Source organism: Homoserinimonas sedimenticola, assembly GCF_026094475.1.
In the GTDB taxonomy this organism is placed as follows: Bacteria; Actinomycetota; Actinomycetes; order Actinomycetales; family Microbacteriaceae; genus Homoserinimonas; species Homoserinimonas sedimenticola.
Genome location: NZ_JAPELL010000001.1, coordinates 1073109 through 1977738 on the forward strand (window position 1 = coordinate 1073109; position 904630 = coordinate 1977738).

Genomic DNA, 904630 nt, shown 5'->3' on the forward strand with positions numbered 1-904630 from the left:
GACGACCGACAGCGAGGGTTCGGTGCGCTACGACGTCGCCGAGAAGCCGGGCATCTCCAACCTCCTGACGATCCACTCCTCACTCTCGGGCACACCCATCGCCGCCCTCGAGGAGCAGTATGCGGGCCGCGGCTACGGCGACTTCAAGAAGGACCTCGCCGTGGTCGTGACCGAGACATTCGCCCCCATCCGCGCGCGCGTGCTCGAACTGCTCGACGACCCGGCCGAGCTCGACCGGATCCTCGCAGGCAACGCCGAGCGCGCCGCCGAGATTGCGGATGCCACGCTCGCGCGCGTCTACGACCGGATGGGCCTGCTCCCCCGCCGCTGAGTTCCCCCCCAGCACTCCATGGACTCCTTCACGCTCGCGACGCCCAGGCTCAAGCTCAGCGCGCCGACGCCGGACGATGCGGGCGCGATCCGCGAGCACTGCCAGGATCCCCTCCTCTCCCGCTACATCCCCGCCATCACACAGCCCTACACGCTCGAGAAGGCGCGAGAGTTCATCGGCTTCGCCGAGGAGGGCTGGCACTCCGGCACCGAACTGACCTGGGGGATTCGTGCCGCCGGCGACCTCGTAGGGGTCATCTCGCTGCGGCGAGTGACCGCCGATGACATCGGCTTCTGGCTGGGCGCGCGGCACCGGGGCCACGGCTACATGCCGGAGGCGGTCGGCGCCGTGCTCGACTGGGCCTTCGACCCGTCGAACCCGTTGCGCGTCGAGTCGGTCGGCTGGGAGTGCCTGATCGGCAATACGGCCTCGGCGGCGGTCGCGCGCAAGTGCGGCTTCACCTTTGAGGGCGAGGGACCCGGGCGGCGCGCGGACTCGAGCGGGGAGCATCCGCTCTCGTGGCGCGGGCGGATCTGGGCCGCGGACAGCCGCGAGGAAAAGCCGGGGTGGCCCGTCGTATGACGCCGCGGGACGCGGGAATAACTCCCGCACAGGGGCGTTGCTAGACTTCACGACAGAACGTGCTCCGGGGTCGGTGAGAATCCGAACCGGCGGTGACAGTCCGCGACCCGCGGACCTGCCAAAGGCAGGGATGCGGTTGAGCCGGTGGGATTCCGGCACCGACGGTGATGGGGTGGGATTTCGGTTCCGCCCTCAGTCCGGATGAGAGGAAGCACGAGGTTCGCACCCTGCGAGCCGTGGCCGCGCAGTGCGCGGACGACCCCGGACCGTGTGAGAGGACACGAGGACCGGATGACCACGACAGGGCCCACGCCCGCCGACGAGGCGACCGTCAGCGCCATGCGGCACGCCCTCTCCCTCGCCTCCCGCGGCCCAGTCTGGGGCCCCAACCCGCAGGTCGGCTGCGTGCTGCTCGACAGCGAGGGGCGGCGCGTCGCGGAGGGCTGGCACCGCGGGGCGGGCAGCGCGCACGCGGAAGTCGACGCCCTCGCGAAGCTTGAGGAGGGGGCATCCGCGGGGCTCACCGCTGTCGTCACACTCGAGCCGTGCAACCACACGGGGCTCACAGGCCCCTGCACGGAGGCGCTCATCGCGGCGGGCATCACACGCGTCGTCTACGCCGTCGCGGACCCGGGCGCTGCGTCCGGCGGCGGTGCCGAACGGCTGCGCGAGGCCGGCATCGAGGTGCTGGGCGGCGTGCTCGCTGACGAGGTGGAAGAGGCGCTGCATCCGTGGCTCACCGCGGTAACGCGCGAACGACCCTGGGTGACCCTCAAGTGGGCCTCGACGCTGGACGGGCGAGCCGCCGCCGCCGATGGCACGAGCCAGTGGATCACGGGAGCCGCAGCCCGGCAGCGTGTGCACGAGCAGCGCGCGGCAAGTGACGCCATCGCCGTCGGCACGGGAACCGTGCTGAGTGACGACCCCTCCCTCACGGCCCGGGGCGACGCGGGCGAACTCATGGAGCACCAACCCGTGCCCGTCATCATCGGCGAGCGGCTCGTGCCCCGCTCCTCCCGCGTCATGCACCACCCCAAGCCCGCCATCGTGACCGCGAGCCGCGACCTGGATGCTGTGCTCGCCGAACTCTACGGCCGCGGCATCCGTCGGCTCTACGTCGAGGGCGGCCCAACGCTCGCGAGCGCCTTCATTGCGTCGGGACTCGTCGATGAGTATGCGATCTACCTCGGCGCACAGTTGCTCGGGTCGGGGCGCTCGGCGGTTGCCGACCTGGGCGTGGCGACGATCGGCGAGGCGCGGCGACTCGAGATCACGAGCGTCGAACAGCTCGGCGGTGACCTGCTCGTCTCGGCACGACCCGCGTCAACGGGCCGAATCTCGAGGAACGAGCCCGCGGTCGTGAGCGGCGAACTCGACCAGCAGTACGAGAGGGGAGACGGCTGATGTTCACGGGAATCATCGAAGAGCTCGGCGAGGTCGTCGCCTGGGAGCCGAGCGCGGATGCCGCGCGTCTCACGGTGCGCGCACCCCTGAGCGTCTCGGACGCTCGCCACGGCGACTCGATTGCGGTCAGCGGGGTGTGCCTGACGGTCGTAGACCAGGGCGAGGACTGGTTCACGGCGGATGTCATGGCCCAGACGATTGCGATGAGCACGCTGAAGCATCCGTCGCCGGGCGAGCGCGTCAACCTTGAGCGCGCCGCCCCCGTGCACGGCCGCCTCGGCGGGCACATCGTGCAGGGCCACATCGACGGCACGAGCGAGCTGCTCGAGGTGCGGCCCGGCGATGCGTGGCGCGTGCTGCGCTTCTCGCTCTCCCCCGAGCTCGCCCCCCTCGTGGTCGACAAGGGTTCGATCGCGGTCGACGGGGTATCGCTGACGGTCAGCGCCGTCAGCGAAGGGGCGGCGGGGGACGACTGGTTCGAGGTGTCCCTCATCCCTGAGACGCTCAGTGCGACGACCCTCGGCAGCCGCGTCGTCGGCGACCGGGTCAACATCGAGACCGACATCCTTGCCCGCCACGTGCAGCGGATGCTGCGACTCCAGAGCCCCGCAGCGGCGGGCGGCACCACCGAGAGGAGCGAGCCATGAGCCTCGCCGACATCCCCACCGCCCTCGCGGAGCTCCGCGCCGGCAAACCGATCATCGTGGTCGACGATGAGGGGCGCGAGAACGAGGGCGACGTCGTCATCTCGGCGCAGCTCGCGAGCCGCGAGTGGATCGGCTGGATGGTGCGCCACACCTCCGGCTACATCTGCGCGCCCATGACTCGCGAGATCGCCGACCGCCTCGACCTGCCCGCGATGGTCGTCAACAACGAGGACCCGCGCGGAACCGCCTACACGATCTCGGTCGACGCGGCCGAGGGCATCTCGACGGGCATCAGTGCCTCCGACCGCTCCACGACCCTGCGCGTGCTCGCCGACCCCGCGTCGACGCCGGCGAGCGTCATCCGCCCCGGTCACGTGCTGCCCCTGCGCGCCGTCGACGGTGGCGTGCGGGAGCGGGCCGGCCACACGGAGGCGACCGTCGACCTGCTCCGCCTTGCGGGCCTCGAACCGGTCGGCGCGATCGCTGAGATCGTGGAGGATTCGGGCGAGATGATGCGCCTGCCCGGGCTGATCGAGCTCGGCCGCGAGCACGATGTCGCCGTCATCACGATCGAGGCGCTCATCGAGCACCTTGAGGCCCTGAGCGAGAACCCCGAGGTGCCCCAGGGGGTGCACATCCCGCAGACCTCCCGGGTCGTCTTCGAGGTGGAGACGACCGTGCCGACCGTGCGCGGCCCCCTGACGATGCGTGCCTACCGCGACCGGATGACGGGGGCCGACCACGTCGCGATCATCGCGGGAGAGCTGCGCGACGGATGCCTCATCCGCGTGCACTCGGAATGCCTCACGGGCGAGGTCTTCGGTTCGCTCAAGTGCGAGTGCGGCCCCCAGCTCGATGCCGCCCTCGACCAGGTGCAGGCGGAGGGCGGCGCCGTCATCTACATGCGCGGCCATGAGGGACGCGGAATCGGCCTCATCAACAAGCTCAAGGCATACCGCCTGCAGGAGCAGGGCCTCGACACCCTCGACGCCAACCTCGCGCTGGGCCTGCCCGCCGACGGTCGCGACTACGGCAGCGCCGTCGCGATCCTCGAGGACCTCGGGCTCCGGTCGGTGCGCGTCATCACGAACAACCCCGACAAGATCAAGCAGCTCACCGACCGCGGAGTCGTCGTGACGGAGCAGGTGCCCATCCTCGTCGGCGTGGATGCGCTCAACGAGGGATACCTGGAGACCAAGCGAGACCGCATGGGGCACCTCCTGCCGGAGCGCCTCGGGGTCGAGCTGGGCGTCGACGCGGAGGAGATGGCTCGCCAGAGCCGGCAGGAGCAGGCCCTGTGAATGAAACAGCACTGATTGGAGCAGCACTGTGAGTGGAGAGGGTTCGCCCGAGATCGCCGTCGACGGCCGCGGCCTGAAGGTCACGATCGTCGCAGGCCAGTGGCACGAGGTCATCACGGACGGCCTGCTCGCGGGCGCGCGCCGCGTGCTCGCCGAGTCGGGTGCGAGCGTGACCGAGGTGCGCGTGCCCGGCAGCTTCGAGCTGCCCGTCGTCGCGAAGGCCGCCCTCGAGAGCGGGGCGGATGCGGTCGTCGCCCTCGGCGTCATCATCCGCGGCGGCACCCCCCACTTCGAGTATGTCTCGGCAGCGGCGACCGACGGGCTCACCCGGGTCGCGCTCGACACGGGCAAACCCGTCGGTTTCGGGCTGCTCACGCTCGATGACGAGCAGCAGGGCCTCGACCGCGCGGGCCTGCCGGGCTCGAAGGAGGACAAGGGGGCGGAGGCGGCATCCGCGGCTCTCGCTACTGCGGTCGTGCTGCGCGACCTTCGCGGGTAGCCAGCGCAGCGGCACTCTCCCGGGCGCATAGACTTGATCGTTCGCCCAATGAGAAAGCCCCGCATGTCTGTCACCGCCACCCCCGTCGTTCCCACCCCCGCCAACCCGCGCTCGCGGGTCATCATCGCGAGCCTCATCGGCACGACGATCGAGTTCTACGACTTCTACGTCTACGCGACCGCCGCCGTGCTCGTGTTTCCCCACCTCTTCTTCCCCTCGGGTGACGAGACGACCGCGCTCCTCTCCTCCTTCGCCGTCTTCGGCGCCGCCATGGTCGCCCGACCGCTCGGTGCCGTCTTCTTCGGCCACCTGGGCGACAGGGTGGGCCGCAAGACGACCCTCGTCGCGGCCCTTCTCACGATGGGCATCGCGACGTTCCTCATCGGTGTGCTGCCCACCTACCTTGTGATCGGGTGGTTCGCGCCCCTCATGCTCGTCATCCTCCGCCTCGCGCAGGGCTTCGCCCTCGGCGGCGAATGGAGCGGTGCAGCGCTTGTGGCGACCGAGAATGCGCCGAAGGGCAAGCGCGCCCGGTACGGCACCTTCCCCCAACTGGGCGCCCCCATCGGCTTCATCATCGCCAACGGGCTGTTCCTCATCATCGCCGCGATCCTGCCCTCCGACGACCCGAGCCGCCCGTCCCAGGCCTTCCTGGACTGGGGATGGCGCATCCCGTTCCTCTTCTCGGCCGTCATGGTCATCATCGGTCTGTGGGTGCGCCTGCGCCTCGTCGAGAGCACGGCGTTCTCCAACACGGTCACGAGCGGGCGCGTCGTCAAGCTGCCGCTCGGGCAGGTCATCCGCTCGAACTGGCGGGAACTTCTTCTCGGCACCTTCTTCATGCTCGCGACCTACGTGCTCTTCTACCTCATGACCACGTTCTCGCTCAGCTACGGACGCGCCCCCGTCGACCCGGCCGACTCCGGGGTGCAGCCGGGACTCGGCTACGACTACACGAGCTTCGTGCTCATGATGATCATCGGCGTCGTCTTCTTCGGCATCTTCACCCTTGTCTCCGGACCGCTCGCCGACCGCTTCGGCCGTCGCCGCCTGCTCCTCTGGGTCACGCTCGGCATCATCGCCTTCGGCCTGCTCTGGGTGCCACTCCTCGGCGCGGGCTTTGTCGGCGTCATGGCGTGGCTCGTCATCGGGTTCACTCTCATGGGCCTCACCTTCGGGCCCATGGGCGCCCTACTGCCGGAGCTCTTCCCCACCAACGTGCGCTACACGGGCTCCGGGGTCTCCTACAACGTCAGCTCCATCCTCGGCGCAGCCGTTGCACCCTTCATCGCCGTGTGGCTGTGGGCGCTCGCCGACGGCAGCCCCGTGCTGGTGGGCGTCTACCTCGCCGCCATGGCCGTCATCACGTTCATCGCGCTCCTCCTCGGCAAGGAGACCAAAGACATCGACATCGAACGCTGAGTCCGCTCAGTAAACTGGATCCCATGACTACACGCAACGGCGCACGCGGCGCTGTCACCTTCTGGTCCTGGGCCGTCGTTACCGTATCGCTGGTGCTCTTCGTTGGCTGGGCATACACCGTGTTCGTGGGGTCGCTCTTCATCGAGGGGTAGTCGGGTCGGAAACGCCCCACCACCCATCCCGGTCAACGGCGACTGAACGCGCGAAATCACCGGCATCGATATGCTGGCGGTGGATCAGCACGCTCCCTGATGAACGGTGGATGGGTCAATGGCGAACTACAACCTGCTGAGGCTCGACCTCAACCTGCTCGTCTCCCTCGACGCCCTCCTGAGCGAGAGGAGTGTCACGAAGGCGGCGCAGCGGCTGGGACTCAGCCAACCGGCCCTCAGCGCGTCGCTCTCCCGCCTGCGCATCCACTTCGGTGACCCGCTACTCGCCCGCCGAGGCAACACCTACGAGCTCACACCGCTCGCCGCGCGACTCGCCGAGCACGTGCCGAGCGCACTCGACGCCGTTCGACGCGTCTTTGCGAGCGAAGCCGCCTTCGACCCCTCACAGGCCTCCCGCGAGTTCACCGTCTTCGGCTCCGACTACGCCTTCGCGACCATCGGACGGATCGTCACGCAGCTCGCGGCAGAGCGGGCGCCTGGAGTGCGCTTCCGCTTCCGCCAGCACACCCCCACGATCGTCGACGACGCCGTCAATACGCTGCGCACGGCCGACGGGATGCTCATCCCCCACGGCTTCCTCAACAACTTTCCCCACGCAGACGTCATCGACGACACCTGGAAGATCCTCGTGTCGGCCGACAACGATGCGGTCGGCGACGAGCTCACGATGCAGAACCTGCGCGAGCTGCCCTGGGTGACGACCTACCAGAGCCGCACGGCCTACACGCCCCCCGCCCGCCAACTCGAGATGCTGGGGGTCGAGCCGCATGTCGAGGCCATCGTCGAGGGCTTCCTCGCCCTGCCCTTCTTCGTCATGGGCACGCGGCGGATCGCCCTCATCCAGTCGGCCCTCGCCCCGCACTTCCCCGCGTCGATCGGCGTACGCTTCCTCGAGCCGCCCTTCGACGCCGTGCGGCTCGTCGGGGCCCTCTGGTGGCACCCCATGCACAGCCGCGACCCCGCGCACGAGTGGATGCGTGACCTCTTCGCCGAAGCGGGGCGCATGCTCGCCGACGCCCCCGCGCCGGCGAACTGAGACATGCGTGCCGGCGAACTGAGGCATGTGCGCCGGCCAGCCGAGGCATGCGCGACGGCGAACTGAGGCATGCGCACCGGCCAGCCGAGGCATGCGCGCCGGCCAGCCCAGGCATGCGCGCCGGGCCCGGGCTTTAGGCGGCCGCGTCTGCTGCCTTGACGCGAGCGATGTGGCGGACGAAGGCGGCGAGGTAGCCGCGCAGGAACTCGGCCGTCGACGCATCCGTCACCTCGCCCTCAGGGGTGAAGAGGCCCGGCTTCGACTGGATGAAGCCCTCCGGCTGGCCCAACTGGGGCGACGCGAAGTGAGTGAGGATCGTCTTGAGGTGCTGCTGGGCGACAGCGGCGCCGATCGGACCGCCGGAGGTGCCCAGGACCGCGGTCGGCTTGCCCGTGAAGGAGTTCTGGCCGTAGGGGCGCGACGCCCAGTCCAGCGCGTTCTTCAACACGCCCGGGATCGAGCGGCTGTACTCGGGGGTCACCAGCACGACACCGTCGACGGCGGCGATTGCATCCTTGAACTCACGCGCCACCGCAGGATAGTCGGCGTCGGCGTCGGGCGAATAGAAGGGGAGCCCGGCAATCGGAATCTCCACGAACTCGACCCCCTCGGGAGCCTGTCGCACGAGCGCGTTAGCGAGGCTGCGGTTGATCGAGGTGCTCGAAATGCTGCCAACGATGTAGCCGATGGTGGTGGTCATGAGCCTGCTTTCTGTTGTTGCTGGGACTCCGGACGCGCCGGGTCACCGCGGTGTGCATGGAACGAGTGCGGCACCGGATGCCTAGGCATCGGTGCCGTTTCATGCGCAACCATGGAAGCGGACCCTGTATTCCGTGCCGCCGACAATCACGTCCGCAGGTGGAACTGCGGCTGTGTGACGTAGATGCGGCCAGAGGGTGACGTCCAGCGGAGGGTTGCGCCGTCGTTGCTAACCCTCCACTCCGTCTTGTGCTTGAGCGTGTGATGGCCGCGGCAGAGGTGAGCGAGGTTGTCGAAGTCGGTTGTGCCACCGAGCGCCCAATCGCGGGTGTGGTCGAGGTCGCAGCGGTCGGCCGGCTGCGAGCATCCTGGAAAGCGGCAGGTGCCGTCGCGAAGGCGAACCCAGCGCCTCAGATCCGCGGGAACCACGTAGCTGTCACGGCCCACCGAGAGCACCACGCCCGACTCGGGGTGCGTGAGAAGGCGGGAGAAGCTGGGGGCGGCGGCAGCGAGCATCCGTGCCGTCTCGTCGTCGATCGGGCCGTAGCCGTCGAGGGTCGCGGGCGGCGTCATGACGCCCAAGTCCTTCGCGAGCTCGCGACCCAGAAGCGCCATCACCGGCACCGTCACGTGCACAGTCGGGCGGACTCCGCGGGGCCCCTCGGAAGGCTCGCCTGAATGGAGCAGATCCACGAGAACATCGGCGCGGCGCTGAGCGAGCGTGCGCTGCGCGCTGTTGCCCGCACTGTTGCGGGCACTGCCGCCCACTCCCCCGCCCACTCCCCCGCCAGCGCCGTCGCCCAGCGACTCCGCCAACCCGGTGATGCGATTGAAGGCGGCGAGAGCATCGGCAGCGGGAAGGTAGGCCGACAGCCAGGCCATGCCGTCGCGCGCGGGCTCGAACAGCACCTCGCGCTGCTTCACCGCCTCGTGGTGGCGATCGACCGCCGACCCCGGCTCGATGGCCTCGCGCAGCATCCGCAGCTTCTTGCGGAACTTCGCGACCGTCAGCTGCTCTGCATGTGGCAGAGCAGCCGCCTCCAGCTCGGCGACCGCCGAGGACTCGAGAGTCGTCGTCTCATCGACGAGCGCCTCCGCGTGCCGATACGAGATGCGGCCCTCATCTAGAGAAGCCAGGGTGCCGGGGAGGTTGCGAGCGAGCACCTCGCTCGCGTACAGCATGCGCTCCGCCGTACGCTCGGGGATGCGCAGAGCACAGGCCAGCTCGGCGCGGAGCGAGCGAAGCCGCAGGTCGCGGGTACGCACGGCCGAAGCATCCGACACGCTGTCGACGCTGGCCCGGATCGCCATATCGATGATCCGCGCCCGTACCGCCTCGATGCTCGCGATCATGCGCGTCATGCCCGCAGCAGCGTCGAGGAGATCGGACACGCTATCGCTCGCCACCGCCGCCAACGAGAGATTCCCCTGCGGGAGCACGGCAAGGCCCGAAGCGTCGGCGGGGGTCTCGGGCTGCATGGGAAGGATTCAACCGGCAGCCGCCGACATTTGTGACGCTCGCCGGCTGACCCCCCCTACCCCGGCGGCAGCGGCTGATCACCCAGCCGCCGTTCACGACGTGTGAGCACGATTCCCTCCACGACCAGGAGCAGCACGGCCGCGCTGATGCCCGCATAGGTCACATACTCGGAGGGCGCAATCGCCTCGCCCAGCAGCACGAGCGAGACGAGCACGAGCACGATCGGCTCCACATAGCTGAGCAGGCCGAAGAGGCTGAACGTGAGGAGCCGCGCCGCGACGATGTAGAGGGTGAGGGCGACCGCGCTGACGGCGCCGAAGAGCAGCAGAGTGCCCCACGGGAGTGAGCCTCCATCCGCAACCAGCGACGCGGGGCCGAGCGCGAACCACACGCAGACGGGCGCGAGGATCACGAGTTCCAGCCACATCGCCCCCGATGAGTCGAGGCCGAGCGCCCGGCGAATCGTGAAGTAGATCGGGTAGCCGACCGCGACGGCCGCGGTGGCCCACGAGATGCCGTCCGCTGCAAAGAACGCCGCAACGACACCGATGAGCGCCGCCGCCACCGCTGCGATCCGCAGCGCCCCGAGCCGCTCGCGGTGCAGCGCAACCCCCAGCACCACCATGACAAGCGGCATCAGAAGATACCCGAGCGCGACGTCGAGGGCGTGTCCCGTCTTGGGGCCCCACGCGAAAAGGAACAGCTGCGCCCCGAGCAACCCGGCCGTCACGACGAGGGCCGGAATCAGGGCGGGCCGGGCGCGAAGGCGAGCCGCGGCATCCGTCACCTCACGCCAGGAGCGGATGGCGACCAGCAGCACCGCCATGAAGGGGAGCGTGAACAGGATGCGCCACGCGACCGCCTCGAACTCGCTCAACTCCCCGAGCGCCGACGGGATGAAATAGACGACGCCGAAGAGCACGGATGCCACGACCGACGCCGTGACGCCGCGGAGCTGTGAATCGTGGCGCATCGGACCATTCTCTCGCGGCTTGAGGGAGTGCTCGCGCGACGCATAATCGCTTCGCTGCGGAATGGTCGTGCCGCGGCGCGGTCATCGCGCCGAGATCGCGTCATCCGCGAGCAGCGTCAACAAAGGTTGACCAACGCGACTCCGTCAACTAGCGTTGACGCATGTCTCTCCACACCCTCGCCGGCGACGCCGACTCGGAGGACCCGTACACGGCGCTCCGAGCGATCCGTAGACTACGTCAGGAGCTTGATCGCGCCGAGGCGACCGCCGTCCGCCGGGCGCGCAACGCCGGCGCATCCTGGCAGATCATCGCCCTCGCCCTCGACGTGAGCAAGCAGGCCGTCCACAAGAAGTACGGCCGCAAGTAGAAGCCGAAAGCAGATCCCATGAGCGCCACAACGCCCGCACGCCGCGGCCGCACAGCCAAGAACGACGGTCCCCGGGCCAGCCTGAAGCAGCTGCTCCCCTACCTCACCGAGCACAAGGGCGTGCTCTCCGTCGTGATCGTGCTGAGCATCGTCGGCGCCGTCGCCTCCCTCGTGCAGCCGCTCCTCGTCGGCCAGGTCATCGTCTCGGTGCAAGCCGGTGACACCCTCGGCTCGCTCGTCTGGGTGCTCGTCACCCTCGTCATCGTCGCCGCCATCATCAGCGGCGTGCAGCACTACCTGCTGCAGCGCACCGGCACGGGCATCGTGCTCTCCGCCCGCCGCAGGCTGGTCTCGCGGATGCTGCGGCTCCCCATCCGCGAATACGACACCCGCCGCACGGGCGACCTCGTCTCCCGCGTCGGCTCCGACACCACCCTGCTCTACGCCGTCATGACACAGGGACTCGTCGATGCGGTCGGCGGCGTGCTCATCTTCATCGGCGCGATCATCGCCATGCTGATCCTCGACCCCGTGCTTCTCGGCCTCACGGTGCTCGTGATCGGCGCCTCGATCGCGGTCGTTGGCGCCCTCTCGGGCCGCATCCGCCGGGCAAGCCAGGAGCAGCAGGAGAAGGTGGGCGACCTCGCGGCATCCGTCGAGCGCGCGCTCAGCGCCATCCGCACCATCCGAGCGGCGGGGGCGACCGAGCGCGAGAACGCGACCATCGACGGCAACGCCCGCAACGCCTGGGTCAAGGGCATCAAGGTCGCCAACGTGTCGGCCTTCGTCGTGCCGATCGCGAATGTCGCCCTGCAGGTGTCGCTGCTGACGGTGCTGGGTGTCGGCGGGTTCCGGGTGGCGGCGGGCGAGACATCCATCGCGGAACTCGTGATGTTCGTCTTCTTCCTCTTCATGCTGATCAGCCCGCTCGGCCTCGCCTTCGGCGCCATCACCTCGGTGAGCCAGGCACTCGGCGCGCTGGGCCGCATCCAGGAGATCATCGACCTGCCGAGCGAGAGCGAAGAGGATGCCGCGGCCGTCGCCCTCGCCCCGATCGACTCCGACGACGCGATCGCCTTCGACCACGTGCACTTCTCCTACCCAGAGTCGGCACACAAGACGGAGGCCGACAAGGTGCTCGCGGAGGAGCTCGGGGAGGGCGCCGTCACGCACGACCGCACGGTGCTGCACGACGTGTCGTTCTCCGTGCCGCGAGGTCAGCGCATCGCCCTCGTGGGCCCGTCGGGCGCCGGCAAGTCGACCATCCTCTCCCTCATCGAACGCTTCTACGACCCCACCGGCGGCGCCGTGCGCATGGGGGGCCGTGACATCCGCTCGCTCGACCGCGCCGAACTGCGCTCCCGCATCGGCTACGTCGAGCAGGACGCGCCCGTGCTCGCCGGCAGCATCCGCGACAATCTCACCCTCGGGGCACCCGACGCGACGGATGCTGCGTGCACCGAGGTGCTTGCCTCCGTCAACCTGACCTCCGTGCTCAAGCGCGACCCCGCAGGCCTCGATGCGCAGGTCGGCGAAGACGGCGTCATGCTCTCAGGTGGCGAGCGCCAGAGGCTCGCGATCGCCCGGGCCCTGCTCGCGGCGCCGCCCATCCTGCTGCTCGACGAGTCGACCTCCTCGCTCGACGGGCTCAACGAGCAGCTGCTGCGCGAGGCCATCGACGCCGTCGCGCGGGACCGCACCCTCATCGTCATCGCGCACCGCCTCTCGACCGTCGTCGACAGCGACCGCATCGTCGTGCTCGAGCGCGGGCGGGTCGTCGGCGAAGGGACGCACTCAGAGCTCGTGGCATCCACGCCCCTCTACCGCGACCTCGCGAAGCACCAGCTGCTCGTGTGAACCGCCGGGCGCGCTTTCATCATTCAGGAAGAGGTCTGGCCGAGCCGCCGCATCCGGTTTCATCATTCAGGAAGATCGGTGTGCGGGCCGCCAGGTCCGGTTTCATCATTCAGGAAGAGTCGGTGACGGGAGTGACCGGCGGGACCAGTGTGCCGAGAGTTGCCAGATCGCGGCGGCTGCCGGTACCTGATTCCTGAATGATGAAGTTGCGGGTTCCTGAATGGTGAAGTCGCGGGTTCCTGAATGATGAAATCCGGCGAGCGAGCCGACGCTTTATACATTCCTGAATGATGAAGATCAGAGGGTGCGCATTGTGAAGGCGTCGGCGAGCCGCGGCGCGAAGGGCGGTCGCGCGAGCGCCCGGATCGTGAGCGAGCGGGCGGCGTGCGCGGGACCCGGCAGCGGCCGCCCCATTCCCATATTGAATGCGGCCTGGGCGGATGCTCGGCTCGCCGCTCGCATCCTCTCGGCGTTGTAGCGGCCGAGGTCGCGGTCGCCCGTCAGCACCTCGGCGAGCGCCCGCGCATCCAACCACCCCAGGTTGAGCCCCTGTCCGCCGATCGGGCTGATCTCGTGGGCGGCGTCGCCGAGGAGCACGATGTCGGCGTTCGCGCCCTCCCCCACGACGCGGCGAGAGAGGTGCTGTCGCGCCGTGAAGGAACTCGCGGTCGTGGCATCCGTGGGCATGTGCAGGCCGGTGCGGGCGGCCACGATCGCGGCAAGCTCGGCGACGGATGCCGCAGGCCGGGGTCGCGGCACGAGAGCAACCCAGCGGCGCCCGGCCCCCGGCAGCGGAAACGACTCCACGACGCCCGCCCGTTCGAAGGAGAGCAGGGCGCTGTCGCCGAGGCCGTCGCCCGCGACATCCGCCATGATGTAGTGGGCGGTGCCACGCCGTGCCACCGAGCCGATTCCGGCTAACTCGCGGATGCTGCTGCCGATGCCGTCCGCGCCGACGATCAGCCGCGCGGTCGGGCCGCGGCGTCCGCTCTCCAGGAGCAGCTCGCGGCCACCGGGCACCCGGCGCAGGCCATGCACGCGCTCCCCCAGCACGAGACCGCCCGGTCGGAGCGTGGCGAGTTGGGCGCGCAGCATCCGTTCGACCTGCTGCTGGGCGAGCGTGTAGACGCCGTCGAGCCGCAACCTGCCGAGTTCGCGCCCATCGGCGAAGGCGGCGCCGTCGTGGAGGGCCCGCCCGTGGGCGGCGACGTCGACGCCCGCTTCGGCGAGCGCCTCGACGGCCGGCGGGTGGATGCCGACGGCGCGGGGTCGCTCGGCGATGCAGTCACGCTCCTCGATCACAACCGCGTCGACACCGCGCTGCGCAAGGAGCACCGCGAGCAGCACGCCGACGGGTCCGCCGCCGACGACGGCGACGTCATGCACGGGCGCGACTCACCCGCATGAGGAGGTAGTGCGCGGGGATGCGGGGGATCACCCGCCAGTCGGTGTCGGCGAGGCGCTCCCGCAGCTCGGCCGCGCGGTGGGCGCGGCGGATCGAGGTGAGCCCGTCGGGGCGGATGAAGGAGCCGCGCAATGCGGGCCACGCGAGCGTCGTGCCGGTGGCGAAGGCGCGGTAGGCGAAGCGGGAGCGTTCGATGTCGGCGTGCACCGTCAGCACGCGCGCCCGGGCGCTCGTTGACGCGAGGAAGCCCTCCAGGTCGTCGACGTGGTGCAGCACGTGGTTGGAGATGACGAAGTCGAACTGCTCGTCGAGCTCCTCCGCGCGGGCCGTCACGAAGCGCACCCCCGGCGAGGCGACGGATGCCGCGAACTCCTGCGCTCGCGGGTCGGGGTCGACCCCCGTCACCTCGAGTCGCAGCCCGTCGCGGGCCGCCCAGCGCGCAAGGGAGCGCGAGAGGTCTCCCCCGCCCGAGCCCACGTCGAGCAGCGTGCGAGTTTCTGTCGCGCTCAGCAGCGGGCGGATGACGTCGCGGTAGGTCGCGCGCCACCCCGAGACGACCGCGTTGACGTAGAGGAAGCGGCGGTAGGTGCGATCGAGGGCGGCGCGGTCGCAGTCGGCGTCGTCCATGAGCTCGGCGAGATGCGTCGAGCGTGTGCTGAGGTCGTGCATCACGTCGCCGAGAACAGGCCCGACTCGACCGTCAGCCCCGGCCCGAACGCCATCGCGCAGACCCGCTCCCCCGGCTGCGCCTCCGCGAGGATGTGCTTGAGCACGAAGAGCACGGTCGCGCTGCTCATGTTGCCGTAGTCGCGGAGCGTGTCGCGCGAGGGCACGAGCTGCTGCTCGCTCAGGTGGAGGGTCTCCTGCACCCGGTCGAGGATGCTGCGGCCGCCCGGATGAATTGCCCAGTGCTGGATGTCTGAGGCGGATGCTCGGGCGAAGAGTGGTTGCAGAGCCCCCTCGATGTACTCGCCGATGATCTTCGGCACGTAGCTGGAGAGCACCATCTCGAAGCCCTCGTCGCCGATCGTCCACGCCATGTCGGCCTCGCCGACCGGGGTGACGACGCTCTCGAAGGCGTCCAGCGAGCATCCGCCGCTCACCGGTTCGGAGGCAACGACGGCCGCTGCCGCGCCGTCGGAGAAGAGGGATGCCGCGACGATCTGGTCGGGGTCGTCGGAGGTGCGCACGTGCAGGGTACACAGCTCGACGCTCACGACCAGCACCACCGCGCCGGGGTCGGCGTCGACCAGCTGCTTGGCCAGCTTGAGCGCCGGCATCGAGGCGTAGCAGCCCATGAAGCCGAGATGGAAGCGCTGCACGCCGGGGCGGAGCTTCAGCTCCCGGGCGATCAGATACTCGGGACCAGGCGCGAAGAAGCCCGTGCAGGAGACGGTGATGACATGCGTGATGCGGTCGCGGTCGATGCCCTCCGTCGCCTTGCGCGCAACCTCGATGTAAAGGCGGCCGGCCTGTTCTGCGTAGATATCGTTGCGCTGCTTGGTGCTGGGCACGAGGAGCCGCCCGCTCTCGGAGTCGAAGAACAGCGGATCCTCGCTCTTCGCCTCCCACGACATCTCGGCGATCGCGCTGTGACGCGTCTCGATCGCCGCGTTGTCGAAGGTCGCGGGAACCAGCCGCTGCGCGAGGCGGCCGAGGCCCGGCTGGGCGGCGAAGACGTCGCGCACGACGTCCTGCTGCAGCACGGTATCGGGCACAAGGGTGTCGAGGGCGATGATTGCAGCCATACCCTGTGTGTACCACCGGGGCGCGGCCGCCGCTCCCAGACCCCGCGTGGGAAATTCAGGAATCCGGGCCGAGATCTCCGATTCCCTGCGTCGGAAATTCAGGAAACGCCGCGCGTTCCACCGCGCTATGTGCGCGCATGAGGAGCTTCGGTGCCGCCATTTCCTGAACTTCCGTGACAGGGGTGCCGCGGATGCGTATGTTGTGTATTCATATACACCGCATGCACAAGGGGGACGGATGTCGGTGCGGATGAGCATCCTCGCGATGCTGGCGCAACAGCCCAGCTACGGCTACCTGCTGCGCGCCGAGTTCGACCGTCGCACGGGCGCGAGCAGACCGCTCAACGTCGGGCAGGTCTACAAGGTGCTCGAGACGCTCGAACGCGACGGCCTTGTCACCCGCAGCGAGCAGACGGATGCTGACGGGCACGTCTTCTACGAGGCATCCGCCGCCGGCCGCGCCGAGGTCGAGCGCTGGCTGTCGAGCGCCGAGCGCCACGACGCTCCGGCCCGCAGCGACCTCGCCATCAAGGTCGCGCTCGCCTCAACCCTCCCCGGCGTCGACATCGAGCGGATGCTCGTGCTGCAGCGCCAGGCGGCGATCGAACGCCTGCAGCAGCTCACGCGCTCCCCCGCGGCCGAGGACGCCGGCCTCGGCCCCCAGCTCGCCGCCGACGCCGTCATCTTCACGGCGGAGATGGAGGTGCGCTGGCTCGACCACGTGACACAGCGCATCCGCTCTGCTCGCGCTGCGGGCGTCACGCTCGACGTGCCCTTCGACACGGAGCCGCCGAAGCGCGGGCGCCCGCGCAGGACGAGCGCGACGCGGGGAGAAACGCCCCCAAACCTCTAATGGGGCATCAGTCCAAGCAGACCGGTCCACCACGCGATCAGGCCGACGAGCAGCACCCCCTGCACGCCGATGAGCACAATCCACCCGCCGCCGCCAGCACCATACGGGCGCAGCGCCGACCAGCGGCCGATGAGGTATCCAAGAGGCGTGAACAGCATCCATAGTGGCGAAGCCGCGTCACGAGCACCACGCTGCCTCAGTGTCTCGCGATCGCGAGCAGCGAGAAGGAAAAGCGCAATCATCCCGCCGATGGGAAGTCCCGTGAGGATGGAGCCCGCGAGCGGTGACGCGAACGAGAACGCCGTCATGACGAAGAGGGAGAGTGAGATCCAGAGGGGAGACAGCGCGATCGCCAGCACAGATCCGTTCGACTCGCGCAGATGGATCGGCCGCGCCAGGTCAGGCCGCTCCCCGCGAAGCAGAAGGCGCTCGGCTGGCGGCGGCGTCGCACGCGTGAACTCGGTCCAGTCAACGCCGTCCCACCAGCGATCGGCCCCCACCGTCGCGACATCCGGATACCAGCCCGGCTCCCTCGCCTCCCCCACACTGCGATCGTAGCCTGCCCACTCGCCGCCCCCCTTCCCGTGTCGGCGCGCCCGAAATAACGGGCGCGGGGAACCGCTAAGGGGTGCGGCGAGCGACCAAGCGCGCAGGGCCGGACGCCCTACTCCACGAGCGCGTACATCGCCACGGCCGACGCCGCCGCCACGTTGAGGCTGTCGATGCCGTGCCGCATGGGGATCTGCACGATCGTGTCGGCCGCCGCGATCGCCTCCGGGGTGAGGCCCTCCCCCTCCGTGCCGAGCACGAGGGCGACCCTCTCCGGTGCGGCCGCTGCGAAGGAGCGCAGCGGCACAGCACTCTCCGCCAGGGCGAGCGCCGCCACGTGAAAGCCGGATGCCGCGAGCACCGCCCTCGTCGACACCCAGTCCCCGACCCGCGTCCACGGCACCTGCAGCACCGTGCCCATGCTCACCCGGATCGCCCGCCGATAGAGGGGGTCGGAGCAGCGCTCCGTCACGAGCACGGCGTCGGCGCCGATGCCGGCGACCGAACGGAAGATCGCGCCCACATTGGTGGGATCAACGACGTTCTCGATGATGACGATGCGCCGAGCATCCGCCAGCAAATCCTCGACGGCGGGAAGGGGCGGCCGCTCAAGCGAGGCGATGAGGCCGCGATGCAGTACGTAGCCGGTCAGCTCGGCGAGGAGGGCGCCGGGGCCGGAGAAGACGTCGACGTTCGGGCCGACGAGCGCGACCGCCTCATCGACCGCACCGCCGAGAGCGAGCACGGCGCGAGGACGGTGACCGGCCTCGAGCGCCCGCTGCAACACGAGCCCGGACTCTGCAATGTAGAGGCCGTGCTCGGCCGCGTCGCCGTTATGTCCCGCCTTCTTGAGCGCGACATCCGTGCGATGGGCGAAGTCGGCGAGACGCGGGTCGTCGAGCGAATCGATCGGGATGACGGGCATCCGGCAATTCTCCCAGGGTGCGCCCGCGGCTACTCTGCCTGAACGATTCCGAAGGTGGCACCGAGCGGGTCTGCGACGACCGCAAAGGGGCGCCCGTCCTCGATGCGGGTCGGTGCTTCGAGGACCGTGCCGCCGTAAGCGACGGTGGCATCAACGGCGGCGTTGAGGTTGGCGACACAGAAATAGGTACGCCAGCCGGGGAGGCTGCCCTCAGGCAGCCGTCGGATGGCGGCGACACGGGAGCCGTCACCCAGGCGGGCCAGCCGGTAGTCGTCGACCGGGCTCGGTTCGCCGACGATCCACCCGAGCGTGTCCGCATAGAAAGCGAAGTTCGCGGTGTCTTCGGCGTAGAGCACGGTCCAGGTGATGTAGCCGGGCTCGGCCCGCGCAACGGGGGCAGCGCCCTCGGGTGCCTGCCACAGGCAGAACCCGGCCCCGCTGGGATCCATCACGAAGGCGAAGGTGCCGATCGATTCCTCTGCGCCGGGAACGGTGAAGGGCTCGGCAAGGATGACCGCCCTGTTCGCCTTGGCGCGGGCGACAGTCTCGGCAAGATCATCGACCGCGAAGTAGGGGTTCCACACTGCGTCGAAGTTGAGACCGTCGACGCCCTGTTGGATGGACGCGACGGGCGACGAGCCCGCCTTGGCGATACTGAGCGCCGCAATCTCTGCCTCGACGGGCGATTCGAAGGTCCAGTCCAACACTGAGGCGTAGAAGTCGAGGGAGGCGGCCGCGTCGGGTGTCACGAGCCCGGCCCATGTGACCGCGCCGTTCTTGTTTGGTGTCCTGTCTACCACTGCTCGTTCCCCTGCCGCGCTTATCCCGGTGCGAGCCTAAACCACCGAGGATCGCTTGTGGCCCGATGTGCCCACCACTGGGGCCGGGCCGCAAGGGCGAGCACAGCGCCTTTCGCGAGGCGAGCGATCAGGCGAAGGGGTCCGGCGTCATCGTGTATTTCGGCGAGAGGTACTCGTGGATGCCCTCGAAGCCGCCCTCGCGGCCGAGGCCGGACTGCTTGACGCCACCGAAGGGAGCGGCTGCGTTGGAGAGCACGCCCACGTTGAGGCCCATCATGCCCGTGTCGAGCGAGTCGATGAGTCGCTGTCCGCGTGCGAGGTCCTTCGTGAAGACGTAGCCGACGAGCCCGTACTCGGTGTCATTGGCTATCCGCACCGCCTCCTCCTCATCGCGGAAGGTCACGATTGAGAGCACCGGCCCGAATATCTCCTCTTTGAGGATGTCACTGCCCGGCTTGACGTCCGTGACGACGGTCGGCTCGAAGAAGGTGCCCTCACCCTCGATGCGGCTGCCGCCGGTGACGAGGGTCGCCCCACGCTCGACAGCATCCGAGACAAGGGCGGATGCCTTGGCCACCGCGTCCTCGTCGATGAGCGGGCCGATCGTGACCCCCTCCTCGGTGCCGCGACCGACCCGGAAGGCCTTGACCTTCTCCGTCACCCGGGCGGCGAACTCCTCGGCGACGGACTCGTGGACGATGAATCGGTTCGCGGCAGTGCACGCCTGCCCGATGTTGCGGAACTTGGCGAGCATGGCGCCCTCAACCGCCTTGTCGAGGTCGGCATCCTCGAACACGAGGAAGGGAGCGTTGCCGCCGAGCTCCATGGAGGTGCGCAGCACCGTGTCGGCCGCCTGCTTCATGAGGGAGACACCGACGGGGGTCGAACCGGTAAAGGAGAGCTTGCGCAGGCGGGGGTCCGCGAGGATCGGCTTCGAGACGGCGCTCGAACTCGAGGAGGTGATGACGTTGACGACGCCCTTCGGAAGCCCCGCCTCCTCCAGCAGTCGCACAACATAGAGGGTCGTCAGCGGCGTCAGCTGGGCAGGCTTGACGACGACCGTGCAGCCAGCGGCAAGGGCTGGCCCGATCTTGCGGGTTGCCATCGCGAGCGGGAAGTTCCACGGCGTGATGAGGTAGCAGGGCCCGACGGGACGCTGCGACACGATCATCCGTCCGGTGCCCTCCGGATTCGTCGCGTAACGACCCGAGATCCGCACCGCCTCCTCGCTGAACCACCGCAGAAATTCGCCGCCGTACGTGACCTCGCCCTGGGCCTCCGCGAGCGGCTTGCCCATCTCAAGCGTCATGAGCAGGGCCACCTCGTCGCGCCGCTCCATCAGCAGGTCGAACGTGCGGCGGAGGATCTCGCCGCGCACCCGGGGAGCCGTCGCTGCCCACTCCGCCTGGGCGTCGGCCGCAGCATCCATCGCCGCCTGCGCGTCCTCCGCGGTGCCATCAGCAATCGACTTGATGACCTCACCGGTTGAGGGATCGCGCACATCGAGGGTCGCCCCACCCGAGGCGGGACGCCATTCACCGCCGATGAAAAGACCATCGGGTACTGACGCGAGAAGGGCCGATTCGGATGCCACGGTCATCATTAGTACTCCACTCGATCGACGTTGCTCAGGGGGCAGAGGAAGTCTCTCACGCGCGCGTGTAGACGGGAGATACCGCATCAGCCGCATGGATGAAACGCATAAGGAGATTCATCTTGTCTTATAACCAGTGAAACTCCGATAGTGGTCTGAGACAACGACGTTCCCGCTGCGGCGGGCCACGAAAGGAAGGTCGCGGCAATGGGACATCTGCTCGCGCACATCGGACATCTTGAAATCACCACGCCCGACGTGGAGGCCTCGGTCGCATTCTACGAGGAGCACCTCGGACTGAAGACGATCGAGCGCAAGGACGGGAAGGCCTACCTCCGCTGCTGGGGTGACTACTACACGTACAGCCTCGTGATCAGCGAAGGCCCCGAGCCCTCCCTCGCCGTCATGGCGTGGCGCACGACGAGCGACGCAGCCCTCGACGAGGCCGTTGCCAACATTGAGGCGCAGGGCATCCAGGGTGAGTGGCGCAACAACGAGCTGCACCACGGCCGCAGCTACCGCTTCACGGGGCCCTACGGCCACACGATGGAGATCTACTGGGAGCAGGAGCGTTATGTCGCCCCCGAGGGCGAGAAGTCGGTCTTCATCGACCGCCCGTCGCGCCGCAGCAACGTCGGCGCCTCGCCGCGATTCCTCGACCACGTCACGATCGCCAGCTCCGACGTCCGCGGCTTCTGTGAGTGGTACAGCAAGACCTTCGGCTTCCGCATCATGGCCTACACGGTGCTCGACGACTTCCCCGTCACGGTGTTCGGCGTGCTCACGACGAACGAGAAGTCGCACGACCTCGGCGTTGTGCTCGACTCCGCGAAGGCCTCGGGCCGCGTGAACCACTACGCGTTCTGGGTCGACACCCGCGAGGACCTCCTCAGCGTGGCCGACATCATGATGGAGCGCGGCACCGGCATCGAGTACGGCCCGAGCATCCACGGTGTCGGCGAGCAGAGCTTCCTCTACTTCCGCGACCCCAGCGGCATGCGCATCGAGGTCAACACGGGCGGGTACCGCAACTACGTGCCCGACTGGGAGCCCAACGACTGGAAGCCCAGCACCGGCTCCAACAACCTCTACCGCAACGGCGCGATGCCGATGTCGATGACCGAGTCGTTCCCGCCCATCGAGGGTGCCGTCTCCGCGACGGAGGAGGGCGTCATCGAGGGCACCGAGGAGGAGCTCATCAAGAACCCCTACGCACAGCAGGGGCGCGGCTAGACGCCGCCGCTGCAAGACCAGGGCCCGCCTCCCGGCACGGAGGCGGGCCCTTTTGCGCGCGAGGGGACGGATGCCGCGGGGCACCTGCCCGGCGAAAGACCGGCCCGGCGGAGAACCGCCCCGCCGCACATCACTGCGGTGTTTTCTGCTCAGCGCGGTGTTTTTAGATCGCGCGGTGAGCAGAAAACACCGCGCTGTTGTATCTACCCGTCGTCGCCCGGTCGAGGGCGTCGGCGTGGGTCAGCGGGAGCGGGCGCGCGAGCGTTGGCGCGCCGCCGGGATGTGCGGCACCTCAACCGGCTCGCCCACGACGTTGCGGATCTCCCCGATACGCTCGACGCGCATGATGACCTCGTCGCCGGGCTGGAGCGGGGGCAACTCGCTGCCACGGCCCCACAGTTCGGCGAGGCATCCGCGGCCCACCGTGCCGGAGCCGAGCACGTCACCGGGCACGACGCGCGAATTGCGCGACGCGTAGGCGACCAGTTCAGCGAAAGGCCATCCCATGTTGGAGAACAGGTCGCGACCCACCTCGACCCCGTTGACCTCGACGCTCATGACGATGGGGAGGAAGCCCTCGTCGTCGTGCAGCTCCTCGAACTCATCGGCCGTGACGATCCAGGGCCCGAGCGTGGTTGCGAAGTCCTTGCCCTTGCACGGCCCCAGGCGCACCTTCATCTCGCGCGCCTGCACATCGCGGGCTGACCAGTCGTTGAAGATCGTGTAGCCGAAGATGTGCGGATGCGCGCCCTCCGGCGAGAGGTTGCGGCCGTCGCTGCCCTCGACCCCGCCTATGACGGCGCCGAGCTCCAGCTCGAAGTCGAGCCGCTGCGAGAGCGGGGGCGTGACGGTCTCCCCCGTCGCCGTGATCATGTGGGGGTTGGTGAAGTAGAACGTCGGGTACTCGTACCACTCGGGCACGACGCCCTCCGAGTTGTCAACCGACTTCACGACGCCCTCGACGTGCTCCTCGAAGGCGACGAAGTCGCGCACGGTTACCGGGTCGAGGGGCGCGCGCAGCGTCACCTCGGCGAGAGGGAGCGCGCCGAGTCGCGCCTCGGCCGTTCGCGCCCCAAGTTCGAGCGCTGCGGCGAGACCGCCGGCCAGCACTTCCGACACCCGTGTGCCGTCGAGGAAGGGAATGACGCTCCCATCGACGACGATCCCCTCGTGATCGCCGGTGTCACCTGTCCAGCGTGCGATGCGCATTCGTCACTCGGCCTTAGGGAGCCGGGATCACGGTCTCAGCGACCGAACGCATGAGGCCCGGCACGTCGGCGTCGCGGTTGTGCTCCAGCTGCCACTTGCCGAGCTGCACGGAAGCCTCGACGATCTTCGTTGCGCGCGGAATACGCCGCTCGTGGAACTCGTCCCACATCGCCTGGCTCACGGTGTCGTGCTTCGTAAGCACGTCGGCGAGCACGAGGCCATCCTCCGCGCCCTGCGCCGCGCCCTGCGCGACGGTGGGCGGGCAGCTGTGAGCGGCGTCGCCGATGATGACGACGCGGCCGCGGTTCCACGGCTCCTCGACGAGGTGCGCCGTGAAGGCCGTGTAGTTGACGTGGCTCGCGTTCTCAGGGGTGAGCTCCTGCACGATCTCCTTCCAGGGGCCGCCGTACTGCGCGGCGATGCCGCGCATGACCTCGACGCCCTCCTGCGGGGAGAGCCCGAAGCGGTCCGTGTAGTCCTCGACGACGTAGGCGTACATCATGTCCTCGCTCGTCGGGCAGTACCCGGCGATGTAGACGGGACCACCGTAGATGAGGTCGGTGTTCGTGACATCCGCAGGCTTCTTGACAAAGGCGCGCCAGATGCCCATACCCGTGCGCTCGGGTTTCGTCTCGATGCCCATGAGAGCACGGATGCCGCTATTGAGGCCGTCTGCGCCGACAAGCAGGTCGTAGCGGGCGGTGGAGCCATCGCCGAGCGTCACATCGACGCCCTCGTCGTCGCTCGTGAAGGATGCGACAGTGGTGCCGAAGTGGACATTCGCGCCGACCTCCTGTGCACGCTCGATGAGGAACTTCGCAAGATCCGGCCGGTACATGCCCACGGTCGCCGGGTAGTCGGGGCCGCCCATGGGAGCGTCGGGAATCTGGGCGACGATCGGCGCCTCGGGACCGGGAGCCCTAATGCCGAGCACATTGAAGGCGTAGCCGGACTCCTTGACCTTCTCCCAGATGCCGAGGCGGTCGAAAACGCGGAGAGCGTTGCCCTGAAGGGTGATGCCGGAACCGAGCGCGGAGATGTCGTCCTTGCTCTCGAAGAGGTCGACATGCACGCCCTGCTCGGCGAGGAGGATGGCGGCCGTCGCGCCGGCGACGCCACCTCCCGCGATGGCGACTCGAGTAACTGCGGTCATGGCTGTGGCCTTTCTATTTGAATGCGAGCGGGTTCACCGGTGAACCCACGGCGCCGGTGATGGGCAGCGGCGGAGCCGCAAGGAAGAACTCGTAGCGCCCGTCGGCGGCGCAGTCGTCGGCGAGGGCCTCAAGATCCCACATCTCGCCGATCGTGAGACCCAGGTGGGGGATCACGACCTGGTGGAGGGGCTGGAAGGCGGGCACGTCGAACTCGTTGGGTCGCACCTCGAAGCCCCAGGTGTCTGTTGCGATCGCAGCGATCTCGGTGCCGTGAAGCCATTCGGCCGTCGTGAGGGAGAGGCCCGCGGAGGGGCCGCCCGCGTACTCGCCCCAGCCCTCGCGCTTGGCACGCGCAAGCCGGCCGGTGCGCACGAGCACGAAGTCACCGCGGCCGACGCTCGCGCCCTGGGCCTCCGCCGTCGCCGTCAGGTGCTCGGCGGTGATGGCAAAGCCGTCCTCGAGCTCGCCGCCGGGCCCAGCGAGGTGCCGCGCGACGTCGAGAAGCACGCCGCGCCCGGCGAGGCGATCAGCCATGTGCTGGATGCCCGTGACGAGGTCACCGTCGCTTGTGACGACCTCCTCGGCCTTACGCCCGTTCCACGCCATCCCGTGGTCGAAGATGTGGCCGAGGCCGTCCCACTGGGTTGAACACTGCAGGGGCATTGCGATGACGTCGTCGGCGCCCCCGATGCCGTGGGGAAAGCCCTGATTGCCGAGGGCCGCATCCGTGCCCGTGTCGAGCATCGTGTGCACGGGGTTCGTGCGGCGACGCCAGCCCTTCTGCGGGCCGTCCATGTCGAAGCTCTGAGAGAGGGAGAAGGTGACGCCGCGCCGGATGAGGCCCGCGGCATCCGCCCGCATCGCGTCATCGACGAAGTTGACCGTGCCCAGCACGTCGTCCTCGCCCCAGCGCCCCACGTTGGAGTGGGCTGCGACAATGCGCGCGATCGTGCCCTCGGGGTCGTTGCGGTCGACGTTGATCATGCTGTGGCACCCCATCTCATCTGCCTTACGACGCTGTGCAGACGATCCCATCCTGACGGATGCGGGGCTATCAGCAAAGATGGGGTTCGTGATGAACCCCATCACCGCTGTTTATGAAGCGAGCATGACGCGCGGCTCCTGGGGAACCGAGAGCGGAGCATCCGTCGCGGCGACGACGTCCTCGACACTCACGCCGGGAGCGAGCTCGCGCAGCACGAGGCCCTCCTCCGTCACGTCGATGACGGCGAGGTCCGTGATGATGCGGTTGACCGAACCCTTACCCGTGAGCGGCAGGGTGCAGTCGCGCACGACCTTGGCGCTGCCGTCCTTCGCCACATGCTCCATGAGCACGATGACGCGGTCGGCGCCGTTGACAAGGTCCATCGCGCCGCCCATGCCCTTGACCATCTTGCCGGGCACTGCCCAGTTGGCGATGTCGCCCTTCTCGGAGACCTGCATGGCACCGAGCACAGCGGAGGCGATGGCGCCGCCACGGATCATTGCGAAGCTCTGGGCGGAATCGAAGAAGGATGCGCCGGGAAGAGTCGTCACCGTCTCCTTGCCCGCGTTGATGAGCTTCGGGTCCTCCTCGCCGCGCCACGGGTACGGGCCGACGCCGAGGATGCCGTTCTCCGAGTGGAGCACGATCGTCTTGTCGGCGGGAATGTGGTTCGGGATCATCGTCGGGAGCCCGATGCCGAGGTTGACGTACGAGCCATCGGCGAGCTCCTGCGCGGCGCGTGCCGCCATCTGGTCACGAGTCAGGGCCATTTCAGTTCTCCTCCTGGCGGTCGCGCACGGTGACCTTCTCGATGGGCAGGTCGTTCGCCTGCTCGGGGGTGAGCGGCACCACAAGGTCCACGAAGATGCCGGAGAGGTGCACGTCATCGGGGTCGATGTCACCCGGCTCGACGAGCTCATCGACCTCGGCGATCGTGAAGCGGCCCGACATCGCGGCGAGCGGGTTGAAGTTGCGGGTCGACTTCTCGAAGACGAGATTGCCGTGCCGGTCGCCCTTGGCGGCGCGCACGAGAGCGAAGTCGGTGCGGATGCCCTGCTCGAGCACATACTCCCGCTCGGTGCCGAGCGAATCGAGCATCCGGGTCTCCTTGGGGGGTGACTTCTTGATGACGTTGCCCTCGCTGTCATAGAGCCAGGGCAGGCCTCCCTCGGAGACGGCCGTGCCGACTCCCGTCGCCGTGAAGAAGGCGGGAATGCCCGCGCCGCCCGCACGCAGCCGCTCGGCGAGCGTGCCCTGCGGCGTCAACTCGACCTCGATCTCGCCGCTCAGATACTGGCGGCCGAACTCCTTGTTCTCGCCAATGTAGGAGGCGATTACGCGGCGGATGCGCTTGTTGCTGAGCAGCTCGCCAAGGCCCCAGCCATCAACGCCGCAGTTGTTGGAGACGACCTCGAGGCCGCCGGTGCCCTGGTCGCGCAGTGCCGTGATGAGAGCCATGGGTACTCCGCTGAGTCCAAAGCCACCCACGGCGAGCGAGGAGCCCTCCGTGATGCGGGAAACGGCCTCCGCTGCGGAGGCGCAGGTCTTGTCCATCGGTCGTGGATCCTTTCCGACGCCATCGTCGACGTCTGTGAAGCGTGGGTGGAACTCGGCCACCGAAACTCGGTGGTGCGGCCGGGTCAGGAAGCGCGCACCTCGACTCCCAGCTGCTCGAGGGCGGCCAGTGCTGCCGCGCTCGACTCGGGGGCGACGCCGGCGACAAGATCCGTGAGCACGCGCACACGCAACCCTGCCCCGACCGCGTCCTTCGCCGAAGCGAGCACGCAGTAGTCGGTTGCGATGCCCACGACGTCGACCTCGGTCACGTCACGGGCGGCGAGCGCCTCGGGCACCGTCTCGCCCGCATCCGTCGTCCCCTCGAAGATCGAGTAGGCCGGCACTCCCTGCCCCTTGCGCACGTGCACGGTGACCGGTGTCGTGTCGAGCTGCGGGTGGTACTCAGCACCCCGCGTATCGGCCACGCAGTGAACCGGCCAGGTCGTCACGAAGTCGGGCGAAGCATCCGTCGCAAAGTGGCCGCCGTTGTCGCCGGCGGCGTCATGCCAATCGCGCGAGGCGAATACCTCGTCGTAGCGCCCGGGATTCTCGGCGAGGTGATGCGAGATGCCGGCAGCGACGGCGGCACCGCCCTCGACGCCGAGCGCCCCACCCTCGGTGAAGTCGTTCTGCACGTCGATAATGAACAGTGCGCGAGCCATGACACCATCCTATTGGGAGCGGACTCAGCCTCCCGACGGCGCCTTGCCTGCCGCGAGGTTGTCGCCGCAGGCGTGGGCGGCAACGACGAAAGACTCCAGGGCGAGACCCGTCGCGCTCGTGACATCCCCTATCGACTGCAGCGAGAGCGCGAGGATGGTGCCGTCGGCGGCCGTCAGCAGGCCACCGAGCGACGTCGCCGACTCCCCCGCAGCACCGATCCCGCCGAAAACGGAGTGCACCGTCGCGAAATCGCCGCTGAAGCGGTGCAGGAGCGGACCCGAGACGCCCGCGACCGGGAGCCCCAGGTGGATGTAGCGCAGCGTGGCATCCCCGCTGACCGCGACCGAGAGAAGCCGAGCGACGTACTCGGGGGCGACCGCCGAGGCGGGGTTGAGGCCCGAGCCGTCGGCCGCGACGATGCCCGATGCGGGAATGCCGTACTGACTGAGCACCGACTCATACAGCTGCTGGAGGGATGCCGCGGAGCCGTCGTTGCCGACGCGCGCCGACGAGAGCCGCGCCAGCATGTCGGCGAGCGTGTGGTCATTCAGATGAAGCATCTGCTGCACGAGCACCGAGACGGGCTGCGAGTAGACCTCGGCCAGGAGGGGCCGATCGGTGATGGCTGACCCCTGAGTGACGCGCGGCGCTGAGGGCAGGTCTAGGGCCGTGACGAATGCCGCCGTCGCGGCGCCCGCAGGATCCTCGCTGCGCGGACTCGTCACGAGGGTCGCGTCCTGGCGATCCCCATCGACCATGAGCGGAACGATCCGCGCCTGCGTCCCCGTTGTTCGCTCCTCGGCGGGCCATGCCGGGTCCCAGGCGTCGCTGGCGCCCCACAGGCGCGTGTCCACGACGACCTCCGTGATCTCCCAGTCGGGCCCCGAGTCGCCGCGAGCGAAGGGGTTCCAGAACCACGCATCATCCGTGTCGTCGCCGTCGTCGCTGCGCCGGGCGCCATCATCGTCGTCGTCGCCGGACTCGCCCGGGTAGAGCCGGTCGAGGGATGCCTTCGTCTGGGCGGCGAGGTCGCTCAGCTTGGGAGCGCCGGGATACACGCTCTCGGCCCCGGCAGGCACGGCGCTCAGCGTCGCATCGCCGCCGGCCTGGAGGACGATCGTTCCGGCGACGCTGCCCTCGTATACGCGGGTCGGGATGCGCGTCTCGGGCCCCAGCACGTGCAGGGCCACGGCGGCGGTCATGAGCTTGTGCAGGCTCAGCGCCGACACCGGCTTGTCTGCACCGCCACGGGCGTAGAGCTGCTCCCCCGTCGCGACATTGACGACCGATGCCGAGAGCTCCGCGAAGGCCGGATCGCTCGCGTCGACGACGCAGCTGCGCGCACGGGCAGGCGCGGCCGCCACCTCGGGCACGATACGGGGCTCCAGCTCCTCGGCGGTAGCGGCCGTGACGGATGCCACCGGCCCCCGACTGGCCGAAGCCCCCGCCGCCACGGCCCCCGCCCCCAGTGCGGCGACGACGAGCACGGCGCCAGCGACGAGTACGGCACGGGGACGCGAAACGAGCCATTCGGAGACGCGCGAGCGGGCAGAACCCGTCGCATCGGCCCCGCCGGGCTGCGAGGGGGTCTCCTGCGAATTCACCCGCTCATAGTAGTGGGCCACCTCCGCTGAGCGTGAACGGATCTAGTCGCGGGCATCCATCGGATAGACGAGCCCGATACGCTCGCGGATCGCATCCAGCGTCTGCATGATGTTGACGGACTCCTCGGGCGAAATGATCTCGGACTCGCTCCGACCCTCGCTGACGAGACGCTCCATCTCCCACGCCTGCCACTGCATTCCGCGGCTGCCCTCGGCCGAGGTGTCACCCTGCCCCGCCTCATGCCGCTCGACGATCGCGCCCGTCGAGTCGTAGCGCGTGAAGGCGCTCGGTGTGTACCAGACCGACTCGATCTCGATGCGCCCGAGGGTGCCGATGACGCTCGCCCGGTTGGGGCCGAGCGTGTCGAGCGCCGTCTGCAGCACCGCACGGCGGTCGCCCCCGAACTCGAGAATGATGGCCGTCTGCCGGTCCACGCCCGTCGCCGTGAAGGTCGCGCTCGCGTGGATTCCGCTCGGCGCGCCGAAGAGATCGTGGGCGAAGGACACGGGATAGATACCCAGATCGAGGAGGGCGCCGCCGCCGAGTGCCGGGTCCTGCAGTCGGTGGCTCGGGTCGGAGGGCAGCAGCTGGGTGTGATCCGCGAGCAGCGTGACGACCTCACCGAGCTCACCCGAGGCGATGATCTCGCGGATGCGCACCATGTGGGGCAGGAACCGCGTCCACATGGCCTCCAGCACGACGAGGCCCCGTTCCCTAGCGCGATCGACGACGGCACGAGCATCCGCCGCCGTCACAGTGAAGGGCTTCTCGAGGAGCACGTGCTTGCCCGCGTCGAGTGCGAGCAGTGCCCCCGAGACGTGGAACGGATGCGGCGTGGCGACGTAGATGACGTCGACGTCGGGATCCGCGACGAGAGCCTCATAGGAGCCGTGCGCTGTCGGGATTCCGAACTCCTCGGCGAACGCCCGGGCAGACTCCTGCCGACGGGAACCGACCGCCGTCACGGTGAAGCCGTTGGCGAGGAGGTCGCGCGTCTGCGCCCTCGCGATGCCGCCCGGTCCGAGGATTCCCCAGCGCAGTGCCATGGCCACTCCCATTCCGCCCCCCGGTGGGAGCACACGGGCAAGGCTAGTACTGGGGAGCGGCGAGGTTCAGCAGCTGGCCCAGCGCGCGGCCGCGCGGACGAAGTTCGGCGCCTCGTTGAAGGTCGTGCCGACACCGCCGTGCGTCGCGGCGAAGTAGACGCACACGCCCGCGACGGCACCCGGGTAATCCGGCTTGTAGAGGGACTCCCGGTGCGCTGAGGACTCCCACCATTTGTCGGCGACGGATGAGCCCGTGTCACCGCTACCGCCCGCAAGGTTGCCGTCGCAGCCGACGCTCGGAACGCCGTCGCTGCGCACGGAGCCCAGGTGGCCCCACGCGCTCAGCGGGTCGTCGCTCGGGTCCTCGGCCATCCAGATGAGGCGGTCCTCCATGCAGGAGTCGTAGCGGAAGTTGGCGGCTGGCACGGGCTGGAGGCAGTTGGCGACGCGGATTGCGTTGTAGCGCTCGGCGAAGGTGGCAAGGTCGCTTGTCGTGGTCCCCGTGATGACGCCGCCGGCTGCGCTTCTGCCGGGGGCCGTCGCGTGCGTCCCTTCGGCAGCCGTCGGGCAGGCGAGCCCGACCTCCTCGATGGCGTTGCGCCGCTGCTCCGCCGCGGCCTCGATCTCAGGCAGGGGGCGCTGGGCGAGGTGCTCGGAATCAGCCGTGAGCTCGGCGGCGGGGCGGGCGGATGTCACGGCTCCCCCAGCGCCGACACCCTCGCCCGACTCTGCAAGGGCCTGGGCGGTGGCCGGGTCGGTCGCGAAGGTCGGGACCTGCACGACGCCCGCCTCTGCACGGGTGGCGGAGAAGATCGAGGGGCCGCTGCCTCCCACGAAGGGAAGCGCGACGGTCAGGATGACGCTGAAGGCGGCGACGAGAGTCGCGGATCGCTTCATGTTCCCGTCCCCTCACGGTCCCGTGTACCCCACTAGCGCCCTGCGGCGCTGGCTCGACTCTAGGTCGACCCGGGGTACGACTCAAGAGAATCGGGGTACAAGAAGCGGGAATGTGCCCTATATTGGGGCAGATTCGGGGTACAGAATGACTAACGAGGCTAGGCGGCGTGCCGAAAGAGCCCCCCAGTTTGTCCCCCAAATTGCCGACAGGGGGCGTCGGAGAACGTCGGGCGACTACGCCACGGACGGCCGTGAGCGACGGCGGGCCCGCGCCACCCAGAAGGCCAGGGTGCCCAGCAGAAGCAGCCCGACAGCCACCGCGGCGAGAGGCGAAGCATCCGCCCCCGTTACGACGAGCGCGCCGCCAGCCGCCGCAGCCGCAACAGTGAGCGTGACAGTGCTCGAATCGCTGCCGAGGGCGTTGGACGCACTCAGCGGAAGCGCGAACGTGCCCGACGTCGTCGGCGTGCCCGAGATCGTGCCCGTGCCGTCACCGTTATCGACGAACGACAGTCCAGCCGGCAGGCCTGCGAGTGCGAGCGTCGGGACGGGGTAGCCGATCGCATCGACCGTGAGCGACACCCGCTCCCCCTCCGTCGCCGAGAGACGCATTGCGGATGCCACGCCGGGGGCCTCGAGCACCGTGAACGTCAGCGTCTGCTGAGCCGGAGCCTTCGCGATCGCCGCCAGCGCCGTCCCGGCGAAGGATGCCGGGGCCGGCTGCACAGCGCCCAGGACGACCGTGTAGACGCCGCCCGCGCCCCGAGCCGGGGTGCCCGAGATCGTGGCCGTACCGTCACCGTTGTCGATCAGCAGGAGCCCCTCCGGCAGCGACCCGACGATGACCGCGAGCGAAGGAGCCGGGTAGCCGAGGGTCGAGATCGTGATCGACACGGGCGCGCCCGCCGTCACCTCCGACTCGGCGGGAGAGGTGAAGCTCGCGTCCTCGTTGACCATCAACTCGACCGACAGCGTCTGCGTGCCGAAGGCGTTCGTCGCCTCGACCGTCATCGTGTAGACACCGCCCGAGCCGGGCAGGGGTGCACCCTCCAGATGCCCCTCGGAGCTCAGGCTCATGCCAGCAGGCAGCCCTCCGCCGACGAGCGAGAACACGGGGGCCGGGAAGCCCGCCCCCGCGAGGGAGAGCGACCCCGAACCGTCAACCTGGAGCCGCACAGGACCCGTGCCGCCCGTCGTGATGACAGGCGCCTCCGTGACCGTCAGGGTGAACTCCTGCCGCGATTCGCCCAGCGCGTTGCTCGCGACGATCGAGAACTCGTGCGTACCGCCCGTGCCGGCCGCCGCAGTCCCCTGCAGGGTCGCGGTCCCGTCTCCGTTGTCGACGAAGGTGACCCCGTCGGGGAGTGTCCCCTCGACCGAGAGGCCGGGTGCCGGGAAGCCTGCCGTCGAGATGCTCGCCGAACCCGGCTCGCCCGCCGCGAATGTTGCACTCGGCGCGCTTGTCACGGCAGGGGCATCCGTCACCGTCACGGTGAAGCCGGCCGTGTCGGCGCCCCACTCGTTGGTGGCCCCGACGGTCACGGGCGTGACGCCGGTCTGAGTCGGGGTCCCCGTGATGCGGCCGGCGGCATCCACCGAGACACCCTGCACGATCGTCCCGGCCGCGAAGACCGGGGCCGGATGGCCGGATGCCTCGAGCTGGAGGTCTACGGGCACGCCGAGACGGAAGGTCTGGGCGGAAGGCTCGGAGACGACGGGGGCCGCCCCGACGATGACGGACAGGTCCGCCGTGGCGGGGGCGAGTTCTGCCACGGGGCTCGTCGCGACGATGGTGACCTCGTGGACGCCGTGGCTTCCCGTCGCAGGGGCTCCCGTGATGGTCGCCGTGCCGTCGCCGTTGTCGACGAGTGCGAGACCACTCGGCAGCGTGCTGCCGTTCTGCAGCGCGAAGCTCGGGGCCGGGTACCCGGTCGAGGTGATCGTGAATGCACCCCCGACCAGAGCGTCGCCCTCGTAGGCGTCGAGCGTCGCGGGTGCCGTGACGGTGGGGGCTTCCTCGACCGTGAGACTGATCAGCTGCTGCGACGTTCCCGCACTATTCGTCGCGTCGATACGGATGCTGTACTCACCCCCCGTGCCCGGCGCGGGGCTCCCCGAGATGCTGCCGTCCGCAGCGAGCGTGAGCCCCGAGGGGAGCGGGGTCGCAAGAGAGAAGGTGGGCGCTGGGTAGCCGATGGCGGTGGCCCTCAGGTCGGCATTCGTGCCCACCCGAGTCGTCCACTCGTCTGTGCTCGTGAAGATCGGCGAGAGCAGCACCTCGAAGGAGAGGGTTGCGCTGGCGCTGCCGTGAGCATTCGTCGCCGTCACCGTGAGCTCGTGGGCGCCCGCTCCCGCGGTCGGCGTGCCCGACAGCACGCCCGCGGACGACAGCGTGAGCCCCGCCGGCAGTGTGCCCTCCGTGACCGTGACGCTCGGCGCGGGGAAGCCGCCCAGCACGAGCGAGGCGCTCCCGGCGCTGCCCACCGTGAAGGTCGTCGCCGTGGGCGCCGTAAGCGAAGGCGCCTCACCGATCACGAGCGTGAACGTCTGCTCAGTGGAGCCGGCCGAGTTCTGGGCGCGCAGGCGCACGGTGTGCTCGCCACCCGTCCCCGCGGCAGGGGTGCCCGAAAGGGTGCCGTCGGAGCCGATGCTGATGCCAGTCGGCAGCGGATCGAGCGCGGTGAAGGATGCGACGGGGTATCCCGCGGCGGTCGCGGTGAAGTCCACCGGCTCGCCGACGACCAGCTCAACCTCGTTCTCACTCGTGAAGCTGGGCGCGACGGTCACAACGAACGACAGGGCCATGCTTGTGGTGCCGTGGGCGTTGCTCGCGGCGACCGTGACGGTGTGCGCCCCAGCCCCGGAGGTCGGCGTGCCGGAGAGCACGCCTGCCGAGGAGAGTGTCAGTCCCGACGGGAGCTCGCCATCCGTCAGCGTCACGGTCGGCGCAGGGTAGCCCCCCACCGCGAGCGCGGCGCTGCCCTCGCTACCGATCGTGAAGGAGGGCGTGCCCGTGACGCCCAGCGTCGGCGCCTCCGTGACGGTCAAGGTGAAGGAGCTTGCCACCTGCCCGGCCACGTTGCTGGCCCGCAGGGTGACGCCGTAGAGGCCGCCCGTGCCCGCCGCCGGCGTTCCCGAGATGACACCGGCGCTCGACATTGTGAGCCCAGAGGGCAGGTTGTGTGCCGTGAAGGTGGGAGTCGGCACGCCCGTTGCGGTCGCTGAGCTCGACGCTGCCGTGCCCACGTGGTACGAGGCATCCGGAAGCTCAGTTATGACGGGCGGAACCGCGCGGGTGTAGGTCACGGTGCGCGCATAACCGGCCCTGCTCTCCTGCCCCCAGCCGTCGATGAAGACACCGGCGCCAACCCCCAGCTGCACGATGCCCGAATCGGTGAGAGGGCCGACCGTCACCGTGTAGGTGTTGCCGGACTGTTGGAAGTTCGAGATGACCGCGCCCTCGGCCGTGCTCCCGGCCAGGGTGAGATCGCTCGGGTCGAAGCCGCTCGCCGCGACGACGCGGCCCTCCGAGGCGAAGTGGATCGTGTAGTCGATGGAACGCTCGCCCTCCGACATGATGCTCGTGCTCGGGGTCGTGATGACGGGAGACGGCGCCGCAGGAGCCGCCCCGCCCGTCGGCGTCGCACGAATGACCTTGAGCACGGTCGAGAGGGAACCCACCGGATCGTGACTCTGCGGGTACATGATCATGACGCTGAGCGCCGTGACGCGCGTGAAGTCCGGCTGCGGCTCGAAGCACGGCGGTCCGTCGACGCAGCGGAAGTTCAAGACGACGTTGAAGGCGCTCGTGTTGGCGATGCCCGTGTTGTAGGTGCCCGTGACGCCGTTCGCATCCGTGATGCTGGCGGTGACCGACATCGCCGTCTCGCCGTCCATCTGCACAGGCGTGCGCGAGATGTTGTCGAACTCGAAGAAGAGCTGGGTGTTGTTGCCGCCCGCCGTGAGGTCACTCTGCGGGAAGGAGTAGCTGAGCCGCACTCCCCCGACGCCATTACCATTGCCGTTCGCCGTGATGAAGGCAGCGCCGTTCGACTCACTGAAGGTGCCCGACGACGTCGTCGAATTGGCCCCAGGGAGACCTGTGACGACGCGGGTGCCGTGCACCGTGCCGTCGAAGCCATCGATGATGACCGGCTGCCCATTGACGACCACGGCCGAGGCGCGGATAGGCGCCAGGGCGACGCCGGATGCCGCGAGCACAAGCGCCGCTATGGCGGCAGTCACTCTCCTCCCCCGGGCAAAAAGGTTCGAAGACGACAGGGATGACGTGCGCGCGCGTGAATACAAGGGAAAGCCTCGGGTGTGGGTGATGCCGGTCGGGTACGGGCACCAGTAACGCTAGCGATATACCGAGGCTCTGCGCTGGCCCTCGAAGAGGGGGCTACGCGAGCGAGAAGAGCTGCCCCACCAGCAGCGGCACGCCATAGGCGGCGACGGTCATGACGGCGGCGAAAGCGCCGACCATGAAGGCCGCGAGAGAGAGCCCCGCACCGCGCAGCGCGGGCTCGGCCCGAAGCCGACGTCGCGAGACGAGGGCCGCGGCGAGCGCGAGCGCGCCAAGGAATCCGCTGAGGAGTGGAAGGAAGCTGAGAACGAAGAGTGACCCTGCAGCGAGGAGAGCAGCGATGATCGCGGTTCCGTCTGTCGCGTGCGTCCGGGTCTGCAACGGCGACGTGTGCATGATCTCCACGCTAGCGACTACTGCGCGGGAGAGTCCAATTTCTCCCGCGCGTGCCCGAGGTTCTCATCACACCGTCGCCGCGCTTGGCGGTTGAGGTTCAGCCCTCATCCTCTTCGGGCTCAAAAGTCGACTCTTCGCCCGTGTAGCCTGCGGCGACACCTTCGGGGTTGTTCGGTATCGTGCCGTCCTTGCCCTCGCCGCCCGGCTTCGTGGTGCCGTCCTCGTCGTTCTCGGGGACGTCGGGGTTTCTCGAATCAGACATCTCGCGTGGCTCCTTCGTCGTGTGGCGGCCAGCGTATAACCACCGCATTGCACGACGGCAGGGATTCGAAGCCTTCTGCCAGCCGTGGAGAACAATGCCGACGCCGGTATTGGACGAAGGTCAGGAGGGGAAAGTGGAGCCGCCTGTCAGAATCGAACTGACGACCTTCTCATTACGAGTGAGATGCTCTACCGACTGAGCTAAGGCGGCGGGCGACGAGCTGGCTCGTGCGCACAGCATGCAAGCTTACCCGATTCCGAAGGGTGCTGCGTACACGAGCGGCGCCCGGCTAGGAGCGCGCAAAAAGCGAGCGGGCCTCCGCGAAGGAGTCGCGAATGCAGCCTCCGATCGGCACAGCGCCCTCCCGGTCGACCCACGACATCCAGGCGCTACGCAGCACGGCGAAGGCTGTGAAGGCGATCAGCCGTGCGCGCATGGGAGCGGTCGCGGCATCCGCCCCCACCACCCTCGAATCGTTGACGAGGCGCTCCTCGACGATCTCGAGCAGCTGCGACTCCATGGAACGGGTCGTCAACAGTCGACGGGCCGCCAACTCCGGATGCGCGGCGATCATGCGGCGGCGCAGCAGGTAGACCTCGGTCTCGCCGACGTCTTCGTCAGGCAGGGCCGCCAGCATCTCAGTGAGCCCGTCGACGATGTCGGCGTCGGGGCCGGCAGAGACGAAACGCTCGCGCTCCTCGCCGAGAGGCAGCGGCGGCATCGACCCGAGGAGTGCATCCTCCTTTGTGGGGAAGTAGTTGAAGAACGTGCGGGGCGAGACCTCGGCGCGGCGACTGATCTCCTCGACCGTCACACCCAGCCCCTCCTCGAGCACCAGTTCAACAGCGGCGCGCTGGATGGCGAGGCGCGTCGCGCGACGCTTTCGCTCACGCAGCCCCGGCTCGGCGTGGATCGTCATGCCGCCCATTCTTGCATTGATGCAAAAGTGCAGCAAACCAGCATCACGCGCAGCTTAGGGAGATCAGCAGAGCGGATCGGTCTCCGGCACCACATCCTCGATGAAGAAGTCGTCGACCGCGTCGTTCACACACTGGTTCGACTTGTTGTAGGCCGTGTGCCCCTCACCCTCGTAGGTCACGAGCTGCCCGTTCGCCAGCTGCTCGGCCAGAGCGACAGCCCAGTGGTAGGGGGTCGCCGGGTCGTTGGTCGTGCCGATGACGAGGATGGGCGCCGACCCCTCCGCCACGATGGGCTGCCGGTCCCGCGTCGGCGCGAAGGGCCAGTCGTCGCACGACGTGCCGCCGTAAGACATGAGCGGGCCGAAGACGGGGGCCAAGCGAGCGAGCTCCGCCGCCTCCTCCTCGAGGGTCTCCCGCGTGCTCGTCGAGGCATAGTCCAGGCAGTTGATGGCGATGAACGCCTCCGTCGAGTTGTCGGCGAACGTCCCATCCTCATTCCGGCTGTAGTAGGCGTCAGCGAGCGCGAAGGCGATCTCGGCACCCCCACTCTTCACGTCCGCGATCAGCTGCGACAGGTAGCCCCACGTGTCGGCCGAGTAGAGCGGGAAGATGACGGCCGTGAACATGGCGCTGCTGCCCAGCATCCGCCCGTCCTCCGCGCGGAGAGGGCTCTGCTCGAGCCGGTCGAATAGCGCCGCGAGCTCTGCCATGCCCCCCTCGACCGTGTCTGCCGAGAAGGGGCACTCGGGCCCCGTGAGGCAGTCGGCGAGGTACGCGCGCATGGCGCTCTCGAACCCCTGCGCCTGCGAGGCCGTCACCTCGAAGTCGGTCGTCGCCGGGTCGATCGCGCCGTCGAGCACCAGGTGCCCTGTCTTCTCGGGATACAGCCCGGCATAGGTGGCGCCGAGCAGGGTGCCGTAGGAGTAGCCGAGGAAGTTGAGCCGCTCGTCGCCCAGGGCGGCGCGAAGCACGTCCATGTCCCGCGCCGCACTCACCGTGTCGACGTGGCCGAGGAGCTCACCCGTGTGCTCGAGGCACGCCGCCCCGAACTCCGCATTGCTCTCCTCGATCGCGTCGATCCACTCCTCCGACCCTGCCTCGTAGGGCACGATCTCGTAGATGAACTGCGTGAGCTCATCGGGATCGTCGTAGCAGTCGACCGCCGACGACGCCCCAACACCGCGCGGGTCGAAGCCGACGATGTCGTAGTGCTGACGCAGGCGATCGGATGTCGCATAGTCGACGCCCTGGCGCACCTGGTCCACGCCCGACGCGCCGGGGCCGCCCGGATTGACGAGCAGCGACCCCATCGACTCCCCCGCAGCGGGCAGGCGGATGAGGGCGATCTCGATGGACTCGGCCCCCGGGTTCTCCCAGTCGAGGGGGACCTCGGCGGTCGCGCACTGGAAGCCGCCGTCGCATCCGGACCATTCGAGCACCTGGTCGTAGTACTCCTGGAGCTCCGGCGCGACCTTCTCCCCCGTCGGCGTCGACTCCGTCTCGGGAACCCCTGAGGCGAGGAAGCACCCGGAGAGCGCGAGTGACGACGCCGCGACGATTGAGACGGCAGCGAGGCGGATACGGTTCACGCGGGTTCTCCCTTGGTCACGGCGACGAGCATGGCCTCCAGGGCGAGCGCCGGCGCCACGTTGCCCTCGATGCGGCGCCGCGCGGTCGCGATGGCGTCGAGCACAGCGAGGGTGTGTTCAGGCCTGCTCGAGGCGGCGGCACGGCGCAGCTCCTCGTCGAGGCTCAGGTTGACGAGGTCGACCGATGCGCCCAGCTGCACGAGCAGCACGTCGCGGTAGAGCGACTGCAGGTCGACCATGATGCGGTCGATGCCATCGCGCAGCGACCGCGTGGCACGGCGCTTCTGGTCCTCCTCGAGCGCCTTGAGCTGCGAGCGCAGCGCCGGCGGGATCGTGCCACCCGCATCGACGCCGAGCGAGCGCAGCGCCTGCTCCCGCTCCTCAGCGTCGCGCTGCTCGGTGATCGCCTTCGCATCCTCGCCCGCGAGCTCGAGCAACGTCGCGGCGGCCAGCACGGCGTCCGTCACGGTGCGGATGCCGAGGGCCGTCCGCAGAGTCTGCTCACGACGGCGGCGCGCATCATCGTTGGTCGCGAGCCGGTGCGCCATGCCGATGTGGCTCTGCGACTCCCGCGCCGCGCGCAGGGCCAACTCGGGGCCGACGCCGTCCCGCCGCTCGATGAGCCGCGCGACCTCCGCGACGGCCGGCACGCGCAGCCGCACCGAACGCACTCGCGAGCGGATCGTGGGGATCAGGTCGGCCTCACTCGGCGCGCAGAGGATCCACACTGTGCGCGGCGGGGGCTCCTCGAGCGCCTTGAGCAGCAGGTTGGAGGTGCGCTCCGTCATGCGGTCGGCATCCTCGATCACCATGACGCGGTAGCGGGCGACGGAGGGCGAGAACTGCGAGCTCGAGACGAGCGATCTCACCTCATCGATCGTGATGATGACGCGCTCTGTCGTGAGCACCGCGAGGTCGGGGTGCGAGCGGGCCTCGACCTGCCGCCGGGTCGCGTCGTCGCCATCGGGGTCGGTGCTCAGGAGAGCCGTCGCGAACGCGAAGGCCAGGTTGGAGCGACCGCTGCCGGGCGGACCCGTGATGAGCCACGAGTGTGTCATCGCGTTGTCGGCGGGGTCGAGCGCGGCGGCGGATGCTGCGGCCGCACGGAACACCTCGATGGCCTCCGTCTGCCCGGTCAGCTCGTCCCACACGCTCACGGGCTCAAGCCTACGGTGCACCACCGACGCTCGGATGCGTCAGAGCAACGCCTCGACACGCGCGCGGATGTCGGCCGCGAGCTCGTCGACGGGCCGCGGCGCGTCGAGCACGAGGAACCGCTCGGGTTCGGCTCGCGCGAGCTCAAGGTAGGCGGACCGCACTCTCGCATGGAAGTCCGCCTTCTCCGCCTCAAGCCGGTCGAAGCGGGTGCGCACCCCGTCAAGCCGCTCCCGCCCTGTCGTCTCGTCGAGGTCGAGGAGGATCGTGAGGTGGGGCAGGAACCCCTCGGTCGCCCACAGCGAGATGTCGCGCACCTCTCCCCCATCAAGCACGCGTCCGGCGCCCTGATAGGCGACCGAGCTGTCGAGGTAGCGATCCTGGATGACGATGTCCCCGGAGTCGACGGCGGGACGAACCTTCGTCGCGATGTTGTGCGCACGGTCGGCCGCGTAGATGAGCGCCTCCGCGCGGGGTGCGATGTGCCCGCGCCGGTGAAGCACGATCTCCCGCAGCTCGAGCCCGAGGTCGGTGCCGCCGGGCTCGCGCCCCCGCACAACCGTGCGCCCCTGCTCTTCGAGCCAGGTCGCGAGAAGCTCCGCCTGCGTCGTCTTGCCGGAGCCGTCGCCGCCCTCGAAGGTGATGAAGAGGCCGGCCACGGTCACTCGGCAGACTTCTTGGGCGCCGCCTTCTTGGTCGCCGGCTTCTTGGCGGTCGCCGTCTTTTTGGCCGGAGCCTTCTTGGCTGGCGCCTTCTTCGCGGCGGGCTTCTTGGCGGGGCCCTTCGCGCGCTTGTCGGCGAGCAGCTGCACGGCGCGGTCGAAGTCGATCTCCTCGACGCTCTCGCCGCGCGGGATGGTCGCGTTGGTGACGCCGTCGGTCACGTAGGGGCCGAAGCGGCCGTCCTTGACCTTGATGGGCTTGCCGCTCTCGGGATCCGCCTCGAACTCCTTGAGCGCGCTTGATGCCCGGCGGGCACCGTACTTGGGCTGCGCGAAAAGTTCGAGCGCCCCCGCGAGGTCGATCTCGAAGATCTGGTCCTCGCTCGGCAGGGTGCGCGTGTCGGTGCCCTTCTTCAGGTAGGGACCGTAGCGGCCATTCTGTGCCGTGATCTCGTCCCCAGACTCGGGGTCGGCCCCGACGACGCGCGGTAGGTCGAGCAGGCGAAGCGCCGTGTCGAGGTCGATTGTCGCGAGATCCATCGACTTGAAGAGCGAGGCCGTGCGCGGCTTGGGCGCCGCCTTCTTGGCGGGCTTCTTGGCTGGCTTCGCGGCATCCGTCACCTCGCCCGTCGCGGAGTCGACGACGAGCTCCTCCTCGGGCTCGGGGTCGAGCTCCGTGACATACGGGCCGAAGCGGCCGTCCTTGGCCACGATGTTCTTGCCGTTTTCGGGATTGACCCCGATCACCCGGTCGCCGACGACGGGCGCGTCGATGAGCTCCTGCGCCTTGGCGGGCGTGAGCTCGTCGGGCGCGAGATCCTGCGGCAGGTTCACGCGACGCGGCGTCTCGGGGGTGTCACCGGGCACCTCAAGATAGGGGCCGTACTTGCCGATGCGCAGAGTGACGCCCTCGGCGATCTGGATCGAGTTGATCTCGCGTGCGTCGATCTCGCCCAGGTTGTCGATGACGGTGCGCAGGCCGCGGTGGCCCTCGTGCCCGAAGTAGAAGCCCTCGAGCCATTCGACGCGGTTCTGCTCGCCGCCCGCGATGCGGTCGAGGTCGCTCTCCATCTCGGCGGTGAAGTCGTATTCGACGAGGTCGCCGAAGTACTGCTCGAGCAGGCGCACGACCGAGAACGCGACCCAGCTGGGGACGAGCGCCTGGCCGCGCTGCGTCACGTAGCCGCGGTCCACGATGGTCGAGATGATGGCGGCGTAGGTGGAGGGGCGACCGATGCCGAGCTCTTCGAGGGTCTTGACGAGGCTCGCCTCGGTGTAGCGCGGCGGCGGGCTCGTCTCGTGCCCCTTAGCCTCCGTCTCGACGACCGTAAGCTTCTGCCCCTCGCTCAGCGGCGGAAGCTTGGCCTCCTTCGCGTCCGTCGACTCACCCCGCTCCTCGTCACGGCCCTCCTCGTAAGCCTGCAGGAAGCCGCGGAACGTGATGACGGTGCCCGAAGCGCTGAACTCGGCGACCGTGCCATCCTCGACCGTCGCGGTGATCGAGACGGATGCCGTGACCCCCTTCGCATCGGCCATCTGTGACGCGACCGTGCGCTTCCAGATCAGGTCGTAGAGCTTGAGCTCGTTGCCCCGCAGGGTGCCCTCGAGCTCGCCGGGCGTGCGGAAGGTGTCACCGGAGGGGCGAATCGCCTCGTGCGCCTCCTGCGCGTTCTTGCTCTTGCTCGCGTAGGTGCGCGGCTTCTCGGGCACCGTGTCGGCGCCGTAGAGCGACTTCGCCTGCGCGCGTGCCGCCGCAACGGCCTGCTGCGACAGGTTGAGCGAGTCCGTACGCATGTACGTGATGTAGCCGTTCTCGTACAGGCTCTGCGCGACGCTCATCGTCTGCCTGGCCGAGAAGCGCAGCTTGCGCGCCGCCTCCTGCTGCAGCGTCGAGGTGCTGAAGGGCGCCGCCGGGCGGCGCGTGTAGGGCTTGGACTCGACCGAGCTGACGACGACGGATGCCGCGGGACTCCGCAGCGCGTCGGCGAGTGTCTGCGCCGACGCCTCGTCGAGGGTGCGGACTCCCGTCTTGGCGGTGCCCCGATCGTCGAAGTCGCGACCGGTTGCGATTCGCTCCCCGTCGAGGCGTACAAGGCGCGATTCGAAGTTCTGGCCGTCTCCCTCGGGGGCGAGCAGCGCCGTGAGGTCCCAATAGCTGGCCGCGATGAAGGCGAGACGCTCGCGCTCGCGGTCGACGACGAGCCGGGTCGCCGCCGACTGTACGCGACCCGCGGAAAGGCCCGGCCCGACCTTGCGCCAGAGCACGGGCGAGATCTCGTAGCCGTAGAGGCGGTCGAGGATGCGCCGGGTCTCCTGGGCGTCAACTAGCGCCGTGTCGAGGTCGCGGGGGTTCTCCTGCGCCCGCTGGATCGCATCCTTCGTGATCTCGTGGAAGACCATGCGCCGCACGGGAACCTTCGGCTTGAGCACCTCGAGCAGGTGCCACGCGATGGCCTCTCCCTCGCGGTCTTCATCAGTTGCGAGGTAGAGCTCGTCGGCTTCCTTGAGGGCACGCTTGAGGTCGGCGACCGTCTTCTTCTTCTGGTCGGAGACGACGTAGTAGGGCTGGAAGCCGTTCTCGACGTCAATCGAGAACTTGCCAAGGGGGCCCTTCTTGAGGTCGGCCGGCAGGTTGCGGGGCTCGACAAGGTCACGGATGTGTCCGACTGAGGCCTGCACCTCATATCCATCGCCGAGGTACTGGGCGATGGTCTTCGCCTTCGCCGGTGACTCGACGATGACAAGTTTCTTGGTTCCGGGCACCGGACTCCTCGTGAGATCTCGCAACAACCGGGCAGCAGGGGCTGCGCATCGGTCTCCGCCCCGCGCTCATGGGGCCGACAACCGACACCATACACAGACTTTCCTTGGGGGTCGTCATCATGGGGTCGTCCCGGGCGGCCCCGCCGTCGCCGTCGCGGTCGCACGGAGGGGGCCGGATGCTCGGCTCACCGCGACCGTCACCACGAGTCCCTCGACCCGGCACGCGTCCAGGCTCGCCCCGTTTGCCTCGGCCGTGCGGGCCGCATTTGCGCAGGGGCTGCCCGGCACGATGCCCACGGCCGTGTCTGCTGCGGCGAGCGCCGCGGCATCCGCTGCCGTCGCAGCCCGGGAACTGTCGAGACGCGCCGCGACGAGGGGTGCGCACAGCAGCGCGACACCCATCACGACCGCCAGGATGCCGACGACCAGGACCGAGCCGGAGCCGCGCTCGTTCACAGCGCACCCTCTAGGGCGCACGCCGTCGCGCTCGGCGCGACCGGCAGCACGGGCAGCGCGGCGGGCGCGGTGGCGCTGACGCACACGAGACCGTCGCGGCGGCGGACCGACACGGAGGACCCGGGCGCGATAGCGGAGGCCCGCGCGGCCGCCGCCGCGACGTTCTCCCCGCGGGCGAGGGAGCGTGCAGCGGCGGCCGCAGCATCTTGCGCTGCCATTGCCTGCATACCGACGCGCACGCCGCCCAGGCAGGCGGCGAGCACGAGGATGACGGCGGGCAGCGCCACCACGAGTTCTGCCGCGACGCTGCCATGCTCATCACGCAGGCGTCGGCGGATGCGCTGCCGCGTCATCCGCCGGAGGTCAGCGCGCTCTGCACGAGGTCGGTGAGGATGGCGCGCACCTCCTCGCTGCGCATGATCACCACGAGCAGCCCGGCAAAGCCTACGGCGGCCATGATGACGATCGCGTACTCGGCCGTGGCGGCGCCGCGCTCGCGGGCTCGCCACCAGCGCCGACGGGGGTGCAGCGTAACGGGCGGGGCCTCGCTTTCGGGCACGCTCGGGTTGATGGATCGGACCTCGTTCATGTCGTTCCTCTCTCCTACTGATGGGGTGGGTGGGGTGAGCGCCCCCACAGATCCACGCTCGGGCATGACGTGCTCCCGCGGGCCGCACCGTCCGCGATCGGTGCACTCCCCGCTGCGAGGACGCCCTGGGGACGAGTGATTGGGAAGGTCATGCCGCGAGGGTTCCGTCGATGACGGCGACCATGAGGGGCACCACGCCGAGCACCATGAACGCCGGAAGCACGCACAGGCCGAGCGGCAACATGAGCCGCACCGCGAGCGTCGCAGCACGCCGTGCTCCCTCGCTGCGCGCCGCCCGCCGCTCCTGCTGAGCCTCTGCCCGCAGCAGTGCCGCCGCAGGCACCCCGGCCCGCTGGGAGAGATCGAGCACCTCACGCCCGTCCTCCCGCCCCGCACCCCCGATCCCGCTGCGCTCGAGAGCATTCTCGACGGCGACGAGGCAGCGGTCGAAGGCGGAACCGCCGCCGACGGCGACCGCGAGGAGGTCGAGGCGCAGACCCGGGGTGTCATCGGTGGCTCGGGCCGAGGCAAGGAGACGGCGGTTCCAGCGCCGCGCTGCGACGAGGAGCCCGACCCCGACGGTGAGGCATGCCCAGCCGATGGGGCCCCCGAGGAGCACGCCGATCGTGTCGAAGCCGAGGGCTGCCCCGAAGACGAGCCCGACGGCCGGAAGCACCATGACGAGGCGCGAGGTCGCGGTGGGGCCGGCGAGCGCCGCTGCGGTCTCGCGGTGGACCTGGTCGAGGTCGCGGAGCGCTTCGGCGAGAGCCGTGAGCGCCCCTGCGACGGGCGCACCCACCTGCGTCGCCACGAGCCAGGCCGCGGCAACTCCGCTCCATGCCCGCGCCTCCGCGGCAGGGAGGCTCTCGGCCGCCTGCAGGAGGGCATCGGGGACCCCCTGCCCTCCCGCGACCGAAGCGGCCACCTTCTGCACGGTCTCGAGGGCCCCCGGCGACTCCGCAAGATAGGTCCACGCGGATGTCGGGGCCGTGCCGGCCTCGACCATGACGGCGAGCCGGTGGACGACCGAAGCGACCGCGGCGACGTCAGCCTCGCCCGCCGCGCTCATGCTTCGACGATGGCGAGCCGCCCCGCAGGGTCGAGCTCGAAGCGGCCCATGCGCGCGAGCATCCGTCGCCCGTCGCGCCGCACAAGGTGCAGCACCGCGCCGATCGCGCTGACCGACTGGCGGGCGACCGCGTCGGGGCTCATGCCCGCAAGCGCGCCGAGCGCCTCAAGTCGGGCGGGGACGTCCGCGAGCGAGTTGGCGTGAATCGTGCCCGCGCCGCCATCGTGCCCCGTATTGAGGGCACTGAGGAGTTCGCGGATCTCGGCGCCGCGGCATTCGCCGAGCACCAAACGATCGGGGCGCATCCGCAGCGCTTCGCGCACGAGCCTCGTAAGCCCGACCTCCCCCGCCCCCTCGATGTTCGCCTGCCGCGCCTCGAGGGAGACGAAGTGCGGATGCTCGACCCTCAACTCCCCGACGTCCTCGATCGCGATGATGCGGTCTCTGGGCGGCGCCGCGCCGAGCATCGCCCCGAGGAGGGTGGTCTTGCCGCTGCCGCCCGCGCCGCTGATGAGGATGTTCTCGCGCTCTTCCACGAGCGTGCGCACGCTCGCGAGGGGGATCTCGGAAAACACCCCTGCCGCAGCCAGGTCGTCAAGGCCGAGTCGCTCCCGCCGCGGAATGCGGATCGACAGGAGCGCCCCCGAGGGAGAGATCGGCGAGAGGACGGCATGGACGCGAATCCCGTCGTCGAGCCGCACATCGACGCAGGGGTTCGCCTCGTCGACATGCCGACCGCCCCGCGCCACAAGCGCGGTCGCGAGGGCGCGCAAGCCTTCGGTATCGAGCCGGAGAGGGTCGCCCCGCACGAGCCCTGCGCCGCGGTCGATCCACACGTCGCCGGGCCCATTGACGAAGACGTCGGTCACGGTGTCGTCGCATATATAGGGAGCGAGCGGGCCGAAGGCGGCCGCGTTGCGCGGGGGCACCTCCTGCCCCCTCGAATGGGGGACAGATCTTGTACCCCATTCGACAGCGGGGTCACCGTCGCGATTCGGCACGTAGCGGAACGCGCTCGGCGCGTCTCGTGAGGGATGGTACTGCTGTGTCTGCTGTGACAAAAGAGACGGATGCTGCGGCATGCCGCCGACGCTACGCAGGAGCCCGCACAGTCGAGGCGCTTGCCCAGAGAACCGTGCACTTCGCCGAAACCTCGGGCCTGTGAGGGAGTTTCCCCGGAGAGTCACGCCATCGCGCCGTCCTTCGCTGCAACGGCGGTTAAAAGAGAGGGGCGGCGCCTGTTGGGGGGAACTGGCGCCGCCACAGCGGTGCGTGATTGGGGGGAATCACGAAGAATGCACCGCTAAGCCGAATTGACATCCGGTGAATTCAGTGTACCCCAAAGGCGGGGGAACGCAACAGGAAATTTTCCGGGGATATAGTCTCCAATTGGCGCGTCTGACAACATACCCCCCGGCCTGCCCAGCCTCAGCGCAAAGGAGCGACGAGAACGACCATGAGCGAGCACATCGACAGCCTCCAGCACGAGACGCGGCGCTTCGCCCCCAGCGCCGAATTCGCCGCGGCATCCCTCGCCAGCCCGGCCCTTTACGACGCAGGTCGCGACGATCCCGAGGCCTTCTGGGCCGAGCAGTCGCGCAACCTCCTCACCTGGGAGAAGAACTTCTCGAACGTGCTCGACTGGAGCGACGCCCCCTTCGCGAAGTGGTTCGACGACGGCCGCCTCAATGTCGCCTACAACTGCCTCGACCGGCACATCGAGGCGGGCCACGGCGACCGCGTCGCATTCCACTGGGAGGGCGAGCCCGGCGACACCCGCACCCTCACCTACTCGGAGCTCACGCAGGAGGTGAAGCGGGCCGCCAACATGCTCACCGAGCTCGGCATCCGCTCGGGCGACCGCGTCGCCATCTACCTGCCGATGATCCCCGAGGCGGTCGTGTCGATGCTCGCCGTCGCGCGCATCGGGGCCGTGCACTCCGTCATCTTCGGGGGCTTCAGCGCCGACAGCATCCGCGCCCGGGTCGACGATGCGAATGCCAAGCTCGTCATCACGGCGGACGGCGGCTACCGCAAGGGCCGCGTCTCCGCCCTCAAGCCGACCGTCGACGACGCCCTCGCGAAGGAGGGTGAGCACTCCGTCGAACACGTGCTCGTCGTGCGCCGCGGCGAGAACGAGATCGATTGGAAGGACGGCCGCGACCTCTGGTGGCACGAGAAGATGGCGGAGGCGTCGAGCGAGCACGAAGCCGAGAGCTTTGAGGCCGAGCATCCGCTCTTCATCCTCTACACGTCGGGCACGACGGGAAAGCCCAAGGGCATCCTGCACACGAGCGGTGGCTACCTGACACAGGCCGCCTTCACCCACAAGTACGTCTTCGACCTCAAGCCCGAGACCGACGTCTACTGGTGCACCGCCGACGTCGGGTGGATCACCGGACACAGCTACGTCGTCTACGGCCCACTCGCCAACGGCGCAACCCAGGTGCTCTACGAGGGCACGCCAGACACGCCGCATCCGGGCCGCTGGTGGGAGCTCGTGGAGAAGTACGGCGTCAGCATCTTCTACACCGCGCCGACCGCCATCCGCTCCTTCATGAAGGTCGGACGGCAGGTGCCCGACAAGTACGACCTGTCGAGCATCCGCCTGCTCGGCTCCGTGGGTGAACCCATCAACCCTGAGGCGTGGGTCTGGTACCGCGAGGTCATCGGCGGCGGCACCGCCCCCATCGTCGACACCTGGTGGCAGACGGAGACCGGGGCGATCATGGTCTCCGCCCTGCCCGGCATCACCGAGACCAAGCCCGGCTCGGCGCAAGTCCCCATCCCCGGCATCAGCGTCGACGTGCTGAGCGATTCGGGCGAGCACGTGGGCAAGGGCAACGGCGGCCTCCTCGTCGTGACCAAGCCCTGGCCGTCAATGCTGCGGGGCATCTGGGGCGACCCCGAGCGTTTCGTCGACACCTACTGGGACAAATTCCACCGCCCGGATGCCGACAACCCGCGCCTCTACTTTGCGGGCGACGGTGCGCGCCTCGACGAGGACGGCGACATCTGGCTCCTCGGCCGCGTCGACGACGTCATGAATGTCTCCGGGCACCGCCTCTCGACGGCGGAGATCGAGTCGGCGCTCGTGTCGCATCCGATCGTCGCCGAATCCGCCGTCGTGGGGGCCTCCGACGAGACGACGGGGCAGGCAGTGGTCGCCTTCGTCATCCTGCGCTCCGACCAAGAGGATGCCCAGACACCCGAGGAGGCAGCATCCATTCTGCGCGCCCACGTCGGCGAGCAGATCGGCGCCATCGCGAAGCCCCGGCAGGTCTTCGTCGTCAGCGAGCTGCCGAAGACCCGCTCGGGCAAGATCATGCGGCGCCTGCTGCGGGACGTCGCGGAGGGACGCGAGGTCGGCGACACGACGACTCTCGCCGACACCTCCGTCATGCAGATCATCTCGGACCGGTTGACGGGCAAGAGGTAGCGGTGGTGGACGCGGTTTCGATACGGCGTTGCGCGCCTGCTCAACTCGCCGGCTAGTACGGCGCTGCGCGCCTACCCAGCCCGCGGGCTAGGCGAACTCGAGGATGAGCTCGACCTCAACAGGAGAGTCGAGCGGCAGCACCGCGACACCGACAGCGCTGCGGGCATGCTGGCCGATCTCACCGAAGACCTCGCCGAGCAGCTCGGAGGCTCCGTTGATGACGCCCGGCTGGCCCGTGAAGGCCGGGTCGGAGGAGACGAAGCCGACGACCTTGACGACGCGCGTCACCCGATCGAGGGAACCGATGACGGATGCCGCAGCCGCAAGTGCGTTGAGGGCGCACTGTCGCGCGTACCCCTTGGCGTCCTCCGCCGTGACGGACGCCCCCACCTTGCCCGTCGCGGGAAGCGCGCCATCGACAAAGGGGAGCTGGCCCGAGGTGAAGACGTGATTGCCGGAAACGACAGCCGGGACGTAGGCGGCGACGGGGGCCGCGACGGTGGGGAGTTCGAGGCCGAGCTCGGCCATCCGCTCTTCGATGCTCACGCAGGTGCTCCTATTCAGTTCTCGACGGGACGTTTGAAGTAGGCGACGAGACCGCCCTCGGGGCCCGTGACGACCTGCACGAGCTCCCACCCCTCGGAGCCCCAGTTGTTGAGGATTGCCGCCGTGTTGTGGATCATGAGGGGGGTGGTGAGGTATTCCCACGCTTGCATGTCGCCATCCATTCAGCTTCGCCAGAGTTTCGATCCTCTACTCTAGGGCGTATGTCTGCCCAAAATTCGAAGCCCACGGGCGTGCTCGGCGCCTTCGCTGGGCTCGTCGGCTTGAGCGCCCTCGCTGGCGTGCTCGTCACGGCCCTCGTCACCCCCGCTCTCGCGGTCACCGGGATGACGGCCAAGGCGTCCATCGATATCTTCAACAGTCTCCCTGAATACCTCGAGATCAACCAGCTCGCGACCAAGAACACGATCTACGGACTCGACGTAGACGGAGTCACCCCGGTCCCGATCGCGCAGATCTACAAGCAGAACCGCGAAGAGGTCGAATGGGACCAGGTCTCGCAGTTCATCAAGGATGCCGTCGTCGCCGGTGAGGACCGGCGCTTCTATGAGCATGGCGGCGTCGACGTGGCATCCGTCGTGCGTGCCGCCGTCGGCAACCTGGCGAGTAGCGACATCGAGAGTGGCGCGTCGACCCTGACGATGCAGCTCGTCAAGAACATCCGCATCCAGTCGGCCCTCGAGGAGGAGAGCGAGTCGCTCCGCAAGGCGAAGCTGGCGGAGGCGCAGGAGCAGACGATCGAGCGGAAGCTCCAGGAGGCGAAGCTCGCGATCGGCCTCGAGAAGAAATACACCAAGGACGAGATCATGCTCGCCTACCTGAACATCGCGGGGTTCGGCGGCACAACCTATGGAGTCCAGTCCGCGGCGAAGCAGTTCTTCTCGGTGCCTGCCTCGGATGTCACGCTCGCGCAGGCGGCCAGCCTCATCGCGATCGTGCAGACCCCCACCTCACACAGCCTGCGCAGTGAAGACAACTTCGAGGCAAACAAGACCCGTCGCGACTTCATCCTCGGCAACATGCTTGAGCTCGGCTCCATCACGCAGGAGCAGTACGACGAGGCGATCGCGACCCCCATCGAGGTCACCTACAGTGAACCGCAGAACGGCTGCATGTACGCGACGACAGCGTGGTTCTTCTGCGATTACGTGACGAAGCTCGTGCCAGAGCTGGAGATGCTCGGCACGACCGCGGAGGAGCGCCAGCGCAACTGGGAGCGCGGCGGCTACTCCGTCTACACGAGCCTGCAGATTAACCAGCAGGACCACGCGCAGGCAACCATCTGGGCCCAGGCCCCCGCGGAGGAGCAGCAGCTCGAACTCGGCGCCGTGGTCAACGTCGTGGAGCCGGGCACGGGACGCATCCGTGTCATGGCACAGAACAAGTACTTCAACAACACGGAGGACGGCGGCGGCTGGCCCGCTACCGCCGTCAACTTCAGCACGGATAGGCCGTACGGCGGCTCGAGCGGCTTCCAGACGGGGTCGACCTACAAGATCTTCACGCTCGCGACCTGGCTCAATGCCGGACACGGGCTCAACGAGGTCGTCAACGGCGCCCGGCGCACCTTCGAGCAGGCCTCGTTCCCCAACTCCTGTGAAGAGAAGTACGTAGGCCCGTGGAACCCGCCGAACTACGGCGGCGGCAGCGGCTCCACCAACACGACGGTGCTGCAGTCGACCATCAGCTCCTACAACATTTCCTACATCGCGATGGCGCAGAAGCTCGACCTCTGCACGATCCGCGACACGGCGGCGGCCTTCGGCGTGCACCGCGCGGACGACCTGGAGCTGCAGTACTCCCCCGCGACCGTGCTCGGCACCAACGAGATCGCGCCCCTCACGATGGCTGCGGCGATCGCCGCGGTGGGGGCGAACGGCCTCTACTGCAAGCCGACCGCGATCGACAACATCGTGGATGCCGACGGCAACGAGCTCGGCGGGCAGACCCGTGAGTGCTCGCAGGCCGTGAGCCCCGAGGTCTCCGCCGCCATGGCGTATGCCCTCAAGCGCGTCGTCCAGGGCGGCACCGGTTCCGGCTCGAACCCGGGCGACGGCATCGAGCTCGCCGGCAAGACGGGTACGACGGACGGCTCCGAGGACACCTGGATGGTCGGCTCGACCTCGACCAACGGCATGGCCGTGTGGGTGGGCAACATCAACGGCGACGTCAACCTCACCCGGGTGACCCTCCCCGGCGGCAACGGCGGTACGGCCAGGCACCGCATCTTCCGCCCGATCATTGCGGCCCTCAACGCCCAGTACGGCGGTGCGCCGTATGCTGCGCCGCCCTCCGAGCTTCTCAGCGGACAGGGCGCGATCGTGCCCAACGTCATCGGCCAGTCGCAGGAGCAGGCGAAGGTCCTGATCGAGAGCCTCGGGTTCAACTACGTCTACGGCGGCGAGGTCAGTTCCGAGATCGAGCGCGGCCGGATCGCCGCAGTCGAGCCCGGCCCCGGTGCCACCGTGCCAAAGGGCACGACCATCACGGTCTACGGCAGCCTGCAGAACTCGGTGCCGATGCCTGACGTGATCGGCATGACCTTCTCGGCGGCCAAGCGCGCCATCGGCAGCTCCTTCACGGTCGTCGAGTCCTGCCAGGCGCTGCCTGAGGACACCGATCCTGACAGCGACGCGATCGGCAAGGTGACAGCATCGGATCCTGCTGAGAACACGCAGATCCTGCCTGGCGCCACCATCACGCTCGCCGTCTCACGACTCGACTGCTCGTGACGCGCAGCAGCGTTCCCGGTCGCGCCGCCGGCGTCGCACTCGCGACGGCGGCGGCCGCCGGGGCGGCGGCATTCGCGTGGGGCTCCCTTGTTGAGCGCCGCGCCTACCGTCTGCGGCACGAGACCCTCGCCGTGCTCGACGCGGGCGCAGCCCCCATCCGGATCCTTCACCTCAGCGACCTCCACATGGCGCCGTGGCAGCACGGCAAGCAGGAGTGGGTGCGCGGCTTGGCTGCCCTGGAACCTGACCTCGTCATCAACACGGGCGACAATTTGGGGCACCGCGACGGGCTCACGGGCATCCGTCACGCTCTCGAGCCTTTCGCGGGGGTGCCCGGCGTGTTCGTGCACGGCTCCAACGACTACTTCGGGCCGACGACCAAGAACCCGCTCGGCTACCTGCTCGGCCCCTCAGAGCGGCCCTCCGAGGCGGAGCGCCTCGACACGGCGGGCCTCGAGGAGTTCTTCGCGTCACTCGGTTGGGTGGACCTCAACAACGCCGCCCACTGGATGACCCTCCGCAACTCCCCCCTCGAATTCATCGGCACGGCCGACGCCCATCGTGGCTGGGATCGCTTGGACTCCCTGCCCGGGGCGATCGACGAGCTTCGCGAGCAGGTGGAGCCCGACGATGGACCGGCCGACCGCGAGTCCGTCATGATCGGCGTGACGCACGCGCCATACCGCCGCGTGCTCGACTCCTTCGTGACGCACGGCACAGAGGTCATCTTCGCGGGGCACACCCACGGCGGGCAGGTGTGTGTGCCGGGCGTCGGCGCGCTCGTCACGAACTGCGACCTCCCGCGCGAGCAGGCCAGCGGAGTGAGCCTGTGGAACCACGCGCTCGGCACCGCCTACCTCGAGGTCTCGGCCGGTCTCGGCACATCGATCTACGCCCCAGTACGCTTCGCCTGCCCGCCCGAGGCGGTGCTCGTGACTTTGGTTGGTGCGGATATCGGCTATCCTTGACAGGTCGGTCTTCAGCGGATGCTGGAGCTGACGGATCGGGGTATGGCGCAGCTTGGTAGCGCGCTTCGTTCGGGACGAAGAGGTCGCAGGTTCAAATCCTGTTACCCCGACAGTGTGACAACGAAAGGCCGCCCAGCGCTTGTGAGCGCGGGGCGGCCTTTCGTCGCGAAGGGGCTCTACATGAAGTCGGGGTCAGGGGCGCGGTCATAGACGAAGTCAATGACCGGCTCACGCCCACTGCTCAACGTTCCACCGCTCTCCTCCAGGTAGCAGGCGCCGCAGAGGGACTCGTAGCTGACGCTGAAGGACCCCGAGGCACCCAGTCCGCTGCCCGGGCGAGAGGCCGCAGCATCCGCCGACTCGTCGATTGCCACCTGGTCGCCCGCAAAGGTGAAAGTGTCGCCCACCCTGCGAGCGTTGAAGACCGCCTTGCGGCCGCAGCGGCAGATCGTCTTGAGCTCCTCAAGCGAGTGCGCGACCTCGAGCAGCCGCCTGCTGCCGGGAAACGCCACCGTCTGGAAGTCGGTGCGAATGCCGTAGGCGAGCACGGGAACATTCTCGAGGATCGCGATGCGCAGCAGGTCGTCGACCTGGCGCTCCGTGAGGAACTGGGCCTCGTCGACGAGTAGGCAGCTCACGGGGAGCCCCGTCCGCTCCTGAACGGATGCCCGCTCCCCCTCGAAGAGCGAATAGATGTCGTCGCGCGGCTCGATGACAAAGTCCACCGCGCGAGTGACACCCAGGCGGGAGACGATCTGGTCGTCACCCTTCGTGTCGATGCGCGGCTTCGCAAGGAGCACCTCCTGGCCGCGCTCCTCATAGTTGTAGGCGGCCTGAAGCAGAGCGGTGCTCTTGCCGCTGTTCATGGCACCGTAGCGGAAGTAGAGCTTTGCCATTACTGCAGGAACCCGTCCTCCGCCGCGCGGCGGATGAGCTCCGCCTTCTTGCTTGCGGGACGGTTGACCTTGGCGTACTTCTCCCGCACGCGCCGCAGGTAGGTCTTGGCGGTCTCGTACTGCACATTCATCTGCCGGGCCACCTCCGTCGTGCTGTGACCGGAGACATAGAGCTTGAGAGCGTCGATCTCGCCCTGGCTCAGCTTGGGACGCGCCTGGTTGATCGCCCCCGTGGGCAGCGGGCGCCAGCTCTGTTGCGGCACGGCACCGCGATCAAGGCCCATGACCCGACGTGCGACATCCATGACCTCGTTCATGGGCAGGGACTTCGAGAGGAACGCGGCCGCCCCCGCGCTCAGGGCGCGATCGCGTGCATCACGCGTATCGAGACTCGTGAGCACGATCACCTTCGCGCCCGCGGCGCGGCAGGTGCGTACACGGGCCTCGATCGAGACGGGCTCCTTGAGTTGGAAGTCGAGGAACACGAGGTCGGTGGGAAAGTTCTCACTGTGGACGAGCTCGAGCCACGTGTGCGCGCTCAGCACAAGCTCGAAGTCGGTCGCGTTGGACGAGATCCAGGTCGACAGGCTGTCGAGTAGCACCTCATGGTCATCGAGCAGAGCAAGGCGGATGCGTCGCGTCGCCGTCTCGGGTCGAGGGGCATCTGCGCCCTCCGCGCCCGGCCCCCGTTGGCTATCGCTGGTCATAGGAGAATCTTACTGTCAGCACCGACTGCAGGTGCTCGGCGCGCAGCCGCCGGAAGACGACGCGCATGACGGCGAGGTAGGGACCGAAGCGCGACTTGACGAGCGAGTCGACCATGTCGATCTCCACGGCAACGAAACCCTGGCATCTCTCCCCCGCTCGCACGATGACGATCTCGAGCCCCTGCGGCCGGTTGTCCGCCTGGTCGAAGATCGCGACAAGCAGCGCGCGCAGCGCCGTCCGCTGGTCATAGGTCATGAGGTTCGCGACATGATCGTCGTCGAAGACGACCCGTGAGCTGTCAGGAATCTCGCCGTAGCGCCGCACGCGGGCCCGCAGATGGTCCACCAGGTTCTCGAGCCAGGTGCGGTCGACCTCCGCGACCATGACGGAGCGGATGGCGTCGGCGATCGACCGCGCCCGCGCCCGCACCTCGGGTGTGAGCTCCTGACCGGCGAGCGCATCCGTGAAGAACGGCACAACCTCCCTGTTGAGGATCGTCACGCGATCCTGCTGCACGGAGCGGGCGATGCCCGACTCCTGCTCCTCAGACATTCGGTCGACCGCCTCGTTGGCGCGGCTGCGCCAACGCTCGACCGCCTCGATCATGCTGCCCGTGAACGCCGCCGCGCTGAAATTGAGCGCGAGAAGAGGCAGCAGGTGGATGCCGACGACCGCGGGAACCGGGACACCAGCCACGGGATTCGACTGCGCCTGGAGCATCGAGATAAAGCCCATGAAGACCGCGGCGAGAGAACCGTAAGCGATGATCTCCCGGACAGGGCGGTAGGCCGACATCCCGACGGAGAAGAGGCCGAGGCAGACGGGGCCGACCCACCCGATCACGAACGACACGGGGGTGTCCCACGTTGCGGCAGCCAGAAGTGCCGTCGCCACGATCGACAGCGCGATGACCCACCCGTGCAGACCACGGTGGAAGGGCCCGCGGTACGGGTCGGTCGCCGAGGTCACGAGCACGCTCGCCATGCCGAGGCCGAGGAGCGCAAGAAGGGCGAGCCCTGAGTTCGCGATGATGTCGATGCTCGCGACGACCATGGTCGCGGCGAAGATGAAGGCGACGAGCGCGGCGCCGATCGTGATGCTGCGGGTCGAGAAGGCGCCGACCGGGTCGAGCTCCTGCCGGGTGCGCTCGGGCGGCCTCACGAAGCCGTCCCCTCATCACTCGGCCGCTCAGACTCCTCGATCGTCGGCAGCGGACCCGAGACGAGCGGCTGCTGCGCTGTGGTGGCGGCAGCCGTGCTCGACGCCCCCACGGGAAGTTGGATGAGGATGGACGTGCCGCTGCCGGGCGTCGACCACACCTGCACCATCCCGCCGACGGACTGGATGCGGCTCTGAACGGATGCCCGCAACCCCAGCCGGTCGGAGCCGACGGAGGAATCCGAAAAACCTCGGCCCGCGTCGATGATCATCACGGAGACCTCGTCCTCGCTCGCGTAGACCGCGACCTCCGCCTTCATGACCCCCGAATGCTTGATGACATTGACGAGGCACTGCTTCGCCGCGAGACCCAGAGCGACCGCCTGCTCCGCGCTCAAGCGCATGACGGAGCCGAAGTCACCGGTGCCCGTGACCTCCAGTCCCTGCGCGCGAACCTCGGTGATGGCATCGCGCAGCGGGGAGGCTCGGTCGTCTGCGCCGACATCGGCCGTGACATCCGCCCCCGAGTGCAGCCACTCCTGACCGATGAGCACCTGCAGGTCGCGTTCGATCAGTTCGGCCTGCTGGGGAGACAGACGCTGCTCCGACGAACTCGCGATCGCGGCGAGATGACTGAGGATCGTGTCATGCATGAGCGCGGCGGCGCGCAACTCCATGCGTGCACGGAGATCGTCGAGCAGCTCCTCACGCGCGGCGCGCTGCAGACGCGGGTGGGTGCGCACGGCGTTGCGGGTGGAGAGGAAGGCGAGCAAGCACACCCCGATCGCCTCCACGACGAGGGCGAAGGTGAGCAGGTCGAATGCGGCGGGGAGCCCCACCTGTGACAGGGCGAGAAAGACGGATGTCTCTGCGACGACGTATCCTCCGAGAGTCCACGTGACCGCGCGGACGAGACCCGCCCCCGCGCCCGCGACAAGCACCAGCACAATCTTGGGCGGGGCGAGCCACAGAGTCGACGTGGCGACCAGTTCTGGGAGCGCCGCCGCGAAGGTCAGCGTGTAGATAAAGGCCGCCAAGGCACCCACTGCGAGGTAGACGAGACCCGCGACGATGCGGCGCGAATGCTGCACCCACACGACCATCGGCACCATCGCGAGCAGTGCGAAAAGGGCCGGCCAGATCGTGCGATCGGGGTATGCGGCCGCGAAACCGAGTGAGATGACAGTACCGCTGATGATCGCGGCGTAGGCCATGCCGTGAGCTGCGCGCGAGAGGGCAGTGCTCAACGCCCGAGAGGTGAGGTGTGCGGGCAGGCCGACGGACACGGAACCACCCTCCCCTATATGACGTGGTTCGAGTATGTCAGGTATGGACCGTGCCGTTGTACCCCAATAACCGGGGTAGAACCAGCGTATTCGCTGAAACCCAGCAGCCCATGTGCCCCGGTTAGCTGCCAGACCGCTGAATGCCGCGACATCCGCTTAGCTGCGCTCAGCTGCGCCGCCTAGATTCGCTGCTCGTGCGCTCAGACGAGCGACAACTCCTCGGCGGTCGACGACATCACGCTGTCTGCCAACTCCGCGTCTTCTGCCAGACGACGGCCCAGGCTCGGCACCATGGTCGTGAGCGCAGGCTTCCACCCCTCGAAGCGCTCCGGGAAGCAGCGCTCGAGCAGCGTGATCATGATGGGTACGGCAGTGGAGGCGCCCGGCGAGGCGCCCAGGAGCCCCGCGATCGATCCGTCCTCGGCCGCGACCACCTCCGTGCCGAACTGGAGAACGCCGCCCTTCTTGGGGTCTTTCTTGATGACCTGGACCCGCTGCCCCGCCGTGATGAGCTCCCAATCCTCATCCTTTGCCTCCGGCATGAACTGCCGGAGGGACTCGAGCTTCTTGGCACGGCTCGCCAAGAGCTCCGAGACGAGGTACTTCACGAGGTCGAAGTTGTCCTTCGCCACCGCGAGCATGGGGATGATGTTGCTCGGCCGGAGCGAGAACGGCAGATCGAACCACGAACCGGTCTTGAGGAACTTGGGCGAGAAACCGGCGTAGGGGCCGAACATGAGGCTGCCCTGGCCGTCGACAACGCGCGTGTCCAGGTGGGGAACCGACATGGGCGGGGCACCGACAGAGGCCTTGCCGTAAACCTTGGCGGAGTGCCGCGCCACGAGCGCCGGATTGTTGGTGCGCAGGAACTGGCCACTGATCGGGAAGCCGCCGTAGCCCTTCGCCTCCTTGATCCCGGACTTCTGCAGCAGGTTCAGGGCGCCGCCGCCCGCTCCCACAAAGACGAAACGGGCATGAGTCACCGAGGGGGTACCGCCGACCGTGTGGCGTGAGCTGATGCGCCACAGTCCGTCGCGCTGCCGGCGAAGACCCGTGACCTTGCGCTCGAGAGTGAGCTTGGCGCCGTTGTCGGTCAGGTAGGAGAGGAGATGACGGGTGAGGGCACCGAAGTCGACGTCGGTGCCGCCCACAACTCGAGTGGCAGCGATCGGCTGCGACTTCGCACGCCCCGGCAGCAGCAGGGGCGCCCAGGATCGGATGACCGCGGGGTCGTCGCTGAACTCCATGTCCTTGAAGAGCGGGTTGCCCTTGAGCGCCTCGAAACGGCGACGCAGGTAATCAACATTCGCCTCACCCCAGACGAAGCTGATGTGGGGAACGGGGTTGATGAACGACGCGGGGTCGGGAAGCAGCCCCTCTCGCACCATGAACGACCAGAACTGCCGCGAGACCTGGAACTGCTCGTTGACCGTGACGGCCGTCTGGATCTCAAAGGTGCCGTCCGCCTGCTCCTTGCCATAGTTGAGCTCGCACAGCGCCGCGTGCCCCGTGCCCGCGTTGTTCCACGGGTTGGAGCTCTCGAGCGCCGTCTCAGAGAGGGTCTCGAAGATCTGAATGCTCCAGTCGGGCTGCAGCTGCTTGATGAGGGCACCGAGCGTCGCACTCATGATGCCCCCGCCGATCAGCGCGACGTCGAGGGGCTGGGCGGAGGGATTGGGGGAGGCACTCACACGCTTCAGTTTACTGTCGGTTGATGGGGCACTTGACCGCGGGAGCATCGCCCGCGCTCGACCTAGACAGAGGCCAGGCGGCGCTCAGCGACGAGCTCGGCGATCTGCACCGCGTTAAGGGCGGCGCCCTTGCGGAGATTGTCGTTGCTGATGAAGAGAGCGAGTCCCCGGCCGCCGGGAACGCCCTCGTCCTGACGGATGCGTCCGACGAAGCTCGGGTCCTGCCCCGCCGCCTCGAGAGGAGTCGGAACGTCCGCGAGGCTCACGCCCGCGGCATCCGCCAGCAGCTCCCGCGCCCGCTCCGGCGTGATGGCGCGAGAGAACTCGGCATTGATCGAGAGCGAATGCCCCGTGAAGACCGGCACGCGCACGCAGGTGCCGCTCACCAGGAGCTCGGGCAGGTCGAGGATCTTGCGGCTCTCGTTGCGGAGCTTCTTCTCCTCATCGGTCTCGCCGAGTCCGTCATCGACGATGCTGCCCGCGAGCGGGATCACATCGAATGCGATCGGCTTGACGAATGCGCTCGGCTCGGGGATCGACACCGCGGATCCGTCGTGCACGAGACCCATGGCGTCCTGCTCGACGATCGCCTTCGCCTGGTCCAGCAGCTCGGCTCCGCCCTTCAGCCCTGCGCCCGAGACGGCTTGGTAGGTGCTCACGATGAGGCGCTCGAGCCCGGCCTCCTCGTGCAGGACCTTGAGGACGGGCATGGCCGCCATCGTCGTGCAATTGGGGTTGGCGATGATGCCCTTGGCCGCCTGGTCGAGCGCGTGCGGGTTCACCTCGCTCACGACGAGGGGCACCTCGGGGTCGAGCCGCCACGCCGAGGAGTTGTCGACGACCGTGACGCCGGCGGCCGCATAGCGGGGCGCCTGCTCCTTCGAGAGGGTGCCGCCCGCCGAGAAGATGGCGATGTCGAGCCCCGTGGGGTCGGCGGTCGCGGCATCCTCGACGACGATCTCCTCGCCCTTGAAACTCAAGGTCGTGCCCGCCGACCGCGCTGAGGCGAAGAAGCGGATGCTCGCGACGGGAAAGTCGCGCTCCTCCAGGAGGCGCCGGACGACGGCCCCGACCTGGCCCGTGGCGCCGACGACGCCGATGTTTACTCCGGACGTGGTGCTCATCGGCCGGTCCCTCCGTAGACGATGGCTTCGCCCTCGGCATCGAGGTCGAAAGCGGTGTGAATGATGCGGACGGCGTCGGGCACGATCTCGGCGCGCGTCACGACGCTGATGCGGATCTCGCTCGTGGAGATCATCTCGATGTTGATGCCGGCCTCGGAGAGCGCCGTGAAGAGCTTCGCCGAGACACCCGTGTTGGTGCGCATGCCCGTGCCGACGAGGGCGATCTTGCCGATGCCGGAATCGTGTTCGAGGTTCGAGAAACCGACCTCGCCCTTGCCCGCCTCAAGCGCCGCGAGGGTGTCCGCAACCTGCGACTTGGGCAGGGTGAAGGAGATATCGGCCACGCCCGTGTCGAGCGTCGAGGAGTTCTGCACGATCATGTCGATGTTCGCACCAGCATTGGCGGCGATTGTGAAGATGCGGGCGGCCGTGCCTGGCAGGTCGGGGACGCCCACGACCGTGATCTTGTCTTCGCTGAGATCGGCTGCGATTCCCGTGATGATCGGTTCTTCCACGGTCTCTCCCTCTCTGGAATGCACCACCAGGGTGCCCTCGTTGTGACTGAACGAGGAACGGACGTGCAGCGTGACGCCATGGCGGCGCGCATATTCCACGGCACGGATATAAAGGACCTTCGCCCCGGCGGCCGCCAACTCCAGCATCTCCTCGATCGTGATGCTGTCGATCTTGTGTGCGGCGGGAACCATGCGGGGGTCGGTCGTGAAGACGCCGTCGACGTCGGTGTAGATCTCACACACCTGGGCGTCGAGAGCCGCAGCGAGGGCGACGGCCGTCGTGTCGGAACCACCGCGACCCAGCGTCGTGATGTCTCCCGAATCGCGGTTGAAACCCTGGAAGCCGGCGACGATCGCGATGTAGCCGTGATCGAGCGCATCGCGGACACGACGCGGAGAGACCTCGACGATGCGGGCGGCACCGTGCTTCTCGTCCGTCATCATGCCGGCCTGGCTGCCCGTGTAGGAACGGGCCTCCTCGCCGAGGTCACGGATCGCCATTGCGAGCAGCGCCATCGAGATGCGCTCCCCCGCCGTCAGCAGCATGTCGAGCTCTCGACCGCCGGGAGCCGCCGAGACGGCGTCGGCGAGGTCGAGGAGCTCGTCCGTCGTGTCGCCCATCGCGGAGACCACGACGACGACGTCGTTGCCTGCGCGGCGGGTCTCGACGATGCGGGCGGCGACGCGCTTGATACCGGCGGCATCCGCAACGGAGGAACCGCCGTACTTCTGCACAATCAGGGCCACGCGAAAATCTCCCGGGGTTCTGTGGGGGCCGGCGCGATCGGGTCACGCACCAAGCACCCCAGTGTAGTGGCTAGTTCTCGACCAGCCGTCGGCCCTCGAACGCGCGACCGAGTGTCACCTCGTCGGCATACTCGAGATCGCCGCCCACCGGCAGCCCGGATGCGAGGCGCGAAACGGTGAGTCCGGGCTGGTGTAGGAGGCGGGAGAGGTAGGTCGCGGTCGCCTCCCCCTCCAGGTTGGGATCGGTCGCGATGATGACCTCGGTCACGGTGCCATCGGCGAGCCTCTGCATCAGTTGGCGGATACGCAGGTCGTCAGGTCCCACCCCGTCGATGGGGCTGATGGCGCCGCCCAGCACGTGGTACAGCCCGCGGAACTCCCGGGTGCGCTCGATCGCGACGACATCCTTCGCCTCCTCGACGACGCAGATGGTCGCCTGCGAGCGCCGCGGATCGCGGCAGATGCTGCAGGTCTCGTGCTCCGTGACGTTGCCGCAGATCTCGCAGAACCGCACCTTCTCGCGCACGATCGTGAGCAGCTCCGCGAGGCGCGTCGTGTCGTGCGACTCCGTCTGGAGGATGTGGAAGGCGATGCGCTGGGCCGACTTGGGCCCGATCCCGGGCAGCCTGCCGAACTCGTCGATGAGCTCCTGGACGATTCCCTCATACATGTCAGTTCGCCCCCGGGGTCACGCGCGGAGTATGCGGCTGCTCCTCGATGAAGGTCGCGCCGAGCACCTGCCGCACGACCGCCTCGCCGTACTTCTGGGACGCGAGAGGCCCACCCGTGGCAGGACCGCCGCCTGAAGGACCACCCGCTGCAGGGCCGTGGCCCGCCGGGCGCGAGGGTGCAGGCGCGGGAACCCGGCTCGGGGCGGGCGGGACTGTGTCGTACTCGGGATCGTAGGGCGGCTCGTCATCGAAGGGGGGTTCGTCGTCAACAGGGGGTGCTGCCGACGGGGTCTTCGGCGACGGGCTCTTCGGCGACGGGGTCGGCTCCCGGGTTAGCTCCTGCCTCGGCTCCGCGCTCGGCGCCCCAGTCGCCGGGGGGTTCCCTGCCGATCCTGCCCCCGGGATTGCGACGGTCGCCCAGCCATCCTCGGTCACGGGTGCTGCTGCCGCCGTTTGCTCGGGTGACGCGACACCCGCGGAGGTGCCCCCGCGGGGCTCGGGCCGACCGCTGTGCTGAGCCGAGTCGGCGCGAGGCGCGGATTCTTCGGCTGTCGAGCTGGCGAGCCGCTCGATCGGCGAGGATGAGGGACGAGAGTCGGGCGAGGTTGAGGGACGGGAGTCGGGCGAGGGGGCAGTGGGAGCGGCCGGCGTGCCACCCGGGCCCGCGACGCGCGCGATGAGCTTGGGCGTGAAGCCCAGCACGGCGGACACCGCCCGCTTGAGGTGGTCGCCGACGCCCTCGCCGGGAGCGGATGCGGCCTTGAGCGACTCGACATCCTTCTGGCTTGGGAACTCGAGCACGAGGATCTCGCCATCGCGGAGCTCTCGTACCTCCGCCGTGAAGAGCACCATCCACGCCGTGCGCTTGGCTCGCTGCACCGTGTCGAGGACCTGGGGCCACGCATCCCGCACCTGCTGGAGCGTGACGGGACCGACCGGTGCCGCGGATGCGACACGCTCGGGCTGGAGGGCAGGCTCAGGCTCAGGCGCAGACTCTGCAGCAGGCGCAGGCTCTGCAGCAGGCGCAGTCTCGGCGGCAGGCGCGGACTCAGCAGGCGCGGACTCAGCAGGCGCGGACTCAGCAGGCGCAGACTCAGCAGGCGCAGGGTGGGAGGCGGGCGCGGTCCGGGACTCGGTCGCTGCCGAACGGGCGGGTTCAGGCTGGGCCACCGGGGCGATCTCCGCCTCCGGCTCTGGCTCGTGCTGGCCAGGCAACGATTCGGGCACGATCGACCCGGCTGCGGGTGCGGCGGGGGTCGCCTCCGCCGTCACTGCCGCCGCGGCAGGCTCGGAGCCCGTCACGCCGACGCGGCGCTCAAGGCGTTCCACGCGGGCGAGCGCTCCCCGCTCCGACTCATCGGAGGCGGGGACGAGCACGCGCGCGACCATGAGTTCGAGGTGCAGGCGTGGCGATGTCGCACCCGTCATCTCCGTGAGAGCCGAGGCGACGATGTCGGCGGTGCGGCTCAGCTCCGCCTGCCCGAAGCGCGCGGCCTGCTGGGCCATGTGATCGAGTTCGTCGTCCTGCACCCCCCGCAGGACCGCCGCCGCGCCATGGTGACTGCCGAGGGGGAAGGCGCTGACGACGATGAGATCCCGCAGCTTCTCAAGGAGATCCTCGACGAAGCGGCGCGGATCCTGGCCCGTCTGGATGACGCGGTCAACGCTCTCGAAGGCGGCCCCAGCATCCTTCGCCCCTAGAGCATCGATGACCTCGCTGAGGAGCGCTCCGTGCGTGTAGCCGAGCAGCGCGACCGCGCGCTCGTACACGACCGTGTCGCCCTCGGAACCCGCGATGAGCTGGTCGAGCAGCGAGAGAGTATCGCGCACCGAGCCGCCGCCGGCGCGGACAACGAGCGGGAGGACCCCCGCCTCCACCTTCACACCCTCGCTCTCACAGAGCTGCCCGACATAGTCGAGCATCTGCGCTGGCGGAACCAAGCGGAAGGGGTAGTGGTGGGTGCGGGAACGGATCGTGCCGATGACCTTGTCGGGCTCGGTCGTCGCGAAGATGAACTTGATGTGCTCCGGCGGCTCCTCCACGATCTTGAGCAACGCGTTGAAGCCCTGCGGCGTGACCATGTGCGCCTCGTCGAGGATGAAGATCTTGTAGCGGTCGCGAGCCGGCGCGAAGACGGCGCGCTCACGCAGGTCGCGAGCGTCGTCGACGCCGTTGTGGCTCGCGGCATCGATCTCGACGACATCGAGAGAACCGCCCCCGTCGCGACTCAGCTCGACGCAGCTGGGGCAGACGCCGCACGGATTGTCGGTGGGCCCCTCTGCGCAGTTGAGACAGCGGGCGAGGATGCGCGCCGAGGTCGTCTTGCCGCAACCCCTCGGACCGCTGAACAGATACGCGTGATTGACGCGGTCGGTGCGCAGAGCGGTCGTGAGCGGATCCGTCACCTGCGACTGGCCGATGAGCTCGGCGAAGGTCTCGGGCCGGTAGCGGCGATAGAGGGCGGTAACCACGGCTCAATGGTAGTCGGCACGTCTGACAGAGCCCGCCGAGGAGGGGCGCCGCACGGGCGTGCGGGCGGCGGGAGCCGCGGCATCCGGTCGGCCCCTGCCCCTGGTCGCCGTGCCGGAGCATGCGCCAGTTCTGGAGGAGATCTTCGCCGACGCGCCGATGACGGATGCCGCGAACCGGCGCGTCAACGCAAATCTCCTGCGGAACGTGGCCGGAGAGGCGCCCGCCGAGGGCCCTGCACAGGGGGCCGAATGCGCACCTCTCCACACGCAGACCGTCGCGGCGACACCCCCGGTGCGGGAAACGTGCACCACTGGAGGCATGTCTCCCCCGCTCATGCACACCATGCGTCTCGTCGGCCACGTCGCACGACTCCGAACTCTGCGCGATTCGGGCGTGACGTCCGCCGAGATTGCCGACGGCATCCGCGACGGCACGCTCTGGCGACCGAAGAAGGGGTGGGTCGCCACCCGCCTAGCCGACCGCGACCAGGTGCGCGCCGTCACCGCGGGAGCCCGGATCGGATGCGTGAGCGCCCTACGCCGTTGGGGCGTGTGGTCAGGCGACGGAGATGCGCTGCACCTTCACGTCGCCACGACGACCGGCGGACTCGACCGGCACGTGCCTCCATCGATGACAGTCGAGGCGGTGCCCCTCCCACACCCGTCGATCGTGAACACCTACGGAAACGATCTCGACCCGATCCGGCGATGCGACGAAAACGGCCCGGTGATCCACTGGAGCGAGCAGCGCTTCGAAGGCGCGCTTGACTGGATCGTCTCCATCGAGGATGCCCTCGCGCAAGCCGTGCGCTGCCAGTCCAGCGAACATGCTGTCGCGTGTATCGACTCCGCACTGCACGTCGGCGCGATCAGCCTCACCCAGTGGGAACGGATCCGGGAGACACTTCCGCGGCGACTCGAACGGCTCGATGAACGAAAAGACGCACGGGCCGGTTCAGGCAATGAGACCAAGGCTCGCCTGCGGCTCCTAGATGAAGGCTTTCGCGTGCAACCCCAGTTCTTCCTCCTCGGCGCCGGCACCGTCGACATGTTGGTCGAGGACTGCGTCATCGTGGAAGTCGACAGCGAGGCCCACCACGGGAGCCCCGCCCAGAGACGCAAGGACCGGGTGCGCATCCTCGTGGCCCAGCTCTACGGCATTCCCACAGTGAGCATCGGTCCCGAGAGCTTCACAGACGAGAACTGGCAACTGGTCATGGGAGCCATACACCGCCAGGTCGCGGATGCGCGCCAGCTGAAGCAGGCACGGCGCGTGATCGTGCGCGGGTGAAGCCTGCATTCCGAGGGAGCCGCAGGGGTTGAGGAGGAGATTTTGGGCGGCGCGCCGGGTTGGGGCCGCCGTGGGCGGCGTGTCGGCGAAAATCTCCTCCGGAACAATCGGGGGCTGGGCGGGGCGGGGCGGGAGGGAGAGGGAGATGGCCGCGTCAGGCGACGAGAGCCGCCGCCTGACGCGCGATCTCCAACTCCTCGTTGGTGGGGATGACGAGCACCGCGACGGGGGTGCCCTCGGGAGAGATGAAACGCTCGGCACGGGACGGCAGTTCGTTGCGCTCGTCGTCCACCTCGACGCCGAGGAACCAGAGCCCCGAGAGCGCGAGGCGGCGCAGCGACGCGTTGTTCTCGCCGATACCCGCCGTGAAGACGAGGGCGTCGAGGCCCCCGAGGCCGGCAGTGTATGCCCCGATGTAGTGGCGGATGCGGTGGCGCCAGACCTCGAGCGCAGCGACCGCTGCCGCATCGCCGCGCGCCGCGGCATCCGTCACGTCCCGCATGTCGCCCGTGCCCGTGAGCCCGAGGAGCCCGCTGCGGCGGTTGAGCAGCACGTCGAGCTCGTCGATCGAAAGCCCAGCCTCGCGGGCGAGATGGAAGACGACACCCGCATCGATGTCACCTGAGCGGGTGCCCATCACGAGACCCTCGAGCGGGGTGAGGCCCATCGAGGTGTCGACCGAGCGGCCACCATCGACCGCCGTGACGGATGCGCCGTTGCCGAGATGCAGAACGATCGTCTTGAGCGACTCCAGCGGCCTGCCCAGGAAGCGGGCCGCGCGCCGCGACACGTACTGGTGCGAGGTTCCGTGGAAGCCGTAGCGGCGCACCTGATGGCGCTGCGCGAGTTCCGCGTCGATCGCGTAGGTGTAGGCGGCGGGCGGCAGGGTCGAGTGAAAGGCAGTGTCGAAGACCGCGACGTGCGGCACCCCGGGGAGAGACTCGCGAGCCGCGCGGATGCCGAGGACGTTCGCAGGGTTGTGGAGCGGGGCGAGGGCCGAGAGCTCCTCGATCTGCGCCTCCACCTCGTCGGTCACGAGGGTTGCCGAGGAGAAGCGCGGCCCGCCGTGGACCACCCGGTGACCCACCGCCGCGATCTCGCGGCCGGGACCCAGCGCATCGAGGACCTGCCGCATCCCCGCGAGATGATCGGGCACCTCACCCGGCTCGCCGATGCGTTCGATCAGGCCCGAGACGACTGCCTGCTCCGTCTCGAGGTCGACCAACTGGTACTTGATCGAGGACGAACCCGAGTTGACGACGAAGACCTGGGTCATGGGCGGTCCTTGCTTTCCACTGGCTCAGCCGGCGGGGGCCCCGGCTCAATCGGCGGGGGCCCCGGCTCAACCGGCGGGGTTTCGACAGGCTCAACCGGCGACGCCGCCTGGATCGCCGTGATCGCGACCGTGTTGACGATGTCCTGCACGAGGGCGCCGCGCGACAGGTCGTTGATGGGCTTGTTGAGGCCCTGCAGCACCGGCCCGATCGCGACGGCCCCTGCACTGCGCTGCACCGCCTTGTAGGTGTTGTTGCCCGTGTTGAGGTCGGGGAAGACGAAGACGGTGGCCCGCCCTGCGACATCCGAATCGGGCATCTTGGACCGGCCGACTGCGGCATCCACCGCGGCGTCGTACTGGATCGGCCCCGCGACGGGCAGCTCGGAGCGACGCTCCCGCACAAGCGCGGTTGCCTCACGCACCTTCTCGACGTCGGCGCCGCTACCCGACTCCCCAGTCGAGTACGAAAGCATCGCGACACGGGGGTCGATGCCGAACTGGCTCGCGGTCTCGGCGGAGGAGATCGCGATATCGGCGAGCTGGCCAGCATCGGGGTCGGGGATGACAGCGCAGTCGCCGTAAGCGAGCACGCGGTCCTCAAGGCACATGAGGAAGATGCTTGAGACGACCGAGGTGTCTGGCTTCGTCTTGATGATCTCGAAGCTTGGGCGGATCGTGTGCGCCGTCGTGTGCGCCGCCCCCGACACCATGCCGTCGGCAAGGCCGAGGTGCACCATCATGGTGCCGAAGTACGAGACATCCGTCACCGTCTCGCGCGCCACCTCGAGCGTCATGCCCTTGTGCGCCCGGAGCCGCGTGTACTCCTCGGCGAAACGCTCGCGGAGCTCGGGGTCGAAAGGGCTCAGGATGCGTGCTGCCGCGATGTCGAGACCGAGCCCCGCCGCCCGCGCGCGCACCTCCCCCTCGTCGCCGAGGATCGTGAGGCGCGCGACATTCCGACGGAGCAGGATGCTCGCCGCATGCAGGATGCGGTCGTCGCCGCCCTCAGGCAGCACAATGTGGCGGTCGGCCTGGCGCGCGCGAGCCAGCAGGTCGTACTCGAACATGAGCGGCGTCACAGTGTCGGAGCGCGAGACCTGGAGTCGGGCGAGAAGCTCGGATGCGTCGACGTGCTCCTCGAAGAGTGCGATCGCGGTGTCGAACTTGCGGCGTGAGTCCGCGGCCATGCGCCCGCGCGTCCTGGTGACCCGCTGGGCCGTGTCGTAGGTGCCGAACTCGGTGCGGATGATCGGGATGGAGGCCTCGAGGCCGTCGATGAGCCGCTCGATCTGCGGCAGGAGGTCGAACCCTCCATTGAGGATGATGCCCGCGAGCGAGGGGAAGGTCTCCGAGCGGTTCGCCATGAGCATCGCGAGCAGCACGTCGGAACGGTCCCCCGCGACCACCACGACCGCCCCCTCGATCAGGCGCGTGAGGCAGTTCTCCATGGACATGCCCGCCATCACGACCCCGAGCGCCTCGCGCTGGAGGAGGGCCGGGTCGCCCTTGATCTGCGTGCCGTCAACGGCCTCGAGCAGCTGCTGCATGGTGGGGGCGATGAGGAAGGGGTCCTCGGGCAGCACCCACACGGGCGCGTCGCCGGTTGCACGTGAGAGCTCGGTGCGGATCTCGTCCATGAGCTCTGGATGCGCTCGGTTGGCGACGACACCGAGCAGGTGCGCGTGCGCGGCCTCCAGCTCCTGCGAGGCGAGGCCGAAGACCTGGCTCAGCTCCTCCCCGCTGCGCGCCCCCGTCTCCGAAGACTGCCCGCCGAGCACGAGCAGCACGGGCGCGCCCAGGTTGGCCGCGATGCGCGCGTTGTAGGAGAGTTCGGTCGGGCTGCCCACATCCGTGTAATCCGACCCCAGGATGACGACGGCGTCACACAGGGCCTCGACGGACTTGAAGCGCTCGACGATGCTGGAGAGCGCAGCATCCGGGTCCGCGTGCACGTCGTCGTAGGTGACCCCGACGCACTGCTCATAGTCGAGGTCGACCCCATCGTGGCCGAGCAGCATCTCGAGCACATAGTCGCGCTCGTCAGAGGAACGGGCGACCGGCCGGAACACGCCGACCCGGCTCGTCTCATGCGCGAGCGTGTCGAGCAGGCCGAGCGCGATCGTCGACTTGCCGGCGTGCCCCTCGACGGAGGTGATGTAGATATTCCGTGCCACGGCGCCCACCCTACGCTCGCGCTTCGAGAGAAAACCTAGACGGTCATGGGATGCCGCGAGCCCCGCGTCCCGCGTCCCGCGTCCCGCCTCCCGAGAACATGAAAGACCCCCCGCGCACCCGCCAGAGCCCGGTTACCCTTGCTGCATTTCTGCCCTGGGGGAGTTGGCCTGGATGGCGCCACGCGGGGAGCCGGAGATCATTCTATCGGAAATACGGTTGATGCTCTGCCCCTATGTCGCATGATCTGTCACCCCTGTCCAGGGCCGACCGGCTGTCGGCGTCGCAGTAACCGCCCGATCGCCGATCCACGGCGAGCGGTCCTCTCCCACTGCGACAGCGCCACTGCCAGTAGCAGAGCGATGCCGTAGAAGAGGTTGTTGACCCAGCTGGGCGATCCCGCCAGCTGCAGTCCCTTGATTCCTACCGCGAGCACATACATCGCGACGACGGTGCCCCATACGTTGAAGCGTCCGCCCTTGAACTGTGTGGAGCCGAGGAACACGGCCGTCAGCGCGGGCAGCAGAAAGCTCGGTCCGACGGTGGGGTCGCCCGCGTTGATACGGCTGGTGAGCAGCGCGCCGGCCAACGCGGCGATCGCGCCGCCCGCCGTGAGAGTGGCGATGCGCAGTCGTTCCACCCCCACACCGGCCAGATGGGCAGCCTCCGGGTTGTAGCCGACCGCGTACAGCCGCCTGCCGATCGGAGTCCGCTCGAGCACGTACCAGGTGATGACGGCCACGATGAGCAGGACGTACACGGGCACCGTGATTCCACCGAATTGCGTCGTCGCGATCATCCGATAGTCCGGGCCGAGGCCGAGTATCTGCTGGCTGTTGGAGACGGCCGCCATGCCCGCGAGGAGGATGGAACTCATGCCCAGTGTCGCGATGATCGGCTCGACCTTGAGGCGCGTGATGACGAGAGCCGTCACGAAACCGATGAGCGCACCCATCAGCACCACGACCGGCAACTGTATGGCGATCGGCAGCCCAGCCTTGGAGAGGAACCAGGCCGACAGGATCGCAGAGAAGCCCACCTGGGCACCGACCGCCAGGTTGAGTGAGCCGGCAACCAGGGGAATCAGCGCCGCGATTGCGGCGAGACCGGTGAGCGCCTCGGCGTCCAACAGCGAGCGCCAGACTCCGATCTGGAGGAACTTCTCTGGGATCCAGAGTGAGAACACCACGAAGATGATGATGAAGATGTACACCGCACTGATGTTGCGGAATGAGAGGGCGCGCAGGATGCCGCCGCTGCTGTTGTTCACGAATCCTCCTGGGAAGCGATGGTCAAACGGGTCACGCGAAGCCATATCCCTCGGAGACGAGGCGGCGCTCCGTGAGGTTGGCGCCGCTCAGCTCGGCGGCCATGCGGCCGTCGCGCATCACGATCACGCGGTCGCACAGCCTCATCAACTCCTTGTCGTCAGAGGAGCTGACCAGCACCGCGGTTCCGCGTGCCGCAGCGGCGTCGATGGTCTCGTAGATGGTGGCCTTGGCTCCGATGTCGACTCCCTGGGTCGGTTCGTCGAGGAGTAGCAACGAGGGGTCGTCGCGGAGTGCTCGGGCGATGACGACCTTCTGCTGGTTGCCTCCGCTGAAGAGGGTAAACTTCTGTTCGGCAAGCGGGGGGCGCACTTGGTACGCCGCCATCGCACCGTCGGTCTCATCGCGCTCCTCCTTCATCAGGATGTTTCCGAAGGGGCCTGTCAGGGTGCGCAGTTGCGGCAACGTGAGGTTCTCCCGCGCGCTCATCTCGAGGATTGCACCCAGCCGACCACGGTCTCCCGGCACGAACGCGATACCCCGGGCAAGGCTGGCTTTCGGCGACCGTCGGGCGTAGCTCTGGCCCGCGACGGTGTATTCCCGGGCCTCGCTTGGAGCGGCCCCGTACAGCAGTGAGGGAACGGCTTCGCGCCCCGAGCCGAGAACCCCCGCAAGCCCTACCACCTCACCGGGATAGAGCTCGAGGTCGAGGCCATCGACGGTGGCGCCGCGCAGGCCACGCACCCGCAGCACGGGGCCGGCATCCTCGTTTCGCCTTCCCGCGGACTGGGCGTCGCCGACCACAGCTCCGGCGTCGCCCGTGATGAGTTCGACAAGCCGGGCCTGGTCGATCTCGGTCACCGGCTCATCGGCGACCTTGCTGCCGTCTCGAAGCACGACAACGCGATCCGCGAGGTCTAGTACCTCATCGAGCCGGTGTGACACGAAGATGACGCCAGCACCCTCAGCAGCGAGTTGCCGGACGGCCGCGAAGAGAACCTCCACCTCGTTGCGGTGGAGCGATTCGGTGGGCTCGTCCAGCACGATGACATTGGCCGGATGCGTCCAGCCTTCGAGCGCGCGGCTAATCGCGATCACGGCCCGCTGCGCCGGGGTGAGCTCCCGCACGGGGCGGTCGATGTCGAAGCCCGCTCCGAATCGCTCGATGAGCTCCCGAGTGCGGGCGCGTTCCTCCGTCGACCGAAAGGGCGCGGCCGCGGCGGCTCCCCTGCCGTTGGCGAGCCCCAGGTTCTCCACGGCTGACAGCTCGCCGATGAGTGCGAGGTTCTGGTGGATGAAGTGGAGGTCGGTTGATTCGGCAAGGGCGACGGATCCGTCGTCCGCCGTGTAGGCGCCCGCAAGGATCTTCACGAGGGTGGACTTGCCCGAGCCGTTGTGACCGACCACGGCGACGACCTCGCCGCCATGGACGTCGAGGTCGAGGTGGTCGAGCGCGACCAGGCTCGGGAAGCGTTTGACGAGTCCGGTGACGCGCAAGAGCGGAGTCGACACGGCCATAAGCTGTGGTTCCTATCGGATAGTGGGGCGCCGGGGAGGTCCGCAGCGATGCGGTCCTCCCCGGACTCAGTTACTCGGCCAACCAGTTCGCGGCGAAGCGCTCCTGGTAGTCCGGGATGGCGACGTAGCCGACCACCGGGTCCTCCGGCGCGTTGCTCTCATCGGTGACACGCGTCAGCGTGGAAGCGCGCGTCGCCACGTCAGGCCACTCGTAGACCTGGCCGTTCATCTCCCGGAGGAGCTGGTCGAGGACAGTCCACATCATCAGGTTCAGGTCGACCGACAGCGTCGCATCCTGCTCGCCGTTCGCGATCTGCTCATAGTTCGGCGGTGCCGTCCACATACCGATGCCGGGCACGTCCAACCCAGCCAGCTCCAGCTTCTGGGGCAGCCCGATCTGGACCTCGTCAACGGCCGCGATGTAGTAGTCCGTTCCCGGGTTCGCCTGGAGGTCACTGATCACGCGGTCAGCCGCGGTCGAACCCAGCTCAGCGATCGGAATGTCGACGACGCGCAGGGTGCAGTCGGGGCAGAGCTCCTCCATCTTCGACTGCGCTCCCTCGAGCTCCAGCGCGGAGAACGGGAACTCGGGCACGTTGTAGAACACGTACTCCGCCGTGCCCTCCGAGCGCACGATGGCCGCAGCCGCCAGGGCTTCGCCGTTCGCCTGCATCCACTCGCTGCCGTTGAATGCCTCGGGAAGGTCATAGTCGAGCGTGTTCATCACCGAACCGCTCGCGATGGGGATCCCCATCTCCTCGAGCTGCTCGATCTGCGACTCGAAGAAGATCGGGTCGAGTGTGATGTTGATCACGCCATCCGGTGCCATCTCGACGACCGTGTTCATCGCAGAGTTGATGCTCTGCGCATCCCGGCCGACCTCCACCCGTTCGAGCTCGAGGCCGAGGAGCTCGGCGGGTGCCTGGAGGTTGCCCCACATCACGGCACTGACCGGCGTGCCCACGTCGAGATACACGACGTGCGTGCCCTCGGCGACGGGTGATTCGAGCGGCTCGTCGATGAGCAGCCCCTTCTCGCCCTCGCCCATCCAGGGCGCCAGGAACTCCTTGGCGGCCTCCACGTCGGCCGAGACGTCGCCGGAGGTCTCCGGCTCGCTTCCATCACTCGCGCACGCCGTGAGCACCATCGCTCCGCAGGTGAGCGCGGCGGCGGCGTGCAGGGCACGCAGTCGTCGTCGATTCGTCATCATGCTTCCTTTCATCTCGGTACAAGGGATCCGGCAAGGGGGGCCGGGGGTGGTTCAGAAGGGGTAGCGCTGTATCTGGGACTGCACCGTCACCCACTGGGTCTCGGTGAACGCCTCGATGCTCGCCTCGTGCCCGCCGAAGCGTGCTCCCGTGCCGGAGAAGCCGATACCTCCGAAGGGTGCCTGCGCTTCGTCATCCACCGTCTGGTCGTTGATATGGAGGATGCCGCAGGTGAGGCGCTCGCTGAGCTCGAACGCCCGGAAGGCGTCCCGCGCGAGGATGGAGATGGAGAGCCCGTATTCGCTGCGGTTGGTGATCTCAACCGCCTCATCGATGTCGTCGAAGCGGATCACGGGGGCGACAGGGCCGAACACCTCTTCTTTGAACGCGGGGTGCTCCGCGGTGACCCCCGCCAACACGGTGGGCTGATAGAAGAGGTCGGTGTAGGTGCCGCCAGCGACGAGCCGAGCGCCGGCGTCGACCGTCGATGTGACAAGACCGTGGACGCGGTCGCGCTGGCCGGCGTCGATGATCGGCCCGAGTGGCACTCCCGTGGCCGGATCGCCGGCCGGCAGGTTCCGCGCCTTCTCTCCCAGCAGTTCGACGTACTCGTCGTAGACGTCGGCGTGCACGATATGCCGCCCTGTGGTCATGCAGATCTGGCCCTGATGCAGGAAGGAACCCCACGCGCCTGCGGCAGCGGCAGCGGGAAGGTCGACATCGGGCATGACGATCATCGCGTTGTTGCCGCCCAACTCCAGATGAGCACGCTTGAGCAGGCGGCCAGCCCGTTCGCCGATCGCGCGACCGGCGGCGGTGGATCCGGTGAAGGAGACGACCGGCACCTGCGGATGATCCACCAGGGCACCGCCCGCCTCCGCACCACCCGGCACGACGGCGAATACTCCGGCGGGGAGTCCTGCCTCCTCCAAGATCGCTGCGAGGAACAGGCCGCCCGAGATGGACGTGCGGGGGTCCGGCTTGAGCACGACGGCGTTGCCGAGAGTCAAAGCGGGGAATACCGAGCGCGACGCGAGTATCGCCGGGAAGTTGAACGGCGAGATCACCCCGACGACACCCACCGGGCGACGCCGGGCCATGCTCAGGCGGGGAAGGGACGACTGCAGCAGTTGGCCGTAGGGCATCATCGCGGTCGCCGCGGCCTGGTGCAGCTCGCTCGTGACGAGCCCGACCTCGAACGCGGCCTTGGCCTGCGCCGACCCAGCCTCATTGACCAACCAGCCCGCGAGCACGTCACCGTGCTCTTCCGCGAGGGCGGCGGCCCTGCGCATCACCTCGGCGCGCTCATGCGCCGGACGAGCCGCCCAGTCGCGCTGGGCGACGACGGCCCGCTGCACAGCGGCATCGAGGTCCTCGGCGCTGCTCACGGCGACGGAGGCCAGCTCTGTGCCGGTCGCAGGGGACACCACGGGCGCTGTCCCGCTGAGGGCGGTCCAGCCGCCCACGTACGCCCGGCCGTCCCACTCCTGCTGGTCAAAAAACGTCATTGTCTCTCCTGCTGCGCTCGTCGTTGATGCCCGGGTCGAGACCGTGGGTGCATCGATGGACCGTCCCAGCCGCGCATCCGCACACCGCTGGGTATCCGGACAGCATTGCGACTCGACGAGGCGAGCGGATGCAGACGGCAGGAACCGGCAAAAGACTCGTCAGCCTGAGTCAACGACGGGACGTCACAGCCCGGTGCCGTCAGGAGCCAGCGCGGTCAGGAGCCAGCGCGGTCAGGAGCCAGCGCGGTCAGTCGCCAGCGCGAACATCACTCGGCGTGCACCCGTAGCGCTGCCTGAAGGCGCGGGCGAAGTGGGCCGCCGAGACGAACCCGACGGACGCCGCGAGCTCCGCGATCGGAGCGTCGCGGTTCGCAGTGAGCAGGTCGCGCGCCCGGGCCAGGCGAGCGTCGAGAACGTACCGCGAGAGCGTCGTGGCATCGTCGGCGAACACGCGCGCGAGATGTCGCTCGCTGAGACCAACTGCCCGCGCCACGCGGGACACCGACAGATCTGATTCCCGCAGGTGCGTGCGGATGAAGTCCTTGGCGGAGAGCAGGTAGCCGGTCGACGGCGAACCTGCCGACTGCCCCGCGATGAGCCCGAACAGGTCGAGAACCGACTCCTCGAGGCTGTCCGAGTCCTGCGGCGGGGACTGAAGTGTGTTGAGCACCGCGCGCGTCGCTGTGCGAGCGTGGTTCGTCGCCGAGGCCGAATCAGTGAGGCGCAACACCCGCGGACGGAACGCACCATCCGAGAGCATCCGTCCCTCGAACAGCGTGCGCGGCAGCTCGAGGATGACCTGGCGCATCGCTGAAGAGAAGCCGTACATGAACGGACGCTCGGTGTCGTAAATGACAGCATCGCCGGCGGTGAGCGTTTCGCACCCGTCCGAGTGATAGAAGAATGCGTCGCCCTCCAACAGGAGGCACAGCATGATCGCGTCCACCGGCTTCTGAGCGATATTGCGTGGCGTGCGCTCGATCACATGGTCATTGCCGACAATCTCGGTGAAACGGAGCCTCCTGAGGTCGAGGTTCGTCTGCTTCGCCAGGAGCCCGTGCCCCGAGAGCGTGGAAACGCGCAGGCCGAAGAGTTCCCTCTCGTTGTACTCCTCCCAGCGGGCCAATCGGTCCTCGGGCCGCACGCGTGCCGTCGAGAACGTCACGGGAGCTGCCAGGCCCTTGAGCGGAACTGCCAGGCTCGCTGAGGAGCGTCGGGTGGCGTCGACGGCGACGGGCTCCATTGCTCGGCTCCAGAATCGGGAAGGTGCGGAACGGCTGGACTGATTGTATGCGTCCGTGCGCGAAGAAGGACAGAGCGAGCAGAGTTCGGATCGGCGAGCAACAACCCGGCATGCCTAGCAGACATGTCCGAAACCGTGATGGCGCGGGCGATCCACCGAGGCGAACCCGAGTCCGTCCAAAATCGCGTAGGATTCTGGGAGGTCAAAAACGGGGAACCGAAAACGACCGTCAGGAGAATTCGCCTAGTGGCCTATGGCGCACGCTTGGAAAGCGTGTTGGGTTAACGCCCTCGGGGGTTCGAATCCCCCATTCTCCGCCAAATGATGCCTCCCGGCCTTGCAGTGTTTTCCGCGCGATGCGGGCGCCGGAATGCCCGCACTGCGCGAAAAACAGCGCATCGTCGACGCAGGCTGCGCTACTCGCCCTTGCCGCCGTCGTAGACGCCCGGATCCGTGTCCGGCTCCTCGGGTGCACCACCCGAGGTCGTGTCCTCCTCCGCCTCAGGAGCGTCGACGTCGCGCACGGCGCCCTCCTGCGGTTCCTGGTCCTGGTTGCTCTTCTGATCCGACATGCCGCACACGGTACGCCGGGAGGCTGTGAGGGGGAAGGGGATTTCGATACGGCCCTGACGGGCCTACTCAATCCGCGATGAAGGAACGGGCCTATCAATCCGCGACGAAGAAGCGGGCCTATCAATCCGCGACGAAGAAGCGGGCCTATCAATCCGCGACGAAGAAGCGGCACTCACTTCGGGAGGAACTGCTCAACCGCATCCGCCGCAGCACCCACACCGCCGGCCGCGCGCGTCGAGGCGCTCAACTCGGCCAGGCGGGCCCGCACCTCCTCCGAGCCCGCGACCGAATCGACCGCGAGCCGCACGGACTCCGCCGACACCTCCGCAACAGGGAGGTGCACCCCGACCCCCAACTCGACGAGACGTTGCGCGTTGGCGAACTGGTCGACGGCCTGCGGGATGGCGACCGTCGGCACGCCGAACCACAGGGCCTCCGAGCATCCGCCCATTCCCGCGTGCGTGATGAAAGCCGAGGCGGAGGCGAGCACCGCCAGCTGGGGCACCGACTCGTGCACCTCGACGTTGACAGGAAGCGGCCCGAGCTCCTCGGGGTCGACACGCTGCCCGATCGCCATGACGACGTGCCACGCATCGCCCAGGTCGGGGTCTGGTTCGCCCCTCTCGCCGCTCACCCCGAAGGCCTCGATGGCGCTGCGGTAGACGCGCAGCTGCTCCGTGTAGGCGGTGCCGAAGGAGACGAGGAGCACGCGGCGCCCATTCGTGGGCGGCGACCATGAGGCATCCGCCAGCCGCTCCGGGTCTAGGCACGGGCCGACGAAGCGCACGCGCGAGGGCACGCGCTCCGCGAAGGGCTGCAGGGCCCGCGGCAGCAGGGCGAGGATGTGGTCGGGCTGCTTGGTCTCCGCGTCCCAATCGAGACCGTTCTCGCGATACCACGCCGTGAACGTGTCGAAATAGGCGCGGCCCGAAACGGAAGCCTTGAGAGTCGCGTAGAAGTCGGCGTTGTCCTCCTCGAAGGTGTCCCACGCGACGAAAGCCGGAGACAGCTGAACCGCGGGAACCCCATAGCGTGCCGCCAAGATCGGCCCTGGATGCCCGCCGATGTCATAGAGCACCAGGTCGGGCCGGTCGTCGTCGAAGCGCTCCGCGAGCAGCGGCAGCACCGCGATCCCCTCATCGAGGAACACCCGCATCGCCTCCCCCGGATCGGCAGGCCACTCCTCGTCACCCCGCGGCAGGATCGACGGATGCTCGAACACCTCCACCCCCGTCGGCCGCACGAGCGACGCCAACTCCTCGCCGACCGCGTAACTCACCCGATGCCCTCTCGCCACCAACTCGCGCATGAGCGCGAGCGAAGGGTAGATGTGACTCGGGGCGGTCGAGGCCACCATGAGGATGTGTCTGTGTTCGGGCAACGGGTCTCCCTCCACGTGGCGCTGCGTCGCTGCAGCACGGACTCCTAGTTCACCATGACGCCGCACGCTGGGATAGAGGGCGGCTTCGTGGTTCACACCTCGGCGTCGCTGCGAATCCCGAGGAGCGGGTTCTCCCGCGAGCTCCCCGGCAGCTCCGAGAAGCCAAGGCGACGGTAGAAGGCGAGCGCACCCGTGTTCGCCGGGTCGACCCCGAGGTGAACACCCCGGATGCCACGGGCCGAGAGCTCGGCGAGAAGCGCGCGCACCAGCATCCGCCCGACCCCGCGGCCCTGAAGGGAGGGCAGCAGGTCGATGTGCAGGTGCGCCGGATGCTCACGCGCCCCCTCCCGCAGCATGCGCTCGGGGCGGAAGGCGAGCCGGGTGATCGCCTCCTCGAGCGACCCCGCCGTCTCGTCCACGAGATGCTCGGGCGGACGTCGGTGCCGGCGCTCAAGCCACGGAATCCACTCGGCGCGGTACCAGGCGACAAAAGCATCGGTGTCGGAGGTCGCGACGATATAGCCCGCGGGCGCATCTCCGTCGAGGGCGACAAAGGCCAACTCGGGCTCGAAGGCGAGGTAGGGCTCCAGGAACACGTCAGCCCAGAGCCGGTCGTCGGAGAAAAGCCCCGTCGCGTCCTCGCCCGCGCGGGCCGTACGCAGGCACACCTGCCGCAGGGTCTCACGGTCGGCGGGCTCGAACCGCCGAAGCGTTGACACGTCAGCGCGCCACGGGCTGCGCGGAGACCGTGTCGACGAGCAGCGCCCACGAGGCATCCGCGCTCTCCAGACGGCCGACGATCTCGAGACTCAGGATGCCGTGCGCCCACGCCCACGCGCTCGCGACCACCTCACCCGCCGCCCGCGAGGTGTCGCCCTCCGCGACAGTGCGCCAAAAAATCCTGGCCGCGCTGTGCTCGGCGGCCGGGCCCAGCTGCTCCGTCGGGTAGGGACGGCTGTTCATCAGCAGGTAGAGCTGCGGATGCTCCAGGCCGAAGGAGCGGAAGCACTGCATGAAGCCGGCCAGCCGGTCCCGGTACGTGGCATCCGCGGGGGTCTCATCGAGGCACAGCTCGAACTCCCCCGCGAGAAGGTCGAGGCCGTGAGCGATCAGGGCGACCTCGATGTCGGCCTTGCCCGCGAACTGCTTGTAGAGGGATGGTGGCTTGATGCCGGCGAGCCGCGCCACCTCGCCGACGCTGAGGTGTGCGAAGCCGTCACGCTCCAGCACGGTGAGCGCCACCTGGACGAGCTCGTCGCGCCGCGTGACCTTGGGAGCGGGGGTCTCCGTCGTCATGTGCTCACGTTAGCCTGTGTCACCCCTACGGGGGGAGACATCCTGACGGCGATGTCGCTCCCGCTCGAGCCGCGCCGCGAACGGCGCCCACACGATCACGGCAACCCCCGCACCGATGAGCGCACCCCCGATCGTGTCCGTGATCCAGTGCGCGGCCAGGTAGGTGCGACTGAGAAGCATGAGCAGCACGTAGATGACACCCGCGAACCAGACCCACGCACGCGAGACGATGATGCCGAGAGTGACAGCGATCGTTGCAGCATTCGCCACATGCCCCGAGGGGAATGACCCCTCATCGGAGATCACGAGGATGTCCTCGGGTCGTGGGCGCCCGAAGACGGTCTTGAGCACCTGGACGAGGAGCACGCTCAGCACGATCGCCACGAGATAGTAGAGGGCCGCCCAGAATCGGCGCACGAGACAGAGCACGCCGATCGTCACAAGCGGGACGACCCACACGGCCATCACGCCCCCACCGAGCCAGTCGAGCAGGAGCGCGGGCGTGTCGAACCAGATGCCCCTGTCCTCACGGATGTTCTCGAGCCACTCCGTGTCCGACTCAAGGGCAGCATTGCCCGCCCTCAGCGCGATGAGGCCACCGAGAACGGCAGCGAGTACCACGGCTGAGATGCCGCTGATGAGGGGCCAACGGTGGGTGACCTTGCGTGCTTCGCGGGAGGTAGGCATCCGTTCACGGTAGGTCGAGGCGGATGCCGCGGCATCCAGCCTCTCCTGAGCTTCGGGTCAGCGCGCGCTGCGGGGGCCCGGCGGAATGCTCCGCGAGCGGATCAGCTCGGCATACCAGTGACCCGAGTCCTTGACGGTGCGCTGCAGGGTCTCGTAGTCGACGTGGACGATGCCGAAGCGCTTCGTGTAGCCGTAGGCCCATTCGAAATTGTCGAGCAACGACCACACCTGATAGCCGCGCAGGTCGACGCCCCGCTGCATCGCCCGGTGCGCCGCCGTGAAATGCCGCTGCAGGTAGTCGATGCGGCGCTCGTCGTGAACGGCGCCGTCGACGACCTGGTCGTCGAAGGCCGCGCCGTTCTCCGTGACCATGAGGGGCAGCTCGGGGAACTGCTCATGGAGTGAGACGAGGAGCTCTTCGAGCCCGTCGGGCGCAATGTTCCAGCCCATCGCCGTGTAGGGCCCCTCCTGCTCGATGAACTCGACCATCTCGCTGCCGGGCCACGGCGTGCCGCCCGCATCCTTGTGGCCATCTGCCGTCTGCCGCGGGCTGCGCCCGTTCCACGTGCGCACGGTCGCGGTCGAGTAGTAGTTGACGCCGAGGAAGTCGATGGGCTGGTGGATCTGCTCGAGGTCACCCGGGCGCACGAACTGCCAGTCCGTGACATCCGCCGTGTCCTCCAGCAGGTCGGTGGAGTACTCGCCGCGCAGCATGGGGCCCGTGAAGGCCCGGTTCGCGAGCGCGTCGATGCGGCGCATGGCGTCGTCGGCATTGTCGTCGCCGGGGCGCAGCACGTGGAAGTTGAGGGTCGCCGAGTACTGCGCGTCGGGCTTCGACACGACCGAGCGCAGGGCCTGCAAGCCCAAGCCATGCGCGAGATTGAGGTGGTGGACGGCGGCGAGCGCATCGCGCCCGCTCGTGCGACCCGGCGCGTGGGCCCCCGAGCCGTAGCCGAGGTAGGCGGAGCACCACGGCTCGTTGAGAGTCGTCCACGCGTGCACGCGGTCGCCGAGGGCCGCCCCGATCGCCTCCGCATAGTCCGCAAAGCGGAAGGCGGTGTCGCGCGCGGGCCAGCCCCCCGCGTCCTCAAGCGGCTGCGGCAGGTCCCAGTGGTAGAGGGTCGCGATGGGGCGGATGTCACGCGCGAGCAGTCCGTCCACGAGGCGCGAGTAGAACTCGACCCCGCGCGGGTTCACGGCTCCGCTGCCGCTCGGCATGATGCGCGGCCAGGCGATCGAGAAGCGGTAGGACTCGAGCCCGAGGCGCTTCATGAGGTCGAGGTCGGCGTCGAGCCGGTGGTAGTGGTCGTCGGCGACATCGCCCGTGTCTCCATTGACGGTGCGGCCGGGTGTGTGACTGAAGGTGTCCCAGATGGAGGGCCCTCGGCCGTCCTCGTCGTAGGCTCCCTCGATCTGGTAGGAGGCGGTGGCGGAGCCGAAGAGGAACCCCTCGGGGAAGTCGAGGCCGTGGTCGCGGTAGTCAGGCGTTCCGGAGATCATGCGTGGGACTCTACCCCACGCTCACGACGTCGTGGGAGCGCTCCCAGAATGACCTGCTGGATCGCGAAGCAGCGGCGCAAAGGCCAGCTCGGCAGCCCCGATAAGCAGCGTGTCCTGGGCGAGGGCGGCGCGACGGATGCGCACACCCTCCCAGGCGGCCGGCACCGTCGACCGTTGCACGAGAAGTTCGAGGCCCTCCGGGTCGCGCGCGTGCACGCTCGCCAGGAACCCGCCGAGCACGACGAGCTCAGGGTTCAGCACATTGATCGCGTTGCTCAGCGCCACCGCGAGGATGCGCTGCTGGCGTTCCAGCTCGACGAGCACCTTCGGCTCGCGCGACGCAAGGAGCGCCTCCTCGAACTCGAGCTCATCGGCCGCATGAAGGCCGAGCACCTCAAGCAGACGAGCGCGGCTGACCTCATCCTCGAGGGTGCCGTGCTCGGTCGCGCGGTCTGCAGCATCCGCAAGCCCGGGCCGGTTCTGGCCGAACTCACCCGCGTAGCCCGCGACCCCGCCGAGCGGGATGCCCCGCACGATGACTCCCCCGCCGATGCCGCTCGCACCGCCGTTGAGGTAGACGAGGTCAGCAACACCCCTGCCCACGCCGAAGATGCGCTCTGCGCCCGCCGCGAGACTCGCATCGTTGTCGGCGGACGCCGGCAGGCCCACGGCGTCCTCGACAAGCCGGGTGATGGGAGTCTCGCGCCAGCCGAGGTGCGGCGCCCACCGCACGACGCCGTCCGCCGCGCGCACGAGGCCGGGAACCGCGAGGCCCACCCCCAGGATGCGGCGCTCGTCGCCGATCTCGGTGCGGAGAGCATCCGTCAGTTCCGCGATGACCGCGACGGCCTCCTCGGGCGACACCGCGTGGTCGACCTCCCGGCGCACGCGGTGCTCGACGCGGGCGTTCAGGCCGACGACGCCCACCGTGATGGCGTCAAGCTCGGGGTTTACGGCGATGACGGCAGGGCCGGGGTCAGGAACGACACGGGGCGAGGGCCTGCCGACCCGCTTGCTTGCTGTCGGAGCGGTCTCATTGACGAGCCCGAGAGCCGCGAGCTCGGCGACGAGCGCCGCGATGGTGGAGCGGTTGAGCCCTGTGCTGGCCGTGAGTTCGGCGCGGGACTGCGCTCGCCCCTGGTGGACGAGCTCGAGCACCGTCGAAAGGTTCCGACGCCGCACGCTCTCGAGTTTGTCTCCGCGCATCGCCACGTGCCCCACCTTATCCGGCGCCCCGCAGGGAAACAGATATTTGTTGTGCTTGACCCCAAATGCGGCAGACCGTAGTATTCGGGCATCCCAATCACTTTCGACAGCGGTGTCGAAACTTTCGAGAGGTGTTCGATGATGAACAGATCCCGCTACACACGGGCCGCCGCGCTCGGCGCAACCGCAACCCTTGCGCTCGGACTCGCCGCATGCAGCTCGGGCGGCGACGATGGCGACGGCGTCACCATCACCTGGTGGCACAACGCGACCTCCGACCCCCTCCAGGGCCTCTGGGCCGATGTCGCGGCCGAATTCGAAGCAGACCACCCCGGGGTCACGGTCGAGGTCACCGGCTACCAGAACGAGGATCTGCAGCGGACCCTCATTCCCAACGCTCTCCAGTCCGGCGACGCGCCCGACCTCTTCATGGTCTGGCCCGGCGGCGAGGTGCGCTCGCAGGCCGAAGCCGGCCACCTGATGGACCTGACGGATGTCGCAGCCGACACGATCGACGAGATCGGCAACGCCGTCATGCCCTGGCAGGTCGACGGTGCGCAATACGCCATCCCCTACGCCTTCGGCGCGACCGGCATCTGGTACAACAAGCAACTCTTCGAACAGGCGGGAATCGAGGAGACGCCAGAGACCCTCTCCGAGCTGGAGGATGCCGTCGCGGACCTCAAGGAGATCGGCGTCGCCCCCATCGCCGTCGGGGCGGGGGACCTCTGGCCCGCCGGCCATTGGTGGTACCAGTTCGCCATCAGCTCCTGCTCCACCGAGACCCTCCAGACCGCCATCCCCGAACTCGACTTCAGCGACCCCTGCTGGGTGGAGGCGGGAGAGCGCCTCGAGGACTTCCTCGCGATCGAGCCCTTCAACGAGGGATTCCTTGCGACCCCCGCACAGACCGGCGCCGACAGCTCCAACGGCCTCATCGCGAACGGCAATGCAGCCATGGAGTTCATGGGCCCCTGGAACGCCGGCACGATCGGCTCCCTGACGACCGACGGCGAGGTGCCCGAGTGGCTCGGCTGGTTCCCGTTCCCCAGTATTGAAGGCGCCGAGGGCGACCCCGGCATCATCATGGGCGGCGGCGACGGCTTCGGCATCTCCGCTGACGCGCCCGAGGAGACCGTCGAGTTGCTGCAGTACATCATGAGTGAAGACGTGCAGCGACGATTCGCCGAGACGGGAGCCGGCATCCCCACCCACCCCGGAGCCGCGGATGCTGTGGCCGACGAGAACCTCGCCGCGAGCGCGCAGGCACTCGCCGAAGCGAGCTACGTGCAGCTCTGGCTCGACAGTGCCCTCGGCCCGGCCTTCGGCGGTCCGCTCAACCAGTCCATCGTGAACATCTTCGCGGGCTCGGGCACGCCCGAAGACGTCGTCGCGACGCTGGAACAGACCGCCGACGCCCAGTAAGCGCAGGTCTTACTAGACACAGGCGCCCGACCACGGGCATCCGATCGCTTCACACCCATCGGCGGGGCCTGCCCCCGCAGGCCCCGCCGACCCCTCGGAGTTGAGAGATGACAGTCACCCAGGCCGCCCCGCCGCTCGCCACGGCCCCCGAAACGCTCGAGGCCCCAGCGCGGCGGAAGCGGAGCACGAACAGTCGCAAGTGGCTCGAGATCGCGCTCTTCGCGGGCCCCGCGCTGATCGTCTTCGTGGCATTCGTGATCCTGCCGGTCGCGCTCGCCGCCGTCTACAGCCTCTACAACTGGAACGGCCTCGGCCCCCTCGACCGTTTCATCGGCATCGCCAACTATCAGCGGGCCCTGAGTGACCCGCTGTTCCTCCAGGCGATCGGCAACAACATCACGATCGTCGTCGCATCCATCCTCGTGCAGGGCCCCCTCGCGATCGCGGTCGCCCTGCTACTCAACCGGCGCCTGCGCGGCAGGGGCATCATCCGCGCCCTCATCTTCGTGCCCTACGTGCTCGCCGAGGTCATCGCCGGCCTCTCCTGGAAGCTCCTCCTCTCGCCCCGCGGCGGCGTCAACGCCCTCCTCGAGGCCGTCGGGCTCGAACACCTCACGCGACCGTGGCTCGCGGACCCCGACATCGCCCTCTGGGTCATGTTCGGCATCCTCACCTGGAAGTACCTGGGCTTCGCCATCCTGCTCATGCTCGCCGGGCTGCAGGGCGTGCCGCAGGAACTGCACGAGGCCGCCGCGATCGACGGGGCGAACTGGTGGCAGACCCAGTGGCGCATCACGCTCCCCCTGCTCGGCCCCACCATCCGCATCTGGATCTTCCTCTCCATGATCGGTTCGCTCCAGCTCTTCGACATGGTCTGGGTCACAACCAAGGGCGGACCGGTCGGGGCCACCAACACCATGGCCGTGTACATGATCCAGTACGGCCAGGGCCAGTACGGCTACGGCAGCGCCATCGCGGTGATCCTCTTCGTGATCTCCCTCGCCGTCGCCCTCGTCTACCAACGATTCGCCATGCGCCGCGATCTTGCGGGCGCCGTCACGAGCGGGGTGCGCTGACATGACGACCACGACCACAGCGATCAAGACTCGCAAGCCCTTCGACTGGGCGAGGCTCTGGATCTACATCGTCGCCCTGACGGCCATCGCCGTCTCGGTCGGCCCCGTCGCCTACATCTGGATCGGCGGCTTCCGCACGACAGCCGACATCAACGCCGACCCGGCCGGCTGGCCGGACCCGTGGAGCCTCGACAGCTATGCGCGAGTGCTGACCTCGGAACGCTTCTGGGGCTCGGTCTTCTCCTCGTCCCTCGTCGCCGCGGGAACGACGGCCGGGGTCGTGCTCCTCGGCGTAATGGCCGCCTTCGTGATCGCGCGCTACACCTTCCGCGGTCGCGGCGGGCTCTACGCGCTCTTCGCCGCTGGCCTCATGTTTCCCGTCACGGTCGCCGCGCTGCCCCTCAGCATCCTCCTGCGCGACCTCGGCCTGCACGGCACCTTCCTGGGGCTCATCATCCCGCAGGTCGCCTTCGCGCTGCCGACGACCATCATCATCCTTGTCCCCTTCCTGCGGGCGATCCCCTCCGAGCTGGAGGAGGCCGCCTCGATCGACGGGGCAAGCCGGATCGGCTTCTTCTGGCGGATCATGCTGCCGCTGTCGGGGCCCGGCCTCATCACGGTCGGCGTGCTCGCCTTCATCGCCAGCTGGAACGCCTACCTGCTGCCCCTGCTCCTCATGGCGGCGGGCGGCATGCCCCAGGAGCTCTGGACGCTCCCGCTCGGCGTGCAACAGTTCTCGACCCAGTACTCGGCGGACACGGGCGCCGTGCTCGCCTACACCTCGCTCTCGATGATCCCCGCGCTCGCCTTCTTCCTCGTCGCCGAGAAGCGGATCGTCGGCGGGCTCACGGGCGCCGTCAAGGGATAAGGAAACACCGATGACCGATCACGTCACCACCATGCCCGCCTGGCGGGACCCCTCCGCCGACCCCGCCGAGCGGGTCGAGGCGCTCCTCCGCGAGATGACGCTCGAGGAGAAGCTTGCACAGCTCTATGGGGTCTGGGTGGGCGCCTCCGACGAGGGCGGCGAGGTCGCCCCGCACCAGCACGAGATGTCCGACGAGGTCGACCTCGACGAGCTGCTTCCCCGCGGCCTCGGGCAGCTCACCCGCCCCTTCGGCACGGCCCCCGTGGACCCCGCGCTCGGCGCCCTCTCCCTGCAGCGCACTCAGGAGCGCATCGTCTCGGCGAGCCGCCTCGGCATCCCCGCGATCGCGCATGAGGAGTGCCTCGCGGGCTTCGCCGCGTGGGGCGCGACCGCCTACCCTGTTCCCCTCTCGTGGGGCGCCACCTTCGACCCCGACCTGGTGCACCGGATGGCCCGGCGCATCGGCGAGGACATGCGCTCCGTGGGCGTCCACCAGGGCCTCGCCCCCGTGCTCGATGTCGTTCGCGACGCGCGCTGGGGCCGTGTCGAGGAGACGATCGGCGAGGACCCCCACCTTGTCGGCACGATCGCGACCTCCTATGTGCAGGGACTCGAATCGGCCGGCATCGTCGCGACGCTCAAGCATTTCGTCGGCTACTCGGCCTCCCGCGCCGGCCGTAACCTCGCCCCCGTCTCGATCGGCCCGCGCGAGCTGGCCGACGTGCTTCTTCCCCCCTTCGAGATGGCCATCCGCGAGAGCGGTGTGCGCAGCGTCATGAACGCCTACACCGATCTCGACGGCATCCCCTCCGCCGCCGACTCGCGCCTGCTCACCGAGCTGCTGCGCGACACGTGGGGCTTCGAGGGCACCGTCGTCGCGGACTACTTCGCCATCGGCTTCCTCGCGACCCTGCACGGCCACGCCGAGGACTGGGCGGATGCCGCGGCCGCGGCCCTCCACGCGGGCATCGATGTCGAGCTCCCGACCGTCAAGACCTTCGGCGCTCCCCTCGTGGAGGCGATCCGCGCCAGCCGCGTGCCCGAGGAACTCGTCGACCGAGCGCTACGCCGAGTGCTCCTGCAGAAGCTGGAACTGGGGATGCTCGATGACGACTGGTCCCCCGAACCGCCCGCACTGCGCGATGTCGACACGAGCGAGCCGAGCGGGGTGCGCGGGCGCATCGACCTCGACCGGGAGGAGAACCGCGCCCTCGCCCGAGACCTCGCCGAGCGCGCCGTCGTGCTGCTGCGCAATGACGGCGTCCTTCCCCTGCAGCGCCCGCGCCGCATCGCCGTCCTCGGCCCCAACGCCGACGACCCCTACGCCGTGCTGGGCTGCTACTCCTTTCCCAGCCACGTGGGCGTGCGGCATCCGGAGGTCCCCCTCGGCCTCGAGCTGCCCACCCTGCTCGACTCACTGCGCGCCGAGTTCCCCGAGAGCGAGATCGAGCACCACCTCGGCACGAGCGTCGACGGCGGCGAGCGGGAGGGCATCCTCGACGCCGTCGAAGCGGCACGGCAAGCGGATGCCGTCGTGCTCGCCCTCGGCGATCGCGCGGGGCTCTTCGGCCGCGGCACGAGCGGTGAGGGCTGCGACGCCCCAACGCTCGAGTTGCCGGGCGCCCAGCAGGCCCTGCTCGACGCCGTCATCGCAAGCGGAACCCCGACCGTCGTGACGCTCCTCGCGGGCCGCCCCTACGCGCTCGGTGCGGCGGCGACCACGGCGAGCGCCATCGTGCAGACCTTCTTCGCAGGCGAAGAGGGCACCCCCGCGATCGCGGGCGTGTTGAGCGGGCGCGTCAACCCCAGTGGGCGGCTCCCCGTCAGCGTGCCCGCCCATCCCGGCGCGCAACCGAGCACCTACCTCGCGTCCCCCCTCGCGCGCAGCAGCGGAGTCTCCAACATCGACCCCACGCCCGCCTACTGCTTCGGACACGGGCTGAGCTACACGAGCTTCGAATGGGGAGAGCTCGAAGCATCCGCCGCTGTGATGTCGACCGAGGGCGAGGTGGCGGTGTCGATCACGGTCACCAACACGGGTGAGCGTGCGGGAGCCGAAGTCGTGCAGCTGTACCTGCACGATCCCGTCGCGAGCGTCGTCCGCCCCGTGCAGCGCCTCATCGGCTATGCCCGCCTCGAATTGGAAGCAGGCGGGCGCGCCCGGGTCACGTTCACGGTGCACGCCGACCTCACCTCCTTCACAGGACCGAACGGCATGCGCATCGTGGAGCCGGGCGCGATCGAGCTCGGCTTCGGGCGATCGAGCGGCGACCTCCCCCTCATTCAGCGGATGACCGTGACCGGGCCCGTACGCCAGGTGGACCACACCCGCGTGCTGCGCCCCGGCGTGGAGGTGCTGCCCGGCTGAGCGCTCGGTGCGGAGCCGAGCTCAACCGGCGAGCGGGGCCGTGCTGTCGCGCACCACGAGGCGGGTCGCGAGGTCCATGCGGGGCGTCTCCCCCGAGGTGGCGCCCTCGCTGAGCCTGATCGCGAGCCGCGTCGCCTCCCGCCCCATCTCCTTGAGCGGCTGATGCACCGTCGTGAGACGCGGGCTCACCCAGTTGGCGAGCGGGATGTCGTCATAGCCCACGAGCGACAGGTCGTCGGGGATGCGCAGCCCGAGCGAGCGCGCCGTCTCGAGCACCCCCAGCGCCTGAAGGTCGCTCCCCGCGAAGATCGCCGTCGGCGGCTCCGGGAGAGCGAGGAGCTCGGCAGCATGGCGGGCACCGCCTCCCGGGTGGAAGTCCCCGAAGCGAATCCACTCGTCGCGGATCGGCAGCCCCGCCGCCCCCATCGCCGAGCGATAACCGTCGATTCGCGCGAGCGAGCACATCATGTCCTCCGGCCCCGTGATGGCGGCGATCCGGCGATGGCCCAACTCGATGAGGTGGCGCACGGCGGCGAGCCCGCCCGCCCAGTTCGCGCTACCCACCGCGGGAACATCCGGCGAGGGATCCCCCGCGGGGTCGACGACGACGAAGGGAATCGAACGGGCATCGAGGGCCGCACGGAAGGGAGCCGGCAGGTCGGAGAAGACGAGCACGACCGCGATGGGTCGACGACTCAGAACCCCTTCCAGCCACTCGGGCCCTGGGGCGTGACGGGTGCCGCTCTCGGTCAGCACGACGCTCATGCCGTGCTCCCGCGCGACATCCTCGACCCCGCTGATGACCTCCATCGACCACGCCGCCTCAAGCTCATGGAACACGAGTTCGACCAGCCGCGCGCGGCTCTGGCCGCCCTGGCGGCGGCGGTAGCCGTGCTGATCGAGCAGCTGCTCGACGCGTTCGCGGGTTGCGGCCGCGACATCCGGACGCCCGTTGAGCACTTTGGAGGCGGTGGCGAGGGAGACACCCGCCTCGGCCGCGAGCGCGGCGAGCGTCACGCGGGCTGCGGATGCTGTCGGCATGCCGCAACGCTACTAGAGGTTTCGAGACATGGCTTCGAAACTCTCGGGGAGAGTAGCCAATGTGGCCCGGGTGCGATAAGTTTGCTTACACAACATTTATCCCCGCAACACGCGAGCAGGAGCACCATGGCAGAGAAGCCCACCCCCGCCGACAAGTTCTCCTTCGGTCTCTGGACCGTCGGATACAACGGCGCCGACCCCTTCGGCGGACCCACCCGCGCGCCCCTCGACGTCGTGCACGTCATCGAGAAGCTCACCGAGCTGGGCGCGTGGGGACTCACCTTCCACGACGACGATCTCTTCGCCTTCGGGTCGACGGATGCCGAGCGCCAGACCCAGATCGACCGCCTGAAGCAGGCGCTCACCGACACCGGCCTCACCGTCCCCATGGTGACGACGAACCTCTTCTCCGCGCCCGTCTTCAAAGACGGCGGCTTCACCTCCAACGACCGGGCCGTGCGCCGCTTCGCCCTGCGCAAGGTGCTGCGCAACATCGACCTCGCCGCCGAACTCGGCGCCAAGACCTTCGTCATGTGGGGCGGACGTGAGGGTGCCGAATACGACTCGGCAAAAGACATCCGTCTCGCCCTCGAGCGCTACCGCGAGGCCGTCAACCTCCTGGGCGACTACGTGACCGACAAGGGCTACGACCTGCGCTTCGCGATCGAGCCCAAGCCCAACGAGCCGCGCGGCGACATCCTGCTCCCCACCGTCGGGCACGCGATCGCGTTCATCAACACGCTCGAGCGGCCTGAACTCGTGGGGCTCAACCCCGAGGTCGGGCACGAGCAGATGGCCGGGCTCAACTTCGCCGCCGGCATCGCGCAGGCGCTCGACTGCGGCAAGCTCTTCCACATCGACCTCAACGGGCAGCGCGGCATCAAGTACGACCAGGACCTCGTCTTCGGCCACGGCGACCTGCACAACGCCTTCGCCCTCGTCGACCTGCTCGAGAACGGCGGACCGAACGGCGGCCCCGCCTACGACGGCCCACGCCACTTCGACTACAAGCCCTCCCGCACAGAAGACGAGACGGGCGTGTGGGATTCGGCCGCGGCCAACATGCGCACCTACCTCCTGCTCAAGGAGCGCGCGGCAGCCTTCCGCGCCGACCCCGAAGTGCAGGAGGCGCTCGCGGCCGCCCGCCTGCCCGAGCTCGCACAGCCCACCCTCAGCGAGGGCGAGACCTACGACGAGCTGCTCGCCGACCGCAGCGCATTCGAGGACTTCGACACCGATGCCTACTTCAATGGCAAGGGATTCGGTTTCGTGCGGCTGCAGCAGCTCGCGACCGAGCACCTCATGAACGCGCGCTAGAACCGAACACGAGATCATGAGGCCCGGCGGGTGACCGCCGGGCCTTCTCGCACCCCAGACAGGAAGGGCACCATGCCACTCGTCGCAGGAATCGACTCGTCTACCCAGAGCTGCAAGGTCGTGATCCGGGATGCCGCGACCGGCGCCCTCAAACGCTACGGCCGCGCACCCCACCCCGACGGCACCGAGGTCGACCCGGAAGCGTGGTGGCTCGCCCTCCGACAGGCGATCACCGCCGCGGGCGGGCTTGAGGACGTCGCGGCCGTGTCGATCGGCGGGCAGCAGCACGGACTCGTCGCCCTCGACGAGGGGGGCCGCGTCATCCGCCCCGCCCTGCTCTGGAACGACACCCGCAGCGCCGACGCCGCACTCGCCCTGCGTGCGGAACTCGGCGATGCCGAGATTGCGGCGCGCACGGGCAGCGTGCCCGTCGCGTCGTTCACCTCGACCAAGCTGCGCTGGCTGCGGGATGCCGAACCCGAGAATGCGGCCCGCGTCGCCGCCGTCGCGCTCCCCCACGACTGGCTCACCTGGCGCCTGCGCGGCTTCGGCCCCGACAACCCTCGCCTCGACGAGCTCGTGACCGACCGTTCCGACGCGAGCGGCACCGGCTACTACGACCCTGCCCGCGGCGAATACGACCGCGAACTGCTCACCCTCGCTTCTGGAAATTCAGGAATCGCGGTGCCCACGGTGCTCGCACCGCACGATTCGCGGCCCGTTTCGGGCCCGGTTCCTGAATTTCCGGCAGTGCCCGGGGCGCTCATCGTTGGCGCGGGGGCCGGCGACAACGCCGCCGCCGCGCTGGGCCTCGACGCGCGTGCGGGTGACGTCATCGTGTCGATCGGCACGAGCGGCACCGTCTTCGCCGTCACCGATACTGCGGTGACCGACGAGAGCGGCACCGTCGCCGGCTTCGCGGATGCCACGGGGCGCTTCCTTCCCCTCGTGGCGACCCTCAACGCGGCACGAGTGCTCGACGCGACCGCCGCACTGTTGGGCGTCGACCATGCCGAACTGGGGCGTTTCGCGGTGAAAGCGGATGCGGCATCCGGACCCGTGCTCGTGCCGTGGTTCGAGGGCGAACGCACCCCCAACCTGCCGAACGCGACCGCGACCCTGAGCGGGCTCACGCTCGCGACGACCACCCGAGCGGGCGTCGCCCGTGCTGCGATCGAGGGGATGCTGTGCGGGCTCGCCGACGGGCTCGATGCCGTGCTCGCCCAGGGCGTGACGGCCGAGCGCATCCTGCTGATCGGAGGCGCGGCGGGCAACCCCGCCGTGCAGGCGATCGCGGCGCAGGTCTTCGGAGTGCCCGTCTCCGTGCCGACGGCCGGCGAGTACGTCGCTGACGGCATGACGCGCCAGGCCGCCTGGGCTCTCACGGGCGAGCGTCCGACGTGGCCGGTGCAGATCGCGGCGAAACTCCCCGTGGACCACCGCCCCGAGATCCGCGAACGCTACGCCCGGGCGCGGGATGCGGCGAGCGGCACTGGTTGAGTAGCGAGGCCTGCGGAATCGGCGTCAGTTGCGCGGCGCGCCGGTTGACGCCCGCACTTGCAGCGTCGGCGGCTCGGCGACCTGCTCGTCCCCCACGCGCGCGGGGTCGATCTGACGCAGGAGCCGCTCCACGAGCCCACGCCCATGAGCCGCGTAGTCGGCCCGCACGGTCGTGAGCGGCGGCGTGTAGAACGGCGACTCGGGGGTGTCGTCGAAGCCCGTCACGCTCACCCGGCCCGGCACGTCGATGCCGCGCTCGCTCAGGGCGAGCAGCGCCCCCAGGGCCATCTGGTCGTTGGCGACGACGAGGGCGGTGGGCGCGTCCGCCGATTCCAGGTCGAGGGCGGATGCCGCGGCGTGCCCCGATCGCGCACTCCAGTCCCCCACGACCGTCGTGACCGAATCGAGCCCGTGCCGCGCGAGCGCCTCGCGGTAGGCGCATTCGCGATCGCCGGAGGCGGCCCAGTCGGAGGGCCCGGCAAGGTGAGCGAAGCGCCGGTGCCCGAGCGCGACAAGATGGTCGATGAGGAGCCCGAGCCCCACGGGGTTGAGCACGTCGTCGACGGCCTCGACGATGAGCGGCGAGCCGAGACTGAGCCCCTCGAGCCGGTGCGAGAGCCGGTCGACGGGCGCGAGCACGAGCAGGCCGGCGAGGTTCTGCCGTCGCAACTCGTCGAGGGCGGCGTCGACGGCGGCCGCGTCATCCGGGTCCACCGAGACGACATCGAGCAGGTAGCCGGCCTCGCGGGCCCGGTCCGCCGCACCCTGCACTGTGCGCAGCGGCCCCACCTCGAGCAACGCCCCGACGAGTGCGCCGATGCGCATCGATCGGTTGGTCGCGAGCGACCATGCCGCGTGATTCGGCCGGTAGTCGAGCAGCTTGAGGGCAGCCATCACGCGGTCGCGTGTCTCGGGCTTGAAGCCCTCTCTCCCCTTGAGGATGAGCGACACCGTCTGGTGCGAAACGCCCGCCTCGCGCGCGACGTCATAGATGGTGGCGCGCTTCATGAACCGAGGGTATCGCCCACGATCGTGACGCGAGCATCCGCCCCTACCAGCCGAACCTCGCCACCTTCCCGGTGCACAGTGAAGGTCTCACGCCGACCCTCGGGCGTCACGACCGTGACCGTGCGCGACCCCGAGCCGGGGAACACCCGCAACTCGAGCCCGTCGAGGTAGTCGTAGTCGGGCCGGTCGTCGCGCGCGCCGAAGGGGATGACCGCACCCTCGCGCACGTAGAGCGGGAGCGTGTCGAAGCCGTGCCTCTCGCGGCGCCAGCGTCCCCCCTCGACGGCTTCGCCCGTGAACCAGTTCGTCCAGGTGCCCTCTGGCAGGTAGAACTCGACCTCTCCTGTGGCGCTGAAGACGGGCGCGATGAGCAGGTCACCGCCGAGCATGTACTGACGGTCGAGGTGCACGACCGCGGGGTCGTCGGGGAACTCGAGCAGCATGGGGCGCAGCACGGGAGTGCCCGCAGCGGATGCTTCAGCTCCCGCCGCAAGAAGGTATGGCATGAGGCGCAGCTTGAGACGCGTGAACTCGCGCGTGACCTCGACGGCGCTCTGGCCGGGCTCCTCCGTGCCGTCGTCGAAGGCCCACGGAACGCGGTAGGACTCGCTGCCGTGGAAGCGGGAGTGGCTGCTGAGCAGGCCGAAGGCGGTCCAGCGTTTGAAGACGCCGGCGTCGGGCGTTCCCTCGAAGCCACCGATGTCGTGGCTCCAGAAGGCGAAACCGCTGTACGCGAGCGAGAGCCCGCCCCGCAGAGTCTCGGCCATCGACTCGTAGCTCGAGGTGGAATCGCCGCCCCAGTGCACGGGTAGCGCTTGGCCCCCGACGGTCGCCGAGCGGGCGAACACCACAGCGTCGCCCGCACCGCGCTCCTCCTCGAGCACCTCGAAGACGGCACGGTTGTAGAGCTGCGTGTAAAGGTTGTGCATGCGCTCGGCGCTCGTGCCGTCGAAGTACTCGACCTCGAGCGGGATGCGCTCACCGAAGTCGGTCTTGAAGGCGTCTACCCCCTGAGCGAGGAGACCGCGCAGCTTGGACTGGAACCAGGCCGTCGCATCCGGGTTCGTGAAGTCGACGAGCGCCATGCCCGCCTGCCACATGTCCCACTGCCACACGTCGCCGTTCGGCTTCGTCACGAGGTAGCCGGCCGCGCGGCCCTCCTCGAAGAGGGCGGAGCGCTGGGCGATGTAGGGATTGATCCACACGCAGACGCGCAGGTCGCGCTCGTGCAGGCGGGCGAGCATGCCCTCGGGGTCGGGGAAGGTGCGAGGGTCCCATTCGAAATCGCTCCACTGGAACTCGTGCATCCAGAAGCAGTCGAAGTGGAAGACACTGAGGGGCAGCTCGCGCTCCGCCATCCCGTCGATGAACGAGGTGACGGTCGCCTCGTCGTAGTCGGTCGTGAAGCTGGTCGAGAGCCACAGGCCGTAGGACCAGGCGGGAACGGATGCGGGGCGCCCCGCGAGTGCCGTGTAGCGGTCGAGCACGGCCTTGGGGGTCGGCCCGTCGATCACGAGGTACTCGAGGCTCTCGCCCTCGACCGAGAACTGCACGCGCTCGACCGCCTCGCTGCCGACCTCGTAGGAGACGAGACCGGGGTGATTGACGAGCACGCCGTAGCCGCGGCTGCTGAGGTGGAAGGGCACGTTCTTGTAGGCCTGCTCGCTCGACGTGCCGCCGTCGGCGTTCCACACGTCGATGCTCTGGCCGTTCTTGACGACCGGCCCGAAGCGCTCGCCCAGGCCGTAGATGAGCTCGCCGACGCCGAGCGCGAGCTGCTCACGCACGTAGGGCACGCCATCGACCGTGAAGTAGCCGAGCGATTTGGGTCCGCTGCTCGTGACGATCTCGCCACCACGCTCGAAGTCGAGCCGCCAGGGGGCGCCCGCCGAGACGCGTGCCGTGAGCCCACCACTCGTCAAGGTCGCGCCGTCCTCCGTACGCTCCACCGTGCCGACGCCCGCCTCGCTCGCGAGCTCGAAGCCGCGCTGTGCGCGAACGCCCTCGTGGTGCGTCGCGCGCACCCGGATGACACCCTCGAGGGGCGAGTCGAGGGAGACCGTCAGCACGGGGCGGTTGAGCGTATCCCCGCGTCCCGAGATGACCTTGGTCGGTGCGACGACCGTGAGCGAATGCTCCCCCGCCTCGATCTCGTAGGCCTCCTGCGCGTACAGCGCCTCGACGCCGTCGCGCAGCATCCAGAATCCGTCGGTGAACTTCATTACTTGACTGCTCCTGCCGTGATGCCGCGCGTGAGGGTGCGCTGGAAGATGAAGAAGAAGATGAGGGTGGGGATGACGCCCAGCAGCGCGCTCGCGCTCGTGGTCGTGACATCCATCAGCCGGTCGCCCTGAAGCACGCTGATCGCGACGGGCACCGTCTGGTTGTCGTTGGAGACGAGGAAGGTAAGCGGGATGAGAAACTCGTTCCACGTCCAGATGAAGAAGAAGATCAGCAGCACGCTGAGGGTCGGGCGACTGATCGGCACGACGACCCGCCAGAGGATCTGCCAGCGATTGGCGCCGTCCAGCGCGGCCGCCTCAAGGACCTCCTTCGGGAAGGTCCCATAGACGCTCGCGAGCAGGTAGGTGCCGAAGGCGCTCTGGATGACCGTGAAGATGATGATGATCGCCCAGGTGGTGTTGTAGAGGCCCACCTCTTTGAACATGTAGTAGAGCGGATAGAGCAGCGCCTCCTGGGGAAGCATGTTGGCGAGCAGGAACAGCACGATGATCCACGTGCGGCCGCGTACCCGCCCGATGCCGATCGCAAAGGCATTGAGCACCGAGATGACGACCGCGAAGAGCGCGACCAGCCCGCTCGTGTAGATCGAGTTCCAGAGCTTCTCAGGAAAGTTCACCCGCTCCCAGAAGTTCACGAGGCCGTCGAAATAGAGCTCTGTCGGCAGGGCGAGCGGCCCTCCCGTCGCATAGTCGGCGGGCGACTTGAAGGAGTTGATGACGATCAGCAGGAACGGGAATGCGATGAGCACTCCGAATACGATCGCGAGCGCGAGGATGACCCAGTCGGCGGGGCGACGCCGCCGCCGATTGCGTCGCTTGGGGGCGGGCTCGCCTGTCGGCACGGCTCCCGCCGGGGCATTCGTGAGGGCGCTCACAGTCCGCTCCTCTCGCGCTTCTCGACCGCGTTCTGGGCGCGGATGAACAGGACGACGAGCACGCAGATCACGATCGTGAGCGCCGTCGCGATGGTCGCGCCGTAGCCGACCTGCTGCGACTGGAAGAACTCGCTGTAGGCGTAGTAGCTCGGCACCATGGTGCTGTCGCCGGGCCCGCCGCGGGTGAGCACGAAAATGGGGCCAAAGACCTTCATGGCCGCGATCGTGCAGGTGAGGGTGACCACAAAGATCTCGGGGCGGATCACGCTGACCGTGATGGCGCGGAAGCGTTGGAACCAGTTCGCCCCGTCGAGCTCGGCCGCCTCATAGAGCTCGGGGTCGACCCGCTGCAGCGCCGCCATGAAGATCACGACGGGGTAGCCGATCTGCACCCAGACGAGCACGACCATGATGCTCAGGAGCGCCGTGTCGGGGCTGCCGAGCCAGTTGTGGGCGAGGGCGCCGAGCCCCAGATCGGTCAGGATCGTGTTGAGCGCACCGTTCTCGGGGCGCAGGATCCAGCCGATCACGATGCCCGCGACGACGACCGGGAGCACCTGGGGAAGGTAGTAGGTCGCCCGCATGAAGCTCGCAAGGCGGCCGCCGAACTTCTTGCCCACGAGGTCGAAGAGCATTGCCGCGAGCACGAGCCCGAGCAGTGTCGGCACGATGACCATTGCGATGATCATGGCGACGCTGTTGCGGAAGGAGGCCCAGAATGTCGTGTCGCCCGCCAGCTCGATCCAGTTCTCGAGGCCGATGAACTCGGGCGGGCGGATGCCGCGCCACTCCGTGAAGGTCAGCAGCACGTTCCAGACGAGGGGCACAAGCACGATGAGCGTGAGCAGCACGAGACCGGGCACGAGGTAGAGCCAGTAGACGGCGCGGCCACCCTTCCCGCGATGCGGGATGAGACCCTCGTCGGCGAGGCGGGTCATGATTCCTCCTGAGCGTGGGAGAGGACTCCGGGGAGCGCGTATCGGGGCGCTCCCCGGAGTTCCGGGCGGATGCTGCTAGCGGAAGTCGGCCGCGTAGGACTCGTACTCCTCCTCGAGTGAGGTGAGCACCTCATCCGGCGACTTCGTCTTGTTGATGAGCTGCTGCAGCTCGGCGACGAGGGTGTCGTAGAACGTCGGCGTGGGCCAGTCGGGGTAGAAGGCGAGACCGTCCCGCTCGTTGATGGCATTGAAGCCCTCGATGAGCTCCTGGCTCTTCTCGTCGGTGATGTCGGCGATGTCCGCCGCGACGGGCAGACCGCCGCTGTTGCCGAGCAGCGCCTGGATCTCGGGCCGGAGCGTGATGTCGATGAACTCGTAGGCCAGCTCCGGGTTGCCCGCGTTGACGGGAACCACCCACATGTTGCCCGCCGAGCCGAGGTTCAGCTCGCTGCCCGGGAACTCGAAGATGCCCCACTCGAAGCTCGTAGCCTCGTCGAGGAAGCGGCCGTACCACCAGCTGCCGGAGACGAAGATCGGCGCGCTGCCGTTGATGAATGAGACACCGGCATCCTCTGCCTTGAGCCCGGAGGCGTTCTGCGAGAGGTAGCCCTTGTCGACGTACTCGACCAGCGTCTCGGCCGCCGTCGTGAAGGCCTCGTCGTGGAAGTCGACCTCGCCCTCGTAGAGCTGGTAGTCATTCACCCACTGCCGGTCGGCCTCCATCAGGGCGAGCTGGTAGAAGAGCTGGCCGAGGGGGTACTCCTGGCCTGCCTGCGCGAGCGGCGTGATGCCTGCATCGACGAAGCTGTCGAGCACGGCCTCGAACTCCTCGTACGTCGTGGGGACCTCGAGACCCTGAGCGGCGAAGGCGTCCTTGTTGTAGTACACCGTCACGTACTCGCCGTAGTTCGGCACGCCGTACCAGGCGCCCGAGCCCATGACGCCGTCCTCGTTGTAGCGGGCCGTGGTCTGGAGCGCGGGGGCGAGCTTGTCGTCCCAGCCATGCTCCTCGACCGCCTCGGTGATGTCCGTCAACAACCCCTGGCTCGCAAGCAGCCCGGCCGTGCCGTTGCCCTTCGCGTACTCGAGGATGTCGGGGGCTTCATCAGAGTTGAGCACCTGGCTCGCGGTCGAGCGGATCTGCTCGAAGCCCTTGGCCTCGAACTCGACCGTGGCACCGGTCTCCTCCTCGAAGATCTCGATCGCCCTGTCCCACGCGATTCCCATCGCGCTGTTCTCACCCTCGAAGTGCCAGAGGGTGAGGGTGTTGTCGTCACCTTCGTCGCCACCCGCGCCGGAGCATCCGGTCGCGACCAGGGCAACGGCGGCAACCGCGGCTGCAAGCGTTGCGCGCCTCTTGTGCATCTCTACCTCCTCGTATGGGAGAGGACGCGCGATGTGCAGGGCCGCATCCACTCCGATGCTTTTGTTGTGAGTGACAACCTACAGAAGGTTTACCGGTAAAGCTAGAGGCAATTTCGCGCGACCCTGCGGCCCTCGCCTCGGAGTTTCGGAGGAGAAACGGGGCGCCACGCCGGCCGACGGATGCCGGGAGACAGCGTGTCGGCAAAAATCTCCTCCCGAACATGCCGGAGGAGGCGGGGGGCGGCGGCGCGAGGAGGCGGGGGCGGCGCGAGGAGGCGGAGGCGGCGCGAGGAGGCGGGGGGCGGCGCGAGGAGTCAGCGGGGTAGGTGCGCGTCGAGGAAGGCGTTGTCGAACTTGCGAGCCGGGTCGAGCCGGCGGCGCAGTTCGGCGAAGTCGGCGGCCCGCGGGTACCGCGCGCTCACGTCGCCCACCATGAAGAGCTTGCCCCAGTGCGGGCGGAACGCGAACGGCTCAAGCTCCCGCTCGATCGTGGAGAGCAGCCCCTCGACCTCGGTCTGGCGCTGCTCCCATGTGAAGTGCAGGCCGACCACGTCGCATCCGTAGGCCGGGCTGAGCCAGAGGTCATCGGCGGCGACCGTGCGCACCTCGCACACCTGCAGCAGCGGGGCGATGCGGTGCGCGAGGCCCTGTAGGGCGCGAATCGCGTCAACCGCGTGCTCGCGCGGCACGAGGTATTCGCTCTGCAGCTCCTGCCCGTTCGACGGCGTGAAGTCGAGCCTGAAGTGCGGCAGCCGGTCGAGCCAGCGGCCCGGCACGCCGAGCTGCTGCGTGCAGTTCTCGGGCGAGATGCCGGGCAGCGGATGCCTCTCCCCCTCGGCGGGCGAACCGCCGAAGTGGTCACGGGGCAGGGAGTCGTCGCGGTCGGGGCGGCGCTTGAACCAGCCCTGGTCGATCGTCTCCGCATCCCGCCAAGTCGTGAAGAGGCTCACGCTGTGGGCCGCGAAGGTGACGCCCGTGAGATCGTTGAGCACATGCGCCCAGGGGATGCCCTCGATGACGTGCTGCTCGACCTCATAGCTCGGCTCGATGTCGAGAGTGACCGAGGTGGTCACGCCGAGAGCGCCGAGCGACACGACAGCACCCACGAAGTCCGGGTCGCCGCGGCGGAGCGCCAAGAGCGAGCCGTCGGCGGTCACGAGCTCGAGGCCCGCGACACTCGAGGCGAGGCTGCCCGTGCGATCGCCCGAGCCGTGCGTGCCGGTCGCGATGGCGCCGGCCACCGAGATGTGCGGCAAGGAGGCGAGCGCGGCGAGCGCCCAGCCCTGCTCCTCAAGCGCGATCGCGAGGTCGCCGTAGCGCGCGCCGGCCGGCACCGTGGCGGTACGGGCATCCGCATCGATGACGGGTTCGCCGCCCAGGCGGCGCACCGAGACCTGGGCGTGCTCCGTGTCGGCGATGCGATTGAAGGAGTGCCGCGTGCCAAGGGCCCGGAGGCTCCCCTCCTGCGCCACGACCTGCCGCAGCTCGTCGATGCTTTCCGGTTCATAAACCTCGGATGCCGCGTACCGCAGGTTCCCCGCCCAGTTGGAGCGGTTCCGCTCCTCAGTCATCCGATTCGACGGCTTCCGCGAGCGCAATGAGCGCCTGCCGCTTCGTCGCCTCGAGGATCTCACCCGGGTCGCCGTGGAAGCGGTGCTGCTGCACGTAACCGCGCTTGGGAGTCGTGACGCCGAGGTAGACGGTGCCGACGGGCTGCCCGTCCTGCTCGTCGGGCCCGCCGACGCCCGTGACGGAGACGGCGATGTCGGCCCCCATCAACTCGGCGACACCCGCCGCCATCTGCGCGGCGGCCGTCTCGCAGACGACCGGCCCCCGCTCGACGCCGAGGGCGCGATACTTTGCCTCGCGGTGGTAGGCGACCACGCCGCCCGCGAACCAGTCGGAGGAGGACTCCCCCGCGCCCAGCGCGCTCGCGATCTGGCCCGATGTGAGCGATTCCGCGCACGCGACTCTCACCTCGGAGCCTCCCGCGGCGCTGCCGATGCGTTCGACCAGAGCTGTGATCTCGTCCTCCATGTCTCCCGATTGTGGTGCGCTGCCGCTCCGGGCGCTTTCAGTCAATGCTCGGCCAGCCGTCGACCCACTCGATCGGGCGGATACCGAGTGTGAACTGTCCGCCCCGGTCGCCGTCGTAGTAGTGGTAGGCCAGGTAGTCCACCCCGCCGACCCGCGCGACGGACTGCCCGCCGGGACCGATCTGCGGATGCTCGGACTCGAGCAGCGACATCCCGCCGTCCTGCAGCAGCGGCACGCCCTCCCGGTCGAGATAGGGACCCGTCACCGTCTCGGAGCGCCCCACCGCCATGTTGTAGGTGCTGCCGAGGCCGCGGCAGCATGAGTCGCGCGAGAAGAAGAGGTAGTACCAGCCGTCGCGCTCCACGATGTAGGGCGCCTCGATCGCGTTGGGCGGAGTTTGCCGGTCGGCGAGGCGGAGTGGTTCTGCATGGTCGACCCTGAGGCCCGAGGGCCACTCGAGCTCGATCATTCGCAGTCCGCTCCAGAACGAACCGAAGGCCATCCACGGCGTGCCCTCGGCGTCGGTGATGATGCCGGGGTCGATCGCGTTGAAGTCGTCGTCGCCGTCCGAGGCGATGACCGGTCCGCGGTCGACCCACTCGTAGTTCGCAGCATCCGGGTCGAGCGTTTCGTTGGTCGCGAGGGCGATGACGGAGGTGTTGCTGCCGAACGTCGACGCCGAGTAGTAGAGGTGCCAGGTGCCGTCGTGCCGCACGAGCTCGGGCGCCCAGAGGTTGTCGACCCCGTCGACGGCCTCGACCACCCATGCGGGCTTCTCCTGCCACACCTCGCCCACGTACTCCCACTGCTCTCCGTCGTCGGAGTGGCGGACCTGGATGTTGCCGTCGGCCACGGCGCCGTTGCCCGTCGAGTAGACGTACCAGTCGTCGCCTTCGATCGCGAGGGCGGGGTCGTGCGTGGTCAGGTCGCCGCTCAGCTCGAGCGACTCATGCTGAGGCCCCGTCGAGCACGCCGTGAGCGCCACCGAGAGGAGGGCTGCCCCTGCGACGGCGGGCAGCATCGCCCGCCGACGAATCACTGTTGTAGCGCGGCCGCGGCGCCAACCACGACCGCCGCGGCCGCGGGTCTTCATCGTCTCTCGAGCCCGATCGCGGTCCAGGAGACGGGCGGGAGGGTGACCGTGACGGTCGAGCCGTCGAGGGTCACAGTGCCGTTCTCCACGAGTCCCACCCTCTCCGGCTCCTCGAGCGTGTTCTTGGCATGGATGTCGTCGTCGCTCAGGGTGTGGGCGGAGGTCACGGCGACGGCCCCGAGGGCGGCGACGTCGAGCGTGACGGTGGTCGCGGCATCCTGCGATCGGTTGACGAGGAAGACGGCGGACTCCCCCGCCTCCTCGTCGTGTGTCGCGACCGCGTCGACGAGCGGCACGACGCCGTACTCCTTCGTCTCATAGGTGTCGGAGTCGAGGCGCGGCGTGAGCACCGTGCCGCGGGCGAGCTGCGAGGTGAGGGCGAAGGGGAAGAAGGTGGTCTGGCGCCAGGCCGGACCCCCGGGCTCCGTCATGATGGGCGCGATCACGTTGACCAGCTGGGCGAGCGAGGCGGATGTCACGCGGTCGGCGTGCTTGAGCAGCGAGATCATGAGGCTGCCGAAGACGACGGCGTCGGCGACCGAGTAGACGTCTTCGAGGAGGCGCGGGGCGACGGGCCAGTCGTCGCGCGAGAACTCCTTGGCTCGCTCCTGCCAGCGATCGATGTACCAGACGTTCCACTCGTCGAAGGAGATGTTGATCGTCTTGGCGCTGCGCTTCACGGCCTTCACGTGGTCGGCGGTCGCGACGACCGTGTCGATGAAGTGGTCCATGTTGACGGAGCTCGCGAGGAAGCTCGCCATGTCGCCGCCGCGCTCCTCGTAGTAGGCGTGGCACGAGATGTAGTCGACGTCCTCGTAGGTGTGGTGCAGCACGACCCGCTCCCATTCCCCGAAGGTCGGCATCTGCGCGCTCGAGGAACCGCACACGACAAGCTCGAGGTCGCGGTCGATCTGCCGCATGGCCTTCGCGGTCTGGGAGGCGATCTTGCCGTAGTCGTCGGCGCTGCGGTGACCCAGCTGCCACGGGCCGTCCATCTCGTTGCCGAGGCACCACATCCGCACGTTGAAGGGCTCCTCGGCGCCGTTGGCGATGCGCTGCTGCGACAGGGCGGTGCCGCCGCGGTGGTTGCTGTACTCGAGCAGGTCAAGGGCCTCGGCCGTGCCGCGCGTGCCGAGGTTGACGGCAAGCATCAGCTCGCTGTCGACCTTGCGCAGCCAGGAGGCGAACTCGTGCAGGCCCACCTCATTGGTCTCGGTAGAGTGCCAGGCGAGGTCGAGCCGGCGGGGGCGCTGCTCCTTGGGCCCCACGCTGTCCTCCCACTTGAAGCCGGAGACGAAGTTGCCGCCGGGATAGCGGATCGTCGAGACTCCGAGCTCCCTCACGAGCTCGATGACGTCGCTGCGGAAGCCCTCCTCGTCGGCCTCCGGATGTCCCGGCTCGTAGATCCCGTCGTAGACGTGCCGACCGAGGTGCTCCACGAAACCACCGAAGAGGCGACGGTTGATGGGACCGACCGTGAAGTGCGGGTCGAGGGTGAGGTGCGCTTTGGGCATGGAGGTGCTTTCGTTGGTCGAGGTCATGGACTTGAGGGGCTACTTGAGGCTGCCGACGGCGAGGCCGCCCTGCCAGTAGCGCTGCAGGGTGAGGAATGACAGCACGAGCGGCAGGATCGAGACGAAGGCGCCGGTCGTGATGAGGTTCCAGACCTGCTCGCCACCGGCCCCCGCATTCGAGAGCGCCTGCCAGTTGTTGAGGCCGACCGTCACGGGCAGCAGGAGCGGGTCGCGCAGCACCGCGAGCGGCAGGAAGAAGTTGTTCCACGTCGCGACGATCGAGATGAGCAGCACCGTCACGATCGCGGGTTTCAGCAGCGGCAGGGCCACCTGCAGGAAGGTGCGCAGCTCACCTGCGCCGTCGACGCGGGCCGCATCGATCAACTCGTCGGCGACAGCATCCTGCGTGTAGATCCTCATGAGGTAGACGCCGAAGGGGCTGAGGAGCGAGGGCAGGATGACCGCCCAGATCGTGTTGATGAGGCCGATGCCGCTGAGCAGCACGAAGGTCGGGATGACGAGGGCCGTGAGCGGCACCATGACGGCGCCGAGGAGTAGAGCGAAGAAGGCGCTGCGCCCGCGGAAGCGGTACTTGGCGAAGCCGTAGCCCGCGAGCACGCTGAGCACGGTCGCCCCGACGCCGCCCGTGAGGGCATAGAGGAAGGAGTTGCCGAGCCAGCGCCAATAGATGCCGTTCTGGTAGCTGCCCAGCTGGGACAGGTTCTCGAAGAAGGTGAACTGGTCGTCGAACCAGAGCGGCCCGCCGGAACCCGTGAAGAGCCCCGAGTTCGATTTCGTGCTCGCGACGACGAGCCACCACAGGGGAATCACGAAGTAGAGGGCGAGCACGATCAGCAGCGCGTGGGAGCCGATGCGCGGCCCACCTGAGACGCCGCTGGAGGAACGGCGACGACGCGGTGCCGCGTCGCGGTCGGTGGAAACGGGGAGGGCGACCATCACTTGAGTCCGCTCTGCTTGCGCGTGAGGAAGAGGAAGAGGTAGGAGCCGATGAACACGACGACGCCGAGTGCGAATGCGATCGTCGACGCGTAGTTGAACTGGCTGTAGGAGAACGCGAGGGTGAAGGCATACATATTGGGCGTGTACGAGACCGGGATGGCCCCTTGGGCGACGCCGCGCAGCACGAGCGGCTCCGTGAAGAACTGCAGCGTGCCGATGAGCGCGAAGACGACGACCATGACCATCGACGAGGAGATCATCGGCAGCTTGATGCGGGTGGCGATCTGCCATCCGTTTGCGCCGTCGATGCGCGCCGCCTCATAGACCTGGGAGTCGATGCTGCGGAGAGCCGCGTAGATGATGACCATGTAGTAACCCGACCACTGCCACGTGACGATGTTGACGAGGCTGAAGAAGACGGTGTCTTGGCCGAGGAAGTTCGGGGCATCCAGCCCGAAGAGGTCGAAGAGGGTCGCGGCGGGCCCGAACCTCGGCGAGTAGAGGAAGCCCCACATGATTGCGCCGATCACGATCGGGATCGCGTAGGGCACGAAGATGAGCAGCCGCGAGAGCTTCGCGAGCCGCGTCGCGAGGGAGTCCAGCACGAGCGCCGCGACCGCTGCGACGATGAGCTGCGCCGGAATCATGACGACTGCGAACATCAGTACGCGGCCGACCCCCTCGAGGAACAGCGGATCCGTGAACGCCTTCACGTAGTTGTCGAGCCCCGTGAACGTCGTGCCCGCCGCGAGCGTCGACGTCTGCAGGCTCATGATGAAGGCGAGCACGAGCGGCACGATGAGGAACGTGACGAAAACGATCGCGAAGGGAGCGACGAAGGCCCACCCCCACCACTGGCGGCGGCGATCTGCCGACGACGAGGCAGAGCGGATGCGACGGGGCTGAGGTGGCGCGGCGGCGTCGGCGCGCGTGATGGTGGTCATGTTGTGCCTCCAGGAGGGGCCGCCGACGCGGGGCGCCGACGGCCCTGCCGTCATTCGGTGACTGTGAAGCCCTGCTCGGTCGCGTACTGCACGAGGGTCTCCTGCAGGTCGTCAAGCGCTGTGCCGGCGTCCTTCTCTCCCTCGACCATGGCGAACAGCTGCTCGGTGAGCTGGTCGTAGGCGTAGTTCTGGAAGGGGCTGAAGGTGAAACCCTCATAACCGGCGGCCGCAGCCAGGAACACGTCGCGGTTGATCTGCTGGCCGTCGAAGAACGGGTACTCAAGGTCACGGAAGTAGTCAGACTCGAGCATGGGCCGCCACAGCGGGAACAGCGCCGCCTCCTCGACCCCGATGCGCCAAGCCTCCTCGGTGCCGAAGATCTCCATCGCGACCTGCGCGGCGAGCTCCGGATCGTCGGCCTGGGAGGTCACGGCGAAGGTCGAACCGCCCCAGTTGATCTGCACGGGGTTCGCCGGGTCCCACTGCGGCACGGGAGCCGCCCGCCACACCGCGTCTTCGTCAGCATCCGAGAGCCCGCCCAGGTAGCCGGGGCCCCATGCCGCCGCAATGTAGACCGCATAGGTGCCGTCGACGAGCTTGGTGTTGTAGTCGGCCGTGAACGCGTCATCCGTCGCGACGAGGCCGCGCTGCACAAGGTCGTTCCAGTACTCGAGCACCCGCTTCGAACCCTCGTCGTTGACGTTGATGCCCACCTCGGTGGGATTCGCGTTGTCGTAGGTGAAGGGCGCCGATCCGGCCTGCGCGAAGAGCGCCTGGTTGTAGGCGCGGCCGTTGGTCGGGAAGTCGGCGATGACTCCGGGGGCGCCGGCATCCTTCAGCTGCTGCGCTGCGATCTCGAACTGGTCCCAGGTGGTCGGCACTTCGATGCCGTATTCGTCGAAGATGTCCTGACGGTAGAGCATCCCCATGGGGCCGCCGTCGACCGGGATGGCGTAGACGGCGTCTCCGCTCGAGACGTCCTCCCACGCGCCCTCCGTGTAGTCGTCTCGGACCTCGTTCGCCCCGTACTCGCTCAGGTCGACGAGCGCGTCGCGGATCGCGAAGCTCGAGAGCACCTCGGCCTCGAGCATGATGACGTCGGGCGCGCCGGAGCCCGCCTCGATCGCGGTCGAGAACCGCGTGTACTCGTCGTTGCCCTGACCGGCGTTGGTCCAGCAGACCTGAACGTCATCGTGCGTCTCGTTGAAGTGGTCGACGACCTGCTCGAAGGCGGGATACCAGGCCCAGACGCTGACCTGGGTCGCCTCCTCATTCATGATCGTGTTGGTGCAGCTCTCTTCGCTGGCACCACCGGCGGAGCACGCCGTGAGGGCGAGCGCTGCGATGGCGACCGAGCCGACGGCTGCGGCGTGGGTGCGATTCATGGACGAATCCTCCTTGATTCGGATGCTGGTGCGCGGGCCCGCCGCGAGTGCGGGTAAACGTTGTAGTAAACGTTGTAGAACAATAGTGAGTGGCGGCGTGCCCCCTGTCAAGGGGACATTTGGCTCAGACCGTCGACTCGCGCCCCACGATGCGGAAGGCCGTCTCGATCTCGCGCGGCGCCGCGAGGGATGCCCCGTTCCGACTGCGCTCGCGAATCCGCTCCTGCAGCACCTCCACGGCCCGCTCCGCGATCTCCTCCCGACCCGGGTCCACCGTCGAGAGCGTGGGGATCGAATACGCCGTCTCATCGAGGTTGTCGAAACCCATCACCGCGACATCGCGCGGCACCACCAGCCCCGCCTCCTGGATGACCCGCATGGCACCCAGCGCGAGCGTGTCGTTGAACGCGAAGACCGCGTCGAACTCGACGCCGGAGTCGAGCAGGGCGCGCATCGCCTCGGCACCGTTGGAGCGATGCCACAGAGTGGTATAGCCGACAAGCCGCGGGTCGAACGGCACGCTTGCCGCGTCGAGTGCCTCACGGTAGCCCGCAAAACGCAACCCCGCAGAGCCGATGATCTCCCCCTCGTGCGCACCGATTACGGCGATCCGGCGCCGACCCAGCCCAAGGAGGTGCTCCGTCGCTGCCCTCGCCGCCTCCACATTGCGCATCGTGACGTGGTCCGCGGGGCCGTGGAAGACCCGCTCCCCGAGGATCACGAGCGGGTAGTCGACACGCAGGAACTCAGCATCCTCGTTCCCCATGCCGAGCACACTGAAGATGAGACCGTCCGTGAAGCGTCGGCTGGGGCTCCGCAGCATCTCAAGCTCACGCTCGCGGTCGCCGTTGGTCTGCTCTATGAGCACCGTGAGCCCCCGCTTCTCTGCAGCCTTCATGACGGAATCAGCGAGTTCGGCGAAGTAGCTCAGGCGCAGCTCCGGCACCGCGAGCCCGATCACCCCCGTCGTGCCCGAGCGCAGGCTGCGTGCCGTGAGGTTGGGCCGGTAGTCGAGCTGGCTGATCGCGGCGAGCACACGGGCACGCGTCTGCTCCCGCACCGGCGCGGAATCGTTGACAACATTCGAGACCGTCTTGATGGAGACGCCTGCGAGCCGCGCGACATCGTGCAGCGTGGCGGCCATCGACTCCCCTTCCGGTCACCCGCCACACTACAACGTTGCAACCCGCGCGGCATCGCGCAGCACGATAGGTCGCAGAGCACACGCGATGAGGGCGATCAACGCCAGCTGGCCGAACAGCACATAGGCGACCCAGAAGCCGGAGAGAACCACAAGTGCGCTGAGGATCAAGACGGCGCCGAGCCGCCGCCAGGAGAGGACTGCGGGGGCCGGGCCGCTCACGGGTGACACGCGGTCATCCTGCCACTCAGCCGGACCCATATCACGCGGTGACGTGCGCCCGCCGCGAGATCGCCTGTCGGAAATTCAGGAAAATCGCCACTGCTCCCGCTGTCGGAAATTCAGGAAAACGACCGTTGCCCCCGCTTTCGACAATTCAGAAGAGCCGGCGCCCCGCTGTCGGAAACTCAGGAAATTCGACTCCGCGCGAGGAGCGACCGACGCAGTGGGCGACTCGTCAACCCCCCGAAGAATCGGGCGAAAGACCAGAGAACGGGCCGAGTTTCCTGAGTTTCCGAGAGGCGGTTGGATCGCGGCTTCCTGAATTTCTGAGGATGCTGCGAGAGCGCGTTTTCCTGACTTTCCGCGAGGGGCTACGGCGGGACCGGACTCGGGCGCGGGCGCGTTTTCCTGAATTTCCGTGACGGGCGGGAGGTGCCGCCCAGTGGGCTCAGTCCTCGAGGGGCGGCACCGAGCGGGGCCGCACGACGGCCCACACCACGAAGACGCCGATCGCGGCCGCACAACCCATGACGAGCGCCATGGGGGTCGCGCTGGCGACGCCCAGCAGGCCGACGACGGGCGAGATGAGCCCCGCGAGGCCGAAGTTGAGGGCGCCGAGGAGCGATGCCGCCGTGCCCGCCTCCTTGCCGTGGTGGGCAAGCGCGAGCACCTGCACGGCAGGGAACCCGAAGCCGCACGCCGTGATGTAGAACCAGAGCGGGATGAGGGTGCCCCAGAGCCCCGCCCCCGCCTGGTCAAGCGAGATGATCGTGACCGCCATCGCCAACTGCACGGATGTCACGCCCACGAGCACCCACTGCGGCCCCACGCTCAGGCGCGCCATGAGCCGCGAGCTGGTCTGCACCCCGAGGACGACGCCGACCGAGTTGATGCCGAAGAGCAGCCCGTATTGCTGGGGAGTGAAGCCGTAGACCTCTTGGAAGAGGAACGACGAGCTGGAGAGGTAGGAGAAGAGCCCCGTGAAGCTCATGGCGCCAACGAGCGCCGCGCCCACGTAGACGCGGTCGGTGAGGAGCGCCCGGTAGCGGGCCCGCATCGTGCCGTGCCCGGGGAGTCGGCGCTGGCTGGGCGGCAGGGTCTCAATGATGAGCGAGAGCACCGCGACGACGACGATCGCGGCGTAGCCGGCGAGCACCCAGAAGATGCCGCGCCAGTCCATCACGAGCAGCAGTTGCGAGCCGATGACGGGGGCGAGGATGGGCGCGAGACCGTTGACGAGCGCGAGGCGCGACAGCATCGTGACGAGGCGCTTGCCACCGAAGAGATCGCGCACCATCGCCATGGCGACGACACCGCCCGCCGCAGCGCCGAAACCCTGCAGCACCCGGAACACCGCGAGCCACGTGATGTCGGGGGCGAGCGCCGCCCCAATGCTGGCGAGGATGTGCACGGATGTCGCGAGGATGAGTGGCAGGCGCCGCCCGACGCGGTCACTCCAGGGGCCGACGAGCAACTGCCCGAGGCCGAAGCCGATCGTCGTGCCCGTGAGAGTGAGCTGGATGGCCGCGGCCCCGACACCGAGATCGTCCTCCAGCGAGGGGAAGGCGGGCAGGTAGAGGTCGATCGTGAAGGGGCCGAGTGCTGTGAGCGTGCCGAGCACGAGCACGTAGACGAGGCGTTGCCGCGCTGTGAGTGCGTCGCCGGGGTGGCGTCGGTGGTCCTTGAGGTCGCCCGGCAGGATGACGGGGATGGAGTTGGTCTGGCTCACACGGTTCCTTGCTGGACGAGGCGCGGGAGCGCCGCGCCGAGGAGCTGCCTGTGGTGGGGCGACGATGCACGAAGAGGCAGACCGACAAGTCTAGCGGATGCACGGATGCCGGCCACCCATAGGGGCGACCGGCATCCGCGGGGTGACGGGTGCTGGGCTAACTGCCGGCGGGCCCCGTCTTGGCGTTCGCCTTCTGCATGTCGGGTTTGCCTGCCTCCGCCGTTTCCGCCGTCTCCGTCGAAATCGTCGCGGTGGAGGCCGTCATGGGAGCCTTCGGCTGGCTGCGGCGTCCGCCCGTGCGGCGCTTGTTGTAGACGTCGAATGCGACCGCGAGCAGCAGCACGAGACCCTTGATGAACTGCTGGAAGTCGGTGCTGACACCCATGAGCGACATGCCGTTGTTGAGCACACCCATGATGAGACCACCCGTGATGGCACCCGTGACGGTTCCGATACCGCCCGTCACGGCGGCACCACCGATGAAGGCGGCCGCGATGGCGTCGAGCTCGAAGAGGTTACCTGCACCGGGGCCCGCCGAGTTGAGGCGACCCGTGAACACGAGGCCCGCGAGGGCCGCGAGCACGCCCATGTTGACGAAGAGGTAGAAGTCGACCTTCTGCGTCTTGATGCCCGAGAGCTGGGCAGCGTGCAGGTTGCCGCCGCGCGCGTAGATGTGGCGGCCGAAGACGCTGCGGCTCATGACGGCCGTGTAGGCGACCACGAGGAGGCCGAGCACGATCAGCACGATGGGGGTGCCGCGCGAGCCGGGCGCGATGCCGAGCAGGTAGGTGAGGCCGAGCACGAGGATGGCCGTGAAGGCGAGCTTCGCGATGAACCAGCTGATCGGCTCGGACTCGAGGCCGTGCTTGACCCGCGACATCCGCCCCTTGACCTGCGAGCCGATCAGCATGATCAGCGCAAGGATTCCGAGCCCGACCGTGATCCACTCGGCGGGCGAGGTGCTCGCCGGGAACAGCTGCGGGAAGACATAGCCGCCGCCCAGCTGGCGGTACTCGTTGGGGAAGGGCGTGATGCGCTGGTTGCCCAGCACGATCTGCGTGAGACCGCGGAAGATGAGCATGCCCGCGAGGGTCACGATGAAGGCGGGGATGCCGACGAACGCGATCCAGAAGCCCTGCCAAGCGCCGACGAGCGCGCCGATGAGGAGCGAGGCGATGATCGCGATCCACCATGGGGCACCCCACTGTTGAATCATGATGCCCGACATCGCCCCGACGAAGGCGGCGACGGAGCCGACCGAGAGGTCGATGTGCCCCGCGATGATGACCATCACCATGCCGATCGCGAGGATCAGAATGTAGCTGTTCTGAACGATGATGTTCGACACGTTGCCGGCCGTGAGCAGTCGGCCGTCCGTGAGGATCTGGAACAGCACCACGATCACGATCAGCGCGATGAAGATGCCAATCTGGCGCATCCGGCTCGCGAGGAAGCCCAGCGATTCCTTGAGGGCGCTCATCTACTTTTCCTTTTCTTTTGTCATGTACTGCATGAGTGCCTCCGGTGTGGCGTCCTCGATGCTCATCTCACCCGTGATGTGGCCCTCCGAGAGCGCGTAGATGCGGTCGGAGATGCCGAGAAGCTCCGGCAGCTCGGAGGAGATCACGATGACCGCCTTCCCCTCCGCCGCGAGCCTGTTGATGATCGTGTAGATCTCGTACTTGGCCCCGACGTCGATACCTCGGGTCGGCTCATCGAGGATGAGCACGTCGGGGTCGGAGAACATCCACTTCGAGAGCACGACCTTCTGCTGGTTGCCGCCCGAGAGCTGCCCAGTGACGGAAGACACGGAGGGCGCCTTGATGTTCATGCTCTTGCGGTAGTCGCTCGCGACCAGGTACTCCTTGTTGTCGTCGACCCAACCACGCTTGGCGAGCTTGCCGAGGGCCGCCGCCGAGATGTTCCGCTTGATGTCCTCGATGAGATTGAGGCCGTAGCGCTTGCGGTCCTCCGTGGCATACGCGATCCCGTTGGCGATCGCATCCGAAACCGTCTTGACCTTCACCTCTTTGCCGTGCATGTAGACGCGGCCGGTGATGCCGGAACCGTAGGAGCGGCCGAAGATGCTCATGGCGAGCTCAGTGCGTCCTGCACCCATGAGGCCCGCGATGCCGACGACCTCGCCCGCGCGCACGTTGAGGTTGGCGCCATGGATGACAACGCGGTCGTGCTCGGTCGGGTGGTGCACGGTCCAGTCCTCGACGCGGAAGATCTCCTCGCCGATCTTGGGGGTGCGGTCGGGGTAGCGGTGCTCGAGGTCGCGGCCCACCATCCCCTTGATGATGCGGTTCTCCGAGATGTCGTCGCTCTTCATGTCGAGCGTCTCGATCGCGCGCCCGTCACGGATGATCGTGACCTTGTCGGCGATCGCCTTGATCTCGTTGAGCTTGTGGCTGATGATGATCGACGTGATGCCCTGCCCCTGCAGGTGCTTGATCAGGTCGAGCAGGTGGGCCGAGTCCTCGTCGTTGAGCGCCGCGGTGGGCTCGTCGAGAATGAGCAGCTTGACCTGCTTCGAAAGGGCCTTGGCGATCTCCACGAGCTGTTGCTTACCAACGCCGATGTCGGTGATCTTGGTCGTGGGGTTGTCGCTCAGCCCGACCCGGGCGAGTAGCTTCGCCGCCTCGAGGTTGGTCTTGTTCCAGTCGATGAATCCACCGCTCTGGATCTCATTGCCGAGGAAGATGTTCTCGGCGATCGAGAGGTAGGGGCTCAGCGCGAGCTCCTGGTGGATGATGACGATTCCGCTTTTCTCGCTGTCGCGGATGTCTCGGAAGCTCACGGGCTTGCCCTCGAAGAGGATCTCGCCCTCGTAGCTGCCGTGCGGGTAGACGCCCGACAAGACCTTCATGAGGGTGGACTTGCCCGCCCCGTTCTCTCCGCAGATCGCGTGGACCTCGCCGCGCGCTACGGAGAGGTTGACGTCCTGCAGCGCCTTGACGCCGGGGAACGTCTTGGTGATGCTCCGCATCTCGAGAATGCCTGCGCCCATTCCCTGCCTCTTCTTCTTGTGGTGTGGTTGGGGGTGCTCGGTGGGGCGCAGATGCCTGCGCCCCACCGAGCGGGAGTGAGTTCTACTCGAAGGTTCCCTCTTCGTAGTAGCCGCTCTCGATGAGAACTTCCTCGTAGTTCTCGGCGGTCACGATCTGCGACTCGAGCAGGTACGACGGCACGATCTTCTCGCCGTTGTCGTACGTCTCGGTGTCGTTGACCTCGGGCTCCTCGCCGTTGAGAACGGCGTCGACCATCTCGACGGCCTGCTCACCGAGCAGACGCGTGTCCTTGAAGATCGTGGAGTACTGCTCGCCCGCGATGATGGACTTGACCGAGCCCTCCTCGGCGTCCTGACCGGTCACGATGGGCAGCTCGCTTGAGGAGTAGCCGCCAGCCGTGAGGGCCGAGATGATGCCGATCGAGAGGCCGTCGTAGGGCGAGAGCACGCCGTGGATGGGGGTGTCACCGATGATGGTGAGCAGGTCATCCATGCGGTCCTGCGCGGTGGCCGGGTCCCAACGGAGGATGGCCGCCTGGTCGAACGCCGTCTGGCCCGAGGGCACCGTGATGACGCCGCTGTCCATGTAGGGCTGGAGCACCGACATCGCACCGTCCCAGAAGAAGGTCGCGTTGTTGTCGTCGGGGCTGCCCGCGAAGAGCTCGACGTTGAAGGGGCCGGTGGCTCCCGTGTCCTCGCCGTTCTCGTCGAGGATGCCCATGCCCGTCAGGAGCGAGGTGCCCTGCTGCACCCCAACCTCGAAGTTGTCGAAGGTCGTGTAGTAGTCCACGTTCTCCGAGCCGAGGATGAGGCGGTCGTAGGAGATCACGGGGATGTCCTGCGAGGCCGCCTGCTCGAGCACCTCGGTCAGGGCGGTGCCGTCGATCGCCGCGATGATGAGGGCCTCAGCACCACCGGAGATCATGTTCTCGATCTGCGACAGCTGCGTGGGGATGTCGTCGTTGGCGAACTGGAGGTCGACCGTGTAGCCGCGCTCCTCGAGCTCGGCCTCGACGTTCGCGCCATCCGCGATCCACCGCTCCGAGGTCTGGGTGGGCATCGAGACGCCGACGATGGCGCCCTCGGTGTCACCGTCGCCGCCGCCAGTGCGGTCACCGGAGCATCCAGCCAGCGCGAGAACGAGCGCGCTTCCGGCGGCAATGCCGGTGAGCAACTTGTGTGTCTTCACTGTGTTTCCTTTCGTTGTGGTTGAGGTCATGGTGCAAGTGCTGGGCGCGGGCCTCAGAGGCCTTGCGCGAGGCGATAGTAGGCGGCATTCCAGCGCACCTCACGCTGGAAGTCCCTGAGGGTCGTCTGCTCGTCGATCACAAGCAGCTCGGTGCCCGCCATCTCGGCGAAGTCCCGGAACACGTCGACACCCACGGCGGTCGTCATGACCGTGTGGTGGGCGGCCCCGGCCGTGAGCCACGCAGCTGCGGAAGTCGCGAAGTCGGGCGCGGGCTTCCACAGTGCGCGGCCCACGGGAAGGTTGGGCATAGGTTCGTCGAGGGCCACGTTCTCGACGACATTTGCCACGATTCTGAAGCGGTCGCGCATGTCGCTCATGGCGACAACGACGGCGGGGCCGGGGTCCGCCGTGAAGACGAGCCGCACGGGGTCCTCCTTGCCGCCGATGCCGAGCGGGTGGATCTCGAGGCTCGGCTTCTCGCTCGTAAGCGAGGGGCTCACCTCGAGCATGTGGGCGCCGAGAATCTTCTCGTCGCCGGGCGTGAGGTGGTAGGTGTAGTCCTCCATCAGGGAGGCGCCGCCCGGGAGGCCCGCTCCCATGACGTTGGCAGTGCGCACGAGGATCGCGGTCTTCCAGTCGCCCTCCGCGCCGAAGCCGTAGCCCTCTGCCATGAGGCGCTGCACCGCGAGGCCCGGCAGTTGCTTGAGCGCGCCCAGGTCTTCGAAGCTTGTCGTGAAGGCGCCGAAGCCGCCCTCCTCAAGGAAGGAGCGCAGGCCCAACTCGATTGCCGCACCGTCGCGCAGCGACTCGTGCCGCTCGCCGCCCTTGCGCAGTTCGGACACGACGTTGTACAGCTCCTCGTACTCGGCGACGAGCGCGTCGATGTCAGAAGCGGATGCCGCATCCACCGCCTCCGCGAGCTCGTTGACGCCCCACGTGTTGACCTGCACCCCGAAGCGCAGCTCCGCCTCGGTCTTGTCGCCCTCCGTGACGGCGACGTAGCGCATGTTGTCGCCGAAGCGGGCGAGCTTGAGGGTGTGGGTGGCGGCCCAGCCCGCCGCGGCCCGCTGCCAGGTGGCGACCTGCGCCGTGACATCCGGGTTGCTGACGTGGCCGACGACCGTCTTGCGGGCGACACCGAGTCGGGTCTGGATGTAGCCGAACTCCCGGTCGCCGTGGGCGGCCTGGTTGAGGTTCATGAAGTCGAAGTCGATCTCGCCCCACGGCAGCTCGACGTTGGCCTGCGTGTGCAGGTGCAGGAGCGGCTTGCGCAGGGCGTCGAGGCCCGCGATCCACATCTTGGCGGGGCTGAAGGTGTGCATCCAGGCCATGACGCCGATGACGTTGTCGGCCGCGTTGACATCAAGCGCGAGGCGGCGGATCGAGTCGCTCTCCTTGAGCACGGGCTTCCACACGACCTTGACGGGCACCTCGGATGCCGCGTCCAGCGCCTCCGCGATGGCGCGCGACTGCTCGGCCACCTGCTGCAGGGTCTCCTCGCCGTAGAGGTTCTGGCTGCCGGTGACGAACCAGACCTCGTAGTGGTCGAGCGAGGTGGTGAGCTTGGGCATTACTTCAGTGCTCCTTCGGGCTTCTGGCCGTAGACGTTCTGGTAGCGGTCGAAGAGCGAGTCGATCGCCTCCTGCGGGATCGGGATGAGCTCGCCGGCCTGGCGGGCGATGTGCACGGTGCGCGCGACATCCTCGACCATGACGGCGGCCTTGACGGCGTCGCGGGCGTTCTTGCCGATCGTGAAGGGGCCGTGGTTCTGCATGAGCACGGCGCGCGAACGGTGACCCTGCAGGGTCGCGACGATGCCGCGGCCGATCGAGTCATCGCCGATGATCGCGAAGGGGCCCACGGGGATCTCGCCGCCGAACTCGTCGGCCATCGCCGTGATGACGCAGGGGATGGACTCGCCGCGCGCGGCCCACGCCGTCGCGTAGGTCGAGTGGGTGTGCACAACTCCCCCGACCTCGGGCATGTTGCGGTAGACGTAGGCGTGCGCGGCCGTGTCGCTCGAGGGGCTCCGCTCGCATCCGGCGGTGTCAGGGATGACGTTGCCGTCGAGGTCGCAGAGGATCATGTTCTCGGGCGCGAGGTCGTCGTAGTCGACACCGCTCGGCTTGATGACGAATAGCTCGGCGCCGGGCACGCGGCCGCTCACGTTGCCGCCCGTCCACACCACGAGGTTGTAGCGGGTGAGCTCCGAGTGGAGGCTCGCGACATCCGCGCGCACCGCCTCGATGGCCGATTCGATCTCGGGGCTGAAGGTCGTCATGCGTGCACCTCCCGCTCCGAGGCATCCACCGTGTCGGTGGGGGCCGAGAGCGCAGTGCGGCGCCGCGACTTGAGCCGCTTCATGACGTCGTTGGCACCGCGACCGAAGTAATCGTGCAACTCGGAGTAGTCGGCGTAGAGGGCGTCGTAGGCGTCTGCCGCCGCCTCGTTGGGCGTGTAGACGTTGCGGTGAACGCGTCCCATCGCCTCGCCCGCCGAGCGCACATCGGGGTAGGCGCCCGCCGCGACGGCCGCATGGATGGCGGAACCCAGAGCAGGCCCCTGCTCGCTCGCGATCGTCGAGAGGGGCATCCGCAGCACGTCGCTGTAGGTCTGCATGAGGAAGGCGTTCTTGAGCAGCCCGCCCGCGACGAAGAACTCCGTGACCGGCACGCCGCTCGCATTGAAGGTCTCGACGATCTTGCGCGTTCCGAAGGCCGTCGCCTCGAGGAGGGCGCGGTAGACGTCCTCGGGGCGCGTCGTCAGGGTCGCGCCGAGCACGAGGCCGCTCAGCTCGTGGTCGACGAGCACCGAGCGGTTTCCCGAGTGCCAGTCCAGCGCGACGAGGCCGTGCCCGCCGACCGGCTGGTCCTGTGAAAGCTCCGTCAGATACTGGTGGATGCTCAGCCCGCGCTCGCGCGCCGCCTCGTGATACTCCCCCGGCACCTGGTTCTTCACGTACCACGCGAAGATGTCGCCGACACCCGACTGCCCAGCCTCATAGCCGTAGAGGCCTTTGAGGATGCCGCCGTCGACGACTCCGCACATGCCGGGGACCTCGGTGAGGGCATCCGAGTTCATGACGTGGCAGGTGCTCGTGCCCATGATGGCGAGCATCTGGCCGGGATCGACCGCCTTGGCGGCGGGGGCGCAGACGTGGGCGTCGACGTTGCCGACTGCCACCGCAATGCCCTCAGGCAGGCCCGTCCACTCGGCCGCCTGCGCACTCAGAGTGCCCGCGGCATCCCCCAGCTGGCCGATCTCGTGCGCAACCTTCTCGTCAACGAAGCCCGCGAAATCGGGGTTGAGGGCCGCGAGGAAGTCGCGGCTGGGGTACTCGCCATCCTGCAGGATGCCCTTGTAGCCGGCCGTGCACGCATTGCGCACGTAGCGACCCGTGAGCTGCCAGACGATCCAGTCGGCCGCCTCGACCCAGTGCTCCATGCGCTCGTAGAGTTCGGGATCCTCCTCGAGCAGCTGGAGGCCCTTCGCGAACTCCCACTCGCTCGAGATGAGTCCGCCGTAGCGGCCGAGCCACGTCTCACCGCGCTCGGCAGCGAGCTCGTTGATGCGGTCGGCCTGCCCCTGGGCGGCGTGGTGCTTCCAGAGCTTGACGTAGGCGTGGGGGCGAGACTCGAAGCCCTCGACCTCGTTGAGGGGCGTGCCGTCGGCGATCGTCGGCACCATGGTGCAGGCGGTGAAATCGGTGCCGATTCCGATGACGGACGCCGGGTCGATGCCCGCCTTCGCGACGGCCTCGGGCACGGCACTCTTGATGACGTCGACGTAGTCGGAGGGCACCTGCAGCGCCCACTCCGGAGGAAGCTTCTCGCCTGTCGCCGCGAGCGTCGTGTCCATGACCGCGTGCGGATACTCGAGGGTCGCGCTCGCCAGCTCCTCGCCGTCCGAGACACGCACAACCACCGCGCGGCCGCTCAGGGTTCCGAAGTCGACCCCGATGACATAGCGCTCTCCGTTACGCGTTTCGGCTGCGCGACTCTCGGGTGCACTCACGGGCGGCGACTCCTTCGTCTGGGGCTGATCGGCCTCGCCTTTCATCGCTCAAGCGATGGGGGCGGATATCGCGGCGTCGGGTTGCGCGTCGCCGCGGAAATGTGACCGTTCGTGTGACCGTTCACATCAGCCGCAATCGTACCCCCAATCCCACAATCGATGTCAACGCCGAGAGGAAATCGTGATCGAGCAGCATCCGCGGCCACCCTGCCTCTGTCGCGAGAGGTCAAAAGGTGCACGATATGCCCTCGGGATGCACCGAAAGTGACCTTCCACATCCCGCGTCAGGCCGGAGCCGTAGAACCACGCACCACCAACTCAGGCGCGATCTGTTCGTGGCTCGCGCCCGTCGACCCCCTGAGCTCGTCGAGGATGATCGCAAGCGAGCGCCGCCCGATCTCCGCGAAGTCCTGGCGCACAGTCGTGAGCGGTGGCCAAAAGTATGCGGCGTCGGGAATGTCGTCGAAGCCGACGACGCTCACATCCTGGGGCACCCGCATCCCCCCTTCGTGGAGGGCGTGGATGAGGCCGAGCGCCATCTGGTCGTTCGCGCAGAAGACCGCCGAGAAATCCGGATGCCGCAGCATCTCTCTCCCCGCGTGGTAACCGAAGTCTGCGGTCCAGTCGCCGAGTATGGGCGGTCTCGTGTTGAGCTCGGCCTCGTTGATCTCGTGCAGGAAACCCCGCATGCGAGCATCCGCCTCGATCCAGTCCCTAGGCCCCGCGATGTGCTCGATCTCGCGATGTCCGAGATCAATCAGGTGCCGGGTCGCGAGCCGCCCTCCCGCGAACTGGTCGACCGACATGCTGTGACTTGTATCGCGCCGCGTCGAATCGAGGGTCACGAAGGGAATCGTGAGCCCGATGTCGGCGATCGCGTCGAAGACCCGCACCTGCGGCGCGATGATGACGATCGCCTCGACCGCCTGCACGCGCAGGAAGTCGAGCCCGCTACGAATCGAGTCGTAGTCGCTCGCGGTGTTGGTGATCATCACCCGGTAACCGGACTGCCGCGCGGCGACCTCGATCGCGTGAACACTCGTGGTGGGCCCGTAGTGCGCCGTGTCTCCCGAGAGCACGCCGATCGTGCGGCTGCGATTCGTGACGAGCGCACGCGCCGCCTGATTCGGCTGATAGCCGAGCTCGTCAATGACCTGCCGCACGCGCTCCCGAGTGCTGGGGCGGATATTGGGCGAGTCGTTGAGCACCCGCGACACGGTCTGATAGGAGACCCCGGCCAGCCTCGCGACGTCCCGGATATTCGGGGCGCGAACCTTCTCTGGTTCCATGGAGCATCAGGCCTGTCGTGATGTGTACGGTCACATTCTGCGGGACGCATCCATTATGCACGTCCCCGTGCCCGGTGCTCCGACCCCAGAGCGGGGCGAGCCACTACACGTGGTCGAGCGCTGCTGTGATGTCCGCCAGCAGGTCGTCGATGCCCTCGATCCCCACCGAGAGACGGATGACGTTCTCCGGCACCGCGAGCTCAGTGCCCTTGACGGAGGCGTGCGTCATCTCGGAGGGGTAGCCGATGAGCGACTCGACCCCGCCGAGGGATTCCGCGAGCTGGAACACCTCAGTGCCCTCGGCGACCTTCTTCGCGGCATCCGGTCCGCCCTTCAGCGCGAGCGAGAGCATCCCGCCGAAGTCGCTCATCTGGCGGGCGGCGACCTCGTGGCCCGGATGCGACTCAAGGCCCGGGTAGAACACGCGCTCGATCGCGGCGTGGTGCTCGAGGGTCGCCGCGATCGTGTGCGCATTGGAGGAGTGGCGGTCCATCCGCACCGCGAGCGTCTTGATGCCGCGCACCGTAAGCCATGCTTCCATGGGCGACGACACAGCGCCGACGCCGAACTGCACGAAGCCGACCTTCTCCGCGAGCTCCTCATCGCTCAGGATGACGGCCCCGCCGAGCACATCCGAATGCCCGCCGAGATACTTCGTCGTGGAGTGCACCACGACATCGGCGCCGAGGGCGAGCGGCTGCTGCAGGTAGGGGGTCGCGAAGGTGTTGTCGACGACGACGATCGCGCCGGCCTCGTGACCCATCTGTGCGAGTTGCGCGATGTCCGTGATCTTCATGAGCGGGTTGCTCGGCGTCTCGAGCCACAGGATGCGCGTGTTCGGCCGGATCGCGGCGCGCACGGCATCCGCGTCGCTCATCTCGACGGTCGAGAGCTCCACGCCCCACGGGGCGTGCACGCGGTTGACCAGACGGTGCGTTCCGCCGTAGACGTCATTGCCCATCAGGATGTGGTCGCCGGGCTTCAGGGCGGCGCGCAGCAGCGCATCCTCGGCCGCGAGGCCGGAGGCGAAGCTGAAGGCGTGGCTGCCGCCCTCGAGGGAGGCGAGAAGCTCCTGAAGCGAGTCGCGCGTGGGGTTGGCCGCTCGCGCATACTCATAGCCGCCCCGGAGCCCGCCGATGCCGTCCTGCACGAAGGTCGAGGTCATGTAGATCGGCGGCACGACGGCGCCCGTGGCGGGGTCGAAGTCCTGGCCGGAATGGATGGCGCGGGTGCTGAAGTCGCTCATGGTGCTGCCCTTCGGACGGGAGATCTGTGGTCAGACGGAGAAGTGCGCGAGCAGGCTGCGCCGCCCGAGCAGCCCGACGGGCTTGCCCTTGTCGAGCACGAGGAGGGTGCCCTGCGACACGAGCCGGGACTCCACCTCGTCGAGCGTCTCGCACACGCCGACCAGGGCGAGCGGCGGACCCATGATCTTGGAGATCGGGTCCTCCAGGCTCGCCGAAGAGGTGAGGAGGGCGTCGACGAGGATGTTCTCCGAGACACTGCCGACGACCTCTCCCAGCACGACGGGCGGCTCTGCCGAGAGCACGGGGAGGGCGGTGTAGGTGTGACCGGTCAGGAGGTTGACGGCTTCCCGCACAGTGTTCTCGAGACGCAAGTGAGGCAGGTCCTCCGCAGAGCCCGTGAACACGTCATGCACGCGTCGGTCGCTGCCGTCACCCGGCGCACCGAACCCGTGACTGTTGATCCAATGGTCGTTGAACAGCTTGCCGAGATAGCCACGGCCGCCGTCGGGCAGAAGAACGACGACGACGTCATCCGGCCCCATCGACTTCGCTGCCTCGAGCGCCGAGACCACCGCCATGCCGCTCGACCCGCCCACCAGCAGGCCCTCCTCGAGGGCGAGGCGCCGGGTCATGTCGAAGGCGTCGGCATCCGTCACCATGATGATGTCGTCGACAACGCTCGGGTCGTAGGCGCCCGGCCAGAAATCCTCACCCACACCCTCGACGAGATAGGGGCGCCCCGTGCCCCCCGAGTAGACGGAGCCCTCGGGGTCGGAGCCGATGACGCGCACGGCGCCGTCGGAGACCTCCTTGAGGTACTTGCCCGTGCCGCTGATGGTTCCGCCCGTGCCGACCCCCGCCACAAAGGCCGTCACGCGGCCCTCCGTGTCGCGCCAGATCTCGGGGCCGGTCGTCTCGTAGTGGCTGAGGGGCCCGTTGAGGTTCTGGTACTGGTTGGGCTTGAAGGCCCCGGGGATCTCCCGCGCGAGCCGGTCCGACACCGAGTAGTAGGACTCGGGGCTGTCGGGAGCTACTGCAGTGGGGGTCACGACGACCTCGGCGCCGTATGCCCTCAGCACATTGCGCTTGTCCTCTCCCACCTTGTCGGGGCAGACGAAGACGCAGCGATAGCCGCGCTGCTGCGCGACCAGCGCGAGCCCCACCCCCGTGTTGCCCGAAGTCGGTTCGACGATCGTGCCGCCGGGCTTCAGGTCGCCGGACTCCTCCGCCGCGTCGATGATCTTGGCGGCGATGCGGTCCTTCGACGAGCCTCCGGGGTTGAGGTACTCGACCTTGACGAGCACCGTCGCGGAAATCCCCTCCGTGACCCTGTTGAGCTTGACGAGGGGAGTGTTCCCGACCAGATCGAGGACGGTGTCTGCATACTTCATGGTTGAGCCAATCTACCAGCGGCATCCGGATGTTGCCCCGGGCTTGCACCCCGGACGGGGGCCGAGCGGCACGGAATTACGGTGCCACACACACGTTCTCCCTAGGGATGCCTCGTTAAGCTCGTCCTTGGGCCACCGCACCATGGCCCTCCACTGCCGATCGACCGACAGGACCACAGCCGTGTCACCACGCGACCCGAAGAACCCTGGCGGGGAGGCCCCCGTTCCTCCCGCAGCCAAAAAGCTGACCGTCAAGCAGGAGCGCGAACAGCGCCGGCTCGCCAAGGTCGAGGCCTTCAAGAAGCAGCAGGCCCGCGCCAAGCGCAACCGCATCATCGCCATTTCCCTCAGCTCGGTGGCGGCCGTCGCCGTGGTCGCCCTCATCGTGACGATCGTCGTGACGAGCAGCACGCCCGCCCGGGACCCAGAGTCGATCGACATTGCCGGGCTCGAGACGTGGAGCGACATCGACTATACGCACACGAATGAGGATGTCGACTATGAGGCGCTCTACGGGATGACCCCTCCCGCAGGCGGCAGCCACAACCAGTACTGGCTCAACTGCGGCATCTATGAGGAGCCGCAGACGGAGGAGAACGCGGTCCACGCGCTCGAGCACGGCGCCGTCTGGGTCACCTACAACCCCGAGGATGTTGCGGGCGACGATCTCGAGACGCTGCGCGACTCGCTCCCCGGCAGCTACATCATCCTCTCCCCCATCGAAGGCCTCGAGGCACCCGTCGTGGCCTCCGCCTGGGGTGCCCAGGTCATGCTCGACGGCGTCGATGACGAGCGACTGGGTGACTTCATCGAGAAGTACTGGCAGTCCGGCGACGTGCCCGAGCCCGGCGCGCGCTGCGACGGGGCGATCGATGGACCCGGCAAGCTCGCCTGACGCTGCCCCGCCACGGATGTCGACGAGGCTCATCGTCGCGATCATCCTGGGCGGAGCGCTGCTCGCCGCGCTCGCCTTCGGGGTGGGGTACTTCGCCGCACCCAGCGAGAGCACACCCTCGACGACGAGCGCCGAGGCTGGCTTCGCGAGGGACATGCAGGTGCACCACAATCAGGCCGTGCGGATGTCGTTCATCGTGCGCGAGAACACCGAGGACCGCGAGATCGCGACACTCGCCTACGACATCGCGACCGCCCAGCAGCAGCAGGCCGGCCAGATGTTCGGGTGGCTTGAGGTGTGGGGGCTTCCCCAGGCGGCATCCGAGCCCTCCATGACGTGGATGTCTCGGCCCACGCTCGACGGAGCCGGGCACGATCACGGCGAGGGCGACACCGCCCACGCGCCGGGCGAGCTCATGCCGGGACTCGCGACCGCCGAGCAGATGGCCGAGCTCGAATCCCTCACGGGCGTCGAGGCGGAGGCCTACTACCTTGAGCTCATGATCGCGCACCACGAGGGTGGCGTCGAGATGGCGCAGGCGGTGCTCGACCGCAGCGACAACCGTGTCGTGCGGCAACTCGCGAGCGGCCTCGTCGCGGTGCAGGAGAAGGAGATCGCCCTCATGGAGGAGCTTCTGGCCGAGCGCCGCTGACGATCAGGTTCACGAGACTGCACACGCGGGCCATTCCTCTCGGGGAGTGGCCCGTTTGTGCAGTCTCGGCGCATAGCTAAGCGCCCGCGCTGCTCAGCGGCGCGAGAACAGCGAAAGCATGCGCTTCGCGACGCCCGGCTCGGGCTGCGGCTGCTCGGCCTCGGCGACGAACGCGATGTGGTGGCATCCGTTGCACAGGGCGAGCGTCCGGTGCTGCGCGAGGCCCGTACCGAAGTAGGGGTTCGGCGTGAGCGCCATCGACGAGCCACACGAGGGGCACTCAAGCGTGGGCGCGGGCGCGGCGGGGACGGCTGAATAGGTCGGCTGCAGGGTGGCGACAGACATGACTGTGCTCGTTTCGGGTAAGCGTTGCCTTCGCGCCTTTTCGGGTGGCGCTCGGGCTCGGGGTTCGGGTTCGGGTACTGCTGTTGTCTGGACCACCGGGAGGCGTTCGGGCGCTTCCCTGCCCTCATGATGGCGCCTCGCCGGCGCCTGCGGGGAGCCCCCAGACGGGGGGCGGATGCTACGCGGTCGCCGCCTGCCGGCGGTACAGCCGCGCATACAGCCCGTCCAGGGCCAGCAGGTCCTCGTGGCGGCCCCGCTCGACGACCCGGCCGCGCTCGACGACGAGGATGACGTCGGCCGCCGCGACGGTGGAGAGCCGGTGGGCGATCGCGATGGTCGTGCGTCCGCTCGCGGCCTCGTCGAGCGCCGCCTGCACGAGCCGCTCCGAGACGCTGTCGAGGGCACTCGTCGCCTCGTCGAGGATCAGCACGGCGGGGTCCTTGAGCAGCACCCGTGCGATCGCGACGCGCTGCTTCTCGCCGCCGCTCAGCCGGTAGCCGCGCTCCCCCACGACCGTCTCGTAACCGTCGGGGAACGACATGATGGTCTCGTGGATGTGCGCCTTGCGGGCCGCCTCCTCGAGTTCCTGTGACGTGGCATCCGGTTTGGCGTAGCGCAGGTTCTCGGCGATCGTCGCGTGGAAGAGATAGGTCTCCTGGCTCACGATGCCGATGTGCCGCATGAGATCTTCGCCCTGCAGGTCGCGCACGTCGACGCCCGCGAAGCGCACGGTTCCTTCGCTCGCCTCATAAAGGCGCGGCACCAGGTAGGACACGGTCGTCTTGCCCGCCCCCGAGGGTCCGACGAACGCCGCATACTGCCCCGGCTCGATTGTGAAGCTGACGTCGTTGAGGGTCGCGGGTGCCGCATCCGTCGCCCCCGGATAGCGGAAACTCACCCCCTCGAAGTCGATGCGCCCCAGCTGCTCGGCGGGCACCGGGCGCGCGTCTGGACTGTCGGAGATGGAGGGCGTGAGGTCGAGGTACTCGAAGATGCGGGCGAAGAGCGCGGAGGAGGTCTGCAGGTCGAGGGCGACACGCAGCAGACCCATGAGCGGCCACATGAGGCGCGCCTGCACGGTTGTGAAGGCGACGACCGTGCCCGCAGTCACGGGCACGTCGCGCAAGATGAGCCACGCCGCGACGAGGTAGATGATGGCGGGGATGATGGAGAGGAACACCTGCACGGTCGCGAAGAACCACTGCCCGCTCATGGTCTGCCGCACCTGCAGGTCGATCTGGCGATGGTTCTCGTCGGTGTAGCGCTCGACCTCAGCACCCTGCCGCGTGAAGCTCTTGGAGAGCAGGATGCCGCTCACGCTGAGTGCCTCCTGCGTAATGGCGGTCAGGTTGCTCAGCGACTCCTGGGTCGCGGCGGCGATGCGGGCGCGGATGATGCCGATGCGCCGCTGCGCGAGCACGAGCGCGGGCATGATCAGGAGGGTCACGACCGTCATCTGCCAGCTGAGCAACAGCATCGCGATGACGGCGGCGACGACCGTGACGGTGTTGCCGATGACGCTTGAGACCGTGTTGCTGAGTACGCCAGCGACGCCGCCGACGTCGTTCTGCAGTCGTGACTGGATGGCCCCGGTCCTCGTGCGGGTGAAGAAGCCGAGCTCCATGCGCTGCAGGTGCTCGAAGAGGCGGATGCGCAGCTCGCCCATGACCCGGTTGCCGACGGATGCGGTAAGCCACGTCTGCCACACGCCGAGAGCTGCGGATGCCACCCACAGGGCGATCATGATGCCGACGAGTTCGAGGAGCACCGGCACGTTGGGGCCGCCCTCCTCGGGGAAGAGCCCACGGTCGAACGCCTCCTGCGTCAGCAGGGGCGGGACGACACTGATGCCGGCTCCCAGCAGCACGAGCGCGATCGTCAGCGTAAGGGTGCGCCGGTGCGGGGCGAAGAGTTCACCGATGCGCCGAAGCAGGTGCGGGATGTGCGGCGCCTCGGCGTTTTCGCGGCGTTGCGCCTCGGGGTCGGCGCTCGAGATCCGGGTGCGCTGCTTCCCGAACCGTCCCACCTGGGGTGGGTGCCCGCCTGCGCTCATCAGCACACACTAACCGGTGCCGGGGCCGCGGTATTCCACCCGCCGGCGGCGGGTCTGCGTCAGCCCTTCGTCGAGCCCGCCAGGAGCCCTCGCACGAAGTATCGCTGCAGGCTGAAGAACACGATGAGGGGCACGATGATCGAGATGAATGCGGCGGCGGGGAGCCGGTGCACATTGCGACCGTAGTTGCCGGAAAGCTCAGCGAGCCGCTGCGTCAGAGGCGCGACATCCACACCGCCACCGGAGAAGACGAGGGCGACCAGCAGGTCGTTCCAGACCCACAGGAACTGGAAAATCGCGAAGCTCGCGAGCGCGGGCATCGCGAGCGGCAACACGATGCGGAAGAAGGTCTGGAAGTGGTTGGCCCCGTCGACCCGGGCCGCCTCGATCACGTCGCGCGGGATCTCGGCGATGAAGTTGTGCAGCAGGAAGATCGCGAGCGGCAGGCCGAAGATCGTGTGCGCGATCCACACCGCCGGGAAGGTGCCGCTGATGCCGAGCACGCCCGAGAAGATCTGCAGGAGCGGGATGAGGGCCATCTGCAGTGGCACGATCTGCAGCGCGAAGACCCCGATGAAGATCGCGGCGCTGAAGCGGAACTTGATCCACGCGAAGGCGTAGGCCGCGAGTGACGCCAGCACGAGCGGGAAGAGCGTGGCGGGGATCGCGACGACGATCGAGTTGATGAAATACGACCCCAGGTTCGCTGATGACGCGCCCGTCGTCGTGAGGACCTCGATGTAGTTGTCGAAGGTGAAGCCCCAGTTGCTGAAGATCGTCCACCAACCGGAGCCCTCGATCTCCTCCTCCGGACGGAAGGAGGTGATGAAGAGGCCCGCCGTGGGGATGGTCCACAGCACCGCGATGATGATCGCGCCCGCCGTCGCCCACTTCGAGGTGAGGGTCTTCTTGGCCCGGTCGGCCGCCCCGTCGGGACGCCGCCGCCGCTGCCGGCGCTTGGAGTTGAGCGGCGAGTCGAGGACCGCTTCGGAGGGGGCGCTCGTGGTGCTCATCGGATCTCCCTCTGCTTTCGCATGACTCGCACGTTGTAGATGATGATCGGCAGCACCATGATGAACAGCACGACCGCGAGCGCGGCGCCCTGGCCCCATTCGGCGCGGTTGAAGGCCTGCGTGTACATCTCGTTGGCGACCACGCTCGTGCCGTAGTTGCCACCTGTCATGGTGCGGACGATGTCGAAGACCTTGAGGGTTGCGATCGTGATGGTCGTCACGACGACCACGAGGGTGCTGCGGATGCCCGGAACCGTGACGTTCCAGAACTGCTGCCACGCGTTCGCGCCGTCGAGACGGGAGGCCTCGATGATCTCGGCGGGCACCGCCTTGATGGCGGCCGAGAGCAGCACCATCGCGAAACCGGTCTGGATCCAGATCATGACGAGGATGAGAAAGAAGGTGTTCCAGGGCGACTCGATGAGGAACTGGTGGGGCTCCCCGCCGAACCAGACGATGATCTGGTTGAGCAGGCCGATCTGCTCGTAGCCCTCCGCCCGGTACTCGTACATGAAGCGCCAGATGATGCCTGCCCCGACAAAGGAGATCGCCATGGGGAGGAAGACGAGCGACTTGAGTACCTTCTCGCCCGCTGACTTGTCGATGAAGACGGCGTAGGCGAGTCCGATCGCGGTCGAGAGGGCGGGCACGAGGAGCACCCAGACGAGCGTGTTGCCGAGCACGCGCAGGATCTCCTGCTGCGTGAACATCCACACGAAGTTGTCGATGCCGACCCACTCGCCCTGGCGGTCGGTGAAGGCGAGGTAAATGGTCTGTACGGCGGGATAGACGAGACCGATCAGCAAGAGGAGCAGCGCCGGCGCCACGAAGACCGTGAGCTGCACGACGTCGCGGATTCTCTTCGGCGTGCGATCGGCGAAGAAGAGAACAAGGCCGATGACGGCCGCGAATGCCGCGACGCCGATGATCAGCACGCCGAACTTCTCGAAGGTTGGACCCCAGAAATCGCCGCGTCGTGCCGCCGGGAGAACGGCGTGTACGAACTCGGCGAGCTGCGCTCCCACGGGACCTGCGCCCATGACTTGCTCCTCGTCTCGGTGGGCGCCGCGCTCTATCGGGTCGCGGCGCCGCAGAACAGGGTGTGCGGGGGCCGCCGGCCCGCGGGGATCGATTCCGCGGGCCGACGACCTCGTGTCACCGCACTATCAGGGGAAGCTCGCGTCGATGCGCGAGGTGACCGCCTCGGTGCTGTCGCCACCGATCCAGTTGACCATCCCCTCCCAGAAGGAGCTCGTGCCCACGGCGGCGGGCATGAGGTCGGAGCCGTCGAAGCGGAAGACGGTGTCCTCGCCCTGCAGGATCTCCATCGACTGGGCGCCGATCTCGCTGCCGGCGACGGAGGGGTCGACGCCGTTGTTGGCACTGATGACACCGCCGAGACCGACGCGGATGTTCGCCCACGTGTCGCTCGAGAGGAACTGCTGCACGGCATCCGTCGCGGGGTCGTCGTTGAACGCCGCGACGAACTCGCCGCCGCCCGTCACCGAGTCACCGGCATCCGGGTCGACCTTGGGGGTCAGGAAGGCCCACACGTCGCCGTCCTCGGCCACCTCGACATCCTCGCCCCACTGGGCCTCGTAGAAGGAGGCCTGGTGGTGCAGGGAGCAGTTGCCGTCGAGGATCGCAAGGCCCGCGTCCTGGAATGTCGTCGAGTTGATCGACTCGACGCCACCGAAGCCACCGTTGACGTAGTCAGGGTTGCGCAGGATCTCTCCCGCCGCGTCGAAGGCCTCCTGGATCTCGGGCGAGGAGAACTCCAGCTCGCCCGCAACCCACTGGTCGTATGCCTCGGGGCCGTGCATACGCAGCACGAGGTCCTCGATCCAGTCTGTGCCCGGCCATCCGGTTGCGTCGCCCGAGCCGAAGCCCACGCACCAGGGGCGGTAGGTGGCCGTCGTGTTCTCAGCCATCTCCTCCGTGAGGTCCATGAGCTCGTCCCAGGTCTCCGGCACCTCGTAGCCGTTCTCCTCGAAGTCGGCCGGGGAGTACCAGATGTAACCCTTGACGCTCGCCATGAGGGGTGCCGCGTAGAACTCGCCGTCGACCGAGCCGTAGCCCTTCCACGACTCCGACCAGAACTCGTCGACGTTGGCCTCGACCTCGGCGGAGGCGGGCACGACGGCCCCATCGCCGATGAGTCGCTGCAGGAGTCCGGGCTGCGGGACGATCATGATGTCGGGGGCGTCGCCCGCCGCGACGCGCACGTTGATCTGGGTCTCGGCCTCCTGCGTGCCGACGTAGTCGATCGTGATGCCGGTGCAGTCCTCGAAGTCCATCCACGACTCGACCAGCTGGTCGGCCTCGACGTCGATGATGGTGGCGTAGACCTCGACGCTCGCGTCTTCGAAGGTGCCGTACTGCTCGTAGTCGGAGCAGTCGACGTCGCCGCCGCCTCCCCCGTCGCCTCCAGAGCATCCGGCGAGGACAAGGCCGGCCGCGCCGGCCACGGCCACCGCGGCGAGTCCGCGATGACGAAGTGCTGTGAACATTCGATTCCTCCTCGTTGAGGTCGCAGGTGCTGGGATGTGTGCACGCGCGAACCGCGGCGCACCCCCATCCAGGGGTACTCATTGTGACGCTACGTCAGCGATCGCGGCTATGCAAGCGTTTGCGGTCGACAACGCGCAGATGAGCGGATGTCGGCACCACGGGCATTCGCGTCGCCGCAGTTCTCCACATGCGCTTTACATACCCCCCGTTTGGGTGGTTTCATGTGAACTGCGTCCCGCCTCTCCCGACAGTCGGCATCCCCCGTGCCGCAGGGTGGTTCGCTATTACCCCGAATAGGAACGACCATGAAACCCGAATTCATGCGACTTCGGCGTGCCTTCGCGCTTGCCCTCGCAACCCTTCTCGCCGCCGCCGGTCTCGCCGTGCTCTCCCCCGCCGGCGCAGCCCTCGCCCACCACAACACCGTCCGGGTCTCCGCCGCGTGCATCGACTACACGTGGACCATCACGTGGACGATCACCAACTCCGAGCAGTACAAGAGCGAGACGATCATCGAGTCGAACCAGGACATCGTGCCTGTCGGCACCAAGATCGGTGCCGGGGAGACACTCACGGTCACCGAGACGGTCGACAGGCCCATCGGCAAGACGCTCACGGTCGTGGGCCACTGGGCCAAGGGCAATGTCACCGACCGCCCCCGCTCCGCCTACATCAGCCCCTACGACTTCAAGGGCGACTGTGAACGACCCGCACCCCAGCCGCCCGTGACGCCCGAGATCAATCTCGTCGCTGCCGCGTGCGAGTATGCGGACAGTTCGACCACCGATATGACCGCGACCGTCACGGGGCTGCCGAACGGCGCGGCGTACACGATCCGCCTCTTCTCAGGCTCCACCGTCGTCGCGACGGCGCAGGGTACAGCCCCCTCGGGCAGCGCCTCCGCAGCCTTCCCCGACCTCGCCCCCGGCGACTATAGGGCCGAAGTCGAAGCAACAGGCAGCACCACGGCCCTCTCCTCGACCGTGACCGCGCTCGACTGCGCCCCCGCGGCCCCGCCCGTCGAGCCCGAGCCCCCCGTCGAACCCGAGGAGCCGCTGCCCCCCGTCTCCACGCCGCGACTCGTCATCACGCCCGTCGACTGCTCGAGCGATGTCTCGACCCCCACCGTGTCGGTCTCCGTCTCGGGACTCGACGCAGGCGAGGAGTATGAGGTGGTGCTGCTCGACGCCGACGGCCAGCCCGTCGCCACCCGGTCGATCACGGGCGTGACGGAGGACGAGGTCATCTTCGAGAACCTCGAGGCCCCCGCGAGCTACGCCGCAGTCCTCCGGCTCGAACCCGGCGGCAGCGTCGAGGCCGAAACGGTTGACCTCGCGGATGTCGTCCCCTGCGTCGCCGGCGGAGGCGTGCTGCCCACCCTCCCGCTCGACGATGAGGAGACCGCTCCCGCCCAGCAGCTACCGACGCTTCCCGTCACGGGGCCGGGCGAGCTCGCGGCCCTCGCCGCCTTCGCGGCTCTCCTGCTCGCAAGCGGCGGCATCGTCGTCACGACCCGCCTGCGTCGGCGCTTCGCCGCGGAGAGCTGACGCGGCCAGCAACCACCCCCGAGACGAAAGAACGCCCCCGGTCGATGACCGAGGGCGTTCCTCATGTGTGCGCGGGGATCCCGCGCGCGAGACTACTTGAGCTCGACGGTGGCGCCGGCCTCTTCAAGCTGCGCCTTCGCCTTCTCGGCGGTCTCCTTGTTGACGCCCTCGAGGACGTTGGCGGGAGCACCGTCGACGACGGCCTTCGCCTCACCAAGGCCGAGGCTCGTGAGCGCACGCACCTCCTTGATGACCTGGATCTTCTTGTCACCGGCGGCCGTGAGGACGACGTCGTACGAGTCCTTCTCCTCCTCAGCCTCGGCCGGCGCACCCGCGCCACCCGCGGCACCGCCCGCAGCCGCAACCGCGACGGGGGCAGCAGCCGTGACCTCGAAGACCTCCTCGAACTTCTTCACGAAGTCGCTGAGCTCGATGAGCGTGAGCTCCTTGAAGGCCTCGATCAGCTCGTCGCTGGAAAGCTTTGCCATTGTTTTTCTCCTTGTGTGTACTTCTGATAGCCGTGTCGCCAGCACCCCAGAGGGTGACTAGCTCGCGGACTCCTGCTTGTCGCGCAGCGCGTCGACGGTGCGAACCGCCTGCGCGAGAGGCGCGTTGAACATGTAGGCGGCACCGAACAGCGAAGCCTTGAAGGCGCCGGCGAGCTTGCCCAGCAGCACCTCCCGCGACTCGAGTTCGGCCAGCTTGGTGACCTCGGCGGCACTCAGCGGGTTACCGTCGAAGTAACCCCCCTTGATGACCAGCTGAGGGTTCGCCTTGGCGAAGTCGCGCAGACCCTTCGCGACGGCGACCGGGTCACCGTGTACGAAAGCGATCGCCGAGGGGCCGGTCAGCTCGTCATCGAAGGACGAGATGCCTGCCTGGTTCGCGGCGATCTTGGTCAGCGTGTTCTTCACCACGGCGTAAGACGCGTCCTCACGGATGCTTCTGCGCAGCTGCTTGAGCTGCGCGACCGTGAGCCCGCGGTACTCGGTGAGCAGTACGGCGGTCGAGTCACGGAAGAGATCCGTGAGCTCGGCGACCGAAGCTTCCTTGTTCGCCATGTGGCTCCTCAAATTTCGATGGTGCATTGTCGTGCGGTGATGCACACAGCGCCCAGAGGCACTGGACCAGACCACGGGCCCACGAAAAAAGCTCCGGCGCAAGCGCACGGAGCTGGAGAGCGGAAACCTCAGGCTTCCGATATCAGACTTCACACACCTGCGCGGGCCCCTTTTCCAGAGCGAATGGCTCGAGAGCGGGTTTTAGATCCGTGCGCGCACGCGCGGATGACCAGCGGTCTTTGGCTCCGACAAGGATAGGCGAATGCGCGACGGGAGGCAAATGCTCAGTCGTGGGATGCACACCCGCCTGCCAGCAAGTCGTGGGTACGGTGACCGCGACCACGGGCATCCGTGCCCTGCGAAGAGGAGGACGTGATGAAGGCACTGACCTATCAGGGCAAGAGGAACGTGAGCGTCGAGGAGGTGCCCGACCCGCGCATCGTCGAACCCACCGACGCGATCATCCGTGTGACCTCTGCCGCCATCTGTGGCTCCGACCTGCACCTCTACGAGCTCTTCGGTGCCTTCATCGACAAGGGCGACATCCTCGGCCACGAGACGATGGGCGAGGTCATCGAGGTCGGTTCCGAGGTCACCCGCATCTCGGTGGGCGACCGTGTCATCATCCCCTTCCCCATCGCGTGCGGCGTGTGCCACATGTGCGCCCTCGGCCTGACGACGCAGTGCGAGACGACGCAGGTTCGTGAGCATGAGACGGGGGCGCGACTCTACGGATACACCAAGCTCTACGGGCAGGTGCCGGGCGGTCAGGCCGAAAAGCTCAGGGTCGAGCTCGCCGACTCCAACGCGATCGTCGTGGGACGCGACCTGCCCGATGAGCGCTACCTCTATCTCACGGACATCCTGCCGACCGCGTGGCAGGGGGTCGAGTACGCGCAGGTGCCTGAGGGCGGCACGGTCGTCGTGCTGGGGCTCGGCCCCGTCGGTCAGTTCGCCGCCCGCGTCGCGAAGTACCGCGGCTACGAGGTGCTCGCGGTGGACCCCGTGCCCGAGCGGCGCGCCCTCGCGGAGCGCCACGGCGTGCAGACCTTCGACCTCACCGACACGATCACGGCGGAGCTGCGCGAGCGCACGCTCGGCCGCGGGCCCGACAGCGTCATCGACGCCGTCGGCATGGAGGCGCACGGCAGCACCGCGATCGGCGTCGTGCAGCAGGCTGTCACGCTCCTGCCCGACGCGATCGGCCGCCCCATGATGGACAAGATGGGCATGGACCGCACCGCGGCCCTCTACCTCGCCTTCGACGTTGTGCGCCGCGGCGGCACCGTCTCCCTCAGCGGCGTATACGCCGGCGACGCCGACATCCTGCCCATGAAGACCCTCTTCGACAAGCAGGTCACCATTCGGATGGGGCAGTGCAATGTGCATCGTTGGGTGCCCACCCTCCTCCCACTCGTGGAGGACCCGGAGGACCCGCTCGGCGTCATGGACCTCGCGACCCACACCGTGCCGCTCGAGGAGGCGCCGGCCCTCTACGAGACGTTCCAGAAGAAGGAGGACGGCTGTATCAAGGTCGTGCTGAAGCCGTAGCATTCGCCTGCCGACGCGGACGGAGCACGACGCCCCCGATCACGAGGAGCGCCAGCACGAGCACGGCCGCCGGGATGAGAGTCGCGGCGGCCGGCCCGCCCGTCGCCCCTGCGGCAGGAACCAGCGCGGGCGGCACGGAAGCGAGGGGCACCGGCTCCGTGAGCCCGGTCGTGCCCGGCAGCACGGGATGCGCCACTCCCCCTGAGACGAGGAACCACGACTCCGTCTCGGCATGACGCACGAGCTGCGCGTCGGCGGGCAGGGCGTCGAGGGCGGCGGCGAGCCCCGCACCGGGGAAGAACTCGGCCAGCTCGGGACGACCATCGCCCGGATTGATCCACACGAGTGCCGTGCCCACACTCGCGCCGCCGACCAGCACGGGCGCCACCCACTGGTTGCTGAGTTCGACTGGCGGTTCCGCCGTGGCATCCGTCACGAAATCGCTCGTCCACGAGTGAAGTCGCACGATCGGCCCGACCTCGGCCGAGTCATCGAAGCGGATGCCCGACTCACCGTCGCCGCCGGGGGCGTAGAGCTCGGTGAGCTGCGGCACGAGGTCGCGCTCGAAGTACGTCACGACCTGCTCGGGAACCCCAGCGGGGGCGAGCTCCAGCCCCGCAGGCATGACGAAGGAGAGCATGAGGATGACGCGGGCGATACGGGGGAGCCCACGCCAAGGGGCCTTGAGCACGTCGGGTCCTTCGCTCGGTTCGGGTGCCCCAATTCTCGCACGTCGTCGGGCTCACTCCCGGGGCAGGCGCACCGTGAAGACGGTCGAACCCGGCACGCTCTCGACCACGACCGTGCCCCCGTGCCCCTCCACGACCGCCCGCACGATCGCGAGGCCGAGCCCCGTGCTGCCGGCCGTGCGCGACCTGGAGGAATCACCGCGGGCAAACCTCTCGAAGAGTCGCGGCGCGAGGTCCTCTGCGATGCCCGGCCCGTCGTCCGCGACCGTGATGACGGCGGCGTCAGACTCCACCGCGAGCCCGACCGTGACCTCGGTGCCGGCGGGCGTGTGGGTGCGCGCATTGGCGAGCAGGTTCGCGACGACCTGCCGAAGCCGCCCGTCGTCACCCGTCACCGCCACGGGTTCCTCGGGGAGGTCCAGCGACCACACGTGATCAGGCCCCGCGACCGTCGCGTCGCTCACGGCGTCGATCAGCAGACGGGAGAGGTCGACCTCGCGCCGCTCCAGATCGCGTCCCTCGTCGAGCCGGGCGAGCAGCAGCAGATCCTCCACCAGGGAGGTCATCCGCACCGCCTCCGACTCCACGCGGCCGAGCGAATGCACGACGTCGTCCGGCAGATCGTGTCCCGCGCGCCGGGTGAGCTCCGCGTACCCCCGGATCGACGCGAGCGGCGTCCGCAGCTCGTGGCTCGCATCCGCGACGAAACGACGCACCTTGTTCTCGCTCTCCTGACGGGCTGCCAACGCGGATGCGACGTGGTCGAGCATCCGGTTGAAGGCGGCGCCCACCCGACCGACCTCCGTCGCGGGGTCGGCGTCTGCGGCACCGACCCGGTGGGCAAGGTCGACCTCGCCGCGTGCGAGCGGCAGGTCGGCGACAGCGGAGGCGGTGGCAGCGACCCGTTCGAGGGGACGCAGGGCGAGCCGTACGACCGCGCGACCCGCGAGGGCGGCGGCCGCCAGCACGGCCAGGGCGACCGCGATGACGACCCAGACGAGCTGGCTCACCGTGTCGTCGACATCCGAGAGCGGCAGCGCCGTGACCACGACGACCCCACCGGGCAGCTCGTCGCCCGCTGCGCGATACTCGCCCAGCTCACCGCCCAGGTCGACCGTGACCGGCTCACCTGTGCTGGGCACCGCCAGCAGGGCGTTCGAACGTTCCTCATCGAGGAACTGGATGTCGCCGCTCTCCGTCACGACACCGGCGCGCGCTGCCTCGCCCACGACGACACCCGTCACGGTGTAGGGCCCCTGCACGCCGAACCGCAGTGTCGCGAAACCGCCCCCCGGAACGTCCGGAGCCGGGGCATCACCCATCTGCCCGTTCGTCGCGAGCTGCGTGCGACCGGTCGCCGAGGCGAGTTGCGCATCCAGTCGATCCATGAGGAAACCCCGCAGGGCGAGCACACTCACGAGTCCGACGATGACGCTGGCCGCGGCGAGAAGGCCGAGGATGCCGAGGACCAGGCGTCGACGCAGTGTCCAGGTCGACGGGCGCACGATCACTCCGGCGCCTTGATCATGTAGCCAACGCCCCGCACCGTGTGGATCATCGGCTCCTCCCCCGCGTCGATCTTCTTGCGCAGGTAGGAGATGTAGATCTCGACGATGCTCGCGCGGCCGCCGAAATCGTAGTTCCACACCCGGTCGAGGATCTGCGCCTTGCTCATGACGGTGCGGGGATTGCGCATGAGAAAGCGGAGGAGCTCGAACTCGGTCGCCGTCAGCTCGATCGCGCGGTCGCCTCGACGCACCTCATAGCTGAGCTCGTTGAGCATGAGGTCGCCGACGCGCAGGATCGGGTCGGCCGCGCTCGGGATGAGTCGCGCCGAGCGCCGGATGAGCCCCCGGAGTCGCGCGATGACCTCCTCGAGACTGAACGGCTTGGTGACGTAGTCGTCGCCGCCCGCCGTGAGACCAGCGATCCGCTCGTCGAGGGCGTCCTTCGCCGTGAGGAAGAGGATGGGAACGTCGTTGCCGTTCGCCCTCGTGCGCCGAAGCACCTCGATACCGTCCAGATCGGGCAACATGATGTCGAGCACGACGACGTCGGGATCGAACTCGCGGATGAGCTTGATCGCCGAGGCTCCATCTGCCGCCGAACGCACATCCCACCCTTCGTAGCGCAGGGCCATCGTCACGAGATCGGCAAGGGTCGACTCATCGTCGACGACGACGGCGCGCACGGGAGAACCATCGGCGTGCTGGAGCGGCTGTGGGGATTCAGGCATGGTTCCATCATCTCCACTGAGCTATGAGGTTCCTATGAGCGGACTGTGGGCTCTCTATCGGGAGCGCTCGGCTCTACGGCTAGCCCGGGCTCGATGACGGAAGCAGGCAGACCGCAACAGCGCGGTGTTTTCTGCTCAACGCGCCGTTCTCAGGCGGCGCATTGAGCAGAAAACACCGCGCTGTAGGGAGCGAAGGTCGCAGGCATCCGTGACAATGGAGGGGTGACGACCGCCCAGCCCATGCTCCCCCTCTGGGACGAGCCGGCCCCCGCCGCAGTCACGGCACCCCCGCACACCACCCGCATCCTCGCCCGCTCGAGCGACCGCGTCGCCTGGCTTCGAGCCCGTAGCCGCGGAATCACCGCAACGGATGTCGCGAAGCTCGCGACCGAGCGCTCGGTGCGCGCAGTCGTCGACGACAAGTGGCACGGGTCACGTTTCTCGGGCAACCCCTTCACGGACCACGGCCGCCGCCGAGAGCCAGAGATCGCCGCGTGGGTGCAGGCGAACTTCGGCATCGCCCCGAGCGATGCACTGTTCCACGCCGAGGCGAGCCGAGTGCACCTCGCCACCCCAGACGGGATCGCCGTGACATCCGCCCGTCTCGAACTGGCGGAGATCAAGACGACAAGCTCGCCGTGGCGCTCGATCCCCCGCGGCTACCTGCGGCAGGTGTGGTGGCAGCAGTACGTGCTCGGCGCCGAGCGCACCCTCCTGGTGTGGGAGCAGCACCGCGATTTCGTGCCGGTCGACGCCGAGCCCTGCCACCGCTGGATCGACCGGGACGACAACGAGATCCACATGCTCGTGCAGCTCGCCGACCGTGTTCTTTCAGCCCTCGCCGAGCGCGCGGATGCGTCCCGCGCCGCCCGCTACGGGTACGGAGGCTGACATGACGGTGCTGCTGCTCCACGGCCTCGGCAACAGCGCCGCCCACATCCGCGAGCAGCTCGCGCCCGCCATTCCCGAGGGCCGACGCGTGATCGCCCCCGACGTGCGCGCCCACGGTGACTCCCCCGTGATCGGGTCGGCGCGCGACTTCTCCTTCGAGGGGCTCACCGAGGAGATCACAGCGCAGATCGACGGAGATGTCGGCGACTCACCCCTCACCGTCGTGGGTGTCTCGATGGGAGCGGCCCTCGCCGTGAGACTCGCCCTCGGCGGACATCCGACTGTCGAGCGCCTCGTGCTCATCCGCCCGTCCTTCACCGATCACGCCCTGCCGGGGCACCTGCGGGCGTTCCCCGTCATGGGCGAACTCCTCATGCGGCACGGGGCGGCGGCTGCCGAACGGCTGTTCAAGGGCTCGAGCCTCTATCACTCGCTCACCCTCGTGACGCAGGCGGGGGCGGCGGCCGCGCTGCAGCAGTTCCGCGCTCCGGATGCTTCGGCTCGCGCCATCCGTCTCGTCGAGATTCCCCGCAACCGTGCCTTCGGCAGCTACGACGAGCTCGCCGCGATCACCGTGCCCACGACCGTCGTCGCCGCCCCGCGCGACCCCGTGCACCCCGTCGCGGTCGCGGAGGCGTGGCACGGCGGCATCCGCGGATCCTCACTCGTGCACCTGCCCGCCCGCGATGACGGCATGGCGGCGCACCTCGCGGCCCTGCGTTCCGCGGTCAGCGCCGCATTCGCCTGACGCCCCCGCGCACGCGCTGTGCGACGAGAAGACCCAAGAGCATGAGCGCTCCGCCCAGCAGTTCCGCCGCGTTCGGAACCTCACCGAGCAGAAGCCATGCCGCCAGGATGCCGACGACAGGCACGAGGAGAATCCACGGCACGACGGCCGCCGCCGGATTTCGCGAGAGCAGCGTGTTGAAGAGGCCGTAGGCGACCAAGGTCGCGAGCACGGTCGTGTAGAGCGTCGAGAGGATCGCCTCGATGCCGAAGCCCGACAGCGCCGCACCCACCGCCTCCGGCCCGTCGACCAGCAGCGACAGCCCGAAAAGGGGCACGGGCACGATGAGGGCAGACCACACGGTCAGCGCGAGACCGCCCTTGGCTCCCGAAGCTCGCGAGATGACGTTGCCGATGCCCCAGGAGAGCGCCGCCCCCAAGCACAGGACGAGCGCAAGGAGGGAGACGTGCCCCTCGCGTCCGACCGCGACGATGGCAAGGCCGACTGACCCCAGGATGCCGCCGAGCAGCTGCGCGGGAGCGGGCACCTCGCGCAGTGCCCCGGCCGCAATGACCATCGTGAAGATCACCTGGGCCTGCAGCACGAGCGCGGCAAGCCCCGGCGGCATACCGAGATGCATCGAGGTGTAGAGGAGCGCGAACTGCCCGAGCGACATGAACACGCCGACCCCAAGGATGAAGCGCCACGGGACATCCGGTCGACGCAGGAAAAAGATCGCCGGTAGCACGACGAGGGTGAAGCGGATCGCGACGAAGAGCAGCGGCGGCACGCCATCCATGCCCCAGTCGATCACGACGAAGTTGAGGCCCCAGAGGAGAGCGACGAGCGAGGCGAGGAGGCGATCACGGGGCGGCACGTGACCATCCTGTCGTATGCGTGGGCGTGTGACCGGCGCCGTGCACCATCCGCTCTCAACAGCGCGGTGTTTTCTGCTCAGCGCTGCCGCCGCTATAGGCGCTCTGAGCAGAAAACACCGCGCAGTTGCTGCCGTCGCGGCATGCAAAGAGGGGGCCCGCCGAAGCGGACCCCCTCCTCACAAACGAGAGCTAGATCGCGTTGACGTCCACGGGGATGCCGGGGCCGAACGTCGTCGTGACGGTCGCCTTCGTGATGTAGCGACCCTTCGCCGAGCTCGGCTTGAGGCGCACAACCTCGTCGAGCGCGGAACGCAGGTTCTCCGAGAGCTTGTCGGCGTCGAAGGAGGCCTTGCCGACGATGAAGTGCACGTTCGCGTGCTTGTCGACGCGGAACTCGATCTTGCCGCCCTTGATGTCGGAGACAGCCTTGCCCGTGTCGGGCGTGACGGTGCCGGTCTTGGGGTTCGGCATGAGGCCGCGGGGGCCGAGCACCTTACCGAGGCGACCGACCTTGCCCATGAACTCGGGCGTCGAGACGGCCGAGTCGAAGTCGGTCCAGCCGCCCGCAACACGCTCGATGAGCTCGTCGCCGCCGACCTCGTCGGCGCCGGCCGCGATGGCGGCCTCGGCCGCAGGGCCCGTCGCAAACACGATCACGCGCGCCGTCTTACCGGTGCCGTGGGGAAGGTTGACGGTGCCGCGCACCATCTGGTCCGCCTTGCGGGGGTCGACATTGAGCTTCAGCGCGACCTCGACGGTCGAGTCGAACTTCTTCGAGCCGGTCTCGCGAGCGAGAGCCACGGCGTCGGCCGGCGCGTAGAACTTGCCCTCTTCGATCTTCTCGGCTGCGGCCCGGTAGGCCTTGGACTTGGTTGCCATGTTGTTCTCCTAAAGATGAGTTCGTGGGTAGCGAGCCAGGCGGGCTCTTCCACTGCGGCGACCTAGGTCGCCAATAAGACTGGGGCTCAGGCCTCGATCGTGATGCCCATCGAGCGCGCGGTGCCCTCGATGATCTTGGATGCCGCGTCGACATCGTTCGCGTTGAGGTCGGCCATCTTCTGCTCGGCGATCGCGCGGACCTGGTCCTTCGAGAGCGAGCCGACCTTGGTCGTGTGGGGCACACCCGAACCCTTGGCCACACCGGCGGCCTTCTTGATGAGCTCGGCGGCGGGCGGCGTCTTGAGCACGAAGGTGAACGAGCGGTCCTCGTACACCGTGATCTCGACGGGAATGACGTTGCCGCGCTGCGACTCCGTCGCGGCGTTGTACGCCTTGCAGAACTCCATGATGTTCACGCCGTGCTGACCGAGCGCCGGGCCGATGGGCGGGGCGGGGTTGGCGGCGCCGGCCTGGATCTGAAGCTTGATCAGACCAGTAACCTTCTTCTTCGGTGCCATTGCTTCCTTCTTTCGTGTTCGAGCATCCGCTGCACGGATGTTCTTCCGCCTGCTCGGCCTATCCGAGCCGCGGTGGTGTGTAAGTGTGAGAGGCGCTGCTAGAGCTTCGTCACCTGGTCGAAGCTCAGCTCGACCGGGGTCTCGCGCTCGAAGAGCGACACGAGCACCGTGAGCTTGCCGCTCTCGGGCTTGATCTCGCTGATCGACCCGGGCAGGCCCGCGAACGAGCCCTCCTTGATCGTGATGGTCTCGCCGATCTCGAAGTCGACCTCCTGCGGGATGCTGCGCTGCACGGCCTTGCCGCCCTTCGCGCCGCCCTTCGCGGGGGCCTCGACGACCTGCACGAGGCTCTTCAACATGTTGAAGGCCTCCTCGAAGCGCAGCGGCGTCGGGTTGTGGGCGTTGCCCACGAAGCCCGTGACGCCCGGCGTGTGGCGCACGACCGACCAGCTGTCCTCGTTGAGGTCCATGCGCACGAGCACATAGCTGGGGATGCGCACGCGAGTGACGAGCTTGCGCTGGCCGTTCTTGATCTCGACGACATCCTCCATCGGCACCTCGACCTGGAAGATGTAGTCCTCCATCGTCATGGAGACGCGGCGGTTCTCGATGTTCTGCTTGACGCGCTTCTCGAAACCCGCGTAGGAGTGCACGACGTACCACTTGCCGGGCAGCGAGCGAAGCTCGGCGCGGAACTCGTCGTACGGGTCGACCTCGGTCTCCTCGTCGGAGAGCTCCTCGAGGGCCTCCTCCGCGACCTCGTCGGCGGCAGGGTCAGCAGGAGCCTGGGCGTCCAGGGCGGCGGAGAGCGCCGTCTCGGCGTCGGGCTCGTCGACGATATGCACTGCGGACTGCTCAGCCGGCGTGACGGAGTCGACCTCCTCGGCCAGCACAGGGCCACCCAGCGCCTCGTCCTCCTCGGAGGACTGCTCTGCGGCCGTCGACAGGTCGATGTCCTCCTCGGAGGAGCGCTCGAGGTTGTCGCGTTCTGTGTCAGACACTGATTCTCATTCCGTTGATCACTGGCAATCCGGCGGCATGCGCCGGACGGAAGGGCTGTTCGACGTCAGCCGACGGGACCGTCGCCGAAGACGTACGCGACGACGGTGCCGAAGAGCAGGTCGAGCCCGGAGACAAGGGCCATCATGATGATCACGAAGACCAGCACGACCGCCGTATAGCTGATGAGCTCCTTGCGTGTCGGGGTGACGACCTTCTTGAGCTCGCCGATCACCTGACGCAGGAACAGCGCGACGCGACCGAAGGGGCTGCGACGCGTCGCACGCTCCGCCTTCGCGTTGGCGACGACATCCTCACTGGGCTCGTCGGTCACGTTCTTCGCCACAACTACTACCTTCCGGACACGGTGCAACGATCATGGGATCGTCGGCTTCTGCCTGCCAGCGCGCGGCGCGCTGGTCATGCTGCAGGGCGGACAGGACTCGAACCTGCAACCTGCGGTTTTGGAGACCGCTGCTCTACCAATTGAGCCACCGCCCTTCGGGATCGAACACGCCAGCTTCTCAACAGATCCGGGGATTCGCGCCTCAAATGGGCATAGAAAAGCTTGGCGGTTTTCAACCACCGTGCACCAGTGTAGGTCACGGTATGGGGGCTGTAAAGTTGGCGCCCCTCGCGGGGAGGATCACCGACCGGCAGGCCGCTCCCACTATGCGGGATGCACCTTCCACTACCCTGAGAGCGTGACTGAACTCCCCAGTACCTCACTGCCCGGTATCTCCCGTCGAATCTCCGCGATCGCAGAATCCGCGACCCTCAAGGTCGACGCCAAGGCGAAGGCGCTCCAGGCCGACGGTCGCCCCGTCATCAGCTATGCCGCAGGCGAGCCCGACTTCGTCACCCCGAAGCATGTCGTGGATGCAGCATCCGCCGCCGTGCTCGACCCCAAGAACTACCGCTACACGCCCGCGGCCGGCCTCATGCCGCTGCGCGAGGCCATCGCCGAGAAGACCAAGCGCGACAGCGGACTCGAGGTCGCGCCGACGCAGGTCATCGTGACCAACGGCGGCAAGCAGGGCGTCTACCAGGCCTTCGCGACCGTCATCAGCGAGGGCGACGAGGTACTCCTGCCCGCCCCCTACTGGACCACCTACCCCGAGGTCACGAAGCTCGCAGGCGGTGTGCCCGTCGAGGTGTTCGCGGGCTCCGACCAGGAGTACAAGGTCACGGTCGAGCAGCTCGAGGCCGCCCGCACCGAGCGCACCAAGGTGCTGCTCTTCGTCTCCCCCTCCAACCCGACGGGCGCCGTCTACACGGTGGAGGAGACGCGCGCGATCGGCGAGTGGGCCCTCAAGCACGGGCTGTGGGTCATCACGGACGAGATCTACCAGAACCTCGTCTATGACGGATCCGCCCACGCCCCCTCGATCGTCGAGGTCGTGCCGGAGCTCGCCGAGCAGACCATCCTCGTCAACGGCGTCGCCAAGAGCTACGCAATGACGGGATGGCGTCTCGGCTGGATGGTCGGTCCCGCCCGTGCCATCAAGGCCGCCGGCAACCTGCAGTCGCACCTCTCATCGAACGTCTCGAACATCTCGCAGCACGCCGCGATCGCCGCGATCACCGGCCCGCAGGACGACGTGCTCGCCATGCGTGACGCCTTTGACCGCCGCCGCAAGCTCATCGTCGCCGAACTCAACAAGATCCCCGGCGTCGTCACCCCCACCCCGCAGGGCGCGTTCTACGTGTACCCGGATGTCACGGGGCTGCTGAACCGCGAATGGCACGGCGTCACCCCCACGACGTCGCTCGAGCTCGCCGACCTCATCCTCGAGCAGGCGGAGGTCGCGGTCGTGCCGGGCGAGGCCTTCGGTCCGAGCGGGTACGTGCGCCTCTCCTACGCGCTCGGTGACGAGCCGCTGCTCGAGGGCGTGCAGCGCCTGCAGCGTCTCTTCGCGTAGCGGCGCGCGCGTAGCGCCCTCCCGTCAGTGCCCGCGGGGCAGGGGCGGCACGAGGGGCGCGAGGCTGCGGGCGGCGCGTGCGACGGCATCCGAGATGGCCGTGAGGAGCGGTGAACTGAGGTTCCACTGCTGCCAGTAGAGCGGCACGTCGAGCGGGCGCTCTGGCATGAGGTCGATGAGGCCAGTGCCGCGCGCCTGTTCGTCGGGGAGCATGCCCCAGCCGAGGCCGAGGCGGATGGCGGTGGCGTACTCCGTGGAGGCGGGCACGTAGTGGATCGGCGGCGTCGTGCGCACCCGGATGGAGCGCAGGAATGCGGCCTGCATGTCGTCACGCCGGTCGAAGTCGATGCGCGGGCAGCGGCCGAGCGCCGGGGCCGTCACGCCCTCGGGCATCCACCGCTCGACGAATGCCTGGCTCGCGACCGCCCGGTAGCGCACCGTCACGAGCGGGGTGACGACGCAGCCGGGCACGCTCGTCGACTGCGAGGTGACCGCCGCCATGACCTGCCCCGACTCGAGCAGTCGGGTGGTGAACTCCTCATCCTCGCGGTGCAGTTCGAAGACCACCGGATGCTCGTGCGCGACCTCCGCGAGCGCCGGCAGCAGCCACGTGGCAAGGGAGTCGGCGTTGACGGCGATGCCGACGGGGGTGAGCCGCTCCCCCTCGTCGTCGAGGCCGACCTCGGCAAGGGCGTCGTGTTCGAGGAGGGCCATCTGGCGGGCGAGACGCACGATGGCCGCACCGGCGTCCGTCGCGCGTACGGGCTTGGAGCGCACGAGGAGCACGCGGCCGAGTCGCTGCTCGAGCGCTTTGATGCGCTGGCTGACGGCGGAGGGCGTGATGTGGAGCGCCCGTGCAGCGCCCTCGAGTGTTCCCTCGTCAACGACGGCAGTGACGGTCCTGGCGAGGTCGAGGGGAATCTGCATGATGAAGCCATGCTAATGCTGGCTTAGGAGGATTAGCTGGCCTGTTCTTCGCATCCACCCGTATCGTCGTGGGGTGATGTTCGACCCGACCCTCCAGACCTCCCTCGCCACGGCGCTCTCCGGCTTCGTGCTCGGCTTCGGCCTGATCGCCGCGATCGGCGCCCAGAACGCCTTCATCCTGCGTCAGGGCGTGCGACGCCAGCACCTGCTGGCCGTCGTGCTGGTGTGCGCCCTCTCCGACATCGTGCTGATCTTCGGCGGCATCCTCGGCGTGGGCGCCGTGCTCGAGCATGCCCCCTGGATCGTCACCCTGGTGCGCTGGTTCGGCGTCGCCTTCCTGACGGCTTACGGCCTGCTCGCAGCGAAGCGTGCCTGGCGCCCCTCGGGACGAGGCCTCACGGTCGACGACGGGGCGGCGGATGCCACGGCGCCCGCCCCGGCCGGCGACGAGCATCCGACGCCGACGGAGGGGGGCACCGCCGCACGGACGGCCACCCTCACGCGCCCGACCGTGGAGGCACCGCGGGCCGCCCCGCGCGGCTCTCTCGTGACGGCCATCCTCACGGCGCTCGCCTTCACCTGGCTCAACCCGCACGCCTATCTGGACGCGGTTGTCGTGCTCGGTTCGGTCGCGAACACGCACGGGGACCCTGGTCGCTGGATCTTCGGGGTGGGGTCGATCACGGCAAGCTTCGCGTGGTTCACGCTCATCGGTTTCGGCGCGCGCCTGCTCGCGACCCGCCTGGCCTCGCCGCGGGCGTGGCGCATCCTCGATGCGGCGATCGCGGTCATCATGCTCTCGCTCGCGGTCTCGCTCGCCGTCTCCGCGTAGCCGCGAGGCGATGCGCGCAGGCGAGAGACGCTCCGCGTAGCCGCGGGACGCGCATAGCAGCGCGGCCCGTCCCGCTCCTAAGCGAGCGACACGGGCGCGGCCTGCTGTACCCAGGTGTCGGGCACATCGTGGCGTCCGACGCGTTCGAAGGCGAGCACTGCGGCGCCGATGCGTCCCGCGTCGCCGCCGAGGCTCGACAGCATGACGCGGGGCGCGGCACGCCAGGCGAGGGCTTCGTCGAGCCGCTGCACGACGGGGTCGAGCAGTACGCTGCCTGCCTGCGAGAAGCCGCCGCCGAGCACGATCACTTCGGGGTCGAGCAGCAGCGTCACGGTCGCGAGGCCCTGCGCGAGCGCCCGCGTGGCCTCGTCCCATACGGCGTCGGCGTGGGGGTCACTGCCGAGGCGGGCGACGATCTCGCGGGATGAGAGGCTGCCCCCGGCCCGCGCAGCGTAGCGACGGGCGACGCCCGCGCCCGAGACGTACACCTCGAGGCATCCGCGCTGGCCGCAGGTGCACTGCTCGCCGTCCTGCACGATGGGGATGTGTCCGATCTCGCCGGCCGCCCCGAGGGCACCGCGGATGGGCCCCTCGGCCGAGACGAGCGCCGCCGCCATGCCCGTGCCGATGGGAATGAGGGTGAAGTCGTCGACACCGCGCGCCACCCCGAGGCGCCTCTCGGCGAGGCCCGCGGCCCGCACATCGTGTCCGACGGCGACGGGGAACGGGAGGCGTTCCTGCAGGCGGGCGAGCAGCGGCATGTCGCGCCAGCCCAGGTTGGAGGCGTAGGCGACCTCGCCCGTGCGCTCGTCGACCATGCCGGGGGTGACGACGGCGGCGGCGATCACGCGCCTGTCGCGTGCGGATGCCTCGCGCCTGAGGTCTTCGATGAGCTGGAGCAGCGCATCCACGATGCCCTGCTGGGGGGTCGGATGCGTCGCACTCGCGACCGTCTCGCCCGTCTCGGAGACGAGGGAGCCCTTGAGTGCGGTGCCGCCGAGGTCGACGGCGACCACGACGTCCGCAGGTTCGATGCTCATTGGGGTGTCACCGCGTCTCGGATGCTCCGCACGAGCTCGGGCGAGGTGACGGTGCGGGTGCCGCTGTCGTAGAGGACGGATGCCGCGCCCTGATGCCCTGGGCTCACCACCTGCTGCGGCGCCCGGAAGTGCAGCTCCGCCACCCCCGTCTCCTCGAGGATGCGACGCGCGTTGTGCTCGCGCACGCCGCCACCCGCGAGGATCGCGATGCGTCCCGCGGACTGGGTGACGAGGCCCGCGAGCGCTGCGCTGCCCTCGAGCACGCTGGCGGCCCCGCCGGAGGTGAGCACGCGCGGGATGCCCAGGCGCACGAGGGTCTCGAGCGAGGCCGAGAGGTCCACCGTCGTGTCGAAGGCCTTGTGGAAGGTCACGGAGTGATCGCCGCAGGCGCTCAGGAGACGCCGGGTCGCCCGCTCGTCGACGACCCCCTCCGGCGTGAGCGCCCCGATGACGAAGCCGAGGCGCACGCCGTCCGGCCGGGGCAGTTCGCGCATCGCGTGGACGTCGGTGACCATGGCGTCGACCTCGGCCTCGGAGTAGACGAAGTCACCCTCCCGTTGCCGGACGAGCACCATGACCGTGAGCGTTTCAACTGAGACGAGCACGCTGGCCACGGTGCCGAGGCTCGGTGTGATGCCCCCGCGATCGAGGGCGGCGCACAGCTCGATGCGCTCCGCTCCGGCGCGCTCGGCCGCGGCGGCCCCGTCGATGTCGTCGAGGCAGACTTCGAGGATGGTCATGCCTGCGCAGAGGCGCCCGCGAGGGCCTGGCGCAGGTCCTCGCCGAGCTCGATCTGACCGACGGGTCGCCCGCCGCCGAGCACGGCAACCGTCCGGAGCTTCTCGGCGGCGCTCGTGTCGTAGCCGAGGGCCTCGAGCACGGCGACGGCGATGAGGGTTGTCGCGCGCGGGTTGCCGTCGATGATCTTCATGGAGACGGATGCGCCGTCTCGCGTCGCGACGCCGATGACGCCCTCCGCCCCACCCTTCGCGAGCACCCCGGGCATGAGCGCCATGAGGTCGCTGTTGGCGTGCCCCGTGCCGCCCACGTAGAAGGGGTTGCCGCGCATGGCTGCGGCGACCCGCCCCGCGGTCGAGCCGGCCTCCGCGAGCACGAGCGAGCGGAAGGCGCTCGCCACGCCGCGCACGGTCGTACCGAAGAGGGGCGCGCCGCATCCGTCGACGGCGATGTGCGTGATGGGGGCGCCCGTCATCTGCGCCATTGTCGCCTGAACCTGCTGCTGCAGCGGATGGTCGGGGTCGAGGTAGTCGTCGGTGGACCACCCGTTGGCGGCACAGGCGAGCAGCATGGCGGCGTGCTTGCCCGAGCAGTTCATACGCACGCGGCTGCGGCTCTCCCCCTGCCTGAGGAGGCGCTCGAAGGTCGGCTCATCCTCGGGACGGTCGACGGGGCAGCCGAGGGCGTCCTGCTCGAGCCCCGCGCGCTCGAGCATTCCCGCGACGAGCTCGGTGTGAGCATCCTCGCCCGTGTGGCTCCCGCTCGCGATGGCCAGCTCGGGGCCCGAGAGTTCCGCCCCGGCTGCGAGGCATGCCATCGCCTGGAGGGGCTTGACGGTCGAGCGCGGCAGGATGGGGGCGTCGGGGGCTCCGAGGGAGAGCGCAACAGTGCCGTCGGCCGCGAAGGCCAGGAGCGAGCCGAGATGCCGGCTCTCGATCATGCCGGAGCGCCGGATCACGGCGAGTTCGGCGAGGCGTGCGGGAGTGGTGTCAGACATTGGAGGCCTTCTTCGTCGAGGAGCCGCCCGGCGTGGGCAGCGGCAGGGTCATGGCGGCGCGGCGGCGGCCGGGCCGCGTCTGCAGGCGCGAGGCGAGACCGGAGAGGCTGCCGTTCACGACAAGGTAGATGATCGTCACTACAAGGTAGGTCTGAATGAGCAGGTGGTTGAAGCTCGAGAGCACCTGCCCGCGGTAGAGCAGTTCAGTGAAGGCGACGATATAGCCGAGCGATGTGTCCTTCATGAGACTCACGAGCTGTGTCACGAGCGAGGGTGTGACGTTGCGCACCGCCTGGGGCAACACGACGAGGCGCATGACCTGACCCCCGCGCATCCCGAGGCTGAATGCCGCCTCGGACTGCCCGCGGGGAAGGCTCAGGATGCCGGCGCGGAAGATCTCGGCGAAGACGGCCGAGTTCGCGACCGTGAGGGGGATCACGAGCTTCCAGAGCACCGGGAAGTTGATGCCCAGCTGCGGCAACCCGAAGAGCATGAGGTAGATGAGCAGCAGCACGGGGATCGTGCGGGCGATCTCGATATAGGCACCGCAGACCCAGCTCAGCCAGCGCAGCGGGCTCACGCGACCAAGAGCGAGCAGTACGCCAAGGGCGGCGCCCAGAACCGCGACGATCGCTGCCGCCTGGAGCGTGCCGAGCAGGCCGACGCCCAGATATTGCCAGATGGCGACGTCGAGGAAGGGCAGCCAGCGATCGGCGTCGAGCTGCCCGTTGACGCCGAACTGCCAGAGTGCGGCGCCCACGAGGCCTGCGAGTGCGAGCGCGCTGACGATCGAACCGATGAGGATGCGGCGGCGGCCCCGAGGGCCCGGCACCTCATAGAGGTAGGAGACGGCGCCCGGTTTCTTGCTGCTCATCGGAGGATCGCCACCTTACGTTCGATGCGCCCCGCTGCCAGTCCGATCGCCAGTGCGATGAGCATGTAAACGATGCCGGCGCCCGTGAAGATCTCGATGGGCTGCGCGTAGACGAGATTGATCTTGTTGACGCGGGAGGTCAGTTCGACGACGCCGACGACAGCGGCGAGGGCCGTGTTCATCGCGAGAGCGATCATGACGTTGCCGATCGGTTGCACGACGGCACGTAGCGACTGCGGGATGACGACCAGGCGCAGCGTCTGCCAGAGGGTCAGACCGAGGGCGCGACTCGCCTCGATCTGGCCTACCGCGACGGTGTTGACGCCACTGCGGACCGCCTCCGCGACATATGCCGACTCATAGACGGTCAGCACGATGATGGCGGTCGGGAGGAGAGGCAGGATGAGTCCGGCGTCGGGGAGGGCGAAGACGGCGAGAAGGAGCAACGCCAGGAGAGGAACATTGATGAAGAACTGCACATAGAGGAATGCGGCCCTGCGAAGGATCGGGATGGGGCTCACGCGAGCCACCGTCACGAGCACCCCGAGGATGAGCGAGCCGACGCCCGCGACGACCACCATGAGGAGGGTCGTCCCGATCGCGTCGAGCAGCAGCCCCGCGTTCTCCGTGATCATTTCCATGTGTTCTCTCCTGGCGTTGCCCCGCGTCGGCTAGGAGCCGGGGACCGAGCCGATGCTCGGCGGCGTCGGGATCTCCGACTCGACGACGGTGCCGAGGCTCAGCTCCCAGGCCTGACCCCACTCGCCGCTCTCCTGAATCTCGAGCAGCCAGTCGTTGATGAACTTCTTGAACTCCTCGTCGCCGTGCTGGAGGCCGATGCCGTAGGGCTCCTCCGTGAAGGGCTGACCGACGACCTTGAGCTCGTCGTTGTTGGCCGCGTTGCTTGCGAGCAGCACGTAGTCCTGCACGTAGGCATCTCCGCGGCCCTGCAGGAGCGCCTGCACTGCCTGCGGGTCGGTCGCGAAGTCGATGAGCTCGGCCGTGGGCTGCGCCTCGGGCACGGCAGTGACGGCGGGGGTGTTCGCCCCGACGATGACGGTCTTGCCGCCGAGGTCGTCGATGCCGTTGATCTCGTCGTTGTCGGCAGGGACGGCGACGGCGAGACCCGAGTTGAAGTAGGGGCCAGCGAAGCTGACCTGCTCGGCCCGCTCCTCCGTGATCGTGTAGGTGTTGAAGACGACGTCAACGGTGCCGTTCTGCAGGAGCGCCTCGCGGGTCTCGGATGCCGGCGGAACGATCTCGACGCTGGGCTCGCCGAAGATGTAGACGGAGAGCAGCTGGGCGAGGTAGGCGTCGAAGCCGGAGACGTTCTCGGGGTTCGTCGGGTCCTGCTGCGAGAGCAGCGGGGCGTCGAGCGCCTCGGCGACGATGAGGGTTCCGCGCTCGCGGATCTTCTCCATCGTGGAGCCGGGGGTGAAGAGCGATTCGTCGGCGACGGGAGCGTTCGCGAGCATCTCCTCGACACTGCTGGCGTCGGAGGTGTCGTCTCCGCCGGGGACGTTGTCGGATGAACCGGTGGAGCACGCGGTGAGCGCGAGTGCCGTCACGGCGACGCCGGCACCGAGGGCTGCTGCCCTGCGGCGGAAGAGTCGTGATGAGAACATGTGGTTCCTTCTTCTCTCGTTGTGGGTGGTGCGGGGTCTTTGTCGCCGAGTGATCGGTAGGTCAGTGGGCGAGGATCGAGGCGAGGAACGCCTTGGCACGCTCGGAGCGCGGATTGTCGAAGAAGTCGCTCGGGGTGCTCTCTTCCACGATCTGGCCGGCATCCATGAAGACGACTCGGTCGGCGGCGCGGCGGGCGAAGCCCATCTCGTGGGTGACGACGACCATTGTCATGCCCTCTGCCGCGAGGGATGTCATGACCTCGAGCACCTCTCCGACCATCTCGGGGTCGAGCGCGGAGGTCGGCTCGTCGAAGAGCATGACCTTGGGGTGCATCGCAAGGGCCCGGGCGATTGCGGCGCGCTGCTGCTGCCCGCCGGAGAGCTGAGCGGGGAAGCGATCCGCCTTGTCCGCGATGCCCACCCGCGCGAGCAGTTCGAGCCCCTCGCGGCGGGCATCCGCCTTTGACATCTTCAGCACGTTGATGGGGGCGAGGGTGACGTTCTCGAGGATGCTGAGGTGGGCGAAGAGGTTGAAGGACTGGAACACCATTCCCACTTCGGAGCGAAGGCGGGCAAGTGCCGCCCCCTCGACGGGCAGGGGTTCCCCGTCGAGGAGGATCTCGCCCGAGTCGATCGTCTCGAGGCGGTTGATGGTGCGGCAGAGGGTCGACTTGCCGGAGCCGGAGGGCCCGACCACGACGACGACCTCACGCTCGGCGATATCGAGGGAGATGTCCCTGAGCACGTGGAGTTCACCGTAGTGCTTGTCGACCGCGCGCAGGCGCACCATGGCGCGCGCTACCGCGTCGTTCTGGGGCTTCTCGCTCATGGGTCGCTCCTCGCGTCGTCGCCGGGATGAGGGGCGGATGCTCCACCCGGGGCGCGTTGAGCGTACTAAGCGAACAGGTTGTGTGCAAAATCACGCTGACTTACTCCAAGTTTGCAGTAAGGTGTTCGCTACACTCGTCTCATCCGATCCGATTGGTTCTCAATGCCGCACGCCAACCCCGCGCCCTCCCCTGCGCTCGGATCGCCCGGCGGCATTCTGTCCTTCGTCCGTAGCGGGCGGGCGACATCACGGGCCGAAATCGCGCGCGCCACTCGCCTCTCGCCAACAACGGTCGCCGCCAAGGTTCAACTCCTCATCGACGCCGGATACCTGCGGGAAGCGGGCGATGGCGCCTCTCAGGGCGGCCGGCGCCCACGGCAGCTGGAGGTTGACCCGCGAGGTGGCCTCGTCACCGGTGTCGACCTCGGCGCTCGCCACGCCTCCTTCGGCCTGTTCGACCTTCGCGCCGAACTCATCGCGGAGAAGCATCTCGACATCGACATCGCGAAGGGGCCCGACGAGATCCTTCCCTGGGTCGTCGAGGTGGCACAGGGACTCGCGAGGGAACACTCACGCGACGGCCAGCGCCTCATCGGCGTCGGGCTCGGGTTGCCCGGCCCCGTCAGCAAGCCCCAGGGGCGGCTCGTCTCCCCCTCACGCATGCCCGGCTGGGACGGCCTCGACGCGGCAGCCGAGCTCGAGCGACTCACGGGAGAGCCCGCCGTCGTCGACAACGACGCCAACCTGATGGCCCTCGGCGAACACATCAGTCGCGGCGAGGACGTCGACGACTTCGTGTTCATCAAGGCGGGGTCGAGCATCGGCGGCGGCGTCATCGTGGGCGGACGACTTCACCACGGACACCACGGCATGGCGGGCGATATCAGCCACGTCACGGTGCACGACGCCCCCGCGACCCCGTGCTCCTGCGGCCGCAACGGCTGCCTCGACGCGGTCGCGGGCGGCGACGCGATCGTCGCGAGCCTCCGGGCGGAGAACGTCGACGTGAGCGACACGCCCGCGGTGATCGCGCTGGCCCGCAATGGCCACCCGCTCGCAACGCAGATGCTGCGCGAGGCGGGCATCCGCACGGGAACCGTCCTCGCGACCGTCGTCAACTTCTCCAATCCGCAGCGCATCGTGCTGGGGGGCGCGCTAAGTGAGGCGGCCGCCTTCGTCGGCGGCGTCAGATCCGCGATCTACACGGAGTGCCTGCCGCTCGCGACCGAAGGCCTCGAGATCGAGGCAAGCCAGACCAAGAACCGCGGCGGAGTCATCGGTGCCGCCCGCGTCGTGCTCGACCACATCCTCGACCCCGAGACCGTCACCCAGCGGGTCGCACCGTGACGGGCGTGCTCGACCGCTTCCGCCTTGATGGTCGCGTCGCCCTCGTCACGGGTTCCAGCCGCGGCATCGGTCGCGCCCTCGCGCAGGCGCTTGGCGAAGCGGGGGCCGCTGTCGCGGTCACGGCGCGCTCGCAGGAGCACGCGGATGCTGCCGCCGACGAACTGCGCGAGCTGGGCATCCGCAGCCTCGCGATCCCCCTCGAGGTCACGGATGTCGCCTCCGTCGAGTCGGCCGTCGAACACGTCGTCGCGGGTCTCGGTGGACTCGACATCCTCGTGAACAATGCGGGCGTCAGCATCGGGCGTGCGGCACTCGACACTCCCGACGAGCTCTGGCGCGAGGTCATGGCGACCAACCTCGACGGCGTATGGCACTGCAGCCGGGCAGCCGGTCGGCACATGGCCGCGCACGGCGGCGGCACGATCGTCACGGTGGGATCCATGTCAGCCGAGATCGTGAACCGGCCACGGTGGCAGGCACCCTATCTGGCTGCCAAGGCCGGCGTGCATCAGCTGACGAAGGCACTCGCGGCGGAGTGGGCCCCGCACGGCATCCGTGTGAACGCGATCGCCCCCGGTTACATCCTCACCGAGTCGTCCCCCGTCGACCAGCCCGAGTACCACGCCCACTGCGTCGAGCCCGCCGCGCTCGGCCGCTACGGTCTGCCCCACGAACTCGGCCCCGTGACGGTGCTGCTCGCGAGTGAGGCATCCAGTTTCATGACCGGCTCGATCGTGACGGTCGACGGCGGCTACACCCTCTTCTGAACCACGACCCAAGGAGATCCCATGGCCGAAGTCGTCATCGTCGGAGACCGCGAGGAGGCGGGGGAACTCGCGGCAGGCGCCATCCGCTCGCTCATCACACGGCGACGTGACGCCGTGCTGGGCCTTGCGACAGGCTCGACGCCTCTGCCCGTCTACGCCGCGCTCGCCCGGACCCTGCGGGAGGACCCGCTCGACGTCTCGGCGGTGCGCGGCTTCGCCCTCGACGAATATGTCGGCCTGCCCGCAGGGCACCCCGAGAGCTATCGAGCTGTCATCACCCGCGAGGTCGTCGAACCACTCGGCCTCGACCCCTCCCTCGTGCACGTGCCAGGTGACGGGAGCGACTCGATCGAGACGGCGGGCGAGGACTACGAGCGCGCCATTGTGGCGGCAGGCGGCATCGACCTGCAGATCCTCGGCATCGGCTCGACAGGACACATCGGCTTCAACGAGCCGGGCTCGTCCTTCGCCTCCCTCACGCGCATCAAGACCCTGACGGAGCGCACGCGGCAGGACAACGCGCGCTTTTTCGACAGCCTCGACGAGGTGCCCCGCCACTGCCTCACGCAGGGGCTCGGCACGATCCTGCGCGCCCGCCATCTCGTGCTCCTCGCATTCGGCGAGGGCAAGGCCGAGGCGATCGCCGCCGCCGTCGAGGGCCCCCTCACGGCAAGCCAGCCGGGCAGCGCCATCCAACTGCACCCCCACGTGACCGTACTCATCGACGAGGCGGCGGCATCCCGCCTTCAGAACGCTGACTACTACCGCTACACCTGGGAGAACCGACCCTCCTGGCAGACACTCTGACACGAAGGCTCCTCCATCATTCAGGAAGGTGCTGTGACAGAAGCGATCAGAGCGACGGATGCTACGAGAGTGGTGGCATCCGGCGCCCTCATCGCCCTCGTTCCTGAATGATGGAAAAGGCGGGGCTCAGAGGAGTTTGCGCTCGAGCGCCCACGCGGTGAGCTCGTGCCGTGAGGAGAGCTGCAGTTTGCGCAGCACGGCGGAGACGTGGGTCTCGACCGTCTTGATGGAGATGTAGAGCTCGGCGGCGACCTCCTTGTACGCGTACCCGCGAGCGATGAGCCGCATGACCTCCCGCTCGCGGGCCGAGAGGCGGTCGAGCTCGTCCTCCGCGACCGCCTGCTCCCCCGCGGCAGCGCCGAAGGCGTCGAGCACGAAGCCTGCCAGGCGCGGCGAGAAAACGGCGTCGCCGCTCGCAACCGAGCGGATTGCGTTGTTGACGTCCTCCGCCGAGCTGCCCTTCGTGATGTAGCCGCGAGCTCCAGCACGGATGACGCCCACGACGTCCTCGGCCGAGTCGGAGACGCTCAACGCGAGGAAGCGGGTCGCATCGAGCAGGCCGTTGCAGCGCCGGATGACCTCGGCCCCTCCCCCGCCCGCGCCGCCGGGCAGATGCACGTCGAGCAGCACAACCTCGGGGCGCTCGTTCGTGACGGCGGTGACTGCCGCGTCGACATCCGCCGCCTCGGCAAGCACCTCGACCGTGTCGTCGAGCGAGGCCTTGAGCCCCGACCGGAAGATCGAATGGTCATCCACGATCACCACGCTGGTCATCTCTCGTCCCCTCACAGGTCCAGGTGCAGGTGTACCTCGGTGCCGACTCCTCCCGCTCCGCGGTGCACGTTCGCGCTGCCGCCGGCACGGTGCATCCGCCCGATGATCGACTCTCTCACGCCGAACCGGTCGTCGGGCAGGTCGTCGAGGTCGATGCCGGGCCCCCGGTCGCGGATGAAGACGTCAATGACGGATGCCGCGGCCTCGACATACACGGAGACTTCGCCGCCCCCGTGCCGCGCCGCGTTGAGCATCGCCTCACGCGCCGCCGCCACGAGGGGCGGCGGCGCAGGCACGGACTCGCCCACCGTCACGACGTCGATACGTGCGGGGTATTCGACCTCGATCGTCGCCGCGACCTCCCGCAGCTCGCGTGCGAGGTCTGCGCCGGGCGCACCCTCGCCGGCGAACAACCACTCGCGTAGTTCCCTCTCCTGGGCCCTGGCGATGCGGGCGACATCGCTCGACGTGCCCGCTCGGTTCTGGATGAGGGCGAGGGTCTGCAGCACCGAGTCGTGAAGGTGGGCGGCGATCTCGGCGCGCTGCTCCTCACGGATGCGACCGGAGCGTTCCCGCATGAGTTCGTTCCAGAGGCGCACAACGAAGGGGGCAACCGCCACACCCATGCCGAGCACGATCATCCCGATCGCGAAGACAGCGGTCATCGCCTCCGGCCGCCAGTTGCCTGATGCGAGTAGAAGGAGCCCCGTTGCGAGGAGCATGGCGGCACCGACGACGCGCACGACGAGGCTGTAGCGAGCGCTGCGGAGCGGGTCGCTGTCGTCGAAGGCGAGGCTCCACGCCACCGCGCCGCCCGTGAGCACGAGCGCGAGAGTGATGGCGGTGGGGGCGGTTCCCGTGATGTTGGCCTGCACGACGGCGGCGACCGCGGCAACAGCACCCAGTGCGAGGAGCACGGCGGCGACGGGGGCACGCCGCCGGGCGGGTTCGTCCGCCTCGTCGAGGGGCACGAGCGCCCACAGCCAACCGTAGAAGAGCAGGCCGGCTCCCCCGAGGATCGTGGCGATGACCATGATGAGGCGCACGCGCGCGACGGGCCACCCCAGGTGTTCCGACAGCCCGGCACACACGCCGCCGAGAACCGCGCGGCGGGGCCGCACGAGCGGGGGTCGCGCGGAAGCGGCGGGCGTTTCGATCACTCTTGAATCCAAGCAGATCCGGGAGCCCCTGACCTGCCCCGAGCGCCCGAATCAGGGTGCGTTCAGGGTGCTCCCCCATGGCGCGGGGGCGGCGCCCACGGCCAGCATTGTCGCATGGACAACGACTCCCCCTCCCAGACTCCCCCGCCGTCGGGTGGCAGCGCCGCCGACTCGGGCTTCTTCCCCTGGCTCCGCGGCCTCGGCGTGACACGCGAGGCCGGATGGCTCGGCGGTGTCTGCGCCGGCCTCGCAGCGCGGCTCGGCATCGACCCCCTCATCGTGCGCGGCATCGTCGTCGTGATCGCAATCTTCGGCGGCCCCGCTCTCATCCTCTACGCCGCGGCCTGGCTGCTCCTTCCGGACGCGGCAGGACGCATCCACCTGCAGGAGCTCTTCCGGGGTGTCTTCGACCGCGCCCTCGCTGGCATCGGCATCCTCGTACTGCTGGCGCTTCTGCCCTTCGGTGGCGGCTGGTGGTGGTTCGGCGGCTGGTGGTTCGACGGCTGGGGCGACCTCTCGGTCGGCGCCATCATCTGGACCCTCCTCCTCACCGCCTCCGCCGTGTGGCTCGTCGTGTGGCTCGCGAACCGCCCCCAGGCGACGGGGCCGACGGCGAGCGTGGCGGGTAGCACGCCTGACGACGCTCGGGCGGATGCTACGGCATCCGCAGACCCGACTGCTGACGCCCCCGTGGCAGAGCCGGTCGCTCCCCCCGCTCCCCCCAAGGATGCTGCAGAAGCCGATCTCGCCGCGTGGCGCGAGGGGCAGGCCGAGTGGAAGCGCGAGCACGACGCGTGGCGCGCGCAGCAGGCGGCGAGCGCGCATGAGGCACAGCGGGCGCGCCTTGCTGCGGAGCGGGAGCGTCGCCGCGCGGAGGCGGCGGAACGAGCCCGCGTCGCTCGCGAGCGGGAGCGGCGCACGCGCCCCGGTGCCGGCTATTCCCTAGTGGCGATCGGCCTCGCCCTCGTCGCCGGGGCGGCGACCGCCCTCGGCCTGGCCGACACGGATCTCACCTTCGCAATGCGCACGTCGACGGCCCTCGCCGCGACCCTCGCGGTGCTTGCTCTTGCGATCATCGTCAACGGGTTGCGCGGTCGGCGAAGCGGCGGCAGCGGCGGGGTTGCGGTGCTGGTTGTCATCGCGCTCCTCCTCAGCGGGGTGTTCGGCGGGCTCCGCGCCCCCGTGATCTCCGAACGGCAGATCTCGTGGAGCCCCACGGCGAGTGATGATCGCGGGCTGCGCACGGTCGTGAGTGGGGATGTGACGCTCGACCTCGAGGACTACTTCGATGACGACAGCCGTCTCGGCACGCTCGACCTTCTCGTTGTGAGCGGCGATGTCGACGTGCTCATGCCGGCCGACGCCGACGGGCGCGTGGAGGTCGACATCGTGAGCGGCACCATCCGGGTCGACGGCGATGTGGCGGATGCGGGCAGCTTCTCGAGCGCGGTCGCCCGCTACGACGCCCACGCGGGTGAGGACCGGCGGATGCTCGTGGACATCTACGTCATCTCGGGCGACGTGACCGTGGCGCAGGCCGACTGACGGGCATCCGCCCGCCTTTTCGAAAAGAATCTGGAGACATCATGGACAGCACCGAACCTCAGAACAGCACCGAACCTCAGAACAGCTCCGAACCTCAGAACAGCACCGAACCGCAGAACAGCAGCGAACCGCAGAACTCCGGGCCTACGCCTCGCCCCACGGATGCGACGGCCCCCGTCGCCCCGCACGATGACGACCGCCGCGTGCTCACCGGCACGATCGTCTGGGGTGTGATCCTGCTCGTCGTGGCGGCCCTCTTCGGCCTGCGCGTCGCCTCGGATCTCGACATCATCGCGGTCGACGTGTCGCCCGCCTGGGTCGTGCTCGGCGTGGGCGCCCTCCTCGTGGTGGGCGGCCTAGCGGCAGCTCTCACCCGCCGCCGCTAGCCCCGCAGCCCCGCAGCCCCGAGAAGACTCAGTGGCGGTAGTTCGGCGCCTCCACCACCATTTGGATGTCGTGCGGGTGCGATTCCTTCAGCCCGGCGGGGGTGATCCGCACGAACTTGCCTTTCGCGCGCAGCTCGTCGATGTTGCGGGCGCCGACGTAGAACATGGACTGCCGAAGGCCGCCGAGGAGCTGGTAGGTGACGGATGCGACGGGGCCGCGGTAGGCCACCTTGCCTTCGATTCCCTCAGCGATGAGCTGCTCGTCGCTCGGCACGTCGGCCTGGAAGTAGCGGTCGCGGGAGTAGGAGGTCTTCTTTCCGCGCGACTGCATGGCGCCGAGGGAGCCCATTCCGCGGTAGCTCTTGAACTGCTTGCCGTTGACGAAGATCATGTCGCCGGGGCTCTCGTCGGTTCCGGCGAGGAGTGAGCCGAGCATGACGGTTTCGGCGCCGGCGACGAGCGCTTTGGCGATGTCGCCCGAGTACTGCAGTCCGCCGTCGGCGATGACGGGCACCCCTGCCTCGCGGGCGGCGAGGGAGGCTTCGTAGACGGCCGTCACCTGGGGCACGCCGACTCCGGCGACGACCCTGGTGGTGCAGATGGAGCCGGGGCCGACTCCGACCTTGATGGCATCGGCGCCTGCGTCGACGAGGGCCTGTGCCCCTGAGCGGGTCGCGACGTTGCCGCCGATGATGTCGATGGCGGCGAAGGCCGGGTCTGCCTTGAGGCGCCGGATGATCTCGATCTCGCCCTTGGAGTCGCCGTTGGCGGTGTCGACGACGATCACGTCGACTCCGGCGTCGGCGAGCGCGCCGGCGCGCTCCCAGGCGTCGCCGAAGAAGCCGATGGCGGCACCGACGCGGAGGCGACCTTCGTCGTCTTTGGTCGCGTTGGGGTACTGCTCGGTCTTGTCGAAGTCCTTGACGGTGATGAGTCCGGTCAGTCGGCCGTTCGCGTCGATGAGGGGCAGCTTCTCGATCTTGTGCTGCGCGAGGATAGCGATGGCCCCGTCGGGATCGATGCCTTCGGGAGCGGTGATGAGCGGCATCCGGGTCATGACGTCTCGGACGAGCGTCGTGCCCTTCTCGAACTGCGAGACGAAGCGCATGTCGCGATTCGTGATGATGCCGACGAGCGTGCCGTCGGCCTCGACGACGGGGAGGCCGGAGACGCGGAACTGGCCGCACAGCGCGTCGACTTCGCCGACCGTCGCATCGGGTGTCGTCGTGACGGGGTTGGTGATCATGCCCGACTCGGAGCGCTTGACCTTGTCGACGTGCGCCGCCTGATCGGCGATCGAGAGGTTGCGGTGCAGCACGCCGAGGCCACCTTGGCGTGCCATGGAGATGGCCATGCGCGCCTCGGTGACGGTGTCCATGGCGGCGGAGATGAGGGGCGTGTTGACGCGGATGTTTCGGGTGAGGCGCGAGGAGGTGTCGACCTCGCTCGGGATGACGTCAGTGTGCCCGGGCAGCAGCATCACGTCGTCGTAGGTGAGTCCGATGAAACCGAAGGGATCCGGCTGAGTCATTGTTCCCCTTTTGTGAGATGACGGGCGGTGACCCGGTGATTCCGGGCGAGGGGTGCCGGTGAAGCAGCGTCGATTCCCGGTGTTCTATGCTAACCGGTTCGCGCTTCTGGCCATTCCGCAGTCATAATTGCGCAACGACAATGTGGCCACCCGAGTAACACCGGCGACACAATCGGCCAGTAACGTCAGCGAAGACGGTACGTGCAGGGGGGATTAACCCGATCCCTGGGGCACTGCCTTGGAGGATTCATGAGCAGCACCAACAGGGTCCGTGCGCGTCGCGCCAGATGGCGGACCGCAACCCTTGTCGCTTTCGTCGGCGCCTTCATGATGCTGGGGACCCCGGCAATGGCGGATGAGGTCGGCGAGGACGAACCGTTCAAGATCAGCGGCAACGTCAAGCTTGACGGGGAACCGCTCGAGAACATCCGCCTCACGGTGACCGGTAACGGCGTCGACGAGGAGGTGGAGACGGATGCCGAGGGCCAGTGGCGCGTGGGCGTGCCCGAGCGTGCCACCTACACCGTAACGCTCGACGAGGAGACCCTTCCCGAGGGCATCGCGGTCGTCGACGAGACGGGCGAGGACACGACCCCGAACGAGAAGGAGGTCGAGATCGGCCCGGGCGGTCGCGTCACGATGAACTTCTTCATCGGCGAGGGCGAGCGGAATGTCACGAGTTTCGCCGATCAGCTGATCTCCCGCACAATCACGGGGATCAACTTCGGGCTCATGCTGGGTCTCGCGGCGGTCGGCATCTCTCTCGTCTTCGGCACGACGGGCCTCTCCAACTTCGCGCACGCCGAGATGGTCACTTTCGGTGCCGTCATCGCATTGCTGCTGGGCGTGACGATGTCGATACCGATGTGGGCGGCGATTCCCCTCACGATCATCGTCAGCGCCGGTTTCGGCTGGTTGTTGGATGCGGGGCTATGGAAACCCTTACGCACGAGGGGGCTCGGGGTCGTGCAGCTCATGATCGTGAGCATCGGCCTCTCGCTCGCGCTGCGCTACGTCTTCCAGTACTTCATTGGTGGTGGCACGCTGCAGCTGCCGGGCGCTGCGACCGCCAAGTTCACGCTCTTCGGCGCCGTGCAGCTCTCCTGGATCGACATCGCGAGCATGGGGGTGAGCATCGCGGTCATCATCGGCTTTGCGGTGTGGCTCCTCTTCAGCAAGATCGGCAAGGCGACCCGCGCGGTTTCCGACAACGCCTCCCTGGCGGCGGCATCCGGCATCGACGTCGACAGGGTCGTGCGGATCGTGTGGATCGTTGCAGCCGCGATGGCGGGTCTCTCGGGCATCCTCTACGCGTATTACCGGCCGGGCATCAAGTGGGACATGGGCGCCCAGATCCTGCTCCTCGTCTTCGCCGCCGTGACCCTCGGCGGTCTGGGCACCGCCTTCGGCGCCCTCATCGGCGCGATCATCGTCGGCGTCATGGTTGAGATCTCGGGCCTGTGGATCCCCTCGGACCTCAAGTACGTCGGTGCACTCGGCATCCTCATCCTGGTGCTCCTGTTCCGACCCCAGGGCATCCTCGGACGCAAAGAGAGAATAGGTTAAGGCGCCCCCATGGACTGGCTGACTATCTTCGGCAACACCGCGTCGTCCCTCATCGGGCCCGCGACCCTCGGTTACGCCCTCGCGGCCATCGGCCTCGCTGTGCACTTCGGCTTCGCCGGGCTGCTCAACATGGGTATCGCCGCCTACATGGCGATCGGGGCCTACGGCTATGCGATCTCGATCCTCACCTTCGGCCTGCCGTGGTGGGTCGGGGTCATCATTGCGATGATCGCATCCGTCGTCTTCTCGCTCATTCTCGGAATCCCGACGCTGAGACTGCGAGGCGACTACCTCGCCATCGTGACGATCGCCGCGGCGGAGATCGTGCGACTGCTGTTCCTGTCGACGACCTTCGACGAGTACACCGGCTCGGCCGACGGCCTGAGCGGCTACCACAACAGCTTCCGCGAATCGAACCCGCTGCCCGAGGGCACCTACGGTTTCGGCCCGTGGGAGTACACGCACAACGCCTGGTGGGTGCGCATCATCGGCATCCTGCTCGTCGCACTTGCGGTGCTCATCGTGTGGGCGATCATGCGCAGCCCGTGGGGACGCGTGCTTCGCGGCATCCGTGAAGACGAGGATGCCGTACGCGCGCTCGGCAAGAACGTCTTCTCCTACAAGATGCAGGCCCTCATCCTGGGCGGGATCTTCGGCTCCCTCGGCGGTATCGTCTACGCCCTTCCCTCGTCGGTGAACCCGGGCGTCTATGTGACCTCGCTCACGTTCTTCGTGTGGACGGCACTCCTCCTCGGCGGTGCCGCGACGATCTTCGGGCCCGTGCTGGGTGCCATCATCTACTGGGTCGTGCAGACGCTGCTGAGCAACATCCTCCCCGCCCTCGTGACGGCGGGGGTGCTGCCCTTCATGTCGACGAGCCAGGCGCAGACGCTGCGCTTCATCCTCGTCGGCGTCGCACTCATGCTGCTCGTGATCTTCAGACCGCAGGGCATCCTCGGAAACAAGAAGGAGCTGACCTTTGTCAAGTGACGCAGCCGCCCCCGCGACCGGTTCTGTGCCGCGCGCGAAGTCGACCGGCCTGCACAAGGGCGACATCCGCCCCGGCGTGCCCAAGGTCGACCCCATCGTCGTCGCCGACGGTGTCAAGCGCACCTTCGGCGGCCTCACGGCCGTCGACGTCGAGCACCTGGAGATTCCGCGCGGTGCCATCACGGCCCTCATCGGGCCGAACGGTGCGGGCAAGACGACTCTCTTCAACCTGCTGACGGGCTTCGACAAGCCCGACAGCGGCACCTGGACGTTCGAGGGCCGCTCCCTCGCGGGCGTGCCCGCCTTCAAGGTGTCTCAGCGCGGGCAGGTGCGCACCTTCCAGCTCACCAAGTCGCTCGGGCTCCTCACGGTGCTGGAGAACATGAAGCTGGGCGCGAAGGGCCAGATCGGCGAGTCCTTCTGGGCGGGACTGTTCCCGTTCCTCTGGCGCAAGCAGGAGGAGGAAGCGGAGGCGAAGGCCCTCGAGCTGCTGACCCGCTTCAAGCTCGACGCCAAGAAGGATGACTTCGCGGCGAGCCTCTCCGGCGGCCAGCGCAAGCTCCTCGAGATGGCGCGCGCCCTCATGAGCGACCCGACCCTCGTCATGCTCGACGAGCCCATGGCGGGTGTCAACCCGGCGCTCACGCAGTCGCTGCTCGAGCACATCCTCGACCTCAAGGAGCAGGGCATGACGGTGCTCTTCGTCGAGCACGACATGCACATGGTCCGGCACATCGCCGACTGGGTCGTCGTGATGGCGGAGGGCAAGGTTGTCGCGGAGGGCCCGCCCGACACCGTCATGAAGGACCCCGCTGTGATCGACGCCTACCTGGGCGCGCACCAAGACGTCGACCTGGGTGTCGTCACGGGACGCTACGAGGGCGAGCTTCCGAGCGGGGCGGGCGAGGAACTCGCCGCCGAGATCGAACACGAGCATGAGGCGGATGCCCCGGCTCAGCAGAAGCGGAAGGGCCGAGCATGAGCCTCCCCACGACCGACCAGACCACGCCACCGGCCGCCACCGGCACCCCCGTCGTCGAGGTCAAGGACCTGACGGCTGGCTACCTCCCGGGCGTCAACATCCTCAATGAGGCCAACCTCGTCGCCCGCCAGGGGGAACTCATCGGCATCATCGGCCCCAACGGCGCCGGCAAGTCGACGCTCCTCAAGGCGATCTTCGGCCAGGTGAAGATCCGGGGCGGATCGATCTCGCTCAACGGCGAGGACATCACGGGGCTCAAGGCCAACAAGCTCGTCGCCAAGGGCGTCGGCTTCGTGCCGCAGAACAACAACGTGTTCCCGAGCCTCACGATCGAGGACAACCTCAAGATGGGGCTCTACCAGAACCCCAAGATCTACAAGGAACGGCTCGACTTCGTCGTGGGCATCTTCGGCGAGCTCGGCAAGCGCCTCAAGCAGCGTGCCGGATCGCTCTCGGGCGGTGAACGCCAGATGGTGGCGATGTCACGCGCCCTCATGATGGACCCGCACGTGATGCTGCTCGACGAGCCCTCTGCTGGCCTCTCCCCTGTGCGCCAGGACGAGGCGTTCATCCGCGTCTCGGAGATCAACAAGGCGGGCGTCACGACCATCATGGTCGAGCAGAACGCACGACGCTGCCTGCAGATCTGCGACCGCGGCTACGTGCTCGACCAGGGCCACGACGCCTACACCGGCACGGGTCGCGAGCTGCTCAACGACCCCAAGGTCATCGGCCTCTACCTGGGCACGCTCGGCCAGGACTAGACGGCGCGAACGAAGGGCCCGGCATCCGTAGTGGGTGCCGGGCCCTTCATTGTGGCCGTGGGTGCGCAGAAGGGCCCGGGTGCGTGTGCACCCGGGCCCTTCCGTTCAGACCTTCGGCTTAGTAGGCCGTGTAGGTGTTGTCGGGTCCGAAGATGTACGTACCGATCGTCGCCTCGGTCGGGTCGCCGACCTCGTCGAAGGTGATCGGGCCAGAGACACCGTCGTAGTCGGCGACGTCCCCGTTGTTGATGATCTCGGCACAGTCGGCAAAGGTGGTGCACTTCTCACCGTCACCCGAGCCGCCCGAGACCTCCTGCAGCGCCGCGGAGATGTCCGCAGCATCCGTCGAGCCGGCCTTGAGGGCCGCAAGAGCGAGCAGCATGACCGCGTCGTAGGACTCGGCGCCGTAGGTGTACTCGTTGAGCTCCTCCTCGCCGCTCTCGACCCAGAAGTCGTTGAGCGCGGTCGTGAACTCGGCCAGATCGTCCACATTGGTGCCGGGGAAGGTGCCCTTGGCGCCCTCGAGCGTGCCCTGCGGGAACTGGTCGCCGAAGTTCGACAGGTTGCCGTCGACGAAGTACAGGTTCTCGGCGGGGAAGGCGCTCACGATGCTCGGAAGCATCGTCTTGACCTCCTCGAACGTGATCAGGGCGATCGCGTCGGGGTCGGCTGCGAGCACCTCGCTGATCTGCGCGTCGAAGCTCGTGTCACCCGTGTTGTAGGACGACGTCGCGACGACCTCGCCGCCGGCAGCCTCGAAGGCCTCCGTGACGTACTTCTGCAGGCCCGTGCCGTAGGAGTCGTTCAGCACGATCATGCCGAGCGTCTCGTGGCCGTCCTCGGCGATCAGGTTGCCGAGGACCTCGCCCTGCAGCACGTCCGAAGGAGCGGTGCGGAAGTACAGGTCGTTGTCGTCGTACGTCGTGAAGGCGTCGGACGTGTTGGCCGGCGAGAAGAGGATCGTGTCGGCCGCGACCACCTGGTCGATGAACTGCAGCGAGACACCCGAGGATGCGGCGCCGATGATGGCCGAGACGTCCTCGCCCAGGAGGCGCGGGATCTCGGTCTCGTATGCCTTGTTGTCGGTGTCGCCCGAGTCACCCTCGACGATCTCGACCTGGATGCCCAGGTCAGCCGAGTTGATCTGGTCGGCCGCGTAACGCACACCAGCGACCTCGGGCGGGCCGAGGAAGGCGAGGTTACCCGTCACGGGCAGTGCCGTACCGATCTTGAGGGTGAGATCCTCACCCGTGTTCCCCCCGTTGCCACCGTCGTCCTCGGTGGACGCGCAGCCGCTCAGCACGAGTGCGACCGCACCGAGCCCTGCGACACCTGCGTAGAGAGCCTTACGGCCGCGCGAGCCGGCGTTAGCCTTCGCGAATACGCTCATGTTGCTCCTTGCGTTGTGAATGTGATGAAAACCACGGCAGGACACTGCCGTCTTGCAACGCTATTGCCCGGGGCGACGCCACACAATACTTACGTGTTACGGCGGGGTAACATGCCCGTCGCCTGTCGTCTACTCGACAAGTACGTCTGCCGAGGGGGCGGGGCGATTGTCCGCGCCATACAGCAGCACCCGGAAGTGGGCCATCTGCGGGTCACCGCTCGAGTCCAGCGCGAGCGGCCCGGAGGCGCCGTCATAGTCGATGTCGTCGCGCGTCGTGAGCACGTCGAGGCACTCTCCGAAGCTCACGCACTTGATTCCCTCACCCGACACCCCGGGAATTCGGTAGGCGACGGATGCTCCCCCATCATCGCCCGCCACTGTCGCCGCGAGGGCAGCGAGCACGACCGCGTCATAGGCCTCTGCGGCGTACCGCAGATCGCTCACCCGGGGGTCCATCGCGCGCACCCGGGCGGCGAAGCCCTCGTCGGGGGAACGGCCGTCCAACACGCCGCGCACACCCTCGAGCGTGCCGGGCGGCAGCTCGCGCGAGTAGTCCGCGAGGTTGCCGCTCGTGAGCCACAGGGAGTCGCCGCCGAATCCCGCCTGCGCAAGCGACGTGAGCAGCGCGACATTCGTGGCCGCGGCAGCGAACGGGCTCGAGACGACGACCGCGTCGGGCGCAGCGTCGGCGACGAGGGAGACGAGGGCTGCGACATCCGCCTCGGCTGTGAAGGTCTCGTCGACCGTCACGGCGTCATCGCCCAGGGCAGTGGACAGTGCGGATGTCACGGCCGCCGACATCGCGTCATCGAAGGTGAGCGCGGCCACCGTCTGGGCGCCCTCCTCCTCGAGCAGGGTCGCGAGCGCCTCCCCCTGCAGCGCCGCCGAGGGAACCGTGCGCAGGAGCAGGCCGTCGTCGTCAAGGCTCGACAGGGAGGGGGCCGTCGCGGAGGGAGAAATGAGCGCGACCCCGTCGGCGATTGCCAGCGGCAGGATGCGCTCCGCGAGCACGGATGACGCGGGGCCCACGATCACGTCGACGCCCTGGGCGACAAGCTCCGCGTAGGAGGCCTCCACGACAGAGGAGGAGGCATCAGCCGAATCCCGGTGGAAGACCTCGACCGGCTCGCCAAGCACACCGCCCGCCTCGTTGATCTCGCGCACCGCGAGCTCCACGCCCGCCGCCTGCGCGGCCGAGAGAAAGGAGGTCGCCCCCGTCGTCGGCAGCAACGTGCCGAGGCGAAGCACCCCGTCGCCAGATGCGGCCGGCGGGCTCGGCTCCGGCGAGGCGGACGGGGCGACCATGGGGGCCGTCGTGCACGCGGTCAGGAGGAGCACCACCGCGATACTTGTGGCGGCGAGGGGACGAGACGGCATGGGCTCCCTTCCTGGTGCTGCGTGCTCGCGACGCATCACGAACCCTATCGAGGGATCAGGTCAGCTCCGGCAAGGCGCGGCGCGACATCCGACCCTCAACCAGCATGTCGACCGTGAGGAGGACGAGGGCGACCCACACGAGGGCGAATCCCGCCCAACGCTCCGGCGGCATCTCCTCGTGCAGGATGGCGGCGCCGAGGATGAACTGGAGCACGGGCGCCAGGTACTGCACGAGGCCCATCGTGACGAGCGGGAGCCGCCGCGCCCCGGAGGCGAAGAGCAGCAGTGGCACGGCCGTCACGGCACCCGCGAGGAGGAAGAGGAGGGTGTGCACGAGGCCGTTGTCGCCCACCTCGATGCCGGGGCCCGCCGCGATGAGGGCGAGCACGACCCCGGCGGGGATTGTCAGCCACATCGTCTCGACCGTCAGGCCGGGAAGGGCGCCCACGCGGGGCCCCGCCTGCTTCTTGATGAGCCCATAGAGGCCGAATGAGCCCGCGAGCGCGAGGGAGATCCAGGGCACCTCGCCGTAGCCGATCGCGAGCACGACGATCGCGACCGCGCCGAAGCCCACCGCGACCCATTGCAGCGCGCGGAGGGACTCGCGAAGGAAGATGACGCCCAGCAGCACCGTGAAGAGCGGGTTGATGAAGTACCCGAGCGAGGATGCGAGCACATTGCCGCTCAGCGCCGCCACGATGAAGACGGTCCAGTTGACGGAGATGAGGGCGCCCGCCGCGCCCATGATGAGCAGGAGCCGCGGCGAGCGGATCACGGCGCCCACAGCCGACCAGGTCCGCGTGAGCGTCAGCAGGAGGGCGCAGAATGCCAGGGAGAGCAGGATGCGCCCCGCGACGATCTCGAAGGGGCTCGAGGGCGCCAGCAGCAGGAAGAAGCCGGGCATGAAGCCCCAGAGGCCGTAGGCGGCCGTCGCATAGAGGAGACCGGCACGACGCTGCATCCGCATGTCGTCGCTCGGGGGTGCTGCTGTCGTCACCTCCGAATGCTACCGGCAGACGAAGGGCCCGCCCGGCGTGTGCCGGACGGGCCCTTCATTGAGATTCGCGTCTTAGCGGACGACGACCGCGAGCACGTCGCGGGCCGAGAGCACGAGCAGGTCCTCGCCGTCGTACTTGACCTCGGTTCCGCCGTACTTGGAGTAGATCACCTTGTCGCCGACGGCAACGTCGAGCGGGATGCGGTTGCCGTTGTCGTCGATGCGGCCGGGGCCCACCGCCACGACCTCGCCCTCCTGGGGCTTCTCCTTGGCAGTGTCAGGGATGACAAGACCGGAGGCAGTCGTCTGCTCGGCCTCGACCTGCTTGATGACAATGCGATCTTCGAGCGGCTTGATGGACACCGACACGGTTGACCTCTTTCTGAAGTACGTGGAGAAACTTGGGGTTAGCACCCTCGCTCGGAGAGTGCCAGAACAACTGTAGCGGTGGTGCTGGCACTCTCGCAATCCGAGTGCCAACCTCGTGGAACGGTCCTGAATAATGGGGCGGATGGATGCTGCCGAGCTCGCCCTCCTGCTCACCCCCGAGGGGCTCCGGCTTCTCGACTCGCTGCCGCCCTACGACAGCAAGGGCGATGTGGTGCGCATCGTGAGCGAGTTGCGGGCGACAGGCCACTCCCCCGAGCTCGTCGCCGCCGTGCTGACGCAGGCGAGGCTGCGTCACCGCGCAGAGGCGAAGTTCGGTCCCTTCGCCGCCCGCATGCTCTTCACCGAGGCGGGGCTCGAGCAGGCGACACGCCTGAGCGTCGCCGCCCGTCACGCCGAGCGCTACCGCAGCGCGAGCATCCGCCGGGTGGCCGATCTGGGCTGCGGCATCGGCGCCGACGCCCTCGCGATGGCCGCCCTCGATCTCGAGGTGTTCGCGGTCGAGCGCGACGAGTCGACCGCCGCGATCGCCGCCTACAACCTCGCCCCGTGGGAGGGCGTCACAGTGCAGCACGGCAGCGCGGAGGACGCGGACCTCGGTGGCGCGGATGCCGCGTGGCTCGATCCCGCCCGACGCAGCGAGCGCGGGCGACTCCGCGATCCCGCCGACTGGTCCCCCTCGCTCCACTTCGCCTTCGGCCTGGCCGAGCGGATGCCCGTGGGCGTCAAACTCGGACCGGGAATCGATCGGGAGCTCATCCCCGAGGAGGCGGAGGCGCAGTGGGTTTCGGTCGACCGGGAGGTTGTCGAACTGGGGCTGTGGTTCGGGCCACTCGCGCGTCCGGGCATCCGTCGCGCCGCTCTCGTGATCACGGCGGCGGGTGCCACCGAGCTGACGGGTGAGCACGACAGCGAGGATGCAGAGCTCGGCACGCTCGGCGAATACCTCTACGAACCCGACGGCGCCGTCATCCGCGCCCGCCTGATCGGCGACCTCGCCCGCACCATCGGCGGTCGCATGCTGAGTGAGGGCATTGCCTATGTGACAGCAGACACGTCCGTCGACACGCCCTTCGCGACGCGCTTCCGCATCATCGAGCAGCTGCCGCTCGACGAGCGGACCCTCAAGAAGGCGCTACGCGAGCGAGGCATCGGCCGCCTCGAGATCAAGAAGCGGGGGGTCGACATCGACCCTGCGGAGTTCCGCAAGCGGCTCGCGCCCCGCGGAGACGGCTCCGCCACCCTCGTGCTGACAAGGGTGGCGGAGCGTCGGGTCGCGCTGCTCGTCGAGCGCGCTCCCGGGATCGCTAGCTGAAGTCGCTCGTGGAGCTGAAGAGCAGCAGGGGCAGCAGGAACGCCGCCGCGAAGATCAGCCCGATGATGATATTGAGCGCGAGACCCGCGTAGCCCGTGATGATTCCCGTCAGCCAGAAGCCCTTTGCATGGGGCTCCTTGCGCTGGGCGATGTGGCCGAAGACGACGCCGGCCACGGCGGGGAGGAACCCCCACCCCGCGAATCCGAGCACGACGCCCACGATGCCCGTCACCATCGAGGTGATACTGAGACCCTTCGGCAGCTCGGGCCCCGCCTGGTAGCCCTGGTACGGAGTGCTGCCGTAGGGGTTCTGCGGCGCCCCCGATGCGGCGCCTGCCGGCGCTCCGTACGGGTTGCCGGCGGTTCCGGCCGCGCCGTAGGGGGATGCCGCGGGAGGCGCAGTCGGCGCGGCCTCGGGCGCAGGCGGCACAGTGGGCGCCGCCTCGGGCGCAGGCGGCACAGTGGGCGCCGCCTCGGGCGCAGGGTGCGCGGCGGGTGACGCCTCATCGGCGGTGGCCGCGGCATCCTTTGGCGGGGTGGGGACTGGCGGGACGCCGTCGGAATCGTGTGTGCTCATGCTGACATTCTGGCGGACCCGGCACGCCCGTGTCAGCGCTCAGACGACGAAGGCCCGGACCACGCGGTCCGGGCCTTCAGAGTCGAGTTGTTGCTCAGGGCTCCATCTCGAACTGGTACGAGTCCAACTGCGACCAGTCGGCGCTGCCCAGGGCGGCGATCCAGAGAATGAGCGAGACGATGGCGATCGCGAGACCGACGAAACCGAGGATGATGCCCGTGAGCCAGAGACCCTTGGCCGCCTGCGGCTCCTTGCTCTTGCCGAGGAAGCCCGTGATGACGGCGCCTGCGGGCAGGAAGAGGTGGAGGATCGAGCCGATGACGGGGATCAGGACAATCCAGCCGCCGAGGAAGCTGATGATGCCGAGCACGAGGGAGACGATGCTCAGAACGGGCGACTTGCTGGGCGTGCCACCCGCGGGGGCGGAGTACGGGGTGGGCTCCGGAGCAGCAGGGGTGGGTTCAGACACGGGAGTCTCCTTGTGATGGGAACTGGGACGATTGCGCTGCCCATCGTGGCAGCGCCCTCTCGGAGTGTCAACGAGCGACACCCGAACACTACGCCTGGATGCTCGTGACGGGAAGAGTCGAGTCGGCCCCGAAACCGAGGCCCGAGGGCGGACGCCCGGCGGCAACGAGCTGCGCACCGAGGGCCGCGATCATGGCGCCGTTGTCGGTGCAGAGTGAGAACGGCGGGATGCGCAGGGCGATGCCTGCGGCCGCGCAGCGCTCCTCCGCGAGGGCGCGCACTCGCGCATTCGCGACGACGCCACCGCCCAGCAGTAGGCGCGGCACGCCGAGATCACGGCAGGCTGCGACCGCCTTGGTGATGAGCACGTCGGCGACGGCCTCGCGGAAGCTCGCCGCGACATCCGCCACCGGCACCTCCTCGCCCGCGTCGCGCCGCTGCTCGACCCAACGGGCGACCGCCGTCTTGAGACCCGAGAACGAGAAGTCGTAGCGGTGCTTCTCCATGTCCTTCGGCAGGCTCAGCCCGCGGGGAAAACGGATCGCCGTCGGGTCACCGGATGCTGCCGCGCGATCGATCTCGGGGCCGCCCGGGTAGGGCAACCCCAGCAGCCGGGCGACCTTGTCGAAGGCTTCCCCCGCCGCGTCGTCGATCGTCTCGCCCAGCATCTCGACATCGTTCACGAGGTCGCGGACGAGCAGCAGGGACGTGTGCCCGCCGGAGACGAGGAGCGCGACCGTCGGGTGCTCCACATCCTCGCCCGTCAGCACGTCCGCTCCGACGTGCCCCACGAGGTGGTTGACGGCATAGAGGGGCTTGTCGAGCGAGACGGCGAGCGCCTTCGCCGCACCGACACCGACCATGAGGGCGCCCGAGAGACCAGGGCCGCTCGTGACGGCGACCGCGTCGAGATCGGCGAGCGTGACATCCGCCTGCTCGAGGGCCGTCGTGAGGGTCGGGGTGAGTGCCTCGAGGTGGGCCCGGGCCGCGATCTCGGGCACGACGCCGCCGTAACGGGCGTGCTCATCCATCGACGAGGCGATGACATTGGCGAGGAGGGTCGTGCCGCGCACGATGCCGACGCCCGTCTCGTCACAGCTCGTCTCGATGCCGAGCACCAGTGGTTCATGCGCACGGTGTTCGCGTGTCACGACTCTCCCTTCGCGAGGCCCGGCTGCGGCGCGTCGAGCGGCGCGCGCATGACGACCGCGTCGACCCCGTCGGGCTGGTAGTAGTGCGGCCGCACCCCGATCACCTCGAAGCCGAGGCTCTCATAGAGGGCCTGCGCGTGCGGGTTGTCGGCGCGCACCTCGAGGAAGACCTCGCGGGCGCCGCGCTGCCGCGCCTCCGACATGAGCTGGTGCATGAGGGCGCGACCGAGGCCGCCCCGCCGGGCCCTCTCGGCGACCGCGATCGTCTGGATGTCAGCCTGTCGCGCGCCTCCGGGGGCGAGCAGGCCCGCATAGCCCTCGACCTCCTGCGTCTCATTGCGCAGGGCGACGAGGTAATAGGTGTGCGCACTCGTCAGCTCGGCGCGCATTGCCGTCTCCGACCAGGCGTCTGTCGCAAAGGTCGAGGTTTCGATGCGCATGATCGCTTCGAGGTCGTCGGCGTCGGCCCGGCGCAGGAACCAGGTCATCCGCTGACCCGCTTCGGCCCCGCCGCGAGAGTGACATCGGGCGAGCGCAGGTAGAGCGGCTCCTCCCCCGCGAAGCTGCGACCGTGCAGGTGCATCGCCTCGGCGAGCGTTCCCAGGGCGCCGGCTGAGACCTCCTGCGCGTCGAGTCGGCGGATGTCACGGCTCGCGATCGGGTCCGGGCTCGAGAGCCCCGGCCCCTCGACGCGCACGGGGAGCCCCTGCTCGTCTGCCCCCGCATACTCCGACCAGTACAGCTCTCGCCGACGCGCATCCGTCGTGACGAGGAGCGGCCCGCTGCCACCAGAGGCATAGTGCCCGTAGGCGATCGCGTCGTGACTGACGACGCGTACTACGGGACGTGCCGCCCCGAGGGCGAAGGACTGGGCGGCCGCGATGCCGACGCGCAGGCCCGTGAAGGGCCCCGGGCCCATGCCTACCGCGACACCGGACAGGCCGGTTACCGCCACCCCCGCGTCGGTGAGGCAGCGTGCGATGAGCTCACCGATGACCTCGGCGTGCCGACGCGTGTCTGCCTCGCTGTGTTCGGCGATGATGCCGCGGTCGCGGTCGACGACCGCGACACTCGTGCCCGCCGAGGTGTCGATCGAGAGGAGCATCAGACCAGCCTAATCTCGTGCCAGCGCTCACCGTGGGGCTCGACCGTCACGAGGCGTGGCTCGACGCCCTCCTCCGATTCGACGCCGCCGACGGGCCTGCGGATCGTGATGTCGAGCCATTCGTCGACGACGGCGTCGAGCATCCCCGCGGCCCACTCGACCACGACGACGGATGCCGCGAAGTCGATGTCGAGGTCGTCGAGCTCGGCCGGGTGGCTCAGCCGGTAGGCGTCGACATGCACGAGCGGCGGGCCGTCGCCCAGGCTGGGGTGTGTGCGGGCCAGCACGAAGGTGGGGCTCGTGACGGGTCCGCGCACGCCGAGCGCCTCGCCCAGACCACGCGTGAAGGTCGTCTTGCCTGCGCCGAGTTCACCATTGAGGGCGATGACGTCGCCCGCCCGCAGTTGGCCCGCGATGAGCGCGCCGAGCTCCCCCATCTCCTCCGGCGTTGGGATCGTCAGCTCTGTCATGCGCGGTACGTCCTTGTCGTGCGGCCGGCAATGCGCGTCACGATCTCGTAGTTGATGGTGCCGGCCGCTCTCGCCCAGTCGTCCGCCGCAGGCTCCCCCGCGGCGGGATCCCCGAAGAGGACCGCGCGATCGCCCACCGCGACCGGGGCGTTGCCCACGTCCACGACGAACTGGTCCATCGCGATGCGTCCCGCGACCGTGAAGCGCTCACCGTTGATCAGCACGGGGCCCGAACTGGAAGCCTGGCGCGGCACCCCGTCGGCATAGCCGAGCGGCACGAGCGCGAGCGTCGTGTCGGCACTCGTGCGATACGTCAACCCGTAGGAGACCCCGGATCCGAGCGGCACCCGCTTGACGGCTGCCACCGCCGCCTCGACACGCATGGCAGGGCGCAGGCCGAGGGATGCCGCATCCCGCTCGTCGAAGGGCGACAGGCCGTAGATGCCCACCCCGAGCCGGACCAGGTCGAAGCGTGCCTCGGGCACGTCGATCGCGCCGGCCGTCGCGGCGAGGTGCCGCAGCTCGGGGCTCAGACCCGCGGCATCCGCCATCGTGAGCGCCGTCTCGAAGGCGGCGACCTGCGCGAGGTCCTCGTCACGGCCCGCATTTGCGAGGTGGGAGAAGACCCCGGTGACGCGGAGTCGTCCCGCGCCCTCCAAGGCCGCCGCACGCTCGAAGAGCTCCGCCCAGCGCGTGCGCTCGACCCCGTTGCGACCGAGACCCGTGTCCACCTTGAGGTGCACGGTGGGCGAAGCATCCGTGGCCGCCACCGCGTCGAGCTGCTCGACTCGGCCGATCCCCAGCTCGATTCCTGCCTCAGCGGCCGCAACGAAATCCTCCTCGGGGTCGTGCAGCCAGGCGAGGATGGGCGCGGTGATGCCCGCCTCCCGCAGGGCGAGGGCCTCGCGGATGTCGGCGACGCCGAGCCGCTCCGCCCCGCCCTCGAGCGCGGCGCGCGCCGCCTCGACCGCCCCGTGCCCGTAACCGTCGGCCTTGACGACCGCCATGGCGGCGGTGCCGTCGGCAAGCCGCCGCAACTGCTCGACGTTGGCACTGATGGCGGAGAGCGAGACGGATGCCTCGCGCATGGGTGCGCTCACGCCGCCTCGCCCTCCGCGATGACGTAGGCGATCGCGAGCCCGCCGTCGTGGCTCATAGAGAGGTGGAAGGTGCGGATGCCGCGGCTTCTCGCGATCTCGGCGATGCCGCCGTGCAGCTCGAACGATGGATTCCGCAGCTCGTTCGACACGACGCGCATGTCGTGCCAGCGCATTCCCGTCGAGTCACCGACCGCCTTGATGAGCGCCTCCTTGGCGGCGAAGCGTGCAGCGAGCGAGGGCAGCGAGCGAGCGCGCCCCTCCGCACGCTGTTCGCTCTCGGTGAACAGCCGACCAAGAAGTTTGGGCGTGCGCGTCGTCGCCCGCTCGAAGCGGGCCAGATCGACCAGGTCGACCCCCACCCCGAGGATCACGACCTACTCCACCGTGACGGACTTGGCGAGGTTGCGCGGCTGGTCGACATCCAGGCCCTTCGCCGACGCGAGCTCGAGCGCGAAGATCTGGAGCGGGATGACTGCGAGCAGCGGCTCGAACAGCGGGCCCGCGAGCGGCACGGGCAGCACGACATCCGCGTAGGGCAGCACGGCGGCGTCGCCCTGCTCCGCTATCGCAAGGATGCGGGCGCCGCGCGCCCGGATCTCCTGGATGTTGGAGACGACCTTCTTATGCAGCGAGTCGGGGTCGCGCGGGCTCGGCACGACGACGAAGACGGGGATGCCGGGCTCGATCAGCGCGATCGGACCGTGCTTGAGCTCGCCCGCCGCAAAGCCCTCGGCATGGATGTAGGCGATCTCCTTGAGCTTGAGCGCGCCCTCGAGCGCGACGGGGAAGCCCACGTGGCGGCCCAGGAAGAGCACCGAGCGCGTGTCGGCCATCCATCCGGCGAGCTGCTTGATCGTGTCGTGCTCCTCGAGCACGGTCGACATCTTGTCGGGCAGCGCCTGCAGCTCATCGACGGCCGCCGCGATCTCCTCTGCGGCAATCGTGCCGCGGGCCGTCGCGATGTGCAGGCCAAGCAGGTACAGCGCGATCACCTGGGCCACGAAGGCCTTGGTCGACGCAACCGCGACCTCGGGGCCCGCGTGCGTGTAGATGACGGCGTCGGACTCGCGCGGAATCGTCGCGCCCTGAGTGTTGCAGACCGAGACCGTGCGGGCGCCGTTCTCGCTCGCGTACTTGACCGCCATGAGCGTGTCCATCGTCTCGCCCGACTGGCTGATCGAGACGACGAGGGTGTTCTCCGTGAGGATGGGGTCGCGATAGCGGAACTCATGCGCGAGCTCGACATCAACGGGCACGCGAGCCCACTTCTCGATCGCGTACTTCGCAAGCATCCCCGAGTAGTTGGCGGTGCCAGCACCCACGATCACGATGCGGTCGAGCGAGCGGATGGCGTCGTCGCTGAGGCCCTCCAGTTCGTCGAGCCGCACGGCGCCGTCGACGGCACGACCGAGCAGCGTCTTCGCGACCGCCTCAGGCTCCTCGCTGATCTCCTTCGCCATGAAGCTCGACCAGCCGCCCTTCTCGGCCGCCGAAGCATCCCACGCCACCTCAAAGGCCTTCGCCTCGACCGCGTTCCCCTCGAAGTCCGTCACCGTCACGCTCTCAGGCGTGATGATCGCCAGCTGGTCCTGCCCAATCTCCATGGCCCGCTGCGTGTGCTCGACGAAGGCCGCGACATCCGAGCCCAGGAAGTTCTCGCCGTCGCCGAGCCCGATCACGAGGGGCGAGTTGCGGCGGGCGCCCACGACGACGCCGGGCTCGTCCACGTGCATGACGAGGAGCGTGAAGGCACCGTGGAGTCGGGCTACGACTGAACGAAGCGCTTCCGCCAGGTCACCCGTGCGACGGTAGGCGCGGCCCACGAGGAGCGCGGCGACCTCGCTGTCCGTCTCGCTCGTGAACTCCGTGCCGGGGTCCTCATCGAGCAGCTCCTGCTTCAGCTCCGCGAAGTTCTCGATGATGCCGTTGTGGATGAGCGCGAGACGACCCTCATCGCCGAGGTGCGGGTGCGCGTTCGCATCCGTAGGACCACCGTGCGTCGCCCAGCGGGTGTGCCCGATACCCGTCGCACCGTTGGCGAGCGGATGCTGCGACAGCTCGTCAGCCAGCATCTGCAACTTGCCCGCCTTCTTGCGGGTGTCAAGACCGCCGTCGGCGCCGAGAACCGCGATGCCGGCTGAGTCATAACCGCGGTACTCGAGGCGGCGCAGACCGCCCATCAGCACCTCGATGCTCTTGTCCGTACCGACGTAGCCCACGATTCCACACATGCGCCCGATTCTATGCCAGCGCGCATGGGCAAGAACGCGCCGCCCAAGTGCCGCTAGGCTTTGGGGCGATGTCCGAGCCCAGCAACGGCGCGGCCAGCAGCACCCCCTTCGTGGAGATCGAGCGTGCCGCCTGGGCCGAACTCGCCCCCGCCACACAGCTGCCGCTGACCCCGGAGGAGGTCGCGGGCTTGCGGGGACTCGGCGACACCCTCGACGTCGACGAGGTCTCCGATGTCTACCTGCCGCTCAGTCGGCTCATCAACCTCTACGCGGTCGGAGCGCGCGAGCTGCACTCCGCGACAAGCGCCTTCCTCGGTGAGCGCTCCCCCAGCACACCCTTCGTCATCGGAGTCGCCGGCTCGGTCGCGGTCGGCAAATCGACGATCGCGAGGCTCCTGCGCGTGCTTCTCGCCCGCTGGGAATCGACGCCGCGGGTCGCCCTCTTCACGACCGACGGCTTCCTGCACCCCAACGCGGAGCTGAAGCGGCGCGGCCTCATGGAACGCAAGGGCTTCCCCGAGTCCTACGACCGCCGCGGGCTACTGCGCTTCGTCACCCAGATCAAGAGTGGGGCCGCGGAGGTGCGCGCGCCCGTCTACTCCCACCTCAGCTACGACATCATCCCGGGCGCCGAGGTCGTGGTTCGCAGGCCCGACATCCTCATCGTCGAGGGTCTCAACGTGCTGCAGCCGCCGCAGCCGGGTCACACGCTCGCCGTGAGTGACCTCTTCGATTTCAGCATCTATGTGGATGCTCGCACTGGGGACATCACGCGCTGGTACGAGGAGCGCTTCCTCAAGCTGCAACGGGGAGCCTTCGCCGACCCCGAGTCCTACTTCCACCGCTACGCCTCACTCGACGAGCAGCAGGCGCGCGAGACCGCCTCGGGCATCTGGAACCGCATCAACCTGCCCAACCTGACCGAGAACATCCTGCCGACGCGGTCGCGCGCAACCCTCGTGCTGCGCAAGGACGAGACCCACTCGGTGCAGAAGATACTGCTGCGCAAGATCTGAGGCTGCGCAGCTCAGTCGGCGAGCTGTTCGCGGACGACGGCGGCGAGTTCATCCGCCGCGCGCTGGGCAGTCTCCTCGTCGGCCGCCTCCACCATGACCCGCACCATAGGCTCGGTGCCGGAAGGGCGCAGGAGCACGCGCCCCGTATCGCCGAGCCGGTCCTCCCACTCGGCGACAGCGCGAGAGATCACCTCGTTGCCGGTCAGCCGGCTGCGATCGACGCCCTTCACATTGACCATGACCTGCGGGTACACGGTCATGACGGAGGCGAGCTCCGCAAGCGACTTGCCCGTGCGCGAGATCTCCGCCGCGAGTTGCAGTCCCGTGAGGATGCCATCACCCGTCGTCGCGTGGTCGCTCATGATCACGTGCCCCGACTGCTCGCCGCCCAGGTTGAAGCCGCGGGCATCCATCTCCTCGAGCACGTAGCGGTCACCGACCGCCGTCAGCACCATCGAGATGCCGTGCTCCTCCATCGCGAGACGAAGCCCCAGATTGCTCATCACGGTCGCCACGAGTGTGTCCTGCTTGAGCAGGCCCCGCTCCTTGAGGGAGAGCGCGAGGATCGCCATGATCTGGTCGCCGTCGACAACGGCCCCCGTGTGGTCGACCGCAAGGCAACGGTCGGCGTCGCCGTCGTGTGCGATTCCGAGGTCTGCCCTGTGCGCGACAACCGCCTCCGCGAGACGATCGATGTGCGTCGAGCCGACGCCGTCGTTGATGTTGAAGCCGTCGGGGTCCGCACCGATGACGGTGACGCGGGCGCCGGCATCCGTGAACACCTGGGGGGAGACGCCGGAGGCGGCGCCGTGGGCGCAGTCGAGCACGATGTGCAGGCCGTCCAGACGCGCCGGGAGGGTCGACAGCAGGTGCAGCACGTAGCGGTCCTCGGCATCGGAGAACCGGCGGATGCGCCCCACCTCGACTCCCGTCGGCGCGAGCTTCTCACCATTCGTGTAGGCCTCGGCGATACGGTCCTCAACGATGTCGGGCAGCTTGACGCCGCCCACAGCGAAGATCTTGATGCCGTTGTCGTCCGCAGGATTGTGCGAGGCCGAGATCATGACCCCGAAGTCGGCGCGAATGTCGGCGATGAGGAAGGCCGCGGCGGGAGTCGGGATGACCCCCGCATCCAACACGTCGACCCCCGAACTCGCGAATCCCGCGGCGACAGCCGCAGCGATGAATTCGCCCGAGATTCGGGGGTCACGTGCAATCACGGCGACGGGACGGCGGCCCGAGGCGCGCCGCCCGTCGGCGACACGACCCTTGCCCAGCACAACAGCAGCCGACTGGGCCAGCCCGAGGGCAAGTTCGACCGTCAGATCCCGGTTCGCAAGGCCCCGAACACCGTCGGTGCCGAACAGCCGCGCCATCCGCTCTTCCGTGACTGAAAGAGGATCAGCGCTTGGAGAACTGCGACGCCTTGCGGGCCTTCTTGAGACCGGCCTTCTTGCGCTCGATGACGCGAGCGTCGCGCGTGAGGAACCCGGCCTTCTTGAGGGTCGGACGGTTGTTCTCGCGGTCGACCTCGTTGAGCGAACGGGCGATCGCGAGACGCAGGGCGCCCGCCTGGCCCGAGGGGCCGCCACCCGTGATCTTGGCGGTCACGTCGTAGCTGCCGAGAAGGTCGAGCACCTTGAAGGGGTCGTTGATGAGCTGCTGGTGCAGCTTGTTGGGGAAGTAGTCCGCGAGTTCACGGCCATTGACCGTGAAGTTGCCGTTGCCCGGGACGATGCGCACGCGGGCGATGGCCTGCTTGCGACGGCCCACGGCCGCACCGGGAACATTGAGGACGGCGCGTGGGGCCTTGGGGGCCTCCGACGCGGGGGTCTCGGTCGTGAAGCTCTCGGGAGCCTGCTCGATGGAGTCTGCGATCTTCGCCATGTCTTCGAAATCCTTGCTTTCTACGGCCGGCGCTACTGCGCGACCTGGCCGAGGGTGTAGGTCTTGGGCTGCTGGGCAGCGTGGGGGTGCTCGGGGCCCGAGTAGACCTTGAGCTTCGCGAGCTGGGCGCGACCGATCGAGTTCTTCGGGAGCATGCCGCGGATGGCCTTCTCAACCGCGCGCTCGGGGCGCTTCTCGAGCAGCTCCGAGTAGTTCGTGGCCTTGAGGCCGCCCGGGTAGCCCGAGTGACGGTAGGCCTTCTTCTGCTCGAGCTTCGTGCCCGTCAGCGCGACCTTGTCGGCGTTGATGATGATGACGAAGTCGCCCATGTCCATGTGGGGAGCGAACGTCGCCTTGTGCTTGCCGCGCAGGAGCGTCGCCGCGTGGCTGGCGAGGCGGCCCAGAACGACGTCAGTCGCGTCGATGACGAGCCATTCGCGCTGGACGTCATTAGGCGTGGGAGAGAAGGTGCGAGTCACAGTAGTGCTGCTTTCTGATCGAGTGAGGTGTTCGTGAATCCCACTCCGGTGGCGGTTGTCGCGGTGACACCACGAGAACAGGCCGGTGGAGGGCTCATGATCGGATGTCGCGCACGAGACGCAGACACCAAGGGTCAACTCTAGCCGAAGGCATCCGCCCGGTCAATTTCACTCAGTCGAGCGGCTCCCGACGGGCGCGGGTCTGCTCGGCTCGGGCCGCGAGTTCCTCGTCGGCGGGGTAGCCCACCTCGAGGAGCGTGAGCCCCTTCGCCGGCATGACCTTGAACTCGCTGACCCGCGCGCGCTCGGCGAGAATCCCCCCGACGCGCTCGACCGACAGCGCGCCCTGCCCCGCCGAGACGCACGCGCCCACAAGCGAGCGCACCATACTGTGGCAGAACGCATCCGCCTGCACCGTCGCGATCAGAACACCATCGGGGTCCCGCCGCCACGAAAACTCCTGCAGAGTGCGAACGGTCGTCGCCCCCGCCTGCGGCGGCCGGCAGTACGCCGCGAAATCGTGCAAGCCGAGCAGCTCGGCCGCCGCATCATTCATGCGCGCCTCGTCGAGCGCCGCCGGGTACCACACCGTGTTGTGCCGCACGAGCGGATTTCGGGCGACGGAAGCATCGCCCACGCGGTACTCGTACCGCCTCCAGACCGGCGAGAACCGCGCGTCGAAACCCTCTGCGGCCAGGGAGCTACGCCGGATCACAATGTCGCTGTCGAGGCCGAGGATGCCGTTGATGCGACGCGCGAGCGCCTCCGCTCCCTGCACGGGCTTCTTGGAGCCCTGCCGGTGCCGCGAGAGAGCCGCCGCCTGCTCCTCCGTCAGATCCAGATGGGCGACCTGCCCTGTCGCGTGGACCCCCGCATCCGTTCGCCCGGCGACGATGAGACGCGGCGCGGGCGGATGCCTCCGCAGCAGCACGGCGAGCGCCCCCTCGATCTCCCCCTGCACGGTTCGCAGGCCGCGCTGCCTCGCCCAGCCGCTGAAGGCGGTGCCGTCGTACGCGATGTCGAGGCGGATGCGGGTTCCGGATGCTGCGGGCGGGGGTGCTGCCGTCTGCGAATCCACAGCCCGAGTCTACGAGCCGCGGCTACCATCGGATGGCCATGACCGCGACACCCAGCACCACCGAGCTCTCCCCTGCGAGCGCTCCCCGCGGAACCCGATTCGGCGGACTGGACGGCCTCCGTGCGATCGCCGTCATCCTCGTCATCGTGTACCACCTCGGGTCTGAGGCGCTTCCGGGCGGCTTCCTCGGCGTCGACCTCTTCTTCGTCATCAGCGGCTTCCTCATCACCTCGCTGCTGCTGCGTGAGAAGGAGCGCAACGGTCGCATCCGTTTGGGCGATTTCTGGCGGCGGCGCGCACGGCGCCTCCTCCCTGCCATCGCCCTCGTCGTGCTCGTCTGCTCGAGTGCCGCGCTCATCATCGGGGGCGACGTGCTCATCGGCTTGGGGGTGCAGGTGCTCGGTGCCGCAACCTTCAGCAGCAACTGGCTCGCCCTCGCCGCGAACCAGGGCTACTTCGACGAGGCGACCCCCGAGATCTTCAAGAACCTGTGGTCCCTCGCGGTCGAGGAACAGTTCTACCTGCTCTGGCCCCTCCTGCTGCTGCTCGTTCTCCTGGTGCCCCGGCGCCGGATGAGGGTCGGCCTGCTCCTCGCCGCCGCACTCGCCTCCGCGGTCGCGATGACGCTCCTCGCCGACCCGCTCGGCGACCCCACCCGCGCCTACTTCGGAACCGACACCCACAGCTTCGGTCTCGCTCTCGGCGCCGCTCTCGCCCTCGGCGCCCACGCCCTCCCGCAAGGCAGGGAACGCGGAAGGCGGACCCTTCAACTCGCCGGCACCGCATCCCTCGCCGTCATCATCGCCGCCTCCGCCGTACTGCACGACGACTCGCCCCTCACCTACCGTGGCGGGCTCGCGGCCGTCTCGGCCCTCGCCGTCGTCACGATCCTCGCCACGATCCAGCCGGGATCCCCTCTCGCCCGCGCGCTCGACGTGCGCCCGCTCGCGTGGGTCGGCGAACGATCCTACGGCCTCTACCTCTGGCACTGGCCCGTCCACGTGCTCGTCGTCGTGGCAACCGCGGAGTGGAACCACGACCCCCTCGGCCAATGGGCTGTTCCCGCGATCTCCCTCGCACTCACGGTCGGCGCCGCTCAGTTCTCCTATGTGCTCATCGAACGGCCCGTGCGCATGCTCGGCTTTCGCGGCGCCGCACGCAGCGCCTGGCGAGCAGTCGCCGACTCGGGCGGTGCGGCGAAGGCACGGCGTACGGCGCTGGTCGTGGCATCCGCCCTCGCCGTTGTCGTCCTCGTCGCGGCCACCGCCACTGCGATCAGGGCCGACCCCGGCAGCGGAAGCGTTCAGCGGCAGATCGAGGCAGGCCAGAACGCCATCGAGGATGCTACGCCCGGTGCCCCCTCGCAGAGCCCAGCCCCCGACGGCACCGCGCCCGACAACTACGAAGCGGCGCCCGAGATCCCCGGCGGCGACCAGATCAGCGCCATCGGCGACTCCGTGATGCTCGCCTCCGCGACCTCCCTGCAGCAGGTGTTCCCCGGCATCGACATCGACGCCGCCGTCTCCCGCCAGTTCTCGAGCGCACCCGAACTCATCCGCGCCCGGCTCGCCGCCGGGACGCTGCGCCCCATCGTGCTGCTGGGCCTCGGCACCAACGGCCCAGTCGATGCAGGGACCCTCACCGAGGTGCGCGAGCTGCTCGGCACGGAACACCAGCTGGTGCTCGTCAACGTCTACGCCCCGCGCTCCTGGACGGAAGGCGTCAACGGGACGCTCACCTCGTTCGCGCAGCAGTTCCGCGATGTGGAGCTCGCCAACTGGCGCGACTCGATCGCCCCGCAGCTCCAACTCCTCGCGAGGGACAAAATCCACCCCGGGGATGCGGGCGGGCTCGTCTATGCCGCCGCTGTCGAGGACGCGCTCCAGCGACTCGCGGAACTGCCCCCCGTCGTCGGACCCCGCGACTACGGGCTCGCACCCCAGCCGGTCTAGCGATCGCCGTCCGAGCTGCTGCAGCCCGTGTCCTGGTCCGCTCCTGCGGTCCGCGATGCCGAGAGTTGCCCAAGCCGGGGCTTCCGCGGGCGCGACCAAGTCCCGAAGTGGGTGACGCGGCCCCGGGAACGACGAAGGCCCCGCTCAATGAGCGGGGCCGTCGTTGTGGTGGTGCTACTTCTTGCGCTGGTTGCCGGAGCCCTCGGGGCCGGCGCCCTGCGGGGTGCCTGCGGTCGCGTCAATCGCGGCCTCATTGCTCGCCTCGATGGATGCCTCGTTCGCGGGAGCAGCCGTCGCCTCGACCGGAACCTCGGTCGCGGGCGTCTCCTCGGTGACGTCGCCCGTCTCCTCGGCACCCGTCTCGTCGGCGGGCTCCTCCGCTGCGGGCGCCTCGGCCTTGGCAGGCTTGTCCGCCTTGGGCTTCGGCTTGGCGTTGACGGGCTCGAGCACGAGCTCGATCTGCACCATCGACGCGTTGTCACCCTTGCGGAAGCCGAGCTTCGTGATGCGGGTGTAGCCGCCGTCGCGCTCAGCGACGAGGGGCGCGATCTCCGTGAAGAGCTCGTGCACGACGCTCTTGTCGCGGATGACGCTCAGCACGCGGCGGCGCGAGGCGAGGTCGCCGCGCTTCGCGAACGTGATCAGGCGCTCGGCGACGGGACGCAGGCGCTTGGCCTTCGTCTCGGTCGTCTTGATGCTCTTGTGCGTGAACAGGGCAGCCGCAAGGTTGGCGAGCAGCATGCGCTCGTGAGCGGGGCCGCCTCCCAGGCGGGGACCCTTGGTGGGCTTAGGCATTTTCTAGATCTCCAGTATTCAAAAAGGGGGTGTCAGGCAAGCAGGCGACGAACCCGACGCAGCTAGTTGCTGCCCTCGACGTCGTCGTAGCCGCTGTAGAAGTGAGCGCCGTCGAAGCCGGGCACGGCATCCTTCAGCGAGAGTCCCATCTCCACGAGCTTGTCCTTGACCTCATCCACCGACTTCTGACCGAAGTTGCGGATGTTCATGAGCTGGGTCTCCGAGAGGGCGACCAGTTCACTCACGTTGTTGATGCCCTCACGCTTGAGGCAGTTGTAGCTGCGCACCGAGAGGTCGAGATCCTCGATGGGCATGCTCAGCTCGGTCGAGAGCACGGCGTCGACCGGCGCGGGACCGATCTCGATGCCCTCGGCGGCCGAGTTGAGCTCGCGGGCGAGGCCGAAGAGTTCGGTGAGGGTGCGACCGGCGGACGCGATGGCGTCGCGCGGGCTGATCGCGGGCTTCGTCTCGACATCGACGACGAGACGGTCGAAGTCGGTGCGCTCACCGGCACGCGTCGCCTCGACGCGGTAGGTGACCTTGAGCACGGGCGAGTAGATCGAGTCGATCGGGATCTGGCCCGCCTCGCTGAACTCGTTGCGGTTCTGCGTGGCCGAGACATAGCCGCGGCCGCGCTCGATCGTGAGCTCGAGCTCGAACTTCGCCTTGTCGTTGAGCGTCGCGATGAGCAGCTCGGGGTTGTGGATCTCCACGCCGGCGGGAGCCGAGATGTCGGCGGCGGTGACCTGGCCGGCACCCTGCTTGCGCAGGTAGGCGGTGATGGGCTCGTCGTGCTCGCTCGAGACGACCAGCTGCTTGATGTTGAGGATGATCTCGGTGACATCCTCCTTCACACCGGCGACCGTGCTGAACTCGTGCAGCACACCGTCGATGCGGATGCTCGTGACGGCGGCACCCGGGATCGACGAGAGGAGGGTGCGGCGGAGAGAGTTTCCGAGGGTGTAGCCGAAGCCGGGCTCAAGCGGCTCGATCACGAAGCGTGAACGGAACTCGGAGATGTTCTCTTCGGAAAGAGTGGGGCGCTGTGCAATGAGCACGTGTTTTCCTTTCGGCAAAGTGTCCGCTATTTGACACTGTGGCGTTGATGGCGCTGCGGCGATCGACGGTGGCTGACCCGCCGGTGGAGCGTTATGAAGTTGTGGGTGCTTCCGCGGGTTGAGTAGGCCGGTTACGGACGTATCGAAACCCTGCGCTCAGGCCTGGGGTTTCGATACGACGCTGCCCGCCTACTCAACCAGCGGAGAGGTCAGACGCGGCGACGCTTGGGCGGGCGGCAACCGTTGTGCGCCTGCGGCGTCACATCGTTGATGCTGCCGACCTCGAGGCCAGCGGCCTGAAGCGAACGGATCGCGGTCTCACGACCCGAACCCGGACCCTTCACGAACACGTCAACCTTCTTGACGCCGTGCTCCTGCGCCTGACGCGCGGCCGACTCGGCCGACATCTGCGCGGCGTAGGGCGTGGACTTGCGCGAGCCCTTGAAACCGACGACGCCCGACGAGGACCAGCTGAGAACAGCACCCGTGGGGTCGGTGATCGTCACGATCGTGTTGTTGAACGTCGACTTGATGTGGGCCTGACCCACGGCGACGTTCTTCTTCTCCTTGCGGCGCGGCTTGCGCGCTGCGGACTTCGGTGTAGCCAATGTCTTCTCCTAGAACCTGTATGGCGATGCCAGCCGGGCGGCTGCTATCGAGCCTTCTTCTTGCCGGCGACCGTGCGCTTCGGGCCCTTGCGGGTGCGAGCATTGGTCTTCGTGCGCTGACCGTGGACGGGCAGGCCGCGGCGGTGGCGGATGCCCTGGTAGCTACCGATCTCGACCTTGCGGCGAATGTCGGCCGCGACCTCACGACGGAGGTCACCCTCGACCTTGTAGTTGCCCTCGATGTAGTCACGAAGGGCGACCAGCTGGTCGTCGGTGAGGTCCTTGACGCGGATGTTGACGTCGATGCCGGTGGCTGCGAGAGCCTGGAGTGACTTGGTGCGTCCGACACCGTAGATGTAGGTGAGTGCGACTTCAACGCGCTTGTCGCGCGGAATGTCGACGCCTGCTAGACGAGCCATGGTGGCTTCTCCTGTGTGCTGAGTGGAGGTCTGGATCAGCACCGGTGCACCGGCCTCCTACCGATGGTGTCCCCGCCTGGGCGGTTCTGGTGCTGCTCTTATGTCGTATTCAGTTGTGGGATTTGCTGGTCTCGACAGGCTCGACCGGCGGATTGCTGTCAGCCCTGACGCTGCTTGTGGCGCGGGTTGGACTTGCAGATGACCATCACGTTGCCGTGGCGGCGGATGACCTTGCAGTGGTCACAGATGGGCTTGACGCTGGGGTTGACCTTCATGATGTTTCCTTGATCTCGCTGTCTTCGTACCCGCGGGATGCCGTGGGCCGTTACTTTCCAGCAGGACGCCGCTCAGGGCATCCGTTGTCACTACTTGTAGCGGTAGACGATCCGGCCGCGGGTCAGGTCGTAGGGGCTCAGCTCCACGATCACGCGGTCCTCCGGGAGGATGCGGATGTAGTGCTGGCGCATCTTGCCCGAGATGTGGGCGAGCACCTTGTGACCGTTGGTGAGCTCAACGCGAAACATCGCGTTGGGCAGAGCCTCGATCACAGAGCCCTCGATTTCGATGACACCGTCTTTTTTGGCCATAGCCTCTTCGTCGCTAAAAGTATTGATTGCTGGTCGTGCGGATTGCGGTGTCACGCTGCGGAGGACGCAACGACAGGCACGCAAAAGCGGCCCACAGACACCAAGGGTCTATCCTAGGTCATTCCCGGGCGTTTCGCCAAGTCCGCGCTATACTTGCGCGCCGGATCGGGCGGTCGAGCCGGGATGCCGCGGCTTCAGGAGTAGAAGGCTACGGGATGGGCACGGGGGTGACGCCGAGCGGCTTCAGTGCCGCCGCTCCCCCGTCGTGCGCCGTCGTCACCCAGATGCCTTCGGCATGCACGACCACCGAGTGCTCCCAGTGTGCCGCATCCGTGCCGTCCTCCGTGGAGATCGTCCACTCATCGTCATGCACGAAGGTGTCGATGCCGCCGAGAGTCACCATGGGCTCGATCGCGACGCACAGGCCCGGCTTCACCGCGGGCCCCTTGTCACGAACCGCATAGTTGAAGACGGTCGGCGCCTCGTGCATCGACCGACCGATGCCATGGCCCACGTAATCCTCGAGGATGCCGAAGGTGCCCTGCGAGTCGATGTAATCCTCGATCGCGGCCCCCACCTCATTGAGGTGCTTCGCCCTGGCTAGGGCGGCGATACCGTGCCAAAGCGAGCGCTCCGTGACATCCGAGAGCCTTTGCCGCTCGGCGACAAGCTCGGGCCTGGCCGGGTCAGGGATGACAACTGTGATTGCCGAATCACCATTCCAGCCGTCGAGGAGCGCCCCGCAGTCGATCGAGACGATATCGCCGGCCTCCAGCACGCGTCCCGTGGGGATCCCGTGAACGACCTCGTCGTTGACGGACGAGCAGATGGTGTGGCGGTAGCCGGGCACGAGGGCGAAGTTGGGTTCGCCGCCGCCCTGCCGAATGACCGACTCTGCGATCTGGTCAAGCTCAAGGGTCGTGATCCCCGGCGCGATGCTCTCACGGACGGCATCCAGCGCCCGCGCCGTGAGAATCCCGGGGGCAAGCATGCCCTTCAGATCCTTGGGCGACTTATAGATGTTCTTGCGCACGACGCTATTGGACGGCGACGGGACGGATGCCGCGTGCGGCGAGCCCATCAAAGATGCGCTCCGTCACGGCATCCATCTCACCGAGGCCGTCGACCTCGACGAGTAGCTGACGCTCGCTGTAGACGTCGATCAAGGGACGCGTCTCACGCGCGTAGACCTCCTGGCGGTGGCGGATCGACTCCTCCGAGTCGTCGGCGCGGCCCTGCTCGAGTGCACGCTTGCGCAGGCGGGCGACGACTTCATCCTGGTCGGCGACGAGCTGGATCACCGCATCGAGCGCCTGGCCCTTGCCCTCGAGGAGCTGGTCGAGGTAGGCGACCTGGTCGAGCGTACGCGGGTAACCGTCGAGCAGGAAGCCATCACGGGCGTCCTCCTCATCGATGCGACTCGCGACGAGCGCGTTCGTGAGCGAGTCGGGCACGTAGTCTCCCGAGTCGACGATAGCCTTGACCTCCACACCGAGGGGGGTCTGCCGGGCAATGTTGTCACGGAAGATGTCACCCGTGGAGATGGCGGGGATGCCGAAGCGGGCGGTGATGCGGGCGGCTTGCGTGCCCTTGCCGGCCCCGGGTGGGCCGACAATCAGAAGACGAGTCATCGAAGCAGTCCTTCATAGTGGCGCTGCTGCAGCTGGGAGTCGATCTGCTTGACCGTCTCGAGGCCGACCCCGACGATGATCAGGATGCTGGCGCCACCGAACGGGAAGTTCTGGTTGGCCCCTACAGTTGCGAGCGCGATGAGCGGGATGAGGGCGACAAGGCCCAGATAGAGGGAACCGGGGAGGGTGACCCGGGTGAGCACATAGTCGAGGTACTCGGCAGTGGGACGGCCCGCCCGGATCCCGGGAATGAAGCCGCCGTACTTCTTCATGTTGTCGGCAACCTCTTCCGGGTTGAAGGTGATCGCGACGTAGAAGTAGGTGAAACCGATGATCAGGAAGAAGTAGATCGCCATGTACAGCGGGTTATCGCCCGACGTCAGGTTGTCGTTGATCCACTGAACCCATGGTGCGGGCAGTTCGCCCGTCGCCGGCTGATTGAACTGCGCGATCAGGGCCGGCAGGTAGAGAAGCGACGAGGCGAAGATGACGGGGATGACGCCCGCCATGTTGACCTTGATCGGGATGTAGGTGTTGTTTCCGCCGTAGGTGCGGCGGCCGACCATCCGCTTGGCGTACTGCACGGGGACACGACGCTGGGACTGCTCGACGAAGACGACGGCGCCCATGATCAGGATGCCGACGGCGATCACCATGAGGAAGGTCTCGAAATTGCGCGCGACGGCGATGCCCCAGAGCGCCGCCGGGAAGGTCGCGGCGATGGAAACGAAGATGAGCAGCGACATACCGTTGCCGATGCCGCGCTCGGTGATGAGCTCACCCATCCACATGATGAGGCCGGTACCGGCCGTCATGGTGATGACCATGAGCAGGATCGCGTACCATGCCTCATTCGTGATGAGGGCCTGGCACTCGGCTGCGCCGGTCGCGCCGAAGAGCGTGCCGCTACGCGCGACCGTGATGAGCGTCGTCGACTGGAGCACGCCGAGCGCGATCGTGAGATAGCGCGTGTACTGCGTCAGGGTCGACTGACCCGACTGGCCCTCCTTGTGGAGCGCCTCGAAGTGCGGGATGACGACGCGGAGCAGCTGCACGATGATCGACGCCGTGATGTACGGCATGATGCCGAGCGCGAAGACCGAGAGTTGGAGGAGTGCGCCACCGCTGAAGAGGTTGACGAGCTCGTAGAGACCGGCGGGGCCGGTGTTGGCTGCAAGGCAGCTCTGCACGTTCGCGTAGTCGACGAACGGCGATGGGATGAAGGATCCCAGCCGGAAGAGCGCAACGATGCCGAGCGTGAAGGCGATCTTCCGCCGCAGGTCAGGCGTGCGGAAAATGCGCGCGATAGCTCTGAACACGAAGCCTCCAGGGTTGTGCTTAGGGGGAGCCGGATCGGGTGGCCCCGCGCAGGGGCCACCCGAATCGACTACTTGACGGAGCCGCCCGCTGCGACGATCTTCGCCTCGGCCGAGCCGGAGACCTTGTCCACTGCAACGTTCAGCTTAACCGCAATGTCACCCTGCCCGAGAACCTTGACCTTCTCGTTCTTGCGAACGGCACCCTTGGCGACGAGGTCGCTGACGGTGACGTCTCCACCCTGCGGGTAGAGCTCCGCGAGCTTCTCCAGGTTCACAACCTGGTACTCGACGCGGAAGGGGTTCTTGAAACCGCGCAGCTTGGGAGCGCGCATGATGCTGTTCAGGTTTCCACCCTCGAGACCGACGCGGACCTGGTAGCGGGCCTTGGTGCCCTTGGTGCCGCGACCGGCGGTCTTACCCTTGGAGCCCTCACCGCGCCCGACGCGCGTCTTGGCGGTCTTCGAGCCCGGGGCGGGACGAAGGTGGTGCACCTTGAGCACCTGGGGACGCGACTCCTCAGCAGCAGCCTTCTCAGCAGCCTTGGCGGGAGCCTTCTTGGCGGGCGCCTTGTCTGCAGCCGCCTTGGCCGGAGCCTTGTCGCCTGCGGCCTTGGCCGGAGCCTTCTTGGCCGGAGCCTTCTCCGCGGGCGCCTTGTCGGCCGCGGCCTTGGCGGGAGCCTTCGCGGCGGCCTTCTTGGGGGCGGCCTTCTCGGCGGCCGGAGCCTTGGTCGAATCCGCCTTGGCGGTCGACTTCTTCTCTTCAGCCATTAGTCAATCTCCTCGACCTTCACCAGGTGAGCGACCTTGCGGACGTATCCGCGGTTCTGCGCATTGTCCTCGCGGACGACGGTGTCGTTAATCCGCTTGAGGCCAAGGCTGCGAAGCGTGTCGCGCTGGTCCTGCTTCTCGCTAATTTTGGACTTGATCTGGGTTACCTTGAGGCGAGCCATCAGGCACCTGCCTTTGCTGCCGTAGCCGCGGCCTTCGCCGTGGCTGCCTGGATGCGGAGGATCTGGTCAGGCACGACGTCCTCGACCGCGAGGCCGCGGCGGGCTGCCACAGCGGCGGGCTCCTCGAGCTCCTTCAGCGCCGTGACGGTCGCGTGCACGATGTTGATCGTGTTCGACGAACCGAGCGACTTGCTGAGGACATCGTGGATGCCCGCGCACTCGAGCACCGCGCGGACGGGGCCGCCGGCGATAACACCGGTACCCGCGGCGGCGGGACGAAGGAGGACGACACCGGCGGCCGACTCACCCTGCACGGGGTGCGGGATCGAGTTGCCGACACGCGGGACGCGGAAGAAGTTCTTCTTCGCCTCCTCGACGCCCTTCGAGATCGCAGTGGGGACCTCGCGGGCCTTGCCGTAGCCGACGCCGACCAGTCCGTTACCGTCGCCGACGACGACGAGAGCGGTGAAGCTGAAGCGGCGACCACCCTTGACGACCTTCGAGACGCGGTTGATCGTCACGACGCGCTCCAGGAACTGGCTCTTGTCGGAGTCACGGCTCCCGCGCTGCTGGTTGGGGTTGCGCTCGCGACCGCCACGGCGGGCCTCGCGAGGCTCGTTCCTGGTGGACTCCGTGCCTGCGGCAGTCTCCACCGGCGCCTCGGCTACTTCAGCCACAGCCTGCTCCTTGTTCGTTGTTGCGCTGTTGTCAGTGCTCACAGGTTCAAACCACCCTCTCGAGCTCCCTCGGCGATCGCCGCCACGCGTCCCGCGTAACGGTTTCCGCCACGGTCAAATACGACGTCGGCGATGCCGGCCTGCTTGGCCCGCTCGGCGACGAGCTCGCCGACCTTGCGCGCCTTCGCCGTCTTGTCGCCGTCGAAGGTGCGCAGGTCCGACTCCATGGTCGACGCGGAAGCGACCGTGTGGCCCTTGCTGTCATCGACGACCTGGACGAAGACGTGGCGCGCGGAGCGCGTCACGACGAGACGGGGGCGCACCTCCGTGCCGACGATCTTCTTGCGAAGACGTGCGTGCCGGCGGCCCTTGGCGGCCGACTTGCTCTTGCCTCGTGTTCCGAGAGCCATGCTTACTTACCAGCCTTTCCGGCCTTGCGGCGGACGACCTCGCCCGCGTAGCGCACACCCTTGCCCTTGTAGGGCTCAGGCTTGCGAATCTTGCGAATGTTGGCGGCGACCTCACCGACCTGCTGCTTGTCGATGCCGGCCACTGTGACCTTGTTGTTGCCCTCGACCGCGAAGGTGATGCCAGCGGGCGGGTCAACCGTGACGGGGTGCGAGAAGCCGAGCGCGAACTCGAGCGAAGCGCCCTTCTGCGCAACGCGGTAACCCGTGCCGACGATCTCGAGGCCCTTGGAGTAGCCCTGCGTGACACCAATGATGTTGTTCGCGATGAGGGTGCGGGTCAGGCCGTGAAGCGAACGCGACTCGCGCTCGTCGTCGGGACGGGTCACGACGACCTGGTTGTCCTCGACCTTGACCTCGATGGGGCTCGCCACGGTGAGCGCGAGCTCACCCTTGGGGCCCTTGACGGTGACGGCCGAGTTCTCGACCGTGATGGTGACACCCGAGGGGATGTCGATGGGGAGACGTCCGATTCGTGACATGACGGATCACCACACGTAGGCGAGGACTTCCCCACCCACGCCCTTACTTGTTGCCTGGCGGTCCGTGAGGAGGCCAGAGGAGGTCGACAGGATGGCCACACCGAGTCCGCCGTGGACGCGCGGGATCTCAGTGGACTTCGCGTATACGCGGAGGCCGGGCTTCGAGACGCGCTTCACGCCCGCGATGGAGCGCTCGCGGTTCGGGCCGTACTTGAGGTCGAGCGTGAGCGTCTGTCCGACGCGCGCGTCCTCGACCTTCCACCCGCTGATGTAGCCCTCCTTCTGGAGGATCTCGGCGATGTGGGTCTTGAGCTTGCTGCTCGGCATCGACACGGAGTCGTGGTGAGCCGAGTTGGCGTTGCGCAGTCTGGTCAGCATGTCTGCGACCGGATCTGTCATTGTCATGAGTTCTTATTCCTTGTCTCGGCCGGTTTCGACATCCGTTACACGAATGCCGACCCTGCCGATCGATGCCCTCCGGCCCTGTGCCGGATGGCGGGGGTATTACCGGGCGTTCGCCTCGTCGGACTTGAACGGGAACCCGAGGGCCTTGAGGAGGGCGCGGCCCTCATCGTCGTTCTTCGCCGTCGTGACGATCGTGATGTCGAAGCCGCGGACGCGGTCGATCTTGTCCTGGTCGATCTCGTGGAACATCGACTGCTCGTTGAGACCAAAGGTGTAGTTGCCGTGACCGTCGAACTGCTTGGGGCTCAGGCCACGGAAGTCACGAATACGCGGGAGCGCGAGCGTGACGAGACGGTCCATGAACTCCCACGCGCGGTCGCCACGAAGCGTGACATGTGCACCGATCGGCTGGCCCTCTCGCAGCTTGAACTGCGCGATGGACTTGCGAGCGGCAGTCACCTGCGGCTTCTGGCCGGTGATCGCGACGAGGTCGCGCACGGCGCCCTCGATGACCTTGCTGTCACGCGCGGCCTCACCAACACCCGTGTTCACGACGATCTTGACGAGACCCGGCACCTGGTGCGGGTTCGTGAATCCGAACTGCTCCTTGAGCTGCGCGGCGATCTCGTTGCGGTACTTCAGCTTGAGGCGCGGCTGGATTTTGCCAGTCGTCGCTGCTGCGGTGTCAGTCATTACAGGTCCTTACCTGACTTCTTGGCGTAGCGAACGCGAACGGTCTTGCCGTCGGCGTTCGTCTCCACACGGTGGCCGACGCGAGTCGGCTTCTTGGTTTCGGGGTCGACCAGGGCGACGTTCGAGATGTGAAGCGGAGCCTCGTGCGTCTCGATGCCGCCGGTCTTGGTGCCGCGCTGGGTCTGGCCGACGCGAACGTGCTTCGTGACGAGGTTCACGCCCTCGACGACGACACGGTTCTTCTCGACGATGACCTCGAGCACGCGCCCCTGCTTGCCGCGGTCGCCGCCACGAGCCTGGGTGCGGCCGCTGATCACCTGGACGAGGTCGCCCTTCTTGATCTTCGCCATGACTAAATAACCTCCGGGGCGAGCGAGACGATCTTCATGAACTTCTTGTCGCGAAGCTCACGGCCGACCGGCCCGAAGATGCGGGTACCACGCGGGTCCCCGTCAGCCTTCAGGATGACGGCGGCGTTCTCGTCGAACTTGATGTACGAGCCGTCGGGACGGCGCGTCTCCTTCTTGGTGCGAACGATGACTGCCTTGACGACGTCACCCTTCTTCACGTTGCCGCCCGGGATCGCGTCCTTGACGGTCGCGACGATGACATCGCCGAGACCGGCGTAGCGGCGGCCCGAGCCGCCAAGCACGCGAATCGTGAGCAGCGTCTTGGCGCCGGTGTTGTCGGCAACCTTGACTCTAGATTCCTGCTGAAGCATGTTGTGTCCTCTTTCGAAGCAAGTTGGCTGTTATCTCGAAACCGAGATAGAGGACCTACTTGGCCTTTTCCAAAATTTCAACGAGGCGCCAACGCTTCGAAGCGCTCAGCGGGCGCGTCTCGGCGATGACGACGAGGTCGCCGATGCCGGCCGTGTTGTTCTCGTCGTGAACCTTGCGCTTCTCCGTGCGGCGGATGACCTTGCCGTACAGGGGGTGCTTCACGCGGTCCTCGACCTCGACGACGATGGTCTTCTCCATCTTGTCGGAGACGACGTAGCCACGCTGAACCTTGCGGTAGCCGCGGACGACGGGCTCGACCGTGGCCTTCTCTTCTGCCTTAGCCATTACTTGGCCTCCTCGGTCTTGTCGGCCTCGGGAGCCGCGTCAGCAGCATCCTTCTTCGCCTTGGTCTTCTTCTCTGCCTTGGCGGGCGCCTCAACCGGGGCGGGGGTGGCACGGATGCCCAGCTCGCGCTCACGGATGACCGTGTAGATGCGGGCGATGTCGCGCTTGACGGCGCGGAGGCGTCCGTGGCTCTCGAGCTGGCCGGTGGCCGCCTGGAACCGCAGGTTGAAGAGCTCTTCCTTGGCCTTCTTGAGTTCGTCGACGAGACGCTCGTCTTCGAAAGTGTCGAGCTCGACGGTAGCGAGCTCCTTGGAACCGATCGCCATTATGCGTCGCCCTCCTCACGCGCGATGATGCGTGCCTTCAGTGGAAGCTTGTGGATTGCACGGGTGAGTGCCTCGCGGGCGAGTGTCTCGTTGACACCCGCGACCTCGAAGAGCACGCGGCCCGGCTTGACGTTGGCGACCCACCACTCCGGCGAACCCTTACCGGAACCCATTCGGGTCTCGGCCGGCTTCTTGGTCAGCGGACGGTCGGGGTAGATGTTGATCCACACCTTTCCACCACGCTTGATGTGACGGGTCATGGCGATACGAGCGGCCTCGATCTGCCGGTTGGTGACATACGCGGGCGTGAGCGCCTGGATGCCGAACTCGCCGAAGTTCACCTTCGTGCCGCCGGTGGCCTGTCCGCCACGGCCGGGGTGGTGCTGCTTGCGGAACTTGACCTTACGTGGGATCAACATTGTTATGCCTCAACTCCTGCTGCGACGGGCGCCTCAGCCTTGGGGGCCGCACCGCGACGCGGACGATCACCGCGCTCGGGGCGCGAAGACTTCTGGTTCGCCTGCTCGCGGGCGAGTTCCTTGTTGGTGATGTCACCCTTGTAGATCCAGACCTTGACGCCGATGCGGCCGAAGGTCGTGCGGGCCTCGTAGAAGCCGTAGTCGATGTTCGCGCGAAGGGTGTGCAGCGGCACACGACCCTCACGGTAGAACTCCGAACGGCTCATCTCGGCACCGCCGAGACGACCGGAGACCTGGATGCGCACACCCTTGGCGCCAGCACGCTGCGCGCCCTGGAGACCCTTGCGCATTGCGCGACGGAAGGCGACACGGGCGCTGAGCTGCTCCGCGATGCCCTGGGCGACGAGCTGCGCCTCAGCCTCGGGGTTCTTGACCTCGAGGATGTTGAGCTGGATCTGCTTGCCCGTGAGCTTCTCGAGGTCGCCACGGATGCGCTCGGCCTCGGCGCCGCGGCGACCGATCACGATGCCCGGGCGAGCTGTGTGGATGTCCACGCGGACGCGGTCACGGGTGCGCTCGATCTCGATGCGCGCCACGCCAGCACGGTCGAGGGACGTCTTGAGCAGGTTGCGGATGCGCACGTCCTCGGCGACGTAGTCGCTGTAACGCTGGCCCGGCTTGGTGCTGTCGGCGAACCACCGCGACACATGGTCGGTCGTGATTCCCAGACGGAAACCGTAGGGGTTGACTTTCTGGCCCATTACTTCTTCCCTGCCTTCGCAGTCGTCTTCTTCGCGTCGGCCTCGTCAGGCGTGGCCAGCACGACGGTGATGTGGCTCGTACGCTTGAGGATCTTGAACGCGCGGCCCTGAGCACGCGGCTGGAACCGCTTGAGCGTCGTGCCCTCGTCGACGTAGGCCTGGCTGATGTACAGGTCCTGCTCGTCGAGGAAGCTGTTGCTGGCATCCGCCTTGACCCGTGCGTTGGCGATCGCCGAGGCGACCAGCTTGTACACGGGCTCGCTCGCACCCTGCGGTGCGAACTTGAGGATGGCCAGGGCCTCGTGGGCCTGCTTGCCGCGGATCATGTTGACGACACGACGAGCCTTCATAGGGGTCACGCGGATGTGTCGCACGCGGGCGATCGACTCCACCATTTCTCTACCTCCTTCACCACCGCGATTAGCGGCGGCGACCCTTCTTGTCGTCCTTCACGTGTCCACGGAAGGTGCGGGTGGGGGCAAACTCTCCGAGCTTGTGGCCCACCATGGTCTCGGTGACGAACACCGGGATGTGCTTGCGACCGTCGTGCACCGCGATCGTGTGGCCAAGCATGGCCGGGACGATCATGGAGCGGCGCGACCAGGTCTTGATCACGTTCTTGCTGTTGGCCTCGTTCTGCGCGGCAACCTTGCGGAAAAGGTGCTCGTCGACGAAGGGGCCCTTCTTGAGACTGCGTGGCATTTTCTACCCTTTGTTCCTTTTCCTGGGCTACTTGCGCTTCTTGCCCGCGTTGCGGCGGCGAACGATGAGCTTGTCGCTCTCGCGGTTCGGCTTGCGGGTACGACCCTCGGCCTGGCCCCAGGGGCTGACCGGGTGGCGACCACCGGAGGTCTTGCCCTCACCACCACCGTGCGGGTGGTCGACGGGGTTCATCGCGACACCGCGGACAGTCGGGCGCACGCCCTTCCAGCGCATACGGCCGGCCTTGCCCCAGTTGATGTTCGACTGCTCGGCGTTGCCGACCTCGCCGATCGTGGCGCGGCAGCGAGCATCCACGTTGCGGATCTCGCCGGAGGGCATACGCAGCTGGGCGTAGGGGCCGTCCTTCGCGACGAGGCGCACCGAGGCACCGGCCGAACGAGCGATCTTTGCGCCGCCACCGGGCTTGAGCTCGATGGCGTGGACGACCGTACCGACCGGGATGTTCTTGAGCGGCAGGTTGTTACCAGGCTTGATGTCGGCACCGGCACCCGACTCGACGATGTCACCCTGCTTGAGCTTCTCGGGCGCGATGATGTAGCGCTTCGTGCCGTCGAAGTAGTGGAGCAGGGCGATGCGCGCCGTGCGGTTGGGGTCGTACTCGATGTGAGCGACCTTGGCGTTGATGCCGTCCTTGTCATTGCGACGGAAGTCGATGACGCGGTACTGACGCTTGTGGCCACCACCGATGTGGCGGGTCGTGATACGACCCGAGTTGTTGCGACCACCGGTCTTGGGCAGCGGGCGAAGCAGCGACTTCTCGGGAGTCGAGCGGGTGATCTCAGCGAAGTCTGCGACCGAAGAACCGCGACGACCGGGAGTCGTGGGCTTGTACTTGCGAATTGCCATTGGTTATTCCTCTGCTCCCTAGCCGACAGCCGTGAAGATGTCGATGGAACCGGACTTGAGCGTCACGATGGCGCGCTTGGTGTCCTTGCGCTTGCCGATGCCGAAGCGGGTGCGACGCGTCTTGCCCTGGCGGTTGAGCGTGTTAATGGACTCGACCTTGACACCGAAGATCTTCTCGATCGCGAGCTTGATCTCGGTCTTGTTCGAGCGGGGGTCCACCTCGAAGGTGTACTTGCCCTGGTCGATCAGGTTGTAGCTCTTCTCAGAGACGACGGGCGCGATGATGACGTCGCGCGGGTCCTTGTATGTGGCGCTCATGCGCTCACCTTCTCTTCCTGCTTGGCCTTGGACGCGACGAATGCCTCGAGGGCGCCCTTGGTGAAGACGATGTCGTCGCTCACGAGCACGTCGTACGCGTTGAGCTGGTCGTAGGGAAGGACGTGAACGGTCGGAATGTTCCGCACGCTCTTGAAGCTGACCTCGTCGCTGCGCTCCAGCACGATAAGCACGTGCTTGCTCGTCGCGATGCTCTCGAGCAGCGCCGCAACAGCCTTCGTCGAGGGCGCCTCGCCGAGGGCGAGCGACTCGATCACGTGGATGCGTCCGCCGCGGGCGCGGTCGGAGAGAGCACCACGAAGGGCTGCAGCGATCATCTTCTTGGGGGTGCGCTGCGCGTAGTCGCGCGGCGTCGGCCCGTGAACGATGCCACCACCGGTCATCTGGGGAGCGCGGATCGAGCCCTGGCGAGCACGACCGGTTCCCTTCTGCTTGAACGGCTTGCGGCCTGCACCCGAGACCTCGCCGCGACCCTTGGTCTTGTGCGTGCCCTGGCGAGCGGCGGCGCGCTGGGCGACGACCACCTGGTGGATCAGCGGGATGTTGGTCTGCACATCGAACGTGTCGGCGGGAAGGTCGACCGAACCGACCTTCTTGCCCTTCACGTCGATGACGTCGATAGCGGTAGCCATGAGGATCAGGCTCCCTTCACTGCGTTACGAACGAAAACGATGCGGCCGCGAGCGCCGGGAACTGCACCCTTGACGAGAAGGAGGCCCTTCTCTGCGTCGACGGCGTGGACCGTGAGGCCCTGCACCGTGACGCGGTCGCCGCCCATGCGGCCCGCCATGCGCATGCCCTTGAAGACACGGCTGGGGGTCGAGGAGGCGCCGATCGAGCCCGGCTTGCGGTGGTTGCGGTGCGCACCGTGCGAGGCGGAGACGCCCTGGAAGTTGTGGCGCTTCATGACACCGGCGAAGCCCTTGCCCTTGCTCGTGCCGACGACGTCGACCTTCTGGCCGGCCTCGAAGGTGTCGACCGCGAGCTCCTGACCGAGCGAGTACTCGGAGGCGTCGGAGGTGCGGAACTCGGTCAGGTGACGACGCGGCGTGACGCCCGCCTTCTCGAAGTGACCGGTCGCCGGCTTGTTGGCCTTGCGCGGGTCGATCTGGCCGTAGGCGATCTGCACGGCCTCGTAGCCGTCGACCTCGGGCGTGCGAACCTGCGTCACGACGTTGGGCGTGATCTCGATGACGGTCACGGGGATGAGCTTGTTGTTCTCGTCCCAGACCTGGGTCATGCCGAGCTTGGTGCCCAGCAGGCCCTTTCGGGTCATAGTTGTAGCCATGGTGATCCTTACAGCTTGATCTCGATGTTGACGTCGGCCGGCAGGTCGAGACGCATGAGCGAGTCGACGGCCTTCGGAGTCGGGTCAATGATGTCGATCAGGCGCTTGTGAGTGCGCTTCTCGAAGTGCTCGCGAGCATCCTTGTACTTGTGAGGAGAGCGGATCACGACGACCACGTTCTTCTCAGTCGGAAGGGGCACCGGACCAACCACCGTCGCGCCTGCACGGGTCACCGTGTCGACGATCTTGCGCGCCGAGCTGTCGATGACCTCGTGGTCATACGACTTAAGTCGGATGCGGATCTTCTGTCCCGCCATGTCTGACTCTCTCTCTTTAGTACCAAGTGCGCAGTTTCACGCACACGCTGCGGAGCACTTCTGCTGTCGCACCACTGTTTTCATGTCAAACGCCAGGCCCTGTGGCCCGACACCGTCTCGACTCACGCGCTCCGGCATCCGCCGTCACAGGCACACGGCTATCCGGGTGTCTTTCGAGTGTCGATTAAGCTTTGTCCTGCTACCCGCGGCCTAGATGCTCACCCTGGCCGCTCGCATCAGCGAACCCGGCCCCGGCGTCAAATCTATGCACTGCCTGGCAGTGATCCCAGCCCCGGTCGATCGTGCACCGGGCGGAAATGTTGAACTAGAAGAGTTTGCCACATCGGGCACGGTGCTGCAACCCGGGCGTGTCGCGCTTCGGCAGTCCACTGCGGATGCTCAGGAAAGCAGGTCCAGGAGCTCCGATTCAGCCGCGTTCAGGCGCCCCGGATCGATCGTCGACCCGCGCTCGAAGCGGTCGATGACGCGAGGGTCGATGTAGCTCGTGCGCGCGATCGCCGGAGTATTCCCCAGGACCTCGGCCGCAGCATCCGCGGCCTGTTTGACAGCCCGCGCGCGCGCCCGCGCGGATGACTGCGGGCCGGACTTGGCGAGGCTCACGGCCGCGGCAACCGTGCCGTGCAGCGTGCGGAAATCCTTGGCGGTGAAGTCGCCGCCCGTGCGCCGACGCAGGTCCTCATTGATCTCCTCAGCCGACAGGGTGTGCCACGCGTCGCCGTCGCGCCAGGCAAGCAGGCGCTCGTCTCCCCCGCGCCGCTTCAGAGAGCGCAGCAGACGGGCAAGATCCGGATCCTGAAAACTCGACGACCATTCGATACCGCCCTTCGCGGGAAACTCGAGCGTCACCTCATCGTCGCGGATCCGCGCATGCCTGCAGAGCAGGGTCGAAAGGCCGTGACTGCCGTTCGTCTCGGCATACTGCTCGGAGCCGACGCGCAGGCTCCCCCGGTCGAGCATCCGGAAGGCCCCCGCGAGCACGCGCTGCTTCGACAGCCCGTCGCCCCGCAGGTCAATCGTCACCTGCCGCCGCGCCGACGAGAGGGTCGCCGCCAGCTCGAGCGCGCGGTCGAACTTGACCCGATCCTTCTGCTCCCGCCACGCCGGGTGGTAGAGGTATTGGCGTCGACCCGCAGCATCCACCCCCGTCGCCTGGATATGCCCATTGTCGAAAGTGCAGATCCAGACATCCGTCCACGCGGGCGGGATCGCGAGGGATGCGATTCGCTCCCGCGTCGCCGCATCGACCGGCGAACCGTCAGGGGCACGATAGGAGAAGCCCCGGCCCGCCCGGCGGCGAGTAATGCCGGGGGCAGCAGTCTTGGAACGCCGGAGTCGGGGCATGGCTCGAACCTATGCCCGGCATCACGTCATGCACAGAGGAAGGCGCTACGCGGAGGGAGAACGGAATAGCCAGAACTGCACCAGCGTGGCCGCGAGGATGGCGGAAATGGCGAAGATGCCGGATGTCACGATCGAGATCGCCACCAGGAGGAGGGCCCAGCCGCCCTCGACCATCGCCACGACGAACCACGCCGCCGTCGCGAGCAGGGCACACCCGACTGCCACACCGGCCTGGAGCGCGAGCATCCGCAACCCGCGGAAGCGCCGCCAGCGGATCGACACGACCACGACGAGGATCGCCCACGGCGGCACCATAAACCACAGCGTGCTGACGAGGAGCCGCGGCCCGCGCTCGAGGAAGGCCTGCGTGAGATCGCCCCCGTCGAGGAGCTGGAGGCCCCCTGCCCCAAGGGTCGCGAGGACGAGCGTCGCCGCGATCATCACGACCGCGCCCGCGGCAGCGCGCCGCGGCGATGGCTGCGCAGAGGGGACGCTCGCGTGCGTCATCGTTGCGCTCATCGGGGCCTCCTCGCCGACACGCATCGCCAGCGCTAGCGTGCGGCGTTCAGGCTAGCCCAGAGCGGAGGCCAGCAGGCAGCCCGCAAGCGGGGGTAGACGGGGCGCAAAAAGCGAAGGGGCCCGCGACCGAAGTCGCGGGCCCCTCCAGGAGCAACCGAAGTTACTTGATGATCTTCGTCACCTTGCCGGCGCCGACGGTGCGACCACCCTCACGGATGGCGAAGCCGAGGCCCTCCTCCATGGCGATCGGTTGGATGAGCTCGACCGTCATTTCGGTGGTGTCGCCGGGCATGACCATCTCGGTGCCCTCGGGCAGCGTGATGACGCCGGTGACGTCCGTGGTGCGGAAGTAGAACTGCGGACGGTAGTTCGCGTAGAACGGGTTGTGACGGCCACCCTCATCCTTGGAAAGGATGTAGGCGGTGCCCTCGAAGTTCGTGTGCGGCGTGACCGAACCCGGCTTCACGACGACCTGACCGCGCTCGACGTCCTCGCGCTTCGTGCCGCGGAGGAGCAGACCACAGTTCTCGCCGGCCCAGGCCTCGTCGAGCTGCTTGTGGAACATCTCGATACCCGTGACCGTGGTCTTCTGCGTCGGGCGGATGCCGACGATCTCGACCTCGGAGTTGATCGCGAGCGTGCCACGCTCGGCACGGCCCGTGACGACGGTTCCACGACCGGTGATCGTGAAGACGTCCTCGATGGGCATGAGGAAGGGCTTGTCCTTGTCGCGCACCGGGTCGGGCACGTTCTCGTCGACGGCGTCCATGAGGTCGAGGATGGACTGCGTCCACTTCTCGTCACCCTCAAGGGCCTTGAGGCCCGAAACGCGCACGACGGGAGCGTTGTCGCCGTCGAAGTCCTGGCTCGAGAGCAGCTCGCGAACCTCGAGCTCGACGAGCTCCAGGATCTCCTCGTCCTCGACCATGTCGGACTTGTTGAGCGCGACGAGCAGGTAGGGGACACCGACCTGACGGGCGAGCAGCACGTGCTCACGCGTCTGGGCCATGGGGCCGTCGGTCGCCGCGACCACGAGGATCGCGCCGTCCATCTGCGCAGCACCCGTGATCATGTTCTTGATGTAGTCGGCGTGACCGGGGGCGTCAACGTGCGCGTAGTGGCGCTTGGGCGTCTCGTACTCGACGTGCGAGATGTTGATCGTGATGCCGCGCTGACGCTCTTCAGGAGCCGAGTCAATCGATCCGAAGTCGCGCTGCACGTTCGTCGCCGACGGGTACTTGTCTGCAAGCACCTTGGAGATCGCCGCCGTGAGCGTCGTCTTTCCGTGGTCGACGTGACCGATCGTTCCGATGTTGACGTGCGGCTTGGTCCGCTCGAACTTGGCCTTAGCCACTATGGTCCTCCTCAGGACAATGGTGCAGACATCCGAAATGATCGGATGTGCTGCTGGGTGGAGTGTTTATCTATGTTAGTCGGGGCGGGAGGCCCCTGCGAACTGGGGCTATTCGCCCTTGTTCTTCTGGACGATCTCGTCGGCAACAGCCTTCGGGACCTCCGCGTAGCTGTCGAAGGACATCGAGTACACCGCACGGCCGGAGGTCTTGGACCTCAGGTCGCCAACATACCCGAACATCTCTGACAGCGGAACCTTGGCCGAGACGACCTTGACACCCGTCGCGTCCTCCATGGACTGGATCTGCCCACGACGAGAGTTGAGGTCACCGATGACATCGCCCATGTACTCCTCGGGCGTACGCACCTCGACCGCCATGAGCGGCTCGAGCAGCACCGGGTTCGCCTTGCGCGCGGCCTCCTTGTAGGCCATCGAGCCCGCGATCTTGAACGCCATCTCCGAGGAGTCGACGTCGTGGTAGGCCCCATCGAGGAGCGTCGCCTTGACGCCCACCGTCGGGAAGCCCGCGAGGATACCCGTCTGCATCGCATCCTGGATACCCGCGTCGACCGACGGGATGTACTCGCGCGGAACGCGACCGCCGGTGACCTTGTCCTCGAACTCGTAGGACGTCTCCGGGGTGACCTCGAGCGGCTCGAGCGCGATCTGCACCTTCGCGAACTGACCGGAACCACCGGTCTGCTTCTTGTGGGTGTAGTCGTGCTTCTCGACCGTGCGACGGATCGTCTCGCGGTAGGCCACCTGGGGCTTGCCCACGTTGGCCTCGACCTTGAACTCGCGCTTCATGCGGTCGACGAGGATGTCGAGGTGAAGCTCGCCCATGCCCTTGATGACGGTCTGGCCGGTCTCGTGGTTGAGCTCGACGCGGAACGTCGGGTCCTCTTCCGCGAGCTTCTGGATGGCCGTGCCCAGCTTCTCCTGGTCCGCCTTGGTCTTGGGCTCGATTGCCACCTCGATGACCGGCTCGGGGAACGTCATCGATTCGAGGACGACCTGCTGGTTCGGGTCACAGAGCGTGTCACCCGTCGTCGTGTCCTTGAGGCCGATGACGGCGTAGATGTGGCCTGCCTGCACGCGCTCGACGGGCATCTCCTTGTTGGCGTGCATCTGGAAGATCTTTCCGATGCGCTCCTTCTTGCCCTTGGTGGAGTTGGCCACGGCGGAGCCACCCTCGATGGTGCCCGAGTACACGCGGATGTACGTGAGGCGACCGAAGAAGGGGTGCACCGCGATCTTGAACGCGAGAGCCGCGAAGGGCTCGTCAGACGACGGCTTGCGGATGATGATGTTCTCCTCATCGCGCGGGTCGTGCGCCTCCATGGGAGGAACGTCGACCGGCGACGGGAGGTAGTCGATGACGGCGTCAAGCATGGGCTGCACGCCGCGGTTCTTGAATGCCGAGCCACAGAAGACCGGGTAGATCTCGCTGTTGACCGTGAGCTTGCGGATGGCGGCCTTGATCTCGTCGACCGTCAGCTCCTCGCCACCGAAGTACTTCTCCATGAGCTCGTCGGAGGTCTCGGCGACGGCCTCGAGCAGCGCGGTGCGGTACTCGTCGGCCTTCTCCTTGAGCTCCTCGGGGATCTCACGGGTCTCGTACTTGGCGCCCATGGTCACGTCGCCCTTGGCGTCGCCGGGCCACACGAGAGCCTTCATCTCGACGAGGTCCACGACACCGATGAAGTCGCTCTCGGAGCCGATGGGGAGCTGCATGACGAGGGGCTTGGCACCGAGACGCTTGACGATCGTGTCGACCGTGAAGTAGAAGTCGGCGCCCATCTTGTCCATCTTGTTGACGAAGCAGATGCGCGGCACGTCGTACTTGTCGGCCTGGCGCCACACCGTCTCGGACTGGGGCTCGACGCCCTCCTTGCCGTCGAAGACGGCGACGGCGCCGTCGAGCACGCGAAGCGAACGCTCGACCTCGACCGTGAAGTCCACGTGGCCGGGGGTGTCGATGATGTTGATCTGGTTCTTGTTCCAGAAGCACGTCACAGCAGCGGACGTGATCGTGATGCCACGCTCCTGCTCCTGCTCCATCCAGTCGGTCGTCGAGGCACCGTCGTGGGTCTCACCGATCTTGTGGTTGACGCCCGTGTAGAACAGGATGCGCTCAGTGGTCGTGGTCTTGCCGGCATCGATGTGAGCCATGATGCCGATGTTGCGGACCTTCTTCAGGTCGGTGAGCACTTCCTGTGCCACAGTGGTCCTCCGAAAATTGGGGATGAAAGGGTGAGTACGGGTTGAGTAGGCCGCCCGCGGCCGTATTGAAACCCTGTGAGCGATTTCGACACGGCGCTGGCGCGCCTACTCAATCCGCAGAGTTTCTTACCAGCGGTAGTGCGAGAACGCCTTGTTGGCCTCGGCCATCTTGTGAGTGTCCTCACGGCGCTTGACCGCGGCACCGAGACCGTTCGACGCGTCGAGGATCTCGTTGGTGAGGCGCTCGGTCATCGTCTTCTCACGGCGGCCCTTGGCGTAGGTCGTGAGCCAGCGGAGCGCGAGCGTGTTCGCGCGGTGCGGCTTGACCTCGACGGGCACCTGGTAGGTGGAACCACCGACGCGGCGGCTCTTGACCTCAAGGGTGGGGCGCACATTGTCGAGGGCCTTCTTGAGAGTCGTGACCGCATCCTGACCGCTCTTGGCCTCGACCGCCGCGAGCGCGTCGTAGACGATGCGCTCGGCGAGAGACTTCTTGCCGTCGAGGAGGATCTTGTTGACGAGCTGGCTGACGATCGGAGCGCCGTAGACGGGGTCGATCGCGACGGGACGCTTAGGAGCGGGACCCTTGCGAGGCATTACTTCTTCTCCATCTTCGCGCCGTAGCGGCTGCGAGCCTGCTTGCGGTTCTTGACGGCCTGCGTGTCGAGGGCGCCGCGAACGATCTTGTAGCGAACACCGGGGAGGTCCTTCACACGACCACCACGCACGAGCACCATCGAGTGCTCCTGCAGGTTGTGGCCCTCACCGGGGATGTACGCGGTGACCTCGGTGCCGTTGGAGAGCTTGACTCGGGCGACCTTGCGAAGCGCCGAGTTCGGCTTCTTCGGGGTCGTGGTGTACACACGCGTGCACACGCCGCGCTGCTGGGGGTTGGCCTTAAGGGCGGGAGCCTTGGTCTTGACGACCTTCGGCGAGCGACCCTTGCGGACCAACTGCTGAATAGTTGGCACTGCTTACTCCTTGGATATCCTGCACGGTGACAGTTGTTGCTTGACGCATCCCCCGCTCTCCCGAAGTCCGGGAAAAGCCGTGATGCTTGCGTGACCCACCCGAGAAGACAGGACGAACCCTGCATTCATAAAGTGGTGGGTATGCCGTGGGAGCCCGGCGCGACCGTGAGGCCGCATCCGAAACTCGATTCCGGTTGGTGGCAGTACCTGCGAACCCCCGTCGCCGAGACGACATGCGGGCGCGCACAGCAAAGCGCACACCTATAAAAGGATAGTCGCCGGTAGTTATGCGGTCAAATGGCGGTAGCGCTGTAGCGGGCGCGGTTCTCGGCGAGCTCCCGCTCATATGCCGCCTGCGCCTCCGCGTTGCGCGCCTTCACCTTCTTGCCCCGCGCGGCGATCGCCAGCCCGAACCAGACGGCGACCTCGCGCGCGACGATCGCCGCGATGACCATGGGCGCGCTGAGCACGACACGGATCCACGTCTCCTGCGCCTGCGCAGGGGTCATCGCGACCACGTTCTCGAGCAGGAGGATGATGCCGCTTGAGGCGAAGTAGGTCGCGGCTGCGACCGCAAGACTGCCCAGCACCCAGGCCCACCAGCCGGCGCGGTTGATGATGAGGACGGCGATCACGAAGACGACGGCGAAGACGATCGTGGGCACAAGGAACCCGCTGGAACCAAAGAAGCGCGCGAGGTCGAAGGACTGGCCGGCGCCGACGTAGACCAGCGCGGTGATGAGGCTGTAGAGCAGGCCGAATGCGATCGCCCCGAGCACGGCGAACACGATGCCGAGACCGCGGTTGCCGCGCTTCTTGGGCGGAGTGGGCGCTGTCACGTATACGGTCTGCGGTGAGGGCGCCGGGGACGAGCCGGCGACAACGGGGTCTGCGACCGGGTGGGCGGATGCCGCCGGTGCGGATGCCGCGGGCGCGGCACTCTCGTCCGCGGCCGTCCCCGCGATGCCGTGTGGCAGCGGCGCCGCCTCGGCCGCCGCCGTGGGCTCGTGCCGGGGGGCCTCGGCATCGTCACTGGCAGGCGCGGACGCCGGCGGTTCGACGAGGGGTTCCGGTTCGACGAGGGGCTCTGGCTCGGCGCGCGGTGCAGGTTCCGCCGGCTCCTCCGTGAGGCCCGAGTCCGCGTCAGCGGGAGTGGGAGCATCCGTCGCGGAGGTCTCCACGCCCGTCTCAGGGGCACCCGCAAGCTGATCTGCGACATCCGATGTGGGTCGCTTGTCGTCGGGGACGTTGCTCATGGGACTCCTCACCGTCGGCTCGCCGTGGCGAACGCCCGGCGCGTGGCCCATGCTAGCAACGCCCCCGAATGCGGGACAGGCGGCGTGCCGATCAGTTGGCGCTGACCGTCTCCCCCGGAACCTGCTCCGACTCGGGCGACGGCACCACCGCGGATGCGTCGCGGAGGATGAACAGCTGACCCGTGAGAGTAGCTGTCGAGGGGGCATCCGCAGCAAGGAGGCCGTCCGGGAGAGCCACATCGTGGATCAGGACGTAACGCTGCGTCGCCTGCAGCCTCGAGATCGCGTCAAGCACGCCCGCGTGGGCGCCCTCGATCTCAAGCGTCACTGAGAGCGTCAGGAAGTTGTCCGGTGAGACGCTGCCGAGTGCGGCTTGAAGCTCCGCGTTGTCGGTCTGCGCCTCGGAGGGGACGTACAGCTCCGGTCCCTCGAAGCCGACGACTCGAGCCGTCACACCCGCTGCTGCAGCCACCGCCTCGACCTCGCGGAAGTAGTCCGGGAAGCCGCTGTCTGCGGGGAACGCCGCGCGCAGCTCGTCAAGCTCCTCGAGCAGGGCCGGAAGCTCCGCGTCAAGCTCCTCCAGCCGCTTCAGCGTCGCCTCATGACCTGCGTTGAGCGTCTCGACAGACTCGCGCTCCGCGTCCGCGGCCGCAGCCTCCGAAAGGCGGGGGCCAATCCCCACAAACCAGGTGCCGGCTAGAAGGGCGACGATAACGACGACAGCGACGAGCATGCCGAGTCGAGCACTTGTGTTGTTCACTGCTGGACCTCCTCGCCGGACTCACCGTCGGCTGATTCACCCTCGCCTGACTCGCCTTCGCCTGCCGAGCTCTCGAAGTACAGGAGCTCGCTCGCACCCTCGTCGAGGTGCAGCGAAAGCTCAATCGTGTAGCGTGCCGCCTCATCGAGCTGGGCCTGACTGATGGTGTAACCCGCGAACCCGCGGAGCGACTCAACGTTCTCGAGCCAGGCCGCGATGTCGGAGAGGGAGGCGAAGTTGCCGGTAAGGACGATGGTTCCCGTGCGCGGTGCCTCGACACCCTCCTTCGGGACGGGAGGAGCCTCAATGGCCGTGACCGAATCGATCGACACATTGGTGATGACGCCGTCGCCGGGCAGAGTCTGGACGACGGCCGCGAGGTACGGCACCCAGAGCACCTCTGGGGCCGAGGCCACGAGCCGAGCATCCTTAGCCGCCTCGACTGTCGCCGAAACCGAACGCGCCTCGGAGTACTCGGACTGCTGGCGGAGAAGTTCCGTCGTACGGTCACGCTCGATGTCGAGGTTCACCTGGCTCGCGATCGCGAGAGTGGTGGTAGCCGCGTAACCAGCCACACACACCGCGATCACCACGATGACGAGCATGACGAGCCCACGGATCGTGCGTCGGGTCTGCTTCTTCTGCCGGATCTCGGGCGGCAGGAAGTCGATGCGCGGCTCTCCGCCGACGGTCACGACGTTGTCCTTTGCGCTCATGCCTTGCTCCCCAGGGCGAGACCGAGAGCCACGGAGTAGCTGTCGGAGTTACCAATGCCCGATTCAGCCGTCTTCGCGACCTTTACGCTGCTGAAGGAGTCGTGGGCGACGACCGAGACGCGCGTCAGCTCGAAGAGCGCCGATGCGAAGCCCGGAAGGCGGGAGGCTCCTCCCGTGAGCACGATGCGCACGATCGGGTCATTGGGGTGGGAGTTCACGAAGTAGTTGAGCGTGTTGCGCAGGCCGTTGAGCAGCTGACCCGTGGACTCATAGATGACCTCGATTGCGGGGCGATGCTCAGGGGCGGCACCCGCCGTGATGATGCCTAGCCCTCGCTTGACCTGCTCTGCGAGGTCGCGCGTCATATCGAGCCGCTCGACGAGGGCGTTCGTGATGTCGTCGCCGCCGGCGGGGATGATGCGCACGAACTGCGGGATGCCGTTGGTCACGATGACGACGTTGGTCGTCGTCGCCCCGATGTCGACGAGGGCGGTCGTGCCCTGGGCGTTCTCGCCGCGCACGTGGACGCGCGTCAGGGCGAACGGAATGAGGTCCACCTCGACCGGGGCGAGGCCCGCGAGTTCGACGGCGTTGACGTTGGCCATGACCGCCTCCTTGATGGCGGCGACCAGAAGGCCGTGAATGACGGGGCCGTTCTCGCTATCTGCCTCAGAGACGGGGTAGAAGTCGAGCAAGGCATCCGCGACAGGCACGGGAAGCATCTCCTGCACCTGGAACGGCAGGGACTCACGGATGCGCGCAAGCGGCATCCGAGGAACCGTGAGGTCTCGGGCGAGCACACGCTGGTTTCCCATGCCGAGGGCGACCGACTTGCTCTTGAAGCCGCCCTCGCTCCACAGTCGCTTGAGGCTGGCGGAGACCGTGTGCACCTCGAGGACATCGCCGCTCTTGGCGGCACCCTCGGGGAGCGCGACCTCGTGGAAGCGCTCGATTGTGGGGCGCGCTCCCGCAGGATCGAGCACCTCGACGGCGCGGATCGCATCGTTGCCGATGTCCACTCCGACAATTCGTTTGGCCATAGTTCAGCCTTCCCCCAATACCTGCCCCGCGCTCACGCGAGGCCGAAAAGCGACAGATACGACTGCCACAGGATCTCCCCCATGAAGATCCCCACCCAGGCGCCCCCCAGCATCCAGGGCCCGAATGGAATTCCACTCTTGCGGTTCACCCTGCGAAGCGCAAGTAGAACTATCGAAAAGAGACCCCCCAGAACGAAGGCCGCGAAGGCTCCCACGAGCAGGGCGCCCCACCCGATCCAGGCGAGGTAGAGGCCCAGCACACCCGCGAGCTTGACGTCTCCGAGGCCCATGCCGCCGGGGTAGGCGAGCGCCATCACGAGGTAGGCGGCGAACATGGCCGCCATCCCGATCGCGGCACGCAGGAGTGCGGCCCAGTCACCCGCGAACACAGAGGCGATGAAGAGGAGCACCGCGCCGACGACGTAGGCAGGCAGCACCAGTCGATTGGGGAGGGTGTGCGTGTCGAGGTCGATGAGGGTGAGGGCGACCGAAATCGCCGCGAGGTAGAGGAACGCCGCGAGCGTCGCGAGCTGTGCAGGTAGTGCATGCGGCGGCACGGGACCGATGGGGCTCAGCACCCACGCCGTCACTCCAGCGAAGAAGAGGCCCGTCAGCGCCTCGACCAGCGGATACCGAGGCGAAATGGGCTCGCCACAGTCCCGGCACCGTCCGCGGAGGGCCAGCCAGGAGATCACGGGCAGATTGTCGTACCAGCGGATTGGGTGGCCGCACTTCGGGCAGGCGCTGCCGGGGTGGCTGAGCGACTCCTTGCGCGGAAGGCGCCACACAACGACGTTGAGGAAGGAGCCAATCAGGAGCCCGAGCACGCCCGCGAGCACGATGATGGTGGCCGCTACCACGGGGTCAGCGGCCAGCGCGAGTGCTGTCATCGATAGGTGCCATCGGCACTGAAGACGGGACTGATCTCGATCCAGATATTGACGCCATACGTCGAGGTTACGGGCGAGAGGAACTTGGGCGGTGCCTTGTACTTGAAGCGGTCATCGTAGACGTAGTTCTTGAGGTAGCCCGTCTCCCAGCCGTTGGAGTAGGACGCGCCGACGGCGCCGCGGAACTTCTGCGCGATTGCGCCGTTGACGGTCAGCGTGCCCCTGATGCCAGGGTCCTTCTCATAGTTCTGCACCATGAACGTGTGTTCGAGCGAGAGGATAGCGGCGTCGATGCGGTCGACCACGCTCGCCCCCGTCAGGAGAGCGTTGTAGTTGCCTATGTTGCTACAGTCGCTGCTACAGCTCATCGGATTCCACACCCAGACGGCGTTGCGCCCGATGAGTCCAAGCATGTCATTGTCTGCGTCGTCGTATCTGATATCACCCACTACGTAGATGTAGTTCTCCGCTCCCACCGTCAGCGTGGTGCCGCTCAGTTCGCCCGAGATGAAGACGTCGCCGTTGCGGCATCCATAGGAGGCATCCGCGCCCGTTCCCGAATCGGGCACTCGCTCGTTGCTGTGCTTGGGGTACCCGACAGCGTTGGTCGAGATGCGAGCGCCGTTGCCGGAGCTCGCGTACTGCCTACACTGCGAGCTGTTGTAGGTCGTCGCCGACGTGCTCGAGCCGTTCGCACCCGAGGTGGGGATGTTCTGCACGTAGATCACGTTGTTCTCGGGCACGGCGACGGTCGCCCCTCCACTCGAGCGGAGGGCGGAGATGGTGCCGCACGCGTTGTTGGTGACCCCGACGGAGAGGTCTTCACCCTGAGCATTCGTGTACTTGGTCCACGGCGACTTCACCGTCATGGTGCCGTCCGAGTTGAGGGTTATCTCGGTCGGGCCAGTGTAGAGGCAGCCCGGCGTCACGACCCCCTCGGAGGCCAGGTCGGTGCGCGTTTGCCGTGCAAGATCCTTATTGGTGTCGGGCATCTCGATGCTCGCATCCGTCACCGGCGGGCCCTGCTCCCACACGGGCGCGCTCGCACAGTCACCGTAGCCGAGGAAGTCGTAGTTGGCGGTGGGATCCGCGGTGGTCACCTTGCCCTTGAAGGTCGCGCCACAGGTGCGGATCGTGTCGTTCGTGTGCAGCGGACCGTCGATGACGTCCCCGTCGGCGAAGCGGATGAGGGAGCAGTCATCGCGGTCGTTCCACGACGTCTCCTCCCAGCCGTGGATTACGTTGCAGGAGGGCCGGTTGGTGACCTCGGGGTCGCCGATCTCATAGTCGGTGAAGTAGAGGAAATCGATGAAGCCCGTCTGCTTGAGGTCGGCGACGAGGGACCGGGTCGAATCGCCCACCTTGCCCGTCACGCGGACCTTGATGATTCCCGTCGTGCCGTAGACCTCGTTGCTGACTTCGTAACGGAACTGCGCCTCACCATCGCTGCCGGCTACGGTCGCCCAGGTTCCCGTTGCGCCAAGCCCGAATGCGGGGTTCTCCTGGCCTGCGGGTGGCAGTTCGACCCCGGCTGCACCGCCGTCCGGATTGCTGAATTCCGACGCGGGGTTCCCATAGCGCAGGTAGTCGGGATCGTCGGCAAGGCGGCTCTGGTATTCCTCGATGCCCGCGTATGCGGCAGCGAGGGCAGCGTTCCAGTCGCGATCGTTGCCGGACTTCTGCAAGCCGCCGACGGCGAAGGACACGGCAGCCACCATGAGCAGCGCGAGTACGGCGCTGATGCCGATGACCATGACCATCGCGATTCCGTCGTCGCCGCCCGCGCGCAGGCGAGCCCTCAGTAGTGTCAGCATCTACAGCTCCAGCCGGGAGATTCCGAGGTTGGGAAGACCCACGCGGTTTGTGATCGTGACCGGATCGGCCCGCTCTGTAATGTCCGCCTGCACCTTCATGCGCACCTCGACGACCGCGATCTCGCCGAAGAGGGAACTACTCACTCCTCCCGAACCGATCGAAATCTCCTGCGGTTCGCCCGCAACGATCCGGTAGTAGGTGAACAGGCTCGCCTCACCGCCAGCGGGGACAACGATCTTGCGGGCGATGACGCGGGACGAATCGGGCGTGCTGTTGAACACCCAGGCGCCGGGCACGGTGGGATGCGGGGTCGAGAGCCAGCGGGTCTCGACGAGATCCCGCGTCGCGGGGTCGATCGCGAAACGGACACGAAGGGGGCGCGGCGTGGAGGAGCTCGTATCGATGTAGGCGTGAAGCGTCACCGACTCCTTCTTCGCCTCAGCGAAGACCGGCAGGTCATTGCCGGAGGCCTGGGGCACGAGGGTGCCGGCGCGGATGATGCGCGTCACCTCGTTCATGCCTACCGCCGCAACATTCGTGCTATCGGTTGCGGCTCGCTCGCGCATGAAGGCCTGCGACACTGTGACCACGAGAGTGACGGCGAGCGTCGAGACGATGCTGAAGAGGAACATCGCGACGATGAGTTCAGGCAGACTGAAGCCTGCCTCGCCGGAGCCGCCACGCATGAGGCGCGTCCTGATCCTCGCTAGCATCACGGCGCCCTCGGGTCGAGCACGATCGTGGTGCCGCTCAGGCTGTCGCCACCCGTCACCGTGATGCGGCTCGATGTGACGAGCGTCGAGGTCGACCCCGCGCTCGTACCCGTGTAGAGCTGCCACACCCCATAGGGCAGGGCGATGGTCGCCGAGTTGGCCGAGTTTGAGAGCGAGTTGAAGCGATAGCTGAGGTACGGCGTGCCGGAGCCGTTGACGGCGCACTCGGCGTCGGGGTTGACCGGTACCGCGGTGATGTAGCGATTACGGTCGCCGCTGGACCAGGAACCTCCCCACCAGCTGCCCGAGTATGTCGCGAACCCACTCAGACTCACCCGGCGCACGGGGATGTCGATTGATTGAGTGCCACCGGGGGCAACCGTCACGACGGGCTGCCGCTCACCGGCAGAGTGGGCGGCATCCTCCGGCCACCACTGTGGGTCGATCGCTTCGCACTGGGTGGTGTCGCCAGCGACGACGGCGTAGCCGTCGGGAAACGGGTAGACGGGCATTGTCGAGGCGCCGTTGTTCTCAACCGCCACGACACCATAGGTGCTGATCGTCGTCGCGTGCATGTTGGCGGGCAACTCACTCGACGGCACGTCCACGCCGTCCGCCACGAAGTCGACATCGAGGTTACCGGCGACGGCAATCGTGAAGCTCGAGGCGACGGAGGCTCCTGCAATGACCGACGCGCTCTTGCTCGGCGTCGTGTCCTGATTGACATCGATGTAGCCCCCGCCCGTGGAGATTTCGACGTCGTAGGTTCCCGGCGGGATGCGCAGAAGGTAGGCGCAGCCCTGGGAGTCGGTGGTGCCCGTGTAGAGCGTGCCGGAGGGCGAACCGCTCGCTCGCGCGCTCACCGCGATGCTGCCGATCCCCGCACCGTTGAGGTCGGCGACCGAGACCATGATGGTGCCAAGTGTCGGATCGTTGAGTCGCTCATTGGGGTTGAGCAGCGTCGTCGACTCGACGCTTCGGCGATTGTCGCCGCTGCCCCACTCGACCGTGACAGTCACCGACTTGTATTTGAGGGTGCCTCCGCCGGCACCGCAGGTCTCCAGCTCCCCCTCGGGGTTGGTCACCCAGTCGGCCGTGCGGGTGATCGTGTAGACCTCGCTGTTGAGGCTCACCTCGCGAGCCGGGTCGCCCACGCCGGGAGCGTCCGTGACGGCGAAGACGTCCTCGACGTCCCGCACGAAGTCGATCTCCTGGGCGGCGAGGTTCGCGGCGACCTGACGGGCGCGCGAGTCGCGGGTCACCACGAGGACCTGCATCATCGAGTAGATGACGCCGGTCGCAATGAGGCCGAAGATGAACATCGCGACGATGACTTCAATGAGCGAGAAGCCCTCATCGGCTCGCGCGTCAAGTCTTTGGCGAATCGCCCTAATCATCCTTCACCCCCCGGTTGCGGATCTCGTGTTGCCCGAAGACACGAATGCGGGCCGCCGCCGAAGCGACGGCCCGCATCAAGCGCTACCCGAGCTTACGGGCTGACGATCACGCCGTCGGTGCTGTTGTAGGTCCAGGTGTCGCCCGTGCGCTGAGCGTGAACGCCCTGGAGCGCGTAGCCGGAGGCGTCCGGCGTGCCGGTGATCGTAATGGTCACGTCGTCCGTGGGGTTGAAGCCGTAGTCCGTCAGGTCATCGTCGGTTCCTGCGCCGCCCGACACCTGCATGCTGGCGTAGGAGCCGTTGTGGTCAACTGCGTACTGCTCCGCGGCGATGGCCGCGTTCTTGAGGTCCGATTCGACCTGCGAAGCCCATGCGCCCTGGCGCTGGTTGAGGAACGCCGGAATGGCGATCGCGGCGAGGACGCCGATGATGAGGATGACGACGAGGAGCTCGATCAGGGTGAAGCCCTTCTCGCCGTCCTCGCGCTTCTTGGCGATTGCGTTGTTGATCGTGGTGATCATGATGATCTCTTCCTGTCTGTGGATACTGCGGACAGGTGGCCCCCCAAAAAGTTCAGACCCCCTGTAGAGAATTCTTGCGGATGCCGCACCCCTCCGGAATACCCCCGAACGGGCAAATCCTCAGCAACATGCCCCCAGTTGTAGGGGTGCAAGTTTGGGCACAGGCCCGCGCGGCAATTTGCCGCTCGCAGCACCTACTGAATCTGCTCGAAGATGCTGAAGATCGGCAGGTACAACGCCACGATCATGCCGCCGACGACCAGGCCGATGATTCCGATCATGAGCGGCTCGATGAGCGCGGTCAGCTGCTCCGCCGTCGCCTCGACCTCCTGGTCGTAGAAGTCGGCGATCTTGTTGAGCATCGTCTCGAGCGCACCGGAGTCCTCGCCGACAGCGATCATCTGGGTCACCATCGACGGGAACACCGGCTCGAGGGCGAGCGGCCCGGCGACCGACTTGCCGGAGCGCACCGAATCCGCGACCTTCTTGAGCGCGCCCTCGATCACAGCGTTGCCCGAGGCCTCCCCCACGATGTTGAGGGACTGCAGGATCGGCACGCCCGCGCCCATCATCGTTGCGAAGTTGCGGCTGAAGCGCGCGATCGCGACCTTGGCGAAGAGCGGCCCGAAGACGGGGATCTTGAGTTTCAGCGGGTCGACGACGTTGCGCACCCTCTCGGTGTTCTTGTTGGCGCGCCACCAGAACACGAAGATCACGAGCAGCACAAGCCCCAGGGGGCCCGCCCACACCATGTTCTTCGAGAGCAGCACGAGGAACTGGGTGGGCAACGGGAGGTCGCCCCCGAGATCGGCGAACATCGTCTCGAAGACCGGCACGATGAAGATCAGCATGCCGATGACCGCAACGAAGGCGATGCACAGCACCGCGATGGGGTAGGTCAGCGCCGACTTGATCGTCGCCCGCAGCTTGACCTCGTTCTCGTAGTTCTCGGCGATCGATACGAGCGTGTCCTCAAGGAAGCCGCCCGCCTCCCCCGCGCGCACCAAATTGATCAGCAGCGGGGGGAAATGTTTCGGATGCTTCGCCATTGCCGCCGAGAGCGCGAAACCGGCCTCGACATCCGATTGAACGATCGCCAGCGTGCGCCCGAGTGTCTTGTTCTCCGTCTGCTCCGACAGGATCGTGAGCGTGCGGATGAGCGAGAGGCCCGAGGAGGTCATGGTCGCCATCTGGCGCGCCATGATTGCCAGATCCTTGAGACCTACGCCCTTCTCCATCCCCGGGATGGAGAGCTCCTTCTGCAGGCCCGTGCCGCCCGTGGCCTCCTCAATCGAGAGCGGGGTGACGTTCATCGCTCGCAACTTCGAGGTTACGGCGCCTTCTGACGCACCCTCGAGCCGTCCCTTGACGACCTTGCCCGCAGCATCCCGGCCACGGTACGCGAACTCGCGCGTCGCGGTGGCCATCAGCGCTGACCCGAGTAGGCGTCGCTGAAGTTGAGGCCGTCACTCATGGTCGCCCCGAGGGCACCCGTCGAGTCCACGCGGGTGACGAGGCGCTTGAGCGTCTCGTAGTCGTGTGCCTTCTCGACCGCCGACTCGAAGGAGATCTGTCCGCTGTTGACGAGGTCGGCGAGGTGCTGGTCCATCGTGTGCATGCCGACCTCGCGGCCCGCCTGCATGGCCGAGTGCACCTGGTAGGTCTTGCCCTCGCGGATGAGGTTCGCGACCGCGTGGGTCGCCATGAGCACCTCGGTCGCGACGACACGGCCCTTGCCGCTCGCCCGCTTGACGAGGGTCTGACAGACGACACCCTGCAGGGTCGCGGCCAGCTGAGCGCGCACCTGGTTCTGCTGGTGCGGCGGGTAGACGTCAATGATGCGGTCGATCGTCTGCGGCGCATCCTGGGTGTGAAGGGTCGCGAAGACGAGGTGGCCGGTCTCGGCTGCCGTCAGGGCCACCGAGATCGTCTCGAGGTCACGGAGCTCGCCGACCAGAATGACATCCGGGTCCTGACGCAGCACATGCTTGAGCGCGGCCGCGAAGCTATGGGTGTCGTGACCGACCTCGCGCTGGTTGACGAGCGACTTCTGGTTGGCGTGGAGGAACTCGATGGGGTCCTCGACCGTCATGATGTGGTCGCTGCGCGTCTTATTGACGAGGTCGATGAGCGCGGCGAGCGTCGTCGACTTTCCAGAACCGGTCGGACCCGTCACGAGCACAAGTCCGCGCGCAAGCTTCGCGAAGGAGCCGATCGACTCCGGCACGCCGAGGGCCGAAAGCGGCTTGATCTCGGTCGGGATGAGACGGAACGCCGCACCCATGTTGTGCCGCTGCTGGTAGAGGTTCACACGGAATCGCGCGTTCTCCGACAGCGTGTAAGCGAAGTCGAACTCCAGGTGCTCCTCGAAAGCCTCGCGCTGCTTGGGTGTGAGGATGCTCGTCAGCGCCGACGTCACCTTGTCCCGGCTCCAGACCGGGGCATCCTTGATCGGCTTGAGCGCGCCATCGACACGGATCATGGGCGGGGCGCCCGCTGAGATGTGAAGGTCGGAGCCGCTCGTCAGCAGCACCTGCTGCAGCGCCGCGTCCAAATCGGGATCGGCGTCGAGCGAGGTGTCGCGCTTCGAACCGAAACCGGCCGGTACGGATGCCGCGGCCTCCGTCTGCTGCGGTGCGGGTACGGCGGGCGCGGCCTTCGCCTCGGGCAGCTTTGCGTCCGGCTGCTTCGCCTCGGGCTGCTTCGGGGCCTCGGGCTGCGCCACTGGGGCCTTGGGCGCCGCCGGCACGACGGGGACAGGACCCGGCAGCGTGTGCACGGTCGCCTCCGAGGGGGCGGATGCCGCGGGCGGAGGAGTCGGGGCCGAAGCGGGCGGGTGCGTGGCGGGTGCCGCGGGCGGAGGCATGGTGGCCGACACCGACGAAGCTGCGGCCGGAGTAGTCGGGACGGCCGACGGTGCGGAGGCTGCGGGCGACGCGCTTGGCTGCGGGGCGGGTGCGCTCTGCGGGGCGGGTGCACCCTGCGGTGCGGATGCGCTCACCTGAGGCGGGGTCGCCGGGGCGGGCTGCTGCGCCGCACGCGCCGCCGCGCGCGATCCAGGCGCGGGAGCCGCAGACGGAGCGGGCGCCGCCGCTGAGCTCGCCGGGGCTGAGGGTGCCGATGCGGAGGGCGCCGCTGCGGCAGACGACACAGAGGCCGTCGCGGCCGGCACTGCGGGCGGCGGAGCGCTAGCGACAGCGCCGGGCACGCTCGCCGCACCCGAGGGTGCCGCGGTCGCGGGCGACGGCGCGGGCATGCTCGAGAGTGTCGCCGCCGAGGGCGCCGCCATGGCGGATGCTCCCGCCATCGCCGGCTCGGGAGCCGACTGTGTCACGGGCGCCTGTGTGGGCGCAGGCAGGTTCTGCAGGAAGTCCGCCATCGACTCCGAACCTGCTCCCGCGGGCGCGGAAGCCTGCGCGGGCGGCACGGACGAGTCGAACTGCGGCACGAGGTTCACCTGCTCCTCAACAGGCTGGTAGCTCGAGGGCAGGTACCCCGGCGGCTCGTACATCGGCTCCTGCTCCGGGGCCTGCCCGTTCGGTGCCGCATCGATCGACGCCGAAAGGTCGTAGACCGGATCATTCATGTGCTTCCCCCTTGCTCACTGCCACCGGCGCGTCCGCCGGCCCTTGTCCCGCCACAGGCTGTCCCCCGCCCATGACGTCACACCACCACGCGCAGAATCTCTTCCACCGCGGTGTGGCCCATGAGGGCCTTCGTCCAGCCATCCTGCCGCAGCGTCGCCATTCCCTGCGACACCGCGAGCTTCGAGATCTCGATGCTGGATGCTCGTGCCACCGCCAAACGCTCGATCTCCTCCGTCACGATCATGACCTCGTGGAGCGCGATGCGACCCCGGTATCCCGTGTTGGAGCAGTGCTGACATCCGACCGGCCTGTAGAGCATCGGCGCGGGCTTGCTCGGGTCGAGGAAGAAGCCCAGGTTGGCGAGGCCCTCGATCGTGCTCTGGTACTGCTCCTTGCAGCGGTCGCAGAGGCGGCGTGCGAGGCGCTGTGCGACAACCGCCTCGAGGGCCGAGCCGACGAGGAAGGGCTCGATGTCCATCTCGATGAGACGGGTGATCGCGGCGGGCGCGCTGTTGGTGTGCAGGGTCGAGAGCACGAGGTGACCCGTGAGCGACGCCTCGATCGCGATCTGCGCCGTCTCCTTGTCACGGATCTCACCGAGCAGCACGACATCCGGGTCGGAACGCAGGATGGAGCGCAGCGCCGCGGCGAAGGTCAGGCCCGCCTTGACGTTGACCTGCACCTGGCTGATGCCCTCCATGCGGTACTCGACCGGGTCCTCGACCGTGATGACGTTGACCTCGGGCTTCGCGACCGCGTGCAGTGTCGTGTAGAGCGTCGTCGACTTACCGGAACCGGTCGGCCCCGTCACAAGGATCATGCCGTTGGGCTTGACGAAGGAGCGGCGGTACTTGTCAAGGTTCGCGTCGAGCATGTTGAGGTCGCTCAGGCTCAGCGTCGTCCCCGAGTTGTCGAGGATTCGCATGACGACCTTCTCGCCCCACACCGTCGGCAGGGTCGCGACGCGGAGGTCGATCTGGCGGCCGCCGTGGTTGACCGAGATGCGGCCATCCTGCGGCTTGCGACGCTCCGCGATGTCGATGTCGGCCATGATCTTGAGGCGCGAGATGACGCCGTTCTGGATCGCCTTCGGCGCCCTCTGCACCTCGTGCAGCACACCGTCGATGCGGTAGCGCACGCCCATGTCGTGCTGGCCCGGCTCGATGTGAATATCGGATGCCTTGTCCTGGATTCCCTGGCCGATCAGCAGGTTCACGAAGCGCACGATCGGCGCATCATCCTGCCCCGGCTCGTTCTCGGCGAGTGCGAGCTCCTGCCCGCTGCTCTCCTCCTCCAGCACCGTCGTGAGCGAGTTGATCTCGCTGTCGGCGCGGTGGTAGCGGTCGATCGCGGCAATGAGGTCGGCGCGCTCCGCGACGACCAAGTTGACCTGCATGCGCACGGCCGCGCGCACATCGTCGATCGCGAAGACGTTGCCCGGGTCGACGACCGCGAGAGTCAGTGTGTTGCCGATGTTGGCGATCGGCAACACCTCGTGCCGGCGGCAGATCGCGGCGGGCACCTGCGAGACGGCCATCTTGTCGACGGGGTACTCGGTCAGCTCGACGAAGGGAAGGCCATGCTGAGCGGCCCGCGCCGAGGCGTAATCCTTCGCTGAAATGGTGCCGTCGGCGACGAGCTGGCGCACCATCTCGTCATCGCCCTTCCAACCGTCGACGACATTGTCGAGCGCCTCGATCGGCATGACACCACGGATGATGAGAATCTCGGTAAGAGATGACATAGAGCTGGACCCCCCTGCTTGCTACCGCCCCCGGTAAAGCTCCGCCCGTGCCGGAAGGCACGATCGGTCTTGTCAAATTACCCTACGGATGCCCGGATCGCCATACCCGCATTCGGGCCCCAATGGGGGACAACACGCCGCTGATTACGCAGCCACCACATCTAGTGGTCGGATGCCGCATCCGCCCCCAGACACGACGAAGGGCCCGCCACCGTGAGGTGACGGGCCCTTCGGCTGAGCAACCTAGTTGTAGGTGCCCGGCGTGAAGTCGTCCGAGCTGAAGCTGTCGAAGTCGACGAAGCTCAGATCCGCCTCGCTGAAGGACGAGTCGTCGGAGAAGATGCGGTTGGGGTACCGCTCCGCCTTCGCCTCCTCGGTCGCCTCGACCGACACGTTGCGGTACTTCGCAAGACCCGTACCGGCCGGGATCAGCTTTCCGATGATCACGTTCTCCTTGAGGCCGAGCAGCGGGTCGGACTTGCCGTCCATCGCCGCCTGCGTGAGCACACGCGTGGTCTCCTGGAACGAGGCGGCCGACAGCCACGACTCCGTCGCGAGCGACGCCTTCGTGATGCCCATAACTTCCTGACGGGCGGATGCCGTCTTGCGGCCCTCCGTCAGCGCGGCACGGTTGAGCTCGTTGTACCGCGAGCGGTCCACGAGCTCACCAGGGAGCAGCTCGGTGTCGCCGTGGTCGACGACCGTGACCTTGCGCAGCATCTGGCGCACGATGACCTCGATGTGCTTGTCGTGGATCGGCACACCCTGCGAGCGGTAGACGCCCTGCACGCCGTCCACGAGGTGCTGCTGCACCGCACGGACGCCGCGCACCCGGAGGACCTCCTTGGGGTCGACCGCGCCGACGTGCAGCTGCTGGCCGAGCTCGACGTGCTGGCCGTCCTCGACGAGGAGCGTCGCACGCTTGAGCACGGGGTACGCGATGGGCTCGTCACCGTTGTCGGGGGTCAGGATGAGCTTGCGGCTGCGATCCGTGTCCTCGATCGTGATCTTTCCGGCCGCCTCGGCGATCGGGGACGCGCCCTTGGGGGTACGCGCCTCGAACAGCTCGGTGACGCGGGGCAGACCCTGCGTGATGTCATCAGCGGATGCGACACCACCCGTGTGGAACGTACGCATCGTCAGCTGCGTGCCCGGCTCACCGATCGACTGCGCCGCGATGATGCCGACGGCCTCGCCGATGTCGACGAGCTTGCCCGTCGCAAGCGAGCGACCGTAGCAGACGGCACACACACCGGCCGCCGACTCACACGTGAGCACCGAGCGGACCTTGGCGTGCGTGATGCCCGCCTCGATGAGGTTGTTGATGAGCACGTCACCGACATCCTCACCCGCCTTCGCGATGACCGTGCCGTTCGCGTCGACCGCGTCCTCGGCGAGGCTGCGGGCGTAGAGCGAGTTCTCGACGTTCGCGTCGCGCACCAGCACGCCGTTGGCGTCAGGGGCTGCGATCACGAGCTCGAGACCACGCGACGTGCCACAGTCGTCCTCGCGGATGATCACATCCTGCGAGACGTCGACGAGACGACGCGTCAGGTAGCCCGAGTCGGCCGTGCGGAGAGCCGTGTCGGCGAGACCCTTACGCGCACCGTGCGTCGCGATGAAGTACTCGGCGACCGAGAGCCCCTCGCGGTAGCTCGAGATGATGGGGCGCGGGATGATCTCACCCTTCGGGTTCGACACGAGACCGCGCATACCGGCGATCTGTCGCACCTGCATCCAGTTACCACGGGCACCCGAGGTGACCATGCGGTTGATGTTGTTGTCAGCAGGCATGTTCTCCTGCATCGCGTTCGCAACATCCGCCGTGGCCTTGTTCCAGATCTCGATGAGCTCCTGGCGACGCTCGGCGTCGGTCGTGAGGCCCTTCTCGAACTGGCTCTGGACCTTGGCCGCCTGCTTCTCGTAGCCGCCGATGATCTCGCGCTTCGTGGGAGGCGTGAGGATGTCGGAGAGCGCCACCGTGACGCCCGAGCGGGTCGCCCAGTAGAAGCCGGCGTCCTTGATGCGGTCGAGCGTCGCCGCGACCTCCACCTTGGGGTAGCGCTCGGCGAGATCGTTGACGATCGCTGAGAGCTGGCCCTTGTCGGCGAGAGCCTCGACCCAGGGGTAGTCCGCCGGCAGCGCCTCGTTGAAGAGCGCGCGACCGAGGGTCGTCTCCTTGAGCTCCGAACCGCCCTCGAACTTGTCGCCCTCCAGGCGGATGCGCACCTTCGAGTTCAGGTGCAGCGAGTGCTGGTCGAACGCCAGGATCGCCTCCGCGATCGACGAGAACGCACGGCCCTCACCCTCGCCACCCTCGCGGATGGTCGTGAGGTGGTGCAGGCCGATGATCATGTCCTGCGTGGGCAGGGTGACCGGGCGGCCGTCAGAGGGCTTGAGGATGTTGTTCGACGCGAGCATGAGCACGCGAGCCTCCGCCTGCGCCTCAACCGAGAGCGGCAGGTGCACGGCCATCTGGTCACCGTCGAAGTCCGCGTTGAAGGCGGCACACACGAGCGGGTGAAGCTGGATGGCCTTGCCCTCGACGAGCTGCGGCTCGAAGGCCTGGATGCCGAGGCGGTGCAGCGTGGGTGCGCGGTTGAGCAGCACGGGGCGCTCGCGGATGATCTCCTCGAGCACATCCCACACCTGCGGCCGCGAACGCTCCACCATGCGCTTCGCGCTCTTGATGTTCTGCGCGTGACTCAGGTCGATGAGGCGCTTGATGACGAACGGCTTGAAGAGCTCGAGCGCCATCTGCTTGGGCAGACCACACTGGTGCAGCTTGAGCTGCGGACCCACGATGATGACCGAACGGCCCGAGTAGTCGACGCGCTTGCCGAGCAGGTTCTGGCGGAAGCGACCCTGCTTGCCCTTCAGCATGTCACTGAGGGACTTGAGGGCGCGGTTGCCGGTGCCCGTCACGGGGCGGCCACGACGACCGTTGTCGAACAGCGCGTCGACGGCCTCCTGCAGCATCCGCTTCTCGTTGTTGACGATGATCTCGGGCGCACCGAGGTCAAGCAGACGACGAAGACGGTTGTTGCGGTTGATCACACGACGGTAGAGGTCGTTGAGGTCGGAGGTCGCGAAGCGGCCACCGTCGAGCTGCACCATGGGGCGAAGCTCCGGCGGGATGACCGGGACGACGTCGAGCACCATCGCGGCGGGCGAGTTGCCCGTCTGCAGGAACGAGTTGACGACCTTGAGTCGCTTGATGGCGCGGATCTTCTTCTGGCCCTTGCCGCCGGCGATCTGCTCGTGCAGGTCGTCGGACTCGGCCTGGAGGTCGAAGGTCTCGAGGCGCTTCTTGATCGCCTCGGCGCCCATGAACGCCTCGAAGTAGATGCCGAAGCGGTCCTGGAGCTCGTGGAAGACGCTGTCCTCGGGCTTGAGGTCGCCAACCTTGAGCGTGCGGAAGTCCTCCCACACGCGCTCGAGCTGGGCGATCTGCTCGTCGAAGGACTTGCGCGTCTGCGACATCTCCTTCTCGGCGCCATCCTTGGTGCGACGCTTCTGGTCGGCCTTCGCGCCCTCTTCCTCCAGGGCGGCGAGGTCGGCCTCGAGCTTCGCGAGGCGGTCGGCGATGCGCGAGTCGCGCTGCTTCTCGAGCTCGGCGATCTCGAGGCGGATCTCGTTCTCGAGGCCGGGCATGTCGTCGTGACGACCCTGCTCGTCGACCGAGATCACCATGTAGGCGGCGAAGTAGATGACCTTCTCGAGGTCCTTCGGAGCCATGTCGAGCAGGTAGCCGAGGCGGCTCGGCACACCCTTGAAGTACCAGATGTGCGTGACAGGCGCGGCGAGCTCAATGTGGCCCATGCGCTCGCGGCGCACGGAGGACTTGGTGACCTCCACGCCACAGCGCTCACACACGATGCCCTTGAAGCGCACGCGCTTGTACTTGCCGCACGAGCACTCCCAGTCACGGGACGGGCCGAAGATCTGCTCTCCGAAGAGGCCGTCCTTCTCCGGCTTGAGCGTGCGGTAGTTGATCGTCTCCGGCTTCTTGACCTCACCGTGCGACCAGCGACGGATGTCGTCGGCAGTCGCAAGGCCAATACGAAGCTCATCGAACGTGGTTACGTCGAGCAATTTCTCTCCTTGGAAATGAAAACTGTGTGTCGTCTGGCCTGGGACTAGATCTCGTCGATCGACGAGTTCTCGAACCGGGAGGAAATGTTGATGCCGAGCTCCTCCGCCGCGCGGAAGACCTCGTCGTCCGTGTCCCGAAGGCTCACGGCGGTACCGTCGGCCGAGAGCACCTCGACGTTCAGGCAGAGCGACTGCATTTCCTTGATGAGCACCTTGAAGCTCTCGGGGATGCCGGGCTCCTGGATGTTCTCGCCCTTGACGATCGCCTCGTACACCTTGACGCGGCCGAGGATGTCGTCGGACTTGATCGTGAGGAGCTCCTGGAGGGCGTAGGCGGCACCGTATGCCTCGAGCGCCCACACCTCCATCTCACCGAAGCGCTGGCCACCGAACTGCGCCTTACCACCGAGCGGCTGCTGCGTGATCATCGAGTACGGACCCGTCGAGCGCGCGTGAATCTTGTCGTCCACGAGGTGGTGCAGCTTGAGGATGTACATGTAGCCGACCGAGATCGGGTCCGGGAAGGGCTCACCCGAGCGGCCGTCGAAGAGACGCGCCTTACCGGTCGAGCCGATCAGGCGGTCGCCGTCGCGGGTCGGGTTCGTCGAGTCGAGCAGACCCTCGATCTCCTCCTCCGTCGCACCGTCGAACACGGGCGTCGCGACCTTGGTGCCGGGCTCGGCCGAGAACGCCTCCTTGGGGAGCTTGGCAGCCCACTCCGGGATGCCCTCGACGTTCCAGCCCTGCTTGGCGATCCAGCCGAGGTGGATCTCGAGCACCTGGCCGAAGTTCATTCGACCGGGCACGCCGAGCGGGTTCAGGATGATGTCGACCGGGGTGCCGTCCTCAAGGAACGGCATGTCCTCGACCGGCAGGATCTTGGAGATGACGCCCTTGTTGCCGTGGCGACCGGCGAGCTTGTCGCCCTCCGTGATCTTGCGCTTCTGGGCGATGTAGACGACCACACGCTGGTTGACGCCCGAGCCGAGCTCGTCGTCGCCGTCCTGCGCGTCGAAGACCTTGACACCGATGACCGTGCCCTCTTCACCGTGAGGAACCTTGAGCGAGGTGTCGCGCACCTCGCGGCTCTTCTCGTTGAAGATCGCGCGGAGCAGGCGCTCCTCGGCGCTCAGCTCGGTCTCACCCTTCGGCGTGACCTTGCCGACGAGGATGTCACCGGGGCGCACCTCGGCACCGATGCGGATGATGCCGCGCTCGTCGAGGTCGGCCATCAGGTCGGGGCTGACGTTGGGGAGGTCACGCGTGATCTCCTCCTTGCCGAGCTTCGTGTCGCGAGCATCCACCTCGTACTCCTCGATGTGGATCGACGAGAGCACGTCGTCCTTCACGAGGTTCTGGCTGAGGATGATCGCGTCTTCGAAGTTGTGACCCTCCCACGGCATGAACGCCACGAGCAGGTTCTTGCCGAGCGCGAGCTCGCCGTTCTCCGTCGCGGGACCATCAGCGATGACCTCGCCGGCCTCGACGCGGTCACCCGCGCTCACGACGACACGGTGGTTGTAGCTCGTGCCCTGGTTGGAGCGGTCGAACTTGCGGAGGTAGTACTCCTGCGTGCCGCCCTCGTCGAGCTGCACCGTGACGACGTCGGCCGAGACCTCGGCGACGACACCGGCCTTGTCGGCCGTGATGACGTCACCCGCGTCGATCGCCGCGTAGTTCTCCATACCCGTGCCGACGAGCGGGGACTCGCTGCGCAGCAGCGGCACCGCCTGACGCTGCATGTTGGCACCCATGAGGGCGCGGTTCGCGTCGTCGTGCTCGAGGAAGGGGATGAGCGACGTCGCAACCGACACCATCTGGCGCGGCGAGACATCCATGTAGGCGACCTCGTCGACGGGGATGAGGTCGACCTCGCCGTCCTTCTTGCGAGCGAGCACGCGGTCCTCGACGAAGCTGCCGTCGGCCTTGAGGGGCGCGTTGGCCTGGGCGACGTGGAAGTCGTCCTCCTCGCTCGCCGTCAGGTAGTCGATCGTCTCCGTGACCTTGCCATTCACGACGCGGCGGTACGGCGTCTCGATGAAGCCGAAGGAGTTGATGCGCGCGAAGGAGGCGAGCGAACCGATGAGACCGATGTTGGGGCCTTCCGGCGTCTCGATCGGGCACATGCGGCCGTAGTGCGAGGGGTGCACGTCGCGAACCTCGACGCCCGCGCGCTCACGGCTCAGACCACCCGGGCCGAGCGCCGAGAGACGACGCTTGTGGGTGAGACCCGCGAGCGGGTTGTTCTGGTCCATGAACTGCGACAGCTGCGAGGTTCCGAAGAACTCCTTGATCGCGGCGACGACGGGACGCACATTGATGAGCGTCTGCGGCGTGATCGCCTCGATGTCCTGCGTCGTCATGCGCTCACGAACGACACGCTCCATGCGGGAGAGACCCGTGCGCACCTGGTTCTGGATGAGCTCGCCGACCGCGCGGATGCGGCGGTTGCCGAAGTGGTCGATGTCGTCGACGTCGAGGCGGATGTCCACCTGCTTGCCGTCACGGACGCCCGGCACCGTCGTGCGCTCGTCGTGGAGGGCCACGAGGTAGCGGATGGTCGCGACGATGTCCTCGCGCGTCAGCACGGAGGAGGTCAGGGGCGCATCGATGCCGAGCTTGCGGTTGATCTTGTAACGACCGACCTTGGCGAGGTCATAGCGCTTCGGGTTGAAGTAGAAGTTGTCGAGGAGCGCACGCGCAGCCTCCGCGGCGACCTGCTCGCCCGGACGCAGCTTGCGGTAGATGTCCTTGAGCGCCTCCTCCTTCGTGAGGATGTTGTCCTTCTCGAGGGTCGCCTCGATCGACGCGTAGCCCTTGAACTCCTCGAGGATCTCCTCGCTCGACATTCCGAGCGCCTTCAGGAAGACCGTCACCGACTGCTTGCGCTTGCGGTCGATGCGCACGCCGACCTGGTCGCGCTTGTCGATCTCGAACTCGAGCCACGCACCGCGGCTCGGGATGATGCGGGCCGAGTAGAGGTCCTTGTCGGAGGTCTTCTCGGGCGCGCGGTCGAAGTAGACGCCGGGGCTGCGTACGAGCTGCGAGACGACGACACGCTCGGTGCCGTTGATGATGAACGTGCCCTTGTCGGTCATGAGCGGGAAGTCGCCCATGAAGACCGTCTGAGTCTTGATCTCACCCGTGAGGTGGTTCATAAACTCGGCCTCGACGTAGAGGGGCGCCGCGTAGGTCTTGCCCTTCTCCTTGCACTCGTCGATCGAGTACTTCTTCTCCTCGAGGAACGGGTTGGTGAAGGAGAGCTGCATCGTCTCGCCGAGGTCCTCGATGGGCGAGATCTCCTCGAAGATCTCCTCGAGTCCCGTCATGGAGGGCAGGTCATCGCGGCCGGAAGCGTTCGCCGCCTCGGCACGCTCCTTCCACGCGTCGTTGCCGACGAGCCAGTCGAAGCTCTCCGTCTGGAGGGCGAGCAGATCGGGGACGGTCAGGTTGTCCGAGATCTTGGCGAAGGAGAGCCGAGAATGGTTGCGACCGTTCTTCGGCTGTCCCTTCTGTGATGAGTTCGTGGTGGATGCGTTGCGCGCAGCAGCCAAGGGAATAACCTCCGTGACCCACAGGGGGTCAATACAGTCGGGCGTTGCCAGCCGGTTGGTGTCTGTTGGGTGTGCTTGTTGTGGAGTTGCTTACGAGAGAAGCGCACGCCAGAACCTACATTTGGGTTACCGGACCGAAGAGGACCGATACGCACAGGCCGACCGCAATATGAAGGCAGAGCAATTCTGGGAGCGCAAAGGTCAATCATAGGCGGCAGACACGCGCGTTGTCCAGTCGATTCTTGACCTGAATCCGGAATTGGACTATAAGAGCGGCGCCGAGGGGTTTCGATACAGCCCGGGCAGGCCTACTCAACTCACGCAGAGGTGGGATGATTCGGGGATGGCCCAGCACGAGCATCCGTCGACCGTGCTCTCCCTGAGCGGCTACCGCGCCGTCATCGAGCCCGAACGGTGGATGGAGGGCAGCTACACACTCGTCGTCGACGGCACCCCGCAGTCCAATGTGCACCTCGACGACCCCACGCGCCTTTTCTTCGAGTACGTGCAGCGCATCGCCCACGTCATCGACCAACTGCCCGCGGGGCCGCTCACGGCGGTGCACCTGGGGGCGGGGGCGCTGACGCTCCCGCGCTACGTCGAGGCGACGCATCCGGGATCCCGGCAGCAGGTCATCGAACTCGAGAGCGACCTCGTCGACTTCGTGCGCGAGCACCTGCCCTGGCCGAAGAGCGCGTCGATCCGGGTGCGGCACGGCGACGCGCGGGCGGTGCTCGAGAAGCTGCCGCAGGGGCTGCACGGCTCGGTCGACCTCGTCGTCGTCGACGTCTTCGGGGGTTCGCGCATCCCCGCGCACGTGACAAGCGTCGAGTTCTATCGGGCCGCCGCCGCGCTGCTCGCCCCCGGCGGCATCATCGCCGTCAACGTCGCCGACGGGCCGGGCCTCGCCTTCGCGCGCGGGCAGGCCGCGACCCTCATGGCGGCGACGGGGGATGTCGCGGCCCTGGCTGAAACCCAGATCCTCAAGGGGCGCCGCTTCGGCAATGTCGTGCTCGTCGGCTCGGCTGCTCCCCTCCCCCTCGAGTGGATGCCGCGGCTCCTCGCGGGCGGACCCCACCCCGCCAAGGTCGTCTCGGGGCGCGAGCTGCGCGACTGGATCGCCGGCGCGCCCATCGTGACCGACCAGACGGCGATCCCCTCGCCGCCGCCGGCCAAGAACACCTTCGGGGCGAGCTGAGCCCTCGCCCCAGCCCTCCCTCCGACTCGCGCCGAATTGTCGCGCGCGGTGCGCGCAGGCGGCGATCGGGCGCGGTTCGGTGGATGCGCTGAGCACGGGTGTTGGCGCGCAGCGGGCGGTGGTGAGATGGCAGGCAGGTCACATGGCAGGCAGGTCAGGGAGAGGAACCAGCATGCGAGCATCCGTTGCCGCAATCGCCGCGAGCGCCCTGCTGCTCGCGGGGTGCGCGAGCGAACCCGACCCGGCGCCCACGCCGGATGCGACGACCACGCCCTCACTGTCGGCGAGCGCGGAGGCATCCGAGTTCCCCGGACCCGTAGTGCCGACGGGAGAGGTGAGCGTCATCGCGGAGGGGCTCGACGCACCGTGGTCAATCGTGCGGCTCGCGGAGGACGTGCTGCCGGGCGGCTCGACCCTCGTGAGCGAACGCGACACGGCGGTCGTGCGCGAGATCACGGCGGAGGGCGAGGTGCGCGCGGCGGGCACCGTGCCGGGGGTCGTGCCGGGAGGCGAGGGCGGCCTGCTGGGGCTCGCCACACTGCGGGACGGCGACACGGTCTGGCTTTACGCCTACCACACCGCGGCATCCGACAACCGGATCGTGCGGATGCCGCTGCAGGGCGCCGCGGGAAGCCTCGCGCTCGGCGCACCCGAGCCGGTGCTGACGGGCATCCCCAAGGCGGGGAATCACAACGGCGGGCGGATCGCCTTCGGCCCCGACGGAATGCTCTACGCGACCGCCGGAGATGCCGGCCGCTCCTCGCTCGCGCAGGACAGCACATCGCTCGCGGGCAAGATCCTGCGGATGACTCCCGAGGGCGCTGAGCCGCCCGACAGCCCTTACGGCACCGTCGTGCACAGCATCGGCCACCGCAACCCGCAGGGCATCACCTGGGGCGACGACGGCACCATGTATGCAAGCGAGTTCGGGCAGAACACCTGGGACGAGCTCAACATCATCGTCGCCGGGCAGAACTACGGCTGGCCCGAGGTCGAGGGCATCGCCAACGTTGCGGGGTACGTCAACCCCATCCAGCAGTGGTCGCCCGCCGAGGCGAGCCCGTCTGGCCTGACGCACACCCGCGACACCCTCTTCATGGCGGCACTGCGCGGCGAGCGACTCTGGTCCATCGTCGTGGGGCCGGAGTCGGTGGATGCGACCGCCCACTTCACGGGCGAGTTCGGCCGCCTCCGGGACGTCACAGCCGGACCCGATGGCACCCTGTGGGCGGTGACCAACAACACGGATGGCCGCGGTTCGCCCCGGCCGGGCGATGACAGGCTGCTCCAGATCCAGCTACAGGAACGGACGCCGGGATAACCTGAAGGAAACCGATCGGGGCAGCACGTGAGCATCATCCTGGGCTACGACCCAACCACCCTTCGCGAGAAGGTCGACCTGAACGGAGTCGCGGCGCGACTCGAGGAACTCGGCGAGCTGCGCAGCTCAAGCGCACTCAATGAGAAGGTCGAGCTGCTGCGTCTCGTGGGCCGCCTCGACGAGGCGTGGGACCTCGCCAACCAGACGCTGCGGACGGCACGATTCTCGACCACCCGCGACGAGATCTGCCTCGCGCGCATCCGCCGGGCCATGGTGCAGCGCGACCTCGGCAAGCCCGAGCAGGCACTCGCCGAACTCACCTCCTGCGTCGACGAGGCACGGGCGCACGAGTGGGCCGCGATCGAGGCGCGGGCCCTGCTCGAGCGCGGGCGCGCGCAGTTCGACCTGGGCGAGTACAAGGCGGCGCTTCTCGACTTCCGCGCGGCCGTGACCATCCGGGTGCGCATCAACGCGAGCGCCGTCGACGTCGACCACGCCATGATGGCGACCGCCATCGCCGAGTCCTTCGTGGAGCCTTAGGGCACTGTCGCACCCGCCGCGTAGGCTCTTCTTCGTGGCGGATCTGGCTCGAGTGCGCGTGTGGGCGGATGCCCTCATCCGACTCCACCTCGACCCCTCCTGGACCTTCGGCTTCGACCACGCGCGGCGACGTGCCGGCCTCTGCAACTACACCGAGAAGCGCATCACGGTGTCTCGGCACCTCGCCGGGATGTTCGAGGACGACGACATCCACCAGGTGCTCCTGCACGAGGTCGCCCACGCGATCGCCGGGCCCGGCACAGGGCACGGCCCCAAGTGGAAGAAGGTCGCTGCCGAACTCGGCTACGTCGGGGGCACGACCCACGACGGACCGACCGCCGACCACCTCGCGCCCTGGGTCGGGCACTGCCCCGGCGGGCACGTCTACTACCGCCACCGTCGGCCTAAGCGGCCGCAGTCCTGCGGCAAGTGCGCGCGGGGCTACAGCGCGCGGCACGCCATCACCTGGGCGCGGCGCGAGGAGGCGCTGAGCGCCTAGCCCGCGAAGTCGCTAGTCGCTGAAGCCGCGGAGCACCGTGACATCCGTCGACGGAGTGAAATCCGGATGCACTCCCCCGAGCTCGCGCGCCGAGACCGACGCCCCCACGAGGTGCTTGACCGCCCGGCGCAGGCCCTCATAGGCGGCGGATGCTGCGGCCGCCTCGGGCGAGTTGTGGTCGATGCCGACGGCCGTGAGCGCGTCGATGACGGCGCCGGCCCCCAGAAGGTCCTCGACGGCGAACCGCAGGCTGCCGTCCCCCCGAGGTTCACCCGCCGCCACGACGGCGATGCGGAAGCGGTCACCACGCTCCGCCTGCTTCGCGATGACCCAGTCGGCGACGGCGGCCGAATTGGCGATGCCGCCCGCGACAACGGCGGCCGTGACATCCGGAAGCTCCTGCTGCTCCCCCAGCTCATCGACCCACACAATGGCATCCGCGCCCTCGGCGATCGCCGCGGCGCCGGTGAGGCCCCAATCGAAACGGACCTGGTACATCTGCTGCGAATCGGGCCGAAGGGAAGAGCTGCTCACCCTCGCATCGTATCGTCAGCACGCCACCTGATAGGGTGGAGGTACTTGCGAACGCGATTCTCGTGTTCCCTGCGTCGTAGAACGCATCACTCGCCGCACTCGCGGTTGACATCTTCTTACGGCGAACGGATGTGGCCATCGCCACCTTCGCCCAACTCCCGGGTTTCGATACGGCCGTGGACGGTCTGCTCAACCCGCTTCGTGTGAAAGAAACATTTTGACTGACATCACCTTCGGCGCGCTCGGCGTGCCCGCAGCCCTCGTCACCGCCCTTGAGAAGGTCGGCAAGACGACGGCGTTTCCCATCCAGGTCGACACGCTCCCCGACACCCTCGCGGGTCGCGACGTGCTCGGTCGCGGCAAGACCGGCTCGGGCAAGACCCTCGCCTTCTCCATCCCCATGGTCGCCCGCCTCGGCGGCGCGCTCGCGGGAGGCAAGCGCCGCCCGGGTCGCCCGCTCGGCCTTGTGCTCGCCCCGACCCGCGAGCTCGCGACGCAGATCAGCGCTGTCATCGACCCGCTGGCCGAGGCCTACGGCCTCAAGACGACCACGATTTTCGGCGGCGTCTCGCAGAAGCGCCAGGAGCAGGCCCTGAACGCGGGCGTCGACATCGTCGTCGCCTGCCCCGGCCGCCTCGAGGACCTCATGAAGCAGGGCTTCGTGACCCTTGACGCCGTCGAGATCACGGTGCTCGACGAGGCCGACCACATGGCCGACCTGGGCTTCCTGCCCGTCGTGACGCGCATCCTCGACAAGACACCCAACAACGGTCAGCGCCTGCTCTTCAGCGCGACCCTCGACAACGGTGTTGACAAGCTCGTCAAGCGCTTCCTCCACAACGAGGTGCTGCACTCGGTCGACGAGGCCACCTCGCACGTCGCCGACATGACCCACCACCTCTTCGAGGTCGAGACCCCCGAGCAGAAGACCGCCCTCGTGCGCGCCCTCGCCTCGGGCACGGGTCGCCGCATCCTCTTCATGCGCACCAAGCACCACGCCAAGAAGCTCGCCAAGCAGCTCACCGAGTCGGGCATCCCCGCTGTCGACCTGCACGGCAACCTCTCGCAGCCCGCCCGCGACCGCAACCTCGCGGCCTTCGGCGAGGGCTCCGTCAAGGTGCTGGTGGCGACGGATGTCGCGGCGCGCGGCGTGCACGTCGACAACGTCGAACTCGTGATCCACGTCGACCCGCCCGCCGAGCACAAGGCCTACCTGCACCGCAGCGGCCGCACCGCCCGCGCCGGCTCCTCCGGTGACGTCGTGACGCTCATGATGGCGTCGCAGAAGAAGGACACGCTCGCGCTGCTGCGCAAGGCCGCTATCGACGTGCAGCCGCAGCGCGTGACATCCGAGTCGCCCGCCGTCGTCGAGCTCATCGGCGAGGTTGCGGCCTACGTGAAGCCCGCCCCCAAGCAGGAGCAGCAGCAGGGCGGCGGACGCTCGCAGGGCGCCAATGCGCAGCGCAAGCGTGCCGCTCGGGCGGAGGGCGCTCGTTCGGGTGCGCCGCGCAAGGACCGTTCGGGTCGGCCGGCGCGCTCTGGCGCTGCCGCCTCGACCGACGCCGTGCGCTCGGGCGGCTCGGGTCGGTCCGGCCGACCCGCCCGCGCGGGCTCGGGTTCCGGCTCGCACGCCCCCCGCACCCGCGGCGGCAGCACCACGAGCTACAGCACCTCGACGCCGGGCACGGCCACGAGCGGTGGCGGGCAGCGCCGCACCGGTCGCCGCGCGCAGGGCTGAGCCGCAGCATCCGCTGAATAGCGCGCCGTCCCGGAATCTCGGGGCGGCGCGCCTTCGCGTTTTCATCATTCAGGAATCTGCGGCGACACTGCCCTTCAGAATTCAGGAACGGGCGCATCGACACCCGTCTAGTGGCACCACACCAGCCTCACAGCCCCCACCAGCCCCGGCTGCAACCGAACGTTCCTGAATGATGAAGAGGGCGACGGATGCTCGCAGGCCGAATGTTCCTGAATGATGAGCACGATGGGCGGATGCCGCGGCACAGGATTTCTCTTCGACGGCGGGCAGTTCTAGGCTCAACATCATGAGCACCAACGATGTTGCCGAAGTACTGATCCGCCCCATTCGCGACTCTGATGTCGAGGACCTCGGTCGCGTCCACGCCACCTGCTGGCACGAAACCTACGACCACCTCATCAGCAAGGCCGCCCTCGAGAACCTGTCGCCGCGCCGCATGGCCGAGCTCTGGTCGCGGATGGCGACCCGGGGCGAGGAATACAACCAGTTTGCCGCACTCGTCGACGGCGAGATCGTCGGCTTCGTCGGCTCCGGCCCGGCGCGCGACGAGGAGCCGCCGCGCGAGCGTGAGCTCTACTTCATCTACCTGCTCGCCAAATATCAGGGCACCGGCATCGGCCAGAAGCTCTTCGATGCGGCCTGCGCGACCCGCCCCGGCTACCTCTGGGTGGCCAAGGACAATCCGCGCGCCCACGCCTTCTACCGCCGCAACGGTATGGAGCTCGACGGCGCCGAGGTGACCCGCCCCTTCCTGGGCGAGGATCTCACCGAGGTGCGCTTCGTGCGGTAGTCGCTCGCAGCATCCGCCTCACAACAGCGCGGTGTTCTCTGCTTGCCGCGGCCATTTCGGATGCAGCGCTGAGCAGAAAACACCGCGCTGTTGCTAAAGCGAGGGCGCGGGATGGTGCTGCGTGGTGGGACGCGGGCGCCGGATGCTACGGCAGCACGCCCACGTGGGCGAGGGCCGCACGCAGCAGGGTCGCGCGTCCGCCCTCCATCTCGTCGGCGACGATGTAGCTCGTGGCCTCTTCTGGCGTCATCCAGGTGATCTCGAGGGCGTCCTGCCGGGGCTCGCAGGTGCCCGTGACGGGGACGACGTAGGCGAGCGAGACGGCGTGTTGGCGATCATCCGTATACGGACTTATGCCGGGCATGGGGAAGTACTCTGCGACCGTGAAGGGCACGGGGCTCGCCGGAAGCTGCGGGAACGCCATCGGCCCGAGGTCCTTCTCCAGGTGGCGGAAGAGCGCCTCGCGCACCGTCTCGCCATACATGACACGGCCCGATACGAGCGTGCGCGTCATCTCCCCTGTGACGGATGCCCGCAGCAGCACCCCCACCTCGGTCACGACGCCGAGCGGGTCCACTCGCACGGGCACGGCCTCGACGTAGAGGATGGGCATGCGTCGACGCAGCTCGAGAAGCTCCACATCGGAGAGCCATGCGCTGCCAGGATCGGGGGTTCCGGTTGAGCTCATGCTTCATTGTGTCCCACCGCAAGGGGGAACTCTGTCAGTGGCATCGGCGAGGATGAACCACATGGCAGGTGCCCTCGACGTCTTCAGCGCGGCGACGCGCGAGTGGTTCGAGGGTGCGTTCAGCGGGCCGACGGCCGTGCAGGAGGGTGCCTGGCGTGCGATCTCGAGAGGCGGGCACGCCCTCGTCGTCGCGCCGACGGGTTCGGGAAAGACGTTGGCCGCGTTCCTGTGGGCACTCGATCGCCTCGCGGCGCAGAGCTCCGCGGAGCGGGCTCCCGGCACGCGCGTCCTCTACATCTCACCCCTCAAGGCGCTGGGCGTCGACGTCGAGCGGAACCTCCGCTCGCCGCTCGTGGGGATCGCCCGCACGGCGACAGCCCTCGGGATGCCCGCACCCGAGGTCACGGTCGGGGTGCGCTCAGGCGACACCCCCGCCGGCGAGCGCCGCGCGATGCAGCGCACCCCGCCCGAAATCCTCATTACGACCCCCGAGTCGCTCTACCTCATGCTGACGTCGTCGGCGCGGGACACCCTGCGCACGGTCGACACCGTCATCGTTGATGAGATTCACGCCGTGGCCGCGACGAAGCGGGGTGCCCACCTCGCCGTCTCGCTTGAGCGTCTGGACTCCCTCCTCGAGAAGCCCGCCCAACGCATCGGACTCTCCGCGACCGTGCGACCGCGAGAGGAGGTCGCGCGATTCCTCGCGGGCACGGCCCCCGTCACGATCGTCGCCCCCGAGTCCTCAAAGCGTTTCGACCTGGCCGTGAGCGTCCCCGTCGACGACATGAGCGAACTCGGATCGGCGCCCCAACGAGAGGGAGCGACATCCACCGCTCCGGCGCAATCGTCGATCTGGCCGCACGTCGAGGAACAGATCGTCGACCGCATCCTGGAGTGCCGCTCCACCATCGTGTTCGCGAACTCGCGCCGGCTCGCCGAGCGGCTGACCGCACGCTTCAACGAGATCTACGACGAGCGGTTGGGGGTGGATGTCACGGGTGCAGGTTTCGATACGGGCGCTGCGCGCCCTACCCAACCGGCAGGCGGCGGTGGCGACTCCCGCCCCGCGATTCCAGCTCAGCTGATGGGGGCGTCAGGGTCGACGGGAGCGTCCGCCGGGTTGCTGGCAATGGCCCACCACGGCTCCGTGTCGAAGGAGCGCCGAGCCCTCATCGAGGACGAGCTCAAGTCAGGCCGCCTGCGCTGCGTCGTCGCGACCTCCTCGCTCGAACTCGGCATCGACATGGGGGCGGTCGATCTTGTGATCCAGGTCGAGTCACCGCCGTCCGTGGCATCCGGCCTGCAGCGCATCGGGCGCGCGGGGCACGGCGTCGGGGAGGTCTCGCGCGGCATCCTGTTCCCCAAGCACCGCACCGACCTGCTGCACGCGACCGTGGCGACCGAACGGATGACGCAGGGGCTCATCGAAGAGATCAGGGTGCCGCAGAATCCGCTCGACATCCTCGCCCAGCAGACCGTCGCGGCGGTCGCGCTCGAGCAGCTCGACGTGGAGGACTGGTTCGACACAGTGCGGCGTAGCGCGCCCTTCGCCTCTCTGCCGCGCAGCGCCTTCGACGCGACCCTCGACCTGCTGAGCGGGCGCTACCCCTCCGACGAATTCGCGGAGCTGCGGCCACGCATCGTGTGGGATCGGGTCGCCGGCACCCTCACGGGACGCCCCGGAGCCCAGCGCCTCGCGGTCATGTCGGGCGGCACGATCCCGGACCGCGGCCTGTTCGGGGTCTTCATGGTGGGCGACGAGGGCGGCGGCAGGCGTGTCGGCGAACTCGATGAGGAGATGGTCTACGAATCGCGCGTCGGGGATGTCTTTGCACTCGGCGCAACGAGCTGGCGCATCGAGGACATCACGCACGACCGCGTCGTGGTCTCCCCAGCCTTCGGGCAGCCGGGGCGCGTGCCGTTCTGGAAGGGAGACGGCCTCGGCAGGCCCGCCGAGCTCGGCCGGGCGATCGGAGAGTTCACGCGCGAGGTTGCCGCTGGCCGCGAGGATGCGCTCCGGGAGCGGCTCGACCGAGTGGGGCTCGACGAGCGCGCCGCCCAGAACCTCATCGCCCTCGTACGGGAACAGCGGGAGGCGACGGGCCACGTGCCGAGCGACCGCACGCTCGTCGTCGAACGCTTCCGCGACGAGCTCGGCGACTGGCGACTCGTGCTCCACTCCCCCTACGGCATGCCCGTGCACGCCCCGTGGGCGCTCGCCGTGAGCGCGCGCATCCGCGACAGCCTCGGCGTTGACGGCGGGGCGATGGCGGCCGACGACGGAATCGTCGTGCGCATCCCCGATACGGATGCTCCGCCCCCCGGCCCCGAACTCTTCGCCTTCGAGGCGGCCGAGTTGGGCGACATCGTCACTCGTGAGGTCGGCGGCTCCGCGCTCTTCGCCTTGCGGTTTCGCGAGTGCGCCGCCCGCGCCCTCCTCCTGCCGCGCTACAACCCCGCGCGCCGCTCGCCCCTCTGGCAGCAGCGACAGCGCGCCGCCCAGCTACTCTCGGTCGCCTCGAAGTATCCGACGTTCCCGATCGTGCTCGAGACGGTGCGCGAGGTGCTGCAAGACGTGTACGACCTGCCCGCGCTGACGGAGATCGTGCGCGAGATCGAGAGCCGCAGCATCCGCATCGTCGAGGTCGAGACGGCATCGGCGTCGCCCTTCGCACGGTCGTTACTCTTCGGCTACGTCGCGGCCTTCATGTATGAGGGGGATGCGCCGCTTGCGGAGCGACGGGCCGCCGCGCTCTCGCTCGACTCCTCTCTGCTGGGCGAGCTGCTCGGCCGCGCGGAGCTGCGGGAACTGCTCGACGCGGACGTCATCGAACAGAGCGAGCGCGAGCTGCAGCGTCTCACGCCGGAGCGGCGCGCCCGCGACCTCGAGGGGGCGGTCGACCTGCTGCGCAGCCTCGGCCCCATGACGCTCGAAGAGTTGCAGGAGAGGACGGATGCTCCCCTCACGAGCGAGGCGCTGCACGAGCTCGAGCGGGCGACCCGCCTACTGCGAGCGACGATCGCGGGTGAGCAGCGATGGGCCGTCATCGAGGACGCATCGCGGCTTCGCGACGCACTGGGGGTGCCGCTGCCCGTCGGAATCCCCGAGGCGTTCCTGGAACCCGTGGAGGATCCGGTCGGCGATCTCGTGAGCCGCTACGCGCGCACACACGCGCCCTTCACCTCGGCGGAATGCGCGGCGCGACTGGGCCTCGGCGTCGCCGTCGTCGTCGACGCCCTGCGTCGCCTCGAACTGCAGCGGCGCGTCGTGGAGGGCGAGTTCCGCCCCGGCAGCAGCGGCGCCGAGTGGTGTGATGCCGAGGTGCTGCGTCGCCTCCGCAGCCGCTCACTCGCGGCGCTCCGACAGGAGGTCGAGCCGGTCGACGGCCCCACCTTCGCGCGCTTCATGACCTCCTGGCAGCATCTGGATGAGCCGCTGCGCGGCGTCGACGGCGTCGCGCAGGTCGTCGAGCAGCTCGCGGGTGTGCCGGTGCCAGCCTCGGCGCTCGAGACCCTCGTTCTGCCCGCCCGCGTGCGCGACTACTCCCCCGCCATGCTCGACGAGTTGACGGCGACGGGCGAGGTGGTGTGGTCGGGCGTCGGCGCGCTCGGCTCCAACGACGGATGGCTCGCCCTCCACCATGCCGACACGATCGCGTTCACGCTGGCTGAGCCGGGCGAGCACGACGACAGCGAACTGCACCGCGGCATCCTGGGAGCTCTCGAGGGCGGCGGCGCCTTCTTCTTCCGCCAGCTCTCGAACACCGTCGGCAGCACCGACGACCAGGCGCTCTCCGCTGCGCTCTGGGACCTCGTGTGGGCGGGCCTCGTCACCAACGACACACTCGCGGCAGTGCGATCCTTCGCGGGCGGCACGGCTCGCCGGAGTGCTCCTCGCGCCAGATCCTTCCGCGGCCGCACGCGACTGACGATGCCGAGCCAGTCGGGCGGCCCCACGGTCGCGGGCCGCTGGTCGCTCCTGCCCCGCGAGGCGACGGTGGATGCGACGACGCGGGGCGTCGCCGTCGCCGAGGGGCTGCTCGAACGCCACGGGGTCGTCACGCGCGGTGCTGTCGCGAGCGAGGGCGTCACGGGCGGCTTCTCGCTCGCCTACCGCGTGCTCAGCCGCTTCGAGGAGAGCGGCCGGGCCAGGCGCGGCTACTTCGTGGAAGGGCTCGGTGCGGCGCAGTTCGCGACTGGGGCCACAGTCGACCGCCTTCGCAGCTTCGCGGTCGATCCGGATGCCCCGCCCCGCCTGCGTGCCGTCACTCTCGCGGCGACCGACCCCGCCAACCCTTACGGCGCAGCCCTGCCCTGGCCGAGCACCGACTCGACACACCGACCGGGGCGCAAGGCGGGCGCCACCGTCGTGCTCGTCGATGGCTCGCTCGCGCTCTACGTGGAGAAAGGGGGCAGGAGCATCTTGCTCTTCGATGACGAACCGGCCGTCGTCGAGGCCGTCGCGCAGAGCCTCGTCGCCTCACTCCGTGTGAGCGGGCGCCGTCTCAAAGTCGAACGCGTCAATGGTGAGTTCATCGTCGGAACCCCGCTCGGCGAAGCCCTCGCCGCCGCCGGCTTCGGCGTGACACCCCAGGGGTTGAGCCTCCGTGCCTGAAGGCGACACCGTCTACCGCACCGCGAGGACTCTCGACGAGGCCCTTGCCGGGCGGATGCTCGAGAGCTGCGACATCCGCGTGCCCGCCTTCGCGACCGTCGACCTGAGCGGGCAGCTCATCGACTCGGTCGTCGCGCGCGGAAAACACCTGCTGACCCGGGTGGGCGAGCACAGCATCCACACCCACCTCAAGATGGAGGGCGCCTGGCACCTCTACCGGCCCGGCAGCCGATGGCAGCGCCCCGAGTGGAAGGCGCGCATCATCCTGGGCACGGCCGAACATGTCGCGGTCGGCTTCGAGCTGGGGCTCGTGGAGGTCATCCGGCGCGACGACGAACAGTCGGTGCTCGGCCACCTGGGGCCGGACCTGCTCGGACCCGACTGGGACGCCGACGAAGCGCTGCGCCGCCTGCTCGAACGGCCCGAGCGTCCCGTCTTCCTCGCCCTGCTCGACCAGAGAAACCTTGCCGGTCTCGGCAACGTCTACGCCAACGAGCTCTGCTACCTGCGAGGCGTGCTGCCCACGAGAGCGGCCGGCGAGGTGTCCCATCCTGAGAAACTCGTAGACCTGGCACACCGGCTCATCGACGCCAACAGGGATCGCTCCGTGCGCACCACCACGGGGCGCCTGCGCGGGGGCACCTCCCACGTGTACGGACGAGGCGGACGCCCCTGCCTTCGCTGCGGCACGACGATACAGACCGCCCCGCTCGGCGCCACCGGGGAGCTCGCCCGAGACAGCTACTGGTGCCCGCACTGCCAGAGCTGACACGCTCATAGGGCCCTCATAGCTTTGGCCAATGCTGCGCTAGGCAGACCAGCGGATGCTGCTGCCATGAGCACACACGACGACACCAGCACCCCTGACAACGCGAGCACCCCCGAGACCACCGGCACCCCCGAGACCACCGGCGCCCCCGACACCACGAGCACGCCCGCCGCACCAGCTGCATCCGCTGCGCCCGCCGCATCCGCTGCGCCCGCTGCATCCGCTGCGTCCGCTGCAGTCACGGGTTCGTCACAGTGGCGCACAATCGGCGTGCCCCTCATAGCCGCGGGCGGTGCCCTCCTGATCGGGTTCATCGGCGGGGTCGCTGTCACTCACCTTCCCTTCTGGCCGGGACAGGATCGCCCCGGGATTGTTGTGCAGGGCGACTTCCAGGGCGGACCGGGCGGCGGCCGCTTCGACCGGAACGCGCCCCAAGAGTCCGAGAGCGGTTCCGAAAGCGGGTCAGGCTCCGGTTCCTGAACAAGTCCGCTCTCACATCCGTTCCGGAGGCGAAGCGCACTGTTAGGGTTGCCTAAGTGGGGCCGGTGTACGGTTGCCGGCCCTCCGGATCCGAAAGGGCACTCTCTCGAATGAGCTACGTGAAGTCAGCAGCACTGGACGAGAAGGGTTTCGTGATCCTCGACCGCTACGAGCAGTCGAAGGACCCCAAGGAGTGGCTTGACCTCGAATACGTGGACTGGAGGTCGTCGGGCGAGACCCGCTTCGCGCCCCTCGCGAGCGCCAATGGGGAGATCGAGGTCAACGGCTTCTGGAACCATGAGCCACCCCGCACGGACAAGGACGGCGTGTGGATCCCGTCGCAGGTCGAGAAGGCCCCCACTCTGACCCGTCGCGCGCAGGAGCCCGGGGCGAACGTCGGGCGATGCCGCGTCATCGAGTTGAAACCGAACGACTATCCTGAGGCGCTCTACAACCTCCACCAGGATGACAACAACCGCCTCAACCCGGACGGTTCGGGCTGGATCGTGCGCGGCTTCTTCAACCTGAGCGACGACGCCGACTCCTTCATGGTGCTTCGCGAGGAACGCTTCGACCCCGATACTGAGATTCGCATACCTCTTCCTGCAGGCACGCAGCTGATCGTCGACACGCAGCGTTTCTGGCATGCCGTCTGGCATCCAGGCCCGGAGAACCGCTACTGCCTCATCACCTCGTGGGAGTCGGGGCCCCAGCTTGACGCCTACATCGAGAGATGGAACGGCACAAGCGAACACGAGAGCACGCCCCTCGAGGAGTCGTTCATGGACAACGCCCAGAACGAGGTTCAGCGCCGACTGGCCGAGCGGGCAGCCGCCCTCGCCTCGCGCGGCCGCGACGACGACGGCCCGGCGATGTCAGAGGTGTAGCCCCCGCTCCACAGATGCGAAACGCCCCCGGGCCAGACGGCTCGGGGGCGCTGTGGTTTAACGATCGGATGTCACTCCGCGAGCGCATTCTCGGTAGGCGCATCGCCCGCAGCTGTCACGTCGGCGGGCGTGTGCTCGGCGATGAGCCGCTCGGCCATGAGCTTCGCACGCGCCCCTGCGCCCACGTCGCCCATCGAGGCCGTGATGATGCATCCCTTCATGAGGATCTGCAGGGAGTGGGCGACGTCGTCGAGATCGGTGAGCCCGGCCCGCTCGGCGATATCCCGAATCATCGCCCGCACGTTGTTGAGGTGGTTGATGCTCGCCTTGCCGAGGGGATGCTCCGGCCCCATCTCGAGCAGCACCTTGACGAAGGAGTCTCCCTCGAAGTGCTCGCTTTCGAACCACTCATCGAAGATGTCGAAGATTGCGAGGAGTTGGTCTTTGGGGGCCGCACCGCGTTTGACCGCCTCGGCGACGAGGAGCTCTGAGGTCCACACCTCTTCACGCCGGTTGAGGAACGCTTCGGCGAGCTGATCCTTCGAGCTGAAGTGCCGGTAGAACGTGGCAATTGCGACTTTCGAGCGGCTGATGATCTCGTCAACACTCACATCTCGGATGCCGCGTCGTGAAAAGAGGTCATAGGCCGCCTCAAGGATGCGCTCTCGCGCGCCCTGCTTCGGTGACTCACTCATGACGGGGACCATCATAGCCAGATAAGAACGCTCTCTCTACTCATATACAGGGATTTACGCCCCCCGGATGGGTCACAGAACCTCCGTTCTCATGAAAGGGAGCGTTCTACCTCAACTCGCACTTGACAGAACGCTCCCTCTCCCCCCTAAATAGTCGTAGAGCGAACGTTCTCATGAGAAGGAGCGTTCTCTTTACATGCATCGACAGAGAGGGACATCGTGAACAACACTGCGACTGTGGCAGCACCATCGATCCCGCGCGCCGAAGCAGCATCCCGGCCCGCGTCAGACCCCGCCCGGGTCTCCGACGACGCCGTACGTGACTATCTGCAGGGGATCTCCGCCATCCCGCTGCTGCTCCCGGAAGAGGAGCCCGAACTCGCCCGCACCATCGAGGCGGGCGTCCTGGCCCGCGAGCAGCTCGACTCCGGTGTCGACGACGCGAAGCTCGCCCGCGAGTACAAGCAGCTCGTGCAGGACGGCGAGGCGGCCTACCGCCGCTTCGTGCGGGCGAACCTTCGCCTTGTCGTCAGCGTCGCCAAGAACTACCTGGGCCACGGCGTTCCCTTCATGGACCTCATCCAGGAGGGCAACATCGGACTCGACCGTGCCGTCAAGAAGTTCGATTACGCGAAGGGCTACAAGTTCTCCACCTACGCGACCTGGTGGATCCGCCAGTCCATAAGCCGCTGCATCGCGGACTCCTCGCGCCTCATCCGCATCCCCGTGCACGCCGCAGAGAAGGTTGTCACGGTGCGCAAGCTCTATCGTGAACTCGAGGCCGAGACTGGCCGGCGCCCCAGCGTCGAGGAGCTCGCGGCCCAGACTGGCTTCGCCCCGGAGAAGGTCCAGATCTATCTGGAGGTCGACCGCGACCCCGTGAGCATCCACACGCCCGTCGGCGACGAGCAGGACACCGTGCTCGGCGACCTCATCGAGGATGAGCAGCACGCCCCCGTCGTGGACATCGTGAGCGCGGGCATCCGTCACGACCTTCTGCACAAGTGCATCGCCACTCTCCCCGACCGCGACGCCAAGGTGCTCAAGATGCGCTTCGGCATCGACGGCGACGGCCCCATGACCTTCGACCAGGTCGGCGAGGTCTTCGGCATCTCTCGCGAGCGCGTGCGCCAGATCGAGCAGCGCGCACTCCGCGCACTGCGTGCGCGCGAGTTCCGAGGTGCACTCGCGGACGCATAGACCCCCCGCGCAGCGCCGGCATTCACACCGGGCTGCACCGGCCGGGCGTTGTTCGGGTCAGCGCCCCGCCGGACGAAGCCCCGGAACCCCAAGGGTTCCGGGGCTTCTCTCTGTGTGAAGCACGCTCAGACGCCCTCGCCACCCATTGCCCGCGACCGTCACCCCTGGCCCTGGACAGGAGGACGGCGCAGGGCGGGGTGCCGCGGATCGGACGGGCCACAGGCCGTCAGGAGCTGAGTCGCTGCCAGGCCAGGTCGGCGAGTGTCGCCGCCTGCAGCGCGAGCACCGAGTCGTCGAAGACGGCACGGTCGGAGTGCATCGCGGGGGCATCCGCGTCAGCGACATCCGCCGGCCGTGCACCGAGGAACAGGAGGGTTCCTGGCACCTCATCGAGCACGTACGCGAAATCCTCCGAAGCCATCGACGGGGCCTCGAGGCGGATGACGCGGCTCTCGCCGTGCAGCGCCTCAAGCCGCGCGAGCACTGCCGCGGTCTCCTGCGGGTCGTTGTAGGTAACGGGGTAGGAGGGGATGAATTCGCTCTCGACGCGGCAGCGATGGGCCTCGCCGAGCGCGATGGCGAGGGCCGGGATCTGCTCCCGCACGAGCGCGAGGGTCTCGCGCGAGAGAGTGCGGATGTTGAGGTCGATCTCGACCGAAGTCGCAAGCACATTCGGCGCATTGGAGTCAGTCGCGAGCCTCGTGACGGAGACGACGGCGGGGTCGGTCGCGGGCACACGGCGCGTGACGAACGACTGCAGCGCGAGCACGATCTCCGCCGCGACGGGCACGGGGTCGATCGAGTGCTGCGGGAACGCGGCATGGCCGCCCGTCCCCGAGACGCGCAGGCGCAGGCCGTTCGCGCTCGCCATCATCGAGCCCGATCGGGTGACGAAGGTTCCCGCGGGGGTCACGGAGTCCACGTGGATCGCGTATGCCGCGACAGGGCGTTCGCCCGTGGCATCCAACACCCCCTCCTCGATCATGAGGCGACCGCCCGCGTGCCCCTCCTCGCCTGGCTGGAACATGAGGATGACGCTGCCCGCAAGTTCGTCGCGGCGAGCGGCCAGGAGCCGTGTCGCACCGACGAGTCCGGCGACGTGCATGTCGTGACCGCAGGCGTGCATCGTGCCGGTCTGCGCGGCATAGGGCAGCCCTGTTGCCTCGGTGACGGGCAGTCCATCCATGTCGGCGCGGAGCAGCACTGTCGGGCCCGGTCGTGCACCGCGAAGCACCGCCGTGACGGAGGAGAGGGAGCCGCCCGTCGTGATCTCGAGGTCGAGACCCGCAAGGGCATCGACGATGGTGGCCTGCGTGCGGGGAAGATCGAGGCCCAGCTCGGGGTGTGCGTGGAGCGCGCGGCGGAGTGCGACGAGGTCGTCGAGGATCGCGGCGGCATCGGCGTGGAACGGCATGGTGATGATGGTCTCCTTGAGCGCTGTTTCGACACGGCCCTGGCGGGCCTACCCGGCGGACACGGCCCTGGCGGGCCTACGACCGGCCCTCACTCCTCGAATGTCATGCGGCGGCCGAGCACAGGAACGGCCTCGAGTAGTTCGCGCGTGTAGGGGTCTGCGGGGGCGGCAAGCAGCCCTTCCGTCTCACCCATCTCGACGACGCGGCCGTGCCGCATGACACACACTTCGTCGCTGATGTAGCGCACGACCGCGAGGTTGTGCGAGATGAAGAGGATCGAGAGGCCGAGCTGCGCCTGGAGTTCGCGCAGCAGGTTGAGCACGGCGCCCTGCACGGAAACATCGAGCGCGGAAGTGACCTCATCCGCGATCAGCACGGTCGGCTCCCCCGCGAGGGCTCGGGCGATCGTGATCCGCTGGCGCTGGCCGCCCGAGAACGCTCCGGGGAGCTCTCCCGCCCGCTCCGGATCGATGTGCACCTGGGCGAGGAGGGCCCGCACGCGTTCGACCTTCTCCTGGCGGCTCCAGCGGCGGCCGGTCGCCCGGGTCGCCTCCGCGATCGAGGCGCCAATCGTCATGCGTGGGTCGAGCGCGGAGAAGGGGTCTTGGAAGACGAGCTGCACCTTGCGCTGTGCCCGCACGGCCGCGCGCCCGCGGGCGAGCACAGTCTCTCCCCCGACCCGGATGTCTCCCCCGGCCGGTCGCACGAGCCCCACGACGGCATTCGCTACCGAGGTCTTGCCCGAACCGGATTCACCGACCAGGCCGAGGGTGCGACCCTGCGGCACGGCGAGACTCACATCCGAGACGACCGTGTCCCTTCCGTAGCGGACGACGAGCCCGTCGACCTCGAGTGCGTTCACTGGACGACCTCCTCGGGGAGCGTGATGTTCGTCGTGCCGATCGTCGGCAGGGGCACCGAGCGGTCGGACGTCATGTCGGGCAGACACGCGATCAGCGCTCGGGTGTACGGATGCGTCGCCTCCTCCCTTATGCGCTCGGCGCTGACGACCTCGACCACCTCGCCGCCGTTCATGACGACGACACGGTCGCAGATCGCGGAGACGAGGGCGATATCGTGCGAGATGAAGACGATCGCCGCGCCCGTCGCGCGCTGCGCCTCCTTGAGCACCGAGATCACCTGCCGCTGCACCGTGACGTCGAGCGCCGTCGTCGGCTCGTCTGCGATGAGGAGGCGCGGCCTCGCGGTGAGCCCCATGGCGATCATGGCCCGCTGCCGCATGCCCCCGGAGAACTCGTGCGGGTACTGGCGTAGGCGCCGACCCGGTTCGGGAATGTGCACGGAGGCGAGGGCGGCGGATGCCCGCTCGCGCGAGTCCCGCGAGTTCATGCCGAGGTGCACCTCGGGCACCTCGGTGAGCTGGCGGCCCACCGTGAGGGCGGGGTTCAGGGAGGTCAGCGGGTCCTGGAAGACCATGGCGAGTTCGACGCCGAGACGAGATTGCTCCTCACGGCTGAGCGTGCTGCTCATGTCGATGCCGTCGAAGTGGTGGCGGGTCACCTGCACCTCCGCGGGCGATTCGAGGAGGCCCGCGAGGGCCATCGCCGTCAGCGACTTGCCGGAGCCCGACTCCCCCACGATCCCGACCACCTCACCGGGGGCGATCGTGAGGTCCACCCCGTGAACGCGCTCCACCGTGCCGCCCTCGCCGTCGGGGAAGGCGACGCGGAGACCCCGCACCTCTGCAATGGTGTCGCTCGAGGCATCCGTCTGCTGCAGGGGCACGGCGGGCCCCCTGTCGACCGCGCGGCGCCGACCCGTGACGGATGCGGCGGCAAGAGCCCTCGTCGCCCGCACACCCTCACCGCTGCCGATCGCCAGCGCCTCGCTCGCGAGCGTGAAGATGAGGCCCGCAATGACGATCGCGAGGCCGGGCCCGATCGCCGACATCGGGTTGACGTAGATGCGCAGGATGCCCTCCTGCAGCAGACGACCCCAGTCGTATTCGGGTGCCTGCACGCCGAGCCCGAGGAAGGAGAGCCCTGCGAAGGAGAGCAGCGTGACGCTCGCGGTCGCCGCCGTATTGACGAGAAGCGGGCCAGCGATGTTGGGCATCACATGGCGGGCGAGGATGCCGAAGGGGCCCACCCCGACGACCCGCGCCGCCCGCACGAAGTCGCGCCCCGAGACGGAGGAGGCGAGGTTGTAGACGAGGCGGGCGAGGCTCGGGACGCCCGCGAAGCCGATCGCCAGCATCGCGCCCATCGCGCTCGCTCCCCAGATGACGGAGAAGAAGAGCACGAGCAGCAGCCAGGGAAACGCGAGGAGGATGTCGATGAGGCCCGTGACAAGACGACGCGGATGCCGCGGCAGCACGGTCGCGATGAGCCCCAGTATGAGCCCGCCCACGACGGAGATCGCCGTCGCGCCGAGTGTGAGCATCATGGAGAGCTGGGTGGCGACCATGACGCGGGCGAAGACGTCGCGCCCGAGCTGGTCGGTGCCGAAGGGTGCGTCCCAGCTCGAGGGGGCGAGGCGGTCGGTGACGGAGGTCTGCCCCGCGGCATCCCCCCAGATGAAGGAGGCGAAGACGGAGATGAGCAGCAGGGCGATGGCGCCGAGAGTCGCCGCGATGCCCGCGGGACTCCGCAGCCGTGAGTGCTTTGTGGTGGCCATGTCGCTACCCCTCCGTGATCGATGAGCGGGGGTCGATGGTGATGAGGATGAGGTCGACGACAAGATTGACCCCGAGCACGATGAGCGCGTAGACGAGCACGACGCCCTGGACCATGGGGTAGTCCTTCGTGCTCACGGCGGCGACCATGGTCGTGCCGAGGCCGGGAATCGCGAACACCGTCTCGACGAGCACGGTCGCGGCCGTCAGCCCGCTCAGGATGAGCCCGCCGACCGTGAGGGTCGCGGTGACGATGTTGGGGAGGGCGTGCCTGAAGTAGACAAGCCGTGACGGAAGCCGCTTGGCGCGCGCGGTCGTCATGTAGGTCGTGCCGAGCACCGTGATCATCTCGACCTGCACGATGCGGGCGAGGTAGGCCATCGGGCCGAGAGCAAGGGCGAGCACGGGGAGGATTCCCGAGCGGATGGTGCCCCACCCGGCAGCCGGAAGGAGCCCCAGTTGCACGCTGAAGAGGGCGATGAAACCCACCGCGAGCAGGAATCCCGGAATCGCGATGAGCACGCCGAGCAGGGAGGAGAGCGCCGCATCGAGGCCGCGCCGGCGCCCGCCGCGCGAGGAGATCGCCATGCCCAGCCCGATGGGCAGCGCCCCCGCGATCGCGACCGCGAAGGCGGCCACCGCGAGCAGGAGCGTCGCGGGAAAGCGCTCCGCGATCGTCTGCGCCACCGGCCGGTGGGACTGGATCGAGGTGCCGAGATCACCCGTCAGCAGACCCCCCAGGTAGTCGACGAACTGCTGGAGGATCGGCTTGTCGAGCCCGAGGCTCGCCTGCGTCGCCGCCACGAGCTCGGGCGAGGCGCTCGGCCCGAGTGCGGCGCGGACGGGGTCGCCCGGCACCAGGTGGATGAGAAAGAAGGATGCCAGGACAACGACGCACACGGAGGCGGCCAGCCGTCCCAGACGCCGCAGGAGGAACGAGGTTCTAGGAGAGAGCCTCTCCCCCAGGGAGAAACGCCCCTCCGCTCGCGCGGACCGGGTGCGCCCTGTGTCGTGCGACACGCTGTCTGCTACGAGCGGAGGGGTAGACACGATTACCCGAGCATCCTGATCGAGGTGGGCGTGATGTAACCGGGCTGCTCGAAGACGGCCCCGTTCATGTACGTCGGGAGGATGTTGTCGGCGAGCGGCGCCACGTCGACGCGCTCGATGAGCTCCTTCTCCGCCTGCTGCCAGTAGTCGCAGGTCTCCTCAGGAGAGGCCGTCATGGCCTGCTGAGCAAGCGCCTCGTACTCCGGGTTCTCGACGAACATGAAATTGTAGCCGCCGTTGTCGGGGGTCTCCCCGCCGTAGAACATGTGCTGGATGAGCGGGCCGCCACTCGAGATCTGAATCCAGCCCGTGTCCCAGTCGAAGGTCGAGTAGAGCTGCTCCGACCACGCTGCGGCGTCGTTCGCCCGAAGCTCGGTCGTGATTCCGAGCTCGTTCCACATCTCCTGCACGAGTTCGGCGGCGGGAGCGTGCGTGGCCGTGCCCGCATCGTAGATGAAGACGATCTCGAGGGGCTCACCGTTCTTCTCGCGCAGCCCGTTCGAGCCGAGTTCCCAGCCGGCCTCGTCGAGGAGCTCACCTGCGCGCTCAACGTCGTACTCGGGCAGCTCGAGGGGCTCGTCTGTCACACACAGCAGTGGCGTCTTCGTGACGAGCGAGATCGGCTCCATGGGGGAACCATCCGCGATCACCTCAGCGGCGGCATTCTTGTCGATAGCCCGGACCAGAGCCTCACGCACCAGCGGGTCGGATGTCGGCCGGTCTTCCCGCTCGTTGAAGAGCATCTCGCCGACGGGGTTGCGGATGCCGACGTACTCCAGCCCAGCGCCGTCGAGACGGGCGCGATCGGCACCCAGCACGACGCCAGCATTGATGTCGCCAGACAGCAGCAGGTTGGCCGTCGTGCTCTCCTGCGGGATGATGCGGATCTCGATCGTGTCGGGCAGACCGACCGTCTCGCTCGTGACATCCTGCGGACCCCACGTGTAGTCGTCACGCTTCTGGAAGGTGTAGGTCGACTGCGCCTCGATCGACTCGAGCGCGAAGAGACCCGTGCCGTTGGTCGTGTCCTGCAAGCTCTCCGGGTCGTCGAGGCCAGCCTGGCACACCATCTCGATGAGGCCCATGTTCTCGAGGAGGAACGGGTCGTTCGCGGGAACCATCACCGTGACGTCGTTGCCCTCCGCGACCGCCGTGGTGCCCTCGGGAACGACCGAGCCGAAGTAGAAGCTCGCGTTCTCCGCATTGCCGTGGAAGTTGAAGTTCGCGGCGGCCACCTCGGCCGTGAAGTCACTGCCGTCGGAACAGGTGATGCCGTCGCGAAGAGTGAAGGTCACCTCCGTGCCCGTCGCGTCCCAGCTCTCGGCAAGCCACGGCACGATCTCGCCGTCGGGCGTCGCGTACACCATCGCCTCATACGCGTAGTTGATCATCTCCCGCTCGTCGGGGGCGACCGCCGACATGGGGATGAGCGAGCCGATCTCGCTTGCGGTGGCCTTGATGAAGGTGCCGCCGGAGACGTACTCGCCCGTCTCGCCGGCGTCACTCGAGCTCGCGCACGACGCCATCGTCATGGCGAGGACGACGGCACCGGCGACCGCCGGTACTGCTGTGCTGCGTTTCATGTCCTTACTCCTTATGTCGGGTGGTGCATGGGTTCACTGCGTGGTGCTGTGTGCCGTCACCGGCTGGTCGGCACTGAGCCTCGTGAGGGGCCCAGCAGCCTTGACCGAGACCTTCACCGTCGGGCGGGCGGTGTAGGAAACGGATGTCTCGAGCACGTCGACGACCGCAACGTGGAGGGGGTCGGCGCCCGCCTGGATGGCCTTCTCGATGGCCGCCTTGGACGCCGCTTCGATCGCGGCCTCGCGCTCCTCGAAGTCGCCGAGCTGGTCGGCCCGGCCGCTCGCGAGCGACATCGCCGCGCCGACCGCATTTGCGACATCACCATCGGAGGGGCGGATGACAGCGGATGCTCCCACCAGGCTGTCGGGCACGAGGAAGCCGCCGCCACCCACCACGACGAGCGGCAGGTCCGCGCGGCCCAGGGAGAGCCGCTCGACGGCATCCTCGAGGTCGCGGTGGGACTTCTCGAGTGCAGCCTGGAGGGCGGTCCGGGTTGCGGCGGGGACGGCCGGCATGCTGCGACCGCCGATCGCCGTGCCGGCGAGAGCCGCGGCATCCGTCAGCGTGGGGGTCGAGCCGCCAAAGAGGAGCGCCTCGTCCGCGATGCGGTAGCCGACCGAAAGGGGGCCCACCGAGCCGGTCGCCGGATCGACGATCGTGCCGCCACCGATGCCGAGGCTCAGGATGTCAGGCATGCGGAAGTTGGTGCGCACGCCACCGATCTCGCGGGGCAGCGTCGACTCGCGAGGGAAGCCGCCGACCAGCACGCCGAGATCACTCGTGGTGCCGCCGACATCGATCACGATCGCGTTGTCGACACCAGAGAGGTACGCGGCCCCTCGGATGGAGTTGGCAGGGCCCGAGCCGATCGTGAGCACGGGGTAGCGCGCCGCGAAGTCAAGCGTCATGAGGGTGCCATCGTTCTGAGCGAAGAACGTGACCGCGTCGAGGCCCTGCTCGGCGACGACCGTCTCGAGCGCGAGGGTGACATCCCGGGCGACGCCATACAGGGCGGCGTTGATGATCGTCGCGTTCTCACGCTCGACGAGGCCTATCGCGCCGATGTCCTGACTGAGTGAGATCGGGGTGCCGAGCCCGATGTGGTCCTGCACGAGGGAGGCGACCTCGAGCTCCTGCTCGGGGAACGAGGGGCTGAAGATACCGCACACCGCGACCGCGTCGAAGGCACCGTCGAGGCTGTCGATGAAGCGCAGCACGCCGTCGCGATCGAGCGGGGAGATGGGTGTGCCGTCGACCATGTGGCCGCCGCCCAGCATTGTCGAGCCAGCGAGCACACTGCTGCGGAGATCCCCCGGCCAATCCGTGACGGGAGGCAGCTCCGTGGCGGCGGGCGCCCCAAGGCGCACCATCGCGACGCGGCCGAGGCCCCGCCGGCTCACGATCGCGTTGGTCGCGTGGGTCGTGCCGAGCATGACGCGAGACACCCGGTCGCGGTCGGCACCGATCGCGTCGAGAACGGCAGCCACACCCGCACGGATTCCCCCCGTGACATCCGTCGTCGTCGGCTGCTTCGTGCGAGCGATCACAGTGCCCGCACCATCGATGACAACCGCATCCGTGTTGGTGCCGCCGACATCGACACCGATCGAGAGATCCCGTGCCTCGCTCATCGCGCCACCGCCTCTCCGCCGAAGGGCACATAGGGGAGGTCGTAGCCGAAGGCCTTCGGCCCCGCCAGTTCGAGACCGCGCTCCGTGCGCCACAGCGGATCGCAGGCCCAGGCGAGCACCGCGACACGCTGGCCGAAACGGAGCATCTCGGTGGAGATCGCGTGGCCCGTCTCCCCGTCGACGATCGTCACGAGGTCGGGCACGCTGACGATGACCTCGCCGTCCTCGATCACCACGAGGTTCTCGTTCTGCAGCTCGATGCGCTGCAGGCGGTCGCGGTCGCTGCCCGTGCCGGCGATCGTCACGGAGCCCCGCACGAAACCGCCATCCGTGTGACGGGCGACATCGATGACCTTGCCGTTGATGAGGACGGATGCCCCGAGCTCGTTCGCGACTCCGGCGACAGGCTCGGACGAGGAGAGAAGTGCGTGGCCCACCCGAATCGCCGTGCTGACGGTGCCCTCGATGACGGCACCCTTGGCCGTCTCGGCCGTAAGCAGGTAGTGCGCGCCGAGGCAGAGTCCACCGCTCGCGACCGTGATGGCGCGGGCGTGGCGCTCGAGCCACGAGAGGTCGATCGTCTTCAGCACGGCAAGGTTGCCGACGACATCGCTCATGATGGCGAACTCGCAGGGCACCCCCGCGACATTCATCGCGATCATGGTCGCCTCGGGGAAGGCGCGGCCCATGCCGTCGGCGTCGAGGATCGCGACACCGAGGCGGGCGGCCCAGCCGACGGGCCCCACACCGTTGCTGCCGCCGATCTCGGCGGCCATGAGCGCCGTGATCCTGCGCCCGGCGACACGCTCGGCCTCGTCGAGCAGCGCCTGCACCTGGTGCGTCGAGGGCAGCATCTCGATACCGACGGTCGGGGCGCCGATGCCCGACATGACGATGACGGCGTCGTCCGGGCCGAGGTCGTCCACGGCGAGGAGCGGCACGGGGCCGTGCTGCGTGATCGCCGTGGCGACGCCGCGCTCAGCCGTGTAGACGGCCCCTCCACCGCCCGTGCCGAAGATCGCCGCGCCGGCCGCAAGAGCGGGGACGTCGTCAACCGTGACGGAGGTGACGCGCGTCGGGGCTGGGGACGAGATCGGAGGTGCCTGTTGTGCCATGTTCCGACACTAGGGATCCCGGAATGCCCGAACAATGTGCCCCTACGCCAGTGTTTGGGTCAGTATTGTGCTGTGAGCACAATATCTTCGGCCGAGATCTTCACCCAGTCGACCCGCTTGGGCCTCAACCACATTGCGGGTCCGCTCGCGGGCACGCCCATCACCCGAGTCGACGTCGTCGAGCTCGACGCCCTCGATGCCCTCGCGGAAGGCACCCTCGCGGTCATCGCCGCCACGACGGATCCCGCCCCCTATCGCATCGACATCGCCATTCGACAGGCGAGCGCGCGAGGCCTCGGCGGGCTGCTCTTCACGACGGGCATCCGGCTCACCGAGACCGCCGTCGTGCTCGCCACGCGCGGCGGAATGCCCGTCTTCACCGCCCCCGGCGTCAAACCCTCCGAGCTTGCCGTGACGATCGACCGCATCCTCGTCGGCGGGGCCTCGGAGAGCATGACTCGCTCCGCCTACGCGATCGAACGGGCTACGGAAGCCGCCGCCGAGGCGGAGGAGGCGCCCATCGAGGCCATCCTCGCCGCCGCGGGCGACGCCCTCGGCCACCGGCTGACCGTTGACGAGAGCGCACCCGTCGCCTGGAGCGACAGCGACGCCGTGTGCGTGGGAGAGGTGCCCATCGGCCGCCTCGTCGCCGACGGAGACGACCCCGCCGTGGCGATCGCGCTGCCCGTCATCGCCTCGATCGTCTCCCGCTCCATCTACCGGCAGATGCGTGACCGCCAGGCACCCCGGCAGTCCCGCGCCGACCTCATCGTCGAACTCGTGCTCGCCGAATCCTCCCGCGTTGAGGGCTTCACCGGCCAGGCGGCCGCGCTCGGCCTGCCGCTCCAGCTCTCCCACGTCGTGGGCTGGATCAAGCCCACCCACCGTGCCGACTCCACCCGCCGCCCGCCGCACAGCGTCGAACCCGCACTCGAACTCTTCGCGCTGGAGCTCGTCGATCATCGCGACGAGATGTGGCACGTGGCCTTCATCCGCGACGACATCCTCATCGTCTCGACCGAGGAGCATGGGGCGGGGCACCACCAGCGACGGCTGCGCGAGGTCGCGACCGAGATCCGCGATCACGCCCGCACCCTCGCCGGTGAGTCCTGGGAGTACACGCTGGGCCTCGGCACTCCCCAGTCGGGCGCCTCCGGGCTGCGGCAGTCCGCCGCCGAAGCGCGCGTCGCCGCGGAGTCAGCGATTGCGGCAGGGCGCGCCGGTGCTGTCGAGGTGACGGATGTCACGGGCCTCCGCCGCGTGCTGCTCGACTTCTACGCCTCCCCCATCAGCCGCAACCTGCTCGACGACGTGCTGCATCCGCTCGACGCCCTCGGCCGGGAACGCTCCACAACGGCCGTGCGCACCCTGCTCGCCTACCTCAGCCACCGCAACTCCCTCGCCCAGGCCGGGCGGGAGCTCACACTGCATCCGAATGCGGTCGCGTATCGGCTCAAGCGCATCCGCGAGGCGCTGCAGGTCGACCTCGACGACCCCGACACCCGCTTCGCGGTGGAGCTGGCCTGCCGCGTGCGACTACTCGGGGCAAGCCGGTCCTCCGCGCCGGACTAGGCGACGCCACTGGGGCAACACCACACTCCCGGCCCGCACCCGTGTGGCCCCTCGCCTGCCGCCGGGGCGGCGAGAGCGTCAGACTGGACGGACAGCTGATCTGAGGAGACCCATGCCGCACGCGCGCCGCGACAACGTCGAGATCTACTACGAGACGATGGGTGAGGCATCCGGCGTGCCACTCGTGCTCCTGGAGGGCACCGGCGCGCAACTGATCGGCTGGCGGGAGGAGTTCTGCCGGATGCTCGTGGCGCAGGGCTTCCACGTCATCCGCATGGACAACCGTGACGTTGGCCTGTCGCAGAAATTCGGCGGCCCGGAGGACATCGACGGCGGCTACGAGCTGAGCGACATGGCCGAAGACGTGACCCGGGTGCTCGACGACCTCGGGCTGGCGAGCGCCCACATCGCCGGCCGCTCGATGGGCGGGATGATGGCGCAGATGCTCGCGATCGAACACCCGGAGCGCGTGCGGAGCCTGGCGCTGCTGTACTCGACCCCCGGCAAGGACCGGCGGTGGGTGCTGCACGGCGAGCTCCCCGCACTGCAGGCCGTGCAACCGCGCATCAGCCGTGAGGAGGCGATCGAATTCGCCGCGCTCATCGAGCGGCCCACCGCCCCGGGGCCCTACGCGTGGGACGAGGCGTGGACGCGCGAGGCCGCCGCGACCGCGTACGACCGCTGTTACGCGCCCGACGGAGTGCCCCGCCAATGGGCTGCGCTCATGCGCGCGCCAGAACGCCTCGAGCGGCTGCGCGCCGTCACGGCGCCGACCGTGCTGCTCCACGGGCGGGAAGACCCCGTGCTGAGCTGGCGCGCCTCCGCCGACATGGCTGAGGTCATCGTCGGCGCCGAGCTGCACGTCTACCCGGGCATGGGGCACGGCCTGCCGCGCGAGCTATGGCCTGAGATGGTGCAGGCGATCACGCGCACGGCGCTACGGGGCGAGAAGCCGCTCGTTTAGAGGGTGCTCCACGTGAAGCGGCCGGCGAGGAGGGTCGCCGCCACGGGCATCCGCCGCAGCTCGTCGCGTGACGCCGAGAGCGGGTCGCGCTCGACGACCACAAGGTCCGCCGCCTCGCCCGCCGCGATGCCCGTGCGCCCACGGCTGCTCGAGGAGAGCGCAACGTCGAGGGGAAGGCACTGCTCCGGATGCCACGGCTCCCGCTCGTCGCGGCTGCGGGCGGTCGCCGACGCGATGGCGTGCCACGGGTCGAGCGGGGCGACGGGTGCATCCGAACCGAGCCGGAGTTCCGCTCCCGCGGCGTGCAGTGAGCCGAAGGCGAAGGCTCTCCCCGTGCGGCCGGCCCAGTGATGGTCGGCCACGTCGCGGTCGTCCATCGCATGCTCGGGCTGCACGCTCGCGATCATGCCGAGTCGGGCGAAGCGCGCGAAGTCCTCCTCGTCGACGAGCTGGGCGTGTTCGATGACGCCGCGCATCCCGAGCTCCTCGAAGGTGTCGAGCACCTCGGAGTTCGCGCGATCCCCGATCGCATGGATCGCCGCGGCGAGGTTGTTGTCACGGGCGCGCTGCAGCAGCCGCCGCAGCTCCGACATCGGCACGCTCGCGACTCCGCAGGCGTGCGGCGAGGTGGGGTCGAGCCCCGGGTACGGGTCCCAGCACAGCGCGGTCCGCGTGTTGAGCGAGCCGTCGACGACGACCTTGAGGGGGCCCATCGTGACGAGCCCGGAGGGGTCGATCGCCTGCCCCGAGCGCAGCCCGGCGGCGATCGCCGCCTCGAGGCGATCCGGCCAGACGGAGGTCTCTACCCGGATGCTTCGGATGCCCGCCTCGGTGCGTTCCGTCCACTCGGCGGCGTTGTCGGTGTTCTCAAATTCGACGACGCCCACGACCCCGCGCCGCGCGGCAGCCTCAGCCGCTGCGCGGTAGTCGCCGAGGGCCGGAGCGCTCTGCTCCTGAAAGCCCGCAAGGGCGCCGATCCATTCGGTTTCGCTCAGGATGCCCGACTCGGGCAGCTCAAGACCCGCGAGCTGTGCCGTGCGCGAGTTGAGCCAACCGCAGTGCAGGTCGCCGCTGATGAGCACGACGGGCACGTCGGGCGCGATCTCGTCGAGGGCGGCGAGAGTGGGAGCATCCGGCCACAGGCCATCACGGAAGCCGTAGCCCGTGAGCAGGCCGCCACGGGCGGGGTCGTAGTCGGCGAGCGCCGCCCGCACGCGGTCGAGCACGTCGGCGGCGCTGCGTGTGGTGGAGAGGTCGAAGCGCTGGCGCTGGATGACCCACTGGGTGAAGTGCACGTGGTGATCCCAGAGGCCGGGGCCGAGGTAGCGGCCGTCGAGGTCGATGCGTTCCGCCCCGGTGGCGTCGACCGTGCCTGCGGGGCCGACGGCGGCGATGGTGCCGCCCTGCAGAAGCACGTCGATCGCGTCTCCGCCCCCGTAGCGGCGGGCGCCGGCGAGCAGCAGGGCGCTCATCGGGCGGCCTCCGCGAGTCGGGCGTGGACGTCGGCCATGCGCCTCGCGAGCTGCGGGTTGCGATAGGGGCCTTCCGAGCTGAGCCGGTCGATGACGTTCTCGACGACGTCGCGGGGCTTGTCCTGGCTCATCTTCTCCTTGGCCTCGATGCGGGTGACCTCAAGCCGGAAGCCGACCGTGCCCCCGACGATGCGCTGCGCGTAGTCGGCGTTCTCCAGGGTGCGGTTCATGAGGAACGGCTCCGGCAGCACACGCTCGAAGTGGTCGACGAGCTTCTCCAGCACCCCGAGGTTCTCCTCGTCGCTGAGCAACTGGGGGCGCCCGTGTAGGTGCGCCGTGACGAAGTTCCAGGTGGGCACGGCGGGCGAGGTCTCATACCACCCGGGTGAGATGTAGCCGTGAGGGCCCTGCACGATCGCGAGCAGCTCGTGCTGGCCGAGCTCGTGCTCGCGCTCATCCGGCCGCCCGACGTGGCTGAGCAGCACAAGGCCCTCCGCCTCCTCGTCGAGGATGACGGGGTAGTGGGATGCCACGAGCCCGCGCCCCGGCACGGAGCTGACGAAGGTCACCCACGGGTGGTCGCGAATCAAGGTCTTGATCCGCTCGATGTCGTCGAGTTGGTAGTCCGGGTTGGGTCTCATGCGGTGCTCCAGCTGATCTCGGCGGTGGCGAGCACGACATCATCGTCGTCGAGGGCGGTGATGCTCGTGACATCCGCCGCCGCCGTTCCCGCGATGCGCACGCGGCGGTCGACGAGGGTCGGGGCGACGGCCCGCACCGAGAGCGATGTGGGGCGGGCGTCGGGGCGGTGGCGGCGGGCGGAATCCATGAGCAGGATGCGCGTGAGCGGGCCGTGCACAAGCAGGTCGGGCAGGCCCTCCTGCTGCTGGGCCCACGCGCGGTCGTAGTGCACGAGGTGCGTGTTGAAGGTCAGCGCCGAGAAGCGGAAGAGCTGACGGATGTCGAGCCTCACCTCATCGATCCAGTCGGCGTTGCTCGCGGCATCCGTGTCACGCTTCGGTTCTCGCGCGGGCACGGACGGGTCTGCCTGCTCGAGAAAGACGTCGTGCCAGGTGCTGCGGATGGCGCACCCGCCGTCGACCGAGTATTCGCGCACGATGTCGACGAACATCAGCCGGCCACCGCGGCCGTTCTTCTCCGTGACCTCGCCGAGGCGGGTCTCCTGAGTCACGGTGTCGCCGAGGCGCAGCTCGCTCAGGAACTCGGTGTCCTCCCCCGCATACATGCGGCGCGGCAGGTCGATCTCGGGGATCACGCCGTCGCGCGCGGGCGTCCCGTCGGCGCGTAGATCGGCGAGGGGCACGGCGAAGGGAAAGTACACGCCCTCCCAGGCCGGCGGCAGCAGGTCGCCGAGAGCTAGCTGCTCGTCGGGAGCGAAGGTGCCCGCGTAGGCGGCTGCCGTCTCGACCCCGATGACCGACTCGCGCTTCACGGGATGACCCCGGCCTCGCGCAGCTCCGTGATGCGCTCGGTGTCGTATCCCGCGAGGGCCGTGAGCACCTGGTCGGCGTGCTCGGCAAAGCGGTTCGCTGGCCTGGCCGGGGTCGCAGGGGTCTTGCTGAGCTTGATGGGCTGGCCGAACATTCGGAGCGTGCCGAGGGTGCCGTAGTCGGCCTCGACGATCATGTCGCGCTCGGCCGTGCCGGGGTCGTCGACCACCTCGCCGATGTCCCGCACCGCCGTCAACGGGATGACGTCTCCCGCGAGCTCCTCAAGCTCGGACTTGGTGCGGCTCGCGAGCCAGCCGATCACGATGGGCTTGACCTTGCGCTCGTAGACCTCGGGCTCAAAGCGCTTGCGCATCGTGTCGATCTCGGGGTCGTCGGCGACCTCGGGGGTGCCGAAGAGCTCGCAGCTCGCGCGCCACAGCTTGTCGGTGTAGGCGCCGAAGAAGACCTGACCGTCAGCGCAGGGGAATAGCTCGTAGGGGCGCACCCACGCGTGCGCGTTGCCCGCGGGGCTCGCGACCTTCTGTTCGACCGTGTAGTCGACGACCGCCGTCTCGGTGAGGGCGAGGATGCTGTCGACCTGGGCCACATCAACCAGCTGGCCGACGCCCGTCTTCTCCGCGTGCCGCAGGGCGGCGAGCGTGCCGATGACCCCGAAGAGCGTGGCCGAGAGATCACCGATCGTCACGCCGACGCGCACGGGCTCCTGGCCGGGATAGCCGTTCATCGACCAGAGGCCACCCGCCGCCTGAGCTGTGTTGTCGAAGGCGGGACGGCGGCTGCGCGACCCCGTCTGGCCGTAGCCGGAGATGGCCGTGTAGACGAGACGCGGGTTGATCTCCGCGAGCACCTCATAGCCCACGCCGAGCTTCTCCATCGTGCCGGGGCGGAAGTTCTCCACGAGGATGTCGGCCGTGCGCACGAGATCCTTGAGCACCTCGGTGCCGCCGGGGGCCGCGAGGTCGAGGGCCATGCCGAGCTTTCCGCGGTTGTACTGCGCGTAGTAGGCGCTGAACTCCTCGTCACCGTCACGCAGGTAGGGCGGGAAGCCGCGCGAGACATCCGGGTCTTTCGGGTTCTCGACCTTGATGACGGTCGCCCCCAGGTCGGCGAGCATCTGGGCGGCATACGGCCCGGCCAGCACGCGGGAGAGATCAAGCACAACGACGCCCTCGAGCGAGCCGGCGCCGGCGAGAAGGGAATTGACAGTGCTCATGTGGGCGGTGCCTCCAGGGGGGATTGATCGGATGCTGCGTCGGCGGCCGCGAGCGCTCTGCTGACGCGCGACGGTGCCTCGATTCCGCGCTGCTGCGAGAACCAGCGCGTCGTGCGGGCGAGGGCGCCCAGGTCGAGACCCGTCTCGATGCCGAGACCGTCAAGCATCCACACGAGGTCCTCGGTGGCGAGGTTACCGGTCGCACCACGGGCGTAGGGGCAGCGGCCGAGGCCGCCGATCGATGCGTCGAACTCGCGCACGCCCACGCGCAGGGCCGCCAGCACGTTGGCGAGGGCCTGCCCATAGGTGTCGTGCAGGTGCAGCGCGAGGGCCGCCCGCGGCACCCCGGCGACCGCGACCCGATCGAGCACGGCCTCGACCTGGCCGGGGGTCGCGACGCCGATCGTGTCGCCCAGGGCGACGGTCGAGCATCCGGCACCGTGCAGGGCGGCAGCGCTCTCCGCGACGACGCCGCCATCAACGGCGCCCTCCCACGGGTCGCCGAACGACATCGAGACGTAGCCGCGCACGCGGAGACCGGATGCCACGGCCTCCGCCGTGAGGGAGGCGCCCCGGTCGAGTGCGGCCTGCCGCGAGGCGTTGAGATTGGCGTGGGCGAAGGCCTCGGTCGCGCTGACCACAACGGAGACCTCGCTGAGGCCCGCCTCGCGCGCCCGGTCGAGCCCTCGGCTGTTGGTGACAAGCGCCACCGCCCTCGCGCCCGGCGGCGGTTCGATCGCAGCGACCACGTCAGCGGCGTCCTCGAGCTGGGGAATCCAGGAGGGCGGCACAAAGCTGGTCACCTCGAGATCGCGTACCCCCGCAGAGTAGAGTCGGCGGCACAGCTCCGCCTTGAGCGGCGTCGGGATGAGGTCGGGCTCCGCCTGAAGACCGTCGCGCGGCCCCACCTCGTAGACGACCACGCTCGTCGGAAGACCCTCACTGGGCACCGTCAACGGGCGTGGTCGCCACTCGGCCGCGGTGTCGGTACCCCCTGCACCCGCCGCGGTCATTCGCTCACCGCCCCTTCACGGAGCTCGGCGAGCACCTCCTTGGCACGCTCCACCCGGATGTTGCGCTCGGCGACGATGCGCTCGGCGACCTGAGCGACCTCCTCGACGGAGGCACCGGCGCTCGCGGCGACAGTGCGGGCGTGCAGACTCATGTGGCCGCGCTGGATACCCTCGGCGGCGAGGGCGCGGCAGGCGGCAAGATTCTGGGCAAGGCCGACGGAGGCGATGACGGCGGCGAGCTCCCGCGCTGTCTCAACCCCTAGCAGGCGCACGGAGGCCTGGGCCCCCGGATGCGCACGAGTCGCCCCGCCCACGAGTCCGACGGCGAGGGGAACCTCGATCGTGCCCACCAGGTTGCCCGCGGCATCCTTCTCGAATCTCGTGAGGGCCGTGTAGCCGCCCTCTCTCGCGGCGTGGGAGTGGCAGCCGGACTCGACCGCGCGAGTGTCATTGCCGGTCGCGAGCACGACCGCCGTGATGCCGTTCATGATGCCCTTGTTGTGGGTCGCGGCCCGGTAGGGGTCCGCCTCGGCGAAGGCACTCGCGGCGACGATGTCGTCGACGACCTGCGCGCCGCCCAGCAGCTCCTGGTCGAACACGGCGCGGGCGCGGGTGAGGCGCAGGTCGGCCTTGTTGCTGAGGATGCGCAGGAGAGTCCGCCCCCCGGCGATCTCGGCGACACGGGGCGCGATCGCCTCCGCCATCGTGTTGACGGCATTGGCGCCCATCGCGTCACGCACGTCCACGTGCAGGTGCAGCACGACGTGCGTGCCGACGCGAGTGTCGATCGAGCGCACCGAGATCTCCCGGGCTCCGCCGCCGAACGTCACGAGCACGGGGTCCTGAGCGTTGGCGAGTTCGAGCAGCTCGTCGCGGGCCTCGAGCAGACGCAGCCGCGCGGAGGCCGGGTCGATGCAGTCGAGCACCTGCACCTGGGCGATCATGATGTCGCCCGAGTGGGAGGTGTGGAAGCCGCCGTGCTCGCGGGCCATACGGGCGGCGTTTGACGCGGCGGCGACGACGCTCGGCTCCTCCGTCGCCATGGGCACGAGCCGGTCGACGCCGTCGATCGTGAAATTGGTGGCGACTCCGACCGGAACGCCGATCATGCCGACAACGTTCTCGATCATGTGGTCAGCCTGGGCGAGGGTGAGACCCCCGTCGGGCTGCAGTACGGAGAGGGCGGATGTCTCGATGCCGGCGGCCTCCGCGACGAGACCGAGCCGGGCCTCCGGCGAGTGGTCGCGCAACCCGGAGATGCGGCTGTGCGGGGCGGTGCGCTCGTCAATCGACACTGATCCTCCTTCGTGCGCGCCGCCGGTGCCTGGGCGCTGCGCCCGCCAGCCTAGGATCACGGGCCGCCGGAAGATATGGTTCAGACCACACCGAACGGCCCGGGCAGTGTGCTTTTCACACAGGGTCGGTGAATCGCTCCCGCAGCTCGTCGAGGCGCACCGCGAGAGAGAGCCGAAAGTAGCGTTCGTCATCGCGCCAGCCCTCGCCCAGCACGCGGTCGAGCCGCTCGAGCCGCTGCAGGATCGTGTTCGGGTGAAAGGTGAGCGCCCGCGCCGTCTTGGTGGGGCTCGCACCACTGCGCACGAACGCGCGCAGGGTCGCGAGGAGCTCCGTGCCCCGCTCGGCGTCGTGCCTGCGCACCGCGCCGATCGTCGTATCGAGAAACACACCCAGCGCCCGCTGGTCCCCATCAAAAACGGCGGCATAGGGCAGGAACGCGTCGCTCGAGACCACAGCCTCCTCCACCCCGAGTGCCGACAGCAGGCGGGCCGTGCGCCGCGCCGTGTCGAAACGGGTCGCCAGCGACACGCCCTCGCCCGCGACGGCGACGACGGGTCCCCGCACGACGGCGGATGCCTCGCGAGCGAGAGCCGCGGCATCCGCCCCGCTCCTCGTGGGGTCCGTAAGCACGGCAACGTAGCCATCGACCGTGCCAACGAGCGCACCCGCGAGCACGCGCGCCAAGGACCGGGCGACATCGAGGCGGCGCTCGCCCGGCACCGCGAGCAGCACAAGCGAGTCGACCACGGCAAGGTCGACACCGAAGCGCCGGGCCCGCGCCGCGACATCGCGCCCCCGCTCGGGCCCTGCCGTGAGGATGTCCGCCACAAGATCGCCCTGCTGCTGGTGGGCTGCCTCCGTCGCAGCCTCATGCGAGAGGGCCAGCAGCGCACCGACCTGGGCGGCGCGCTCGAGCGTGCGCACGTCGAGGCTGCCGAGCTCGAAGGCTCCCGCGCCCGCCACGATTGCGCCGAAGAGACGGTCCCCTGCCGCGAGCGCCGCAACGTGCACGCGTTCGTCGCCGTGGTCGAGAGGGACGACATGGCCGCTGCGGCGGCTCTCCTGCACGGCAGAGGCCACTTCACCCGCCATCCAGGCGTTGAGCAGAGGTGCGGTATCGCGAGCCGAGGCTCTCACCTCACCCTCCTCGTCGACGATCAGCACGGGGCGGTCGAGCGTGGCCGCGAGGGTCTCCGCGACGGGCGGGAACCCGCCCCCGCCGAGCACCGCGCCGACAAGTTCCTGGTGCACCGTATTGGCCCGGTCCCGCTCCGCCAGATGAGCCGTGAGCTGCTCCAGCGCCTCGCGGGCCTCCTCCTCCGAGCGCCGAAGGTCTCGCATCGTGTCAGCCGTCTGCAGCACGACCGAGGCATGGTCGGCGAGCGCCGAGAGCAGCGCGATCTGCTCGGGAGTGAAAGTGCGCTCCTGCCGCATCGCCACAAAGAGCACGCCCAGCACGGTGGTCTCCGTGCGCAGGGGCACGCCCAGCATCGACACGATCCCCTCCGCGGCGACGGCCGCGTCGATGGGGGCGGCGTGGTGGCCGGCCTCGATGTCGTCGTAGCGACTCACGGCATGCGGCATCCGCGTCTCGACGATCGTGCTCACGAGGCCGCGCCCCGGCGGCACGACAAGGCTGCGGAACTCGGCCGAGACGGCCCCGAGCGTCGTCCGCACGCGTAGCTCGCGCGTCGCGGGGTCGAACTCGGAGAGGTAGGTGACGTCGGCGCCGAGCATCTCGTGGGCGCGCTCGACGAGGCGGGTCATGACGCCGTCGGTGTCGCGAAGCCCCACGAGCTCACGCGCACTCGAGAAGAGCGCGGAGAGCTCGTGCTCGCGACGACGCAGACCATCGAGCTCACGCCGCGCCGACTCCACGGCGGGCAGGATGCGCGCACGCTCACCCTCGGGCACGAGGGCGCCGAGCGCAGCGGCCGCCTCATCGGGCGAGCCCCCCGACGTCACGGCGTCGAGCAGGGTGAGGATGGCGTCGGAGAGCGCGGGCATGTGCCCATCATTCATCAAGCAGCGCGCTCGGGGTGGTGTGAGCACGTGCCTGGCCTGTATCGCGCCCCGGGTGCGAGGCCCGCCGACATACGAGGCCCGTCGACATACGAGGCCCGTCGACGTGCACCGCTGTCGTTTCGGAGGAGATTTTGCGCGACACGCCGCTCGGCGAGAGCGCCCGGCGGCGCGTTGCGCAAAATCTCCTCCGAAACGGATCCGTCGGCGCCGCGGCGCGCTCGGCCCGCCGAGCGCGCCCGGGGCAGGCGCTCGGGGCAAGGCGCCCGGGGCAGGGCGCCCGGGGCAGGGCGCCCGGGGCAGAGGCGCTCGGCGAGCACGCAGCCAAAGGCAGTGAGCGGATGCTCACCCCGCGAGCATCCCCCGCCACGCCACGTCGAAGGCCGCCTCGCAACGGACTTGCACGGCCTGGTCACTGAGCGAGTCGCCGCGGACAACGAGCTGGTAATAGACGACGCCGGCGAGCAGGTCGAAGCACACGGCAGGGTCGAGGTCGGGCCGCAGGATGCCGCGGTCGATGCCCTCCTGCAGGGCGCGCTCGAGACTGACCCGACGCCGGGCGACATGGGAATGCCAGTACGCCCGCTGCAGCTGCCGGTCGGCCATCGCAAGCCGGATGCGCTGGCGGAAGCGCTCCTCGGGGAAGTCGGGGGCGACGCTGTCGTTGCCGCCCACGAGCGACTGGCGGATGACCTCGCGCAGGTCGGCGCTCACCGCGATGGCGGGCGGAACCTCCCGGCCCACGTCGAGCGCCGCCGCGACCAGGCCCGTGAGGGAGGGCCAACGCCGGTAGAGCGCCGCACGGCTGACCCCGCTGCGTTCGACCACGCGCCCGACGGTGACGGCCTCGCCCGCGTCGATCAGCTGGAGTGTCGCCTGGAGGATCTGCCGGTCGAGGTCTTCGTCACGAGGCCGGCCGGGCCCCCGACGAGCCGCAACCCGCTCCTCGACCGCGACCGTCATGCGGCGAGCGCCCGGGCGCGAAGGCGGGCAATCGTCTCGTCACCAAGTCCGGCCGCACGCAGCGGGGAGAGGGGGTCGCCATGGCGTTCTCGTAGCCCGTCGAGGAGGATGCGCATCGACACCGCCATGGGCTCCTTCGACTCGGCGAAGGCCGTCATCTCGTCGATGTCGAAGCCGAACTGGGCGAGCATGGCGCCCATCATCGGCCGGATGCGCTTCTGAATGGCAGCCATGTTCTGCTCGGTGCGGGAGTAGTCGGCGACGATCTCGTCGTCGGTCGCACCCAGCGAGACGAGCAGCAGCGCGGCGAGCACGCCAGTGCGGTCGCGGCCGGCAGCACAGTGGAAGGCGGTCGCCCCCGGCGAGAGGCTCATGATGGTCAGCGCCGTGGCGAGCTGGGATGCCGCGCCGTCAACCATGCGCACGTAGGAGTGCCCCATCGCCTCGTGCGTGAAGGCGGCTGGTCCCCTGCCCGCCATCCCCTCGCCGATGTCCGCCAGGAGGGGCAGGTGGTGGTAGGCGACGGGTTGGCTCGCGAGGGGCCCGCGCCCCGTCATCGAGACCTCGAAGGTGGAGCGGAGGTCGATGACGGCCGTGAGCCCGCGCTCGACGAGAGCCGCAGCATCCGTCTCGGTGATGACGGAGAGGTCGTCGGCACGCACCGCCAGACCCTCGCGCATGATGCCGCCCTCGATCGCAGTGCCGCCGAGGTCGCGCAGATTGACGGGGGAACTGAGCTGGATGTCGATGGTGGCGGTCACGTGATTCTCCTTCGGATGAACGCGCTGCCCTGGTCGATGACCGTGACCAGCACGATGATGCAGATGATGATGGCGCTGAGGTGGCCGTAGTCGTACATGCGCATGGCGGTCGTCAGCTCGAGGCCGATGCCGCCCGCGCCGACGAGCCCGAGGATGGTCGCCCCGCGCACGTTCCCCTCGAAGAGCAGCAGCGTGTAGGAGACGAGCAGGGGTGCCGCCTGGGGCAGGATGCCGTACTGGATGACCTGCCGCCGTGATGCGCCGACGGCCTCCATCGCGACGATCGGCCCGCGGTCGACGGACTCCATGGCCTCGGCGAAGATCTTGCCGATAGACCCGAGCGAGCCGAGCGTCATCGCGAGGATGCCGGCGAACGGCCCCAGCCCGACGGCTGACACGAACATGAGGGCGAAGACCAGGTCGGGCACCGAGCGGATGATGTTCATGAGCCAGCGGGACGGAAAGTAGAGCCACTTGGGCGCGATGTTGGATGCGGCACCGAACGCCACGAGAAGTGACAGGCCCGCCCCCTCGCCGAGCTTGGCGAAGTTGAACTCCGCACCCTGGAACGACCAGAGCAGCACGACGATCGCGACCGGGATCCCCAGGAGGAAGCGTGCGCGCGGCACCGAGAATGCGCGCTCGAGGCGCTGACGCTCTCGCGGGTCGAGGCTCGGCGCGGTCTCGCGCGCGGGCCGGCGGGTGTCAGGAGCGGTCGTCGTCATGCGACTCCTCCTCGTCGTAGAGCACGGACAGGGCGGATGCCTCGAGGTGGTCGGTCGGCGCCGAGACGAGCACCTCGCCGTGGCGCAACCCCACGATGCGGTCGCTGTGCGCCAGCGCGAGCGGCAGCACGTGCAGGCTCACGAGCACGGGGATGCCGCCTTCCGTCGCGATCGAGCGCAGGAGCGCCAGTACGGAGTCGGCGAGGCGCGGGTCGAGGGAGGCGACGGGTTCGTCGGCGAGGATCAGCCGCGGCTGCTGCATGAGCGCCCTCGCGATGGCGACGCGCTGCTGCTGGCCGCCGCTCAGCGACCGGGCGGGCTCCTTCGCCTTGTGGGGGATGCCTACCCGGTCGAGCAGTTCCATGGCCCGGCGTCGCTGGGTGGAGCTGAAGCCGCCCACGAGATTGATGGGGCCTGCGTCGTGGAGGGCTCCCGTCAGCACGTTGGTGAGCACGCTCAGCCGGGGGATCAGGTTGAACTGCTGGAACACCTGCCCGACCTCTGAGCGGAGGCGGCGCATCCCGCCCCGCCCGAGAGTCGCGACATCGTGACCGACGACCTTGGCGTTGCCGCCCGTGATGGGGGCGAAGCCGGTGAGACTCTTCATGAGGCTCGACTTGCCGGAGCCGGAGGCGCCTAAGAGGGCGACCATCTCGCCCGCGTACAGGTCGAGGGTGACGCCCGCTAGCACGGGGGCGCCGCCGTAGCCGACCGCGAGGTCGCGGACGGCCACGAGGGGCGCGGGCACCTGCACCGCGCCGCTCGTGACTGCCGCGCTCGCCTCGGCGGGGAGAGCGAGGGTCTGCATCAGCGCAGGTCTTCCAGCTTCACGCCCGCGACGGCCGCGATGTCAACGAAGCCCTGGAAGAGGTCCTGCTCGGGCGCAATGATCGTCTCCTGCCCGATGAAGCCCGCGCCGAGCGCGCCGAGCGCCTCGGCGTTGGCCTCGGAGAAGACCCGCGGCAGCGCCTCCTCGAGCAGCGTGCGGGTCTCGTCATCGAGCGACTGGCGCGCGAGGATCGTGCCCGACACGGGCATGGAGGCGCTCTCGCCGACCGCACGCCACTCGCCGTCGGCGAAGGGGAACATGGGAGCGCCGAGCTGGGTCAGCATGATGGCCGTGCACGCGGCATCCACCTGTCCCTGCTGGAGGGCCACGAAGCTGCCCTCGTGGCCGCCCGCGAAGATGCCCTCGTAGTCGACGCCCTGCTCGAGGCCGGCCTCGTGCAGCATGTGCACGGGCATGAAGTAGCCGGAGCTGGAGGCCTGGTCGGCGAAGGCGACCGTCTTGCCCTCGAGGTCCTCGACGGTCTGGATGGGCGAGTCGGCGAGCACGACGCAGGTCGAGACCGGGTCATCGTTGCCCGCCCAGGCGAGCGAGCAGGGCATCCACCTCGCCCGTGTTGACGGCGAGCGCGGAGGGGAAGCCGCTCATGAGGCCGATGGCGACATGGTCGGCGCGGATCGCCTCCACGACGCTCAGGTAGTCGGGCACGTCGGTGACCTCGACGGGGCGGCCCGTCTCCTCCTCAAGGAGTTCCGCGAAGGCCTCGATGGGGTTCTCGGCGGTGGGGTCGTCGCTAAGCGGGATGGTCGCGATCGTGATGGGAGCGTTCGGGTCGACCGATTCAGCCTGGGCCGAGGCTTGGCAGCCGGTGAGGGCGAGTGCAGTGAGGCCGACGAGGCCGATGACGGGAATGCTGAGGCGGCGCATGAGGGTCCTTTCGCTGTTTTTGAAGAACACCGGTATGCAATCCACGGCAGGTGTCGGGTAATTACGAGACCGCGGGACTGCGAACCCAACGCCGGGTGAACATTCAGAAACGCAAAGCAAGTGACGGGTGCCAAAAAGCCGCAAACGCGCCTACCGTGACGCCATGAAACAGAGAAGATGGGCCGGGGCCAGCCTCGCCGCCGCCACGTTCGGAGCGCTCAGCCTCACCGGCACGGCCGCCACGGCCGCCCCCGGAGATCGCTCCGGCGCCTACTCCACGTGGACAACGGATGCCTCGGGGCGCCCCGCCTCCGTGGGGGTTGCGCCCGGCTTCCCGAACGCCGCCATCACGAGTGACGACCCTGCGCTCACGCTCACCACCGAGCAGTTGCTCGACCCGTCCACCCCTCCCGGCGCCACCTACGGGCCTGCCACCGGGCAACACTTGGCCTTCTCGCCGCTGGCCGGCGCGCCCACCACGACCACCCTCACCTTCGACTCCCCGACCCCCGACCACGGGTGGTCGTTCATCCTCGGCGACATCGACTCCGAGACGCTGGCGATCGCGGCCACCGGCCCCGCTGGCCCCCTCGACCCGGCGCAACTGGGCTTCTCCGGCGCTTTCGGCGGCTCAGCCACGTGGGATGCCGCGACGGGAACACTTGCTGCCCCCACCCCCGACGAGACGAATGGCTCCAACGCCTGGTTCCGACCCACGGCCGCCATCACGTCGCTCAGCATCACCACGACGCCGCTGCAGGGGACGCCGGTCGCCTACCTGTGGCTCGCCGCCCAGACCGCGAGCCTCGCGGGCACAGTCACCGACGCGAACGGCGCACCTCTCGCCGATTCGACCGTCACGGTGACCGCCGCCGATGGCTCTCCCCTGCCCGGCGCATCGCTTGCCCCGATCACGAGCGATGCGGCGGGGGCCTGGGAGACCTCCCTCTTTCCCGTGCCGGTGCTCGTGAGCGCGACCGCCCCGGATGGCACCGTGTCAACCCCCGTGCCTGTCACTCCCGAGGAGGACCCCACCAGCTCCGGCAACGGCTTCTACGTCTATCCCTCCGTCAGCGTCCCCACTGACTGGGCACCGCCCGTCGAACCCACACCGCCTGTCGAACCCACGCCGAGCGCCAGCCCCTCAGTGGTGACCCCCGGAGCGGAGCCGAGCCGCACCCTGCCCGTCATGGGGGTCGAAACGACCGTGGCCGTAGCATCCGCCATCTTGCTGCTGCTCGCCGGCACTGCGTCGATGCTCGTAGCCCGGCGGCGGTCCACTGCAGGCTGAGCGGATGCCTCGCCCGCCTCGGTCGTGCCCCTAGTGTTGACTTCGTCGAGACGGGAGCACGGATGTCGCGCATACTGGCGTACGCAGCGCCTAGGCCACTCAGCGCCGAAGCCGCGCTCGGACGGGAGACGCTCGCGTCGTTCCTCGCCCTCGCCAGTCTTCACCGGGACGGGTGGGGACACGCCTGCGCCGAGGCATCCGCTGATCCGCCCGCGGTGACGACCGGCCTGTCGCCCGCGCGCGAGGCGCTTCCGCCGGTCGCAGCGACGCCGACGCGCGTCTCACTCATGTACCTGCGCTTCGCCAGCAGCGGGTCGGCCGTCTCGCCTGAGAACCTTCAGCCCTTCGCTCGGTCGGGGGCCGCGTTCGCCCACAATGGCGCCCTCGTGCCGAAGACGCGTGCGGAGGAACGGCTGAGTGTCGAGGAGCGACAGGCGCTTCGCGGAACTACCGACAGCGAGGTGTATTTTGCGCTCCTGCTCCGTGAACTGCGGGAGACGGGGCATCCGATTGAGCGTGCCCTCGCTCGCGCGGCCTCCCGCATGCGCGGTCTCTACCCGGAGGCCTGCCTCAATGCCCTGCTCGTGACCGAGGGCTCCCTCTATGCGATCCATTCGGCGGGCACGGTCGCCCCACCGCTCGCCGCCTTCGCCGCTCGCGGTGTGGAGGGCGCCCAGCTGCCTCCCGGCCACGATGCCGGCTACAACGTGCTGCACACGGCGGTGCTCGAGTCGGGCGCGCGTGCCGTGGCGACGACGGGTATCGACACGACCGGGTGGCAGCCCCTCGATCCCGACACCGTCTTCGCCTTCACGCCCGAGGGGCGCGTCCGCACCGCCGCGATCAGCTAGCAGGCGATGCGGTGACGTTGGCGCGGCGAAGGCGACTGCCCCTGCCAGCGCCCGCGGTGCAGACGCCTGCTCAGCGGCCGAGCACCCGGGAGATGCCCTCCTCGCTCGCCCCCGCGACGCGCAAGCATGTGAGCGCGATACTCTCTGCGAGCCCGTTCGGCACCGCGTCATCCCTGCGCAGGGGGATGACGACCTCGACGAGCTGCATACAGCAGGCCCCCGCCAGTTCGGGATCCGCGCCGGGCGTGATGCGTGCGGCGAGGGCTGCGTAGACACCCATCAGTTCGGCGCGGGCCGCACGAAAGGGGGCGAACACCTCCGAACGGAGCTCCGGGGAGAGATACATGGTGCCGATGTTGTGGGGCTCCGCCAGCAACATGTCGACGTCGGAGCGCGCGAGCTCATAGAGGGCCACGACCGGATCGTCGGCGTCGAGATACTCGGCGGCGCGGTCGAGGGTGGGCGTGACGGATGCGTCGAGCAGGGCGAGCAGGATCTCCTCCTTGCCCGCGAAGTGGTAATACATGCTCGCCTGCCGCATGCCGGCACGCTCCGCGATCTGCCGCGTGCTCGTACCGGCGAAGCCGCGCTCGGAGAAGAGGGCGGCCGCAGCATCCAGGATCTCGGTGCGGGCGTCGACCTCCGGGCGCCCCGGCGTGATGCGGGGGCGCCCGACCGTCGGAGACGTCATGCGATTATTCTGCCCGCGAGGCCAGGTAGGCGCGCCAACCCCCGTGCGATGAGATGTCGTCGGTGCCCTCGAGTGCCACCGGTTCGGCGAGGAATCCCGCCACCGAGGTGCCGTCGTCGAGCAGCACCTGCCCGATCGCCATCGGCTGGGGCAGCGCCGCGACGAAGTTGCCGAAGCCGGATGCCGGCAGCGTCCACACCTCGCCCTCGATGGACGTCCCGCCCTCGTCCACGCGACGCAGGCCCGGCTTGGGCGGCACCGTCGGGAGGGCGTGGAGGCGGTAGCTGGGCGCCGTGCGCACGCGGGCGCGGAAGCGACCGCCTGCCGCGACGAGCTGGTGGTTGAGCGGCTGGCCCTCCAGGTGGGCCCCAACCACGAGCACGTCGAGCGGGGCATCGGCCACGAGCCTCCCCAGCTCGGCGAGGCGCCGATCGGTGAAGGCAGGGCCCGTGAACATGACCCCAAAGGGCACACCGTCGACCGCCCCGGCCGGCACGGCGAGCGAGGCGTAGTCGAGTAGGTTGGCGAAGTTCGTGAAGCGCCCCATGCGCGAGTTCGCCCCGATGGGGTCGGCCGCGACCTCGGCGAGGGTCGGATGCCACGTGGTCGTCGGTGTCAGCAGGGCGACGGTCCCCTCCAGCCTCCGCGCGCCCTCGAGCCCGAGTCGCTCGAGCTTCTCGCGGTCGCGGAACACCTCGACCGCGCTCGCGCTGTCGCCCCCGAGCACGATCTGCGCGACGGTCGGGTCGAGGTCGTTCCCCACCAGCTCGGGATGCTCGCGGATGAAGTCTCCGACGGCGGCCGTCCGCTCCGCCACGAAGGCGCCGCCGTAGAGCAGCTGGGCGGCGTCGAGCAGCGGGCTGATGTCGACCTCCACGATCTCGACGCCCGCCTGGGCGAGGCGCTCGACCGCGCGAGCGAAGGCATCCGCCCAGCCCTCGGCGAGCCCCTCCAGGTGCTCGGGCGTGGGGATTGCGACGCGGGGAGCCGCGTCCAGGCCGGGCTGCGCCACGGCGGTGCGGGCGAGGGGGTCGACGCCATCCGGACCCTCCATGATCTCGGCAGCGAGGCGCCCCAGCCGGAGGTCGCGGGCGAACACCGTCACGACGTCGATCGAGCGACAGGCGGGCACGACGCCCGTCGTGGGGATGAGGCCCACGGTCGGCTTGACGCCGTAGAGCCCGTTGAGCGCGGCGGGCACCCGGCCGGAGCCCGCCGTGTCGGTGCCGAGCGCGATGTCAACGAAGCTCAGGGCGACCGCTACGGCCGAACCGGAGGATGACCCGCCCGAAATCCGGTCGGGCCGCCAGGCATTGCGCACCGCACCGAAGGGACTGCGGGTGCCCACGAGCCCCGTCGCGAACTGGTCGAGGTTCGTCTTGCCGAGGATGACAGCACCTGCCGCCCGCAGGCGGGCGACGGATGTCGCATCCTCTGCCGGCTCGTAAGAGTAGGCGGCGCTCCCGGCCGTTGTCGGCAGCCCCGCCACGTCGATGTTGTCCTTGACGGCGACGAGCACGCCCGCGAGCGGGAGCCGCTCCCCCGCCGCGGCCCGCGCGTCGACGGCCTCCGCGTCGGCGAGCACCTCCTCCTCGGAGCGCAGGGCGATCCACACCTCGGGCCGGTCGGCCTCCGCGATGCGGCGATAGGCCTCGCGCACCTTGGTACCGATATTCACTGCAACGTTCATGACGCGACCTCCACGGCAGCCAGGATCTGACCGGCGGCGACCTGCTCGCCGGGTTTCACATACACCTCGATGACGCGGCCGGTGGCCGGCGCGAGCACGGGGTTCTCCATCTTCATCGCCTCCAGCACAACGAGCCGGTCATCCGCCTCGGTCCAGGACCCGACCTCGGTATCGACCTTCCACACGCTCGCCGCGAAGGGAGCCGTCACGGGCACGCAGCCCTCGGGGATCACGACCTCGGCGGCAACCTCGGCGGGCTGGTCGTAGACGCGGTCGAACTCGCCGGCGGCGCGCCAGCGCTCCTTCTCCTCCTCGAAGGCGGCCCGCTGCGTCTGTTGGAAGGCCTCGATCGACTCGGCCTCACGCCCGAGGAACTCCTCGTACTCGGCGAGGGAGAAGCTGCCCTCCTCCGTGCGGAACTCGCCGCGACCGGCATCCACTTCGGCCCGCAGCTCAAGCAGCTCCTCGGCCGACACCGGGTACCACTTGATGCGGTCGAAGGGGCGCAGCGCCCACGGATTCTCGTCGATCAGGCCGCCGCGGCGGAAGGTGTTCCAGATCTGCACCGTGCGGCCCACGAACTGGTACCCGCCCGGTCCCTCCATGCCGTAGATGCACATGTAGGCGCCGCCGATTCCGACCGAGTTCTCGGCCGTCCAGGTGCGGGCGGGGTTGTACTTGGTCGTCACGAGCCGGTGACGCGGATCGACCGGGGTCGCTACGGGCGCGCCGAGGTACACATCGCCGAGCCCGAGCACGAGGTAGTCGGCGTCGAACACGATGTCCTTGACCTGATCGACCGTCTCGAGGCCGTTGACGCGGCGGATGAACTCGATGTTCCACGGCGTCCAGGGGGCGTCGTCGCGCACGCTCGACATGTACCGCTCGATCGCCAGTCGCGTCGCGGGGTCATCCCACGAGAGCGGCAGGTGCACGATGCGCGATGGTACGACGAGCTCCCGTGTCGCGGGCAGCTCGCCCTCGATCTGCTGCAGCTCGTCGAGCAGGGTCGAGGCACGCAGCACGCTCGGGTCGGTCTGGATCTGCAGCGAACGGATGCCCGCTGTGATGTCCCGCACTCCCGTGATGCCGCGCGCGATGACCGCCTGCTCGAGCGCGTGCACGCGCATCCGGAGTCCCAGGTCGAGGATGTTCTCGCCGTACTCGACGAGGATGTTGGCGTCGCCGTCGCGGCGATAGGTGACGGCGGGGGCGAGCACGGCGTCACCCTGGGTGATCGGCTCGCGCCGCGAGAGGATGCCGTCGTCACCGTCGCCCGCGCCCTGCCCGTGCACGAGGGCCGCCTGGAAGTCCCGCGCCGCCTCGTCGCGGATCGGCACGAAGCGAACCGTGTCGCCCGGGCGCAGCTGGCCGACCTTCCAGAACTCGGCGCTCGCGACGACCGCGGGGCAGACGAAGCCGCCGAGGCTCGGCCCGTCGAGGCCGAGGATGATGGGGGTGTCACCCGTGAAGTCGAGCGCCCCCACGGCGTAGGCGGTGTCGTGGATGTTGGAGGGGTGCAGGCCCGCCTCGCCGCCGTCCTCCCGCGCCCAGTTCGGCTTGGGCCCGCGCAGGCGCACGCCCGTGCGGGCCGACTGCACGTCGACCTCGTAGACGGCGCGGTAGAGCTCGTCGATGTCCTCGCGGGTGAAGAACTCGGGCGCGGCGTGCGGGCCCTCGGTCACGCCGATGACCCACTCGCGCGTGAGTCGGGGGCGGCGTTCCTCGGGCGTCGGGGCCGTGACGGCATCGGGCGCTGCGACACCGGGCCTCAGCACATCGCCCGCGACGAGGGCGCGGCCGCCGTGGCCGCCGAAGCCGCCCAGCGTGAAGGTCGAGGCGCTGCCGAGGTACTCGGGCACGTCGAAGCCGCCCTGCACCGCGAGGTAGGCGCGCATGCCGAGCGTGCTCGACCCCACGGCGACGACCGCCCCCGCGGGCACCGGCACGGGCTCCCACTGGGCGACGGGAGCGCCGTCGACCGTCACGGGAACCTCGGCGCCCGTGACGCAGATGACGCTCTCGGCGGAGAAGCGCAGGCGCGGCCCCGACATCGTGATCTCGAGCGCGGGCCCCTCGGCGGCGTTGCCGACCGCGAGGTTCGCCTCACGGAAGGATGCGGCATCCATGGGTCCCGACGGCGGCACGCCGACCTTCCACAGGCCGACCCGGCCCGGCAGGTCCTGCACGGTCGTCATGAGTCCCGGCACAAGCACGTCGATGCGCGCGTCGGGGTCGTCGGGTTCACCGAGGGTGCTCGTGTCGTGCTGCACGGCGCGCACCGCCGCGTTGCCACACAGGGCACGCAGCATCCCGAGGCCCGTGACGATGCCGTCGATGCGGGTCTCGGCAAGCGCCTCGCCAAGACGATCGAGCGCCGCGTCGCGGTCCGCCGCGTGCACGATGACCTTCGCAAGCATGGGGTCGTAGTCGGGGGTGACCCGCAGGCCAGTCTCGATCCAGCCGTCGACGCGGATGCCCTCCCCCGCCGGGAACTCGGCACGCGTCACGAGCCCGGGCGAGGGTGCGAAACCGCGGGACGGGTCCTCCGCGTAGACGCGGGCCTCGAGCGCGTGGCCCTTCGGGGTGTGCGTCTCGAACAGCGCGGCATCCATCGCGGCCGCACCACCGCGCCCCAACTCCAGCATGAGCGCGACGAGGTCGACGCCGAAGACCGCCTCAGTCACGGGATGCTCGACCTGCAGTCGCGTGTTCATCTCAAGGAAGTACGCCTCGCCGCGCTCGGGGTCGTAGATGAACTCGACCGTGCCGGCCGAGCGGTAGTTGACGGATGCTGCGAGCCGCCGCGCCGCGTCGTGCATGTCGCGGCGCACCGCCTCATCCAGTCCGGGAGCCGGCGCCTCCTCGATGACCTTCTGGTTGCGTCGCTGCAGTGAGCAGTCCCGGTCGCCGAAGATCGCGATGCGGCCCTCGCCGTCGCCGAACACCTGCACCTCTACGTGCCGGGCGCGCGTCACGAGCCGCTCCAGGAACACGCCGCCCGAGCCGAAGCTGCGCGCCGCCATCGCCGCGACGGCCGCATAACCCTCGCGCACATCCTCGACCGTGTGGCACACCTTCATGCCGATTCCGCCGCCGCCGCTCGTCGCCTTGAGCATGACGGGCAGCCCGATGCGCTCCGCCGCCGCGACCGCGTCCTCGGCATCCTCCAACAGGCCGGTGCCGGGGAGCATGGGAACGGATGCCGCCTCCGCCCGGCTGCGCGCCGTGTGCTTGAGCCCGAAGGTCTCGATCTGGGTGGGCGTCGGGCCGATCCAGGCGAGCCCCGCCGCCTCGACGGCGCGCGCGGCATCCACGTTCTCCGAGAGGAAGCCGTAGCCGGGGTGGATGGCGCCCGCGCCATGGGCGAGCGCCGCCTCGATGACGGCGTCGATGCGCAGGTACGACTCGGCGGCGGGTGCGGGGCCGAGCCGCACCGCGACATCCGCCTCACGAACGTGCGGTGCGGCACGGTCGGCATCGGAGTACACCGCGACGGTGCGCAGTCCAAGTTCCTTCGCCGAGCGGATGATGCGGCGGGCGATCTCGCCGCGGTTGGCAACGAGGACGGTGTCGAAGGTCACTGGCCCTCTCCTTCCGGGCGGGTGACGATCGCCCGGAGGGGGGTCACGTTGAAGTCGTTGCAGGGGTTGTTCATCTGCGGGCAGTTGGAGATGACGACGATCACGTCGCGCTCCGCCCGGCAGGCGACGCGGCGACCAGGCGCGCTCATGCCGTCCACGATGCCGAGCGCGCCATCCGCCTCGACGGGCACGTTCATGAACCAGTTCAGGTTGGAGACGAGGTCGCGCGCACCGAGCCCCCACTTGGCGCCCTCGTAGAGGAAGTTCTCGCGGCAGGCGTGCTGATAGGCGGTGTGGTGCCCGTAGCGCAGCGTGTTGGACTCCTTGCTGCAGGCGCCGCCGATCGTGTCCTGCCGGTCGATCTCGTTGCCGACGACGGTCATGAGGGGCCGGCCCAGATTGGAGCGCAGCACGGTGCCCGTCGTGACGTAGGCGTTGCCCTGCCACGCGAGCGTGTCGGGCACGCTGTAGCGCTCGGATGTGTCATCCGCCGCGAAGATGAGGCAGTCGCCAGACTGGTTGCCGCCCACGTCGACGAGCGTGAAGACGCAGCCGGCGGGCACGATCGCCGACCAGGATGCGCGCGGCGCGATCGCGTCGTCTGTCACGATCTCGCCGGCGACGAAGGGCTCCGACCATTCGAGCGGAGAGCCCTCGGCGTAGACCGGGCGCGGGGGAACGGTGGTGGTGACCATGGGGTGTCCTCTCAGAGTCCGGCGAGCTCGGCGTAGGCGATCGAGTTGAGATAGGCGCGCTCCCGCTCGGGGCTCGCGTCGTAGTGCGGGTCGCCGGCGCGGGTCGGCCGCTCGCGCCAGGCGTGCACCCGCAGGGGCGTCGCGATGTAGTCGGGGCGGGGGTCGCGCGGGTGGGGCGCGTTCGCAATCAGCACGATGAGGGGGAGCTCGGCGAGCAGGTCCACGCGCGTGCCGGCCCCTGCCGATCCGGTCCACTCCAGCGAGCCGTCGTCCGCGACGCGCACGCCCTTGAAGAAGGATGCCGCGGGCGGCAGGTCGCGGCGGGTGAGCCCGTGCTTGCTCGCGGCCATGCGCAGCAGCGCGTGCCCGGAGGGCGTCGGGCCCTCGGGGGTGGCATCGCCGTACTTCTGCTCGTTCCACGCGTCACCGGATGCGCCGCACAGCGCATCGTGGCTGCCGGAGGTGTCGTCGACGATCGTCGCGAGCACGCGCCCGTCGCCCGAGAGCAGCGGATGCCCCGCCCCCAGGTAGGCCTGCCACGGGATCTTCTGCGTATCGGCGATGTTGAGGCGCTCGCCCGTGTTGAGTGCGTTGACGACGACGACACTGGCAGACGCGTCGCCCTCGACATCCTCGAGGCGGATGCGCGTGCCGCGCGCCACCCGCAGGTGCGTGTAGCCCCCGGGGGCGACCGTCTCCGCCCACAGCAGGGCGGCGGGGTCGACTCCCTCGGGCGGGGTCGGAGTCGTGGATGCCGGCAGCTCGGGCATCCACGGCGAGCGCGTAGTGCGGGCGCGGGCGTCGGAGCGGGCGGCGCCCACGCTGCCGAGAGTGGCCATTCGTGCGGTGTTGTCGGTCGCCATGCCGTCCCCATTTCTGTCGGTCGACAGAAATAAGACCAGCGGGGCGTTTCGCGGATGTTTCTCCAGCGCTACAGCTCGCGAAACCCTCCCCCGAGGGCCGGTCTCGCGCCGATTCCGCCGCCCCGAGCATCCGTTCGTGAATTCACACGTTCGATACATGACGGAAAACGCGGAGTGCACCTTGGGGGGCCAGCATCGGCTTTCTATCACCCGATAGAAATCACAATCCGCATGGGAGCATCATGGTCATCCTCGGAGTGGGCATCACCGTTCTCGCCGTCCTCATCGTCGGCGTCCTCGTCGCGAAGAAGGTCGACGGCGACAGCGACAACTTCCTCGTCGCCGGCCGACGACTGGGCGTCCCGCTCGTGGCCGTCTCCCTCGCCGCAGCTGCGGTCGACGCCAATGCGACGGTCGGCAACACCGACCTCACCGCCGACTTCGGCTTCTGGGCGGGCGCCTCGCTCGCCCTCGGCCTCGCGATCTGCCTCCTGCTCGCGGGCCTGTTTCTGGCGAAGCCCCTCAACGCCATGAGGCTCTACACGTTGGGCGACTTCTTCCGGGTGCGCTACGGCCGCGGCACCGAGGTGGTCGCGAGCGTCATCATGGCCTTTGCCTTCACGATCCTCCTCGCCGGCAACCTCGTCGCCTGCGGCTTCCTCATGGAACGGTTCGCGAACATCCCCTACGCCTGGGGCATCGTGCTCACGGTCACCCTCGTGCTCGCCTACACGATCGCGGGCGGACTGTTCTCGGACGCCTACACGGCCGCCATCCAGACGACCATCACGGTCATCGCGTCGATCGCCTTGCTTGTCTGGACCGCGATGTCGTTCGGCATCGTCATCCCCGAGGGCATGGGGCCCTTCGACCTCGGTCAGCTGACGGATTCCGCGCAGGGCGCCCCCATCAACTGGGCAACTCTCGTCGCGCTCGGCATCGGCGATCTCGTGGCGATCGACTTCATGCAGCGCATCTTCGGCGCCCGCACCCCGCAGATCGCCCGCCGCTCCTGCTTCACGGCCGCGGCCCTCACGGCCGTCGTCGGCACGATCTTCGCCCTCGTCGCCCTCACGGCCTCCGCCGTGCTCGGCCTCACGGCGGCTGACGGCCCCGTGCTCTACCAGCTGCTCGATGGCTGGGCGCCGCCGCTCCTGTCGATCGTCGTGCTCTCGGGCATCGTCGCGGCATCCTTCTCGACGGCATCCGGTGCGATCCTCGCGACCTCCGCCGTGATCGTGCGCAACATCTTCCGCCGTCGCCGCTCGACCGACCCCTCGGTGCGCGACCGCCTGCTCACCTGGACCCGCGCCGCGATGGTGCCGATCGTGGTGATCGGCGCGTTCCTCGCGATCCAGGTCAGCCAGACAGGCATCCTGCTCACGCTCGCCTTCGACCTCATGCTCGCCTGCCTCGCGGGCCCCTTCATCGCGGGTGTCTTCTGGCGGCGCCCCGGCCTCGTCGCGGCCCTCGTGTCGGCGATCTTCGGCTTCGTGCTCCGCATCGTGTTCCTCGCGCTGCAGCCGACCCTCTACGGGGTGCCGAACGACATCCTCTACGTGCCCAACACGATCGCCACGGTCGACTTCGACGGCTGGGCGACGCTCCTCGCGGCCGCCGCAAGCTTCACGCTCTTCGTCATCATGTCGTGGCTCACGCCGCGCACGCAGGCGGAGCTGGATGACGAGCTGGCCACCCTCGACGACCTGCGGGCCGAGCAGTCGCGCGTGATCGACGACGAGGAGCGGATGCCCGCCGCGGTGTGAGGCGGGCGCTGGACGGCCCTGTCGAGTCGTCGCGTAACGGGCCTATCGTGAAGCCATGGCCCCCTCTTCTTCGCCCGCAACATCCGCTCGCTCCACCGCGTCACGACTGCAAGACAACAGTGCGTTCCAGTTCGCCGCCCGCACCGGATTCGCGGTCAGCGGCCTGCTCCACGTGCTCATCGGGGGAATCGCGATCGGCGTTGCATTCGGTTCCGGCGGAGACGCGGACCAGGGTGGTGCGCTGCGCGGGCTCGCGTCGACCCCCGGCGGTGGCATCCTGCTCTGGGTCGTCGCCATCGGGCTGTTTGCGCTCGGCCTGTTCCAAGTGCTCGAGACATTCCTCGTTCGGGGCACCGACAAGGATGCCTGGATCGACCGTGCCAAGGAGGGCGGCAAAGCGCTCGCCTACCTCGCCATCGGGTTCTCCGCCGCCAGTGTGGCCATGGGCGGCGGAGGCGGCAGCTCGGGCGAGACGCAGAGCATGACGGCACGGTTGCTCTCCGCCCCCGGGGGTGTCTTTCTCGTCGTCCTTCTTGGCCTCGGTGTGCTTGCCGTCGGCGTCTACTTCATCGTGAAGGGTGCGAAGAAGAAGTTTCTGCACGACATCTCCACCCCCGCCGGCAAGACCGGAGACACGATCACGACACTCGGTCGTGTCGGCTACATCGCCAAGGGCGTCGCGATCTCCGTTGTCGGCATCCTCTTCGGCGTCGCGGCTATCACCTCCGACCCCAGCGAAGCCACCGGACTCGACGGAGCGCTCAAGACCCTCGTCAACCTCCCATTCGGCCCGGCGATCCTCACCGTCGTCGCTCTCGGACTCATTGCGTACGGCGTGTACTGCTTCGCCCGCGCCAAGTACGCGCGGCTCTAGCCCGCGGGCGAGGCACACCCCGAAGGCGTCGTGGCAACGGGGACGGCCCTGTCGAGGCGTCGCGTAAGCACCATCCTCCCGGCGCAAATTCGTGGTTATCGCTTTCAAGCACGAATTTGGTGGAGTAGGCTCGGGGTTATGGACGACGGTACGCGAGCAGAGTGGCCGGCGCACGGTGTCGAGACACTACCGTGGCAGCAGCAGGTGCGCGGTGGTACTCGCGAAGACCGCATGCTTCGCTCCGTCGATGCGACCATCCCGCCGCTCATCAAGACCCTTGACTACACGCCACCGCTTGCCGTGCTACTCACCACCGAGAAAGCGCTGCTCGCCGTCGCGCAGGCAGACACTGACGCTCAAGGCCATTCCGCGGCTCTCAGCCGCTTCATGGTCAGGTCGGAGTCGGCAGCCTCGTCAAAGATCGAGCGCATTGAGGCGTCCGCCCGAGACTACGCCAAGGCGATGGCGGGCAGTAAGAGCAACACTTCAGCCACCAGCATGGTCGCCGCCTCCGCTGCTCTACACGAGCTGATCAGCAGGGTCGCGGAGAACGGGCGGTTCGAGCTCGAGCACCTCACGAGCGCGCACCATGCCCTCATGGCTGACGACCCTGAGGAGGCGGACTACGCGGGCCGCCTCCGCGACATGCAGAACTGGATTGGCGGGAGCGATCACTCTCCCCGAGGCGCGCTGCACGTGCCTCCAGCGCCTGAACGCGTTGCCGGCCTGATGGAAGACCTTGTCGCCTACCTCAACCGCGATGACGTCCCGGTGATGGTGCAAGCCGCGATCGGTCACGCCCAGTTCGAGTCCATCCACGCCTTCACGGACGGCAACGGTCGCATCGGCCGGGCGCTCGTCTCGGCTGTGCTTCGGCGCCGCGGCGTCACCCGGAATGCGGTGGTGCCTCTCGCGAGCGGCCTGCTCGCACGACGCGACGACTACTTCGCGTCGCTCGGCTCGTACCGCTTGGGAGACCCTGCGCCGCTCATCGACCTCTTCGCGCGGTCGGCGCACGCAGCCGCCGAATGCTCACGCGAGACGATCGCGCGCCTGAAGGCGATGCCCAACGAATGGGCCGCAGAGCTTAAGCCACGTGCTGGATCCGCAGCAGCCGCTCTCATCGGTGCCTTCTACGACCATCCGGTCATGGGCGCTGAAGCGATCGAGGCTTCCGCGGACTCCGCCACCTCACAGGTGTACCGCGCGATCGACCAGCTGGTTGACGCCGGTTTCATCGAGGAGATCACTGGTCGGAAGAAGAACCGCGTCTGGGCAGCTTCCGAAGTGATGGCCGAGCTCGATGAGCTTGATCGCCGGATTCAGGCCGCCATGCATGAACGGAAGCAGGACGGATGACCGAGTAGATCTGGGAGAAGATCCCCAGAGTAAGAAAAACCCCCGATTTCTCGGGGGTTTTCTCTGGCGGTGACGGTGGGATTTGAACCCACGGTAGGGGGTTACCCTACACAACTTTTCGAGAGTTGCACCTTCGGCCGCTCGGACACGTCACCGCCGTCAAGTGTAATACAGCTCAGCGGCCCTCTCGAACCGGGTCAGCGGGGCAGGAGCGAATGCTCCCGGATGCCCGAGCTCAGGTTCACCCCGTTGATGTCGAGATAGAGCTGCCCCTCGGTCACAGACACGGTCAACTCATTCCGCCGGCCAAGGGCCAGCACCGCAGCATCCACGAAGCCCTCGTCGAAGCTGCGCAGCGCGATGTCCTCCGCCCTGTGGATGGTCTTGCCCTCCCACTGCGCGAGCACCTTCGCGGGGTCGCGGTGCGTGTAGATGGCGACCCTGCCCGCCAGCTTGCTGCCGTGGTGCAGCCGCGCAGCATCCGGGGCTCCCACCTCGATCCACGCGGTGAGCCGGCCGGTCAGGTCGCGCACGACCACGGCGGGCTCGTCGGTCGACGAGATGCCCTCGCTGAAGGCGATGCCCTCCTCGCACTCGAGGCAGTAGGCCAGCACCCGCGTCATCATGTAGGCCTCGGTCTCGGAGGGATGCCGCGCCACCCGCAGCGTCAGGTCCTCGTAAACGCCGCGGTCGAGGTCCGCCAGCTGCGCCGCGAACGTATACATCTGAGCGCCGGCAGCCATGGTTCCCGAGCCTAGCGGTGGCGGCATCCGCCCGATTCCCAGCCGAGCGCTCATACGATCCCCGCATGAAGCCCTCCCGTCTCGCCCTCGGTGCGAGCGCCTCCGCGCTGCTCGCCGCTACCGGTGCCCTCGCCACGACCCTCGTGCAGCAGCGCCGGATGCGCGGCATGGAGTCCCTCGCGCAGACCCTGCCCGTGCACTCCAAGTGGTGGCGCGACCACGCCAAGCGCGAGGGCGAACTGCTCTACGTCGTGCTCGGCGACTCGGCTGCGCAGGGCATCGGGGCGAGCAAACCCCACCGCGGCTACGTCGGCGCGATCATGCGTGAACTGGCGGATGTCACGGGGCGAAGCATCCGCACCGTCAACCTCAGCGTGTCGGGGGCGCGGCTGCGCGAGGCCCTCGAGATCCAGCTTCCGGCGATGCGCAGGCTGGGCCCCGCCAACTTCGTGACGGTCGGCATCGGCGCCAACGACATCGCCACCTACGATCGCGCACGCTTCGAGCGGGAGATTGAGGAGCTGTATTCGGCCATGCCGCCGCACACGATCGTCGGTGACATCCCCAGCTTCTATGTGGGCGCCGCCCAGCGGAACGTGCGCGAGGCAAACGAGATCCTGCACGCCGCGGCCGCCCGCCACGGCCTCATCGTCGCGCCCGTCTACGCCGAGACGCACCGGCTGGGCGTGCTGCGGTACGCGCTCAACCAGGTTGCAGCCGACTTCTTCCACCCCAACGACCGCGGATACCGGGCGTGGACGCGCGCGTTCCTGCCCCTCGTGACGGATGCCGCGGCCGGCCTCGAGGCATCGGGGGCTGGGGTAGGCTCCACCGGCGATGTCGGCGGCTCCCCCTAGGCTCTTCTGCATGGCCCGCGCTACCACCAACTTCCGCTGCACCGAGTGCGGGTGGACCACGCTCAAGTGGGCCGGCCGCTGCGGCGAGTGTCAGGCCTGGGGCACCGTCGCGGAAGCGAGCGAGCAGACGGGCGTGATGCGCTCGCTCAAGCCCGTCGTCGTGGGCGACGAGCGCGCCGCCCGCCCCATCACCGAGACGACCGCGGCCGCCGTCGAGCACCGACCCAGTGGCATCCGTGAGTTCGACCGGGTGCTGGGCGGCGGCATCGTGCCGGGCGCCACCATCCTGCTGAGCGGCGAACCCGGTGTCGGCAAGTCGACCCTCCTGCTCGAGGTCGCCTCGCGGGCGGCGGCAGGCGGGCAGCGCGTTCTGTACGTTTCCGCCGAGGAGTCCGTCAACCAGGTGCGGCTGCGCGCCCAGCGCACGGGCGCGATGCACGAGGAGCTCTATCTCGCCGCCGAGACCGACCTCGCGACCATCATCGGTCAGATCGACCAGGTGCACCCGCAGTTGCTCGTCGTCGACTCCGTGCAGACCGTCTCCTCCTCGCTCAACGATGGCCTCGCGGGGCAACCCGGGCAGGTGCGTGAGGTCGCCGCGACCCTCATCCGCGTCGCGAAAGACCGCGACCTGCCGCTCCTTCTCGTCGGGCACGTCACGAAGGACGGCTCGATCGCGGGGCCGCGCGTGCTCGAGCACCTCGTCGACGTCGTGTGCCAGTTCGAGGGCGACCGGCAGACGGCGCTCCGCTTCATCCGCACGCACAAGAACCGCTTCGGCCCCACCGATGAGGTCGGATGCTTCGAGATGGCCGGTGACGGAATCATCGAGGTCCCCGACCCGAGCGGCCTCTTCATGAGTCGCGGCTCCGCACCCGTGAGTGGCACGTGCGTGACCATCGCGGTTGAGGGACGGCGTGCCCTCCCCGTCGAGGTGCAGGCCCTCATCGTCAAGAGCTCCGCCCCCCAGCCGCGCCGCGTCACCAACGGTGTCGACTCGTCCCGCGTCGCGATGCTCCTCGCGGTGCTTGAGCGGCGCGCGGGGCTGCAACTCAGCACTCACGACGTCTACGTCTCCACTGTGGGCGGGATGCGCCTCACCGAGCCCGGCGCCGACCTCGCGATCGCCCTCGCCATTGCGAGCGCGTACAGCGACAGGTCCTTCCCCGGCACACTCGCCGCCGTCGGCGAGATCAGCCTGGCGGGCGAGATCCGGCCCGTCACGCAAGCGAAGCAGCGAGCATCCGAAGCCCAGCGTCTCGGCTTCACCACCCTCGTCGACAGTTCGAGCGCCCACCTGCGCGACGCCATGCGCACCGCCTTCGCGACGGCGGAGGTCGTGCAGGCCGACGTGCCGCAGTTCTGACCCCTCTATCGCGGAGCGCGTCTCAGCAATAACATCGTGCGCACGAGCGAGGAGGATGCCGATGCGCAAGGTCACCTACGCCATGAGCATGTCGCTCGACGGCTTCATCACCGACCCGGCGGGCAGCATCGACTGGAGCGTCCCCAACGCGGAAGTGTTCCAGCATTCGATCGACGAGATCCAGCGCATCGACGTGCACCTCATGGGGAGGCGCCTCTACGAGACGATGCTCTACTGGGAGGAGCCCGAGCAGCAGGCGGGCTTCGATGAGAAGGAGTGGGAGTGGGCGTCGCTCTGGAACCCGCTCCCCAAGGTCGTGTTCTCGACCACGCTGAGCGAGGTGCGCGGGGCGGCTCGTCTCGCCTCCGGCGGGCTGGCCGAGGAGATCGAGCGACTCCGGTCCGAGCCGGGCAGCGGCGACATCGCGATCGGGGGCGCGACACTCGCGGCCGAAGCCGCCAACCTCGACCTTATTGACGAGTACCAGGTGACGATTCACCCCGTCCTCATCGGCGGAGGCACCCCCTACTTCTCCCGCAACGAGCGGCACGTCACCCTCGATCTCACTGAGACCCGAATGTTCCCCGACGGCATCGCGTTCTCCCGCTACCGCGTGCGTCGCTGAGGCCGTGGCCGCCCACGTTCAGCAGGAGTTTCTGCGCGACACGCAGGGCCGAAGCATCCGCTGCCCGCGCGTCGCGCAGAATCTCCTCCGCAAGTCGGAAGTGCCTGGGCGGGACGCGTAACTAGCGCCAGCCGAACTCGAGCCCCGCCGCTCAGCGCCAGCCGAACTCGAGCCCCGCCGCTCAGCGCCAGCCGAACTCGAGCCCCGCCGCTCAGCGCCAGCCAAGCCCCGGCGCCACGTGCTTCACGATCGACTCGAGCAGGCGCGCGTTGAAGTCGACGCCGAGCTGGTTCGGCACCGTGATGAGGAGGGTGTCCGCGTCGGCGACGGCCGCGTCATCCGCCAGCTGCTCGATGAGCTCGTCGGGCTCGCCGATGTAGCTGCGGCCGAACGTCGCCTTCGCGTTGTCGATGATGCCGACCTGGTCGCGCGACTCCGCCTGTGCCCGCAGTCCGAAGTAGTGGTGGTCCTCCTCCGTGACGAGGGGGATGATGCTGCGGCTCACCGAGACGCGCGGTGAACGCTCGTGCCCGGCCGCGTTCCACGCCTCGCGGTAGGCGGCGATCTGCTCCGCCTGCAGGTCGCCGAGCGAGGTGCTCTCGCCAAAAACGAGCGTCGAACTCATGAGGTTGAAGCCCTTCTCGGCCGCCCACACCGCCGTGTCGCGACTGCCGGCACCCCACCAGATTCGCTCGTCGAGCCCCGGCGACTGCGGGTCGATCGCGAGCGGACGGGACTGCCCCGTCATGGCCGGGTCGGACATGACGACCGGTGCACCGCCGACCGCCGCGAGGAAGAGTTCGGCCTTGTCGCGCGGCATCCCGTCATCCGGGTAGCCGAACGCGCGCCAACCGTGGTCAGCGGGCTCGGGTGACCCACGGCTGATGCCGAGCTGCAGCCGCCCCTCGCTGATGAGGTCCGCGACCGCAGCCTCCTCCGCGAGGTAGAGCGGGTTCTCGTAGCGCATGTCGATCACACCCGTGCCGAGTTCGATGCGCGAGGTGCGGGCCGCCATCGCCGAAAGCAGCGGGATGGGCGACGAATGCTGCGGGGCGAAGTGGTGCACGCGCACGAAGGCGCCATCCGCTCCCACCTCTTCGGCGGCAACCGCGAGCTCGACAGCCTGCCGGTATGCCTCCCCCGCGTCGCGGACGAGCGACCCTGGCACGTCTTGGTAGTGGCCGAAGGAGAGAAATCCGATGCGCTTCACAACGGATGCAACGGCTCCCGCCGCCCCATATTCCTGTCCCACGTGCTGCGCCGTTGCTCGCCGCACCTGAAACGACCTCGCTGCGCCCGACGTTTCAGGCGCAGGGAGGCGGTTTCGGGCGCGGGGAGGGCGGAGCGCCGAGCGCGCAGGCGGAAGCGCCCAGCGCGTCCGCAGAGGGCTACAGCAGCCGGAAGGTCTTGCGCGCCGACTCGAGGTCCTCCCCGAGCCGCACCTGCAGGTGGTAGGTCGCATCGCCCGCGGGAACCGGCTGCGTGCTGTTGTCACATGGGGCGGAGCGCGTGCGATCCCACGGGATCAGGGTCGTCGACTGCGGCTCGTTGGGCTCCAGCGTGACCATCGCCTCCGCCGCCTCCTGCTGGCAGTCGCTCGACAGCCAATACGTCTCATCGCCGCTGCCGATCTCGTAGACCTGCCGCGACGGCGTGACGTCGAGGATGCACGGGGTCGTGCCCACGTTGGTCAGCCGCATCCCGATCTGCGGGTTCACGCCGGCGGCGTAGGCATCGCTGTCGGTGATCGCCTCGATCGTGAGGTTCTCGGTGCGGCACATGCCGTCATCCGTCGACTCTTCGTCATCTTCTGCGGATGCGTCGGCGGACGCGCTGGGTGAAGCCGCGACATCCGCCGCCGGGGTGCCCTCGTTGCCGGAACCCGGCCGCACAATGATGAGCACGATGACGACGATGATGGCGACCAGGCCGAGCCCGACCATGATCCGGCGCCGCCAGTACACCTGTGGCGGCTGCGGACCGACCGGGTTGCGGATCGTCGACATGCGACCAGCGTAACTAGAGCGTCTTCAGCATCCGGGTATTGCCGAGCGTGTTGGGCTTGACCCGCGACAGGTCGAGGAACTCGGCGACGCCCTCATCGGTGGAGCGCAACAGTTCCGTGTAGATGTGGGGGTCGATCGGCTGCTCGCCCATCGGCTCGAAGCCGTGGCGCCCGAAGAACTCGACCTCGAAGGTGAGGCAGAAGAGGCGGCTGAGCCCCAACTCGCGCGCCTGCGCCTCCAGCGATTCGAGGATCGCATGCCCGACCCCCCGGCTGAGCCAGGCGGATGCCACGGCCAGAGTGCGCACCTCGCCCAGGTCCTCCCACAGCACGTGCAGGGCACCGCAGCCGATGATCGCGCCGGACTCGTCGACCGCGACGCGGAACTCCTGGATGCTCTCGAAGAGCACGACGAGGTCCTTGCCGAGGAGGATCCGCTGCTGCACGAGCGGCTCCACGAGCGCCTGGATCTGCCGCACATCGCTTGTGCGCGCGGGGCGCACCGTGAAGGAGGGGGCTTCGGATGTCACGTGTCGATGCTACTGCCGACATGTAGAGAGCCCGCCCCGCCGAAGCGGGACGGGCTCTCTCGAGACGAGGCGACTAGCCCTCGATGGCGCCTGCTGCTGCGGCCTCGACGGGCTCGCGGCCCGGCTGGCGCGTCGTCGTGAAGACGAACTCGCCATCCACGTAGTCGACGTGCACGTGGTCGCCCGCGCCCAGCTCGCCCTGCAGGATGCGCTCGCTGAGCCGGTCCTCGACCTCGGACTGCATGGCGCGGCGGAGGGGCCGGGCGCCAAGCGTCGGGTCGAAGCCGACCTTGATGAGCTGCTCCTTGGCGGACTGCGTGAGCTCGACGGTCATGTCGCGGTCGAGCATCCGCTCGCTCAGTCGCTTGATGAACAGGTCGACGATCTGCAGCAGCTCGTCCTGGTTCAGCTGCGGGAAGACGATCGTCTCGTCGACACGGTTGAGGAACTCGGGCTTGAAGTTCTTCTTGAGCTCCTCGACGACCTTCGCCTTCATGCCGGCGTAGTCCTGCTCGGCGTTGCCCTCGATCGTGAAGCCCACGGGGCCACCCGTGATGTCCTTCGTGCCGAGGTTGGTCGTCATGATGATGACCGTGTTCTTGAAGTCGACGACGCGGCCCTGGCCATCCGTCAGACGCCCCTCTTCGAGGATCTGCAGGAGCGAGTTGAAGATGTCCGGGTGGGCCTTCTCGATCTCATCGAAGAGCACGACCGAGAACGGCTTGCGACGCACCTTCTCGGTGAGCTGGCCGCCCTCCTCGAAGCCGACGAAGCCGGGAGGGGCACCGAAGAGCCGGGAGACGGTGTGCTTCTCGCCGTACTCCGACATGTCGAGCGAGATGAGGGCGTCCTCGTCGTCGAACAGGAACTCGGCGAGCGCCTTGGCAAGCTCGGTCTTTCCGACACCCGTGGGGCCGGCGAAGATGAACGAGCCCGAGGGGCGCTTGGGGTCCTTGAGTCCGGCACGCGTGCGGCGGATCGTCTTGGAGAGGGCGGCGATGGCCTGCTCCTGCCCGATGACCCGCTGGTGCAGTGCCTTCTCCATGAAGACGAGACGCGCGGTCTCCTCCTCCGTCAGCTTGAAGACGGGGATGCCCGTGGCGTTCGCCAGCACCTCGGCGATGATGCCCTCGTCTACGATGCCCGTCGAGCCGGCCTCGCCGCTCTTCCACTGCTTCTCGAGGCGCAGCCGCTCGCCGAGGAGCTTCTTCTCCTCGTCGCGCAGCGAGGCGGCCTTCTCGAAGTCCTGATCCTCGATCGCGGCCTCCTTGGCGGCGCGCACGGAGGCGATCTTGTCGTCGAACTCGCGCAGCTCGGGCGGCGACGAGAGGATCGAGAGGCGCAGGCGGGCGCCGGCCTCATCGATCAGGTCGATCGCCTTGTCGGGCAGGAAGCGGTCCTGCACGTAGCGGTCGGCGAGGTTCGCGGCGGAGACGAGCGCACCATCAGTGATCGACACCTTGTGGAACGACTCGTACTTGTCGCGAAGTCCCTTGAGGATGTTGATCGTGTGCGGCAGCGTGGGCTCGTGCACCTGCACCGGCTGGAAGCGACGCTCGAGCGCAGCATCCTTCTCGAAGTGCTTGCGGTACTCGTCGAGCGTGGTCGCGCCGATCGTCTGCAGCTCGCCGCGGGCGAGGAGGGGCTTGAGGATGCTCGCGGCATCGATCGCCCCCTCGGCGGCACCCGCGCCGACGAGCGTGTGGATCTCGTCGATGAAGGTGATGATGTCGCCGCGGGTGCGGATCTCCTTGGTGACCTTCTTGAGGCGCTCCTCGAAGTCACCGCGGTAGCGGCTGCCGGCGATGAGCGAGCCGAGGTCGAGCGTGTAGAGCTGCTTGTCCTTGAGCGTCTCGGGCACGTCGCCGCGCACGATCGCCTGGGCGAGGCCCTCGACGACGGCGGTCTTGCCGACGCCGGGCTCACCGATCAGCACGGGGTTGTTCTTGGAGCGGCGGGAGAGGATCTGCATGACCCGCTCCATCTCCTTCTCGCGCCCGATGACGGGGTCAAGCTTCTGGTCGCGCGCCGCCTGCGTGAGGTTGCGACCGAACTGGTCAAGGATCTGCGAGCCGCCCTGCGCGGTCTGCTGCTCCTGGCCGCCGACCTGCACCTGCTCCTTGCCCTGGTAGCCGGAGAGGAGTTGGATGACCTGCTGGCGCACCTTGTTGAGGTCGGCGCCGAGCTTCACGAGCACCTGCGCCGCGACACCCTCGCCCTCGCGGATGAGGCCGAGGAGGATGTGCTCGGTGCCGATGTAGTTGTGGCCGAGCTGGAGCGCTTCGCGCAGGCTCAGCTCGAGCACCTTCTTGGCGCGCGGCGTGAAGGGGATGTGGCCGGTCGGCTGCTGCTGACCCTGGCCGATGATGTCCTGCACCTGCTCGCGCACGGAGTCGAGCGAGATCCCGAGCGACTCGAGAGCCTTCGCGGCGACGCCTTCACCCTCGTGGATGAGGCCGAGCAGGATGTGCTCGGTGCCGATGTAGTTGTGGTTGAGCATCTTGGCTTCTTCTTGCGCCAGGACGACAACGCGACGAGCACGGTCGGTGAATCTCTCGAACATTCTCTTAACTCCTCTGGCATCTGGGCAGGTATGGATGCCGGTACATCGAGGGTAACCAGCGAACCCTCCGGTTGATGCCCGTGTTCGCCGTGGGCGTTACGGGAGGGCGGATGCTGCGGCTCCCCTCCTGCCGCACGTTCCTGCCGTGCGCACGCTTGTGCAGCGCGCGCACGAACAGATACGCGCACAACGCACACCTGAGTGCCCAGCATCCACCGCCCTTGCGCTCCATATCGTTCATCGTTATGGTCATAACGACATTCGATATGGAGGCAGTCATGTTCCGACACTCGACTTCTGCAGAGCGGCGCCGCTGATGTTCATCGGCCGCATCGCCGTCATCGCCCTCGCCCTTCTCGCGATCGCCGCACTCCTCGTCGCGGTCGTGCTTCTCGCCCGGCGACGGGGGCCCGACAGCGAGAGCCGCCCCCTCGTGCTCGTCGTCGGCCGTTTCGTCGCCGCCGCCTACGCCTGCATCACCCTCATCGTGACGCTCGTCACCGTCATCACGACGCTCGCCGCCGAGCAGGTCGCCGTCACGATTCCCGTCCGCGAGTTCTGGCCAGAGCCCTATCCCTGGATCGTCCTCCTCGACGGGCCGACGGCGGATGTCACGGGCGGCGGTTTCCGCTCGGCCGACGTCGTGCTCGCCGGCCTCGGGATCGACGCCCGCGCGTTCCTCGCGGCGGGTCACGCCGTGCAGGGTGCCACGTTCATCGTCATCGCGATCACGATCGCGCTGCTGTGCCAGCGACTCCTCGCCGACGGCGGGGGTTTTGCGACGCCTCTCACCCGCGCCGTGACGCTCACGGGTGCGACGGTTGCCGCGGGCGGCATCGTGTGGCAGGTTCTCTTCGCGATCGGCGGCAGCATCGCCTCCGAGCAGGCGCTGCGGGTGAGCGGGTGGACCTCCGAGAATGCGCCCGGCCCCGACCAGCAGGGTCTCGACCCGCAGTGGGAGGGAACGCCCTACGACCCGCTCGCCACAGGCCTGCCCGAGCCCACGATCTTCGCGCAGCTCGACTTCTGGCCGATCCTCCTCGGCCTCGCACTCGCGGCCGTCGCGTTCGCGTTCCGCCGCGGCGAGCGCCTGCAACGCGACACGGAGGGGCTCGTGTGATGGCACCCGCGGACGATGAGGAGTCGGGCATCCACTGTCGGCTCGACGAGCTGCTTACGGCCCGCGGGATGACCCTCGCCCGCCTGAGCGAGCTCGTCGGGGTGAGCGTCGTCAACCTCTCGGTGCTCAAGAACGACAGGGCACGCGCCATCCGTTTCTCCACGCTGACCGCCATCTGCCGCGCGCTCGACTGCGAGGTCGGCGACCTGCTGGTGGTGGCCGAAAGCCACCCCTGAACGCCGACGGATGCCCGGGGTAACGTCTGAGGCACGACGGGCATGACGATGGGAGTCACGACGTGGCCAACGACCCGAGAGACACCCCCGATGGCGCAGCAGGAGACGACGCGACGAAGCCTCTCCCCAAGGCCGAGCAGGGCGGCGAACCTGGCGCCGGCCCGGGCGGCGAACCCGGCACCGAGGTCTACGGCGAAGCGGATGCTGGCGGCGCACGCGAGGTGAGCGATCCCGAGGCGACGTCGGCCGACCACGCGGCGGAGACGGTGCGCCTCGAGTCGGTGGGCGGCGCGCACAACGCGCCCGCCGACGGGGATGCGACGGCTCCCGTCGCCCCGCACGTGCCGATCGCGACGACCTCCGCCGCGACAGGTGGGGGCGGAGGCCTCCCGCCCACGCCGCTGGGCGGCGGCGAACGCCGGTCCCCGTGGCCTTGGATCATCGGCATCATCGTGCTGGTCGCGATCGCCGCCATCGCCGCCGCATTCGCCTTCGCCAACCCGGGCGGCGACGACCTCGAGCCCAGCACACAGCCGAGCGTCTCCACCTCGCCGAGCCCGTCACCCGAGCCCAGCGAAGACCCGACGCCGGAACCGGTCAACCCGACGGAGTCGCCCGTGCTCTCCCCCGCCCCCGAGGTCGACCCGACGCCGACCGAGTCACTCGCGCCGACGCCCACCCCGGAACCGACGGAGACACCCACCCCGACACCGACGGAGACACCCGAGCCGACGGAGACGACCGAGCCCGCCCCGGAGGAGTAGGCGGTTCCGCCGCTCGCCGGCGTCCCCGCGGGGTCCCGACGACCATAGGCTGTGCGCGTGACCAACCTCGACGAGAGACCGAGCGAGAGCCTTGGCGTGAGCGACCCGTCAGGCGACGGCGGCGTCGCGATCCTCGAGCCCCGCGACGTGCCCCTCGGCGGTCCGCGCGCCATGAATGTCCGCCGCACGCTGCCGCAGCGGGGGCGCTCCCTCATCGGCGCGTGGTGCTTCCTCGACCACTACGGCCCCGACGATGTCAACCGCACGGGCGGGATGGTCGTGCCGCCGCATCCTCACACGGGCCTCCAGACCGTCACGTGGCTCTTCGCGGGCGAGGTCGAGCACCGCGACTCGAGCGGCGGGCACGCGGTCGTGCGCCCCGGCGAGCTCAACCTCATGACGGCGGGTCGCGGCATCCAGCATTCGGAGGTCTCGGTCGGCGCCGGCACAGGCGAGCCCGGCGCGACGGACGCCTCGCCCGAGCACGGCAATATCGGCGGGCAGACGGTCGGCACGGGCGCCTCCGGCAGCAACGTGCTCCACGGGGTTCAACTGTGGACCGCGCTCCCCGACGCCACCCGCCACAGCGAGCCCTTCTTCGAGCACACCGTTCCGCCCGTCATCACGCACCAGGGCGCGCAGGTCAGCGTCTTCCTCGGCAGCCTGCTGGGGCAGACCTCGGATGCCACGACCTTCAGCCCCCTCGTCGGCGCCCAGTTCGACATTCCGCCCGCCACCGAGATCGTGGTGCCCGTCGAGGCGGGGTTCGAGCACGGGGTGCTGCTCGACACGGGTGAGGTCACGGTGGACGACGTGCCCGTGCCGCGTGACCACCTCGCCTACCGGGCGCCCGGCGCCGACGCCCTCGTGCTCGCGGCCGGGGCATCCGGGGCACGGGTCGTGCTGATCGGGGGCGAGCCGCTGGGCGAGCAGATCGTCATGTGGTGGAACTTCATCGGCCGCACCCACGAGGAGGTCGTCGCCTACCGCAAGGAGTGGCAGCGCGACGTCATCGAGGGCGCGGATGCTGCGGGGCGCTTCGGTCACACCGTCTACGACGGGCCGGCGCTGCCCGCCCCCGCGCTGCCGACCGTGCGGCTCCGCTCGCGCGGCTGAGGAGAGGTCTCGCCGCGCGTTGAGTAGGGCACCGCGGGTTGAGTAGCGCAGCGTATCGAGACCGCGCACGAGCCGCGGCGAGCTAAAGGCAGCTCAGCCCGCTGACGACTCCGTCGCAGGCGCCTCCGTGCCGACCGGCGTCACGACGTAGTTCGCAACCGTGCGCTGCCCCTCGACGCCGACCGTCACGATCACTGTGTACTCTCCGCCGAAAGAGGCGACGCTCTGCTCCGCCGTCTCCGACGCGAAACCCTGTTCGAAACCTGCGTCGCTGAGCAGCGTGCGGGCCTGCGCGAAAACATCGGCGACAGCAGCATCCGTGGCGATGCTGACCGTCCAGGTGGTCTCGTCGCTCACCGTGAGGCTGCTGCCCGCCGTCACCTCCCCCTCCACGAGCGGAACACTCGGGGGAAAGTTCGCCGGGATCTCGCTGCCGCCCTCGACGTCGACACCCGTGAGGCCCTCAAGGCCACCCTCGACGGCGTCACCGACGCTCTGCTCCACGACGTCGCCGATCATGGTGCAGGCGGCGAGAGCGGGGGCGAGCAGCAGAACGGCCGCGAGGGCAAGGATGCGTCGGGGCATGGGCTACTCCGCCGCGGGGAGGCCGAGCTTGGCGCGCTCCTCCGCCTCGATCGCGGCGTACACCTTGCGCTCCGTGCGGTCGGCGCGCAGGATCGCGCGCATCACGAGCCAGAAGATGAGGCCGATGAGGATGGTGGGGGTCACCGAGAAGACGGCGTTCGCCCAGAAGTTCTCAAGCACGACACGATTCTACGTGCCGAATCTGATGACCCGCCCGGCGGCGTCACAACGCCGCGGTGTTTTCTGTTGAGCGCGGTGTTTTCTGTCCCCGCGCGGAGCAGAAAACACCGCGGTGATGGGAGGGGGGCGCGGCACGGCGCAGGGCCCCGGGCGCGGCGCCGGGCGCAGGGCGCAGCGCCGGGCGCAGGGCGCGGCGTCGGGCGCAGGGCGCGGCGTCGGGCGCAGGCGCGTCTCGCGTCAGCCGCTGACGATTCCGATGATGCCGGAGACGAGGAAGTACAGGCCCACACCACCGATGATGAACCACAGCCCGACGCGGGCGGGCGGGATCTTCGACTTGTTGGGGTCGCCCATCGCTCCACCCCCTACTTCACGAGCGGGAAGAGGATGGTCTCACGGATGCCGAGCCCCGTGATCGCCATCAGGAGACGGTCGATGCCCATACCCATTCCGCCGGAGGGGGGCATTCCGTGCTCGAGCGCGCGCAGGAACTCCTCATCGATGCGCATCGCCTCGAGGTCGCCGCGACCCGCGAGCTTGGCCTGCTCGACGAAGCGTTCGCGCTGGATGACGGGGTCGACAAGCTCCGAATAGCCGGTCGCGAGCTCGAAGCCGCGAATGTAGAGGTCCCACTTCTCGACGACGCCCGCGATCGAGCGGTGGTCCCGCACGAGAGGCGAGGTGTCGACGGGGAAGTCCATCACGAAGGTCGGCCGCACGAGGTCGCCCTTCACGTAGTGCTCCCACAGCTCCTCCACGAGCTTGCCGTGCGTGGGGTGGTCGACCTCGATCTCGAGGGTCGCGGCGTGCGCGACGAGTTCCTCGACGGGAGTCTGGGGGGTGACGGAGAGACCGGATGCCTCGTTGAGCGAGTCGTACATCGAAAGGCGGTCCCACTCCCCGCCGAGGTCGTACTCGGTGCCATCGGCCCAGGTGACGGTGTGCCCGCCCGCGACGGCGGTCGCGGCATCCTGAATCAGCTGCTGCGTGAGGTCGGCCATCTGGCGGTAGTCGCCGTAGGCCTGGTAGGCCTCGAGCATCGCGAACTCGGGGCTGTGCGTCGAGTCGGCGCCCTCGTTGCGGAAGTTGCGGTTGATCTCAAAAACGCGCTCGAGCCCGCCGACGACGGCGCGCTTGAGGAAGAGCTCGGGAGCGATGCGCAGGTAGAGCTCGGTGTCGAAGGCGTTGGAGTGCGTGACGAAGGGCCGGGCGGATGCGCCGCCGTGCTGCACCTGCAGCATGGGAGTCTCGACCTCAAGGTAGCCGTGGCTCGCGAAAGTGCGGCGCAGCGAGGCGTTGACGGCGGCGCGGGCGACGACGGTAGTGCGGGCCTGCTCGCGGACGATCAGGTCGAGGTAGCGCTGCCGCACGCGCGTCTCCTCGCTCAGCTCCGCGTGGAGGTTCGGTAGAGGGCGCACTGCCTTGGCAGCGAGCTGCCACTCGTCGACCATGACGCTGAGCTCGCCACGGCGGCTCGAGATGACCTCGCCCGAGACGAAGAGGTGGTCGCCGAGGTCGACGAGTTCCTTCCAGCGGGCGAGCGACTCCTCGCCGACGGATGCGAGCGAGACCATGGCCTGGATGCGGGCTCCGTTGCCCGCCTGCAGTGATGCGAAGCAGAGCTTGCCCGTGTTGCGCAGGTGCACGATGCGGCCTGCGAGGCCGACCTTCTCGCCCGTCTGCGCGTCAGGCTCGAGGTCGGGGAACTGCGCCCGCACGGCCGGGATCGTGGTCGTGATGGGCAGCGAGACGGGGTATGCCTCGGCCCCCGACTCGACGAGGCGCTCGCGCTTGGCGAGACGCACCTGCATCTGCTCCGAGAGCTCTTCAGCCGTCGGCTCGGCGACGGTCGCGGGCGTGGGGTTCTCGGTCATGCGGTGCAGCTCTCCTCGGTCGGCACTCCATCCTACGCGGGGTGCGCCGGACGCTCAGCAGGCCGCGGGTGCCGCGAAGAGGACCGTGCGGTTGTCGATCAGCCGCGTCGTGCCGATGCGCGCCGCTACGATCGCGAGCGCCTCCCCCGTGAACTCGTCAGGCACGGGGCGAAAAGTCGCCGGGTCCACGATGTCGAGATAGTCGACGGATGCCCGGGGCTCCGCCTCGAGCACCTCCCGACCGGCGGTGATCGCCTCGCTGGGGGCACGCCCCCGCCAGCCCGCCGCCGTGTCGGCGACGGCCTCAAGGGCGCGGGAAAGCACGAGGGCGGCGCTGGTCTGCTCCGCGTCGAGGTACTGGTTGCGGCTCGAGAGCGCGAGCCCGCCCTCCTCGCGCACGGTCGGCGCGACCTCGATGCGCAGCGGCAGGTTGAGGTCGGCCACCATCTGCCGCACGAGGAATGCCTGCTGGGCATCCTTCTGCCCGAAGACCGCCACATCGGGCTGCACGATGGCAAAGAGCTTCGCGACGACCGTGAGCGTGCCGTCGAAGTGGCCGGGCCTCACGGCGCCCTCGAAGCGGGAGCCGACGGGTCCTGCCGCCACCCTGGTCGCGCTCGGGCCAGCGGGGTACATCTCGTCGACGGAGGGTGCGAAGACCAGGGCATCGGCGGTCGCCTCGAGCTTCGAGACATCCGCCTCAAGGGTGCGCGGGTAACGCTCGAGGTCCTCGCCCGCCGCGAACTGGAGCGGGTTGACGAAGATCGACACGACCACGAGGTCACCGAGGGATGCTGCGCGCTCGACGAGCGACAGGTGACCCGAGTGCAGCGCGCCCATGGTCGGCACGAAGGCGACGGAACGACCCGAGGCGCGGGCGGCGGCGACCCGCTCGCGGACCTCCCGGATGCTGTGGACGACGTCGACGGTCATTCGATCTCCTCGGGGCTCTGCGGAGGGGCGTCGCCGCTCGCGAGGGCGTTCTCGACGGCGGAGCGCACGAGCGGGGTGAGCACGGCGCCTGGCACCTCGACGCCGATGTCGGCGAGCGCCGACATCGCCTGCGAGACGATCGCGGTCGAGAAGGTCGTCGCGGTCGCGAGCGCCTCAGCGTAGGCGGGCCGGTGGGCCTCCGCCACGATGACCGGCTCGGCACCCATCTCCACGACGAGGGCTTGGGCGATCGGCAGCACGGGGGCGGGGGCGGTCACGGCGCAGAAGGCCTCGCGCAGCCGGACGAGGTCGATGCTCGTGCCCGTGAAGGCGAGCGCCGGGTGCACCGCCAGCGGGATCGCACCGGCCTCCAGGGCGGGAGTGAGCACCGAGGTGCCCACGGCGGGCGACGTGTGCAGCACGAGCTGGCCGGCCTGCCAGGCGCCGGTGGCGGCGAGCCCCGCGACGAGCCCTTCAAGCTCCGAGTCGGGCACCGCCAGCACGACGAGCTCGCTGCGCTCGATGAGCGTCGGCACCTCGAGGATGGGCGCGCCGGGCAGCATCGCCTCGGCGCGGTCGCGGCTCTCGGGCGACACGGCCGAGACACCCGTGATGGCGTGCCCGGCCGCCGCGAGCGCGGCACCGATGACGGGCCCGACGCGGCCCGCCCCCACTATGCCGACCCCGAGTCGACCCGCGCGCTCGGAAACACTCACAGCCCGGGTCCCTCCTCGCGACGGGGCTCGACGTGGGCCTCAGCGGGGGTGGCGGCAGAATCTGCCGAGCTCATGGGCGTCACGGGCGAGTCCGTGTCAGACTCGGCAGAAGAGTCCGAGGCCCCCCAGCGGTGGGAGCGGTCGCGGGCGGCCGCGTCCACGAGAAGTCCCGCCGTTTCAGCGAAGAACGCGGATGCCGCGTCGACATCGACTGCGCCGAGCCGAGCCGTGATCGGCCCCGCGACCGTGTGCAGGTGCACGGTCGCGAGCCGCGTCATCCGCCCCAGGGGGCCCTGCTCGATCGAGGTGCTCTGCACGCGGGGAGCCGGCACGATCACGAGCTCGCGCCACACGGCGCCGCGACGCAGGAAGAATGCGTCCATCGTGACCGCGAAGCCGTTGCGGCGCCACGAGAACCAGCGCAGCCAGGCGGCGCGACGCGGCGAGTTCACGAAACCATCGCCCGAACGGCCGTGCGGCGCCATCCCCGCCTCGATCAGGCGCACCGAGTCGAGGTCCGTGAGGTCGGGCAGCAGCAGACGGAGCACGTTCATGACGTCCTGGTGGTCGCCCACGGGAAGGATGGTCGTGTTGGCAACAGCGGCCGAAGCGTTCTGCGCGGTCGCCTGGCTGGCCCGGTTGACCTTGATCTCCCACCAGCCAGCAGCCCGCCACAGGAGCGGTTGGTCGACGACGACCGAATGGATGCGGCCAGGCGGCAGGGTCTCATTGGTGGTCGAGAGCAGGCCGTAACCGACGCGCACGCCGTCACGCGTGCCCGCGATGGAGTAGCGGAGGGTGCGGGTGAAACGCTGGATCCAGTAGCTACCGAAACCGATCACGGCCGGCACGAGTCCGAAGAGGAAACCCCACTCGTCGGTCGTGATGACGACAACGATGATCGCGACGGCACCACCGATGAGCACGAGCGTCGACGTGCTCAGCAGCACTGAGCCGATGAGACGTCCGATGCCGATGCGCACGATCGACTCCGGGGGTGCCTCATCGGGATCCAGCTCCGGCGCGAGGAACTCGCCGACTCGGGTCTCGAGCAGGCTCCCGCCCGAGGCATCCGCGATTCTCGCCTCCCGCTGCTCGCGCGTGCCGGAGGCGAGTCGCAGGATCTCGCGTCTCAGCTCATCCGCCGCCGTCGAACCGAGGTAGGCGAGCTGCACGTTCGCGTCCTGCCCTGCCTGGCTGATCTCAAGTCGGGCGGCACCGAAGAGGCGGGGGATGAAGGGGCGGGCGATGTTGATGCCCTGGATGCGGTCGAGCCTCGCACGGCGGTGCGTGCGGAAGACGATGCCCGAACGCACCTCCACGACCTCCTCCGTGATGCGGAACGTGTGCATGCGCCATGACGCCCAGAAGCCGATCAGTAACGCCACCAGCACGATCGCGACGGCCAGAAGCGCCCAGCCCACCAGGCCGCCCTCGAAGACGAAGTCGACGGGATCGCCGCCCTCCGTGTACTGCGGAACGAAGGCCTGGATGAGCCGCTCGCGCATGTTCGTGATGACGACACCGAGGATCGCGATGAGGGCGATACCGCCCTTCAGCAGCGGCGACGCGCGGTGCAGGCGGTGCCACTCCCCGTCGGCGAGGCTCGCCGCGGTGGCCGAACGCCGCCCCTCAGAGAGCTGCTGCGGCAACTCCTCGCTCACAGGCCCGCCCGGCGACTCTCGGCGAGTTCCACGAGACGGTCGCGCAGCGCCTCCGCTTCAAACTCGGGCAGACCGGGGATCACGACAGCGGATGCCGCGGCCGCCGTCACGAACTTCAGCTCGCTGAGCCCCAACCAGCGCATGAGGGGCCCCCGGTTGATGTCGACCAGCTGCATGCGGCCATAGGGCACAGATACGACGCGGAGGAACATGATGCCCCGGCGCACCACGAGGTCGTCATCGCGCAACTGATAGCCGTAGGCGCGCACCTGCCGGGCGGTGAAGATGGCCCCCAGCACGAGAAATGCGAGCGCGCCCCATACGACCCAGATCGCCCACTCCACGTCGACCAGCAAGTACAAGACGAGGGCGACAGCGATGACGACGCCCCAGAAGAGCACTCCGCTGAGCAGCTCAGCGGCGATGTACTTGGATGAGACGCGCCGCCACTGGATGCCGGGAGGGTCGAGGTGAGTGGTCAAGGTCGATCCGTTCCATGTCGGCGGTAGGTGTCTCGGAACTCGGTCAGGACGTCGCCCCGGCCGCCTCCTCCTCGTCCTCGTCGCTGGGCGGGGGGATGCGACACATCTCCTCCGCGATCAGACCACCGGCGAGGAGGATGAGAGCGCCGACGGCCACCCCGATCGAGTACCCGACCGAGCCTAGCGCCGGCACCGTCCGCGTGAGGAGAAACACGACCGAACCGGCGGCCGCGCCGCCCAGCAGGGCGCCCGCGAGCGCACTCGCCTTCGCGAGCACAAGCACCCTCAGTGCATAGAAGGGGTCGACGCGAGCGCGGTTTCCGCGCACGGCGCGACGCACCGGCACCGCAAGGCCTACCACGATGAGACCGATTGCGACGAGCACGATCGTGAGGGAGACGGGCGGGGTGACGGTGGGGCGCCCCGCCGACGCGAGCGCCTGCTGTGCCAGCAAACCCCCCGCGGCACCGACCGCGACGAGCAGCAGCACGAGAGAGACGGTGGTGCGCTTCATCGTGGCCCCACCCCCGGGGCGAGGAGCGGTTCCGCCTCGACGTGCGACACGTCACCGTCGTTGAGGGCGGCGAGCAGCTCGCGCACGGCGCCGTGACCTGGCAGGGTCGCATCCGGATCCGCCTGCAGCCACGGCACGAGCACGAAGGCGCGCTCGTGCGCGCGTGGGTGCGGGAGGGTGAGCCGCTCGGTCATGAGCTCGAGGTCGTCGAGCGCGATGAGGTCCAGGTCGAGCGTGCGGTCGCCCCAGCGCTGCTCCCGCACGCGCCCGTGCGCATCCTCGATGCGCGCGAGGGCGTCGAGCAGCGTGAGTGGCGCAAGGGTCGTCTGCGCGATCACGACGGCGTTCAGGTAGGCGGGGGCGGTACGGTCGACGCCCTCCAAAGTCACGGCGGGCGTCTCCACGAGACCGGATGCCGCGAGCAGACGTATCCCCTCGGTCGCCGCCAGCTCGGCCACCGCAGAACGGAGGGTTGCCTCTCGGTCGCCCAAGTTGCTGCCGAGGGCGATGACCGCGCGCTCGCGGTGCAGCACGGGACCCGTCATGAGCGACCCCGCGTGATCGTGACGGACACATCGGCGAAGGGAACCTCGATAGGCGCCTCCGGCTTGTGCAGGGTCACCCGCACGAGCTCCGCGGCATCGTGGGCGAGCACCGTGTCGGCGATCCGCTGCGCGACCGTCTCGATGAGGTCGACGGGGTCGCGCTCGACCGCCGCGACGATCTCGGCGGCCAACTCCCCGTAGTGGATCGTGCTCGCGAGGTCGTCCGACTGAGCGGAGGCCGACAGGTCGAGCCAGACGGTGACATCGACCACGAAGACCTGACCCTCGCGGCGCTCATGCTCGAAGACGCCGTGGTGCGCCGTCGCCCGCAGCCCCGTCAGGGTGAGGTGGTCCCGCTCGGCGAGTGCCGTCATCTCGGTTCCCGGTAAGAGCTGCGGGCCCGATGGGGAAGGGGCGCCCGATCGTCGCCGCTCGACGCCCACGCGTCGAGCATGACACGGGTCGACGTGACATCGTGGACCCGCACCGCCCATGCCCCCGCCTCCGCCGCAAGCGCGCTCGTCACGGCCGTCGCACGGTCGCGCTGCTTAGGGCCGGCGCCCTCCTCCAGCAGCGGAGAGAGGAACCGCTTGCGCGAGGTGCCCACGAGAAGTCGGCTGCCGAGCGGGGCCAACTCGCGCAGGTGCACGAGCACATCCCAGGTGTGCTCCGCCCGTTTGGCGAAGCCGAGCCCCGGGTCGACGATGATGCGCTCGGGGGCGATCCCCGTCACGATGAGCTCCGCCAGCCGCTGCGTCAGCTCCCCTCGCACCTCGCCCACGACATCGTCGTAGCGCGCCTGGCCGTCCATCCCCGAGCTGGGGCCGCGCCAGTGCATCGCCACGAAGTCGACATCGAGATCCGCGACCGTGCGAGCCATGAGCGGGTCGGCCTGACCGCCCGAGACGTCGTTGACGATCTCGATCCCCAGCTCGGCCGCCGCGGCCGCCGTCGACGCGTTCATGGTGTCGACCGAGACGCGGATGCCGCGGCCCACCAACTCGCGAATGACCGGCATGATGCGCCGCTGCTCCTCCTCGACGGGCACGCGCCCGGCGCCAGGCTTGGTGGTCTCGCCGCCCACATCGATGATGTCGGCACCCTCCGCCACCATGCGGGCCGCGTGCGCCACCGCCGACTCTGTACGCGCAAAATCGCCGCCGTCGCTAAAGGAGTCGGGCGTCACATTCAGCACGCCCATGATGAGGGGGATCTCAGGCATCGGTGCCTCCCTGTCGCTCGTTGCGGCCCATGAGTGTCAACACAGCCGCCTGCTGTCCGGCCCCCGCAAGCTCCCCCCGGCTCGCAAGCGTCACCGTCGTGCTGCCCTCCTGCCGCGGGCCGCGCATCGAGACGCAGTCCTGGCGGGCGTCGAGCACGACGAGCACGCCCCGTGCGTCGAGGCCCTCGGCAAGGGCATCCGCAATCTGCTCGCTGAGCCGTTCCTGCAGCTGCGGGCGCGACGCAAGCGTGTTGACGACGCGGGGCAGGGCACCCAGGCCGATCACGCGGCGACCAGGAAGGTAGGCGATGTGCGCGACGCCTGAGAAGGGCAGCAGGTGATGCTCGCACATGGAACGGAAGCGGATGTCCCGCATCACCACGAGCTCCCCCTCGTGCCCCTCCTCCAGGTCGATCGGCTCGGCAAGGTGGATCGCGGGGTCGACGCCCACGCCGGAGAAGAACTCGGCGTACGACTCCGCGACGCGGCGCGGCGTGTCGACGAGACCCTCCCTCGTGGCATCCGCCCCGATCGCGGCGAGAAGCTCGCGCACGGCCGCCTCGACACGAACGACATCGACGGATGCCCGGCTCGCGCCCGCCGCATCCGCTGTCTCGTGACGGCTCTCGTCCACGCTCGGCTCCTAGGCCGTGGCGATGCCCGGCGAGGTGCGCGGTCCGCGCTTCGGCTTCTGCTGCGGCTCCGAGTCGACGCCGCCGTCAACCACGCCAGCGTCGATGGGTGCCTTCTCGGGCAGCTCGACGGGGGGACGGTCCGAGACGGGGCGCCGCTCGCTCGAGAGCCACTGGGGCCGCGGCGGGAGCTTCTTGATGTCCTTGAAGATCTCGGCGATCTGGTGCTGGTCGAGGGTCTCCTTCTCGAGCAGTTCCGTCGCGAGGCGGTCGAGGATGTCGCGGTTGTCGGTGAGCAGCTGCCAGGCCTCGTCGTGCGCCGCCTCGATGAGCTCACGCACCTCCTTGTCGACCTGCTCCGAGAGCTGCTCCGAGTAGTCGCGAGTCGAGCCCATGTCGCGGCCGTAGAACTCGCCGCCGCTCGAGCTGAGCTTGACGGAGCCGATCGTGGAACTCATGCCGTAGTCGGTCACCATCTTGCGGGCGGTCGCGGTCGCCTTCTCGATGTCGTTGGAGGCGCCCGTCGTGGGGTCGTGGAAGACGATCTCCTCCGCGACCCGACCGCCCATCGCGTAGGCGAGCTGGTCGAGCAGCTCGTTACGGCTCACGGAGTAGCGGTCCTCAAGCGGCATGACCATCGTGTAGCCGAGGGCCCGGCCGCGCGGCAGGATCGTGATCTTGGTGACGGGGTCGGTGTTGTTGAGACCCGCCGCCACGAGCGCGTGACCGCCCTCGTGATAGGCCGTGATGAGCTTCTCCTGATCGCGCATGACGCGCGTGCGGCGCTGGGGGCCCGCCATCACACGGTCGACAGCCTCGTCGAGGGCGCGATTGTCGATCAGCTGGGCGCCCGAGCGTGCCGTGAGCAGGGCGGCCTCGTTGAGCACGTTTGCCAGGTCGGCACCTGTGAAGCCCGGCGTCTTGCGGGCGAGCACCTCGAGGTCGACGCCCTCCGCGAGCGGCTTGCCCTTGGAGTGCACCTGAAGGATGCGCTGGCGCCCGTTCATATCGGGAGCATCGACGCCGATCTGCCGGTCGAAGCGGCCGGGGCGCAGCAGGGCCGGGTCCAGGATGTCGGGGCGGTTGGTCGCCGCGATGAGGATGACATTCGTCTTGACGTCGAAGCCGTCCATCTCGACGAGGAGCTGGTTGAGGGTCTGCTCGCGCTCGTCGTGGCCGCCGCCCATGCCGGAGCCGCGGTGGCGACCGACCGCGTCGATCTCGTCGACGAAGATGATGGCGGGCGCGTTCTCCTTCGCCTCCTTGAAGAGGTCGCGCACGCGGCTCGCACCGACGCCCACGAACATCTCGACGAAGTCCGAACCCGAGATCGAGTAGAACGGCACATTCGCCTCCCCCGCGACCGCGCGAGCGAGGAGGGTCTTGCCCGTGCCGGGAGGGCCATAGAGCAACACGCCCTTGGGGATGCGTGCACCCACCGCCTGGAAGCGGGCGGGGTCGGTCAGGAAGTCCTTGATCTCGTGGAGCTCCTCGATCGCCTCATCCGAGCCGGCGACGTCGTCGAAGGTCACCTTCGGCGTCTCCTTGGAGACGAGCTTGGCGCGGGACTTGCCGAACTGCATGACCCGGCCGCCGCCACCCTGCATGCGCGAGAGCAGGAACCAGAAGATGAGACCGATGATGAGGAACGGGATGATGAACCCGAGCATCGAGGTCCAGAAGTTGCCGAGGTCGACCTCATCGTCGAACGACTCCACGTCGGAGGCGTTGACGGCCGTCACGACCTCCTCGCCGCGCGGGAGTGCGTAGTAGAACTGCACATCCGTGCCGCCGAGTTCCTCGTCGGCCTCCTTCAGCACGAGGTCGACGCGCTGCTGGCCGTCCACGATCGTCGCCGTTTCGACCCTGTCGTCGGCAAGGAGCTCGAGTCCCTGCTGCGTGCTGATCTCGCGGAATCCTGAGCCACCGAGCAGGCTGAACCCGATGCTGAGGATGATGAGCGCTGCCGCGATGTAGATGAAGGGCCCGCGCAGGAACTTCTTGAGATTCATAGTCCTGCAAGGCTATCGTGCGGCCCCTTTGTGCCCGCCCGGTGTTTGCTGGGGGCTTAACTGCGCTGTGCTGGGCGCGTGCTGGCGCGCACCACCAGCTCCGTGGGCAGCAGAATCGTCTCCCCGGGAGCCCCCGCTATGACGTCGAGGAGGAGTGCGACCATCTCCTCGCTGATGCGGTCCCAGGGCTGGCGCATCGTGGTGAGCGATGGTTCATTCGTCGCCGCGAGACCCGAGTCGTCGAAACCGGCGACCGAGACGTCATCGGGCACGCGCAGCCCGGCGCGACGGAGCGCCTGTATCGCGCCGGCCGCCATGAGGTCGGATGCCGCGAAGACCGCGTCGATGTCGCCGCCACCGTCGAGCAGGCGTTCCATGGCCTCTGCGCCTGACGCCATGCTGTAGTCGCCCTCGGCGACGAGTTCCGGCATGTAGTCGTCACCCATCTCTTCTTTGAAACCGACGAGGCGAAAACGACCGCCGGGGGTGTCGTGCGGGCCGGCGATCATGGCGATCCGCCGGTGTCCGAGCTCTCTCAGGTAGCGCGTCATAGTGCGAGCCGACGCCACCTCGTCGACCGAGACCACGGGGGTCTGCACATCGTGGCCGAGCGGGATGCCGCAGGAGACGGTAGGGATGCCCGCCCCGATGAGGGTCTCGAGCAGCGGGTCGGACTCGTGGGAGGAGATGAGCATGACACCGTCGACGTGGCCTGCGCTCACGTAGTGCTCGATCGTCGCCCGTTCGGCAGGAGTGCCCGCGACCAGCAGCACGAGCGTCATCGACCTCTGGGCGAGGGCAGCGGCAGCACCGCGCAGTAGCAGGGCGAAGGTGGGGTCCTCGAAGAGCAGGTGCTGCGGCTCCGTGAGGAGGAACGCGAGGGAGTTGGAGCGGCCCGTGGCGAGGCTCCGCGCGTGGTGATTGGTCGTGTAGCCAGTGCGCCGAATCGCCTCCTCGACAGCTGCGCGGGCTTCGGGCGACACCCAGTGCCCGCCATTGATGACGCGCGAGACCGTGCCCCGGGAGACGCCTGCCGCGCTCGCGATGTCGCGGATCGTCGGTTTGCGCTGTGCGGCGGTTCTTGCATCCACATGTGGACTCTACCGCGCGACTGGTGCAGACTGGGACCGGTCACAGTCCGATAACGGAATCTCTGCCGCTCTGGCGCTGAGTTCACCCTCACTCGCAGACTGGGACCGGTCACAGCCATGATCCGATGGAGCGTCATGAACCCGAATACCCCTTGGCCCGATCTCAGCGGCATCGCCTACGGCGGCGACTACAACCCTGAGCAGTGGCCGCGCGCGGTGTGGCGCGAAGATGTCGCGCTCATGCGCGAGGCAGGCGTAAACCTCGTCAGCGTGGGTATCTTCTCGTGGGCGCTCATCGAGACGAGCGAGGGAATCTTCGACTTCTCGTGGCTCGACGACGTGCTCGACCTCCTGCACGAGAGCGGCATTGCGGTCGACCTCGGCACCCCCACTGCCTCGCCACCGGCCTGGTTCTTCGCCGCGCATCCGGAAGCCCGTGTCATCACCCGAGACGGCACTGTCATGGGTTTCGGCTCGCGGGGCATGGCATCGCACTCCTCGACGGCTTACCGCGACGCGATCGTGCGCGTCGCCTCCGCCCTCGCGGAACGGTACGCGTCGCATCCTGCCGTTGTGCTCTGGCACGTGCACAACGAGTACGGGGTGCCCGTCGGAGAGGACTATTCACCGCAGTCTGTCGCGGCATTCCGCGTGTGGCTCGAAAAGCGCTACGGCGACCTCGAGGGTCTCAACCGGGCCTGGGGCACCGCGTTCTGGGGCCAGCACTACACCGACTGGGCTCACGTCGGCGCACCCGCCGCCGCGCCATCAGTGGTCAATCCGGCCCAGCGCCTGGATTTCGCTCGCTTCACGGATCATCAGCTGCGCGAGTGCTTCATCGCGGAACGTGACGCCATTCGCCTGCACGCGACGCAACCCGTCACCACCAACTTCATGGCCAACCAGAGTTGGGGCACCGATCTCTGGGCATGGGCGCCAGAGCTCGACATCGTCTCGGATGACCACTACCTCTGGGCAGCCGACGAGAACGGGGAGGTGGGCCTCGCAATGGCCGCCGATCTCACTCGTTCTGTCGGGAAGGGCGCCCCGTGGATCCTCATGGAGCATTCGACCTCCGCCGTGAACTGGCAGCCGCGCAACATAGCCAAGCGCCCCGGAGAGATGGCGAGAAACTCCTTCAGCCATCTGGCTCGCGGGGCTGACGCGATCCTCTTCTTCCAGTGGCGCGCCTCGCGAGCAGGAGCGGAGAAGTTCCATTCCGCCATGCTTCCCCACGGCGGCACCCGCTCCCGGGTCTGGAAGGAGGTCGTCGACCTCGGAGCGAAGCTGGGGATGCTTGAGGAACTGCGCGGTTCACGCGTTACTGCCGATGTCGCGATCCTCTGGGACTTCGAGTCCTTCTGGGCGCAAGACCTCGAATGGCGGCCCTCCGTCGACGTGCAGCATCAGGAACGCATCCGCACCTACTACGAGCGGTTGTGGCGCGATGGAATCACAATCGACTTCGCCCTGCCCGGCCATGATCTCAGCGATTACAAGCTCGTCGTGGCGCCAGCGCAGTACCTCCTCAGCGAGGCGGATGCTGCGAACCTCACGCGCTACGTCGCCGGTGGCGGCACCCTGCTCGTGTCGTTCTTCTCGGGAATCGTCGACGAGAACGACAGAGTGCACGACGGGGGATACGCCGCCCCACTGCAGGAGGCACTGGGACTTCGGGTCTCGGAGTTCCTTCCCCTGAGGGAGGGCGTGCGTAGCGAGCTCGACTGGCACGGCGACGGCGGGACCGCGGGTCGTCTCTCCGCAGACGTCTGGCAGGAAGACATCGAGGTCACGCGGGCCGACACCGTGGCCAGCTACCTCGACGGCCCCGCTCGCGGCGGAGCCGCCATTACGCGCAACGCGCACGGCGCGGGCTTCGCCTGGTACGTGAGCACGAGGCTCGATGTGGCCGAGCTGCGAACCGTGATGTCTCGGGTCTACACCGACGCGGGCATCCCCACATCCGCGCTGCCTGAAGAGATGGAGGTCGTGACACGGCACGGCTCTGAGCACGACTATGTCGTAGCCATCAACCACGGAGTGGCTCCAGCGTGGCTCAGCATCACGGGCACCGAGCTGCTGAGCGACGCCGAGGTCGACGGCACTCTCGAGCTCGCGGGCGGCAGCGTCGCCGTCATTCGCACTGCGCCTAGCCGTGAAGGAGGTGGCGCCCCCCGATCGTGACGTGCGAGCAGCACACGACATCAGCGCCCGGCCATCCTCCGGCGCACACCCCGGTCGCAACGACGCGACTCATCCGAGTCGGGCCGCGTCGACCTCATTGGAAGGAAGAACATGCGAAAGCACTTGAGAATCGGCGCCCTTGCCGCGGCCTCTGCCGTCATCCTCGCGGGCTGCTCCACGGACGACAGTAGCGAGAACACGAACGGCAACGGCGCCGAGATCGTCATCTGGACCGACGCGGAACGCGAACCTGCTCTCGCCGCCGCTGCGGCCGACTTCGAAGAAGAGACCGGCGCAACGGTCACACTCGTGCAGAAGAACTTCGAAGACCTCCGCAACGACTTCATCGCTCAGGTACCCACCGGGGAAGGGCCCGACATCACTGTCGGAGCGCACGACTGGCTTGGCGCCCTCGTCACCGCGGGAGTCGTCAACACCATCGATCTCGGCGACGCCGCCCAAGAGTTCGAGCAGGTCGCACTCGATGCCATGACCTACGACGGTCAGCTCTATGCCCTGCCGTACTCGCTCGAGACGATCGCGCTCATTCAGAACGTCGACCTTGTCGGGGACGAGGCCCCGAGCAGCTGGGACGACATGATCCAGCGCGGTCTCGCCGCCGGCACCGAGCGCCCGTTCGTCATCAACACGGGCGGGGAGACGGGCGACGGCTACACGATGTACGGCTTCCAGACCTCGTTCGGCGCCCCCGTCTTCGTGCAGGACGACAGCGGCTCATACACGACTGAGGTCGGGATGGGCGGTCCGGAGGGTGAGGCCTTTGCACAGTGGCTCCACGCCAACGGCGCGGCCGGCACCGGCTACCTCTCCACGACGGTCGACTACGACATCAACAACGAGCTCTTCAACTCTGGAAAAGCCCCCTACACCGTGCAGGGACCGTGGGCAATCAGTGCATTTCCCGATGTCAACGTCGCGGTGAACCCCATTCCCTCTGCCGGCGGTGAGGTCGCAAAACCGTTCGTGGGTGTCCAGGGCTTCTACCTCAGCTCTCAGAGCGACAACTCCCTTCTCGCGACCGACTTCCTCGTCAACCACCTCGCGACCGAGGATGCGCAGCGTGCGCTGTATGAGGCAGACCCCCGCATCCCGGCGTTCAGCACCCTGGCCGAGGAGGTGGCATCCGACCCGATCATCGCCGGATTCCTCGCCTCCTCACAGGACGGCGTGCCGATGCCGAGCATCCCCGAAATGGGTCTCGTCTGGGATCTCTGGAACGCGGCGGAGGCGCAGATCATCAATGGCGCCGAGCCGGTGTCGACCTGGAACCAGATGATCACCGACCTCCAGGCGTCGATCGCCGGTTGATACCCGGACCCGGGGTGGGGCTCGCCGCCCCACCCCGGCACCGGCGTGAAGAGAGGAATCACATGGCGACCGACGACGACCGCCTGCCCGACAGCGGGCGTCACGAATCGCACGCGCGCGGCTGGCGAGGCTTCGGCTGGGGCTTCATGGTCAAGCTCGTGATCATGGCCGTCGTGAATGCCCTGGGGCTCACGGTGATCCTCACGGCGTACCGCACGGAGTCCTGGGTGATCCTCGGAGCATCCATCGCTCTCCTCCTCGTCGCAGACATCGTCTACTTCACGAAGCGGGCGCTACCCCTCAAATATCTGTTGCCAGGGCTCACGTTCCTCTTCGTGTTCCAGATCTTCACTCTCGGCTACACGGGCTACGTGGCCTTCACCAACTACGGCACCGGCCATGCCGGCTCGATGGAGCAGGCGGTCGAAGCGGCGCTCATTCAGGACGAGCGTCGACTACCCGACTCGCCCTCGTACCCGCTGGCCGTCGTGGAGCAGGCCGGCGAGATCGGCTTCGCCATCAACGCCGACGACACGGTGCTCGTCGGCACGGAGCTCAGCCCCTTCGAACCGGTTCGGGGGGCCGAGGTCGACGGCTCCGGCACCCCCGTCGAGGTTCCCGGCTGGGAGGTCGTGCCCCGAGCATCCGTGCTCTCCGACCAGGAGTTGCAGGCCACGGTCGTGGGCCTCCGCGTGCCTTTCGACCTCGACGAGGGCGGCGGTTCGGTGCGCACGAGGGAAGGGACGACCGGCGTCGTCTACACCTCCAGCCTCGAATGGTCACCCGAGGAGCGCACCATCACCGACACCGAGACCGGCGTCGTCTACGAGGCGAGCGACCGCGGCAATTTCGTCGCGAGCGACGGCAGCCGACTGGCGACAGGATGGTACGTCGGGGTCGGCTTCGAAAACTTCGTGCGGGCCTTCACCGACGCCACGCTGGCCGCGCCACTGCTCGAGGTCGCCCTCTGGACCTTCGCGTTCGCCGTACTCACGGTGGCCTCGAGTTTTGGGCTCGGGCTCCTGTTCGCCATGATCTACAACGATCCGCGAGTGCGCGGACGACGGCTTCTGCGCACCCTCTTCATCCTGCCCTATGCGTTCCCCGCCTTCATGTCTGCCCTGCTGTGGCGCGGGATGCTGAACTCAGAGTTCGGCGTCGTCAACGACCTTTTCTTCTTCGGCGCCGACATCAACTGGCTCGGCGACCCCTGGCTCGCCCGGCTCGCTGTGCTCTGGGTCAACCTCTGGTTGAGCTACCCCTACTGGTTCCTCGTCTGCACGGGCGCACTCCAGGCACTCTCGGGCGAGACGCTCGAAGCCGCGACAGTCGACGGTGCGGGACGCTGGCGCCGATTCCGGTCGATCGTGCTCCCCCTGCTCCTTGTCTCCACTGCGCCGCTGGCGATCGCATCATTCGCCTTCAACTTCAACAACTTCACCATCATCTACATGCTCACCGGGGGAGGGCCCGCCTTCCTCGGTAGCTCGTCGGGACTCGGCTCGACCGACATCCTCATCTCGGCCATCTACAACATCTCTGGGGTAGCCGGCGGCGTCGCCGACTACGGACTGGCAAGCGCACTGTCGATCATTGTCTTCGTCGTGATCGGAATCATCTCTGCACTGGCCTTCCGGCAGACCCGCAAGCTGGAGGAGGTCCAGTGATGAACCCGCCATCCGCCATGACGCCGACGAAGAATCGCTCCGCCGCACGGCGTTCGCGGTGGATTGCCGAGGTGGGATGGAAGTACCCCGTGGCGGTGATCATCATCGTCTACGCGGTGTTCCCTCTGCTCTACGTGCTCTCGGCGGCGGTTGACCCGCGCGGCAGCCTTGCCGGCAGCAGCGACCTCTTCTCGGCCTTCGCCGTCGAGAATTTCGCCGCCCTCAGCGACACCCGGTTCTGGACCTGGGTGGCCAACACCCTCGTCATCGGCGGGGCGACCGCGCTCGGTGCCGTCATGATGGGTGCCGCCGCCGCATATGCGTTTTCTCGATACCGCTTCCGCGGCCGACGAGTGGGCCTCACGGCGCTGCTCATCATTCAGATGTTCCCGCAGACGGTTGCATTCGTCGCCATCTTCCTCATGTTGCTCGCGATCGGCGAGGTGGTGCCGGCTCTCGGCATCAACTCGAAGATCGCGCTCATCTGTGTGTATCTCGGCGGCGCGCTCGGTGCCAACACCTTCCTCATGTACGGCTTCTTCAACTCGATTCCGGTCGAGATCGACGAGTCGGCGAAGATCGACGGCGCGAGTCACGCTCAGATCTTCTGGCGGCTCATCCTGCCGCTTGTCACACCCGTGCTCGCCGTTGTGGCACTGCTCGCCTTCGTCTCTGCCTTCGGCGACTTCATCCTGGCGAGGATCGTGCTCACGAGCGAGGAGAACTGGACGCTCGCTGTGGGCATGTACCAGTGGGTGTCGAACCAGCTGACCTCGCGGTGGGGCCTGTTCGCAGCCGGGACGGTGGTCGCGTCGATACCGGTGCTCGTGCTCTTCCTCATGCTTCAGCGCTACATCGTGGGCGGCCTCACCCAGGGGTCGGTCAAGGGATAAACCAACGGGCCGAGTCCGCGGCTCACGCAAGATCAACGACGATCGGAGGACCTCGTGCACAAGCGGCACATTCCAGTAGCACTACTCATCGGCACACTCTTGGCGGCACTGGTGCCGCTCCCGGCCGCAGGGGCCGACCAGGGGCCCGTCGAAGCGGGAATCGTGGTCGATAAAGTCGAGGGACTCCCTGCCGACTTCATCAACGGTGTCGACGTGTCGAGCGTGCTCTCGCTCGAGGAATCGGGCGTCGTCTTCCGCGATTCCCACGGCAACCCGGCAGATCTCTTCGACGTGCTTGCGGACGCCGGAATCACAGATGTGCGCGTACGGGTCTGGAATGACCCCTTCGATGGAGAGGGCAGAGGGTATGGCGGAGGCAACGTCGACGTCACGCGAGCGATCGAGATCGGCGAACGGGCCACCGCCGCGGGGCTGCGCGTGCTCGTCGACTTCCACTACTCGGACTTCTGGGCCGACCCCGCGAAGCAGAAGGCACCCAAGGCATGGGAGGGGATGACTGCCGCGGAGACGGCGACCGCGGTGGGGGCGTTCACTCGCGATGCCCTGCAGCGCTTCGTCGCCGCGGGCGTTGACATCCGCATGGTGCAGGTCGGCAACGAGACCAACAATGCTGTCGCGGGGGTCAGTGGCTGGGACGGGATGGCGCAGGTGTTCTCGGCCGGCTCCGCCGCAGTGCGCAGCGTGCTGCCCGACGCGCTCGTCGCCCTGCACTTCACCAACCCGGAGACAGCCGGTCGCTACGCCGGATACGCGGCCAATCTTCACGAGCGAGGCGTCGACTACGACGTCTTCGCGTCGTCGTACTACCCCTTCTGGCACGGCTCGCTCACCAACCTCACGTCAGTGCTGCGGGATGTCGCCGACACCTACAACAAGCAGGTCATGATCGCAGAGACATCCTGGGCACACACGCTCGAGGACGGGGACGGGCATGGCAATGTCATCGACCTGCCGAGCGAGGCGACCGCGTACCCCGTGAGCGTGCAGGGGCAGGCTACAGCCGTGCGCGACGTCATTGCCGCAGTCGCCGCAGTCCGCGACGCGGGAATCGGGGTCTACTACTGGGAACCGGCGTGGCTCCCCGTCGGCTCCCCCTCGGAGGTCGAAGCAAACCGCGTTCTTTGGGAGCGGGATGGCTCAGGCTGGGCCACCAGTTTTGCGGGCGAGTACGACCCGGAAGACGCCGGGCAGTGGTTCGGCGGCTCAGCGTGGGAGAATCAGGCGCTATTCGGCTACGACGGCACCCCACTCGAATCGCTCAACGTCTTCTCCTACGCCCGCACGGGAGCGACGGCGCCCCGCGAGGTCTCAGCAGTGGGCACCGTCTCCCTCACTGTGGAGGAGGGCGAGCAGATCAGCCTTCCGCCGACCGTCGACATCACCTACAACGATGGCACGGTGGAGGCGCAGTCGGTCGACTGGGATGCGACGGTCGACACCATCACGACGGCGGGCACCTACAGCATCGCCGGCGTGACGAGCGGCGGCCATCCGACCGTCGCAACGATTGTCGTGACCGCCCGTAACCTGCTGCAGAACCCGGGCTTTGAGAGCACCCCGACAACGATGTGGACAACGACGGGCACCGGCGTGACTGTCGGCTCCACCAGCGACCCCCGCACGGGAACCCGGTCGACCCACTTCTACTCCGATGCCGCCTACAGCTTCACGGTGTCGCAGACGGTCACGGGGCTCGCGCCCGGCGAGTACGTGGCATCCGCGTCCTTGCAGGGAGATGGCGAGGGGCATGACGACGCCGTCACCATCACCCTCGACAGCGGGGATCGCTCGGCATCCGCGCCCTTCGCGATGGACGGGTGGCAGGCGTGGTCCACGCCCACGACGGGGCCCGTCATTGTGACGGAGGAAGGAACGGCGACCGTCACGATCAGCGCCGAGCTCAGCGCCGGCGCGTGGGGAACGATCGACGACGTCGTACTGCGGCTAGTGCCGGGAAGCGGTGGAGAACCGGGGCCGAAGCCCGAGCCAGAACCAGCCGTGGAGAAACCGAGCGTCACACTCTCGACCGGCACAGTCGCTCGCGGCGGTTCGGTATCGATCACGGCCGCTGGATTCGCCCCCCACGAGCGCGTCGAGGTCTGGCTGAACTCGACACCCGTGCTCCTCGCGACCGGGAGAGCGAGCGCGGGCGGCGCCTACGCCACGACTGTCATGATTCCGGCGGCGGTGACGCCGGGGATGCACCGGCTCGAACTCCGCGGCGCCAGCAGCGGTTCGGTCTTCAGCGACCTCACGGTGCTCGCACGGCTCGCCGCGACGGGCACCGAGCCGGGGGGCGCGATCGGATGGGGCCTGGCGTTGATCCTCCTCGGCACAGCGACCGTCGCGGTGCGGCGATGGACGATGCGGCGACGCGCGGATCTCGTGTGAGCACTGGTGGGCGCCCCGCTTACGCGCGGGCGCCCACCAGCATCAGCTGTAGACGTGCGGCGCAAGCACGCCGATGTCGCGCAGGTTGCGGTACTTCTCGGCGTAGTCGAGGCCGTAGCCGACGACGAACTCATTGGGGATCTCGAAACCCACGTAGCGAACATCCACCTCGACCTTCGCGGCATCGGGCTTGCGAAGCAGGGTGCAGATCTCGACGGATGCCGCACCCCGGCTCTCGAGGTTGGCCCGCAGCCACGAGAGGGTCAGCCCCGAGTCGATGATGTCCTCGACGATGAGCACCTTGCGACCCGTCAGGTCGGAGTCGAGGTCCTTGAGGATGCGCACGACGCCCGAGGACTTGGTGCCCGAGCCATAGGACGACACCGCCATCCAATCCATCTCGAGGGGTAGCTTGAGTTCGCGAGCGAGGTCGGCCATCACCATGACGGCACCCTTGAGCACTCCCACGAGCAGCAGCTTCTCGTCGGCGTAGTCCGCCTCGATCCGGCGCGAGAGTTCGGCGATCTTCTCGTGGATCTGCTCCTGCGTGATGAGCACCGTGCTGAGGTCGTCCGCGATCTCGCTCGATTCCATGCCTACTCCTCGTCGCCCTCGTGCCCGGCCGCGCTGAAGTGAATGCGACCTCCCGTGCGTTCCACCCTAACGCCGGGAAGGTGGAGAGCATCCTGTCCGTGCCAGTCGTCGACGAGCCGGGCGATCTCGAGCGTGTGCGCGCGGGAGAGCGAGCGGCCGAACTCGGCCGCGACGGCGAGACGGATGAGCCGGTGCCGCAGGGCGGGCGGGTTGGCCGCGAGCGCCGCGACGGGCAGCGAGAGCCCCGCCTCGGCAGGCTCGGCGAGTTCCTCGATCTGCTCGAGTGCGAAGGTGTCGAGCGCGTCGGCGTCCTCACGCAGCTGCTCGGCCGTGCGCGCGAGGGCTTCTGCGACGCCGGGGCCGAGCTCCCGCTCGAGCACGGGGAGCACGTCGTGCCGCACGCGCACGCGGGAATACGCGGCATCCGTGTTGTGGGGGTCGTCCCAGGGTTCGAGCCCGGCGTCGGCACAAGCCTGCACTGTTGTTGTTCGCCGCAGCCCCAGCAGGGGCCTCACTAGGGCAATCGCGTCATGAGGGACGCCGAATTCACCTTCGTGCCCCCCGGGAGCGTGAATTTGCCGCCCCTCAGCTGTGGCGGGCGGCAGCTCGGCGCGCGGCGCCATGCCCGCGAGACTGCGGGGGCCGCTACCCCGGGCGAGGCCGAGCAGCACGGTCTCCGCCTGGTCGTCGAGGGTGTGGCCGAGAAGCACTGCGGATGCCGCGAGCTCAGCCGCGACCGCCGCGAGGCCCGCATACCGTGCCGCACGGGCTGCCGCCTCGGGCCCGCCGCCGGAGGCCACCTCCACCCGACGCACCACCACGGGGTCGAGTCCGAGCTCGCTGGCCTGCCGCGCGGCCTGCGCCGCGACATCCGCGGAGCCCTCCTGCAGCCCGTGGTCGATCACGATGGCACCGGCGCGTAGGCCGGCCCGCGGCGCCTCGAACGCGGTCGCCGCCGCGAGGGCGAGCGAGTCGGGGCCGCCGCTCAGGGCGACGAGCACGAGCCGCCCCTCGCCGACGACTGCGAGGGATGCGCGCACGCCCCGCCGCACGTCCGCGATGGCAGGAGTCAGTCGGGGGCGGCGAGGGTGCATCCAGTAACGTTATTCCAGCATTCGCCGAACCGAGGAGCAGGAGCCCCATGCCCGACTACGACGTCATCATCGAGGTGCCCAAGGGCAGCCGCAACAAGTACGAGATCGACCACGAGACCGGTCGCATCGTGCTCGACCGCGTGCTCTACACCCCCATGGCCTACCCCACCGACTACGGCTTCTTCGAGAACACCCTCGCCGACGACGGTGACCCCGTCGACGTGCTCGTGCTCGGCGAGTACCCGCTCTTCCCCGGCATCCAGATGCGCGTGCGCCCCGTCGGCGTCTTCAAGATGACGGATGACGGCGGCAGCGACGCCAAGGTCATCGCTGTCGCCGCGAAGGACCCGCGCTGGGAGCACATCCAGGATGTGAACGACATCCCCGAGTACAAGCGCAAGGAGATCGAGCACTTCTTCGAGCACTACAAGGACCTCGAGCCCGGCAAGTGGGTCAAGACCGAGGGCTGGGGCGATGTCGCCGAGGCCGAGGAGATCGTGCAGGGCGGATACGCGAACTACGTTCCGCCCGCCGGGCACTAGTCGCAACGTGAAGGGGCGGGTCGCAACTGCGGCCCGCCCCTTTACGTCTCGTCGTCTAGATGCCGACGCCGCGCGCCCGCAGGAACGGCACGGGGTCGGTCGTCACGCCGTTCACCCGCACTTCGAAGTGCAGGTGGCAGCCGGTCGAGGTCCCGGTCGTGCCGACGTAGGCGATGACCTGGCCCGCGTTGACCCACTGCCCGTAGGCGACAGCGATGCCGCCGGGACGGATGTGCGCGTAGGCCGTCTGGGCGCCGCCGCCGTGGTTGATCTTGACGTAGTTGCCGTAGCCGCCACTCATGCCCGCGAAGACAACGGTGCCGGAGGTGGCCGCGTAGATGGGGGCACCGCAGCCGGGGGCGAGGTCGACGCCGCCGTGAAGCGAGCTGGCTCCGCTCGTGGGCGGGATGCGCCATCCGTAGCTGCTGGAGATGTAGCCGCCCGAGGGACGCACCCAACCGGATGCCGTGGGGGTGCCGCCCTGGTTGTTCTTGGCTGCCTCCTCGGCGGCCTTGCGGCGGGCCTCCTCCTCGGCGGCCCTGCGGCGCGCCTCCTCCGCAAGGCGGATCTGCTCGCCGATCGCGTAGTCCGCCTCGGTCGCGGCGCGGTTCTCGCGCAGCACGCTCAGCTGGGCCTCGAGCCGTTCGCGGTTGCCTGCCTGCTCCTCGAGGGCGGCGTTCGCGGCATCCGCTGCTTGCTGCGCCTCGATCATCGCGACCTCGGCCTCGGCGGCAAGCACGGCGAGGGCCTCCTCGGCGACCTTAGCCTGGTCGCTGAGTGCCTGCGCCGCGTTCTCGTCACGCTTCGCCTTCGCGAAGAGCCCGTTGGACTGTTCGCCGATCTTGTCGGCGCGCCCGAGCTGACCCAGAAGGTCGTCGGAGTCGGTGAAGAGCAGGGTGGCCGTGAGGTCGTTGGAGCCGACGCGCTGCAGCCGGGCAGCGAGCTGGCCTGCGCGCGTCATCGACTCCTCGGCGGTGGCACGCGCCTCGGCGACCTGCTCCTCGAGCGTCGCGTACTTGTAGGCGGCTTCGTCGTAGGCCTGCTGGGCGGCGATGAACTCGTCGCCCTTCGCCATCGCCTCCGCCTCGGTGGCGGCGACGTTGGCCTCGAGCTGCGCGAGCAGGCGCTCGAGCCGGGCGATCTCGGCCTTCTTGGCGGCCTCGCTGGCGCGCGAGTTGAGCACGTCCTGCCAGCTGGGGTAGTCGGCGGCGTGGGCGGCGGGCACGACGGGGGCGAGCACGCCTCCCGTGAGCAGCACGCCGAGGACGGCGAGCGTCGCGATGACGATGCGAGAACGACGCGTCCCCGTGCTGTGGTGCTTCATTCTTCCCCGTATCCCGCGTCAGCGATCACAGTGGTATCCCCCGTAACACTGTTAACACAAGTAACAATAGCAACTCGGGGCGCGATGGCAAGGGTTTCTCGCCGCGGGGAGGACGCGGCATCCGCTCAGAGGACTATCGGATGCCGCCTGCCGGGGGTTAGTACGGAGCGCTCAGATGCTCACGCCCTGGCCGCGCAGGAACGTCGCGGGGTCGGTCGTGGCGCCCCCCACACGCACCTCGAAGTGCAGGTGGCACCCCGTGGAGGTGCCCGTCGTGCCGACGTGGGCGATGAGCTGGCCGGGGCCGACGCGCTGGCCCGCACTCACGCGGATGCCGCCCGCGACGATGTGCCCGTAGGCGCTCGAAGTGCCGTCGCCGTGGTTGATGCGAATGTAGTAGCCGTAGCCACCATTCCACCCCGCGTACTCGACCGTGCCCGAGTGGGCGGCGAAGATGGGGGCATTGCAACCGGGCGCCAGATCGATGCCGCCGTGCAGTGAACTCGCGCCACTTTTCGGGGGCACGCGCCAGCCATAGCCGCTCGAGATGTACCCGGCGGAGGGGCGAGCCCAACCCGTCGCCGAGACGACACCGGCAGCACCCTCGCCCCACAGCGCCTTGATGCCTGCCGTGTACTCCGCCTCGGTCGCGAGGCGGTTCTCCTTGAGGGTTGCCAGCTGTGCCTGCAGCCGCGCCTTGTGATCCTGCTGTTCCTCGAGGGCGGCGAATGCGGCATCCGCGGCGGCCTGCGCCTCCTCCATCTTGCGCTGCGCGACAGCCGCGAGCTCCTCGAGGGCGGCCTTCGCGAGGTTCGCCTGGTCGGTGAGCGACTGGGCCGTGTTCTGATCCTGCTTCGCCTTCGCGAAGACACCGCTTGACTGCTCACTCACCTTCGATGCCATGCCCAGTTGGCCGAGAAGGTTGTCAGCGCTTCCCTGCCCGAAGAGGAGGGTCGCGGTGATGTCGGCACCTCCCGCGCGCTGCGTGCGCGCCGCGAGCTGCCCCGCCTGCAGCATCGACTCCTCCGCCTGCAGCTGTGCAGTGTCGGCCTGCTCCTGAAGCTGCTGCGCCTTGAACGCGGCCTCGTCGTAGGCCTGCTGGGCCTCGAAGTATTCGTCGCCCTTCTGCTTGGCGACCTTCTCCTTGGCCTTGACGTCGGCCTCCAGCTGCGTGAGCAGCCCCTCGAGCCGGGTCACCTCGGCAGCCTTCGCCGCCTCGCTCGCACGCGCGCCGAGCACGTCGTCCCAGCTCGGGTAGTTCGCCGCCCAGGCAGGGCCTGGGGTGCCCACGACCGCGCCCGTCACGAGCAGGGTCGCGGCGGCGAGGGTCGCGAGCAGGGGTCGGACACGCGACATCCGTGGTCCCCTCGTCATGCAAGAAATGTAGCGCGGAGCCGCCCTCCTGTCCGGGAGCAACTCGCCCCAGTCGCGTGCGGCAAGGATGACGGATGTTCGGTTTGGTAAATTGGCGCGGCATCCGTATGCTTATCGTTCGGTAGGCAAGAAGCTCGCTTCACGGCCCCATCGTTTAGTGGCCTAGGACACCGCCCTTTCACGGCGGCAGCACGGGTTCGAATCCCGTTGGGGTCACAAAACACAATTGAATAAGCAAGGCCCTGTGGCGCAGTTGGTTAGCGCGCCGCCCTGTCACGGCGGAGGTCGCCGGTTCAAGTCCGGTCAGGGTCGCAAGGCACGGTTCACTCTCGCCAGTGTGCCGTGCCTTATTCATCTGGGGTGACAGCCAGATGAGAGCACGGCTCTGTAGCTCAGTTGGTAGAGCGTTCGACTGAAAATCGAAAGGTCACCGGATCGACGCCGGTCGGAGCCACTGGCCCTAGTTCCTAGCTTCTACATGGGACTGGGGCCTTTTTCATGCCCTTTTCGCCGATACACCCTGTCGCGCCCGGTGACTCCCGCCGTACCGTTCACACCATCGGGCGCAAAGCCGAGCACGTGACATCCGCGACGAGGAGGGCACCATGAGCAACCAGCACGAGCACGAGCACGAGCACGAGCAGAAGCAGCACGAGAAGCACGGCGGCGGCATGCACGGCGGCGGCAAGATGTACTTGCGCTTCGGCGCCATGATCCTCACTGGCATGGTCGTCATGTACTGGGTCATGTTCGTGGGCTCGTGGGAGTGGGGGCACATCCGCTTCAGCGAGAGCCGCATCTTCATGGCCATCACGATGGGCGGCACCATGGGACTCGTCATGCTCGCCTGGATGCTCAACATGTACAAGAACACGAAGGCGAATATCGCGGTCGTCGCGGTCAGCGTGCTGCTGATCGGCGGCGGGGTCTTCCTCGACCGCAGCCAGGTCACGGTCGACGGCACCGCGTTCATGCGGGCCATGATTCCCCATCACTCGCTCGCGATCACCCGCTCGGAGCGAGCGCAGATCGAAGACGTGCGAGTGTGCCAGCTGGCCGTCGAGATCAGTGAGGCGCAGAAGCGCGAGATTGCCGAAATGGACTGGTTGATCGAGGACATCGCCAAGAACGGCATCGCCGCGACGGCTGAGGAAGCCGAATCCCGCCCCGTGCCCGACTTCACCGGAGAGGCGCTTCGCCGCTGCGCAGGCTGAGCCTAGGCTCGCAGCATGCAGGAACCAGCGGATGCCACGGGCCCGGGCCTCGCGTGGGGCGTCAAGGCGAGCTTCGTGCGCTACGTCACGATGGGCGGCGGCGAGGTGCGGGTGTCGCCGGCTGCGGCATCCGTCGACGGCCTGGTGTTCTTTCCCCTCCTCGACCAGGGAGACTTCGAGTTGGCGACCGCCCGCGGCACCCTCCGTTTCGGCGGGAGCGTGCGGTTCACGGGCCACTTCGGTGCGCTCGATCTGATGCTTGCCGAGCCGTGGCTCGAATCCGATGAGCGGGGTGCGGTCGTGAGTGTCGACACGGGGGCGACGGGGCGCGTTCCGCTCGTCGCGCTCGGCCCCGCCGAGACAGGCGTGGAGGGCGAGCTGATCGTGTGGCGCGACATCGAGACGCGGATGCTGCCCGAGGCGGGTCCGCTCTTCAACGGGGTGTATGGCGCGGGAGAGCCCTTCGACCCCGCGACCCTGCGCATCCGCGACCTCTAGCTCCGGGCCTTCGGGAGGAGATTTTGCGCGGCACGCCGCATAGGCGCACCCCTCGGCGGCGTGTCACGCAGAATCTCCTGCAGAACGTGCCGCGGCGGCCGGGTTAGGCCGGCCGCCGCATGGGCACGTGCGGGATCCCGTCCTCCTCGAACCCGGGGCCGCAGGTGCGGAAGCCGAACGCGCCGTACCAGCCCTCAAGGTGCGCCTGGGCGTCGAGACGGATGCTTCGGCCCTCGCAGCGCGCGATGGCATCCGTCATCAACCTCCCCGACAGGCCCCGGCCTCGCGCGGAGGCCGCTGTCGCGACCCGCCCGATGCGCATCCCCTCAGGATCGACCAGCACGCGCAGGGTCGAGAGCACTTCGCCCTCCTCTTCCGCCCAGAACTGGACGGTGCCCGGCTCGAGGTCCCGGCCGTCGATGTCGTCGTAGGCGGCCTCCTGTTCGACCACGAAGACGGCGCTGCGGAGCCAGAGGATGCGGTAGAGCGCCTCGGCCGCGAGGTCGCTGGTGGGGGCGGAGTGGAAGCGGATGGGCATCCCTCGATCATTCCACTGCGGAGGGCGCCAGCCAGTCCCGTTCGAGCTCTGCGGCGGGGAGGGGCCGAGCGAAGTAGTAGCCCTGAGCGCGATCGCAGCCGAGCTCCCGCAGGGCATCGAGCTGGGCATCCGTCTCTACGCCCTCGGCCACGACCCGCAGCTCGAGGCCGCGCGCGAAACCGATGATGCCCGCGACCATCTGGCGACCGCCATCCATGACCTGCCCCGTGAAGGAACGGTCGATCTTGATCTCCCCGACCGGCATGTTGCTGAGCTGCGTGAGCGAGGAGTACCCGGTGCCGAAGTCGTCGACCGACACGGTGATCCCCAGGTCGACGAGTCGCCGCAGCTGAGCCTGCGCGAGGCTGCCGTCGGGCACGACCCTCGACTCCGTCACCTCGAGCGTCAGCTGCTCGGGGGCGAGGCCCGCCTCCGCAAGGATGCGCGTGACGCTGTCGGCGAAGTCGGGATCCTCCAGCTGGTGCGCGGCCACATTCACGGACACCTCGAGCGGATGCCCCGCCGCCGTCCAGCGGGCCACGTCGGCACAGCTTGTCTCCAGTACGCATCGCCCGATCTCGCGGATCATGCCGTTGTACTCGGCGAGGGGGATGAAGCGTACGGGGCTGATGAGCCCGAGCGTTGGATGGTTCCATCGCACGAGCGCCTCGACCCCGACGAGTGCGCGACCAGGCAGGCTCAGCTGGGGCTGGTAGTACACCTCGATCTGACCTTCTGCGACGGCGCTGCGCAGATCTGTGTCGAGGCGCGACTCCTCCGCGGGGTCGATGTTCGCAAGCTGGCGACTACCGCGGCGCAGCGCCAGGTCGGACTCCGCGAGCGAGAGCAGGCGCTGCGCCATCGTCACGCCGCCGTCCCCGGCGAGGAGGGCCACGTCGCTGCTGAGGCAGGCACCCGCCGAAAGGCTCAGGTACACCGTGTCGCCCGATACGTCGAAGGGGAGGGAGAAGGCGTCCCGCAGCGCCGCAAGGGCAGCCTCCGCGTCATCCGCGTGGCCCCGCAGCATCGCGGCAAAGTGGTCGCCGCCGACGCGCGCCACGTATGCGTCGTCGCCGAGGGCGGTGACGATCCGGGCAGCGACTTCGCGCAACATCCCATCGACGACGCCGCTGGGGTAGGCATCCCCCACCCGCTTGAAGCGGTCGATGTCGCTAGCCACGACGATGACGTCGTCGCCGCCCGACTGCGCGAGACCCTCGAGGGCTGCGGCGATCTGCTCGTCGAGCATCTGTCGGTTCGGCAGACGCGTGACGGGGTCATGGCGCGAACTCCACTCGATGGCCTGCTGCAGGCGGGTCTGGTCGAGGGCGACGCCCGCCAGGCCCGCCAGTCCGGTCATCCGGTCGAGCAGCGTGTTGCCGAGCTCGACGGGCGGGGGCGTCTGCGACCAGACGCCGCCCACGATCCCAAGGAAGCGACCGCCCACCTCGACGGGGGTGACAGCGAGAGCGTTCATGCTCAGGCTCTGCATGAGCGCGCGCATCCAGTCGGTGGATGCCTCGACGTGCAGTGCAGGGAGCCCGGAATCCATGATCGCCGCGAGGTCGGGGGCCTCCTCCCTCGACCCGAGCCACCCGCTCACGGCCGCACTCGTCGCACCGTCCCAGCCGTTCATGGCGGCGACAACGAAACCCTGCCTGCCCTCGTCCCAGAAGAGCACGGCGGATCGGTCCGCACCCCACACGACGGGCACGGCGTCGGCGATGATCTGCGCCACATCGCGTCCCTCGTGCAGCCGGCTCAGGTCCCGGGCGACGCTCAGCATCATCTCGGTCGTGGCGTGCTCGTTCTCGATCGCGGCACGCTGTGCCACGAACTTGCTGATGTCTCGCTGCATGCTCACGTAGTGCGTCACCCGGCCGTCGCGCACAACGGGGGCGATGGAGAGGCCGTTCCAATAGAGCGTGCCGTCCTTGCGGTAGTTGAGCACTTCGCCGACGAAGCGCTCATTCGCGGCGACGGCGTCTCGCATCGCGGCGACCAGTTCCGGCTGGGTCTTCGGGCCCTGCATCATGCGGCAGGTGGAACCGAGCAGTTCCTGCCGCGAATAGCCAGTCATCCGGCAGATGGCGTCATTGACCGCGACAATGCGCTGCTCGGCGTCGGTGACGAGGATGCCGTCCTCGAGTGAATGCGTCGACCGCACGATGAGGTCGAGGTCGATCTGGCCGTCGGCAACCCACATCTGGTCGTCAGTCACCGCCACCTCCCCTCTGTGCGGGGATCGCCGGGAAGACGTGTTCGCGGGTCAGCGGCGCGATCACCGCGTCACCCGTGTCGCGAGGGTCGAACCAGCGCGCCTCCTCGATCTCGGCGGCAACCGCCACCGGGGCATCCGTCACAAGCGTGAAGACCTCGCAGTCCACCGTCCACCCCGGCTCGTTGGCCGCATCCGCCGTGAAGTGCCCCAGATGCCCGAGGTCGCTCTCGTCGACGCGCAGCGTGAGCTCCTCCGCGAGCTCACGCACGATCGCCTGCCTGGCCGTCTCCCCCGGCTCGATCTTGCCGCCCGGCTGCATGAAGGCGTGGGTGCCGCGTTTGCGCACGAGCAGCGCGCGGCCTTCGAGGTCGAGCACGAGGGCAGCCGCGAGAGTGAAGACTCCGCCGGATGCTGCGGCACGGGCATCCGCCGGGTGCTCGGCGGCGCGACCGAGGGGCACGCTCACAGTCCTCCCAACGCGTTGATGAGCACGGGCCCCAGGATCATGATGAAGAGGACCGGCATGAGGCACAGCATAAGCGGGAAGGTCACCTTGACCGGGATCGTCTGCGCCTGTTCCTCGAGGCGCTGGCGCCGACGCATCCGCACCTCGGCGGACTGCTGGCGCAGCACGCCCGCGATGGGCACTCCGTAGGCGTCCGCCTGGATGATGGCGCGCACGAAACGGTCGAGATCGGGCAGGTCGACCCTGTCGGCGAGAGCACGGTACGCCTCGCGACGGGTGACCCCCAGCTGCAGCGACTGCAGGGTGCGGGCGAGCTCGTCGTTGAGCGGACCGCGGCCGTTGCGGACGATGCGCACGAGGGCGGCCTCGAAGCCCAGGCCGGCCTCGACGGCGATCGTGAGCTGGTCGAGGGTGTCGGCGAGCGCCGCGTCGATCACCTTACGGCGGTCACCCGCACGGCCCTGCAGGTAGATCTCGGGCGCGAACCAGGCGAGCACCGCGATGGCGAGGCCGATGATCCAGCCGAGCGGGGAGCGCGTTGCGAAACCGATGAGGAGCGCGAGGAGGAGTCCGAACGCCGCGAGCACGAACTTGAGCGTCACGGCCGTCGTCACGACGGAGGGCGGGCGCCCCGCCGCCTCGGCATAGCGGGCGAGACGGGCGACGGTCGCGGCGGGCAGCCGGCTCTCCGTCGCACCGGGTCGCGCTCCCCGCGCGACCTCCTCCCGCGGACCGGTCGGCACGATGCCGCGCTCGAGATTGCCGCGCGCGGCCGACCCCTGACCCGCCCCGAGCAGCACCCAGAGAAGCCCGAAGAGCCCGAGCGCGAGAGCGGCGACGCCGAGAAGAAGCACGGATGTCTCGCCCATCACACCTCCAGGGTCACGAGTTTGCGGATCCAGAGCCCGCCCGCGATGAAGAGGAGCAGGGAGATGACGATGAGCACCCAGCCGATCGGCGTGCTGAACATGGGGGCGAGGAACTGCGGGTTGACGAGAGCGAGGATGCCCGTGACGGCGGGGGGCAGCGCGACGAGGACGAGTGCGGAGAGCCGCCCGTCGGCGCTCAGCGAGCGGATCTGGCGACGCATCTGGTTGCGATCGCGCAGGGTGTCTCCCACCTGGTCGAGCACTTCGGCGAGATTGCCGCCGACCTCCCGATGGATCGCGACCGCCTGGCTCACCCAGGCGAAATCGGCGCTGCGCATCCGCTCGGCGACCGCATCGAGGGCGAGCCCCACATCGGCCCCGACCCGAATCTCGTTGACGGCTCGCACGAACTGTCGCGCGCTCGGCTGAGCCGCCTCCTCAGCGACGGTGTCGAGCGCCTTGAGCAGGCTGTTGCCGGCGCGCAGCGAGCTCGCCATGAGTTGCAGGGTGTCGACCAATTGGTCCTCGAAGCGGCGGCGTAGCGCGTCGGCGCGGGAGCGCAGAAGCACGCGGGCCACCAGCGGCGCGACGACAAGCGCGAGGAAGCCGAGAAACGGGGTCACGAGCACGCCGATCACCAGCGCAAGCACCACACCGCCCACGACAGTGAGGAGCACGACGCGGCCGGGAGTGAGGGTCCCCGCGCCGAGGTCGAGGTCGCGCGCGATCGCCGCCCGCAGGCCCACGGGGGTCATCCCTTCAGCGGCGCGCTCGAGGCGGGCGAGCGGGGATGCGGCACGGGCATCCGCGGGGTCATCGCTGGCAAGCGGGCGGCGGATGCGCGGCGGGAGCACGACACCCAGCAGCAGGATCACGAGCGACGCCGCAATCAGGGCGGCGCCCAGCACGAGCTGCATCAGCCCCCTCCCGCCACGAACAGCTCGGGCGGCACATCGATGCCGAGTTCGCGGAAGCGCTCCTCGAATCGCGGGCGCAGGCCCGTGGGGCGGATGCGGCCGAGGACCCGACCTTCCGCGTCCACGCCGGCGCTTCTGTCGAAGGCGAAGGCGTCCTGAAGCGTGATGCGGTCACCCTCGATGCCCATGACCTCGGTCAGGTTGGTGACGCGGCGACTGCCGTCGCGCAGACGCGAGATCTGCACGATGACGTCGACCGAGGAGGCGATCTGGTCGCGGATGGCCCGCAGCGGCAGGTCGAGGCCTGCCATGAGCACCATGGTCTCGAGGCGGGAGAGCGCATCGCGGGGGGAGTTCGCGTGGAGGGTCGAGATGGAGCCGTCGTGACCCGTGTTCATCGCCTGGAGCATGTCGAGGCTCTCCCCGCCGCGCACCTCGCCCACGATGATGCGGTCGGGGCGCATCCGCAGCGAGTTGCGCACGAGGTCGCGAATCGTGATCTCACCGCGGCCCTCGATGTTGGCGGGGCGGCTCTCGAGCCGCACGACGTGGGGCTGCTGCAGTTGCAGCTCGACGGCGTCCTCGATCGTCACGATGCGCTCATCCGCCGGGATGAAGGAGGAGAGCACGTTGAGCAGGGTCGTCTTGCCGGTGCCGGTTCCCCCCGAGACCAGGATGTTGAGCCGAGCACGCACGGCCGCATCGAGCACGGTGGCAAGCTGGGGAGTGAGGGTGCCGAAGCCGATCAGATCCTGCACCTGGAAGGGGTCGCGGGAGAACTTGCGAATCGTGAGGGTCGAGCCGTCCACCGCGAGGGGCGGGATGATCGCGTTGACGCGGGACCCGTCGGGCAGGCGGGCGTCGACGAGCGGCGACGACTCGTCGATGCGGCGGCCCACGCGCAGCACGATGCGCTCGATGATGTTGCGCAGGTGCTGCTCGGAGGCGAAGCGCACGGGGCTGCGGTCAAGCCGGCCGAGCCGTTCGACATAGATCTGGTTGGGGCCGTTGACCATGATCTCGGTGACGGCATCGTCGTCGAGGAAGCGCTGGAGCGGTCCGAAGCCCAGCACATCGTCGATGACCTCCTGATTGAGCCGGGCGCGCTCTTCAGAAGTGAGGGGCAGCTCCTCGGCCGCGACGATGTCGGCGAGCTCCCGGCGTACAAGGTCGTGCAACTGCTCCTGGCTGAGCGTCGTGTCGGTCATGCGCGAGCCGAGGTTCACGAAAAGCGCCTGCGTCGCCCGCCCCTTGAGCTTGCCGAGCGCCTCGCGCGGGGGCGGCAGGGCACCGGATGCTGCGGCTCGGGCAGCGGGCCGGGCAACGGGCTGCTCTGCCTGGGGTGCCGGGGTCTCCTTTGCGCGGGCGGCGGCGAGCCGATCGGCGAGACTCACGATGCGCCTCCCGCCCCCGCCCGGACGCGTTCGACGAGCCCGAGGAGCGCCTTCGCGATGCGGCCGCGCCGCGTCGAACGCAGGAGCGGCACGCCCTCGTTTGTGGCAAGCCGGAGCGAGCGGTGCGCGGGGATGACGACGTCGACGTCGCGACCGAGGGCCTTCTCGGCGTCGGCCACGCTCAGCCCGCCGCGGGGGTCGACGTTGTTGAGCACAAGGTGTTCCCGCCGAGGCCGAAGCCCCAACTCGCCGAGGATGTCGAGCTCCTTGCGCAGCCCTCGGATGCTCGGCACGTCGAGCCCGCAGACGAGCACGCCGTCGCTTGCGAGCTCGAGGGCCGCGAGGGTGTGCTCGGCGAGGCCCGGCGGCGTGTCGATCACGACGTGGCGGTATTCCTGCGCGAGCTGCTGCACAAGGTGCGCGACGTGCTCACCGGTGATGCCCCCCGCATCCTCGGGGCGTTCTGGGGCGCAGATCGCAAAGAGCCCGCTCTCGTGCTCCGTCACAAAGGACTTGAGCACCATGGTGTCGTTGCGGGCGGGCCCGAAGACGACATCCTGCAGCCATCGGTCGGGCGTGAGCCGGAGTGCATTGGCGACATCTCCGAACTCCAGGTCGATGTCGACGATCACCGTCGGCGCCTGTGCCGCAAGCCCGACCGCGAGGTTTGTGGCGACCGTGGTCTTGCCGCTCCCGCCCTTCGAGGAGAGCACGACGACCACCTGCGAGCTCGGCCCCGCGGATGCCTCGGGCGCCTGCTCCTCGCTGGCACTCTGGTGTGCGCGTGCCGCCTCATGCGCCGTCGCGATCGTCGCCGCCCAGTCCTCGGCAGACTCGGCGGGGTCGAGGAGATCGCGGATGCCCGCGCGCATCGCCGCACGGAGGGTCGCGGCATCCGCCCCGCTCACGAGCAGAAGGGCAACCCCGGGCCAGCTGGCGTCGATCTGCGCCGCGAGGGCGAAGGTGCCCTGCTCGAGAGTGTCGGGGCCAAGGATCACGGTCTCGGGTCGACGGCCCCGGATGGGCGTCGTGATGAGCGCGCCGCCGTCGGCCGCGACCTCCGCGAGGCTCCACCGCTCCAACTGGCCGGCCTCGGAGCCGAGGGCGGTGGCGAGCCGCTCTGCCGTCTCGTCGCTGTCACTGATCAGGAGATAGCTCTTCACTGCGCACCCTCCAGTTCCTCGCGCGTGAGCTCGCCCTCGAGGGGGTCGTCGAGATCGCGCGGCTGCTTGGTGAGCCACACGCTGCCGAACTCTCGTGCAAAGACGATGCTGCGCGCCTGCTCCGCCGTCACCGCCAGGGTGACGACGACGGTTGAGGCGGCGGCGACCTCGGCACCCTCCGCATCCGTCGTGATGCCGCCCTGCACGGCCGAGACCGGCACGCCATCGATGAGCAGTTGCGAGGAGGGCCCCGCGTCTCCCGCGCCATCGGTGAAGGTCACGAAGAGACCCACCCGGTCGCCCGCCGCAAGATTGCCGCCGACGGCATAGGCGGGGTCGAGCGGAATGCTCAGGAGCTGCAGGCCCTCCGCCTGCTCATCGCCTGTTGCCGAGACGAAGCGCCCCTCGAGCACTGTCTCGCCGGGGAGGAGGTCGACGGCGGCGACCGTGTCGCCGAGCTCTCCCACGTTGCGGACGGCCCCCTCGGGGATCGCGAGCGAGGGCAGCTCCTCGATCGCGACGAGTCCCGCCAGCTCTCCCGCCGGCGTCCCCTCCGGCACGAGCTGCTGCACCACGAGCACGGGTTCCGTCGCAACGGTTTCGAGCGCCCGGCGCTCCGCGCTCGACGCGTAGCCGAACACGAGTGCCGCCCCGGCGACGGCGAGCAGCACCGCGAGGAGGGCGGCGACGAGTCGGTTCCTGAACATGGGGCCTCGCTAATCGATGAGTCTTGCGGTGCCGGGCACGGTCGCCCCCGGCTCCCTGGTCACGTCGGGGTGGCTCGAATCGAGCGGATAGAAGGTGCCGCTCACTCCAGTGGAAGTGACCGAGTTCGGGTCCGGGTCAAACAGCGCAAAGCCGCTGATGCGGTAGCGGTCTGCGCCGAACAGGGAGTACTCGTAGTCATCCCACAGGGCCACGACGATGCGCCCAGAGGGCAGGGAGCAGCCGCTCCCGAATCCTCGCGTGCCGTCGTCGCTCAGCCACTGCCCCGGCCTCACCGCCACCTTGTTGCAGTTGGTCGAGACCCGCACCAGCTGGCGTGCGGGGCTGAAGATCCAGCGGCACGAGGAGCTGTACGACGCGAGGCGCGCAGTCACCCGCACCTCGCGAAAGTCGCTCGGCACGATGCACTCCTCCACGAGAAAGGGGTAGACGGATGCCCCTGTCACCGCGCCACCCGTCGTCGTCGCCGCCGTCCACTCCGCCGTCGCCTCTCGCGTGAGCGTGGCATCCGTCAGCCCGAAGCTCGCCATGAGGGAGAAATCGACGTCCCGCGTTGCCGTCACAGTCACCTGGCGCGCGCTCGTCGACAGGGTGGCCGTGGCGGAGTCCGCGTCGTTGGCGGCGGCGAGACCGAGACCCGAGCCGGTCGCGCGGCAGCCCGTCGCGCTGCCGCGGGCGCAGTCGTTCGCGATCGCGAGAGCCGCGGCATCCGCTGCGATCTGCAGCTGCCCGTTGCGGGACTGCACGACGCCATAGTCGATGACAAGGGCCAGCATCGCGATCAGCACGACACTCACGAGGCCGACCATGACGGCAGCAGCGCCCGATTCGTCCCCGCGCAGCCGCTGCAACGCCCGCCTCACGCGCCGCACCTCATGACGACCGTGGCCCCCACCTCGACTCCGTCGGAGAAGAGCCCGGTGATGGACCCCGCCCGGTAGTCGACGACGCTCACCGTGACATCCGCTCCCGTCGAGCATGTCGCCGGCGTCACCCGCACATTCGCCGCGGTCAGGTCGGGAGTGAGGCCGGATGCCGCGGCCACGACCGTCGAACGGACCTCCGCCGCCGAGGCACCCAGTGCCGCCTCCCGCGCGCCCTCACGCACCGCGGCCGTCACCTGCAGCTGACTGTTGTAGATGATGCCGAACTCGACGATGGCGAAGACCATCATGAGGAGCACGGGCACGACGAGGGCGAATTCGACGGCGACAGCACCCCGCTCTGCACGGAACCTTCGCATCTCACCCTCCACGGTGGATAGACGAACGACCCGGCCCGCGCGGCCGAGTCCGAACGTCGCTCGCGCCTACGGGGTGGGGTCGTCGAGGTTATCGGGCAGCAGGTTGCTGAAGAACGCCGCGAGCTCGTCGCCGAAGATCCACACGGCGGCGATCACGACGACCGCGATGACGCCCACGAGAATCGCGTACTCGACGGCACTTGCACCGCGCTCGTCACGGCCCAGCCGGTCGTCGATGAACTGCCGAAGGGTGATGAGGAATTTGGTCATGTGCGTCTCCCTGTCCTTTAACCAGTCCCGCCAGCGTAGATCGACAATGTGAGGCTGTGAACAGGAAACGGGGTACGGAGCAGTCGAAAGGCACCCCGAATTCGGGGGACAGTCCGCCAATTTACCCACAATTCGGGGGACAAATCCCCGACGCTTTGCAGTGGATGCACACAACAGGACGGCCCACCCGCGAGCGCGGATGGGCCGTCGAGGATCTCGCTCAGAGTGCCTTCACAGCCCCCAGCACCTTCGTGAGCGACTCCTTGGCGTCCCCGAAGAGCAGCGTCGTCGTGGGCTCGAAGAGCAGCTCGTTCTCGATGCCGGCGAAACCGGGACGCATCGAGCGCTTGAGGAAGATGACCTGCTTCGCGCTCGACACCTCAAGGATCGGCATGCCATAGATGGGCGACCCCGGGCTCGACTTGGCCGCCGGATTGACGACGTCGTTGGCACCGACAACGAGCACAACATCCGTCGTCTTGAACTTGGGGTTCACCTCATCCATCTCCTGCAGCACGTCGTAGGAGACGTTCGCCTCGGCGAGCAGCACATTCATGTGACCCGGCATGCGGCCCGCAACCGGGTGAATGCCGAAGACGACCTCGATGCCCTTGCCCTCAAGCGTTTCCGCCAGCTCCGCCATGGTGTGCTGTGCCTGCGCGACGGCGAGGCCGTAGCCGGGCACGACGATCACTCGCTGTGCGTAACCGAGCAGGATCGCGACGTCGTCGGGCGAACCCGACTTGACCGGTCGGTCGCTCACAGCGGTCGAGCCCGCCGTCGAGCCGCCCTTGAAGGCCCCGAAGAGGATGCCCGTGACACTGCGGCCCATCGCCTTCGCCATCTCGTGCGTGAGGATCGAACCGCTCGCACCCACGAGGGTTCCTGCCACGAGGAGGAGAGTGTTGCCGAGCACGAGACCTGAGGCGGCGACCGCGAGGCCTGTGCCCGCGTTGAGCAGCGAGATGACGATCGGCACATCCGCTCCGCCGACCGGCAGCACCAGCAGCACGCCGAGCACAAGGCCGGACGCGAGGCCGACGATGGCCGCGGCATCCTTCATGCCCTCGAGCCCCCATGTCGCCAGCACGGCGTCGTCAAGGATGATGACCGCCGCCGCTGCGAGGCCCACGAGCAGCACGAGGATGATGAGGGCGGCGTGTGCGGGAAGCACGATGGGCCGGGTCGGCATGAGCTCCTGCAGCTTGAGGAAGGTGACGACGGAGCCCGAGAACGCCACGCCACCGACAAGCACCGTGAAGGCGACCGCGATGAAGGCGGCGATGTTGTCGCTGTGAGCGAGCTCAAGCAGGGCGACGAGACCCGCCGCGCCGCCGCCCACACCGTTGAAGAGCGCGACGAGCTGCGGCATCTGCGTCATCTTGACTGCGCGCGACGCCGGCACGGCAATGATCGTTCCCACCGCGATGACGATGAGGATCCACAGCAGGTTGTCGAGCTTCATAGAGAGGAACACGACGACCATTGCAAGCAGCGCTCCGAAGGCACCGATGAGGTTGCCGCGGCGGGCCGACTTCGGCGAGCCGAGGCCCTTGAGGGCGAGGATGAAGCAGACGGCCGCGATCAGGTAGAGGATGGCGGTCCATTCCGGGCTCAGGAGGTTCACTTCTCGCCCTCCCCGCCCTGCACGGCCTTGCGGCGGCCACTGAACATCTCAAGCATGCGGTCGGTGACCACGAAGCCTCCCACGAGGTTGATCGTCGCCATGAGCACGGCGACCAGAGCGACGATGAGTACGACAGGGTCCTCGGCCTGGCCCGCGACGATGACCGCGCCGACGAGCACGATGCCGTGGATCGCGTTGGCGCCCGACATGAGGGGCGTGTGAAGGGTGCTCGAGACCTTCGACACCACCTCGAAGCCCACGAAGACCGACAGGACGAAGACGGTCAGGAGTGTCACGGCATCCATCAGCTGGCTCCCTTGGTAGCGGCAGGTTCGGCGACGTCAAGCGCCTCGCGGGTCGGAGCGTGGCGTACCTCGCCCGCATGCGTGAGACATGCGCCGGCGACGATCTCGTCGTCGAAATCGGGCTGCACGGCGCCCTCCTGTGTCATGAGGGTGACGAGGTTTGCGACGTTCTTGGCGTAGAGGCGGGATGCGTCGTAGGGCATGGTCGATGCGACATCCTTCATGCCCACGATCGTGATCTCGCCGCCGCCCGGCAGCGTCACGCGCGTGTCGACACCCGCGATGCTGCCCTCGACGTTGCCGCCCGTCTCCGCCGCCAGGTCGATCACGACCGACCCCGGCCGCATGCCCTGCAGCATCTCGGCGGTCACGAGCCTCGGCGCGGCGCGACCGGGGATCGCCGCCGTCGTGATGACGATGTCGGAGTCAGAGACGTGTGGCGTGAGCAGCTCACGTTGACGGGCGGCCCTGTCCTCTGCGAGTTCCTTGGCGTAGCCGCCCGCGGCATCCGCCGTGCCGAGGTCAAGGCTGATGAATGTGCCGCCCATCGAGCGGACCTCATCGGCGGATGCCTCGCGCACGTCGTTTGCGGAGACCCGGGCCCCGAGGCGCTTCGCGGTGGCGATCGCCTGCAGGCCTGCGACCCCGGCGCCGAGCACGAGCACCTTGGCGGGCGGGATCGTGCCGGCCGCCGTCATGAAGAGGGGGAAGAAGCGGGGCAGGCGCATGGCCGCCTCGAGCACGCAGCGGTAGCCGGCGACAAGCGCCTGGGAGGTGAGGGCATCCATCGACTGCGCACGAGAGATGCGTGGCACGAGCTCGAGGGCGAACGAGGTCACGCCGGCAGAGCGCAGCGCCTCGACGGTGGGCAGGGAGGACGCCGGCGAGCCGAGACCCACTGTGATACTGCCCGCCTTGAGTGATGCCGCGAGCTCGGGGCGCAGCGGTCGCACGTGCGCGAGCACCTCGATCGCCTCAAGCGGGATCGATTCGGCGATACTCGCCCCGGCCTCCGAATACTCCGCGTCGGGGTAGCCTGCCGCCGCCCCCGCGCCGGCTTCGACCGTGACGCTGAGACCGGCGCCCGCGAGCTGCCGTACCGATTCGGGGGTTGCCGCGACTCGGCGCTCCCCTGGTTCGAGCTCTCTGAGAACTCCTATGTTCATGACGCTCCTTCTGGCTGCTGCCTTCGTGAAACTCACGAGAAATTAGCAGCCGAGTCGCACGCTTGCCGGGCGCTTCCGGCCATCCCCGCCCGAAAGAACGCGAGTTCTTACGTTTTGTCGATTCTTCTGCCGTGAGCGGATGTCGCCTCGTCGTGCGAGCCCCTCCCAGCGAGCGATGCAACGCTGAATTCATGGCAGAACCGGTATTCACAATCGGCCATTCGACACGACCCCTCGACGAGTTCGCTCGCCTTGCCCTGGCCCGTGGGGTGGACCGCATCGTCGACATCCGCACCGTGCCCAAGTCTCGACGCAACCCTCAGTATTGGGAGGACTCCCTGCGCGAGGAACTCCCCCGCCTCGCCCTCCGCTACAGCCGCATCGCAGGCCTGGGCGGCCTGCGCAAGACCCGTGCTGACTCCCCCAACACGGCGTGGCGAAACCTCTCCTTCCGCGGCTACGCCGACTACATGCAGACCCCCGAGTTCGAGGCCGCACTGCAGGAGTTGATCGACCTCGCCGCGGACGAAACCGTCTGCATCATGTGCGCGGAGGCCGTGCCCTGGCGGTGCCACCGCTCCCTCGTGGGCGACGCACTACTCGTGCGCGGCATCCGCGTCATCGACATCATGTCGGCAACCTCCGATCGCCCGGAGTCGCTTACCTCCTTTGCCGTCGCGGAGGGGACGAGGATCACCTACCCAGCGGAGTCCGCTCCAAGCAGCCAAAACCCAGCGTGAGGGTTGACAGTGGAGGGATGACCAGGGCAACGGCAGCAGACACCACCAGGAACGTCATCGTTTCGGCGAGCGCCGTGCTCGCCGTGCTCGGCGGCTACTTCGGTTCAGGCGCGGCTGGCGGCACTCCCGTCGACCAGGCCGCGGGCGGGGCGCTGCAGGCGGATGCCACCCCCATCGCCCCCGGCGGACCGGCCTTCTCGATCTGGAGCGTCATCTACCTCGGGCTCGTCGCCTACGCCGTGTGGCAGTTCCTTCCCACACAGCGCTCCGCGCGGCGCCACCGTCGAATCGGGTACCTGCTCGCGGCCTCCATGCTCCTCAATGCGGCGTGGATCCTCAGCGTCCAGGCCGGAAGCCTCGTGCTCAGCATCATCGTGATCCTCGCCCTGCTCGCGGTGCTCGCGATCGCCTTCCTCATCGCCGTCGACACGAAGCCCACGACCATGCTCGACGCCGTCATCACCGACGGCACGACGGGGCTCTATCTCGGGTGGGTCAGCGTCGCGACGATCGCCAACATCGCTGCAGCGCTCACTGCGGCCGGCTTCGACGGCGGAGCCATCCCGGCCGACACGTGGGGCTCGGCCCTCGCGATCACCGCGGGAATCGTCGGCTGCGGGCTCGCCCTGCGCGGCCGAGGCAGGATTGCGCCCACGCTCTCACTCTGCTGGGGTCTTGCCTGGGTCGCTGTCGCGCGCCTCACGGGCGACCTGCTGAGCATGCCGACGGCCGTGGCCGCGATCGTCGCAGTGATCGCAGTGCTCGCCGTCACTCTCGCCGCCAGGCTCACGACCGACGCACGCATCGCCACAACGTAACAACCACTCATTCAGCAGTACCACCGAAGAGACGAGGACACCATGCCCACCATCGATCTGACCGCCGCCGACTTCGAGAAGACCGTCACGAGCCCGGGCATCACCCTCGTCGATTTCTGGGCGGAGTGGTGTGGGCCCTGCAAGCAGTTCGCGCCCGTTTTCGAGAGCGCGAGCGAGACGCACACGGATGTCACCTTCGCCAAGGTCGACACGGAAGCGGAGCAGGCGCTCGCAGGCGCCGCGAACATCACCTCCATCCCCACGCTTATGGCGTTCCGTGACGGCGTGCTCGTCTTCTCGCAGCCCGGGGCGCTGCCGGCTCCCGCGCTTGAGCAGGTGATCACGGCCGTGAAGGGCCTCGACATGGAGCACGTCTGGGCGCAGGTGCGCGCGCAGCAGGAGGCACAGGGCGAGGCCTGAGCCGCAGGGCCTGACCGCAGTGCCCGAGCGCTCGGCAGAGCGCGGCGTCCGGCCACTCAAACCGACCGGATGAGGCCCGCCGGCTCACTCTTGACCTCGATTCCCCCTCATTTCACCCCCGAACGGGGGGGTAACAGGGGTTGAACAACGCGAATACTGTGAAGAAATCCAAACGCCGCCCCCTTCCGGGGGGCACGCGAACAGGGGTCACGGTTCCCGCCGTGGTCCCCTGATGAGCGTTGTCCGCGTCCTTCCCGGACGCGGCGGCACATCGCAGGACCCCCACCTGCACGCCACGAGTCCGACGTCGGACCGGCCATCCGGTCAGCACCATGACGTCGGACTTCAGTCGTTGTTCCCGCAGCGACGGCCCCCCGGCCGCCCCTGACCCGAATTCGGTTCGCGTCCCACAGCGATCCCGATGCCCGCCCTTCTCTGGCAGCGTCTGGCCCCGTGTTGCACCCCAAGCATACGGTTCAGTCGTTCTGCATCCTTGACCCGCTTCGCCCTGTTGCCGAGTCGGCAAAGCCCGCACTCCACGGATGCCGCCACCTGTGAAAGACGACCGCAGGAGGACCCGATGACCCATTCCGGATTGACACTCGATTCGCCCGCACGTCCGCTCCCAGCCCGCCGCCCGGCGCGCGCACTTCACCTGGTGGAACCAAGCGCTTCCCCCGCCGCCGACACCGCCCGCCCCCTCGCCCGCAGCTTTCGCCACCGCCTACTCGCGACCGACATCCTGATCGTCGCCGTTGCCGTCACCGCCCCCTTCGCCGCCGTCACCGCCGCTGCGGCACCGCGACCGACCGATGCGCTGGCGCTCGGGATGATCGCGGCCGGCATCGCAACACTGTGGCTGACCCTGCTCGCGGCATTCGGCACACGCGACAGCAGGGTCCTCGGCGTCGGCGTCGTCGAATACAAGCGCGTCATCAGCGCCAGCACGATGCTCATGGGTCTCCTGGCGATCGCCTTCGTCGTTGCCCAGTCCGGACCGATCCACCCCGCTTTCGTCGTCGCCTTTCCCGCCGGCCTCAGCGCTCTCGTCCTTAGCCGTTGGGGGTGGCGCCGTTGGCTCGTCGCACAGGGCCGCGAGGGCCATTCCCTGTCGCGCGTCGTCGTGGTGGGCGCCCGCAGCGATGTTGCCTACGTGACCCGGCAGATCGAACGTGCGTCACGGGCCGCCTATACGGTCGTCGGGGCCGTCATCGACGGTCCTCCCGCGGCGCAGGCGGATGCCGCGGCCGCAAGCCTGAAGGAGCTTCCCCAGCGCCACAACCTCGACGCTGTCGCCGCGACCGCGGCAGAACTCGGGGCCGACTCGGTCGTCGTCGCCGGCTCCCCCTCGGACCGCCCCGACTTCATCCGCGAACTCTCCTGGCAGCTCGAGGGAACGGCGACCGAGCTGGTGCTGGCGACGAGTCTCGCGGATGTCGCGGGGCCGCGCATCCACCTTCGCCCCATCGAGGGCCTTCCCCTCATCCACGTCGAGATTCCACAGTTCGAGGGCGGACGCCACATCGTCAAACGCGCGTTCGACGTGGTCGTCTCGGCGACCGCCCTCGTGCTGCTTGCACCGCTGCTGGCCCTCATCGCCCTCGCCGTGCGTCTCGACAGCCCTGGGCCCGCCCTCTTCGCACAGGAGCGGGTGGGGCGCGACGGGCGGCGCTTCACGATGTGGAAGTTCCGAACCATGACCCCCAACGCGAGCGAGGACCTCGCGGGGCTCCTCGATCACAACGAGACCGACGGCGTGCTCTTCAAGATGCGGAACGACCCGAGGGTCACCCGCATCGGTCGACTCCTGCGCCGTCACTCGCTCGACGAGCTGCCCCAGCTCTGGAACATCCTGATCGGCGACATGAGTGTCGTCGGCCCGCGACCGCCCCTGCCCCGCGAGGTGGAGAGCTACGAGAAACACGTCCATCGACGGCTCTACATCAGGCCCGGGCTGACAGGAATGTGGCAGATCAACGGGCGCAGCGACCTCAGCTGGGAAGAGAGCGTGCGGCTCGACCTCTACTACGTCGAGAACTGGTCGCTCGTGGGCGACATCGTGATCATGTGGCGCACACTCCGTCAAGTCAGCAACCCGGTGGGAGCCTACTGATGAACGCGCCCTATATCCCACCCGCTCGCCTCAACATCGCGATGCTCGGTACGCGCGGGGTTCCCGCCGCCTATGGCGGCTTCGAGACCGCCGTCGAGGAGATCGGCGCCCGGCTCGTGGCGGCGGGCCATGAGGTCACCGTCTACTGCCGCAACGCCGACAGCACCATCAAGCAGCACAGGGGCATGTCCCTCGTGCACCTTCCCGCCGTCCGCATGAAGGTCGGGGAGACGCTCAGCCACACGGCCCTCTCCGTCGCCCATCTCGCCCGCGGCACTCACCCCGACATCGCCTTCGTCTTCAACGCCGCGAACGCCCCCTTCGTGCCGTGGCTACGGTCGCTCGGCATCCCCACGGCCGTGCACGTCGACGGTCTCGAGTGGAAGCGTGCCAAGTGGCAGGGCATGGGCAGGCGCTACTACCGCCTCGTCGAGAAACTCGCCGTGCAGTGGGCAGACGCCCTCATCGCGGATGCTCAGGGCATTGCCGACTACTACGACCGCACATTCGGCGCCCCCACGGAGCTCCTGACTTACGGCACCCGAGTGCTCGAAGACCTGCCGAGTGACCGCATCGAAGGTCTCGGCCTCAGCTCGAAGCACTACCACCTCGTGGTGGCGCGCTTCGAGCCCGAGAACCACGTCGACGTCATCGTCGACGCGTATCACCGAAGTAATGCCCGGCGCCCCCTCGTGGTCGTCGGGAGCGCCCCCTACTCCGCCGCGTACACGCAGCGGATCAGGGCCGTCGCCGACTCGGATTCCCGCATCCGACTGCTTGGTGGCGTCTACGACCAGGTACAGCTGGACCAGCTGTACGCACACGCCCTCACCTATGTCCACGGACATTCGGTCGGGGGTACCAACCCGTCGCTGCTGCGCGCCATGGGAGGTGGGACTTCCGTGCTTGCGTACGACATCGAATTCAATCGGGAGGTGCTGGGAGACGAGGCCGGATTCTTCAACTCGGCCCTCGCCCTGTCGCACCAATTCGATGCCGTCGAAAGCGAACCCGAGCGCCATCTGGCTCTCGGGCGGCGCCTGCAGCGGCGGGCCCAAAACCTTTACGACTGGGACGCGGTGAGCCGTGGCTATGAGGACCTGGGCCTGCGCCTTGCCTCCGGCTACACCATCCGTGCCGCCAGCCCGCTCCGCACCCCTCGTCCCGCCCACTCGATTCCGAGGTTGCCATGATCGCTCTGCCCCGCTCATCCGCCGCTCGCTCCGGCCTCGCCGCTGCGCTCGCGCTCATCCTCACGGCGGGCCTGCTCGCCTTCGCCGAACCAGCCGCGGCGGACTCTGCGCCGGCGGACCCGGCAACTCCCTCGACCGTCACGGCGGATGCCCTTCCCACCGCGCAGATCAACGGCGTCGCGTGGTCGCAGGTCATCGTGGGCAACACCGTCTATGTAGGCGGCAACTTCACGAGCGCGAGGCCTGCCGGGTCACCTCCCGGCACGAATGAGGTCACCCGCACCCACCTCCTCGCCTACAACCTGACGACCGGCGCGCTCATCGGCAGCTTCAACCCCGTGCTCAACGGGCAGGTGCTGGCTCTCGCCGCGTCACCCGACGGCTCCCGCATCTACGCCGTCGGCGACTTCACGCAGGTCGACGGCGTCGGGCTTTCCCGCGCCGCGGCCTTCGACACCGCGAGCGGCTCGCTCATCATGTCGTGGCGCCCGATTCTGCAGAGCCAGGGCCGGGCCGTGTTCGCGACGGCGAACACCGTGTACCTGGGCGGCAACTTCACGGCGATCGATGGTGTGCCGCGCAACCGCGTGGGGGCCGTCAGTGCAGCAGACGCCACTGTGCTGCCCTTTGACCCGAACGCGGACAGCGCCGTCAACGCGCTCGCGCTCACAAGTGACGGCTCGAAGGTCGTCGTGGGCGGCAAGTTCAATGCGCTGGGTGGCTCTGCCATCCGCGGCCTCGGCGCCGTCGATGCGACCACTGGCGCCGTCGTTCCCTGGGCCATCAACAACACGATCTACGCTTCAGGCGACGACGCCGCCGTCGTGAGCCTCTACGCGGACGACGACGCCGTGTATGGCACCGCGTGGGCCTGGGGCCGCGACGACGGCAACCTTGAGGGAAGCTTCTCCGCGGACCCGTCGACGGGCGAGATCATCTGGCTCAACGACTGTCACGGCGACACCTACTCGATCTACCCGACGGGCGATGTGGTCTACTCGGTCGGCCACGCCCACTACTGCGGCAACATCGGTGGTTTCCCCGAGACCAACCCGCGTTCGTACTACCGTGCCCTCGCGACGACCAAGGCCGCGACCGGCACCATCACGCGTGACCCGCACGGCTACTACAACTTCGAGGGGCAGCCGCGCCCCACGCTGCTGCACTGGTTCCCGACCCTCAACGCCGGCAGCTTCACGGGCCAGAACCAGGGGCCCTGGCACATCACGGGTAACGGCCAGTACATCGTGCAGGCCGGCGAGTTCACGACTGTCAACGGCACCGCCCAGCAGGGTCTCGTGCGCTTCGCACCTGCGGATGTCGCTCCCAACGAGGTCGGCCCGCAGTCGAACGTGGGCCTCACGCCCACCGTCGTCTCGTTCCAGTCCGGCGAGGTGCGGGTCTCGTGGCTCGCAACCCACGACCGTGACAACGAGAACATCACCTACCAGGTGACGCGTGACGGAGAAGTCGTCCACGAGGTGGTGCAGGCGTCGAACGAATGGACGCGGCCCACTCTCTCCTTCACCGACACCGGCCTCACCCCTGGCTCGCGTCACCTATACCGTGTCCACTCCTACGACCCCTTCGGCAACTGGGCGAGCCGGCAGGCGATCTGGGTGGATGTCTCGGATGGCAGCGGCGGGAATGACTACTACGACGCCGTGCTTGAGGATGCGCCCAGCTCGTACTGGCCCCTCGACGAGGAGAGCGGCTCGGCCGCCTACGACCACGCCGGCGTGAGCGACCTCACGCTGGGCACGGGGGTCGAGCGGGGTGCCGATGGCATCATCGAGGAGAGCACCGCGGCCGACCTGAGCGGAACATCCACGGGATTCGCCTCCACGCAGTCGACCGTCCCTGGCCCTTCGACCTTCACGGTCGAGGCGTGGGTCAGGACGACGACGAGCCGCGGCGGCAAGATCGTCGGCTTCGGCAACTCCTCGACCGGCAATTCCTCCAGCTACGACCGCCACGTATATATGGACGACTCGGGCCGGATCTGGTTCGGCGTCTACCCCGGAGCGGTGCGCACGCTCAACAGCGCCGACTCCTACAACGACGGTGAGTGGCACCACATCACGGCGTCGCTCGGCGCGGACGGCATGCGACTGCACATCGACGGGATGCTCGTCGCCTCGCGTGACGACGTCTCGTCGGGGCAGGCGTACAACGGCGTGTGGCGTCTCGGCGGAGACAACCTCTCGGGATGGCCGTCACGACCCTCGAGTGACTACCTTGACGGCGCGATCGACGAGGTCGCGGTCTACCCCGCGGTGCTGAGTCGCCAGGAGGTCGTGGACCACTTCGTCGCGGCGGGCAACACGTCGCCCTTGCCGCCGGCACCCGCCGACGACTACGGCCGAGCGGTCTACGACGACGACCCCATCCTCTATTGGCGTCTCGCCGATGACACCGCGACGGTCGCGGCCGACTCCGGCATGCAGGGCACGCCCGGAACCTATTCGGGAACCGCGACGACCGGGGTGCCTGGTGTGCTCACGGAGGGCGATGACGAGGCAGTCGGCTTCACGGGCGACACAGTCATTGGCAGCGACAAGGCCTTCGCCAACCCGCGCATCTACTCGCTGGAGGCGTGGTTCTCGACCACGACGACGGCCGGTGGAAAGATCATCGGCTTCGGCGATCAGCGCAACGCCCTCTCGGGCAACTACGACCGGCACCTCTACATGCAGGATGACGGCAGGCTCGTCTTCGGCACCTGGACGGGCTCGGCGAACACGATCACCACGACGGATGCCTACAACGACGGCGACTGGCACTACGCGGTCGCGACGCAGTCGAGCGAGGGCATGCGCCTCTACATCGATGGGGACCTCGTGGGGACGGATCCGCAGACGAGCGCCCAGGACTACACGGGCCACTGGCGTATCGGCGGTGACACGACGTGGGGCTCGACGAGCGCGTACTTCACGGGCGTCATCGACGAGGCCGCGGTCTACGGCACTGCTCTCAGTGCCGAGACGGTCGCGGAGCGCTTCGCTCTCGGCACGACCGGCGCACCGCCGAACACGCCTCCCGTCGCCGCCTTCACGGCAAGCGCGAGCAATCTCGACGTGAGCGTGGATGCTTCGGGCTCGAGTGACCCCGACGGCACGGTCGCCTCCTACTCCTGGGACTTCGGCGACGGTGGCACGGCAACGGGTGTGACCGCCTCCCACAGTTACGGCACGGCGGGCACCTACACGGTGACGCTGACGGTGACGGACGACGGCGGCGCTACGCACAGCACGAGCCAGTCGGTTGAGGCGACGCAAGCGCCAGAGCCGCCGGACGGCACAGCATCCGACTCCTTCACCCGCACCTCCGATTCCGGATGGGGCACCGCTGACCGCGGCGGCGAGTGGAGCACAGTGGGTGCCGCATCTCGTTACACCGTGACGGGCAGCGCCGGTCAGATGACGGTCGCTGCGGGACAGACGCTGCGCGCGTCGCTCGAGGATGCGATCACCGATGACACGGATCTGCGGGTTCGCTTCTCGACCGACAAGGCGATGACGGGCGGTGGCGAGTACCTCTCGATCATCGGTCGCCAGGTCGATTCGCTCGACTACCGGGCGAGGATCCGACTGCTCGCGGACGGCGGCATGCAGCTGCAGCTGCAGGAGGACGGCACGACGCTGCAGGCGGTCACCCTGCCTGACCTCAGCCACAGCGCAAACGCCTCGTTCAACGTGCGACTCCAGGTGACGGGAACATCGCCGACGACGATCCAGGCGAAGGTGTGGGCCGAGGGCGCGGCGGAGCCGGCGACGTGGCAGGCGAGCGTCACGAGCTCCACGGCCGCCCTGCAGACGTCGGGCTCGATCGCGCTCCAGAGCTTCATCTCGAGCTCGGCGACGAATGCTCCCATCACGACCCGCTTCGACGACCTGCTGGTGGCGCCGACCACGGCGGCACCGCCGCCCGGGAACATCGCGCCCATGGCCGCGTTCAACGCCGCCGCGGACGAGCTGACGCTGAGCGTCGACGGCTCCGCGTCGAGTGACGCCGACGGCTCGATCGCCTCCTGGGCGTGGGACTTCGGTGATGGCCAGACCGCGAGCGGAGCGACCGCGTCGCACACCTATGCGGCAGGCGGCGTCTACACCGTGACCCTCACGGTGACCGACGAGGACGGTGCCACGGCGAGCGACGCCCAGTCGGTCACCGTGACGGCTCCCGCCGACCCCGACTCCGAGATCGCAGCCGACGCCTTCGAGCGCGATGTCGCTGGCGGCTGGGGCGACGCGGAGCTCGGTGGCACCTGGACGGTGCTCGGTTCCGCTGGCGAGTACTCGGTGAGCGACGGCACGGGAGTCATGTCGACACCCGCGGGAAGCACGCGCCGTGCATCCCTCGTCGGATCCACCGCGCTCGATGTCGACGCTCACGTCGCCCTCGTGCTCGACACTCCGCCGACGGGCGGTGGCGCCTACTTCTCGCTGCTCACCCGGCAGTCCGACGCGGGTGACTATCGCGCCCGCGTCCGCGTGCTCGAGACGGGTCAGGTGCTCCTCCAGCTCGCGGAGGGCGGCACAGTGCTCCAGTCGATGACGCTGCCCGACATGACGTATGCCGTGGGCGAGCGCATCCACCTGCGCCTGCAGGTGCAGGGCACCTCCCCGACGACGCTGCGCGCCTCCGCCTGGAAGGAGGGCAGCCCCGAGCCGACGGAGTGGCAGTTGACCGCAACGAGCGAGACGGCTGCACTTCAGACGGCAGGTGCCCTCGCTCTCGAGACCTACATGTCGGGCTCCACCACGAATGGTCCCTCGGTCACGCGCTTCGACGACCTCACGGCGGGGCCCATCCCGTGACGGCCGTGACGAAGTCGAGCAGGTCGAGGCGTCGCATGGGCGGCGTGCTCGTCGCCCATCCGAGCGCTGAGCTCTATGGCTCCGACCGGATGCTCCTTGAGAGCGTCCGCGGGCTTGTCGAGGCCGGCGAAGAGGTCATCGTGGCGCTGCCCACCTCCGGGCCCCTCGTCGAGCTGCTGCGGGGGGCCGGTGCCGACGTGACGATCTGCCCTGCTCCCGTCCTTCGCAAGAGCGCCCTCACGCCAAAGGGCTTCCTAAAGCTCGTCGCGGAGTCCCTCACGGGCCTGCGCGATAGCTGGCGTGTGATCAGCCGGGTGCGGCCGAGCCGCGTGTACGTGAGCACTCTCACGATTCCGCTCTGGATCCTCGTCGCGCGGCTGCGTCGGGTGCCCGTGCTGTGCCACGTGCACGAGGGTGAGTCATCCGCCTCTCCCGTCCTGCGCGGCGCCCTCGCGCTGCCTCTCCTGCTGGCCCAGCGCGTGGTGAGCAACAGTGCCTTCAGCGCCTCTGTGCTCGGGGCGTCGTTTCGCTCGCTCGAGCGGCGCGCGGTCATCGTCTACAACGGGGTCGCCGGGCCTCCCGAGGCGCGTCCAGCCAGGGAGAGCCTCGACGGCCCGCTCCGCGTCGTATACGTCGGTCGGCTCTCACCTCGCAAGGGAGTGGATGTCGCGCTCGACGCGGTTTCGATCCTCCTCTCCCGCGGGGTGCCTGCCCGCCTCGACATCGTCGGCACCGTCTTCGACGGCTACGAGTGGTATGAGCGGTCCCTGCGGGAGCGGGTCGCCGGCCTCGACCTTGAGGGCGCCGTGACGTTCCACGGCTTCGTGCCCTCCGTGTGGGAGCACATTGCAGAAGGCGACGTCGTCGTCGTCCCGTCGCGCGCCGATGAGCCCTTCGGCAACACTGCGGTCGAAGCGCTCCTCTGCGGTCGTCCCGTCATCGCGAGCGCCACGAGCGGTCTCCTGGAGGCCACGGCCGGCTACCGCGCCGCCCTCACGGTCCCCGCCGAGTCCCCCTCCTCTCTCGCCGACGCGCTCAGCGATGTGGGCGAGCGCTGGACCTACATGCGCACGGCGGCGTGGCGGGACATCGAGCTCGCCGAGGCCCGCCACTCGACGGGCACCTACCGCCGCGAGATCAGCGCGGCGGTCGCCACCCTGCCCGCCCGACGCTGGGAGCAGGCGACGGCGCAGACCCGCCGGGTCGCCGTCCCCACGACACCGGAAAGGAGCAGGGCATGACCGTGACGGACACCCATCGGATCGTGATCGCCGTCCTCACCTACCAGAGGCCGGACGACCTCGCGGAGCTGCTGCCCGAACTCCTGACCCAGGCCGAGGAATCCGACGAGAATGTGCGCATCCTCGTCGTCGACAACGATCCGGCGGGCAGCGCAGCATCCGTCTGCGCCCCCTTCGCAGAGCAGGGCGTCTCCTACGTACTGGAAACGACGCCAGGCATCTCGGCGGCGCGCAACCGCGCGCTCGAGGAGGCAGGCGACGACAACCTGCTGGTCTACATCGACGACGACGAGCGACCCGCGCCACAGTGGCTGCACCACCTCGTGGCGCTCTACCGCGCTGAGACGCCGGCCGGCGTCGTCGGGCCCGTCGTCTCCCGCTTCGCCCACGAACCCGACGAGTTCATCACGGCGGGTCGCTTCTTCGAACGCCGCCGTCTTCCCACCGGCACGCCCGTCGACGTCGCGGCCACCAACAACCTTCTCCTCGACCTGCGCCAGACGCAGGGACTGCGGTTCGACGCCGACTTCGGCATCTCGGGTGGATCCGACACCCTCTTCACCCGGCAGCTCTCGCAGTCCGGTCGCCGCCTGCTCTGGTGCGATGAGGCCCTTGTCTACGACATTGTGCCGCCGTCGCGCCTCACCCGCGGATGGGTGCTGAACCGCGCCTACCGCAGCGGCAACTCGTGGAGCCGCACGAGCATCCGTCTCGCCCGCACTCCCGTCGACCGTGTGACCACCCGCCTTCACCTCACGGTGCAGGGCGTCGCGCGCCTGGCCTCAGGCGCCGTGCTCCGGGTAGCGGGCGCACCGACACGGCTCCGTCACCTCGAGGCTCGCGGCCTCCGTCGCCTCAGCCGCGGCGGTGGCATGCTCGCGGGCGCGTGGGGGCACGTCTACTCGGAATACCGGCGCTCATGACGGACCAGCGCAACCGCGCGCCGAAAGGCCACCACGTGGGCGGCGGCCCCCTGGGGCCAATCGCGGCGCGCCAGATCAGGAGTTCCCTGGGGGATGCCCGCGGCGAGAGCATCCTGCAGACGCTCGCTCGTGAGATCCCCGCTGTAGCGGCGCACCCAGGCATGCCCGACCTCGTCGGCGAGCGCCGTGGTGACCTCGTTCTCGGGGGCGAGAACGGGCCTGCCCAAGGAGAGCGCGAGCAGCATGGCGCCGGAGTTGTGCATCTCGCTGTAGGGGAGCGCAACGAGCTCGGCCTCCCCCATCTCGCGCACGAGACTCTCGTCGCTCGCGTAACCGAAGGCGAATTCGACACGCTCGTCTCCCACGGCAACGGCCGCGAGCTCGTCAGCGAGCTCGGCCGGGCGAGGCTTGCCGACGATGTGCAGGCTCGCCGTGGCATCCGGCATGCCGGCGAAGGCGCGCACGAGTCCCGTCACGTTCTTGTAGCGGCGAATGAGTCCGAAGAAGAGCACGCGCCCGGGCACTGCCTCGGGGCGGGTGAAGCCCGCATACCAGTCCGAGTAGTGCCCGTGCGGAATGACGACGCGGGGCGCACTGCCGGGCACGGGAGTCGCGTCGTTGAGCGTGACCCAGAGGGTCGTGACGCGGTCAAGCACGCGCAGCACCGCGGTGACGAGCAACCCCCGATCATCGTGGGGGGCGATGTTGTGAGCCGTGCGCACGAGGGCGCGGCGCGTCAGGCGAAGGCGGACGACCAGCAGCAGGCAGAGGAGTGTGCGGGCGAAGGTGCGCAGGCGACTGTCGCGCACCACGAGCAGTTCGGGCCAGTGCACATGCAGCACGTCCCAGCGCCCGGCGAGGGCAGTGCGCCAGGAGAAGAGCTTGACCTCAGCCTCCGACTCGAGCGAGCGGATGAGCTGCACGATGTAGGGGTTCGTCGTCTCTCGCAGCTGCCCGATCGACTCCAGCACGACGAGCCTGCGCTCGTGTTCGCCCGTTCCTGCCACGGCACGCCTCCCTGTCATTTCGGCCATCGCATCCGCCGTCGTCGCCGTGCGTGTGAGGTCGCCCCACCCTACCCCGCCGCGTCCGCCTCACGGCGGCGCGGGGCTACCCGAGAGGGGAACGGATGCTGAGCCTCCTCGATCCCGTACTGACACTCGCCCTGCTGGCCACGGTGGGGGTGACTGCTTTCCTCGCGGCGCGACGCCACCCGTTCCTCGGTTTCGTGACCTGGATCGCCGTCGTCTGTCTCGTGCCCTACTGGTTCAACCTGACGCTGGGCTTCGACTGGTCGATCTCGGCGCTTCTCGCCGTGCTACTGGTGGCGGCGCTCCTGCCCGTGCGGCAGGCCCGCCTCGGACTCGCGGACGCCGTCATGGCCGTCATCATCGCCTGCTACCTCACGGCGTCCCTGCTGGGTGACGCGTCGCTCGGGAGCGGCGTCGTGCTGCTTGGGCACTGGGGGCTCGGGTATCTGCTGGGAAGGATCCTTCCCGAGCGGGTCGACATGGATCGCGTCACTCTCGTCATCGCTTTCGCGTTCTCCGGGGTGGCCGCGCTCGGCATCATCGAGTTCCTGACGGGAGTCAATCCCTTCGTCGGACTCGCAGCGCCGGGAGCCCTCTACGAGACGTGGGGCCCCCTGCAGGAGCGCGGCGGGGTCACGCGAGTGGAGGGGGCCTTCGGTCATTCGATCGCCTTCGGCTGCAGTCTCGCGCTCGCCGTGCCCTTTGTGCTCGCCGCCCGCCTGCGGAGCTGGCTGCGCACCCTCATGCTCGTGCTTATCCTCACGGCGACGGTGCTGACGCTGAGCCGCACGGCGATGGTCTGCGTCGCGCTCGCCCTCGTGCTCACGCTCGCCTTCTCGCGCGGCATCGTCAGCGGCCGATTCGCCGCCCTCTTTGCGGCCCTCGGCGCACTCGTCGCGGCAGTGCTCTTTCCCTTCCTCGTGTCGGTCTTCGAGTCGGCCGCAGAGGAGGCCGAAGGCAGCGCAGGCTATCGCGGGGATCTTCTGGGCCTCGTCGACGAGCTCGAACTGCTCGGCCAGTCCTCGGCCTTCCAACGCGCCCCCGACGGCACGACGCGCTTCGGCGAGTTCGACTCGATCGACAGCGCCCTCATCCTCCTGGGGCTCAACCACGGCCTCCTGCCACTCGCTCTCGTCTGCGCCCTGCTTGTCGCGGCGACCGTGCTCGTCGCCATCCGACGGGCGACCCCGGCGACGATCGCGCTCGTCGCCCAGATACCGGCCTTCGCAACGGTCGCCCTCATCACCCAGTACGCGATCCTCGTCTGGTTCATCGCCGGACTCGCGGTCGCGTCACAACTCGCCACCCGGCCGAAGGGGCGCGACCCAGCGCTACTGCCCGGGCAGGCACACGTCGGCGCTGCACCGCCGACAGTGCCACCCGTCTCCGTCCCTCGCGAGCCGGTCCCACCCCGTTCGCACCGGCTTCCCGCCGGAATCTCGCAGAAAGGCACCTCCCGATGACATCAACACAACTCACTGGCGCACACATCAGACGACACTGGTGGGTCGTTCTCGGCGCAATCGCCCTCGGAATCGCGGCGGCCCTCGCCGTCACCGCTGCGGCCACTCCGCTCTACACGGCCCAGGCGCGTCTCATCTTCAGCCTCAACTACAGTGGCTCGGCGACCGACGCCAACCAGGGGGCGAACTTCACGGTCACCCAGATCCCCACCTTCGCGGAACTCGCGACCTCTGAGCGGATCCTGGAGCCGGTCATCCGCGAGCTCTCCCTCGAGGAGACGCCCGCGCAGCTCGCGGAGCGCCTCGACATCACGACTCCGGCCGACACCTCGGTGCTCGAGGTCGAGGCGTCGAGCGAGACGGCGGCGGATGCTGCGGCTCTCGCCAACGCCGTGGCAGCGGAGGTGCGCGAGTACGTGAGCCGCTCGGCTCCCGTGGACGAGGAGCTGGGGCCCCTCTACACCGTGACGATGATCAGCGAGGCCACCGCGCCCGCGGCCGCGTCTTTCCCGAACCGTGCCGTCAACCTCGCAGTGGGCGGACTCATCGGGCTTCTCCTGGGCGTCATGCTCGCGGCGTGGCGTGAGTCCGCCGATACGCGTGTGCGTTCCATCACAGACCTTCGGGCGCTCACGGGCATCCCCGTCATCGGTTCGGTCCTTCGCGGTCACGGACAGCCGTCGGAGGATGCGATGGTGAAGCTGGCCGTGCGGCTGCGGCACGCGCTGCGCTCGGATGTGGCCGAGACGGATGCTGCGGAGCGCGGCGCCGCGCTGCTGCTGACGTCGGCGACCACCGGGGGCGGCACGACCACGATCGCGAACGGCACTGCTCAGGCACTCCTCGACCTGGGGACTCCCGCCACGGTGGTGACGGCCACGACAGCATCCTCGTTGAGCTCCCCCGCGGCCTCCACAGCCGCGACCACTGAGGGGACGCAGGAGACGGACGCCACGACTGCGGCCGCCGCGGCATCGCGCGAGGATTCGCCCGCGAGCAGCAGCGCACTTTCTCGCGAGATGTTGGCGGCGCGGGAAGGCCACGAGATCGTGCTCGTCGACGCGCCGGCACTCAACGATGGCGCGACCGCGATGCGACTCTCGGCGCTCGACGGCCCGCGCGCGATCGTCGATGCGACGGTCCTCGTCGTCGACGCCCGCACTGCCCACCGCCGCGACGTGCTCAGCGCTCTCGACGATCTCACCTCGAGCGGCGCCCGAGTGCTCGGCATCGTGCTCAATCGCGCCCACGCCGACGAGGCTACGGCGCTGCAGCGCGAGCGCGTGCGCCGGAGCGACTCGATCGACGGTGCCGCGCGTGAGCAGGGGCCCCGGCGCGAGGGCGTTCGGCGCTACTTCGTGAAGACGAACGGCGGGGAGGTGGGCGTGTGATACACCCACACCGTGAGACTGTCCCGCTGCTCGGCGGGCACCGCGAAGACATAGCTGCCGCTGCGTGACTCGCCTGGCGCGAGCATGCCGCTGAACTCGACGACGGAAGGATCGTAGAAGATGGGCGAACCCGGAGTGGACTCCGGTCCATACGCGAGGTTGATCGTGACCGAGCCGAGGGACTGCTCCGTCTCGGCGGTGTTGCTCAGTGTCACGTCGACGCGCACGGCGTCGCCGCCGATCTCGCCGACGCCGCCGCCCTGGGCGGTGAAGGGCGTGACAGCAGTCACGACCGCTGTGACGCCGTCAGGAGAGGTCGCCTCTTCGCCGATCGGCACGGGAGTCTGCGTCTCGGGCCCCTCCTCGTCGGGAGCTGCCGAGGCCGATGGTGATGCCGAGGGTTCTGCAGACTCGCTGGGCGTCGGAGAGATGCTCGAGGCATCCGGTCCGTCCTCGCCCGAGTCCGAGGGCTGCGCGTTCGCGAGCACGATCGCCGTCACGACGGCGGCGGCTACCACAAGCACGCCGCCCACCATGATGACCCAGCTCCACACGTTTCGACTCATGAGCACCTCACTCCTTCACGGCCGCGGCGCGGGGTGCGCCGAGCGTCGTCATCTCACGGAACCACTTGACGGATGCCGCGAGCAGGAACAGCGTCGTCGCGGCAACGATCACGGTGTAGACCGTGGCGAAGAGCGGGACGAAGCCGAGCAGCAGGAACGACAGGCACAGCACGCCGTAGTCCATGGGCAGCACGAGCACGGCGCGAATCCACGACGGGCGTCCCGGTTCGTCGCTCGCGAGGGAGGCCGACCCGCGCTGGCGTCGCAGCTGTTCGGTCAGGATCATGCCGAAGAAGAGCACGGCGGAGACAGCCGTCGAGACGAGGGGCACGAGCAGCCAGACCCGATCGACCACGTCGAAGCGGTAGAAGCCGATCGCGAGCGCCAGGGGCATGGCGGAGACCTTGAGGGAGTCGACCATGTGGTCGAGCCACTCACCGGCGGGGCTGCTCGTGCCGCGAAGCCGGGCGAGCTGACCGTCGGCCGAGTCGAAGGCGTAGCCCACGAGCAGAAGCACCGCCACAGCGATGCCGGAGAGGATGCTGGGCGGCACGAGGGCGAGCAGCGCGACGGCCGCGAAGGTGAAGACGGCGCTGATGCCCGTCACACCGTTGGGCGTGAGCCCCGCCTGGTAGGCGCCGGCGGCGATGTATCGGCCGAGTCGGCGGTTCACGTAGCGGGAGTAGGCGGGCGCGCTCCGCGCCGCCGGCTTCTGGGCGGAACGCAGGCGGGCGAGCGTCTGCGAGTAGGTCTCTCGGGTGGTCATGGCGGCGTAGCTCCCTCCGGGGGATGCGGTTCGCCGTCGCCGTGGCGCTCCGCTCGGGACGTTGTCACAGTGTGCTGCATCGCCAAGAGCCGCACAAGATTCAGAGCGGCAGCGGCAGTCGCCGCAGGGAGGCGATGACGGATGCGTGCACTCATCCTATGGGCGGATGACCGCTCCCCCAACCTTGGGGTCCGGGCCCTCGGTGCGGGCACTGCTGCCCTCGTGCGCCGAATCTGGCCCGATGCGGAGATCACCTTCCAGAACTTCGGCCACCGCATTCCGGAACTGCCGATCGGCACCCTCCGCTCCCTCGCACGTGAACACGTGACGGGTGAGAAGGGAATGCGGCGCTGGCTTGCGGGCTTCGACCTCGTGATCGACACGCGCTCGGGCGACAGCTTCTCCGACAGCTACGGGCTGCGGCGCATGGCCATCATGTCGGCGGTTGCGGAGAGCGCTGGCCTCGCGGGCACCCCCCTCGCCCTCGGACCACAGACGATCGGCCCCTTCACCTCACAGCGGGGGCGCTGGCTGGGCCGACGCTCCCTCGGGCGCGCCGACGCCGTCATCGCCCGCGACTCGGCGAGCGCCGAGTATGCCTCCCGGCACGGTCGCCCCGTCGACGCCCGCAGCAGCGACGTCGTCTTCGCCCTGCCCACCAAGCCCCGCACGGGGGAGCGTGACGTCGTCCTCAACGTCTCGGGACTGCTGTGGAACCCCAACCCGCACGTCGACTCGGAGCGCTACCGCGAGACGATCCGCGGGCTCCACAGCCGACTCGTCGGGGCGGGGCGCGAGGTGAGTCTGCTCGCGCACGTGCTCGACTCGCCGGCACCCGACAACGATGTTCCCGTCATTCGTGAGCTCGCGGCAGAGCTGGGGGCGGAGGCGCTCGTGCCACAGTCGCTCGACGACGCGCGTGAGCTCGTGGCATCCGCCGATCTTGTGATCGCCTCGCGCATGCACGCGTGCCTCAATGCGCTCTCGCAGGGCACTCCCGCGATCCCACTCGCCTACTCGCGCAAGTTCTCACCGCTGCTGCGCGACCTCGACTGGTACGCCACGGTCGACCTGCGCACCGACCCGGAACCCGTCGAGACGGTCATGGGGATGATCGCGCGCCACGACCTCGCGCACGACGCGACCGAGGTCTCCGAGCGCGCCAGGGCTGGCTTCGCCGACGCGGAACGCGTGCTCGAGGGAGTGGTCTGATGGGCCGGTCCAGAACCCTGGATGCCGCGATCGACGAGGTCGTGCGCACCGGCAACTGCTCGGGCTGCGGGGCATGTGCCCTCCTCGACGGCGGTGTGAGCATGGAACTCTCGGCAGATGGCTACGCCCGTCCACGGCGCACCTCGGGCACGCCGACGAGCGACGCCGTGCCGCTCTTCGACACCGCATGCCCAGGCCGGCGCGTCACCGCGGCCCGGCCCGCCGGCGCCACTCGCCACCCCACCATGGGACCCGTCTCGGCGGCGTGGGCGGCGAGCGCGGCCGACCCCGAGATCCGTCACCGCGGCAGCAGCGGGGGCGCCATCACGGCGCTCACGACCTGGCTGCTCGAGCGGGGCGAAGCCGCGGTCGTCGTGGGGGCGCGTGCGGATGCTCAGGAGCCGCGCCGCACGGTGAGCCTCACCCTGCAGACCCGAGAGGAGGCTCTCGCCTCGGCGGGCTCCCGCTACGCCCCCACCTCGAGTGCCTCCCTTGCCGCGGGCCGCGACCCGAAGGCAGCGGTGGTGGGCAAGCCGTGCGAGGTCTCTGCCCTCCGTGCGCTCGCCCGCGATGAGGCGGATGCCCCCCTGCTCATCTCCTTCTTCTGCGCGGGCACGCCCAGCCAGACGGCGACCGACAGCCTCGTCGAGCAGCTGGGGATGCCGCGGCAGGCACCCCTGCGCGACCTCTGGTACCGCGGCCGCGGGTGGCCCGGGCGTTTCACGGCGGTCGGCACGGGGGGCGAGGAGGTCAGCGCCAGCTACGACGAGTCGTGGGGCGCGCACCTCGGGCCGACGACGCAGTGGCGGTGCAAGGTGTGCCCCGACGGGGTCGGCGAGCACTCCGACATCACGGCGGCCGACTTCTGGCGCAGTGACGAGCGGGGTTATCCGGTCTTCGCGGAGGAGGACGGCGTCTCGGCCCTCATCGCGCGCACCCGGCGCGGGGCCGACGTGATCGCCCGCGCGATCGCGTCCGGCGTGCTGCGTGCCGAGCCGCTCGACGTCGACGAGCTCGCCCGCGTGCAGCCGCTGCAGGTGAAGCGCCGCACGACCCTTCTCGCGCGGCTCCTCGGGGCGCGCGCGGCGGGCCGACCCGTGCCGCGCTACCGCGGCTTCGGCCTCTTTCGCTTTGCGCTCGCACACCCTCGCGAGACCCTGCGCACGGCGCGCGGCACCCTCCGTCGGGTGCGCCGCGAGCGAGGCCGAGAGCAGCCGATGCCAAGTGAGGCCGTATCGCGATGACCGACCCGACCTCCTCCAGCGGCGTGTCCGCCCCGCCTCGCAGGTCAAGCCTGGGCACGCGGGCGGCGCGCGGCGCGGGCGTCACGCTCGGCGGGCAGCTCCTCCGCATCCTCATCCAGATCGCCTCGGTCGCGGTGCTCGCGCGGCTGCTCGCCCCCTCCGACTACGGGCTCGTCGCGATGGTCGCGGCGATCATCGGGGTCGGCACGATCCTGCGCGACTTCGGGCTCTCCTCCGCCGCGATCCAGTCTCGCGACCTCACGGCGCGGCAACGCGACATCCTGTGGTGGATCAACACGGGGATCGGGCTCGCCCTCGCCGTCGCCGTCTACCTGGCAGCCCCGCTCGTCGCGCTTCTCTACGGCGAGAGCGAGCTCGAACCGATCGCCCGCGCTCTCGCCGTGACCTTCCTCCTCAACGGCATGGCCACCCAGTACCGCGCCGACCTGGTGCGACGGATGCGCTTCCTTCCGCTCGCGGTCGTCGAGGTCGTCGTGCCCGCCACGGCCCTCCTCGCGGCGGTCGTCGCTGCCGCACTCGGTTGGGGGTACTGGGCGCTCGTGACCCAGCAGCTCGTGCAGGCGACCGTCTTTCTCGTGCTCCTCGCGGTGGTCGCGCGCTGGCTGCCGCGCCTTCCCCGCCGAGGCACCCCCATGCGCGGGCTCCTCCGCTTCGGCTGGAACCTCGTGGCGACGCAGCTCGTCAACTATGCGGGCAACAACCTCGACAGCGTCATCATCGGTGTGCGATTCGGCGCCGTCGACCTCGGCATCTACAACCGCGGCTACCAGCTGCTCATGGTGCCGCTCATACAGCTTCGCACCCCCTCGACAACGGTCGCGCTCCCCGTGCTCAGCCGTCTCCAGGACGATGAGGCCCGCTTCGGCGCCTTCCTCCTCCGCGGGCAGCTCGCCCTCTCCTGGACCCTCATCGCCGGGCTCAGCATCGTCGTGGGTGCCGCCGAGCCCCTCACGCTCCTCTTCCTCGGCGAGCCGTGGCTCGCGGCCGCCCCCATCCTCGCGCTGCTCGCGATCGCGGGCATCCTGCAGACCCTCGCCTACGTCGGCTACTGGGTGTACCTCTCGCGGGGACTGACGGGCGAGCTCTTCCGCTACACGATGGTGAGCACGGGCATCCGCATCGCCTGCATCGTCGTGGGGTCGCAGTGGGGCATCGTGGGCGTCGCAGCAGGCTTCGCCCTCGCCCCCGCGCTCGCCTGGCCCCTCTCCCTGTGGTGGCTGTCGCGCTGCACGAACATCCCGACGCGGGCGCTCTTCGGTGGCGCCAGCCGCGGGCTCGCGCTCGCGACCGTCTCCGCAGCGGCCGCCTGGGGAGCCGTGCTCGCCGCCGCGCCTCTCGGCCTCGCGCTGCAACTCCTTGCAGCCCTGCTCGCGGGCGCCGCCGTGCACGGGCTCGCGGCGCTCGTGTTCCCGCGCATCCGGCGCGACCTGCTCGACGTCGTCGCCGTCGTGCGGATGCTCCCCCGCCGGAAGGAGATCTCATGAGCGCGGAACCCATCGCCGTCATCGTCGTCAACTACGGCTCCCACAATCTGCTCGAGCGCAATCTGCCTACCGATGACCTCGCCCGGGAGGGGATCGGCGTCGTCGTCGTCGACAACCACTCCTCGCACCTCGAACGCGATGCGCTCGGCTGGATGTGCGCCGAACGCGGCTGGCATCTCGTGACCCAGGACAACCTGGGCTTCGGCGGCGGCGTCAATCGCGGCATCGCGGAGGCGAGGATGCTCGGCTACCGCCGATACGTCATGCTCAACCCAGATGCGGTGGCGGATGCCGCGGCGATCGCCGCCCTCGCGGACCACGTCTCCACAGCCACCGACTCCCTCGTCGCCCCCACGATCCTCGACTCCTCGGGCGAGGTCTGGTTCGCGGGCGGCACGGTCCTGGTCGAGCGCGGGGTCACCGTCACACGGGGAGCCGACAGCGCCGCCCCGAACGGATGGCTGACGGGCGCGTGTCTCGCGGTCCACGACTCGCTCTGGCAGCGTTTGAGAGGCTTCGACGACCGCTACTTCCTCTATTGGGAGGACATCGACCTTTCGTGGCGCTGCGTCGAGGCGGGTGGGCGGCTCGTCGTCCGCGACGACATCCGCGTCCACCACGATGCCGGGGGAACGCAGGGTGGCGGCCGCGCCAAATCCGCCACCTACTACCGCTACAACTGCCGCAACCGGCTCCTCTTCGCGGCCCGTCATCTGGAGCGGCGCGACGCCATCCGCTGGGTACTCCTCTCCCCCGCCTATGCCTGGCGCGTTCTGCTGCGCGGCGGTCGGCGTCAGTTCCTGCGGCAGCCGTGGCGCCCCCTGTGGGCTGCTCTCGCCGGCACCGCCGGCGGCGTGTGGATGCTCGCGAGTGAGCGGATGCCCGGCCTGCGCCGTCGTGCCGCCGCCGCGCGGGAGAGAGTGAGGCATCCGTGATCCTCATGATCGACACGCAACGGCCGCTGCTGCGCTGGCTGACCCTCGCCGGGCTCACGGCGCTGCTCGCCGCCGTGCTCGTGGCCCTCGCGCCGCGCCCGGACGTGGGCGGCGATCGCCAGGATGCCTCGGCTCCCGTCGAGGCGCCGACAAGGCATCTGATGGTGCACGAGGGCGACCTCATCATCAAGCAGGCGGGAACGATCGTCGACTCTCTCGACATCCGCGGGTTCGTGCGCGTCGAGGCGCCCAACGTCACGATCAGCAACAGCATCATCCGCGGCCGCGCGACGATGGAGGACGCGATCCTCCTCTGGGCCGGCAGCGGCAAATCTGCGGGACTCGAAGTCATCGACACCGAGATCGCCCCGACGCACCACTCGCCGCGCACCCACGGCGTCTACGGCTACGACTTCACGCTCACGGGCGTCGACATCCACCATGTCATCGACGCCGTGCACATCTTCGGCGACAACGTCACGATCACGGACTCCAGGCTGCACGACCACCTGCACTACATCAACGACCCCACCCGCGGCGGCCGACCCAGCCACGACGATGGCATCCAGATCCAGCAGGGACGCAACATCCGCATCACCGACAACGAGCTCAGCGACGCCTACAACGCGGCCATCCAGATCACCCAGGATCGCGGGGCCGTCTCCTCCGTCACCATCTCGGGAAACCGCCTCTCGGGCGGCGGGTGCACCGTCAATGTCGCAGAGAAGGACCACGGCCCCGTGCGTGGCCTCACCATCAGCGACAACGCCTTCGGCACCTCCCGATTCGATTGCGACATCCTCCTTCCCCCGACCACCAACGCCGAGACCGCGGGCAACCGCTCGCTCGGCTCCGACACAGTGAGGGTTGAACGACGTGCCCAGTGAATTCCAGTACGACGACAACAGCGAGTCCACCGCGGAGGCTTTCGCCCCGGATGCTCGGCGGCGGCGCATCGGCTATGCGGCGGGGGCGTTCGATCTCTTCCACATCGGTCACCTCAACGTGCTCAAGCGGGCACGCGAGCGCTGCGACTACCTGATCGCGGGCGTCGTCTCCGACGAGGTGCTCGAACTCACGAAGGGTGCCAGGCCCGTCATCCCGCTCGCGGAACGACTCGAGATCGTCCGCAGCATCCGCTACGTCGACGAGGCGGTCGCGGAGGTCGTCCCCGACAAGCTCGAGACATGGAAGGCCGTGCGCTACACGCACTTCTTCAAGGGGGATGACTGGAAGGGAACCGAGCGCGGCCTCGCCCTCGAACGGTCCTTCGATGCCGTGGGCGTGGAGGTCGTCTACTTCCCCTACACCGAGGGCACATCGAGCACACGCCTGCGCCGTGCCCTCGATCTGCTTGAGTCGACTGCCACAGCGAGCAACTGAGGCGGGCCGCGGGGAAGGCGGCTGGTGACGGCGCTGCGGGGGTAGCGCCGATTCTTCTGCGTGATTCGGGCTGCCGGACTCACGGTTAGTTTGTATGCCAACGTATAAAGTTCGTATACGCACTACTTGCAGCACTTCTTCAGTTTTCGTTCGTATGCTGATTGTTGGGCCCCGAACGGGTGGAGAATTCGGCTTCCACCCCCTCGTCTGGCGCCACCTCTACATCACTCACCCCTCTTTACTCAGGAGATCGCTTCACCTTGTCTACACTCAGCATTTCCGCGCGCCGTCGTGGAATCGTCGCCGCGGTTCTCGCCGCAACCGTTGCGGTGACGGGCATCGTCGTCGCCGGACCCGCGCAGAGCGCGTCCGCCGCCAGCGGCACCAGTAGCACCATCAGCGCCACCACGACCGGCGTTCCCCAGGGCACCAAGCTCAAGGTTCACAACGGCGATCTCGTCATCAAGACGGCCGGCACGGTCATCGACGGCCTCGACATTCGCGGCTTCGTGCGCGTCGAGGCCCAGAACGTCACGATCAAGAACTCGATCGTGCGCGGACGCCAGACCAGCGGCAACGCGACCATGATCTACGCGGGCACAGGCAAATCGGCCGGCCTCGTCGTGCGTAACACCGAGATCGCCCCGACCTACAAGACGCCGCTCACCAACGGCGTGTACGGATGGGACTTCACCCTCGACCGCGTGAACATCCACGACGTCATCGACTCGGTCCACATCTTCGGCAACAACGTGACCGTGGCGAACTCCTGGCTTCACAACAACCTGCACTTCACGAACGACCCGTACCACGAGGACGGTAGCCACGACGACAACATCCAGATCCAGAAGGGATCGAACATCGTCATCGCCAACAACAAGATCGATGGCTCGTACAACGCGGCCCTCATGATCACGCAGGACCAGGGCGCCGTCTCCAACGTGCGACTCAGCAACAACTGGATCGCCGGCGGCGGCTGCACCGTCAACATCGCCGAGAAGGGAAAGGGCGCCATCATGGGCGTCAAGATCACCGACAACGTCTTCGGCGGATCCCGCTTCGGCTGCTCGGTGATCCACCCGCCGACGACCGACGTCTACCAGAAGGGCAACACGAAGGCCGACGGCTCGATCGTGCGCATCGACCGCCGCGCCCAGTAGTCCTCGGGCTGCAACACAGCTGAGCAAAACGGAAACACAAGAAGGCCGTCCCGGTATCTCCGGGGCGGCCTTCTCTATTTTTCACAACAATTTGCCCCCCTTTCGGGTTACACACAGGTTCTAGGCGTACTCTCTCTGACTGCCGCGCGCAGCTCCCGATTCGTGCCGGCAAGAACCGGTGTCACCCGACCCATACGGCACCTGTTGCATCCGTCCGTACCCGAGCAGAGAGCTGTGCTATGCCCCCATTTCGCCGCGCCCGCTGGCGCCACCTTTTCACCCTTGCCGTCACGGGCATCCTTCTCTCCAGCGGCGCGGCCGTCGGGGCGACGGCGTTGACACCCGCGAACGCCTCCTCGCAGCAGAAGGATGCTGCAACCGCATCGCAGCGTCACTCCGCAGCCGACTCCTTCTCGCGTTCTGTCTCTTCGGGGTGGGGCGTGAGCGACCTCGGAGGCGCGTGGCGCACCGTGGGCCAGGAGAACCGGTATTGGGTCGCGGGCGGCGCGGGTCGCATGTCGGTCAGACCCGGGCAGGCACTGCGGGCGACGCTCGCAGACGTGGCATCCGACGACATTGACCTGCGTGTGCGGTTCTCGACCAACAAGGCACTCACCGGGAGAGGCGAGTACCTCTCCTTCATCGGTCGCCAGGCTGGCTCGCTCGACTACCGCGCACGGGTGAGGCTGCTCGCCGACGGCGGGGTGCTGCTCCAACTCGGCCAGGGAGGCACGGCACTCCGGTCGGTGGCCATCCCAGACGTAACACACGCCGCAGGCACGTCCCTGAACCTCCGGATGCAAGTGACGGGCACGTCACCGACGACCATCCGGGCGAAGCTGTGGCCGGCCTCCGATCGAGAACCCGGCACCTGGCAGGCAAGCGTGACGAGCTCGACGGCGGGCCTGCAGACCGCGGGAAACCTCGCCATCGAGAGCTACATCTCCAGCTCAGCGACCGGCCCTGTCACGACGCGCTTCGACGACCTCAAGGTGGTGCCAACCTCCGCCCCTTCCGGCGCCGCCGCTTCCGCCGGCACCGGCACCGGCACCGGCAGCCCAGCCCCGACCGACGCCCCAAAGCCAGCGACCCCGGATGCGGTGGCACCTAAACCCGCACCGGCAAAGCTCGCACCCGCACCGGCACCGGCACCGGCACCGGCACCGGCAAAGCCTGCTACCGCCAAGCCTGCTACCGCCAAGCCTGCTACCGCCGAAAAGCCCGCTTCTGCGAGCGAGTCGACCACGGGCGTACCCAAGGGTACGAAACTCACCGTGCACCACGGCGACCTCACGGTCAAGACCCCCGGCGCCGTGATCGACGGCCTCGACATCCGCGGCTTCGTGCGCGTCGAGGCACCCAATGTCACGATCAAGAACAGCATCATTCGCGGTCGGGCCACGACAGGCAACGCCGTCCTTCTCTACGCGGGAACGGGAGCCTCAGCAGGCCTGCGAGTCATCGACTCGGAGATCGCGCCGACGCACCGCAGCCACCTGACGAACGGTGTGTACGGCTACGACTTCACCCTCACCCGGGTGAACATCCACCACGTCATCGACGCCGTCCACATCTTCGGAGACAACGTGACGGTCGCGGACTCCTGGCTGCACGACAACCTGCACTACAGCAAGGACCCGACCCACGGCGGGGGCCCCTCTCACGACGACAGCGTCCAGATCCAGCAGGGACGCAACATCCGCCTCACCGGCAACACCATCAGCGGCGCCTACAACGCCGCCGTGCAGGTGACACAGGACCGCGGCACCGTCGCGAACCTCACCATCAGCAATAACAAGCTCTCGGGCGGTGGATGCACCATCAACGTCGCCGAGAAGGGCAAGGGCGCCATCAAGGGCCTCACCATCAGCGGCAACACCTTCGGCGACTCACGTTTCAACTGCAACATGCTGGTTCCCCCGACCACCAAGCTCGCGCAGTCGGCGAACGCTGTGGCCAAGGGCGTGCTGACCCTCAACCGTCGCGCGCAGTAGAGCTCCCCTGCAGGCCGAGGGCCGGGCGGTTCCATACCGCCCGGCCCTGTGCTTTTCTGCGCGCCGCTGGCTCAGACGCGCTCGCGCCGAAACACTCGAGCCGCACGCTCACGCACGGTCGTGGGCGGCGGTTCGTTGTACTCGCCGGCCAGCTGCTGGCCGGACATTTCGTGAATGGCCGCCATGACAGCATCCGTCGCCTCGCGCCTGGCGCGACCGGATGTCGCCGGGCCGTACACGGAGAGATCGAGCGGCTCGCCGAACTGCACCGTCACGCGGGCCGGGCGCAGCGGGCCAGTACCTCCCGGCTGAAGACGGTCGGTGCCGGCGAGCGCGACTGGCACGACGGGCACCCCCGCTGTGAGGGCGAGCCAGGCCACGCCTGTTCGACCGCGGTACAGCCGGCCGTCGCGCGAACGCGTGCCCTCCGGGTAGATCGAGAACGCCTCGCCCGCTCGAAGAACGTCCAGCCCCGCATCGAGCGCATCCTGTGCGGCCCGGGATGAGCTCCTATCGACGGGGACCGCCCCCACTCCGCGGAAGAATGCGCGCGAAAGGCGGCCGCGGAAACCGTGGCCCGTGAAGTATTCCGCCTTTGCCATGAATGAGACCGAGCGTGGGGCGACAAGTGTGATGACAACGCTGTCGATGAACGCGAAGTGGTTACTCGCGAGCAGAACCCCGCCGCGCTTCGGAACGTTTCGCCGCCCGACGACCCGGGGTCGGAAGATGAGCCGGGCGAGAGGTGCGAGCAGCAGCCGACTGAGGAACTTCACGACTCCAGATTCTCAGGCCGTCCATGCTTCCCTCGGCATGTTCGTCCACGCTCGTGCCTTTCTCAGCGCAGCATCGGCCCGGCGGCAGGCGCCACCGTCTCTACCCGCAGGCTCTGCACGCGCGGGGGTAGCTCTGGCGTCAGCTGGATGTGTGCGCGGAGGCCACCCAAGCGGCCGGGCACGGTCCAGCTCAGCTGCGAGGGTGCAGACGACTTTTCGTCTCGGGGCGCGCCTTCCGTGAGGCCGCCGATCGCCCTCAGCGCTGCCGCGAGCGCTTCCCGCCGCTGCGGAAACGGCATGTCGAGTTCGACGTTGGGCGTGAACAGCGTGCGCGCCGTCTCGTCTGACCAGTTTCGCAACAGGGCCGTGACCTCCGCCTGCGCGAGGCGCGTCTCCGGCCACGCTCGCGCCAGGAGATCGCCCTGACGGGAGGACCGCAGTGACGTCAGCAGTCCGTCGAACGCCTCGACGGCGGCCAGGGGCACGCGCGAGAACGTCGCATTCTCGAAGGCGACGACCCCGACGCCCAGTTCCGTCGACCAGCGCATGTGGGCCGAGCACCCGGGGTACCCGCCCGAATGGGACACGACGGGCCCCTGGTTTTCATAGTGCTCGACGAAGAGACCGAGACCGTAACCCATCGGATGCTCGGAGCGCTCCAGCACGATCCGTTGCGCCTGCTGCATCTCACGTCGACTTGCGCGACTCAGCACTTCGGCGTGCTTGGTGCCGGCGTGCTCGGCTACGACGTGCTCGGCCGCGGCGTGCTCGACCCCTGCAGGTTCCGGGCTCTCGGCACGGGCATCCGCGTCGAAGGCGGAGGCAAGCCACGCTGCCCACCGGGAGAGGTCGGTCACGGTACTGAAGAGCCCGCCGATGGGCGAGAACGCTCCCGGCCCGGAGAAGGGCAGGTAGTCCCATTCGCCGTCAAGGTTGCGAGCTCCCTGCGCCGCACCCTCACCGTGATAGTGCCCGGCCTCGAACGCCGTGCCGTAGAGCCCCAGCGGCTCGAGGAGCCGCTCTCGTACAAACTCCCGGTATCCCATGCCCGAAGCCGACTCGATAACGCGGCCGAGAAGTGCGTAGCCCAGGTTGGAGTAGGCGAAGCTGGTGCCGGGGACGCTGTCGAATGAGAGGCCAGCCGAGAGGAGCGTGTCGAACTCAGCGGGCGTCATCGACTCCTGCCGGTCGGCCCAGGGGTCGTCGGTGGGGAAGCCCGCCGACATTGTGAGCAGCATCCGAAGTGTGACCTCGGGCGAGTCCGCAGTCGGGAGAGCGACGGCGGAGAAGCCAGGCACATGAGATGAGACGGGGTCGTCGAGCTTGAGCTTGCCCTCATCGCGCAGAATGAGGATTGCGGCCGCCGTGAAGCTCTTGGTGCAGGAGGCGATCCGGTATGCCGTCGCGGGCCCGGGCGTCGCACCGCTTTTCAGAGCACCGGCGGCGCCCCAGTGGACGACCCCGCTCCCGTCGAAGACGCCCCACGCGGCGCTCGGAGCCGCGCCCGTCGCCTGCTGCCGGGCGAAGACCCGGTCGACCTCGTGGAGTGCCTCGGCGCTGATCTCCGGTCTGCTCATCGTCTCTCCCAATCGTTCGCGCGCAGCGGTGCCTTCACCGCGGCCATTGCCCACGTGCCTAGTCATGCCATCTCGAGTGGCGCGACGCGATACAGCACACGCCGCCGCAGCGGGTACCCGACGGGACCGGCCGGATGCTCGAAGGTGCCGTCTCGCGTCATCCCGAGTCCTGGCACCGCCAGCCGCGAAGCGTCGACCGTTCCGTGCCGATCTCGACCGCGCGAGTCACCGCCAGTCCTCCGGCGGAGGCTCCTCGTCGAAGAAGAAGGGTGGCTCCTCCTGGTCGGCAAGCTCCTGCGCGGAAGGCTCGAACGACGAGACAGCCGGGCCGCGTGCCGGCGTGCCTCCACCGACGATCGCGAGCACCTGCTCACCGTACGTGTCGAGCTTCTTCTGCCCCACCCCGCTGATGCCGGCAAGCTCCCCCAGCGTCGAAGGTCGCGCCGTCGCGATCGCCCGGAGTGTCGCATCCCCAAACACCACGTAGGCGGGCACGCCCTGCTCCCGCGCCTGGGCAGCTCGCCAGGATCGGAGGGCCTCGAAGAGCTCCCGCTGGGCCGGCTCGAGGTCGACGGCGGCTGCCTTCGTCTTGGAGGCCTGCCGGGTTACCCGCTCCGGCTCCGTGCGGAGCGAGACGGAACGGTCGCCCGAGAGCACCTGCGCCGAAGCATCCGTCAGGGTCAGGATGCCGTAGTCACCCTGCGTCGCAAGCAGCCCCTGCGCGAGGAGCTGTCGCACGACCCCCCGCCACTGCTGGTCGCTGAGGTCCGCGCCGATGCCCCACGTGGCGAGAGCCTCGTGCCCGTTCTGCTGGGCACGCGGCGTCTGTTTGCCCCGCAGGATGTCGATGATGTGGCCGGCTCCGAAGGTCTGGTTGCGTTCACGCTTGAGCCGCACGATCGTCGAGAGCAGCTTCTGCGCGGGCACCGTGCCATCCCACGTCTCGGGCGGCGACAGGCAGGTGTCGCAGTTGCCGCAGGGCGAACTCGGCTGCCCGAAGTAGGCGAGCAGCTGCACCCGCCGACACCCCGCGGTCTCGCACAGCGCCAGCATGGCGTCGAGGTGTGAACTCAGCCGACGCCGGTGTGCAAGGTCACCCTCCGACTGGTCGATCATCCTTCGCTGCTGCACGACATCCTGCAGCCCGTAGGCGAGCCATGCGGTCGACGGCAGGCCATCGCGGCCTGCACGCCCCGTCTCCTGGTAGTACCCCTCGACCGACTTCGGCAGGTCGAGGTGCGCGACGAAGCGCACATCCGGCTTGTCGATGCCCATACCGAACGCGATCGTGGCGACCATGACGAGCCCGTCCTCGCGCAGGAATCGCGCCTGGTTCGCGGCCCGCACCTCCGCCGGGAGACCCGCATGGTACGGGAGGGCGGGCACGCCGTTCGAGACGAGCAGCTCAGCCGTCTTCTCCACGGATGCCCGGGAAAGGCAGTAAACGATGCCCGCCGCGCCCGGATGCTCGGTGCGGATCAGCTCGAGCAGTTGCTTGTGCGGCTGCTCCTTCGGCACGATGCGGTACTGGATGTTGGGGCGGTCGAAGCTGGCAACGAAATGCCGAGCATCCTCCAGTTGGAGGCGATGAGCGATCTCCGCGTGCGTCTGCGGAGTCGCGGTCGCCGTGAGCGCGATGCGGGGAACACTCGGCCAGCGCTCGTGCAGCATCGACAGCCGCAGGTAGTCGGGGCGGAAGTCGTGGCCCCACTGCGCGACGCAGTGCGCCTCGTCGATCGCGAAGAGCGCGATGGGCGCGCGATCAAGGAGCGCAACCGTCGACTCGACGGCGAGCCGCTCGGGCGCGAGATAGAGGAGGTCCACCTCCCCTGCGAGCAGCGCCGCCTCCACTCGCCGACGCTCGTCGAGGCTCTGCGTGGAATTGAGGAACTCCGCCCGCACGCCGTTGGCCGCAAGCGCATCCACCTGGTCCTGCATGAGCGCGATGAGCGGCGAGACCACGACCCCCGTGCCGGCGCGCACCAGCGCGGGCACCTGGTAGCAGAGCGACTTGCCGCCGCCCGTCGGCATCAGCACGAGAGCGTCGCCGCCCCCGATGACGTGACGGATGATCTCGGCCTGGTCGCCGCGGAAGGCCTCGTAACCGAAGACACGGCCGAGCACGTCGAGGGCGGCGTCGGGAGAGCTCACCTGGGTCATGCGTCAAGGCTAGTCGGGGCATCCGACAGGCGACGAGCCTGCAACGAGAACTCGAACGCGTGCCGGTTGTGGAGGAGGGTCAGCGGCCGCGCACCGAGTAAACGAGTCGCGCGAACTGCCCGAACTTCTCCGCGCTCTCGAGACGGAGCCGGTCGGACTCGACCCGCCTCGGGAAGAGTGGAGCCCCACCCGTGAGCGCAACCGGCGCAACCGAGATCGCGATCTCGTCCAACGCTCCCGCGTCAAGGAACTGCCCCGCGAGGTCGCCGCCGCCGACCACCCAGATGTCACCGCCGCCCGCCGCCTCACGCAGCTCCGGAAGGACATCGGTGACCGCGCCCGAACGGAAGCGCACGTCCGCCCCCTCGGGCACCGGCAGCTGGCGCGTCGTCATCACGAAGACGGGCTTGTCGCCGTAGAACTCCGCCCACTTCTCCGGATGCTCGATCAGCTGCGACTCCGCGAGCAACCACTCATACGTGGTCGAGCCCTCCACCATGACCGTCGCGGACGAGGGGAAGAGCCCCTCGTCGGGATGGTCCCCGCCCTCGACGGCGAAGAGCCAGGCGAGCGAGTTGTTCTCGTCCGCGATGAAGCCGTTGATCGTCGTCGCCGTGTCGAAGAGGACTTTGCCCCGGATGCCTTCCATGCGGCCGAGAATAGACCCGGCCACCGACATCCGCTCTTCCATGAATGCAGGAGGCGGAATAGGAGGCTCAGCGCTTCTTGCGCAGGTCCTTCTCGTGCACCGGGGCGTCGCCCGAGGCGCGGAGCCCGGCGTAGTAGTTGCGAGCCTCATCCTGACGCTCCTGCTCGGCGCCCGATGCGATCCTCGCCCGCAGGTGCACGTCCTTGAAGCCGAAGGCGTCGACCAGGTCCTGCGCGTGCGGGCGCAGGCGGGCGACGAGCCGATCGATGTAGGCCGTCACCGCCTGGGCGCGCTGCGGGGAGAGGCGACCATTCATGAGATACCAGGCCAGGTGCTTCTCGATCAGGCCGAGCCCGAATACGTCGTGCAGCCACGAGAGCACCTGACGGGTTCCCGCATCCTCGATCTTCTCCAGGCCGCGCGTGAACGCCTCCCACTGCAGCAGCTCCGCGTGCGCACGCGCCGCCTCGATCAGGGCGTTCTGGTGCTGGTTGAAGAGCGCCTGTGCCGCGGCGGCGGGCAGCTTGGATGCGGGGCGCAGCTTCTGCGCGACATCCGCCACCATGCTCTCGACCCGGTCGGTCAGCAGCTCGCGCTGCGCCTCCGTGTCACGCAGCTCGCTGACGGAGCGCGCCGTCGAGCCGAAGTCGCGCACCGTCTGCGCGAGGCGCCGCAGACCCGTGTCGTGCCACACCCGATCCGCCGCCTGGCCGACCGCGTACTTGGCGAGCTTCCCCGCATCCGCCCCCTTGAACTGCTTGGCATAGTCGGCCAGCAGGCGCTTGGCGACAAGCTGCAGGAGCACCGTGTTGTCGCCCTCGAAGGTCGCATAGATGTCGAGGTCGCTGCGCAGCCCCGTGATGCGGTTCTCGGCGAGGAAGCCGGCGCCGCCCGTCGCCTCGCGAGCCTCCTGCAGGGTGTCAAGGGCGTGCCAGGTCGACAGCGGCTTGAGCGCCGCCGCGAGGGTCTCGAGATCCTCACGGGCCTCAGGGGTGTCACCCCGCCCACTGAAGACGGCGTCGAACTGCTGCAGCAACTCGTCGTGCGCGAAGTACTGCGCGTAGGTCGTCGCGAGCCGGGGAATCAGGCGGCGCTGGTGGCGACCGTAGTCGAGCAGCACCTGTTCCTCCCCGTCGCCGCCCGCGAACTGGCGACGCTGGTTGCCGTAGGTGATCGCGATCGCAAGACCCATCGCGGCGCCGTGAGTCGACGCCCCATCGAGCGAGACGCGACCCTGCACGAGAGTGCCGAGCATTGTGAAGAAGCGGCGCCCGGGGCTGTCGATGGGTGACGTGTAGGTGCCGTCGGGCGCGACATCCCCGTAGCGGTTCAGAAGGTTGGTGCGTGGGATCCGCACGTTCGTGAAGTGCAGGCGACCGTTGTCGATGCCGTTGAGGCCACCCTTGAAGCCATCATCCTCGCCGCCGATGCCCGGAAGGTACTCACCGTTCTCATCCCGCACCGGCACGTAGAACGCGTGCACGCCGTGGTTCACACCCTTCGTGATGAGCTGCGCGAAGACGACGGCCGCGATGCCATGCTTCGCCGCATTGCCCAGGTAGTCCTTCCATGCACCTCGGAACGGCGTGTGGACGACGAACTCCTCCGTCTGCTCGTCGTAGGTCGCCGTCGTGCCGACCGCGTCGACATCCGAACCATGACCCGTCTCCGTCATGGCGTAGATGCCGGGAACCTCGAAGCTGATGATGCCCGGCAGGAACGTCCTGTGGTGGTGCTCCGTGCCGAGGTGCAGCACGGCCGAACCGAAGAGGCCCCACTGCACGCCCGACTTGATCTGCATCGACGGGTCGCCGAGGATCAGCTCCTCGAAGGAGACGATGCTGCCGCCGTGATCCCCGAGGCCGCCGAACTCCTCCGGGAAGGCCCGGTGCACCCGACCGCTGTCGGCGAGGGCCTTCAGCTGCACGAGAGTGCGCTCGCGATGGTCCTCCTTCGTGAGGTTGTCGATGCGGTGAAATTGCGGGTCCTCCATTGCCTCTCGCGACGCGAGACGCACCTCCGCCCACGAACCCAACAGCACGCGGCCCAGGGCGTCGACCTCGACGGATGCCGCGGCCGAGGTCGCCTCGAGGGTCTCATCGACCTGGCGCTCGAGAGCGCCCGCTCGCTCATCGTCGGTGGGGGGAACGGCAGAAGTGCTGTTGGCGATGTCGACCATGACGGTGTCCTCCGGGGGTCAGTCGGGCAAGACGGTGGGTGGGATTCCACGCTAGGCACGCCCCCGCGCACCCGCGAAGTTCGCGGTGACCGGCCTATAAACGCGAGCACGCGCATCCGCGGCACGTCTGTGCAACTCCTACAAGCCCACCGGGACTTTACGGTTGCGCATCCACAAGCTCCGGTGCGGGGTCGCGCTCGATCTCACGAGTGCGCGCGATGCCGTGACGGCGCTGCAAGGCCACGACCCACCAGCCGAAAAGCGTCACCATGACCACCGTCATGGCAACACCGACGGGGCTCCCCTCGGTCGTCGAGGCGTCAACGACGCCGACAGCACTGAGCAGGTAGAGGAGCGTGTTGTTGAGAACGTGGGCCACGATCGCCGCCTCGAGGCCGCCCGTGCGCCAGGTAATCCAGCCGGCGAAGATGCCGAAGACCGCGACATCCAGCAGGCCCCACACATCGTAGATGTGCCCCACCACGAAGAGCGGCACCGGCAGGAGAATCGCCCAGGCCGGATGCTTCAACCACGTGCCGATGGTCTGCATGAGGTACCCGCGGAACACGTACTCCTCCGCCGTCGCCTGCACCGGAACAAGCAGCAGCGCCACGACGATGAGTGCGAGAGAATCCGCGCCCCACTCCGGCACGACGGCGGCGCCCCCGGAGAGCAGCGGAACAAGGAGGAAGCCGATCGAGAACACGGCGAGATACACCGCGAGTACGGGACCGAGGAGCCGCAGCATCCACCGCCAGCGCAGATGCCCCGCGACCGAGGAGAGAAGACCCAGCGGGCGCGGCCCCATGATGAGCGTCGCCAGGATGATCGACGGCAGCATGAGCGCGATCGAGACGAGCGCGAAGGCGAGCATGAGTGGGTCTGAGGTATCGATAACCGCCTCTTCGACAAGGCGCTCGAATGCGGGATGAGGGTTCTCGCTGAACACGACGGCCGCGAGGACAGGCACGGCGAGGGCCAGCGTGAACACGGCGTAGAAGACGAAGGCGATGAGACCGGTGATGAGGGGCTTCCACCACGCGGACTTCGGCCACGAACGATTCAGGCGGTGATACTCGAAGGTCACGGGGTCGATCCTACGAGGCTAGATCGAGTAGCTGCCCGGGTCGTCGAAGAACTGGGCGTCGAACTCCCGCTCCGGCTTGGGTGGGCGCGGGACCGCCGGGCTGCCGACGAGCAGCGAGCGGGGCGGGGCATCCGTCAAGACGACCGAATGCGCGCCCACGACGCAGCAGTCCCCCAGCGTGATCGGCCCGAGGACTGCGGCGCCCGCCCCGATCGTCACCTGGTTGCCGAGCGTGGGATGCCGCTTGGTGCGCTTCGACGACCGGCCGCCCAGGGTGACGCCGTGGTACAGCATCACGTCGTCGCCGATGATCGCCGTCTCGCCGATCACGACCCCCATGCCATGGTCGATGAAGAAGCGCCGCCCGATCGTCGCGCCCGGATGGATCTCCACCCCCGTGAGGAAGCGGGCCCACTGCGACACCGCGCGGGCGAGGAAGAACCGGCGCCACCCCCACAGGCGGTGGGCGATGCGGTACCACCAGATGGCGTGCAGACCCGAGTACAGCCAGAACACTTCCGCGTTGCTGCGCGCCGCGGGGTCCCGCAGCCGTGCGGTCGCCAGATCCTCGCGGATGCGGCCGATGACGCTCATACGCCGACCCCGGATGCTGCGGGCTCAGCCCACACGCAAGGCCGGACCCGGATCATCCCGGGCCCGGCCTTGGGCATGGCAACGAGAAGCGGCACTCAGTCCTGCAGGTGCTCGAACAGGATCGTCGAGAGGTAGCGCTCGCCGAAGTCGCAGACGACGGCGACGACCGTCTTGCCCGCGTTCTCGGGGCGGGACGCCACCTGGAGGGCCGCGCTCACGATGGCCCCCGAGGAGATGCCCGTGAGGATGCCCTCCTCCGTCGCGAGGCGGCGTGCGAGATCAAGCGACTCGTCGAGCGTGACGTCGATGATCTCGTCGTAGATCTCTCGGTCGAGCACGTCGGGCACGAAGTTGGCACCGAGGCCCTGGATCTTGTGCGGGCCGGGCGTGCCCTGCGTGAGGATCGGCGAGTCGATCGGCTCGACGCCGATGACCTGGATGCCCGGCTTGCGCTCCTTGAGGAGACCGCCCGCGCCCGTGATGGTGCCACCCGTGCCGATGCCTGCAACGAGGATGTCGACCTCGCCGTCGGTGTCGGCCCAGATCTCCTCACCCGTCGTCGCGCGGTGCACAGCGGGGTTGGCGGGGTTGCCGAACTGGTCGGCCCAGATCGCGTTCTCCGTGCCCGCGACGATCTCCTGCGCCTTCGCAACGGCGCCCTTCATGCCTTCGGAGCCGGGCGTGAGCACGATCTCGGCGCCAAACGCGCGGATGACGCCGCGGCGCTCCTTGCTCATCGTCTCCGGCATCGTGATGATCACCTTGTAGCCGCGTGCCGCGCCGACCATGGCGAGCGCGATCCCCGTGTTACCGCTCGTGCCCTCGACGATGGTGCCGCCCGGCTTGAGGGCTCCGGAGCTTTCCGCCGCGTCGATGATCGCCGCGCCGATGCGGTCCTTGACGCTGTTGGCCGGGTTGTAGAACTCGAGCTTCGCAAGCACGGTCGCGCCCACGCCCTCCGTCACTCTGTTGAGGCGGACGAGCGGGGTGTTGCCGATGAGGTCGGTGACGTTGTCGTAGATGCGGGCCATGAGACGCTGCTTCCGTTAGGAGGGAGGAGTGGGTACCGGGTAGTACTCACCATAACTTTGCGGTGGGTGCGGCACAAAGACGTTACGGGCTGGCGCAAGGCCTCGTGCTCACCCACACCCACCATGTGCGCGAGCGAGCACTTTACGAGAAGTGCGCGGTCGGGCACAATGGGGAAGGTGCGCGACGGCGCACTTTAAGGAGGAACCATGAAGGTGCGGACTGGACGAGAACTGGGCGCCCTCGTGCGCGATCGCCGCGAGTACATGGGCCTGACACAGCAGGAGTTGGCAAAACGCGCATCCGTGACACGCGAATGGCTCCTGCGCTTCGAGCACGGCAAATCGACCGTTCCACTGTCGAAGGTATTGGATGTGCTCACCGCACTTCACCTCGTGATCGACGTGGAGGACGACGATGCCCGCTAAAGAGCTGCTGGCGTATATGGATGGCATCCTCGCCGGCAGGGTGGCGCAGAGCCCGCAGGGCAACACGACCTTCACCTACGACGAGGACTACAGACAGTCAGCCGACGCCACACCCTTGTCGCTCTCCATGCCGCTCACTCGAGCGAAGCATCCGTCTCGCGCGATAATGCCGTTCCTGGCAGGGCTACTCCCGGACAATGAGGCGCGTCTCGCGAGACTCGCCTCCGAATACCAGACATCCACCAACCCCTTCGCCCTCCTCACCCACATCGGCCGCGACTCCGCAGGGGCCATCCAGCTTCTGCCACCCGGGGAGGATTCGAGCGACGCCGCAACGCGCCAGGGAGACATTGCGAGGCTCAGCACCGACGACTTCGCTGACCTCATCGCCGACATCGTCGACAATGCCGCGACCTGGGGTTCGCGCACGGGGATGGAAGCTCGTTGGAGCCTGCCCGGAGCGCAGCCGAAGATCGCTCTCTTCCGATTCGACGACGGTTCCTGGGGGGTGCCACGCGACTCGACACCCACCACTCACGTACTCAAACCCGCGATGGCTCCCTATGCTGACCACGACGTCAACGAGCACGTGACGATGGCGGCCGCTGAACGGCTAGGGCTCACGGTAGCTGACCATGGAATCTTGACGACCCCGGTGGGGCACCGGGTTTTCGTGAGCCGCCGCTACGACCGCAGCGTTGTCGACGGGCGATGGATACGGCGGCACCAGGAGGACCTCTGTCAGGCCCTCTCCGTCCCCCCGGCGATGAAGTATCAAGGCGACGGCGGACCCGGGGTCGCCGCGATTGCTGATCTCTTCAGAGATTCTGTTCCCGATCTGCACGAACGCAGACGCGCTCGCGAGCAGTTCTTCGGCGCGCTCGTCTTCGCGGTCTCGGCTGCCTGCACGGACGCTCACGCCAAGAATTACTCTCTCCTCCTGGAACGGCGCAGCGTGAAGCTGGCGCCCCTGTACGATCTCGGCACTCACGCGCCCTACCGCGCCTCCGCCCCCCTCAGAAGTGCGATGAAGGTGGGTGACGAGTACCGCTTCGCCGCCATCTCCAAGCGGATGCTCGTCGCTACGGCACGCAGGCTGTCCCTCGATGAAGAGTGGGCAGAGAACCGGGTGGACGAGATTCGAAGCGGCGCGGCGCAGGCGTTCAGCGATGCCGCCGCACACATTGATGCGCCGTATGCAGGATTCGTCGCTGACGCGGTTGCAGCGTTTGCGGAAGGGCGCAGCTGAGTCTCGCTCCGGCCGCGACACTTTGCGATCTGCAAAGCGGCGGCGGCCGGCCCCCACCAGGGGAGCCGGCCGTCGTCGAGGTTTCGGTACGCTTCGCTACTCAATCAGCGGAGCAGGCTTCGCCACTCAAGCAGCGAAACTGCTCCTAACCGAAGAGCCACTCCAGCAGGTTCGCGAGCTCGTCGAGCGCGTCTTCGATCGCGGCAGCGATCGCGCCGAAGAAGCCGCGCGGTGCTGGCTTCACGGTGCGCTCGCCCGAGGTGGCCGAGCCGTCACTGTAACCCTCCGCGCTCGCGGTGACGGTGACGGTGAGATCGCTGCCGGCGTCCGCCCCGACGATGCGGTAACGCTCGCCGGTCGCGCCCTCGATGGGTTCGCCGTCGCGGTTCCACTGGTAGGAGTAGTCGACGTCGGTGACGCTCCAGTGGCCCTCGTTGACGCTCACCGTCTTGCCGACCCGCACGGCACCCGTGATGCGGGGCTCCTTGTTCGACTCGATGGCCTCCTCATCCGGGTCAGCCACGACCTCGATCGGCACGGTCACGCTTGTGCCCGTCTCGGGCACAGTCACGAGGAGCGACTGCGGCCCGGAGAGCCCGGCCGGCACCGTGAAGGTGACGGATGCGCGACCCTGCTCGTCGGTCGTGTCGACGATTGTCGGATCGATGGGGGCGGTGCCGAGCACCTCACCGCCGAGCGACACCTCGACCGTGGCATCCGTTGTGACGCCGCGGCTGAAGAGGAGCGAGCTCAGCTCGAGCGTGACCTGCTGCCCCGTCGCGTAGGGACCGGGCTCGGAGAAGACGACCCCGACCGAACGCTGCGCTGGGTCGACGCCGACGACCTCGTTCTGCTCGAAGTAGTCGACCATCGCCTGCAGGTCGATGCGACCGGAGTCGGCACGATCGGCGCCCTCGGCGAGGGTGGCGAAGTTGTCGCCGCCCGCCGCCAGGAACGAGTTCGCAACGACCCGGTAGCTGGCCTCGGGGTCGAGGGGTTCGCCGTTCAGCGTGATCGAGGAGATGCGGCTGCCCTGCGGCGCCGTGGGGTCGTAGGTGTAGACGAGCCCCTCCGACACGCCGAGCTTGAGGAAGGGCCGGCTTGCCCCCTCGGGCTGCCACTGCTCCTCCAGCACCATCCGGATCTGCTCTCCCGTGAGGTCCATCGTCACGAGCGTGTTGGCGAAAGGCTGAACCGCGGCCGCCTCTGCGTAGGTGACGTTGCCGTCGGGGTCACCCTCGCCGCTCGACTCGTAGACGAGGTCGGCGCGGAGACCGCCGGGGTTCATGAAGGCGATCTGGGCGCCCGCCTGCTCCGCTGCCCACAGCTGCACGTCGGCGACGAAATTGCCGAGCGTCGATTCGCCTCCTCGGTTCTCGGAACCATCCGACTGGACTGCCCGGTAGAGCGACTCCTCGATCTCCCCGACGCTCACGGAACCGAGCTCGTCGGCGAGCGCCTCCGCCTCGGCCACGATCGCCGCGACCTCCGGGTCGGGCTCGAAGCCCTCGAGCGGGAGGACCTCGCCGCTGAGGGTGACGATGTCGCCCGTCTCGGGGTCGACCGTCAGGTCGACGTGGCCGTAGGTCTCGCCGTACTCACCGGCACCGATGACGAGTCGCGGCTGCTCCATTCCGGGCACCTCGACCTCGTGCGCGTACTCGAGGTGCGTGTGACCGGAGAGAATGGCGGCGATCTCGGGGCTGACACCCGTGACGATCTCGCCGAAGGCGGAGTCATCCGTCAACGAGGAGATGTCCGCGGTGGCCGCACCCTCGTGAACGAGGAGGACGAGCACATCCGCCTCACCGTTCGCCTCGTCGCCGTCGCTCAGCTCCTCCGCCACGCGGTTGACCTCGTCGACGACGGGGCGGACCTCGATCGTCTCGATGCCGGCGGGGCTGACGAGCTCGGGCAGGGCTTCCGTCACGGCGCCGATGTAACCGACGCGCACGCCGCCGAGCTCCTGCACGAAGTACTCCTCGTACGCGGGCTCGCCCGTCTCGGTGTCGTAGAGGTTGGCCGCGAGATAGGGCCAGTCGGCCTCCTCGAGGATGCGCTCATCGACGTCGGCGCGGCCCTTGTCGAACTCGTGGTTGCCGAGGGCGCTTGCGTCGAGACCGATCTCGTTGAGCACGTCGATCGTCGGCTGGTCGTTCTGAATGAACGAGTCGAAGGTCGAGGCTCCGATGTTGTCGCCAGCGCTCACGAAGGAGGTGTTGGGGTTCTCGGCGCGGTAGGCGTCGACCATGCCGCCCAGCTGGGCGGCGGCACCGAGACGACCGTGGAAGTCGTTGATCGTGAGGATATCGATCTCAACGGGGGCAAGCTCACTACTGACACCGACCACGATCGGGTCATGATCGCTCGATCGGTAGACGGTGCCCGCCTCGGCCGCCGCGCCGAAGTAGCCGCGCTCCGCCCACTCCGGCGAGTTGATCGACCACACGCCTGCACCCGTGACGTACTCCGCGAGGGAGGGCGTGGCGACGATGTGGTCGAGGGAGCCGAGTTCGCCGTCGAACGTGTAGGTGTACTGGCCGTCGGTGCGGTCGGCGACGAGGTCCACGTAGCCCGCACCTGTGAAGACCTGGATCGGGTCCTCTTCGGAGTAGGCGTTGAAGTCTCCGACGAGGAACACATCCTCCGACTTCTGTGGATCGGCGACGATGTCGTCGACGATCGTGGTGAGTCGCTGCGCCATCGCGACGCGCTCGGCGTTGAACTGGCCCTGGCCGTCCGCGGGCTCCTCACCGTCGCCCCCCTTCGACTTGAAGTGGTTGGCGATGACAGTGAACACCTTGCCCGTGTCGACGGATTCGAAGGTCTGCCCGATGGGCTTGCGAGCAATGTCCCAGACCGGGTCGAGGTCTGTGAAGCTGTCTCCTACCTCTGTTACCGCGGCCGGCTTGAAGATGATCGCGTTGGAGATGAAGTCAGTGACGGAGGGGTCGGCGAGTTCGGAGGGCGTTGCGACGTAGTCCCACGTGCCCTCGCCGGCTGCCGCGTTGAGCCCGGAAACCAGGTCTGCGAGCGCCTCGTCGGCGGGTTCGCCGAGCTTTACCGAGTTCTCGATCTCCTGAAGCACGACGACCTCGGCACCCAGACCGTTGATCGCTGCAACGATCTTGGACTTCTGGATCTCGAACTCGGCGGCCGTCGTGGCACCGCGGGCATCGGAATTCGCCGAACGCAGCGTCGTGAAGTAGTTGTAGACGTTGAAGCTGCCCACCTGGAAGTCGCCGCCGACCGCGGGTGCCTCAGCAGGGCGGGGGTTGGCACTCGTGAAGACAGGCTTGCTCTCATCCGGGCTGGCGTCCGTGAGCGGTGTCGTCGGCTGCAGCCGCCAGTCGTCAAAGCCGTAAGCCAGCACGAACGGGGTGGGGAAGCTGACAGCGTCACCGTTACGTACGACCTGCTCCGCCATGTAGTACGGCTGCTCGCCGGGGTGAGAGTTGTTGCCTACCTGGATGCTGTAGCCGTCGTCGAGCAGGATGCGACTGGCCCGGTTGGCCGCCGCGATCGCGTCTGCCTCAGGGCCGGCATCCGCCGTCTCGGTGCTCTTGACCGCCGGTGCCCCCGGGCTGAGCCAGAGCGTTCCATAGTTGCTGAGCTGGTGGCTCGAAGAGACGTAGTAGTCGCCGGTGGGGACCACCAGCTGGTTCTCGAAGGCCTCCCGTGCGTCACCGACGACGGAGGGGGGAAGGGGCGCGGCCGCGGGGATCTCGACGCCGGCCTCGACCAGCTCTGTCGCTCCCACTGACGTCGCGCTGACCTGCGTTTGGCCGAAGTACTCGCCTGCCTCGCCCGTGACGCGTACGAGATCGCCGATCTCGACCGACGGGTTGGCGCTGCCGAGGTAGACGAACAGGCCGTCGGAGACCGCAGAGGTGGCATCCGTCTCGCCACCCGAACCCTGCGTCTGAACGACGATGCCACGGTAGCCGGATGCTCCGCGGTAGTCGGCCGTGACGACCCCCTCTACCGTGACCGTCTGGCCCGCGAGAGGCGTCGATGCTCCAGGGCCCTGCACCTCGGCGATGGAATGGGTGACCTCGGCAGCGACGGCGCTGGTCGCGCTGAGGCCTGAGAGGAGAAGGGTGAGGGCGCTGAGGGAGGCGACGCCGGCGAGCCGACCCCCTCTGCTTCTGCGCGGTGCTGGGGCCGAGTCGGCAGGCTTCTGCATTTGTGCGTCTCCATGTCATGCGCGTCTCGCCGTCGAGACACGCAGGCTGAGACCCCCTTTTTGGGGGACAAGGTGAAAGTAATCGAGACCTACGACATTCGCCAAGTGCTCATTTGTTGTCGTCATCGAGCGTTCACGTCGCAGAAACCAAGGCCGCCGCAACGGCAGCTCCCGCCGAGCCAGTAACGTGGTCGGGTGCTCACCGTCATCGTCGGGCTCGCCGGCGCCCTCAGCTACGGTGCAGCCGACTTCTTCGGCGGGCTCGCCTCGAGACGCATCAGCAGCATCCGGGCGACCGCGATCGCCGCTGTCGTCGGTCTCATCGTGCTGCTTCTGGCCCTCCCCCTCGTCGGCGGCGAGTGGTCGGCGCAGGCCGTGCTCTTCGGCGCCCTCTCCGGGGTGACCGGCGCGGGCGCCCTCGTGCTGCTCTACGCCTGTCTCGCTCTCGGGCCCATGAGCATCCTCTCGCCGCTCACCGCCCTCGTCGCGGCGATCGTGCCGATGTCGGTCGGTCTCGCGAGCGGCGATCGTCTCGCTCCGCTCGGCTATGCCGCGCTCGGCCTCGCGCTCGTCGCGGTCGTGCTCGTCGGCTTCGTGCCCGAGAAGGATGCTGCACGGCCCACCGTGCGCGCGCTCGCCATGGCGGTCGCCTCGGGCGCGCTCATCGGCGCCTTCCTCGTACTGATCGACCTGACCCCGGATGACTCGGGGCTCGTGCCCCTCGTCGCCAACCGTGCCACCAACTCCGCCGTCATGTTCTGCGTGGTGGCGGTGCTCGCAATCGTCGCCGCCCGTCGGCGGAGGAGCGCCGCAGCATCCGCCCCCATCACGCAACCGTCGGATGTCGTCGCGGAGACGCACGGCCCGCACCCGTGGGTGGCGGGCGCGAAGTTTGCGGTGTTGTGCGGCCTGCTCGACGCGGGCGCGAACGCGCTCCTGCTGCTGGGGCTGCGACTCGGTGAGCTGAGCGTCATGGCAGTGCTGACGGCGATGTACCCGGCGGGCACGATCATCCTCGCGGCGATCGTGCTGCGGGAGCGGCTGACCGCGCTGCAGTGGGTGGGGCTGGCACTCGCGGTGACGGCTGCGGGGATGCTCGCGCTCGCGTAGCTGCTAACGTCAGCGCATGGCCGTGGACCCCACCTGGATCGAACACCGTCGCGGCGACCGCGAGCGGCTCGGATGGATGCGCCCCGAGGGCGAGGGCTTTGTAGTAATCGACTTGCTCGGCCGCGAACTGACCGGGGTGGTCGACTGGTTCACCGCGGAAGAGACATTGGATGCCACGGGCATCGGCTACCTCGCGGAACCCTACGAACTACTCCTCGACGACGGCAGATGGCTTTGTGTGCGCATCACGGAGGTCTCGACGGACGAGATCCGCGTCAAGCGCGAGGACTGGGGCGCCATTGACGTGCCGCTGCTGGAGCACACGGTGGAGTTTCCGATACCCGAGCGACTGCGACCGCTGGAGTCGTAGCCGCGCCTTCATGCAGAACGGCTCCCGCTCCTCGATTTATCGAGGCACGGGAGCCGTTGATGCGTGCGGGGTTTCGGTACGGCCCTGCCCTCCCTCGCAAGCACGGTCGCGGCTCGCGCAAGCGCTGGCGCGATTGCTGCCGAGCGACCCGCGCTACTCACCCCGCGAAGGGGCGCTAGACGGCGGCGAGTTCGTCGAGCAGCTCGTCGCCGGGCGCGACGTGGTGCACGCTCGCCTCGATCTCGGCGCGGCCGAGGAGCTCGTCGATGCGACGACGTCGATTGCGCGTCGCGAGCGTCACGACCGTGCCCTGCTTGCCGGCACGACCCGTGCGGCCAGCGCGGTGCAGGTAGGTCTTGTACTCGTCGGGCGCGTCGGCCTGGATCACGAGCGAGATGTCATCGACGTGGATGCCGCGAGCCGCGACATCCGTCGCCACCAGCACGTTGACCCGGCCGCTCGTGAGCAGCTGCAGGTTGCGCGTGCGGCGGCCCTGGTTGAGGTCGCCGTGAAGGCTCGTCGCGGGGATGCCGGCGTCGTCGAGCATGTCGGCGAGTTCCTCCGCGAAGGCGCGGGTGCGCGCGAAGACGAGCTTCTTGCCCTCGCCCGCCGCGAGCTGCTCGATGACGGCGCGCTTGTCACGCTGCTCGATCAGGAGCACGCGGTGGTCGATCGTCGAGGACGCCTGATCCTCACCCGCGACCTCATGCACCGACGGGTTCACGAGGAACTCGTCGACGAGCGTCGCGACACCCTTGTCGAGGGTGGCCGAGAAGAGCAGCTTCTGGCCGCCCTCGCTCGTCTCGCGCAGGATGCGCTGCACGGGCTCGAGGAACCCCAGGTCGCACATGTGGTCGGCCTCGTCGAGCACGCTCACGCGCACCTCGCTGAGGTCGAGACGGCCCTGCTCGATGAGGTCCTCGACGCGACCCGGCGTTGCGATCACGATGTCGACGCCGCGCTGGAGCGACATGACCTGCTTGTGCTGCGGCACGCCGCCCACGATCGTCGTCGTGAAGAGGCCGACGCTGCGCGCGATCGGCTGCACGGTGCGGTCGATCTGCATCGCGAGCTCACGGGTGGGGGCCAGGATGAGCGCGCGGGGCTTACGACCCGGCTTGCGGCCCTTGCCACCGTTGTTCTCCATGAGCCGCTCGACGACGGACGCGCCGAAGGCGATCGTCTTGCCGGAACCGGTGCGGCCGCGACCCAGCACGTCGCGACCCTCGAGCACGACCGGGATGGTCGCTGCCTGGATCGGGAAGGGCGACTCGGCCCCCATCGACGCGAGCTGACGGGTGATGTTGTCGCCGAGACCGAGATCGCGGAACGTCGTGCCCTCGACCTCGCCGGCCGTCACAACCTGCGCCTCGAGGCGCTCGAGCACGACATCATCCTGCTGCTGGAAAGCGGGCTTGGCGTCGCGCTTGGGGTAGAAGTCCGAGGAGTCGCGGCGCGGTGCACGGTCGTCGAAGGAGCGACGCGGACGGTCGTCGAAGTTGCGACGCGGCGCGCGATCTTCGAAGTTGCGGCGCGGGCGATCGTTGAAATCGCGACGCGGCGCACGGTCATCGAAGTCACGACGAGGCGCGCGGTCGTTAGAGTCGCGACGCGGACGGTCGTTGGAGTCACGACGCGGCGCGCGATCGTCGAAGTCACGACGAGGCGCGCGGTCGTAAGAGTCGCGGCGCGGCCGCTCGTCGAAGTCGCGACGGGGCGCACGGTCAGCGAAATCACGACGCGGCGCACGCTCCGTGCGGTCACCGTAGGAGGGGCGCTTCTTGGCGGGGCGCTCGGCAGGCGGGGTCCAGTCGGGACGGCGGTCGTCGGAGGCGCGGCGGTCGCCCGAGCGCACGGCACGGTCATCCGCCGTCCAGCGCTTCTTGGGAGCGCGGGTCGGGGCTGCTTCGGCACGGTAGCCGCGGTGTCCCGGGCTGCGGCTGCCCGGCTTGGGGCCGCCCTTCGCTCGCGGGGCGTCGAAGTTCTTGGGGTTGCTCTTGGGCATGATTCTTTCCGGGCTGTAACAAGTGCATGGCAGGGCACAGCGCAGATCGCGCTGAACTACTGAGGAAACCCGGGCAGTCTCTGACCAGGACCGTTCACATACGTGATTTTTCCCACAGGCATCAAGGAGTAGGTGATGCGAGGGAACCGGCCCGAAAGACTTACAAACCCATACGCGAGAACTCGCGCTGTCTAGAGCCGACCTACCTACGTTACACGAGGCAAGCCGACTATGCGAGACATTCTTCGCAGTGCAAAATTTGCGGTAGCGTTGCAGACATGCGCGTGCGACTGCAGGACATCGCGGATGAGACGGGTGTTGCCGTCTCCACCGTCTCCCGCGCACTGACCGACCCCTCACGCGTGAGCGCCGAGACGGCGGAGCTCGTCGCAAGCGCCGCGAGCCGGCTCGGATATCGGCTCGCGCGTCGCCATCCCTCGATCGAGGTCATGGTGCAGGATCTCGACAACCCCTTCCTCGCCAGCTTCGTGAGCTCGACCGAGCGCCAGGCCCGACTCGCGGGCTACACGATGACGCTCAGCCTCAGCGATGACTCCGGCGACCTCGAGCGCGCGAATGCCAAGCGCTGGGCCCGCAGCGAGGGCGGGCACATTCTTGCCCTGCGTCACCTCTCCGACGAGGAGGTGCTCGAACTCGCACAGACGACAACTCTCGTGCTCTTCAACCGCGAGGTCGAGGGCGTCAGCAGCGTCGCGATCGACACGGATGCCGGGAGTGTGCAGGCAATCGAGCATCTTGCGGCGCTCGGCCACCGTGAGGTGACGTATGTCGCCGGTCCGGATGCCTCGTGGTCGCAGCCGCGCCGCCGAGACAGCCTCGCGCGGGCGGCCGAGAGCCGCGGCATCCGCCTCACCAGCATCGGTCCCTACACTCCGACGGCGGCACAGGGGCGGCTCGCGGCCGACGTGATCGCGGCGAGCGGTGCCAGCGCCGTCGTCGCGTTCAATGACGCCCTCGCAGTCGGCATCGTGAACCGCCTGCGGGAACACGGCGTCGAGGTGCCGGGGGGCGTGAGCGTGATCGGCTACGACGACAGCGTGGGCGCCGAGCTGTGCAGTCCCCCTCTCAGCAGCGTCAGCGGACCGGCTGACCGTGCCGCCCAGCTCGCGATCGACACTCTCCTCACCCTCCTCGACGGGAGTGATCGCGTCACGGCGCATCGGGTGACGGGCGAACTCGTGCTTCGCAGTACGACCGCTCCGCCGCCGGGCTGACACCCTCGCGCCCTCCCCTGATCGCCGGCGCCGCGGCCGGGCCCCTACCCCACAGATTGCACCACCCATGCTCCTGATCGACCTCGCCCTCGCGGCCCTGCCCATCGTGCTCGTCGCGGTGCTGCTCGCGTGCCGACTGGAGCCCATACCGGTCGTCATCGGGGTGATCGCGGCGACGCTCGTGCTCTCGTTCCGCTTTCCCCTCACCTGGGACGCGATCGAGAGCACGGGCGGACGACTGCTGCCCATCACGCTCGCCGTATCCCTCATCATCCTCGGCGGCGTGCTGCTCGCCGAGACCCTCGCGGCCTCGGGCGCCCAGACGCGCATTGGCGCCTGGCTGGAGGCCGCCGCGCAGGGCCGCGAGCGGGCACTCCTGCTCATCGGCCTGACGATCGGGCCCCTCGCGGAGAGCCTCATCGGCTGGGGCATCGGCATCATCGTGGCGGCGCCCCTCCTCATTCAGATCGGTCTGAGCGCGACGCGCGCTGCGACGATCGCGCTCCTCGGCATGGTCGTTGCACCGTGGGGCTCACTCGCGCCCGGCCTGCTGGTCTCGTCGCAGTTGGGCGGCGAGGACTTCAGGGAGGTCGGCATCTGGACGGCGCTCTTCAACCTCCCCGTGCTGCTTGTGATGGCCGCCACCATCGCGATCGTCGGCATGGGCTGGCGCGTGGCGGTGCGCCGCAGCCCCGAGGTGCTCTCGACAGCGCTCGTGATGTGGCTCGTGCTCCTCGCTTCCAACCTTTGGATCAGCGTGCCGCTCAGCGGCGCCCTGAGCTCGCTCGCGGGGGCGGCGTGGCTGCTCGTGCTCGCGAGGATCCGCGGGGGCGGAATGCCCGCGATGGACAGGGCGACGACGCGTTCGCTTCTCCCCTACGCCCTGCTCGTGACATCCCTGCTCTCGATGACGGCATTCACGAGCCTCGTGCCGCTCGGTGCAGCGAGCGCCGTCCTGACGAGCCCCGCCCTGTGGCTTCTCGTGACCGCCGTCGTGACCCCCGCCCTGCTGGGGCTCGACCGAGAGGGTGCCACGACGGGGCTCGTGCGCGGCCTGCGGCTCTTCGTGCCGGTGTGGCTTGTGACGGTGCTCTTCATCGTGCTCGGGGCGCTCCTCGCAGCAAACGGCATGGCCGAGACCCTCTCCGACGGGGCCGCCATGCTTGGCACGGGGTTCCTCCTTGTTGTGCCGCTCATGGGCTTTCTCGGCGGCTACACGACCGCCTCGAACACGGCGATCGCGTCGATGTTCTCCGCCGGGATCAGCCATGTGTCGCTGGCGATCGACGCCTCCCCCGCGATGGTCCTCGGCTCGCAGAACGCGAGCGGCGGCGCGGCGGTCATCTCCTCGCCGGCCCGCGTCGCGCTCGCCTCCGCCATTGCGAACGACAACCGGGTCAGCGGCACCGAGCGTGCGGACGTGCGCTTCGCGATGGTGGCGGTGCTTGCGGCCAACGCAGTGATCCTCGTCATCCTGTCGCCGATAACCTTCCTCCTCGGGGGCGTCGCCTGACAAAAAGTCGCACGAATCCTGAAAACGGATGCGCCGCAGCTGTCACATAGAGTATCCGCACGATGCACCGCACCCGAGGGTCCGTCCGTCACGGCACAGCGCTCAGCGCAGCCTTCATGCTGCCCGCCCTGCTCCTCGCGGGCTGCACGAGCCCGGCCGATGCATCGCTCGTGAGCCCCGCATCCGCCCTCGACACGGTGCCGATCTACCCGGGTGTTGCCGTCACCGACGACGTGCCCTACCCCGCGGGAGGGGGCGGCACGCAACTGCTCGACATATGCGAGCTGACGGATGTCGCAGCCAGCACGATCAACAATGGCCCGCGCCGCGCACTCCTCCTCGTGCACGGCGGGAGCTGGCGCGAGGGCGACAAGGCCTCGACGTGGTGGCGCAGCACGTGCGAGTGGCTTGCCTCCGAGGGTTTCGTCGTGTTCAACGTGAACTATCGTCTGGCCCCTGCCGCGCCCTACCCCGCCGCGATCGAGGATGTCCGCGCTGCAGTCGCGTGGGCACGGCATCCGGATCAGGTGGCCCGCTACGGCTACGACCCCGCGCTCATCGGTGCCGTCGGCGGCTCGGCCGGCGGCAACCTCGTCTCGCTGCTCGGAACCGAGGGCGAGGGCAACCTCGGCACGGGTTCCCGCGTCGCGGCCGTCGTCGAGCTGAGCGCACCCACCGACCTGAGGCGTTCGGGCCTCGACCTCGGCACTCTGCCGGCAGGCTTCGACCGCACCCAGCTCGACTACCTCGGCTGCGCCAACTACTCCTCGTGCGCGACAGCCGAGGCCGCGACACCGCAGACGCACGTCGACCCGAGCGACCCGCCCTTCTTCATCGGGCACTCTCTGGAGGAGTTCATCCCCGTCGAGCACGGCCGCTCACTCGCGGCATCCCTCGCCGACGCTGGCGTGCCCGCGACACTCGTCGAAGTACCCGGCATCGCTCACTCGATCGGCCTGCTCGGCACCTCTGAACCGACCGCCATGCGGGAACAGATCGTCGAGTTCCTACGCGGCGCGCTGTAGCTCAGCCCCACTCGTCCTCCACGTAACGGCGCCGACGAAGGGCGACGGCAGAGACCGAGCCGATGAGGGCCAGCAGCAGCATGATGGCGAGCGGAACATCCCACCGCCCCGAAGCATCATGGAGCGCGCCGAAGGCGATGGGCCCTGCAGCGCCCAGGGCGTAGCCGAAGCTCTGCATGAACGAACTCAGGGCCACCGCACCCTCCGGCGTTCGCGACCGCAGGCCCACGAGCATGAGGCAGACGTGCATGATCGTCGGCCCGATCCCCGCGAGCACGACCCACGCCCATGGCGCGCCGGTCGGCACAAGGATGAGCCCGCCGTAGCCGACGAGGAAGGCCGCGACCGCGACGTGGATGAACGGAGTCGGATCGCTCATGCGTCGAGAGATCGCCCCCAGGCTCAGGCTCACGATAAGGCCCATGAACGCGTAGATCCCCAGCATGATGCCGGCCGTCTGCGGCGTCACTGCCGCAATGTCGACGAGCACGACAGGAAGCCAGGCGAACATCGCGTAGATGTTCCACTGCGCGACCGTGAATGCGGCAAGCAGCGCCCACGCGAGCGGGGAGCGTGCGACGCGACGCATCCCCGTCGGCGCGGTAGGCGCGGCGCCCCCGAGGCTGTCTCGCGAATCACGCCCGCGCAACAACAGGAGAAGCCACGGGACAGCGGCGACGATCGCAAAGGGGCCCCACACCCCGAGTGCGACATTCCAACCCCACGTCTCACTGAGGGGATTAACCACGACGGCGGGCACGCCCGTGCCGATCGCCATCGCCGCCATCGCCGCCGCGGTGACCGGCACGATCCGACCAGGAAAGTAGCGCTTGACGAGGGAAGGCAGCAGCACATTGGCGACGCCGATGCCTCCGAGGGCGAGGGCGCTCGAGCCAATCAGAACGCTGAGATCGCCCGCCACCCCGCGGCCGATGTTGCCGAGCGCGATCGCCGCGAGCGCGACGAGCGCCAGTCTCGTGCCGCCGAGCCACGAGGCGAGTGCGGGCACGAGCAGCCCGACGGCCGCGAAGATGATGGGCGGCAGCGCGCCCAGCAGGGCGAGCGATCCTGTCGTCAGCGGAATGTCCTCGTTGATCGCGGCTGCGATGGGCGAGACGGTGGAAAGCACGGCCCGCATGTTGAGGGCGAGGCCAACGATCGCGATGAGTGCGAGCATCCGCCCGCCCTGTGCCGCCGTCACGACCAGGCTCCCGCCGAGTCCGTCGCGAGGCTCAGATCTCGAAGTCGACGACCGCCAGCGACGCCTTCACGGGCCCCGAGACATCGAGCACCTTCTGGTGCGCAGGATGCGTGCTGTAGGTCTCGAGGTCGGCAAGACTGTCGAAGTCCGCCACGATCGCGAGTTCGTGCGACGCCGGGCCGTGGAGCACGTCCTTGCCAATGCTGAGGGCGCGGATCTCTGGGATGTGGTTTTCGAGGTCGCGCACGAGCGCGATCCACTCGTCCCGCTGCTCCTCCGTGAACTCGGGGATGAATCTGAAGACTGCGACATGCCTGATCATGCTGACTCCTCGGGGTCTGGATCACAGTGTGCCGATGACGCCGGGGGCGAAGTTCGCCCGCACGCCGCCGTCGACGGAGATGTCCTCGCCTGTGATGTAGCGCGCATCCGGGCCAAGCAGAAACGAGACGACGGCCGCGATGTCGTCGGGATCACCCATGCGACCGAGAGGGATGCGCCCCTCCCGCGCGCGGCGAAGCTCGGGGTCGTGCGCGGCCGGCGACATGGGGGTCATGATCATGCCGGGGGAGATCGCGTTGACCCGGATGCCGTCCGGCCCCCACTCGCGGGCGAGCATGCGCACGAGCATGAGCAGGGCGGCCTTGGTGGCGCTGTAGGCACCGAAGGGAATCGGTGCGCTGCCGCCCATCGAGCCCGTCACGACGAGCGCGCCCTGCGAGCGGGCGAGATGCGGATGCGCGGCCTTCGCGAGCAGGAACGTCGCGCGAGTATTGACCGCGAAAGCTAGGTCGAAGTCTTCGACGCTCAACTCGGTCAGGCGTGCGCCGCCCATGATGCCCGCATTGCTGAAGACGGCATCGAGCCGACCGAAGTGAGCGACCGTCGCGTCGACGACCCGGACGGGGTCGTCGACGGTGCTGAGGTCCGCAGCGATCGTGATGATGTCAGCGGCTTCCGAACGCAGCTCGGCGGCGAGCTTGGCGAGGCTCTCCTCGCTCCGGCCGACGAGCGCGAGCCGGGCTGGCCCCTCTGCGTCCCGAGCGAGGCGTCGTGCCGCGGCTCGGCCGATGCCACCCGCCGCGCCCGTGATGATCGTGACGGCACTCACGAGGCCACCGTTACCGTCGCGGGAAGCGCGAGAGCCTCGACGAGATCCTGCGCGGCGGCACGGCCGAAGATGAGCGCCTTGGCGAGCGCGGTGCCCGTCAGATAGGCCGTGCCGTGGAATCCGCCAACCAGCTCGCCGGCAGCCCACAGACCCTCGATCTCGCTTCCGTCGACCCGCAGCACGCGCGCAGAGGGGGTGACCGTGAGGCCCGCGTAGGTTGAGGTCATCAGGGTCTTGGCCGGGTAGGCGTAGAAGGGTGGATGCTGCACCGGCACAAGCTCGCCCACGTCGCCCACGAGACCCCGGCGCCCGAACTCGTCGGGATCACCAGAGGCGATCGCCTCGTTGTAGGCCGCGACCTGCTGCACGAGACCGTCACTATCGATGCCCGCGAGGTCGGCGAGCTCCTCGAGGGTGTCGGCCGTGAACAGGCGGCCCTTCTGCTCGAGGTGGTCTATGTCGTTGAGGGGCACGCCGGGCAGCGACTTGGCTCGCACGATGCTGTCGAAGATCTCGAAGCCCAGGCCCTCGGGCTGCTCGAGCGCACGGGCCCCCAGTGTCTTGTAGGAGGCGGACTCATCAGTGAAGCGACGGCCGTGGAGGTTGACGATGATGGCACCCATGTAGAACGCCGTCAGCAGCTCGTGCTCCTCATCGCCCGTGAGCGGATGCGACCCGAAGGTGCCCGCAACGTAACCCAGATCGCGGAAACCGGCCCCCTGTCGCCAGGCCATCACTAGGCCGTCGCCCTCACAGCCCCGACCACCGTAGGGGATGCCCGCGAGCTGCTCTGGCGCGAAACGCTCCAGCAGATCGCTCGAACGGCTGAAGCCGCCCGTCGCGAGGATGACGCCGCCGCGCGCCTGAAACTCCCGCGTCCCTTCGGGGGTGTCGACCTCGACACCCGCGACGCGGCCATCCTCGACCAGGAGGCTGCGCGCACGACTGTGAGACAGCATCCGGCCTCCCTCGTTGCCCTCGATTCGTTCGCGCAGAAGGTGAGTGAGCCCGTGGATGTCGACATGGTGACTGCGGGCCCGCGACTGCCCCGAGCTGATCTTGACGATGCCGAAGTGGGCGCCCAAAGACTTGAGCCAGCGATAAGCATCGTCCTGCCGCTCGACATAGGCACGCAGCAGGCGCTCGTCGGTGCGCCCACCGCCCGTCGAGCGCATGTCCTCGACGAAGGTGTCCGCATCATCGCTCACCCCGTCGCGCTCCTGCTCCTCGGTTCCGGAGAAGGCGAACCATCCGCCGCTCATGGCGGTGCTCCCGCCATCCCCGTCGAACCGCTCGACTACGAGCACGGAACGACCCTCCTCAACGAGCGTCCCGGCGGCAGCGAGGCCAGCCATCCCCGCCCCCACGACAATTGCGTCGTAGGCGGTCGTCTCGTCCATCATCTCTTGGGCTCCTTCACTGCGGGCGGCGGTGGGGGCGGCGGCGCGAGATGCGCCAGCTCCTCGGCCGCATCGATGAGGTGGGGCACCATCGTGAGCGCCCGCTCGAGCGTGAGACGCACGCTCGGGCCGGCGATGCTCAGCACACCGCTGCCCCGCTGTCCCGGTTCGGCGATCGGAACGGCAATCGTCGCGGTACCGAGTTCGAAGGTCGAGTCGGTGTAGCAGTAGCCGTCCTCTCGCACTCGGGCGACCACTTCGAGCGCTTGCTCGAGGGTGGTCACCCCGTCGGGCCCGTAGTTCTCGAGATCGTCGAAGCCCTGCCGCTCGATGTAGTGCACGGCCTCCTGCTCGGGAAGCGTCGACAGCCAGGCGAGGCCGCTCGAGGTGCGGGCGAGCTTGATCTCGCGCCCCGCATCCGGGTCGTAACGCAGGCCCGAGCGCGCTCCCTGGGTCTTGGCGATCCACAGCAGCGAACCGTTCTCGGGGATGCTCAGGCGGGCAAGCTCCCCCGACAGTTCAGCGAGGCGATCCAGCGTGGGCTTGGCGAGATCCACGAGGGGGATCTTTGCGAGGTGACGCAGCGCCTGCGACACGATCCGCAAGCCCAATGAGTAGCGCCCGTCTACGGGGTGCTGCACGAGGTATCCCAGGTCGACGAGCTCGCTCAGGATGCGGTGGGTTGCGCTTCGAGGCATGTCAAGGGCGTCGGCGACATCGCCCAGAAACTCCCCGTCGGGCTTGGCGACGAGATGCTCGAGCACGGCGAGAGCCCGCGGCAGGACGGCGCTCATGCTGCACCTCCCCCATGCGTGTGGCCGCGGCGCACGCGGTGCTGTGCGCTCAGTCGCACGGCCGCGTTGGGGGCCCCATAGCCGTCGTAGCTGCCGCGTCGTTGGACGATCTCGAAGAACACCTTGCCGACGGCGGCCGTGTAGAAGTGCAGGAACTCCCCAGACTCGTCCCTGTCGAAGAGCAGATGATGCTCGCGCAACTCGCGCACGAACTCCGCGTCGAGATCGAAGCGGAGGCCGAGGTCGTCGTAATAGTTCTCCGGGATCGGCAGAAACTCGAGCCCTCTCGCCTCACACTCCGCCGCGAAGGCCACGATGTCGCTGCAGGAGAAGGCGACGTGTTGCGGATAGACCAGGTTCTCGGCCTCGCCCTCATGACCCGCCGGAATCACGTTGAGCGCGAGGCGCACGGCGGCGGGATCGTTCTCGAGAGGCTGGCTACGGATGAGGCCCAGGGGCGCGGCGACCTCGAGGCCCTGCCGCGGAGTGAGACCGAGCACGCTCTCGTAGAAGAGTACGGCCTCGTGGAAGTGTTGCCAGGGCTGGGCAAGGTTCACGTGATCGATGGCAGTCAGGAGCGCCCCCGCGTCGGCCTCCTCGTCGCCGAACTCGACCGACCAGGGCGGTGCGCCGCTTTCATCGACCCGACTGAAGAACACCTCCGTGAAATCGGGCGCGCGGACGGCTCGCAGCACCTCCTCATCCAGCGCCTGCCGACGCGGCACCTCCTCCGCGCGCAAGCGCAGAGCTCTGGATGCGGCGCGGAGCGGATGTTCGACATCAAAACCGAGCCCGGCGACGGCAGGCTCCCTGTCGCTCGTAGGCTGCTCGTTCACGATGATGCGCGCGTGACCCTGCCGCCAGAGTTCGACGTGCTCCTTGGTGCGGTGGCGGCCGCGGTTCTCGAAGCCGAGCTTTGCCAGCACATCGCGTGCCTGGTGGGAGTCGTCGGCACGCACCTCCACGAAGTTGAACCCCGTCACCGGCTCGATGGGCGGCAGCGCCTGCAGCTTCATGCGCGGAGAACCACCCGGATGCTCCTCGAGCCAGCGGGACGCGGCATCCTGCAACCAGACGAGGCTGCGCATGCCGTCGACCGCCGTGCGGAAGGGCTCCGCCTGGCGGAAGGTGTCGTTGAAGATCTCGAGCGAGACAGGTCCGTCGTAGCCAGCGGCGAGGAGGTGACCGAAGAAGGAGACGAGGTCGAAACCGCCCTCGCCGGGGAAGACTCGGTAGTGACGGCTCCACGACAGCACGTCGAGTTCCATGATGGGCGCGTCCGCAAGCTGCACGAAGAAGATCTTCTCGGCGGGCAGCGAGGCCAGCGGTTCGACCGCCCAGTCACGGGAGAGGATGTGGAAGCTGTCGAGGCATTGCCCGACGTTGGGGAGATCGACCTCGTCGACGATCCGCTGGGCGTGCTCGAAATCGTTGACGTAGCGACCCCACGCGAGGGCCTCGTAGGCGATACGCACGTCGTAGCGCTCGGCAAGGAGGCCCAGCTCGCGCAACTGCCCGGCGATGACCGTGTCGTCGTCGATGGTTGCGGTCGCGACATTGCTGCAGACGAGCACCGTTGTGATGCCGAGGCGGCGCATGAGGCCAAACTTGCCCTCCGCGTATCGCAGGTTCCGCGCGAACAGGTCCGGCTCGACTCCCTCGAGGTCGCGCAGGGGCTGATAGAGCGAGAGCGAGATGCCCAGGCGCGCCGCGAGGTCGCGGATCCGCTCGGGCGAGTGCGGCGAGACGATGAGATCCTGCTCGAAGATCTCGACAGCGTCGAAGCCGGCAAGAGCACAGGCGTGCAGCTTGTCCTCGAGCGAACCGCTCAGACATACGGTGGCGATGCTCGTCTTCACACGATCACTCCCCTAACAATCGACTGCTTCATCACAGGCCGTGCGCGATGAGGTCGTCGAAATGCGCACGCATGCGCTGGGCGTCTGGCGCGAGCCCCGTAATGAGCTCAAAGGTATCGATCGCCTGCCCGACGGCCATGTGCCCCCCGTCGAGCACGCGGCATCCGCGATCCTCGGCAAGGTTCACGAGCTGGGTCCGCAGCGGCCGGTAGACGACGTCGGCGACCCAGAGACCCTGATGCAGCACGCTCTCGTGGACCGGAAGACCCGGGTGGTGGTGCATGCCGACGGGGGTCGTGTTGACGAGCCCCGTCGCCTGCTCGATCGCCGAGGCGGTCTCGGCCATGTCGAGCGCCGCGACGATGCGGTCAGGGAATGCGGATGCCATCGCCTGAGCGAGACGTTCGGCCCGCGAGGCATCGAGGTCGGCGATGCGGAGCTCGCGCGCGCCGCGGCTCAGGAGGGCATAGGCGACCGCTGATCCCGCTCCCCCCGAGCCAAGCTGCACAACGCGTGACATGTCGGCCTCGGGAAGCCCGCGGGTTAGCCCCCAGGCGAAACCCGAGTGGTCAGTGTTGTGGCCCACGAGGGCGCCGTTCTGCACCAGCACGGTATTGACGGAGCCGAGCATCTCGGCGGATTCGGATAGCTCATCCAGATGCTCGATGACGGTTTGCTTGCAGGGGAAGGTCACGTTGAACGCCGAGTAGCCGAGATCCCGCGCCCAGGCGAGAATCGATCCAACCTGGTCGCCGCCCCGGTCGATCACGTCAAGATCGATCGGCCGATACAAGTAACGCAGCCCCAGCCGGTCGGCCTCCTGCTCATGCATGGGAGGAGTGAGGGAGTGCGTGATGCCACTCCCGATGAGCCCCACAAGGTAGCTCTCACCCGCGACGCTCACGGCGACCCCTGCCCCTCAGGACCGGGCGACGAGCGCGGACATGTGCCGCAGCGCCAACTCGTAGCCCTGCGGGCCTGCGCCCGCGATGATCGCCGTGGCCGCCTTCGAGACGTAGGAGAGGTGACGCCACTCCTCGCGCCGGTGAATGTTCGTGATGTGGACCTCAATGATGGGAAGGTCCGACGCGAGCAGTGCGTCGAGAATCGCGATCGAGGTCGAGGTGAATCCCGCAGGGTTGAGGATGATGCCGGAGCAGCGCTCTCGCGCCTCCTGGATGAGGTCGATGATGACGCCCTCGTGGTTGCTCTGGTGGAACTCGAAGTCGACGCCCAGGTCGCTGGCAATCTCGGTGCATAGCGCCTCGATATCGGAAAGGGTGGCCGAGCCGTAAACGTGCGGTTCACGCAGCCCGAGGAGATTGAGGTTCGGTCCGTTGATGATCTTGATCGGCTTCATCGAGTGCTCCGGGAGAGAGAGGGGGGCGTCAGCGTGCGACGCCGATGAGGGAGGGGGTGCTGAGGGGGACGCTGTCCGCGTCCCCCTCAGCAGTGGGGGGTGCGTCAGTTCGCGGTCTCGCGGATCGAGGTGTAGAACTCGAGGTCCTCGCCCGTGTAGTACTCGTTGAAGTACTCCTCGGCGCTCTCGATGAAGGCCTCGCGGTCCACCTCGTCACGCTCGATAACCTCGAGCGGGCCATTGGCGCGCCACTCGTCGAGGATGGTCTCGGTCTCCTCCTCCACGCAGGTGCGGTTCTCGGCGCGGATCTCGCGCACCGTCTCGAAGACGGCCTCCTGCTGCTCCTCGCTCATGCGCTCGAGGGTCGCGTCGGAGATCGTGACCCAGTGAATGCTCACCTGGTGCTCGTTGAGCGAGATGTAGTTCTGCACCTCGTCGTAGCTCGCCGACTTCGTCCCGACGACGGGGTTCTCCTGGCCATCCGCAATGCCCTGCTGGAGGGCGACGTAGATCTCCTCGTAGGCGACAGCGACCGCGTTGGCGCCGAGCGCCTCTGCGTTGGCGAGGTACTGCGGGGTGTCGGGGAAGCGGATCGTCATGCCCTCGAGGTCATCGGGTCCGTAGATCGGCTCGTTGGAGCTGAAGGTGCGCGAACCGTAGTACCAGCCGTCGATGATCGTGACGTCGCTGGCCTCGTTGAACGCCTCACGGAAGTCTTCCGAGTGGTTGTCGATCCAGTCGAAGGCGTGGTCGACGTCGTCGAAGACGTAGGCCGCGCCGAGCACACCGATCTGCGGGTAGACCGTCGCGAGGCCTGCCTCCTGCAGGTCCATGTCGAGGTCGCCGGACTGCAGGGAGGCGACGCGCTCCGTGTCGGGGCCGAGCTGGCTCGCGGGGAACAGGTCGACCGTGATGCCGAGGTCCTGCTCCTCGATGCGCTCCTTGAAGAGCTCCATACCGCAGAAGTAGTTGGGCACCGACTCCGCCTGGCTGCTGGCGAAGGAGAGGGTGATGTCTCCGCCGGCCTCACCGTTGCCGCCATCGGCCGCGCATCCGGTCAGCATCGCGACGGCAGAGCCCATCGCAAGCGCGGCAACGGTGCCGCGACGCGAGTTCTTGCTCATGGTCATGGTCTTTCTCCTTAGTGATTGTGCCGGTCACCCGGCGCTGTGTGCAGGGTCAGAAGCCGAGAAGTCTCGGCAGGAACAGGGATACGTCGGGGAAGAAGGTCAGGATCAACAGCACCGCGACCATGGGAACGAGGAACGGCAGGATGCCGCGGAAGATCTCGTCGACCGGCCTTCCCGTCACGGAGCTCAGCACGTAGAGCACGCCACCGACGGGTGGCGTCAGGAGCCCGATCATGAGGTTGAGGATCATGACAACTCCGAAGTGGATCGGGTCGATTCCGAAGCTCAAGGCAACAGGGAGGAGCACCGGCACTGTCACGAGGATGACGGCGGTCGCCTCCACGATCATCCCCAGCACGATGAGGATGACGTTGAGTAGGAGGAGGAACACGACGGGGTTGTCGGTGAGTCCCGTCATCCAGTCGGCGACCGCTATCGCCACGCGCTCCCGCGCAAGCACCTGGCCGAGCATTCCGGCCGCGCCGATGATGATCATGATGCCCGCACAGAGGAACACCGTCTCCTTCGCGGCATCCCACAGCAGCTTAAAAGTCACCGAGCGCATGAAGAGGCCGATCACGATCATGTAGAGACCCGCGATGCCCGCCGCCTCGGTCGGGGTGAAGACGCCGCCGATGATGCCGCCGAGGATGATGATCGGTGCGCCGAGGGGGCCGAGCACGCGCAGGGTCGCCCGTCCCAGGCGCGCCGCGCTGAAGGGCTCCGATGCCAGCTGCGGCTGCTTGCGCACCCAAATCGCGATGTAGACGACGAGACCCAGAGCCATGAGGACGGCGGGGATGACGGATGCCGCGAACAGCGCGCCCGTCGAGACCGTCGCGACCGCCGCGAAGATGACGGCGGGGATGCTCGGCGGCATGACGGGGCTGATGAGGGCCGAGGACCCCGTGAGGCCTGCCGCGAATCGGAAGGGGTACCCGGCGCGCACCATGGCCGGCACCTGCACCTTGCCCAGCCCCGCAGCATCCGCGAGGGCGGAGCCACTCATCCAGGAGAAACCGACACTCGTCGCGACGTTGACGTAGGCGAGGTTGCCGCGCACGCGGGAGAGGGCGGCGAGGCAGAACTCGAAGAGCCGGTCAGCGATGCCCAGCTTGTTGGCGACGACGCCGACGAAGATGAAGAGCGGCACCGCGAGCAGCGGGAAGCTGTTGACGGCATCGAAGACCGTCTTGAGCGCAAGCCCCGGGGAGTAGCCTTCGGCCATGAAGTAGACGGCGCAGGGCCCGAGGATCGCGAAGGCGACGGGAACCCGGAGGAACAGCAGGACGAGGATCGCAATCGCGATGAGGGCGATGGTCATGCTTCTGCCTCGGCTTCTTCGAAGGTGATCTGGTCGGGCTCGGGGTACTTGGCCGTGAAGATCCTGACGATGGCGCTGATGACGCCTGAGACGAAACCGATGAGGGGAAGGATGTAGAGGTAGCCGAGCGGGATCTGCAGCACGGTCGTGGTGCGGCCGAAGCCCGTGCTCACGAGCACCCAGGCCTGGTAGGCGAGAAGCGCGCAGATCGCGGTGAGGAGCACCGCCGAGATCAGCCTGACCGCGATGGCGGCGCGGCCACGCGCGATCGTGTCGATGACGGAGACCGTGATCTGGCCGTTGCGGGCGATCAGGTAGCCGACCATGACGAAGGTGAGCCCGACGAGTGAATAGCGGGCGATCTCGCCGGCGCCGGCCCAGGCGAGGTCGGCGGCGTAACGCCCGAGCACCTGCCACAGGACGCCAAGGAAGATGAGGGCGAGGAAGAGCACGGCGAGCGCGATCTCGACCGCCGCGAGCCCGCGCAAGACGCGCGGCTCGGGGGGCCGTGAGGCCGCCTGCGGCCCCGGCTCTGCGGGAATGCCGGACATTCGTTCGCTCCTTTGTCGTCGGGTCGTCACGGGGTCATGCCCCGCTGCGCTGGGGGGCACGGGTGTGGGTCGCGAGATACTCCATCGCGGCGCGGTGGAGCACGGCGAGATAGTCGGATGCCGATGAATCGCCCCGCAGCGGCACATTGGGGATCTCGACACTCACCGCAACCTCGGGCGAGAGCGCGTCGAGCAGCGCCGTGAGGGGAACCACCCCTTCGCCCGGGAGGAGCCGGCGCGCGCGCGATTCGGCAATCGCGAGCGCCGTGTCGGAGCCATCCGAGGCGAGCGGGCGGAGCGCATCGGCCTGCTCCGCGATGCTTGCGGGCGCATCGCAGAGCTGCAGGATGGGGATGATGTCGGCGTTGTCCGCAATCGTCGAGAGCTCCGCCCCCGTGCGCAGGTAGTGGAGGGCGTCAAGCTCGACCGCACAACCGACCTCGCGAGCGATCTCCACCGCCCGAGGGAAGGAGTTGAGCGGGCGGTAGGCGACGGGCTCCAGGACGGGCTCGAGCCCTCGCTCATGGGCGTCTACCGTGATCGCGCTGAGCGTCTCGACGAAGCGGGATAGCGAGGGGTCGTCACACACGATGTTGACGAGACGGGCACCGAGGGCGGCTCCCGCGTCGAGCATGGGCAGCCACTCCTCGCGCGTGCGCTCGGGAGTCACCGAGAGCACCTCGATGTCTACGACCGTGAGACCTGTCTCGTCGAGTGCCCGCTTGATACCAGCGAAGTCGGCGGAGCTCAGGTCGAGGGGGAACGGGGCGTCCGTCTCCGAGACCTGCATGGGGCGAAGGCCCACCGAGCTGAAGCCCGCGGCATGCGCAGCACGGATGAACTCGGCGGGCGGCGTCGTGATCGCGCTGAGGGGCGCAACGCCGAGCTGCACGGGCTTGTCATCGTTGACCATGGGGTGTGACCTTCGGATCTGGAATTGCGTTCCACTATAGTTTGGAACGTGTGGAACGGTATTCCATAAACGGCTGGTGCGTCAACAGCAAGCGCGTCACTAATCGGCAACGGAGCGGAAGAGATGGACAAGCAGACCAGGGTCGGACTCATCGGAGCAGGCCTCATCGGCAAGGAACACGCCAAGTACCTCGGCATCGCATCCGGGGTCGAACTCGCGGCGATCGCCGACCCGACACCCGCCGCGCAGTCACTCGCGGAAGAACTCGGAGTGCCGCACTTCTCCGACTATGAGGCCCTCCTTGACTCGGGCCTCGTCGACGCCGTCATCGTCGCCCTGCCCAATGTCATGCACGCGGATGCCACGACCTCTGCCGTCGCGCGCGGCATTGTCGTGCTCGTGGAAAAGCCCATTGCCGACTCACTCGAGGACGGGCGACGCATCCTGGAAGCTGCGGAAGCAGCATCCGTTCCTGTGCTCGTGGGGCACCAGCGTCGCTACGCCCCCGACATCGCTGCGGCGAAGGCCTTCATCGAGGAGGGCGGACTCGGCACGATCGTCTCCGTCGCGATGCTCAGCACATGGCGCAAGCCCGACGAGTACTTCGAGGTCGAATGGCGTCGGCGCGTCGGCGGGGGGCCCGTGCTCATCAACCTCATTCACGACATCGACGTCATGCGTTACCTCGTGGGCGACATCGACTCGGTCACAGCCATGGGATCCTCCGCGATCCGCGGCTTCGAGGTCGCCGACACGGGCGGAGCCCTCTTCCGCTTCAGCAATGGGGCGATAGGCACCGCCTCCTTCAGCGACGCAGCCGCCTCTCCCTGGAACTGGGACCTCACCTCTGGTTCGGGCGCCTACTTTCCCCCACCCCCACCCGGAGACGCCTACTTCATCTCGGGCACCAAGGCATCCATCGCGCTCCCCTCGCTGACCGTCTACGAACACGAGGAGGGCAACCACTGGCAGGTGCCCATCCGCACCCGCACGCTCGAGCGGCGGGACACCAACCCCTACATCGCACAACTCGAGCACCTTGCCGCCGTAGTCAGAGGCGAGGCCGAGCCCGTCATCTCAGCCCGCGATGGCTTCCGGAGCCTCGCTGTCGCCGTCGCAGTGGACCAATCGCTGGCTACCTCGCCGGCCGTGAAAGTGGAGAAGTAATGGACCTCAGCAACTCGATCAACCCGCGCCTGGGCGCAGCACCCTGGCCCGGGAGGTTCCATGGTCGCGTCATCCTCGTCACGGGCGGGGCGGGCGGACTCGGCGGAAGCGCCACAGAGCGGCTTCGCGCCGAGGGGGCCATCGTCGTCAAGACCGACATCGCCATCGCGGAGGACAGGCTCGAGGATGACCACGCCGAGCTCGCGCTCGACGTGACCGACCCCGAGCGCTGGGCGCAGGTCGTCGCGACGGTCGTCGAACGCTACGGCCGGATCGACGGGCTGCTCATGGGCCACGGCTCGCAGGGCCCCGAGGCTCTCGTCGAGGATGTCCCCCGCGAAGGCTGGACTCGAACCCTCAATATCAACCTCGACTCCTGCTTCTACGGCCTCCAGGCCGTCATGCCCACCATGAAGGCGCAGCGCTACGGCAGGATCGCGGTGCTCTCCTCCATCGCGGGGCGTGAGGGGAACGCGTCCATGACGGCCTATTCGGTCTCGAAGGCCGGCGTCATCGCACTCGTGAAGTCGGTCGCGAAGGAGGTCGCTCCCGAAGGGATCGTCGTCAACGCCGTCGCCCCGTCGATGTTCGACACCCCGCTCCTCGCGCACCTCAGCCCCGAGCGCAATGCCATGCTGCTCTCCCGCGTGCCCATGGGACGAGTCGGCTATCCGCCCGAGTTCGCCGCACTCGCCGCGTGGCTGCTGTCGCCGGAGTGCAGCTACACGACGGGGCAGACGCTCGACCTCACGGGCGGTCGCTACTCGGGGGCGTAGCAGCCCCCTCCGCCTCTCAGGCCGATCGACCCGGGGTGGTCCGCGTCAGCTGCCGTAGGCGTCATCCAGTCGCTGGTGGTGCTCGATGCCCACGTGCCGAGTGAAGTCCGCGTAGCTGAGCTTCTGGGAGGCCCCCGAGAAGCCCTCCTGACGCAGTGCTTCCAGGGTGTCGATGGCCGCTCGCGTCGCAGCGAAGAGCGCGTCGAGAGGGTAGAAGACGATCGAGAACCCCAGGTCCTTGAGGTCGGAGGGGCTGAGCGACTCGGTTTCGTTACCCGTGACGATCGCGACGACCTTCGGCCCCTCGAGGCGCGCGCCGATGGCCTCCAGGTCTCGGATCGTCTTCACCCCGTCGATGAACGCGAGGTCGGCGCCCGCCTCGCGGTAGAGCTCGGCGCGGCGAATCGCCTCGTCCACTCCGGCCACGCCGAGCGCGTCGGTGCGCCCGATGAGCAGCAGATCTCGGTCGCCGCGTGCCTCGACAGCCGCTCGGATGTGGCGCGCACCCGTGCTCGATTCCATCAGTTTGATGCCCGACATCTGACCGCAGCGCTTCGGGCTCTCCTGGTCCTCGAGATGGAGGGCCGCGACATCCGCCCGGATGTACTCGTCGACGGTCCGCTCGATGTTGGACGGGCCGCCGTACCCATTGTCGGCGTCGGCGACGACGGGGATCGAGACCGCGCGGGTCATGTTCCTCGCATGGTCGGCCATCTCCGTCTGGGTGAGGAGACCGATGTCGGGACTCCCCAGCCGGGCAGCGGTGGCGCCGAACCCCGTCATGTAGACGGCGGGGAACCCCGCAGCCTCGACAAGTCGTGCTGTCAGCGGGTCCGCGGCGCCGGGCGCTTGGATGAGATCGCCCTGGTCGAGCAGACGGCGGAGTTTCGCGGCATTCGTCATTGAAGGTCCTTCGTTCCTTTGATTGGGTGGTTCGATCAGCCGACCGTGAGCCCGCCGTCGATGTTGATCGACTGCCCCGTCATGTAGTCGGATGCAGGCGACACCAGGAATTCGGCGAGGCCCGCGACATCCTCACTCGTCTGCGGTCGACCGAGCGGGACCGCGGAGGTGCGCGTCTTCCACGCCGTGCCGGTCTCCCAGCCGGCAACCGCCGACCACTCCTTGTCGATGAGCTTCCACATGTCGGTCTCGACAAGCCCGGGGCAGATCGCGTTGACGGTGATGTGGGGAGCGAGCGTCGCCGATGCACTGTGGGTCAGGCTGATCACGGCGGCCTTGCTTGCCCTGTAGTGCGGGATGATGGGCGCCATCGGACCCGCAGCGTAGCGTCCGGCGATCGACGCCATCGTGATGATCTTGCCCTTGGGTCGCCCCTCCGCGATCGGCTCCTGCGTCAGCATCTGCCGGGCGGCTGCCTGCATGGTGAGGAGCGTCCCCGTCACGTTGACGTTCATTGTGCGGTTCCAGTCGTCGGCTGTGACATCCAGGAACGGCTTCACCTGCACGATGCCCGCGTTGCAGATCATCGTCTCCAGGCTCCCGAACTCCTCGACGGCGGCGGCGACCAGGGCAGAGCAGTCCTCGGCAGAGGTGACGTCGGCGCGGACATGAATCGACTTCGCCCCGGATGCGCGGAGCTGCTCGGCAGCACTCGCGGCCTTCTGCTCGTCGATGTCGCTGATCACGAGGTTGGCGCCCCGGGCCGCGAGTCGCTGAGCCATGGCGAGGCCGATCCCTTGGCCGGATCCGGTGATGGCAATGGTCGTGTGTGTGAGTGATTGCACTTGCTATTTCCGCCTTTGGATGACTTGCGTGCCCGACCGGCACCCTTCTTGTATACAAGATTTGCGTCTGTAGGTGTACATCAAGCGCTCGATTCGTGTATACAAGTCTCAGCAAGCCGATCAAGGTCGATCTCTCGGAGGGAATCTCGGATGCCTCAGGAAGCCGTCGCCGGTTCCCTCGCGAACCGCGTGGCCACCCAGTTGCAGGACGCCATCGTCTCCGGCGCCCTGGACCTCGGCCAGGCCCTGTCGGAGGACTCCATCGCGGATGCACTCGACGTGAGCCGCACGCCCGTGCGGCAGGCCCTACAGCTCCTGCAGGCACGAGGACTCGTGCAGATCCGCCCCAAGGCCGGCACCTACGTCTTCGAGCCCACAGTCGAGCAGATCGCAGAGCTCACGGAATTCAGGGTCACGCTTGAGCGCCAGGCTGCGCTGTGGGCCTTCGAGCGGTCCCGAGCGGCGTCGGCCAAGACCCTCGCGCAGGTGGTGGAGACGATGGAACAGGCAATCGCCGACCGCGACATGCGCGCTTACGGTCGAGCGGACACGGCCTTCCACGAGGTCTTCTTCAAGGGCTGCGACAACTCCTACCTGTGGAACAGCTACACCTTCAACTTCGCTCAGGTCGCCGCCCTCCGCACACACCTCGCCGCCTACACGGAGGCAGAGCCGCTGCGCTCCTTCGAAGACCACAAGGCGATCCGCGACATCTTCGACTCGGGGCAGGCGAGCGAGCTCGAACCTATCCTCGCGCCCCACATTCTGCGGACCCGCGAGAACTACACGGCGACGCTCCGGCAACGGCAGGAGCGTCTCTCCGAAAGCCGGATAGAGCAGCTCCGGCGAGCGCTCGATCCCACCAGCTTCAGCCCAAAGAGGGGTCTGGAGTCAGCTCCACAGCGAGAGGAAACACAGTGAATACAGCACGCACGAGGCGCGCAAGCCGCCTTGCCACCGTCGGTGCGGTGGCGGCAGCCGCAATGGTGATCACCGGATGCTCGGGCTCCGGCGGGAACGCAGACGGCGAGACCTTCGACCTCACCTGGACGTCGTACACGACGCCCGAGGGTTACTACAGCATGGCCATGGACCGCTGGATCGAGATCGTCGAGGAGGAGACCGACGGTCGCGTCACGATCGAGCCCTTCTACTCGGGATCGCTCTGCGCCACGATGGACGGTCTCGCCTGCACGAAGGACGGCCGCGCCGACATCGCGTACACCTCGCCCGCCTTCCACCCGGCGGAGTTCCCCCTCGCAAACGTCGTCACGGTTCCGTTCGTCGCGAAGGACCCCGTCGCGCAGACCAAGACCGCAATGTCGCTCTTCGAGAACAATGAGGCCTACGCCTCCGAGTTCGAGGCCGAGGGTGTGCGCCCGCTGTACTTCGCTCCCGTGACCACCTCGATCCTCGGCACGACGAGCGAGGCCGACAGTTACGAGGACCTCGACGGGCTCTCCGTGCGCGGCACCGCCCGCATGCTCAAGGCCCTCGAGATAGCGGGAGCCAACCCGTCGGCCATCGCGGTGAGCGAGATCTACGAGTCGATCGAGAACGGCGTCATCGACGCCTGGTCGTCGACGGGCCTCGAGTCGGCGATCACCGAGTGGAACCTCGGTGAGGTCACCCCCTACATGACCGACACCCAGTCGGGCTCCTTCATCAACGTCGTCGCGATCATGAACGACGAGGTGTGGCAGTCACTCCCGTCCGACATCCAGGACATCATGACGGAGGCGAGCCAGGAGGTCTGGGGCGGCCTTGAGGGTGAATACCTCGAGGAGATCTTCGACACCACCTGCGACAAGGCGGCCGAGCAGGGCGTCGAGCTCAGCACGTGGTCTGACGCCGAGGCCGAGAAGTGGGCGGATGCCGTGGGAGACACCCTCGTCAACGACTGGAAGTCCGAGGCCGAGGCCGCAGGGGCTGAAGACGTCGACGCCTTCTACGAGGACTACCTGGCCGAGCTCGAGACCGCGACCGCCGAGAGCGACTACGTCGCTCCCGTCGAGTACTGCCTCTCCCGATAGAAAACGCTGATCATGGTCACACTGTGGAACCGGGTGTTCCGGCCGGCGACGAAATGGTTCGCCATCGTCTCGGCGGTGCTCTGCGGGGCTCTCGCGCTACTCCTCACGGCGGAAGTCGTGATGCGGGCGAGCACGGGGGGCTCCATCAGGGGGCTCTTCGAGATCGCCGAGCTCGGCCTTGTGATGACCGTGTTCCTCGGCCTCGCGCAGGCGGAGGTGAACGGCACGCACGTCCGCGTCACTCTCCTGACTGACCGGCTGCGGCCCGCCGTCGCCAACCGCCTGCGCGGGGTCGCGCTCCTACTCGCCTGCCTGTTCCTGGGCTGGATGAGCATTGAGCTCATCGAGAGAGCGATCGACTCCTTCATCGGTGGGGAGTACCGCACCGGCCTCCTCAACTTCCCCGTCTGGCCGTCGCGCGCCTTCGTCGCCTTCGGCACGAGCCTCCTGACCGTCGTCATGCTGGCCAAGTCGCTCGTCTACTTCACAGGCCACACGCCATCCGGCGCTGAGGCCGCGACCGAAGGGAGCACTGTCTGATGTCGGCAGAACTCATCGTCGTCATCACACTGGCGCTCTTCTTCCTCATGCTCGCGATTGAGGTGCCGGTGGCATTCGCCCTCGGTCTCTCGGGAGTCGTCGGCTCCGTCATGCTGCACTCGTTCCGGGTCGCCGACAGCGTGCTCGCGAACGTGCCCTTCGAGTCCACCGCGAAGTTCTCGCTCATCGTCATCCCGCTCTACATCATGCTCGGCGCCATGGCGACCCAGGCTCGAATACCAGAGCGCGTCTACTCGATGATCAATCGCGCGACCGGGCGATTCAAGGGTGGTCTCGCGGTCGCAACGATTGGAGCAAGCGGCGGATTCGCCGCGGTCTCCGGCTCGAGCGTCGCCACCGCCGCGACCCTCGGCAAGATCTCCGTGCACCAGATGATCCGCCACGGCTACTCGGCCCAACTCGCCACCGGAATCGTCGCCATCGGTGCAACGCTCGGCATCCTCATCCCGCCGAGCATCATCATGATCTTCTACTCGATCATGAGTGGCGAGTCGATCAGCGCACTCTTCGCTGCCGGCATCATTCCCGGCATCCTGTCGGCCATCGCCTATGTCGTGACCGCCCTCATCCTTCTGCGGCGCGACGGCCGTCGAGTGAGCGAGAACGAAGAGGTGCTCGCCGCCGTGGGCGCCCAGAACGGCAGCGAGACCGTCGCCGTCCCGGGGCGCCCCGCCACGAGCTCTCGGGCACGCACCGACGAACCCGAGGGCCGGCGTGACTCCCTGTTCTCGGAGTTCCGCAGCCTCGCCTGGCTCGCGATCATCGTCGCCGTCGTCGTGCTGAGCATCTTCACCGGTCTCACCACCCTCTCCGAGTCGGCCGCTGTTGCCGCAGTCGTGGCGACCATCGCCGTGGTCGCCGAGCACTTCCGCTCTGGAGTGCGCTCCGTGCTGGCCCGCATCCGAGATGGGCTCGCGGAGGCGGCATCCGTCACCAGCATGGCCTTCGCGGTCGTGGTCGGCGCCGCCATCTTCGCCTACTTCCTCGTCTCGGCCCGCGTGCCCAACGACCTCTCGCGAATGCTGACCGAGCTTGATGTGGCGCCCATCGTCGTCGTCATCCTGATCCTGCTCCTCATGATTCCGCTCGGGATGTTCCTCGACTCGCTCGCGGTCGTCGTGATCGTCGTGCCGATCGTCTACCCCACCGTCATCGAACTCGGGTTCGACGGGGTGTGGTTCGCGATCCTCCTCGTGAAGATGATTGAGATCGGGCTGCTCACACCACCCGTCGGCATGAACTGCTTCGTGATCTCGGGCGTGACGGGCATCAAACTCGAGACTGTCTTCAGGGGCGTGGCCCCCTTCCTCCTCTGCGAGGCCGTCGTCGTGGGGCTGCTGCTGCTGTTCCCGGACATCGTCATGTGGCTGCCCGAACTCATCGCGTCCTACCGATGAGCGGCATGCGCACGTCGATCGCGACGGTGTGCCTCAGCGGCACGCTCGAGCAGAAGCTCGCAGCATCCGCCGACGCCGGCTTCGACGGTGTGGAGATATTCGAACCTGACCTCATCGTCTCACCGCACACGCCAGAACAGATCCGCGATCTCGCGCACGAACTCGGCCTCACGCTCGACCTCTACCAGCCGCTGCGCGATATGGAGGGCGTGACAGAGGACGAGTTCGAGAGCAACCTGCGCCGAGCCGAGGCGAAGTTCCGCCTCATGAACCGCCTCGGGATCGACACAGTGCTCATGTGCAGCAACGTGGCGACCGCAACGATCGATGACGACCTGCTGGTCGTCGACCAGCTACGCCGCATCGGCGACCGCGCCGCCGCGCACGGCGTCCGGGTCGCCTATGAGGCACTCGCCTGGGGTCGGTACGTGAACGACTATGAGCACGTCAATTGGCTGGTCGAGGCCGCTGACCACCCACAGGTGGGGCAGTGTCTCGACAGCTTCCACATCCTTTCGCGCAACTGGGCACTCGAGCCGCTCGGACGGATGCGAGGAGAGAAGATCTTCTTCGTACAACTCGCCGACGCTCCCCTCCTCACCCTCGACGTGCTCTCCTGGAGCCGGCACCACCGCGTCTTCCCCGGCGAGGGGCAGTTCGACCTCGCCGCGTTCATGGGACAGCTCGTCCGCACGGGCTACGACGGCCCCGTCTCGCTCGAGATCTTCAACGACACGTTCCGCCAGTCCGACCCCTTCCGCACGGCAATCGACGGGATGCGCAGCCTCACCTGGCTGCAGGACCGGGCAACCCGCTGGCTGGCCTCTCGACCCGCGCCCCTCGTCTCCCACCTCGAGCTCGCAACCCTGCCCACCCCCGCCGAGCCGACGGGGTTCAACTTCGTCGAAGTGCGGTCCGACGTCTCACACCGACTTCGCGACGTGCTCACGCAACTCGGGTTCGAGGAGCGGGGACAGCATCGGAGCAAGCCCGTCGAGCTCTGGCAACAGGGCGACGCCCGAATCATCGTGAATGAGGTCGAGTCGGCCGTTGGGGAGCCCAGCGTCGCCGCACTCGGCTTCGACGTCGCCGAACCCCCTGCCTCCGTCGCCCGCGCGCTCTCGCTGCACGCCAGCCCCGTGCCACGCCAACAGGAGGAAGGGGAGGAGGAGCTGCACGGCGTGAGAGCTCCAGATTCCTCCGAGGTCTTCTTCAGCGGCGTCGATACCCACGGCTCCCCCGCCTGGGCGGGAGAGTTTGCCCGCGGCGCACGCTCGGCGCGCGCGGACGACCTCATCACCGGCATCGATCACGTCAATCTGGCCCAGCCGTGGCAGCACTTCGACGAGGCCGTCCTCTTCTACGAGAGCGTCTTGGGCCTGCACCCCCAGCCGACGCTGGAGGTCGCAGCCCCCATGGGCCTCGTTCGCAGCCAAGCAATGCGCACGCAGGATGGCGAGGTGCGGCTCGCTCTCAATTTGGCGCCGATTGCCGGGGCGATGCTCGAGCCCGCGATCCACCCGCAGCACGTCGCCTTTGCGTGCAAGGACATCATGGCGCTGGCCGAACAGGCGAGCGCGCGCGGGCTCGAGTTCCTCCCGATCCCGCAGAACTACTACGACGACCTCGCCGCGCGCTTCCCCCTTGAAGAAGCTGTGCTGCAGGACCTTCAACGACTGAACCTGCTGTATGACCGCGACGAGCACGGCGAGTTCCTGCACTTCTACACGGAGGCGGTAGGCCAGGTCTTTCTTGAGGTGGTCGAGCGGCGAGGAGGGTACGAAGGCTACGGAGCGGCCAACACGCCCGTGCGGCTGGCCGCGCAGCACCGGCGGCGCGACCGCGCCGCCTGAGCCCTCAGCCCTCAGCCCTCAGCCCTCAGCCCTCAGCCCTCGGCGGGCTACTCGAGCGGCGGCCTACTCGGCGGCGTGCGCCCCGTGCGACTCGGATGCTGCAGCCGCCCGCTTCGCTTCGCGCCGCTCCTTCGCACCCTCGACCAGGTAGTAGAGCGAGGGCAGCACGACAAGCGTCAGCAGGGTCGACGACACGAGCCCACCGATCACGACGATCGCGAGCGGCTGCGAGATGAAGCCGCCGTGGCCCGTCAAACCGATGCCGAGGGGCAGAAGCGCGAAGATCGTCGCGAGCGCCGTCATGAGGATCGGGCGGAGCCTCCGACTCGAGCCGTGCACGACTGCGTCGTACGCGCTCATCCCCTTCACACGGTACTGGTTGACGAGGTCGACGAGCACGATTGCGTTCGTCACGACGATGCCGATAAGCATGAGCACGCCGATGAGTGAGGGCACGCCGAGCGGGATGCCCGTGGCAACCTGCAGGGCGATCGCACCCGTCGCCGCGAACGGCACCGATACCAGCAGCAGGAGCGGCTGGCGCAGGCTCTTGAAGGTCGCCACCATCACCACGTAGACGATGAGGATCGCCACGAGCAGCGCGATTCCCAGCTGCTCGAACGCATCACCCTGCTGTGCCGTCACGCCGCCCAGCTCCGCCTCGGTGCCGGCCGGCAGGTCCAGCTCGTCGATCGCGGCTTGGATCGTCGCCGACGCCGTGCCGACATCATCCCCGTTCGGCGTCACGCTCACCGTCGCCGAGCGGACCCCGCGGATGGTCGTGATGCTCGCAGGCCCATCGACCTCCTCGACGCTCGCGATCGCCGTCAGTGGCACGAGCCCCGCCGCCGTGGGAACGCGGAAGTCGCGCAGCTCCTCGATCGTCTCCGGCGCCGTCGGGTTCTCGATGTAGATTGAGAGCGAGGTGTCGTCGATGACCACCGTGCCGACTGCCCGCGGCAGCATCGCCTGAGAGACGATTCCCCCCACCGCGATCTCGCTGAGACCACGCTCCGCGGCCTCCTCGCGGTCGACGATGACGGCGATGTAGGGCTGCGAGACAGAGAGATTGCTGGATGCCTCGGCCGTGACATCCAGGCCCCTCACCTCCTCGAGCACCGCCTCGGTCGCCTCACGCAGCGCCTCCTGACCCGGCGCTTGAATGTCGACATCGATGTCATTGGATGCGAAACCCGAACCCGACGTCGAGATCGAGAGCTCGCCCACATCGTCGAGCTCGGTGATGGCGGCACGAACATCTGCCTGCACCTGCTCCTGGTCGGCATCCGGGTCAGTCGTGATCGAGAACGTCGCGCCACCGCCCCCGCCGAACGCGGCCTGCAGGGAGCTCCCCGAGGAGCCGAGCGACAGTTGCACCGTCTCGACGCCCTCGACGCCGAAGAGAGCCTCCTCGACTTGCATGGCAGCCTCGTCCTGCGCCTCCAGGCTCGAGCCGAGCTCCAACTCCTGAGTCACCGTGAGCGTGTTCTGGCCGCTGTCGCCGATGAAGTTCGTCTTCATGAAGGGCAGCATCGCCACCGTGAGCAACAGCACCAGCACGGCCGCGCCGATCGTCAGCGCCGGACGCTTCAGAGTGAAACGGATGACCGGCAGGTAGCCCCGCTGCAGCCGTGACGGCTTCTCCAGCTCGTCGGCCTGCGCCGCGGCCGCGGCCGCCGCCTCACGGCGGGCGCGGCGCGACGGCACCGGCACGCCGGGGGTGAGCGCCTGGAGTGCCGCCGTGCTCGTGTCGACGTATTCGACGGGAGGCGCAGCATCCGCCTGTTCGCCCTTCTTGCGGGCCTTACGTTCGCGACGGGATGCCTCGCTCTCGTTGCCGAGGAACCAGTACGCCAGCACCGGCACGATCGTGAGCGAGACCAAGAGCGACGCGGCGAGCGCGATCGTCACCGTGAGGGCGAAGGGGCGGAACAGCTCACCCGTGATGTCCCCCACGAGCGCGAGCGGGAGGAACACCGCGACCGTCGTGACGGTCGCCGAGGTCACCGCGACGGCGACCTCCTTCACAGCGGACTGGATCGCCTCGAGCTTGTTCTCCCCCAGGCCGATGTGCCGCTTGATGTTCTCGATCACGACGATCGAGTCGTCCACGACACGGCCGACCGAGATCGTGAGCGCACCCAGCGTGATGATGTTGAGCGTGTAGCCGGAGGCCTGCATGCCGATGAAGGTGATGAGCACGGATGCCGGGATCGAGATCGCCGTGACCAGCGTCGACCGGATCGACAGCAGGAACACGAGGATCACAATCACCGCGAAGACGAGGCCCAGCACACCCTCCGTCGCAAGCGACTCGATCGACTGCTCGATGAAGGGCGCCTGATCGAACACGACGGTGAACTCGGTGCCCTCGCCGATCGCCGCCTCCAGTTCGGGGATCGCGTCCTGCACGGCGTTCGACACCGCCACCGTGTTGCCGGCCGGGGTCTTGGTGACGGCGATCGTCAGCGAGGGCTCCCCATTGACGCGCGAGATGCCCTCGACGGGGTTGTCGGTGATCGCGACATCCGCCACATCGGCGATCGTGACGGCCTCGCCCGCATCCGTCAGCACCCCCGAGAGCGGCAAGGCCGCGATCTCCTCGACCGAACTCAGACGTGAGCCCGCCTGCACGGAGAGGGTCTGATCACCCTCGGTGAGGTCGCCCGCCGGCAGCAGTACGCCGTTGGCATCGAGGGCATCCGTGATGTCGGCGTTGCTCGCGCCGACCGCTGCGAGCGCCGCACGGTCGGGCGTGATCGTCACCCGCTCGCCGATCGTGCCGAGCAGGCTCGCCTCGCGCACCCCCTCGAGAGACTGGATGTCGCTGAGGGTCGACGCCTCCAGGGAGGCGCTCAGCTCACGGATCTCCAGGTCGCTCGTCACCGCGATCTGAATCACGGGCAGGTCATCGACGGAACCCGTGATCACCTGCGGATCGACATCCTCAGGCAGGGTCGAGGAGATGCGGTTGATCGCCTGCGTGACCTTCTGTTCGGCGGTCGCCAGGTCGGTGCCGTACTCGAACGATGCCGAGACGGTCGAGATGTTGGTGCGGGATGTCGCGGTCGTCCCCTCGAGGCCGGCGACACCCTGAATCGCCGTCTCGATGGGGGTGCTGACATCCTCGTTCACGACCTCGGGTGCCGCCCCCGGGTAGGGGGTGACGACGACCAGCTGCGGGAACGAGACGGAAGGGATGAGCTCCTGCTTGAGGCTCGTCAACGAGATCGTGCCGAACACGGCCACGACGATCGTGACGAGCGCAATGAGCGCCCGGTTGCGCAGGCTGAAGACAGATAGCAGATGCACGGCACTCCCGGGGTCGCTGTGGTGCTTCCAGTATTTCAGGTCTCGGCGCCCGCGAGGCTGACAGCCCGCTACCCGCGGGTTGAGTAGCGAGCGCCAGCGAGCCCACCCCCGCGGGTTGAGTAGCGAGCGCCAGCGAGCGTATCGAAACCCGGCCGCCCGAACTCGCGGTTTCGATACGGCCCTGGCGGGCCTACTCAACCCGCGTCGGCGCGACGCGCAGGGGTTCGCCGCGGCGCACCTCGAGTCGCACCGTGATGCCCAGTCGCTCGAGGAAGCGCTCATCGTGACTGACCACGACGAGCGCGCCCTCAAAGCCGGCGAGTGCGTCGACGAGCCCGTCGACGCTCTCGAGGTCGAGGCTGTTGGTGGGCTCGTCGAGCAGGAGGAGCTGCGGCGCAGGGTCGGCGAGGAGGATGCGCGCGAGGCAGACCCGGAATCGCTCACCGCCCGAGAGCCCCGCCGCGGGCCGTTCGACCGCGTCACCGCGCAGGAGGAAGCGGGCCAACTGGGCCCGCAGTTCCCGGGGTTCTGCGTTCGGCGCGGCCGCCCGCACATTGTCGAGCACGCTCGCGTCGTCGTCGAGGATGTCGAGTCGCTGCGGCAGCACCCCGACGGCACCGATACGATGCCGCACGACGCAGCCAGCCTCACCCGGCCCGCGCGCGATCGCGGAGAGCAGCGTCGTCTTGCCCGCCCCGTTGTCGCCGAGTAGGGCGACGCGTTCAGGCCCGCGCAGCACGAAGGGCCGCGGCTCCGCGTCGAGCTCGAGCACCGTGCGGCCCGCCGGCACGCGCGTCTCCGGCAGCGAGATGCGGATGCTCGTGTCCGAGCGCACGCGCGCCTCCGCCTCCTCCACCGAGGCTTCCGCCCCCTCGACCCGCTGCGCCTGCACGCCCCGATGCCGACCCGCGGATGCCTCGGCGTTCGCCTTGCGCCGGCCCACGAGGATCTTCGGCAGTCCCCCGCGCTCCTGCGTCGCCCTCGCGAACTTCGCCCGACGCGCAAGCTTCTCCTCCGCCTCGATGCGCTGTCGACGCTCGGCCCTGAGCCGCTGCTCGGCGGAACGCAGCATCCGCTCGGCCGCGTCCTGCTCGCCGCGCAGGTACTCCTCGTACTCGCTGTACGTGCCGCCGAAGAGAGCGATCTCCCCCTGCCGCAGTTCGGCCGTGGCATCCATGAGGTCGAGCAGTTCGCGGTCGTGGCTTACGACGAGAAGCGTGCCGCGCCAGGCGCGGACGGCGTCGAAGAGCGCCTCGCGCGCCCGGCGGTCGAGGTTGTTGGTGGGTTCGTCGAGGAGCGAGAGGGTTGCGCCCTCAAGCCTCATTCGGGCGAGCCCGGCGATCATCACCTCGCCGCCGGAGAAGGATGCCACGGGGCGATCGAGCACGCCGGGGGTCTCGAGGTCGCCCGTGAAGCCGAGTTCGGCGAGCTCGGCGATCGCGCGCTCCTCCACATCCCAGCTCTCGCCGATCGTGTCGAACGCCTCCGGGTCGGCATCGCCCGCCTCAAGACGACGGAGCGCTTCGAGGACGGGCGCCACGCCGAGTACCTCGGCGAGGGAACGATTCGCGTCCAGCGCGACATCCTGCCGCAGGTAACCGACCACGCCATGGGTCACCACCGTGCCGGACGTCGGCGCGAGCTCACGCGCGATGAGGCGGAGCAGCGTCGACTTGCCGACGCCGTTGCGGCCGACGATGCCGGTGCGGCCGCGACCGAAGGAGGCGGTGAGGGAGGCGATGACGGGCGAGCCGTCGGGCCATGAGAAGGAGAGGTCGTGCAGGTCGATCGATGAAACGGCAGAGTTGTGATGAGCCACGGGGGCCTCCTGTTGTCAGCGTGTGCGCCGACCGGAGTGCCCCTCGCTACGCGGGTGGGGGTCCGTCAGCGCTAGGGCCGGGGAGAACCACCGCGGAGCTTCACCGATTCGTTCCGATCGTCGACAACAGGGAGGTCGATTGTTGCATGTCGGCCGCCGACAGGCAAGAAGCAGGACGGTGCGAGCCGAGCCCGCACCGCCCTTCATCCCGGCGTCCTTGAGAGATCGGACTGCCCGCACTAGACAGCGCCACTATCGATAGCCATACTATCTAGGTGCGTATCTCCGAACTCAGTGCCGCCAGCGGCGTCCCCGTCGCGACAATCAAGTACTACCTGCGCGAAGGGATGCTGGCCGCTGGCGAGAAGAGCTCGGCGACACAGGCCGACTACTCGGAGGCGCACGTCGCGCGCCTACGCCTGATCCGCGCCTTCATCGACATCGCGGGCCTCTCCATCGCCTCGGCTCGCGAGGTGCTCGCGGCCGTCGATGACGAGGGCCTCCACTTCGGCTACGCGGCAGCCATCGCCTCGCGGGCGCTGCCCACTCCCTCCGCGAGCACCGACCCGGGAGCCGAGGAGCTCATCGACGAGGTCGTCGCGGCACGGAGATGGTGCGTCTCCGCCGAGAACCCGGGCCGCGCGCTCGCGGCGCGGGTCGTGTCCGACTACCGGGCACTGGGGCGGGATGACCTGCTCGCGACGATCGACGTGTACGCGGAAGCGGCGGAACGCGTTGCCGCAGCAGACCTGCAGGCGGTCGCCGCCGCATCCGGACGCCCCGCCATGGCGGAGACCGTCGTGATCGGCACGGTGCTCGGGGACTCGCTGTTCTCGGGACTCCGCCGCATGGCCCATGAGGATGCTTCGGCCTCACGCTTCCCCATCACGGCCCCCACCGACATCCAACCGAAGGACGCATGATGACCGCGACAGTTCAGGCACCTCGCACGACCAGCGACCCGGAGGAGCGGGCACGCTGGCATCGGCCACTCCTCGTCATCGCCGCCCTCATGGGCATGCTCGCGGTCGTGAGCCTCGTCGGCCTCGTCGTCGATCCGCGCGAGGTGACGGGCCTGCCCCTCTGGGCGAAGCCGCTCAAGTTCGCCCTGTCGACGGCGATCTACGCGCTGACCCTCGCATGGCTCATCTCCCAGTTCACGCGTTTCACCCGCGCGGCACACCTTCTCGGCACCATAACGACGATCGCGCTCGCGATTGAGATGGTCATCATCACCGGTTTCGCCGCCACCGGCGAGACGAGCCACTTCAACGTATCGACGGGGTTGCACACGGCCGCCTGGGCCGTCATGGCGATCTCGATCGTCGCCGTGTGGGTCATCTCGCTCTTCGTCGCAGCGACCCTGCTGCGCACGCCCCTCGGCGACCCAGCCCGGGCGCTCGCCATCCGCTCCGGCGCGATCATCGGCGTCATCGGGCTCGCCCTCGCGTTCCTCATGACGGGACCGCAGGCCACGCAGCTCGAGAACTTCCAGGGAATCGTGGGCGCCCACACGGTGGGGCTCGCCGACGGGGGGCCCGGACTCCCCCTCCTGGGCTGGAGCACGGTCGGCGGCGACCTGCGCATTCCCCACTTCGTCGGGATGCACGCCCTGCAGGCCCTCCCCCTCCTCGCCTTCGGCCTCGAACTGCTGGGCAAGCGGACGCCGCGGCTCGCCTCCGCTGTCGTGCGGTGGCGTCTCGTGGCCATCGCCGCCGTCGCCTACGCGGGGCTGACCGCCCTCGTCACCTGGCAGGCCCTCATCGGGCAGCCCATCACGCGACCGGAGGGCGGCGCGCTCATCATCGGGGTCACCCTCGCTATCGGCACCGTCGCGGCTGCGCTGCTCGCCCTGCGGCGCCCCGCCGCCTAACGTCAGTCGAGTTGCCCACTTCTGCTGCTTGTGGCGGCACAGAAAGGTGCAGAGTGGGCAACTCGATTCTGACGCGAGAGCCTCACACGACTACCGACAGCTCCTCCGGCTGCGCGATCGGGGTGCGGGCGAGCGAGCCCCATGCTCGCGAGAGCGCGGCGACCGCGCGATCCATCTCGTCGGGCGAATAACTGAAGGGCACGCGGAGGTATCGCTCGAACGCCCCATCGAGGCCGAAACGCGGGCCGGCCGTGATGAGGAGTCCCTCCGCGCGGGCGGCGAGCGTCAGCTGGGAGCTGACGGGAGCGCCGAGGTTGACCCACGCGGTGAGCCCGCCCGCGACATCCGGAACCTTCCACTCCGGGAACTGCGAGCGCAGCAGGCCCAGCATGTGGTCGCGGCCGGCACGCAGCTGGCGGCGGCGCGTCTCGACGATGCGGTCATAGTCGGCGAGGAGGTGGGTGACGACGAGCTGCTCGATGATGGGCGTGCCGAGGTCGCCCGCGTGGCGGTTGCGGAAGAGACGCTGAATGAGCGCGGGCTCCGCCCGGATCCAGCCGACACGGATGCCTCCCCACACCGTCTTGCCGACCGACCCGACGGTCACGGCGTTGCCGAACGCCGCGAAGGGCGGCTCGGGCTCCACCTCGTCGATCGCCATGCTCGCCATCGTCTCGTCGACGATGAGCCGTGTGCCGTGCCGCTCGGCGAGCTGCGCCGTGCGCTCACGCAATGACGCCGGCATGGTGCGGCCCGTGGGGTTGTGGAAGTCGGGCATGAGGTAACCCATGGCGGGGCTGCTGCGGCGGATCGCCTGCTCGAGCCCCGCCTCATCCCAGCCGTCCTCCACCGTCACACTCACGGGAAGGATGCGCGCCCCCGCGCCGCGCATCGCCTCGACCGCGTGCGGATAGGTGGGAACCTCGAGCAGGGCACTGTCGCCCCGCCCGATGAGGGTGCGGGAGAGCAGGGCGATCGCGTGCTGCGCACCGATCGTCACCATGATCTGGTCCGGCGAGGTCGGCAGCCCGCGGCGCCGGTAGAGCTCCGCGATGGCCTCGCGAAGGGGCGGGATCCCGATGAGGTCGAAACCGGAGTCGCCGAGGTAGGCGGGGAGGTCCTCGACGGCGCGGGATGCGGCATCCGTCAGCCATGGGAGGGCCGGCATCGCTGCCTTGCTGAAGTCCAGGAACTCCTCCCCCTCGGGCTCGATCGTGACCGGCGCCCGCCCGGGGAGGCGCGCCACACTGCCGGAGCCGCGCACGCTCTCGAGGTAGCCCGCGTCGCGCAGCTCCGCGTAGGCCGCCGTGACGGTCGTGCGGCTCACCCCGAGGTGGGTCGCGAGGTCGCGCTCGGCGGGCACCCGTGTGCCCGTCACGATGCGCCCGTCGAGCATCAGGAGGCGGATGCGGTCGGCGAGCGCCGAGTAGGCAGGCAGGGGCGAAGAGCGCCAATCACCGAGGAGCACGTCCAATTGGCGGGCAGAGAGCGAAGGCACGAGGCCACTGTAGCCCGATTGGACTCTTGAGTTAAGGCCAATCAGCCAATTGGATATCTGTTATGACTCGTCGCATCGCCCAGCTCCTCGTCGGCCTCTTCCTCTACGGAATCGCCATCGCGATGATGCTGCGCGCCGGGCTCGGAGCAACACCGTGGGACGTGCTCTCCCAGGGCATCACGCGGCAGACCTCACTCGGCTTCGGACTCGTCACGGTGCTCGTCTCCGGGGTTGTGCTGCTCCTGTGGATCCCCATCCGTCAGCGGCCCGGCATCGGCACCCTGCTCAACGCCCTCCTCGTCGGCCCCTCCGCCGACGCCGGGCTGCTCTTCATCCCCGCGCCCGGTGCGCTGTGGGCGCAGATCCTCCTCTTCGCCGGCGGCCTTTCCCTGCTCGCTGTCGCCACCGGCCTCTACATCGGCGCCCGCTTCGGCCCGGGCCCTCGCGACGGCCTCATGACGGGCATCCACAGCCGCACCGGCTGGCCCATCTGGGCGGTCCGCACGGGCATCGAGGGCACCGTGCTGACGATCGGCTGGCTGCTCGGCGGCGTCGTCGGCTTCGGCACCCTCGCCTTCGCCCTCTTCATCGGCCCCATGGTCGGCAAGACGATCCCCCTGCTCCGCGTGCCAGAGAAGGCGGCGGATGCCACGGCTCGGCCTGTGCCCACCGTGACGGGCCCCACTCCGACGGGAGCTTCCGCATGATCACGTCACTCCTCGCCCTCGCGGCCATCGCCCTCTGGGCGTCGATCGCGGCACTCGAGACTGTCGCCCGCGACGGCTACGGCAGGCTCCCCGACCTCGCGGTCGTGTACTACCCGCTGCCGTAGTCGCTACGCGAAGTCTTCTCGACGCCGCGCACCCGGATGGCTGCAGCGGAGGTCATTTGTGTTCCTCGCGCTCGGCATCCTCGATGGCCTTGACCAGACGCTCGCGCTCCTTGTCGATCCAGCGTTTGCCGCTGTATGCCTGGGCGAAGGTCTCCGCGAACTCGACGGGGTCGTCGCCGACGATGTCCCGCACGGGAGTACCGTCGACTGCGGCCCGCTCCCACAGGTCGGCGAGGTCGCCGAACATCGTCGCGAGCGTGTCCCCGTCGGTGACGCCGCCGTAGTACATGAAGTACCGGTGCAGCGCCTTGGCCGCTGTGGCATAGCCTTCGGGAAGGGCATCGATGCGCGCCATCGCCTGCTTGTACTGCTTCTTCTGTTCGAGCGAGCCGGTGAGGGCTTCGATCCATTTCGCGGTCATTGTGTGGCCTCTCCTTCGTCGTTGGGGTTGTGGAGCTGTTCCAGTCGTTCTGCGAGGAAGCTCCATGTCCTCCAGAACTCGTCGAGTTGTTGCCGGCCCTGCGGGCCCAGCGTGTAGACCTTGCGCGGCGGACCCTTTTCGGAGGGCACCTTCTCCACGTCGACGAGGCCGCGCTGCTCGATCCTCACCAGCAGCGCGTAGATGGTGCCCTCCGCGATGTCGGTGAACCCCTGGTCCCGGAGCCAGGCGGTGATCTCGTAGCCATAAGCGGGGCGCCTCGACAGGATCGCGAGCACAATGCCCTCGAGCACTCCCTTGAGCATCTCCGTGGCCTGCTTGCCCATCGCTACCTCTTCCACTACTCAGCGTTACTTGGTACCAGTACATAGTAACGCTGAATACTCGGATCGCAAGCACGAAAAAGCGGGGGCGCGCACAAGCGCACCCCCGCAGGGCGATGCCGGATGCCGCGGGCTCAGGCAGCCCGCACGGCGAGGCCGTTACATCCGGTCGGCGTAGGCAGCCATGGCGTCGCGCACGTACGCAGCACCCTCTCCGCCGCCGTAGTTGGCACCGAAGCGCGGGTCATCCACATACATCTGCCCGAGTCCCCGCACCGCCTCGGCGGGAACCTCGCGTCCCTGCCAGCCAGTGCGGATCCACTCGACCTGGCGTCGCGTGATCTCCTGCGCGACGTCGCCGTCGGCAGGCTCGCCCGCTTCGAACGCGGCAGCGTAGTCTGCCTGGATCTGCTTCTGCTGCTGCAGGAACTCCGCCTTGTCAGCATCCGTCAGCGTGCGCCACCAGCGGTCGCCCGATGCGTAGGCATCCTTGCCCCAGCGCGCCTCGACCTCCTCCTTGTACTGCGTGTGGTCGAAGCCGTCGAACATCTCCTCTGCCATGAGTTGTTCACCTCCCTTTCTCTTCGTGATGGTCGCCTCGATCGCAGCGATCTGCCGGTCGAGGCGGTTCCTCTCCTCCCGCAACAGCTGCAGGTGGGTGGCGAGGGCATCCGTCTCATCGGCCTGGCGCTCGAGCACCTCGCCGATCGCGGCCAGGCCGAGCCCGAGCTCACGGAGCAGCAGGATGCGCTGCAGCCGGATGAGCGCGCGCTCGTCATAGTGGCGGTAGCCGTTGGCGGCGATGCGGGTCGGCGGCAGCAGGCCGATGTCGTCGTAGTGGCGGAGCGTGCGGCTCGTCGTTCCGGCAACCTTGGCGATCTCGTTGATCGACCATTCCATGGGCATCTCCCCTCGTCGCAGGCCACGTTAGGGGTTGACGTTACGTCAAGGTCAAGCGGATGTCGCGAGCTCCCGCTACTCGACGAATCCGACCGGGATCAGCACATCCTGCACGCGGTCGCTGGCCGCCGTGTGGTCGTTGCGGGTAGTGATCGCGCAGGCGTCGACCCGGCAGTCGATCTCTTCGCCGACGGGGGAGGGCACCTCGAGGTAGGCGGTAAAGGTGCCGGTGTCGACGTCGTCGTAGCCGCGGGCGCCAAAGAGTTTCCACGCCCAGTCGTCGTTGATCCAGTTGCTGGGGGCGAACTGCACGGAACCCTCGACCTGCTCCTCCGCTTCCGTCGAGGGCACGCCACCGAGGCATGGGCCCGGCTTTTCACCGGCATCCGGGATCTTGCAGATGGCCACGTAGATGCCACGGGCGGTGTCGAAGCCGCTCCCGCTGACCACAATCCGGTCGCCCTCGCGCAGGGCGCTCGTGTCGATGACGCCGCCCGGCTCGACCGGGTGCACGTCGATCGTGCGGGTGCGCCCGTCGTCGCCGACGGCGGTCGCCTCGAGCGGCCACTCCTCGTCGCTCTCGACGAGCTGCGACTGGCCCTGGTCGCGGTGGGTGAGGATGGGCACGACGAGCGCGGCCACGAAGCCGAGCACGACGACGCCGAGCGCGGCGACGGCCCACAGCCACATCCGCTTCTTCCCCACGCCCGCAGTCTATTCCGCGCCTGGGATAGTCTCGGCCCGTGGCTTCTGGGGCAGGGTGGCGAGAGTTCGCGGCAGTCGCTGTCGGCGGGATGCTCGGCACAGGCCTCCGGCTCGGCATCGACCTGGTGCTGCCGCTCGCCGACTTTCCCGTCTCGACGCTCCTCGTGAACTCGGTCGGCTCCTTCGCGCTCGCCTTCCTCGTCGCGCAGCATTGGGGCTCGCTCAAGCCGTGGGCGCGTGCGGGCCTCGGGCCGGGCCTGCTGGGCTCCTTCACGACCTTCTCGGCGGTCGCCGTCTCGCTCGTGGACATGGGCACGACAGGCGAGTGGATGCTCGCCGCCGCCTACCTCGCGGCGACCCTGCTGCTCGGCCTGGGTGCCGCCGCTGTGGGCCTGCGGATGGGGGCGCCCCGATGACGCTCACCCTCGCCCTCGCCGTCATGCTCGCGGGCGGGCTCGGCGCGCTGCTGCGCTACGGAGTCTCCCTCGCGCAAGGGCCCCAGCCGCGGTTCCCGTGGGCGGTGCTCGTCGTGAACGTTGTGGGTTCAGCGCTCGGGGGCGTCGTGCTCGGGCTCGGCGAGGGGCTTGAGCCGGGCATCCGCCTGGTCTTGCTGACAGGGTTTGCGGGCGGGCTCACCACCTACAGCACCTTCGCGGTCGAGACGGTGCAGCTCGTGCTCGACGGCAAGGCGGCCCGGGCCGCAGCGAGCGTCGCGGGCAACCTCGTGCTCGGAGTGGGTACCGCCGCGGTCGCGTTCGTGCTCACTCGCTGAACTTCTAAGGTCCTCCGGGCGCACACCTGCGTCAACGACCACGCGTCACAGTCCGTCACGCGGAGTCACGGGACGTCAGATTCCTGCGAAGCGGCCGCGAGCGGATTAGCGTCAGCGCCCATGTCCCTCATCTGCCTCATCCTCTCCGGCGCCGCCCTGCTCATCAACGGCCTCGCCCTCCTCGGGCGCATCCCCGGTCGCGACAGCGGCTTCTTCAACGTGCTCATCGGTTCCACGCAGCTTGTGCTCGCGACCCTCGTCGCGGTCGCGGCGGGCGGCAACCCGGCCGCCCTCCTGGCGGTCAGCGGCGTGTTCCTCTTCGGGCTCACCTACCTCTACGTCGGCCTCAACGCTCTGCTCGATCTCGGCTCGATAGGCCTCGGCTGGTTCTGCGGGCTCGTCGCCGCCCTGGGGCTCGTCTACTCCGGCGCGAACCTCGCGACCGACCCCGTGCTGAGCGTGCTCTGGCTCGCGTGGGCCACGCTCTGGACCCTCTTCTTCCTCCTCCTCGGCCTCGGGTGGTCGCGACTGACGACCTTCACGGCATGGTCGCTCATCCTGACGAGCCAGCTCACCACGACCGTGCCGGCTCTCTTCGGCCTCACCGACAACTGGCCGACGGGCGGCACGAATGCGGTCATCGCCCTTCTCGTCATCGTCGCCCTCTTCGCCGGTGCGGCCGGCATCACAGCGGCGACGTCACGCCGTCGCGCCGCCCTCCCCGACGCGCTCCCCACCCCCGCATAACCGCAACTCCCCACGAAAGGCATCATCATGACCATCACCAGCACACCTACGGATGTCACGGCCGAGCCCGACTACGAGACGCTCGCGTCACGCTTCCGCCCGATCTTCGCCCGCATCGCGGAGGGCGCCTCCGCCCGGGAGCAGGACCACCGCCTCCCCTACGACGAGATCCGCGAACTCGCGCAGGCGGGCTTCGGCGCCCTGCGCGTGCCGGTTGCCGACGGCGGCTTCGGGGCGTCCCTGCCGCAGCTCTTCCGGCTGCTCACGGAGCTCGCCGCGGCAGACTCGAACATCCCTCAGGCGCTGCGCGGGCACTTCGCCTTCGTGGAGGACCGGCTCGTGGCATCCGGGGCCCAGCGCGATGTGTGGCTCGCTCGTTTCGTGGCGGGCGAGATCGCGGGCAACTCGTGGACGGAGGTCGGCACCGTGAAGATCGGCGACGTCATCACCAAGGTGACGCCGATCGAGGGCGGCGACGGGAGCGAGTTGCACGTCAATGGCACCAAGTACTACTCGACGGGGAGCATCTTCGCCGACTGGATCGACACCTTCGCGCAGCTACCCGACGGCACCAAGGTCATCGCGGTCGTCAACGCCCACCAGCCCGGAGTGACGCACGGCGACGACTGGGACGGTTTCGGCCAACAGACCACGGGATCCGGCACGAGCACCTTCGTGAATGCTGTCGTGAAGGCCGAAGACGTCATCCCCTTCGACACGCGCTTCAAGTACCAGACCGCCTTCTACCAGGCCGTGCTGCTCGCCGTGCTTGCGGGCAGCATCTCCGCCGCGGAGCGCGAGATCGCTCACGAGGTGCGCAGCCGCACCCGGATCTTCTCCCACGGCAACGCCGACTCCTTCGCGGCCGACCCGCAGATCCTGCAGGTCGTGGGCGAGGTGAGCGCGAAGGCCTACGCCGCGGAGGCGACCGTCGAACGCGCCGCCCGCGCACTGCAGCTCGCCTACGAGGGCGCCTTCCTGGGTGACGATGTCGAGGATGAGCGGCGCAACGACCTCGCCGAGCTTGAGACCGCGCAGGCCCAGGTCGTGCTGACGGAGCTTGCGACCCGCGCGACATCCGACATCTTCGACGCTCTCGCCGCCTCCGGGGTGAGCACCAAGCGCAACCTCGACCGCCACTGGCGCAACGCGCGCACCGCCGCAAGCCACAACCCGTGGGTGTTCAAGGCGCGCATCGTCGGCGATTACCTCGTGAACGGGGCGACCCCGCCGCGGGTGTGGTCGATCGGCGCGGGGCCGTCGCGCTCGTAGGGGGCCCTGCCCACGCGTTCAGGGCTCAGGCGTCGGATGCTTCTGCCTCGATGATCTCGAGCGCGCGGGCCGTGCCGTGCTCATGTCGCATGGTCTCCGCGGCAGCCGTCGTCGCGGGTTGCAGGTCGCGGGCGGCGGCGATCGCGTGCGCGAGTCGCTCCGCCGTGACCCGCCGCGCAGGGATGGGGGCCGCCGCGAGCCCGCGCTCGTGGAGCTGGCGCGCCCAGAACGGTTGGTCGGCGATGAAGGGCACCACGACGGAGGGGACCCCCGCGCGCACGACCGCGTGGGCGGTGCCCGCGCCGCCGTGGTGGATCGCAACGGCGGCGGAGGGCAGCACCCGGGCGTGCGGCGCCGATTCGACGGCGAACACATCGTCTCCCCGAGCGCCGGGCGGCACCTCCAGCCCGCCCCACCCGGTCGCGATGAGCGCCCGAAGCCCGGCCGCGCGGGCGGCCGCGATCACCGCGCTCGCCCGGGCCACGGGATCCCCCGCCGCCATCGAGCCGAAGCCCGCGTAGAGGAGCGGGCCCCCTTCGAGGAACGCGGAGAGCTCGTCGTCAACTCCGGACTCCTCCGACGGCGCGACCCACGCCCCCGTGATCGTTGTCGTCGCGGGCCAGTCGGCGGGCCGCTCCAGCAGCACGGGACTCACGGGGATGAGCGACGCCGACGGCTCCGGTGACGCCGGTCGCCCGAGCGGGGCCAGCGCCTCAGCGATCTCACGTCGGAAGAGCCCCGCGGCCGCGCCGCCCGCCCGATAGGTGACTCGGTTGAGCGGCCCGAGGCTCCGCGAGACCGTGCCCGGCATGGGGAACGCCCGGCTCGGCGTCAGCGTCGGCACCGTCTCGACCACGATCGGCACGGCCCCAACGGCGGATGCCGCGGCCGCCGCCGTCAGCAGCTTCGGGTGGTACACGACGGCGTCGGGGCGCACGTCGAGCACGGCCCGAACCGCCGCCCCGAGCATCCGCCCCATCGCCGGACGGATGACGGAACCGAAGGCCCGCGCCGCCGCGACTGCCGAGACGCCCTGGTCGGCGACGAGCTGCGAGAAGTCGACATCGAGCGGCACCCGGGAGACCGGCGGTAGCTCGACCCCCGAGTTGTCAGGCACCCCAAGGAACACCTCATGACCCGCGGATGCCGCGTGCCGGGCCAGTGCCGCGAAGGGCTCGACGTCGCCACGGCTCCCGGCCGTGAGCAGCATGAGTCTCATGCCCGAACGCTACTCCTCGACCGCGCGAGGGGCGTCGTATTCACCTTCAGGCGCCCCGGGAACCCGAATATCGCGCCCCTCAGCAACGGGACGTGCCGCGTTCAACTCTCCGCGAGCTGCCGCATCACCTGGCGCGCGATCGTGCGGCCGGCCCGGTTCGCGCCGATCGTCGACGCCTGCGGGCCGTAACCCGCGAAGAAGATGCGCGGGTCCTTCCACGACGACCCGTTGCCGACCGTCACGCCGCCCTCCTTCTCACGCAGCCGCAGCGACGCGAGGTGGCGCAGTTCGGGCCGGAATCCCGTCGCCCAGAGCAGCACGTCCGCCTCCACGAAGGTTCCGTCGTCCCAGCGCACGCCGTTCGGCTCGATCGACGAGAACATGGGCTTCGGCACGAGCAGGCCGCGGTCCACGGCCGACTGGATGCGACGGGTGCGGGGCACCCCCGTGCCGCTCACGATGCTCGGCAGGGCGCGCCCCTCGCGAGCCGCGGCATCCTGGATCGCGACGGCGTGCCGCCGGTCTTCGAGGTTCAGCTCGCCCTCCTCGCGGAACTCGATGCCGCGCCGGCTCGCCCACGTGAGCTCGGATGCCACGTGCTCGAGTTCAAGCATGAAGCCGATCGCCGAGGTGCCGCCCCCGACCACGACGACGCGTTTGCCCGCGAAGTCCTTCGCCGCGCGGTAGGTGGTCGTGTCGACCTGTTCCCCCTCGAAGAGGTCGCGCCCGGGATACCAGGGGCGGAACGGGGAACCCCACGTGCCCGTCGCGTTGACGACGACCTGGGTGGTGATCTCGCGGGAGTCCCCCGTGGCATCCGCCCATTCCACGACGAGGTCGATGCCGCGGTTGAAGACGCTGCGCACGATGGCCGGCCGCACGACGCCGAGCCCATAGTGCTGCTCGTATGCCGCGTAGTACTCGGCGACGACGTCGCGAGCCGGGCGCTGCCGGTCGGCCGTGTCGAAACTCAGCCCCAGCTCGTCGAGGCCAGGAAGGTCGTTGATGCGGTGGGCGACGCCGATCCGCAGGCCCTCCCAGCGGTGCTGCCATGCGCCGCCCCTGCCGGGTCCGCGGTCGAGCACGACGAAGCCGTCCCCCGCCTCGAGTCCGAGCCGCTGTAGGTAGTACGCGACCGAGAGCCCCGCCTGCCCTGCCCCGATCACGACGACGGATGCTCGGGTCGGAACACTGCTCACGGCATCAGGCTATCGGCTTCCCCTGAGGGCACCATACGTTGCGGTCGGAATTGCCGACAGCGCGCCATGCTAAACTCGGCAGTTAGTTTTCAAAGGTCCTTAGTTGGTCAATCCCGGTCGCCCAGTCGGCGAGCTTCGGGCAGGAATCGTGAGGGGGTCAAGCCAATGGGGCGCGGCCGTCAGAAGGCAAAGCACACCAAGGTCGCCCGCGAGCTGAAGTACTTCAGCCCGGAGACCAACTACGACGCGCTCGCGCGCGAGCTCACTTCGGCTGATCGCGAGGACAACGAGCGACTCGAAGAGGACCTCCAGAAGTGGCCTGAGTTCGCAAGCGAAGACCCGGAGTCCCGCTCCGCGTAGCAGGCCTCCGCAGCACGTGAGGCCGCGAAGCTCCCACCGGAGCCACCGTCAGCCGGCGAAGGCTCCCACGAGCCGCACGGCACCGCCGTCAACACCCTTTGCGCCCTGCTCGAAGCCCTCGAGTTCCCGCGCCGCCGTCGACACCTCACCGGCGACCCACGAGGGCACACCCTCGGCGTTCATGAACTCGATGACGGATGCCGCGGCATCCGCCTTCACGACGGCGAACATGCCCACACCCAGGTTCCACGTGCCCTCGGTGTCGCCCAGCGAGAGCCCACCGAGCTCGGCGAGCGTGCGGAACACCGGCTGCGGCGACCAGCTCGAACGATCGACCTCGACCCACGCCCCCTGCGGCAGCACGCGCGCGAGGTTCGCGGCGATGCCACCGCCCGTCACATGGCTGAGAGCGTGCACGGCCCCAGGCTGCGCATCCAGCAGGCGCGCGAGCGGGCCCGTGTACAGGCGGGTCGGCTCGAGCAGCACCTCGCCGACGATGCCGCCGAGGTCTGCCGAATGGTCGGTGAAGCCGAGGTCGGCGCTCGCAAGAATGTGACGCACGAGCGAGTACCCGTTGCTGTGCAGGCCCGACGACTCCATGCCGATCACGACGTCGCCGTGCTGCACCCTTTCGGGGCCGAGTAGGGCATCCGCCTCGACCGCGCCGACCGCGGCACCCGCGATGTCGTAGTCGTCGATGCCGAGGAGCCCCGGATGCTCGGCCGTCTCGCCGCCCACGAGGGCCGTGCCCGTCTCGGCGCACGCCCGCGCAACGCCCTCGACGATGGCCGCGATCCGCTCGGGCACGACCTTGCCGCAGGCGATGTAGTCGGTCATGAACATGGGCTTGGCGCCCACGACGATGATGTCGTCGACGACCATTCCGACGAGGTCCTGGCCGATCGTGTCGTGCTTGTCGATCGCCTGCGCGATCGCGACTTTCGTGCCGACGCCGTCGGTCGACGTCGCGAGGAGGGGCCGCTTGTACGAGGTGAGGAAGGAGACGTCGAAGAGCCCCGCGAAGCCGCCGACGCCGCCGAGCACGTTGGGCCCGTGCGTGCGCGCAACGGCCGCCTTCATGAGTTCGACCGCGAGGTCTCCGGCAGCGGTGTCGACGCCTGCAGCGGCGTAGCTGTCTGACATTGGTTCCTTCTCAGCGGTCGTCAAAGCTCCCAAGGACGGCATGGGAGAATGGAATACACCATCAACTCTACGGTCTGGAGTCTGCACCGAATGTGCGGCATTGTCGGCATCGTTTCGAACGAGCCTGCGAACCAACTCATCTACGACAGCCTTCTCCTCCTGCAGCACCGCGGGCAGGACTCGACGGGGATCGCCACCGCCGAAGGCTCGGCCTTCCACATCCATAAGGCCAAGGGCCAGGTGCGGGAGGCATTCCGCACCCGCGACATGCGGGCGCTCCTCGGCACCATGGGCCTCGGGCACGTGCGCTACGCGACGAAGGGTGAGGCAGCCAACGAGCAGGAGTCGCAGCCCTTCTACGTCAATGCGCCCTACGGCATCATGCTCGTGCACAACGGCAACCTCACCAACACGCGGGAGCTGACGGACGAGCTCTTCCGCATCGACCGCCGGCACCTCAACACGACCTCCGACACGGAGCTGCTCGTCAACGTGCTCGCGAACGAGCTGCAGCAGCAGGTCAGCGGCGTCGACCTCGACCCCGACCAACTCTTCAACGCGGTCGCCCGCGTGCATGAGCGCGTCGAGGGCTCCTACGCCGCGATCGCCCTCGTCGCCGGGCACGGGATGCTCGCCTTCCGGGATCCCTTCGGCATCCGCCCGCTCGTGCTGGGGCGCCGCGCGGCGGGCCTCGTCGGCACGGAGTGGGTCGTGGCATCCGAGTCTCTCGTGCTCGAGAGCGGCGGCTACGAGATCGTGCGCGACATCGCGCCGGGCGAGGCGGTCTTCATCGGCCTCGACGGTTCGATGACCTCGCGCCAGTGCGCCGCCAACCCGCTCCTCGTGCCGTGCTCCTTCGAGTACGTCTACCTCGCGCGGCCCGACTCGGTCATGAACGGAATCTCGGTTTACGAGGCCCGCCTGCGCCTCGGCGACCGTCTCGCCGACACGATCGCGAAGCACACCCCGATGGGCGACATCGATGTCGTCATGCCCATCCCCGACTCGTCTCGGCCCGCCGCGATGCAGGTCGCCCAGAAGCTCGGCGTGGAATACCGCGAGGGCTTCTACAAGAACCGCTACGTGGGCCGCACCTTCATCATGCCGGGGCAGGCGCAGCGCAAGAAGAGCGTCAAGCAGAAGCTCAACGCGATGGGCACCGAGTTCCGCGGCAAGAACATCCTCATCGTCGACGACTCGATCGTGAGAGGCACGACCTCCAAGGAGATCGTCGAGATGGCCCGCCAGGCCGGTGCCAACAAGGTCACCTTCACCTCAGCGGCCCCGCCTGTGCGCTACCCGCACGTCTACGGCATCAACATGCCGTCACGGCACGAGCTCGTCGCGCACGGCCGCAAGATCCCCGAGATCGGCATGGAGCTCGGCGCCGACAACCTCATCTACCAGGAGGTCGACGACATGCAGGCGGCCATCCTTGAGGGTTCGGATGTCACAGGGCTCGAGATGAGCTGCTTCACCGGTGACTACGTGACGGGCACGGTCAGCGACGAGTACCTGCGCTGGGTGGAGCAGAACCAGCTCAGCTGAGCTCGTCCTCCCCCTGCACGGTGTCGCGCTCCATCGTCACGTCGCGCGCCCGGCGCTTCGAGGCGGCGTCGAGGATGAGCGCCACGAGCGCGCCCAGCACGAGGCCGGCGGGGATGAAGTAGATGCAGAGGTAGCCGAAGGTCGCCCCGAAACCCACAAGCGGGTCGACGGGGAACGCCGCCGTGAGCACGAGCGCCGTGAGGAGCCCCACGAGGGCTCCAAGCAGCAGGAAGACCGGCACCTTGGGGGCGCGGCGGATGCTCACCTGCCGAGCGCTGCTACCAGGGGCTGTCTCGTTCTGCTCGCTCATGCCCCCATTCTCCCGCACTCAACCTGCGGACGGGACGCGAACCGAGTTGCCCACTTCTGCTGCTTCTGGGGGCCAGAAAGGGTGCAAAGTGGGCAACTCGATTAGCGCGCAGCGCCCGAAGTACGCGCGATTTGCGCGCAGCGCACGAAACACGACTGCCCGGCGCGAAAGGCTCAAACCTGCAAGTCAGGCAGGCAGCTCCGGGGTCGGCGGGGTGTCGGCGAGCGCCTCGCGGTGCCAGGCGAGCGGCACGAGGTCTGCGAGATCCGCTCGGGAGCCCGACGCGGAGACCCGGGCGCCCTCGACCGCGTCAGCCCACGAGAGCTCGCCCGTCGCGAGAGCGATCCAGGTCGCAGCATCCATCTCGACCACATTGGGCGGGGTGCCGCGAGTGTGGTTCGGCCCCTCGACGCACTGCACGGCGCCATGGGGAGGAACCCGCACCTCGAGGGTGTTGCCGGGCGCAGCATCCGCCAGCAGTTGCAGCAGGTAGCGCGCCGCCATCGCCTCAATCTCGCGGTCATCGACACCCGCGAGTGCGCGGCGCACGGCCGCTTCGCCGACCTGGGGCACAATGCGTGACTTCGCCATGCCCCCCACGCTAACAAGCGCACCCCGTCGCTGGGGGAGTGAGCCGACCGATACGCTTGCAGGGTGAAAATATTGGTCCTCGGTTCCGGCGCGCGGGAGCACGCCATCATCACCGCACTGCTCGCGGAGAACGCGGGGCATGAGATCATCGCGGCGCCCGGCAATGCAGGCATCGCTGCGGATGTCGCGATCATCCACCTCGACCCCACCAATCCCACCGTCGTGACCGACTTCGCGGTCGACAACGACATCGAGCTCGTCGTGATCGGGCCGGAGGCGCCCCTCGTCGAGGGCGTCGCGGACCGCATCCGCCGATCGGGCATCCCCGTGTTCGGGCCCGGCAAGGCGGCGGCGCAGCTGGAGGGCAGCAAGGCTTTCGCGAAGCGGATCATGGAGGCGGCGGGCGTGCCCACGGGCCGCGCCACCCGCGCCGGCACGATCGACGAGGCGATCGCCGCGCTCGACGAGTACGGTGCACCCCATGTCGTCAAGGCGGACGGCCTGGCGGCGGGCAAGGGCGTGCTCGTGACGGCCGACCGCGAGGCCGCGGTCGCGCACGCCGAGTTCTACCTGCAGCAGGGCAGTGTGCTCATCGAGGAGTTCCTCGACGGGCAGGAGGTCTCGCTCTTCCTCCTCTCCGACGGCCACAACGTGCTGCCCCTCTCGCCCGCGCAGGACTACAAGCGGCTGCTGGATGAGGATGCCGGCCCCAACACGGGCGGAATGGGCGCGTACTCGCCGCTGCCGTGGCTGCCCGACACCTTCGTCGACGAGGTCATCGACACGATCGCGCTGCCCACCGTGCGGCAGCTCGCCGAGGAGCAGACCCCCTTCATCGGGTTGCTCTACTGCGGGCTCATCGTGACGGAACGCGGCATCCGCGTCATCGAATTCAACGCACGCTTCGGTGACCCGGAGACCCAGGTCGTGCTGCCCCGGCTGGTCACCCCGCTGAGCCAGCTGATGCTTGCGGCCGCGACGGGCGGTCTCGGTTCGCTCCCCCGACCCGAGTTCTCCCCGGAGGCGTGCGTCACGGTGGTGCTCGCGAGCGAGGGCTACCCCGAGACTCCCATCACGGGGCGCTCCATCACGGGCATCGACGACGCCCTCGCGATCGAGGGGGTGACGGTGGCGCATGCGGCGACCGCAGCATCCGATGATGGCTTCGTCTCGTCGGGCGGGCGCGTGCTGAGCGTGGTCGCTCGCGGAGCCGACTTCGCCCAGGCTCGCGAGCGCGCCTACCGCGCGATCGACGCGATTCACCTCGAGGGCGGTCAATACCGCAGCGACATCGCCCTCCGGGTGGTGGGCGCGTGACGGGCGCGGAAGAGCTCGAGCCTTTCGGCTGGCAGCACTTCTACTCTGGCAAGGTGCGCGACTTGTACCGCAACGAGGCACTTCCCGGGCGGATGCTCGTGGTCGCCTCCGACCGCGTGAGCGCCTTCGATCACGTGCTCGAGCCGGGCATCCCCGGCAAGGGCAGGCTCCTCACGGAGCTGAGCCTCTGGTGGTTCGAGACCCTCGCCGACGTGCCGAACCACCTTGGCACCGGCGACATCCCCGCGCCCGTGGCAGGACGCGCGACGATCGCGCGGGAGCTCGAGATGTACCCGGTCGAGTGTGTCGTCCGCGGCTACCTGACGGGCAGCGGGTGGAAGGAGTACCAGGCGACGCAGAGCGTGTGCGGCGTCGCCCTCCCCGCCGGGCTGAGCGACGGAGACCGCCTGCCCGAGCCGATCTACACCCCCGCCTTCAAGGCACCCATGGGCGAGCACGACGTCAACATCACCTTCGAACAGAGCGTCGAACTCATCGGCGCTCCGGCCGCGACCGCGCTGCGTGACCTTTCCGTGTCGATCTTCACGCGCGCATCCGCGATCGCGGAGTCGCACGGCGTCATCCTCGCCGACACCAAGTTCGAGTTCGGCATCGACTCGGACGGGATCATCACCCTGGCGGACGAGGTGCTCACCTCCGACAGCAGCCGGTATTGGGATGCCGCGGCCTACGAGTCCGGGGACCGCGCCTCGAGCTTCGACAAGCAGATCGTGCGTGACTGGCTCGCCGCGAACTGGCAGGGTGAAGGGGAGCCTCCGCAGCTTCCGCAGGAGATCGTCGACCGCACCGCCGCTCGCTACCGCGAGCTGATCGAAAGGCTGACAGCATGACCGCCATCGACTTCGAGGGCATCGAGGTTCGCGAGCTTCCCTTCGAGCACGCCGACTCGAGCATGCTCCACTCCGCTCAGCGCGCCGAGATCGCGGCCGCCTACGGCACCGAGGACTCCGACCCGAGCGAGCCGACCACGGCCGACAATGTGGCAGCGTTCGTCGTCGCCTATACCGACGGCGTGCCTGCGGGCTGCGGCGGCCTGCGCGCCATCGAGAACGACGAGTTCGAGGTCAAGCGCATGTATGTCACGCCCGCCCACCGCGGCACAGGGGTCTCGACCGCCGTGCTCTCGGCACTCGAGGCGATCGCACGGGACCGCGGCGTGACCCGCCTCGTGCTCGAGACGGGCGACCGGCTCCCCGCAGCCCAGCGCTTCTACGAGCGGGAGGGCTACACCCGCATCGAGAACTTCGGCCCCTACGCGGGCGTCGCCACGAGCATCTGCTACGCCAAGACGCTCTGACGGGCTCCGGGGGCTCCGACGGCTCCGGCGGGAACAGTGATGGATGCCGCGGCGTTGCTGACTGCATGAGCATCGACCTCCTCGCCCCCGAGACCGCCATGGGCGCCGTGACCCTCAAGGTCGCCGACCTCGACCGCATGATCGCCTTCTACCGGGACGGCGTGGGCCTCAATCTAATCACGAACGAGGGTGCCAGTGCCCTCCTCGGTCGGGGTGCGCGGGTCGCGCTCGTGCTCGACTTCGCTCCCGAGCTGCGACACGCCTCGCCCAGCGCGGCGGGCCTCTACCACACGGCCTTCCTCTTCGCGGAGAAGAGCGACCTCGCGGCCTCTGTCTACTCCGTCGCGCGCCGGTATCCGCAGAGCTTCACGGGCAGCAGCGATCACCTCGTGAGCAACGCCTTCTACTTCGACGACCCCGAGGGCAACGGGGTGGAGCTGTACTGGGATACAAATCGCTCCATGTGGGAGTGGCGCGGCGATTCCGTCACGATGGGCACGGTCTACCTCGACCCCAATGCATTCCTCCACGAGAACCTCACGGAGGCCGGCGTGAGCGGACCGACGAACGGCGCGACATCCATCGGGCACGTGCACCTCAAGGTTGGCGACATCCGCACCGCGAAGGAGTTCTACGTCGACACGGTGGGCTTCGACGTCACCGCCGAGTTCGGAACGCAGGCTCTCTTCGTGAGCGCGGGTGGCTATCACCACCATGTCGGGATGAACACGTGGCATAGTGCCGGCGCGGGCACGCGCACCCCCGCGCTTGGCCTCGGCCGGGTCACGATTGAGGTGCCGACCTCCGACGATCTCGGCGCCCTCTCCGAGCGCCTCGCCGCGCGCGGTGTGCAGCGCACCGACGACGGACGCTCGCTATCCTTCGACGACCCGTGGGCCAACCGAGTGACGGTGAACGTCGCAGGCTAGGCCCTGCGGCGCCGGGCGGATGCTGCGGGCTCGCGTCTCGTCGAGTCGGGGTCGTTCCACGCCTTGATCGCCGCCCAGCCGACCGCGGCGAGCGGCACGGCGAGGAAGGTGCCGATGATGCCGCCGAGGATCGTGCCTGTCGTCAGGGCGAGCAGCACAACGAGTGCGTGCAGCTTGAGGGCATTGCCGAGCACAACCGGGGCGAGGAGGTTGCCCTCCAACTGGTTGACGAGGATGACGACCGCCGCGACGATGAGCGCCGTTGTGAAGTCGTTGGTGACAAGGGCGACGAGTGAGGCGAGGGTGCCCGCCACTGTCGCACCGACGATGGGAATGAATGCACCGATGAAGACCAGCAGCGCGAGCGGCAACCAGAGCGGCACCTGGAGGATGAACAGCGCCAGGCCGATGAAGACGGTGTCGACGAGGGCGACGATGGCGGTGCCGGTCACGTAGCCTCCGAGCACACCGGTGGCGCGACGCCCGACGCGCTTCGCCCGCTCGCGCCGTTCGGGCCGGAGGGGGCGGATCAGGAAGGTCCAGATCTGGCGCCCGTCCTGAAGGAAGAAGAAGAGCAGCACGATGGTCAGCACGATGCCTGTGATGAGCTCGACGACCGTGCTCGCGCCGGCGAGAGCCGTGGAGCCGGCCTGCGCGCTCGTCAGCCAGTCGACGACGGTCTCCCGCAACTCCGTGATCTGGTCGGTGTCGAACGGGAGCGCCCCCGACTCCAGGAAGTCCTGGATTGACGAGATCGCCTCGCTCACGGCGGTCGAGAGATTGTCCCACTGGCCCCGAACCTGCGTCACGACGAGAGTGATGATGCCGCCGAGGATGCCCACCCCGAGCAGGAGCGTGCCGATCGTCGCGATGGGCCGAGGCACGTGGTGCTCGGTGAGCCAGCGCACGAGCGGGTAGAGCGCCGAGGCGAGGATGAGCGCGATGAAGAGGGGAATCACCACGATCTTCAGTTGCACGGCCGCGTAGACGATGAGGCTCGCCACCGTGAGGATCAGCAGGGCCTGGCCGCAGCGGTTCGCGAGTCTCCCCATCGAGTCCGCCCACAGGGGCTTCGGCGAGTCGCTCAGCCGCGCTCGTTCTGAGGTGGGCACGCTGAGGTCGACGGGCGGGGGCGTTCGCGAGAAGAGTCCCATTTCGCAACGGTAACCCCGTGCATGGGTCTCCTGACACCCCGCCTCGCCCGGATATGCGACAACGGCCGGCCCCGAGTGGGACCGGCCGTTGCCGAGTGGGCTACAGGTGCGAGACGCTTACGCGCTCACGCCCACCGGGTCAGCGGATGCGACGTGGCCGACGGCCTCGACGATCTTGGCGCCGAGGTCGGCGTCGACGGAGTTCCAGTACCAGACGAAGCGGTCCTTGATGGCGGGGACGGTGAGGCCCTCGTACTGGCCGACAAGCGTCTTGAGGAAGCGAGCCTTGGACTCCTCGGTGAACACCTCGCGGTAGAGGATGCCCGCCTGCACGAAGTCGCCGTCCTCCGAGTGGAGCGTCTGGGCGGCACGGATGAGCTCGCCATCCGTCTCCCAGCCGCCCTCACCGGCCGCCTCAGGCGTGGCATCCGGGTAGCCGAAGGAGTTCGGCGTGTAGACGGGCACGTCGGCGGTGTTGAACTGGTACCGCATGGGGCCCTCGTGCTGGTAGTTCTTGACCTCGGCCGCGTGCGGCTGGTTTACCGGCAGCTGGTTGTAGTTGGCGCCGATGCGGTGACGCTGCGCGTCCGGGTAGGCGAACACGCGGGCCATGAGCATCTTGTCGGGGCTGATGTCGATGCCGGGCACGAGGTTCGACGGTGAGAACGCCGCCTGCTCGATCTCCGCGAAGAAGTTCTGCGGATTGCGGTTGAGCGTAAAGTGACCGACCTTGATGCGCGGGTAGTCCTTCTTGGAGATCGTCTTCGTCATGTCGAAGATGTTGTAGCGGTAGGTCTTGGCCTCCTCGTAGGGCACGACCTGCACGTAGACATCCCACGTGGGGTACTCGCCGCGGTCAATCGCCTCGTAGAGGTCGCGGCGGTAGTAGTCGGCGTCCTGACCGGCGATGCGCTCGGCCTCCTCGGCCTCCATGAGCTCAACACCCTGTCGCGACTCGAAGTGGTACTTGACCCAGAAGCGCTCGCCCTCGGCGTTGATCCACTGGTAGGTGTGCGAGCCGTAGCCGTTGAGGTGGCGCCACGACTTGGAGAGACCGCGGTCGCCCATGACGTAGGTGACCTGGTGGGCCGACTCGGGCGAGAGGGTCCAGAAGTCCCACTGTGCGTCGGCGTTGCGCAGGCCGGTCGCGCCCATGCGCTTCTGCGAGTGGATGAAGTCGGGGAACTTCATGCCGTCGCGCAGGAAGAAGACGGGGGTGTTGTTGCCCACGACGTCGTAGTTGCCCTCGGTCGTGTAGAAGCGGAGGGCGAACCCGCGCACGTCGCGCCAGGTGTCGGGCGAGCCCTGCTCACCCGCGACGGACGAGAAGCGCAAGAGGACCTCGCTCGTGGCGCCGGGCTGGAAGACGGCGGCCTTCGTGTACTTCGAGACGTCCTCCGTGACGATGAACTCGCCGAAGGCGCCGCCGCCCTTTGCGTGCGGGTTGCGCTCCGGCACGCGCTCGCGGTTGAACGACGCAAGCTTCTCGACGAGGAAGCGGTCGTGCAGGGCCGTGATGCCGTCGGGGCCCGTCGTGAGCGAGTGCGAGTGGCTCGGGATGGGCGCGCCGCCCTGCGTTGTGGTGACGTTGGTCACAGATTCTCCTTCGTGATGGTGGATTCGGGTGTGGTGTCAACGGTGGTCTGGCATGAGGGGCAAAGCCCCCAGAAGGTGACCTCAGCCTGTTCGACCGCGAAGCCGTGGTCGCCCGAGGGCGTCAGGCAGGGGGCGTGGCCTACGGCACAGTCGATGTCGGCGACGGCGCCGCACTCGCGGCACACGACGTGGTGGTGGTTGTCGTCGTGCTGAAGCTCATAGCGGGCGTTGGACCCCGCCGGCTCGATCTTGCGCACGAGGCCCGCGCTCGTCAGCGCGGCGAGCACGCCGTAGATGGCCTGCAGCGATGTCGTTGGCAGGTGCTCGCTGACTGCGCCGAACACCTGCTCGGCGTCGGAGTGGGGGGCCTGCTCGAGAGCATGCATGGCAGCGATCCGCGGCTCGGTGACCTTGAGGCCGGCACCGCGGATCTGCGCGGCGAGGTCGTGCTCGTCGGGCTTCACACGGTGCAGGGGCATGACACCATCCTATCCTTATCTTGAATCATTCAAGACAAGGACCGCGCTCACGTCCTCCGCGACCGGCGCACCACGCCCACGAGCACGAGCCCCGCGAGAAGCAGAGCGGCACCCGCGGCCGAGCCGAGCCCGGCCGAGTCCGTGCCCGTCACCTGCAGGCCGCTGCCGCCCGGCACCGCCGAGACCGCCGCAATCGAGAGCTCTTCGACGAGGGCGTGCTGCGTGCCCCCACCCGAGACGCCGAGCGCAACGATGTGATGGCTTCCCGTCACCCCGGCCGGCAGGCTGATGCGGGCGGAGAAGGCCCCCGCGGCATCCGCCGTCACGACGCCCAGTGGCACGGGCGTCGAGTACATACCGAGCGTGATGGGCGAGAAGGACGCAAAGCCCGTGCCCGAGATCACCAGTTCCGCACCGGAGGTCACGGAAGAGGGCACCCCCTGGAGGCCGCCCGTCGCAAAGGGAAGCAGGGCCGGGAGCTCAAGCGGGTCCACCGCGACAGTCGTGATCGTGAGCTCCTGCTCGCTCACCGCGGTCGGGTTCTCGGCGCGCAGGGTCACCGTGAACGACTCGCCCGGCTCGTCGAGGAGGGCGCCCGAGATCATCGCCGTGCCGTCGCCGAGGTCGGAGAACGAGAGGCCGCTCGGCAGTCCACTCGCCGTCAGGGTGGCGGGGCCGGGGAACGCGCCCGTCGTCGTGACGGCGAACTCCGTCGTGATGCCCCGCTCGAACTCGACGGCCTCCGAGCTCGTGAAGGTCGCGACATCCGTGACTGTCAGCTCGAACGACAGACGACCCTCATGGCCGGCCGCGTTGCTCGCGACGATCGTGAGGTCGTAGACGCCGCCCGTGCCGGAGAGCGCTGTGCCGGAGAGGGAGGCCGTGCCGTCGCCCTCATCCGTGAAGCGCAGCCCGCTCGGCAACTCGCCCTCTATCGCGAGGGTCGTCGCTGTGGGGACACCGGCCGTCGAGCCGAAGGCGATGCTGGCGGGCGCACCGGCACGCACCGTAGCGCCGCCGGGGCCGACGGGCGTAGGCGCGCTCGTCACCTCGATCGTCAGCGTCTGCACCGAGTCATCACCGAAGCCGTTGGCGGCCGTGATCGTCACGGTGTAGCTGCCGGCAGCATCCGCGGGCGGAGTCGCAACGAGCGATCCGGAGCCGTCCGCGTTGTCGCTGAAGTCGAGCCATGCGGGAGCACCAGCGAGCGTGAGCGTCGCGGCGGGGGTTCCCGTCGCCGACACTGTCCAGGTCGCCGAGGATCCCGCCGCAACTCGCAGGAAATCACCGCTCGTCACGACGGGAGGCGTGCCCACCGTGAGACGGGCGGCCGAGGTCGTGGCCACGCCGACACCGGAGAAGACGGCACGCACAAGGTCGCCATCGTCGCCCTGCCCGGCCGTGAAGGAGAGCACGGACGCGGTCGCGCCCGCGATGTCGCCCCACGTTGCGCCATCATCGACCGAACGCTGCCACTGCACCGTCGGCGCCGGGTAGCCGACCGCTGTCGCAGAGAAGCTCGCCGTCGCCCCCGCGACGACGCGCGCCGCGACAGGGTCACCCGTCACCTCGACGGTGCGGTTGACCGTGAGCGAGAGCAGAAGCTCGGCGGGGTCGCCCACGCCGTTCTCGGCCAGGACAGTGATGCTCGCGGCACCGGCGGCTGCCGCGCTGGGTGTTCCCGACACGGAGCCCGTGCCATCCCCGTGGTCCGTGAAGCTCAGGCCGTCGGGCAGCGCACCGACGACCCTGAGGGCGGGAACGGGGAAGCCCGCCGTCGTGGCGACCGTGACAGAGTCGGCGGCGCCCACGAGGAAGCTGTGCGAGGCGGTCGCGGGAGCGGCGGGCGCCTCAGCAACCGTCAGCACAAAGCGCTGCAGGGCATCGGAACCGAAACCGTTGCTCGCCGTGAAGTCGATCGTGTAGGTGCCGCCCGAACCGGCAGGAGACGCCGCCGTGATGGTCGCGCCGCCCGCCCCATCGGGTGTGACGCTGAGCCAGGCGGGCAGTTCGCCCGAGACCGTGATGCTTGCCGTCGGTTCCGCCGAAGTCGTCACCGCGAAGGTGCTCTCCTCGCCGACGAGCACAGTCGCTGTCGGTGCGCTCGTGAACTGCGGGCCCGTGCCGATCGTCACTCGCGCGGCAGCACTCACGACGGAACCCGCCACATTGCTGAACCGGGCCCGGTAGAGGTTGCCGTCGTCGGACTGCGCCGCCGTCATGGCGAGGGTCGCGGATGTCTCACCCGGCAGATCCGCGAAGGTCTCGCCGTCATCGGCCGACGACTGCCACTGCACCTGCGGGGTGGGGTAGCCGCTCGCGGCCGCGACGAAGCTGAGCTCCGTGCCGGCGTCACCCCGGGCATCCACCGGCTCGACAGTGACGGCGGGCGCCTCGGTCACCGTGAGCGAGAACACCTGGCTGGAGTCGTTGTCGCCCGAGCTGGCCGTGATGACGAGCGGGTAGAGACCACCGGAGGAGACCTCGGGGGTTCCCGCGATGCGGGCAGCGCCCGAGCCGTCGACCGTTTCGAAGGAGAGTCCCGCGGGAAGGGTGCCGGAGAGGCTCAGGGTCGGGGTGGGGAAGCCACCCTCGGTCGTGATGGTGAAGTCGGCGGGAACGCCGACGGAGGCCGTGGCATCCGCTGCGCTCGTGAACGTCGCGGCCTCACCGACCGCAAGCGTCACGGTCTGCTGCGCCTCTGCGCCGAAGCCATTGGAGAGGGTGACGACGGCGGTGCGCTCTCCCCCGCTGCCTGCCGTCGGCGTTCCGACGAGCTCGGCGGTGCCGTCGCCGTTGTCGACGAGCTGGAGCCAAGACGGGGCGCTCACGAGCGTGAAGGTGCCCGCGGGCGTGCCCGAGCTCGTCAGGTTGTGGCTGCCCTCCGTGCCCACCGTGAAACTCGCGGTGGTTCCACTCGTGAACGCGGCTGGCGTGCCGACCGTGAGCAGCGCATGCTCCGTCACGGCGGCGCCGGCGACGTTCGTGAACACGGCGCGGTACACGAGCGCGTTGTCATCCTGCCTCGTGGTGACGGTCAGCTCGGTCTCCGTGGCACCCGGGATGTCGGCGAAGACCGTGCCGCCGTCGGAGGACGACTGCCACTGCACGGAGGGGGCAGGATAACCGCTGGCGGCCGCCGTGAACGTCGCCGTCGTGCCCGCGATCACCCGCGCCGACTCGGGCTGGTCCGTCACCACTGGCACCGCCCGGGCCTCGATCGTCAACACCTGCGTGCTGGCGCCGACCGAGTTCGTCGCCGTGATGGAGACCTCGTACTCGCCGCCGCTCAGGGTGCCGCGGAGCTCGGCCGTGCCATCCCCCAGGTCCACGAGCGTGAGGCCGGCGGGCAGTGCGCCCGCCGCCGTGAGGGTCGGCACGCCCGGGTAGCCGGCGAAGTCGGGCGCGACAGCCAGCGCAAGCGTCTGGCCCGAGACCACCTGGATGCTGTCAGTCGCTTCGAAGAGGGGCGCCTCGGCCACGGTAAGGGTGAAGACCTGGGAGGCGTCCGGCTCAAAGGTGTTGCCCGCGAGGATCGAGAAGCTGTATTCGCCGCCGCTGCGCACGGGCGCGGTGCCGCTCAGGAGGGCCGTACCGTCGCCGCGATCCTCGAGGCCGAGCCAGGCGGGCGCCCCGACGAGGGACAGCGCCGAGACGGGGATGCTCTCCGTCGTCACAACAAAGCTGCCTGCCTCACCCGCCTCGAACTCGGTCGCGGCGGGCGAGGTGAAGGCCGGCGCGGTTCCGACCACAAGCTCCGCCGTCGCGCTGACGGGAGAACCGGTGCCGTTGCTGAGCGTCACGCGGAAGAGGGTGTCGACGCCGGCCTGCTCGGGCGTCGTCACCTCCGAGTAGCTGAGGGAGGTGGCATCCGGAATCAGCGTGTAGGTCTCGCCGCCGTCGCTCGAGCGGTGCCACTGCGCGTCGGGTACGGGATAGCCGAGGGCCTCGACAACGAAGCTTGCGGTCGCCCCGGCCCTGACCTTCTGGTCGAGCGGCGCGGTGACGATGGAGGGAGCCTCGCGCACAGTCAGCGCGATGCTCTGCTCGAGTTCGGCACCCACCCCGTTCTCGGCAGTGACGACGACGGCGTAGAGACCGCCGTTGCCGGCACCCGACACCTGGCCGCTCAGCGTGCCCGTGCCGTCACCGTTGTCCGTGAACTCGATGCCGGCGGGCAGGCCCGTTGCGCTGAGGGTGGCGTCGGGGTAGCCATTAGTCGTCACGGTGTAGCTGATCGCCGACCCGAGCGTCGTGTCGATCGCCGCGCCGCTCGTGAACTCGGGCGCCTCGAGCACCGTGAGCTCGAGGGTCTGCTGCGCCGCCGTGCCGACTGAATTGTCGGCTGTCAGCTCGACCTGGTGCCTGCCGCCCTCGCCATCCGCGGGGGTGCCGGAGATCACCGCTGTGCCATCGGCCTCCGCCGTCAGGCCTAGGCCGACCGGCAGGCCGGAGTCGACCGTCACGGTCGCGGCTCGGTAGGCGTCGGTGGTCACCGTGAAGCTGCCCTCCGTGCCGACCGTGAACTCGGCCGTCTCCTCGCTCGTGAAGCTCGGCGGGTAGAGCATGCCGACCGGAATCGTGATCGAGCCGTGGTCGAGCTGTAGCGTCACGGAACCGGCACCCCGCGCACCATTGGCGACGAATGTGGCGGATGTCTCGCCCGCCGCCAGCGCGACGGTCGCATCGCTCAGCGTGGCGGGCGCAGGCTGTGCCGTGCCCCACGTCACGGGCAGTCCGGCGAAGGCGGTGAGCCTCTCGGGGGCGACCGCCTCGCCGTCAGAGTTGACGAGGAGCCCCGCCGCGATGGCGGCGCTTGTGCCGCCGAAGGGGATGTCCTCGGGGTCGACCGCTGCCGTGAGGGTGAGCCACGGGCTCGCGACCCCGGCGGGGGCGTCGACCACGGCGCATCCGGCCGTGTTTGATCCTGTGGGGCAGCCCCACCAGTTGTCGGAGGCGTCGGAGCCGGCGCTCGCCGCGACAGTGGAGGCGCCCGTGTTGCCGACGAGCCGGCTGTCGTGGAGGGTCAGTGCGACGTCGGCTCCGGCGTGGATGGCGGATGCCGCGCCCGCGCCCGTGTTGTCGAGGAAGGTCGAGCGCAGCACCTCGATGGTGCCACCCCGGACCCAGACGGCGCCGGGGCCCGCCGAGCGGTTGCCCTCGAAGAGGCTGTCGTGGATGCTCAGTGCGGCGCCACCCTGCGAAATGTCGTCGATGAGAAGCGCGGAACCGCCGTTCTGCACGGAGGAGGCACCCGTCTCGTTGTTGCGGAAGATGCTGCTCGTGACGCTGAGTGCCTCGCCCGCCGTGGCGCCTGTCGCCTGGTAGGCAACCGCGCCACCGCTCGCGGAGCCAGAACTGTTGCCCTCGAAGAGTGAGTCTTCGATCGTGAGGCTGCCGCCGATGAACTGGATGGCTCCGCCCACCGTGTAGGTGGCCGCGCCTGTGACGTTGGAGCTGTTGCCGGTGAAGGTCACATTGCGCACGAGCAGGCTGTCCGCGGTAGGGCCGTAGCCGGATCCGCCGATGACAGCTCCGCCGCCGTACACGCTGTCGCTGCCCCCGCGCACCGTGAGGCTGTCGAGCGTCACTGCGACGCCGCCGATGAGGGTGGGGTCAAGCACGAGCGCCTGCGCGCCGTTGCCGTCGATGACAGTGGACGGGCCCGCGCCCGTGATGGTGATGTCGGCGCCGGTTTGGGTGCCGACCTCGAGCGCTCCGAGGGTGAGCTCGATGACGCCCGCGGGCACCGTGATGGTCGCGGCCCCGCCGACGTTGTTGGCGACGCAGAGGGCGTTGCGCAGCGTGACGGGCGTCGCGGTCTCGACGACGGCCGGCGACGCGCAGGCACCGTTGGCGTCGCTGTCGGCCGTGGAGGTCACCTGCAGGAGGGTCGCGGCATGAGCCGCGGGAGGCATCGAGATAACGCCGAGTACCACGAGCGCGAAGGCGACTCCGGCCGCTGTCATCCGCCGCACGAACGCACGCATGTCACTCCCCCAAGAGCATGCCGACGTGTCACCGTAATCGAGTTCGGGCCACGTATCGGTGTGAAGGGCGAGCGGGTCTCGCCACATGAGAAGTATGTCAGTATATTGAGTCTTCTACAGCACACACTTCTGGGGGTGGATCGTGGTGCAGCTCACTCGACGCGCCGTCGTGGCCAGCGCCATCGGCGTCACGGGCATGGCCGCACTCGGTGTCGCCACCGCGACCTCTCCGTGGGCCAGGACGCCGGTAGCCCCCGCCGCGGCTCCCGCCATCGTGAAGCTCGCCCGATCGCGCTTCGCCCCGCACCTCGGCTTGGCCTTCACGGCACGCGCGGGCGACTCCCGCCATGCGCTTGTGCTGGACCGGATCGACGATCTGCCCGGGGCCGGCAGCGGTGGCGAGGAGCAGCGCTTCAACCTGATCTTCGCCGAGACGGACGAGGCGCTCACCGACGGCATCTACGAGGTCTCGCGCGACGGCGCCGAGCCCGCAACCCTCTTCCTCTCCGTCATCGGAGCCGAAGGGGAACGACGCCTCCAGGGCCTCGTGGACCAGTCGGTGTGACGGCCGTGCCCTCCTCGCCTGTCACCCTCACGCCGGCCACGCCGGACGACGACGCCTTCATCAACCGCGTGATCGCAGCATCCCGGGCCGACGATTTCGCGGCGCTCGAAGCCGAACTGCGTGAGCGGATGCTCGCACTCCAGGTCGCGGCCCAGCGCCGCCACTACCGCGCCGCTCACCCCACCGCGAGCGACCACATCATCGACTGCGCAGGCCGACCCGTCGGCCGCGCCCTCCTCGCCGCCGCATCTGACTCGATCACAGTCGTCGACATCGCTGTCGTGCCGGAGCGCCGCGGAGAGGGCATCGGCACTGCGGCGATGCGGGCGATCAGCGAGCGCGGCGACCGCCTCGGGGTTCCGCTGCAGGTGCGGGTGTGGGCGAGCGACGAGCGCCTCCTGCGCTGGTACTCCCGCCTCGGCTTCGTCGCTGGCGCTGCATCCTCGACTCACGTCGAACTCGTGCGCGCAGCCCGAGCGGTGGTCGCGGCATGATCGGGCACGGCAGCTTCGCGGGGCGTGAGGGCACCCGCTACACGGCCGTGGCAGCAGGGAGCACAGGGGCAGCGGGGAGCACGGAGTCAGCAGAGCTCGAACTCACGGAGTGCAGCGAGCCGCTCGTCTCGGGGGGCTACGTCTCCTTCACGCTCAGCTTCATCTCCGCCCGGATCACCACCCAGGGCACCTACCTGCTCACGGGCGGCGGCCTCGACGGGGAACCCGTCTTCCTCGTTCCGGTGGCTTCCGGCGATGGTCACATTCAACTTCAGGCGGTCTTCACCCAGCCCGCCACACCGAGCGAGGAGCACTGAGTGGCGCAACCCTATGTCGGCGAGATCCGCATCTTTGCGGGGAACTTCGCCCCTCTCGGCTGGGAGTTCTGCCACGGTCAGACGCTCTCGATCATGGAGAACGAAACCCTGTTCCAGCTGATCGGCACCACCTACGGCGGTGACGGGGAGACCACCTTCGCCCTTCCCGATCTGCGCGGCCGCAGCCCCCTTCACCCCGGCATCGGCCCGCGTAACAGCTACATCCTGGCGGAGAGCGGAGGCACCGAGGTCGAGTACTTGACGGTGCAGCAGATTCCCTCCCACTCGCACGCGCCGTTCGCATCAACGGATGCCGCGACATCCGCCAATCCGGCCAGCGGAGTGTGGGCGCCCTACGGCGACCTCCCGTACGGCAGCGACGCGCCGGGCACAGTGCTGCACCCGGAGACGGTCGTGCCGACGGGCAACGCCCAGCCGCACGAGAACATGCCCCCGTTCCTGGCACTGAACTTCATCATCAGCCTCTTCGGCATCTTCCCGAGCCAAACCTGAAATCGAGGCACCCATGGCCGAACCATTCCTCGCCGAGATCCGCTTGGCATCGTTCAACTTCCCGCCCAGGGGGTGGGCCTTCTGCAATGGGCAGTTGCTGCCCATCAACCAGAACCAGGCGCTCTTCGCGCTGCTCGGCACCACCTACGGCGGCGACGGACGGACCAACTTCGCACTCCCCAACCTGCAGGGGCGGCATCCGCTCGGTGTCGGTGATGGACACACGCTGGGCGAGCGGGCAGGGGATTCCATCCACACGCTCTCGATCGCCGAGATGGCGCAGCACAGCCACGACGTCTCCCTTGCCGCACGCGCGACACTCGCAACCCCGGGCAACAACCGGCTCGCAACGCCCGGCAAGCCCGCCTATGCGCCGTCGCGCACCACCACCATGCACCCTGCCTCCGTCGAGAACACGGGCGGGTCGCAGGCACACAACAACCACTCGCCCTTCCTCGCGCTCAACTTCATCATCGCGCTCCAGGGCATCTTCCCCTCCCCCAACTAGGCCGCGACCCACCCGTCTCGCCTCATTCAGCCGAAAGGAGCCCCGTGGCCGACCCCTTCGTCGCGGAGATCCGCATCTTCCCCTTCAACTTCGCGCCCAAGGGCTGGGCGTTCTGCAACGGGCAGCTGATCCCGATCTCCCAGAACACGGCGCTCTTCTCCCTGCTCGGCACCACGTACGGCGGCGACGGCAAGTCGACCTTCGCCCTGCCCGACCTGCAGGGCCGCATACCGCTGCAGGCGGGGCAGGGGGCGGGGCTCTCCGACCGCTGGTTGGGCGACACGGGCGGGGAGAGTGCGGTCGCGTTGCACCAGACTGAACTGCCCCCGCACAGGCACACGGCTCGGGCCCTCAATGACCTCGGCGACACCAACGGGCCCGCCTCCGCAGCGTGGGCGTCTCCCCGGGCGGGTCGAGTCACGGAGCCGTCGTATGGGCCGGCATCCGCGAGCGTTACCAGCATCCCGGCAGGGCTCGCACCCACGGGCGGCGGCCTGCCACACAACAACCTTCCGCCCTACCTCACGCTGCACTACTGCATCGCGCTCCAGGGAGTCTTCCCGCCGCGACCGTGAGGCAGCGCGTCCCGTAGACTTGAGGCATCCATCCGCTCGATCCCCTGGAGTCCCGGTGCCCACAATCGTCGTCGAGGTCATGCCCAAGGCCGAACTGCTCGACCCGCAGGGCAAGGCCGTCGCCGGTGCCCTGCACCGCCTCGGCAAGAGCCACTTCACGGATGTTCGCATCGGCAAGCGCTTCGAGCTCACGGTCGATGACGTGAACGACGAGGTCATCGCCGAGGTGCGGGAGCTCGCCGAGAGCGTGCTCTCCAACTCGGTCATCGAAGACGTCGTCAACATCATCGTTCCTGAGGATGTCGCAGCGGGAGAGACCCACTGATGGCTCCCCGCGTCGGCGTCGTCACCTTCCCCGGCTCGCTCGACGACCGCGACGCCCAGCGCGCCGTGCGTCTTGCGGGCGGCGAGCCTGTCGCCCTCTGGCACGGCTCCCACAGCCTTGAGGGCGTCGACGCCCTCGTGCTGCCCGGCGGCTTCAGCTACGGCGACTACCTGCGTTGCGGCGCGATCGCGAGCCTCTCGCCCATCATGGCCGAGGTCATCGAGGCCGCCAACAAGGGGATGCCCGTGCTCGGCATCTGCAACGGCTTCCAGATGCTCGCAGAAGCGCACCTGCTCGAGGGCGGTCTCATCCGCAACAGCCACGGCCAGTTCATCTGCCGCGACCAGGTGCTCCGTGTCGAGAACGCCTCGACCGACTGGACGAGCGACTTCGAGCAGGGCCAGCAGATCACGATCCCGCTGAAGAACGGCGAGGGCGGATTCATGGCGGATGCCGCGACCATCGAGCGCCTCGAGGGTGAGGGTCGCGTCGTCTTCCGCTACGTCGAGGTCGACCCCAACGGTTCTCTCAATGCGATCGCGGGCATCTCGAACGAGCGCGGCAACGTCGTCGGCCTCATGCCCCACCCCGAGCACGCCGTCGAGGAGGGCTTCGGCCCCGACACCTCCGCCGCCATGCGCAACGGCACCGACGGACTCGGCCTCTTCACGAGCGCGATCTCGCGGGTGCTGCAGGCGGCGTGAGCGCGAGCGAGACGCGGCCGCGCCTCACGCCAGAGCGCTTCTTCCGTCTCATCGCAGTCGCGGAGGCGGCGACCTGGACCCTGCTCATCGCGGGGATGCTGCTCAAGTACGTTGTTGCGCCCGGTGAGACCGGCGACCTCGCGGTACGCGTGAGCGGAAGCATCCACGGTTTCGTCTTCATCACGTACGCCGCAACCGTCGTTGTCGTCGGGCTCAACCAGCGCTGGCCCGTCGGCCGTATCGCCTTCGGCATTCTCACCGCGGTCGTGCCCTACGCGACGATCCCCTTCGAGCGATGGCTCGTCCGCCGCGGGCATCTCACGGGAGGCTGGCGCACGGAGGAGACGGATGACCCGCGCGACCGCGCCTGGATCGACCGGCTCCTGAGGTGGTTCCTCGCGCGGCCGCTCGTGCTGGCGGTCGTCTTCGTGCTGACGATCGTCGCGCTCTTCGCTGTCGCGCTCACGCTCGGCCCGCCCGGAGGCGGCCAGCACTAGTCGGCCGCCTCGCGTTCGGAGGACGGTTTACTCGTCGCGGGGCGACGCCTCCGGCAGGAGCACGCGCGTGGCCGGCAGCGCATCCGGGTGTGTCTCCTGCAACCAGGTGACCATCTCCTCGCGCACCTGGCAGCGGAGGGTCCACAGCTTGTCGGAGTCGAGGGCCGAGACCAGGAAGCGGATGTTGACGTAGCCGCCCACCGCATCCGTCACGACCATGCCACCCGCGCGCTTGTCCCACAGCTCGGAGCCCTCGATGAACTCCATGAACTTGGCCCGCACGTCCTTGACCGGCACCCGCCAGTCGACATCCATGTAGACGGTGCCCATGATCTTGGCGCTGTTGCGGGTCCAGCTCTCGTAGGGCTGGTTGACGAAGTAGGTGCAGGGCAGCACGAGTCGCCGCTCATCCCAGATGTAGATGACGACGTAGGAGAGGGTGATCTCCCCCACCGTGCCCCACTCTCCCTCCACGACGACGACATCGCCGACACGGATCGCGTTGCTGAAGGCGAGTTGGATGCCCGCAATGAGGTTGCCGAGCGTGCTCTGTGCCGCGAGCCCCGCGATGAGGCTCACGATGCCGGCGGAGGCGAGCACGCTCGTGCCGACCGCTCGCACCTCGGGGAAGGAGAAGAGCACGACACCGAGAGCGATGATCGCGATCAGCACATTCGCGAGTCGACGGATGACGATGAGCTGCGTGCGCATCCGCCGCACCTCGGGCACGCCCTCGCCTGCAACCGAGTAGCGGCCCATGAGCCGCTCGATGCCGAAGGTTGCGAGCCCCGACAGCAGCCAGGCGCCGGCCAGCACGACCGCGATCCCGAAGATGTGGGAGAGAGCCGGCCACCACTCGTACTCGGCGGGAGCGGTCAGGCCCGCTGCCACCCAGAAGGCGATGATCGCCACGAGCAGTTGGATGCGGGGGTGCAGCTTCACGACGAGGGCGCGCACCCAGCGCGACTCCTCCTTCGCGCCGGAGACGACCGTCCGCACCACGATCGCGACGATCACATTGGCGACGAGCGCGATGGCGATCGCCACGAGCGTGCCGATCCAGCTGTTCCACTCGAACATTCGGGTATCCCTTCGCTTGTCGACTCTCCAGCCTAGGGAATGCCCGGTCGGTCTTCCTCGTCATCGTCGGCGCGGATGATCGGAATCGCCTGAGTCAGCTCGCTTCCGCGCGTCTCCGCCTCGATGCTGCCCGTGAAGAGCCCGGGCCTCTCGACGTGCGGCTCCTCCTCCGGCTCAGCGGCCGGCTCCGGGGTGCCCGTGACGGGATCGGCCACGGGCTGCTGTTCACTGTCCATGACCGTGAAACGCTGCTGCGGCAGGCCTGCGGGCTGACGCTTGAGCCAGCGCACCATCTCCTCGCGCACGTGACAGCGAAGGTCGAAGAGGCGGGCCGCATCGCTCGCCGTGACGAGGATGCGCACTCGCATAATGCCGCCCGTCGCCTCCGTCACCTGCAGCACTGACGCCCGGCCATCCCAGAGGGTCGCGTTCTCGAGCACCCTGTCGAGGTGTGCGCGCATGTCGTCGACGTCGAGATTCCAGTCGAGGTCGAGCTCGACGGCGCCGAGCAGTTCGGTCGAGTATCTCGTCCAGTTCTCAAAGGGCGTCGTCGTGAAGTAGGTGGAGGGCAGCACCAGCCGGCGGTCATCCCAGATCTTGAGCACGACGTAGGTGAGGGTCATCTCCTCGATCCGACCCCAGTGCCCGTCCGCGACGACGACGTCATCCACGCGCAGGGCCTGACTGAAGGCCAGCTGGATGCCCGCGAAGACGTTGCCCAGCGTCGACTGCGCCGCGAGACCCGCGATGACGCTGATGATGCCTGCGGAGGCGAGCAGGCTCGTGCCGACCGCGCGCACCGCGTCGAAGGTCAGCAGCACCCCGGAGATGGCGATGATGACGATGATGGCGATCACCAGGCGGCGCACGATCTCGAGCTGCGTGCGGGCCGTGCGGGCGGCACGGCTGTCGGGGTCGCTGCGGAAGCGGCCGATCGCATGGTCGATCGACAGGATGACGAGGGCCCCCAGGAACCAGGCGGCGACGACGATGACGGCGATGAGGAAGCCGTGCGAGACGTAGGGCCACACTTCGCGGTCGGGGAGGGTCGCCCCTACCGCCGCCCACGCCGCAAGCACCGCGAGGAGCACCCGGAAGGGCGCTCGACCCCAGCGCGTCAGGTTCCGCACGAACTGGAAGCGCCGACCCAAGAGCTGCGCGATCAGGCTGACCAGCAGCATCACGACGACGGCGGCGACAAGCGCAAGTCCGATCGCCGCGAGCATCCCTGGCCAGCTTCTCCACTCGAACATGCGCTTCACGCTACCCCCGACACTCTGGATCGGCGCCGGGCCGACGGGGGCCGACGCCGCACCGACAGCGGCCGACGCCGCACCGACAGCGCGGTGTCTTCTGCTCAGCGCGCCAGCCCACGCCACCGCGCAGAGCAGAAAACACCGCGCTGTTCCCGAGGGACGGAGGCGGGAGCGTGACAGAGGCGGGGCAGGGGGGCGAGGGGTAGGGGGGCGAGGGGTAGGGGTGGGCGGGGGTGGGCGCGGGGCGGCCGGTAGACTTGAGATGCTCGGCAAACCGTCTCGCCGTGACATCCGCCGCTTTAGGGAGCAGCCCCCTCGTGACCGACGTCTCCACCCCTGCCCGCCGCCACGTCGCCGACACCGTCGAGAACGCCAAGGCGACCCCGGAGAAGGAGCAGCCGTATGCGGCGCTCGGGCTGAAGCCCGACGAGTATCAGGCGATCCGCGACATCCTGGGCCGCCGCCCCACCTCGGGGGAGCTCGCTATGTACTCCGTCATGTGGAGCGAGCACTGCTCCTACAAGTCGTCCAAGAAGTACCTGCGCCAGTTCGGCCAGAAGGTCTCCGACGAGATGAAGAAGGACCTCATGGTCGGCATGGGCGAGAACGCCGGTGTCGTGGATGTCGGTGAGGGCTGGGCGGTCACCTTCAAGATCGAGTCGCACAACCACCCCAGCTACATCGAGCCGTTCCAGGGTGCCGCGACGGGTGTCGGCGGCATCGTGCGTGACATCATCTCGATGGGCGCCCGTCCCGTCGCCGTCATGGACGCCCTGCGCTTCGGCAAGATCGACGACCCCGACACGGCGCGCGTCGTGCACGGCGTCGTGAGCGGCATCAGCTTCTACGGCAACTGCCTCGGCCTCCCCAACATCGGCGGCGAGACCTGGTTCGACCCGGTGTACCAGGCGAACCCGCTCGTCAACGCGCTCGCGGTCGGCGTACTCCGCCACGAAGACCTGCACCTCGCCAACGCCCGCGGCGTCGGCAACAAGGTCGTGCTGTTCGGTGCCCGCACGGGTGGCGACGGCATCGGCGGCGCCTCCATCCTCGCCTCCGACTCCTTCGACGAGGGCGGCCCCACCAAGCGCCCCGCCGTGCAGGTCGGCGACCCGTTCGCCGAGAAGGTTCTCATCGAGTGCTGCCTCGAGCTCTTCAAGGGCGAACTCGTGGAGGGCATCCAGGATCTCGGCGCTGCCGGCATCTCGTGCGCCACGTCTGAGCTCGCCTCCAATGGCGACGGCGGCATGCGCATCGAGCTCGAGAGGGTGCTGCTGCGCGACCCCACGCTCACGGCGGAGGAGATCCTCATGTCGGAGAGCCAGGAGCGCATGATGGCGATCGTGCGCCCCGAGAAGCTCGAGGCCTTCATGGCGGTCGTCGACAAGTGGGACGTCGAGACCAGCGTGCTGGGCGAGGTCACCGACGGCGACCGGCTCATCATCACGCACCACGGCGAGGAGATCGTCAACGTCGACCCCCGCACGGTCGCGGTCGACGGTCCCGTCTACGACCGGCCCGTCGCCTACCCCTCATGGCTGGACGCGCTGCAGGCGGATGCCGCGGCTCGCCTGCCCCGGGCATCCGCCGGTTCCGAGCTCCGCACGCAGGCGCTCGCGCTCCTCGGCAGCCCCAACCTCGCCGCCAAGGACTGGGTCACCAACCAGTACGACCGCTATGTGGGCGGCAACACGGCGCTCTCGTTCCCCGACGACGGCGGCATGGTGCGCATCGACGAGGAGAGCGGCCTCGGTTTCACGGTCGCAACCGACGCGAACGGGCGCTGGTGCCAGCTCGACCCGAAGCAGGGCGCCAAGCTCGCCCTCGCGGAGGCCTATCGCAACGTCGCAGTGACGGGGGCGCGGCCGGTCGCTGTCTCGGACTGCCTCAACTTCGGCTCCCCCGAGAACCCCGAGGTCATGTGGCAGTTTGCGCAGGCCGTCGAGGGACTCTCGGATGCCTGCCTCGAGCTCGGCATCCCCGTGACGGGCGGCAACGTCTCCTTCTACAACCAGACGGGCGACGTGCCCATCCATCCGACCCCCGTCGTCGCCGTGCTCGGCGTGATCGACGACGTCGCCCGCCGCGTGCCGAGCGGCTGGCAGGACGAGGGCAACAACATCTACCTGCTCGGCACCACCCGCGACGAGCTCGACGGCTCTGCCTGGGCCGGCGTCATCCACGACCACCTGGGCGGGCGTCCGCCCGTCGTCGACCTCGCCGGCGAGAAGCAGCTCGCGGAGCTCCTCCACTCGGCCGCGCTCGGCAGCCTGCTCTCCTCCGCCCACGACGTCTCCGACGGCGGCCTTTGGCAGGCGCTCGCCGAGTCGGTGCTGCGCTTCGGCGTGGGCGCCCGCGTGTGGACGACCGGCATCGAGCAGCGGGACGGGGTGGATGCGACATCCGCCCTCTTCTCGGAGTCGACGGGTCGCGTGCTCGTGAGCGTGCCCCGTGAGGACGACGTGCGCTTCGTCGGTCTGTGCGAGGGTCGCGGCTACCCCGTGCTGCGGGTCGGCGTGACGGTCGACTCGGGCGAGCTCGAGGTGCAGGACCGGTTCACGGTGTCCATCGACGAGCTGCGCGGCGTGCACCGCGGCACCCTGCCCGAGCACTTCGGCGAGGTCGTCGGCGGCTGAGCCTCAGCCCGCCGCGGACGACAGCGTGTCGGAAACCTTGGGGCGGCGACGCAGCTTGCCCTGCACCAGAAGGATGCCCGCCAGCACGAGCACGGCGCCGAGTGGCTCGTTCCAGGTGAGGGTCTCCCCCAGCAGGCTCACCCCCAGGCCGATGCCGACGACGGGCATGAGATAGGTGACGGTCGAGGAGGCCGTGGCGCCCCACGCCCGCAGCACCCCGATGTTCCAGATGTAGGCGACCCCCGTGCCGAGGCCGCCGAGCAGCAGCAGCGAGCCGACGACCGGCAGGGAGAGCTCGACGGGCCCCACCGCGACGATCGGGGTGAGCACGAGCATGACGAGGGCCGCCATCCCGATGTTCATGAAGGCCACGCTCGTGCCCGAGAGCGAACGGTGGCTGATGAAGGTGCGCGTGTAGCCGATGGCGACACCATAGGAGCAGGCGGCCCCGAGGCAGGCGAGCTGGCCCCACAGGTCACCCGAGAGCGCGCCGACGCTCCACGGCGCGATCACGACGACAGCGCCGAGGATGCCCACCACGACGCCCGCGACCTGCTGGCCGCCGAGTCGCTCCACCCGGTAGACGAGCGCCACCATGATGGCCGTCGCGATCGGCGTGAAGGAGTTGTAGATGGAGGCGAGGCTCGAGGAGACGTGCTGCTCCGCCCACGCGAAGAGGAGGTGCGGGATGGTGCAGTTCGTCACCCCGACGACGAGGAAGTGCAGCCACACGATCGGCTCGCGCGGGAGCGCGTGGCGCCCGATCGCCACGAAGACGGCGAGAACCAGGGCTCCGAGGATCGCCCGCGACCACGCGATCTGCCCGAAGGAGGCGCCCTCGAGGGCGACCTTCATGAAGAGGAAGCTCGAACCCCAGATGAGGGCAGAGCCGGCAAACATGAGGGCGATCACCCACTGACGTGTGGGGGCTGCCCGGCCCTCAGCCACGGGCGTGCGGCCGTGGCATCCGCCCGGTCACTCGGAGAGCCCGGTCTCGCGAATCCGCTCGTGGTGGTTGATCACCTCGGCGACGACGAAGTTCAAGAACTTCTCGGCGAACTCCGGGTCGAGGTTGGAGTCGATCGCGAGGGCGCGCAGACGCTCGATCTGCACCTGCTCGCGCGCCGGGTCGGAGGGCGGCAGACCGTGCTCGGCCTTGAGCCTGCCCACCTGCTTCGTGAACTTGAAGCGCTCGGCGAGCATGTGGATGAGGGCCGCATCGACGTTGTCGATGCTCTCACGCAGAGAGAGGAGCTCGGGGTGCACGTCGTTCACGACACAACTCTATCCGGCGCAGCACACGCAAACGGATGCTCGAGCCCTCGCCCGAGCATCCGTTTGGGTCGCTTGTTGCCTCAGTCGACGAGGGTGAGCTTCACGTCGACGTTGCCGCGGGTCGCGTTCGAGTAGGGGCAGATCTTGTGGGCCTTCTCGGCGAGCTCCTGACGCCGGCTCTCCTCCGTGTGCGGGGCGTGGATGTCGAGCTCGACCGCAATCGCGAAACCCTCACCCTTGTCGTTCTTGCCGATGCCGACACTCGCCGAGACGGAGGCATCCTTCGTATCGAGGCCGAGCTCCTTGCCCGCCGCGTGCAAGGCGCCGAGGTAGCAGGCGGAGTACGCCGCGGCGAAGAGCTGCTCAGGATTCACTCCCTCGCCCGAGCCACCCAGCTCCTTGGGCGGGCGGGTCTCGAAGTCGATGCGGTCGTCATCCGAACGCACGTGACCGTCACGGCCACCACCGGATGCGTGGGCTATTGCGGTGTATGAAATGTCCATGCCCACAGCAAAGCGTGACGGGCTGGCAATGAGCCGAACGGCACGCCGATCAGGCCGCACTGCGGAACAGCACGGGCCGGCCTTCGCGCTGTGCGAGACGCCCCTCAAGCCGTTCCCGCACGGTCGGCCACTCCTCCACGAGAATCGAATAGATGGCGGTGTCGCGCCAGGAGCCGTCCGCCCGACGTCGCTCGTGCCGCAACACACCCTCGGGAACGGCGCCGAGACGCTCGATCGCAGCCCTGGAACGCGAGTTCGCGGCATCCGCCTGCAACTTCACCCGGCTGAAGCCATGCTCGAATGCGAGACCCAACAGCAGGAGCTTCGCCTCGGCGTTGACGGCGGTGCCCCACACGCGCGGGTCGTAGGCCGTCCAACCGATGTGGGCTCCTTCGTTGGCGAGGTCGAGGTCGGCGAGTGAGGAGGTGCCGACCAGTTCGCCGTCGTGGGGGCCGCCGCGGAGCCGCACGGCGAAAGAGAGGCCCGTTGACCACGGCAGGTAACCGCGCAGCCAGGCGGCGAAGTCGTCGCGGCCGGCGCGGAGTCCCGCTGCCCCGCCGCCGTACCCGCCGGCGAACACCGCGGGATGCCCGATGGCGTCGAACAGGGCGGCGAAGTCCGCCTCGCCCACGGGAGTCAGGGTGATGTAGCGGCCCGCGAGAGGCGCGGCGGGCGGTCGAGTGGCGGGCACGAAATGCAGTCTGCCACGCGAAGTGCAACTATGGACGCGTGAGCAACACGACACTCTTCCTTGACGCGGCCGAATCCTTCGTGCGCCTCCTCGCGCGGGTGCGCGACGAGCAGTGGGAACAGCCCGGCCTCGGAGTGTGGACCGTGCGGAGCCTCGCCGGCCACACGGCGCGCGCGATCCTCACCGTCGAAAGCTACCTGGGGCAGGACGAACCGGGCAGCATCACGATCCCCTCCGCAGAGGCGTACTACAACGACGTGCTCGAACAGTTCACCGACCACGCCTCGATCGAGGCACGCGGGGTCGAGGCGGGCGTCTGGTTGGGCGACAACCCCGTTGCTCAGGTGTCCGATGCGCTCGAACGCACCAAAGCACTCATCGCAGCGCAGCCCGCCGACCGCGTCGTCTCGATCGGCGGCATGGGCATCCTGCTCGACCAGTACCTGCGCACGCGGGTCGTCGAACTCATCGTGCACTCGATCGACCTTGCACGCGCCATCGGCGCCGACTACACGCCGCCCGTAGAGGGCGTAGCGACCGCCGTGAGCCTCCTCGCCGGCACCGCCGCCCACAAGGGGCAGGGCGTCTCCCTGCTGATGGCGCTCACGGGCCGGGCGCAGCTGCCGCCCGGATTCACGACGGTCTGAGCGACCCGGAGGTCAGTCGATGAGGTCGTGGCGCACGACGATCGCGTCGCGGCCCGGGCCGACGCCGATCGCCGAGATGCGGGAGCCGCTCATCCGCTCGAGGGCGATCACGTAGTCCTGCGCGTTCTTCGGCAGGTCCTCGAAGCTGCGCGCACCCGTGATGTCCTCCGACCAGCCGGGGAACTCCTCGTAGATGGGCTTCGCGTGGTGGAAGTCGGACTGCGAGACGGGCATCTCATCGACGCGCTCGCCGTCGACCTCGTAGGCGACGCAGACGGGGATGGTCTCGAGCCCCGTGAGCACGTCGAGCTTGGTGAGCACGAAGTCGGTCACGCCGTTGATGCGTGCCGAGTAGCGGGCGATGGGGGCGTCGTACCAGCCGCAGCGGCGCGGGCGGCCTGTTGTGGTGCCGAACTCGCCACCGTGCTCGCGCAGGAAGTCGCCCGACTCATCGAAGAGCTCGGTCGGGAAGGGGCCCGCGCCGACGCGTGTCGTGTAGGCCTTGACGACGCCGATGACCCGCTCGAAACGGTTGGGGGCGACGCCGGAGCCCGTCGCGGCCCCGCCCGAGGTGGCACTCGAGGAGGTGACGAAGGGGTAGGTGCCGTGGTCGACATCCAGCATCGTGGCCTGGCCAGCCTCGAAGAGCACTGTCTTGCCCTCGTCAAGGGCGCGGTGCAGCACGAGCGCCGTGTCGTCGACCATGGGGCGCAGGCGCTCGACGTACTGCAGCAGGTCGTCCATGATCTCGTCGACCGTGATGGCGCGACGGTTGTAGATCTTGACCAGCAGGTGGTTCTTCTGGTGGAGGGCGCCCTCGATCTTCTGACGGAGGATGTTCTCGTCGAAGAGGTCTTGGATGCGGATGCCGACCCGGTTGATCTTGTCGGCGTAGGTCGGGCCGATGCCGCGCCCCGTCGTGCCGATCTGGCGCTTGCCGAGGAAGCGCTCCGTGACCTTGTCGAGGGTGCGGTGGTAGTGCGTGATGACGTGGGCGTTGGCGCTCACACGGAGGCGCGAGACATCCACCCCACGCGCCGCGAGCGCGTCGAGTTCCTCGAAGAGCACCGCGATGTCGACAACAACACCGTTGGCGATGATGGGCACGACGCCGGGCGAGAGGATGCCCGAGGGCAGTAGGTGCAGCGCATACTTCTCGTCGCCGACCACAACCGTGTGGCCGGCGTTGTTGCCGCCGTTGAACTTGACGACATAGTCGACGCGGTCCCCGAGGAGGTCAGTGGCCTTGCCTTTTCCCTCGTCGCCCCATTGGGCGCCGACGAGAACGATTGCGGGCATGCTGAAACCTCCGGTTGTGGGGTGAACCTCGATTCTACCGGTTCGTCACCTCGCGCCGCCCATTCCGTGCCGAGAGCAGCAGCGGGGAGAAGGGCCGCCGAACCGCCGGTCCCGGCGCTTCCACTCATCCTTCGACCGATATACCCCGCGTTGTGGGTGTGTCCGAGTGTGCTCCCGATTGTCTAGCGTTGCAGCCGAAGGTCTCTTTGAATGGTCTTCCAGTCGGTGACGGGGGTCGTCACCCACTTCTTACCCGAACGGTTCCACATGCTTCGTCGCTCCTTGGTTGCCCGCGCCATTGCCACACTCGTCATCCTCTTCGCAGGGGTAGCTTTCGGAGGCGTCGCCGCATCCGATCCCGCTCAGGCGGCGATCACCTCGCCTTTCGTGAAGGTCTTCTCAACGAACAAGAACGGCGACATCGTCATCGCCGCCAACACGCTGATGACGTGCGCGGCGTCGACCGCCTGCACGACCGTTCAGAACAGCACGACCAGCATCAACTCCCCCGTGGGTGCGGACCAGAACAACAATCAGACGGCAACCTTCGTCAACGCCTACCCCGGCACGGGAATCTTCAACTCCTCCGGTGCCGAGCTGGACGTGCCCATTGACGGATCTGTGCTCTACGCCGCCCTCGTGTGGGGTGGACGCACTCCTGCGACAGGCGGGACGGGTAACGCCCAGGCAGCCCTCCGCGGGAACGTCAAGTTCACGACGCCGGATGGCGTGACGAGAGATCTTGTCGGCGAGGTCGACGCGAACCCCGGCTCAGGAACCGACTCGGTCGGCTACCAGGGTTTCATCGATGTGACCGACATCGTGAGCGAGACCGGCTCCGGCGAGTACGTTGTCTCCAACGTGCAGTCCATCAGCGGCGCCAGTGACAACTATGCAGGTTGGGCCCTAGTCGTGGCGGTGGCAGACCCCAACGCCCCCATGCGTAACCTGACGGTGTTCCAGGGCTTCGGCGTCATTCAGAACAACTCGGCGGATCGCAGCGCGACGTTCACCATCGACGGCTTCCTCACGCCTCCCACCGGCCCCGTGAAGACCACCGTCGGCGCCGTCGTCTATGAGGGCGACCGCGGCCTCACCGGTGACTCACTGTCTGTGGGCTCAGTAGCCCTCACGGACACCCTGAACCCGTCTACCGACGTGTTCAACTCGACAATCAGCAATCGTGGTGCCATGTCGACAGGGCGTACCCCGTCGTACAACAATCAGCTCGGTTTCGATGCAGACCTCATCCAGGCTCCCGACAACACGGTGCCCAACGGCGCGACGAGCGCCAACATCACGGTGACGACGGCCTCGGAGACCTACTACCCGGGCATCATCACCTTCGCGACCGACCTCTACGACCCGAAGCTCACGGGCGCGAAGACGGCGACGCAGGTGACCGACGTGGGTGGCGACGGCAACCTCTCAATCGGCGACACGCTCCGCTTCGCCGTGGAGGTCAAGAACGAGGGGCTGGACACGGCCACCCAGTCCACCTTCTTCGACGCCATCCCGACGGGTACCGACTACGTGCCCGGCTCCATCACGGTCAACGGCGCACCCCTCACCGACGCCGCGGGTGACGACACTGCGACGTACTCCGTCGGCCCCAACGGCGGCAGCATCGCCGTGAATCTCGGAACGGGCGCGACGGCATCGTCCGGTGGCGACATTCCTCTCTACGACATGGACGTGCCGACGGCCAACGTCGCCACGGTCACCTTCGACGTCGTCGTCAACTCGACCGCCGTGCCGTACCAGGAGATCGTGAACGCGGCCAGCCTCCGCTACCGCGGCAAGACCACGCAGGCCGCAAGCGCCTCTGTGAGCAACATGACCGCCGACGTCATCCCCGGCTCTCAGACGGGACTTTCGCCCGAGGCGCCGAGCCGCGTGGTGGCGATGACCCCGAGCGACGCCGAGCCCAGCATCACGGTCGACCTGTTGGCGACCGCGAGCGACCCCGACAGCGAGCCAATGTCGATCGTCGACATCACTGATCCCGCAGGCGGCACTGCCGTGCTCAACTCCGACGGCACTGTGACATACACGCCCGAGGGCGACTTTGCAGGTCGCGACGTCATCAGCTACACGGTGGAGGACTCGTCCGGCAACCGCACGAGCAATCTCCTGCGATTCGACGTCAACAACCTCCCTCCGGTCGCTGCCGCCGACGCACAGGATGTGAGTCACTCAGCGATCTCAACCGTCACTCTGCTGTCGAATGACACCGATGAGAACGACGATGACCTCCACGTGCGCAGCATCACTGCGAGCGGTGTGACCGTCACGGATTCGGGCTCTGTCACTACCGCCCGGGGCGGCACAGCCACCCTCGCGGGCGGCACGGTGACCTACACGCCTCCGTCGGGGGGCCTCACCCTCGGAGCGACGGATACGTTCACCTACGTGGCGCAAGACACCCGCGGCGGAGTCAGCAACTCCGCGACTGCAACACTCACGAGTGTCAATGCAGCGCCGGTGGCCAGCGCCGACACGCACCCCGTGGTCGCGGCAACACCGACGGTCATGGACCCCCGTGACAATGACAGCGATGCCGACGGCGACCCCCTCACGATCTCGGCCTTCACGCAGCCTGCGAACGGCGTCGTCACGCAACTCGGTGACGGCACGCTGCGATACACGCCCAACGACGAGTTCGTCGGGACTGACACCTACAACTACACGGTGAGCGACGGCATCACGACGCACCAGTCGACCGTCACGCTTGAGGTGGCGAAGATCGGCACCAGCGTGGGCATCACCGTTGATCCGGCGAGCACCGAGTACGGAACTCCGGCGACCCTGACGGCGAGCGGCATCCCGACGGGCGCCGGCGGAACGATCGAGTTCCGCGACGCCGACGGAGCCGTGCTCTGCACAGCGACCCCCTCCGCGCCCGCGTGCGACACCTCCGGCACCCTCGCTGTCGGTTCCTACAACATCACGGCGGTCTACTCCGGTGACGCGAGCCACGATTCGAGCACGAGCCCGAGCGAGACGCTGAGCGTCACCAAACAGATCACCACGGTCACGACATCCGTCAGCGACGCTGGCTCGGTGCCGTTCGGTGCTCCAGCGACCCTTACGGCATCCGGCCTCCCCACCACGGCCACGGGGACCGTGGAGTTCCGTGATCAGGATGGCGCTCTGCTCTGCGCGACGACGCTTCCGGCGCTCAGCTGCCAGACGTCAGCCACACTTCCTGCCGGTGACTACGAGATCGTGGGCACCTACTCGGGTGATGACAACCATGAGGGCAGCAGCTCTGCCGCCGCCGACCTGACCGTGACTCCCGCGGTCGGCACCATGAGCGTGACCACCGGGGGCTCCAGCGTCTACGGCTCTCCAGCCTCACTGACGGTCCACGGCCTGCCGTCGACCGCGACGGGCGACGTGGAGTTCCGTTCGGCCGACGGAACGGTTCTCTGCACCACGACCCTCCCCTCCGTCAGCTGCATGGCATCTGCCTGGCTGGCGGCCGGAGACTACGAGATCACCGCCGTCTACGAGGGCGACGCCAACCACGCTGCCGTCAGCTCGATCGCCGCACCCCTGACGGTCGTGCCGCAGCCGACGGGCGTCATCGCTACGGCGCCGGACGGGACGACCGGCACCTACGGCACGTCGATCCGCCTGGCACCCACCGGGCTGCCGGCCGGTGCGACCGGCACGGTGGAATTCCGCCTCTCCGACGGCACTGTTCTGTGCACCGTCACGCTGCCCGGCGAAGACTGTGCGCTTCCCACCGACCTCCCGGTTGGCACCTCGAGCATCGTCGCGGTGTACTCGGGTGACAGCAACTACCAGTCTTCGACCTCGGCGCCGATGACCGTCGAGGTGGCAGCGCGCCCCGTCACGGTTGTCGCCCAGAAGCCGGTGAAGGCGACGGCAGGCAAGGTCATCACCCTCACCGCGACCGGCATCCCGAGCGGCGCGACCGGAACGATCGCCTTCGTGACCGAGTCGGGCACGGTGCTCTGCACCGCGGTGCTGCCGTCCCTGTCGTGCGATGTCGAAGCGCTGGCGGCCGGAAACTATGTGATCACCCCGCGATACTCGGGCGACGCCAACAATCTGGCGTCTGAGGGTGACCCCATCGAGCTGGTGGTGAGCGCCCCGAACTCAGGCCTCCCCTTCATGGGAACTGAGGCGGCTGGCGCGGCAGCGCTCGCGGTCCTGCTGCTGGGCATCGGAAGCGCTCTCCTCGTCGTGAGGCGACGCCGCCTCAGTTGAGCCGCGCGGAGGTGTCACAGAGCGCTGACCCCAGCGTTACGCCCTGTGACACCTCCGTTTGAGCACGGGATGCCCGCTGCCTACCGTTGTAGTCATGTGCCGCCTCCTAGGACTCGTGTCTCGCGACGAGACGACGATTCCGGGTGCCCTCGGCGGCGACTTCGACTCCTTCACGGCACTCTCGGCGGGCCTGCACGGCGACGGCTGGGGGGTGGCCGGGGAGTTGCGGGGGCTCCGCACCCTCACGCGAGCCGCGGATGCCGCGCACGCAAGTGTTGACTATCGGAAGGCAGCATCCGCCCCCGTCACCAGCGGCATCGTGCACCTGCGCGCCGCGACGCTCGACCTTGCCGTGGCGGAACGGAACACGCACCCCTTCGTGCACGGCGAGCTCTCCTTTGCGCACAACGGCTCCATCCGCGAGATCGCTACGATCGAGCCGCTCATCGACGCAGACCTGCGCGGAAGCATCCGCGGCGACACCGACAGCGAGCGGTACATGCTCGCCCTCGTCTCAGAGCTGCGCCGTTCCTCCCCCGTCGAGGCCGCGCGCACGGTCGCCGCCCGCCTCGGGGAGGTCGCCGTCGAGGCGAGCATCAACGCCCTGCTGCTCACCCCCGACGAACTGATCGTCGTCGCCGACGAGCACGCAAAGGCGCCTAACTTCCTCGGATCCGACTACTACGCCCTCTCCTACCTCGAGCGCGACGGGCTCTTCGCGGTCGCGTCGAGCGGCTGGGAGCGCGAAGGGTGGACTCCCGTGCCGGAGCGCAGCGTGCTCACGGTCGACCGGCGCACCCTCGAGCTGCGCATCCACGACCTCGACACGGCACGACTCGCCATCGCCGCGTAACCCCTCCGTCTAGCGGAGCGGGTCGAACGCGTCGAGCAGCGGATGCCGCGGCCTGCCCGTCATCGCATCCGCCAGCACCCGTCCCGTGAGCGGCCCCAGCGTCACACCCCACATGCCGTGCCCACCCGCAACGTGCACGCGCGGCGAACGCGTCACGCCGACGAGCGGCAGACCGTCGGGCGTGCACGGCCGCGAGCCGACCCACTCGTCCTCACGCGCATCCCAGTCCACGCCCGTGAAGAGGGGGCGTGCCGCCTCCACGAGCGTCGTGATCCGCCGCGGGTCGGGCGGGGCATCCGCCGCGCGGAACTCCATCATTCCACCCACCCGCAACCGGTCGCCGAGCGGCGTGCACGCCACCCGCTGCGCCGCGAAATAGATCGGATGCTCCGGCACGACCTCCGGGCGCACACTGAAGCTGTACCCGCGCCCCGCCTGCACGAGGGTCTTCACGCCGAAGCGCCGCGCGAGCCCGCCGAGCCAGGTCCCCGTCGCGAGGACGACCGCGTCGGCCGCCAGCTCCTCCGCCTCGGGCAGGGCACCTTCGGTGGCGGGTCGGGCGACCGTGACGGTGACGCCGGAACCGAGATCCGCGACATCCGCCACCGTCGTGTGGGTGAGGATCGTGCCACCCCGCGCCTCGACCGCCTCGGCGAGCGCCCGCACGAAGAGGGGCGGATTGATGTAGCGCTGGCCGGAGACGCGGATGCCGTGGGTCACCAGGCCGCTCACGGCCGGCTCGATCGCGCGCACCTCGTCGCCTGAGATGAGGCGAAAGTCGACCTCACCGCCGCGCTTCTCGATCTCGGCGAACTCGTGGCGCAGCACGTCGCGGTCGCGCTCGCTGGTGAAGGCGGTGAGGAACGGTTCCGCCGTGATGGTGCGGTCGGCGACGCCTCCGTCGGCGAGGCGGTCGAAGGAGTCGAGGCTCCACCGGTTGATCTCGGCGAAGGTCTTCATGTTGCGGCGCCACTTCGGGGGCGTCGAATGCCACGCGAAGTCGGTGAGGAAGCGCAGGAGCTTCGGGTCGGCCGCGAGCGGCACGTAAACGGGTGAACGTGGGTCGACCACGGCCCTCACGCCGTAGCGGAAGATTGCAGGTTCCGGCAGCGGAAGGGTCAGCGCGGGCGCGATCCAGCCCGCGTTGCCCCACGAGGCGCCGAGGCCGACCTCGCCGCGGTCGACGACCCTCACCTCGACGCCACGCTCCTGCAGGAACCACGCCGTGCTCAGTCCGACGATCCCTGCCCCCACGATGATCACGCTGCGCATGTCGCCACCCTAACGCCGCGGGCAGTCACCGGGAGAGGCGAGAATCCGCGCTTCCGAGCATCCCTGGGCACCGAAAGCGCTGTGGGCTCGACTCAGCCGGGGAACTCCACGTGCTGCGTCACCCACGCGTGCATCGCGACCGCCGCGGCCGCCGACGCGTTGATCGAGCGGGTGGAGCCGAACTGCGAGATCTCCACCACCGCAGCCGCCACCTCGAGCGCCTCCTCTGAGAGGCCCGGCCCCTCCTGCCCGAAGAGCAGCACGCAGCGCTCCGGCAGGTCGAAGGTCTCGATAATCACGCTGCCCTCGACGTTGTCGATCGCGATGATGGGGAGGTCGGCGCCACGCGCCCAGTCGGCGAAGGCCGCGACATCCTCGTGATGCAGGATGTGCTGGTAGCGGTCAGTGACCATGGCGCCGCGCTTGTTCCAGCGGCGGCGGCCGATGATGTGCACGGTGTCGGCCGCGAAGGCGTTGGCGCTGCGCACGATCGAACCGATGTTCATGTCGTGCTGCCAGTTCTCGATTGCGACATGGAACGGATGCCGGTGCTCGTCGAGGTCGGCGACGATCGCCTCCATGCGCCAGTAGCGGTAGCGGTCGATCACGTTGCGGGTGTCGCCGCGCTCCAGGAGCGCCGGATCGTACTGCTCCCCCTCGGGCCACTCCCCCCGCCACGGGCCGACGCCGTGGGTCGAGAGCTCATGCGTGGGGTTGTCGGCGGTCACCCGTCAAGGCTAGCGGCGGGCGGATGCTGCGGCTCGCGCCCCTGCGTTCGCGTCAGCCGCGGCATCCGTGGGCCTCTACGATTGGATGCATGTCGAAAGTTCTCACCAGCCTGCCCGTCGGCGAGCGCGTCGGTATCGCCTTCTCGGGCGGACTCGACACCTCGGTAGCTGTCGCCTGGATGCGCGACAAGGGCGCCGTGCCCTGCACCTACACGGCCGACATCGGGCAGCCCGACGAGCCCGACATCGAGAGCATCCCGGGCCGTGCGACCGAGTACGGCGCCGAGATCGCTCGGCTGGTCGACTGCCGCAGCGCGCTGGTGGAGGAGGGGCTCGTCGCGCTGCAGTGTGGCGCGTTCCACATCCGCAGCGCCGGCAAGACCTACTTCAACACGACCCCCCTGGGCCGCGCCGTCACCGGCACCATGCTCGTGCGCGCCATGAAGGAAGACGGGGTCGACATCTGGGGTGACGGCTCCACCTACAAGGGCAACGACATCGAGCGCTTCTACCGCTACGGGCTGCTCGCCAACCCGCGCCTGCGCATCTACAAGCCGTGGCTCGACCAGAAGTTCGTCGAAGAGCTCGGCGGGCGCACCGAGATGAGCGAGTGGCTGCAGGCGCACAACCTGCCCTACCGCGCCTCCAGCGAGAAGGCCTACAGCACCGACGCCAACATCTGGGGTGCCACCCACGAGGCGAAGAGCCTTGAGCACCTCGACACCGGTTTCGAGATCGTCGAGCCCATCATGGGCGTTGCATCCTGGCGTGAGGATGTCGCGATCGAGACCGAGGACGTCACCATCACCTTCGACGGCGGACGCCCCGTTGCCATCAACGGCACCGAGTACGCGGATGCCGTCGCCCTCGTCCTCGAGGCGAACGCAATCGGTGGACGCCACGGCCTGGGCGCATCCGACCAGATCGAGAACCGCATCATCGAGGCCAAGAGCCGCGGCCTGTATGAGGCCCCCGGCATGGCGCTGCTGCACATCGCCTACGAGCGGCTGCTCAATGCGATCCACAACGAGGACACGGTCGCGAACTACCACAACGAGGGTCGCCGCCTCGGCCGGCTCATGTATGAGGGACGCTGGCTCGACCCGCAGTCGCTCATGCTGCGCGAATCCATCGTGCGCTGGGTCGGCTCGGCCGTCACCGGCACGGTCACGCTGCGTCTGCGCCGCGGTGACGACTACACCATCCTCAACACCGAGGGTCCGGCACTCAGCTACCACCCCGACAAGCTCTCGATGGAGCGGGTGTCGGATGCCGCCTTCGGCCCCGAGGACCGCATCGGCCAGTTGACCATGCGCAACCTCGACATCGCCGACTCGCGCGCGCGTCTCGAGCAGTACACGGCGCAGGGCATCGTTTCGGGCGAGACTGCGAAGCTCATGGGCGCGCTCGAAGAGGGCGGTGCCGAGGAGATCGCGGGCGGCGAGGACTTCGACGCCGAGGCGGAGGCATCCCTCGACCGCGCGGCGTTCGACGCCGGCACGGACTGAGAGTTCTCTCGACACGACTCGGGGGCGAAGCCGTCCACCCAAATGACGCGTTTTCGGCGAGATGACGCGGCCGCGGCGCGCTCATCCCGCCGAAAACGGGTCATCTGCTGAGTGGTGGCGTACCGCTCACGATCGTCGTCGAGTGGCGGGAGCGCGGGGTGCCGGAGACGGCGGTGCAACTCGACGCGATCGCGTTCCGTGAGCTCGCGGCATCCGCGCGACCGCTCTGGGAGGAATAGGGCGCGGCTGCCTGGCCCGCTCTACCGCTGCACGGGCTCCGATCCGGCTGCCTCAGCCGCGACCGGCTCTGACTCGGCGTGGTCTGCCTCTGCGGTGGCGGGCTCTGCGGTAGCGGGTTCCGCGGTAGCGGGTTCCGCGGCGCGTGTTTTCGCGGCTGCGGGCTCGTCGACGAGATCAGCGTCCTCGTCGAGGTCGGCATCTTCGTCGAACCCGTCGTCCGCTGCATCCTCGTCGAAGCCATGCGCGAGCGCGTCCTCGGCCTCGACGGCGGATGCCCCTGCTCCCGCCAGTACGGCCTGCCTGGTGCTGCGCGCCAGCGCGTGCACGACGAGCGCGAGCAGCAGTCCGAGCATGCCGACCGCGACCATGAGCCCGCCGATGGTCGAGGCGGACTGCGCTTCGAAGAGCATCCCGTAGTCACCGGAGCCGGTCGTGTACAGCTCAGCCTGACGAGCGTTGCCACTCTGCACCAGGAGCACCCCGCCGAGCATCGCGATGACTGAGGCGACCCAGAGGGCGACGAGCGGCGGGTTGAGGCGGGCGAGGGTCGAGGTGTTCTTCATGGTCTTCCTGACGTCGGTTCAAGCGAAGCCCCGACGCTATTGACCGGCGCTTGGCGTTTGCTATGCGCCAGCCGTGCGTCTTCCCTCAGTGTTGGCCCGCTCGCGCAGCGCGTCTCTCGAGCGGCGGATGGCGAGGGCGACGAGGGATGCAGCGGCGATGAGCACGACGGCGTAGAACGCTAGACCCGCCGCCGCGTGCGGGTCCGTCCGCACCGCCGCCGCGCCGACCACGACCGCCCAGGGCCCGACGAGAGTAAGCGAGAAGAGGGCATCCGACGGTCGACGGGCGATGCCGAGGACCACTGCGAGCGCCAGCATGCCGAGCACAATCCACTCGATGGGTGAGGTGTGAAGCATCCAGAAGGCGCGCTCCCAGACAACGTACCCCTGGATGCTGCCGCTCGCCGCCAGCATGACCGATGCTACGGCTGTCGCGAATCCGATGGCGACGAGCATCCGTGCACCCCGGGAAGGGGTGCCGAGAAGGGTGGCGGCGGCCAGCAGCATGAACATGCCGAGCGTGGTCGCCATGGGACCGAACCACACGTCGCCCTGCAGCCAGTTGCTCAAGCGCAGGAGGGGCGGTACGAGCACGGCGAGACCGAGCACCCATCGCATGGCCGCGTACCGACGCAGGAGAAACAGGGAGAGCGCGATCGGCCACAGTGCGTAGACGAGCGGACCCGGGTTGATGAACGGTCCGAACGATCCGCGAGCGATCATCTCCCAGTCGGTGACGGTGGCCCACGGCGCCCACGAGAAGACGGTGAAGAACGCGACAGCGAGCACGGTGCCGGTGGCGAGAGCGGCAGTCGAGATGAGGTCGCGAACGCCGGTGGGCAGCACAGCCGACCCGCGGGTCGCGACGCCCGTCACAGCGAGGTTGAGCAGTTCACCCCGGGCCGGCGTCGCGCGGCCCTCTGCGTCGGCGCCGTCAAGAAGTGTCGAGAGCACGACCTCCCCATGGCGCTCGCGCCAGCGCGTCGGGTACCAGCGGAGGGCGCGGCGGTAGCGCTGCTCGAGCGCGGCGCTCATGCTCCCGCTCCCGCGATCGCCACCCCACGGCCGTGGAGTCGTCGTCGCGCCTGCTGCGCGTTCCGCTCAAGGCGCGCGACCTCGTCTGCGAGTTCGTGAGCGCCGGCATCCGTCAACTTGTAGTAGCGGCGCAGACGCCCGTCAATGACCTCCTCGCCCGCTGCTGCGACAAGCTCCTGTTCCTGCAGCCGCTCGAGCGCGGCATAGAGGGTGCCGACCTTGAGTGTCACGCGCCCGCCGGAGAGAGCGGATGCCTCGGCGATGAGTGCATAGCCGTGCTTTCGCCCCTCGGCGAGCGCTGTGAGGATCAGGAAGGTGGGTTCGCGCATCTCTGCCATGGCGCAACAATACTCTGCTCGCCGATATATATCGACACCTTTGCCGCGGTGCGCTCTCGGCGCGCTACAGACCTGCTCGCCGCGCCCGAAGTTTCGGCAGCGGCGAGACGACTCCGGGTGCGGCGAGACGAACTGAGGCGCGGCGAGCGGAGCGAGTGCCGCGGCGGCGCTACCGCACGGCCAGCAGGGACTCCGCGATCGGCTCGCCCGAGGCGCGGCTGAGGAAGCACGCGTAGCTGCGGTCGCCGTTGGCCCACTCCGTCGCGTCGCCCGCGTAGGTGATCTGCCACTGCAGGTCGGTGTAGGCGGATGCTGCGTCGAAGTCGAGCAGTTCGCCCGCGTCGCAGAGGGTCGTCGTGAGCCCCTGCCAGCCCTCGGCGTCGAGGTAGACGGTCACCTCGGGGCCCACCTCGCCGCGATGCATCAGCTGGGCCGCGTGCGGTTCTGCGCAGTCGACGACCGTGAATTCGTCGGCCCACACCGTGTCGAGCGGGTCGAGGCATTCGCCGCCCTGCAGCGCCGACCACGGGTGAACGCCCGGTTCCAGGGCGACGGATGCTGCGGCGTCCGTGCCCCCTGCGGCCGCGGTCGCGGCATCCGCGGGCCCGCGCAGCGTCGTGCCGAACGTGTACAGGCCGACGAGCATGACGGCGAGGAGCGCGCCGCCGGCGACGCCGACGAGCACGCGCTGCGACGTTCCCAGGCGGGACCAGACCCCGGAGGACGGTGGCGCCGCGGATGCTGCGGCCGTCGCTGTAGGCACCTGCGGGGCGTGCAGGGCGACGGTCGGCATGGCGCCGGCGGCGGAACCCGGCAGCGTGCCCGGCGGAAGCACAGACGTGGGCGGGGTTGCGTCTGCTCCAGCCATCGGCATCGCAACTGTCGCGACATCGGCGGGGGACGATGCGAGCGTGTGGGGCTGCGGAGGAACCGGCATCGCGACGGTGGGGGAGAAGCGGTCGTGCACGGGACCGCGCGGCTCCTCGGGCGGGAGGGGAGGGTGCGAGGCGGCGGTGGTTTCGCGCCAGGATGCGGGGGCTTCAACGGGCTCAACCCGCTCAGTCGGTTCACCCCGCGCCGGGGGCTCGACGAGCGGTACGGGGGCCGTGGGTGGGGCGATGAAGGGGTTGATGTTGTCGTCGTATTCGCGGAACTTGTCGTCGCCGAAGAGGTCGTCGAGGCCTCCCTCGTCGGCGTGGGTTCCGTCGCGCCAGCCCATGGCGTTAGGCGAGCCCCAGGTCGGTCAGTGAGATGGCGGCGTGGTAGGGATACCCGGCTTTCTCGATGATCTCGCGGGCACCCGTGTCGCGGTCGACGACGACAGCCACGCCGGCGATCACGGCGCCGACCTTCTCGAGCGCCTCGATGGCCTTGAGCGGGGATCCGCCGGTCGTGGAGGTGTCTTCGAGCACGATGACACGCTTGCCCGCGACATCCGGCCCTTCGACCTGGCGACCGCGGCCGTGATCCTTCGGCTCCTTGCGCACGACGAAGGCGTCATAGTTGGCACTGCGTGCCGCGCCCTGGTGCAGCACGGCGGAGGCGATGGGGTCGGCGCCCATCGTCAGGCCGCCGACGGCAGCGACATCCGGGATGTCGGCGATGAGGTCGAGCATCACCTGGCCGATGAGGGGGGCGACGCGGTGGTCGAGGCTCACCTTGCGCAAGTCGACGTAGTAGCTCGCCTTCTTGCCGCTCGTGAGGGTGAAATCCCCGTGGAAGACCGCGTCGGCCTTGATGTATTCGATGAGCTGCTGCCTGGCGTCCGTCACCCGGCGATTGTAGCGGGGCGCGCGGGGCGACGGCGACGGACACCTGTCGCGAAGCCGAGCATGGTAGGCCCGAAGCATGAGCAGTGCCAGCACCGAGGAGCATCTCAGCCGAGCTGAGGTGCTCGCGGCGCGCCTTGACCGGCCCATGGGGGCGCTCGGGGTGATCTTTCTCTTCGTCGTGCTGGGCCAGCTGCTCGCAAGCGACCCGACGCTCAGCACGGTGCTCACCGTCGTCGGTTGGGTCTTCTGGGCGATCTTCGTCGCGGAGTTCCTGCTGCGCGCCTACATCGCGCGATTCCAGGCGGCGTTCTGGCGCAAGAACTGGTGGCAGGTGGTGTTCCTGCTGGTGCCGTTCCTACGGTTCTTCCGGGCACTCCAGTCGCTGCGCCTGCTGCGGCTCGCGCGCGTGGCCCGTTTCGGCGGAGTCATCTCGGCGGGGGTGCGCGGCACACGTTCGGCGGGACGTCTGCTCACGAGCCGACTCGCATGGTTGGCCGCAGTGACGGTGGTCGTCATCCTCGTCTCCAGCCAGCTCCTCTACCTCTTCGGCGTCCACGACAGCTACGCCGACGCCCTCTACGAAGCGGCGATGGCGACCATCACGGGCACGGGCATCACCGCGGATGACACGACCGCTCGCCTCATCAAGGTGCCGCTCGCGGTCTACTCGGTCGTGGTGTTTGCGACGTTGGCCGGTTCCCTCGGCGCGTTCTTCCTCGACGAGGACCGGCGGAAGCACAAGCGCTCGGAGGTTGCCGTGTTGCCCGACGCATGATGGGCGTAGGCTCGCTCGTGACCACCGGTCGGCTGTGACCGGATGAGCCGCCCCGGCCTGGGGCGGCGGGTCGATCGGCGTCCTGCCTCTCCCCGCCGGGGGTGTCCCGGCGTGCCCGCAGACCTAGGAGCCGAAGCGTGCCCCACAGCCGTCACATCAGCGTTCCCCTGGCCGCGGCATCCGTCATCGCCCTCGCCCTCACCGGCTGCACCTCGCAGCCCGTCGAGAGCGACGAGACGGATGCCACAGCCCCCGCCACCTCGGAATACCCGCTCACGATCGACAACTGCGGCACCGAGATCACAATCGACGGGGCGCCCCAGCGCATCGTCACCATCAAGTCGTCGACGGCGGAACTGCTGCTCGCGCTCGGCCTCGAGGAGCGCCTCGTGGGGGTCGCCGCGCTCGACGGCCCGCTGCCCGACGAGACCGAGGTCGACATCGTGAGCGACTCGGTGCCCGGGCAGGAGGCGGTGCTCGCCCTCGAACCCGACTTCGTCTTCGCCGGCTGGGAGTCGAACTTCAGCGCCGAGGGCGCGGGGGAGCGCGAACGCCTCGAGGAGTTCGGCGTCGAGACCTATGTCGCCCCCGCCGCCTGCAAGCGCGACGGCTACATGCCCGACCCGCTCACCTTCGAGTTCGTCTTCGATAGCATCGCCGAAGCCGGGGTCATCTTCGACGCCCGCGAGGCGGCCGACGAGCTGCTCACCGAACAGCGGGCCGCCCTCGAGTCGGTCGAACCCGTCGACGACGCCCCCAGTGCCCTCTGGTACTCGAGCGGTCGCGCGACCCCCTATGTGGGCGCGGGCATCGGCTCGCCCCAGATGATCATGGATGCCGCGGGGCTCGACAACATCTTCGCCGACATCGACGACTCCTGGTCGTCGGTCAGCTGGGAGACCGTCGTCGCCGCGAACCCCGAGGTCATCGTGCTCGTCGACTCCGACTGGAACACGGCCGAGTCGAAGATCGCGGTGCTCGAGGAGAACCCGGCCACGGCCGCGCTCGACGCCGTGCGCGAGGGGCGCTACGTCGTGCTCCCCTTCGCCGCGACGGAGGCCGGCGTGCGCAACGTCGAGGCCGTGACATCCGCCGTCGAGCAGTTGCGGGAGTTGGGCTGGTAGCCATCGACACGGGGTCGATCGCGGCCCAGCGGATGCGCGGCCCGCGGGGTCGCGCACGGTACGCGCTCGGCCTCGCTGCGACGGCGGCCGCGCTCGTCGTCGTCGCCGCCGTCGCGGTGACGATCGGGCCCGCCGACATCAGGGTGAGTGATGTCGTCGCAAGTGTGGCTGGGCACCTCGGCCTCCCCGCAGCAGAGCTCTCGCCCCTCACCGACTCGATCGTGTGGCAGCTGCGCCTGCCGCGCGTGCTCACGGCGGCGGCGGTCGGGGCGGGCCTCGCGCTGAGCGGCGCCGTCATGCAGAGCGTCACCCGCAACCCTCTCGCCGACCCCTACCTGCTCGGCCTCTCCTCGGGCGCCTCCCTCGGGGCGGTCGCCGTGCTGCTGCTCGGGCTGGGCGTCGTGCTGCCGCTCGCCGCCTTCCTCGGGGCCCTTGCGGCGCTCGTCGCGTCACTCGCCATCGCGAGGGCGGGCGGCGCCATCACGCCCGGTCGCGCCGTGCTCGCAGGGCTCGCGATCGCCCAGCTGGCGGGGGCCGCGACATCCTTCGTGATCTTCTGGTCGGCCAAGGGCGACTCCTACCGCGAGATCCTCAACTGGCTACTCGGCTCCCTCGCGGGCAGCGACTGGTCGACCGCCGCGATCTCGGCGAGTGCCCTCGCGGTCGTCGGCACCGCCATCCTGCTCGCCGCACCCCGCCTCGACGCCTTCACCTTCGGCGATACGGCCGCCGCCTCGCTCGGCATCGACGTCTCCGCGACCCGCTGGACCCTGCTCACGGGCGTCGCGCTCCTGACGGGGGCGATGGTCGCCGTGAGCGGGGCGATCGGCTTCGTCGGCCTCGTGCTGCCCCACGTCGTGCGCAGCATCAGCGGGCCGACCCATCGACGGATGCTTCCCCTCGCCGCCCTCGCGGGTGCCCTCTTCCTCGTGGTCGCCGATACCCTCGCCCGCACAGTTTTCGACCCGCGCGAGCTGCCCGTCGGCATCATCACCGCCGTCATCGGGGTGCCCGTCTTCGTCGCGCTCTTCACCCGGCGTAGGGGGGCGTCGTGGGGGTAGAGATCGCAGGTGTCTCGCTGTCGATCGGCGGCGCCCCGATCCTGCGGGAGGTGACGGCCGCTGCACCTACCGGGCAGGTTACAGGCCTGTTGGGCCCCAATGGGGCCGGCAAGTCGAGCCTGCTCCGGCTCGTCGGCGGCATCGCGGAACCCGATTCGGGGCGCATCCTGCTCGACGGTGTCGACCTCGCGGGGCTCCCGCGTCGCGAGCGCGCTCGACGCATCGCCCTGCTGGAGCAGAACGCCGCACCCTCCGTCGACCTCACAGTGCGGGAGGTCGTGCTGCTGGGCCGCATCCCCCACCGTCGGGGGCTGCTCGGGTCCTTCAGCGGCGAGGGCGACCATGAGGCTGCGGATGCCGCCCTGCATGCGGCGGGCGCCCTCGAGCTTGCGGACCGTCGCTGGCACAGCCTCAGTGGCGGCCAGCAGCAGCGCGTGCAGGTCGCCCGGGCGCTCGCCCAGCGACCCGAGGTGCTCCTGCTCGACGAGCCCACCAACCACCTGGACGTGCACGCCCAGCTCTCGCTGCTGCGCCGGGTGCGGGGCCTCGGGGTCACCTCGATCATGGCGCTCCACGATCTCTCCCTCGCGGCAGCCCACTGCGATCACATCCTCCTGCTGGCCGACGGATGCCTCGTCGCCTCCGGCCCGCCCGCCGAGGTACTCCGTCCCGACACGATCGGCGCCGTGTACCGCGTGGACTGTGACGTGCTCGCACACCCGCGCACGGGGCATCCGGTCATCGTCTTCTCCTAGGTCCGCGTGCTCTCCTAGGTCCGCGTTCTCGCAGTTCGCAGGCACCCGTGGTACCCCGGAGGCATGTGGTACGACGGACTGGCCGACATCACCCGAACCCTGCTCGTGGGCGCCGCCGCCTTCGCCGGGCTCATCCTTGTGCTGCGCCTCACGGGCAAACGCACCCTGAGTCAGCTGAACGCGTTCGACTTCATCGTCACGGTCGCTCTCGGTTCGACCCTCGCGACGATCCTGCTCAGCAAGGATGTCTCGTGGGTCGAGGGAATGACGGCCTTCCTGCTGCTCGCTGGCGTGCAGTTCGCGATCGCGCTGGTCTCCGCCCTCTGGCCGCCCGTGCGGGGCTTCTTCACGGCGACCCCCGTGCTGCTGCTGCGCGACGGCGAGTACCGTGACGATGCGCTGCGACGCAATCGACTCACGCGCTCCGAGGTGATGCAGGCTATCCGCGGGTCAGGGTCGGGCGACATCCATTCCGTCGCTGCCGTCGTCTTGGAGACCAACGGCAAGCTGAGCGTCATTCCCGCGTCGAAGCTTGGCGACGGCTCCGCCCTCCAGGGCGTGAAGGGTTGAGCGAACTCTCGGGTGGCGGGGGCAGCATCCGAAGCATGAAGCATGACGGACCCGATGACGCTCACACCCGCCCGGATGGACTCGACGATGCGACGGTCGCCGCGCTCGGCAAGCTTTCGGAGGCCCTCGAGGCGGTCGAGCATGCCCGCGGGCTGCTCTATGGCTTCCACCGCCTGACCGGCACTGCCGATCTGCATCTCGGCGACGCCGTCGACGCTCTGCGCGAGGCGGGCCACGGTGAGCTGGCCGAGCGCATCGAGCGCGACATCCTGGGCCGCAACGTCATCCAGGGGCGCTGGACGTTCCAGATCGTCGAGGACTACGACGACAACTACTATTCCGCGTTCAAGGAGGCGGAGAGGGATGCTCGTGAGCAGCTCGCGGGCGGGCGTCGCCACCTCTTCGAAGCCGAGATGAAGGAGGATCGCCGCACGCACGGGTGGCCGCACCACGAGGCGAGGCCGGAGTAGCGAGATACAGCGTGTGCGGCGCGGCGCAGCATCCACACCCCGCGGCATCCACACCCCGCGGCATCCACACCCCATCAGCGCGGTGTTTTCTGCTCAGCGCGGGCGCAGAAACCGGCGCGCTGAGCAGAAAACACCGCACTGTTGACGCGGAGTCGACCGACTAGACGCGACGGGCCACGAACACCGGGATCTGTCGCTCGGTCTTCTCCTGGTATTCGGCGTAGGGCGGGTAGGCGGCGACTGCGCGCTCCCACCACGCCTCGCGCTCCTCACCCTCGACGATGCGCACCTCGTAGTCGGCGCGGTCGGGGCCGTCCTGCAGCTCGATGTGCGGCTCCTTCACAAGGTTGAAGTACCAGACCGGATGCTTCGGCGCGCCGCCCATCGATGCGACGAGCGCATACTCCCCGTCGTGCTCCACCCGCATGAGGGCGGTCTTGCGCAGCTTGCCGGACTTCGCGCCGACGGACGTGACAATGACGACCGGCATGTCGGTGTCGCCGAGGGTGGTGCCGCGCGTGCCGCCCGAGCTCTCATAGAGCTCCACCTGCTCGCGCGTGCGCTGAGATGTGCTGGGTTCGTAGTCTCCGCTCAGTGGCATGCAGTCGATAACAGCACGCGCGCCAGAGAATTCCCGGCAACACCTGTCCTGCCACCCGTCAGTTCCCAACAACGCGGCGTTTTCTGCTCAGCGCTACACCACAGAACACCGCGATGAGCAGAAAACACCGCACTGTTGGTGCCTGCGGCGGCTCACTCGTGGAGCGAGCCCGCTTGCGACGCAGCGCGTCCCGCCGCGAACCCCTCTTCATACCCCGCGGCCCGTGCTTCGGCTGTCCCGAGGCTGAACATGTCCGCCTCCCCCAGCCGCTGCAGCGCTCGCGCGCCCGGCGCGTCGAGCCCCGCGACATACCGCCCCAGCCCCCGCACGACCGCCACGGGCATCCCGCTCGTCTTGCCCTTCACTAGATCGGATGCCGCGGCGACCTCGTCCGCGATCGCGGCGGCGGTCACGGTCAGCGAGCGCCCCGCCGCATCCGTCGTCCCGCGCAGGTCCTCGAGCACGGTGACTCCCGCCGCGCCGATCGCGATGTCGGTCTGCCCCTGGCGCCACGGGCGGCCCGCCGTGTCGGTGATGACGACCCCGAGGCGCACCCCGGTCGCACGGCGGAGAGCCTCGCAGAGGGCGAGGGCCGAAGCATCCGGATCCTCAGGCAGCAGCAGCACGGTCCCCTCGTCGGTGTTGCTCGCGTCGACCCCGGCCGCCGCCATCACAAGCCCCTGCCGATTCTCGACGATGCGAGTCACGCCGCCCGGATGCTCACGCGAGGCGACCACGCGCACGGTCTCGTCCGTGATCGCCTGCTCGCGGTCGGCTGCGGCACGAATCCGACCCTCGGCTTTCGAGACGATCTTGCTCGTGACCGAGAGGATGTCACCCTCCTCAAGCTCGACGCCCGCCTCGAGAATGAGCGCCGCAAGGTTCTCGCCCGGTCGCACCTCACCGATCCCCGACACCCCGAACACCGTCAATCCCGGCACGAGCCCCATCAGGCCACCAGCCCCGGCAGCACATCTCGGCCAAAGGTTTCCAGAAACTCACGCTGGTTGCGCCCAACATTGTGCAGGTGGATGCGCGTGAAACCGAGATCGAGGTGGCGCTGGATGTGCGCGCGATGCGCATCGAGATCCGAGCTGACGAGCATCCGCCCCTCGAAGTGTTCGGGGCGCACCAGGCGGGTCAGCTGCTCGAACTCGTACGGCGAACGGATGTCCGCATGCGAGAACCGCAGCCCCGCCTGCGGCCACTCCCGCAGCGCGTTGGCCATCGCCTGCTCATCGGTCTCGGCCCAGCTCACGTGCAGGCGCAGCACACGGGGGGCGGATGCCGCGTCCCGCCCGACCGCGCGAGCGCCCTCCTCGAAGCGGCGCAACAGCACCTCGAGTTTCTCGAGCGGCGCGTTCGTCGTGATGAGCCCGTCGGCAACGCGCCCCGCCCGCTTGGCCGTGACGGGACCCGAGGTCGCGACGAGCACCTGCGGGGGCACCTCCGGCATGGTCCAGAGCCGTGACGACTCCAGCCGGAAGTGGGTGCCCGAATGCTTCGTGTCACGACCCGAGGCCGATGCCGTGAACAGCTTCTGGATCACCTCGATCGCCTCGAACATGCGGTCGATGCGCTCGGGCGCCTCCGGCCAGTAACGCCCGACGACATGCTCGTTGAGGGCATCACCCGAACCGACGCCGAGCCAATGCCGGCCCGGATACATGGCGGCGAGGGTCGCAGATGCCTGGGCGACCACCGCAGGATGCATGCGAAACGTCGGCGCCGTCACCGGACCGAAGTCACCCGTCGTGCGCTCCCCGATCGCCGTCAGAACGCTCCACACGAAGGAGGACTCCCCCTGCGCGGGCACCCACGGCTGGAAGTGGTCCGCCGCGACCACCCCCGAGAAACCGTGAGACTCGGCGAGCGCCGCCAACTCGACGGCCTCGCCGGGGGCGAACTGCTCAAGCATGGCGGCATAGCCGATCAGGGCACGGGTCATACGAGCATCCTGCCACCGCAGCGGCCGCTCGCCCCACGCGGGCGGGGCTTAGAACCAGGCGGGCTGCATGTCGAGCGTCGTGCGGTCCAGACTGTCGAGTAGGTCGAACTGCGCGTTCGTCTTGGGCAGTTCCCACCCGAAGAAGAAGGATGCCGCGCGCCGCTTGCCCTCGTAGAAGTCGCCCTCCTTCTCGCCCGCCGCGAGCCGCTGCTCAAGCCAGAGCCACGCGACGACAACGTGCCCCACGGCCTCCAGGTACACGGACGAGTTCGCGAGGGCGAGGGCCGGGTCGCCCTGCCCCCACAGGCGCTGGGTCGTCTCACGGATGCGCTCGACGGAGGCCCGCAGCATCCGCCCCTGCTCTGCCGCATCACCGCCGACGGATGCTGCGCGCTCGACGGTCGCGAGCATCCGCCCCAGCAGCAGCTCGAGTGCGGCGCCGCCGTGCATCGTGACCTTGCGGCCCAGCAGGTCGAGGCCCTGCACACCATGGGACCCCTCGTGGATGGGGTTGAGGCGGTTGTCGCGGTAGAACTGCTCCACGTCGAAGTCGCGCGTGTAGCCGTAACCGCCGTGTACCTGGATGGCGAGGTCGTTGGCGCGCAGCCCCCATTGCGACGGCCAGCTCTTGGTGATGGGGGTGAGGATGTCGAGGAGGAGCGTCGCGTCGCGGCGCTCGGCGTCGTCGGTGGCCGTCCTCTCCTCGTCGACGAGCTTCGAGCTGTAGAGCACGAGCGCGAGCGCGCCCTCCACGTAGGCCTTCTGCTCGAGAAGCATGCGGCGCACGTCCGCGTGGCCGATGATCGCGATGGGTGGGGTCGCAGGGTCCTTCTCACCGAGGGCGCGCCCCTGGCGGCGCACCTTCGCGTAGTCGACCGCCTGGCGGTAGCCCGCATAGCCGAGGGCCGTCGCGAGTGCGCCGACGCCGATCCGCGCCTCATTCATCATGTGGAACATGTAGGTGAGACCCTGGTGCCGCTCCCCGAGGAGGTAGCCGACGGCGCCGGCCTTGCCGCCGGGGGTGAAGCGCCCCTCGCCGAAGTTCAGCAGCGTGTTGGTCGTGCCGCGGTTCCCCATCTTGTGGTTCAGACCGGCGAGGGTTACATCGTTGCGCTCGGCGGGGGCGCCGTCGGCATCGTGCAGCCACTTGGGCACGATGAAGAGGGAGAGTCCCTTGACCCCGGCGGGAGCATCCGGCGTGCGGGCGAGCACAAGGTGCACGATGTTCTCGCCCAGCTCGTGGTCGCCGCCCGAAATCCACATCTTGGTGCCCGTGAGGCGGTAGGTACCGTCCTCCTGCGGATGCCCCGTCGTCGTGAGGTCGCCGAGGGAGGAGCCGGCGTCGGGCTCCGAGAGCGCCATGGTGCCGAAGTAGCGCCCCTCGATCACCGGCACCGCCCACTCCGCCACCTGTTCGGGAGTGCCGTGAGCAGCGAGCAGGTTGGCGTTGGCGAAGGCGAGGAGCGGGTAGGAGGAGGTTGCCGCGTTGGCCGCCTGCAGCCATGTCATGCACGCCCGCGCAACCGTGATCGGCAGCTGCATCCCGCCCAGCTCCTCGTCGAAGGATGCCGCGACCAGCCCCGCCTCGGCGAGCACCTGCAGTGCCGCGCCGATCTCGGGGATCAGCACGACCCTGCCTTCCTCGTCCATATAGGGCTCGGTCTGGTCGCCCGCCTTGTTGTGCGTCGCGAAGTGCTTCGTCGCGATCTCGGCACTCAACTCCAGCACCGCATCGAAGGTCTCACGCGAGTGCTCGGCGAAGCGCTCCCGCTGCGTGAGGGACTCGATGTCGAGCCACTCGTAGAGCAGGAACTCGAGGTCGCGGCGCGACAGGGCGGGGGTGGTCACGGATGCTGCTCCCTTGCAGTCTCGTTCGGGGCGGGTCGCTACTTCGAGACGGTGCCCATGAGCGACGCGATGGGGCGCAGGAAGATCGGCCGCGCGAGGATCCACAGCACCGCCATGACGACGATCGACCCGATGAAGAACCAGAAGCCGACCCAGCTGTCGTCGTCGCGCGCCCCATACATGTGGTTGAGGTTGCGCAGCGCCCCCGTCGTGAGCACGAGCGTGATGTGCACGATGATGAACGCGACGAAGTAGAGCATGACGGGGAAGTGGATGGCGCGCGCGACCTCGACCGGGTAGATCTTGTTGATCGCGGCATCCTTGGGCCAGGCGCCGGACATGCGGATGCCCGTGGCGATCGCCAGCGGCGTCGCGATGAAGATCGTGACGAAGTAGGCGATGAGCTGGAGGCTGTTGTAGTTGACCCAGCCGTTCTCGTGCGGCCAGTTCAGGGAGGCGTACTGCAGCCCCGCCGAGAGGGCGTTGGGGATGTGCTCCCACGTCGTCGGCACGACGCGCAGCCACTGGCCCGTGACGAAGAGCAGCACGAAGAACACGAGACCGTTGAGGATCCAGAGCGCGTCGAGCGTGAGGTGCAGCCACAGGTCGAGACTGATCTTGGTGGGCTTTCCCTTCGTGCGAATGAGGCCCTTGTTGTTGCGGGTCCAGTGCGCGGCAGGCCGCTGTGTCGTGCGCACCTGCCACCCCGTGCGGATGATCAGCAGGATCAGCAGCGAATTGAGGAAGTGCGACCAGTTGAGCCACGCGGGGAAGCCGACGGGCGTGCCCTCGGGCGGGGGCACCTCACCGGGGTAGTCGTTCAAGAACGACTGCACCTCGGGGAGGGTGCGCAGCCACTGTGCGCCGAGGACGACGAGCGCGAGCACGACGATCGCGGCCGGCACGATCCACACGAGCGGGAACCACCGGCTGCGGCCCGCCGACTTCTTCTTGGAGGAGGTGCTGGTGCTCACTTCTGGCGAGCCTCGAGCTCTTCGATCACCTTGGGGACGATCTCGAAGAGGTCACCCACGATGCCGAAGTCGGCGATCTCGAAGATGGGCGAGTCTTCGTCCTTGTTGATCGCGACGATCGTCTTGGCCGTCTGCATGCCGGCGCGGTGCTGGATCGCGCCCGAGATGCCGAGGGCCACGTAGAGCTGCGGCGCGACCGTGATGCCGGTCTGCCCCACCTGGTAGGAGTGCGGCACATAGCCGGCGTCGACGGCGGCGCGGGATGCGCCGACGGCAGCACCGAGCGCATCGGCGAGCTGCTCGACGAGCACGAAGTTCTCCTTGGAGCCCAGGCCGCGGCCACCCGAGACGACCTTCTGCGCGCCGCGCAGCTCGGGCCGCGTCGAGGTCACCTGCTCGTCGTTGACCGCGTCGATCACGGCCGAGACCGCGGTGTCGACATCGACGCTCGCCTTCTGCGGGGTCGCGGATGCCGCGGGCGCTTCGCCGTCAACGGAGCCGAGTCGCAGCGTGACGATGGGCAGCCCGCCCTCGACCGTTGCCTCAACCGTGTAGGCACCGCCGAAGACGGAGTGGGTCGCAACCACCCGGTCGCCGTCGGCGCGCACGCCGACCGCATCCACGAGCAGCGCGCCCTTGGTGCGGACAGCGAGGCGCCCCGCGACCTCGCGCCCGTCGGGCGAGTGGGCGGCGAGCACGGCGGCAGGCTGCAGCTCCGCGACGGCGGACGCGAGCGCCGCGACCTGGGCCGACGCGACCGTCGTAGTGGCGGCATCCGCCTCGACGATGTAGACCTGCTCGGCGCCGAGCTGACCGAGCTGCTCGACGAGCCCGTCGCCCGTGCCGGGCGCGACCGCGACGACCGCCACGGGGGTGCCGAGGTCGCTGGCTGCCTTGAGCAGCATGGGGGCGGAACCGCGGATCTCGCCCGTGGTGGAGACCTCGATGAACGCGAGGATGTTCGACATCTTCATACTCCTTTGGCTGATCCGGCTGAGATGAGGCGCTGGCTGGCGAGGAACTCGACGAGCTCGGCGGCGGCGTTGCCCTCGTCGACGACCTTGCGGCCGCCCTCACGCGGGGGACGTTCGGCGGTGCTGACGATGACGGAACGAGCGAGCTCGGGGAAGCTCGGGTCGACCCCGAGGTCTGCGAGGGACACGACCGTGAGCGGCTTGCGCTTGGCCGTCATGATGCCCTTGAAGTTGGGGAACCGGGCCTCGTCGGCGCTCTCCGTGATGGAGACGATCGCGGGGAGCGGGGCGTGGACCGTGCGGCTGCCCGACTCGGTGGCCTGCGAGCCGCTCACGGCGGCTCCGATCTCGAGTCCGTCGACGGCGGCGAGGTGGGAGAGGCCCAGGTGCTCCGCGATCATGGCGGGCACGACGCCGCCGCGCCCGTCGGTCGTCGCGTCGCCCGCGATCACGAGGTCGACATCGCCGATGTGGCGGATGGCGGCGGCGAGAGTCGTCGCGGTCCAGCCGATGTCGGACGCGACGAGGGCGTCGTCGAGCACGTGGAATGCAGCATCCGCACCCATCGAGAGCGCCTTGCGCAGGGCATCCTTCGCCTCGGCGGGCCCCATCGAGAGCACAACGACCTCGGTGGCCTTGTCGGAGTCCTTGCGCTGCAGCGCGACCTCGAGGGCGCGCTCGCTGATCTCGTCGATGATGGCATCGCTGGCGTCACGGTCGACCAGACCCTCCGACGTCAGCTTGCGCTCCCCGTAGGTGTCAGGCACCTGCTTGATGAGCACGACAATCTTCACTGGCCACTCCTTTGTATCGTCGTCGTCGACCGGGCCGCTACTCGCGCACGGAGGGACGGCGCTCGGTGTGGCCACCCTACTCGGGGCCTGTGACGGCGGGCACAAGTTTTGACGTCACCGTGAAGTGGCGCCTCCGGCTCGCGTCGATCTTTGGGCAATGGCACATCGGGGCGCCACCGCCCGGTGTCGATACGCTCGCTTCGCGAGCTACTCGCCGCTCAGCCGAGCTCGCGCAGTCGCGGCGCCAGGTCGCTCTCAAACAGCTCCATGAAGCGGCGCTGGTCGTGGCCCGGACCGTGGAAAACGAGGTGGTTGAGGCCCGCCTCGACGTAGGGCCGCACCTGCTCCACGACCTCCTCGGGGTCGCTGGAGACGATCCAGCGTTTGGCGACCTGCTCGATGGGCAGGGCATCCGCCGCCTTCTCCATCTCGATGGGGTCATCGATCGAATGCTTCTGCTCGGGGGTGAGCGAGAGCGGCGCCCAGAAGCGCGTGTTCTCGAGCGCCGTGTCGTAGTCGGTGTCGTAGGAGAGCTTGACCTCGATCATCCGATCGATGTCGGCGGATGCCCGCCCCGCCTTCGCCGCCCCCTCCTCGACGGCGGGCAGCAGCGAGTCGGTGTAGAGCTCCATGCCCTTGCCCGAGGTGCAGATGAAGCCGTCACCGGCGCGCCCCGCGTAGCGGGCCACGAGCGGACCGCCCGCTGCAATGTAGATGGGGATGCCGGCATCCGGAACGTCATAGATGGAGGCGCCCGCCGTGCGGTAGTACTCGCCCTCGAAGTCGACCCGGTCGCCGAGCCACAGCTGCCGCATGAGGTCGACCGCCTCGCGCAGCCGGGCGAAACGCTCCTTGAACTCGGGCCACTCGCCCGCGAAGCCGGTCGCGATCTCGTTGAGCGCCTCACCCGTGCCGACGCCGAGGAACACGCGCCCCGGATAGAGGCAGCCCATGGTCGCGAAGGCCTGCGCCACGACGGCGGGGTTGTAGCGGAACGTCGGCGTCATCACGGAGGTGCCGATCGTGATGCGCTCCGTGCGCTCGCCGACCGCCGTCATCCACGCGAGGGAGAAGGGCGCGTGGCCGCCCTCGTGCCGCCACGGCTGGAAGTGGTCGCTCACGGTGACGCTGTCGAAGCCGTGCTGCTCCGCGAGCACCCCGACCTCGACGAGCTCCCGCGGCGCGAACTGTTCAGCGGATGCTTTGAGCCCCAGTTTCAGCATGGGGCGACGATACTCCCCCAATGTTGCTGAGATGTGTACGAGGCATCCGCCGCACGACGTCCGCCCCACGGCCGATGTGCGTCCTCACAGCGCTGAATAGTGTGGGAGCACCGCACACGAAAGGCCCGCATGTACGACGCGCTCCAGAGCTTCACCGAGTCCCTCCCCGCCTTTTGGCAGTGGGCGGCGATCATCCTCATCAGCGCGATCCCCTTCGTCGAGTCGTACGGCGGGGCCCTCATCGGGGTGCTCGCGGGGGTGCCGGTGGTCGTCGCGATCGCGGCGGCCGTCGTCGGCAACTGGATCTCGATGGTGCTCGTCGTGCTGCTCTTCACGAAGATCCGCGAGCGCCGCGGCTCCGACGAGAAGCCCCTCAGCCCTCGCAGGCAGAAGTTCAAGGAGCGCTTCGACAAGTTCGGGGTGGCGGGCGTGAGCCTACTCGGCCAGACCGTGCTGCCGAGCCAGATCACTTCGGGCGCGATGGTCGGCTGGGGAGCCTCCCGCAGCGCCGTCATCTTCTGGCAGTCGATCTCGATCCTGCTCTGGGGTATCGCCTTCGGTGTGCTCGGGATGCTCGGCGTCAACCTGCTCGAGGGTCGCTAGCAGCCGGTAGCGTGGTGACATGCGTGTCGCCACCTGGAACGTCAACTCCATCCGCACCCGATACGGCCGCGTGGTCGACTGGCTCGTGCGTGAAGACGTCGACGTGCTGGGCATGCAGGAGATCAAGTGCAAGCCCGAGCAGTTCCCCGTCGAGGCCTTCGAGGAGGCGGGCTACGAGGTGGTCGCGCACGGCCTCAACCAGTGGAACGGCGTCGCCTTCGCGAGCCGCCTGCCGCTGACGGATGTCGAGACCTCCTTCGCGGGCCAGCCCGGCTTCCTCAAGGGCCAGGAGGGGCCGGACCTGCCGCTCGAGGCCCGCGCACTCGGCGTGACGGTCGAGGGGGTGCGACTGTGGAGCCTCTACGTGCCCAACGGGCGCTCGCTGGATGACCCGCACTACGTCTACAAGCTGGACTGGCTGGCGAAGCTGCGCGAGGCATCCGCCGACTGGATGGCGAAGCATCCCGGCGTGCCCCTCGCGCTCATGGGCGACTGGAACGTCGCCCCCTTCGATGAGGATGCGGGCGACCCCGCGCTCGTGCCCGGCGTCTCCACGCACATCTCGCCGGCAGAGCGCGAGGCGTTCTTCGCCTTCGAGTCGGCCGGCATCAGCGACGTCGTGCGCCCCCTCGTGCCCGAGGGCTACACCTACTGGGATTACAAGCGGCTCAAGTTCCCCCGCAACGAGGGGCTGCGGATCGACTTCATCCTCGGCTCGAGCGACTTCGCCGATCTGGTGACGGATGCCTCGATCCACCGAAACGAGCGCAAGGGCGACGCCCCGAGTGACCACGTGCCGGTCGTCGTCGACCTCGAACTCGAGGGGGAGGACGACGACCGGCCCATGATCTTCTAGGGCTCGCGCTAGACGCTCGCAAACACCTCGGACTCGAGCCGGGCGTAGCTCGCTTCCATGCCGTCGGCCATCCCCGTGTCGAGGACCATGTCGCGCGTCTCCTTGTCGGGGTAGGTGATGACGAGGGAGAGCAGAGTGCCGCCTTCGACGGCGGTGAGCGTGAGCTCGTTGCGCGCGCCCGGGCCGGGCGTTCCCTCCATCAGCTCGGTTGTGACCTCGCGGTGCGGGGGCGCCGACTCGAGCAGCTCGCCCGTGAAGGCGAACGCACCCTCGCTGCCGTCGACGGGCTCCCAGGCGTTGCGGAACGAGTCGCCCACGGACTCGGCGACGATGCACTCGCTCATGCGCCAGCCGTCGGGCCCGAGCATCCACTGCCTCAACAGCTCCGGCTCGTGGTGGGCTCGCCAGACCTGCTCGACGGTTCCGCGGATGACGCGGGTGATGCGCACCTGCGTGTCACTGAGCGTCTGCACCTCCACCCCGCGGCCTGCGGCGAAGGAGGCGAGGTCGGCGACGACGGCGTCGATCTGCGACATCGCAGAACGCATGCCCTCCTCCATGCCCATGCCGATGAGTTGCTCGAGCTGCTCGAGCGAGCCGAACTGGGTGGTCGTCGTCAGGCGCGAACCCTGCGGGGTCTCCGTGAAGGAGAACCGCATTCGCATGTTCGGCATCTCGGTGTTCGGCTCGCCGTCGTCGTTCGCGAAACCATCGAGCACCTCGAAGGAGCGCCCCTCGTCGACGGCCGTGAACTCCCAGTAGCCGCTCGATGTCTCGCCGTCGGGCCCCGTCATCGTGTAGTTCGAGCGACCCCCGACGGCCATGTCGTGACGGGTGAAGGTGGCGGGCCACTCGACCGGTCCCCAGAACTTCTCGATCTGGCGCGGATCGGCGTAGGCATCCCAGAGCCGGCGCACCGGCACGGGGAAATCGGCGACGACCGTGAGGGTGAGCGCCTCGAGGTCCTTGTCGACGGAGGTGATGGGCATGATGTCTCCTAGCGGTCGGTGGATCAGTGGTTGTGGGTCAGCGGCGGTGGTTCAGTGGGACTCGCGGGGCTCGTCCTCCGCAAGCAGGGCATCCAGGCGGTCGATCCGGCCTCGCCAGATCTGCTCATAACGCCCCAGCAGGGCCTGGGCCCGCCGGAGCATCTCGGGGTTTCCGCGGACGATGCGCTCGCGCCCACTGGGGTGTTTGGTCACAAGACCTGCTCCCTCCAGGACGGCGATGTGCTTCTGCACCGCGGCGAATGACATGTCGTAGGGCTCGGCGAGCTGCGACACGGTCGCGTCCTCGCTGAGGATGCGACGGATGATGTCCCGACGCGTCGCGTCGGCGAGCGCCCGGAAGATGCGGTCCACCTCGTCATCGCTGAGGTCGAACCGGGGGTCGTGGGAAGCTCGTGCACTATATGAAACCATTTGGTTGTACGTTAGAGCGCGGCGAGGCATCCGTCAACGGTTTTTCTGGGAGATCAGTTCAAAAGGGCGGCGACCAGCAGCAGCACGGGAAGCGAGCCGACCGTCGTGATGAGGATCGTGTCGCGGGCGACGATCATGCCGCGCTGATGCAGCTGGGCATAGTTGAAAACGTTCTGCGCGGTCGGCAGGGCCGCGAGCCCGACCGCGACGAAAAGCTCCTGCCCCTCGAGACCGAAGACGAAGCGAGCGAACACCCACGCCGCAACCGGCATGACGAGGAGCTTGATAGTCGACGCGAGCAGCACGTCTCGGCGGCCCGACTTCGGCTGCAGGATGCGCTGGCCGTGCAGCGAGATCCCGTAGTTGAGGAGCATGAGGGGCACGGATGCCGCCCCCACAATGAGGAACGGCTCCATGACGGGCGCCGGCACCTCCACCCCCGTGACCGACACGAGCACACCGAGACCCGAGCCGATCAGGATGGGGTTCCGCAGCGGCTGCACGATCGTCGACAGGATCGAGCCGCGGCCCTTCGTCGTCACGTCGAGCAGCGTGAGCCCGATGGGCGCGATCACGAGCAGCTGCAACAGGATGATGGGGGCGGATGCCGCGGCATCCCCCAGCACGTAGACCGCGACCGGGATGCCGATGTTGTTGGCGTTGACGTAACCCGAGGCGAGGGAGCCGATGATCGCCTCGGGGGCCTTGCGTCGCCACACGAGGCGCGCGACGAGGGCGAAGAGTGCGATCGAGGAGAAGGCTGCGAGCGCGGCGATCGCCAGCTCGGAGGAGAACAGCTGCTCGACGGGCGTCGTCGCGAGGATCGTGAAGAGCAGGCTCGGGGCGAGCACGAAGTAGACGAGACGCGCCAGCACGAGAGGGGCGTGGGGGCCGAGCAGGCGGATGCGCCCGATCACGTAGCCGGCGGCGATGATGACGGCGATGATCGCGAAACCGATCAGGACGCCAGACACCCCACAAGTCTCTCACCGCTCAGCGCGCTTGACTCACGACATTCAACGATATATCTTTGAAGAACTTAGAAGAGAGATTTGGAAGGAACGCAGATGCGACACCACAACAGCAACCCCTTTGGCGGCGAACAGCACCGCCGCCGCCACGACTTCAGCCAGCGACGCGGCTTCGGCCCCGGCGACCACCCCGGCCGCGGTGCCGGCTTCGGCCCCGGCTTCGGACCGCGCGGCTCACGACGGGCAGGGCGCGGCGACATCCGCCTCGCCATCCTCTCGCTGCTCAGCGAGACCCCCAGCAGCGGCTACGGCCTCATCACGGCGATTGCCGACAAGACCTCCGGAGCCTGGCGCCCCAGCCCCGGCTCCGTCTACCCGACGCTGCAGCAGCTCGTCGACGAAGAGCTCATCGTCCCCAAGGGCGTGGGGCGCCGCACCGAGTACGAACTGACGGATGCCGGCCGCAACCACGTGCAGGAGAACGCCGAGCAGCTCGCACAGGCGTGGGCCGGAGCGCCCGGGCGATCCGAGGCCGAGACCCGCTTCTTCGAGAGCGCCGCGAAGCTCAAAGGCGTCATCCAGCAGTTCAAGACCGCGGCGAGCGATGAACAGCGGGATGCGGCATCCGAGAAGCTCGACGAGGCGCGCCGCGCGCTGTACCTGATCCTCGCGGACTGACGGCGCGGCATCCGATCACCAACTGAGGGGACGCATTCTGGTGCCCGGCGACCGCCGGCAATACGGAGTGCGTCCCCTCGATGGTGCTCTAGACCAGTGAGGTCTGCCCGACCCGGAACCCCGCACCCTTGTGCTCGGCGGGCAGGCGGTCGCCCTCGTGGAAGAGCTTGTGGCGCAGAGTGCCCTCGACGTACTCGGTCGGGTACGCACCCCGGGCCTGGAGCACGGGGATCACGTGCTCGACGATGTCCTCGAAGGTGCCCGGCGTGATCGCGTAGGCGAGGTTGAAGCCGTCGACATCCGTCTCCTCGACCCACTCCTGCAGCTGGTCGGCGATCTCCTCCCCCGAGCCCACGATCGTGGGACCAAGCCCGCCGATCGCACTGTGCCGGGCGATATCGCCGACCGTCCACTCGCCGCCCTCCGCATTCGCCTGCTGAAAGTTCGACACGGTCGACTGGATCGCGTTGCTCTTCACATTGCCGACCGGCTCGTCGAGGTCGTACTGCGAGAGGTCGATGCCCATCCAGCCCGACATGAAGACGAGCGCGCCCTCCTCGCTCGCATAAGAGAGGTACTCGGCGTGCTTGGCGCGGGCCTTCTCGGGGGTCTCGTCGGTGATGACCGTCAGCAGCGTGTAGATGCGGGCGGCGTAGCGGTCGCGCCCCGCCGACTCGAGGGCATCACGGATGCGCCGCACGGTGTCGGCGAGCACCGCCTTCGTGGGCGAGGCAACGAAGATCGCCTCCGCGTTGCCCGCCGCGAACTCGATGCCGCGCGGCGAGGCACCGGCCTGATAGATCACGGGGGTGCGCTGGGGGGACGGCTCCGAAATGTGGATGCCGGGCACCGTGAAGTACTTGCCCTCGTGCCCGATGTCGTGCACCTTCGAGGGGTCGGTGAAGACGCCCGCCTCGCGGTCGACGACGACGGCGTCATCCTCCCACGACCCCTCCCACAGCTTGTAGAGCACCTCGAGGTACTCATCGGCATGGGCATAACGCTCGTCGTGCTCCATCTGGTCGTCGTGACCCATGTTGCGGGCGGCGCTCGGCAGGTAGCCCGTCACGACGTTCCACCCGACGCGGCCATTCGTCAGGTGGTCGAGAGTCGACATCCGCCGGGCGAAGGGATACGGATGCTCGTAGGCAGTGCCCGCCGTCACACCGAAGCCGAGGTGCTCGGTCACGGTCGCCATCGCCGAGACGAGCAGCACGGGGTCGTTCACAGGCACCTGCGCACCATGCTTGATGGGGGCCTCATTGCTGCCGCCGTAGACGTCATAGGTGCCGAGCACGTCGGCGATGAAGATGCCGTCGAAGCGGCCGCGCTCGAGGAGCTGCGCGAGCTCCGTCCAGTAGCGAAGCGTGTTGTACTCGCGTGACCGGTCCTTCGGATGCCGCCACAGGCCTGACGACTGGTGTGCGACGCAGTTCATGTCGAACGCGTTGAAACGGATCTGCCTGGCCATGTGGTGCCCTTTCGCTCGGAGTCACCATGCTGCATCCGCCCGGTCCCTCCCCGCCAACGGCAGTGACACATTTCGTCACGCCGTGGGCACTCAGCAGGGGAAAGACAGCGGCTCGGCCAACTTGCGGAGAGTGGGGGCCGGGCGAGGCCGTGGGTTTCCGAGAAATCACGCCATGCCCAGCATCCGGGCGCCACTATGGGCGCATGACTGAGACCACCATGCTCGCAGGCCGCCTCACCATCTCCACACGCGAATTCTCCGTCGAACGCGTGCCCGTTCCCGAACCCGCTCGGGGCGAGGTGCGTGTGAAGGTTGGCGCGGCGGGCGTGTGCCTCTCCGACGTTCACCTCATCGAAGGGCTGCTGACCCCGTCACTGCTTGACGGCGACGTCGTCACGCTCGGCCACGAGGTCTCCGGCACAGTCGACACCCTGGGGGCGGATGTCACGGGCTGGGCGCCCGGCGACCGCGTCGTCGTCAAGGCCGGCCACGAGAAGAACGGGCAGGTCTACACGATGGGGGTGGACTACGACGGCGGCTGGGCCGAATACCTCGTCGCCCCCGCCGACAACCTCGTCGCGATGCCCGACGACCTCCCCTTCGAGCAGGGCGCCATCATCCCCGACGCCGTGTCGACGCCCTGGTCAGCGATCGAGACAACCGCCCAGCTGCGGCCGGGAGACGCCGTCGGCGTGTGGGGCGTGGGCGGGCTGGGAGTACACGCCGTTCAGCTGCTGCGCTTCGCGGGCGCCGCGCCCATCATCGCGATCGACCCCCTCGAGGAGGCCCGCACCCGAGCCGCCGACTTCGGTGCCGACGTCGTGCTCGACCCGGGCGACCCGGAGTTCCGGGAGAAGATGCGGGACGCGACATCCGGGCGGGGTCTCGACGTCGCCTTCGACTTCGCGGGCGTCGACGCCGTGCGCGCCCAGGCGATCTCCTCACTCGGTGTCGACGGAAGACTCGTGCTCGTCGGGCTCAGCGGCACCCCCATCACGATCGCCAACAGCAACAAGTTCACGCACATGCGCAAGAGCATCCTGGGTCACTACGGTTCGGAGCCGCAGCACGTCGACAAGCTCGTGGAGCTCACGCGGCTGGGCCGCATCGAGTTCTCGCGGTCCATCAGCGGGCGCATCCCCCTCGCCGAGGCCGCAGAAGCCGTGCGGATGCTCGAGCACAAGGAGGGCAACCCGATCCGGCTGGTGCTCGTGCCGTGAGTCGCTGCTGACCCTCGACCGCGCTTCGGGTGCACCGCTCGCTTTCGCGTCGAGTTGCCCAGAAACGCGGGCGAAGCGCCGCTCGGGACGCACGCTTATGGGCAACTCGGCGAAAATGTCGCTAACCGACGCGCTTGCGCACGGCGGCGGCGACCGCCTCCGGTGCCTCCTCTGGGATCCAGTGCGAGATGCCGTCGAGCACCTCGAACTCGTAGTCCCCCTCGACGTGGTGCCCGCAGCGGCGGGCCGCCGTCTCGCCGAGCGCGACATCCTTGGTGCTCCACAGGTAGGTGGTCGGCACGCGCACGGCGGGCAGCTCGCCGAAGCCGCGACTCATTGCGCGGTACCAGTTGAGCGCGGCGGTCAGTGCGCCCGGCTCGCGCAGCACGGCGAGGTAGGCACGCTTCGACTCGCGGTCGACGTGCCGCCCGTAGAGCAGCTTGAGCGCCGCGCCACCGAACGCGAGCAGCACACGCTCCGGCACGCGCCGCTTGCGGAAGAACGCGATATACGCCGACTTCCGCTTCTGCGCCGGGTCGTTCTTCAACGCCCACACCATGGCGGCGGGGTGCGGCACTGACACGGCCACGAGTGAGCGAACACGATCCGGATGCTTCGCCGCGAGTTCCCACGCGACGATCGCACCCCAGTCGTGCCCTACGACGTGCGCCGAGTCGATCTCGAAGGCGTCGAGGATCCCTAGCACGTCCCCGGCGAGCAGGTCGACGCGGTACTCGCGCACCTCCGCCGGGCGGGCCCCCGGCGAATAGCCGCGCTGGTCAGGCGCGATCAGCCGGAAGCCGTCGGCCGCGAGCGCCGCGGCAACCCCCTCCCAGGAGTGCCCCGTCTCGGGGAAGCCGTGGAGCAGCACGACGGGCCTGCCATCGCGCGGGCCCCACACGCGCAGGTCGAACTCGAGGTCACCGACACGCACCTGCTGGCGTTCCATCATGGCGACACTGTACGCGTGCGTAAGCCGAAACGCTTCCAAAGCGAGGGTGCCGTGAACACCACGAAGAGGCCGAAGGCACACTGGAGAAGCACGGGGTAGGGAGGCTCAAACGGGAGTTCGTAGGCGATGGCGACACTCACGTTCACCGCGACATCCGCAACCATGATCGCTACCCCGAGCGGTATCGCCGCGCGACGGCCGAGGGCGAGCAGAAGCACCATCAGCGGGTCGAGCAGCGTCAGCGAGATCCAGAAGACCTGGACGGCAGCCGGGAAGCCCGCGTAGACCCCCAGGCCTCCGACCGCGAGGTCGATGACATGTGTTGTGGTGCCGATGAGGAAACCGGCCATCCACAGCAGGCGGACGGCGGGACGCGTCGTCATGTCCCGCGGCTAGCGACGCGATGTGCACGCCGTCGACATGCTTCTGGTTGTGCCGTCATGCCTTGAAGTAGACGAGTTGGTGGGTCGTCGCGAGGAGCACGCCGTCGCGGCCCCACAGATGCGCGGTCTGGTCGAAGAAGCCCTCTGAGAAGCGGTGGGCCCGCGCCGAGCCGAGGAGGTGCGCTTCGCCCTGGGCCGACACCTCCGCCGCGTCGGCGTGGAAGTAGATCGTCAGGCTCACGGTGCCCGCCGGGCTCATCTCGCCGCGCCGCAGGTAGACGCGGGGGTAGTAGACGTCGCAGAGTGCCGCGAACGACGCGAAGGTGAGCGGCCGCGGGGGCGAGTCGCGCATCCACAGCGTTGAGACCGAGTCCGGATGCTCCGCCCCGGGCGTGATCAGACCGTCGACGAAGCGCATCTCGTAGTTCTGCGCCCACACGATCGCGGGCGGCAGCTGCTGGCGGTCGAGCGTCTCGGCGGTGGGCGCCGTGGGAGCGGGGGTCTCCGTGGCCGACCAGGTGGGGCGGCGGAGGCCGAAGACGGCCGTGGCGGTGGTCGCGACCACGCCCTCCTGAGTGAGCGCGATCGACCAATGCTGCGTCGTGCGGTTCGTGCGCACAGGCTCCGCGACGACCTCAAACGGCCCGTCCGCGACCGGGCCGGCGAAGTTCACGGTGAGCGAGAGCGGCGACCCCAGCACCTCGCGGTGCAGCTCGACGGCACGGAGCAGCACGGCCGCCGTGATCCCGCCGAAGGGGCCCACCATGTTGGCGTAGGCGGGGTGGGTGCGGCCGGCGTAGCGTCCGTCACCGAGCGGCTCGAGCGCGACGGCGTCGTCGAACGGGTGAGAGGTCATTGCTGCAGCGTATGGGATGCCGCGGGGCGGCGCTCGGGCCGCACCCGTCGGGGCGCGGCGCTCGGGCCGCACCCGTCGGGGCGCAGCAGTCGGGCCGCACCCGTCGGGGCGCAGCAGTCGGGCCGCACCCCTTCGGGAGGAGAAACTGCGCGACGCGCCGGGCGGAGGCCGGGACACACCGCGCGCGGCTCAAAATCTCCTCCGCATCGGTGGAGGTTGCGTCGTGTGACGCGCATGATGAAGGGGTCGGCGGGCGTGCGGGTAGCGTTGTCCGGTGAGCATGAGCAGTGACATCCGTGAGCTTCTTGTCGAGACGCGCCGGTTCCCGCCGCCCGCCGGCTTCGCCGCGACGGCCAACGTCGATGAGAGCGTGTGGGCGGATGCCGCGGTCGACCCGATCGCGTTCTGGGAGCGCGCCGCGCACAGGCTCGACTGGCATGAGCCCTGGCACACGGCACACACGTGGGAGCCGGCACTGCAGCCGGACGGCTCCCTGCAGCCCCCCAACGCCGAGTGGTTCGCGGGCGGCCGCCTCAACGTCGCCGTCAACTGCGTCGACCGGCACGTGGCATCCGGTGCCGGCGACAAGGTCGCGTACCACTTCGAGGGCGAGCCGGGCGATACCCGCACGATCACCTACGCAGACCTGCAGCGGGAGGTGGCGAAGGCCGCCCACGCCCTGACGGAACTCGGCATCGGTCCGGGCGACCGGGTCGTCGTCTACCTGCCCGTGATCCCCGAGACGGCGATCATCACGCTCGCGATCGCCCGGGTCGGCGCCGTGCACTCGCTCGTCTTCGGGGGCTTCAGCGCGGAGGCGCTGCGCTTCCGCATCGAGGACACGGGGGCGAAACTGCTCGTGACGAGCGACGGACAGTTCCGCCGCGGCAAGGCCGTGCCCGTCAAGGCGCAGTCCGATGAGGCGGCGGCCGGGCAGGAGAGCCTCGAGCATGTGCTCGTCGTCCGGCGAACGGGCGAGACGGATGTCCCGTGGACCGAGGGTCGCGACGTCTGGTGGCACGACGTGGTCGAGCGGCAGCCCGAGGTGCACGAGGCCGAATACTTCGACTCCGAGCATCCGCTCTTCATCATCTACACCTCGGGAACAACGGGGAAGCCGAAGGGGCTCGTGCACACGAGCGGCGGCTACCTCACCCAGGCGTCGTGGAGCCACTGGGCGATCTTCGACGCCAAACCCGACGACATCTACTGGTGCACGGCCGACCTCGCCTGGGTGACGGCGCACACCTACGCCCTCTACGGCCCGCTCTCCAACGGCACGACGCAGGTCATGTACGAGGGCACGCCAGACACCCCGCGGCGCGGCCGCCACTTCGAGATCATCGAGAAGCTCGGTGTGACGACGTACTACACGGCGCCGACGCTCATTCGCACCTACATGACGTGGTTCCCTGACGGGCCTTCGGGATACGACCTGTCGAGCATCCGCCTGCTCGGCTCTGTCGGCGAGGCGATCAATCCTGAGGCCTGGATGTGGTTCCGCGAGCACATCGGCGCGGGCACCGCGCCCATCGTCGACACGTGGTGGCAGTCGGAGACGGGCGCGGCCATCATGGCGCCGCTGCCCGGCGTCACGACCCTCAAACCCGGCTCCGCGAGCCGGGCCCTGCCCGCCCTCACGACTCGCATCGTCGACGAGAACGGTGCGGATGTCGCACCCGGCGCCGGCGGATACCTCGTGATCGACGGCACCTGGCCCGCCATGGCCCGCACGGTCTGGGGCAACCCGCAGCGCTACCTCGACTCCTACTGGGCGCGCTTCGCCGACCGCGGCTACTACCTCGCAGGCGACGGCGCGAAGGCCGACGCGGAGGGTGACGTGTGGCTCCTCGGCCGCACCGACGACGTCATCAACGTCTCGGGTCACCGCCTCTCAACAATCGAGATCGAGTCGGCGCTGGTCGCGCATCCGCTCGTCGGCGAAGCGGGCGTCACGAGGGCGACGGATGCCACGACGGGCGAGGCCATCGTCGCCTTCGTCGTGCCCTCCCGCGACGTCGAGCCGGAGGATCTCGCGGCGACTCTGCGCTCTCACATCGCACGCGAGATCGGTCCCGTCGCCAAACCCCGGGACATCATCGTTGTGGCCGACCTGCCGAAGACCCGTTCAGGCAAGATCATGCGGCGCCTGCTCGGCGACATCATCGACGGGAGGGAGCTGGGCGACACGACCTCGCTTCAGGATCCGAGCGTGCCGGCTGCAATCGCCCGCACAGTTGCGGGGCAGCGCGGCCGGAAGCAATCCCAGCAGTAATATTGCGCCGTGAACGACGAAGCGGAAGTGACCACGAGCGCAGTAGTCGCGACCGTCTACGACCACCTCCTCGGTGCCATCAGCGAGGGCTCCCTCCAGCCGGGCGACCGCATCAGCGACGGTGAACTGGCGACCCAGTTCGGGGTGTCGCGCACACCCGTGAGGGAGGCGATCCAGCGGCTGCGCGATATCGGGGTGATCGAGGCATCCGCCAACCGCTTCACGCGCGTCGCCGTCGTCTCGCCCCAGCAGACGGCCGACGCGATGACCGTCTGGGTGACCCTGTACCGCGCCCTCGTCGCGGAGGTCACACCGCGCGTCGATGACGCCGCCATCGGCGACATGGAGACGGCCCATCAGGAGTGCGTCGAGGCGATGGAGAAGCGCGACTTCGCCGTCGTCGCCCGCACGAACTTCGACTTCTTCGCTCGACTGCGGCCCTTCTCGGGCAACGAGGTGCTCACTCGCTCGATCACCGGCGTCGTGCACATGGTGCGGCTCGGCAGCCTCCACCTTCCCGAGGCCATCGACGTGGCCCAGCTTGCGGGGTGCCAGCGGGCGCTGCTTGACGCGCTGCGGGCGAGGGATGCCGCGGCCGCCGTCGACGCGATCGACGCGCTGCGCGACATCCGCATCCCGCAGGAGTGATCACTCTGGCTTTCTCAGGTGCCCACCCCTAGCCTCGGGTCATGGCACGATTCGACGTTGACGGGGCCTCGATCTACTACGAGACCGAAGGGGACCCCGCGGCACCGGCGGTGCTCCTGATCCACGCGGGCATCGCGACGCTCCGGATGTGGGATGACATCGTGCCGACGCTCGCGAAGAACCATCACGTCATCCGATTCGACTGCCGCGGCTTCGGCGAGACGAAGACGGAGGACGTCGAGTTCTCCAACCGAGCCGATGCGATCGCGCTGCTCGACCACGTCAACGTCGAGAAAGCGACCGTCGTGGGCTGCTCGCGGGGCGGGCTCATCGCACTCGACCTCGCAGTCGAATACCCCTCGCGGGTCGCCGGGGTCGTCACGATCGGCGGCGGTGTGAGCGGCTTCCCCGACACCGAGTTGACCGCGGAGGAGGATGCCCTGATCGACCGCATGGACGTCGCATTCGAGCAGGCCGAATGGGAGACCCTCAACCGGCTCGAGGTCGAGTTGTGGGCGTTGGGTGTGCGGCGCGACCACGGCGGTCTCGACCCCGACTTCGTGACGCGCGCGTACCAGCTCAACCAGCCGAACCTCGCGCACATCCACGAGAACCCCACCCCCATCCCACTCGAGCCGCCCGCATACGATCGCCTCGTCGACGTGACCGTTCCCGCGCTCGTCATGGTGGGCGACCACGACCTCAGCGAGGTGCTCGTCGCCTACGAGTACCAGCTCTCGGCCCTTCCGAAGGCCGACAGCGCCCGCTTTCCCGATGCCGCGCACCTGCCAAGCGTCGAGCAGCCCGAGGAGTTCGAGCGGGTGCTGTGCCGTTGGCTGGCGGAGCACGACCTGTAGCCCTCCCGCCACCCGGGCGCGTTCACCATTCAGGAACTCGCGCGCTCTCGCCACTTCAACATTCAGGAACCCGCGCTCACTCGCCTCTTCAAGATTCAGGAAGTGGGAACTGCCTACGGGCCGTGAGCGATCTCTTCCGCCTCATCTGACGCTCAGTCCTCTTCTTTCACTGCACCTTCCTGAATGATGCAGAGCGGTTTCCACCCCCACTTCCTGAATGATGAACACGGCTTCGGCCAGCACTTCCTGAATGTTGAAGCCCTGCTGGGTCAGTCGGCGGGGCTAGGCCGAGGGGCGGATGCCGCGGCATCCGCTCGCTCGTTAGCCTTGGGGGATGACTGACGAATGGGTGCGCCCGCTGCCTGATCGGCGTGGCGTGCAGCGCGACCTCGTGGGGGCGCTCGTGCTCGCGGTCGGCGCCGCGCTCAGCACCATGCTCTACACGCGCGTCGGAATGTTCGACGAGCCTGCGCCGCCCTGGCTCAGCCTGCTCGCCCTCGCGGCGGTGACGCTCCCGCTCGCGCTGCGCCGACGCCATCCCGAGATCGTCGCGGTCGTCGTCTCGACCGGCTTCTTCGTGGCTGGGCAGTTCGCCGTGCCCGAGGCGCTGATCACCCAGATCACGATGTTCGTCGCGATCTACAGCGTCGGCGCCTGGTCGCGCAGCAGGCGTCGCGCCGACATCGTGCGGCTTGTGATCATCGTCTTCATGTTCGGCTGGGTCGCGGTCAACCTCATCGTCACCGTGAGCGACCCCGAGATGCTGCCGGATGTCTCGCGCAGTGGCGTCTTCTCGGCATTCGCGTCGTTCGCCGTCATCAACTTCGCCACCAACATCCTCTACTTCGGCGGCGCCTGGTACTTCGGCAATCACATGTGGCTCGCCGCACGCGAGCGGGCTGAGCTGGAGCGTCGCACCGCCGAGCTGCAGGAGGAGCGCGAGCACAGCATGCGCCAGGCGGTCGCGCTCGACCGGGTGCGCATCGCGCGGGAGCTCCACGATGTCGTCGCGCACCACGTCTCCGTCATGGGGGTGCAGGCGGGCGCCGCGCGCCGCGTGCTCGACCGCGACCCCGGGCAGGCAACCGAGTCGCTCGAGGTCATCGAGACCAATGCGCGCGCCGCCGTCGATGAACTTCACCGGTTGCTGACGACCCTTCGCGACCCGGACGCGGCAGGGCCGGGAGAGACGGATGCGGCGACGGAATCCGCCTCGACGCGCGGCCTTGAGCAGTTGGGCGACCTCGTGGAGGCGACCCGAGCCGCCGGAACCCCGACCACCCTCGTGGTAGTCGGGGAGAAGCATCCTGTAACCACAATGGTCGGTTTCACCCTCTACCGGGTTGCGCAGGAGGCGCTCACGAACGTGCGGAAGCACGCCGGCGAGCGCGCCGAAGCCGAGGTGCGGCTGCGCTACATCGACGGGAGGGTTGAGCTCGAGGTGACCGACACGGGCCGCGGGCGGGGCCTCGCGACATCCGTCTCGGGCGGTCTCGGACACATCGGTATGCGTGAGCGTCTCGCCGCCGTCGGTGGCACGCTCGAGACGGGGCCGCGCACCCGGGGCGGCTACCTCGTGCGGGCGGTCGTGCCGCTCGGCGGGACCTCCGCACCGCAGCCCGTCGCCGCGGCAGGAGGCACAGCGTGACCCGCGTGCTGCTGGTCGATGACCAGGACCTCGTGCGGGCAGGCTTCCGCACGATCCTGCAGAGCGAGCCCGGCATCGAGGTTGTCGGCGAGGCCGCAAGCGGCGCGGACGCGATCGACCGGGCGCGCGAACTGCAACCCGATGTCATCTGCATGGACGTGCAGATGCCGGGGATGGACGGACTCGAGGCGACGCGGATGCTCGTGGCCGATGCATCCGTCGCCGCCGGGGTGCTCATCCTCACGACCTTCGACCGCGACGACTACCTGTTCGAGGCGCTGCAGGCCGGGGCATCCGGGTTCCTGCTGAAGAACGCTCGTGCGGAGGAGCTGATCGACGCCGTGCAGATCGTCGCGCGCGGTGACGCTCTGCTTTCGCCGAGCGTCACGCGGCGCGTCATCGCGCGCTTTGCCGGGGACGAGCCGGCGGCGCCCGCGGCCATCACGAACTCGGCCGCCGTGCGCGACCTGACCGAACGCGAGCTCGAGGTGCTCGGGCTCATCGCGGCAGGGCTCTCGAACTCGGAGATCGCCGCCAAACTCTATGTGGGCGAGGCCACCGTCAAGACGCACGTCTCGAAGGTGCTCATGAAGCTGGGGCTGCGCGACCGCATCCAGGCCGTCATCTTCGCGTACGAGCACGGGCTCGCGGGCTGACGCCACCGCCCGCCCCGGCCGCGCCGGCCATCACCGCGGTGTTTTCTGCTCAACACTGGGGTCTTCGCGGCAGCGCTGAGCAGAAAACACCGCGCTGTGCAGGTACGCGAGGGCGCGAGGCTCCGCCTGCGGGGGGAGCGCCAAGACCAGCCGGGTGGCGGATGCTGCAACCCCGCGGCATCCGTAGCGTGGAAGCATGCTCGAACTCGACTCAGTCTCCCGCTCCTTCGGCGAGCGCCGGGTGCTGCACGACGTCTCGTTCACGGTGGCCCGCGGCCGCATGACGGGCTTCGTCGGCGGCAATGGCGCCGGCAAGACCACGACCATGCGCGTCATGATGGGCGTGCTCGCGCCAGACTCGGGGCGCGTCACGCTCGACGGCTCCCCCATCAGCACCCAGGCGCGGACCCGCTTCGGCTACATGCCTGAGGAGCGCGGCCTCTACCCCAAGATGAAGGTGGCCGAGCAGATCACCTACCTCGGCCGGCTGCACGGGCTCAGCACCGAACGTGCGAAGGCCAACACGGATGCCCTGCTCGAGCGTCTCGGACTCGGCGAGCGCTCCGGCGATACGGTCGAGAGCCTCTCGCTCGGCAACCAGCAGCGGGCGCAGATCGCGGCGGCTCTCGTGCACGAGCCGGAGGTGCTCATCCTCGACGAGCCCTTCTCGGGCCTCGACCCCCTCGCGGTCGAGGTCGTGCTCGGGGTGCTCAAGGACCACGCGGCGAAGGGCGCCCCCGTGCTCTTCTCCTCCCACCAGCTCGACATCGTCGAGCGTCTCTGCGACGACCTCGTCGTGATCGCCGACGGCACGATCCGGGCGAGCGGGTCGCGGGAGGGCCTGCGCGAGCAGCATTCGGGCAACCGGCATGAGCTGCAGGTCGCGGGCGACCTGGGCTGGTTGCGCGACGAGCCCGGGGTCGAGGTGCTCGAATTCGACGGGGGCTATGCCGTCTTCGACTGCGATTCCCAGGAGACCACGCAGCGCGTGCTCCGCAGCGCGATCGCCGCCGGCCCCGTGCTGGCGTTCACCCCGAAGCATCCGTCTCTCTCCCAGATCTTCAAGGAGGTCATCCAGTGACCGCGTCGACCGGCCCCGACACCCCCATCACCCCCCTCGGCATCACCTCGGCCACCTGGTTGGTCGCCGACCGGGAGATCCGAATGCGGCTGCGCAGCAAGGCGTTCCTCATCAGCACCGCCATCCTCGTGCTCGCCGTGCTCGCCTCCGTCGTCATCGGCGGCATCATGAGCCGCAACACCGAGCTGCCGCAGGTCGCCGCCGTGGGCGCGGCCATCGAGGTCGCCGAGCAGACGGGGGCGCTGGATGTCACGGTCGCCGAGTCGGGCGAAGAGGCGGAGCAGCTCGTGCGCGACGGCGAGGTCGAAGCCGCCATCGTGCCCGCCGACTCGCCCACGGGCATCCAGATCCTCGCGCTCGATGAGGCACCGCTCACGGTCGTCCAGTTTCTCAGCGTGAGCCCCGAGGTCGTGCTGCTCGAGGAGACGGAAGGCCCCGACGGGTTCCTCATCTACCTCGTCTCGCTCGGCTTCGGCATCGTGTTCCTCATGTCGGCGCTCACCTTCGGCATGGCGATCGCGCAGAGCGTGGTCGAGGAGAAGCAGACCCGCATCGTCGAGATCCTCCTCGCGACCGTCTCGGTGCGGGCCCTGCTCGCCGGCAAGGTCATCGGCAACAGCATTCTCGCCCTCGGTCAGATCGTCATCATCATCGGAGCGGCCGGCATCGGGATGCTCGCCTCCGGTCAGGACATCCTGCTGGCGGATGTGGGCCCCTCGCTCGTGTGGTTCGTGGTCTTCTTCATGTTCGGCTTCGTGCTGCTCGCATCCCTCTTCGCGGCGGCGGCGGCGCTCGTCTCGCGGCAGGAGGACATGGGTGTGACGACAACCCCGATCATGTACCTCGTGATGATCCCGTACTTCCTCGTGATCTTCTTCAACGACAACCCGCTCGTGCTCGGCATCATGTCGTACGTGCCGTTCTCCGCCCCGGTCGGGATGCCCATGCGCATCTTCCTCGGCTGGGCCGAGTGGTGGGAGCCGCTGCTGTCGCTCGGCATCCTCATCGCCTCGACGCTGCTCATCATCGGGGTCGGCTCCCGCATCTATGAGAACGGGCTGCTGCGGATGGGCGCCCGCGTCAAGCTCAAGGAGGCGCTGAAGGGGTAGCTCGCCTCCCTTGCCAGACAGGGCGGTGTTTTCGCATCAGGGCGGTCGAATATTCGGCAGCGCAGAGAAGAAAACACCGCACTGTTGCGGTTGGGCCCGCCGGACACTCGCCTGCGAGACTGGACGGATGCGACTCCACGACCCCCAGGAACGGCACTTCGCGAGCGACAACTACGCGGGGGTGCACCCCGAGCTGCTCGCGGCGATCGCGGAGGCGAACGGCGGACACCAGTCATCGTACGGAGCCGACGCCTACACGGCCCGGCTGCAGGAGGTCGTCCGCGAACACTTCGGGGAGACCGCCGAAGCCCTGCCGGTCTTCAATGGCACGGGCGCGAACGTCGTGGCCCTCACGAGCATGCTGCCGCGCTGGGGTGCCGTGATCACGGCCGGCACGGCGCACATCAACACGGATGAGAACGCCGCCCCCGAGCGCGTCTCCGGCATCAAGCTACTCACGGTCGACACGCCCGACGGCAAGCTCACCCCCGAGCTCATCGACCGCCACACGGGCGGCCGGGGCGACGAGCACCGCGCCCAGCCACTAGTCGTGAGCGTGACGCAGGCGACCGAGCTCGGCACCGTCTACACCCCCGAGGAGCTGCGCGCCGTGAGCGACCACGCCCACTCCCTCGGGATGCGTGTGCACCTCGATGGGGCCCGCCTGGCGAACGCCGCGGCATCCCTCGACGTTCCCCTCCGTGCCCTGACGATGGATGCGGGCATCGACGTCGTGAGCTTCGGCGGCACCAAGAACGGGCTGCTGTTCGGCGAGGCCGTCGTGGTGCTCGACCCCGCGGCATCCGTTGGTCTGCCGTTCATTCGCAAGTACACGATGCAGCTGCCCTCGAAGATGCGGTTCGTGTCGGCGCAGCTGGTGGCGTTGCTGGAGGGCGACCTGTGGCTGCGTTCCGCCCGGCACGCCAACGAGATGGCGGCGCGACTGCGCGGCAGGCTGGAGGGCTCCGTCACCTTCACGCAGCCAAGCGACGCCAACGCCCTCTTCGCGATCCTGCCGGTGGATGCCGCGGCTCGCCTCCGCGAGCGACACCACTTCTACGACTGGGACGCGGCCCGCGGCGAGGTGCGCTGGATGACCGCATTCGACACGACGGAGGCCGACGTCGACACCTTCGCGGATGACGTGCTTGCGGCGATCGGCGCGCGCTGAGCATCCGCTAGCCGGCGTCAGCCGCGGTCGAGGGCCCGTTCGATCGCGTCGCCCAGCAGCTCGCGCATGCTGAGCGTCCAGGTCACCGTCAGGTGGTCTTGGTCACGGTAGACGTTGGCGCCGCTCACGACCACGTGGCATGACTCCTCGTCGCAGTAGAGCTCCGTGAGGTCGAGCAGCTCGGATGCCTCGGCTCCCGCGATCGCGATGGGGTCGTCCTCCACGAGCACCGAGTCCCGCGGCTCGGCGCACGCCTCGATGCTGTTCTGGCGCAGGCACTTGTTGGGGTCGTCGCTGAGGTCGGGGTTGTCGACGATCGTGACGATGGGGGCGTCGCCCGCCCAAGCCCACGCCTCGGTGAAGCCGGCGGCCGCGGCATCCGCATCGGAACCGGGGTAGGGGGTCGTGGCGAGCGCGGCCGTGAAGATCGCGTCGAAGGGCTCGCCGCTCTCGAGCTCGGCGCGCAGATTCTGCTTCCATGCATCGCAGGAGGCGGTGAAGGCGGCGCTGGGGCCGCCCACCTCGGCGGCGTTCCACGGGCAGGCGCCCTTGAGGTACGTGGTGAGGGCCCAGCCGCGCTCTTCGGCGAGCGTGATCATCGCCTCGATGTACTGGTACGCGTGGCTGTCACCGATGAGGGCGACGCGGGGAGCATCCGCGGCCTCGCTGCCGAACTCACAGGCAACCAGCTCCGAGTTGTTGAGCTGCACGAAGCATTCCTCGTGCTCGGGGGAGTCGGCGTTGCCGAAGCCGGGGCTCGGCACGATGAGCCCCTCGAGTTCGGGGTTGTCGCAGCCGCCTAGCGACAGCGCACCGAAGCATTCGGGGAAGTCCTCACGGATGGCCTGGAGCTCCGCCGCGGCCGCCTCGTAGCGCGGCTGGTTGACGAGGTAGGCGACACCGGCGAAGGCCGCCGAGACGGCCATGAGCACGACCGCGAAGGCCGCCGTGACGCGGGGGCGCCGTCGGGTGAGGTAGCGCCACTGGCGGCCCGGATCCTCGACGAACTTCTTGGTGAGCCATGCGAGCACGAAGCAGAGCACAAAGAGCGTGAGTCGGTGCGCCGTCGTGAGTCCCCACCCGGGCACATAGGGGGCGATGACGACGAGCGGCCAGTGCCACAGGTAGAGAGAGTAGGAGATGTCGCCGATGAAGCGGGCGGGTCGGAGGCTCAGGATGCTGCCCGCCTCCCACCAGCGCTCTGAGCGGCGGGCGGCGATCACGGCGACGGCCGCGAACACGGGCAGGATCGCCATGTAGCCGGGGAAGGGCGTCGACGGGCCGTAGAGGTAGGCGGTGACGAGGATCACGAGGAGCCCGCCGTAGCCCAGCACGGCGTTGGCCCACACGCTGCGGGGTCTCAGCGCCGGGAGAAGGGCGAGGAGGGCGCCCGCCCCGAACTCCCACATGCGGGTGAAGGTCACGAAGAATGCGGGGGCGGGCTCGAGTGCCGTGTAGACGACGGAGAAGACCAGGGAGAGCGCCGAGACGACGATGACGGTCGTGACGAGCGCGGCCGTGCGCTTCTGCGTGAGGAACTTGGCGCCGAGGCTGACTCCCGCGAGCAGCAGCAGCGGCCAGAGCACGTAGAACTGCTCCTCGAGCGACAGCGTCCAGTAGTGCTGCGCCATGGTGGGGTCGTTCTCGGCGGCCAGGTAGTCGACGGAGTTTGCCGCGAGCACCCAGTTCTCGATGTAGAAGGTGCTCGCAAGAATCTCGCGCACCGTGTCGCCGAGCCCGCTCAGGGGCAGCACGAGCAGCGTCGCGACCGAGCAGAAGAGCAGCACCGCGATCGATGCGGGCAGCAGGCGGCGGATGCGTCGGCTCCAGAACTGCGGCAGGTTGATGCGCTGCGTATCCGTCAGCTCCCGCACGAGGTGCGCCGTGATGAGGAAGCCCGAGATGACGAAGAAGATGTCGACGCCGATGAACCCGCCCGAGAGGCGGCCGGGCCAGAAGTGGAAGACCACGACGAGGAGCACGGCGACCGCGCGGAGGCCCTGAATGTGGGGCTCGAAGTGCCTCGCCGCGACCGGGAGTCGACGCCGGCGCTCGGCGAGTGTGTGCGTCATCGGGAGAAAGGGTATCAGCGTGGTGCGACGCCGCAGTGGCGACGGGGCCGTGACGGAGAAGCTGTGCGCGCGGTGGGAGTCTTCTCGTCGATCACGCCGTGCTCGGCGCGCGCCCCTACCGCGCCTTTCAGCGCGAGCACGTCCTGATCAGCCCTTTTGCCGAACCATGACCGGCTGGACGCGCGATATCACCCCCAAACGGGGTACTTCTACGCCACTTCTCCTGCAAGTTCAAGCACTTGTTCTGCCCGAGAAGCACTACTTCTCTTCGAGAAGTGGGCGCTGGCTGGCGTCCCCCGCTCGACCCGAAGGAGATGCTCATGAATGCAGCTCTGCTCAAGGAACGCTCCGCTCGCCGCGAGCGCACCCTCGCCCGCTATGCCGACGCCGGCCTCGGCAACACCGCGACGGAAAGCCGCGCGCGCCTGTGCCACGCCGTCGTCGTCGATCACCTCGACCTGGCCGAGACGATCGCCCGCCGCTACTCCCGCGGCACGCAGGACTGGTCGGACATTCGCCAGGTCGCCTACCTCGGCCTTGTGAAGGCGGCGCAGCGCTTCGACGCCGACAAGGGTGACGACTTCGTCTCCTTCGCCGTGCCCACCATCTCGGGTGAGATCAAGCGTCACCTCCGCGACAACGGGTGGTTCGTGCGGCCGCCGCGTCACGTGCAGGAGCTACACGCAAGCATCACGCGCGCGCTACCGGCACTCGCCCAGAAGCTGGGGCGCATCCCTTCGTCGCGCGAGATCGCTGACGAGCTCTCGCAGCCGCACGACCGGGTGCGGGAGGCGCTCGCCTCGCAGGAGAGCCTGCGGCCGGCGTCCCTCGACCACCCCGCGGCCGACGGCAACTCCACGGTCGGGGATCTGGTGGCATTCGATGACCTCCAGTTCGAGTCGGCGGATGTCTCGGTCGAGGTGCTTGCCGCGTGCCGGGCCCTCTCCCTTCGCGACCGCCGCATCCTGTGGCTCCGATTCTTCGAGAACCACACTCAGCAGGAGATCGCGACCGAGCTGGGCGTGACCCAGATGCAGGTCTCGCGGCTCATCCGGCGCATTCTGGGTGAGCTACGCGAGCGGCTGTCGCCCCCGCTGGCGGCGACCGCCTGACGGCCGCCGCCAGCGCGCGGCTCAGCTGCCCAGCTGCTCGCTCACGGCAGTAGGTGCGTCGTACTGCTTGTCGTCGATGTTGCGGAGGGCGCCGAGGACGTCCTCGTCGGCTCCCGCCGCTTCGGCCGCGCTCACGATGTCGTCCTTGCTCGCGGGGTAGTCGATGCCGCCCAGGTACTTCTGCACCTGAATGGGGTTGGGGCTGTCAGCCATTGCTGCCTCCTCCTCTGGGATTCGTACCCGTGCTGTTCCCCATCTCCGCGTGTCTCAAACGCTCGGGGAACACCCCGCCGACATCGTGCGAGACGAGTTCCCATGATCCCGAGCTGCCCACGCGGAGCTCCGTGACGCCGCCGTTGCCCAGGAGGATCTCCCGCGTCGCGCCCGATGGTCGATCGGCGAGCGCCGTCACGATGAGGGTGCGAAGCAGGTAACCGTGCGAGACGACGAGGGTGGTCCCGGTGTGCGCATGCGCGAGCACCCGGGCGGCCCGAGCCGAGACATCCGCCCATGCCTCACCGCCGGGGGCCGTGGGGAAGTCGTCGTGCACGCGCATCCAGTGCTCGTAGGCCTCCGCGAGATGACTGGCCGCGAGTTCGGCTCGGCTGCGGCCCTCGAATTCGCCGAAGTCCATCTCGCGCAGGTCGTCGAGCAGTTCGAGGGGCGCGGCGATGTCGCCGCGCGCCCGGAGGAACTCGGCCGTCTCGACACAGCGGCGAAGGGGGCTGCTCAGCACGCGGTCGATGCGCTCGCCGCGAAGAAGGGCGGCCGTCGCGTCAAGGGCTTCGTGGGCGTCGGCGTGCAGGGCGACGTCGCTCCTGCTCGTGTAGCGGCCTTCGAGGTTCCAGGCGGTGATGCCGTGGCGCACGAGGAGCAGGCGGGCGGTGCCGCTCATCCCGTCGCGACCCGGGATTCGAGGCGGGCGACCGCGCCGAGAACATCGTCGACTGTGACGGCGAGGATGGCCGGGTCGGGCTCGGCCGCGAAGGCGTCACCCCGACGCACACGTGCATCGGTCAGGGTCACGTGTGGGCCGTCGGCGGGCGGGCCCCACTCCTCGACGGGGGCGGGGCCGAAGAGCACGACCGAGGGGGTGCGGTAGGCCGAGGCGAGGTGTGCGGCACCCGTGTCCGCCGAGACGACGAGGCGGGCCTCACGGATGAGCGCCGCGAACTCGTCGAGGGCGAGAGTGCCCGCGAGCACGGTGGAGTCGGGGAGCCCCGCGAGGGATGCCGCGTGCTCTGCGCGTGCCCGTTCCGCCCCGCTGCCCGTGAAGACGACGCGATGCCCGAGCGCGTCGAGGGCTGAGGCGACGGCCGCGAAGCGCTCGACCGGCCACTCGCGCGAGCCGTAGAAGGCGCCCACGTGCACGACCGTCGCGTGGGCGATGACGGCGGGCGCGGCCGGGGGGAGCAGCAGCACGTCCTCGGGATCCGCGGGCATCCCGTGCGCGGTCACGAGCCGCGCCCAGCGGTAGCGCTCGAGCACGCCGTCCTCCCATTCGGGTCCGTCGCGCAACTCGTTGCGGTGCCCCACCACCCGGCGGGCCCCCAGCGCCTCGATGATGCCGCGACTCTCGGGGCCGTTGCCGTGTAGGTTGACGGCGATATCGATACGCCCCGGCGCGATGGGCAGTGGATCGTCGAGGCCGGGCGTCGGAAGCAGCACGTCGACGCCCCCGATGAGTTCGACGATCGGCTCCAGCCAGCCGGGCACCGCCAGCACGAGCCGATGCTCGGGAAGGGCGCGATGGATGCCGCGGATGGCAGGCACTGCCACGAGCAGGTCCCCGAGCTTGAGGGCACGCAGCGCGAGCACCTCGCTCCTGGGGGCACGGGAGCCGAAGTCTTCCACCTGACCAGCAGTAGTGCCGACGGCGACGGGACGGCAGTGCTCGCGCCGCGGCATCCGGCGTCTTCACAGGCTCGAGCAGTGCCGACGTTTACTTCTCCTTTCGCTGGGGAACAGCACTGCTATGGACTACTCCACGCCAGCGAGCACGGGGCCGCGCGCGGTGCTGTTCGACCGCGACGGAACCCTCGTCGTCGATGTGCCCTACAACGGCGACCCGGCGCGCGTTCGGCTGATGCCGGGTGCGGCCGAGGCGGTGCGGATGCTGCGGGAGCGCGGCATCCTCGTCGGCGTCGTCAGCAACCAGTCGGGCATCGCCCGCGGGCTGCTGACGCGGGAGCAGGTCGACGCCGTCAACGACGTGGTCGATCGCCTCGCGGGTCCCTTCGACGTGTGGGCGGTGTGCCCGCACTCGCCAGAAGACGGATGCTCGTGCCGCAAGCCCGCCCCAGGCATGGTGCTTTCGAGCGCTCGCGCCCTCGGCGTCGCACCGCACGAGGTCGCGGTCATCGGCGACATCGGTGCCGACGTGGGTGCCGCGCAGGCGGCGGGTGCCCGATCCCTGCTCGTGCCGACCCCCGTGACGCGCGAGGAGGAGGTCGCCCATGCGCCCCTCGTCGCGCCCGACATCCTGACGGCGGTCGAGCTGCTGCTCGAGGACGTGCCGCAACCGGCGACGAGCGGAGCCGCCCTATGACCCGGGCCCTCGTGGTGCGCCTCGACAGCGCGGGTGACGTGCTCCTCGCGGGACCCGCGGTGCGCGCGGTCGCCGCCGGGGCCGACGAGGTCGTCATGCTGTGCGGACCGCAGGGGGCACCCGCCGCCCACCTGCTGCCTGGCGCCGATTCGGTGCTGACCTGGGCGTGCCCGTGGATCGTCGACCCCGCCCCGGATACCACGCGCGAGCATCTCGACGAGCTCGAGCTCCTGCTGGCCCGCGTCTCCCCGATCGATGTCGCGGTCATCCTCACCTCCTTTCACCAGTCGCCGCTCCCGCTTGCGCTCCTGCTGCGACTCGCGGGGGTCCCTCGGATCGTGGGCGCATCGACGGATTTCGCAGGGAGTCTCCTCGATGTGCGCCTCAAGCCGGGCGAGGACCTCGACGAGGACCAGCCCGAGCCGGAACGGGCGCTCGCCATCGCGGCGGCGGGCGGCTTCACCCTGCCCGCGGGCGACGACGGCAGGCTCGCTGTCGACCCCATCTCTGATGCCTCCCCGCTCGTCGGCGAGGAGCCCTACATCGTCGTCCACCCGGGGGCTTCGGTTCCCGCCCGCGAGTGGCCTGCGACCCACCACCGCGACCTCGTGGCCCTGCTCGCCGAACAGGGGCATCGTGTCGTCGTCACGGGCGCGCCCGCCGAGCGGGAACTCACACGCTTCGTCGCGGGCGAGCACGGCCTCGACCTGGGCGGGCGCACGAAACTGCCGGTGCTCGCCGATGTGCTGCGACGCGCTCGCGTCGTCGTGACCGGCAACACGGGCCCCGCGCACCTCGCCGCCGCCGTCGGCGCCCCCATCGTGAGCCTCTTCTCCCCCGTCGTGCCCGCCGTCCGTTGGGCTCCCTACCGCACGCGCGTCGAGCTGCTGGGCGACCAGGGCGCGGCATGCGCGGGCTCGCGGGCTCGCGTATGCCCCGTGCCCGGGCATCCGTGCCTCTCCTCCGTCACGGCGGAGGACGCCCTCGCGGCGTGCGAACGACTCATGGCAGCGGATGCTGCGAAACCCCGTCATCCGATGGTCGAGGAGGTGGCCCGATGAGAGTCATGGTGTGGCATGTGCACGGCGGCTGGATGGACGCGTTCGTGCGCGGCGGACACGACTACCTGCTGCCGACCAGGCCCGGCTCGGGAACGGGCCGCGGAGGCACGGGCGAGCCGTGGCCCTCCGGCGTGCGCGAGGTGAGCGACGCGGAGCCCTGGGCCGAGGACGTCGATGTCGTCGTGCTGCAGCGGCCGGAGGAGATCGCCGAGGTTGAGCGCCTGCTGGGGCGGAGCCCGGGCCGCGACATCCCCGCGATCTTCGTGGAACACAACACTCCAAAGGGGGCGGTGCCCAACGAGCGCCACCCGCTCGGCGACCGCGGCGACATCCCCATCGCGCATGTGACGCACTTCAACCGCCTCATGTGGGACTCGGGAGATGCGCGCACGCTCGTGATCGAGCACGGCATCCGAGACCCCGGGCTGCTCTATCGCGGCGAGCGCCCCCACCTCGCGACGGTCGTCAACGAGCCGGTGCGCCGGTGGCGAGTCACGGGCACCGACCTGCTCGCCCAGTTCGCGGAGGCCGCCCCCATCGAGGCATACGGCATCGCGACCGAACTGCTGCCCGAAGCGACCGGTCTGGGCGAGGACCGGCTGATCCTCGGGGGCAACCTGCCGACTCGGCGCCTGCACGGCGAACTCGCGCTCAGCCGCGTCTACCTGCACCCCCTGCGCTGGACCTCACTCGGGCTGAGCCTGCTCGAGGCGATGCACCTGGGGATGCCCGTGGTCGTACTCGACACAACAGAGGCGGCCCGCGCGGTGCCACCCGAGGCGGGCGCGATTTCGAGCGACGTCGACGCGCTCGTGCGCGAGGCGCGCCGCCTCATCGAGGACCCCGACGAGGCGCGGGCACGAGGACGGGTCGCGCGGGAGGTCGCGCTCGAACGCTACGGGCTCGCGCGCTTCTTGCAGGACTGGGATGACGCGCTGGATGACGTAGTCGGAGGCAGAACGCCTGCCGGCTCAGCGATGCCGCAGTCGCGGCTGAAGGAAAGGGTGACGCCATGAGGATCGCGATGATTTCGGAGCACGCGAGCCCGCTGGCCACGCTGGGCGGCGTGGACGCGGGCGGGCAGAACGTGCACGTCGCAGCACTGTCGAGCGCTCTCGCTCGACGCGGACACAGCGTCACCGTGTACACGCGAAGAGACGACCCCGCGCTCGCCGACCGGGTCACCTTTGCACCCGGTGTCGAGGTCGTGCACATCACGGCCGGCCCGGAGCGACACATCCTCAAGGACGAGCTTCTGCCCTACATGGAGGCGCTCGGCGACGGCGTCGCGGCCGACTGGGCCCAGAACCCGCCCGACATCGTGCACGGGCACTTCTGGATGTCGGGGCTCGCCGCGCTGCGAGCGGCCGGCAGTATCGCGGCGGAACGCAGCATCCCCGTGACCCAGACCTTCCACGCGCTGGGCGCCGTCAAGCGCCGCCACCAGGGCCTGCAGGACACGAGCCCGCCCGAGCGCGAATGGCTCGAACCGTGGGTAGGCCGCAGCGCGGACAGCGTCATCGCGACCTGCTCGGACGAGGCGTTCGAGCTCAAGGCACTTGGTGTGCCCTCGACGGGGATCTACGTCGTGCCCTGCGGCGTGGACCTCTCCCTCTTCTCCCCCGAGGGCCCGGCAGAGTCGAAGGGGCGAACCTTCCGCATCGTCACGGTCGGTCGCCTCGTGCAGCGCAAGGGCGTCGACCTCGTGATCGAGGCGATGGCGCGACTCGTCGCCGACACGGCGCAGGACGTCGAACTCGTCATCGTCGGCGGTTCCGGCAGCGCCGACAGCCTGCGCGACGACCCCGAGGTGCAGCGCCTGAGCGCCAAGGCGCGCGAACTCGGCGTCGAGGATCGCGTGCACATCCGGGGCCAGCTGGGGCTGGATGCCCTCCCCGCCGTCTACCGTTCCGCCGACGTCGTCGCGTGCACCCCCTGGTACGAGCCCTTCGGAATCGTGCCGCTCGAGGCCATGGCGAGCGGCGTGCCCGTCGTCGCGAGCTCCGTCGGGGGACTCATCGACACGGTCGTGGATGGCGGCACGGGCATCCACGTTCCCCCGCGCGACAGCGCCGGGATCGCGGATGCTCTTGCCGCACTGCTCTCCGACGAGGACCTGCGGCGCACGCTCGGGCGGGCCGGGCGCGAGCGCATCGAGGCCCGCTACGCGTGGGACCAGATCGCGGCAGACACGGAACGCTCCTACCGCCGCACGATCGCCCGGGCCCGCGGGGCCAGCTCCCGCAGCGCCCGCGGCACGGTCGAGGGGGTGTCCCGATGACGACGGAATGGCTTGCCCCCTCCGTAAGCGCCCCGGCCCGCGCCCGGGAGAGCGACTACGAGGTCATCGAGACCCACATCGACGCGCTTCGACCCGTGCTCGACGCCCTGCACCTGCACGCGCCCCAGCTCGCCCGCTGGGGCACCGAGCTGGCGCACAGGCTGCACGGGGGCGCCCGGGCCTTCGCCGCCGGCAACGGCGGTTCGGCCGCAGAAGCCCAGCACCTGACGGCCGAAATCGTCGGGCGCTTCGACGGCGAGCGCCGCGCCTTCTCCGCCATCGCCCTGCACGCCGACACCTCGAGCGTCACCGCGATCGGCAACGACTACGGCTATGACGAGGTCTTCGCCCGCCAGATCGAGGCGCACGCGCGGCCGGGCGACGTGCTCGTGCTGCTGTCGACGAGCGGCAAGAGCCCCAACCTGCTGAAGGCCGCCCGTGCAGCCCGCGCCGCCCGCGTCACCACCTGGGCGCTCACGGGCGCCGGCCCCAACCCGCTGACCCTCGAGTGCGACGACCACATCGCCCTGCAGGGGCCCTCCGCCAACGTGCAGGAGGCGCAGCTCGTGGCCGTGCACTCCCTCTGCCGGGCCTTCGACCGGCAGATCGCCGTGCTCGACGGGAGGGCCTGATGCGCATCACGGTGGTGGGGGACGTGCTCCTCGACGTCGACCTCGTCGGCTCAGCCGAGCGCTTCAGCCCCGACGGGCCCGTGCCCGTCGTCGACGTGGGTTCGAGCATCCGTCGCCCCGGCGGGGCCGGACTCGTGGCCGCCATGCTCGCCCGCGACGGACACGACGTCACCCTCGTGACCGTGCTGGGCGAGGATGCGCCGGGGCAGGAGATCCGCGCCGCACTCGCTGACGTGACCGTTGTGGCGGCGACGAGCGGAGCGCCGACCCCCGTCAAGACGCGGCTGCGTGCGGATGGGCATCCGATTGCCCGCATCGATGAGGGTTGCGCGCCCGTCGACGTGCCGCGGGTGAACCCCGCCATGCTCGACGCCGTCGGGCAGGGCTCCGCCATCATCGTCGCCGACTACGGTCGCCGCCTGAGCGAGAACGCCGAGCTGCGGCGGGCACTCGACGCGGCCGGTCGGCGCGTGCCCCTCGTGTGGGACCCGCACCCGCGCGGGGCGACACCCGTTCCGTCGACGCGCGTCGTGACGCCCAACAGCAGCGAGGCGGCCCGCGCCACGGGAGTCGCGACCGACGACGTCCCAGGAGCGGCCGCGGCGGCCGAGGAACTCGTGCGTCGCTGGGGCTGCCACAGCGTCGCTGTGACCCTCGGGGCACGCGGCGCCCTCCTCAGCGAGGGCACGGGGGCTGTGCCGCTCGTCGTCTCCGCCCCCAGGGTGCGGGCCGAAGACCCGTGCGGCGCGGGCGACCGGCTCGCGGCATCCCTCGCGGTGGCCCTCGGCCGGGGCAGCGGCCTGCCCGAGGCGCTGCGCGGGGCCGTCGCCGACGCGAGCGCCTACCTTGCAGCGGGCGGCGTTGCGGCACTCGCCGCCCCACCGACGCCGACGCCCCTCCCGCGTGACGCCGTGACGGCGCTGACGGTCGCCCGCGAAGCCCGGCAGACGGGGGGCACCGTCGTCGCGACCGGCGGATGCTTCGACCTCCTGCATGCGGGACACGCCCACGCCCTCTCGGCCGCCCGCGCCCTCGGCGACTGCCTCATCGTCTGCCTCAACTCCGACGACTCTGTGCGGCGGCTGAAGGGCCCGACGCGACCCATCATGAGCGAGGCCGACCGCGTCGACCTGCTGCTCGCCCTCGAATGCGTCGATGCCGTCATCGTCTTCGACGAAGACACCCCAGAGGCGGTGCTGCGGCAGATCGAACCCGAGCTGTGGGTCAAGGGCGGGGACTACGTCGCCGCCGACCTACCAGAGGCCGCCGTGCTCGCCGAATGGGGTGGCCGCGCCGTCACGGTGCCGTTCCACCCCGGGCGTTCGTCGTCGGCCCTCGCCGACGCGATCGCCAAAGTCAGCTGACCACCATCAACGACCCGCGCGACAGCGCAGGAAGGACATTCATGTCTGCTCCCACCACACGACCCATCGGCCGCGTCCTCATCACGGGCGGCGCCTCCGGACTCGGGGCGGCCGTCGTCGACGCCGTGCGCGACGCGGGCGGCACGCCCATCGTGCTCGACCGCTCGATCGAGCACGTCTCGGGCGTCGAGGCGCACGAGGTCGACGTCTCCGACACGAGAACCGTCGAACGGCTCGTGGGTGAGATCGCCGCCGACGGCGGGCTGGATGCTGTCGTCACCGCCGCGGGAATCGACCGGTGCGGCCGCCTCAGCGATGTGCCAGCAGAGGAGTGGGAGAAGGTCGTGCAGGTCAACCTGCTCGGCACCGTCGCGGTCGTGCGGGCGGCCCTGCCCGCGCTGCACAGCTCCCACGGGAGGGTCGTGACCGTGGCATCCTCGCTCGCCCTCAAGGCGGTGGCGGATGCGACCGCCTACTGCGCGTCGAAGTTCGGCGTGCTCGGCTTCAGCCGCGCACTCGCGGCCGAGACGAAGGGCGAGATCGGCGTCACGACGCTCGTGCCCTCTGGCATGAAGACCAAGTTCTTCGACGACCGCGACGAGAAGTACAAGCCGCAGGACGACTCACGCCTCAATGACCCCGCGCTCGTCGCCAACGCCGTCATGTTCGCGCTCTCGCAGCCCGAGACGAGCGAGGTGCGCGAACTCGTCATCTGCCACGCCGAAGAAGACTCCTGGCCATGAGGTCGGCCGCGTCGGCGGCGACCGGCTCCGGCGCGACATCCGCGACGAAGGAGTCGTCGTGCTCGCAGCGCTCCGCCGTCCACCCCACCTGCGTGACATCGCGCCCGCAGGTGGGGCAGGCCATCGTCCAGGCGACGTGTGGGCGGTGGTCCGCCCGCCCCAGCGGGCCGGCATTGATCAGGTTGGGGAACCAGTAGATCCCCACCGTGCTCGTGCCGACGGCCTGCGCGAGGTGTCGCGGCCCGCTGTCATTACCAACCAGAACGTCGGCGAGTGACATGAGCCCCGCGGCCTCGCCCAGCGGGAGCTCGCCCGCGAGAGACGAGACCCTGCTGGATGCTGCGAGCTCGACGATCTCGCGGGCGGACGCAGCATCCGTCTCGTCGCCGATGACGACCACCTGGGCACCCTCACCCGCAAGCCGGCCCGCCACTTCAGCGAAGTTCGCGTTCGGCCAGCGACGGCGGGGGTCGGTCGCCCCCGGATGCAGCAGCACGAGCGGCGCTTCGGCATCGATGTGGCGCGCGGCCGCAGTCCGTTCCTCATGCGTGACGTGGATGCGAGGTTCCAGGCGCACGGGCGCGGCCCCCGCGAGGCCGACCACCTCGAGCGCGCGCAGCATCTCGTGCTGGTAATAGACGTAGGGCAGATCGCGCTCGAGGCCGGCCGCATCCGGGGTGCGGGTGCCGACCGTGTGACGAGCGCCGAGCCGCAGTAGGAAGGGGTTGGAGTAGCGGCCCCCGCCGTGCAGCTGCACCGCGAGGTCGAAGCGGCGCCGGCGCATCCGGTCCAGGAACCGGGTGGTCTCCAGCTCGTCCTCAGCGCTTCCCGGCACATCGCGCACCCCGCGGCTCACGGGGAGAACCTCGACCTCATCGATCACGCCCGGCCTGCCCTGCAGTAGCGCCGCATGAAGGGGCGTGCCCAGCAGGGTGATGCGTGCGGCCGGGTATGCGGCCGCGAGAGACTCGATCGCCGCGAGCGAGAACAGGAAGTCGCCCAGTCCGCCCCCTCTCAGCACCGCGATGCTGCGGACCTCCTCGAAGGGTTCGCCCAGCTCCCCCAGGCTCAGTCGTTCGATGGGGGGACGCAGATGCGGGCGCCCCACGTCCGCCACCGCGGTCGAGTCGTGCTGCGACATCTCTTGACCTCCTCGCCTTGCCTGCTCATGACAGTTCCCAATACGAGCCCCGCCAAAACACGTGTAGGGGGGCGGGCAGGTGGGTACAGGCCGGATACGCAAACCGAAGGAGGACGGATGACGACGACGCAGGTCATGACGCAGGGCACAGCCGTGGCGGCGACGAGTGGGACCATCGCAATCACCGACCCCCGCGACGGCACAGCGGTCGGCGCGATCGAGACGACCGCCCCCGCGCTGCTGCCTGACCTCGTGAGTCGTTCCCGCACCGCCTTCCGCTCGTGGGCGCGCGTCTCCCCCGCTGAGCGCGGCAGCCTGCTGAAGGATGCCGCACACCGAGTCGCTGCGCGGGAGGAGGAGCTCGCCCGCCTCAACGAGCGGGAGACGGGCAAACTCTACGCCGACGCGCTCGGCGGGGTGCGCGCGGGCGTCGACACGCTCCTGCAATACGCCGAACTGGGCCCACTGCATCGCGGGCGAAGCCTGCGGGGCGGACACACGGCGCTCGACTATGCCACTCCGGAGCCCCGCGGGGTCGTCGCCGCCATCACACCCTGGAACGACCCCGTCGCCGTCGCGGCGGGCATCCTGGGTGCCGCGATCGTGAGTGGCAACACCGTCATCTCCAAGGCGAGCGAGAAGTGCCCCCACGTGGGTCTCCTCTTCGCCGAGATCGTCGCGGAGGCGCTGCCAGACGACGTGCTCATTCCCGTGTCGGGTGACGGAGAGCTGGGTGCAGCCCTCGCGGCGAGCACGGGCGTCGACGTCATCGCACACGTCGGTTCGACGCGCGCGGGGGAGTCGATCGCTCGGGCAGCCGCAGCCACGGGTGCGCACGTCATCCGGGAGAACGGCGGAAACGACGCCCTCATCATCGACGCCGACGTCGACCCCGAGTGGGCCGCCCAGCAGGCCGCGCTCGGCTCCTTCGCCAACGCGGGCCAGATCTGCACGTCGGTGGAGCGCATCTTCGTGCATGCCGACATCGCGGAGGCTTTCACGAGTGCCCTCGTCGCCGAGGCCGAGCGCTACACCCGTGAGGGGCTTCTCGGCCCCCTCGTCGACGAGGGGCAACGCACCGCCGTGCACACCGCCGTCTGCTCCTCAGTGGAGGATGGCGCCGTCGTCGCCTGCGGCGGCATCATCCCCGAGGGCCCCGGATGCCACTACCCCGCGACCGTGCTCACCGAGTGCCGCCCCCAGATGGCGGTCATGCGCGAGGAGACCTTCGGCCCCATCGCGCCCGTGCAGGTGGTCGCAAGCTTCGAGGAGGGCATCGCGCGAGCATCCGATGACCGCTACGGGCTCGCCGCGAGCGTGCTCACGCGCTCGCTCGAGCACGCCCAGCATGCCGCCGCCGAACTGCCCGTCGGCACCGTCAAGGTCAACAACGTCTTCGGCGGCGCGCCAGGCGGTTCGGCGCAGCCGCGAGGCGCGAGCGGCGCAGGGTTCGGCTACGGTCCGGAGCTGCTCGACGAGATGACCACCGTGAAGGTCGTGCACATGGGAACGGCGCGATGACGGCCACCGAGCCTCACGTCGAGCAGCGCCTGGACGCGACAGCCCTCGACCTCATCCGCCACACGGCGCCCCGGGTCACCGTCATCGGGGACCTCATCCTCGACGGCTGGTGGGCCGGCCACAGCGAACGCATCAGCCGCGAGGCCCCCGCGCCCGTCGTCGATGTCGCCGAACGCCGCTATTCCCCCGGAGGCGCCGCCAATACGGCCATGAACTTGGCCGCCCTCGGAGCGCACGTGCGGCTCGTCGGCCTCGTGGGCGACGACGACGATGCCGACCGCCTCCTCGGCATGCTCGCGGAGGCGGGGGTGGATGTCTCGGCCGTCGTGCGGGCGGAAGGTGCGCGCACGACCACCAAGACCCGCATCGTGAGCGACGACCACGTGCTCGTGCGTGTCGACGACGGCCACCACGGGCCCTTCCCCGCGGAGCAGCTTGAGCGACTCGCCGAGCAGGTGCGCGCGGAACAGGCGGATGCCGAAATCGTGTGCGACTACGGCTTCGGCACCCTCCACGGGCCCGTCATGGATGCCCTCGCCGACCCGGCCCGTCAGCGCCCCGCCCTGCTCGTGGTCGACGCCCACGACGGCGCACCCTGGGCTACGCTCCGCCCCGACATCGTCACCCCCAACGCGGCGGAAACCGCTCGTCTCCTCGGCGTGCCCGAACTCGGGAGCGACCGTGTCGCCGCCGTGCTCGACCGCCGGGAGCGCCTGTGGGAGGCGACGGGCGCCGCGACCGTCGCAGTCACCCTCGACTCCGAAGGGTCCCTCGTGCTCGACCGCGCCGGCGCCGTGCACCGCACCCACGCGCATCCGGCCCTCGACTCGCGCACCTCGGGAGCGGGCGACACCTATGCCGCCGGGCTGACGGTGGCACGGGCATCCGGCCTGCCCCTCTCGGTCGCGGCGGAACTCGCGCAGGTCGCCGCCGATGTCGTCGTGCAGCGCTACGGCACAAGCATCTGCACCCTTGACGATGTCGCAGCCGAGATCGGGCCGCAGAACGACTTCGCCGTCGACCACGACGCCCTCGAGGCCCTGCTCGCCGCCGAACGCGAGGAAGGGCGCCGCATCGTCTTCACCAACGGATGCTTCGACGTGCTGCACCGCGGACACACCACCTACCTCGCCCAGGCCCGCAAACTCGGCGACGTGCTCGTCGTCGCCATCAACGACGACGATTCGGTGCGCCGCCTCAAGGGGCCCGACCGGCCCGTCAATACCGCCGCCGACCGCGCTGGCGTGCTCGCCGCCCTCGGCTGCGTCGACTACGTGACCCAGTTCGACGACGACACCCCTCGGGCACTCCTCGAACGCCTACGCCCCGACATCTACGTCAAGGGCGGCGACTACACGCCCGAGATGCTCAGCGAGACGGAGGTTGTGCGCGGCTACGGGGGCGAGGTGCGCACGCTCGACTACGTGCCGTCGCATTCCACGACCGAGGTGATCGGGCGCATCCGCAGCACCGCGCCGTCGGAGACCTCATGAGCGGCTCCATGCCTCGGCGGGCGGATGCCCCGGGCTCGAGCCGCCGCGGATCCGCCGAGTGGGCGCGGCCCCGCGAGGCCGTGGTGCCGCTCATCGACGTGCTCGTGCCCAGCTACGAACGGCCCGCCGAGCTCGCCGTCACGCTCGCGGGACTCGCGGGGCAGGATGACCCGCCCTTCCGTGTGATCGTGAGTGACCAGTCCGCCCACCTCGACTCGATCGGGCAGCCGGCCGTGCAGGCGATGGTGCGAGTGCTCGAAGCGCAAGGACGCCCCGTGGAACTTCTGCGGCACCTGCCGCGCCGCGGGATCGCCGAGCATCGGCAGTTCCTGCTGGAACGCGCGACCGCACCGCTCGTGCTCTTCCTCGACGACGACGTGTGGCTGGAGCCCGGCACGCTGGACCGGATGACGGAAGCGCTCGACCGACTCGGGTGCGGCTTCGTCGGCTCGGCCGTGCAGGGGCTCTCCTACCTCGACGACGACCGCCCCCAGGAGCGCGCGCCGCTCGAGCTGTGGGACGGCCCCGTCACACCCGAGACCATCACCCGCGAGTCCGAGGGCTTCGGCCGGTGGACGTTGCACAACGCCGCGAACCTCGCGCACGCGGCATCCGCCCTCGATCTGGGCCGCGACGAATGGGTGGCCTACCGCGTCGCCTGGGTGGGCGGGTGCGTGCTCTACCGGCGCGACGCCCTGCTCGAGTGTGGAGGCTTCAACTTCTGGAGCGAACTCCCGGCCGACCACGCGGGGGAGGACGTCGCGGCACAGTGGCGGGTCATGGCGCGCTACGGCGGCGCGGGCATCCTGCCGAGTGGCGCCGTGCACCTCGAGGCGCCGACAACCTTGCCACACCGGGGGGTCGAGGCGACCGACGTCGTCTCCGTGCCCTAGGAGCACTTCCCAGACAAGACTCGAGATTCTCACAGCACAATGAGGACGATGAGCGATCTCTCCACCCGGCCATGGTTGTCCTCCTACGCGAAGGGCGTGCCGCACGACGTCGGCGCCCCGAGCCAAACTCTTGTCGAGATGCTCGCCGCGACGATCCGGCGGCACGGGCGCCGGCCCGCACTCGACTTCTTCGGTGCGAGCCTCACCTACCGGGAGCTCGGCGAGCAGCTCGAGCGGGTCGCGGGCGGACTGCGCAAGCTCGGGGTGAAGAAGGGCGACCGTGTCGCCCTCGTGCTGCCCAACTGCCCGCAGCACATCGTGGCGTTCTACGCGATCCTGCGGCTCGGAGCGATCGCCGTCGAGCACAACCCGCTCTACACCGCGCGCGAACTCCGCCACCAGTTCGAGGACCACGGGGCCACCGTCGCCATCGTGTGGGACAAGGTTGCGGCATCCGTCGTCGACTTTCCCGATGACGTGGGCGTCGAGCACGTCGTCTCGGTCGACGTGACGCGGGCCATGCCCCGCAAGACCCGCTTCGCGCTGCGGCTGCCCCTGCCCGCCGCCCGCCGGTCGCGCTCCGCCCTGACCGTCGGCAAGCGTGTCGCCGGAACCGAGCCCTGGGAGAAGCTGACGGATGCCCGCCCGCTGCGCCGCTCGCATCCGGCACCGTCGCTCGGCGACACCGCCGTGCTGCAGTACACGAGCGGAACCACCGGCACCCCCAAGGGCGCCGTGCTCACCCACGCGAACCTGCGCGTCAACGCCATGCAGGGCGAGGCCTGGGTGCAGGGGCTGCGGCCGGAGCGCGAGGTCGTCTACGGGGTGCTGCCCATGTTCCACGCGTACGGGCTCACGCTCTGCCTGACCTTCGCCATGAGCATCGGGGCGCGGCTCGTGCTGTTCCCCAAGTTCGACGAGAAGCTTGTGCTCGACGCCATGAAGAAGACGCCCGCGACCTTCCTGCCCGCCGTGCCGCCCATCTACGCGCGGCTCGCGGCCGCCGCGAAGAAGAAGCGGGTGAGCTTGCGCGGCATCCGCTTCGCCATCTCGGGTGCCATGAACCTGCCGGTTGAGACTGTCGAGGCGTGGGAGAAGGCGACGGGCGGTCTGCTCATCGAGGGCTACGGCATGACCGAGACCTCCCCCGTCGCCGCGGGCAACCCCATGGGTTCAACCCGGCGGCCTGGCACGGTCGGCGTGCCGTTCCCCAGCACCGAGATTCGCGTCGTTGATCCCGACGACCCCGCGACGGATGCTGCGGAGGGCGAGCTGCTCGTGCGCGGCCCGCAGGTCTTCCAGGGCTACTGGCGCCGCCCCGACGAGACCCGCGCGGCCCTGCTGCCGGGCGGCTGGCTGCGCACGGGCGACATCGTCACGGTCTCCGGCGACGGCTTCATCACGATCGTCGACCGGATGAAGGAGCTCATCATCACGGGCGGCTTCAACGTCGCCCCCTCCGAGGTCGAAGAGGCCCTGCAGTCGCACCCCTCCGTCGCCGAGGCCGCCGCGGTCGGGCTGCCCTCGCAGGGCGGCGGTGAGGATGTCGCGGCCGCCGTTGTGCTCGCGCCCGGGGCATCCCTCGACGTCGCCGGCCTGCGCGAGCACTGCCGCCGGCACCTCACCGCCTACAAGGTGCCGCGCACGATCGTCGCGGTGGACGAGCTGCCCCGTTCGATGATCGGCAAGGTGCTGCGGCGCGAGGTGCGGGAGCAGCTGCTCGCGCGCTGACGGCGCCCTTCTCGGCTGCCGTGCGGTTTCTGCTGCAGTTCTGGCCTGACACGCCGAGGCCAGCCGACGTCGACCGGGGCGCCGCGCACAAACTGCAGCAAAAACCGCCGCCCCGCCCCGGCGGAGTGTTCCCCGGCGCGAGTCGCGGCGCGCAGTTCGCCAGTATCCGTTGCCGCCGCGCGATTCGCGCTAGTCGACCTCGGCGCGCGAGACCTCCAGGCCCTCACCCTCGCGCTGGAGGGAGACGAGCACGGTGTCGCCGTCTCGGATCGTGCCGGCGAGGATCGCCATTGCGAGGCGGTCGTCGATCTCCTTCTGCATGAGCCGTCGCAGCGGGCGGGCGCCGTAGATGGGGTCGTAGCCGCGCTCGGCGAGCCAGGCACGAGCATCCGGGGTCACACCGAGCTCGAGGCGACGGTCGGCGAGGCGCTTCACGAGCCGGTCGATGTAGAGCTCGACGATCGCCGCGAGGTCCTCGCGCGAGAGCAGCGAGAAGATCACGATGTCATCGAGCCGATTCACGAACTCGGGCTTGAAGGTCTGGCGCACCGCGAGCGTCACCGCCTCCTCGCGCATTTCGGGCGTCATCGTCGCATCCGTCAGGAAGTGGCTGCCGAGGTTGGAGGTGAGGATCAGGATCGTGTTGCGGAAGTCGACCGTGCGGCCCTGGCCGTCGGTGAGGCGACCGTCGTCGAGCACCTGCAGCAGCACGTCGAAGACCTCCGGATGCGCCTTCTCAACCTCGTCGAGGAGGATCACGGAGTACGGCCGACGCCGCACCGCCTCGGTCAGCTGCCCGCCCTGCTCGTAGCCGATGTAGCCGGGAGGGGCGCCGACGAGCCGCGAGACGGAGAACTTCTCCCCGTACTCGCTCATGTCGATGCGCACCATCGCCTTCTCGTCATCGAAGAGGAACTCGGCGAGCGCTCGCGCCAGCTCCGTCTTGCCGACACCGGTCGGGCCGAGGAACATGAACGAGCCAGTCGGGCGGCTTTCGTCGGCGATGCCGGCGCGCGAACGGCGCACGGCATCCGAGACGGCCGCGACGGCCTTCTTCTGGCCGACGAGCCGCTTGCCCAGCTCCGCTTCGAGGTGCAGGAGCTTCTCGGTCTCGCCCTGCAGCAGGCGCCCGACGGGGATGCCCGTCCAGGCGGCGACCACGGCGGCGATGTCACCGTCGGTCACCTGGTCGTTGACCATCCGCTCGCCCTCGTGCTCGGCGTGCTCGGCAGCCGCGATCTGCTCCTCGATGCGGGGGATGACCTCGTAGTTGAGCTTCGACGCCGTCTGGTAGTCGCCCTCGCGCATGGCGAGGTCGAGCTTGATGCGGGCGTCGCTCAGCTGGTTCTTGAGCTCGCCGACGCCCTGCAGCGCCGACTTCTCGTTGCGCCAGCGGGCCTCGAGCGCGAGAAGCGTTTCCTGCTTCTCCGCCATGTCCTCGCGCAGCTTCTCGAGACGAGCCTTGGATGCCGCGTCCTTCTCCTTCTTGAGGGCGAGCTCCTCAATGCGCATCCGGTCGACGGCGCGCTTGAGCTCATCGATCTCGACGGGGGAGGAGTCGATCTCCATCTTGAGCCTGCTGGCGGCCTCGTCGATGAGGTCGATCGCCTTGTCGGGCAGCTGCCGGCCGGTGATGTAGCGGTTGCTGAGGGATGCTGCGGCGACGAGCGCGTTGTCAGCGATCGCGACGCGGTGGTGCGCCTCGTAGCGGTCCTTGAGACCACGGAGGATTGCGACGGTGTCTTCGACGGAGGGTTCGCCGACGTAGACCTGCTGGAATCGACGCTCGAGCGCGGCATCCTTCTCGATGTACTGACGATACTCGTCCAGGGTGGTGGCGCCGATGAGGCGCAGCTCGCCGCGGGCGAGCATGGGCTTGAGCATGTTGGCGGCCGCGACGGAGCCATCACCGCCGCCCGCGCCCATGAGGGTGTGGAGCTCGTCGATGAAGGTGATGACCTGGCCGTCGGAGTCGTTGATCTCCTTGAGCACAGCCTTGAGCCGCTCCTCGAACTCGCCGCGGTACTTCGCGCCGGCGACGAGGGCGGCGAGGTCGATCGAGACGAGTCGCTTGTCCTTGAGCGAGTCCGCGACGTCGCCCGCGACGATGCGCTGCGCGAGCCCTTCCACGACCGCGGTCTTGCCGACGCCGGGCTCGCCGATGAGCACCGGGTTGTTCTTGGTGCGGCGGGTGAGCACCTGGCTGACCCGCCGAATCTCGGCGTCACGGCCGATGACGGGGTCGAGCTTGCCCGTGCGCGCGATCTCGGTGAGGTCGACGCCGTACTGCTCGAGTGCCGTCTTCTGCTCCTCGTCGGTGCCGGGAGCGCCCTGCATGTTGGCCATTCCTACCCCTGTTCGAAACTTGAGCCTGCGTGACTCAAGTCTATTCGGTTTTGCGTCCCGTATACCAGCGCTATGCGCTCGCCTTCCGCGAACATGTCGCTAGTTAGCGAAGGCACCGAGCAGATTCGCGAAGTACAGCACCGCGAAGACCGAGTAGAACAGCCCCGCAACCGCGAGCAGACCGGTGAACGTGAGCCCCGGCCGTACGCCCTCCGGTAGCCGTCGGTTGACGGCGAGGGTGGCGAAGACGATGAGCGGCGTGTGCAGAGTGGCGATGATGCCCGAGACCGACATGATCGCGACGGGGTCGCGCACGATCACGACGACGATCGCCGGCACGAGGCAGGTCACAGTGACCGCGAACACGATGCGGAGAGCGCGGTCGACCGACATGTGCGAGGGCCGGAGCGCGAGCATCCGGTTCGCCCACGCGGGAAACGACTTCTCATCAGCCTGTGCGCGGCGCCCACCCCGCCACAGGATAAGCACGATGTCGGCGAAGGACCTCGACCAGCCGTCCTGGTTGGCGAGCACGCTGCCGCCGAGGGCGATGACGATCGCGGCGACCATGAGCCAGTGACCGACGGGACCCCAGACGTCGGAGAGCAGGCGGGTGAGGTCATTCGCGACATCCGTCCCCTGGGGCACGATGCCCTCGGGGCCCAGCAGTTCGGCGCCGAGCACGAGGAAGGCGGTGATCGTGAGCGTGCCCGTCATGACCCCGATCGCGGCCGTGTTCGACATGGTGCGCAGCCAGTTCTTCAGCCGCGGCACCCGCTCGTCGAGTGGCTCGGGAGCGGTGCCGCTGCCGTGCATGGGGCCGCCGTAGCCGCGCCGTGCGGCCCAGTAGGAGTACCAGATGATGCCCATCGAGCCAGCAAGGATCGTGCCGATCCAGGGCAGAATGAACGCGATGTCGAGGTCCCCGGGGATGCTCGGCACGAGCCCCGCGACCGCGTCGCCGTCGGCCTCGAACACCCCGAAGGCCGCCGCGATCATGACCCCCACGAGCCCCAGGGCGAGCACAAGGGCGACCCGGGAGACCCACGGGTAGCCGCCGCTCACGACCACGAGCGTCGTCATGGCGAGCACCACAAGCGACCAGAGCACGAGGTCGCCAGGCAGCTCCTGCGCAATCGTGCTGCCGACGAGGGCCGAGAGTCCGCCAACCCCGGCGACGGCCGCGACCAGCTGGGGTAGGAACACCACCCACAGGGCCCAGTTGCGCGGCCCCGGCAGGGTGGAGAAACCGTCGAGCAGGGTGCGCCCGGTGACGACCGCGTAGCGCCCCGCCTCTCGGATCATGACCCACATGAGTGCCGCGACCCCGAGCAGCAGCCACAACAGCGAGTAGCCGTAGACGGAGCCGATGCGCGGGGTGAAGAGCACCGAACCGGAGCCCACGGCCGACATGGCCCACAGCAGGCCCGGACCCCACCACTTCAGTCGTTGCCGGCCACTCGGGGGCTGCGGCACGCTCGGCCTGAGGACGTCGTCACGGGTGTCAGAAGTCATCCGTTTCGACGCTAGTACGGCAGCTCCGGCATCGTCAGGTTCGGCGCGACACCGCCACGGTGAACTTCGCGTTGCGGCCCGCCTCACGCGTCTCGCCCACGAGCCGCGAGAGCGCGGACCGGTACGCGAGGTGCGAGTTGAAGACGGTCCAGAGTTCGCCGCCCGGTCGCAGCACGCGCGCGGCATCCGCGAAGAGGGCGGGCGCGAGCCCCTCGTCCACGGTCGTGCCGCTGTGGAACGGCGGGTTCAGCAGCACGAGGTCGGCGCTCGCGTCCGGCTGGGAGGCGAGGCCGACGTCCCGCACGACCGTCACGTCGAGTCCGTTCGCCGCCATGGTCGCCCGAGCGGATGCCACAGCCGCCGTCGACTGGTCCGTGGCGAGCACCTCGAGCTCCGGCCGGCTCCGCTTGAGCGAGGCGGCGAGGATGCCCGTACCGCAGCCGAGGTCGACGGCGGTCGCGGCATCCGGAGCCATGTCGGGCAGGAACTGCAGCAGGAAGCGCGTGCCGATGTCGAGCCGGGTGCCCGCGAAGGCGCCGCCGTGGGCGCACACCCACAGGCCCAGCTCCTCGTGGAACTCGCGCTTGGGCCACTCGCCCGGCTGCGCCTGCGGGCCGCGGGCCACGAGCACGCGCGACTTCTGGCGCGCGAGCGTCGCGGTCACGGAACCGAAGTGACGCCCCAGCACCTCACTCATGGCGGGCGTGAGGTGCTTGACACGGCCACCCGCGTAGACGACGACGGAAGGGTCGGCGTGCGCGGCCGTGATCGCCGCCCACTCGTCGAGCTGCTCGAGGCTCTTGGGTAGCTGCAGCAGCACGACCCGGGCGCCGCTCACGAGCGTCTCGTCGAGCCCGTGCTGCGCGTAGTCGTCGATGCCGAACTGCGCCGCGTTGCGCGCGAGAGCGAGCTCCCCCACAAGCGCGTCCTGGTGCACGCGAACGGCGGATGCCCCGTGCTCGGAGATCGCGCCGAGAGTCAACGCCCCGTACCGGTCGCCGATGACCACAACACTCTCGGGGTGCTCCCGGATTGCAGCATCCGCCTCGTCCAGGATCAGCCGGTCGGTCGCGTCGACCGCGACAAGATTGGGCGCCTCGACGTCGGGGGCGCGCCGAAGCCGCTCCAGGGAGAAGTGGGGCATGCTCACCCGCGATCGAGCGGACGCCACACCACGACCTGGTTGGAGCGCCGCACGCGTTCGCCGGCCCGCAGCGATACGACCCCGCCAGTCTCGTCTGCGGCGAAGACGCGGCGACCCGGCGACTTCAGCAGCTCGTCGGCGAGCGCCGCCTCCAGCTCGCGCACCCGCTCCGTGAGCTCCGTCACCCGATTCTCGAGCGTCATGATGCGGCGGATGCCTTCCAGGCTCACACCCTCCGCACCGAGTGCCGCGATCTCGCGCAACTGCACGACATCGCGCATCGAGTAGCGCCGGGACTTGCCGCTCGTGCGTTTAGGGCTCACGAGGCCGAGTCGGTCGTACTGGCGCAGCGTCTGCGGGTGCATGCCCGCGAGTTCCGCCGCGACGGCGATCGCGAAGACGGGGGCGGCGGGGTCCATGCTCAGGCCTTCCGCGCCTTCGCGAGCAGCTCGTCGCGCGGGTTCTCGTCGGGCAGGGCCTTCGCGAGCGCCTTGACGGCCTTCGCGGCATCCGGGGTCAGGCGGCCGGGCACGACCACCTGCACCGTCGCGAGCAGGTCACCGGATGCGCCCCCCGCCGTGACCCCACGACCCTTCACGCGGAGCACACGCCCGCTCGGGGTGCCGGGGGCGACCCTGAGCTTGACGGGCTCCCCGCCGAGGGTGGGCACCTCGATCGTCGCCCCCTCGACCGCCTCGATGAAGGTCACGGGCACGTCGACGCGCAGATTGTTGCCCTCGCGCGTGAACACCGGATGCTTCTTGACCGTCACCGTGAGCGTCAGGTCACCTGCCGGGCCACCATCGGGGCTCGGCTCGCCCTTGCCCTTGAGCCGAATCTTCTGTCCGTCGCTCACGCCGGCCGGGATGCGCACCGTCATGGGCTTGCCGCCGACACCCTGCAGGCGCACCGTGTCGCCGTTGATGGCGGACTCGAAGTCGAGGGTCGTCGTGGCTGTGACATCCCGACCCTTGCTGGGGCCGCCGCGGAAGCCGCCGCCACCGAAGCCGCCGGCTGGGGCACCGCCACCGAAGAGACCACCGAAGAGGTCACCGAAGTCGGCGGACTGGTAGCCGCCGCGGGCACCGCCGGGCGCGCCTGCGCCCGTGAACATGCCACCGAAGATGTCCTCGAAGCCGCCCGCCTGGCCCTGGCCGCCCGCCGTGAAACGCGGCGCACCCATGCCCATCGCCCGAACCTGGTCGTACTCGCGGCGTGTCTCCGGGTCGGAGAGCACGGCGTTCGCTTCGCTGATCTCCTTGAAGCGCGCCTCCGCCTTCGCATCCCCCGGGTTGGAGTCGGGGTGGTACTGGCGCGCGAGCTTGCGGTAGGTCTTCTTGAGTTCGGCGTCGGAGACATCCTTCGAGACTCCGAGCACCTTGTAGAAGTCCTTCTCCAACCAGTCCTGACTGGCCATCAGACTCCTTTCGATTCGTCCGCGGGTTGAGTAAGCCGCTCGCGGCTGTATCGAAACCCGGATGCTCGGGGCTTGGTTTCGATACAGCCCTAGCGGGCTTACTCAACCAGCGAGAACGCTAACTACTCCTGCGGCACCGCCACGGCAACCTGAGCCGCGCGCAGCAGCCGCTCGCCGAGCCGGTAGCCGACCTTGTGGACGTCGAGCACCGTCATGGTGTCCACCTCGGGGTTCGGGATCTGCGCGATCGCCTCGTGGAGGTTGGGGTCGAACTCGTCGCCCTTCTCGCCCAGCCGCTGGAGACCCGTCTTGTCGAGCGTCGCCCGAAGCTTCTGGGCGATCAGCACCAACGGTCCATCCTCGAGGTCGCCGTGGGCCTCTGCCCGGTCGAGGTCGTCGAGCACGGGGAGCAGGGAGACGATGATCTCCTGCACCGCCAGAAGCCGGTTGGCCTCCCGGTCACGCTCGACGCGCTTGCGGTAGTTGGCATACTCCGCCTGCAGCCGCTGCAGGTCGGCGAGCCGCTCGGCCGCGAGGTCTCCCGCGCTCTGCTCGAGGAAGGAGAGGTCGGCCTCATCGACGGATGTCTCGACATCCGGCCCCTCGGCCTCGAGCAGACCGTCCGCGGCCTCCTCGATGTCCTCGCTGGTCACGTCGGGCTCGGGCGCCTCGGCGCCCTGTTCCTTGTCGTGTTCCTTGTCTGCCATGGGCTACTTCTTCTCGTCGTCGTCCACGACCTCGGCGTCGACGATGTCCTCGTCGGAGCCGGACGTGTCGGCAGAAGGCTGCTCGGAGGCACCCTCGGCCTGAGCGGCCGAGTAGATCTCCTCGCCGATCTTCTGCTGGCTCACATTGAGCTTGTCGAGGGCCGTCTTGATGGCCTCGTCGTCGTCGCCCGCGAGCGCCGTCTTGAGTGCGTCGATGTCGCCCTGGACCTCGGTCTTGACACCCTCGGAGAGCTTCTCGTCGTTCTCCTTGATGAGCTTCTCGGTCGAGTAGACGAACTGCTCGGCGGCGTTGCGGACCTCGGCGGCCTCGCGGCGCTTCTTGTCCTCGGCCGCGTGCTCCTCGCCCTCGCGGACCATCCGCTCGATGTCCTCCTTGGAGAGGGCCGAGCCGCCCGTGATGGTGATCGACTGCTCCTTGCCGGTGCCCTTGTCCTTCGCGTGCACCTGCACGATGCCGTTCGCGTCGATGTCGAAGGTGACCTCGATCTGCGGCACGCCGCGCGGGGCGGGCGCGATGCCCGTGAGCTCGAAGGTGCCCAGGTTCTTGTTGTCACGCGTGAACTCGCGCTCACCCTGGAAGACCTGGATTGCGACGGAGGGCTGGTTGTCGTCCGCCGTCGTGAAGGTCTCGCTGCGCTTGGTCGGGATGGCCGTGTTGCGCTCGATGAGCTTCGTCATGATGCCGCCCTTGGTCTCGATGCCGAGGCTGAGGGGGGTCACGTCGATGAGCAGAACGTCCTTGCGCTCGCCCTTGAGGACACCGGCCTGCAGGGCGGCGCCGACGGCGACGACCTCATCCGGGTTCACGCCCTTGTTGGGCTCCTTGCCGCCCGTCAGCTGCTTGACCAGCTCGGTGACGGCGGGCATACGGGTCGATCCACCCACGAGCACGACGTGGGAGATGTCGTTGACGCTGACGCCGGCCTCACGGATGACGTCGTGGAAGGGGCGCTTGGTGCGCTCGAGCAGGTCCTGCGTCAGCTCCTCGAACTTGGCGCGGGAGAGCGTCTCGTCAAGGTTGGCGGGGCCGTTCTCCGTGAGGGAGAGGTAGGGCAGCTGGATGCTCGCGCTCGTCGACGACGAAAGCTCCTTCTTCGCCTGCTCCGCAGCCTCCTTGAGGCGCTGCTTGGCGATCTTGTCGTTCGAGACGTCGACGCCCGTGGTCTCCTTGAAGCGCTTGACGAGGTAGTCGACGACGCGGCCGTCCCAGTCGTCACCACCGAGTCGGTTGTCACCGGCCGTCGCACGCACCTGGATGGTGGAGAAGTCGTCGTCCTTACCCACCTCGAGGAGGGAGACGTCGAAGGTGCCACCACCGAGGTCGAAGACGAGGATGAGCTCGTCCTCCTTGCCGCGGTCGAGGCCGTAGGCGAGAGCGGCGGCGGTGGGCTCGTTGATGATGCGCAGCACGTTGAGGCCCGCGATCTCACCGGCATCCTTCGTGGCCTGGCGCTCGGAGTCGTTGAAGTACGCGGGAACCGTGATGACGGCATCCGTCACCGGCTCGCCCAGGTACTGCTCGGCGTCACGCTTGAGCTTGGCGAGGATGCGGGCCGAGATCTCCTGCGGCGTGTATTTCTTGCCGTCGATGTCCTTGGTCCAGTCGGTGCCCATGTGGCGCTTGACCGACGCGATCGTGCGGTCGACGTTGGTGACCGCCTGGCGCTTGGCCGTCTCGCCGACGAGCGTCTCGCCGTCCTTCGTGAAGGCGACCACCGACGGGGTGGTGCGGAAGCCCTCGGCGTTGGCGATGACGGTCGGCTCGCCACCCTCCAGCACGGAGACCACCGAGTTGGTGGTTCCGAGGTCGATACCTACTGCACGAGCCATGCGTGTTCTCCTTATGTGTTGCAATGGGGTGAAGCGGAAGTCTTCGGGCTCGATAGTTGAGTCGAGCAAACTCAATTTTAGACCTGAGCCGTAGCGTGTCAAGTCCGTCACGGCAAAGTTGAGCCGAGCTGGCTCAGCTCCCTGAAGCAACAGTCGCGGGGAACGAGAAAGGGCCGGGAAGGACTCTCATCCCGCCCGGCCCCCAGCGAAGGGTTTACTCCCTGTCGCGAGCTACCGCGATGATCCCGCTCGGGTACCGCTCTCGTGCGGAGACATAGACGACGCCGCGGGCCGAATCCACCGACACCCCGTACACCTTGTTGCCGTAGGCGTAGGCGGAGAGCCGCTGGATGAGCGACAGGTCTGCCGCCGCATAGACACTGATGCCACTGTCGTCGTAGATGTCGCTCTGGTGACCGACATAGACGCGCTGCGCGACAGGGTCGACGGCGATCGACCGGAAATCGGCCGCCTCCACCGCGAGCGAACTGAGGAGGGAGTAGTCAGCGCCACTGAAGACCCGGATGCCCTCGGTCGAGCCCGCGGTATCAGAGTTGCTCACATAGATGAGGTCGTTGACCGGGTCGTAGGCGACGCCGTGACTGCGCCAGGCGACAGCATCCGTCGTGACCGTCTGCACGAGCGCGCCGGTATCGGCATCCGCCACGTCGAATCCGGTGCCGCGAAGCGCTCCGAAGACGCGCCTCCCCTCGAAGTCGACGTCCATGCCGCGCACACCACCCGAGAAGGCGTATGGTCCGCGAACGAGCGCACCGCTCGTGGCATCCATGACGACCCAGTTCGACCCGAAGGCGACGTAGAGCTCGTTCCGAGACTCATCCAAAGCGATGTCACGCAGGCCATCCTCGACGGGGTCGGTTGTCGGCGCCGACAGCACCGCCACCGCCGTGTCACTCGCCGGGTCGATTACATGCACCCGGGCGGGCCGCATCTCATCGGCGACATAGAGGTAGCCGGTGCGGCTGTCGACCACGCTCCCCACCGGGCGGATGTCAGGGGAGAGCTCGGTCGGTGCCGCCGGGATCGCAGTGAGCGCTGTTGGCGTGTAGCCGAGCCCTGTCGGCGGATCTTCCGGGTCTCCCCCGGGATCCTCGCCCTCACCGGGACCTTCGCCAGGACCTTCGCCCGTGCCCGGGTCGACGCGCTTGCTCACCGTGACGGCGACCTGGTCGAGCTCCTCACCGGGCGGATTCAGCCGGAAGTCGCGGTTGGCCACGAAGACGCGCTCGTCCTGCTCGTCGATCGTGATGCCGTAGCCGTCCTTGCCGTACTGCGAGCCGGGGAAGTCCCCGATGAGCATGCCCGTGTCGACCTCGTGCACCGAGAAGCCACCCGTCGTCGCCGACGTGCCCGTGTAGCCGACATAGAGCATGCCGTTGCTGGAGTCGATGTCGACCTGGCGGGGGTTGGAGCGGGTGGCCTTCGCCCACACACGGGCAAAGCCGTCTGTCGCATCGAAGGCGTGGATGTTGACCACCCCGGCGACATCGTGGAAGTTGGTGCTCACGACGAGGCCTGTCACGGGGTCCGCCGCGACGTAGTAGGCGTCTGCCGTGTCTCGGATCACGCCGAGCGACTCGCCCGTCGAGGCGCGGAACACCTCCACTCCCCGTGACGGAACCGCCACATAGGCGAAGTCGTGCACCGGGTCGACGTCGATCGACCGGTTCGACTCGATGATCGGGTAGGGGCCGCGCACGACCTCGCCGAAGTTCTCGTCGGCGATCGAGACGACCGACCAGTTGCGGTTCTGCTGGCCCACGTAGAGCAGCTCGCCTTCCTCATCGAGGCCGATGTCGCGGATGTTCTCGGGCATCGTGATCGTGCGGAGGATCGTGTCACCCTCGGTGTCCAGCTCGAAGATCGTGCGGCCGTTCTGGTCGCCCAGGTAGAGCACGTCGCGAGTCTGGTGGTAGGCGACGCCGGCGGGGAGGGCGGCATTCGAACGGTTGACAGCGGTGAGGCGTGCCTCGTGCGCGTAGGCGAGCTCGCCCGTGCCACTACCTGCGTCGAGGTCGATCTCCTCGCCGGGGCCACCGGGCTCCTCACATCCGAGGCAGGGGCCGGGACCGTTCGGCTCGATGACCTGGGGGTCGACACCGTCGGTCACGAGCTTGCCTGCCTCGGACTTCGTGATCGTGAAGCCATCGAAGAACTCGCCGTCTGCCGTGCGCGATTCGTAGCGAAGCGTGCCGGAGGTCACGTCGATGAGCTGATAGAACTGCTTGCCCGTCTCGAGCCGGCGCAGATGTGCACCGTTCTCCTCCCACAGCCGCGGTCCAACCTCATACATCTTCGAGCTCGCCGTCGAACCGATGTAGACCGGGCCCGTGTGGCTGAGCTCGGCATCCGCTCCTTCGGGCAGGTTCTCTTCGGCGGCATAGGTGTTGCCGCGACCGTAGGCGTGGTCGTGACCCGCGAGCACGAGGTCAACGTCGTACTCCTCGAGGAGCGGACCCCACGAGGTGCGAATGCCCAGGTTGTTGCGCCCCTCGTCGAGCGAGAACACGGGGTGGTGGAAGAAGACGACCGTCCACTGGTGGGGGTTCTCCGCGAGCACGCCCTCGAGCCACTCGGTCTGGACCGCGAGGCCCTCCGTGTCGACCACATTGCTGTTGAGCGAGATGAAACGCACGCCCTGGTGGTCCGTGTAGTAGACCGTGCCCTCGAGCTCGTCGTAGACCTCGCCCTCGCCCGTCGGCCCATTCGCCGGATAGGTGAACTGAGCGCGGTACTGCTCCGAGAGGCCGCCATCGTACTCGTGGTTGCCCGGCGTCGTGAGCAGACGCTGCGTGCCCAGGGTGTAGGAGAAGGCCTCATACAGCTCGCCCCACTGCTGGTCGGAGTGGGCATCGTTGACGAGGTCACCGATCTGGAGAACGATGTCGGCGTTGGGGCGGTCACGGAACGCGTTGCGCACGACCCGCGACCCCTGGTCGAGGATGTCGGTCTGGATGTCGCCGAGGAAGATGAACGAGAAGTTCTCCGCCTCCACCGCGCTCGTCTCGAAGTCCTGCCACTCGCTGAAGTTGGTGCCGTCGCCCACGCGGTACATGTATGCGGTGTTCGGAGCGAGGCCACTGAGCTCCGCCGTGTGCACCGCCTGGGAGTAGCCGAGGTCAGTCGCCTGCTCGACGGTCGATTGCGCGAGCTGCTGGCGCACGCCCGAAGGGTACGGCGCGGGCGTCAGGGTGCGGTATTCCACGACGGGCTGCGCCACCTCAGTGGAGGTGCGCCAGGCGATGACCTGGCCCGTCGTCGGATCCGCCGAGGGAGTGAGCGTGATGCGATCGGGGACCACCGTTGGCGCGTAGCGCTCGGCGGGGCTGAGGGTCGCGGCCGTCGCCGCGGTCGGGGGCGCTGTGAGCACGCCACCGGTCAGCAACACCGATGCGGCGACGGCTGCCGCAAGGGTGCGGCCCCATCGTGCGGACTTGCTGGTCATGGGCTGATGGCCTTTCTCGTTCGCGAGGAGAGGGATGGGAGTCAACGGGCACCACCGGCGGCGGGTCGGCGGAGCCCGACGCGGAGGGCTACTGCGCCGACCCCGAGAAAGAGAATCCCCAAGCCGACAAGCCACCCGACGTTCGCGCCTGCGACCTGGAGGCTGCCCGCTGCAGAGGGCTGCACCACGAGCACGGCGACTTCAGCACGGATGCCCGAGGTCTGGCCGATCAGCACGATCGTGTGTTCCGCGGCCGGTGCAGTGCGCGGCACGGTGACGCGCTGCGAGACGCCACCGTCCGCATCCGCAGTGACGGTGGCGAGCAGAACCGGGTCCGAGTGCAGCTCGATTCGCACCTCCTCGCGGGGCTGGAACCCTGCCGCCGTCACAGTGAACGCCTCGCCCGGAGTGAGCTGCCCATCGCTGACCTTCACGCTCGCGGTCTCGCCGTCCGGGTTCTCGCCACCCGGGTTCTCGCCGCCGGGGTTCTCGCCGCCAGGGTTCTCGCCACCCGGGTTCTCGCCACCGGGTGCTGACGGGGCTTCCACGCCGTCGCGGGTAGAGCCGCCACCGCCCGCCCACACAGCGTCGTCATAGACGAGCTTCTCGCCTTCGGCATCCTTGGAGATGGTGAACGAGTCGAAGACGGCGCCGTCGACAGTGCGGGCCTCGACGTGCATGCGGTCAGCCGTGACATCCACCGTCTGGAAGAGCTGCACGTCACGACCCGTCACGCGAAGGTTCGCGTCGTTCGCCACCCAGTTGTTGCTATCGGCCGGGTCGGGCACGTACATCTTCGGACCGGCGACGCTCACGAGGTAGACGGGGCCCGTGTGACTCGTCGAAGCGTCGGCGCCCGCGGGCAGGTCCTGCTCATTGGCGAACAGGTTGCCACGGCCGTAAGCATGGTCGTGGCCCTGCACGACCAGGTCGACGTCGTACTCCTCGAAGAGGGGAAGCCACATCTCGCGAAGCGAGGCGTTGTCGCGGCCGGACGTGACGGAGAAGACCGGGTGGTGGAAGGTGACGACGGTCCACTGGTTCGGGTTCTCGGCGAGCACCGCCTCGAGCCACTCCGTCTGGGCAGCACCCTGCGCGGCGCTGAAGCCCTGCGTGCTGTTCAACGCGATGAACCGCACTCCCTGGTAGTCGACGTAGTAGACCGTCTCACTCAGGGCCGCCTGAATCTCGGGTGTCGCGTCCGGTCCGTTCTTCGGATACTCGAACTGGGCACCCCAGTGCTCGCTGAGCTCGGGGCCCGGGTAGTACTCGTGGTTGCCTGTCGCCGCGACAACGTTCATGTACTGGTTCGCGAATGCTGCGGCCTCGTGCCACTCACCCCACTCGGCGTCCGATGTCTCGGTGTCGATCAGGTCGCCGGCGTGAACGACCAGTTCGGCGTAGGGGCGAGCCTCGAAGGCTGCCCGGAAAGCCCGCGACGTGTAGGCCTTGTTGTCGTTCTGGGCATCGCCCTGCACGAGGAAGCTGAATTCGGATGCCCCCACCGTCGCCGTCGTGAACTCAAGCCACTCGCTCCAGGTCTCGCCGTCACCCACGCGGTAGAGGTACGTCTGGTCGGGTTCGAGACCCGTCATGGTGGCCGAGTGGTGGCGGATCCCGTAGCCCAGGTCCGCCGAGAACTCGGTCGTGGAGCTCGCCTCCACGGTCGTGGCGGAAGCAGCGTCGACGGGAGAGGGGCCGCTCAGGGCGAACTGCACCCGCGGCGTCGTCACCTCCGTCGAGGTGCGCCAGTTCACGTGCTGACTTGTCTCGGGAGTCTCCGTGGGGGTGAGGATCACGCGGTCGGGCACAGCGGTCGGGGCCGCGACCGTCGCGGGATCGACCGCGGGCGGGGCGAGACCGCCGCCATCAGCGGCGACGGCGATGCCGCCACCCAAGGAGACGAGACCGATCGCGGCAGCGAGGCATCCGGCCGTGATCAGGCCGCCGCGAGACCTCGCGGCGGAGAAGAACGAGTGGGTGTCGCGGGTCATCGCGGCAGCACCTTTCTGGGCAGGGCGCACGCCGCGGCAGGGAGCAGCCGCGGTTGGCGCAAGGAAGGTCGGGTCTGGCGACGGCCGACGGGTATATCCGCCGGGGCAGCCACGCTGACGCTATCGACGCGGCACCCCCCACAGGGCGAGTTCGAGAATGCTTCATTCCCCGTTCACCCAAGCGGAGAGACGCCCCTCGGCACCCCCGCATGGGGCGCACCGAAAGTTAACCGACCGCGATTAGCCTGAGCGCATGAGCGACAAGCCGGGGCCCGGTGCCGTGCCCACACCCCCGCCCACCATCAGCACGCAGGCGATCGGCCCCTTCGGGCGAGGCGCCAGCGGAGACGTGGCTTCCAAGAAGGTCGTCTGGTCATGGGCGATGTGGGACTGGGCAATGCAGCCCTTCAACACGGTCATCCTCACCTTCGTCTGGATCTCGCTCTACCTGACGTCGCGACAGTTCCTTGACGCGGATGTCGCGGCATCCGGTCAGCTCGCCGACGGCAGCTGGATGAGCTGCGCGAGCAGCGAATACCTCGGCACCGAGTACTGCCGCGGCCTCACCGACCTCGCGGAATGGTGGGGCTGGGCCAACTTCGCCGCCGGAATCCTCATCCTCGTGCTCGCGCCCGTGCTCGGCCAGCAAGCCGACGCGCGCGGGAACAAGAAGAAGTGGCTCGTCGGCTCGACCATCGCGATCGCACTCATCCAGTTCTCGCTCTTCTTCGTCGAGGCCGACCCCAAGTACTTCTGGTTCGGCGCGCTCGCCGTAGCAATCGGCGCCGTCGTGAGCGAGATCGGCAACGTCAGCTACTACGCAATGCTCGTCGAGGTCTCGAGCCCGTCGACCGTGGGCCGCATCTCGGGCCTCGGCTGGGGCCTCGGCTACATCGGCGGTGTCGTCGCGCTCGTGCTGTGCATCCCGCTCATCTTTGGCATGGGCTCAGACCAGGCTCTCGCCTTCAAGCTCGTCGCCGTTGTCTGCGGGGTGTGGACGATCGTCTTCGCCATCCCCATGTTCCGGAACGTGCCGGAATCCCCCGCCTATCCCGGGGCTCCCAAGGTCAACTTCTTCGCCTCCTACGTCGTGCTCGCCAAGCACCTCGCCAAGCTCTTCCGCGAGCAGCGCCCGACCTTCTGGTTCCTCGTCTCCGCCGCCGTCTATCGCGACGGCCTCGCGGGCGTCTTCGCGTTCGGCGCCATCCTGGCCGCCCAAGGCTTCGGCTTCAGCACGATGGAGGTCATGATCTTCGGCCTCGCCGCGAACCTCGTCGCAGGGGTCTCCACCATCATCGCCGGCCGCATCGACGATCTCATCGGCCCGAAGCGGCTCATCGTCGCGACCCTCGCCGGGCTCGTCGTGATGGCGGTCGCCGTGTTCCTGCTGCGGGACCTCGGCACGATCGTCTTCTGGGTGTGCGGCCTCATCCTGTGCGCCTTCGTCGGCCCGGCCCAGGCCGCCAGCCGCGGCGTGCTCACCCGCGTCACCCCCGTCGGGATGCAGGGCGAGATCTTCGGCCTCTACGCCACGACGGGGCGTGTCGCAAGCTTCCTCTCCCCGCTGGCGTGGTCGCTCTTCCTCGCCTGGTTCGGCGGCATCGTCTACGGCGTGCTCGGCATCGGCCTCGTGCTCCTGATCGGGCTCGTCATGCTGCTCTTCGTGCGGCTGCCTGCGCACGAGCGCGCGGCCTGAGTCGCAGCATCCGCCCTCTTTTGATAGCCGCTCGTCGGGCTCTCACCATTCAGGACATGGCGGTGGTGGGTGTGACAGCTGCGCACTGCTGATGCCCATGGGGCGAGCATCCGCGGCTCCCCAGGTTCTGTTCCTGAATGATGAAAGCCCGCGGGTGGCGGATGCTTCGGCTCCGGTGCACTCTTAGGGCATGACCAACCCCACCTTCGTCAAGGCCGAGCTGCTGCGTTCTCTCCATGTGCCCGGTAGCCCGCTCATCGTTCCCAACGTGTGGGACGCCGTCACGGCGCGCATCGTCGCCCAGGTCGAAGGGGTCAAGGCGCTCGCGACCGCCAGCCACTCGATCTCCTACGCTCACGGCGTGCGCGACGGGGAAGGACTCACGGTCGACCAGGCGGTGGAGGCCGCCTCGCGGATCATCGCCGCGACCGAACTCCCCGTCTCCGTCGACTTCGAGAAGGGCTACTCCGAGACTCCGAAGGGGGTCGAGGAGAATGTCGCGCGGCTCATCGAGGCTGGCGCCGCAGGCATCAACATTGAAGACAGCATCGGCGAGGCGAAGGCACCCCAGTTCGAAATCGGCGACGCCGCCAAGCGGGTCGCCGCCGCGCGCGCCGCCGCGAACGTCTCAGGCATCCCCATCGTCATCAACGCCCGCGTCGACACGCTCGCAACCAAGGGCGGCAACTGGGAGGAGGCCATCCAGCGAGCCAACACCTACCTGGACTCCGGTGCCGACGTCATCTTCATGCTCGGCCTGAACGACGAGGACTCCATCAAGCGCGCACTCGACGAGATCAACGGTCCCATCTCGGTCATCGGCAAGCCCGGCGGAGTGCCCCTCAAGACGCTCGCGCAGTTGGGCGTGAGCCGCGTCAGCTTCGGCCCGGGAACGCTGGGGCTCACCCTCGCGCACCTTGCCTCCGCGGCATCCGCCCTCGTTGACCTGGCCGCCTACCCCGACGAGCTCGCGTTCGAATACTGAGCAGGATGCCGCGGGGCCGGAGCGGCCGCCCGCGTGCGGTTTTTGATGCACTTTGTGCACGGCGCGCCGTCTGGGGCCGGCATCAGCCGGTGTGTGGAACGAAAAGTGCGCCGATAACCGCAGGGGTGCGCGCATCCGTTGTCTCGTGCTGCCGCCCTGCGTAGGGTGTCGGGCATGGCTGACAGACCCATCGGATATTGGCTGAGGCTCGTCGACCGCCTCATCGAGGAGCGCTTCGCCACCATCATCGAGGAACACGGCGTCACCCGAACGCAGTGGCAGCTGCTGAGCGTGATCTCGCAGGCGCCCGCCGACGTGGAACGGCTCAGCGAGGCGATCGGGCCGTTCCTCGCGACGGGCGGGGCTGAGACCGCCGCCGAGCACCTCGCCGAACTCATCGAGAGCGGCTGGGTCGTCATCGTCGACGGGCAGTACACGATCACGGAGCGTGGCACGACCGCCTTCGGCAAGCTGAGCGAGGTCGTCGAGGAGTTGCGCGGCTCCGTCGCCGAGGGGCTGACCGAGAGCGAGTACCGCACGACCCTCACGTCGCTCGAGCGGATGGCGCAGAACCTCGGGTATGACGGCTGACCCTGGGCGGCCGCGGTGCCTCAGGCTGAGAGGTTCCACCAGAGGATGAGCAGCATCGTCACGAGGAACCCCGCCACGAAGTTGAGCGCGAGGAACTTGCGCCAGCCGCGATTCGCGGTCTCGGCAGTGGCATCCGTCACGTTCCAGAAGGGCGCGCACGCCCAGACGTAAGGGAGCGCGAGCACGGCGGCGAGCGCGGCCGGCCAGCCCGAGAAGAGCAGCAGGATGCCCGCAGCGAGGTAGAGGCCGATGGCGAGTCTCGTCGTGAAGCGGGCGCCGGCCACGGTCGCGATCGACGAGATCCCTCCCTCCACATCGGCCGCAACATCCTGAACTGCACCGAAGGCGTGACTCGCCATCCCCCAGAGGAAGAAGGCGGCCAAGATCATCCAGAGGGCCGGCGTGAACTCGGCCCCCGCGAGCACAAGCCCGTAGAGCGCGGGCGAGACGAAGTGGGTGCTGGAGGTGAGGGAGTCGAGCACGGGGCGCTCCTTGAAGCGGAGCCCCTTGGCCGAGTACGCGATGACGGCGAAAACACTGACGGCGAGCACAAGCCACGAGAGGGGGCCGCCGACCGCGACCAGGAACACGAGGAAGGGGATGTTGCTGAGGGCCGCCGCCCACAGGGTGGGTGCGTGCAGCCGCGGGTCGAGCAGGGCGCCCTCCACGCCACCCTTGCGGGGGTTGGCGAGGTCGGACTCGTAGTCGAAGACGTCGTTGATGCCATACATGGCGAGGTTGTAGGGCACGAGGAAGTACAGGGTGCCGACGATGAGCACGGCGTCGATCTCGCGCGTCGTCAACAGGTAGGCGGCCGCGAAGGGGAAGGCCGTGTTGATCCAGCTCAGCGGTCGCGACGAGAGCACGATCGTGCGGAAAGCGCTCATCGCGACTCCCTCCGGGAGGTCGGCGGCAACAGGTGCCAGAGGCTCGGCAGCAGCACGACGGCCGCGATCGCATAGGCGAAGTCCTCAAGCGGTGCCACGCCGAGGAAGGCGCCCGAGATGCGCTCGGGGTTGTAGGTGAAGAGGTCGGCAGCGATCATGACGTTGTCGAATACGGCCGTGAGCAGGAGGACCGCGACACCGGCGAGAGCAACGGCGCCCCACCGCGGCGAGCGACGGGAAACGAGAGCGGCGGATGCCACGAGCACGACGATCGCGAGGAACACCGCGTTGAGCGCCCAATATGTCATGCGTCGCCGTCCCTGGATTTTGATACGGCGGTGCTGTTGCGGGTTGAGTAGCGACGGAGGAGCGTATCGAAACCCCCGTAGGCGACCATCGTCACGTAACAGAGCAGAGCGAGGAAGAAGACCTCCTCGAGCGGCAGTTCCGGCGCAAGCTCGATTCCCGTCATCCACGGGCTGCCGCCGCGGTGGAAGATGTCGAGCCCGATGCCGCCCGCATCCCACGCGAGGAAGAACACGAGGCCGAGCGTCATGACGAGGGCGGCGCGGCGGGCATCCCTCCAGAAGAAGAGCGTGAAGCGTCGGTCGAGGAGCGTCATGCAGAAGAGCGAGATGAGAAGTGCTGCGAGGTAGGCGAGGTGCATCACGGCCCCCCGGGAGACTCGGAGGACCCGGCTCCCTGCCCAGTGTCGGTGGGATCCACGAACGAGGTCGCGGGCTCCGGCAGGGGTTCGGGCAGCGCCTCCGTCGAGGTGTCGCCGCGCAGCCGCTTGAGCACAAGCTCGGCGCTGATGAGACACATGGGCAGGCCGATGCCGGGGATGCTCGAACTGCCGGCGTAGAGGAGCCCCGACACGTGCTTGCTCACATTCGCCCCGCGGAAGAAGGCACTCTGCTTCAGAGTGTGGGCGGGCCCCAGCGCGGACCCCTTCCACACGTTGAGGTCGGCCGCGAAGTCGGCGGGGCCGACCATGCGGCGCACGACGGTCCGCCCCGCAAGGTCGGGAATGCCCGTCCACTCGGCGATCTGCTCGATCACGCGATCGGCGAGCTCGTCGAGCTGCGTGAGGGACGGGTCGGCGGGGATCGGCACGAGCACGAACACGTTCGAGTGGCCGGCGGGCGCGACATCCGGGTCCACGCCCGAGGGCTTGCAGATGTAGAGGCTCGGCACGGACGGGATGCTCGGCGACTTCCCGAAGATCGCGTCGAAGTTCGCCCGCCAGTCGCGCGCGAAGAGCAGCGTATGGTGGTCGAGCTGGGGCAGCTCGCCCTCGACGCCGAGGTAGAGGAGCATGGCGCCCGGCCCCGCGACGCGCTTCTGCCAGTACTCGGCGGGGTAGGTCTGGTGCTCCCGCTCCAGCAGCTGCGTCTCCGAGTGGTGCAGGTCGGCGGTCGAGACCACGAGATCAGCCTCGATGATCGTGCCGTCCGCGAGCTCGACGCCCGTCGCGACGCCGTCGCTCACGAGGATGCGCGCGACGGGCGACGACGTGCGGATGTCGACCCCCGCCTCGGAGGCGAGCGCCGCGATGCGGTCGATGACCCGCGTGAAGCCACCCTTCGGGTAGTAGACCCCGTCGGTCATGTCGAGATGGCTCATGAGGTGGTACATGCTGGGCGTCTCGAAGGGCGAGGAGCCGAGGAACACGGCCGGGTACCCGAGGATCTGCTGCAGGCGCGGGTCGCGGGTGACGGATGCCGCGTGCCGGTCGAGTGAGCGAAGCAGCAGCCGCGCGAGCCGAGGCAGCCGCCCGAGCACGTCGCGCGCCAGCAGGGGCCGGAACGACTCGAAGGTCGAGTAGAGGAAGCGCCGCTTCGCCATCTCGTAGGTGTCGGCGGCGGAGTCGAGGTAGCGCGAGAGACGCCGGCCCGCGCCCGGCTCGATCGACTCGAAGAGTTCGATGTTGGCCTCGCGCTCGGAGGTGATCGCGATCGGCTCGGGCGAGCCCTCGAAGAAGACCCGGTAGCCGGGGTCGAGCTTGACGAGTTCAAGCTGTTCCGCGGCCGAGGTGCCCATGAGGCGGAAGAAGTGGTCGAACACCTCGGGCATGAGGTACCACGACGGGCCCGTGTCAAAGCGGAAACCCTCGACCTCGAGCAGGCCGGCCCGCCCGCCGACCTTCGGCTGCTTCTCGAGCAGCGTCACCACGTGGCCCTCGCGGGCGAGGAGCCCTGCCGTCGCCAGGCCCGTGATGCCGCCGCCGACCACGACGACGGTCTGGGGGTTCGGGGCACTCATGCGCGAGGCATCCGTCCCGCTGCCGCCTCGAGGGCCAGACGCGCCTTGACGGGCGTCGGCACGCTCAACCGAGCGGCGAGGATGTCACGGGCGGGCGTCCCCCGCAGACGCCGGGCCAGCTCGGCAAAGAGCGAGTGGGCGAGGCACACGGCCCTGCGGCTCCCGGGCGGGAGGAGGGGCAGGGCCGCCCGCGAGACCCGCAGGTCGGAGTCGATGTCGTCGAGGATGCGCGCCTTGTCCGCCTCACTGAAGCTCGCGACATGCACCTGGGGGAAGTAGCTGCGACCGAGCGCCTCGTAGTCGTCGGCGAGGTCGCGGAGGAAGTTGACCTTCTGGAAGGCGGCGCCGAGCGCTCGTGCCCCCGCCCGCAGTTCGAGCAGCTGCGGCTCGGAACGCGAGTGACCGAGCAGGAAGGCCTGCAGGCACATGAGCCCGATGACCTCGGCCGAACCGTAGACGTAACGGGTGAAGCTCTCGGGGTCGTGCTCCGCCTGCTCGAGGTCGGCGCGCATCGACGCGAAGAAGGGCTCGGTGAGCTCGCGGCCGAAGCCCACCTCGCGGGCGCTGCGCGCGAAGGCGTGCACGATCGGGTTGGTGCAGTACCCGCGCTCGAGGGCCAGGTCGGTCTGCGCCTCGAGCTCGTCGAGGGCGCGCGCAGCCTCCGCCCGCGACATCCCGGCCTCGTCGGAGGCCCCGTCGACGACCTCGTCCGCGACCCGCACGAGGGCGTAGATGTTTGCCACATGCCGACGCACCCGAGGCTCGAGCAGGCGCGATGCGGCGCCGAAGGAGGTGGAGTACTCACGGATCACGAGCGCGGAGGCCCGCTCACACACCCGCGTGTAGAGGTCGAGGCGATGGAGAGTGGTGGCGCTCAACGGCCCCTCCTGAGCACGAGGTCGACGATGGGGATGAGGCGCTCCCGGAGCGACTCGGGGATGTGCGGGCGGGCGAGCACCTCGCGGGCCCGCTCGACGTGTTGGGCGAGCAGCTGCTCCGCGTAGTCGCGGGCGCCGCTCTGCTCGAGCCCCGCGCGCAGGGTCTGCGCATCCGCCTCCGAGAGGTCTGGGGAGCCGAAGAGCGGCGCGAGCTGGGCCCACAGACCCGTCCCCGCCGCATGCGCCACGAGCACCGTGCGCTTGCCCTCGCGCAGGTCGCTCGTGGTCGACTTGCCCGTCTCCTCGCTGTCGCCGAAGACGCCGAGCAGGTCGTCGACGACCTGGTAGGCGGTGCCCACCTCGCGGCCGAAGTCGCCCATCGACTCGACCACGGCATCCGACGCCCCCGCCAGCACGGCGCCCGCCTTGAGCGGCACCTCGAAGGAGTAGACGGCCGTCTTGAGGCGCGCCATCGAAAGGATGTTGTCGACGGTCGGGATGCGGATGGCGCCCGAGTAGTCGAGGTCGAGGAGCTCGCCCGCCGCGCTCGCGAAGAGGGCTTCATCCATGAGTTCGAGCAGCCGTCGCCGATTCTCCTCGCCGACACCGCTGCGGTCGATGAGCCGGTAGGAGTAGAAGAGGGCGAGGTCGCCCGCGACGACCGCGGCGCTCAGGCCGCGGTGCTCGGCGTCGCGCTGGGATGCACCCTCGCCGCGTGCCCGGTCGCGGTAGGTGCCCGAGATGTTGGGTTTGCCACGCCGCACGAAGTCGCGGTCGATCACGTCGTCGTGCACGATCAGGGCCGTGTGCAGCAACTCGAAGGCCGCGCCGACCCACGGCAGGGCGGGTTCGTCGTGGGTGCCGTCGAGACCGTCGAAGGCCGCCACGACCATGCGCGGGCGGAAGAGCTTGCCGCCCGTCGTGTTGCGCCGCAGCTCCCGCCACAGCTCCACATACTCGGGGCCATAGGCGGATGCTCGCGCTCCCGAATCATCGAAGAACTCCTCCAGCGCCGCCACGACCGCACGGTAGCGTTCGCTGCCTCCGAGCGCCTGCTCATCGGGGTGGGGCAGACTACGCAGCATGGAATCCACCCCCGAGCTCGTTGTGCTCCTCTCGGAGGACGGCACTCCCGTCGGCACCGCCGACAAGGCGACCGTGCACACGAGCGACACGCCCCTGCACCTGGCCTTCTCCTGCCACCTTTACAACGACGCAGGAGAGGTGCTCGTGACCCGCCGGGCGCTCGGCAAGGCGACCTGGCCGGGCGTGTGGACGAACAGCTTCTGCGGGCATCCGGCGCCTGGCGAGCACCCCGAGGAGGCGCTCGTGCGGCGCGCGCGTCGTGAGCTCGGGGCGACCGTGGCGGATGTCGAGGTGGTGTTGCCGGAGTTCCGCTACCGGGCGGTCGATGCATCCGGAATCGTGGAGAACGAGGTCTGCCCCGTCTACCGCGCCCGGGTCGTGGGCGCGTTCGAACCGGCACCCGACGAGATTGCCGAGTACGCCTGGGTGAGCCCCGACGCCCTCGCGGACGCCGTGCGCGCCACGCCCTTCGCCTTCAGCCCCTGGCTCGTGCTGCAGCTGGAACAGCTCGCCCGCGCCTGAACAGGACATCATCTGGTGCCCCGAGCCACACGCACATCTTCAGGGATGCTCTCGCGATAGACGTCGACGACCCGACGAAGGTACTCGGTGATGGTGTCACGCTCCTCTTCACTGAAGCTCTGGATCACCCGGTCGATGCTGCGCACCATGGGCGTGAGCGCGGCCATCGCGCTCGCGATCGACTGCGGCGCGGGAACCACCACGACAGCGCGCCGGTCGGTCGGATGCGCCTCACGCGTGACGTGGCCGACCTTCACGAGGCGGTCGACAACGACGGTCGTCGCCGCCGTGCTGATGTCGAGGGCACGGGCGAGGGCGGTGGGGCTCATGGGACCGCGCTGAATGAGGTACTGCATGGCCTGCAGGTCGGTGGAGTTGACGGTGAGTTCGCGGCCGAGGTGCGCCTGGAAGTCGTCGCTGAGCTGAGTGAACTCGCGCAGGAGTCTCGTGCTCTCGTGCACCTCGATTCGAGTTCCCTCTCCCGCTTGCATGTCACCCATTCTAGGGCTACGTTTGCTACGCCGTCTAGTAATTAGATAATCTAGCAATCTTCTCGAGGGGAACCCGGATGCGCCGCCTCAGGCACTTCATCACTGCCGCACGCAGCTCGTGGATCGTGCTCGCCGTTGCCGCCTCGGCGAGCGCCGCGCTCCTTGCCCTCGCCCCCGAGAGCTCGGAAGGCGCGCCCGGCACCGGCCTGCCCGAGTCGGCCGAATCCGCCAAGGTCGCCGCCCTCCAGGAACGCTTCCCCGACGCCGACACCAGCACCGCGCTCATCGTCTTCACGCGCGACGGCGAGCTGAGCGACGCGGATGTCACGGCCATCGCCGAGCGCGGCGAGCAGATCGCGGCATCCGTCGACGCCGAGTTCCTCCCGCCCGCGACCGTCTCGGACGACGGCACCGCCGCCCTCCTGCCCGTGCCGCTCGACGCGATCGACGACGTCGACGAGCGGGCGGAGCGCACGGCCGAGCTGCGCGAACTCATCAACGAGGACCTGCCCTCCGGACTGTCGGCCCTCCTGACCGGGCCTGAGGGCTTCGCGGTCGACCTCGCGGGCGTCTTCGACGGCGCCAACTTCACCCTGCTGCTCACGACCGTCATCGTCGTCGCGCTGCTCCTGATCGTGACCTACCGCAGCCCCTGGCTGTGGCTCGTGCCGCTCGCGGTGGTCGGCACCGCCGACGCCGTCGCGGGAGTCGTGGCCCGGCACGTCGCCACGCTCGTCGGGGTCGAACTGGATGCCTCCATCACGGGCATCCTCTCGGTGCTCGTCTTCGGCGCCGGCACCAACTACGCGCTCCTGCTGATCGCCCGCTACCGCGACGAGCTGCGGCTGCACGAGGACCGGCGCGAGGCCATGAGCGTCGCCCTCCGGGGCGCCGGCCCCGCGATTCTCGCCTCGGGCGGCACCGTCGCGCTCAGCCTGCTGACGCTCCTCTTCGCGTCGCTCGGCGGCAACCGCGCGCTCGGCCTCGCGTGCGCGGCCGGCATCGTCGTCGCCATGATCTTCGCGCTGCTCGTGCTGCCCGCCGCGCTCGTGCTCTTCGGCCGCGGACTGTTCTGGCCCTACGTGCCGCGCTTCGACTCCGAGGATCGGCTTGCGCGGGGCTTCTGGCATGGGCTCGGCACGCGGGTGTCGCGGCATCCGGCTATCGTCGCCGTCATTGGCGTCGTGGTGCTCGCCGGGCTCGCCCTCGCGGTGCCGTCGGTGCAGGTCGGCCTCGCCCAGACGGAACGCTTCACCTCCACCCCCGAGGCGGTCGTCGGGCAGGAGGTGATCGCCTCAGCGTTCAGCGCGGGCAGCGGCTCCCCCGCCATCGTGATCGCCGAGACGGATGCTGCGGAGCGGGTCGCGGCCAAAGCATCCGAGGTCAACGGGGTCGAGAGCGTGCGCGAGACGGGCGAGGCGGACGGGCTCACCCGACTGAGCGTCTCGCTCACCTCGGCGGCAGAGACGGAGGAGTCGTTCGCAACCATCACCGAGCTGCGCGCCACACTCGATGAGTCGGCGCTCGTGGGTGGGCTCGACGCCGAGAGCCTCGACGCGGCACAGCTGCAGGAACGCGACCAGGCGCTCGTCATCCCGCTCATCCTCGGTGTCGTGCTGCTCGTTCTGGTGCTGCTGCTGCGCTCGCTGCTCGCCCCCGTCATCCTGCTGCTGACCGTCGTCGCGTCGTTCTTCGCGAGCCTCGGGGCGTCGTGGTTGCTGTTCCAAACGGTGTTCGACTTCCCCGCGCTCGACAACTCGGTCGTGCTCTTCAGCTTCCTCTTCCTCGTCGCGCTCGGGGTCGACTACAACATCTTCCTCGTCACCCGGGCTCGCGAGGAGGCCTCATCGCTGGGGACGCGGCGAGGAATGGTACGCGCCCTGGCGGCGACCGGCGGGGTCATCACGAGTGCGGGCATCCTGCTCGCCGCTGTCTTCGCGGTGCTCGGCGTGCTGCCCCTCATCACGCTCACGCAGATCGGCATCATCGTGTGCGTCGGCGTGCTGATCGACACGCTGCTCGTGCGGACCGTGATCGTGCCCGCGTTCGCGTTCATGCTGGGCGACTGGTTCTGGTGGCCGCGACAGGGGCGGGTCGCGGCGCACGTGCCGGCGGAGGCGCGACACGTCGCGTAGGTGCGGCTTCGCGCAGCCGCTGCTCGGTGGCAGCACCGGCCTGCGCCTGCCTCGACTGCGCGCCGCCGCCCGCTGCACTCTCGTCAATGCTTCGTTGAGTGGACACATATTCGTCTTCGAGCGGGGCCCAGATGACGGTGGAGCGCGAATTTTCGTCCACTCGATGCGACACGATTACGGCGCCGGCGCGCCTGTCAGCGCAGGCCCGGTTAGCGCAGGCCCGGTTAGCGCAGACCCGGTCAGCGCAGACCGGCGGATGCCAGCACTCGCGGATCTGCGCCGCACGCCGTCAGCCGTGCCGCGGCGGCACGCGCCGCCCGGTCGTAGGGCACGGACGACCCCGAGATGAGTGAGCGCGAGTTGGCCGTCTCGACGAGGGACGTGAGCTCGAACGCGAGCTGTTCGGCGTCGTCGCACCCCGGAAGCTCACCGGCGTCGATCGCCTGGTTGATCGTGCGAACGAAGTAGGAGTCGCGATCTGCGATGGCGCGGGCGATCGCGTCGCGCACAGGGCCGGGACGGGAATCGAGCTCGGCCGAGGCGGCGAGGAAGAAGCATCCGCCCTCGAACACCCGGCCCGCCGAGTAGTCGAGCCACGCCCGCACGAGGGCGACCACACGCCGAAGGCCCCGCGGATGCTCACGCACGGGTTCGATCACGGTCGCCACGAATAACGTGCGCGCCGCCTCGACGGTGGCGAGCTGCAGCTGCTCCTTGGAGCCGAACAGGGCGGCCACACCACTCTTGCTCGCGTCGACCTCGCCCGCGAGTCGCCCGATCGAGAGCCCTTCGAGCCCATCGGTGGAGGCGAGCTGCATGGCGCGGTCGAGCACGGCGCGGCGCGACTGATCGCCGCGCGCCCGTCGACCGTCGACCTTCTCCACGCGGCCAGTTTACGTGTACGCTCGTGCGTATTGTTATATGTGTACGGTCGTTCGTATTCTTTTCTTAGGGAGCCCCGAGGAGACCACATGCTGATCCACACCGCCTTCGCCGCCGCCCAGGCCGTCTCGCCGGAGCTTGCGGCGCGCGCCGCGCTGCCACTCTTCCGCCGAGTCGGCCCGCCGCTGCCCGTGCGGGACCAGGAACGCGCCACCCACGATGCGGCCCGTCGCGGCAGCATCCGAGTCCGTGGCAAGCGCGTGATCACCTACGCCTGGGGCGATGGGTCGCGACCCGTGCTGCTCGTGCACGGCTGGCGCGGACGCGCGGCACAGTTCGCCGCTCTCATCCGCCAGCTACGCGCCGCCGGCCACAGCGTCGTCGCCTTCGACGCACCCGCCAACGGCGACTCCCCTGGCCGCTACGCGGACGTGCTCGACTACACCCTCGCGATCCGGGAACTCGAGAGGCGGCACGGCGGCTTCGAGGCGATCATCGCGCACTCCTTCGGGCTGCTCTCGGCCGTGGCATCCGTCGTCGAGGGCGCCGACGCGCGGCGGGTCGTCGGCATCGCGGGCGTCGCGGAGCCCCTGCACCTGCTCCACCAGTTCGGGCGGATGCTGCGGCTCACACCCGAGACCCAGGCGGCGTTGCGCGTGCGCTTCGAGCGGCGCGTGTTCCCCGAGCATCCGGGCATCGTCGACCGCTACTCGGGCCTGCTCAACCCGCTGCCCGAGCAGGTGCCGCTGCTGCTCGTGCACGACCGCGGCGACACGGTGATCGAGGTGGAACAGTCCGAGCAGCTACACGCCGCCCACGGCGAGCGCTCGACACTCCTGCTGACGGAGGGGCTCGGGCACCGCCGCATCCTCTCGGCCGACGTCACGCTCGACGCGGTGCTGAGCTTCGTGGAGGGGGCGGATGCCGCGGCTCCCGCCACCCGCGACGACCAGTTCTGGGCGCTCTGAGACCTCGCTACTCAACCTACGGGCGGGCGCGCGGCGCGAGTCGCTGCAGCTGCGTCACGTGGGCCGGCGTGAGCTCATCCAGCGTTGACACCTCGAGCAGCTTCATGGTGCGCACGACCTGCTCCGACAGGATCTGGATCGCGCGGTCGACGCCCGCGCGGCCACCCGCCATGAGTCCGTAGAGGTACGCACGCCCGATGAGCGTGAACTTGGCCCCAAGGGCGACGGATGCCACGATGTCGGCGCCCGACATGATGCCGGTGTCCACGTGCACCTCGAGGTCGGTGCCGACCTCGCGCACGACGTCGGGAAGCAGGTGGAACGGGATGGGCGCGCGGTCGAGCTGGCGTCCGCCGTGGTTGGAGAGCACGATGCCGTCGACGCCCTGATCGGCCATGAGCCGAGCATCCGCCACCGTCTGCACACCCTTGACGACGAGCTTGCCCGGCCACATGCTGCGGATGATGTCGAGGTCCTCGAGCGAGATGGTGGGGTCCATGGCGCTGTCGAGCAGCTCGCCCACCGTGCCGCCCGTCGAGGTGAGGGAAGCGAACTCGAGCGGGGCCGTGGTGAGGAAGTTGATCCACCACTCCGGCCGCGGGATCGCGTTCACGATCGTGCCGAGGGTGAGCGCCGGCGGAATCGAGAAGCCGTTGCGCTTGTCGCGCAGGCGAGCGCCTGCGACGGGGGTGTCGACCGTGAAGAAGAGCGTGTCGAAGCCCTCCGCTGCGGCGCGGCGCACGAGTTCGTAGGAGATCTCGCGCTCCCGCATGACGTAGAGCTGGAACCAGTTGCGGCCATGCGGGTTCGCCGCCTTGACGCCCTCGATCGAGGTGGTGCCGAGGGTTGACAGCGTGAAGGGGATGCCCGCGGCGCCCGCAGCGCCCGCGCCTGCCGTCTCTCCCTCGCTGTGCATGAGACGTGTGAATCCGGTGGGCGCGATGCCGAAGGGCAAGGCGCTGGGCCCGCCGAGCACCTCGCAGCTCGTGTCGACCTCCGGCACGTTGCGCAGGATGCCGGGATGGAACTCGATGTCCTGGAACGCCTGGCGCGCCCGCTGTATCGAGATCTCCTCCTCAGCTGCGCCCTCCGTGTAGTCAAAGGGGGCCTTGGGCGTGCGGCGCTTCGCAATAAGGCGCAGGTCATGGATCGTGTGGGCCGCGGCCAACCGGCGCCGCTTGGCGTTGAGGTCCGGCTGCTTGAACTTCATGAGTTGCATGAGGTCGCGGGGATTGGGGAATTGGCGCTGCACCATGGTGTACCTAACGAGCGGGAGTGTAGAGAACGGGGGAGAAGGCGGAGGAGACAATAGCGCGCAGCGACTCGAGGCTGCCTGAGGCGAGCCCCTGGGCACGCGCCTGCACGAGGATGTTGCCGATCGCGGTCGCCTCGACGGGTCCGGCGAGCACGGGCAGTCCGCTGCGGTCGGCGGTGAGTTGGCAGAGCAGCTCGTTGAGCGCACCCCCGCCGACAATGTGGATGACCGAGACGGTCTTACCCGAGAGCGCGGCGGCCGTGCGCACGGCGTGAGCGAAAGCATCCGCAAGGCTCTCGACGATGCTGCGCACGAACTCGGCCCTGCTGGAGGGCACGGGCAGGCCGTGCTCGACGCAGAACTCCGCGATGCGCGCGGGCATGTCTCCGGGGGTGAGGAACCGGGGGTCGTTGGCGTCGAAGACCGCAACAGGCGTCGTGACGGATGCCGCGGCCGCGAGCAGCGCCGGCAGCTCGATGGTCTCGCCCGAGCGTTCCCACGTGCGCACCGACTCGCTCAGCAGCCAGAGACCCATAACGTTGTGCAGGTAGCGGACCCGCCCGTCGACGCCGCCCTCGTTGGTGAAGTTGGCGGCGCGGCCGGCCTCGCTGATGACCGGATGCTCGAGCTCGACCCCGACGAGGCCCCAGGTTCCGCACGAGATGTAGGCGAAGTCCTCGCCCCGCGCGGGCACCGCGACGACCGCCGAGGCGGTGTCGTGTGAGCCGATCGCAGTGACAGGGACTGCCCCGAGACCGGTCTCTGCGGCAACGGCGGGCAGCAGCGGCCCCACCGTGTCGCCCGGCGAGACGAGCTCGGGCAGGATGCCGCGGGGCAGGCCCAGGCGGGCAATGAGCTCGTCGTCCCACTCGCGGGTGCTCGGGTTGAGCAGCCCCGTCGTGGACGCATTGGTGCGCTCCGCGACCGCGCGGCCGGTGAGCCAGTAACCCACGAGGTCGGGGATCAGCAGCATCCGCTCGGCCAGCTCCAGGTCGCCGGATGCCGCGTCCGCCGCCAGCTGGAACAGCGTGTTGAACGGCAGATGCTGCAGGCCGTTCGCTGAGTACAGCTCCTCCGCGCCGACGAGGGCGTGCACGGCCTCGACCCCGGCCGCCGTGCGCTCGTCACGGTAGTGATACGGGGTACCGAGCATCCGCCCGCCGCGGATCAGGGCGTAGTCGACGGCCCAGGAGTCGACACCAATGCTGCGCAGGCCGGGCTCGTCGCGCGCCGCCGAGCCGAGGCCGGCGAGGATGCTGCGGTAGAGCTCGAGAATGTTCCAGTGCAACCCGTCGATCGTGCGCACTGGGGTGTTGGGGAACCGGGCGACGGGCCGCAGGCGGATCTCGTTGTGCCCCACATAGCCGAGCATGACCCGGCCGCTCGTAGCGCCGAGATCGACCGCGGCGACCGCGTCGGTGCTCATCGCAGGAATGCCGCGGCGACGCCCGCGTCGACCGGGATGTGCAGGCCGGTCGTGTGGCTCAGGTCGCTGCTGCACAGCACGAAGACCGCGTTGGCGACGTTCTCGGGGAGCACCTCGCGCTTGAGGAGAGTGCGCTGCGCGTAGTACTTGCCCAGCTCCTCCTCGGGCACGCCGTAGACGGCCGCGCGCTTGGCACCCCAGCCGCCCGCAAAGATGCCCGAGCCGCGCACAACACCGTCAGGGTTGATGCCGTTGACCTTGACTCCGTGCTCCCCGAGCTCGGCCGCGAGCAGCCGCACCTGGTGGGCCTGGTCGGCCTTCGTCGCGGAGTACGCGATGTTGTTCGGGCCCGCGAAGATCGAGTTCTTGGAGGAGATGTAGACGACGTCGCCGCCGAGCTCCTGCTCGATCAGCACCTTGGCCGCAGCGCGCGAGACGAGGAACGAGCCCTTCGCCATGACGTTGTGCTGCAAATCCCAGTCTGCGACGGTCGTGTCGAGCAGCGACTTGCTGAGCGAGAGCCCCGCGTTGTTGATGACGATGTCGAGGCCACCGAAGGCGAGCACGGTCGCGTCGATCGCCTGCTGCACCGCCTGCTCGTCGGTGACGTCGGCCTTGATGCCGATCGCGACATCCGTCGTGCCCAGCTCGGCCGCGGCCGCCTGCGCCTTCTCAAGGTCGAGGTCGGCGATGACAACGCAGGCACCCTCCTCTGCGAGACGGGTCGCAATGGCCTTGCCGATGCCGGAGGCGGCGCCCGTCACGAGGGCGATGCGGGTCGCGAGCGGCTTGGGCTTGGGCATCCGCTGCAGCTTGGCCTCTTCGAGCGCCCAGTATTCGATGCGGAACTTCTCGGCGTCGCTGATGGGCGTGTAGGTCGAGATGGCCTCGGCCCCCCGCATGACGTTGATGGCGTTGATGTAGAACTCGCCGGCAACGCGTGCTGTCTGCTTGTTGGCGCCGTAGCTGAACATGCCCACGCCGGGGATGAGGATGATGGCGGGGTCGGCGCCGCGCATTGCCGGGCTCGCGTCATCTGCGTGCGCCTCGTAGTACGCCGCATAGTCGGCGCGGTACTGCTCGTGCAGCTCGGTGAGCCGCGCGATCGAGTCCTCGATGGATGCGTCGGCCGGCAGATCGAGCACGAGCGGCTTGACCTTGGTGCGCAAGAAGTGGTCGGGGCAGCTCGTGCCGAGGGCGGCGAGACGCGGGTGCTCGCTCGACGCGAGGAAGTCGGTGACGACGGATGCGTCGGTGAAGTGGCCGACCTGCGGCCGGTCAGTCGACGCAATCTTGCGCAGGGTCGCAGCCAGCGCTGCGGCCTTGGCCCGGCGCTCGGCCTCGGAAAGCGCCTCGTAGCCGGGCAGCACATCTCCGAAGGGCTTCTCGCGCCCGTTCTCGGCGATGAACTTCTCGGCGGTGTCGATGATCCACATCGAGTTGGCCTCGGCTTCATCGCTCGTGTCGCCCCACGCCGTGATGCCGTGGCCGCCGAGGATGCAGCCGACCGCCTGCGGATTCTGAGCCTTGATCGCGGCGATGTCCTCGCCGAGCTGCCAGCCCGGGCGACGCCACGGCACCCACACGACCTTGTCGCCGAAGGCCTTCGCCGTCAGCGCCTCACCGTCAGCGGATGTTGCGAACGCGATGCCCGAGTCGGGGTGCAGGTGGTCGACGTGCGCAGCGTCGACCAACCCGTGCATGGCGGTGTCGATGCTGGGAGCGGCGCCGCCCTTGCCGTGGAGCGTGTAGTCGAATGCGGCGACCATCTCGTCCTCACGGTCGACGCCGGGGTACACGTTCGAGAGCGCGCGCAGGCGGTCGAGGCGGAGCACCGCGAGGCCGGCCTCCTTGAGCGTGCCGAGGTCGCCGCCCGAGCCCTTGACCCAGAGGAGTTCGACGGGCTCACCCGTGACCGGGTCGGTCTCGGTGCCCTTGGCAGAGGTGTTGCCACCCGCGTAGTTGGTGACGCGGGGGTCGCTGCCGAGGCGATTGCTGCGCTCGATGAGTTCACGTGCGGTGGGGTTCGTCATCTCTTCGTCTCTCGTGAAGTCTTTCGTGTGGTCTCGTATCTTGGGTCGAATTGCCCACTTCTGCTGCTTCCGGAGGCCCGGAAGGGTGCAAAGCAGGCAACTCGGCGGGGAGGTGCGGTTTACGCGCCCCAGCTCGCCTGCTGGCCGCCGACGCGCTCCTCGGCGATCTTCTGCTGGTAGCCGCTCTCGAGGAACGCTGCGATCGGGTCGGCGGGGAGCCCGCGACCCTCGCGCCACTGAGCAAGGGCGGGGCGGACATCCGTGTAGAAGGCGTCCATCAGCACCTGGTGGGCCTCAAGCACGTCATTTGCCGCCTGCGCCGCCGCCAAGGCGTCGCGGTCAACGAGCAGCGCCCGCGCCGTCATCTCCTGCACATTGAGCACGGAACGCATCTGACCGCGGATCTTGTCTTCGATGTTGTGGCACTGGTCGAGCATGAAGACGACGGGCGAGTCCTCGTCGAGCCCGCCGCCGCGCGCAACCTCCGTCATGATGCGGAACAGCTGGAACGGGTCGGCCGAGCCCACGATGAGGTCGTCGTCGGCGTAGAAGCGCGAGTTGAAGTCGAAGGAGCCGAGCTTGCCGAGACGCAGCAGCTGCATGACGATGAACTCGATGTTGGTGCCGGGGGCGTGGTGGCCCGTGTCGAGACAGACCATCGCCTTGTCGCCGAGCGCCGCGACCTGGGCGTAGGAGGTGCCCCAGTCCGGGACATCCGTGTGGTAGAACGCCGGCTCGAAGAACTTGTACTCGAGCACCATTCGGTGGTCGTCGCCGAGGCGGGCATAGATCGTCTCGAGGCTCTCGGCGAGACGATCCTGGCGGCCGCGAAGGTCATCCTGGCCGGGGTAGTTGGTGCCGTCGGCGAGCCAGATCTTGAGGTCGCGCGAACCCGTCTCGTTCATGACGTCGATGCAGTCGAAGTGGTGATCGATCGCGCGCTGGCGCACGGATGCATCAGCCGAGGTCAGCGAACCGAACTTGTACTCGTCATCCTGGAACGTGTTGGAGTTGATCGTGCCGATCTCCACGCCCTGCTCGGCGGCGTGCTCACGGAGGGCCGCAAAGTCGTCGACCTTGTCCCACGGGATGTGCAGCGCCACCTTGGGGGCGAGGCCCGTGTAACGGTGCACCTGGGCGGCATCCGAAATCTTCTCCTCGGGGGTGCGGGGGGTTCCGGGGGTCGAGAAGACCTTGAAGCGGGTGCCCGAGTTGCCGAACGCCCACGACGGCAGTTCGATGGCCTGGCGCTCGAGGTCGGTAGCGATGGAGTCGAAGGCGGTCATGGGTCTCCTCGGGGTCTCTGCGTTGAAACGTTTCATGCGCGTGACTTCGACTGTAGAGCTCGGCCGCGGTCGCCGTCAACCTTCGCCCGGTGTGCCATCCTGATTCGACACAGGCCAGGGGGTGAGATGAACGCGAGCGTGAAGGATGTCGCCGCGCGCGCGGGCGTGTCCGTCGGCACCGTCTCCAACGTGCTCAATCGCCCCGACAAGGTCTCGCCCGCCACCGCGCAGCGGGTGCACGCCGCCATCGCCGAGCTCGGTTTTGTGCGCAACGACGCCGCGAGGCAACTCCGCGCGGGCAGAAGCCGCGCAATCGGAATGGTGCTGCTCGACGTCGCCAACCCCTTCTTCAGCGAGCTCGCGCGGGGCGCCGAGGAGCGCGCCGTCGAGTCCGGGCACGCGCTCATCCTCGGCAACAGCGACGAGAAGGCCGACCGCGAGGCCCGCTACCTCGACCTCTTCGAGGAGCAGCGGATGCACGGGGTGCTCGTCTCCCCGGCCGGCGACGTCGACGCGCGCCTCGAGCTCCTCCGCGAGCGCGGCATCCCCTCCGTGCTCGTCGACCGCGGCAGTGACGCCTTCAGTTCCGTCTCCGTGGACGACGTCGCGGGGGGCGAGCTCGCAGTCCGCCACCTTGTCTCACTCGGCCGCAAGCGCATCGCCTACGTGTGCGGACCCCTCACGATCCGGCAGGTGGCCGATCGACTAGAGGGGGCGCGGCGCGTGGTGGCGCAGCATCCGGATGTCACGATCGAGGTCGTCTCGCAGGCGGCGTTGACCGTGCCGGCGGGCGCCGCGGCCGGCACCGCCCTCGCGGCGCGCGCAGCCGCGGACCGCCCCGACGCCGTCTTCGCGGCCAACGACCTGCTCGCCCTCGGGGTGCTTCAGTCGCTCGTCATGCTCGGCGACGTATCGGTGCCCGGCGACGTCGCGCTCATCGGGTACGACGACATCGCGTTCGCCCGGTCCGCCGTCGTGCCGCTCACGTCGATCCGCCAGCCGAGCCGCGCGATCGGTGCGACCGCCGTCGAGATCCTGCTTGAGGAAGCCGCGGAACCGACTCTCGAGAAGCGCGCGGTCGTGTTCCAGCCGGAACTCGTGGTGCGGGCGAGCACGGCGGCAACACCATGGCGCTGAGGTACCTTCATGCAACGCGTCATATAGATCCGCGTCAGCCTCGACCGCACTGGTGAGGCTCTTGCCGTCGCCCGCCAGGAGCAGGGGTGCCTAAGCTTTGCGATTCGGGAGGGCATCGCCTGCGCCACGTCGGTCGCGATGATACTCGAGACCACGATCGATCCTGTGCGCCCTACTCGCCGTCCACGACAACCGTGTCCGCGATCTTCGCCGCGACCTCATCGAGCGAGGCGTAGTCCGACGTCGTCAGGCCGGAGCGGGCAGCAAGCAGCGGGCTGACCTTGCGAAGCTCCTCGAAGGTCGTGCCGTGCACGATGGGGATGACGCGGTCGGTAGCTAGCAGCGCGGACAGCTCTTGAGACGCGATACCATCGCTATTCAGGCTGGCGAACAGGGCCGGGGTCACGAGAACGATCCCAGCGCGCGACGCCGCCAACCCCTTATCGATCTTTCGAATAAGCGAGGTTCCCAGTGGTACGTCCATCTCGCTGAACCAGACCGAGACTTCGAGTTCGGTCAGGAGGTCGTGGAGCTCCAGCGCCGCACCCTTACGGTCGTCCCAGGCGTGGCATAGGAACAGGTCACGCTGCCCGGTTGCGTCCTCGGAGATCCGCACGACCTGTTCGCGCACAGTGTTGAGCGTCTGGTACTCGCGAACGGAGTAGGAGACGGCCGACCGACGAGTTCGGCTCGCCGTGCTGGTCCGACGACCACCTCCGCCGCTTGCGCTACTACCACCGGACGACCGGCTGAAGCTCGGATACCGCTTAGGCGTGGGCGGGACCACCGGCACAACCGGAGTAGGAGGGGGCGTGTATGCGGGGCGGTCGTAGTACGGGTCTCGATACCCGCCGTAGCCGCCATAGCGGCCCCCGTGGACAGGGCAGTCTGCTCCGCCGCCCCGGATGTGTCCATAGACCGGAGCCGTGCACTGTGCCATGAGCGAATCTTATCCACGACCTTCGACATTGCTCATGATCCGGGCCGAGTGAAATTGGGAGGCACGGGAGCGGGAGCCTCGCCGCCTAGGGTGTCGATCGATCGCGCCGCTGACACTGCGACCTATTCTCAGACTTATGGGAGAAACAGGCGATACCGCTCCAGAACCGGCTCCTCTAGCCGGTGTGGTACCAGCACGTCCGTCAACCAATATGTTCGACTTCGAAAATCTGACACCTACGGACTTCGAGGACTTCGTCTTTGACTTACTGAAGACGATCGGCTTCGTCAACGTCGACTGGCGCAAAGGCACCCCGAAGGACGCCAGTCCGTCTGACCGCGGCAGAGATATCGAGGCGAAGTACCTGGTCACCGACGTCGACGGGCACCAGAGGTTCGAGCGATGGTTCGTCGACGCGAAGCACTACGACAAAGGAGTGCCACCCGAAGCGTTGCAGGGTCTCTTTACCTGGGCCCAATCTGAGCGACCGGACGTGGCGCTAGTGGCCGCATCGGGCTACCTATCGAATCCTGCCAAGGACTGGATCGAGCAGTACCGCAAGACCTCTGCACCGCCTTTGCGAATCCGTCATTGGGAACGACCACAGATCAGCGAATTCTTGGCGCAGCACCCTGAACTGACCTACAGGCACGAAATCTACGAGCAGGACGCCATGCGATCACTTGCAGAGATTCAGGCAGCCGAAACCGAGGTGTACAACCGTCGCTGGTACGACCGATCCGTGTCCCGAGATCACTTCGTTGAGATCGGCCAAGTTGAACCGCTGCCCGGCGAGTTGCGTGAACAGGTGCTCTCGGCGCGAAGTCACATCGAGGACGAACTCGGAGTTGAAACCCTCAGCGTTGGCTCCGACTGGGAAGCCGGGCTGTGGGCAGGCAAGCACTCGGCGCTGCGCTGGGTGCTGGGCGACGATTGGGACAACTTAGACACCTGACCCGCTGATGCTCACCGCGGGAATCGGGGCTGAAGGAGCCGGTCGGCCGTCGACCGCGGAAGCGTGGCTACTCGCTAAATCGCGATTGTGCCGGGGCTGAGGCGGGGGTGCCACTACCCGCCGACGCGCCCCGAGTCGTTGGCCGAGACATCCGTGCGGTGGAAGTTCAGGTGCGAGCGGCTCGCCGTCGGCCCCCGCTGCCCCAGGTAGCGCGAGAAGGTCGCGCCCGCGCCGTAGGGGCGCTCGGCGGGCGAGGTGAGCTTGAAGAAGCAGAGCTGCCCGATCTTCATGCCCGGCCACAGCTTGATCGGCAGGGTCGCGACGTTGCTGAGCTCAAGCGTCACGTGGCCCGAGAAACCTGGGTCGACGAAGCCCGCCGTGGAGTGCGTGAGGAGGCCGAGGCGCCCCAGCGAGCTCTTGCCCTCGAGCCGCGCCGCGATGTCGTCGGGAAGCGTCACCTGCTCGTAGGTGGAGCCGAGCACGAACTCGCCCGGGTGCAGGATGAACGGCTTGTCGGCGTCGACCTCGAGCAGGCGGGTCAGTTCGGGCTGGTGCTCCGCGGGGTCGATGTAGGGGTACTTGTGGTTGTCGAAGAGACGGAAGTACCGGTCGAGGCGCACATCCACGCTCGACGGCTGCACCATCTCGGGCTCGCTCGGGTCGAGACGGATGCGGCCCGCGGCGAGTTCGGCGTTGATGTCGCGGTCGGAGAGCAGCATGGTCACGAGACTAACGGAAACGGATGCCGCGGCATCCGTCAGAGCGGTTTGGCGAGCACGAGCATCCGCAGGTCGTCGCGCAGGGGGATGCCGAAGCGCTCGTCGCCGTAGGGAAAGTCGCGCACCTCGCCCGTGCGCTCGTAGCCGCGCCGCTCGTAGAAGGCGATGAGGTCGGGGCGCTGCTCGATGACCGTCATCTCCATCGTCGTCGCGCCCCACAGGTTGGCTGCCCGACGTTCCGCCTCGGCGAGGATGGCCTTGCCCAGCCCGCCTCCCTGCCCGCTCGGGCGCACCGCGAACATGCCGAAGTAGGCAGTCTCGGCGTCCGTGCGGGCGATGTGGGCGCACCCGCGGAGCTGCCCGCCGCTCTCGGCGAGCAGCACGACACTGTCGGGCCGACGCAGGTCCTCGCCGAGCACCTCGGGGTCGATGCGCTGCCCCTCGAGCAGGTCGGCCTCGGTGGTCCAGCCGGCGCGGCTCGCATCGCCGCGATACGCGGATGTCACGAGCTCCACGATCGCGGGAATGTCGTCGCTCGTCGCGTTCCGGAAGCTGAGGTGGTTCACGTACCGAGGCTACTGGGTAGTATGGGGACGTCCGGTTCGCCGGATGCGCGGATGTAGTTCAATGGTAGAACTTCAGCTTCCCAAGCTGATAGCGCGGGTTCGATTCCCGTCATCCGCTCCAATTGTTCGTTCGGACATCAATTGCCGTGCACCTGGGTCGCCTGGTGCCGCCCTTCAATGGTTGGCCCGAATCTCGTCGTAGATGGCGGGGTCGTACCACTGGGTTAGTTCGATCTTTTCGAGAACCTCCTGAGGACACTGGACGCCCTGTACCGCTGGGTCAGCCCCCATGCTTCCCGAGATGCGGACGCACGCATAAAGCCTCATGGCATTCGAGAAAGTAGGGTTCCCGGCACCCACCGCGGTGGTGAAGACGTCGACCGTCAGCACCTCGCCATCGACCACAATCGCGTATTGCCCCGAACCAGAAGGGCTTTCGAAGATCGATGGGCCGAATGACTTCAGGGCACTCGCCTGCAAACCGAGGGCGTCATTGTCAGCAACTGCGTCACTGAATCGCTGTCTGTGTCGCTCAACGTCGGCGATCAATGCAGCATGTGCTTGTTCTTCGATGCGGGCTTCTTGGCGGTCGAACACCTGCGTGAAGAAGAGCGACGGAAGGAGGGGCACCGCTAATACCGCGATGCCTGCAGCAATCGATAACACGATCAGAAGCCTCCGCCGTCTTCCCTTTGTCAGAGGTGGATCTCTCAAGGATGGTTCGTCGGCCCTCGCGGCTTCGCTCGTACCTGGTTCATTGCCGGCAGCTCCCATAGCGTGACACTCTCAGCTTTTCGTGTCACCGGCAATGCCGTGGTCGCGACGCCCCTACTCCGACGCGAGAGCGACGGCGCGCAGCACCTGCTGCACGCTCGGCACGCCAGCCGCCCGGAACACCTCTCCGCCACCCGGCGCCCGCACGATCACGGTCGGCGTAGCGGTGATGCCGTTGCGTTCGGCGAGGTCAGGGGCATCGGCGACGTCGTGCTCGACGAGTCCGATTTCGGGGAGCATGCCTTCGACGCGGCCGAGCACCGCGCGCGTACGCCGGCATGCCGCGCAGAAGCTCGACGAGTACAACTCAAGCCGAACGCCTTCCGCCGCCATGATCACCTCTCCCATGCCCTGAAACTAAACCCGCATGTCGCCGCACTTATTTCGCGTGGCGCTGACTTGCGCGAAAGGGCCCCTCGTCGGGCACAGCAAGGGCAGAAGGCGCAACTCAGCAAGGAGCGCAGAGAGCACAAACGACGGGGCGGCGTGCACAGCGCACGTCGCCCCGTCGTCGTGAAGGCTCAGCCTCCGAAGCTCACGCTCCGCACGCCGGTTCCGGCTGCCTCCTGCTCGGCCAGCTCCCGCTCGCCGCGGAGGTCGAGGTTGCGGGCGAGCACCAGGTAAGCCACCGCGGAGACGATCAGGCCCACGAAGAGGGCGATGTCGATGTCGCCCATCGCCGCGGCGGCCGGGCCGACGAACCAGGTGGTGACCACGAAGGGGATCATCGCCACGATCCCGATGACGTAGGCGGCGATGCCGCGGCCACCCCAGGCCCCGTAAACGCCGTTGGGGCGGAACATCTCAGCGACCGCATAGCGGCCACGGCGCACGAAGTAGTAATCCACGAGGTTCACCGAGGTCCACGGCACGAGTACATACAGCAGCACCGTGAGGAAGCTGCTGAAGGAGTCGAGGAACGCGCCGGTCGAGAAGGCGGCCCCAATGAAGGCGAGGCCGGCGATGACGGAACAGGCGATCACCCGCGCGCGGAGAGTCGGCTTGACGGGGCGGAACGAGTCGACGACCGTGATGAGCTCGATGCTCGCCGCGTAGATGTTGATCGTGATGACCGTGACGAGCGCGGGGAGCGCCGCCCAGAGGAGCGGGAGGCCCAGGCCGGGCAGAATCTGATCGGCCGCCGCCGCGATCGCTCCGACCGGGTCGGCATCCACGAAGAGGCTCGCGACGAATGCGCCGAGCAGCATGAGCCAGCCGGCACCGACAATGACGCCGGACGATGTGTAGAAGAGGGCCTTGCTCGGGCTCGTCTGCGGCGGGAGGTAGCGCGAGTAGTCCGAGACGTAGGGAGCCCAGCCGAGAGCGTATGCTGCGGCCGCGGCGAACTGGACGAGGAACGCCGCCCAGTTGAAGCCGTCGAGCGAGAATGCGCCTGCAGGCAGGGGAAGGGCGAAGAACGCGACGACCGTGAAGACCCCGAAGGTCGCGAGGAAGAGCCAGGTGAGCCAGCTCTGCACCCGGTGGATCCAGTCATAGCCGACGACCGCGATGGTCAGGGCGACCACCGTGATCAGCACGTACCACCAGGCTCCCGCATCCACGCCCGTCGTCGCCGTGAGGACTTCGGCGCCGAGCATCTGGTTGAAGATGTTGAAGCCGACGATGCTCGCCACGACGACGAGGCACACGATGGCCACGCCACGGTAGCCGAACTGCGCCCGCGACTGGATCATCTGCGGCAGGCCGAGCTGCGGGCCCTGCGCCGAGTGGAAGGCCGTGAAGATCGTGCCGACGATGACACCCATCACGATCGCGAGCACCGACATCAGGAAGTTGCCGCCCATTGCGACACCGACCATGCCGGTCGCGAGCGTCGTCAGGTTCGCGTTCGACATGAACCAGAGCGAGAACAGGCTGCCCGGCTTGCCATGCCGCTCGTTGAGCGGAACCCAGTCGATCGACTTGACCTCGATGCCTGCGGTCGTGGGTATCGCGACGTCGGTCGCCGCGGGGGGTGGTACATGGTGCTGTGTCATGTGGTGCCCTTCGATTGGGAGGTGGGTCAGTAGAGCGTCGGTCGACGATCACCGAACAGGTCGTTGTAGTCCCCTATGCGCTTGTCGCCGGGCGTCACTCGGAAGGTCGCGGTCACGACGCCGCTCACGCCCTGCGCGACGATCCAGCCGTCCCCGTCGATGACGACGGTGCCCTCGGTCCACGGGATGCCGCGTTCCTCACCGTGGCGGTCGGCGACGACCGTGGGCAGCCTCGACGACCGCGCCGCCGCCATCGCCTGGATGATCTCGGGCGCGTGCTCGGATTCGGGCCGGGGAACGAGAGGCCAGTTGACCGGCAGCGCGAGGATGTCCGCCCCGCTCAGGGCCAAGCGACGCGGCACCTCGGGGAACTCGTTGTCGTAACAGATGGCGACCCCTAGCCTGCCGACGGGCGTGTCGACGAGGATGCCGGCATCCCCGCCCGGCGTGAAGATGCGCCGCTCCTGCCCCCACAGGTGGCTCTTGCGGTAGACCGCCAGCAGCTCGCCGCCCGCGAACACCGCGGCGCTGTTGAAGAGGTCGTCGCCGGCCCGCTCGCAGAAACCCAGCACCACGACGGTGGACCCGTCGAGACCCCGGACCACGGCGAGGAGCGCTTCGCTCGAGGCATCCAGTGCGCTCTCTTCCGCTTCGGCGCGGTCGGCGAAGACGTAGCCGCTCGTCGCGAGCTCCGGCAGCACAATGAGCCGCGCCCCGGCGGCGGTGGCCGCGGCGATGCCCTCTCGGATCTCGCCGAGGTTGCGCTCCACCTCACCGATGTGCACACGAGTGCTTACGGCGGCGACGGTGACAGCCTGATCCTCACCCTGAGGCGCGTCGGCTGCCGGTGTGGCGTCGTTCATGTAAGCGCTCCTGCGTTGATCGGGAGGCAGCACCCGGCCGGACGCCGCCTCTGAGACGGACTATGCGTTCCCGAGCCGGTCGAGACGCATGGTCGCGGTCGCGCTGTGCGCCGCCATGCCCTCGGAGTCGGAGATCGTCTGCACCGCGTGGGCGAGCTGCGGGGTGGTCTCCTTCGCGACCCGCTGATACGTGAGCGGCTTGAGGAAGCGGGAGACGGAGAGCCCGGCGCTGTGCTTGGCACCCCCGGCCGTCGGAAGCACGTGGTTGGTGCCCGCCATTCCCTTGTCAGAGTACGCGACCGTGCTCCACGGGCCGAGGAAGATCGAGCCGTAGTTGCTGAGGTGGTCGTGGTACCAGTCGTCGTCGCGGGTGATGACCTCGAGGTGCTCCGGCGCGAGGTCGTCCATGAGGGTGACGGCCGTCTCACGGTCGGCAGCGACGGTGACGGTGCCGTAATCGCGCCAGGCCGCACCGGCGATCTCCGCTGTCGCGAGCGTCTCGAGCTGGCGCTCGACGGCCTCGATGACGGCGGTGCCGTGCTCTGCGGATGTCGTGACGAGCGCCGCGGGGGAGTTGGGGCCGTGCTCGGCCTGGCCGAGGAGGTCGGCGGCGACGATCTCGGGATCGGCCGACTCGTCCGAGATGACGGCCACCTCGCTGGGACCCGCGAGCAGGTCGATCGCGACGGTGCCGAAGAGCTGCCGCTTCGCCTCGGCGACGAAGGCGTTGCCCGCGCCGACGAGCATGTCGACGGGCAGGTCGCCGAGCAGCCCGAAGGCCATCGCGGCGAGCGCCTGCACGCCTCCGAGCACGAAGACGCGGTCGCCGCCCGAGAGGTGGGTCGCGTAGACGACCGCGTCGTTGGCTCCGCCGCCCGGCTGGGGAGGAGTGCAGGAGATGACAGTGGGTACCCCGGCGACCTTCGCAACCCCGACCGTCATGAAGGCGGATGCCGTGAGCGGGAAACGGCCCGCGGGCAAGTACGCGCCCACCCGGCCGACGGGCACGTAGCGTGCGCCCGTCACGAGTCCGGGGACGAGCTCGGTCTCGAAGCCCGTGAGCCCCGCGCGCTGGGCGGTGGCGAAGGCCTTGGTGCGCTCGGAGCCGAGCTCGATCGCCTCGCGGAGGTCGGCGGGGAGACGGTCGCCGCTCGAGGCGATCTGCGCGGAGCTGAGCTCGATGTCGCGACCGTCGTAGTTGTCGAGGCGGCGCGCGTAGTCGAGCACGGCATCCATCCCCCGGCGCTCGATCTCGCTCAGCATCTCGCTGACGGTGCTGATGACGGCGGGGTCGCGCTGCGCCGCGGGAGCGTCGATGAGCGGCGTCTTGAGGTGGCGGAAGGACCCCTGCAGGGAGGCGAGAACTGGTTCGGAGTAGCGCATGCGGCAACAGTACGCAGGCGCATCCTCCCCCACAAGCACGTTGAGTCCTGGGCGTTCCACAGGGTTTCCCTATACTGGCGGGGGACCCGTGAAGGACGGCACCAATGACACTCACCCAGCTCCGCGCGTTTCTCGCGGCGCTCGAACTCGGATCCTTCACCTCGGCGGCGGTCGAGTTGGAGACGACCCAGGCCTCGGTCTCCGAGCTCGTCGCGCGTCTGGAGCGGGAACTGGATGTAAAGCTCTTCATTCGCGGGGGCAGGCGACTGGTGCCGACCGCCGCCGCGGCCGAGTTGCGCGAGCACGCCGTTCAGGCGGTCACCGCCCTCGGCAATGGGATGGAGGCGGTGCGGGCCCTCAATTCGCTCGAGAGCGGAACCTGCACCTTCGGCGTGCTTCGCAACGCCGCCTACTACGACCTCTCCGACCTTGCGCGACGCTTCCACGAGCGCTACCCCAACGTGAAGATCCGCCTGGTCGGCTTGAACTCGGCCCTCGTCGCCGAGTCCGTCGCCAGCGGCGAGATCGAGGCGGGCCTCGTAGTGCTGCCCGTCGCCGCCGCGGGCCTCACCGTCACCCCGCTGCGGCGAGACGAGGTGCTGTTCGCCTCGACGACCCGTGACGCCGAGGGCGGTGCCGTGACCATCGAGGAATTGGCCGAGGCCAAGCTTGTGCTCTACGACGCCTACGCGGGGTGGTCAGACCCGACCCGACTGCAACTGCGCGAGCGCGCTCGGCTGCGCGGTCTCGAGATCGAGCCGGCGATCGAGGTGGAGCACGTCGAGACGGCGCTCGGCCTCGTCTCTGGCGGCTCGGTCGACACGATCGTGTGCCGCACGGTGGCGGAGTCGAGCGGCTTCCCCAGCGACATCCGCGTCTTTCCGATGGCGGAGCCGTTCTACGACACGATCGCACTCATCCACCGGGAGGGCGCACTGCTGTCGCCGGCCACCCGACGCATCGCCGACCTCGCAGTGTCGATGCTCGCTGGTGAGTAGACCCGAGTCCGTCGCCGTGGGGCGGGTGCCCGACCCACGGCAACGGCCCTAACGCGGGTCGACGGGTGAGGGCACCGAGGCGCGCGCCTCGATCGAGCGCCCGGCGTCGAAGAGCACATCCTCGCGGAAGCGGCGACCCACGAGCTGCACGTTGATCGGCAGCCCGTTCACGACCGTCACCGGCACGGAGAGTGCCGGAACGGAGAGCGCAGCGATTGACATCATGGGCCACTGGGCCTTGACGAGTTCCTCCATGCGGTCGACGTCGCGGACGTCTGCATCCACCTCGAAGGTCTGCTCGGCAGAGATCGGCAGCACGAGCACGGGATACTGCTGCAGCGTGATCTGAAGTTCGCGCACGAGGGCGGCACGGCGCGTGTACCCCTCCACGTAGTCATTCAGCTCGAAGCCCGAGACGACGCGGCGCATGGCGGCGAACTGGTTGTCGGCCGACTTCTTGATCGCGTCGTCGCCGTACTGGTCGATGAGCTTCCCCAGCCCCGCGAACTCGACGCCCTGCACGACCTGCCACCACAGGCGCCAAGCGTCTGCGAAGAGGTCCAGGTCGATCTCCTCGACGATGTAGCCGGCGTCGGTGAGCGACTCGACCGCCTGAGTGATCGCGGCGTCCACGGCGGGGGCGAGGTCGACGACCCCGACGGAACGGACGACACCCACGCGGATCGGTCCCTCGAGCGGCTCACCCTCGAGCGGCACTGGCACGCTGAAGGGGTCCTTCGGGTGCCACTGCGCCATGGCGGAGAAGGCGAGCGCCACGTCGTCGACCGTGCGCGCGAGGGGGCCTTGCACCTGCATCTGCTGCGTGCCAAGCAGCGGGGCGCCGAGGCGCGGTGTCGGCCAGTCCGGCACGCGGCCGGGGGTGGGGCGCAGGCCGACGACGCCGCAGCTGGCCGCGGGGTAGCGGATGCTGCCGCCGATGTCGTTGCCGTGGGCGATGAAACCCATGCCGGATGCGACAGCCGCCGCCGCGCCACCGCTGGACCCGCCCGGGGTGCGCGTGGCATCCCAGGGGTTGAGGGTGCGGCCGTGCAGCTCGTTGTCCGTGAACCACCGGATGGAGAACGACGGCGTGTTGGAGCGACCGACGAAGACGGCGCCCGAGGAGCGGAGGTTCTCGATCGCGGGGTGGTCTTCATCGACGACATCGCCCGCGAACTCGGGAACCGAGTTGGTGGTGGCATGTCCCGCGATGTCCGTGTTGATCTTGGTCGTCACGGGAAGCCCGTGGAGCACGCCGAGCGGCTCGCCGGAGCGGAGCCTCGCATCCGCCGCGTCGGCAGCGGCAAGCGCCTCATCCCCCGTCACCTCGACCACTGCGTTGACCCGCGGGTTCACCTCGTCGATGCGAGCGAGCACCGACTCGGTCACCTCGCGCGAGGAGACCTCGCGCGCGCGGATTGCCTCCGCCGTGCGGGTCGCCGTCCAACTCCAAATTGCGTCAGTCACTTCTTGCCTTTCACTGGTGGCGCCGAGCGCCGATTTTGTTGCCTCAGCTCACGACCAGGAGGTCGGTCACGGCGGTGGGGTCGGTGCGCAGCTCGTCGCCGGGGCGGTCAAGCACGATTCGGCCCTTGACCATGCCGACGATGCGGTCGGCGTAGGCCAGCGGATACCTCGGCCCCTGCTCCACGAAGAGCACGCCGACTCCCGTGGCCGCGACGGCACGCAGCGCCTCGAGCGCCGCTTGAGCGAGCGAGGGCTGCAGGCCCTGCGAGAGTTCGTCGATCGCGATGAAGCGCTCGCCAGCGAGGATGGCGCGGGCGATGCCCACCTGCTGCTTCTGGCCGCCGGAGAGCTGACCGGCGGGCTGCTCCGCGCGCTCGACGAGGAGCGGGAAGAGCTCCTTCACATCGACGGGTGGGCGGTAGCCCCTGCGCTCGGCCAGCCGCAGGTTCTCCTCGATCGTGAGAGTGGGGAACACGCCGCGGTCGTCGGGCAGGAGGGTCATGCCGCGCCGGGCGGGTACCTCGGCACGGCCCGGAGGAAGGGGCTTGCCGTCCATCGACAGCCCGCCGCCGTGACGGTGACACAGGCCGAAGATCGCCCGCAGCAGCGTCGTCTTGCCCACGCCGTTGCGCCCCAGGAGAGCCGTCACGGTGCCCGCCTCGAGGGTCAGGGTCACGTCGTCGACGACGGTCGTCTTGCCGTAACCCGCGGTCAGCTTCTCGATCGCCAGCATCACACCGCTCCCAAATAAGCCGTGCGCACGTCGTCATGCGACACGACCTCGTCCATCGTTCCGACTGTTAGCACCCGGCCGTTCGCCAGCACGACGACCCGGTCGGCCAGTTCGCGCACGATGTCCATGTCGTGCTCGACGACGAGGAGCGTGCATCCCAACTGCCCGTTGAGGCTCCGCATGAGGGAGGCGAGCCGCAGAGAGTCCTCGTGTGAGAGACCGGCCGCGGGCTCGTCGAGCAGCACGACCTCGGGTCCCCAGGCGATCGCCATGGCGAGCTCCAGCGAGCGCTGGTCCGCGAGCGACAGGTCGCTCGCGAGCAGGTCGTCCATGGCGGAGAAGCGGTCCAGCTCCGCCGGCAACTCGACCGCCCGGAAGGCCTCTGCTCGCGCGAACGCCATGTTCTGCGCCGGGGTCAGGTCCGGGTAGAGGCTCGGTACCTGAAAGAGGCGGCCGAGGCCCAGGTGGGCCCGACGGTGCGGCGCCCAGTTCGTGACATCCTCTCCAAGCACCTCGATACGGCCCGACGTTGGAGCAAGGTCTCCCGCGATGAGATTGAGGAGCGTCGTCTTTCCTGCCCCGTTGGGGCCGATGAGGCAGACGACTTCACCGCGCTGGATGGTGAGGTCGACGCCGTTGATGATTGGCACGGGGCCGAACGACTTCTGCACCTGGCTGACGCGGACGGCGGCCGCGCCCTCAGCGGGAATGTGCTTGGGTGCATCCGGAGCGCCGTTCGACGCGATGACGGCACCCTGCGATGCCGCCCTCGACACGCTGCGGCGCAGCAGGCCGGAGGCGATGCCGACGAGGCCCGAGGGGGCGAACTTGACGACGAGGATGAAGACGACGCCGAGCACGAGCAGATACCAGGCCCCGATCGCGTCGCCCAGGTACTGCTGGCCGATCGTGACGACACCGGCACCCAGAAAGACGCCGAAGATGGTGCCCTTGCCACCCACGGCCACCCAGACGAGCACCTGGGTCGACATGACGATGCCAAGCGTTGCGGGCGAGACGAGCCCCATGACGGGGGCGGCGATCGCGCCGGCCGCCGTCGCGACGAGTGCGCTCAGCACGAAGGCCGTGACTTTGGTGCGCATGGGGCTCACACCGAGGTGCTCGGTGCGGTGCTCGTTGAAGCGCACGGCCACCGCGCGGCGGCCGAAGCGGCCCCTCAGCAGCACGACCCAGATCACGGCGACGATAAGAAAGACGAGGATGCCCGTGACGTAGAAGTTGGTCACGACGCCGGGCGACGGCACGTAGATGCCGTTGCTCCCGTTGGTGAGGCTCAGCCAGGAGCGGGCGCCCTGCTCTGCGAGGAGTGTGAGGGCGAGCGTGATGACGGCCATGGTTGACGCGAGGGCCCTCGGTCCGAGGCCGATGCGCCCGACGATCAGCGCCACGACAGCCGAGAGAACGAGTGCCGCGACGGCGCCGAGCAACTGGGGCACACCGTTCTGCCCGGCGATCGCCACGCCGTAGGCACCCAGGCCGAAGAACGCCGCGTGGCCGATGCTGACCACGCCCGCTCGGCCCCACGAGAGGTCGAGGCCGAAGGCGAAGAGCCCATAGGCGAGCGCGAGCGTCAGAAGGGCCAGCGGATAGCTCGGCAACACGAACGGCGCGGCCGCGATCGCGACGGCCGCGGCCGAGAGCGCCACCCAGTGACGGGTGGCGACCCTCGGCTCAGGCCGCGACGGGGAGGTCACGCGCATCGGGGCGTGATCCCCTCAATGTCGGCGGGGAAGGTCTCGACGGGCACGTAGGCGCCGCCCTCACGGATCTCGAAGCGGGCCGTCTCCGTCATGAAGAAGCGGTCCTCGTTGAAGGAGCCTCCACCGAAGACCCCGTTCTCGACCTCGCCCTCGCCGAGCGCCTTCGCGATGTCGGCACCCTCCGTGGACCCCGCCTGCTCGACGGCGTCGGCGATCATGAGCATGCCCTCATAGGCGTTCGCGGCGACCGAAGGTATCGGGTCGGAGAAGTCGTACGCCTCGCGGAACGCGTCAACGAACTCCTTGTTGGCCTCGTTGTCGAGCTGGTCGGAGTAGCGCCCGACAAGGGTGAGGCCGTGCATGCGGTCGGTGAGACCTGGGTAGAAGTCGGCGATGAGGCTGACACCCGTGAAGCCCATCGAGTCGAGGATGCCGGCCTGGTCCGCCTGCGTGACGAGAGCCGTGGCGTCCGCACCGACGACCGCCGTCAGCACCCAGTCGGGCGCGGCCGCTTTGATCTTGGAGATGACGGGCTGCCAGTCGGCCGTGCCCATGGGCGAGTACTCCTCGAGCACGACGGTCGCGCCCAGCTCCTCGAGCACAGTGCGCGCGTCCGCGAAGTAGCCGCGCGGGAACGCGTAGTCGTTGCCGACGAGCGCGACCTTGGTGCCGTGGTCGGCGATCATCTGAGGCAGCAGGCCGTTGAGCAGCGAAGCGTTCGGCTCGCCGAAAGGGAAGAAGTATTGACCGCACACGCCTGCGTTGCCGAGGATGGCGGAGGAGAAGGGCACCTTCGCCGACTCCGCGACCTGCGCGACGGCAGCCGTCGTGTCGCCGGGGATGGTGCCGAAGATGTAGTCGACCTGGTCCTGGCTGATGAGGCGCTGGGCCAGCTGCGTCGACTTGGCCGCATCCGCCTGGTCGTCGACTGTGACGACCTCGACCGGCTGGCCGAGCACGCCGCCCTCAGCGTTAATCTTCTCGATCGCGAGCTCGAAGCCGCGCTGCATGGCGGTGGCCTCCTGCACGACGGGGCCTGTAACGGGCGAGATGAGCCCGACCTTGAACACGTCGTCGCCTCCCTCGGTGCCGCCCCCGATGGCCCCGCCAGCACACGCGGCCAGCGAAGTCGTGAGAGTGACGGCGGCGATGATGCCGCTCGTGCGCCGAAGCGCGGTCATGCCGCGACCTGCGCGGGCTGCGTGCGTGGTTTCCATTGGACCTTCCTCCAATCAATGCCGTTCGGGCGAACGGCGACCAGGACGATGAGCAAAGCGAAGAGCACGACCTGAGCCAGGGTCTCGTTGAGGTAGGTGCGCAGCACCGTGCTCAGGAGGGCGACGACGAATGCGCCGAAGATCGCGCCGGGCAGCGAACCGGCCCGACCGAGCAGCACGGCGAAGAACGCCGGCGCAAGGAATGCGGCCCCCACCATCGGCGTGACGCCGAGGAGCGGACTCTGCAGGGCACCGGCCAGCACGGCGAGCATCGCGCCGACTGCGAAGGTACCTGTGACGACGAGGCGCGGCGGGATGCCGAGCACGGACGCCATGTCGCGGTTGTCGACGGTGGCTCGCACGACGAGGCCCAGTTTGGTGCGGTAGGTCACGAGCAACACCGCCGCGACGATCGCGAGTGCGACGACGGCGATGATCAGGCGGTAGAGCGGGTAGCTCACGCCCAGGATCTCGATGTTCTCCTGAATGGGAGCGCGCACCGAGGCTGGAGTCGAACCGAAGATCGCGTTCGCGCCCTCCCGAAGCACGATGCTCACACCCCACATCGCGAGAAGCGTCGCGAGGAAGCCGCGTTCGTAGAGGTTTGAGAGCACAAGGCGCTCGATGACGACCCCGAGCACGAGCCCGATCAGCACGGCCAGGAGGAGACGGGGCAGGAACGGGACATCCGCCAGAGCGAACATGACGAAGGCGCCCACCATGACAAGTTCGCCGTGTGCCACGTTGACGACGCCGAGCTGGCCGAAGATCAGGCCCATGCCGACGGCGAGGAGGGCGTAGAAGCCGAACAGGGTGAACACCGAGAGGGCGAGGGTGACGACGGCGTCCATCGTCACGCCACCTCGCGTGGATCTACGGACGGAACCACTCCGAGACGTTCATTGCGACAGTGCATGAGGCTATGCTCAGCAGTGGCACCCTCCGCTCAAAGCAAGTGAGAACAAGAGGGGCCGCAGTTCTCAATTTCGCCGCAGATACAGCTCCCGCACGATCTGCTCCGGGTCCACCTGAGGGGTGGCGATTCCGGCGACGAGGAGCGTGAGCATCTGGAGCCTACGGTTGGATTCGCGGATTGCCCCCGCCATCTCGATGGCGTCATTCGGATGCGCCGTGCGACGGATCTCGCCGTGCTCCTGGCCCAGCGCCCAGAGCTCAGCGAAGCTGGGGTCGAACGCGTCGCGGAGAGGACCGATGCCGGAAGGGTCGTGGCCTACCCGCAGACCGAGGGCGTGGATGAACTCGGCGTCCGCGGTCGTCATCCGCGTATACATGTCGATGATGCCCACGACGCGGCGGAGGCCCTGAGCCGTGGGCTCCGCCCCCTGCTGTGGCGACGTCTGGGCGGCCTGCCGCATCTGAGTCCAGCGGTAGACTGATACGCCGTCGAGCAGATCCTTCTTGCCCTCGAAGTGGCGGTAGAGGGTCGCGGTGCCGACACCCGCCGCCTGTGCGATCTCACGGATGCTGACGCCGTCGCCCTTGACGGCTACGAGATCGCGCACGGCCTTGATGATGGCGACGCGATTCTGCTGCGCGTCGATGCGCACGACATCGACGTCGCGTGTGTGGAGAGCCATCGCCCCTCCCTACGGTCGTGGTTGAGCACATGCTAGCCACTCGTGAGCGAGGTCGCGAACGCGCCGCCAGCGGTGAGGGGTAGCACTGGTAGGGTGCCGACGATCCGCCACCCGTTGAAGGAGCGCCACGCCCATGCCCTCAGCAGCCGAACTCTTCTCCCTTGAGGGCACCGTCGCTCTCGTGACAGGCGGCGCGACGGGGCTCGGTCTTGCGACCGTCGAAGTGCTCGCATCGGCCGGCGCCCACACGGTGCTGTGCAGCCTGCCTGCCGACGAGCCGGAAGCGGTGGCGCGCGAACTCGCCGACCGCGGTCTGCCCGTCACGGGCCGCGCCTGCGATGTCGCGGATGAGCGCGAGCTCGACCTCCTGGTGGAGTGGGTGCTCGCGACCCACGGCCGCATCGACACCGTCTTCTGCAATGCCGGGGTGGCCCTCGACACGGGACCGCACACGAGCAGCACCGATGCGCAGCTCGACCGCATGTTCGACATCCATGTGCGCAGCCCTCTCCGCCTCGCGAACCGCACGATTCCCCAGATGGCCGAGCGCGGCGACGGCGCGTTCATCATCATGTCGAGCCTGTCGGGGCTGCGAGGCAACTCCATGCTGGGTCTCTACGGCATCACGAAGGCGGCCAACGCGCAGCTCGCTCGCAACCTCGCCGTGCAATGGGGTCACAGCGGCGTGCGGGTCAACGCCATTTCGCCCGGGGTCATCGCAACCGAGTTCGCCAAGCCCATCACGGAGGGCGCGGGCCGGGATGCTCGGCTCGCCAAGACCCCCATGCGACGCTTCGGCGACCCCAGCCATGTCGCCGGCACGGTGCTGTGGCTCGCCTCGAGGGCGGGCGGTTTCACGAGCGGGCAGAACATCGTGGTCGACGGCGGCACCCTCGTAAGTGACTGATACCGTTTGAGCCTCGGCAGCGTCAGTGGGTGTCGAAGATCTCCTGGTAGGCGCGGATCGCCGCAATCGTGGCGGCCCGCTCCTCGGGTGTCGGCGCAGCAGGGTCCGCCGCGAACGGCAGCGGCTGGAGTAGCAGCGACGCGCGCGATGTCGACAGGCACGGTCAAAGTAGCGCCCCCTCGATCTGCGGCCTGCCGGGTCCAGCTAGTCGGTGATCATCTCCACGCGGCTCCCCTGCGCGAGCGGGGAGCGGGATGCCGCCGATTCGAGGACCGATCGCAGCCGATCCGGATCCACACCGTAGAAGTAGAGCGACGTGTTCTGTGGCCCCGCCCACCACGACTGGAGCGTGGCGTGGCCTTCGAGCTCAGCGACCAGATCATTGACCAGGTCGTTGACGTCGTTCTCTGCATAGACCTCGTCGGGGAGTGACGTCCCGTCCAGGGTCAGGGCAAAACCGTGGGTGATGCCAAACGGCACCTTTGGCCCGTCCTTGATGGTCAACCATGAGCCGACGGGAGCGCCGAACGATTCCAGCGCCTCGATCACTTGGGGGACGGCATCCTCTGTGTCACCAACGACTGCCAGGTCGGAATCGCAGGACAGCGGACCCTTCTCAGGATGGAACTCTGTACCGCCGCCGACCACCTGACTGCCGGGTGCGATGCGCGCGAATGCCTCGTCCAGAGGGTCTTCGTAGACGCTCCCTCGATCCAATGGCCGCACACGCGCGTTCAGGTGCACGAAGACGTTCGCCTCCGGCTCAACGGGAGGCTTCTTCCGTCTGAATATGCCCATTTCGTGAGCATAGAGGGGGCACTCACCTCGGCGCGCTCCCCCACAGCGGGGGCTCCCGCGGATCAGCTCTCCTGAGCAGAAGCGCGCTCACTCGGAGGTCGGAAGGTTCCTGCTCGCCGCGAGCGCGACCGCACGGAGCACCTGCTCCACGGTGGGCACTCCTGCCGCCCGGAAGGTTTCCTTCCCCTCCGCGTTGCGCACGATGACCGTCGGCGTCGCCACGATCGTGTTGCTCTCGGCCAGCTCCGGCACGGCTGCGACGTCGTGCTCGACGAGAGCAAGGGTGGGCAGCATCCCGGTGACCCGCCCGAGCACCGCGCGAGTCTGACGGCAGGCCGCGCAGAAGCTCGAGGAGTACAGCTCAAGCTGCACGCCGTGCGCTACCGAGTCGCTCATGCTTCGACGCTAACCCAGCCAACCCCATGCGCGACCTACGCGCTCGTCTCCTCGGTCTCCTTCAGCTCCGGCTCGCGGTGCTTCAGCCACGCGCTGAGCGGTGCCGAGGTGAGGCCGTGGACCACGACGGATGCTGCGATCGCGACGGTCACATAGACGAAGATGTCATGGTTGCCGGTGTGCCGCTCCGCCAGGGTGGCGTAGAACAGCGCCGAAACGCCCACGGGGGCGAACCAGCTGAGGAACGCCGTCTCGGGGCGATCATGGATGCTCGCGATCAGAGGGCGCAACGCCCACACGGTGACCAGTCGCCGCAGGAGCACCGCAGCAAGGATGACGACGGGCGCGATCCAGCCGAGGCGCGCCCACTCGGCGAGCGGCAGTGCGATGCCGAGGAGGATGAAGACCGGCAGCAGGAACAGCCGGGCCATGGCGTCGTGCACCTTGTCTTCCTCCGCCTCCTCGCGCTGGGGGATCACCTGGCCGAAGACGGCCACGCCGACGAAGACGAGGAGCAGAGCATCCGTGCCGATGAGTTTGCCCGCCCCTAGAAGAAGCAGCGCGAGGGGCACGATGAAGGCCAGGTAGGAGCTCTCCTCCATGAGGCCCTTCTCGCGGACCAGGATGAAGAGTTTCGCCAGCAGATACCCGGCAATGGCCCCGATGACAGCGGCACCAAGCACCTCCCACAGCAGCACCGTGGTCAGCAGCTCCTGCCACGCGTGGCCCGGTTTGGTGATGAGGAGCACGGGCAGCATCACGAAGAGGTAGGCGAGGCCGTCGTTGACTCCGCTCTCGGCCGAGAGGTTGTGGCGCACACGCTCGGTGACCTTCTGCTGCGCGAGCGATCCGGTGACGATGGGGGTAGTGACGACGGGGTCGGTCGGCGTGACGATCGCGCCGACCGCCAGCGCCACAAGGAACGGCGCGGCGAGGCCCCACCACAGCACGCCTGTTGCGACGATGAACATGAGGACCATGCCGAGCCCGATGATGGCCGCGATCCAGCGCACGTTCTCCTTCCAGTACCCGTGCGGGAGCCGCAGCGCGACGCCGGCGAGGCCCACCCCGAGGGTGATGCGGGCAACCTCTTCGAGCAGCGTGCCCGTGGGCACCCCGAAGTCCTCCATCCGCAGCAGCCCCAGCGCGTGCGGCCCGATCAGCACACCGAACGCCAGGCACAGCAGAGGGCCGGGTACGCTGGCGCGCTGCAGCACGGTGGAGAAGGCAGCGAACACCAGCAGGGCTCCCGCGAAGAGAGTCAGCACGAGATTGACGTCCACCAGGTCCTCACAGTTCTGCCGGCTGGTCAGGTCTTCTTGACCGTACGTTCGAACAGAGCTGTGCAGCACCTGCTCTCACAAAGGATTGCGACAGGCAGTGAGGTCGCAGGAACCGGATCGCGTCTTGGGGCAATCGCTGCAGCGTCTAAAACCGTCGCAGCGCAGCCCGGGTCAGAGCAACTCGCCCAGCAACTGCTCGATGCGGCGACGGATGTCGTCCCGGATCGGGCGCACCGCATCCGCCCCCTGCCCGGCCGGGTCGTCGAGCTTCCAGTCCTCGTAGCGCTTGCCGGGGAAGTAGGGGCACGCGTCGCCGCAGCCCATGGTGATGACGACGTCGGAGGCCTGCACCGCGTCATCCGTCAGCACCTTGGGCTGTTCGGCGGCGATGTCGATACCGAGTTCCGCCATCACCTCGACCGCGACGGGGTTGATCTGGTCGGCCGGCATCGAGCCTGCGGAGCGAACCTCGACGCGGTCGCCGGCCAGGTGCCGCAGGAAGCCCGCGGCCATCTGGGAGCGGCCCGCGTTGTGCACGCAGACGAAGAGAACGGAGGGCTTGGTCATTCGGATGCTCCAGTGTCGGTGAGAAGAGTGGTCAAGAGGTCGTTCACGCGCTCGGCAATATCGTCCCGGATGGCGGCGACACCCTCGGGCGAGGCGAGGGCCGGGTCGCCCACCGCCCAGTCCTCGTAGCGCACGCCCGGGATGATCGGGCAGACGTCGCCGCACCCCATCGTCACAACCACATCGGCCGCGCGCACGGCATCGTCGGTGATGGGTTTGGGAAAGTGAAGGTCGTTATCGCCGATCTCCGCCAGCAGCGGCTCCACATTCGGGTGGATCTCGGCCGCCGGTGCCGAGCCGGCCGAGCGGGCGATCACTCTCCCGCCGGAGAGTTGGTTCACGAGTGCGGCCGCGAGCTGCGAGCGGCCCGCATTGGCGACACACACGAACAGCACCTGGGGCACCCCGTTGTCGCGGTCCCGCGTGATGTCCATGAGGCGCTGCGTTGCGAAACGCTTGGTGAGCGACACCAGGTGGGTCGAGATGCGCGCCGAGCGGGCGAGGGATGCATACGACTCTCGCACCACTGCGGTGACGAGTTCCACGCTGAGGCTTGCGAAGCGCGCCTGGAGCATCGCCGCCAGGTGCGTCAGCGCCTCGTCCACGTCGTCGAGCCCGGCATATCCCCGGCGCTCCGGGTGCACGGCCGCCGGCGCAAAGGAGTCGAGCAGCGTCGTGACGGCGGGGCGGAGCTCAGGGGTGATGCGGTACCAGACCCAGGTTCCCCGGCGCTCGGAGGCCAGCACACCAACATCCTTCAGCACCCGCAGGTGGTGCGAGACGGTCGGCTGCGAGACATCCGCAAGCTCGGCCAGATCGCACACGCACGACTCGCCACGGGAGTCGGCGGCGATTGCCGAGAGCATGCGCAGGCGCAGCGGGTCGGCGAGCGCTTTCAGGGTGGCGGAGAGAGCGGATGCCGCGGGCTCCCCCATCGCATGGGTGGCGGCGGGCGCACACTCCGTGACGGTCATCGTGGTGCTCCTTCGACGGCGTAGGGGTCGGTGTGGAACCAGGAGCGCGCCGCCCAGAGCGACACGTACACGAGGCCGACGAGCACGGGAACCTCGATGAGCGGGCCGACGACCCCGGCGAGTGCCTGACCGGAGGTGGCGCCGAAGGTGCCGATCGCAACGGCGATGGCGAGCTCGAAGTTGTTGCCGGCGGCGGTGAAGGCCAAGGTCGTGGAGCGGGCGTACCCGAGTGCGAGCATCCGCCCGGTGAGGAGGCCCGCGAACCACATGACGGCGAAGTACACGAGCAGTGGCAGGGCGATGCGCGCAACGTCAAGAGGCTGGGATGTCACCTGCTCACCCTGCAGCGCGAAGAGCAGCACGATCGTGAAGAGAAGGCCGTAGAGCGCCCACGGACCGATGCGCGGAATGAACTTCTCCTCGTACCAGGCGCGGCCCTTGCGGCGCTCTCCGATGAAACGCGAGGCGAACCCCGCGGCGAGGGGCACTCCGAGGAAGATCAGCACGTTGACCGCGATCTCGCCGACCGAGATCTCAAGACCCTGGGTGTCGAGGCCGAGCCACGCGGGGAGGACCGTGAGGTAGAACCAACCGAGAAGCGAGAACGCCACCACCTGGAACACCGAGTTGATCGCGACCAACACGGCCGCGGCCTCCCGGTCGCCGCACGCGAGGTCGTTCCAGATGACGACCATCGCGATGCAGCGAGCGAGCCCCACGATGATGAGGCCCGTGCGGTACTCGGGCAGGTCGGGCAGGAAGATCCAGGCGAGCGCGAACATGAGCGCCGGCCCCGCGAGCCAGTTGAGCACGAGGGAGGAGATGAGCAGTCTCGTGTCGCCCGTGACCGCTGCGACCCGGTCGTAGCGCACCTTCGCCAGCACCGGGTACATCATCACCAGTAGTCCCAGTGCGATGGGCACCGAGATCCCGCCGACCTCGAGTCGGGCCAATACCTCCGAAACGCCGGGGACGAGGCGGCCCAGCGCGAGGCCGGCCACCATGGCCAAACCGATCCATAGCGGTAGCCAGCGGTCGAGCGTCGAGAGCCTGCGGGTGGTGGATGCCACGGGTGTGCGTTCGGCCGTCAGGTCCCCTTGCTTCGACATGGGTCTATATTGACGGATGTCGAAGCACGGGTCAATGGCTTGACCGAGAGCGGCCTGCGTCCGATCTGCAGTGGCGCGGGGGAGCAGCAACTGCCACCGCCAAAGTCGCCCGCTCCGCCACACACGCCCGTCTCGGGCAGCACCAACTCGTTCCGGGCAGCCGCCTCCCGATCTCCCGCGAGTTCGGCGACGACGCTGCGCACCTGCTCGTAGCCGGTCAGCGCAAGGAAGGTCGGGGCGCGGCCGTAGCTTTTGGCCCCCACGATGAAGAAGCCCTCCTCCGGCTGCCGAAGCTGCCGCGCGCCCGTCGCCGCGACCGTGCCACACGAGTGGATGTTGGGGTCGATCTCGTCGGCGATGCCCGCGACAGCCTCAAGGGCAGGGTCGAGCTGGATACGAAGGCCCGAGAGCATCCCCGTGTCGGGTCGGAAACCCGTGAGGGCGAAGAGGTGTGCCACGCCCTCGACAGCGCGGCCATCCCCGGCGATGACTGTGAGCGCGTCGGCCGCCCCGCGCAGCTCGGAAACCCTGAAACCCGTCTGGAGCGTTACGAGTCCCTCGTCGACGACCTTTTTGGCGCGAGCGCCGAGCGCGGCGCGCTCCGGGAGGCCATCGGCGTCCCCGCCGCCGAAGAGGTTCGCAGGCGTGCCTCGCCGCAGCATCCACGTCACGGTCGTGCCCGGCGCTCGGCGGGCGAGCTCCGCCAGGCGAAGCACCGTGTGGCTCGCAGAGTGCCCGGCGCCGACCACGGCAAGGTGGCGACCGGCGAACGCCGACAGGTCTTCCGGAATTCGATATGAGACCAGATCGCTCGCCGCCCTCTCCCCGAGAGCCGGGTAGCCGTCAGCGCCCGCTGGGTTGGGCTGGTGCCAGGTGCCGCTCGCATCGATGACCGCGCGGGCAAGCATCCGCAGCTCTTTGCCGTCGCCGTCGAGCGCGTGGAGCACGAAGGGCTGCCCGTCGCGCCCATCGTCGACGACCCTGTCGCGCCCGAGGCGAGAGATGCCCGTGACGGTCGTGCCGTAGCGGATGCTGTCACCGAGCGCCTCGGCGAGGGGCGCGAGGTAGTCGCGCACCCAGTCGGCGCCGGTCGGGTAACCGCTCTGGGGAGCCGCCCACCCGCGCGCCTCGAGCAGGCGCCTGGCCGCGGCATCCGTCAGCTCGGGCCAGGCAGAGAAGAGGCGCACGTGCCCCCACTCGGCCACGGCGGCCGCCGGGCCCTGCCCGCGCTCCAGTACAATTGCGTCAAGGCCGCGCTCGCGTAGGTGGGCAGCTGCGGCGAGACCCTGAGGGCCAGCGCCGACGACGACAACGGGAAGCTCCGACATCATGTCTCCTCCAATTGACGGATTTCGATGTGACGAGACTCCCGCATCTATCGAAAAATGTCAATGCGTGGCAGAATCGTGGTGTGAGCCTGCCGACCACCATCACCGCGGATGCCTCGTGCTGCAGCCCCAGCGTCACCTCCGCCATCACGGCCGACGAGGCCGAGCAGCTGGCGCGCGTGTTCAAGGCGCTGGGAGACCCCACCCGCGTGCGCCTGCTCTCCCTCATCGCGGGCGGTCAGGGCGGCGAGGCGTGCATCTGCGACCTCACCGAACCCGTGGGCCTCTCGCAGGGCACCGTCTCGCACCACATGAAGCTGCTCACCGAAGCCGGACTCGTGACCCGCGAGCAGCGTGGCAAGTGGGCCTACTTCGCGGTCGCGGAGGGTGCACTTGAGGCGGCGGCTACGGCGCTCCGCTCTGTGTAGGGGATAGAGCCGCGGCCTTCTTCCGAAGCACCGCGGCCTCCCGCTCGTTAGCGGTCAAGCCCGCCGCGGTGAGCAGCTCCGAACGGGCCTCCTCGGTGCGGCCCAACTGCGCGAGCAGTTCGCCCCGCACGCTCGGCAGCAGGTGCGAGCCGCGGAAGGCCGGCTCGTCGGCCAGGGCGTCCACGATTCTCAGTGCCGTGGCGGGACCTGTCGCCACCGAGACCGCGACCGCGCGATTCAGCTCGACGACGGGACTCGGGGCCGCCCTCCCCAGCGCCTCGTAGAGGATCACGATCTGCTCCCAGTCCGTCTCCTCGACGCTCGGCGCGACGGCGTGGCACTGGGCGATGGCCGCCTGGAGCGCGTAGCTGCCGCGACCGCGAGCCGCAGCATCCGCCCGCTTCAGGGCCTCGACACCGCGAGCGATCTGGGCGCGATCCCAGCGGGCGCGATCCTGATCAGCGAGAAGCACGGGGGAACCATCGGATGCGACGCGCGCGGCGAAGCGCGACGCTTGGAACTCCATAAGCGCAACGAGTGCGTGCGCCTCGGGCTCGCGCGGGACCAAGCCCGCCAGCACGCGGCCGAGCCGCAACGCCTCGCGGGCTAGATCCTCGCGAATCCAGCGGTCACCGCTCGTCGCCGCGTAACCCTCCGTGAAAAGGAGGTAGACGACGCCGAGCACCCCGGCGAGGCGGGCGGGCCACTCCGCAGGTTCGGGCGTCTCGAAAGGCACGTGCGCCGCCGCGAGGGTCTTCTTCGCCCGCGTGATGCGAGCCTGCACCGTCGCGACCGGCACCAGCAGCATCCGCGCGATCTCCTCCGTCGTGAGACCGCTCACCACCCTCAGCGTGAGGGCGACCTGCGACTCGCGCGAGAGCACCGGATGGCACGCCGTGAAGACGAGCCGCAGCACGTCGTCGTCGATCGGCTCCCACGCGGCATCCGTCGTCTCGTCGAGGTCGTGCGCGATCGCCCGGTAGCGCTCGTCAAGGGCGTCCCGGCGCCGCCAGGCATCGATCGCGCGACGCTTTGCGACCGCCGTCAACCACGCGCCCGGATTCCGCGGGACCCCCGCCCGCGGCCACTGCTCGAGCGCCTCGACGAGCGCCTCCTGTGCGAGATCCTCCGCAAGGCCGACGTCGCCCGTCACCTTCGCGAGCGTCGCGACGATGCGCGCGCTCTCGATGCGCCAGACGGCGTCGACCAAGCGGTGGATGTCGCGGCTCATGTCACGCCTGGCTCTTCTTGGCCAGCTCCTCGCGCCAGCCCTCCTCCTTCTGGATGTACTCGTTGTCGGAGTAGTCGGCGAAGTCGGACTCGTCGGTCATGCGGCGCACCTCGATCTTGTTGCCAGGGCCGAGCGGCGCCCGGCTGGCCCACTCGATCGCCTCCTCACGGGTGGCGACCTCGAGCGTCCAGAAGCCGTTGAAGAGCTCGTGCACCTCGCCGTAGGGGCCGTCGGAGACGATGGGTGCCTCGGCGGTGAACTCGACGACGGCGCCCTGCGCGGCATCCGTCAGCCCCTCGCCACCGAGCAGCACGCCCGCCTTCATCATCGACTCGTTGTAGGCGCCCATCGCGTTGATGACGGCCTCGAAGTCCATGTCTTCGAAGTTCGTCTCAGAGCCGCTGTTGCGCATGATCAGCATGTACTTCGCCATTGTTCGTACTCCCTATGTCGGTGGGGCCGATTGCCCCTCTCACTATTGCGTCGAACGGGGCGAAGCGAAATCGACACGGGGGTGGAAATTTTGTGCTGCGGTTTTTGATGCAGTTTTCGGGCGACGCGCCGGTGAGTGACGGGCCTGCATGGCGTGGCGCGACGAAAGTGCATCAGAAATCGCAGGCCGCGCGGCTGGGCACCGGGCAGGCGGCGGGCGAGGACAACGCGCGAGTGGACGAAAATGCGTCTTCCTGGGCCCTCGCGGCGAGCTGGTAGACGCATTTGCGTCCACTCGACGAGGAGCACGGCAAGGCTGCCGGCGGATGCTCGGGCGCAAGCACGCCTCGCGCGTCAGGCCCCGCGCGCCCTGTGCAGGGCCGCGAGCAGCTCCGGCCCGCGACGCTCGAGCAGCGCGCCGCCCAGACGGATGCCGACCACCATGAGGGCGCAGCCGAGCAGGATGCCGAGCACGAGCGTGATGACCCCGAGCAGCGTGTTCCCCGTCGTGATAGCGACAACACCGAGCACAACCTCGGGGAGCGCCAACGCGAACACGATGGCCCAGGTGGCGAGCATCCGCAGTTGGGCGCCGACGGTCGAACCCGCCGGGGTCTTGAAGGGGCTCTCGCCCGCCGCCGGCACGGGCATGAGGAAGCGGGCGGAGGCGATGCTCGACACCCCGAAGCCCGTGAACAGCAGACCGAAGCCGATGCCGAGGGTTGCGGGGATCGCGTCAGCGCTGTCCAGGTACAGGAGCGGCAGGATCGTCGCGAGCGCGACCGCCGGCACCGAGATGATCGCGAGGGTAATGACGCGACCCGCACGGTCGGCGGCTCCGCTCACGCCCGTCGCGAGGTGGGCGGCGAAGGCGGTGCCGTCGTAGGAGACCTCGGCGCACAGGGTGATTGCGAGAGTTGCGGCGACGAAGGGGCCCAGCACTGCGAGCATCCACGTCGATTCGGTCACGGCAAGGAAGACCGCGATGACGGCGATGAGCGGCAGCACGACAAGCGAGCCGCCGTAGCGGGGGTCGCGCAGCCAGTAGACGGCGGCACGCGCCGCGACCGCACCGGTCGGCGTGCCGGGGAAGATCGCGAACATGCCGAGCCCCTTCGAGCGCGCGTGACTCGCGGATGCTGTCGGCGGCGACACGAGGAGGCGTGCGAGACTGCGCCACCACAGCAGCGCCAGCACGCCGATCGTCGCGAGCGCGATGGCGAACTTGGCGAGAGCCTCGAGGGGGCGCCCCAGCGCCAGATCGCCCGGGATGGACCAGACGGCACCGAGGGGCGTCCACGAGATCACTCGGGCGATCGTCGGCAACTCCTCGGCGAGAGCGGCGAGGGAACTGCCGGCGAAGATGATGATGGGCCCCGCGAGGATGACGGGGATGAAGACGATGACGCCCATGACCTCGCGGTAGCGGCGCCCTGCCGCGAGCGCCGCACCGACTGACTCGAAGGCGCGCGAGGCGGCGACGCACGTGACGACTCCGAGCACGGCGGCAATGGGAGCCGCGAGGAGCGCGATGGGAGAGCCGAACCAGCTGAGCGTCGTGGAGAGCGCGCCGACGAGGGTGACGATACCGGGGATGCCGAGCATCCCCACCACCAGCAGGGCGACGAGCAGGCGCTGCGGCGGGATGGGGAAGCCGCGGAGCTTGCTGACGCTGAGCGACTGGTCCATGCCGCGCAACACGATCGGCAGCACCACCCAGCCGAGCACGGTGACGGCGCCCGCAAGCACCGCGACCGTCCACGCGACGCGCGGTTCCGCGAAGGAGAGAGCCGCCATCCCTGCGACGACTCCCACGAGCGCCATGAACCCGAAGCCGGCGCCGAGCACGACCGAGACGAGGGTCCACGGATTGCGCATCAGCCCGTTCGCGAGGAGGCGGAACCTCAGCCTCAGGAGGTGTGCAACCACGCCGGCCCCTCGCTGTGGCGGCGGCCGCCGACGAGTTCCACGAAGCGGTCCTCGAGCGAGGACCCGGCCCGCACCTCCTCCGTCGTGCCCGCCGCGAGCACGCGGCCGGCGCCGATGACGGCGACGTGATCGCACATCCGCTGCACGAGGTCCATCGAGTGGCTCGAGACGATGACGGTGCCGCCGCCGCGCACGAACTGCTCAAGGATGTCACGGATGTTCGCCGCCGATACGGGATCGACCGACTCGAAAGGCTCGTCGAGCACAAGGAGGCGGGGGGCGTGCACGAGGGCGCACGCGAGGGCGATCTTCTTGGTCATGCCGGCCGAGTAGTCGACGACGAGGGTGCCGCCCGTGCCCTGCAGGTCGAGGAGCTCGAGCAGGTCGGCGGTGCGCTGCACGACGGTGGCGCGGTCCATCCCGTGGAGGAGCCCGTGATAGGTCACGAGCTGTTCTCCCGTGAGCCGGTCGAAGAGTTCGACCCCGTCGCTCAGCACGCCCACGAGGGACTTGACCTTGACGGGCTCGCGCCACACGTCGGTTCCGAGCACCGTGATGGTGCCGGCATCCGGGCGCAGGAGCCCCGTCGCCATCGACAGTGTTGTCGTCTTGCCCGCGCCGTTCGGCCCGACGAGGCCGTAGAAGGAGCCCGTCGGCACCGTGAGGCCCAGGCCGTCGACCGCGCGCTTGGCGCCGAAGGACTTGCGCAGGCCCTCGATGTGGAGGGCGGGCGGGCCACTCGGCGCGGCTGGGGGAGGCGTGGGGACCCCGGGCTCTGCGGTGGATTCGGGCGCCAGGTCCGTCATGCCACCACAGTAGTCCGGCTCGCGGTGTCAGCCGGTGAACCATTCCTTCTCCCCGCGGTGAGCGCCGTGACCGAGCATCCTCTGAATGTTGCGCGCCGGGGGCGGGCCTAGCATGTGGACGGCCCGGGTAGAACGAGAGGAGAGCACGTGCCAACCCGCTCCGCGCAGCAAAGCCGCGCCCTCGCGCAGACGTTCGGCGGCCTCCTCGGCGTTCCCCTGCGATGCTGGCTGCTGCTCTGGGCGCTCTATGTGCTGCTCGCCCGAGCGGTGGGACCGGCCGCGGGTGCCCTGCTTGACGCGGCACTCGCCCAAGCGAGGATCCCTGCCCTCACACCGGAGGCCCTGCCAGCGCTCCTCGCGGTGCCGGAGTCATGGCCTGCTGCCGCCGCGGCGCTTCTCCTGGCCTGCGGTGGCGCCCTCCTCTGGACCGCCACGATCCTCACGGTCGCCGCGGAGCCATCCCGCGACCCCCGCCGCATCGCCCGAGGCGCGCTTGCAACGATCCGCACCTGGAGGTGGCGGCGGTCCCTGCTCTTCATCCTCCCGATCACCTTCCTCTCCCCGATCCTTCGGGTGCCCGTCTTCGCCCCCGTGACACGAGACATCGCCCTGCCGCCCTTCATCGGCCGCGAGTTCCTGAAGACGCCGCACACGGGCGCGCTCTGGGTGCTCGGCCTCACGGCCGTCGCCCTCGCCGTGTTCGCCTCCCTCGTCATCTTGGCTCGGGGGCGCGACCCTCTCGGCGGGCCCCGGCGCTGGTTGCGAGACCACTGGCGCATGACCTTGGTCGTCGCCGCGATCGCACTCTTCGCGCGGGTGGTTCCGCCGGATGCCGGCATCCTCACCGACGCCCTCATGGTGATCGCCGCCGTCGCGGCGGGCCTCGCCCTCGTCGGCACCCTGCGCGCCGCTCCCCCGTCCCCGCAGCGGCATCGCACCTCGCCCGCCGTCGCCGCCGCGTCCTTCACGGCGGTCGTCGCGCTCAGCACGGGAGCATCCGTCGTCACCCCCTACGTCGCTGCCGACGGCCACGAGCCTGAGCAGGAGGACGCCCTCGTCATCGCCCACCGAGGCTTCGTCAGCGGCGGGCCCGAGAACACGATCCTCGGCCTCGAGGCAGCAGCGCCGCACGAGCCGGACTTCGTCGAGGTCGACGTCATGCAGACCGGCGACGGCGGGATCGTGGCGAGCCACGACAGCAATCTCGCCGTGCTCGCCGGCGTGCCGCGGAACGTCTACGAGATGACGACCGACGAGGTGACGAGCACGATCATCGAGATGCACGGCCAGCGCGATGCGATTCCGACCATGACCGACTACGTGCTTCGGGCGAAGCAACTGGGTCTGCCGCTGCTGATCGAGTTGAAGCTCACCGGGCACGAGGTCGGTGACTTCCCCACCCAGGTCATCGAGGAGCTCGAGGAGATCGACGGTCTCGAGGGCAACATGTTCCACTCCCTCGACCCCGCCACCGTGCGGGAGCTGGAACGCGAGCACCCCGAGCTCGACACCGGGCTCACGATTGCCATGCTCCAGGGCGAGTTGCCCGACATCGACTGCGACTTCCTGGTCATCGAACAGTCGTCGATCACCCCTGAGATGGTGCAGGCCGCCCACGCGCGGGACATGCCGCTCTACGCGTGGACGGTGAACGACGAGAATGCCATGCGTTCGCTCCTCGACCTCGGAGTCGACGGCATCGTGACCGACAACCTCGAGGCATCCGCCCTCAGCCCTGCTGGCTAGCCCGCCCGCACCTCGAAGGGAGCGGCAAGGAGCATAAACTACTCCTCCGGCAGCACCGCCACGAGGTCGCACTGCATGAGTGAGCCGCCGTCGAGCTGCGCCGCCATCGCCTGACGGGCGGGGCGACTCGCGGCGTCCGGGAACATCGCCAGCCACTCGCGGTTGAGCGCGTCGCGGTCGCGGTAGTCGGCCAACCAGAACGTCATCTTCACGATGTCGTCGGTGCTGCCGCCCGCTGCCTCCATCAGTTCGGCGACGTGGGCGAAGACGTTGGCGCACTGCTCATCGAGCGTCGACGGCATCTCGCCCCCAGCAGTGCGACCCGTCAGCACGCCCGAGTAGAGGAACGGGCCAATCCTGCTCGCCGCCGGGATGGGGTTGCTGTGACTGAAGCCGGGAAGGTAGATGCTCTGCCTGCGGGGCGGCATGTCAGGCCTCCGCGACGACGCGATTCTCGATCGCGCCGAGACCGTCGATCTCGGCCCGGACGACATCGCCCACCTTGAGCCAGTTGCCCGTGGGGGCGGCGATACCGGCGGGCGTTCCCGTCGCCAGGATGTCGCCGGGCATGAGCGTCATGACCTGGGTGAGGTACGCGATCTGCTCGTAGATGTCGTAGATCATGTCGTCGGTCTTGTGGCTCTGGCGAACCTCGCCGTTGACCGTGAGCTGCATGCTCAGGTTGAGCGGGTCGGCGATCTCGTCGTCCGTCGTCAGCCACGGCCCGATGGGGCCGTGCGTGTCAAAGGACTTGCCGAGCGTGAACGTGGGGGAGCGCTTCTGCAGCCAGTCTCGCACCGAGACATCATTCGTCACGAGGTAACCGGCGATGACCGAGCGGGCGTTCTCCACAGAGACGTGGCGGCACTTCTGGCCGATCACGACCCCCAGCTCGATCTCGTAGTCCAGCTCCTCCGAGACACTCGGCTTCACGATGTCGTCGAAGGGCCCGCCGATGCAGGAGACCTGCTTGTTGAACCAGAGCTGGTTGCTCGGGATGGGGATGCCCGCCTGGGCCGCCTCCTCCGCGTGCTTCGCGTAGTTCATGCCGATGCCGAGGTACTTCTGCGGGCTGTCAATGGGCGCCTCGAGCACGACGTCAGCGAGCGCGTGGCTCGCGCCATCGGCGGAGACGACTGCCTCCTTTAGGGAGGGCAGCACCGGCAGGATCGCGCGAAGCGATGTGCCGACGCCGGGGACGTCGGAGATGTCGGTGACGCGGTCGCCGTCGACACGGCCGAGACGGGAGACGCCGTCTCCGGCGTGGAAGCGAGCGATCTTCATGGGGATTCCTTAGTGGCTCTGAAAGGGGGTGAGTTGGAAGTTGACGAAGCGCCAACCGTCGGCAGAGCGGTGCAGCACCTGGGTCGCCATCCCGTCGAGCGTCCGCTCGTCACCGGGTGCACCCTCAGGCTGACGCATCCGGTTCGTCAGGCGCCCCGTGAGGATTGCCACATCGCCGATCACGCGCACCTGGAGGTCTTCCCTCGTGATGTCGATGAACGAGCGGCGACGCTCGATGTGCTCGAGCAGCTCGGCCTTGTTTTGCGTGAGGCCTGGCGCATGGATGTGCACGAGGCTGTCGTCGAAGATCGCGTCGAGCTCGGCCATGTCCACGTCGATGAGCGCGCGGCGCCGGCGCTCCTCAAGCGCGAGCACCTGCTCCCTGATCTCGGCGTCGGCGTGCTGCACCGCGCTCATACGATCCCTCGGTAGGAACCGCCATCGAGCTGCAGGTTCTGCCCGGACACGTAGCCGGACTGCGCGCTGCAGAGGAAGGCGCAGGCATCGCCGAACTCCTCCGGGCGGCCGAGCCTGCCTGCCGCGATCGTCGACGCGATGCGGCGGCGGGCCTCGTCGCGGTCGATCCCCTGAGCCGCCATCATCCGCTCGGCCATGAAGTCCTGCCGGGGAGTGTCGAAACGCTCGGGCAGCAGGTTGTTGACCGTCACATTGTCGGCGACGACGTCGTTGCTGATCGACTTGCTGATCGCCGTGAGGGCGGCGCGGGCGGAGGTCGAGAGACCCATGTCGTAGGCCGGACTCTTGACCATCGCCGACGTGATGTTGACGATGCGCCCGAAGCGCCGCTCGCGCATCCCCGGGATGTAGGCCCGCATGAGCTCGACGGCGGGAATCATGTTGGCGCGTAGAGCGCCGATGAGCGCATCCGGGTCCCAGTCGTCGAGGCATCCCGGCGCAGGACCCGCATTGTTGGTCACGAGGATGTCGACGGCGGGGACAGCCGCGACGATCGCGGCGATGCCCTCGCTGGTCGTGAGGTCTGCGGCGACCCAATCGACGCGCGACTCGGGAACCTCGCCGCGGAGCTGCTCCACCGCCGCCGCGAGCTTCACCTCGTCACGCCCGTTGAGGGTGACCGCGACGCCCTCGCGGGCAAGCGAGCGGGCGCACGCATAACCGAGGCCCTGCGAGGATGCAGCGACAAAGGCCCTGCGCCCCATGAGTCCGAGATCCATTACTTCGTCTCCCCCCAAGTGCGGTAGCCCGTCGCCTCGCCGGCCTCGAAGCCGGGCCGCGGCTGGCCGACGAGCGCGTGGTACTTGCTGAAGATCTCGTCGGCCTCGGCGAGCGGCAGCACCTTCTCGATGTCGTCGAAGGGCTTGCCCTCCGTGCGCTCGGCGACCATCCGGCGGATGACCTCGTAGCCCTCGCCACGCATGTTGTCGACGATGCGGTTGACCGGCACCCGCCGCTCGTCGTCGTACGCCTTGAACGCCTCGTGCGGGTCGTCGACCTCCGCGAGCTTCTCCGCGATGACACGCGCGTCCACGATGGCCTGGCACACGCCGTTGCCGCCGCGCGGGTACATGGCGTGGGCAGCATCGCCCAGCAGCACGACCCGGCCGTCGACCCAGTTGTCGAGCGGGTAGTGGCGGATGAGCGGGAAGAGGTACACCTCGCGGGCGTCTCGCATGAGCTGCTGCACATCGAAGTAGTCGATGTCGACCGTGTCGTAGAGCGGGATGACGTCGTCGATCGAGCCGAGCTGGTTCCAGTCCTCGATCGTCTCTTCGGCCTCGACCTCGACGACCCAGTTGATCAGCTGCTTGCCGCTGCCCTCGAAGTTGTCGGCGATGGGGTAGATGATCATGGTCGAGATGCGCGGGTCGCCGATGTGCAGGATGGTGTGCCCGTTGCGGATCGGCTCGCGCAGGGTCGTGCCGCGGTACATCGTGATGCCCGAGTACTCGGGTTCGGCGAGCTCCGGATGCATCTGCTTGCGGATGGGCGACTTGATGCCGTCGACCGCGATGACGGCCTCGTGCGTCACCCGCTCGCTGCGCCCGTCGGCGTGGACGATGTCGAGCGTGACGCTGTCAGCATCCTGCGTGTAGCCCGTCACCCGGTGACCGAGCTTGACGGCGTCCTCGCCGAGACGCTCGATCACGGCGCGGTAGAACATCATCTGCAGTTCGCCGCGGTGCACGAAGCGCTGCTCGTGCAGGTAGCCCATGTGCACGCCACACTTCTCGGCGTAGATCTCCTGGCCATAGTGGTTGTAGAAGATCGAGTCGACCGCGTCGACCGACATGGCACGGAATTCGTCGAGCAGGCCGAGCTCCTCGATCTCCTTCGTGCCGTAGACCTTGATGTCGACGCCGACACCGAGCGGCTTGAGCTCCTGAACGGTTTCGTAGATGGTCGGGCGGAAGCCCTTCTGGTGCAGGCGCAACGCCGTGCCCAGACCGCCGGGGCCGGCTCCGATGATGGCGATGTCAAGCATGTGGTGCTCCTTCTGTACTGGGGAAAAGCTCTGCAAGAAAACGTTCTGTCGCCTGCCACGAGCGCTTCGCACTACGGGGGTTGTAGGCGATGACGGCGGGGTTCGGCGAGTGGGCCGACTTCGGGTTGGTGAAGGCGTGCACGGTGTCGCTGTAGAGATCGAGCTCCCAGTCGATGCCGGCACCGCTCAGGCCCGCCTGGAGCTCGGCACGCATCGCATCCGTCGCCATGGGATCCTCGGCACCCGTGCAGATGAGCACGCTGGCGGATGCTGTGGCCGCCTCCCAGCCGGGGGCGAGCAGGTCAAGGCCGGCGTGCACGGCGACGACACCGCGCAGTCTGCCGCCCGTGCGCAGGTGCTCGAGCGCGCTGGAGCCGCCGAAGCAGTAGCCGATGGCCACGATCGAGTCGGCATCGACCTCCGGCTGAGCTTCGAACGCCTCATGCGCCGCGCGGATGCGGGCGAGCCAGCGCGGGCGGTCACCCACCATCGCCCCGATGAGCGGGCCGATCTCCGGCTCGCTCGTCGGAGTCGTGCGCTCGCCCCACACGTCAGCGGCGAACACGGCGAAGCCGAGGCCGGCGTAGCGCTCAGCCAGCTGCTTCATGTCGTCGCTGAGGCCGAAGGCGTCGTGAATGAGCAGGATGCCGGGTCGGCCCTGCGCCCCCTCCGGTGCGGAGAGGTACCCGATCATCCGGGTGCCGTCGTGACTGTATTCGATGTCGCGAGTGGTCATGCGCGTCCTCCCCTCAGCGGCGAGGACGCGACAGCCGTCAGCCGGTCTCGCCCCGCCGGAACCAATCCGTCATGAAGTCGAGAAACACCTTGACTCGCTCGGGCGTCTGACCGCCCGGGCCGTGCACCGCATACAGTGAGCGCGGTGGGGGCGGCAGCTGCGGCAGCACCTCGACGATCGCCCCGGACGCGAGAGCGGGCAGGGCCGGTCGGCGCGGGATGAGCGCGATGCCGCTGCCCGACTCGACCAGTTGCTCCATCACGAGATAGGCATTGGTGGCCACGATCGGATCGTGCACCTTCACCGTCACCTGCTCCTCGCCCATGCCCAAGCGCCAGACGGGGTCGCTCACATGACTGATAAGGGTGTGCTGCTGAAGGTCGGCAGGCGTCAAAGGCGTGCCCCGCTCCGCCAGATACTCCGGGGATGCCGCAAGCATGAACGGCAGCTCGGAGACCCGTCGCACTCTCACGCGGGAGTCCCGCGGGTCGCGCGCATGAAATGCCACGTCGAAGCCCCGATCGAGGAAGTCGTAGAGACGGTCTGAGATACCGCCCAGCTCCATGCGAACGCGAATGCGCGGATGCTCCTTCACGAAGGCCGCTATCGCCGCTCCCAGGTCGAGCGAGCCGATCCATTTGGGACAGATGACCGAGAGTTGCCCCTCCGCCGTGTGTTGCCTCCCGGCGAGCTGAGCGTCGGTGTCCTCGATCTCCTGGAGTATCCGCTCGACGAACGCCGCGTACTCGAAGCCCGCTGGCGTGAGTGTCACGGAGCGCGGCGTGCGATTGACGAGACGCACACCCACCTGGCTCTCCAGATCCGCCACATGGCGAGAGACAAGGGAGGGCGAGATTCCGAGTTCGGAGGCTGCTCCGCTGAATGTCGAGGATCGGGCGACCGCGGCGAGCGTCTTCATCACGACAAGACGGTCCACACCCACCCTCTCTCGAGCGTTCGTTGGCAGGACCCCCGGTCGACGTGACTGCCCTGTCCGCATGGAGCCTACTCTCTTGCGCGACCGACCTCATGTCCTGAGCCGCACTCATGCGGCGGGCGCCGTTCTGCTCGCCAGTCGATGCGCGCGGCGTTCTTCACGACCCGCGGGGTGCGCGGCGGGCGTCGCGTCGAGCAGGCGCTGCGTGTAGGCATTCTTCGGCGAGGCGAAAAGTTCCTCCGTCTCGGCCAGCTCCACGAGGCTGCCGTGATTCATGACCCCGACCCGGTGCGCGATGTGCCTGACGACACCGAGGTCGTGGGCGATGAAGAGGTAGCTGACCCCCGTGAGCTGCTGGAGGTCGGAGAGCAGGTTGATGATCTGGCTCTGCGTGGAGAGGTCGAGCGCGCTGACCGCCTCGTCGCAGACCACAAGCCGCGGTTCCAGCACGAGTGCGCGAGCGATCGCCACGCGCTGCTGCTGGCCACCCGAGAGCTCATTGGGGAAGCGGCCAAGGTGGTCGCCTGAGAGCCCCACCATCTCAAAGGCCGCAAGGGAGCGCTCGTGCAGTTCGCTCCGCTTCGTCACGCCATGGCGCCGCAAAGTCATCTCGATCGCATGCGACACCAGCTGGCGCGGGTTCAGCGAGGCGCTCGGGTCCTGGAACACCGCCTGCACCTGCTTGCGGTACGACAGCGGCGTCTGCTTGCCCCAGTCAGACAGATCCTGGCCGTCGAAGCGGATGCTGCCCTCAAGCACCGGGAGGAGCCGAAGGATCGCGCGTCCCGTCGTGCTCTTGCCAGAGCCGGACTCTCCGACGAGCCCCAGGGTCTCCCCCGGACGGATGTCAAAGCTCACGCCCTCGACTGCCTTGACGGTGCGCGTGCCGAACGGCCAGGTGCCGCGCGCTTCGTACCCCACAGCGAGGTTCCTCACCTCGAGAAGGGGGCGGTCGTTCATCGACACCGTCATCGCACTGCCTCCTTCTTTGCCTGGGCGTCAATCGACGCGTCGATCACAGCGCGCAACTCGGGGTCGATCGTCGCGAGCCGGTCCTGACCGACCGCATTGACCGGGTTGGCGGCGAGAAGCGCCGCCGTGTAGGGATGCTCCGGGTTGTCGAAGAGCTTTTCGACGCCGGCCGTCTCCACGACTCGCCCGCGATACATGACGGCCGCGCGATCGCAGGTCTCCGCCACGACGCCCAGGCTGTGGGTGATCATGAGCACGCCCATGCCGAACTCGTCCCTGAGATCCAGGATGAGGTCGAGCACCTGGCTCTGCGTCGTCACGTCCAGCGCACTCGTCGCCTCGTCGGCGATGAGCAACTCGGGCTCCGCCGCCAGCGCCATCGCGATCGCGACGCGCTGGGCCATTCCCCCCGAGAACTGATGGGGGTAGTCGTCGAGCCGACCCGCGGCGTTCTTGACACCCACGCGTTCGAGTAGCTCGACAGCCCGCGCACGGGCCGCCGGGCGCGACATCCCCTTGTGGATACGCAGGGGCTCGATGAGCTGAGCGCCAATGGTGTGCACGGGCGAGAGTGCGGACATCGGATCCTGGAAGACCGCGCCCAGACGGTCGCCTCGGATGTGCCGCAGCTCCTTGGCCGAGCGGTGGGAGATCTCCTCCCCCGCCAGTGTGATGGTGCCGTCGGCCAACCAGGTGCCGGCCGGAAGCATCCCGAGCACGGCGCGCGCGAAGGTCGACTTGCCCGAGCCGGACTCACCCAGGAGGCCCACGACCTCACCCTTGCCCACCGAGACGCTCACGCCCGAAACCAGGTTCACCTGCTCCCCGGAGGGACGGTTCAGAGCGACCGTGACATCGCGCGCCTCGAGCACAAGGGCCTGCGAGGTCGCGCCGGTCGCAGCATCCGCCGTCTGGGTCGCCCGCGATGCCGCAGTCGAGAGGGCCGCCCGTGGGGCACCCCCGCGGATGCGAGGCGCATTGCGCCGCTTCTCGCCCGTCAGGGCGTCGTTGAGACCGTCGCCGAAGACGTTGAACGCGAGCACCGTGAGGATGATCGCGATGCCAGGAGGCCACGTCAGGTAGGGAGCGACGTTCTGCTTCTCCACGGCGAGGCTGAGCATGGCGCCCCAGGAGGGCGTGTCGCTGTCAAGGCCGATGCCGAGGAAGCTCATCGCCGACTCGATCATGATGGCCGAGCCGAGGAACACGGCGGCCTGCGTGATCATGGGGCCGATGAGGTTGGGGAACACCTGGCCGAAGATGATCTGCGGCTTGCGCAGACCGGCGACCTCGGCCGCCTCGACGTAGAGCTTGCCACGCTCGCCGAGCACTGTCGCCCTCGTGACGCGGGCGAAGGCTGAAGCGAAGATCAAGCCGATCGCGATCATCAGAATGAAGATGTTGCGTCCGAAGATCGTGATGACGGTGAGGCCGATCAGCATGCCGGGCAGCGCCTGCGCCATATCGATGAAGCGCATACCGATGCGGTCCCACCAGCCGCCGTAGAAGCCGAAGACGAGACCGAGCGGCACGCCCAGCACGGCGGCGACCACGACGGCGCCGAGGGCGACGAGCAGCACGATCTGGGTGCCGAAGAGGAGGCGGCTGAACTGGTCGCGCCCCAGATCGTCGGTGCCGAGCAGATGCTCAGCCGACGGCGGCTGTAGGACGCTGTCGAAGTCGGAGGCCGTCGGGTCGAGCGGCGCGAGCCAGGGCGCGGTGACCGCGACGACGGCGAGCAGCACGATGAACCCGAAGGAGATCAGGGTGGCCGGCTGCCGACGCACGCGGGCGAGAATGCGGCCCAGATTCGTGCTGCGCTGGGGAGGTGCCGCCTCGACGGAGTGGAAGTTGCTGGTGAATGTCTCGCTCATTGGGGCCGCGATTTCGGGTTGATGAGTCCGTAGGAGATGTCGAGGATCAGGTTGACGAGGATGATCATGGTCGCGATGAGCAGCACGCCGCCCTGCACGACGGCGAAGTCCTTGCCCGTCACGCTGCGAAGCATGAGGCTCCCGATTCCGGGGAAGGCGAACACCTTCTCGATTGCGAAACTCGCGCCGAGCATGATGCTCACGACGATGCCGGTCGCCGACAGCACGGGCACGAGCGCGTTCTTGAAGGCATAGGTGAAGATGACCTTGCGGCGCGAGACGCCAGCCGCCATCAGCGAATCGACGTAGCGGGCGGCCATCGCCTCCGCCATGGCGGTGCGGGTCTGCCGTGCGATGAGAGCGGCGCCCGCGATGCCGAGGGCTATGGAGGGCAGGATGATCCCCTGTAGCCAGCGGGCCGGATCGACCTGGATGGGCACGTATGAGACGACGGGCACCAACCGCAGCTGCACCGCGAAGACGAGCACGAGCACGATGCCGATCCAGAACTCCGGCACGGCCATAGTGAACGAGGACATCCCCGTGGCGATGCGGTCGCGGAGAGAGCCCGCCTTGGTGCCGCCGATCAGGCCGAGACCGAGACCGATGATGACCGTGACCACCATGCCACCGGCCATGAGGGAAATCGTGGCGGGAAGACGCTCCGCGAAGAGCTCCGTGACAGGGCGGGCGGAGACGTAGGAGGTTCCGAAGTCGCCCTGGAACGCTCCCACGTAATAGTCCACCAGTCGGTCGAAGAAGGGGCGATCGAGCCCCAGCTGCGCCTCGACTCGGGCGATGCTCTCCGGTGTCGCCGCAGCGCCCAGCACCGCCGCGGCAGGACTGCCCGGCACCAGGTAGGTGAGAAGGAACACGAAGAACGAGAGGAGGAGCAGCTGGGGGACCGCCAGGGCGAGGCGGGAGAGAATGAGCTTCAGCATCGGCTATCGGCCGCCTCTCCCGACCCGCCCTGGGGTGTAGTGGTGATTGTCATTGCTGGGTTTCGTTACCGGTGGTGCGTGTATTGCGGATTACTGAGCGGGCGTGAGCTCGCGGAAGTTGACGAGCTTGGGCTCCCAGAGCTCATCGGGGGCGTCGACTCCGGACACGGTTTCGGTGTTCCAGGCGAGCGTCTCCAGGCCGCGAGCGTGAGCGCAGGTCAGCGCCTCGTCCGCGATGATCTTCGTCACCTCGGCCCAGAGTGCGTCCGCCTCTTCGCTGGAGCCGGCCGCGATCGCGGCGTCAGCAGCGGCACGGAGCTCGTCGCTCTCGACGCCGGCGGGGTTGCCAGGGGCATCCGCTGCAAACCAGGCGCTGTACCACTCGAAGGGAGTCGACTCGTCGTTGCTCGACAGGCCGAGCGCGTAGCGGCCGGAGTTCCACTCGCTGTTGTACTGGGGCGGGGGGAGGGTCTGCACGCTCACGTTGAAGTCACCCAGTTCGCTCGCCTGAGTCATGAAGATCTCGATCTGCTGAGCGTTGTAGGGCGCCGCCACCATGTCGAGCTGCACGCTCGGGCTGCCCGCCTCGGCGTAGAGGTCCTGTGCCTCGTCGAGGTCGTGCGGGTAACCGGTGATGTCGGGGTTGTAGCCGACCTCACCCTCGGCGAAGTGCTGCTTCGCCGCCAGGATGTCCGACTCGATCTCGGCGAGCTGCTGCACGTTGATCGCGGTGCAGACGGCCTGACGCAGCTCCACGTCTTCGAAGACGCCACCGGGGCCGCGGTCGAAGAAGAAGAGGTTGTTGCGGATGGCGGGGTACTGAAGCGTCTCGATGCTGGTGCCCTCGAAGCGCGGCAACACATCGGGCTCGACATCGCTGACGTCGATCTCCCCGCTCGTGAGGGCCGCCGCCACCGACTCCGCCTCCTCGATCGCGACGAGCTCGATGTTCGCAAAGCCGGGCGTCTCGCCCCAGTAGTCCTCGAACTCGGAGAAGATCATGCGGGTGCCGAGCACCGACTGCTCCTCGTCGTAGGCCCAAGGCGAGGTGCCGACGGGCGTCTGCGCGATGGAGCCGTCCTCGATCGCGGCGGGGCTGCCGATCGGCAGAACGCGCGTCGTGAGCGTGTTCGCGATCGACGGCGTCGGCGCCACGAGGTTCAGACGCACCGTGAATTCGTCAACCACGTCGACGGACTCGATGGCCTGGAGCGGGCCCGCGTAGGCGGTGGCGCTGTTCTTAACGAACTCCACGTTGGTCGCGACCGCCTCCGCATTGAAGGGCTCGCCGTCGTGGAAGGTCACGTCGTCGCGCAGGGTAAGGGTGATGGCCTCGTCAGTCAGCTCGTACTCCGTTGCGAGGAAGGGCTGCGGCTCGCCGTCGACGGCGGGTGCCAGCAGGGTCTCGTACGGAATGCGGAGCGGGCCGCCCTCCATCTCCTGGCCCGGAGACCAGTTCTCGGGGAACTGACCGAAGTTGACGCGGAGAGTCGCGTCGGAGTCAGCCGGCTCGGGGGACTGCTCGCCCGCGGAGCAGCCCGCGAGGAGAAGGCCCGCGAGGGCCAGCGGGACGGTGGATCTGACTAGTGCTGCTTTTTTCTGCATGTACGCCTCCTTGCGTCATGGCGGGACTCGCCGAACGTCATCGTCGGGTCTTGGTACGCCCTCACGCTAGCCAGACGGATGCCTCGGGCGCATGTCGATCGCTGCAACATAACTGTGCACGGGAGTGTGCATGCCTCCGTAGGCCCTCACCCTAGGGTTGTTCGCGGACGTCGCCGTCCTCAGCGAGAGAACAGGAATCCGACAATGACCGTCGTTGATATCAACATCCATCACCTGCCCGAGGACCTCTTCACGAACGAGAAGATCCTGAACGGCTTCCTCAACAGCGCACCGCGCGGCTTCGGCGAGATCGCCAGCGTCATCACCATGGAGAGCGGCAAGAAGCAGCTCATCCTCGAAAAGCCCAAGGGCTACCAGAACCTCAACTACATCGAGGGCGACTACTCCGCGGAGTCCAAGCTCGCCGCCATGGACGAGGCGGGTGTCGACTACGGCATCATGCGTGTGCCCGTCTGGCAGGAGTGGCTCGGCCTCGAGACGTGCAAGGCCGTCAATGACAACGCCGCCGAGATCGTGAAGAAGTCGAACGGCCGCCTCTTCGCCACCGCGTGCGTTCCCCCGTGGGGCGGCAAGGAGAACATCTACGAGCTCGAGCGCGCGGTCAAGGAGCTCGGCGCCGTGGGCGTGCAGCTCGCCTGCCACTACGGCCAGCTCTACCTCGACGACGAGGTCTTCGAGCCCTACCTCAAGGTGATCGAGAAGCTCGACGTCCCCGTCATCGTGCACCACACGCCGCTGCCCGTCGAATACAAGTCGGTCATCGACTACACGAACCTGCGTCGCGAGTACGGCCGCATCATGGACCAGGGCGTCGCCGTCGGTCGCGAGCTCTTCAGTGGCATGTTCGACCGGATGCCCGGCCTGCGCTTCATCCACACCATGATGGGCGGCAACTGGTTCGCCAACACCGCGCTCCTCACCCCGCACGCGACCACCAAGACAGAGGCGATGCAGCGGCTCGACCCGACCGGTGGCGAGAAGATCAAGCAGTACCTCGAGGAGAACATCTACTACGACATGACCCACCCGCACTCGTGGGGCAAGGTGCAGGTCGAGGCGGCGCTCAAGATCAACGGCGCGGACCACTACATGTTCGGCTCCTCGTTCCCCGTCTTCTACAGCTGGATGAGCCAGGGCGTGGAGTTCATCAAGAACGAGCTCGAGATCAGCGACGCCGACCGCGAGGCAGTGCTCTACGGCAACGCCAAGCGCATGTTCAACCTCCCCATCTAGCACCGCCGCACATGAGCAACGACGCCGACATCGATGGCTACTTCTCTTCCGCCCGGGTGACCGGGCGGGAGGGGGCCATCGAGCTTCCGACCCACAATTACCGCGCCCACCTCATCGACCTGGACGACCCCAAGCTCGCGGAAAGCCGTGGCATGGACTTCGAGGAGTTCGCGGAGGACCGCCAGAAGGCCCCCTTCTTGCGCGAGCTGCTCGACTACTGGGACGGCCTGTACCGGGAGCCCTTCGTCGGGGTCACGAGTGACGGCTCGGTGCGTGAGGGCGTTCACCCGTTGCATCCGACCGCCCCTGACCCCGACCTGGTCGCGGCCGCCGAGCGGATGCTGTCGCTCCTGAGCGACGAACAGCGGGAGCAGGTCTCGTACCCGCTCGACGCCCCCGAGTGGCGCGCGTGGAGCAACCCCGAATTCGTCGTCTACAGGGTGGGACTGCGCCTTGAGACGCTGCCGGATGAGATCGTCGACGCCGCGCTCGCGATCGTGCGCGCCTCGCTCAGCCCCGAGGGCTACGAGCGTGTGCACGAGGCGATGGCGCTCAACGGCTTCCTCGGCGAACTCGTCGACCTGCCGCGCATCATGAACGACCGCAGCTACTGGTTCTCGATCTTCGGCACGCCGTCAACGGACGACCCGTGGGGCTGGCAGCTCTTCGGGCACCACGTCGCGCTCAACTTCGTGACGGTCGCCGGCCGCCACGTCATCGCGCCCGTCTTCCTCGGCGCCGAGCCCGCGCTCTCCGACGGCGAGCGCCCGCCGCTCTTCGAGAAGCGCGAGAACATCGCGCTCGAGCTGGCCCAGTCGTTCAGTGACGAGCAGCGCGAGGTCGCCGTCGTGTACGACTCCGTGCTCGACCCCGCGATGCCGGAAGGCCGACTGCACCCCGCGGACGAGCGGCACGTGGCGGGAGCCTTCCGCGACAACCGTGTCATCCCCTACGAGGGGATCCGGGCGGATGCCCTCACGGAGCGTCAGCGCGAGCTGCTGCGCGCGATCGTGGAAGACACGCTGCTCCTGCTCGTCGAGCCGCAGCGCGAGGCAACCCTCCGCGACGTGGACGCGCACCTCGAGGAGACCTACTTCTCCTGGTACGGCGGCACGGATGGCACGCAGCCCTTCTACTTCCGCGTGCACAGCCCCGTCATCATCACGGAGCTCGACCACCACGCGGGCGTGTGGCTCAACAACCGCCTCCCGGCGCGCTTCCACGTGCACACGACCCTGCGCCTGCCCAACGGCAACGACTACGGCAAGGCGTACCTGGCGCAGCTCTAGCCCGCGGGTTGAGTAGCGCGCGCCGCCCGCCGCACCTCCGACGCCCGCGTTCTGGAGGAGATTCTGCGCGACGCGCCGGCGGCGGATGCTGCGGCTCGGCGTGTCGCGCGAAATCTCCTCCGCAAGGGAACACGCGGGGCGGGCGAGCTGCCGCCCGATCAGGGCGTGCGGGGCGGGCGAGCTGCCGCCCGATCAGGGCGTGCGGGGCGGGCGAGCCGCCGCCCGATCAGGGACGCGGGTAGCGCAAGCGCTCCAGGAGGCGCGCGATCGTCGGGTTGCGCGAGGAGTCGGGCCGCGCGAGCACGAGCGCACGCAGCGGCTCGGGTTCCGGCTCGAGCCGGCGCACCGTCAAGTCGAAGCGGGAGAGGCTGGCACTGTCAGGGTCCGGGAGAATCGCCCGCGCGACGCCCGCCTCGATGAGCGGGATGCACGTCTGGATAGTCTCGACCGTGCGGATGGATGCGGGAGTCACCCCATGTTTCTCGAACGTAGCCTCGACGGCCTCCGGGAGGCTCGGCACCGCCGCCGTGCGGCGCGGGAGCAGCACGACCTCGCCCTCGAAGGCGGTGAGGGGAAGCGGATCTGCCGCATCTTTCACGTCGGGGGGAAGGGCCGCCACGAGGGGGATCGGCCCCCAGTCGATGATGTCGAGCGAGCCGCGGTGGCGATCGGCGAAGCGCGTGGCATCCGCGACCATGATCGCCGCGAGGTCGACGGAGCGGTGCTGCAGCATGTCGATCGCCGTCCACGGCGGGGGGTCCACGAAGCGGATCTCCACGTCGGGCGCATCGCGAGCCGAGGCGCGGATGAGCGTCGGCAGGCGATGCCACGCGAGGGTCGGGACGACCGCCATCGTGAGGGAGCCGCTCGTGCCGGCGCCGAAGCGGCCAAGGGCTGAGACGATGTCGTCGATCTCACCCAGGACGCGACTCGAAGCATCCAGCAGGTAGCGTCCTGCACTCGTCGGCTCGACCCCCCGCGACGTTCGGGTGAGGAGGGTGACGCCCAGCTCGGACTCCAGGTTGGCGATCGCGACGCTGAGGGGCGGTTGGGAGATGTGCAGGCGTGCGGCGGCGGCCGTGAAGGAGCCTGCCTCGACGACGGTGGTGAAGTAGCGGAGATGGCGAAGCTCCATGCTTCAGAAGCATAGCCCGCGGGCTGCCATAGCTTGGGCCTATGGCTGCTACAGCAAACCGGTAGTACCCGGAAGGAACGAGCGAATGACAGGCTGGGGCCGACCACCGAACGACCTGGAGCACCGATGCTGCCGAAGACCAACTTCACCCCGCCCTTCACCCTCACCCGCGCCAGCCACGTCAGCCTCGGCGTGACCGACCTGGAGGCAAGCCGCGACTTCTACCGCGACACGATCGGCCTCGTCGTCACGGAGGAGACCGACAACGCCATCTACCTGCGCGGGCTCGAGGAGTCGGCGCACCACAGTCTTGTGCTGGAGCGTTCCGACGAGGCGAAGGCCCACCGCGTGGGACTCCGCGTGCGCACCGACGACGACATCGTCGCCGCCGAGAGGCACTTCAAGGCCGCCGGCATCGAGCACGAGCGGGTCGAGAAGCACGAGCAGGGTCCTACGCTCCAGTTCACCGACGCGGTCGGCACGCACATGGAGCTCACGTCGTCAATGAGCCTCGTCGAGCGCAAGATGCAGAACTTCGACGAGTTCGTCGCGGGCGCGCCCCAGCGGCTCGACCACTACCAGTGCGTCACCTACGACGTGCAGGCCGCGACGGACTTCTGGACCGCGCTCGGCATGCGCATCTCCGAGTACACCGCGAAGGACGGCACCGACGAGCTCTGGGGCACCTGGATGGAGGTCAAGGGCAACACTCACGACCTCGTCTTCACCAACGGCCGCGGGCCGCGCCTGCACCACTTCGCCTACACGGTTCCGGATGCCACGGCTCTCCTTCACGCCGCCGACGTGGCGGGCGCCACGGGCTTCGGCCAGGAGATCGATCGTGGCCCGGGCCGTCACGGCATCAGCAACGCCCTCTTCCTCTACCTGCGCGACCCCGACCAGCACCGCATCGAGCTCTTCACCACGCACTACCAGTTCATCGACCTGGAGGAGGTGCCGATCCGCTGGGATGTGAGCAACCCCAAACGTGCGCAGCTGTGGGGGATGCCGGCATCCAACCGCTGGTTCTTCGAGGCGAGCGAGTTCCCGGGCGAGACTGTGAACGAACCGCTCCTCAAGGCCAACCCCGAAACGCTCGAGCAGTTCCTCGGCGTGCATTAGGAAGTGAGAATGAACAGCAACGGATCCATCCTGACGCCGGAACTCCGGGCGAAGCTTGAGCAGGCACCCACCGCGGCGCTCTCCGCCCAGCTTCGCAAGCACGGGCTCAACGAGGTCTCGATTGACGGCGTGTGCCCCATGCACCCGGGCGAGAAGCTCATCGGCACCGCCAAGACCTTGCGGTTCATCCCCTACCGGGAGGACCTCTTCGAGAAGCACGGCGGCGGATACAACGCCCAGAAGCGGGCCTTCGACAGCGTCGGCGAGGGCGAGGTCATCGTGATCGAGGCGCGCGGCGAGACCGGCTCGGCGACCCTCGGCGACATCCTCGCAATCCGCGCGCACGCGCGGGGAGCCGCCGGCATCGTCACCGACGGCGGGGTGCGCGACTACGACGCCGTCGCGGCGGTCGGCATTCCCGTCTACTCGAAAGGCGCCCACCCGGCCGTGCTGGGCCGACGCCACATCCCGTGGGAGGCGGATGTCACGGTCGCCTGCGGTGGCGCGAGCATCCAGCCCGGCGACATTCTGGTCGGCGACGTCGACGGTGTCATCGTGATCCCGCCCGGGATCGCCGAGGAGGTTGTCGACGGCGCTCTCGCTCAGGAGGAGCAGGACGCCTGGATCGCGGCGCGCATCGCGGAGGGCGAACCCATCGAAGGTCTCTTTCCCATGAACGCGCAGTGGCGCGAGCGCTTCGAGGCGGAGCGGCAGAAGTGAGGGCCCTCGACGACCAGACGATCACGGAGATCGCCGACGAGCTTGCGGCGGCCGAGCGGGATCGCACGACCGTGCCCCTGCTGACCGCCCGCCACCCCGGTATGACGGTCGAGGACTCCTACGCGGTGCAGAACGAGTGGCGGCGCCGCGGTGTGGAACAGGGCCGCCGCCTCGTCGGCCGCAAGATCGGCCTCACCTCCAAGGTCATGCAGGTCGCGACGGGCATCACGGAGCCCGACTACGGCGCGATCTTCGCCGACGCCGTCTTCGAGAACGGTGCGGTGATCGAGCACGACCGCTTCTCTAACGTGCGCATCGAGGTGGAGCTCGCCTTCACGCTCGCGAAGCCCCTCGAGGGGCCGGATGTCACGGTCTTCGACGTGCTCGATGCGACGGCGTATGTCGTGCCGGCCCTCGAGATCCTCTCGTCGCGCATCGAGCTTCCCGGCCGTACCATCGTCGACACCATCAGCGACAACGCGGCCTTCGGCGGTCTTGTCTACGGCGGAAACCCCGTCGCGGTCGACGCGATCGACCTGCGCTGGGTCTCCGCCCTGCTCTACCGCAACGAGACGATCGAGGAGTCGGGCGTCGCCGCGGCGGTGCTCAATCACCCCGCGACGGGCGTCGCGTGGCTCGCCAACAAGCTCGCCCAGCACGGGGACCGCCTGGAGACGGGGGAGATCATCCTCGCCGGATCCTTCACCCGACCCATGTGGGTCGAGCCAGGCGACACCGTGCTCGCCGACTACCGGGAACTGGGGACCATCACGTGTCGCTTCATCTGAATCCGACCCTGCGGGAGGCGCTCACCACGAGCACGCGTCCGCTCGCCGGCATCTGGATCTGCACGGGGAGCCCCCTCGTCGCCGAGATCATCGCGGGCTCCGGCACTGACTGGGTGCTGATCGACATGGAGCACGGCCCCAACGATCTGGGCGCGACGGTGGCGCAGTTGCAGGCCGTGGCGGCATATCCGGTCACGCCCGTCGTGCGCGTGCCCTCCGCCGATCCCGTCGGGATCAAGCAGGTGCTCGATCTCGGCGCCCAGAACATCCTCGTGCCCATGGTCTCGTCCTCCGAGCAGGCGGCCGAGGTCGTGCGGGCCGTGCACTATCCGCCCCGCGGCATCCGCGGTGTGGGGTCGGCACTCGCCCGCTCCGCGCGCTGGAACCGTGTCGATGACTACCTCACCGCGGCTGATCAGCACGTCTCGCTCTTTGTGCAGGTCGAGACGATCGAGGGCGTGGAGGCGGCCGCCGAGATCGCCGCGACTGACGGCATCGACGGCGTCTTCGTGGGGCCGAGCGACCTCGCGGCATCCATGGGCCTGCTCGGCCAGCAGACGCATCCGGATGTCACGGCCGCCGTGCTTCGGGCGTTCGAGGCCGTGCATGCCGCGGGCAAGCCCGTCGGCGTCAACGCCTTCGACCCCGTGGTCGCACAGTCATACCTCGAGGCGGGGGCCGATTTCATCCTCGTCGGCGCCGACGTCGCCCTGCTCGCGCGGGGCTCGGAGGCTCTCGCGGCCCGCTTCAGTGCGAGCAGGGACGAGTCTGACCGTGCCTCCTACTGAGATCGAACCGGGCGGCAGGGCCGCAACCGAGGCCGAGCTGCTCGCAGGGGTGCCCGACGGGCTCTTCATCGGCGGCCAGTGGAGGCCCTCGTCGTCGGGCGCCACACTCGACGTCTCCGACCCCGCAACGGGGACGGTGCTGCGGAGCATCGCCGACGCGACCCCCGAGGACGGCATGCAGGCGCTCGACGCCGCTGTTTCGGCGGCCGAGGAGTGGGCCGAGACTGCGCCGCGAGTGCGCGGCCAGGTGCTGCGCGACGTCTTCGACCTGCTGCAGGAGCGACGGCACGAGGTCGCCCTGCTGATGACGCTCGAGATGGGCAAGCCGCTTGCGGATGCCGCGGCCGAGGTCGCGTACGGGGGCGAGTTCCTGCGCTGGTTCAGCGAGGAGGCGGTCCGCATCTCGGGTCGCTACGGGTCCAATCCGCAGGGTTCGGGGCACATGGTCGTCTCGCACCGGCCCGTCGGCCCCTGCTACCTCATCACGCCGTGGAACTTCCCCCTCGCCATGACGACGCGCAAGATCGCGCCCGCTCTGGCGGCGGGATGCACGGCGGTGCTCAAGCCGGCCGAGCTCACGCCACTGACATCCCTCTATGTGGCGGCGCTTTTCGAGGAAGCGGGCCTGCCGGCGGGCGTGCTCAATGTCATCACGACGTCGCAGTCGCGCGCCGTGAGCGAGCCGATCATCGCCGACCCGCGCCTGCGCAAGCTCAGCTTCACGGGGTCCACTCCCGTGGGGCGCACACTCATGACGCAGGCGGCGCAGAACGTGCTGCGCACCTCCATGGAGTTGGGCGGCAACGCCCCCTTCATCGTCTTCGACGACGCCGACCTCGACAAGGCGGTCGCGGGGGCGCTCGCGGCGAAGTTCCGCAACGGGGGCCAGGCCTGCACGGCAGCCAACCGCTTCATCGTGCACTCCTCGGTCGCCGGAGAGTTCGCAGCGCGTCTGGCGGCCCGCGTCGAGGCGCTGCGCATCGGCCGCGGCACCGACGACGGGGTGGACATCGGCCCGCTCATCAACGAGCAGGCGGTCGACAAGGTCCATGAGCTGGTGCGCGACGCCGTCGCTCGCGGCGCCGACCTCGTGACAGGCGGAGAGCGCATCGACGGCGCGGGCAGCTTCTACCGCCCCACCGTCGTCTCGCGCGTGCCCGCGGAAAGCGAGATCCTGCGGGAGGAGATCTTCGGCCCCGTCGTGTCGATCGTCGAGTTCGAGACCGAGGAGGAGGCGGTGCGACTCGCCAACGACACCGAGTACGGACTCGCGAGCTATGTGTTCACCGAGAGCCTCTCCCGCGGCCAGCGGATGATCGCGAAGCTGGAGACCGGGATGATGGGCCTCAATGCGGGCTCCATCTCGGATGCGGCGGCGCCCTTCGGCGGCGTCAAGCAGTCGGGTCTCGGCCGCGAGGGCGGCAGCGAGGGCATCCACGAGTACCTTTCGACCAAGTACACGCTCATCCCCCGCTGAAAGACGACATGCCGACCACACGCTTCACCGTCACCGGAACCACAATGCTCACCCCGACCATGGTGCGCGTGCACCTGAGCACCGACGACCTCTCCGGCTTCGCCGACAGCCGTTTCGCGGACCGCTACGTCAAGCTCGTCTTCCCCAAGCCGGGCGTCGAACTGCCCGAGCAGCTCGACGTGCGCAGTCTCCGCGGCACCATGCCCCCCGAAGACCTGCCCGTCGTGCGCACCTACACGGCGCTCAATCCGGATGTCGAGGCCGGCACGATGGATATCGACTTCGTCGTGCACGGCGACGAGGGCGTTGCGGGGCCGTGGGCCGCGCGTGCCCAGGCGGGCGACACGCTCATCGCCAACGGGCCGGGTGGCGCGTACACTCCCGACCCCACCGCCGACTGGCACTTGCTCGTGGGCGATGAATCGGCGGTGCCTGCCATCTCCGCCGCACTGCAGGCGATGCATCCGGATGCCACGGCGCAGGTCGTCATCCTCGTCGACTCTGCGGACCACGAGCCCAAGCTCACGCTGCCCGCCGGCGGCTCCGTCACCTTCGTGCACCGCGCGAAGGGCGGCTCTCTCGAGTCGGTTGTGCGCGGGCTCGAGTGGCTCGACGGACGCGTGCACGCCTTCGTGCACGGCGAGGCTGAGGAGACCATGAAGGGGTTGCGGCCGTACCTGCGCACGGAGCGTGGGCTCGGACGCGAGCAGCTCAGCATCTCGGGCTACTGGCGCCGCGGCACGAGCGAGGACGGCTTCCGCGAATGGAAGGCCAAGCTCGCCAGCGAGGAGGGCGAGGAGACGCCGTCCCGCAGGGGGCGACCCGGCAGCTAACCCGGCTGCGGCACCGCCGCGAGGGAGCGCTCATAGCGAACCTCGTTGGCGAGGTCGAAGCGCATCCACGTCTCCGGCTCGAGGAAGAAGTCGTGGTCGAACCAGCCCTCGCGGCGCCGCCAGTGCAGGGTGATCTCCCGGTGCGGCAGCTCGTCCTGGTCGAAGCGCTGCCCGCTGCCGTTGCGCAGCGCATCCGCCAGCACGACGAGGTCGAGACGGGTGCGCATGACAAGAGTGCGGCCGATCCGGCGACGGATGCGCGCCCACTCCTCCTCAGGGCGCGGCAGGGCGGGGGTGTGCATGAGCACGAGCACGCGGATGCGTTGCCCCCGCGCCGCCGTCGACAGCGCCACACTGCCCCCGTGGCTGTGGGCGAAGACGGTGTCGAGCAGGCCCACGTCGTGGGTTTCGAGCCACTGCACGAGATCATCCGTGCCCTCGGCGCGTGAGCGCGCGTCGTAGCCGCTCGCCCAACGGAAGTAGTTGTCGCCCTGATAGAGCTCGGGCGCAGCCTCGGCCGTCAGGTGCGCGTAGAGCGGGGATCCGGGCTCATGCCAGCGTTCCTCCGTGAGGCGCGCCCACGTGCCGTGCACCGCGATGCTCGTGTCGCCGCCGGCCACGCTCACAGCGGCGGGGGCGCTCACCCGCACCTCGTCGTCAGCGCGGCCCGCGGCGGCACGGGCGACCCGGGCGGTGAGGGAGTCGGACGCGCGACATCCGTCGTCGAGGATGCGCGCCGCGGCCTCGCCCGCCTCTCCCGGGAGTCCCGCCAATGCGGCGGCCGCCGCCACCCGCTGCAGCTCACTCTCACTCGACAGTGACACCGTGAGCAGGGCGAGCAGGGCATCCGGATCATGACTTTCGCGAAACCGCTGCCACAGCGCGGCCTCCACCTCACGTGAAGCTCGGGTGTCCCGGGTCGGCCACCCGAGACCGAGCTGCTGGGTGAACGCGATAGCGCGCTCGTCGGGCGACTCCGTCTCGAGCGGAGCCGCCGGGGCGGGAATGCCCATGAGCTTGGCGTCCTCGGTGACCTCCGCCGCCCGTGGCCGTTCCGGCGCGAGCACGGACGCGGCCAGCAGGGCCGCAGAGCGCTCGACCGCGGCATCCGAATCGTCCCGCTCGAAGGCGGCATCCGCATTGGGAGCCTGCCCGCCGCCGTCGGACTGCCACTCCTCGGGCGGTTGCTGCTCGCTCATCGCTGCCTCTCGCTCGGGGTCGTGCCTTCGACGATGCGTCCGGCCGGCGCCCGACGCAAGGGGGGCGCCGCAGCGTATGCGCTCCCCCGCCCCGTCCCCGTCACCGCCCCCCGTCACCGCACCGCCCCCGTTACCGCCCCCCGTCACCGCCCCCCGTCACAACAGCGCGGTGTTTTCTGCTCAGTGCGGCGCCTCAGAATCGCGCGGTGAGCAGAAAACACCGCGCTGTTGGGAAGCGGCGGCCGGGCACGCAGCGGCCGGGCACGCGGCGGCCGGGCGCGCGGCGGCCGGGCGCGCAGCGGCCGGGCGAGCAGCGGATGCTACGGGGCGAACGCCGCGTAGAAGAGCGACCAGGCACGGCGCGCGACCTCGGCACGGGCATCCGGCAGCGTGCGCGACAGCTCGCCCGCGAGCATCGAGATCGCGAGCAGCACATCATCGACTGCGATGTGCCCACCGATTCGCCCCGCCGTCTGCTCCCGTTCCACGACCCTCGCGACGAGTCCACGTACGCGGTCGCCGAGGCGCTGCGTGCGCTCGTCGTCCTGGTGCGCGGCGATGAGCTCGATGAGGGCGGTGGAGGTGAGCGCCTGCGCGATCATGCGGTCGAGGAGGTCGTCGAGCGTGGCATCCGGATGCGGCATCGCCCGCTCGAGCTCGCTCACGTTGTCGTCGAATACGGCGACGGCGAGCGCCAGCCGATCGGGAAAGTGTCGGTAGAGGCTGCCCTGGCCCACCCCGGCGCGGCGGGCGATGGCGCTGAGCGGGGCGCGCAGGCCGTCCTGCGCGAAGACCTCGCGGGCTGCGGCGATGAGGGCGCGGCGGTTCTCCGGGCCCGCGCTGGGGCCGCGATTCCCTTTCGGCGCCGTCGTCACGGTGCTAGCGTAGCGCTACCGGACAATGATGTCCGGATACCCGCGAGCGAAAGGCCTCCCATGGCACAGACCCACCTCACCGGCGACTCCTCGGTCGGCACCTGGCTCGACGACCCGATTGGCGGCGCCATCTTCCGCGAGCTCCTCAGCCAGGCAGGGCAGGACGCGAGCGTGCTCAAACCCGTCCGCCGCCTTGCGCTCAAGCGGCTCGTGAAGCTCAGCAAGGGGCGCTTCAGCGAGGAGCTGCTCGCCGAGCTCGTGCGCCGCGCTGCCGAGGGTGACGTGGCGACGGATGCCGCGGCATCCGCCCCCTCGACCGAGCAGGGTGTCACGGCCGATGACGCCGAGTCGACGACACCCCCCGAGGCGCCCGAGTGGGTCGAGCGGGTGAGCGAGGGACGCTTCAGCGGCAAGACCGTCGTCGTGACGGGCGCGGGCTCCGGCATCGGACGCGCCACAGCATCCCGAGTGGCCCGCGAGCGCGGTCGTGTCATCGCCGTCGACATCTCGGAGGAGCGGCTCGCGGAGTTTGCCGCAGAGCTGCCCAATGCCGACATCGCGACTGTGACAGCCGACATCACGGACGACGCCGGCATCACGCGAATCATCGAGGCGGCGGGCGGGCAGATCGACGCCCTCGCCAACGTCGCCGGGATCATGGACAACATGACGCCCGTGCACGAGGTCGATGACGCGACCTGGAAGCGCGTCTTCGCGATCAACGTCGACGGCACCATGAAGCTCATGCGCGCCGTCGTGCCCGGCATGCTGGCGCGCGCCCAGGGCTCGATCGTGAACGTCGCGTCCGAGGCCGCCCTCCGCGGTTCGGCTGCCGGAGCTGCCTACACCGCCTCGAAGCACGCCGTCGTGGGGCTCACCAAGTCGAGCGCGTTCATGTATGGCCCGGGCGGCCTTCGCATCAACGCCGTCGCCCCCGGTCCCGTCATCACCAACATCGAGGCGCGCTTCGACTCGACTCTCGGCGCGGAACGGGTGCGTGCCGGGATGGCGATCATGCCCGACGCCGTCGAGGGGGATGCGCTCGCGGCATCCATAACGTTCCTCCTGAGCGACGATGGCGTCAACATCAACGGCCAGGTGCTCGCGAGCGACGGTGGCTGGTCGGCGGCGTAATCTCGCGCGGGCAGCGCCTTGCCCTCCTCCGCCATCGAGTTGCCCACTTATGCGCTTCAGCCGCGCCTGAACGCCGCATAAGTGGGCAACTCGGCGTTCACAGGCCGCGCTCGGGCCCTCTGCCTGAAGGTGTCTAGATCGAGGGCTTCGACAACACGGTGGAGGCGGATGACGTCAGTTCGGTCGACGACTCCGGGGAACGCAACGCTGTCGAGGGCGGCTGAGCTCAGCCGACCCCGTCGGGCTCAGTGTCCGCTCGCGCGTGGAGTTCCTGCTCCGGGCCGTGCTTCTGCCACGGCCAGCGGCCGCTGATCTCGAGCTCGAGCGACCAGCTCAGGAACGTTCGGATGACGACGATGACGGCGAGGGATCCGACGCTCTCGATCGTGAACGAGACGGTGACAGTGCGCACGATGTCCGCCGCGACGAGAAGCTCGAGCCCGAGCAGGATCGAGCGCCCCAGGAAGCGCCGAAAGCGTTCATAGACGCGCTCCTCCCTGCGCAGCAGATGCCTCAGCGCGAGCACGGACGCGAGCACGGCGCCCACCACGATGACGGCGACCCCCGCGCTCTCGACGATGCGCACCGCGACTTCGATGACCGTGTGAAAGTCCACGCGGCCTCCTTCCTCAGTACCGGCCCCACGCTATGCCGCAGGGCGAGGCCGCGACAGGGGAGCATCCTTCATAGGGAACGCATAGGAGCGGGCGAGGGGGCTCATAAACGGTCTCCATAGCGTGCCGAGGTACCCATTCACCGACCTCGGGAGACCCATGTTCTTCACGTATCTGCGGCGCGAGCTCGCCGGCCGACGGCGGCAGACCGCCATCGTCGCCGCCGGCATGGCGCTCGCCATCGCCCTCGTCATCATCGTCAACGCGATCGCCGCGGGAGTGAAGGATGCGCAGGGCTCTGTGCTCGAATCCGTCTACGGTGTCGGCACTGACATCACGGTCGCGGCGACGCCCGCCACTCCGGAAGAGGGCGGCGCGGCGGGCGGCCCCCGCTTCGAGTTCGGCGCGGAGGACGGCGCCACCGCCGACGGATCCACCTCGCTCAGCCAGTCGCGCCTGACGGCGGGCTTCGGCACCTCCACCTTCGACGCGGCAGCGCTCGAGACGATCGCGGGCGTCGACAACGTCGCCGCCGCGGCGGGCACCCTCTCGCTGACCAACACGACGTTCTCGGGCGAGATCCCCGACATGTCCCAGGCGCAGGGCGGCGGCCCCGCAGGCGGCGGCACGCCCCCGCAGGGTGGGGCGGATGGCGCGGGCGGCAGCGCCTTCGGTGTGGACTCGTTCACCGTGCTCGGGCTCGACCCCGCCAGTTCGGCCGTCGGCCCCCTCTCCGCGGTGACGCTGGAAGACGGGCGGGGACTCGACGCGGAAGACGCGGGCCAGTATGTCGCGGTGCTCGACAGCACCTATGCGGCGAGCGCCGCGCTCGCCGTCGGTGACACGATCGCGATCGGTGGGAGCGACTTCGAGGTCGTCGGGGTCGTGGCATCCACCTCGGCCGACGCCACGACGGCGTCGAACGTCTACATCCCGCTCGACGTGGCCCAGACGCTCTCGGGCGAGGAAGGGATGATCTCGAGCGTGGCCGTGCAGGCGGCCTCATCCTCCGACATCGAGCAGGTGCAGGCCGACATCGAGGCAGCCCTGCCCGACACGACCGTCAGCACGCAGGAGGACCTCGCCGCGAGCGTCTCCGGCTCGCTGTCGACCGCCTCGAGTCTCGTCGCCAACCTCGGCACCTGGCTCTCGGTCGCCGTGCTCGCCGCTGCCTTCCTCATCGCGACGCTCTTCACCGTGTCGGGCGTCACGCGCCGCACCCGCGAGTTCGGCACGCTCAAGGCGATCGGCTGGAGCAACCGTCGCATCGTCGCCCAGGTTTCGGGCGAGTCGCTCGTGCAGGGACTCATCGGCGGCGCGGCGGGCATCGCGCTCGGCCTTGTGGGTGTTCTGATCGTGAATCTGGTCGGCCCCACGCTGACGGGTGAAGCGGCGACCACGACCGCGGCTGGCCCGGGCGGAACGGGCGGAGGGCCCGGCTTCGGAATGCAGGAGGCGGCAGCATCCGCCACCGAGATCGTGCTGAACGCCCCCATCACCCCCCTCGTCATCGGAATCGCGGTCGCGCTGGCCGTGCTCGGCGGACTGCTCGCCGGAGCGATCGGTGGATGGCGCGCCGCCCGCCTGCGCCCCGCAGAAGCCCTGCGCAGCATCGCCTGACCCGCACTCAAGGAGAAGAGAACGTGTACGAACTCACCAACATCAGCAAGTCCTACCGGCAGGGCAAGCGCACGGTCGACGCCCTGCGAGGCGTGACCCTCAGCATCCCAAAGGGGCAACTGGTCGCCATCCAGGGCCCCACGGGCGGCGGCAAGTCGACCCTGCTGCAGATGCTCGGCGCCCTCGACCGGCCAAGCGGTGGCACCGTCACCCTCGGCGACAAGCAGCTCGCCTCCCTCGGCGACCGAGCGCTCGCCCGCGTGCGGGCCACCGAGATCGGTTTCGTCTTCCAGGGCTTCAACCTCATCCCGACGCTCACGGCGCAGGAGAACGTGGAGACGGCGCTCGCCCCGCTCGGTGTCGCCGCGGCCGAGAGGAAGCGGCGGGCATCCGAAGTCCTCGCGTCGGTAGGGCTCGGCGACCGAGGAGACCACCTGCCCGCTGAGCTCTCGGGCGGGCAGCAGCAGCGCGTCGCGATCGCACGCGCCCTCGTCAAGGATCCGGAGGTGCTGCTCGCCGACGAACCGACCGGCGCGCTCGACGAGGGCACCCGCGACGACATCCTCGACCTGCTCGAAGGGCTGTGGAAAGAAAAGGGACTGACGGTGGTGCTGGTGACCCACGACTCGGCTGTCGCAAAGCGCGCCGAGCGTCGCCTCTACATCAAGGGAGGCACCGTCAGGGAGGGGTGACTCCCCTCCCCACTCGGGGCGCCCGCCGTTCCCCCGCGGCGGGCGCCCCCTTCTGTGCGGGGCGAGAATGGGAGGCATGGCAGACATCGTCGGCGAGGTGCGAGCAGCGGTGACGGATGCCACGGCTCGCCTCGCAGCATCCACAGTGCCCGACGAGGCCCTCGCCGAGTTCACGCCCGAGCGTCGCCGCTTCGGCATCGCGCTCGGCCCGCGGATGACGCCTCTCGGGCGGGCCTGGCGGCTCGGCGTCTTCCTGATCGACCGGGAGGGCACGCTCTATGCCGCCGGCCACTCGACCCGTGCGATCGAGCCGGGTCGCTCCAACTACCAGTCCGTGTCGGGCGAGGAACGCCGGGCGCAGCGGCTGGCGGCACACCGCGGGCGGTTCCGCGAGGGCGAGACCGTCAACTTCGACGCGAGGGTGATCGAGCTCTCCGAGGAGGCGCTGGCTGAGGCATCCGGCCCCCTGTTCCTGGCTGATGGTCGGGCCCTCGTGCGCTGGACCCCGACGGCGGATGCCGCGACCGCAATCGAGTTCGTGCCCTACCTGCGCGAACGGCTCGAGTTGTTGCTCGACCCGCCCGCGGGCGCCTGACGCGGGCCTAAAGTAGTTAGCAATGCAAAATAATCGCATCTGGTCGCGTGACTTCACGCTCGCCCTCGTCATCAACTTCGCCCTCGCGAGCGTCTTCTACCTGCTCATGACGACCATGGCGCTCTACGCCGTCGAACGCTTCGGGGCCGGCGACAGCCTTGCGGGGCTCGCGGCGGGAGCCTACGTGCTGGGGGCCGTCGTGGCGCGCCTGCTCGCCTCCAAGTACCTCGACTTTGTGGGCCGCAAGCGCATGATCGTGATCTGCCTCTCCGCCTTCGTCGTGCTCTCCCTGCTCTACCTCGTCACGACGAGCCTCGCGGGCCTCATCGTGCTGCGCCTCGTGCACGGCATGGCGTTCGGGGCGGCGAGCACGGCGGTCGCGTCATCCGCCATCAGCCTCGTGCCCACCGCCAAACGGGGCGAGGGCACCGGATACTTCTCGATCTCGGCGACCCTCGCGGTGGGCGTCGGGCCGCTCATCGGCACCCTGCTCATCGAAGGGGTCGGCTTCGAGGGTCTCTTCTGGGCGAGCACGATCGCGTCGATCCTCGGGCTCGCGGCCGCCCTCGCCCTGCGGCCGCCGGAGCGGGAGCTCAGCGAGGAGGAGGTCGCCACCAAGTGGCGCATCCGCCCCTCCGACCTGCTGGAGGCGCGCGCGATGCCGATCGCGACGATCGTCTTTCTCGCCTGCTTCGCCTACTCCGGCGCCCTGGCCTTCTACCTCAACTATGCGGATGCCACGGGCAGCACGAGCGAGGCCGCCGCCTTCTTCACCACCTACTCGATCGCGGTCTTCGTGGTGCGCCTTGTGGCGGGACGCGTGCAGGATCGCTTCGGCGACAACGCCGTGTTCTACCCGACCCTCGGGATCTTCGCGGTCGGGCTCGTCGTGCTCTCCCTGCCGCCCTCGCTGCCGCTCGCGATCGCGGGCGGCGCGCTCGTCGCGGTCGGCTTCGGCACGATCATGCCCGGCGGCCAGGCGGCAGCCGTCTCGTCGACCTCGCCCGCGCGGGTCGCGGTCGCGACATCCACCTTCTTCATCTCGGCCGACTCGGCGATCGGCGTCGGCCCCATCGTGCTGGGCGCGCTGCTGCACTTCACGGGCTACGACGGTATGTACCTCGTGCTCGCGGGGCTCGTGGTCGTGACGATCGGGGTGTACGCGCTCACGCACGGGCGGGCGCGGGCGGGTGCGGCGACGCGGATGTCGTAGACCACGCGGCGAATGGCGAGACGCCCGCGGGGCTCACGCAACGGGGAGTCGCGGCATCCACCACGCCGACGAAGCGAAGCCAGTCGGTCACGTGGCCGCTAGCCCTCGCCCCCGCCGAGGTTGCCCGCGAGTCGCGTGTGCATCGCCGTGCTCGCCTCGTTGAGCCCCTCGATGACAACGCGCTTGCCCTTGTGCTCGTACTTGTTGGTGATGGAGTCGAGGGCGGCGACGGTCGAGGCATCCCAGATGTGAGAGCGGGACATGTCGATCACGATGCGCTCGGGGTCGTCGGAATACTCGAACTGCGTCGTGAGGTCGTTGCTGGAGGCGAAGAAGAGCTCGCCCACGACCGTGTAGTACGCGGTTGGCACGGGGGCGTCGGTGTCGACGCGGCGCTCGACCGTCGCGAAGTGGGCCACGCGGCGGGTGAAGAGCACCAGCGCGACGAGTACACCGACGATGACGCCGATCGCGAGGTTGTGGGTGGCGACGACGACCACGACGGTCGCGAGCATGACGAAGGTCTCGCTCTTGGGCATCCGCTTGAGGGTCGCAGGGCGGATGCTGTGCCAGTCGAACGTTGCGACGGACACCAGGATCATGACGGCGACGAGGGCCGCCATGGGGATGATGCCGACGACATCGCCGAGTGCGACGACGAGGATGAGGAGGAAGAGCCCCGCGAGGAAGGTCGAGATGCGCGTGCGGGCGCGGGACGCCTTCACGTTGATCATGGTCTGGCCGATCATGGCGCAGCCGCCCATGCCGCCGAAGAAGCCGGAGGCGAGGTTCGCGACGCCCTGGCCCCACGACTCGCGAGTCTTGTCGGAGTGGGTGTCGGTGATCTCGTCAACGAGCTTCGCGGTCATGAGCGACTCCAGGATGCCGACAACCGCCATCGCGAGCGCGAAGGGACCGATGATGGTGAGCGTCTCCCACGTGAGAGGCACATTCGGGATGAATAACTCGGGGAGGCTGTCAGGCAGCTCGCCCTGGTCGCGCACGGTGGGCACGTTGATCGCGAAGAAGACCGTGATGACCGTCAGCACGATGATCGCGATGAGGGGCGCCGGCACCACCTTCGTGAGCTTCGGCATGAGCCACAGGATCGCGAGGCCGCCGATCACGAGCGGGTAGACGATCCACGGCACGTCGACGAGGTGCTCGATCTGCGCCATGAAGATGAGGATCGCGAGCGAGTTGACGAAGCCGATCATGACGCTTCGGGGGATGAAGCGCATGAGCTTGGCGACGCCGAAGACCGCGAAGAGGATCTGCAGCACACCGCCGAGCAGCACCGTGGCGATCAGATAGTCGAAGCCGTACTCGCGCATGACGGGGGCGATCACGAGCGCGATCGCCCCCGTCGCCGCCGTGATCATGGCGGGGCGGCCGCCGACGAAGGCGATCGTGACCGCCATGACGAAGGAGGAGAAGAGCCCCACGCGCGGGTCGACGCCCGCGATGATCGAGAAGGAGATGGCCTCGGGGATGAGGGCGAGGGCGACGACAAGCCCCGCGAGCACCTCTCGGGTGAGGATGCGCGGCGAGCGGAGGGCGGTCAGCACGCTCGGGTCGTCGCGGTAGCGGGAGCGGTCGATGGTCGTGGCGCCGATGGGCATGAGAGTCTCCTGGATGCGGCGCCCTCAGCCGGGGCGCGTAAGTTTGTGCGCGACGCGCAAGTCTGAACGTGCGCGGCGTGCACAAGCGTGCGCGCGGCGCCGAAGCCACCATCAAGCCTAAGGGCCGCAGAGAGAAGGAGGCACCGTGATCGACGCCCTCCTCCGGCGCCCGCACGGTGCGGCCGAGGCCGCCGCCGATGTGGTGCGTGCGGCTGCCCCCGTCAGCGTCCTCGTCGCCGCCTTCACCTTCGGCTGGGTCGAGGTCGCCATCATGATGCTCCTCTTTCTCGGCGCCCTCATCGCCCGTGCAGCGACCCTCCCGCCGCTTGTCGACGCCCTCAGCAACGCCGTTCTGCTTGCGGCGGCCTGGTTCGCCGTCGTCGACCTTTATTCGAGCATCGAGTGGATCGACCTCGCGACGCACTTCGCGGTGGGCGGGGTGCTCGCCGCTCTCGCCCGCGTGCTGCTGGAGCGGTGGGATGCTGCGGGGCTCGCGCCTGCGCTCGGACGCCCCTCCGTGGCATCCGTCGTCGCCGGCGCCCTCGTGGGGGCGTGTCTCGCGTTGGGACTCTCGGTCGTGTGGGAGTTCCTCGAGTGGTGGGGCCACACCTACATCGACGACGGCGTCAACGTCGGCTACGTCGACACGCTCGGCGATCTCGCCGCGGGTGGCCTGGGCGGCCTGCTCGCGGGCGCACTGCAGGCTCTCGGGCGCTCTCGCTGATCGCACTGCGGCGTCGGTGGTCTGCGCGATACTGTCCGCATGAGCGACGACAGGCCCGCGCAGCCTCGGCTCCGTCGCGCCGTCTGGCTCGCCGTGAGCATCGCCGCTGTGCTTCTGGTAGCGGGCGCCGCGACGCCCTTCGCGCTCGCACAGCAGGCCGCGCAGTCGAGCTATGACGCCGCGGTCGCCGAGTATGAGAGGGCCGCGGATGCCTCGCTGAGTGCCACCGAAAGCCTCGAGGGTGCCCTGACTTCGGCCACCGAGACGCGGGCCCTCGCCGAGCAGGTGCTCGCGGCCGCGACACCCGACTACGTGGACTCGAGCACGCTCGGGGTCCTCACGGAGGCGCAACTCGCCCTCACGGAGGCCCTCGAGGTCGCCGCGAGCGCGCCCGTTTCCGGCCCGACGGCTGAACCTGGTGAGGGGGCGCAGGAGCTGCAGAGCCGCGCCGAAGCCGTGCTCGCGGATGCCGCCGAGGTCGCGCGGGCGGCCGACGGGGTCGCGCGGGCGGCGGCCGCCGTCACTTCGGCCGGGGAGGCATTTGTCGCGGGCCTGTCGGAGCACGCGGCATCCATCGACAGCACCTTCGCTTCGGCCGCCAACCTCGACCGCATCGCCTACCGGGAGGCGACCGCCGCCCTGGCACCGGCGCGCTGGGACGCGGATGCCCCGGCTCTCGTCGCGCGGTACGTCGCCGCCGCGCAGGCGCTCGCCGCCTCGCACGCCGCCGAGGAGGCCGAGAAGGCGGGGCCGCTCTACGGGCAGCGCAAGGAGGTGGAGGCCTTTGCACGGTCGATCGCGGGCGGCGTCATGCTCGACTTCGACTGGGCCCCTGTCGTGAACGGCTACGGGCAGGGCGGCAGCTTCGGTGGCACCGCCACCTGGAACACCGCCCATGGGGGTTACTCGACCATCACCCTCTCCGACAGCGTCGCCGCCCTGTGGCAGAGCCACCCCGCCGTCGCGTCGCTCGTGGCGCACGAGGTGGGCCACTCGATCACGGGCAAGTGCATGCGGCTCTTCATCGACGGCTTCGACTCGCAGGCGGAGGTCTTCGCGACTGCCTGGGCGATCGGTCTCGGCTACGACGACGAGGGCAGCGGCGAGTCCCTCTACGGCCGGCCCTCGGACGCCCTCATCGCGCTCTCGAGGCAGTGTCGCTAGACGAGCATTCTCACTTCTGATACTGTTCTCAATCATGGGAACGAAGAATCGCGCTGACGCCGTGCTGCACCCGCAGCGCATGCGCATCATCCGCACACTCGCAACCACGCCGCAGACCTCCAAGGAGCTCGCCGAGGCGCTCCCCGATATCCCCCAGGCGAGCCTCTACCGACACCTGACGACACTGCTCGACACGGGCATCCTGCGGGTGAGTGCGGAGCGGCAGGTGCGCGGCGCCGTCGAACGCACCTACGCCCTCGGCGAGGCGATCGTCACGGGAGAGGATGTCGCGGCCGCAAGCCCCGACGATCACTTCCGCTATTTCAGTACCTTCGTCGCCGGCCTGCTCGGCGAGTTCGCCCAGTACGTCGAGGGCGGGGACATCGCCCCCGAGCGTGACGGGGTCGGCTACCGCGAGCACGTGCTGCAGCTCAGCCACGAGGAGCTCCTCGAACTCCTCGGCGAAATCCGCGCGGCCATCGCACGTCGGGCCGACAACACCCCGAGCCCAGAGCGCAGCCCGCGACTCCTCGCCACCGTAACCCTGCCGACTGCCGCCGCGGGCGGTTCCACCCTCCCGGCCGCCGCCGGCAATCTCCCTCAGACCGGAGCATCCGAATGACCGAGCACCCTCCCACAGCGACCGACGTGGCCGCCGAGACCACCACGATCGACCCGGCGGCCGCACGACAAGCCCGCATCAACGGCGCGGCCCTCCTGCTCGCGCCCCTGCCCGTCGTCGCCATCATGCTCGCGCTCGTCGGCCCACCCGAGTGGCGGCCGATCCTGCTCGGCGCCGCCGGCTGGTTCATCGCGCTCGTGCTGCGGCAGCCCGTCGCGCTCGTCTCACTGAAGCTCTTCGGCCAGGAGAAGACCGGGACGATCGTCGGCTGGTTCTCCGGACCGGCCGAGGAACTCGTGCGGCTCGCCCTCGTGCTCCTCGTGCTCGACAGCGTGGGCGACGCGCTCTGGGCCGGCTTCGGCTGGGCGACCATCGAGGTCGTCCTCGTCGCGATCAACGTCTTCGCGATCGCCGCCCTTCTCACGAAGGATGACCCCAAGTCGGCGGAGGCGCGCGAACTGCTCGCCAGCCAGGGAATGACGACCCCGCATCATCCGGCGACCGGCCTGATCGAGAGGCTCAGCGCGACCGCCCTTCACCTCGGCTTCACCCTGCTGCTCTTCGCGAACCCGTGGTTCGTGCTCCTCACCCTTCCCCTGCACTCCCTCACCAACATGGTCGCCGTGCGCTTCGTGCGGAACCACGTCGTCGCCGTCGAGGTGGGCCTCGCCATCACGGGCGCCGCCGCGCTGGCTGGCGGCCTACTCGCGACGATCGCCTAGCAGCGACATCCCCTCACCCCAAGGAGAATCATGACCCAGGTCGACAAGCGCGGCGTCGCGCTCTTCATCACGATCGCCTTCATAGGGGCGTGGCTCGTTGCCTCACCCCTGTGGTTCAGCGCGGAAGGACTCGCCGCACCGTACTCACCGCTCGTGCTCATCGCCATGATGTTCGTGCCGACGGTCGCGGCGGCCATCGCGGCGAAGGTGTTCCCCGCCGAGGAGGGCTTCCTGCGTGAGACGACGCTGCGGCCTCGCCGACGCTTCCGCCGCTGGTGGGGCTACCTGCTCATCGCGTGGTTCGGCCCTCTCCTGCTCGTCGTCGCGGCCGTCGCCGTCGCCGCCGCCCTCGGCTGGATCCGGCTCGACCTCGTGAACTTCAGCGGCTTCGAGCTCGCCCTCGAGGCCACGCTGGGCCAGGCCGCGCAAGGCCTGCCGATTCAGGCGATCGTGATCGCGCAGCTCGTGTCGCTCGTCTTCATCCCCTTCGTCAACGCCATCCCGGCCCTCGGCGAGGAGATCGGATGGCGCGGATTCCTGCAGGCTCGCCTACTCCCGCTCGGGCAGTGGCCGGCCGTGCTCATCACAGGAGTCGTGTGGGGGCTTTGGCATGCGCCCGTCATCCTGCTCGGCTACAACTACCCCGAGCAGAACCCCTTCCTCGCGCTGCTGCTCATGGTCGTCTTCACCACGCTCGTCTCGGTGCTGCTCGGCTGGCTCACGATCGCCTCCGGCACGGTGTGGACAGCAGAGGTCGCGCACGGCTTCATCAACGGTGCTGCAGGGCTGCCCGCCCTCCTCCTCGCGGCCGGCTCGCCCTTCGACAACCTCACGGGCTCGCTCCTCGGCTACCCCGGATGGATCGTCTTCGCGCTCGCGATCGGTGTGCTCGTGGGCCTGCGGCGGTTCCCGGTGCGGCCCCGCGCCACTCTCAGCGAGTGATGCGCTCCCAGTGCTCGACCGACCCCGGAACGACACGGAACAGCGGATGCGGCAGGGGCGAAGCATCCGCGAACCTCAGCGCCAACTCGGGGTTACGCACCTCCAGCTTGCTCATGAGGTGCCGCCACTCGTAGTCAAGCTGCCCCTCCGTGAGGTCGAGGAGCACCGGGGATGCCGTCGGGGGCACGAGAATCTTCTCGCGCGCGAAACGGTAGCCCCGTGCATCCGCCTCCTCGACGAGCGCCATGAGGAACGCCCCCATCGCCGACAGGGGCTCCTCCGCCGCGCGGAAGCGCAACAGCTGGGGGTGATTCACGTAGCCGCCCGAGGTCTTGCCGATGACGGACTGCGCGAGCAGGCCCTCGCGCCAGCCCGCGATAAGCGCCTGCCGGTCAAGGAACTGCGGATGCACTGACCAGAGTCTCACCGTCTCGACGCTACCGCGGTTGCCGGGTTGAATAGGGCAGCGTACCGAAACGCTGGCCCTCGGATGCCTGGTTTCGATACTGCCCGGGCGGGCCTGCTCAAGCGGCCGAAGGGGCTAGATGACCTCGTCGGAGTAGCTGCTCGGCGTGCCGAAGCGGTGCGCCGTGATGCTTACCGCCTGCTCCTGCACGAACGGCAGCAGCTCGATGCGGCCCGCCTCCGTGACCGGCTCCGCATAGACGGCGACGTCGGGGCGGCCGTCGGTCGCGTCAGCGACGGTCGACGCGGGTGCGCCGATCAGGCGGATGCGACCACCCTCCACGCCCGCGAGCGACGCGAGCCACGCGGCATCCGTCTCGACCGTCACACTGACCCCGCGGCCCCGCAACACCGAGGCGATGGGCTCCGGGAGCTCGGTGGCGGTCGACACCGTGAAGGGTGAACCCGAGGTGAGACCCGCGCCGATCACGCGGACGAGATCGGCGAGCTCACCGCCCTCCGCGAGCCGCAGGGCGACCTGGGCGGGACGGTAACGGAAGATGTTGCGTTCGGCGGAGAGCCCCGAGACATCCTTCGCGGCGCCGAACTCGTCACGCCACCAGGCGGCGTCGCTCGCGAGGGCGCGCCGCAGGGACACGCGGGATGCGGCATCCAGCGATGTGGACGCGTCGAGCAGGCCTTTCGCGGCCGAGGGGAGCGGGGCATCCGCCGTCGCCGCCGCGGGCGACCAGCTGCCGAGACCGATCAGGTAGTTCGGGCCGCCCGCCTTGGTGCCCGCACCGACGGCGGACTTCTTCCAGCCGCCGAAGGGCTGGCGCCGCACGATCGCGCCCGTGATGCCGCGGTTGACGTAGAGGTTGCCCGCCTGCACCCGGTCGAGCCACACGCGCAGCTCCTCGGAGTCGAGCGAGTGGAGGCCCGCCGTGAGGCCGTAGTCGACCTCGTTCTGGATCTCGATCGCCTCCTCGAGGGTGTCGGCCGTCATGACGCCGAGCACCGGACCGAAGAACTCGGTGAGGTGGAAGTAGGAGCCGCGCTTCACGCCCGTGCGCACGCCGGGGCTCCAGAGCCTGCCGGAGTCGTCGAGCTTCTTGGGGGTCACGACCCACTTCTCGCCCGGCTGGAGGGTCGTGAGTGCCTCGAGCAGCTTGCCCTTCGCGGGCTCGATGATGGGGCCCATGCGGGTCGTCGCATCCTCGGGGTAGCCGACCTGGAGCGAGCGCACGGCGTCGAGCAGCTGGTCATGGAAGCGGCGCGACTTGGCGACCGAGCCGACCAGGATGACGAGGGATGCCGCGGAGCACTTCTGCCCCGCGTGGCCGAACGCCGAGTACGCGACATCCTTCGCTGCGAGATCGAGGTCGGCACTCGGGGTGACGATGATCGCGTTCTTGCCGCTCGTCTCCGCGAGCAGCGGCAGATCCTTGCGGAAGGAGCGGAACAGCTGCGCCGTCTCGTAACCCCCCGTGAGGATGACGCGGTCGACGCGCTCGTCGGCGATGAGACTCTGACCGAGCTTCGACTCCGAGAGCTGCACATACTGCAGCGCCTCGCGGGGCACGCCCGCCTCCCACAGCGCCTCCACCATGACGGCACCCGAACGGCGCGCCTGCTTTGCGGGCTTGATGATGACGGCTGAGCCCGCGGCGAGCGCCGCGAGGGTCGACCCGGCCGGGATCGCGACGGGGAAGTTCCACGGCGGCGTCACGACCGTCAGCCGAGCGGGGGTGAAGGATGCCCCGTCCACCCTGTCGAGCTCGCGGGCGAGTTCCCCGTAGTAGTTCGCGAAGTCGATCGCCTCCGAGACCTCGGGGTCCGACTGGTCGAGAGTCTTGCCCGTCTCGGACGCCATGACCTCCATGAGGTCCGCGCGGCGGGCGGCAAGGGCATCCGCGGCCCGGTGCAGGATCTCGGCGCGCTCGGCACCGCTGAGGCGGCCCCAGGCAGCACCCTGCTCGACGGCCGTCGAGATGGCGTCGGTGACAGCATCCGTCGTCGTCAGCGTGTGGGCGGCGACCGTCTCGTTGCCGAGCGTGCTCGTGGGCACGCGCGACAGGATGGCCTTGCCCCACTCGCGGTTGCCCGGGAGGGAGGGGTCGGTGTCTGGCGTGTTCTCGAAGCCCTCGGAGGCGAAGGGCGGCTCGGGATTGCGGCGATCCTGCCGCCGGTTCGGCTGCGGCACGCTCTCGTCGAGTTCCGCGAGGGATGCCTCGAAGCGGGCCTTCTCGCGGGCGAAGAGCTGCTCGTTGCTGCTCAACTCGAAGACGGCCGACATGAAGTTCTCCTGGCTCGCGCCCTCCTCCAGCCGGCGGATCAGGTAGGCGATCGCGACGTCGAACTCCTTCGGATGCACGACCGGCGTGTAGAGCAGCAGCCCGCCGACATCGCGGCGCACCGCCTCTGCCTGACCCTGCGCCATGCCGAGCAGCATCTCGAACTCGACGCCTCGCTCCAGCCCGCGGCGCTTCGCGAGCAGCCAGCTGAAGGCGAGGTCGAAGAGGTTGTGCCCGGCGACCCCGATGCGAACGTTGTCGATGCGGTCGGGGTGGAGCGCGTAGTTGATGACCCGCTTGTAGTTGGTGTCGCTCTCCTGCTTGCTACCCCAGGTCGCGAGGGGCCAGCCGTGGAGGGATGCCTCGACCCGCTCCATCGGCAGGTTCGCGCCCTTCACGACGCGCACCTTGATGCCCGCACCGCCCCGCGCTCGCCGGGCGGCCGACCACTCCTGCAGCCGGGCCATGGCATCCATCGCATCCGGCAGGTAGGTCTGCAGCACAATGCCGGCCTCGAGGTGCAGGAGCGCAGGGTCGTCGAGGATGCGCTGGAAGACCGCGACGGTCATGTCGAGGTCTTTGTACTCCTCCATGTCGAGGTTGATGAACTTGGGGGTCTTCGCCTTCGCCGCGAGCTCGTAGAGGGGCGTGAGCTTCTCGACGACGTGGTCGACGGCGGCGTCGAAGGCCCAGGGGTTGTGCGGTGCGACGGTCGAGGAGACCTTGATGGAGACATAGTCGACGTCGTCGCGTGCGAGAAGCCTGCGGGTGCCGTCAAGGCGGCGCTGAGCCTCGCGGTCGCCCAGCACGGCCTCGCCGAGCAGGTTCATGTTGAGACGGATGCCCGGACGCTTGATCTTCGCGATAGCCCCGCCGAGGCGCGACTCGGTCGCGTCGATGATGAGGTGGCCGACCATACGGCGCAGCACCGTGCGGGCGATGGGGATGACGATGCCGGGGGCGATCGGCGCAACGGCGCCGCCGAGCCGCACGGCCGCCTTCATGTACCAGGGCAGGAAGCCGGGAACCTTCGGCGCGATCGTGCGGAGGGTGCGGGCCGCGACGCCCAGGTCGTCGGGGCGGACGACACCGTCGACGAAGCCGACCGTGAAGGCGAGTCCGTTGGGGTCGCGCAGCACGCCCGCGAGCTGCTCGGCGGAGGCGTCGACCGGGAACTCGGATGCTTCGGCGAGCCACTTGCGCACGAGCGCGACGACCTCGTCGGTGAGAGCGGCGTCGACGTCAGGAATCTGGGCGGGAACAGTCATGCTCACGGCATCAGTATGAGATTCCGTTTCGGTAAGGTAAAGCGATCTTTTCTAATCGGTATCAGTCAGTTCTCCTGATGATTGGAGTCACGGATGCTCGACGTGCGCCGCCTGCGCCTGCTGCGCGAACTGAAGATCCGCGGCACGCTCGCGGCCGTGGCATCCGCCCTCAACCAGAGCCCCTCGTCGGTGTCGCAGCAGCTCGCGCAGCTCGAGCGCGAGGTCGGAGTCGAGCTGCTGCGCAAGGCGGGGCGGCGCGTGCACCTCACGGCGCAGGCCGAGCTGCTCGTCGAACACACGGCGGCCGTGCTGGAGCGGCTCGAGTTGGCCGAGTCCGAGCTCTCGGAGTCGTTCGAGACGGCGACGGGCGTCGTGCGGCTCGCCGTGTTCCAATCGGCGGCGCTCGCGCTCATGCCGCACGCGCTCTCCCTGCTCGCACAGGAACATCCGCGACTCCGGGTCGAGATGACCCAGCGCGAACCCGAGACCGCCCTCTACGACACGTGGGCACGCGACTTCGACCTCGTGATCGCCGAGCAGTACCCCGGGCACGCCGCCCCGCGGCACCCGGAACTCGACCGCGTGCGCCTCACGGGCGACGCCCTCTCGCTCGCCGTCGCACCCGGCTCGCCAATCCGGTCGATCGCGGATGCCGCGGCCTCAGCCTGGGTCATGGAACCGCACGGCGCGGCCTCCCGCCACTGGGCCGAGCAGGCGTGCCGCCAGGCCGGCTTCGAACCGGATGTGCGCTTCGAGACGGCGGACCTGCAGGCGCACATCCGCCTCATCGAGTCGGGCAACGCGGTCGCGCTGCTACCCGACCTCGTATGGACGGGCCGCACGCCCAGCGTGACCCTGCTGCCGCTCGACGGCGACCCCCACCGCACGATCTTCACTTCGGCGCGGCGGGCGACCGTGCGCAGCCCGGGCATCCTCGCGGTGCGGGATGCGCTCTCGCGCACGGCAGAGTCGCTCGCAGGGTGAGTAGCGCGGCACGAGCGCACCGCGGGCTGTGCTCCGTCAGCGAGACCAGTTGTAGCCGGAGGCCCTCGACAGGGCCTGAGCCGAGACGGCGTCGGCACTGTGTGCCAGTTTCACCATGAGACGGCTCAACTCCGCGCGGTCATGCTCGTTCCAGTCGCGGAACAACTCGGCGAAGTAGACGTCGATGTTGTCCACGATTCTGGAGCCCACTGCGCGCCCCTCGTCGGTCAGCGCGACGACGACGGCACGCCTGTCACCCGGGTCGGGCGCTTTGACCGCGAGACCCGCGCTTTCGAGACGGGCCACGATCTTGCTCATGTGAGACGTGCTGACCTCAAGGGCCTCGGCGAGGTCGGTGGGTCGGGCAGCACCGCGGTAGATGAGCTGGTTGAGCGCGAGGAATGCCGCCAGGTCGTCGATGGGAAACTTGCTGGAGCGCAGCAGGTTGCGGCGGTTGGTAGTGGAATTGGCCCACACCGCGAACGAGGCGAGCGCGGCTGGCAGACTCTCGACAGGGACGAGGGGAGCGAAGGCCGAGGCGGGCAGGGGCGCCCGCGCACCCACACCCTGTTGCCTCGCCATCCGCTCTCCTCCCGCGCGCTCTCAGGCTACGCCACTCGGCTTTCGGCGTGCACGTCGACACCGTCAGTCTCAGCGGGGATCGGGCGCTTGTGGAACGCGAGCCACGTCACGAAGTACCCGATCGCGACGATGATCGCGAGGAGGCCGTAGGCGAGCTGAGCTGCATTCAGCAGCATGGGCGTCACGAGGGCCACGCCCGCGGCGACCAGTCGCGCGAAGGCGATGATGCCTCCCTGTGCGGAGGCGCGCAGGAGGGGCGGGAAGCTCTCCTGCGTCCAGACCTTCATGATGGCCTCGAAGGCGAAGGAACCACCGACCGCAGCGCCGACGTAGATGAGCACCAGCGTGACGAGGGAGAAGCCGAAGATCGCGGGGGCTGCAAGCCCCAGCGTGGAGGCGATCGCGCCGAACACGTAATAGGCCATGCGGTGGCGGCTGTCGACGACACGCATGAACCAGAAGCCCAGCAGGATGCCCACGGGCAGCGTCACGAGGCTGATGATGGAGTTCGCCTGCACGCTGATGCCGACGATGTTGACGGCGACGTAGGTGCCGAACTGGCCCGTCGTGTTGGCTGCGAGGTTGACGAGCGTGTAGAACACGAGCAGGGCCAGGAATGGGACGACGTAGCGTCGATCCGTGAGGAGCGCGCGGAGCACGGAGATCTTCGGCCTTCCCTCCTCGACTGCCGCGAGCTGGGCGGTGTGTGCATCACGCCACACCTCCGACTCGGGGATGCCTACCCGGAGCACGAGCACGATGAGGGCGATGACGCCGACGTGACCGAAGAGGATCTGCCCTCCGAGGTGGCCCATGCCGCCTACGGCGGTCGAAATCCCGACGGTCGCGAGGATGCCGCCGTACCAGAGCACCTGCGAGAAGCCGATGAGCTTGCCGCGGTTCTTGTCGGTCGCCGCCTCCGCGATGGTTGCGAGGGACACCGGCAGGTCAGCACCCGTGCCGAGACCCAGCAGCAGGATCGCTACGAAAAGCAGGGGGAAGGAGGCGGAGAAGACGAGGGTCGCCGAACCCACGACGATCATGAGCATCGTGACGATGAAGACGGAGCGACGCCCGAAGCGGTCGCCGAGGCGGCCACCGACGAGGGCGCCGACCGCGACGCCGAGCGTGAGCGCGGCCGAGAGGGCGCCGAACTGGAACTCCGTGAATCCGAATGTCATCTGGTAGAGCACCAGGGCGATTCCGGTACTGACGATTGCGGCGGCGTCGATGTACGAGGCCATTCCTGCGACGATGCCGATCCACCAGGCACTGCGCGGGGACTGTTCCCTGCTCATTTCGTTCTCCTTTGAACTGGCGTCGACATACCGTCCGCCGTCGAGTATCGTCCTGATGACGATGAGTATCGTCACTGTAACGATAAATACATCGTTTAACCAAGCCCCCGTTCGAAGGAGAACCTCTTGTCGATCGACAAGCTCGCCGCGCTCATCCGGAATCCCAGCATCGAATACCGTCCCGAGATCCGGTGGTGGCTCGCCGAGGGGCTGCACACCGACCAGACGCTCCGCCACGAGATCGACAGGGCGCACCGCCTGGGCTACGGCGGCATGGAGTTCCTCGCCATGGACGAGCCGGCGATCGATCATCGCCTCTACGGCTGGGGCTCCGAGGAGTGGGTGCACGACTCCCAGATCGTCGTCGACGAGACCTCCGATCGCGGCATGGCCGTCAGTTTCACCTCCGGCACGAACTGGTCCAACGCCAACATCCCCACGATCACCCCGGACGATCCTGCGGCCGCCCAGGAACTCGACGTCGTAACCGAGCGGCTCTCGGGCGGAGAATCGCGCACGGGACCGCTCTCTCAGATCGACCTCGCGGCGATCCGCGTGCCCGAGGGCATGCCGATGCACCGCGACGCAGCGACCGTGCAGAGCTTCGTCGCCGCCGTTGCCGTGCGCATCGCGGAGACCCGGCTATCGGGCCCGCCCGTGCTCGACGCGAACTCCGCGATCGACCTCACGCAGGCCGTCGTCGACGGCGAGTTGGAGTGGACGGCGCCCGAGGGTGACTGGATGCTCTGTGCCTACTGGATGCACGGCACGGGCCAGACCGCCTCCCCCTCCGTTGATGTGAACTACACCGTCAACTACCTTGACCGCGCCGGCATCGAGGCCGTAATCGACTACTGGGACACGGTCGTGCTCACGCCGGAGCTTCGCGCCGGAATCGCCCGCAACGCGCGCGTGCAGATGTACATGGATTCGCTCGAGCTCTGGACCTTCGGTGCTGGCGGACTCTTCTGGGGCGCCACGGTCGCCGACGAGTTCCTGAGCCGCCGCGGCTACGACATCCGCCCGTGGTTGCCATTCCTCACCCGGGACGTCGAGATCATGGCGTCCTCGACCGTCTACCACCACGAACCCCTCCCAGGCCAGGCCCTCACGGTCGCGAAGGTGCGCCACGACTACGTGAGCACCCTCACCGACCTCTATATCGAGAACATGCTCCGGCCCTTCGCCGAATTCCTGCACGCCAACGGCATGGGACTGCGCGCCGAGATCAGCTACGGGATGCCGTTCGAGCTGACGCGGCCGGGGCCAGAGGTCGACGGCATCGAGAACGAATCCCTCGAGTTCGCGGCACAGATCGACGCCTACCGCCTGCTCGCAGGGCCCGCCCACCTCTTCGGCAAGCAGTACTCCTCCGAGACGGGCGCCACGACCCGCAACCACATGCTCGATCACCGCTTCTACGACCAGATCATCAACACGCAACTCGCGGCCGGCATCACCAAGACCGTCATGCACGGCTGGGCCAGCACCGCCGGCGCGGAGGGCATGACCGAGTGGCCGGGGCACGAGGGAATGCTGTCCGCATTCTCGGAGCGTTTCGACGAGCGGCAGCCCGCCGCCGAGTTCTACCCGCTCTGGACGGAGGCGCTCGCCCGCGTCCAGGCCGTGCTGCGGCAGGGCAAGCCGCGCATCGACGTCGGCATCCTGCGCACCGACCACTTCACCGACAACGGCACCGGCATGGCCTTGCTCGCCGACGACGGCACGCGCATCCCAGATGAAGACGCCTACGGGCAGATGTGGATGCGCGACCGCCAGAATCACTGGTGGCAGGACCTCGGAATGCAGGACGCCGGCTGGACCTACGAGTTCTTCGATGGCTCCCTCCTGCTGCGCGACGACGTGGAGCTGCGCGACGGCCTCGTGCAGCCCGATGGCCCCGGCTACCAGGCGCTCATCGTCTACCAGGAGGGCCTCGACGCCGATGTGGCCCGCCTGCTGCTGGACTGGGCGAGCAAGGGCCTGCCCGTGCTGCTGGTGCACGGGGCATCCGAAGTGAAGCTCCTGACCGCGAAGAGCTACATCCATCACGCCAGGGCGGCCGACCACACCCCTGGCCTCGATGGCCGCGACGAGGAGCTCGCGGCGATCATCGCCGAGCTGCTGACGCTGCCGTCGGTGCTTGAGGTGGCCACCCCGTCCGGCACGCTCGGCGCCCTCCGCTCGCTCGGCGTGGCGGGCCGGGCCGAGTTCGTCGGCGACAACCAGAGCATCCTGAGTCACCTGCGCGACGACGGCGAGCTCACCCATCTCTACGCGTACCACTACCTCTATGAAACCGGTTCATCGACGGAGGTCGAGTTCGTGCTTGAGGGCACCGGGGCCGTGCACCGCATCGACGCGTGGACAGGAGACCTGACGCCTCACGGCGACGTGCGCACCGTCGATGGCCGTACCGTCGTCCGCGCAGAGCTCTCCCCCGGTGAGATCGGCCTGTGGACGCTCGACCGCTCCGCGAGCCACGGGGCCGGAGCCGAGCGAAGCGCGATCGTCGCCGAACTGGGCGAGTGGTCCATCCGCGTCGAAAGCTGGGACGCCGGGGAGAACGAACTCATCACTGAAGATCGCGGCCTCGGCTATGAGACGCGGGAGATCAGGCCCAGCACCGCCATCACCACGCGCAGCAGCTCAGAGTCGTCGCTTCGTCCCTGGCGTGAGCTGGCCGGGATCGGGGCGGACGTATCCGGCGTCGGCCACTACGAGACGCAGTTCACCCTCGACAGTGACCCCACAGGCACCGCTCGCATCGTGCTCGACCTGGGCTCGACCGCGGGCGGGTTGGGTTCCGTCGCGGTCAACGGGGGCACCCCCCGCGGCTTCGACACCTCCCGTCCCCGCGTCGACATCACCTCCGATGTCCGCGCGGGCAGCAACGTTGTCGTGGTCCGGGTCGCCAGCTCGCTCAACAACCGACTTATCGCGCGCGGCTACTACGACGAGATGGTGGACATCGTGGGCACGCTGATGACGGGCGTGCCGTCCATGCAGCCCACAACCGTGCGCGACCACGGGCTCCTCGGCCCCGTCCGGGTCGAGGTGGTGACGCTCGACTGACCTGGTCACCGATTCCCTGAGAGGAGCCGGATGCGCGCGACTGGTCAATCTCCGCGCTTCCGGCCGCCGGGGAATCACATCTTTTGACCTCTCACGCGCCGGCGCTCTCGGCTCGTCCGAGCCGCTCCGCGAGCGCCATCGCGTCGTAGGGCGCCCGCACCTTGGCGTCGTTGTCGAAGTACACGTAGCAGTCGCGGCCCTCGGCAAGCCAGCCGCGCACACGCTCGGCCCAGCGGTCGAGCGCCGCGTCGTCGTAGCCCGAGGTGTAGAGCTCGCTCTCCCCGTGCAGGCGCACGTAGGCGAAGTCGGCGGTCTGCTCCCACAGCTGCGGCCACTTGCCCGCCGTGTCGGCGACGACGGATGCCACGCCGTGACGCCGGAGGATGTCAAAGAACTCGGGGCTGTCGTAGGAGTGACTCCGCACCTCGAGGGCGTGGCGGAGGGGCGCCTCCACCACGGGGTCGTCGGGCCCCGGCCACGCGCGGCCGTCGACCCGTTCGTCATGGCGGGCGGCGAGGGCCGCGGCATCCGTCGTCGTCCGCGGGAGCTGGGTGAGGAACGCGTCGAGCACCTCCGGGTCGAAGGTGACCCGCTCGGGCAGTTGCCAGAGGAAGGGTCCGAGCTTGGGGCCCAACGCGAGCATGCCCGACGCGAAGAAGTTGGCGAGGGCGGCCTCGACGCCCTTGAGGCGAAGCAGGTGCGTGATGAAGCGCCCGCCCTTGACGGCGAAGACGAAACCCTCGGGCGTCTCGTCGCGCCAGGCTTCGTAATACTCAGGCTTCTGCAGCGAATAGAAGGAGCCGTTGAGCTCGATCGTGTCGAGGTGGCGCGAGGCATACTCGAGCTCGCGCCGCTGCGGAAGCCCCTTGGGGTAGAAGTCGCCGCGCCACGGCGCGTAGCGCCAGCCGGAGATTCCGACGCGGGCGGTGGCGGTCATGCGCCCCACGGTATGCACGGATGCTCGCGGGCGGCAGACCTGACTGGCCGACCTAGCGCCGATCCCGCCGAGAAACTCCCAGCATTCCTTCGCGTTGCAGGCGTAAATCCTGACGCACGACGATCGAGGGAGAACCATGTCGAACGGGGAGTTCGCGACGCCGAAGACCGAAACGGTGGAGGGTCGCAAGACGATCAGACGGGCGATCGGGGCATCCGCCATCGGTAACGCGACCGAATGGTTCGACTACGGCGTCTATGCGGTCGCGGTCACCTACATCACCGCGAACTTCTTTCCCGGCGGCACGGTCTGGGCCCTTGCGACCTTCGCCATCTCCTTCCTCGTGCGCCCACTCGGCGGGCTCGTCTGGGGTCCGCTCGGTGACCGGCTCGGCCGCAAGGCGATCCTCGCCCTCACGATCATCCTCATGTCGGGCGCGACCTTCGCGATCGGCCTTCTCCCCACATTCGATGCGATCGGTTGGTGGGCGCCCGCACTCCTGATCTTCCTGCGGATGCTGCAGGGCTTCTCGACAGGCGGTGAGTACGGTGGCGCGGCGACCTTCATGGCCGAATACTCGCCTGACAAGAAGCGCGGCTTCTTCGGCAGCTTCCTCGAATTCGGCACCCTCTTCGGCTTCGTGCTGGGCACCGCCGTCGTGTTGTTCCTGCAGCTGATCCTGAGCGACGAGGCGATGTTCGACTGGGGTTGGCGCATCCCCTTCCTCCTGGCCGGCCCCATGGGTCTCATCGGCCTCTACCTGCGCAGCAAGGTCGAGGACACCCCCGTCTTCCGCGAACTCGAGGAGGAGGGCAAGGAGGAGGAGAGCCCCACGACGGAGCTGCGCGACCTGGTGCGCAAGTACTGGCGGCCACTCCTCTCGATGGCGGGCCTCGTGATCGCCCTCAACGTCACCAATTACACGCTCCTCGCCTACATGCCCACCTACCTGGAGACGCAGATCGGCCTGAGCCAGGACGGCTCCCTCGCCCTCATCCTCATCGGCGAGCTCGCCATGATGGCGGTCATCCCCTTCGCCGGTCGCCTCTCCGACCGGATCGGTCGCAAGCCGCTGTGGCTCACCTCGATGGCGGGTCTCTTCATCGCGGCGATCCCGCTCTATCTGCTGATGGGGACGGGTTTCGCGGGCGCACTCGTCGGATTCGCGGTGCTCGGCCTGCTTTACGTGCTGCAGCTCTCGACGATCTCGGCGACCTTCCCCGCCATGTTCCCCACGCACGTGCGGTATGCGGGCTTTGCCATCACCTACAACCTCGCGACATCCGTCTTCGGCGGCACCGCCCCGCTCATCAACGAGGCCCTCATCGATACGACGGGCGACCTGCTGATTCCGGCCTACTACATGATGGGCGCTTGCCTGGTCGGCATCGTGGCGCTCTACTTCGTACCGGAGACCGCGCGAGCCTCCATCCGTGGCACGGAGATCCCGCGGCAAAAGCCGGGCGACTAAGACGTCTCTGAGCGAGTTGCCCACTTTGGACCTTTCCGAGGCCCGGGAACCCGCATAAGTGGGCAACTCGACCGCAGGAGCGGAGCGTGGGCGAGCGTAGCGGCCCCCTGCACTGGGGCTGCCGGGGCGATGCCCAGCGGCGATAGCGTGCGACGGTCCGCCTTCGACCGTGAGGAATCATGTTCCGTCCGCTCCGCACCGCTACGACGCTCGCCCTGTTCGGCGCGCTCCTGGCGACGAGCGGGTGCAGCAGCCTCGCCGAGGACCGAGCGGATGCCGCGGTCCCGGGCATCTCTGCCACGCCGAGCTCCCCCTCCGAGGGCGAGGGCGCGGCAGACGGTTTCACGGCGGAGGCCCCGAGTGACCCCGACACGGTCGAGGAGGCGCCGGGCAAAGCATCCGTCGCGATCGACAGCGCGCCGCTGCCCGACACGGCGCTGGCGGTGCTCGCGACCCTGCCCGTCAAGGGTCGGGCGCCCAAAACGGGCTACGACCGCGAGGTGCAGTTCGGCGACGGTTGGCTCGACGTCGACCGAAACGGCTGCGACACCCGCAACGACGTGCTCGCCCGCGACCTCACGGGCATCAGCCGCTCGGGCCCGTGCAAGGTTCTGACGGGCTCGCTCGTGAGCCCCTACACGGGCGCCGCGATCGACTTTGTGCGCGGGCCGGGCACGTCGAGCGAAGTGCAGATCGACCACGTCGTCGCCCTCGCCGACGCCTGGCAGAAGGGCGCGCAGCAGCTGACGCAGGCGCAGCGCGTGTCATTTGCGAACGACCCACTCAACCTGCTCGCCGTCGACGGAAGGTCGAATGCGCAAAAGGGTGCCGGCGATGCCGCCACCTGGCTGCCGGCGCAGAAGAGCTTCCGCTGCGAGTACGTCGCCCGCCAGGTGTCGGTCAAGGCGAACTACGGGCTGTGGGTGACGCAGGCCGAGCACGACGCGATCGCCGCGATCTTGAGCGGATGCTCGGGGCAGCCCGCCATCCGATCCAGCTTCGCCCCCGTGGTGGTTGTGCCCGTGGCACCGCCGACGCCCACGCCGGAGGTAGCGCCGGCTCCAGCTCCGGCCCCCTATTACAAGAACTGCACGGCGGCGCGTGAAGCGGGCGCGGCCCCCGTCACTGCCGGCCAGCCCGGGTACGGGCGCCACCTCGACCGTGACGGCGACGGGGTGGGCTGCGAGTAGTGCGCTCAGGGCTTCACTAGCTCGGGGCTTCACTAGCCCGCGGCATCCCGGGCACCTCATTCATCGAGTTGCCCACTTCGGAGCTTTCGAGAGGCTGCGGAACCGCAAAAGTGGGCAACTCGACGTTTAGGCGGGGGTGACCCCTCTCAGCGGGCGGCGAGGGCCGCGAGCGCGCGCCGGTCCGGCTTGCCCGAGGTGAGGAGCGGCAGCTCCGGCAGCACCACGATGCGGTCGGGCTGGGCCGCAGGCCCGATGCGCTCCAGCAGCAGGCGGCGGATGCTCGGCAGGAGGTCGTCCGCGATGCGGGAGCCCGCGGCATCCGTCGCCCGCGCGACCACCACGACGGGAACCTCGCCCCAGCGCTCGGACGACGCCGCCACCACGACGGCCTGCTCGAGGCCGGGCATCTCGCGCACGACGGCCTCGACCCGGTCGAGCGAGACGTTGATGCCACCCGAAACGATCACGTTGTCGGCGCGGCCCAGCACCTCCACGCGCCCGTCGTCGTGAATGCGCGCCCGGTCGCCCGTGCGGTACCAGCGCACACCGCCCTCCTCGACGAATGCGCGCGCCGTGAGCTCGGGGTCACCCAGGTAGCCGTCGGCGAGGGTCGGTCCGGCGAGCTCGAGCACGCCATCGACGAGCCGCGTGCGGGTGCCGCCGACGGGGTAGCCGTCGTAGAGGCATCCGGTCGCCGTCTCGGTCGAGCCGTAGGTGCGCACGACCCGCAGCCCCACATCCCGCGCGCGGGCGGCGAGCGCGGCGGGCAGGGCCTGACCACCCACGAGGATCGCGTCGAAGCGGGCCGCCGCCTCGGGCGCCTCCACGAGCCGCGCGAGCTGCGCCGGCACGAGGGCCGTGTAGCGACGGGGAGCGTCGAGCCGAGCGGATGCCGCAGCGAAGGCCTCCACGTCGAAGCCGGGGTCCACCTGCACGACGGGCAGCCCCGCCACGTGCGAGCGGACGAGCACCTGCAGCCCCGCCACGTACGACGCGGGGAGCGCCAGCAGCCACTGCCCGTCGCCGCCGAGGGCGTGAGCCGTGGCATCCGCGCTCGCCCGTAGGGCCGCCTCGCTGAGCACGACGCGCTTGGGGTAGCCGGTCGATCCGGAGGTCTCGATCACCGCCGCCGTCGTGTCGGTAACCTCCCTGGGCGGTGTCGACGAGCCGAGGAAGAGCGCGGGCCCGTCGACATCGAAGCGCTCGCGCACGGCCTGCGCCACGGCGCGCCAGTCGCCGCCGTCGAGGGGCGTGAGCCGACGCATCCGCTCTACTTCGCGGCCTTCGCTGCGGCCTTGGCCGCCTTCTTCGCCTCGCGCACCTTCGCGAGCGTCTCGGGGCTCGTGATGTCGGCGACCGACATGAGCGCGCCCTCCTCGCCGTAGGGGGCGGATGCCTCGCGCCATCCCTCGGCCGTCAGCCCGCGCCGCTTGCCGAGCAGTGCCAGGAAGATCTTCGCCTTCTGCTCCCCGAAGCCCGGCAGAGCCTTCAGCCGCTTGAGCACCTCCTTGCCGTCGGGCTCGCCGCGGGTCCAGATGGCGGATGCCTCGCCTCCCCAGTCTTCGCGGATCGCCGCACACACGGCCTGAACGCGGCCCGCCATCGATCCGGGAAAGCGGTGGACGGCGGGACTCTGCCGGAAGACCTCGGTGAAGTCGTCGGGGTTCGCATCGGCGATCGTCGACGCGTCGAGCGCACCCATGCGGTCGCGGATCTTCGCCGGGCCCGCGAACGCCGACTCCATCGTCACCTGCTGATCGAGGAGCATCCCCAGCAGGAGGGCGAGGTCGTCGTGCTCGAGCAGCTCGTCCGCGGCGGCGTCACCGGTCAGGTACATCGTCATGCGTCGATTGTCCCACCGGGGGCTGGCGCGGACGAACGGGCCGTCGGCATGGGCTCACCCTATCCACAAGGTTCGTGGCTTCAGGCAAGCTGCGGGGACGCTCCCTACGCTTTCCGGCATGACTGCAGCGTTATATAGTCCTCTATATAGGAGGTCCCGCATGCCCATCACCTCGATCGACATCGACGCCGAGCAGCTCAGCCGCGCCCGAGCGCTCACGGGTGCCGCGAGCAACCGGGAAGCCGTGGACCTCGCCCTCCGCACCCTCGTCGCCGTGCGCAGCCAACCCGCCTCCGTCGAACGCATCATCGGCCGCACCTTTACCGACGAGCAGATTGACCCGGCCGCCGCGCCCGCACCCGACGCGTGACCGTCTACCTCGTCGACAACAGCATCTGGCAGAAGGCTGGACGCAGTCCACGAATCGCTGCGCGCCTGCGCGAGCTCTCCCCGCAGCACCTCATCCTCACGTGCCCACCGCAGGTTCTTGAGTACTGCCATTCGGCCAGGACACCCGAGGAATACAACGAGCTGCGGGAAGACATGGAGTCCTTCCTTAAGGCGCCGCAGCGTCCGTCGGCCACATCGGCGATAGACGTGCAGCACGCGCTCTGGCGCACCGGTCTCGTGCGCGCCGCGGGAGCGCTCGACTGCCTCATCGCCGCCTACGCGATCGCGAACGACGCGGTGCTACTCAACTCAGACCGCGACTTCGGCCACATCGAACGTGCCACCGGCGGGCGCCTGCGCCAGGAGTATGTGGCGGAGTAGCGGCACGTACAATCGCCTCATGCGCCCCGCCGTCATCCTCGTGCACGGGCTCCGCACCTCGCACAGCATGTGGCGGCACCAGGTGGAGGCGCTGGGGGAGCAGGGGATTCCCACCCTCGCGATCGACCTGCCGGGCCATGGTCGGCGCATCGGGGAACGCTTCACCCTCGACGGCGCCCTGAGCAGCATCGGCGACGCGGTGGCGGCGGCCGAAGCATCCGATGGCACGCCGTATCTTGTGGGGTTCTCGCTCGGCGGGTATGTGAGCATCGAGTGGGTTGCACGCAATCCGGGCCGCGTGTCGGGGCTGCTGGCGGCGGCGTGCTCGGCGGTGCCGCATCCGCTCGTCATGCACCCGTGGCGCGCGATCGCCGCCCTCATCGGGCGTTTTCCCGACCGCGGCCTCGCACTCAACAACCTCGCCGTGCGCATGTTCATCCCCGAGCCGGGCGCGACGGACGTGATCTCGGGCGGCGTCGCGCTCGACGTCATGGACGACAGCATCCGCGCGCTTCTGCGGCTCCGGCCGATCGAGAGCCTCCGCCGCATCGGGGAACCCGTGCTCTTCGTCAACGGCCGCTGGGACCACGTCGGCATCCATGCGCGCCGCTACCTCGCCGCGACCCGCAACGGACGCCTCGTGACGATCCCGGGCGCGAGTCACGTCGCGCCGGCGATCCGGCCGCGCGAGTTCACGCGCGAGCTCCTCACGGGCTATCACGAGGCAACGCAGCGCTGAGCTGCGCGTTGGCGATCAGTCGCGCGAGGTGCGCTCCACGCGCGTGCGGGCCCGGGCGACCGCACGCTCCGCGGCAGTGAGGGCGCGCTTGGCATCGTCACGCGAGCGGCGGATGCCCCGGGCCTCCCCCTCCACGTCGGCCAGCTCGCCCTCGGCCTCCCGCAGCTGCCGCGTCAACTCCTGCACCTCGTCCCGCAGGGCCGCACGCCGCTCGGCCAGGGTTTCTGCGTCGGCCCGGAGCCGTTCCGCCTCCTCCCGCGCTGCCGCGAGTGCCTCCTCCGCCTCGGCGAACTCGCGCTCCGTCGCCTCCCGCGCCGCCTCCTGAGAGGCGCGCGCGGCATCCTGCCGCTTTCCCTGCTTCTTGGGGGCCTGCTTCGGGGGCTTCGACTCCGCACGCCGTCCGGCCCGCTGCGCCGCCGTGGGGAAGGCGATCACGTCGCCACCCTCGTCGAGACCCCACCCCGCCGCGGTGATCGGGCGGACGAGGGTTCCCGAAGCGACGAGGGCCGCGGCATCCGGGTCGGTCATCGCGGTCTGCAGCGACTGGGCGACCTCCTCACTGAGGGTGGCGGATGCTGCGGTGCCGAGTTCTTCCGCGAGTGCGATGGCCTCGCGAGTCACCTCGCGGATGAGTGCGGAGCGTTGCCGGCCGAGCTCGCGCAGGCGTGGTGCGTCGAGGGCGTCCTGTGCGTCGCGGAGCTGCGCGCCGAGTTCGACGATCTCGGCGACCCGTTCGGCGCGATGACGGGCAAGCATGTTGACGACCCACGCCGCCGTCGTGGGTCTGCGCAGGCCTGCAATCGCGCGGGCGAGTTCCTTGTCACCCGCGGACTTCGCCTCGGCAGCGAGCGCAGTGCGGCGCGCCGTGAAGTCGCCGAGGGGCGCGCCATAGACCTCGGCCGCGGCATCCTCGATGTCCATACGTCCATGGTTACCTCAGCGCGCCCGGAATAGCCCGGCATCGCGGCCCGTTGGAAGCCCTGCCGCGAAACACTCATGCGCCCCCCAGTCATCTGCGCATACCGTGGCGACACACACGGAGGAGAACCATGCTGAAGAAGACTCTCGCGACGCTGGCCTTGGCGGCGGCATCCATCACCCTGGTCGGTTGCGGCGGTGACGACGGCGATGCGGCAAGCGAACTCGAGGCGATCGAGGAGGCCGGCACGATCGTGATCGGCACGGAGGGCACCTATCGCCCCTTCAGCTATCACGAGGAGGGCACGGGCGACCTCATCGGTTACGACGTCGAGCTCGCGCAGGCGGTCGCCGAGAAGCTCGGCGTCGAGGCACAGTTCGAGGAGACGCAGTGGGATGCGATCTTCGCGGGCCTCGAGGCGGGCCGCTTCTCCATGATCGCCAACCAGGTCTCGATCAACCCCGAGCGGCAGGAGGCCTACGAGTTCTCCGAGCCCTACACCGTGAGCCCCGGCGTGATCGTCGTGCGCGAGGGGGACACGAGCATCCGCTCCTTCGACGACCTCGAGGGCAAGACGACGGCCCAGTCGCTCACGAGCAACTGGTACCAGTTGGCGCAGGAGGCCGGCGCGCAGGTCGAGGCGGTCGAGGGGTGGGCCCAGTCGGTTGCGCTGCTCGAGCAGGGACGCGTCGACGCCACCATCAACGACCGGCTCACCTACCTCGACTACCTGCAGCAGGAACCGGATGCCCCACTCGAGATCGCTGCGGAGACCGACGACCCCGCGCTCTCCGCGTTCGCCTTCGCGAAGGGTGACACGGAGCTTCGCGATGCCGTGAACGAAGCCCTCGCCGAGCTGCGGGCCGAAGGCACGATCGCCGAGATCTCGGAGAAGTACTTCGGCGAGGACGTCTCCGAGTAGCGCACTGTGGGTGAGTCGCTGTGGGACCTCGTCCTGAGGTCGTTCCTGCCGCTCGTCGGCGGGGCCATCACGGGAACCATCCCCCTCGCGCTGATCTCCTTCGCGCTTGGGCTCGTGATCGCGCTCGGCGTCGCGCTCATGCGCCTGTCGAAGGTGCGGGTGGTCTCGGGCATCGCGCGCGGCTACGTGTCGATCATCCGCGGCACTCCCCTGCTCGTGCAGCTCTTTGTGGTCTTCTACGGGCTCCCGTCGATCGGAGTGCTCGTCGACCCGTGGCCGAGCGCGATCGTCGCCTTCTCGCTCAATGTGGGCGGCTACGCGGCTGAGGTCATCAGAGCCGCGATCCTCTCGGTGCCGCGCGGGCAGTGGGAGGCTGCGTACACGATCAGGATGTCGCCCGCGCAGACGCTCGGCCGCGTCATCCTGCCGCAGGCCGCCCGCGTCTCGGTGCCGCCGCTCTCCAACACTTTCATCAGCCTCGTCAAGGACACCTCGCTCGCCTCGCTCATCCTCGTGACGGAGCTCTTCCGCCAGACGCAGGAGATCGCGGCCTTCAGCCAGGAGTTCATGGTCATCTATATCGAGGCCGCATTCATCTACTGGGTGATCTGCGTCGTGCTCTCCGCGGGGCAGTCGGCGCTTGAGAGGAGGCTTGACCGTCATGTCGCCACGTGAGCAGCCTCTCCTGGGCGTGCGGGGCCTGCACAAGCGCTTCGGCCAGGTCGAGGTGTTGAAGGGCATTGATCTCGACATCGACCGCGGCCAGGTGGTCGCCCTCATCGGGCCGAGCGGCTCGGGCAAAACGACCGTTCTGCGCTGCCTCAATGGCCTCGAGGTTCCGGATGCGGGAGTCCTGACCTTCGAGGGCGCCGACGCCGTCGACTTCGCAAAGAGGCCCCCGCGCGCCGCAGTCGCCGGGCTGCGCGAGCACAGCGCGATGGTGTTCCAGCACTACAACCTGTTCCCCCACCGCACCGTGCTCGAGAACGTCATCGAGGGCCCCGTCCGCGTGCAGAAGCGCGCGAGGGCGGATGCCACGGCCGACGCCCTTGCCCTCCTCGAGCGCGTCGGGCTCGCCGACAAGCGCGATGCCTTCCCCGCCGAGCTTTCGGGCGGCCAGCAGCAGCGCGTGGGGATCGTGCGCGCCCTCGCCCTCAAGCCCCGCCTGCTGCTCTTCGACGAGCCGACCTCGGCACTCGACCCTGAGCTGGTGGGCGACGTGCTTGCGGCCATCCGGGAGCTCGCCGCCGAAGGCTGGACGATGCTGCTCGTCACCCATGAGCTGCGCTTTGCCCGGGATGTCGCGGACCACGTGGTCTTCATGGACGGGGGTGTAGTCGTGGAGGCCGGGCCGCCCTCCGAGGTGCTCGTCGCGCCTCGGCAGGAGCGCACGCGCCAGTTCCTGCACCGCCTGCTCGACCACTAGCCGGGTTGCTTCCGATACGGCCCTGGCGGGCCTACTCAACCTGCGGAGTCACCGCCCTACTGTCTCCGCAGAGACGTGCTACCGACCCTGCCCTGGATGTCACGGATGACCGAACCCAGCACTCCGGATGCGAGCAGCCCCGACCCGAGTGGGCCGGCGGGGTCCTCCCCCAGCGGCGGCAGGGCCGCCAGGGCCGCTCTTACCTCAGGGCTCATGTGTTCGACCTGCCATGCGACCTCATCACTCGTGTCGCTGTCTCCGCGCGCGCCGGCAAGCCCTACGGCCTTCGCTGCGTAGGCGGCGGCCCCGAGGGCGTGTGCGCCCATATGGGCCACGCCGGAGGCTTGAGCGGCCGAGCGGGCGGCAGCCACTGCCGCGGAAGAGGTGACTGACTGGGCAGCTCGACCTGCGACGAATCGGCGGCGTATCTCCCCCGCAGAATCCAACTCACCCCGGGCGTAGGCCCGAGCGCGAGCGATCGCCTCACGAGGCCTCCCATCCTCAGGCGCCTCGGCCTCGAACAGGAAAAGCACTCGCTCCGCGCAGTCCGCTGCCCAGGCTGCAACAGTGCGGCGGTCCGTCTCGCTGAGGGCCTGCGGGGATGCCATCCCCGCAGTCTTGCACAGCCCCTCTCGCTTCGAGTTGCCCACTTCTGCTGTTTAGAAGCCGTCGGAAACGTTCGAAGTGGGCAACTCGATGTGGGGCGTCAGCCGCGCTCGACCGGGAGGCCCGCCTGCTGCCACGCGATCGTGCCGCCCTCGACGTTGACGGCGTCGATGCCGCGGGACTCGAGGTACTGGGCGACGCGGGCGCTCCGCCCGCCCACGGCACAGATCACGTAGACGGTCTCATCGACGGGGATCTCGTCGACCCGCTCCATGATCTCGCCCATGGGGATGTGCAAGACCCCGGGTGCCCGCACCGCGCGATACTCGTCCAGCTCGCGCACGTCGAGGATCACGGGGGAGTCGAGGGCCGCGACATCCGTGACGGAGAGTTCTCTCACTTGTTGGAGTCTTCCGCTGGCGGCGGCGCCACGAGTCCGAGCGCGGCCTTGAGTCGCTCCTCGGCGTCGGCGCTGACATTGGTCGCCTCGACGTTGGCCTCGGAGACGGCCTGCACGATCTCGGCCCGCTGGATCTGGATGCCGCGGGGTGCGTCGATGCCGATGCGGATGCCGTCGCCGCGGTTCTCGATGATGGTGATGACGATGTCGTCGCCGATGAGCACTCGCTCCCCGGGTTTGCGCGTCAACACCAGCATTCGACCAGCCTAACCGTCATACGCCCACGTGACAGGCATACCAAGGTCGCGCACAGTGTCGGGCGTGCTGGTGGTGTCGCGGGCGACGGCGGCGACCGCGTGCGCGGGCAGCACGGCGGTCACGGCTTTGACCCAGCGGGCGGTGTCGTCGTGCTTGCGCCCCGCGTCGACCGCGAACCACACCTGGTCGGGCTTGAGGTCCGCGACGGACTCCGCCTGGGCGGCGAGTCCCTCGGTGCCGCTGAGGCCGAAGGCGGCGATCACGACGCGGTCGCGGTGCACGCCCTTCGCCCGCACCGTGATGGCGTCGCGGCGGCCGTCGATACGCTCGAGACCTTCGCCGACGGCGGCGCCGCTCACGACGAGTTCCGCCTGCACCGTGAACGACATGGCGCGGGCGACCGCGAGGGCGTCCCCGCCGAGGCCGATGACGACGACGAGGTCGCCCGCCCCGTCATCGAGCGGGGGGCAGGGTGGGAAGACGCCCGCGTGGCTTCGCGAGCTGATCATCCCCGCGATGGGCGGATGCTCGCGCTCATGCTCCGTGACCGCCTGCAGTTCGTCGAGCACTTCCGCGAAGCTGCGGCGTGAGGTCGACACCAACTCGGACTCGTCGATTACAGGAGCGTTGCCGGCGGGCGCCCCGATCGCGGCGGCGCTGCGCGCCGCGAAGGCAGGGTCGGGGGTGGTGATCTTGGGCAGGACGGTGCCGATGGGGGGAATGAGGGGCGACTCCGCAGCATCCGCTTCCGCCGCGTCGGCCCGCTCGAGGAGTGCCGCGATGCCGGAGAGTCGGGCGCCACCGAGATCGTGTGCGTCGGCGGCCGCGGTGGGGGTGTCGGGCACCTCGACGGTGACCTCGTAGCGGCGGCTCGCGAAGAATCCACCCACCCCGCCCGTCGTGATCTGCTCGACCGAGATGATGCGGGCATTCGGGCCATGCTCCTCCGCGACGCGGCGCTTCACGTCGCCGAGGGAGCTACCGTCAAGCCGGAATCTGCGCGGCGACACGGATCACCCCCACCGTCTCGATGTCGGCGTTCGCGCTCGTGACCTCCTGGTAGGAGAGCACGGGGAGCCCGTTGGACTGGGCGGAGACGAGCCGGCGCACGGCAGGCCGCAGCGCGGGAGCGCACACGAGCACGGCCGAGTTGCCCGCCGCCTCAAGCCGCGCGACGGTCTCCTTGAGCGAGGAGAGGATGCTCTCGATCGCGTTCTGGTCGAGCAGCAGCTGGGTGCCGAGCTCGGAGGGCCGCATGCTCTCGAGCATGGACTGCTCCAGCACGGGGTCGATCATGATGACGCGCAGGAGGGCACCGTCGAGGTGACGGCTGAGGAGGGCGGGCCCGAGTGCCGCGCGGGCCGCCTCGATGAGCCCCTCGGGGTCGGTCGACACCTTGGCGCGCAGCGAGAGCGCCTCATAGATGCGGGGGAGGTCATTGATGGCGACCTGCTCGGCAAGGAGCCCCTGCAGCACCCGCTGCACCTCGGCGAGGCTCAGCAGCGACGGCACGAGCTCGTCAACGGCGGAGGGGTTGACCTGCTTGACGCCCTCCGTCAGCACGCGGACATCCTCACGGCTGAGGAGTCGCGCCGCGTTGCCGGTGACAAGCGAGGAGAGGTGGGTCACGAGCACCGAGACGCGGTCGATCACGGTGGCGCCGGCGAGCTCGGCACTGTGTCGCATCTCGGCGGGCACCCACTTGCCGGCGAGGCCGAAGACGGGCTCGACCGTGCTCGTGCCGGGGAGCGAGTCGAGACTGTCGCCGAGGGCGAGAACGCGACCGCGGGGGGCGATGCCGCGGCCCGCTTCGACACCCGCGATGCGGATGACGTAGGTGCCGCTCGGCAGTTCGACGCTGTCGCGGGTGCGCACGGGTGGCACGACGACCCCGAGGTCGAGGGCGATCTTGCGACGCAGGGCGCGCACGCGCGCGAGGAGGTCATCGGATGCGCCCGTCACGAGGTCGACGAGGTCGGGGGCGAGCTGGATCTCGAGCGCGTGGACCCGCATCTGCTCGATGAGTTCCTCGGGGGTGTCGGGCTTGGGTGCCGCCGGTTCGAGGGCGGCCTGCTCCTCGGCGAGCTGCTTCGCGCGCTCCGCCGCCTTGATGCGCTGGGCCGCGATGATGAGGGTCACGCCGACGAGGAGGAAGGGGATGATGGGCATGCCGGGAATGATGCCCATGACGATCGCGGCGCCGCCGGCGATCCGCAGCGCCGATGTCGACTGCGTGAGCTGCTGCGAGGCGGTCGAACCCATCTCGGAGTCGGTGTTGGCGCGCGTGACGATCATGCCGGTCGAGACGGCCATGAGCAGGGCGGGGATCTGGGTGACGAGGCCGTCGCCGATCGTGAGGAGCGTGTAGGTCTCGACGGCTTCGCCGATCTCCATGCCCCGCTGCACCATACCGATGGCGATACCGCCGATGACGTTGATGATGATGATGACGATGCCCGCGATCGCGTCACCCTTGACGAACTTTGAGGCGCCGTCCATGGCGCCGTAGAAGTCGGCCTCGGCGGAGACGGCGGCGCGACGCTCGCGCGCCTCGACATCCGTGATGAGCCCCGCATTGAGGTCGGCGTCGATCGCCATCTGCTTGCCGGGCATGGCGTCGAGGGTGAAGCGCGCACCGACCTCGGCGACACGCTCAGCACCCTTCGTGACGACGACGAACTGGATGACGATGAGGATGAGGAAGACGACGGCGCCGATGATGAGCGAGCCGCCGACGGCGACATTGCCGAAGGCTTCGATGACCTGGCCCGCGTAGCCGTCGCCCAGCACGAGACGGGTCGACGCAACGTTGAGGCCGAGCCTGAAGAGGGTCGCGACGAGCAGCAGCGAGGGGAACACCGAGAAGTCGAGCGGCTTCTTCACGAACATGCTCGTGAGGAGGATCACGAGCGCGAAGAGGATGTTGACGATGATGAGCGTGTCGAGCAGCACGGAGGGCACCGGCACGACGAGCAGCAGCAGGATGCCGACGACGCCGATCGGCACGGCGAGCATCTTCAGGTTCTGTTTCATGCGTGACCTTTCGCTGCGGTGAGGGCGCCCCCTCCAGGGGGCGATGAGGTGACGGATGCCGCGGGCTGGGCCATCACGTGGGTTCCGGCGGCGGCACCCCGCTTCTTGAGGGCCATGACGAAGGCGAGCACGCGGGCGACGGCGTCGTAGCGCTCGACGGGGATCTCGTGCCCGATCTCGCACTCGGCGTGGAGAGCGCGGGCGAGGGGCACATCGCGCACCATGGGCACGCCCTTCGCGTCCGCCTCCTCGCGGATGCGCGTGGCGATGAGGCCGGAACCCTTCGCGACGACGCGGGGAGCGGACTTGCCCGGCTCGTATTTGAGCGCGACCGCGACGTGCGTCGGGTTGACGAGCACGACATCCGCATCGCCGACCGCCGCGATCATACGGTTGCGGCTCATGGCGAGCTGCCGGGAGCGCCGCTGGCCCTTGATGAGCGGGTCGCCGTCAGTGTTCTTGTGCTCGTCCTTGACCTCTTTCTTGGTCATGCGCGTCTTCTTCATGTTGCGGCGCATCACGACGAAGACGTCGGCGGCGGCGAGCGCGAGACCGGCGACGATCGCGAACTGCAGCAGGGCGGCCGTGCCGCCCGCGGCCGCGTCGAGCACGGCGTGCACCGAACTGCCGCCCGAGGCCATGAGCACGGGCATGAGGTTCTGGATGACGACAAACAGCACGAGGCCGACGACGACCGTCTTGAGCAGCGCCTTCGCCCCCTGCCAAAGCGCCTGCGTGCCGAAGGTGCGCTTCATGCCCGTGACGAGGTTGAACTGCTCCACCTTGGGGGTGAACTTCTTGAGGTGCACGCCGCCCTGCGCGACCGCGCCGACGACCACGACGACGAGCACCGCGACGAGCATGGGACCGAGCGTCGCGAGCACGGAACCCATCCCCGACCAGAGTGCCTCAACGGCGGCGAGCGGGTCGGCCGCACCCGCGACCCGGGCGACAGCGAACATCTGCTCGGTTGCAGCGGTCGAGCCGAGCGCGATCGTCGCGGGGATCATGATGGCGGCGGCGCCGATGCCGAGCCAGGCGGTGAGGTCCTGCGACTTGGAGAGCTGCCCCTTCTCGCGCACCTCTTTCATGCGCTTCTCGGTGGCCTTCTCGGTCCGCTCGCCCGTGGGTTCCTCAGCCATCACCTCACCCCCAGCAGGGTGTCGACGGCACCGTCGGTGAGACCCGCGACGACGCCGGGGAGTGCCGTGAAGACAACGACCGAGAGGGTGAGGGTCAGGAAGATCTTGAGCGGGAAGCCGAGCGCGAAGGCGTTGAGGGCCGGCGCGACCCGGGTGAGGAGGCCGAGGCCGGCATCCGCGAGGAAGAGCACGACCAGGAGCGGCCCGGCGATCTGCACGGCCGCGAGGAACATCTCCGAGACCGCCAGGACGATGGATTCGGCGGATGCCGCAAGGTCGATCGCACTGCCCAGCGGCAGGGCGGTGAAGGAGCGCGTGAGGCCCGAGATGATGAGCAGGTAGGCACCGGAACTGAACATGAGCGCGAGGGCCGACATGTGGAGGAGGCGAGAGAACTGCGCGCCGTTGATCATCGAGCCGGGGTCGTAGGCCTGCGCCATCTGGAAGCCACCGAACATGTCGATGAGCCCACCGGCCGACTGCACGGCCGAGAAGATGACGTAGACGAGGAAGCCGAGGAGCGCACCCGTCAGCAGCTCCTGCACGAGCGCACCGAAGAAGGCGGCGTCGTCGAGGGAGACATAGTCGGCCGTGACCCGCGGGGAGACGGCGAGCGCGAGGCCGACCGCGAGCATCGCCTTCACCCGAGCAGGGAAACCGCGGTAGGAGAACGGCGGCGCGATCACGACAAACGCCGTCATGCGCACCGCGGCCAGCATGACCGCCTCCAACCACGCGAGCTCGAGCGTGACCACGTCATCCTCCGCCCAGGAGCGCGGGGATCATCTCGAAGATGCGGTGCGTGAAGCCGACGATCTCGCTGATCATCCAGTGACCCGTCACGAGCAGCGCGACCCCGACGGCGGCCGCCTTCGGCACGAAGGAGAGCGTCACCTCCTGGATCTGGGTGATCGACTGGAGGAGCGAGATCGCGAAGCCCACCACGAGGGCGGTCACGAGCACGGGGGCGGAGAGTTTTGCCGCGACGAGAAGCCCCTGCATCCCGATGTCGAGGACGGCACTGGCATCCATCAGGCGTAACTCTCGATGAGGGAGGTGATGATGAGGCCCCAACCATCGACCAGCACGAAGAGCAGGATCTTGAAGGGCAGCGAGATCATGACGGGCGGGAGCATCATCATGCCCATCGACATCAGGGCCGCGGCGACGACCAGGTCGATCACGAGGAACGGCACGAAGATGACAAAGCCGATGATGAACGCAGCCCGCAGCTCCGAGATCATGAACGCGGGGATGAGGGTCGTGAGCTCGACCGTCGACGGGTCCTCCGGGTTCTCGAGGCCGGCCGCCCGGGTCATGAGCGCCAGGTCCTCCTCGCGGGTGAACGAGAGCATGAAGGAACGCAGGGGGGCGGATGCCGCCTCCAACGCCTGCGAGAACGTCATGCTCCCCTGCAGGTAGGGCTGCACCCCGAGCTCGTTCATCTCCCCCACGACGGGCGCCATGATGAACAGGCTGAGGAAGAGCGCGAGCCCCGCGAGCACCTGGTTGGGCGGGATGCTCGGCAGCGACAGCGCGTTGCGGGTCATCGCGAGCACCACGAAGATCTTGGTGAACGAGGTCATCATGAGCAGCAGCGCGGGGGCGACCGAGAGCAGCGTGATGCCGATGAGGGTGACGATCGACGACGACGGCGTGCCGTTGGGTCCGTTGATCTCGACCGAGACGCCGCCGACGCCCTCATCGAAGGGGTTGATCTCGCCCTCCGCGTAGGCGGGGGCGGCACCGAGGTTCAGCGTCACGGCGAGCGCCGCGACGGCGACGGCGACGAGGGCCGCGTTGCGCAGCACCGCGGGCGGGAGAGCCTTCACCGCGCGCGCCTCAGCGTTGTGGCGGCCTGCCGCCACGTGTCGAGCGAGAGGATCGAACCGGCGATGGGGCTCTTCTGCCCGAACTGGGCAGGGTTGAAGGCGGCGATCGGCACGGGAGCCCTGACGGGAGTGGGGCTCGCGAGCGCAGCATCCATCGACGCAGCGAACTCCTCCGCCGGCGCGGGTGCCTCCGTCGTCTGCAGCACGCTCACCGACTGCTCCGTGACGCCGAGCACGAGCCGCGAGCCCTCCACATCGATCACGACGACGGATGCCTTCGCAGCGATGCCCTGCTTCGACACGACCGTCACGGGGTTGACCTTGGTCGCGCGCGGGCCCGAGGAGAGCCGACGGTGCAACCACCAGAGTAGGGCGAGCACCGCGCCGAGGCTCACGAGCACCCGCAGCCCGATCATGAGGGTCTCCATGTCAGGCGAGCCCGTCCGCGACATCGAGGATGGTCGTGATGCGTACCGCGTAGTCCTGGTCGATGACGACGATCTCCCCGTGGGCGATCAGTCGACCGTTGAGCAGGATGTCGGCGGGGGAGCCCGCGGAACGGTCCAGCTCGATCACGGCACCCGGCTCGAGCCCCAACACGTCGCGCACGGACATGCGGGTGCGACCGATCTCCACCGTGAGCGCCATCTCCACGTTGTTGATGCGACCCAGCTTGCCCACGACCTCGTCGCTTGACTTGCGGCTCGCGCCCACGATGGCGCCGCCCTCGCGGATGCGGATCGCGAACCATCCGACGGGCTCGGCGCCCGCCGTGAGCTCGAAGACCGTCGAGGTGCGGTCCATGAAGAGTGAAGTGGCATCCGCCTGCGTGACCTCGCCGAGCACACCCGTGCCCAGCACCTCCGTCGCCGCCTCGAGGGCCGGTCGCACGACGTCGCCGGGCGAGACGACCGTGTCGCTGCCGGCCGCGTCGTGCAGGGTCTGGGCGTCGAGCAGCACGAGCGCGACATCCGCCGCCTGGGTTCCGACGAACGACGCGGTCAGCGCCGTGGTGGCGTGGGCGGATGCTGTGCGCCCCGACGCGATCGGCGCGGGCGTCAGGACGCCCGTCGTGGGCAGATGCTGCACGAGGGCCTCGACGGCGGCCGTCGTGCTCGAGCTGGTGATGGTGTTGCTGGTGGCCATGGTGTTCTCCGGGAGCGGGGTGGGAAGAAGTCAGTCGGTCTCGATGACGACGCAGGCGAGACGCGAACCGTTCGCGCCGACGGCGGCGCGGGCGAGCGGGGTGCCCTCGACGGCGACCTCGAGAGGTCGGTGCTGCGGGTGGGGCAGGGGAAGGATGTCGCCGACCGCGAGATCGAGCACGGCAGAGGGGCGCATCATGGCAGGCTCGAGGCGCAGCGACACCGAGACGGGGGTCGAGACGATCTGCTCACGCAGGAGACGCGGGGCGTCCTCGACAGAAACGGTGGGGTTTGCCTCGCCCAGTTGGGGCAGCAGCACCTCGGAGGGCATCGCGACCGTCGCAACCGACTGCGACTCCCCCACCTTGATGGTGAAGCTCGCCACGATCATGAGATCCGTCATGGCGGCGGCCTGCGCGAACTGCGAGTTGTACTGGAAGTTGTCGATCGAGATGCGGCGCACCAGCAGTGCTCCGAGGGAATAGCGCAGATCCTCGAGGGCGTCCTCCATGAGCCGGCGCACAAGGGCCTGCTCGATCTGCGTGAACTGACGCTCCTCCTCGACCACGATGCCGCGGCCGCCCAGCATGCAGCTCACCCAGGTGAGGGCCGCCGAGGTCGGGAACTGGATGACGGCGCGCGGCGTGACACCCTCGACATTCAGGAGCACCATGGCCGTCGTCGGGGGCAGCGCCGCCGCGTACTCGTCGTAGGTGAACATGAGCACCTGCGTGCAGGTGACGTTGGAGACGACGCGCACCTTCGCCGTCAACTGCGTGCCCCACTGGCGGGCGAATGTCTCGAAGGCGAGCTCGAGCACACGCGAATGTTCGCGCACGAGAGTCGTCGGGCGGCGGAAGTCATAGACCTCGACCGTGCCGGAGGCGCGCGAAGGGACGCTCGCGCCTGCGTGTTTCTGGACCGTCACACCACGCACTATCGGCAGGGCAGGGGCGAGCGTTAGTAGCGCGTCATCCAGCCCCCTCCGCCACGAGGCCCGGGATGAGCGACCGGACCGCCTCCGGCAGCGCCGACAGCACGACGATGTCGACGCGACGGTTGGTCGCCTGCGCCTCGGGCGACACCTCCTCCACGAGTGGCCGGGCCGAACCGAAACCGACCGCCCCGATGCGGGTCGCCGGCACCCCCGTCGCCTCCACGAGGTAGCGCAGCACGGCCGTCGCCCGCCCCGACGCGAGCTCCCAGTTGGTCGGGTACGGTGCCATCGCGGGCCGCCCATCCGCGTGGCCCTCGATCGACACACTGTAGGGGCTCGTGGCGATGGGGGGTCCACTCGCGTTCAGCACACCGATCGCGGTGGGGGCGAGGGCGATGCTGTTGGTGTCGAAGAACGTCTCGGAGCCGACGAGACGCACCGTGAGCCCGCGCTCGTCGATCGTGAACGACACGGTGTGCTCGAGTCCGCTCGCCGCCAGGCTCGACCGGATCTGCTCCCTCAGCTCCTCCAGCTCCTCGACCTCCTCGAGCGCGAGCTCGATGTCGGTGAACCCCTCACCCTCCTCCTCGACAAGCTCGGCAGGCACGACGACGCCGGCCGAGACATCCGTCTCCTCCGACTCCACCTGGCCGAAGCCCGTTGCGAGCGAGTTGCGCAGCTGGACGTACTTGTCCTGGTCGACCGCCGACATCGCGAAGAGCACGATGAAGAGACACATGAGCACCGTGACCATGTCCATGTAGGAGGCCATCCACCGCTCATCGGGGCCCTCGTGTTCGGGCTCCTCGTGCTTCTTGCGGCGGCGCGAGAGACTCATGCCGCCTCCTGGGCGGGCACCTGTCCACCCTTCGACTTGCCCTTGCCCTTGCCCTTGCCCTTGCCGTCCTTCGACTTGCCGAGCGACTCCGCGGGCACCATCGCCTTGAGCCGCTCACCCAGCAGTCGCGGCTGGCTGCCCGCCTGCACCGCCAGGACGCCCTCCATGAGCAGCGTCATCCGCTCCTGCTCGATATCGTTGAGGCGACGGATGCGGGTGCCGATCGGCAGCCAGATGAAGTTCGCCGACAGGAGTCCCCACAGGGTGGCGACGAAGGCGGCGGCGATCATGTGGCCCAGCTCGTCGGGCTCCGACAGGTTCTCGAGCACGTGCGTCAGCGAGACGACCGTGCCGATGATGCCGACGGTGGGTGCGTAGCCGCCGAGCGAGCCGAAGAACTTCGACGCCGTGCGGCCCACACTCGCGCGTGACTCGATCTCGTCCTCGAGCATGACGCGCAACTCCTCGCCATCCGTGCCGTCGGCGATGTTCTGCAGCGCGCCCTTCAGGAAGGGGTCGTCGACCTTGTCGGCCTCCTGCTCGAGCGAGAGCAAACCCTCGCTGCGGGCCTTCTCGGCCAGCCCGACGACCTGGTCGATGACCGCCTGAGGCTTGAAGGTGCGACCCCGAAAGGCCGAGGGGACCATCTTGAACGAAGAAATGGCGTCCTTGATCGTGCCTCCCGCGATCCCGATCGCGATCGTGGCGAAGAAGACAAGGATCATGGGGGCGGGCAGCAGGAGCGAGCTGACGTGCGCGCCCTCGAGCGTGATCATGGCGTAGAGCGAGCCGAACGCCAGGGCGATGCCGATGATGGTTGCGAGGTCCATCAGATCTTCCTCGGGGCGAAGGGCGCGACATCCGCGGGGGTTTCGGGCTCGTCGTCCTCGTCACCATCGTGCGCTTCCGAGACCAAGCCCAGGTGCGGCGGAGCAGGGTCGCTCGCGCCGCTCGTGTGTGCGAGGGCGATGACGCGGGCACGGTAGGCGGCGATCCGCTCGATCACCTCGGTCATCGACTCGGTCACGATGTACTTGGCACCATCGACCATGATGAGGGTCGTGTCGGGGCTCGCATGGATGCGCTCGATGAGGTCAGGGTTGATCGCGAACTGGCGATCGTTCAAACGCGTGACAACAATCATCGTGCCCATCCATAGGTCTTGTACTGATGCCGCCCATCCTGGGCCTGCAGAGATCACTATCGGCCGGGGCGGGGCATCCGTTAGGCGGGGCGGGGCTTCGGGAGGAGATCTTTCGCGACACCCCGGATGCGACATCCGAGAGTCGGCGTGTCGGCAAAGATCTCCTGCACAACGAGGGGCGCGGCACACGAAAAAAGGGGGCGCGCCCGTCGCGAACGACGTGCACGCCCCCCGGGAGGTGGGATCGATCAGCGCTTGAGGTTGGTGAGCTCCTGCAGCACCTCGTCGGAGGTGGTGATGATGCGGGCGTTGGCCTGGAAGCCGCGCTGCGCCACGATGAGGTTGGTGAACTCCTGCGAGAGGTCCACGTTGGACATCTCGAGCGCACCGGCCGTGAGCTCGCCGAGTCCGCCGTTGCCCGCCGTGCCGAGCTCGGCGTTGCCCGAGTTGAAGGTCGCGCGGTAGGAGGAGTTGCCGGCCTTCTCGAGGCCGCCCGGGTTGGCGAAGTTGGCGAGAGCAATGCGGCCAACCGCCTGGGAGGCGCCGTTGCTGAAAGAGCCGACGAGGGTGCCGTCAGCCGCGAGGGTGAAGGACTGCAGGGTGCCCGCCTTGCGGCCGTCCTGGCCGGTCACGGAGGCCGTTGTGAGGCCCGCGAAGCCGGTGAGGGACGACATGTCCACTGTGATTCCGCCGACCGTGACGGAGCCGCCCGCCGTCAGCTCGCCATCCGTGAACTCGAGGGAGTCGGTGCCCGTCGTGACGCCGTCGGTGGCGGAGACATCCCAGCCTGCGGCGGAGCGGGTGAAAGTGAAGGTGAGGGTGCTGGCGTTACCGTCGGCGTCGAAGACCTGCACGTCACGCACCAGTTCGGTGCCGACCTCGGCCTCCGCGGGCAGGTTGCCGCCGAAGGTTGCGCTGGTCGTCGCGACCGCGGGGGAGATGCCATCGAGCGGCAGGCTGATGTTGCCGATCGCGCCGCCGTCGAGCACGACGCCGTCCTGCGCCGCCCAGCCCTGCACGATCGCGCCGTCGGCGGTGACGAGCCGGCCCTGGGCGTCGAGGTCGAAGTTGCCGGCGCGGGTGTAGAGGATGTCCGCTCCCGAGCGCGTCACGAAGAAGCCGTCGCCCGAGATCATCATGTCGGTCGAGCGCCCGGTCGCCTGGGCCGAACCCTGCGCGAAGTTCGTGGAGATGCCCGCGACGCGCACGCCGAGGCCGATCTGGGCGGGGTTGGTGCCGCCCTGCTCCGCCTGGGGGCCCGCGGCACCCTGCGTGAGCTGCGAGAGCGTGTCCTGGAACTGCGTCGCCGATGACTTGAACGCGGTCGTGTTGACGTTGGCGATGTTGTTGCCGGTCACGTCGAGCATGGTCTGGTGCGAGCGAAGGCCGGAGATTCCGGAGTAGAGCGAGCGAAGCATGGTGGTTGCCCTTTCAGTGGTGGGTTCGTGAGGTTCAGGTGGCCGGGGTCGTCGTGACGCCGGAGATGCGGTCGAGGTCGACGTCGACCCCGTTGATGGAGACAGTGGGCACGGAGTTCGCGAAGGAGACCGAGTCGGCGATGCCCGTCACGGTCGTGCCGTCTTTCTCGTAGGAGACCTCCTTGCCGACGAGGGATGCCGCGGCGATCCTCATCTGCAGCGAGAAGTTCTCCTCATTCAGGGTCGTCAGCGTGGTCAGCTGCTCCATCGAGGCGAGCTGGGTGGTCTGGCTGATCATCTGGTTGGTGTCCATGGGCGAGCTCGGGTCTTGATTGGCGAGCTGCGTGACGAGCAGCGACAGGAACACCTCGCTGTCCATCACCTGCTTGGGTTCACGCGTCCCCGTGGTGCCCGTGTACATGCCTGTGGCCTGGGTGGCCGAGATGGCGTCGATCGTCATGGGTTTCCTGTCTGTGTGCTGGGTGCTACGCGAGCACGTCGATGCGGTCGCGGATGTCACGGCTCACGCCGTCCGTCAAGGTGGGCGTGCCGTGCTGAGGGCCGGGGGTCGGGTCACCCGCGGATGAACCGCGGCCCGCAGCATCCGGGTCGCGCGGCTCGCGCCCGCCGCCCGTCTCGCCACCGGCGAGGTCGAGCGTCGCCGACGGCTGGCCCTGGCTCTGCGCGTGCCCCTGCTGCCCGCCGCCAGCTGTGAGCGACGGCGTGTGCACGCCGAGACTCGCGAGGTCGCGGCGCAGGTCGCCGAGGATCGCTTTGAGGGCGTCGCGACCGGCGTCGCTTGCGGAGTGCAGTTCGATGCGCATGCCGTCGGCGCCGATGTGCGCGCGAACCGTCACGGGGCCGAGGTTCTCGGGCGTGACGTTGACGGTGATGATGTGCTCGCCCGAGCCCGCGGTGCGCAGCTGCGCGATGGGGCGCGTGAGTTGCGCCGCGAAGCCCTGCGGCACGGGGGCCGGTGCGGGGGCGGGCGTCGGTGCGGCTGAGGCGGTGGCGCTCGGCTGAAGGGGTGTTGCGGGCGTGCTCGCGGGGAGGGTTGTGGGGGCGCTCGCGTCGGCTGCATTCACTGAGCGCCCCGCCGCGGCCGGGTCGGCGGACTGCGCCGGCACGCGAGCAGCCGGTGCGGCCTCGGTCGTCGCGGCCTCGGTCGCCGCGGCCACGGTCGTCCCGGCCACGGTCGTCCCGGCCACGGTCGCCGCCGACGCGTTGGGTGCGCTGGCGCTTGGCACCGTGCTGGTGGACGCAGCCGCAGCGGGCGCGGCTGTTGTCGTGGCGGCGCTGTCGGCTCCCGTGGCCGTCGCCGCGGCGGTCACCGTGGCGGACATGGGGGTCCCGGCAACGCCTGCGGGTCCTGCCTGGGAGGCGCGCTCGGTCTCGGTGCCGACGGGGGTCGCGGCATCCGTTGGCGCGGGTGCGGCACTGGGGGCGACCGGAGCGGGGTCGGCGTCTCCCCTCGCGTTCGACGCGGTGGTCGCGTTCCCCTTCGCCATGTTCCGCAGTGCACTCGCGGCAAGCTCGTGCGGCACGACCAGCCGTGGCGTCTCGGACGCCGCCGTCGCGGCGGCATCCGGCTGCCCCCCGAGACTGCGCAAACGGGCCGTTTCGGGCTCGGAAACGCCCGTTTCTGCAGTCTCGTGTGACTGCCCGGCGGGCGAAGCGGCCAGCGAGACTGCAGCGGGCAGGGCCGACGCCGGTACGGCCGCAACAGGCAGAGCTGGTGCCGATGCGCCGCCCGTGCCCGTGCCCGTGCCCTCCGGCGCGACATCCACAGCCTCCTGCGGGGCCACATTCTGCTCATCCCCGCCCTCGGGAGGCGCAGAGTTCGACCTCTCACCTTCGCCGAGGGGGCCGGAGACGGTCGCCTCGACGGCCTCGCGCATCACCTTCTCGAAGGCGTCGCCCTCTCCGGGTGCAGCGGATGCCGCGGCGCGCGGTGTCGCGCCCGCCCCTGCCATGACGGTCAGCATGTTCACGGTGTCGTCCCTTCGCCGTCGCGGTGCCAGCGGGTGATGGTGAGTTCGTCGAGCGCGTCCTGCTCTGCCTTGATCTCCTCGGCGGCGAGCTCCTCGGCGTGCTTCTTCTCGAGCTTCTCGAGCCCGATCGCGCTCGTGCGGGCCCGCCCGAACTCCTCCGCCGCGGCCTGCACCTCGGCCAAGAGGGTCGTCTCGAGCGCCTCAAGGTCGGCGAGGGTGCTGCGCAGGGATGCGCGGCCGGCGGCGACCGCGTAGAGGGTCGCGGTGCTCGTGATATCGGTGCTGCTCGCGCCGAGGGCGATACGCGCCCGCTCGATGCTTGCCGCGTTGGCATCGAGCCTGCCGCGCGCCGTCGAGACCTTGCCTGCCGCGAGCTCCTGTTGCACCTGGCGTAGCCGCAGCAGGCCGGCGAGGGAGAAGTTCTTGCCGTCGCTCACGCTGCGACCCCCAGAGTCCTGACGAGATCGTCGAGTCGCCGCCACGATTCGCCGGCGCCGCAACGCTCGTCCATGCCCTGCTGCAGGAAGGCGGCGATCGCGGCCTCGTTGTCGACCGCGGCATCCACGAGGGGGTTGCTGCCCCGCTGGTAGGCGCCGACGTCGAGCAGGTCGCGGGCTGAGCGGCGGGCGGAGAGCACGCGGCGCAGGGCGGTCGCGGCGCGCGCCTGCTCGGGGGAGGTCACACGACCGGCCACGCGTGAGACGGAGCCGAGCGCATCGATGGCGGGAAAGTGCCCCTGCACGGCGAGGGCGCGGTCGAGCACGACGTGTCCGTCGAGGATCGAGCGCGCGGCATCCGCGACCGGTTCGTTGTGGTCGTCGCCATCGACGAGCACCGTGTAGATGCCCGTGACGGATCCGGATGCCGCGGTGCCGGCCCGCTCGAGCAGCTGGGCGAGCAGGGAGAAGGTGGAGGGCGGGTAACCGCGGGTGGCGGGCGGTTCGCCCACGGAGAGTCCGATCTCGCGCTGCGCCATGGCGACGCGGGTGAGGGAGTCCATCATGAGCATGACGTCGGCGCCCGCGTCGCGGAATGATTCCGCGATGCGGGTTGCCACGAAGGCCGCGCGCAGCCGCATGAGGGCGGGCTCGTCGGAGGTGGAGACGACGACGATCGAGCGGGCGAGACCCTCCGCGCCGAGATCGTCCTCCAGGAACTCCCGCACCTCGCGGCCACGCTCCCCCACGAGCGCGATGACGCTCACTTCGGCCTCCGTGCCGCGGGCGATCATGGAGAGCAGCGACGACTTGCCGACCCCGGAACCCGCGAAGAGGCCGAGGCGCTGCCCGCGTCCTGCCGCCGTGAGCGTGTCGAGCACGCGCACGCCGAGCGCGAGAGGTGTGTTGATGCGGGCGCGCTGCATGGCGGGCGGCGTGTCCTTGTCGAGGGCCACCCAGCCCGGGGCATCCAGCGGCCCCTTGCCGTCGATGGGGCGGCCGAGCCCGTCGAGCACGCGGCCCAGCAGGCCCCGCCCGGTGGGAACCAGCATGGGGCGACCGGCGGGGCGCACGGGCGCGCCGGGGATCACACCCGTGAGGCGGGAGAGGGGCATGCAGCGCACGCCGGTGCGGGTTGTCGCAATCACCTCGGCGTCGACGCCAGCCTCCTCACCGATGGTCACGAGCTCACCGATGGCGCAGTCGATGCCCGCGACCTCGAGGCCGAGCCCGACGATCGACGAGACCCGCCCGACGCGCTGCGGACGGCCAGCGCGGGCGGCGGCGGCCAGGCCTGCTATGAGGGTGGGGCGGATGCTCGTGCCGGCGGTCATGCGTGCCCCTCCGCGAGTGCGGCGCGGGCCCGGGCGACGGCGGCGCCGATGCGTGCGTCGAGGTAGCCGTCGGGAAAGTCGACGATGGCGTCGCCGGGGGCGAGCCCGGGGTCGGCGCTGTAGTTGAGGCCGTCCACGAGGGCCGCCTCGTCGAGGGCGGCGAGGGTCTCGGGGTGCACGCGCACGCTGAGCACGACGGCGGGGTCGACATCGCGCAGGGCCCGTTCGACGACGGCGCGCGCACTCGTGGGTCCGTCGGCGAGTTCGACGCCGATGATGGTCTCGGCGAGGTCGACGGATGCCGCGGCGAGCTGCTTCTGCGCCTCCTCGAGCACGGGCGCCACGCGGGCTCCGACGGCGTCGACGGCGGCCGTGAGCAGCGCGGCGAGCGAGTCGATGCGGGCCCGACCCTCGTCCATGAGCCTGGCGTGTTCCGCGGCGGCGGCCGCCCGCTCGGTGCGGAGGGTCTGCTCGGCCGCGCGCATGCCGGCGGCGTAGCCGGAGGCGTAACCGCGGGTGCGGGCCTGCTCCTCGACGAGCCCGGGGGTGCTGCCGAGCGCGGGGAAGTGGAGCGGCGAGAACGCGGCCTCAGTAGACAAGATCCTCCTCCTCGGCGCGCTGGACGGTGATGACGCCCTCCGACTCGAGGTCGCGGATGGCGCGCACGATCTGGGCGCGCGCCTCCTCCACCTGGGAGAGCCGAACAGGTCCGAGAGCGGTCGCCTCGTCGTCGAGGATCTCGCGGTTGCGCTCCGACAGGTTGGAGCGGATGACCTCGATGACGTTCTCCGTCGTGCCCTTCATGGCGATGGCAAGCACGGAGGCGTCGATGCCGCGCAGCACCTGCTGCACGTCGCGCTTCTCGAGCTTGACGATGTCGGCGAAGGTGAGCATCCGTGACCGCACCTCTTCTGCGAGGTCGGGGTCGCGCTCGTCGAGCGCTTCGAGGAGGGCCTTCTCGGTCGCGACGCTCGAGCGGTTGATGATGTCCACGAGTGGTTGCACGCCGCCGACGATCTCGACGGCGTCGCGTGTGGAGACGACGGCGCCGGCGCGGCCCTTGAGCGTGTCGGCGACAACGCGGATCGCCTCGGGCGCCGCGCTGCTCATGGTGGCGATGCAGTGGGCAACCTCGGTGCGGCGCGATTCCTCGAGCCCCGAGAGGATGGAGGAGGCCTGTTCGGGGCGAAGGTGTGCGAGCACGAGGGCGACCGTCTGCGGCAGCTCGCCGTCAAGGAGTGAGACGATCTGCCCCGGCTCGGCCGCTTCGATGAACTCGAACGCCTTGCCCGCCATCGAGGAGGCGACCCGGTTCATGACACCGGCGGCGCGCTCGGCGCCGAAGGATGCCTCGAGCAGTCCGACCGCGATGTCGCGTCCGCCTCGGGCGTTGGTGGCGCCGCGGATCGTGAGGTCGTGGAACTCCGTGAGGGTGCGGTCGGCGACGATTGCGTCGACACGCTTCATCCGCACGATTTCGGCGACGATCTCCTCCGCCTCCGCCTCCGTGAATTGCCCCAGCACTTCGGCCGCCCGCTCGTGTGCCATGTTCATGAGCACGACGGCGACCTTCTGAGTGCCGGTGAGGCCCAGCTGCACGTCGGTCATGGCGCCCTCACGTCATCCATGAGGCCGCGCAGGTAGTCGGCGGTGCGCTTGGGATCGGATGCGGCGAGCGCCTCGATCTCGGCGCGACGCCGGTCTGCCTCTTGCGACGCCGCTGCCGCTGCCAACGCCGCTGCATCGTTTGCGGCCCCGCCACCCTGCGGCAGCACGGGAGCGGCCGGGGCGGCGGCGACCGCTGCCGGTGCGGAGGGCACGGGGAGCTGCATCGGCATGGTCGTGCCCTCGAGGATGTCGGAGAGCTGACGCAGTTCTCCCGCGTCGCGGGCGCGGCGACGGTTCCGATTCAGCATGACGAGCCCGATGATGATGGGGAGGGCGATGCCCGCGACGATGACCGCGACGGTCGCGAGCGACATCCACCGTTCACTTGCAGCGGCGGCTTCCGCGGCCGCGAGCGCCTCGGCCGCGGCGGCCGCTCCTGTCGCGTTGAAGGGCACGACCTCGACGGCGACGGCATCGCCCCGCTCGTCGTTGATGCCGGCGGCTGCGGCGACAAGTTCGCGGATAGCGGGCACCGTGAGCCCGCCGATGGCATCCTCGTTGACGGCGACGGAGACGGTCTGGCGGGTGATGGAGCCCGCGGGGATCGTGCGGGACTCTGTGACCTTGTTGACGGCGTTGTTGCGACTCGTGGACTCGCTCTCGTAGGTGCCGGCTCCGCCTTCAGCGTCGGGCACCGCGATGTTGTCGGGGCCGAGCACTCCACCTTCCACGGCACCCTCGCCGCCGCCCTGGTACGTCTCGCGGTCGATCTGTTCGTTGAGCGCGGGGTTGTCCTCGGGCACCGTGTACGACTCCTCGAGCCGTTCCGCCGACTCGTAGCTCACGTCAGCGGCGACGACGACGCTCGCGTTGCCGGGACCGACGACGCGGTCGAGCATCGCCTGCACGGCCGTCTGCACGCGCGCCTCGTGGTCGGAGGCCTGCTGCGTCGTGGAACCCGACGCCCCCACACCCACGGCCGAGAGCACGGTGCCGGCCGCATCGATGACCGCGACATCCGTGGCCTTCATCCCCTCGATGGAGGCGGAGGTGAGGTGCACGATCGCCTCGACCTGGTCGGTCGTGAGGGTCACGCCGCGGTCGGTCTCGACGAAGACGGATGCGGTCGGGGCCGCCGTCTGTGCCACGAACACGGTCTCCTCGGGGATCGCGAGGCGAACGGATGCCGTGCGCACTCCGTCGAGGGCGGCAACCGTCGACGCCAGCTCGCCCTCGAGGGCACGCTTGTAGGTCACAGACTGCTGGAACTCAGAGGAGGTAACGCCCATGTCGTCGAGCAGCGAGTAGCCGCCCGTGCTGGAGGAGGGCAGCCCCGCCGAGGCGGCCTTGAGTCGCTGCTCGTAGACGTGCTCCTCGGGCACGAGAATCGTCGCGCCGCCCGAGGTGAGCTCGTAGGGCACGTTGTCGGCACGCAGCTGCTCGACGATCGTGCTGGCGTCGGCGGCGGCGAGCCCCGTGAAGAGCGGCGTGTATGAGGGCCGGCTGAGCCACAGGCCGAGCCCGGCGGCGCCGAGCACGAGCACCCCGACGCCGATGAGCGCGAGCGTGCGCTGGGCGATCGTGAACTCGCGGATGGCGCCGACGAGCCGGCGCAATGCTGACGTGACCTGGGTGGGCATCAGGCCTGCATCCTCATGATCTCGTTGAACGCCTCGACGCCCTTGTTGCGCACGGCGGCGATGAGTTCGAGCGTGACGGCGGCCCGTGTGGAGGCGATCGTCGCGTCGTGGATGTCGTCAAGGTCACCCGTGACGGCCTTGATGGCGAGTTCGTTGGAGGTCGACTGCAGTTGCTGCAGCCCGTCGATGGCACCGCTCAGCGATTCTCCGAAGGCGGCGCCATCCGTCGACGCGGCTCCGGATGCTGCCGCGAGCGCACCACGGATCGACAGGTCGTGTTCTCCGATGCTGAAGGGCCCTGCAGCCTGCACGGCTCCGATCGCGGGGATGGTCATCATGCACGTCCGATCTGGATCGCGGCCTGGTAGGCCTCCTTGGCACGGTCGACGACGGCCGCGCTCGCCTGGTAGCCGCGCTGCGCCATGATGAGCTGACCCATCTGGCTCGCCATGTCGATCTCGGGGTAGCGCACGTAGCCGGCCTCGTCGGCGAGGGGGTGCTCGGGCTCGTAGACGAGCCGCCCCTCAGCGTCGCCGTAGGCGGCACCCTGCACGTAGACGCCTGTCGTGCCCTCGCCCGCCTGAGCGACGACGTAGCGGGCACGGAATGCCTCCTCGTCGCTCGCGCGCACCGTGTTGACATTGGCGAGGTTGTCGGAGACGGCGTCGAGCCACTTGCGGTGCACCGTGAGCCCGGTGCCGGCGATGCCGATTGCGTCGAAGGTCATCAGCTGGTCCTGATGGCCGTGCGGACGCTTGTGAACTGCCCCTCGACGGCGCGCGCCGCGAACTGGTAGCGCAGCAGCGTGTCGATGTTGGAGAGGGTCTCGGTGTCGAGGTTGACGTTGTTGCCGTCGAGGCGCGTGGGCTCGAGCGAGTCGGCGACGGTGGCGACGACGGAGCCGTTGCCGTTCTCAACCGACTTCGCGAGCGCATCCTCGAACAGCACCCGCTGCGCCTTGTAGTTCGGCGTGTTGACGTTGGCGATGTTGTTGGCGATCACACGCTGGCGCTGCGAGAGTCCGTCGAGGGCGCTGCTGAGCGCGAGCGACGTCACAGATTCGAACACGGTCGTCCCGTTTCATGGTCGGTGTGGTTCCGGCCGATCCATGGCCTTCGGGGCGAGCGATCCCTGCTCTTCTTCAGCTATCGGCAGCAGTGCCTCAGCCGTTAGGTGCTATTCAGTTTTTGTGTCTTCGCGGTGCTACTCAGCCCGCGACATCCAGGTACACGGATGCTTCGGCTGACAGCGTCGATGGAACGCTCCGCAGCGCGGCGAGGTGTCGCCCCGCCTCGCGTCGCTCATCCTCGAGCTGTCGCATGAGGTCGCGCTGCGCGGTGAGGATGCGTGTCGCCCGCTCGACGAGTTCGGCAGGCAACACGCCGAGGCCGACGGGCGGCATCCACGAGTCGCTGCGCGCCCGCGCGAGGTCTTCGGCCCAGTCGAGCTCTCGCTCGAGGGCGTCGAGGGCGTCGACCCACGCGGTGTAGGTCGAGGCGGTGATGGTGGTCTCCATGGCGTCAGGCGACTCCGAGCGTTCCGCCGATGGTGCGCTCGACGGGGGCGGACTCGGGCACCTGTGCGGCGGCTTCGTGCCAGGTCTGGCGCAGCGGTTCGAGAAGGGTCAGGCACAGGCGCGTGCTGTCGGAGTCGCGGTTGATGTTGGCGAAGACGAGCGCCTTGGAGGCGAAGGCGTAGACGCCCATGAGCGCCTCGGCGCCGTCCCACTCATCGACCTTGAGCGAGGAGGTGAGCTCGGCGATGATGTCCTGCGCGTGGAGGAGGTGCTGCGAGGCAGAACCCCAGTCCTCGATGTCCTGCGCGATCTCGGCCCGCTGCAGGTCGAGGATGAGCCGGTCGTAGAGCATCGTGAGCAGGCGGGCGGGTGACGCATTCAGGATGGCGTCGCGTGCGTACTCGGCTCTCCGGGAGTCGATTCCGGTCATGGTCATTTCTCGTTGCCTCCGTATGTCGGGAGTGAAGCAATCTGTGAGGTCAGCCAGCTCGACTGCGAGTTGAGAGCGCTCATGCGCACCTCGAGTGCGGCATAGGTGCGCTCGAGGGTCGCCTGACGCGTGGCGAGCCGGGTGTCCCACTCGGCGATCTGGTCGTTGTAGCCCTTGACGAGCGACTGCTCGCCGGTGATCTTGGTGGTGAGGGTGCCCGTGTCCTTGTGGGAGACGACGGTCGCAGCATCCTGAACGCGCTGGGCGATGCTCGAGATGGCCGCCTGGGTTGCCTCGGGGTCGGCGGCCAGCGCCTTCGCGAACTTCTCCGCATCGAACTCGATGCTGCCCTTCTTGGTCAGCGTGATACCGAACTCGCCGGGCGATCGGCCGTCCACGGGCATTGAGACTGCGGAAAGGATCGACTGCCGCGCCGAGCGCACGGTGCTGTCGCCCGTGAGTGATCCGCCTGAGACGACGGGGTTGCCGTTGGCATCCGTGCTGTTGGTGACCGCGGTGCGCACGTCGATGAAAGCGAGCACCTCGCTCACGGCCGAGACGAGGCCCTTGGCAACGGTGGAAGCAGCCGTGGCGTCGCGTGCGACCGTCACTGTCACGGGCTCCGTCGACACCTTGCCGACTGTCACAGTGACGCCGGGGATGATGTTCTCGAACGCGTTGGTTTTCGAGCTGACGGTCTGCTCGGCGTCCGTGCCGGCCCAGAGGGTGACCTCGGCGTCGCGCGCCGTGCCGGTCGTGGTGGTGCCGAGCCCGGTGACGGTGAATGCGGCATCCGCTCCCGTCTCTGTCGAGGTGAGCTGCAAGCGGTAGAGGCTCTCGCCCGACGCGTCCTTGCCAGCCGACACCTTCATAGCGGTGACGCCCGCGGTGGAGTCGTTGATCGCTGCGACGAGCGCATCGAGTGAGTCCGCCGTGACGCTGACGGGCCCGTCCTTGCCGTCGATCGTGAGTTCGCCGCTCCAGCCCGTGACGGCGTCGGAGACGGAGGTCTGCTTTGCCGCGAGCTGCGCCACGACGAGATCGAGGGAGCCTGAGCTCGCGCCCGTGCCCGTCATGACGGTCACGGCATCCGAGCTGCTCTTCGCGGAGTAGAGGTCGATCGAGCTCGGCTTCGCGACAGAGGTCGCCGAGGTGGCGAGCGAGGCGATCTTGGTGTTGAGCGACTGGAGCACGGTGACGGTGCTCGACGCGACGGTCGCCTTGTTCTTCAGAAGTGTCTGCGGGATCGCCTCGAGCTGCATGAGCTGCGAGATGAGCGTGGCGCTGTCGAGGCCGCTCGCGAGTCCCGGTAGTGAGATCCCCATGTCAGCCTCCCCCCTCGCTCTGAATCTGGATCCGGTGTTGTCTGTGTGGGATGCACCTGGCGGCGCCGTTGCGGAAGGGTCCAGTCCTCCGCTCGAGCGCCGCCAGGTGGTCAGTCACTCGAACTAGCCGAGGAGCTGCAGCACGCCCTGGTTGGACTGGTTCGCCTGCGCGAGCATGGCGGTACCGGCCTGCGACAGGATGTTCGCGCGCGTGTAGTTGACCATCTCGGCCGCCATGTCGGTGTCGCGGATACGCGACTCGGCAGCAGCCAGGTTCTCCTTGGACACGTTGAGCGAGTTGATCGTCGACTCGAAGCGGTTCTGCTGCGCACCGAGGTTTGCGCGAGCCGTCGAGACGGAGGTGATCTTCGAGTCAATCAGCGTGATCGCCGCTGCCGCACCGGCCGCCGTGCTGAAGTTCAGCCCGGCGGGTCCACCGACCGCTGCGGAGGTGCCGATGCCGGTACCCGCGCTGCCGTCCGTGCCGGCCGTGCCACCACCCACGACGTCGCCGCCGCTGTTGGCCGAGACGACGAGCTGGTTGTCCTCGTTCACGGTGGCGGTGAGCGCAGCGCTGAAGGCCGAGTCGGCGTTGAGCGTGTCGGCGAGGTCCTGAACCGTCAGGATGCTGCCGGCAGCGCCGACCGACGCGGTCGTGATGGTGCTCGTGCTGCCGTCGGCCTCCGTGATGGAGAACGTCATCGCCCCGGTCACGTCGGTGGGCGTGAGCACGTCCATCTCAGCACCACCGGATGCGGAGGCGAGCGAGGTGGCGATGTCGGCGACGTTCGCCGCGCTCAGGTCGACCGAGATCTGGCTGGCAGCCGAACCATCCGCACCGACCTGGAAGCTCAGCGACGCCTCGGAGCCGTCGAGGAGCTTGATGCCGTTGAAGTTCGTCGCCGACGAAAGACGCGTGAGCTCGTCGGTGAGGGCCTTCGCCTCGGTCGTGATCGCCTTGCGCGACTCGGCGTTGTTCGAGTCGTTACCCGCCTGGACCGCGAGGTCGCGCAGACGCTGCAGGATCGAGTGGGTCTCCGTCAGGGCGCCTTCTGCGGTCTGGATGACCGAGATGCCGTCCTGGGCGTTGCGGGCAGCGACCGTGAGGCCGTTGACCTGGGCACGGAGGCCCTCGGAGATGGCGAGGCCGGCGGCGTCGTCAGCAGCACGGTTGATGCGCAGACCGCTCGAGAGCTTCTCGAGCGACTTCGACAGGTCGTTCTGCGTGTTGGACAGGTTGCGGTACGCGTTGAGCGCCGCAACGTTGGTGTTGATCTGCATACCCATGGTTTTTCCTCCGTGATGTGGGTGTTGTTCGCCGGCCCATCCATGGGCCGGTACTCCTAGCTATCGACCGCCCTGGGGCATCCGTTAGTCGTTCGCATGTCTTTTTTCCTCAGGCGCTTTCCGCATTCAGGAGTCCCGCTCCGGAGTTCTGAAAGGGGGCAGGTGCTGCAGCCATACGGCTCATGCCGCTGAATGCCTGGTCGGCGAGGCGGGCAAGGTAGGCGCTTCGGCTGGCGGCGGAGATGCGGGACTCGGGCTCGCGGGGGCTCTCATCGTCGGCGAAGTGGGTGTTCATGCCGTCGCGGAGCAGACGGATGGCCTCCGAACGCTGCTGCGACACGGCCGAGTGGGTGATCCCGAGCTCCTCCGCAACCTCCTTGACGGTGCGGTCCTCGAAGTAGATGGCCGTGATGATGTGCCGCATCTTCTCGGGCAGCACGTCCACGGCGGAACGCACGAAGCCCGTGCGCTCGTCCTCGAGCAGCTGCTCCTCGGGAAGCACCGTCTCGGCGACGAGCTGGCCGGCGGTGATGTCGTCGAGGGTCGTGACGTGGCGGGCGGCATCCGCCATGGCCTCCTGGGCGGCCGTGCGGTCCACTCCGAGCGCCTGCGCAACCTCATCGATGGCGGGAGTGCGGCCGAGCGCGGCAGTGAGCTTCTCCTCCACCGCGAGGGTCTCCTTGATGCGACGGCGGGTGCCCCTGCTCGCCCAGTCCTCGGAACGCATCTCGTCGGAGAAGGCACCGAGGATGCGCTTGCGGGCATAGGCGCCGAAGGGGATGCCGAGCTCGGGCTTGAACGATTCGGCAGCCGTGATGAGTCCGACGGCCCCCGCCGAGGCGAGGTCGTCGCGCGAGAGGTGGCTGGCGCGGGCGCACAGCTCGGAGACGAGATAGCCGACAAGCGGCAGGTTCTCCACCACCAACGCGTTGCGCGTGCTCCGGTCCACAGCATTACCCCCGTCATGCCTTACAAAAATCTGATGTTGCGTGCCTGGGTAAGCGGCCGAGCCGGCAACCGTCAACGCTTCGGGTGGTGCGAGGTTTCGGGTCATCGCACCGTCGTGTTCACGGCTACCGCCCCTCGGGATTCTCATCCCGTGGTGACTAGAGCGACTCTAGGGACGAGCATCCGCGGGGGGAATAGTTTCTGGCTTATTCCGTTAGCGATGTGGCCCCCCTTGTGGGGAGCACATCCCCATAACTGGGGGACGGCTTCGAGCTGGCCGGGGTACAGACGATGCAGCTCGAGAATTCACCTAACCGCCGCGATACCCTTGCCGATAGTTCTTCCCGACGCCCGAGCAGGGCGAGGGCGCACACCCGAAGCGAACGAGAACGGAGAGAACGTGGGAGCGAACGAGGTCTCAGCCACCCTGTGGCGCGAGCGCGAACTCCTCGAACTCCTCCTGTTCAAGCTCGAGGAGGAGCAACTGCTGCTCACGACCGGCAAGACGCGATGGCTCCCCCACGCCACCCGCGAGGTCGAGCAGGTGCTCGAACGTCTGCGCGGCCTGGGTCTCACCCGCGCGGTCGAGGTTGCCGAGTTGGGCGAAGAGTGGGGTACAGGACCGGATGCTTCGCTGCGGGATCTCGTGGCCCACGCACCCGAGGGCCCCTGGGGCGAGATCTTCGCGAACCACCTCACGGGCATGAGCGAGCTGACCGCTCAGATCGCGCAGGTGCGAGACATCAACGAGCAGTTCCTCCGCTCCGCCCTGCGCTCCACACAGGAGACGATCGCGGGCCTCGGCAACGACTCTGGCACCTACGACTCCGCGGGCCAGCCTCTCGACGGCGGCACCGCCCGACTCATCGACGAGAAGTTCTGATGAGCACCTTCAGCGGGCTCAACACCGCCTACACCGCCCTCTCCGCCGCGCGGCAGGGTCTCGACGTCGTCGGGCAGAACATCGCCAACGTCAATACGGAGGGCTACACGCGACAGAGGGTCAGCACCTCCTCCATCGGCAGCGTCGCCCAGACCGGCCCCCTCTCCCAGGGTGCTCGGCCTGGCCAGGGCGTCGCAGTCACCGGTATCGCCCGACTCGGTGACCTGTTCGTCGACGCGAAGGTGCGGTCGTCCGCAGCATCCGCCGGCTTCTGGAATGTGCGAGCAAGCGCTCTCTCAAACGTGGAGGGCATCCTGCAGGAGCCCGGCGAGAACGGCATCTCGGCCCAGCTCTCCGAGTTCTGGGCCGCCTGGCAGGATGTCTCCAACCGGGCTGGCGAGACCGCCTCCGCGGGGGTGCTGCTGGAGCAGGCCGGTGTGCTCACCTCTCGCATCGGCAGCGCCTATACCGCGATCGAGGGCGAGTGGGGCAGCCTTCGCTCGCAGATGGATGGCATGGTCGCCGAGCTCAATTCGGCCGCTCAGCAGGTCGCCGACCTCAATGCGCGCATCCGCACCGCCACGGCGGCGGGCTCCTCCGTCAACGAGCTGCTCGACAAGCGCAGCAGCCTCACCGCCACGATCGCGACCCTCGCGGGCGGCACCGCGCGCGAGACGGCCGACGGCTCGGTCGAGGTGCTCATCGGCGGCAACGCGATCGTCTCGGGCGACTCCTTCCGCCCCGTGACTGTCGTCGGCGGATATCGCATGGAGGATGCCACAGCCGACGCCGTGCACCTCGAGTGGGCCCACCGCCCGGGCGCCGCCATCGCGGTCGACGGCGGGGAGCTCGCGGCCGCCGTGCGCGTGCTCGCTCCCGCGGACGGTGCGGGCACGGGCGGCACCTTCGCGGAGGCCGCCGAGGCTCTCAACGAGTTCGCCACGACTCTCGCGACATCCGTCAACGCGGTGCACAGCACGGGCGAGAGCAGCACGGGAGCGACCGGACTCGACTTCTTCGGCTTCGACCCCGGCGTCCCGGCCGCCCGGGGTATCTCCGTCATCCCCACCGACATCAGCGGCATCGCCTCCGGCACTCCCGGCAGTGGCGCCTACAACGGCTCCGTCGCCGACGCGATCGCTCAGATCGGCCTCGACCCCGCAGGCCCCGACGCGGTGTGGTCGTCCATCGTGACCGGCATCGGCGTTGCCTCCCGCACGGCGAGCCAGCAGTCCTCGCTCGCCGACATCAGCGCGGACTCCGCGGTCGGCGCACAGCTGTCACATTCGGCCGTCGATCTCGACGAGGAGAACATCAACATGCTCACCTTCCAGGTCGCCTACCAGGGCGCCGCGCGGGTCATGACGGCGGTCGACGAGATGCTCGACACCCTCATCAACCGCACGGGCGTCGTGGGGAGGTAGACCATGATCACGCGAACCACAAGCACAGCGCTCATGCGTTCCGCCCAGCAGAACCTTCAGGGCGTCCTCGGCGATCTGGGCGAGATGCGCGAGCGGGCGACGACCCTCAAGCGCATCGGTGCTCCCTCCGACGATCCGATCGGCACCGCGAACTCGCTCCTGGTGCGCGCAGAGCAGCGCGCCAACGAGCAGTACAAGCGCAACATCTCCGACGGGCTGGGCTGGCTCACGACGGTCGACTCGACCCTGACCAACGTCAACGACCTGATCGGCCGCGTCCGCGACCTCACCGTGCAGGGCGCCAATGACGGCGCCATGTCGCCCACCGCCAAGGAGGCGATCGCGGTCGAGCTCGAGAGCCTGCGCGCCGACCTCTTCTCGCAGGCCAACACGAGCTACCTGGGCCGCAGCATCTTCGCCGGCAACTCGGATGCCGGGGTCGCCTTCCAGGAGGACCCCGACGGCGATAGCGTGGCCGACTACGCGTTCACGGGCGTCGCGGGCAGCACGGTCGAGCGTCGCATCGACGCGGAGACGACAGTGCGGGTCGACGCCGACGGTGACGCGATCTTCGGCAGCGGCGCGGCATCCGTCTTCGCCCTCATCGACAACATCGTGAGCGACCTGCGCTCGGGCACCAACATCGGGCCGCGACTCACCGAACTCGATGCCAGACTCGAGACGATCAAGGGGCACCAGGCGACCGTCGGAACCCGCCACTCCCAGGTGATGCGCGCAGAGGAGACCAACCTGAGCCAGTCGATCGCGCTCGAGACGCAGCGCTCCGGCATCGAGGATCTCGACCTCGCCAAGGCCGTGCTCGACCTCCAGATGCAGGAGGTCTCCTACCAGTCCGCCCTCGCGGTCACCGCCCGCGTGCTCCAACCGACCCTGATGGACTTCCTGCGATGACCGCCGCCCTGACCTTCGTCGTCCCTCCCCCCGGCTTCGCCCCGCACGTCGACTTCGTGCTCGACCCCGTCGCGGGGGCAATCGGGCTCTTCACACTTCGCGCCATCGCGGAAGGTTCCCCCCGGCTCTACGTGCTCGACGCGGGGGTCTACCTCCCTGCCTACACCCCCGAGCTCAGCGACCAGCAGGTCGCGAGCCTTGGCCTGACCTCCCCCGACGACGCCCTCGTGCTCGTCGTTGCGAACCCGGGCACCGACGGCACGACCACGACGAACCTCATGGCGCCCATTGTCGTGAACTCGACGACGGGGGCATGCGCCCAGTTCATCCTCGACAACCAGGACTGGCCGCTGCGGGCGGAGCTCGCACGCGCCTAGCGGCGTCTGCGGGTTGAGTAGCGAGCGCCAGCGAACGTAACGAAACCGCGCGCCTAGCGGCTCACGTCCACCACGTGGTGCACGACATCGTGCAGCAGGTACTTCGAGAAGGACTCGACCGTGAAGACGGCCCCATCCGTCCTTCGTCCCGTCCGCGACCACTGTTCGGGCGCAAGCGACTCGAACTCGTCGGCGATCCGCTCCCCTGCCGCCACAAGCTCGCCCGCAACCGTGGCCGGGTCCTGCTCGTTGTAACGCTCGGCGAGCGCCGTCGCATCCTGATCCCAGTTCTCAAAGATCGGGTCGACCTCGTCGAGCATGAGACGCAACCGCGCGTGGAACAGCCGGTAGACGTCGCGCACGTGCGCCGCGTACTCGAGGGGCGACCAGGTCGCATCATCCGGTCGCTCGGCGACGTCGGATCGGTCGAGCAGGCGCGGCCACTCGTGGGCGTTCTCGCGGATCATGCGCGCGACATCGCCCGCTCCGAATGTCGCGGCGTCGAAGCGGCATTCGGGGCAGGGGCGCTCGAGCACCCACGTCCAGTCCTTGGTGTCAGGTGTGATGGGCATGACTCATGATCCCAGCTGGCGACGACCCGCTACCGTACATTTCATGCCAGTCTTCTCCCCCGAGGTCGTCGCCGCCGTACTGCACCACATGAACGACGACCACCGCGACGACAATCTGCTCATCGCCCGCGCCTTCGGCGACAGGAACGCGGATGCTGCGACCATGGTCGACCTCGACGAGCACGGGGGCCGGTGGACCTACACGGCAGCGGGCGAGAAGCGTGAACTCAGTGTGCCCTGGTCGACGACGATCGACGAGCGTCCCGAGATCCGCCGCGAGATCGTTGTGCTCTACGACCGTGCCTGCGCTGAACTCGGGGTCGAGCCGCGCCCGCACTGAGCCGGGAATGGGTGCTGACACGCGCCGCCCGCTCGGCTATGGTTAGGGCACCCTTACCTAAGCTTGGAGCAGCACGTGTCGACCCTCACGCCTTTTTCGCAGGCCCTCCGCGAGCGCACCTGGTCCCGCCACGGCGAGAGCGAGGGGGCAAGGTTCATGACCGACCTCATGAAGGGCTCCGGCACGCTCGACGATTACACGCAACTCGTCGTGCAGCACTGGTTCATCTACGACGTGCTCGAGCAGGTCGCCGCCCGCATGGCGGACGATGAACTCGTCGGAGGACTCATCGCGCCCGAACTCGTGCGCCTGCCCGCGATCGAGGCCGACCTCCGCCACCTCATGGGCGAGGGCTGGCGCGAAGGCATCCGACCCGTCCCCGCCACGATCGCCTACTGCGAGCGGATGCGCGAGGTCGCCGACTGGAACGGTGGCGTCATCGCCCACCACTACACCCGCTACCTCGGCGACCTCTCGGGCGGCCAGCACATCGGCAGGCTCATGCAGCGCCACTTCGGGCTCGACGACGAGGGTGTCGCGTTCTACCGCTTCGACGGCATCGCCTCCCCCACAGAGTTCAAGGACGCCTACCGTGCTGGACTCGACGCCATCGCATGGGATGCCGCGGAACGCGATCGCGTCATCGACGAGGTCATCGTGGCCTACGACTTCAACACGCGCCTCTTCCACGACCTCGACGCGCAGAAGGCGGCCGCCGCCGCCTAGCCTCACCGGATCGGGCCGTCAGGATGCCGCGATGCCCGGCGTCATCGTCGCGCGCGACATGAAACGCCGCACGTTGTCGTCGACGATGATGTCGGAGGGCCGCAGCGGCCGGGTGAGATAGAGACCGTCGAGGTCGGTGATGCGGCTGAGGGCTACGTAGGTCTGCCCAGGCGCGAAGGAACGCTGCCCCAGGTCGACGATCGCCCGGTCGTAGGTCTTGCCCTGCGACTTGTGGATCGTGACGGCCCACGCGAGCCGCAGCGGGAACTGCGTGAACTCGGCGACGATGTCGCGCCGCAGCTGCTTGGTCGCGGGCGAGTACGTGTACTTGATCTTCTCCCACACGGCGGGCACGACCTCGTGCTCCTCGCCGTCGACCTCGACCCGCACATTCTGGTCGATGCGGGTCACAGTGCCGACCGTGCCGTTGACCCAGCGCTGGTCGGGGTCGTTGCGCAGGAACATGACCCGCGCCCCCACCTTCACCTCGAGGCTCTCGTCCGCGGGGTAGGCGCGGCCACCGAAATCGCCGTTGACCTCGGCCCGGGCGGTGAGGGCGCGGCCGGGCAGGCGGGCGAGGGATGTCGCGTTGATGCGGTTGACCGTGTCGTTGCGGGTCGCGAGCGTGATGGCGTCGCCCTCGGGAGGCGTGCGGGCCCCCGTCTCATTGAGCCGCTGGGCGATCTCCGCCGTGACCATCCCGTGGCGCACGGCGTTGAGCATGAACTTGAACTCCTCCTCGTGCTGCCGGTGGATCACCTGCAGTTCGAAGATTCTCAGCTCCGCCTCATCCCACACCTTCGCGTCGAAGAACCACATGGAGCGGTAGGTGTCGGCGAAGTAGGCGCGCTCGTCCGCATCACCGGGCACGGGGGCGAGCTGGTATGGGTCACCGAACATGACGACCTGCACGCCGCCGAAGCTCTCGTGCGGTCGCTGCCGCGCCTGCCGCAGACTGCGGTCCATCGCGTCGACCAGGTCGGCATTGACCATCGAGACCTCGTCGATCACGAGCGTGTCGATCGTGCCGAGGAGTTTGCGCAGCTCCGGTCCCTGCTCGATCTCGTGATCGGCGATGACGCCGATCGGCAGGCGGAACAGGGAGTGGATGGTCTGGCCGCCCACGTTGAGCGCGGCCACCCCCGTCGGCGCGCAGATGACGACCTGCTTCGAGGTGTTCCAAGAGAGGTGGTTGAGGAGGGTGGATTTGCCGGTCCCCGCCCTGCCCGTCACAAAGATGTGGTCGCGGCCGTTCTCGATGGCGTCGAAGACGGCAGCCTGCTCCGGCGAGAGCGTCAGCTCGCTCATCCGCTCCTCCTCTCACCCGGCGTGCCGCTCGATCGGCGCGTCCAATCTACCCGCCGCCGCGCATCCGTCCGGCCTCGCGCCGGAGTCTAGGATTGTGCGCATGACGTCGGGCGCCGTGGAGGAGGGGACGGGCCCCACCTGGCAGCCGACGCCGCCCCCGCCACCGCTCACGGAGGCCGAGACGAAGGCGGCGCGCACGCGGCTCGCAATCATCTGGGGCGTCGCCTTCGGATTTCTGCTCCTCGCCTTTGCGGCGATCGTCATCACCCTCAATTCGACCGTCTTCTCGGCGTCGGGCTTCGTCTCCGCCTACCTCCAGTCGCTGTCACGCCACGACATCGCCTCCGCCCTCGCGATGCCGGGGGTCACGACGGATGCCGACGCCAGCGACTCCCTGCTGCGCCGGGATGCCCTCGGTCGCCTCTCGCGGATCGAGCTCGTCGACGACGAGGACCGCGGCGGCGGAGAGCATCACGTCACCTACTCCTATCTCGTCGACGGAACACCCGGGCGCACGACGTTTGTGGTGCAGCACACGGGCCCGCGGCTGGGCGTCTTCTCCGGCTGGGCCTTCGTCGAGTCGCCGCTCACAACGCTCGAGGTGGTTCCCCGCAACACGGTCGAGTTCGAAGTCAACGGCGTGCCGGTCGTCGCCGCTGCGGGTGCTGGGCAGGTGAGTGCCTTCCAGGTGCTCGTGCCGGGCGCCTACACCTTCACACACGAGTCGCTCTACCTTGAGGCGGAGGCGACGACCCTGCCCGTGACATCCACCAGCGCCCTCGAACCCTTCGTGCTCACCGCCTCAGCCAGCCGCGCATTCGTCGACGCCGTCGAGGTGGAACTCGCCGCCTACCTCGACCGCTGTGCCGAGGAGCAGGTGCTGCAGCCCACCGGATGCCCGTTCGGCAAGCAGATCGCGAACCGCATCGTCGGGGCACCCCAGTGGGCCATCTCCGACTACCCGCGTGTCGAGATCCTCCCGGGCGAGCAGATCGGCACCTGGGTCGTGCCGCCCGCCCACGGCGCCGCCAACCTCACGGTCGACGTCATGTCGCTCTTCGACGGCAGCGTCTCCTCCATCAGCGAGGACGTCCCCTTCACGGTGAGCTACATCATCACCTTCACGGCGGACGGCGGCATCACCCTCACGCCGCGCTAGCGCGCTCCCGCGGAACAGCTGCCCCGTGGCATCCGCCCCCTAGCTGTGAGCTCCCCGCCAGTCGGCCGGGGCCGACACCGACCCGTCGTACCGTGCTGGCATGAACGCCAGCACGAGTACCTCGGCGCGGCGGCCCGCGGCGGCGGGCGGACGGCGCCCCCTCTTCGCCCGGAACGTGGCTCGCGGCATCCACCGCTTGGGTCACGCCCACACCAACTGCTACCTCGTCGAGGAGGGCACCGAGCTGACGCTGGTCGACGCGCTCTTTCCCGCGAGCTGGCGTCACCTCGAGCGCGCCCTCGAGTCGATCGGTCGCCGCCCCAGTGACGTGTCTGCGATCGTGCTGACGCACGCCCACTTCGATCATGTGGGTTTCGCCGCGCGCGCCCACCGCGACCTCGGCATGCCCGTCTGGGTGCACGACGCCGACCGACGTCTGGCCGCGCACCCCTACCGCTACGGACGCGAGCGCACGCCCTTCGCCTACCCCTTCCGCTACCCCGGCGCCGTCCCGCTCTTCGCCTCGATGGTGAAGGCCGGGGCGCTCATGGTGCAGGGTGTGACGGATGTCGCGACCCTCCCCGTTTCGGGAGTCCTCGACGTCCCCGGCCGCCCCAGCATCGTCGCAACGCCCGGGCACACCAACGGGCACGTCTCACTCCACTTCGGCGACCGCGGAGCAGTCGTCTCGGGCGACGCCCTCGTCACCCTCGACCCCTACAAGGCGTCGCGCGGGCCGCAGGTCATTGCGGGCGCAGCGACCGCCAACTCGCAGCAGGCTCTCGCCTCGCTCACCGCTCTCGAGGCGACGGGGGCGCAGGTGGTACTGCCGGGGCACGGGGAGCCCTGGCGCGAGGGAGTTGCCGGGGCGGTCGCGCTCGCCAGGGAGGCGGGCGCCAGCTAGCGGCAGCCGGGCGACAAGGCAGGCGGCGGCGCCGCCACTCGAGCCCGCCCACCAGCCCTGGCGCCGACAGTTTCGGAGGAGAAACTGGGCGACACGCGGGCATGGGTGCCGCCACGGCGGCGCGTCGCGCAGATTCTCCTCCGCAACGAGCGGGCGGGAGCACGCACGTGCGGGAGCGAGCGCGGGCGCGGGCGCGAGCCCGAGCGGGGCCCGCGGCGAGAAGCTAGCGCCGTGACATCCGCTCGTCTCGCTGGGCCGTCTTGGCGAGCATCTCGTTGTAGGCCTCGAGTTCGGCGTCGCCGTCGCGATCGGCTCTGCGGTCGAGCCGCTTGGTGAGCTTGGCGTCGCTGCGCGACCACGAGATCGCAACCGTGATCGCGAGGATGATCGTGGGAATCTCACCCACGCTCCAGGCGATGCCGCCGCCGCGCTGCTGGTCTTCCAGCGCATCCGTGCCCCAGCCCATCGCGCCGTACCAGTCGGCCAGGAGGAGCCCCTCGCCCATCATGATGCCGAGACCGAAGAAGGCGTGGAATGCCATCGTGCCGAGCAGCAGCACCAAGCGCAGCGGGTACGGCGCACGGTAGGGCACGGGGTCGGTGCCGATGAGAGCGAGCACGAAGAGGTATCCGCTGATGAGGAAGTGCACGATCATCCACTGGTGGCCCAGATGCTCGGAGGTGGCCCAGCGGAACAGCGGCGAGTAGTAGAAGACCCAGAGCGAGCCGGCGAAGATGACGGCCGCGACGATGGGGTTGGTGAGCACGGCGGAGAAGCGGGTGTGCACCGCCCAGAGGATCCATTCACGCGCGCCGCGGGTGCCGTCGGTGCGCTTGCGGATGGCGCGTGCCGCGAGCGTCACCGGCGAGCCGGGCACAAGCAGCACCGGGATCATCATCGTCAGCAGCATGTGGGAGAGCATGTGGATGCTGAACAGGTAGCGCTCATAGACGTAGAGCGCGCCGTTGGTGACGTAGAAGAGGAGGACGAGGCCGGCGATCCAGCTGATGGTGCGCAGCACGGGCCACGTGTCACCGCGGCGGCGCAGCCGCCAGACGCCCGCGAGGTAGAAGAACGCGAGGAAGACGCAGATGAGCGTCCACAGCACGTCGAAGCGCCACTCCGTGATGAAGCTCATGGCGGTGAGGGGCGGCGGCAGCGGTTCACCCGTGAGGATGAGGGCGGGGGTCGCGTCGAGCAGTTCCTCCGTGACGGGAGTCGCGGTGCGGGCGAGAGCGGATGCCACACCCGACGCCAGCCCCATGAACCCGAGTTCCGCGACCACGAGCCCCCAGAACCAGGTGCGGGCGCGCTGGGCCGCGGCCCCGCGCATCCGCCCGATCACGAAGCGCCGGTAGATCGCACCGAACACGCCGAGGGCGAGCAGCGCGAACACCTTGGCGAGGACGAGGATGCCGTAGGGCGTGAGGATCGCATCGAACTCGCCCACGCGGAGGGCGGCGCTGACATAACCGGAGAGCGCGACGACGATGAAGCTCACGAGCGCGAGGGTCGAGTAGCGCTCGAGCACGACCACGAGGCGGTCGCCCGTGAGGGCGCGCTGCAGCAGCACGAGCGTGAGGAGTCCCCCGAGCCAGACCGCCGCGAAGACGAGGTGCAGGCCGAGCGCGTTGACGGCGGCGTCGTGCCCGGCCGTGCCCGCCGCGTGGCCCTGGGTCGCCATGGGCACGAGGCCCGCGACGGCGAGCACGCCCGTGAAGGCGACGGCGGTCGGATGCCGCACCGCGAAGGCCAGCGCGGTGACGGCGGCCGCAATCAGCACCGTCAGGAGCCACGCGATGCCGAGCTCCGTGTCGGTGACGAACTGGCCGAGGATGCGACCGAACTCGGGGTCGGCGCTGACGGGCTGTTGGTAGACGCTGAGAAAGGTGAGGAAGGTGACGGCGGCGGCAGCGACCGTCCACACGGCCGCGCCGGCGGCACCGAAGTCGATCGCGGCACCCCACGCCGGTTCGTCCTTCGACAGGGCGAAGCTCGCGAGCAGGAGCGCGCCGATCGCGAGGGCCGCGCCGAGATTCACGAGCAGCTTGGCGACGGGCAGACCGTAGCGCACGACCTCTCCGGGATCCGTGATCGCCGGCGCATCCGCGCCCCCACCGAAGGCGAGAGCGGCGAAGGTCGCGAGGAGTGCGACGACGAGCAGCACGGCGGGGCCGGCGACACGTACGAGCCTGATCACCACACAAGCCTAGGCGAGCGCGCCCGGGAGGATGCTCACGCGGGGTCTCGGGTCACTCGTCCTCGCGGCGTCGGTGCCGAAACGCCGTACCTATCGACAGCAAGGCGGCGCCGACGGCCACGGCCGGTGCCGTCACCGCGTAGCTCCACATCGTTGTGGCCGGGTCGAAGTCTCCCGAGATGACGCCACCTAGACCCCAGTAGAGGACAACGAATAGAAGCGCCACTACGGCTGAGTATGCGGCGCCCGCCGCCATCCGTCCTTCGCGACCCGCGAGCAGCTTCAGCGCCGGCGCGGCCAGTACGCCCGCCAGGCCACCGATCGCCGAGAGCCCCATCCCGAACAGGAAGGCCGTGAAGGCCCAAAAGGCGCTCAGGCCTCCGGACTGGGCAATCGCCACCCACGTCGCGAGCACGACTCCCGAGAGTGCGCCGCCGACCGCTCCCGCCAGTGCACTCCAGCCGAGTGCCGACCACCACGACAGCCTTCTCGGAATCGCCTCCCCCATATGCCGAGGCTAGCGCGCGGTGCAGGCGGATGCTCGCGCTGGCCGCGGCCGAGCATCCGGAGTAGGAATGACGCATGAGCGACTTCGTGATCTGCGCCACCTGCGCCGTCGAACACAGCGAACAAACAGAGGTGTGCGCGATCTGCGCCGACGAACGCCAGTGGGTTCCCCGCGACGGCCAGGAGTGGACGACCCTCGCCGAGCTTCAGGGCAAGGGCACCGAGGCGAACCTCACCGAGCTCGAGCCCGGCCTCTTCGGCCTCTCCACGAGCCCCGGCGTCGGCATCGGCCAGACGTCGAAGCTCGTCCGCACGCCGGAGGGCATCCTCCTCTGGGACCCCATCGGCTACCTCGACGACGACCTCGTCGCCCGCGTGCGCGAGCTCGGCGAGGTCACCGCGATCGTCGCCAGCCACCCGCACATGTTCGGCGTGCAGGTCGAGTGGAGCCGCGCCCTCGGCGGCGTTCCCGTCTACGTCGCGGAGGCCGACCGAGAGTGGGTGCAGCGCTCGGATGCCGCGATCCAGCTCTGGTCGGGTGACGTCGAGATCCTGCCGGGGGTGACCCTCACGCAGCCCGGCGGGCACTTTCCGGGGGCCGCCGTCGCGCACTGGGCGGCCGGGGCGGGGAGCGGTGGTGTGCTCCTCGCGGGGGACACCCTCTTCCCGAACCCCGACCGCACCTCGGTGAGCTTCATGCGCAGTTATCCCAACCGCATCCCGCTCTCCGCCGCGGTCGTCGACCGCATCGCGCAGCACCTCGACCGCTTCGACTACGAGCGCGTCTACGGCAACTTCACCAATGTCATCGCATCGGATGCTCGTGCCATAGTCCGGCACTCGGCCGACCGTCACATGGCGTGGGTGCGCGGCGACTTCGACCACCTCACCTGAACCTGCGTCGGCGCGTCGGCGCCTCTCCTCGAGACTGCACAAACGGGCCGTTTCTGGTGAGAAAAGGCCCGTTTGTGCAGTCTCATCGCCGGGAGGGACCGACGGCGAAAGCGTGTCCTACGTCAGCGCATCCTTCACCGCGCCCGCGGCCTTCGCGATGGGGCCCTTCGAGAGCGGCATGGTGCCGTGCAGGTTGACGTCCGGCTGGGTCGCCGGCGGCATGGGGGCCGAGGTGGTCGGGCCGTCGTGGTAGCTGAACTCGCCCTTGCCGTCGGGGGTGGGGCCAGACGCCCACGAGCCCTCGGCGGCGGCCGCGCCATCCGAGAAGTTCCAGTACTGGTACGACACCTCGCGCTCCTCCTTGCTGAGGGGGAAGGTGCTGGGAACGGGCAGCTCCTCGTAGCCCTCCTCCTGCAACTCGCGGGCAGCGGCGATCCACTGGTTCTGGTGCATTGTGTCGCGCGCGAGCAGGAACGCGAGCATGCTGCGCACGCCCTTGTCTTCCGTCATGTGGTAGAGCCGCGCGACCTGGGTGCGGCCCTGCATCTCAGCGTTGGCGTTCGATGTGAAGTCGGCCAGCAGGTTGCCGCTGCAGGTGATGTAGGAGCCCTGCCAGGGGTTGCCGTTGCTGTCGACGGGCCGAGCGCCGGCGCCCGCGACGATCGCGTGCTGCACGTCGCCGCCGCTGATGACGGCGTTGAGCGTCGGGTCCTGGATCGCGTCTTCGGCGTCATCCTTGGGCCCGCCCTCGAGCAGCTGGGCGATCATGACCGCGAGCATTTCGACGTGCCCCATCTCCTCCGCGCCGATGCCGAAGAGGAGGTCGCGGTACTTGCCGGGCAGGTGAGAGTTCCACGCCTGGAAGCCGTACTGCATCGCGACCGTGATCTCCCCGTACTGACCGCCGAGCACCTCTTGGAGCTTGCGGGCGAAGATCGGGTCGGGCTTGTCGGGTGTTGCCTTGAACTGCAGTTCTTGCTTGTGAAAGAACACTGTTCTTGCCTTCCTGGACAGGCTCGCCGTCGGGTGGACGGGCCGAATTGCCCGCCCCGGCGAACTCACTCTCCGCGACGCTAGGCGCACCCCCTGACCCCTACAAGGGAGGTTCTCACACGGTTGGCTGCGTATCCTCTGGGCATGAGCTCCCGCCCCGAACGCCACACCGTGACGGTCGATGGCGAGGCGGTCGATGTCGACGTGCTCAGCGCTGTGGCGCCTGACGATGCTCCCGTCTTCGTGCTCGTGCACGGTATCGGGATGTCACACCGCTACTTTTCTCGTCTGCACGATCGCCTCGCAGCGCAAGGCACCGTCCACTCGATCGACCTGCCCGGGTTCGGCGCGACACCTCATCCGCGGCGAGCGCTGGCCGTCGAGTCGCATGCGAGGGTGCTCGCGGCGACGCTCGACGCGCTGGGCGTGACATCCGCCACTGTCGTGGGGCATTCGATGGGCACGCAGTTCGCGGTTGAGTTGGCACGGCAGCGCCCCGACCTCACGGAGCGCATCGTGCTCATCGGGCCCGTCGTCGACCCGCGCCACCGCACGGTCCTGCGGCAGGCAGTCTCGCTCGGCATCGACTGCCTGCGCGAGCCGCCCTCGGCGAACTGGCTCGTCTTCACGGACTACCTGCGTGCGGGGCCCGTCTGGTACCTGCGCACCCTGCCGTCGATGATGGCCTACCCGACGGTGGAACGGGTGAAGGACGTCGGATGCCCCGTGCTCGTGCTCCGTGGCGAGCGTGACCCCATCGCGCACGAGCCCTTCTGCCGTCAGCTTGCGGGCGCGGCACCCGAGGGGCGGATGCTGCAGCTCAGGGGCCACGCGCATGTCATCCAGCATTCGGCTCCCCGCGCCGTGGCCGCCGTGCTCTCCCGCTTTGCGGCGGGAGCCGAGCCCGCGCCGGAGGAGACGCGTGCACCTGGGGGGCAGCTGCCCGCGCCGAGGGAGCTCCTGCGGCGGTGGTGGTGGTGGACTCTCGATTACGCCTATGCAGGTTGGTGGCAGGCGCGCAGTCTCCTCCCCGGCGCGTCGCCGGAGGCTTTCCGTGAGGGGGAACGGCGGCCCATTGTGGTCATCCCCGGCGTCTACGAGACCTGGCGCTTCTTGCTCCCGCTTGTTGCTCGCCTGCACGCTGCGGGGCATCCGGTGCACGTCATGCCGCGCCTGCGGCACAACCGCCGACCTGTGGCGGAGAGCGCGGGTTTCGTTGCGGATCTGTTGGAGGAGCGCGACCTGCACGACGTGGTGATCGTGGCTCACAGCAAGGGCGGGCTCATCGGCAAGTCAGTCATGGCTGACACGCGCGTCGCGGGCAGGGTCAGCGCGATGGTCGCCGTCAGCACGCCCTTCTCGGGCTCCCGCTACGCGCTCCTCATGCTTGTGCCGAGCCTGCGGGCGTTCTCACCGTACGCCCCCACGACGGTGCGTCTCGCCCGCGAGATGGCCGTCAACACGCGCATCCGTTCGGTTTTCGGCGCCTTTGACCCGCACATTCCGGAGGGCAGCCACCTGCCCGGCGCGGAGAACGAGCGCGTCGACATCGGCGGGCATTTCCGCATCCTGGGGCATCCGCGCACGATCGAGCTGGTGCTGGATGCCGCGGCGAACGGCGTCGACGCCCGGGAGCTCAGTCCTCAGACCTGAACCCGGTCATCTTGTGGGTGCCGTCACAGAAGGGCTTGATGGCGGAGGCGCCGCAACGGCAGAGGGCCACGGTGTTGCGCCCGTGCCGGTCGATCGGCTCGCCCTCGGGCGTCTCCAGCTCGGCATCGCCGCGCACGAGCAGGGGGCCGTCGGGGCAGGCGACGATCGTCGGCGGTCGGCCGGTCATCGGATGCCTCCAGTCATGTCGAGTGGGACACGCAGTGCCGAGCGCCCCGCCTCCCAGTGCTCGAGCGCCTCGTCGGAGCCCCAGCCGTCCACCGTGAGGGAGGTGTTGGCGCCCCACATGACGTCGGCGAGGAGGGAGGGCTCCGCCTCCACGAGCCCGCCGGCCAGGTCGCGGCCCGCGATCTGCTCGTGCACAGCATCCGCCTCGACATGCTCATCGAAGTACCACGCGACATCGTCGCCGAAGCCGAGCCGCCGCACACCCTGCGCGATGAAGCGATTCGGGATCGAGGAGGTCATCTCATAGGCGGAGAAGTGCCCCGCCATCGCCCCGCGCAGGCTCCTGTTGAGGCCGAACATCGTCATCATCGTGAAGGATGCGATCGTCACGGCGGGCACGCTGTCGAGGTAGGCGGCGTAGCCGTCATCGAGCCCGAGGCCGCGCATCGCCCGCGCGAAGATCGCCGAGTGCATCCGCTCGGGGTCGCCGTCGCCGTACTCGTCGGTCTGGATCTCCATGAGCGCCGCCTTCGCCCGCCGCGGCAGTCTGGGGATGCCCCACGTCTGCGCGTCCGCCTCCTTGAGCGTGTAGACGGAACGCAGCACGACGTACTCCTTGAGCTGCTCCTCCGTCGCCTTTCGGGCGAGGTAGCGGGAGGCGCTGGGGCCGGGCGTCGGCTTCGTCAGCTCGAAGAGGGCGGCCGCGACATCCGCCGCTGAGGGGTTCGGCAGGTCCGGCACGGGCACCTGCCGCCGCAGTTCCGCCTCGAAGGCCCGCTCGATGGCGACGCGCGAGGCGACGAGCGACGGATGCCACTCCCACGCGTCATCCGCATCCACGACGCCCCCGTAGTGCAGGCCGTGCAGCACGAGCAGCGCGACCTGCAGGTCGTCGTCGCGGATGATGTCGTCGCTGCGGGTGATCGCGTCGTGCGTCATCCGCTCCAGGTCGCCCAGGCTCTCGCCCGCCTCGCGGATGCCGCGGCCGAGGGCCGTGAGGATCGCCTCCCCCACGGGCCCCCTCGCCTCGAACGGAGGTGGCGCGAAGGCGCTGTCGGCGGGATGCGGTGTCGAGATCGTCTGCGATGTCACCCGCTCATGCTGCGCGCGACCCCCGGCGCTGGCAACCCCGCGAATTCCCAGCCAGCGGTGCCACCCCACGCAGCGGTGGAGTAGCGCCACTCGCGGAATCGCTCACGCGAGTATCCGCAGGAACGGCGCTACTCCACCGGTGTGTTTGCTCAGGACTGCGTGCCCTGGTCCTTCACATGCTGCGCGGCGGAGTTGCCATGATCCTTGACGTCGGATGCGGCATCCGTCGCCTCACCCTTGACGTGATCGACGGCGTCCTGGGCGGTCGACTTGACGCTCTCCGCGGCCTCCTTCGCCGGCTCCTTGAGGTCGTCGGCGACGGACTTCGCGGCGTCCTTCGCCTCGTCAACAAGCGGCTCCGCCTTCTCCTTGATCGTCTCACCGAGCCGCGACTCCTTGTCGCTCGCGGGGATGAGCGAGGAGGCGAGCCAGCCGACGCCGAAAGCGATGAGCCCCACCGCGAGAGGATTGCCCTCCGCGGTCTGCTTCGCCTTGTGCGGAAGGTCGCTCGCGCCATCCTTCACGTCGTGCGCCGAGCCGCTCACGCTGTCGCGGGCGTCCTTCGCGACGCCGAAGACGCGCTCCTTGACCCCGCCGACGGCCGTCTTGACCTTGTCCGCCTGGCGGTGGGCGATCTTGGAGGGTGTCACCTTGTCGGCGAGCGCATCGACGTCGGTGCCGAGTTCGCGCCGCGTCTGCTCGATGTCGTTCCGGATCGCGTCCGGGTCGTTGCTGCTCATGAGTGGTCCCCATTCGGTTTCAGTGTTTCCGGAATCTTCTTGACGCTGCTGGCAGTGCGCGGCATGCCCTTGATCGACTTGAACTCCTTCTTGCCAATCACGGCGAGGATGGCGGCGATGATGCCCCAGAGCACCGCGACGACGAGAGCCGACCATCCGTTGCCGATCAGCTCGCCGAGCCCCCACCACAGTGCGATGGAGAGGAAGAGCAGCGTGAGGTAACCGGCGACGGCGGCTCCGCCGAACATGCCGGCGCCCTTGCCGCCGCGCGTCGCGCTCTCACGCAGCTCCGCCTTGGCGAGCTCGACCTCTTGGCGCACGAGCGTCGAGAAGTCGCGCGTGACGTCCCCGATCATGTCGCCGAGAGACTGCTTCTGCTCCTGCTTGTGCGGGTCTGCGTCGGTCATGGCGTCGCTCCCGGGGTCGTGAACGGGTTTGTGGTGGATGCGCCCGTCCCCGTCGCGCCGGTGCCGGTGCTGCCGCTTGCGGTCGTTGCAGCACCAGGTGCGCCGAACCCTGTCGTGCCCGTGCCGGTCGAGCCCGCGCCTGCCGTGCCCGCACCGGCCGTGCCAGTGGCTGCCGTACTGGCTGTCGAGGAGCGGTGGGCTGCCCCGCCTTCATCATGCGAGTCCGCCGACATGACGGCCTTCGTGATGCGCCCCGCCGCGATGCCCGCGATCGCGGCGACGCCGATGAAGACGCCCGGCTTGCGGCGGGCGAAGTCCTTGACCTCCTCCAGCAGATCTCCCGGCTCGCGGCTGTCGAGCCAGTCCGCGACGCTGCCCGCTCGGCTGCCGGCCTGGCGGACGATCTCCGAGGCGAGGCCCGAACGTTCGCTGCCCTCACCCATCTCGTTCAGCTCTTCGCTGATGGAGCGCAGGCCCGAGGCGACGCGGCTCTGCTGCTCAGACGCCTGGCTCACGGCTTCGTCCCGTGCCTGGCCGAGTAGCTGCTTCGCCTGCGAACCGGCCTCGCCGACCACATTGGATGCCTCATCCTTCGCTGTGCCTGCGACCTTCTTGCCCGCCTCCCCGGCGTGGGAGGCGACATCCGCGGCCTCATCCTTTGCCGTGCCCGCTGCCGCCGATGCGCCACCCGAGCCGCCTACTCCTGCTCCCGTACCCGTGGCTGCCGGTCCGGGCTGCCGGTGCTGAGCGGGAGGGGTCGATGCAGAGGCAGCACTGGATGCCGCGGGGGGCGGCGGATAGGCGGGGCCGCCCGCGCTCGGCTCCCCGCTCCGCGGGATGTCGGACTGAGGCGAGCCCGGCGTGGGCGCCGGGCCGTCGTCGATGGGGTCCTGCGAGGTCGGATTCTGCGAGTTCCGCCCCGGGAGGCCGGGGTCGCCGGCTCCGAAATTCGTGCTCACGATATGTCGTCCTTCGCTGTTTGTGCGTGCGACCGACTCTCGGTCTCGGGCTATGTTGCGCCCCCCGTTTGGGGTACACAATCCCTTGAACACTCAGCTTCGCGGGCGCACGATGCCAGGGGAAACCGCACGCACGCCTAGCAAGAGGAGACACGCTGTGGCCGCCACCAAGCACACGCCGCCGGACCGAGGAAAGAGGCAGGGGGCGGTGCCTGCGCCCGACGACGACCGCAAGCCCGAAGGCCCGACCGATATACGACCGCATGGCTGGGGCTACGCGGCCAAACGCGTGATCCGCGAGTTCATTGACGACGACTGCATCACGCTTGCCGCCGGGCTCACCTACTACGCCGTGCTCTCGATCTTCCCCGCCCTGCTCGCCCTCGTGTCGACGCTCGGGCTCTTCGGTCAGGGCCAACAGACGGTCGACGCGCTCCTTGAGATCGTGCGCAACTTCGCAAGCGACTCGGTCGCCAACACGATCGAGGATCCCGTGAGACAGCTCGCCGATTCTCCCGGCGCGGGACTCGCCTTCTTCCTCGGTCTCGCGGGCGCCATCTGGTCGGCCTCCGTCTACGTCAACGCCTTCGGCAAGGCCATGAACCGCATTTACGAGGTCGAGGAGGGGCGCCCCATCTGGAAGCTGCGCCCCATCATGCTCCTCATCACCGTCATCATGCTGCTCATCGCGATGGTCATGGCCGTGCTGCTGGTCGCCTCGGGCCCGGTGGCGGATGCGATCGGTTCCTTCATCGGATTGAGCGACGCCGTCGTCACCGCCTGGAGCATCCTCAAGTGGCCCGTGCTCGTGCTCTTCGCGGTGCTGCTGCTCGCAGTGCTCTACTACGCCACCCCCAACGTGAGGCAACCGCACTGGCGGTGGATCACCCCCGGCAGCATCATCGCGCTCGTCGTGCTGGCCCTCGCCTCGCTCGGCTTCTTCTTCTACGTCTCCAACTTCGGCAACTACAACGCGACCTACGGCAGCCTCGGCGGCATCATCGTGCTGCTCCTATGGCTGTGGATCGCCAACCTCGCCTTCCTCCTCGGTGGCGAGTTCGACGCCGAACTCGAACGGAGCCGCCAACTGCAGGGGGGCATCGAGGCGGAGGACCAGCTGCGTCTTCCCGTGCGCGACGACCGGCAGATCAAGAAGAACGCCGAGAAGGATCGCGCACTTGCGGAGGAGGGGCGACGGATGCGGCGCCGCCGCGGACGACGCGAGTGACAGCATCCGCCCTGCCGCAGTCCGGCAGCGCCGGGCAAACGACGAAGGCGCCCGCCCCCGAGGGGGTGGGCGCCTTCGTGTGAGGCGGGCGAAACTACTTCGCGGCGGCCTTGAGCTTGCTTCCCGCGCTGACCTTCACGCCGTAGCCGGCAGCGATCTGGATCGCCTCACCGGTGGAGGGGTTGCGGCCCGCACGCGCGGCACGGTGGGTGCGCTCGAAGGAAAGCCATCCGGGGATGGTGATCTTCGTGCCCTTGCCGACCTCTTCGGCGACCGTGTTGAAGAGGGCGTCGAGCGTCGAGTTGACGGCGGCCTGGCTCTGGCCGGAGGCAGCTGCGACAGCAGCGACGAGCTCGGTGCGGTTGAGTGACTTGTCAGCCATTTGGGAGTCCTCCTAGGACATTGTGCTCTGCGGTACGACCGTCGCTGCTCGCAAGAACAGTCGGTGTGTTCGGTCGGTTGGAGTGAATCTCGCGACCGCTGTCACACGGCCGGGGGTGTTTCCGGACTGAACTTACCAGCTTGACTTGGTGATTCCGGGCAATTCGCCGCGGTGAGCCATGTCGCGGAAACGCACACGGGAGATACCGAACTCGCGGAGGAAACCGCGGGGGCGCCCGTCGATCGCGTCGCGGCCACGGAGGCGCACGGGCGAAGCGTCGCGCGGCAGCTTCTGAAGGCCCAGGCGGGCCTCCTCGCGCTGCTCGTCGGTCGAGTTGGGGTCAACGAGCTGCTTCTTGAGCGCGGCGCGCTTCTCGGCGTAGCGCGCGACGACGGCCTTGCGCTGCTCGTTCTTGGCAATCATGCTCTTCTTCGCCATGGTTAGCGCTCCTCACGGAATTCGACGTGCTGGCGGATGACGGGGTCATACTTCTTCAGCACAAGGCGGTCGGGGTTGTTGCGGCGGTTCTTGCGGGTCACGTAGGTGTACCCGGTGCCGGCCGTGGAGCGGAGCTTGATGATCGGGCGGATGTCCTGCTGCTTGGCCATCAGATCTTCTCCCCACGTGCGAGCAGGTCCTTGACGACCGACTCGATACCCCGAGCGTCGATCACCTTGATGCCCTTGGCGCTGAGCGTCAGGGTCACGTTGCGGCGAAGCGACGGCACGTAATACGTCTTCTTCTGCACGTTCGGGTCGAAGCGGCGCTTCGTGCGGCGGTGCGAGTGTGAAATGTTGTGCCCGAAGCCGGGTGTGGCTCCGGTCACCTGGCAGGTTGCTGCCATGGGTGTCCTCTTCTCAATACCGTAAGGCGGTCTGCCTTACCCAAGATCTCTTGTCGGCATGACTCATCACCCGGGAATGATGCGTTTGGGTGGGAGTCACACTGTGAGCCGAATGCTCAACCTGAACATCCTACGCGGTGCGGCGTGTTTTCCCAAACCTGCGCCGCAGCATCCGGGGTGCTCACCCCACACCCCCCACCCCGCACCCCACACCGCACCCCGCACCCCGCACCCGCACCCCGCACCCGCACCCCGCACCCCGCACTCCGCACCCCGCACCCCGCACCCCGCACTCCGCACCCCGCACCCCGCATCCCGCACCCCGCCGCGATGATCGAGTTGCCCACATTGCACCCTTAAGCGGCGGGTTGGGCAGCATAAGTGGGCAACTCGATTCGCGCCGCCACCGGATGTGGATCGATTTCTCGCGCGGGACGTGCCTCACGGCATCCTGATCCGATGCGTCGACCTACACCGCTGCCCCATGAGCTGACGGGGCGATCCTTCCGGGTGAGCGAGGCGCGCGCATGTGGCGTGGGCGTAGCACGACTGCGCGGTCGCGACCTTGAAGCGGTCTGGGGCGTGCGTTCCAGTGCTGTCGCACCACAGTCGCGGGGCGAATCCCTCGTGCAGCGCTGCCGCATGTTCGCGCTTCGGATGCCTCGCAACGCAGTCTTCTCGCATTCGACGGCCGCGCTGCTCCTCGGCGCTCCACTGCCCCTGGGACTCGAACTCGCGCCCGACCTCCACATCGCTATGCCCGCGCCCCAGCGTGCACCCCATGCCCGAGGCATCCGGGGCCATCGACTCACCCTGAAGCCGCACGATGTCCACACAACGCAGGAACTGCGACACACGTCGCCCGCTCGCACTTGGTGCGACCTCGCCACTCAACTCACGCTGCTCGACCTCGTCGCCGTCGGCGACTACCTGCTCCACGGTTCGCGTCCGCTCGTGACGCTCGACGAGTTGGGCGCCATGGTTGTGCGCTTCGCGGGGCGGCGAGGCTACGCCCTCCTGGTGAGGGCGCTGCCACTGCTCGATGGACGTGCGGACTCGCGGCCCGAGTCGCACCTGCGCGTCATCTTTGTGGAGGCGGGCCTGCCGCCGAGCCGTATCAATCATGAAATCGTCATGACCGACGGCGGCCCCGATGTGCGCACCGATCTGCACTTCGACGCCGCCAACGTGCACGTCGAGTACCAGGGCGACTATCACCGCACGCGCGAGCAATGGCGCAAGGACATGACGCGGCGTAGTCGGCTCGAGGCGCGCGGTGGGCACGTACTCGAGATCAACGCGGATGACCTCAAGGATCCAGTCGAGCTGGTTGCGCGGGTGCGGATGCTCCTGCGGCGCCGCCTCGGCACGGGTGGCTAGAAGCACCGGCATCCGCCATTCGAGTTGCCCACTTTGCACCCTTGTGGGGCCTTCTGAGCAGCACAAGTGGGCAACTCGACGTAAGCGGCCGCGTGCAAGGGGCTCCGGTGGGGGTGGACATGCGAAGCACAAAGCAGGAAGTGCGAAGCGGGAAGCGGGAAGCGGGAAGCGGGAAGCGGGAAGCGGGAAGCGCGTGAGCCTCAGCCGCGAGGCGCGGTCGAGGGGGAGGAAGTTGACGCTCCGCGGGCCGAGCATTCCGCGCAGAGGCCGAAGACATCGACGATGTGTTCGGGCTCACTGAAGCCGTGTTCCGCGGCGACGCTGTGGGCCCACGCCTCGACGGGTTCCGCCTCGATCTCGACGGTGCGCCCGCAGTTGCGGCAGATGAGGTGGTGGTGGTGGCGGTCCGTCACGCAGGCGCGGTAGAGGCTCTCGCCGTCGAGCTGCAGGCTGTCGGCCTCGCCTCCCGTCGCGAACTGGGTCAGGGTGCGATAGACCGTCGCGAGGCCGATGGTGCTGCCGGCGTCACGCAGCTGGGCGTGAAGGGCTTGAGCGCTCACGAAGCCGGAGTTCTCGGCGAGGGCGTCGCGCACCGCCTCGCGCTGCCATGTGTTGCGCTTCATGTCATCACCACCCGTGGAGTCTTGACGCGGCGGCCGCTCGCGCCGCTGCGATCCCTCCTCCAGCCTACGATGCGGCACACGAGGTAGATCGCGAACGAGATGCTGGTGACGAAGGGGCTGATGGGCAGGCCACCGCCGAGTGAGAGCATGATGCCGCCGACGACCGAGACGACCGCGAACACGACGCTGAGCAGCGGGGTCAGGAACGGTGAGGCCGTCACCCTCATGGCGGCTGCCGCAGGCGTCACGAGGAGTGCGAGCACCAGCAGTGCCCCCACGATCTGGATGCTGATGGCCGTCGCGAGTGCCAGCAAGACCATGAAGGCGATCGAGATGGTCGTGACGGGCACTGCCCGGGCGCGCGCGACATCCGGGTCCACACTCGCGAAGGTGAGGGGACGCCACATGACGGCGAGGCCCGCGATGACGATGGCGCCGATGCCGACGAGAAGCCCGAGCTGCGGGGTGTCCACCGACACGATCTGACCCGTGAGTAGCCCGAACTTGTTGGCGGTGCGGCCCTCATAGAGGGCGAGGAACAGGATGCCGAGCCCCAGCCCGAAGGGCATCATGACGCCGACGATGGAGTTTCGCTCGCGCGCCCTGCTCCCGAGCATCCCGATGATGATCGCCGCGATCAGCGAGCCCCCGAGGGACCCCGCGACGACGTTGACGCCGAGCAGCAGGGCGGCGGATGCCCCCGCGAAGGAGAGCTCGCTGATGCCGTGCACCGCGAAGGCGAGGTCGCGGCTCATGACGAAGGGTCCGATGAGTCCCCCGACGATGCCGAGCACGGCGCCCGCGATGATCGAGTTGCGCACGAGGGCGAGGAGCTCGCCGTAGTCGCTGAAGTCGAAGAGGGCGCTGAGCAGGTCGATGAGTTCGTTCATCGGTGCCACCTGTCGTCGATGTGGTGCTCGAGGTGGTCGTGCACCCCGTAGCCCTCGGGAGCTCCGAGCACGGCGACGCGGCCGCGCGTGCGGATGACCTCGATGGGCGTTCCGTACATGTAGGAGAGCACCTCGGAGCGCAGCACCTCCTCGGGGGTTCCGACGCGGAAGCGTCCGCCCGCCAAATAGAGCACGCGGTCAACCTTGTCGAGGATGGGATTGATGTCGTGGGTGACGAAGAGCACGGCCGAGCCCAGTTCGCGGCGACGCTCGTCGATGAGGTCGCTCACGACCTGTTGATGGTTGAGGTCGAGTGAGCTGAGGGGTTCGTCGCACAGCAGTAGGGCGGGGTCGCTCGCGATGGCCTGGCCGACGCGGATGCGCTGCTGCTCGCCGCCGGAGAGTGTCGCGACGGGCACGTTGGCGTATTCGCTCGCCCCGACGCTTGCGATGACCTCGTCGACGTGGCGCCGCGTCGCTCGGGAGGTGATGGGCAGCCCCCAGCGGTGTCCGTTGACGCCCAGCGTCACAAGGTCACGTGCGCGCAGCGGGGTCCCCTGCTCGATGAGCTTCTGCTGCGGGATGTAACCGATGCGTCGGCTGCCCCGCCGCACGGGTTCGCCCAGCAGTTCGATACTTCCCGAGGAGAGCTGCTGCTGGCCGAGGATCGCCTTGAGCAGGCTCGTCTTACCCGTGCCGTTGGGCCCCAGCACGGCCACGAACTCGCCCGCGGCCACCTCGAGGTTGACCTTGCTCCACAGCGGACGGTCGCCGAAGGCGAGCGTGGCCGCGCGCAGGCGCAGCACGGGCTGTGCTGTGTGGGTCATGAGTCCTTCTGTAATGGGGGCGGATGCGGCGCCCCTCCCTCTAGCTGAGTGCTGAGGAGATCGCGTCGAGGTTGTCCGACATCCAGTCGAGATATCCGATGCCCTCGGGGAGCGTTTCGGCGATCGTGACGACCGGCAGTCCCTGCTCCTCGGCGAGCGCCACCACCTGGTCGGTTTCGGGGCCGGAGGTCTGCTCATTGTAGGCGAGAAGGGCGAGGGAGCCGCTCTCGATGAGCTGCTGCATCTCGAGGAGAACGGAGGGTGCAACATCCGTGCCCGCCTCGATCGCGGAGCTGAACTCTGCGGGGGTCTGGTTCACGAGGCCGATCTCCTCGAAGAGGTAGAGGGGGGCGGGCTCGGTGACGGCGACGCCGGCGCCCTCATACTGCTCGTGGAGCTCGTATGCACGCTCCTCGAGACCCTCGAGTCCGGACTCGAAGCTCGCGAGGTTCGCCTCGTACTCCTCGGCGCCCTCTGCGTCGAGTTCGGCGAGGTGGTGCGCGACCTCCTCGGCGAGCGCGTGGATCGCTTCGAAGCTGTACCAGACGTGCTCGTTGCCTTCCGAATGGTCGTGACCCTCGTGGGAGTCCTCCTCGGCGTGCTCCTCTTCCGCGTGCTCGTCTTCCGCATGCTCGTGCGCGGACCCCTCACCGAGGAGTCCCGAGATGTCGGTGACCGTCAGCACGACGGGGGCAGGCTCCTCAAGGGCGGCAAGCAAGGTGTCGATGAAGGGGTCGTAGCCGCCGCCGTTTTCGATGACGATGTCGGCGCGCGAGAGCGCGAGCTGGTCGCGCGCTGTCGCCTCGTAGCTGTGCGGGTCCTGGGCCGAGCCGGAGATGATGCTCGTGACGCTGGCACGGTCGCCCACGATCGCCGAGGCGATGTCGCCGTAGACATCGGTCGACGCGACGATCGTGAGCTCATCCTCAGCCTCTCCTGCAGACGGCGAGGCGCAGCCTGCGAGGGCGACGGCTGCGGATGCGGCGAGGACCACGGAAGTGGCGCGGATGTATCCCGTCATGGGGGTTACCTGTCTGGCTCGGGGAGTCGGCACGAATGGGCCGCAAGTCACTCTAATTGCGAGTGAGAACCATTGTCAAAACAGCCTCAGTGCGGGCGCTCAGTCGAGCAGGAGAGCGGGCTCCTCGATGATGCTCGCGACATCCGCGAGGAAGCGGCTCGCGACATCCCCGTCCACGACGCGGTGGTCGAAGCTCGCGCCAAGCGTCGTGACGTAGCGCGGCCGCACCTCCCCGTCGACGACCCACGGCTTCTGCTTGATGGTGCCGAGCGCGACGATGCCGACCTCGCCCGGGTTGAGAATGGGCGTGCCTGTGTCCATGCCGAAGACGCCGATGTTGGTGACCGTGATGGTGCCACCCGACATGTCGGAGGGCTGCAGCTTGCCGTCGCGCGCGATATTCGTCATCGACTCGATCGCCTGGGCGAGGTCGCGCAGCGAGAGCTCCTGAGCATCCTTGATGTTGGGCACGACAAGGCCGCGGGGCGTCGCCGCTGCGAAACCGAAGTTCACGTAGTGGTGCACGATGATCTGCTCATCCGTCCACGTCGAGTTCACCGTGGGGTTACGCCGCACGGCCCAGATCATCGCCTTCGCCATGACGAGCATGGGGGAAACCTTGATGCCTGCGAAGTCGGGCGAGTTCTTGAGTCGCTTGACGAACTCCATTGTGCGGGTCGCGTCCACGTCGACGAATACCCCGACGTGGGGTGCCGTGAAGGCGCTCTGCACCATGCCCGTCGCGATCGCCTTGCGCACGCCCTTGACGGGGATGTACTCCTCGCGCTCCTCACCCCAGGCGGGCGTCTGGATGTTGCGGAACACGCTCGCCTGCGACGCCTGCCGCACGACGTCATCACGCGTGATCTCCCCCGCAAGGCCCGTCGGGTTGACCGTCGAGAGGTCGACCCCGAGGTCCTTGGCGAGCTTGCGGATCGGCGGCTTGGCGATGACGGATGCTGCGGCCGCAGCCGGCACGGTCGAGGGCCGCACGGGTGCCGCACCATCGCCGGCCTGCGGCCGTCGCCTGCGCGAGGACACGCCACCCTTGAGCCCGTAGCCGACCAGCACAGCCCCCGGCTCGTCGTCGGCTTTCTCGCGGGAGATCGTGCTTGCCGTGTCGGCGATCACCTGCGCCGAGGCATCCGCCGCCGGGGCCTGGGAGCTGGATGCCGCAGGCTCCGAGTGTGCCGCGCCCGCCGCATCCGTCACCGTGATGATGGGGGCGCCGACCTCGACCGTGTCACCCTCGGCGACCAGCACGGATGCGACCGTGCCGCTGAAGGGGGAGGGGAGTTCGACGATGGATTTGGCGGTCTCGATCTCGACGATGACCTGGTTGACGGCGACCTCGTCGCCGGGCGCTACCTTCCAGGAGACGATCTCGGCCTCGGTGAGACCCTCGCCGACATCGGGGAGGCGGAATTCGGAGATGCTCACGGGAGTCCTTCTCTCGGTGGCTGGGGCGTCGGGGTCGTCGGGACTTGTCAGTAGGCGAGCGCCCGGTCGACAGCCTCGAGCACACGGTCGGCGTCGGGCAGGTAGGCGCGCTCCAGCTTCGCGGGCGGGAAGGGCGTGTCGAAGCCCGAGACCCGCAGCACGGGCGCCTCGAGCGAGTAGAAGGCGTGCTCCGTTATGGTCGCCGCGATCTCGGAGGGGATGCTCACGAAGCCGGGCGCCTCGGAGGCGACGACCACACGACCCGTCTTGCGGACCGACTCGAGAATGGGCACGTAGTCGATGGGGGAGAGAGAACGCAGGTCGACGACCTCAACGCTCGTGCCCTCGCCCGCCGCGATCTCGGCCGCCTGCATGAGCACGTTGACCATGGCGCCGTGGCCCACGAGCGTCACGTCGCTGCCCGTGCGCACGATTTTGCTCGAGTGCAGCTCGGCGGGGTTACTGGCGAGATCGACGGGCCCCTTGTGCCAGTAGCGGCTCTTGGGCTCGAAGAAGAGCACGGGGTCGTCGCTCTGGATCGCCTCCTGGATCATCCAGTAGGCGTCATGCGGCGTGCTGGGGCTCACGAGCCGCAGACCGGCCGTGTGGGCGAAGTACGCCTCGGGGCTCTCCTGGTGGTGCTCGACGGCGCCGATGTGGCCGCCATAGGGCACACGGATGACGACGGGCATCGAAATGGCACCGTGGTGGCGCGCGGTCATCTTGGCGAGCTGCGTCGTGATCTGGTCGAAGGCGGGGAAGATGAAGCCGTCGAACTGGATCTCGCAGACGGGGCGGTAGCCGCGCATCGCAAGGCCGATCGCCGCCCCGACGATGCCCGATTCGGCGAGGGGCGTGTCCATGACCCTCTTGGGCCCGAAGTCGCGCTGCAGGTGCTCCGTCACGCGGAACACGCCGCCGAGCGGCCCGATGTCCTCGCCCATGAGCAGCACGCGATCATCATCCTCGAGTGCCTTGCGGAGACCCGCGTTCAGCGCCTTCGCGAGGGGGAGCTCGCGGATCTCGCTCTCCTGGGGGGCGGATGCCGCGGCATCCGTCAGCTCATCGGTGACCGTGTCGTGGCGGCTCATGCTTCACCTCCGAGTGATGCCTCGTACTGTCGCAACCACTCCTGCTGCGCAGCCGTCACGGGGTGCGGCTCAGTGTAGACGTGCTCGAAGGCGCGGGCGAGGGGCGGCGCCTCGAGGGCGAGCGTGCGACGTCGCACGTCGGCGGCCAGGTCGGCGGCCTCCTCAGCAGTCTGTGCGAAGAACTCCTCGGATTCTCCACGACGACGGAGATAGGCCTCGAACCGCGTGATGGGGTCGCGCAGGAGCCACGACTCGGCCTCGTCGTTGCTGCGGTACTTGGTGGGGTCGTCCGAGGTCGTGTGCGCCCCCATGCGGTAGGTCAGGGCCTCGATGAGGCTGGGACCGCGCCCCGACCGGGCATCGTCGAGGAGCTTGGCCGAGACGGCGTAGCTCGCCAGCACGTCATTGCCGTCGACCTGCACGCTGGGGATGCCGAAGCCACGCGAGCGCAGGTAGAGCGGGATGCGGGATTGCACGCTCACGGGCACCGAGATCGCCCAGTGGTTGTTCTGCAGGAAGAAGACCTGGGGCGTCTGGTAGCTCGCCGCGAAGACGAATGCCTCGCTCACGTCGCCCTGCGAGGTGGCCCCGTCGCCAAAGTAGACCATGACGGCCTCATCCCGCTCGGGGTCACCCGTGCCCGCCTTACCGTCGAGACCGATGCCCATCGCATAGCCCGTGGCGTGCAGGGCGTGCGAGCCGATCACGAGTGTGTAGAGGTGGAAGTTGTTCGTGGCGGCCGGATCCCAGCCGCCGTGGCTGTTGCCGCGCATCATCTCGATGAGCATGAGCGGGTCCAGGCCGCGGATGCGTGCCACGGCGTGCTCCCGGTAGGCGGGGAAGATGTGATCCTGGCGCTTCGCGGCACGCGCGGAGCCGACCTGCGCTGCCTCCTGACCACGGTTCGGCGGCCACAGCGCCATCTGGCCCTGGCGCTGCAGGTTCTCCGCCTCGACGTCGAGCGCGCGATTGATGACCATGTCCCGGTGGAAGGTCCTGAGATCGTCGTCGCTCAGGGCGTCGATGTAGGGGCGATACTCCTCCGTGATGCCCTGTTCGGCGAGTTCCCCCTCCGGCGTGAGGAACTGCACCATGTCTTCTGTCTCTGCCATGGCACTGACCTCGCTGTCCTTGTCGTGCGTCGCGGTCGGGGGAACAAACGCCCTGGGGGCGCAACAAGCATCTAATCTAACGCGGTGCCCCGAGTGCTTGTCCGTAGGGTGTTCACAACCTCTTCGGCGGCACTTAGGAGTTTCTCAACAGATTCCGCCTCGCCGATGCTCACCCGCACACCGTCGTCGCCGAGCGCCCGGGCGACGATCCCGTGCTTCAGGAAGATCTCCGCGACGGGGGCGGTGGCGCCCGGGGCGGGGAACCAGACGAAGTTGCCGTGCGGCCGCGGCACGCCCGCATTCATCGCCTCGAGCGCACGCCAGACCTCGTCGCGCCGCCCAGCCAACATGGCAACCCGCTCGAGCAGCTCGGGCTCGTGGTCGAGCGCCGCGAGCGCCCCACGCTGGGCGGCCTCGATGACGGAGAGCGGGATCGCGGTCGTGCGTGCCGCTCCCAGCACGAGCGGGTGCCCGAGCGCGTAGCCGATGCGCAGGCCCGCGAGACCGTAGGCCTTGGAGAAGGTGCGCAATACGACGAGATTCGGATGCTCGGCGAGAACTTCGGTGCCGCGCACCGCTTGGGGCTCTCCCACAAATTCGATGTAGGCCTCGTCGAGCATCACGAGCACGTCGGAGGGCACGGCCGCCATGAGTCTGGCGAACTCCTCCCGCGTGACGATCGCGCCCGTGGGATTGTTGGGGGAGCAGACGATGACAGCGCGGGTGCGGGGGCTGATAGCGGCGATCATGGCGTCGATGTCGTGGCCGTGATCCTCCCTGAGGGGGACCGTGACGCTCGTCGCGCCCGCGACTGTCACGAGCCCCGGGTATGCCTCGAAGGAACGCCACGCGTAGAGCACCTCGTCGCCGGGTGCCGCGACGGCGGAGATCAGCTGGGCGAGTAGCGAGACGGAGCCGGCCCCGACGTGCACCTGCTCGAGCTCGAGCCCGTGACGCTCCGCGAGGCGGCCACGCAGCTGTGTCGCGAGGGCGTCGGGATAGCGATTGGGGCTCGTGTCAGCGATCGCCGCCATGACTGCCGGGTGTGTCGGGTAGGGGTTCTCGTTGGAGGAGAGTTTGAAGGCATCCGCTGGTGCCGGCTTGCCCTGCTGGTACGCGACGGCCCGTAAGATCTCCGGACGGATGCGCACGGGGGTGCTCTCGATGCTGCTCACGGGCTCAACTCTATTGTTCGCATCGCTGTGTTCAGTCTCCCGTGGGTCGTTGTCCATTGTCGGGGGAGGGACTGGGATAGTGGGGGCATGAGGTTCTTCGTGCGCCTGCTCATCAACGCCTTCGCCCTGTGGCTCACGACGCTCATCGTCGGTGGGGTCGAGGTCGTGCCCTTCGAACCGGGCGACACGCTCGCGATCGTGCTCACGTACCTTCTCGTCGCGCTGATCTTCGGCGTTGTCAACGGAGTGATCGGCAATCTGATCCGCATCGTGGCGTTCCCCCTCTACATCCTCACCCTGGGTCTCATCTCCCTCATCGTGAACGGGCTCCTCCTGCTGCTTGTCGCGTGGATCTCGGATCTTCTCGGGTTCGGTCTCGTAGTCGACGGCTTCTGGTGGGGCGTGCTCGGCGCATTCGTGCTTGCGCTGCTGAGCTGGCTGATCTCGGTGATCGTGCGACCCGTCGTGGGCAAGAACTCGCGCTGAGGCATCCGTCGCTCATTGCGACTGTCCCTCGCGACGGGCCAGGTAGGTGCTGGACTCGACCTTGCTCGCGCCCCCGACGAACTCCCTGAGATGCGCTCCCGCCTCCGCGATTCTGGGCTCGTGCGCGGCGTCGAGTAGTGCAGAGGATTCGCGGTAGCGCGCGAGCGAGTGGGCGGGGAGAAGCGAGTCCTTCGGCGGCTCCTCTCCTTCGAACACGGCCCGCCGCACCACGACCGTGTCGTTGTCCCGGTGAAGTCCGCCTAGGCTCGTGATGATGTCTTCCTCGTGCTCGAGGGCCAGGTAGGGCGCACCATCCGGCACATCGAGTTCACCCGTGGGGCCGCCCACCGTGAAGATGCCCTCGACCGTGTAGTCGCCGGACTCGGCCAAGCTGACACCGGTGATCGCGCCCTGCGAGTAGCCCACGAAGTACACGGGCGTCTCCGCCGTGACCCCCGCCTGCTCCATGGCGAGACGGACCGCCTGCATCGAGCCCGTATCGCCGATGCTCAGGGGTGCGCCCTGCGCCATACCGCCGAGATTGCTCGTTCCGTCGAACGGCTCGGTGCCGCTGGAGAGGGAGCCCTCGCGAGTGCCGCCGATGTAGACGATGAAGCGATCTGGGCCCGCATCCGAGGGGACCCGGTCGACCCTGATCTGCTCGCTGTGGGCGGGGATGTTCTTCGCCAGATCCTCGAAGCCGCCCGGCGCGGCGCGGTGCACGTTGAGGTTGGTGCGCGCCACGCTGACCTCGGTCTCCCGCGCAAGACCGAGGGACCGGACGGTCCCCAGGAGCACGGAGGCGCTGGCGCCGAATCCCAGCACCCCGAGCGCTTCGTCGCCAAGCAGGCCCAGCAGCTCGGGCGGCACGCGGAGGGCGCCCGCGCCGAATTCGTCGACGCTCGACACCGAGAGTCGGAGGAGTTCGACCACCCGGGGGTCGCTCAGCATGCCTGAATGCGCCCCCAGCCAGTCGATGACGCGCCTCTGGCGCTCCTCCGGGGTCAGGAACCATGCACCCGCAGCACCGAGCAGGTGCGGGGTGAGCCACGTGAGGATGAGGGGGTAGACCCGGCCGAGCGCATAGGCGAGGGTCGCGGCGATGTGTCTCGCCACGATCTCGTTGGCACGCTCGGCGAGTCCGTAGCTCGTCGCCGCGATGTCGAGCATCGCGACGAGCGCCTGCGCCTGCAGTCTCGTGTGGGTGAGCGTCGTGACGCAGTCGTCGATCGTGGCATCCGCACGCGCCGCCGAGAGAGGCGCGTCGAATGTCACGAGCGTGTGCTCGCTGATTGCGCGCTCCACCGCTCCCAGGCGGAGGCAGCTCGCCCCGGCCGCCTCCGCATAGCGCCTGAGGTGGGCGGCATTCTCGGCCATCTCCTCTGTTGAGACACGGATGCTCCCGCCCCCCGAGATCGTGAGCCCGTCGCTCATCGTGCCGCCATCGTCGCAAGTGCGCGACTGGTGTCGGCGAGCGCGGCCCGTAGCTGCTCGATCGCCCGCGTGACGTCGGCGTGCAGCACGAGGAGGGTGACGGCGTAGGCGGCGCGGGCATCGCCGAGCCACTCGCGCGATTCGACGGTCAGCAGTTGCGCGCGCGCTTCCTCGAGCGCTGCCAGCTCGGAACGCAGGATGCTGCGCTGCAGGAGAAGGATGCTCTCCACGGTGGTCCCTTCGCCGGGTGATGGGGTGTCGTTCGAGAGTGGCAGGGCGCTGGGAGGGTCGGGCGTACTCCGCTCGGCGGCTGGGGAGAGCCGCGGCATCCCGCGCCCTGTGGAGAGGGAGTGACGAGGGGGTACTGCGCGGCACGGCATCTGCGAGACAATGGGCCGCATGAGCTTCGACCGCCCCCTCGACGAGTCGGCGCTCTTTCGCATCTGCTTCGTGTGCACGGGCAACATCTGCCGCTCGCCCATGGCGGAGGTCGTGTTCCGCGATCTCGTCACGCGGGCCGGCTGCGACCACCTGATCTCTGTCACCTCGGCTGGCACGGGCGACTGGCACGTGGGGGAGCGCTCCGATCGGCGAACCCTCGACGCCCTCGCAGCGCACGGCTTCGACGGTTCGGCGCATCGCGCACGGCAGTTCGACCCCGATTGGTTCGAGCACCTCGACCTCGTGGTCGCCTTCGATCGCAGCCAGGCGCGCATCCTCGGCAATTGGGCGCCGACGCCCGCTGACCGAAGCAAGGTGCATCTGCTGCTGAGCTTCGACCCCGAGGAGCAGCTCCTCGACGTCCCCGACCCCTACTATTCCGATGCGGCCCTCTTCGACCGGGTGCTGCGGATGATCCACCAGGCAAGCGCGGCGCTGTTCCGCCAGATAGAGCCGGCCCTCCGGCGAGGAGTTTCATGACCCCCCTTCCCCTCCAGCCCCTCAGCCCGCTCGACGGACGCTACCGCGCCGCCGTAAGCGATCTCGGCGAGCACCTCTCCGAGGCGGGGCTCAACCGGGCGCGCGTGCACGTCGAGATCGAGTGGCTCATCTTCCTCACCGACCGCTCGCTCTTCGGTTCCTCGCCCCTCAGCGAAGAGCAGAAGTCGGCCCTGCGGGCGGTCGTGAGCGACTTCGATCAGGAGGCGATCGACGCCCTCGCGCGTGAGGAGGCCGTCACGCGGCACGACGTCAAGGCGGTCGAGTACTACGTGCGGGCCCAGCTCAGCCGCCTCGACCTCGACGCGATTGCCGAGCTCACCCACTTCGCCTGCACGAGCGAGGACATCAACAACCTCTCCTACGCCCTCACGGTGCGTGCGGCGGTCGCCGAGGTATGGATGCCGCGGCTCACGACCCTCGTCGACACCCTGGCCGAGCGCGCCGAGGCCCACCGCGAGGTGCCGATGCTCTCGCTCACGCACGGCCAGCCGGCAACGCCCACGACCATGGGCAAGGAGCTCGCCGTCTTCGTGCACCGCCTGCGCCGCGTCATCCGCCGCATCGACCGGGTCGAGTACCTCGGCAAGTTCAGCGGCGCGACGGGCACCTTTGCCGCGCACCTGGTCGCCCACCCGGGTCAGGACTGGCCGAGCCTCTCACAGGAGTTCGTGGAGGGGCTCGGGCTCACCTTCAACCCGCTGACGACCCAGATCGAGTCGCACGACTGGCAGGCCGAGCTCTACCAGACGGTCGACCACGCGGGTCGCATCCTCCACAACCTGTGCACGGATGTCTGGACCTACATCTCGATGGGCTACTTCACGCAGATCCCCGTGAAGGGGGCGACGGGCTCCTCGACCATGCCGCATAAGATCAACCCGATCCGCTTCGAGAACGCGGAGGCGAACCTCGAGATCGCGGGCGCCCTTCTTGAGTCTCTCGCCCATACCCTCGTCACCTCGCGCCTGCAGCGCGACCTCACCGACTCGACGACGCAGCGCAACATCGGCGTCGCGTTCGGGCACTCGCTGCTCGCGATCGACAACATCCAGCGGGGCCTCGGCGAGATCAACCTCAACGAGCAGCGCCTCGCCGCCGACCTCGACGGCAACTGGGAGGTGCTCGCGGAGGCGATCCAGACGGTCGTGCGGGCCGAGGTCACGGCGGGACGCAGCAGCATCAGCGACCCCTACGCCCTCCTCAAGGAGCTCACGCGCGGCAACCGTGTCGACCAGTCGCAACTCGTCGAGTTCGTCGATGGGCTCGACATCGGTGACGAGGCGAAGGCCCGACTGCGTGCGCTGACCCCGCACGACTACACGGGGCTCGCCTCGCAGCTCGTGAACCGGCTGCAGGGGTAGCAGCATCCGCCCTGCGTGAAGGGCGCGTCTCCGTGAGTGCGCACTTCAGGCGGGGCGTCCTCTAGTGGGGGGCGCCCGGCTCCTCGCGGCGCTGCTGCTCCTCGAGGTCGGTGAGTTCCTTGTCGTCGGGCTTCATCGCGAGGGCGAGCAGCGCGAGGGTGACGAGGGCGAGGATGAAGATGACGCCCGCCCCGACGACGGCGATGACAATGTCGCGCGTGGTCGCCAGGAAGATGAGACCGCAGAAGAGTGCGATCGCCGCCGCGATGGCGAGGTACTCGTAGGGTCGCATGACGTCTCGGCGACTCGGCTGCTGCATCATCGTGTTGCTCCTGTGTTCGATGCGGGATCCGCCCCGGATGCTCGTGCCGCCGCCTGCCCGTCGCCGGCAGCCCACTTCAGCGAGAGCGCGGCGATCACGAGGTACACGCCGAGGATGACGGCGTAGGCACCGATGATTCCGACGACCGTGACGGTGTCGCTGGGCGCCAGGAGGAGGACGAGGGCGAGCGCGAGCGTGCCGGCGCCGGCCGTCACCCAGTCGCGACCGCCCCCGGTCCGAAGGCGGTACCCGGCGTAGAGCTCAAGCGCCCCCGTGAGCACGGCCCAGACGGTGGCGAGCAGGAGAAGGGTTCCAAGGCCGGCGCCCGTGAGGGCGAGAGGCAGCGCGATCACGCCGATGAGGGCCGAGATCAGCCCCTGCGCGACGAATATGCGTGTGGCCGTGCGGTCGGCGATGCGCCCCCGGCTGAGGAGGGCCACGACGGCGCCTCCGCCGAGCGCGAGGCCCGCGAGCGCGAGTAGGCCGACGCGGGGGGAGTGCTCGGCGAGGAAGGTCACCGCGATCCCGACGGCGAGCGCCACGACGGCGCGCGAGAGCGGCACCGGCCAGTATGCGGCGGTGACGGCGCCCACGGTGTCGAGGGCCTGGTTCTGGCGTGGTGGCACGGTGCTACTTCCTGCGGAGGGACCATGCAAGTCTATCGACGCGCCATCCCGCTCCGGTCGGTGCTTCCGTCAGGCCTGCTCGTCCTCGGGGGTCACGGGTTCGGGTCCGCCGTAGCCGGCACCCATCTCCTCGGCGTTCTCGACCGTGTTGTCCTTGGGATCCGTGAACTCCCCGTTGGAGGCATCCTTCTTCTCACTCATGTTTGCTCCTTGGGTTATCTCAGCCTGAGGGGCTCTCGACAGGCTTGCCCTCGGCATCCGTCGCCGTCTCGGGGTCGACGTCGGGCGCGGCCTCCTTGACCTTGTCCTTGTCGAACTTCTCGTCGTTGTCCTTGGTCATGCCCCCACGGTCGTCCCGCGGATGCTACGGCGCAACCCCTCTCAGCAGACTCCCTGCGAGGTGCCGGTTCAGCGCCGCGGCGTCCACCCGGGCGGCAGCGGCCCGTCGATCACGGCACGCTCGGCGTCGACCTGCGCCGACCAGCCCTGCGCGGCATCCACCGCATCGAATCCACCGCGCGCGAGACGCAGGCCCACGTCGTCGTGGTGCATCCTCGGTGCCCCACCGCGCCGCGTCGAGGCCCGCACGCTCCAGGAGGCGTCTGCAAAACCGCCGCCGCGGAACACCCGGTAGTCGGCGTAGCGGGCCGGGTCGAGCAGGTCCCAGCACCACTCCCACACGTTGCCGAGCGTGTCGAAAAGGCCGTTGAGATTCGGATGCTTGCCGCCGACGTCCTGGGGAGAGCTCACCCCGTCCAAGCTCGTCCACGCCACCTCGGGGAGCGGGCCGTAGTGTGCCCCTGTCGAACCGGCGCGGCAGGCGTACTCCCACTCGGCCTCGGTGGGCAGGCGATAGCCGTCGGAGTCGACGTGCCACGTGACATCCTCGCCGTCGACCGCATAGGCGGGATCGAGCCCCTCCCATTCGGAGGCGGCATTGCAGAGGCGGATGGCGCGCAACCAGCTCACGTCGACGGCGGGACGCCGCGGATGCTGCGCCGTCTCGCCCAGCAGTTCGGCGACCTGCTCCTCCGTGACGGGGTACACCCCGATCTCGAATGGCTCGAGCTCGACACTCCAGCGCACCTTGCGCCGCGCGTCATGCAGGGTAACCGTCCCGCCGGTGATGCTCGCCATCTCGATGTCGTCCACGGCGGCAGTCTCGCACGCTCGCGCCTCAGCCTGCCCTGAGTGTCGAGAGGTTGCCGTTCCCGAGGCGCGCTCGGGGCTCCTTCTCGACATCCACCTCGCACGGTCGCATCATTGGCGTATGAACGGGCTCTCGCCTCGCCTGGGCGCGGTTGTCGATGCGCTTCCGCTCAGGCCTGGCCTCCGCGTGCTGGAGGTCGGGGGTGCCCCAGGGGCGGCCGCCCGCGAGGTCGCCAAACGGGTCGGCCCCGACGGCCACGTGCTCGTGCTGGATCGATCGGCGAAAGGGATCGCGCTCACGCGAGAGGGGTGTCGCGCCGAGTTGGAGGCGGGCATCCTCTCGACGCTCTGCGCTCCCGTGGAGGATTTCGAACTCCCCCCGGCAACAGCTCCCTTCGACATTGCGTTCGCCTGTCGCGTGGGCGCTCTCGATGGGCGACACCCGCAGTTGTACGAGCACGCGCTCGCGTGCATCGGGGCCGCTCTCGTGCCAGGCGGAACCCTCTACCTTGACACTGGCGACCCGCTCACCTCGATAGCGATGGCTGAACGGCAGGGCTGATCGACTACATCGGCGCCATGTCGGTGAAGCGCGAGAAGTGCCCCTGAAACGCGACCGTGACGGTGCGGGTGGGGCCGTTGCGGTGCTTGGCGACGATGAGGTCGGCCTCGCCCGCGCGCGGGTTCTCCTTCTCGTAGGCGCTCTCGCGGTGGAGCAGGATGACCATGTCGGCGTCCTGCTCGATCGAGCCCGACTCGCGCAGATCGCTGATGGCGGGCATCTTGTCCTGGCGCTGCTCGGGGCCACGGTTCAGCTGGGAGAGCGCGATGACCGGCACCTGCAGCTCCTTCGCGAGCAGCTTGAGCGCGCGCGAGAATTCGCTGACCTCCTGCTGTCGCGATTCGACCTTCTTGCCCGAGGTCATGAGCTGCAGGTAGTCGATCACGACGAGCTTGAGCCCGTACTTCTGCTTGAGGCGGCGGCACTTGGCGCGGATCTCGACGAGCGTCATGTTGGGGCTGTCGTCGATGTAGAGGGGCGCGTCGTTGATGCGTCCGCGGGTGGAGGCGATCGTCGTCCAGTCGCGGGAATCGACCGTGCCCTTGCGCATGCTCTGCAGCGGCACGGCCGCTTCGGCCGAGAGCAGGCGCATGGCGATCTCGGAGCGCCCCATCTCGAGCGAGAAGACGATTGAGGGGAGGTTGTGCTTGATGGATGCCGCACGCGCGAAGTCGAGCGCGAGCGTCGACTTACCGAGTGCCGGTCGGGCCGCGACGATGATCATCTGGCCCGGGTGGAAGCCGTTCGTGAGGTCGTCGAGCTCCGAGAACCCCGTCGGCACACCCGTCATGGAGCCGTCGCTGCCCTTGGCCGCCTCGATCTCATCGATCGCTGTCTCGACCGCGACCGTGAGGGGTACGAAGTCCTCCGCCTCGACACCGCCCGTGACGTTGTAGATCTCCGCCTGAGCGTTGTTGACGAGGTCGACGACCTCGCCCTCGCTCGCGTAGCCCATCTGCACGATGCGCGTGCCGGCCTCCACGAGGCGCCGCAGCACAGCTTTCTCCGCAACGATCGCCGCATAGTAGCCGGCGTTCGCCGCCGTGGGCACAAGGCCCGTCAGGGTGTGGAGATACTCAGCCCCGCCCGCGCGGCCCAGCGAACCCGTCTTGGTCAGCTCATCTGTGACCGCGATCACGTCGGTCGGCTCGCCATGCGAGTAGAGGCTGAGGATCGCGTCGAAGATGATTTCGTGCTTGGGGATGTAGAAGTCGACGGCGCGCACCGATTCGATGACGTCGGCCGTCGCATCCTTGCTCAGCATCATGCCGCCGATCGCACTCTGCTCCGCGAGCAGGTCGTGCGGAGGGGTGCGCTCGGAGGAGCGCGGGTCGTCGGGCCGGTCGGTGCCGGCAAGCCCCAGGTGGGCTATGGACATCGTTCACCCCTTGTCATCGTCGTGCTGTCTAGTGGTACCGCAGGCGTCCGACATCCCCGGCATGGTGGCGCCGCGCGGGCGGGAGATCGGGTCGCTGCGAGAGCGTGTGTGGCGGCTTCGAAGAGGCCGACGCCCAAGGCTAGGAACTCGATGCACCCGCACACAAACGCGCTTGTGGATAACTTTGTGGAGAATGCGAGGGAAACGCCGGAGCGAGTGTGCACAAGCTGTGGAGTGGGCTGTGGGAAACCAACCGAATTCTCTAGCAAATGCAGCCCTGACCTGGGGTTTCTCTTTGCACACCTTGTGTGTAGAAAACTTGTTTGGACTGGGGGTTGAGGGTTTTCACTCGTGTGCACTGTCTGTGTAAAAAGTCTTGACACGGAGGATCGAAAAGCGGTATTCCACAGCCCTGCAGGACGCCCTGTGACCGTTTAAAACGACGACGGCGGCGAGCCTTAGCCCACCGCCGTCGCGATCCCTTGAGAGGACTACTTCGCCGCGACCACCTGAATGGTGATCGTCGCCACGAGGTCGTCACGAAGGCGAACGATCGCCTCGTGCTCACCCGTCGACTTGATGGGCGAGGTGATCTCGATCTTGCGCTTGTCGACCGTGCCGAGACCGGCGGCGGCAACAGCATCTGCGATGTCGGCGGTCTTGACCGAGCCGAAGAGTCGACCCTCCTTGCCCGCCTTGATCGTGAGCTTGACCTTGTTGGCCTCGAGCTTGAGCTTGAGGTCCTTGGCCTCCTCGATCGTCGCGTGCTCGCGCGCGGCACGAGCGGCCTTGATCTGCTCGACCTGCTTCTCGCCACCGCGGGTCCAGTTCACGGCGAGCCCCTGCGGCACGAGGTAGTTGCGGGCGTACCCGTTCTTGACCTCGATGACGTCGCCGGGGGCGCCGAGGCCCGTGACCTCATGCGTCAGAATCAGCTTTGACATTTCGATGCTCCTTAACGGCCCGAGCCGGCGTAGGGGAGCAGAGCCATCTCGCGCGCGTTCTTGACGGCGCGGGCGATGAGGCGCTGCTCCTGCACGGAGACACCGGTGATGCGGCGAGCGCGGATCTTTCCACGCTCGGAGATGAACTTGCGGAGGGTGGCGACATCCTTGTAGTCGATGACGCCGACGCGAACGGACTTCGCGGGGGCGGCGTTCTTGCCACCCTTGTTGCGGAGGGGCTTGCGGCGGTCGCCGCTGCTCTTTCCTGCCATGGTTATTCCTTCAGATTGTTGTCGTGACCGTCACGCGGGCGCGCGGTCTAGAACGGAGTCTCGTCGTTGTAGCTGCCGGGGGTGTTCCAGACATCCCCCCCGGAGGTCGACGAAGACGGCGCCGCGGCTGCCCACGGCTCCTCTGCGACGGCCCCACGCCCACCACTGAAACCGCCGCCGCCTTCGCGGGACGATGACGTGCGAGTGACCTGGGCGGTGGCGTAGCGAAGGCTCGGACCGATCTCATCGATCTCGATCTCGAAGCTCGTGCGCTTCTCGCCCTCCTTCGTCTCGTAGGAGCGCTGCTTGAGGCGGCCCTGGGCGATGACGCGCATACCCTTCGTGAGCGAACCGGCGACGTGCTCGGCGAACTCGCGCCAGACACTGGCGCGCAGGAAGAGCGCCTCGCCGTCCTTCCACTCGTTGCTCGCGCGGTCGAACGTGCGCGGCGTGGAGGCGATCGTGAAGTTCGCGACTGCCAGCCCGTTCTGCGTGTAGCGCAGCTCGGGGTCGGCCGTGAGGTTGCCCACGACGGTGATCACGGTTTCGCCGGCCACGGCCTACTCGCTCTTCGCTGCGGCCGGAGCTGCGGACTTGGCGGCCTTGCGGGCGGCCTTCTCCTCGGAGAGCTTCGCGGCGGCGGCGACCTGAGCGATCGCCTCCTCGGCCCGGAGCACCTTGGTGCGCATGACGGCCTCGCTGAGCTTGAGCTGACGGTCGAGCTCGACCGTTGCCGATGCATTCGCCGTCATCTCGACGACGGCGTAGATGCCCTCGGACTTCTTGTTGATCTCGTAGGCCAACCGGCGCTTGCCCCAGATGTCGACCTTGTCGATCGAGCCACCGTCATTGCGAATGACGTTGAGGAACTTGTCCAGGCTGGGTGCCACGGTGCGCTCGTCGATCTCGGGATCGAGGATCACCATGAGTTCGTACTGGTGCATGACTAACCCACCTCCTTCGGACTGAAAACGGCCACAGACGGTCTGTGGCAGGAGGGTTCTTGCATGTCGCTGTCTCGCGGAGGCCCCGGAACGGGGCGCACAGACAACCTGTCTAGTGTAGTCATATCCACTCTTGACCAGCAAGGAGCAATATCCCTATGTCGATTCGGGTCGCCATCGCCGGCGTCGGTAACTGTGCCAACTCCCTCGTGCAGGGCGTGACCTACTACCGGGACGCATCCGACACCGAGACGATTCCCGGCCTCATGCACACGACCTTCGGTCCCTACGCCGTGCGTGACATCGAGTTCGTCACCGCCTTCGATGTCGATGCCTCGAAGGTCGGCCGCGACCTGGCCGAGGCGATCTGGGCCAGTGAGAACAACACCCTGAAGTTCGCGGATGTCGCGGACACGGGCGTGACCGTGCAGCGCGGTCCGACGCTCGACGGCCTGGGGGAGTACTACCGCGACATGGTGGAGGAGTCGGATGCCGCGCCCGTCGATGTCGCGCAGACCCTGCGGGACTCGGGCGCCGACGTGCTCGTCTGCTACCTCCCCGTCGGCTCGGAGCAGGCGGCGCGGCACTACGCGCAGGCCGCGATCGACGCGGGTGTGGCCTTCGTCAACGCTCTCCCCGTCTTCATTGCAAGTGACCCCGAGTGGGCCGCGAAGTTCACGGATGCCGGCGTGCCGATCGTCGGTGACGACATCAAGAGCCAACTCGGCGCCACCATCACGCACCGCGTGCTCGCCCGCCTCTTCGAGGAGCGCGGGCTCGTGCTCGACCGCACCTACCAGCTGAACGTGGGCGGCAACATGGACTTCAAGAACATGCTCGAGCGCTCCCGCCTCAAGTCGAAGAAGATCTCCAAGACGCAGGCCGTGACGAGCAATGTCGACCAGGAGATTCGTGCCGAGCACGTGCACATCGGCCCGAGCGACCACGTGCCGTGGCTCGACGATCGCAAACTCGCCTTCGTGCGCCTCGAGGGGCACGGTTTCGGCGGCGCCCCGACGAGTCTCGAGTACAAGCTCGAGGTGTGGGATTCGCCCAACTCGGCGGGCGTCATCATTGATGCGGTCCGGGCGGCGAAGCTTGCCCTGGATGCGGGTCAGGGCGGACCCGTGGAGGCGGCATCCGCCTACTTCATGAAGTCGCCGGCGAAGCAGTACCCCGACCCGGTCGCCCGCGAGATGCTCGAGCAGTTCATCGAAGACACCGCGAAGTAGTCAGCGGGACTCCCACCACGCCCGCAGCCGGCGGGTGGCCTCCTCCTCGCCGAGGGGGCCCTCGTCGAGTCGCAGCTCCAGCAGGAAGCGGTAGGCCTCGCCGACCTCGCGGCCGGGCCGAATGCCCAGCAGCGCCATGATCTGCTCGCCGTCGAGGTCGGGGCGCACGGCCGCGATCTCCTCCTGCTCGGCGAGCTCCTTGATGCGCTGCTCGAGGTCGTCGTAGGCCCGTGCCAGGCGGCGCGCCTTGCGCTGGTTGCGGGTCGTGACATCCGCCCGGGTCAGAATATGTAACCGCTCGAGCTGGTTACCGGCGTCGCGAACGTAGCGCCGCACGGCCGAATCTGTCCATGCCCCCTCGGAGTAGCCGAAGAAACGCAGGTGCAGCTCGATCAGTCGACTCACCGCCTGGATCGTGTCCTTGTCGAAGCGCAGCGCCTTCAACCGTTTAACCGCAAGCTTCGCCCCCACGACATCGTGGTGGTGGAAGGTCACAACCCCGCCCGGCTCCGTGCGCTTCGTTGCAGGCTTGCCGATGTCGTGCAGGAGGGCCGCGAGGCGGAGCACGAGATCGGGGCTCGGCTCGTGGGCGCGGGAGGCCTCGAGGTCGATCGCCTGGTCGAGCACCGTCAGGCTGTGCTCGTAGACGTCCTTGTGGTGGGCATGCTCATCGACCTGCAGTCGCAGGGCGGGGATCTCGGGCAGCACCTGCTCCGCGAGCCCCGTCTCGACCATAAGCTCGACGCCCGCCCTCGGCGCTGGCGTGCGCAGCAGTTTGCCGAGCTCGTCGCAGACGCGCTCGGCCGAGATGATCGAGAGCCGCTCGGCGAGCGCCGACATTGCCCGCCGCACGTCGTCGGCGGCCGTGAAGCCGAGCTGCGACGTGAAGCGTGCGGCACGCAGCATCCGCAGTGGGTCGTCGCCGAAGGAGACCTCGGGGGAGGCGGGCGTCATGAGCCGCTGCGCGAGGAGGTCGTCCATGCCGCCGGAGGGGTCGACGAGCTTCTGCTCGGGCAGGCGGAGCGCCATCGCGTTGACGGTGAAGTCGCGACGGAGCAGGTCCTCCTCGAGGCTCGATCCGAACTCGACCTCGGGCTTGCGCGTCTCACCGTCGTAGGCGTCGGTGCGGTAGGTCGTGATCTCGACCGTGTGCCCGTCGACGACGGCTCCGATCGTGCCGAACGCCCGGCCGATGTCCCACTGGGCGGTGGAGATGGGTTTCACGATCTCGAGGATGCGGTCGGGACGGGCATCCGTCGTGAAGTCCAGGTCGTGCAGTTCCCGGCCGAGGAAGGCGTCGCGCACGGGGCCGCCGACGAGGGCGAGTTCGTGTCCGGCCGCCGCGAACACCTCCGCGAGCCGGGAGACGTGGGGGGAGCCCGCGAGCTCCGAGAGCCTCGTGACGGCGGATGCGACGCTGGTCATCACTCCAGACTAACCGCGCACGCCGTGCCTCAGCGGGGGCCATGGCTCGCCCCAATAGAATCGTGGGCATGCTGGCCCAGAGCACGATCGGAGCCGGCCGATGCCCCTGACTCACCTCGTCTCGCGGTGGAGTGCCGCCCTTCTCGGCGCCGCGCTCGTCTTGAGCGGCTCGGTCGCGTCGTCGGCGACTCCGGATGCCGCAGGCGAGAGCACCCCGGATGCCGCAGTCGCGGCAAGCAACGGCGCCCCGACGACCCTCGTCCTGGCGGCGCCGATCGTCGCGCCCGAGGGCGAGACGGCGCTGATCCCCGCCGACGATCTCGAGACCTTCACCTCCTCGAGCGGCGTGCTCACGCGCCAGCTGAACGCCGTGATCGATCGTCCGATCGCGCTCGGCGTTGACCCGCGAATCCTCGCTTCGATACGCATCCTGGGCACGAGCGCCCCCGAGTCCGCCCTCGACTGGCTGGAGCGCCTCGAGAACGCGAGCAACGAGACCTTCTCGCTGGCCTACGCGGACGCGGATGTCGCGGCCCTCAGCCAGGCGGGCATGGAAAGCATTCCTCTTCCGACGGACTTCCAGGTCGATCCGAACCTGTTCCCCGCGCCGCAGGCGCCGGAGGAGACCGTCGAGCCGACGGAGGACGCGGACGAGCAGGCTGAGCCCTCCGCGAGCCCCAGCGCGAGCCCGGAGACGTCTCCCACGCCCAGCCCCAGCCCGGGCGCGCCGAGCGTGCCGACGGGGGACCAGCTGGTGGATCTGCCCTTCACGCTCGGCCCCATCGTCTGGCCCCGTGAGGACACGGTCGTGGCGGGCGACCTTGCGACTTTCGCCGCCGACGAGCAGACGGTCACGATCCTCGATTCCAGCAACGTCAACTACGGGCGCGACGCGATCCCCGCCTCCGCGACGGCAGGGGGTGCTCGCGTGCTGGTCTCGAACAACGACATCTCTGCCCTGCTGCGCGAGGCCGTCTCCGCGACGACCGACGCGAGCTGGACGGCGGCGATGACTCAGCTGACGGCGGCGCTTGCGGGCTGGGGCGGCGGCTCGTCGCCCCTGCTTGCGACCCTCGGCCGTGACATCCCGCTGCCGGCCAACCGCGTCTCGCAGACGCTGACCGCTCTCGCCACGACGCCGGGCGTCGTGCTGGGCAGCATCGAGAGCACGCTCGACGAGCCGCCCGTCGAGGTGAGCGTCGTCGATTCGCCCGTCGAGCCGGAGCGGCTCGCGACGCTCCAGTCGGCGCTGCAGACCGAGCCCGCGACGACGGCGTTCGCGAGCGTCCTCGACAACCCCAGCCTCATCACGGGCGACCAGAGACGGCGGATGCTCGCGCTCGCCTCCAACGCATGGATCGACTCCCCCCAGGAGTGGCAGGAGGCTGTTGCCGCCTTTGTCGTGCGCTCGGGCGAGCTGCTCAATGCCGTGCATGTGCTCGAGAGCAGCACGATCAACCTGCTGAGTGACACGGGGAACGTGCCCGTCACGATCAGCAATTCCCTCCCCTACCCGGTGACGGTCGTCGTGCACATGTGGGCCAACCGCGCCGTGCTCGACGTGCTCGAGGACAGCGTCACGGTCACGATCGAGGCACAGTCGCAGGCCCGCGCTGCCGTCCCCGTGCAGTCGATCGCGAACGGCACGGCCGTGCTCGTCGTCTCCCTGACGAGCCCCACGCAGGTGCCGATCGGCGCGCCCATGTATGTGACGACGAACGTGCAGGCGGGCTGGGAGACGGCGTTCACCACGACGGTCGCGGGCGTCGTGCTGCTCGTGTTTGTGATCGGCATCGCCCGCACGGTCGCCCGGCGGCGCCGGGAGCGGCGCGAGCGTAATGAGGTCGTGGCCTCGTGACGGCGACGGATGCCGAGGAGTCAGGCAACCTCCGCCGGTCGAGCGCCCTCCTCGCGTCGGGAACGATCGTCAGCCGCGTTCTCGGCTTCATCAAAGCCATCGTGCTCGCGCAGACGATCGGGCAGACCGGCGCCGCGGCGGCCGATGCGTTCGGAATCGCAAACCAGCTGCCCAACAACATCTATGCCCTCATCGCGGGGGGCGTGCTGGGCGCCGTCCTCGTGCCCCAGATTGTGCGCGCGAGCTCGAACGCGGATGAGGGCGCAGCATTCATCAACAAGCTGGTCACCTTGGGGATCGCCGGCTTTGTCGGCATCACCCTGATCGCGACTCTCGCGGCACCGCTGCTCATTCACCTCTACGCACAGCAGGCGGCGTCTGATGGCGGCGAGGGCTTCTCCGCCAGGGGTATCGCCCTCGCGACGGCCTTCGCCTACTGGTGTCTGCCCCAGATCTTCTTCTACGCGCTCTACAGCCTGCTGGGTGAGGTGCTCAACGCGCGCGGCGCCTTCGGTCCCTTCGCCTGGGCCCCCGCACTCAACAATGTCGTGGCGATCGCAGGCCTCGTGCTCTTCCAGCTGTTCTTCGGTGGCGCCGAGACCAACAGCGCCGTCGAAGTCTGGACGACCGAGCGCATCGTGCTGCTCGCGGGGACGGCCACCCTCGGCATCGCCACCCAGGCACTGGTGTTGCTGTTCTTCTGGCGCAGGGCCGGCATCCGCTATCGGCCGGACTTCCAGTGGCGGGGTGTCGGGCTTGCCAGGACGGGACGTACAGCCGGCTGGATCTTCGCCATGATTCTCGTGACCCAGTTGGCGGGCATCGTGCAGGTCAATGTCGCCTCCCTCGCGGCGGGGGCGGGCGCGGGCGTCGCGACCCTGCAGAACTCCTGGCTCATCTTCATGCTGCCGCACTCGGTCATCGCGGTCTCGATCGCGACCGTCTTCTTCACGCGCATGAGCGGCAACGCGCACGAGGGCGACCTTGACGCGGTCAAGACGGATGTCTCGGCCTCCCTCCGCTCGATCGGCCTCATCGTCTCTCTCGCCGCCGTCACCCTCATCGTCGTTGCCGCCCCCTTCGCCCGGATGTTCGAGCGCGAGCACGAGGACGTGCTCGCGATGGCCGCCGTGATCGCCATGTACATGGTGGGACTCGTGCCCTTCAGCGCGGTCTTCGTGTTGCAGCGCACCTTCTACGCGCTGGAGGACACGCGCACCGTCTTCTTCATCGAGGTCGTCAAGTCAGCGCTGTTTGTCGCGGGCTTCGTCGCCTGCTCGACCCTTCCGGTCGAGTGGATCGGCGTGGGCATCGCCGCCGTGTCGTCGCTCACGTTCCTGCTCCAGTTCCTCATGACCTTCGCCGTGCTTCGGCGCCGGCTCGGAGGTTTCGGGGGACGGACCCTCCTCGTGCGCCACGCGGAGTACCTGCTGGCGGCTGGCGTCGCCTCGGCTGTGGGAGCGGGCGTGCTCCTCCTGCTCGGCGGCCTCTCCGCGGATGGATTCGCGCTCGCGAACGCCGTCACCGCGATCGTCACGATGGCCGCCGTCGGCGTACCCATGGCAATCGTCTACGCGGGCGTGCTCGCCCTCCTGCGCAACCCCGACCTGCTGCTCGTGCGGGATCTCGTGCTGCGTCGCATCCGCCGCTCGTAACGCACGGCGGGCACGGAATAGCCCGCGAATAGGATGTGTTGTACCGCTCACGACACGATCCGAAGGAGGGCGCCCGTGCGCCACTTGATCATCATCGGCTCCGGCCCGGCCGGCTACACGGCGGCGATCTACGCCGCCCGCGGCGGTCTCGAACCCCTGCTCATCGCGAGCTCGGTCGAGGCGGGCGGCGAGCTCATGAAGACGACAGAGGTGGAGAACTTCCCCGGCTTCCCGGAGGGCATCATGGGCCCTGACCTTATGGAGCGCTTCCGCCAGCAGGCCGAGCGTTTCGGCACCGAGGTCGTCATGGACGACGTCGTCGAGCTCGAGGTCGAGGGCGACGTCAAGCGCGTGACCCTCGGCAACGGCGATGTGCACGAGGCCCACGCCGTAATCTTCGCGACGGGCTCCGCCTACCGCAAGCTGGGCATCCCCGACGAGGAGCGTCTGAGCGGCTACGGCGTCTCGTGGTGTGCCACGTGTGACGGGTTCTTCTTCCGCCAGAAGACGATCGCGGTCGTCGGCGGCGGCGACTCGGCGATGGAGGAGGCGACGTTCCTCACCAAGTTCGCCGACAAGGTGTACCTGATCCACCGCAGCGAGGAGCTGCGTGCCTCCAAGGCCATGCAGGATCGTGCCCACGCCGACCCCAAGATCGAGTTCCTGCTCAACAAGAAGGTCGAGCACATCTACGGCGCCGACTCCGTCACGGGCGTCGGCCTCGTCGACACGGTCGACGGCAGCGAGACGACGCTCGACGTGCAGGGCCTGTTCATCGCGATCGGCGCCGACCCCCGCACGCACCTGGTGCACGGCAAGCTGGAATTGACGGATGCTGGCACCATCGCCGTCGAGGGCCGCAGTTCGCGCACCTCCGTGCCCGGTGTCTTTGCGGCAGGCGACGTCGTCGACCCCACCTACCGGCAGGCCATCACGGCGGCCGGCTCCGGCACGGTCGCAGCGCTCGACGCCGAGCACTACCTCTCCGCCCGCATCGACTCGGGTGTCGCCGACCCGATCCCCCAGGCGCCACTCGAGCCCGCGGCATCCTGACCCCCGACCCCTCACGAAAGAGAGAACCGTATGTCTAGCGCACGCGACGTCACCGACGCGACCTTCGAGGCCGAGGTGCTGAACTCCGAGAAGCCGATCATGGTTGACTTCTGGGCCGAGTGGTGTGGTCCCTGCCGCGCCGTGTCGCCCATCCTCGACCAGATCGCCTCCGAGCACTCCGACAAGCTCGAGATCGTCAAGCTCAACGTCGACGACAACCCGCAGACCGCCATGAAGTACCAGATCACCTCGATCCCCGCGATGAAGGTGTTCAAGGGCGGCGAGGTCGTCAAGACCGTCATCGGTGCCAAGCCGAAGCCGGCCCTCGAGGCCGACCTCGCGGAGTTCATCAAGTAGTACCCGCCTCTACGACGGCCCGCCTGCGAAAGCACGGCGGGCCGTCGTCATTTAGGCTTGTGTGATTCACGACCCTGACGACAAGGGACCATCATGGCGCCGCACGAATCCACATCGGGCGGGTCGAGCACGAGATTCGACCCGTGGTACGACCACTATGCTCACCGCACCGCCGGTCTGAGCGCATCCGAGGTTCGAGCACTCTTCGCCGTCGCATCCCGCCCCGAGGTCGTCTCGCTCGCTGGCGGAATGCCCTACGTGTCAGCGTTGCCGCCTGAGCTGGTCACCTCCTCCCTCGAGCGTGTCATGCGTGATTCCGGGCCGACCGCGCTGCAGTACGGCTCTGGCCAGGGCACCCCGGAACTGCGCGAGCGGATCCTCGAGATCATGGCGCTCGAGGGTATCCGCGGCAGCGTCGACGACGTGGTCGTGACGACCGGATCGCAGCAGGCCCTCGACCTCGTCACGAAGCTCTTCATCGACCCGGGCGACGTCATTCTTGCCGAAGCGCCCAGCTATGTGGGAGCGATCGGAGTCTTCCGCTCCTACCAGGCCGAGGTCGCGCACGTGCTGATGGACGAGGACGGCCTCATTCCGCAGGCCCTCCGCGAGGCGATCGAGCGTCTCAAGGCCGCGGGCAAGCGGATCAAGTTCCTTTACACGATCCCCACGTTCCACAACCCGGCCGGTGTCACCCTGACGTGGGAGCGTCGGCTCGAGATCCTCGAGATCTGCCGTGCCAACGACATCCTCGTGCTGGAGGACAACCCCTACGGCCTCCTCTACTTCGACACGCCCCCACCCCACGCGATGCGCTCGATCGAGGAGGACGGGGTCATCTACCTCGGGAGCTTCTCCAAGACCTTCGCCCCCGGCTTCCGCGTGGGCTGGGCGCTCGCGCCGCACGCGATCCGCGAGAAGCTGATCCTCGCCAACGAATCGGCCACGCTGTGCCCCAGCTCCTTCAGCCAGTTCGCCATCACGGAGTACCTCGCGACCTCCGACTGGAAGGGTCAGATCGATGCCTTCCGCGGCGTGTACCGCAGCCGACGCGATGCCATGCTCTCTTCGTTGCAGGAGCACCTGCCCGAGATGGAGTGGACCGTCCCGAACGGCGGCTTCTACGTCTGGCTGCAGCTGCCTCCCACTCTCGATTCCAAGGAGATGCTGCCGCGCGCCGTCAAGGAGCTGGTCGCCTACACGCCGGGCACGGCCTTCTACGCCGACGGCGGCGGACGCAACATGATGCGGCTGTCGTTCTGCTACCCCAACGAGGAGACGATTCGCACGGGCATCCGTCGCCTCACCTCCGTGATCAACGGTGAGCTCGAGCTGCTCAACACCTTCGCCTCCAGCGGGCCGGTCGTCACGGGCCAGATCCCGGTCATCAGTCCCGCTCACGTCACGAGCCCGCCGCCCAACACGAACTGACGCGCAAGGAACCACACCATGGACGAGTTCACCCCGCGCACGGTCCTTATCCTCGCCGGCGGCATCTCGCATGAGCGGGATGTCTCCCTGCGTTCGGGCCGTCGCATCGCTGACAGCCTCCGGGCGCAGGGCATCTCGGTTGAGCTGAGAGACCCGGATGCCACGCTCTTCGCCTATCTCGAGGCAAGCCAGCCCGATGTGGTGTGGCCCGCCCTGCACGGGGCCGGGGGAGAGGATGGCTCACTCCGCGGCCTTCTCGACTTCGTGAATGTACCCTTCGTGGGGTCGCGCGCCGCGGCATCCCGGCTCGCCTGGGACAAGCCGACCGCGAAGGCGCTCGTCGACCGGGCGGGGGTGACGACTCCGCGGGCCATTGCGCTCTCGCGCGACACCTTCCGCGATCTCGGTGCCGTCAATGTGCTCGACCGCATCTCCGCAGAACTGAGCGGACCGGTCGTCGTCAAGCCTGCGCAGGGTGGCTCGGCTCAGGGGGTCACGATCGTCGACGACCCCGAGGATCTGGCGAGTGCCATGGTGCACGCCTACCGCTACTGGGATGTCGCTCTCGTCGAGCAGAAGATCGTGGGCACCGAGATCTCGGTGTGTGTGATCGACACGGGGGACGGACCCGTCGCCCTCGCCCCCGTGGAGATCGAGCCGATCTCGGGGTTCTACAGTTTTGAGGCGCGCTACAACGCGGGGGAGACCCGTTTCTACACGCCCGCTCGGGTCTCCGACGAGGTCGCCGCGCGGGCCTCCGAGATGGCCATCGCGGCGCACTCGACTCTGGGGCTCCGCCACATCTCCCGCGTCGACATCATGGTCGACGGGGCAGGAACACCCTTCTTCTTGGAGGCGAGCGTCATGCCCGGGCTTACCGAAACGTCACTCTTCCCCCGCGCGCTCGAGGTCGCCGGGCACGATGTCGGCTGGGCATATCTGGCACTCTGCCAAGCTGCCGTGCGGGAGTCTCGCGCATAAACCCCTGATCAGGGGTGGTTTCTGCGCTAGCTGAAGCCGGGGTCGTCGAGTTCCGCGAGAATCCGGTTGAGGTCGCCCACGGTTGCGAAGTCGATCACGATCGAGCCCTTGGTCGCCCCCAAAGTGATCTTGACGCGGGTGTCGAGCCGGTCACCCAGCCGCTCTGCGATCTCATCGAGCTGGCCCTGGCGCCCACCGCGCGCGGGCTTCGGTGCGCGCTTCGGCTTGTTTGAGACGGTCCCCGCCGCGGCCTCGGCCGAACGCACCGAAAGGTCCTCGTTGACGATTTTGTCGGCCAGCCGCACCATCGCCTCAGGATCACCCGTAGAGAGGATGGCACGGGCGTGACCTGCACTCAGGACGCCCGACGCGACCCGCTGCTGCACGGCCTCGGGCAACCTCAGAAGTCGGAGCGTGTTCGTGATCTGTGGTCGTGATCGACCGATACGCTCCGCCAGCTGGTCCTGAGTGATGCCGAAGTCGGCGAGGAGCTGCTGATAGGCGGATGCCTCTTCCAATGGATTGAGGTTGGCCCTGTGCAGGTTCTCGAGGAGGGCGTCCCGCAGCATGGCATCGTCTGCCGTGTTCTTGATGACGGCCGGAATTGTGGGAAGTCCGAGGTGCTTCGTCGCGCGGAGACGCCGCTCGCCCATGACGAGCTCGTACTTCGGACCCTCCTCGGAAGCATCCGCGATCGGGCGCACGACAATGGGCTGAAGCACGCCAAACTCGCGGATCGAATGGATGAGCTCTTCGAGCTCCTCCTGGAGAAAGACATGCCGCGGCTGGTTCGCGTTGGGAACGATCTGCTCGGGATCGATGTTCGCCAGCTGGGCACCGGGTACGGTCGCGAGTTCCTCGCCGCTGTCCGTCGGGGCTTTGCTGCTCGTGGGGAAGAAAACATCGACGGGGCGCGAGGGCGTTCCCTCGTCCGTGGGGATGAGGGCTCCGATTCCGCGTCCCAGTCCCGTGCGCTTTGCTGCCATCGTCGTCCTTCTGTTCGTTCCTGTGTTGAGAGATTAGTGGGGGCTGGGCCAATCAGCACTGGTCCAATCAGCACTGGTCCAATCAGCACTGGTCCAATCAGCACTCGGCCAGCCTGCGCTGGTCCAGTCTGCGCTGGGCGTGAGCAGCAAGGGGCTGGACCGGCGCTGGACTTAGTTCGTGCTGCTCCCGGGGGCGCCGCGCCGCGCGATCTCGGCCGCCGCCTCGAGGTAGGAGATCGAGCCGGGGGAGTTGGTGTCGTAGCTGATGACGCTGAGCCCGAAGCTCGGCGCCTCCGAGATCCGCACTGATCTCGGGATGGGCGTGGCCAGGGTCTGCTCGGGAAAGTGCTGGCGCACCTCGTCGGCCACTTGATTCGAGAGATTGGTGCGTGAATCGTACATGGTGAGCAGGATCGTCGTGACCGAGAGCGTCGGATTGAGGTGTCGTTCGATCAGCTTGATGTTATTGAGCAGCTGGCTCAGCCCCTCGAGCGCGTAGTACTCGCACTGGATGGGGATGAGCACCTCCTGCGCTGCGACGAAGGCGTTGATCGTCAGGAGACCAAGCGAGGGCGGGCAGTCGATGAAAACGTAGTGGAACTGCTCCTCGGATTCCTCGAGGAACTTCTCGAGTGCGGAGCGCAACCGCTGCTCGCGTGCCACCAGAGAAACCAGTTCGATCTCAGCGCCCGCAAGATGGATCGTCGCGGGAAGGCAGTAGAGCTCTCCACCCTCGGGGCTCTTCTTCACCGCCTCCGCGATCTCGACGTCGTTGACGATGACGTCGTAGACGCTGATCGTCTCCGAGCGGTGCTCGACACCAAGGGCCGTCGACGCGTTGCCTTGAGGGTCGAGGTCGATCACGAGCACGCGGGCGCCATTCTTCGCGAGTGCGGCCGCAAGGTTGACGGTCGTAGTTGTCTTACCCACCCCGCCCTTCTGATTCGCAACCGTGAAGACTCGGGTCCGCGCTGGTAGCGGAAGTTCTTCCGATTCGAGGGCGCGGCGACGCCGGGTGATCTCCGAGAGCTCCCGGGCGAGAGGGGTGTCCGCGAATCGGCCGAGGGGAGACTCTGATTTCTTTTCCTGCGTGTCACCGGGCGCGTCCGCCCGAGCTGCCGCATCGTCCGACGCTTGCTCCTGCTGCTCTGCCTCAGGTATCACCGGCGCCGCTTCTGTCACGCCAAAGGCGCTCTCGAGTTCCCTGCGTGCATCCGCATCGAGCTCAGCTCGCGCGTGGTCCTCGTCGGGATGTTTCACGTGAAACCTCTGTCGTATGGATGGTGAATCGGATGTCACGGCTCTGCGCCAAGACGCCTGGCGAGCCAAGGCCCTGCCGGTGGAAATCCGGGGCAGCAAACCCCGAATCGGGTCAGTCCACTGTAGCCCGAAAGACCCGGGTGGTCTCGGTGCTGAGGTCCTCGCCGAGGGTGAGTATCTCGACATCGTGGAGCCGATGCTTCCGGATGACCTTGGCGGCGGCATCCACCTCGGCTTCGACGCTCGCGCCCTTGAAGAAGAGGAGTTCGCCACCCGACTTCATGAGGGGAGCGACTCGAGGTATCAGCTTCGAGAGCGCGCTGACGGCACGTGCCGTGGCCTGATCAAGCCAGGGACTCAGCGTGACGTCTTCCGCTCGGCCTCTGACAACCTCCACGTTGTCCAGCTCCAGGAGACCCACTTGCTCCACAAGCCATGCCGTACGGCGCTCCATCGGCTCGATGAGGACGAACTCGACATCAGGCCGCGCGATCGCGAGGACCAGCCCCGGGAGTCCAGCGCCGCTCCCGATGTCTCCTACACGCCCCGGGCGAAGCAGGGGAGTGAGCAGGGCAGAGTTCACGATGTGCCGTGTCCATAGCCGCGGAAGTTCGAGGGGGCCAACGAGACCGAGTTCCTCACCTCGTCGCGCAAGGTCGGCGACGAATGCGCGAGCCACCTCGATTCGGTCGCCGAACAGCTCGACGGCCGCGGCGGGTTCGGGCTCGAGCGCGTCAGGGAGAGGGTGATGTTTCACGTGAAACTATGCGCGCGTGATGACGGTGTGGCGGTCTCGGCCCTCGCCCTCGGACTCCGAGGTGAAACCGCGGTCGGCAACCATGTCGTGCACAAGCTTGCGCTCGTATGACGACATAGGGGGAAGAGCTGCAGAGCTGGCGCCGCCCTCAATACGCTCGATGGCACGGTCGACGAGAACCGAAAGTTCGTTCTGCCGCGTTTCCCGCGAGCCACCGATGTCCAGGATGAGGCGGGAGAAGTCACCCGTCTTGGCCTGAACAGCGATGCGCGTGAGCTCCTGGAGGGCGCTGACCGTCTCCGGCTTCGAAAGCAGACGAAGGTTGCTGTCCTCGTTGGAGGTGACGGAGATGTAGGAACGACCCCCGCGAACGGAGATCTCGATGTCCCCGTCGAGATCCGTGATGTCGAGGAGCTCCTCGATGTAGTCGGCGGCGATGTCGCCCTCGTCTTCGAGCTCTTCCGCCGAGAGGTCGGCCTCGAGAGTGACGTCATTCTCCTCGGGGGAGTCCTGCTGCTGAAGGGTGTTGTCGGTCACGGGATTCGCCTACTTCTTCTTCTTGCGGTTTTTAGGGTTTACGGGCTGTTGGCGCTGGGTCGGCTTGGGCTTCTCCACGACGGGGGTCTCCTCCTCGACGATCGTGATGCCGCGACGCTGAGCGCGCTTGGCGAGACGTGCCTCACGAGCGAGGGCGGCCTCGCTACCCGGCGTCGGCATGTTCCGGATGACGATGAACTGCTGCACCATCGTCCAGATATTGGAGACGAGCCAGTAGAACATGACGCCCAGGGGGAAGGTGAAGCCGGAGAAGAGGAACACGAGGGGAAGCAGGTACAGCAGAATGCGCTGCTGCTTGTACATCGGGCTTTCCTTCATCTCAGGCGACTGGTTCTTCGACATGATCTGAAGCTGCGTGATGAATTGCGAAGCCGTCATGAGGACGACCATGAGCGACGCGATGACGATGACCGCGATGTTGCCGTCCGCCGTGCTGATGGCGAGCCGTAGGGGCGCACCGAGGAAGACAGCCTCACCGAAGGACGTCGAAAGCTCTTGGTTGAGCAGGCCCACGCCCACCAGTTCGTGCTGGGCGTTCTGGAGCACCGAAAAGAGGCCGAAGAAGATCGGCATCTGAATGAGCAGGGGCAGACAGGAACTGAGGGGATTCGTGCCGGTCTTGCGGTAGAGCTCCATCGTCTCGCGCGACATCGCCTCGCGCGAGAACTGGTCCTTCTTGCCCCGGTACTTGTCCTGGATCTTCTTGAGCTGAGGAGCGACCTCGAGCATTCGCCGCTGACTCTTGATCTGGCGCACGAAGAGGGGAATGAGCAGGGCACGCACGACGAGCACGAGGCCCACGATCGACAGGACCCAGGTAACACCGCCGTCAGGGTCCATTCCGATCGCCGTCAGCAGCGTGTGGAACGCAACGAGGATCGCCTCGATCGCCCACTTGATGGGCCACAGTATCGTTCCGATGAAATCCATAGCGTCGGGTCAGACCTTTCGTTGGTGCAGGGAGTGAAGCGCGGGGGAGCGGTCGGTCATGGGCGACCCCGAGCATCCGTCGTGCTCATTGAACGGATGCCCGTGCTCAAGTGGCTGGCGGGGAACTCGCGCCGAGACGAAGCCGAGCCGGCCAAGCCGGACCCGGTATCGACTGTTATCGGGGACGTCGTCGACGCCACCTGCAGCCCAAGGATGACAGCGCGCGATTCGGAGAGTGCCGAGAGCAACACCCTTCGCGACGCCGTGCGTCCGGATTGCGTCAAGCGCATACGCGGAACACGAGGGGTAGTAGCGGCAGACATCACCATAGAGAGGAGAGATGACGGCGCGATAGACATGCAGGATGCCCACACAGGCGTTCCGGGGGAGGAGGACTAGGAACTCGATGGCTCTCATGACCTCGGCTCCTGGCTGCGAACCCGCGTGCTGGCCCTGGCGATGAGAGACACCGCCTGGTCCTGAAGCACCGAGAAGTCTGCGGCCGCGGCGGGCGCGTGGGCCCGGAACACGATGTCGAGGGCAGAATCCCGGTCATCCATGGGGGAAAGTTCACCGTGGAGGACGCGGTAGCTGATCGCCTTGAGGCGACGGCGCACGCGGTTGCGCGTGACGGCATTGCCGACGGCTTTCGAGACGATGAAGCCGAAGCGCCACGGATGCTGGGCATCCGTGGCGCTATCAACCGCATACACGGTCATGAGGTCACCGGAGGCACGCCGACCACGCCGGACAACCCTCCGATAGTCGGCGGCGCTGACGAGCCGCTCGGCTCGAGCCAGCACCGAACCAGACCGGTCGTGACTAAGCGGAGAGCTCGGAGCGACCCTTACGGCGACGCGCGCTCAGGATGGCGCGGCCCGCGCGGGTGCGCATGCGAAGGCGGAAGCCGTGCACCTTGGCGCGACGGCGGTTGTTCGGCTGGAACGTTCTCTTGCTCATGATGGGATCTCCGCGGTGTGTGAAAGTCGATGTCGTGCATCCGCCCACCCCACCGTCACGTCGGTCCGACGGGCGGGCATGGAATGACGAATGTGCCGAAAGGCAGAAGTCAACTGCTTAAAAATACGTTCTTAATCGGTGGCGGTCAAACCGTGCCGCGCAACCTGTCATTATCCACACGAGGAATTCATGGTTGTGGACGACCCGCCGGGACAAACTAAGGTGGTGTGACTGCACAGACGGTGGATAACCCTGTGCATAACAAGACCTACAGGGAAGGGGGAGGAAGGGTCGAATGATGGATTCGGTCGATCCCACGCACGGGGCGTGGCAGCACATCCTCGACACCCTTCGTGCGGACGACCGCATCACCCCTCAACTTCAGGGCTTCCTCAGCCTCGCGGAGCCCCGGGGCATCATGGCCGGCACCCTCTACCTTGAGGTGCCCAACGATCTCACCCGCGGCATGCTCGAGCAGCGCATCCGAATCCCCCTTCTCAATGCCATCGCCGATCTCGACGGGGACGTCGAGTTGTCGAACTTCGCGATCGTCGTCAATCCCGAGATCTCTCATGTGACCCTCGCACCCGTAGAGACGAGCGAGGAGCAGCCGGTCATGGAACCGGCTCCTGCCGCGCCCGTTGCCGACACGGGGCGCCGCGCCGACTCCAGGCTCAACCCCAAATACAACTTCGACAACTTCGTCATCGGTGGCTCCAATCGCTTCGCCCACGCGGCCGCCGTCGCGGTTGCTGAGGCACCCGCCAAGGCCTACAACCCGCTCTTCATCTACGGTGACTCGGGTCTCGGCAAGACTCACCTGCTGCACGCGATCGGCCACTACGCCGAGAGCCTGTATCCCGGGATCCGGGTGCGCTATGTGAGCTCCGAGGAATTCACGAACGACTTCATCAACTCGATTGCCAACAACCGCGCCTCGGTCTTCCAATCCCGCTACCGGGACATCGACATTCTGCTGATCGACGACATCCAGTTCCTGCAGGGCAAGGATTCGACGCAGGAGGCCTTCTTCCACACCTTCAACACGCTCCACGACCACAACAAGCAGGTGGTCATCACGAGCGATGTTCCGCCGAAACACCTCACCGGTTTTGAGGATCGGATGCGCTCCCGCTTCGAGTGGGGTCTCATCACGGATGTCCAGGCCCCCGATCTCGAGACCCGCATCGCGATCCTTCGCAAGAAGGCACAGAGCGAGCGTCTGCAGGTGCCCGACGACATCCTTGAATACATGGCGTCGAAGGTCTCGTCGAATATCCGCGAGCTCGAGGGCACTCTCATCCGCGTGACGGCCTTCTCGAGCCTCAACAAGACGCCCGTCGATCTGGCTCTCGTGCAGACGGTGCTCAAGGACCTCATCACCCTCGATGACGACAACGTCATCGCACCCGTCGAGATCATCAACCACACAGCGGCCTACTTCAAGCTCTCGGTCGACGACCTCTACGGATCGTCACGCTCACAGGCTGTCGCGACGGCGCGACAGATCGCGATGTATCTCTGCCGGGAGATGACGAACCTCTCCCTCCCCAAGATCGGCCAGCTCTTCGGCGGTCGCGATCACACGACGGTCATGTATGCCAACAAGAAGATCACGGAGCTCATGAAGGAGCGCCGTTCGATCTACAACCAGGTGACCGAACTCACGAGTCGCATCAAGCAGAACAACCGCTTCTCCGGTTAGTCAGCGGCTTTCCCTCTTCGTCACGGCGCGAGCGCGCGCGTGATAGCAGAATCCGCGCGCTCTTCCCACATGTGGAAAGTATGTGGATAACTGTGAACAACACGCCGCCCGAATGTGGATGACAAGAAATCTTCTGTGGATTTCGAATCTTCTCGACGACTCATCGCTTCGATTTCTCGACAGGGCGTCAACAGAACGCCCACAACTCACATTCGTGTAGTTCCCCGCCTGCAACGAGCATCCACCGGGTTATCCACAGTTTCCACACCTGTTAATACCTTTGGATCTTTTAATTCAAATTTTTGGCAGGCCGATAACCCTTGCGGCGTGCCGTCCTCGTCGGCGCGCGCTGTGCCAGTATTAAGCGCTCGGGGTCAACTCTTCGCGTTCGAAAGGCAGTCGCATGAAGTTTCAGGTGAATCGTGACGTGTTCAGCGAGGCTGTCTCGTTTGCCGTGAAACTTCTTCCGCAGCGCACCACCCTTCCGATCCTGAGTGGCGTGCTCATCGAGACGACGGAGACCGGTCTTCGGCTTTCGTCCTTCGACTACGAGGTCTCCGCGCAGACCGAGATCGACGCGAGCGTCGACACTCCCGGCACGATTCTCGTCTCGGGTCGACTTCTCGCCGACATCGCCAGCCGGCTGCCCAACGCTCCCGTCGAGTTCTCGACCGAGGAGTCGCGCATCTCGGTGCGCTGTGGTTCCGCTAACTTCACGCTGCTGAGCATGCCGGTCGAGGAGTACCCGACACTTCCTCAGGTCTCGGAGCAGTCTGGGCTCCTACCCGCGGATGCCTTCTCCGATGCCGTCTCGCAGGTGGCCGTCGCCGCATCCCGCGACGACGTCACCCCCGTCATCACGGGCGTGCAGCTCGAGGTCAGTAACACGACCCTCAGCCTGGTCGCGACCGACCGCTACCGCGTAGCGGTTCGTGAGATCGACTGGGATTCTGGCGACCGCGACTTCTCCGAGGGCGTCACGGCGCTGGTGCCCGCCCGCACCCTCCAGGAGATCGGCAAGACCTTCGGCCACAGCGGCACGATCTCGGTCGCGATCACCAACACGGATGACCGCGAGATCATCGCGTTCAGCGCCGATCGTAAGACCGTGACCTCGCTGCTCATCAAGGGCAACTTCCCGCCCGTCAAGCGTCTCTTCCCCGACGAGGTTGACAACTACGCCGTCATGAACACGGCCGAGCTCGTGGAGTCGGTGCGCCGCGTCGCTCTCGTGCTGGAGCGTGAGGCCGCGCTGCGCTTCACGTTCTCGATCGACGGCCTCACTCTCGAGGCGATCGGCAGCGAGCAAGCGCAGGCATCCGAGACGATCGACGCGCACCTCCATGGGGGCGACATGGTGGTCTCGCTCAAGCCCCAGTTCCTGCTGGACGGCCTTGGAGCGGTGCACTCCGAATTCGTGCGGATCTCCTTCACCCGCACGGAGAACCCCAACAAGCCGGGACCCGTGCTCATCACGAGCCAGTCCTCGAAGGACCAGCCCGGCGCCGACAGCTACAAGTACCTGCTGCAGCCCAACCTGCTGCTTCGCTGAGCGTTGATCGTCAGTCACCTCTCCCTCACTGACTTCAGGAACTACGAGCGCGCGGATGTCGCGCTCGAGCCAGGCCCCAACCTCTTCGTCGGCAGCAACGGCCAGGGCAAGACCAACCTGGTTGAGGCGCTCGGCTACCTGAGCACGCTCGGCTCGCACAGGGTGTCGAGCGATCAGGCACTCATTCGTCAGCACCAGGCTTCGGCGATCATCCGGGCACGACTCGAGCACGGCGAACGCGGCGTCCTGGTCGAGGTGCAGCTGAACCGGTCGGGCGCGAACCGGGCGCAGGTCAATCGCTCGGCGATCAAACCCAGGGAGCTGCCGCGCTACTTCTCGAGCGTGCTCTTCGCTCCCGAGGACCTCGCTCTCGTGCGCGGGGAACCGGGTGGGCGCCGCCGCTTCCTCGACGAGCTGCTCGTTCTGCTCTCCCCGCGACTTGCCGGGATACTCGCCGACTACGACCGTGTCGTGCGACAGCGCAACACCCTGCTGAAGTCCGCGCGTTCCGCGGGGGTCAAGGGCAGCCAACTGAGCACTCTCGAGGTGTGGGATGAGCGGCTCATCGAGCTCGGCTCCCAGATCGTGGAGGCGCGAACCGCGCTTGTCTCGCGGCTCGAGCCCGAGGTCGCGCGTGCCTACGAGTCGATCGCGGGGGGCGAGCATTCGGCCGCACTCGAGAATCGGCTCAGCGTCCTTTCGCACAGCGACGCGGAGGAGGATGCGGGGGACGAGCCGGGACTCACGGGTGTCGTGACGGCGGCGGATGCGGCATCCGCATTCCGGCAGTCGCTCGAGCGCCTTCGGCGCACCGAGCTCGACCGCGCCGTGACCCTTGTGGGCCCGCACCGCGACGATGTCGTGCTGCGGCTCAACGGCATGCCGGCGCGCGGCTTCGCGAGTCATGGCGAGTCATGGTCGTTCGCGCTGGCGCTCAAGCTCGCGTCAGTGGCGGAACTTCGGCGCGACACCACGACGGGGGATCCCGTGCTCATCCTCGATGATGTCTTCGCCGAGCTCGACGCCGCCCGCAGGGAGCGTCTCGCCGAGGCGGTCGCCTCCGTCGAGCAGGTGCTGATCACGGCCGCCGTGCACGATGACGTGCCCGAGGCGCTTCGCGCCAACACCGTGCGCATCTCGCGCGGCCGGATCTTTGAGGATCGCGACGAACGTGCCTGATCAACGAGGTGAGGGAGAGCAGGAACACGTCGCGGTGTATCAGCGGTTCCGGCGCGTCTTCGGTGACGGCTCGGTACGAACACGGGATGCCCGCAGACGGGCCCGCCGCCAGGAGGGGTCGAGCGTGCCCTTCGCCGCCGGGCGTGATCCCCGCGGCATCGGCGAGGTCATGGATGCTCTCACGGCGTCGCTCGGGTGGACCTCGCCGCTCGCACGCTCGGAACTCATCTCATCGTGGGATTCGATCGTCGGCTCAGACCTGGCGGAGCATGCGGATCCCATTGCGATCGAGGAGGGGACGCTGACGGTGCGCTGCGACTCGACGGCGTGGGCGACGCAACTGCGGCTCATCCGTGTGGACATCCTCTCGCGCATCGCCCAGTCCTTCCCAGACGCGGGCATCCAGGAGGTGCGGTTTCTCGGGCCGGACACCCCATCGTGGAAACGCGGCCCCAGATCTATTCAGGGCCGCGGCCCTCGCGATACCTACGGTTGAGAAGGCAAATCTGGTCGAGACGGTGATTTTCGGCCCGCAGACGGGCGAATCTCGCCCGTTGCCGATCCGTTACTTGGTAGAATCGAGAGGTTGCCGCGGCAGCTTCGTGAGGAGCCGGGCCGGGGACGACAGAACCTCTATGGACAGGAGTCCCACTTCAGATGTCATCATCATCACCCGAGACCCCATCTGAAAACCTCCCTAGCGACGTGACGGCCCAGCGGGGCCGAACCGCGGACGAGCAGGCCAGCGACAACGCGAGCTATGGGGCCGAGCACATTCAGGTGCTTGAGGGTCTCGAGGCGGTGCGCAAGCGTCCGGGCATGTACATCGGCTCAACGGGGCCCCGAGGTCTGCACCACCTGGTCTACGAGATCGTGGATAACTCGGTCGACGAGGCCCTCGCGGGATACTGCGACGCGATTCAGGTGACGATCCTGCGCGATGGCGGCATCCGCGTGGTCGACAACGGCCGCGGCATCCCGGTCGACATTCACCCTGTCGAGAAGAAATCGACCGTCGAGGTTGTGCTCACAGTCCTGCACGCCGGTGGCAAGTTCGGTGGTGGCGGCTACGCCGTCTCGGGTGGCCTGCACGGTGTCGGCAGCTCGGTCGTCAACGCTCTCTCGCACCGACTCAAGGTCGAGGTGTACCGGCAAGGGAATGTCTGGCGCCAGAGCTTCCGCAATGGTGTTCCGGATGCGCCACTCGAGAAGGGCGAGGAATCCGACATCACCGGCACCACCATCACCTTCTGGCCCAACGACGACATCTTCGAGACGGTCGATTTCGACTACGAGACGCTGCGTACGCGGTTCCAGCAGATGGCCTTCCTCAACAAGGGGTTGCGCATCTCGCTCTCCGACGAGCGTGAGATCGACAGCGAGGTCGAGGGTGAGGTCGATCACGAGACCCGCACGGAGTCGTTCCACTACGAGCGCGGACTCGTCGACTACGTCGAGTACCTCAATGCGGCGAAGAAGGCGGATGTCGTGCATCCGGAGATCATCTCGATCGAGTCCGAGGACACCGAGCGTCGCATCGCCCTCGAGATCGCGATGCAGTGGACGACAGCATACAGCGAGAGCGTGCACACCTACGCCAACACCATCAACACGCATGAGGGGGGAACCCACGAGGAGGGCTTCCGCGCGGCGCTCACGACGCTCGTGAACCGTTACGCCCGCGACAAGGGAATCCTCAAGGAGAAGGACGACAACCTCACGGGCGACGACGTGCGCGAGGGACTGACCGCGGTCATCTCCGTCAAGCTCGGTGAGCCGCAGTTCGAGGGGCAGACCAAGACCAAGCTCGGGAACACGGAGGCGAAGTCCTTCGTGCAGAAGGTCACGGGTGAGGCGCTCGCCGACTGGTTCGATCGCAACCCCGTGCAGGCGAAGGAGGTCATTCGCAAGGCGCTCCAGGCATCCGCAGCCCGGATGGCGGCACGCAAGGCACGCGAACAGACACGCCGCAAGGGACTGCTCGAATCGGGTGGGATGCCCGGAAAGCTGCGCGACTGCTCGAGCAAGGATCCGAGCCGCTCCGAGATCTTCATCGTCGAGGGTGACTCGGCCGGCGGCTCCGCCGTGGCCGGCCGCAACCCGGAGACGCAGGCGATCTTGCCTCTGCGTGGCAAGATCCTCAACGTCGAGAAGGCGCGTCTTGATCGTGCGCTCGGCAACGCTGAAGTGCAGGCGATGATCACGGCCTTCGGCGCGGGCATCGGAGAGGACTTCGACGCCGAGAAGGCCAGGTACCACAAGATCATTTTGATGGCCGACGCCGATGTCGACGGGCAGCACATCACGACGCTCCTGCTGACCCTCGTGTTCCGCTACATGCGTCCGCTCATCGACATGGGCTACGTCTATCTGGCGCAGCCGCCGCTCTACCGACTCAAGTGGACGAACTCGCCTCACGAGTACGTGTATTCCGACCGGGAACGCGACGCTCTCCTTGAGGCCGGTATCGCCGGGGGCAAGCGGATCCCCAAGGAGAACGGCATCCAGCGCTACAAGGGTCTCGGCGAGATGGACTACAAGGAGCTGTGGGAGACGACGATGGATCCCGACACCCGCACCCTTCTCCAGGTCACGCTCGATGACGCGGCCGCGGCGGACGAGATCTTCTCGACGCTCATGGGCGAGGACGTCGAGTCACGCCGCAACTTCATCCAGAGGAACGCCAAGGACGTGCGCTTCCTCGACATTTGATGCTGGCCTCGCGGACCTGAGCCTGTCGAAATCCAGCTCGCGAGGTGCTGACCCAAACGATTTCGACAGGCTCAATCCGCAGAACTGAGGAACAGAGAATTTATGGCTGACGAGAACGACAACGAGAACACCCAGACCCCGCCCGAGCAGATCGTCGCGGGGGTCGAGGTGGGCGTGGGCTCCGACAAGATCACGCCTGTCGACCTGCAGCTCGAGATGCAGCGCTCCTACCTCGACTACGCGATGAGCGTGATCGTGGGCCGGGCCCTTCCCGAGGTGCGCGACGGCCTCAAGCCCGTACACCGTCGCGTGCTCTACGCGATGTACGACGGTGGCTACCGCCCCGACAAGTCCTTCTCCAAGAGCTCCCGCGTTGTCGGCGACGTCATGGGCCAGTTCCATCCCCACGGCGACTCCGCGATCTATGACGCGCTCGTGCGCCTCGTGCAGCCTTGGAGCCTGCGTTACCCGCTCGCACTCGGCCAGGGCAACTTCGGTTCCGCCGGCAACGACGGCGCCGCTGCCCCCCGATACACCGAGACCAAGATGGCTCCCCTCGCGCTCGAGATGGTGCGCGATATCGAAGAGGAGACCGTCGACTTCCAGGACAACTACGACGGCCGCACTCAGGAGCCGTCGGTTCTGCCCTCGCGCTTCCCGAACCTGCTCGTCAACGGTTCTGTCGGCATCGCGGTCGGCATGGCCACCAACATCCCGCCGCACAACCTCCGCGAGGTGGCGGATGCCGCCCTGTGGCACCTTGCCCACCCCGAGGCGAGCCACGAGGAACTCCTCGAGGCCCTCATGCAGCGCATCAAGGGTCCCGACTTCCCGACGGGCGCGCAGATCCTCGGCACGAAGGGCATCCAGGATGCGTACCTGACGGGCCGCGGCTCCATCACCATGCGGGCTGTCGTCTCGGTTGAGGAGCTGCAGGGGCGCACCTGCCTCGTCGTCACCGAGCTGCCCTACCAGGTCAACCCCGACAACCTTGCGCTCAAGATCGCCGAGCTTGTGAAGGACGGCAAGCTCAGCGGCATCGCGGACATCCGGGACGAGACATCCGGTCGCACGGGTCAGCGCCTCGTCATCGTGCTCAAGCGTGACGCGGTCGCCAAGGTCGTGCTCAACAATCTCTACAAGCACACACAGCTGCAGGAGAACTTCGGCGCGAACATGCTCGCGATCGTCGATGGCGTGCCCCGCACCCTCTCGATCGACGGTTTTATCACGGCCTGGGTCGCGCACCAGATCGAGGTCATCGTCCGCCGCACGCGCTATCGGTTGCGCAAGGCGGAGGAGCGCGCCCACATTCTGCGCGGGTACCTCAAGGCGCTCGATGCTCTCGACGAGGTCATTGCCCTCATTCGCCGCTCCCCGACGGTCGAGGATGCCCGCGACGGGCTCATCGACCTGCTCGACATCGACGAGCTGCAGGCCCGCGCGATCCTCGACATGCAGCTGCGGCGCCTTGCGGCCCTTGAACGGCAGAAGATCGTCGACGAGCACGATGAGATCGAGCGACAGATCATCGACTTCAACGACATCCTGGGCAGCCCGCAGCGCCAGCGCGACATCGTGAGCGACGAGTTGCGTGAGATCGTCGAGCGCTTCGGCGACGACCGGCGCACCGAGATCATGTACGGCTTCGGCGGTGACATGAGCATGGAGGACCTCATCCCCGAGGAGGAGATGGTCGTCACGGTCACGCGCGGCGGCTACATCAAGCGCACGCGCAGCGACAACTACCGGTCGCAGCACCGCGGCGGCAAGGGTGTGCGCGGGGCGCAGCTGCGGGCGGATGATGTCGTGGAACACTTCTTCGTCACGACGACGCACCACTGGCTTCTGTTCTTCACGACGACGGGACGCGTCTACCGCGCGAAGGCCTACGAGGTCGCGGAGGGCGGCCGCGATGCGAAGGGCCAGCACGTGGCGAACCTCCTCGCGCTGCAGCCGGGGGAGGAGATCGCACAGATCCTCGATATCCCCGACTACGAGGCGGCCAAATACCTCGTGCTCGCCACCCGCGGCGGCCTCATCAAGAAGACCGCGCTGAGCGACTACGACACCAACCGCACTGGCGGCATCATCGCGATCAACATCCGCGAGGGCGACGAGCTCGTCTCGGCGATGCTCGTCGAGGAGGAATCCGACCTGCTGCTGGTCTCGCGCAAGGGACTTTCGATCCGCTTCACCGCGAGCGACGACGCCCTGCGCCCCATGGGTCGCGCGACGAGCGGCGTGATCGGCATGCACTTCAAGGCCGAGGATCAGCTGCTCGCAGCATCCGTCGTCTCGGAAGACGGCTTTGTGTTCGTCGTGACGGAGGGTGGTTACGCCAAGCGCACCGCTGTCGACCAGTACCGTGTGCAGAACCGCGGCGGTTTTGGCATCAAGGTCGCCAAGCTGCAGGAATCCCGTGGCGATCTCGCCGGCGCTCTCATCGTCGGCGAACAGGATGAGGTGCTGGTGGTTCTTGCCAGCGGCAAGGTGGTACGCTCATCAGTCGCTGAGGTCACGGCCACCGGTCGCGACACCATGGGCGTCGTCTTCGCCCGCTTCGCGGAGGAAGACAAGATCATCGCCGTGGCGAGGAACAGCGAGCGCAATCTGGGTCAGGAACTCTCCAGCGGTGAGCAGGAGAATGACCAGGGCTCCGACGCCGCCGTGGCGGAGGAGGCCTGACCCGTGATCAAGAAGAAGGATGTGGCACTGGATGAGTAGCATCGCCGAGAAGCTGCAGCGAAAGTCGCAGAAGTCCGTCGGAAGCAAGCAGGTGAGGCTGCGCCTCGTCTACATCGACTTCTGGTCGGCGGTGAAGCTCTCGTTCCTGATCGCGGTCGTGCTCGGTGTCATCCTCATCGTCGTGACCTTCCTGGTGTGGACGATCCTCGCGTCGACCGGAATCTTTGCGCAGCTCGACAGCATCCTCGGTGACATCACGGGTGACGAGACTTTCAACATCATCGGCAGTTTCTCGCTCATCCAGGTCGTCGGCTTCTCCGTCGTTGTCGCGCTTCTCAACACGATTGTCGGCACGGCCCTCGGCGCGATCGCGGCGCTCATCTACAACTTCACGGTGCGCATCACGGGCGGCCTGCTCGTGGGCTTCACCAACAACTAACGCGAATGCGGGTTGAGTAGGCCGCCCGCGGCCGTATCGAAACCTCAATTTCTGCAATTCGGGCGGGTGCGGTACTCTCGTATCTGCTCCAAACGGGGATATAGCTCAGGCGGTTAGAGCGCTTCGCTGATAACGAAGAGGTCCCAGGTTCAAGTCCTGGTATCCCCACGCGTGTTCCGGTCAATGATCGGATGCTTCACCCGCGGTGTCACGGCAGTGACTGCCTCTCGGGGACGTAGCTCAATTGGCAGAGCACCTGCTTTGCAAGCAGGGGGTTAGGGGTTCGATTCCCCTCGTCTCCACCATCTCCGCTCCTTCCTGCTCGGTCGATAGTCTGGGTGCATCCGCCTGCGCCCCCGACCGGAAGGAACATCATGCAGAACTCGACGATGCCGCGGACCACGATCATCCTCGGTGCCGTATTGGTATTGGTGGGGGTCATCGGTTACTTCGCCTCCGGTATGGCGAGCTGGACGGCCCTGATCCCGGCGATCCTGGGTGTCGCGCTTCTCGTGTGCGGGCTGATTGCCCTGCGCAGCCCGAAGGTGGGCGTCCACATCGCGCTCGTGCTTGCACTCCTCGGCATCGCGGGCACCTTCATGAACGTCCTCAGGCTCGGCGAGCTGTTCGCGGGCACGGCGGAACGGCCGCTCGCGGTCGTCGCGAGCGTCGTGACCTTCGTGCTGCTCGTGGTCTATCTCGTGCTCGGCATTCGGTCCTTCATCGCCGCGCGCCGCTGGCGCCGAGAGCACGGAACGGGCCAGTGACCGGGGGAGCGTAGCCGCAGGCCGAAGCGCGAAACGACGAACCCGCGCCACTCAGTGAGCGGCGCGGGTTCGTCGTGACAGTTCTGCGCTAGAGAGCCTCAGGCTTCGACAGGTCCTCCGGCTCATCCGAGATCCAGAGGTCGTCGTCGGCGCGAAGCGTCTGCCAGATGGCGTAGCCGATTCCCGCGACAGCGACGGCGGCGACGCCCATGACGATGTAGCGGCCCGGGCCGGGGGTCGACTTGGGGGGCACGAAGCTGACCTTCTTGCCCAGCTCCTTGCGAAGCTTCTTGGCCTTCTTCTTCGCCTTCTTGCTCGAGACATCGAGCACGTGTTCCTTCTTCTCGCCCGCCTTCTGCACGGCCTTCATGGCGTCGCGCACGCGGGCATCCTTCGTGACCTCGATGACGGCAAGAGCCGAGGCGAGAGCGGATGCCACGGAGGGGAAGATCTCGTTCTGAACCTTGTGTCGCGTGGCAGCGGCTCCGTGCGAGACCGTGCTGCGCACGCGGGGTGCCACCTCGTCGCGACTGATGTGTCCGACCTGACGCCCGGCCTCGCGGACGACCTTGCTCGCCTGCTCGAGTACCTCGCGCTGGTCATCCCACAGGTCGGACGCCGAGTGCTTCAGACGCTTCAGTTCGCGGGAACGTTTACGGGACAAAGCCATGAGAGACCTCCAGTCGGCGGTTGGTTGAGGCGTTTTCCATACTTCCACGGGTTCCTCTGTGAGTGCACTGGGTATTGAGTGGATGCCTCACCCAGGAGCGAACAGCTACCCCGAGGCATCCGCCCGGGTGAAATACTGAATCAATGCACACACACGTAGCGACCCTTCATACCTCCATGGGTGACATCAAGGTAAACCTCTTCGGCAACCATGCCCCCAAGACGGTCGAGAACTTCGTCGGCCTCGCGACCGGTCAGAAGGAATGGACCGACCCGGCGACGGGCCAGAAGACGAACCGCCCCCTCTACGATGGCGTCATCTTCCATCGCATCATCGACGACTTCATGATCCAGGGCGGCGACCCCCTCGGTAAGGGCATCGGTGGTCCGGGCTACCAGTTCGACGACGAGATCCACCCCGAGCTCGATTTCACGCAGCCCTACGTGCTCGCAATGGCGAACGCCGGCATCCAGATGGGCCGCGGCACCAACGGCTCGCAGTTCTTCATCACGACGGTGCCTACAACCTGGCTGCAGGGCAAGCACACGATCTTCGGCAAGGTCGAGGATGCGGACTCGCAGGCGGTCGTGAAGCAGATCGAGTCCGTCAAGAAGGGGCCTGGAGACAAGCCGCTCGAGGACGTCGTCATCAACAGCATCACGATCGACGAGGTCTGATCCGGTGATTCACCCGCGGACGGGGGGCCGGTCGTGAGCGATCTGCCCCCCAGCTCCGACAACTACTGCTACTGCCACCCCGATCGGCAGAGCTTTGTGCTCTGCCAGCGTTGCGGCCGCACCGTCTGCCCCGAATGCCAGACGCAGGCCGCCGTGGGCGTGCACTGCCCCGAGTGCGTGCGGGAGCATCAGCAGTCGGCGCCGAGGCGCAAGCCCGCCGTCGTCACCATGATGAACCGCGCACGTCGTGGCGATGGTCCCGTCGTGACGTACAGCATCATGGGTCTCACGGCGCTCGTCTACCTGGCGCAGATCTTCACTGGGGGAGCGGTCACGGAAGCCCTGCTCTATTGGGGCCCTTACACGCAGATTGAGCCGTGGCGGATCCTCACCACCATGCTTGTGCACTCCGAGCGTTCGTTCTTCCACATCCTCTTCAACATGTACGCCCTGTTCATCTTCGGGCGGATGCTCGAGCACGCGATCGGGCGATGGCGCTTCCTCGCGCTGTACCTCCTGAGCGGCATGGCCGGCTCGGTGGCGGTGCTGCTGATCTCGCCCATGACACCCGTTGTGGGAGCATCCGGAGCGATCTTCGGACTGTTCGGTGCATTCTTCGTCATCAACCGCGGCCTCGGTGGCAACAGCATGCAACTGGTGATCGTGCTGGGGCTCAACCTCGTGATCGGCTTCATCGTGCCCGGCATTGCGTGGCAGGCCCACGTCGGCGGTGTGCTGGTAGGCGCCCTCGTGGGTTTCATCCTCATGCGGACGCGGCGCCGCACGCTTCAGAAGCGGCAATGGATGCTGCTGGCGGCCGTCTTCGCGGGGCTCGTGGTCCTGACCGTCGTGGGTGTGCTGCTCATGTACGCCCGCTAGCCGCGTGAGTCGCGTCCCCAAGTTATCCACAGGCGATTCCACAGTGGGGATAATTACACCCGTGTAGTTGACCCCCGAAGGGGTGAAGGGTGATAGCCGGCTCAGCGCCAGCGCGTCGTCATGAGGAAGCCGACGAACATGATGCCGAAGCCCACGAGGATGTTGCCGTCGCCCAGCTCCGGGATCGGCAGCGCTGTCTGGCTGATGTAGTAGACGATGATCCAGAGCAGCCCCAAGAGCATGAGGCCGAACATGATCGGCTTGAACCAGACCGGGTTGGGGGCGTCGTCGCCGGAGCGAACCTCACGCGGCGACTCGGGCTTGGGATTCGTGGACCTGGCCATGCCCGGAATTCTAGCGGCATACGGTCGAATAGAATCGCTGCATGGACAGCCCGGCCACTGAGCGCAGGCGTGACCGGCGCCGGAGGGGCCGCGGACTCGCCGTCGTCGGGGTGCTCGGCGAGCTATTCCTGACAGCCGGAGTGCTCGTGCTGCTATTCCTCGGCTGGCAGCTCTGGTTGAACGACATCATCGTGGGCAACGAGCAGCGGGATGCCGCGATCGAGTTCGCTGAAGAGCTCGCCTCCGCGCCCCCCGCTACCCCGGAACCCAGCGCGGAACCCGAACCCGACGCCGAGCCCTCGGAGGAACCTGGCCTCGCCGAGCCGGTCAGCACGATCAGCCCGGTCATGAACGAGGGCTTCGCGACTCTCTACGTGCCCCGCTTCGGCGCGGACTACGTGCGTGTCATCGGGGAGGGTGTCAGCCTTTCGTCTGTGCTCAACCGCAGTTCCCTCGGCGTCGGCCACTACCCGCAGACCCAGCTGCCGGGTGAGCTGGGCAACTTCGCACTCGCGGCACACCGGACGACGTGGGGTGCTCCCTTCGGCTCGATCGGGGAACTTCAGCTCGGCGACAAGATCTACGTGCAGACGGCGGACGGATGGTACACCTACGCCTTCCGCAATCTCGAGTATGTGCTGCCCTCGGGCGTGGGCGTGCTCGAACCCGTCCCACAGGCGCCGGGCGTGCCGGCGGGAGAGCGCTACATCACCCTGACGAGCTGCAACCCCCGCTTCTCGGCATCCGAACGCATCATCGCCTACGGGGTGCTCGAGTCGTGGCATCCTGCCGCCGAGGGGATACCCGACGAACTCGCGGCCCTGCAGGGAGGGGAGGCCTGATGTACGCTGCACTGTGGCGGCTGCTGCCCGGCCCGCTCTGGTTGCGCATCGTGCTCGCGATCGTGCTGGTGCTCGTCGTGCTCGCCGCCCTCGTGCTCTGGGTCTTCCCCTGGGTCAACTCCTTCATCAGCGTCCCGGAGGTGACGGTCGAATGACCAGGGTCCTCGTGATCGACAACTACGACAGCTTCGTCTACACCCTCAACGGCTACCTGCTTCAGCTCGGTGCCGAGACGGAGGTGGTGCGGAACGACGCCTTCCCTGCTGAGGAGGCGCGCGAGCGCATCGCGGAGTATGACGCCGTGCTGCTCTCACCGGGGCCGGGAACACCCGCCAATGCGGGGGTGTCGATTCCCCTCGTGCACGCGGCCCTCGAGACTCAGACTCCGCTCCTCGGGGTGTGTCTCGGGCACCAGGCCATCGCCGAGGCGTTCGGCGCGACCGTCACGCATGCCGAGGAACTCATGCACGGCAAGACCTCGGTCGTCACCCACGACGAGAGCGACTTCTACGACCACGTGCCAGCACCCTTCACGGCAACCCGCTACCACTCCCTCGCGATCGTCAACTCAACCGTGCCCGGCGAGCTCGTCGTCACCTCGCGCACCGACGGCGGCGTCATCATGGGGGTGCGCCACGAGACCGCCCCGATCTTCGGCGTGCAATTCCACCCCGAATCGGTGCTCACGCAGGGCGGCCACGCGATGCTCGCCAACTGGTTGGCGGTCGCTGGGATGCCCGAGGCGGTCGAGCGTGCGAAGGGGCTCGCCCCGCTCGTGAACCTGGGTTAGCGGTTCGACTGGCTAGGCCACCGCGGGGGAGCTAGCCGGGCAGCGGGGTCAGCCTGCGCAGTAGGTGACGGTGATCTCGGAGCGCTGCGGGTGATCACCCGGCGGCAGGCTCTGCCCTGTGACGGCAAGGCCCGAGCAGTTGTAGTCGGGGCGGGCGACCACGACGAGCTGCAGGGCGGACAGCACCGAGTTCGCCTCGCTGATGGGCTGACCCGTCACCGGGGGAACCGTCACGAGGCCGCTCGACACGACGAGGTCGATCGTCTCGCCCTCCTGCACCACCGTGCCCGCCTCGGGGGAACTGCGCAGCACCGTGCCGGCGGGCAGCGTCGATGAGTTCTCCGTCGTCGTCGACCCGACGACGAGCCCGCGATCCAGGAGCGCCTGCCGTGCCGCATCCTCACCGAGATTGGAGAGGGTCGGAACCGAAACGGATGCCGGCCCCTGCGACACATAGATCTTCACGACCTGAGCCGTCGCCACGCGTGTGCCGGGCTCCGGGTCCGTGCGGATGATCTCGCCGCGCGGCACTTCGTCATTCGCGACGTCGAAGCGGGAGGGGGTCAGTCCCTGATCCTGCAGGGTTTGGGCACCGTTCTCGTACTGCTGCCCGATGACATCCGCGACCTGCACCGAAATGCGTTCGCCGATCGTGCTGGCGGGCAGGTTCGAAACCCAGATGGCCAGCGCCACGAGCATCGCCGCGAGGAGGGCGATGCCCGCCCAGATCCACGCGACCGGGGGACGGTTCTGCGTCCGCACCGCTCGCTCGGTGTTCTCGGCTGACAGCTGGCGGATGGCGGATTCCGATCCGGCGGCCGCCGTGGGGTCCACGCCGAAGAGGGTCGCGTTGAAGTCACTGGCCGCCGGCACCTTGCGAGTCGGGACCTCACCGGATGCTGCGAGCTCGACCTCCTCGCGGAACTCCGCCGCCGTCTGGAACCGCTCGAACTTGTCCTTCTCGAGGGCGTGCAGCACGACCACGTCGAGCGCGGGGGAGACCTTCGGGTTGAGCGAGCTCGGGGGCAGCGGAGCCTCGCTGATGTGCTGATAGGCGACCGCCGCGGCACGATCCCCACGGAAGGGAGGTTGGCCCGTGAGCATCTCGAAGAGCACGATGCCCGTCGAGTAGAGGTCGGTGCGAGCATCCACCGTCTCGCCCTTCGCCTGCTCGGGCGAGAAGTACTGGGCCGTGCCGAGCACCTTGCTGGTGTCGGCCACCGTCGCGGAGTTGTCGCTCACAGCGCGGGCGATGCCGAAGTCCATGACCTTGACCTGGCCGCTGTGGGTGATCATGACGTTGCCGGGCTTGATGTCGCGGTGCACGACGAGTGCCCGGTGGCTGTACTCGAGCGCCGTCAGGATGCCGTCGACGATGCGGACCGCCTCGCGCGGCTCAAGCGGGCCGTCGGCGATGATGTCCTTGAGTAGGCGACCGTCGACGTACTCCATGACGATGAAGGGCACCTGCGTCTCGATGCCATTGGCATCCGTCACCGTCTCCTCACCCGCGTCGTACACGCGCACGATCGTGGGGTGGGCCATGCGGGCCGCCTTCTGCGCCTCCTCACGGAAGAGCAGACGGAAGTTGGGATCGGTTGCAAGGGAGGGCTTGAGGAGCTTGATCGCCACTCGACGCCCCAGACGGGCATCCGTGCCCATGTGAACGTCGGCCATGCCGCCCCGGCCGATGAGCTTGCCGATCTGATACCTGCCGGCGAGCAGCCGAGTATCTTCAGTCAATTTCATTCTCCAGGTGCTTGGTCGACGCCTAGCAGTCTATTGGCTGCCCCCGACTACTCGGCTCACTCGCCCGAGTCCTCGCCCTCGGGCGGCGTCGTCTCCTCCGGGCTCACCGTATAGGTGAGCTGGGGCGACTCGGGCGAGGCGATGCCCGAGCACTCGGCGTGATACGAGAACGTGACCGTGCCGGGGCTGTCAGAGGTGAGGGTGATGTTGGTCGTGGAGGCGGGCAGCGGGTTCGAGACCGAATAGGTGGCCCCGCTCACCGTGACCCGGTAGACGGTGTGCGTCGTCCCGGGCGGGCAGCCCTGATAGCTCGGCCACGTCACGTTGACGCTCTGTCCGGGCACGATCGTGACGTCGGTACCGGGACCCGTCGCCGGCTGCGGCTGCGTCGGCTCGGGGATCTGTGCGTAGATTTTGACCGAGATGACGGTGCCCTCCTCGACCGGCCCCGTCGGGTTGACGCTGTAGACGAGCCCCTCCTGCCGCGGCTCGGGCGCGACGTTGCCCTCCGTGATGTCGGGGGTCAGGCCCAGTTCCTCGAGATAGGCGCGAGCATCCGCCTCGGTCATGCCCTCCAGATCGGCGAGCGTGATGCGCACGCGAGTGTCGCTGGGTGAGGGGCTCGTGCTGGCGGTCACGGAGGGACGCGCCGACGTCTGCGAGGGCGGGGTGTCGTCGCCGCTCGGGGAGAGCGCCATCGCGACGATGACACCGACGAGCGCAAGGAAGAGCACCGCGATCAGGATGATGAGCGGCCACGTCCACCGGCTGCGCTTCTTCTCGTCCTCCTTCGTCGCGGATGACTGCGCCCCAGAGACAGCGGCGGCGGCGCCCGCGGCGGGGAGCACCCGCGTGGCGGCGGAGGTATCCGCGTCGACGGGTGTGATGAGACTCGTGAAACCGCTCGTGCCGCCGACGCCGGGAACCGCGGCGGTCGCACCGGCAACGTCGCCGCGGCGGAGCGCCTGCGCGGCGCGCGCCAGGTGCGCGGCGGAGGCCGGCCGCTCTGCGGGGCTCTTCGCGATGCACGCGTACACGAGGTTGCGCACGGGCTCCGAGATGCTGACGGGAAGATCCGGCGGCTGCTCGTTGATCTGGGCCATCGCGATCGCGACCTGCGACTCGCCCGTGAAGGGGCGTCGGCCCGCAAGCGCCTCATAGGCGACGATGCCGAGGGAGTAGACATCCGTCGTCGGCGATGCCGGATGACCGCTCGCCTGCTCGGGCGACAGGTACTGCACGGTGCCCATGACCTGGCCCGTCGCCGTGAGGGGAACCTGGTCGGCGATGCGTGCGATGCCGAAGTCGGTGATCTTGACGCGGCCATCGGGGGTGATCAGCAGGTTGCCCGGCTTGATGTCGCGGTGCACGAGCCCGGCCGCGTGGGCGGCGTGGAGCGCGGATGCGGTCTGGGCGACGATGTCGAGCACGCGGTCGGTCGAGAGCACCCGCTCGCGCTCGAGGATGGTCGAGAGTGCCTCGCCCGGCACGAGCTCCATGACGAGGTAGGCGCTACCCTCCTCCTCGCCGTAGTCGAAGACGTTGGCGATGCCCTCGTGGTTGACGAGGGCTGCATGCCGCGCCTCAGCGCGGAAGCGCTCGAGGAAGCCCGGGTCACCCAGGTATTCGTCCTTGAGGATCTTGATCGCGACGGTGCGCCCGATGACCAGGTCGGTCGCCTGCCAGACCTCGCCCATGCCGCCAATGGCAACACGGCTCGTCAGCTGGTAGCGCCCCCCGAAGGTGAGGCCACTCGTGGGTCTCATTTGTTCAGCACCGCCTCAAATACCTTCTTTGCGATGGGCGCGGCGACCTGGTTGCCGAAACCCGCCCCATTCTCGACGACAACCGCAATCGCGATCTGTGGGTCAGACGCGGGAGCAAACCCCGTGAACCAGAGGGTGTTCGGCGTTCCCTCCGCGTTCTGTGCCGTGCCGGTTTTACCGCCCACGTCGACTCCGTTCATTCTTGCATTACTCGCCGCTCCAGAGTCGACGTTGGCGACCATCATGGGCACCATCGTCTCCGCCGTCTCGGCGCTGATCGGTTGGCTGTACACGGTTGGGTCGAAGGACACGAGCTCCGTGAGGTCGGGTGCGAGGATGCGCTCGACGAGCGTCGGCTGCATGAGCTCGCCACCGTTGGCAACCGCTGCCGAGAGCATGACGATCTGGAGCGGCGTCACCCGCACGTCGTACTGGCCGAAGGAGGAGAGCATCAGCTGCGCCTCGTCCATGCCGTCGGGGTAGATGCTCGCTGTCGCCGACATGGGCACCTGGATGCGGCTTCCGAATCCGAAGGCCTCCGCGTACTCAGCGATGGTGTCCTCGCCGAGGGATGCGCCGACCTGGGCAAAGGGGATGTTGCAGGAGAGTCGCAGGGCGTTGGCGAGGGTCACGGTCGCGCCGCCGCCGCAGGTGCTGCCCTGGGCATTCGAGATGACCGTGTTGCTGAGGGGCAGCTGCAGGGTCGGGGGGTTGGGGATCTCGGTCGTCGGCTCGAACTCGCCGCTGTCGATCGCCGCCGCCGTCATGAGCACCTTGAAAACCGAGCCCGGGTGATAGAGGGTGCCGCCGATTGTCCGGTTGTCGAGCGGCGATGTCGGGTCGGCCTCAAGCTGCTCGTAGGCGGTGATGACCGAGCTGGTGTCGTGCGTGGCGAGGAGGTTGGGGTCGTAGGACGGCTTGGAAACCATGGCGAGGATGGCGCCGGTCTGCGGGTCCATGGCGATCACGGCGCCCCGGTAGTCGCCGAGAGCATCCCAGGCTGCCTGTTGAGCGACGGGGTCGATTGTCAGCTCGACGGCCGCCCCCTTGGGGGACTGGCCAGTGAAGATCGCGTTCAGCTGGTCGAAGAACTGGTCGTTGGCCGTGCCCGTCAGGTAGTCGTTGAGGGCGCCCTCGACGCCGGCATTGCCCTGATTGAGGGTGAAGTACCCGGTGACGGGAGCGTAGAGCAGAGGGTCGTTGTAGACGCGCTGGAACTCGAAGTCATCATCGACGGGCGTTGACTCCGCGATCGGCACGCCGTCGACGAGGAGGGGACCCCGCTCGGCCGAGAAGCTCGCGTAGAGCGTGCGGGCGTTGCGGGGGTCGGCGCGGAGGTTCTCCTCCTGGAACACCGTGATGATCGTGCCCGAGGCGAAGAGGGCAACGAACATGAGCAGCACAGCCGTGCTTACGCGCTTCAATTCCTTGTTCACGTCACACCACCAATCTCGGCTGGTTGCGGATCGTGTCAGAGAGCCGGAGCAGGATCGCCGCGATCATCCAGTTGGCGACCAGCGACGAGCCGCCGGCCGCGAGGAACGGCGCCGTCAGGCCCGTGAGCGGGATGATCCGGGTGACGCCGCCGACGACGATGAAGACCTGCAGTGCCACGACGAAGGAGAGACCGACGCCAAGGAGCCGGCCGAAGTCGTCCTGGCCGGAGAAGCCGATGCGGAAGCCGCGGGAGATGAAGAGCAGGTACAGGGCGAGGATCGCGAAGAGTCCGGCGAGGCCGAGCTCCTCCGTGAGGCTCGCGATGATGAAGTCGCTCTGCGCGAGCGGCACCAGGTCGGGTCGGCCCTGACCCAGCCCCGTGCCGAGAAGACCGCCGTTGGCCATGCCGAAGAGACCCTGCACGAGCTGCCAGCTGCCGCCGACCGCATCGTAGACCTCGGGGTTGAAGGGGTCGAGCCAGCCGCGGAAACGCCCCGCAACGTAGCCGAGCACCTGCCCGGCGATCACGGCACCGCCGATGAAGAGCCCGAGGCCCATGAGCACCCAGCTGACCCGCCCCGTCGCCACGTAAATCATGATGAGGAACAGGCCGAAGTAGAGCAGCGAGGTGCCGAGGTCGCGCTGGAAGATGAGCACCGCCATGGCCGCGGCCCAGATCACGAGGATCGGCCCCAGGTCTCTTGCACGGGGGAAGCGGATGCCGAGGAACTTGGTGCCCACCATGGAGAGGCTGTCACGACTCTCCACGAGGTAGGCGGCGAAGAAGATCGCGAGGGCGATCTTCGCGAGCTCGCCCGGCTGGAAGGTGAAGGTGCCGACCCGAATCCAGATCTGCGCCCCGTAGACCTCGTGGCCGATGATCGGCAGCATCGGCAGGATCAGCAGCACGATGCCCGCGAACATCGAAACAAAGCGGTAGCGCTGCAGCACCCGGTGGTTGCGGATGACGACGATCACGACGATGGCGGCGAGGATCGCGATGCTCGACCAGGCGATTTGACGCACGCCCGCGGCATCCCACCCGCTGTCGCCGTCGGCCAGGTCAATGCGGTAGATCGCGGCGATTCCGAGCCCGTTGAGCAGGGTGACGACGGGAAGGATGAAGGGGTCGGCCTGGGGTGCCGTGAGGCGGAGGGAGACGTGCATCGCGAGCACCAGCACGGCGAGCACACCCGCGAGCATGAGCACGCCGGGGTCGGTCTGGCCGAGGGCGCCCAGCTGGGTGAGCACGAGTGCGCCTCCGCCGACCGCGCAGGCGATGACGACGAGCACCAGTTCGAGGTTGCGCAACCGTGCGGGCTGCCGCAGACGCACCCGGATGCTCGCGGTCTCCGGCGCCGACGTGAGCTCACTCGTCATGGTCGAGTCTCTCGATGATGTCGCGGGCGTCTTCGAGGTCGCCCGCGGTGATGGTGTCTTCGACCTGGCGGCGCTCGAAGTCGGACAGCGAATCGATGCGAATGCTCGTCTCGGCGTAGACCTCGGAGAGCGAGAGCGGCCCGATGCCCTGCTGCACGCCCTTGAAGATGGCGACCGTGTTGCCGTTGGCTCCGACGTAGTACCGGGTCTGAGTCCAGCGGTAGCCGACGACGATGCCCGTGACGATGAGTGCCGCGATGAGTCCCACCGAGACGAGCCAGGTGACGCGGCGGCGGATGGCGCGGCGCCGGTCTTCCGCGATGAGCTCCTGCAGGTACTCGTCGGACTCGGGCTCGAAGTGGCTGTCCTCCGGCGGCGCCTTGAGGGGGTGCAGCAGCAGGGTGGGCAGGCGGAGCGGTTTGCGTCCCGCCGCCGACTCGAAGGTGAGGGGCAGCGCGGCGGAGCCGACCGTCACGGGCGGGTTGGAGGCGGAGTCGTGCGTGTGGTCCACGTCGACGAGCACGACGGTCACGTTGTCTGGCGCGCCCTGGTCGAGGCTTTCGCGCACGAGTCGCTCCGCGGCATCCCTGGGGGAGGGCAGCGTGTGCAGCACGTGGGCGATCTTCTCTTCGCTCACATAGCTGCTGAGCCCGTCGGAGCAGAGCAGCCAGCGGTCGCCCGGCTCGGTCTCGACGACGGCGGTGTCGATCTCGGGGGAGGTTTCGACGTCGCCCAGCACGCGCATCAGCACGGAGCGACGCGGATGCACGGCCGCCTCCTCCTGCGTGATGCGGCCACTGTCGACGAGGCGCTGCACGAAGGTGTGGTCGATCGTGACCTGCTCGAGCACACCCGAGCGGTAGAGGTAGAGACGCGAGTCACCGATGTGGGCGATGGCGAGATGGTGGTCGACGCGGTGTACGGCGGTGACCGTCGTGCCCATCCCCGTGAGCTCGGGATGATCGAAGACGGTCTCGGCGATCAGCGAGTTGGCGGCGAGAAGAGCCGACCGCAACGCGAACTCGGCGTCCTGCGCCGTGGGGAACGGGCGGTCGGCTTCGGCGATGCGGTTGACCGCGATGGCGGACGCAATGTCGCCGCCCGCGTGGCCGCCCATGCCGTCGGCGACGAGGAAAAGCTGCCGACCGGCGTATCCCGAGTCCTGGTTGTTGGCTCGGATCTTGCCGACATGCGAGACGGCGGCGCTCTTGACGGTGGTCGACACGCCTACCGCCGCAGCTCGAAGCTCGTCGTGCCGATCTTGACAGTCGCACCGAGCGGCACCGGGGTGGGTGCTGTGACGCGCTTGCCGTCGAGAAACGTGCCGTTGGTGGAGTCGAGGTCCTGGATCACCCACTCGTCGCCCCACAGCATGAGCCGGGCGTGGTGCGTCGAGGTGTAGTCGTCGCGGATCACGAGGCCGCTGTCGGATGAGCGACCGATAGTGAGGGGCTGGTCGTCGAGGTCGAGCTCGACGCCCGCCTTGGCACCGGAGGTGATGACGACGCGCCTTGCGGTTCCCGCCGCCGCCCCCGGCGAGGATGCTGCCGCCACGGGTCGCGGCGCAGGATCAGCAGCCGGTGCCGCCGTGTAGGGGGCCTGCTCGCCAGACGCGCTCTGGGGTGCGGGCATCCGGCGGACGCGCTCGCCGAAGAGGTCGGAACGCAGGGCGTAGACGATGGCGAAGACGAATGCCCACAGCAGGAGCAGGAAGCCGAGCTTCAGCAGAAGCAGTGTCAGTTCACTCATCTACCGATCGCCTTATCGTCCATTCCCCGGGTGGTCGCTCCGCGCATCCGCCGTCTCGGGTGAGGCGGACTGGGCGAGCACTCGGAAAACGATACGGGTTCTTCCGATGGAAATCACTGAATCGGTGGGCAGCGGGGCCTTTGACACCTTCTTGCCGTTGAGTTCTGAGCCGTTGGTGGAGCCGAGGTCGTTGACCTGAGCGTTCTTGCCATCCCACAGGATCTCGACGTGTTTGCGGGAGATGCTGCTGTCGTCGACCGTGATGTCGGCGTCGCTGCCGCGGCCGACAACCGTGCGGGATCTGGTGATTCGGTGCCGCTTGCCGTTGATGTCGAGCACGGGCACCCAGGCGATCTCGCCCTTTACGTTCTGCGAGTCGACGCGGATGATGCCCTCGCTGAGGTTCTCGTCCTGCTGCAATCGAATCGAGACACCGCCCGCGAACTGGTAGCCCTGCGTGCCGGCGTGCCGCTGCACGAGACTCGTGAGCTCATCGATGAGGGTTGGGCCGAGTGACGACATCCGTTCGTGATCGGCGGGGGAGAGGCGCACGACGAAACGGTTGGGGGCGAGGATGCGGTCGCGCGCGACAATGACGGCGTTGGTGTCGAGTTCCCGGCGGAGGGCGCTTGTGAGTTCGACGGGCTGCACGCCGCTCTTGAAGGTCTTGGCGAAGGCGCCGTTGACCGCCCGCTCAAGCCCCCGCTCGAAGCTGTCCAGAAGTCCCAATGGTTTCCCTCACGTGCTGTCGGCCGTGTGGCCGCCATGGCACACACGATGTTAGCCCCACTGTATTGGGGAGAGCGGGTGAGGCACCGGATGTCACCCCACCGCATGACGGCGTCCATCCCCCGGATGATGCGTGCCGGATGCTGCTCTCGCAGAGTTTCGGCAGTTCCCGCTGTGGTAATCTCGCTGAGTCTGCGCGAGTGGCGGAATGGTAGACGCGCTGGCTTCAGGTGCCAGTGCCTGCAAGGGCGTGGGGGTTCGAGTCCCCCCTCGCGCACAGATGAAAAATAGCCCCTCACCTGGGAATGTATGGCCCTGGTGAGGGGCAATTTTCTTTGTCCGCACGCCGGGCTTGGTGCCCACGCCGGGTGGGCACGCCCGCGTGCGAACGCCTCAGCGCACCGCGCGAGTACGGCGGAGGGCCAGTCGTGCTGCGCGGTCGAGACCGAAGGCGCTGCGCGTGATGAAGCCGCCGATCGCGGTGCCCGCTGCGAGACCCACACCGGTGGACAGCGCGAGGACCAGTTCGGGCAGGGATGCCTCCACCCCATACTCGGACTCCATGAATGCGTACAACGCCCGGTACAGGGCGAGCCCGGGGATGAGGCCGATGATCCCGGCCATCGTGATCGCCGATTCCGGAACCTTGACCCAGCGGTAGACGAGGTATCCGATCACACCCGCGACGACGCCGGCGAGGGCGGGAGCGAGGCCGGGCTGGGGAAAGCTCGGCACCACGACCGCATACACGGCGAAGACAATGCCTGCCGCGGCTGCCATGAGGGGCACATACAGCAGCCGGACGTAGGAGGTGAGGGCGAAGCCGACCCCGATGAGGGAGGCCCCAATGATGCCCGGGATCGGCTCGATCACGGGCCCGAGGGTCGTCGCCACGGAGATGGGCACGCCCATTCGCAGCGCCATGCCAAGCGTGAGCGAGATTCCCACGGCGAGCCCCAGAGTCAACATGATCACCTCGAGCCCGCGGGCCGACGCGGTCACGTAGTAGCCGTCGATTGCGTCCCTCGCCGCGGAGGTGAGCCCGATTCCCGACAGCAGCATGATGATGCCGGAGATGACGATGACCGTCGGATGATTCGCGCCCGGCAGTTCGATGCCGATCGAGCGCAGCCAGAAGAAGAGCACCGCGATGGCCGTCGTGAATCCGGCCGCCACCAGCTGGGAGAAGAACGCCGGCACCGCCCACTTGGAGAGCCGATTCGCGAGTCCGGTCGCGATCATGGCGGAGACCGCGGCAACCAGGATGAGCACGAAGCTCACGTTGAACATCACCACGACACCGCCGGCGAGGATTGCCTGCCCCGCGGTCATGATCCAGCGGCGATAGGGGTGCGGGGAGTGGAGAATCGCCACGAGCCGAGAGCGCGCGACTTCTACATCGAGCGGCTTATCCGTCTCGGTAATCTCCTCGATCAGGCGGTACACGTTCTGCAGCCGGGTGTAATCGGTGGTGCGCACCCGCACGACGCGCATGACCGAGGTCGGCTCCTCGTTGATGCCCCTGTGCACCGACACCGTGATCGACGTGAACGAGATGTCGACGTGCATTCCCGAGATGCCGTAGGTCTCACTGATGCGCAGGAGCATCGCCACCACATCGGCGGCAGAGGCGCCGATCGCGAGCATCGCTTCGCCGGCTCGGAGGCAGAAATCGATGACGGCGCGGTCGTGGCGCTCCGTCAGCTGCGACTCATGGTTGACGATCGAGATGATCTGGGTGGGGGTTCCGGTGCTGCGGACGAGCTCGGAGACGCGATCGAGCAGGGATCGCGCCGGATGGGGCCTCTGGCCATCGGGGTCGTCACGAGTGGTCACTAATCAAGGGTAGGGCCGCGCGCCTGCACACGGGCTGCCCGCGATTCCTCGAAATTCTTCGCCCGTTTCGCTGCTCCGTGTGTGGCATCCTCTCCTCAACACGTTCGCGGTCGAAGGGGGACGGCGTGAAGACGTTTGGGATCGTGCTCGCAGTGTGGGCGGGGTTGATCGTGCTTGCGTTGGCGGCGTTTCTTGTAGCCAAGATTCCGGGCAGCACCGAGGAGATCGAAGCAGTGGCCGACAGCTACCCCGTGGACGAATCGTGGCTGCTGGCATCGGAGCAGATTGTGCCGCCAAGAATTCTCTGCTTCGACTCCGTTCCGTGCCCCAGCGTTCAACGGCACTATGTGCTTCCTGCTGCTGTGTCCATGGAGGACTTCACTGAACGGGCGAGGAGTATGGGACTCGACACCATTGAAGGCGATTGCGTGGAAAACGAGGGCCGAAGTGTGCAAACTGCTTGTCACGCTCACGGGACCGTCGGGGGTTTTGAAGTGACTGTTGACTCAGTCATCGACCATGGCGAACCGCGCCTCAAAGTAGAGGTCGGGCAGTAGCAAGACTCCAATGCCTAAGACGCACGTGAGTCCTGGGCGTCAGGTGAAGGCGAGCCGGAACGCTCAATTTGTGAGAATATCTGTTCATTAGCGAGCGCAACTCCGGGGGGAGAGCGATGTTCGAGCTGGCCACACTGAGGGGTGTCGCGGCGTGCATTGTCGCGGCGACAGGACTTTGCGCAGGGACGGCGGCCACTACTCTGGCATCGGCCTCTCCCTCGTGCGAGGATGTGCGAATCGTATTTGCTCGTGGCTCAGGCCAGGCGCTCGGCGATGACGAGTACGAGAGGTTCGTCGAAGGAATCGAGGGACGCCTTTCTGCTGACATCAAGGCGACATCCTATGAGCTAGGACGCGGTGCTCATGGCGGATCAAAGTATCCTGCGGTCAGCGTTGAACCAGCCGACACCGCTCTCGGGGCGATTTTGTCGGGCGGCTCCGCGTACGCGTACGGAGACAGCGTTAAAGCGGGAGTGAAAGAACTCAACGCGTATCTCGAGGCTGAACTCGAGAGCTGTCCTGAGACTTTGTTCGTCCTAGGTGGCTACTCGCAAGGTGCTCAGGTGGTGGGTGACATGTACGCGGCCGCCTCCGACGACGTGCGGCGCGCAATAGTTTTCAACGGGCTTTTTGGCGACCCGAAGCTGAACCTGCCGGAAGGCCGCCACGGATGTCGCGGCTACTTTTCTGAATGGCGGAGAGTTATTGGCGGGTGCGACACCCTACGTGGGTCGCTCGGCGCGCGCGTTCCCTACGTTCCGACGGCCTCGGCCGAAGAAACCGGCCTGTGGTGCAACGACGATGATTTCATTTGCGGCACAGGAGCGCTCGGCGACATCTCTGGACATCTGACATATGCCGACGACGGGGCAGCAATCGATATGGCGGCATTGGAGGCAGCATCTCGACTCCAATACTTTCTGCGCGCATCCTTCAGACCGCACGATGTCAATCTCAGCCCTTTGAACATTGGGACTGCAGGAATTGATGTGGCCTTCGTCGTCGACTCTCGGCGAGAAATGGAAGGGGAACTTTACGATTCCAGTTTCGTGCTCGAATCCGTCGCCGCCGATGTAAGAGCTCACAACGGACGCGCCGCAGTGATCGAGTATCGGGGGGCGATGACCCGGTGTTTGCGGTCCGCAGCAGCTTCACACGAGACGTTGAAGCCGCAGCTCGCGCGCTTGCCGAGATCGAACCTGGCAACAGATGGTCAGAAGTCGACAGCACCGAAGAAACGCTGGGTGCACTGTCGGCCGCAATCAACGGGTTCGACTGGCGGCCGCGCGCTGCGAAGGCGATCGTTCTAGTCAGCGAGGGAGCTATCCGCGATGAGAGTGACCGGCTTTCGTATGACGAGCTTTTCGAGGCGGCGGCGAGCACTGGCGACGTCGCGATCTTCCCTGTGATCTCGACGTTCTTCGCGGAGTACTACTATCCCTTGGCAACCGGCACCGACGGGATCGTGGTTCCATATCAGGAACTCGTGCCTCAACCCTCAATGCTCTCGAGTGAGCCAGCGAAGCCTGCTCTCGATTCGGCACGAGAGGCCCTCACGGCGGCCATGGAACACATCATCAACAGGCCGGTTGCTCTGCTTGCGAACCCCGAGTACATTGCAAACCCTGGCGAGAGCATTCGCTTCGATGCATCGGCGTCCTACGTCGTAGATTCGGAGATCAGCGAGGTGGCTTGGGACTTCGATGGCGACGGAGCGTACGACCGTCTGGGCGCCGAGTTGGTGGTGGAGCACACGTACCCGGATGCATTCGACGGCGAGGTCCGTGTCCGTGTCCGCGCCGCGAACGGAACGTTCACAGTGGCGAACGCGCCAGTTCACATCGGGACGTACATTGCACCGGTAAAGCCTGGCTCTCCCACTCCATTGGAACTCGGGGCAGCGGAGTCAGGAGATAGCATCCGCCTGTCGTGGGAGCCGCAAGACCAGCTCGCCGCGCAGTGGCTCATAGCTGTGAACGGCGTGAATCTGGGCGTGACTGACGGCGACCTGCAGTCAGTCAGAATCAGTGACATCGATCGCGCCGCGGCGACGGAGCTGTCAGTAGCGGGTGTGACGGCCGCAGGGCTCGTTGGTGAAGCGGCCACCATCACGCTTGGGCCGGCGAACGATGCTGGAGCCGGACCGGCCGCCGAGGAGATCGCGGTGACAGGTTCTGATGCGACACTTTCGTTCATCCCAGGGCTCGTGTTCCTGCTGCTCGGCACGTTGCTCGTGATCAGCGCGCAAGTCGTCATACGCCGCCACCGCGCCTGACAGAATGGCCGCATGGTGCACACCGAACTGCCGCTCATCCTTGTCGTCAACGGGCCCAACCTGAACCTGCTGGGCACGCGCGAGCCGGAGAAGTATGGCCACGAGACGCTGGCGGATGTCGCGGCGCGCGTCACCCGCGCGGCCGAGGCCGAGGGCGTGCAGGTCGAGTTCGTGCAGAGCAACCACGAGGGCGAGATCGTCGAGGCGATCCATTCAGCTCGAGGACGGGCATCCGGAATCGTGCTCAACGCCGGCGCCTACACGCACACCTCCGTCGCGATCCGCGACGCGGTCGTCGCAGCTCAGGTGCTCATGGTGGAGGTGCACATCACCAACGTGCACGCCCGCGAGGCGTTCCGCCACCACTCCTACCTGTCGGATGTCGCGGCCGCCGTCATCGCAGGCGCCGGCACCCTCGGCTACGAGTTCGCCCTGCAGTACTTGGCGCGCCGGGCCTAGGGTTCAGTCGACCTTCTTGTCGTCGCCGTACTGGTAGACATCCGGGACGCCGTCGTCGTCAGCATCGACCGTTTCGAGTGCCGAGATGGCCTTGTAGTGCCGGTTGCGGGCCCGCAGCACGATCGCTCCGATGAGGGCGGCCAGCAGGGAGGCGAGGAGGATGCCGACCTTGGCATGGTCGTTCTCGAGGCTCGTGCCGAAACTGAGCTCGGCGACGAGGAGCGACACCGTGAAGCCGATGCCCGCCAGCAGTGAAACGCCGAGGAGGTCGACCCAGCGCAGGGTCGGGTCGAGCTTGATGCGGGTCAGCTTGGAGAGCAGCCACGTCGTGCCCAGGATGCCGAGTGGCTTGCCGAGCACAAGCCCCGCGATGATGCCGAGAGTGATGGTGTCGCCGAGGGAATCGAGGAAGCCGTCGACGCCGCCGATCGCGACACCCGCGGAGAAGAAGGCGAAGATCGGCACGGCAACCCCGGCGGAGAGGGGGCGCACGCGGTGCTCGAGGATCTCCGCGAGACCCGGGCCCGTGGCATCCGGAGTGCGGTGCAGCACGGGGATCATGAAGCCCAGCACCACGCCGGCGATCGTGGCGTGGATGCCCGAGGCGTGCACGAGAGCCCAGACGACAACGCCGATGGGCAGCAGGATGACCCAGGCGGAGGAGCGGTGGCGGTGGAACAGCTGGCGGTAGCGCTGCGCCAGGAAGGCGTAGAGGGCCAGCGGGATGAGCGCGAAGAGCAGGGGCGGGAACGAGATCTCGTCCGTATAGAAGACCGCGATGATCGTGATGGCAATGAGGTCGTCGACGACCGCGAGAGTGAGGAGGAAGATGCGCAGCGCCGTCGGGAGGTTCGACCCGATGATCGCCAGGACGGCCACGGCGAAGGCGATGTCGGTGGCGGTGGGAATCGCCCAGCCGTGGAGGGAACCCGAGTCGCCCATGTTGACGGCGACGTAGATGAGGGCGGGGATGGCGACGCCGCCGACGGCCGCGGCGACCGGGACGAGGGCAGTGGCAGGCCGGCGGAGGTCCCCCGAGACGAACTCGCGCTTGAGCTCTAGCCCGACGAGGAAGAAGAAGATCGCGAGCAGGCCGTCGGAGGCCCAGTGCCCGAGCGAGAGGTCGAGATGCCAGGGCTCGTAGCCGATGTGGAAGTCACGGAGGGCGAAGTAGGACTCCGCCCAGGGGGAGTTCGCCCACACGATGGCGATGGCCGCGGCGACAACGAGGATGGCACCGCCGACGGTCTCCTTGCGCAGGATCTCGCCGATCCTGACCGCTTCGCTGTAGCGGCCGAATCCGAAGAGGGTGCGATTCTGGCGGTTGTCAGACACGGATCTCCTGTCGAGGGGTCGGCGATTGCTGTGTCGACCAGACTTCCCGACGCTCCACTTCGAGTCTATGTGTCTCCGGTCGGCAAACTCACACGCAAGTGGGCGAAACAGGCGTGCTACGTTCTGCCCATGTTCCGCTCCCGAACCGCCCTGCGGCCCCCGGGCGGCTCGCCGGGGGTGCGGCGATGAGCGACGTCCTGATCGTGGGCGGCGGACCGGTGGGTCTTGCGGCCGCCATCGAGGCGAGACTCGCGGGCATGTCGGTGACGGTCGCGGAACCGCGCATCGGCACGATCGACAAGGCGTGCGGGGAGGTTCTGCTCCCCGGAGCGGTGCCCATGCTGCAGCGACTCGGTATCGAGCCTCCCGGAATGCCCCTGCGGGGGGTCGCCTTCTTCGGCGGCGGCGAAGACCCGTGGCGGGTCGAGCATCGTTTCAGCAGCGGCGTGGGCCTCGGCCTCAGACGCGTCGTGCTTCACGCTCTTCTCACGGAGCGCGCCGAGGAACTCGGCATTGTGCGCGGCTATGGCCGTCTGCAGGGGCTCAATCAGGATGCTCACGCCGTCACGGCGCTCACCGACCTGGGCGAGACGATCCGCTGCAAGTGGCTCATCGGATGCGACGGCCTTCGCTCCGCGACGGCAAGACTCGCGGGACTCAGCGACCCCCATCCGCCGAGGCACGAGCGTTTCGCGGTGCGTCGACACTTCGCGGTCGAGCCCTGGAGCGACGTCATCGAGGTCCACTACGGGTCGGATGCGGAAGCAAGCGTCACCCCTGTCGGCCACGACCTGGTTGACGTGAGTGTGCTCGGGCCGCGCGGGGTCGCCTACCGCGCGACGATCAACTCGATCCCCGAACTCGAGCGGCGGCTGCGTGGCGCCCCCGCCGTCACGGAGGCGAGGGGGGCCGGCCCGTTCCCCCGGCGCACGACCGCGCGGACCTCGGGTCGGGTGCTGCTGGCGGGCGACGCATCCGGCTATGTCGATGCGATCACGAGTGAAGGACTGCGAACCGGTTTTGCGCAGGCGAAGGCGGCGATCGACGCGATCCGCCGCGGACGACCCGCTGAATATGAGCGCGAGTGGCAGCGGGTGACGCGGCCCTACAACCTGATCACATCGGGCCTCGTGGGAGCGGGAGGCACCGCGCTTCGCTCGGGCCTCGTCGCAACTGCAGCGAAGGCGCCGCGCGTGTTCGGTGCCGTCATGGAGAGACTCACGCGCTGACGAGCCGGAGCAATTTGTACCCCGGAACGATCGATTCACCCTCCCAATGGGGGTGTTTGCGCGTTGTTCTGTACCTCAATTGCCCGCAGGATATATCGCGCTACCTTTTCCCCTCGCGAAAGTCACCCCGTGCAACCACCTCGCCGTCTCGCGGCCGCCTTTGGCGCCGCCCTCGCGCTCCTCCTAGGGGTCGCCGTCACTCCCGCCACCGCCGCCCAATACAGCGAGATCGGGCAGATCGTCATCAACCCCGGAGGCGGCAACGCGACCGATGGCTCCGACGGCCTGCGCATCGTCATCAACTCCAACGGCACGGGATACGACCAGGTGTACTACGAGGGCACCTACCAGTACTGCTGCTCCGCCGGCGCGCCCTCGCTCAACATCGGAGGCACCCTCTTCGGGCAGGCCTATGCGGCCGCAGCTCCCGAGAACCTCTGGGACAGCATGACGGCGACCCCCGTCACGGTGGAAGGCAACACCTCAGAGGTCACGATCACCGCGAACGCGATCGTCGACGGTCTCACCTACTCGGTCGCACGACACATCGAGTACACGGCACCCGACGAGAGCTTCCGCGAGACCTTCAGTGTCACCGTGCCGGAGGGCAACACCCACCCCGTGAAGCTCTACCACGGCGGAGACACCGCCCCCGGCAGCTCCGACTCGGGCTTCGGCGTCATGCTCACAAGCCCCGTGCGCACAATCATCTCCCTCAACCCGAGCTCGGGCATCCAGTTCGGGTTCCGCGAGGTGCCCGTCGGAGATGTCGGCCACAAGGCCTTCGACGGCGCCTGGTCGCGGGGCTACTGGACGGCATCCACGAACGTCTCGAGTGGAACGGATCTCGACCCCGCCTTCTACGTCGAGGAGGCGCAGCACGATGCCGGCCTCATGGTGCAGTGGACCATCGGTGCCACCCACGGTTCGGGCGACGCGGCTGCGGCCGGCACGCACGTCGCCGCAATGGAGGAGTTCGTCAGCCGCTACGTCAACCTCGTCGGCGCCTTCTCGGCTGCTTCCGCAGAACCGAACGAGACCGTGGATGCAACCTTCACGATTCGCAGCGGCAAGCGGGAGGCGCAGAGCGGCCTCGGCTTCGACCTGACCCTGCCCGCCGGCATGACGATTGCGGGGGATGCCTCCAACAGCTGCGGCGCGACCGTGACCGCCGAGCTCGGCTCGGGCTCAGCGACCGTTGCGGGCGCAAGCGTCGCGGGCCGCAGCGAGGGCGTCGACGGCAGCTGCTCCGTCACCATCCCGGTCGCCGCGGCGACGGATGGCACGTACCGCCTCAGCAACGCCAACATCACCGCCCCGACGGGTGAACTCATCCCCACGCTCACCGAGCGCGCCCTCACGGTGCTGACCGCCCCCGGCACGCCCGGCACCCCCGTCGTCGAGACGGGCGACGGCACCGCGACGATCACCGTGACGGCCCCCAGCACCGGGGGAGCCCCCGACAGCTACACCGTGACGGCGCTCGGCACCTCGCCGCTCGCGACTTGCGTTGCGGCGCCCGCGAGCCCCTCCTGCACCATCACGGGCCTCAGCAACGGGGTCGCCTACGACTTCGTCGTGACCGCCACCAACCCGGCGGGCGAATCGAGCGCCTCGGCCGCCACCACGGCGACCCCCGCGGGCCTTCCCGCCGCGATCGAGACCGTCACGGTGCTCTCGGGTGACCAGCGCATCCGTGCCACCTGGGAGGCGCCCGCCGACAACGGCGCCGCCATCACCGGCTACACGGTCAGCTGGTCGAGCGACGGGGGAACCACCTGGAGCACGGATGTCACGACCACGCGCACCTCGCTGTGGCTCCCGCGTCTGACGAACGACGTCGCCCACCTCGTGCGTGTCTCCGCGGTCAACGCGAAGGGTGCCGGCGTGCCCACCGTCTCCTCTCCCGTCACTCCGCGCATGATCCCCGACACCGTGGAACTCGCGCCGGTTCCGCCGGTGACCGCGCCCCCCGTGGGGGAGTCCGCGCTCACGGTCGACGGCGAGACGCGGCCCGTCACGATCACGCGCGACCGGGCCACCCAGTCGGTGACCCTTGAGGGCGACGGCTTCACGATGCGCCTCGACTCCCAGACGAGCACCGGTGAGACCTTTGACCTCGACGAGGCGGGCAACCTCATGCTCATCGAGGAGGGCTACCTGCTCGTGGAGGGCGACGGCTTCAAGCCGAACACCGACGTCAACCTCTACCTGTTCTCAGAGCCCACCAGCCTCGGCGCCGTCCGCACCGACAGCACGGGAGCCTTCAGCGGCCGGGTCCGGCTTCCGGAAGGAATCCCGGTCGGTCTTCACACCGTGCAGGCGGTCGGCATGAGCTCCGACGGCGAGATCCGCGTGCTCTCCCTCGGCGTCCGCGTCATGCCGCAGCAGTTGCAGGTGACGGGAGCGGATGTCATGCAGTGGCTCTACGCGGGGCTCGCGGCCGCAGCATCCGGCATCGTGCTCGTGGGCATTGCCGGCCTGCGGCGCCGCCGCACCGCCTGAGCTGCGAGCGTCACGGGAGCAGGAGGTCGTGTAGATCCTGGGGTGACTTCGCCACTCCGATCGCACCCTCCTGCTCCTCCTCCGCGCCGTAGCCCCACTCGACGAAGATCGCCGGGATGCCGTGGGCGGCCGCCCCCTCGACGTCGTGCAGGCGGTCGCCGACCATGACGGCACGGCTCGTGTCGACGCCGATCATCGTGAAGCGGCGCATCGCATCCTCGACGACATCCTTCTTGGCGCTGCGGATCTCGTCGATCGAGGAGCCCGCGAGGACGCGGAAATACTGCGTCAGGTTGGCGTTGTCGAGGATGACCGAGGCTGGAAACTCCGGCTTCGAGGTCGCTAGCCCGAGCGGGATGCCCGCGCGGTGAATCGCCTTGAGGATGCCCGGGATCCCGTCGAAGATCGGGCTGCCGTGCACGTTGTGCTCGAGGTAGTGCTGGCGGTAGATCGCGAGGGCCTGCGCCGACTCGACCTCATCCATTCCCGCCCGCACCCGGAACGACTCGAGGATCGGCGGGCCCACATAGGCGAGCAACTCCTCCGGGTCGGGCACCTCTCGCCCGAGCTTCTCGAACATGTAACCCAGCGAGGCGGTTATGCCCGGGGCCGAATCGGAGATGGTGCCGTCGAGGTCGAAAAGGATGCAGGTCCAGGGCTGGCTCATGCCTTCAACCTACGCGCGTGTGATCAGCGCAGGGACCCCAGCACGACCGAGTACTCGAGAATGCGGCGACTGCCCACGAGTCCCTCGAGCTGGAACGGGTCTGCGTCGAGGAGCTCAGCGGCGCGCTCGGCGGAAGGCACGTCCATGATCAACAGGGCGCCCGCGCGCTCGCCCTCGAAGGTGGGGCCGCTCGCGATCAGCTCGCGCGAGTCGACGAGCGTCGCGAGGTACTCGCGGTGGGCGGCGCGGTGCTGGTCGCGGCCCTCCGTGTCGTCGGTGTAGTCGTAGAGCACGGCGAAGGTGGGCACGGGAGACTCCGATCAGAAGAGGTAGTGGTCAGAAGAGACGAAGGTGGCTGTCGTCCATGCCGCGCATCGCGTCATAGTCGAGCACGACACAGCGGATGCCTCGGTCCTCCGCCAGCGTGCGGGCCTGGGGTTTGATCTCCTGAGCCGCAAAGATCCCGGCCACTGGCGCAAGGAGCGGGTCGCGGTTCATCAGCTCGAGGTAGCGGGTGAGTTGTTCCACGCCGTCGATGTCGCCGCGGCGCTTGATCTCGACCGCCACACTGGCGCCTGCGGCATCCGTCGCCAGGATGTCGACAGGGCCGATCGCCGTCATGTACTCGCGCCGCACGAGCCGGTAACCCTCACCGAGGGTTTCGATCTGCTCGGCGAGCAGCTTCTGCAGATGCGCCTCGACGCCATCCTTCTGCAGGCCGGGGTCGACGCCCAGATCGTGCTGGCTGTCGTGCAGCACCTCGTGGATCGAGATCACCAGCATGTCGGCCGTCTTCGCCTGGGTGACGCGCCAGATCTCGGTGACGCCCGCATCCGCCTGCTCGGGCTCTGGCTCCATCGTGGTGAGTGCGCACGGCGGGCTCATCCAGTTGAGCGGCTTGTAGCTGAGCGAGTCCGAGTGCACGAGCACGCTGCCGTCGGCCTTGAGCAGCAGCAGCCGGGTCGCGAGGGGCAGGTGGGCGCTCAGTCGACCGGCATAGTCGACGGAGCACTTGGCAATGACAAGACGCACCTGATCGAGGGTAGTCGGTCGTCAGCGGATGCTGCGGGGCTCGCGCGCGGCGGGCGATGCGAGCCCCGCAGCGATCACGAGCACCAGCACGAAGAGGAGGGCCCGGAGGAGGCCGAACTGCTCGCCCAGGAAGCCGATCGTGAGCGGCCCAGCGAGGAAGGCGAGGTAGCCGATCGTTGCGACAGCGCTCACGCGCGCCGCCGCCGTGCGCGGGTCATCCGCCGCCGCCGACATGCCCGTGGGAAAACCGAGGGCCGAGCCGAGGCCCCAAAGTGCCACGCCGACGACGGCCACCCAGACCACGGGCACGAAGATCACCAGCACGAGGCCGAGCGCGGCGAGGGCGGCGCTCGCCCGGAGCACGGGAACCCTCCCGAAGCGGTCGAGCACCGCTACCCCCGCAAGCCGGCCCACCGTCATGGCCGTGACGAAGAGGCCGAAGACGAGAGCGCCGGAGGCGCGCTCCATGCCGTGGCCCTCCACCATCGTGAGCGCCAGCCAGTCGTTGGCCGAGCCCTCCGCGAGAGCCATACCGAGCACGAGAACTCCGATGAGGAGCGTACGACCGTCACGCCAGATCGAGAGGCGGTCACGCCAGGAGCTCGGCGGCGCATCGTCGTCGGGAACGTCGGCGACATCCTCACGCTGCGTGGCGCGCACGCTCAGCGCTCCCGCCGCAATGATGATGACGGAGACGACCGTCGCCTGGGCCGGGATGGGCACGCTGAGAAGCTCGCACAGCGCACCCACGCCCGCTCCCAGCATCGTTCCCAGGCTGAAGAACGCGTGATACACGGGCATGACGGTGCGGCCGAGCATCCGCTCATTGACGGCCCCGCTGAGGTTCATGGCCACATCTGCCGTGGAGAGGGCGGCGCCGAAGAAGCCGAGCCCGCCGGCGACGACCCAGAAGCCGCTGGTCTCGAGCGTGACGCCGAACCCCGCGACGATGAGGCCCAGGGGACCGAGCCCGAGGCACCAGGCCATGAGGCGGCGCGTGCCGATGAGCGCGATGAGGTGACTGGAGGCGAGCAGGCCGAGGATCGAGCCGATCGCGATGAAGAGAACGAGGATGCCCATCTCGGCGGTGGAGACGCCGAGTGCATCCTTGATGGCGGGGGTGCGCGCCATCCAACTCGCGATGCCCAGACCGCAGAGGGCGAAGATGACGAAGAGCGCGTTGCGCCAGGCGGTGATCTCGGCGCGCGTGAGCGCTGCGGCGGGGGCGGTCATCGTTCTCCGGAAGTTGCAGGGTCGAATCGATTCGATCGAATCGGTTCGAGTAGGCTAACAAGCCATGGACGCCCACGCAACGAGAGCACGAGCGACGCTCGCGGCCGTCGCGGAGCGCGCGGGAGTCTCTCGTTCGACCGCCTCGCTCGCGTTCAGCGGTGCCGGTCCCGTCGCCCCCGAGACCCGCGACCGCGTGCTCGAGGCCGCGCGCACCCTCGGGTACGGCGGTCCAGACCCCGTCGCGCGGTCGCTACGCCGCGGCCGCACCGGCATCGTCGGCGTTGTCATCGAAGATCGTCTGCGCGAAGCATTCCGCGACCCCATGAACATCCCCATGCTCGACGGACTCGCCGACGAACTCGGCACAGCGGGCCTCAGCATCCTTCTCCTCACCGACCCCACGACGGCCGGCTCGGACCCCGGTGTTCCCGCCGTCATCGAAACGGCACCCATGGATGCGGTCGTGCTGGTGGGATGCAGCACGCGGCTCGACGCATCCGTCGCCCTCCTGCGCCGCCGCCGCATCCCCATCGCGGCGATCGAGGCGGAGCCCATGGAGGGCGTGCTCGACATCGCCCTCGACAACCGCCGCGCGAGCGCACTCGGGGCAGCCCGGATGCACGAACTCGGCCACCGCGATATCGCCGTCGTCACCCTCCCGCTCGGGCCCGAGCACTCCGCCGGCGCCCTCGCGGAGGACTGGGAGGCGCGCGCGACATCGTTCCCCGCAGCGGAGCGGCTGCGGGGCGTGCTCGACGTCTACGACACCCTGCGCGGATGGATGGCCCCGGCGAGCTCGATCGCCTCCGGATACACAGCCGGCCTCAGCATCCTTGCCGATCCGCAGCACCGACCTACCGCCGTCATCGCGCAGAGCGACCTCCTCGCCCTCGGCGTCATCCGCGCCGCCGACGAGCTGGGGTTGATGGTGCCGGCGGATCTCAGCGTGCTCGGCTTCGACGGCATCCGCACGGAAGGCTACGGCGGCGTCGAACTCACAACCCTCGTGCAGCCCGCCATCGAGAAGGGACGAGCCGCGGGGCGGGGCGTGCTGCGACTACTCGCGGGCGAACCCGCCCCGCCCGTGCTCCTGCGCTGCACCCTCCGGCCGGGCCAAACGGTGGGCCCGCCCGCGGCGTGAGCCGCGGCATCCGCCCCCCCACCGAAACAGCGCGGTGTTTTCAGCTCAACGCGCGGGCAGAAAACGCCGCGCGGAACAGAAAGCACCGCGCTGTTGTGGCGGAGGAGGCCCCGTCAGGGTGCTGCGCCCGTCACCATCCAGCGCGTGGTGCGGGCCCGTAGCCCGAGGGTGAGTGCGCGCGCTCCGATGTACCCGAAGCCGAAGGCGAGCCACAGCCACGGCATGGTGGGCTCGGGGTGGCCGAGCGCGACCCAGGCGAGGAGGGGCGCATACATCGCGACATTCACGAGCCCGGTGAGGGCGAGGTAGCGTGCGTCGCCGGCCCCGATCAGCACGCCGTCGAGCACGAAGACGTAACCGGCGAGCGGTATGCCCGCCGCCATCACGAGGAGCGTCGGCGCGATCGACGCACGCACCTCTGTGTCACCAGTGAAGGCGAAACCCAGCCACGGTGACAGCGCGGCGATCACGGCCCCCAGCACAAGCCCCGAGACGAGGCCGTGCAGGATGAGCCTGCGGGTCACGGCGGTCACGCGCGGCACATCCGATGCTCCGAGCCCATGCCCGATCATCGCCTGGCCCGCGATCGCCAGCGCGTCGAGCGCGAAGGCGAGCGTCGAGAAGACCGTCATCGCGATCTGGAGGGTCGCGAGCTCCGTCACGCCCAGGCCGGATGCCACGGCCACTGTCGCGAGCATGGCGACCCGCAGCGCGGCGGTCCGCAGCAGCAGCCAGGCGCCGGACCCGGCAACCCCGCCGACGCCGCGCAGCCCCGGACGCAGGGCGGCACCCGTGCTGCGGGCGGCCCGTACGGCCATGACGATATACACGGCTGCCATGCCCCACTGCGCGATGACCGTGCCGATCGCCGAACCCGCGATGCCCCAGCCGAGCCCGTAGATGAGCACCGCGTTGAGCGCGATGTTGGCGCCGAAGCCCGCCGTCGCGACCACGAGGGGCGTGCGGGTGTCCTGAAGGCCGCGCAGGAGCCCGGATGCCGCGATCACGAGCAGCATGGCCGGGATGCCCCACAGCGAGAGTGACAGGTAGACGTGAGCCTCCTCGCCGACCTGGGCGGTGCTGCCGAATGCGCCGACGAGGGCCTCGACCGTAGGGAGGCCGATCACGACGAGCGCGACGCCGAGCAGGAGAGCCAGCCACATCCCGTCGATGCCGGCCCGGATGGCACCTGCCCGGTCGCCCGAGCCGAGGCGCCGCGCGACCGCCGGCGTCGTCGCGTAGGCGAGGAACACGAGCAGCCCCACGACCGTCTGCAACACCGCACTTGCGATGCCAAGGCCGGCGAGAGCATCCGCCCCCAGGTGGCCGATCATGGCGGTGTCGGCGAGCAGGAACAGCGGCTCAGCGACGAGCGCGCCGAGCGCGGGCACGGCGAGCCGCAGGATGTCGCGGTCGATCGCTTTCACCGTGCCTCCCCGTTCATCATTCAGGAACTATGCCCGCTGCATCCGCTCATCATTCAGGAACTACGGGCGTCGGGCCGATTCATCAGGAAGGTGCAGTGACAAAAGTGATCGCTGATATCCAGCGGGACCAGAGGGGTCAGGGACATCCGCCCAAGAGCACGACTTCCTGAATTATGAAGGGCCGCGCGACTGTCGGTTCCTGAATAATGAAGAGTCGCCGGACCGCTGGTTCCTGAATGATGAAAGCGGATGCCTCAGAGAGCCGTGCCGCGGACCCGACCGATGATCGCCATCAGGTGGTAGACGACGAGCGCCGCAACCGTGCCGAGGATGATGCCGCCGAAGGTGATGCCGTCGCCGCCGAGGGTGAAGTCCGCGATCGCGATGATGAGCGCGACACCGGCCGTGAACTGGTTGCGTGGCTTGGAGAAGTCGACGTTGTTCTCGACCCAGATGCGCACGCCGATGATTCCGATGAGCCCGTAGAGGGCGGTCGTGACGCCGCCGAGCACTCCCGGGGGGATCGTGAAGATCACGGCGCCGATCTTGGGCGAAAGTCCGAGGAGGATGGCGGCGATGCCGGCGACCCAATAGGCGGCCGTCGAGAACACGCGGGTGGCCGACATGACGCCGATGTTCTCGCCGTAGGTGGTCGTGGGGGAGCCGCCGCCGATGCCGGCGATGACGGTTGCGAGGCCGTCGGCGAAAAGGGCGCGGCCCATGAGCGGGTCGAGGTTGCGGTCGGTGAGCTGCGCGACCCCCTTCACGTGGCCCACGTTCTCCGCAATGAGGGCGAGCACGACCGGCAGGAACATGAGGTAGATGAAGAGGTGGTCGGTGCTGAAGGTCGGCAGGATGAATTCGGGCAGGCCGATCCACGGGGCATCCGCGACACCGCTGAGGTCGACCTCGCCCATCAGCAGCGCGAAGACGTAGCCGACCGCGACGCCGACGACGATCGAGAGTCGGCCGATCATCCCCTTGAAGAGCACGGCCACGAGGATGACGGCGAGCAGCGTGACGACCGCCGTGAGCGGCGCCACCTCGAAGTTGGCCTTGGCGGCGGGCGCGAGGTTGAAGCCGATGAGGGCGACGATCGTGCCGGCGACGACGGGCGGCATGAGCGCGTTGATCCAGCCGGTGCCCGCGAGGTGCACGATCGCGCCGACGATCGCCAGCAGGGCGCCGACGACGATGATTCCGCCGAGCGCGACCGACTTGCCATCGGATGCCACGGCCGCCGTGATGGGCGCGATGAAGGCGAACGACGAGCCGAGGTAGCTGGGCAGGCGGTTCTTCGTGATGAGCAGGAAGAGCAGGGTGCCGAGCCCGGAGAAGAGCAGGGTCGTGCTGGGCGAGAAGCCCGTGATGAGCGGCACGAGGAAGGTCGCGCCGAACATCGCCACGATGTGCTGCCCGCCGAAGCCGAGGGTGCGGGGCCAGCTGAGCCGCTCCTCGGGGAGGACGATCTCGGATGCCGCAACATCCTTGCCGTCGCCGTGCAGTTTCCAGATCGCCATGGTGCTCCTCGGTGGTTCTCGGGCCACCCCCGCGGGCGGGCCATCCGAGAGACTAGCGCCTCAGGTGCCGTGTCGGTGTGACTCGTTAGGGTGGGTCCATGACCCTCGCCTCCGGTATCGACCTCGACGAACTCGACCCGGGCACCCGGCCCCAGGACGACCTTTTCCGCCACGTCAATGGCAAGTGGATCGCGCGCACGGAGATCCCCTCTGACAAGGCCAGATACGGGTCGTTCTATGTGCTCGCGGAGGAGGCGGAGCAGGCGGTGCGCGCCATCATCGAGGAGGCGCAGAAGGCCGAGCCGGGCACGGAACAGCGCAAGGTGGGGGACCTCTACACGAGCTTCATGGACGTCGATCGCGTGGAGGCGCTCGGTGCGGCACCGCTGGGTCCGGGGCTCGCGGCAGTAGAGGCCGTGGCATCCGTCGACGATTTCATGGCGACCCTCGGTCGTCTCGAGCGTCAGGGGGTGAGTGGGCTCTTCCAGCTCTTCGTCGACAATGACCCGGGCAACCCCGAGCGCTACCTCGTCTTCGTTGAGCAGGGCGGCATCGGCCTGCCCGACGAGTCATATTTCAGGGAGGAACGTTTCGCCGCCGTGCGCGAGAAGTATCGCTCCTTCATAGAGCACATGTTCACGCTTGCGGGCGTCGAGGGGGCAGCGGATGCCGCGGCTCGCGTCTTCGAGCTCGAGACGGCAATCGCGGCGCAGCACTGGGACAACGTGCGTACGCGCGACGCGGAGGCCACCTACAACCCGATGTCGTGGTCTTCGCTGGCTGCTGACTCGGAGGTCCTGCCCGTCTGGCTTGGGGCCATGGACCCGCCCCAGGGCAGCTTCGACGAGGTGGTCGTGCGTGAGCCGAGCTTCATCGAGGGTGTGCGGCAGCTGATCGTGGCCGAGCGGCTCGACGCGTGGCGCGACTGGCTGCGCTGGCAGGTCATCCGCTCCTCCGCTCCGTACCTCTCCGGCGACTTCGTCGAGGCGAACTTCGACTTCTACGGCCGCACCCTCACGGGCACCCCCGAGCTGCGGGCGCGGTGGAAGCGCGGCGTCTCCTTCGTTGAGGGCGCCATGGGTGAGGCGGTCGGCAAGATCTACGTCGATCGGCACTTCCCGCCCGCCGCGAAGACGGCGATGGACGTGCTCGTCGACAACCTCGTCGAGGCCTACCGCCAGTCGATCTCCTCGCTCGCGTGGATGACGGATGCCACGCGCTCCCGCGCCCTCGAGAAGCTCGAGAAGTTCACGCCCAAGATCGGCTTCCCCGAGAAATGGCGGGACTACTCCTCGCTCGAGGTCGATGCAGCTGACCTGCTCGGCAACGTGCGGGCGACGAGCGAGTTCGAGTTCCAGCGCGAGCTCGGCAAGGTGGGCCGCCCGCTCGACCGCGACGAGTGGTTCATGACCCCGCAGACGATCAACGCCTACTACAACCCAGGGTTCAACGAGATCGTCTTTCCCGCCGCGATCCTGCAATACCCCTTCTTCGACGAGAACCGGGATGCCGCGGCGAACTACGGTGCGATCGGCGCCGTCATCGGCCACGAGATCGGCCATGGCTTCGATGACCAGGGCTCGCGTTTCGACGGGGACGGGCGACTCACCGACTGGTGGACGGCGGAGGACCGGGAGGCCTTCGAGCGCCTCACCTCGTCGCTCATCGCCCAGTACGACGCGCTCGCCCCGCAGCAGACGCCCGAGCATCAGGTCAACGGCTCCCTCACGATCGGGGAGAACATCGGCGACCTCGGCGGACTCGGCATCGCGTGGAAGGCATATCTGATCTCGCTTGGGGGCGAGGAGCCGCCCGTCATCGACGGGCTCACGGGCGCGGAGCGCTTCTTCCTCTCCTGGGCGCAGGCGTGGCAGCTCAAGGCACGCGATGAGGAGGTCGTGCGTCTGCTCGCGATCGATCCGCACTCGCCCAACGAGTTCCGCTGCAACCAGATCGTTCGCAACATCGACGCGTTCTATGAGACCTTTGATGTCTCTCAGGATGATGCGCTGTGGCTCGACCCGAGCGAGCGCGTCACCATCTGGTAAAGGCCCACCTTCTTCGATGCCTGGAGGAGAAGCATCTGTGTCGTCGACTGAGCAGCAGCGTCGCCGGCGTGTGCGCGCGCAGGGAGCCGCCCGCCATCGAGGGGCCGAGGAAGCAGGCTCCTTCTCTGAGAGTTTCACCGCCCTCGGGGAGCTCGCCTACGGTGGCGCGCGCGTCTCCGCGACCGTGCTCGACCTCACGACGGGCCTGCCGCTCCTCGCGATCGACGACCGCGTGGCGCTGCCGACCGCGAGCGTCGGCAAGGTGCTCCTGCTCATCGAGCTCGCCGCCCGCATCACGACTCGCGACCAGCACACGCCCGGCATCCTCGACAAGACCCCGGATGACGCGATCGCGGACTCGGGCCTGTGGCACCGCATGCAGGTGCCCACGCTGCCCCTCGGTGATCTGGGGCTCCTCGTGGGTGCCGCGAGCGACAACGTCGCGACCAACGTGCTGTTGCGGCACATCGGGCTCGACGCCGTGCGCGAGCGTGCGGAATCCCTTGGCCTGAGCCGCACGGCGCTGCTCGACAAGGTGCGGCTCAAGCGGGGCCCCGACGACGCCCCCCAGTTCTCGGTCGGTGCGACCGCCGAGCTCGCATGGCTCTTCTATGCCCTCTCCCGGGGGCAGGTCGTCGACTCCGTGACGAGCCAGCGCGTGCTCGACTGGCTCTCGCTCAACGCGGACCTCTCGATGGTGGCGAGCGCGTTCGGTCTCGACCCACTCGCGCACCGGGCATCCGCCCACGGCCTGCAACTCGTCAATAAGACGGGAACGGATGCCGGGGTGCGCAGCGACGTCGGCCTCCTTCACGGCCGCCAGGGGGGAGTTGCTTACGCCGTCACGGTCGAGTTCGTCGACTCGAGCCTCCACGAGCGGCTGCGCGTGCTCGACACGATGCGTACGGTCGGCCGCGACATCCTCGAGTACGTCTACTGACACGCCTCAATGAGTGAGGACGCGAGCGAGACTCTGGGAGTTTGCCAAAAAACGGCTGGGGACGGCAGGTCTACGCTGAGACGACACAAGACCACCCCCAACGGAACGGAGACACCGTGCGAGGAAAGATTCTGATCCTGACCGGTCTGGCTGTCGGCTACGTGCTGGGAGCACGTGCTGGTCGTGAGCGCTACGAGGAGATCAAAGAGTCGGCGACCAAGCTCTGGAACGACCCTCGCGTCAAGTCCAAGGTCGACGCCGTCGAGGATTTCGCTAAGGACAAGGGCCCGGATGTCGCGGAGTTCGTGAGCGACAAGGCCAAGAAGGTCGTGAACCAGGTGAACGGCAACAAGAAGAAGGCGACGAACACCTCGCCCTCGACGACGAAGACCACGACGCCGTCGAGCACGCCTGGTACGACCTCGAGCTAGGACAAGTCAATGACGGACCGCATGATTCCGCCCCGCCCCCGCAGACGCTCGCTCGTCGAGCTGCTGGTCGATGTGCCGCGGCTCGTCAGCGAGCTCGTGACGGCCGAGATCGAGCAACTCAAGGCCGAGCTCACGGCGAAGGTCAAGGGTCTCGGGATCGCGGCGGGGCTTCTTGCCGCAGCCGCGGTCGTGCTGCTCTTCATGGTCGGGGTGCTGCTGACGGCCGCCGTGCTCGCCCTTTCGCTCGTCATGCCGGGCTGGGCTGCGGCCCTTGTGGTGGCGGCGGTGCTTCTGATCATCGCCGCGATCCTCGGCTGGATCGGCTACGTCAAGCTCAAGGCGGACATGCCGCCGCTGCCGAGCGACACGATCGAGAGCGTCAAGAAGGACATCGACGTCGTACGCGGCGTCCACCGCCCCTGACCCGGACGGCCCCGTCCCCCGAAGAGACGAAGGAGAATCATGAGCGACACCACCCCCACGAAGTCGGATGCGGCCAAGGCCGCCGAGGAGGCGCGCGAATCGCTCGGCGACACGCTCGACGAGATCGAGGACCGGTTCGACATCAAGAAGCGCACAAGCGAGTTCACCGAGAAGGCGAAGCGTTCATACGACGAGAACCCGGTGCCCTGGATCGTCGGTGCGACGGCCGCTCTCATCGCGGTCGGCGGCCTCGTCACGTGGGCCATTTTCAGCGACGACTGATTGCGTGAGGGCGTCGCGCGGTCGCATCCGGGCGCCGCAGGGGTGCAGGATGGGAACATGACCGTCTCCCGTCGCGAGAAACCCCTCACGGGATGGCGCGTGCTCGTGCCGCGCGGGGGCGCCTACGGGGAGAACGTCGCGGCGGTGCTGCGCTCCTTCGGTGCAACCGCGGTGGTCGCCCCCATGATCAACTTCTCCATGCCGGAGGATCCGGCTCCCCTCGACGAAGCGCTCGAGCGGCTCGAGTCAGGGCACTACGACTGGCTTGTGGTGAGCAGCGCCACGACCGTCGATGTGCTCAACATTCGCGGCATCCAACTGCCCGCCTCGACCCGCATCGCCTGCGTCGGCGAGACGACGCTCGCGGCGCTGACCCTCGCCGGATACGAGGCCGACCTGGTGCCCGCGCCGGACAACTCGCCCCGCGGGCTGCTCGGCTCGTGGCCGGCCGACTCGCGGTCGGGCCGCATCCTGGTGCCACAGTCGGATGCCTCAGACCCTGCCCTGCTCTCGGGACTCGCCGAGCTGGGCCTCGACGTCGACGTCGTCACCTCTCACCGGGTGGTGGGCATTCCCGTCACGGAGCGGGTGGCGGCGGATGTCGCATCCGGGCGCATCAGCGCGATCCTGATCAGTTCCGGCATTGTGGCGCGGCATGTGATGGAGCAGCTCGGTCCGCTGCCCGAGTCGACCGTGGTGGCGTGCATCGGGCCGCGGACCGCTTTTGACGCTCGCGCGGCGGGCCTCACGGTCGACGTCATCTCGGAGGACCGCACGGCGGAGGGACTCGTCGAGGCGCTCGCCGAGTTCGCCCGCAGCCACGGGGGCACGGCCTAGCGCCTTCGCGGACGCCTACACCGGCGCGGACGGCGACGCCCACACGGACGCGACGACGTCGCGGACCGACGTCAGTTGCGCACGTCGACGACCGTGCGCCCGCGCACGCCGCCCTGCAGGATCCGCTCGGCGACGGCGGGAGCATCCGCAAGTCCGACGGTCTCGGTGAGGCTGTCGAGCAGCTCGAGATCGAGGTCGGACGCGAGGCGATCCCAGGCCTGCTCCCTGAGCACGGTCGGCGCGAAGACGGAGTTGATGCCCGCGAGGTTCACGGCGCGGAGGATGAACGGCATGACCGTCGTGGGGAGTTCCGCCGACTGGGCGAGGCCGCAGGATGCGACGGTGCCGCCGTAGCTCGTCTGCGCGAGCACATTCGCGAGGGTCGCACCGCCGACCGAGTCGACCGCGGCGGCCCAGCGCTGCCCCTGCAGGGGCTTGCCGGGCTCGCTCAGTTCGGCACGGTCGATGATGGCGTCGGCGCCGAGGGACTGCAGGTAGTCGCTCTCTTCCGGCCGCCCGGTCGACGCCGTGACGTGGTGACCGAGCCGGGAGAGCAGGGTGATCGCGACGGAACCAACGCCGCCAGCCGCACCCGTCACGAGCACGCTGCCGTCGGAGTGGTCGAGGGCTCCGGCCCGCTCGAGGGCGAGTACCGCGAGCATCGCGGTGAAACCGGCCGTGCCGATCGCGGCGGCCTGCCGCGAGGAGAGGGCGTCGGGCACGCGCACGAGCCAGTCCGACTTCACGCGGGCGCGTTCCGCCAGGCCGCCGTGGTGGGTCTCGCCGAGACCCTGGCCGTTGAGGAGCACGCGGTCTCCGGCAGACCAGCGGCTCGAGGCATCCGCGGAGGCGACCGTGCCGACGAGGTCGATCCCGGGGATCAGCGGATAGTCGCGGATGACCCCCGGCCGACCCATGATGGCGAGGCCGTCCTTGAAGTTGATGCTCGAGTACTCGACGTCGATCGTGACGTCGCCCGCCATCAGGTCGTCGTCGCCGAGGTCGGTGATGAGCCTCGTGCTGATGCCGTCGTCGTTCTTCTCCACCCTCAGTGCACGCATTCACCCACCCTACTGAGCGGCGCCGAGAGCGTCAGGAATGGGCGCTGAACTGTGGATGAACCCAACTCACACGGCGAGGGGAGGACGGATGCCCGACGTGCCGGTCGCATCCGCGGCATCCGTGCCCAGATGCACGATGCGGTTATCAGCGTCGACGTGCACGATGGAGGGCTCGAACTCGCGCGCCTCGGCGGGCTCCATCTGGGCGTAGGCGATCAGGATGACGATGTCGCCCGGGTGCACGAGGTGCGCCGCGGCGCCGTTGATCGACAGCACGCCGCTGCCGCGCTCGCCCGCGATCGTGTAGGTCTCGAGCCGGGCGCCATTTGTGACGTCGACGATGGCGACCTTCTCGCCCGGCAGGATTCCGGATGCGTCGAGCAGATCGCTGTCGACGGTGACGGAGCCGACATAGTGAAGGTCGGCCTGCGTGACGGTCGCGCGATGGATCTTCGCTTTGAGCATCGTGAGAAGCATGGCGCTTAAGGGTAACGCATGCGCTACTCAGGAATTCCGGGCTTCGCGACAGCCGGTGAGGTTGCTCGAGGTCAGCCGAAGAGGACGGCCGCTTCGTCGTAGCGCTCCTGGGGAACCGTCTTGAGCTTGCCGAGCGCATCCGCGAACGGCACCTGCACGATCTCGGTGCCGCGCAGGGCCACCATGCAGCCCCACTGCTTCTGCATCGCGAGGTCGAGCACGGCCATCCCGAGGCGGGTCGCGAGCACGCGGTCGTAGGAGGTGGGGGTGCCTCCGCGCTGGATGTGACCGAGGGTGGTCGCGCGGGTCTCGATGCCCGTCGCCGCCTCGATGGCCGGGGCGAGAGTCTCGCCGATGCCGCCGAGCCGTGGGCGCCCGAAGGCGTCGAGGCCTCGCTCCGAGTGGGGGTCGTTGGTGCCGTCGAGGATGAAGCCCTCCGCGACGACGACGAGGGGGGAGCGACCGCGGTCGTGGGCGCTTGTGACCCACTCCGTGATCTGCTCCATCGTGGTGCGTTGCTCGGGAATGAGAATCGCGTGCGCGCCCGCGGCCATGCCGGAGTGCATCGCGATCCAGCCGACGTGGCGGCCCATGACCTCCGCGATCATGCAGCGGCCGTGGGCGTCACCCGTCGTGCGCAGCCGGTCCATGGCATCCGTCGCGATCTGCACGGCGGTGTCGAAGCCGAAGGTGTAGTCCGTCGCGGAGATATCGTTGTCGATCGTCTTGGGCACGCCGACGATGGGCAGCCCCTCGTCGGTCAGACGGCGGGCCGCAGCGAGTGTGCCCTCGCCCCCGATCGCGATGAGCGAGTCGATCTCGTTCTCGGCGAGGATCTCGCGGATGCGGTCGGGGCCGCCATTTCCCTCGAAGGGGTTGGTGCGGGAGGTGCCGAGGATGGTGCCGCCCTGCTTGGCGATGCCCTTGACCTCGTGCCGACCGAGAGGCACGATGTCGGACTCGACGAGGCCCTTCCATCCGTTGCGGAAGCCCACGAACTGCTGCCCGTGGAGCTTGTCACCCTTGAGCACTGCCCCGCGGATGACAGCGTTGAGTCCGGGGGCATCGCCGCCGCTGGTGAGGATTCCGATGCGCATACCCCCATCTTGGCCGCAACCGCCGGATGTTGCGAACCCGCATGCCCCCCGAAAATGAGGGTGGCGCAACTCGACGGGGACGCGATAGATTCTCGCCACCGTGAGACCCACGGCCGATCGGCATCCTGGGGGAGCAATGGTCAAGAAGAACGTCACCGTCGACGAGGGCGACGCCGTCACCGCCGAGGCACCGGAGGCGGCCGCCGAAGAGAAGACGCCAGTCGAGAGCGCGGCGCCCGAGGAGAAGTCGCCCACCGAGGGCGAGACGCCCGCGGCCGAGGCGCCAGAGACCGAGGCAGAGCCGACCGCGCCTGCGGCAGCCGAGGCCGACACCGAGCTGCCCGACAAGGACCCCGGCAAGGTGCTCGGCGTTGTCGGCATCGTCGTGAGCCTGGCAGTGGGAATCGTCGGCTTCGTGCTGGGGCTGCTCTCCTACCGCAAATCGCGCGCGGCCGGCTTCGGTGGCGGCATCGGTATGACCGCCATGATCCTCGGAACCATCACGACAGTGGTCCTTGCGCTGCAGCTCGTGCTCCTCGCGAACGGCATGGGCATCGGGGGAGCCTGCGATGGGCGGGAGCCGGGCGTCTACACCCTCGACAACGGCACGACGATCAGCTGCCGCTGACCCTCCGCCCCAAGCCTGCCGCGACACGATACGCGGCGTCCCGCGGCGAAGCCGCACACATCCCACCGCGGCATCGCCGCACTCACAACAGCGGCTGCGCCGCGCAAGCCTGAACTGGAGCATCCATGACCACTGCAACACCCGCGCCTACGGCCGAGAACCCGGGCAAGACCCTCGGCATCGTCGGCTTCATCCTGGCGTTCTTCGTCAACATCGCGGGCCTCATCGTGAGCATCATCGCGCTCGTGAAGTCCAAGAAGGCGGGGCACGGCAACGGCTTCGCGATTGCGGGCATCATCGTCAGCATCCTGTCGATCATCGCCGGCATTCTGATCATCGCCGCGATCATCGCGGGCGCCACCGCCATCACGGATGCCGCGTGCGCCGAGCTTGGCCCGGGCGTCTGGGAGCTCGACGGCGGCGGCACGCTCGAGTGCAACTGAACTGAGTGAAACGACGCAGCGCCCCGGCCTCGACGCCGGGGCGCTGCTTTCGTTCACTCACCGTACGGAATCGGGCAGCGGATGCTCGGCGCACGCCGTCTCGTCGGCGTGCGCGTCGCACACCACGAGCTGGGTGCGGCACGAGAGATCCCGGCAGTTCTCCATGCGGCTCGTGGGGGTGTCGCAGCGGTGGCAGCGGCCGACGGTGGCCGCAGCATCCGTGAACTGCACTGCCTTTCGCTGGTCGAAGACGTAGAGGGAGCCCTCCCAGAGCCCGGCGTCCCCATACTTCTCGCCGTAGCGCACGATGCCGCCATCGAGCTGGTACACCTCGCGGAAGCCGCGCTGCACCATGAGGCTCGAGAGCACTTCGCAGCGGATGCCGCCCGTGCAGTAGGTGACGACGGGTTCGTCCTTGAGATGGTCGTAGCGGCCGCTGTCGAGCTCGGCGACGAAGTCACGGGTGGTCGCGACATCCGGCACGACCGCATCCTTGAATCGGCCGATCTGCGCCTCGAAGGCGTTGCGGCCGTCGAAGAAGGTGACCTCCTTCTCGGCGACGAGGTCGTGCAGCTGCTCGGGGCTCAGGTGCGTGCCGCCGCCCACGACGCCGTGCTCGTCGACCATGAGCTCGCCGGGGGCACCGAAGCTCACGAGCTCGTCGCGCACCCGCACGCTCAGGCGGGGGAAGTCATCGCCCGTGCCCTCGCTCCACTTGATATCCATGCCCTTGAAGGGCGCGTACTCGCGGGTCTTGCGCACGTAGCGTTTGACGTCGGCGAGCTCGCCCCCGACGGTGCCGTTGATGCCGTGGGGGGAGATGAGGATGCGCCCCTTCAGCCCCAGCGACTCGCACAGGTCGCGCTGCCAGAGGCGGATGGCGTCGGGATCCGCGAGCGGGGTGAAGCAGTAGTAGAGCACGATCTTGGGCACGGACACCGCACCACTGTAGGCGAGGCTTGTCGAGAATCGACAGCCGAATGGGCGAAACGTGGTGGCCTGATTACTCTGTCGCGGTGAATCTCATCTGGCGCACCCTGACCCACCTCCTCGTCGCCTCACGGGCGAAGCGCGTCGATGTGTTCGATGTCGTCCGCTCCCGCTTCCGCGTGCTGCCGACCGACCTCGACGTCAACCGCCACATGAACAATGGACGTTACCTGTCGATCGCCGATGTCGCCCGCTTCGAGATGCTCATGCGCACCGGCGTCTGGAAAGTTCTGATGTCGAATGGCTGGTACCCCGTCGTGCAATCGTCGACCATCACGCACCGGCTCTCCCTCACGCCGTGGCAGAGATTCACGATCGAGAGCCGCATCATGGCCTTCGACGAGAAGTCGGTCTACCTCGAGCACCGCTTCGTCGTGAAGGGGCAGCTGGCGGCCCGTCTCGTGCTGCGCGGGCGCTTCCTCAAGCGATCGGGCGGCACCGTGCCGCTCGCCGAGATCTCCAAGGCGGTCGGCGTGGATGTCTCGGACCGCTCGGTCCCCGAGTGGGTGCAGCGCTGGGCTGCGGATGTCACGCTCCCGTCGACGCGGCAGCCGACGCCGAGCGTGTGGGAGGACTGACCCCGCGCTACTCGGCGGCCTCGTCGGACTCGAGGTCGGGGTCGGGAAGCTCGCCCGGCTGCTCGGGGTTGCCGTCATTGGGGATCAGCTCGTCGTCATGCACCTCGCTGCGCTCGGCCGCGAAGAGCTCGTCGGCCGTCTTGCGCGACCTCTCCGCTGCCTCGGGATCCCACGCCGCGGCGCCGCCCTGGTTCGCATAGGGGTCGAAGCTGCTCATGCCCATGAGTTAACCAGCAGGTGGACCCGGCGTAAACCCGCGGCATCCGTTCGCTCAGTCGCCGCTCAGGCTCGAAGCCGACCGTCGCGGGGATGAGGCGCGTTTCTCAGGTTCTCGGCAGTATCCTCTGGCCCATGCCGCCCGAGTCGCCGCCCCCCGCTCGCGCCGCCGCCCTGGTCGACGCTGCCATCACGACAGTGCGGGGGTGGCTCAACCATCCCGAGCCCGAGCCGAAGCCGGGCACGCGGCGTCTGCCCCGCCCGCACCTCGTCAGCGCAGAGCGTCGCGCCGCGATTCTCGCCGACCCGGCCGGTCGCGAGTTCGCGATGCAGTTCATCGACCTCGTGATCGGCACCGAGGGGGAGCGTGCCGCCGCACGCCAGCTCGAGAGGCTCTCCCGCGACCTGCCGCCCGTGCTGCCGCTCGGCCTGCGCATCCTCATCCAACTCGCGGGCGGCTTCGCCGTGCTCCTGCCGCGCGCGGTCATGCCGCTCGTGCGGGCAGGTTTCCGCCGCGCCGTGGCGGATCGGCTGCTGGGCACCGAGCCGCGGACTCTCGACAGGTGCCTTGCGGGGCTGCGAGAGCGAGGCATCCGTGTGTCCCTCGCCCCACTCGGCGGGGCCGTGCACGGGATGGGGGAGGCCGACCGCCGACGTGGCCGCGCCCTGGATCTGCTGGGCCGGGACGATGTCGACAGTGTGATCCTGCGGCTCGGCGCCCTCGCGGGGCCCACCGCGCCCTGGGCCTACGAGGAGGCGGTCGAGCGCACGATCGAGCGCATCCTGCCCCTCTACGAGTTCGCAGCGAGTTCGCCGACGCCGAAACAGATCGTGCTCGAGACCGACCGATACGAGCACTTCGATCTCATGATGGACGTCGTCATGGGCGCTCTCGGCCGCGCAGCCCTTCTCGGCTACGAGGGCGGCATCACGCTTCCCGCCGCGCTTCCCGACGCTCTGCCGGCACTGCAGCGGCTCAGCGAATGGGCGAGGGCGCGGCGGGCGCACGGCGGGGCGGGCATCACGGTGCGGCTCGTCGAAGAAGGCCTCCTCTCGCACGAACCGGCGGATGCCGCGCGCCTCGGTGTGCCCGCGGCGACCCTGCCGACCCGGCTCGCGACCGAGGCGAACCTCGTGCGCCTGCTCGAGGGGGTGCTCAGCCCCGAGCATGCCGGCGCCGTGCGGGTCACGGTCGCGACGTCGAACCTCTTCCACCTCGCCCTTGCCTGGCACCTCGCGCGCGAGCGGGGAGTCTCGTCCGCCCTCACGGTCGAGCTGCGACGCGGGGAGACCCTGCACCTCGATGCTCTCGCCAGCGCCATCGACGACCTGCGGCTTCACGCTCCCATCGCGGACGACCTTGCCTCCTCCTCCGACCACCTGATCGAGCGGCTCGCTTCCGAAACCGAGCCCGACGGCTTCCTCGCGGCAGCCCGGCGGCTGGGGCAGGATGACGCTCTCTTCGCGCGTGAAGCCGGACGACTCGGTGAGGCCGTGACCGCCGCGGGGGAACCCGCCGCCCAGAATGCGAGGCTGCGTCCGCGCACGATCGGTGAGGACGTGCCGTCGCTGAATGATCCCGCCGTGCCAAAGGGTCGGGAGTGGGCGCGCGGTGCACTCACCCGGGCACGCGCCTCGAGCGCGGGTCGGGCGACCGTGCACGAGTCCGGCGTGGGGGAGATCGCCGAGCTGAATGCTGTCGTGGCGGCCGCAGTCGCCGCCGGCGAAGACTGGGCAGCGCGGGCGCTCACCGAACGCACGACAGGCATGCGAGACCTCGCCGCCGTGCTCGACGCGCTCCGCGCCACCATCGTCGAGACGCTCGTGAGCGAGACGGGGGCGCTCTTCGCGGAGGCCGACGGCGAGGCGGTGCGAGCCGTGAGCGCTGCCCACGCGGTGGCGCACGCGGCAGCCGCCCTCGGCTCGCTCGAGAACGCCGAATTCGAGCCCGTTCCCGTCGTGCTCGCCGCCCCCGGGTGGACCTCGCCCGTCGCCGACACCGTCGAGGCGGTCGCGTCGGCGCTCGCCGCGGGCAGCGCCGTCATCGTGCAGCCTCCGCACCAGGCTCGTCGCTCCTGCGCCCTCGTGATCGAGGCCGCGCGGGAGGCGGGACTGCCCGAGGGGCTCGTGACGCTCGTCGTGCCCGAGGGAGCGGATGTCGCGCGCGCCGCCCTCGAACACCCCGACATCGAACGCGTCGTCTTCACGGGCGACCGCGACACGGCTGGGCTACTGCGCTCGTGGCGCCCGTCGCGGCCACCCCTGGGGGACGCGGCAGGCGTGGCATCCGTCATCGTCACGGAGAGCGCCGACACGGATGCCGCGGTCGACGCGATCGTGCGGGGCGCCTTCGCCCGCGGAGCGCAGGACCCGCGTGGCGCCCGGCTCGTGATCCTCGTGGGCGAGGCCGGCGACTCGGCCGCCTTCCGGACCCGCCTCGCCGACGCCGTGCGGGCTACCCTGCCCGCCACTTCGATCGAGGCATCGTCTCGAATGGCGCCGCTCGCCACGACGCCGCCCGAGCGGCTGCGTCGCCTGCTCGCGACCCTCGACGAAGGCGAGAGCTGGCTCGTTGAGCCGGAGGCGCTCGACGACCGCCTGACCCTGTGGCGGCCGGGCGTGCGCGACGGCGTTGCCCCCGAGCACGCCGTGAACCGCACGGCTCCCGTGCCCGCCGTCGTGCTCACGCGCGTCGCCGACCTCGAGGCGGCCGTGGAGCTGCAGAACTCCGCGCAGGGAGCTGTTGCCGGCATCCACACCCTCGACGTGGAGGAGCTTGCGCTGTGGCTCGACACGGTCGACGCCGGCACGCTTGTCGTCAACGAGCCGGCGGGGACCCACGGTCGGCACGCGCTGCCGAGCGGCGGATGGCGCGGGGCGGGTGGGCTGCGCGGCTCCACCGAGCGCATCCTCACGCTCGGGGAGGCGATCCCCGTCTTCGCCGAGGCGCAGCAGAACGTGCGGCTCGACGGCATCGGTGAGCGCGTTCGTGCGCTGATCGAGGCGGCGCAGCCGGCCATGACGTTCCTCGAGTTCGACCTCGTGCGCGCGGGTGCAGTGAGCGACGAACGCGCCTGGGTCGAGCACTACCGCGATGCGCGGGAGCTTCCCGATCGCCCCGGCGAACGGGTCGTCGTGCGGCATCTTCCCGTCGACACGACCATCCGACGTGCCGCTGGCGTCTCGAGCGCGCAGTTCGTGCGGGTGCTCGCCGCGGCGACGCGAGCGGGTGCCCGCGTGCATGTGAGCACGGCGACGGAACTGCCAGAGCGCCTTGTGCAGCTCTTCGCCCACCCCCTGTCACCCCTGCGCGTCGCGAGCGTACTTGTCGAGGGCGACGCGCGCTGGCATGCGCGAATCCAGTCGGGCGAGGTGGAGACCCCACACATCCGTCTTATCGGCGGCGACGCCGGAGTGCTCGCGACCGTGCTCGCGAAGCGGCCGGATGTCGCGCTCCACGCCGCGCCCGTGACGACCGCGGGGCGCCTCGAGCTGCTGCCCTTCCTGCGCGCACAGGCTGTGCACATGACGGCAGAGCGCTACGGCCGCCCCGACCCCATGGTCGAGGCGATCGAGTTCTAGAGTTCAGGCCGATGCGGGGGCGGGGGCCTTCACGAGCTCCGGGTGGTGAATCGCCGCGACGTCCGGGTGGGCCCGGAGCCTGCTCTTGAGCGCGTTCTCACCGTAGGTCGCGTAGAGGGGCTCGCCATGAGCATCCGGGGTCACGCCCTTGGCCTTGGCAGCGAGCTCGGGGGGCAGCGTGATGGTCGGGATCGTCGCGTCGAGTGCGGGGGCGTAGAAGTAGGGGATCGAGATGCGGTCCTGGCCCGCTGAGGGCGAGATGACGCGGTGCACGGTGGCCCGCAGGTAGCCGCCGGTTGCGACCTCCAGGAGCTCGCCGATGTTGACGACGAAGGTGTAGGGGATGGGCGGTGCGTCGATCCACTCGCCGTCCTTCTCCACCTGGAGTCCGCCCTTGCCCTCCTCGACGTAAAGCAGGGTGAGCACACCGAAGTCCTTGTGGGCGCCGACTCCCTGCTGGGGGGTCGGGTCGTCCTTGCCGGGGTAGCGCACGATCTTGATGAGAGTCGAGGGATCGTGGGCGAATGCCGCGTCGAAGGTCTCGGGGTCCGCACCGAGCGACTCGGCCCACGCCCGCATGAGGGTGATGGCGACGGCGTTCATGTTCGCCTCCCACTCGGCGACGACGTCGCGCAGCTCGGGAAGGGCGCTCGGCCACTGGTTGGGGCCCTCGAGCGTCCAGTAGGGGGCGACTCCCTCGCCCTTCTCGACCGCCTCGCGCTCGGGTCCGATGTCGATCTGCTCGCGCCAGTCGACCTTGCCCTGCGTGAACTCGCCGCCGATGCGGGTGTAGCCGCGGAAGTGGCGACTCTTGATGTTCTCGATCTCGAGCTTGTCATCGACCGGGAGGTCGAAGAAGCGCCGCGCCGTGCCGATGACACTGTCGAAGAGCGCCTCAGGAATGCCATGCCCCGTGAGGTAGAAGAACCCGTATTCGTGGGTCGCCTCGCGAAGGTCGTGGCGGAAGGCAGCGGCCTCGTCATCGCCCTTCTGGAGGCGGGAGAGGTCGAGGATGGGGAGTGTCGCCGTGGTCATTGTTAAGTTGTAGCAATTCGGCCCTTCCCGGCGCGCCTCGTTACGCGACAGCATTTCGGCGCTATCTCGGTGAAAACCTCGTTATTCTTAAACTTCCTGTTCTAAAACCTGGGGGTTATGAATGGCTGAGATCGACCTCGACGCGGTGTTCACGGCGCTCGGCGATCCTACGCGCCGCGGCATCCTCACGCTCCTGCGAGACGACGACGCGACCGTCGGACAGCTTGCCCACCACTTTCCGATCAGCCAGCCCGCCATCTCCCGGCATCTGCGTGTGCTCGAGGAGGCGGGGCTCATTCACCGCCGCCATGTCGGCACCGCGACCATCAGCTCCCTCCGCGCCGATCCCCTCGAGGATGCTGCGCGCTGGCTGATCGAGTACGGCGAGTTCTGGGAGCGCCGCTACGAGCCCGTCGAGCCGCTCCTCGACGCTTACCCGAGCGCCGACGGGTGGATCATCTGAACTCAGTCGCGGCCACGTTCGATCAGCTTCGACAGCACGATCGAGCTGCGGGTGTGGTCGACATTGGGCGCATCGCGCACCCTCTCGATGGCGACCTCGAGACTGTGGATGTCGCGGCTCCTCATGTGCAGGATCGCATCCGCACTGCCGCTCACGGTGCCGGCGCCGACGACCTCGGGAATGTCGGCGAGCATCCGCCGCAGCTCTCCCGGCGCGACGGTGCCGCGGCAGAAGATCTCCACATAGGCCTCCGTGCCGAGACCCTCGATCGCGGGATCGACCTGGATCGTGAATCCACGGATCACCCCCTCCGCGACGAGGCGGTCGACACGGCGCTTGACGGCGGAGGCGGAGAGGCCGATCGCGTCGCCGATGTCGCCGTAGCCGGCGCGCGCGTTCTTGCGCAGCTGGGCGAGGATTCCGTGATCGAGATTGTCCATGGCGGCCACCCTACGCGCGGATGTTGCGTCATATCCAGGGTTTGCGCTAAATCTCTGCGTGGCTTCGCGAAAGCTTGCCCGTCATCGCTGTGACACTGGAAGCATGACGCTCACCGACACCCAGGCCTCCCCGATCGCCAGGACCGGCAGCCGCCGGACGGTCCTCATGTGCCGGCCCGACCACTTCACGGTCAGCTACCGCATCAACCCCTGGATGCACCCGGAAGACCCCACAGACACCTCCCTCGCCGTGCGGCAGTGGGAGACCCTGCATCAGGCCTACCTCGAGCTCGGCTTCGACGTGCAGCTGATCGAGCCGATCGCCGGGCTGCCCGACATGGTCTACGCGGCGAACGGGGGATTCGTGCTCGATGGCGTCGCCTACGGGGCGAAGTTCACGCATCCGGAGCGCGCGGCAGAAGGGCCCGCCTACATGGAGTGGTTCGCGCAGGCGGGCTACGAGGTGCGGGTGCCCGAGCACGTCAACGAGGGCGAGGGTGACTTCCTGCTCGCTGGTGACGTCGTGCTCGCCGGTTCCGGCTTCCGCAGCACGACGGACAGCCAGGACGAACTCGCCGCCGTCTTCGGACGCGAGGTCATCGGTCTCGAGCTCGTCAACCCCAGCTACTACCACCTCGACACAGCGCTCGCCGTGCTCGACCCCGAGCCGGAGGCCGACGCCGAGCCGACCATCGCCTACCTGCCGTCAGCGTTCAGCGACGCGAGCCTCGAGGTGCTTCGGATGCGCTTCCCGAACGCCATCATCGTGAGCGAGGCCGACGCAGCGGTCCTCGGCCTCAACTGCTTCAGCGACGGCAGCACGGTCGTCATCGCGAGCCGCGCCCTCGGTTTCGCCGAGCAACTGCGCGAGCGCGGGTACACGCCCGTCGGCGTCGACCTCTCGGAGCTGCTGCTCGGGGGAGGGGGTGTCAAGTGCTGCACTCTGGAGCTGCGGCGGTGACCCCGGGCATCCGATCGACGACGGACGCTGCGATCGCGGCGGAGGCGGAACACTCGCCGCACAACTACCACCCGCTCCCCGTCGTCGTGAGCACGGGGGAGGGCGCTTGGGTGACGGATGTCGAGGGGCGCCGCTATCTCGACTGCCTCGCCGCCTACTCGGCCGTCAACTTCGGACACTCGCACCCGCGGCTCGTGGCGGCGGCGAAGGCGCAGCTCGACCGGGTGACCCTCACGAGTCGTGCCTTCCACAATGACCAGCTCGGCGTCTTCGTGACCGAGCTTGCGGCGCTCGCGGGCAAAGACATGGTGCTGCCCATGAACACGGGGGCCGAGGCCGTCGAGTCCGGTATCAAGGTCGCCCGTGCCTGGGGCTACCGCGTCAAGGGCGTCGCATCCGGGGAGGCGAACATCGTCGTCATGGCGGGCAACTTCCACGGCCGCACGACGACGATCGTTGGCTTCAGCGACGACCCGGATGCCTACAACGACTTCGGTCCATTCGGCCCCGGCTTCCGCACGGTGCCCTACGGCGACGTGGGGGCGATTGCGGCCGCGATCGACGAGAACACGGTCGCGGTGCTCGTTGAGCCCATTCAGGGCGAGGCGGGCGTGATCGTGCCGCCGGCCGACTTCCTGCCCGGGGTGCGCGAGCTGTGCACTCGCGAGCGCGTGCTCATGATCGCCGACGAGATTCAGTCCGGCCTCGGTCGCACGGGCGCGACCTTCGCCTGCGACCTCGTGGGAGTCGTGCCCGACCTCTACCTGCTCGGCAAGGCCCTGGGCGGCGGCATCGTGCCCGTGTCGGCCGTCGTCGGCGACGCCGACATCCTCGGGGTGCTCCGCCCGGGTCAGCATGGCTCGACCTTCGGCGGCAACCCCCTCGCGGCGGCCGTCGGCACGGAGGTCGTGCGGATGCTCGCGGGCGGCGAGCCCCAGGAGCGGGCGCGGATGCTCGGCGCCCGTCTACACGAGCGGCTCGGCGCTCTCGTGGGCGACGGCATCGTGGCGGTGCGCGGTGCCGGACTCTGGGTGGGAATCGACATCGACCCGGCGCTCGGCACGGGACGCGAGTTCTGCGAGCGGCTCATGGCCCGCGGCATCCTCGCGAAGGACACCCACGGCCAGACTGTGCGGCTTGCCCCGCCCATCGTGGTGGACGAGGCCGACCTCGACTGGGCGGTCGACGAACTCGCCGCCGTGCTCTCAGAAGTCAGCGATCGCTGACGCGGGCGATCGCGCCAGCCCGGCATTCCCGAATGATGGGGCCGACGGCTGAAGCGACGGTGAGAGCGTCTCGCGCCCACCTGTGCCTACTATTCGCGTAGGTGTAGGAGAGGAGACCGCGATGGTGACATTCGGCGTTGAGGAGGAGTACTGCTTCGTCGACCCCGAGACGCTCGACCCGCGCGACGTCAGCCCCGCCGTCTACCGGGCCCTCCGGGTCGAACGGGTCGAGAGCAAGAACGTGCAGCGCGAGTTCCTGCTCAGCCAGATCGAGCGCCCCAGCCCCGTCTTCGAGACGACGGGGCAGGCGGTGGCGGACCTCGACGCCTTCCGTCGCCGGCTGCGCGAGGCTGCGACATCCGTCGGCGTGCTCGCGTGCGCGAGCGGCGCGTTCCCCAAGCGGACGGGCGGTAGCGTCACGACCGACAAGCCGCGCTATCACCGGGTGCGCGAGGAGTACCGCCAGGTGGGCCGCGACTACTACTTCAACGGCCTGCACGTGCACGTGCACGTCGAGGACCGTGAGGAGGGCGTGCGGGCCCTCAACGGCATCCGGGTCTGGATGCCGCTGCTCACCGCACTCGGTGCCAACTCGCCCTTCTGGGACGGCGAGGACACAGGCTTCTCAAGCTGGCGCACGATCCAGCTGCAGCGCTGGACGACGCGGGGCACCCCGCCCCACTTCGCGGATGCCGCGGACTACGACACCCGTCTGCACCGTCTCGTCGGGGTCGGCGCCACCTTCGATGACGCCCTCGTGATGTGGAACATCCGGCTCTCCACTCACCTGCCGACAATCGAGATCCGGGCGCCCGACGTGCAGCTGGAGGCGTGGCACACGGTGCTGTTGGCGGCGCTCACGCGCGGCCTCGTCACGACGGCGCTCTCGGGGCGCGAGTTGCCGCCCGCCCTCGACGCCGAGCTGATCGATGCCGCCCTATGGCACGCGGCGCGCGATGGCATCTCGGACGAACTCGTGCATCCGGCGACGGGCGTCATCGTTCCCGCGAGGGAGGCGGTGGATGCGCTCGTCGAGCACGTGGCGGAGGCGCTCGAGTCGGAGGGCGACCTTGAGCGGGTGCGAGAGTGGGTCGATCGGATCTTCCGCGAGGGGACGGGTGCCGCTCGCCAGCGCGCGGCCTACGAGCGGGGCGGCCGGCCGGCGCTCGCGGCGCTATTCCATGCGTCGCTCGCCCCGGATCCGGGGACGGTTGACGCGAGGACTCCCGAGAGCAGCCCCGTATAGACCCCGCCGTGTGAGCAAACGGTAACGCGAAGGACCCGTCTCCCGAAATATCCGCGCAACACCGCGAGCCTATGTTCAGGCCATGGACGGCTTGTTCGACGGTTACGGAATCGCCTCCGCACGCCGCGGCGAGCATCCGGCCTGGGACGAAGTGTTCAGTGCGAGCGGTGACGTGCGACCCGTCTACCGCGAGCGGATCGAAAGACACCCGGGTGGTGGGCCAACGCCACGAACCCGAGTGGCCGGTGGGGGCCGACCGGCAGGGGAGTGCTCCGAGCAACAGGGGGCGCGAGCATCCGCAAGACCAGGCTCCCCGTGACGACGCGCCGGAGCAACGCCAGCGAAAACAACAGCAACAAACGCGGGAGGCGCGGCGATGTTGAGCCGAATTGCCGAATCACTCTTCTGGATCGGCCGATACATCGAGAGGGCCGACGGCACGGCGAGCGTCATCGACGCACACCTGCAGCTCCTCATCGAGGACCCGTGGATCGACGAGAACCTTGCCTGTCGCTCCCTGCTGGAGGTCATGGGGGCCTCCGCGCCGGGCGGCGCCGACCTCACGCGGCAGGACGTGCTGTCGGTGCTCGCGGTCGATCGCTCGCAGCCCTCCTCGATCGCCTCCTCCCTCGGGGCCGCCCGCGAGAACGCACGCCGCGCTCGCGAGGTCGTCTCGACGGAGCTGTGGGAGTGCCTCAACACGACGCGCGCTCGCACCCCGCGCAAGGTCGCTGACGACAAGGTGCACGCCTTCATCAGCTGGGTGCGGGAGCGTTCGGCGCTCGCCGTCGGCATCATCGAATCCGCCACCCGCCGCGACGAGTCCTGGTACTTCTTCACCCTCGGCCGGAGCCTCGAGCGGGCCGACATGACGGCCCGCCTGCTCTCCACCCGCTCACTCACGGAGGAGACGGGTCCCTCATGGACGACCATCCTCCGCAGCTGCGGCGCCTACGAGTCCTACCTGCGCACCCACAGCGGCGCGCCGAGCGCGCTCAAGGCGGGAGAGTTCCTGATCCTCGACCGGCAGTTCCCCCGCAGCATCCTGTTCTCCATCTCGCGGGCCGAGCAGGCGCTCGCCGAGATCGAGCCGCGCAGCGACTTCGGGGCGCAGCACGAGAGCCGTCGCGTCCTCGGCCAGATCCGCAGTGAGCTGGAGTACCGCCCGATCGCCGAGATCCTCGCGGACTTGAAGAGCCACGTCGAGAGCGTGCAGGTGGCGACGAGCGCCGTCTCTGAGCATGCCATGCGGCGCTACTTCCCCAACGAGGCCGCTCCGAACTGGGTCGGCGGCACGACATGAATCGGCTGCGGGTCAGTGACGGGGTTCCGCTACGAGGCGGATGTCGCGGCCTCCTGCAACGAGGCACGGATGCTTCCGGTCACGACCGATGGGCTTCGTGACGGTGGAGATCACGCGGGAGGCGTGAGCAACCGCATCAGCGACGCTGGCCCGTGACCTCGCCGACCGCGATCTCCGTCGTCGCCGCCTCCACGGCATCCTCGCCCACCTGTTCGTCGGCGCGGCCGTCCGCTTCGAAGGCGAAGCCCACCCGTCGACGGCCCGACGTGCGGTAGGTGATGCGCAGCCCGCGCGAGCGCACGAGCCAGACGAGGGCGACACCGGCGGCAGCGAAGCCGGCGACGGCCGCGACCCCGAGGCCCCAGCGCGGGCCGAGGTGATTCGTCACCCAGCCGACGATGGGGGAGCCGATCGGCGTGCCCCCCATGAAGACGGCCATGTAGAGCGCCATGACCCGACCGCGCATGACCGACTCCGTCGTCGTCTGCACGTAGGCATTCGCGCAGGTCATGAAGGTGAGGGTGCACGCCCCGAGCACGGCGAGGGAGGCCGCGAAGGTCCAGTAGTTCGGCATGAATGCCGCGATCAGACAGACCAGGCCGAACGCGGCCGCCGCGCTCACCATGACCCGCAGGCGAGGGCGCTCCCGGCGGGCAGCCATGAGGGCCCCCGCGACCGAGCCGATCGCCATGACGGAGGAGAGGAGCCCGTATTCGCTCGACCCGAGACCGAACTCGATGGTCGTCATCGTGGAGATGTAGATCGCGAAGTTCATGCCGAAGGTGCCCACGAGCGACACCATCGCGAGCACGACGACGATGTCGGGTCGCGACCGCACGTAGCGGAAGCCCGCGCGCAGCTGACCGCGCTCGCCGCGGCGGGTCCGGGTCGTCGGCACGAGCTCCGAGCGGCGCATCAGCATGAGCGCCACCAGCACGGCCGCGAAGGTCGCCGCATTGATGATGAAGACCCAACCGGTGCCGACGAGAGCGATGAGGATGCCCGCCACGGCGGGACCCACGAGCCGGGCCCCGTGGAACGAGAGGGAATTGAGGGCGACCGCATTGGGCAGGTAGCGCTCGGTCACGAGCTCCGAGACGAAGGCCTGCCGCGCGGGCGCGTCGATGGCGGAGGCGATGCCGAGAGCGAGGGCGAAGGCATACAGGTGCCACAGTTGAGCGACGCCGGCGAGCACGATGACGCCGAGCGCGAGCCCGAGCATCCCCATGGCCGTCTGCGTCACCATGAGCACGCGTCGCCGGTCGAATCGGTCGGCGATGAGGCCCGACCACGGGAGCAGCACGAGCTGCGGCCCGAGCTGCAAGGCCAGCGTGATCCCGAGCGCGGCGGCGTCGTTGTCCGTGAGCTCGGTCAGCACGATCCAGTCCTGGGCTGTGCGCTGCATCCAGGTGCCGATGTTCGAGACGAGAGCGCCCACGAACCAGAGGCGGTAGTTGAGGATGCCGAAGGAACGGAACATCCGCCTCATTCCTCGGCCAGCTTCCGCAGCACGGGGAGGGCGGCGTCGAGCACGGCGCGCTCGTGGTCACTGAGCGAGGAGAGGCGCTCCGCGAACCAGGCGTCTCGGCGGCGCTTGGTCTCGTCCACGAGCGCGTGGCCCGCATCCGTCAGGTCGATGATGACCTTGCGGCCGTCGAAGGGCGAGGCGGCGCGGGCGAGCAGACCGGATGCTTCGAGCAGGTTGACGGTGCGGTTCATCGACGGGGCTGTCACGCGTTCGTGGGTGCTGAGCTCCCCGAGGGTCTGGGGACCGCGCACCGCGAGGGCGATCAGCACGCCGAGTTGGCTCGGGCCGAGGTCGGCCTCCGCTCGCTCCTGCCGCATGCGGCGGGCGAGGCGGGCGATTGTGAGGCGCAGCTCGGAATCCATAGGTGCTTAGGCTAACGAATTAGCTTGGCTAAAGACTGGGACGGCGGGAGTCGCCGCCAATACACTGAGGCCACCCGAGGGAGGAGGGGCAGTGGTCAAGTTCACGGCAATGCGCGCGGAGGGCAGCTACGTCGACGCCCACGGAGTCACCATCCGCTACTACGAGTGGAAGGTCGGCGCCCCCCGCGGCATCGTGCAGATCTCACACGGGCTCGGCGAACACGCCGGCCGCTACGAGCATGTCGCGCAGGCCTTCGTCGCGGCGGGCTACACCGTCTACGCCGACGACCACCGCGGGCACGGGCAGACCGGGCTCGGCCAATGGGGCGGCGACCTCGAGCGGCTCGGCAGACTCGGGCCGGGCGGACTCCGGGGCACGGTGGATGCGGTGCGCCAGTTCACGCGGATCATCCGGGACGAGCATCCAGGCACCCCCCTCGCCATCCTCGGACACAGCTGGGGCTCCCTGCTCACCCAGATCGTCGTCAACGACCACCCCGACGAATACGACGCCGTCATGCTCAGCGGCACCGCCTACCGCACCTTCACCCACATGAACGGCGGCGACCTCAACAAGCGGCACCGCCACCTCGGCACGACCGGCAACGAATGGCTCAGCCGCGACCCCGCTGTCGCACAGGCGTTCGCGGAGGATCCGCTCTGCTTCCGGGCATCCGCCATCACGCAGTTCGGGCTGTGGGACGCCCTGCGGCTCATGGGGCGACCCCGCCGCAACCTCACCCACGACGTGCCGCTGCTCATCCAGATCGGCGGCGACGACCCCTTCGGTGGCGAACGCAGCGCCGAGTTGCTCGCCGAGAAGTACATCTCGCGCTCAGGGCTCAGCGACGTCGAACTCATCGTCTACACGGATGCGCGGCACGAGATCTTCAATGAACTCAACCGTGACGAGGTGCTCGCCGACACGGTGGCGTGGCTCGAGGAGCGGCTGCCGCGCCCCGCCGAGCACTGAGCCGCACTGCGCCGAGCACTGAGCCGCACTGCGCTGAGCACTGAGCCGCACCGCCGGTGCCCGTCGCGTCAGCCGCGCCCGCTTGCCGGCCCGCCCGCGTCCCAACAGCGCGGTGTTTTCTGCTCAGCGCGGCCGTTGCAGGCCCCGCGCTGAGCAGAAAACACCGCGGTGTTGGGGTTCGCGCGTCTCGCTGAACCACTCCCGCCGACCTCAGAGAGGCATGCCCGCCAGCGCGAGACGGTGGCGCAGCGCGCGCGGATTGCGAGCGACATCCCAGGTCCAGCGGCAGAAGCGGTAGCCGGCGAGCCGCAGGTCGTCTTCGCGAGCTTTCTCGTCGAGGAGTGCCTGTTCGGGCGTGCGCCCCGCAAGGAACACGGGGTCTGAGTATTTGGCGGCCCCGTCGAACTCACCGATGAGGACGAACTGCGGCCACCAGAAGTCGACGTAATACGTGGCGCCACTCGCGCCAACGAGTTCCTGCTGCAACACAGGCGCGGGCACGCCCGCGCGCAGCATGCTCACACGGCTCACCGACTCGCCGGGGAGCTGAGCCGCGCCATCCGCGAAGTTGATCGCGAGGGAAGCGCGAGCGGCGCCACGGCGTAGGGGAATTCGGCAAGCCTCTCGGCGGAGAGATTCAGGCGAGACGTCGGTGAGCGGCACACCCGCCAGAGGGGACTTCGTGCGGCGAAGCGCAGCATCCGCGACGACCACGGCGGCATCAAATGGAAGTGCGGCTGCGAGATCGACCGCCGTTCGCGCGAGAGGGGTCGTGAGAAGCCCGTCGACCTCGACGGGATCGAACGCGCGCGACGAGGCGTGGCGCACGAGCGACTGATTCGAGCGGCCGCCGGCCTGGGGCGGTACCGAGACGTGCGCTCGCGATGGGGGAGGCCCCAGCAGCGGCATCCGCCACAGCACTGCCGCGGACTGATGAGCGAAGACGAGTTCATCACGAGCGGTCAGCGCGGCGGCCCGCACCGTCGCAAGGTGTGCCCGTTCATGAGCGAGCGCGTTGTGGACTGCTCGCGGCAGGTACGCACCGGGCAGCACGCGCATCAAATCGCCAGAAGCGCGTCGGCGGCGGAGCTCGCTCAGTTCGGCAGGAGACGTGAGGTCGCTCGCGAGTACGAAATCGTCGGCCCATTCGGGTAGCTGGAAGCGTCGCATCCGCCAACCCTGTCGAGTTCGGTGTCGTCTGCGTGTTGTCTCCTTCGACTATGTACAGAAGTTCTGCGAGTTGGGCTTGTGGGGGAGTGTCCTGGTGACTGCGCGGAGTTTTCTGCTCAGTGCGCGTGCTGTAGCGGCCGCGCTGAGCAGAAAACACCGCGTTGATGGGAGAGGGGGTGCGCCGGGCGGCGGGAGTGGGGTCGGGCGGCGGGAGTGGGGTCGGGCAGAGGGGGTGCGCCGGGCGGCGGGAGTGGGGTCGGGGCGGCGGGAGTGGGGGTGCGCCGGGCGGCGCGGCGCCGCGTGCAGACCTGAGGATTCCCTCGGCGGGCCTTGAGGCATCCGGGCACCCGTCCTTGACTGGGGGCATGACTGACTCCGGCATCCCGCGGCTTCCCGTGCTCGACAGCACCCTCGGCTTCCTCGGTGACGGCTACCTTTTCGGCACACGACGGTTCGATCGCGTGGGCGGTGACGCCTTTCGCACCCGCATGATGGGCCGACCCGTCACGATCACGAGGGGCGCGGATGCCGCGGAGATGTTCTATAGCGGAGGCCGCTTCGGTCGCGACCGGGCGATGCCGACATCCGTGTTTCACCTGCTGCAGGACGAGGGGAGCGTGCAGTCGCTGAGCGGCCACGCGCACGCGCACCGCAAGGGCATGTTCCAGCGCGCACTCGGCGAGGAAGACGCGGTGCAAGCCGTGGGCGACTTCTTCGAGCGCGAACTGCTTGAGGCGGCGGCCGGGTGGCACGGCCGGGTCGTGCTGTACGACGAGCTCGTGCCCGTGCTGACTCGCACGGCCCTGCGCTGGGTCGGCGTCATGCCCGCGACCGTGGACATCGAGCAGCGCGGTGCCGAACTCATCAGCATGATCGACAACGCGGGCACCTTCGGCCCCGCCAACTGGGCGGCGCGCGCCCGCCGCAAGGGCACCGAGGCCTGGGCGGCGGAGCTGATCGAGACGTGGCGGGCCCGGGGCGAGGGCGCCGAGCAGGGCAGCATCATCGCCGCTATCGCCCACCATGCCGACCCAGAGGGGAACCCCCTGCCGACGGATGTCGCGGCGGTCGAGCTCATCAACGTGCTTCGCCCCGTCGTGGCCGTCGCCCGCTTCATCGTGTTCGTCGCCCATGCCCTCCGCAGGCATCCCACCGAGGCGGAGCGCCTGCGAGAGGACGACGACGCCGTGCTGCCCTTCGTGCAGGAGGTGCGCCGCTTCTACCCCTTCTTCCCCGTCATCGGCGGCACCGCGCGCATCCCGTTCTCGTGGCACGGCGAGTCCTTCGCGCAGGGCGACTGGGTCATGCTCGACCTCTACGGCACCAATCACCATCCGGCGCTGTGGGCGGAGCCCGAAAGATTCCGGCCCGAGCGTTTCGCCAGCTGGGCCGGCGACCCCTACACCCTTGTGCCGCAGGGCGCGGGCGATGCCGATACGGGGCACCGCTGCCCCGGCGAGCGGGCGACGATCGAGCTGATGGTGCGGGCGGCGCGGTGCCTGAGCCGCGACATCCGCTATTCGATCCCGGAGCAGGATCTGCGCATCAGCCTGCAGCGCTTTCCCGCCATTCCCGAGAGCGGCTTCGTGATCGAGGACGTCACTCTGCCATGAACCAGCACAAACCGTAACCGGGGATGCGCCCGGCCGAGAGATCGTCGCCGAGCAGCCGGCGCTGCGACTCGACCGCCTCGACGCGCTGGTGCCGCCGCGAGAGGTTGTGCACCGCCGTGAGCGGCCCATAGGCGAGCCACAGGAGCGGGCCCTCGGCGCGCAGCTGCCAGGGGCTGCCGCCGATGCTGGGATGGTCGCGGCGCAGTGAGATGAGTTCGCGCGTGAGCGTCAGCAGGCTCTGCGGGTCGCCGCGCTGCGCCTCGACGTTGCGTCGGCGGTAACCGTAGCGCCCGCGTGGCTGGGCCGCATCCGTGATCCCGCTGCGCCCCTCACGGGTGAAGCCGCCGTGGCGTTCCGCGCTCCACTGCATGGGGATTCGCACGGCTTTGCGCCCCTCCGCCGCGAGGTTCTCGCCGATGCCGATCTCGTGGCCGTAGGCGAGCAGGGGCGCACCGGGCGGGGCGAAGAGCAGGCTCATGGTCATCCGCAGCTGCGCCTCGCCACGCATCATGGGCGCCCAGCCGCGACGGATGCCCCTCCCGTAGATGCGCATGTCGTCGTCGGGGGCGAAATGGTCGCGCACCTCCGCGCGGTCCTCGGGGCGCAGCTGCTCGAGGTCGAGCTCGTCGAGGTTGCGCACGAAGTTGAGCCACGTGCCATCCGGAACCTCATCGTGCAGGCCGGCGAGGCATTCACCGAGCGGTTCCGCCGATTCGCGGGCGAGGGAGAGGAAGAGGGTGTTGTTGGCGAGGAAGTTGTAGAGGGAGTCGAAGCGCCCGCGCTCGAAGTAGGGCGGGATCGCGGACGTGGCCACGTCGGCCTCCCCCACGAGTGCGACGCCGGGCGCGCGTTCTGCGAGGTAGGAGCGCAGCGCATCCATCCGCTCGTCAAGCCGTGCGGTGCCGCCCTCGACGCCCTTGTCCTCGAAGAGGTGGGTGGCCGCATCGATGCGGAAGGCGTCGACCCCCATCGCGATCCAGAAGTCGACGACACCGAGGATCGACGCCCACACGGCGTCGTTGGCGATGCGCAGGTCGGGTTGGAAGGAGTAGAAGCGATGCCGGTACCAGGCGTCGGCGTGCCGCGAATAGCTCCAGATGCCGCGCTCCTCCTCGGGAAAGACGCTCTCCTCGGGGCTCGTCGTCGGCTCCTCGTAGGACCACACGTAGTAGTCGTGGAAGCGGGAACCGCGGTCGGCGCGCGCCGCCTCGAACCACGGATGCTTCTCCGAGGTGTGGTGCGCGACCAGGTCGACCATGACACGGATGCCGCGGGCGTGAGCCTCCGTCGTGAGCCGCTGGAAGTCCTCCAGGGTGCCCATGCGCGGGTCGACCCCATAGTAGTCGGTGACGTCGTAACCGTTGTCGCGCCGGGCGCTCGGGTAGAAGGGCAGGAACCAGAGGCATCCGACCCCCAACTCCTCCAGGTAGTCGAACTTCTCGATGAGCCCCGGTAGGTCGCCGAAGCCGTCGCCGTCACTGTCGCGGAAGCGGGCGACATCGATCGCGTAGAACACGGTGTCGCGCACCCAGTCGGGGGAGGTCTCGGCGCGGGCGGCCCGGCGTTCGCTGTCCGTGATCGGCGGCTCCATGCCCCGGACGCTAGGGGCCGAAGCTGGCAACTCGCGAAAAGTGCCGGGCATTAGGCTTACCTAAGTCGAGAAAGGGGTGCGGATGCACGGGGAGTACAAGGTTCCGGGCGGCAAGCTCGTCGTGGTCGACCTCGATGTCGAGCAGGGTCGCATTGCGAACTTCCGCCTTGCGGGTGACTTCTTCCTCGAACCCGACGACGCGCTGCTCGACATCAACCGGGCCGTCGAAGGGCTGCCGCAGGACAGCGATGCCGCAACCATTGCATCCGCGGTTCGCTCCGCCCTTCCTGAGGGCGCCCAACTGCTCGGCTTCAGCCCCGAGGCGGTGGGAATCGCGGTGCGCCGCTCCCTCGCCCGCGCGAGCTCCTGGACCGACTACGACTGGCAGCTCCTGCACCCGGGCCCCATGCCGCCGCGCCTGCACCTCGCCCTCGACCAGGTGCTCACGGAGGAGGTGGGCGCGGGTCGCCGCGGGCCGACGCTGCGCGTCTGGGAGTGGAACGAGCCCGCCGTTGTCATCGGCAGTTTCCAGTCGCTGAAGAACGAGGTAGACCTCGACAACGCCAAGAAGTACGGCGTCGACGTGGTGCGGCGCATTTCGGGCGGCGGCGCCATGTTCATGGAGGCGGGCGGCATCATCACCTGGTCGCTCTATGTGCCGGGTGACCTCGTGCAGGGGCTGACCTTCGCCGACTCCTACGCCTTCCTCGATGAGTGGGCGATCACGGCGCTCAAGTCGCTCGGCATCGATGCCAGCTACCAGCCGCTCAACGACATCACGAGCCCCCAGGGCAAGATCGGCGGGGCCGCACAGAAGCGCCTCGGCAACGGGGCCGTGCTGCACCACGTGACCATGAGCTACGACATGGACCGCGACCGCATGGTAGAGGTGCTGCGCATCGGCCGCGAGAAGATGAGCGACAAGGGCACGACGAGCGCCAACAAGCGAGTCGACCCGCTCAAGGCGCAGACGGGGCTCAGTCGGGAGGAGATCATCGAGCGGATGCTCGGAACCTTCCGCACTCTCTACGGGCTCACGCCGGGCGAAATCACGCCCGAGGAGCTCGCGCGGGCCGAGGCGCTGGTGGAGGAGAAGTTCGCAACGGACGCGTGGCTGCAACGGGTCCCGTGACGGGGGCGGCGCATCCCCGCAAGCGGTCCCTCACCCTGGCGGCCGTCCTCGGCGCGGCCCTCGTCGGGGGTGTCGTGCTGTCGGCCATGGTGGGCCAGCTGCCCGTCACACCGCAGGAGGTCGTCGGCGGCATCCTGCGTGGCCTTGGTATCGAGACGACCTGGGCCTCGGATGACCCCGTCATTGACGCGACCCTCTGGGCGGTGCGCTTCCCCCGCCTCGTGATGGGCCTTGTCGTGGGCGCGGCCCTCGCGGTCGCGGGCGCCGTCATGCAGGCCATCTTCGGCAATCCTCTCGCCGAGCCCGGCGTCGTCGGGGTCTCGTCCGGCGCGGCCCTCGGCGCGGCGGCCGCGATCGTCTTCGGGCTCACGGCCCTCGGCGGCTGGGCGGTCGCCCTCCTCGCCTTCCTGGGGGGCCTGCTCGCGGTGCTCCTCGTCTACTTCGTGTCGCGGGCGTCCGGGCGCACGGAGGTCGTGACGCTGCTGCTGACCGGCATCGCGATCAACGCCTTCGCGGGCGCCGGGCTCGCGCTGCTCATGTTTCTGGGAGACACCTCGAGCCGCGAGCAGATCGTCTTCTGGCAGCTCGGCTCCATGAACGGCGCGCGCTGGCCCGAGGTGGGCATCGTCGCGGTCGTCGCGCTCGCCGGATGCGCGGTCGCGCTGTTCCTCGCCCGGCGCTACGACCTTCTCGCGCTCGGTGAGCGGGCCGCCCGCCACCTCGGGGTCGACGTCGAGCTCCTGCGCGTCGTGTCGATCGTGCTCGTCGCCCTGCTCACGGGGGTGGCGGTGGCATTCTGCGGCATCATCGCCTTCGTCGGGCTCGTCGTGCCGCACATCATCCGCATGGCGATCGGGCCGGCCCATCGCCCCCTGATCCTCGCGAGTGCGATCGGCGGCGGCGTGCTGCTCGTCTTCGCCGACGTGCTCGCCCGCACGCTCATCGCGGGGGCCGACCTGCCGATCGGCATGCTCACGTCGCTCGTCGGCGGGCCATTCTTTTTCTACCTGCTCTACCGCGCCCGCAAGCAGAGCGGAGGCTGGGCATGACGCCGACGAAGGTGCGCGTCGAGGCGCGAGACGTCACGGTGCACGTGGGGGAGTTGCGCATCCTCGACGACGTGAGCGTCTCGATCGCTGCGGGGGAGGTGCTCGCGCTCGTCGGACCCAACGGTGCCGGCAAGTCGACCCTGCTCGGAGTGCTCGCGGGCGACCGGCGGCCCGACCGCGGCGAGGTGCTCTACGACGGGCGGCCCGCGCGCGAGTGCTCGCACCTCGAGCTGGCGCGCCGCAGGGCCGTGCTCACGCAGGAGAACACCGTCAGCTTTCCCTTCCGCGCCCTCGAGGTCGTCGAGATGGGTCGTAGCCCGTGGGGTCGCTCGGGTGACCCCGAAGCGGATCGCACCGCGGTTGCCGCGGCCGTTGCGGCGACGGATGTCACGCACCTCCTCGACCGTCGGTACACGGCGCTCTCGGGCGGCGAGAAGGCCCGCGTCTCCCTCGCCCGAGTCCTCGCGCAGCAGACCGACATCGTGTACCTCGACGAGCCGACCGCGGCGCTCGACCTGCGGCACCAGGAGGATGTCATGCGCACGGCGCGAGTGCTGGCATCCGAGGGGAAGGCCGTCGTGGTCGTGCTGCACGACCTCTCCCTCGCGGGGGCCTACGCCGACCGCATCGCCCTGCTCGCGCGGGGCCGCATGGTGACGATCGGCGCGCCCGAGGAGGTACTCACGGCCGACATCGTCGGGGATGCGTACGGGCTCGAGGTGCAGGTGATCCCGCAGCCGGGCACGGGGCGGCCGCTCGTGCTGCCGGTGCGGCATCCGGGAGGATTGTCACGTGACTGAGTCGTGGACGCCCGAATCGCCCAACCTCGTCATCCACGGCGACAACCTCGACGTGATTGCGGCGCTGCCCGACGCATCCTTCACCCTCGTCTACCTCGACCCGCCCTTCAACACGGGCCGGAGCCAGCGACGACAGTCGACGACGAGCGTGCGCAGTGCATCCGGAGGCAACGCGGGGTTCAAAGGGGTGCAGTATGAGCGCATCCGTGGTGACCTCATGAGCTACGACGACACCTTCGAGGACTACTGGTCGTTCCTGGAGCCGCGGCTGACGGAGGCGTGGCGGCTGCTCACCGACGACGGCACGCTCTACCTGCACCTCGACTACCGGGAGGCGCACTACGCCAAGGTGCTGCTGGATGCACTCTTCGGCCGCGAATGCTTCCTCAACGAGATCATCTGGGCCTACGACTATGGCGCCAAGTCGAAGCGGCGCTGGCCGACCAAGCACGACACGATCCTCGTCTACGTCAAAGACCCGCAGCGCTACCACTTCGACTCGGAGGCTGTCGACCGCGAGCCTTATATGGCGCCCGGTCTGGTGACGCCCGAGAAGGCGGAGCGCGGCAAACTGCCGACGGATGTCTGGTGGCACACGATCGTGTCGCCGACCGGCAGCGAGAAAACCGGCTACCCGACGCAGAAGCCTGCGGGCATCCTGCGGCGCATCGTGCAGGCCTCGTCGCGCGAAGGGGACTGGGTGCTCGACTTCTTCGCGGGCTCCGGCACGACGGGGGCTGTTGCGGGGGCGCTCGGCCGACGTTTCGTGCTGGTCGACCGCAGCGCGGAGTCGATCGACGTGATCACGGCGCGGCTCGAGGCAGCCGGCATCCGCTTCGAAAGCCGCTGACCGGCGGATGCTACGGGATCGGGGATGCTGCGACATCCGTGCGATCAGACGGAGGCGCGCTCCACGAGCGAGGTCGGGATGATGGTCGTGCGGGGCACGTCCTGCCCGTCGATGAGGCGCAGCAGCACGTCCGCCATGGTGGAGCCCTGCCGTACGGAGGGCTGATCGACCGTCGTGAGCGGTGGCAGTGCGTTCTGCGCGAAGTAGTCGTTGTCGATGCTGACGATGCCGACATCCTCGGGCACGCGCAGGCCCGCCTCCCGCAGGGCGATGAGAGCGCCGGATGCCATCTGGGCGCTCGCCGCGAAGACTCCGTCGAAGGGTTCGTCCCGGGCGAGGAGCCGCCGCATCGCCGCCTCCCCGCTCGGCGGGGTGAAGTCGCCCTCCTCGTGCAGGTCGGCGGGCAGGCCTGCAGCAGCGAGCGCCTGCCGCCACCCCTCGAGCCGGTCGAGCCCTGACGCCATATCGTGGGGTCCGCTGATGGTCGCGATGCGCGTCTTGCCTCGCCGCACCAGATACTCGGTCGCCGACCGCGCCGCGGCAACGTTGTCGACGTCGACGTAGTAGGCGTCGTCGCTCATGGGTCGCCCGCCGAAGACAACAGGCATGCGGCGGGAGAGTTGCACGTAGGCCTGGTCGTCGCTGTGGTGCGAGAGAATGAGCGCCCCGTCGACGTTGCCGCCCTGCAGGTAGCGGCGCGTCTTCTCCGACTCGGTCTCCGACGCGATGAGCAGGCTGAGGGTGTAGTCGGTGGAGGCGAGGTGCATCGCAACGCCCTGGATGACGGATGCGAAATACGGGTCGGCGAAGAACTTGGCCGTGTTCTCAGGGATGACGAGGGCTATCGCGTGCGTGCGCCGACTGGCGAGCGATCGCGCTGCGCGGTTGGGCACATAACCGAGCTTGTCGATCGCGGTCGTGACGGCCGTGATGACATCGGCCGTGACATTCGGGCTGCCGTTGACGACCCTGGAGACGGTCGAGCGGGAGACGCCTGCTGCCCGCGCGACCTCCTCGAGGGTGGGGGCTCCCGCGCGTTCGACGTCGAGGGTCACGCTCGCCCTCCTCCTGCCGGTTGTCGTGTGCGCTCCAGTCTAGGCATGCACGCGGGCGTGCTCGGCGATGACGGCGGCGTAGAGGTGGCCGCTGTCTTTGACGGTGCGCTCCTGCGTCTCGTAGTCGACGTGCACGATGCCGAAGCGCTTCTCGTAGCCCCACGCCCACTCGAAGTTGTCGAGCAGAGACCAGACGAAGTAGCCCCGCACATCTGCACCTTCGGCGACGGCGGCGCGCACGGCGTCGAGGTGGGCGCGCAGGAAGTCGGTGCGCTCGACGTCGGCGACGCGGCCCTCCACGACCTCGTCGCCGTCGTAGGCGGAGCCGTTCTCAGTGACATACAGGGGCGGCAGGGCCGGGTATTCGCGACCGAGCCGCACGAGCAGGGTGCGCAGGCCGTCGGGGTTGACCTCCCAGCCCATCGCGGTGCGGGGTAGGCCGCGGCTCGGGAAGGTGAGGTGCTCCGAGCCGGGGAAGGGGGAGGACTTGGGGCGCGGAGTCGGCTGCAGGCCGGGCGGGGTGCCGGGGGGCAGCGGATGCCCGCTGACGTTGTCGTCGTGGTAGTGGTTGACGCCGAGGAAGTCGAGGGGCGCCGAGATCACGTCGAGGTCGCCGGGCTGGATGCGCTCGGCGAGGCCAAGGTCGCGGACGTCGTCGAGCAGGTCGGCCGGGTAGGCGCCGAGCAGCATCGGCTCAAGGAACATCCGGTTCCATAGGGCGTCGAGCCGGCGTGCGGCATCCAGGTCGACGGGGTCGCTGGGGTCGTTCGGCACGGCGTTGGTGAGGTTGAGTGTGATGCCGACGCGGATGTCACGGCTCTCCTGCGCGGCAAGCTCCCGCAGGGCGCGCGTCGCCAGCCCGTGCCCGAGGTGCTGGTGGTGCACGGCGGCGAGGGCCGCCCCCGGATCCTGCAGGCCGGGGGCGTGCTCCCCGCCCGCGTAGCCGATGAGAGACGAGCAGAGCGGCTCGTTGAAGGTCGTCCAGTGGGTGACCCGGTCGCCCAGCACGTCGTAGACGGCGGTCGCGTAGTCGCGGAAGCGGTACGCGGTGTCGCGGTCGGCCCAGCCGCCCTTCTCCTGCACGGCCTGCGGCAGGTCCCAGTGGTACAGGGTCAGCCAGGGCAGGATGCCTGCCTCGAGCAGTTCGTCAACAAGACGGCTGTAGAAGGCGAGCCCTTGCTTGTTGATCTCGCGGTCCCCGGGCTTGATGCGCGCCCAGCTGGTGGAGAAACGGTAGGACTGTAGGCCCAGGCGCTTCATGAGGGCGACGTCCTGCGGCATCCGGTGGTAGTGGTCGACCGCGATCTCGGGGGTGTCGCCGCCCGCGACGGCGCCCGGCACGCGCGCGAAGGCGTCCCAGATGGAGTCCTCCTTGCCGTCCTCGTGGGCGGCGCCCTCGATCTGGGCGGCGGCGGTCGCCGAGCCCCAGAGGAAGTCCCGGGGGAGGCTGTCGAGTTCGAGTTGCTGAGGCACTAGCCCTTCACTGCTCCTTGCATGATTCCTGAGATGAGCTGCTTGCCCGCGATGAGGAAGAGCACGAGCAGCGGGAGGGTCGAGAGGATCGCACCTGTGAGCACGATCGAGAAGTCCACGTAATAACCAGACTGCAGTTGCCCGAGAGCCACCTGAAGGGTGGGGTTGTTGGGCAGCACGAGCATGGGCCAGAGGTAGTCGGTCCAGGCGGTCATGAACGTGAAGAGGCCGAGGATCGCCATGGCGGGGCGGGCGGCAGGCAGGCCGACGTTGAGGAAGGTCGTGATCATGTTGGCGCCGTCGACGCGGGCCGCCTCGATGAGCTCGTCGGGAATGACATCCACCAGGTACTGGCGCATGAAGAACACGCCGAAGGCCGTCACGAGGGTCGGCACGATCACGGCGCCCAGCTCGCCCGTCCAGCCCCACTGCCGCATGAGGATGAAGAGCGGGATGATGCCGAGCTGGGTGGGGATGGCCATGGTTGCGATGACGGCGACCATGAGGCCGTTGCGGCCACGGAAGCGCAGCTTGGCGAAGGCGTAGCCGGCGAGGGTCGCGAAGGTCACGACCGAGATCGTGATGACGGAGGAGACGATGAGGCTGTTGGCGAGCGCCTGCCAGAAGGGGATCGCATCGAAGACCTGGGCGGCGTTGCTCCAGAAGTTGCCGCCGGGGATGAGGGGCGGCCACGCCGACCCGAGGGCCTGGTTGTCACGCGAGCCGATGACGAACGACCACCAGAAGGGGTAGGCGGAGCCGAAGAGCACGACGCCGAGGATCGCGTAGACGAACCAGCCGGGCCTGCGGTCGATGCCGAGCCCGCCGCGGCGACGGCGGCGCGGCGTGGTCGTCTCGGGGGCGTACGGCTCGTGGGGTGCGTTCACGGGGGCCGCGACATCCTCGTGTTGCTCGGGGGCGGTGCGGATGCTCTGTGCTGATCGGATGCTCTGTGCTGATCGGATGCTCTGTGCTGATCGGATGCTCATAGCTTCACGTCCTCTGCGATGGTGCCGGGCGTCGTGAGGGTCTTGTCAGCCTGTTTCTCCCGCGGGCGGCGGCGTCGACGCAGGAACATGCGGCGCGGACCTGCGGACTCTCCCGTGGCGATGCGGCGGGTGAGCATGAAGTTGATGAACCCGATCACGACGATGATGAGGAAGAGCAGCCAGGCGATCGCGGCCGCCTCGCCGAAGTTCTGACGGAAGAACGCCATCTCCCAGAGGTAGAGCACGGTCGTCTGGAACTGCCGGTGCGAGCCGCCCACGCCGCCCGCGGTGGCGGGGTCGAAGAGGCGCGGCTCCGCGAAGATCTGCAGGCCGCCGATCGTCGCGGTGATGATGACGAAGATCATGGTGGGGCGGATGCTCGGGATCGTGATCGACATGAAGCGGCGGACGGCACCCGCACCGTCGATCGCGGCCGACTCGTGCAGCTCACGGGGCACCGCCTGCATGGCGGCCAGCAGGATGAGCGCGTTGTAGCCGGTCCAGCGCCAGTTGACCATGGTCGCGATCGCGAAGTGGCTCGCGAAGGTGTCGCGGTGCCAGGCGACGGGGTCGAGGCCGAAGTTCTGCAGGAGGTTGTTGATGAGGCCGTAGTCGTCGCCGAAGAGGTTGCTGAAGATGATCGACACCGCGACGGGGGTCACGACGTAGGGCAGGAGCACGGCCATTCGCCAGAAGGTCTTGGCGCGGATGTTGGCGTCGAGCACCGCGGCGATCACGAGCGCCGCGATGAGCTGCGGGATTGCCGAGAGCAGGAAGATGCTGAAGGTGTTGAAGATTGAGTTCCAGAAGAAGCGGTCCTCGAGGATCGCGGTGAAGTTCGCGAGGCCCACGAAGTCGCCCTGGCCTTTGAGCAGGTGCCAGTCGAAGAGCGAGACGACGAAGGTGTAAAGCAGGGGAAAGAGCCCGACCAGCGCGAAAAGGATGAAGAACGGCGCGATGTAGAGGTACGGCGAGATCTTCACATCGAGGCGGCTCATCCGCTGCCTCTGCGTCAGTGAACTCATGGCGTGACCTCTCGTGGGTGGTGGTGCTGAGGAGATTCAGGGGGGAGTGAGCGCGGGCCTCGCGGGGGAGGCCCGCGCTCGGGGTGCTACTGCTCGACGAGCTCGTTCAGCAGGGAGATGGCCTCGTCCCAGGCCTCCTCGCCGTTCTTGGTTCCCTCGTCGATCGAGCGGAGGGCCGGGCCGAAGACGTTCTCCTGGATGAGCGAGTCATCCGGTCCCTTGAACTGGGCGACGACACCCTCGGCGCGCGACGCGAGGATCGAGCCGACAGGGGCGTCGTTGAAGAACTCGTTGGGCTCGGGGTTCGCCGCGAGTTCCTCCTGCGCCTCGAGCGTCGACGGGAAGGTGCCGGCCGCCTCGAACTGGGCGACCTGCTGCTCGGGGGCGGTCAGCCAGGCGGCGAGCTTGGCAGCCTCCTCCTGGTGGTCCGAGGTCGTGGGCACCGTCAGGAAGGCGCCGCCCCAGTTGCCAGCGCCGCCGGGGAAGACATCCGCGAAGTCCCAGCCGGTGGAGGCGTCGCCGCCGCCCGCTTCAACCTGTCCCTGCACGACGCCGAGCATCCAGCCGGGGCAGACGAAGGTCGCGAAGGTGCCGTCGACGAACGCCTTGCCGCCGCCCCAGTCCCACGCCGCCTGGTCGGCGGAGAGGCCGTACTGCGCCGCCTCGGAGAGCTCGAGGAAGGCCTCCTTGAGTTCGGCGTTGCCCTCGACGTTGAGCTCGCCGTCGGCCGTGTAGTAGCCCTCGTCGAGCTGGTTGACGATCGAGTTCCAGACGAAGCCGGAGTGGTCGAACCAGGCCTTGCCAGTCGCGTCGTAGTACTGCTTGCCAAGCTCGAAGTAGCGCTCCCACGTTGCGTCGTCGCCGCCGAAGAGCTCCGCCACGGCCTCGCGATCGCTCGGCATGCCGGCGGCTTCGAAGAGCTGGCCGTTGTAGCAGAGGCCCGTCGGGCCGATGTCGGTGCCGTAGCCGATGATGCGACCGTCGGCGTCGGTGGCCTGGGCGAGCTTCCAGTCGACCCAGCGGTCCTTGATGTCGTCGGCGCCGAAGTCGCGCAGGTCGACGAACTGGTCGGAGACCTCCTGGATGGCGCCAAGCCAGCCCTCCTCAACCGCGACGATGTCGGAGAGCCCCGAACCGGCGGCGAGCTTCGTGAAGGCGTCGGTGCGAGCGTTGCCACCCGTGTCGATGTTGGTGGCGTTGATGGTGATGCCCGGGTTCTCCTCCTCGTACTGCGCGTAGAGGTCGTCGTAGCCGAACGTGCCGAAGGTGGTGATGGTGAGCTCGATGTCTTCGCCGTCGGCACCTGCCTCCGACGAACAGCCCGTTGCGATCAGTGCGAATGCTGCGGCGCCGGCGACGACGGCAGCCGTGGTGCCTCGTGAAATCTTCACGGTCACTCCTTTGTGTGCGTGGTGGGTGTGTTGTTCGTGGGAGCGCTCCCATGGATCGGGCATGAGAGCGCTCCCAACGAATCGAGGCCACACTAAGCAGGCTGCGCGAGGGTGTCAACAGACGATTCGACAACGCTCAAGAAAGCCCTGATGAGAACGGGGTAAAAATATGAGAGCGCTCCCAAATTCGTCTCCCGTACACTGTCCCCGTGACATCAGCGCAGCACGACAGGCGGCCCTCCACGGCGTTCCGTCGTCGGCGAGTCCTCGCCATCGCGTTCGCGATCATCGTCGTCGCAGGACTCATCGTTGCCGCCGTGTGGTGGGCGAGCGGAGGATTCGAAGCCCGCGAGCCCGCGCCGTCCGAATCGCCCGCGGCCAGCGCACAGCCAAGCGCCTCCCCGAGCACGTCGTCGACGCCGCCCGCCGAGCCCGCCGACAAGCCCAAGTCATTCTTCGACCGCGACGCGCGCTCGATCGACGACCCCACGAGTATCTGGGTCGTCAGCAACAAGCTGCGCCCCCTCAACCCCATCGACTACGCCCCGCAGGACCTCGTCAACGCGGCCGTGCCCGGCAGCTCCACCCTGCGCGCCGAGGCTGCTGGTGCGATGGAGCAGATGTTCGCCGCGGCAACCGCAGAGGCGGGGTTGAGCCTCGCGATACAGAACGCCTACCGCTCCTACGGCACTCAGGTGTCGCTCCACAATCGCCTCGTGGAGCAACTCGGCGTCGAGCGCGCGAGGGCGCAGAGCGCACGGCCCGGCTACAGCGAGCACCAGACGGGGCTCACGGCCGACATCATGGCTGCCAACGGTGTCTGCAGCATCCAGGAGTGTTTCGCGACGACGCCCGAGGGAATGTGGTTGGCCGAGAACGCATGGCGCTTCGGCTACCACCTGCGCTATCCGCAGGGCAAGACGGATGTCACGGGCTACATCTTCGAGCCGTGGCACTACCGTTACGTGGGAACCGCGCTGGCCGCCGAGTTGCACGAAACCCAGACGCTCACCCTCGAGGAGTTCTTCGGCCTGCCGCCCGCACCGGACTATCCACCAGGGGTGTAGCTCAGGCCCCCAGCACCTCGTCGACGATCGCCTTGGCCTCCTCCTGCACGCGGGCCAGATGCTCGGGCCCCTCGAAGGACTCGGCGTAGATCTTGTAGACGTCTTCCGTGCCGCTCGGGCGAGCCGCGAACCAGGCCTTCTCGGTGACGACCTTGACCCCGCCGAGCGCTGCCCCGTTGCCGGGGGCCTCGCTGAGCTTGGCGGTGATGGGGTCGCCCGCGAGTTCCGTCGCCGTGATGGCGTCGCCGTTGAGCTTGGAGAGCTTGGCCTTCTGTTCGGGGGATGCCGCGGCATCCGTGCGCTCATAAGCCGGGTCGCCGAACTCCTCGACCAGCTCGGCGTAGAGCTCCGACGGCGACTTGCCTGTCACGGCGCGGATCTCGGCCGCGAGCAGGCACAGCAGGATGCCGTCCTTGTCGGTCGTCCACGTGCTGCCGTCGCGGCGCACGAAGGAGGCTCCCGCGCTCTCCTCGCCGCCGAAGGCGACGCTGCCGTCGCGCAGGCCCGGCACGAACCACTTGAAGCCGACGGGCACCTCGACGAGCGTGCGCCCGAGGGATTCGGCGACGCGGTCGATCATGCTGCTGGAGACGAGCGTCTTGCCGATCGCGGCATCCGCGGGCCAGTCCGGCCGGTGCTCGTAGAGGTATTTGATGGCGACGGCGAGGAAGTGGTTGGGGTTCATGAGCCCGCCGTCGGGGGTGACGATGCCGTGGCGGTCGGCGTCCGCGTCGTTGCCCGTGAGGATGTCGTAGTCGTCCTTGTGGGCGAGCACGGACGCCATGGCCGACGGCGACGACGGATCCATGCGGATCTTGCCGTCCCAGTCGAGGGTCATGAAGCGCCACGTCGGATCGACGATGGGGTTCACAACCGTGAGGTCGAGGCCGTAGTGCTCTTTGATGGCGCTCCAGTAGTTGACGCTCGCGCCGCCGAGCGGGTCAGCGCCAATGCGGATGCCGGACTCGCGGATTGCGTCAAGGTCGATGATGCTCGCAAGGTCGGCGACGTAGTTGCCGCGATAGTCGTAGGTGGCGACGGCGGTCGGCTCGGCCATCTTCACGTCGGCGTTGTTGTCGGCGATGAGCTCGTTGGCGCGTTCGGCGATCCACGAGGTCGCGTCGCTGTCGGCGGGCCCGCCGTGCGGGGGGTTGTACTTGAAGCCACCGTCGCGCGGGGGGTTGTGGCTGGGGGTGATGACGATGCCGTCGGCGAGGCCGTCGCTGCGCCCCTGGTTGTAGCGGATGATCGCGTGCGAGAGGGCGGGCGTGGGCACATAGTCCGCGTAAGCATCCACTCGGACGTCGACCCGGTTGGCGACGAGCACCTCGAGCGCCGTCGTCTCGGCGGGCCGCGAGAGCGCGTGCGTGTCCCGGCCGATGAAGAGGGGCCCGTCGATGCCCTCCTTGCTGCGGTAGTCGACGATCGCCTGCGTGATGGCGGCAATGTGCTGCTGGTTGAAGGCGGTGTCGAGGGAGGAGCCACGGTGGCCTGAGGTGCCGAAGGCTACGCGCTGCGCCGGGATCGAGACATCCGGTGTCTGCGAATAGTAGGCGTGCACGAGCTCGGCGACGTCGATCAGGTCGTCGGGGCCGGCGGGGGTTCCGGAGCGGTCGTTCATGCCTTTACTGTGGCCCACAAATAGACTCTGTGCCATGCCTGAATCCAAGCCACACGAGACCTTCAGCTATCTCGGTCCCGCTGGCACCTTCACGGAGGCCGCCCTGGCGCAGGTCCCGGAGGCGGCAGGCAAGACATGGCGACCCGTGGCAAATGTGGGCCAGGCACTCGCCGACGTGCTCGAGGGGCGTAGCACTGCGGCGATGATCGCGATCGAGAACTCGGTCGACGGCGGCGTGAGTGCGACCCAGGACGCGCTCGCGACCCTTCCCGGGCTGCGCATCATCGGCGAATACCTTGTGCCGGTGAACTTCGTGCTCGTGGCCCGGCCGGGCACGAGCCTTGCCGACGTCAAGACCATCAACGCGCATCCGGTCGCCTACGCGCAGTGCAGCCAGTGGCTCGGCCGTCACCTGCCCGAGCACGCGCACATCCCGGCCTCCTCGAATGTCACGGCGGCAGCATCCCTCTTCGATAACGACCTGGCGGATGCCGCGATCGCCCCGCCCGGCATCACGGAACACCACGACGTGGTGGTGTTGGCCGAGGATCTCGGCGACAACCCCAACGCGGTGACCCGCTTCGTGCTGGTGAGCCGCACGGTGCCCGTGCCCGACCGCACGGGGGCCGACAAGACGAGCATCATTGCCGAGCTGCCCGACGACAAGGCCGGCCGCCTGCTCGAGATGCTGGAGCAGTTCGCGACGCGCGGCGTCAACATGAATCTCATCGAGTCGCGGCCTATCGGGGATGCGCTCGGTCGCTACCGCTTCGTGATCGACCTGGAGGGGCACATCCTCGACGAGCGGGTCGCCGACGCGCTGCTCGGTCTCAAGCGCTTCAGCCCCAACGTCATCTTCCTCGGCTCCTACCCGGCCGCGAATGGCCGCCGGCCGCAGGTCGTGACCCGCTACGAAGACGACGCCTTCATCGAGGCGCGCGACTGGCTGCGCGGCCTCATCGCTGGTGAGCCGGAGGGGAGCCTCGCATGAGCGAGAAGCCGACACTGGACCCGCGCTACCCAGCGGCGTTCCAGCGGGGGCACGGCGACTCCGGTGACGCCGTGTATCACGTGACGTCGCGGGCGGAACCCGCACGAGGGACGGATGCCGCGGCCGCCCCGCCCGCGCGACCTACGGAGCCTGTCGGGCCTGAGGCCTCTGCGCCCGCCGCCACCTCGGCTGCGACGATCGCGCCCCCCGAGCCCGAGGGGCGCAACCCGTTCATCGCGCTGCTGTGGGTGCTCTCGCTCGGACTCCTCATCGGCGGGTTCTGGGTAATCTCCTGGGCCCATCGCGGCATCTTCGGCGGCTACACGGGCCCCGAGCCTCCCGTCGATTTCGTGCTCGCGCAGGTCGCGTGGACGTTGTCGGCCCCCGCCATCCAGGTCGGTGCCCTCGGCATACTCGGCCTGCTCTTCTGGCACGCGGCGGCGTGGCGCCGACGGGCGATGGGGGAGCCGCGGCATCCGCGCGACTGACGCGATGATCGACTGCCACTACTACGACGCGAACCGCTGCCGCTCCTGCTCGCTGCTGGAGCAGCCCTACCCCGCGCAGCTCGCGGGCAAGCAGCAGAGCGTACGCTCCCTCCTCGCCGAGCACCGCGAGCTGGAGTGGTTGCCGCCCGTGCGCAGCGCCGAGGTGGGTTTCCGCAACAAGGCCAAGCTCGTCGTTGGCGGTTCCGTGGCCGAGCCGACCCTCGGCATCCTCGACCGGCAGGGGCTCGGTGTCGACCTGCAGGACTGCCCGCTCTACCCGGACGAGCTGTCGGAGTGCTTCCCGGCGCTCGCCGAGTTCGTGACGCGCACGGGGCTCGCGCCCTACGACGTGCCGCGGCGCCGCGGCATCCTCAAGTACTTCATCGTCACCGTCTCGCCCGACGCCGAGCTCATGCTGCGTATCGTCGTTGCGCGTGAGAGCGCCGTCGCGGTCGTGCGTGACCACCTTGAGTGGTTACAGCAGCGGATGCCGCGGCTCGCGGTCGTCTCCGTCAACCTCCACCCCGAGCACAAGGCCGTGCTGGAGGGCGACGAGGAGATCGTGCTGACTCAGCGCGCGTTCCTTCCCATGCGACTGCGGCGCGCGCCGCTTCCGGCCGCGCTGCCGCTCGCCGCCGCGCCCTCCGAGCCATCAGCGCGGCGAAATCTGCTCAGCGCTGCCGCCGCCGACCCCGCCCTGAGCAGAAAACACCGCGCTGATGGAGATGGTGATCGTGATGCTGATGGCGAGACCGTCGAGCTGCAGCTGCGCACCCGCAGCTTCTTCCAGACCAACACCGAGGTTGCGCGCGCCCTCTACGCGCAGGCCGCCGAGTGGGTCGATGCCGCCGCACCCGCGAGCGTGTGGGACCTGTACTGCGGTGTGGGCGGCTTCGCCCTGCACTGTGCGGCGCCCGGCAGGAGCGTCGTGGGGGTCGAGGTGAGCGAGGAGGCCGTCGCGGCCGCGCGGGCGAGCGCCGCGGCATCCGGCATCGACGCGGAGTTCCGGGCGATGGATGCCACGACCTTCGCCCTGGGAGGCGCCGACGCCCCCGAGCTCGTGATCGTCAACCCACCCCGGCGCGGCGTCGGGCCGGAACTCGCGCGCATGCTCGACGATTCGCCCGTGCGGACCGTCATCTACTCGAGTTGCAACGCCGCCTCGCTCGCTCGCGACCTCGCGGAGATGCCGTCGCTCGTGGCGCGGCAGGGCCGGCTGCTCGACATGTTCCCGCACACGGGCCACTACGAGGTCATCGTGATGCTCGAGCGCCGCGTCGGGTAGAGTTCTAGCTCTGGAACGCTCATTCGGCCCCCGACTCCGGGCCTGGGCGCGGAACTCCGGCACGACCCACAGGTCTGTTCGCGAGGCTTCCGAATCACCGGCATCCGCGTGCATCACTGCGCTACGCCAATTCATGCACCGCCGATTCGTGCCCTGCCACCGCCTTCAGCGAGGAGACCTCCATGACCACCAACGCCCCTGCAATCGCGACGGAACCCATCACCGACGCCGAGATCTTCGCGGCCCACGAGGGCGGCAAGCTCTCGGTCGTCTCGAAGATGCCGCTCACGAGCAAGCGCGAACTCTCGATCGCCTACACGCCCGGCGTCGCCCAGGTCTCGCGCGCAATCGCGGCCGATCCGGGAATGCACGCGACGCACACGTGGGCGTCGCGGCTCGTCGTCGTGGTCTCGGATGGCACCGCCGTGCTCGGTCTCGGTGACATCGGCGCCGCGGCATCCCTCCCCGTCATGGAGGGCAAGAGTGCGCTGTTCCGCGAGTTCGGTGGCCTCGACTCGATCCCGCTCGTGCTCGACACGACCGATGTCGACGAGATCGTGGAGACCCTCGTGCGGCTGCGCCCCAGCTTCGGCGCCGTCAACCTGGAGGACGTCTCCGCCCCGCGCTGCTTCGAGCTCGAGGAGCGCCTCATCGAAGCCCTCGACTGCCCCGTCATGCACGACGACCAGCACGGCACCGCCGTCGTCGTGCTTGCGGCCCTCACGAATGCGGCGCGGGTCGTCGACAAGTCCTTCGACGCCATGCGGGTCGTCATCAGCGGCGCGGGCGCGGCCGGCATCGCGATCGCGGAGGCGCTGCTCTCGGCCGGGGTCGGCGACATCGTGCTGCTCGACTCGAAGGGCATCCTCTCGAAGTCGCGCACCGACCTCTCCGGGGTCAAGGCGCAGTACGCGACCATCACCAACCACGGCAACCTGGAGGGCGGCACGCGGGAGGCGCTCGCGGGCGCCGACGCCTTCATCGGCGTTTCGTCCTCCAAGGTCGACGAGTCGCACCTGGAGGGCATGAATGAGGGCGCGATCATCTTCGCCCTCTCCAACCCGGACCCCGAGGTGCTGCCGGATGTCGCGTCCCGCTATGCGGCGGTCGTGGCGACGGGTCGCAGCGACTTCCCCAACCAGATCAACAATGTGCTGGCCTTCCCGGGGATCTTCCGCGGTGCGCTGGATGCCCGTGCCCGCCGCATCACGCCGGCCATGAAGCTCGCGGCGGCGCAGGCCATCGCCGACCTCGCCGCCGAGAACCTCGCCCCCGACCACATCGTGCCGTCGCCCCTCGACCCGCGAGTGGCGGATGCCGTGGCATCCGCTGTGCACAAGGCGGTCGTTCCCGACGCCGGTTGAGTAGCGACGAAGGAGCGTATCGAAACCGGTGTGCCAGCACGCCTGGTTTCGATACGGCCCTGGCGGGCCTACTCAACCGTCCGGGCGCTCAGGAGTCGGCGGGCACCCGCACCGTGATGCCGCCCGGCTGCACGGTCGCCTTGAGGGCGATCGCCGTGCCGAAGTCGTCTCCGTCGAGCTCGAACTCCTCGGGCCGGCTCAGGCGGGCGACGAAGCTCGAGCCTTTGAGGTAGCGCAGGGTGCGCACCTCCTTGGTGTAGCTGAGCAGCTTGCGGCCGACCTGCGTGCGCCGCAGCACCCCGTTCTCCCACACGATCTTGACCCAGATCTGCAGCCAGCCGACGAATCCCTTGGGGCGCAGGGCGACGACGTCGAAGATGCCGTCGTCGACGGCGGCCTCCGGCAGCAGCAGGATGTTGCCGGGCAGCGAGCCGCAGTTGCCGACGAGCACGGTGTGGGCCGACATGTTGCGAGGGGGTTGCCCGTCGACGCTGAAGCGCATGCGCAGCCGGTTGTTGGAGCGCAGGGAGCGAACGATCGCGTCGACGTAGGCGAGCCAGCCGACCCTCTTCTTGAGATCGGGCCGCGTGTTGGCGATCATCTGCGCGTCGAGGCCCACCCCCGCCATGACGAGGAACACGAATTTCTCGCGGCTGCCGTCGGGCCGTTCCGCCTCGAGGATTCCGAGGTCGATGGGGCGGTCCTTGCCGAGGAAGGCGGTGTCGACCGAGTGCTCCAGGTTGTCGAGCGTCAGATCGAGGTTGCGGGCGAGCAGGTTGCCCGTGCCCGAGGGGAGTAGGGCGAGCCGAGCATCCGTGCCGTGCACTCCTTCGGCGACGCTGCGCACGGTGCCGTCGCCGCCGGCCGCCATGATGACGCTCGCCCCCTGCGCGATGGCCTCGCGGGTCTGGCCGACACCGGGATCTTCGATGGATGTCTCGAACCAGAGCGTCTCTTGCCAGTGCATGTCGCGCTCTGTGCGGGTGACCACGCGGCGGAGCGCCTCCACATCCACCTTGATGGGGTTGTAGACGACGGCTGCGCGCTGAGGTGAGGTTGTCACGAGTCCCAAGGTACGTCATGGCCCGCCCCAATAGACTGGGAGGGTGATCGACCCGCAGCTGCTCCGTGAGAACCCTGACGTCGTCCGGGCGTCCCAGCAGGCGCGCGGGGCATCCGCCGCTCTCGTCGACGAGGCGCTCGACGCTGACCGCCGCCGCCGCGCCGCGATTGCCGAGTCGGAGTCGTTGCGCGCCGAACAGAAGGCCTTCGGCAAGCAGGTGGCGCAGGCGAAGGGCGACGAGAAGCAGGCGTTGCTGTCGCAGGCGCAGCAGATGGCCGCCCGCGTCAAGGAGCTCGCGGCCGTAACGGCGGATGCCGAGGCCGAGTTCGCGAGGATCGCCGGCGCCATCCAGAACCCCATCATCGAGGGTGTGCCCTCGGGCGGCGAGGAGGACTTCGTCACCTTGCGCGAGGTGGGGGAGCGGGCATCCTTCGACTTCGAGCCCCGCGACCACGCCGAGCTCGGCGAGCTGCTGGGGGCGATCGACATTCCCCGCGGCGTGAAGGTCTCGGGCAGCCGCTTCTACTTCCTCCGAGGCATTGGTGCCCGGCTGGAGCTGGCCCTCATGAGCATGGCGCTCGACAAGGCGGTCGCGGAGGGTTTCGTGCCGCTCATCACCCCCACGCTCGTGCGGCCGGAGGTCATGGCGGGCACGGGCTTCCTCGGCGAACACTCCGACGAGGTCTACTACCTGCCCGCCGACGAGCTCTATCTCACGGGCACGAGCGAGGTGGCGCTCGCCGGCTACCACGCCGACGAGATCATCGACCTCTCGGGCGGACCCTTGCGCTATGCGGGCTGGTCGACGTGCTACCGCCGAGAGGCGGGCTCGGCGGGCAAGGACAATCGCGGCATCCTGCGCGTGCACCAGTTCAACAAGCTGGAGATGTTCAGCTACGCGCTGCCCGAGGATGCCGAGGCGGAGCACGAGCGGCTTGTTGGCTTCCAGGAGTCGATGCTGCAGGCGTGCGAACTCTCCTACCGCGTGATTGATGTCGCGGCGGGCGACCTGGGGTCGAGCGCGGCCCGCAAGTTCGACATCGAGGCGTGGGTGCCGACGCAGGGCACCTACCGCGAGCTGACGAGCACCTCCAACTGCACGACGTACCAGGCGCGTCGCCTCGACATCCGCTCGCGCACCGAGACCGGCAAGACGGCTCCTGTCGCGACGCTCAACGGCACGCTCGCGACGACGCGCTGGCTCGTCGCCATTCTCGAGACCCACCAGCAGGCCGACGGCTCGGTCAGGATTCCTGAAGCGCTGCGCCCGTACCTGGGTGGACTTGAGATTGCGGAGCCCGTGTGAGCGAGTCGGTCAAGAATCAGCCAGTTCCCGACTCGATCCCCGAGCCGGATGCGCCCGACGAGGAGGTCGGGCCCGACGCATCCGTTGCCGAGACGGATGCCCCGTGGCTGGTCGCCCTCGACGTGGACGGCACCATCATGCTTGCCGACGGCACCATCACTCCGCCGGTGGCGGGCGAGGTCGCACGCCTACGCGACGCGGGGCACGAGGTCATGATCGCGACGGGTCGCGCCGTGTCGATGACGTTGCCCGTGATCGCGGAGCTCGAGATCGAGCCCGAGTACCTCGTGTGCTCGAACGGCGCCGTGACGATGCGTCGTGACCCGGATGCCCCGCTCGGCTACACACGTGCGCACGTCGAGACCTTCGACCCGACGGGTGTGCTGACGGCGATTCACGACCGGCTGGAGGGGGCCAGTTTCGCGGTCGAGGACGAGCACGGCCACTACCGCTATGTGGGGGAGTTCCCGAACGCGTCCCTCGGCCTGTCGAGCACGGAGGTCGAGTTTGAAGACCTCCTTGGGCTCGAAGCGACGCGCGTCGTCGTGCTGTCGTTCGAGCACGGGCAGGAAGAGTTCCTGAGCATCGTCGAGGAGATCGGCCTGCACAAGGTCAGCTACAACATCGGCTGGACCGCGTGGCTCGACATCGCTCCCGACGGCGTCAACAAGGCGACCGGCATGGAGCGCGTCCGCGAGTGGCTCGACTGGCCGCGCTCGCGAGTGCTCGCGGTCGGCGACGGCCGCAACGACCTGGAGCTGCTCGAGTGGGCGGCAACCCTCGGCCGGGGCGTCGCGATGGGGCAGGCGCCCGAGGAGGTCAAGGCCGCGGCCAACGAGGTCACGGGCAGCGACGACGAGGACGGCCTCGCGGCGGCACTGGCGCAGGTTCAGTAGCGCGGCTCGCATGTCGGCAATTGCGCCAGCGATCGGGTGAGCCGCGCCGGCCAATCCCACTCAACCCATAGTTCGCAGCATCCGTTAGACTCGGCCCTCGGGGAACACTCCGGGAGGGCTGTCCGAGCGGCCGATGGAGCTGGTCTTGAAAACCAGTGGGCAGAAATGTCTCGTGGGTTCGAATCCCACGCCCTCCGCCACAACGGGAACGATGGGAGGCTGCTGAGCGTGGCTCGAACGACGCAACGACCGGGCGGCACCGCTCCCCGCAGCATCGCGCGTCACGGTCGGCTTCGCCCCTCGAGTCCCCTCATGGGTCTGCTGCAGTTGCTCGGCGCCGCGCTCGTCGTCGTGCTGGTGAGCGGCCTCGCGGTCGCTGGCATCACGGTGCAGCAGCTTGAGGCCAACATCGACACGGTCGCGCTCGACGGCGACGAGGGTGGCGTGCCCGCCATCGGCGACTTCGAGGGTGGCTTCAACGTGCTCATCGTCGGCATCGATGAGAACTACGACCGCGAGTCCGTTCTGAATGACGTGAACATCCTGGTGCACGTCTCGGCAGACCACACGAATGCCACGGCCGTGAGCTTCCCGCGCGACCTCGTGGTGCCCATTCCCTCCTGCCCACGCGAGGATGGCGAGGGGCGCTACGCCTCCATGTCGGCCCGGCCCCTCAACGAGGCCTATTACTACGGCGGTCTCCCGTGCGTCGCCCTCACGATCGAGGAGCTCACGGGGCTCGACATCCCCTTCGCGGCCATGACGACCTTCAACGGCGTCGTCAACATGTCGACCGCCGTCGGCGGGGTCACCGTCTGCACGACGGGACCCCTGATCGACCGCTACTCCGGCATCAACCTGCCGAGCGCGGGGGACTGGACTTTGCTCGGACAGGACGCCCTCGCCTTCCTCCGCAGCCGCCACGGCGTCGGCGACGGGAGCGACCTGGGGCGCATCAGTTCGCAGCAGGTGTTTCTCTCCGCGCTCGTGCGTAAGGTGACGGCGGAGGGCGTGCTCGACGACCCGGCCGCCATCTACCGTCTCGCGACGGCCGCGACCCAGTCGATGACGCTGTCGACGAGCATGACGAATATCACGACCCTCGTCGCCATGGCCCAGGTCTTCAGGAACATGAGCCTCGACCGCATCACCTTCGTGCAGTACCCCTCCACGACGGGCGTCGGCGGCGTCTACGAGGGCAAGGTCGCCCCCGTCCGCTCCGTCGCAGAGGAGCTCATGGAGCGGCTGCAGAACGACCAGCCGGTCGTGGCGGAGGAGACGGGGCGCGGCTCCGTCTCAAACCCGGAGGCGACAACCCCGCCAACGAACCCTGAGACGCCGACGGAACCCGAGGCATCCGCCACACCGTCCGCACCGGGGGAGACCGCCGCGCCCGAAGAGCCCGAGGTGATCGAGGGCCTGCTGGGGCAGTCGGCAGCGCAGAACACCTGCTCGAAGGTCAACAACTAGCGAGCATCCGCCTCGAATCGGCGTCTCGGCCGTGTGCCGCTATGATGGGTCGAGTGACTGGAGACGTCGCATAGTCAGGCCTAGTGCACCACCCTGCTAAGGTGGAGTCCCCTTAATGGGGACCGAGGGTTCAAATCCCTCCGTCTCCGCGTTGTGATCTCTCAAGAGATCGGCGACAGGTCGAACCCATTGTGTGGGTTCGGCCTTTTGTCGTTTCTGGGGTTTGTCGGGTTTCGGGGCTGGTAGTCGCGGCTGGGGTCGAGGGTCAGTTGGCGCAGGACTTCTCCGGTGATGGGGTTGACGATGCGGATGTCGAGGTCCTGGATGAGCAGGATGACGTGGGTTCCTGCGTGGGGTCGTCCGACGCCGATGCGGTGGAGTTTGCTGTTGTGGCGGAGGGTGACGGTGCCGCTGGTGTCGACCCGGTCGTGACGGATGCGGTCGTGGGTGTCGTTGTCGCGTCGTTGTTGCGGGAGGGCTTTGGGGCGGGCCGCGTAGGTCGCTGCTGGTGTCGCGTGGTGGGGCAGCGAGCGGTGCGGGCGATGCTGGTTGTAGTAGGTGCGGAACTGGTCGAGTAGGTGGTGCAGCTCAGCTGGAGTGCTGGGCTGAGAGTGTTGAGCGCGAAGCCAGTTCTTCAGGGTCTGCTGGAAGCGCTCAACCTTTCCGCAAGTAGTCGGATGCCCTGGCCGGGAGTTTTTCTGAGTGACGTGGAGTCGGCGCAGTTCGTTCTCGAGCGCGTTGCGGCCGCCTTGGCGTCCTCGACCGGCGAAGCGGGTGGTGAAGACCATGCCGTTGTCGGTGAGGGTGGAGGCGGGGATGCCGTAGGTGGTCGCCGTGCTTCGGAAGACGGTCGCAACAATTCCGGCGGTGACGGGACGGTGGGCGGTGATGGAGAGGGCGTAGCGGGAGTGGTCATCGAGCCAGGTGAGGATCTCGACGTCGGTTCCGGTGCTGAGGCGGTAGTGGGTGAAGTCTGATTGCCAGGTCTCGTTGGGCAGGTCCGCTTCGAAGCGGATGTAGGAGGAGCGTGGTCGCTTTTTCGGTTGCGGGGTGACTAGGCCGGCGCGGCTGAGGTGGCGGCTGATGGTTGCAGGGGAGACGGTAATCCGGTGGTGGTGGCGTAGGTGCCAGGCGATGGTGTCGGGTCCAGCGTCGTGCCCGGTGCCGCCGAGCTCGCGGCGCAGTCGGATGATCAACTCGACTGTTTTGGTGCTGGTGCCGGTGGGAGAGGTCTTGGGCCTGCGAGAGCGGGGCTGGAAGGCAGCCTCTCCCTCGGCTTCGTAGCGGGCCTTCAACCGGTAGACCCACGAGCGGTGCACTCCGTAACGGGCGGCAACCTCGGCCGGGGACTGCTGGTCGATGAACAGGGCGGTGAGCACGAGGCGGGCCTTCGACATGCTCGAGCATCAGCAACACGCCACCCTGTCGCTGATCACTTGAGAGACGTGTCGCGGATGTCGTGAGAGATATGTCGCGGATGTCCTGAGGCACGACACCTCCGTCTCCGCGTTAGTCCGAAACGGATGCGAAAACCCCCGAAGCCTCAAGGGTTCGGGGGTTTTCGCGTTCCTGGGCGCACTCGCTCCCTTGGCGATGCTGGGTTTCTGTGCGATGCGCACTTCTCGACGACCGCATGGCACTAAGAACACAGCAACGCGGGCCCGGTTCCGGCGGCCCGCCGCGTCAGAAGCGTTCCGCGCCCTCGCGCAGCGCCGCGGCGGCGAGGTCGAGGTGGGCGGCGGTGGCCTGCGAGGGTGTGAGGGTGTCGATCCAGTCGTGTCCACCCCATTCGCTGCAGACTCCGCCCGTGTAGCCGCCGCGCGCGAGCTCGACGCCGAGGTCGCGGATCGGTGCGCTGACCCTGTTATCTCCGTCGTCGAGATCCCAGAACTTCAGATGGATGCCGCCGAGCATCGGGATCAGGTCACGGAGCTCGGATGCCTCGGCTCGCCCGAAACGCACCATCATGTTCATGAAGAGCGCCGTGGCCTGCGGTGGCACGCCTCCCGACTGCAGGAGATCGCGCGCGGGGCCGAGAGAGCTGGGGGACTTCCAGTCCGTCGCGAGCGGCTCGAGCACATGCTCAGGAATGCCGTATGCCGCGAGGGCGTCGAGGTAGGACGGGGGCAGGGAGGGCATGAGCATGCTCGTGTCGACGAGCAGACGCACGCGCGTGTCATCCAGTTCATCGATATCGGCGAGTGCGCTCGCGCAGGGCTCCTGCTGTGGCAGCTGTGAACCCTGGATCTCCTCCAGCAGCACGAGATCCCACTCGTGCAGGAGCGGCTGGAGGCGCCGCAGAAGCGCGGGTCCGGCCTGGCCGAGGGGCAGGCGGATGCCCTCCGCGCCGAGCCGAGCCGCGGCCCGCAGCTGGGGCACGAGGAAGGCGTAGCGTTCGTCGTCGTCTCGCCGCGCGGTGGGGCTCAGCCACTCGTCGAGGCTGGCACCGACGATGCTGACGGTGCCGCCGGCCTCGTTGAGGCGAGTGCGGAGCTCGTCGATCTCCTGGTCATCGGGGTCGGGGAAGGAGCGCCAGATCTGCCCCGCCTCGATCTCGAGTGTCGATACGGTCGCAACCGCCCCGACCATGATGTCGACGGCGGATGCTTCGGCTCGCACCACCTCGGGGGTCCAGTTGAACCCTGTCGCAGAGAGCCGCCAGGGGAACGTGGTGTTGGGCATGGGCTTCCGATCTGCCGCGTCAGGCGACATCGCGCGAGACGGTGGGTGTGGGGGAGGGCGCGTCGAGGGTGAGGCTTCGCCCGAGCACGTAGGGGATCATGAGGGCGGCGCCGCCCGGTCCTTCGAGGTAGGGCACGAGCAGCCGAAACGCCACGGAGACGCTGTGCTCTCCCGCAGTGAGAAGCCCGGGCCCCGTGAGCAGGAGCCGGTCCTGCAGAAACCACCAGCCCGTCTCCTCGGCGAGGGCCGCGGCCTCCACCTCGCGCCCGCCGAAGTTGACGCGCAGCTGTGTCACGGCCGTGCCGTCGAGCGTGAGCGAGAGTTCGTGCACGCTCGCCAGTGGCATGGAACGAATCCAGGGCAGGGCGAGTCGGAGGGTGAAGCCCTCGGGGGTCGAGGAGAGTGCGTCGTCGCGCAGCGCGATCAGTGCCATACGTGCCTTCCCGTGCGAGGGCATCGTCGCGCTCGCACCGCTTATGTCAACACTGTACATACTTGTGCCTGAAACAGGGATAAGCGTTATGCTGGGGCGATCCCACCACCAAGTAGGAGTGAGCAACGATGCTTCTTGAGCGTGACCTCATCCAGTCCGTCGGCTTCCGCAACGTGCGCGAGGGCGACCGCATCACCGGCTTCCAGTTGAGGCTGCGGATGCCCTCCTACCGCGGCATGGCGGCGTCGCTCATCGACGGGGTCGCCGTGCGGGTGGGCGAGATCGTGGATGTGCCCCATGACGTTCCCACGTGGAGCTTCGGGGGGCGGGAATACACGCTCGCCGAGCTGTGGGAGAGCCGTGACATCCGCTGGCAGCTCGACGACGCGGCGGTCGTGACGGTGCCCCTCGAGGGCGGCCTGCCCGACGGCACGCACGAGGTGTCGATCGACCTGCGGCTGCGGATGTCGTACATCCCCATGGAGCACCAGCCCTCGGTGTTCCGCGCGACGCGACACATCACGCTGAGCCCCGAGGCTGCGGGAGGCCCCTTCAAGTACGGCGTCTCGCTCTACAGCTACATGGGCGACTACGGCACCGTGCTCGACCTCGAGACCACCCTCGCCTCGGTCGCCGACGTTGGCGCGACGGGCGTCGAGATCCTGGGGGAGGGCCACGTCACGGGATACCCCGAGCCCAGCACGGCCTGGATCGACGAGTGGTTCCGGCTGCTTGAGAAGTACCGCCTCGAGCCCACCAACTACGGTTCGTGGATCGACACGCGACTGCACCCGGGCCGCGCCATGACCGCGGAGGAGGGTGCCGCGACGCTGCAGCGCGACCTGCGGCTCGCGAAGCAGTTGGGCTTCTCGTTCGTGCGACCCAAGATCGGCGTCGTCTCGAGCGACCTCATTCCCGACCCCATCTGGACGGAGTCGGTCGAGCGTTCCCTCGACCTTGCGGCCGAGCTCGACGTCGTGATCTGCCCCGAGATTCACTCGCCGACCCCTATCAAGCACCCCGTCGTCGACGACTACATCGCCCTGATCGAGCGCACCGGCACCAAGCACTTCGGCCTGCTGCTCGACACCGGCATCTTCCAGGACCGGCCGATCCCCCTGCGGGCGGGGGAGACCCGCGAGACGCGCCCCGCCTTCCTCGACGGCATCGGCGTCGACCCAGCCGACATCGCCGACATCGCCAAGTACGTCGTCTTCATCCAGGCGAAGTTCCACGACATCGACGAGAACCAGCACGACCAGCAGATCCCCTGGGAGCCCGTGCTGCGCGCCCTCAAGGATGCGGGCTACGCGGGCTACCTGTCGAGCGAGTACGAGGGCGAGCGGGAGCCGTGGCGTGCGCTCGAGCAGGTGCGCCGCCAGCACTCGCTCATGCGCCGCATCGCGGGCGAGCTCGCCTGAACATCACGAGAAGAGGAACAACAATGCCCAACGGCCTCATTCAGGACGACAGCCTTCGCCAGCACCCCGAGGGTTTCGCGCTCTCGCTGACCCTGCCCTGGTACCGCAGCCTCTGGCTCTCATCGGTCACGAGCCTCGCCGTGACGATCGATGGCGAGGATGTCGCAACAGGCGACCTCGCATTCGAGCTCGCCGGGCGCCGCTACGCGCTCGAGGAGCTGCCCGAGCAGAGCGAGACGCTCTGGTACCTGCAGGAGCACCCGCTGCTGATCGCCCGCCGTGAGCAGCCCCTCGCGCTCGGCGAGACGCACGAGGTCGCGATCGCGGGCGAGCTCCGCCTGCCCTACATGCAGATCGCGCCCGGCCAGGACGGCGGCCCCGGCATGTACGTGCCGAACTTCGTGCGCCAGACCCTGTCGCTCACGGTCACCGACCGGGATGCCCCGGCCCCCGCCATGGTGAGTGACGTGACCCCGCCACCGCCCGCGACCGAGGCAGACCCCTTCAAGCTGGGCCTCACCCTCTATTCGGCGAGTGCGGAGTTCCGCGCGGGATGGTTCGACTTCGACGGCCTGCTCGACCGGGTGGCCGAGCTCGGCATCGGCCCCGGCATCGAGATCGTGGCATCGCAGATGATCCCCTCCTACCCGAGGGTCAGCGACGACTTCGAGCGCACCTGGCGGGCGGCTTTCGACCGGCACGGCTTCGACGCGAGTTCCTATGGAGCGAATCTCGACATGGGGCGCCGCCGTGATCGCGACATGACTCCCAACGAGGAGTTCGAGTTCAGCGAGCAGATGTTCCGCAGCGCCCACCGGCTCGGGTTCCCGCTCGTGCGCATCCAGAGCGCCAAGCCCGCCCTGCTGACCCGCCTGCTGCCGATCGCGGAGGAGCTCGAGCTGCAGCTCGCCTACGAGATCCACGCCCCCCTCGGCCCCAACTCGCCCGAGATCATGAAGGTGCGCGAGCTCTACGACGAGCTCGACTCGCCCCTTCTCGGTTTCGTCGCCGACTTCTCGTCGACCATGCACTCGATGTCGCCCACCCTACTGAGGGCCGTGCGGCGGGCCGGGCTCGACGACGAGGCGATCGTGCGGCTCCAGCAGATCTGGGCGACGGATGCGCCCATGCGTGAGCGCCAGGAGGAGTTCATCGGCTACCTGAAGGGTCGAGACTTCGACCCGGGTCGTCTCGGCTCCTTCGCCCACCTCGCCTTCAACATGCACGGCCACGTCGATCCGCGCGAGTGGGGCGACATCATGCCGCAGATCAAGCACGTGCACGCCAAGTTCTACGACATCGACGAGTCGGGCCAGGAGCCGGCCATCGACTACCCCGAGCTCGTGCGCGTCTTCGTCGAGGGCGGCTACCGCGGCTACTGGTCAAGCGAGTGGGAGGGTCACGCCTTCGCAGAACTCGGCGAGGTCGACCCGCTACTGCTCGTGCGCAAGCAGCACGACCTGATTCGCACTTCCATGCGCGCCGTCACGGCATAGCACTCCGGCTTATGTCGGATATAGCAAAAACTAATGTGTGAAAACGACACATCTCTGCAAAGATGGAACACACCAGCTGCTCGCGACAGCGCGAACAGCATGACAACGTAGTCAGAAAGGCTGGCCATGACACAGCACCGTCACACCGCACTCCGCAGGGGGGCGTTCATCGCGATCCCCGTGGCCGGGGCGCTCGTCCTCGCTGGATGCTCCGGCTCGGGTGACGAGGGCGACTCCGGGTCCACCGGCTTCTCCTTCACCTATGCAACCTCGAACAACCTTGAGAGCCCCTACGAGGCGCTCGCCAACGCCTACATGGAAGCGAACCCGGGCGTCGACATCGAGCTGAACCCCCAGCCGAACGACAACTACGACACGACGGTGCGCACGCAGCTTCAGGCCGGCAATGCGACCGACATCATCCAGACGGTTCCGGGCGCGGGCCAGCCCCGTTCGGTCGTCGAGCTCGCCGAGGCGGGCTTCCTCGCCCCGCTCGGCGACGCATCCGCCGCCATCATCTCGGAGGGCACCGAGAACCTCTTCCAGGTCGACGGTGAGACCTACGGCCAGCCGGTCGACTTCACCGTGACGGGCATCGTCGCGAACCTCACGACGGCGCAGGACGCCGGCGTCGACGAGTTCCCCGACGACTTCAACGCCTTCCTCGACGCATGCGCGGATGTCGCCGCCTCCGGCAAGTCGATGGTCGCCCTCGCGGGTGCCGCCGCCCCCAACACGGGCCTCATGGCGATGTCGATCTCCGCGACGCGCGTCTACGCCGAGACTCCCGACTGGAACGAGCAGCGTGCCGCCGGCGACACGACCTTCGCCGAGTCGGAGGGCTGGCAGGACACCCTGCAGACCGTGATCGACATGCACGAGGCGGGCTGCTTCCAGCCGGGCGCCGAGGGTGGCGGCTTCGACGCCATCACAAACGGCCTCGCGGGCGGCACCTCGATCGCCGCGTTCGCTCCCGGCGGCTCGGCCGTCGAGATCGCGCAGGCGGCTCCCGAGGGCGTGCAGTTCATGATCGAGCCCTTCCCGGCCGACAACAGTGACGCCTTCATCCTCGCGAGCTCCAACTACTCGCTCTCGATCACGGAAGGCTCCGAGAACCAGGAGGCCGCTCAGGACTTCCTCGACTGGGTTGCGGGTGCCGAGGGCGCCCAGATCTTCGCGGATGCCTCGGGGCAGCTGCCCGTGAAGGGCTACGAAGAGCTTGAGCTCGAGGGCACGGTCTACGAGTCCTCCGCCGAGCTGCTCACGAGCGGCGCCTACGCCCCCCTGCCCAACACCATCTGGCCGAACGCGAGCGTCTACGACGCTCTCGCCTCCGGCGTGCAGGGACTCCTGACGGGGCAGAACACGATCGATGACGTGCTCTCCGCCATGGATGCGGCCTGGGGCTGATCGCCATGAGGACTGCCCGGGGCGAACACAGCCCCGGGCAGTCCGCCTGACTTATAGATGACGAAGAGGACATCATGACGCAGACGCCCACCTCCGCGACCCGAGCGGTCGTGCTCCCGGAGCCGACCGGTCGCCGCGCCCGCCGCCCGCGCAAGCGCCCCCAGGGCATGCTCGCCTTCGGCCACTGGTGGTGGGCCCTTCCGGGCATCCTGCTGGTCCTCGGCATCCACTACGCCTCGACCGCCGTCGGCGGCTTCTTCGCCTTCACTGACTGGACGGGCCTCGGCGCCTTTCAACTCATCGGCCTCGACAACTTCGTCGAGATCTTCAGCGACCCGACCAAGATCGGCGCCGTCGGCAACACGCTCTTCCTCGCGATCGCCTCCGTCATCATCACGAATGTCGCGGGCCTCGGCATCGCTGTCGGGCTCAACCGCGGGCTCAAGTCCCGCTACGTGCTTCGCACCCTCTTCTTCATGCCCGTCGTGCTGAGCCCCCTCGCGGTCTCCTACATCTGGAAGTTCATCTTCGACTACAACGGGCCCTTCAACGGCTTCCTCGGGATGATCGGCCTCGAGGAGGCCATCCGGCCCTGGCTCGCGGACCCCGAGTGGGCGATCTGGATCGTGCTCGTCGTGATCTCCTGGCAGAACACGGGCTTCGCAATGGTCATCTACATGGCCGGCCTCGCCGCAGTGCCCGTCGAGATCGAGGAGGCCGCCGCGATCGACGGCGCCAACCTCTGGCAGCGCTTCTGGCATGTGACCCTCCCCTCCATTCGCCCGGCCGTCGCCATCGCGACCACCCTCGGGCTCGTCAATGGGCTGCGCATCTTCGACCAGATCATGGCCCTCACGGGCGGTGGGCCTGCGGGGGCGACCGAGACCCTCGCGACCGAGGTCTACAAGGAGTCCTTCGCGCTCGGCAACTTCGGCTACGGCGCGGCCCTCGCCCTCATCCTCACCCTGATCATCCTCGTCTTCGCTGTCATCCAGCAGCGACTGACGGGCGAGCGCCGGGAGGCGTAGACATGTTCCGTTACACGAAGCTCACGGCTCTGCGAGAGGTCGGATTCTGGGCCCTCGCGCTCGTCTTCCTGCTCCCCTTCTACTTCTTGCTCATGACCTCGCTCAAGAGTGATCAGGAGGTCTTCACGACGTCGGCGGCGGCCCCGCCCTCCTCGCTCGACTTCGGCAACTTCGTCGAGGTGCTCAGCGCCCGCGGCAACTCCAACGTGCTCTGGGGTCTTTTCAACAGCGTCATCATCACAGCGGGCAGCATCGCGGTGCTCGTGCTGCTCGGCTCGCTGACGGGCTACGTGATCGCCCGCAGCACCTCGCGGTGGAGCACGACCATGTACTACCTGTTCCTCGTCGCAATCGTGCTGCCGACCCAGCTCGGCACGGTGCCGCTCTACATCGGCGCGCGCACGCTCGGCCTGACGGGCTCGGTGTGGGGCATGATCATCCTCTACGGCGGGATGCTGCTGCCCCTGGCGATCTTCCTCTACGCCGGGTTCTTCCGGGGTCTCGGCACGGAATATGAGGAGGCGGCGGCGATCGACGGGGCGAGCCGCACGCAGATCTTCTTCCGCGTCGTGCTGCCGCTCATGTCGCCCGCCACCGGAACCGTCGCGATCCTCGCGGGCCTCATCGTGTGGAACGACTTCTTCACCTCGCTGATCTTCCTCGGCGGCTCCGACAACCAGACGCTGCCCGTGACGATGTACTACTACATCGGATCGCTCGTCTCGTCGTGGAACAAGATCTTCGCGATCGTGATCGTCTCCATGATCCCCATCCTCGCGTTCTACCTCTTCGCCCAGAAGAAGTTCATCCAGGGCTTCGCCGGCGGACTCAAGGGCTGAGCCCTCCACCCGGCGGCCTCAGAAAGGGACCACCCATGTACCAGCTCGCACCCAACATCGAACTGCTCTTCACGGAGGCGGGGGACTACCACGACCGTGTGCGTGCGGCCGCGGCATCCGGTTTTGACGCCGTCGAGATGTGGGGGCCGACGGGCGTCGACGCGCCCGCGAAGCCCAAGGACATTCCCGCCCTCAAGGCGGCCCTCGAGGAGTCGGGCGTGCAGCTGACGGCACAGCTCTCCGAGCCGCGCACGCAGTTCATGATCCCGCCCAAGGACCACTCGGAGTTCTACCGCAAGCTCGACGAGGGCGTGGAGATCGCGCATGAACTCGGCTGCCCCCGCATCGTCGTCGGCAGCGGCACGGGCTTCGGCGGCAGCAAGCGGCAGACCCAGCTTGACGAGCTCATCGAGATCTACCGCAAGGCCATCGCCCAGATCGAGGGCTCTGGCATCACGCTCGCGCTCGAACCCGTCAACATCCGCGTCGACCACCCCGGCGCCCTGCTCGACCGCACGAGCGAGGCCGTCTACGTGGCGCGCGGTGTCGACGACGCGCACTTCGGCGTGCTCTACGACCTCTACCACTCCACGGTCGAGGGCGAGGATGTCGCGGCAGAGCTTGAGAACGCGGGCGACCTGATCAAGTACGTGCAGCTGGCGGATGCCCCGGGCCGCGGTGAGCCCGGATCCGGCTCCATCGACTGGCCGGCCCGCCTGGGGGACCTTCGCGTCTCCGGCTACGACGGCCCCATCGGCCTCGAGTACTATCCGACGACGGAGTCGGCGGCGTCTGTGCGACGCATCGTCGAACTGGCGGCGTCGGCATGACGCGCTACCCCGAGTCGGTCGATGTCGCCATCGTGGGCAGCGGGCCGGCCGGTTCCGCCTACGCACGCGTGTTGAGCGAGCGGGCTCCGGATGCCACGGTCGCGATGTTCGAGGTCGGCCCCACCGTTTCGCAGCCGCCCGGCGCCCACGTCAAGAACATTCCAGACCCCGAGGAGCGCTCGCGCGCGCAGACGCTCTCCGAGGGCCCGGGCGCGGGCGCCGAGACCGTCAAGGATCCCGGCGCCGTCAAGGCGGGGCAGCGCCGCGCGCGTCCCGGCACCTTCCTGCTCGATCGGGGATACCAGGTCGAGGGGGAGGACGGCCTGCCCGTGGCCGCCATGTCGAGCAACGTGGGAGGCATGTCCGCGCACTGGACGGGTGCGTGCCCGCGACCGGGCGGCAGCGAGCGCATCGGCTTCCTCGACGACCTCGACGAGATGCTCGGTGAGGCGGAGCGACTGCTCGGCGTGACATCCGATGCCTTCGAGGCATCCCCCTACGCGGCACTCGTCCGGGAGCGTCTCAGCGCAGCCGTCGACGAGGGCCGAGTCGCCGAGTCGCGCGTGCAGCCCATGCCGCTCGCGGTGCATCGCCGCCCCGACGGCAACCTCGTCTGGTCAGGCTCGGATGTCGTGCTGGGCGAGGTGACGCGCGCGAATCCCAACTTCTCCCTGCATGACGAGTCCCTCGTGACGCGCGTGCTCGTGGAGGAGGGGCGCGCGGCGGGTGTCGAGGTCAAGGACCTCCGCACGGGCGAGACCGCCACCGTGCGGGCCCGCTTCGTCGTCGTCGCGGCCGATGCACTGCGCACACCGCAGGTGCTCTGGGCATCGGGCATCCGCCCCGCCGCCCTCGGACGCTACCTCAACGACCAGGCGCAGATCGTGTTCGCGTCGCGCATCCGCGACGCGGTCGATGGCGACGCAGACCGTCACGCCGGCACCGGGGTGAGTGAGCAGAGCGGCGTCAGCTGGGTGCCGTTCACGGATGAGATGCCCTTCCACGGCCAGATCATGCAGCTGGATGCCTCGCCCGTGCCCATCGCGGAGGATGACCCCGTTGTACCGGGGTCGATCGTGGGCCTCGGCCTGTTCTGCGCGAAGGACCTACAGGCATCCGATCGCGTCGAATTCTCGGAGTCGGAGCGCGACTCCTACGGCATGCCCGCCATGACGATCCACTACACGCTGACGGAGCACGACCGCGCCGTCATCGAGCGCGCGCGGCAGGAGATCGTGCGCCTCGGCGCCGCGGTCGGCGAGCCGCTCGACCCGCAGCCCTTCACGATGCCGCTCGGCTCCTCGCTGCACTATCAGGGCACCGTGCGGATGGGGCAGAGCGACGACGGCACGAGCGTCTGCAGCCCCGACAGCGAGGTCTGGGGTGCACCCGGCGTCTTCGTCGCGGGCAATGGCGTGATCCCCACGCCCACGGCGTGCAACCCGACGCTCACGGCCGTCGCGCTGTCGGTTCGGGGAGCGCGCAGGATCGTCGAGCAACTGGGCTAAACCGTTTGCTTATGTCTAAAAGTGACATTAGACTGTAAAAACCATGAAGAAGTGGTCGGGGTGGATGCCTCGACTCCTGACAAGGAGGACAGCGTGATCTCCGATCGCATCATCGAGCAGGGAACGCTCACGACCGACGGGAGCAGGGCATCCGTCGAGGTGCGCCTGCCCTGGTACCGGGCCCTGCCGGGCTCCTGCATCGGGCAGGCACAGCTCACGATCGACGGCGTCGAGGCGCCCGTCGACTCGCTGCGCTGGCGGATGAACGGCCGCGAGTTCACCTTCGCCGAACTCTCGAGCAACACCGAGGAATGGTGGTTCCCCACTGACTCCGCCGTGCTGTCGGGCGACCTCGCGATCGACGGGGACGCGGAGCACGAGGTGCGTGTCGACCTCACCGTCTACATCCCCTACATCATCATCGGGGACGGCGAGACGCTGCACATTGAAGAGAACAGCACCAAGACCATGAAGGCGGTGGCAGCATGACCGCGTCCGAACTCGGCACCCCCATCCAGGGCGTCACCCTCTACAGCTTCACCCGCGCCTTCCACGGCCGCGAATACGACCTCGAGGGGCTCATTCGCAAGGTCGCGGCCGAGGGCTACGGGCCCGGCCTCGAGATCATCGGCTTCTCGAGCTTCCGCGGCTTCCCCGCCATCGACGATCGCTTCGCGGGCGAGTTCCGCGATCTCGTCGAGGAGCAGGGCCTCGTGACCACCTCGCTCGCGATCAACGCCGACATCGGCATCCACCGCGACCGCCTGCTCGACCAGGACGAGCTTGTCGCCTACATGACGCGCCAGATCGAGGCGGCGGCAAAGCTTGGCTTCCCCATCGCCCGCGTGCAGATCTCGATCACGCCGGACTCGATGGAGCGCCTCGCCCCCATCGCCGAGAAGCACGGCGTGACTTTGGCGCTCGAGGTGCACGCCGACCAGTACGCATCGCACCCGCGCATCCTCGCCCTCCGCGACCGCTACGAGAAGGTCGGCTCGCCCTACCTCGGTTTCACCGCCGACTGGGGCGCCACCGTCTCCGGCTTCGCCCCCTCGGCGCTCGAGGCATACCGCCGCCGCGGCGCCAGCGAGGAGCTCCTCGCCAAGGTCGTCGAGCTGTGGGATCGCTACTACGAGCAGGGCCCGCCCGCCGACCAGGCCGAGCACGGACAACGCTTCGGCTCCTTCATCGGGCTCGCCGCCCAGCATGGGCGCTCCGACCTCGGCATCGACTTCGGCATCAACGGCACGGGGCTCTTCGGTCCCGCCCGCGTCGACGACTGGCTCGAGATCATGCCGTGGATCCGTCACGTGCACGGCAAGTTCTTCGGCATCGACGAGAACGGCGAGGAGCCGTCCGTGCCCGTGCGCGACCTCATCCGCCTCCTCGTGGAGAACGGCTACTCCGGTGCCGTCTCGAGCGAATACGAGGGATGGCACTGGAACAACTGGCAGGACGCCTTCGAGATCGTCCGCGCCGAGCAGGCCGTGCAGCGCTCCGCTGCCGAGAACGCCGGTTCGCGCATGATCACGGATGCCGCGGAGGCCCGCTCCGCGCTCGCCGCCCACCTCGCACAGCCCGTAACCCGCTGAACTGCAAGGAAGACCAATGACTGACACCTCCGGCATCGCCGGCACCGGCATCAAGCTCGGCATCACCCTCTATTCGCTCACCTCGGAGTTCGCCGCGGGGCTCTATACCCCGGAGACGCTCATCAAGGCCGTCGCGGAGGAGGGCCTCGGCACGGGCGTCGAGTTCAACATCGCCCAGATGCTGCGCACCTACCCCGACGTCGACGAGGACTTCGTGCGGCTCTGGCACGACAGCATGGAGCGCTACGGCCTCGAGCCGAGCGCGGTCGGAACCAACCTCGACATGGGGCGCCGCAAGGATCGCGACATGACCCCCGAGGAGGAGCACGACTTCTTCGCGCGCCAGCTGAAGACGGCGCATGTGCTCGGCTTCAAGAAGATCGTGATCCGATCGGCCGGCAAGGAGCTGCTGCGCAGTCTTCTTCCGCTCGCGGAGAAGTACGACCAGATCCTCGGCTACGAGATCCACGCACCGCAGGGCCCCAACGACCCGCACATCGTGCAGATCCGCGAACTCTACGACGAGCTCGGCTCGGAGCGGCTGGGCTTCACGGCCGACTTCTCCTCGACCATGCACAGCCTCTCGCCGACCCTGCTGCGCACTCTGCGGCAGATGGGGATGCCCGAGAAGTACTTCACCGTCATGGACGAGATCTGGCGCAAGCCCCTCCCCATGCACGTGCGCAACCAGGAGTTCGAGGATTTCCTCGCGAGCGAGAACTTCGACAGTGCGCAGTTCGGCCCCTTCACGCGCCTCGCATTCAACATGCACGGACTGGTCGAGCCGGAGGAATGGCTCGACATCATGCCGCAGATGTTCCACGTGCACGCCAAGTTCTTCGACATCGACGAGACCGGGCAGGAGCCCGCGATGGACATCCCGCGCATCGTGCGGCAGTTCGTCGAGGGCGGCTACGAGGGCTACCTCTCGAGCGAGTGGGAGGGCCACGCGTTCTCCGACCTGGGCGAGTCCGACCCCGTCGACCTCGTCAAGAAGCAGCACGCACTCATGCGCCGCGCCATCGAAGACACCGTCGCCGACCGCGCCGTGACCAAGTAGGAGACCACCATGGCAACCCACAACTCCCTCTTCTCCGAGAAGCATGTCCGTCGGGTCGACGGCGGCATCGCCGTCTCGGTGCAGCTGCCCTGGTACCGCAGCCTCTGGCTCTCCGCGGTCGACGATGTCGCGGCATCCGTCAACGGCGAGGCGATCGCCAGGGACCGCCTGCGTTTCGTGCTCGAGGGCCGGAGCTTTCGCGTCGACGAACTGCCCGAGCAGTGGGAGACCCTCTGGTTCGTGGCCGACCGCCCCGACATCGTGATCGACCTCGGGCGCGATGTGGTGCCCGGCGAAAAGCTCACGGTCGAGGTCGTGCTGACGATGCGCCTGCTCTACATGCAGATCGCACCGGGACGCTACGTCACCAACCGCGTGCCCGTCGAACGAGAGGTCGTGCTCGCATGAGCCGGCCGCTGCGCGTCGCCATGATCGGCTACGGCTTCATGGGCGCTACGCACTCGCAGGGCTGGCAGACGGCCCCCCGCGCCTTCGACCTCCCGGCAGCCGTCGAGATGGCCGTCGTTGTCGGCAGGAACACGGATGCCGTGGCCGGCTTCGCGACGCAGTGGGGCTGGGCCGAAAGCGCCACCGACTGGCGCGAGGTCATCGCCCGTGACGACATCGACATCGTCGACATCGTCACGCCGGGGGACTCGCACGCCGAGATCGCGATCGCCGCCCTCGACGCGGGTAAGCACGTGCTCTGCGAGAAGCCCCTCGCCAACACCGTGGACGAGGCTGAGGCGATGCAGGCCGCAGCGTCCCGCGCTGCCGAGCGGGGCATCCGTGCAATGGTGGGCTTCACCTACCGCCGAGTGCCCGCCGTCACCTTCCTTCGCGACCTCATCGCGCAGGGCAAGGTCGGCACGGTGCAGCAGGTGCGCGCGAGCTACCGCCAGGACTGGCTGGTCGACCCGCGGGCGCCCCTCGCCTGGCGGCTACAGAAGGAGCACGCGGGCTCCGGCGCGCTCGGCGACATCGGCGCCCACGCGATCGACCTCGTGCAGTTCGTGACGGGGCTCGCCGTCGAGTCCGTCTCCGGCGTTGTCGAGACGATCGTCAAGCAGCGTCCCCTGCCGGCCTCCAGCAGCGGCCTCTCCGGCACGGCGGGCGAAGGCTACGGCGAGGTCACGGTCGACGATCTGGCGATCTTCACAGGCCGCCTCGCGGGCGGAGCTCTCGCCTCCTTTGAAGCCACCCGCTTCGCGACGGGGCGCAAGAATGCGCTCACGGTCGAGGTCTCGGGCGACAAGGGCGCGCTCGCCTTCGACCTTGAAGACCTCAACACCCTCCAGTACTACGACCGCACCGCCCCCGCCGAGCTGCAGGGTTTCACGCGCATCCTCGTGACGGAGGGCGAGCATCCGTACCTTGAGGGATGGTGGCCGGCGGGACACATGCTGGGCTACGAGCACGGCTTCTCGCACCAGGTGAAGGACCTCGTGGAGGGCATCGTCGCGGGCGTCGACCCGCACGGCACCTTCGCGGAGGGCCTCGGCGTGCAGCGCGTGCTCGCGGCGGTGGAGCAGAGCTCCGAGAATGAATCAAGCTGGGTTCGCGTCGCGAACCCCGTGACCGTGGGATAGGAGACGACGATGACGCGACCCATCACCCTCTTCACTGGCCAGTGGGCCGACCTGCCCTTCGAGGAGGTGGCCCGCCTCGCCGGCGAGTGGGGCTACGACGGCCTCGAGATCGCGTGCTGGGGAGACCACCTCGACCCGTGGCGCTGGGACGACGACGAGTACGTACAGGGCAAGCTCGACGTGCTCGAGCGCAATGGCCTGAAGGTCTGGACCATCTCCAACCACCTCAAGGGGCAGGCGGTCTGCGACGACCCGATCGATCAGCGGCACCGCGACATCCTCTCCGACCGCATCTGGGGTGATGGCGACGCCGAGGGCGTGCGGCAGCGAGCGGCCGAGGAGCTCAAGAACACGGCTCGCCTCGCCGCGAAGCTCGGCGTGAAGACCGTCACGGGGTTCACGGGCTCGTCGATCTGGAAGTACGTCGCCATGTTCCCGCCCGCCTCCGAGGCGATGGTGGATGCCGGCTACCAGGACTTCGCCGACCGCTGGAACCCCATCCTCGACGTCTTCGATGAGGTCGGCGTGCGCTTCGCCCACGAGGTGCATCCCTCCGAGATCGCCTATGACTACTGGACGACCGTGCGCGCCCTCGAGGCGATCGGGCGCCGCGAGGCATTCGGCCTCAACTGGGACCCCTCGCACATGGTGTGGCAGGATCTCGACCCCGTCGGCTTCCTGTGGGACTTCAAGGACCGCATCTACCACGTGCACTGCAAGGACACGAAGAAGCGGCTGAACAACGGACGCAACAGTCGACTCTCGTCTCACCTGCCGTGGGCAGACCCGCGGCGCGGCTGGGACTTCATCTCGACGGGCCACGGCGACGTGCCGTGGGAGGACTCGTTCCGCATGCTGAACGCAATCGGCTACCAGGGCCCGCTCTCGGTCGAGTGGGAGGACGCCGGCATGGACCGGCTCGTCGGCGCGCCCGAGGCCCTCGGCTTCGTGCGCAAGCTCTCGAGCTACGAGCCCTCGGGGGCCGCGTTCGACGCGGCGTTCTCCACGAAGTAACGGGGCAAATCCCCGACAGCGCGGTGTTTGCTGCTCAGCGCGGCCTCCACGGCCGTCGCGCTGAGCAGAAAACACCGCGCTGTTGCGAGGGCCGCGGCGCGGGCGCGGCGGATGCTGCGGTTTCGCCCCGCCCCGCATCGCCAAAAGTGTGCGGCGGATGCTGCGGCGGCACCCCGCCGCAGCGCACGCCTGCTACGCGGCGTCGGGCTGGCGGATCGCCTCGAGCTTGGGCGTGCCGTGCGCGAACCAGCGCGGGAAGGTGACGTCGAAGAGCTGCTCGACCGCGAGCTCGGCACCCCCGCGAAGCGGCTCCCGCAGGTCATCGATCGACTGCACGATGTTGAGGTCTCGTGTCGCCAAGGGCAGCGAGAGCTCGTAGACGCGCTGCCGCACCTCCGCGAGGAATACCTCGCCCGCCGCGGCGACGGCGCCGCCGATCACGATGACGCCCGGGTTGAACATGTTGACGAGGGCGGCGATGGATTCGCCGACGACGCGTGCCGAGTGCTGGATGAGCGAGATCGCAAGGGCATCGCCGTCCTCGGCCGCCCGGGCAATTCCGGTCGGGTCGGGCGAGGTCCCCGCGGCAGCGGCCTGCGCGAGCGGACCGCTCGCCCCCTCCGCAATGGCCTGCTCGGCGTCGCGAACGAGCGCCCATCCGCCGGCGACGGCCTCGAGGCATCCGGTCTTGCCGCAGCGGCATTGCACATCGGAGTCGCGCACGCGCACGTGGCCGATGTCACCCGCCGCCCCGTTGGCACCACGGTGGATGCGGCCCTGTGAGAGCAGGCCGGCGCCGATGCCGGAGCCGACCTTGCAGTAGATGAGGTCGGTGCGCTCGGCGTTGCGGCGGGCGCGCTCGCCCAGCGCGAGCAGGTTGACGTCGTTGTCGACCCACGTGGGTGCGGCATAACGCTGCTCGAAGCGGCGGCGCACATCGAAGCCGTTCCAGCCCGGCATGATGGGCGGGGCGACGGGGCGGCCGCGTTCGAAGTCGACAGGTCCGGGTAGGCCGACGGCGATGGCCCAGATGGGAAGCGCAGGCACGTCGTCGAGCAGTTCGTCGATCATCGCCATGGCCCGGTCGAGCGTCTCGGCGGGGCCGCGAGCGATGTCCCAGGCCTCGTGCTTCTCGTACTGCAGTTCGCCATCGAGTTCGGCGATGCCCACGCGGATGTGGAGCGCTCCCAGCGCGCAGATGATGATGCGTCCCTGCTCGGTGCGGAAGCGCAGCGTGCGGGGGGCGCGCCCACCGGAGGAGGGGCCGAAGGCGCCGTCTTCCAAGAAGCCGAGCGAGATGGCCTGCTCGACACGCTGCGTGACGACACCGCGGCCCAGCCCCGTGATGCGTCCGATCTCGGGGCGGGTGGTGGCGTCTCCGCGTCGCACCATGTTGACGATGTGCAGCAGGCTCGTCACCTCGTCGGTCTGGGCGCTGAAACGTAGTGTCGCGTCGCTAGCCATGCTTGATTCTGGCACAGCGGATGTCTCAAGCGGGTGCTTTTTGCAGCGTTGTTGCTCGATTCGCCCACTACTTAGGTATGCTTCCGACCTAAGCGAACTCGATGGAGAGAGGTGCCCTGTGCCCTACGGCGTTGGACTCATCGGAGCGGGGCCCGGCGTCGAGGCTCTCCACATCCCGACACTCGCGCGCCTCGCCGAGCACCTCCGCGTCGTGCACGTCTCGGGTTCGGGGAGCGGCCGGGCCGCGGCACTCGGTGCGCGCCTCGGCGTGCGCGCCTCGACCGGCAGCGCCGAGCTCCTCGCGGACTCCGAGGTGCAGGTCGTCGCGATCTGCAGCCCGCCCGAGCGCCACGCAGAGCAGATCCTCGCGGCGGTCGCGGCGGGAAAGCGGGCGATCCTGTGCGAGAAGCCACTGGCGCTGAGTCGTGAAGACGCGGAGGCTGCGATCGACGCGTGCCGGGCATCCGGAACCGCCCTCATCATCGGCACCAACCACCTCTTCGACCCTGCCTGGAACCGCACCAAGCACCACCTGCTCGCCTCGGGCGGCGAGGTGCGCGCCCTCAGCGTGACCGCCGCGCTGCCCCCGAACGGCCGCTACCACGAGGTCGTGGCCGAGCCCGAGGCATCCGCCGTTCCTCAGCGGCCGCGGCCCGACTGGGGCGACCCGGTTGTCGCGGCGGGCATCGTGCGGCAGCTCGTGCTGGGGCTCGCGATCCACGACCTGCCGGCCCTGCGCGATCTGGCTCCCCATGCGCCGCGCATCGTCTTTGCCCGCCCCATCGCCCCCATTGGCTACTCGATCGGATACCAGGCGGGCGAGGTGCTCGTGCAACTCACGGCCGTCATGGTGCCGGGTGGCGCCGACGCCCTCTGGCGGATGTCGGTCATGACCTCGCTCGACCGCATCGACGTCGAGTTTCCGCCCGCCTTCGTTCATGCTGGCAGCGCCAATGTCACGGTGCGCACACCCGACGGCCGCATCAACGGCTACCCGCTCGACCCGAGTGACGGCTACGTGGAGGAGTGGTGCGCCCTGCTCCACGCTCTCGATGGCACCGACAGCATCGAGTACGCGGAACTGCTCGACGACGCCCTCTACGCGATCGAACTGGCGGATGCCGCGGCTCACGCGATCCGCGAGGGGGGACGCCGATGACCGCCCCCGTTGTGCTGAGGTGCACGGATGCCCGCTACCGGCACGCCTGCGCAGAGCTCCCGCGACGACTGGCTGAAGCGGAGGAGTCGCGCGGCGCCGTCGTGGTCGTGCCCGGCGCGGGTGACTGGGTGAGCGCCGCCGCCCGGGAGATCGAGGCGGGCGCCACTGCGCTGGTCGTCGCCGACCCCGACCCCTCTGTCGATCTCGACTCGCTCGAGCGGATCGCGCGCCGGGTGCCGATCGTGCTCGACCGTCCGTGGTTCCGGGCCGACCTGTGCGCCGAACTGGGCGCGGCGGCACCCGAGGAGCTTCCGCTCGCGCTCACGGCGGAGTGCATCGTCCCCGCGGGGGAGTCGGCGCACGTCGTGGCGGACGCTCTCGGATGGCTTCGCGTGCTCGGGCGGGGTGGGTGCGAGGTTGTGGCGTCTCGGCGCTCGGGGCGTGCTGCGCTCGCACAGCTTCTCGCGGGCGGCGGGATGCCGGCGTCCCTGCTCGTGACGGAGCTCGCGAGCGGGCTGGGCGGGCCGAGCATCCGTGTGCTCGCGCTCGGCGGCGAGCGGGTCGAGGTCGTGACGGATGCTGCGGCGAACCTCATGCGGGTGCGGGTCGAGGATTCCACGGGCTCGCGCACGCTGCCGCGCCGCTTCGAGTCGCGCGAGCGGCTTTCGCTGCGGCGGGCCCTCGCGGCCGTCGGCGGGGGAGAGGCGTTGCACGATGCGGAGGGCTTTGCCCGCGACATCCACGCACTTCGATCGATCAGTGGCACGCTTTAGTTGTTTTCAAACTAAAGCTCCGCTAATCTGAAGGAGACGTCGGGGTCTGAAAGGCCCGTTCCCGAACGCCGGTTTCCGGACGGGGCACACACGGTCGCGTCGAGGGACCCGCTCTCACGGGTGTCACCGCACTATGTCACTTTCACCACTCAGGCTCCGCCTTCTCGTCGCAGCACTGCTGACCGTCTCGTTCCTTGGCGCGCTGGACCACACGATCGTCTCGACCTCCCTCGCGACCATCGCGGGAGAGCTGGGCGCGCTCGAACACATGAGCTGGATCGTGGTCGGCTACACGCTCGCGGCCACCGTCATGCTGCCCATCCTCGGCAAACTCGCCGACCTCATGGGGCCCAAGCGCGTGTTCCTCGCGTGCGTGCTCGTCTTCACCCTCGCCTCCCTCGCGTGCGGTTTCGCGCAGGAGATGAGCGTGCTCGTGGCCGCCCGCGTCGTGCAGGGCGTGAGCTCGGCGGGCCTGCAGCTGCTCTCGCAGACGATCCTCGCCCACGTCACGAGCCCCCGGCAGCGCCCGCGCTACATGGCGATCATCGGCGCCGCCTTCCCCATCGCGATTCTGGTCGGGCCCGTCATCGGCGGCGCGATCACGGACTACTGGGGCTGGCAGTGGATCTTCTGGCTCAACGTGCCCCTCGGCCTGGCCGCGGTCGCGCTCGCCGCTGCCGCCGTGCCTACGCTGGAGGGCGGCATCCGTTCGCGCTTCGACTACGCGGGCAGCATCACCTTCACGGTCGCGCTACTCGCGCTCGTGCTGGGAGTCACGTGGGCCACGGAGGGTGAGACCGTGGCGCTCGCCGTGGCCGCCTTCGCCCTCGCAGCCGTCGCGGGCGTGGCGTTCGTCGTGATCGACCTGCGGGTCGCCGACCCGCTCGTTCCCCTGCGGATGTTCGGCAATCGCACGATCGCGGCGGGCCTCGCCCTCTCGGCGATCATCGGCGTGGGCCTCTTCTCGGTCACGGCGTACCTCCCCACCTACGTGCAGATGACCTACCGCACCTCGGCGACCGTCTCGGGTCTCATCCCCATCGCCACCGTGTTTGGGATGCTCGTCAGTAACCTCCTCACTGGTTGGCTCGCGAGCCGCACCGGCCGCTACCGGCTGTTCCCCATCCTCGGCACGACGATGGGGATGTGCGGCTTCGTGGTGATGGCGGCGCTGCCCGTCGGCATGCCGCTGTGGGTGCCTATGGTCGTCATGGCGGTCGTCGGGCTCGGCACGGGTGCTTTCATGAGTCTCGTGTTTGCGGTCGTGCAGAGCGCGGTCGAGCGACGCCACGTGGGCAGCGTCACGGCCACCATCAACCTCGTCCGTCAGGTCGGATCCACCGTCGCGACGGCCATCATCGGTGTCGTCGTGGCGACGGGGGTCTCGGGGCGGCTACCGGGCTTCCTCGACCACTCGGGCCTCACCCCTCAGCTCGTGCACGAGCAGAGCGGTGCCGTGCAGGCGGAGATCGCCGACATTTACGGCAGCGTCTTCTCACCCGTCTTCGCGGCGCTCGCGGCGACCTACCTGGTCGGCCTCGTCGCCGCCATCCTCCTCCCGGGCGGCACGCTCTCGGATGACGCGCAGCATGAGCCTGCAGCATCCGATGCACCCGCCGGTGCCCCTGCAACTGATCTCGCCACCAAAGAACTGGAGTCGCCATGACGCAGAACCCCACCGTCGCCATCGTCGGCAGCGGACCCATCGGCTCGGCCTACGCGCGCATCATCCTCGAGTCGACACCGAATGCCCGTGTCGTCATGTTCGAGGCGGGCCCGCAGGTCACCGAGCGGCCCGGCGAGAGTGTGCGCAACATCGCCGACCCCGAGAAGAAGGCGCTCGCGCGCGAGATGTCGCAGGGGCCGCAGGCGGGCGCCCACCGGGAGACGCTCGGCATCCCCGCCGCTGCGGTCGTCGAGGGCATGTTCACGGCCCGGCAGGGCACCCACCTCTTCGACTTCGGCGGCGAGGGCTCGGCGCACGCGCCCACCTTCCCGGCGGCGGCGGGTGCCACCAACGTCGGCGGTCAGGGAGCCCACTGGACATGCGCGACACCGCGGCCCTCGTTCGGCGAGAAGGTCTCGTTCATCGACGACGAAGAGTGGGATGGCTTGATCGAGAAGGCCGAGGAGCTGCTGCACGTGCAAAGCGCGGCATTCGCCGACTCCGCGCTCGGGGCCGCCATCCGCTCGCTGCTCGAGGAGGAGTTCGCGGGCGAGTTCCCCGAGGGCTATGGTCCGAGCACCCTGCCGGTCGCGGGTGACCCGCAGCCCGACGGCACCATGCGCTGGGCGGGCGTCGACGTCGTACTGGGGCCGCTCATCGAGCCGGGGCATCCGCTCGCCTCCCGCTTCGAGCTGCGCGACCTCACGCTCGTGCGCCGTGTCGAGCACAACGGCGCGGTCGTCACGGGTGTCACGGTCGAGGACCTGCGCACGCGCGAGACGGAGACGATCGCGGCCGACGTGGTCGTGGTGGCGGCGGACGCGTTCCGTTCCCCGCAGCTGCTCTGGGCATCTGGCATCCGCCCCGCGGCGCTCGGTCGCTACCTCACGGAGCACCCCGTCGTGATCTCGACCGTAGCCCTCGACGGCGAGCGGATGCGCCGCTTCGCGAGCGAGGCCGACCTCGACCAGGAACTCGCCCGCCGCGCCAAGAACCCGGCCGACCCCGTCGCGGCCGTCAACCGCATCCCCTACTCGGAGCCCGACCACCCCTACTCGCTGCAGATCATGTATGCCGAGCAGCCGCCGTTCCCGCTCGACCCCGAGCATCCGCACTCAGGCAACCGTTGGGGTTACGTCAACATGGGATACGGCCTGCGCAAGCACCCCCGGGTGGAGGACGGCGTGACCTTCCACGACGACGAGCTCGACTACCGCGGCTTCCCCAACATGACGATCGAGTACGAGCTCACCGAGCAGGAGCAGGCCGAAGTGGCGGATGCCACGGTTCGCCTCCGCCGCGTCGGCGACACCCTCGGCACCTTCATCGCCGAGCCCCGGCTCCTGCCCAACGGCTCGAGCCTGCACTACCAGGGCACCATGCGGATGGGCCAGGCCGACGACGGCACCTCGGTCGCCGACCCGTGGTCGCGCGTCTGGGGCTTTGAGAATCTCGTCGTGGGCGGCAACGCGCTCATCCCGACCGCGACCGCAATGAACCCCACCCTCATGAGTGTCGCGATCGCGGTGCGCGGAGCGCGCAAGGTGGCGGAGCAGCTCGGGGCGTAGGGGGCGGAGCGGTCCGGGCGGCCCGCCCGTCCCGCCCGCCCGTCCCGACCGCCCTGCCCGCTCGCCCGCCCGCCTGTCCTGCCCGTTCGGCCGCCCGCCCGCCCGCCCCGGCCCCCGTGTCCCGCCCGGCCCTCGTCCCATCAGCGCGGTGTTTTCTGCTCAACGCGCGGTCGCGTGCCGCAGCGTTGAGCAGAAAACACCGCGCTGTACGAGCGGATGCTCGGGGTGAACGAAGCCGCCCTTCCCGACGTTGCGGTGTTTTCTGCGCGGCGCGGCACATTCTGCCGCCGCATCGCGCACAAAACACCGCAACGCGGCGCCGGGCGACGCTGCGCCGGTGTGCGGAGGGGTAGACGAACCCCGTGGGAGATGCGAGAGTCGCCCCATGAGACTCACGAGAGCCCGATCTGGACGGATGCTCGGCGGCGTGTGTGCCGGAATCGCGCTGCACTTCGGCTGGGATGTCGCGCTGCTGCGCATCCTCGTCGTGGTCGGCACCCTCTTCGTGGGGGCGACCGTGCTCGCCTACATTGCGCTGTGGATGCTCATGCCCGCCGACTAGGGGACCATCACGCGATTGACATGCGCCGGCCCGCGACCGGTCTGCGGGTGACGCAGGGGGCAGTGAAGGGGTAGGAGGCCGTCTCCCTCCGCTCCCTCTCCACCAACGTTCGGGAGGAGAATTCGCGCGACACGCCGCCCTCCCGCCCGCTTCAGCGGCGCGTCGCGCAGATTCTCCTCCGAATCAGATGGCGCGCCGCCCGTGCTGCGTCCCGCGTTGCGGAGGACACCGAGTTGCAGAGAACGCCTCGCTCACTCTAAGGTGAGCCTTACCTAAGTCGACCGGCCCCCGAGAGCATGCGCCGTCGGCATCCCCTCACTATTGGAGCACCCTATGCGTTCACGTCGCGCCGTCGCCACTGCGGGTATCGCCGTCGCCGCCGCCCTCACTCTCGCCGCCTGCAACGGCACGACGGATGCCGCGGGCGACGACGCCGCCGAGGGTGGCATCACGATCGAGCACGCGCTCGGCACGACGACCATCCCCGAGAACCCGGAGCGCATTGCGACCGTCAACTGGGCCAACCACGAGGTGCCGCTCGCGCTCGGTGTCGTGCCGGTCGGCATGGCGGCCGCGAACTTCGGCGACGATGACGGCGATGGCCTCCTGCCCTGGGTCGAGGAGAAGCTTGAGGAGCTGGGCGCCGAGACCCCCGTGCTCTTCGATGAGACCGACGGCATCGACTTCGAGGCCGTCGCCGACACGAACCCCGACGTGATCCTCGCCGCGTACTCGGGCCTCACGCAGGAGGACTACGACACGCTGAGCGAGATCGCCCCCGTCGTCGCCTACCCCGAGGCGCCGTGGGCCACGTCCTGGCGTGACGTGATCGAGTTCAACTCCGCGGGCATGGGCATGGCCGAGGAGGGCGAGCAGCTGGTCGCCGACATCGAGCAGGAGATCGAGGACTCGCTCGCCGAGTACCCGCAGCTCGAGGGCAAGAACACCATGTTCCTCACCCACGTCGACCCGGCCGACCTGAGCGAGGTCAGCTTCTACACGATGTTCGACACCCGCGCCGCCTTCTTCGAGGACCTCGGCCTCAGCACACCGCAGAGCGTGACGGATGCCTCGGAGGAGGGCGCCTACTCGGGCACCATCAGCGCCGAGCAGGTCGACACTTTCGCCGACGTCGACATCATCGTGACCTACGGCGATGAGGAGCTCGTCGCGACGCTGGAGGGCGACCCGCTCCTCTCGCAGATGCCGGCCGTTGCCAACGGAGCCATCGTCTCGCTCCCCGGCTCGAGCCCGCTCGGCACGGCCGCCAACCCGACGCCGCTCGCGATCTCGTGGGTGCTCGACGACTACCTGGCGCTTCTCGCCGAGGCCGCCGACAAGGCGGAGTGATCGTCACAGCGTGACCACAGCCGTCAGCCCACCCGAGTCGGGCGTCGCGATCCTGCGACGCCCGACCCGAGTGCGTCTGCTGTGGCTTCTCGTGGTCGCGGCGGTGCTCGTGGCGCTCGCCGTCGCATCCGTCGCGATCGGGTCGCGGGATGTCACGTGGGCCGACATTCTCGCGGGTGTCGGCGGTTCCATCGACACGATCGAGCAGGCCGCCGTCTACACGCGCGTGCCGCGCACCGTGCTCGCCATTCTGGTGGGTGCGGCGCTCGCCGTCTCGGGTGCCGTCATGCAGGGGGTGACGCGCAACCCGCTGGGTGACCCTGGCATCCTCGGCATCAACATGGGCGCCTCGCTCGCCGTCATCACGGGGATGGCCTGGTTCGGCATCGGCAGCGCGGTGGGCCAGATCTGGGCCGCCATTGCGGGCGCGGGCATCACCGCCGTGCTCGTCTATGTGCTCGGCTCGATGGGGCGTGGGGGTGCGACACCCCTCAAGTTGGCGCTGGCGGGAGCCGCGACATCCGCCGCCCTCGCGTCGTTCATCATCGCGGTGGCGCTGCCGCGCGGGGACATCTCGGCGAACATCCGCTCCTGGCAGATCGGGGGAGTCGGCGGCGCGAACTTCGAGAACATGCAGCACGCCGTGCCGTTCCTCGTCGTCGGCTTCGTGGTGAGCATGCTCTCGGCGCGCAGCCTCAACTCGCTGGCTCTCGGCGACGATGTCGCGGCGGGGCTTGGCGAACGAGTGGCGACGGCGCGTGCTGCCGCAGCCATCGGCTCTGTCATGCTGTGCGGGGCGGCGACCGCCGTCGCGGGGCCCATCGCCTTCGTCGGTCTTGTCATCCCGCACCTCTGTCGACTCCTCGTCGGCGTCGATCATCGATGGCTGCTGCCCTTCTCGGCCCTCACGGGATCCGGGCTCCTCGTCGCTGCCGACGTGCTCGGCCGCATCGTCGCGCGGCCCAGCGAGATCGACGTGGGAATCATCACGGCGTTCGTGGGTGCGCCGTTCTTCATCGCGGTTGTGCGCCGCCAGAAGGTGCGTGAACTGTGAGCGGGCTGATGCAGGCCGCTCCAGAGTCGGTCGAGAGGGTCGCTGCCCTCCGCGATCAGCGCGCCCTCCGCCGCGGAGTTGTCATCTCGGTGCTCGCCTCCGCCATCGCCATCGTCTTCGCCGTCAGCCTCATGGTGGGGCAGACCTTCTACCCGCCCGCCGACGTGGTCCGGGTCATCCTCGGCGACGATGTCGCGGGCGCCTCCTTCACGGTCGGTTGGCTGCGGCTGCCCCGGGCGGTGCTCGCGATCGTCGTGGGGCTCAGCTTCGGTCTCGCGGGCGTCGCGTTCCAGACCATGCTTCGCAACCCGCTCGCGAGTCCCGACATCATCGGCATCAGCGAGGGCGCGAGCGCCGCGGCGGCGGTGGGAATCATCATGTTCTCGCTGAGCGGGACGGGCGTCTCGGCGCTCGCGATCGCCGCGTCGCTCGGGGTTGCCCTCCTCATTTATGGTCTCGCCTACCGGGGCGGAGTCGCGGGAACCCGCCTGATCCTGATCGGAATCGGCATCGCCGCGATGCTGCGCAGCGTGACCGCCTATACGCTCTCGCAGGCCGGCCAGTGGGACCTCCAGGAGGCGCTGCGCTGGCTCACCGGCAGTCTCAATGGCGCCTCGTGGGAGCAGGCCATCCCGGCATTCTTTGCTCTCGTTGTGCTCGGCCCCCTCCTGCTCGGGGCCTCGCGGAACCTCTCCGCCATGCAGCTTGGCGACGACACGGCGGCGGCCCTGGGCGTGCGGGTCGAGCGCACCCGCCTGCTCGTGGTGGTCTCCGCAGTGGGGCTGATCGCCTTCGGGACCGCCGCCGCCGGCCCTGTCGCCTTCGTCGCATTCCTCGCGGGGCCCATCGCGGCACGGCTCATCGGACCCCGCGGCTCCCTGCTCCTGCCGGCCGCCCTGGTCGGCGCGCTGCTCGTGCTCGTCGCCGACCTCCTCGGGCAGTACGCCTTCGGCACGAGATTCCCCGTCGGAGTCGTCACGGGCGTGCTCGGCGCCCCCTACCTGATCTATCTCATCGTCCGCACCAACCGCGCGGGAGGCTCACTGTGACCACCACCCATACACTCCAGGCCGAGCAGTTGACGCTCGGCTACGGCGACCGCACCGTCATCGAGGGGCTCAACCTGACCGTGCCCGCCGGTCGCATCACGGCCATCGTCGGCCCGAACGCGTGCGGCAAGTCGACTCTGCTCCGCTCGATGTCACGGCTGCTCGCGCCGCGACACGGCCAGGTGCTCCTCGACGGCAGGCAGGTGCACCGGATGCCCGCCAAGGAGCTCGCACGCACGCTCGGCCTGCTCCCGCAGTCGCCCATTGCACCCGACGGCATCACGGTCGCCGACCTGGTGGGCCGTGGGCGGCATCCGCACCACGGCGTCTTCACGCGGTGGACGCACGACGACGACGTCGCCGTGGCCGAGGCGCTGGAGGCGACCGAGACCCTCGAGCTCTCCGACCGCCCTGTGGACGAGCTCTCGGGCGGCCAGCGCCAGCGAGTCTGGATCGCGATGGCGCTCGCCCAGCAGACCGATGTGCTGCTGCTCGACGAGCCGACGACCTTCCTCGATGTGAGCCACCAGCTCGACGTGCTTGACCTGCTCGTCGACCTCAACCAGCGCCGCGGCACGACCATCGTCATGGTGCTGCACGACCTCAACATGGCGGCCCGCTACGCCGACCACCTCATCGCGCTTGACGCCGGGCGCGTGCACGCCGCGGGTGCCCCCGAGGAGGTGCTCACGGCTGAGTGCGTGCAGGCCGTCTTCGGCATCCCGAGCACTGTGATCACCGACCCGACCTCGGGCAAGCCGCTCATGCTGCCGATCGGCCGACACCACGCCACCCCGTCCACGACCCACGACGCCGAGATGAGTGCCCTGTGACGACAACAACCACCGCCCGCCCTTCCACGAGCGCCTTCGCGACCCGCGTCGCCGCCATTACGCGCCTCACACCCCACTTCACCCGGGTGACGCTTGAGGGCGATGAGCTGTGCCACTTCGGCACGGACGGTCACGACCAGCGCATCAAGCTCGTCCTGCCCCTGCCGGGCGACCGCTACAGCGACTTCGGCCTCTTCGACGACCCGGGGGACGACCGAATGTCGTGGGTACGTCGCTGGCGCGAACTGCCCGACGCCGACCGCAATCCCATCCGCACCTACAGCGTGCGGGCGGTGCGTCCCGAGCTGTCGCAGATCGACGTCGACTTCGTGCTGCACGGCACGGAGGGTCCCGCATCGGCATGGGCGGATGCCGCGGCCATCGGTGACCCGCTCATCATCGTGGGCCCGGACTCGCGCGGCGAGGCATCCGGTCGCGGCATCGAATGGAAGCCGGGCACTGCCACCAACGTGCTCCTCGCGGGGGACGAAACCGCCGTGCCCGCCATCTGCTCCATCATTGAGCGGCTCGGCGAGCACATGTCGGGGCTCGCACTCATCGAGGTGCCAACCGCCGCAGACGCGGTGCCCGTCACGACGGCCTCGGGTGTGGAGGTGCGCTGGCTCGCCCGCGACGACAACCCGCACGGCGCCCTCCTCACGAGCGCCGTCGAGGAGTGGGGCCGTGCGCGCGCGGGAACTCCCCGCGTCGACGAGGAGCTCGCCCTGATGCCGGACGGCATCGTGTGGGATGCGCCCACGGGCGTGGGCGAGGAGTACGCCTGGCTTGCGGGGGAGTCGAGCGTCATCACGGGCATCCGCCGCCATCTGGTGCGGGACCTCGGCGTGGACCGTACCTCGGTTGCGTTCATGGGGTACTGGCGCAAGGGGCGAGCGGAGGGTTCGTAGCGCCGAAACCGCGCTGGTGGGGCATGTGCTACCGGTCGGGTGCGCTGTCACGCAGCGAGCGTGCCATGCCTTGCAGCAGTCGGAAGGCGTCGCCCTGCTCGTTCGGCGTCATGCCCTCGAGCATCCTGATCTCGACGGATCGAACTGCAGCCGATGCTTTTTCGAGGCTCTCCTGGCCGAGCGGCGTGAGCTGCGTGGGAAGCACCTTGCCGATCCGGGCCTCGGCAGGCCTGGTCACGTAGCCGTCGCGTTCCATGGCCTGTAGCAGCACGTTCATCGACTGCCGGGTCACGAATGCTCCCCGCGCAAGCTCCGAGTTCGACAGTCCCGGGCGCTGCGCCAGCAACTCAAGGCACGCGTACTGGGTCACGTTCATTCCGAGTGGCCGCAGCGCTGCCTCCATGGCGGTGCGGAGGGCACTTGCCGCCTCTTTGAGGGCGTAGCCGAGAGACGTTGCGAGGTCGATGCCGTCTTGACTCATGTCAGCATTCTGACATGCGGTGTCGCATGTCAAAAAACTGACATCGACCTTAGGAGCACTACCATGCCCGTCACCGGACCCGACTTCATCTCCCTCCAGACCCGCGACGTGGGCGCCTCGCAGGCCTTCTACGAGCGATACCTCGGCCTGGTTCGCTCGCAGGCGGGCCCGCCGCACGCCGTCGTATTCGAGACGAGCCCGATCGCGTTCGCTCTGCGAGACGTCACTCCCGGCACCGACCTCGCCTCGGTGAGCCAGCCCGGCATCGGTGCCGCCATCTGGATGCACGCGACCGACGCCCAGGCCATTCATGACGCTCTTGCCGCCGACGGCCACACGATCGTCTCAGCGCCTGCCGACGGTCCCTTCGGCCGCACCTTCACCTTCGCCGACCCCGACGGGTACCACGTCACGCTTCACGACAGGGCCTGAGCCGGCTCCCGCGGCAACTCGGGCTGAGCGAGCGTGGCACCCCGCGGTGACGGATGCCGCAGCATCCGTCACCGCGTCGGCGTGAAGCCTCGCAGTCGCAGGCTGTTCCCCACGACGAAGACGCTCGAGAACGCCATCGCGGCCCCCGCGATCATGGGGTTCAGCAGGCCGAGCGCGGCCAGCGGAATCGCCGCAACGTTGTAGGCGAAGGCCCAGAAAAGGTTGCCCTTGATGGTGCCGAGAGTGCGCCTAGCCAACCGGATCGCGGCCGGCACCGAGCGCAGGTCGCCCTGCACGAGCGTGAGGTCGCTCGCCTCGATCGCAATGTCGGTGCCGGTGCCCATCGCGAGCCCCAGGTCGGCCTGTGCGAGGGCGGGCGCGTCATTGATGCCGTCGCCGACCATCGCGACCACGTGCCCCTCGCGCTGCAGCCGTGTGATGACGTCGACCTTGTCGCCCGGCAGCACCTCCGCATGCACCTGCTCGATGCCCACCTCGGCGGCGACGCTTTCTGCCACTGCACGGTTGTCGCCCGTGAGAAGCACGGGGGTGAGGCCGAGGTCCTTGAGCTCACGCACCGCCTGTGCGCTTGTCGGCTTGACGGTGTCAGCGACGACCAGCACGGCCCGTGCCTGCCCGTCCCAGCCCACCGCGATCGAGGTGCGCCCGGATGCCGCGGCATTCCGGTGCGCGGCGGCGAGAGTCTCGTCGAGCTCGAGCCCCCACTCGGCGAGCAGGGTCGGCCGCCCGACGACGACCGCGTGGCCGTCGACGACACCCTGCACCCCGCGGCCGGAAACGTTCTCGAACGACTCGACGGCGGGGAGGCTGCCGGGCGCGGCGTCCACGATCGCCCGGGCGATCGGATGCTCCGACGCGGCTTCGAGCGCACCTGCCAGCCTCAGCGCCTCGTCGCGCGTGGTCGAGTCGTTCGTGACGACCTCGACCAGTGACATCCGGCCGTCGGTGACGGTTCCCGTCTTGTCGAGCACGACCGTGTCGATGCGGCGGGTAGATTCGAGCACCTCGGGCCCGCGGATGATGATGCCGAGCTGGGCGCCGCGGCCCGTCCCCACGAGGAGGGCGGTGGGCGTCGCGAGGCCGAGCGCGCAGGGGCACGCGATGATGAGCACGGCGACCGCGGCAGTGAAGGCGAACTCGGGGGTCGCCCCTGCGAGCAGCCACACGGTCAGAGCTACGGCGGCAATGACGAAGACGATGGGCACGAAGACGCCCGAGATTCGGTCAGCGAGCCGCTGCACTTCCGCCTTGCCTGACTGCGCCTGCTCGACGAGCCGGGCCATGCGGGCGAGCTGCGTCTCGCTGCCGACGCGGGTCGCCCGCACGACGAGGCGACCGCTCAGGTTGGTGGTGGCGCCGACGACCGCGTCGTCCACGGTGGTGTCGACCGGCACCGATTCACCCGTCAGCATGCTTCGGTCCACCGTCGAGTTGCCCGACACGACGACCCCGTCGGTCGCGATCGTCTCGCCCGGCCGCACGACGAACTCGTCGCCAACCGAGAGGGATGCCACGGGCATCCGCTGCTCGACGCCGCCGCGGAGCACGGTGACATCCTTGGCGCCCAGGTCGAGCAGGGCGCGGAGGGCCGCGCCGGCCTGCCGCTTCGACCGCTTCTCGGCGTAGCGTCCCGCGAGCACGAAGACCGTGACGGCCGCTGCCACTTCGAGGTAGATGTCGCCGCCCCCTGAGTCGGGGGCGAGGCTGAAGTCGAAGCTGTGCGTCATCCCCGGCATGCCGGCGTGCCCGAAGAAGAGGGCATAGACCGACCAGGCGAGAGCCGAGGCGGTGCCGACCGTGATGAGCGTGTCCATCGTGACGGCGCCGTGACGGAGGTTCGTCCAGGTTGCCCGGTGGAAGGGCAGCCCGCCCCACACCACGACGGGAGCCGCGAGCGTGAGTGAGAGCCACTGCCAGTAGGTGAACTGCCAGGCGGGCACCATCGCGAGCACGACGACCGGGAGGGCCAGCACGGTGCTCGCAATGAGCCGGCTGCGCAGGCTCTCGACCTCAGGGTCGCGCTCGTCCGAGGGTTCGGACTCGGTCGTCTCGGGCAGCTCCCCGCGGTAGCCGGCCTTCTCGATCTCGTCGAGCAGCACCTGCGGGTCGAAGGCGGGCGGCATCCTCACGCTGGCCTTCTCGGTTGCGTAGTTGACGGATGCCTCCACACCCTCAAGCTTGTTGAGCCGCTTCTCGATGCGGTTGGCGCACGAGGCGCACGTCATCCCCTCGACCCGCAGGTCGAGGTCGATGAGTGCGGTGGGCGAGGCGACGGTCACGGTGCCGCGGGGGAGTCGCTCAGCTCGTAGCCGGCCTCGTCGATCGCGGCGGCGATTGCCTCGGCGTCGGGCTTCGACTCGCTCTCCACGACGACGGTCTCGGCGGCGAGGTCGACCTTGACGTCAGTAACGCCGGCCACCTTCGACACCTCTTCCGTTACCGCACGCACGCAGTGCTCGCAGGTCATTCCCTTCACGCTGTATGTCGTTTCCATGTGCAGAACCATACCCCCATGGGGTATAAATGACAACAGAGGTTTCACGAGCGAGGAGCATCATGCACGGCTACAGCGACAACAAGGAGCAGCTGCTCAAGCGTCTGCGGCGCGCGGAGGGCCAGGTCCGCGGCATCCACCGCATGATCGATGAAGACGCCTACTGCATCGACGTGCTCACGCAGGTCTCCGCGGCGACGCGCGCGCTCGAGACGGTCGCGCTGGCCCTGCTCGACGACCACCTCTCGCACTGCGTCGCGGAGGCGACGCGCGAGGGTGGTGAAGTCGCGGAGCAGAAGATCGCGGAGGCGTCGGCGGCGATCGCCCGCCTCGTCCGCTCGTAGGCTTCGCGCGGTTCGAACTCCCCGCCAAGGCCTGTTATAGTCTTCAGGTTGGGTTTTGATCCGACATGCGCCCGTAGCTCAATGGATAGAGCATCTGACTACGGATCAGAAGGTTAGGGGTTCGAGTCCCTTCGGGCGCACAGTGTGAAGTCCCGGTCAGGATCTTGGATCCGATCGGGGCTTTTCCCATTAACGCCCGGGCCTGCCGACGAGCGACACTAGCGTCTCGAGGTCCCGCTCGATCTGACGCGCATCCGCCTCGAAGTCCTCATCGCTGACCCCGTCACGCCGGTACAGCGTGAAGACGATCTCGCTGCCCGCGTCGTTCTGCAGTACCCGCAGGGGGTTGTGGATGACGGTGCCGTCCGGCAGCGTGACTGCGTGATCGAGGAGGCCGTGCTCCACAGGGCCGGTGAACGCCACCTCAACCCTGCCCATCGGGGAGTCTGACACCCAGCGTCCGGACTCCTGGCGGATGCCTGCGCTGAGCCCTTCAGCCCACTCGGGCAGCCGCTCTGGATTGCCGGCGATGCTGACGACGGATGCGACATCCGCCTCGCTGGAGCGGGAGATGTGTAGTGCGGGCCAGGTCATGGCCTGCAATCTACACCCGCGATCCACGCCACGGTGCGGGGCGCCGTCGCCCCTGTCGCGCCCGGCGCCCCGGGCATACGCTCCGATCCATGGCAGACAGGATCACGGTCGGCGACCGCGTGTCGTGGAACACCTCGCAGGGCCGCACTCACGGCAAGGTCGTGGAGAAGAAGACGAAGGACTTCCGCTTCGCCGAGCAGGACTTCACCGCATCCGATGATGAACCCGCCTTCATCGTCGAGTCGGAGAAGACGGGCGCGAAGGCAGCCCACAAGGAGTCGGCGCTGCGCAAACTCAAGAGTTAGGCGGGGGAGAAGCCTCGGCTCCACGAGGGAGCCGAGGCTTCTCGGCAGAAGGCGGGGTGGCTCAGTCGCCCAGGATGTCGCCAAGGTCGAGCGAGCCGGTGACGTCCTCGACCATGCCGTCGACGTTCACGCTGTCGATGATGTCGGTGACGTTGCCGCTGATGCCCGAGGAGAGGTCATTGGTGCTGTCGACCATGCCGTCGACCGTGTCGGAGACCTCGGTGTCGGCGTTGCCGACGCTGTTGCCGTTGCCGCTGTTGTTGCCCACGGCGGTGTCGTTGCCGGAGCCCACAGCGGTGTCATTGCCGCTCGCGACGGGGGCCTCGACGTGGTTGCCCGAGGCGACGGCGTTGCCGGAGGCGATGTCGCCGACGCTACCCGAGGCCACATCGCCCACACCGATCTGGGGGGCGAGTACGAACGGCGATTCGGCGAAGTTGCCCGTCGTGTAGCCGATGCCGCGCAGCAGGTCGAGCTGCGTCTCGGTGTACTCGGTCGTCGTGGTGGTGTCGTTGTCCCACGTCTGCTCCGACTCGGTGTCGGCCATGGCGGGAGCGGCGAAGCCGGCGACGGCGAGCGAGGCGGCGGCGACGCCGGTGATTCCGAATGCTGCGTTCTTCTTCGTGATGGTACGCATGTGAACTCCAATCGGTTGTCTGCTTCCCGGTCGTTGTTCCGGGTCGCACTGGGTCATCCGGAGACCTCTCCCGATCGGTTTGGACGTCAGGCGATCGCGGCCCCCGTTCGGGGGTGAAGCGGGCGGATGTCGCATCCGTCGCACCTCGGCGGATCCCTGTGATCACGGGCATCCGCGGCCCGCGCGCTCTGGTTCCTGGCAGTTAGCTGGCAGTGCTCGGTGCGGGGCCGCTCAGGGGCGGCGGGAGCCCTGCACTCCGGAACGGAGCTTGTCGCATAGCTGCTCGAGTTGAGCGAGCTCTCGATCGTCGAGGGCGGAGCCGACAGTGCCCGAGATCGACGTCATGTGGGCGACGGCGACGCGGCGGAAGAGGGTGAAGCCGTCGTCGGTGAGGGCGACGACCACACCGCGGGCATCCTTCGGGTCTGGCCGCTTCTCGATGAGCCCGCGGGCGGCGAGGCGGTCGACCAGGCGACTGACGCTCGGTTGGGTGATGAGCAGGTCGTCGACGAGGTCACGGATGCGCAGCGCATGTTCGGGGCGCCGGGACAGGTTGAAGAGCACGTCGTATTCGGTGAGGGAGATCTCGCCGCTGGGGAACTCGGCACCCAGTCGACGCATGACCGTGACTTGGGCGCGGAAGAGGGATTCCCAAGCCGATACAGCGCTGGACTTCGACGTCATTGTTGCCCCTCTTTCAACACCTGATTTTAGGGCGTCGGTGGGGCGGGGTTAAGTGATTGAGGGCCCGTCGTAGAGGCTAACGACGGGCCCTCTCCCTTGCACCAAGAGTGTCCTGCAATCACATTCCGCGAGAGTTGCCACAGCAAACAACTTCCGCTGACAACGACTATATAACGGAAACGTAACGGCGCACCAGTTACCAAAACGTTATTTTTCTGAGAGTTTGCTGATCGGAGGTTGGCCCAATCTCCTCGGCGCAGAGCACAGGGATCCACTTCTATGTATATTGGATCCCACTTGTTCGCGCGGCCGAGGAGCGACGCCAATGATCGAAACCGTCAGGGGGCCCATCGACGCCGCCGCGCTCGGAACCGTCTCGATGCACGAACACCTTCTGACGGATGCGAGCGCCCTCCAGCGGGCCGGCGTCGACGAGCTCGACCCGGCGCAGCCGGTGACGGCGGATGTCGCGGGGGCGCTGCGCTGGAGCCAGCTCGCCCTGGCCGACAATCTTCGCCTCGACGACCTCGACCTGCTCGCGGAGGAGCTCGCCGCCGCCGCCCCCACGGGACTCGGCACCGTCGTCGACCTCAGCTCCCATGGCTTCGGCCCCGACCACGCTCGCCTCCCCAAGCTTTCGCGAGCCGCGGGCATCCACATCGTCGCCGGATACGGCGCGTACCTGCCCCGCCTGCTTCCCGAGTGGTACCTCGCCCTCGACGAGGATGGCCGGACCGAGCTCTTCCTGACCGCCCTCACCGACGCCATTCCCGGCACGGCCTACCGCGCGGGCGTGCTCGGGCTCATGGGCACGACGGGGGCGTTCGGCACCGCGGAGGGCGAGCAAGAGCGACTCAGCCTCACGGCGGCGGCGCGAGCCGCAGCATCCACGGGCGCCCCCATGAGCGTGCGGCTCGCCGCCGACGCCCGCAACGGCCTCGAGGTGCTCGAGCACATCCTCGCTGAGGGCGTCGCCCCCGACCGGGTGGTCTTCACGACGGTCGACGAGTTCCTCGACCTGCCCTACCTGCGCGACCTCGGTCAGGCGGGCGCCGTACTCGAGCTGTGCTTCGGCAACGAGGGGGCGCACGTGGGGCGCATCCGCAATGCGAGCGACATGCAGCGGCTCGACGCCTTCCTCGCGCTGCTCGAGAGCGCCCCCGGGATGCGCTGGGTCTTCGGTCACTCCACCTGGACGAAGGGCCAGCTGCGCCGCTTCGGCGGTCCCGGCTTCGAGCACCTCACGGCACGCGTCATCCCCGGACTGCGGTCCCTGGGCGTGCCCGACGACCTGCTGCACCGCGCCGCCGTGACCGAGCCCGCCCGCTTGCTCGATCGCGACGCCCAGCCCGCAACCGACCCCGCAACGGAGGAACCGTGAACACTCAACCCCACCCCGCGCCGACAGGGAGCCCCGAGCACCTCGCCGACTGGAGCGCCGTGCGCCTGGCGGGGGCGATCGCCTCCGGTGAGGTCTCCGCCGTCGAGGTTATGCGCGCCCATCTCGAACGCATCGAGGAGCGCAACCCCGTCATCAACGCTGTCGTGTCGCAGCAGCCCGACTCGGTCTCGCTACGAGCGGCCGAGGAGGCGGACAAGCGCCGCGCAGCTGGCGACGAACTGCCCCCGCTGCACGGCCTGCCCACGGCCGTCAAAGACCTGATGGATGTCGCGGGCTTCCCCACCACGAACGGCTCTGCCGCCTTCGCCGACGCCGCCCCCGCCGCGCACGACAGCGTGCTGGCGACCCTCCTGCGCGACGCCGGAGCAATCATCATCGGCAAGACGAACACGCCCGAGATGGGCCAGGGCGTGCTGAGCTTCAACCCCGTCTTCGGCACGACGGTCAACCCCTGGGATGTCGAGCGGCACGCAGGCGGATCGAGCGGGGGTGCCGCGGCAGCCCTCGCTGCGCGCATGCTCCCGATCGCCGACGGCTCCGACAGTGGCGGCAGCCTGCGTTACCCGGCGGCCTTCTGCAATGTCGTCGGCGTGCGCCCGAGCCCGGGCCGTGTTCCGAGCGGGCGCACGGGCAACGCGTGGACGCCGCACGGCGTCAGCGGGCCCATGGCTCGCGACTCGGCGGATGCTGCGCTGTTCCTCGAGGCGCTCGCGGTCGAGAAGTCCGTCTGGCCGCTGTCCTCACTTCCCTCCCATCCCGCGGAGGCCGTCGAACTGCAGGGCCTGCGCATCGGGTGGAGCGCGGATGCCGGCGGTCTGCCCGTCGACCCCGCCGTGCGCGCCGTGCACAGTGCCTTCGCGGAGCAGCTCGCCTCCCTCGGCGCCATTGTCGAAGCCGACGAGCCCGACTTCGCGGGCGCAGACGAGGCATGGGAGACGATCGAGACATTCGAGTTCTTCCTCGGCGGGCGTCACGCCGTCGATGCGGGCGCGAGCGGCTTCCGCCCCGACTACGTACGCAACGTGGAGCAGGGCCGCGCCATGACGGCGACCGCCCTCGCCGACGCCTACGAGCGCCGCACCCGCGCCTACCGCGACACGGCCGCCCTCCTTGAGCGGCACGACGTGCTCATCCTGCCCGCGACCCCCGTCGTCGCGCCGCCCGCGGACCTCGAGTGGGTCGAGGAGGTCGACGGGGTGCGCTTCGATCGCTACTTCCAGTGGCAGATGATGGCGAACCGCCTGACCCTCACGGCGCATCCGGTCGTCGTCACCTCGGCGGGCTTCACCCCCGAGGGGCTGCCGGTCGGTGTGCAGGTCGTCGGTCGACACGGGCGCGAGGCGCAGCTCCTCGCCGTGACCCGCGCGATCGAGGAGGCCACCGGCTGGATCTCTCACGCCCCGTCCTACCCCTACCCATCCGGTCGCTGACCGACCCCACAACCGCCAGGAGGCCTCGCATGATCATCGACGCATACAACACGACCCAGGATCGACGCGGGCGCAGCGACTTCCTCACGGGCGTCCGCCGCGGTGAGGAGCCGCCCGCGTACACACCCTTCGACCCGCAGCGCATCCTCTCTCGCATGGATGCCGCTGGCGTCGACAAGGCAATGGTGTGCTCGCTGGCCCAGGGGATCGAGAACGACTTCCTCATGACGCTTGTGGCCGAGCATCCGGACCGTCTCTTCGGCTTCGGCCAGGTCATGCCGCAGTGGGACAACGCGGTCGACGAGGTGCGTCGCTTCGCGGCGGGCGGGCTCTCCGGCCTCAAGCTGCACCCGAGCCTGCACGGTTATCACGCCGCCGACCACGGGCTGCTCGACCCGCTCTTCGAGGTCTGCGCCGAGCTGGGGCTGCCCGTGCTCGTCAACGCCCTCGACGACGCGTTCTGTGCGCCCCTCGCGATCGAGGAGGTCGCGAAGCACTTCCCGACCGTGCCCACGATCATCGCCCACATGGGGGCCGTGTGGAACGTGCCCGAGGCGATCATCGTGGCGGAACGCAACCCGCACATCTACCTCGAGACCTCTGCCACCCTCATTGCCGACGTCAAGCGGGCGTATGCGCGGCTCGGTGCCGAGAAGATCCTGCTGGGTTCAGAGTGGCCGGGCAGTGACTTCGACCTGGAGCGGATGAAGATCGCGAAGGCGATCCCCGACGAGGCCGACCGGGCGCTCGTGGAGGGCGGCAACATGGCACGGATCATAGGTTGGGCGTGAGCCGCCCGGAGCTTACGGAGGCCCCCGCGACCATGGGGGAGGCGGATCGCGAGCTGCTGGCGACCGCGCTGCGGATCCTTGACGAGCGATACGAGCAGGGGGTGCACGAGGTCGCTGCGGCCCTGCGGCTCGCGGACGGCCGCGTGGTCACGGGTCTGCATGTCGAGGCGAGCGCGGGGCGCGCGAGCGTCTGTGCTGAATCGGCGGCGCTGAGCTCCGCCATCATCGCGGGCTCTCCCGTCGTCTCGATCGTCGGTGTGCTCCGGCGCCCGGCGGGCACGCGGCACCTCATCGAGCCGTGCGGCGTGTGCGCCGAACTGCTGAACGACCATGCGGCGGATGCTTCGGTCTGGGTCGCCCGCGGGGAGGAGTTCGCCGAGGTTCGCGTCGCGGACCTCCTGCCCTTCCGTCGCGTTCGCGTTGCCCGCGGCAAGAGAAACCTTGACAGCGCACCAAAGATGTAATCCACTTGAAACAATGTTGGATGCGGTAACCGATAGATTGGATCCAAGTTGAGAGAGCACAGCTGGCGCTGCCCGGAGGCTCTCGAGACGTCGCCGCCGGCTCCCTGAACCCGGACGGCGCGCTCACCCAGTTGCACCACTTGTGACCCCTTGGAGGACAGCACCATGGTTAGAAAGAGCCTGCTCACGACTGCGGCGGTCGTCGCAGTCGGGAGCCTCGCGCTCGCCGGATGCTCGGGCGGTTCCGCGCCCGCCGACGGCGCGGAAACAGACACGATCAACGCAGAGCTCTGGTATGCACCCGCGACCTTCGACCCGGCGAAGGCGTCCGCAACATCCGACCGCACGATCGCTCGTCTCGGCTTCGATACCCTGCTCCGCCAGGGCGACACCGAGGCTCTCGTCGGCGGTCTCGCAACCGAGTGGGAGTCGACCTCAGCCTCCGAATACAGCTTCACGATCCGCGACGACGCCACCTGCGCGGATGGCACGGCCATCACGCCCAGCGTCATCGCCGCATCCTTCGAATACCTGACCGGCCTCGAAGACAGCGGTGCTCAGACGTGGAAGGCGCAGGCCTTCGGCACGGGCGAGGCCACCTTCACGGCCGACGACGAGGCGGGAACGCTCGACGTCTCGCTGAGCGAGCCCTACTCGCAGCTTCTCTACGGTGTCACGGGCTCCGGCACGGGCATCATCTGCCCCGCCGGTCTTGAGGACACGGAGGGTCTCGCGGCGGGCACCGTCGAGGGCGCCTTCTCCGGCCCCTACACGCTCACCGACTCCACGGCCGGCGTGAGCGCGACTTACTCGCTCCGCGACGACTACGACGCCTGGCCCGCATGGGAGACGGTCGAGGGAGAGCCCGCCGCCACCATCAACCTCACGGTTCAGCCCGACTCCAACACGAGCGCCAACCTGCTCGAATCCGGCGGAGTCGACGTGGCCCGCTTCTACGACTCCAACGCGCTCCGCTTCGAGGAGGACGACTCCTACAGCGTTGTGAGCTTCGCGAGCTCGGCATACAACCTGGTGTTCAACCAGTCGCCCGGCTCCGGCTCGGTCTTCGAAGGCAACCCGGAGCTGCGTGCGGCCGTCGCCCAGGCGATCGACCCGCAGGGCTTCAATAACGCGGGCCTCGACGGCCTCGGTGTCGAGCAGTTCACGGTGAACTCCGCCAGCTACAACTGCGCGCTCGAGGAGCCCTCGCTGCTGCACGACTACGACCCGGCCGCCGCCAGCGAGCTGCTCACGGGACAGAACATCCGCCTGCTCATCATGTCGAACTGGGACCCGGCCGCCGACTACCTCGCGGAGTCGCTGCGCGCCGCCGGCGCGACCGTCGAGGTCTCTGCACCGGACCCCGCCGACTGGACCAAGCAGATGCGCACCGAGCCCGGTACGTGGGATGTCGCGGTCGCGGCGGAGAACGCCGAGTCGGGTCTCATCCACCTCTCGATCGCTCGCTACCTCGGCCCGACCTACGCGGAGGGCGGCACCAACGTCGCCTACACCGACAACCCTGAGGGCGTCGAGTTCTACGAGGCCGGCATGAACGCCGCCGACTCGGAGACGCAGTGCGAGAACTTCCTCGCGGCGCAGGAGACGATCCTGGAGGACACCGCGATGATGCCGCTCATCACCGACACCCACCGCTATGTCGCCCGTGACGGCTTCGCCACCTACGTCCTCTCGGGCTACTGGGACATCTCCGCGATGCGCATCGTCGGCTGACCCCGACATGCACCGCCCGGACCGGATCTCTGAGGAGCACCACCACTCATGAGCACACAGACCCACGAGTCCTCCCCCGTGTCCGGTCCGGGCACCCCCGTCCTCGACGGCCCGCCGCGCGCCGCCTCCCTTGGCGGCGCGTGGCGGAGGTTCCTCCTCCGCCGCGGGGTGGGCCTCGTCATCAACCTCGCACTCCTGGTCATCGTGACCTTCCTCATCGTGCAGCTCATCCCCGGCGACCCGGCCACGGCGATCGCGGGGGAGAGCGCCACGCTCGCGCAGGTGGAACTCGTCCGCACGCAGCTCGGGCTCGACCAGCCCTTCTTCGTGCAGTTCGGCACCTACCTGTTGGGCGTTCTGCAGCTCGACTTCGGAACCTCCTTCCGCTATCGGGTCCCCGCCCTCGAGGTCGTCATGGCGGCGGTGCCGTTCACCCTCGCGATCACCGTTGCGGCCGTCATCCTGCTCCTGGTGTTGGGCCTCGCGCTCGGCATGGCGGTCGGGGTCGCAACCCGGGGCGACCGCCGGCGCTGGCTCGGCGGCACCTTCAACGTCGTCACCGGGGTCATCTCCTCGGTCCCCGTCTACGTGCAGGCGACAGCATTCGTCGTCATCTTCGCGGTGCTGCTCCGGGTGCTGCCGCCCGCCTACTCGCCCGCCTACGGCTTCGGCATCGCCGCGATCCTGCCGATCGCGTCACTCACGGTCGGCGGCATGTGCTCCGTCGCCCGCATCGTCCGGCGCGAGACGGCCGTCATCCTCGAGCAGGACTACATGCGCACGGCCCGCGGATGGCGCCTCCCCGCCCTCTCGCTCTACGCCAGGCACATGCTGCCCAACCTGCTCACCACCGCCCTGACCCTCTCGGGCATCATCCTCACGGCGCTCCTCGGCTCGGCCCTCATCACGGAGGCCGTCTTCGCCTGGCCCGGGCTCGGGGGAGTCATCGTTCAGGCGATCGCGATCGACAAGGACTACCCGATCATCCGCGCCGCGGTCTTCGTGATCGGCCTCATCTCGCTCGTCATCACCCTCGTCATCGACGTCATTCTGGGTCTCATCGACCCGCGAACCCTCGGAGAGAAGCGTGGCTGATACCGTCAACGCCGTCCGCACCGCCGCTGCGTCCCCGGCAGGTCCCCGCAGTTTCCGCTGGAACGCCGGCCTCATCCTGGGGCTCGGGATGCTCGCGGTCGTCGCCCTCGTCGCCATCTTCGCTCCTATCGTCCTCGGTGGGCAGGCGAGCGGCCTCGGGGGCACCCCCAACCTTGGCTCGACCCCCGAGCATCCGCTTGGCACCGACACTCTCGGCAGGGACATGCTCGCCCGCACGCTCGTGGCGACACGGGCCACCGTCCTGATGGCCGCGATCGCGACGGCACTCTCCTCCATCACGGGAATCGCGATCGGCATCGCGATCTGGCTCGCGCCCCGTCGCATCCGTGAACTGGGGCTCCGCGCGATCGAGTTCGCCGTGAGCTACCCGACCATGCTGGTCGCGATCATCGTCGCGGCGATCCTCGGCCAGGGGGTCGTGCAGGTCGTCGTCGCCATCGCGATCGCGAACGTCGCCGGTTTCGCCCGGCTCACGGCCAATCTGGCGGCAAAGATCGCCACGAGCGAATACGTCACGACGGCGCGGCTCATGGGGGTTCCCGCGAGCCGGGTGGCGGCGCGACACGTGCTGCCCAACATGGCGGAGCCGACCCTCATCCTCATCGCGGGGGCGTTCTCGGGCGCGCTCGTCGAGATCTCCGGCCTGTCGTTCATCGGCCTCGGCGCACAGACGCCCGCCTTCGACTGGGGCACGCTCCTCAACGATGGGCTCAACAAGATCGTCGTCAACCCCATCGTGATCGTCGGCCCCGCCGTTGCCCTCACCTTCACGTCGCTCGCCGCTCTCCTTGTCGGCGACGGCCTCGCGGCGGCAGCGAACCCGCGCTCCAACAGCACGCAGGCTCGGCTCGTCCGCGACAAGGCGGCGCCCACGATCGAGCGGGGCGATGCCGTGCTCGTGGCCGACGGCATCACGGTGGCGCACGGCGCAAGCGGTGCAACGCTCGTGTCGGATGTCTCGTTCACGATCGGTCGCGGCGAGGTGCTCGGCATCGTCGGCGAGTCGGGGTCCGGAAAGTCGCTCACGGCATCCGTCGTCGCGAAGCTGCTGGGGGAGGGGCTCTCCGCCTCGGCGCGCCGACTTGAGCTCGACGGGGTCGACCTGCTCGGCCCCGTGCCACCGCGCGAACTCGCCTCCAAGATCGGGCTCATCTATCAAGACCCCGGCACGTCGCTCAATCCCGCCATGGTGCTCGGCCGACAGCTCTCCGAGGTGCTCACGCTGCGCCTGCGACACAGCCGCCGGGCATCCCGCGAGCTTCTGCTCTCGAAGTTCCGCCAGGTCATGCTCTCCGACCCCGAGGGCAGGCTGCGGCAGTACCCGCACCAGCTCTCGGGCGGCATGAAGCAGCGCGCCATGATTGCCTCCGCCATGAGCACCGACCCCGTGCTCCTCATCGCCGACGAGCCCACGACCGCCCTCGACGTCACCGTGCAGCGTGAGGTGCTCACGGTGCTGGGGCGGATGAATGAGGAATCCGGCACCGCCGTGTTGTTCATCTCGCACGACCTCGGTGTCGTTCGCGCCCTGTGCGATCGAGTGCTCGTCATGAAGGACGGCAAGATCGTCGAGCGCATCGACGACATGGCGGGCCTCTCCGCGGAGAGCGTGAGCCACCCCTACACGAAGCAGCTGCTGGCGGCGACGCCCGTCGTCACCCTGCCGACCGCCGCCCCGACCGCACGCACGGAAGGTGAATCATGACCGACTTGATGCTCGATGTTCGCGGCCTCGACGTGACCTTCGGTTCCACCACTGTGCTGCACGGTGTCGACGTGACACTGGCCAAGGGCCGCACGGTCGGCGTCGTGGGCGAATCCGGCTCCGGCAAGTCGACCCTCGCCAAGGTGCTCGTCGGTTCGGTGCGGCCGAGCGCGGGGCACGTGGACGTCGACGGCGTCGACCTCGTCAACCACGAGCACACGTCGATGCGTCGCTACCGGCGACGCGTGCAGATGATCCCGCAGGACCCTTACTCGTCGCTGTCGCCCCGCCGCACGATCGGGCAGACCCTCGCCGAGGCCATCAACCCGATCCGCTCCCGGGTCTCCGATCACAGGGACCTCATCGCATCCTGGCTTGAGCGGGTCGGCCTGACGCCCGACATGATGCACCGCTACCCGCATGAGTTCTCGGGTGGCCAGCGGCAGCGCATCGCCATCGCGCGGGGGCTCATCATCGACCCCGACTTCGTGATCGCCGACGAGATCACCTCCGCCCTCGACGTTTCGGTGCAGGCCCAGATCCTCGAGCTTCTCGCCGAGATCAAGGAATCGCTCGGGATCACCATGATGTTCATCTCGCACAACCTCGCCGTGGTGCAGCGGGTGAGCGACGAGGTGCTCGTTCTCTACCAGGGCAGGGTTGTGGAGGCGGGTCCCGTCGAGGAGATCTACGCGAACCCCCAGCACTGGTACACGCGGCGTCTCCTCGACGCCGACCCCGGCTCGCCCGGTTTCAGCCTGGCCGGCTAGCACGACGACGAGAGGATGCTCATGGGGGCACGTCTGCCGCTCACACCGCAGGGCCACGGCGAGGTTCGCTACGTCGGCGCAACACTCATCGACGGCACGGGAGCCGCACCGATCCGCGACAGCGAGGTCGAGGTGCACGACGACCGCATCACCTACGCGGGGCCGCGACGGGATGCTGCGAGCGATGTCCGTACGGTCGACCTGAGCGGCAGCATCCTCATGCCCGGCTTCGTCGACGCGCACGTGCACCTCGCAATGGTGCCGGGCTCATCGGAGGAGCAGCGCGCCTGGTTCCCCGAGGAGGCGGCCTTCGCGGTCGCCGAGCAGCTGCGGGCCACGGTGGATGCCGGCGTGACGACCGCGAGGGACCTCGACGGCCTCACTCCGGGCTACCGCAACGCGATCGAGCGCGGGAGCATCATCGGCCCGCGCCTGCACCTCGCGATCGCGATGCTCTCCCCGACGGGCGGGCACGCCGACCCCGTCATGCCCAACGGTTCACTTCCGGCCTGGGCGGTGCGCCTGGGGATGCCCACCCCGGGCGTTGTCGACACTGCGGAGGACGTCATCCGCACGGTCCGCGCGTTGCTCCGCACGGGTGCCGACGCCATCAAGGTGTGCACCTCTGGGGGAGTCGGTTCGCCGACGGATGAGCCCGAGGATGCGGGCCTGCCGGAGGAACACGTGCGACTCATCACCGAGATCCTCGGCGGCCGCGGCGACAAGCCGGTCACCTCCCACGCGCTCACGGACGCGGGCGTGCGCACGGCCGTGCTCGGCGGCGTCGCCAGCATCGAGCACGGCTACGACCTGAGTGACGAGACGATCGCGCTCATGGTCGAGCGCGGCACCGTGTTGGTGCCGACACTCAGCACCCTCATGCGCACGCTTCCGCCCTCGGCCCCGCCGTCGCGCGTCGAGGAGCGTGCAATCCTGCAGCGCAGGGGACTCGACTCCGTGCGTCGTGCCATCGCCGCGGGCGTGCGGGTCGCACTCGGCACGGATGCGGGCGTGCACCCCCACGGCCGAAACCTGCGCGAGCTCGCGTGGCTCGTCGAGGCGGGGCTGAGCCCGCTCGAGGCGATCCGCGCCGGCACCCTCGAGGGGGCGCGGCTGCTGGGGCTCGACGAGAACCTCGGCTCGATCGAGCCGGGCAAGCTCGCCGACCTCGTCGTCAGCTCGTGCGACCCGCTGACGGAGATCGAGCGCATGGTGGAGCCCGGAAGCATCCGTATGGTCGTGCAGTCCGGGCGGATGCTCGTGGACCTCGACCGCCGCGCCGACTGACACGGCCCGGCTCAGGCCGCCGCGAGGTCCCCCAGCGCCTCCTCGATGAGCGCCACGACGCTTTCGGGGGCGGCGTGGGCGATCGCGTGGCTCGTGTCGACCTCCCGGATGCGGGCACCGGCGCGCTCCGCCATCATCCGCTGCACGCGCGGGAGGATGTGACGGTCGCTCGTCGCGAGGAGGTACCACGCGGGCCGCAGCGACCACGCCGGGGTGCCCGTCACGGTGGTGAAGATGGCGTCGGCGGAGTCGCGCCGGTGCTCCCGCTCGGCGAGCCGCACGTGTTCCGGCACGTCCCACGCGAGTGCCTGCCATGCCTCGTCGCTCTCGTCGGCGATCCACTCGCCGTTGGGGCCGCGGCTGAAGTACTGGGAGACCGGTGCTGGCTCGTTGCTCGAGACGATGGAGTTGACCGATTCGCCCTCGGTGGGGGCGAAGGCGGCGATGTAGACGAGCCCGCGCACGCGCTCGTGCCTGCCGGCGTTGGTGATCACGGCGCCCCCGTAGGAGTGTCCGACGAGCAGGGCGTCGTCGTCGACCGCGTCCACGAGGGAGCGGACGGCGGCGACGTCGTCCTCGAGGGACTGTGATGCGTTGTCGGCGACCGAGACGGTGTGGCCGCGGGCCTCAAGGATGGGCGCGACGAGGCTCCAGGTGAAGGCGGATGCTCCCATGCCGTGAACGAGAACGATGTGCATGGAGACCCTCCGCGATTGGATACATTTGCGAGGCAATCATATCCAAAGACGGAGGGGGAAGCCTAGAAGCGGTCAGGCGACGGTGTGCTCGTGTGTTGCACCGAGACATCCGCGTGGCGGTCGAAACGGTAGCCGACACCGCGCACCGTGCGGACGATCTCCTCGTAGCCGCCCAGCTTGGCACGAAGGCGCCGCACATGCACATCAATCGTGCGCTCGTTGGGTGCGTCCTCGTCGTCGACGCCCCACAGGCCGGCGATGAGCTGGGCGCGGTCGATCGTGCTGCCTTCGCGCAGCACGAGGTACTGCAGGAGCTCGAACTCCTTGTAGGTGAGCGGGGCGACCTCGCCGTCGAGCACGACGCGCTTGCGCGAGAGGTCGATGATGACGCCACCACGCGACTCCGGTTCGATCGTCTCGGCATCCTGCTTGCGGTGTTTGGCGAGCGCGGCAGGGTCCTGCAGGGCGAGCCGCACCACGTCGACATCGCGCCCGCCGACTCCCTGCGGGGCGAGAGCCACGGCGGCGTGCGTCTCGGCGGTTGGCACGAGCTGCTGCGTGAGCGTCTTGAGCGCCTCGACGATCGCGCCGAGGTCGGTTCCGGCGGCGGCAGCCTTGAGCTCGTCAACGCCCACATAGAGCACGAAGCCGCGCGCCTCGGTGCCCTCGGGCACGGCGCGGAGGCGGCGCTGCGGCGCGGGTTCGGCGGCGGGCGCGGCGGCGACAGGAGCGGGAGTCTGGGCGGGGGAGAGGTTGAGTGCGAGTGACATCGGTCGAATTCCTACGTGAGGGGTGAAGGGCCTCTAATGATGAGGGTGTGATCCTTCGGTTACACAGGGTGTGCGCTGGGGATGATCGCCCCGCCATGAGGGGGCGTCATCCGGAGTTCGAGGCGACGCAGCGGCGCGGATGCTGCGGGGCTGGGTCGGTCGCGAACTCGGCTTCCGTGGCCGGCTAGGCGCACATTCGACAACACATGGCGCGTGCCGGCATCATCATGCCGGCGTTCCTCGAAGCCTCACGAGAGGTCAAGGTGCGCGCGAATGCAGTCATGCCGTCAAGTATCAGCCCGACGGCGGCCAAAAAGCAAGCGCGTCGCTGAATTCGCGGCGCCGACTCCGCGCTGCCGGGTGAGCGGCGCCGGGCGCGGTCCCGCACGTACCGCTTCCCCGTCCCATCACCGCGGTGTTTTCTGCTCAACGCGCCCCCACAAATCTCCGCGGTGAGCAGAAAACACCGCGCTGTTGGGAGAACGGATGCCGCGCCCGCCGCGCCCGCCGCGCCCGCCGCGCCCGCCGCGCCCGCCGCGCCCGCCGCGCCCGCCGCGCCCGCCGCGCCCGCCGGGGACGCCGGGCCGCGCCCGCCGCGCCCGCCGGGCGGTGGCGTGTCAGACCGTGCCGTAGAGCCGGTCGCCCGCGTCGCCGAGACCCGGCACGATGTAGCCGTGCTCGTTGAGGCGCTCGTCGAGCGCGCCGAGCACGATCGTGAGGTCGCGGCCGTCGGTGCCCTTGTCGATCGCGTCGAGACCCTCGGGGGTTCCGAGCAGGCAGATCGCCGTGACATCCTTCGCGCCCCGCTCGAAGAGATAGTTGACGGCGGCGAGCAGCGAGCCGCCCGTCGCGAGCATGGGGTCGAGCACAAAGCACTGGCGGTCGGAGAGGTCTTCCGGCAGGCGCTCGGCGTAGGTCGTGGGCTCGAGGGTCTCCTCGTTGCGCACCATCCCCAGGAACCCGACCTCGGCGGTCGGCACGAGCTTGACCATGCCGTCGAGCATCCCGAGCCCGGCGCGCAGGATCGGCACGACGAGGGGCCGCGGGTCGGCGATCGCGACCCCGACCGTCTCGGCGACGGGCGTCTGGATCGTGAGCGGCGTCGTGCGCACGTTGCGCGTCGCCTCGTAGGCGAGAAGGGTCACGAGCTCCTCGGTCAGGGCGCGGAACGTCGGCGATGCGGTGGTCTCGTCGCGCAGCACCGTCAGCTTGTGCGTGATGAGTGGATGATCGGCAACGTGAACTCGCATACGCTCAAACCTAGTCGAGAGGGGTCAGGAGTGACGAGGTACGCGGAGCTGATGCGTGAGCTCATCGACGACGCCGCGCGCGCGGCAGCGCACGGCGACGTGCCCGTCTCGGCACTCGTGCTCGACGCATCCGGTGCCGTCATCGGCCGGGGACGCAACGAGCGCGAGCTCCGCCACGACCCCACGGCGCACGCCGAGATGATCGCCCTGCGGCAGGCGGCGGATGCCACGGGCGACTGGCACCTCGAGGGCACAACCCTCCTCGTGACCCTGGAGCCGTGCCCCATGTGTGCGGGGGCGATCCTCGCGGCCCGCGTGCCCACCGTCGTCTTCGGGGCGTGGGACGACAAGGCGGGTGCCGCCGGCAGCGTCTACGACCTGCTGCGCGACCGGCGCCTGCCGCACCGCGCCGAGGTCTACGCGGGCATCGAGGCGGAGGCGTGCGCAGCCCAGCTCAGGGAATTCTTCGCGACGCTGCGCTGAGGTTCGCGAGCCACTCGCTGAACATCGCGCGCGAGGCATCCTGCATCGCCCCGTTGTGGCGGGCGGCCTGCATCCGCAGCTCATCAGCGCTGTGGGAGACAGAGCCGCGCAACCACGCCTCGTTGTGCACGATCCACGCCTCGTTCATCTCGGGCGTGACCTCGGGGTGGAACTGCACTGCGAGCGCATGCCCGCCCACGCTCCACGCTTCGTTCGGGTAGGCGTCCGAGGTCGCGAGCCGCTCGGCACCGGCCGGCAGCTCGAAGTGGTCGCCGTGCCATTCCAGCATGGGCACCCCGGCGACATGCCGGACGGGCGAGTCGGCGCCCGCGTCGGTGGGGCGGATGTCACGGTAGCCGATGTCGCGCAGCGGCCCCTTGTACACGGGTGAGCCGAGGGCCTCGGCCATGAGCTGGGCACCGAGGCACACGCCGAAGACGGGAGCCGCGGCATCCAGCCGCCGCCGGATCAGGCTGAGTTCGTGGGCGATGAACGGATGCTCGTCCTTCTCATATACGCCCATCTCGCCGCCCAGCACCACGAGCAGGTCGGCGGCCTGGATCTCGTCGGCGAGGGCTGCGAGGTCCGTGGACGGCACCTCGATGTTGCGCACCTCGTAGCCGTGCTCGATCAGAACCGGTTCGAGGTTGCCGAGGTGGATGCGGGGCTCGTGCCGGAGCACGAGCGCGACGTGGCTCAATCGACGCCCCGGATGAAGAACGCGTCGGTCGAGGGGTTGGCGTCGCTCGGGCGGCGGTAGACGTCGGGCTCGATGTAGATGACGCGGGCGGCCGGCACAACCTCCCGGATCGCCTTCTCCACCTCGTTGATCGTGTCGGCGACATCCGTCATGAGTTCGCGCGGGGCGAAGGCGATCTTGGCGCCCACGAGCAGCTCGTCGGGGCCGAGGTAGAGGGTCTTCATGTGGATGAGCGACTCGACCTCGGGGTGCGCGTTGATCGCGTCACGGATCGCCTCCGTGTCGGCCTTCGTCGCGCCCTCGCCAACGAGCAGGCTCTTTGTCTCGATGCCGAGGATGATCGCGACAAGCACAAGGAGCGTGCCGATCATGAGGGTGCCGACCGCGTCCCACAGCGGGTCGCCCGTGAGGATGGTGAGGCCGACCCCGAAGAGGGCGAAGACGAGGCCGAGGAGGGCCGCGACATCCTCGAGCAGTACGACGGGAAGCTCGGGCTGGCGGGCGTGGCGCACGAACTGCACCCACGACTGGCTACCGCGCACGTGGTTCGACTCCTTGATGGCGGTGCGCAGCGAGAAGGACTCGAGCGTGATGGCGATCAGCAGCACCACGATCGGCAGCCACGGCACCTCGAGCGGGTGCGGGTGGGTCAACTTGTTGACGCCCTCATAGATGGAGAAGACGCCGCCGACGCTGAAGAGGATGATCGACACGACGAAGGCGTAGACAAATCGCTCGCGCCCGTAGCCGAAGGGATGCTCGGCGTCGGCCTTCTTCTTCGAGACCTTCTTGCCGAGCAGCAGCAGGGCCTGGTTGCCGGAGTCCGCGACGGAGTGCACCGCCTCGGCGAGCATCGAGCTGGAACCTGAGAAGGCCCACGCGATGAACTTTGTGAGGGCGATGCCCGCATTCGCGAGGAGGGCCGCGATGATTGCCTTGCTTCCGCCGGTAGCGCTCATGCGCCTAATCCTAGGATGCTGCCATGACAGGTTTCAGGCCAACGATCGCGTTCCTCGGTGCCGGCTCGATGGGCTCCGCCATCCTCGAGGGTCTTCTCGCGGCGGAGGGTTTCGAGCCCGCAGCGGTGCGGGTCACGAACCGCACGGATGCGAGCGCCGCCGCCCGCGAGTGGCCCCCTGTGGTGACGAGTCTCTCCCTGGAGTCGGATCCGCGGGCGAATCTTCTCGCCGTCGAGGGCGCCGATGTCGTCGTCGTGGGGGTCAAGCCGCACATGGTCGCGGATCTGCTGGGTGAGATTGCGCCCGCGCTCGCGCCCGGCACGGTCGTCGTGAGTGTCGCCGCCGCAGTCTCGACCGCCGCGATGGAGGCGCTGCTCCCCGAGTCGGTCGCGGTCGTCCGTTCGATGCCCAACACGCCGACCGCGGTCGGGCTGGGCGTCACAGCGCTGAGCCGCGGCACCCGCACGAGCGACGAACAGCTGGCGCTCGTGACTCGGATATTCGAGGCCGTCGGCAGCGCCCCGCTCGTCGACGAGTCACGCATGGACGCCGTGACGGGGGTCTCCGGCAGCGGCCCCGCCTACGTCTACTACATGGTCGAGTCCTTCATCGCGGGGGCCGAGGCGCAGGGCTTCTCGCGTGAGGAAGCGGAAGGACTTGTGCTGCAGACCTTCCGCGGCGCCCTCGAGATGCTGTCCGTCACGGGCAGGTCGCCCGAGCAGCTGCGCCGTGAGGTCACGAGCCCCAACGGAACCACCGAGCGGGCGATCGCTGTGCTGCAGGATGCTCGGCTCCCCGACGTCCTCACGGCCGCGGTCGAGGCATCCGCAGCCCGCTCCCGCGAGCTGTCGCAGAGCTAGGACTGCGACGCGAAGCGCTCGATGTCGGCGGCGTTGCCGCTCACGATGACGAGGTCATGGTTGGAGATGAGTGTCTCGGCGGTCGCATAGGTGAAGTCCTGGCCGGGGGACTTGACGCCGACGACCGTGATGCCGAACTTCTTGCGCACCTCGGATTGCGCCAGGGTCACACCACGGATGGCCTTGGGCGGGTACATCTTGACGATCGCGAAGTCGTCGTCGAACTCGATGAAGTCGAGCATCCGGCCGGAGACGAGGTGCGCCGTGCGCTCGCCGGCTTCCGCCTCAGGGTAGATGACGTGGTTGGCGCCGATGCGGGCGAGGATCTTGCCGTGCGACTGGCTGATCGCCTTCGCCCAGATCTGCGGAACCTTGAGGTCGACCAGGTTGGCGGTGATGAGCACGCTCGACTCGACGGAGGAGCCGGTCGCGACGACTGCGACGGAGAAGTCTTGCGCGCCGATCTGCCGCAGGGCGTCGAGGCTGCGCGCATCCGCCTGGACCGTGTGGGTCACGCGGTCGGCCCACTTCTGCACGAGGCCGGCGTCGGTGTCGACGGCGAGCACTTCGCGGTCGAGGCGGTCTAGTTGGCCCGCCACGGCTGCGCCGAATCGGCCGAGGCCGATGACGAGCACCGGGGCGTCGTGGGGGATCCTGTCAACCAACGATGGGCCTCTCTTCCGCGCGTCTGAACAACTGTCGGCGCTGGGATGCCGCCAGGGCGGCGGCCAACGTCACTGTACCAACGCGGCCCGCCCACATGGTTGCTGAGAGGGCGTACTTGCCGGGGTCGGGCAGCGTCTCCGTCAGGCCGGTGGAGAGGCCGGATGTCGCGAACGCCGAGATCACGTCGAAGAGCACGAGGTCGAGCGGCGCTTTCGTCAGGTGCAGGATGAAGATGGATGCTGCGGCGACGATCGTCGCACCCCAGAGGGTGACGCTGACGGCGAGGCGAAGCACGTCGACCGGAACGCGGCGCTCGAAGACCTGCATGTCGCGGTCTCCGCGGGCTTCCGCGAAGGCGGCGAGGAAGAGCACGGCGAGCGTGGTGACCTTGATGCCGCCGGCCGTCGACGCCGAGCCGCCTCCCACGAACATGAGCATGTCGAGCACGAGCAGGGTCGAGCCGTTGGCGGCCCCGATGTCGATCGTCGAGAAGCCGCCGGAGCGGGACATGACGGAGATGAAGGTGCCCGTGAAGGGCCGCGTCGCGGGCTCTTGCTGTGCGAGGGTCGAGAGGTTGTTCCACTCGAGGAGGGTGATGGCGGCGCCACCGAGGATTACGAGGCCGATCGTGGTGGTGAGGGTGAGCTTGACGTGGATGGACCAGCGCTTGGGGTTTCGCCAGCCGCGGGCGAGGGCGAAGATCACGGGGAAGCCGAGGCTGCCCAGGAAGACGGCGAGGGCGAGCACTGTGAGCATCCACGGGTCACCGACGAAGGGGGCGAGGCCGTCAGGGTTGGGGGTGAAGCCCGTGTTGGTGAAGGCGGATGCCGCGTAGTAGAAGGACTGCCACGCGGCCGTCCACCCGTCGAAGCCGGCGGCGAGCAGCCGCGGATAGATGATGATCGCGACGATGACCTCGATGATGAGGGCGCTGATCGCGACGGTGGAGAGCAGACCGCCGATCTCGCCCAGTCGGATCGCCTGCGACTCGGAGACGGGGCCGTGGTGCACGCGTGAGGGGTTGGTGTCGCTCGCCGCCATGAGGCGGGTGCGCAGGCCGAGACGGCGGGAGACGACGAGACCCATCATGCTCGCGACCGTGAGCACGCCGATGCCGCCCACCTGCAGGCCAATGAGGATCGCGATGTTGCCGAAGAGGCTCCAGTGGGTGCCCATGTCGACGACCGTGAGGCCCGTGACGCAGATGGTGGAGACGGCGGTGAAGAGGGCGTCGGCGAAGGAGGTGCCCTGTTCGTCGGCTTCCGAGATGGGCAGCATGAGCACGATCGTGAGAATCGCGATGAGCCCCGTGAAGACGACGATTCCGAATCGCGCGGGGGATCCGGTCGCGAAGTCGTCGATCGCATCCCGGAATCTCTCCGAGGTGCTCTTGCGCGACACGGGCTTGGTGCGCATTCGTCCTCTCGTCACTCCGCTGGTGCTGGCCACGCGGACAGCATGTCATGGTACTCCTCGCCCGCGCCCGGTAGCCTGCTGGCATGGCGGACATTTTTGGCGTGATTGCGGATGCTACCCGCCGTGAGCTCCTGCAGGTGCTTCTTGAGCGGAGCACGGGCTCGGAGTCGCCACACCGCGACTTGAGCGTGGGGGAGCTGGTGGAGCGTCTGGGCCTCAGCCAGCCCACCGTCTCGAAGCACCTGAAGGTGCTGCGCGAGGCGGGTCTCGTGGCCGTCCGCGAGGTGGGCCAGCACCGCTACTACCGTCTCGAGTCCAGTCCGCTTGAGGTTGTCGAGGACTGGCTCATGCCGTTCCTCGGCACGGATTTCACGACGGATGCTGCGGCATCGGCCCGCACGCCTGGTGCTGCTGCCTTCGCCGCATGGTCGGGGGCCCCGTTACCCGCTCCGCTGCGCCGCGCGGGCGAGACCCTTCAGCATCCGGCAGACGCGGGCGCCGCGGTGGGTCGCGCGGTCGCGGATGCGACGCACGGCGCGCGCCACCGTTTCGAGGAGGCGTCGGGCAATCTCGAGCGCCGGGTGATCGAACCGATCAAGAAGAAGCTCACTAAGGACTGAGCCCCCCGGTTCAGAGGTCGCCGGCCTCTCAGGCACAGGCTTGTGGACAATGAGTCACTTCTGGCTCTAAAGTAGCCACCAAGCACTCCAGTCACATCTGTATCGAGTGCTCTGCAGAGGGGTATTCGATGGCGCGCGATCTTTCCGACGTGAAGTTCCTGACGGTGGCGGAGGTCGCCGACATGATGCGTGTCTCCAAGATGACCGTCTACCGTCTCGTGCACTCCGGTGAGTTGCCCGCCATCCGTTTCGGACGCTCTTTCCGCGTGCCCGAGTCGGCCGTCGAGGCGGCGATCGAGTCGCACATCAGCGACGTCGGCTGAACTCGCACTCGCTGCTCGACCTATCGGCTCGCCTGTCCTGTCAACTCGCCTCGCCGGAACAGCGTTCAGAAAATCTCGGCTACACTGTCCGGAGGCATTTTTCCGCGGTTCTGAACGGACCCGGTGGTCTGTTCAAGAATCAGTGAGGCCAAATTTTATGAGGTGCGTATGGGCTCTGTAATCAAGAAGCGTCGCAAGCGTATGGCGAAGAAGAAGCACCGCAAGCTTCTTCGCAAGACCCGCCACCAGCGTCGCAACAAGAAGTAGACTTTCGAGTTTCCTGAAAGCGCTCGGCCACCAGGCCGGGCGCTTTCGTCATTCACGCGTGGGCGCGCGAGGCCCTAAATGTCGCTGGATAGGGCCTTGGTGTCGTCCGCGCCGGCTGCTATTCGACGGGCGGCGTCGCGCGTTTGGCCTCGCGACGCACACGGCGTCGGGCCGCCCGGATGCTCGACTTGTTGAGCCGCATGACCGACCAGCCGTGCTTCACGGCGTGCCGAGCGAGCTCCAGGTCGGGGTTGACGACGACCCGGTTACCGGCCAGCTCAAGCAGCGGGATGTCGTTGCGGGAGTCGGAATAGGCCCAGCAGTCCGTGAGCGGCGAACCGGCCCTCGCCGCGAGCTCGCGTGCGGCCGACGCCTTGTGGTCGCCGTGCAGGAAGGATCCGAGCACGCGGCCGGTGAAGCATCCGTCGTGCTCCTCGAGTCGCGTGCCGAGCGCACCCGTGAGGCCCAGCCGACGGGCGATGACCTCCGCGACGATGCTGGGCGTCGCGGTGACGAGCCACACCTGGTGACCCTTCGCGAGGTGCTCGCGGGCGAGGCCGACGCTCTCCGGCCACAGCCGCGGCGCGATCTGCCGGTCGAAGATCTCCTCCGCAAGGTCACAGACCTCCGAGACGCGAACCCCCGCGGCAAGGCCCAGTGCTCGTTCACGCAGAATCTCAAGGTGCCGCAGGTTCTCGCCGACACGGATGAAGCGCGCCTGCTGCCAAGCGAAACGAGCCAGATCGCGCAGCCCCACATAACCGCGGCGGTAGGCGCCGCCCCCCAGGTGGTAGATGCTCGCGCCTCGCATGAGCGTGTTGTCGACGTCGAAGAACGCGATCACGGGCGCAGCGCTGCCACCCGGCCCAGCACCGCCCACCTCGTCGTCTGCGCGAATCATCGGCGCCCATGCTAGCGCCGGGCGCCCGCCGTCGACCCCCGCCGCCCGCGAACTGGGGGAGGGAAGAGCCTCGGATGCCACGGCTCTAGCATGGGGGAATGCACGAGCTCACCCTCCTCACCCGCCCCGGCTGCCACCTGTGCGACGATGCGCGGGACGTCGTGACCCGGGTGCTCGGGGAGCTCGAGGTCGAAGCATCCGCCCCCGTCGGACGACTGGAAGAGCGGTCCATCGTCGATGACCCGGAGCTGCTGGCGCGCTACGCCGAGGAGATTCCCGTGCTGATGATCGACGGGCGCGTGCACAACATCTGGCGCGTCGACCCCGAGCGGCTGCGCGCCGCGCTCACGGCCTAGCGGCGCTTCGCTGCCGACTGCGCTTGCCTAGCGGCGCTTCGCTGCGGCTTCTGCCTCGGCGCGGGAGTCGTAGACGGGGGAGTCGATGACAAAGGCGAGGCGCTCGTCGGGGGCCACGAGCAGCAGGTCGGTGGGCTCCTCGGCGGAGTCGAAGTCGGCTGCCACGAGAGGCTCGCCGCCCAGATGCACCGTGACGACACCGCTGCCGCGTTCGAGCGAGTCGACCTCGAGCGCCGGCAGGGGAGCGCCGTGCTTCTCGATGAGGCGACCGACCGCCGCCCCGATGCCCTCGCTGCTGCCGAGCAGCGCCTTCTCGTCCGCGACCGTGTAGTCGAAACGGGTGCGCACCGTCACGCGGATCTCGTCGGCGCCCTCCGACTCGTCGGGCTCCTCAGGCTCCTCGAAGAGCTCATCGAGGGCATCGCCATACGCGCCGACGGCCTCCCAGAGCCGGCGGTCGACATCCTCGGCCTGCTCCTCGCTGCCGGAGCCCGAGGCGACGAGGTCGATGTGGCTGCGGAGGATCTCGAGGAGAGCCTCTCCGGCCTCGATGGCGGGCGTGCGGGCGGGATCGGTGCTGCTCATGCGCACACGCTAGCACCCGCGTTCGGCGTGGCGGCACGGACATCCGTCACCCTTTTGCAGGCATCTCACAGTTGGGGGCGTAACGTCCGCGGCATGACGAATCTCATCAACTTCACGATCGCGACCGAGGCCGAGAAGAGCGCCGACTTCCGTCGTGTGCTCTGGACGGGTGAACACACGCAGCTCGTCATCATGACGATTCCCGTCGGCGGCGAGATCGGCGCTGAGACCCACCCCGACACGGACCAGATCCTCACGATCGTGAGCGGCACGGGTGAAGCGACCATCTCGGGCAACAGCAAGCAAATCCAGCAGGGCGACCTCGTGGTCGTGCCCGCGGGGCACCACCACAACTTCACCAACACGGGCCCCAACCCCCTCGTGCTCTACACGGTCTACGGGCCGCCCGAGCACTCTGACGGCGCCGTGCACAAGACCAAGGAGGAGGCCGACCGCCTCGAGGAGGAAGGTAAGGACGAGCCGCCCCAGGGTTAGTTCGCACTGCCGAGAAGTCGGAGCCGACTGCCAGACTCCGTCGCTATTGTGGGCGGCTGTCATGACCGAGACCCGCAAGGCCCACGGCCGTCGCCGCGCCGACACGCCCTCCACGTGGACGGGCATGCTTGTGACCCTGCCGCCGCGCACGCTGGACCCCGAGACGGTGGATGCTGCGGCACCCGGCCGCTCGCGGCGTGCGGGAGACGTGCGCCGCGGCATCCGCCCCGGTGTCTTCGTGGGGCTCGGGACTGCCGCCCTTGCGATCATGGCGGTGACGACCCTCGCGATCCTGCCCAACGTTCTCAGCGAAGCGTCAGCGCAGACGCAAGCGGCGGAACCGCCGGCGCAGTCCCTCGACATCGCGGCTGCAGCACCCCTGGCGGCGGTGCCCCGCGACACCTACACGGCGGACCCCGGCGTCGACACCTACGTCGCGGGCGGCACCAACCGCGACTGGGCGAGCCTCGTGCTGCTCTACGGCGGCTGGCCCGTCACGGAGTCCAACGTGACCGTGATGATGCGCTGGATGCGCCAGGAGAACTACGAGAAGTCGTGGTGGAACCGCAACAACCCGCTCAACAATGGCTGGGGTTCCGGCGGAGGCAGTGGGCTCGGCTCATATCCGAACCTGCGGGTCGCCGCGCAGAACGCGGCGGAGGCGCTGCACACGCACCCGGGCTATGCGGGCATCCGCGACGGCTTCGCCGCATCCGCTCCCACCGAGGTCATCGAGGCTGCCATCTGGGCGTCGCCGTGGGCGTCGAGCCACTACCACAACGGTGCGCACTGGCATTACACGCCGACGCAGACGATCAAGGCCCCCGCCGACGCCTGGTAGCTAGGGCAGCAGGCGGTTCGGCCCGCGGAAGAGGTAGGTCGTCTCGCGCAGGTTCGGCAGGCCCAGCATGAGCATCAGCACGCGCGAGAGGCCCATGCCGAAGCCGCCGTGCGGCGGCACGCCGTAGCGGAAGAAGTCGAGGTAGAAGTCGAGCTCCTCCGGGTCGAGACCCTTCTCCTTGGCCTGCTCCACGAGCACGTCGACGCGGTGCTCGCGCTGTGCGCCCGTCGAGATCTCGACGCCGTTGTAGACGAGGTCGTAGCTCTTGGTGAGCGAGGCATCCCCGTCGTGGCGCATGTGGTAGAACGGCCGGATGCTCGAGGCGTAGTCGGTGAGGAACACGAAGTCGTGCCCGTAGGTCTCCTTGACGTAGGCCGCGATCTGGCGCTCACCCTCCGGGTCCATATCGTCGTCGGCGCGGGGCACCTCGTAGCCGCGCTCGGCGACGATGCGCTTCGCCTCCGCGAGGGGGATGCGCGGGAACGGCGTCTCCGGCACCTGCAGGTCGATGCCGAAGTGCTCGAGAATCGCCTCGCCGTGCTTCTCCTTGACGGCGCGGATGCCGGCGACGAGGAGCTCCTCGTGCATCCGCATGACGTCGTCGTGGGAGGCGATCCAGCTCATCTCGGCGTCGACCGAGGTGAACTCGGTCGCGTGGCGTGAGGTGAAGGAGGGGTCGGCCCGGAAGGCGGGGCCGACCTCGAAGACGCGGCCGAAACCGGCCGGCTGTGCCATCTGCTTGAAGAACTGGGGGCTCTGGGCGAGGTAGGCCTTGCCCTCGAAGTAGTCGACCTCGAAGAGTTCGGCGCGCGACTCGGAGGCGCTCGCCATGAGCTTGGGCGTGTGGATCTCGATGAAGTCGTTCTCGACCCAGTAGGTGCGCCACGCGTGCAGGAGGGTCGTCTGGATCTTGAAGACGAGCGAATGCTTGGGTGCCCGCAGGTCGATGAAGCGCCAGTCGAGGCGCTTGTCGATGCCGCTGTCGTCGGCGATGGGCGTTTCGGGGATCGCGTGGGACGCGACATCCAGCCTGTCGAGCTTGATCTCGACGCCGCCGAGCTTGACACGCTCGTCGTGCTTGAGCTCGCCGCTCGCCGTGAGGAAGCTGCCCTGGCTGAGGCCGGAGATGGTCGCGGCGAGGGCGTCGTCGGCGGGTGTGCCGTCCTCATTGAAGGCGCGCGGGTGCACGAGCTGCACGGCGCCGCTCTCGTCGCGCAGCACGACGAACTGCACCTTCTTCTGATCGCGCACCGTCTCGACCCAGCCGCTGACAGTGGTGGGGCCGTCGGATGCCGCGGCGAGGTCCTTGATGAGGGTGCGTTCAGTCACGGCGTCAAGTGTAGTTGCGCCCGGTTGGAGGCCCCACTCATCACGTTCCGGTTTCGATACGGCCGCGAGCGGGCCACTCAGCGCCCGCACCAGCCGTTCACCAGTTTCCGCCTGCCTAAACTTGTAGCGTGCCTGCATCATTCGTCCACCTCGTCCGCCATGGCGAGGTGCACAATCCCGACGGCATCCTCTACGGTCGCATCCCCGGTTACCTCCTTTCGGAGTTGGGGCACCGCATGGCGGATGCCGCGGCGGGGCATCTTGCCGGGCATCCGGTCTCGGCGCTCTTCGCCTCGCCGCTGGAGCGCGCCCAGGAGTCGGCGAAGCCCTGGTCGGACCGCTTCGGGCTGGAGATCACGACGGACGAGCGACTGATCGAGCCGACGAACAAGTTCGAGGGCAAGACCTTCGAATTCGGGCCGGGGGTCGTGCTGCGCCCGCAGTCGTGGCCGCACGTGATCAACCCGTTCAAGCCGAGCTGGGGTGAGCCGTTCGCGAGCGTCGCCGACCGCATGCTCGCCGTGATCGAGGATGCGTGGAAGTCGGTCGATGACGGCGAGGTCGTCATGGTGAGCCACCAGATGCCGATTGTGATGGTGCAGCGCTATGTGACGGGCCGCAAGCTGTACCACGACCCGCGTCGACGCCGCTGCAGCCTCTCGAGCATCACGACGCTGCGCCGCGACGATGACCGCTTCGTGGAGCACTCCTACGCGGAACCGGCCGCGGAGCTTCTGGCCCAGGCGGCCGACATGGGGGCGGTGTGATGTCGCGTCTTCCCCTGCGCATGGCGGCGATCGTGGCGGCGGCGAGCCTGCTGCTGACGGGCTGCACGAGCGACCCGCTTGCTGAGAAGTACGGCAATGGCGGCGCCACCAACCAGGAGTCCAACGATGGCGCGATCCTCGAGATCGCGGAGGAGAATCGTGCGGCCGCACCCGAGTTCTCCGGCATGACGGATGGCGGCATCGAGGTCTCGAGCGACGACTATGAGGGCCGCGTCGTGGTCGTGAACTTCTGGTACGCGGCGTGCGGTCCATGCCGTGCGGAGGCGCCCGACCTGGAGGCGCTGCACCAGAAGTACAAGGACGAGGGCGTCTCGTTCGTGGGCGTCAACACGCTCGACCAGCCCGAGAACGCGCTCGCCTTCGCCCGCAAGTACGGCATCACCTACCCGTCGATCATGGACGGCGAGACGGGCGAGGTGCGTCTCGCCTTCGCGGGGCAGGCTTCGCCGAGCGCCGTGCCGACGACCCTTGTGCTCGACAAGGAGGGTCGCGTCGCCGCGCGCTTCCTCGGGCAGATCACCGCGCCATCAAACCTCGACACGATCATCCGCGAGCTTGTCGCGGAGGAGCTGTAGTGAACATCGGTGAGATCGTCGGTGACGGCAGTCTCCTCCTCGCGGTTCCCCTGGCCCTCCTCGCGGGGCTCGTCTCCTTCGCATCACCGTGCGTGCTGCCGCTCGTTCCCGGCTATCTCGGCTATGTGGGCGGCTTCGCCGACACGGGCGAGACGGATGCCGCCCGCCGCCGCTCCCGCAACCGCCTGCTGCTCGGGGTGCTGCTCTTCGTGCTGGGTTTCAGCGCCGTCTTCGTGTCGTTCGGGCTCCTCTTCGGGGTCGCGGGACTCCTGCTGCTCCGCTGGATGGATCTCATCACCCGCATCGCGGGTGTCGTCATCATCGTGATGGGGCTCGTGTTCATCGGACGCTTCACTTTTGCGCAGCGCACCATCAAGCCGCGCTGGCAGGCGGCCACGGGGCTCGCGGGTGCGCCGTTCCTCGGCATCGTGTTCGGTCTCGGCTGGGCGCCCTGCATCGGACCGACGCTCGCGGCGGTGCTCGCGCTGAGTCTCGACGGGGGCTCGCCGGGCCGCGGTGCCCTCCTCGGGGCCGCCTACTGCCTGGGTCTCGGCATCCCGTTCCTGCTGGTCGCTCTCGGCTTCGGCTGGGTGACGGGTTCGGTCGCGTGGCTGAAGCGCAACATCCGTGTCGTCAACCTCGTGGGGGGCGGGCTGCTCGTGCTGATCGGCCTCGCGATGGTGACGGGGCTGTGGAACATGCTCATCTCGAGCCTTGGGTCGGTGATCGGCAGCTTTGTCCCGGCCATCTGACCATCACGAGACGCCGCCTCCTCCCAAGGGGGAGGGCATCACGCAGCCCTCCCTCGGCATCGTCGGCTACCTGCGTTTCTTCTGGCGGCAGCTCACGAGCATGCGCACGGCCCTCGTGCTGCTGCTGCTGCTGGCGCTCGCCGCGATCCCGGGTTCGCTCGTGCCGCAGCGTTCCTCCGACCCCAACGGCGTCACGACCTACTACCAGGACCACCCGGATCTCGCCCCGGTGCTCGACGACCTGCAGCTCTTCGACGTCTTCGGTTCGGTGTGGTTCTCGGCGATCTACCTGCTGCTCTTCGTCTCCCTCATCGGCTGTGTCGTGCCGCGCACGCTGCACCACCTGAAGGCGCTGCGCACGCCGCCGCCCAAGACGCCCGCGCGGCTGTCACGGCTGGAGGCGTACCGCAGCAGCAGCGTGGAGGGGGCGGATGCGGCATCCGCCATGGAGTCGGCGCGCACCTTGCTGCGCAAGGCCGGATACCGGGTGCGCATGTTCGAGCGTGCCGGCGAGCTCTCGGTCTCCGCCGAGCGGGGGTACCTGCGCGAGACGGGCAACCTGGTGTTCCACACGGCGCTCATCGGCGTGCTCGTCTCAGTCGGAATCGGCGGCGGCTTTGCCTACAACGGGCAGAAGGTGGTCGTGGAGGGCGGCCCCTTCGTCAATGTGCTCAACGACTACGACACCTTCAGCCCGGGTCGTTTCTTCGACGAGGGCGCCCTGCCGCCCTACCGGCTCATCGTCGACGACTTCGACGCCACGTATGAGACCGAGAACGTGAACGCCTTCGGTTTCGCGAGCGGCTTCCGGGCGGATGTGACGGTGCACGAGGAGGGTCGCGAGGCCTACGAGGCGCAGGTGCGGGTCAACGATCCGCTGAACATCATGGGGCTCGACACCTACCTCACGGGCAACGGGTACGCGCCCCACCTCACGGTGACGGATGCCGATGGCAACATCGCCTTCACGGGCGCCGTGCCCTTCCTCCCGCAGGACGCCAACCTCACCTCGCTCGGCATCGTCAAGGTTCCGGATGCCCTGCCCGAGCAGATCGGCATGCGCGGCTTCTTCTACCCGACGGCGGCGGAGCTCGAGTCAGGAGCCCTCACCTCGACCTTCCCCGACCTTCTCAACCCCGTGCTGACCCTCAACGTCTACACGGGAGACCTCGGCATCGACGACGGCACCCCGCGCTCCGTCTACTCGCTCAACATCGAGGAGATGACCGAGATCGTGGGCGGCGATTCCGGTGTCGATGCGATCCGCCTGCAGCCGGGCGAGTCCTACGATCTGCCGGGCGGCCGCGGCACGGTCACCTTCGACAGCATGGCGGAGGTCTCGCCCGACGGCGAGAGCGTGCTGCGCTTCGCCTCCCTCGACGTGCACTATGACCCGAGCGCCGGGTGGGTGCTCCTCTTCGTCGTGCTCGTGATCGCGGGGCTCATCACGGGGCTCTTCGTGCCGCGCCGCCGAGTGTGGGTCAAGGCGGTCGAGGAGAGTGGCGGCATCCGTCTCGAATACGCGGGGCTCGCCCGCGGCGACGACCCCGGTCTCGACCGCGCGGTCGGCGATCTGGCAGAGCGTCACGCCCAGTCGCTCAGAGTTAGGCTTGACTAGTGTCCGACGTGCTCGATTCCTACTCGCTGGTAGCGATCTACTCCGCCATGGCGGTCTACCTCATCGCCTTCGTGCTCTTCGCGATCGACATCGCCAAGCGCTCCGCCAACGCCTCGACGGCCGCGGGGCAGCTCGCCATGTCGGAGGGCCAGCTCGCCGCATCCGGATCGGGTGGTGTCGCGACGCTCGAGAGGCAGGCGACGGATGCCGCGGCTCCCCGCTACCGCTTTGAGCGGGTCGGCTTCGCCCTCACGGTGCTCGCGACGGCGCTGCACGTCGGCGGGGTCGTGCTGCGCGGTGTCGCACAGGGCTTCGTGCCGTGGGCCAACATGTTCGAGTTCTCGCTGACCTCCTCGGCGATCATCGCGGTCGTGTTCCTTCTGCTGCAGTTCTGGCAGGATCTCAAGTTCCTCGGCGTCTACATGACGGGTTTCGTGCTGATCGCCCTCGGCGTCGGCACCGTCAACTTCTATGTGCCGGTCAAGCCGCTGCCCGACGCGCTTGACTCGTACTGGCTCATCATCCACGTCTTCGTGGCCGCCCTCGGCACGGCGCTCTTCGCCGTCGGTGCAGCCCTTTCGCTCCTGCAGCTGCTGCAGGCACGCCGGGAGTCGGGCGCGGGCGGCCGCGGTCTCGCCTTCCTCCGCACCCTGCCAAACTCGGTGCGCCTCGAGAACTCCGCCTACCTCGTCACCGTCGTCGGCTTCGTTTTCTGGACCTTCACGCTCGTCGCGGGTGCCATCTGGGCTGAGCGCGCCTGGGGCCGCTACTGGGGTTGGGACACCAAGGAGGTGTGGACGTTCATCATCTGGACGGTCTACGCCGGCTACATCCACGCCCGGGCGACCCGCGGCTGGCGCGGCGCCCGCTCCGCCTGGCTCGCCCTCATCGGCTTCGCCTCCGTGCTCTTCAACTACACGGTCGTCAACCTCTTCTTCAAGGGCCTGCACAGCTACAGCGGGCTTTAGGCACCTCGCCGGTTGAGTGGCGAGCGCCAGCGAGCATATCGAAACCAAACGTCCTAGCAACTGGGTTTCGATACGGCCCTGGTCCTCCCTCGCAGGCTCGGTCGGCGCGCTTCGCGCAATCGCTGGCGCGATTGCAGCCAAGCGAAGCGCGCTACTCATCCAGCGCGTCGAGGAGCGCGTAGCAGCGGCGCAGACGGTCCAACCACCAGTCGCGCCGGTCTGCGGATGCCTCGTGCCGGTCGAGCAACCCCGCACTCAGGTCGATGCGGCGCACGGGCACGGCCCCGTCGATCGGGGTGAGCGGGGCATCCGTTACGTCGGCGGTGAGGAGTGCGGCGGTGCCGAGGCCGCAGTCGTACTCGAGCTGCGGCACGGCGGCCGCGAGGTGTGCTCCCATCGAGAGACCGACGCTCGTGTCGAGCGCGCTTGAGACGACGACCGGCAGCCCCGCCTCCGCGATGATGCGTTCCGCCGCAGCGATGCCGCCGAGGGGCTGCGCCTTGATGACGAGGAGGTCGGCGGCTCCCGCGCGGGCGACCGCGAGGGGGTCCTCCGCCTTGCGCACGCTCTCGTCGGCTGCGACGCCGATGCCCATGTAGCGGATGCGTTCGCGCACTTGGGCAAGCTCGTCAACGCTCTCGCACGGTTGCTCGACGTATTCGAGGTCGAACTCGGCAAGGGCGTGCACCGCTCGCTCGGCCTCGTCGACCGTCCAGCCGCCGTTGGCGTCGAGGCGGATGCGGCCCTCCGGGCCGAGGTACTCGCGGACCGCCCGCACCCGGGCGACCTCCTCCTCGAGCCGCTGGCCGGGGTCGGCGACCTTCACCTTGACGGTGCGGCATCCGCTGAACCGGTCGAGCACCTCGGCCACGCGGCCCGGCTCGACGACCGGCAGGGTCGCGTTGACGCGCACACTGCTGCGAAACACGGCGGGCTCGTCGCCCCAGCCGAAGTCGAGCGCGGCGGCCAGCCAGGTCGCCGCCTCCGCATCGTCGTACTCGACGAAGGGGGAGAACTCGGTCGCACCGCGCGGCCCCTCCAGGAGGAGCGCCTCGCGGTGGTCGATGCCGCGAAAGCGCGTGCGGAGGGGCAGGGAGACCACTCGCGCCGTTGCGAGCAGGTCGTCGATCGTGGGGCGCATCCCCCCAGTGTGGCAACTCGGCACTGTATTCGTGCCGAGGAATGGGCGATTCGCGGATGCTGCGGGGGGCACGTTCAGGCTTCGAATAGGCTCGCGTCATGGCTGCGCGCGCTCGAATGGTCCCCGGTTTCGTCTCGCTGGGGCTCGCGGTGCTCGGACTCCTCGCGGTCGTCGTCGGCGTCGCGATTGCCGCGCCGGCCGCAGCGACCGAGACCGCGTGGGCCGTGGCATCCGTGTTGGCGATCATCGCGAACGTGTTGACGGTGGCCGCCGTCGTGGTGGGTCTCGTCGCCGTCATCGGACGCTTCGGTCGCTGGTGGGGTGCCGCGGGCATCCTCGTGGGCGTGCTGTCGAACCCGTGGCTGCAGGTGACCGTGCTCGGCGCTCTCGCCTGAGCGGGCCCGAATAGGCTGGAGGCATGACCGTCTCCGAGCTCTTCGACGACTCACGTTGGGTTGTCGCCCCCGGCGCCGAGGCGCTGACCGACATCACGTACCACCACGACACTGAGGGCCGAGTGGCACGCATCGCGTTCAACCGGCCGGAGGTGCGCAACGCGTTCCGCCCGCACACGGTCGACGAGCTCTACCGCGCCCTCGACGACGCCCGGCAGAACCCGCGGATCGGCGTTGTGCTGCTGACGGGGAACGGGCCGAGTCCGAAGGATGGCGGCTGGGCCTTCTGCTCGGGGGGCGACCAGCGCATCCGGGGGCGCGACGGCTACAAGTACTCAAGCGAGGAGACCGCGACGGGCATCGACGCTGCGCGTTCCGGCCGCCTCCACATCCTCGAGGTGCAGCGGCTCATCCGCTTCATGCCCAAGGTCGTCATCGCGGTCGTGCCCGGCTGGGCGGCGGGCGGCGGCCACTCCCTCCACGTCGTGTGCGACCTCACGATCGCCTCGGCCGAGCACGGCAAGTTCAAGCAGACGGATGCCGACGTCGGCTCCTTCGACGCCGGTTATGGCAGCGCGTACTTCGCCCGCCAGATCGGGCAGAAGAACGCGCGCGAGGTCTTCTTCCTCGCCCGCGAGTACAGCGCCCAGCGCGCCTACGAGATGGGTTCGGTCAACGCGGTCGTGCCGCACGAGGAGCTTGAGGTGACGGCCTATGAGTGGGCGCAGGAGATCCTCACCAAGTCGCCCACGGCCATCCGGATGCTCAAGTTCGCCTTCAACGCCGTCGACGACGGGCTGGTGGGGCAGCAGGTCTTCGCGGGGGAGGCGACGCGTCTGGCCTACGGCACCGACGAGGCCGTTGAGGGGCGCGACGCGTTTCTCGAGAAGCGGGATCCGGACTGGTCGCCGTTCCCCTGGCAATACTGAGCTGCTGAGGGGGCGCGAGCCGCGGCATCCGCCCCGCCCCCAGCGAGTCACATCAGCGCGGTGTTTTCTGCTCCGCGCGGCCTTCCCCGCCCGCGCTCTGAGCAGAAAACACCGCACTGTTGGGGAGGAGGGGTGCCTGGCGGCAGGGGCGGTGCACACGAGGCGACCGCGCCCGAGACCCTAGGATTCCATTCGTGGCGAAAGCGAAGCAGCAGAGGATGGACCCCCGCAAGGTCGCGGCGGCGGCCCGGAGTGGAAAGAGGCCAGTGCCGCCGCAGGCGAAGGTGAAGCCCGCGACGGCGAGCGACTGGATCGCGGGGGCGCGCATTCGTACCCTGCCCCTTGCGATCGCGCCCGTCGTGCTCGGCACGGCCGCCGCCTACTTCTACGCCCCCGAGGAGGGCTGGCACTGGGTGCGCGCCCTGCTCTGCCTCGCGGTCGCCGTGTCGCTGCAGATCGGCGTCAACTACGCGAACGACTACTCCGACGGCATCCGCGGCACGGACCAGCACCGCGTCGGCCCGGCCCGCCTCACCGGTTCGGGCGCCGCGAAGCCGCAGACGGTGCGGGCCGTCGCGATCACCTTCCTCGCGCTGGGGGCGCTCGCCGGCGTCGTCGTGGTCGTGCTGAGCCAGCAGTGGTGGCTGCTAACGGTGGGTGCCGCCGCGATCGCCGCAGCGTGGTTCTACACGGGGGGCAAGCATCCGTATGGCTACTACGGCCTGGGTGAGCTCTTCGTCTTCGTCTTCTTCGGGCTCGTCGCCACGGCAGGCACCATGTATGTGCAGGTCGGCACGGTGAGCCTGGAGGCGTGGCTGCTCGCTGTCGCGGCGGGGCTCTTCGCGTGCGCCGTGCTCGTCGCCAACAACATGCGCGACATCGAGCAGGACCGCGTTGCGGGCAAGCGCACCCTCTCGGTGCTGATCGGTCTCACGTGGTCGCGCGTGCTCTTCACGGTGCTGATCCTCGCGCCGTTCGGCATCCTCGTGTTCTTCGCGCTGCTCTTCGTGCTTGCAAAGTACGTGTTCTTCGTGCTGCTCATCGCCCTGCCCGCTGCCATCATTGCGTGCACGGGCAAGACGGCCCCCGAGTTCCTGCTCGTGCTCAAACTGGCGAGCCTCGCGTCGCTCGTCTACGCGCTGGGGCTCGGCGCGGCGATCGTCTTCTAGGGGCGCTCGCCGGCCGCATCGTTGGCGGCGTTCTCGGCTTCAGCATCCGGATCCTCGGTGCCGCGGCGGCGACGCTCCTGCAGGTCGCGGGCGAGGGCGTCCCTCGTGTCCTTGAAGAAGAGGTAGGAGACGGTGAAGGAGATGAGCATCGCGAAGATCGCGGATGCCCACCACCACAGGCCGAGCAGCATGAGCACCGCGAAGACGCCGACGAAGAGACCGAGTCTGAGGAGCGTGTAGAGCAGCCAGCGGTGCGAGGTTTTCACCCCACGAGTCTACGCAGCGCGCGCTGTGCCCCGGCTGGTGGTCGTGCCCAGCCGCTGAGGAGGGCGCTGGCGTAGACTCGGGCCATGCGCGCATTCCTGCCGGTTTTCGGTGCAGCACTGTTGCTGGCCTTCTGGGTCTACGCGCTCGTCGACTGCATCCGCACGGATGAGTTCCGTGCGCGGGGTCTGCCGAAGGGCGCCTGGATCTTCATCGTCATCATCCTGCCGCTGATCGGCGGCATCCTCTGGTTCACGATCGGCAAGGAGCGGATGCCGCGTCCCGGCAGCCGAGCGGCCGCCTCGCGCCCCGTCTACCCCGACGACGACCCGGCGTTCCTGCGCAGCGTGAATTCTGAGGCGGAGCGGGAGCAGCGCATCCGCGACCTGGAGGAGAAGCTCGCCGAGCTCGACGACGAGGACAACTCGGACTCGCGGGGTGCGAACGGCGAGCCGAAGGGCTGATGTCGAGCGGTAGCCCGGCGACCGAGTTCTCGATCGGCCTGCTGGCGGAACTCCTGAGGCTCGGCGTGCGCCACCTCGTCGTGTGCCCGGGGTCGCGTTCGCAGGCCCTCGCGCTGGCCGCGGCCGAATTCGAGCGTGCCGACCGGGCGCGGCTCCACGTGCGCATCGACGAACGCTCGGCGGGGTTCCTCGCCCTGGGTCTCGCGGCCGAGTCGGGGCATCCGGCGGTCGTCGTGACGACCTCGGGCACGGCCGTCGCAAACCTGCACCCCGCCGTGCTGGAGGCCCACCATGCGGGCGTCCCTCTCATCGTCATCACGGGCGACCGTCCGCCCGAACTGCGCGGCATCGGCTCCAACCAGACGACCGTGCAGCACGGCATCTTCGGCGCGGCCGTGCGCTTCACGCGCGACATCGACGCCCCCTCGACCGAGTCCAGCATCGGCGACTCGGGCCCCGAGAGGATCGCCCGCGAGGCCTGGTCCGCAGCATCCGGCCACTCAGGGGTAACACGGCCGGATGCCCCGGGCCCCGTGCACCTCAATGTGGCGTTTCGCGAGCCGCTGTCGGCCGCGATCGCCGCACTGCCCGCCGTCGCTGGCGGTGCGTCACCCCTCACCACCGAGGGACGGCACCGCGCCCCCCTCACCCTCTGCGCCGCGCCCCACACCGTCGTCATCGCGGGTGACCGCGCGGGGGAGGAGGCGGAGGCGACGGCTCGCGCCCTCGGCGCGCCCCTGCTGGCGGAGGTCTCGAGTGGCGCCCGCTTCGGGCCGAACTTGGTCGCCGCCTACCGCGAGCTGCTGCGCGATGAGGAGTTCGGGGGGCGCGTCGAGCGCGCGATCGTCTTCGGGCATCCGACGCTCAGCCGCGAGGTGCCGGCGCTGCTGCGGCGCGACGGCGTGCACACGGTCATCGTGCGGGGCCGCGGCCCGGAAGACTACAACCCGGGCCGTCGCGCCGCGGAGTTCGCCGACGCGGTCGAGGTTGAGGGCCCGCCCGACGCCGACCGCTCGTGGGTGGGGCGCTGGGTGCACACGAGCAGGGCGCTGGTCGAGGCATCCGACGACGCTCCCGTGATCAACGCGCCCGACGCTGTCGACGGCTCCATCTCGGCGGAGTTCCAACGGCAGACCCTCGCGGCCCTGCGCGCGCCCGTCACCCGACGTGCGCTCGTCGACGCTGTCTGGCGCGCGACGTGGCCGCACGACCGGCTCGTGCTGGGCTCATCCCGCCTCATCCGCGAGGTCGATCGCGTCGTGCCAGGCAAGAAGATCCGCGTGATCGCCAATCGCGGGCTCGCGGGCATCGACGGCACGGTCTCGACCGCGGTCGGTGTGGCTCTCGCGAGCCAGGACGGGGCGGATGTCGCGGGCACGACGCGCGTGCTGATGGGCGACCTCACCCTCCTCCACGAGCCAGGCGGCCTGCTTCTCGGCAACGGTGAGGCGCGCCCGCGCATCCAACTGATCGTGGGCAACGACGGCGGGGGAACAATCTTCGACGGGCTCGAGGTCGCCGCGACATCCGACCCGGCGGCGTTCGAGCGGGTCATGACGACCCCGCACGAGGTCGAGTTCGCGTCGCTCGCGGCCGCCTACGGCTGGGAGTACGTGCGCGCGACCACCCGGCAGGAGCTGGATGCTGCGCTCACGGGTTCCCCCGGGCCGGTCATCGTCGAGGTGCCGCTGCCCCGCTGAGGTCGTTCGTGGTGGGTTTCGATACGGCCCTGGCGGGCCTACTCAACCGGCGCTACTCGACAGGGTCGAACGCGTCCACGATGGGCTTGAACTTCATGCGGGTCTCGAGCAGCTCGCGCTCGGGGTCGGAACCCGCGACGATGCCCGCGCCCGCCCACGCGGTCAGCCCACCGTCGGGATCGAGCTGTGCGCTGCGGAGCGCGATCGCCCACTCGCCGTCGCCATCCGCCCCGACCCATCCGACCGGCCCGGCGTAGCGGCCGCGGTCGAAGGGTTCGAGTTCGTCGATGAGCTCCATCGCCGAAGCGGTCGGGGTGCCCGCAACGGCCGCAGTCGGGTGCATCGCCTGGATGAGGTCGAGCGAGGTCGACCCGTCGTCGAGCACCCCCTCGACGTCGCTCGCGAGGTGCCACACGTTGGGCAGCTTGAGCGTGAACGGCACATCGGATGCCACAACCCCGCGACTGTGCGGGCGCAGCGACGCGAGCACGCTCTGCACCGCGAACTCGTGCTCATCCTGATCCTTAGACGAGGTTGCGAGGCCTGTCGCCGCCTCGAGGTCACTCGTCTCGTCGACCCCGCGGGCGGCGCTGCCCGCCAGCACACGCGCCGTCGCAAGACCGTCGTGCACGCTCACGAGCGTCTCGGGGCTCGACCCGAAGAAGCCGTCGATCGCGAAGGTCCAGCAGTCGGGGTAGCTGTCGGCGAGGGCGGCGATAGCGGGGCGGATGTCAGCACCCGCGCCGAGGCGCGCCTGCAGGTCTCGGGCGAGCACCGCCTTGCTGACGCGACCCTCGCCGATCGCCGTGACGGCGGCGGCGACCGCGTGCCGATAATCATCGGCTGTAAGGGAGCCAGCGGCGAAGCTCGCACGGGGCGCGCCCCGCACGGGAGCGACCTGCGGCACGGTGGCGGGCGGCAGCCCGCCGACGCCGATGCGCGTCAGCCAGAAGCGGCCCTCGGCGCGCCCCACGATCATGGAGGGCACGATGAGCACGCTGGAGCGCGAGGAGCGCGGCGAGAACGAGAAGCTGCCGAATGCGACGAGACCCGTGCCGGGCAGCGCGAGCGGGTCGGTGATCGTGGCGGCGGCGACAAACGAGCGCCAGGCGGCCGCAGCATCCGTCATGCGGGTCTCGCCAGAGAATTCGAGACGCACCGCGACGCCGTGGCCCGAGATGCCGAAGCCGCGGCGGCGCCACAGGAGCGGATGCTCCAGGTCGAGCACCGAGACGAGCGGGCCGGGGTCGTCGATCGCAACCGTTTCGACGTGGAGCGCAGGCGCAGGCTGCGGCTGATCGATCACCCACCAAGCCTACTCGCGGCCCAAGTAGACTTGCCGGGTGGCGACCGCTGACCTGAGCAAGCAACCGGCCGAGGTGTCGGCCATGTTCGACGAGGTCGCGCGCGGCTACGACCGCACCAACGGGGTGCTCTCGATGGGCAATTCGGCGCTGTGGCGGCACGCGGTCGTCAAGGCGATCGCCCCGCAGCCGGGCGAGCGGGTGCTCGACATTGCGGCGGGCACGGGCACGAGTTCCGCGGTCATCGCCCGCAGCGGCGCGCACGTGATCGCGGCCGACTTCTCGCACGGCATGCTGGAGGTGGGCCGCCGCCGCCACCCCGAGATCGACTTCGTGCACGCCGACGCGATGCAGTTGCCCTTCGATGACGGCAGCTTCGACGCCGTCACGATCTCGTTCGGCCTGCGCAACATCGAAGACCCGCACCGTGCTCTCGCGGAGATGCGCCGCGTGCTGAAGCCCGGCGGCCGGCTCGTGATCTGCGAGTTCTCGACTCCACCCATCGCGCTTGTGCGCGCCGGATACAACGCCTACATGAAGTACGTCATGCCCGCGGTCGTGGGTGCCTCGAGCAGCAACCCTCAGGCATACACCTACCTCGCGGCATCCATCGCGGACTGGCCCGACCAGGCCACGCTCGCGTCGTGGATCCGCGCCGCGGGGTTCACCGGTGTGGAGCACCGCAACCTGACCGCCGGCGTGGTCGCCCTGCACCGCGCCCACACCCCGGCAGGCAACTGAACGACGCCCGCGGGGCGGGCCACAACGATGAAGGTGATGCAGTGGACGGCAAGATGACTCGCGTGCGCCGCCGTGCGAGCATGGCGGCGTCTCTCGGCGTGGGCGAGGCGATCTTCTCGACGGCGGAGGAGCGCCGCGTCGTCAGCGAGGTCGAGCGGGGGCTCGAGGCGGTCGAGGCGAGGCTCCTGAACGAGGTCGACTTCGCCGACGAACTCGCGGATGTCACGAGCCGCTACCTGCTCGAGGCGGGCGGCAAGCGCATCCGTCCCACCCTCACGTTGCTCACCTCGCAGCTCGGCGGGGGTGTCGACGATCGCGTCATCACGGCGGCCGCCGCTCTCGAGATCACCCACCTCGCCTCGCTGTATCACGACGATGTGATGGACGAAGCGCACATGCGCCGCGGGGTGCCGAGCGCCCAGACGGTGTGGGGCAACTCGGTCGCGATCCTGACGGGCGACCTGCTCTTTGCCCGCGCGAGCAAACTCATCGCGAGCCTCGGCGAGGATGCGATCCGCATGCAGGCCGACACCTTCGAGCGGCTGTGTCTCGGGCAGCTGCACGAGACGATCGGCCCGCAGGAGGGCGACGACCCCGTCGAGCACTACATCCAGGTGCTCGCCGACAAGACCGGCTCGCTCATCGCCGCCGCCGCGCGCATCGGCCTCACCTTCTCCGCCGCGGGGAGCGAGTTCGAGCGCAACGTCGAGGAGTTCGGCGAGAAGATCGGTGTCGCCTTCCAGCTCGTCGATGACATCATCGACCTCTCCGCCGAGTTCGAGCAGACCGGCAAGGTCGCCGGCACCGACCTGCGCGCCGGCGTCGTCACGCTGCCGCTGCTCTACCTGCAGCGCGACGCGGAACACGACGCGGATGCCGCGGCTCTCCTCGCCCGCATCGAGGCGGGCCGAGCATCCGACGCCCCCCTCGACGCCGAGATCGCCGAACTGCGGGAGCACTCGGCGACCACCCGGACCCTCGACGAGGCACACCGCTGGGCGCGGGACGCGCAGGCGGCCATCGAGCCGCTGCCGGCCGGGCCCGTGAAGAAGGCGCTCACCCGCTTCGCCGACTCGATCGTCGAACGCAGCAGCTGACCCCGTTCGCACGACGCGTGCGACTCGAAAGGAAGACACTGTGACAACCAAGCTCAGGCTGGCCATCGTCGGCGCAGGACCCGCGGGCATCTACGCGGCAGACATCCTCCTCAAGGCGGAGCGGCACTTCGAGGTGTCGATCGATCTCTTCGACCACCTGCCAGCCCCCTACGGGCTCGTGCGCTATGGCGTCGCCCCCGACCACCCGCGCATCAAGGGCATCATCAGGGCCCTCCGCGAGGTGCTCGACCGGGGTGACATCCGTCTCTTCGGCAACGTGCACTACGGCACCGACCTGACGCTCGACGACCTCAAGCAGCACTACAACGCCGTGATCTTCGCGACGGGCGCCGTGCGGGATGCCTCGCTCGACATCCCCGGAATCGACCTGCCGCGCAGCTACGGTGCCGCCGAGTTCGTCAACTGGTACGACGGACACCCGGACTTTCCCCGCGAATGGCCGCTCGACACCGAGTCGGTCGCCGTCGTCGGCAACGGCAACGTCGCCCTCGACGTGGCGCGGATGCTCGCGAAGCATGCCGACGACCTGCTGCCGACCGAGATCCCCGCCAACGTCTACGAGGGCCTCAAGGCGTCCAAGGTCACCGACGTGCACGTCTTCGGTCGCCGCGGGCCCGCCCAGGTCAAGTTCACCCCGCTCGAGCTGCGTGAACTCGGCGAACTGCGCGATGTGGACATGGTGCTCTACGACGAGGACTTCGAGGTCGTGGATGCCGCATCCCAGGCCGCCATCGAAACCAACAAGCAGGTCATGGTGATCAACCGCGTGCTGAACTCGTGGCGCACCCGCGAGACCGGGCAGGCGTCGCGGCGGCTGCACCTGCACTTCTGGGCCAAGCCGCTCGAGGTCGTCGGCGACCCCGAGACGGGTGTGCAGGCGCTGCGCTACGAGCGCACCGAGCCGGACGGGGAAGGTGGCGTGCGCGGCACGGGCGAGATCCGCGAGACGCCCGTGCAGGGTCTCTACCGCGCGGTCGGCTACTTCGGCTCACCCCTCGACGGCATCCCCTTCGACGAGCGCCGCGGCGTCATCCCCAACCGCGAGGGGCAGGTGCTCGACGACAACCACGACGAGGTCCCCGGCGTCTACGCGACGGGCTGGATCAAGCGTGGCCCCGTCGGCCTCATCGGGCACACCAAAAGCGACGCGATGGAGACCATCAGCCACCTGATCAACGGCCAGGCGGACTGGTGGAGCCCGTCGCATCCGTCGCCGGAATCGGTCACCGAACTGCTCGAATCGCGTGGGGTCGAGTACACGGACCTCTCGGGCTGGCACAATCTCGACGAGGCCGAGAAGGCCCGCGGGGAGGCGCAGGGCCGCGAGCGCATCAAGCTCGTGGAGCGCCGCGAGATGCTCGACGCGGCGCGCGGGGCGTAGCCCGCGTCACGCCGCCCATCCCCTCAGCACACTCCGCCCATCCCCTCAGCGCTCCGCCCATCCCCTCAGCACTCCGCCCATCCCCTCAGCACTTCGCCCATCCCCTCAGCGCTCCGCCCATCCCCTCAGCAATCCGTTGAGTGGACGAATATTCGTGCTGGAGCCCGCGCCGCGGCCCGCTGAAGGCGAATATGTGTCTTCTCAACGGCCAGAGCGGAGCCAAATCTTCCTCCGGATGCGGGCGGCGAGCTCCTGGGGATCCCGGAGGTCGTCCGCGTTCACCCACATCACGATCCAGCCTTCAGCCTCAAGCCGCTCCCGCTTGGTCATGTCACGGCGGAATTGAGCCGGATCATTGTGATACCCGCCCTGATACTCAATGGCCACCTTCAGCTCGACGAGCGCGAGGTCAATCCGATAGCTGTAGCCGCCGATTGTCGTCACTCGAAGGTTTGCCACGAGGCCCGTCATGCCCTGCGCACACAAGTGCACCCGGAGGCGCGACTCCTGCGGCGATTCAGAGTGGTCATCGAGCAGTTCGACCGCCTCGCGCAGCAGCACGAGGCCACGACGGCGTGAGGCGGATGCGACGACCGACCTGACTCGCGCGATGTTGGTCGCGGGCCAGCGCCAGTGAACAAGATGATCGCCAGCGGCGACTAAGTCGTCGAGAGCGAGCACCGCTCCGAGCTCGAGCCACAGCATTTCCGGGCCGCTCAATCGCAGTCCCTGTCGCTCCACGACGCATTCCGGAGTCGCCTGCAGCACATGCCCCTTCACGCCCCGGAGCCGGAGAGCACGACCGGGCGCGGGCACCGCGACGTGCAGCTCGCGTTTCCGCCAGATGTGCAACGGCAGCGGCACTCCGGAGAGCTGGGCTGCCGTGACGGAGCAGAAGAATGCATCGTCAGGCAGACGAGGGGCGAGGGCCTGCGCGAGGGCGCGCACATCCGCAGGAACAGCATGTGTGCGGATGCCGTGGAACGGTCTGTGAAGATCGGGGCCGTAGAGGCGCCGGCGGCCCACGCCCATGGCGCGAGCCTCCGCGTACGTGAAGGGATCCTTCGTGAGAGATCGGGGAAGAGGTATGCGTGGCATCCGCCCACGCTCGCAGCGTGCGTGATCCCGCGGTCGGCGGCAGCTCGATCTGTGCAGAAGTCGGGCCTGTGGAGAAACCTGGTCAGGCTCGCGCGCGCCACACGGCCCGCCCCCGTTGAGAGGACGGCGGCGTGTCGAGAGGACGCAAATGCGTGTTCCCGCGCCATTTTCCGGCGCCTGAGCACGAATATTCGTCCACTCAATGAATTGAGTGCGGGCGTGCCGACGCGAGCGGGTAGGCGCGGGCGCGGGCAGGTGCCGGCAGCTGCGGCAGAGCCGACCCCGCCTACTCGAGCTCGTCGAGCAGCGCGAGCCCCCGCTCGGCCCACGCGATCTCGGCCTCGGCGCGCGCGATCATCCCCTCGTACGTGTAGCGCTTGAACGCGATCGTGCGCGGATGCTCGTGCTCGGGCACGGTCGCGAGCCGCCGGTTGAGCATGCTGCTGCCCCCGGTCTCGATCTCGCGGATCTTCTCCCGCCACTGCTCAAGCCGCTCCTGGTAGTGCGCGATGTGGGCGCGGAGTTGGGCGCGGGCGGCGTCCGGCGTCGCCCACTCGAGGTATGCGGCCTTGAGGTGCACGGGGTCGCGGTCGCGCGGGTACGCAAGCGGGGTGTCCATCCAAGCGCGGAACTCGGCGCGCCCCGACTCGGTGATCGTGTAGCGGCGTTTGGTGCCGCGCTGGCCCCACGTGACATCCGCCCCTTCGAGCAGCCCGTCTTTCTCCATGGCGCGCAGGGCGGGGTAGATCTGCGAGTCGGGCGCGTGCCAGACGTGACCGACGGATGCCTCGAACTGCTTGAGCAGGTCGTAGCCGGTCATGGGTTCGACCGTGAGCAGCGCGAGGATTGCGTGGCGCAGGCTCATGGTCCCCCTTGCTTTTGACGGATGCCGCGGCTAGCCTAACCGCACGGCAACTATCTATCGACATAGATAGTTGTGAGGCAGAGCCGCCTCGGAGAAAGGGACACGCCATGACCGACACCATGCCCGCACGACAGACCTCGACGACGCACAAGGTCATGCCGCATCCCCTCAACGCCTGGTACGTCGCCGCCTGGGATCACGAGGTCACGCGCACGCCCATGTCGCGTCGCATCGCCGACCGCCCGCTCGCCCTCTACCGCACGGAGGATGGCCGCGCCGTCGCGCTCGCCGACGCCTGCTGGCACCGCCTTGCCCCGCTCTCGATGGGCAAGGTCGTGGGCCGAGACGGCATCCAGTGCCCCTACCACGGCATCGTCTACGACTCGCTCGGCCGCTGCGTCAGCATGCCCGCGCAGGAGACCATCAACCCGAGTGCGACCGTGCCGTCGTTTCCCGTCGTGGAGCGCTACCGCTACGTGTGGGTGTGGCTGGGTGACCCCGCGCTCGCCGACCCCGACCTCGTGCCCGACATGCACCAGATGGACGACCCCGCGTGGGCGGGCGACGGCCTCACGATCCACGCCAAGTGCAACTTCCAGCTCGTGCTCGACAACCTCATGGACCTCACGCACGAGGAGTTCGTGCACACCTCCAGCATCGGCCAGGAGGAGCTCAGCGAGTCGGAGTTCATCGTCTCCCACGACGAGCGCACCGTGACGGTGGAGCGCTGGATGCTCGGAATCGACGCTCCTCCCTTCTGGCTCAAGAACATCCGCGACAAGTTCCCGGACTTCTCGGGCAAGGTCGACCGCTGGCAGATCATCCACTTCGAGGCACCGTCGACGATCTGCATCGACGTGGGCGTCGCGAAGGCGGGCACGGGGGCGCCGGAGGGCGACCGCAGCCAGGGCGTCAACGGCTACGTCATGAACACGATCACGCCCGAGACCGACCGCACCTCGCACTACTTCTGGGCCTTCATGCGCAACTACCGGCTCGAGAGTCAGCTCATCACGACCCAGCTGCGTCAGGGAGTCACCCGCGTCTTCGGTGAGGACGAGGTCATGCTGCAGGCCCAGCAGGAGGCGATCGACGCCAACCCCGACTACGAGTTCTACAACCTCAACATCGACGCGGGCGGCATGTGGGCCCGTCGCATCATCGAGCGGATGCTCGCTGCCGAGGGTCGCTCCGCCCGCATGGCGCCGGCCGCGCCCGCCTCCTCGATGACGCCGGTCCGCCGCACGGGCGCCTGACATGGTCGCGAGCAACATCGAGGTCTGGCAGCACGCGACTGTCGTCGAGACGAGTGAGATCGCCACGGGCATCCGTCGCATCGTGCTGGAGCCGAACCGGCCGGTGAAGGCCGACCCGGGCACGCACCTCGACCTCATGGTCACGATCGACGGGCGGCCGGAGCGCCGCTCCTACTCGATCGTGGACGCGAGCCCCGACGGCCGCCGGGTGGCGCTCAGCGTGTTCCGCACGCCCGCCTCACGCGGTGGGTCCATCGCGATGCACGCGCTCCAGGTGGGCGACGTGCTCGAGGTGACGCAGCCGCTGCAGAACTTTCCCCTGCGTCACGGCGCTCCGCGCTACCTGCTGCTGGCGGGCGGGGTCGGCATCACGGCGATCGTCGCGATGGCGCGCGCTCTTGCCCGGGTCAAGGCGGAGTTCACGCTCGTCTATGCGGGGCGGTCGCGGGCTGCCATGGCGTACCTGGCCGAGCTGGAGGCGGAACTGGGCGACCGCATCCGCATCCATGTCGACGACGAGGGCACGACGATGTCGGTCGCGGGGCTCGTCGAGCAGATCGCCGAAGACACCGAGGTGTACATGTGCGGGCCGATCCGCCTCATGGACGCCGTGCGCCGCGCCTGGAACGATCGCGGCCTCCCGCCGCAGCAGCTGCGCTACGAGACCTTCGGGGCGAGCGGCTGGTTCGACCCGCAGGAGTTCACGGTGCGCATCCCGCGGCTCGGCGTCGAGACGGTCGTGCCGAAGGGCCGCTCGATGCTGGAGGCGCTCGAGGAGGCGGGGGTCGACATGATGTTCGACTGCCGCCGCGGCGAGTGCGGGCTGTGCGAGGTGCGCGTGCTTGATCTGGCGGGCGACGTCGACCACCGTGACGTCTTCTACAGCGACCGGCAAAAGGAGGCGCGGGCCAAGATGTGCTGCTGCGTCTCGCGCGCCGTGTCGGCGACGGATGCCCCGGCTGTCGTCTCGATCGAGGTCTCGTAGCCCTACGCGCGGTAGCGTTCCGGCAGCATTCGCCGCGCGGCCTTGCGCGCCGGCTCTTCCACGTAGCGCCACAGCACCCACGCGAACACCCACGACGCGGCGATGACGAGACCCGCGATGCCCGCGAGGGCGAGCCCCGAGGCATCCGTCGCCTGCGTGAGCAGAAGGCCGGCTCCGATGACGAGCGGATGCGACAGGTACAGCGCAAAGGACACGCGGCCTCCCAGCACGAGCGGCCGGGTGGCGAGGAGCCGCGCGAGGGGGTCACGGGCGTAGACGGCGAGCGAGCCGATGAGCACGATGAACAGCGGCAGCACGACGATCGTCTCGGTCGAGGCGATCTGGTCGACCCCGTTGTGGAACTGTTCCTGCATGGAGCGGGGCCAGCGGCGCGGGTCGAGGGCCGTCACGAGGTAGATGAGCGCGAGGATGGCGGCGAGGGTGAGTGTGGGCACGGGGACGAGCGAGGCGGTGCCCCGTCGCATCCGGTCGCGCAGGAGCACCGCGAGGAGGGCGCCGATCCAGAACTCGGTGAGCACCCGCACGGCGACGATGCCGCCCATGATCTCCCAGCTCTCGGGGGAGAAGAGGAGGATCGTGTCGTCCTGCATGCTGAAGCCGACGATGATCATGGGGAGCGTCAGCAGCGCCATGAGGATGAGCAGCCCGCGCGGGCTGACGACGCGCGAGAGGCGGCCGAGGAGCAGCACGCCGCCGAGCCCGAAGGTGAGGTAGGCCATCCATTCGGCGCTGATGGACCAGTCGAGGCCGTTCCAGTCGAGCTCGTGCGGGTACCAGGCGTGCACCAGCAGTAGGTGCTGCACGAGGCGCGGCACGTCGACGGCGGCGGCGAAGCTCGGGTTGCCCGTGATCCAGAACATGGCGATGAAGTAGGAGCCGAAGAGCATCAGAACGAATGCCGTGAGCGGCCAGACCCTGCCGAGTCGCAGCCAAAGGAAGCCGAGAGTGGCGCGCCATCCGCGGCGCTCCGTCATGGTGTCGAGGTGGGTGACCGTGAGGATGAAACCGCTCAGGATGAAGAACAGGTCGACACCGAGATAGCCGACGTTCATGAGCGGGGCAAGCACGTTCATGAAGGGGAACGCGTCGAGGAGTTCGGTGCGGTAGTGCCGCAGGAAGACCCAGAAGGCGGCGAGTGCGCGGATGCCCGTGAGGGGCGCGATGACGGCGCGCTCGGGTGACGTCGCCGAGGTGGCGGGGGGATTGTCGGAGGCGGCAGTCACGGCTACTGCACCGTCGCCGTGAGGCGGGCGAGGTTGTCGAAGACAACCGAGCGCGTGGGGCGCGTGAGCCACTCGTCGAGGGTGAGCTCTCGGCTGTTACTGCGGTACTCCGCTTCGATGTCGCGCAACTGGGAGACGAAGCTCCGCCCGTGCACCATGACCGAGATCTCCAGGTTGAGGCTGAAGGAGCGCATGTCCATGTTGCTGGAACCGATCACCGCGACATCGTCGTCGATCGTGAAGTGCTTGGCGTGCAGCACGGTGGGGGCCGCATAGAGCCAGATGCGCACCCCCGCCCGCAGCAGCACCTCGTAATAGCTGCGCTGGGCGTGATAGACGAGCTTCTGGTCGGCGACCTCCGAGACGAACAGTTCGACCGCGACCCCGCTCTGCGCGGCCGTCGTGACGGCGTAGAGCATGGAATCGTCCGGCACGAAGTAGGGGCTCGTGATGACGATGCGCTCCTCGGCGGCGTAGATGAGGTCGTTGAAGAGGCGCAGATTGTTCTCGCCGCGGAAGGCGGGCCCACTCGGCACCACCTGACACTCGATCTCTTGTCGGTGCTCGCCCTCCGCAGCATCCGCGATCTCTCGCAGCAGCAGTTCGTCGGTCTCTGCGTACCAGTCGCTCAAGAAGAGCGCGTTGATGCCCGCCACGATGGGGCCGTCGAACTCCACCATGAGGTCCTTCCAGTGCAGACCCCGCTTGATGTTGCCCCGCTTGTTGTAGCTCGAATCGACCATGTTCTGCGAACCCGTGAAGGCGAGCTCCCCGTCGATGACGACGAGCTTGCGGTGGTTGCGCAGGTCGAGCCGCTGGTAGCGGCCCTTGAGCGGCTGGATGGGCAGCATGAGCTGCCACTGGATGCCCGCCTCCGTGAGCCGCCGCTTGGTGGCGCGGTAGCCCGGCTGCCGCAGGTTGGCGACGTGGTCGAGGAGCACTCGCACGGTCACCCCCCGCTGGACCGCCGTCTCGAGGGCGTCGAAGAAGGGCGCCGTCGTGCGGTCGAGGCTGAGGATGTAGAACTCGGCGTGCACGAAGCGCTTCGCCCGCTCGACGGCATCCGTCATGGCACGGATGCTGTCCTCATAGTTTGCGTGCAGGTTGGCCGTGTTGCCGCGCACGAGCGGCATGGCGCCGAGTGCGCGGTTGAGGGAGACGGAGTTCTGTAGCCATTGGGGCCAGCCCGGATGCGCCTCTGCCTCGTCGAGCCCCTCGGTGGCCTCCAGGAGGATGCGGTTGACCTGATCCTGCTTCCTGCGGCGCTTGCGGGGCAGCTTGTTGCTGCCGAGCAGTAGGAACAGCAGGAAGCCGGCGTAGGGGATGAGGAAGATCGCGAGAAGCCAGGCGGTGGCGGTCTGCGGTTTGCGGTTGATGGGGACGATGATGAGGGCGGCGATTCGTATCGCGATGTCGATGATCACCAACACCACAAGGATGAGGGTGCTCAACCACCCCGCAGTCAGCATGTCTACCTGAGGTTGACGAACTGGAGGTCGACGTCCAGGTCGGCACCCTTCAGTAGCGCCATGGTGGCCTGGAGGTCGTCGCGGCTCTTGGAGCTCACGCGCAGCTCGTCGCCCTGGATCTGGCTCTTGACGCTCTTGGGGGCTTCGTCGCGGATGAGCTTGTTGATCTTCTTGGCGTCGTCCTGCGCGATGCCCTGCTTGAGCCCCGCTTCGATGCGGTACTCCTTGCCCGAGGCGTAGGGCTCGCCCGCGTCGAGCGACTTGAGGCTGATGCCGCGCTTGATGAGCTTGGCCTCGAGCACCTCGAGCACGGCCTTGACCCGCTCCTCGCTGCTTGCCTTGAGCAGGAACTTCTCGCCGCTCCAATCGACGGATGCGCCGACATTCTTGAAGTCGTAGCGCTGCGAGATCTCCTTCTGCGCCTGGTGGAGTGCGTTGTCGGCCTCCATCTTGTCGACCTTGCTCACGATGTCAAACGATGAATCTGCCATGCAGGCAATCGTAGTCGTGGCCGTCGTACAGTCTCAGGTATGGCACACGGCTCCGGGGGCGGCCCCCGCCCCGCACGGAGGGGTGTCGATTGGGCCCTTGTCGGGGGCATCGTCGCGGGCGTCTCAGCCCTCGGCATCCTTCTCGCGCTGGTCGTCCTCCGGCCCGGCACCTCGGGCATTCCCGACGAGGTTGTGACCCCGGGTGTCTCCTCGAGTCCGCCGTATGCCGCGGCGGCGCCTCTGCCTCCGCGTTCGGCCACCCCGGGGGCCGGCCCCGTCATGGTGGCGGATGCCGCGTGGGTCCGGTCGGTGGCGGAGGAGACGGGCATCCCCGAACGTGCGCTCGCGGCATACGCGGGTGCTGCCCTCTTCAAGGCGACGGACCGCCCGGACTGCGGCCTCGGCTGGAACACGCTCGCGGCGATCGGGCTCGTCGAGAGCGACCACGGCCGGCACGCGGGCTCCCGCATCGGCGCGGACGGCACGGCGCATCCGCCCATCCTCGGCATCGCCCTCGACGGCAGCCAGTCGGCGCGCATCCCCGACACGGATGACGGCGAGTTCGACGGTGACGCGGAGTACGACCGTGCCGTGGGGCCCATGCAGCTCATCCCGCAGACGTGGATCAACTGGCATGTTGACGGCAATGGGGATGGCGTCGAGGACCCGCAGAACATCGACGATGCCGCCCTGGCGGCCGCCAACTACCTGTGCCGGGCTAGCCCCGACATGACGGACGAGGAGGGGTGGCGCGCTGGGGTCGGCGCCTACAACGACTCGCGGGTGTACCTCCGCTCGGTCGCGGATGCCGCGAACCGCTACGCGGAGCTCCTCGCCTCCGCGGGCACCGGTTGAGCAGGGTCCGCTGGTTGAGTGGCTCCTGCCGCCTGAGTAGCTCCCGCCGGTTGAGTAGCGCGGCGTACCGGAACCCGCCCCCTAGCGTCGCGCCCCCAGCCGCGCGGTGCTCGACCGCACGAGGAGCTCGAAGGGGAGAGCCGTGTTGAGGGAACCGAGGGTCCTGGTGCCGGGCTGCAGCTGGTCGAGGAGGATTTCGGCCGCCATCCGTCCTTGCAGTTCCGGGAATTGCGCGACGGTGGTCAGTCCGAAGAAGTTGCTGAGCTCGTGGTCGTCGACGCCGATGACGGAGACATCGTCGGGCACATGTAGGCCCATGTCGCGGGCGGCGAGGATGGTGCCGATCGCCATCTCATCGGATGCCGCGAAGATCGCGGTCGGGCGCTCCCGCGGTGAACCGAGTAGCTGTTTCGCCGCCTCGTAGCCGCCCTCGATCGTGAAGTCGGCGGCGCGGAACAGCGCCGGGTTGACGGGGATGCCCCAGGCCTCGAGCGCGCTCTCGTAGCCGATGCGCCGATTGGTGGGCAGGTGGAAGTCGAGCTCGAAGTCGCGCGTGCCTCCGATGTGGCCGATGCTGGTGTGGCCGAGTTGCAGCAGGTGCTCGGTGGCCAGTTGCGCCACCTCAACGTCGTCGATGCTGAGCGTGCGCACGCCGGGGAGGGGCCCGCCGACCCCGACGATGGGTTTGCCCATACCGAGCAGCCCGCTGAGTTCGCTGGGCGTGAGCTCGAGGGAGATCGCGATGACGGCGTCGACCCGTTTGCGCAGCAGGAACTCCTCGAAGACGGCCCGCCGCTCGTCGCCCCCGCCGGCGAGGTTGTAGAGGGTGAGGTCGTAGCCGTGGCTGAGGAGGGCGCTCTCAGCGCCTTCCAGTACGGATGCGTAGAACCAGCGGGTGAGGAACGGCACGACGACCCCGATGTTGCGGTTCCGCCCTGTGGCGAGGCTGGACGCGCTGGAGCTGACGACGTAGCCGAGTTCTGCGGCGGCCGCGAGCACGGCATCCCGGGTGGCGGCGGAGACGTTCGGCTTGCCGCTGAGCGCGCGGGAGACGGTCGCCGTGCTGACGCCGGCGAGTTCCGCCACCGCCTGGATCCCCGGCATCCGCACCTCCTTGTTACGCCCGTGATCCTACTCGGCGCATCCGCGGCTGGGGAGGAGCTGGTTCGCGAGGGCCTCGCGCGCACTGTATTCTTATCGGAGCGCCTTCGGTCAGGTGAACACACGTGGTCGGAGGAGCGGGGCAAGTTACCCAAGCGGCCAAAGGGATCTGACTGTAAATCAGACGGCTCAGCCTTCGGGGGTTCGAATCCCTCACTTGCCACCGATCAGAAGACCCGGCCTCGTGCCGGGTCTTCTGCGTTTTCGCGCGTGTTGAGTTTCCGGGCCTTCCGCGATCCCGCATCACGGTGCCCCGACCTCCGCACCCCTGCCCTCGACGCATCCCGACAGCGCGGTGTTTTCTGCTCACCGCGGCATCCGCCACCGCCGCCCTGAGCAGAAAACACCGCGCTGTCGCGGCGGCAGTTGCGAGGAGGCGGGCGACGGATGCATGCGCTGCATCCTGCCGCGAAACGCGGAGCGTGGCGTGCGAGAGTGGTTGCATGACCGACACGACGCAGTTGCTCGAGATCGCCGCCCACGTTGCAGAGGAGGCCGCTGAGCTCGCCCGCATGCGCCGCATCGAGGGGGTCAGCGTCGCGGCGAGCAAGTCGACTGCGGTCGACATCGTGACGCACGCGGACCGCGAGGTGGAGGCGCTGATCCGCGGTCGGCTCGCGGAGGCGCGCCCCGACGACGGTTTCTTCGGGGAGGAGAGCGGCGCCGAAGCGGGGTCGAGCGGTCTCACCTGGGTCGTCGACCCCATCGATGGCACCGTTAACTACCTGTATGGCATCCCGCAGTACGCGGTCAGCATCGCGGTCGTGGAGGGGGAGGCCGATCCGCTCTCGTGGCGGGCGCTCGCCGGCGTGGTTGTGAATCCCGAGCTGGGGGAGCGGTTCGCCGCGACAGTCGGTGGTGGGTCAACACTCAATGGCCGTGGCATCCGGGTGACGACGGATGTCTCGCCCGACCGCGCACTCATCGGCACGGGTTTCGGCTACCGCCCCGAGGTTCGGGTGCGGCAGGCCGAGACGATCGTGCCGCTCATCTCGCAGGTGCGGGACATCCGTCGCATGGGGGCGGCATCGCTCGACCTGTGCGGGGTTGCCTGTGGTCGTATCGACGGCTACTTCGAGCGGGGTCTGCAGCCGTGGGATCACGCGGCCGGCGTGCTCATCGCGGCGGAGGCGGGGGCAAGGGTGAGCGGATGGCGCGGCGCGCCTCCCTCGGCCGAGTTCACTCTCGCGGCCGATGCACCCCTCGCCGAGTTCCTTGAGAAGTCTCTGTTAAACGCTGCCGCGGACTGGGCAGATTGATCACCGGCGGGTAGCCTCATTGGGTTCCCTCCCGAGGAACGACGCTTACCCGTGTGTCTTTTTGTGAACGTTATCGGACCAGCCCACCCGAAGTGCGAGCTGGTCAATGTGTAGGAGTAGTGCAATGTCCCGTGCGTCGAATCGTGCCGTGAGAATGCCGGAATTCGCGTAGTGGGCCGGTCTTCTGGCCGTCGGGCGGCCCCTAAGGCCCGTCGCATCACCTCCCGTTCCGTCTCTTCAGCCACTGCGCCGCGTCCTTCCGCCGTGACGCCGTCGCTGCCCTCCGCGCCGTCCCTGCCGACGCCGCTTGCCGCCCAGGTCGCGCCTGGCGCCGAGGAGTTCCCGCTGCGCCGCGCCCGCCGCGAGGCGGAGAAGACCGCGAGCACGAAGCGTGTCGCAGGTCGGCGCAAGCCCGCGATCACTGCATCCACAGTCACTGCGGGCGATCGCCCCGCCGCCGCTCCGCGTTCGACGCGCCGTCCTGCCCCGTCCAAGCGGCGCATCCTGGCGCAGCTTGCCAGCCTCGGCGCGATGGCGGGCGTCTTCGCCCTGCTCGTCTCGACCTCGCTGCCCGCGAGCGCCTTCTACACCGCGGAGGAGGCCCAGACGGCCGCCGCGGCGACGGAGGAGGCCGAGGCGGCGGAGTCGTCGCTCGCGGCCGTGCCCGCCCAGGAGGTCATGGTCAACGCGGAGGCCGCTGCGGCCGCCACTGAAACCGAGGCTCTTCCGCGCGACAGCTATGAGGTCAAGTCGTTCCAGCAGCAGATCACGGCGCTGCGCGGCAACCCCAACTTCGCCTACACGAACAACCCGAACGGCTCGATCCAGTGGCCGTTCCCGGGCACTGTGCCGATCAGCTCGGGCTTCGGCCCCCGTTCCGTCTGCTCCTACTGCTCCACCTACCACCTGGGTGTCGACTTCACGCCGGGTTCGGGAGTCCCGATCCAGGCCATCACGGATGGCGTCGTGAGCTCGGTGAACCTTGACAGCGGCGGCCTCGGCAACCACGTCACGATCGACCACGTTGTGAACGGTCAGCGCGTGCAGAGCGTCTACGCCCACATGCAGTGGGGGTCGATCCAGGTCGCGGTCGGCCAGCAGGTGACGGTGGGCACGATCATCGGCAAGGTGGGCAGCACGGGCACGTCGACAGGCGCGCATCTTCACCTCGAGATCCACCTCGACGGCACGCCGGTCGACCCGTTCATGTGGCTCACGGCCAACGCGAACTGACCCCCAGGCCACGCGCTATCCGGCGCCAAGGTGAACGCGCGGTGAACAGCGCGCAGCGAAACGCCCCCAGAAGGGGGTTCCTGTCCCCCGTCGGAGTGCGTTAGGGTTTATGAATCCGTTACAAAGCGCCCGCCCTGTGGGGGTTGCTGGTATCAGCAGTGAATCCACCCGAGTCGCTGCCCCAAGGAGTAATACGTCCATGACCCAAGCCGCCACCGGTGCCGCGCAGCCGTCGAGCCGTCGCGAAGCACGGGAGCAGGAGCGTCGCACACAGCGCAGGGTTGTGGTTCCGAGCATCCGCCCCGCTCGTTCTGCCGTCTCGACGGCCGCGCCGTTCGCTGCTGTTGAGGCGAAGGCGCCGCGGACGCCGAAGCGCACGGATGCCGCGCGCACTCGTTCTGGCTCGCACGGCCCAATGCGCACGCTCATGAGCATGGGGGCGATGCTCGGAGTTGCAGCGATGCTCGTCTCGACGTCGATCTCGGGGCTGTCGCCTGCGGGGGAGTCGGCGGAGGCATCGCAGACTCTCGCGGATGGCGCCATCGTGCAGGCGGAGCCGCAGTCGCTCGGTGTCGTCTCCGGTTCGGCACCCGCCGGCGCCGAGGTCGCCCGCGACAGCTACACGGCGGAGGCGTATGTTCCTCCGGTTCGCTGGGTTTCGCAGAGCACCGCGAGCCCGAGCGCGAGCTTTGCCTACACGAACAACCCCAATGGCAGCATCCAGTGGCCGTTCCCGCTGCCGTCCCCAATCTCCTACGGTTTCGGGCCGCGCGCGGCGTGCTCCTACTGCTCCAGCTACCACTTGGGCGTCGACTTCACTCCGGGCGCCGGCGTGCCGATCCAGGCGATCACTGAGGGTGTCGTGAGCGCTGTGATTCTCGATAGTGGTGGGCTCGGCAATCACGTCATCGTTGACCACGTGGTCAACGGGCAGCGCATCCAGAGCGTGTATGCCCACATGGCGTGGGGCTCGATTCAGGTCGCCGCCGGCCAGCCCGTCTCGGTGGGGACGATCCTGGGTGCCGTCGGCAGCACGGGTGCCTCGACGGGCGCGCACCTCCACCTCGAGATCCACGCGGATGGCACGCCCATCGACCCCTTCGCCTGGCTAAAGGCGAACGCCAACTAGCCTCGCCCAGGCGCGTTGTCCGGTCCTATCGGAGCCAGACGGTGGTGTCGGGCGGCAGCACGTCGCCGTCGAGTGGTGCGGAGGCGAGGATGATCGAGGCGCCGCTGGGCAGCGCAGCATCCGTCGTCCCGATGTTGGCCATGACGGTGATGCCCGCTGTCGTGAAGGCGAGCACATCGTCGGACTCGGTCTGGAGCCACTTGAGGGTGGAGAGCCCGAGGCCGTGCTCGGCGCGGAGGGCGAGCATCTGCCGGTAGAGCTCGAGGGTGGAGCCGTCGACGCCGCGCTGCTCTGAGCGGGCGAAGGCACCCCAGCCGGCGGGTTGCGGCAGCCAGCTCTCGCCGGTCTCGCTGAAGCCGCACGCGGGGGCCTCGGCTTCCCAGGGGATGGGCACGCGGCATCCGTCTCGCCCGTAGCGCTCGCCGTTGGTGCGCAGGAAGGTCGGGTCCTGGCGGGCCTCGTCGGGCAGGTCGATGACCTCGGGCAGGCCGAGCTCCTCGCCCTGGTAGAGGTAGGCGCTGCCGGGCAGCGCAAGCATGAGGGCGGTCGCGGCGCGGGCGCGGCGCAGACCCACGACGGGGTCGGGCAGGCCCTTCGTCTTGGGCCCAATGCCGTGACCCTGCAGGTTGTCGGCGGTGAGGGCGAGGCGGCTGGCGTGGCGCACGACGTCGTGGTTGCTGAGCACCCACGTGCTGGGCGCGCCGACCTCGCCGAAGGCGTCGAGCGAGTCGTCGATGACGGTGCGCAGGGCGGATGCCTTCCACGGGGTCTCGAGGTAGACGAAGTTGAAAGCCTGGTGCATCTCGTCGGGGCGCACCCACTTGGCGAGCTTGGGCAGCGGGTCGACCCACGCCTCGGCGCAGAGGGCGCGGTCGCCGTCGTAGCTGTCGAGAAGTTCGCGCCATTCGCGGTAGATCTCGTGCACGCCCTCCTGGGCCCAGTAGGGCGGCAGGGTCGCGGCGCCTTCGGGCTCGGCGCTGATCTCGGGCTCGAGGGAGGCGGAGCCGCCGCCCATGCTGCCGCCCTCGACGGGCGGGGCCCAGTCGGGGAGGCCCTCGACCTTGATGAGGCCGTGAGCAACGTCGACGCGGAAGCCGTCGACCCCGCGGTCGAGCCAGAAGCGCAGAACGTCGAGGAACTGCTCGTGCACCCAGCGGTTGTCCCAGTTGAAGTCGGGCTGGCTGGAGTCGAAGAGGTGCAGGTACCACTGGCCGGGCTCGCCGTCGGCCTCCGTCACGCGACTCCAGGCAGAGCCACCAAAGACCGACTGCCAGTTGTTGGGCGGCAGCTCGCCGTTCTCGCCGCGGCCGTCGCGGAAGGTGTAGCGATCGCGCTCCTCCGATCCCGGCCCGGCGGCGAGGGCGGCTTGGAACCAGCGGTGCTGGTCGGAGGAGTGGTTGGGCACCAGGTCCACGATGACGCGGATGCCGTGCGAATGCGCGGTCTCGAGCATCCGGTCGAAGTCGTCGAGCGTGCCGAAGAGGGGGTCGACGTCGCAGTAGTCGGCCACGTCGTAGCCGGCGTCGTTCTGCGGTGAGGTGTAGAAGGGGGAGAGCCAGATGGCGTCGACGCCGAGCTCGGCGAGGGAGCTCAGGCGCCCCGTGATGCCGGGCAGGTCGCCGATGCCGTCGCCCGAGGCATCCGCAAAGGAGCGCGGGTAGATCTGGTAGATCACGGCGGTGCGCCACCATTCGCTTCCCGTGGTTGCCGACGTGGTGCTGCGGGTGCTCGTTTCCGTGGCCATGCGCTCACCATAATCGAGGTGCCGCGAACTTGTAAGCGCTTGCAGTCGTGGGAGCGCGCGCATTCGTCTGATCCACACCGCACTCTCGGGTGGCGTGCAGCCGGCGCACCTACCGTGCACGGCGTCGGGGCAGCATCCGGCCCCCGACCCTGTGAGGGAGGACCCGCAAATGGCCGCCACCAAGGATGTCGCAGGCAAGACGATCGTGATCACGGGAGCGTCGAGCGGCTTCGGACGCGGCGCGGCGATCGAGCTCTCGCGGCTCGGCGCCAACGTCGTGCTGGCGGCCCGCCGTGGCGACGTGTTGGAGGAGCTGGCGGCGGAGTTGGGCGACAACACGCTGGCCGTCACGGCGGACGTCGCCTCGCACTCCGACCTGCAGAGGGTGGCGGATGCTGCGGTGCAGCGTTTCGGCCACGTCGACGTCTGGGTGAACAACGCCGGCATCGGCGCGATGGGCTTCTTCTGGGACATCCCCATCGAGGACCACGCGCGCGTGATCGACGTGACGCTCAAGGGTGTCGTCAATGGCGCGCATGTCGCCCTCAAGCTCTTCACGGGGCAGGGGAGGGGGACGCTTGTGAACACCGCCTCGATCGATAGTGAGGTGCCGCTCGCGCTGCAGAACACGTATGCGGCGGCCAAGGCGGGTGTGCTGAGCCTGACACGAAGCCTGCGGGAGGAGCTGCGGGTCGCCGAGTTCGACGAGATCCAGGTCGGCGCCGTGCTGCCGTGGGCGATCGACACCCCCTGGTGGAGCCACGCCGCCAACTACACGGGTCACAACCCGCGCATGGTCGCGGTCGACGGGCCCGAGATCGTGGTCGACGCGATCGTCGAGTCGTGCGTCAACCCGAAGGAGGCGCTCGCGGTCGGGCCGAAGGGCAAGGGCGGCAAGATCTCGCACATGCTCTTCCCGAACCTCACGGAGCGCGTTTCGGCTGACATCATCAGCCGCGAGACTCTCGAGAAGGGGCTGCGGGCACCCGCGACATCCGGTGCCCTTCACGCGCCGATGGCGGGAACGACAACGATCGACGGCGGGGTGCGCGAGCGCATGAAGCGCGAGGACGAGGTGCGCGACTAGCGCGGAAGCCCCCACTACCCTCGTCACCATGACACTGCCGTCCGCCGCCCACGACCTGCTCGCCCTCGATTCGCTCCTGAGCGACGAGGAGCGTGCGTTCCGCGAGGAGGTGCGCGACTGGGTCGACGCGCGCATCCGCCCGAACATCGCCGGCTGGTTCGCCGACGGGGTCTTCCCGACCGAGATCGCACCCGAGCTGGGGCGGCTCGGGGTGCTCGGCGCCTCCCTCAAGGGCTACGGATGCCCCGGCCGCAGCGCCGTCGAGTACGGGCTTGCGGCCTTCGAGCTCGAGGCGGGGGATTCGGGCATCCGCACCTTCGTGAGCGTGCAGGGTTCGCTCGCGATGAGCGCGATCCACAAGTGGGGCAGCGAGGAGCAGAAGCAGGAGTGGCTGCCCCGCATGGCGGCCGGCGAGATCATCGGCTGCTTCGGACTCACGGAACCCACGGCCGGGTCCGACCCCTCGAGCATGGCCACGCACGCGCGGCGCGACGGCGACGACTGGATCATCTCGGGCGCGAAGCGGTGGATCGGGTTGGCATCGGTCGCGCAGCTCGCGATCATCTGGGCGGACACGTATGAGGGCATCCGGGGCTTCATCGTTCCCACCTCGACGCCGGGGTTCACGGCGACGCCCATCGAGCCGAAGCTGTCGATGCGCGCGTCGGTGCAGTGCGACATCGAGCTCGACGAGGTGCGGGTGCCGGCGTCGGCGCAGCTGCCGGAGGCACGGGGGCTGCGGGCGCCGTTCTCGTGCCTCAACGAGGCGCGCTACGGGATCGTGTGGGGCGCGATGGGGGCGGCGCGCGACAGCTTTCTGGCCGCGCTGCGCTATTCGCAGGAACGGCAGCAGTTCGGGCGGCCGCTCGCGGGCTACCAGCTCACGCAGGAGAAGCTCGCGAACATGGTGGTCGAACTGGAGAAGGGCACCCTGCTCGCACTGCACCTGGGGCGGCAGAAGGACGCGGGGCTCCTCACGCCGGAGCAGATCTCGCTCGGCAAGCTCAGCAATGTGCGCGAGGCGATCGCGATCTGTCGCGAGGCCCGCACGGTGTTCGGCGGCAACGGCGTCACCCTCGACTTCTCGCCGCTGCGGCACGCCAACAACCTCGAGTCGGTGCGCACCTATGAGGGCACCGACGAGGTGCACACGCTCATCCTGGGGCAGGCGGTGACAGGGCTGTCGGCCTTCCGCTAGTCTCGGCGACACCACGCTGCTGAAGGGATCATCGCGATGTCATTCCAGGCCTATCTCGACGCCATCGAGGACAAGACGGGGCTGACGCCGCGGCAACTTGTGGAGGCCGCAAAGGAGAAGGGTTTCGACGACCCGAGTGTCAAAGCCGGCCAGATCCTGGAGTGGCTCAAGAGCGATTACGACTTGGGTCGCGGTCACGGCATGGCGCTCGTGCACGTGATCAAGAAGGGCCCGCAGATCGACGCGAAGCACGTCGGCTCGACCGGTTCCCACCGTGACGAGTCCGACACCCTGTGGCTTGACGGCAAGGCCACCAAGCCGCAGTAGTGGGCGGATGCTGCGGCATCCGGTTCTGTGACGATCGTGTTCACCCGTTCCGCGCGGGGATGATAATCTAGACCGGTTGCCTTTTCGGGCGCGTCCTGCGTGCGCGCAGGGTTGCCCCCTTAGCTCATTGGTAGAGCACTTCCTTGGTAAGGAAGAGGTAGTGGGTCCGATTCCCACAGGGGGCTCGATCGACACGTTTCGCGACAGGTCGATTGTGGCTGAGTAGCTCAGTTGGTGAGAGCGCACGACTCATAATCGTGAGGTCGCGGGTTCGAGTCCCGCCTCAGCTACCAAGGGCCTGTCCTTAAATTGGGCGGTCAGATTCTTTAAATCACGAGGCGCAGTGCGCCCCGGTGCTGAATCGCCCCAGTCGCCGCTTGTTCCGGGCCGTAAGCGCTTTTACGGTTGGCCTCGGTGCAGTGGCAGCCGCGCCCGCGACGGCTGGTGCGAGCCTAGTTGTGGCGGCGGCTACTGGAGTTGGAGTAGCGGGCATGATTGCGGCTGGTGTCTACGGGATAGGTTCCGCGATTAACACATGCAGGGCGGGCTGAGAGATGAATTCGAACAAAGAGCAAGATAAGGCAAGTTTCCGAGCCTTGTCGCGGAAGCTATCTGCGGCAACAAGCGTGCTGATCGTGGTGTTCGTCCTTCTTGTAATCATCATCAGCGTCGTGAACGAGCAAGGCGGGGATGTAAGTAGCATCGGCTACTACGGGGTGATGGTGCCTCTGATAGCGGTGGGTATCGCTGCCATGGGGTGGGCCGCGGTGCTGATGTGGAAGATGCAATCCAAGAAGTGAACGGGGCCACCGAGGCCGAAGGAGGTTCCTCGTCTCGGGCGAGGGTAACTCCAGGGCGGAGTCGGAGGCCTAGCCATCCATCACGGCCAGGTCGAACAGGCTCTGGAACGAAATCGCTCTTAGCCTGGAATCGCCAAGGTCGTATCCGGAAAGAAGCCAAGCGGGAGAGGGCATCCGGGATTTCATGAAGCCCCCACCAAGGGCCTGTCCTTCGGGATCAGGCTGACTCCTTCGAGGTCTGGGGCCAATGGACAGCGGCAGCGCTGAGTCCTGGGTGCGCCTGACGGCTCCCGTGATCGGCATGACGAACAGGTTCATGATCAGATGATCCAGGTGGATGCGTTCTTCCGTTTCTCATAGGAACGACCAAGGGTGCGTAAAGTGCCGCCTCGTAGCGTGCACAGCGTGATGAAGATCGACGACATGAAGACCACCGCCTCGAAGCGGCCCCTGCGAAGAAAAGCCACCTGGGTGACAGCCTTGGTCCTGGCCAGCGGCATCGCCCTGGCCGGTTGCGCTACAAGCGCTACCGAGACCACCTCTAGCGGCACCGGCTCGAGTGCGATCACCGACGCCGCCACGGTGTCGACAACGGACGCCGCCACGACAGCGGAAACGATTTCCGCCACGGCGGCCGCTGCCCAAGCCTTCCTCGCCACGCTGACAGACGAGCAGGTCGAGGCGGTGCTTTACGAGTACGACGACGAGACCAAGACCACCTCCTGGTCGAACTTTCCTGTGACGTTCGTCGAGCGGGCCGGCCTCAACCTTGCCGAGCTCACGGAGGAGCAGCAGACCGCCGTGCTCGCCGTGCTCGAGTCGCTGCTGAGCGACGAGGCATACGCGACCGTCCTTGGCATCATGAGGGGTGACGAGTACCTGCTCGAGAACAGCAGCACCACCGAGGACTCTCTCGGGCAGTACTACATCGCGTTCTTCGGCGACCCCTCCGACACCAGCGCCTTCGAGGTTCAGTTCGGTGGCCACCATCTCGGCATCAACGCGAGCTTGGATGGCTCGGCCGAGACCATCACCTTCGCCCCCACCCACCTGGGCGTGCAGCCAGCCGTGTACACGACTTCGGATGGCACGGAGGTGCAGCCCTTTGACGGCATCTACACCGACGCCTTCGCGTTCTTCGACAGCCTCACAGCGGAGCAGCAGGCGATGCTCACCTCCGGTGATGTGAGCATGTGCGCACCTGGCGACACCTGCGAGTTCGCAACCGGTGACGGTCTCACGGGGGCCGACCTGAGCGACGAGCAGAAGCAGCTCCTGCTCGATTTGATGGCCAACTGGGTCGGCATGGCCGACGACGAGACGACGGAGGCGGCACTCGCCAAGATCGAAGCGACCCTCGACACCACCGTTGTCGCCTGGTCTGGGGAGACGACGTACGACATGAGCACCGGCGACGGCATCTCCTTCTCCATCTCAGGTCCGAACGTCTACATCGCGTTCCAAGCCCAGCAGGGCTCGGCCGGCGCCGATGTCGAGGGGGTCACGACCTCCGGCTGGGGTCACGTGCACACCATCTACCGCGACCCCACGAACGACTACGCGAACAGCGTCACGCAGCAGGCGAGCACCGGAATGAGCGGCGGCCCGGGCGGCGGTGGGCCGGCGAACGGATAGCCGGTTCCGCTCGGGAGCAAACTGCGCCCAAGATTCGACCCGGCAGCGTCAGCTGCCGGGTCAACCGGACTGCGACGACCGCTACTCTTGCGTCTGTGGACCCGCTCGACAACGTCTCTTGGCCCCTCCGCACCGAGCGTCTGTCGATCCGTCGTGCCGCAGCATCCGATGCGGAGACCGCCTGGCGATGGCGGCGTCTGCCCGAGGTCGGCGAGTGGATCACGAATGCCCCGACCGACTACGACACCTTCCGCACGCAGTTCGTCGATCCTGCCCGCCTCGCCGGGCTCCTGGTGGTCGAGCTCACCGAGACCGGCGAACTGATCGGCGACGTCATGGTGCGTGTCGAGGATGCCTGGACGCAGGGGGAGGTCGCCGAAGCCGGCCGGGGCGTGCAGGCCGAACTCGGCTGGACGCTCGACCCGGCCTACCAGGGTCGCGGGTACGCGACCGAGGCTGTGCGCCGGGTGATCGAGCTGTGCTTCGGAGAGCTCGGGCTTCGCCGTGTGCACGCCGGATGCTTCGCGGCGAACGAACCGTCATGGCGAGTGATGGAGCGGCTCGGGATGCGGCGAGAGGAGCACAGCCGCAAGAGCGGTCTCCACCGCTCGGGCGAGTGGATGGACGGGATGAACTACGCGCTCCTTGCGGAAGACGTCCAACCGGGGTGAGGGTCAGACCCGCGTAACCGCCCGTTCACACCCCGGTGAGTAGACTCTTCTGCGTGCCTGAGCCTGTGCGATCCGACAGCGATCGCCCACTCCTCAGCGTCAGCCACTTCGGCCTCCCCGGCCCCGTGTGGACGATGGTGCTCGTGCAGGCCGGCGGCGTGCTCCTCCTCGCCTTCGGGCTGTTCTTTCCCGCGCATCCGGGGCACAATCCCCAGCTGAAGGCCGTCGCGGCGATCATTGGCCTGGGGATGCTCGTCAGCCTGCTGATCCTGCGCCGCCGCACCCCGGCCTGGCTGCTGTGGGCGGAACTCTTGGCCTTCATCGCCCTCGCCGCACTGCTCATCAGCGTCGCGCCGACCGAAGCGGGGGCCGTCTCCCTCATGCTCGGGATGCTCATCGCGGGTGTCTACGCCGGGCTCTGGGGCAGCAGGCGCGCAGCAGTCGCGGTGTTCGCCGCGATCGTCGTCGCCGGCACCGTCGCCATCCACCTTGGAGGGCGTTACACCCCCTCGCTCGGCTCCGCCTGGCTCATGGTCATCGTGCTCGGCGCGGGCCTCATCGCCGTGATCCAGATGCTCGTGTCGGCCCTCGAGCAGCAGGCCCTCATCGACCCGCTCTCGGGCGTCATGAACCGTCGCGGCTTGCAGGCGCTCACCCAGGTGAGGCAGGCATCCGGTCGGCGCCTCCACCACCGCAGCATCGTGCTCATCGATGTCGACGACTTCAAGCTGATCAACGACGGCAGCGGCCACGCGCAGGGCGACCGGGTGCTCCGCGAGCTCGCCGCTCACTGGGTGGCGGGCCTGCGCAGCGACGACATCGTCGTGCGGTTGGGCGGCGACGAGTTCGTCATCGTGCTCACCCGGGTCGATGCGGATGCCGCGGCGCACCTGATGGAGCGACTGCGCGAGGGCAGCGTGGCGCCGTGGACCTACGGCATCGCCCCGTGGCCCGACGGCGCCGACTTCGACGAATGCCTCGCGGTCGCCGACGACGCGCTCCTCGAGAAGAAGCGCGCCCGCGGCGTCACCCGCTGAACGGATGCGCCGGGGCTCCGCCTAGCGGGCCACCACCTGTTCCTCGTGCGCGTGCGGCACGGGGTGGTCGCGCTCGAGCGCGGCGCCCTCCACGTCGGCGTTCGGCAGGATGCGGTCGAGCCAGCGCGGCATCCACCACGCCTTCTCGCCGACCAGGTGCATGAGGGCTGGCACGAGCAGCAGGCGCACGATGAAGGCGTCGAAGAGCACGCCGATCGCGAGACCGAAACCGAGCGGCCGCACCATCGTCAGGTGCGAGAACATGAAGCCGCCGAAGACGGAGATCATGATGATCGCCGCCGCCGTGACGACCGCCCGCGCGTTGCGCCGCCCCGCGATCACGGCAGCCCTGGCCGGTATGCCGTGCACGAATGCCTCGCGCATGCCCGAGGCGAGGAACAGCTGGTAGTCCATCGCGAGGCCGAAGAGCACACCCATGATGATGAGCGGCGCGAAGCTCAGCACGGGCCCCGGGTTGTGCACCTGTGAGATCTCGGGCAGCCAGCCCCACTGGTAGACGGCCGTCACGGCGCCGAGGGAGGCGAAGAGCGAGAGCACGAACCCCGCCGTCGCGATGACGGGCACGAGGATCGAGCGGAAGACGACGATCATGATGAGCAGCGAGAGGCCGACGACGACGCCGAGGTAGAGCGGCAGCACATCCTGCAGCTTCTGTGAGACGTCGATGTTGCCGCTTGCCTGGCCGGCGACGCCGAGTTCGATGTCCGCGTCGAGCGGCGAGTCCGCCCGCAGCTCGTTGACGAGATTCTCGGTGGATTCGCTCGACGGGCCATCCACCGGCACCACTTGGAAGGCGAAGTAGTCGCGTTCCTCCGAGACGCCCACGGGCAGCACGGCGACGATGTCGTCGCGCTCCAGAAGCGCGTCGGCGATGTCCGCCTGTGTGGCCGTCTCATCCTCCTCCGCGACGGGCTCGTCCAAGGCGGCGGTGACGATGATGGAACCGTTCTGGCCCGCCCCGAACTCCTCCGCGATCGCCGTGTAGGAGCGGTACTGGGTCGAGTCCTCCGGCTCGCTCGCGCCATCCGGGAGCCCCAGCCGCAGCGACAGCGCGGGGATCGCGATGACGAGGAGCCCCACGATCGAGAGGGCCGTGATGCCGAGTGCGCTCAGCGTGCGCATGGGCCGGATGCTCTCTGCCGCATGCCCGCGCCCGACGTGGGCGCGCTCGCGCCGCGAGAGCACACGCTCGCCCACGAGCCCGAGGAGGGCGGGGGTGAGGCTGACGGCGATCAACACCGCGATGAAGACACACATGGCCGCAACCGTGCCCATGACCCCGAGGAAGGGGATGCCCGTCACGTTGAGTGCGAGAAGCGCGATGATGACGGTCGCGCCAGCGAACACGACGGCGTTGCCTGCCGTGCCGTTGGCGAGCCCGATGGATTCGCGCACCGCCATCCCCGCGCGCACCTGCGTGCGGTGGCGGTTGATGATGAAGAGCGAGTAGTCGATGCCGACCGCGAGTCCGAGCATGACGCCGAGCACGGGCGTGACCGAGGTCATGTCGACCACCCCCGAGAAGGCGAGGGAGCCTGCGACGCCGATGCCCACGCCGATCACGGAGGAGATGAGCGGCAGCACGGCGGGCAGCAGCGAGCGCAGCATGATGAGCAGCACGATCGCGGCGATCACGACGCCGATGATCTCGCCCGGGCCGAGGAGACCCTCGATGGACTCGGCGATCGTCGAGGAGTAGTCGACCTGCACGCCCTCGATCTCCGCCTCGTCGAGCGCGCTCGCGACCTCCTCCTTGAGTTCGCTCGAGAGGCCGAAGAGGTCGGACTCGAAGGAGACGACGCCCACCACGGTCGACTCGTCGTCCGACACGGTGCCAAAACCGGATGCTGCATCGATGAGTCGCTGGCCGATCTCAAGCTGCTCGCGCCCCTCCTCG

The 904630-nt window shown here is 68.5% G+C and carries 874 protein-coding genes, 18 tRNA genes, 1 other RNA gene, 1 pseudogene and 1 riboswitch (2 of these 895 only partly in view); of the genes and pseudogenes, 363 read left to right on the forward strand and 531 right to left on the reverse strand.

What is annotated here, in order from left to right; translation table 11 throughout:
- The 9 genes from trpS to OH146_RS05010 form a co-directional block, all read left to right on the forward strand.
- Nucleotides 1–331: the 3' portion of a tryptophan--tRNA ligase gene (gene trpS / locus OH146_RS04970; RefSeq protein WP_265157982.1), read on the forward strand. 677 nt of this gene lie to the left of the window's left edge; the window shows 331 of its 1008 coding nt (coding positions 678–1008); the start codon falls outside the window, past its left edge; its stop codon occupies nucleotides 329–331.
- A gap of 18 nt (nucleotides 332–349) precedes the next feature.
- Nucleotides 350–913: a GNAT family N-acetyltransferase gene (locus OH146_RS04975; RefSeq protein ID WP_265157984.1), complete on the forward strand. Its 564-nt coding sequence runs from the start codon at nucleotides 350–352 to the stop codon at nucleotides 911–913.
- 56 nt (nucleotides 914–969) lie between these two features.
- A riboswitch (FMN riboswitch) is annotated at nucleotides 970–1131 on the forward strand.
- A gap of 73 nt (nucleotides 1132–1204) precedes the next feature.
- The gene (gene ribD, locus OH146_RS04980) at nucleotides 1205–2317 is read left to right on the forward strand and encodes a bifunctional diaminohydroxyphosphoribosylaminopyrimidine deaminase/5-amino-6-(5-phosphoribosylamino)uracil reductase RibD (RefSeq protein ID WP_265157986.1); all 1113 of its coding nucleotides are present in this window, start codon (nucleotides 1205–1207) and stop codon (nucleotides 2315–2317) included.
- Complete coding sequence (locus OH146_RS04985) at nucleotides 2317–2964, forward strand: riboflavin synthase (protein ID WP_265157987.1); 648 nt, start codon at nucleotides 2317–2319, stop codon at nucleotides 2962–2964. The genes ribD and OH146_RS04985 overlap by 1 nt, the downstream gene beginning before the upstream one ends.
- A complete protein-coding gene (gene ribB / locus OH146_RS04990) occupies nucleotides 2961–4265 on the forward strand; it encodes a 3,4-dihydroxy-2-butanone-4-phosphate synthase (RefSeq protein ID WP_265157989.1) in 1305 nt (434 codons plus the stop codon). Before OH146_RS04985 ends, ribB begins: the two co-directional genes overlap by 4 nt.
- Before the next feature lie 28 nt (nucleotides 4266–4293).
- Nucleotides 4294–4764, forward strand: a complete 471-nt coding sequence (gene ribH / locus OH146_RS04995; RefSeq protein WP_265157991.1) for a 6,7-dimethyl-8-ribityllumazine synthase — start codon at nucleotides 4294–4296, stop codon at nucleotides 4762–4764.
- A gap of 63 nt (nucleotides 4765–4827) precedes the next feature.
- Nucleotides 4828–6186: an MFS transporter gene (locus OH146_RS05000; protein ID WP_265157993.1), complete on the forward strand. Its 1359-nt coding sequence runs from the start codon at nucleotides 4828–4830 to the stop codon at nucleotides 6184–6186.
- Nucleotides 6187–6209: 23 nt separating this feature from the next.
- Nucleotides 6210–6338, forward strand: a complete 129-nt coding sequence (locus tag OH146_RS05005) for a hypothetical protein (protein ID WP_265157995.1) — start codon at nucleotides 6210–6212, stop codon at nucleotides 6336–6338.
- A 118-nt stretch (nucleotides 6339–6456) separates the two neighbouring features.
- Nucleotides 6457–7395 (forward strand): LysR family transcriptional regulator, encoded by a 939-nt coding sequence (locus tag OH146_RS05010; RefSeq protein WP_265157997.1) that lies wholly within the window; start codon nucleotides 6457–6459, stop codon nucleotides 7393–7395.
- 133 nt (nucleotides 7396–7528) lie between these two features.
- Here the strand turns inward: OH146_RS05010 and OH146_RS05015 are convergent, their stop codons facing one another.
- The 3 genes from OH146_RS05015 to rarD (OH146_RS05025) all read right to left on the reverse strand — a co-directional run bounded on the left by OH146_RS05015 (nucleotide 7529) and on the right by rarD (OH146_RS05025) (nucleotide 10547).
- Complete coding sequence (locus tag OH146_RS05015; protein ID WP_265157999.1) at nucleotides 7529–8095, reverse strand: NADPH-dependent FMN reductase; 567 nt, start codon at nucleotides 8093–8095, stop codon at nucleotides 7529–7531.
- Nucleotides 8096–8241: 146 nt separating this feature from the next.
- The gene (locus OH146_RS05020; RefSeq protein ID WP_265158001.1) at nucleotides 8242–9573 is read right to left on the reverse strand and encodes an HNH endonuclease signature motif containing protein; all 1332 of its coding nucleotides are present in this window, start codon (nucleotides 9571–9573) and stop codon (nucleotides 8242–8244) included.
- Between the two features lie 56 nt (nucleotides 9574–9629).
- Nucleotides 9630–10547 (reverse strand): EamA family transporter RarD, encoded by a 918-nt coding sequence (rarD, locus tag OH146_RS05025; protein ID WP_265158003.1) that lies wholly within the window; start codon nucleotides 10545–10547, stop codon nucleotides 9630–9632.
- A 161-nt stretch (nucleotides 10548–10708) separates the two neighbouring features.
- On the opposite strand from rarD (OH146_RS05025), the gene OH146_RS05030 reads away from it, so the two are divergent.
- Nucleotides 10709–10915, forward strand: a complete 207-nt coding sequence (locus tag OH146_RS05030; RefSeq protein ID WP_265158005.1) for a hypothetical protein — start codon at nucleotides 10709–10711, stop codon at nucleotides 10913–10915.
- An 18-nt stretch (nucleotides 10916–10933) separates the two neighbouring features.
- Nucleotides 10934–12772 (forward strand): ABC transporter ATP-binding protein, encoded by a 1839-nt coding sequence (locus tag OH146_RS05035; RefSeq protein WP_265158007.1) that lies wholly within the window; start codon nucleotides 10934–10936, stop codon nucleotides 12770–12772.
- Nucleotides 12773–13069: 297 nt separating this feature from the next.
- Here OH146_RS05035 and OH146_RS05040 read toward each other — a convergent pair whose 3' ends face one another.
- Genes OH146_RS05040 through OH146_RS05050 form a run of 3 tightly spaced genes read right to left on the reverse strand, consistent with a single transcriptional unit; the run spans nucleotide 13070 to nucleotide 15925 of the window.
- Entirely contained in the window at nucleotides 13070–14158 is a 1089-nt protein-coding gene (locus OH146_RS05040; protein WP_265158009.1) for an FAD-dependent oxidoreductase, read from the reverse strand.
- The gene (locus OH146_RS05045; protein ID WP_265160660.1) at nucleotides 14151–14846 is read right to left on the reverse strand and encodes a methyltransferase domain-containing protein; all 696 of its coding nucleotides are present in this window, start codon (nucleotides 14844–14846) and stop codon (nucleotides 14151–14153) included. The genes OH146_RS05040 and OH146_RS05045 overlap by 8 nt, the downstream gene beginning before the upstream one ends.
- The gene (locus OH146_RS05050; protein WP_265158011.1) at nucleotides 14846–15925 is read right to left on the reverse strand and encodes a type III polyketide synthase; all 1080 of its coding nucleotides are present in this window, start codon (nucleotides 15923–15925) and stop codon (nucleotides 14846–14848) included. Before OH146_RS05050 ends, OH146_RS05045 begins: the two co-directional genes overlap by 1 nt.
- Before the next feature lie 238 nt (nucleotides 15926–16163).
- On the opposite strand from OH146_RS05050, the gene OH146_RS05055 reads away from it, so the two are divergent.
- On the forward strand, nucleotides 16164–16778 hold the full coding sequence (locus OH146_RS05055; RefSeq protein WP_265158013.1) for a PadR family transcriptional regulator: 615 nt from the start codon (nucleotides 16164–16166) through the stop codon (nucleotides 16776–16778).
- Here OH146_RS05055 and OH146_RS05060 read toward each other — a convergent pair.
- From OH146_RS05060 to OH146_RS05075, 4 genes are all read right to left on the reverse strand, one after another.
- Complete coding sequence (locus OH146_RS05060) at nucleotides 16775–17323, reverse strand: DUF2510 domain-containing protein (protein ID WP_265158015.1); 549 nt, start codon at nucleotides 17321–17323, stop codon at nucleotides 16775–16777. The genes OH146_RS05055 and OH146_RS05060 overlap by 4 nt on opposite strands.
- A 119-nt stretch (nucleotides 17324–17442) precedes the next feature.
- Complete coding sequence (locus OH146_RS05065; protein ID WP_265158017.1) at nucleotides 17443–18252, reverse strand: TrmH family RNA methyltransferase; 810 nt, start codon at nucleotides 18250–18252, stop codon at nucleotides 17443–17445.
- A 29-nt stretch (nucleotides 18253–18281) separates the two neighbouring features.
- Nucleotides 18282–19001, reverse strand: a complete 720-nt coding sequence (locus OH146_RS13900; RefSeq protein ID WP_265158019.1) for a VOC family protein — start codon at nucleotides 18999–19001, stop codon at nucleotides 18282–18284.
- A gap of 178 nt (nucleotides 19002–19179) precedes the next feature.
- Nucleotides 19180–20652: an NAD-dependent succinate-semialdehyde dehydrogenase gene (locus OH146_RS05075; protein ID WP_265158021.1), complete on the reverse strand. Its 1473-nt coding sequence runs from the start codon at nucleotides 20650–20652 to the stop codon at nucleotides 19180–19182.
- A gap of 201 nt (nucleotides 20653–20853) precedes the next feature.
- On the opposite strand from OH146_RS05075, the gene OH146_RS05080 reads away from it, so the two are divergent.
- On the forward strand, nucleotides 20854–21879 hold the full coding sequence (locus tag OH146_RS05080; RefSeq protein ID WP_265158023.1) for a VOC family protein: 1026 nt from the start codon (nucleotides 20854–20856) through the stop codon (nucleotides 21877–21879).
- 240 nt (nucleotides 21880–22119) lie between these two features.
- Here OH146_RS05080 and OH146_RS05085 read toward each other — a convergent pair whose 3' ends face one another.
- The 23 genes from OH146_RS05085 to OH146_RS05195 all read right to left on the reverse strand — a co-directional run bounded on the left by OH146_RS05085 (nucleotide 22120) and on the right by OH146_RS05195 (nucleotide 46090).
- Nucleotides 22120–23088, reverse strand: coding sequence for a fumarylacetoacetate hydrolase family protein (locus tag OH146_RS05085; protein WP_265158025.1), 969 nt, complete (start codon nucleotides 23086–23088; stop codon nucleotides 22120–22122).
- Between the two features lie 13 nt (nucleotides 23089–23101).
- Nucleotides 23102–24241, reverse strand: coding sequence for an FAD-dependent monooxygenase (locus OH146_RS05090; protein ID WP_265158027.1), 1140 nt, complete (start codon nucleotides 24239–24241; stop codon nucleotides 23102–23104).
- 13 nt (nucleotides 24242–24254) lie between these two features.
- A complete protein-coding gene (locus OH146_RS05095; RefSeq protein ID WP_265158028.1) occupies nucleotides 24255–25226 on the reverse strand; it encodes a cyclase family protein in 972 nt (323 codons plus the stop codon).
- 111 nt (nucleotides 25227–25337) lie between these two features.
- Complete coding sequence (locus tag OH146_RS05100) at nucleotides 25338–25997, reverse strand: CoA transferase subunit B (RefSeq protein ID WP_265158030.1); 660 nt, start codon at nucleotides 25995–25997, stop codon at nucleotides 25338–25340.
- A gap of 1 nt (nucleotide 25998) precedes the next feature.
- Entirely contained in the window at nucleotides 25999–26781 is a 783-nt protein-coding gene (locus OH146_RS05105) for a CoA transferase subunit A (protein ID WP_265158032.1), read from the reverse strand.
- Nucleotides 26782–26867: 86 nt separating this feature from the next.
- The gene (locus OH146_RS05110) at nucleotides 26868–27446 is read right to left on the reverse strand and encodes an isochorismatase family protein (protein ID WP_265158034.1); all 579 of its coding nucleotides are present in this window, start codon (nucleotides 27444–27446) and stop codon (nucleotides 26868–26870) included.
- A gap of 24 nt (nucleotides 27447–27470) precedes the next feature.
- Nucleotides 27471–29051 carry a D-alanyl-D-alanine carboxypeptidase gene (locus OH146_RS05115; protein WP_265158036.1) on the reverse strand — a complete coding sequence of 527 codons (1581 nt, stop codon included), beginning with the start codon at nucleotides 29049–29051 and terminating at the stop codon, nucleotides 27471–27473.
- Between the two features lie 42 nt (nucleotides 29052–29093).
- The gene (locus OH146_RS05120; RefSeq protein WP_265158038.1) at nucleotides 29094–30098 is read right to left on the reverse strand and encodes a Gfo/Idh/MocA family protein; all 1005 of its coding nucleotides are present in this window, start codon (nucleotides 30096–30098) and stop codon (nucleotides 29094–29096) included.
- Between the two features lie 66 nt (nucleotides 30099–30164).
- Nucleotides 30165–30995, reverse strand: coding sequence for a hypothetical protein (locus tag OH146_RS05125; protein ID WP_265158040.1), 831 nt, complete (start codon nucleotides 30993–30995; stop codon nucleotides 30165–30167).
- Nucleotides 30996–31229: 234 nt separating this feature from the next.
- Nucleotides 31230–35240 carry a beta strand repeat-containing protein gene (locus tag OH146_RS05130; protein ID WP_265158042.1) on the reverse strand — a complete coding sequence of 1337 codons (4011 nt, stop codon included), beginning with the start codon at nucleotides 35238–35240 and terminating at the stop codon, nucleotides 31230–31232.
- Between the two features lie 157 nt (nucleotides 35241–35397).
- Complete coding sequence (locus OH146_RS05135) at nucleotides 35398–35697, reverse strand: hypothetical protein (protein WP_265158044.1); 300 nt, start codon at nucleotides 35695–35697, stop codon at nucleotides 35398–35400.
- 97 nt (nucleotides 35698–35794) lie between these two features.
- Nucleotides 35795–35959 (reverse strand): hypothetical protein, encoded by a 165-nt coding sequence (locus OH146_RS05140; protein WP_265158046.1) that lies wholly within the window; start codon nucleotides 35957–35959, stop codon nucleotides 35795–35797.
- 134 nt (nucleotides 35960–36093) lie between these two features.
- Nucleotides 36094–36169 (reverse strand) — tRNA-Thr (locus OH146_RS05145).
- Between the two features lie 79 nt (nucleotides 36170–36248).
- On the reverse strand, nucleotides 36249–36878 hold the full coding sequence (locus tag OH146_RS05150) for a TetR/AcrR family transcriptional regulator (RefSeq protein ID WP_265158048.1): 630 nt from the start codon (nucleotides 36876–36878) through the stop codon (nucleotides 36249–36251).
- 63 nt (nucleotides 36879–36941) lie between these two features.
- A complete protein-coding gene (locus OH146_RS05155) occupies nucleotides 36942–38468 on the reverse strand; it encodes an alpha/beta hydrolase (protein WP_265158049.1) in 1527 nt (508 codons plus the stop codon).
- A complete protein-coding gene (locus OH146_RS05160; RefSeq protein ID WP_265158051.1) occupies nucleotides 38465–39625 on the reverse strand; it encodes a DNA polymerase III subunit delta' in 1161 nt (386 codons plus the stop codon). The genes OH146_RS05155 and OH146_RS05160 overlap by 4 nt, the downstream gene beginning before the upstream one ends.
- 39 nt (nucleotides 39626–39664) lie before the next feature.
- Nucleotides 39665–40282: a dTMP kinase gene (tmk, locus tag OH146_RS05165; RefSeq protein ID WP_265160662.1), complete on the reverse strand. Its 618-nt coding sequence runs from the start codon at nucleotides 40280–40282 to the stop codon at nucleotides 39665–39667.
- Nucleotides 40283–40284: 2 nt separating this feature from the next.
- Nucleotides 40285–43047 (reverse strand): type I DNA topoisomerase, encoded by a 2763-nt coding sequence (topA, locus tag OH146_RS05170; RefSeq protein ID WP_265158054.1) that lies wholly within the window; start codon nucleotides 43045–43047, stop codon nucleotides 40285–40287.
- 117 nt (nucleotides 43048–43164) lie between these two features.
- Nucleotides 43165–43503: an Rv3654c family TadE-like protein gene (locus OH146_RS05175; RefSeq protein WP_265158056.1), complete on the reverse strand. Its 339-nt coding sequence runs from the start codon at nucleotides 43501–43503 to the stop codon at nucleotides 43165–43167.
- Entirely contained in the window at nucleotides 43500–43856 is a 357-nt protein-coding gene (locus OH146_RS05180) for a TadE family type IV pilus minor pilin (RefSeq protein WP_265158059.1), read from the reverse strand. Before OH146_RS05180 ends, OH146_RS05175 begins: the two co-directional genes overlap by 4 nt.
- Nucleotides 43853–44092, reverse strand: a complete 240-nt coding sequence (locus OH146_RS05185) for a DUF4244 domain-containing protein (protein ID WP_265158062.1) — start codon at nucleotides 44090–44092, stop codon at nucleotides 43853–43855. Before OH146_RS05185 ends, OH146_RS05180 begins: the two co-directional genes overlap by 4 nt.
- A gap of 148 nt (nucleotides 44093–44240) precedes the next feature.
- Nucleotides 44241–45161 (reverse strand): type II secretion system F family protein, encoded by a 921-nt coding sequence (locus OH146_RS05190; protein WP_265158065.1) that lies wholly within the window; start codon nucleotides 45159–45161, stop codon nucleotides 44241–44243.
- A complete protein-coding gene (locus OH146_RS05195; protein WP_265158068.1) occupies nucleotides 45158–46090 on the reverse strand; it encodes a TadA family conjugal transfer-associated ATPase in 933 nt (310 codons plus the stop codon). The genes OH146_RS05190 and OH146_RS05195 overlap by 4 nt, the downstream gene beginning before the upstream one ends.
- Nucleotides 46091–46617: 527 nt before the next feature.
- Between OH146_RS05195 and acs (OH146_RS05200) the strand changes: the two genes are divergently transcribed.
- Entirely contained in the window at nucleotides 46618–48600 is a 1983-nt protein-coding gene (gene acs / locus OH146_RS05200; RefSeq protein WP_265158071.1) for an acetate--CoA ligase, read from the forward strand.
- A gap of 87 nt (nucleotides 48601–48687) precedes the next feature.
- Here acs (OH146_RS05200) and OH146_RS05205 read toward each other — a convergent pair whose 3' ends face one another.
- Both OH146_RS05205 and sp36 read right to left on the reverse strand, forming a co-directional pair.
- A complete protein-coding gene (locus OH146_RS05205) occupies nucleotides 48688–49128 on the reverse strand; it encodes a RidA family protein (protein WP_265160664.1) in 441 nt (146 codons plus the stop codon).
- Between the two features lie 32 nt (nucleotides 49129–49160).
- Complete coding sequence (gene sp36, locus OH146_RS05210; protein ID WP_265158074.1) at nucleotides 49161–49316, reverse strand: Sp36 family protein; 156 nt, start codon at nucleotides 49314–49316, stop codon at nucleotides 49161–49163.
- 51 nt (nucleotides 49317–49367) lie between these two features.
- Between sp36 and OH146_RS05215 the strand changes: the two genes are divergently transcribed.
- From OH146_RS05215 to OH146_RS05225, 3 genes are all read left to right on the forward strand, one after another.
- Complete coding sequence (locus OH146_RS05215; RefSeq protein ID WP_265158078.1) at nucleotides 49368–51896, forward strand: transglycosylase domain-containing protein; 2529 nt, start codon at nucleotides 49368–49370, stop codon at nucleotides 51894–51896.
- Nucleotides 51893–52864 carry a metallophosphoesterase gene (locus OH146_RS05220; RefSeq protein WP_265158081.1) on the forward strand — a complete coding sequence of 324 codons (972 nt, stop codon included), beginning with the start codon at nucleotides 51893–51895 and terminating at the stop codon, nucleotides 52862–52864. Before OH146_RS05215 ends, OH146_RS05220 begins: the two co-directional genes overlap by 4 nt.
- Nucleotides 52865–52900: 36 nt before the next feature.
- Nucleotides 52901–52974, forward strand: a tRNA-Pro gene (locus OH146_RS05225).
- Between the two features lie 66 nt (nucleotides 52975–53040).
- Here OH146_RS05225 and OH146_RS05230 read toward each other — a convergent pair.
- The 9 genes from OH146_RS05230 to OH146_RS05270 all read right to left on the reverse strand — a co-directional run bounded on the left by OH146_RS05230 (nucleotide 53041) and on the right by OH146_RS05270 (nucleotide 64132).
- Entirely contained in the window at nucleotides 53041–53760 is a 720-nt protein-coding gene (locus OH146_RS05230) for a thymidine kinase (protein ID WP_265158084.1), read from the reverse strand.
- Nucleotides 53760–54467, reverse strand: coding sequence for a response regulator transcription factor (locus OH146_RS05235; RefSeq protein ID WP_265158088.1), 708 nt, complete (start codon nucleotides 54465–54467; stop codon nucleotides 53760–53762). The genes OH146_RS05230 and OH146_RS05235 overlap by 1 nt, the downstream gene beginning before the upstream one ends.
- Nucleotides 54454–55629, reverse strand: coding sequence for a hypothetical protein (locus OH146_RS05240; RefSeq protein WP_265158091.1), 1176 nt, complete (start codon nucleotides 55627–55629; stop codon nucleotides 54454–54456). The genes OH146_RS05235 and OH146_RS05240 overlap by 14 nt, the downstream gene beginning before the upstream one ends.
- On the reverse strand, nucleotides 55626–56912 hold the full coding sequence (locus OH146_RS05245) for a sensor histidine kinase (RefSeq protein ID WP_265158093.1): 1287 nt from the start codon (nucleotides 56910–56912) through the stop codon (nucleotides 55626–55628). Before OH146_RS05245 ends, OH146_RS05240 begins: the two co-directional genes overlap by 4 nt.
- Nucleotides 56913–57112: 200 nt before the next feature.
- Nucleotides 57113–58540, reverse strand: coding sequence for a malate:quinone oxidoreductase (locus OH146_RS05250; protein WP_372508486.1), 1428 nt, complete (start codon nucleotides 58538–58540; stop codon nucleotides 57113–57115).
- Between the two features lie 125 nt (nucleotides 58541–58665).
- Nucleotides 58666–59727: an aspartate-semialdehyde dehydrogenase gene (locus OH146_RS05255; RefSeq protein ID WP_265158099.1), complete on the reverse strand. Its 1062-nt coding sequence runs from the start codon at nucleotides 59725–59727 to the stop codon at nucleotides 58666–58668.
- On the reverse strand, nucleotides 59724–60989 hold the full coding sequence (locus tag OH146_RS05260; RefSeq protein ID WP_265158104.1) for an aspartate kinase: 1266 nt from the start codon (nucleotides 60987–60989) through the stop codon (nucleotides 59724–59726). Before OH146_RS05260 ends, OH146_RS05255 begins: the two co-directional genes overlap by 4 nt.
- Before the next feature lie 70 nt (nucleotides 60990–61059).
- On the reverse strand, nucleotides 61060–61659 hold the full coding sequence (recR, locus tag OH146_RS05265) for a recombination mediator RecR (protein WP_265158106.1): 600 nt from the start codon (nucleotides 61657–61659) through the stop codon (nucleotides 61060–61062).
- Between the two features lies 1 nt (nucleotide 61660).
- Nucleotides 61661–64132: a DNA polymerase III subunit gamma and tau gene (locus tag OH146_RS05270; protein WP_265158109.1), complete on the reverse strand. Its 2472-nt coding sequence runs from the start codon at nucleotides 64130–64132 to the stop codon at nucleotides 61661–61663.
- A gap of 58 nt (nucleotides 64133–64190) precedes the next feature.
- Here OH146_RS05270 and OH146_RS05275 point away from each other — a divergent pair, with 58 nt between their 5' ends.
- Nucleotides 64191–65423 carry a hypothetical protein gene (locus OH146_RS05275; protein WP_265158112.1) on the forward strand — a complete coding sequence of 411 codons (1233 nt, stop codon included), beginning with the start codon at nucleotides 64191–64193 and terminating at the stop codon, nucleotides 65421–65423.
- 154 nt (nucleotides 65424–65577) lie between these two features.
- Here the strand turns inward: OH146_RS05275 and OH146_RS05280 are convergent, their stop codons facing one another.
- The 8 genes from OH146_RS05280 to OH146_RS05315 form a co-directional block, all read right to left on the reverse strand.
- Nucleotides 65578–66699, reverse strand: coding sequence for an acetate kinase (locus OH146_RS05280; RefSeq protein WP_265158116.1), 1122 nt, complete (start codon nucleotides 66697–66699; stop codon nucleotides 65578–65580).
- Nucleotides 66696–68873: a phosphate acetyltransferase gene (gene pta, locus OH146_RS05285; RefSeq protein WP_265158119.1), complete on the reverse strand. Its 2178-nt coding sequence runs from the start codon at nucleotides 68871–68873 to the stop codon at nucleotides 66696–66698. Before pta ends, OH146_RS05280 begins: the two co-directional genes overlap by 4 nt.
- 98 nt (nucleotides 68874–68971) lie before the next feature.
- Nucleotides 68972–69068: signal recognition particle sRNA small type (gene ffs / locus OH146_RS05290), an RNA gene on the reverse strand.
- A gap of 53 nt (nucleotides 69069–69121) precedes the next feature.
- Complete coding sequence (locus OH146_RS05295; RefSeq protein WP_265158122.1) at nucleotides 69122–70141, reverse strand: ABC transporter permease; 1020 nt, start codon at nucleotides 70139–70141, stop codon at nucleotides 69122–69124.
- A 31-nt stretch (nucleotides 70142–70172) separates the two neighbouring features.
- The gene (locus tag OH146_RS05300) at nucleotides 70173–71651 is read right to left on the reverse strand and encodes a sugar ABC transporter ATP-binding protein (protein WP_265158125.1); all 1479 of its coding nucleotides are present in this window, start codon (nucleotides 71649–71651) and stop codon (nucleotides 70173–70175) included.
- Between the two features lie 76 nt (nucleotides 71652–71727).
- Nucleotides 71728–72864 carry a sugar ABC transporter substrate-binding protein gene (locus OH146_RS05305; RefSeq protein WP_265158127.1) on the reverse strand — a complete coding sequence of 379 codons (1137 nt, stop codon included), beginning with the start codon at nucleotides 72862–72864 and terminating at the stop codon, nucleotides 71728–71730.
- A gap of 54 nt (nucleotides 72865–72918) precedes the next feature.
- The gene (locus OH146_RS05310; RefSeq protein WP_265158130.1) at nucleotides 72919–74373 is read right to left on the reverse strand and encodes a benzaldehyde dehydrogenase; all 1455 of its coding nucleotides are present in this window, start codon (nucleotides 74371–74373) and stop codon (nucleotides 72919–72921) included.
- A gap of 247 nt (nucleotides 74374–74620) precedes the next feature.
- Nucleotides 74621–75616: a helix-turn-helix domain-containing protein gene (locus OH146_RS05315; RefSeq protein ID WP_265158132.1), complete on the reverse strand. Its 996-nt coding sequence runs from the start codon at nucleotides 75614–75616 to the stop codon at nucleotides 74621–74623.
- 232 nt (nucleotides 75617–75848) lie between these two features.
- Between OH146_RS05315 and OH146_RS05320 the strand changes: the two genes are divergently transcribed.
- Nucleotides 75849–75936 (forward strand) — tRNA-Ser (locus OH146_RS05320).
- 96 nt (nucleotides 75937–76032) lie between these two features.
- Here OH146_RS05320 and OH146_RS05325 read toward each other — a convergent pair.
- From OH146_RS05325 to OH146_RS05355, 7 genes are all read right to left on the reverse strand, one after another.
- Nucleotides 76033–76188: a hypothetical protein gene (locus OH146_RS05325; protein ID WP_265158133.1), complete on the reverse strand. Its 156-nt coding sequence runs from the start codon at nucleotides 76186–76188 to the stop codon at nucleotides 76033–76035.
- 173 nt (nucleotides 76189–76361) lie between these two features.
- Nucleotides 76362–77570 (reverse strand): macrolide family glycosyltransferase, encoded by a 1209-nt coding sequence (locus tag OH146_RS05330; RefSeq protein WP_265158136.1) that lies wholly within the window; start codon nucleotides 77568–77570, stop codon nucleotides 76362–76364.
- A 92-nt stretch (nucleotides 77571–77662) separates the two neighbouring features.
- Nucleotides 77663–78289, reverse strand: coding sequence for a GNAT family N-acetyltransferase (locus tag OH146_RS05335; RefSeq protein ID WP_265158140.1), 627 nt, complete (start codon nucleotides 78287–78289; stop codon nucleotides 77663–77665).
- 1 nt (nucleotide 78290) lies between these two features.
- A complete protein-coding gene (locus tag OH146_RS05340) occupies nucleotides 78291–78866 on the reverse strand; it encodes a TetR/AcrR family transcriptional regulator (RefSeq protein WP_265158143.1) in 576 nt (191 codons plus the stop codon).
- 9 nt (nucleotides 78867–78875) lie between these two features.
- Entirely contained in the window at nucleotides 78876–79553 is a 678-nt protein-coding gene (locus OH146_RS05345; protein ID WP_265158146.1) for a phosphatase PAP2 family protein, read from the reverse strand.
- A 57-nt stretch (nucleotides 79554–79610) separates the two neighbouring features.
- Nucleotides 79611–81053, reverse strand: a complete 1443-nt coding sequence (locus OH146_RS05350; protein ID WP_265158149.1) for a GH1 family beta-glucosidase — start codon at nucleotides 81051–81053, stop codon at nucleotides 79611–79613.
- Between the two features lie 21 nt (nucleotides 81054–81074).
- Nucleotides 81075–82259 carry an ROK family protein gene (locus OH146_RS05355; RefSeq protein WP_265160666.1) on the reverse strand — a complete coding sequence of 395 codons (1185 nt, stop codon included), beginning with the start codon at nucleotides 82257–82259 and terminating at the stop codon, nucleotides 81075–81077.
- A gap of 138 nt (nucleotides 82260–82397) precedes the next feature.
- Between OH146_RS05355 and OH146_RS05360 the strand changes: the two genes are divergently transcribed.
- From OH146_RS05360 to OH146_RS05375, 4 genes are all read left to right on the forward strand, one after another.
- Nucleotides 82398–83684, forward strand: coding sequence for an ABC transporter substrate-binding protein (locus OH146_RS05360; protein WP_265158152.1), 1287 nt, complete (start codon nucleotides 82398–82400; stop codon nucleotides 83682–83684).
- Nucleotides 83685–83791: 107 nt separating this feature from the next.
- Nucleotides 83792–84760, forward strand: a complete 969-nt coding sequence (locus OH146_RS05365) for a carbohydrate ABC transporter permease (RefSeq protein WP_265158155.1) — start codon at nucleotides 83792–83794, stop codon at nucleotides 84758–84760.
- 1 nt (nucleotide 84761) lies between these two features.
- A complete protein-coding gene (locus tag OH146_RS05370) occupies nucleotides 84762–85628 on the forward strand; it encodes a carbohydrate ABC transporter permease (RefSeq protein ID WP_265158158.1) in 867 nt (288 codons plus the stop codon).
- A gap of 10 nt (nucleotides 85629–85638) precedes the next feature.
- A complete protein-coding gene (locus tag OH146_RS05375; protein ID WP_265158161.1) occupies nucleotides 85639–87996 on the forward strand; it encodes a beta-xylosidase/alpha-l-arabinosidase in 2358 nt (785 codons plus the stop codon).
- Between the two features lie 21 nt (nucleotides 87997–88017).
- Here OH146_RS05375 and OH146_RS05380 read toward each other — a convergent pair whose 3' ends face one another.
- Entirely contained in the window at nucleotides 88018–89037 is a 1020-nt protein-coding gene (locus OH146_RS05380; RefSeq protein ID WP_265158163.1) for a LacI family DNA-binding transcriptional regulator, read from the reverse strand.
- Between the two features lie 126 nt (nucleotides 89038–89163).
- On the opposite strand from OH146_RS05380, the gene xylA reads away from it, so the two are divergent.
- Both xylA and OH146_RS05390 read left to right on the forward strand, forming a co-directional pair.
- Nucleotides 89164–90354, forward strand: a complete 1191-nt coding sequence (xylA, locus tag OH146_RS05385; protein WP_265158166.1) for a xylose isomerase — start codon at nucleotides 89164–89166, stop codon at nucleotides 90352–90354.
- A gap of 72 nt (nucleotides 90355–90426) precedes the next feature.
- Nucleotides 90427–91854, forward strand: a complete 1428-nt coding sequence (locus tag OH146_RS05390) for a xylulokinase (protein ID WP_265158169.1) — start codon at nucleotides 90427–90429, stop codon at nucleotides 91852–91854.
- A gap of 24 nt (nucleotides 91855–91878) precedes the next feature.
- Here the strand turns inward: OH146_RS05390 and OH146_RS05395 are convergent, their stop codons facing one another.
- From OH146_RS05395 to OH146_RS05510, 24 genes are all read right to left on the reverse strand, one after another.
- Complete coding sequence (locus OH146_RS05395) at nucleotides 91879–92862, reverse strand: LacI family DNA-binding transcriptional regulator (RefSeq protein WP_265158172.1); 984 nt, start codon at nucleotides 92860–92862, stop codon at nucleotides 91879–91881.
- Entirely contained in the window at nucleotides 92859–95084 is a 2226-nt protein-coding gene (yicI, locus tag OH146_RS05400) for an alpha-xylosidase (protein WP_265158175.1), read from the reverse strand. Before yicI ends, OH146_RS05395 begins: the two co-directional genes overlap by 4 nt.
- Nucleotides 95084–95947 (reverse strand): carbohydrate ABC transporter permease, encoded by an 864-nt coding sequence (locus OH146_RS05405; RefSeq protein WP_265160668.1) that lies wholly within the window; start codon nucleotides 95945–95947, stop codon nucleotides 95084–95086. Before OH146_RS05405 ends, yicI begins: the two co-directional genes overlap by 1 nt.
- A 29-nt stretch (nucleotides 95948–95976) precedes the next feature.
- Nucleotides 95977–96918, reverse strand: a complete 942-nt coding sequence (locus OH146_RS05410; protein WP_265158178.1) for a carbohydrate ABC transporter permease — start codon at nucleotides 96916–96918, stop codon at nucleotides 95977–95979.
- Between the two features lie 75 nt (nucleotides 96919–96993).
- Entirely contained in the window at nucleotides 96994–98283 is a 1290-nt protein-coding gene (locus OH146_RS05415) for an ABC transporter substrate-binding protein (RefSeq protein ID WP_265158180.1), read from the reverse strand.
- Between the two features lie 314 nt (nucleotides 98284–98597).
- Nucleotides 98598–99854 (reverse strand): FAD-binding protein, encoded by a 1257-nt coding sequence (locus OH146_RS05420; protein WP_265158182.1) that lies wholly within the window; start codon nucleotides 99852–99854, stop codon nucleotides 98598–98600.
- A complete protein-coding gene (locus OH146_RS05425; RefSeq protein WP_265158184.1) occupies nucleotides 99847–100320 on the reverse strand; it encodes a CinA family protein in 474 nt (157 codons plus the stop codon). The genes OH146_RS05420 and OH146_RS05425 overlap by 8 nt, the downstream gene beginning before the upstream one ends.
- A 37-nt stretch (nucleotides 100321–100357) precedes the next feature.
- Nucleotides 100358–101341, reverse strand: coding sequence for an arabinan endo-1,5-alpha-L-arabinosidase (locus OH146_RS05430; protein ID WP_265158186.1), 984 nt, complete (start codon nucleotides 101339–101341; stop codon nucleotides 100358–100360).
- Between the two features lie 68 nt (nucleotides 101342–101409).
- Complete coding sequence (arfA, locus tag OH146_RS05435) at nucleotides 101410–102927, reverse strand: arabinosylfuranosidase ArfA (protein ID WP_265160670.1); 1518 nt, start codon at nucleotides 102925–102927, stop codon at nucleotides 101410–101412.
- 39 nt (nucleotides 102928–102966) lie between these two features.
- A complete protein-coding gene (locus tag OH146_RS05440; protein ID WP_265160672.1) occupies nucleotides 102967–103884 on the reverse strand; it encodes a carbohydrate ABC transporter permease in 918 nt (305 codons plus the stop codon).
- A complete protein-coding gene (locus OH146_RS05445) occupies nucleotides 103884–104831 on the reverse strand; it encodes a carbohydrate ABC transporter permease (protein ID WP_265158188.1) in 948 nt (315 codons plus the stop codon). Before OH146_RS05445 ends, OH146_RS05440 begins: the two co-directional genes overlap by 1 nt.
- A gap of 50 nt (nucleotides 104832–104881) precedes the next feature.
- Nucleotides 104882–106216 (reverse strand): ABC transporter substrate-binding protein, encoded by a 1335-nt coding sequence (locus OH146_RS05450; RefSeq protein WP_265158190.1) that lies wholly within the window; start codon nucleotides 106214–106216, stop codon nucleotides 104882–104884.
- Nucleotides 106217–106340: 124 nt separating this feature from the next.
- Nucleotides 106341–107360: a LacI family DNA-binding transcriptional regulator gene (locus tag OH146_RS05455; RefSeq protein ID WP_265158192.1), complete on the reverse strand. Its 1020-nt coding sequence runs from the start codon at nucleotides 107358–107360 to the stop codon at nucleotides 106341–106343.
- Between the two features lie 27 nt (nucleotides 107361–107387).
- Nucleotides 107388–107588 (reverse strand): hypothetical protein, encoded by a 201-nt coding sequence (locus OH146_RS05460; RefSeq protein ID WP_265158196.1) that lies wholly within the window; start codon nucleotides 107586–107588, stop codon nucleotides 107388–107390.
- Nucleotides 107589–108027: 439 nt separating this feature from the next.
- Nucleotides 108028–109308 (reverse strand): multidrug effflux MFS transporter, encoded by a 1281-nt coding sequence (locus OH146_RS05465; protein ID WP_265158199.1) that lies wholly within the window; start codon nucleotides 109306–109308, stop codon nucleotides 108028–108030.
- Nucleotides 109309–109465: 157 nt separating this feature from the next.
- Nucleotides 109466–110788, reverse strand: coding sequence for a multiple monosaccharide ABC transporter permease (gene mmsB / locus OH146_RS05470; RefSeq protein WP_265158202.1), 1323 nt, complete (start codon nucleotides 110786–110788; stop codon nucleotides 109466–109468).
- Nucleotides 110789–112321, reverse strand: coding sequence for a multiple monosaccharide ABC transporter ATP-binding protein (gene mmsA / locus OH146_RS05475; protein WP_265158205.1), 1533 nt, complete (start codon nucleotides 112319–112321; stop codon nucleotides 110789–110791).
- An 82-nt stretch (nucleotides 112322–112403) separates the two neighbouring features.
- Entirely contained in the window at nucleotides 112404–113510 is a 1107-nt protein-coding gene (chvE, locus tag OH146_RS05480) for a multiple monosaccharide ABC transporter substrate-binding protein (RefSeq protein WP_372508460.1), read from the reverse strand.
- 53 nt (nucleotides 113511–113563) lie between these two features.
- Nucleotides 113564–115081, reverse strand: a complete 1518-nt coding sequence (gene araA / locus OH146_RS05485; RefSeq protein WP_265158210.1) for an L-arabinose isomerase — start codon at nucleotides 115079–115081, stop codon at nucleotides 113564–113566.
- Nucleotides 115081–115791 carry an L-ribulose-5-phosphate 4-epimerase gene (locus tag OH146_RS05490; RefSeq protein ID WP_265158213.1) on the reverse strand — a complete coding sequence of 237 codons (711 nt, stop codon included), beginning with the start codon at nucleotides 115789–115791 and terminating at the stop codon, nucleotides 115081–115083. The genes araA and OH146_RS05490 overlap by 1 nt, the downstream gene beginning before the upstream one ends.
- On the reverse strand, nucleotides 115788–117569 hold the full coding sequence (gene araB, locus OH146_RS05495; RefSeq protein WP_372508462.1) for a ribulokinase: 1782 nt from the start codon (nucleotides 117567–117569) through the stop codon (nucleotides 115788–115790). Before araB ends, OH146_RS05490 begins: the two co-directional genes overlap by 4 nt.
- Nucleotides 117570–117808: 239 nt before the next feature.
- Entirely contained in the window at nucleotides 117809–118813 is a 1005-nt protein-coding gene (locus OH146_RS05500; protein WP_265158216.1) for a LacI family DNA-binding transcriptional regulator, read from the reverse strand.
- A gap of 103 nt (nucleotides 118814–118916) precedes the next feature.
- A complete protein-coding gene (locus OH146_RS05505) occupies nucleotides 118917–120059 on the reverse strand; it encodes a cystathionine gamma-synthase (protein ID WP_265158218.1) in 1143 nt (380 codons plus the stop codon).
- Nucleotides 120060–120089: 30 nt separating this feature from the next.
- Nucleotides 120090–121451, reverse strand: a complete 1362-nt coding sequence (locus tag OH146_RS05510) for a cystathionine beta-synthase (protein WP_265158220.1) — start codon at nucleotides 121449–121451, stop codon at nucleotides 120090–120092.
- 181 nt (nucleotides 121452–121632) lie between these two features.
- Between OH146_RS05510 and OH146_RS05515 the strand changes: the two genes are divergently transcribed.
- Nucleotides 121633–122346: a thioredoxin-like domain-containing protein gene (locus tag OH146_RS05515; RefSeq protein WP_265158222.1), complete on the forward strand. Its 714-nt coding sequence runs from the start codon at nucleotides 121633–121635 to the stop codon at nucleotides 122344–122346.
- 16 nt (nucleotides 122347–122362) lie between these two features.
- Nucleotides 122363–122998, forward strand: a complete 636-nt coding sequence (locus OH146_RS05520; RefSeq protein ID WP_265158224.1) for a DUF305 domain-containing protein — start codon at nucleotides 122363–122365, stop codon at nucleotides 122996–122998.
- A 93-nt stretch (nucleotides 122999–123091) separates the two neighbouring features.
- Here the strand turns inward: OH146_RS05520 and OH146_RS05525 are convergent, their stop codons facing one another.
- The 5 genes from OH146_RS05525 to OH146_RS05545 all read right to left on the reverse strand — a co-directional run bounded on the left by OH146_RS05525 (nucleotide 123092) and on the right by OH146_RS05545 (nucleotide 128919).
- On the reverse strand, nucleotides 123092–123343 hold the full coding sequence (locus tag OH146_RS05525; protein ID WP_265158226.1) for a hypothetical protein: 252 nt from the start codon (nucleotides 123341–123343) through the stop codon (nucleotides 123092–123094).
- A 178-nt stretch (nucleotides 123344–123521) separates the two neighbouring features.
- Complete coding sequence (locus OH146_RS05530) at nucleotides 123522–125396, reverse strand: ABC transporter ATP-binding protein (RefSeq protein WP_265158228.1); 1875 nt, start codon at nucleotides 125394–125396, stop codon at nucleotides 123522–123524.
- 59 nt (nucleotides 125397–125455) lie between these two features.
- Nucleotides 125456–126409: a carbohydrate ABC transporter permease gene (locus tag OH146_RS05535; protein WP_265158230.1), complete on the reverse strand. Its 954-nt coding sequence runs from the start codon at nucleotides 126407–126409 to the stop codon at nucleotides 125456–125458.
- On the reverse strand, nucleotides 126406–127449 hold the full coding sequence (locus OH146_RS05540; protein ID WP_265158232.1) for a carbohydrate ABC transporter permease: 1044 nt from the start codon (nucleotides 127447–127449) through the stop codon (nucleotides 126406–126408). The genes OH146_RS05535 and OH146_RS05540 overlap by 4 nt, the downstream gene beginning before the upstream one ends.
- 126 nt (nucleotides 127450–127575) lie before the next feature.
- Entirely contained in the window at nucleotides 127576–128919 is a 1344-nt protein-coding gene (locus tag OH146_RS05545) for an ABC transporter substrate-binding protein (RefSeq protein ID WP_265158234.1), read from the reverse strand.
- Nucleotides 128920–129225: 306 nt separating this feature from the next.
- Here OH146_RS05545 and OH146_RS05550 point away from each other — a divergent pair, with 306 nt between their 5' ends.
- The gene (locus tag OH146_RS05550; protein WP_265158236.1) at nucleotides 129226–130467 is read left to right on the forward strand and encodes an Ig-like domain-containing protein; all 1242 of its coding nucleotides are present in this window, start codon (nucleotides 129226–129228) and stop codon (nucleotides 130465–130467) included.
- 92 nt (nucleotides 130468–130559) lie between these two features.
- On the opposite strand, the gene rplL is transcribed toward OH146_RS05550, so the two are convergent.
- Together rplL and rplJ are read right to left on the reverse strand one after the other, a co-directional pair.
- The gene (rplL, locus tag OH146_RS05555) at nucleotides 130560–130955 is read right to left on the reverse strand and encodes a 50S ribosomal protein L7/L12 (protein WP_265158238.1); all 396 of its coding nucleotides are present in this window, start codon (nucleotides 130953–130955) and stop codon (nucleotides 130560–130562) included.
- Between the two features lie 57 nt (nucleotides 130956–131012).
- On the reverse strand, nucleotides 131013–131528 hold the full coding sequence (gene rplJ, locus OH146_RS05560) for a 50S ribosomal protein L10 (RefSeq protein WP_265158240.1): 516 nt from the start codon (nucleotides 131526–131528) through the stop codon (nucleotides 131013–131015).
- Between the two features lie 375 nt (nucleotides 131529–131903).
- Here rplJ and OH146_RS05565 point away from each other — a divergent pair, with 375 nt between their 5' ends.
- Complete coding sequence (locus OH146_RS05565) at nucleotides 131904–133079, forward strand: alcohol dehydrogenase catalytic domain-containing protein (protein WP_265158242.1); 1176 nt, start codon at nucleotides 131904–131906, stop codon at nucleotides 133077–133079.
- Here OH146_RS05565 and OH146_RS05570 read toward each other — a convergent pair.
- The 3 genes from OH146_RS05570 to OH146_RS05580 are packed head-to-tail and all read right to left on the reverse strand — an operon-like array spanning nucleotide 133057 to nucleotide 136004.
- A complete protein-coding gene (locus OH146_RS05570) occupies nucleotides 133057–133770 on the reverse strand; it encodes a hypothetical protein (protein ID WP_265158245.1) in 714 nt (237 codons plus the stop codon). The genes OH146_RS05565 and OH146_RS05570 overlap by 23 nt on opposite strands.
- 51 nt (nucleotides 133771–133821) lie before the next feature.
- Entirely contained in the window at nucleotides 133822–135279 is a 1458-nt protein-coding gene (locus OH146_RS05575; RefSeq protein ID WP_265158247.1) for a sensor histidine kinase, read from the reverse strand.
- Entirely contained in the window at nucleotides 135276–136004 is a 729-nt protein-coding gene (locus OH146_RS05580; RefSeq protein ID WP_265158249.1) for a response regulator transcription factor, read from the reverse strand. The genes OH146_RS05575 and OH146_RS05580 overlap by 4 nt, the downstream gene beginning before the upstream one ends.
- A 240-nt stretch (nucleotides 136005–136244) precedes the next feature.
- Here OH146_RS05580 and OH146_RS05585 point away from each other — a divergent pair, with 240 nt between their 5' ends.
- The gene (locus OH146_RS05585) at nucleotides 136245–136895 is read left to right on the forward strand and encodes a YqaJ viral recombinase family protein (protein WP_265160673.1); all 651 of its coding nucleotides are present in this window, start codon (nucleotides 136245–136247) and stop codon (nucleotides 136893–136895) included.
- A gap of 1 nt (nucleotide 136896) precedes the next feature.
- A complete protein-coding gene (locus tag OH146_RS05590) occupies nucleotides 136897–137643 on the forward strand; it encodes an alpha/beta fold hydrolase (RefSeq protein ID WP_265158251.1) in 747 nt (248 codons plus the stop codon).
- Here the strand turns inward: OH146_RS05590 and OH146_RS05595 are convergent.
- From OH146_RS05595 to OH146_RS05620, 6 genes are all read right to left on the reverse strand, one after another.
- Nucleotides 137624–138499 (reverse strand): EamA family transporter, encoded by an 876-nt coding sequence (locus OH146_RS05595; RefSeq protein ID WP_265158253.1) that lies wholly within the window; start codon nucleotides 138497–138499, stop codon nucleotides 137624–137626. The two genes, OH146_RS05590 and OH146_RS05595, sit on opposite strands and share 20 nt — an antisense overlap.
- A gap of 190 nt (nucleotides 138500–138689) precedes the next feature.
- Nucleotides 138690–139379, reverse strand: a complete 690-nt coding sequence (gene rplA, locus OH146_RS05600) for a 50S ribosomal protein L1 (protein WP_265158255.1) — start codon at nucleotides 139377–139379, stop codon at nucleotides 138690–138692.
- A gap of 86 nt (nucleotides 139380–139465) precedes the next feature.
- Complete coding sequence (rplK, locus tag OH146_RS05605) at nucleotides 139466–139897, reverse strand: 50S ribosomal protein L11 (RefSeq protein ID WP_265158257.1); 432 nt, start codon at nucleotides 139895–139897, stop codon at nucleotides 139466–139468.
- A 98-nt stretch (nucleotides 139898–139995) separates the two neighbouring features.
- Nucleotides 139996–140898 (reverse strand): transcription termination/antitermination protein NusG, encoded by a 903-nt coding sequence (nusG, locus tag OH146_RS05610; RefSeq protein WP_265158259.1) that lies wholly within the window; start codon nucleotides 140896–140898, stop codon nucleotides 139996–139998.
- 65 nt (nucleotides 140899–140963) lie between these two features.
- Complete coding sequence (gene secE, locus OH146_RS05615; protein ID WP_265158261.1) at nucleotides 140964–141242, reverse strand: preprotein translocase subunit SecE; 279 nt, start codon at nucleotides 141240–141242, stop codon at nucleotides 140964–140966.
- A gap of 82 nt (nucleotides 141243–141324) precedes the next feature.
- Nucleotides 141325–141397, reverse strand: a tRNA-Trp gene (locus tag OH146_RS05620).
- Between the two features lie 203 nt (nucleotides 141398–141600).
- Here OH146_RS05620 and OH146_RS05625 point away from each other — a divergent pair.
- Nucleotides 141601–142818: a pyridoxal phosphate-dependent aminotransferase gene (locus OH146_RS05625; RefSeq protein ID WP_265158263.1), complete on the forward strand. Its 1218-nt coding sequence runs from the start codon at nucleotides 141601–141603 to the stop codon at nucleotides 142816–142818.
- Nucleotides 142819–142842: 24 nt separating this feature from the next.
- On the opposite strand, the gene OH146_RS05630 is transcribed toward OH146_RS05625, so the two are convergent.
- Nucleotides 142843–143745, reverse strand: coding sequence for a LysR family transcriptional regulator ArgP (locus OH146_RS05630; RefSeq protein WP_265158265.1), 903 nt, complete (start codon nucleotides 143743–143745; stop codon nucleotides 142843–142845).
- A gap of 76 nt (nucleotides 143746–143821) precedes the next feature.
- On the opposite strand from OH146_RS05630, the gene OH146_RS05635 reads away from it, so the two are divergent.
- Nucleotides 143822–144577, forward strand: a complete 756-nt coding sequence (locus OH146_RS05635; protein WP_265160675.1) for a LysE/ArgO family amino acid transporter — start codon at nucleotides 143822–143824, stop codon at nucleotides 144575–144577.
- Between the two features lie 77 nt (nucleotides 144578–144654).
- On the opposite strand, the gene OH146_RS05640 is transcribed toward OH146_RS05635, so the two are convergent.
- From OH146_RS05640 to OH146_RS05670, 7 genes are all read right to left on the reverse strand, one after another.
- Entirely contained in the window at nucleotides 144655–145617 is a 963-nt protein-coding gene (locus tag OH146_RS05640) for an ROK family protein (RefSeq protein WP_265158267.1), read from the reverse strand.
- Entirely contained in the window at nucleotides 145614–146357 is a 744-nt protein-coding gene (locus OH146_RS05645) for a copper homeostasis protein CutC (RefSeq protein WP_265158269.1), read from the reverse strand. The genes OH146_RS05640 and OH146_RS05645 overlap by 4 nt, the downstream gene beginning before the upstream one ends.
- Nucleotides 146354–147352 (reverse strand): asparaginase, encoded by a 999-nt coding sequence (locus OH146_RS05650; RefSeq protein WP_265158271.1) that lies wholly within the window; start codon nucleotides 147350–147352, stop codon nucleotides 146354–146356. Before OH146_RS05650 ends, OH146_RS05645 begins: the two co-directional genes overlap by 4 nt.
- Complete coding sequence (locus tag OH146_RS05655; protein WP_265158273.1) at nucleotides 147345–148226, reverse strand: amino acid ABC transporter permease; 882 nt, start codon at nucleotides 148224–148226, stop codon at nucleotides 147345–147347. The genes OH146_RS05650 and OH146_RS05655 overlap by 8 nt, the downstream gene beginning before the upstream one ends.
- On the reverse strand, nucleotides 148223–148867 hold the full coding sequence (locus OH146_RS05660) for an amino acid ABC transporter permease (RefSeq protein ID WP_265158275.1): 645 nt from the start codon (nucleotides 148865–148867) through the stop codon (nucleotides 148223–148225). Before OH146_RS05660 ends, OH146_RS05655 begins: the two co-directional genes overlap by 4 nt.
- Nucleotides 148868–148897: 30 nt before the next feature.
- Nucleotides 148898–149851, reverse strand: coding sequence for a glutamate ABC transporter substrate-binding protein (locus OH146_RS05665; protein ID WP_265158277.1), 954 nt, complete (start codon nucleotides 149849–149851; stop codon nucleotides 148898–148900).
- Nucleotides 149852–149912: 61 nt separating this feature from the next.
- Nucleotides 149913–150680, reverse strand: a complete 768-nt coding sequence (locus tag OH146_RS05670) for an amino acid ABC transporter ATP-binding protein (protein WP_279348686.1) — start codon at nucleotides 150678–150680, stop codon at nucleotides 149913–149915.
- 162 nt (nucleotides 150681–150842) lie between these two features.
- Here OH146_RS05670 and OH146_RS05675 point away from each other — a divergent pair, with 162 nt between their 5' ends.
- From OH146_RS05675 to OH146_RS05685, 3 genes are read left to right on the forward strand one after another with little or no spacing between them, the layout of a single operon-like run.
- Nucleotides 150843–152027 (forward strand): ROK family transcriptional regulator, encoded by a 1185-nt coding sequence (locus tag OH146_RS05675; protein ID WP_265158279.1) that lies wholly within the window; start codon nucleotides 150843–150845, stop codon nucleotides 152025–152027.
- Nucleotides 152024–152794 carry an SDR family NAD(P)-dependent oxidoreductase gene (locus tag OH146_RS05680; RefSeq protein WP_265158281.1) on the forward strand — a complete coding sequence of 257 codons (771 nt, stop codon included), beginning with the start codon at nucleotides 152024–152026 and terminating at the stop codon, nucleotides 152792–152794. The genes OH146_RS05675 and OH146_RS05680 overlap by 4 nt, the downstream gene beginning before the upstream one ends.
- A gap of 21 nt (nucleotides 152795–152815) precedes the next feature.
- The gene (locus tag OH146_RS05685) at nucleotides 152816–153601 is read left to right on the forward strand and encodes a glucosamine-6-phosphate deaminase (protein ID WP_265158283.1); all 786 of its coding nucleotides are present in this window, start codon (nucleotides 152816–152818) and stop codon (nucleotides 153599–153601) included.
- A gap of 126 nt (nucleotides 153602–153727) precedes the next feature.
- Here the strand turns inward: OH146_RS05685 and OH146_RS05690 are convergent, their stop codons facing one another.
- Both OH146_RS05690 and OH146_RS05695 read right to left on the reverse strand, forming a co-directional pair.
- Complete coding sequence (locus tag OH146_RS05690; protein WP_265158285.1) at nucleotides 153728–154375, reverse strand: LuxR C-terminal-related transcriptional regulator; 648 nt, start codon at nucleotides 154373–154375, stop codon at nucleotides 153728–153730.
- A gap of 11 nt (nucleotides 154376–154386) precedes the next feature.
- On the reverse strand, nucleotides 154387–155535 hold the full coding sequence (locus tag OH146_RS05695; protein WP_265158287.1) for an ATP-binding protein: 1149 nt from the start codon (nucleotides 155533–155535) through the stop codon (nucleotides 154387–154389).
- A 114-nt stretch (nucleotides 155536–155649) separates the two neighbouring features.
- On the opposite strand from OH146_RS05695, the gene OH146_RS05700 reads away from it, so the two are divergent.
- Together OH146_RS05700 and OH146_RS05705 are read left to right on the forward strand one after the other, a co-directional pair.
- The gene (locus OH146_RS05700; protein ID WP_265158289.1) at nucleotides 155650–157080 is read left to right on the forward strand and encodes a PspC domain-containing protein; all 1431 of its coding nucleotides are present in this window, start codon (nucleotides 155650–155652) and stop codon (nucleotides 157078–157080) included.
- Nucleotides 157081–157121: 41 nt separating this feature from the next.
- Nucleotides 157122–157466, forward strand: a complete 345-nt coding sequence (locus OH146_RS05705; RefSeq protein WP_265158291.1) for a hypothetical protein — start codon at nucleotides 157122–157124, stop codon at nucleotides 157464–157466.
- Between the two features lie 28 nt (nucleotides 157467–157494).
- Here OH146_RS05705 and guaB read toward each other — a convergent pair whose 3' ends face one another.
- The gene (gene guaB / locus OH146_RS05710; RefSeq protein ID WP_265158293.1) at nucleotides 157495–158997 is read right to left on the reverse strand and encodes an IMP dehydrogenase; all 1503 of its coding nucleotides are present in this window, start codon (nucleotides 158995–158997) and stop codon (nucleotides 157495–157497) included.
- Between the two features lie 249 nt (nucleotides 158998–159246).
- Here guaB and OH146_RS05715 point away from each other — a divergent pair, with 249 nt between their 5' ends.
- From OH146_RS05715 to OH146_RS05730, 4 genes are read left to right on the forward strand one after another with little or no spacing between them, the layout of a single operon-like run.
- A complete protein-coding gene (locus OH146_RS05715) occupies nucleotides 159247–160563 on the forward strand; it encodes a branched-chain amino acid ABC transporter permease (protein ID WP_265158295.1) in 1317 nt (438 codons plus the stop codon).
- Between the two features lie 9 nt (nucleotides 160564–160572).
- Nucleotides 160573–161553: a branched-chain amino acid ABC transporter permease gene (locus tag OH146_RS05720; protein ID WP_265158297.1), complete on the forward strand. Its 981-nt coding sequence runs from the start codon at nucleotides 160573–160575 to the stop codon at nucleotides 161551–161553.
- Entirely contained in the window at nucleotides 161543–162535 is a 993-nt protein-coding gene (locus OH146_RS05725) for an ABC transporter ATP-binding protein (protein WP_372508463.1), read from the forward strand. The genes OH146_RS05720 and OH146_RS05725 overlap by 11 nt, the downstream gene beginning before the upstream one ends.
- Nucleotides 162532–163299 carry an ABC transporter ATP-binding protein gene (locus OH146_RS05730; RefSeq protein WP_265158299.1) on the forward strand — a complete coding sequence of 256 codons (768 nt, stop codon included), beginning with the start codon at nucleotides 162532–162534 and terminating at the stop codon, nucleotides 163297–163299. The genes OH146_RS05725 and OH146_RS05730 overlap by 4 nt, the downstream gene beginning before the upstream one ends.
- A gap of 118 nt (nucleotides 163300–163417) precedes the next feature.
- On the opposite strand, the gene OH146_RS05735 is transcribed toward OH146_RS05730, so the two are convergent.
- The 4 genes from OH146_RS05735 to groES form a co-directional block, all read right to left on the reverse strand.
- Complete coding sequence (locus OH146_RS05735) at nucleotides 163418–164689, reverse strand: ABC transporter substrate-binding protein (protein ID WP_265158301.1); 1272 nt, start codon at nucleotides 164687–164689, stop codon at nucleotides 163418–163420.
- 129 nt (nucleotides 164690–164818) lie between these two features.
- Entirely contained in the window at nucleotides 164819–166066 is a 1248-nt protein-coding gene (locus OH146_RS05740; RefSeq protein ID WP_265158303.1) for an ABC transporter substrate-binding protein, read from the reverse strand.
- A 55-nt stretch (nucleotides 166067–166121) separates the two neighbouring features.
- On the reverse strand, nucleotides 166122–167063 hold the full coding sequence (gene rarD / locus OH146_RS05745; RefSeq protein WP_308214941.1) for an EamA family transporter RarD: 942 nt from the start codon (nucleotides 167061–167063) through the stop codon (nucleotides 166122–166124).
- Between the two features lie 72 nt (nucleotides 167064–167135).
- The gene (groES, locus tag OH146_RS05750) at nucleotides 167136–167432 is read right to left on the reverse strand and encodes a co-chaperone GroES (RefSeq protein WP_265158305.1); all 297 of its coding nucleotides are present in this window, start codon (nucleotides 167430–167432) and stop codon (nucleotides 167136–167138) included.
- Nucleotides 167433–167574: 142 nt separating this feature from the next.
- Here groES and OH146_RS05755 point away from each other — a divergent pair, with 142 nt between their 5' ends.
- On the forward strand, nucleotides 167575–168765 hold the full coding sequence (locus tag OH146_RS05755; RefSeq protein WP_265158307.1) for a class I SAM-dependent methyltransferase: 1191 nt from the start codon (nucleotides 167575–167577) through the stop codon (nucleotides 168763–168765).
- Here OH146_RS05755 and OH146_RS05760 read toward each other — a convergent pair.
- The 9 genes from OH146_RS05760 to glmS form a co-directional block, all read right to left on the reverse strand.
- The gene (locus tag OH146_RS05760; RefSeq protein WP_265158309.1) at nucleotides 168758–169342 is read right to left on the reverse strand and encodes a DUF4190 domain-containing protein; all 585 of its coding nucleotides are present in this window, start codon (nucleotides 169340–169342) and stop codon (nucleotides 168758–168760) included. The genes OH146_RS05755 and OH146_RS05760 overlap by 8 nt on opposite strands.
- A gap of 94 nt (nucleotides 169343–169436) precedes the next feature.
- Nucleotides 169437–169811, reverse strand: a complete 375-nt coding sequence (locus OH146_RS05765; protein ID WP_265158311.1) for a DUF4190 domain-containing protein — start codon at nucleotides 169809–169811, stop codon at nucleotides 169437–169439.
- Nucleotides 169812–169899: 88 nt separating this feature from the next.
- Nucleotides 169900–170961, reverse strand: a complete 1062-nt coding sequence (gene tsaD / locus OH146_RS05770) for a tRNA (adenosine(37)-N6)-threonylcarbamoyltransferase complex transferase subunit TsaD (protein ID WP_265158313.1) — start codon at nucleotides 170959–170961, stop codon at nucleotides 169900–169902.
- Entirely contained in the window at nucleotides 170958–171449 is a 492-nt protein-coding gene (gene rimI, locus OH146_RS05775) for a ribosomal protein S18-alanine N-acetyltransferase (RefSeq protein ID WP_265158315.1), read from the reverse strand. Before rimI ends, tsaD begins: the two co-directional genes overlap by 4 nt.
- Nucleotides 171446–172066: a tRNA (adenosine(37)-N6)-threonylcarbamoyltransferase complex dimerization subunit type 1 TsaB gene (gene tsaB, locus OH146_RS05780; protein WP_265158317.1), complete on the reverse strand. Its 621-nt coding sequence runs from the start codon at nucleotides 172064–172066 to the stop codon at nucleotides 171446–171448. Before tsaB ends, rimI begins: the two co-directional genes overlap by 4 nt.
- Nucleotides 172066–172536 (reverse strand): tRNA (adenosine(37)-N6)-threonylcarbamoyltransferase complex ATPase subunit type 1 TsaE, encoded by a 471-nt coding sequence (gene tsaE / locus OH146_RS05785; protein ID WP_265158319.1) that lies wholly within the window; start codon nucleotides 172534–172536, stop codon nucleotides 172066–172068. The genes tsaB and tsaE overlap by 1 nt, the downstream gene beginning before the upstream one ends.
- On the reverse strand, nucleotides 172533–173624 hold the full coding sequence (alr, locus tag OH146_RS05790) for an alanine racemase (RefSeq protein ID WP_265160681.1): 1092 nt from the start codon (nucleotides 173622–173624) through the stop codon (nucleotides 172533–172535). Before alr ends, tsaE begins: the two co-directional genes overlap by 4 nt.
- Before the next feature lie 8 nt (nucleotides 173625–173632).
- A complete protein-coding gene (locus tag OH146_RS05795; protein WP_265158321.1) occupies nucleotides 173633–174007 on the reverse strand; it encodes a holo-ACP synthase in 375 nt (124 codons plus the stop codon).
- 3 nt (nucleotides 174008–174010) lie between these two features.
- The gene (gene glmS / locus OH146_RS05800; RefSeq protein ID WP_265158323.1) at nucleotides 174011–175867 is read right to left on the reverse strand and encodes a glutamine--fructose-6-phosphate transaminase (isomerizing); all 1857 of its coding nucleotides are present in this window, start codon (nucleotides 175865–175867) and stop codon (nucleotides 174011–174013) included.
- 68 nt (nucleotides 175868–175935) lie between these two features.
- Between glmS and coaA the strand changes: the two genes are divergently transcribed.
- Nucleotides 175936–176883: a type I pantothenate kinase gene (gene coaA / locus OH146_RS05805; protein WP_265158325.1), complete on the forward strand. Its 948-nt coding sequence runs from the start codon at nucleotides 175936–175938 to the stop codon at nucleotides 176881–176883.
- Between the two features lie 11 nt (nucleotides 176884–176894).
- Here the strand turns inward: coaA and glmM are convergent, their stop codons facing one another.
- The 4 genes from glmM to truA form a co-directional block, all read right to left on the reverse strand.
- Nucleotides 176895–178259: a phosphoglucosamine mutase gene (gene glmM / locus OH146_RS05810; RefSeq protein WP_265158327.1), complete on the reverse strand. Its 1365-nt coding sequence runs from the start codon at nucleotides 178257–178259 to the stop codon at nucleotides 176895–176897.
- A gap of 25 nt (nucleotides 178260–178284) precedes the next feature.
- Nucleotides 178285–178770 carry a 30S ribosomal protein S9 gene (rpsI, locus tag OH146_RS05815; protein ID WP_265158329.1) on the reverse strand — a complete coding sequence of 162 codons (486 nt, stop codon included), beginning with the start codon at nucleotides 178768–178770 and terminating at the stop codon, nucleotides 178285–178287.
- Nucleotides 178771–178802: 32 nt separating this feature from the next.
- On the reverse strand, nucleotides 178803–179249 hold the full coding sequence (gene rplM / locus OH146_RS05820; protein ID WP_265158331.1) for a 50S ribosomal protein L13: 447 nt from the start codon (nucleotides 179247–179249) through the stop codon (nucleotides 178803–178805).
- A 172-nt stretch (nucleotides 179250–179421) separates the two neighbouring features.
- A complete protein-coding gene (gene truA, locus OH146_RS05825; RefSeq protein ID WP_265158333.1) occupies nucleotides 179422–180327 on the reverse strand; it encodes a tRNA pseudouridine(38-40) synthase TruA in 906 nt (301 codons plus the stop codon).
- A gap of 38 nt (nucleotides 180328–180365) precedes the next feature.
- Here truA and OH146_RS05830 point away from each other — a divergent pair, with 38 nt between their 5' ends.
- A complete protein-coding gene (locus OH146_RS05830; RefSeq protein WP_265158335.1) occupies nucleotides 180366–182279 on the forward strand; it encodes an acyltransferase family protein in 1914 nt (637 codons plus the stop codon).
- A gap of 174 nt (nucleotides 182280–182453) precedes the next feature.
- Here the strand turns inward: OH146_RS05830 and rplQ are convergent, their stop codons facing one another.
- The 49 genes from rplQ to rpoB all read right to left on the reverse strand — a co-directional run bounded on the left by rplQ (nucleotide 182454) and on the right by rpoB (nucleotide 226969).
- Nucleotides 182454–183074 (reverse strand): 50S ribosomal protein L17, encoded by a 621-nt coding sequence (gene rplQ / locus OH146_RS05835; protein WP_265158337.1) that lies wholly within the window; start codon nucleotides 183072–183074, stop codon nucleotides 182454–182456.
- A 62-nt stretch (nucleotides 183075–183136) separates the two neighbouring features.
- The gene (locus OH146_RS05840) at nucleotides 183137–184132 is read right to left on the reverse strand and encodes a DNA-directed RNA polymerase subunit alpha (protein ID WP_265158339.1); all 996 of its coding nucleotides are present in this window, start codon (nucleotides 184130–184132) and stop codon (nucleotides 183137–183139) included.
- A gap of 209 nt (nucleotides 184133–184341) precedes the next feature.
- On the reverse strand, nucleotides 184342–184740 hold the full coding sequence (gene rpsK, locus OH146_RS05845) for a 30S ribosomal protein S11 (protein ID WP_108517781.1): 399 nt from the start codon (nucleotides 184738–184740) through the stop codon (nucleotides 184342–184344).
- Nucleotides 184741–184784: 44 nt separating this feature from the next.
- Nucleotides 184785–185159, reverse strand: coding sequence for a 30S ribosomal protein S13 (gene rpsM / locus OH146_RS05850; RefSeq protein WP_265158347.1), 375 nt, complete (start codon nucleotides 185157–185159; stop codon nucleotides 184785–184787).
- Between the two features lie 158 nt (nucleotides 185160–185317).
- A complete protein-coding gene (gene rpmJ, locus OH146_RS05855) occupies nucleotides 185318–185434 on the reverse strand; it encodes a 50S ribosomal protein L36 (RefSeq protein WP_022893853.1) in 117 nt (38 codons plus the stop codon).
- A 90-nt stretch (nucleotides 185435–185524) separates the two neighbouring features.
- Nucleotides 185525–185746, reverse strand: coding sequence for a translation initiation factor IF-1 (infA, locus tag OH146_RS05860; protein ID WP_011186713.1), 222 nt, complete (start codon nucleotides 185744–185746; stop codon nucleotides 185525–185527).
- 208 nt (nucleotides 185747–185954) lie between these two features.
- Nucleotides 185955–186827, reverse strand: coding sequence for a type I methionyl aminopeptidase (gene map / locus OH146_RS05865; protein WP_265158391.1), 873 nt, complete (start codon nucleotides 186825–186827; stop codon nucleotides 185955–185957).
- On the reverse strand, nucleotides 186784–187377 hold the full coding sequence (locus OH146_RS05870; RefSeq protein ID WP_265158392.1) for an adenylate kinase: 594 nt from the start codon (nucleotides 187375–187377) through the stop codon (nucleotides 186784–186786). Before OH146_RS05870 ends, map begins: the two co-directional genes overlap by 44 nt.
- Nucleotides 187374–188696: a preprotein translocase subunit SecY gene (gene secY, locus OH146_RS05875; protein ID WP_265158394.1), complete on the reverse strand. Its 1323-nt coding sequence runs from the start codon at nucleotides 188694–188696 to the stop codon at nucleotides 187374–187376. Before secY ends, OH146_RS05870 begins: the two co-directional genes overlap by 4 nt.
- 68 nt (nucleotides 188697–188764) lie before the next feature.
- Nucleotides 188765–189463 carry a 50S ribosomal protein L15 gene (gene rplO / locus OH146_RS05880; RefSeq protein WP_265158396.1) on the reverse strand — a complete coding sequence of 233 codons (699 nt, stop codon included), beginning with the start codon at nucleotides 189461–189463 and terminating at the stop codon, nucleotides 188765–188767.
- Entirely contained in the window at nucleotides 189463–189645 is a 183-nt protein-coding gene (rpmD, locus tag OH146_RS05885; RefSeq protein WP_187266457.1) for a 50S ribosomal protein L30, read from the reverse strand. Before rpmD ends, rplO begins: the two co-directional genes overlap by 1 nt.
- Nucleotides 189645–190322: a 30S ribosomal protein S5 gene (gene rpsE / locus OH146_RS05890; RefSeq protein WP_372508464.1), complete on the reverse strand. Its 678-nt coding sequence runs from the start codon at nucleotides 190320–190322 to the stop codon at nucleotides 189645–189647. Before rpsE ends, rpmD begins: the two co-directional genes overlap by 1 nt.
- A gap of 38 nt (nucleotides 190323–190360) precedes the next feature.
- Nucleotides 190361–190732: a 50S ribosomal protein L18 gene (rplR, locus tag OH146_RS05895; protein WP_265158399.1), complete on the reverse strand. Its 372-nt coding sequence runs from the start codon at nucleotides 190730–190732 to the stop codon at nucleotides 190361–190363.
- A 2-nt stretch (nucleotides 190733–190734) separates the two neighbouring features.
- Complete coding sequence (gene rplF / locus OH146_RS05900) at nucleotides 190735–191271, reverse strand: 50S ribosomal protein L6 (RefSeq protein ID WP_265158401.1); 537 nt, start codon at nucleotides 191269–191271, stop codon at nucleotides 190735–190737.
- Between the two features lie 6 nt (nucleotides 191272–191277).
- Nucleotides 191278–191676 carry a 30S ribosomal protein S8 gene (gene rpsH / locus OH146_RS05905; protein ID WP_265158403.1) on the reverse strand — a complete coding sequence of 133 codons (399 nt, stop codon included), beginning with the start codon at nucleotides 191674–191676 and terminating at the stop codon, nucleotides 191278–191280.
- A gap of 99 nt (nucleotides 191677–191775) precedes the next feature.
- A complete protein-coding gene (gene rplE / locus OH146_RS05910; RefSeq protein ID WP_265158405.1) occupies nucleotides 191776–192369 on the reverse strand; it encodes a 50S ribosomal protein L5 in 594 nt (197 codons plus the stop codon).
- Entirely contained in the window at nucleotides 192369–192719 is a 351-nt protein-coding gene (rplX, locus tag OH146_RS05915; protein WP_265158407.1) for a 50S ribosomal protein L24, read from the reverse strand. The genes rplE and rplX overlap by 1 nt, the downstream gene beginning before the upstream one ends.
- A 2-nt stretch (nucleotides 192720–192721) precedes the next feature.
- Complete coding sequence (rplN, locus tag OH146_RS05920; RefSeq protein WP_147720272.1) at nucleotides 192722–193090, reverse strand: 50S ribosomal protein L14; 369 nt, start codon at nucleotides 193088–193090, stop codon at nucleotides 192722–192724.
- Nucleotides 193091–193145: 55 nt separating this feature from the next.
- Nucleotides 193146–193436: a 30S ribosomal protein S17 gene (rpsQ, locus tag OH146_RS05925; RefSeq protein WP_265158412.1), complete on the reverse strand. Its 291-nt coding sequence runs from the start codon at nucleotides 193434–193436 to the stop codon at nucleotides 193146–193148.
- Complete coding sequence (gene rpmC / locus OH146_RS05930; protein ID WP_279348688.1) at nucleotides 193436–193762, reverse strand: 50S ribosomal protein L29; 327 nt, start codon at nucleotides 193760–193762, stop codon at nucleotides 193436–193438. The genes rpsQ and rpmC overlap by 1 nt, the downstream gene beginning before the upstream one ends.
- A complete protein-coding gene (gene rplP / locus OH146_RS05935) occupies nucleotides 193762–194181 on the reverse strand; it encodes a 50S ribosomal protein L16 (protein WP_265158414.1) in 420 nt (139 codons plus the stop codon). The genes rpmC and rplP overlap by 1 nt, the downstream gene beginning before the upstream one ends.
- A gap of 2 nt (nucleotides 194182–194183) precedes the next feature.
- The gene (gene rpsC, locus OH146_RS05940; RefSeq protein WP_265158416.1) at nucleotides 194184–194942 is read right to left on the reverse strand and encodes a 30S ribosomal protein S3; all 759 of its coding nucleotides are present in this window, start codon (nucleotides 194940–194942) and stop codon (nucleotides 194184–194186) included.
- A complete protein-coding gene (gene rplV / locus OH146_RS05945; RefSeq protein ID WP_265158418.1) occupies nucleotides 194942–195337 on the reverse strand; it encodes a 50S ribosomal protein L22 in 396 nt (131 codons plus the stop codon). Before rplV ends, rpsC begins: the two co-directional genes overlap by 1 nt.
- 25 nt (nucleotides 195338–195362) lie before the next feature.
- Nucleotides 195363–195644: a 30S ribosomal protein S19 gene (rpsS, locus tag OH146_RS05950; protein WP_147720266.1), complete on the reverse strand. Its 282-nt coding sequence runs from the start codon at nucleotides 195642–195644 to the stop codon at nucleotides 195363–195365.
- A gap of 27 nt (nucleotides 195645–195671) precedes the next feature.
- Nucleotides 195672–196511, reverse strand: coding sequence for a 50S ribosomal protein L2 (gene rplB, locus OH146_RS05955; protein WP_265158421.1), 840 nt, complete (start codon nucleotides 196509–196511; stop codon nucleotides 195672–195674).
- Between the two features lie 18 nt (nucleotides 196512–196529).
- Entirely contained in the window at nucleotides 196530–196829 is a 300-nt protein-coding gene (gene rplW / locus OH146_RS05960) for a 50S ribosomal protein L23 (RefSeq protein ID WP_265158423.1), read from the reverse strand.
- Entirely contained in the window at nucleotides 196826–197479 is a 654-nt protein-coding gene (gene rplD, locus OH146_RS05965) for a 50S ribosomal protein L4 (RefSeq protein WP_265158425.1), read from the reverse strand. The genes rplW and rplD overlap by 4 nt, the downstream gene beginning before the upstream one ends.
- 5 nt (nucleotides 197480–197484) lie before the next feature.
- Complete coding sequence (gene rplC, locus OH146_RS05970; RefSeq protein ID WP_265158427.1) at nucleotides 197485–198135, reverse strand: 50S ribosomal protein L3; 651 nt, start codon at nucleotides 198133–198135, stop codon at nucleotides 197485–197487.
- Nucleotides 198136–198143: 8 nt separating this feature from the next.
- Nucleotides 198144–198452 (reverse strand): 30S ribosomal protein S10, encoded by a 309-nt coding sequence (gene rpsJ / locus OH146_RS05975; protein ID WP_147720261.1) that lies wholly within the window; start codon nucleotides 198450–198452, stop codon nucleotides 198144–198146.
- 399 nt (nucleotides 198453–198851) lie between these two features.
- On the reverse strand, nucleotides 198852–199814 hold the full coding sequence (locus tag OH146_RS05980) for a DNA topoisomerase IB (protein WP_265158430.1): 963 nt from the start codon (nucleotides 199812–199814) through the stop codon (nucleotides 198852–198854).
- Nucleotides 199815–199859: 45 nt separating this feature from the next.
- Nucleotides 199860–200333, reverse strand: coding sequence for a hypothetical protein (locus tag OH146_RS05985; protein ID WP_265158432.1), 474 nt, complete (start codon nucleotides 200331–200333; stop codon nucleotides 199860–199862).
- 160 nt (nucleotides 200334–200493) lie between these two features.
- Nucleotides 200494–201687, reverse strand: coding sequence for an elongation factor Tu (gene tuf / locus OH146_RS05990; protein WP_265158434.1), 1194 nt, complete (start codon nucleotides 201685–201687; stop codon nucleotides 200494–200496).
- A 108-nt stretch (nucleotides 201688–201795) separates the two neighbouring features.
- Complete coding sequence (gene fusA / locus OH146_RS05995; RefSeq protein WP_265158436.1) at nucleotides 201796–203910, reverse strand: elongation factor G; 2115 nt, start codon at nucleotides 203908–203910, stop codon at nucleotides 201796–201798.
- A 126-nt stretch (nucleotides 203911–204036) separates the two neighbouring features.
- Nucleotides 204037–204507, reverse strand: coding sequence for a 30S ribosomal protein S7 (gene rpsG / locus OH146_RS06000; RefSeq protein WP_265158438.1), 471 nt, complete (start codon nucleotides 204505–204507; stop codon nucleotides 204037–204039).
- Nucleotides 204507–204881 carry a 30S ribosomal protein S12 gene (rpsL, locus tag OH146_RS06005; RefSeq protein WP_027692591.1) on the reverse strand — a complete coding sequence of 125 codons (375 nt, stop codon included), beginning with the start codon at nucleotides 204879–204881 and terminating at the stop codon, nucleotides 204507–204509. Before rpsL ends, rpsG begins: the two co-directional genes overlap by 1 nt.
- Nucleotides 204882–205174: 293 nt before the next feature.
- A complete protein-coding gene (locus tag OH146_RS06010; protein WP_265158473.1) occupies nucleotides 205175–206137 on the reverse strand; it encodes a hypothetical protein in 963 nt (320 codons plus the stop codon).
- Between the two features lie 91 nt (nucleotides 206138–206228).
- A complete protein-coding gene (locus OH146_RS06015) occupies nucleotides 206229–206897 on the reverse strand; it encodes a hypothetical protein (protein WP_265158475.1) in 669 nt (222 codons plus the stop codon).
- Nucleotides 206894–207613 (reverse strand): hypothetical protein, encoded by a 720-nt coding sequence (locus tag OH146_RS06020; RefSeq protein WP_265158477.1) that lies wholly within the window; start codon nucleotides 207611–207613, stop codon nucleotides 206894–206896. The genes OH146_RS06015 and OH146_RS06020 overlap by 4 nt, the downstream gene beginning before the upstream one ends.
- Entirely contained in the window at nucleotides 207610–208653 is a 1044-nt protein-coding gene (gene pilM / locus OH146_RS06025; RefSeq protein WP_265158479.1) for a type IV pilus assembly protein PilM, read from the reverse strand. Before pilM ends, OH146_RS06020 begins: the two co-directional genes overlap by 4 nt.
- Nucleotides 208654–208685: 32 nt before the next feature.
- On the reverse strand, nucleotides 208686–209543 hold the full coding sequence (locus OH146_RS06030; protein ID WP_265158481.1) for a prepilin peptidase: 858 nt from the start codon (nucleotides 209541–209543) through the stop codon (nucleotides 208686–208688).
- On the reverse strand, nucleotides 209540–211357 hold the full coding sequence (locus OH146_RS06035; protein ID WP_265158483.1) for a hypothetical protein: 1818 nt from the start codon (nucleotides 211355–211357) through the stop codon (nucleotides 209540–209542). The genes OH146_RS06030 and OH146_RS06035 overlap by 4 nt, the downstream gene beginning before the upstream one ends.
- Nucleotides 211358–212044 (reverse strand): PulJ/GspJ family protein, encoded by a 687-nt coding sequence (locus tag OH146_RS06040; protein WP_265158485.1) that lies wholly within the window; start codon nucleotides 212042–212044, stop codon nucleotides 211358–211360.
- A 26-nt stretch (nucleotides 212045–212070) separates the two neighbouring features.
- Nucleotides 212071–213468, reverse strand: a complete 1398-nt coding sequence (locus OH146_RS06045) for a prepilin-type N-terminal cleavage/methylation domain-containing protein (RefSeq protein WP_265158488.1) — start codon at nucleotides 213466–213468, stop codon at nucleotides 212071–212073.
- A gap of 92 nt (nucleotides 213469–213560) precedes the next feature.
- Complete coding sequence (locus tag OH146_RS13905; protein WP_308214942.1) at nucleotides 213561–213989, reverse strand: type IV pilin protein; 429 nt, start codon at nucleotides 213987–213989, stop codon at nucleotides 213561–213563.
- 194 nt (nucleotides 213990–214183) lie between these two features.
- On the reverse strand, nucleotides 214184–215416 hold the full coding sequence (locus OH146_RS06055; RefSeq protein ID WP_265158490.1) for a type II secretion system F family protein: 1233 nt from the start codon (nucleotides 215414–215416) through the stop codon (nucleotides 214184–214186).
- Nucleotides 215416–217575, reverse strand: a complete 2160-nt coding sequence (locus OH146_RS13715) for a type IV pilus twitching motility protein PilT (RefSeq protein ID WP_279348689.1) — start codon at nucleotides 217573–217575, stop codon at nucleotides 215416–215418. Before OH146_RS13715 ends, OH146_RS06055 begins: the two co-directional genes overlap by 1 nt.
- A 77-nt stretch (nucleotides 217576–217652) precedes the next feature.
- Complete coding sequence (locus OH146_RS06065) at nucleotides 217653–219320, reverse strand: GspE/PulE family protein (RefSeq protein ID WP_265158492.1); 1668 nt, start codon at nucleotides 219318–219320, stop codon at nucleotides 217653–217655.
- A gap of 243 nt (nucleotides 219321–219563) precedes the next feature.
- Entirely contained in the window at nucleotides 219564–223415 is a 3852-nt protein-coding gene (gene rpoC, locus OH146_RS06070; RefSeq protein ID WP_265158494.1) for a DNA-directed RNA polymerase subunit beta', read from the reverse strand.
- A 44-nt stretch (nucleotides 223416–223459) separates the two neighbouring features.
- A complete protein-coding gene (rpoB, locus tag OH146_RS06075) occupies nucleotides 223460–226969 on the reverse strand; it encodes a DNA-directed RNA polymerase subunit beta (protein WP_265158496.1) in 3510 nt (1169 codons plus the stop codon).
- Between the two features lie 343 nt (nucleotides 226970–227312).
- On the opposite strand from rpoB, the gene OH146_RS06080 reads away from it, so the two are divergent.
- From OH146_RS06080 to OH146_RS06095, 4 genes are all read left to right on the forward strand, one after another.
- A complete protein-coding gene (locus tag OH146_RS06080; RefSeq protein WP_265158498.1) occupies nucleotides 227313–228167 on the forward strand; it encodes a spermidine synthase in 855 nt (284 codons plus the stop codon).
- A 172-nt stretch (nucleotides 228168–228339) separates the two neighbouring features.
- Complete coding sequence (locus tag OH146_RS06085; RefSeq protein ID WP_265158500.1) at nucleotides 228340–229488, forward strand: PQQ-dependent sugar dehydrogenase; 1149 nt, start codon at nucleotides 228340–228342, stop codon at nucleotides 229486–229488.
- Between the two features lie 27 nt (nucleotides 229489–229515).
- Nucleotides 229516–230028, forward strand: a complete 513-nt coding sequence (locus OH146_RS06090) for a tetratricopeptide repeat protein (RefSeq protein ID WP_265158502.1) — start codon at nucleotides 229516–229518, stop codon at nucleotides 230026–230028.
- Nucleotides 230029–230062: 34 nt separating this feature from the next.
- On the forward strand, nucleotides 230063–230527 hold the full coding sequence (locus OH146_RS06095) for a SprT-like domain-containing protein (protein WP_265158504.1): 465 nt from the start codon (nucleotides 230063–230065) through the stop codon (nucleotides 230525–230527).
- A 12-nt stretch (nucleotides 230528–230539) separates the two neighbouring features.
- On the opposite strand, the gene OH146_RS06100 is transcribed toward OH146_RS06095, so the two are convergent.
- The gene (locus OH146_RS06100) at nucleotides 230540–231061 is read right to left on the reverse strand and encodes a 2-phosphosulfolactate phosphatase (protein ID WP_265158506.1); all 522 of its coding nucleotides are present in this window, start codon (nucleotides 231059–231061) and stop codon (nucleotides 230540–230542) included.
- 217 nt (nucleotides 231062–231278) lie between these two features.
- Here OH146_RS06100 and OH146_RS06105 point away from each other — a divergent pair, with 217 nt between their 5' ends.
- Both OH146_RS06105 and OH146_RS06110 read left to right on the forward strand, forming a co-directional pair.
- Entirely contained in the window at nucleotides 231279–232799 is a 1521-nt protein-coding gene (locus tag OH146_RS06105; protein WP_265158509.1) for a DEAD/DEAH box helicase, read from the forward strand.
- A gap of 307 nt (nucleotides 232800–233106) precedes the next feature.
- Nucleotides 233107–233610: a GNAT family N-acetyltransferase gene (locus OH146_RS06110; protein WP_265158511.1), complete on the forward strand. Its 504-nt coding sequence runs from the start codon at nucleotides 233107–233109 to the stop codon at nucleotides 233608–233610.
- Nucleotides 233611–233755: 145 nt separating this feature from the next.
- On the opposite strand, the gene OH146_RS06115 is transcribed toward OH146_RS06110, so the two are convergent.
- Entirely contained in the window at nucleotides 233756–234298 is a 543-nt protein-coding gene (locus OH146_RS06115; protein ID WP_265158513.1) for an NUDIX hydrolase family protein, read from the reverse strand.
- A gap of 61 nt (nucleotides 234299–234359) precedes the next feature.
- On the opposite strand from OH146_RS06115, the gene OH146_RS06120 reads away from it, so the two are divergent.
- From OH146_RS06120 to OH146_RS06135, 4 genes are all read left to right on the forward strand, one after another.
- On the forward strand, nucleotides 234360–238916 hold the full coding sequence (locus OH146_RS06120; protein ID WP_265158515.1) for an ATP-dependent helicase: 4557 nt from the start codon (nucleotides 234360–234362) through the stop codon (nucleotides 238914–238916).
- On the forward strand, nucleotides 238909–239685 hold the full coding sequence (locus tag OH146_RS06125; protein ID WP_265158517.1) for a DNA-formamidopyrimidine glycosylase family protein: 777 nt from the start codon (nucleotides 238909–238911) through the stop codon (nucleotides 239683–239685). The genes OH146_RS06120 and OH146_RS06125 overlap by 8 nt, the downstream gene beginning before the upstream one ends.
- Nucleotides 239686–239751: 66 nt before the next feature.
- Nucleotides 239752–240165 carry a hypothetical protein gene (locus tag OH146_RS06130; protein ID WP_265158519.1) on the forward strand — a complete coding sequence of 138 codons (414 nt, stop codon included), beginning with the start codon at nucleotides 239752–239754 and terminating at the stop codon, nucleotides 240163–240165.
- A 110-nt stretch (nucleotides 240166–240275) separates the two neighbouring features.
- Nucleotides 240276–241052 (forward strand): hypothetical protein, encoded by a 777-nt coding sequence (locus tag OH146_RS06135; protein WP_265158521.1) that lies wholly within the window; start codon nucleotides 240276–240278, stop codon nucleotides 241050–241052.
- A gap of 71 nt (nucleotides 241053–241123) precedes the next feature.
- Here OH146_RS06135 and OH146_RS06140 read toward each other — a convergent pair whose 3' ends face one another.
- A complete protein-coding gene (locus OH146_RS06140; RefSeq protein WP_265158523.1) occupies nucleotides 241124–241747 on the reverse strand; it encodes a TetR/AcrR family transcriptional regulator in 624 nt (207 codons plus the stop codon).
- A gap of 237 nt (nucleotides 241748–241984) precedes the next feature.
- Between OH146_RS06140 and OH146_RS06145 the strand changes: the two genes are divergently transcribed.
- Nucleotides 241985–242947: a sigma-70 family RNA polymerase sigma factor gene (locus OH146_RS06145; protein ID WP_265158525.1), complete on the forward strand. Its 963-nt coding sequence runs from the start codon at nucleotides 241985–241987 to the stop codon at nucleotides 242945–242947.
- 226 nt (nucleotides 242948–243173) lie between these two features.
- Here the strand turns inward: OH146_RS06145 and OH146_RS06150 are convergent, their stop codons facing one another.
- The 7 genes from OH146_RS06150 to OH146_RS06180 all read right to left on the reverse strand — a co-directional run bounded on the left by OH146_RS06150 (nucleotide 243174) and on the right by OH146_RS06180 (nucleotide 252377).
- Nucleotides 243174–244361, reverse strand: coding sequence for a M20 metallopeptidase family protein (locus OH146_RS06150; protein ID WP_265158527.1), 1188 nt, complete (start codon nucleotides 244359–244361; stop codon nucleotides 243174–243176).
- A gap of 89 nt (nucleotides 244362–244450) precedes the next feature.
- Nucleotides 244451–245224, reverse strand: a complete 774-nt coding sequence (locus tag OH146_RS06155; protein ID WP_265158529.1) for an ABC transporter ATP-binding protein — start codon at nucleotides 245222–245224, stop codon at nucleotides 244451–244453.
- The gene (locus OH146_RS06160) at nucleotides 245221–246999 is read right to left on the reverse strand and encodes a dipeptide/oligopeptide/nickel ABC transporter permease/ATP-binding protein (protein ID WP_265158530.1); all 1779 of its coding nucleotides are present in this window, start codon (nucleotides 246997–246999) and stop codon (nucleotides 245221–245223) included. Before OH146_RS06160 ends, OH146_RS06155 begins: the two co-directional genes overlap by 4 nt.
- Before the next feature lie 4 nt (nucleotides 247000–247003).
- Complete coding sequence (locus OH146_RS06165) at nucleotides 247004–248017, reverse strand: ABC transporter permease (protein WP_265158532.1); 1014 nt, start codon at nucleotides 248015–248017, stop codon at nucleotides 247004–247006.
- 32 nt (nucleotides 248018–248049) lie between these two features.
- The gene (locus OH146_RS06170; protein WP_265158534.1) at nucleotides 248050–249630 is read right to left on the reverse strand and encodes an ABC transporter substrate-binding protein; all 1581 of its coding nucleotides are present in this window, start codon (nucleotides 249628–249630) and stop codon (nucleotides 248050–248052) included.
- Nucleotides 249631–249663: 33 nt separating this feature from the next.
- On the reverse strand, nucleotides 249664–251262 hold the full coding sequence (locus tag OH146_RS06175) for a hydantoinase/oxoprolinase family protein (RefSeq protein ID WP_265158536.1): 1599 nt from the start codon (nucleotides 251260–251262) through the stop codon (nucleotides 249664–249666).
- Nucleotides 251259–252377 carry an S-methyl thiohydantoin desulfurase family protein gene (locus OH146_RS06180; protein ID WP_265158538.1) on the reverse strand — a complete coding sequence of 373 codons (1119 nt, stop codon included), beginning with the start codon at nucleotides 252375–252377 and terminating at the stop codon, nucleotides 251259–251261. The genes OH146_RS06175 and OH146_RS06180 overlap by 4 nt, the downstream gene beginning before the upstream one ends.
- Before the next feature lie 72 nt (nucleotides 252378–252449).
- On the opposite strand from OH146_RS06180, the gene OH146_RS13910 reads away from it, so the two are divergent.
- On the forward strand, nucleotides 252450–253949 hold the full coding sequence (locus OH146_RS13910; RefSeq protein ID WP_265158540.1) for a PucR family transcriptional regulator: 1500 nt from the start codon (nucleotides 252450–252452) through the stop codon (nucleotides 253947–253949).
- 112 nt (nucleotides 253950–254061) lie between these two features.
- Nucleotides 254062–254913, forward strand: coding sequence for an alpha/beta fold hydrolase (locus OH146_RS06190; protein WP_265158542.1), 852 nt, complete (start codon nucleotides 254062–254064; stop codon nucleotides 254911–254913).
- Here OH146_RS06190 and OH146_RS06195 read toward each other — a convergent pair.
- From OH146_RS06195 to OH146_RS06255, 13 genes are all read right to left on the reverse strand, one after another.
- A complete protein-coding gene (locus OH146_RS06195) occupies nucleotides 254910–256385 on the reverse strand; it encodes an amidohydrolase (RefSeq protein WP_265158544.1) in 1476 nt (491 codons plus the stop codon). The two genes, OH146_RS06190 and OH146_RS06195, sit on opposite strands and share 4 nt — an antisense overlap.
- Nucleotides 256382–257026, reverse strand: coding sequence for an FMN-binding negative transcriptional regulator (locus OH146_RS06200; RefSeq protein ID WP_265158546.1), 645 nt, complete (start codon nucleotides 257024–257026; stop codon nucleotides 256382–256384). The genes OH146_RS06195 and OH146_RS06200 overlap by 4 nt, the downstream gene beginning before the upstream one ends.
- Nucleotides 257023–257838, reverse strand: a complete 816-nt coding sequence (locus OH146_RS06205) for an FAS1-like dehydratase domain-containing protein (protein WP_265158548.1) — start codon at nucleotides 257836–257838, stop codon at nucleotides 257023–257025. The genes OH146_RS06200 and OH146_RS06205 overlap by 4 nt, the downstream gene beginning before the upstream one ends.
- Nucleotides 257835–259070: a CaiB/BaiF CoA transferase family protein gene (locus OH146_RS06210; RefSeq protein WP_265158550.1), complete on the reverse strand. Its 1236-nt coding sequence runs from the start codon at nucleotides 259068–259070 to the stop codon at nucleotides 257835–257837. Before OH146_RS06210 ends, OH146_RS06205 begins: the two co-directional genes overlap by 4 nt.
- Nucleotides 259067–260083, reverse strand: a complete 1017-nt coding sequence (locus OH146_RS06215; RefSeq protein WP_265158552.1) for a hydroxymethylglutaryl-CoA lyase — start codon at nucleotides 260081–260083, stop codon at nucleotides 259067–259069. The genes OH146_RS06210 and OH146_RS06215 overlap by 4 nt, the downstream gene beginning before the upstream one ends.
- The gene (locus tag OH146_RS06220) at nucleotides 260080–261378 is read right to left on the reverse strand and encodes a hydroxymethylglutaryl-CoA reductase, degradative (protein WP_265158554.1); all 1299 of its coding nucleotides are present in this window, start codon (nucleotides 261376–261378) and stop codon (nucleotides 260080–260082) included. The genes OH146_RS06215 and OH146_RS06220 overlap by 4 nt, the downstream gene beginning before the upstream one ends.
- A gap of 115 nt (nucleotides 261379–261493) precedes the next feature.
- Nucleotides 261494–263386, reverse strand: a complete 1893-nt coding sequence (locus tag OH146_RS06225; protein WP_265158556.1) for a helix-turn-helix domain-containing protein — start codon at nucleotides 263384–263386, stop codon at nucleotides 261494–261496.
- Between the two features lie 360 nt (nucleotides 263387–263746).
- Nucleotides 263747–264364, reverse strand: coding sequence for a TetR/AcrR family transcriptional regulator (locus tag OH146_RS06230; protein ID WP_265158558.1), 618 nt, complete (start codon nucleotides 264362–264364; stop codon nucleotides 263747–263749).
- Entirely contained in the window at nucleotides 264361–265125 is a 765-nt protein-coding gene (locus tag OH146_RS06235; protein WP_265158560.1) for a tyrosine-protein phosphatase, read from the reverse strand. Before OH146_RS06235 ends, OH146_RS06230 begins: the two co-directional genes overlap by 4 nt.
- Complete coding sequence (gene phnE / locus OH146_RS06240) at nucleotides 265122–265850, reverse strand: phosphonate ABC transporter, permease protein PhnE (RefSeq protein WP_265158562.1); 729 nt, start codon at nucleotides 265848–265850, stop codon at nucleotides 265122–265124. Before phnE ends, OH146_RS06235 begins: the two co-directional genes overlap by 4 nt.
- On the reverse strand, nucleotides 265831–266658 hold the full coding sequence (locus OH146_RS06245; RefSeq protein WP_265158564.1) for a phosphonate ABC transporter ATP-binding protein: 828 nt from the start codon (nucleotides 266656–266658) through the stop codon (nucleotides 265831–265833). Before OH146_RS06245 ends, phnE begins: the two co-directional genes overlap by 20 nt.
- Nucleotides 266658–267239, reverse strand: coding sequence for a phosphate/phosphite/phosphonate ABC transporter substrate-binding protein (locus OH146_RS06250; protein ID WP_265158566.1), 582 nt, complete (start codon nucleotides 267237–267239; stop codon nucleotides 266658–266660). The genes OH146_RS06245 and OH146_RS06250 overlap by 1 nt, the downstream gene beginning before the upstream one ends.
- Nucleotides 267205–267564, reverse strand: a complete 360-nt coding sequence (locus OH146_RS06255; protein WP_265158567.1) for a PhnD/SsuA/transferrin family substrate-binding protein — start codon at nucleotides 267562–267564, stop codon at nucleotides 267205–267207. Before OH146_RS06255 ends, OH146_RS06250 begins: the two co-directional genes overlap by 35 nt.
- Nucleotides 267565–267727: 163 nt before the next feature.
- On the opposite strand from OH146_RS06255, the gene OH146_RS06260 reads away from it, so the two are divergent.
- Complete coding sequence (locus tag OH146_RS06260) at nucleotides 267728–268855, forward strand: carboxypeptidase-like regulatory domain-containing protein (RefSeq protein ID WP_265158569.1); 1128 nt, start codon at nucleotides 267728–267730, stop codon at nucleotides 268853–268855.
- A 62-nt stretch (nucleotides 268856–268917) separates the two neighbouring features.
- Nucleotides 268918–269706, forward strand: coding sequence for a class II glutamine amidotransferase (locus tag OH146_RS06265; protein WP_265158571.1), 789 nt, complete (start codon nucleotides 268918–268920; stop codon nucleotides 269704–269706).
- 70 nt (nucleotides 269707–269776) lie between these two features.
- Here the strand turns inward: OH146_RS06265 and OH146_RS06270 are convergent, their stop codons facing one another.
- The 5 genes from OH146_RS06270 to OH146_RS06290 are packed head-to-tail and all read right to left on the reverse strand — an operon-like array spanning nucleotide 269777 to nucleotide 277229.
- Nucleotides 269777–270397 (reverse strand): TetR/AcrR family transcriptional regulator, encoded by a 621-nt coding sequence (locus tag OH146_RS06270; RefSeq protein WP_265158573.1) that lies wholly within the window; start codon nucleotides 270395–270397, stop codon nucleotides 269777–269779.
- Nucleotides 270398–270401: 4 nt separating this feature from the next.
- Entirely contained in the window at nucleotides 270402–272087 is a 1686-nt protein-coding gene (locus OH146_RS06275) for an allophanate hydrolase (protein WP_265158575.1), read from the reverse strand.
- The gene (gene uca / locus OH146_RS06280; RefSeq protein WP_265158577.1) at nucleotides 272084–275671 is read right to left on the reverse strand and encodes an urea carboxylase; all 3588 of its coding nucleotides are present in this window, start codon (nucleotides 275669–275671) and stop codon (nucleotides 272084–272086) included. The genes OH146_RS06275 and uca overlap by 4 nt, the downstream gene beginning before the upstream one ends.
- Nucleotides 275668–276366, reverse strand: a complete 699-nt coding sequence (locus OH146_RS06285) for an urea amidolyase associated protein UAAP2 (RefSeq protein WP_265158579.1) — start codon at nucleotides 276364–276366, stop codon at nucleotides 275668–275670. Before OH146_RS06285 ends, uca begins: the two co-directional genes overlap by 4 nt.
- Before the next feature lie 11 nt (nucleotides 276367–276377).
- The gene (locus OH146_RS06290; protein ID WP_265158581.1) at nucleotides 276378–277229 is read right to left on the reverse strand and encodes an urea amidolyase associated protein UAAP1; all 852 of its coding nucleotides are present in this window, start codon (nucleotides 277227–277229) and stop codon (nucleotides 276378–276380) included.
- A gap of 242 nt (nucleotides 277230–277471) precedes the next feature.
- On the opposite strand from OH146_RS06290, the gene OH146_RS06295 reads away from it, so the two are divergent.
- The 3 genes from OH146_RS06295 to OH146_RS06305 all read left to right on the forward strand — a co-directional run bounded on the left by OH146_RS06295 (nucleotide 277472) and on the right by OH146_RS06305 (nucleotide 281228).
- On the forward strand, nucleotides 277472–278995 hold the full coding sequence (locus OH146_RS06295) for a high affinity choline transporter 1 (protein ID WP_265158583.1): 1524 nt from the start codon (nucleotides 277472–277474) through the stop codon (nucleotides 278993–278995).
- Between the two features lie 55 nt (nucleotides 278996–279050).
- Nucleotides 279051–279869 carry a DUF1206 domain-containing protein gene (locus OH146_RS06300; RefSeq protein ID WP_265158585.1) on the forward strand — a complete coding sequence of 273 codons (819 nt, stop codon included), beginning with the start codon at nucleotides 279051–279053 and terminating at the stop codon, nucleotides 279867–279869.
- A 138-nt stretch (nucleotides 279870–280007) separates the two neighbouring features.
- A complete protein-coding gene (locus tag OH146_RS06305; RefSeq protein ID WP_265158587.1) occupies nucleotides 280008–281228 on the forward strand; it encodes a Fic family protein in 1221 nt (406 codons plus the stop codon).
- Nucleotides 281229–281292: 64 nt separating this feature from the next.
- Here the strand turns inward: OH146_RS06305 and OH146_RS06310 are convergent.
- Both OH146_RS06310 and OH146_RS06315 read right to left on the reverse strand, forming a co-directional pair.
- A tRNA-Ser gene (locus OH146_RS06310) sits at nucleotides 281293–281383 on the reverse strand.
- 42 nt (nucleotides 281384–281425) lie between these two features.
- Nucleotides 281426–281971, reverse strand: coding sequence for a YaeQ family protein (locus OH146_RS06315; protein WP_265158589.1), 546 nt, complete (start codon nucleotides 281969–281971; stop codon nucleotides 281426–281428).
- Between the two features lie 65 nt (nucleotides 281972–282036).
- Between OH146_RS06315 and OH146_RS06320 the strand changes: the two genes are divergently transcribed.
- From OH146_RS06320 to OH146_RS06330, 3 genes are all read left to right on the forward strand, one after another.
- Nucleotides 282037–282828, forward strand: coding sequence for an SGNH/GDSL hydrolase family protein (locus OH146_RS06320; RefSeq protein ID WP_265158591.1), 792 nt, complete (start codon nucleotides 282037–282039; stop codon nucleotides 282826–282828).
- Between the two features lie 10 nt (nucleotides 282829–282838).
- A complete protein-coding gene (gene radA, locus OH146_RS06325) occupies nucleotides 282839–284194 on the forward strand; it encodes a DNA repair protein RadA (protein WP_265158593.1) in 1356 nt (451 codons plus the stop codon).
- 61 nt (nucleotides 284195–284255) lie between these two features.
- On the forward strand, nucleotides 284256–284819 hold the full coding sequence (locus OH146_RS06330; protein ID WP_265158595.1) for a dihydrofolate reductase family protein: 564 nt from the start codon (nucleotides 284256–284258) through the stop codon (nucleotides 284817–284819).
- 211 nt (nucleotides 284820–285030) lie between these two features.
- On the opposite strand, the gene OH146_RS06335 is transcribed toward OH146_RS06330, so the two are convergent.
- The 4 genes from OH146_RS06335 to OH146_RS06350 form a co-directional block, all read right to left on the reverse strand.
- Nucleotides 285031–286071: an LLM class flavin-dependent oxidoreductase gene (locus OH146_RS06335; RefSeq protein WP_265158597.1), complete on the reverse strand. Its 1041-nt coding sequence runs from the start codon at nucleotides 286069–286071 to the stop codon at nucleotides 285031–285033.
- Nucleotides 286072–286207: 136 nt separating this feature from the next.
- The gene (locus tag OH146_RS06340; protein ID WP_265158599.1) at nucleotides 286208–286825 is read right to left on the reverse strand and encodes a hypothetical protein; all 618 of its coding nucleotides are present in this window, start codon (nucleotides 286823–286825) and stop codon (nucleotides 286208–286210) included.
- A gap of 13 nt (nucleotides 286826–286838) precedes the next feature.
- On the reverse strand, nucleotides 286839–287354 hold the full coding sequence (locus tag OH146_RS06345; protein WP_265158601.1) for an amino-acid N-acetyltransferase: 516 nt from the start codon (nucleotides 287352–287354) through the stop codon (nucleotides 286839–286841).
- 73 nt (nucleotides 287355–287427) lie between these two features.
- Nucleotides 287428–289917 (reverse strand): ATP-dependent Clp protease ATP-binding subunit, encoded by a 2490-nt coding sequence (locus tag OH146_RS06350; RefSeq protein ID WP_265158603.1) that lies wholly within the window; start codon nucleotides 289915–289917, stop codon nucleotides 287428–287430.
- Nucleotides 289918–290233: 316 nt separating this feature from the next.
- On the opposite strand from OH146_RS06350, the gene OH146_RS06355 reads away from it, so the two are divergent.
- From OH146_RS06355 to OH146_RS06370, 4 genes are all read left to right on the forward strand, one after another.
- The gene (locus tag OH146_RS06355) at nucleotides 290234–291037 is read left to right on the forward strand and encodes a hypothetical protein (protein WP_265158605.1); all 804 of its coding nucleotides are present in this window, start codon (nucleotides 290234–290236) and stop codon (nucleotides 291035–291037) included.
- Entirely contained in the window at nucleotides 291037–291273 is a 237-nt protein-coding gene (locus OH146_RS06360) for a helix-turn-helix domain-containing protein (protein WP_265158607.1), read from the forward strand. The genes OH146_RS06355 and OH146_RS06360 overlap by 1 nt, the downstream gene beginning before the upstream one ends.
- Before the next feature lie 62 nt (nucleotides 291274–291335).
- The gene (locus OH146_RS06365) at nucleotides 291336–292037 is read left to right on the forward strand and encodes a hypothetical protein (protein ID WP_265158609.1); all 702 of its coding nucleotides are present in this window, start codon (nucleotides 291336–291338) and stop codon (nucleotides 292035–292037) included.
- A gap of 57 nt (nucleotides 292038–292094) precedes the next feature.
- Nucleotides 292095–293153 carry a pirin family protein gene (locus OH146_RS06370; RefSeq protein WP_265158611.1) on the forward strand — a complete coding sequence of 353 codons (1059 nt, stop codon included), beginning with the start codon at nucleotides 292095–292097 and terminating at the stop codon, nucleotides 293151–293153.
- Nucleotides 293154–293246: 93 nt separating this feature from the next.
- On the opposite strand, the gene OH146_RS06375 is transcribed toward OH146_RS06370, so the two are convergent.
- The 14 genes from OH146_RS06375 to OH146_RS06440 all read right to left on the reverse strand — a co-directional run bounded on the left by OH146_RS06375 (nucleotide 293247) and on the right by OH146_RS06440 (nucleotide 305603).
- On the reverse strand, nucleotides 293247–293738 hold the full coding sequence (locus OH146_RS06375) for a hypothetical protein (protein WP_265158613.1): 492 nt from the start codon (nucleotides 293736–293738) through the stop codon (nucleotides 293247–293249).
- Between the two features lie 3 nt (nucleotides 293739–293741).
- The gene (locus OH146_RS06380; protein ID WP_265158614.1) at nucleotides 293742–293918 is read right to left on the reverse strand and encodes a hypothetical protein; all 177 of its coding nucleotides are present in this window, start codon (nucleotides 293916–293918) and stop codon (nucleotides 293742–293744) included.
- A gap of 365 nt (nucleotides 293919–294283) precedes the next feature.
- On the reverse strand, nucleotides 294284–295792 hold the full coding sequence (gene lysS, locus OH146_RS06385; protein ID WP_265158616.1) for a lysine--tRNA ligase: 1509 nt from the start codon (nucleotides 295790–295792) through the stop codon (nucleotides 294284–294286).
- A 54-nt stretch (nucleotides 295793–295846) separates the two neighbouring features.
- Nucleotides 295847–296725, reverse strand: coding sequence for a pantoate--beta-alanine ligase (gene panC / locus OH146_RS06390; RefSeq protein WP_265158618.1), 879 nt, complete (start codon nucleotides 296723–296725; stop codon nucleotides 295847–295849).
- Nucleotides 296722–297441 carry a Rossmann-like and DUF2520 domain-containing protein gene (locus tag OH146_RS06395; RefSeq protein WP_265158620.1) on the reverse strand — a complete coding sequence of 240 codons (720 nt, stop codon included), beginning with the start codon at nucleotides 297439–297441 and terminating at the stop codon, nucleotides 296722–296724. The genes panC and OH146_RS06395 overlap by 4 nt, the downstream gene beginning before the upstream one ends.
- Entirely contained in the window at nucleotides 297438–299105 is a 1668-nt protein-coding gene (locus OH146_RS06400; protein ID WP_265158622.1) for a PH domain-containing protein, read from the reverse strand. Before OH146_RS06400 ends, OH146_RS06395 begins: the two co-directional genes overlap by 4 nt.
- Nucleotides 299102–299587: a PH domain-containing protein gene (locus tag OH146_RS06405; protein ID WP_265158624.1), complete on the reverse strand. Its 486-nt coding sequence runs from the start codon at nucleotides 299585–299587 to the stop codon at nucleotides 299102–299104. The genes OH146_RS06400 and OH146_RS06405 overlap by 4 nt, the downstream gene beginning before the upstream one ends.
- Nucleotides 299588–299630: 43 nt before the next feature.
- Complete coding sequence (locus OH146_RS06410; protein ID WP_265158626.1) at nucleotides 299631–300101, reverse strand: DUF3180 family protein; 471 nt, start codon at nucleotides 300099–300101, stop codon at nucleotides 299631–299633.
- On the reverse strand, nucleotides 300098–300646 hold the full coding sequence (folK, locus tag OH146_RS06415) for a 2-amino-4-hydroxy-6-hydroxymethyldihydropteridine diphosphokinase (protein ID WP_265158628.1): 549 nt from the start codon (nucleotides 300644–300646) through the stop codon (nucleotides 300098–300100). Before folK ends, OH146_RS06410 begins: the two co-directional genes overlap by 4 nt.
- Nucleotides 300643–301020 carry a dihydroneopterin aldolase gene (folB, locus tag OH146_RS06420; RefSeq protein ID WP_265158630.1) on the reverse strand — a complete coding sequence of 126 codons (378 nt, stop codon included), beginning with the start codon at nucleotides 301018–301020 and terminating at the stop codon, nucleotides 300643–300645. The genes folK and folB overlap by 4 nt, the downstream gene beginning before the upstream one ends.
- Nucleotides 301017–301868 carry a dihydropteroate synthase gene (folP, locus tag OH146_RS06425; RefSeq protein WP_265158632.1) on the reverse strand — a complete coding sequence of 284 codons (852 nt, stop codon included), beginning with the start codon at nucleotides 301866–301868 and terminating at the stop codon, nucleotides 301017–301019. The genes folB and folP overlap by 4 nt, the downstream gene beginning before the upstream one ends.
- Nucleotides 301861–302502: a GTP cyclohydrolase I gene (folE, locus tag OH146_RS06430; RefSeq protein ID WP_265158634.1), complete on the reverse strand. Its 642-nt coding sequence runs from the start codon at nucleotides 302500–302502 to the stop codon at nucleotides 301861–301863. Before folE ends, folP begins: the two co-directional genes overlap by 8 nt.
- Nucleotides 302503–302511: 9 nt before the next feature.
- Nucleotides 302512–304512, reverse strand: coding sequence for an ATP-dependent zinc metalloprotease FtsH (ftsH, locus tag OH146_RS06435; RefSeq protein ID WP_265158636.1), 2001 nt, complete (start codon nucleotides 304510–304512; stop codon nucleotides 302512–302514).
- Between the two features lie 56 nt (nucleotides 304513–304568).
- On the reverse strand, nucleotides 304569–305603 hold the full coding sequence (locus tag OH146_RS06440; protein ID WP_265158638.1) for a LacI family DNA-binding transcriptional regulator: 1035 nt from the start codon (nucleotides 305601–305603) through the stop codon (nucleotides 304569–304571).
- Nucleotides 305604–305738: 135 nt separating this feature from the next.
- On the opposite strand from OH146_RS06440, the gene OH146_RS06445 reads away from it, so the two are divergent.
- From OH146_RS06445 to OH146_RS13730, 5 genes are all read left to right on the forward strand, one after another.
- Nucleotides 305739–307787: a beta-galactosidase gene (locus OH146_RS06445; RefSeq protein WP_265158640.1), complete on the forward strand. Its 2049-nt coding sequence runs from the start codon at nucleotides 305739–305741 to the stop codon at nucleotides 307785–307787.
- Between the two features lie 111 nt (nucleotides 307788–307898).
- Nucleotides 307899–309116 (forward strand): sugar ABC transporter substrate-binding protein, encoded by a 1218-nt coding sequence (locus OH146_RS06450; RefSeq protein ID WP_265158642.1) that lies wholly within the window; start codon nucleotides 307899–307901, stop codon nucleotides 309114–309116.
- 62 nt (nucleotides 309117–309178) lie between these two features.
- Complete coding sequence (locus tag OH146_RS06455; RefSeq protein ID WP_265158644.1) at nucleotides 309179–310783, forward strand: ABC transporter permease subunit; 1605 nt, start codon at nucleotides 309179–309181, stop codon at nucleotides 310781–310783.
- On the forward strand, nucleotides 310783–311676 hold the full coding sequence (locus OH146_RS06460) for a sugar ABC transporter permease (protein ID WP_265160686.1): 894 nt from the start codon (nucleotides 310783–310785) through the stop codon (nucleotides 311674–311676). The genes OH146_RS06455 and OH146_RS06460 overlap by 1 nt, the downstream gene beginning before the upstream one ends.
- Nucleotides 311677–311838: 162 nt before the next feature.
- Entirely contained in the window at nucleotides 311839–314088 is a 2250-nt protein-coding gene (locus OH146_RS13730; protein WP_308214943.1) for a glycosyl hydrolase 53 family protein, read from the forward strand.
- A 42-nt stretch (nucleotides 314089–314130) separates the two neighbouring features.
- Here the strand turns inward: OH146_RS13730 and hpt are convergent, their stop codons facing one another.
- Both hpt and tilS read right to left on the reverse strand, forming a co-directional pair.
- Entirely contained in the window at nucleotides 314131–314682 is a 552-nt protein-coding gene (gene hpt / locus OH146_RS06475; RefSeq protein WP_265158646.1) for a hypoxanthine phosphoribosyltransferase, read from the reverse strand.
- 2 nt (nucleotides 314683–314684) lie between these two features.
- Nucleotides 314685–315776 carry a tRNA lysidine(34) synthetase TilS gene (tilS, locus tag OH146_RS06480; RefSeq protein ID WP_265158648.1) on the reverse strand — a complete coding sequence of 364 codons (1092 nt, stop codon included), beginning with the start codon at nucleotides 315774–315776 and terminating at the stop codon, nucleotides 314685–314687.
- 47 nt (nucleotides 315777–315823) lie between these two features.
- Here tilS and ppa point away from each other — a divergent pair, with 47 nt between their 5' ends.
- Entirely contained in the window at nucleotides 315824–316318 is a 495-nt protein-coding gene (gene ppa, locus OH146_RS06485) for an inorganic diphosphatase (protein ID WP_265158650.1), read from the forward strand.
- Nucleotides 316319–316373: 55 nt separating this feature from the next.
- Here the strand turns inward: ppa and OH146_RS06490 are convergent, their stop codons facing one another.
- Entirely contained in the window at nucleotides 316374–317642 is a 1269-nt protein-coding gene (locus tag OH146_RS06490; protein WP_265158652.1) for a M23 family metallopeptidase, read from the reverse strand.
- A gap of 171 nt (nucleotides 317643–317813) precedes the next feature.
- Nucleotides 317814–318998, reverse strand: coding sequence for a peptidoglycan DD-metalloendopeptidase family protein (locus OH146_RS06495; protein ID WP_265158654.1), 1185 nt, complete (start codon nucleotides 318996–318998; stop codon nucleotides 317814–317816).
- Nucleotides 318999–319159: 161 nt separating this feature from the next.
- Between OH146_RS06495 and OH146_RS06500 the strand changes: the two genes are divergently transcribed.
- From OH146_RS06500 to OH146_RS06520, 5 genes are all read left to right on the forward strand, one after another.
- Nucleotides 319160–319232 (forward strand) — tRNA-Glu (locus OH146_RS06500).
- Between the two features lie 22 nt (nucleotides 319233–319254).
- Nucleotides 319255–319328 (forward strand) — tRNA-Asp (locus OH146_RS06505).
- Between the two features lie 69 nt (nucleotides 319329–319397).
- Nucleotides 319398–319470: transfer RNA gene (locus OH146_RS06510), tRNA-Phe, on the forward strand.
- A gap of 151 nt (nucleotides 319471–319621) precedes the next feature.
- The gene (locus OH146_RS06515) at nucleotides 319622–320230 is read left to right on the forward strand and encodes a DUF305 domain-containing protein (RefSeq protein WP_265158656.1); all 609 of its coding nucleotides are present in this window, start codon (nucleotides 319622–319624) and stop codon (nucleotides 320228–320230) included.
- A 15-nt stretch (nucleotides 320231–320245) separates the two neighbouring features.
- The gene (locus OH146_RS06520) at nucleotides 320246–320728 is read left to right on the forward strand and encodes an HtaA domain-containing protein (protein ID WP_265158658.1); all 483 of its coding nucleotides are present in this window, start codon (nucleotides 320246–320248) and stop codon (nucleotides 320726–320728) included.
- Nucleotides 320729–320831: 103 nt separating this feature from the next.
- Here OH146_RS06520 and OH146_RS06525 read toward each other — a convergent pair whose 3' ends face one another.
- The 14 genes from OH146_RS06525 to OH146_RS06590 form a co-directional block, all read right to left on the reverse strand.
- On the reverse strand, nucleotides 320832–321266 hold the full coding sequence (locus OH146_RS06525; RefSeq protein ID WP_265158660.1) for a GNAT family N-acetyltransferase: 435 nt from the start codon (nucleotides 321264–321266) through the stop codon (nucleotides 320832–320834).
- Between the two features lie 7 nt (nucleotides 321267–321273).
- Nucleotides 321274–323487, reverse strand: a complete 2214-nt coding sequence (locus OH146_RS06530; RefSeq protein ID WP_265158662.1) for an EAL domain-containing protein — start codon at nucleotides 323485–323487, stop codon at nucleotides 321274–321276.
- Entirely contained in the window at nucleotides 323480–323953 is a 474-nt protein-coding gene (locus OH146_RS06535) for an NUDIX hydrolase (RefSeq protein ID WP_265158664.1), read from the reverse strand. The genes OH146_RS06530 and OH146_RS06535 overlap by 8 nt, the downstream gene beginning before the upstream one ends.
- A complete protein-coding gene (locus OH146_RS06540; RefSeq protein ID WP_265158666.1) occupies nucleotides 323950–324822 on the reverse strand; it encodes a type II secretion system F family protein in 873 nt (290 codons plus the stop codon). Before OH146_RS06540 ends, OH146_RS06535 begins: the two co-directional genes overlap by 4 nt.
- Nucleotides 324822–325739 (reverse strand): type II secretion system F family protein, encoded by a 918-nt coding sequence (locus tag OH146_RS06545; RefSeq protein ID WP_265158668.1) that lies wholly within the window; start codon nucleotides 325737–325739, stop codon nucleotides 324822–324824. Before OH146_RS06545 ends, OH146_RS06540 begins: the two co-directional genes overlap by 1 nt.
- Nucleotides 325739–327133, reverse strand: a complete 1395-nt coding sequence (locus OH146_RS06550; protein ID WP_265158669.1) for a TadA family conjugal transfer-associated ATPase — start codon at nucleotides 327131–327133, stop codon at nucleotides 325739–325741. The genes OH146_RS06545 and OH146_RS06550 overlap by 1 nt, the downstream gene beginning before the upstream one ends.
- The gene (locus OH146_RS06555; RefSeq protein ID WP_265158671.1) at nucleotides 327130–328296 is read right to left on the reverse strand and encodes a CpaE/TadZ family protein; all 1167 of its coding nucleotides are present in this window, start codon (nucleotides 328294–328296) and stop codon (nucleotides 327130–327132) included. Before OH146_RS06555 ends, OH146_RS06550 begins: the two co-directional genes overlap by 4 nt.
- Complete coding sequence (gene cpaB, locus OH146_RS06560; RefSeq protein ID WP_265158673.1) at nucleotides 328293–329003, reverse strand: Flp pilus assembly protein CpaB; 711 nt, start codon at nucleotides 329001–329003, stop codon at nucleotides 328293–328295. The genes OH146_RS06555 and cpaB overlap by 4 nt, the downstream gene beginning before the upstream one ends.
- Before the next feature lie 9 nt (nucleotides 329004–329012).
- Nucleotides 329013–329885 (reverse strand): TadE/TadG family type IV pilus assembly protein, encoded by an 873-nt coding sequence (locus OH146_RS06565; RefSeq protein WP_265158675.1) that lies wholly within the window; start codon nucleotides 329883–329885, stop codon nucleotides 329013–329015.
- Nucleotides 329882–330265, reverse strand: a complete 384-nt coding sequence (locus tag OH146_RS06570; protein ID WP_265158677.1) for a TadE/TadG family type IV pilus assembly protein — start codon at nucleotides 330263–330265, stop codon at nucleotides 329882–329884. The genes OH146_RS06565 and OH146_RS06570 overlap by 4 nt, the downstream gene beginning before the upstream one ends.
- 66 nt (nucleotides 330266–330331) lie before the next feature.
- Nucleotides 330332–330535 (reverse strand): Flp family type IVb pilin, encoded by a 204-nt coding sequence (locus OH146_RS06575; RefSeq protein ID WP_265158679.1) that lies wholly within the window; start codon nucleotides 330533–330535, stop codon nucleotides 330332–330334.
- Between the two features lie 220 nt (nucleotides 330536–330755).
- Nucleotides 330756–332162, reverse strand: coding sequence for an NAD(P)(+) transhydrogenase (Re/Si-specific) subunit beta (locus tag OH146_RS06580; RefSeq protein ID WP_265158682.1), 1407 nt, complete (start codon nucleotides 332160–332162; stop codon nucleotides 330756–330758).
- On the reverse strand, nucleotides 332159–332467 hold the full coding sequence (locus OH146_RS06585) for an NAD(P) transhydrogenase subunit alpha part 2 (protein WP_265158685.1): 309 nt from the start codon (nucleotides 332465–332467) through the stop codon (nucleotides 332159–332161). The genes OH146_RS06580 and OH146_RS06585 overlap by 4 nt, the downstream gene beginning before the upstream one ends.
- Nucleotides 332467–333633, reverse strand: coding sequence for a Re/Si-specific NAD(P)(+) transhydrogenase subunit alpha (locus OH146_RS06590; RefSeq protein WP_265158687.1), 1167 nt, complete (start codon nucleotides 333631–333633; stop codon nucleotides 332467–332469). Before OH146_RS06590 ends, OH146_RS06585 begins: the two co-directional genes overlap by 1 nt.
- A 191-nt stretch (nucleotides 333634–333824) precedes the next feature.
- On the opposite strand from OH146_RS06590, the gene OH146_RS06595 reads away from it, so the two are divergent.
- The 8 genes from OH146_RS06595 to OH146_RS06630 all read left to right on the forward strand — a co-directional run bounded on the left by OH146_RS06595 (nucleotide 333825) and on the right by OH146_RS06630 (nucleotide 345901).
- The gene (locus OH146_RS06595) at nucleotides 333825–334373 is read left to right on the forward strand and encodes a DUF488 domain-containing protein (RefSeq protein WP_265158689.1); all 549 of its coding nucleotides are present in this window, start codon (nucleotides 333825–333827) and stop codon (nucleotides 334371–334373) included.
- Between the two features lie 17 nt (nucleotides 334374–334390).
- Nucleotides 334391–335191: a TspO-related membrane protein gene (locus OH146_RS06600; protein ID WP_265158691.1), complete on the forward strand. Its 801-nt coding sequence runs from the start codon at nucleotides 334391–334393 to the stop codon at nucleotides 335189–335191.
- Nucleotides 335192–335233: 42 nt separating this feature from the next.
- On the forward strand, nucleotides 335234–335611 hold the full coding sequence (gene trxA, locus OH146_RS06605) for a thioredoxin (RefSeq protein ID WP_265158694.1): 378 nt from the start codon (nucleotides 335234–335236) through the stop codon (nucleotides 335609–335611).
- A 580-nt stretch (nucleotides 335612–336191) separates the two neighbouring features.
- A complete protein-coding gene (locus tag OH146_RS06610; RefSeq protein WP_265158696.1) occupies nucleotides 336192–337724 on the forward strand; it encodes a sugar transferase in 1533 nt (510 codons plus the stop codon).
- Nucleotides 337724–338917 carry a DUF1972 domain-containing protein gene (locus OH146_RS06615; RefSeq protein WP_265158698.1) on the forward strand — a complete coding sequence of 398 codons (1194 nt, stop codon included), beginning with the start codon at nucleotides 337724–337726 and terminating at the stop codon, nucleotides 338915–338917. Before OH146_RS06610 ends, OH146_RS06615 begins: the two co-directional genes overlap by 1 nt.
- Nucleotides 338914–343737 carry a LamG-like jellyroll fold domain-containing protein gene (locus OH146_RS06620; RefSeq protein ID WP_265158700.1) on the forward strand — a complete coding sequence of 1608 codons (4824 nt, stop codon included), beginning with the start codon at nucleotides 338914–338916 and terminating at the stop codon, nucleotides 343735–343737. Before OH146_RS06615 ends, OH146_RS06620 begins: the two co-directional genes overlap by 4 nt.
- A 5-nt stretch (nucleotides 343738–343742) precedes the next feature.
- Nucleotides 343743–344978 carry a glycosyltransferase family 4 protein gene (locus OH146_RS06625; protein WP_265158702.1) on the forward strand — a complete coding sequence of 412 codons (1236 nt, stop codon included), beginning with the start codon at nucleotides 343743–343745 and terminating at the stop codon, nucleotides 344976–344978.
- The gene (locus tag OH146_RS06630; protein ID WP_265158704.1) at nucleotides 344975–345901 is read left to right on the forward strand and encodes a glycosyltransferase family 2 protein; all 927 of its coding nucleotides are present in this window, start codon (nucleotides 344975–344977) and stop codon (nucleotides 345899–345901) included. The genes OH146_RS06625 and OH146_RS06630 overlap by 4 nt, the downstream gene beginning before the upstream one ends.
- On the opposite strand, the gene OH146_RS06635 is transcribed toward OH146_RS06630, so the two are convergent.
- A complete protein-coding gene (locus OH146_RS06635; RefSeq protein ID WP_265158706.1) occupies nucleotides 345877–346908 on the reverse strand; it encodes a glycosyltransferase in 1032 nt (343 codons plus the stop codon). The two genes, OH146_RS06630 and OH146_RS06635, sit on opposite strands and share 25 nt — an antisense overlap.
- A 122-nt stretch (nucleotides 346909–347030) precedes the next feature.
- On the opposite strand from OH146_RS06635, the gene OH146_RS06640 reads away from it, so the two are divergent.
- Both OH146_RS06640 and OH146_RS06645 read left to right on the forward strand, forming a co-directional pair.
- Nucleotides 347031–348395, forward strand: coding sequence for a hypothetical protein (locus OH146_RS06640; RefSeq protein WP_265158708.1), 1365 nt, complete (start codon nucleotides 347031–347033; stop codon nucleotides 348393–348395).
- Complete coding sequence (locus tag OH146_RS06645) at nucleotides 348392–349786, forward strand: Wzz/FepE/Etk N-terminal domain-containing protein (RefSeq protein WP_265158710.1); 1395 nt, start codon at nucleotides 348392–348394, stop codon at nucleotides 349784–349786. The genes OH146_RS06640 and OH146_RS06645 overlap by 4 nt, the downstream gene beginning before the upstream one ends.
- On the opposite strand, the gene OH146_RS06650 is transcribed toward OH146_RS06645, so the two are convergent.
- Nucleotides 349747–350352, reverse strand: coding sequence for a hypothetical protein (locus OH146_RS06650; protein WP_265158712.1), 606 nt, complete (start codon nucleotides 350350–350352; stop codon nucleotides 349747–349749). The two genes, OH146_RS06645 and OH146_RS06650, sit on opposite strands and share 40 nt — an antisense overlap.
- Nucleotides 350353–350359: 7 nt before the next feature.
- A complete protein-coding gene (locus tag OH146_RS06655) occupies nucleotides 350360–351118 on the reverse strand; it encodes a CDP-alcohol phosphatidyltransferase family protein (RefSeq protein ID WP_265158714.1) in 759 nt (252 codons plus the stop codon).
- A gap of 141 nt (nucleotides 351119–351259) precedes the next feature.
- Here OH146_RS06655 and OH146_RS06660 point away from each other — a divergent pair, with 141 nt between their 5' ends.
- The 8 genes from OH146_RS06660 to OH146_RS06695 all read left to right on the forward strand — a co-directional run bounded on the left by OH146_RS06660 (nucleotide 351260) and on the right by OH146_RS06695 (nucleotide 360551).
- Nucleotides 351260–352330 carry a polysaccharide pyruvyl transferase family protein gene (locus OH146_RS06660; RefSeq protein WP_265158715.1) on the forward strand — a complete coding sequence of 357 codons (1071 nt, stop codon included), beginning with the start codon at nucleotides 351260–351262 and terminating at the stop codon, nucleotides 352328–352330.
- A complete protein-coding gene (locus OH146_RS06665; protein ID WP_265158717.1) occupies nucleotides 352330–353574 on the forward strand; it encodes a Coenzyme F420 hydrogenase/dehydrogenase, beta subunit C-terminal domain in 1245 nt (414 codons plus the stop codon). Before OH146_RS06660 ends, OH146_RS06665 begins: the two co-directional genes overlap by 1 nt.
- Nucleotides 353571–355079, forward strand: coding sequence for a lipopolysaccharide biosynthesis protein (locus OH146_RS06670; RefSeq protein ID WP_265158719.1), 1509 nt, complete (start codon nucleotides 353571–353573; stop codon nucleotides 355077–355079). Before OH146_RS06665 ends, OH146_RS06670 begins: the two co-directional genes overlap by 4 nt.
- Nucleotides 355076–356014: a glycosyltransferase family 2 protein gene (locus OH146_RS06675; RefSeq protein ID WP_265158721.1), complete on the forward strand. Its 939-nt coding sequence runs from the start codon at nucleotides 355076–355078 to the stop codon at nucleotides 356012–356014. Before OH146_RS06670 ends, OH146_RS06675 begins: the two co-directional genes overlap by 4 nt.
- Before the next feature lie 5 nt (nucleotides 356015–356019).
- Nucleotides 356020–356901, forward strand: a complete 882-nt coding sequence (locus tag OH146_RS06680) for a right-handed parallel beta-helix repeat-containing protein (protein WP_265160690.1) — start codon at nucleotides 356020–356022, stop codon at nucleotides 356899–356901.
- Between the two features lie 67 nt (nucleotides 356902–356968).
- Nucleotides 356969–357397: an FAD synthase family protein gene (locus OH146_RS06685; RefSeq protein WP_265160692.1), complete on the forward strand. Its 429-nt coding sequence runs from the start codon at nucleotides 356969–356971 to the stop codon at nucleotides 357395–357397.
- Between the two features lie 260 nt (nucleotides 357398–357657).
- Entirely contained in the window at nucleotides 357658–358557 is a 900-nt protein-coding gene (locus tag OH146_RS06690) for a right-handed parallel beta-helix repeat-containing protein (protein ID WP_265158723.1), read from the forward strand.
- Nucleotides 358558–358796: 239 nt separating this feature from the next.
- Nucleotides 358797–360551 carry a right-handed parallel beta-helix repeat-containing protein gene (locus tag OH146_RS06695; protein ID WP_265158725.1) on the forward strand — a complete coding sequence of 585 codons (1755 nt, stop codon included), beginning with the start codon at nucleotides 358797–358799 and terminating at the stop codon, nucleotides 360549–360551.
- Nucleotides 360552–360622: 71 nt separating this feature from the next.
- Here the strand turns inward: OH146_RS06695 and OH146_RS06700 are convergent, their stop codons facing one another.
- From OH146_RS06700 to cysK, 8 genes are all read right to left on the reverse strand, one after another.
- Nucleotides 360623–361327 carry a lysophospholipid acyltransferase family protein gene (locus OH146_RS06700; protein ID WP_265158727.1) on the reverse strand — a complete coding sequence of 235 codons (705 nt, stop codon included), beginning with the start codon at nucleotides 361325–361327 and terminating at the stop codon, nucleotides 360623–360625.
- 62 nt (nucleotides 361328–361389) lie between these two features.
- On the reverse strand, nucleotides 361390–362904 hold the full coding sequence (locus OH146_RS06705) for a serine hydrolase domain-containing protein (protein WP_265158729.1): 1515 nt from the start codon (nucleotides 362902–362904) through the stop codon (nucleotides 361390–361392).
- Between the two features lie 225 nt (nucleotides 362905–363129).
- Nucleotides 363130–365064 (reverse strand): DNA helicase RecQ, encoded by a 1935-nt coding sequence (gene recQ / locus OH146_RS06710; protein ID WP_265158731.1) that lies wholly within the window; start codon nucleotides 365062–365064, stop codon nucleotides 363130–363132.
- A 79-nt stretch (nucleotides 365065–365143) separates the two neighbouring features.
- Nucleotides 365144–365713 (reverse strand): dihydrofolate reductase family protein, encoded by a 570-nt coding sequence (locus tag OH146_RS06715; RefSeq protein WP_265158733.1) that lies wholly within the window; start codon nucleotides 365711–365713, stop codon nucleotides 365144–365146.
- 67 nt (nucleotides 365714–365780) lie between these two features.
- Nucleotides 365781–367892, reverse strand: coding sequence for an acyl-CoA dehydrogenase family protein (locus OH146_RS06720; RefSeq protein ID WP_265158735.1), 2112 nt, complete (start codon nucleotides 367890–367892; stop codon nucleotides 365781–365783).
- Between the two features lie 157 nt (nucleotides 367893–368049).
- Entirely contained in the window at nucleotides 368050–368979 is a 930-nt protein-coding gene (locus tag OH146_RS13915) for a CPBP family intramembrane glutamic endopeptidase (RefSeq protein ID WP_265158737.1), read from the reverse strand.
- 18 nt (nucleotides 368980–368997) lie between these two features.
- The gene (epsC, locus tag OH146_RS06730; RefSeq protein WP_265158739.1) at nucleotides 368998–369573 is read right to left on the reverse strand and encodes a serine O-acetyltransferase EpsC; all 576 of its coding nucleotides are present in this window, start codon (nucleotides 369571–369573) and stop codon (nucleotides 368998–369000) included.
- Between the two features lie 95 nt (nucleotides 369574–369668).
- Nucleotides 369669–370604 (reverse strand): cysteine synthase A, encoded by a 936-nt coding sequence (gene cysK, locus OH146_RS06735; RefSeq protein ID WP_265158741.1) that lies wholly within the window; start codon nucleotides 370602–370604, stop codon nucleotides 369669–369671.
- Nucleotides 370605–370811: 207 nt separating this feature from the next.
- Between cysK and OH146_RS06740 the strand changes: the two genes are divergently transcribed.
- Nucleotides 370812–371030 carry a helix-turn-helix domain-containing protein gene (locus OH146_RS06740; RefSeq protein WP_265158743.1) on the forward strand — a complete coding sequence of 73 codons (219 nt, stop codon included), beginning with the start codon at nucleotides 370812–370814 and terminating at the stop codon, nucleotides 371028–371030.
- Nucleotides 371020–372279 (forward strand): HipA domain-containing protein, encoded by a 1260-nt coding sequence (locus OH146_RS06745; protein ID WP_265158745.1) that lies wholly within the window; start codon nucleotides 371020–371022, stop codon nucleotides 372277–372279. The genes OH146_RS06740 and OH146_RS06745 overlap by 11 nt, the downstream gene beginning before the upstream one ends.
- Before the next feature lie 145 nt (nucleotides 372280–372424).
- On the opposite strand, the gene OH146_RS06750 is transcribed toward OH146_RS06745, so the two are convergent.
- Complete coding sequence (locus tag OH146_RS06750; RefSeq protein WP_265158747.1) at nucleotides 372425–376465, reverse strand: ExeM/NucH family extracellular endonuclease; 4041 nt, start codon at nucleotides 376463–376465, stop codon at nucleotides 372425–372427.
- Nucleotides 376466–376660: 195 nt separating this feature from the next.
- Between OH146_RS06750 and OH146_RS13920 the strand changes: the two genes are divergently transcribed.
- Nucleotides 376661–377575, forward strand: coding sequence for an EamA family transporter (locus OH146_RS13920; RefSeq protein ID WP_265158749.1), 915 nt, complete (start codon nucleotides 376661–376663; stop codon nucleotides 377573–377575).
- 16 nt (nucleotides 377576–377591) lie between these two features.
- Nucleotides 377592–377945 carry a hypothetical protein gene (locus OH146_RS06760; protein ID WP_265158751.1) on the forward strand — a complete coding sequence of 118 codons (354 nt, stop codon included), beginning with the start codon at nucleotides 377592–377594 and terminating at the stop codon, nucleotides 377943–377945.
- 175 nt (nucleotides 377946–378120) lie between these two features.
- Here OH146_RS06760 and OH146_RS06765 read toward each other — a convergent pair whose 3' ends face one another.
- A complete protein-coding gene (locus tag OH146_RS06765; RefSeq protein ID WP_265158753.1) occupies nucleotides 378121–379950 on the reverse strand; it encodes a DEAD/DEAH box helicase in 1830 nt (609 codons plus the stop codon).
- Between the two features lie 278 nt (nucleotides 379951–380228).
- Between OH146_RS06765 and OH146_RS06770 the strand changes: the two genes are divergently transcribed.
- The 3 genes from OH146_RS06770 to OH146_RS06780 all read left to right on the forward strand — a co-directional run bounded on the left by OH146_RS06770 (nucleotide 380229) and on the right by OH146_RS06780 (nucleotide 383723).
- A complete protein-coding gene (locus OH146_RS06770; protein WP_265158755.1) occupies nucleotides 380229–381185 on the forward strand; it encodes a LacI family DNA-binding transcriptional regulator in 957 nt (318 codons plus the stop codon).
- Between the two features lie 67 nt (nucleotides 381186–381252).
- The gene (locus OH146_RS06775; RefSeq protein WP_265158757.1) at nucleotides 381253–382698 is read left to right on the forward strand and encodes an L-lactate permease; all 1446 of its coding nucleotides are present in this window, start codon (nucleotides 381253–381255) and stop codon (nucleotides 382696–382698) included.
- A gap of 62 nt (nucleotides 382699–382760) precedes the next feature.
- Nucleotides 382761–383723, forward strand: coding sequence for an alpha/beta hydrolase (locus OH146_RS06780; RefSeq protein ID WP_265158759.1), 963 nt, complete (start codon nucleotides 382761–382763; stop codon nucleotides 383721–383723).
- A 1-nt stretch (nucleotide 383724) separates the two neighbouring features.
- Here the strand turns inward: OH146_RS06780 and OH146_RS06785 are convergent, their stop codons facing one another.
- The 12 genes from OH146_RS06785 to OH146_RS06840 all read right to left on the reverse strand — a co-directional run bounded on the left by OH146_RS06785 (nucleotide 383725) and on the right by OH146_RS06840 (nucleotide 395366).
- Nucleotides 383725–384924 (reverse strand): MFS transporter, encoded by a 1200-nt coding sequence (locus OH146_RS06785; RefSeq protein WP_265158761.1) that lies wholly within the window; start codon nucleotides 384922–384924, stop codon nucleotides 383725–383727.
- A gap of 31 nt (nucleotides 384925–384955) precedes the next feature.
- Nucleotides 384956–385246 carry a Dabb family protein gene (locus OH146_RS06790; protein WP_265158763.1) on the reverse strand — a complete coding sequence of 97 codons (291 nt, stop codon included), beginning with the start codon at nucleotides 385244–385246 and terminating at the stop codon, nucleotides 384956–384958.
- Nucleotides 385247–385267: 21 nt separating this feature from the next.
- Nucleotides 385268–386035 carry an SDR family NAD(P)-dependent oxidoreductase gene (locus tag OH146_RS06795; RefSeq protein ID WP_265158765.1) on the reverse strand — a complete coding sequence of 256 codons (768 nt, stop codon included), beginning with the start codon at nucleotides 386033–386035 and terminating at the stop codon, nucleotides 385268–385270.
- Nucleotides 386032–387438 (reverse strand): FAD-dependent oxidoreductase, encoded by a 1407-nt coding sequence (locus OH146_RS06800; protein ID WP_265158767.1) that lies wholly within the window; start codon nucleotides 387436–387438, stop codon nucleotides 386032–386034. Before OH146_RS06800 ends, OH146_RS06795 begins: the two co-directional genes overlap by 4 nt.
- Nucleotides 387435–388229, reverse strand: coding sequence for an IclR family transcriptional regulator (locus tag OH146_RS06805; RefSeq protein ID WP_265158769.1), 795 nt, complete (start codon nucleotides 388227–388229; stop codon nucleotides 387435–387437). Before OH146_RS06805 ends, OH146_RS06800 begins: the two co-directional genes overlap by 4 nt.
- The gene (locus tag OH146_RS06810; protein ID WP_265158771.1) at nucleotides 388226–390088 is read right to left on the reverse strand and encodes a bifunctional sugar phosphate isomerase/epimerase/4-hydroxyphenylpyruvate dioxygenase family protein; all 1863 of its coding nucleotides are present in this window, start codon (nucleotides 390086–390088) and stop codon (nucleotides 388226–388228) included. The genes OH146_RS06805 and OH146_RS06810 overlap by 4 nt, the downstream gene beginning before the upstream one ends.
- 31 nt (nucleotides 390089–390119) lie before the next feature.
- On the reverse strand, nucleotides 390120–390992 hold the full coding sequence (locus tag OH146_RS06815) for a shikimate dehydrogenase (RefSeq protein ID WP_265158772.1): 873 nt from the start codon (nucleotides 390990–390992) through the stop codon (nucleotides 390120–390122).
- 15 nt (nucleotides 390993–391007) lie between these two features.
- Nucleotides 391008–391448: a type II 3-dehydroquinate dehydratase gene (gene aroQ, locus OH146_RS06820; protein WP_265158774.1), complete on the reverse strand. Its 441-nt coding sequence runs from the start codon at nucleotides 391446–391448 to the stop codon at nucleotides 391008–391010.
- A gap of 104 nt (nucleotides 391449–391552) precedes the next feature.
- Nucleotides 391553–392578 (reverse strand): TRAP transporter substrate-binding protein DctP, encoded by a 1026-nt coding sequence (dctP, locus tag OH146_RS06825; protein WP_265158776.1) that lies wholly within the window; start codon nucleotides 392576–392578, stop codon nucleotides 391553–391555.
- A 49-nt stretch (nucleotides 392579–392627) separates the two neighbouring features.
- Nucleotides 392628–393902, reverse strand: coding sequence for a TRAP transporter large permease (locus OH146_RS06830; protein WP_265158778.1), 1275 nt, complete (start codon nucleotides 393900–393902; stop codon nucleotides 392628–392630).
- Nucleotides 393899–394453 carry a TRAP transporter small permease gene (locus OH146_RS06835; protein WP_265158781.1) on the reverse strand — a complete coding sequence of 185 codons (555 nt, stop codon included), beginning with the start codon at nucleotides 394451–394453 and terminating at the stop codon, nucleotides 393899–393901. The genes OH146_RS06830 and OH146_RS06835 overlap by 4 nt, the downstream gene beginning before the upstream one ends.
- Before the next feature lie 34 nt (nucleotides 394454–394487).
- Entirely contained in the window at nucleotides 394488–395366 is an 879-nt protein-coding gene (locus tag OH146_RS06840) for a sugar phosphate isomerase/epimerase family protein (protein ID WP_265158784.1), read from the reverse strand.
- Nucleotides 395367–395489: 123 nt separating this feature from the next.
- On the opposite strand from OH146_RS06840, the gene OH146_RS06845 reads away from it, so the two are divergent.
- Both OH146_RS06845 and OH146_RS06850 read left to right on the forward strand, forming a co-directional pair.
- A complete protein-coding gene (locus OH146_RS06845; protein WP_265158787.1) occupies nucleotides 395490–396533 on the forward strand; it encodes a Gfo/Idh/MocA family protein in 1044 nt (347 codons plus the stop codon).
- A complete protein-coding gene (locus OH146_RS06850; RefSeq protein ID WP_265158789.1) occupies nucleotides 396533–397309 on the forward strand; it encodes an SDR family NAD(P)-dependent oxidoreductase in 777 nt (258 codons plus the stop codon). Before OH146_RS06845 ends, OH146_RS06850 begins: the two co-directional genes overlap by 1 nt.
- A gap of 45 nt (nucleotides 397310–397354) precedes the next feature.
- Here OH146_RS06850 and OH146_RS06855 read toward each other — a convergent pair whose 3' ends face one another.
- Together OH146_RS06855 and OH146_RS06860 are read right to left on the reverse strand one after the other, a co-directional pair.
- The gene (locus OH146_RS06855; protein WP_265158791.1) at nucleotides 397355–398212 is read right to left on the reverse strand and encodes an isocitrate lyase/PEP mutase family protein; all 858 of its coding nucleotides are present in this window, start codon (nucleotides 398210–398212) and stop codon (nucleotides 397355–397357) included.
- A gap of 35 nt (nucleotides 398213–398247) precedes the next feature.
- Nucleotides 398248–399057, reverse strand: a complete 810-nt coding sequence (locus OH146_RS06860) for an SDR family NAD(P)-dependent oxidoreductase (RefSeq protein ID WP_265158793.1) — start codon at nucleotides 399055–399057, stop codon at nucleotides 398248–398250.
- A 150-nt stretch (nucleotides 399058–399207) separates the two neighbouring features.
- Between OH146_RS06860 and OH146_RS06865 the strand changes: the two genes are divergently transcribed.
- The 5 genes from OH146_RS06865 to OH146_RS06885 are packed head-to-tail and all read left to right on the forward strand — an operon-like array spanning nucleotide 399208 to nucleotide 404901.
- Nucleotides 399208–399978, forward strand: coding sequence for a GntR family transcriptional regulator (locus OH146_RS06865; RefSeq protein ID WP_265158795.1), 771 nt, complete (start codon nucleotides 399208–399210; stop codon nucleotides 399976–399978).
- Complete coding sequence (gene dctP, locus OH146_RS06870; protein ID WP_265158797.1) at nucleotides 399975–401090, forward strand: TRAP transporter substrate-binding protein DctP; 1116 nt, start codon at nucleotides 399975–399977, stop codon at nucleotides 401088–401090. Before OH146_RS06865 ends, dctP (OH146_RS06870) begins: the two co-directional genes overlap by 4 nt.
- A 12-nt stretch (nucleotides 401091–401102) precedes the next feature.
- A complete protein-coding gene (locus tag OH146_RS06875; protein ID WP_265158799.1) occupies nucleotides 401103–401630 on the forward strand; it encodes a TRAP transporter small permease in 528 nt (175 codons plus the stop codon).
- Complete coding sequence (locus tag OH146_RS06880) at nucleotides 401630–403048, forward strand: TRAP transporter large permease (RefSeq protein WP_265158803.1); 1419 nt, start codon at nucleotides 401630–401632, stop codon at nucleotides 403046–403048. The genes OH146_RS06875 and OH146_RS06880 overlap by 1 nt, the downstream gene beginning before the upstream one ends.
- A 5-nt stretch (nucleotides 403049–403053) precedes the next feature.
- Entirely contained in the window at nucleotides 403054–404901 is a 1848-nt protein-coding gene (locus OH146_RS06885; protein ID WP_265158806.1) for a bifunctional sugar phosphate isomerase/epimerase/4-hydroxyphenylpyruvate dioxygenase family protein, read from the forward strand.
- 63 nt (nucleotides 404902–404964) lie between these two features.
- On the opposite strand, the gene OH146_RS06890 is transcribed toward OH146_RS06885, so the two are convergent.
- Together OH146_RS06890 and OH146_RS06895 are read right to left on the reverse strand one after the other, a co-directional pair.
- A complete protein-coding gene (locus tag OH146_RS06890; RefSeq protein WP_265158808.1) occupies nucleotides 404965–408213 on the reverse strand; it encodes an efflux RND transporter permease subunit in 3249 nt (1082 codons plus the stop codon).
- Between the two features lie 190 nt (nucleotides 408214–408403).
- Nucleotides 408404–410032 (reverse strand): ABC-F family ATP-binding cassette domain-containing protein, encoded by a 1629-nt coding sequence (locus tag OH146_RS06895; protein ID WP_265158810.1) that lies wholly within the window; start codon nucleotides 410030–410032, stop codon nucleotides 408404–408406.
- Nucleotides 410033–410307: 275 nt separating this feature from the next.
- Here OH146_RS06895 and OH146_RS06900 point away from each other — a divergent pair, with 275 nt between their 5' ends.
- Both OH146_RS06900 and OH146_RS06905 read left to right on the forward strand, forming a co-directional pair.
- Nucleotides 410308–410955, forward strand: coding sequence for a MerR family transcriptional regulator (locus OH146_RS06900; protein WP_265158812.1), 648 nt, complete (start codon nucleotides 410308–410310; stop codon nucleotides 410953–410955).
- Entirely contained in the window at nucleotides 410955–411905 is a 951-nt protein-coding gene (locus OH146_RS06905; RefSeq protein ID WP_265158814.1) for a hypothetical protein, read from the forward strand. The genes OH146_RS06900 and OH146_RS06905 overlap by 1 nt, the downstream gene beginning before the upstream one ends.
- 82 nt (nucleotides 411906–411987) lie before the next feature.
- On the opposite strand, the gene yczR is transcribed toward OH146_RS06905, so the two are convergent.
- Complete coding sequence (gene yczR / locus OH146_RS06910) at nucleotides 411988–413403, reverse strand: MocR-like transcription factor YczR (protein WP_265158816.1); 1416 nt, start codon at nucleotides 413401–413403, stop codon at nucleotides 411988–411990.
- A 62-nt stretch (nucleotides 413404–413465) separates the two neighbouring features.
- Between yczR and yczE the strand changes: the two genes are divergently transcribed.
- Together yczE and OH146_RS06920 are read left to right on the forward strand one after the other, a co-directional pair.
- The gene (gene yczE / locus OH146_RS06915; protein WP_265158818.1) at nucleotides 413466–414110 is read left to right on the forward strand and encodes a membrane protein YczE; all 645 of its coding nucleotides are present in this window, start codon (nucleotides 413466–413468) and stop codon (nucleotides 414108–414110) included.
- Nucleotides 414107–414235: a hypothetical protein gene (locus OH146_RS06920; protein WP_265158819.1), complete on the forward strand. Its 129-nt coding sequence runs from the start codon at nucleotides 414107–414109 to the stop codon at nucleotides 414233–414235. The genes yczE and OH146_RS06920 overlap by 4 nt, the downstream gene beginning before the upstream one ends.
- A 52-nt stretch (nucleotides 414236–414287) precedes the next feature.
- On the opposite strand, the gene OH146_RS06925 is transcribed toward OH146_RS06920, so the two are convergent.
- The 4 genes from OH146_RS06925 to OH146_RS06940 all read right to left on the reverse strand — a co-directional run bounded on the left by OH146_RS06925 (nucleotide 414288) and on the right by OH146_RS06940 (nucleotide 416602).
- A complete protein-coding gene (locus tag OH146_RS06925) occupies nucleotides 414288–414656 on the reverse strand; it encodes a DUF1048 domain-containing protein (protein ID WP_265158820.1) in 369 nt (122 codons plus the stop codon).
- The gene (locus tag OH146_RS06930; protein WP_265158821.1) at nucleotides 414653–415000 is read right to left on the reverse strand and encodes a PadR family transcriptional regulator; all 348 of its coding nucleotides are present in this window, start codon (nucleotides 414998–415000) and stop codon (nucleotides 414653–414655) included. Before OH146_RS06930 ends, OH146_RS06925 begins: the two co-directional genes overlap by 4 nt.
- 156 nt (nucleotides 415001–415156) lie before the next feature.
- Nucleotides 415157–415897, reverse strand: coding sequence for a MerR family transcriptional regulator (locus OH146_RS06935; protein WP_265158822.1), 741 nt, complete (start codon nucleotides 415895–415897; stop codon nucleotides 415157–415159).
- A 75-nt stretch (nucleotides 415898–415972) separates the two neighbouring features.
- The gene (locus OH146_RS06940; RefSeq protein ID WP_265158823.1) at nucleotides 415973–416602 is read right to left on the reverse strand and encodes a hypothetical protein; all 630 of its coding nucleotides are present in this window, start codon (nucleotides 416600–416602) and stop codon (nucleotides 415973–415975) included.
- Between the two features lie 38 nt (nucleotides 416603–416640).
- On the opposite strand from OH146_RS06940, the gene OH146_RS06945 reads away from it, so the two are divergent.
- From OH146_RS06945 to OH146_RS06960, 4 genes are all read left to right on the forward strand, one after another.
- Nucleotides 416641–417018: a fluoride efflux transporter FluC gene (locus OH146_RS06945; RefSeq protein ID WP_265158824.1), complete on the forward strand. Its 378-nt coding sequence runs from the start codon at nucleotides 416641–416643 to the stop codon at nucleotides 417016–417018.
- Nucleotides 417015–417374 carry a fluoride efflux transporter FluC gene (locus tag OH146_RS06950; protein ID WP_265158825.1) on the forward strand — a complete coding sequence of 120 codons (360 nt, stop codon included), beginning with the start codon at nucleotides 417015–417017 and terminating at the stop codon, nucleotides 417372–417374. The genes OH146_RS06945 and OH146_RS06950 overlap by 4 nt, the downstream gene beginning before the upstream one ends.
- Before the next feature lie 120 nt (nucleotides 417375–417494).
- Nucleotides 417495–418121 (forward strand): AmiS/UreI family transporter, encoded by a 627-nt coding sequence (locus tag OH146_RS06955; protein ID WP_265158826.1) that lies wholly within the window; start codon nucleotides 417495–417497, stop codon nucleotides 418119–418121.
- A 27-nt stretch (nucleotides 418122–418148) separates the two neighbouring features.
- Nucleotides 418149–419393 (forward strand): acyl-CoA dehydrogenase family protein, encoded by a 1245-nt coding sequence (locus tag OH146_RS06960; protein WP_265158827.1) that lies wholly within the window; start codon nucleotides 418149–418151, stop codon nucleotides 419391–419393.
- Between the two features lie 25 nt (nucleotides 419394–419418).
- Here the strand turns inward: OH146_RS06960 and OH146_RS06965 are convergent, their stop codons facing one another.
- Together OH146_RS06965 and OH146_RS06970 are read right to left on the reverse strand one after the other, a co-directional pair.
- On the reverse strand, nucleotides 419419–420612 hold the full coding sequence (locus OH146_RS06965; RefSeq protein ID WP_265158828.1) for a glycosyltransferase: 1194 nt from the start codon (nucleotides 420610–420612) through the stop codon (nucleotides 419419–419421).
- 101 nt (nucleotides 420613–420713) lie between these two features.
- Entirely contained in the window at nucleotides 420714–421811 is a 1098-nt protein-coding gene (locus OH146_RS06970; protein WP_265158830.1) for an NAD(P)-binding domain-containing protein, read from the reverse strand.
- Between the two features lie 165 nt (nucleotides 421812–421976).
- On the opposite strand from OH146_RS06970, the gene OH146_RS06975 reads away from it, so the two are divergent.
- Entirely contained in the window at nucleotides 421977–422171 is a 195-nt protein-coding gene (locus OH146_RS06975; RefSeq protein WP_265158832.1) for a DUF3073 domain-containing protein, read from the forward strand.
- Nucleotides 422172–422219: 48 nt separating this feature from the next.
- On the opposite strand, the gene purM is transcribed toward OH146_RS06975, so the two are convergent.
- Nucleotides 422220–423314 carry a phosphoribosylformylglycinamidine cyclo-ligase gene (purM, locus tag OH146_RS06980; protein ID WP_265158834.1) on the reverse strand — a complete coding sequence of 365 codons (1095 nt, stop codon included), beginning with the start codon at nucleotides 423312–423314 and terminating at the stop codon, nucleotides 422220–422222.
- Between the two features lie 90 nt (nucleotides 423315–423404).
- On the opposite strand from purM, the gene purF reads away from it, so the two are divergent.
- A complete protein-coding gene (gene purF / locus OH146_RS06985) occupies nucleotides 423405–424862 on the forward strand; it encodes an amidophosphoribosyltransferase (protein WP_265158836.1) in 1458 nt (485 codons plus the stop codon).
- Here purF and OH146_RS06990 read toward each other — a convergent pair.
- Together OH146_RS06990 and OH146_RS06995 are read right to left on the reverse strand one after the other, a co-directional pair.
- A complete protein-coding gene (locus OH146_RS06990; RefSeq protein WP_265158838.1) occupies nucleotides 424855–425172 on the reverse strand; it encodes a potassium transporter Trk in 318 nt (105 codons plus the stop codon). The genes purF and OH146_RS06990 overlap by 8 nt on opposite strands.
- Before the next feature lie 186 nt (nucleotides 425173–425358).
- The gene (locus OH146_RS06995; RefSeq protein WP_265158840.1) at nucleotides 425359–425763 is read right to left on the reverse strand and encodes a sterol carrier family protein; all 405 of its coding nucleotides are present in this window, start codon (nucleotides 425761–425763) and stop codon (nucleotides 425359–425361) included.
- Nucleotides 425764–425826: 63 nt separating this feature from the next.
- Between OH146_RS06995 and purD the strand changes: the two genes are divergently transcribed.
- From purD to OH146_RS07015, 4 genes are all read left to right on the forward strand, one after another.
- Entirely contained in the window at nucleotides 425827–427080 is a 1254-nt protein-coding gene (purD, locus tag OH146_RS07000) for a phosphoribosylamine--glycine ligase (RefSeq protein WP_265158842.1), read from the forward strand.
- Nucleotides 427077–427931, forward strand: a complete 855-nt coding sequence (locus OH146_RS07005; protein ID WP_265158844.1) for a phosphoribosylaminoimidazolesuccinocarboxamide synthase — start codon at nucleotides 427077–427079, stop codon at nucleotides 427929–427931. Before purD ends, OH146_RS07005 begins: the two co-directional genes overlap by 4 nt.
- A complete protein-coding gene (locus tag OH146_RS07010) occupies nucleotides 427928–428398 on the forward strand; it encodes a GNAT family N-acetyltransferase (RefSeq protein ID WP_265158846.1) in 471 nt (156 codons plus the stop codon). Before OH146_RS07005 ends, OH146_RS07010 begins: the two co-directional genes overlap by 4 nt.
- A 65-nt stretch (nucleotides 428399–428463) precedes the next feature.
- Complete coding sequence (locus OH146_RS07015) at nucleotides 428464–429327, forward strand: VOC family protein (RefSeq protein ID WP_265158848.1); 864 nt, start codon at nucleotides 428464–428466, stop codon at nucleotides 429325–429327.
- Here OH146_RS07015 and OH146_RS07020 read toward each other — a convergent pair.
- The 4 genes from OH146_RS07020 to OH146_RS07035 all read right to left on the reverse strand — a co-directional run bounded on the left by OH146_RS07020 (nucleotide 429324) and on the right by OH146_RS07035 (nucleotide 438546).
- Nucleotides 429324–430481 (reverse strand): AI-2E family transporter, encoded by a 1158-nt coding sequence (locus OH146_RS07020; protein ID WP_265158850.1) that lies wholly within the window; start codon nucleotides 430479–430481, stop codon nucleotides 429324–429326. The genes OH146_RS07015 and OH146_RS07020 overlap by 4 nt on opposite strands.
- Before the next feature lie 117 nt (nucleotides 430482–430598).
- Entirely contained in the window at nucleotides 430599–432077 is a 1479-nt protein-coding gene (locus OH146_RS07025; RefSeq protein ID WP_265158852.1) for a catalase, read from the reverse strand.
- The gene (locus OH146_RS07030) at nucleotides 432074–432556 is read right to left on the reverse strand and encodes a Fur family transcriptional regulator (protein WP_265158854.1); all 483 of its coding nucleotides are present in this window, start codon (nucleotides 432554–432556) and stop codon (nucleotides 432074–432076) included. The genes OH146_RS07025 and OH146_RS07030 overlap by 4 nt, the downstream gene beginning before the upstream one ends.
- A gap of 47 nt (nucleotides 432557–432603) precedes the next feature.
- Entirely contained in the window at nucleotides 432604–438546 is a 5943-nt protein-coding gene (locus OH146_RS07035; protein ID WP_265158856.1) for a putative Ig domain-containing protein, read from the reverse strand.
- 142 nt (nucleotides 438547–438688) lie between these two features.
- Between OH146_RS07035 and OH146_RS07040 the strand changes: the two genes are divergently transcribed.
- Genes OH146_RS07040 through OH146_RS07080 form a run of 9 tightly spaced genes read left to right on the forward strand, consistent with a single transcriptional unit; the run spans nucleotide 438689 to nucleotide 443044 of the window.
- The gene (locus OH146_RS07040) at nucleotides 438689–439111 is read left to right on the forward strand and encodes a DUF6916 family protein (RefSeq protein ID WP_265158858.1); all 423 of its coding nucleotides are present in this window, start codon (nucleotides 438689–438691) and stop codon (nucleotides 439109–439111) included.
- The gene (locus tag OH146_RS07045) at nucleotides 439108–439605 is read left to right on the forward strand and encodes a GNAT family N-acetyltransferase (protein ID WP_265158860.1); all 498 of its coding nucleotides are present in this window, start codon (nucleotides 439108–439110) and stop codon (nucleotides 439603–439605) included. Before OH146_RS07040 ends, OH146_RS07045 begins: the two co-directional genes overlap by 4 nt.
- Nucleotides 439602–439922, forward strand: a complete 321-nt coding sequence (locus tag OH146_RS07050) for a DUF6916 family protein (protein ID WP_265158862.1) — start codon at nucleotides 439602–439604, stop codon at nucleotides 439920–439922. The genes OH146_RS07045 and OH146_RS07050 overlap by 4 nt, the downstream gene beginning before the upstream one ends.
- The gene (locus OH146_RS07055) at nucleotides 439923–440435 is read left to right on the forward strand and encodes a phage tail protein (RefSeq protein WP_265158864.1); all 513 of its coding nucleotides are present in this window, start codon (nucleotides 439923–439925) and stop codon (nucleotides 440433–440435) included.
- A 13-nt stretch (nucleotides 440436–440448) separates the two neighbouring features.
- Nucleotides 440449–440943 (forward strand): phage tail protein, encoded by a 495-nt coding sequence (locus tag OH146_RS07060; protein ID WP_265158866.1) that lies wholly within the window; start codon nucleotides 440449–440451, stop codon nucleotides 440941–440943.
- Between the two features lie 44 nt (nucleotides 440944–440987).
- Nucleotides 440988–441518, forward strand: coding sequence for a phage tail protein (locus tag OH146_RS07065; protein ID WP_265158867.1), 531 nt, complete (start codon nucleotides 440988–440990; stop codon nucleotides 441516–441518).
- Nucleotides 441519–441573: 55 nt separating this feature from the next.
- Nucleotides 441574–441843 carry a phosphoribosylformylglycinamidine synthase subunit PurS gene (gene purS, locus OH146_RS07070; protein WP_265158869.1) on the forward strand — a complete coding sequence of 90 codons (270 nt, stop codon included), beginning with the start codon at nucleotides 441574–441576 and terminating at the stop codon, nucleotides 441841–441843.
- Nucleotides 441843–442547, forward strand: coding sequence for a phosphoribosylformylglycinamidine synthase subunit PurQ (gene purQ / locus OH146_RS07075; RefSeq protein ID WP_265158871.1), 705 nt, complete (start codon nucleotides 441843–441845; stop codon nucleotides 442545–442547). Before purS ends, purQ begins: the two co-directional genes overlap by 1 nt.
- Complete coding sequence (locus OH146_RS07080; protein WP_265158873.1) at nucleotides 442544–443044, forward strand: DUF3817 domain-containing protein; 501 nt, start codon at nucleotides 442544–442546, stop codon at nucleotides 443042–443044. The genes purQ and OH146_RS07080 overlap by 4 nt, the downstream gene beginning before the upstream one ends.
- A gap of 27 nt (nucleotides 443045–443071) precedes the next feature.
- Here OH146_RS07080 and OH146_RS07085 read toward each other — a convergent pair whose 3' ends face one another.
- Together OH146_RS07085 and OH146_RS07090 are read right to left on the reverse strand one after the other, a co-directional pair.
- The gene (locus OH146_RS07085; protein WP_265158875.1) at nucleotides 443072–444124 is read right to left on the reverse strand and encodes a mechanosensitive ion channel family protein; all 1053 of its coding nucleotides are present in this window, start codon (nucleotides 444122–444124) and stop codon (nucleotides 443072–443074) included.
- A gap of 32 nt (nucleotides 444125–444156) precedes the next feature.
- The gene (locus OH146_RS07090; protein WP_265158877.1) at nucleotides 444157–445377 is read right to left on the reverse strand and encodes a mechanosensitive ion channel family protein; all 1221 of its coding nucleotides are present in this window, start codon (nucleotides 445375–445377) and stop codon (nucleotides 444157–444159) included.
- 320 nt (nucleotides 445378–445697) lie between these two features.
- Between OH146_RS07090 and purL the strand changes: the two genes are divergently transcribed.
- Nucleotides 445698–448016: a phosphoribosylformylglycinamidine synthase subunit PurL gene (gene purL / locus OH146_RS07095; protein WP_265158879.1), complete on the forward strand. Its 2319-nt coding sequence runs from the start codon at nucleotides 445698–445700 to the stop codon at nucleotides 448014–448016.
- 3 nt (nucleotides 448017–448019) lie between these two features.
- On the opposite strand, the gene OH146_RS07100 is transcribed toward purL, so the two are convergent.
- The 4 genes from OH146_RS07100 to OH146_RS07115 form a co-directional block, all read right to left on the reverse strand.
- Nucleotides 448020–448928 carry a DMT family transporter gene (locus tag OH146_RS07100; RefSeq protein ID WP_265158880.1) on the reverse strand — a complete coding sequence of 303 codons (909 nt, stop codon included), beginning with the start codon at nucleotides 448926–448928 and terminating at the stop codon, nucleotides 448020–448022.
- 63 nt (nucleotides 448929–448991) lie between these two features.
- Nucleotides 448992–449291 (reverse strand): chorismate mutase, encoded by a 300-nt coding sequence (locus OH146_RS07105; RefSeq protein ID WP_265158882.1) that lies wholly within the window; start codon nucleotides 449289–449291, stop codon nucleotides 448992–448994.
- 80 nt (nucleotides 449292–449371) lie between these two features.
- Entirely contained in the window at nucleotides 449372–449794 is a 423-nt protein-coding gene (locus tag OH146_RS07110; protein WP_265158884.1) for an organic hydroperoxide resistance protein, read from the reverse strand.
- A 49-nt stretch (nucleotides 449795–449843) separates the two neighbouring features.
- Nucleotides 449844–450485 carry a GNAT family N-acetyltransferase gene (locus OH146_RS07115; protein WP_265158886.1) on the reverse strand — a complete coding sequence of 214 codons (642 nt, stop codon included), beginning with the start codon at nucleotides 450483–450485 and terminating at the stop codon, nucleotides 449844–449846.
- A 38-nt stretch (nucleotides 450486–450523) separates the two neighbouring features.
- On the opposite strand from OH146_RS07115, the gene OH146_RS07120 reads away from it, so the two are divergent.
- Nucleotides 450524–451132, forward strand: coding sequence for a maleylpyruvate isomerase N-terminal domain-containing protein (locus OH146_RS07120; RefSeq protein ID WP_265158888.1), 609 nt, complete (start codon nucleotides 450524–450526; stop codon nucleotides 451130–451132).
- Nucleotides 451133–451144: 12 nt separating this feature from the next.
- Here OH146_RS07120 and OH146_RS07125 read toward each other — a convergent pair whose 3' ends face one another.
- Nucleotides 451145–452431: an adenylosuccinate synthase gene (locus OH146_RS07125; RefSeq protein ID WP_265158890.1), complete on the reverse strand. Its 1287-nt coding sequence runs from the start codon at nucleotides 452429–452431 to the stop codon at nucleotides 451145–451147.
- 210 nt (nucleotides 452432–452641) lie between these two features.
- Between OH146_RS07125 and OH146_RS07130 the strand changes: the two genes are divergently transcribed.
- Together OH146_RS07130 and OH146_RS07135 are read left to right on the forward strand one after the other, a co-directional pair.
- Nucleotides 452642–456670, forward strand: coding sequence for an Ig-like domain repeat protein (locus OH146_RS07130; protein ID WP_265158892.1), 4029 nt, complete (start codon nucleotides 452642–452644; stop codon nucleotides 456668–456670).
- 94 nt (nucleotides 456671–456764) lie between these two features.
- Nucleotides 456765–457523: a class II glutamine amidotransferase gene (locus tag OH146_RS07135; protein WP_265158894.1), complete on the forward strand. Its 759-nt coding sequence runs from the start codon at nucleotides 456765–456767 to the stop codon at nucleotides 457521–457523.
- Nucleotides 457524–457532: 9 nt separating this feature from the next.
- On the opposite strand, the gene OH146_RS07140 is transcribed toward OH146_RS07135, so the two are convergent.
- Both OH146_RS07140 and OH146_RS07145 read right to left on the reverse strand, forming a co-directional pair.
- Nucleotides 457533–458795, reverse strand: coding sequence for an NAD(P)/FAD-dependent oxidoreductase (locus OH146_RS07140; RefSeq protein ID WP_265158896.1), 1263 nt, complete (start codon nucleotides 458793–458795; stop codon nucleotides 457533–457535).
- Nucleotides 458796–458887: 92 nt separating this feature from the next.
- Nucleotides 458888–459523 (reverse strand): TrmH family RNA methyltransferase, encoded by a 636-nt coding sequence (locus tag OH146_RS07145; protein ID WP_265158898.1) that lies wholly within the window; start codon nucleotides 459521–459523, stop codon nucleotides 458888–458890.
- Between the two features lie 89 nt (nucleotides 459524–459612).
- On the opposite strand from OH146_RS07145, the gene argG reads away from it, so the two are divergent.
- Complete coding sequence (gene argG, locus OH146_RS07150; RefSeq protein ID WP_265158901.1) at nucleotides 459613–461031, forward strand: argininosuccinate synthase; 1419 nt, start codon at nucleotides 459613–459615, stop codon at nucleotides 461029–461031.
- A 260-nt stretch (nucleotides 461032–461291) separates the two neighbouring features.
- On the opposite strand, the gene OH146_RS07155 is transcribed toward argG, so the two are convergent.
- The 5 genes from OH146_RS07155 to pyrE form a co-directional block, all read right to left on the reverse strand.
- Nucleotides 461292–461834, reverse strand: coding sequence for a hypothetical protein (locus OH146_RS07155; RefSeq protein WP_265158903.1), 543 nt, complete (start codon nucleotides 461832–461834; stop codon nucleotides 461292–461294).
- 60 nt (nucleotides 461835–461894) lie between these two features.
- A complete protein-coding gene (locus tag OH146_RS07160; protein ID WP_265158905.1) occupies nucleotides 461895–462869 on the reverse strand; it encodes a hypothetical protein in 975 nt (324 codons plus the stop codon).
- Nucleotides 462866–463207 (reverse strand): PadR family transcriptional regulator, encoded by a 342-nt coding sequence (locus tag OH146_RS07165; protein ID WP_265158907.1) that lies wholly within the window; start codon nucleotides 463205–463207, stop codon nucleotides 462866–462868. Before OH146_RS07165 ends, OH146_RS07160 begins: the two co-directional genes overlap by 4 nt.
- A gap of 169 nt (nucleotides 463208–463376) precedes the next feature.
- Complete coding sequence (locus OH146_RS07170) at nucleotides 463377–464426, reverse strand: septum formation family protein (protein ID WP_265158909.1); 1050 nt, start codon at nucleotides 464424–464426, stop codon at nucleotides 463377–463379.
- A gap of 4 nt (nucleotides 464427–464430) precedes the next feature.
- The gene (gene pyrE, locus OH146_RS07175) at nucleotides 464431–464979 is read right to left on the reverse strand and encodes an orotate phosphoribosyltransferase (protein WP_265158911.1); all 549 of its coding nucleotides are present in this window, start codon (nucleotides 464977–464979) and stop codon (nucleotides 464431–464433) included.
- Nucleotides 464980–465055: 76 nt separating this feature from the next.
- On the opposite strand from pyrE, the gene OH146_RS07180 reads away from it, so the two are divergent.
- The 6 genes from OH146_RS07180 to OH146_RS07205 all read left to right on the forward strand — a co-directional run bounded on the left by OH146_RS07180 (nucleotide 465056) and on the right by OH146_RS07205 (nucleotide 469734).
- On the forward strand, nucleotides 465056–465754 hold the full coding sequence (locus tag OH146_RS07180) for an ion transporter (RefSeq protein WP_265158913.1): 699 nt from the start codon (nucleotides 465056–465058) through the stop codon (nucleotides 465752–465754).
- Between the two features lie 137 nt (nucleotides 465755–465891).
- Complete coding sequence (locus tag OH146_RS07185) at nucleotides 465892–466878, forward strand: putative F420-0 ABC transporter substrate-binding protein (protein WP_265158914.1); 987 nt, start codon at nucleotides 465892–465894, stop codon at nucleotides 466876–466878.
- 32 nt (nucleotides 466879–466910) lie between these two features.
- Nucleotides 466911–467939, forward strand: a complete 1029-nt coding sequence (locus OH146_RS07190; protein WP_265158917.1) for a putative F420-0 ABC transporter permease subunit — start codon at nucleotides 466911–466913, stop codon at nucleotides 467937–467939.
- Nucleotides 467930–468694, forward strand: a complete 765-nt coding sequence (locus tag OH146_RS07195) for an ABC transporter ATP-binding protein (RefSeq protein WP_265158920.1) — start codon at nucleotides 467930–467932, stop codon at nucleotides 468692–468694. The genes OH146_RS07190 and OH146_RS07195 overlap by 10 nt, the downstream gene beginning before the upstream one ends.
- Before the next feature lie 63 nt (nucleotides 468695–468757).
- Nucleotides 468758–469264 (forward strand): DUF421 domain-containing protein, encoded by a 507-nt coding sequence (locus tag OH146_RS07200; RefSeq protein ID WP_265158922.1) that lies wholly within the window; start codon nucleotides 468758–468760, stop codon nucleotides 469262–469264.
- A gap of 35 nt (nucleotides 469265–469299) precedes the next feature.
- On the forward strand, nucleotides 469300–469734 hold the full coding sequence (locus OH146_RS07205) for a hypothetical protein (protein WP_265158924.1): 435 nt from the start codon (nucleotides 469300–469302) through the stop codon (nucleotides 469732–469734).
- A 160-nt stretch (nucleotides 469735–469894) separates the two neighbouring features.
- Here OH146_RS07205 and OH146_RS07210 read toward each other — a convergent pair whose 3' ends face one another.
- From OH146_RS07210 to fgd, 8 genes are all read right to left on the reverse strand, one after another.
- Nucleotides 469895–470335 carry a nitroreductase family deazaflavin-dependent oxidoreductase gene (locus tag OH146_RS07210; RefSeq protein ID WP_265158927.1) on the reverse strand — a complete coding sequence of 147 codons (441 nt, stop codon included), beginning with the start codon at nucleotides 470333–470335 and terminating at the stop codon, nucleotides 469895–469897.
- 152 nt (nucleotides 470336–470487) lie between these two features.
- Entirely contained in the window at nucleotides 470488–471285 is a 798-nt protein-coding gene (locus tag OH146_RS07215) for a coenzyme F420-0:L-glutamate ligase (protein WP_265158929.1), read from the reverse strand.
- Complete coding sequence (locus OH146_RS07220; protein ID WP_265158931.1) at nucleotides 471285–472283, reverse strand: TIGR03557 family F420-dependent LLM class oxidoreductase; 999 nt, start codon at nucleotides 472281–472283, stop codon at nucleotides 471285–471287. Before OH146_RS07220 ends, OH146_RS07215 begins: the two co-directional genes overlap by 1 nt.
- Nucleotides 472284–472331: 48 nt before the next feature.
- The gene (locus OH146_RS07225) at nucleotides 472332–474131 is read right to left on the reverse strand and encodes an acyl-CoA dehydrogenase (RefSeq protein WP_265158933.1); all 1800 of its coding nucleotides are present in this window, start codon (nucleotides 474129–474131) and stop codon (nucleotides 472332–472334) included.
- A 38-nt stretch (nucleotides 474132–474169) separates the two neighbouring features.
- Nucleotides 474170–475105, reverse strand: a complete 936-nt coding sequence (locus OH146_RS07230; RefSeq protein WP_265158935.1) for a cytochrome b/b6 domain-containing protein — start codon at nucleotides 475103–475105, stop codon at nucleotides 474170–474172.
- Nucleotides 475102–476073 carry an electron transfer flavoprotein subunit alpha/FixB family protein gene (locus OH146_RS07235; protein WP_265158937.1) on the reverse strand — a complete coding sequence of 324 codons (972 nt, stop codon included), beginning with the start codon at nucleotides 476071–476073 and terminating at the stop codon, nucleotides 475102–475104. The genes OH146_RS07230 and OH146_RS07235 overlap by 4 nt, the downstream gene beginning before the upstream one ends.
- 2 nt (nucleotides 476074–476075) lie before the next feature.
- Complete coding sequence (locus OH146_RS07240) at nucleotides 476076–476873, reverse strand: electron transfer flavoprotein subunit beta/FixA family protein (protein WP_265158939.1); 798 nt, start codon at nucleotides 476871–476873, stop codon at nucleotides 476076–476078.
- 218 nt (nucleotides 476874–477091) lie between these two features.
- The gene (fgd, locus tag OH146_RS07245) at nucleotides 477092–478096 is read right to left on the reverse strand and encodes a glucose-6-phosphate dehydrogenase (coenzyme-F420) (RefSeq protein ID WP_265158941.1); all 1005 of its coding nucleotides are present in this window, start codon (nucleotides 478094–478096) and stop codon (nucleotides 477092–477094) included.
- Between the two features lie 129 nt (nucleotides 478097–478225).
- On the opposite strand from fgd, the gene OH146_RS07250 reads away from it, so the two are divergent.
- Together OH146_RS07250 and OH146_RS07255 are read left to right on the forward strand one after the other, a co-directional pair.
- The gene (locus OH146_RS07250) at nucleotides 478226–478699 is read left to right on the forward strand and encodes a hypothetical protein (protein ID WP_265158943.1); all 474 of its coding nucleotides are present in this window, start codon (nucleotides 478226–478228) and stop codon (nucleotides 478697–478699) included.
- A 19-nt stretch (nucleotides 478700–478718) separates the two neighbouring features.
- Entirely contained in the window at nucleotides 478719–479555 is an 837-nt protein-coding gene (locus tag OH146_RS07255; protein WP_265158945.1) for an exodeoxyribonuclease III, read from the forward strand.
- A gap of 8 nt (nucleotides 479556–479563) precedes the next feature.
- On the opposite strand, the gene OH146_RS07260 is transcribed toward OH146_RS07255, so the two are convergent.
- Genes OH146_RS07260 through OH146_RS07270 form a run of 3 tightly spaced genes read right to left on the reverse strand, consistent with a single transcriptional unit; the run spans nucleotide 479564 to nucleotide 481950 of the window.
- A complete protein-coding gene (locus OH146_RS07260; RefSeq protein ID WP_265158947.1) occupies nucleotides 479564–480544 on the reverse strand; it encodes an SRPBCC family protein in 981 nt (326 codons plus the stop codon).
- A gap of 51 nt (nucleotides 480545–480595) precedes the next feature.
- Nucleotides 480596–480976: an ArsR/SmtB family transcription factor gene (locus OH146_RS07265; protein ID WP_265158949.1), complete on the reverse strand. Its 381-nt coding sequence runs from the start codon at nucleotides 480974–480976 to the stop codon at nucleotides 480596–480598.
- A 53-nt stretch (nucleotides 480977–481029) separates the two neighbouring features.
- On the reverse strand, nucleotides 481030–481950 hold the full coding sequence (locus OH146_RS07270) for an AEC family transporter (RefSeq protein WP_265158951.1): 921 nt from the start codon (nucleotides 481948–481950) through the stop codon (nucleotides 481030–481032).
- Between the two features lie 93 nt (nucleotides 481951–482043).
- On the opposite strand from OH146_RS07270, the gene OH146_RS07275 reads away from it, so the two are divergent.
- The gene (locus OH146_RS07275; RefSeq protein ID WP_265158953.1) at nucleotides 482044–482625 is read left to right on the forward strand and encodes a PadR family transcriptional regulator; all 582 of its coding nucleotides are present in this window, start codon (nucleotides 482044–482046) and stop codon (nucleotides 482623–482625) included.
- 88 nt (nucleotides 482626–482713) lie between these two features.
- Here OH146_RS07275 and OH146_RS07280 read toward each other — a convergent pair whose 3' ends face one another.
- A complete protein-coding gene (locus OH146_RS07280) occupies nucleotides 482714–484096 on the reverse strand; it encodes an LLM class flavin-dependent oxidoreductase (protein WP_265158955.1) in 1383 nt (460 codons plus the stop codon).
- Between the two features lie 203 nt (nucleotides 484097–484299).
- On the opposite strand from OH146_RS07280, the gene OH146_RS07285 reads away from it, so the two are divergent.
- Entirely contained in the window at nucleotides 484300–485316 is a 1017-nt protein-coding gene (locus OH146_RS07285; RefSeq protein WP_265158957.1) for a zinc-binding dehydrogenase, read from the forward strand.
- A 121-nt stretch (nucleotides 485317–485437) separates the two neighbouring features.
- On the opposite strand, the gene OH146_RS07290 is transcribed toward OH146_RS07285, so the two are convergent.
- The 3 genes from OH146_RS07290 to OH146_RS07300 are packed head-to-tail and all read right to left on the reverse strand — an operon-like array spanning nucleotide 485438 to nucleotide 487507.
- A complete protein-coding gene (locus tag OH146_RS07290; protein WP_265158958.1) occupies nucleotides 485438–486268 on the reverse strand; it encodes an alpha/beta fold hydrolase in 831 nt (276 codons plus the stop codon).
- Nucleotides 486265–486651 carry a hypothetical protein gene (locus OH146_RS07295; protein WP_265158960.1) on the reverse strand — a complete coding sequence of 129 codons (387 nt, stop codon included), beginning with the start codon at nucleotides 486649–486651 and terminating at the stop codon, nucleotides 486265–486267. Before OH146_RS07295 ends, OH146_RS07290 begins: the two co-directional genes overlap by 4 nt.
- A 55-nt stretch (nucleotides 486652–486706) precedes the next feature.
- Entirely contained in the window at nucleotides 486707–487507 is an 801-nt protein-coding gene (locus OH146_RS07300) for an acyl-CoA thioesterase (protein ID WP_265158962.1), read from the reverse strand.
- A gap of 280 nt (nucleotides 487508–487787) precedes the next feature.
- On the opposite strand from OH146_RS07300, the gene acs (OH146_RS07305) reads away from it, so the two are divergent.
- From acs (OH146_RS07305) to OH146_RS07340, 8 genes are all read left to right on the forward strand, one after another.
- Entirely contained in the window at nucleotides 487788–489782 is a 1995-nt protein-coding gene (gene acs, locus OH146_RS07305; protein WP_265160694.1) for an acetate--CoA ligase, read from the forward strand.
- 9 nt (nucleotides 489783–489791) lie between these two features.
- Entirely contained in the window at nucleotides 489792–490430 is a 639-nt protein-coding gene (locus tag OH146_RS13925) for a GntR family transcriptional regulator (protein ID WP_265158964.1), read from the forward strand.
- Nucleotides 490431–490471: 41 nt separating this feature from the next.
- Nucleotides 490472–491287 (forward strand): alpha/beta fold hydrolase, encoded by an 816-nt coding sequence (locus OH146_RS07315; RefSeq protein ID WP_265158965.1) that lies wholly within the window; start codon nucleotides 490472–490474, stop codon nucleotides 491285–491287.
- A 334-nt stretch (nucleotides 491288–491621) separates the two neighbouring features.
- Entirely contained in the window at nucleotides 491622–492935 is a 1314-nt protein-coding gene (locus OH146_RS07320) for a sensor histidine kinase (protein ID WP_265158966.1), read from the forward strand.
- Entirely contained in the window at nucleotides 492932–493591 is a 660-nt protein-coding gene (locus OH146_RS07325; RefSeq protein ID WP_265158967.1) for a response regulator, read from the forward strand. The genes OH146_RS07320 and OH146_RS07325 overlap by 4 nt, the downstream gene beginning before the upstream one ends.
- A gap of 196 nt (nucleotides 493592–493787) precedes the next feature.
- Nucleotides 493788–494672 carry an ABC transporter ATP-binding protein gene (locus OH146_RS07330; protein ID WP_265158970.1) on the forward strand — a complete coding sequence of 295 codons (885 nt, stop codon included), beginning with the start codon at nucleotides 493788–493790 and terminating at the stop codon, nucleotides 494670–494672.
- The gene (locus tag OH146_RS07335) at nucleotides 494669–495781 is read left to right on the forward strand and encodes an ABC transporter permease (protein WP_265158972.1); all 1113 of its coding nucleotides are present in this window, start codon (nucleotides 494669–494671) and stop codon (nucleotides 495779–495781) included. The genes OH146_RS07330 and OH146_RS07335 overlap by 4 nt, the downstream gene beginning before the upstream one ends.
- Nucleotides 495782–495908: 127 nt before the next feature.
- Nucleotides 495909–496952 (forward strand): threonine aldolase family protein, encoded by a 1044-nt coding sequence (locus OH146_RS07340; protein ID WP_265158974.1) that lies wholly within the window; start codon nucleotides 495909–495911, stop codon nucleotides 496950–496952.
- Between the two features lie 17 nt (nucleotides 496953–496969).
- Here OH146_RS07340 and OH146_RS07345 read toward each other — a convergent pair whose 3' ends face one another.
- Nucleotides 496970–499024, reverse strand: coding sequence for an acyltransferase family protein (locus OH146_RS07345; protein ID WP_265158976.1), 2055 nt, complete (start codon nucleotides 499022–499024; stop codon nucleotides 496970–496972).
- Nucleotides 499025–499344: 320 nt separating this feature from the next.
- Here OH146_RS07345 and OH146_RS07350 point away from each other — a divergent pair, with 320 nt between their 5' ends.
- Nucleotides 499345–500136 carry a sigma-70 family RNA polymerase sigma factor gene (locus tag OH146_RS07350; protein ID WP_265158979.1) on the forward strand — a complete coding sequence of 264 codons (792 nt, stop codon included), beginning with the start codon at nucleotides 499345–499347 and terminating at the stop codon, nucleotides 500134–500136.
- 21 nt (nucleotides 500137–500157) lie between these two features.
- Here the strand turns inward: OH146_RS07350 and OH146_RS07355 are convergent, their stop codons facing one another.
- From OH146_RS07355 to OH146_RS07365, 3 genes are read right to left on the reverse strand one after another with little or no spacing between them, the layout of a single operon-like run.
- A complete protein-coding gene (locus tag OH146_RS07355) occupies nucleotides 500158–500349 on the reverse strand; it encodes a DUF2795 domain-containing protein (protein ID WP_265158981.1) in 192 nt (63 codons plus the stop codon).
- Nucleotides 500342–501031: a histidine phosphatase family protein gene (locus tag OH146_RS07360; RefSeq protein ID WP_265158983.1), complete on the reverse strand. Its 690-nt coding sequence runs from the start codon at nucleotides 501029–501031 to the stop codon at nucleotides 500342–500344. Before OH146_RS07360 ends, OH146_RS07355 begins: the two co-directional genes overlap by 8 nt.
- On the reverse strand, nucleotides 501028–502044 hold the full coding sequence (locus OH146_RS07365; protein WP_265158986.1) for a glycosyltransferase family 9 protein: 1017 nt from the start codon (nucleotides 502042–502044) through the stop codon (nucleotides 501028–501030). The genes OH146_RS07360 and OH146_RS07365 overlap by 4 nt, the downstream gene beginning before the upstream one ends.
- Nucleotides 502045–502111: 67 nt before the next feature.
- Between OH146_RS07365 and OH146_RS07370 the strand changes: the two genes are divergently transcribed.
- The 7 genes from OH146_RS07370 to OH146_RS07400 are packed head-to-tail and all read left to right on the forward strand — an operon-like array spanning nucleotide 502112 to nucleotide 508765.
- A complete protein-coding gene (locus OH146_RS07370) occupies nucleotides 502112–502684 on the forward strand; it encodes a D-glycero-alpha-D-manno-heptose-1,7-bisphosphate 7-phosphatase (protein WP_265158988.1) in 573 nt (190 codons plus the stop codon).
- Nucleotides 502681–503745 carry a glycosyltransferase family 9 protein gene (locus tag OH146_RS07375; protein ID WP_265158990.1) on the forward strand — a complete coding sequence of 355 codons (1065 nt, stop codon included), beginning with the start codon at nucleotides 502681–502683 and terminating at the stop codon, nucleotides 503743–503745. Before OH146_RS07370 ends, OH146_RS07375 begins: the two co-directional genes overlap by 4 nt.
- Entirely contained in the window at nucleotides 503742–504761 is a 1020-nt protein-coding gene (locus OH146_RS07380) for a glycosyltransferase (RefSeq protein WP_265158992.1), read from the forward strand. Before OH146_RS07375 ends, OH146_RS07380 begins: the two co-directional genes overlap by 4 nt.
- Nucleotides 504758–506026: a glycosyltransferase gene (locus OH146_RS07385; RefSeq protein ID WP_265158993.1), complete on the forward strand. Its 1269-nt coding sequence runs from the start codon at nucleotides 504758–504760 to the stop codon at nucleotides 506024–506026. Before OH146_RS07380 ends, OH146_RS07385 begins: the two co-directional genes overlap by 4 nt.
- Nucleotides 506023–506658 (forward strand): D-sedoheptulose-7-phosphate isomerase, encoded by a 636-nt coding sequence (locus tag OH146_RS07390; RefSeq protein WP_265158995.1) that lies wholly within the window; start codon nucleotides 506023–506025, stop codon nucleotides 506656–506658. The genes OH146_RS07385 and OH146_RS07390 overlap by 4 nt, the downstream gene beginning before the upstream one ends.
- A complete protein-coding gene (locus tag OH146_RS07395; protein WP_265158997.1) occupies nucleotides 506658–508022 on the forward strand; it encodes a PfkB family carbohydrate kinase in 1365 nt (454 codons plus the stop codon). Before OH146_RS07390 ends, OH146_RS07395 begins: the two co-directional genes overlap by 1 nt.
- 41 nt (nucleotides 508023–508063) lie before the next feature.
- A complete protein-coding gene (locus OH146_RS07400; protein WP_265158999.1) occupies nucleotides 508064–508765 on the forward strand; it encodes an SDR family oxidoreductase in 702 nt (233 codons plus the stop codon).
- Here the strand turns inward: OH146_RS07400 and OH146_RS07405 are convergent.
- Entirely contained in the window at nucleotides 508731–509906 is a 1176-nt protein-coding gene (locus OH146_RS07405) for a glycosyltransferase family 9 protein (protein ID WP_265159015.1), read from the reverse strand. The two genes, OH146_RS07400 and OH146_RS07405, sit on opposite strands and share 35 nt — an antisense overlap.
- Before the next feature lie 117 nt (nucleotides 509907–510023).
- Between OH146_RS07405 and OH146_RS07410 the strand changes: the two genes are divergently transcribed.
- From OH146_RS07410 to OH146_RS07425, 4 genes are read left to right on the forward strand one after another with little or no spacing between them, the layout of a single operon-like run.
- Entirely contained in the window at nucleotides 510024–511427 is a 1404-nt protein-coding gene (locus tag OH146_RS07410; RefSeq protein WP_265159017.1) for an aldehyde dehydrogenase family protein, read from the forward strand.
- A complete protein-coding gene (gene rfaE2 / locus OH146_RS07415; RefSeq protein WP_265159019.1) occupies nucleotides 511424–512920 on the forward strand; it encodes a D-glycero-beta-D-manno-heptose 1-phosphate adenylyltransferase in 1497 nt (498 codons plus the stop codon). The genes OH146_RS07410 and rfaE2 overlap by 4 nt, the downstream gene beginning before the upstream one ends.
- Nucleotides 512917–513813 (forward strand): glycosyltransferase family 2 protein, encoded by an 897-nt coding sequence (locus OH146_RS07420; RefSeq protein ID WP_265159021.1) that lies wholly within the window; start codon nucleotides 512917–512919, stop codon nucleotides 513811–513813. Before rfaE2 ends, OH146_RS07420 begins: the two co-directional genes overlap by 4 nt.
- A gap of 48 nt (nucleotides 513814–513861) precedes the next feature.
- Entirely contained in the window at nucleotides 513862–515544 is a 1683-nt protein-coding gene (locus OH146_RS07425) for a long-chain-fatty-acid--CoA ligase (RefSeq protein ID WP_265159023.1), read from the forward strand.
- A gap of 189 nt (nucleotides 515545–515733) precedes the next feature.
- Here the strand turns inward: OH146_RS07425 and OH146_RS07430 are convergent, their stop codons facing one another.
- The 9 genes from OH146_RS07430 to OH146_RS07470 all read right to left on the reverse strand — a co-directional run bounded on the left by OH146_RS07430 (nucleotide 515734) and on the right by OH146_RS07470 (nucleotide 529984).
- On the reverse strand, nucleotides 515734–517890 hold the full coding sequence (locus tag OH146_RS07430) for an ATP-dependent Clp protease ATP-binding subunit (protein WP_279348692.1): 2157 nt from the start codon (nucleotides 517888–517890) through the stop codon (nucleotides 515734–515736).
- A gap of 99 nt (nucleotides 517891–517989) precedes the next feature.
- Nucleotides 517990–519405 (reverse strand): Nramp family divalent metal transporter, encoded by a 1416-nt coding sequence (locus tag OH146_RS07435; RefSeq protein WP_265159025.1) that lies wholly within the window; start codon nucleotides 519403–519405, stop codon nucleotides 517990–517992.
- Between the two features lie 34 nt (nucleotides 519406–519439).
- Entirely contained in the window at nucleotides 519440–520549 is a 1110-nt protein-coding gene (locus OH146_RS07440) for a class I SAM-dependent methyltransferase (protein WP_265159027.1), read from the reverse strand.
- A gap of 2 nt (nucleotides 520550–520551) precedes the next feature.
- Nucleotides 520552–520968 (reverse strand): heat shock protein transcriptional repressor HspR, encoded by a 417-nt coding sequence (locus OH146_RS07445; protein ID WP_265159029.1) that lies wholly within the window; start codon nucleotides 520966–520968, stop codon nucleotides 520552–520554.
- 2 nt (nucleotides 520969–520970) lie between these two features.
- Nucleotides 520971–521966 carry a DnaJ C-terminal domain-containing protein gene (locus OH146_RS07450; protein ID WP_265159031.1) on the reverse strand — a complete coding sequence of 332 codons (996 nt, stop codon included), beginning with the start codon at nucleotides 521964–521966 and terminating at the stop codon, nucleotides 520971–520973.
- Nucleotides 521967–522088: 122 nt separating this feature from the next.
- Nucleotides 522089–522673, reverse strand: coding sequence for a nucleotide exchange factor GrpE (locus OH146_RS07455; protein WP_265159033.1), 585 nt, complete (start codon nucleotides 522671–522673; stop codon nucleotides 522089–522091).
- Between the two features lie 3 nt (nucleotides 522674–522676).
- Nucleotides 522677–524524 carry a molecular chaperone DnaK gene (dnaK, locus tag OH146_RS07460; RefSeq protein WP_265159035.1) on the reverse strand — a complete coding sequence of 616 codons (1848 nt, stop codon included), beginning with the start codon at nucleotides 524522–524524 and terminating at the stop codon, nucleotides 522677–522679.
- A 214-nt stretch (nucleotides 524525–524738) separates the two neighbouring features.
- Nucleotides 524739–527990 carry a metallophosphoesterase gene (locus OH146_RS07465; protein ID WP_265159037.1) on the reverse strand — a complete coding sequence of 1084 codons (3252 nt, stop codon included), beginning with the start codon at nucleotides 527988–527990 and terminating at the stop codon, nucleotides 524739–524741.
- A gap of 41 nt (nucleotides 527991–528031) precedes the next feature.
- A complete protein-coding gene (locus OH146_RS07470; protein ID WP_265159039.1) occupies nucleotides 528032–529984 on the reverse strand; it encodes a purple acid phosphatase family protein in 1953 nt (650 codons plus the stop codon).
- Nucleotides 529985–530237: 253 nt separating this feature from the next.
- Between OH146_RS07470 and OH146_RS07475 the strand changes: the two genes are divergently transcribed.
- The 3 genes from OH146_RS07475 to OH146_RS07485 all read left to right on the forward strand — a co-directional run bounded on the left by OH146_RS07475 (nucleotide 530238) and on the right by OH146_RS07485 (nucleotide 533256).
- Nucleotides 530238–531680: an MFS transporter gene (locus OH146_RS07475; RefSeq protein WP_265159041.1), complete on the forward strand. Its 1443-nt coding sequence runs from the start codon at nucleotides 530238–530240 to the stop codon at nucleotides 531678–531680.
- 190 nt (nucleotides 531681–531870) lie between these two features.
- Nucleotides 531871–532665, forward strand: coding sequence for an isocitrate lyase/PEP mutase family protein (locus OH146_RS07480; RefSeq protein WP_265159043.1), 795 nt, complete (start codon nucleotides 531871–531873; stop codon nucleotides 532663–532665).
- A gap of 174 nt (nucleotides 532666–532839) precedes the next feature.
- The gene (locus OH146_RS07485) at nucleotides 532840–533256 is read left to right on the forward strand and encodes a MarR family winged helix-turn-helix transcriptional regulator (protein ID WP_265159045.1); all 417 of its coding nucleotides are present in this window, start codon (nucleotides 532840–532842) and stop codon (nucleotides 533254–533256) included.
- 20 nt (nucleotides 533257–533276) lie between these two features.
- Here OH146_RS07485 and OH146_RS07490 read toward each other — a convergent pair whose 3' ends face one another.
- From OH146_RS07490 to OH146_RS07515, 6 genes are read right to left on the reverse strand one after another with little or no spacing between them, the layout of a single operon-like run.
- The gene (locus OH146_RS07490; RefSeq protein ID WP_265159047.1) at nucleotides 533277–534143 is read right to left on the reverse strand and encodes a prenyltransferase; all 867 of its coding nucleotides are present in this window, start codon (nucleotides 534141–534143) and stop codon (nucleotides 533277–533279) included.
- Nucleotides 534140–534451, reverse strand: coding sequence for a lycopene cyclase domain-containing protein (locus OH146_RS07495; RefSeq protein ID WP_265159049.1), 312 nt, complete (start codon nucleotides 534449–534451; stop codon nucleotides 534140–534142). The genes OH146_RS07490 and OH146_RS07495 overlap by 4 nt, the downstream gene beginning before the upstream one ends.
- Entirely contained in the window at nucleotides 534448–534810 is a 363-nt protein-coding gene (locus OH146_RS07500; protein ID WP_265160698.1) for a lycopene cyclase domain-containing protein, read from the reverse strand. Before OH146_RS07500 ends, OH146_RS07495 begins: the two co-directional genes overlap by 4 nt.
- Nucleotides 534810–536408 (reverse strand): phytoene desaturase family protein, encoded by a 1599-nt coding sequence (gene crtI, locus OH146_RS07505; protein WP_265159051.1) that lies wholly within the window; start codon nucleotides 536406–536408, stop codon nucleotides 534810–534812. The genes OH146_RS07500 and crtI overlap by 1 nt, the downstream gene beginning before the upstream one ends.
- A complete protein-coding gene (locus OH146_RS07510; protein ID WP_265159052.1) occupies nucleotides 536405–537286 on the reverse strand; it encodes a phytoene/squalene synthase family protein in 882 nt (293 codons plus the stop codon). The genes crtI and OH146_RS07510 overlap by 4 nt, the downstream gene beginning before the upstream one ends.
- Nucleotides 537283–538371, reverse strand: a complete 1089-nt coding sequence (locus OH146_RS07515) for a polyprenyl synthetase family protein (RefSeq protein WP_265159053.1) — start codon at nucleotides 538369–538371, stop codon at nucleotides 537283–537285. Before OH146_RS07515 ends, OH146_RS07510 begins: the two co-directional genes overlap by 4 nt.
- Between OH146_RS07515 and idi the strand changes: the two genes are divergently transcribed.
- Nucleotides 538370–538894: an isopentenyl-diphosphate Delta-isomerase gene (gene idi, locus OH146_RS07520; RefSeq protein ID WP_265159054.1), complete on the forward strand. Its 525-nt coding sequence runs from the start codon at nucleotides 538370–538372 to the stop codon at nucleotides 538892–538894. The genes OH146_RS07515 and idi overlap by 2 nt on opposite strands.
- Before the next feature lie 8 nt (nucleotides 538895–538902).
- Here the strand turns inward: idi and OH146_RS07525 are convergent, their stop codons facing one another.
- Entirely contained in the window at nucleotides 538903–539385 is a 483-nt protein-coding gene (locus OH146_RS07525; RefSeq protein ID WP_265159056.1) for a MarR family winged helix-turn-helix transcriptional regulator, read from the reverse strand.
- Between the two features lie 77 nt (nucleotides 539386–539462).
- Here OH146_RS07525 and OH146_RS07530 point away from each other — a divergent pair, with 77 nt between their 5' ends.
- A complete protein-coding gene (locus OH146_RS07530) occupies nucleotides 539463–541520 on the forward strand; it encodes an MMPL family transporter (protein ID WP_265159059.1) in 2058 nt (685 codons plus the stop codon).
- A 239-nt stretch (nucleotides 541521–541759) separates the two neighbouring features.
- On the opposite strand, the gene OH146_RS07535 is transcribed toward OH146_RS07530, so the two are convergent.
- Complete coding sequence (locus tag OH146_RS07535) at nucleotides 541760–542404, reverse strand: TetR/AcrR family transcriptional regulator (protein ID WP_265159061.1); 645 nt, start codon at nucleotides 542402–542404, stop codon at nucleotides 541760–541762.
- Nucleotides 542405–542491: 87 nt separating this feature from the next.
- Here OH146_RS07535 and OH146_RS07540 point away from each other — a divergent pair, with 87 nt between their 5' ends.
- Nucleotides 542492–543370, forward strand: a complete 879-nt coding sequence (locus OH146_RS07540) for an alpha/beta hydrolase (RefSeq protein ID WP_265159063.1) — start codon at nucleotides 542492–542494, stop codon at nucleotides 543368–543370.
- A 16-nt stretch (nucleotides 543371–543386) separates the two neighbouring features.
- Here the strand turns inward: OH146_RS07540 and OH146_RS07545 are convergent, their stop codons facing one another.
- The 4 genes from OH146_RS07545 to rhaI form a co-directional block, all read right to left on the reverse strand.
- Entirely contained in the window at nucleotides 543387–544625 is a 1239-nt protein-coding gene (locus tag OH146_RS07545; protein ID WP_265159065.1) for an alpha-hydroxy acid oxidase, read from the reverse strand.
- Between the two features lie 7 nt (nucleotides 544626–544632).
- A complete protein-coding gene (locus tag OH146_RS07550; protein ID WP_265159067.1) occupies nucleotides 544633–546051 on the reverse strand; it encodes a rhamnulokinase in 1419 nt (472 codons plus the stop codon).
- Nucleotides 546048–548084 (reverse strand): bifunctional aldolase/short-chain dehydrogenase, encoded by a 2037-nt coding sequence (locus OH146_RS07555; protein ID WP_265159069.1) that lies wholly within the window; start codon nucleotides 548082–548084, stop codon nucleotides 546048–546050. Before OH146_RS07555 ends, OH146_RS07550 begins: the two co-directional genes overlap by 4 nt.
- A 119-nt stretch (nucleotides 548085–548203) precedes the next feature.
- Nucleotides 548204–549370, reverse strand: coding sequence for an L-rhamnose isomerase (gene rhaI, locus OH146_RS07560; protein ID WP_265159071.1), 1167 nt, complete (start codon nucleotides 549368–549370; stop codon nucleotides 548204–548206).
- 126 nt (nucleotides 549371–549496) lie between these two features.
- Here rhaI and OH146_RS07565 point away from each other — a divergent pair, with 126 nt between their 5' ends.
- Complete coding sequence (locus tag OH146_RS07565) at nucleotides 549497–550507, forward strand: LacI family DNA-binding transcriptional regulator (RefSeq protein WP_265159073.1); 1011 nt, start codon at nucleotides 549497–549499, stop codon at nucleotides 550505–550507.
- 172 nt (nucleotides 550508–550679) lie between these two features.
- Here the strand turns inward: OH146_RS07565 and OH146_RS13930 are convergent, their stop codons facing one another.
- On the reverse strand, nucleotides 550680–551138 hold the full coding sequence (locus tag OH146_RS13930; protein ID WP_265159075.1) for a toll/interleukin-1 receptor domain-containing protein: 459 nt from the start codon (nucleotides 551136–551138) through the stop codon (nucleotides 550680–550682).
- Between the two features lie 520 nt (nucleotides 551139–551658).
- On the opposite strand from OH146_RS13930, the gene OH146_RS07575 reads away from it, so the two are divergent.
- Nucleotides 551659–552402: a restriction endonuclease gene (locus OH146_RS07575; protein ID WP_265159077.1), complete on the forward strand. Its 744-nt coding sequence runs from the start codon at nucleotides 551659–551661 to the stop codon at nucleotides 552400–552402.
- A gap of 113 nt (nucleotides 552403–552515) precedes the next feature.
- Here the strand turns inward: OH146_RS07575 and dcd are convergent, their stop codons facing one another.
- Both dcd and OH146_RS07585 read right to left on the reverse strand, forming a co-directional pair.
- A complete protein-coding gene (gene dcd, locus OH146_RS07580) occupies nucleotides 552516–553121 on the reverse strand; it encodes a dCTP deaminase (protein ID WP_265159079.1) in 606 nt (201 codons plus the stop codon).
- 38 nt (nucleotides 553122–553159) lie between these two features.
- Nucleotides 553160–553687: a GNAT family N-acetyltransferase gene (locus tag OH146_RS07585; protein WP_265159081.1), complete on the reverse strand. Its 528-nt coding sequence runs from the start codon at nucleotides 553685–553687 to the stop codon at nucleotides 553160–553162.
- A gap of 47 nt (nucleotides 553688–553734) precedes the next feature.
- Between OH146_RS07585 and OH146_RS07590 the strand changes: the two genes are divergently transcribed.
- A tRNA-Gly gene (locus OH146_RS07590) sits at nucleotides 553735–553808 on the forward strand.
- Nucleotides 553809–553861: 53 nt separating this feature from the next.
- Here the strand turns inward: OH146_RS07590 and OH146_RS07595 are convergent.
- From OH146_RS07595 to hisD, 5 genes are all read right to left on the reverse strand, one after another.
- Nucleotides 553862–554353 (reverse strand): hypothetical protein, encoded by a 492-nt coding sequence (locus OH146_RS07595; protein WP_265159083.1) that lies wholly within the window; start codon nucleotides 554351–554353, stop codon nucleotides 553862–553864.
- Between the two features lie 162 nt (nucleotides 554354–554515).
- On the reverse strand, nucleotides 554516–554809 hold the full coding sequence (locus tag OH146_RS07600; protein ID WP_265159084.1) for a thioredoxin family protein: 294 nt from the start codon (nucleotides 554807–554809) through the stop codon (nucleotides 554516–554518).
- A 173-nt stretch (nucleotides 554810–554982) separates the two neighbouring features.
- Nucleotides 554983–556458: a purine-cytosine permease family protein gene (locus OH146_RS07605; protein WP_265159086.1), complete on the reverse strand. Its 1476-nt coding sequence runs from the start codon at nucleotides 556456–556458 to the stop codon at nucleotides 554983–554985.
- A gap of 26 nt (nucleotides 556459–556484) precedes the next feature.
- Complete coding sequence (locus tag OH146_RS07610; protein ID WP_265159088.1) at nucleotides 556485–557321, reverse strand: nitrilase-related carbon-nitrogen hydrolase; 837 nt, start codon at nucleotides 557319–557321, stop codon at nucleotides 556485–556487.
- A 60-nt stretch (nucleotides 557322–557381) separates the two neighbouring features.
- Nucleotides 557382–558704, reverse strand: coding sequence for a histidinol dehydrogenase (gene hisD / locus OH146_RS07615; RefSeq protein WP_265159090.1), 1323 nt, complete (start codon nucleotides 558702–558704; stop codon nucleotides 557382–557384).
- 104 nt (nucleotides 558705–558808) lie between these two features.
- Between hisD and OH146_RS07620 the strand changes: the two genes are divergently transcribed.
- Complete coding sequence (locus OH146_RS07620) at nucleotides 558809–559702, forward strand: LysR family transcriptional regulator (RefSeq protein ID WP_265159092.1); 894 nt, start codon at nucleotides 558809–558811, stop codon at nucleotides 559700–559702.
- Between the two features lie 48 nt (nucleotides 559703–559750).
- Here OH146_RS07620 and OH146_RS07625 read toward each other — a convergent pair whose 3' ends face one another.
- From OH146_RS07625 to OH146_RS07650, 6 genes are all read right to left on the reverse strand, one after another.
- Entirely contained in the window at nucleotides 559751–561169 is a 1419-nt protein-coding gene (locus OH146_RS07625; RefSeq protein WP_265159094.1) for an amidase, read from the reverse strand.
- A 43-nt stretch (nucleotides 561170–561212) separates the two neighbouring features.
- Nucleotides 561213–561902, reverse strand: a complete 690-nt coding sequence (locus OH146_RS07630; protein WP_265159096.1) for an ATP-binding cassette domain-containing protein — start codon at nucleotides 561900–561902, stop codon at nucleotides 561213–561215.
- Nucleotides 561902–563623, reverse strand: coding sequence for a branched-chain amino acid ABC transporter ATP-binding protein/permease (locus tag OH146_RS07635; RefSeq protein WP_265159099.1), 1722 nt, complete (start codon nucleotides 563621–563623; stop codon nucleotides 561902–561904). The genes OH146_RS07630 and OH146_RS07635 overlap by 1 nt, the downstream gene beginning before the upstream one ends.
- Complete coding sequence (locus OH146_RS07640; protein ID WP_265159101.1) at nucleotides 563614–564840, reverse strand: ABC transporter substrate-binding protein; 1227 nt, start codon at nucleotides 564838–564840, stop codon at nucleotides 563614–563616. The genes OH146_RS07635 and OH146_RS07640 overlap by 10 nt, the downstream gene beginning before the upstream one ends.
- Complete coding sequence (locus OH146_RS07645; RefSeq protein ID WP_265160700.1) at nucleotides 564801–565691, reverse strand: branched-chain amino acid ABC transporter permease; 891 nt, start codon at nucleotides 565689–565691, stop codon at nucleotides 564801–564803. Before OH146_RS07645 ends, OH146_RS07640 begins: the two co-directional genes overlap by 40 nt.
- Before the next feature lie 129 nt (nucleotides 565692–565820).
- Nucleotides 565821–566438, reverse strand: coding sequence for a TetR/AcrR family transcriptional regulator (locus OH146_RS07650; protein WP_265159103.1), 618 nt, complete (start codon nucleotides 566436–566438; stop codon nucleotides 565821–565823).
- A 133-nt stretch (nucleotides 566439–566571) separates the two neighbouring features.
- On the opposite strand from OH146_RS07650, the gene OH146_RS07655 reads away from it, so the two are divergent.
- Nucleotides 566572–567345, forward strand: coding sequence for an SDR family NAD(P)-dependent oxidoreductase (locus tag OH146_RS07655; protein ID WP_265159105.1), 774 nt, complete (start codon nucleotides 566572–566574; stop codon nucleotides 567343–567345).
- Between the two features lie 204 nt (nucleotides 567346–567549).
- Here OH146_RS07655 and OH146_RS07660 read toward each other — a convergent pair whose 3' ends face one another.
- The 7 genes from OH146_RS07660 to OH146_RS07690 all read right to left on the reverse strand — a co-directional run bounded on the left by OH146_RS07660 (nucleotide 567550) and on the right by OH146_RS07690 (nucleotide 573803).
- Entirely contained in the window at nucleotides 567550–568143 is a 594-nt protein-coding gene (locus tag OH146_RS07660) for a hypothetical protein (protein ID WP_265159107.1), read from the reverse strand.
- 87 nt (nucleotides 568144–568230) lie between these two features.
- On the reverse strand, nucleotides 568231–568539 hold the full coding sequence (locus OH146_RS07665; protein ID WP_265159109.1) for a thioredoxin family protein: 309 nt from the start codon (nucleotides 568537–568539) through the stop codon (nucleotides 568231–568233).
- A 35-nt stretch (nucleotides 568540–568574) separates the two neighbouring features.
- Complete coding sequence (locus tag OH146_RS07670; RefSeq protein WP_265159111.1) at nucleotides 568575–569822, reverse strand: cation:proton antiporter domain-containing protein; 1248 nt, start codon at nucleotides 569820–569822, stop codon at nucleotides 568575–568577.
- Nucleotides 569823–569993: 171 nt separating this feature from the next.
- Nucleotides 569994–570389 (reverse strand): arsenate reductase ArsC, encoded by a 396-nt coding sequence (locus OH146_RS07675; RefSeq protein WP_265159113.1) that lies wholly within the window; start codon nucleotides 570387–570389, stop codon nucleotides 569994–569996.
- Entirely contained in the window at nucleotides 570386–571363 is a 978-nt protein-coding gene (locus OH146_RS07680; protein ID WP_265159115.1) for a metalloregulator ArsR/SmtB family transcription factor, read from the reverse strand. The genes OH146_RS07675 and OH146_RS07680 overlap by 4 nt, the downstream gene beginning before the upstream one ends.
- On the reverse strand, nucleotides 571360–572472 hold the full coding sequence (gene arsB / locus OH146_RS07685) for an ACR3 family arsenite efflux transporter (protein ID WP_265159117.1): 1113 nt from the start codon (nucleotides 572470–572472) through the stop codon (nucleotides 571360–571362). The genes OH146_RS07680 and arsB overlap by 4 nt, the downstream gene beginning before the upstream one ends.
- Complete coding sequence (locus OH146_RS07690; RefSeq protein ID WP_265159119.1) at nucleotides 572451–573803, reverse strand: lysine N(6)-hydroxylase/L-ornithine N(5)-oxygenase family protein; 1353 nt, start codon at nucleotides 573801–573803, stop codon at nucleotides 572451–572453. Before OH146_RS07690 ends, arsB begins: the two co-directional genes overlap by 22 nt.
- An 80-nt stretch (nucleotides 573804–573883) precedes the next feature.
- Here OH146_RS07690 and OH146_RS07695 point away from each other — a divergent pair, with 80 nt between their 5' ends.
- Nucleotides 573884–574228: an ArsR/SmtB family transcription factor gene (locus OH146_RS07695; RefSeq protein ID WP_265159121.1), complete on the forward strand. Its 345-nt coding sequence runs from the start codon at nucleotides 573884–573886 to the stop codon at nucleotides 574226–574228.
- On the opposite strand, the gene OH146_RS07700 is transcribed toward OH146_RS07695, so the two are convergent.
- From OH146_RS07700 to OH146_RS07715, 4 genes are all read right to left on the reverse strand, one after another.
- Nucleotides 574206–575459, reverse strand: coding sequence for an RNA polymerase sigma factor (locus OH146_RS07700; protein ID WP_265159123.1), 1254 nt, complete (start codon nucleotides 575457–575459; stop codon nucleotides 574206–574208). The genes OH146_RS07695 and OH146_RS07700 overlap by 23 nt on opposite strands.
- A 1-nt stretch (nucleotide 575460) precedes the next feature.
- On the reverse strand, nucleotides 575461–575892 hold the full coding sequence (locus OH146_RS07705; protein ID WP_265159125.1) for a YciI family protein: 432 nt from the start codon (nucleotides 575890–575892) through the stop codon (nucleotides 575461–575463).
- Between the two features lie 353 nt (nucleotides 575893–576245).
- Complete coding sequence (locus OH146_RS07710; RefSeq protein WP_265159127.1) at nucleotides 576246–577820, reverse strand: transporter; 1575 nt, start codon at nucleotides 577818–577820, stop codon at nucleotides 576246–576248.
- Nucleotides 577802–578626: an ABC transporter ATP-binding protein gene (locus OH146_RS07715; protein ID WP_265159129.1), complete on the reverse strand. Its 825-nt coding sequence runs from the start codon at nucleotides 578624–578626 to the stop codon at nucleotides 577802–577804. The genes OH146_RS07710 and OH146_RS07715 overlap by 19 nt, the downstream gene beginning before the upstream one ends.
- 147 nt (nucleotides 578627–578773) lie before the next feature.
- On the opposite strand from OH146_RS07715, the gene OH146_RS13935 reads away from it, so the two are divergent.
- Nucleotides 578774–580372, forward strand: a complete 1599-nt coding sequence (locus OH146_RS13935) for a glycerophosphodiester phosphodiesterase family protein (protein WP_265159131.1) — start codon at nucleotides 578774–578776, stop codon at nucleotides 580370–580372.
- Between the two features lie 38 nt (nucleotides 580373–580410).
- Here the strand turns inward: OH146_RS13935 and OH146_RS07725 are convergent, their stop codons facing one another.
- The 11 genes from OH146_RS07725 to OH146_RS07775 form a co-directional block, all read right to left on the reverse strand.
- Nucleotides 580411–580800 carry a RidA family protein gene (locus OH146_RS07725; protein ID WP_265159133.1) on the reverse strand — a complete coding sequence of 130 codons (390 nt, stop codon included), beginning with the start codon at nucleotides 580798–580800 and terminating at the stop codon, nucleotides 580411–580413.
- A 1-nt stretch (nucleotide 580801) separates the two neighbouring features.
- Entirely contained in the window at nucleotides 580802–581656 is an 855-nt protein-coding gene (locus OH146_RS07730; RefSeq protein WP_265159135.1) for a fumarylacetoacetate hydrolase family protein, read from the reverse strand.
- A 9-nt stretch (nucleotides 581657–581665) separates the two neighbouring features.
- Nucleotides 581666–582073, reverse strand: a complete 408-nt coding sequence (locus OH146_RS07735) for a nuclear transport factor 2 family protein (RefSeq protein WP_265159137.1) — start codon at nucleotides 582071–582073, stop codon at nucleotides 581666–581668.
- Nucleotides 582070–582852, reverse strand: a complete 783-nt coding sequence (locus tag OH146_RS07740; protein ID WP_265159139.1) for an SDR family oxidoreductase — start codon at nucleotides 582850–582852, stop codon at nucleotides 582070–582072. The genes OH146_RS07735 and OH146_RS07740 overlap by 4 nt, the downstream gene beginning before the upstream one ends.
- A complete protein-coding gene (locus OH146_RS07745) occupies nucleotides 582852–584120 on the reverse strand; it encodes an FAD-dependent monooxygenase (RefSeq protein ID WP_265159141.1) in 1269 nt (422 codons plus the stop codon). The genes OH146_RS07740 and OH146_RS07745 overlap by 1 nt, the downstream gene beginning before the upstream one ends.
- A complete protein-coding gene (locus OH146_RS07750; protein WP_265159142.1) occupies nucleotides 584113–584856 on the reverse strand; it encodes a dienelactone hydrolase family protein in 744 nt (247 codons plus the stop codon). Before OH146_RS07750 ends, OH146_RS07745 begins: the two co-directional genes overlap by 8 nt.
- A 37-nt stretch (nucleotides 584857–584893) precedes the next feature.
- Complete coding sequence (locus OH146_RS07755) at nucleotides 584894–585775, reverse strand: LysR family transcriptional regulator (protein ID WP_265160702.1); 882 nt, start codon at nucleotides 585773–585775, stop codon at nucleotides 584894–584896.
- Between the two features lie 126 nt (nucleotides 585776–585901).
- Nucleotides 585902–586765 (reverse strand): ATP-binding cassette domain-containing protein, encoded by an 864-nt coding sequence (locus OH146_RS07760; RefSeq protein WP_265159144.1) that lies wholly within the window; start codon nucleotides 586763–586765, stop codon nucleotides 585902–585904.
- Complete coding sequence (locus tag OH146_RS07765; RefSeq protein WP_265159146.1) at nucleotides 586762–588639, reverse strand: dipeptide/oligopeptide/nickel ABC transporter permease/ATP-binding protein; 1878 nt, start codon at nucleotides 588637–588639, stop codon at nucleotides 586762–586764. Before OH146_RS07765 ends, OH146_RS07760 begins: the two co-directional genes overlap by 4 nt.
- Entirely contained in the window at nucleotides 588636–589580 is a 945-nt protein-coding gene (locus OH146_RS07770) for an ABC transporter permease (protein WP_265159148.1), read from the reverse strand. Before OH146_RS07770 ends, OH146_RS07765 begins: the two co-directional genes overlap by 4 nt.
- Nucleotides 589581–589670: 90 nt before the next feature.
- Nucleotides 589671–591185: an ABC transporter substrate-binding protein gene (locus tag OH146_RS07775; RefSeq protein WP_265159150.1), complete on the reverse strand. Its 1515-nt coding sequence runs from the start codon at nucleotides 591183–591185 to the stop codon at nucleotides 589671–589673.
- 204 nt (nucleotides 591186–591389) lie between these two features.
- Here OH146_RS07775 and OH146_RS07780 point away from each other — a divergent pair, with 204 nt between their 5' ends.
- Together OH146_RS07780 and OH146_RS07785 are read left to right on the forward strand one after the other, a co-directional pair.
- Entirely contained in the window at nucleotides 591390–592439 is a 1050-nt protein-coding gene (locus OH146_RS07780; protein WP_265159152.1) for an amidohydrolase family protein, read from the forward strand.
- 11 nt (nucleotides 592440–592450) lie between these two features.
- Nucleotides 592451–593728, forward strand: coding sequence for a DUF3500 domain-containing protein (locus OH146_RS07785; protein WP_265159154.1), 1278 nt, complete (start codon nucleotides 592451–592453; stop codon nucleotides 593726–593728).
- A gap of 226 nt (nucleotides 593729–593954) precedes the next feature.
- Here OH146_RS07785 and OH146_RS07790 read toward each other — a convergent pair whose 3' ends face one another.
- Complete coding sequence (locus OH146_RS07790) at nucleotides 593955–594863, reverse strand: LysR family transcriptional regulator (RefSeq protein WP_265159156.1); 909 nt, start codon at nucleotides 594861–594863, stop codon at nucleotides 593955–593957.
- 126 nt (nucleotides 594864–594989) lie between these two features.
- Between OH146_RS07790 and hpaD the strand changes: the two genes are divergently transcribed.
- The 6 genes and pseudogenes from hpaD to OH146_RS07820 all read left to right on the forward strand — a co-directional run bounded on the left by hpaD (nucleotide 594990) and on the right by OH146_RS07820 (nucleotide 600591).
- Nucleotides 594990–595985 (forward strand): 3,4-dihydroxyphenylacetate 2,3-dioxygenase, encoded by a 996-nt coding sequence (gene hpaD / locus OH146_RS07795; RefSeq protein ID WP_265159158.1) that lies wholly within the window; start codon nucleotides 594990–594992, stop codon nucleotides 595983–595985.
- 27 nt (nucleotides 595986–596012) lie between these two features.
- Nucleotides 596013–596705: pseudogene (locus OH146_RS07800) on the forward strand (RraA family protein); the annotation flags it as partial.
- Complete coding sequence (hpaH, locus tag OH146_RS07805; protein WP_265159160.1) at nucleotides 596702–597493, forward strand: 2-oxo-hept-4-ene-1,7-dioate hydratase; 792 nt, start codon at nucleotides 596702–596704, stop codon at nucleotides 597491–597493. The pseudogene OH146_RS07800 and the gene hpaH, both read left to right, overlap by 4 nt.
- The gene (locus OH146_RS07810; protein WP_265159162.1) at nucleotides 597478–598281 is read left to right on the forward strand and encodes an HpcH/HpaI aldolase family protein; all 804 of its coding nucleotides are present in this window, start codon (nucleotides 597478–597480) and stop codon (nucleotides 598279–598281) included. Before hpaH ends, OH146_RS07810 begins: the two co-directional genes overlap by 16 nt.
- On the forward strand, nucleotides 598268–599758 hold the full coding sequence (locus OH146_RS07815; protein ID WP_265159164.1) for an NAD-dependent succinate-semialdehyde dehydrogenase: 1491 nt from the start codon (nucleotides 598268–598270) through the stop codon (nucleotides 599756–599758). Before OH146_RS07810 ends, OH146_RS07815 begins: the two co-directional genes overlap by 14 nt.
- Nucleotides 599759–599766: 8 nt before the next feature.
- Nucleotides 599767–600591, forward strand: a complete 825-nt coding sequence (locus OH146_RS07820; protein ID WP_265159166.1) for a siderophore-interacting protein — start codon at nucleotides 599767–599769, stop codon at nucleotides 600589–600591.
- On the opposite strand, the gene OH146_RS07825 is transcribed toward OH146_RS07820, so the two are convergent.
- Nucleotides 600588–601790: an alpha/beta hydrolase gene (locus OH146_RS07825; protein WP_265159168.1), complete on the reverse strand. Its 1203-nt coding sequence runs from the start codon at nucleotides 601788–601790 to the stop codon at nucleotides 600588–600590. The two genes, OH146_RS07820 and OH146_RS07825, sit on opposite strands and share 4 nt — an antisense overlap.
- A gap of 320 nt (nucleotides 601791–602110) precedes the next feature.
- On the reverse strand, nucleotides 602111–602665 hold the full coding sequence (locus tag OH146_RS07830) for a TetR/AcrR family transcriptional regulator (RefSeq protein WP_265159170.1): 555 nt from the start codon (nucleotides 602663–602665) through the stop codon (nucleotides 602111–602113).
- A gap of 60 nt (nucleotides 602666–602725) precedes the next feature.
- Between OH146_RS07830 and OH146_RS07835 the strand changes: the two genes are divergently transcribed.
- The gene (locus tag OH146_RS07835) at nucleotides 602726–603799 is read left to right on the forward strand and encodes an SDR family NAD(P)-dependent oxidoreductase (RefSeq protein ID WP_265159172.1); all 1074 of its coding nucleotides are present in this window, start codon (nucleotides 602726–602728) and stop codon (nucleotides 603797–603799) included.
- Between the two features lie 226 nt (nucleotides 603800–604025).
- On the opposite strand, the gene OH146_RS07840 is transcribed toward OH146_RS07835, so the two are convergent.
- Entirely contained in the window at nucleotides 604026–604415 is a 390-nt protein-coding gene (locus OH146_RS07840; RefSeq protein ID WP_265159174.1) for a DUF1622 domain-containing protein, read from the reverse strand.
- Nucleotides 604416–604572: 157 nt separating this feature from the next.
- On the opposite strand from OH146_RS07840, the gene OH146_RS07845 reads away from it, so the two are divergent.
- The 4 genes from OH146_RS07845 to OH146_RS07860 all read left to right on the forward strand — a co-directional run bounded on the left by OH146_RS07845 (nucleotide 604573) and on the right by OH146_RS07860 (nucleotide 608533).
- Complete coding sequence (locus OH146_RS07845) at nucleotides 604573–606033, forward strand: ABC transporter permease (protein ID WP_265159176.1); 1461 nt, start codon at nucleotides 604573–604575, stop codon at nucleotides 606031–606033.
- Nucleotides 606034–606056: 23 nt separating this feature from the next.
- The gene (locus tag OH146_RS07850; RefSeq protein ID WP_265159178.1) at nucleotides 606057–606725 is read left to right on the forward strand and encodes an ABC transporter ATP-binding protein; all 669 of its coding nucleotides are present in this window, start codon (nucleotides 606057–606059) and stop codon (nucleotides 606723–606725) included.
- Between the two features lie 76 nt (nucleotides 606726–606801).
- On the forward strand, nucleotides 606802–607320 hold the full coding sequence (locus tag OH146_RS07855) for a hypothetical protein (RefSeq protein ID WP_265159180.1): 519 nt from the start codon (nucleotides 606802–606804) through the stop codon (nucleotides 607318–607320).
- 22 nt (nucleotides 607321–607342) lie between these two features.
- Nucleotides 607343–608533 carry an MFS transporter gene (locus OH146_RS07860; RefSeq protein ID WP_265159182.1) on the forward strand — a complete coding sequence of 397 codons (1191 nt, stop codon included), beginning with the start codon at nucleotides 607343–607345 and terminating at the stop codon, nucleotides 608531–608533.
- 98 nt (nucleotides 608534–608631) lie between these two features.
- Here OH146_RS07860 and OH146_RS07865 read toward each other — a convergent pair whose 3' ends face one another.
- The gene (locus OH146_RS07865) at nucleotides 608632–610155 is read right to left on the reverse strand and encodes a SulP family inorganic anion transporter (protein ID WP_265159184.1); all 1524 of its coding nucleotides are present in this window, start codon (nucleotides 610153–610155) and stop codon (nucleotides 608632–608634) included.
- A 145-nt stretch (nucleotides 610156–610300) separates the two neighbouring features.
- Between OH146_RS07865 and OH146_RS07870 the strand changes: the two genes are divergently transcribed.
- The 5 genes from OH146_RS07870 to OH146_RS07890 are packed head-to-tail and all read left to right on the forward strand — an operon-like array spanning nucleotide 610301 to nucleotide 614329.
- Nucleotides 610301–610879: a DUF2238 domain-containing protein gene (locus tag OH146_RS07870; RefSeq protein ID WP_265159186.1), complete on the forward strand. Its 579-nt coding sequence runs from the start codon at nucleotides 610301–610303 to the stop codon at nucleotides 610877–610879.
- 39 nt (nucleotides 610880–610918) lie between these two features.
- Entirely contained in the window at nucleotides 610919–612043 is a 1125-nt protein-coding gene (locus OH146_RS07875) for a hypothetical protein (protein WP_265159188.1), read from the forward strand.
- A gap of 34 nt (nucleotides 612044–612077) precedes the next feature.
- On the forward strand, nucleotides 612078–612665 hold the full coding sequence (locus OH146_RS07880) for a helix-turn-helix domain-containing protein (RefSeq protein WP_265159189.1): 588 nt from the start codon (nucleotides 612078–612080) through the stop codon (nucleotides 612663–612665).
- The gene (locus OH146_RS07885) at nucleotides 612662–613387 is read left to right on the forward strand and encodes a hypothetical protein (RefSeq protein WP_265159190.1); all 726 of its coding nucleotides are present in this window, start codon (nucleotides 612662–612664) and stop codon (nucleotides 613385–613387) included. Before OH146_RS07880 ends, OH146_RS07885 begins: the two co-directional genes overlap by 4 nt.
- Nucleotides 613388–613417: 30 nt before the next feature.
- Entirely contained in the window at nucleotides 613418–614329 is a 912-nt protein-coding gene (locus OH146_RS07890) for a CPBP family intramembrane glutamic endopeptidase (protein ID WP_265159191.1), read from the forward strand.
- Here OH146_RS07890 and OH146_RS07895 read toward each other — a convergent pair.
- Together OH146_RS07895 and OH146_RS07900 are read right to left on the reverse strand one after the other, a co-directional pair.
- Nucleotides 614319–614756 carry a pyrimidine dimer DNA glycosylase/endonuclease V gene (locus OH146_RS07895; protein ID WP_265159192.1) on the reverse strand — a complete coding sequence of 146 codons (438 nt, stop codon included), beginning with the start codon at nucleotides 614754–614756 and terminating at the stop codon, nucleotides 614319–614321. The genes OH146_RS07890 and OH146_RS07895 overlap by 11 nt on opposite strands.
- A 114-nt stretch (nucleotides 614757–614870) precedes the next feature.
- Nucleotides 614871–618296 (reverse strand): bifunctional proline dehydrogenase/L-glutamate gamma-semialdehyde dehydrogenase, encoded by a 3426-nt coding sequence (locus OH146_RS07900; RefSeq protein ID WP_265160705.1) that lies wholly within the window; start codon nucleotides 618294–618296, stop codon nucleotides 614871–614873.
- A 93-nt stretch (nucleotides 618297–618389) separates the two neighbouring features.
- On the opposite strand from OH146_RS07900, the gene OH146_RS07905 reads away from it, so the two are divergent.
- Nucleotides 618390–619280, forward strand: coding sequence for a LysR family transcriptional regulator (locus OH146_RS07905; protein WP_265159193.1), 891 nt, complete (start codon nucleotides 618390–618392; stop codon nucleotides 619278–619280).
- A 36-nt stretch (nucleotides 619281–619316) separates the two neighbouring features.
- Here OH146_RS07905 and OH146_RS07910 read toward each other — a convergent pair whose 3' ends face one another.
- Together OH146_RS07910 and OH146_RS07915 are read right to left on the reverse strand one after the other, a co-directional pair.
- Nucleotides 619317–619862, reverse strand: a complete 546-nt coding sequence (locus OH146_RS07910; protein ID WP_265159194.1) for a MarR family winged helix-turn-helix transcriptional regulator — start codon at nucleotides 619860–619862, stop codon at nucleotides 619317–619319.
- Between the two features lie 26 nt (nucleotides 619863–619888).
- Entirely contained in the window at nucleotides 619889–621160 is a 1272-nt protein-coding gene (locus OH146_RS07915) for an MFS transporter (protein WP_265159195.1), read from the reverse strand.
- A 126-nt stretch (nucleotides 621161–621286) separates the two neighbouring features.
- Here OH146_RS07915 and OH146_RS07920 point away from each other — a divergent pair, with 126 nt between their 5' ends.
- Nucleotides 621287–624235: a glycosyl hydrolase gene (locus tag OH146_RS07920; RefSeq protein WP_265159196.1), complete on the forward strand. Its 2949-nt coding sequence runs from the start codon at nucleotides 621287–621289 to the stop codon at nucleotides 624233–624235.
- Between the two features lie 91 nt (nucleotides 624236–624326).
- On the opposite strand, the gene OH146_RS07925 is transcribed toward OH146_RS07920, so the two are convergent.
- Nucleotides 624327–625172, reverse strand: a complete 846-nt coding sequence (locus OH146_RS07925; protein ID WP_265159197.1) for a DUF72 domain-containing protein — start codon at nucleotides 625170–625172, stop codon at nucleotides 624327–624329.
- A 136-nt stretch (nucleotides 625173–625308) separates the two neighbouring features.
- Here OH146_RS07925 and OH146_RS07930 point away from each other — a divergent pair, with 136 nt between their 5' ends.
- Together OH146_RS07930 and OH146_RS07935 are read left to right on the forward strand one after the other, a co-directional pair.
- Nucleotides 625309–626643 carry an MFS transporter gene (locus tag OH146_RS07930; protein ID WP_265159198.1) on the forward strand — a complete coding sequence of 445 codons (1335 nt, stop codon included), beginning with the start codon at nucleotides 625309–625311 and terminating at the stop codon, nucleotides 626641–626643.
- Between the two features lie 179 nt (nucleotides 626644–626822).
- Nucleotides 626823–627833, forward strand: a complete 1011-nt coding sequence (locus OH146_RS07935; protein ID WP_265159199.1) for a GmrSD restriction endonuclease domain-containing protein — start codon at nucleotides 626823–626825, stop codon at nucleotides 627831–627833.
- A gap of 146 nt (nucleotides 627834–627979) precedes the next feature.
- On the opposite strand, the gene OH146_RS07940 is transcribed toward OH146_RS07935, so the two are convergent.
- Nucleotides 627980–629098 (reverse strand): AMP-binding protein, encoded by a 1119-nt coding sequence (locus OH146_RS07940; RefSeq protein ID WP_265159200.1) that lies wholly within the window; start codon nucleotides 629096–629098, stop codon nucleotides 627980–627982.
- Between the two features lie 5 nt (nucleotides 629099–629103).
- Nucleotides 629104–629676 carry an HhH-GPD-type base excision DNA repair protein gene (locus OH146_RS07945; RefSeq protein WP_265159201.1) on the reverse strand — a complete coding sequence of 191 codons (573 nt, stop codon included), beginning with the start codon at nucleotides 629674–629676 and terminating at the stop codon, nucleotides 629104–629106.
- Between the two features lie 160 nt (nucleotides 629677–629836).
- Here OH146_RS07945 and OH146_RS07950 point away from each other — a divergent pair, with 160 nt between their 5' ends.
- The 3 genes from OH146_RS07950 to OH146_RS07960 are packed head-to-tail and all read left to right on the forward strand — an operon-like array spanning nucleotide 629837 to nucleotide 631186.
- Nucleotides 629837–630046, forward strand: a complete 210-nt coding sequence (locus tag OH146_RS07950; protein WP_265159202.1) for a type II toxin-antitoxin system VapB family antitoxin — start codon at nucleotides 629837–629839, stop codon at nucleotides 630044–630046.
- Nucleotides 630043–630447: a PIN domain-containing protein gene (locus OH146_RS07955; RefSeq protein ID WP_265159203.1), complete on the forward strand. Its 405-nt coding sequence runs from the start codon at nucleotides 630043–630045 to the stop codon at nucleotides 630445–630447. Before OH146_RS07950 ends, OH146_RS07955 begins: the two co-directional genes overlap by 4 nt.
- A 19-nt stretch (nucleotides 630448–630466) precedes the next feature.
- Nucleotides 630467–631186 (forward strand): alpha/beta fold hydrolase, encoded by a 720-nt coding sequence (locus OH146_RS07960; RefSeq protein WP_265159204.1) that lies wholly within the window; start codon nucleotides 630467–630469, stop codon nucleotides 631184–631186.
- Between the two features lie 15 nt (nucleotides 631187–631201).
- Here OH146_RS07960 and OH146_RS07965 read toward each other — a convergent pair whose 3' ends face one another.
- A complete protein-coding gene (locus OH146_RS07965) occupies nucleotides 631202–632107 on the reverse strand; it encodes a serine/threonine-protein kinase (RefSeq protein ID WP_265159205.1) in 906 nt (301 codons plus the stop codon).
- Nucleotides 632108–632235: 128 nt separating this feature from the next.
- Here OH146_RS07965 and OH146_RS07970 point away from each other — a divergent pair, with 128 nt between their 5' ends.
- The 3 genes from OH146_RS07970 to OH146_RS07980 are packed head-to-tail and all read left to right on the forward strand — an operon-like array spanning nucleotide 632236 to nucleotide 634453.
- Nucleotides 632236–633027: an amino acid ABC transporter substrate-binding protein gene (locus OH146_RS07970; protein WP_265159206.1), complete on the forward strand. Its 792-nt coding sequence runs from the start codon at nucleotides 632236–632238 to the stop codon at nucleotides 633025–633027.
- Between the two features lie 6 nt (nucleotides 633028–633033).
- Nucleotides 633034–633702 carry an amino acid ABC transporter permease gene (locus OH146_RS07975; protein WP_265159207.1) on the forward strand — a complete coding sequence of 223 codons (669 nt, stop codon included), beginning with the start codon at nucleotides 633034–633036 and terminating at the stop codon, nucleotides 633700–633702.
- A complete protein-coding gene (locus OH146_RS07980; protein ID WP_265159209.1) occupies nucleotides 633689–634453 on the forward strand; it encodes an amino acid ABC transporter ATP-binding protein in 765 nt (254 codons plus the stop codon). The genes OH146_RS07975 and OH146_RS07980 overlap by 14 nt, the downstream gene beginning before the upstream one ends.
- A 56-nt stretch (nucleotides 634454–634509) precedes the next feature.
- Here OH146_RS07980 and OH146_RS07985 read toward each other — a convergent pair whose 3' ends face one another.
- The 31 genes from OH146_RS07985 to OH146_RS08135 all read right to left on the reverse strand — a co-directional run bounded on the left by OH146_RS07985 (nucleotide 634510) and on the right by OH146_RS08135 (nucleotide 659723).
- Nucleotides 634510–635061, reverse strand: a complete 552-nt coding sequence (locus OH146_RS07985; protein ID WP_265159211.1) for a putative immunity protein — start codon at nucleotides 635059–635061, stop codon at nucleotides 634510–634512.
- 98 nt (nucleotides 635062–635159) lie between these two features.
- Nucleotides 635160–635459: a rhodanese-like domain-containing protein gene (locus OH146_RS07990; protein WP_265159213.1), complete on the reverse strand. Its 300-nt coding sequence runs from the start codon at nucleotides 635457–635459 to the stop codon at nucleotides 635160–635162.
- A complete protein-coding gene (locus OH146_RS07995; protein ID WP_265159215.1) occupies nucleotides 635456–635716 on the reverse strand; it encodes a carbon storage regulator in 261 nt (86 codons plus the stop codon). Before OH146_RS07995 ends, OH146_RS07990 begins: the two co-directional genes overlap by 4 nt.
- A gap of 9 nt (nucleotides 635717–635725) precedes the next feature.
- The gene (locus OH146_RS08000) at nucleotides 635726–636727 is read right to left on the reverse strand and encodes a hypothetical protein (RefSeq protein ID WP_265159217.1); all 1002 of its coding nucleotides are present in this window, start codon (nucleotides 636725–636727) and stop codon (nucleotides 635726–635728) included.
- Nucleotides 636702–638750, reverse strand: coding sequence for a flagellar biosynthesis protein FlhA (locus OH146_RS08005; RefSeq protein ID WP_265159219.1), 2049 nt, complete (start codon nucleotides 638748–638750; stop codon nucleotides 636702–636704). The genes OH146_RS08000 and OH146_RS08005 overlap by 26 nt, the downstream gene beginning before the upstream one ends.
- Nucleotides 638747–639892 carry an EscU/YscU/HrcU family type III secretion system export apparatus switch protein gene (locus tag OH146_RS08010; protein WP_265159221.1) on the reverse strand — a complete coding sequence of 382 codons (1146 nt, stop codon included), beginning with the start codon at nucleotides 639890–639892 and terminating at the stop codon, nucleotides 638747–638749. The genes OH146_RS08005 and OH146_RS08010 overlap by 4 nt, the downstream gene beginning before the upstream one ends.
- Complete coding sequence (locus tag OH146_RS08015) at nucleotides 639892–640611, reverse strand: flagellar biosynthetic protein FliR (RefSeq protein WP_265160708.1); 720 nt, start codon at nucleotides 640609–640611, stop codon at nucleotides 639892–639894. The genes OH146_RS08010 and OH146_RS08015 overlap by 1 nt, the downstream gene beginning before the upstream one ends.
- Nucleotides 640612–640648: 37 nt before the next feature.
- Nucleotides 640649–640924 (reverse strand): flagellar biosynthesis protein FliQ, encoded by a 276-nt coding sequence (fliQ, locus tag OH146_RS08020; RefSeq protein WP_265159223.1) that lies wholly within the window; start codon nucleotides 640922–640924, stop codon nucleotides 640649–640651.
- Nucleotides 640924–641724, reverse strand: coding sequence for a flagellar type III secretion system pore protein FliP (fliP, locus tag OH146_RS08025; protein WP_265159225.1), 801 nt, complete (start codon nucleotides 641722–641724; stop codon nucleotides 640924–640926). The genes fliQ and fliP overlap by 1 nt, the downstream gene beginning before the upstream one ends.
- Complete coding sequence (locus OH146_RS08030; RefSeq protein WP_265159227.1) at nucleotides 641721–642176, reverse strand: FliO/MopB family protein; 456 nt, start codon at nucleotides 642174–642176, stop codon at nucleotides 641721–641723. The genes fliP and OH146_RS08030 overlap by 4 nt, the downstream gene beginning before the upstream one ends.
- Complete coding sequence (fliN, locus tag OH146_RS08035; RefSeq protein WP_265159229.1) at nucleotides 642154–642870, reverse strand: flagellar motor switch protein FliN; 717 nt, start codon at nucleotides 642868–642870, stop codon at nucleotides 642154–642156. The genes OH146_RS08030 and fliN overlap by 23 nt, the downstream gene beginning before the upstream one ends.
- Nucleotides 642871–642900: 30 nt before the next feature.
- The gene (locus OH146_RS08040; protein WP_265159231.1) at nucleotides 642901–643797 is read right to left on the reverse strand and encodes a flagellar motor switch protein FliM; all 897 of its coding nucleotides are present in this window, start codon (nucleotides 643795–643797) and stop codon (nucleotides 642901–642903) included.
- Between the two features lie 43 nt (nucleotides 643798–643840).
- Nucleotides 643841–644644, reverse strand: coding sequence for an OmpA/MotB family protein (locus OH146_RS08045; RefSeq protein ID WP_265159233.1), 804 nt, complete (start codon nucleotides 644642–644644; stop codon nucleotides 643841–643843).
- Nucleotides 644641–645474, reverse strand: a complete 834-nt coding sequence (locus OH146_RS08050) for a motility protein A (protein ID WP_265159235.1) — start codon at nucleotides 645472–645474, stop codon at nucleotides 644641–644643. The genes OH146_RS08045 and OH146_RS08050 overlap by 4 nt, the downstream gene beginning before the upstream one ends.
- Complete coding sequence (locus OH146_RS08055) at nucleotides 645474–645797, reverse strand: flagellar FlbD family protein (RefSeq protein ID WP_265159237.1); 324 nt, start codon at nucleotides 645795–645797, stop codon at nucleotides 645474–645476. The genes OH146_RS08050 and OH146_RS08055 overlap by 1 nt, the downstream gene beginning before the upstream one ends.
- A gap of 239 nt (nucleotides 645798–646036) precedes the next feature.
- Nucleotides 646037–647206, reverse strand: a complete 1170-nt coding sequence (locus tag OH146_RS08060) for a flagellar hook protein FlgE (protein WP_265159239.1) — start codon at nucleotides 647204–647206, stop codon at nucleotides 646037–646039.
- 34 nt (nucleotides 647207–647240) lie between these two features.
- Nucleotides 647241–647666, reverse strand: a complete 426-nt coding sequence (locus OH146_RS08065; protein ID WP_265159241.1) for a flagellar hook assembly protein FlgD — start codon at nucleotides 647664–647666, stop codon at nucleotides 647241–647243.
- A gap of 25 nt (nucleotides 647667–647691) precedes the next feature.
- Complete coding sequence (locus tag OH146_RS08070) at nucleotides 647692–649191, reverse strand: flagellar hook-length control protein FliK (protein ID WP_265160710.1); 1500 nt, start codon at nucleotides 649189–649191, stop codon at nucleotides 647692–647694.
- A 2-nt stretch (nucleotides 649192–649193) separates the two neighbouring features.
- Nucleotides 649194–649634 carry a flagellar export protein FliJ gene (locus OH146_RS08075; protein WP_265159243.1) on the reverse strand — a complete coding sequence of 147 codons (441 nt, stop codon included), beginning with the start codon at nucleotides 649632–649634 and terminating at the stop codon, nucleotides 649194–649196.
- Nucleotides 649631–650968 carry a FliI/YscN family ATPase gene (locus tag OH146_RS08080; protein ID WP_265159245.1) on the reverse strand — a complete coding sequence of 446 codons (1338 nt, stop codon included), beginning with the start codon at nucleotides 650966–650968 and terminating at the stop codon, nucleotides 649631–649633. The genes OH146_RS08075 and OH146_RS08080 overlap by 4 nt, the downstream gene beginning before the upstream one ends.
- Nucleotides 650965–651567 (reverse strand): FliH/SctL family protein, encoded by a 603-nt coding sequence (locus OH146_RS08085; RefSeq protein ID WP_265159246.1) that lies wholly within the window; start codon nucleotides 651565–651567, stop codon nucleotides 650965–650967. Before OH146_RS08085 ends, OH146_RS08080 begins: the two co-directional genes overlap by 4 nt.
- A complete protein-coding gene (fliG, locus tag OH146_RS08090) occupies nucleotides 651557–652576 on the reverse strand; it encodes a flagellar motor switch protein FliG (protein WP_265159248.1) in 1020 nt (339 codons plus the stop codon). Before fliG ends, OH146_RS08085 begins: the two co-directional genes overlap by 11 nt.
- Nucleotides 652573–654216 (reverse strand): flagellar basal-body MS-ring/collar protein FliF, encoded by a 1644-nt coding sequence (fliF, locus tag OH146_RS08095; RefSeq protein WP_265159250.1) that lies wholly within the window; start codon nucleotides 654214–654216, stop codon nucleotides 652573–652575. Before fliF ends, fliG begins: the two co-directional genes overlap by 4 nt.
- Nucleotides 654216–654551 (reverse strand): flagellar hook-basal body complex protein FliE, encoded by a 336-nt coding sequence (gene fliE / locus OH146_RS08100; RefSeq protein ID WP_265160712.1) that lies wholly within the window; start codon nucleotides 654549–654551, stop codon nucleotides 654216–654218. The genes fliF and fliE overlap by 1 nt, the downstream gene beginning before the upstream one ends.
- The gene (locus OH146_RS08105; protein ID WP_265159252.1) at nucleotides 654551–654943 is read right to left on the reverse strand and encodes a flagellar basal body rod protein FlgC; all 393 of its coding nucleotides are present in this window, start codon (nucleotides 654941–654943) and stop codon (nucleotides 654551–654553) included. The genes fliE and OH146_RS08105 overlap by 1 nt, the downstream gene beginning before the upstream one ends.
- Nucleotides 654943–655284, reverse strand: a complete 342-nt coding sequence (locus tag OH146_RS08110; RefSeq protein ID WP_265159254.1) for a flagellar basal body rod protein FlgB — start codon at nucleotides 655282–655284, stop codon at nucleotides 654943–654945. Before OH146_RS08110 ends, OH146_RS08105 begins: the two co-directional genes overlap by 1 nt.
- 139 nt (nucleotides 655285–655423) lie before the next feature.
- On the reverse strand, nucleotides 655424–655732 hold the full coding sequence (locus OH146_RS08115; protein ID WP_265159256.1) for a hypothetical protein: 309 nt from the start codon (nucleotides 655730–655732) through the stop codon (nucleotides 655424–655426).
- A 4-nt stretch (nucleotides 655733–655736) separates the two neighbouring features.
- Nucleotides 655737–656168: a flagellar export chaperone FliS gene (fliS, locus tag OH146_RS08120; protein WP_265159258.1), complete on the reverse strand. Its 432-nt coding sequence runs from the start codon at nucleotides 656166–656168 to the stop codon at nucleotides 655737–655739.
- On the reverse strand, nucleotides 656165–657487 hold the full coding sequence (fliD, locus tag OH146_RS08125) for a flagellar filament capping protein FliD (RefSeq protein ID WP_265159260.1): 1323 nt from the start codon (nucleotides 657485–657487) through the stop codon (nucleotides 656165–656167). Before fliD ends, fliS begins: the two co-directional genes overlap by 4 nt.
- Nucleotides 657488–657610: 123 nt before the next feature.
- Nucleotides 657611–658774, reverse strand: coding sequence for a flagellin N-terminal helical domain-containing protein (locus tag OH146_RS08130; RefSeq protein ID WP_279348694.1), 1164 nt, complete (start codon nucleotides 658772–658774; stop codon nucleotides 657611–657613).
- A 109-nt stretch (nucleotides 658775–658883) separates the two neighbouring features.
- Entirely contained in the window at nucleotides 658884–659723 is an 840-nt protein-coding gene (locus tag OH146_RS08135) for a sigma-70 family RNA polymerase sigma factor (protein ID WP_265159262.1), read from the reverse strand.
- 399 nt (nucleotides 659724–660122) lie between these two features.
- Between OH146_RS08135 and OH146_RS08140 the strand changes: the two genes are divergently transcribed.
- From OH146_RS08140 to OH146_RS08155, 4 genes are read left to right on the forward strand one after another with little or no spacing between them, the layout of a single operon-like run.
- Nucleotides 660123–660605, forward strand: a complete 483-nt coding sequence (locus OH146_RS08140; protein WP_265159264.1) for a flagellar protein FlgN — start codon at nucleotides 660123–660125, stop codon at nucleotides 660603–660605.
- A complete protein-coding gene (gene flgK, locus OH146_RS08145; RefSeq protein ID WP_265159266.1) occupies nucleotides 660605–662029 on the forward strand; it encodes a flagellar hook-associated protein FlgK in 1425 nt (474 codons plus the stop codon). The genes OH146_RS08140 and flgK overlap by 1 nt, the downstream gene beginning before the upstream one ends.
- A gap of 3 nt (nucleotides 662030–662032) precedes the next feature.
- Nucleotides 662033–662941: a flagellar hook-associated protein FlgL gene (gene flgL / locus OH146_RS08150; RefSeq protein ID WP_265159268.1), complete on the forward strand. Its 909-nt coding sequence runs from the start codon at nucleotides 662033–662035 to the stop codon at nucleotides 662939–662941.
- On the forward strand, nucleotides 662938–663318 hold the full coding sequence (locus OH146_RS08155) for a flagellar assembly protein FliW (protein WP_265159270.1): 381 nt from the start codon (nucleotides 662938–662940) through the stop codon (nucleotides 663316–663318). The genes flgL and OH146_RS08155 overlap by 4 nt, the downstream gene beginning before the upstream one ends.
- 53 nt (nucleotides 663319–663371) lie before the next feature.
- On the opposite strand, the gene OH146_RS08160 is transcribed toward OH146_RS08155, so the two are convergent.
- The gene (locus OH146_RS08160; RefSeq protein WP_265159272.1) at nucleotides 663372–663890 is read right to left on the reverse strand and encodes a DinB family protein; all 519 of its coding nucleotides are present in this window, start codon (nucleotides 663888–663890) and stop codon (nucleotides 663372–663374) included.
- Between the two features lie 43 nt (nucleotides 663891–663933).
- On the opposite strand from OH146_RS08160, the gene OH146_RS08165 reads away from it, so the two are divergent.
- The gene (locus OH146_RS08165) at nucleotides 663934–664230 is read left to right on the forward strand and encodes a DUF2470 domain-containing protein (protein WP_265159274.1); all 297 of its coding nucleotides are present in this window, start codon (nucleotides 663934–663936) and stop codon (nucleotides 664228–664230) included.
- Nucleotides 664231–664305: 75 nt separating this feature from the next.
- A complete protein-coding gene (locus tag OH146_RS08170; RefSeq protein WP_265159276.1) occupies nucleotides 664306–664956 on the forward strand; it encodes a biliverdin-producing heme oxygenase in 651 nt (216 codons plus the stop codon).
- An 18-nt stretch (nucleotides 664957–664974) separates the two neighbouring features.
- On the opposite strand, the gene OH146_RS08175 is transcribed toward OH146_RS08170, so the two are convergent.
- On the reverse strand, nucleotides 664975–666264 hold the full coding sequence (locus tag OH146_RS08175) for an ATP-dependent DNA helicase (protein ID WP_265159278.1): 1290 nt from the start codon (nucleotides 666262–666264) through the stop codon (nucleotides 664975–664977).
- A gap of 100 nt (nucleotides 666265–666364) precedes the next feature.
- Here OH146_RS08175 and OH146_RS08180 point away from each other — a divergent pair, with 100 nt between their 5' ends.
- Together OH146_RS08180 and OH146_RS08185 are read left to right on the forward strand one after the other, a co-directional pair.
- Nucleotides 666365–667423, forward strand: a complete 1059-nt coding sequence (locus OH146_RS08180; protein WP_265159280.1) for a hypothetical protein — start codon at nucleotides 666365–666367, stop codon at nucleotides 667421–667423.
- Between the two features lie 100 nt (nucleotides 667424–667523).
- Nucleotides 667524–668327, forward strand: coding sequence for an MBL fold metallo-hydrolase (locus OH146_RS08185; RefSeq protein ID WP_265159282.1), 804 nt, complete (start codon nucleotides 667524–667526; stop codon nucleotides 668325–668327).
- A gap of 223 nt (nucleotides 668328–668550) precedes the next feature.
- On the opposite strand, the gene OH146_RS08190 is transcribed toward OH146_RS08185, so the two are convergent.
- The gene (locus tag OH146_RS08190) at nucleotides 668551–670527 is read right to left on the reverse strand and encodes a bifunctional copper resistance protein CopD/cytochrome c oxidase assembly protein (RefSeq protein WP_265159284.1); all 1977 of its coding nucleotides are present in this window, start codon (nucleotides 670525–670527) and stop codon (nucleotides 668551–668553) included.
- Between the two features lie 52 nt (nucleotides 670528–670579).
- A complete protein-coding gene (locus OH146_RS08195) occupies nucleotides 670580–671035 on the reverse strand; it encodes a hypothetical protein (protein WP_265159286.1) in 456 nt (151 codons plus the stop codon).
- Between the two features lie 74 nt (nucleotides 671036–671109).
- Between OH146_RS08195 and OH146_RS08200 the strand changes: the two genes are divergently transcribed.
- Nucleotides 671110–671928 carry an MBL fold metallo-hydrolase gene (locus OH146_RS08200; protein ID WP_265159288.1) on the forward strand — a complete coding sequence of 273 codons (819 nt, stop codon included), beginning with the start codon at nucleotides 671110–671112 and terminating at the stop codon, nucleotides 671926–671928.
- 117 nt (nucleotides 671929–672045) lie between these two features.
- Here the strand turns inward: OH146_RS08200 and OH146_RS08205 are convergent, their stop codons facing one another.
- A complete protein-coding gene (locus OH146_RS08205) occupies nucleotides 672046–672921 on the reverse strand; it encodes a manganese catalase (RefSeq protein WP_265159290.1) in 876 nt (291 codons plus the stop codon).
- A gap of 144 nt (nucleotides 672922–673065) precedes the next feature.
- Between OH146_RS08205 and OH146_RS13940 the strand changes: the two genes are divergently transcribed.
- On the forward strand, nucleotides 673066–674574 hold the full coding sequence (locus tag OH146_RS13940) for an alpha/beta hydrolase (protein ID WP_308214945.1): 1509 nt from the start codon (nucleotides 673066–673068) through the stop codon (nucleotides 674572–674574).
- On the opposite strand, the gene OH146_RS08220 is transcribed toward OH146_RS13940, so the two are convergent.
- The 5 genes from OH146_RS08220 to OH146_RS08240 all read right to left on the reverse strand — a co-directional run bounded on the left by OH146_RS08220 (nucleotide 674558) and on the right by OH146_RS08240 (nucleotide 677958).
- Nucleotides 674558–674761, reverse strand: coding sequence for a CDGSH iron-sulfur domain-containing protein (locus tag OH146_RS08220; protein WP_265159292.1), 204 nt, complete (start codon nucleotides 674759–674761; stop codon nucleotides 674558–674560). The genes OH146_RS13940 and OH146_RS08220 overlap by 17 nt on opposite strands.
- A complete protein-coding gene (locus OH146_RS08225; protein ID WP_308214946.1) occupies nucleotides 674758–675852 on the reverse strand; it encodes an iron-containing redox enzyme family protein in 1095 nt (364 codons plus the stop codon). The genes OH146_RS08220 and OH146_RS08225 overlap by 4 nt, the downstream gene beginning before the upstream one ends.
- Before the next feature lie 149 nt (nucleotides 675853–676001).
- Entirely contained in the window at nucleotides 676002–676592 is a 591-nt protein-coding gene (locus tag OH146_RS08230) for a DUF3618 domain-containing protein (RefSeq protein ID WP_265159294.1), read from the reverse strand.
- A complete protein-coding gene (locus OH146_RS08235; protein WP_265159296.1) occupies nucleotides 676589–676999 on the reverse strand; it encodes a phage holin family protein in 411 nt (136 codons plus the stop codon). The genes OH146_RS08230 and OH146_RS08235 overlap by 4 nt, the downstream gene beginning before the upstream one ends.
- Nucleotides 676996–677958 carry a hypothetical protein gene (locus OH146_RS08240; RefSeq protein ID WP_265159298.1) on the reverse strand — a complete coding sequence of 321 codons (963 nt, stop codon included), beginning with the start codon at nucleotides 677956–677958 and terminating at the stop codon, nucleotides 676996–676998. Before OH146_RS08240 ends, OH146_RS08235 begins: the two co-directional genes overlap by 4 nt.
- Nucleotides 677959–678166: 208 nt before the next feature.
- Between OH146_RS08240 and OH146_RS08245 the strand changes: the two genes are divergently transcribed.
- Entirely contained in the window at nucleotides 678167–679186 is a 1020-nt protein-coding gene (locus OH146_RS08245) for a YihY/virulence factor BrkB family protein (RefSeq protein WP_265159300.1), read from the forward strand.
- A gap of 94 nt (nucleotides 679187–679280) precedes the next feature.
- On the opposite strand, the gene OH146_RS08250 is transcribed toward OH146_RS08245, so the two are convergent.
- The 4 genes from OH146_RS08250 to rpmB all read right to left on the reverse strand — a co-directional run bounded on the left by OH146_RS08250 (nucleotide 679281) and on the right by rpmB (nucleotide 680412).
- Nucleotides 679281–679568, reverse strand: coding sequence for an HU family DNA-binding protein (locus OH146_RS08250; RefSeq protein ID WP_147719785.1), 288 nt, complete (start codon nucleotides 679566–679568; stop codon nucleotides 679281–679283).
- A gap of 132 nt (nucleotides 679569–679700) precedes the next feature.
- On the reverse strand, nucleotides 679701–680006 hold the full coding sequence (gene rpsN, locus OH146_RS08255; protein ID WP_265159306.1) for a 30S ribosomal protein S14: 306 nt from the start codon (nucleotides 680004–680006) through the stop codon (nucleotides 679701–679703).
- A 2-nt stretch (nucleotides 680007–680008) separates the two neighbouring features.
- The gene (gene rpmG / locus OH146_RS08260; protein WP_147719783.1) at nucleotides 680009–680176 is read right to left on the reverse strand and encodes a 50S ribosomal protein L33; all 168 of its coding nucleotides are present in this window, start codon (nucleotides 680174–680176) and stop codon (nucleotides 680009–680011) included.
- Nucleotides 680176–680412, reverse strand: coding sequence for a 50S ribosomal protein L28 (gene rpmB, locus OH146_RS08265; RefSeq protein ID WP_265159310.1), 237 nt, complete (start codon nucleotides 680410–680412; stop codon nucleotides 680176–680178). Before rpmB ends, rpmG begins: the two co-directional genes overlap by 1 nt.
- A gap of 657 nt (nucleotides 680413–681069) precedes the next feature.
- On the opposite strand from rpmB, the gene OH146_RS08270 reads away from it, so the two are divergent.
- A complete protein-coding gene (locus OH146_RS08270; RefSeq protein WP_265159311.1) occupies nucleotides 681070–681792 on the forward strand; it encodes a hypothetical protein in 723 nt (240 codons plus the stop codon).
- Nucleotides 681793–681992: 200 nt separating this feature from the next.
- Here OH146_RS08270 and OH146_RS08275 read toward each other — a convergent pair whose 3' ends face one another.
- The 8 genes from OH146_RS08275 to OH146_RS08310 form a co-directional block, all read right to left on the reverse strand.
- Nucleotides 681993–682415, reverse strand: a complete 423-nt coding sequence (locus OH146_RS08275) for a Fur family transcriptional regulator (protein WP_265159312.1) — start codon at nucleotides 682413–682415, stop codon at nucleotides 681993–681995.
- A complete protein-coding gene (locus OH146_RS08280) occupies nucleotides 682412–683305 on the reverse strand; it encodes a metal ABC transporter permease (RefSeq protein ID WP_265159314.1) in 894 nt (297 codons plus the stop codon). Before OH146_RS08280 ends, OH146_RS08275 begins: the two co-directional genes overlap by 4 nt.
- Nucleotides 683302–684132, reverse strand: coding sequence for a metal ABC transporter ATP-binding protein (locus OH146_RS08285; RefSeq protein ID WP_265159317.1), 831 nt, complete (start codon nucleotides 684130–684132; stop codon nucleotides 683302–683304). Before OH146_RS08285 ends, OH146_RS08280 begins: the two co-directional genes overlap by 4 nt.
- A gap of 40 nt (nucleotides 684133–684172) precedes the next feature.
- A complete protein-coding gene (locus tag OH146_RS08290; RefSeq protein ID WP_265159319.1) occupies nucleotides 684173–685153 on the reverse strand; it encodes a metal ABC transporter solute-binding protein, Zn/Mn family in 981 nt (326 codons plus the stop codon).
- Between the two features lie 99 nt (nucleotides 685154–685252).
- Nucleotides 685253–686593: a dihydrolipoamide acetyltransferase family protein gene (locus OH146_RS08295; RefSeq protein ID WP_265159321.1), complete on the reverse strand. Its 1341-nt coding sequence runs from the start codon at nucleotides 686591–686593 to the stop codon at nucleotides 685253–685255.
- A gap of 47 nt (nucleotides 686594–686640) precedes the next feature.
- Entirely contained in the window at nucleotides 686641–687684 is a 1044-nt protein-coding gene (locus OH146_RS08300) for an alpha-ketoacid dehydrogenase subunit beta (protein WP_265159323.1), read from the reverse strand.
- Entirely contained in the window at nucleotides 687681–688796 is a 1116-nt protein-coding gene (locus tag OH146_RS08305; RefSeq protein WP_265159325.1) for a thiamine pyrophosphate-dependent dehydrogenase E1 component subunit alpha, read from the reverse strand. The genes OH146_RS08300 and OH146_RS08305 overlap by 4 nt, the downstream gene beginning before the upstream one ends.
- A gap of 71 nt (nucleotides 688797–688867) precedes the next feature.
- Nucleotides 688868–689962, reverse strand: a complete 1095-nt coding sequence (locus tag OH146_RS08310) for a histidinol-phosphate transaminase (RefSeq protein WP_265160721.1) — start codon at nucleotides 689960–689962, stop codon at nucleotides 688868–688870.
- Nucleotides 689963–690058: 96 nt separating this feature from the next.
- Between OH146_RS08310 and OH146_RS08315 the strand changes: the two genes are divergently transcribed.
- On the forward strand, nucleotides 690059–690457 hold the full coding sequence (locus OH146_RS08315; protein WP_265159326.1) for a phage holin family protein: 399 nt from the start codon (nucleotides 690059–690061) through the stop codon (nucleotides 690455–690457).
- 12 nt (nucleotides 690458–690469) lie between these two features.
- Here OH146_RS08315 and OH146_RS08320 read toward each other — a convergent pair whose 3' ends face one another.
- On the reverse strand, nucleotides 690470–691891 hold the full coding sequence (locus tag OH146_RS08320; protein ID WP_265159327.1) for a hypothetical protein: 1422 nt from the start codon (nucleotides 691889–691891) through the stop codon (nucleotides 690470–690472).
- Nucleotides 691888–692121, reverse strand: coding sequence for a hypothetical protein (locus OH146_RS08325; protein WP_265159329.1), 234 nt, complete (start codon nucleotides 692119–692121; stop codon nucleotides 691888–691890). Before OH146_RS08325 ends, OH146_RS08320 begins: the two co-directional genes overlap by 4 nt.
- Before the next feature lie 169 nt (nucleotides 692122–692290).
- Here OH146_RS08325 and OH146_RS08330 point away from each other — a divergent pair, with 169 nt between their 5' ends.
- Nucleotides 692291–692812: a low molecular weight protein-tyrosine-phosphatase gene (locus OH146_RS08330; RefSeq protein WP_265159331.1), complete on the forward strand. Its 522-nt coding sequence runs from the start codon at nucleotides 692291–692293 to the stop codon at nucleotides 692810–692812.
- Nucleotides 692809–694194: an adenylosuccinate lyase gene (gene purB, locus OH146_RS08335; protein ID WP_265159332.1), complete on the forward strand. Its 1386-nt coding sequence runs from the start codon at nucleotides 692809–692811 to the stop codon at nucleotides 694192–694194. The genes OH146_RS08330 and purB overlap by 4 nt, the downstream gene beginning before the upstream one ends.
- 61 nt (nucleotides 694195–694255) lie before the next feature.
- Here the strand turns inward: purB and OH146_RS08340 are convergent, their stop codons facing one another.
- The 4 genes from OH146_RS08340 to OH146_RS08355 form a co-directional block, all read right to left on the reverse strand.
- On the reverse strand, nucleotides 694256–694516 hold the full coding sequence (locus OH146_RS08340; RefSeq protein ID WP_265159333.1) for a hypothetical protein: 261 nt from the start codon (nucleotides 694514–694516) through the stop codon (nucleotides 694256–694258).
- On the reverse strand, nucleotides 694513–695142 hold the full coding sequence (locus OH146_RS08345; protein ID WP_265159335.1) for a hypothetical protein: 630 nt from the start codon (nucleotides 695140–695142) through the stop codon (nucleotides 694513–694515). The genes OH146_RS08340 and OH146_RS08345 overlap by 4 nt, the downstream gene beginning before the upstream one ends.
- Nucleotides 695143–695211: 69 nt before the next feature.
- A complete protein-coding gene (locus OH146_RS08350; protein ID WP_265159337.1) occupies nucleotides 695212–695343 on the reverse strand; it encodes a hypothetical protein in 132 nt (43 codons plus the stop codon).
- A gap of 207 nt (nucleotides 695344–695550) precedes the next feature.
- Nucleotides 695551–696294, reverse strand: coding sequence for a formylglycine-generating enzyme family protein (locus OH146_RS08355; protein WP_265159339.1), 744 nt, complete (start codon nucleotides 696292–696294; stop codon nucleotides 695551–695553).
- 118 nt (nucleotides 696295–696412) lie between these two features.
- Between OH146_RS08355 and OH146_RS08360 the strand changes: the two genes are divergently transcribed.
- Nucleotides 696413–696853 (forward strand): methyltransferase domain-containing protein, encoded by a 441-nt coding sequence (locus OH146_RS08360; RefSeq protein WP_265159341.1) that lies wholly within the window; start codon nucleotides 696413–696415, stop codon nucleotides 696851–696853.
- A gap of 4 nt (nucleotides 696854–696857) precedes the next feature.
- Here OH146_RS08360 and dnaB read toward each other — a convergent pair whose 3' ends face one another.
- The 5 genes from dnaB to rpsF all read right to left on the reverse strand — a co-directional run bounded on the left by dnaB (nucleotide 696858) and on the right by rpsF (nucleotide 700391).
- On the reverse strand, nucleotides 696858–698231 hold the full coding sequence (dnaB, locus tag OH146_RS08365; protein ID WP_265159343.1) for a replicative DNA helicase: 1374 nt from the start codon (nucleotides 698229–698231) through the stop codon (nucleotides 696858–696860).
- A 491-nt stretch (nucleotides 698232–698722) separates the two neighbouring features.
- Nucleotides 698723–699175, reverse strand: a complete 453-nt coding sequence (gene rplI, locus OH146_RS08370; protein WP_265159345.1) for a 50S ribosomal protein L9 — start codon at nucleotides 699173–699175, stop codon at nucleotides 698723–698725.
- Between the two features lie 11 nt (nucleotides 699176–699186).
- Nucleotides 699187–699447 (reverse strand): 30S ribosomal protein S18, encoded by a 261-nt coding sequence (gene rpsR, locus OH146_RS08375; protein WP_265159347.1) that lies wholly within the window; start codon nucleotides 699445–699447, stop codon nucleotides 699187–699189.
- Nucleotides 699448–699494: 47 nt separating this feature from the next.
- The gene (locus OH146_RS08380) at nucleotides 699495–700004 is read right to left on the reverse strand and encodes a single-stranded DNA-binding protein (protein ID WP_265159349.1); all 510 of its coding nucleotides are present in this window, start codon (nucleotides 700002–700004) and stop codon (nucleotides 699495–699497) included.
- A gap of 3 nt (nucleotides 700005–700007) precedes the next feature.
- Nucleotides 700008–700391 carry a 30S ribosomal protein S6 gene (rpsF, locus tag OH146_RS08385; RefSeq protein WP_265159351.1) on the reverse strand — a complete coding sequence of 128 codons (384 nt, stop codon included), beginning with the start codon at nucleotides 700389–700391 and terminating at the stop codon, nucleotides 700008–700010.
- Between the two features lie 158 nt (nucleotides 700392–700549).
- On the opposite strand from rpsF, the gene OH146_RS08390 reads away from it, so the two are divergent.
- Nucleotides 700550–701623 (forward strand): inositol-3-phosphate synthase, encoded by a 1074-nt coding sequence (locus OH146_RS08390; RefSeq protein WP_265159353.1) that lies wholly within the window; start codon nucleotides 700550–700552, stop codon nucleotides 701621–701623.
- Here OH146_RS08390 and OH146_RS08395 read toward each other — a convergent pair whose 3' ends face one another.
- Nucleotides 701624–703048 carry a CCA tRNA nucleotidyltransferase gene (locus OH146_RS08395; RefSeq protein WP_265159355.1) on the reverse strand — a complete coding sequence of 475 codons (1425 nt, stop codon included), beginning with the start codon at nucleotides 703046–703048 and terminating at the stop codon, nucleotides 701624–701626.
- 100 nt (nucleotides 703049–703148) lie between these two features.
- Between OH146_RS08395 and OH146_RS08400 the strand changes: the two genes are divergently transcribed.
- The 6 genes from OH146_RS08400 to OH146_RS08425 all read left to right on the forward strand — a co-directional run bounded on the left by OH146_RS08400 (nucleotide 703149) and on the right by OH146_RS08425 (nucleotide 710383).
- Nucleotides 703149–704906: a DUF6049 family protein gene (locus OH146_RS08400; RefSeq protein ID WP_265159357.1), complete on the forward strand. Its 1758-nt coding sequence runs from the start codon at nucleotides 703149–703151 to the stop codon at nucleotides 704904–704906.
- Nucleotides 704903–706561, forward strand: a complete 1659-nt coding sequence (murJ, locus tag OH146_RS08405; RefSeq protein ID WP_265159359.1) for a murein biosynthesis integral membrane protein MurJ — start codon at nucleotides 704903–704905, stop codon at nucleotides 706559–706561. The genes OH146_RS08400 and murJ overlap by 4 nt, the downstream gene beginning before the upstream one ends.
- A 75-nt stretch (nucleotides 706562–706636) precedes the next feature.
- Nucleotides 706637–707614: a thioredoxin-disulfide reductase gene (trxB, locus tag OH146_RS08410; RefSeq protein ID WP_265159361.1), complete on the forward strand. Its 978-nt coding sequence runs from the start codon at nucleotides 706637–706639 to the stop codon at nucleotides 707612–707614.
- A gap of 30 nt (nucleotides 707615–707644) precedes the next feature.
- A complete protein-coding gene (gene trxA / locus OH146_RS08415; protein WP_265159363.1) occupies nucleotides 707645–707971 on the forward strand; it encodes a thioredoxin in 327 nt (108 codons plus the stop codon).
- A gap of 93 nt (nucleotides 707972–708064) precedes the next feature.
- A complete protein-coding gene (locus tag OH146_RS08420; RefSeq protein ID WP_265159365.1) occupies nucleotides 708065–709402 on the forward strand; it encodes an aminotransferase-like domain-containing protein in 1338 nt (445 codons plus the stop codon).
- Nucleotides 709403–709420: 18 nt separating this feature from the next.
- Nucleotides 709421–710383: a D-alanine--D-alanine ligase family protein gene (locus OH146_RS08425; protein ID WP_265159367.1), complete on the forward strand. Its 963-nt coding sequence runs from the start codon at nucleotides 709421–709423 to the stop codon at nucleotides 710381–710383.
- Between the two features lie 26 nt (nucleotides 710384–710409).
- Here the strand turns inward: OH146_RS08425 and OH146_RS08430 are convergent, their stop codons facing one another.
- The 8 genes from OH146_RS08430 to rpmH all read right to left on the reverse strand — a co-directional run bounded on the left by OH146_RS08430 (nucleotide 710410) and on the right by rpmH (nucleotide 715834).
- Nucleotides 710410–711369, reverse strand: coding sequence for a ParB/RepB/Spo0J family partition protein (locus OH146_RS08430; protein ID WP_265159369.1), 960 nt, complete (start codon nucleotides 711367–711369; stop codon nucleotides 710410–710412).
- Nucleotides 711370–711540: 171 nt separating this feature from the next.
- The gene (locus tag OH146_RS08435) at nucleotides 711541–712389 is read right to left on the reverse strand and encodes a ParA family protein (RefSeq protein ID WP_265160723.1); all 849 of its coding nucleotides are present in this window, start codon (nucleotides 712387–712389) and stop codon (nucleotides 711541–711543) included.
- 352 nt (nucleotides 712390–712741) lie between these two features.
- Nucleotides 712742–713386, reverse strand: a complete 645-nt coding sequence (rsmG, locus tag OH146_RS08440; RefSeq protein WP_265159371.1) for a 16S rRNA (guanine(527)-N(7))-methyltransferase RsmG — start codon at nucleotides 713384–713386, stop codon at nucleotides 712742–712744.
- Nucleotides 713387–713392: 6 nt separating this feature from the next.
- A complete protein-coding gene (locus tag OH146_RS08445; RefSeq protein ID WP_372508488.1) occupies nucleotides 713393–713824 on the reverse strand; it encodes a Jag family protein in 432 nt (143 codons plus the stop codon).
- 108 nt (nucleotides 713825–713932) lie between these two features.
- Nucleotides 713933–714874, reverse strand: coding sequence for a membrane protein insertase YidC (gene yidC, locus OH146_RS08450; protein WP_265159375.1), 942 nt, complete (start codon nucleotides 714872–714874; stop codon nucleotides 713933–713935).
- A gap of 9 nt (nucleotides 714875–714883) precedes the next feature.
- Entirely contained in the window at nucleotides 714884–715291 is a 408-nt protein-coding gene (gene yidD / locus OH146_RS13945; RefSeq protein WP_308214947.1) for a membrane protein insertion efficiency factor YidD, read from the reverse strand.
- Complete coding sequence (gene rnpA, locus OH146_RS08460) at nucleotides 715288–715677, reverse strand: ribonuclease P protein component (protein WP_265159377.1); 390 nt, start codon at nucleotides 715675–715677, stop codon at nucleotides 715288–715290. The genes yidD and rnpA overlap by 4 nt, the downstream gene beginning before the upstream one ends.
- Nucleotides 715678–715696: 19 nt before the next feature.
- Nucleotides 715697–715834, reverse strand: coding sequence for a 50S ribosomal protein L34 (gene rpmH / locus OH146_RS08465; protein WP_098483823.1), 138 nt, complete (start codon nucleotides 715832–715834; stop codon nucleotides 715697–715699).
- A gap of 295 nt (nucleotides 715835–716129) precedes the next feature.
- Between rpmH and dnaA the strand changes: the two genes are divergently transcribed.
- The 10 genes from dnaA to OH146_RS08515 all read left to right on the forward strand — a co-directional run bounded on the left by dnaA (nucleotide 716130) and on the right by OH146_RS08515 (nucleotide 726876).
- A complete protein-coding gene (gene dnaA / locus OH146_RS08470; protein WP_265159383.1) occupies nucleotides 716130–717539 on the forward strand; it encodes a chromosomal replication initiator protein DnaA in 1410 nt (469 codons plus the stop codon).
- Between the two features lie 403 nt (nucleotides 717540–717942).
- Nucleotides 717943–719091 carry a DNA polymerase III subunit beta gene (gene dnaN / locus OH146_RS08475; protein ID WP_265159385.1) on the forward strand — a complete coding sequence of 383 codons (1149 nt, stop codon included), beginning with the start codon at nucleotides 717943–717945 and terminating at the stop codon, nucleotides 719089–719091.
- Between the two features lie 3 nt (nucleotides 719092–719094).
- On the forward strand, nucleotides 719095–720270 hold the full coding sequence (gene recF, locus OH146_RS08480; RefSeq protein ID WP_265159387.1) for a DNA replication/repair protein RecF: 1176 nt from the start codon (nucleotides 719095–719097) through the stop codon (nucleotides 720268–720270).
- Complete coding sequence (locus OH146_RS13950; RefSeq protein ID WP_265159389.1) at nucleotides 720263–720766, forward strand: DciA family protein; 504 nt, start codon at nucleotides 720263–720265, stop codon at nucleotides 720764–720766. The genes recF and OH146_RS13950 overlap by 8 nt, the downstream gene beginning before the upstream one ends.
- Before the next feature lie 161 nt (nucleotides 720767–720927).
- Nucleotides 720928–722982 carry a DNA topoisomerase (ATP-hydrolyzing) subunit B gene (gene gyrB / locus OH146_RS08490; RefSeq protein WP_265159391.1) on the forward strand — a complete coding sequence of 685 codons (2055 nt, stop codon included), beginning with the start codon at nucleotides 720928–720930 and terminating at the stop codon, nucleotides 722980–722982.
- Nucleotides 722983–723084: 102 nt separating this feature from the next.
- Nucleotides 723085–725670 (forward strand): DNA gyrase subunit A, encoded by a 2586-nt coding sequence (gene gyrA, locus OH146_RS08495; RefSeq protein ID WP_265159393.1) that lies wholly within the window; start codon nucleotides 723085–723087, stop codon nucleotides 725668–725670.
- Between the two features lie 31 nt (nucleotides 725671–725701).
- On the forward strand, nucleotides 725702–726109 hold the full coding sequence (locus OH146_RS08500) for a DUF3566 domain-containing protein (protein WP_265159395.1): 408 nt from the start codon (nucleotides 725702–725704) through the stop codon (nucleotides 726107–726109).
- A gap of 94 nt (nucleotides 726110–726203) precedes the next feature.
- A tRNA-Ile gene (locus tag OH146_RS08505) sits at nucleotides 726204–726277 on the forward strand.
- Between the two features lie 61 nt (nucleotides 726278–726338).
- Nucleotides 726339–726414: transfer RNA gene (locus OH146_RS08510), tRNA-Ala, on the forward strand.
- 69 nt (nucleotides 726415–726483) lie between these two features.
- Nucleotides 726484–726876 carry a hypothetical protein gene (locus OH146_RS08515; protein ID WP_265159397.1) on the forward strand — a complete coding sequence of 131 codons (393 nt, stop codon included), beginning with the start codon at nucleotides 726484–726486 and terminating at the stop codon, nucleotides 726874–726876.
- An 88-nt stretch (nucleotides 726877–726964) separates the two neighbouring features.
- Here OH146_RS08515 and OH146_RS08520 read toward each other — a convergent pair whose 3' ends face one another.
- Nucleotides 726965–727546, reverse strand: coding sequence for a hypothetical protein (locus OH146_RS08520; protein WP_265159399.1), 582 nt, complete (start codon nucleotides 727544–727546; stop codon nucleotides 726965–726967).
- 143 nt (nucleotides 727547–727689) lie between these two features.
- On the opposite strand from OH146_RS08520, the gene OH146_RS08525 reads away from it, so the two are divergent.
- On the forward strand, nucleotides 727690–728223 hold the full coding sequence (locus OH146_RS08525) for a peptidylprolyl isomerase (protein ID WP_265159401.1): 534 nt from the start codon (nucleotides 727690–727692) through the stop codon (nucleotides 728221–728223).
- 33 nt (nucleotides 728224–728256) lie between these two features.
- On the forward strand, nucleotides 728257–729102 hold the full coding sequence (locus OH146_RS08530) for a rhomboid family intramembrane serine protease (protein WP_265159403.1): 846 nt from the start codon (nucleotides 728257–728259) through the stop codon (nucleotides 729100–729102).
- A gap of 101 nt (nucleotides 729103–729203) precedes the next feature.
- On the opposite strand, the gene OH146_RS08535 is transcribed toward OH146_RS08530, so the two are convergent.
- Nucleotides 729204–729446: a cell division protein CrgA gene (locus tag OH146_RS08535; protein ID WP_265159405.1), complete on the reverse strand. Its 243-nt coding sequence runs from the start codon at nucleotides 729444–729446 to the stop codon at nucleotides 729204–729206.
- A 41-nt stretch (nucleotides 729447–729487) separates the two neighbouring features.
- Here OH146_RS08535 and OH146_RS08540 point away from each other — a divergent pair, with 41 nt between their 5' ends.
- Genes OH146_RS08540 through OH146_RS08550 form a run of 3 tightly spaced genes read left to right on the forward strand, consistent with a single transcriptional unit; the run spans nucleotide 729488 to nucleotide 731078 of the window.
- Nucleotides 729488–730288: a class E sortase gene (locus OH146_RS08540; protein ID WP_265159407.1), complete on the forward strand. Its 801-nt coding sequence runs from the start codon at nucleotides 729488–729490 to the stop codon at nucleotides 730286–730288.
- Entirely contained in the window at nucleotides 730288–730443 is a 156-nt protein-coding gene (locus OH146_RS08545; protein WP_265159409.1) for a hypothetical protein, read from the forward strand. Before OH146_RS08540 ends, OH146_RS08545 begins: the two co-directional genes overlap by 1 nt.
- Nucleotides 730440–731078 (forward strand): aminodeoxychorismate/anthranilate synthase component II, encoded by a 639-nt coding sequence (locus OH146_RS08550; protein ID WP_265159411.1) that lies wholly within the window; start codon nucleotides 730440–730442, stop codon nucleotides 731076–731078. The genes OH146_RS08545 and OH146_RS08550 overlap by 4 nt, the downstream gene beginning before the upstream one ends.
- A gap of 48 nt (nucleotides 731079–731126) precedes the next feature.
- Here OH146_RS08550 and pknB read toward each other — a convergent pair whose 3' ends face one another.
- The 7 genes from pknB to OH146_RS08585 are packed head-to-tail and all read right to left on the reverse strand — an operon-like array spanning nucleotide 731127 to nucleotide 739888.
- A complete protein-coding gene (gene pknB / locus OH146_RS08555) occupies nucleotides 731127–732827 on the reverse strand; it encodes a Stk1 family PASTA domain-containing Ser/Thr kinase (RefSeq protein ID WP_265159413.1) in 1701 nt (566 codons plus the stop codon).
- A gap of 56 nt (nucleotides 732828–732883) precedes the next feature.
- A complete protein-coding gene (locus OH146_RS08560) occupies nucleotides 732884–734593 on the reverse strand; it encodes a protein kinase domain-containing protein (protein WP_265159415.1) in 1710 nt (569 codons plus the stop codon).
- Entirely contained in the window at nucleotides 734590–736029 is a 1440-nt protein-coding gene (locus OH146_RS08565) for a peptidoglycan D,D-transpeptidase FtsI family protein (protein ID WP_265159417.1), read from the reverse strand. The genes OH146_RS08560 and OH146_RS08565 overlap by 4 nt, the downstream gene beginning before the upstream one ends.
- A gap of 1 nt (nucleotide 736030) precedes the next feature.
- The gene (locus tag OH146_RS08570) at nucleotides 736031–737410 is read right to left on the reverse strand and encodes an FtsW/RodA/SpoVE family cell cycle protein (RefSeq protein ID WP_265159419.1); all 1380 of its coding nucleotides are present in this window, start codon (nucleotides 737408–737410) and stop codon (nucleotides 736031–736033) included.
- The gene (locus tag OH146_RS08575) at nucleotides 737400–738635 is read right to left on the reverse strand and encodes a Stp1/IreP family PP2C-type Ser/Thr phosphatase (RefSeq protein WP_265159421.1); all 1236 of its coding nucleotides are present in this window, start codon (nucleotides 738633–738635) and stop codon (nucleotides 737400–737402) included. Before OH146_RS08575 ends, OH146_RS08570 begins: the two co-directional genes overlap by 11 nt.
- Nucleotides 738636–738637: 2 nt before the next feature.
- Nucleotides 738638–739159, reverse strand: coding sequence for an FHA domain-containing protein FhaB/FipA (locus tag OH146_RS08580; protein WP_265159423.1), 522 nt, complete (start codon nucleotides 739157–739159; stop codon nucleotides 738638–738640).
- A gap of 12 nt (nucleotides 739160–739171) precedes the next feature.
- Complete coding sequence (locus OH146_RS08585; RefSeq protein ID WP_265159425.1) at nucleotides 739172–739888, reverse strand: FHA domain-containing protein; 717 nt, start codon at nucleotides 739886–739888, stop codon at nucleotides 739172–739174.
- 194 nt (nucleotides 739889–740082) lie between these two features.
- Between OH146_RS08585 and OH146_RS08590 the strand changes: the two genes are divergently transcribed.
- Nucleotides 740083–740165: transfer RNA gene (locus OH146_RS08590), tRNA-Leu, on the forward strand.
- Nucleotides 740166–740281: 116 nt separating this feature from the next.
- On the opposite strand, the gene OH146_RS08595 is transcribed toward OH146_RS08590, so the two are convergent.
- Nucleotides 740282–741724 (reverse strand): threonine/serine exporter family protein, encoded by a 1443-nt coding sequence (locus OH146_RS08595; protein WP_265159427.1) that lies wholly within the window; start codon nucleotides 741722–741724, stop codon nucleotides 740282–740284.
- Between the two features lie 125 nt (nucleotides 741725–741849).
- Here OH146_RS08595 and OH146_RS08600 point away from each other — a divergent pair, with 125 nt between their 5' ends.
- The 4 genes from OH146_RS08600 to aroQ (OH146_RS08615) all read left to right on the forward strand — a co-directional run bounded on the left by OH146_RS08600 (nucleotide 741850) and on the right by aroQ (OH146_RS08615) (nucleotide 745015).
- Nucleotides 741850–742281 (forward strand): hypothetical protein, encoded by a 432-nt coding sequence (locus OH146_RS08600; RefSeq protein ID WP_265159429.1) that lies wholly within the window; start codon nucleotides 741850–741852, stop codon nucleotides 742279–742281.
- Between the two features lie 116 nt (nucleotides 742282–742397).
- Entirely contained in the window at nucleotides 742398–743591 is a 1194-nt protein-coding gene (locus tag OH146_RS08605; protein WP_265159431.1) for a cutinase family protein, read from the forward strand.
- A gap of 95 nt (nucleotides 743592–743686) precedes the next feature.
- On the forward strand, nucleotides 743687–744556 hold the full coding sequence (locus tag OH146_RS08610; protein WP_265159433.1) for a PKD domain-containing protein: 870 nt from the start codon (nucleotides 743687–743689) through the stop codon (nucleotides 744554–744556).
- A gap of 12 nt (nucleotides 744557–744568) precedes the next feature.
- A complete protein-coding gene (aroQ, locus tag OH146_RS08615) occupies nucleotides 744569–745015 on the forward strand; it encodes a type II 3-dehydroquinate dehydratase (protein ID WP_265159435.1) in 447 nt (148 codons plus the stop codon).
- 3 nt (nucleotides 745016–745018) lie between these two features.
- Here aroQ (OH146_RS08615) and nhaA read toward each other — a convergent pair whose 3' ends face one another.
- Nucleotides 745019–746350: a Na+/H+ antiporter NhaA gene (gene nhaA / locus OH146_RS08620; protein WP_265159437.1), complete on the reverse strand. Its 1332-nt coding sequence runs from the start codon at nucleotides 746348–746350 to the stop codon at nucleotides 745019–745021.
- A 185-nt stretch (nucleotides 746351–746535) separates the two neighbouring features.
- Here nhaA and OH146_RS08625 point away from each other — a divergent pair, with 185 nt between their 5' ends.
- Together OH146_RS08625 and OH146_RS13955 are read left to right on the forward strand one after the other, a co-directional pair.
- Nucleotides 746536–747579: an NAD(P)/FAD-dependent oxidoreductase gene (locus OH146_RS08625; RefSeq protein WP_265159439.1), complete on the forward strand. Its 1044-nt coding sequence runs from the start codon at nucleotides 746536–746538 to the stop codon at nucleotides 747577–747579.
- 129 nt (nucleotides 747580–747708) lie between these two features.
- Nucleotides 747709–750084, forward strand: a complete 2376-nt coding sequence (locus tag OH146_RS13955) for a fibronectin type III domain-containing protein (protein ID WP_265159441.1) — start codon at nucleotides 747709–747711, stop codon at nucleotides 750082–750084.
- A 10-nt stretch (nucleotides 750085–750094) separates the two neighbouring features.
- On the opposite strand, the gene OH146_RS08635 is transcribed toward OH146_RS13955, so the two are convergent.
- Genes OH146_RS08635 through OH146_RS08650 form a run of 4 tightly spaced genes read right to left on the reverse strand, consistent with a single transcriptional unit; the run spans nucleotide 750095 to nucleotide 753016 of the window.
- Entirely contained in the window at nucleotides 750095–750751 is a 657-nt protein-coding gene (locus OH146_RS08635) for an HAD hydrolase-like protein (protein ID WP_265159443.1), read from the reverse strand.
- 23 nt (nucleotides 750752–750774) lie between these two features.
- A complete protein-coding gene (locus tag OH146_RS08640; RefSeq protein ID WP_265159445.1) occupies nucleotides 750775–751059 on the reverse strand; it encodes a YciI family protein in 285 nt (94 codons plus the stop codon).
- A gap of 28 nt (nucleotides 751060–751087) precedes the next feature.
- Nucleotides 751088–751783 carry an endonuclease NucS gene (gene nucS, locus OH146_RS08645; RefSeq protein WP_265159447.1) on the reverse strand — a complete coding sequence of 232 codons (696 nt, stop codon included), beginning with the start codon at nucleotides 751781–751783 and terminating at the stop codon, nucleotides 751088–751090.
- 21 nt (nucleotides 751784–751804) lie between these two features.
- Nucleotides 751805–753016, reverse strand: coding sequence for an MFS transporter (locus OH146_RS08650; RefSeq protein ID WP_265159449.1), 1212 nt, complete (start codon nucleotides 753014–753016; stop codon nucleotides 751805–751807).
- Between the two features lie 64 nt (nucleotides 753017–753080).
- Here OH146_RS08650 and OH146_RS08655 point away from each other — a divergent pair, with 64 nt between their 5' ends.
- On the forward strand, nucleotides 753081–754157 hold the full coding sequence (locus tag OH146_RS08655; protein ID WP_265159451.1) for a LacI family DNA-binding transcriptional regulator: 1077 nt from the start codon (nucleotides 753081–753083) through the stop codon (nucleotides 754155–754157).
- A gap of 113 nt (nucleotides 754158–754270) precedes the next feature.
- Here OH146_RS08655 and OH146_RS08660 read toward each other — a convergent pair whose 3' ends face one another.
- Together OH146_RS08660 and OH146_RS08665 are read right to left on the reverse strand one after the other, a co-directional pair.
- Nucleotides 754271–755584: an MATE family efflux transporter gene (locus tag OH146_RS08660; protein WP_265159453.1), complete on the reverse strand. Its 1314-nt coding sequence runs from the start codon at nucleotides 755582–755584 to the stop codon at nucleotides 754271–754273.
- Nucleotides 755585–755838: 254 nt separating this feature from the next.
- Nucleotides 755839–757104 carry a uracil-xanthine permease family protein gene (locus tag OH146_RS08665; protein WP_265159455.1) on the reverse strand — a complete coding sequence of 422 codons (1266 nt, stop codon included), beginning with the start codon at nucleotides 757102–757104 and terminating at the stop codon, nucleotides 755839–755841.
- Nucleotides 757105–757202: 98 nt separating this feature from the next.
- On the opposite strand from OH146_RS08665, the gene OH146_RS08670 reads away from it, so the two are divergent.
- From OH146_RS08670 to OH146_RS08695, 6 genes are all read left to right on the forward strand, one after another.
- Nucleotides 757203–759152 carry a M13 family metallopeptidase gene (locus OH146_RS08670; RefSeq protein WP_265159457.1) on the forward strand — a complete coding sequence of 650 codons (1950 nt, stop codon included), beginning with the start codon at nucleotides 757203–757205 and terminating at the stop codon, nucleotides 759150–759152.
- A 37-nt stretch (nucleotides 759153–759189) separates the two neighbouring features.
- On the forward strand, nucleotides 759190–760092 hold the full coding sequence (locus OH146_RS08675; protein WP_265159459.1) for a serine hydrolase: 903 nt from the start codon (nucleotides 759190–759192) through the stop codon (nucleotides 760090–760092).
- A gap of 116 nt (nucleotides 760093–760208) precedes the next feature.
- Entirely contained in the window at nucleotides 760209–760523 is a 315-nt protein-coding gene (locus tag OH146_RS08680; protein WP_265159461.1) for a YtxH domain-containing protein, read from the forward strand.
- Between the two features lie 9 nt (nucleotides 760524–760532).
- Complete coding sequence (locus OH146_RS08685) at nucleotides 760533–760946, forward strand: phage holin family protein (RefSeq protein WP_265159463.1); 414 nt, start codon at nucleotides 760533–760535, stop codon at nucleotides 760944–760946.
- Nucleotides 760947–760985: 39 nt separating this feature from the next.
- Complete coding sequence (locus OH146_RS08690; RefSeq protein ID WP_265159465.1) at nucleotides 760986–761228, forward strand: DUF3618 domain-containing protein; 243 nt, start codon at nucleotides 760986–760988, stop codon at nucleotides 761226–761228.
- A gap of 57 nt (nucleotides 761229–761285) precedes the next feature.
- Nucleotides 761286–762065, forward strand: coding sequence for a uroporphyrinogen-III synthase (locus OH146_RS08695; RefSeq protein ID WP_265159467.1), 780 nt, complete (start codon nucleotides 761286–761288; stop codon nucleotides 762063–762065).
- A 71-nt stretch (nucleotides 762066–762136) separates the two neighbouring features.
- Here OH146_RS08695 and acuI read toward each other — a convergent pair whose 3' ends face one another.
- The 3 genes from acuI to OH146_RS08710 form a co-directional block, all read right to left on the reverse strand.
- Nucleotides 762137–763126, reverse strand: a complete 990-nt coding sequence (gene acuI / locus OH146_RS08700; protein ID WP_265159469.1) for an acrylyl-CoA reductase (NADPH) — start codon at nucleotides 763124–763126, stop codon at nucleotides 762137–762139.
- Nucleotides 763127–763192: 66 nt separating this feature from the next.
- On the reverse strand, nucleotides 763193–763603 hold the full coding sequence (gene panD, locus OH146_RS08705; protein WP_265159471.1) for an aspartate 1-decarboxylase: 411 nt from the start codon (nucleotides 763601–763603) through the stop codon (nucleotides 763193–763195).
- 71 nt (nucleotides 763604–763674) lie between these two features.
- Nucleotides 763675–764700 carry a 6-phosphofructokinase gene (locus OH146_RS08710; RefSeq protein WP_265159473.1) on the reverse strand — a complete coding sequence of 342 codons (1026 nt, stop codon included), beginning with the start codon at nucleotides 764698–764700 and terminating at the stop codon, nucleotides 763675–763677.
- A gap of 100 nt (nucleotides 764701–764800) precedes the next feature.
- Between OH146_RS08710 and OH146_RS08715 the strand changes: the two genes are divergently transcribed.
- On the forward strand, nucleotides 764801–765328 hold the full coding sequence (locus OH146_RS08715; RefSeq protein ID WP_265159475.1) for a hypothetical protein: 528 nt from the start codon (nucleotides 764801–764803) through the stop codon (nucleotides 765326–765328).
- Nucleotides 765329–765453: 125 nt separating this feature from the next.
- On the forward strand, nucleotides 765454–765771 hold the full coding sequence (locus OH146_RS08720) for a DUF4190 domain-containing protein (RefSeq protein WP_265159477.1): 318 nt from the start codon (nucleotides 765454–765456) through the stop codon (nucleotides 765769–765771).
- Nucleotides 765772–765828: 57 nt separating this feature from the next.
- Here OH146_RS08720 and trhO read toward each other — a convergent pair whose 3' ends face one another.
- Nucleotides 765829–766710: an oxygen-dependent tRNA uridine(34) hydroxylase TrhO gene (gene trhO / locus OH146_RS08725; protein WP_265159479.1), complete on the reverse strand. Its 882-nt coding sequence runs from the start codon at nucleotides 766708–766710 to the stop codon at nucleotides 765829–765831.
- A 77-nt stretch (nucleotides 766711–766787) separates the two neighbouring features.
- On the opposite strand from trhO, the gene OH146_RS08730 reads away from it, so the two are divergent.
- Nucleotides 766788–767339, forward strand: a complete 552-nt coding sequence (locus tag OH146_RS08730) for a thioesterase family protein (protein ID WP_265159480.1) — start codon at nucleotides 766788–766790, stop codon at nucleotides 767337–767339.
- A 7-nt stretch (nucleotides 767340–767346) separates the two neighbouring features.
- Here the strand turns inward: OH146_RS08730 and OH146_RS08735 are convergent, their stop codons facing one another.
- Nucleotides 767347–767556 carry a hypothetical protein gene (locus OH146_RS08735; protein WP_265159482.1) on the reverse strand — a complete coding sequence of 70 codons (210 nt, stop codon included), beginning with the start codon at nucleotides 767554–767556 and terminating at the stop codon, nucleotides 767347–767349.
- A gap of 134 nt (nucleotides 767557–767690) precedes the next feature.
- Between OH146_RS08735 and OH146_RS08740 the strand changes: the two genes are divergently transcribed.
- Nucleotides 767691–771137 (forward strand): bifunctional proline dehydrogenase/L-glutamate gamma-semialdehyde dehydrogenase, encoded by a 3447-nt coding sequence (locus tag OH146_RS08740; RefSeq protein ID WP_265159484.1) that lies wholly within the window; start codon nucleotides 767691–767693, stop codon nucleotides 771135–771137.
- A gap of 3 nt (nucleotides 771138–771140) precedes the next feature.
- Here the strand turns inward: OH146_RS08740 and OH146_RS08745 are convergent, their stop codons facing one another.
- A complete protein-coding gene (locus OH146_RS08745) occupies nucleotides 771141–772172 on the reverse strand; it encodes an isopenicillin N synthase family dioxygenase (protein ID WP_265159486.1) in 1032 nt (343 codons plus the stop codon).
- A 121-nt stretch (nucleotides 772173–772293) separates the two neighbouring features.
- Between OH146_RS08745 and OH146_RS08750 the strand changes: the two genes are divergently transcribed.
- Nucleotides 772294–772635 (forward strand): ArsR/SmtB family transcription factor, encoded by a 342-nt coding sequence (locus OH146_RS08750; RefSeq protein ID WP_265159488.1) that lies wholly within the window; start codon nucleotides 772294–772296, stop codon nucleotides 772633–772635.
- A 2-nt stretch (nucleotides 772636–772637) separates the two neighbouring features.
- Here the strand turns inward: OH146_RS08750 and OH146_RS08755 are convergent, their stop codons facing one another.
- A complete protein-coding gene (locus OH146_RS08755) occupies nucleotides 772638–773075 on the reverse strand; it encodes an Lrp/AsnC family transcriptional regulator (protein WP_265159490.1) in 438 nt (145 codons plus the stop codon).
- A 103-nt stretch (nucleotides 773076–773178) separates the two neighbouring features.
- On the opposite strand from OH146_RS08755, the gene ddaH reads away from it, so the two are divergent.
- The 5 genes from ddaH to OH146_RS08780 all read left to right on the forward strand — a co-directional run bounded on the left by ddaH (nucleotide 773179) and on the right by OH146_RS08780 (nucleotide 777967).
- A complete protein-coding gene (gene ddaH / locus OH146_RS08760; RefSeq protein ID WP_265159492.1) occupies nucleotides 773179–774036 on the forward strand; it encodes a dimethylargininase in 858 nt (285 codons plus the stop codon).
- Nucleotides 774009–775262 carry an ornithine--oxo-acid transaminase gene (rocD, locus tag OH146_RS08765; protein WP_308214949.1) on the forward strand — a complete coding sequence of 418 codons (1254 nt, stop codon included), beginning with the start codon at nucleotides 774009–774011 and terminating at the stop codon, nucleotides 775260–775262. Before ddaH ends, rocD begins: the two co-directional genes overlap by 28 nt.
- 121 nt (nucleotides 775263–775383) lie before the next feature.
- Nucleotides 775384–776508 carry a carboxylate-amine ligase gene (locus OH146_RS08770; protein WP_265159494.1) on the forward strand — a complete coding sequence of 375 codons (1125 nt, stop codon included), beginning with the start codon at nucleotides 775384–775386 and terminating at the stop codon, nucleotides 776506–776508.
- A 376-nt stretch (nucleotides 776509–776884) separates the two neighbouring features.
- Complete coding sequence (locus OH146_RS08775) at nucleotides 776885–777811, forward strand: alpha-E domain-containing protein (RefSeq protein WP_265159496.1); 927 nt, start codon at nucleotides 776885–776887, stop codon at nucleotides 777809–777811.
- Nucleotides 777812–777826: 15 nt separating this feature from the next.
- A complete protein-coding gene (locus OH146_RS08780) occupies nucleotides 777827–777967 on the forward strand; it encodes a hypothetical protein (RefSeq protein WP_265159498.1) in 141 nt (46 codons plus the stop codon).
- Here the strand turns inward: OH146_RS08780 and OH146_RS08785 are convergent.
- Both OH146_RS08785 and OH146_RS08790 read right to left on the reverse strand, forming a co-directional pair.
- Complete coding sequence (locus tag OH146_RS08785; protein WP_265159500.1) at nucleotides 777948–779300, reverse strand: MFS transporter; 1353 nt, start codon at nucleotides 779298–779300, stop codon at nucleotides 777948–777950. The genes OH146_RS08780 and OH146_RS08785 overlap by 20 nt on opposite strands.
- Nucleotides 779297–779701: a MarR family winged helix-turn-helix transcriptional regulator gene (locus OH146_RS08790; protein ID WP_265159502.1), complete on the reverse strand. Its 405-nt coding sequence runs from the start codon at nucleotides 779699–779701 to the stop codon at nucleotides 779297–779299. The genes OH146_RS08785 and OH146_RS08790 overlap by 4 nt, the downstream gene beginning before the upstream one ends.
- A gap of 109 nt (nucleotides 779702–779810) precedes the next feature.
- Between OH146_RS08790 and OH146_RS08795 the strand changes: the two genes are divergently transcribed.
- On the forward strand, nucleotides 779811–780674 hold the full coding sequence (locus tag OH146_RS08795; protein WP_265160727.1) for an alpha/beta fold hydrolase: 864 nt from the start codon (nucleotides 779811–779813) through the stop codon (nucleotides 780672–780674).
- Between the two features lie 210 nt (nucleotides 780675–780884).
- Here OH146_RS08795 and OH146_RS08800 read toward each other — a convergent pair whose 3' ends face one another.
- Complete coding sequence (locus OH146_RS08800) at nucleotides 780885–781844, reverse strand: hypothetical protein (RefSeq protein WP_265159504.1); 960 nt, start codon at nucleotides 781842–781844, stop codon at nucleotides 780885–780887.
- Between the two features lie 365 nt (nucleotides 781845–782209).
- Here OH146_RS08800 and OH146_RS08805 point away from each other — a divergent pair, with 365 nt between their 5' ends.
- Nucleotides 782210–783457 (forward strand): cytochrome P450, encoded by a 1248-nt coding sequence (locus tag OH146_RS08805; RefSeq protein ID WP_265159506.1) that lies wholly within the window; start codon nucleotides 782210–782212, stop codon nucleotides 783455–783457.
- Here the strand turns inward: OH146_RS08805 and OH146_RS08810 are convergent.
- Nucleotides 783444–785048 carry an alpha-amylase family glycosyl hydrolase gene (locus OH146_RS08810; protein WP_265159508.1) on the reverse strand — a complete coding sequence of 535 codons (1605 nt, stop codon included), beginning with the start codon at nucleotides 785046–785048 and terminating at the stop codon, nucleotides 783444–783446. The genes OH146_RS08805 and OH146_RS08810 overlap by 14 nt on opposite strands.
- Nucleotides 785049–785130: 82 nt before the next feature.
- Between OH146_RS08810 and lplAB the strand changes: the two genes are divergently transcribed.
- From lplAB to OH146_RS08830, 4 genes are read left to right on the forward strand one after another with little or no spacing between them, the layout of a single operon-like run.
- Nucleotides 785131–786180: a lipoate-protein ligase LplAB gene (gene lplAB, locus OH146_RS08815; protein WP_265159510.1), complete on the forward strand. Its 1050-nt coding sequence runs from the start codon at nucleotides 785131–785133 to the stop codon at nucleotides 786178–786180.
- Nucleotides 786159–787229 (forward strand): FecCD family ABC transporter permease, encoded by a 1071-nt coding sequence (locus OH146_RS08820; protein ID WP_265159512.1) that lies wholly within the window; start codon nucleotides 786159–786161, stop codon nucleotides 787227–787229. The genes lplAB and OH146_RS08820 overlap by 22 nt, the downstream gene beginning before the upstream one ends.
- Nucleotides 787226–788029 (forward strand): heme ABC transporter ATP-binding protein, encoded by an 804-nt coding sequence (locus OH146_RS08825; protein ID WP_265159514.1) that lies wholly within the window; start codon nucleotides 787226–787228, stop codon nucleotides 788027–788029. Before OH146_RS08820 ends, OH146_RS08825 begins: the two co-directional genes overlap by 4 nt.
- Nucleotides 788022–788879, forward strand: a complete 858-nt coding sequence (locus tag OH146_RS08830) for a DNA-methyltransferase (RefSeq protein ID WP_265159516.1) — start codon at nucleotides 788022–788024, stop codon at nucleotides 788877–788879. Before OH146_RS08825 ends, OH146_RS08830 begins: the two co-directional genes overlap by 8 nt.
- Before the next feature lie 44 nt (nucleotides 788880–788923).
- Here OH146_RS08830 and OH146_RS08835 read toward each other — a convergent pair whose 3' ends face one another.
- From OH146_RS08835 to OH146_RS08855, 5 genes are all read right to left on the reverse strand, one after another.
- Nucleotides 788924–789934, reverse strand: a complete 1011-nt coding sequence (locus OH146_RS08835; protein WP_265159518.1) for a LacI family DNA-binding transcriptional regulator — start codon at nucleotides 789932–789934, stop codon at nucleotides 788924–788926.
- 39 nt (nucleotides 789935–789973) lie between these two features.
- Nucleotides 789974–791407 carry a glycoside hydrolase family 1 protein gene (locus OH146_RS08840; RefSeq protein WP_265159520.1) on the reverse strand — a complete coding sequence of 478 codons (1434 nt, stop codon included), beginning with the start codon at nucleotides 791405–791407 and terminating at the stop codon, nucleotides 789974–789976.
- Nucleotides 791407–792294 (reverse strand): carbohydrate ABC transporter permease, encoded by an 888-nt coding sequence (locus tag OH146_RS08845; protein ID WP_372508489.1) that lies wholly within the window; start codon nucleotides 792292–792294, stop codon nucleotides 791407–791409. The genes OH146_RS08840 and OH146_RS08845 overlap by 1 nt, the downstream gene beginning before the upstream one ends.
- A 98-nt stretch (nucleotides 792295–792392) precedes the next feature.
- On the reverse strand, nucleotides 792393–793421 hold the full coding sequence (locus tag OH146_RS08850; protein ID WP_265159524.1) for a carbohydrate ABC transporter permease: 1029 nt from the start codon (nucleotides 793419–793421) through the stop codon (nucleotides 792393–792395).
- Nucleotides 793422–793507: 86 nt separating this feature from the next.
- Entirely contained in the window at nucleotides 793508–794812 is a 1305-nt protein-coding gene (locus OH146_RS08855) for an ABC transporter substrate-binding protein (RefSeq protein WP_265159526.1), read from the reverse strand.
- A 209-nt stretch (nucleotides 794813–795021) separates the two neighbouring features.
- On the opposite strand from OH146_RS08855, the gene OH146_RS13960 reads away from it, so the two are divergent.
- The gene (locus tag OH146_RS13960; RefSeq protein WP_265159528.1) at nucleotides 795022–795879 is read left to right on the forward strand and encodes a M15 family metallopeptidase; all 858 of its coding nucleotides are present in this window, start codon (nucleotides 795022–795024) and stop codon (nucleotides 795877–795879) included.
- A 1-nt stretch (nucleotide 795880) separates the two neighbouring features.
- On the opposite strand, the gene pgm is transcribed toward OH146_RS13960, so the two are convergent.
- On the reverse strand, nucleotides 795881–797500 hold the full coding sequence (gene pgm / locus OH146_RS08865) for a phosphoglucomutase (alpha-D-glucose-1,6-bisphosphate-dependent) (protein ID WP_265159530.1): 1620 nt from the start codon (nucleotides 797498–797500) through the stop codon (nucleotides 795881–795883).
- 34 nt (nucleotides 797501–797534) lie between these two features.
- On the opposite strand from pgm, the gene pheA reads away from it, so the two are divergent.
- The 4 genes from pheA (at nucleotide 797535) to OH146_RS08885 (ending at nucleotide 801628) form a co-directional block, all read left to right on the forward strand.
- Nucleotides 797535–798491, forward strand: a complete 957-nt coding sequence (gene pheA / locus OH146_RS08870; protein WP_265159532.1) for a prephenate dehydratase — start codon at nucleotides 797535–797537, stop codon at nucleotides 798489–798491.
- Nucleotides 798488–798979, forward strand: coding sequence for a hypothetical protein (locus tag OH146_RS08875; protein WP_265159534.1), 492 nt, complete (start codon nucleotides 798488–798490; stop codon nucleotides 798977–798979). Before pheA ends, OH146_RS08875 begins: the two co-directional genes overlap by 4 nt.
- A gap of 4 nt (nucleotides 798980–798983) precedes the next feature.
- Nucleotides 798984–800264 carry a methyltransferase domain-containing protein gene (locus OH146_RS08880; protein ID WP_279348701.1) on the forward strand — a complete coding sequence of 427 codons (1281 nt, stop codon included), beginning with the start codon at nucleotides 798984–798986 and terminating at the stop codon, nucleotides 800262–800264.
- A 182-nt stretch (nucleotides 800265–800446) separates the two neighbouring features.
- On the forward strand, nucleotides 800447–801628 hold the full coding sequence (locus tag OH146_RS08885; RefSeq protein WP_265159536.1) for an NAD(P)-dependent malic enzyme: 1182 nt from the start codon (nucleotides 800447–800449) through the stop codon (nucleotides 801626–801628).
- An 88-nt stretch (nucleotides 801629–801716) separates the two neighbouring features.
- Here the strand turns inward: OH146_RS08885 and OH146_RS08890 are convergent, their stop codons facing one another.
- Nucleotides 801717–802691 (reverse strand): diacylglycerol/lipid kinase family protein, encoded by a 975-nt coding sequence (locus OH146_RS08890; RefSeq protein WP_265159538.1) that lies wholly within the window; start codon nucleotides 802689–802691, stop codon nucleotides 801717–801719.
- A gap of 43 nt (nucleotides 802692–802734) precedes the next feature.
- On the opposite strand from OH146_RS08890, the gene serS reads away from it, so the two are divergent.
- The 5 genes from serS (at nucleotide 802735) to OH146_RS08915 (ending at nucleotide 806512) form a co-directional block, all read left to right on the forward strand.
- The gene (serS, locus tag OH146_RS08895; RefSeq protein WP_265159540.1) at nucleotides 802735–803997 is read left to right on the forward strand and encodes a serine--tRNA ligase; all 1263 of its coding nucleotides are present in this window, start codon (nucleotides 802735–802737) and stop codon (nucleotides 803995–803997) included.
- Complete coding sequence (locus tag OH146_RS08900) at nucleotides 803994–804893, forward strand: HAD family hydrolase (protein ID WP_265159542.1); 900 nt, start codon at nucleotides 803994–803996, stop codon at nucleotides 804891–804893. The genes serS and OH146_RS08900 overlap by 4 nt, the downstream gene beginning before the upstream one ends.
- Before the next feature lie 112 nt (nucleotides 804894–805005).
- Nucleotides 805006–805093, forward strand: a tRNA-Ser gene (locus tag OH146_RS08905).
- Nucleotides 805094–805121: 28 nt separating this feature from the next.
- A complete protein-coding gene (locus OH146_RS08910) occupies nucleotides 805122–806363 on the forward strand; it encodes an LCP family protein (protein ID WP_265159544.1) in 1242 nt (413 codons plus the stop codon).
- Nucleotides 806364–806422: 59 nt separating this feature from the next.
- Nucleotides 806423–806512: transfer RNA gene (locus tag OH146_RS08915), tRNA-Ser, on the forward strand.
- A 12-nt stretch (nucleotides 806513–806524) separates the two neighbouring features.
- Here the strand turns inward: OH146_RS08915 and OH146_RS08920 are convergent.
- The 3 genes from OH146_RS08920 to OH146_RS08930 all read right to left on the reverse strand — a co-directional run bounded on the left by OH146_RS08920 (nucleotide 806525) and on the right by OH146_RS08930 (nucleotide 809478).
- Nucleotides 806525–807760 carry an IS481 family transposase gene (locus tag OH146_RS08920; RefSeq protein ID WP_265159546.1) on the reverse strand — a complete coding sequence of 412 codons (1236 nt, stop codon included), beginning with the start codon at nucleotides 807758–807760 and terminating at the stop codon, nucleotides 806525–806527.
- A 286-nt stretch (nucleotides 807761–808046) separates the two neighbouring features.
- Complete coding sequence (locus OH146_RS08925) at nucleotides 808047–809045, reverse strand: sugar phosphate isomerase/epimerase (RefSeq protein WP_265159548.1); 999 nt, start codon at nucleotides 809043–809045, stop codon at nucleotides 808047–808049.
- Between the two features lie 19 nt (nucleotides 809046–809064).
- Nucleotides 809065–809478, reverse strand: a complete 414-nt coding sequence (locus tag OH146_RS08930; protein WP_265159550.1) for a C-glycoside deglycosidase beta subunit domain-containing protein — start codon at nucleotides 809476–809478, stop codon at nucleotides 809065–809067.
- Nucleotides 809479–809606: 128 nt separating this feature from the next.
- Here OH146_RS08930 and OH146_RS08935 point away from each other — a divergent pair, with 128 nt between their 5' ends.
- The 13 genes from OH146_RS08935 to OH146_RS08995 all read left to right on the forward strand — a co-directional run bounded on the left by OH146_RS08935 (nucleotide 809607) and on the right by OH146_RS08995 (nucleotide 823265).
- Nucleotides 809607–810899, forward strand: coding sequence for a sugar phosphate isomerase/epimerase (locus tag OH146_RS08935; RefSeq protein ID WP_265159552.1), 1293 nt, complete (start codon nucleotides 809607–809609; stop codon nucleotides 810897–810899).
- A gap of 23 nt (nucleotides 810900–810922) precedes the next feature.
- Nucleotides 810923–812395: a C-glycoside deglycosidase beta subunit domain-containing protein gene (locus tag OH146_RS08940; protein WP_265159554.1), complete on the forward strand. Its 1473-nt coding sequence runs from the start codon at nucleotides 810923–810925 to the stop codon at nucleotides 812393–812395.
- A gap of 126 nt (nucleotides 812396–812521) precedes the next feature.
- Nucleotides 812522–813805 (forward strand): ABC transporter substrate-binding protein, encoded by a 1284-nt coding sequence (locus OH146_RS08945; RefSeq protein WP_265159556.1) that lies wholly within the window; start codon nucleotides 812522–812524, stop codon nucleotides 813803–813805.
- A gap of 74 nt (nucleotides 813806–813879) precedes the next feature.
- Entirely contained in the window at nucleotides 813880–814833 is a 954-nt protein-coding gene (locus tag OH146_RS08950) for a carbohydrate ABC transporter permease (protein WP_265159558.1), read from the forward strand.
- A gap of 2 nt (nucleotides 814834–814835) precedes the next feature.
- Nucleotides 814836–815672: a carbohydrate ABC transporter permease gene (locus OH146_RS08955; protein ID WP_265159560.1), complete on the forward strand. Its 837-nt coding sequence runs from the start codon at nucleotides 814836–814838 to the stop codon at nucleotides 815670–815672.
- 35 nt (nucleotides 815673–815707) lie between these two features.
- A complete protein-coding gene (locus OH146_RS08960; RefSeq protein WP_265159562.1) occupies nucleotides 815708–816502 on the forward strand; it encodes a sugar phosphate isomerase/epimerase in 795 nt (264 codons plus the stop codon).
- Nucleotides 816499–818010, forward strand: a complete 1512-nt coding sequence (locus OH146_RS08965) for a GMC oxidoreductase (protein ID WP_265159564.1) — start codon at nucleotides 816499–816501, stop codon at nucleotides 818008–818010. Before OH146_RS08960 ends, OH146_RS08965 begins: the two co-directional genes overlap by 4 nt.
- Nucleotides 818011–818103: 93 nt before the next feature.
- Nucleotides 818104–818499 (forward strand): C-glycoside deglycosidase beta subunit domain-containing protein, encoded by a 396-nt coding sequence (locus OH146_RS08970; RefSeq protein ID WP_265159566.1) that lies wholly within the window; start codon nucleotides 818104–818106, stop codon nucleotides 818497–818499.
- A complete protein-coding gene (locus OH146_RS08975; RefSeq protein ID WP_265159568.1) occupies nucleotides 818496–819602 on the forward strand; it encodes a sugar phosphate isomerase/epimerase family protein in 1107 nt (368 codons plus the stop codon). Before OH146_RS08970 ends, OH146_RS08975 begins: the two co-directional genes overlap by 4 nt.
- Nucleotides 819603–819618: 16 nt before the next feature.
- Nucleotides 819619–820662: a sugar phosphate isomerase/epimerase family protein gene (locus tag OH146_RS08980; protein WP_265159569.1), complete on the forward strand. Its 1044-nt coding sequence runs from the start codon at nucleotides 819619–819621 to the stop codon at nucleotides 820660–820662.
- Between the two features lie 9 nt (nucleotides 820663–820671).
- On the forward strand, nucleotides 820672–821070 hold the full coding sequence (locus OH146_RS08985; protein ID WP_265159571.1) for a C-glycoside deglycosidase beta subunit domain-containing protein: 399 nt from the start codon (nucleotides 820672–820674) through the stop codon (nucleotides 821068–821070).
- Nucleotides 821067–822251, forward strand: a complete 1185-nt coding sequence (locus OH146_RS08990) for a Gfo/Idh/MocA family protein (protein ID WP_265159573.1) — start codon at nucleotides 821067–821069, stop codon at nucleotides 822249–822251. Before OH146_RS08985 ends, OH146_RS08990 begins: the two co-directional genes overlap by 4 nt.
- A gap of 9 nt (nucleotides 822252–822260) precedes the next feature.
- Nucleotides 822261–823265: a sugar phosphate isomerase/epimerase family protein gene (locus OH146_RS08995; protein WP_265159575.1), complete on the forward strand. Its 1005-nt coding sequence runs from the start codon at nucleotides 822261–822263 to the stop codon at nucleotides 823263–823265.
- Nucleotides 823266–823457: 192 nt separating this feature from the next.
- Here OH146_RS08995 and OH146_RS09000 read toward each other — a convergent pair whose 3' ends face one another.
- The gene (locus OH146_RS09000) at nucleotides 823458–824729 is read right to left on the reverse strand and encodes an ROK family protein (RefSeq protein WP_265159577.1); all 1272 of its coding nucleotides are present in this window, start codon (nucleotides 824727–824729) and stop codon (nucleotides 823458–823460) included.
- Nucleotides 824730–824847: 118 nt separating this feature from the next.
- On the opposite strand from OH146_RS09000, the gene OH146_RS09005 reads away from it, so the two are divergent.
- The 10 genes from OH146_RS09005 to OH146_RS09050 all read left to right on the forward strand — a co-directional run bounded on the left by OH146_RS09005 (nucleotide 824848) and on the right by OH146_RS09050 (nucleotide 835651).
- Nucleotides 824848–825888, forward strand: coding sequence for a Gfo/Idh/MocA family protein (locus OH146_RS09005; protein ID WP_265159579.1), 1041 nt, complete (start codon nucleotides 824848–824850; stop codon nucleotides 825886–825888).
- Nucleotides 825885–826661, forward strand: a complete 777-nt coding sequence (locus OH146_RS09010; RefSeq protein ID WP_265159581.1) for a hypothetical protein — start codon at nucleotides 825885–825887, stop codon at nucleotides 826659–826661. Before OH146_RS09005 ends, OH146_RS09010 begins: the two co-directional genes overlap by 4 nt.
- Nucleotides 826662–826794: 133 nt before the next feature.
- On the forward strand, nucleotides 826795–828327 hold the full coding sequence (locus tag OH146_RS09015) for an MDR family MFS transporter (protein ID WP_265159583.1): 1533 nt from the start codon (nucleotides 826795–826797) through the stop codon (nucleotides 828325–828327).
- Nucleotides 828324–829895 carry a GMC oxidoreductase gene (locus OH146_RS09020; RefSeq protein WP_265159585.1) on the forward strand — a complete coding sequence of 524 codons (1572 nt, stop codon included), beginning with the start codon at nucleotides 828324–828326 and terminating at the stop codon, nucleotides 829893–829895. The genes OH146_RS09015 and OH146_RS09020 overlap by 4 nt, the downstream gene beginning before the upstream one ends.
- A 385-nt stretch (nucleotides 829896–830280) precedes the next feature.
- Nucleotides 830281–830457, forward strand: a complete 177-nt coding sequence (locus OH146_RS09025) for a PspC domain-containing protein (protein WP_265159587.1) — start codon at nucleotides 830281–830283, stop codon at nucleotides 830455–830457.
- 333 nt (nucleotides 830458–830790) lie between these two features.
- On the forward strand, nucleotides 830791–831807 hold the full coding sequence (locus tag OH146_RS09030; protein ID WP_265159589.1) for an iron-siderophore ABC transporter substrate-binding protein: 1017 nt from the start codon (nucleotides 830791–830793) through the stop codon (nucleotides 831805–831807).
- A 10-nt stretch (nucleotides 831808–831817) separates the two neighbouring features.
- Entirely contained in the window at nucleotides 831818–832861 is a 1044-nt protein-coding gene (locus OH146_RS09035) for a FecCD family ABC transporter permease (protein ID WP_265159591.1), read from the forward strand.
- A gap of 8 nt (nucleotides 832862–832869) precedes the next feature.
- Complete coding sequence (locus OH146_RS09040; RefSeq protein WP_265160731.1) at nucleotides 832870–833910, forward strand: FecCD family ABC transporter permease; 1041 nt, start codon at nucleotides 832870–832872, stop codon at nucleotides 833908–833910.
- Nucleotides 833907–834743 carry an ABC transporter ATP-binding protein gene (locus OH146_RS09045; RefSeq protein WP_265159593.1) on the forward strand — a complete coding sequence of 279 codons (837 nt, stop codon included), beginning with the start codon at nucleotides 833907–833909 and terminating at the stop codon, nucleotides 834741–834743. Before OH146_RS09040 ends, OH146_RS09045 begins: the two co-directional genes overlap by 4 nt.
- Nucleotides 834740–835651: a siderophore-interacting protein gene (locus OH146_RS09050; RefSeq protein ID WP_265159595.1), complete on the forward strand. Its 912-nt coding sequence runs from the start codon at nucleotides 834740–834742 to the stop codon at nucleotides 835649–835651. The genes OH146_RS09045 and OH146_RS09050 overlap by 4 nt, the downstream gene beginning before the upstream one ends.
- Nucleotides 835652–835679: 28 nt before the next feature.
- On the opposite strand, the gene OH146_RS09055 is transcribed toward OH146_RS09050, so the two are convergent.
- Nucleotides 835680–836132 carry a MarR family winged helix-turn-helix transcriptional regulator gene (locus OH146_RS09055; protein WP_265159597.1) on the reverse strand — a complete coding sequence of 151 codons (453 nt, stop codon included), beginning with the start codon at nucleotides 836130–836132 and terminating at the stop codon, nucleotides 835680–835682.
- A 63-nt stretch (nucleotides 836133–836195) separates the two neighbouring features.
- On the opposite strand from OH146_RS09055, the gene OH146_RS09060 reads away from it, so the two are divergent.
- Nucleotides 836196–836564, forward strand: a complete 369-nt coding sequence (locus OH146_RS09060) for a VOC family protein (protein WP_265159599.1) — start codon at nucleotides 836196–836198, stop codon at nucleotides 836562–836564.
- A gap of 68 nt (nucleotides 836565–836632) precedes the next feature.
- Here OH146_RS09060 and OH146_RS09065 read toward each other — a convergent pair whose 3' ends face one another.
- Together OH146_RS09065 and OH146_RS09070 are read right to left on the reverse strand one after the other, a co-directional pair.
- Nucleotides 836633–838864 carry a heavy metal translocating P-type ATPase gene (locus tag OH146_RS09065; RefSeq protein WP_265159601.1) on the reverse strand — a complete coding sequence of 744 codons (2232 nt, stop codon included), beginning with the start codon at nucleotides 838862–838864 and terminating at the stop codon, nucleotides 836633–836635.
- Nucleotides 838861–839079: a heavy-metal-associated domain-containing protein gene (locus OH146_RS09070; protein WP_265159602.1), complete on the reverse strand. Its 219-nt coding sequence runs from the start codon at nucleotides 839077–839079 to the stop codon at nucleotides 838861–838863. The genes OH146_RS09065 and OH146_RS09070 overlap by 4 nt, the downstream gene beginning before the upstream one ends.
- Nucleotides 839080–839141: 62 nt before the next feature.
- Between OH146_RS09070 and OH146_RS09075 the strand changes: the two genes are divergently transcribed.
- The gene (locus tag OH146_RS09075) at nucleotides 839142–839423 is read left to right on the forward strand and encodes a metal-sensitive transcriptional regulator (protein WP_265159604.1); all 282 of its coding nucleotides are present in this window, start codon (nucleotides 839142–839144) and stop codon (nucleotides 839421–839423) included.
- Between the two features lie 67 nt (nucleotides 839424–839490).
- Nucleotides 839491–839563 (forward strand) — tRNA-Arg (locus tag OH146_RS09080).
- A 49-nt stretch (nucleotides 839564–839612) separates the two neighbouring features.
- On the opposite strand, the gene OH146_RS09085 is transcribed toward OH146_RS09080, so the two are convergent.
- On the reverse strand, nucleotides 839613–840017 hold the full coding sequence (locus OH146_RS09085; protein ID WP_265159606.1) for an SRPBCC family protein: 405 nt from the start codon (nucleotides 840015–840017) through the stop codon (nucleotides 839613–839615).
- 89 nt (nucleotides 840018–840106) lie between these two features.
- Between OH146_RS09085 and OH146_RS09090 the strand changes: the two genes are divergently transcribed.
- Nucleotides 840107–840322: a hypervirulence associated TUDOR domain-containing protein gene (locus OH146_RS09090; protein WP_265159608.1), complete on the forward strand. Its 216-nt coding sequence runs from the start codon at nucleotides 840107–840109 to the stop codon at nucleotides 840320–840322.
- A gap of 61 nt (nucleotides 840323–840383) precedes the next feature.
- Here the strand turns inward: OH146_RS09090 and OH146_RS09095 are convergent, their stop codons facing one another.
- Nucleotides 840384–840959, reverse strand: a complete 576-nt coding sequence (locus OH146_RS09095; RefSeq protein ID WP_265159610.1) for a hypothetical protein — start codon at nucleotides 840957–840959, stop codon at nucleotides 840384–840386.
- Between the two features lie 231 nt (nucleotides 840960–841190).
- Nucleotides 841191–841643 (reverse strand): MarR family winged helix-turn-helix transcriptional regulator, encoded by a 453-nt coding sequence (locus OH146_RS09100; RefSeq protein ID WP_265159612.1) that lies wholly within the window; start codon nucleotides 841641–841643, stop codon nucleotides 841191–841193.
- Nucleotides 841644–841968: 325 nt separating this feature from the next.
- Here OH146_RS09100 and OH146_RS09105 point away from each other — a divergent pair, with 325 nt between their 5' ends.
- The 9 genes from OH146_RS09105 (at nucleotide 841969) to OH146_RS09145 (ending at nucleotide 852342) form a co-directional block, all read left to right on the forward strand.
- Nucleotides 841969–843024, forward strand: coding sequence for a phosphotriesterase family protein (locus tag OH146_RS09105; RefSeq protein ID WP_265159614.1), 1056 nt, complete (start codon nucleotides 841969–841971; stop codon nucleotides 843022–843024).
- Entirely contained in the window at nucleotides 843021–844475 is a 1455-nt protein-coding gene (locus OH146_RS09110) for an amidase (RefSeq protein WP_265159618.1), read from the forward strand. Before OH146_RS09105 ends, OH146_RS09110 begins: the two co-directional genes overlap by 4 nt.
- A gap of 29 nt (nucleotides 844476–844504) precedes the next feature.
- Entirely contained in the window at nucleotides 844505–845266 is a 762-nt protein-coding gene (locus OH146_RS09115; RefSeq protein ID WP_265159620.1) for an amidohydrolase family protein, read from the forward strand.
- Nucleotides 845263–845730: a cytidine/deoxycytidylate deaminase family protein gene (locus OH146_RS09120; protein ID WP_265159622.1), complete on the forward strand. Its 468-nt coding sequence runs from the start codon at nucleotides 845263–845265 to the stop codon at nucleotides 845728–845730. Before OH146_RS09115 ends, OH146_RS09120 begins: the two co-directional genes overlap by 4 nt.
- 165 nt (nucleotides 845731–845895) lie before the next feature.
- Complete coding sequence (locus OH146_RS09125) at nucleotides 845896–847464, forward strand: ABC transporter substrate-binding protein (RefSeq protein WP_265159624.1); 1569 nt, start codon at nucleotides 845896–845898, stop codon at nucleotides 847462–847464.
- Between the two features lie 48 nt (nucleotides 847465–847512).
- Nucleotides 847513–848559: an ABC transporter permease gene (locus OH146_RS09130; protein WP_265159626.1), complete on the forward strand. Its 1047-nt coding sequence runs from the start codon at nucleotides 847513–847515 to the stop codon at nucleotides 848557–848559.
- Nucleotides 848552–850285, forward strand: coding sequence for a dipeptide/oligopeptide/nickel ABC transporter permease/ATP-binding protein (locus OH146_RS09135; RefSeq protein ID WP_265159628.1), 1734 nt, complete (start codon nucleotides 848552–848554; stop codon nucleotides 850283–850285). Before OH146_RS09130 ends, OH146_RS09135 begins: the two co-directional genes overlap by 8 nt.
- Nucleotides 850282–851055 carry an ABC transporter ATP-binding protein gene (locus OH146_RS09140; protein WP_265159630.1) on the forward strand — a complete coding sequence of 258 codons (774 nt, stop codon included), beginning with the start codon at nucleotides 850282–850284 and terminating at the stop codon, nucleotides 851053–851055. The genes OH146_RS09135 and OH146_RS09140 overlap by 4 nt, the downstream gene beginning before the upstream one ends.
- A 21-nt stretch (nucleotides 851056–851076) precedes the next feature.
- Complete coding sequence (locus OH146_RS09145; RefSeq protein ID WP_265159633.1) at nucleotides 851077–852342, forward strand: metal-dependent hydrolase family protein; 1266 nt, start codon at nucleotides 851077–851079, stop codon at nucleotides 852340–852342.
- An 11-nt stretch (nucleotides 852343–852353) separates the two neighbouring features.
- Here the strand turns inward: OH146_RS09145 and OH146_RS09150 are convergent, their stop codons facing one another.
- The 3 genes from OH146_RS09150 to upp all read right to left on the reverse strand — a co-directional run bounded on the left by OH146_RS09150 (nucleotide 852354) and on the right by upp (nucleotide 855060).
- On the reverse strand, nucleotides 852354–853040 hold the full coding sequence (locus tag OH146_RS09150) for an alpha/beta fold hydrolase (protein WP_265159635.1): 687 nt from the start codon (nucleotides 853038–853040) through the stop codon (nucleotides 852354–852356).
- 62 nt (nucleotides 853041–853102) lie between these two features.
- Entirely contained in the window at nucleotides 853103–853810 is a 708-nt protein-coding gene (locus tag OH146_RS09155) for a winged helix-turn-helix domain-containing protein (RefSeq protein ID WP_265159637.1), read from the reverse strand.
- Nucleotides 853811–854427: 617 nt separating this feature from the next.
- Entirely contained in the window at nucleotides 854428–855060 is a 633-nt protein-coding gene (upp, locus tag OH146_RS09160; protein WP_265159639.1) for a uracil phosphoribosyltransferase, read from the reverse strand.
- Nucleotides 855061–855111: 51 nt separating this feature from the next.
- Here upp and OH146_RS09165 point away from each other — a divergent pair, with 51 nt between their 5' ends.
- The gene (locus OH146_RS09165) at nucleotides 855112–855543 is read left to right on the forward strand and encodes a nucleoside deaminase (RefSeq protein WP_265160733.1); all 432 of its coding nucleotides are present in this window, start codon (nucleotides 855112–855114) and stop codon (nucleotides 855541–855543) included.
- Here the strand turns inward: OH146_RS09165 and OH146_RS09170 are convergent.
- Both OH146_RS09170 and OH146_RS09175 read right to left on the reverse strand, forming a co-directional pair.
- Nucleotides 855515–856243 carry a glutamine amidotransferase-related protein gene (locus tag OH146_RS09170; protein ID WP_265159641.1) on the reverse strand — a complete coding sequence of 243 codons (729 nt, stop codon included), beginning with the start codon at nucleotides 856241–856243 and terminating at the stop codon, nucleotides 855515–855517. The genes OH146_RS09165 and OH146_RS09170 overlap by 29 nt on opposite strands.
- Complete coding sequence (locus tag OH146_RS09175) at nucleotides 856240–857202, reverse strand: cation diffusion facilitator family transporter (protein WP_265159643.1); 963 nt, start codon at nucleotides 857200–857202, stop codon at nucleotides 856240–856242. The genes OH146_RS09170 and OH146_RS09175 overlap by 4 nt, the downstream gene beginning before the upstream one ends.
- Before the next feature lie 23 nt (nucleotides 857203–857225).
- Here OH146_RS09175 and proC point away from each other — a divergent pair, with 23 nt between their 5' ends.
- On the forward strand, nucleotides 857226–858062 hold the full coding sequence (proC, locus tag OH146_RS09180) for a pyrroline-5-carboxylate reductase (RefSeq protein ID WP_265159646.1): 837 nt from the start codon (nucleotides 857226–857228) through the stop codon (nucleotides 858060–858062).
- On the opposite strand, the gene OH146_RS09185 is transcribed toward proC, so the two are convergent.
- Together OH146_RS09185 and OH146_RS09190 are read right to left on the reverse strand one after the other, a co-directional pair.
- Nucleotides 858059–858727, reverse strand: a complete 669-nt coding sequence (locus OH146_RS09185; RefSeq protein WP_265159648.1) for a potassium channel family protein — start codon at nucleotides 858725–858727, stop codon at nucleotides 858059–858061. The two genes, proC and OH146_RS09185, sit on opposite strands and share 4 nt — an antisense overlap.
- Complete coding sequence (locus OH146_RS09190; protein WP_265159651.1) at nucleotides 858720–860144, reverse strand: TrkH family potassium uptake protein; 1425 nt, start codon at nucleotides 860142–860144, stop codon at nucleotides 858720–858722. The genes OH146_RS09185 and OH146_RS09190 overlap by 8 nt, the downstream gene beginning before the upstream one ends.
- An 83-nt stretch (nucleotides 860145–860227) precedes the next feature.
- Between OH146_RS09190 and OH146_RS09195 the strand changes: the two genes are divergently transcribed.
- From OH146_RS09195 to OH146_RS09205, 3 genes are all read left to right on the forward strand, one after another.
- Nucleotides 860228–860764, forward strand: coding sequence for an ArsR/SmtB family transcription factor (locus OH146_RS09195; RefSeq protein ID WP_265159654.1), 537 nt, complete (start codon nucleotides 860228–860230; stop codon nucleotides 860762–860764).
- Between the two features lie 128 nt (nucleotides 860765–860892).
- Nucleotides 860893–861087 carry a helix-turn-helix domain-containing protein gene (locus OH146_RS09200; RefSeq protein WP_265159655.1) on the forward strand — a complete coding sequence of 65 codons (195 nt, stop codon included), beginning with the start codon at nucleotides 860893–860895 and terminating at the stop codon, nucleotides 861085–861087.
- A 168-nt stretch (nucleotides 861088–861255) separates the two neighbouring features.
- A complete protein-coding gene (locus tag OH146_RS09205; protein ID WP_003792170.1) occupies nucleotides 861256–861354 on the forward strand; it encodes a 30S ribosomal protein bS22 in 99 nt (32 codons plus the stop codon).
- Between the two features lie 118 nt (nucleotides 861355–861472).
- Here OH146_RS09205 and OH146_RS09210 read toward each other — a convergent pair whose 3' ends face one another.
- Nucleotides 861473–862255, reverse strand: coding sequence for an HAD family hydrolase (locus tag OH146_RS09210; protein WP_265159659.1), 783 nt, complete (start codon nucleotides 862253–862255; stop codon nucleotides 861473–861475).
- Between the two features lie 98 nt (nucleotides 862256–862353).
- Between OH146_RS09210 and OH146_RS09215 the strand changes: the two genes are divergently transcribed.
- Nucleotides 862354–862611, forward strand: coding sequence for a glutaredoxin family protein (locus tag OH146_RS09215; RefSeq protein WP_265159661.1), 258 nt, complete (start codon nucleotides 862354–862356; stop codon nucleotides 862609–862611).
- Between the two features lie 27 nt (nucleotides 862612–862638).
- Here the strand turns inward: OH146_RS09215 and OH146_RS09220 are convergent, their stop codons facing one another.
- Nucleotides 862639–863196, reverse strand: coding sequence for a hypothetical protein (locus OH146_RS09220; protein ID WP_265159664.1), 558 nt, complete (start codon nucleotides 863194–863196; stop codon nucleotides 862639–862641).
- A 93-nt stretch (nucleotides 863197–863289) separates the two neighbouring features.
- Between OH146_RS09220 and OH146_RS09225 the strand changes: the two genes are divergently transcribed.
- Both OH146_RS09225 and OH146_RS09230 read left to right on the forward strand, forming a co-directional pair.
- Nucleotides 863290–863691 carry a cupin domain-containing protein gene (locus tag OH146_RS09225; RefSeq protein ID WP_265159666.1) on the forward strand — a complete coding sequence of 134 codons (402 nt, stop codon included), beginning with the start codon at nucleotides 863290–863292 and terminating at the stop codon, nucleotides 863689–863691.
- A gap of 61 nt (nucleotides 863692–863752) precedes the next feature.
- The gene (locus OH146_RS09230; protein ID WP_265159669.1) at nucleotides 863753–864532 is read left to right on the forward strand and encodes a hypothetical protein; all 780 of its coding nucleotides are present in this window, start codon (nucleotides 863753–863755) and stop codon (nucleotides 864530–864532) included.
- On the opposite strand, the gene aspS is transcribed toward OH146_RS09230, so the two are convergent.
- On the reverse strand, nucleotides 864533–865861 hold the full coding sequence (gene aspS / locus OH146_RS09235; RefSeq protein ID WP_265159672.1) for an aspartate--tRNA(Asn) ligase: 1329 nt from the start codon (nucleotides 865859–865861) through the stop codon (nucleotides 864533–864535).
- 128 nt (nucleotides 865862–865989) lie between these two features.
- Between aspS and OH146_RS09240 the strand changes: the two genes are divergently transcribed.
- From OH146_RS09240 to ccsB, 5 genes are read left to right on the forward strand one after another with little or no spacing between them, the layout of a single operon-like run.
- Nucleotides 865990–866628 carry a histidine phosphatase family protein gene (locus tag OH146_RS09240; protein WP_265159674.1) on the forward strand — a complete coding sequence of 213 codons (639 nt, stop codon included), beginning with the start codon at nucleotides 865990–865992 and terminating at the stop codon, nucleotides 866626–866628.
- A complete protein-coding gene (locus OH146_RS09245; RefSeq protein ID WP_265159676.1) occupies nucleotides 866628–867224 on the forward strand; it encodes a TlpA family protein disulfide reductase in 597 nt (198 codons plus the stop codon). Before OH146_RS09240 ends, OH146_RS09245 begins: the two co-directional genes overlap by 1 nt.
- Before the next feature lie 5 nt (nucleotides 867225–867229).
- Nucleotides 867230–867976: a cytochrome c biogenesis CcdA family protein gene (locus OH146_RS09250; protein ID WP_372508490.1), complete on the forward strand. Its 747-nt coding sequence runs from the start codon at nucleotides 867230–867232 to the stop codon at nucleotides 867974–867976.
- On the forward strand, nucleotides 867960–869594 hold the full coding sequence (gene resB / locus OH146_RS09255; RefSeq protein ID WP_265159681.1) for a cytochrome c biogenesis protein ResB: 1635 nt from the start codon (nucleotides 867960–867962) through the stop codon (nucleotides 869592–869594). The genes OH146_RS09250 and resB overlap by 17 nt, the downstream gene beginning before the upstream one ends.
- A 47-nt stretch (nucleotides 869595–869641) precedes the next feature.
- Entirely contained in the window at nucleotides 869642–870562 is a 921-nt protein-coding gene (ccsB, locus tag OH146_RS09260) for a c-type cytochrome biogenesis protein CcsB (protein ID WP_279348952.1), read from the forward strand.
- Nucleotides 870563–870713: 151 nt separating this feature from the next.
- Here ccsB and OH146_RS09265 read toward each other — a convergent pair whose 3' ends face one another.
- Nucleotides 870714–871703 carry an o-succinylbenzoate synthase gene (locus OH146_RS09265; protein WP_265159686.1) on the reverse strand — a complete coding sequence of 330 codons (990 nt, stop codon included), beginning with the start codon at nucleotides 871701–871703 and terminating at the stop codon, nucleotides 870714–870716.
- A 98-nt stretch (nucleotides 871704–871801) separates the two neighbouring features.
- Between OH146_RS09265 and OH146_RS09270 the strand changes: the two genes are divergently transcribed.
- The 3 genes from OH146_RS09270 (at nucleotide 871802) to OH146_RS09280 (ending at nucleotide 874196) form a co-directional block, all read left to right on the forward strand.
- The gene (locus tag OH146_RS09270) at nucleotides 871802–872098 is read left to right on the forward strand and encodes a hypothetical protein (RefSeq protein WP_265159689.1); all 297 of its coding nucleotides are present in this window, start codon (nucleotides 871802–871804) and stop codon (nucleotides 872096–872098) included.
- Nucleotides 872099–872121: 23 nt separating this feature from the next.
- The gene (locus OH146_RS09275; RefSeq protein WP_265159692.1) at nucleotides 872122–873027 is read left to right on the forward strand and encodes a 1,4-dihydroxy-2-naphthoyl-CoA synthase; all 906 of its coding nucleotides are present in this window, start codon (nucleotides 872122–872124) and stop codon (nucleotides 873025–873027) included.
- A gap of 218 nt (nucleotides 873028–873245) precedes the next feature.
- Nucleotides 873246–874196 carry a 1,4-dihydroxy-2-naphthoate polyprenyltransferase gene (locus OH146_RS09280; protein WP_279348953.1) on the forward strand — a complete coding sequence of 317 codons (951 nt, stop codon included), beginning with the start codon at nucleotides 873246–873248 and terminating at the stop codon, nucleotides 874194–874196.
- On the opposite strand, the gene OH146_RS09285 is transcribed toward OH146_RS09280, so the two are convergent.
- Entirely contained in the window at nucleotides 874193–874462 is a 270-nt protein-coding gene (locus OH146_RS09285) for a DUF4229 domain-containing protein (protein WP_265159697.1), read from the reverse strand. The two genes, OH146_RS09280 and OH146_RS09285, sit on opposite strands and share 4 nt — an antisense overlap.
- 84 nt (nucleotides 874463–874546) lie before the next feature.
- On the opposite strand from OH146_RS09285, the gene OH146_RS09290 reads away from it, so the two are divergent.
- On the forward strand, nucleotides 874547–874924 hold the full coding sequence (locus OH146_RS09290) for a PLD nuclease N-terminal domain-containing protein (RefSeq protein ID WP_265159700.1): 378 nt from the start codon (nucleotides 874547–874549) through the stop codon (nucleotides 874922–874924).
- Entirely contained in the window at nucleotides 874924–876624 is a 1701-nt protein-coding gene (gene menD, locus OH146_RS09295) for a 2-succinyl-5-enolpyruvyl-6-hydroxy-3-cyclohexene-1-carboxylic-acid synthase (protein WP_265159702.1), read from the forward strand. The genes OH146_RS09290 and menD overlap by 1 nt, the downstream gene beginning before the upstream one ends.
- A 52-nt stretch (nucleotides 876625–876676) precedes the next feature.
- On the opposite strand, the gene OH146_RS09300 is transcribed toward menD, so the two are convergent.
- Nucleotides 876677–877930: an isochorismate synthase gene (locus OH146_RS09300; protein WP_265159704.1), complete on the reverse strand. Its 1254-nt coding sequence runs from the start codon at nucleotides 877928–877930 to the stop codon at nucleotides 876677–876679.
- A gap of 37 nt (nucleotides 877931–877967) precedes the next feature.
- Here OH146_RS09300 and ubiE point away from each other — a divergent pair, with 37 nt between their 5' ends.
- Genes ubiE through OH146_RS09315 form a run of 3 tightly spaced genes read left to right on the forward strand, consistent with a single transcriptional unit; the run spans nucleotide 877968 to nucleotide 881168 of the window.
- The gene (gene ubiE, locus OH146_RS09305; RefSeq protein ID WP_265159706.1) at nucleotides 877968–878669 is read left to right on the forward strand and encodes a bifunctional demethylmenaquinone methyltransferase/2-methoxy-6-polyprenyl-1,4-benzoquinol methylase UbiE; all 702 of its coding nucleotides are present in this window, start codon (nucleotides 877968–877970) and stop codon (nucleotides 878667–878669) included.
- A gap of 53 nt (nucleotides 878670–878722) precedes the next feature.
- Nucleotides 878723–879766 carry a polyprenyl synthetase family protein gene (locus OH146_RS09310; RefSeq protein ID WP_372508491.1) on the forward strand — a complete coding sequence of 348 codons (1044 nt, stop codon included), beginning with the start codon at nucleotides 878723–878725 and terminating at the stop codon, nucleotides 879764–879766.
- A gap of 40 nt (nucleotides 879767–879806) precedes the next feature.
- The gene (locus OH146_RS09315) at nucleotides 879807–881168 is read left to right on the forward strand and encodes an FAD-dependent oxidoreductase (protein ID WP_265159708.1); all 1362 of its coding nucleotides are present in this window, start codon (nucleotides 879807–879809) and stop codon (nucleotides 881166–881168) included.
- Nucleotides 881169–881369: 201 nt separating this feature from the next.
- Here OH146_RS09315 and OH146_RS09320 read toward each other — a convergent pair whose 3' ends face one another.
- Both OH146_RS09320 and OH146_RS09325 read right to left on the reverse strand, forming a co-directional pair.
- The gene (locus tag OH146_RS09320) at nucleotides 881370–882266 is read right to left on the reverse strand and encodes an endonuclease domain-containing protein (RefSeq protein WP_265159710.1); all 897 of its coding nucleotides are present in this window, start codon (nucleotides 882264–882266) and stop codon (nucleotides 881370–881372) included.
- 286 nt (nucleotides 882267–882552) lie between these two features.
- Complete coding sequence (locus OH146_RS09325) at nucleotides 882553–883131, reverse strand: PadR family transcriptional regulator (RefSeq protein WP_265159712.1); 579 nt, start codon at nucleotides 883129–883131, stop codon at nucleotides 882553–882555.
- Nucleotides 883132–883238: 107 nt separating this feature from the next.
- Between OH146_RS09325 and OH146_RS09330 the strand changes: the two genes are divergently transcribed.
- Both OH146_RS09330 and OH146_RS09335 read left to right on the forward strand, forming a co-directional pair.
- Nucleotides 883239–884387 carry an aromatic ring-hydroxylating oxygenase subunit alpha gene (locus tag OH146_RS09330; protein ID WP_265159715.1) on the forward strand — a complete coding sequence of 383 codons (1149 nt, stop codon included), beginning with the start codon at nucleotides 883239–883241 and terminating at the stop codon, nucleotides 884385–884387.
- A gap of 1 nt (nucleotide 884388) precedes the next feature.
- Nucleotides 884389–885372 (forward strand): PDR/VanB family oxidoreductase, encoded by a 984-nt coding sequence (locus tag OH146_RS09335; protein WP_265159717.1) that lies wholly within the window; start codon nucleotides 884389–884391, stop codon nucleotides 885370–885372.
- Nucleotides 885373–885374: 2 nt separating this feature from the next.
- Here OH146_RS09335 and OH146_RS09340 read toward each other — a convergent pair whose 3' ends face one another.
- Genes OH146_RS09340 through OH146_RS09350 form a run of 3 tightly spaced genes read right to left on the reverse strand, consistent with a single transcriptional unit; the run spans nucleotide 885375 to nucleotide 888576 of the window.
- Nucleotides 885375–886616, reverse strand: a complete 1242-nt coding sequence (locus OH146_RS09340; RefSeq protein WP_265159720.1) for an acyltransferase family protein — start codon at nucleotides 886614–886616, stop codon at nucleotides 885375–885377.
- A gap of 2 nt (nucleotides 886617–886618) precedes the next feature.
- The gene (gene cls, locus OH146_RS09345) at nucleotides 886619–888085 is read right to left on the reverse strand and encodes a cardiolipin synthase (protein WP_265159721.1); all 1467 of its coding nucleotides are present in this window, start codon (nucleotides 888083–888085) and stop codon (nucleotides 886619–886621) included.
- Between the two features lie 2 nt (nucleotides 888086–888087).
- Nucleotides 888088–888576, reverse strand: coding sequence for a YajQ family cyclic di-GMP-binding protein (locus tag OH146_RS09350; RefSeq protein WP_265159723.1), 489 nt, complete (start codon nucleotides 888574–888576; stop codon nucleotides 888088–888090).
- Between the two features lie 39 nt (nucleotides 888577–888615).
- Between OH146_RS09350 and OH146_RS09355 the strand changes: the two genes are divergently transcribed.
- Nucleotides 888616–889431 carry a lytic transglycosylase domain-containing protein gene (locus OH146_RS09355; RefSeq protein WP_265159725.1) on the forward strand — a complete coding sequence of 272 codons (816 nt, stop codon included), beginning with the start codon at nucleotides 888616–888618 and terminating at the stop codon, nucleotides 889429–889431.
- An 81-nt stretch (nucleotides 889432–889512) separates the two neighbouring features.
- Here OH146_RS09355 and OH146_RS09360 read toward each other — a convergent pair whose 3' ends face one another.
- Nucleotides 889513–890535: a LacI family DNA-binding transcriptional regulator gene (locus OH146_RS09360; RefSeq protein ID WP_265159728.1), complete on the reverse strand. Its 1023-nt coding sequence runs from the start codon at nucleotides 890533–890535 to the stop codon at nucleotides 889513–889515.
- Between the two features lie 138 nt (nucleotides 890536–890673).
- Between OH146_RS09360 and OH146_RS09365 the strand changes: the two genes are divergently transcribed.
- The 4 genes from OH146_RS09365 to OH146_RS09380 all read left to right on the forward strand — a co-directional run bounded on the left by OH146_RS09365 (nucleotide 890674) and on the right by OH146_RS09380 (nucleotide 894213).
- Nucleotides 890674–890755, forward strand: a tRNA-Tyr gene (locus OH146_RS09365).
- Between the two features lie 280 nt (nucleotides 890756–891035).
- Nucleotides 891036–891851 (forward strand): inositol monophosphatase family protein, encoded by an 816-nt coding sequence (locus OH146_RS09370; protein WP_265159730.1) that lies wholly within the window; start codon nucleotides 891036–891038, stop codon nucleotides 891849–891851.
- A 264-nt stretch (nucleotides 891852–892115) separates the two neighbouring features.
- Nucleotides 892116–893084: a M23 family metallopeptidase gene (locus OH146_RS13965; RefSeq protein WP_265159732.1), complete on the forward strand. Its 969-nt coding sequence runs from the start codon at nucleotides 892116–892118 to the stop codon at nucleotides 893082–893084.
- A gap of 199 nt (nucleotides 893085–893283) precedes the next feature.
- Entirely contained in the window at nucleotides 893284–894213 is a 930-nt protein-coding gene (locus tag OH146_RS09380) for a M23 family metallopeptidase (RefSeq protein WP_265159733.1), read from the forward strand.
- 25 nt (nucleotides 894214–894238) lie between these two features.
- Here OH146_RS09380 and OH146_RS09385 read toward each other — a convergent pair whose 3' ends face one another.
- Nucleotides 894239–895957, reverse strand: coding sequence for a glycoside hydrolase family 13 protein (locus tag OH146_RS09385; RefSeq protein WP_265159735.1), 1719 nt, complete (start codon nucleotides 895955–895957; stop codon nucleotides 894239–894241).
- Nucleotides 895958–896126: 169 nt separating this feature from the next.
- Here OH146_RS09385 and OH146_RS09390 point away from each other — a divergent pair, with 169 nt between their 5' ends.
- From OH146_RS09390 to OH146_RS09415, 6 genes are all read left to right on the forward strand, one after another.
- The gene (locus OH146_RS09390) at nucleotides 896127–897044 is read left to right on the forward strand and encodes an SDR family NAD(P)-dependent oxidoreductase (RefSeq protein ID WP_265159737.1); all 918 of its coding nucleotides are present in this window, start codon (nucleotides 896127–896129) and stop codon (nucleotides 897042–897044) included.
- Nucleotides 897045–897072: 28 nt separating this feature from the next.
- Nucleotides 897073–898242, forward strand: a complete 1170-nt coding sequence (locus OH146_RS09395) for an acyl-CoA dehydrogenase family protein (protein ID WP_265159739.1) — start codon at nucleotides 897073–897075, stop codon at nucleotides 898240–898242.
- A gap of 36 nt (nucleotides 898243–898278) precedes the next feature.
- Nucleotides 898279–898569 (forward strand): DUF4287 domain-containing protein, encoded by a 291-nt coding sequence (locus OH146_RS09400; RefSeq protein WP_265159741.1) that lies wholly within the window; start codon nucleotides 898279–898281, stop codon nucleotides 898567–898569.
- A gap of 113 nt (nucleotides 898570–898682) precedes the next feature.
- Nucleotides 898683–898754, forward strand: a tRNA-Thr gene (locus OH146_RS09405).
- A 31-nt stretch (nucleotides 898755–898785) separates the two neighbouring features.
- Nucleotides 898786–898862: transfer RNA gene (locus OH146_RS09410), tRNA-Met, on the forward strand.
- A gap of 261 nt (nucleotides 898863–899123) precedes the next feature.
- Entirely contained in the window at nucleotides 899124–899369 is a 246-nt protein-coding gene (locus tag OH146_RS09415) for a hypothetical protein (RefSeq protein ID WP_265159743.1), read from the forward strand.
- A gap of 69 nt (nucleotides 899370–899438) precedes the next feature.
- Here OH146_RS09415 and OH146_RS09420 read toward each other — a convergent pair whose 3' ends face one another.
- Nucleotides 899439–899687, reverse strand: coding sequence for a hypothetical protein (locus OH146_RS09420; protein WP_265159745.1), 249 nt, complete (start codon nucleotides 899685–899687; stop codon nucleotides 899439–899441).
- Nucleotides 899688–899689: 2 nt separating this feature from the next.
- A complete protein-coding gene (locus tag OH146_RS13970; protein ID WP_265159747.1) occupies nucleotides 899690–899974 on the reverse strand; it encodes a hypothetical protein in 285 nt (94 codons plus the stop codon).
- Between OH146_RS13970 and OH146_RS09430 the strand changes: the two genes are divergently transcribed.
- The 3 genes from OH146_RS09430 (at nucleotide 899952) to OH146_RS13975 (ending at nucleotide 902712) form a co-directional block, all read left to right on the forward strand.
- A complete protein-coding gene (locus OH146_RS09430) occupies nucleotides 899952–901004 on the forward strand; it encodes a DUF3500 domain-containing protein (protein ID WP_265159750.1) in 1053 nt (350 codons plus the stop codon). The two genes, OH146_RS13970 and OH146_RS09430, sit on opposite strands and share 23 nt — an antisense overlap.
- 95 nt (nucleotides 901005–901099) lie before the next feature.
- The gene (locus tag OH146_RS09435) at nucleotides 901100–901675 is read left to right on the forward strand and encodes a GNAT family N-acetyltransferase (RefSeq protein WP_265159753.1); all 576 of its coding nucleotides are present in this window, start codon (nucleotides 901100–901102) and stop codon (nucleotides 901673–901675) included.
- Between the two features lie 53 nt (nucleotides 901676–901728).
- Nucleotides 901729–902712, forward strand: coding sequence for a GGDEF domain-containing protein (locus OH146_RS13975; RefSeq protein ID WP_265159755.1), 984 nt, complete (start codon nucleotides 901729–901731; stop codon nucleotides 902710–902712).
- Between the two features lie 21 nt (nucleotides 902713–902733).
- Here OH146_RS13975 and OH146_RS09445 read toward each other — a convergent pair whose 3' ends face one another.
- A protein-coding gene (locus tag OH146_RS09445; RefSeq protein WP_265159758.1) for an MMPL family transporter crosses the window boundary here: on the reverse strand, nucleotides 902734–904630 show its 3' portion. 620 nt of this gene lie beyond the right edge of the window; the window shows 1897 of its 2517 coding nt (coding positions 621–2517); its start codon lies off the right edge, out of view — the gene reads right to left on this strand; it ends in the stop codon at nucleotides 902734–902736.

Excerpts from the sequence above, each read along its gene's own strand:
- rplW (WP_265158423.1), bottom strand. The coding sequence starts at position 196,829 with ATGAGCGCCACATACAAGGACCCGCGCGACGTCATCATCGCGCCCGTC.
- OH146_RS05105 (WP_265158032.1), bottom strand. The coding sequence starts at position 26,781 with ATGGACAAGACCTGCGCCTCCGCAGCGGAGGCCGTTTCCCGCATCACG.
- OH146_RS09130 (WP_265159626.1), top strand. The coding sequence starts at position 847,513 with ATGAGCACACAGACCCACGAGTCCTCCCCCGTGTCCGGTCCGGGCACC.
- OH146_RS08735 (WP_265159482.1), bottom strand. The coding sequence starts at position 767,556 with ATGAGCAGCTTCGACCCCTATGCGAACCAGGGCGGCGCCGCGGCGTGG.
- OH146_RS06040 (WP_265158485.1), bottom strand. The coding sequence starts at position 212,044 with ATGCGTGGCGGCTCCGGCGAGGCAGGCTTCAGTCTGCCTGAACTCATC.
- folB (WP_265158630.1), bottom strand. The coding sequence starts at position 301,020 with ATGACGGCACTCGCCGAGCGGGACCACCTCACCCTGACGGGGCTGCGG.
- OH146_RS09210 (WP_265159659.1), bottom strand. The coding sequence starts at position 862,255 with ATGATTCGCGCAGACGACGAGGTGGGCGGTGCTGGGCCGGGTGGCAGC.
- OH146_RS06210 (WP_265158550.1), bottom strand. The coding sequence starts at position 259,070 with ATGAGCACTGTCAATTCCCTTCTCGCCGGCGCCGGCTCGCTCGAGGGC.
- map (WP_265158391.1), bottom strand. The coding sequence starts at position 186,827 with ATGGGCTCGCCGCACGCGGCATCCGTCCCGTCGCCGTCCAATAGCGTC.
- fliN (WP_265159229.1), bottom strand. The coding sequence starts at position 642,870 with ATGGCCACCAGCAACACCATCACCAGCTCGAGCACGACGGCCGCCGTC.
- OH146_RS05640 (WP_265158267.1), bottom strand. The coding sequence starts at position 145,617 with ATGAGCATCGAACCTGCGGACGTCGTGGTCGCCGTCGACCTCGGCGGC.
- rplI (WP_265159345.1), bottom strand. The coding sequence starts at position 699,175 with ATGTCAAAGCTGATTCTGACGCATGAGGTCACGGGCCTCGGCGCCCCC.
- OH146_RS06085 (WP_265158500.1), top strand. The coding sequence starts at position 228,340 with ATGCGAGCATCCGTTGCCGCAATCGCCGCGAGCGCCCTGCTGCTCGCG.
- OH146_RS05425 (WP_265158184.1), bottom strand. The coding sequence starts at position 100,320 with ATGGAGGACGAGATCACAGCTCTGGTCGAACGCATCGGCAGCGCCGCG.
- OH146_RS09150 (WP_265159635.1), bottom strand. The coding sequence starts at position 853,040 with ATGCACATCGTTCTCGTTCACGGCATGGGAGCATCCGCCTTCACCTGG.
- OH146_RS07360 (WP_265158983.1), bottom strand. The coding sequence starts at position 501,031 with ATGAGCGGCACCGCCCGCCTGCTCCTCGTGCGCCACGGCATCACCGCC.
- OH146_RS07450 (WP_265159031.1), bottom strand. The coding sequence starts at position 521,966 with ATGGCCAGTCAGGACTGGTTGGAGAAGGACTTCTACAAGGTGCTCGGA.
- OH146_RS09420 (WP_265159745.1), bottom strand. The coding sequence starts at position 899,687 with ATGAACCTGTTCGTCATGCCGATCACGGGAGCCGTCAGGCGCACCCAG.
- OH146_RS07345 (WP_265158976.1), bottom strand. The coding sequence starts at position 499,024 with ATGACGCACACACTCGCCGAGCGCCGGCGTCGACTCCCGGTCGCGGCG.
- glmM (WP_265158327.1), bottom strand. The coding sequence starts at position 178,259 with ATGGCGCGGCTGTTCGGCACCGACGGTGTTCGGGGCCTTGCGAACCGG.
- glmS (WP_265158323.1), bottom strand. The coding sequence starts at position 175,867 with ATGTGTGGAATCGTGGGCTACGTCGGTACGGACAAGAGCATCGAGGTG.
- dnaB (WP_265159343.1), bottom strand. The coding sequence starts at position 698,231 with ATGTCCATAGCCCACCTGGGGCTTGCCGGCACCGACCGGCCCGACGAC.
- OH146_RS05755 (WP_265158307.1), top strand. The coding sequence starts at position 167,575 with ATGGATGCTGCCGAGCTCGCCCTCCTGCTCACCCCCGAGGGGCTCCGG.
- OH146_RS06680 (WP_265160690.1), top strand. The coding sequence starts at position 356,020 with ATGATCGACACGCAACGGCCGCTGCTGCGCTGGCTGACCCTCGCCGGG.
- upp (WP_265159639.1), bottom strand. The coding sequence starts at position 855,060 with ATGCGAGTTCACGTTGCCGATCATCCACTCATCACGCACAAGCTGACG.
- OH146_RS06055 (WP_265158490.1), bottom strand. The coding sequence starts at position 215,416 with ATGGCCACCGCGACGCGCGAGTTCGCGTACCGTGGCCGGGATGCTGCG.
- OH146_RS08605 (WP_265159431.1), top strand. The coding sequence starts at position 742,398 with ATGTTCGAGCTGGCCACACTGAGGGGTGTCGCGGCGTGCATTGTCGCG.
- OH146_RS08685 (WP_265159463.1), top strand. The coding sequence starts at position 760,533 with ATGACGGACCGCATGATTCCGCCCCGCCCCCGCAGACGCTCGCTCGTC.
- OH146_RS05720 (WP_265158297.1), top strand. The coding sequence starts at position 160,573 with ATGGACTGGCTGACTATCTTCGGCAACACCGCGTCGTCCCTCATCGGG.
- OH146_RS07635 (WP_265159099.1), bottom strand. The coding sequence starts at position 563,623 with ATGCGCGTGACCTCCCCGTCGCGGCCTGAGCCGAGGGTCGCCACCCGT.
- OH146_RS08650 (WP_265159449.1), bottom strand. The coding sequence starts at position 753,016 with ATGACCGCCCCCGCCGCAGCGCTCACGCGCGCCGAGATCACCGCCTGG.
- OH146_RS08740 (WP_265159484.1), top strand. The coding sequence starts at position 767,691 with ATGCCGCCCGAGTCGCCGCCCCCCGCTCGCGCCGCCGCCCTGGTCGAC.
- OH146_RS09310 (WP_372508491.1), top strand. The coding sequence starts at position 878,723 with ATGACTCGCGTGCGCCGCCGTGCGAGCATGGCGGCGTCTCTCGGCGTG.
- OH146_RS08805 (WP_265159506.1), top strand. The coding sequence starts at position 782,210 with ATGACTGACTCCGGCATCCCGCGGCTTCCCGTGCTCGACAGCACCCTC.
- OH146_RS06255 (WP_265158567.1), bottom strand. The coding sequence starts at position 267,564 with ATGCGCCGCCTCAGCATTCCCGTCATCGGCCTCGTCGGCCTCACTGCA.
- OH146_RS06445 (WP_265158640.1), top strand. The coding sequence starts at position 305,739 with ATGAACCCGAATACCCCTTGGCCCGATCTCAGCGGCATCGCCTACGGC.
- OH146_RS08980 (WP_265159569.1), top strand. The coding sequence starts at position 819,619 with ATGACTGACACCTCCGGCATCGCCGGCACCGGCATCAAGCTCGGCATC.
- OH146_RS08995 (WP_265159575.1), top strand. The coding sequence starts at position 822,261 with ATGACGCGACCCATCACCCTCTTCACTGGCCAGTGGGCCGACCTGCCC.
- rplR (WP_265158399.1), bottom strand. The coding sequence starts at position 190,732 with ATGGCTCTCGGAACACGAGGCAAGAGCAAGTCGGCCGCCAAGGGCCGC.
- OH146_RS08155 (WP_265159270.1), top strand. The coding sequence starts at position 662,938 with ATGACCGCCGCCCTGACCTTCGTCGTCCCTCCCCCCGGCTTCGCCCCG.
- OH146_RS06865 (WP_265158795.1), top strand. The coding sequence starts at position 399,208 with ATGCCTCAGGAAGCCGTCGCCGGTTCCCTCGCGAACCGCGTGGCCACC.
- OH146_RS07490 (WP_265159047.1), bottom strand. The coding sequence starts at position 534,143 with ATGAGCGCTTTCCGCACGATCGTGCTCTCGTCGCGACCGCTGAGCTGG.
- rplE (WP_265158405.1), bottom strand. The coding sequence starts at position 192,369 with ATGACTGACACCGCAGCAGCGACGACTGGCAAAATCCAGCCGCGCCTC.
- OH146_RS05390 (WP_265158169.1), top strand. The coding sequence starts at position 90,427 with ATGCCACTCGTCGCAGGAATCGACTCGTCTACCCAGAGCTGCAAGGTC.
- OH146_RS07775 (WP_265159150.1), bottom strand. The coding sequence starts at position 591,185 with ATGCAGAAAAAAGCAGCACTAGTCAGATCCACCGTCCCGCTGGCCCTC.
- OH146_RS05440 (WP_265160672.1), bottom strand. The coding sequence starts at position 103,884 with ATGGTCGCCCTCCCCGTTTCCACCGACCGCGACGCGGCACCGCGTCGT.
- OH146_RS08275 (WP_265159312.1), bottom strand. The coding sequence starts at position 682,415 with ATGAAGCGCAACACATGGCAGCGCGAGGCGGTGCGCGACGCCCTCGCC.
- OH146_RS07395 (WP_265158997.1), top strand. The coding sequence starts at position 506,658 with ATGCGCATCACGGTGGTGGGGGACGTGCTCCTCGACGTCGACCTCGTC.
- rplF (WP_265158401.1), bottom strand. The coding sequence starts at position 191,271 with ATGTCACGAATCGGACGTCTCCCCATCGACATCCCCTCGGGTGTCACC.
- OH146_RS06245 (WP_265158564.1), bottom strand. The coding sequence starts at position 266,658 with ATGCAGACCCTCGCTCTCCCCGCCGAGGCGAGCGCGGCAGTCACGAGC.
- OH146_RS09385 (WP_265159735.1), bottom strand. The coding sequence starts at position 895,957 with ATGGCCACGGAAACGAGCACCCGCAGCACCACGTCGGCAACCACGGGA.
- OH146_RS07125 (WP_265158890.1), bottom strand. The coding sequence starts at position 452,431 with ATGCCCGCAATCGTTCTCGTCGGCGCCCAATGGGGCGACGAGGGAAAA.
- OH146_RS07135 (WP_265158894.1), top strand. The coding sequence starts at position 456,765 with ATGTGCCGCCTCCTAGGACTCGTGTCTCGCGACGAGACGACGATTCCG.
- OH146_RS08850 (WP_265159524.1), bottom strand. The coding sequence starts at position 793,421 with ATGAGTTCACTGACGCAGAGGCAGCGGATGAGCCGCCTCGATGTGAAG.
- OH146_RS05520 (WP_265158224.1), top strand. The coding sequence starts at position 122,363 with ATGTCGACGAGGCTCATCGTCGCGATCATCCTGGGCGGAGCGCTGCTC.
- proC (WP_265159646.1), top strand. The coding sequence starts at position 857,226 with ATGACAGGTTTCAGGCCAACGATCGCGTTCCTCGGTGCCGGCTCGATG.
- OH146_RS06845 (WP_265158787.1), top strand. The coding sequence starts at position 395,490 with ATGGACAAGCAGACCAGGGTCGGACTCATCGGAGCAGGCCTCATCGGC.
- OH146_RS07985 (WP_265159211.1), bottom strand. The coding sequence starts at position 635,061 with ATGGCATCCCCGCAGGCCCTCAGCGAGACGGACCGCCGCACTGTTGCA.
- OH146_RS07250 (WP_265158943.1), top strand. The coding sequence starts at position 478,226 with ATGTACGACGCGCTCCAGAGCTTCACCGAGTCCCTCCCCGCCTTTTGG.
- trxA (WP_265158694.1), top strand. The coding sequence starts at position 335,234 with ATGCCCACCATCGATCTGACCGCCGCCGACTTCGAGAAGACCGTCACG.
- OH146_RS07390 (WP_265158995.1), top strand. The coding sequence starts at position 506,023 with ATGACGACGGAATGGCTTGCCCCCTCCGTAAGCGCCCCGGCCCGCGCC.
- OH146_RS07705 (WP_265159125.1), bottom strand. The coding sequence starts at position 575,892 with ATGGCGAAGTACATGCTGATCATGCGCAACAGCGGCTCTGAGACGAAC.
- OH146_RS05985 (WP_265158432.1), bottom strand. The coding sequence starts at position 200,333 with ATGAGCGCAACGATGACGCACGCGAGCGTCCCCTCTGCGCAGCCATCG.
- OH146_RS13905 (WP_308214942.1), bottom strand. The coding sequence starts at position 213,989 with ATGATCACCACGATCAACAACGCAATCGCCAAGAAGCGCGAGGACGGC.
- OH146_RS05540 (WP_265158232.1), bottom strand. The coding sequence starts at position 127,449 with ATGGGCGCAGGTCCCGTGGGAGCGCAGCTCGCCGAGTTCGTACACGCC.
- OH146_RS08340 (WP_265159333.1), bottom strand. The coding sequence starts at position 694,516 with ATGATGCAGCAGCCGAGTCGCCGAGACGTCATGCGACCCTACGAGTAC.
- rpsN (WP_265159306.1), bottom strand. The coding sequence starts at position 680,006 with ATGGCGAAGAAGAGCATGATTGCCAAGAACGAGCAGCGCAAGGCCGTC.
- OH146_RS09290 (WP_265159700.1), top strand. The coding sequence starts at position 874,547 with ATGCGCGCATTCCTGCCGGTTTTCGGTGCAGCACTGTTGCTGGCCTTC.
- OH146_RS08785 (WP_265159500.1), bottom strand. The coding sequence starts at position 779,300 with ATGAGGCGGATGTTCCGTTCCTTCGGCATCCTCAACTACCGCCTCTGG.
- OH146_RS08070 (WP_265160710.1), bottom strand. The coding sequence starts at position 649,191 with ATGCTGACCGTCATGGCAGGGGCGGGCGCGACACCGCGCGCCGCGGCA.
- OH146_RS06650 (WP_265158712.1), bottom strand. The coding sequence starts at position 350,352 with ATGAGTCGAAACGTGTGGAGCTGGGTCATCATGGTGGGCGGCGTGCTT.
- OH146_RS08635 (WP_265159443.1), bottom strand. The coding sequence starts at position 750,751 with ATGAGCCAGCCCTGGACCTGCATCCTTTTCGACCTCGACGGCACCATC.
- OH146_RS06995 (WP_265158840.1), bottom strand. The coding sequence starts at position 425,763 with ATGGCGAAGTCACGCATTGTGCCCCAGGTCGGCGAAGCGGCCGTGCGC.
- OH146_RS06010 (WP_265158473.1), bottom strand. The coding sequence starts at position 206,137 with ATGAGCAACGTCCCCGACGACAAGCGACCCACATCGGATGTCGCAGAT.
- OH146_RS09095 (WP_265159610.1), bottom strand. The coding sequence starts at position 840,959 with ATGCGTACCATCACGAAGAAGAACGCAGCATTCGGAATCACCGGCGTC.
- OH146_RS06750 (WP_265158747.1), bottom strand. The coding sequence starts at position 376,465 with ATGCAGAAGCCTGCCGACTCGGCCCCAGCACCGCGCAGAAGCAGAGGG.
- OH146_RS07485 (WP_265159045.1), top strand. The coding sequence starts at position 532,840 with ATGGCTGACAGACCCATCGGATATTGGCTGAGGCTCGTCGACCGCCTC.
- OH146_RS08655 (WP_265159451.1), top strand. The coding sequence starts at position 753,081 with ATGGACGCCCACGCAACGAGAGCACGAGCGACGCTCGCGGCCGTCGCG.
- OH146_RS05690 (WP_265158285.1), bottom strand. The coding sequence starts at position 154,375 with ATGACCAGCGTGGTGATCGTGGATGACCATTCGATCTTCCGGTCGGGG.
- OH146_RS06300 (WP_265158585.1), top strand. The coding sequence starts at position 279,051 with ATGGCCCCCTCTTCTTCGCCCGCAACATCCGCTCGCTCCACCGCGTCA.
- OH146_RS08515 (WP_265159397.1), top strand. The coding sequence starts at position 726,484 with ATGCAGAACTCGACGATGCCGCGGACCACGATCATCCTCGGTGCCGTA.
- aroQ (WP_265158774.1), bottom strand. The coding sequence starts at position 391,448 with ATGAAGCCGATCAAGATCATCAACGGACCGAACCTCAATCTCCTCGGG.
- OH146_RS05190 (WP_265158065.1), bottom strand. The coding sequence starts at position 45,161 with ATGAGCGCGGCGGGCGAGGCTGACGTCGCCGCGGTCGCTTCGGTCGTC.
- OH146_RS07660 (WP_265159107.1), bottom strand. The coding sequence starts at position 568,143 with ATGGGCATATTCAGACGGAAGAAGCCTCCCGTTGAGCCGGAGGCGAAC.
- tilS (WP_265158648.1), bottom strand. The coding sequence starts at position 315,776 with ATGCACCCTCGCCGCCCCCGACTGACTCCTGCCATCGCGGACGTGCGG.
- rpsQ (WP_265158412.1), bottom strand. The coding sequence starts at position 193,436 with ATGGCTAAGGCAGAAGAGAAGGCCACGGTCGAGCCCGTCGTCCGCGGC.
- OH146_RS07875 (WP_265159188.1), top strand. The coding sequence starts at position 610,919 with ATGAGCGACGACAGGCCCGCGCAGCCTCGGCTCCGTCGCGCCGTCTGG.
- purQ (WP_265158871.1), top strand. The coding sequence starts at position 441,843 with ATGGCTCCCCGCGTCGGCGTCGTCACCTTCCCCGGCTCGCTCGACGAC.
- OH146_RS08105 (WP_265159252.1), bottom strand. The coding sequence starts at position 654,943 with ATGACCTTCGACGCAATCGGCATCGCCGGCACCGGGCTCACGGTGCAC.
- OH146_RS07930 (WP_265159198.1), top strand. The coding sequence starts at position 625,309 with ATGTCGAACGGGGAGTTCGCGACGCCGAAGACCGAAACGGTGGAGGGT.
- OH146_RS05715 (WP_265158295.1), top strand. The coding sequence starts at position 159,247 with ATGAGCAGCACCAACAGGGTCCGTGCGCGTCGCGCCAGATGGCGGACC.
- ftsH (WP_265158636.1), bottom strand. The coding sequence starts at position 304,512 with ATGAATCTCAAGAAGTTCCTGCGCGGGCCCTTCATCTACATCGCGGCA.
- OH146_RS05015 (WP_265157999.1), bottom strand. The coding sequence starts at position 8,095 with ATGACCACCACCATCGGCTACATCGTTGGCAGCATTTCGAGCACCTCG.
- OH146_RS08230 (WP_265159294.1), bottom strand. The coding sequence starts at position 676,592 with ATGAGCAGCAACGACCCGGACGCGATCCGGAACGACATCGAGCAGACG.
- OH146_RS08045 (WP_265159233.1), bottom strand. The coding sequence starts at position 644,644 with ATGAGTCTCTCGCGCCGCCGCAAGAAGCACGAGGAGCCCGAACACGAG.
- OH146_RS05180 (WP_265158059.1), bottom strand. The coding sequence starts at position 43,856 with ATGACGCGGCAGCGCATCCGCCGACGCCTGCGTGATGAGCATGGCAGC.
- recR (WP_265158106.1), bottom strand. The coding sequence starts at position 61,659 with ATGTATGAGGGAATCGTCCAGGAGCTCATCGACGAGTTCGGCAGGCTG.
- OH146_RS07530 (WP_265159059.1), top strand. The coding sequence starts at position 539,463 with ATGCGCCGCCTCAGGCACTTCATCACTGCCGCACGCAGCTCGTGGATC.
- rpsM (WP_265158347.1), bottom strand. The coding sequence starts at position 185,159 with ATGGCTCGTCTAGCAGGCGTCGACATTCCGCGCGACAAGCGCGTTGAA.
- phnE (WP_265158562.1), bottom strand. The coding sequence starts at position 265,850 with ATGACGACGACCGCTCCTGACACCCGCCGGCCCGCGCGCGAGACCGCG.
- OH146_RS07790 (WP_265159156.1), bottom strand. The coding sequence starts at position 594,863 with ATGGAGCTTCGCCATCTCCGCTACTTCACCACCGTCGTCGAGGCAGGC.
- OH146_RS06170 (WP_265158534.1), bottom strand. The coding sequence starts at position 249,630 with ATGAAACGCAGCACAGCAGTACCGGCGGTCGCCGGTGCCGTCGTCCTC.
- OH146_RS07060 (WP_265158866.1), top strand. The coding sequence starts at position 440,449 with ATGGCCGAACCATTCCTCGCCGAGATCCGCTTGGCATCGTTCAACTTC.
- OH146_RS07965 (WP_265159205.1), bottom strand. The coding sequence starts at position 632,107 with ATGGACATCGAGGATGCCGCGGCCGAGGTCTATGGCGCGCCCCTCGGC.
- OH146_RS07495 (WP_265159049.1), bottom strand. The coding sequence starts at position 534,451 with ATGACATATTGGGCGCTCAACGCGGTGTTCCTCGCGATCGTCGTGCTC.
- OH146_RS05730 (WP_265158299.1), top strand. The coding sequence starts at position 162,532 with ATGAGCCTCCCCACGACCGACCAGACCACGCCACCGGCCGCCACCGGC.
- OH146_RS06655 (WP_265158714.1), bottom strand. The coding sequence starts at position 351,118 with ATGACCACCCGAGAGACCTACTCGCAGACGCTCGCCCGCCTGCGTTCC.
- OH146_RS08010 (WP_265159221.1), bottom strand. The coding sequence starts at position 639,892 with ATGGCTGAGGAACCCACGGGCGAGCGGACCGAGAAGGCCACCGAGAAG.
- OH146_RS09125 (WP_265159624.1), top strand. The coding sequence starts at position 845,896 with ATGGTTAGAAAGAGCCTGCTCACGACTGCGGCGGTCGTCGCAGTCGGG.
- OH146_RS06340 (WP_265158599.1), bottom strand. The coding sequence starts at position 286,825 with ATGTCGACGATCCGCAACCCGGTCGGTCCGCAGCCGCCACAGGTGTAC.
- OH146_RS06545 (WP_265158668.1), bottom strand. The coding sequence starts at position 325,739 with ATGCAGCTCGTGCTGGGCGCCGCCCTGATTGCGGCGTCGCTCGTGATC.
- OH146_RS07645 (WP_265160700.1), bottom strand. The coding sequence starts at position 565,691 with ATGGACGCCGTCGTCACCCTCGCCCTCTCGGTGTTCACCCTGTTCGGC.
- OH146_RS08945 (WP_265159556.1), top strand. The coding sequence starts at position 812,522 with ATGACACAGCACCGTCACACCGCACTCCGCAGGGGGGCGTTCATCGCG.
- OH146_RS08795 (WP_265160727.1), top strand. The coding sequence starts at position 779,811 with ATGCGCGCGGAGGGCAGCTACGTCGACGCCCACGGAGTCACCATCCGC.
- OH146_RS07160 (WP_265158905.1), bottom strand. The coding sequence starts at position 462,869 with ATGAGCGCCGCGCTCGAGCAGCGCTACCGCCGCGCCCTCCGCTGGTAC.
- OH146_RS05410 (WP_265158178.1), bottom strand. The coding sequence starts at position 96,918 with ATGACCCGCCTCGCCGACGAGGGTCTCATCCCGCATCGCGGGAAGGGT.
- tsaB (WP_265158317.1), bottom strand. The coding sequence starts at position 172,066 with ATGCTCCTCTCGATCGACACCTCGGCGGGCACGAGTGTCGCGGTCGTC.
- OH146_RS07845 (WP_265159176.1), top strand. The coding sequence starts at position 604,573 with ATGTTCTTCACGTATCTGCGGCGCGAGCTCGCCGGCCGACGGCGGCAG.
- flgK (WP_265159266.1), top strand. The coding sequence starts at position 660,605 with ATGAGCACCTTCAGCGGGCTCAACACCGCCTACACCGCCCTCTCCGCC.
- OH146_RS06630 (WP_265158704.1), top strand. The coding sequence starts at position 344,975 with ATGACCGTGACGGACACCCATCGGATCGTGATCGCCGTCCTCACCTAC.
- OH146_RS06880 (WP_265158803.1), top strand. The coding sequence starts at position 401,630 with ATGTCGGCAGAACTCATCGTCGTCATCACACTGGCGCTCTTCTTCCTC.
- fgd (WP_265158941.1), bottom strand. The coding sequence starts at position 478,096 with ATGCTGAAACTGGGGCTCAAAGCATCCGCTGAACAGTTCGCGCCGCGG.
- rimI (WP_265158315.1), bottom strand. The coding sequence starts at position 171,449 with ATGACCTGGTTCCTGCGCCGGGCCGACGCCGACGACCTCGAAGCGATC.
- epsC (WP_265158739.1), bottom strand. The coding sequence starts at position 369,573 with ATGAGCGTCATCGGCCGCATCCGCGAGGATCTGGCGACCGCACGGCTG.
- OH146_RS08935 (WP_265159552.1), top strand. The coding sequence starts at position 809,607 with ATGCTTCTTGAGCGTGACCTCATCCAGTCCGTCGGCTTCCGCAACGTG.
- OH146_RS07455 (WP_265159033.1), bottom strand. The coding sequence starts at position 522,673 with ATGGCAGACAAGGAACACGACAAGGAACAGGGCGCCGAGGCGCCCGAG.
- OH146_RS08185 (WP_265159282.1), top strand. The coding sequence starts at position 667,524 with ATGAACGCCAGCACGAGTACCTCGGCGCGGCGGCCCGCGGCGGCGGGC.
- OH146_RS05350 (WP_265158149.1), bottom strand. The coding sequence starts at position 81,053 with ATGATCTCCGGAACGCCTGACTACCGCGACCACGGCCTCGACTTCCCC.
- OH146_RS09145 (WP_265159633.1), top strand. The coding sequence starts at position 851,077 with ATGGGGGCACGTCTGCCGCTCACACCGCAGGGCCACGGCGAGGTTCGC.
- OH146_RS08060 (WP_265159239.1), bottom strand. The coding sequence starts at position 647,206 with ATGCTTCGCTCGCTCTACTCCGGAATCTCCGGCCTTCGCTCGCACCAG.
- folP (WP_265158632.1), bottom strand. The coding sequence starts at position 301,868 with ATGCCTGAGATCCCCCTCATCATGGGCGTGCTGAATGTGACGCCCGAC.
- OH146_RS06960 (WP_265158827.1), top strand. The coding sequence starts at position 418,149 with ATGACCATCACCAGCACACCTACGGATGTCACGGCCGAGCCCGACTAC.
- OH146_RS08195 (WP_265159286.1), bottom strand. The coding sequence starts at position 671,035 with ATGGGGGAGGCGATTCCGAGAAGGCTGTCGTGGTGGTCGGCACTCGGC.
- OH146_RS09010 (WP_265159581.1), top strand. The coding sequence starts at position 825,885 with ATGACCGCCCCCGTTGTGCTGAGGTGCACGGATGCCCGCTACCGGCAC.
- arfA (WP_265160670.1), bottom strand. The coding sequence starts at position 102,927 with ATGCCCAAAGCGCACCTCACCCTCGACCCGCACTTCACGGTCGGTCCC.
- OH146_RS05535 (WP_265158230.1), bottom strand. The coding sequence starts at position 126,409 with ATGAGCACCACGAGCGCCCCCTCCGAAGCGGTCCTCGACTCGCCGCTC.
- OH146_RS06320 (WP_265158591.1), top strand. The coding sequence starts at position 282,037 with ATGAAGCCCTCCCGTCTCGCCCTCGGTGCGAGCGCCTCCGCGCTGCTC.
- OH146_RS07665 (WP_265159109.1), bottom strand. The coding sequence starts at position 568,539 with ATGAGCGACTCGGTAGCGCACGGCGTGCAGCTTGAGCTGTACTCCTCG.
- OH146_RS06955 (WP_265158826.1), top strand. The coding sequence starts at position 417,495 with ATGTCCCTCATCTGCCTCATCCTCTCCGGCGCCGCCCTGCTCATCAAC.
- OH146_RS05705 (WP_265158291.1), top strand. The coding sequence starts at position 157,122 with ATGGACAGCACCGAACCTCAGAACAGCACCGAACCTCAGAACAGCTCC.
- OH146_RS07780 (WP_265159152.1), top strand. The coding sequence starts at position 591,390 with ATGACCGTCGTTGATATCAACATCCATCACCTGCCCGAGGACCTCTTC.
- OH146_RS07285 (WP_265158957.1), top strand. The coding sequence starts at position 484,300 with ATGACTGAGACCACCATGCTCGCAGGCCGCCTCACCATCTCCACACGC.
- OH146_RS08320 (WP_265159327.1), bottom strand. The coding sequence starts at position 691,891 with ATGAGCGACGGGCTCACGATCTCGGGGGGCGGGAGCATCCGTGTCTCA.
- OH146_RS05000 (WP_265157993.1), top strand. The coding sequence starts at position 4,828 with ATGTCTGTCACCGCCACCCCCGTCGTTCCCACCCCCGCCAACCCGCGC.
- OH146_RS05050 (WP_265158011.1), bottom strand. The coding sequence starts at position 15,925 with ATGGCTGCAATCATCGCCCTCGACACCCTTGTGCCCGATACCGTGCTG.
- rpsG (WP_265158438.1), bottom strand. The coding sequence starts at position 204,507 with ATGCCTCGCAAGGGTCCCGCTCCTAAGCGTCCCGTCGCGATCGACCCC.
- OH146_RS05055 (WP_265158013.1), top strand. The coding sequence starts at position 16,164 with ATGTCGGTGCGGATGAGCATCCTCGCGATGCTGGCGCAACAGCCCAGC.
- OH146_RS07235 (WP_265158937.1), bottom strand. The coding sequence starts at position 476,073 with ATGTCGAACATCCTCGCGTTCATCGAGGTCTCCACCACGGGCGAGATC.
- OH146_RS07690 (WP_265159119.1), bottom strand. The coding sequence starts at position 573,803 with ATGATGTCGGAGCTTCCCGTTGTCGTCGTCGGCGCTGGCCCTCAGGGT.
- OH146_RS08055 (WP_265159237.1), bottom strand. The coding sequence starts at position 645,797 with ATGGGCACGATGATTGTTGTCACGCGTTTGAACGATCGCCAGTTCGCG.
- OH146_RS08710 (WP_265159473.1), bottom strand. The coding sequence starts at position 764,700 with ATGCGCATCGGAATCCTCACCAGCGGCGGCGATGCCCCCGGACTCAAC.
- OH146_RS06715 (WP_265158733.1), bottom strand. The coding sequence starts at position 365,713 with ATGGAAGGCATCCGGGGCAAAGTCCTCTTCGACACGGCGACGACGATC.
- OH146_RS05645 (WP_265158269.1), bottom strand. The coding sequence starts at position 146,357 with ATGACCATCCTCGAAGTCTGCCTCGACGACATCGACGGGGCCGCCGCG.
- OH146_RS05110 (WP_265158034.1), bottom strand. The coding sequence starts at position 27,446 with ATGGCTCGCGCACTGTTCATTATCGACGTGCAGAACGACTTCACCGAG.
- OH146_RS07110 (WP_265158884.1), bottom strand. The coding sequence starts at position 449,794 with ATGGACATTTCATACACCGCAATAGCCCACGCATCCGGTGGTGGCCGT.
- OH146_RS06670 (WP_265158719.1), top strand. The coding sequence starts at position 353,571 with ATGACCGACCCGACCTCCTCCAGCGGCGTGTCCGCCCCGCCTCGCAGG.
- OH146_RS07945 (WP_265159201.1), bottom strand. The coding sequence starts at position 629,676 with ATGACGATGTACCTGACCGGTGACGCCGCCGCGGACGAGCTGCTCGAG.
- OH146_RS07555 (WP_265159069.1), bottom strand. The coding sequence starts at position 548,084 with ATGACGAACCCCACCGCACGTGAACTCATCGAGCGCAGCAATCGCCTC.
- OH146_RS07550 (WP_265159067.1), bottom strand. The coding sequence starts at position 546,051 with ATGAGCACCGACGCGGTCGCCGCGGTCGATCTCGGCGCTACGAGCGGC.
- OH146_RS05280 (WP_265158116.1), bottom strand. The coding sequence starts at position 66,699 with ATGACCCAGGTCTTCGTCGTCAACTCGGGTTCGTCCTCGATCAAGTAC.
- OH146_RS05355 (WP_265160666.1), bottom strand. The coding sequence starts at position 82,259 with ATGCGCGGAGACAAACTCGAGAGCGTGCGGCGTCGGAACCTTTCGACG.
- OH146_RS06450 (WP_265158642.1), top strand. The coding sequence starts at position 307,899 with ATGCGAAAGCACTTGAGAATCGGCGCCCTTGCCGCGGCCTCTGCCGTC.
- OH146_RS05670 (WP_279348686.1), bottom strand. The coding sequence starts at position 150,680 with ATGAGCGAGAAGCCCCAGAACGACGCGGTAGCGCGCGCCATGGTGCGC.
- rplO (WP_265158396.1), bottom strand. The coding sequence starts at position 189,463 with ATGGCTGAAGAGAAGAAGTCGACCGCCAAGGCGGATTCGACCAAGGCT.
- OH146_RS05450 (WP_265158190.1), bottom strand. The coding sequence starts at position 106,216 with ATGAATCGCACCCACGCCGCAGCCGTCGGCTCGGTCGCCATCGCAGCG.
- OH146_RS09370 (WP_265159730.1), top strand. The coding sequence starts at position 891,036 with ATGACCGACACGACGCAGTTGCTCGAGATCGCCGCCCACGTTGCAGAG.
- OH146_RS07565 (WP_265159073.1), top strand. The coding sequence starts at position 549,497 with ATGAACGCGAGCGTGAAGGATGTCGCCGCGCGCGCGGGCGTGTCCGTC.
- OH146_RS06975 (WP_265158832.1), top strand. The coding sequence starts at position 421,977 with ATGGGGCGCGGCCGTCAGAAGGCAAAGCACACCAAGGTCGCCCGCGAG.
- ddaH (WP_265159492.1), top strand. The coding sequence starts at position 773,179 with ATGACGCTCACCGACACCCAGGCCTCCCCGATCGCCAGGACCGGCAGC.
- OH146_RS06695 (WP_265158725.1), top strand. The coding sequence starts at position 358,797 with ATGCCCCCATTTCGCCGCGCCCGCTGGCGCCACCTTTTCACCCTTGCC.
- crtI (WP_265159051.1), bottom strand. The coding sequence starts at position 536,408 with ATGAGTGCCCCGAACCCCCAGACCGTCGTCGTGGTCGGCGGCGGCATC.
- OH146_RS08985 (WP_265159571.1), top strand. The coding sequence starts at position 820,672 with ATGGCAACCCACAACTCCCTCTTCTCCGAGAAGCATGTCCGTCGGGTC.
- OH146_RS08560 (WP_265159415.1), bottom strand. The coding sequence starts at position 734,593 with ATGAGACCCACGAGTGGCCTCACCTTCGGGGGGCGCTACCAGCTGACG.
- OH146_RS05740 (WP_265158303.1), bottom strand. The coding sequence starts at position 166,066 with ATGCCGTCTCGTCCCCTCGCCGCCACAAGTATCGCGGTGGTGCTCCTC.
- OH146_RS08165 (WP_265159274.1), top strand. The coding sequence starts at position 663,934 with ATGCCAGTCTTCTCCCCCGAGGTCGTCGCCGCCGTACTGCACCACATG.
- OH146_RS06805 (WP_265158769.1), bottom strand. The coding sequence starts at position 388,229 with ATGAGCGCCGTCCTGCCGCGGGCTCTCGCCGTGCTCGAGCATCTCGTC.
- hisD (WP_265159090.1), bottom strand. The coding sequence starts at position 558,704 with ATGCGCTACTCCGAACCAGTTCTCGCCTCCCTGCAGGGGTCCTTCCGC.
- OH146_RS06840 (WP_265158784.1), bottom strand. The coding sequence starts at position 395,366 with ATGGTCAACGATGACAAGCCCGTGCAGCTCGGCGTTGCGCCCCTCAGC.
- OH146_RS07275 (WP_265158953.1), top strand. The coding sequence starts at position 482,044 with ATGCGACACCACAACAGCAACCCCTTTGGCGGCGAACAGCACCGCCGC.
- OH146_RS07465 (WP_265159037.1), bottom strand. The coding sequence starts at position 527,990 with ATGACCAGCAAGTCCGCACGATGGGGCCGCACCCTTGCGGCAGCCGTC.
- fliD (WP_265159260.1), bottom strand. The coding sequence starts at position 657,487 with ATGGGGATCTCACTACCGGGACTCGCGAGCGGCCTCGACAGCGCCACG.
- OH146_RS09400 (WP_265159741.1), top strand. The coding sequence starts at position 898,279 with ATGTCATTCCAGGCCTATCTCGACGCCATCGAGGACAAGACGGGGCTG.
- OH146_RS08235 (WP_265159296.1), bottom strand. The coding sequence starts at position 676,999 with ATGACCGACGCAGACCCGCACAAGCAGGAGCAGAAGCAGTCTCTCGGC.
- OH146_RS05375 (WP_265158161.1), top strand. The coding sequence starts at position 85,639 with ATGACCGATCACGTCACCACCATGCCCGCCTGGCGGGACCCCTCCGCC.
- OH146_RS08420 (WP_265159365.1), top strand. The coding sequence starts at position 708,065 with ATGGCGCCGCACGAATCCACATCGGGCGGGTCGAGCACGAGATTCGAC.
- OH146_RS05635 (WP_265160675.1), top strand. The coding sequence starts at position 143,822 with ATGTTCGACCCGACCCTCCAGACCTCCCTCGCCACGGCGCTCTCCGGC.
- rarD (WP_265158003.1), bottom strand. The coding sequence starts at position 10,547 with ATGCGCCACGATTCACAGCTCCGCGGCGTCACGGCGTCGGTCGTGGCA.
- OH146_RS09355 (WP_265159725.1), top strand. The coding sequence starts at position 888,616 with ATGGCACACGGCTCCGGGGGCGGCCCCCGCCCCGCACGGAGGGGTGTC.
- cls (WP_265159721.1), bottom strand. The coding sequence starts at position 888,085 with ATGCTGACTGCGGGGTGGTTGAGCACCCTCATCCTTGTGGTGTTGGTG.
- OH146_RS07540 (WP_265159063.1), top strand. The coding sequence starts at position 542,492 with ATGCTGATCCACACCGCCTTCGCCGCCGCCCAGGCCGTCTCGCCGGAG.
- OH146_RS06965 (WP_265158828.1), bottom strand. The coding sequence starts at position 420,612 with ATGAGACTCATGCTGCTCACGGCCGGGAGCCGTGGCGACGTCGAGCCC.
- rplC (WP_265158427.1), bottom strand. The coding sequence starts at position 198,135 with ATGGCTACAACTATGACCCGAAAGGGCCTGCTGGGCACCAAGCTCGGC.
- rplQ (WP_265158337.1), bottom strand. The coding sequence starts at position 183,074 with ATGCCTAAGCCCACCAAGGGTCCCCGCCTGGGAGGCGGCCCCGCTCAC.
- OH146_RS09090 (WP_265159608.1), top strand. The coding sequence starts at position 840,107 with ATGGCAGACAGGATCACGGTCGGCGACCGCGTGTCGTGGAACACCTCG.
- rplK (WP_265158257.1), bottom strand. The coding sequence starts at position 139,897 with ATGGCACCGAAGAAGAAGGTTACTGGTCTGATCAAGCTTCAGATCCAG.
- OH146_RS06215 (WP_265158552.1), bottom strand. The coding sequence starts at position 260,083 with ATGACCGCGGCGGGTGCAGGGGGTACCGACACCGCGGCCGAGTGGCGA.
- OH146_RS08550 (WP_265159411.1), top strand. The coding sequence starts at position 730,440 with ATGACCAGGGTCCTCGTGATCGACAACTACGACAGCTTCGTCTACACC.
- OH146_RS06190 (WP_265158542.1), top strand. The coding sequence starts at position 254,062 with ATGCCGCACGCGCGCCGCGACAACGTCGAGATCTACTACGAGACGATG.
- folK (WP_265158628.1), bottom strand. The coding sequence starts at position 300,646 with ATGACGGGTCCCGTGCTGCACCGCGAGCGCGCGGTCATCGCCCTCGGC.
- OH146_RS07755 (WP_265160702.1), bottom strand. The coding sequence starts at position 585,775 with ATGAAGACGCTCGCCGCGGTCGCCCGATCCTCGACATTCAGCGGAGCA.
- OH146_RS06570 (WP_265158677.1), bottom strand. The coding sequence starts at position 330,265 with ATGCGAAGGTTCCGTGCAGAGCGGGGTGCTGTCGCCGTCGAATTCGCC.
- OH146_RS07085 (WP_265158875.1), bottom strand. The coding sequence starts at position 444,124 with ATGTTCGAGTGGAACAGCTGGATCGGCACGCTCGTGGCGATCGCCATC.
- OH146_RS09040 (WP_265160731.1), top strand. The coding sequence starts at position 832,870 with ATGCAGGCCGCTCCAGAGTCGGTCGAGAGGGTCGCTGCCCTCCGCGAT.
- OH146_RS07200 (WP_265158922.1), top strand. The coding sequence starts at position 468,758 with ATGTGGTACGACGGACTGGCCGACATCACCCGAACCCTGCTCGTGGGC.
- OH146_RS09350 (WP_265159723.1), bottom strand. The coding sequence starts at position 888,576 with ATGGCAGATTCATCGTTTGACATCGTGAGCAAGGTCGACAAGATGGAG.
- OH146_RS07925 (WP_265159197.1), bottom strand. The coding sequence starts at position 625,172 with ATGACCGCCACCGCCCGCGTCGGAATCTCCGGCTGGCGCTACGCGCCG.
- OH146_RS09000 (WP_265159577.1), bottom strand. The coding sequence starts at position 824,729 with ATGGCTAGCGACGCGACACTACGTTTCAGCGCCCAGACCGACGAGGTG.
- OH146_RS05630 (WP_265158265.1), bottom strand. The coding sequence starts at position 143,745 with ATGCAGATTCCCCTCGACCTCGCCAGGACCGTCACTGCCGTCGTTGAC.
- OH146_RS09320 (WP_265159710.1), bottom strand. The coding sequence starts at position 882,266 with ATGCCACGCATACCTCTTCCCCGATCTCTCACGAAGGATCCCTTCACG.
- OH146_RS09275 (WP_265159692.1), top strand. The coding sequence starts at position 872,122 with ATGACCGTCTCCGAGCTCTTCGACGACTCACGTTGGGTTGTCGCCCCC.
- infA (WP_011186713.1), bottom strand. The coding sequence starts at position 185,746 with ATGGCCAAAAAAGACGGTGTCATCGAAATCGAGGGCTCTGTGATCGAG.
- OH146_RS06120 (WP_265158515.1), top strand. The coding sequence starts at position 234,360 with ATGGCAGGTGCCCTCGACGTCTTCAGCGCGGCGACGCGCGAGTGGTTC.
- OH146_RS05415 (WP_265158180.1), bottom strand. The coding sequence starts at position 98,283 with ATGCACAAGAGGCGCGCAACGCTTGCAGCCGCGGTTGCCGCCGTTGCC.
- OH146_RS05080 (WP_265158023.1), top strand. The coding sequence starts at position 20,854 with ATGGGACATCTGCTCGCGCACATCGGACATCTTGAAATCACCACGCCC.
- rpsS (WP_147720266.1), bottom strand. The coding sequence starts at position 195,644 with ATGCCACGCAGTCTCAAGAAGGGCCCCTTCGTCGACGAGCACCTTTTC.
- OH146_RS05085 (WP_265158025.1), bottom strand. The coding sequence starts at position 23,088 with ATGCGCATCGCACGCTGGACAGGTGACACCGGCGATCACGAGGGGATC.
- rpmJ (WP_022893853.1), bottom strand. The coding sequence starts at position 185,434 with ATGAAGGTCAACCCCAGCGTCAAGCCCATCTGTGACCACTGCAAGGTC.
- OH146_RS06800 (WP_265158767.1), bottom strand. The coding sequence starts at position 387,438 with ATGATGGACGAGACGACCGCCTACGACGCAATTGTCGTGGGGGCGGGG.
- OH146_RS09085 (WP_265159606.1), bottom strand. The coding sequence starts at position 840,017 with ATGACCTGGCCCGCACTACACATCTCCCGCTCCAGCGAGGCGGATGTC.
- OH146_RS06835 (WP_265158781.1), bottom strand. The coding sequence starts at position 394,453 with ATGTCCGGCATTCCCGCAGAGCCGGGGCCGCAGGCGGCCTCACGGCCC.
- OH146_RS07675 (WP_265159113.1), bottom strand. The coding sequence starts at position 570,389 with ATGACCAAGCCCTCCGTTCTCTTCGTCTGCGTGCACAACGCGGGCCGC.
- OH146_RS06930 (WP_265158821.1), bottom strand. The coding sequence starts at position 415,000 with ATGGGCAAGCAGGCCACGGAGATGCTCAAGGGAGTGCTCGAGGGCATT.
- OH146_RS09220 (WP_265159664.1), bottom strand. The coding sequence starts at position 863,196 with ATGAGCAGCACCGATCCCGCCCGCACGCCCGCCATCGAGGCCGGAGAG.
- OH146_RS07340 (WP_265158974.1), top strand. The coding sequence starts at position 495,909 with ATGCGACTCCACGACCCCCAGGAACGGCACTTCGCGAGCGACAACTAC.
- OH146_RS07820 (WP_265159166.1), top strand. The coding sequence starts at position 599,767 with ATGCCGACCACACGCTTCACCGTCACCGGAACCACAATGCTCACCCCG.
- OH146_RS06790 (WP_265158763.1), bottom strand. The coding sequence starts at position 385,246 with ATGATCAGGCATGTCGCAGTCTTCAGATTCATCCCCGAGTTCACGGAG.
- OH146_RS05420 (WP_265158182.1), bottom strand. The coding sequence starts at position 99,854 with ATGACTGAGGAGCGGAACCGCTCCAACTGGGCGGGGAACCTGCGGTAC.
- OH146_RS06330 (WP_265158595.1), top strand. The coding sequence starts at position 284,256 with ATGCGCAAGGTCACCTACGCCATGAGCATGTCGCTCGACGGCTTCATC.
- OH146_RS06665 (WP_265158717.1), top strand. The coding sequence starts at position 352,330 with ATGGGCCGGTCCAGAACCCTGGATGCCGCGATCGACGAGGTCGTGCGC.
- rhaI (WP_265159071.1), bottom strand. The coding sequence starts at position 549,370 with ATGACCGCCTTCGACTCCATCGCTACCGACCTCGAGCGCCAGGCCATC.
- OH146_RS09325 (WP_265159712.1), bottom strand. The coding sequence starts at position 883,131 with ATGAGCCTGCGCCACGCAATCCTCGCGCTGCTCACGGTCGAACCCATG.
- OH146_RS07470 (WP_265159039.1), bottom strand. The coding sequence starts at position 529,984 with ATGACCCGCGACACCCACTCGTTCTTCTCCGCCGCGAGGTCTCGCGGC.
- OH146_RS09225 (WP_265159666.1), top strand. The coding sequence starts at position 863,290 with ATGACGAATCTCATCAACTTCACGATCGCGACCGAGGCCGAGAAGAGC.
- fliS (WP_265159258.1), bottom strand. The coding sequence starts at position 656,168 with ATGACCATGACCGGAATCGACTCCCGGAGAGCCGAGTACGCACGCGAC.
- OH146_RS05590 (WP_265158251.1), top strand. The coding sequence starts at position 136,897 with ATGACGGTGCTGCTGCTCCACGGCCTCGGCAACAGCGCCGCCCACATC.
- OH146_RS07205 (WP_265158924.1), top strand. The coding sequence starts at position 469,300 with ATGAAGCATGACGGACCCGATGACGCTCACACCCGCCCGGATGGACTC.
- OH146_RS05315 (WP_265158132.1), bottom strand. The coding sequence starts at position 75,616 with ATGGAGCCCGTCGCCGTCGACGCCACCCGACGCTCCTCAGCGAGCCTG.
- OH146_RS08080 (WP_265159245.1), bottom strand. The coding sequence starts at position 650,968 with ATGACCGCCGGCACGAGCATCCGCCCCACCCTCATAGCAGGCCTGGCC.
- pheA (WP_265159532.1), top strand. The coding sequence starts at position 797,535 with ATGCCTGAATCCAAGCCACACGAGACCTTCAGCTATCTCGGTCCCGCT.
- OH146_RS09055 (WP_265159597.1), bottom strand. The coding sequence starts at position 836,132 with ATGAGTCAAGACGGCATCGACCTCGCAACGTCTCTCGGCTACGCCCTC.
- hpt (WP_265158646.1), bottom strand. The coding sequence starts at position 314,682 with ATGGAATCGAGCGAGATCGCGGACGACCTCAGCACGGTGCTCATCACG.
- OH146_RS06920 (WP_265158819.1), top strand. The coding sequence starts at position 414,107 with ATGATCACGTCACTCCTCGCCCTCGCGGCCATCGCCCTCTGGGCGTCG.
- OH146_RS07010 (WP_265158846.1), top strand. The coding sequence starts at position 427,928 with ATGACCGCCATCGACTTCGAGGGCATCGAGGTTCGCGAGCTTCCCTTC.
- OH146_RS05660 (WP_265158275.1), bottom strand. The coding sequence starts at position 148,867 with ATGGAAATGATCACGGAGAACGCGGGGCTGCTGCTCGACGCGATCGGG.
- OH146_RS07130 (WP_265158892.1), top strand. The coding sequence starts at position 452,642 with ATGGTCTTCCAGTCGGTGACGGGGGTCGTCACCCACTTCTTACCCGAA.
- OH146_RS07330 (WP_265158970.1), top strand. The coding sequence starts at position 493,788 with ATGCTCGAACTCGACTCAGTCTCCCGCTCCTTCGGCGAGCGCCGGGTG.
- OH146_RS09195 (WP_265159654.1), top strand. The coding sequence starts at position 860,228 with ATGGCGGACATTTTTGGCGTGATTGCGGATGCTACCCGCCGTGAGCTC.
- ppa (WP_265158650.1), top strand. The coding sequence starts at position 315,824 with ATGCCCGACTACGACGTCATCATCGAGGTGCCCAAGGGCAGCCGCAAC.
- OH146_RS07260 (WP_265158947.1), bottom strand. The coding sequence starts at position 480,544 with ATGCCCATCACCTCCGTCGACAAGGACCTCGAGGCGCTCACCCTCACG.
- OH146_RS08270 (WP_265159311.1), top strand. The coding sequence starts at position 681,070 with ATGCCTCGCAACGCAGTCTTCTCGCATTCGACGGCCGCGCTGCTCCTC.
- mmsA (WP_265158205.1), bottom strand. The coding sequence starts at position 112,321 with ATGGGCGCAGGCATTCTCGAGATGCGGAGCATCACCAAGACGTTCCCC.
- fliG (WP_265159248.1), bottom strand. The coding sequence starts at position 652,576 with ATGACCGACGTGCAGCTGGGCCTCACCGGCACTCAGAAGGTCGCCGTC.
- acuI (WP_265159469.1), bottom strand. The coding sequence starts at position 763,126 with ATGCGTGCACTGAGGGTGGAGAAGAACGACGACGGCATCAGCACGAGG.
- OH146_RS06285 (WP_265158579.1), bottom strand. The coding sequence starts at position 276,366 with ATGGTCACCACCACCGTTCCCCCGCGCCCGGTCTACGCCGAGGGCTCT.
- OH146_RS08280 (WP_265159314.1), bottom strand. The coding sequence starts at position 683,305 with ATGAACGAACTCATCGACCTGCTCAGCGCCCTCTTCGACTTCAGCGAC.
- OH146_RS07050 (WP_265158862.1), top strand. The coding sequence starts at position 439,602 with ATGATCGGGCACGGCAGCTTCGCGGGGCGTGAGGGCACCCGCTACACG.
- rpmB (WP_265159310.1), bottom strand. The coding sequence starts at position 680,412 with ATGGCAGCAACCTGCCAGGTGACCGGAGCCACACCCGGCTTCGGGCAC.
- OH146_RS07140 (WP_265158896.1), bottom strand. The coding sequence starts at position 458,795 with ATGCGCAGCGTGATCATCGTGGGGGCAGGGATCGTCGGACTGAGCACG.
- OH146_RS08130 (WP_279348694.1), bottom strand. The coding sequence starts at position 658,774 with ATGGGTATGCAGATCAACACCAACGTTGCGGCGCTCAACGCGTACCGC.
- OH146_RS06030 (WP_265158481.1), bottom strand. The coding sequence starts at position 209,543 with ATGACAGCACTCGCGCTGGCCGCTGACCCCGTGGTAGCGGCCACCATC.
- OH146_RS08750 (WP_265159488.1), top strand. The coding sequence starts at position 772,294 with ATGGCTGAGATCGACCTCGACGCGGTGTTCACGGCGCTCGGCGATCCT.
- OH146_RS06515 (WP_265158656.1), top strand. The coding sequence starts at position 319,622 with ATGAGCAACCAGCACGAGCACGAGCACGAGCACGAGCAGAAGCAGCAC.
- OH146_RS08690 (WP_265159465.1), top strand. The coding sequence starts at position 760,986 with ATGAGCGACACCACCCCCACGAAGTCGGATGCGGCCAAGGCCGCCGAG.
- OH146_RS06260 (WP_265158569.1), top strand. The coding sequence starts at position 267,728 with ATGAAACAGAGAAGATGGGCCGGGGCCAGCCTCGCCGCCGCCACGTTC.
- OH146_RS05250 (WP_372508486.1), bottom strand. The coding sequence starts at position 58,540 with ATGAGTGCGACGCTCGGTGCCCTCATCAAGCAGCTGCAGCCCGACTGG.
- OH146_RS07950 (WP_265159202.1), top strand. The coding sequence starts at position 629,837 with ATGCCCATCACCTCGATCGACATCGACGCCGAGCAGCTCAGCCGCGCC.
- OH146_RS06305 (WP_265158587.1), top strand. The coding sequence starts at position 280,008 with ATGGACGACGGTACGCGAGCAGAGTGGCCGGCGCACGGTGTCGAGACA.
- coaA (WP_265158325.1), top strand. The coding sequence starts at position 175,936 with ATGTCCGAGCCCAGCAACGGCGCGGCCAGCAGCACCCCCTTCGTGGAG.
- rpsJ (WP_147720261.1), bottom strand. The coding sequence starts at position 198,452 with ATGGCGGGACAGAAGATCCGCATCCGACTTAAGTCGTATGACCACGAG.
- OH146_RS06035 (WP_265158483.1), bottom strand. The coding sequence starts at position 211,357 with ATGCTGACACTACTGAGGGCTCGCCTGCGCGCGGGCGGCGACGACGGA.
- OH146_RS08200 (WP_265159288.1), top strand. The coding sequence starts at position 671,110 with ATGAGCGACTTCGTGATCTGCGCCACCTGCGCCGTCGAACACAGCGAA.
- pgm (WP_265159530.1), bottom strand. The coding sequence starts at position 797,500 with ATGAACGACCGCTCCGGAACCCCCGCCGGCCCCGACGACCTGATCGAC.
- gyrA (WP_265159393.1), top strand. The coding sequence starts at position 723,085 with ATGGCTGACGAGAACGACAACGAGAACACCCAGACCCCGCCCGAGCAG.
- OH146_RS06595 (WP_265158689.1), top strand. The coding sequence starts at position 333,825 with ATGGCAGAACCGGTATTCACAATCGGCCATTCGACACGACCCCTCGAC.
- acs (WP_265160694.1), top strand. The coding sequence starts at position 487,788 with ATGAGCAGTGACATCCGTGAGCTTCTTGTCGAGACGCGCCGGTTCCCG.
- ccsB (WP_279348952.1), top strand. The coding sequence starts at position 869,642 with ATGGCGGTCTACCTCATCGCCTTCGTGCTCTTCGCGATCGACATCGCC.
- OH146_RS05700 (WP_265158289.1), top strand. The coding sequence starts at position 155,650 with ATGGACAACGACTCCCCCTCCCAGACTCCCCCGCCGTCGGGTGGCAGC.
- OH146_RS07525 (WP_265159056.1), bottom strand. The coding sequence starts at position 539,385 with ATGCAAGCGGGAGAGGGAACTCGAATCGAGGTGCACGAGAGCACGAGA.
- OH146_RS08790 (WP_265159502.1), bottom strand. The coding sequence starts at position 779,701 with ATGGATTCCGAGCTGCGCCTCACAATCGCCCGCCTCGCCCGCCGCATG.
- OH146_RS07970 (WP_265159206.1), top strand. The coding sequence starts at position 632,236 with ATGCTGAAGAAGACTCTCGCGACGCTGGCCTTGGCGGCGGCATCCATC.
- OH146_RS05735 (WP_265158301.1), bottom strand. The coding sequence starts at position 164,689 with ATGAGCGTATTCGCGAAGGCTAACGCCGGCTCGCGCGGCCGTAAGGCT.
- dcd (WP_265159079.1), bottom strand. The coding sequence starts at position 553,121 with ATGCTGCTCTCCGACCGCGACATCAACGCCGAACTCGCCGCGGGCCGC.
- OH146_RS06275 (WP_265158575.1), bottom strand. The coding sequence starts at position 272,087 with ATGAACGTTGCAGTGAATATCGGTACCAAGGTGCGCGAGGCCTATCGC.
- OH146_RS06830 (WP_265158778.1), bottom strand. The coding sequence starts at position 393,902 with ATGACCATCGCCCTCATCGCGATTGCGATCCTCGTCCTGCTGTTCCTC.
- OH146_RS07295 (WP_265158960.1), bottom strand. The coding sequence starts at position 486,651 with ATGACGACGCGTCCCGCCGTCCGCCTGCTGTGGATGGCCGGTTTCCTC.
- rfaE2 (WP_265159019.1), top strand. The coding sequence starts at position 511,424 with ATGACGGCCACCGAGCCTCACGTCGAGCAGCGCCTGGACGCGACAGCC.
- OH146_RS09175 (WP_265159643.1), bottom strand. The coding sequence starts at position 857,202 with ATGAGCGCTACCGGCGGAAGCAAGGCAATCATCGCGGCCCTCCTCGCG.
- OH146_RS05430 (WP_265158186.1), bottom strand. The coding sequence starts at position 101,341 with ATGCTGCCCGCCGTCGCAGGGGCAGCCCTCCTCTCGGTGGCGCTCACG.
- OH146_RS05140 (WP_265158046.1), bottom strand. The coding sequence starts at position 35,959 with ATGTCTGATTCGAGAAACCCCGACGTCCCCGAGAACGACGAGGACGGC.
- OH146_RS09265 (WP_265159686.1), bottom strand. The coding sequence starts at position 871,703 with ATGCGCCCCACGATCGACGACCTGCTCGCAACGGCGCGAGTGGTCTCC.
- OH146_RS06065 (WP_265158492.1), bottom strand. The coding sequence starts at position 219,320 with ATGTCATCTCTTACCGAGATTCTCATCATCCGTGGTGTCATGCCGATC.
- OH146_RS05585 (WP_265160673.1), top strand. The coding sequence starts at position 136,245 with ATGCTCCCCCTCTGGGACGAGCCGGCCCCCGCCGCAGTCACGGCACCC.
- rplV (WP_265158418.1), bottom strand. The coding sequence starts at position 195,337 with ATGGTGGAGTCGATCGCCCGCGTGCGACACATCCGCGTGACCCCTATG.
- OH146_RS05120 (WP_265158038.1), bottom strand. The coding sequence starts at position 30,098 with ATGGCACTGCGCTGGGGAATCCTCGGACCGGGCGGCATCGCGAGGGCG.
- OH146_RS06775 (WP_265158757.1), top strand. The coding sequence starts at position 381,253 with ATGCTCCTGATCGACCTCGCCCTCGCGGCCCTGCCCATCGTGCTCGTC.
- OH146_RS05090 (WP_265158027.1), bottom strand. The coding sequence starts at position 24,241 with ATGACCGCAGTTACTCGAGTCGCCATCGCGGGAGGTGGCGTCGCCGGC.
- dnaK (WP_265159035.1), bottom strand. The coding sequence starts at position 524,524 with ATGGCTCGTGCAGTAGGTATCGACCTCGGAACCACCAACTCGGTGGTC.
- trxA (WP_265159363.1), top strand. The coding sequence starts at position 707,645 with ATGTCTAGCGCACGCGACGTCACCGACGCGACCTTCGAGGCCGAGGTG.
- OH146_RS06620 (WP_265158700.1), top strand. The coding sequence starts at position 338,914 with ATGATCGCTCTGCCCCGCTCATCCGCCGCTCGCTCCGGCCTCGCCGCT.
- OH146_RS07405 (WP_265159015.1), bottom strand. The coding sequence starts at position 509,906 with ATGTCGCAGCACGACTCGACCGCGGTGGCGGACGTGGGGCGCCCGCAT.
- OH146_RS09070 (WP_265159602.1), bottom strand. The coding sequence starts at position 839,079 with ATGGAAACGACATACAGCGTGAAGGGAATGACCTGCGAGCACTGCGTG.
- OH146_RS09025 (WP_265159587.1), top strand. The coding sequence starts at position 830,281 with ATGAGACTCACGAGAGCCCGATCTGGACGGATGCTCGGCGGCGTGTGT.
- OH146_RS09330 (WP_265159715.1), top strand. The coding sequence starts at position 883,239 with ATGACCGACACCATGCCCGCACGACAGACCTCGACGACGCACAAGGTC.
- OH146_RS07355 (WP_265158981.1), bottom strand. The coding sequence starts at position 500,349 with ATGGCTGACAGCCCCAACCCCATTCAGGTGCAGAAGTACCTGGGCGGC.
- OH146_RS07300 (WP_265158962.1), bottom strand. The coding sequence starts at position 487,507 with ATGACCTCTCACCCGTTCGACGACGCCGTCGCGCTCGAGCCGCTCGGT.
- OH146_RS07190 (WP_265158917.1), top strand. The coding sequence starts at position 466,911 with ATGCGCGGCCCGCGGGGTCGCGCACGGTACGCGCTCGGCCTCGCTGCG.
- OH146_RS08625 (WP_265159439.1), top strand. The coding sequence starts at position 746,536 with ATGAGCGACGTCCTGATCGTGGGCGGCGGACCGGTGGGTCTTGCGGCC.
- OH146_RS05215 (WP_265158078.1), top strand. The coding sequence starts at position 49,368 with ATGTCTGCCCAAAATTCGAAGCCCACGGGCGTGCTCGGCGCCTTCGCT.
- OH146_RS05455 (WP_265158192.1), bottom strand. The coding sequence starts at position 107,360 with ATGGCCGCCACGCTGCACGATGTCGCGCGGCTCGCAGGCGTCTCCATC.
- OH146_RS09115 (WP_265159620.1), top strand. The coding sequence starts at position 844,505 with ATGATCATCGACGCATACAACACGACCCAGGATCGACGCGGGCGCAGC.
- OH146_RS05135 (WP_265158044.1), bottom strand. The coding sequence starts at position 35,697 with ATGCACACGTCGCCGTTGCAGACCCGGACGCACGCGACAGACGGAACC.
- OH146_RS08580 (WP_265159423.1), bottom strand. The coding sequence starts at position 739,159 with ATGAGTGAACTGACACTGCTTCTGCTGAAGCTCGGCTTCCTGCTCCTG.
- OH146_RS07220 (WP_265158931.1), bottom strand. The coding sequence starts at position 472,283 with ATGACCCGTGCCCTGATCGGCTATGCCGCCATGCTTGAGCAGTTCGCC.
- ribD (WP_265157986.1), top strand. The coding sequence starts at position 1,205 with ATGACCACGACAGGGCCCACGCCCGCCGACGAGGCGACCGTCAGCGCC.
- OH146_RS06290 (WP_265158581.1), bottom strand. The coding sequence starts at position 277,229 with ATGGCGACCGACAACACCGCACGAATGGCCACTCTCGGCAGCGTGGGC.
- OH146_RS07280 (WP_265158955.1), bottom strand. The coding sequence starts at position 484,096 with ATGGCCAGGCAGATCCGTTTCAACGCGTTCGACATGAACTGCGTCGCA.
- OH146_RS08825 (WP_265159514.1), top strand. The coding sequence starts at position 787,226 with ATGACGCCGACGAAGGTGCGCGTCGAGGCGCGAGACGTCACGGTGCAC.
- OH146_RS13940 (WP_308214945.1), top strand. The coding sequence starts at position 673,066 with ATGAGCTCCCGCCCCGAACGCCACACCGTGACGGTCGATGGCGAGGCG.
- OH146_RS08330 (WP_265159331.1), top strand. The coding sequence starts at position 692,291 with ATGAGCTTCGACCGCCCCCTCGACGAGTCGGCGCTCTTTCGCATCTGC.
- OH146_RS09390 (WP_265159737.1), top strand. The coding sequence starts at position 896,127 with ATGGCCGCCACCAAGGATGTCGCAGGCAAGACGATCGTGATCACGGGA.
- OH146_RS07090 (WP_265158877.1), bottom strand. The coding sequence starts at position 445,377 with ATGTTCGAGTGGAGAAGCTGGCCAGGGATGCTCGCGGCGATCGGACTT.
- OH146_RS07365 (WP_265158986.1), bottom strand. The coding sequence starts at position 502,044 with ATGCCGCGGCGCGAGCACTGCCGTCCCGTCGCCGTCGGCACTACTGCT.
- OH146_RS09415 (WP_265159743.1), top strand. The coding sequence starts at position 899,124 with ATGAATTCGAACAAAGAGCAAGATAAGGCAAGTTTCCGAGCCTTGTCG.
- OH146_RS05310 (WP_265158130.1), bottom strand. The coding sequence starts at position 74,373 with ATGACGTTTTTTGACCAGCAGGAGTGGGACGGCCGGGCGTACGTGGGC.
- OH146_RS05035 (WP_265158007.1), top strand. The coding sequence starts at position 10,934 with ATGAGCGCCACAACGCCCGCACGCCGCGGCCGCACAGCCAAGAACGAC.
- OH146_RS08220 (WP_265159292.1), bottom strand. The coding sequence starts at position 674,761 with ATGACCGGCCGACCGCCGACGATCGTCGCCTGCCCCGACGGCCCCCTG.
- OH146_RS06660 (WP_265158715.1), top strand. The coding sequence starts at position 351,260 with ATGCGTGCACTCATCCTATGGGCGGATGACCGCTCCCCCAACCTTGGG.
- OH146_RS06705 (WP_265158729.1), bottom strand. The coding sequence starts at position 362,904 with ATGAGCAGACCGGAGATCAGCGCCGAGGCACTCCACGAGGTCGACCGG.
- OH146_RS09230 (WP_265159669.1), top strand. The coding sequence starts at position 863,753 with ATGACCGAGACCCGCAAGGCCCACGGCCGTCGCCGCGCCGACACGCCC.
- OH146_RS08525 (WP_265159401.1), top strand. The coding sequence starts at position 727,690 with ATGCACACACACGTAGCGACCCTTCATACCTCCATGGGTGACATCAAG.
- OH146_RS07765 (WP_265159146.1), bottom strand. The coding sequence starts at position 588,639 with ATGAGCGAGACATTCACCAGCAACTTCCACTCCGTCGAGGCGGCACCT.
- OH146_RS06905 (WP_265158814.1), top strand. The coding sequence starts at position 410,955 with ATGACCGCGACAGTTCAGGCACCTCGCACGACCAGCGACCCGGAGGAG.
- OH146_RS05340 (WP_265158143.1), bottom strand. The coding sequence starts at position 78,866 with ATGACGACGGAGACCCCCGCTCCCAAGGTCACGCGGCGCGACGAGCTC.
- OH146_RS08665 (WP_265159455.1), bottom strand. The coding sequence starts at position 757,104 with ATGGCGATCTGGAAACTGCACGGCGACGGCAAGGATGTTGCGGCATCC.
- OH146_RS06225 (WP_265158556.1), bottom strand. The coding sequence starts at position 263,386 with ATGCCCGCGCTCTCCGACGCCATCCTCACCCTGCTCGACGCCGTGACG.
- OH146_RS06265 (WP_265158571.1), top strand. The coding sequence starts at position 268,918 with ATGTCGCGCATACTGGCGTACGCAGCGCCTAGGCCACTCAGCGCCGAA.
- OH146_RS05020 (WP_265158001.1), bottom strand. The coding sequence starts at position 9,573 with ATGCAGCCCGAGACCCCCGCCGACGCTTCGGGCCTTGCCGTGCTCCCG.
- ribB (WP_265157989.1), top strand. The coding sequence starts at position 2,961 with ATGAGCCTCGCCGACATCCCCACCGCCCTCGCGGAGCTCCGCGCCGGC.
- OH146_RS09270 (WP_265159689.1), top strand. The coding sequence starts at position 871,802 with ATGGCTGCGCGCGCTCGAATGGTCCCCGGTTTCGTCTCGCTGGGGCTC.
- OH146_RS08950 (WP_265159558.1), top strand. The coding sequence starts at position 813,880 with ATGACGCAGACGCCCACCTCCGCGACCCGAGCGGTCGTGCTCCCGGAG.
- OH146_RS07375 (WP_265158990.1), top strand. The coding sequence starts at position 502,681 with ATGACCCGGGCCCTCGTGGTGCGCCTCGACAGCGCGGGTGACGTGCTC.
- OH146_RS07890 (WP_265159191.1), top strand. The coding sequence starts at position 613,418 with ATGACCCAGGTCGACAAGCGCGGCGTCGCGCTCTTCATCACGATCGCC.
- OH146_RS07430 (WP_279348692.1), bottom strand. The coding sequence starts at position 517,890 with ATGGCCAACATGCAGGGCGCTCCCGGCACCGACGAGGAGCAGAAGACG.
- OH146_RS08695 (WP_265159467.1), top strand. The coding sequence starts at position 761,286 with ATGACCGTCTCCCGTCGCGAGAAACCCCTCACGGGATGGCGCGTGCTC.
- rplX (WP_265158407.1), bottom strand. The coding sequence starts at position 192,719 with ATGGCGAAGATCAAGAAGGGCGACCTCGTCCAGGTGATCAGCGGCCGC.
- dctP (WP_265158776.1), bottom strand. The coding sequence starts at position 392,578 with ATGACCATGAGCAAGAACTCGCGTCGCGGCACCGTTGCCGCGCTTGCG.
- OH146_RS05065 (WP_265158017.1), bottom strand. The coding sequence starts at position 18,252 with ATGCCCGTCATCCCGATCGATTCGCTCGACGACCCGCGTCTCGCCGAC.
- OH146_RS06270 (WP_265158573.1), bottom strand. The coding sequence starts at position 270,397 with ATGACGTCTCCGACGGTCGGGCGCCCCCGCATCACGCCGGGGCGCCCG.
- rplL (WP_265158238.1), bottom strand. The coding sequence starts at position 130,955 with ATGGCAAAGCTTTCCAGCGACGAGCTGATCGAGGCCTTCAAGGAGCTC.
- OH146_RS08975 (WP_265159568.1), top strand. The coding sequence starts at position 818,496 with ATGACCGCGTCCGAACTCGGCACCCCCATCCAGGGCGTCACCCTCTAC.
- OH146_RS06410 (WP_265158626.1), bottom strand. The coding sequence starts at position 300,101 with ATGAAGCGCACCACCGTCTCTCTCGTGCTGCTGCTCGTCGCGGTCGGT.
- OH146_RS06990 (WP_265158838.1), bottom strand. The coding sequence starts at position 425,172 with ATGAGCGAGCAGAACGAGACAGCCCCTGGTAGCAGCGCTCGGCAGGTG.
- OH146_RS06315 (WP_265158589.1), bottom strand. The coding sequence starts at position 281,971 with ATGGCTGCCGGCGCTCAGATGTATACGTTCGCGGCGCAGCTGGCGGAC.
- OH146_RS05370 (WP_265158158.1), top strand. The coding sequence starts at position 84,762 with ATGACGACCACGACCACAGCGATCAAGACTCGCAAGCCCTTCGACTGG.
- OH146_RS08005 (WP_265159219.1), bottom strand. The coding sequence starts at position 638,750 with ATGAAACAGAACCTGAAGATGCTCGCCGTGCCGATCGGCGTCGTCGGC.
- OH146_RS05550 (WP_265158236.1), top strand. The coding sequence starts at position 129,226 with ATGAAACCCGAATTCATGCGACTTCGGCGTGCCTTCGCGCTTGCCCTC.
- OH146_RS06765 (WP_265158753.1), bottom strand. The coding sequence starts at position 379,950 with ATGCCCAAGAGCAACCCCAAGAACTTCGACGCCCCGCGAGCGAAGGGC.
- OH146_RS05870 (WP_265158392.1), bottom strand. The coding sequence starts at position 187,377 with ATGACTCGTCTTCTGATTGTCGGCCCACCCGGGGCCGGCAAGGGCACG.
- OH146_RS08875 (WP_265159534.1), top strand. The coding sequence starts at position 798,488 with ATGAGCGAGAAGCCGACACTGGACCCGCGCTACCCAGCGGCGTTCCAG.
- idi (WP_265159054.1), top strand. The coding sequence starts at position 538,370 with ATGGAATCCACCCCCGAGCTCGTTGTGCTCCTCTCGGAGGACGGCACT.
- OH146_RS05500 (WP_265158216.1), bottom strand. The coding sequence starts at position 118,813 with ATGGAACCAGAGAAGGTTCGCGCCCCGAATATCCGGGACGTCGCGAGG.
- panC (WP_265158618.1), bottom strand. The coding sequence starts at position 296,725 with ATGACCGTCGACGTCGTCCACAGCATCCGGGAGGTCCGCGAGCGGGTC.
- OH146_RS08065 (WP_265159241.1), bottom strand. The coding sequence starts at position 647,666 with ATGACGATCGACGCCATCTCGGCCACCCAGGCCACAGGCATGTACACG.
- OH146_RS05650 (WP_265158271.1), bottom strand. The coding sequence starts at position 147,352 with ATGTCTGACACCACTCCCGCACGCCTCGCCGAACTCGCCGTGATCCGG.
- OH146_RS08315 (WP_265159326.1), top strand. The coding sequence starts at position 690,059 with ATGAGGTTCTTCGTGCGCCTGCTCATCAACGCCTTCGCCCTGTGGCTC.
- acs (WP_265158071.1), top strand. The coding sequence starts at position 46,618 with ATGAGCGAGCACATCGACAGCCTCCAGCACGAGACGCGGCGCTTCGCC.
- OH146_RS06720 (WP_265158735.1), bottom strand. The coding sequence starts at position 367,892 with ATGGTCGACATCGCCAACAGCACTTCTGCCGTTCCCCCCACCGACGAT.
- OH146_RS07445 (WP_265159029.1), bottom strand. The coding sequence starts at position 520,968 with ATGGACCCCGCCGCCCCCGTCTTCGCGATCGCCGTCGCGGCGGAACTC.
- OH146_RS05305 (WP_265158127.1), bottom strand. The coding sequence starts at position 72,864 with ATGACGAATCGACGACGACTGCGTGCCCTGCACGCCGCCGCCGCGCTC.
- OH146_RS05185 (WP_265158062.1), bottom strand. The coding sequence starts at position 44,092 with ATGAACGAGGTCCGATCCATCAACCCGAGCGTGCCCGAAAGCGAGGCC.
- OH146_RS06360 (WP_265158607.1), top strand. The coding sequence starts at position 291,037 with ATGGCACCCGCGGACGATGAGGAGTCGGGCATCCACTGTCGGCTCGAC.
- OH146_RS07855 (WP_265159180.1), top strand. The coding sequence starts at position 606,802 with ATGGCAGACATCGTCGGCGAGGTGCGAGCAGCGGTGACGGATGCCACG.
- yczE (WP_265158818.1), top strand. The coding sequence starts at position 413,466 with ATGACTCGTCGCATCGCCCAGCTCCTCGTCGGCCTCTTCCTCTACGGA.
- OH146_RS07980 (WP_265159209.1), top strand. The coding sequence starts at position 633,689 with ATGTCGCCACGTGAGCAGCCTCTCCTGGGCGTGCGGGGCCTGCACAAG.
- OH146_RS07020 (WP_265158850.1), bottom strand. The coding sequence starts at position 430,481 with ATGGGACTCTTCTCGCGAACGCCCCCGCCCGTCGACCTCAGCGTGCCC.
- OH146_RS06575 (WP_265158679.1), bottom strand. The coding sequence starts at position 330,535 with ATGACCAAATTCCTCATCACCCTTCGGCAGTTCATCGACGACCGGCTG.
- OH146_RS05380 (WP_265158163.1), bottom strand. The coding sequence starts at position 89,037 with ATGCCGACAGCATCCGCAGCCCGCGTGACGCTCGCCGCGCTCGCGGCC.
- OH146_RS07435 (WP_265159025.1), bottom strand. The coding sequence starts at position 519,405 with ATGACTTCTGACACCCGTGACGACGTCCTCAGGCCGAGCGTGCCGCAG.
- rpsC (WP_265158416.1), bottom strand. The coding sequence starts at position 194,942 with ATGGGCCAGAAAGTCAACCCCTACGGTTTCCGTCTGGGAATCACGACC.
- OH146_RS05235 (WP_265158088.1), bottom strand. The coding sequence starts at position 54,467 with ATGACCAGCGATAGCCAACGGGGGCCGGGCGCGGAGGGCGCAGATGCC.
- OH146_RS07425 (WP_265159023.1), top strand. The coding sequence starts at position 513,862 with ATGAGCGATCTCTCCACCCGGCCATGGTTGTCCTCCTACGCGAAGGGC.
- OH146_RS05255 (WP_265158099.1), bottom strand. The coding sequence starts at position 59,727 with ATGAGCACCACGTCCGGAGTAAACATCGGCGTCGTCGGCGCCACGGGC.
- OH146_RS08990 (WP_265159573.1), top strand. The coding sequence starts at position 821,067 with ATGAGCCGGCCGCTGCGCGTCGCCATGATCGGCTACGGCTTCATGGGC.
- OH146_RS07730 (WP_265159135.1), bottom strand. The coding sequence starts at position 581,656 with ATGAAGATCGCTCGCTTCCACGCCGGAGACGGCGTCTCCCGTCTCGGC.
- OH146_RS08400 (WP_265159357.1), top strand. The coding sequence starts at position 703,149 with ATGCCCCTGACTCACCTCGTCTCGCGGTGGAGTGCCGCCCTTCTCGGC.
- OH146_RS08930 (WP_265159550.1), bottom strand. The coding sequence starts at position 809,478 with ATGGCACTGATCGCGCTGCGCGACGACGCACTCTCCTCGACCCCCGAG.
- flgL (WP_265159268.1), top strand. The coding sequence starts at position 662,033 with ATGATCACGCGAACCACAAGCACAGCGCTCATGCGTTCCGCCCAGCAG.
- OH146_RS07610 (WP_265159088.1), bottom strand. The coding sequence starts at position 557,321 with ATGAACGACGCCACACCGGCAGCCGACGCGCCTCAGGGTGAGGATCAG.
- OH146_RS06460 (WP_265160686.1), top strand. The coding sequence starts at position 310,783 with ATGAACCCGCCATCCGCCATGACGCCGACGAAGAATCGCTCCGCCGCA.
- OH146_RS06875 (WP_265158799.1), top strand. The coding sequence starts at position 401,103 with ATGGTCACACTGTGGAACCGGGTGTTCCGGCCGGCGACGAAATGGTTC.
- OH146_RS08160 (WP_265159272.1), bottom strand. The coding sequence starts at position 663,890 with ATGCCCATCACACCTGACACCAAGGACTGGACGTGGGTGCTCGAGCGC.
- purM (WP_265158834.1), bottom strand. The coding sequence starts at position 423,314 with ATGTCAGACAGCTACGCCGCTGCAGGCGTCGACACCGCTGCCGGAGAC.
- OH146_RS07380 (WP_265158992.1), top strand. The coding sequence starts at position 503,742 with ATGAGAGTCATGGTGTGGCATGTGCACGGCGGCTGGATGGACGCGTTC.
- OH146_RS07745 (WP_265159141.1), bottom strand. The coding sequence starts at position 584,120 with ATGCTTGACATCGCCATCATCGGAGCCGGCCCCGGCGGTCTGGGCACG.
- OH146_RS06295 (WP_265158583.1), top strand. The coding sequence starts at position 277,472 with ATGGTCATCCTCGGAGTGGGCATCACCGTTCTCGCCGTCCTCATCGTC.
- OH146_RS06355 (WP_265158605.1), top strand. The coding sequence starts at position 290,234 with ATGTTCATCGGCCGCATCGCCGTCATCGCCCTCGCCCTTCTCGCGATC.
- OH146_RS06850 (WP_265158789.1), top strand. The coding sequence starts at position 396,533 with ATGGACCTCAGCAACTCGATCAACCCGCGCCTGGGCGCAGCACCCTGG.
- OH146_RS08030 (WP_265159227.1), bottom strand. The coding sequence starts at position 642,176 with ATGTCGCGGACGGGCTCGCCTGACATGGAGACCCTCATGATCGGGCTG.
- OH146_RS06640 (WP_265158708.1), top strand. The coding sequence starts at position 347,031 with ATGCTGAGCCTCCTCGATCCCGTACTGACACTCGCCCTGCTGGCCACG.
- OH146_RS06585 (WP_265158685.1), bottom strand. The coding sequence starts at position 332,467 with ATGGATGCCGTGACACTCCTGACCGTCTTCGTCCTGTCGGTCTTCGTG.
- OH146_RS05100 (WP_265158030.1), bottom strand. The coding sequence starts at position 25,997 with ATGGCCCTGACTCGTGACCAGATGGCGGCACGCGCCGCGCAGGAGCTC.
- OH146_RS06130 (WP_265158519.1), top strand. The coding sequence starts at position 239,752 with ATGAGCACACACGACGACACCAGCACCCCTGACAACGCGAGCACCCCC.
- OH146_RS08250 (WP_147719785.1), bottom strand. The coding sequence starts at position 679,568 with ATGGCTGACAAGTCACTCAACCGCACCGAGCTCGTCGCTGCTGTCGCA.
- OH146_RS06745 (WP_265158745.1), top strand. The coding sequence starts at position 371,020 with ATGCCCGCTAAAGAGCTGCTGGCGTATATGGATGGCATCCTCGCCGGC.
- OH146_RS05760 (WP_265158309.1), bottom strand. The coding sequence starts at position 169,342 with ATGAGCACACACGATTCCGACGGCGTCCCGCCAGTCCCCACCCCGCCA.
- OH146_RS05665 (WP_265158277.1), bottom strand. The coding sequence starts at position 149,851 with ATGTTCTCATCACGACTCTTCCGCCGCAGGGCAGCAGCCCTCGGTGCC.
- OH146_RS05445 (WP_265158188.1), bottom strand. The coding sequence starts at position 104,831 with ATGACCACCATCACGCGCGCCGACGCCGCCGCGCCACCTCAGCCCCGT.
- OH146_RS07410 (WP_265159017.1), top strand. The coding sequence starts at position 510,024 with ATGACGACGACGCAGGTCATGACGCAGGGCACAGCCGTGGCGGCGACG.
- OH146_RS09190 (WP_265159651.1), bottom strand. The coding sequence starts at position 860,144 with ATGCGCACCAAGCCCGTGTCGCGCAAGAGCACCTCGGAGAGATTCCGG.
- OH146_RS07770 (WP_265159148.1), bottom strand. The coding sequence starts at position 589,580 with ATGCTGAAGCTCATTCTCTCCCGCCTCGCCCTGGCGGTCCCCCAGCTG.
- araA (WP_265158210.1), bottom strand. The coding sequence starts at position 115,081 with ATGCCCAAGCTCACCACCTCGCTCGACCACTACGAGGTCTGGTTCGTC.
- alr (WP_265160681.1), bottom strand. The coding sequence starts at position 173,624 with ATGCGCGAGGCATCCGTCTCGCTCTCCGCCATCAGTGCCAACGTCGAG.
- OH146_RS09360 (WP_265159728.1), bottom strand. The coding sequence starts at position 890,535 with ATGCCGGGGATCCAGGCGGTGGCGGAACTCGCCGGCGTCAGCACGGCG.
- OH146_RS08965 (WP_265159564.1), top strand. The coding sequence starts at position 816,499 with ATGACGCGCTACCCCGAGTCGGTCGATGTCGCCATCGTGGGCAGCGGG.
- yidC (WP_265159375.1), bottom strand. The coding sequence starts at position 714,874 with ATGGATTTCATCGGAACGATACTGTGGCCCATCAAGTGGGCGATCGAG.
- lysS (WP_265158616.1), bottom strand. The coding sequence starts at position 295,792 with ATGACCGAGAACCCCACGCCCGCGACCGTCGCCGAGCCGACGGCTGAA.
- rplA (WP_265158255.1), bottom strand. The coding sequence starts at position 139,379 with ATGGCAACCAAGTCCAAGGCCTACCGGGCCGCAGCCGAGAAGATCGAA.
- OH146_RS05655 (WP_265158273.1), bottom strand. The coding sequence starts at position 148,226 with ATGAGCAGCAAGAAACCGGGCGCCGTCTCCTACCTCTATGAGGTGCCG.
- rpmG (WP_147719783.1), bottom strand. The coding sequence starts at position 680,176 with ATGGCCAAGCAGCAGGACATCCGCCCGATCATCAAGCTCCGCTCCACG.
- dnaA (WP_265159383.1), top strand. The coding sequence starts at position 716,130 with ATGATGGATTCGGTCGATCCCACGCACGGGGCGTGGCAGCACATCCTC.
- OH146_RS05150 (WP_265158048.1), bottom strand. The coding sequence starts at position 36,878 with ATGACGATCCACGCCGAGCCGGGGCTGCGTGAGCGAAAGCGTCGCGCG.
- rpsF (WP_265159351.1), bottom strand. The coding sequence starts at position 700,391 with ATGCACCAGTACGAACTCATGGTGATCCTCGATCCCGAGATCGACGAG.
- OH146_RS05095 (WP_265158028.1), bottom strand. The coding sequence starts at position 25,226 with ATGATCAACGTCGACCGCAACGACCCCGAGGGCACGATCGCGCGCATT.
- OH146_RS08500 (WP_265159395.1), top strand. The coding sequence starts at position 725,702 with ATGAGTAGCATCGCCGAGAAGCTGCAGCGAAAGTCGCAGAAGTCCGTC.
- OH146_RS08115 (WP_265159256.1), bottom strand. The coding sequence starts at position 655,732 with ATGGAGACCACCATCACCGCCTCGACCTACACCGCGTGGGTCGACGCC.
- OH146_RS06495 (WP_265158654.1), bottom strand. The coding sequence starts at position 318,998 with ATGTCGCGTGTCCGACCCCTGCTCGCGACCCTCGCCGCCGCGACCCTG.
- OH146_RS06080 (WP_265158498.1), top strand. The coding sequence starts at position 227,313 with ATGGCCCAGCACGAGCATCCGTCGACCGTGCTCTCCCTGAGCGGCTAC.
- OH146_RS05545 (WP_265158234.1), bottom strand. The coding sequence starts at position 128,919 with ATGTTCACAGCACTTCGTCATCGCGGACTCGCCGCGGTGGCCGTGGCC.
- OH146_RS07885 (WP_265159190.1), top strand. The coding sequence starts at position 612,662 with ATGACCGAGCACCCTCCCACAGCGACCGACGTGGCCGCCGAGACCACC.
- OH146_RS05685 (WP_265158283.1), top strand. The coding sequence starts at position 152,816 with ATGGCCGAAGTCGTCATCGTCGGAGACCGCGAGGAGGCGGGGGAACTC.
- OH146_RS07440 (WP_265159027.1), bottom strand. The coding sequence starts at position 520,549 with ATGCCCCACTTCTCCCTGGAGCGGCTTCGGCGCGCCCCCGACGTCGAG.
- OH146_RS05010 (WP_265157997.1), top strand. The coding sequence starts at position 6,457 with ATGGCGAACTACAACCTGCTGAGGCTCGACCTCAACCTGCTCGTCTCC.
- OH146_RS08800 (WP_265159504.1), bottom strand. The coding sequence starts at position 781,844 with ATGCGACGCTTCCAGCTACCCGAATGGGCCGACGATTTCGTACTCGCG.
- mmsB (WP_265158202.1), bottom strand. The coding sequence starts at position 110,788 with ATGAGCGCCCTCAAGGAATCGCTGGGCTTCCTCGCGAGCCGGATGCGC.
- OH146_RS06150 (WP_265158527.1), bottom strand. The coding sequence starts at position 244,361 with ATGCCGTTCCACGCCGATGCCGCCGCGATCCTCGACGACCTCGTCGCA.
- OH146_RS05360 (WP_265158152.1), top strand. The coding sequence starts at position 82,398 with ATGATGAACAGATCCCGCTACACACGGGCCGCCGCGCTCGGCGCAACC.
- OH146_RS07400 (WP_265158999.1), top strand. The coding sequence starts at position 508,064 with ATGTCTGCTCCCACCACACGACCCATCGGCCGCGTCCTCATCACGGGC.
- OH146_RS07320 (WP_265158966.1), top strand. The coding sequence starts at position 491,622 with ATGACTGACGAATGGGTGCGCCCGCTGCCTGATCGGCGTGGCGTGCAG.
- panD (WP_265159471.1), bottom strand. The coding sequence starts at position 763,603 with ATGCTTCTCACGATGCTCAAAGCGAAGATCCATCGCGCGACCGTCACG.
- OH146_RS08175 (WP_265159278.1), bottom strand. The coding sequence starts at position 666,264 with ATGAGCGAGCTGACGCTCTCGCCGGAGCAGGCTGCCGTCTTCGACGCC.
- OH146_RS05345 (WP_265158146.1), bottom strand. The coding sequence starts at position 79,553 with ATGCCTACCTCCCGCGAAGCACGCAAGGTCACCCACCGTTGGCCCCTC.
- radA (WP_265158593.1), top strand. The coding sequence starts at position 282,839 with ATGGCCCGCGCTACCACCAACTTCCGCTGCACCGAGTGCGGGTGGACC.
- pknB (WP_265159413.1), bottom strand. The coding sequence starts at position 732,827 with ATGAAATTGACTGAAGATACTCGGCTGCTCGCCGGCAGGTATCAGATC.
- OH146_RS07880 (WP_265159189.1), top strand. The coding sequence starts at position 612,078 with ATGGGAACGAAGAATCGCGCTGACGCCGTGCTGCACCCGCAGCGCATG.
- OH146_RS07740 (WP_265159139.1), bottom strand. The coding sequence starts at position 582,852 with ATGGATCTCGGACTCATGGGGCGCAGGGCCTTTGTCGCTGCATCCTCG.
- OH146_RS06490 (WP_265158652.1), bottom strand. The coding sequence starts at position 317,642 with ATGAAGCACCACAGCACGGGGACGCGTCGTTCTCGCATCGTCATCGCG.
- OH146_RS08395 (WP_265159355.1), bottom strand. The coding sequence starts at position 703,048 with ATGACCAGCGTCGCATCCGCCGTCACGAGGCTCTCGGAGCTCGCGGGC.
- OH146_RS07215 (WP_265158929.1), bottom strand. The coding sequence starts at position 471,285 with ATGGGGCTCGTGCCGGGATTGACGGTGTTCGGGGTGTCGGGGATCGGT.
- OH146_RS07545 (WP_265159065.1), bottom strand. The coding sequence starts at position 544,625 with ATGGTGCAGCGCCAATTCCCCAATCCCCGCGACCTCATGCAACTCATG.
- OH146_RS09105 (WP_265159614.1), top strand. The coding sequence starts at position 841,969 with ATGATCGAAACCGTCAGGGGGCCCATCGACGCCGCCGCGCTCGGAACC.
- OH146_RS06645 (WP_265158710.1), top strand. The coding sequence starts at position 348,392 with ATGACATCAACACAACTCACTGGCGCACACATCAGACGACACTGGTGG.
- OH146_RS09030 (WP_265159589.1), top strand. The coding sequence starts at position 830,791 with ATGCGTTCACGTCGCGCCGTCGCCACTGCGGGTATCGCCGTCGCCGCC.
- OH146_RS07825 (WP_265159168.1), bottom strand. The coding sequence starts at position 601,790 with ATGAGCGAGCAGCAACCGCCCGAGGAGTGGCAGTCCGACGGCGGCGGG.
- OH146_RS05830 (WP_265158335.1), top strand. The coding sequence starts at position 180,366 with ATGACCGCGACACCCAGCACCACCGAGCTCTCCCCTGCGAGCGCTCCC.
- OH146_RS07255 (WP_265158945.1), top strand. The coding sequence starts at position 478,719 with ATGCGTGTCGCCACCTGGAACGTCAACTCCATCCGCACCCGATACGGC.
- tsaE (WP_265158319.1), bottom strand. The coding sequence starts at position 172,536 with ATGACAGAGCTGACGATCCCAACGCCGGAGGAGATGGGGGAGCTCGGC.
- OH146_RS05365 (WP_265158155.1), top strand. The coding sequence starts at position 83,792 with ATGACAGTCACCCAGGCCGCCCCGCCGCTCGCCACGGCCCCCGAAACG.
- dnaN (WP_265159385.1), top strand. The coding sequence starts at position 717,943 with ATGAAGTTTCAGGTGAATCGTGACGTGTTCAGCGAGGCTGTCTCGTTT.
- OH146_RS07620 (WP_265159092.1), top strand. The coding sequence starts at position 558,809 with ATGACACTCACCCAGCTCCGCGCGTTTCTCGCGGCGCTCGAACTCGGA.
- yicI (WP_265158175.1), bottom strand. The coding sequence starts at position 95,084 with ATGAAGTTCACCGACGGATTCTGGATGCTGCGCGACGGCGTCGAGGCG.
- OH146_RS08360 (WP_265159341.1), top strand. The coding sequence starts at position 696,413 with ATGAACGGGCTCTCGCCTCGCCTGGGCGCGGTTGTCGATGCGCTTCCG.
- OH146_RS06885 (WP_265158806.1), top strand. The coding sequence starts at position 403,054 with ATGCGCACGTCGATCGCGACGGTGTGCCTCAGCGGCACGCTCGAGCAG.
- hpaD (WP_265159158.1), top strand. The coding sequence starts at position 594,990 with ATGCTGCCGAAGACCAACTTCACCCCGCCCTTCACCCTCACCCGCGCC.
- OH146_RS08920 (WP_265159546.1), bottom strand. The coding sequence starts at position 807,760 with ATGTCGAAGGCCCGCCTCGTGCTCACCGCCCTGTTCATCGACCAGCAG.
- OH146_RS07030 (WP_265158854.1), bottom strand. The coding sequence starts at position 432,556 with ATGCCCCTGCACCGTGTGAAGCCCGACGAGCACGACCTCGCCGCGCAG.
- OH146_RS08810 (WP_265159508.1), bottom strand. The coding sequence starts at position 785,048 with ATGGAGCCGCCGATCACGGACAGCGAACGCCGGGCCGCCCGCGCCGAG.
- OH146_RS05230 (WP_265158084.1), bottom strand. The coding sequence starts at position 53,760 with ATGGCAAAGCTCTACTTCCGCTACGGTGCCATGAACAGCGGCAAGAGC.
- OH146_RS06455 (WP_265158644.1), top strand. The coding sequence starts at position 309,179 with ATGGCGACCGACGACGACCGCCTGCCCGACAGCGGGCGTCACGAATCG.
- OH146_RS08775 (WP_265159496.1), top strand. The coding sequence starts at position 776,885 with ATGTTGAGCCGAATTGCCGAATCACTCTTCTGGATCGGCCGATACATC.
- OH146_RS08960 (WP_265159562.1), top strand. The coding sequence starts at position 815,708 with ATGTACCAGCTCGCACCCAACATCGAACTGCTCTTCACGGAGGCGGGG.
- rplP (WP_265158414.1), bottom strand. The coding sequence starts at position 194,181 with ATGTTGATCCCACGTAAGGTCAAGTTCCGCAAGCAGCACCACCCCGGC.
- OH146_RS07715 (WP_265159129.1), bottom strand. The coding sequence starts at position 578,626 with ATGACGGACCTGGCGCCCGAATCCACCGCAGAGCCCGGGGTCCCCACG.
- OH146_RS05580 (WP_265158249.1), bottom strand. The coding sequence starts at position 136,004 with ATGCCTGAATCCCCACAGCCGCTCCAGCACGCCGATGGTTCTCCCGTG.
- OH146_RS06180 (WP_265158538.1), bottom strand. The coding sequence starts at position 252,377 with ATGGCACAACAGGCACCTCCGATCTCGTCCCCAGCCCCGACGCGCGTC.
- OH146_RS07700 (WP_265159123.1), bottom strand. The coding sequence starts at position 575,459 with ATGAGCCGCGACATCCACCGCTTGGTCGACGCCGTCTGGCGCATCGAG.
- OH146_RS13715 (WP_279348689.1), bottom strand. The coding sequence starts at position 217,575 with ATGAATGATCCGGTCTACGACCTTTCGGCGTCGATCGATGCGGCACCG.
- OH146_RS07785 (WP_265159154.1), top strand. The coding sequence starts at position 592,451 with ATGAGCAACGACGCCGACATCGATGGCTACTTCTCTTCCGCCCGGGTG.
- OH146_RS07370 (WP_265158988.1), top strand. The coding sequence starts at position 502,112 with ATGGACTACTCCACGCCAGCGAGCACGGGGCCGCGCGCGGTGCTGTTC.
- OH146_RS06045 (WP_265158488.1), bottom strand. The coding sequence starts at position 213,468 with ATGATTAGGGCGATTCGCCAAAGACTTGACGCGCGAGCCGATGAGGGC.
- OH146_RS06525 (WP_265158660.1), bottom strand. The coding sequence starts at position 321,266 with ATGCCCATCCGCTTCCACTCCGCCCCCACCAGCGACCTCGCGGCCGAG.
- OH146_RS06600 (WP_265158691.1), top strand. The coding sequence starts at position 334,391 with ATGACCAGGGCAACGGCAGCAGACACCACCAGGAACGTCATCGTTTCG.
- OH146_RS07725 (WP_265159133.1), bottom strand. The coding sequence starts at position 580,800 with ATGCCGCCCCGCAGGCAGAGCATCTACCTTCCCGGCTTCAGTCACAGC.
- OH146_RS07180 (WP_265158913.1), top strand. The coding sequence starts at position 465,056 with ATGAGCAGTGCCAGCACCGAGGAGCATCTCAGCCGAGCTGAGGTGCTC.
- OH146_RS09075 (WP_265159604.1), top strand. The coding sequence starts at position 839,142 with ATGCACGGCTACAGCGACAACAAGGAGCAGCTGCTCAAGCGTCTGCGG.
- menD (WP_265159702.1), top strand. The coding sequence starts at position 874,924 with ATGTCGAGCGGTAGCCCGGCGACCGAGTTCTCGATCGGCCTGCTGGCG.
- OH146_RS08390 (WP_265159353.1), top strand. The coding sequence starts at position 700,550 with ATGTCGATTCGGGTCGCCATCGCCGGCGTCGGTAACTGTGCCAACTCC.
- OH146_RS08300 (WP_265159323.1), bottom strand. The coding sequence starts at position 687,684 with ATGAGCCGCCACGACACGGTCACCGATGAGCTGACGGATGCCGCGGCA.
- rpsR (WP_265159347.1), bottom strand. The coding sequence starts at position 699,447 with ATGGCAGGAAAGAGCAGCGGCGACCGCCGCAAGCCCCTCCGCAACAAG.
- OH146_RS08940 (WP_265159554.1), top strand. The coding sequence starts at position 810,923 with ATGCCCAACGGCCTCATTCAGGACGACAGCCTTCGCCAGCACCCCGAG.
- OH146_RS06615 (WP_265158698.1), top strand. The coding sequence starts at position 337,724 with ATGAACGCGCCCTATATCCCACCCGCTCGCCTCAACATCGCGATGCTC.
- OH146_RS09020 (WP_265159585.1), top strand. The coding sequence starts at position 828,324 with ATGACGCAGAACCCCACCGTCGCCATCGTCGGCAGCGGACCCATCGGC.
- purF (WP_265158836.1), top strand. The coding sequence starts at position 423,405 with ATGTGCGGCATTGTCGGCATCGTTTCGAACGAGCCTGCGAACCAACTC.
- gyrB (WP_265159391.1), top strand. The coding sequence starts at position 720,928 with ATGTCATCATCATCACCCGAGACCCCATCTGAAAACCTCCCTAGCGAC.
- OH146_RS09280 (WP_279348953.1), top strand. The coding sequence starts at position 873,246 with ATGGACCCCCGCAAGGTCGCGGCGGCGGCCCGGAGTGGAAAGAGGCCA.
- OH146_RS09200 (WP_265159655.1), top strand. The coding sequence starts at position 860,893 with ATGGCGCGCGATCTTTCCGACGTGAAGTTCCTGACGGTGGCGGAGGTC.
- OH146_RS07170 (WP_265158909.1), bottom strand. The coding sequence starts at position 464,426 with ATGGGCTGGCGCGACGGAACCCACGCCGACGAGGGAGGCCTCGACGAC.
- OH146_RS05045 (WP_265160660.1), bottom strand. The coding sequence starts at position 14,846 with ATGCACGACCTCAGCACACGCTCGACGCATCTCGCCGAGCTCATGGAC.
- OH146_RS06590 (WP_265158687.1), bottom strand. The coding sequence starts at position 333,633 with ATGAACATAGGAGTTCTCAGAGAGCTCGAACCAGGGGAGCGCCGAGTC.
- OH146_RS08520 (WP_265159399.1), bottom strand. The coding sequence starts at position 727,546 with ATGGCTTTGTCCCGTAAACGTTCCCGCGAACTGAAGCGTCTGAAGCAC.
- OH146_RS06770 (WP_265158755.1), top strand. The coding sequence starts at position 380,229 with ATGCGCGTGCGACTGCAGGACATCGCGGATGAGACGGGTGTTGCCGTC.
- OH146_RS07480 (WP_265159043.1), top strand. The coding sequence starts at position 531,871 with ATGACCAACCCCACCTTCGTCAAGGCCGAGCTGCTGCGTTCTCTCCAT.
- pilM (WP_265158479.1), bottom strand. The coding sequence starts at position 208,653 with ATGGCCAAACGAATTGTCGGAGTGGACATCGGCAACGATGCGATCCGC.
- OH146_RS04975 (WP_265157984.1), top strand. The coding sequence starts at position 350 with ATGGACTCCTTCACGCTCGCGACGCCCAGGCTCAAGCTCAGCGCGCCG.
- OH146_RS05075 (WP_265158021.1), bottom strand. The coding sequence starts at position 20,652 with ATGACCGTGGCATCCGAATCGGCCCTTCTCGCGTCAGTACCCGATGGT.
- OH146_RS07475 (WP_265159041.1), top strand. The coding sequence starts at position 530,238 with ATGAGCGACAAGCCGGGGCCCGGTGCCGTGCCCACACCCCCGCCCACC.
- rpsH (WP_265158403.1), bottom strand. The coding sequence starts at position 191,676 with ATGACAATGACAGATCCGGTCGCAGACATGCTGACCAGACTGCGCAAC.
- rpsI (WP_265158329.1), bottom strand. The coding sequence starts at position 178,770 with ATGGCGAAGATCGCAGACTCCATCGAGCAGGCTCCCGAGAGCTTCACG.
- OH146_RS06140 (WP_265158523.1), bottom strand. The coding sequence starts at position 241,747 with ATGAGTGAGTCACCGAAGCAGGGCGCGCGAGAGCGCATCCTTGAGGCG.
- OH146_RS08720 (WP_265159477.1), top strand. The coding sequence starts at position 765,454 with ATGACCACTGCAACACCCGCGCCTACGGCCGAGAACCCGGGCAAGACC.
- arsB (WP_265159117.1), bottom strand. The coding sequence starts at position 572,472 with ATGTCGAAGCAAGGGGACCTGACGGCCGAACGCACACCCGTGGCATCC.
- OH146_RS06540 (WP_265158666.1), bottom strand. The coding sequence starts at position 324,822 with ATGGGCGAGACATCCGTGCTTCTTCTCGGCGTCGCCGCTCTCGCGCTC.
- purB (WP_265159332.1), top strand. The coding sequence starts at position 692,809 with ATGACCCCCCTTCCCCTCCAGCCCCTCAGCCCGCTCGACGGACGCTAC.
- OH146_RS08535 (WP_265159405.1), bottom strand. The coding sequence starts at position 729,446 with ATGGCCAGGTCCACGAATCCCAAGCCCGAGTCGCCGCGTGAGGTTCGC.
- OH146_RS09100 (WP_265159612.1), bottom strand. The coding sequence starts at position 841,643 with ATGACGTCGAAGTCCAGCGCTGTATCGGCTTGGGAATCCCTCTTCCGC.
- OH146_RS07515 (WP_265159053.1), bottom strand. The coding sequence starts at position 538,371 with ATGCTGCGTAGTCTGCCCCACCCCGATGAGCAGGCGCTCGGAGGCAGC.
- OH146_RS08425 (WP_265159367.1), top strand. The coding sequence starts at position 709,421 with ATGGACGAGTTCACCCCGCGCACGGTCCTTATCCTCGCCGGCGGCATC.
- OH146_RS06115 (WP_265158513.1), bottom strand. The coding sequence starts at position 234,298 with ATGAGCTCAACCGGAACCCCCGATCCTGGCAGCGCATGGCTCTCCGAT.
- OH146_RS05980 (WP_265158430.1), bottom strand. The coding sequence starts at position 199,814 with ATGCCCCGACTCCGGCGTTCCAAGACTGCTGCCCCCGGCATTACTCGC.
- OH146_RS07735 (WP_265159137.1), bottom strand. The coding sequence starts at position 582,073 with ATGAGCGCGGTGCAGCACGCCGACGCCGAGATCAGGGAGCAGGTGCTC.
- OH146_RS07385 (WP_265158993.1), top strand. The coding sequence starts at position 504,758 with ATGAGGATCGCGATGATTTCGGAGCACGCGAGCCCGCTGGCCACGCTG.
- OH146_RS09015 (WP_265159583.1), top strand. The coding sequence starts at position 826,795 with ATGTCACTTTCACCACTCAGGCTCCGCCTTCTCGTCGCAGCACTGCTG.
- yidD (WP_308214947.1), bottom strand. The coding sequence starts at position 715,291 with ATGAGAGCCATCGAGTTCCTAGTCCTCCTCCCCCGGAACGCCTGTGTG.
- cysK (WP_265158741.1), bottom strand. The coding sequence starts at position 370,604 with ATGGCCCGCATCTACGACAACGTCACCGACCTCATCGGCAACACCCCG.
- OH146_RS06855 (WP_265158791.1), bottom strand. The coding sequence starts at position 398,212 with ATGACGAATGCCGCGAAACTCCGCCGTCTGCTCGACCAGGGCGATCTC.
- aroQ (WP_265159435.1), top strand. The coding sequence starts at position 744,569 with ATGGTGCACACCGAACTGCCGCTCATCCTTGTCGTCAACGGGCCCAAC.
- OH146_RS09165 (WP_265160733.1), top strand. The coding sequence starts at position 855,112 with ATGCGTGAGCTCATCGACGACGCCGCGCGCGCGGCAGCGCACGGCGAC.
- OH146_RS08545 (WP_265159409.1), top strand. The coding sequence starts at position 730,288 with ATGTACGCTGCACTGTGGCGGCTGCTGCCCGGCCCGCTCTGGTTGCGC.
- OH146_RS07860 (WP_265159182.1), top strand. The coding sequence starts at position 607,343 with ATGCAAAATAATCGCATCTGGTCGCGTGACTTCACGCTCGCCCTCGTC.
- OH146_RS07650 (WP_265159103.1), bottom strand. The coding sequence starts at position 566,438 with ATGGCTCTCCACACACGCGACGTCGATGTCGTGCGCATCGACGCGCAG.
- OH146_RS07680 (WP_265159115.1), bottom strand. The coding sequence starts at position 571,363 with ATGACCGTCACGGAGTGTGCGCCCGCCGCCACCCATGCGATGGGGGAG.
- OH146_RS06350 (WP_265158603.1), bottom strand. The coding sequence starts at position 289,917 with ATGTTCGAGAGATTCACCGACCGTGCTCGTCGCGTTGTCGTCCTGGCG.
- OH146_RS07940 (WP_265159200.1), bottom strand. The coding sequence starts at position 629,098 with ATGCGTCGGCTCACGCCCCTCGACGGCGGCGACTGGCGCGCCGTGGCG.
- OH146_RS05005 (WP_265157995.1), top strand. The coding sequence starts at position 6,210 with ATGACTACACGCAACGGCGCACGCGGCGCTGTCACCTTCTGGTCCTGG.
- rpmH (WP_098483823.1), bottom strand. The coding sequence starts at position 715,834 with ATGAGCAAGAGAACGTTCCAGCCGAACAACCGCCGTCGCGCCAAGGTG.
- OH146_RS09155 (WP_265159637.1), bottom strand. The coding sequence starts at position 853,810 with ATGTCACTCGCACTCAACCTCTCCCCCGCCCAGACTCCCGCTCCTGTC.
- OH146_RS06760 (WP_265158751.1), top strand. The coding sequence starts at position 377,592 with ATGGCCGTGGACCCCACCTGGATCGAACACCGTCGCGGCGACCGCGAG.
- OH146_RS05030 (WP_265158005.1), top strand. The coding sequence starts at position 10,709 with ATGTCTCTCCACACCCTCGCCGGCGACGCCGACTCGGAGGACCCGTAC.
- OH146_RS06610 (WP_265158696.1), top strand. The coding sequence starts at position 336,192 with ATGACCCATTCCGGATTGACACTCGATTCGCCCGCACGTCCGCTCCCA.
- OH146_RS06250 (WP_265158566.1), bottom strand. The coding sequence starts at position 267,239 with ATGCCCTGCTCGCTCGCCTGGGCGGGCAACGATGACCCGGTCTCGACC.
- OH146_RS09140 (WP_265159630.1), top strand. The coding sequence starts at position 850,282 with ATGACCGACTTGATGCTCGATGTTCGCGGCCTCGACGTGACCTTCGGT.
- OH146_RS06175 (WP_265158536.1), bottom strand. The coding sequence starts at position 251,262 with ATGAGCGAGGCACGGGATCTCTCGATCGGTGTCGATGTCGGCGGCACC.
- OH146_RS05565 (WP_265158242.1), top strand. The coding sequence starts at position 131,904 with ATGAAGGCACTGACCTATCAGGGCAAGAGGAACGTGAGCGTCGAGGAG.
- OH146_RS07900 (WP_265160705.1), bottom strand. The coding sequence starts at position 618,296 with ATGACTGTTCCCGCCCAGATTCCTGACGTCGACGCCGCTCTCACCGAC.
- OH146_RS05510 (WP_265158220.1), bottom strand. The coding sequence starts at position 121,451 with ATGAAGTATGCAGACACCGTCCTCGATCTGGTCGGGAACACTCCCCTC.
- OH146_RS06375 (WP_265158613.1), bottom strand. The coding sequence starts at position 293,738 with ATGCCCCGACGCATCCTTGCCCTCGCGGCCGTTCTGCTGCTCGCCCCC.
- OH146_RS07905 (WP_265159193.1), top strand. The coding sequence starts at position 618,390 with ATGCTCGACGTGCGCCGCCTGCGCCTGCTGCGCGAACTGAAGATCCGC.
- araB (WP_372508462.1), bottom strand. The coding sequence starts at position 117,569 with ATGAAAGGCGAGGCCGATCAGCCCCAGACGAAGGAGTCGCCGCCCGTG.
- OH146_RS09380 (WP_265159733.1), top strand. The coding sequence starts at position 893,284 with ATGACCCAAGCCGCCACCGGTGCCGCGCAGCCGTCGAGCCGTCGCGAA.
- OH146_RS08770 (WP_265159494.1), top strand. The coding sequence starts at position 775,384 with ATGGTGACATTCGGCGTTGAGGAGGAGTACTGCTTCGTCGACCCCGAG.
- OH146_RS06675 (WP_265158721.1), top strand. The coding sequence starts at position 355,076 with ATGAGCGCGGAACCCATCGCCGTCATCGTCGTCAACTACGGCTCCCAC.
- sp36 (WP_265158074.1), bottom strand. The coding sequence starts at position 49,316 with ATGCAAGCGTGGGAATACCTCACCACCCCCCTCATGATCCACAACACG.
- OH146_RS07605 (WP_265159086.1), bottom strand. The coding sequence starts at position 556,458 with ATGACACAGCACCATGTACCACCCCCCGCGGCGACCGACGTCGCGATA.
- recQ (WP_265158731.1), bottom strand. The coding sequence starts at position 365,064 with ATGACCCAGGTGAGCTCTCCCGACGCCGCCCTCGACGTGCTCGGCCGT.
- fliF (WP_265159250.1), bottom strand. The coding sequence starts at position 654,216 with ATGCCCACCCAGGTCACGTCAGCATTGCGCCGGCTCGTCGGCGCCATC.
- OH146_RS06020 (WP_265158477.1), bottom strand. The coding sequence starts at position 207,613 with ATGAGCGCAAAGGACAACGTCGTGACCGTCGGCGGAGAGCCGCGCATC.
- OH146_RS07865 (WP_265159184.1), bottom strand. The coding sequence starts at position 610,155 with ATGCCCATCGGCGCCACGACCATCGACCGCTCCCGCTACCGCGACGAC.
- OH146_RS07210 (WP_265158927.1), bottom strand. The coding sequence starts at position 470,335 with ATGCCACTGAGCGGAGACTACGAACCCAGCACATCTCAGCGCACGCGC.
- OH146_RS06925 (WP_265158820.1), bottom strand. The coding sequence starts at position 414,656 with ATGACCGCGAAATGGATCGAAGCCCTCACCGGCTCGCTCGAACAGAAG.
- OH146_RS05205 (WP_265160664.1), bottom strand. The coding sequence starts at position 49,128 with ATGGCCGAGCTCGGCCTCGAACTCCCCACCGTCGCGGCCCCCGTCGCC.
- OH146_RS06935 (WP_265158822.1), bottom strand. The coding sequence starts at position 415,897 with ATGGAATGGTCGATCAACGAGATCGCCAAGGTTGCCGGAACGACGAGC.
- OH146_RS07750 (WP_265159142.1), bottom strand. The coding sequence starts at position 584,856 with ATGACCACTCGCGACATCGAATACAGTCACGACGGCACCCGGATGATC.
- OH146_RS07935 (WP_265159199.1), top strand. The coding sequence starts at position 626,823 with ATGTTCCGTCCGCTCCGCACCGCTACGACGCTCGCCCTGTTCGGCGCG.
- OH146_RS08885 (WP_265159536.1), top strand. The coding sequence starts at position 800,447 with ATGACCACCAACGCCCCTGCAATCGCGACGGAACCCATCACCGACGCC.
- OH146_RS06520 (WP_265158658.1), top strand. The coding sequence starts at position 320,246 with ATGCAGGAACCAGCGGATGCCACGGGCCCGGGCCTCGCGTGGGGCGTC.
- OH146_RS05325 (WP_265158133.1), bottom strand. The coding sequence starts at position 76,188 with ATGTCGGATCAGAAGAGCAACCAGGACCAGGAACCGCAGGAGGGCGCC.
- argG (WP_265158901.1), top strand. The coding sequence starts at position 459,613 with ATGTCGAAAGTTCTCACCAGCCTGCCCGTCGGCGAGCGCGTCGGTATC.
- OH146_RS06110 (WP_265158511.1), top strand. The coding sequence starts at position 233,107 with ATGAGCACCAACGATGTTGCCGAAGTACTGATCCGCCCCATTCGCGAC.
- OH146_RS09395 (WP_265159739.1), top strand. The coding sequence starts at position 897,073 with ATGACACTGCCGTCCGCCGCCCACGACCTGCTCGCCCTCGATTCGCTC.
- OH146_RS06950 (WP_265158825.1), top strand. The coding sequence starts at position 417,015 with ATGACGCTCACCCTCGCCCTCGCCGTCATGCTCGCGGGCGGGCTCGGC.
- xylA (WP_265158166.1), top strand. The coding sequence starts at position 89,164 with ATGGCAGAGAAGCCCACCCCCGCCGACAAGTTCTCCTTCGGTCTCTGG.
- OH146_RS07165 (WP_265158907.1), bottom strand. The coding sequence starts at position 463,207 with ATGGCAGAGATGCGCGAACCCACCTTCCTGATCCTCACAGCGCTCGCC.
- OH146_RS07655 (WP_265159105.1), top strand. The coding sequence starts at position 566,572 with ATGCCCTCAGCAGCCGAACTCTTCTCCCTTGAGGGCACCGTCGCTCTC.
- OH146_RS08880 (WP_279348701.1), top strand. The coding sequence starts at position 798,984 with ATGATCGACTGCCACTACTACGACGCGAACCGCTGCCGCTCCTGCTCG.
- rplB (WP_265158421.1), bottom strand. The coding sequence starts at position 196,511 with ATGGCAATTCGCAAGTACAAGCCCACGACTCCCGGTCGTCGCGGTTCT.
- OH146_RS07420 (WP_265159021.1), top strand. The coding sequence starts at position 512,917 with ATGAGCGGCTCCATGCCTCGGCGGGCGGATGCCCCGGGCTCGAGCCGC.
- OH146_RS05530 (WP_265158228.1), bottom strand. The coding sequence starts at position 125,396 with ATGAGCGCAGGCGGGCACCCACCCCAGGTGGGACGGTTCGGGAAGCAG.
- rplJ (WP_265158240.1), bottom strand. The coding sequence starts at position 131,528 with ATGGCGAACAAGGAAGCTTCGGTCGCCGAGCTCACGGATCTCTTCCGT.
- OH146_RS06160 (WP_265158530.1), bottom strand. The coding sequence starts at position 246,999 with ATGGCCACCACAAAGCACTCACGGCTGCGGAGTCCCGCGGGCATCGCG.
- OH146_RS08670 (WP_265159457.1), top strand. The coding sequence starts at position 757,203 with ATGACCCTCGCCTCCGGTATCGACCTCGACGAACTCGACCCGGGCACC.
- OH146_RS08755 (WP_265159490.1), bottom strand. The coding sequence starts at position 773,075 with ATGGACAATCTCGATCACGGAATCCTCGCCCAGCTGCGCAAGAACGCG.
- OH146_RS08285 (WP_265159317.1), bottom strand. The coding sequence starts at position 684,132 with ATGACCCACACAGCACAGCCCGTGCTGCGCCTGCGCGCGGCCACGCTC.
- OH146_RS07600 (WP_265159084.1), bottom strand. The coding sequence starts at position 554,809 with ATGGGAGAGGTGATCATGGCGGCGGAAGGCGTTCGGCTTGAGTTGTAC.
- OH146_RS07575 (WP_265159077.1), top strand. The coding sequence starts at position 551,659 with ATGTTCGACTTCGAAAATCTGACACCTACGGACTTCGAGGACTTCGTC.
- OH146_RS07640 (WP_265159101.1), bottom strand. The coding sequence starts at position 564,840 with ATGGAAACCACGCACGCAGCCCGCGCAGGTCGCGGCATGACCGCGCTT.
- OH146_RS04985 (WP_265157987.1), top strand. The coding sequence starts at position 2,317 with ATGTTCACGGGAATCATCGAAGAGCTCGGCGAGGTCGTCGCCTGGGAG.
- OH146_RS08955 (WP_265159560.1), top strand. The coding sequence starts at position 814,836 with ATGTTCCGTTACACGAAGCTCACGGCTCTGCGAGAGGTCGGATTCTGG.
- OH146_RS06740 (WP_265158743.1), top strand. The coding sequence starts at position 370,812 with ATGAAGGTGCGGACTGGACGAGAACTGGGCGCCCTCGTGCGCGATCGC.
- OH146_RS09215 (WP_265159661.1), top strand. The coding sequence starts at position 862,354 with ATGCACGAGCTCACCCTCCTCACCCGCCCCGGCTGCCACCTGTGCGAC.
- OH146_RS07290 (WP_265158958.1), bottom strand. The coding sequence starts at position 486,268 with ATGATGGAACGCCAGCAGGTGCGTGTCGGTGACCTCGAGTTCGACCTG.
- OH146_RS07265 (WP_265158949.1), bottom strand. The coding sequence starts at position 480,976 with ATGGTTTCATATAGTGCACGAGCTTCCCACGACCCCCGGTTCGACCTC.
- OH146_RS07350 (WP_265158979.1), top strand. The coding sequence starts at position 499,345 with ATGAATGCAGCTCTGCTCAAGGAACGCTCCGCTCGCCGCGAGCGCACC.
- OH146_RS05395 (WP_265158172.1), bottom strand. The coding sequence starts at position 92,862 with ATGAAGCGCGCCACCATCTATGACGTCGCGCGCGAGGCGGGCGTTTCG.
- OH146_RS06195 (WP_265158544.1), bottom strand. The coding sequence starts at position 256,385 with ATGAGCGCCCTGCTGCTCGCCGGCGCCCGCCGCTACGGGGGCGGAGAC.
- fliE (WP_265160712.1), bottom strand. The coding sequence starts at position 654,551 with ATGACCATCCCCGCGATCGGAGCCGTGCAGGCTGCAGGGCCCTTCAGC.
- OH146_RS06230 (WP_265158558.1), bottom strand. The coding sequence starts at position 264,364 with ATGACGGTCGCGGTCGAGGAGCGGGTTGCGGCTCGTCGGGGGCCCGGC.
- OH146_RS08540 (WP_265159407.1), top strand. The coding sequence starts at position 729,488 with ATGGACAGCCCGGCCACTGAGCGCAGGCGTGACCGGCGCCGGAGGGGC.
- OH146_RS07630 (WP_265159096.1), bottom strand. The coding sequence starts at position 561,902 with ATGCTGGCGATCGAGAAGCTGACCGCGGGTTACGGCAAGACGACCGTC.
- OH146_RS09060 (WP_265159599.1), top strand. The coding sequence starts at position 836,196 with ATGCCCGTCACCGGACCCGACTTCATCTCCCTCCAGACCCGCGACGTG.
- OH146_RS07500 (WP_265160698.1), bottom strand. The coding sequence starts at position 534,810 with ATGCACCTCGCCTACCTCGCAGCACTTCTCATCTCGCTCTTCTGCATG.
- lplAB (WP_265159510.1), top strand. The coding sequence starts at position 785,131 with ATGCACGGGGAGTACAAGGTTCCGGGCGGCAAGCTCGTCGTGGTCGAC.
- OH146_RS08570 (WP_265159419.1), bottom strand. The coding sequence starts at position 737,410 with ATGACGAGTGAGCTCACGTCGGCGCCGGAGACCGCGAGCATCCGGGTG.
- OH146_RS06135 (WP_265158521.1), top strand. The coding sequence starts at position 240,276 with ATGAGCTACGTGAAGTCAGCAGCACTGGACGAGAAGGGTTTCGTGATC.
- fliQ (WP_265159223.1), bottom strand. The coding sequence starts at position 640,924 with ATGGATGCCAGTGCCGTCCTCGACATCGGGATGCAGGGGCTTCTCGTC.
- rplD (WP_265158425.1), bottom strand. The coding sequence starts at position 197,479 with ATGGCTACCGCTATCGACGTCATCGACGTGAAGGGCAAGAAGGTCGGT.
- OH146_RS08350 (WP_265159337.1), bottom strand. The coding sequence starts at position 695,343 with ATGAGTGAGAAGAAGGATGCCTCCAACGGGGAGTTCACGGATCCCAAG.
- OH146_RS08050 (WP_265159235.1), bottom strand. The coding sequence starts at position 645,474 with ATGGACCTCGCAACCATCATCGGCATCGCCCTGGCGTTCGGCTCGCTC.
- OH146_RS07155 (WP_265158903.1), bottom strand. The coding sequence starts at position 461,834 with ATGAAGAACACCTCGACCCTCGCCCGCCTCAACCCGCCGCTCGTCGCC.
- OH146_RS06200 (WP_265158546.1), bottom strand. The coding sequence starts at position 257,026 with ATGAGACCCAACCCGGACTACCAACTCGACGACATCGAGCGGATCAAG.
- OH146_RS07015 (WP_265158848.1), top strand. The coding sequence starts at position 428,464 with ATGAGCATCGACCTCCTCGCCCCCGAGACCGCCATGGGCGCCGTGACC.
- guaB (WP_265158293.1), bottom strand. The coding sequence starts at position 158,997 with ATGACTCAGCCGGATCCCTTCGGTTTCATCGGACTCACCTACGACGAC.
- OH146_RS07960 (WP_265159204.1), top strand. The coding sequence starts at position 630,467 with ATGCGCCCCGCCGTCATCCTCGTGCACGGGCTCCGCACCTCGCACAGC.
- OH146_RS05675 (WP_265158279.1), top strand. The coding sequence starts at position 150,843 with ATGCCGCACGCCAACCCCGCGCCCTCCCCTGCGCTCGGATCGCCCGGC.
- OH146_RS08015 (WP_265160708.1), bottom strand. The coding sequence starts at position 640,611 with ATGCTGGCCGCGGTGCGCATGACGGCGTTTGTCGTGATCGCGCCGCCG.
- OH146_RS09335 (WP_265159717.1), top strand. The coding sequence starts at position 884,389 with ATGGTCGCGAGCAACATCGAGGTCTGGCAGCACGCGACTGTCGTCGAG.
- OH146_RS07915 (WP_265159195.1), bottom strand. The coding sequence starts at position 621,160 with ATGAGCAGGGAACAGTCCCCGCGCAGTGCCTGGTGGATCGGCATCGTC.
- OH146_RS05525 (WP_265158226.1), bottom strand. The coding sequence starts at position 123,343 with ATGTCTGTCGCCACCCTGCAGCCGACCTATTCAGCCGTCCCCGCCGCG.
- OH146_RS05125 (WP_265158040.1), bottom strand. The coding sequence starts at position 30,995 with ATGAAGCGATCCGCGACTCTCGTCGCCGCCTTCAGCGTCATCCTGACC.
- OH146_RS05490 (WP_265158213.1), bottom strand. The coding sequence starts at position 115,791 with ATGACGACCTTCAGCCCCGAGATCGAATCGGCCATCGAGGCGGTGCGC.
- OH146_RS07910 (WP_265159194.1), bottom strand. The coding sequence starts at position 619,862 with ATGGCGAGGCAACAGGGTGTGGGTGCGCGGGCGCCCCTGCCCGCCTCG.
- OH146_RS07835 (WP_265159172.1), top strand. The coding sequence starts at position 602,726 with ATGGCACAGACCCACCTCACCGGCGACTCCTCGGTCGGCACCTGGCTC.
- rpmD (WP_187266457.1), bottom strand. The coding sequence starts at position 189,645 with ATGGCTCGCCTCAAGGTAACCCAGATCAAGTCCAAAATTAGCGAGAAG.
- OH146_RS09245 (WP_265159676.1), top strand. The coding sequence starts at position 866,628 with ATGTCGCGTCTTCCCCTGCGCATGGCGGCGATCGTGGCGGCGGCGAGC.
- OH146_RS07315 (WP_265158965.1), top strand. The coding sequence starts at position 490,472 with ATGGCACGATTCGACGTTGACGGGGCCTCGATCTACTACGAGACCGAA.
- OH146_RS07760 (WP_265159144.1), bottom strand. The coding sequence starts at position 586,765 with ATGACGGTGTCGATGAACGACCGCCCCCTTCTCGAGGTGAGGAACCTC.
- rplN (WP_147720272.1), bottom strand. The coding sequence starts at position 193,090 with ATGCTTCAGCAGGAATCTAGAGTCAAGGTTGCCGACAACACCGGCGCC.
- OH146_RS08180 (WP_265159280.1), top strand. The coding sequence starts at position 666,365 with ATGACGTCGGGCGCCGTGGAGGAGGGGACGGGCCCCACCTGGCAGCCG.
- rpmC (WP_279348688.1), bottom strand. The coding sequence starts at position 193,762 with ATGGCGATCGGTTCCAAGGAGCTCGCTACCGTCGAGCTCGACACTTTC.
- OH146_RS07035 (WP_265158856.1), bottom strand. The coding sequence starts at position 438,546 with ATGCGTGCGTTCGTGCGGCGGATGACAGCGGCCGGAGTCGCCTTCGCG.
- OH146_RS05505 (WP_265158218.1), bottom strand. The coding sequence starts at position 120,059 with ATGAGCGACTTCAGCACCCGCGCCATCCATTCCGGCCAGGACTTCGAC.
- OH146_RS07995 (WP_265159215.1), bottom strand. The coding sequence starts at position 635,716 with ATGCTGGTGTTGACGCGCAAACCCGGGGAGCGAGTGCTCATCGGCGAC.
- OH146_RS08290 (WP_265159319.1), bottom strand. The coding sequence starts at position 685,153 with ATGACGGGATACATCCGCGCCACTTCCGTGGTCCTCGCCGCATCCGCA.
- OH146_RS08745 (WP_265159486.1), bottom strand. The coding sequence starts at position 772,172 with ATGACCACGGCGACACTCCCCATCCTCGACCTCTCCCGCCTCCAGAAG.
- OH146_RS08430 (WP_265159369.1), bottom strand. The coding sequence starts at position 711,369 with ATGGCAGCAAAGCGCACGGGACTGGGACGCGGAATCGGAGCCCTCATC.
- OH146_RS06780 (WP_265158759.1), top strand. The coding sequence starts at position 382,761 with ATGCACCGCACCCGAGGGTCCGTCCGTCACGGCACAGCGCTCAGCGCA.
- OH146_RS08925 (WP_265159548.1), bottom strand. The coding sequence starts at position 809,045 with ATGCCCAACACCACGTTCCCCTGGCGGCTCTCTGCGACAGGGTTCAAC.
- OH146_RS08305 (WP_265159325.1), bottom strand. The coding sequence starts at position 688,796 with ATGGCAGAGACAGAAGACATGGTGCAGTTCCTCACGCCGGAGGGGGAA.
- OH146_RS09205 (WP_003792170.1), top strand. The coding sequence starts at position 861,256 with ATGGGCTCTGTAATCAAGAAGCGTCGCAAGCGTATGGCGAAGAAGAAG.
- cpaB (WP_265158673.1), bottom strand. The coding sequence starts at position 329,003 with ATGTTCAGGAACCGACTCGTCGCCGCCCTCCTCGCGGTGCTGCTCGCC.